Source organism: Gelidibacter sediminis (genome assembly GCF_004364975.1).
Lineage (GTDB): Bacteria > Bacteroidota > Bacteroidia > Flavobacteriales > Flavobacteriaceae > Gelidibacter > Gelidibacter sediminis.
In genome coordinates this window covers 865070-1567805 of record NZ_SOBW01000007.1, presented here as the reverse complement: position 1 = coordinate 1567805, position 702736 = coordinate 865070, and the positions used below count along the sequence as shown (strand labels likewise).

Genomic DNA, 702736 nt, shown 5'->3' with positions numbered 1-702736 from the left:
TGAACTCTTTTGCAGACGCCCCCGCGGCTGCAAAAAGTGAGGGGCGAGAGCGCGGTGGGCTGCCCCAAAGGGCAGACCGAACGCCCAAAAAAGAAGACGTGCCTTTAAAATAAAAGATAACGACACCTATATATATATATATAGTATAGTAAGGGATAATCCATTCTCAAATCTATTTTGAAGCTGTAGAACTTAGGAGCTGTATATTTAAAAATGATCTAGGCAGTGCCCTTTATATAAAAAGACCCCACATTGAATTAAAATTTCAATTGTTGTGTTGATCAGTTTGCCAAGGGTTCCATTCGGCTTCGTTCTTTATAATGAGTTAGAAAAATCAGAATGCCAAACCCATATCCATAATTATGGGATGACAATACTATATATACCTACATTGGATTGATTAACGTCTATCTTATTAGAATTATTAAAGCATCATATAGAATGGTCAGAATTTAAATGAATCCGCAATAAGCATTAAGCACAGCCGAATAGAACGGTTAGTAAGCAGGGATTCTATTAAACCCAACTAAATACCAGGGGGAAAAAAAAGTCAACTTATATGAATTCTTGTTTGATCTATATTATAGAAAGAAATTCCATACCAATCCGAAACGAATACTGAAGTCTCTATAAGGATGGTTAGGGGCTGAAAAATAATTGTAACCTGTAAATGCGGCATTAAAATGTTCCGCTTTCACATAGATTCGGGTCTGTCTTACTTTGGCATTGATAAAAAAGTCCAGCCTTGGGAAATTGCCAATTTCGGTTTGATTTTGAACATAGAATTCAGCCAACAACGGATCATAGCCGTTCATATGATAGGCCGTAAAATAGTTGAGGGTAATTCCCGTTTGCAAGAAAAGCGCCTTTTTAAATAAGTGGTCAGAAAAATAGAGAGTATTCCGCGTGATGATCTGGGGCACGTTCAATACTCCTTTACCGTCCAATACGTTTTGATACATAATAGTATTGTCTAAAGCGAATTTTCCCAACTGAATGTCTTTTGACAAATCAATCTTAAGATATTTGACAGACTGATCAGTTTGTATAGGTTTGACCGCATTTGCTGTGTTCTTCCCAAAATAGGTGTAATTGTTGATGGATGTCAATTCCACTCCTGCGGTAACAATACGATCAGATACGACTTTGAAAGCTAAATTCTGGGTTTGAACATTTTTAAATGCCTCTATATTGTCCCAGTTGTAATTGAGGTAGTCACTTTGATGTAGCAACAGGTTGTAATTGGCAAGTTTTGAGTTGGAATTTATGCGCGCCACAATATTCAGATCTGGCATTAATTGATAAGATGCATTGAGATCTACATAATTTCCACTAAAATCTCCCGAAACATTCAAACCGAACTGTCCATTTAAATGAAATCCACCAATAGTATTGCTATAACTCCCACCTACTCCAACAACGCTTCCCTTGATTCGGTTAGTTATGCGAACACCGTTTATTATGGTCAGCGCATCATATTCATAGTTAAGATTGCTATAATCGGCATTAAATTGAAGCTGCCCTAAAGTCTTGTTTTGATATTGAACAAAAAAACGGTTTGAAAAGGCTTCTAATGTTACTTTGTCATCAATGCTAGCACTCAAAAATGATGCACCAAAAAAATCATTTTGGGCGGCTTGGGTAAATTGATAATATTTATCTTCAAATGAAATGACTTGCCCAACGCTCAGACTGTTGGGAATACTATCTGATACTTTTAATAAATTGTACTGATGATCTAACAAGAAGCGCTTACCTTCAAGGTTATTTTCTGCATCTTCAAAATTGGGTTCAAAGACCGATCGGTCAATAAATTCAGCATCGCCAGATTTAAAATTCTCTACATCTTCATCGGTTAATCCACCATTCTCCTCATTAAGTATATCCTGCATCACAATATGTGCTCGGGCTTGGTATTTATGGCTTTTGGTTATATAGTTACTAGTAAATCTGAAATTACCAGTACTTGTCAAAGCATTCTGATACTTTCCTAAAGACCGCAATCCTTTATAAGCTATGGAGAAATTGAACTCTTTAGATACATTAACCGTAAAAAAGGCATCAAGTAGCTGGCCTTGTTCAAAAGCAGTCTTGTAAAACAACTCTGTTAAAGGTGTTGGCACATGATAGTAATTGATATCTTCAACCTCCATGTAGTTGAAGTGCTTGGCACGAGCACCAAAAACTGGCAGTGATCTATTTGATTTATAGTTATAGGTAAGACTATTATAAGTTTGGCCTAGATTGGCAAAAGGAAGCAGTCCAAAATCATCTCTCCTAAGATAATTGAACTTGTAATCTTTTTTTATGGATAGTGTAGTATCTACAAAAGTAGTGTCTCGATCAACCCCTATAATTAGATAGTCTTCAATATTTGCAACCTCAATTTCTTGTTTTGACTGTAATGAGTCTCTCCCCTGGCCTTGTCTTGGCAGACTAATTTGACTAATTGCTGAAGTCACATTAAAAAGTAAGAAAACCCCTAGAAAGAAAACTTTATTCATTATCAATAGTTGAGTGACAAAAATAATAATATAACTTCTATTTGGCCTCTATATTATAGACATATTGAAAGTAAACCGATACAGAAAAGAAACATTTACCCCAACAAGCTTTTTGGGGTTCACTATTCCTGTTTGCCAACCAACTGTAATGACACTATCAAATTGAAATACATGGATAGACAGCTACTTAACAATCAAATGTTATGTGAGCTAGCTTAAAATGCGAAAAGTGGAAAATAAAATGCATAAAAAAAGCGCTGACATAAATATCAGCGCTTTTACTCTTATTTGTTAAGAGGGTTTTAAAACTATGACTTAGTAGCCATTATTTTGAACCATATTTGAGTTTGCATCCATCTCACTTTTAGGAATTGGATACGCAAACAAGTTGTTAGGATATGTAAGCGTTGTAACCAACTGTTGTGAAGATCCAATAACTGGAACTGATTGACCAGTTCTCATTAAATCATCAAATCTAAACCCTTCAAACATCAGCTCTTTTCTTCTTTCAGACAAAATATTAGCTTTTGTTACAGAAGTATATAAAGACGCACCTCTATTAGAAGGTATTTTATTAAGTTGCTCAAGAGCCATAGGATTAAGATTGTCAATTTCAAATAACGCCTCAGCATAGTTAAGCACTACCTCTTCAATACGGATTAATGGAACGTTATCAGTTCCTGAAACCGTATCTGGGTATTTACCCATATTTCTCAATCTTGTGCCAGCTGCTTGGTAACCTAAAATATTCTTACGAACATCTCCGTCCTCAAAGATATCAATCACTGAAGATACTACTTCAATATCACCATATCCTGACTGACTGTCTCCTGGAAATCTGTAAATGTATGCTAGACCATTAATTCCGACATTATCTGAAGCACTAAATTCCAATTCAAAAATTGAGTTTGGTGCTTGATCAATCATCCAGTTAGAGACATAATTAGCTGCTGTAGCAATCGTGTATGCGTTAGCATCAATTACTATTTTAGCTGCATCTCTAGCTCTTACCCAATCACCGAAGTAAATTGCAACTCTAGATTCTAAAGCTTTAGCTGCCAACTTTGAAATAAGGATTTTGCTATCATAAGCATCGTCCATCATAGCGTATGCCGTTTCCAAATCGTTATAGATAGCATTCTTTACTTCGTCAATAGACATTCTTGAAGGAAATAAATCATCTCCTTTGAAAGTAGTAATATATGGCACTCCCAAGCTTCCGCTAGGTGTGTGCTGCTGACCATAAACTCTCAATAAGTCGTAATGTGCTAAAGCTCTAATTGCCGTAGCTTGACCTTGTAAGTGCTTACCGTAATCTTGATCACCTGCTAAAGAAGCAACGTCTACATTGATTACAATATTTGCATCTGCAATAACTGCATATGCATTGTCCCACACGAAGCCGGTGTTATCGTTATACTTATATTCCGCTTGGGTTGAATACCGCCCTGAACTACCGTTTGCAAAGGTATTATCAGACCTTACCTCGTTGGTAACAATCATTTCTTGTCCATAGTATCCGGAAGCAGTCAATTGACTGTGCATTCCCTTAACCAAACTGTACAGGTTTCCTACATTATTAATACTAGTTTCCACAGCTTTTGACTGCGCTAGTGTAGGCTCCAGGTCTTCTGTTCCACATGAATTAAACAGCATTGCGCTTAATCCAAATACAAATGTATACTTAATTATTTTTTTCATAGCTTAAAAGTTTATTGTTAATCCTAGAGAATATGACTTAGTAGCTGGAGTTTCTAAACCAGTCTCACCTCCTAAACTAACTTCAGGATCATATAACAAATTGTCATCTTTAACCCAAGTTGCCAAGTTATTTCCTCTTAAATAGATCTGCATATTTGTGATGCCGATAGATTCAAATTTATCCTTAAAGTTGTACCCTAAAGTCATACTTCTTAATCTGAAGAAATCTCCATCATACAAATACTTAGAATGTCTTTCCCAAGGACCGTAAGAACTTGTGAATTTTCCATTTCTTGCCACATCACCAGGTTGTTGCCATCTGTCTAATAAGGTTGTTAAACCTTGGAATGCAAAAATTGGATACCCATCTGATGTATTGGTATATCTGTGCCATCCTTCATAAATTTTATGACCACCAGCATAATAACCGTTAGCATCTAGAAAGAATCCTTTAAAATCAACATGAAGGTTTAAACCTGCTGTAATTTTTGGAAGAGCACTATCACCTTGCCAAACGTCAGCGGCTTCATTGAAGTTGGTAGTCGTTGCACCATCAACACCATTTACGTAATACTCCTCAAGACCTGTTTGAGGATTCACACCCGCCCAAGTTGGCATATACCAACCGCGTACAGGATGACCTGTTTCAATTCTTGTAGTTGTAGTTGTAATTGTTCTTTCGATTCCATTAGGATCTAAAGGCAATTTAGTAATTTCATTTTTAACCGTTCCAAGGTTACCACCTAGAGAAAAGTTAAAGTCTTCACTTCTTACAATGTCAAAGTTCAATTCAACTTCTAAACCTGAATTTTCCAAGGCACCAATGTTTTGCACTTGAGATGCGAAACCTGTTGTTTGTGATAATGGCACATTTAATAATAGATCTGTAGATTCTCTTCTGTAATAATTAATTGTTCCGCTAACTACATTGCTAAACAATCCAAAATCAAGACCTAAATCTAGAGTATTGGATTTTTCCCAAGATAGATCTTTATTACCGAAAGTATTTACAGATTGTGCTCCTTCACCATTATAATCTACGCCAAAGCTAAATAAAGACTGATAGTTATTTAATCCAATATTAGCATTACCTGTCACACCGTAAGATGCTCTAAGCTTCAAATTATTTAACCAATCCGTTGAGGCCATAAAATCTTCTTTATGAATATTCCATGCACCACCTACAGACCAGAAACTACCCCATCTTTGCTCTGGGCTAAATCTTGAATTTCCTTCATATCTATAGTTTAAGTCTACTACATATTTACCTTGAAAAGCGCTATAATGTAAAGATCCTAAATACGCCCCTAAGTATGAATCGTAAAAACTAGAATTAATAGACACTGGATTACCAAGAGAATCTAAATTATTTAGACCATCATCAGCAAAATTTTCACCATAAGCTCCTAAAAAGTAAGCTCTATTTGAAGAGTACTCTTGTAACAATGTGACATCAAATACATGATCTACATTGATATCAAAATTATAGTTTAATTGATTTTGGAAGGTATATGTTACTGTATTTCTGGAATATTGACTTGCATCACCATCAGTAGCAGCACCATAACCGTAATTTCTATTGGAGTAACTTCTTGTATTATAAACTTGATAGTCTATATTAAATCTTGAACTCGCTGAAAATCCGTGACCGATATCCCAAGACAATTGGTTATTGGTAACGATTCTTGCCAATGTATTATCATCTATATTATGTTTAGAGATGTAAAGTGGGTTTGGAAGTGAGCCCCCAAATTCATTAATAGATCCATCGTCATTATATGGTTGATAAAGTGGAGACAAAAAGAATGGCGCTGTTCTGGCACCTTCAAAATAAGCACTTCTTTCTAAAAATGCATCCTGATAGGTATAAGCACCTGTATTATTTGAACTAAATTTAAGTTTAGACGAAAGATCAGTAGAAAAATTAACTGCACCGTTGATACGTTCAAATTCTGAACCAACAACCGTTCCTTCTTGTTTGATATATCCTAAAGAAGCATAGAATGTATGATTTTCATTTCCACCTGATGCTGACAAATTGTACTTTTTGATGGCTGCATCCTTATTTTTGATTGCCTCTTTCCAATTGCCTTCAGGTCTTCCATCCTGATCCCAGCTTAAATAAGGCTCTCTAGCCAATAAATAGGCTTCAGCTTCACCTTTAGTAGCAAAAAAACCATCATTGAAATAAGCTTCTGATGCCAATTCCAAACGGTTGGCCGCTGTTAATGGATCTGGTCCATCTACAGCATCATTTTGTACACCGTATGATGTTGAAAACGAGTACTTTGTTTTTCCTTGCTTACCACCTTTTGTAGTAATCACAATTACACCGTTAGCACCTCTCGCACCATATTGCGCTGTAGCAGAAGCATCCTTTAAAACCGTAATTGTTTCAATGTTGTTGCTATCAAAAGAAGCTAAATTAGAGAAAAATGAAGTCGCATCAGAACTTGAAACGTTATCATTATTCATTGGTACACCATCTATTACATATAATGGTTCATTACCTGCAGTAATAGAACTAATCCCTCTAATTCTAATGTTGGAAGTAGACCCTGGTGTTCCAGAGTTACCACTGATTGTAAGACCTGCAACTTTACCTTGTAAAGCCTGATCAACCGTAGGCGTAATAATATCAGTCAGCTGACTATTACCAAGTTGCACAGTAGATCCGGTAACTTCAGATTTTCTATACGAAGCATAACCTGTTACTACAACTTCATCTAATGCAGCAATGTCCTCCTCAAGAGCGACATTAATTGTGTTGCTGGCGCCAACAACAACTTCTTTTTTTAACATACTCACAAAAGAAAACACTAAGGTTTCGCCCGTGCTAACGTTAATGGTGTAATTACCATCAAAATCAGTTTGGACGCCCCGGGTTGTTCCTTTTACAAGGACATTTACTCCAGGCAAAGGAAATCCATCTGAAACCGATGTCACCGTACCTGAAACAGCCTTCTCTTGCGCAAGAGAAAATTGCACCACAAACGCTAGTAAAAGCGTCAGTAAACTTGTTAATTTAAATTTCATAAAACAATTATTTGAGTTAGTTTGGCCCAAACATCATAATAAAAGATTAAAATTCCAAGTAATCGTGTTAAAAATTTGTTAACCCTCATTGCAATGACAATCCTGGCGCTAAATTTTAAAAGGCTGATTCCAAGAACGATACAGCGATATACCTATATAAAATCGCATTATTAAAAATTTTAAATATGTTAAGAAAAAAAGCAGAATTATAGAAATTCAGGGTTTTATTAGATTTTTTGTCTGGCTTTAATACTTATTTTACTAAAATTTTATTTTAGATAATGAAATATTTTGAATAATGCATGTGGATGCTCTACTCTTAAATCAATATTAAAATCAATTTATTATTTAATCAAATTTTGATGGAGTGGTAACTTTGGGTATGTTATGGTTCCATAAGAATTGCAACCATAAATTGTCCGTTATTTATGCCTAGTTCCTAAACCACTTGAACAAAGTAGTATTCTATCTACTTACTAACTCACTTAACAGAATCGGAAAAAACAGTTTAAAATTTTTTCGTCTATAGCCTAAATAGCAATCTTGCAATTTAATTTAAATCCTTAATGCAATTGGCCACAAAAAAAGGCAACCTTTTCAGGTTGCCTTTTAATACTATTATCAGAGGTTATTAATTCTGATCGTTTATCATGTTGTTATCTTGAATTTCCTGTAATGGAATTTCAAAGGTCAAACGTTCATCATCATAACGAATTGGCTCTCCAACAAACGAAAGGTGGTTTGCACCTCTTTTGATGGTAGCTTTGTTACGCTTCATAGCGAGGTAACTCTTACCTTCACCCCATAATTCTAATCGGGTTTGTTTATAGATTTCATCTAACAATGCTTGACCAGTTAATGTTAAAACATAAGCTGAATTAGTCGCTCTTTTAGAAACGAAATCTTCTAAAGCAACCTGAGCAAGACCAACTTGACCAGATTTTGCCAATGCTTCAATGTTTAATAATAAAAGCTCTGCATAACGCATGTAGATATAATCTGCTTTTACAATTTGAGAAGTTCCAAAAACTACTCTATCAGCATCATAAAATTTGTTAATTGGCTGTAAGTGTCTAGCACTTGCAGGATTGTTTAAGAACTGACCTCTACGTACATCATCTTGCGCCATACTGTTATAAAGATCAATGTCCATTCCTTTATTATCTCCAACAGCTGCATAGCTATAAGAGAAGGCATCAATTTGTCCCCACCATGATACTAAGCTTAGCCCGATATCATCATTAAGGTCTACACCCCAAATCCAACCTTTAGAGTTGACGTTGTTGAAACCTCCCAGGATACCATCAGTTGAATTGTCAGCAACCATTAATGAAGCCCCACTACCAGCCATTGCTTCAGTAGTTAAATTTGCAACATCAGTCCATCTATCACCTCTAGCAGCCAACACATAAGCTAAGATTGCTTGAGCAACAGGCTTGTTAACTTGAGTTTTTGAAGGTCTTGAAAATCCTTCTAAGTAACCAATCGCTCGAGTTAAATCATCTTCCATTAAAGTAAACACTTCATTAGTTGTTGATTTTGCTTTGCCAGTAAATCCTGGCACAGTGTAAATAGGTAATGTTGGTGCACTCCAAGACGCATTAACATCATTGATGAAAAATTGCGTTAAGTAAAAATAAGAGTGCGCTCTCATTGCCAAAGCTTGACCAAGGATAAATTTAGTCTCAGCATCCTCTGGCTCTACATCATTACCACCTAAACTTTCAATAACTAAGTTAGCTTGGTTAATAACTCTGTAGTAGTAACGCCAAGGTTGGTAGTTTTCTAATTGGGTATAATCTAATGGACCCTGAAATTCAGTAATACGCGCTCTGTACCATCCATAAGTACTTGTTGTAAGTGCCATATCGCTACATAACATATCCATATAGACATCATAACCTTTTTGTCCATAATCTTGTTGTGAAGTTGTTCCACCTGTTCCAGTGGTAAACATGGTTGCATAGATACCAGTAATGGATCCTGCTCCTACATCTGGATTTTTTACGATAGCGCCAGCCAACTGATCAGCATTGATAAACTGAGTTGGTTCTTCTACCAAAAAATCTTTGTCACAGCCTGACAACATCAGTGTCAAAAAGGCTATTCCGGTAAATTTTAAAATTTTTGTATTCATATCTTTTCTATTTCTTTTTTAAATTTTCACCCTAACTCCAAGTGTAAATGTAGTTAATGGCGCATATAATGCTCTTCCTGAGTTACCACTCTCACTTGTGGTAGGGTTATATCCTTTTCTCTCACCTTTAAAAAATAGATTATCACCAGAAGCATAAATATTTAATCCACTTACGCCAATGCTCTCTGAATATCTAGCTGGTAAAGTATATCCAACTAACAAGTTGTTTAATGCCAAATAATCAGTTTTTGTAATAAATCTTGAAGATGATGAGTTAACGTTAGGAATTACTCTATCTGCAATTAAAGGCACATCAGTAATGTCGCCTGGTTGACGCCATCTGCTACGCACATCTATGTGTCTGTTTTGAGCAGTGATTCCTCCGTTATTGTCATGCATTAACTCAGCATATTGAGCGTCATATCCATATCCACCTAATGAATATGCAAATTGTGCTGAAATATTGAAATCATGAATTTTAGCATTTAATCTAAAAGCACCAGCTACATCAGGAATTGCAGACTTATCAATATATTTCTGTGTTGCCTGAGAGTAGGTTTTTGTAGTTCTGCTTGCAACATTAGCATTGCTGTTTTCTTTTACATATTTAGAAAGACTTGCAATTGCAACATCACCAGTATTAAATACACCATCACCATTAACATCATCAAAATGTTGGATCCACATTGGGTATCCATCAGCAGGATCTACACCCGCATATTCTCTAATATAGAAATCATAAATAGAACGTCCTTTAGAATACCCATAAAGACCAACATTATTTAAGTTTGCAGGCGCTCCAGTTTCTGGGTCTAGAGGCATCGTTCTAATTTCGTTATCATAGATTGCACCGTTAAGTGTTAATGATAATGCCACATTTTCTTTCTTGATAATATGTCCTGTTAAATCAAATTCAAAACCACTGTTTCTTAAGACACCATCATTTACAGTTAGAAGTGCAACACCTGATGAAGGAGAAATTCTTCTGTCAAAAATTAGGTTATCTGTATCTTTGATATAGTAGTCTAATCCTACGTCTAAGAAATTACCGATAGTAAATTCTAAACCTGCTTGATATTGTTTTGCAGTTTCCCAAGTTAAGTCAGGGTTTGCAAATAAACTAGGGTTAATCGCAAACTCACCGTTAAGGTTAGTAACATCAAATGTATTGATACCAGTATAGTAATCTACCCCACTTTCATCTCCAGTAACCCCGTAAGATCCTTTCAATTTAAGGTAAGTCAACACATCATTATTGAAAAGAAAATCTTCATTACTAATTATCCAAGCGGCACCAACAGATCCGAAAGTATCCCATTTGTTTTTGTAAAATCGTGAAGAACCATCTCTACGTAAAGACGCTGTTAAGTAGTACTTGTTGTCATAGTCATAATTAATTTGACCAAAATAAGACTCTAAAGTTCTTGCGCGAGAGTATCCAGATGCTGGACTTGCATTAACGATGTAGTTATCAAGTTCTAAACCTCCAGGTATAATTGCTTTACCTTTATATTGCTCACCAAAAGATTGGCTAAACTCATTACTTTCATGTGCCGCCAATACTTCAAATGTATGGTTTCCAAAATCTCTCTTGTAGCGCAATAACTGTAAGAAGTTTATTGTACGAGATTCTGTTTGTCTCATAAATAAATCTCCTGAGTTAGCAGTAGCTACACCGTAAAATTGGTTACCCATAGATTTGAAGATGTTGTTAGAATACTGTGCACCAAAGGATGTTTCAAAACTTAAGTCTGAGGTGAATTTAATTTTACCTGTAAAACTTGTATTGATTTCATGTCTTTTAGTTCCATTGTAATCATACAGTGCTGATGCAATTGGGTTCAAGTTGTTTGCATTTGGTCTTGCTCTAAAACCAGAGTTTGAACCATAGTCATATTGAAACCCTCCGAAAATAGGATCTGGTACCAATTGATAATTATCATCTCTTAAGAATACAGGATAAATTGGATTCATTTTATCAGCAAATTCAAAAATGTTTTCAGCACCGTCTGTTTGACCGTTATTAAGACTTTCAGAATATGTATATCCAATATTTGCACCCACGTTAAACCACTCTTTAATGTCAGTGTTAATGTTTAAACGTGTATTATATCGCTTGTAGCCAGTGTTTATTGCATAACCGTCATCATCAAGGTAACCTGTAGAGAAGTAATAGGTTGATTTGTCAGTTCCTCCACCCATTCTTAAGTTAGCCTCAGTTCTATAAGCGTCATTGAAAGATAAATCAGCAAATCTTTCTGGAGTATAACGTCTTGTTACACCTGCTCTAACTTGACCAGTTGCAGGATCAATAAGTTCTGCACCATTGGCAACATTCCACATGTTATAACCTGGAGCAACAATTGCGTTTGTAAATAAAGCATTGTTTACTGTTCCAATTGGATCAGGATTACCTCTAAGGCGCTCTCTATTAACTTTTGCTTCCCATATTAACCCAATAGATTCTTCAGGAGAAGTGATCACTTGGTACCTAGGGATAATTTGTGTATTTACACCAGTCTTAACATCTACCTCCACATAGGTTTCTCTAGAAGATCCTGTTTTAGTAGTAATCAATATAACACCATTTGCTCCACGAGAACCATAAATTGCCGTTGCTGTAGCATCTTTTAAAATGGTAGTACTTTTAATATCTGCAGGGTTGATTGCATTCAAACTTCCTGAATAAGGCACACCATCAACAACATATAAAGGCGCTCTGTTACCATTAACAGATCCAAAACCTCTAATTCTAATTGTAGAAGTAGTACCAGGTTGACCTGAAGTATTAATAACACTTACCCCAGCAGCCTCTCCAGCAAGTGCTTGAGATACGTTTGAGAAGTTTTTCAGCTCAATATCTTTAGCTTCAATTGTCTTTGCAGTACCTGCATAAGCTTGTTTTGTTGTGGTACCATACCCAACAATAATAACTTCATCAAGTGCAGCAATATCTTCTTCAAGAGAAACGTCAATCGTGTTACTTGATCCGACCAGCACTTCTGCTTTTTTCATACTTACAAAAGAGAACGCTAAGGTTTCACCCACACTAACATTAATAGTATACTTACCATCAAAATCAGTTTGGACACCACGTGTAGTTCCTTTTACAATTACATTCACACCAGGTAGCGGCAAGCCATCCGAAGCAGATGTCACCGTACCTGAGACAGATTTCTCTTGTGCAAGAGAAATTTGCATCACAAACGCCATAAAAAGCGTCATTAACCATGTTAACTTTAATTTCATAAAACAATTATTTGAGTTAGTCGCGCAAACATCATAATAAAAACTATATAAAACAAGCGTAAATCTTAAGGAAGTGTTAAAACGCTCAGCCCCCAACATCACTGACGTGAGAGGCTATTGAGTTCAATATGAAATGGTTGATTATTTTAATGCAATTTAGAGTATTGTTAAGATTCTAATAAAAGGGAAAATTAGATTATATCTATTTTTATAAAACAAAATTTATTAACCATTTTAAGTAATTTTTAATTTCCTTTTAGTTAAAATTCTACTTTTTTTGTATGTCGTGTTAAAATTTCAAAATTTTATACAAATTTTAACAATCTGTCTATCATGGTAAGGCCTTTGTTTGTTTCAAACACCACTACACATAAAAATATTCTAACTTTGCTAAAATTCCTTGATCAATTTGAAACTTCAACTTTCTTATACTTCAAAACCTTTTGAATGCGGCACAGATGAGGCTGGCAGAGGATGTTTAGCAGGGCCAGTTACTGCAGCTGCAGTTATTTTGCCTCAAAATTTTAAAAACAGCCTCTTAAATGATTCCAAATTGCTTTCTGAGTTAAAACGTGACCAACTGAAACCGATTATTGAAGAACAAGCAATTGCCTATGCCGTTGCCCATATCTTCCCAGAAGAAATTGACCACATCAACATCTTGAATGCGTCCATCCTGGCCATGCATAAAGCTATTACTGATTTGCACAAAGAACCAGATTTTATAAGTGTAGATGGTAATAGGTTTAAACCGTTTGGTAGCATCCCACACCAAACTATTGTTAAAGGAGACCGCAAACACATGAATATTGCCGCAGCTTCTATTTTGGCAAAGACTAGCCGAGATTTATACATGTGCAAAATTCACGATGAATTTCCAATGTATAATTGGAAACAGAATAAAGGCTATCCTACCAAAGAGCATCGAGAAGCCATTAAAACCTATGGCGTTACCAAGTACCATCGGAAAAGCTTTAGATTATTGCCACAACAATTTCAATTAGACCTCTAACTTTTTATATTTGCAAGAAACCCTATATGAGAGCACTTTGGTTATTATTTACATTTATTCTCGTAATAAGCTGTACCTCTGACACGACAAAACATACCGATCTTATCAATTTGGCACCCACAAAAAGCGCTGTCATAATCAAGACATCGTCTGTTGAAGGTTTAATAAGTGCATTTAAAAACAATAGTTTGCTTAATCAATTTTCGGGTGCTTCAGCACTTGATAAATTACATTCTCAATTACAATTTCTTGAGCATCTGAAGCCCTCAGAAGACATTCTATTGACATTTGGCAGATTAAATACGGATAGTCTACAAGTGTCCGTCATTACGAAATATCATAAAGATCTGTTCAACTTAGACTCGGTGCCCAATCATTCCGTAGAGACCTTAACATCTAAAGGAGTATCTGTGATTAAGACCACCATAGACAACACCACTATTTATAGCGTTATAAAAGACAGCATATTTTTTGCTTCTAATGACCGATTACTCACAGAAACCGCTTTTGAAAAGAGAACCTCAGACCCCGAATTTAAACGGCTATACCAAACCACCGGCAATGGGAAATCGCTATCCATTATACTTAAGACCAAACCCAATTTTTTTGAGCCTAAATGGTTTTTCGACAAACAACTAAACACTCTTCAATTGTCCAATTACATGTTATTGGACGCTGAATTGAACCAAGATCAACTTAAATTTAACGGCATCACAACCACTACAGATTCATTGAAAAGTTTAATAAATGTATTTAAAAACACCATCCCGCAGGAAAATCATTTACCAAAAATTTCACCCCCTGACGTTGATGGCTTTTTAAGTTTCTCTTTCCACAATTATAAAATCTTTAATGATAATCTATCGGCGTATAGAAGAGGAACATCTACTAATGACACCGCCATATTTGAGAGTATCATGGAAGTTGGCATACTATACAAAAATGAGCAACAGGCGCTTTTTTTAAATAGCATTGACGCTCCAAACATGAGCAATTTTCTAGGCGTACAAAGCACTGTTGAAACCTATCGGGATGTAACCATCTATGATTCAGACCATCCATCACTTTTTTCAAATGTATTTAGTCCTTTTATATCTTATAAGGACGCCTCAAAATATATTAATATTGGCGACTATTTTGTATTCTCTGATAATTTGGATGTTTTAAGAGATATCATTAGCAGTTATCAAAACGGTAATACTTTATCAACATCAGCCGTGTTTATAGACCTTATGGCACAACTAAGTGATGAATCTTCTCTATTTGTATATGCGAATGGATCTCATCTAAAATCTATTCTCAATTCCAATTTCACTGCTGACAACCCTATAAATCCGGATGGGTTTAACGCCTCCGCACTACAATTTGTTTACGATACAGATTTTGCGCATGTGCACGGCATTACTCAGAAAAACAAAAAGAAAGCAACATCAAATGCTGTATATGAAGATATGAGCGTCACATTAGATGCTGATGTCCTTACAAATCCGCAGTTTGTAAATAATCACACCAACAGCCAAATGGAGGTAGTCGTGCAAGATGTAAACAACAATTTATACCTGATCTCTAAAGATGGGAAGGTACTGTGGAAGAAGCAATTGGACAGTAAGATTCTGGGACGTGTTGAGCAACTGGATATATTTAAAAATGGCCGACTGCAATTAGCCTTCGCCACACAAAACCAAGTCTATGTTTTAGATAGGAATGGGAAGAACGTTGGTGGATTTCCATTAAAATTTAAGGATCAGATTACACAACCACTTTCTGTCTTCGACTATGAAAATAATCGGGATTACCGTTTGATGGTGACGCAAGGAAAGTCAGTGCTAATGTATAATAAACAAGGTAAAATCGTTTCAGGGTTTACTTATAAAAAAGCAGATGATACCATTAATACCCAACCTCAACATTTACGAATTGGCAAAAAGGATTATATTGTTTTTGTACAAGGTAAAGAGCTCGAAATCCTGAATAGGACTGGCCAAACACGTGTTAAGGTGAAAAATAATATCGATTTTAGCGATAGTGGCATCTTTTTGTACAATAACCGTTTTACAACCACCACGGCCAAAGGCGATCTCATTCAAATTGATGGTAATGGTAAATTATCTAGCGCCAATTTAAATCTGGGAGAGAAACATGCCATCACGGCTACTAGTAAAACCTTAGTGACACTTTCAGAAAATATACTTCATATTAAAAGTCATAAAGTAGAGCTGGATTTTGGAGAGTATACACCGCCCAAAATATTTTATATTAATGATAAAATTTATGTTTCCGTAACGGATTTGCAAGCCAAGAAGGTGCATCTTTTTGACAGTTTAGGTAAACCTATCGACAATTTTCCGGTTTATGGCATCTCAGCCATTGACCTCGATAATATTGACAAGGAAAAACGTCCGGAATTTGTAACTGTAGGTGATCGAAATAGTATAATTATCTATCAGATGAATTAAAAAAAATGATAAATTCCTACTTAACTCTCAGACTAAAGACAATTTTTTTTCTCCAGGGTTTTAATTGATTTCAGTCAAAATTATGTAGTATTGCAGACCTCAAAAGAGATAAAATTATCCTCATGATCAAACGTACTAAAGCCTCGCTTTCAAAGGCTATCCTTCACAAGGTGGGAAATAAATTTAACAGCACTAAAAATGCATTTTCTGAACAAGAGCTTGACTTTGATGAAATCAGTTATGATTTGATGTTGCCGTATTTGCTCCGTCCTTTTGGAAGTTTGGTTGAGAGTTATCGGTTCAATCACCATTCCAACATCAGCCTTAACGAAATTAACAGCTACGCAGCACAATTATTTGCTGATGAAAGCAATTTCGTAGAAGTTTCAAAACACATCGTGACCCACTTGTTTGAACAAAGCAATTCCGCTCAAATTAAAACGGGAGATGTCTTGGTATGTTTATTCAATGATATTCAGTATGAAGATTTATTTGTAAATGCCGTGGGGATTTTCAAAATTGAAACACGTGCTGAATTTTTCCAAACGTATTTGGAAAACAACAGTTATGACATTATCACCCAAAAAGGGATTCCAACTAAAAAAGTGGATAAGGGCTGTCTAATTTTAAACACCTCGGACACTGAAGGGAATATCATTTTAAGTGTTGACAATAATTCATACGATACCCAATATTGGATCAAACATTTCTTGAATGTCAAATATCCAGACGATCATAATCAGCACACCAAAAACTATATAGAACTCTGTAGGGATTTTTCTGAAGAGGTCTTAAAGCCAACTTATGGGTTACAGGAAAAAAGTACATTTTTAGCCAAAACCATCGATTTCTTTAAGGAGAATGAAGTTATCAACGTTGAAAACTTCAAAGATGACGTGTTTGAAGATGACACTTATAAGGAGCTATTTGACGATTATAAAAAAGGCTTTGAAACTGATCATGCTTTAGTAATTCGCAACCAATTTGACGTCTCTGAAAGTGTCTTAAAAAAGCAAAAACAGAAGATTAAAACTGAAATCAAACTCGATACCAATATCCAAATTAAACTAGATGTGGATGCCCCTGACGCTTCCGCAGAATATTTAGAACGCGGCTATGACGATATAAAAAAAATGCACTACTACAAGGTGTATTTTAATGAGGAAGGATAGAAAGGGATTGGGGATTGAAGATTGAAGATTGAAGATTTTTGATTTTTGATTGATGACTGATGACTGAAGACTGATGACTGATGACTGAAGACTGATGACTGCCTACTGAAGACTGATGACTTGCATACTGAAAACTAATAACGGCCTACTGAAGACTAATGACCACAAATCAGCTACATAGCATCTCCCTTAATGTCATCAATTTCAGAATGACGATTTGCAAAATTGTGCACGTGTATTAATCTATTAAGATAGTACGCTTCCAATAAAGTCCATATGCCCATTATTAATAAAGGAATTACAAAAACGAGTACTACGGCGTATTCTTTCCACGTGTCTAATTGATTTAATAAATAGATTAAATACAAAGACATTACTATATAGACAACCCCATAAGAAATGTTGAGCACCCAAAATAGAGGTTCAACCTTAGGAAGTATTGCTTGTTGCTTGAGCAGTCTATAAAAGTTTCTTGTCTTAAAATGGAAAACCAAACTGCAAATGCCCAAAATGGTCATTCCCACAGGAATCCACATGGTCGTTTCAAATGCAAGATTCTCAAAAAGCAAGACATAAGAAATCACTCCTCCTGGAAATAAAGCTAAAGGCACAATAACAACCAATAATATGATTTTTTGAATGTGCCCCATATATTATAATATCAAACTTTTCTGTTTTGGGAGAGCTTCAAACAGGTTTAGAAAATGCTTCAGAAGTTTTGTTTTAATATCTGATTCGTCTACCTTATCAACGCCCAATTCGACATTTAAAGTCGTTACGGCCTTACCACGAATACCACACGGGATGATGTTGTCAAAATAACCCAAATCAGCATTGACGTTAAGCGCAAAACCATGCATCGTAACCCAGCGACTCGCTCTTACGCCCATAGCACAAATTTTGCGAGCAAATGGCGTACCCACATCTAACCAAACTCCAGTTTCGCCGGGACTTCGTTCTGATTTAACACCATATTCAGCTAAGGTTAAAATGACCATTTCCTCTAGAAGTCGCAAATACTTATGAATGTCTGTAAAAAAGTTCTCCAAATCGAGAATTGGATACCCTACAACTTGCCCTGGTCCGTGATACGTGATGTCGCCACCACGGTTTATCTTATAGAAGGTTGCGCCTTTTTGGGTGAGTTGCGCTTCACTTAATAAAAGATTGGAAAAATCGCCACTTTTCCCCAAGGTATACACATGGGGATGCTCTACAAACAAAAAATAATTAGACGTTTCTAACGCAGCCTCTTCTCTCCTATTTTTGATTTTAGTAGCCAAAATAGATTGGAACAATTCCTCTTGATATTCCCAAGTTTCTTTGTAATCCTTGTGGCCCAAATCTTGAATGTCAATTGTTTTATTCATAGGATACAAAATTAAACTATTTTGGATGGATGATGGTTTAAGTTAGGATGAAAAAAAATCCAGAATCTGAGTGAAAGAAGGGTATTAGTTATTTCACAAAGTCACACAAAGAAGCCCAAAGTACCACAGAGTGCCGCTTTACAAAATTTTATTCTACTAAAAGCGTCAATTGAAGACTGCTAACTGCCTACTGAATACTGAAAACTGCCAACTGAAAACTAAACACTACCGTTTCGGATTATTTAAAATTACCAATGCGGCAATTACGCCCGGAACCCATCCGCAGAGCCATAGTAAAAACACAATAATAATGGAACCGCAACCTCGGTCAATAACGGCCAAGGGTGGACAAAAAATAGAAAGCAACACTCTCCAAATACTCATAATTTTAATGATTTTGATGATTGATGTACCAATATGACGCAAAATTATCCAAATTGTTACTCTTAGAAGCCAATCTATCCCTTAAAGTAGGCTGTTAATTTTTGTAAATAGTGTAATTTTGCAATTCAAAAATTTTACAGCATGCAACTTTCAGAACAAGAACTTATCCGTAGAGAAAAATTAGACAAATTACGTGAGTTGGGTATCAATCCATATCCAGCCGATTTATATCCTGTAGACCATACTTCCAAACACGTAAAGGAAAAGTTTGAAGAAGGCAAGAAGGTTGTTATTGCTGGCCGATTGATGTCAATGAGAGTCCAAGGAAAAGCTAGTTTTGCTCAAATACAGGATTCTGAAGGCAAGATTCAAGCGTATTTCAACAGAGATGAAATCTGTACAGGAGACGATAAAACCAAATACAACGAAGTGTTCAAAAAACTGTTGGATTTTGGTGATTTTGTTGGCGTCGAAGGCGAACTATTCACCACTCAAGTGGGCGAAAAAACAGTAAAAGTTAAAGATTTTACGCTTTTGAGTAAATCTCTAAAACCATTACCATTACCAAAAGAAAAAGACGGCGTTATCTATGACGCGTTTACAGATCCTGAGCAACGTTACAGACAACGTTACGCTGATTTGGTGGTGAACCCAAAAGTTAAAGAGGTTTTCATTAAACGTACCAAATTATACAATGCCATGCGTCAGTTTTTCAATGATGCAGGTTATTTTGAAGTTGAAACCCCTGTGTTACAACCAATCCCAGGAGGTGCAGCAGCACGCCCCTTTATAACGCACCATAACAGTTTGGATATTCCGTTATACATGAGAATTGCAAACGAATTGTATCTAAAACGATTAATCGTTGGTGGATTTGACGGGGTTTATGAATTTTCAAAAAACTTCAGAAATGAAGGGATGGACCGTACGCACAATCCGGAGTTCACAGCAATGGAAATCTACGTGTCTTATAAAGATTACAATTGGATGATGGAATTCTGTGAGCAGTTATTGGAGCATTGCGCCGTAGCTGTTAATGGCACTACCGAAGCTACTTTTGGAGAGCACAACATTAATTTTAAAGCCCCTTATGCACGCGTTACCATGACCGATTCTATCAAACATTTTACTGGTTTTGATATTACAGGGAAAACGGAAGATGACATTAGACAGGCAGCCAAAGACATGGGTATTGCTGTAGACGATACCATGGGTAAAGGGAAATTAATTGACGAGATTTTTGGCGAAAAATGTGAAGGCAATTACATCCAACCAACTTTCATCACAGATTACCCTAAAGAAATGAGTCCGTTGTGTAAAGAACACCGCGACAACCCTGAGTTGACGGAACGTTTTGAATTAATGGTATGTGGTAAGGAAATTGCGAATGCCTATTCAGAACTAAACGATCCTATTGACCAACGTGAACGTTTTGAGCACCAAAAAGAATTGGCTCAAAAAGGTGATGATGAAGCAACAGGAGTGATCGATTACGATTTCCTACGTGCTTTAGAATACGGGATGCCGCCAACATCAGGAATGGGTATCGGGATGGACCGTCTTATTATGTATTTGACCAACAATCAGTCGATACAAGAAGTTTTGTTCTTCCCACAAATGAAGCCAGAGAAGAAAGCTGTGGCCATGACAGATGAGGAAAAAGCAGTATTTGCTATCTTAAAATCTAATGCACCTATCGATTTAAATACTTTAAAAGCACAATCTGGTTTGAGCAATAAAAAATGGGATGCCACCATAAAAGGATTGACCAAAAACAACTTGGCGAAAGTGACCAAAACAGACGATGGTTTGTTTGTTGACCTCGCATAAAACCATGAAAACATCTAAATTAATTATAAAAGCATGTGCAGTAATTGCATATGCTTTTTTGTTAATGATGCATTTTATAGTCAAGGATCATTTCCAATTTTTACAGATTTTCTTTTATGCATTTCCGCTACCTATTTTGATATTCTTGGGATGCGTGATCACCCTTCTATTCTATAAAACAAGGACCTATTTTATTGCAGGACTTGTTATCATATTAGGCTTAACCGCTTATTGGTTCAGCTCCTCCTATAATTTTGTAAGGCATACGGATATTCCTGAAGATGCCACAACAGTGTTGTTTTGGAATGCTGCAGATGGATATGAACTTCCTGTTAATGTGATTGTAGAACGCATCTCAATCATAAAACCCGATGTGATTGGTTTGGTGGAAACGCAATACGCTTCGGAAAATGACTTAGAACTTTTATCCACTACCTTCCCATCTTATGAATTTCGAATTTTAGGTGGGTTTATGATGGTGGGCGTCAAAGGAAGCATAACCAAAGTCAATTACCTAATGGAAAACGCCAGCTATCATGTTAATTTCATAGAAGCACAATTGCCTAGTGGTGCTATTTCATTTGCCGTTACGGATATTTTCCAAAGTCCAACAATGGATAAGAAAAAAGCAATCGGCACCGTTTTAAAGTTAGCTTCTCAAAGAAACACTGACATCATTGTTGGCGATTTTAATGCACCTCGAGAAAGTGTCCATTTTAAAGCTTTTGAAAAAAACTATACAAGTTTTTCTAACTACGGACAAGGTTTTACCGCCACTTGGCCCTTCGAAATCCCGTTGCTGGAGCTTGATCAAATTTTCGCGAGAAAACCGATGACTCCTATCCTACTTCAAAAATTTAATTATCCTGAATCTGACCATGCTATGCTTATTGGCTATTATAAAGAATAGTTCCTTAAGCAACTTAATTTTAGAATATTGATTTATAAAATAGTTAAAAAAATACTAAAATATTCCTCAATGGACTATCTACCATAGGTTATGTGTATTTTCCCTTCGTAAAAAATTAAAACTCCTAACATCGTGAAAAGAATTACCTTAAGCGTGATGGTTTTAGCTTCTTTTTTTTTAGTTTCCTCCTGTGCAACTACCAAAAAAGCGTCGAAATCATCACCAACAACTACAGCTGACTCAAGTGCAGCAAAAAAACCAGGAAAAAATGACATCCAACCTTACAACAAAGTCATTACTAAAGATGCCAAAAGCGATCCCGGATTATTTACCATCCACAAGGTAGATGAAGACTACTTTTACGAAATTCCAGATTCATTATTTGAGCGTGAAATGTTAATGGTAACGCGTATTGCCAAAACAGCTAGTGGATTAGGCTTTGGTGGTGGCAAACAAGATGAGCAAGTGCTGCGTTGGCAAAAAAAGGACAAACGAGTTCTACTTCGTATGGTGTCTCACAGCGTCGTTGCCAATGACACACTACCAGTACATGAAGCGGTTGTGAATTCTAACTTTGAGCCGGTTATTTTCAGCTTCCCTATTAAAGCTTTCGGCAAGGATTCTTTGTCTACAGTTATTAATGTGACGGACTTATTCAGTAAGGATGTAAAACCATTTGGTTTACCAGATCGTCCAAGAAAACAATATAAAGTAACCCGTTTGGATAGCGATTTATCATACATTGAAAGTGTAAGAAGCTATCCTTTAAATATTGAATCTCGCCATGTAAAAACCTACAACGCCAGTGAACCTCCATCAAATGCTGCCAGTGGTGCTATTTCTATAGAATTGAATAACTCAATGGTACTCCTTCCAGAAGTGCCAATGAAACGCAGAATGTTTGACCAACGTGTTGGTTGGTTTACAAGTGCACAAATTGATTATGGTTTAGATGCTCATGAAAGCAAAAGAGTGACGTATTTGGACAGATGGCGTCTGGAAGTGAAAGATGAAGACATTGAGAAATTTAAACGTGGCGAATTGGTAGAGCCTAAAAAACAAATTGTTTACTATATAGACAGAGCTACCCCGCAACAATGGCGTAAACACATTAAAGAGGGAATCGAAGATTGGCAAGTTGCTTTTGAAGCTGCAGGGTTTAAAAATGCCATCATAGCAAAAGATCCTCCAACGGTAGAGGAAGATCCAGACTGGAGCCCTGAAGATGCTCGTTATTCTGTAGTACGTTACCTGGCTTCGCCAATCCCTAATGCCAACGGGCCTCATGTAAGTGACCCTAGAAGTGGTGAGATTTTAGAAAGCGACATCAACTGGTACCATAACGTAATGACCTTGTTACGCAACTGGTTCTTTGTGCAAACAGCAGCAATCAATCCGGACGCACAAACTGTGAAATTTAAAGATGACATCATGGGACGTTTAATCCGTTTTGTGTCTTCTCACGAAGTTGGCCATACGTTAGGCTTACCTCATAACATGGCAAGTAGTTCAGCTTATAAAGTGGACGATTTACGGGATCCTGAATTCACTAAAAAATACGGAACTGCACCATCTATTATGGATTATGCACGTTTTAATTACATCGCTCAACCAGGTGATGAAGGTGTTGCATTAATGCCAAATATTGGTATTTATGACAAGTACGCCATCGAATGGGGCTACCGTCCTATTTTAGATGCTGAAACTCCAGAAGACGAAAAGAAAACTTTAGACAGCTGGATTCTGAAGCATGCTGGAGATCCTATGTACCGATTTGGAAGACAACAAAGTGGTGGTGTCATAGACCCAAGCGCACAGACTGAAGATTTAGGTGATGATGCTATGAAAGCAAGTTCTTACGGAATTGCTAACTTAAAACGCATTATTCCAAACCTTATCAAATGGACCGCCGAAGACGGTAAAGATTATAGCGATTTAGGCACTATGTACGAGCAAGTCTTAGGCCAATACAACCGTTATATGGGTCATGTAACTGCAAATATTGGTGGTGTTTATGAAGTTTATAAAACTTACGATCAAGAAGGTGCAGTGTACACGCCAGTTGTAAAAGAAAAACAAAAAGAGGCTTTACAATTCCTTCAAAAAGAATTGTTCGATACTCCTGAGTGGTTAATAGATACTGAAATTTTCAACAAAATTGAATTTGACGGTACTTTAGAGCGCATCAGAGGCATGCAAATCAACACGCTTGATAACATTCTCGATTTTGGAAGAATGCAACGTATGATTGAAAATGAAACTACTAACGGTAGAGATGCTTATGGTTTATTAACCATGATGCAAGATTTACGTAAAGGTATTTTTAGCGAATTAAGCAGCGGAAAAGCTATAGATGCATACAGAAGAAATCTTCAAAGAGGATATATTGACCGTATGAACTATTTGATGACTAAAGACCAAACGCCAGTTCCTTCTCAATTTAGACGTTTTGTTTCTAGAACTAATGTTGATGTAAATCAATCGGACATCAGAGCGATTGCAAGAGCAGAACTGAAAACGTTGGAAAGCGCTATCAGATCTGGTTTATCAAGAACCGGAGATACGATGAGTAAAATCCATTTAAGAGATGCTTTAGAGCGTATTGATGCGATTTTAAATCCATTGCGCAAATAGTATTTAAATCTTATGTATATAAAAATGCTTCAAGAAATTCTTGAAGCATTTTTTATTTTCATCTATTCTGAGCTGTTCTTTAATTTGAAGACTTACTCCTTTTCAACATATTCAGCAATGGGAATGTTATTGATAAACACATTCTCAAGCACACCCCTTCCATTTAAAACATACACTAAAGCATAGGTATTATTGGCCACTGAATCCCGCTGTGCTTTAACATGCGCTATTTCCGCATCATAAGCTTTGGTTTCATTCATGTAAAACTCATCAAAAGGCAATGAAAAAGTTACCGTTTTCTCATGGGCACTATACCAATTCACTTTTGCCTTAACGTAATTTTGATGATTGGGCGTGTCTTTTGAAATACGATGCAACTTCGCAAATCCTAAAGAATCAGTTGCCAAAGAAAGGTAAATTGGAGCGCCATAAACCCATGTAGAATCAGTGGAAGCTGCCGAATTAAGTTCATAATTCAAATATATATATTTTCCCTTAAAAGGATCGGACGGATCTACAGGTGCTGTTTTAAACTTATAAGCAGTTCCTTTGCTGATGACTTTTTCTTGATCGAAAATCATTTTGGCAGGGACAAATAGTTGGGCCAAAACCACCGCAACAAATATTAAAAATACAGGTATCGTTTTCATCGTTTTAAGCATTAGTTTTTACAGCAGATTTTTTCCGTTTCAGCATCACATAATTCGTTAGAAAAAATCCGATTCCGACACTTACAAAAAGAAGCCCTCTGATGACATAACTCATATCAGTATCAAAAAAGCGACACACAATCAAGGCCGTAATGATCAGCAATCCGTAATTAAGGATTCCAAAATGGAATTTGTCCGCACCTGTTTTTATAGTGATTAATCCGAGCATTAGCACTAAAATATTTACAAAAATGGTTGCTGCCAATCCAAAACTCATTCCGCTAAAAAATAAGAGTGTAAATAGGATAAATACATAGTGAAAAGGGTTTATCCATTGTAGCAATTGACGCGAATTAAGATACATCAGCACTGCCAACGACATGCCGAATAGAATCAGCGTCATGAAAAATGCACGCGACGAAAACAATTCTGAAGTCCATTCAAAATCCCAAACGCCATTAAAACTCATTATTAAGAGCATCACCACAGTACCGACAGAGCCTAACACCAAATACCCATTCCGTCTTAATTTTTGGGCGTCAAAAATGGGAAGTTTCCCAATATTATAAAAAAGGCCAAATAGAATGACATACATCAAGTATCCCAATTCGCCATGACGTTCTAAAAAAGCACCCAAAGTGATGACCACACTCAAGGGCAGCAACCAATTAAAAATGGAAACCATATGAGATTCCGGTCTATCATTTAACATCATTATATAATGTGGCATCACAAATGCCAACAGCACAATAAACCACCATGGCGCTTCAGTTGGCGGATTGAATCCATAACCCATACTACACGCATAAAACGTTGAAAAAACAATATGGAGCATAACCACCGCATTTGATTTTAGCAAATAAATTAATGGCATACAGAGCACGATCCATGTTAGGACATACACGCTTAAATCTCCAGGAATATTATAAATCTGACTCACCAGCGCTATACTTGAACCTACGGCAAAAAAGAGGAATGTACCCGTAGCTTCGTTCCAAGTGGTACCTTTCCTTTTCAAAATAGTATAGCCTGCCAATATCTGTCCAATAACTAAAGGCAAAAATGCGAGAACAGTTTTCAGAGTTTGTGAAAAATCATCCCAGTTATGAGCCAATATTAAGATAATCCCCAGGCCGACCAATAACGACCCCAAAACCCCAAAAACGGTAAATAACTTATTTGGCGAATCTGACTCTTGTGAATTGTAGTAGGCTCTAATTCTGGAAGCAGTTTCTTCTGAAATAACCTGATTCTTGACCAATACTGGCAATTCATCAATAAATTTTGATTTCATGTATTCTTGTTTACCTGTTAAATGTAACTATTAATTCTTTTAAAGCCCATTACAAGGCTTAATAAACAAAGACAAGGTCACAATGAATAAAACCTCATAACTGGCCTCCAAAACACGTTTAACCAAACTCTAACCCAGCATCTGGTTAAACCTTTCCGGGAAATATCAGTCCAAACAGTATAATCTTAATAGAAAACATTATGAAAAAATTAGTTATGATATTAGTGGCTTTTGCGACGTTACAAGTTTCCGCTCAAGAGCAAAAAAAAGAAATGAGAAAAGAACATGCCGAATCTAAAATGCAGTACTCTCCTGAAGAATCAGCTCAGCTTAAAGCCAAACAAATGACTTTAAAACTTGATTTGAATGATAAACAACAAAAAGAAGTTTCAGCTATTTTTTTAGAAGAAGCGAAATTCAGAGCGAATAAAAAAGCTGCCATGTCTAAGGATAAAGCAGAACAGTCTATGTCTAAAGAAGAGCTCTTGAAAATGAAAAATGAGCGTTTGGACCGTCAGATTGCGATGAAGAAGAAAATGAAAACGGTTTTATCTGCAGAGCAGTACGAAAAATGGGAGAAAATGAGTCAAAAGCGAACTCGCAATAGATCTCATATGAAAGGACACAACAAGAGAAAACAGTAATTTTAAGTTGGTTAGAATTATTAAAAAAGGGATTTAAAATTATTTTAAATCCCTTTTTGATATTATAAATCTTTACAAACGGTTTCGACTGCTTTAATAGTGGCATCGAGATCTTCGTAAGATAATGCATCACTAATAAACCAAGTTTCAAAAGCACTTGGCGCAATGTAAACACCTTCTTTAAGCATCCCGTGGAAAAAGCGCTTAAAGCGTTCATTATTTGCTTTTGCTGCCGTTGCAAAATCTACCACTTCGTGAGATTCAAAATGGATGGAAATCATAGAACCCGTTCTATTAATGGTGTGCTCTATATTGTTAGCCTCAAGTGCTTTCGCAATCCCTTTGTGCAAATATTCGGTTTTTTCAGCCAAACGTGTAAATACAGTACGGTCTTTATCTAAATGTTGCAACATGGCCAATCCTGCCGCCATAGCTAATGGATTCCCACTTAATGTTCCCGCTTGGTATACTGGACCATTTGGGGCTAAATAATCCATAATTTTATTACGAGCAGCAAATGCACCTACAGGCAATCCGCCGCCAATAACTTTTCCAAAGCATACAATATCAGCATCCACATTAAACAACTCTTGGGCACCACCTGGAGCTAATCTAAAACCGGTCATCACCTCGTCAAAAATCAACAGCACATTGTGTTCATCACACACGGCTCTCAATTTCTTTAAAAAGTCGTTTTTTGGAGGAATACATCCCATATTACCGGCAACTGGCTCAATTATGATACAGGCTATTTCACCTTTATTCGCTAGCAGCAATTGTTTGACGTTATCAATATCATTATAGGTTGCCAAGAGCGTATCTTTTGCAGTACCTTGAGTAACCCCTGGACTATTAGGCGTTCCAAAAGTTACGGCACCAGAACCTGCAGCAATTAAAAACGAATCACTATGCCCATGGTAGCACCCGGCAAACTTGATGATTTTATCTTTTTTAGTATAACCGCGCGCTAATCTGACCGCACTCATACAAGCCTCAGTTCCTGAATTGACAAAACGTATTTTGTCAATATTAGGAACCATAGACGTTGCCAATTGGGCGATTTCTGTTTCTATAGCAGTTGGCATTCCAAAAGAGGTGCCTTGTTTCGCTTTTTCGATAACTGCGTTGACTACAGGTTCAAAAGCGTGACCTAGGATCATTGGACCCCATGAGTTTATATAATCGATGTATCGATTACCATCTTCATCATGCACATAGGCACCTTTGGCTGATTTCGCGAAAATTGGCGTACCACCAACGGCTCCAAATGCTCTTACGGGCGAATTTACACCACCTGGAATGACTTTTTCTGCTTCCTTAAATAAACTACTACTGCGTTGATATAACATTGAATTAATTTTATTTTACAATTAGAATTTGCCCAACTTGAAGATTGTTGTGGGTCATTCCGTTGAGTTTCTGTAATTCCTTAACTGAAAGATTATACCGCTTTGAAAGCGAATATAGCGTATCTCCCGGCATTACCTTGTGCGTCACATTATTCGTAATTTCTGATGTTTTGGTTCTCGCTTTTCTCTTACCTAAAACTTCTTCATCAAATATGTACAACTGAAAACGTTCAATAAGACTGATCAATTTTTCAGGATATTTTCTATCAGTAGCATAACCTGCTGCTCTTAAACCTTTTGCCCAACCTTCATAATCATCTAAATCTAATTTGAACAAGTCTCCATATCGGCCACGAGAGGTCAAAAACTCAGAGTGGTCTTGAAAGGATTGTTCCGGGTGTCTATATTTTCTAAAGCATTCCTGGGAAGCATCATCATCATGGTAAATTTTATCCCCTGTCCAACCATGACATTTAATCCCAAAATGATTATTGCCTTCTACGGCTAAACGGCCTCTACCCGAACCTGATTCGAGTATGCCTTGGGCTAAGGTGATACTCGCAGGAATCTTGTGTTGGCGCATATTATGTTTAGCAATTTCACTAAAGGTCGCAATATAGATTTCGCTGACATTCATATTGCCTGATGGCCTAGGAGCAGTAACACTTGGTACATGATCTTCATTGTTCACAGTGCCATTCGACGTAGTTGACCGTTCATTACCTACAATAACACGCTCCGTTCTGGTCTTTGAATGTTTCTTTTTAGTCACAATCCGCTTTTTACCACCACAGCTTGTAAACACCAATGCCAACATCAATATTATTATCCTTATACTAAACTTCATATTCTCATTAACTAATTAAGGGCATTTGCCTTTTTTTCAACACCGTATTCATCCCCGAAATTCCTTGCAGGCCTCCAGTATGGATTACCAAAATCTTTGCATCCTTTTTAAAATATCCGTGGTGCAACATATCCATCACTCCAAACACCAATTTTCCAGTATACACCGGATCTAAAGGAATACCGAAATCGGCCTTGAATTGATTAATAAAACTAATTAATTCAGCATTTATTTTAGCATATCCTCCAAAATGGTAATCGGTGATGAGTTCCCAATTCAAATTTTGGGCAAATTTACTAATTTCTTCTCTTAAAAAATCACCTTTTAACGCTGGAAACCCTAGAACCTCCTGATGAGGTTTTGAGCTGTTGATAATACCAGAAATAGTACCTCCAGTTCCTACAGAACAGCAGATGTAGTCATAATTAAAATCATCTTCAGATAAAATTTCTTCACAGCCTTTTATTGCCAATTCATTGGTGCCTCCTTCAGGTATCAAATAAAACTCTCCAAATTCTCTCTTTAAATTTCGAATGAAACCCTCAGTCGTTTTAACGCGAAAGATTTGACGTGTTACAAATTTAAACCGCATCCCACAACTGCGAGAAAATTGAAGTGTCGGATTGGTAGCAATCTTATCTACAAGTTCCTCCCCACGGATAACGCCTATGGTATCAAACCCATACTCCTTTCCTACCGCTGCTACTGCCGAAATATGATTTGAAAATGCACCTCCAAAAGTCAATATAGTCCGTTTCCCTTCAGCTTTTGCCTGCTCCAGATTGTACTTTAACTTGCGGTATTTATTTCCAGAAATTTGAGGATGGATCCGGTCATCTCTTTTAATAGCTATTAACTGTTGGCTATTTTTATCTAAATTTAGGATTTGATTCTCGGAAAGTTCTAAGTTAAATCTCATGGTTTACAAAGATATTTCAAAAAGTTCCAAAAAGGACGTTTTTTAAGAAAATGCAAGTGCGCTTCATTTTGATATGCTTCGCGCTCAAATGAAATGTTACGATAGGCCAAATACCAATTTCTATAATGGGCATAACGGACTAAAAACTCCAATCCGTACCATATAAAGAAAGGTATAATCAAAAGTTCCACTTGCTGTCTGAGATGGATGCGTTCATGGTTCACAAATACGCTGTCAAGCTTAAGCTGGGCATATTTTACGAACACAAAAGGAAATAACGTCATGCCAGTAAATCCTTTAGGAACCATAAATTTTGAAACTAGAATCATACGTTTAGGCCTTCAAAAATCTTTCCAATTTACACTATATTTGTAATATGAAGAAAATTATCCCTGTTGAAGAAGGTGATTATTACCTAACCCCTGAAGGTTATCGCTGTTTTACAGAACAATACCATCTGAAACGGGGTTATTGTTGTGAAAGTGGCTGCAGACATTGCCCATACGGGTTTGATAAGAAAAAATTAAAGACAAACTAATGCAAGTAACTACCATTTCTTTTAAAGATCAAATTTTAGAAGGTATCCCAAATGTTTTACCACCGACAAAACCTTATGATGAGACCATAAATCATGCGCCAAAGCGTAAAGATATTTTATCTGATGAAGAGAAAAAGCTGGCCTTACAAAATGCCTTGCGTTATTTTGAACCAAAACACCATACAGAACTCCTACCTGAATTCAAGCATGAATTAGAGACCTACGGCCGAATTTACATGTACCGTTTGCGACCTGATTACAAAATGTACGCCAGACCGCTTGATGAATATCCGGCAAAATCAAAGCAGGCGGCTGCCATTATGTTGATGATTCAAAACAATCTCGACTATGCTGTGGCACAACATCCACATGAATTGATTACCTATGGTGGCAATGGTGCTGTCTTTTCAAATTGGGCACAATACCGATTGACCATGAAATATTTGGCTGAAATGACAGATGAGCAGACTTTAACCATGTATTCTGGACATCCTATGGGCTTATTTCCAAGTCATAAGGACGCGCCAAGAGTTGTGGTGACCAATGGGATGATGATTCCTAATTATTCCAAACCGGACGATTGGGAGAAATTCAATGCTTTGGGCGTTACGCAATACGGACAAATGACAGCGGGAAGCTATATGTACATTGGCCCACAAGGCATTGTTCACGGCACGACAATTACCGTTTTAAACGGATTTAGAAAAATAAAAAAATCTCCAAAGGGGAATTTATTTGTGACCTCGGGTTTAGGAGGTATGTCTGGCGCACAACCTAAAGCAGGGACCATTGCTGGTTGTATTACGGTTTGTGCTGAAGTGAATCCGAAAATCACCCAAGTTCGTTTAGATCAAGGTTGGATCGATGAAAAAATCACCGATTTAGATGCGTTGGTTGCACGTGTTAAAAAAGCGAAAGCCGATAAAGAAACGGTTTCCATCGCCTATTTAGGAAATGTTGTAGATGTTTGGGAAAAGTTTGACCAAGCTAATATCCACATTGATTTAGGAAGTGATCAAACCTCGCTGCATAATCCATGGGCTGGAGGCTATTATCCTGTAGACATCTCTTTTGAGGATGCAAATGAATTGATGGCCAACAACCCCTTTTTATTTAAAGAAAAAGTCCAGGAAACCTTGCGTCGTCATGCAGACGCAATTAATAAGCACACAGCTAAAGGCACATATTTTTTCGATTATGGAAATGCCTTTTTACTTGAAGCTTCCCGTGCAGGTGCAGATGTAATGTCAGATAACCCAACTTTAGGTAGAGAATTTAAATACCCAAGTTATGTACAGGATATAATGGGACCGATGTGTTTTGATTATGGTTTCGGACCTTTCAGATGGGTGTGTACTTCCGGGAAACCTGAAGATCTAGCAAAAACCGATCAAATTGCTTGTGATGTTTTAGAGGAAATAAAAAAGCATTCGCCTGAAGAAATTCAGCAACAAATGACGGATAATATTCAATGGATTAAAGGTGCACAGGAAAACAAGTTGGTGGTAGGTTCTCACGCCAGAATCTTATATGCCGATGCTGAAGGACGTACTAAAATTGCAAAAGCTTTTAATGATGCGATTGCTAATGGTGAGATTGGCGCTGTTGTTTTAGGACGCGATCATCATGATGTATCCGGTACCGATTCACCATACAGAGAAACCTCTAATATTTACGATGGCTCCCGTTTTACTGCAGATATGGCCATTCAAAACGTCATTGGCGATAGCTTTAGAGGGGCTACTTGGGTGAGTATACACAACGGAGGTGGCGTTGGATGGGGCGAAGTTGTTAATGGCGGATTTGGTATGATTCTTGATGGATCTAAAGATGCGGAAAGACGCTTAAAATCAATGCTCTTCTGGGATGTCAACAACGGGATTTCGAGACGAAGTTGGGCAAGAAATGAGGAAGCCATTTTCGCAATTAAGCGTGCCATGGAGGCTGAACCTAATTTAAAAGTGACCCTTCCAAATTTAGTAGACGCTGATTTATTGAACTCAATATGAACCTAAATAAAGAATGCCATGAATAAAATAATTAAACTAGTTCCCGTATTGATGCTGTTTGTTTTAATAGCATCGTGCAGCTCTGTAAGAGTAGCTTCAGACTATGATAAGAACGCCGACTTTAGTCAATTTAAAACTTTCGCTTTTTACAAGACCGGCATTGATAAAGCAGAAATTAGTGATCTTGATAAACGTCGTATTTTAAGAGCTATCGAAGCCGAATTATTGGCAAAAGGCTATACAAAATCTGAAAATCCAGACTTGTTAGTTAGTATTTTTACCAAATCTCGTGAAAAGGTAAATGTCTATAATAGTAACTATGGCTATGGACCTTACGGGTATGGTTGGGGCTGGAGTCCATATTATTGGAATTCAGGATATAATTCAGTGTCTACATCAACTGAAGGCACATTATATGTAGATTTGATAGATGCCAATAAAAAAGAATTGGTATGGCAAGGAATGGGAGTTGGTTATATCTCCCAACAAATGGAGAAAAAAGAAGAACGCATTAAAGAATTTGTAGCAAAAATCATGGAGAGATACCCTCCAGGAAAGGTCAAATAAAGAAACATTAGCGACACATAAATTTGAAGCATTGGTTTTTAGAACTAATGCTTTTTTTATTTTAAGGGGATTGTCAAAACTTCGCTTCGATTCAAAAACCTTATATTTGCACCTTTTCAATCGCAAAATTTATGATTTTCAGTAAAACCACTAAACAAAACTTCACTCAAAACCCAAAAAATGATATCCTTGCAGGAATTACAGTTTCCCTAGCAATGATTCCTGAGGTAGTTGCCTTTGCCTTTGTTGCGCAAATAGATCCTTTAGTGGCTTTATCCGGTGCTTTTATTGTAGGTTTAATCACCGCACTTTTTGGTGGTCGTCCAGGATTAATTTCTGGCGCAGCAGGTGCCGTAGCCGTTATTTTTGTAAACCTTATTTCAGAAGGCCATGCCAAAGGAATGCTATTTGACACGCCTATTGACAATATGGGCTACTTCTATTTGTTAGCAGCCGTCATATTAATGGGAATTATTCAGATAGGCGCTGGTGTTTTAAAGCTGGGGCGTTTTGTGCGTTTGATTCCGCATTCGGTAATGATGGGGTTTGTCAACGGGTTGGCAATTGTAATTTTCTTAGCGCAAGTGCGCATGTTCTCACATAAAGAACTTGAAATTGGTGCAGATGGTTTAAAGAAATATATCAACATCCCCATGCAAGGCACTGAATTATACGTAATGCTAGGGTTAGTTGGACTTACCATGGCCATTATTTGGTTACTGCCTAAACTTACCACAAAAATCCCTGCAGCGTTAGCGGCAATTTTAATAACAACTGGCGTAGTCGTGTTCGGCGGATTGGATGTAAGCACAGTTGGCTCCTATATTATTGAAGGCGGCGGCGATGGTTTAAAAGGTGAATTCCCGACACCAAATACAGAACTGTGGAGCAATTTACCTATTAATCTCGACACCCTGATGTTTATCCTTCCCTATGCCTTTTTAGCTGCATCTGTAGGACTTATAGAATCTTTAATGACTATGAATCTTGTGGATGAACTTACAGAAACCAGAGGTGATGGCAATAGGGAATGTGTGGCGCAGGGCGCTGGAAATATGGTGAGCGGATTATTTGGTGGCACCGGTGGCTGTGGTATGATTGGTCAAACGGTAATTAACATTAACGCTGGCGGAAGAGGACGATTATCAGGAATCGCGATGGCGTTAACTTTATTGACCTTTATATTATTTACAGCACAATACATTGAACAAGTTCCTATTGCTGCGTTAGTAGGTGTCATGTTCATGATGGTGATTGAAACATTTGCTTGGTCGAGTTTCAGAATTATGCGAAAAATTCCCGTAGCTGATGCTGTTGTATTGGTGGTGGTATCTGCAGTAACTGTGATTTTAGATCTTGCTATTGCCGTATTTATTGGTGTGATACTATCAGCCCTAGTATTTGCATGGAAAAGTGCCACCATGATTAGAGCGCGTAAACGGGTCAAAGAAGATGGGACAAAAATCTACGAAATATGGGGCCCCTTATTTTTTGGATCCGTTCAGAATTTCAATACCAAATTTGATGTAAAAACTGATCCTCAGAATGTAGAAATAGATTTTGTGGAATCGCGCGTCAGTGACCATTCTGCTATTGAAGCCATATTTAATTTGGTGAATAAATACGAAGCGGAAGGAAAAACCATCCGTTTAAAACATTTAAGTGAAGACAGCAAAGTGTTGCTCCATAAGGCAAGTCCGAAGTTCAAAGAGGTAATTATTGAAGATATTGATGATCCGAGATACCATTTAGCGGCAGACCCGGAGAAATTTACTAAACCACTATCAGAATATAAACTATAAAAAAAGCGACTTCTAGGAGTCGCTTTTTTGTTATTGAAAATCTCACAAATTAATTATCGTCATTATCAGTTTTGACTTTAACTTTTACATCGCCATCATCTTCTTTAATTTTGACTTTTCTGTCGTCAGTTTCCATTTTTATTTTAGTGTCGCCATCATCTTCCTTCACTTTTATCTCGGCGCCATCAGCCTTCATGTCATCAATGATACGCTCATTTTCTGTACGAACGTCTTTCTCTTCTGTGTCTCTACAAGAGGTTAATGACACTGATAAAAATAGTGCCATCACTGACATAAAAATTACTTTTTTCATAATATTGGTTTTAGTATAAGACGCAAAGTAATCTATTACAGATAATAAAGGTGCCTGTAATCAATAATTTAGTAGCTCATTTATTTTAACCTTGATTTTCTCGGTTGATGGAATCATTGTCTCTTCTAAAGTAGAATTCAACGGAATCGCCGGCATATTCTCACTTCCGATGGTCATAACTGGTGCATCCAGATACCTAAAACAGTCCTCTTGAATTTTCCCTGCCAACGCTCTTGCAAAACTATTATTTGAGGGTTCTTCAGTTACCACAAGACATTTTCCTGTTTTCTTGACCGATTTCATCACCGTGTCTTCATCCAAAGGAAATAATGTTCGCAAATCAATCACTTCAATTTGATCTTTCAAGCCTAAGGCTTCCGAAGCATTCATAGCCCAATGCACGCCCATTCCGTAAGTTACAATGGTTAAGGTTTCAAGGTCTTCCTGTTTCCAAATTTCCTGAAGCACCCAGGCTTTCCCAAATGGCAATACATAATTTTCAGCTGGCTCTACGGATGTTGCGCCTTTTGTTCCTGGAACTTTACTCCAATACAATCCTTTGTGCTCTAAAATAACCACCGGGTTCGGATCGTAATAGGCCGCTTTCATCAACCCTTTTAAATCCGCACCATTACTTGGAAAGGCAATCTTGATACCTCTAATATTCGTGACGATGCTTTCTACGGATGACGAATGATAAGGTCCTCCGCTACCATAAGCGCCAATGGGCACGCGAAGAATCATGCTGACTGGCCATTTCCCGTTAGATAAATAACAACTTCTGCTGACTTCCGTAAATAATTGATTCAATCCAGGCCAAATGTAATCGGCAAATTGCACCTCAACGATGGGTTTTAATCCCACAGCACTCATCCCGACGGTTGACCCTACAATAAATGCTTCTTGAATTGGCGTATTAAAAACACGATCGTCGCCAAATTTTTGTGCTAAAGTGGCCGCTTCTCGAAACACACCACCTAATCTACCTCCAACATCCTGTCCGTAAAGCAAACACTCTTTGTGCTTTCGCATTAATTCTTCTACGGCAAACAAACCACAATCGACCATCACCACTTTTTCCGAGCCTTTTGGAGAACGCTCCCCTACTTCTTCTGTGATTGGGGTCGGGGCAAAATCGTTGGTAAATAAATCTTCAGGTTTTGGATCTTCAGCGGTTAACGCTTTCTCAAAATCCTCCTGAACCTTGGTTTTCGCTTTATGTTCAATATCTAAAATGTCGTCTGCCGCAATTCCGGCATCTACTAACTGTTGTTTAATTACCGGGTAAGGATCACGCGATTTTGCCTCTTCCAAATCATCACGATACCATTCCATACGCACGCCAGACGTGTGATGGTTTAATAAAGGGACTTTGGCATGGACTAAAAATGGTCGGCGTTCTTCACGAATAGTTTTGATGACTTTTTCGAGTGCTTCATAACTTTCTTCAAAGTTGGCACCGTCAATTGTTATGGCTTCTAAACCATTAAAACCTTTGGCATATTCAAAGGCATTTTGGGCTCTCGTTTCCGCAGCATTGGCTGAAATATCCCAACCGTTATCTTGTACCAAATACAGGATTGGCAACTTTTTCAAAACGGCCATCTGGAATGCTTCGGCCACCTCGCCTTCAGTTACGGACGCATCCCCAAGACTACACATGGTAATCGGTTTGAGGTCTCTGGTCTCTGCAAATGGCGATTGTTTAGCCGCTTGGTCTTCTATCTTTTGCAGCTCTTTATATTGCATTCCCATTGCAACACCCGTTGCAGGAATGGCTTGCATCCCCGTTGCTGAAGATTGATGTGGAATTTTCGGTTTGTCGAAATCCTTTAAACTTGGATGCGCGTAATAGGTGCGTCCTCCAGAAAACGGATCGTCTTTTTTTGCAAGTAATTGCAACATTAAATCGTACGGTTGTAATCCGAAAGACAATAACATCGCATCATCTCGGTAGTACGGAAACGCATAATCTTGTGGTACTAACTGCATGCCCAGAGCAATCTGAATGGCTTCATGGCCTCTAGAGGTGGCATGCACGTATTTTGAAACCTGTTTAAAATTAGCCTCGTACAATTCGGCCATGGCCTTGGCGGTACAAAGGGTTGAAAATGCTTTTTTTAAAATATCTTTACTTACTGACATGTGTTATGTTTTGGGCGTTTAGCCGGCTTGCCTATGGAAAGACTATCCAGACCAATCGCAAATTGTAGTAAACCTCACAGGTTTTAAAAACCTGTGAGGTCTTATGACGTCCTATTATAGTTCTCTATTGATATCAAATTGCTCAAAATAATCGGCTACACGACGTACAAAACTTCCTCCCAAAAAGCCATCCACAACACGATGGTCAAAAGATAAGGAAAGGTACATCATGCTTCGGATTGCAATTTCATCACCTTTTTCTGTTTCCATCACTTCAGCGCGTTTTTTGATGATTCCCAAAGCTAAAATGGCGACTTCCGGCTGATTGATAATAGGTGTTCCCATCACACTTCCAAAAGTTCCAACGTTGGAAATCGTAAAAGTGCTTCCTTTAATATCATCGCCACCCAATTTATTTTCTCGGGCTTTATTAGCCATATCATTGACGTTTTGCGCTAATGTTTTTAAATCTTTTTGATCCGCGTTTTTAACTACGGGAACAATTAAATTTCCACTTGGCAATGCTGTGGCCATCCCGATATTAATATCTTCTTTAACAATGATGTTATTGCCGTCTACAGAGGCATTGATGTTTGGAAAATCCTTGACCGCTTTCGCTACGGCTTCCACAAATAATGGCGTAAATGTTAAGCGTTCGCCATATTTTTCTTCAAAAGCTTTTTTATTGGCATTTCTCCAATTGACCATGTTGGTCATATCGGCTTCTACATAGGCGGTAACGTGTGGTGAGGTATGTTTCGAATACACCATATGATCCGCAATCATCTGACGCATCCGGTCCATCTCAATGATTTTCCCTTTGCCTTTATCGAAATTTAATTGGGGAATGCGGTACGCTGTTGGATCTTGGGTTACGGGTTGGGCGAATTTGTAAGGTCGGCCGTCTTCTATGTAATTAAAGACATCGCTTTTGCGCAATCGGCCTTCATGTCCTGTGGCTGGAATTCGCGCCAATTCTTCAAAACTGATGTGTTGTTCTTTGGCTATTTTTTGGATTAACGGCGAAAAAAAGGTGTTGGAGTTTGAAGTTGAAAATGAATGTGAAACTGAACTTGAACTTGAAGTTGAAGTTGAAGGAGTTGCTCCTGATTTTGGCTGTGGTTTTTGTTGGGAGACCTTTTGCTTTTTCGGAAGCGTCTCGACTGCGCTCGACGTGACAACCTTTTTACTTTCAGATGTGGTCACTTCTAAAACGGCAATCACCTCTCCTACGGGCACGACGTCTTTCGCTTTAAAGAGGGTTTTCACCAAAGTACCCGATTTTGGGGCTGGGACTTCATTATCTACTTTATCCGTCGCAACTTCTAAAATGATGTCACCTTCTTCAAAGGAATCACCTTCATTGATGAGCCAATTGATGATGGTGCCTTCTGTAATGCTTTCGCCCATTTTGGGCATTGTTAAGTCAAATTTTGACATTTTATAATCTAATTTTCTTTTTTAGTTAACTCTTGCGTTAAGGATTGCAGCGACATCCTTTTTTGTTTTTCACAAAAAAGATATAGCGGAAAGCCTGACGCTTTTGGGTAACCTGCCTGTCGGCAGGCAGGCGCCCAACTATTGCTTCATAAAATCACGAAGCGTTTTATAAACATCTTCCTGCATTTGCATATGCTCCGGAACTTCTAGTAATGGTTCCACTGCTCTTAAACTTTCGTGACAATCCGTTGGTAATTGCTGATACAATTGTGTGCCTTTAGTTTTCCATGCGATCATCTCGTCACTCACTTCTTTGATCACTTTTGCGGGATTTCCCACCACCAGACTTCGCTTTGGAATAATGGTTTCAGCTTTTACAAACGACATGGCTCCAATGATACTTTCATCACCAATATCAGCGTCGTCCATAATGACGGCATTCATTCCGATGAGGCAATTTCTGCCCAAATTAGCGCCGTGAATGATGGCGCCGTGGCCCACATGAGCGCTTTCTTTAAGGGTGATGGATTTTCCTGGGAACATATGCACCGTACAATTTTCCTGAACGTTGACCCCGTCTTCCAAGATAATTTGGCCCCAATCACCACGAATTGCCGCTCCCGGTCCGATATAACAGTGCTTGCCGATGATGACATTGCCCGTTACGGCCGCGAGTGGGTGCACAAAACTACTTTCGTGAACGACTGGTGTGTAGCCTTTGAAACTGTAAATCATGGTGATTGCTGATTGCTGACCCGCCCGAACGTGCCTTTTCCTTACGGGCGGGTTGTCGATTTTTGAATTACACAAATGGAATTGTCCTCATCGTAATCCGCTATTTATTTAAATCCTTTCAATTTTTCTTTGGTGAACTCGCTTAAGACCAAACGACCGCTGATTGCTGCACGTTCCGCTAATAAATCATCCCAGTCATCAGTGCCACTCCAGAATACTTTTTTCATTTCTACCATCGCCTCCGGATTGTAAGTACACAAGTGCTCTGCCGTTGCTTTTACTGCAGCGTCAAGCTCAGCGGTGGACTCGTAAACTTGGGTAAACAGACCTTTTTCCTTTGCCCAATCGGCTGGATAAAAGGTGTTGGCGTCAATAGCAATTTGCGACATGGCGCTCAAGCCCATTTTACGCTCAATAGCAGGTCCAACCACAAACGGTCCGATGCCAATATTAAGCTCACTTAATTTTATAGCTGCATACTTACTAGCCATGCAATAATCGGTTGCTGATGCCAATCCGACGCCGCCGCCTACAGTTTTGCCTTGAATACGCCCGATAATGAATTTTGGGCATTTACGCATCGCGTTTATAACGTTAGCAAATCCTGAGAAGAATACTTTCCCGGTAGCTTCGTCATTGATGTTTATTAATTCCTTAAAACTTGCGCCTGCGCAAAAGGTGCGTTCGCCACCACTTTTAAGGACGAGTACTTTTATGTCATCATTTTTGCCTGCGGCAGTAATGGTGTCCGCTAATTCTGCCAACAAATCTCCTGGCAGGGAATTGTGGGCAGGGTGAAAAAATTCAATGTAGGCAACTTCGTTTTCTATGGTTTGTTTTACGTAGGGTTGTGTCATCACATTTATGTGTTCCCATGACAATGGGAATCTTTTAATTGTTAGTTATAAATTTTGATACAAATCCTTCCATTCCGGATTTGACTTTTCTATTAATTCAATTTTCCAAGCTCTGTTCCATTTTTTCAATTGCAATTCTCTCTTTTTCGCATCACCTTCACTTTTATGATGCTCAACATAAACAAGTTTGTCTAAGTTATACCTCGCAGAGAATGTACCAGGATGAGCCTTATTAATATGTTGATATATTCTCCGTTTTAATTGCTTGGTTTCTCCTATATACAATACACCATTCGGTTTATTTGTTATGATGTAGACGCTCCAAGACATAAATTACACTTAATTATATGAGACACCCGATTTCTCGGGTGCTTCGAGCAGTTCAATCTTCTATAGAAGATTGAACTGCTCAAAGTGATGATTCAAATGTTTTCGTTCCAACAAATAAGCCTCATACCTATTCAATTCCCCAAACACTAAATTCTTCAATTTAGCTTCTGGATGTTCTTTATAAAACTCTAAATATTTTGCTCTCTGTTCGAGAAATTTCTGTTTTGCCGTCTCTAAATCTGGGTGAATTAAAGCTTCCAACTTGCCTTTTTCGAGTGTTGGAAAATTGGTATTCTTTGGAAATTTCTCGTAGTTATATAAACTTGCGTGAACTTTCTCCAGAATTTTATCTGGCGTCGCCACTTCAAAATCTTGAATTTCTCCAGCGGCAATTTTATAGGTGTATTCCAGATGCTCCACCATGTGTTGTGGCGTCATGATGCCCCATTTCGGCTTCAGATCTGGCGTCAACTTTGATAGATAATTTTGGATAGTTTCATTCGTCATTTCAACAAAAACCTCTTGTTTTTTCTGAACCATGGTCAGAATTGTGGCAACGGCTACCAATTCGTCTGCACTGTCAAACACCTCAACAAACCATTTGACAATCCCACTTGGATGTTCTGTGGAAGCGACATCTCTGTCCACTTTCTGCTTACAGGTGAGACGCACATAAATGGTGTCGTTATGGTACAATGGACGAAGGAAACGACAATCTTCCAATCCGTAATTGGCAGCAACTGGACCTTTGTTAGGATAGACGAACAAACCTGCAGCGGCGGCAATGATAAAGTAGCCGTGAGCGGTTCGTTTTTCAAAAATACTGCCGTCAAGAGAGGTAATATCCGTATGGGCATAAAAATGGTCCCAGGTCAGATTGGCGAAATTGATAATATCCGTATCCGTGAGAGTACGTTTATGGGTTTTTAAAGACATTCCTGCTTCAATGTCTTCCCAATGGTATTTGAACGGGTGCTGTTCGGCTTCCTTATATTTTGCGTTGGCTTGATAGATGCCAGTAATTTCAGTTAACGTTGTTGGCGAACCTTGGATAGCGGTACGTTGCAAGTAATGCTTGATACCACGCACACCGCCCATTTCTTCGCCGCCTCCTGCTCTACCTGGTCCACCGTGCACCAAATTTGGTAATGGCGAGCCGTGGCCGGTACTTTCTTTGGCCATTTCACGATTAATGACCAAGATGCGTCCGTGGTGACTTGCCGCGTTGATGACATAATCTTTAGCGATTTTATCATCATAAGTTGCGATCGAAGACACCAAAGAGCCTTTCCCCATTTGGGCCAAAGTAATGGCTTCATCTAAATTTTTATAAGGCATAATGGTACTTACCGGACCAAATGCTTCCGTTTCATGAACTGCCAAATTTTGAAATGGATGATCTTCGCGAAGTAAAATCGGACTTAAGAAAGCGCCTTTTTTAGCATCAGCGCCTATGGTTTCTAGTTTATCTAAATCGCCGTAAACGATGCTTGCCGTTTTAGCCAATTCCTGAACGCGATCTCTTACTTCATTGGCTTGATCTTTACTGATTAAAGCGCCCATGCGTACTTCTTTCAATCTAGGATCTCCAATAGTGACTTTATCTAAAGCTTTTCCTAATGCAATTTGAACATCTTCCACAAGGTTTTCAGGAACGATAACACGACGAATAGCGGTACATTTCTGTCCACATTTAACGGTCATTTCGTTACGGACTTCTTTGATAAACAAATCAAATTCAGGTGTTCCTGGAAGTGCGTCTTCACCTAAAACGGAACAGTTTAAGGAATCGGCTTCCATATTGAAAGGCACCGATTCTTCGATGATGCGCTTATGGGATTTTAATAATCTTCCAGTGGCCGCTGAACCTGTAAAGGTCACCACATCTTGAGATTCGACTGTATCTAAAATTGCTCTTGCGGAGCCTGTAATTAACTGTAAAGCGCCTTCTGGTAAGATTCCAGAAGCGATGATTTCACGAACAACGGCTTCCGTTAAGAAGGAACCGTTTGTGGCAGGTTTTACTACTGCTGGCACACCTGCCATCCAATTGGTAGCACATTTCTCCAGCATTCCCCAAACCGGGAAGTTAAACGCATTGATATGAATCGCAACACCGCGTTTTGGCACCATAATGTGATGCGCCATAAAGCGTCCACCTCGAGATAAATCGATAGGTTCTCCTTCTACGTGATACGACTGATTTGGAAATAATTTTCTTAACGACGCATTGGCAAATAAGTTTCCGAATCCGCCTTCAATGTCAATCCAGCTGTCCACTCTGGTGGCTCCTGTTCTATAACTTAATTCATAAAATGCTTCTTTCCTTTTGGTGAGATAGAGCGCAAGGCTTTTCAACATATTGCCACGTTCCTGAAAAGTCATTTTACGCAATACTTCGCCGCCTTTGGTGCGTCCGTAATGCAAAATTTCAGCAAGATCTAATCCTTGCGTATCAGAAAGCGCCACGACTTCTCCTGTGATGGCGTCAAACATAGGAACGCCTTCTCCCTTTCCTTCAATCCATTGTCCTGTGACGTAATTTTGTAATTTTTTCATAGTAATGCCCACAAAAGTGGATATCTTATTATTAAATTATGTACTCTTATTTTAATGTAGCGACCTCGTTCTATCATGCCTGACCGCGTTAGGGATGTAGGCATTGTTGGAGCTCCTCTCCTGATTACATCGGAAGAGAGCGACTACCGAAAGCCCGACCCTTGCGGGGCGTCCAAATACTACAAATTCGCGTTTTCAATGATGGCTGCGTAGCCTTGACCAACACCAATACACATTGTAATTAACGCATATCTTTTTCCAGTTTCTTGTAACTCTATAGCTGCTGAATACGCTAATCGGGTCCCCGTCACACCAAGCGGGTGGCCAATGGCAATGGAACCACCATTAGGGTTCAACCGTGGATCATTATCTTTCAATTCCCAAGCTCGCGTACAGGCTAATGCTTGTGCCGCAAAAGCCTCATTGAGTTCAATAATATCCATATCCGCCATGGTCAATCCGGCTTTTGCCAAGGCTTTATTAGAAGCTTCAACAGGACCGATGCCCATGATTCGTGGTTCTACACCAACGACCGCAGAACTTACAATGCGTGCTAATGGATTTAGATTGTATTTTTTTACAGCAATTTCTGAAGCGATAATCGTTGCAGCCGCACCATCATTTAAACCTGAAGAATTTCCCGCAGTCACACTACCGCCTTCAGCTTTGAATGCGCCACGTAATTTTCCTAATACTTCCATCGACGTGTTTGGCTTCACAAATTCATCTTTTGAAAACTGAATAGGATCTTTTTTACGCTGTGGAATGTCGACCGTCACAATTTCCTTTGCTAATCGACCGTTTTCTTGTGCTTTCGCAGCTTTCATTTGACTCCAATAAGCAAATTTATCCTGATCTTCTCGCGAGATATTGTACTGCTCCACCAAATTTTCAGCAGTTTGGCCCATACCATCGGTGCCATATAGTTTTTGCATCTTCGGATTGACAAATCGCCATCCAAAACTAGAATCGTACATTTTAGCATCGGTACCAAACGCACTTGACGGTTTCGCCACCACGTATGGTCCGCGAGTCATGTGCTCAACACCTCCCGCAATAAACAGATCGCCGTCACCCGCTTTGATCGCGCGGTTGGCGTGGATAATCGCAGAAAGTCCTGAACTGCATAAACGGTTTACGGTTTCGCCCGGCACTGTAACAGGCAGACCCGCCAAAAGAGACGCCATTCTTGCTACGTTTCGGTTATCCTCTCCAGCTTGATTCGCACAACCTAAAATGACATCTTCATAAGCTTCTTTTGGGATACCTGGGTTACGTTTTACAAGTTCTTCTATCACTAATGCCGCTAAATCATCTGTTCTAATTGTCGATAATGCGCCTTGATAACTACCAATTGGTGTTCTAATACCGTCTATAATGTATGCTTCCATGTATGAAATTGGAGTCGAAATTGAAGTTGAAAATTGAAACTTCAATTTCGAATTATTGTTTTTTTATTTTAATTCATGATTTCAGAAAAGGTATCGCCTTGCTTGATATCGCCGGTTTTATAGCCTTTCATAAACCAATACTTGCGTTGTTCAGAAGTTCCGTGCGTAAAACTATCTGGCTGTACGCTACCTTGGGTTCTTCTTTGAATAGCATCATCACCAACAGCGTTTGCGGCACTCAATGCTTCATCAATATCACCTTCTTCCAAATAATCTCTGTTATGATGCGCCCAAACCCCAGCATAGAAATCTGCTTGAAGTTCTTGTGCTACAGACAACTTATTAGCGCCCGCTTGATTGGTTTGTTGTTGTAATTGTCTTACTTTTTGGGAAGTCCCCAGGATGGTTTGAATGTGATGACCAATTTCATGGGCGGTTACATACGCAATGGCAAAATCGCCACCCTTAGCCCCAAAACGTGTTCTCAACTGATCAAAAAAGGATAAGTCCATATACACTTTCTGATCGGCAGGACAGTAGAATGGCCCCGATGCTGCACTCGCAGTGCCACAGCCACTTCTCACAGCATCCGTAAACAACACTACAGTTGGCTCTTTATAAGCTCCTAAATTATTCTCTCTAAAAATCTCACTCCAAATATCTTCAGTGTCAACTATGACAGCATTCATAAAGGCTCCGAGTTCTTTCTCCTTTTCAGTCAACTCCCGTTGCTCCCCGCCTTCTGATACGGATTGCGACTGTGTGACTTGTTCTAAAATTGGGGCTAATGTCTGTCCTGTATCACCTCCAAAAAGTTGAAGCAATACCACCACCACAGCGATTAATCCACCGCCAGCAGCCAGTTTACCTTTACCGCTCATCCCACGACGGTCTTCCAAATTCCCGCTTTTTCTTCTACCTTGCCATTTCATATTGTTTTGTGTTTAGTGTGAATATAAATTTTTAATAAATTTAAACAATATTGGTTATTCTATCCATTCTTTATTTGTCCTATATACGACACCTTTAAACAACGCCACTACTTCATTACCTCGCTTAACTTCAATAATATTAAATCCTAATTTGTTTTTCACTTTCTCTATTACCGACTCCGCGGTTATATAATCGCCTTCATTTAAAGCCTCAATATGATTGATGCTAGTTTCAATAGACACCGCATATTTACCATGCGTATTGGCCGCAAAACCAAAGGCAGTGTCTGCTAAAGCATAACTGATGCCGCCATGTGCTTTTCCCATACTGTTGAGCATTTCCTTGCGAATAGTCAACCCAACCTTACATCGGCCGAGTTCAGACTCTAAAATTTCGATGCCTAGCCAGGTGCTGTAGGGGTCTTGGTTTAACATTTTAAAGGGTATGAGGTGTGAGGCAATAGGTTTCATTCGTTTTCAAAAATTAATGTTTGATTCTTTTATAAATTATGGTCCGCAACGTTGTGATCATTTTTGATAATTCCGTTATTAATCTTCTATTTTCTTCATCTTCCTCTATCGTAATATAATTTCTCAATAACGCTTTTGAACTGCAGGAAACACATTCATGTGCACTATGCCATGCGTTACCTAGATAATTATGAAATTGTTTGTCTGAACCTCCCGCACCTTCTGCAATATTCAGTGCGATTGAGTCGGCAGCGCGTTTAAATTGAGATGTTAATTCAAAACGTTCCTCTTTAGGGAATTTCTTTGATTGATTATTCACAACTTCGCCAAAATCCATTGCAGCTGAATAAATTGTCAAATCTTCAAACTTAAAATGATATCTCGATGTTCTCATACCTCAAACCTCATCCCTTTGGCTTTCATTTTTCGTAACAACGGGCTGCAACGGTAACGGTCTTCATGATACTCATTGTACAATTCGTCCATTTTAGAAACACACCAATCGATGCCTTTTTCATTAGCCCAAGCCAATAAACCTTTTGGATAATTCACCCCTTTGGTCATAGCATTGTCAATATCTTCTGCGGTAGCGACATTCATATGTAAGGCATCAGCGGCTTCATTGATCAGCATGACCAACACACGATCAAAAATTTGCTGTGCTACTTTTGACTCTTCGACTGCGCTCAGAGTGACAGTGGGAGTCGGTTCTACAATTGCTCCTTTTTCATCATACTTATAATAGCCTCTTCCTGATTTTCTCCCTAAATAACCAGCTTCTGCAAAACGTTTTTGGGTGAAGGCTGGTTTGTATCTTGGATCAAAATAGAAAGCGGTGAATACAGTTTCACTGACGGTATAATTCACGTCATTCCCGATAAAATCCATTAATTCAAAAGGGCCCATTCGGAAACCACCTAATGACTTTAGACTCTTATCTATAGTTGTAAAATCTGCAATACCTTCTTCATAGATTCTCAATGCCTCACCATAAAATGGACGTGCGACTCTATTCACAATAAAGCCAGGAGTGTCCTTTGCAACGGCCACTGTTTTTTTCCAATCGGAGATAATTTTAGTTGCTTTCTCTAATACTTCATTTGAAGTTTGAATAGCTGGAATCACCTCAACCAATTGCATCAATGGTGCGGGATTGAAGAAATGAATTCCAATACAACGTTCTGGTTTTTTTAAAGATGCCGCGATAGAAGCAATCGATAAACTTGAGGTATTGGAGGCGATAATACAGTCATCAGACACAAACGTTTCCAGTTCTGAAAAGACGTTTTTCTTGATGTCTAAATTTTCCACAATCGCTTCAATAGTTACATCAGAATCTGATAAATCTTTAAGAGTGTCGACGTAGGAAATATTGTTTTGAATTCGAGATTTCTCGGATTCCTCAATCCGCCCTTTTGTAACCAATCTTGACAAGATGTTTTCTAAAGCATTTTTTGCCTTATCCAATGCATCTTGATTGGTATCATATAATTTGACTAGACACCCCGACGTTGCCGCAACTTGAGCGATGCCGCTTCCCATAGTGCCACTACCTATAATTCCTACTTTCATGAATAACGACTATTGAATTTTGAATACTGAATATCGAAGTTAAAATTCTCTACTAGATTCATGTTTTTATAATTTATTCTTATTGGTTGAAGTTCTAATGCTTGAAACAAAAATGGCTATAAGCTCATTATTTTCTTTTAATAACACTTCAACTTTTTCTATATCTTGAATTAACGCAGCTCCTTTTTGTATTTTCAAATTCACCAATGATTCTCTTAATTCCTTTAAGCACAATTTCATTTTATGAAGAAAATCTCTAGAAGACTCTGCGCTTTGAGCTTCTCCATAATTTAAAGCTGATGCCGTTGCTGAACGAATGAGTTGTTTTGATAAATGTTGAGATGCGAAACCTCCGTCAATCTTACCTGAAATTAAGATAACATTTACTGCAAACTGAATTAAACGTTCTTCTAAATCATATTTATAAGTCGCCATGCTCAAACTTCAATATTCGTTATTCTTCAGTTCAGTATTCTATATTTATTTGCCTTTAAATTCCGGTTTCCTCTTTTCTACAAAAGCGGTAACGCCTTCCAAATAATCATCAGTTTGAGCGGCTTCTATTTGTAATTTAGATTCTAAAGCCAATTGCGCTTCGAGATCGTTGGTCATGGAATTGTTGAATAATTCTTTGATCATTCCCAAGGCTTTTGTTGGCATACTAGCGAGTTTTGAAGCAAGCTGATTAACCTCCTCTTCAAAACTCTCTAATGGCAGGACTTTGTAAATCATTCCCATTTTTTCTGCTTCTTCAGCGGAAATTTTATCACCTAACATGGCTAATGCCAATGCTTTTTGAAATCCGATAAGTCGCGGTAAAAAGAAGGTTCCGCCACTATCAGGAACGAGTCCTATAAGGCTGAATGCTTGAATAAAACTAACTTTCTCATGGGCAACCACTATATCACAAGCCAAGGCGATATTTGCGCCTGCGCCTGCCGCCACACCGTTGATGGCGCCGATAATTGGTTTTTTAATAGATCGAAGTCGAGTGATGATTGGATTGTAGTGCTCCTCAAGAATTTTTTTAAATCCAGGATTGAGCTCTGGTGAGGTCACTTCTTTTAAATCTTGACCCGCACAAAATGCTTTTCCATTTCCGGTCAAAACAATTGCCCTAACATCATCATTACTTTCACAAGCATCTAAAACATCGTGGAGCTTGAATGCCATTTCACGATTAAAACTATTGAACACTTCAGGCCTATTAAGCGTGATGAATGCTACTCCGTTTTTAATTTCTAATAGAATTGAATTCATATATTTTTGATATCAATATCGATTTTGAATTTCCAAATCTTGAAGTGAAACCGATTCCAACTTCTTAATTCGCTATTCATAAATCAGTATTCATTATTATTTTTTACTTCAAACATTTAAAATAATCAAAAGGTTCTAGGCAATCTTCACATTGAAATTGTGCTTTACAGGCCGTAGAACCAAATTGGCTCACCATTTTTGTATTGATTGAGCCGCATTGTGGACATTTTACCAAGCGTTTGCCGTGTAACAAGACATCTTTGTCTGCTTCAGGTCCCAAAGGCGCTGCAATACCATAATCCTCCAAGGCTTTTCTGCCTCGTGGCGTAATCCAATCGGTAGTCCAAGCAGGCGTTAAAATCAATTCTACCTCCGATTGGTAACCTTTGTCTTGTAATGCTTTTTTAATATCATCACCGATAACATCCATCGCCGGGCAACCGCTGTAAGTTGGGGTGATCTGTACTTTCACAACTTCGTCCTCAATAATTGCAGTGCGTACCACACCCATGTCCATAATTGAAAGCACAGGGATTTCCGGATCGGATACTGTTTCCAGAATCGCAATCAGTTTGGGGTCGATATGTTGTTGGGTGGTGATCATAAATTATTTAAGATTGTTGATTGCCGATTTTTGATTTTTGATTTTTAAAGTACTTCTAAAATCGTCAATCGTAATTCAACAATCAGCAATGTCCTACCATTCCATATTTGGATAAGTACGTTGCATGTATTGCAATTCGGTTAATAGATAACCCATATGTTCCGTATGGATGCCTTTTTTACCTCCTTTTTGGAAGTATTTTGATTCAGGAATTGATAAGGTAGCTTCTTCTAAAATTGCATTGACTTTATCATAGTAAACCGCTTTTAGTTTGGTCACGTCTACACCGATACCTTCTGCAACCATCGCTTTATCTGCTTCTGTTTGATGGAATAATTCGTCCGTATAGGCCCACAAATCGTTGATGGCGTTTTGCATTCTTTGGTGACTCTCTTCTGTGCCGTCACCTAAACGCTTAATCCAATCTGTTGAAAAACGTTGGTGGTAACTCACTTCTTTAAGTGATTTTGTAGCGATGGCCGCCAAGGTCAAATCCTTGCTTTTTTGTAACTCGGTCAAGAACAAAAAGTGATATACATCAAACAAAAAGTGACGCGCCATGGTGTAAGCAAAATCGGTGTTGGGTTGTTCTGCCAAAAGCACATTCACATACTCACGCTCCTTACGTAGCATGGCAATGTCGTCTTCCGTACGGCCATCATGGGCAATTTTCGCGGCATATTGATAATAGCTTCGCACCTGCCCTAATAAATCGAGTGAAATATTGGTACAGGCAATATCCGTTTCCAAACTTGGGCCGTGACCGCATAGTTCGCCCATGCGTTGTCCAAGGATTAGGGAGTTATCGGCGATGCCGAGGATATAGTGATACAGATTGGTATTATTCATTCTATCTATAATATTGTTGATTGATGATTTGTGATTGCTTATTTTTGAACTTCTGAAATCAAAAATCTTAACTCGTCAATCGTTAATCTATTTACATGTATTTCACCTCATCAGGCAACTCGTAAAATGTTGGGTGGCGGTAGACTTTATCTTGGGCCGGTTCAAACATTTCGCCGTTGTGTTCAGGATTAGAGGCCGTGATGTTTTTGGATTCTACAACCCAGATACTGATCCCCTCATTTCTTCTTGTGTACACATCGCGTGCATTCTCTAACGCCATTTCCGCGTCAGCGGCATGGAGACTTCCAAAATGGCGATGTTCCAATCCGTTTTTACTTCTGACGAAGACCTCCCAAAGTGGCCAATTTTTTGTTGACATAATTATATCTGTTATTTTGAAATTGAATTGTCATCGATTTCACTCGCTTTACGATACAAAATTGCGAAAGTGCAATTTCACACGGTTCTCGATACAAAATTGCGAAAAGCAATTTCACTCGGTTCTCGATACAAAATTGCGAAAAGCAATTTCACTCGGTTCTCGATACAAAATTGCGAAAAGCAATTTCACTCGAACTGACAAAATTCTTTTTATACTGCTTCTTTTTCTTTGCGTTCGGCGTTTTTGGATGCGTAGGCCATGGCTGCATCTCGCACCCATGCGCCACCTTCCCATGCGCCTACTCTGGCTTTCATACGCTCTTTATTCATCGGGCCGTGTCCTTTGACCACTTGCCAAAATTCATCCCAATCAATTTCACCAAAATCATAACTGCCGCGTTCTTCATTCCATTTTAAATCGGGGTCTGGAATGGTGAGTCCTATTAAATCGGCTTGCGGGACGGTTTGATCAACAAACTGCTGACGTAATTCATCGTTAGATTTACGCTTTAATTTCCATTTCATGGATTGTTCCGTATGTACAGATTCTGCATCTGTAGGACCGAGCATCATTAAACTTGGCCACCACCAACGGTTAAGGGCATCTTGCGCCATTTCTTTTTGCTCTGGTGTACCGTTAGCCAACTTAATCATGATTTCATAACCCTGACGCTGATGGAAACTTTCTTCCTTACAAACGCGCACCATTGCCCGTGCATACGGCCCAAAAGACGTATTACACAACGGCACCTGATTGATAATGGCTGCGCCATCTACCAACCAGCCAATAGCACCCATATCAGCCCAAGTGACTGTTGGATAATTGAAAATGGAAGAATATTTTGCTTTGCCCGAATGTAATTGTTCGTACAACTCATCACGAGAAATTCCCAAAGTTTCACAAGCGGAATACAAGTATAAACCATGGCCTGCCTCGTCTTGAACTTTCGCCAACAAGGCTACTTTTCGTCGTAACGAAGGCGCTCTGGTAATCCAATTGCCTTCTGGAAGCATCCCCACAATTTCAGAATGCGCGTGTTGCGACATCTGACGGATGTGGGTTTGGCGGTATTTCTCCGGCATCCAATCTTTAGGTTCAATTTTCTCGTCTCTTGCGATCCGTTCTTCGAACTGGGCTTCTAAATTTCGAATTTGTTCTTCACTCATCTTATTCTGTATTAGTGAAATGATTTTTTATGTTCTGATTTGCGTTAAGGATGTAGCCCCGATAACTTTAGGGAAGCGTAACCTGTCTGCTGCCAGGCAGGCGCCCAAATTATTTCTTTATAGTAGCAACCTATATCGTTTTAAAAACTTTTAGGACTATACATCAAAATCGACCACCACCTTTTTACTGGTTGGGACGGCCTGACAGCTCAATACATAATTTTGTGCCACTTCCTTATCTTCTAACGCGTAATTCTTTTTCATTTGTACTGACCCTTCCTTCACTTGACACTTGCAGGTGCTGCAAACGCCACCTTTACAGGCAAAAGGCAAATCGGCTCCTGCAGCCAAGGCTCCATCGAGGATGTTGTCAAAATCATCATCCATAATGAAATGGAATTCCTTCCCTCCATCGATAATCGTTACTTGTGTGCCATCAATTCTTTGTTCCAGAACTTCGGCAATATGTTTATTTTCTTCTTCAGAACTTCCTGTAAAAAACAGTTCATAATGGATATTCTCTTTTGGCATTCCCGCTGCTTGCAATTCGTCGCGGATTAAGAAAATCATGTCTTGAGGTCCACAGATGAAGGCATGATTGGTATCAGGCACATCGATGAACGACTTAGTCAACACGGCTAATTTTTCCTTGTCAAAACGACCGTTTAAAAATGGAATATCGCGCTGTTCTTTTGTCAAAAAATAGAAGACCTGAAACCTATCAAAGAACTCATTTTTAAGCTGTTCTATTTCTTCTTTAAAGATAATGGATTTTACAGTCCTGTTCAAATAAAACAATTTAAAGGTACTGTTTGGCTCTTCGTGCAAATGGGTTTTAATGATAGACAACAAAGGTGTAATGCCACTTCCCGCAGCAAAAGCGATATAATTGTTGCTCGCCTCTACATTAACGTCTACTGTAAACTCACCGTGTGGCGCCATTACCTCAAGGGTATCACCTATTTTCAAATCGTTAAATGCATAATTTGAAAATACACCATCACGAATGGTTTTAACGGCAACTTTCCACTCGCCATCCAACGGACTTGAGCAAAGCGAATAATTACGTCGAATATCTTCGCCATTAAGTTCTTTTCGTAAGGTTAAATGCTGCCCTTGACGGAACTTAAATTTATCTTTTAGCGCGTCAGGAACATCGAAAGCAATGACAACGCAATCTTTTGTTTCCTTATAAATATCTGCAACTTTAATGTTGTGGAATTCTGCCATAATCCTTTATAAAGATCTCTTAAAGCAAGAGTTTTAGTATTAAATTCATTTTATTATCTAACTCAAAGGTTTTCGTTACCTGAGAAGAGTTAACTAACAACCGTTAGTCTAATTGACAAAACTACAAATTATATTTGATATGTTTTGTTAAAAAATTCTCAGTTTTGATGGAAGTAGTTAGATTAAAAGTAGCCTAACCAAGCTATAGTCAGAAGAATTAATCTGTAGTGCGGTGATGGTTTATACCGTTTATAAGTACATCACCTAAATTTTTTGCCAGTTCCTGTCTATTGAGATCCTCCTTTTTTGGAAGCCATAGGTATAACGATCGCAAAGTGGTTAAGATGGAGAACATGATAATTTCAGGATTGGCATTGCGAATTTCTTGAGCGTCGATTCCAGATTGAATAATTTCAATAAAATCTTGTTCGTAGGTTTTTCTCAGAGCTAAATAATGCTCCAATTGATCTTCTAGATGCATCCAATCATTATTCAATGAAGCCATCCCGTAGGTGTTCTGTATGGTAATGTTGACATGCAAAGCCACAATCGCTCGCAATTTGTCAATGGTTACCGCTTCTGAACTTTTAATAGTTTCCATACCTCGGGTAAATTCTTCCGCCAACGAAATAATGATGGTTTTAAGAATGTCTTGCTTGGAATCAATGTGATTGTAAAGACTTGCCGCCCTGATGTTCACCGCTTTAGCCAAATCGCGCATAGTCACCGCACTATAGCCTTTCTCTTTAAAAAGTTTTGTGGCTGTTATTATGATTTCTTCTTTGCGGGTTTGGCCTGTAGTGTTCAATCGTTAAAATTTTACTCAAATTGCCTTGAGTGGTGGATATTTTGTAAATTTAAATAAAAATAAACTATGGGATTTTTTGACTTTTTATTTGGTACTGACAAGAAACAGCAAGTTCAGGAAATGATGAGCAAAGGCGCCATCATTTTGGATGTGAGAACCAAAAGAGAATGGGATAATGGCCATATTGCCAACGCCAAACATGTGCCGTTGGATGATTTACAAAACCAGGTAGAAAAATTAAAAAAACTGAACAAACCAATTATTACCTGTTGTGCTAGTGGGATGCGTTCCGCTAAAGCTGCTCAAATTTTAAAATCAAAAAATATTGAGTCCATCAATGGCGGAAGTTGGCTAAGCCTGAAAAAGAAGTTATAGCTTAATATTCTGCAACTCGTCTGACGACCTGATAGAATTGCCATTGTACTGAAGTGTCCACCCTAATGAACTGGTCAAAATATAGAATTTTGACAATTCACTGATCAGTCGATTTTGCGCATTGCTCTTTAGGTTGGACGCCTCAATCTTCTTCATCAGCTGTGCGTTCACTTTATTCTTGATTTTGTTGTAATCCTCTGCTTGAAATGGATTCAGAAAATCAGCAGTCACATCATAATATTCAAAATCTGGACTGATATTGATTTCCTCTTTTGGGATGCTCAAAATTTTTAGGGTCTTGGATTTTTCGTCGAGCTCGTATTCAATCAGGCTCAAATCATAAGAAACCGTAACATCAGCGTTAACCACTACCAAAGCCTTCTTTTCCACATTTACCAAATTGGCAAAAATGGCTTTGGAGTTTTTATAGGTGAACACCTGACTGAAATGCCCTTCAGTAACCACCAATTTACTGACATTCCTAATCTGTTCCTGAATGAGCGCGGAATTCTCCTGTAATATGGTTTCATCTTTATCATTAAAAAAATAGCGATAGCCAAACATCACTACCATTACTAATATCAAGACATACAGAAGTTTCCGCATCATAGGTTTACTTATTAAGTTCTAACTTTTCAGCAAAATAATCACAAAAATCCTTCATGGTTGCCGTCATTTTTTCATCTTGGGTAGCACGATGAAACGTATTGCTCATTTCCACTAACGTCTGATGGAAAAATAGTTTCATTTCATCTACAGGCATGTCTTTGGTCCAAAGATCAATTCTTAAGGTTTCCTGAGCTTTGCTATCCCAAACTGAAAGCATCATAGCTTTAGCTTCTTCATTATCTATGCCACCATCTTGTGCCGTCCAACTTAATTTTTCAGGAACTTTATTTTCATCTAATTCCACATGAAGTTCAATGGTAGAGGTTTTATTCTTTGACATTATTTACGAGGTTTAAATTTTGATTTGTTAAAAATATCGTCGGCATTTTTCTGGAGCATTTCCATTAACGGCACATCATTATTATTCATATAGGCTCTCACAATCTGCCAACCTATATACTGTCCTAAGCGTCCTGGAGATTCACTGTCCAATTCCAAATAAAATTTTGAAAAAGGCGCATCGGCGATAAAGCGGCTGGCCAAGGTATTATCTGTGCTAAACAGCAATTCGCGCTCAATAAAATAGCGCCATATTTCGCTTTCATTCGCTCGTGCCCATTCCAATTGTGACTCAGAGTATCCAATTTTATCAGCGTCAGAAACAAATGGAATCATTTTGTCCTTAAAATACAGTTGCTTCCCGAAATACACCATATCATCCAACAAAGTGGCAGGTTTGTCTTGAAGAATGTAATGTTCAGCATAGTTGGCTGCTAAATCACTCACAATTTGAGAGCGTTTCATGTTTTGGGTTAGAAATTTTTGAATGCCTTCGTAAAAATGATGGTCAGATCCTAAATAAGTATCTAATGAAATTAGTACAATCGTATCCGTTACAATGGTCTTGTTTCTATAATCGACATCAGAGGTTACCGTGATGACGCGAGGTTCTCTAAAAGACGGATCGTAATATTTCAGATGTTGAAAAAGCGACACGATAGCGTCTTCCTCCTTACTAAAATTAGAAAATGTCGATTTTACTTCACCCGACAATTCATGCTGCAGCGTGTCTCGCATGCGTTCTACCCAGACAGAATCAGGAATGCGCTCAGAAAATAAAAATGGATAGTCCTGTTTTAATTTTGGCAAATCGTTTGGCTCTGCATTGGCATAGGCCAAATCAAAACGCTCTATGGTAACATCAACATCAATTTTAGAAATCTCATTTTCTAATTGATTATCGTCGTTACAGGCACTAAAAAAAAGCAATAGGACTATTAGAAAAGCAACATTCTTCATGGGCAATTTTTAAAGGTCTTTAATTTTTATTACTTAGGTGATTACTCTATTTTTGTTGTACAAAGGTAGTATTCTTTGTGTTAAATCTTCCAAAAAATGCAAACAGAAAAAGTTATTGACCACATTGTAAATTGGTTAAAAGCATATGCAACAAATGCTCATGTAAACGGGTTTGTGGTAGGGATATCTGGCGGTATAGATTCTGCCGTCACATCAATTTTATGTGCTAAAACCGGATTGGATGTGCTCTGCATTGAAATGCCTATCCATCAGCCACCAAGCCATGTGTCAAGAGGTCAGGAGCATATAAAACAGTTAAAATCTAGGTTTGCTAATGTAAATGACACTTTAGTCGATTTGACACCCGTTTTTGAAGAATTTAAGACCGAAGTATCTTTAGAAGGAAAACAAGCCACTGTAGACATGGCACTTGCCAATACACGCGCTCGATTACGAATGACGACATTATATTATCACGCTGGGCTACATGGGTTATTGGTTGCGGGAACTGGAAATAAAGTAGAGGATTTCGGGGTTGGTTTCTACACTAAATATGGCGATGGCGGTGTAGATTTGAGTCCTATAGCCGACTTAATGAAATCTGAAGTCTACACCATAGCCAGAGCTTTAGGCGTTGTCGATTCTATCCTTCAAGCTGCTCCAAGTGATGGCTTGTTTGGTGATGCCAGAACTGATGAAGAACAAATTGGCGCCTCCTATCCAGAATTGGAATGGGCCATGACCATGAAAGAGCATGGGAAAACAGCAGATGATTTTACTGGTCGCCAAGGGGAAGTGTTCAAACTGTTTACGCGATTAAACACTGTTAACCAACATAAAATGGTGCCTATCCCTATATGTGAGATTCCAGCAAATTTAAAGTAATGTAAATTTTTGTAAGTTAATTCACTGAAAATTAGCAATTCTGAGTATAATCTATGTTTTTTTTTATACATTTACGTAAGACATCTCCACAAATTGCCCCCCAAATCTCAGTGTTAACGACCAACATTACTAACTAATAAATATGATATTATGATTAAGGTTCTGGTTGTGGATTACCATCCCATTGTTAGAGAAGGCTTTTCTTTGCTATTTAAGAATGATCCTGACATAGAAGTTGTAGGAACAGTGGCTACGGGTATTGAGATTTTTGAGTTTATTAGACGCTTTCAAGTGGATGTCATAATTTCTGAAATTGATCTCCCAGAACTTAATGGAATAACGGCTTTAAGGGCTATTAAAAAAGAAAATACTGATTTAAAAGTGATTATGTTCAGTCACCAACCTGAAGAAATTTACGCCATCAGCACTATAAAGGCAGGCGCATCAGGATACTTGTCCAAGACCGTAGCTACAGCAACCATTAAAGAAGCAATCCATAAGGTGCATAGCGGTGAAGTTTATTTGAGTGAGGTGATGGCCAAGCACTTAAACTATAATGACACGCGAAACAAGAAAAGCAAACTTTACAAACGACTTTCCACCCGCGAAGTGGAAGTCTTAAAATTACTTTCATCGGGCAAAAAAAATAAGGAAATTGCTTTAGAACTTGATATCAATGAAAAAACAGTCAGCACCTATAAAGCACGCCTCTTCAAAAAATTAAATGTGAGTAATTTGGTTGACTTAATTCACCAAGCCGAACATATGGGTTCAGTACAATAGTTACCCACTTACAACTTTTCCTAATTTTTTAGACAATAGTGTTTTGAGCCTTAAATAGTCTCTCACATCTTCCATAATGGTTGTCGTATTGACATTTGGTCTATTGATATCCGCTTGGTATTCAACTACCTTCTGATCAATTAGAAAACATCTCAGACTTAAAATGGTTTGCGTGACCAATTGGGCGATGGTTTCCCTCTTTTCTTTAGGTACGATGTGATTACGCTCCCAATCGTGAAGACTATAACGTTCATCATTCATCAAAATAGTGGTGACTTCATTTGCCATATTTTGATCGAGCTTATTTATAAAATCCTTTAATTGAAATTCCGCCGACTGGTGCAGTGCATCGATAATAACGTAGTATAAATTTTTAAACCCTTCATCAGAAAATTGCATTTCATCCTCTTGCAAGTCCAAATATATCTTTTCAAACACCTTAGCTTCATGGATGACGGGCTCCAATTTCAATTCTCCAGATTTCTCATCCTCCTTCAACACCAAATCTTCAAATTGTTCAGTTTCATTGCCGTAAAGCAACAAAATCTCAATAATTTTAAGTTCCAGTTCATATTGATGGTTAATCTTTTGGGTGGGCTTTTCCGTACGCACTACTTCAAAAGCACGTTGTTCAGGTGGTGGTTGACTTCCTAGGTCTTGAGAACCCTTTTTATTGATCTGTGCTAAAGTAGTAAACAACACTTGCTCACTAATATCCATAATATTAGAGCATTCTCTAATATAAATTTCACGCTTAATGGGATCAGGGATTTTTGCAATACTATTAACAATTTCTCGAATGGTATCTGCTTTTTTTATCGGGTCGTTCTTCGCATCTTCCACCAACAAGGATGCTTTAAATTGAATAAAATCTTTAGCATTCTCTTCTAGATACTCCGTAAGCTCTTCCACAGTATTCTGTCTGGCAAAACTGTCAGGGTCATCTCCTTTCGGGAAAGTACACACCTTAACGTTCATACCTTGTTCCAAAATTAAATCTATCCCCCTTAAAGAAGCCCGCAATCCTGCAGCATCCCCATCAAATAGGACGGTTATATTCTTGGTCAGGCGATTGATCAATCTGATTTGTTCCGGTGATAACGCTGTCCCTGATGACGCCACCACATTTTTGATTCCTGTCTGATAAAATTGGATAACATCCGTATAGCCTTCTACCAAATAACAGTTGTCTTCTTTGGCAATTGCTTGTTTGGCGTGAAACAGGCCGTAAAGAATTTTACTTTTATGATACACCTCACTTTCCGGTGAGTTCATGTATTTTGCTGCCTTTTTATCGGCTCCTAAAATTCGACCACCAAATCCTAAAATCCGACCGCTCATACTGTGGATTGGAAACATGACACGCCCTTTAAATCGGTCAAAACGTTTGTCCTCCTTAACGATCGTCAAGCCTGTTTTTTCAAGAAATTGAATTTGGTAACCTTTTTTTAGTGCTTCATCAGTAAAGCCTTGCCACTCATCAAGAGAATAACCAAGATTAAATGCTTTTATAGTGTCAACAGTAAATCCACGCTCCTTAAAATAACTGAGTCCTATCGATTTGCCTTGATCGGTTTTATGCAGAATTTTTTGAAAATACGTGTTGGCAAACTCATTGACCAAATACAGACTTTCGCGCTCATTGGCCTCTTCTTTCAGTTCGTTGGTTTGCTCTGTTTCTTCAATTTCAATATTGTACTTTCGGGCCAAATATTTGATGGCTTCGGGATAGGTAAAATGCTCGTGCTCCATTAAAAATGTGACAGCATTTCCACCTTTGCCGCTACTAAAATCTTTCCAGATTTGTTTTACCGGACTCACCACAAAACTTGGCGAACGTTCATCGCTAAAAGGACTCAAGCCTTTAAAATTACTTCCCGATTTTTTGAGGTTGACGAAATCGCCAATAACCTCCTCAACACGGGCGGTTTCAAACACTTGCTCTATGGAAAATCTTGAGATCAAAGCTTAGGTTAATTTTTTGTAAAAATAGTATAAAGTAAATAAACATTAGAACAATATGACCGTAGCATTTTGCTTTTTAAAAATAAAACAATTGTTGATTCACAAAAACACTTACAAGATAACTGGACTTCTAAAAATATGCAGATATTAAACAAGGGCCATGAAAATTTTTAAGGCCCTTGTTTTGACTAACAAAAAATAATTAATTGACTAATCTAAAGCCCAACGCAGTCCTAAAGACACATTACGCTGATCCACATCTTGATTTTTAAACACCGTATTTAAGTTGTATTTCGCATAGATACTAAAGTCGCCCACACCAACATAACCACTTATACCGTACACCAAACTATTGGTGTTAAAATCTGATCTTATTTTTTCCTTTTGACTATTTCCATCTACTTCATATTTTAATTTTTGCACCGTACTTAAATTCAAACCGGCAAACCCACCTAAGCCTATTTTAAACTGATTGTCATTAAAATATCTAATGCGGTCTCCATAATCCTTCAATTTTGACGGACCAAATTCAAAATGTACCGGAACAACCAAGCTCGTGGTTCTGAATTTTGATTTTTTGAGGTTGAGAGGATAAGTTTCTAAAGCAGTTTCTTTACCATTCTCAACAAAATATTGATTGTCCTTGATGGTTAGTTTATTCCATTGAAACGCTAGTCCATAATTAACCCGCATAAAATTTGAGTTTTTCAGCACTCTCGTACTCCATATCCAACCCAATTCTACAAACCCTGATCCTCCAATTTCGTAAGGCGAATCCTCTAAACTTTGGCTGTCCATAATTGTATTGTTAAATCCAATGGCAAATAGCAGCTTATTGCTAGTCCGGATATCATATTTTGGGGTAGAATCCTTAGCAAATGACATGATTTTCTTTTGACCAATCGAAATCACGAAATTTGTGTCTATAGCTTGTTTAGCCGCATAATACTCAGGATTTCGCTTTATAAGAGCTATCTGACTATCTACAATAGATAAACGATTTTCGATATTTAAGGCGCGCTTTTCTGCCATTTCCTGCTTTAACGTGTCTGCTTGTAGCTTGGTAATCTCTCCTTTTTCAAAACGCTTATGAATTGTCTCAACTTCAGATTTTAAAGATGCTTTTTCATGTTGAGTAATGCTATCCTTAAACTGAATTAATCTTTCAATTCGTAGTTCAGCCTGGTTCTTTTGAAGAGTGTCTTGAGCCTGCGTTTTCCCTATTATTAAGCACAAGCTTGCCAGCACAATACATTTGATAATTGTGTTCATAGTGTTCGATTTTTGATTAATGAAAATTTTTAAGTTTCCTGTTGACGAAAAGAACAGGGTTAATGTTGACGTTCTACAACCGCAGTTCTTATAGTTTCATAACTGTTTTTTAGCGCCTCGAATATTTTGTTTCGGAAAGATTCCTGCAAATCCATTTCGACCTCGCGTAACAGTGTGTTGGCATTAACAGTATAATTGGCTTCTCGCATTGCGGATTTATAATGTATTTCTCTTTGGGCATTTGTCAACAACGCCTCAATATCGGCATCTGTTATCGGTTGCCCTTTTCTTTTTATATCTTGAATTTGGGCCACAATTTCGGTGACCTTTTGATTTTCCGAAGTTTTCAATGCGCTCTTAGGGAGTACTGGATTGTTTTTTGCTATTTGAGTATTTTGTTGTGTTGGTGAGGGAATAAGCCCTTGCGATTTTATCGGGTGTTTTGTATTTTCCTCTTCCTCTATAGGTTCAGCGGGAGCCAGCACTTTCCTTTGCTCCACCAATTGTTGCTTCTGTTGCGGTTGATCCACTTCTAAAGTTTGCTCATCCAGGTGTTCTTGTGTGTCCACAAGAATTGGATTTTGAACTTCGGGAGTGTTCCCGCTAAAAAACATAGTGGTTATAAACAATACCGCCGTAACGCTGGCTGCGATCCCAATCCACCAATACATTGGTTTGGTTTGCTGTTTTTCAGACGCATCCAATCGCTCAGACAAGGTGTTCCATGAGGTTTCAGAGGGTTTTATCACTCTCTTCTCAAGCGCATCTTTTACATCATCTTCCCATTTCACTTGTTTCATTGTGTCGCTTATTTATTGTGTTAATCCTTTGCTGCAGCAATTGTTTTGCTTTAAACAACTGCGATTTTGAAGTTCCTTCAGTGATGTTCAATACCGTTGCAATTTCTTGATGTTTATAACCTTCAATAGCGTACATCACAAAAACCATTTTATAACCTTCCGGCAATTCATCAATGTGCCGCTGAATCTCATCCACTTCAATATCGGATTCAATAGTATTGTCGTGCTGATGTACAACTTCAACATCTTCAACTGAAAATTCAATAGCTTTTTGTTGCCTCAAAAACGAAATCGCTTCCCGTACCATAATTTTCCGAAGCCATCCTTCAAAACTGCCTGCATCCTTAAAATCCTTTAAATTGGTAAAGGCTTTCAAAAATCCGTTGAGCATCACGTTTTCTGCGTGTTGAAGATCCTTTATATAATAGCGACAAATACTCAACATTTTTGGAGCATGTGTTTCATAAAGCACATGTTGCGCCTCACGGTTATTTTTAGCCGCTTTTTTAATGAGTTGGATGTTGTTATTATGTAATTGGATAACTTTCAAGAATTGCGCTGATTAGGTCTTCTATTTATAAAGACGTTAATTTAATGCAAAAGGTTGCCTGAGGTTGTAGAAATAATGTTGAAATATTAGAGATAGTCTATAAAGAAGAGAAACAGAAGCGCTAAATTTCCTATTTTTTCCTGTCAATCACGTAATTGACCATCAGTAATAACGATGCCTTAAATTGAGAATCGGGATAGGTATTGAGAAGTTGTAGGGCTTCCTCTTGAAAAGCCATCATTTTCGTAACCGCATAATCGAGTCCGCCTTTACTTTTTACAAACGCAATCACTTCCTTGACACGTTTTTTATCTTTATTTTTATTTTTGACTGAATTAATCAACCAAGATTTCTCCTTTTTCATACAATTGTTGATGGCGTAAATCAGCGGCAAGGTCATTTTCTGTTCCTTGATATCGATCCCAGTTGGCTTTCCAATAGCTTCATTGCCATAATCGAACAAGTCGTCTTTAATTTGAAAGGCCATACCAATCAACTCGCCAAACTTGCGCATGGTTTCAACATCAGGAGAGTTTGGTTTAACGGATGCCGCACCCAGACTGCAACAAGCTGCAATGAGCGTTGCGGTTTTTTGGCGGATAATTTCGTAATAAATGTCTTCCGTAATGTCTAGCTGGCGCGCTTTCTCAATTTGGAGCAATTCGCCTTCACTCATTTCCCTTACGGCAACGGAGATGATTTTAAGAAGGTCAAAATCGTTATTATCGATGGAGAGCAACAAACCTTTGGACAAGAGATAGTCGCCAATAAGCACGGCAATTTTATTTTTCCACAGGGCGTTGACGGAGAAAAATCCGCGTCTTCTGTTACTATCATCAACCACATCATCATGCACCAAGGTGGCGGTATGGATCAACTCGATTACCGCGGCACCTCTATAGGTGCGTTCACTCACATTGCCATTGTTAACCATTTTAGCGACGAGAAATACGAACATAGGCCGCATTTGCTTCCCTTTTCTGTTAACGATGTAGGTGGTAATCCGGTTTAAAAGCGCCACTTTTGAAGACATAGAAAGTAGAAACTTTTGTTCAAAAAGTTCCATCTCATAGACAATAGGCTGCTTTATTTGCTCTACAATTTTCAATTGAATGTCGTCCTGTAAAATTTGTTAACAAACGTACTAAAAATGGCCATGAAATGCTATTAATAAGAAAAGAAAGCGGTCTTTGTCATTAGAAAAATACCAATAATTTAACGCACTCTCACTAAACATTTTAAATATTTTAAAGCGCTTCGATACATAAATCACATAAAAATTAAGATTTATTGGCCAATTGACCGCAGGCGGCGTCAATATCTTTACCTCTAGAACGTCTTACCGTGACCGTAATATTATTGGCTTCCAACATAGAGATATACATGTCTAAAGCAGCATTATCCGCTTGTTGGAATTGTCCGTCATCAATAGGATTATATTCAATTAAATTGACCTTGCTTGGCGCAAACTTGCAAAATTTAATCAAGGCTTCTACATCTTTTTTCTTATCGTTGATGCCATTCCAAACCACATACTCATAAGTAATAGTGTTTTTGGTTTTGGCATACCAATACTCCAATGCTTCCCTCAAATCGGCCAATGGGAACGTGGCGTTAAATGGCATTATAGAAGTTCGGACCTCATCAATAGCAGAATGCAGAGAGACGGCAAGGCCGAATTTAACTTCATCATCCGCCATCTTCTTGATCATTTTGGGCACCCCAGAGGTAGACACAATTATACGTTTTGGAGACATCCCCAAACCTTCTTTGGAAGTAATTTTCTCTATAGCTTTCAGCACATTGTTGTAGTTCATAAGCGGTTCTCCCATACCCATAAACACAATATTACTCAACGGTCTGTTAAAATATAAGCGACTTTCTTTATCAATGGCAACCACCTGATCAAAAATTTCATCAGGATTAAGATTTCGCATACGCTTCAAACGTGCAGTTGCACAGAATTTACAGTCTAGGCTACAACCTACTTGAGATGACACACAGGCCGTGGTACGTTTTGCCGTAGGAATCAATACAGATTCTACAATCAAACCATCATGCAGACGCACAGCATTCTTAACGGTACCATCAGAACTGCGCTGCATTTGATCAACTTCAATATGATTGATCACAAAATGATCTTCGAGCACCTGGCGCATCTCTTTCGAGATATTCGTCATATCCTCAAACTTATGCGCGCCTTTATTCCAGAGCCACTCATAAACTTGATTGCCTCTAAACTCCTTATCACCTTGCTCGACAAAGAATTCTCGGAGTTGTGCTTTTGATAGTGCGCGTATGTCTTTTTTTGTTGTCTCCATTGCAAATGCAAAAATAACGAAAGCAAACTACTTGAAGGTGAAAGTAACGTTGAAATTGAAGCTGAATTTGAAGTTGAATTTGAAGTTGAATTTGAAGTTGAAAATGAAACCGAATTAGAACTTGAGATAATTGCTGTAAAATTATTCACTAAAAACTTGACTGGAACTGAAAACTGAGGACTGCAAACTGAGGACTAAAAAAAAGCCCCATCCAAAAGAATGAGGCCCATAATTATATGTATATAATTTTAGATAATCAACATAGCGTCCCCATAGGTATAGAAGCGATATTTTTCTTTTACAGCCTCTTCATAGGCTTGTTTCATGAAGTCATGACCCGCAAATGCAGAAACCATCATCAATAGTGTTGATTTTGGCGTATGGAAATTAGTGATCATACAGTTAGCGATGCTAAACTCATAAGGAGGGAAAATAAACTTGTTTGTCCATCCTGAAAACTCATTAAGTGTACCGCTAGAAGATACTGAACTTTCTATTGCTCTCATAGCAGTAGTCCCTACAGCACAAACTCTCTTTTTCTTAGTTTTCGCATTATTGACAATGTCCGCAGCTTTTTGATCCACGAAAGCTTCTTCACTATCCATTTTATGTTTGGATAAATCTTCTACCTCAACTGGATTAAAAGTCCCTAATCCGACGTGAAGTGTTACCTCTGCAAAATCAATCCCTTTAATTTCCAAACGTTTTAGTAAGTGTTTAGAGAAATGTAAACCTGCCGTTGGTGCTGCAACAGCCCCTTCATTTTTGGCAAAAATAGTTTGGTAGCGCTCTTCATCTTCTGGCTCAACCTCTCTTTTGATGTATTTAGGAAGTGGTGTCTCTCCTAATTCAGTTAATTTCTTACGGAATTCTTTATAGGAACCATCGTATAAAAAACGCAAGGTACGTCCTCTAGAAGTTGTATTATCAATGACCTCAGCAACTAAAGTCTCATCATCACCAAAATATAATTTATTACCAATACGAATCTTACGGGCCGGATCAACCAAAACATCCCATAAGCGTTGCTCTTCATTAAGCTCTCTTAATAAAAACACTTCAATTCTCGCTCCTGTTTTTTCTTTGTTACCGTATAAACGTGCCGGAAAAACTTTGGTATTGTTGAGGATCATGACATCTCCTTCATCAAAATAATCAATAACATCCTTAAATAATTTATGTTCAATTGTCTTATTTTTTCTATCCAAGACCATCAAACGCGCTTCATCTCTATGTTCAGAAGGATGCTCAGCTAATAATTCTTCAGGAAGTTTAAAATTAAAATGGGATAATTTCATGTTTTAATATGTTTATTTTAATTGATCAGACCTATCTGCCAACAGATCTCGGGATTATGTTTTCTACCACACCGCGTGTTCTTTACTCAGTTATAGGGAATTTACAGCACGATTTGTATAGATTTTTTTTGCAAGCTGCAAATATACAATCTCAAAGTAGGGGTTGTCAAGTAAATGACTGATTATTATTCTGATATTTTAAATCCGATGCTTTTTAAATCATCCCAAAAGGCGGGATAGGATTTTGAAACGACCATAGCGTCTTCAATATGTAGATTTGTTTTTAGGGCTAAAGGCGCAAAAGCCATAGCCATCCTATGATCGTGATAAGTTGCGATACTTACACTGTCTTTAATTTGGGCAGAAGCATATAATTGTAAAGCTTCATTGGTAATGTCAACGCGAGCGCCTAATTTTTCCAATTCGGTCTTTAAGGCCACCAATCGGTCAGTTTCTTTAATTTTTAGGGTGTGCAATCCGGTTAAATGGCATGACAATCCCAATCCAAAACAGGTTACCGCAATTGTTTGGGCAATATCGGGCGCATTTTGGAGCTGACAATCGATGCTTCTCAGCTGTGATTCCGTTGCCTTTAAAAGTGTGATAGAATTCTCATTAAAAGTCGTGATGACCCCAAAATCGGTATAAATTGACGCCAAAACCGAATCGCCTTGTAGACTGTCTTTTTTATAGTACGATAAATTGATTTTAGTTCCCACAGGACTCAAAGCAACGATGCTGTAAAAATAGGACACTGATGACCAATCGCTTTCAACTGTCAATACCTGTTGTTGCTGATTTAGTTTTTCAAGTGGGTGGACAGTTATGATATTATTTTCAAAAGTGGTTTTGACACCAATTTGATTGAGTAAATTCAAGGTCATGTTGATATATGGAACCGATGTAATTTCGCCTTCTAAAGTTAATTCCAAACCATTTTTTAATTTTGGCGCAATCAACAGCAAGGCGGAAATATACTGGCTACTTACGTTTGCTTTAAGAGTTACTTTATCATTAGTCAGTGATTTTCCTTTAATCTGTAACGGAGGGCAGCCCTCGTTCTCTAAATAAGAAATATCGGCGCCTAAAGCATTCAAGGCCTCCACCAAAACCTGTATTGGGCGTTCTTTCATTCGGGTAGAACCAGTGATCACAATTTCTCTACCCTCTTGAGTCGCAAAAAATGCAGTCAAAAAACGCATGGCAGTACCGGCATGAGACACATCGATTAGATTTGAGGTTGATGCCAATGCTTTTTGCATCACTTCAGAATCGTCAGAATTGGAAACATTTTCAATCTTGAGTTCTGGGTATAACGCTTGAAGCAACAAAAGTCTATTTGATTCACTTTTTGAACCCGTAATGACAATATTTGGAAGCGTTTCTAATAAGGTAGATTTATGAAGTGTGAACAACATGGGAATAAAAATTTACAATTTTTGGATTTACGATTTACGAAAATAGAAAAGCTATTTCAAAAAGTGCCACAAAGACTCATTAAGTTTCACAAAGCAGGAGTGGGATTGGTGATTTTTGATTGATGATATTTGATTTATGAATTACGATTAAGGATTGATAAGGTTCTCAGTCTTCAGTTGGCAGTCTTCAGTTCTCAGTCCTAAGTTGTCAGTATTCAGTGTTCATTTTCGATTTCATCTTCAATTTCAATCTCAACACTCTATTTCAACTTCTCATTCTTATGATGCCTATCGTGATCGCGCTTGGTTTTCTTTTCCATTTTTTTATCGAAAGCCTCCTGGAGATCGATACCTGTTTGATTGGCTAAGCACAACACTACAAAAACGACGTCGGCCAATTCTTCACCAAGATCTTTATCCTTATCGCTTTCCTTTTCACTCTGTTCACCATAACGTCGGGCAATAATCCTCGCAACTTCACCTACCTCTTCCGTGAGTTGTGCCATATTGGTCAACTCATTAAAATAGCGAACGCCGTGGGTTTTAATCCACTCATCCACATTTAATTGCGCATTCTTGATGTCCATATTATATTTTTTTAAGTACAATCTTTTCCGTTTGCTTTTCTGCCATCATCTGATTAAAACCTTTAAAACCAACATAATCATCAGGCAAAATAAAATGCTGTTTCATATCTAGGCTGATAACAAATTGCAACATCTTACCATTTTCATTTGCAATATACTTAAACTCGCCATCACTGTCATTAAATTTGATTAAAGCACTTTCAGGCATAGACTCTACAATATACCCTTCAGGAAGCATAATGTTCACCAAGTATTTATCATTAAAAGGATATATATAATCTATCGGATACTCTCTTTCTGCCTGTTTAAAAGGGTTCTCATTTAATGCAAGAAACAACATTGGAGTAATAAACACCTTGTCTCCTATTTTCTCTATTCCACTCTTCAAATTATAGTCGTACGTGTATGAGATGGGTTGATAGACATCATCCATATCATTAATTTCATAATTTGAGACTTCAATTTCACCTTTATCTTTTTCAACGGCCATCAACCTTTCTTCTGCATTATAATTTTGATATTTGCTTCTGAAATTTTTAGCAGCAAAGGAAGTCATTTGGTGTTTTACATTGCCGTCAATACTAAGATCTTCATTTATCTTAACGTTTAATAGAACCACTTCTCTAACGGGTTCTTTAGGTGTCAAATCATACCAAGCTGAACTACCAGATTCCCTAACAATTCGTCCCTGCCAATTTACGGCATGTATAGGAAGGACATTTGCTGTTGCATATTTATCAGTGGCATCTAGTATTAAAACATCATTAGGCATCTCAACTGCAGCCACAACATAATTAAATCCGCCAGTACCCGGGTATAGAGCCACATCGTTAGAACGTGTGCTAATTAACATTGGGTTGGCATTAATATTTGCATATCGCAACATAGACGTGAGCATTAAATTGATGTCTGCAACATTACCTACACCTTCTTTGTAGGCTTGCCTGACACCATTTTCGGCTAAATAACCATAATAATTGTTCCATTTTACTTTAGATTTTACGAAATCGTAAATCAAATTAATTTTTTCAGATTCAGTTTTAACGTCCTTAATTAATGTAATAATGTCATCTTTGTAATAGTTATCCTGTTTTAATTGCGCTCCAAAATCAGTATTATCATAAATTGTTTTGGACACCTCATCCCAAGTTGTAGCATAATTGGTTATAGCACCATTTACATCTTTAAAATACGTGTATTCCCAAATTAATTTAGTACGATAGGTGTTTAACTCACTCACATACTCTTCATCTTTAAGTGCAGGAACATCGGATAATTTTATTTCGGTCTGATTCTCATTAAACTCCCATTTATTATTGGAGAAGTTCGTATTTGTAGAAGTATGTTTTTCTCTATTTTTAGTTACTATGGTCTCTGACCTATGGACCACAGAGTTATTAATCTTTGGAATATAGGTAGCTCGTGGATTGACATATTTATTAAAATTGAAAAACTCTGGAATTCTAACCGAAATCTCTAATTCCTTAACAGGAATCGTGAATTGCAAATTCATGTCGTCAATACTGATATAAGGCGATTTAATGCGATACTCAAATTCAATGACACAACCCTCAGAGACATTAGGCATGGTAAATTTTTCCATAGCCCAATACTTACTTACATTTTCTTTAAACTTACCTTCCTTCTTAAGTTTGGTTTCTTCAATTTTCCCATTGACTAGATTGTAGGTGATTGCTTTAATACTATTAACGTCCTCTCTTTTTGATCCGTCTTCACGAACGCGAATTTCTTCTGTTGCCCAGTCAAACCCATCTTTGTTATATATTTTAATGCGCTTATGGACTTCAGTTATCTTAACGAATCCATCATCGGCATTATAATCATAATAGGTTTTTTGATTGAGGTATAGAATGGTGGCATTTGCTTCAGGTTCTTTGGGATTATTTACTTCTTGAAGTTCTTCCTTAGACACTTTTCCAAATCTAAAATCTTGAGCAAAAGACCAATTATAGGCCAAAAAAATAAGTAGGTAGGTAATTTTTTTCATGGGGTTATGATTTAGATTTTAATATAATTCTCGATTTGTCATGTTTTACAATTTCCAACCAAAACTCTCTGAACGCTTCATAATCTTCTTTTTCATAAGCGCCTTTGTTTAAAGTAAATATGCGATTATAAACTAAACTGTTCTGAGAGGTTTGGGTTATTGTAGACTCATATTCGCCAAACTGTGTTTTGAGATGAATGGGCTCTTGCAGTGCTTCAACCTCAAAATCTTCAGGGATTGAAATGGTGTAGGAATCTCTATCATGGAATCCACGCTCTATTTCAAATGGGAGTTTCCTGTCACGGTAGCGTGGCGGGACAGCGGAGAGCACGTTAAATAAATTGGGACTTAACAATAATCTATTTCCTGTTTTGGAAGCATATTTTGCAGCCTCCAAATTAATAGTTTCGGTAAAAACAATGCTATCCTTATCGTTTTTGTAGGTCATTGCCTCAATTTCTAAATTATTGATATAATTCCAATAGTCTTTATAGTGTAAGGCTTGTTCCTTTAAAGGTTTATTTTGTATGCCTTCATGATGTCCATACTGGGTTCCGTAAGAGTTCATTATAATATGGGCATTAATATCTCCAGTAGCTGTCAAAACTATCTGAGCATTAGTATCCAATAGATTTTCGGCAGCAGTATATACCTTAGTATGCACTATTTTGCCACCTTCTGGAGTTAAAATGAGCGCTGCTCTATCGTCTGTAAAATTAGCATTAAAACCAAACGGCACTGTCTGACTTGTACATTCTAACCAAATATAATCATCGTCTGTAGGAAGCGCTAAAATAACGTGATTGCCCTGTATGGATGAAAATGAAGCGTCAATATCCTTAATATCAGAACCACCATGAATTACTGTATAATAACTTTCAACCCCTATTTCATTCAATAGAGCTTTAGTATAGTTGGTAAGTCCCTTACAGTCCCCATACCCCAGTCTGTGCACATCTGATGCCAACATTGGCTTCCAGCCACCAATGCCAACTTGAACACTGATGTATCGTGTTTTGTTTTGCATGTATTGATAGACAATTTTTGCTTTCTCAATATCAGATGTTGCGCTTGCGGTAAGACTTTTTATTTCAACTTTGACGTCTGCTGGGAGTTCCTGAGTGTCTAAAATAAGGGCTTCATTCATCCATTTACCAAAATCTTTCCAATCAACATTGGAACCATCAACACCTTCCATTTCAAATTTGGTAAGGGTTGCCTTGAGCAAGGGGGCAAAATTATAAAAATCAGGACTATAAGATTCTGATTGTATTGCAGATAAATTCGTTGCTTTAAAAGAGAATTCATCGATTTTCTCAATACCAAACGCTTCAAAATTGTTGGTTTTGGTTTTGATGTCAACACCCGATGGATTACTGATTTTATAGGTGGCATTTTCTGTACTGGTAAAATAGCCTTCAATTGGTCGCCAACCAGGAATAAATCCTGTTGAGCTGTATTCAACCTCAGTCTCAAATAGAACGGTATATGGATAATCAATTGGGGTATAACGTAAATACTTTACCCTGCTGTCAGAATAAAGGGTACCGCCGGGCACGGCACTCATATCTTCAAAATCATTTTTCTTGATTTTTTTAATTTCGTCACCTGCAGAATTGTAAATACGCGCTTCCATTTTTTTAATGGAAATATTGTCATCATAACCCATTGCAGTCCCCACCTTGGAGTTGCCGGAAGAATTTAATATGGTGACAATACGTTTATTAGTAAACACCATTTTATTATAAGATTTGACTTCAATATGATTATCATCTAACCTTACAACGGCATTGGCGTTTTCTCTTAAACTTGTAGGAATCGTGTAGGAGCTCAATAGTTTTTCATCCTGTGCAACACATAGAATAGGAAAAACCAGAACAAAAATTAAGCGGTAAATTTTGATCATGGGGGCTTGTTAAAAAGCTAAAATATAACTTTTTACCAAATATCAAAGTGGTTATTCTAAATTTTTAGAATCCATAATTATGGTTACAGGACCGTCATTGATAAGTTCCACCTGCATATCAGCACCAAATTGACCTGTATGAATTTTCTTTCCGAGTTGCGCTTCCAATTCCGTTATAAATTGCTCGTATAATGGAATGGCCACATCAGGTTTGGCAGCCTTTATATAACTAGGTCTATTGCCTTTCTTAGTGGACGCATGGAGGGTGAATTGACTGACTACGATGGCGTCTCCATCAACATCTATCAGTGAGCGGTTCATGATGCCATTTTCATCTTCAAAAATACGCAGATTAGCTACTTTCCGAGTGAGCCATTGGATATCCTCAAACGTATCTTCATCTACAATACCCAAAAGAATTAATAATCCGTTGGCTATTGAAGCTACTTTCTCATTAGCGATGCTGACACTTGCTTTGGAAACTCTTTGAACAACTACTTTCATGATTGGTGAGGTCTTGGGAAGAAAAATTTAAAATAAATTAACGAATTTTAAAATGACGCAAAAATGAACTGCCAACTGAAGACTGAGAACTGCCAACTGAAGACTGAAGACTGAAGACTGAACCCCTTACTTCATCCATTCTTCCGTACGATAATGCTCATCATCACCTTCCAAAATCTGCAGGTAACTTCTGTAGCGCGAAAAAGAAACTTCATCTTTATCTAGTGCGTCTTTTACAGCACAATGTGGCTCTTCAACATGGAGACAATTATTGAATTTACAATCCTGTTTTAAGGCAAAAAATTCAGGGAAATAATCGCCAATTTCTTCCTTATCCATGTCTACCACACCAAAACCTTTAATTCCAGGAGTATCGATGATTTTTGCTCCAAAACTTAAATCATACATTTCAGCAAACGTAGTGGTATGCTGACCTTGCATATGTTGCATGGAAATTTCCTTGGTTTTAAGATCTAAATCTGGTTCTATAGCATTGACCAACGTCGATTTCCCAACGCCCGAATGCCCCGCAAACATGCTTGTTTTATCTTTCATCAAGCCTTTTAAATGCTCAATATTCTGCCCCGTCATTGCAGATACTTCTATACACTCGTAACCGATTTTTCGATAAACAGATTCAAGATATTTAACTTCCATTACATTATCGTCATCGTAAGTATCCATTTTATTGAATACTAATACCGTTTTAATTCCGTACGCTTGCGTAGTGACCAAAAAACGATCTATAAAACTGGTAAGTGTAGGCGGGTTATTGATGGTAATGAGCAAAAACACCTGATCAATATTTGAAGCAATAATGTGCGTTTGCTTAGAAAGGTTCACAGATTTACGAACAATGTAGTTTTCTCTGTCGTGAATGGTGTGAATAATGCCCGTAGTAACATTATCTAAGGTTTCGATATCAAAATCCACCACATCTCCAACCGCAATGGGGTTGGTGCTTTTGATGCCTTTCAGTCTGAATTTCCCTTTTATTCGGCAATCATACACAGCACCCAAATCTGTTTTTACGGTGTACCAACTTCCGGTAGATTTATATACTATTCCTGTCATTTTCCTACTGTAATTTACAGGACAAAATAACGCTTTTTAAATTGAAGAAAAAATGTATATTCGCTTTTAAATCTAAAAAACAACCCAACCTTATGAAAAAATTATTACCCGCTATTTTTTTGATTGCATTTATTATTAATGCGAAATCGCAAACCAACCTTTATGAAAATCCTCAATTTGATGACATTGCCAAAACACATAAAAGCATAGCCATTACACCGTTTAAAACTCAAGTAAAACTGAGACCTAAACAAATGAAAGATATGACTAGTGAACAATTAGATCGTATTGAGAAATCAGAAGGTGAAGGTATTCAAACGGCAATGTACTCTTGGTTTTTAAAACGTAAAAAGCGAGGAGATATGCAAACTATTGAAATTCAGGACCCAAAGGCAACTACTGCCCTATTGAATAAAAAAGACATTAATTATACAAACATTTCTAATTATACGCCACAAGAGTTAGCTGAAATTCTTGGTGTAGATGCCGTAATTAGTGGAGATTTTGAAACTGACAAGCCCATGTCTGAAGGTGCTTCAATTGCCTTAGGATTACTTGTTGGGTTTTGGGGTTCTACAAATAGTGCCGTTATAAATATGAGTGTCCACAATGCTGAGGATGGTGTCTTATTATGGAATTATAATAAAAAGGTAAAAGGCGGCATGGGAAGCAGCTCTGAAGATTTAATCAATATTTTAATGAGAAAAGCTTCAAGACGATTAAGCTACACTAAAAGCTAAATTGAACATGCCAATAAAAAGAGCTTATACTTGATAAAGTTGTATAACGGATATTCTGAAATTAAAAGAGGCTATTACTGTTATGAAATAGCCTCTTTAAGTTTTAGCCGTTAATGATCTTTTCCTGATGATTGATTGACTCTTGATGAATGGCCTTAAACATTTTAAGGATAAATTCTTCACTCAAACCGTTTTGCTCACCTTCTAATACCATCTTACCCAAAATTTCATTCCAACGTTTGCTTTGTAATACGGCAACGTTTTTCTGTTTTTTCAAGGCGCCAATTCCGTCAGCAATTTTCATGCGCTTGCCCATCATCTCAATAAGCTGATTGTCTACAACATCAATTTGAGCTCTCAAATTATTCAAATTGGTATTGTATTCCGCTTCTGGATCTGATTCTTTTCTAATTTTCAAATCGGACATCATTTGAATCAATGCTTTTGGTGTGACTTGCTGAGCAGCATCACTCCATGCCGCATCAGGATCGGTATGCGTTTCAATCATCAGTCCGTCAAAATTTAGATCTAAGGCTGTTTGAGACACGTCAAAAATCATATCACGTTTTCCTGTAATGTGCGAAGGATCGTTGATTAATGGTAAATCAGGGAATTTGGTTTGCAATTCAATTGCCAATTGCCATTCCGGATTATTTCTATATTTTGTTTTATCATAGGTTGAAAACCCTCTGTGGATGGCTCCCAATCTTTTAATATCGGCTGAAGCTAAACGTTCAATGGCACCCAACCAAAGCGGTAAATCTGGATTGACCGGATTTTTAACCAATACAATTTTATCTGTTCCTTTTAAGGCATCAGCAATTTCTTGAACAATAAAAGGGCTTACGGTAGAACGAGCACCAATCCAAAGCAAATCAATATCATGCTCCAAAGCCAATTCAACATGCGCTCTATTGGCGACTTCTGTTGCGGTTTTCATACCCGTTTCAGCTTTTACCTTTTGCAGCCATTTTAGACCTAGCGCACCAACACCTTCAAACATTCCTGGGCGTGTACGTGGTTTCCATATTCCTGCCCTATAATAACTCACATCCGTATCTTTTAACTGATGGGCGATGCCTAAGACTTGCTCTTCTGTTTCTGCACTACATGGGCCTGCAATGACCAATGGGTGATCTAATTTTAAATCATCCAACCATGTTCTTAACTCTTTCTTGTTTTCCATGTTACTCTTAATTACTATTACTATTCTTATTTAGTCGAGAAAAAATCACAAAAAATTGAATCTCTGCTTTCTTTGCTCTATTCTATACTCTATTTTCTCTATTCTATCCCGTTTAGTATCTCCTTAATGTGATTGGTGTTTTTCATTTCTGAATAAATGGCCTCAAAATCATCATCATGCATGAGCGCCCTGAATTTTGTCAGATTGCTGATATATTCATCCAAGGTTTCGAGGACGTTGGCTTTATTCTGTTTAAAGATTGGTGTCCACATTTCTGGTGAACTTTTTGCCAAACGCACGGTTGATGCAAATCCACTCCCTGCCATGTCAAAAATATCCCGTTCGTTTTTTTCTTTATCAATGACCGTTTTTCCTAACATAAATGCACTGATGTGCGATAAATGTGAGACATACGCAATGTGTTTGTCGTGTGCTTCAGGATTCATATACCGAATGCGCATGCCCAAATCAACAAACAATTGCAACGCTTTTTCTTGAAGCTTAAACGCTGTTTTTTCAACCTCACAAATGATGTTTGTCTTGTTTTTATACAATCCCAATATAGCGGCCTTCGGTCCAGAAAATTCCGTTCCTGCAATAGGATGCGTGGCTAAAAAATTACGTCGTTTGGGGTGCTGCTCAATCGCCTTACAAATTTCAGCTTTTGTAGAACCAACGTCCATTACCAAAGCATTGTCAGATACCAATTTCAACACCTTTATAATTTCAGTTACTGCTGCATCTACCGGAATGGACATGATCACCAAATCGGCGTGATTTAAATCTTCATAAGTAGCCTTGGCATCAATCACTTTCAATTGAATGGCTTCTTCCAAATGGGCATCGTTATGATCTATACCGAATACTTTTATCTTGGGGTCGTTTTTCTTAATATCGAGCGCCAAACTGCCGCCAATCAATCCTACCCCTATAATGTATATGTTTTTCATTCTATTTTACTCTTGCAATCGCTTCATCTAATTCTTCTATGGCAGCACATAATGAAAACCTAATATACCCTTCTCCATTGCTTCCAAAAATGGTTCCTGGCGCCACAAATATGGAGTGTTCCTTTAAGATCATATCAATATAGGCTTCAGCAGTTTTATGAGGTGGCAGTTTTGCCCAAACAAAAAGCCCTGTAGCATTCTCGTCGTAAGTACAGTTTAAGGCATCAGCCAATTCCCATACTTTTTTACGGCGTTCTTCATAAACGCTGTTCAAACTAATGAACCACATTTTAGAGCATTTTAGGGCTTCAATAGCACCTTTTTGAATGCCGTAAAACATCCCAGAGTCCATGTTACTTTTCACTTTTAAGATAGCGTCAAGATATTCAGGTCTTCCTGCCACCATCCCTACACGCCAGCCGGCCATATTGAAGGTTTTACTTAAAGAATTCAACTCCAAGCAGACATCTTTTGCGCCTTTGTATTTTAATATGCTTCGCGGATAATCATTCAGCACAAAGCTGTACGGATTATCGTTAATCACCAGTATATTATGACGTTTTGCAAAAGCAATGATGTCCTCAAAAACCTTATTGCTGGCGGTTGCTCCTGTTGGCATATGTGGGTAGCTGATCCACATCAATTTTACTTTTGAGAGGTCACTTTTTTCTAAAGCGATCAAATCAGGACACCACTCGTTTTCTTCAGATAAATCATAAAAAACAGGTGTCGCACCAACAAGTCTTGTTACAGATTGATAGGTTGGGTATCCCGGATTTGGAATTAAAACCTCATCGCCTTCATTCAAAAAAGCCATTGAAATGTGCATAATCCCCTCCTTGCTTCCCATTAAAGGCAGTACTTCAGTCAACGGACTTAAAGATACGCCAAAATGCTCCTTATAGAAACCTGACATGGCTTCTCTTAGTTCTGGCAATCCTTGATAACTTTGATATTTATGTGCCACGGAGTCGTTCAAACTTTCTGTCATTGCAGCTATAACACGAGTTGGCGGCTCTAAATCTGGACTGCCAATACCTAAATTAATAATTGGTTTTCCTTGCGCTTTAAGCAAATTAACTTCTCTCAATTTCTTAGAGAAGTAGTATTCTTCAACGGTATTTAATCGGTTTGCGAAAGTGATCATTGTCGTGCATTTTTATATTCGCCCAAAACTTTAAAGTCTTGTGCCATAATTTCCATTATTGATTTGGCTTTTTGATAATCTTGATATGCTTCGAAAGTGACATCCACAAAAAATGAATATTTCCAAGGTGTCTCGATTTTCGGTAAGGATTGTATTTTGGTAAGGTTTAAATTGCAATCGCTCATCACATTTAAAATAGACGCTAAACTGCCGCGTTTATGATCTAATTCGAATTTTAAAGATGCTTTATTCACTCTTACTTCGTCTACTTCAGAACTAGATGTTTTGGCGATTACAAACCTCGTTTCATTGTGTTTAATAGTTTGGATACTTTCTGAAATAATTTCCAAATCAAACAATTCTGAAGCCAAGCGACTTGCAATAGCACCCACATTTTTTAATTGTTTTTGTTGAATGCGTTGGGCTACCTCAGCAGTATCTTTATCCTCTACCAATTTGATATGCGGATATTTTTTAAAAAACTCCTTACACTGTAATAATGCCATGGGATGGGAATACACCTCTTGTATCTCCTCGATAGATTGCCCGGCCAATCCCATTAAATGATGCTGAATGTCTAGATAATGTTCTCCAATAATTTGCAGATGGTTATTGTCAATTAAAGCATAATTAGGGATAATGGAACCGGCAATTGAATTCTCAATGGCCATAATAACAGCATCTGTTTTGTGGGTTAACACACTTTGTACAGCGCCGTCAAATGTTAGACATTCGTCCACCTTTACTGGAACATCAAAATATTGCATGGCAACGATGTGATGAAATGACCCTTTAATTCCTTGTATGGCAACAGATTTTATCATGTGTTTATTTTATTTCGTTCTTCGAACTCATAACCAATCTTGTAAAATGATCCATTACAAATAATTAACTTAACAGCTTTAAACTTTCAACAGCATCCCGCCTTTCGGCGGGATTAGTTCAACTAGTTCATTTTATTTCGTCCTTCGAACTCATAAAATGAACGTTTCACTAACAAAAAAAGTCCCGATTTTCATCGAGACTTTTACATAAAATTTATAAGTTATAAATTACACATACGAAGTCTCGTTCCTTTTGCTAAAAAAGAAATAATTCCAAGTTTGATATGTGTAAACTGCTGTTCTCATTATTTGATATCGCTAATGTAACTAATAAATCGAATAAACAAAATGTTTTTTTTGTTCTTTTTATATTACAACGATTTCGTTAATTCATTACATATCAAAAATGCTTATTTTTGACCAAATATCTTGAAGCATGTCCATTGAAGTCACTCATCTAACTAAATTATACGCTGATCAAAAAGCGCTTAACAATATTTCTTTTAAGATTAATAAAGGCGAAATTGTTGGGTTCTTAGGGCCAAACGGTGCTGGAAAATCTACGATGATGAAAATTTTGACCACTTATATAGAAGCTACTGAAGGTGGTGCCAGAGTGAACGACTTTGATGTTCAACAAAACGCTCGTGAGGTGCAAAAATGTGTTGGATATTTACCTGAACACAATCCGTTGTATTTGGATATGTATGTTAAAGAATATTTAGCGTTTAATGCCAATGTGTATAATGTTTCCAAAGAACGCATTAAAGAAGTGATTCAACTTACAGGACTAACTCCTGAAGCTCACAAAAAAATAGGTCAGCTTTCTAAAGGCTATCGTCAGCGTGTGGGATTGGCAAATGCTCTGTTACACAATCCTGAGGTGTTGATTTTAGATGAACCTACCACGGGTTTAGATCCAAATCAGTTGGTTGATATTCGTGAATTAATCAAATCTTTAGGGAAAGAAAAAACAGTATTTCTATCTACGCACATTATGCAAGAAGTAGAAGCTATTTGCGATCGCGTTATCATCATCAACAAAGGTGAAATTGTTGCCGATAAAAAACTCACCGATTTAAAAGCTGATCAAGCACAAATAATAGAAGTAGAGTTTGATTACCGTGTGGAAGACGTATTGCTAAATCGTTTAAAACACATTCAAAATGTAAAGAATACGCACGATTTCATTTATGAAATGACCTTTTCAACTAAAGAAGATATGCGTCCGAGCGTTTTTGATTTTGCGCATGACAACGGATTAAAAATCTTACAACTGAATCAGAAAAACAAGAATCTAGAAAGTTTGTTTAGAGAATTAACGGTTTAAAAAGCTTACTCTATTTTTAACTGTCCTTTATACACAGCTTTTACATCAACCACAGGAGGCTCGTTGACCAGAATAATGTTTCCTGTACTCCTGATTTCACCAGTTATGGACTTTTGTGGATTCAAGATCATGTCATTGCTACTGCGATGAAAAACCTCAATATCTTGAACAATAAGGAATCTACCTTCAAAACGAGAGTCGCCAGAACGCGATTCTAACAGCATATTTTCTGCGGTTCCGCTTAAATACATATTTGAAATATTATTGTTCCGAACCCATAAATTCTTACACTTAAGTTCCATTCTGAAATCTCCCGCCGTGTTGTATTTACCTTTTTCATCTGTATCATCAGAAAATATTTTAAACTCTGGGTAACTCAATACACCATCGCTCACTACAGGTAATCCGGTGCTAGACCTGATAAAGGTTATATTTGGCGAACTCACATAAACTTTAGTAAGACCATAATTCCTGGCAATATTACAACTGTTATTATTCTTTAGAATTAGCTGATTACCTACTACTTTTATTGCAATACCATCCAACAGATTTTCACCTGTTTCCAGTGTCACTTTTTGTTCAGGCGCCTCTTTAACAATGAGCTGCACCCGATCATACACAACAATTTCAGTAAATTCTGAAACAACAACCTCCTTTTGGATGATTGCTCCCGATGCCAAAAAACAATCAGGAATATTATTTCCGCTGCATGAAAGCAATAAGGTTGTAATACAGATGTATAGTAATTTCTTCATTTTTTAATTTTATAAGCGCACACCAATTCCAAATTCTACCGCTTCTGCTTTTGCCGCATGCGCCTTTAATGTAATCGCTCCAAAAAACTGATCTCCAAAATAGCGTTTCAAGCCAATTCGGTTATACACACGCCCTTCAAAATCGTAAGGATAATAAACGTAATAGCCCACTTGTGTTAGAAAAGACATTTTATTAATGAACAATTCATGGCCAACAAAAACACCAAATCTTTTATAATCTGTATTAGGATCAATGTTTCGTTCTTGATATGCCACCGAATAATAATAGATTAATTCCTTTAAAAACTGGGCAAAAAATGCTTCTGCTCCTACATGCAATGCACTTTTCCTGTTAATCCGTTTATCTGCATAAAAAGCTAAATTATAAAATGGAAATTGTCCGGTGCCGACAATATCACTTTCATTAACCCCAGTACTAAAAGCGAAATTATATTTAATGTTTTCAGTGAATTCCTTACTTACTGTAGACGGTTGAAACTCGGGTTCCTCCTTATAACCTATCATATAATTGGCTCCTACATTAAAAGCGAAGGTATTAGTAGAACTATTTGGCGCTTTAACATTGGCATTGGAATAATGGATGAGCGAAAGTCCTGCCTGAAAACCTAAGCCCTCAAACAGATTCTCCTTTTTATAATTAAACATGAGATAGGTGGAACTCATCAATTTTGAGCCATACGCAATGTTCGAATAATTAGTCTCCCTATCATAAGGATTTGTAGTGTAGGCAAGACCTTGTCCGATTCGAAGATTTAAGTTTCGTTTTAAAAAATAGAAATTATAATGTGCTGACACCCCGTAATTTTCACCCAAATAAGAATCTTTCATATCCTGATAAACAAATGAAAATCCCCAATCTGGATAATTGTAGCGACTCTCCCAAGGCTTGAATCCGTAGGTTTTTTTATTAAAACTTAAAATGACACCTGAGGGATGATCTGTAATTAGATGTGAAATTCCCGCATTATGTTGCAAGATGGTCCCGTAGAAATAGTTGGCATCAAGAGTGAACACATCCGGATCTTCCTGGGAAAATACGATCGCATTCGTTACACACAATACACCTACTATTAGACGCCTCATTAATTTAAATTAAGCGGCAAATTTAATGCAATAATTAAAATTGTGCTGCTTGTAGGAACCTATCTTTCATATTTACCATGTAAAAGACTCTTGTAGTGCTTAGAAAATTTGCGATGCTATGGTTTGAATATTATCGCTTTTCCCCATTGAATAATAATGCAACACCGGAATGCCTGCTTGTTGCAGTTCTTTAGATTGTTGGATACACCACTCAATGCCCACTTGTTTCACTGCCACATTGTCCTTGCATTTAACAATTTCTAAAATTAAATCTTCAGGTAAGTCCACATGAAAGCGATGTGGCAACAAGTTCAGTTGCTTTTTTGTAGCAATTGGTTTTAATCCAGGAATGATTGGTATCGTGATGCCTTCAGTTCTACATTTGTTTACAAAATCGAAGTATTTCTGATTGTCAAAAAACATTTGGGTCACGACATACTCGGCGCCATTTTTAATCTTCTTCTTTAAAAAATGAATGTCACTTTCCAAACTTGGCGATTCCATATGCTTTTCAGGATAAGCCGCTACGCCAATGCAAAAGTCGGTTTTTGAGGAATTTTGAAGTTCTTCATCCAAGTATACGCCTTCATTTAAAGCGCTAATTTGTTGCACCAAGCCATTAGCATATTCATGCCCATCTTTTTCTGGCCTGAAATAAGTTTCCGTTTTAACGGCATCCCCGCGTAACGCCATCACATTATCGATTCCTAAAAAGTCAAGATCTATCAGAAAATTCTCAGTGTCTTCTTTTGTGAATCCACCACATAAAATATGCGGAATGGCATCTACTTTATATTTATTTTGAATTGCCGCACAAATACCTACGGTTCCTGGTCGCTTCTTTACCACTTGTTTTTTGAGCAGGCCATTTTCCTGTTCTTTAAATACATACTCCTCCCGATGGTAGGTCACATCAATAAACGGCGGTTTAAATTCCATCAATGGGTCAATATTATCAAAAATTGATTGGATGTGCTGCCCTTTTAATGGTGGTAAGATTTCAAAAGAAAATTGTGTATTTCCGTTTGCTTGTTTAATGTGATCTGTTACTTTCATGTGTAATTTCCCCAATGTGGGATTTTTTTTGCCACGAATACACGAATGCTTTCTTGGCCGTATTATTATTTTTTAACTTCTCTGTGTAGCTCTGCGTACCTTCTGGGAGTCCCTGTGAAATTTTCTTCACAAACCCCAACTGACTTTAATCCGCCAAATTAGGATTCAACCATTTTTCCGCTTCCTCATTGCTAATACCGCGTCTTTTGGCGTAATCTTTTAATTGGTCTTGGGTGATTTTCCCGAGTCCGAAATACTTGGATTCTTTATTTCCAAAATAATAGCCTGAAACACTTGCCGCTGGCCACATCGCTAAACTATCTGTAATTTCCACACCAATATTTTCCTTGACCTGCAACAGCTTCCAAATTGTTTTTTTCTCCAGATGGTCAGGACATGCTGGATATCCGGGTGCCGGACGAATGCCTTTATAGCTTTCTTTAATCAATTCGTCATTAGATAAATTCTCATCAGAATCATAGCCCCAATGATTGGTTCTCACTTCCTTATGTAAATATTCTGCAAATGCTTCCGCAAGTCGATCGGCTAGTGCTTTAATCATAATCGAATTGTAATCATCAAGATCTTTCTCATATTGCGCTGCTAATTCTGCGGTTCCAAAACCCGTAGACACACAAAAGCAGCCCATATAATCCTGTTTTCCTGAATCTTTAGGCGCTATAAAATCGGCTAACGCAAAATTCGGCAGGCCTTCCCGTTTTTCTAATTGTTGCCGCAGGGTTAAAAAAGTGACTTGTGTTTTTCCTGAAGCATCGTAAATTTCAATATCATCATCATTAATGGTGTTTGCGGCGTACAATCCGAAAATCGCCTTTGCTTTCAACAGTTTTTCATCCAACACTTTTTTCAATAAAGCTTTTGCATCAGCAAACAACTCCGTCGCCTGTTCACCCACAACTTCATCGGTAAGAATCTCGGGATATTTGCCATGCAAATCCCAACTTCTAAAAAACGGACTCCAATCAATAAAGGCCTCTAATTTTTTAAGCTCAAAGTCTTCGATAATTTGAACGCCCAATTGGTTAGGTTTGACAATTTCAGTAGTGTTCCAATCGATTTTAAATTTGCGTTTTCTGGCTTCTTCAATAGTCACGAAATTTTTCTGTTTGCCACGCTTTAAAAACTGCTCTCGAAATTTTTCGTACTCTTCACGAATTTGCTCTTTATAAACGCGATTGTCCTTTTGAAGTAAATTACCCACCACGGTTACTGCTCTCGAAGCATCATTAACATGCACGACAGTATGGCCGTAATTTGGGGCAATTTTAACTGCAGAATGTGCTCTAGATGTTGTGGCGCCGCCAATCATTAGAGGAATATTGATGTTCTTTTTTTGCATTTCTTTGGACACATACACCATTTCATCTAAAGAAGGCGTAATCAATCCGCTCAAACCGATAATATCGACATTCTCTCTGACAGCAGTTTCAATGATTTTTTCCGGTGGCACCATTACTCCTAAATCGATGATTTCATAATTGTTACAACCTAAAACCACACTCACAATATTTTTACCAATGTCGTGAACATCACCTTTAACGGTCGCCATTAAAACCTTGCCTGCAAACTCCTGCTTGCCATCTTTTTCGGCTTCAATAAACGGTTGCAAATAGGCGACTGCCTTTTTCATGACTCGCGCGGATTTGACTACTTGGGGAAGAAACATTTTACCGCTTCCAAAGAGGTCTCCAACAACACTCATCCCAATCATTAAATGGCCTTCAATAACCTCAATAGGTTTTCCCGTTTGCTGACGCGCTTCCTCTACATCTTCAATGATAAAGGTTTCAATTCCGCGCACCAGCGCATGCGTAATCCGGTCCTGTAAGGCATCATTTCGCCATTCCAAAATTTTGGCAACATCTTCTTTCTTGTCGCCCTTAACCGTCTCGGCAAAATCCAATAAGCGCTCCGTAGCATCCTCACGTCTATCAAACAATACATCTTCAACATGCTCCAATAAATCCTTCGGAATTTCATCATAAATTTCCAACATGGTTGGGTTGACGATTCCCATATTCATCCCATATTGAATGGCGTGATATAAAAATGCCGAGTTGATGGCTTCCCGAACAACAGTATTTCCTCTAAAAGAGAAAGACACGTTACTGACACCACCCGAAACATTGGCGTATGGCAAGTTTTCTCGAATCCATTTGGTTGCCTTAAAAAAGTCTAAGGCATTTAATCGGTGCTCGTCCATGCCGGTTGCGACTGGAAAAATATTAGGATCGAAAATAATGTCCTGAGCAGGAAATTTGACCTTATTTACTAAAATATCATAGGAGCGTTTGCAAATTTCAATACGCCTGTCTAATGTATCGGCCTGGCCATCTTCATCAAACGCCATCACAATTACTGCGGCGCCGTAGCGCTTTACCAATTTGGCTTGTTTGATAAAAGTCTCTTCGCCTTCCTTTAAGCTGATGGAGTTGACCACTGATTTCCCCTGAACCACTTTCAAGCCAGCTTCAATGATTTCCCACTTGGAACTGTCAATCATAATCGGCAACTTGGCAATATCAGGTTCTGACGCAATTAAATTCAAAAATTTGGTCATTGCATATACGCCGTCCAACATGCCTTCATCCATATTGACGTCTATAATCTGGGCACCGCCTTCCACCTGATCACGTGCCACATCTAAGGCTTCACTATAGTTTTCGTCTTTAATAAGTCGCAGGAATTTTCGTGACCCTGTAACGTTGGTGCGTTCACCTACATTTATAAAATTACTCTCAGGAGTCACGATTAATGGTTCGAGTCCTGAAAGTGTTAGGTATTTCTTAGTCTTGCTCATGTTCTTTCTGTTTTTTATCCTTCCGACTTCATTTCTTTTATAGGAAATAAAACCACCTTCCCTTGAAAAAAGGGAAGGAACCTTTAAATGATCACTTCAATTTTTCGAGGTTGATAATTTTTTGCGGTGTCTGCAATTTTCTTAATGTGTTCTGGGGTGGTTCCGCAACATCCGCCTATAATATTGACCAAACCATCTTTCAAATAGTTTTCAATTAAAGCGTTCATCTGATCAGCAGTTTGCTCATATTCGCCAAACGCATTGGGCAGACCGGCATTGGGATGGGCTGACGTGTAAAAGTCAGTTTCGTTGGATAAACGTTGCAAGTAAGGCTGCAACTGATCAGCACCCAATGCACAATTAAATCCGACACTCAGTAACGGAATATGGGAAATGGATAATAAAAACGCTTCCACCGTTTGTCCTGAAAGTGTTCGTCCTGAAGCATCGGTAATGGTTCCGGATACCATTATAGGAATGTCTATATTACGTTCTTCCTTAACTTCTTCAATTGCAAATAAGGCTGCTTTGGCATTTAAAGTATCAAAAATGGTCTCGACCAAAAGGACATCAACGCCACCATCAATTAATGCCTCCACTTGTTGTTTATAGGCAATGCGCAATTCGTCAAACGTAATGGCTCGAAATTCAGGTTTGTTAACATCAGGAGATAAACTCGCCGTTTTATTGGTTGGCCCAATGCTTCCGGCAACAAATCGGGGTTTGTCAGGATTGGTATTGGTAAATTCGTCGGCAACCTGTTTCGCAATCTTAGCAGATTCATAATTCAGTTCGTATACCAGATCTTCCATGTCATAATCGGCCATTGCAATGGTAGTCCCTGAGAAGGTGTTCGTTTCCACAATATCAGCACCCGCCTCAAAATACTTACGGTGCACGTCAGCAATTGCTTGGGGTTGGGTGAGCGACAACAAATCATTATTGCCTTTAACGGAGCTTGGATACTCTTTAAAACGCTCGCCTCGGAAATCTTCTTCCGAAAAATTATAGCGTTGTAGCATGGTGCCCATGGCCCCATCTAAAACTAAAATACGGTGTTGTAATGCGGTTTTTATATCTGACATTCTTGTAAAAAAATAAAAATGTCATCAGGAAAGTGAGAGAAATACACTTTGGTTATCTGTCTAAATCCTGAATAAATTCAGAATAAAGTAGAATTTAGCACCTTCTTTATGAGTAAAGGGTTGCTAAGGCTTCATTGGGTCTAATCCCTCTGCCTTTCGTGATAACAATTATTAATAGTATGAACTAGGGGCGAATTTAAGCCATAAAAAATAGTTGACCAAGTTTTAATCAAATAAATTGGATGATAAATACCGATCTCCAATATCACAAATGATGGCCACGATAACGCCTTGGTCTAAATTTTCTGCCACTTTTAATGCCGCAGCTACGGAACCACCACTACTCATACCAGCAAAAACACCTTCTTCTTTTGCCAATCTATTAGTAGTAACTATGGCTTCTTCTTCACTCACCTCAACAACTTCATCAACTTTTGAGCGATTGAAGATCTTAGGTAGATACGCCTCTGGCCATTTACGAATTCCGGGGATTTTAGCACCGTCTTTAGGTTGCGCCCCAACAATAGTAATGTTTTTATTTTGCTCTTTAAGAAATGTTGAAACCCCCATGATGGTTCCGGTGGTACCCATAGCGGACACGAAATGTGTGACTTCGCCGTTGGTATCTCGCCAAATTTCAGGGCCGGTAGTTTTATAATGGGCTTTCCAATTGTCGTCATTTGCAAATTGGTTCAGCATAAAATACCCTTTGTCTTTTTCTAGTTTTTCTGCAAGATCTCGCGACCCTTCGATCCCTTCATCAGCTGGGGTTAAAATTAATTCGGCGCCGTAAGCACGCATCGTTTTAATCCGCTCTTCAGTCGAATTCTCTGGCATAATCAAGATCATTTTAACGCCTAACAATTGGGCTATAAAAGCCAATGCAATGCCTGTATTGCCGCTAGTGGCTTCCACTAAGGTGTCGCCTTTCTTAATATCACCCCGTTTTAAAGCTTCAGAAATCATATTAAAGGCCGCGCGATCTTTCACACTTCCTCCTGGATTCTTGCCTTCTAATTTTAAAAATAATCGCACCCCTTTTTTAGAAATGATATGTTTCACTTCTACAAGTGGTGTGTTCCCTATTTGATCTATTATCGATTGACTTTTAATCATTTGTTGCGCGTGCTAATCTTAATTTCTGTTTGATAAGTTACTAACGAATTCTCTGGAACGGATTGCGTAATCCATACGTTAGCACCGATGGTACTATTGGCACCAATAACAATATCACCTCCCAAAACCGTAGCGTTGGCATAGATGGTAACGTTATCTTCAATGGTTGGATGTCTTTTGGTGTCTGAAAACTCCTTTTTAATTTGAATACCACCCAAAGTGACGCCTTGATAAATTTTCACGTTATTTTTGATGATGGCCGTCTCACCGATAACAATGCCCGTACCATGATCTATATAGAATGAATCGCCGATGGTGGCGCCGGGATGAATATCAATACCGGTTAAACCGTGCACATGTTCACTCATCATTCGTGAAATGACGAAATATTTTAAATTGTATAAGGCATGACTAAGTCTATGGATGGCAATCGCGTGAAAACCAGGATAGGCCAAATAGACTTCCGTTAAACTTCGTGCTGCCGGGTCGCCTTTTTCAATAGCAATGGCGTCTAAATCGAGCTTTTCTCGAATAGTACTGAATTGTTTTTCAAATTGCAACCATGTGTCTTCACCATCCTCTAATTTCAGTTTCTTGGTAATCTTAAGAAAAGTGTCCTTTACAAACTGACAGTTATGATTCCGATATTCTTCATCAAACAGCATATAAAACAAAGCGTTCGTGAAGGTTTCTATAGGATCTTTCAAACAGATATTAAACGTTTGAAACTGGTTGAGATGATGCGATACTTTACTCATATATTGATATTACGTGTTATTCATAACTATAATATCAAAATTAAGCATTTATTTTCTGCCATTTATTGAATCGCTTGCACAACTGCTTTTGGAGCTTCTTTTCGAGATCCATCAAACCCATTAATACCACTGACCGTTGTGTACTTAAGCACATACTTTTTACCAGGATTAATGATTTGATATGCTGATTGGCACATGAGCGTTGCTTCATGAAAGCCACACAGAATCAACTTTAATTTTCCAGGATACGTATTGACATCGCCTATGGCAAAAATTCCCGGAATATTGGTTTGGTAGTCAAACGTATCCACTTTTATGGCGTTTTTTTCAATCTCCAATCCCCAATCTCCAATTGGTCCTAATTTTGGCGACAATCCAAAGAGTGGAATAAAATGGTCCGCTTCATATAAAATTTTCTCTCCGTCGTGTTCTATGGTGACACCTTCCAATCTTTTGTAACCGTGTAAAGCAGTAACTTCAGAGGGTGTGATAAGATTGATTTTTCCTAACAATTTTAATTCCTGCACCTTTTCTACGGAATCTAAAGCGCCCCTAAATTCATTACGTCGGTGTACGAGTGTCACTTCTGCAGCAATATCAGCTAAAATGATACTCCAATCTAAAGCTGAATCCCCACCTCCAGAAATCACCACCTTTTTATTTCTGTACACTTCAGGATCTTTAATAAAATAGTCGACCCCTAAATCTTCATAATATGCAATATTGTCAATCAAAGGTTTTCGAGGTTCAAATGACCCTAATCCGCCAGCAATAGCTACAATTGGCGCATGATGTTTGGTGCCTTTATTTGTCGTGACTATAAAACTACCATCCTCTTGTTTTTCTATGGTTTCTGCACGTTCGCCCAAGGTAAAGCCCGGTTCAAATTGTTTGCCTTGCTCCAATAAATTTTTTGTTAAATCGCCCGCCAAGATATCAGGAACACCTGGAATGTCATAAATGGGTTTTTTAGGATATAATTCTGAACATTGGCCACCTGGTTGGGGTAATGCGTCAATCAAGTGGCATTTGAGTTTTAACAATCCGGCTTCAAAAACGGTAAATAGTCCTGTAGGTCCTGCTCCTATTATTAAAATGTCTGTTGTAATCATGTTATTTACTAATTAAGGTTTCGGTTATTTTGTTGAGTGCATGCACTTTTTGCTCAAAATTTCCTTTTATTGTTTTTCTGTACTGATTTAAATTTTCTACCATTGCATTCACATCTTCTGGAATGACATCTTCAAAAAACTGACGTAGTCGTTTCGCTGTTGTTGGCGATTTTCCGTTGGTAGAAATGGCTATTTTGACGTTGCCCTTTGTAACGATGCCACCGAGGTAGAAATCGCAATACTCTGGCGTATCCGCAACATTTACCAATAAATTTCGTCGTTTTGCATCGCTATAAACTTGCTTGTTGACCTCCAAGTTATCCGTGGTGGCTATCACCAAGTCTTTATCGCATAAAAACGCATCATCATAGGCCATGACGATCAGATTGATGTTGAATTGTGCCGCAAGCGTTTTGACCTCATCTCTAAAAAAAGGAGCGACCATCTCTACATTGGCGTTGGGACTCGATTTTAATAAAAAGGTGAGTTTCTCTAAGGCTACATTGCCACCGCCCACGATAAGGGTTTGGATCTGATGCATTTTTAAAAAAATAGGATATAAATTATTGCGTTCCATGGTTTATGCCGTTAGGAGTTGATGGTTTAGGTCTGATAATGCCGAATCGAGTTGGACCCGTTGGTTAACCACTTCGCCAATAACAATAATTGCGGGGTTGGCAAGATTCTGGTTTTTGACAACATCACAAATAGTTGTGACCGTACCAACTCCAAATTTTTCATCTTTTGTGGTTCCATTTTGAATGATGGCAACGGGGGTCTGCTCTTTTCCTTCAGATGAAAATACAGCAACAATTTCAGACAGTTTACCCATGCCCATTAAGATGACGACCGTTGCTGTAGATTGGGCAGCAAGTTTGACGTCATTGGACAATTGATGTGATTTCGTAGTACCAGTTATGACCCAAAAACTTTCAGAAGCACCCCGTTTTGTCAATGGAATGCCTTGGTAGGCAGGAACAGCTAAAGCTGATGAAATGCCTGGCACCACATACGTTTCTATTCCATGTTGACGCGCAACATCAATTTCTTCTGCACCACGACCAAAAATAAAAGGATCTCCTCCTTTTAATCGGAGTACATGTCCGTGCGATTTAGCCCGTGCCACAATCAAATCGTTAATTTGATCTTGCTGATAGGCATAACATCCTTTGCGTTTACCTACAAAGATGAGTTCTGTCTGTGGCGATGCATAGTCTAATAAGGCCACATTGATTAAGGCATCATATAAAATGACATCAGCAGATGCAATCGCTTTGATAGCTTTTAAAGTGATGAGTTCCGGATCTCCTGGCCCTGCACCAACGACTGTTAATTTTGGAGTTTTCATTTTTTTGTTTTTTGAAACCTACAAAGCTTTGAAAACTTCACAGATTGGATTTTAAATTGCAACGAATTGTTTCTGCGCTCTATAAGCTCTTGCTGTGGCTAAAAACACGAAAGCGTTTTTAATATATGCCTTAGCGAAGGCTTCTGTTGGCGCATTTTCCTTAATTTGATAGATGATTTCTGAAAAAGACGTTGCCAAACTTATTTTCTTGGAGTCTATAAACACTTCATCAAACTGACTGATAATTCCGGCTTGAGTATTTGTAGTAATATCCTCAGAAATCAGGAGCGCTTTTGCCGTATTTACCATCGCACTGTAGGCAAAATAGATGGCGTTGGAATATACTTTATGACCTAAAGCTTCATTGGCCCTATCAATTTTTTCTTCACTTTCCAAAAACAAGGTGGCTATCAAATCAATCATTACACCCGCACATTCGCCTATTCCAATGGCCTTTACATAAGCTTCATTGGTACCCCAATCAATAAAATCGTCTTGGGATAAATTGGTCACGTCAGACAAGTCGGTTAAAAGATTATAAAAATACTTTTCGCCTTGGGCTATATAATAATCCAAGAAAGCTTGACCATTGGCATTAGCTTCAAAATCATTCAAAATTCGGCGTAAAGCCTCTGGTCCTCTTTTACTTGGGATTTTTACTACTTTGTCTGCATACACGCCTTTCCCGTTCCCTAAATTTCCACCGCCCAGCAACACTTGAAGTGCAGGCGCCACCAGTTTGTCTGGAGTTCTGACAGACATGCCCTGAAACCCGATATTGGCCATATTGTGCTGACCACAAGCGTTCATACAACCGCTAATTTTAATGACCAAATCATTATTATTGACATAGTGTGGATACTCGCTTTTAATGACACGCTCCAATTCTTCCGCAATGCCTGTACTACTGGCAATACCTAAATTACAGGTATCTGTACCGGGACATGCCGTAATATCAACCGCTTTATTATAGCCCACTTCCGTAAAACCAAGTTTATCTAATTCTTGATAGAAATATGGTAACAAGTCTTCCTTCACAAACGGAATTAGAATATTTTGACGTAAGGTCAATCGGATTTCTCCTGCGGCATACTTCTCAACCAAATCAGCCAACAAACGTGCTTTATCCGTATAGAAATCGCCAAGCAAGACTTTTATTCCTATAGCCACATAGCCATTTTGCTTTTGAGGAATAACGTTGGTTGATTTCCACAGATCAAAAGCCTCTTTATTTTTGAGGACTACTTTAGGCGTTTCAATGTCGGCTGGTACTGAAATTGGATAATCTTTAACATCAATAGGAATGGTCGTTTGCGCAATTGCTTCTTGTTCTTCATCAACCAAACGCTTGAACTCTTCTAATCCAATAGCATTAATGAGGAATTTCATACGGGCCTTTGCGCGACTTTTACGTTCGCCATGACGATCAAACACTCGTAACACGCCTTCCATTAGTGGAATAATTCTGTCCGTTGGTAAAAATTCATAAAGCACATCTGCAAGTCGAGGTTGTGAGCCCAAGCCGCCACCTAACATCACTTTAAAACCTCTGATACCATGTTCAGTTTTGGCAATAAACCCTAAATCGTGCATGTATGACAAGCCCGAATCTTCATCGGAAGCCGAGAAGGACACCTTGAATTTCCGTCCCATATCTTGACAGATAGGATTCCGCAAAAAGAATCGAAACACCGCATGGGCATAAGGCGAGACATCAAAAGGTTCGTTGATATCAATCCCAGCAGTTTCGCTTGCCGTAACATTTCTTACGGTATTCCCACAGGCTTCACGGATGGTCATCGCATCTTTTTCTAGCTCAGACCAAAGTTCTGGCGTCCTGTCAACATCCACGTAATGAATTTGAATATCCTGCCGTGTAGTGATATGCAGTCGTCCGCGAGAATATTCGTCAGAAACATCCGCAATACGTTTTAGTTGTTGACTCATCACCTTCCCGTAGGGCAACTTGATACGCACCATCTGCACCCCTGGTTGTCTTTGCCCATAAATACCACGTGCCAACCGCACACTTCTAAATTGATCGTCATCAATCTTGCCATATTTGAAGAGCTCAATCTTTTGGGCTAAATCGATAATGTCCTTTTCGACGACTGGATTTTCTAATTCTGTTCTAAAACTTTGCATAAAAAGTCCCTATTAACCGTCCATTTTGACTGCGGTTGATGCAGGCTCAGGAAGGAATTCTAACTCGGGTAAGCGAGAATATTGTTAGTAATCTGTTTTATGAAACCAGCAAATTCCGATTTTGTGGGAGTGAAATTTTTACTGAATAAAACCCACACCAACGGTATTATTGGATTGTGAATCGATTAAAATAAACGAGCCATTGGTCCTGTGATTTTTGAACGGGTCGAAAAATATGGACTTATTCAACTTAAATGTGACAGAGGCGATATCATTCATCCCTAAAGCACTTATATGTTCTTCAATGCCTGAATAGTCTGGATGAATCTTATGGTGGATGGCATCTACCTTTGCCAAGACTTTATTCACGCCATGTTGCAACACATATTTGTTTCCCGTAACTAAATTTTGCGAATCCATCCAAGAAATGGTCGCGGTAAACTGTTTATCAATAGTTGGCAAGTCGTCAACTTTCACTAACATATCCCCTCTACTCACATTGATATCATCTTCCAAAGTGATGGTCACTGAAGAGCGTCTTGAAGCCGTTTGGTAAGATTGGTCATACAGATAAATCTCTTTTATTTTTGACTTGGTTTGTGATGGCAAAGCAACCACTTCGTCACCAACACTTAATTCACCTCCATATACTTTGCCCGCATAGCCCCTGAAATCATGGAATTCCTCCGTTTTGGGCCTGATCACATATTGCACAGGAAATCTTGGAGTCCCTACATTATAAACATCTTCAGTATCTAACAGTTCAAAGTGCTCCAACAAGGTTTGGCCTTTGTACCATGGCGTGTTTCTAGATTTATGCACGACATTATCACCTTTTAACGCACTTACCGGAATGAAGGTGATGTTCTGATCTTGATAATCACGTTTCTGCATCAAGGTTTCAAAATCAGCTTTGATCTTATTATAGATGTCTTCAGAAAAATGGACCAAATCCATTTTATTAATCGCCACGATCACCTCTTTGACCCGCAATAAATTATTGATAAAGAAATGACGGTTGGTTTGTTCAATAACGCCTTTTCTAGCATCAATTAAAATGATGGCCGCTTGTGAAGTAGAGGCACCTGTAACCATATTTCTTGTGTATTCTACATGGCCAGGAGTATCTGCTATGATATAACTTTTGGTTTGTGTGGAGAAATAGATGTGCGCCACATCAATGGTGATGCCCTGCTCTCTTTCCGCTACCAACCCATCCGTAGCCAAAGAAAAATCGAGATAATCGTAACCTTTTTGTTTGCTAGTTTTCTCTATGGCTTCGAGTTTATCACTCGTTAAGGATTTTGTGTCGTAAAGAATTCTTCCAATTAAAGTGCTTTTTCCGTCATCTACACTTCCTGCCGTTGCTATTTTTAAAACTTCCATATTTTTTAGTATTAAGTATGAAGTAGGTAGAATTAAGATTTTACGCACTTTATACTTATATGTTTTACTTACAATTTATTTCGTACTCAATTCTTTGTACTAACTTCTTAATACTAGAAGTACCCTTGTTGTTTACGTTTCTCCATGGCGGCTTCTGAGCGTTTATCGTCAATACGCGCACCACGTTCTGAAATGGTGGACTCTCTGATTTCCTGTACTACAGAAGCAATATCAGCTGCGTCTGAGAGCACTGCAGCGGTACAACTCATATCGCCCACCGTTCTAAAGCGTACCAATCGTTCTTCAACCACTTCATTTTCATCTCTGTATACCACCTCATCATCTGAAGACCAAATCAATCCGTCTCTTAAAAACGTTGCTCTGGTGTGGGCAAAATAGATGGATGGAATTTCAATATTTTCCCTTTCAATGTAAGACCAGACATCCAACTCGGTCCAGTTAGAAATAGGAAACACCCGTACATTTTGTCCCAAATGAATTTGACCGTTTAACATATCAAATAATTCTGGACGCTGATTTTTCTCGTCCCATTGTCCAAAATCGTCCCTTACAGAAAAAATACGTTCTTTAGCTCTCGCCTTTTCTTCATCTCTTCTAGCGCCTCCAATACAGGCATCAAATTTAAATTCTTCAATAGCATCTAAAAGCGTTGTGGTTTGGAGACTGTTTCTGCTGGAATATCTGCCTGATTCCTCTTTAACTTTTCCTTCGTCAATAGAATCCTGTACATTTCTCACAATTAATTCCAGGCCCAACTCTTTAACAAGTCGATCTCTAAATGCGATGGTTTCCGGAAAGTTATGACCGGTATCAATATGCATTAAGGGGAACGGTATTTTTGCAGGATAGAAGGCTTTTTGTGCCAATCTCACCAAGGTGATGGAGTCCTTCCCCCCAGAAAATAATAGGACGGGTTTTTCAAATTGCGCAGCCACTTCCCTAATGATATAAATAGCTTCATTTTCTAACGGGTTAACTCTTGATGTATCTTTTGTCATAAGTCTATTTTTTTAGGCATGTAGGCCACATTCTCTGTTCTCTAATTGCTTTGTTGGATCAAAATACTTTAACTCATTAGGCAAATTATGTTCAATTAAATACGCATCAAGTTCTTCATCTGACCAATAGTAAAATGGACTGACCTTAATAATTCCATCAGCGCCTTGAGAGACAATATCAATACTATTTCTAAACGCCGTTTGGCCTTTGCGCAAATTTGTAAACCACAAATCAGGTTGGTGCTCCGCCATAGCCCTTCTAAAAGGCTCAAGTTTTACCTGCTCAGTAAAAAGTTTATGTTTTGGCTCATCAACATGAGGGATTCCTAATACGACATCACGATGGGCAGTGGTCTGCTTCGGGACGTACAAATGAATATTTAAATCCAGTTGTTTGATAATTATTTCAGCATGCTTGTACGTTTGTGGGGTATTGTAACCCGTATCACACCAGATCACTTTCAAGTCTGGTTTAACGGTGTTGGTAGCATGTAAAATTGCAACTTCATAAGGTCTGAAATTGGTTGTCACCACTGGATTCTTGGCAAATTCAATTGCCCATTGGATGATTTCCGACGGCGTTTTAGTCCGTAATTCCGAATTGATCTGTTCTATATTTATGTTCATTATTTCCCCCATTTTATTGTATTCCACGCACGTTCATGAAAAAAGTATAAGGCCATTTTAGAAACCAGCTCTATTGCTCCTATTGAAAATGCCAAGGCTAACGTCCCGGTTATGACATAGGAAATGACCACGGTAGCCAATGTTCCTACAACGCGCCAACTAATGGTTTTTAATAAGGTTCGTTTGATATTTTCTTTAGATTCCACACTCGTACTTGTGGTAGTCTCGCTTTGTTCTTGTCTTATATCAGATTCAAAAATCGTGTCCATTATGATAACTATTTTAATATTTTATTTTACTCCTATAGATTTAGTAGGGTAATATGCAAACCTAAATATTATTTTTAAACAGGGCAACCTGAAATCGATAAAAATAATAGGTTTTTTTTGCGGATTTAATAGTGCATTAAATCTGCTAAAGAGGTTTCCCCATAGACTTTCAAATTACTATCCCGCACTCGAATCATTAGATGATGTACGGCACATGCCGCTTCATCTGGGCAGTCTGAACATTTCTCGTAGTAATTTAAACTTACGCAGGGCACCATTGCAATTGGACCTTCCAAGACTCTTATGACCGTTGACATTTTAATTTCCTTAGCATCCTTAAGCAGATAGTAACCTCCTGATTTTCCTTTTTTAGACCCCAGCAGTCCGCTTTTGCGCAGCGTGAGTAGAATAGTTTCCAAAAATTTAAGCGAAATATTTTCCATTTCAGAAATGGTCGCAATTGATACTGGAACGCCTGTCTCCTGCTTGGCCAGATAGGTGAGTGCCTTTATTCCGTATTTCGTCTTTTTTGAAAGCATCCCGCAAAGATACTTTTTTTAAACATATTCTAATGCCTGTTTCAAGTCAGCAATAATATCATCCACATGTTCTAAGCCCACTGAAATTCGAACCAATCCGTCAGAAATCCCAACTTCCAATCGGTCTGCTTCGCTTAATTTACTATGGGTGGTACTTGCCGGATGCGTGGCTATAGAACGTGTATCGCCTAGATTAGCCGATAGTGATAGCATTTTTAATTGATTTAAAAATTGCCGTCCTGCCTCTATGCCTCCTTTTACTTCAAACGCGACAACATTTCCACCTTGCTTCATTTGCTTTTTGGCCAACTCGTACTGCGGATGGGATTTTAAAAATGGATATTTAACTAACGCCACTTTGTTGTGCGTTTCTAAAAATTCGGCCACCTTTAATGCATTTTCACAGTGTCTATCTACCCTCACGCCCAACGTCTCTAAACTTTTAGAAAGAATCCAGGCATTAAATGGCGATAATGCAGGGCCTGTATTTCTGGAAAAGAGATAGATTTCCCGAATCAAGTCTGCCCGTCCGACGGTCACACCTCCTAACACACGCCCTTGGCCATCAATTAACTTCGTGGCGGAATGAATCACTAAATCAGCGCCAAATTTGATCGGGTTTTGCAAATATGGGGTTGCAAAACAATTGTCGATTATAAAAATTAAACTATGCTTTTTAGCAATCTGTCCCAGCACTTCCAAATCTAAAATGTCTACTGCTGGGTTTGTGGGACTTTCCACATATAATATCTTAGTGTTGGGCTGAATCAAACTCTCAATATTGTCAACTTCATCCACTTTAAAATAACTGGTTTCTATATTCCATTTGGGTAGAAACTTTGTGAATAAGGTATGGGTAGATCCAAAAATACTGCGCGCCGAAACGATATGATCGCCTGCATTTAACAAAGCGGCAAAGGTTGAAAAGACTGCAGCCATTCCCGTAGCAAATGCATAGCCACTTTCTGCACCTTCCAACTTACACATTTTATCTACAAATTCAGAAGTGTTCGGATTGGTAAACCGGCTATAGATGTTTCGCTCTTTTTCTTCAGCGAAAGACGCCCGCATGTCTTCAGCATCTTCAAAAATAAAGCTTGATGTTAAATGTAACGGTGTGGAATGTTCCAGAAATTCTGAACGTTCCATTTGAGTTTTAATAGCGTCGGTTTCGAATTTATGTTCTCTACTCATCATATGATTTTTATTAGTCGGATCGAGCGCAGTCGAGTTCTCTAGCTTCACCTCTCGACTGCGCTCGAGGGGCCAGGATGTTAATTAATGTGTTTTGACAATCTCAAAATATCTCCAAAGACACCTCTAGCGGTCACTTCTGCTCCTGCTCCTGCGCCTTGAATAACGATAGGTTGCTCGCCGTAAGATTCTGTGAAAATTTCAAAAATAGCATCGGAGCCTTTAATATGTCCCAGCGTGCTATCCAATGGAATGGATACCAATTTGACTTCAAGATTCCCTTTATCTTGTGAAAGATCACCGGATAGGTCGCCTACATAACGCAACACGTGACCTTCCTTTTGCCCTTCTTTTATAGCTTGAAATTTAGCGTCTAACACGTCCAATTGCTCTAAAAACTGTTCTGTAGAAATGTCTCTGTAGGCTTCTGGAATCAGATTTTCTACAGATATATCCTCAAACTCATTTTGCAGGTCGAGTTCCCTTGCCAATATTAATAGTTTTCTGGCGACGTCATTACCTGAGAAATCTTCACGTGGATCTGGTTCTGTAAAGCCTTTATCAATGGTTTCTTGAACAATCGAACTGAACGGTTTGTCCTCTACTGAAAAATTATTGAACAAATAGCTTAATGTTCCTGAAAATACCCCTCTAATTCGTGTGATGTTCTCCCCAGATTCATGCAATAATTTGATAGTATCAATCAATGGCAACCCAGCACCAACCGTAGTTTCGTATAAATAATTCTTTTTGTTCTGCTCTAAATTTTCTCTGAGTTCTGAATAAAAGTCATGAGAAATTGTATTGGCGATTTTATTGGAAGACACCAAATCAAATCCGGCCTCTACCAACGGAATGTAATTATTATAAAACTCTGAACTTGCCGTATTATCTACAGCAATAAGATTCTCGAGATGGTGTGTTTTTGCAAAGTCAATGATATCTTGAACTGTATAGCTTTCTGAAATGTTCGCTAGTGTTTGTTTCCAATTTTCATCAGCTCCTTTTTTATTGAAAAGCACATGTTTGGAATTGGCGATTGCAAAAATATTCAAGTTGATGCCTTTTCGTTTTTCAATTTCATTTTTTGATTTTAGAATTTGATTGATCAGCGCACCACCAACACCACCATGTCCGAAAATGGCAATATTGATTTTCTTGGAAACTCCAAATATTTCACCATGAATGACATTGACTGCTTTATGCAAGTGCTTTTTACGGACGACCAAACTCACATTTCTACCCGTTACGGTGTTGTTAAATAATAACGGTGTGATTTGATTTTTTATCAAGGCATTAAACGGTTTATGAAACGACCCCAATTCAATTCCGATAATGGAAATCACCGATACATCATCTATAACCTCAATTTTATTGACATCTTGAGAATAAAAATCATTTTCGAATTCGCGTTCTAAGGCAATCACAGCATGAGTGGCTTTATCGGCATCAATCACCAAACCAATGCCACGCTCAGAAGAGCCTTGCGAAACAATGCTGACACTAATATTATGTTGGCTCAATGCCTTAAATATGCGAGCATCTACACCTACTTTTCCGAGCAAGCCGCGTCCTTCCAAATTCAATAAAGCCACGTTATCCAAAACCGATAAAGATGTCACTTCTTTTGAATTGGCTTTTGCAGAAATCAACGTGCCTTCATCATCTGAATTGAAGGTGTTTAAAATCCGCAGTTTGATATTCTTTTCTAACAACGGAATGATGGTTTTGGCGTGCAATACCGTGGTACCAAAATTGGCCAGCTCATTGGCTTCAGAAAACGACAATTCCCTTATTTTTTGAGCCTCAGTCACCAAATCAGGATTTGCCGTGTAAATTCCGTTAACATGTGTATAGTTTTGAAGCTCTTCGGCATCTAAATAATTAGCCAATAATGACGCCGAATAATTACTGCCATTTCTACCCAACAAAGTCGTTTCATTTTTGGCATTAGACCCTATAAAACCGGTGACAATATTTACTGTTGTGCCATTATAATTCTTGAAATGCGCCAAAACATTCTCTCGAGATTGCTTTTGATTAGGTTGTGCATTTAGGAAATCATCGTCTGTTTTAATTAATACTGCTGCATTGGTGGCATTCGCATTAATGTTATCGTTCTTTAATAAGCTTGTAATCAACTTTGCAGAAAGTAGCTCGCCATAAGCCAAAACCTCAGCTTTTATTTTATTGCTATAATCGCCTAAAAGTCTGACCCCGTGAAAAATATTTTCTAAAGCGGCAAATTCCTCTGTAAAATCTATTGCTGGTAAAGGTTCTGTTTGATACGTTTTGAAAGCGTCAAATTCTACTTGATAATCCTCGCGTTGCGATGCTTTCAATAATATATGTTCTAAATCGTCTGTAGCGCTCCCACGAGCAGAAACAACGACGGCAATTTTCTCTTGGTCTTCTACTTTATTCTTGATGATAGCGATGGTACGTTGTAGTCCTTCACCATTCGCTAAAGATTTTCCACCAAACTTTAATATTTTCATTTTCTTATGTGCTGTATTAGGCCTAAAAATTGGCTCTATAATTTTTTCCAATTGTTCAAATTCTATTAAAAAAGCATCATGCCCGTGGTCTGAATTGATTTCGCTGTAAGTTACATTTGGATGTGTTAATGCGAGTTGCTTTTGAGTTTCCCGATTTTCTTCAGCCGTAAAAAATAAATCTGAATCGACGCCAACAATTGTGATGTTCGAATGGATTGTGTTTAAAATATCGGCATTGTCACCATTGTTCTTGGTAACATCAATAGTCTTTAACAACTGATTCATCAATTTATATGCAGACAATTGAAATCGCTCCTGCAATTTATTCCCGTGATGTAGTAACCAGCTTTCCACATTAAAGATTTCCAAGTCGTCATTTTTACTGCGTTGAAAGCGCTCTTTAAACGATTTTGGCGTTCTGTAGCATAACATGGCATGCATGCGGGCATCATGAACAGGATTGTTGGAATTGACTAAAAATTGCTCTTGAATCTGACAATTGGCAATCAGCCAGTCGGTCGATTTCCAATCGGTTGCTACAGGAATAAGATATTCGGCCAATTTTGGAGATAGAAATGCCATTTCCCAAGCAATACCGCCTCCTAAAGAACCACCAATTAAAGCGAACACTTTAGTGATTTTCAATTGTTTTAAGCCCTCCAAGAATAATTTAGCAATATCCCGGGCAACAAAATCTTTGTAATTATCAATCAGGAATCCGTCATACCCATTTCCAGGAATATTGAACGATAAAATAGTGTACGCGTTGGTGTCAATTACTTTATCAGGACCAATCAAATCCAACCACCAGCCACCTTTTCCCGCAACATTGCTATTTCCTGTCAACGCATGATTAACCAATACGATAGGCGCCTCATGCAAAGGCTGACCAAAGAGCTCATAGGACAGTTGAATGTCCACCTCTGTGCCATTTTCAGTGGTGTACTTTTTAATTTCTAGAAAATTCAATGGAATCATAGAACACGTATTAGGATGAATAAAAAAGCAAGTCTGCATAACCTACGCTGACTTGCTTTTAAAAAATTCTTAAGCTTCGACCTTTTCTTTGATCAGTGCGAACACTTGTTTCAAATCGGCTTTTAAATCATCAATATGCTCCAATCCAACTGACAAACGGATCAAGTCCTTAGTCACTCCGGTGGTTTCTTGAGCTTCATCAGATAGTTGTTGATGTGTGGTACTTGCTGGGTGAATGATGAGCGATTTGGTATCACCAATATTAGCTAACAAAGAAAATAATTGTGTTTTATCGGCAATAGTTTTAGCCGATTCATAGCCACCAATCACGCCAAAGGTCACGAGTCCGCTTTGTCCTTCAGGCAAATATTCTTCAGCTAGGGCTTTATACGGACTGTTGTCAAGTCCAGGATAATTGACCCAAGTCACTTCCTTTTGTTCTTGTAACCACTTGGCCAATTCCAACGCATTTTTACTGTGTTGTTTGATACGGAGCTCTAATGTTTCCAAACCTTGAATAATTTGAAATGCATTAAACGGACTCAAAGCAGAGCCATAATCGCGCAAGCCTTCAATACGCACTTTAGCAATAAATGACGCTTCTTTTAAAACATCAGTATAAACCAATCCGTGGTAACCTGCTGAAGGCTCCGTAAATTCTGGGAATTTTCCATTGGCCCAATCAAATGTTCCGGCATCAATAATAGCACCTCCAAGAGCGGTTCCATTACCGTTAACATATTTTGTTAAGGAGTGAATAACGATATTGGCACCGTGTTCAATAGGTTTTACCAAATATGAAGTGGCAATGGTATTGTCTACAATTAACGGCACTTTATGAGCTTTTGCTTGTTTAGAAATCCCTTTGATATCCAAGACATCCAATTTTGGGTTTCCTAAAGATTCAATAAAGAAGACGCGCGTGTTTTCTTGGGCTGCTTTATCAAAATTTTCTGGGTCAGACGGATCTACAAATGTTGTAGTGATGCCGTGTCTTGGTAAGGTTACACTTAGTAAATTGTAAGTCCCTCCATACAAACTGCTTGATGCCACAATATGGTCTCCAGCTCTCAAGAGTGTTAAAAGCGTAGTTGCAATTGCTGCGGTTCCTGAAGCGGTTACAACTGCTGCAATTCCGCCATCAAGTGCTGCTAAACGCTGCTCTAAAATGTCGTTGGTAGGGTTGTTGATTCTCGTGTAAATGTTTCCTGGTTCTGCCAGTGCAAATAAGTTTGCGGCATGGTCTGAATCTTTAAAAACATACGCTGTAGATTGGTAAATTGGCACTGCTCTGGTGCCTCCGTTTGCTTGAACATCATGTCCTGCGTGCAACGCTTGGGTTGCGAATTTGTGTGTACTCATTTTTCTAATTTTTTTGAGTTAATAAATGAATTAAAACAAAAGCCAACTGCGTCATCACTGACGTACCAAATAGAAAAATGTTAAAAAGAAAAATTATAATTACAGATGAGTAATTATGTTTAGTTATCTATCCAATTAGCCGATAAATGAATCAGCAATTAAGTAGAATTTAGCACCTTCACTATTGCTAGAGGGTTGCTAAGGCTTCATCGGGTCTAATCCCTCCGCCTTTCTTGATAACACTTCAATAAGTTTTTGAACTTTGTGAGCACAAATATTGCAACACAAAAATTACAATTCCAAATTAATTGCGGTTTAATTTTTAAACACACCGTTTCAAGCCCCTCAAAAAACAGTCATAAAACTTTCGTTTACAGTGCTTTACATGAGTCTATTTTAAATTAAAAAAAATTTCAAACGTTAATTTTAAACGAAATAATTTTAAAAGGATTTGCCATCCGTTTAATTTTTTTACTTTTGCCACATATTAATTGAGAGGAAAGATTTGACTGATTGCAACCTCTTCCAATAGACTTAAATTTTAAATCGAACTTGGGACTAAAAATGCTAAAGGCAGTGGAAACTACCTTCGACGCGCAACGTCAAATCTTCCGTAAACCTATAATAAACAAAAGGTTATGGCGTATTTATTTACCTCAGAGAGCGTTTCTGAAGGACATCCTGATAAAGTAGCAGATCAAATTAGCGATGCATTAATCGACAATTTTTTAGCTTTTGATAAAGACTCAAAAGTTGCGTGTGAAACTATGGTCACTACTGGCCAAGTTGTACTTGCAGGCGAAGTAAGATCAAATACCTATTTAGACGTACAAAAAATTGCTAGAGATACCATCAACAAAATTGGTTACACTAAAGGTGCCTATATGTTTGACGGCAATTCTTGTGGTGTATTTTCTGCAATCCACGAGCAATCTGAAGACATCAATAGAGGTGTAGACAAAGCAAACAAAGAAGAGCAAGGCGCAGGAGATCAGGGGATGATGTTCGGGTATGCTACCAATGAGACTGAGAATTATATGCCATTGGCATTGGATCTTTCACATCGTTTGATGATTGAATTGGCTGCTTTACGTAGAGAAAATAATGAGATCACGTATTTACGTCCAGACTCTAAAAGTCAAGTGACTATTGAATATAGTGATGACAACGTACCACAACGTATTGATGCGATTGTAGTGTCTACACAACATGACGATTTTGTGAAACCAAAATCAAATTCAAAAGCAGATATTGATGCTGCTGAAATTGAAATGTTGGAGAAAATTAGAAAAGACATTATCGAAATTTTAATTGCGAGAGTTGTTGCAGGTCTTCCTGAGCACATTCAGGTTTTATTTAATGATGACATTACCTACCATATCAACCCTACCGGTAAATTTGTAATTGGCGGACCACATGGAGATACCGGACTTACAGGCCGTAAAATCATTGTAGATACTTATGGCGGAAAAGGTGCTCATGGTGGTGGTGCTTTCAGTGGCAAAGACCCTAGTAAAGTAGACCGTAGTGCTGCATATGCGGCGCGTCATATTGCTAAAAACCTTGTTGCTGCTGGTTTGTGTGATGAAATTTTGGTTCAAGTAAGTTATGCTATTGGTGTTGCAAAACCAACCTCAATTTACGTGAACACTTATGGAACGTGTCCTTTTAATTTGACCGATGGCGAAATTGCTGAGAAAATTTTCGGGATTTTCGATATGCGTCCAGCTGCAATTGAAGAACGCTTGAAACTACGTCAACCGATGTATAGTGAAACGGCTGCTTATGGCCATATGGGACGCGTTAATGAAACGGTTACAAAAACATTTGAGCAGTTTAACGGCGAATCGATAACGCTAGATGTAGAATTATTTACATGGGAAAAATTAGATCGTATTGACGAAGTGAGAGCTGCATTTGGGATTTCTGAGTAAGTACAAAGACCGCTGCGCTAATAGTATTAAGACTGCTGCGCTGTTAGAAATAAAACTCGAATTTTTATAAAACAAAAAACCTTCAACATTGCTGTTGAAGGTTTTTTTATAGGATAATTTAAGGAATTAATCCAAACCTCCTTTACGCTCTGGAGAACGTTGTGTTGGCCATTCCATTTGTTTTCCTGTACGCTCACTTACAGGTAAAATAATTTTTTCTCTTGAAACTTTCGTGTCATCTTCACTAGCCATATAAGCTAAGATTGCGGTTAAAATAGCGTTGCCCCTAACATCATCAAACACAATTTTATCATAAGTATCTCTGTTGGTATGCCAAGTGTAATTCCAGTAAGACCAGTTCAATGAACTTAGGTTAAACGCAGGTGCGCCAGCCGCTACAAACGATGCGTTATCAGAACCACCACCACTTGGAGAGCCAGGGAAATTAGTTTCAATGTGCTTTGTGATTTCTTTAGGAGCTGCACTTAACCAACGTGTTAAATACTCATAAGAATGTAAGAATCCTGCACCGTTCATGTTCACTACTCGACCTGTACCGTTATCTTGGTTAAATACCGCTTGGATATTTTTTACGATTTCTGGATGATCTTCAACAAAAGCTCGTGAACCGTTTAAACCTTGCTCTTCACTACCCCAATGACCTACTAAAATAGTACGTTTTGGGTTTGGATAAAACTTCTTCAACAAACGCATAGCTTCCATCATTACAAGTGTTCCCGTTCCGTTGTCAGTTGCTCCTGTAGCACCATCCCAAGAATCAAAATGTGCAGAAAGAATTACATACTCCTCTGGCTTTTCAGTTCCTTTAATCTCGGCAATTGTATTAAAAGTTGGCGCTACACCTAAATCTTTAGACTCTGCAACCACTTTAATTTTTGGTTTATCACCATATTGCGCCATACGGTATAACATGCCATAATCTTCCAATTCTAAATCGATGGTTGGGATTTTTTTGGTTCTTGAAGAGAAAATTTTATTCGCTCCAAATCCTTTAGACCAATACGAAGACACAATACCTACTGCACCTGCATTCTCTAAAGCTTCAATGATAGAACGAGAGTTGTAGCCTGTTCTTCTCATATTTTCTCTAAATTCATTAGATAATGAATCGCGATCTTTTTTCATTTTTTCAAATGATTCTGGCGTAGCAAATTCTTCCCAGTTATAGTCAGGGCGTCCAGTGATTTGGTATTCTGAAATCATGACGAATTTACCTTTGGCATTTTTCAACCAGTTTTTAAAATCCATAGAATCTTTTACCGTTGGTAGTGTGATCACCTCAGCAGTTACACCTTTAGGACCTGTACTTGGGCTCCACGCCAATTGCATCCCGTTCAAACTTTGAACACGTGGCGATACCATATCAATATGGCTGATGCCACGTTGCCACGCCTTCCATTCGCCATACTGTTGATTTTCTGCTGGAATTCCCCATTTTTTGTAGGTTTCCACAGCCCAATCATGTGCCTGTTTCATCTCTGGTGTTCCCACCAATCGTGGACCAATAACATCCAATAATTCATGCCCTAAATGTTCCAATTGGGAATTTTCAGTAGCCTCTTTAATCATGTTTTCAATAACTGCATTTTTTTCTTGTGCGGTAACAGTTAAGGTAGCACACAACAGAAATGCGCCTAAAAAAAGTCTTTTCATTTGTAGTAGTTTTATGTAGTAATTAAGCGTATGAAAATACAACTAAAAATTAATATATGGACTTTAAAACCGCCCAAAAAGCAGTATAAACAGTGCTATACTTTGAAAAAAGTAAAAAATCCTTAGCATTCCTCCTGGCTTTTTACGCCATTACATTTGGATCATGATAAAGCCAATCTGATGTATTAAACTTTAAAAAGGCAACCTCTTTCGAAATTGCCTTTTTGCAGTGTTAAATTCTAATCTGATTATAACGTGTAAATCAATCTAAAAGTCACAAATCGCGGTAGAACGAAGGTTTCTGAACTGTAAACTGAAATATTATTTGATCCGTTGTTGATATTGGAATCGATGTTAAGTAAGTTGGACGCTCTTAATTCATATTCCCATTTGGCATCTTTATCCTTTCTATAGGCCAAACTTGCGTTCCATGTTTGGTACGAATCTGAAGGGCCCACATCACTATTTTGCTTGGTATAGGAATAGTCTGTTTTAAGTGTAAAGGCATTCCAGATATACGCATCGAATTCTATAGATGGCGAGTTAGTGGTAAATTTGGACTTGTTATTCCCTTGGTTATTATCAGTTACACGGTACTGATATTTTAATGACACATTAGGTGCTTTCTTAAAATTAGTCCTTAATTCTGGACTGTAGCTTTGAGAAAAGCTTTCGTTAATCGATCTTCTTTCCTGGACAAATTGATTGCTCTTACTGTAGTTATAGTTCACGCCCATACTTGCTCTCAACTTTCCAAACGTACGTTGTATGCGCCCAAAAGCTGACACACTTTCATCTGCAAAATTCGAATTAAAGTACGTGCTGGTTCTAATGACATTATCAAATTGCGTGACGGATCTAATTTGATCTATATTTTTATTATAATTAAGTGAAGCGAAGATATTGGTATAATTAAATAGGTTAAAACTAAAGTAACGCAAATTTAGGTTGTGCGATAAGGCATTTTGCAAATCGGGCGTTCCATATTGAATGCTATTATAATTGTTCAAAATTAATCCTTCCGCTAGTTTTGTAACATCTGTAAATGAGTTTTGCATGCTATAACGGAAGGTCAAACTTTCGCTTTTCTTAAATTGAATCAACGTCTCAAAATCCGGTAAGATTTTGAAGAAATTATCTTCATATTTTTCTCCAAACTGAGTATTATTATTACCATAAGCATGTACTGAAAAGCCAGGCGTAAAGGTGAATTTTCCAGATTTTAATCTGTAGTGTACTCCTAAATAAATATCGCTAAAATTGTATTCAGTATCGTTTTCATTGCGCAAAATATTGCCTTCAGCATCCGTTAAGTTGGCTTCAGGATCTACATATGTTCCATCATCCAAGAATTGGAAAATATTGGAGTCGAATTGCTGATTACTTAAAATGGTTCCGAGGGTAAAATTAATATTACTCTTTGCATTAAGAATGTAATAATAGTCTAATTTGGCATCCAACTGATTAGATTTTATACGCCGTTCCTGATTTAAGTTATATGACAATTGGTCTGTATTAAAACCTAAACCCGCTGCAGTATTATCAAAAGCATCACGTTCATTTGGGGCGCCCTCATTATTTGTTGGATCGTTTACCAAAAGTGCATTGTAAAATGGATCTTCGTCCTTAAGCAAGTGCTGTGCTTCAAAAGCGAAAATATGTCTTTCGTTTAAAGTGTAATAGTAATTTATATTTTGATTAATGCTAAACGGTTGCGCCTCATCTAACTGATTGGTATTTCCTACTACCGATGAAAAGATGCCATTAGCTTCAGAATCGTCTGAAATTCGGCCTAAAACATCGTAATCCAACTGATTATTGGAATTAGGTTTATAACGCAAACTCAATTTCCCCAAACCTTGATTGGTTGCTTCCTGACCAACCTCCACTTTTTCTTCATCCGGAATGCCTAAATCAGAATCAGTGTACCGCACAAAACTTTCACGACGCGTTTTCAACCTGTTGCTATTATATATTGCGAATCCGCTGATGTCCAAAGCTTTGTTAGGTGCATAACTAAAATTGAAGGCGCTTAATTTTGATTCGATTGTTTGGGCATTTCCAAGATTCGTCAAGCTTCCCAAACCATTATCGCCTAAATTTATACTTGTACCACTGCCGCCGCTTGGTCGTCTAAATCCGCCACCAAAATTTCTAATATCACGACCTGTTAATGCAACTTCTCCCGTGTTATTCAAATCGCCAATAACGTTAATGCTGTACTTTGGGCTATAATAAAACAATTTGGGCTGCACTAAATACAACTCATCATTTGGGGTTGGTGCAAAACCGCCACCAACGGTGACGTTACCAAACCAAAAGTTCTCTTTACCTTCTTTCAGTTTGATATTGATGGCCACATTATCCTGGTTATTTTGGACACCACTTAACTGACCAACTTCGGCGTAATTACGCAACACTTGTATTTTATCGACGGCGTTTGATGGAATATTTTTAGTGGCTAATTTTGAATCGCCATCAAAAAAATCCTTCCCATTTACCATTAATTTATTAACGACTTTACCTTCAACTTCAATTTTTCCATCGGCATTAATTTCAACCCCTGGCAAATTCTTTAAAACGTCTTCAAGTTTACGTTCGGTACCTTTATTAAAGGAATCGGCATTATAGGTTAACGTATCTCCTTTAATAGTAACCGGCATCTCATAAGTTAATTGAATCTCATCGAGCGTGTTATCTTCCCTTAAAGTGAAATTCTTAGTCATCTCAGTTTCTTTAACATTCAACACTTCTTCAAAGGTTTTCATGCCAATATAACTGACCTGAATGGTGTAACTGCTATTCTTGGTCAAAGCGAGTTTGTATTGACCTTGGACATCAGTAATGCCGTAAGACTCCAATCCTTTAGTTTCTTGATTAATAGCGATGACATTGGCCAGCTCTAAAGGGTTGCCGATACTGTCTTTGACTACGCCTTCTACTTTTATCTGAGCAATAGTGGTGTTTACTACAAAAAGTAGCCCTATAGTAATGAAGTGTTTCATTATTTAATTTTGATGTGGTTAGTTAAATTGGAATGTTTATTTAGTTACGGCCACGGCCCCTACCGCCGTACATTTCTCGCATTTCTTCTGTTTTCTCCTTTACGATGGTCTCGTATTCCTTTTTGGTAACTTCTTTACCTTTTGAAGGCGCTTTAATGTCTATTTTATCAGAAGGATTGATTTCAATTTTAGTACACAATATGGTAGTACGCCCTGCATTGACCTCTAAAATCAAACCAGGAAGTCCCCAATATTCACCAGGGCCTTGGTTAACCGGAATTTGTGGTGTGTACCATGCCGTAATGACAATTTCTTTTGGCACTTCAAACTCATCCGTTGTAGAGTTTGATTTTGTAGAATCTTTAGATTTGTTGCTATCATTGCGCTGATCAGTATCTCGATTACGACGTCTCATATTTGCGAAATCCAAATCATCACCTTTTTTAATTGCCGTGGCCTTAAAACTAAGGTACTGACCAATTTGCTTAGATTCATTCTCCATTTTCCATTCCAATTGTGGGATAGAATCCTTTATAAGGAACTGCTTCCCAAAAAACTCCTGATCCTGAATCAACACTTGATCTTTTACATTTTTATATTGAGGACCGGCGGTAAAGCTTCCCATCATACCACCCATTCGGCCACCTCCACCTCCGCCTGGAGCCTCTAGTTTTTCTTCTTCTTTATAAATGGATTCAGTCCTATTAAAGCTTAATATGTAAGATTTTTCTAACATACTCTTCATACGTTCCGCAATCATTCGTCTTTGTTGTTCGCTCATTTGGTTGCCACCAAAATTGCTCATATCTACTGTGGTTTTGGACATATAATGTGCCCTACCTTGAAAATCCTGTGCCATCAGCGTTCCCGAGGCCAAAAGAATTAAAAACGAAAAGAATTTAATTGAAAGTGATTTCATAATTTATTTGATTAAGATGCCGTGCTGTAAGACAACACTTTGTGTGGATTGGACTATTAAAAACTGAAATAGTTAAAACCCCAAATGTTAAAACTCTCTTAAAAAAACAACTTAGGCTATTAAAATTCTGTCGCCTGTGTGAATAAATAATCTTAAGTGTTTCATTAAAAGTAAATCTGATAATTTTAATTGAATTTTGTAATTTTCAATCCATAATGAAAAGCCTCGCATACCTTTTAGTATTTTTTTCAGTACCTCTGTTTTCACAAGAAAAGATCGAGACGACGACTTTATCCAGCAAGCCTTTAACAGCAGATCAGATTATTCAAATCGATAATTTTGGAACTATTTTTAGCATTATAGGTAACGTCATTTACAAAACCGAACCAACAAAGGACTACATGTATAGCAATGTGCAGTTAGGCCCTATCACCTCGGCACACGCTTTCAATCCGTTAAAAATTCACGTTTTATATAAAAATTTTAATACGGTGGTTGTGTTGGATAATCGGCTTTCCGAAATCTATAAAATTGACTTCAACAACATCCAACCTTATAAAAATGTAACGCATACTTCTACCGGATCGGATAATACCATCTGGATCTTTAATCAGGATGCACAACAATTAGAGTTATTTGATTTTAAAACCAATCAGACCAGAGCCACAACAATGCCGGTACAATCGGATGTTTTAAATCTTAAAAGCAACTACAATTACAGTTGGTTATTGACTGAAGATTATTTGTATACCTACAACTATTTTGGTAGCACTATTTCAAAAATTAAAAACGAAGGCTTTATAAAATTGGAAGAATCAAATGGAAATTTAATTATTCAAACTAAAAACGGGCTCTATTGTTTAGCCAAAGAAACGGCTCAACTAACACCTATTCAACTGCCTGAATTGTTCATAAAACAGTTTTTAGTAACCAATGAAACCTTGTATATTTACGCCGATGAAACACTTCATCAATTCCAACTAAAAATGAAATAAATATGCATGTTGCAATAGCCGGAAATATTGGTGCAGGGAAAACCACGCTTACAAAATTATTAGCCAAACATTACAGATGGGAACCCCAATTAGAGGATGTTGTAGACAATCCATATTTGGATGATTTCTATAATCAGATGGAACGCTGGAGCTTTAATCTTCAAGTCTACTTTTTAAACAGTCGTTTTAGACAAATTTCTTCAATTAGGGAAAGCGGAAAAGATATTATTCAAGACCGAACCATTTATGAAGACGCCCATATTTTTGCGCCCAACCTTCATGCCATGGGTTTAATGACCAACCGCGATTTTGAAAATTACAGGTCTTTATTTGAGTTGATGGAATCTTTTGTTCAAGGTCCGGATCTTCTTATTTACTTGCGCAGCTCCATTCCTAATTTGGTAAAGCAAATCCATAGCCGTGGTCGTGACTATGAAAACTCCATCAGTATAGATTACTTAAGCCGTTTGAATGAACGTTATGAAGCTTGGATACATGGCTATAACAAAGGAAAACTTCTCATTATTGATGTTGACAATTTAGATTTTGTCTCCAATCCAGAAGATTTGGGCAGCATTATCAATACTATTGATGCTGAGATTAATGGTTTGTTTTAAGACCTTATCATTTTTCTAACATTTTTTTGCGCATAAAATTGTAATTTTCCAATCTTGAATTTGTTTTAAAAAATTTAACAGCTCCAGAAATGGAGAAAGACTCTAGACGCATTTTATGGCATTACCATTATATAATTCAAAGTATTACCATCGTGATCTGTCCTGGTTACGTTTTAACCACCGTGTTCTGCAAGAAGTAGCTGATAAGCGTAATCCGCTTTATGAGCGTATTAAGTTTATGGCCATTTTTTCTTCCAATTTGGACGAGTTTTTTAGGGTTAGGGTTTCAGATATCAGACAAATAAAAGATTTAGACAAATCCCTCAGAAAAAAACTAGTTACAAAACCTAATCGTGTGCTTGCAGAAATAAAAGTTCAGGTTGATGCGCTTCAACAAGAATTTGGACAGCTTTTTCAAAATGAAATCATTCCTGATTTACAAAAGGAAGGCATTCATTTGATAAAACATAGGGACTTTTCAGATGCCCAAAAGAAAGTAGCTATAGACTATTTTGAATCTACTTTAAAAGGGAAGATAGATTTAGACAATTCTAAATTTTCTACTAAAGATGCCGTATTTGTTGAAAATGAATGCTCATACATTACAGCCTCCATTTCTGAAGATACATTTCAAGTGGTACAAATCCCTAAGGATGAGCCGCGATTCTTTGTGTTTCCTGCTTCTGGAGATGAGAAATATTATATTACTTTTATTGATGACATCATTAAATACAACCTCTATAAATCGCAGCCAGAACTTGACATTTCGTATTATGCCATAAAAATTTCGAGAGATGCAGAACTATATATTGAAGATGAGTTTTCTGGAAATTTGATGGAAAAAATCAAGGAATCGCTCCCAATGCGCGAAACAGGGCAAGCAACAAGAGTTTTAATTGATGAGCGCATGCCTAAAAGCTTTCAAAATGTTTTAAAAAAGGCTTTGGATGTATCGCATGTAGATGTGGTTTTAGGAGGCACCTATCATAATTTTAAGGATTTTTTCGGTTTCCCTAATCCAACAGACAAAGATTTCAGCTTTAAACCCTTACCTCCTTTACCCCATCCGGTTACCTCAGCATACAACTCGATGTTTGAAGCAATAGATACAAAGGACCAACTGATGCATTATCCGTATCAATCTTTTGAACCTGTTATTAAACTTTTGGAAGAGGCGGCAGAAGATCCTAGCGTAACAACCATTAAAATGACCCTGTACCGCGTGGCAGAGGAATCACGATTAAACAATGCCATTGCCAAAGCCGCAAAAAACGGCAAAAAAGTTATCATTTTTATCGAGGTGAAGGCCCGGTTTGATGAACACAACAATTTAAAATGGGGCGAGATTTTTAAAGACAATGGCGCTCAAGTACTCTATAGTTATCCTGGCATCAAAGTACATTCCAAGATTTTATACATAGAACGTCAGATTGGTGAAGAGTTGACATCCTACTGCTATATAGGTACCGGCAATTTTAATGAAAACACTTCCACACTTTATACTGATTTTGGTCTGATGACCAAAAACAAAAAAATTACAGAAGACCTCAATAAACTATTTTTAGTTTTAGAAGGTATTTTCATCGTGCCTAAAGCGAAGAAACTATTGATTTCGCCTTTTACAATGCGCAATAAATTTGTGAGTTTGGTAGAAAAGGAAATTCATTTAGCACAAGCGGGAAAAGAAGCTTATATCATCTTAAAAATGAATAGCCTAGAAGACAAGAAAATGATCAAACTGCTTTATGAAGCGAGTAATAAAGGCGTGAAAATACATTGTTTGGTGAGAGGCATGTGCAGTTTGGTTCCGGGTATAAAAGGTCAAAGTAAGAATATAAAAGTGACTAGTATTTTAGATCGCTTTTTAGAACATGGCCGCGTTTATATATTTGGAAATGCTGGCGAGGAAAAGATGTATATTGGTTCAGCCGACTGGATGACGCGTAATTTAACGCATCGCATTGAGGTGGTAACTCCAATTATAGATCCTGACAACTTTAAAATTATAAGAGATGTTATTGACATTCAATTGGCTGACACCGTGAAGGCTCGCATTATTGACCCAGAACAGAAAAACGAATATGTAAAATTGGGCAAAAAACCAGAAATACGCTCACAATATGAGATATATGAGTATTTTAAAAATTTAAAATATTAGTTATTACTACACTACTTAAAGCCTTGCAAAATAATTTTTTTGTGAGGCTTTTTTATGCAATAAAGCCATTCTCTCTGGCATGTTCGATAGCTTCTTTACTGCTATCTACTAAGAGCACTGGCGTTGTTTTATAATCTTCATACAAACTTTTAACGCGTAACATTTTCTTTTTATGTTTCACGCTTCTGAGGTAAATGGCTAAAATACGGTCTGGATAGAGTTCTGCAATTTCAAGATAGATATCGGCATCATGTTCTCCACTATCTCCTATGAGTATCAATTTTAAAGTAGTATAAGTTTTAAGTATGTTCAATATCTCACGCTGTTTTTGAGGTTTTTCAGCGTTCTTCTTCCGATTTAAAAAGTTTCCAAAATCGCGAAGTAAAATTGGTCCTTTTGGGAAATTATTTTTGCTTAAAAAATACTCCAAATAGCGGTACATATTCCAAGGGCTGTGACTCACATAAAAAATAGGGTTTGCCTCTGCCCCAGTTTTTCCACGGTGTAACATATGATAGAATTCGGCAGCACCTTCTAAGGGCGATCGTTTGGAAGCACGTTTTAAGAACGTGTTATAAATAACACGCCATTTTAGCGTAGAAACCAGACCAGTATGTAAAATCGTGTCGTCAATATCACTAGCCACCCCAAAAGAAATATCTTTAGCAGGAATTAGCATTTCTCCCGGAAAACGATTATTTAATTGGATAATTCTTGTAGAAGTAAAATCTTTATAAGCTAGTTCAAAGGATAGCCATCCTTCATCATTGGTTAAAGTATCTAAACCTTCTTCCTTTATATCAACCAAAAAATAGCCTTCCTCATCCGTAACCGTTTCAAAAATGCGCCCATTAGGCAGTTTTAACAATAATGGTGTATGCTTTATTTCATCCGTCTCAAATCGCTTATACGCATTGATTAGAAGTTTGATTGGATGTTTTCCTGCCAGATCTATAGACTCATCTTCCAATGCCCGACCCCTGACATATAAATGGGATGCCGTGCCGTAACTTTGGAACACAATAATTTGTAAAGGATCTTCTTTAAATAAACTCATCTTAAAAATGCCAAGTATCAGGCCAAAGCCAAAGAATTAATAAACCCGAAATTAAGGCTATTCCAAAAACCGTGATGACCCATTTGGCCATTTCTTTGGCGCCTATCACAATTGCCATCACGCCCTTAAATACAAGATTGGATATTGTAGCCAATAATATTAAACGCCAACCTAAATCAGTTCCTAAACGATCAGATTTCATCATTTGCGAAAGTGACAAAGTAATAGCATCTACATCAGTCAACCCACTTATAATAGAAACGATATACAAGGCGTTATCTCCAAATTGCCTCTTGGTAAACGCCACCAAAAGCAAAATAAAGCCATACAGCAATCCAAAAATTATGGCACTTTTAAATTGTGCAGGATTTTCAGGTTCTGGCATTTCTTCATCCTCTTCATCTCTATTGACCAAATAAAATAAGCCTACAGATAAAATGGCAATTACTATTATTTCAGCGAGGATAGGCAAAATTAATAATCCTAATTTCTCTGGAACGATAACCGCAATTTCAATCAGCACCCTTATCATAGAGACCATTGAAGCCGTTGTAATAACAAAAACCGCCATTTTACTAATGGACTTGTGATCTTTGGTTTTTCTGGCATAACTAACGGTCGTGGCCGTACTACTGATTAATCCACCTAAAATACCGTTAAAAATGACGCCAACTTTTTTGCCCACCAGTTTGTAAATAAAATAACCAACCACACTGATGCCAACAATAAGTGTTACCATGAGCCAGATATTTTTGGGATTGATCACATCCAAAGGCCCATAGGTTTTATCTGGCAGGATAGGGAGTACGATTAAACTAATTCCTGCCAAGGTCATGATGGCAGATAAGTCTTTGTTACTTAAACTGTCGATAAAGTCGTGAAGTTTCTCCTTTATATAAAGTAAAAGGGCCATGGTAGCACCCACAAATACACCCACCAACTGACTGCCCATAACGAGATAGGCACCAATAGCAAACATTAAGAGCGCCGCAATTTCAGTGGTTTGCCCAACATCAGCCTGATCAAACTTTTTAACCTTTATAAAATTTGCCATCATTAACATGGCTGCCACACACAGGCCCAAAGCGGGCAAAATAAATGGATTGTCATATTCACGGGAAAGAAATCCGGCCATAACACCCAACATAGATATTAGGGTAAACGTCCGGACACCTGCCATTTCATTCTTACTGCGCTGACGCTGTAGGCCTACTAACAGGCCTAAACCAAAAGCGATACCCAATGTGGTTAAATCGTCGTAATTCATGAATACTAAGTTAATAAAAAAAAGAAAAGGCTACATCATGGAGACATAGCCTTTCTTAAGAATTTTATTACAAAAATAAATCTATTTTTTTGTTTTCATTTTTTCAATGGCTGCTTTTACTTCTTCTAAGGTCCCTTCAAACACCCGTTCTTCTTTCATAATTTTACCATTCTCAGTAAATGTTTTTGTAACCACAGCTTTCGCATTGTCTGAATCGACCGTTACAATCTCCACATCAAAGGCATCAGTAATACCATTCGTGACTTCTACAAACTCAGTTTTTACGACAGCACTTTCAATAGCGTGGCCCCCTAATATTGGGGCGATTACCAATCCAATCAAACACGTTAGCTTAATCAGAATGTTCATGGACGGACCAGACGTATCTTTAAATGGATCTCCAACCGTATCTCCTGTAACAGCTGCCTTATGGGCATCAGAGCCTTTATACGTCATTTCTCCGTTAATTAACACACCAGCTTCAAATGATTTTTTGGCATTGTCCCAAGCGCCACCAGCGTTGTTCTGGAAAATAGCCCATAACACACCACTTACGGTAACACCAGCCATATAGCCTCCTAACATTTCAGCAATTGCCAAATTGTTCATTCCAAAAATCATCGGTACAAAAGCGATTACCAAAGGAAAACCAATGGTCAGTAAACCTGGTAAAATCATCTCTCTTAAAGACGCTTCGGTTGATATAGCCACACATTTATCGTATTGTGGTTTTCCTGTACCTTCCATAATTCCCGGAATTTCCCTGAATTGACGACGCACTTCTTCAACCATTTGCATGGCTGCTTTCCCTACAGCGTTCATGGCAAGTGCTGAAAATACGACAGGCACCATACCTCCCACAAACAACATCGCTAAAACGGGCGCTTTAAAGATATTTATGCCGTCAATTCCTGTAAAAGTCACATATGCCGCAAATAATGCTAAAGAGGTCAATGCCGCCGAAGCAATTGCAAAACCTTTACCAGTTGCTGCAGTTGTATTTCCCACAGAATCCAAGATATCAGTACGTTCTCTTACAATAGGATCTTGCTCACTCATTTCTGCAATACCACCTGCGTTATCTGAAATAGGTCCGAAAGCATCAATAGCCAATTGCATAGCTGTAGTAGCCATCATTGCAGAAGCTGCCAACGCCACACCATAAAATCCTGCAAATGCATACGAAGCCCAAATAGCTCCTGCAAATAACAATACAGAAGGAAAGGTAGAGATCATTCCTGTAGCCAATCCTGCGATAATATTTGTTCCAGCTCCAGTGCTCGATTGTTGAACAATTTTCAAAATAGGTTTTTTACCCAATCCTGTATAATATTCGGTCACAGATGAAATTACTGCACCCACTACTAAACCTACTAGAGTAGCGTAAAAAACACGCATAGAAGAAATATCTTGAAGTCCTTCACCAAAGAAATTCATTTGCATGGTTTCTGGCAACATCCATTTTACCAGCGCGAAACAAGATACTGCCACCAAGGCGATAGACACCCAATTACCAAGATTAAGAGCACCCATTACTTTCGCTTCTTTAGCATCATTGCTTTTTATTTTTACCAACATTGTTCCTATTACGGAGATGATGATACCCGCACCTGCAATTGCCATAGGTAATAAAATTGGACCAATGCCTCCAAAGGCATCTGAAATAGCGCCACCCATATCTTTAATCACATAATTACCAAGCACCATGGCTGCTAAAACAGTAGCCACATAAGACCCGAACAAATCGGCTCCCATCCCAGCAACGTCACCCACATTATCTCCTACGTTGTCAGCAATGGTGGCAGGATTTCGAGGATCGTCTTCTGGAATACCAGCTTCAACTTTACCTACTAAATCAGCTCCTACATCGGCTGCCTTGGTATATATACCACCACCCACACGGGCAAATAATGCTATGGATTCCGCACCAAGCGAAAAGCCTGCTAGCGTTTCTAAAACAATGGTCATGTCCATGGTGTTTGTCCACGCACCACCCATAAAGAACCAAAAGAAAAATATAAAAAATGCGGTAAGACCCAATACTGCCAATCCTGCTACACCAAGTCCCATAACGGTGCCACCTCCAAAAGAGATTTTCAAAGCGTTTGGCAAACTTGTTCTTGCTGCCTGGGTAGTCCTAACGTTGGTTTTTGTAGCTATTTTCATTCCAATATTTCCAGCGAAAGCTGAAAAAACGGCTCCAAAAACAAAAGCAATTACAATAAGCCAATGCGTAGTTGGCACTACTAATGATACAATGGCCAGCAACACACTCACCACGACTACAAAAATGGCTAACAACCGGTACTCTGCATTTAAAAAAGCAAGGGCACCTTCATAGATGTGATCTGAAATTTCTTTCATTTTACCATCTCCGGCGTCTTGCTTCATAACCCAAGACTTTTTAATTAGCATATAAATTAATCCTAAAGCTGCCATTGCGATAGGCATATAAATCATCAGTGATCCCATATTAATATTTTAGATTGATTAGTGTTAAACGATTGCTAAAGTAATTAAAAAAAACACCGATATACAAAAAAACCCCTTATGGAATATAAGAGGTTTTTAAATTTTAATAAATAGGACTTAGTTTATATCGTAAAATTTCCATTGGTTTTGTGCTCGCTATTTTCATAACGGTCTATACATTTGTTAAGTATGTCGTAAGCTTCCTGTGCATCTCCCCATCCGCCTACGTCAACTTTTTTCTTTTCTAAATCTTTATACACTTGAAAGAAATGCTCGATTTCTTTTATTTGATGGCGATTTACATCAGACAAATCGTTAAGAGTGTTCCAAATAGGGTCAGAAACAGGTACACAAATAACTTTCTCGTCGTTTCCTTTTTCATCTGCCATATGGAAGACACCAATAGGTTTTACCTCCACCACACACATTGGGAACGTAGGTTCAGTACCCAACACCAAAACATCTAATGGATCGCCGTCCAATGCTAACGTTTCAGGAATAAAACCATAGTCTGCTGGGTACATCATAGATGAGAACAACAAACGATCAAAACGGATTTTTTTTAGTTCAAAATCATATTCAAATTTATTACGGCTTCCTTTTGGTATTTCGATTAATACATCAAACGTTTTTTTTCCTTTAGGACTCATAGTATCATTTATTTTAGTAGCCTTTTTATTAGTGGCTTATATTATTCTTGATTCAATTTTTCGGCGTGCAAAGATACGCAACTCTTTGTGATCTGCAATTTTAGGCCCGAGTTATTTTGAATCGCCGTGTTATATGGTGTTATAATATTTATTAATTTAACTTACGGAGTCCGTATTAGACTTTAATGCTGTAGCTATTCATTGCCTCTTTTGTTAAAACATTGTATTTTAGTCATGGATAATTTACCATTATTATTACCGCCTTAACTCTGAGCTTAAACAGCCTTATTTGGTAATATTAAAGCCTTAGTAATAAAACTTATGACACAAGACCTTGTAATTGTTATTATCGCTACATCACTGATATGGATTATTATCCTTTTAATGTTCATCAATCATCTGAAACAGAAAAGCATGACCGCATTAAGGTCTAAAGAGATAGATTTTGAAAGGCACAAAAACCAGATTCTTGATCAAATGCGTAAGGAAAAACAATCAGAATTTGAAAAGGGCTATGTGTCTGGCGCTGAAAAATCTGATTTTATCATTCATGTGGAACCTTATAAAAACATTGATGGTAAAAGGAGCTATTTCCAAAATAGTCAAGTCGTAGAAATTGGATACATATACCGATTGTTCGTAAAGGGAGTCCCGAGTTTAGATCCTCACGTTCAAATTGTAGAGCGCATAAAAATGAGTGAGCTGAATGAGAAAAATGTAGACTCTGCCATTGGAAAGTTAGAAATGATTCTCGATAAAATTCCTAGTCCACATCTAAGATTGGCTGGTAATTTAAAGGAATTTGGCAAAGGGTTGTTGAAAAACGTAAAGGCAAAACGTCTCAACCCTTAAGAATAACGTCTGTGAAAGTTAAAAATTAAACCCAAAACTACCGGTGACACCAAAAGTACGTGCCTCAGGATTATCTAAATAATTTCCTCTAAAATTAAAGTCAATGCGGAACACTTTAAAGATATTCCCCACGCCAACACTGTATTCATAGTACATTTTATCGGTTGGGGCCAAGTATACCAGTCCAGAAGCATTTAAATCGCGGTTGTCTTGTGACACGGCTCCCCATACACCTCTAACCCCTACTATTTCTCGAAGATTTAATTTTCTCAAAAATGGAATTCTGGAAAAGAAACGTCCATTAAAATTATGTTCTAAATGTAATGAAGCGTAGGTATCTGTCACGAATTCATAATAATCCAATTGCGAAAACGTGTTGTAAATTGAAAAATAAGATTGATTCCCTGGCACCACATTTAATAATCCCAAAGGGATTTCTCCAAAGGTTTTTCCGGCTTCAAGTGTCGTGGTCAATCTGCCATAACCTCCAACTTGCCAAGGTTGTATATAAGAAAATTGAACTTTGGTATAATCAAAATCGCTATTTAAAATTGATTTATCACCACGAGTTACTTGGGCAAATAGGCTCGGGAAACCATCATTGGCTAGTCGTCGTTCTACGCCAAAACCTGTCATCTTTCGTCCCGGAAAGTAAGACACCGAAAAGGCGCTTTCGTACTGTTCAATTTCTGACTCCGTAGTGGTTTGGGTGGCATCCGTATAATAATCTAAACTAAAAGTTTCTGAAGCCGAACTCAAGGTTCTATAGGTGCCGCTCAATCGAAACACAAGATTTCTTACTGGCTCCAAATCCATAGCTACCGTTGTCAGGTTGACATTGGTCAACTTGTCATTTGTACTTGTGCCAATAAGTGACGAGGAGGCCAAACTACGGCCTAAAATATCCGTTGAGGAGGTTAAATTGGCCCCAATTTGCTCAACGTCACGCCTATTTCCTGCAGAGATAATAAAACGGTTCTTTTTATCAAGTAACCATTTACCAGAAATGCCATATTTGAATTTATCATCTCTAAATCCATAAGCCAAAAAGCCTTCTACACGCCATAGATCGTTTGGTCCAAAGTAAGTTCTACCACCAGTTCTAATTCGGACGCCTTCCACTTCATTAAAACCAAATGTGGAAAAGATAGGACCATAATCAAAATTGATCTCGGTAAATTCAACATAGCCCGAAGCTAAGATACTTCCTAGATTATAAAGACGTTTAAACTTTTTAACCGTTTTAAGGGTGTCCAGCATTTTATAGACGCCTCTTTCATCCTGACTTAAGGATTCCATACGGTTTTGATCCCAAAACTCATCATCCCTATTGTAAATATCTTCATTATAGCTGTAGACTTCTTCGCTATAGAATTTGTCCGCCTTAGGAATGTCAAACGCATAATTATCATAAAGCGTGGTCCGCTTTCCATAGATACCTCGCGATTTCTCTTTTTTATTGAAAGCGAAGTCAGACATAAAATAATCACGCTTAATTAAGAAGATGGAGTCGTTTAGCACCTCAAACTCCTGTTCAATGTATATTTCCTTAACCCAATTAATATTGGCGCTTTTGCTAGCTTGTAAATTAATTTCCTTAATGGCGAATGTAGAATCATTCACCCAAAAATCGCCTTTAAAGGTCAATTCATTTTTCCGTCGTGGATAGTATATAATATTGTAACACCACTTATTATCTATAAAAGTACTATCAGAAAGCACATAATTATAGGTGTTAACGCCAGTCTTAGAAAGCGGACTCACAAAACTTTTATCGAAAAACTTGAGGTAATTATCGTAAATATCAAAATCAGAATAAAGATCATCCACAAAGTCAATAATCATCTGGTTATTGCTAAATCCGGAGTTCTTATTTCCCTTTAGCTCTTCTTTTTCTTTAGATTTAAGATTGTCACCAAAAACCTTACTGCGTGCCTCGTTAATAAAAATGGGCAGGTAAGTTTTTCCTGTAACTTTGCTAGTATCCACTTGATCAAACACAAACTCCATTCCTCTAAACAGTTTGCTTTTAATTAAAGCGCTGTCAATGGTATTGATATCAAACTCCACCTTCTCATATTTATCATACTCGTATTGCTTAAATTGGCGCAATCCGTTTTGCCGTTTACGTTCCCATATTTTCTTTAAAATGGCAATGGCAGGATTTTCACTCTCTTTTTTAGATTGTTTTCCTGTTATAATAAACACCTCATCCAATTGCCCCGCAGCCTCCTTTAAGGTAAATTTGAGATCGTAATTCACTCTTTTGGTCAGCGGAATTTCCAAGCTTTCATAACCTAAAAAAGAAACCACAAGAGTGTCATAGGTAATGTCAGATTCGAGATAAAATCGGCCTTCTTCATTCGTAATAGTACCTTCTGTAGAACCCTTAAAAAGCACATTAGCATAAGCCACTGAAACATTGCTCTCATCAAGCACAATACCACTAACTTTAGTTTGTGCAAAGACGGAACACATTCCGAAGAAAAAAAACAGGAGATGTAACGATTGTTTCATAAGACAAAAAAAACTTCATCAACACAATTGCCAATGAAGTTTAGATAATGCAATCCCGATAGTTATCGGGAGCAATTTATTTATACATTACTTTTTTGACAGCTTTTACCACCTCATCACTGTTTGGTAACCATTCTTCCAATAGGACAGGAGAATATGGTGCAGGTGTATCTGCCGTATTTATTTTAACAATCGGCGCATCCAGATAATCAAATGCTTCAGCTTGTACAATATAGGTTATTTCAGTTGCCACATTTCCAAATGGCCAAGCTTCTTCCAAAACAACAAGCCTGTTGGTTTTTTTAACCGATTTTAAGATGGCCTCCTTATCTAAAGGACGGACCGTTCTCAAATCAATAATTTCGCAAGAAATGCCTTCCTTCTCCAATTCATCAGCCGCTTTATATGCTTCTTTTATAATCTTACCAAATGAAACTATAGTCACGTCAGTGCCTTCACGCTTCACTTCAGCAACACCTAACGGAATAGTGTACTCGCCTTCTGGCACCTCACCTTTATCACCATACATTTGTTCACTCTCCATAAAAATAACCGGATCGTTATCTCGAATAGCCGATTTTAAAAGTCCTTTGGCGTCATAAGGATTAGATGGCACTACAACTTTGAGTCCTGGGGTGTTAGCAAACCAATTCTCAAAAGCTTGAGAATGCGTTGCACCCAACTGACCTGCAGATGCTGTTGGGCCTCTGAACACAATAGGGCAACTAAACTGGCCTCCAGACATTTGCCTGATTTTTGCAGCGTTATTTATAATTTGATCAATTCCAACTAATGAGAAGTTAAACGTCATATACTCCACAATTGGGCGACATCCGGTCATGGTAGACCCTATTGCTACACCAGCAAATCCTAGCTCTGCAATTGGGGTATCGATAACACGCTTGGCACCAAACTCGTCCAACATTCCTTTAGATGCTTTGTAGGCACCATTATATTCTGCAACTTCCTCACCCATCAAATAGACGGTTTCATCACGGCGCATTTCTTCGCTCATGGCTTCGCAGATTGCTTCTCTAAATTGAATTGTCTTCATTTGTCTCATTTAAATCAATTAGCAAAAGTAAGAATAAATCAAAAACTAAAACCAAAAGAATTATTTAAAATTTATTATGCATGCATAGTAAAAAAGTCATCTAAAATAATTAACTTCGTATCCTGTTCAAAAGAAGACAGTTTTCAGCGGTAGTTTGCAGTAAATTTTAAATAATAAGCTGAATTCGATCGAAAAACTAATAATATAATAAATTATAAAACATGAAAATACTTGTATGTATTAGTCACGTACCTGATACGACTTCAAAGATTAATTTCACGGATGGTGACACTAAGTTTGACACTAATGGTGTTCAATTTGTAATTAACCCAAATGATGAGTTTGGTTTGACCCGCGCTATGTGGTTTAAAGAAAAACAAAGTGCATCAGTAGATGTCATTAACGTTGGCGGTCCTGAAACAGAGCCTACCTTACGTAAAGCGTTAGCAATTGGCGCTGACACGGCTATCCGTGTAAACACCTCTGCTACTGATGGTTTTGCCGTCGCAAAGCAATTGGCCAATGTGGCTAAAGACGGTGGTTACGACTTAATTATTGCCGGCCGAGAATCTATAGATTACAATGGAGGTATGGTACCTGGGATGTTGGCCCAATTGTTGGGTGCTAATTTTGTAACCAACTGTATCAGCTTGGAAGTAGACGGTACAAATGCTAAAGCGGTAAGAGAAATTGATGGTGGAAAAGAAACCGTTTCTACCACTTTACCTTTAGTTATTGGTGGACAAAAAGGTTTGGTAGAAGAAAGTGATTTGCGCATCCCTAACATGAGAGGAATCATGCAAGCGCGCCAAAAACCGTTAAATGTTGTAGAACCTGTAGATGCTACTAAAGAAACGTCAACGGTTAAATTTGAAAAACCAGAACCAAAAGGTGCCGTAAAACTAGTGTCTCCTGATAATTTGGATGAGTTGGTCAACTTACTTCACAATGAAGCAAAAGTGATTTAGAGACAAAACCCTCCCAAACCCAATTTGGGATCTTTTAAAGTTTTTCAGAAATCAACAATAAGGTCCTGATCCAATTCAGGAAAAAATTTAAAAATAAAATTTTATGTCAGTTTTAGTATATACAGAATCCGAAGAAGGAAAATTCAAGAAAGTCGCTTTTGAAGTGGCCTCTTACGCAAAAGCCGTTGCTGACCAAATGGGAACGACGGTTACCGCACTTACCATTAATGCCGATGAAGTTTCAGAATTAGGAACTTATGGTGTTGATAAAGTATTAAAAGTTAACGATTCAAAATTGGATATGTTTAACGCCAAAACCTATGCCAACGTTATAAAACAGGCTGCTGAAAAAGAAGGCACTAAGGTGGTTGTAGTCAGCTCTAGTGCTGATAGTAAATATTTAGCGCCGTTATTGGCAGTGGGCTTAGATGCAGGTTATGCATCAAACGTGGTAGAAGCACCTACTAGTGCCTCTTCATTTACCGTAAAACGCACCGCTTTTACCAATAAAGCATTCAATTTTTCAACGATTGATACCGATGTGAAAATTGTAGGTGTTTCTAAGAATGCATTTGGGTTGAAGGAGAATTCAGCAAGTGCAGCGGTAGAAGATTTTTCTCCGTCCATTCCGGAAAATGGTGTACACGTAGAATCTGTTGATAAAGCCACCAATACTGTTACTATTGCAGATGCTGAGATTGTTGTTTCTGGTGGACGTGGTCTAAAAGGACCAGAAAATTGGGGTATGATTGAAGAATTGGCAGAGGTTTTAGGTGCCGCAACGGCATGTTCTAAACCGGTATCTGATTTAGGCTGGAGGCCGCATAGTGAGCACGTGGGCCAAACTGGAAAGCCTGTAGCCGCCAATTTATACATTGCCATTGGAATTTCAGGTGCCATACAACATTTAGCAGGTATTAATGCTTCTAAAGTAAAGGTGGTCATCAATTCCGATCCTGAAGCACCATTTTTTAAAGCAGCAGACTACGGTGTAGTTGGTGATGCTTTTGAAGTGGTCCCTAAACTCATAGAAAAATTGAAGGAATTTAAAGCTCAAAATGCATAAATTTCTTAACTTGTAGCAGCAATGCGACTGGTACAAAAAATAGTTGCCATAAATACATGACCAAAATCCTGAATAGGATTAATGTATTTGTGGCAAAAATTTTCAATATCTTTTTTTTTAAACGGACCTTCGTAAAAATTATCTGGATCACAGTTGGTAAAGTCCCAATTTAAACAGTTATTTGCCTTTTAAAATATATGAGTTTAGTTCGATTAAACATAAAGGGAATCTCTTACAGCCAAACCCAAAATGGCGCATATGCCTTGATTCTGAATGAGGTAGATGGCGATCGTAAACTCCCTATTGTTATTGGTGCATTTGAGGCACAATCTATTGCCATAGCACTCGAAAAGGAAATCCGCCCCCCACGTCCTTTAACCCATGATCTTTTTAAAAACTTTGCTGACCGCTTTGACATAATTGTCAAACAAGTCATTATTCATAAATTGGTTGATGGCGTGTTTTACTCCAGTTTGATTTGCGAGCGCGATAAAATTGAAGAAATTATAGACGCCAGAACCAGTGATGCCATTGCTTTGGCACTTCGTTTTCAGGCACCCATTTTTACTTATAAGAATATATTAGATAAGGCTGGAATCTACCTCAAAGTCAATCCACAAAAAGAAGATGAACAGCAGGATAGCATTCTTTTGGACGATTTAGTTGCAGAAGAAATAGAATCCACTATCCAAGACAGCTACAAGAACAAAACACTTGACGAACTTCACACCTTATTAGAGCAAGCCGTCTTAAACGAAGATTATGAAGTGGCCGCTAAAATAAGGGATGAAATCTCAAAACGCTAATCGTATTACTCAAATGAAACATTTCTTTTTAGCTGTTACGGCTATTTTTTTTGGAATAACAACACTAGTAGGGCAAAGCATAGAAAAGAAATGGCAGTTTGAAGCAGTTCAAAATGATCAGGGTATCCATCTTTATAATATTGATAAAGATACTGATGGGTTATCTCTAAAAGAGGGTGATTTTACCTTCTTCTTGGCCGATAAAGATAGTACTCAAATAGAAGGAAATTATATTACACAAAATAAGTTGCTTGTCCTCTATTACGATACACCCTCTGAAGTCATCAAACATTTTACCATTGAAACCCTCACTGATTCTACATTGGTGCTTCAAGACACTAAGGACATCAATTATATATTCTCAACGCAAAAGGAAATCTTAGCGGTAACTGAAGCAGCTATCAGTGGTATTATTCCAAGCCAAGGCTTTTCAATGAATAGTCTCTTTCGCGGTGCCCTCGGAATGTTTGTCTTATTATTACTCTCCTATATTTTAAGTCAAAATAGAAAAGCCATCAACTGGAAAACAATTGGCTTCGGACTCGCAGCACAACTGTTATTAGCAATTGGCGTATTGAAAATTCCGTTTATCCAAAAGGCTTTTGAGATTGTCGGAAAAATGTTTGTAAAAGTTTTAGAATTTACACAAGCTGGTAGTGAATTCCTTTTGGGAGGCATGATGGATATCAGCAGTTTCGGATTTATATTTCTTTTTCAGGTACTTCCCACCATCATATTCTTTTCGGCCTTAACTTCTTTATTATTTTATTTGGGTGTCATTCAGAAAATAGTAGCTGCAATGGCTTGGGTATTAACGAAACTTTTAAAGATATCAGGTGCCGAAAGTTTAAGTGTTGCCGGTAATATATTCTTAGGTCAAACTGAAGCGCCCTTAATGATTAAGGCTTATTTGGAAAAAATGACCAAATCAGAAATTTTACTGGTAATGATTGGCGGCATGGCAACCGTTGCCGGCGGTGTGTTGGCGGCGTATATTGGGTTCTTGGGTGGCGAAGATGAAGCTTTAAAATTATTTTATGCGAAGCACCTTTTAACAGCATCTGTCATGGCAGCTCCTGGTGCTATTGTAATCTCAAAGATGTTGTATCCACAACAAAAAGAGATCAATTCTGAAATTCACGTTACACAAGAAAATATAGGCTCTAATATTTTAGATGCTATCGCAAATGGGACTACTGAAGGTTTAAAACTTGCCGCCAATGTGGGCGCCATGCTATTGGTGTTTATCGCATTTATTGCCATGATCAATTATGGATTTGGAAAGCTGGGGAGTGTTACAGGGTTGAATGCCATTATTGCCAGCAACACTCCATATTTATCTTTATCCTTGGAATTTATTTTGGGATATATATTTTCGCCTTTGATGTGGCTTATTGGTGTTGCCAAAGAAGACATGGCACTTATGGGGCAGCTATTGGGTATTAAGTTGGCCGCAAGCGAATTTGTAGGTTACATTCAATTGGCTGAACTTAAAAACGTAGCCAGCGCTACCCATCTAAAATTTGAGAAATCAATTATTATGGCCACGTATATGTTATGTGGGTTTGCGAATTTTGCATCAATTGGCATTCAAATTGGAGGTATAGGCTCTTTAGCGCCCGGCCAACGCAAAACCTTATCTGAATTTGGCTTAAAAGCGCTCATTGGAGGTACTATCGCTTCGTTATTGTCAGCCACTATTGCTGGAATGATTATTGGCTAAGAATTTCTGCACAGACTAATACGACACTTATATCGACATTCACAATTAAAATGTTTTAATTCAAGACATTTCAGTTCTGCCCATTAGACTTTAAAGAGAATTTAACTTCGAGAAGTTCTTAACTTTCTTTAATTTTGCTTCCGTAGTAAATTGAAAGTTTAATTTAAAGAGATTCCCACATGCGTGGGAAATTGCCATGAAACAATATCACGACCTCGTCCAACACGTCTTAGAACACGGAACCCAAAAAGGAGACCGTACGGGAACTGGAACCAAAAGTGTTTTTGGATACCAAATGCGCTTTGATCTAAGCGAAGGTTTCCCTATGGTAACCACCAAAAAAGTCCATTTAAAATCCATAATTTACGAATTGCTTTGGTTTTTAAAGGGTGATACGAACATTAACTACCTCACCGAAAATGGCGTGAGAATATGGAATGAATGGGCAGATGAGAACGGCGATTTAGGTCCGGTTTACGGCCACCAATGGCGCAACTGGAACAATGATGAGATTGACCAGATTAAACATATTGTCCAAACACTTAAAACCAACCCCAATAGCAGACGCATGTTGGTATCAGCATGGAATCCTTCAGTCTTACCAGATACGTCCAAATCATTTTCAGATAATGTAGCCAATGGCAAAGCAGCGCTTCCACCCTGTCATGCTTTTTTTCAATTTTATGTGGCTGAAGGAAAATTATCTTGTCAACTATACCAACGTAGCGCCGATATTTTCTTAGGTGTTCCTTTCAATATTGCCTCTTATGCTTTGTTCACTATGATGATGGCTCAAGTTTGTGGATACCAACCTGGAGATTTTATTCACACCTTTGGCGATGCACATATTTACAACAATCATATGGAACAACTTAACCTGCAATTATCACGAGAATTGAGGCCACTTCCAACAATGAGAATAAATCCTGAAGTCACAGATATCTTTGATTTTAAATTTGAAGATTTTACATTAGAAAACTACAATCCGCATCCTCACATAAAAGGTGTCGTAGCGGTTTAAACATATATGTCACTGCATAAAAAAACGTTCTCTACTGGAGAACGTTTTTTATTTTGAAAAGCCTAACTTGAATAATTACAGGTTCAACACTGCATTTTCGCCACCAAATTCATTGGTAACATAAGCATCGGCGTGCTCATCATTGATAAACGTGTCATCTATCAAGTATCTAAATTCATAACTGTTATCTTTTTCTAAATTGACAGTACCTTTAAATGTTCCATTCTTTAACTTCTTAAGTTGCACCGCATGCTCTGCATTCCACTCATTAAAAGTCCCTAATACCGTCACTTTAGAAGCATTATCAGCAGGCACTGAAAAGGTGACTTTGCAAATAGGTTTACTTTTTAGATATTGTTTTGTAATTGCCATAATTGAAATTGATTAATTTTGCCACAAATGTATAAAACAAATCCATAGCGTCTTATATTTAAAAGCCATTAAATCAATTTATTATGACATTGTTAAAAATACAATCGTATTTTTTTTAACTCGAGATTGAAAGATCGGTTGTTTTGCGTTTTTACCAAATGCGTTAATTGTTCTATACTGATTTTTAATAGATTTAGATCGTGAAAACGAGCTAACATCAATATTTTAAAGTTCTAATGATCGCAATTAGGATGTCATCAAAAAAAACTAACTTTACATAAATTTTTAACCCTATGTTTGGAAAAAAGAAACCCGTCACTCCCATAGATAAGGAGCAATTACAACTTATAGAAAATGCCCAAAGACGAATAAAACAAAAAAAGCGTTTATATTTTCACTTTGTCGTTTTTCTTATTGGTGCCATTTTCTTAATTATTCTTAACACCGTTTTAGGGGTGGGGGAATTCACTAAAATTTTCGGGCTCGATTGGTTTGTTTTCGCCATTTTAGCATGGTTGTTTCTTTTTGTGTTCCATTTATTTAATGTATTTGTAACCCATAAATTTATGGGTAAAGACTGGGAAGAAGCTCAACTCAGTAAATTAGTTGCCAAACAAAAGGCACGGATTGAGACCTTAAAGACTGAGTTAGACCAAAAGCAATCAGTTGCCACTCCGCTTACCATTGAAAAAAAAAAGAAAATCCATAACAACTTAACACTTATTGCTGCTGCAGGAGAAAATGATTCAATTGGCAAGAACAATGAATTAATTTGGCATTTGAGTGATGATTTAAAGCGTTTTAAAACGCTCACGTCAGACCATTGCATCATTATGGGTAGAAAAACCTTTGAAAGTTTTTCCAAACCGTTACCTAACAGAACACATATTGTCATTACGCGTCAACATAATTATTCGGTTCCTTCTGGAGTCATTGTAGTGCACAATATTGAAGATGCATTGGATGCGGCCAAAAATGATTCACAACCTTTTATAATTGGAGGAGGTGAAATTTACAGACAAGCATTACCTTACGCTGATAAGATTGAATTGACGAGGGTTCATGAAACTTTTGATGGGGATACATTTTTTCCTAAAATCGATCCTTCGGAATGGGTAGAGACACAAAATAAACTGCATCAAAAGGACGTACACCATCCATATGCTTTTTCATTCATTACCTATCAAAGAAGATAAAACTTAGCACGTGAAGCTTAAGAGAAGACGAAAGTTAGTCACTTACCTTAACATCTTAGATCAACCCATACGTTTCAATCCCTTTGTTTTTAGCAGGAAATTTATTCTTTGGGCAGTATTAGGATTATTTGGTGGCATTATTGCTAGTGTCTATTGGATTGTTCTAGAATTCTTAACCCATCAACTGGCGTTTTTTGAAGGTTGGCTCGTCATCCCTACCATGGCTACCTGTGGGTTATTGGCCGGATTGATCATTCATTTTATTGGCGATCCTGGTGAAATCCATCTGATTGTCAATAACATTCGGTTTAATAAAGGCAAACTCGACCCTAAAAACAACCCATCCATGGTGATGTCCTCCCTATTATGTATCGCTTCAGGAGGAAGTCTTGGTCCTGAAGCACCTTTGGTGCAAGTCACAGGATCTACGGGTACATGGCTAGGCAAACTGTTCCGACTTAAAGGCGAGGCACTACGGTCTATGAGTATAGCCGGTATGGCCTCAGGATTTACAGCACTCTTTGGAGCGCCGCTGGGCGGAAGTTTATTTTCCTTAGAAATTTTACATCATAAACACGCTGTAGAATATTACAAAGCCATCATTCCTGCCTTTGTAGCCAGTTCGTTTAGTTATATCATCTTTGCGATCATTGTACATCTGGGCATTGGACCTATTTGGGATCTACCTTCCTACGAAATGCAAGACAAATTTGACTTTGGTTATGCGGTGTTCTTCGCCATTGCTGCAACTGGTGTGGGCTGGTTATTTATTTTTTGCACCAAGTTCTTTAAATCGGCTTTTGGAAAATTACAAGTCCCTATTTATATTAAAACTACCCTTGGTGGAATTATACTTGGGATTATCGTATTCTATCTTCCCATTACGCGCTATTTCGGACACCATGAAATCAGTCAATTGCTAGTAAGCGATTTTTCATTGCAGATTTTAGTTGCCATTTTAGTCTTTAAGATTATTGCCATCGCCATTACCGTAACGTCCGGATGGCGTGGTGGATTCATCATCCCATTATTTTTTTGTGGTGCTACTTTAGGGCTAATCCTTCATCACTTTCTACCTTCCATCAGTCTATCATTAACAATTGTCAGTTGTATGGCAGCTATAAATGCTTGTGTAACAAGAACACCTATGAGCACCACCATTTTATTGGCTACATTAACCGGGTTTACCTATTTTATCCCTATCCTATTCGCCAGTTTAACAGGCTATTTTTTAGCACCGAGAATTCCATTTATTGCTTCACAAATGGAGCATAGCGAAAACTAATTATTAATAGGAGTAGTTTATAAAAGTAAGTCAATATATCAAGTGATTGTGCGCCTAGATTTACGGAACTTAATATTTAGCAATAGATCTTCCTAATCCTATTTTAAGTAATTTTGCATCATGATAAAAGACATCCAGCTTCGTGTAACACTCCATGAGGAAAAGCAGACTGATATTTTAACCCGTAAATCTGCGGACTTTCTCGGTATACCAACGGATAATATCTCCGGAATTAAGGTCTTACGGAAATCCATTGATGCACGGAAAAAATTAATTGTTTTCAATTATAAAGTATCGGTGTATATCAATGAACCGATGCCGGAAACCTCTGCATATCACTTTGACTACAAAGATGTTTCAAACGCCAAACCTATTCACATTATCGGTTTTGGGCCTGCAGGAATGTATGCCGCATTGCGCTGCATTGAATTGGGTTTTAAACCGATTGTTTTGGAACGTGGAAAAAATGTTCAGGATAGACGCCGCGATTTGAAAGCCATTAATCAAGATCATTTTGTGAATGAAGATTCCAATTATTGCTTTGGAGAAGGTGGTGCGGGGACCTACAGTGATGGAAAATTATATACCAGAAGTTTAAAACGTGGTGATGTACGTCGTGTGTTTGAAAACCTCGTATATCACGGTGCCACAGATCAAATCTTAGTAGACGCCCATCCGCATATTGGGACCAATAAACTTCCAAAAGTTGTTCAAAATGTACGCGAAACAATTCTAAATAACGGCGGAGAAATACATTTTGACACCCGAGTTACAGACTTTATCATTAAAGATCAAGAAATCAAAATGCTAGCCCTTCAAAATGGTCAAACCCTAGATGTGGAACGGGTTATTCTAGCCACTGGGCATTCAGCACGTGATATTTACTATTTACTCCACGATAAAAAGATTGCCCTTGAAGCCAAATCTTTTGCCATGGGCGTGCGGGTTGAACATCCGCAGCATATTATAGATTCCATCCAATACAGTTGCAGTACTGAACGTGACCCATTATTGCCCGCTGCCGCCTATAGTTTAGTGGAACAAGTAAATGAACGCGGTGTGTATTCTTTCTGTATGTGTCCCGGTGGTTTTATAGTGCCTGCAGCAACGGCAAATGGAGAAGTGGTCGTCAACGGTATGTCACCCTCCAAACGTAATAATCAATTTGCCAATTCAGGGATCGTGGTGGAAATTAATGCCGACAAAGATTTATATAAATACGAACATTTTGGGGTATTGAAAGCCCTAAAATATCAAGAAGATTTAGAACGTTTAGCCTTTACCGCCGGCGGTAGGAGTCAAGTAGCGCCAGCACAACGTTTAACGGACTTTGTTGAAGGCAAACTTTCAGCAGACCTCAACCCGACTTCCTATCAACCCGGATTGAAATCGGCACCTTTACATTCCTTACTTCCGAAACTGATTGGCGGGCGCCTGCGCACCGGATTTAAAGCCTTTGGCGAAAAAATGAAAGGGTTTTATACCGAAGAGGCCAATATCATAGGCGTGGAATCACGAACCTCATCACCAGTGAATATTCCTAGAAATGAACGTCTAGTACATCCACAAATTTCAAACTTATTCCCTTGCGGTGAAGGCGGGGGCTATGCAGGCGGCATCGTATCAGCCGCAATGGATGGCGAACGCTGTGCTGAAGCTGCTATTATAGGTTTGTAGGGTCAGTTCGTAAGCGAAACATTCTTATTTCTAATGCTATGTCATAAAAATGTGACCGCGCAGACAGCTTAAAAAAATATTCCTATTTTTGCAACCTAAATTGAATCACAATGAATGCATATATATTTCCTGGTCAAGGCGCCCAATTTTCAGGCATGGGATTGGACCTTTACGAAAAGTCAACTATAGCCCAAAAACTATTTGAAGAAGCTAATGACATCTTAGGTTTTTCTATTACTGACATCATGTTTCAAGGATCTACTGAAGATCTTAAAGAAACCAAAGTAACGCAACCAGCCGTTTTTTTACATTCAGTCATTTTAGCTAAAACCTTAGGCGACAATTTTAAACCAGATATGGTAGCCGGTCATTCCTTAGGCGAATTTTCAGCATTGGTAGCCAATGGTGCGTTATCCTTTGAAGATGGCTTAAAACTCGTTTCCAAACGTGCTATAGCAATGCAAAAGGCATGCGAATTGCAACCAAGTACCATGGCTGCAGTTTTAGGGTTGGACGACGCTATTGTTGAGCAAGTTTGTAATACTACAGAAGGTGTGGTTGTGGCCGCAAATTACAACTGTCCTGGCCAATTAGTAATTTCTGGAGAAGTAGATGCTATTAATCGTGCCTGTGAAGCTATGAAGGCAGCCGGCGCCAAACGCGCTTTAGTATTACCTGTTGGTGGGGCCTTCCATTCACCCTTAATGGAACCTGCTCGTGAAGAATTAGCAGCGGCTATTGAAAACACACCATTTAACACTCCAAAATGTCCCATCTATCAAAATGTAACTGCCAATGCGGTTAAGAATGAAAATGACATCAAACAGAATTTAATCTTACAATTAACGGCACCAGTACGATGGACGCAATCTGTGCAACAAATGATTGCAGATGGCGCAACCCTATTTACTGAAGTAGGTCCTGGAAATGTGCTTCAAGGATTGGTTAAGAAAATCAACAGAGAGGCGCAAACAGCGGCCGCAACTTTTACCCCTAACCTTTAATACATGAAACTCTCAAGAACCCTTAGCATCATCCTATTGATTGTTGCAAATATTGCTGTAGATCAAATTTCCAAATTTATAGTTAGGGCCAAAATAGCCCAATATGAAGTTATAGAGCTCATCGGTGAATCCTTCATCTTAACAAAAGTTGAAAACGAAGGTGCATTTTTAGGCATGGGAAGCGATTTAAGTCCAACCCTAAAGTGGATTCTATTATTGATCTTACCTGTGATTGTTTTGGGAGGTGTATTGTATTATATCATGACCAATAAAACTTTGGATCGTTTAAGCCTGATTGCGTTCTGCTGTATTATAGGCGGTGGAATTGCCAATGTTTTTGATAGATTTATGTATGGCTCAGTTACTGATTTTTTCCATATTGATTTAGGTGGTATTTTTAGAACCGGTATTTTTAATCTGGCAGACATGTCTGTAAGCTTTGGAATGATTTTATTGATTGTGGCTAGCTTTCAACAGAAAAAACTCGAAAAAGCTAATGCATAAAAAAAGCCTCATTTCTGATGAGGCTTTTTTTATATGTCATTTTGTATTTAATGCGCAAGGTTGCACTCTTCGCAATCTTTAACTTCACCGTAATACGTTTCTCTATATTTATGTAATGTTTTGTAAGGGATGCTTAGAAATTGCTTCCTAATGTATGTTACGTTCGTGATTAAAGATCCCATTTTTGGTGTAAATCTTCCTTCAGGTTTCGTTTCTCTTTTAATACTAATCAGTTTCATAAGTCCTTTTCTGTTTTTTTGTTAATGTGTATTGAATTTGCCATTCAAATCCGGTTACATCCATAACTAGATTTTAATTATTTGGCGCTTATTAGACAGTGTCAATATGGCTTCATTACATACAAAGAAACGGATTTAACAGCGAAAAACCAAGTTTGTAACGCTAAAACCATGTTAATCAGTATCTTAATTATGAGACCCGTAATTATACAAGCGTTTAGTTAACAGATACGCAAGTGAATGGGAGTATTTTTAGAGGATGTGAAACGAGAAAATCTCTATTTTTTGTAAATTTTACCATTTTTCATTACAAATACCACTTCTGTCATCGTCTCGATATTTACTGTAGGATCATCATTTGTGGCGACAATATCAGCCAAATACCCAGCTCTTAATTGTCCTAATTGATCTTCCATTTTTAACAGCATGGCATTGGTTACTGTTGCACTCTGAATAGCTTTTATAGCAGGCATTCCAGCGTCCACCATATATCCAAACTCTTTTCCATTATCGCCATGGGCAAAAACAGCAGCATCTGTTCCAAAGGCAATACCAACCCCACTCTTATAGGCTCTACTAAACATATCTTGAATTTTCGGGCCAATATCTAAGGCTTTACCAACAATAACTTCTGGGTAATAATTTGGGATTTTAGCTTTATCAGACACTGATTTTCCTGCCGTTATTGTAGGCACCAAATAGACGTTATGCTTTTTCATAAGCGCCATGGTTTCTGCACTCATCATGGTACCGTGCTCAATAGTTTTGACTCCTCCAAGAATGGCTCGTTGCATGCCCTCATCGCCATGTGCATGTGCAGCCACTTCCATACCATAATCCTTTGCGGTTTCGCAAATGGCTTTAATTTCCTCTACAGTAAACTGCGGATTCAAGCCACTTTTTGCAACACTCAAAACCCCTCCTGTAGCGGTTATTTTTATCCAATCGGCGCCATTTTTATAGCGTTGACGTACCGCTTTCTTAGCATCCTCAACCCCGTTAACGACACCTTCTTCCGGACCAGGACTTTCAAGAAGACCTTTTTTGGCACCATTGGTAGGATCAGCATGTCCGCCTGTAGTTGCCAATGATTTTTCAGCAGTAAAAATGCGCGGTCCATCAACTTTACCAGCATTGACCGCATTTCTTAAAGCGACATTCACCCCTGAACCGCCTAAATCTCTAACGGTAGTAAATCCAGACATCAAGGTTACTTTCGCAAAATGTTGTGCGTTAAAGGCGATATCAGCGTCATTAAGTGTATACTTTTCTAAATATGCCCTCGGATTTGTTTCACCTTCAATATGAACATGAAAATCAATCAACCCTGGCATCACCGTTTTAGACTTCAAGTTGACCACAATATCTTCAGAAGATTTTGGGGCAGTATAGCCATCTTCAACGGCCAAAATTTGGTTATCAGAGACGATAATTGTCTTATTGGTTAAAATCTTCCCTTCTTTGGTGTCAATAAGTTTACCGCAATGTAAATAGGTGTTTTGCCCAAAGGCCACAGCTGTCAGTAACAGACAACAAAGAAGGATAGATGTTTTCATAATAGATGTGTGTTTTAGATATTTCTAAGGTGCTTCTCCCATTTCCAAGCAGATAAGAGTGCTTCATCCAAATTCCGTTCTGCTTTCCAGCCTAAGTCGGTGTTCGCCTTAGCAGTATCTGCAAAAGCCTGAATGACATCACCTTCGCGTCTTGGCGCAAATTTGTAATTTAATTTCTGACCTGAAACTTTTTCGAATGATTGTATCACTTCCAACACGGTGCTTCCGGTACCAGTACCAACATTAAAAGTTTCATAATTGTCAGCGTTATTACCACTCACTAAGCGTTCTAAAGCCACCACATGCGCTTTGGCCAGATCGACTACATGAATATAATCTCTGACGCAAGTGCCATCAGAAGTTGGATAATCATTACCAAATACTGACAATTCTTGACGTAAGCCAGCGGCGGTTTGCGTGATAAAGGGCACCAAATTTTGAGGCACTCCAATTGGCAACTCACCAATCTTTGTGCTGCTATGTGCACCTATTGGGTTAAAATATCGCAAAGCAATAGCATTAAGTGTGGTATTACTTCTACAGGTATCCTTAATAATTTCTTCGCCTATTTGCTTGGTATTTCCGTATGGAGATTCTGCTGCTTTAATTGGGGCAGATTCTGTTATTGGCATTTCATCCGCCTGCCCATATACGGTGCACGACGAACTGAAGATAAAATTTTGGGTTGGTAATTGTAATATGGATTTCAACACATATACCAAAGTATTGATATTGTTTTCATAGTATAATAATGGTTTTTCAACGCTTTCTCCAACGGCCTTACTTGCGGCAAAGTGAATGACACCATCAATATCCTGATGTTGTTCAAAAAATGATTCAACCTTTGCTTTTTCCTTTAAATCTAATTTCTCAAAAATTGGTGCTTTTCCTGTAATTGCTGTAATCCCCGCTAATACGTCAATAGAAGAATTGGAGAGGTCATCCAAAATTACCACTTCATACCCTTTTTCTTGCAGTTCTACCACAGTATGTGATCCAATAAAGCCTAAACCACCAGTAACTAAAACCTTTTTCATTATGAATTCTTATTTATAAAATTAATAACTGTGGACGTAATATATTCAATTTGTTCCATGTTCAACTCCGTATGCATGGGCAATGAAATCACTTCTTTGACCAATTGATTGGTTACGGTAAAATCCTCTTCCTTATATCTTGAATCTTTATAAGCCTTTTGAAGGTGTAGCGGAATTGGGTAATATACTCCACAAGGAATTCCGTTTTCATTTAAATGTTTTACCAAAGCATCTCTATTGACATCTTTCACTTTTAAGGTATATTGATGAAACACATGATTATCTACGCTACCTTCTCTAAAAGGCGTTACAATATGTTCATGACCTTTAAAAGCTTGGTCATATGCATTGGCTGCATTAATACGTGCCGCATTGTAGCTGTCTAAATGTTTTAATTTTGAATTAAGAACAGCGGCTTGGATTGAATCCAGACGAGAATTTACTCCCACAACATCATGATGGTATCGCTCATACATGCCATGGTTAACAATGCCTCTCAGTTTATGAGCTAACGCATCATCATTTGTAAAGATTGCGCCACCATCACCATAACATCCTAAATTTTTTGAAGGAAAAAATGATGTAGAGGCTACGTGGCCTATGGTGCCTACTTTCGCCTTCTTACCATCACTATAGGTATAGGTGGCACCAATAGCTTGGGCATTATCTTCTATTACATATAAATTATGTGCTTTTGCAATGTCCATGATCGCTTCCATATTAGCACATTGGCCAAATAAATGGACAGGGACAATTGCTTTTGTTTTAGGCGTGATTGCCTTTTTTATGGCCTCGACATCTATATTAAAAGTATTAGGGTCTACATCAACCAATACTGGGGTCAACTGTAATAAGGCAATCACCTCAACAGTTGCTGCGAATGTAAAATCAGCGGTAATGACCTCATCGCCTGGCTTTAAATCTAAGCCCATCATTGCAATTTGTAACGCGTCAGTTCCATTAGCACATGGAATGACATGCTTCACATTGAGATAAGTTTCTAAATTTTTCTGAAATTCATGTACTTGTGGACCATTAATATAGGCTGTTGTTTCAAGCACCTGCGAAATAGACGCATCAACAACGTCTTTGATTTTCTGATATTGACCCTTAAGATCAACCATTTGTATGTTTTTCATCTAAGTATTTGTAGGAATGAATAATTGAAACCCAAAGGCTTTATAAACGAACAAAATTACAAAATTGCACCGCTTATACCAATCATTCGTATAGGTTTAATTTTAATGCATGCTCTACATCCATCCGCATTACGAGCTAAAGATATCGAAATTGGGCAACAATTTTTAATCAAAATAATAGAAAGAAATGTATTTTAGCGCAAATCATTCTTCTTGAAATTACTCTACAACATAGCGCTCTATGGTGCTGAATTTTTATTGAAAATTCTCGCACTTTTTAACGATAAAATTAAATTAGGGGTTCAGGGGCGGCGAGAAACTTTTAAAATACTAGAAAACCAACTCACTCCCAACGATAAGACTCTGTGGTTTCATTGCGCCTCTTTAGGTGAATATGAGCAAGGTTTGCCAATTTTCAAACACTTGAGAGTGGACTACCCTCATCATAAAATTGTACTCACCTTTTTTTCGCCTTCAGGTTACGAAATCCGGAAAAACACTCCGGTAGCTGACATCGTAGTTTATCTTCCTATGGATACTAACAGCAATGCAAAGCGCTTTGTAGCAATGCTAAAACCAGAACTGACCATTTTCGTGAAATATGACGTGTGGCCCAATTATATGCACGCCCTAAAACAATACAACCTAAGAGCTATTTTAATTTCGGCTGTATTTAGACAAGAGCAACCCTATTTTAAGTTTTATGGAGGATTGATGCGTGACGCCCTGCGTACTTTTGAATATATATTTGTACAGAACAACAACTCGAAAGTTGTGTTGGAGACACTACAGCTTCATAATGTAAGTGTGGCCGGAGACACGCGCTATGATCGTGTAACTGACCAATTACGACAAGATAACCACCTCCCCTTTGTTCAATACTTTAAAAATGAAAGCTTATGTGTCGTGGTTGGAAGCTCTTGGCCGGAAGACGAAGCCCTTTTTATCGATTTTATAAATTCAGACAGATCACAAAATGTTAAATTTATTGTAGCTCCGCACAACATTAAAAATGCGCAGATTACTAGCTTTAAAAAGCAGCTTCAGAAAAAAACCGTTTTGTTTTCTGAAAAGGAAGGCAAGATTCTTTCTGAGTTTGATGTGCTTATTGTAGACTCTATAGGCATTTTAAGTAAAATATACAGTTATGCTGACATTGCTTATGTGGGTGGGGCAATGGGCCATACGGGTTTGCATAACATTTTGGAGCCTGCCGTTTTTGGAGCACCCATAATAATTGGTCAAAATTATCACAAGTTTCCCGAAGCTTTCGACATGATAGCCTATGGTGGCGTACTATCGATAGCTAACCGTTTTGAATTGGATCTCACACTCAGTGAATTGATTCAAAACAAAGAGAGACGTGAACATTTAGGTTCTTTAAACGCTAACTATATTAAAAAACACCAGGGTGCTGTCAACCAAATTATGAATTATATTCGTAAATAAGGCACGAAAGATTTGGTGGGTCTTAAAAAAATGTTAAATGATTAGTTGGAGACCTCACGAAGTTTTATAAATTTGTAAATCACATTAACACTAAAACATTCAATATGAAAAAATTATTATTAAGTACTGTCTTGGTTGTAGCCCTTGGATTATCTTTTACCTCTTGTAGAGAAACTGAAAACAAGGCTGACGACATGGGAGATGCTATTGAAAATACTGCTGACGACACTGCAGACGCGTTAGAAGACGCTGCTGATGATGTTGCTGATGCAACTGAAGGCACCTTAGAAAAAGCTGGCAAAGCTATTGATAATGCTTCCAATGAAGTTAAAGAAGCAGGCAAAGCTATTGATAGTGCAGCCAAAGAAGTTGTTGGAGACGACAATTAATTCAACACTTAATTATACATATAAAAAGACCCTACTTGAGTTGGGTCTTTTTTTTGCCCACAATTAAAAAACAAAAAACCCTGACAATCATATGATTATCAGGGTTTCGTACTCAAGGCGGGACTTGAACCCGCACGTCCTAATGGACACAGGATTTTAAGTCCGGCGTGTCTACCAATTCCACCACTTGAGCAGCTATATAAGTATTCATTGTTTAAACAATGTTCCGCAGCAGCGAAATCCATACTTTAGTTTTCTTTTGGAATTGAGCGAAAAACGGGATTCGAACCCGCGACCTCCACCTTGGCAAGGTGGCGCTCTACCAGCTGAGCTATTTTCGCGTTATTTTCAATAATCTAAGAACTTTGCAACCGACGTCTATCGGTTTGCGAGGGCAAATTTAATATATTTCTTAGAAATGCAAAGCCTTTTAACTAAAAAAAGAAAAAAAATTTATGCGCGTTTCTTTTTCAATAACATCCGTTTAATATCATTCAACTTCATGAGCGCCTCCACAGGAGTAAGCACATCAATATCAATATTGACAATCTCTTGTTTAATTTGCTCTAAAAGTGGATCATCCAAGTTAAAAAAGCTGAGTTGCATGTCATTTTCAAGGTTCCTAACCTTGTCTGTAAGTTCTTCACTACTATGCGATTTTTCCAATTGTTTTAATATCTTATTGGCGCGATGGATGACTTGTTGTGGCATACCCGCCATTTTTGCTACATGAATCCCAAAACTATGCTCACTACCGCCTTCAACCAATTTTCTTAAGAACAGCACATTATTTTTCAGCTCCTTTACAGACACATTAAAATTTTTGATGCGAGCAAAAGTTTCAGTCATCTCATTCAATTCGTGATAATGCGTAGCAAACAATGTTTTCGCTTTGCTTGGGTGTTCGTGTAAATACTCGCTAATGGCCCATGCTATGGAAATACCGTCATAGGTACTGGTGCCACGACCAATTTCATCTAACAAAACCAAACTTCGATCTGATATATTATTCAAAATGGATGCCGTTTCATTCATCTCAACCATAAAGGTTGATTCACCCATCGAAATATTATCACTCGCTCCTACCCTTGTAAAAATCTTATCCGTAAGTCCTATGGTTGCTGACTCCGCAGGAACAAAACTTCCCATTTGTGCCAACAATACAATTAGTGCGGTTTGACGCAAAATTGCCGACTTACCAGACATATTAGGACCGGTAATCATAATGATTTGCTGCTGTTCTCTATCCAAATACACATCATTGGCAATATAAGCCTCGCCATGTGGCAATTGCTTTTCAATAACCGGGTGTCTGCCGTTTTTAATATCTAACACATAGCTTTCATTAATTTCAGGACGTGTATATTGGTTTTCAAAAGCTAACTGTGCAAACCCGCATAAACAATCGAGCTGTGCAATTAAAGCTGAATTTTTTTGTACAGGCTTTATAAATTGTCCAATCCATAATACTAATTCTGAAAACAATTGTTGCTCTATGGCCAATATACGTTCTTCAGCCCCTAATATTTTTGTTTCGTATTCTTTTAATTCTTCAGTGATGTAACGCTCAGCACTTACCAAGGTTTGTTTTCTTATCCAATGATCAGGCACTTTATCTTTATGCGTGTGGCGCACTTCTATATAATAGCCAAACACGTTATTAGAGGCGATTTTGAGCGATGTAATGCCAGTGTTTTTACTCTCACGCTCCAACATGGCATCTAAATAATCTTTCCCGGATGTTGACAGAGCTCTTAGCTCTTTCAGTTCGGTAGAAAAATCTGAAGCAATCGTATTCCCTTTTAAAATATTTACTGGCGCATCTTCATTTAAGGTTGCTTTAATGCGCTGACGTAACTCTTCACAAAGCTCCAAGCTATCTCCAATATGTTGTAGGGCCTTATTATTGGTGTTTTGGGTAAGGGTTTTTATTGGTACAATAGCTTCTAAAGCATTTTTTAATTGCACCACTTCCCGTGGACAAATTTTGACCGTAGCTACTTTAGAAATAAGTCGTTCAATATCGCCAATGTGTTTGATATGACTTTGAATTTTTTTCAACACCATGGCATCATCATAAAGGTATTGAACAACTTCATGGCGCTGGAAAATTTTATCTATGCTAATTAGAGGCAATGCCAACCAACGTTTTAACAACCGTCCTCCCATTGGCGAAATGGTACGATCAATAACATCAATTAAGGTTACGGCATTCTGATTGTACGAATGGTACAGCTCCAAGTTTTTAATGGTGAAGCGATCCATCCAGACATGGTCATTTTGGGTCACACGCTGTATGGTGGTTATATGTTGCAATTTGTGATGTTGCGTTTCACTTAAATAATGCAAAACGGATCCTCCCGCTACGATGCCCTCAAACAGATCATCAATACCAAATCCTTTTAGAGATTTGGTTTGAAAATGTTTGAGCAAAGTTTCATTGGCATAATCATCTTGAAACACCCAATCTTCCATGTAGAATGTATGGAATTCGACCCCAAACACACTTTTAAATTCATTGCGCTTAGGTTTTGACATTAACACTTCGCTAGGTCTGAAATTTTGGAGCAGCTTATCGATATATTCAGAATTGCCTTGAGAGACTAAAAATTCGCCTGTAGAAACATCTAAAAACGCAACCCCAATCTGGTTTTTACCAAAACAAACGGCGGCCAAAAAATTGTTGGATTTAGAGTGCAGAATATCATCATTTAACGCCACACCAGGTGTGACCAATTCTGTCACACCACGTTTTACGATGGTTTTGGTTTGCTTCGGATCTTCCAACTGGTCGCAAATGGCAACACGGCAACCTGCCTTTACCAATTTAGGCAAGTAGTTATTTAAAGAATGGTGCGGAAATCCGGCGAGTTCAATTTCATTTTCACTTCCTGCGCCTCGCTTTGTTAGAATAATATCTAATATTTTAGAGGTTTTTACCGCATCTTCTCCAAAGGTTTCATAAAAATCGCCCACTCTAAAAAGCAATAAAGCGTCAGGATACTTTGCTTTAATTGCATTGTATTGTTTCATTAACGGGGTTTCCTTTTTTATGTTCTTAGCCAATGGATTTCTGTTTTAAATGGTATTTTTGCCCTAAATATCAGGACCGCTAAGGTACTTATAATTTGAGGCTTTGTAAAATGCAACCCCAAATAGTTATTTACATTTAATAAAAAAAAGACTTAGCAAAAGGAGCCTAATCCTTCTGTGGCAAACACAAGTAATATGCGAAAACTAAAAAATAGCGAATTAGACCGTTTAAGTGTGGACGAATTCAAATCTACTGAAAAGACGCCACTTATTATTGTGTTGGACAATATCCGAAGTTTAAACAATATTGGTTCGGTATTTAGAACAAGTGATGCTTTTTTGGTTGAAAAAATTTATTTGTGTGGCATTACTGCAACACCACCCCACAAGGATATACATAAAACGGCTTTGGGGAGTACTGATACGGTGGATTGGGAATATGCTGAACACACCCTTGATGTTCTTAAAAAACTAAAATCTGACGGTACTATAGTGGCGTCCATTGAGCAGGCAGAACATGCAATCATGCTCAACGAATTTATGCCTGAGGCCAATCAAAAATACGCTTTGGTCTTTGGAAATGAGGTTAAAGGTGCTTCTCAACAAGTTGTAAGCGCTAGTGACCTTATTATAGAAATACCGCAATTTGGAACTAAGCACTCTTTAAATATTTCTGTAAGTTGTGGTGTGGTGGTTTGGGATGTTTTTGCAAAAATGAGTGCAGAACAATAAGCAATAAGGTTCAAGAAAGCTATGTAGGCACTTGAGCTTGTGATTATTCCAGCATCTTACTTAATACTCTGTACTTAATACTTAATACTCTATACTACAAAACCTCAGCCGGCGTACAAATCTCGCCCAACACCCACAAATAATCCTCACGGTTTTCAACAAAGTCACGATCTGAAATATCTATAATTTTTACATTGAGTTCAGTTTGATTTTTTAGAAACTCCAAATACCCCGCATTGATTTTTTCCAGATAGTTGTTTTCGATATTCTGTTCATAATCGCGCCCGCGTTTTTTAATATTGGCTTGTAAGCGCTCTGTGTTCTGATATAAATATACATACAAATCTGGCTTTGCAATATCCTTATACATCAGATAGAATAATTTTCTGTACAATCGAAACTCATCTTCAGGCAAAGTGATCTTCGAAAAAATTAAGGATTTATAAATATCATAGTCACTCACCATAAAATCCTTAAACAAATCCAACTGCGATAGATCGTCACTAATTTGCTGATACCTATCCGCAAGAAATGACATTTCTAAGGTAAAGGCGTAACGTTGCGGCTCTTCATAAAACTTTGGTAAAAACGGGTTATCTGCAAAGCGTTCCAAGATCAATTTGGCATTAAACTCGTTAGAAATTTGATGTGCCAAGCTTGTTTTACCCGCCCCGATATTCCCTTCTATGGCGATATAATTATAAGCCCCAAAATCATATTGTTTCATGGGGTTTTTCAACCAAATGTTTACTGGTTCAATGGGGCTATCATCTGTTGTAGATTCTAAAAGTTCCGCTACTGTCATATTAAATGTAGGATGCACCATTTTTGAAGCAATATCATTGAGGGGTTGTAGCACAAATTTACGCTTGTGCATATGCGGATGTGGCGTGGTAATTAATTCGGAAGTGATGACCGCATCATCATAAAATATGACATCCAAATCTATGGTTCTGGATTCATAACCGGTGCTCGAATGTCTGGTACGCCCCAATGCTGTTTCTATAGCCAAAAGCCTCAGCATTACCTCTTCAGCAGCATATTGGGTTTCTATAAAAACACAAGTATTTAAAAAATCTTCCGCCATACTGTTGGGATCAAAACCTATAGCTGGCGTATTGTATACGCGTGCTATTATATTGATTTTCCCAATATTTTTGAAAATAAGGTCTACGGCATCTTGCAGATGCTTTAATCTGTCGCCTTTATTACTCCCAAGGGCTATGTAAACTGAGTGAGGTTGATCCATAATTACCGCCAAAAATAAAGAAAACAAATACACTATATCAGAAATTTTAGTCCAAAAAGATCATTTTAAAAGCGCAGCTTTACCGAATGTTATAAATTAAATTTATATTTTTTTTTACGACCATACACTTCAACTATATTTGTATATAGTAAAGTATTGATGGTATTGATTTTAGAGTCATCGCGATAGCATTTATTGTTTTCAAACCAATATTGACACCATAAAATCTCTAATTTTACCTCATCGAATTTTTTGGAAACGGAAGGAATTGTTATGGATATTAAACAGCTAAAGTTTTATTAAACTTAAAGCTCCATCAACGACTACATTCCACCATACGTATATATATTAAATTTTTTGACTATCACCCTATTAAAGTCATAACAATAACATTTTATGAAAAAATTTTTTAAAATTACCGGCATCACCTTATTAATATTGATTGTGTTGTTAATTGCCCTTCCTTTCGTATTTCAATCGCAGATAAAGGGAATGGTCAAAAACTTTATCAATCAAAACCTTAATGCTAACGTCGAATTTAGTGATGTAAGCTTAAGTTTATTTAGAAGTTTTCCACAAGCCCATGTAGAAGTAAGTGATTTAGTGATCACCAATTTTGAGCCTTTTAAAGATGAAACCTTTGCTACGGCCAAGAACCTCAACTTTACAATGTCTGTTAAAGAACTTTTTAAAACATCAGACGAACCTATCATTGTAAATTCGATAAATATCAACGAGGCCTTACTCACACTTAAGACAGATGCGTATGGCAATGTCAATTATGATATCGTCAAAGAACGTGGAAATGCACAAGATTCTACAGAAGGTTTTTCATTTGACATAAAAGATTACAGCATAAAAAGAAGCGCCGTAACGTATATTGATATTCCTGCAGATCTGCAATTTTACGTCACCGAATTAAACCATACAGGTAAAGGGACCTTCTCAGGCGCTATTTCAGAATTAGACACTAAATCTGAAGCAAATGTGAGTTTATCTATGGATAGCATCAATTATTTAAACAATAACCATGTAAAACTTGATGCTTTAATCGATATGGATTTAAATACTCAGAAATATACATTTAAAGAAAACAATGCACTGATCAATCAACTACCTGTTGAGTTTGACGGGTTTGTTCAGATAATTGAAGAGGGACAACTAATTGATCTGTCATTTAAAAATACAGGTTCCTCCTTTAAGGACTTTTTAGCAGTAATGCCTGCAGAATACGCCAAAAATTTAGACAATGTTGAGACCACAGGCAATTTTAATGTTAATGGTGTCATCAAAGGGAGGGTCACTGAAAATACTATTCCAACATTAGACATCAGTATCTCATCTGATAATGCATCATTCAAATATCCTGATTTACCGAAACGAGTAGAGAATATTGTAATAGATACAAAAATAAAAAATGAAACCGGAAATTCAGAGGACACTTATGTAGCGATAAACACTTTAAATTTTAAGATAGACAGCGATGTGTTTAAAGCATCTGCTTTGATAAAGAACTTAACCGGAAATATGTTGGTAAACGCCGATATTGATGGCACTTTAAATTTAGCCAACCTTACAAAGGCGTATCCGTTAGAGTTAGAAAATGAATTGAGCGGTATTTTGAAAGCAAAACTTAATACTGCATTCGACATGAATGCAATTGAAACTAGTGCCTATGACCGGATCAAAGCTTCAGGAAATGCCAATATAAGTAATCTAGTGTTTACTTCAGATGCCATGAACCAACCCTTGCATATTGTGAAGGCTGATATGACTTTTAATCCGTCTACAGTTACACTTAATAGTTTTAGTGCTAAAACTGGTCAAAGTGATTTTACTGCTACGGGCACTATCAATAATTTAATTGGTTTTATGTTGAGCAAAAAGGTGAATTTGAAAGGCAACTTTAATTTAAATTCAAACACCCTAGCGCTCAATGATTTTATGAGCACTGAGACAGAAAGTACTACCGCGGCCACGTCAAAAAAAGCATCCGTAGTTACAGAAGGCTTAAAAATTCCACAATTTTTGGAATGCACTATTACAGCTAATGCCAATACAGTGTTATATGACAATCTGAAACTTAACAATGTAAAAGGTGTTTTGCATATAAAAGACCAGCAGGCTACAATAAACAATTTAAGTTCAACAATATTTGACGGCGCTTTAGCCATTTCCGGAAATGTCAGTACAAAGACCGATACGCCAACGTTTGATTTAAACATAAATGCGAGTAACTTTGACATTTCTAAATCTTTTACTGATCTAGAACTACTTCAAAATTTGGCTCCAATTGCCAAAGCCTTACAAGGTAAATTAAATAGTAGCATTAATATTTCAGGAACTTTAGACAAAGAATTCTCTCCCAATTTAAACACCGTTTCTGGTAGTGCTTTAGCAGAATTATTAACAACAAACATCAATGAAAATGCAAGTCCGTTGTTATCTACATTGGCAGGCGCCTTAAAGTTTATTGATTTTGAAAAGTTAGACTTGAGTGATCTTAAAGCAAACTTAGAATTCTCTAACGGGAAAGTCAATGTCAAACCTTTTAACTTAGCCTATAAAGATATAGACATTGTAGTTTCTGGGGCTCATGGTTTTGATAACACCATGACCTATGATGCCGTATTTAATGTGCCGGCTAAATATTTAGGAAGCGAAGTCAATAGACTTATTGGTAAAATTAACGACAATGAGGTCAATAAAATAAGTATTCCTGTAAAAGCTAATATTTCAGGAACATTTGCAAGCCCAAAAGTGACTACAGATTTAACCAGTGGGGTGGCTAATTTGACAAAACAATTGATAGAAATAGAAAAACAGAAATTAATTGGAAAAGGCACTGATAAAATAAAAGATTTAATTGGTGGTACTCTAGGCGGTACCACCAATCAGACTTCAACGCCTACAACATCGCAAGATTCAACAAGTACGACTACAAAAACACCTAGCATCAAAAAAGACAGTACAAAATCCGGAAGTGAAGCAATTAAAAATACGATAAAGGATATTTTTAATTCTCGGAAAAAGAAAAAAGACACGGTAAATTAAGAACCTATCCGTAATAAAATTTACACTTTGATAGCTATTTTATATAAAAACTGAGGCAAATAACCTGCAATCTAAAGAGATTTAAGCAATTATGTTAAAGTAATGTGAGTTTATTTGCTTTTGTCAATTAAAAAGTTATACTGTAGAGTTACAGTTAACGTATATAAACAAAAGAGACTAGATGAGGCAATTAAAAATCACAAAGCAGGTTACAAACAGAGAATCAAAATCTCTTGATAAATATTTACAGGATATAAGTAAGCTGCCACTGATTACAGCAGATGAAGAAGTAGAATTGGCACAACGTATTAGAACAGGAGATCAAGAAGCTTTAGATAAGCTGACAACCTCCAATCTTCGTTTTGTCGTATCAGTCGCTAAACAATACCAAAACCAAGGTTTAACGTTACCTGATTTAATTAATGAAGGCAACGCTGGCTTGGTAAAAGCAGCCAAACGTTTTGATGAAACTAGAGGGTTCAAATTTATTTCATATGCAGTTTGGTGGATTCGACAAGCAATTCTTCAAGCTTTAGCAGAACAATCTCGAATAGTTAGATTACCTTTGAACAAAATTGGCTCGATCAATAAGATCAATAAGGCCTATTCCTTTTTGGAACAAGCGCATGAACGCCCGCCTAGTGCTGAAGAGATTGCGACTGAATTAGAATTGACAGTAAAGGATGTGAAGCAGTCTATGAAGAATTCTGGACGTCACATCTCAATGGATGCACCCTTAAAAGAAGGGGAAACCTCAAGTTTATATGATGTGGTTTCTTCTGGTGATTCTCCAAACCCTGATAGAGATTTAATGACCGAGTCCTTAAGTCTGGAAATTGATAGAGCGCTCAACACGCTCTCACAAAAAGAAAGTGATGTGATTAGGTTAAATTTTGGACTTAGCAATCAACCGCCAATGACCTTGGACGAGATTGGTAAGACTTTTGATTTAACTAGAGAACGTGTCCGCCAAATCAGAGAGAAAGGAATCAGAAGATTGAAGCACACTTCAAAAAGTAAAATTTTAAAAACGTATTTGGGATAGTCTTGAATACATTATATACTCTAATAATTATCTATGTTAAGAATTGAAATCAAAGAAGGCGAAAACATTGAACGCGCCATCAAACGTTACAAACGTAAACACCGAAATGTAAAGGTGATGCAGAATTTGAGAGAGAATCAATATTTCACTAAACCTTCAGTGAAAAAGAGAAGACAATTACAAAAAGCTGCTTATATACAAAATTTAAGAGATCAAGAAGAAATGTAGTCTTCTTTAATTTCTTATACCACAAAAAATCACATCCTTAAGATGTGATTTTTTGTTTTCTGATAGGATGGTCTTCGTAAAAATCATCAAAGGTTTTAGATGTTGTGTAATTATCTGTAAGCACATTATAAACCATTACCACTACAAAAACTTGTCCTATACAGGTCATATAAAACACCCAGTTAAATGGCATATCCATGGCTACCATTACGGTTAATAGCACCAAAAACAGTGTGGTTATAATTACATAAAGCACGGCAGGAACCTTCATGACTTGCGCGTTGAGTTAATTCCTTTTAGCGCTAACGCCAACTGCGTCGCACCAAATAGACTACATTAAGTTACAAAAAATACGGATCACAACTTTGGTCTATCGTGATAAAATAATGTTAATACAACTATTAGCTCACCGTTAATGCAACCACACATCCTTCATTACTGCGAATATTAAATACAGTATCATCTTCAAAAATGAGATATTGCCCTTTAATGCCCTTAAGTACTCCTTGATAATTAGGCGTTTTGATGAGATTAAGACTTTTAGGCTTTTCAGGAAACTTCAATACTGGGAATTGAATATGGGTTTCAGTGTTATCCGCAATATAGTACTCGGCCGCTTCTTCAGGGATGGAGGCCCGCAATCTATCGCGCCATTCTACAAGGTTTTCATCCACAATATCATTTTTGAGCATGGTACGCCAATTGGTTTTATCGGCTACAAATGCTTTTAAGGCAACTTCCGTAATACCTGCCAAATACCTGTTTGGCACTTCTACAATTTCAATAGCTTCATGTGCTCCTTGATCAATCCAACGGGTAGGTACTTGACTCTTTCTAGTCACTCCTACTTTAACATTACTTGAGTTTGCGAGGTAAACCACATGTGGTTGTAATTGCACCCTTTTTTCATAGTCTAAATCCCGATCCTCCTTATCTAAATGTGCTGTACTCAACTCTGGTCTCATAATCCAATCAGCAGCTTGAGGAATGTCAAAAAAACAACTCTTACAGAATCCTTGCCTAAAAATAGGTTTATCAAGTGCACAATTCAAACATTGATAACCAACAAATTGAATGCTGATGGTTTTATCCAATAACTGATTCATATTGATAAAGTCATTTTCGAAAATTAAATAGTATTGGATAGGATGTGAAAACTCCGTGGCCATTTTGGTCAAGACCCCTTGGTACGTCATTTATTTAAAATTTTATTTAGAAGAATTTGTTTAAAAAAAGTATTATTTTTAGTCATTAAAGATACTATAAATATGCCAATTCCATTAGTAAATTCGATTGCTTCATGGTTCTTAAAAAAGCGATTTCACCAAATCGAATTATTTTTAAAATATCCTAATGAGGTTCAGAACGAATTACTTCAAGATCTATTAACTAGAGCAAAAGACACGGAAATTGGCAGGACTTATGACTTTGCCAGTATTAACAATTACAAAACCTTTGCTGACCGGCTCCCTATCACAAACTACGAAGATAATCAAGCTAATATTGAACGGTCTAGATTGGGAGAAAACAACATATTTTGGCCCACACCTATCAAATGGTTTGCAAAATCGAGCGGCACCACTAATGCCAAAAGCAAATTTATCCCTGTAAGTTATGAGTCTTTAGAAGATTGCCATTATGCAGCGAGCAAAGATTTGCTCTGCATGTACCTCAACAACAATGAAAACTCTCAATTGTTTACCGGAAAAAGTTTAAGACTTGGGGGCAGTAAGGAATTGTACAGAGAAAACGGAACAGCCTTTGGAGATTTATCGGCCATTCTCATTGATAATATGCCATTTTGGGCAGAGTATAGCAGTACGCCCAGCAACAAAGTCTCTTTAATGAGCGATTGGGAACACAAAATGCAAGCAATTGTAAATGAAACCATCAACGAAAATGTAACGAGCCTTGCCGGTGTGCCCTCCTGGATGTTGGTATTGATGAATAACGTTCTCGAAACCACCAATAAGCAGAGCATCTTTGATATTTGGCCCAATTTGGAAGTTTATTTTCACGGTGGGGTGAGTTTTTTGCCCTATGTAGACCAATACAAGGCCATTTTACCCCGAAAGGATTTTAGATATTATGAAATCTATAATGCTTCAGAAGGATTTTTCGCCATCCAAGATCAGAATAGTTCTAGCGAACTCTTACTTATGTTGGATTATGGTATTTTTTATGAATTTATTCCTATGGAAGACTACGGTACCCCAGAGCAGCGCATCATTCCGTTGGCAGAAGTTGAGATGCATATCAATTACGCAATGGTAATTACCACCAATGCCGGACTATGGCGTTATAAAATTGGAGACACCATCCGGTTTACTTCATTACACCCCTACCGTATTAAGGTGAGTGGGCGCACCAAACACCATATTAATGTTTTTGGTGAAGAGTTAATTATTGAAAATGCTGAAGATGCCTTGAAAAAGGTATGTAGAAAAACAAACTCCCAAATTGTGGAGTATACTGCGGCACCAATTTTTATGAACGGAAAGGATAAGGGGGCTCATGAATGGTTGATAGAATTTAAAACGCCACCAGAAGATATGGTGCAATTTAACACCTTGCTAGACGATGCCTTAAAATCATTGAATTCAGACTATGAAGCCAAGCGCTTTAATAATTTAACGCTGAACAGTCCTAAAATCCATATTGCAAGACATCAATTATTCTATGATTGGCTTAAAGAACAGGATAAGTTGGGTGGTCAACACAAAGTACCACGACTATCTAATACCCGAAACTATCTGGATGCACTTCTCAAGATGAATGTGTAAGCAGTTTGCCGAGAAAAAAGGCATCCGTAATTCATACAACGAGAATTTATAAATGTTTAACTAAAATGTACTATTAGTGGCTAATTCCTAATATTTTGCTAGTATATTTACAATATTGTTACCTTATAAATACCGCTGATACAGCAGTGCTATCCCATTAATACAATCAATACTACAGGTGTGATTACACCTAAATAATCGTTGTTTTTGCACTATTAATTTTTAAATCCAAAAAATAAAAACCACCCAAAAAAGGGTGGTTTTATTGTTTCTATAGGACTCTAGAAGTTTAAGAAACCGCTTTTAATCGTTTTAAAGTGGTTTTGTCCAACTTATCTTCAGCGTATTCTTTAGTAACGTGAAGTTTTGTCTCCTTTCCACTAGGCAACTCAAACATTGCATCTGTCAGGATTTCTTCACAGAGCGATCTCAAGCCTCTGGCCCCCAATTTATATTCGATTGCTTTATCAACTATAAAATCTAAAGCGCCATCTGTAATTGTAAATTTGATGTCGTCCATTTCAAACAATTTTTGATACTGTTTGATTATGGCATTTTTAGGCTGTGTTAAAATAGCCCTTAGGGTTTTGGCATCTAACGGATCCATATACGTTAACACCGGCAAACGACCAATGATTTCAGGAATAAGACCAAAATCTTTCAAATCTTTGGGTGTGATGTATTGCAATAAATTATCAGCATCAATAACATCATCTTGAGCCGCGGCCTTATAACCAATAGCAGCCATATTCAGGCGTTTTGAAATCATACGCTCCACACCATCAAAGGCACCGCCTGCAATAAATAAGATATGCTCGGTGTTGACCTCAATAAACTTCTGGTCAGGATGCTTACGCCCTCCTTTTGGCGGTACATTAACTGTTGTACCCTCCAGTAACTTTAATAATGCTTGTTGAACACCTTCACCAGAAACGTCTCTAGTGATGGACGGATTGTCACTCTTGCGTGCAATTTTATCAATTTCATCTATAAATACAATACCCTTTTCTGCCTTCTCCAAATTGTAATCGGCCACCTGTAGTAGACGGGTCAATATACTTTCAACATCTTCACCTACATAACCGGCTTCAGTTAATACCGTTGCGTCTACAATAGCCAAAGGCACATTGAGCATTTTTGCAATGGTTTTTGCCATTAGGGTTTTACCGGTACCGGTTTGCCCTACCATAATTATGTTACTTTTTTGGATGTCAATATCATCATTGGTTGCAGGCTGTAACAATCGTTTATAATGATTGTAAACAGCAACTGACATTACTTTCTTAGAGTATTCTTGTCCAATAATGTACTCATCTAAAAAATTCTTGATTTGTACTGGTTTTTTAAGCATCAATTCAGAAGACAACTCTGCATTGCCACTTTGTTTTGATTCTTCTAGAACGATACCATGAGCTTGTTCAATACATCTATCACATATATGCGCATCTAATCCTGCTATCAATAAACTGGTTTCTGGCTTCTTTCTACCACAAAACGAACATTCTAATTCTTCCTTTGCCATAACTCTTCTTAATTCCTCATATTATACATTTCAATCCTTATCACATTAGATAGATATTGAAATTATTTATCTTTAGTACTTGATAAGACCTCATCAATCATGCCGTATTCCTTGGCCTTGTCAGCTTTCATCCAATAATCGCGATCACTATCATTGTACACTTTGTCATACTCTTGCCCCGTATGTTTTGCAATTATTTTATACAATTCTTCTTTGAGGGTTACGATTTCTCTTGCAGTAATTTCAATATCACTAGCCTGGCCTTGAGCACCTCCTAGAGGTTGGTGAATCATGACGCGCGAATGCGTCAATCCGCTGCGTTTCCCTTTTTCTCCTGCACATAATAAGACTGCGCCCATAGAGGCTGCCATCCCAGTACATATGGTGGCCACATCTGGTTTAATAAGCTGCATAGTGTCGTAGATACCTAAACCTGCATACACGCTACCACCTGGTGAGTTGATATAAATTTGAATATCTTTAGCTGCATCTGTACTTTCCAAAAACAACAATTGTGCTTGAATAATATTTGCCACCTGATCATTAATGGCAGTACCCATAAAAATGATACGATCCATCATTAACCTTGAAAATACGTCCATTGCAACGGCATTCATCTGTCGTTCTTCAATAATATTTGGCGTCAATCCAACAGGATACATACTGTTCATGATTTGATTATAATAGGTACTACTGATGCCTTGGTCTTTTATTGCGAATTTTTCAAATTCTTTTCCGTAATCCATAAATATTTTTTAGTTCTTAAATTCGTTTAATACCCCATAAATTCTGAGACATTCTAATGACGCTTACTATGTCAAAAAAAAGCGTAAAACCTAACAGTTTTACGCTCTAAATATAACGATTTAAATTATAATTATTAGCTGTAAAACTCTTTTACAAACTCATCATAGGTAATTTCTTTAACCTTAAGATTCGCTTCGTTTTTATATAATTCCAATAATTTTTGGCTCATCAATTGCTCAGATAAACGTTTCACTTCGTCTCTATTAGACAAAATACGTGCGGCAATATCTTCTAACTCTTTATCTTGAGGGTCCATTTGGCCAAATTGCGCCATTTGCACTTTAATCATATCTTTAGCAAACGATTTCAAATCTTCAAACGTTACTTGCAAATTGTATTTTTCAATCAATTTGCCTTCAATCAATTGGTAGCGCATACTTTTTTCAGAGTTTTCATACTCTTCTTTAGCTTGATCTGCATCCAATTGATCTTCGCCTGCCGTCTGCATCCATTTTTGCAAAAACGTGGCTGGAAGGTCAAATTTTGTATTTTCAACCAAATACTCAGTCACGTCATTCAAGAATTTTTGATCGCCTTGTTGTGCGAATTGCTTTTCTGAATCTTCCTTAATTTTTGCTTTCAATTCCGTTACAGATGTGACAACACCTTTACCAAACAACTTATCAAACAACTCCTGATCTAAATCAGCCAACTCTCTTGTGTTGATTTCTTCAACCGTAAAAGTGACTTCAACATCCAATCCGTGAGCATCATCATGGGCTACTTTTAAGAAGTTCATTAAATCATGATCATCATTAAACAAACCTTTGGTTTTCAAAGTCACAACATCTCCAACCTTAGCACCAATAAGCGCCTTTTCAGCGGTTTTACTTTTAATCTTATCTAAAGTGAGCGTCGCTTTATTGTTAATTTCTTTTTCTTCATTAACAAAAACTCCAGTAACTTCTGAGTCTTTAGAAACGGTATCTTGAGAAATCAATTTACCATATTGTTTGCGGATATGCTCCACCTGACCATCAATCATCTTATCGTCAGCAACAATTTTATATTGGGTAATGGCTTTTTTTCCTTTTAAGTCAACCTCAAATTCTGGAGCCAATCCTAACTCAAATTCAAATGTGAATGAATCAGCATTCCAATCTAAATCATCTTGAGCTTTAGGTAATGGATTTCCCAGAACATCCAATTTCTCTTCAGTCAAATATTTGTTAAGAGCATCTTGCAAAAGCTTATTAACCTCATCCACCAAAACAGCTTTTCCATATTGCTTTTTAACCATGGTCATTGGCACATGTCCTTTTCTGAATCCTGGAATATTAGCAGATTTACGGTAATCTGTAAGAATCTTTTCAACCTTATCACTATAGTCTTCTTTAGCGATATCTACTTTTACAACGGCATTTAATGCGTCAATGTTTTCTCTTGTAATATTCATATTATAATTAATAAAGCCTAAGGCGTTTTAATGTTTAACGATTTTTTAAACCTACAAGGGCTCCTATTTTTTGTGGAATTAGTTCAAGTATGCATTACAAGGACTCCTTAAAACACCGCTTGGACTACTAAAAAATCGGGATGCAAAATTAAGCATTTTTTAAATCCTAACAAAGTTTTTAAACACTTGATTTATAGACTAGTTTTTGTCTTTGTCTAACAATGAATAAAGTACCGATTGCAAAAAAGATAAAAGCAAGCTAAATAACAATGCTGTCCAAAATCCGCTGACCTCAAAACCGCCCATAAATTGATCTGCCAATAAAATAATACAGGCATTAATGACCAATAAAAACAATCCTAATGTTAGGATGGTTATTGGCAAGGTTAAGATGATCAAGATGGGTTTTAAAATTAAGTTTAGCAACCCGAGCACGATAGCCACAATAATAGCCGAAGTAAATCCGGCCACTTCAACCCCTGGAAGGAATTTTGCCAATACGATAACGGCCACAGCTGTTAGAAGTAATCTGATAATTAAGTTCATATTTTTAAGTTTAGGAGTTTAGAATTTATAATTCATCTTTTAAGAAACTGTTGACTTCATTATAAAAATCGGTTGGGTTTTCGGCATGCAACCAGTGTCCAGCATTTGCAATGGTGACAATTTTTGCTTTTGGAAAATGCGTATAAATCAGATTTTCATCTTGTAGAGAAATATATTCAGAGCGGTCGCCTCTCAAAAACAAGGTTTCCTTTTCAAACTTGGTGTGCATTGGCAACGGCTCTCCCACTTCATTGACTTGATCTTTTAAGACTTCAAGATTCATACGTAAGGCCAACATCCCCTTTTCTTTCCAATACAAATTCTTCAATAAAAATTGTCGCGTGCCAACATCGGGCACAAAACGTTTCATTACTGCATCTGCCTCTCCCCTAGTTTTAAGAACGTCAAAATTTAAAGCCGATAAACCTTTAAGAATATCGTCATGATGCGTTGGGTAATACCGCGGAGAGATATCTGCAATAATTAATTTGGAAACCAGTTGCGGATACTCTACAGCAAACAACATGGCCGTTTTACCGCCCATAGAGTGCCCTAAAAGGACAATATCATTAAGTTTATGTATGTCGCAATACCTTTTTAAATCTGCTACCATGACTTCATAGTTAAATTCATCGCTATGAAAACTTCTGCCATGGTTACGTTGGTCAATAAGATGCACCTCGTACCCCTCCTCACTGAAGGTCGTGCCAAGTGTTTTCCAATTATCACTCATCCCCAGAAATCCGTGAAGAAAAATAAAAGTTTGCCCCTTACCTAGAATGTTTGAATGAAGATTCATGATGGTTTTTTGATTTATATTTATTGACCCGCCCAAACCTGTCTTTCAGGTACGGTCGGGTTATTGATTTTTGACCGATGTCTGCCAACTGAGGACTGAAAACTGAGGACTGAAAACTGCCAACTACCTATTTCAGCTGTCTCAAATACATATTGATGACGTTTTCAATGCCGAGATACAAACTCTCAGAGATTAAAGCATGTCCAATGGAAACTTCCAGTAAATCAGGAATGTTCTGTTTGAAAAACTTGATGTTATCTAACGATAAATCATGACCTGCATTAATCCCAAGCCCCAAAGCATTCGCCAACACGGCACAATCCGTATACGGTTTAATTGACATTTCATTGCCTAGGCCGTAATGGTGAGCAAATGCTTCAGTATATAATTCTATCCTATCAGCGCCGGTAGCTTTTGCGCCTTCTATTTGTTTTAATTGCGGATCGACAAAAATGGAGGTACGGATGCCATTTTGCTTAAACTCCTTAATCACATCTACCAAAAAGTCTTTGTGCTTAATGGTATCCCAACCCGCATTTGACGTAATCGCATCTTCAGCATCTGGCACTAAAGTAACTTGCGTTGGTTTTACTTCTAAAACCATATCTATAAATGGTCTAATAGGGTTGCCTTCTATATTGTATTCTGTATACACTTCAGGCTTTAAGTCGTACACATCCTGATATCTAATATGCCGTTCATCTGGTCTCGGATGAATAGTGACCCCTTGTGCTCCAAACTTTTGGACATCTCTGGCAAATTGCACCACATTAGGCACATCACCACCCCGCGAATTTCTTAGGGTAGCAATCTTATTGATATTCACGCTCAACTTTGTCATGGCATTTGTTTTATTGAACAAAAATACAAAGTAGATGATGCTTTTTGTAGTTATTTTTAATTATTTTGCAAGAACAAACCTGAGATCATGCCGTTAAGAGAATACATTATCAATGACATTAAGCCACTAAATATAAATGATAAGGTAGGCGACCTTAAAATGCTGTTTAATGAATTGACCTATTCTCACATTCCTATTGAAAATAACTCGGTGTATTTAGGCTGTGTGTCAGAAACTGATGTACACTGTTTTGACGGGAAGGAGACCATTGTAGATTGCCAACATATTTTAGAGGGTTTTTTTGTGAGATCAGATACCAATTGGCTCGATGTTTTAGAAACTTTTGCCCAACATTCATGTAACATCATGCCTGTATTGGACCAACAGAACAATTATTTAGGCTATTATGAGCTCAATGATATAATAGGGAGGTTTAATGAAACACCATTTTTTGCAGAACCTGGTGGCACTTTAATTGTTGAAAAAGGGATTCAGGATTACTCCTTCAGTGAAATTAGCCAAATTGTTGAATCCAATGATGCGAAGATTTTAGGAGCTTTTATTTCTAAAATGGATAGCGATGTAGTACAAGTTACACTTAAAATTGGAGACTCCGGACTGAATAATGTCATACAGACATTTAGAAGATACAGTTATAACGTTGTTTCAGGACATGAAGAAGACACCTATATTGAAAACTTAAAGGAACGTTCAGACTATCTGAATAAATACCTTAATATGTAGCCCTATGAAAATTGCAATCTTTAGTCAATATTACAAAGGCAATGAAGCATCCGCAGGGGTGCTTTTAAATTATTTATCTCATAAAGACGCACAAGTTTTCATAGAAAACCACTTCTATCAATTAATAGATAAACATCTAGACCTCAAAACAAATTATCAGCAATTTGAAACTTTTCAATCCTTAGATGATACATTTGATCTATTGATAAGCATCGGCGGAGATGGCACCATTTTAAGAGCTATCACTTATGTTGGCGACAGGTCTATTCCCATCATAGGAATCAACACAGGCCGTTTGGGGTTCTTAGCGACTATACAAAACAACCAAATTGAAAGTGCTCTTGATAGCATTTTTAAAGGCGATTATAAAATTTCTGAACGCAGTTTGCTAAGCATAGAAACGGAGCCCAAAAACAAAGACTTAATACAGTTAAATTTTGCCCTTAATGAAATAGCCGTTAGCAGAAAGAATACAACCTCTATGATTACGGTTAACACCCATTTAGATGGTGAATATCTGACCACCTATTGGGCAGACGGATTGATCATGTCTACGCCAACCGGTTCTACAGGCTATTCATTAAGTTGTGGTGGCCCAGTGATTACTCCAGAAGCTAAAAATTTTGTCATCACGCCTATTGCCCCACACAATTTAAGCGCGCGTCCTTTAGTCATTCCTGATGATACGGAAATTCAGTTAAAGGTTGATGGACGTGAAGATTTCTATCTGATTTCTTTAGATTCCAGAATTGCAACCTTGCACAACTCGACCATTGTTACCATTAAAAAAGCGGCCTTTAAAATCAAGATGATTGAACTCCCTAGCGAAAGTTTTATTGACACCCTTCGCAAAAAACTGTTGTGGGGAGAAGATAAGCGCAACTAAACAATAAAACCTCATAAATACTGTTTATCTGTAATACTATTTGACTCAAATTGTTATAGGCTAATCTTATTTATTATATTTGCAAACTTTTAAAATTTTATGAGGTATATCATTTTATTCTTATTTAGTATTTGTTTCACCCCAAACATCCATGCTCAAATTTACGAAGTTGGTTTTTTTCTGGGCAACAGTAACTTTATTGGCGATGTTGGCTCAACTAAATATATTTCACCAATAAGACCGGCGGCAGGACTTATGGCGAGATGGAATAGAAGTCCACGCCATTCATTTCGTGCCTCCATTATATTTACTGAATTAGAGGGTGATGATTTACGTTCTGACGATCCGAGACGTGTTGCTCGTGGCTATAAATTTAAAAACAATCTAATGGAATTTTCCGGAGGAATGGAGTTTACATTCTGGGATTTTGATACACATCAACCAGGACAACAATTTACACCCTATTTATACTCTGGAATTTCGGCAGCAAAATATAAGAATTCCTTTTTTAGGAATGGGGTTCAAGTCCCTGAAAACACCTATAGCTGGGCTATTGGAATTCCTATGGTGTTAGGCATTAAAAGCAGCATCGTGGATGGTCTTATTTTAGGGGCTGAAGTTGGTGTGCGTTATACATTTTCTGATGAAATTGATGGCAGTGTTCCAGACACACCTTCTAGAAAGGAGCCTTATAGTTTTGGAAATTTAAATAGCAATGATTGGTATGTGTTTTCTGGGATTACCTTAACTTACACCTTTGGAGAAAAACCATGTTATTGCGTTTATTAAGTGGATTTAAAAGAACAAATACATACTGACCGCCTTCCTAATCATCTTGCCATAATAATGGATGGCAATGGCCGATGGGCAAAACAAAAAGGACTACTACGCGTCATCGGGCATGAAAATGGCACCAAATCTGTACGCGAAGTTGTTGAAGCAAGCGCAGAGATCGGTATTAAACACCTGACACTTTACGCTTTTTCTACTGAAAACTGGAACCGTCCTAAAGTAGAAGTACAAACCTTGATGAAACTCTTAGTAAAATCCTTAAAAAAGGAAATTAAGACCCTTCAAGAAAATGACATCAGACTCAATGCCATTGGTTGCTTAGAAGATTTGCCTAAAAAAGCCAAAGCAGAACTTCAGGAGGTCATTGAAAAAACCAAAACCAATAACAGAATGGTATTGACCTTAGCCCTAAGTTATGGTTCTCGTGAGGAACTGATGACTATGGTCAAAATTATATCTGATAAAGTTAAAAATAATATAATTTCAACCGATTCTATTGACGAATCCATTATAAATAAGCATCTTTACACGCAAAATTTGCCAGATGTAGACTTGCTCATCAGGACCAGTGGAGAACAACGAATCAGTAATTTCTTGTTGTGGCAAATTGCCTATGCCGAATTATATTTCACCCATATTTTATGGCCTGATTTTAAAAAGCACGACTTATACACTGCCTTGATAGACTATCAAAATAGAGAACGACGATTTGGAAAAACAAGTGAACAACTTAGCTAACAACACGCTTTTGAAAACAATATTAAATACCCTCTTTAGTGCCTTTTTTCTTTTATTTTCAGTAGCTGCCACAGCTCAAGAAAATCCATTCAATTCAGGTAAAAAATATACAATCGCAGAAATCATCGTTACTGGCGATACCAATTTTAGCGAAACGACAATTGTCACCTATTCTGGTTTAAGAAAAGGAGAGGTCATCGCCATCCCTGGAGAACGCATTAGCGAAGCCCTTAAAAAATTGTGGAGCTCCAATCTGTTCAGTAATATTGACATCTATTTAACCAAGACTATAGATGATCAGGCGTATTTAGAAATCAGTTTAGAAGATTTGCCCGAACTAAACACTGTTGTCATTAACGGCGTCAAAAAAGGCAAAAAAGAGTCTTTAATAAAAGACAATAAACTGACCAAAGGTGCAAAAGTTACTGAAAACCTCATTACAACTACCAAAAACTATCTGACTAACAAATATAGAAAAGAAGGTTTTTACAATACGAAAGTTACCGTAACGACAACGCCGGTAATTGATTCTATTGAAAAAAGTAGGGTGAACATGGTGGTTAACATTGAGAAAAACGACAAAGTAAAAATTAAAGATATTGACTTTATTGGCAATGAAAAGCTGAGTGATAAAAAGCTTAAGAAAGCCATGAAGAATACGAAAGAAAAAAACTTATTGCGATTCTTAAAGCGTTCAAAATATGTAAAAGCAAGCTACAAAGAAGACCTTGTTAGTGTTGTTGATCTTTATAAAGAAAATGGGTATAGAGATGCACGGGTTATTTCTGATTCCATTTATAACAATCAAGACGGCACCTTATCTATTCAGGTTAAAGTAGAAGAAGGCGACAAATATACGTTTGGTAAGATTGCTTTTGTTGGAAACACAGTGTTTACAGATCAACAATTGAGTTCAATATTGGGTCTTAGAGAAGGTGATACTTATAATGGTGTGGAACTTAAAAAACGAATTGCTGACAATTCAAGACCAGACGCTAGAGACATTACTAATTTATACCAAGACCAAGGGTATCTATTCTCAACCATCAATCCGGTTGAAGTAAGTGCCGACGGGAATGTTATTGATATGGAAATCCGTATCTCTGAAGGTAAGCCAGCTTATTTTAACAATGTTACGGTAGTTGGAAATGATAAGACCAATGATCGTGTTATTTATAGAGAATTAAGAACACGTCCAGGACAATTATATAGTAAAACGGCTGTGGTTAGAACCGTAAGGGAATTGGGTCAATTAGGCTTTTTTGATGCGCAACAACTAAGTCCTAACTTTAAAAACGCAAACCCTAATGACGGTACTTTAGATATGGAATATTCTGTAGTTGAAAAGGGATCTAGTCAAATTGAATTGCAAGGTGGTTACGGCGGTGGTGGCTTTATTGGAACACTCGGACTTTCTTTCAACAACTTTGCAATTAAGGATATTTTCAAAAAAGAAGCCTACAAACCTGTACCTACGGGTGACGGGCAAAGCTTAGCTTTGCGTCTGCAAGCTTCCCGTTTTTACCAAACTTATAGTTTTTCATTTACTGAGCCATGGTTAGGTGGCGAACGCCCAATCCAATTCTCAACATCATTATCTCATACCAAACAGTTTTTATACAATCCAAGAACAAGAGATGCTGATAAAAGCAAACGTTTTAACATTACTGGTGTTACTGTAGGGCTCGCCAAACGTTTGACCTCTCCTGACGACTACTTTACTTTATCTCAGGCCGTGAGTTTTCAACATTACGATTTACAAAATTATAACACTGGATTGTTCACCTTTGGTAATGGATATTCAAACAACCTATCCTATACAGTAGGTCTTAGTAGAAATAACACGTATACAGATCCAATTTATCCAACAGGTGGATCGAGCTTTGGAGTAACTGCAAAATTTTCTGTGCCTTACTCACTTCTTAATGATGTAGATTACGCCGCCTTAAAGGATGAAAGAGCAGGATTAAACCCAGCTGATCCTGATGATTTGGCGCGTATGGGAGTTATTGACCAAGAGCGTTACAAATGGTTGGAATTTTATAAGGTAAAGTTTAAAGGGGACTGGTATACTAATGTAGTTGCTAACAAACTAATCATCAAATCAGGTATCGAGTTTGGTTTCTTAGGTGCTTATAACAATGATAGGGGCATCATTCCTTTTGAACGTTTCTTTGTTGGAGGTGACGGATTAGGTAACTATTCATTAGACGGCAGAGAGTCTATAGCAATGAGAGGATATCCAAATCAATCTTTATCTTCTACTGATGGTGGTACCATCTACAACAAATTTTCCTTGGAATTACGTTACCCTATAACCCTAGGTGCACAAGCTAAAATTTATGCACTCGGATTTATGGAAGGCGGAAATTCATTTGATAATTTTAGAGACTATAATCCATTCAACCTTAAACGTTCAGCTGGCTTAGGTTTACGTATTTTTATGCCGGCCTTTGGATTGTTAGGTATTGACTTTGGACACGGTTTTGATCCTGTTCCTGGAGATAACGTTAAAAATGGTTGGGAAACCCACTTTATTATTGGGCAGCAATTTTAAGTTTGGCACGATATTTTCTAACTATACTTTAACGATTTAAGACGCGTGTTAAAATTTTTTAGAATATATTGCGTTAATTTGAAAAATAAACGCTGACCAGGCAGAATCGTTAACTTAATCTGTCGTTTTAGAATTTATAGCGTGACTCGTAAATGATAAAATATAACCAGATGAAACAAAAAGTTCTTTTTTTATTGGCACTTATCGGTCTTATGAGCTTTTCTTCAAATGCCCAACGCGGTGTAAGAATAGGTTATATTGACACGGAATACATTTTACAAAATGTTCCAGAATATCAGGAAGCTACGGCGCAGTTAGATGCTAAAGTTTTGCAATGGAAATCTGAAGTAGAACAGCGACTGGCTGAATTGGATCAGAAAAAATCCCAACTCAATAATGAGCGAGTACTGTTAACTAAAGAATTATACGAAGAACGTTTTGAAGACATTAGTTTTGAAGAGAAGGAAATATTGGACTATCAACAAAAACGGTTTGGTCCTAATGGCGATTTGATGATTCAGAAACAACAGTTGATTCAACCTATTCAAGATCAAATTTTTGCTGCAGTACAAGAAATTGCAGGCAGTAGAGACTATGATTTTATATTTGATAAATCAGCAGATGTCGTCATGTTGTATTCCGCTGAACGTTTTGACATTAGTGAATTGGTGTTAAGAAGCATTACCAGATCATCAAAACGAACACAGGCAACGAACAAGGCAGAACGCAGAGCAGCGAACGCAGAAGACATTGTTCCAGAATATAATGAAGCAATGGAAGCGCGAGAAAAAGCTTTAGAGGATAAAAAAGCTGAACGATTAACTGAAATAGAACAACGTAGAGCAGAACAACAGGCCACTAGAGATTCATTGAAAGCTGCTGTTGAAGCAAGACGTCAGAAGATTTTAGACGACCGTGCTAGGGAAAAAGCTGAAAGAGAGAAAAAGAATAATCCTCAGGATAGCACCTCAACAAAACAAGACGGTAACACCAAAAAATCAGCAGTACAAAGTGCTGAAGAAAAGAAACAACAACAACTGTCAGATCGTGAAGCAAGACAAAAAGCGCTTGATGAACGTCGAAAAAAAATATTAGAAGAACGTAAAAAAGCGAAAGCTGAACGCGAAGCCAAATCAAAAGAAAAAGATTCAATTCCTTAAAACAAAACAATTAAACAATTAATAATTATAACACGTAATACTATTTTAAAAATGAAACATTTCAAGACCCTTTTATTTGCAGGACTACTTTTTATTGGAGCAACATCGTTCTCTAATGCACAAAGTAAAATTGCTCATATTAACACGCAAGAGCTTATTAAGTCAATGCCAGCAATGAAAAGTGCTCAAGCAGAGCTAGAGAAACTGCAAAAAACATATGAGACTGAAATTCAAACAATGGCGACTGAGCTTCAAAATAAAATGAAGCAATATCAAGCGGAAGTTGAAAGTAAGACTGACGAAGAAAATGCGAAAAGATCACAAGAAGTTCAAGGGATGCAACAAAGTATCCGTGAGTACCAAGGTACTGCACAACAAGATCTTCAAAAGAAAGAATTTGACCTATTGAAACCTATTACTGATAAAGCAGAAGCTGCTATTAAGAAAGTTGCTAAAGCTCAAGGTTTTCAATATGTATTGGATTCAACACAAGGATCAGGTGTTCTTTTAGCTGACGGTAAAGACCTTATGGCTGACGTTAAAAAAGAATTAGGATTCTAAGACTTGTAAATTCAACAATATTTCACAAAGAAAGCCGCTTAATTAAGCGGCTTTTCTATTTTTGTACTATGAGCACCCACCCTATAGGCATTTTCGATTCTGGCATTGGAGGCACATCAATTTTTAAAGAAATTGAGGCATTGCTACCCAACGAGCACACCTTATATCTCGCAGATAGTTTTAATGCACCTTATGGTAACAAATCTAAGGATGAGATAATTGCTTTAAGTATCAAAAATACGGAGTTTCTTATTTCTAAAAAGTGTAAGATCATTGTCGTTGCCTGTAATACGGCAACCACTAATGCCATTAAAGAATTAAGAGACCGTTTTGATATCCCCTTTGTAGGTATTGAACCCGCCATTAAACCGGCAGCTTTAAGCACGCAAACGAAGGCTATTGGCATTTTGGCTACCAAGGGCACGCTCAGTAGCGAACTGTTCCATAAAAGCGCTGATTTATACAGTCACAGTATTCGAGTAATTGAGCAAGTAGGCGAAGGTATCGTGTCTCTCATTGAGGATGGAAAAACGAATTCTGAGGATATGAGAAGCTTGCTGCGCATTTATCTCAAACCGATGTTGGACGCAAACATTGATTATTTGGTTTTAGGATGCACCCATTACCCCTACCTCATGCCCTTGTTGCTTGAGATGTTACCAAAATATGTTAAGATTATTGATTCTGGTGAAGCCGTGGCGAGACAAACCCGAACAGTATTAGAGCGTCATCACCTTCTGAACCATCAGACTACAGAGGTGAAAAACCTATTTTATAGCAACGGAAATACTACGGTCTTGGAAGATATTCTTGGAGGGCATTATACCGTTGAACACCTCATGTTTTAAAGCATATATTTGATAGGCCACACGCCATCCTTACTAATTATACTTCCTTAAACCAACTGGAATAAGTAACGTAATTTTCTGAAATCCGATTGATTTCTCCCGAGATCAATTCTTCACTGATGTCTTTTACTTTTTTGGCTGGAACACCCGCATAAATGCTTCCTGATTCTATTCTGGTATTCTTTGTGACCACTGCCCCTGCAGCAATAATACTATTGCTTTCTACAATACAATCATCCATAACTATGCTTCCCATGCCTATTAATACATTATCCTGTATTGTACAGCCATGTACTATGGCATTATGACCAATTGACACGTTATTACCAATGGTTGTTGGCGATTTTTGATAGGTGGCATGAATAATGGCGCCATCTTGAATATTTACCTTGTTGCCAATTTTTATAAAATGTACGTCTCCTCTAATAACCGCGTTAAACCAAACGCTGCACTGGGAACCAATGCTCACTTCGCCTACAATAGTAGCATTTTCTGCAATGTAGCAATCGTCAGCTATTTGTGGATGATGTCCGTTTACTTCTTTGATAATGGGCATGGAATCGATTTTAAAAATGACCTAATTTTTGAAACTAAATTTCTGACCTAATTAATTGCTGGGCAATGACATTCATATTTTTGTTTGCGACAATTAAAATTGTAACCTAAAGTGAGCTGATGAAAGCCTCCATTATTAAACACCACTGAATTTGCTTGGTAAGAATACGTATAGGCAAATACAAAGTTTTTATAATCAACCCCAATAAATGGTGTAATGTATTGCAATTTCTGACTGCTAACCCCTGCGGCATTGGCAAATTCAGCACCATCCAAACTTCTTCTATAAGACATCCCTCCCCACAATTTTCCAAACTCCATAGTTTTATAAACCTTGGCATTTACATCTATTGAAGATTCTTTTGTACCATCCTTATACAAGAACATAATTGAAGGTTCATAGCTCCAATCACTACCCAATTTACTAAAGACATTACCAGCACTAAATAATAGAGTTCTTAAATTATCAAATTTAAAGACGCCATTGGCATTTGCATTAACCCCATCATTATTTAAGACATTCTTAACCGTTGCATGGGCATAAAAATTTAAAAAATGATAAGAAAATCCAAAATCAAGATTAAAATTGGTCGCGCTTTGTTCAACACCTGAGATTAGCGGATCAAATCCTTCATTTAGAAATGTAGACTCGTCTAACTTATACTGAATAATCCCAGCACTTAAACCAAAAGACAGCATGTTGAGATCAATTTCATTTCTAGAAAAGAGCAAGTGATGGGCGTAGGTAAAATAAGCACCCGTTTGAGAGTGATACCCGTTTTTGTCGTTGTAGACGATGGCACCTACTGCTGATTGGGTTTCGCCAATTCTCCCATTGATACTCATGGTTTGAAGTGCTGGCGCATTGTCTTGGTCAAACCATTGTTTACGCGCAGTGAGTCGCACCTTTGCACAATTGGCTACCCCCGCCATAGACGGGTGGATAAGATAATAATTGTCAGTTAAATAATCAGAATATATTGGTAATCCTTCTTGGGCATTACCAAACTGCGCGATCAATCCTATAACTACTACTAAACAACACCTTTTAAATATCATACGCTTTTCTCGTTTCAGGGCAAACGGAACGATTATTTCTTTTAATTAAACGCGTGTGCGTCCTTTACGTTCAATATCATCCTAATATTTGGAATGTATCTCCTTTTATAAATTTATACAGCAGTCAAATATATAAATTTTTTGTGGCTGATTGGTGATTCTTCTAACACAACTTATGTCTATATAGATCCATACTAGTATACTTTAACATCTACGCCCTAACCAATTTGGATAACAACTGGTCATCAATCGTATTTCAAGTATTAAAGCAGCTCCAAAAATTTGAATTTAGAACGAACAACCCTTGTTTTAAACATTAAGTTCATCATACAAAAATGGCATTATACTCTTTAGTTTTCATACTTTTGCATAAAGAAATGAACCTATGGAAATGACGACAATTTCAATACAAAAAACCAGCAATCCGAGCATCTTAAAATTTGAAGCAGACAAGTTTTTAACCAATCATGAAAGCTTTGAATTTGACACTATTGATGAGGCCAAAGCTTCTCCATTGGCGCAGGAATTATTTTATTTGCCTTTTATAAAGAAAGTATACATATCAGGAAACTTTGTAGCTTTGGAACGCTTTGATATAGTTGAGTGGGACGATGTGCAAGACGAAGTTGCTGAACAAATTGCAAACTATATCAACAGCGGAAAACAAGTTGTAGCGGAATCGAACTCACCTAAACACAGTCCTATTACCGTATACGCAGAAAGCACGCCAAACCCCACAGCTTTAAAATTTGTAATCAACAGAAGATTAACACCAACATCATATGAATTTGTGTCAGTTGAAAACGCCAAATATTCGCCATTAGCGACCGAGTTATTCCGCTTGCCTTTTGTCAAAAGTGTGTTTATTGATGAGAATTTTATCGCTATTACCAAGCATGATAGTGCTGATTGGAATGAGATTACAACTGAATTGAGAGACTTTCTTAAAAATTACATAGAAAGCGGAAAGGAAATCATAGCTGCCAATGCTCCTAAAGTTCAGAAACAATCAGAAGAAGACAGCTCAGTAACCTTTGACAACTATGATGATATTAGCAAAGAAATCATTACCATTCTTGAGGAGTATGTAAAACCGGCTGTTGCCAATGATGGCGGAAATATTGAGTTCCGATCCTATGATCCTGAAACAAAAGTTGTAAAAGTTATTTTACAAGGTGCCTGCAGTGGCTGTCCGTCATCCACATTCACTTTAAAGAATGGCATTGAAACTATGCTTAAAGAAATGCTTAAGGATAACGAACTGACTGTTGAAGCCTTAAATGGATAATTTAATTTATTATGCTTATCTTTAAGGGAATAAGTATAATATTAATTAAAATTCATAAGAAATGGCAGTATTAAAAGTTGTTGAAATTTTATCAAATTCAAATGATAGTTGGGAAGATGCTACTAAAAAAGCAGTAAAGCATGCCTCAAAAACAGTAAAAAACATAAAATCAGTATATGTCAAAGAACAAAGTGCCATCGTTAAAAACAACGAGGTCACCGAATTTAGAGTCAACCTTAAGATAACATTTGAAGTCGACTAATTTTAAAAAACATAACCTTTATAATAGCGCTTTTAATAGCGCTATTTTTTTTATCTAAAATTAAAAAGTGTACCTATTAATAAGTATATGACAAACGAGCGCATGTTGACGTCTGTGCTGCTTTTTACTTCCTTAATCTTTACTTAAAGCCCTCTACAAATTTTTTATTCCTTTTGATAAATGATAACTTTGTTTTTTAACACAAAAAATATATACATGGAATTACAAAGTTTGATAGACAGAGCATATGATCTTATTCTAATATATGGTCCTAAATTATTGGGAGCTATATTAATATGGATCGTAGGATCTTGGGTGATAAAAATGATTTTGAAAGGCACAAAAAAAACAATGGAGCGTGGTAATTATGACGTCAGCCTTAAGAAATTCTTGATGAATCTATTAAACTGGGTCTTAAAAATTATTCTAATTGTAGTAGTACTCGGAATTTTTGGTATAGGCACTACCTCTTTCGCTGCCATTATAGCTGCTGCAGGTTTGGCAATTGGTTTAGCATTACAAGGGTCTCTTGCAAATTTTGCCGGAGGGGTTTTAATAATGATATTTAAACCGTATAAGGTGGGCGATTTTATTGAGGCCCAAGGTGAAGCTGGCTCAGTAAAAGAAATTCAAATATTCACTACTAAATTGACCTCACCCGATAATAAAGAAATCATCATCCCAAATGGAAAATTGAGTAATGACAATATTGTAAACTATTCTGCAATGGAATTGCGTCGTGTAGATATGGTGTTTGGCGTAGGCTATGATTCAGATATCAAGAAAACCAAAGAAATCTTGATGAATGAATTGACTTCCCATCCCGCAGTGTTGAAAGAGCCAGCACCTTTAGTACGTTTAACTGAATTGGCTGACAGCTCTCTGAATTTTAATGTGAGACCTTGGGTTAAAAATGCCGATTATTGGGGTACTTATTATGATATCATGGAAAGCACCAAACAAGCATTAGATGCTGCCGGAATTGATATTCCTTACCCACATCAAGTGGAGATCCATAAAGAAGGTTAAACTTTCGGTTTGGTACCAATAAAATCCTTTAAATAAAAAGGCTCAAAATAGGCGACATTTTCAGTGTCGCTTTTTTTGTATTTGATAGTGGCCAGTTTTCCCATTTCATTGGCTGATGGCAATTTATTTTCAATAAAAACAGCATTAGGATGGCTAATGATATGTTTCGTTTTCTCTACCCCAGTACCAATAAAATAAACCTTCCCTTGCTGTAACAATTCCCTAAAACTATGTTGGTCTACTATTTCAGCCTCAATGGCCCTAATTTGTTGGTAGTTTTTATCGTAAACTGATGCATACACTTCCATTCGACGTGCATCGAGCATTGCAACAATACACCCTGAGTTTATAGTGACTTGGTGAGCCAATGCTTCCAAAGTATCTACAGAAATTAAAGGCTTATCTAAAGAAAAACAAAGTCCTTTGGCCGATGATACACCAATTCGCAAACCAGTGTAAGAGCCAGGACCCTTGCTTACTGCAATGGCATCCAAATCTTCGGGTTTTAGACGAGCTTGCTTAAGTACATCATCAATAAAAAGATGTAACGATTCAGCATGCGAATAATTAGAGTTGTAATCTTCCTTTAAAACCAAAGTCTCTCCTTCTTTAGAAAGAGAGACCGAACAATTGGTTGTTGCTGTTTCAATATTTAGTATATAAGACACCGTTGCATGTAATTATGGACTATCTTTTATTAGTCTCCGTTTTATCTTTTACTTCTATTTTATCACCGGGATTCAAGGTTTTAGATACCACATTATAGGGTCCGATGATTATAACGTCATTCTCTTTTAATCCCGATAGAATTTCGATATTTGAGTCATCTTGAATGCCCGTTTTCACGACTCTGAGCCTCGCTTCATCATTTACTTTAACAAAAACACATTCAAACTTTTCAGCATTATCAACCCTTTCAATTCCTGTGTCTTCATCTTCTTTTTTCGCAGTTATTTTCTTAACTGAAGATGTATCTGATTTGATGACAATCGCGCTAATTGGAACGCTCACCACATTTTGACGTCGTTTAGTAATAATATCTACGGTGGCGGTCATTCCAGGACGGAACGGGGAATAGTTCTCACCTTTTTCTTCAATCAAATCTTGGTACGATTCTTCTAGTATTCGCACTTTTACCTTAAAGTTGGTCACTTGGTCTGCTGTAAGTGTTCCTGCTGCCGAGTTGGCGATGGCCGTCACAACACCTTTAAATTGTTTTTTAAGGTAAGCATCAACCTCTACAATGGCTGAATCGCCGATCTGAACCTTGACGATGTCATTTTCGTTGACATCAATTTCAACTTCCATATTGTTCAAATTGGCCACTCTTAATATTTCAGTTCCCGCCATTTGTTGAGTTCCTACCACACGCTCACCAAGTTCTACGTCCAATTTGGAAATGGTTCCGCTCATGGGCGCATAAATAGTGGTTCTGTTCAGATTATCTCTGGCCTCATTTACAGAAGCCCCGGCACTTTGTACATTGTAATATGCAGATTGTCTGCTGGCTTTCGCTATTTCGTATCCCGAAACAGCCTTATCCCACTCAGCTTTTGAGATGATCCCTTTTTCAAAAAGTTGCTTGTTGCGGTCATAATTAGATTTCGCTTCTCTTAATGATGCTTCCGCTTGTTCTAATCCTGACTTGATATTTTGATAGGTAGCTTGACTTCTATTAACTGCTGATTGGATTAAATCAGGGTTGACGCGTACCAATAGTTCGCCTTTCTTAACTTGCTGACCTTCCTTAAAAGGAAGTTCGATAATTTCACCAGACACTTCACTGGATATTTTCACCTCAACCTCAGGTTGAATCTTACCCGTAGCTGAGACTTTTTCAACAATGTCCATTAAAGCCACTTGTTGAGTCTCAACTTCTTTAAAGTTTCCAGTTTTACCGAACCATCCTGCTTTTTTGCCTACAATCAATACTAAAATTAACAGTACGATTAAGGAAACTATCATTATTACTTTTTTCTTGCTCATAAGGGTTGGTTTATAATTAAGATTTACTGGTTATGGCTAATAATTAAAATTTCAACTCAAATGCTGGAATTCCGAAATAGAGTTCAAGAACTTTGAGCTTAAAAATATAATCATATTTGGCACGGTTGAGTTCTATTTTAGAATTGTCAAATCGAACTTTAGATTGACTAAAATCGAAGGCATTTGTTAAGCCTACATCATAGCGCTCTTTTGCATAATTATAAGCCAATTCTTGAGACTCTAAAGCTGATTGGGCAGCTTCATAAGATTTTAATGCTCCTTTTGCGTCAACATACGCTTGGTAAACTGTAGACTCCAAATCCAGTTGAGCTTGTTCCAACTGATTTTGTGTTCTTTCTAAATTGATCTTACTGCGTTGCACATTGCCTTTAGTTGCAAAACCATTCAAAATTGGAATGTTTAACGAAAGACCGTAAGAAATACCATCATTTTGATAGAGTTGATCTACAAACGGGTCAGCCCCTACGAGCATCGGAACTGTATTTGGAAACTCGCCAACAACAGACTGCCCTGTTTCTTGCACGACACCAATCTCTCTAGTAATAACCGGATTGTTAGGGTCAACACTTTGCATAAATGATGTGGCGTCAGTATAGCGTGTGTCATATCCAAAAAAAGCAGAAAGCGTCGGGTAATTCGCGCTTTTAGCTATTTGCACATCCTTTTCTGCCAACTCTACACTCTTCTCTGCTATTTTGATCTCAGCTCTATTTTCTTTTGCACTGTCTATAATTTCATAAACGTCTTTATCTGCAATTCCTGCATCCACAATATCATAACCTTCATCCTCAATATCAAAATTCTGATAATCTTTGATCAATAAAAGCTGAGCTAAACTGATTAATGACACTTGTACAGCATTCTCAGCATTTACAATAGCTTGCTTTTCACTAGCATCATTAGCTTTTATTTCTAAAAGATCACCTTGTGGCAAGACGCCTGCATCCACCAAATCTTGAGTCCGTTGCAACTGATCCTTAGTGATTGAGTTTTGAGAGGTCAACACCTCTAAATTAGCCTTGTTGAGAATAACTTGTAAGTAATTATTTGCTACAAATAAGGAAATATCGTCCTCCATCTTGGTCAATCTAAATTGGGCAGATAGTTTTGATAATTTAGCACGTTGTACTTCTCTAAAATTGCGAAGACCATTAAATAAAGTATAACCAACATTAATTCGCCCTGATGCTGATAAAAATGTAGTAGTTTGAGCATTATTGGTTACTGGGTTAAAACTTAGTCCTGTATTTTCTGAGACATTGGCCCCCATACTGATATCTGGAAGAAAATTTCCAACAGCTTGCATATTTTCAATATCAGTCAGTTCTAAATCCAACTGGCTTTGTTTTATAGATATGTTGTTCTCTAAGGCGTATTCAACACATTCCTTAAGTGTCCATTTTTTAACCTGTGCTTGAGATGTTAGTGCCACAAAAGCAAAAACTATAAGAAGTGATTTTTTCATAATTAAAGTATAGGTCGATGTATCAATTAAAGTGTTACACTTAAAAGTGAATTATTTCTTTTGGGCGTATTCTGGAATGCCTTGAACTTGGTTCCAGATTTTAATTTTATCAGATTTGCCAATGCCATTTTTTACCTGAACATAAATGCCGTCACTGATGCCGAGCTCCAAATCTCTACGTTCAAATTCCTGGTCGCCAACCATGACTTCTACAAACGGTTTTTGAGTTGTCGTATCATATTGGACTAAAGCTTCCCGAATGGCTAAAACATTTTCAGCCTTATCCAAAATTATTGATGCATTGGCACTTAAACCAGCTCTAATAAACGTTGAGTCAATAGATTTTAAGGTTCCTTTAATTTCAAATTGAATGGCGCCATTTTCAGCAACCCCTTTTGGAGCAATATAATCTAACACTGCATCAAACTTCATATTTTCAATGGCCCCAACCGTAATTTCAAGTGGTAGGCCTTCTTTAATTTTACCCACTTCACTTTCATCAACCTTTCCTTCAAAAATCATCTTCTTTACGTCGGCTAAAGAGGCAATAGACGTTCCTTCATTAAAGTTATTGGCTTCAATTACCTGATTCCCTTCTTTTACGGGCACATCTAACACCATTCCAGAAACTGTAGCTCTTACTTGGGTTTGGGCAATATTACCAAGCCCAGAAGTAGTACCGGTTTTAACGATATCATAGTTTTGACGCGAAGAGTTTAAATTGATTTCCGCTTGCTGTACACTTTGCTTAGTTTGAAGATAGGTGTTTTTTATACTCTCAAATTCATTTGAAGAAATTACGCCCTTCTCAAATAATGCTTTCTGACGGTCATAATTGGTTTGTTGCGTTTGGAGATTAATTTTTGCCGTTTGCAATGCCGTCTGATTGGAAGCAATACTATTCTTGGCACTGGTTAATGATGACACATTTGGAATGACTCTAATTTGTGCGATCAAATCGCCAGAATTTACATACTCTCCCGCTTCTATAAATACTTCCTCAATAACTCCAGAGATATTGGATTTAATAAGCACCTCATCCTTTGGGACAATATTACCTGTTGCCACTGTTTTAACGACAATGGTTTGCTCAACCGGCGATTCAGTAGTATAGGTTACAGGATCTTCTTGATTTTTTTGCCATAAGTAAATCAAAGCTATTGCAAACAAGGCAACGATTAGCACTAAAATAACGACAGTTTTTGTTCTTTTCATTTGTGATTTATTATTGTTTTAAAGAGGTCAAATGTTGCACCTATTACATGTCTATAGTTAAATAACACATTAGAATTACGGTGGTTCATTTGAGTTTTATTATTGTTTTACAGAGGTCAAATGTGCACCTAATACATGCTTATAGTAAAATTACACATTAGAATGGCGGTGGCTCATTTGAGATTTATTAATGATATTACTCTATTCTTAAAGCATCTACAGGCTTCATTTTGGTGGCACTGTTGGCAGGAATCAAACCAGCTAACAGCCCTGAAACTACAAGAATAATTAAAGCTGTAAAAACCACCGACATACTCACACTTGGGTTTGCAAAATTCTCAACTGGGCCATTACTATCCAAAACATAGTTAAAAACCCAAATTACACCTGCCGCAAAGGTGATTCCTACCATACCTGATAAAATAGTAAGAATTAAACTTTCTTGTAAAATTTGTGATTTTATAGTCCATGGTGAAGCTCCCAGTGCCCTCCTCACTCCAATTTCTTTAGTTCGCTCCTTAACCACAATCAGCATAATATTACTGATGCCAATAATGCCAGACATCAACACTAAAGCCCCAACAAAATACCCCACAACACCAAGGATGGAAAACAAACCGTTAACACGTCCAAACGCTTCTGCCAGGTCAAAGTTACCAATGGCGCGATCATCTTCAGGGTGTACTTTACGTCGGCTTTTTAATGTTTCCATGATTTGGGGTTTAAGCGATGTAATGGCTGTGTCATCGTGAGCTGTTAGCGCCAACCATCCTACATTATCAGCAAAATTAAAAGCTTGACTAAAGGCTGTAAAAGGCACAAAAATGGTATTGGCATCTTCCTCTTTATCACCTTGACTATTGCTTACCTTAAAGGTGCCAATAACCATAAAATTGACTCCATTAATTTTAATATAGGTTCCTAATGCAGGCTCGTCCTTATCATACAGCCCTTTTACCACACCAGTGCCTATAACACACACCTTCCTGTTGGCGTTAATATCTGAATAACTAAAAAACCGCCCCTGAAGAATGTCCATGGGTTGTTGTTTTATAAACTCAGGATAATCGCCATTTACTTGAAAAGCTCCAGTTTTGGTGCCTCTTACAACATTATTAGCGCCATTATAACCTCCTAATTGGTTACGGGGTGATACGTATTTGAGTTGCGGGAAATCATTTTTTAAAGCTGTAACATCGTCAAGTTTAAAATTAAATCGACGTCCTTTTGGCAAACCTTTATAAGGTTTGGATGTTTGTTGAGACCAAACAAACATAGAATTAGTGGCAAAATTACCAAACCCGGCTGTTACGCCATTCTTTAACCCGTTGGTTAATGCCAATAACAACACCAATATGGTAATGCCCCAAAAAACGCCAAAAGCAGTCAGAAAAGTTCTGAATTTATTGGCATTTAATGCTTCTAATATTTCGTCCCAACGGTCCCTACTAAACATATTATTCGTCTCTTAGTGCTACAATTGGTTTTATCTTGGCAGCCCTATAAGCAGGTATGAATCCCGCAATAGCACCTGCAAACACCAAAATGAATACGGTTGTCAATGCTGTGTTAAAATCAACCTGTGGATATTTTATAAAATCACTTTCTATCAATGGGCCTACAAATTCGAGCAAGGCTAGCCCTGCAACGAGTCCGAAGAGTCCCGAAAACATGGTCACAAATACAGATTCCTGTAAAATCATACCTACAATAGACATGGGTACTGCACCCAATGCTTTCCTGATACCAATTTCTTTAGTACGTTCTTTAACAATAATGAGCATAATGTTTCCTACACCTACCACGCCAGCAATGATAGTTCCGATGCCTACAAACCAGAATACAGCTTTAATGGTATCAACTAACGAATAGATTTTACGTGCTTCTTCTAAAGTATTATTAACCCTAATGGCACTCGTATCATCAGGAGCTATGATGTGTGTTTCCTTGATGTCATTTTCAATTCCTAACGTGACTTGTTCTGAGAGTTTCACAGCCTCATTAAAATTATCAGACATTTTTACGGTATACATCATACTCCTGATGTCATTACCTCCATTAAAAGCCTTTTGCGCGGTGGTAATAGGCATCATCACCTTACTTTCATCACGTTCTCCGCCTGGATCAAAAAACACGCCCACAACTTTAAAGTTAATTCCGTAAAGGGAGATATCCTTACCTATGGGATCATCTCCTTTAAATAAATCGAGACTGACTTTATTACCAATAACGGCCACTTTTTTGTTACCAATTACATCAGAATGATTGATGAACCGACCTTGATGAATGTCAGCATTTTCGATAAACTGATTATCTGGCATAACTCCCTGAATCCTGTAGTTTCCGGATTCATTTTTATAATTGACCAGACCTCCCCAAATGGTATAAAACGCTGATTTGTATTCTAAATTATCATCATATTTGGTTACAATATTGTCGAAGTCTTGGTTTTTTAATTGAATACGCCGTCCTGGGTTTAATCCCTTGTATCCTTTAGTAGTAACACCTGTCCAGACCGCAATGCTGTTAGTAGCATCCTTCTCAAATTGTGAGGTCACGCCATTTTGTATTCCAGAGCTAAAGCCGAGAAGAATGACCAAAATAAAGATTCCAGAAGCCACTGAAAGCCCCGTCAAAAACGTCCGAAGCTTGTTTTTACTTAAGGTCTCAAAAATTTCCTGCCACCGTTCTACATCAAACATACTGTGAAGCTCTTACTTGTTCTACCATGCTATCATCAATGATGAGACCGTCTTTTAAATTAACAATGCGCTTGGTCATTTGGGCAATATCATGCTCGTGGGTCACTACAAGAATAGTTTTTCCTTCATCATTAATTCCCTGAATGAGTTCCATAACTTCATAAGAGGTTTTGGTATCAAGAGCACCTGTTGGTTCATCGGCCAATAAAACCTTTGGATCACTAGCCAAAGCTCTGGCAATAGCAACACGTTGTTTTTGTCCTCCAGATAGTTCAGTTGGCAGATGGTGAGACCAAGGGGCCAACCCTACTTTATCGAGATAATGCATGGCGCGTTCTACACGTTCTTTGCGGGGCGAACCTTGATAGTATAAGGGTAGAGCAACATTATCTAAAGCGGACTTGTAGTTGATTAAATTGAAAGACTGGAAAATAAATCCGAGAAATTTGTTTCTGTAATTAGCAGCAATTTTCTCATTAAGATTTTTAATTGGGACGTTGTCTAGTGTGTAGGAACCTTCATCAGCTTCATCCAACATACCCAAAATATTAAGAAGCGTCGATTTTCCCGAGCCCGACGATCCCATAATGGATACTAATTCACCTTCTTTGACCTCAAAATTGATTCCTTTTAGCACATGAAGCGAATTGCTGCCCATGTGGTAGGACTTGTGTAAATCTTTTATTTGTATCATAAAAAAGCGATTAATTGTACAATGTTACACAAAACAAGGCGCTAACTCTATTAACAAATTGTTAAGACTTGTACTTAATACGCTATTTTTAGACTCTAAAAAAGATGAATTGTTACACGAATCTCAATATTTTTATATTTTTTTCTTCTTAAAATACTTCATATAAATGGCAAAGCCGATGCCACCAACCAATAAATAAGGAATGACCATAAGGTAAACAATACCATCATTAACCCCCTTGGCAGTAGATTGACCATCTTCACTTTCCAATACGGCACGACACATTGCACATTGTGCATTTGTATTAATGAATGTAAAAACAGTAAACAGCAAAAAAAGGACTTTGTTCTTCATGTTAGATATAATAAGGTGAAATCATAAGATACACAATCACTCCTGAGACTGCAACATATAACCACAACGGAAAGGTTATTTTAGCAATTTTCTTGTGGCGCTCAATGTTATTGGTAATAGCCCTTACAAACGTAATCAACACAAATGGAATGATGACAATTGATAAGATTATGTGAGAGATTAATACAAAAAAGTAGACCGTTCTCATAACGCCTTCGCCACCATAAGGTGTAGAGTTACTAGTCATATGGTACGCCACATACATTATCAAAAAAAGTGCTGAACAACCAATGGCGGTAGTCATCAATTTTTTATGAAGCTCTATTTTATTTTTTTTAATGGCCAAAAACCCAATAATTAGAAGTAGCGCCGTGAATGCATTGAGACTTGCATAAATTGGAGGTAAAAATGTAAGTGGGGCCACATCAAAGCCCATATCCCGTAGATTCACCCCAAATAGCGCAGCAACTACTAATGGAATAACTATTGACAGAATAACAATCCATTTATTATACTTCTTTTCAGCAACAAGATTAGGGTTCTCCATTATTATTCCTTCAATAGTTTAGCGATATCTTCTTTTAGCATGGTAATTTGTTGCTCTACGCCTTCCTGGTCAGTTTTTTCATCTTCTGAAATCATTCCATTGTAATAAATTATCGGCATTCCGGAGGCGTCTTTACGAGATCTTATATACCCATTTTTGTCTATTAAGGCAAAGTTACCAGAGTGCTCAAATCCGCCTTCAACGCTGTCATCCTTAGCGGTATAAAGGTAAAATCCTTCATTGGCAAGTTTATAAATATCATCTTGTTTACCCGTCATCAGATGCCAATTACGATTAGTCACACCATGTTTTTTAGCGTACGCTTTTAAAACTTCAGGGGTGTCAATGCTTGGTGCAATGGTAAAGGAGGCAATGCCAAAATTATCCTCATCTGGAAATGTATTTTGAAGGTCCAACATGTTGGCATTCATTTTAGGACAAATGGTTGGGCAGGTGGTAAAGAAAAATTCCAATACATACACCTTACCTTCATAATCTTTGTTGGTAATGGTTTCACCATGTTGATTAGTAAAACTGAATGCAGGCACTTTTTTACGCTTGCCATTGAGTTCAATAAATGCAAGGTCTGATTGGTTACCTGGTTTCTTCTTCGGATTTAGATTAATATCCGCTGTTCTGCTCTCATCTCTGACGATATCTTTATTGTTGATGCGGTCTATAATTTTGGGCACAAAATAAATCCCAAATAACAATACAATAAATGAAACCCCTACGTAAGAATAATTAGTTTTCTTGCTCATCTGTAATCCCTTTTAAATCGTTAGCACGACGTGTTGTTGAATCAAAGTTTCCTTTGCGCTTCTCTCGATATTCAGTAAACAGCACGCGCATATCTTCACTCATTTTGTTTTTAAGTATAGCCACTTCTATACAGTCGTACGAAGTTAAATCATAAGCTGCAACATTGGTTTCTACTTCACGTTCTGTACGGTCATCCAAACGTCCTCGTTGATTTAAATCCATATCGATAATAAACACCCTCGAGGTGGAGAGATTGCTATTTAGTAGACCGTCTGTTTTTAAACTATTATAAAGTGTCTTAATATCCGCTTCAGGTAAAAAGGCAAAATGCCAATATTTTAAATCTTCATGTGATTCTATTTCCTTTTTTAGACGATCAAGATTGGCTTTGGCTTCGGGAGTTACGATAGTTATAATTTGAAACTTTTTGAAGCCTTTAAATTTATCATACACCAATTCCTTTAAATTTGATGCAGCAACCCTGTTTTGAAGCGGGTCTTTCCCAAAGAACGCCAACACTGTAATATGATCCTCTAAAGCGTACTCACTGACAGATTTGATGTCGTGCACTTGCTCTTTGACAATGTCTAGAGGATTGTAATTATGTTTAGCTGGAAGCAGCATTAAAAGAAAAGCTACGGGAAGAAAAAACAGTATGCCGAGCACTGTGTAACGTATGACAAGTTTTTTATCCATTAGAGAAGGTTTGTATGGTGATTTGTTCTGGAACTATTCAATTTTTATAAGTAAAACCGTCCTAAATTACCGTTGTGCAAAAATAAAAAAGACGGTTCAAATAACCGCCTTTTTATATATGTTTAACACTAATATCGTACTGTTTTACAGCGTCGTGTTTTTAGAAATCTGTCTTTACAAATCCGTTTGCGAATACACTCTCTACATAACCCCCTTCTTGCAAGATGATAAAGATTAAATAAGAGATTAAGAACACACCTGTCCAAACTACCATACGTCTAAAACTTGCCATTTCGTCTCGCATGTGCATAAAGTCCCAAGTAATATAATAAGCTTTCACTATAGTAAGAATAATAAAAATCCAGTTCAGTGCTTTCATCCCTAATACTTGTGCATTAAAGATTTCAGGTTTATAGATTCCTAAAAGCACCTCAATTGCGGTAATTATAGATAAGAAGATCAGTACTCCCCAAATTTTTTGGGTATTGGATTTAAATTTTACCAATCCTCTGAATATTGCTAATTTATGTGCGTCTGCTGCCATGTTTAAAATAAGTTATTCAAGTTATACTAAGTAGAAGAATGTAAATACGAACACCCAAACCAAATCCACAAAATGCCAATACAAACCAACTTTCTCAACCATTTCGTATGAGCCCCTGCGTTCATAAGTACCAAGGAGAACATTAAAGAAAATAATAATGTTTAGGAGTATACCTATAGACACGTGGAATCCGTGAAATCCTGTGATAAAGAAGAAGTAGTTGGCGAATAATGGTGAACCGTATTCATTTTGTCTAAGGTTAGCACCCTCAACAACATTTTTGCCTTTTGTTTCTAACTCTCTTAAGGATTCACTGCGGGATAACATTGTTTTATGACCATCTCCAGCGGTATAGGTGGTTCTAACAACAAGGTCTGGATTGGCTTTAAAACCAGCCAACACTTCGTCAAATGTATAACTTGGCAATGCTTTTTCACTCGTAAACCACAGTCCTGTCCTGCTTTCGTGACGTTCACGATCAGAATCTTGCGCAATGGCGAAGTCCTTTAAAGCGACTTGGTGACCATCTGCATCCATAATATGTAAGATGTTACCACCTTTAGTGGCTACAGCACCGTAAGTTCCTTTAATAAAAGTGGTCCACTCATAAGCTTGAGACCCCACAAACACTAACCCACCAATAATGGTCAAAAACATATAGAGTGTTACTTTAGCCTTATTCTTATGGTGTCCTGCATCTACTGCTAGTACCATCGTTACAGATGACATGATCAGGATAAAGGTCATGAAGGCCACAAAAATCATCGGATAATTACCGTGAATAAAGGGAACGTGTGTAAAGACGTTATCCGCAATTGGCCATGAATCAGCAAATTTAAATCTTGAGAATCCGTAAGCAGCCAAGAACCCTGCAAAGGTTAATGCATCTGAAGTGATAAAAAACCACATCATCATTTTGCCATAACTAGTTTTTAGCGGTTCAGTACCTCCACCCCAACGCTTGTTTTCGGCACTAGTTTTCACGACAGTCGTATCCATATGTAGTGATTAGTTGTATTAATTTAAAAAGTTGCACAAAAATAATCAATTTATTCATCTAACGAAACATCCTCATTAAATTTTGAGGCGCTCTCACTAATGAATATAGCTGATTTAGGCCAATAGGCATAAAATTAAATCGGCAATTAACTTACAAAATATAAAAATAAAAAGAGATATACCCATAGTATATCAATAAAATGCCAAAATGTAGCGGCCAGTTCCATACCAAGCATTTTGTTAGCCGAATACTTTTGTTTAAAATGATTATAAATTACCACAAGAATGCAAACCAAGCCAACAATAACGTGTGCAATATGCATCATAGCGATTAAATAAATATAGGACATGGTAATATTACTGGTTGGCCCAGTAAAATTATACCCCAAATCTATGATTTCTTGAAAGCCCAAAAACTGGTTGGCAATAAAGCCAACACCCAAGGCTAAGGTTGCAAACAGCCAAATGGTTGTAAGCTGTCTGTTATTCTTTTCAAGTGCTTTTTTAGCCAAGATAAAGGTCACACTACTAATTAAGACCAAAACAGTGCTTATAATAAACGCATTTGGCAGTTGAAAATCATCCAACCAATCTTCTCTGTTGCTACTAACCACAAAAGCACTAGTCCAACCTGCAAAAGACATGATTAAAGACACGATGCCAAACCAGAGCATCATTTTCTTTGCCCTGCTATTTTTCTCTTCAAAGGTTCCTTGAGTTAAGTCCATTTTATCTTATAAATTTATCTGCAACGTAAACAATCTGTAACAAGGTAATGTAGGACACACTCGCCAACATTAATTGTTTTGCAGCTGTTGCTGTTCTCTTTTTAAATAATTCCAATGCGTAATAAATCATCACCAAACCTAAAGCAAAGACAATAATCGCTGCCACGATAGATAGTTTCAAATCTCCGGTAATTCCAAAAACAGGTATAATAGAAATTAGCACAGTCCAAATAGTATACATTATAGTTTGGGTGGCGGTACCTTTATCCCGTTTTCCTGTTGGCAGCATAAAGAAGCCTCCTTTTTTATAATCGTCGAACAAAAACCAACCAATAGCCCAAAAGTGTGGAAACTGCCAAAAAAATTGGATCGCAAATAAGGTTCCTGGTTCTATCCCAAAATCATTTCGTGCGGCAACCCATCCCAACATAAAGGGTATGGCTCCAGGAATGGCGCCTGCAAACACGGATAAAGGAGTTTTGGTTTTCAGTGGCGTATAGACACTCGTATATAAAAATATGGAAATGGCACCATACATAGCAGTGCGTGGATTAATAACATACAAAGTTCCAATCCCTAAAATGGTAAAGATCACAGCAAGTGTAAACGCTGCATTAACAGACATCCGACCGGATGGGATGGGCCTATTTTTGGTACGGTCCATGAGCGCATCTAAATCGCGCTCAATTATTTGATTGTAGGCATTAGAGGCACCTACCATAAAATACCCTCCAAAAGCCAGTAAGACAACAATACCAAAGTCAATAGACTCAGCTCCTAAAAGGTAACCAGCAATTGCCGAGAACACAACACTCAACGACAATCTCATCTTCGTTATTTCTTTAAAATCAGAAATAATAGAAACTCTTGAAACTGAAGTTTGTGTGGTTGCCAATTGCTCTTGAATTTGTCGCTTTTGAATGCGAGTGCAAAGATACTTTGAAAATTGGTTTTGAGCAATTCAATTATGGAATAAATCAATTTGTTTCAAAAAATTCATTCTGGATCAAATCATTCTAACAAAGTGCGTCATAAAAACATAACTAAATCAACCTATTCTTTCTTTTGAAGATCTATATACGCTATCAAAATTTGTGAAAGCCATTAATAATCAAAGTACCAATTGAACAAGTCAGTTTTGACTCCTATATTAAACCACACCGTACTGTTATTAAACGTGGTTTGGGTATTCGCTTCCGGATTAAAATTTCTAAAACTCACATTGGTAAAGATTTTTAAATGGCTCACCGGATTCACAACATAGCCCGCCTGCAACTCCGCATTAAAAGTTTTGGTCGTATTGCCCTGCCCTATTTTTACACCAGAATCAAATGGACGTTCGTTGTAATTTCTATAAATATCTCCCCCGTAGCTGAAATTATCGGTGCCGTCATTAAAATCAAATCCGCGGGTGCCAAAGATGAATTTTGCATCTGCAAACCAACGTTGATAATTGTAACGCCCAATGACAATAAATTCCCTGAAATTAGCGCCCCATAAATGTGCCATTGGTTGGTTGCTGTGGGCGTAATTATTAACGATGGTATTATGGGAATAGGTATAAGGGCGCACTTGGTTATATTCCAATTGCAGCATTAAATTGTCCACTTTAAAAGCGTCATAATATTTGACCCCCAATTGGTATCCAAATTTGTTCTTCCAGCTTTTATTTTGAGCTTTCACATCGCTCAAAGAGAATTCATCTAAGATAAACTGCCCGTACACATTGATTTTATTGTTCCATTTGTATTTTGCGGAGGCCCCAACAATGGCATTTCCTGAACCTTGACCTGCTTCAAACTCCACCGCCCTAAAAAAGATGATGGGATTGAGATAATTGACATCAAAGCCCCGGCCATTGGTATCGGTCCACATTACCGATTCAAAAAGTCCAATATTTAAACGTTTGGACACATTCCAGCTCAGGTAGTGATTTGCCATATATTTGGTTAAAAACGCCTTATCTTCAACCACGGCATCGCGGACATCACGGAGCCACATCCAGGTATTGGTGTATTTAATTTTCCAAAATTTGGTGTTTAATTTTAAAAACGTCTGAGGGTTTGCAACGTCACTTTGCAATAAGGAGCGGTAGCCATCGCCAATAAAGTTTTTACCATGTCCAAATTGCACATTAATAAATTTTGCCGGCGCATAAGATAAATAAGCCTCCGCAACCGGATAGTCATAAGCATCCTCTTTAAAACGTTTGGCAATGCCCCGTCCTGGAATAATTGCAGGATCAGGACCGAAAGCTTTTAAACTCTCGGCATATTGATTGTAATATTGTGCAAAGCGGCCCTGACTTTCAAAAACAGAAGCCGAGAAACTTAACTTTTTTCCTAGACCGCCTTGTATATAGATCCCTCTAGTGTTGTTAAAAGTGGTAGAAAAATCAGCGTCAGTATCCTTACCTACCTGTAAATCGAAGACAGGGTCAATTGTAAACCAATAATCTGCCCCTTGTAACTGCACCAAATGCTCATCATATAATTTCCTACTCCACCAAGCATCTGAGCCTTTAATTAAGGCTTCTTTTTCTGCCTTAAAATTGTAATAGGGTGCCACTTCTTCGTACACAAATGGTTTTGCTGCAGTATGACTATTGGTGCCCAAAACATTCATTTGGTCATCAAATCGCGAATAGTATTGATGTGTAAAGGGTATGTTTAATTGACTGCTATATTCGAGACCTTCATATTTTTTAATGGTTTTGGTAATGCTATCAAATTCATTGGAGATGATGGCATTGAGATCTTCAGCCTGTTTGATACTTTTTTCTTCTTGTATTGTGGCAGTACTAATTTCTGAAGGAGACACCAGTGGAATTTTAATAGCTAATGAATATTGATAAAAAGTAGGCTTGCCATTATAGCTGCCTGGCTCTATTTTTGGCAACTTTTCAAAAACCCTTCTGGTTTCGTCTTTCAAGACCTCATAGGTAGCATCTACATACAAAACAGTGATATGGCCCTCTTTATCCACTTCAAAAAGCACTTTTACATCGCCTATAAAACTATCATCAGTAACCTCTTGAGGGACTATAAAATTCTCATAAATATGCTGATTCAGTTTGGTGTTAAAACATGCTTTTAAAGCATCAATAGTTTGGCTTTCGCAACCTGTAAAAACGGGTGATTTTTCATAATTTTTGATGTTCTGGGCAACACTATTGAGATGAAAACACACACACATACTTAAGAAGAAGTACTTCATAGACACTTGTAACCTTTATTACTCAGGAAAGATACTATTTTTTTTAAAACACACATATGAAATGGTAAAAGTTAAAACAACATCCTACAACGTAAAGAGCTATCTAAAACACCTTATGGGAAAGATGTTTTAAATAGCTCAATGGAAGTAACAGGCATAGTTGGAATAGATATTTATTGCACGTCAAAAATGATTGGCAATGTATACAGTACTGATACTGGCCGGTGTCTCTGTTTTCCCGGGATTAATTGCGGGACCTCACTAAGTACCCGTTTGGCCTCATTTTGTAATGCTTGAGATGGGGCTCTAGATTGTATTTCAGTAACGTTGCCTTGATCATCAATTTTAAATTGTACGTATATTTTCTGTACGCCAGTTAAACCCATCTCACTTGCAATATGAGTATCAAATCGTTTCTTAATGAGTGTCCCAAGCTTGTCAGACATACAGGCTCTCCGTTCATCATTTGTGTTGGCATATTCACAACCCGGATAAATTGGCACTTGTTCTACACCTAAAATATTAAATGTTTCTGGCTCGTCCATTTCTGGCGCGGCCTCAACATTGAGATGATCAGGATCAATAGGTTCAAGATATACTTCAGGCTCGGTCAATAGACTTTCCACTGGAGCTTCAAAATCGTCAGGTTTAATGATTGGTTCTTTGTCTAAAAGCAGACTTTTAACAGGATTGTCCAGTTTTTGAGGAGCGTGTGCTTCCATCTGAAAAACCTCAGGAGTGACCTCAGCAAATGGTTGGTCAATTTCTACCTGACTTAATTGATAGCTTTTGTTTTCAAACTTCATTTCAAAAAGCGAATAGGTAACCAACAAACAGAGAATCAATCCGACTTGAAAATAAAGAGTGAAGTTTTTTTGTAAGTTTGCATCATGCTTGCGTGATTTTACATGACGTGGGTTGCTCTGGCCAGCAATGCCACACGAATTTTCAGAATTCTTCATAATATTTAAAGTTAAATGTTAATATTATGCTAAAATCACAACAAGCATACCAAAACGGAAATCCCGTCTAATAAATTAGACGGGATTTTTTATTCAGCCCATATAAAATAAAAACCCCGTTGCAAATGCGACGGGGTTTTTATTTTATAAGATTACATTTCTTAGTCTTGAACTTGGAACAAAATTGGTAAAGAATACGGTACTGTTACCGCTTTACCACGTTGTTTACCAGGTTTCATTTTAGGCAGCAAACCAATAACGCGTTGTGCTTCCTTCTCTAAACCAGGATGCGGTGCTCTAGCTCTAACGTTGGTAATATTTCCAGATTTGTCAATCTTGAAGATCACACTAATACGTTGTTTACCAGAAAGACCTAATTCTGAAGCTAAATCAACATCAAATTTCTTGTTTACAAATTGAGCAATTTTATCAGACATACATTGCTTTTTTGCATTGTTGCCGCTTTCATTCTCACAACCTGGAAATACTGGTACATTTTCAATGACTGCAAATGGCACCTCTATGTCTTCTTCAGGAGCTTCTTCTACAACTACATCCTCGACTTCAGCAATTTCGTCATCCTGATTGGTTTCTGACGACTCAATAACCGTTTCTTCAACTTCTTCCTCATCTTCTACAACTTCAATTTCTTCTGGTGCTGCAGGTGGTGGTGGCGGTGGTGGTGGTGGCGTTTGCAATTGCTCTGTAATTGGAATTTCTTCTTCCAATTCGTCATCCATATTGATCATACCAATATCAATAGCTTCTTTATCGTATGTTTTGTAATTGATAGCCAAATTGGTTAACAATAACATCAAAGCAAGTCCGACTGCGAAATAGATAGAGCTATTTCTACCGACGTCTGCTTTTAAATTCTTTTTTGGTTCCATGAGCTTAGAGTGTTTTAGGAATGCTAAAATAACCAATAATTTGTTAAAAAAGCAAGGGATTAATTTAATTTAACTTTAACTTTCTGTAGATGATTACCATAAGTACTGCAAAAATTGCACCAAAAATATTGGCAATCATATCAAAAACATCAAACATTCTGGAAACGGTTAAAAAATTCTGAAAAAGCTCCATCAGAATGCCATAAATTGCTGCGGCAATGAAGGCATACAATAAACTATTTTTAAATTTTAAGGTATTTAAATAATTAAACACCAGAAAGGTTAGTACAAAATAGGCTCCTGAATGGTAGATTTTATCATCAAATGAAGATCCTAATGTTTGTATGTTGCCAAGGGTAACCAGACTTAATGCCAACAATATTATAGCATAAGCTACAAGTAAAGCTAAAGCCAAATGTTTATGCACCTACCAATTCTTTATAGGCATCAGCTGAAAGTAGTCCGTCAATTTGTGAAGGGTCAGAAATTTTAAGTTTGATCATCCAGCCGTCTCCGTAAGGATCTGAATTTACTTTTTCTGGCTCATCTTCTAGTGCTGAATTGAATTCAATAATTTCTCCTGAAAGGGGCAAAAACAAATCAGAAACTGTTTTTACAGCTTCAACTGTTCCAAAGATCTCTTCAATCTCTAAAGTTTCACCTACAGTTTCAACCTCAACATAAACAATGTCTCCTAATTCACCTTGTGCAAAATCTGTAATGCCTACAGTTGCAACATCACCATCAATACGGATCCATTCATGGTCTTTGGTATACTTTAATTGTGCTGGTATATTCATTTTGTAATAAATTTAATAGTAAAGCAAATGTACTTTTTTATAATCCGTTAATCAAAATTAATTGCCGAAATTATAGCGGAGTGTTAAGCCTGATCTGATGGTCGTTTGAGGGAATGCCGTAGAGATGGCATATTCTGAAAATGTGTAATCAAAATAGAAAATTCCCGTTAAGTTTTTGCTGAAGGCGTAATCAGCAGAATACTTAACACCCCAGATGGTTTGTCCAGAGGTTACTTGATTATCTTCTAAATCTAAATATCTGATAATGGTCTTATTGTCTCGTAAGGATACATCGGCTTTCATGTTTAGATCTGACTTGATAATTTGCGTTGGTCCCGCCATTTTAGAACGGATTCTCACATCCTTAATACGGTAACCTAAACCTAAGGTGTATTGATTCCCTTTGATTTCAGTTAGTAAATTATTGTCAAAACTTAAAGAGAGAATTCGATCTTTCCTTACCTCGGCCAAAATCTTAACAGAATTTTTCATCTCAAAATCCAATTTCACCAAGGGGCTAAATTGCTCTTCCAAATTGATATTACTGAACAAGGTTTCGTTTTTAAAATTCCCACCCTGATCTAGGGCTTCCGGATTGCTTTCGTCATAATCCAAATTCGTGCGGAACTGATTGATTGTATACCCAGAACGGTAGCCATGAGACACTGAAAAACGCTTGAATTTATCCTTAAACCATTTCAGGCGCATCAAGCCGGTATATTTTAATGTCCAGTTAGGAATTGGAACATCTCTAAACGCACTTAATTTTACATTATCAGGATTTGCGCCTTGGTATGCCGATAAGAATGACGGCAGTAAGACTGCTTGATTATTCTTTCCAAATCCGACAGGGTAACCATCTGCATCTGTAGGATACGAATTGGTTCCATAAAAGTTTTGTGCCAATCGTCTTGCAATTACCAACCTATTGGCTCTAAAATCATCAAACGCCGCAGATTGTTGATCATCACTCGGGCTGAATGCCGTTTTAATTAGGGATGTTGAAATATTGAAATTACCAAAAGAATTTGTAATCAACGTATTGTAGGCATCACTATATCCATCATTATCAAAATCTAAAGCATTAAAGTTTTGATTGGTATTTTCAGAATACATCCTACTCCCTATCAAATCAATCTTTAAATCTTTAATCACCTCAAGATTGGCCGAAACATCTAAAATGCGATTGGTCACTTCTGAATATTGTTGATTAAAATCAGGATACACCGTTAACCAACCATTTCTGGCCACAACATCCCGAATGTCACTTTGACTTCCAAATGTATATCCAAAGGTGGGCTTCATTGTTCCAATAAATCCAGGAGTTCTTAAATACCCTGGCAAGAACGACCCATTATTTTCACTATAATTAATTTGTACTCGTTTTACCATTGTAACGAGGTCTACAAACGTGTTAAATGCTTTTGTCCCAGCATTTGAGTCCGTGTCAGTGGTCTGACCTGGGTTTTGATTTCCAGCTGTTCTTCGCTCCAAACCATCTGGCGTAGAACGCCTGTTTTGCGCCACTGCATTCTTGTTTTCCTTACGTACCAACCCTACATATTTGTATAAGGTTTCCATGTTAAGGGTAGAATTAATGTTATGTGTGTTGGCGTTTTGGATTGAATTTCCTAAATTATAGTTGGTAGTTGTGCCTGTGGTTTCATCGAATAATGGCAGATTCGTATTTAAATCTGACCCTTTTTGCCACTGGAAATCGCCGGTATAAGAATAGGTCGCTTTTAGAAAACTAAAGGTCGGAATTTTATAAAGTGGAAGCTCATAATTAAGTTGCAACTGTTGGTTTTGAATGTTCGGATCTCCAAAATCAAAAAACCCATCCCAAACATTTAAAGTCGGGTCTTGCCTACCGTTAATCACATCATCAACAAAATAGTTTCTAACGATATTACTGTTGTTGGCTGAGAAGTTCAGATTCAATGATTTTGTGAGCTGATAATTGATAGCATATTGGAAATCGAACCTGTAGTTTCGTCGGAACAATTCTTCCAGGCCTATATTATTTCCAGCTAATTCTACCTCCCTAAATTTCTGTTTATTAAACTGACGTAGAATATCTGTATTGATGGTAAAGCTGTTTGGCATTAAATTAAAGTTGAAGTCCTTTAATATTTTAGCGTATTTACCTTTAAAAATCGAATCATTTTTGGCGAAAGGCTCAATGGTGATGGGTTCAAAACTGTGTGCGTAGTTAACACCTGTTCTTAAATTTTGATCTAAAGCCCTTTCAATCTCAAAATCCCGGTGTTCGACTTTATTATATGAATAATTGAAGGTCAAATTCTCCACGTCATAAAATCGTGGTATTTTATCTCCGGTACGTTGTTTTCTTACCCCGATAAAATTGATGCTCTTACGTTTGGTATAATCTTGAGACTGCTCTAAAATCTCATCTTCTTCGTCAGATGAGCTTGCAGCACTAAGTCTCGAATCTAAAGTTAAGTCATTGTAATATTGGTCATATTTGGGGGTGATCATCTCTTCACTTTGCGCATAATTGAATGGCACTTGAATGCCCCATTTTTTTGGCAATAACTGACCAAGATTAAGGTTGGTAACCACGTCATACTGCTTAACATCCTCGCGACTGCGTTCATTTGGGCGCTGCTCAATACCTCCAAAACCTACGGTACTTTGTCTTCCGGTGGCGCTAATATCAGCAAAATCAGCAATATTGGAGTCCATACTTAAAACTGCAGCCCATCCGCCTTCATTATCTAAATCAGAAAGACGCAACTCATTAAACCATACTTTTCCACATAAATTGGTTGCAGTAGTGTTATTCTTAACGCCCACCATCAACACTCTTACGTCTCCAAAATTTGGATTTCCTTTTATAGCTACGCGGGTTTCGCCCACCTCAAAAGCATCACCTCCATTAACCAACTCAGGCCCTGATGGCGTGACATTATATAATGTCGGGTTTTGATTTGCTAAAGAGCCGTCACTTATACCAATAGATTTGATTTGTTGCAAGATGTCCAATGTAATATCAATCTCATTTTCAGAAGGCCAAACTTGATCGCGTCCAGCACCTGCCACAACGTTTAACGGTACTTGAATTTCATAGAAATTTTGGGTAAAATCATTTCCCATTCTGATAAATCCTACCATTTCTCCAGGGTTTAGAGTACGGCCTTCAACTGCTTCAGCATGCATGAACATTTTCAATTTCTTGTACTGACGCATGTCAATGCTGATATTTTTATAGACCCCACGAGAATCACCACCTTCCAATTCGCACACCTCCACCACTAGAGATTGCTCATTTTGCCTGATAATGTTGTTGTTATTATTTAACTGCTCCAACTCTACGCCAGGTGGTAGCACATAATTACCTTCATTTTCTTGAAGTCCAATAACGCCAACACTAAATGACGCATCAGAACTATTATTGGTAGGATTGTTATCCAAGTCTAAAGTATAGCGTCTCCAATCACTTCTTACCAAATCTAAAGTAGCAAAACGCATTACTGTTGGTTGAGTAAAACCTTTAAGGTACATTCTTGCAAACCTTATGGATCTGATATCTGAAATACCTCCAATGGCCCGCGTAGCTTCGTCAATTGGAATTCGGAACTGGTACCATCTCACATCTCTATTGTCGCCATTTGGCAATGTGACATTTCTGGTTTTGACATCGTTTATTAAAGTATTGTTAGGATTATCTAAACTCGCCCTTGTAATATCTACTTCATATTCATAATAACTATCAATGGTATTCATTGTGTTATCTCTGTTAATATCTTCTACATCAGGCTGTGTAGTAGAACCTCTATTGGTATCGGAAAATACATCTGGCGAATTGCCCTCAGTTCCGTTATATTTTTTGTATCGATCAAAAATATTGCCTTCAGCCTGAAGAAAATATTGGTAGTTATCATTGGAAGGGTCTGGACCAAATTGCGATCCAAATTCCATAATTTCCTTAGCATCATTATAACCATCATAGCCCACATCCTGATTTTCGCGTTCTGCTCCCAGACTTGAGAAGGCATAAATTAAAGATTGGTTACGTGGCACCACAGAACCGAATTCGGTTGTATTCAAGCCGCTGACATCACCGGTATCTGGCAATCCATTTTCGTATTGTTTTTTACCATCTTTAAGGATGTCTTCAGAAATATTTCCTAGATTTAAAAGTAGCTTACCTCCTGGGTTTGAAGGGTTATCCAAGAATGGATCTTGCACCCAAAATTCTATGTATTCTACGTTTGCCTGCTCAAAATCAGTACTGGTAATTTGACGTGTAATGCCCGCCCAGCTGTCTTGTGGGGAGGTCAAGGTGTTAGGAAAATTAATATTTTGGGTCTGGAAATTGTAAGGTCCCCTTTGCGTTGGATAGTATGCTAAATCTAAGGTTGGGATAATGGTACTTTGCCCCTGTACTAAATCGCGTTGCGGGAATATTTCATCAATAAAAACACGTCTTGTATAGAGATTGGACACATCATTATCTGTGATACCGCTTGGTCGTTGCGAACTATAAAAAATAGGGTCAACCGTGTACCAATTTAATAAAGCTCTATTAAAACCGTTTTGAATGCCATTATCATCTTCATTTGCACCAATACCCAGTTTTTTTGGCCTGCTAGACAAAAACCATGCTTGTGGCGATAGCAAATCGATACTCCCTTGCGAACCTTCAAAATCATCTACATACGCTGTAGACTCCCCTTGAAAATCGGTCCCTTTTGGTGCACCTGGCATGAGGTATGCAAATTCGCCTCTAACCGACAGATTAGAAGGCACATCCGTAACAATATTTGGGAGCTTATTGGCCAATCGGGTTAGGAAAGGCACTTCGGTAGAGTAATTGCCGTTTAGTCCAAATATGGTATTATTGATAGACTCTGTATTGTAATTTGCTTTTTGAGTGATGGGACGCTCGCTCAGATTTAAGAAGGTTCCACCCAATACAAAATTTTCATTGAACTGATGCTCTACATTGATGCCGGCAAAACGTTTTGTTTGCTGACCGAACACCGCATTATTTTCTACAGATACATTAATTGGCGTATTGGACGCTTTAAGCGCTTGGTCTAAAATTTCAACCCGACCCAATTGATAATTTACCGTATAATCAACACCTTCTACCAATACTCGGCCACCCGCAGTCACTTTTACGGAACCTCTAGGCACATTAAAAGCACCAATGGCTATGCCATCACTACCGGTTGATTTATAGCGCCCTTTCAATTGGAACTTATTCTTATCCGCTTCTTCTAATGCCGCAGTTTTTGTGCCTTTATATAATAAATCGTACACATACTTTTCCTGATTGGGGTTGGTATAGGTAGGGTCATTATAATCTGAAGGATAGGCTGGATCTGCTAACACATCAAAAAGATATTCCCCAAAAGGTTCTACTTTAGTAAAAATAATCTTGCCGTTTTGGGTCAAAACCGTAATACCCTGTACGAAATCAAAAAAACCGTCCCCATTAAGCTGCGGATCATTGTTATAATTCAACCGGTCTAAATGAAATAATCGGATTAATGGCGTTTCTGTTATAGGGGTATCATCAGACGGATCAGAGGTGTTATTATCAAAAGGCGGAAATGTCGTTCCCGAGACCGGCTTAATGTAGTTCACTGGCGATGCTTCCGTATAGAAGATATTCAATTTAAAATCTTCCTGGCTCAATTGGTAGGCGCCAGAATCATAAATATTTTTCATCATCAAATCCCAAATCGGCTGATTCACGTTCGTGATCGCACTTTTTAGCATTTTTAAGATCAGGTTATTGTTATTGATGACTGTATTCCCTGAATTTGGATCAGTTGAAGTGCCTGTTGCTTCTACGCCATCATTGGCAAACTCCCCTACTTGGTACACTTTATCTCCAACCGTATATTGGAAGGCCACGGCGAGCACCTCATCATTTAGCAAGCGTTGGTTTAAAGATATATACCCTAACTGGGTTTGAAGTGTATAATCATAACCCTCTACCAATTTTTTGGCATTTTCCAATTTCCCATAATCAAAACCTTCATTAGCAGGGATGTTGATACCTTGCTGCACTCTGGTAATATCTCTTACCGCGCTGTTCAAATTAGAGCCAGCGCCCCCAATATTGGTAGGATCGAAGCCGTTATTTTTATTGTCTGGCAGTGGTCCGGGTTTTAGAATCGTGACATTAGAACCTACACGCTGCGACTCCCCAAGATCTTGAAATGCCGCCACGTTACGGACGTTGTCGGTTTGATTGCTTCTATTGGTCACCCAGACTTCTATACGCGTAATTTGAACATTACTATTGATATAAGGGTAGCGTTGTAAGGCAGTATCGTAACGCTCTCTAAAATAGTGTGCTAGGAAAAAATGCCGATTCTCATCGTAGTCCCGTGCGTAAAAAGAGAATTCTTCTAGCGTGCCGCCGCCTTGGGCAACAACAGAGCGCGACTGCGATTTCTGTTCAGAGAAGACTGCTGTAACTCGGGTTTTCCCAAATTGTAATTCGGTTTTAACCCCAAACAAACTTTGTGCACCGGTAATGAGCGAACTGTTCAGCGGCATGCTGACGTTACCGACCTCAATTTTTCTGACAATATCGTCTTCAGTTGGGGTGTATTCTAACTTAATTAGGTTTTGAAAATCGAAAGTGGATTCTGTATCGTAGTTAGCGGTGACTTGTAGTCGGGTTCCAACTTTACCTAATAAACTCAAGCTGATACGTTGGTCAAAATCGAAAGTGAAATTACTGCGGTTACGTGGTGAAAACGATGGATTATCTTGTTTAGTGAACAAAACTCCCAAATCCATTTCAACCGAACCTTGCGGGATCACCTCAATGGTATTACCTCCAAAAATAGTTTCGAAAAATCCGGAATTGACGTAAAATTCTGGCAACAAATTCTTTTGCTGTCCTTCAGTACCATCTTTTTTACCTTCCGCAATGTCAACCTTTTGTTTGTAGTAATTTTTCAGATTCTCTTCCAATACCAATTTTTGGTATTCGGTGGGCGTTAAAATAAGCGGATAATTGATGTTAAACCGTCCTACTGTTTGGGTAAAGATGTACCGGTCTGTACTAGGATCATAGGTGTATTTTGAAACAATACTATTAGGATCAGGCATTTTAATACTGCCTAAGGCATATCCTGTTTTGGTACTATCCTGTTCTGCCGGAATTTCTTGAGAAAACCCAAGTTGACTAAAGCACACGACTATGACCAGAAGCCATAAACGTTTTAGAGACTGAAATAAGCTTGGGTTAGTGGTGCTCAAAATCGATTATAAATTTTTTAATGCCGCCTTTATAATGACTTCTACGTTGGCATCTGGTTGATTGGCAACAATTTTCTCGACAACACGTTCGGCTTGTTTTCGTGCAAAACCGAGAACTTCTAAAGCTGATAACGCTTCATCTTTATGAGTATTGTTTTCAACTACAGAAAGTTCATCTATATCATACACTTTTAGCACTTTATCCTTCAAATCCAGAATAACACGAGCAGCCGTTTTAGCACCAATCCCTTTAATGGATTGAATTAAGGCTACATCGTCATGTGCTATACCTTCGCGCACTTGTTTAGGTGTTAAGGATGATAACATGGTACGTGCCGTACTGGAACCCACTCCACTAACAGAAATCAATAATTTAAAAATCTCACGCTCTGCAATGGACATAAAACCGTAAAGCGTATGTGAATCTTCCTTTATCTGCAAATAGGTATACAGTTTTAGATTTTCGCCTTCCGGAATTTGAGAATAGGTGTGTAATGAAATATTAATATGATAGCCTATACCATTGCAATCTATGACAACATCAGTTAAATTTTTCTCTACAAGTTTTCCTTGGATATGTGTAATCATGAACTGGCTTTAGATTGATCTCAAATGTAAGAAAATTATTTTCATTGCACAGCTGATTCATTTGCTAAAGCCGCTTTGGCTTCTTGCTCCTTTTTCTCTTTATACTGGGCATCAATAACAGCAATTGCAGTCATATTCACAATTTCATCTACACTAGCATCTAATTGAAGAATGTGAACTGGTTTGCGCATGCCCATCATGATTGGTCCTATAGATTCAGCTTTGTTTAATTCCTTTAAAAGTTTATAGGTAATATTGGCTGAATCTAGACTTGGAAAAATAAGCGTATTCACTTTGCGACCCGACAATTTTGAAAACGGGAAAAACTCTTGAAGCATGTCTTGATTAAGTGCAAAATCTGTTTGCAATTCGCCATCAACAATTAATTCAGGATTAGTTTCGTGCAAGATTTTTACGGCGTCTCTTACTTTTGTCGCTCGCGGACTGTCTGAAGATCCAAAGTTTGCAAAAGAAATCATGGCCATAACTGGTTCCAAACCAAACATCCTAACGGTCCTTGCAGTCATTTGCGCAATTTTGGCCAAATGCTCAGCAGGCGGATCAATATTAATTGAAGTGTCACTCAAAAACATTGGGCCACGTTGGGTCATCATAAGATTGGTAGTAGCCACACGGGTGGCACCTTTTGCCAAACCAATAAGTTCTAACATTGGTTTTACTACGGAAGGGTAACTGCGTGAGAATCCGGAAATTAAAGCATCCGCATCACCTTCATTAACCATCATTGCAGCAAAATAGTTACGCTCTCTCATCAGCTTTTGTGCTGAATAAAGCGTTACTCCTTTACGTTTGCGTTGCGACCAATACACTTCTGCATATCTATTGCGGCGTTTTTCCTCATCATCCGTTTTAGGATCGATAATTTCAACATTGGCGTCAAATTCAATTTCGGCCATCAAACTCAAAATCGTTTCACGTCTCCCCAATAAAATTGGGATGGCAATACCTTCATCAAATGCTATTTGGGCGGCTTTTAAAACATCAAGATGGTCTGCCTCAGCATATACCACACGCTTCGGATCCATTTTTGCACGGTTAGTTAACAACCGGACTATTTTATTATCAGAACCTAAACGTTCCAACAAACTATCACGGTATTTATCCCAATCATTGATGGATTCCTTAGCCACGCCACTCTCCATAGCAGCTTTAGCCACCGCTGGTGGCACTTCGGAAATTAAACGAGGATCAAACGGTTTCGGAATGATATATTCCCTTCCAAAAGTTAAATGGGTTTCACCATAAGCAATATTTACTTGCTCTGGCACATTCTGTTTTGCTAAATTGGCAAGGGCAGTTACTGCCGCCATTTTCATAGCCTCATTAATTTTAGTAGCCCTGACATCTAAAGCGCCTCTAAAAATATAAGGAAAGCCGAGTACGTTATTCACTTGGTTAGGATGGTCAGAACGCCCAGTAGCCATAATAACATCTTTACGGGTATCAATGGCCAATTGGTAATCAATTTCAGGATCAGGATTGGCCAAAGCAAAAACGATAGGATTATCGGCCATGGACAATAACATCTCAGGAGAGAGAATATTGGAGGTAGACAAACCTATAAAAACGTCGGCGTTGTGCATGGCGTCTTCTAAGGTTTCTAAATCTCTATGGGTAGCAAATTCAGCCTTTTCTGAAGTCAAGTCTGTTCTGGTCTGTCTGATCACACCTTTACTATCTGTCATTACAATGTGTTCCCGTTTGGCACCAAACGCTTGGTATAATCGTGTACACGAAATAGCCGCAGCACCAGCGCCACTAATCACTATCTGAACTTCCTCAATTTTCTTATCTGCAATTTCCAAAGCATTTAATAAGGCCGCGGCCGAAATGATAGCAGTTCCATGTTGGTCGTCATGCATTACCGGGATGTCCAATTCTGCTTTTAAACGGCGCTCAATTTCAAATGCTTCTGGAGCTTTAATATCTTCTAAATTTATTCCACCAAATGTAGGCGCAATCATTTTAACCGTTTGGATGAATTCTTCAACATTTTCAGTATTGACTTCAATATCAAACACATCTATATCTGCAAAAATTTTAAACAGCAAGCCTTTACCTTCCATTACTGGTTTAGAGGCTTCAGGACCAATATTACCCAAGCCCAACACCGCAGTGCCATTAGAGATTACTGCCACCAAATTACCCTTAGCAGTATATTTGTAAACATTGTTGACATTTTTAGCAATCTCTAGACAAGGTTCTGCAACCCCTGGGGAGTACGCCAACGACAAATCACGTTGCGTTGCATATTTTTTAGTAGGAACTACCTGTATTTTACCAGGCGTAGGTTTTGCATGATAAACTAAGGCCTCTCTGCGTTTGCTCTGCTTGCTCATATAATTTAAAATTTTAGCTAGGAAACAAAGGTAAGTGTTTTATGAGAAAAGAAAAGTGACATTAAATACATTTGCATAAATTTATTAGGGCCTCGTTATGGCTTCCCAATCGTTTGGAAAAGCAGCATGACAATTCTCCTAACCACCTCTTTCAGAACAGATAATCAAATAGCATAAGCGCACGAAATTTTTAAAATTGAGCACTTCAATTGCCCTATATTTGCAGCGTAGCTTTTGATTTCCCACTTAATAGATGCCTTTAAGAACCTTAATTTTTATCACACTTTTTCTATTAGGTCAAGGTTTTGTTGTCGCTCAGGATGATTTAACCAAAGAAGACACTATAAACATGTACCAAAAAATTGAAAACTATTCCAAAAAAAGAAAATTTACAAAAGCACTGCACAAATTGGTGTTCAGATCTACGGCAAAAAAACCTGTAAACGCATCCAAAAATCGGCCAAAGCAAGATTTCTCAAAATTTGAGGGGAAAATTATTAGGAACATCAACATCATAAGTCATGACCCCTTTGGATTTTCATTTACTGATAGCACACAAACCTCTAATAGCTGGGTAGAAAAAACAGGAAACTTTATCCATATCAAAACCAAGGCCTTTGCGATTAGAAACACCTTGTTAATTAAAGAAAATACGCCCTTAGACACCTTACTTTTAAGCGAGAGTGAGCGTTTAATACGTTCTCAAAATTATATCAGACGCGTTCAGGTTACTGCGGCAAACGTTGGGACCTCTAAAGATTCTGTAGATCTTACTATTGAAGTCTTAGACTCGTGGAGCATGATACCGACGGCTTCGGCATCCACATCAAAGACGAAGCTGAAACTTAAAAACAGGAATTTCTTGGGATTCGGGCATGAATTTAATAACAGTGTCGTTAAAAGCCTGGAAGATGGCAATTATGGCTACGATATGCAATATACTGTACCTAATTTCAAAAACACCTTTATCAAAACGACTTTAGCCTATAAAACAGATTTAAATGGGTATTATAGCAAGCTTCTAAAAATTGACCGACCATTCTACTCTGCATTAACCCGATGGGCGGGCGGCTTATATCTGGATGAACAATACCGTAAAGAATATATTGGTACCGCTGACATAGAGACAAACCTTCAAGATTTCAAATACTTGACCCAGGATTTTTGGGGTGGCCATGCCTACCAATTGTTTAAGGGTAATTCAGAAAAACAGCGAACTACCAACCTAATAACTAGCCTACGTTATCTGCATGTGGGTTATAAGGAACGACCTTCTGAGGAATATGATCCGGTGGGTTATTTTGCGAATGAATCGTTTTATTTGGGAAGTGTCGGGATTGCCTCTCGGCAATATATAAAAGATGATTATATTTTTAGAGATGGCACCATTGAAGATGTCCCTATTGGTACTGTATATGCGCTAACAGGAGGCTATCAACGCAAAAATAAGCATAACCGATTGTACTTAGGGTTAAAAGCTACACATGGTAATTATTTCAATTGGGGATTTTTAAGTACTAATTTTGAAATTGGAAGTTTTGTGGACAACACCCATTTAGAACAAACCACCATCTCGTTACAGGCCAATTACTTTACAAATTTAATTTCATTGGGAAAAAACTGGAAGATGCGTCAATTTATTAAACCGCAAATTTTGATTGGTACCAATAGATTAGATTCAGAGGGCGACCGACTTACTATTGATTACAACAATAAATTTAGAGGGGTTTATGATCACAATTTCGATCTTAAAAACGGTGCTGGTATCAGAGGTTTTGATAGTGACCTAATGGGCACTAAAAAATATGTATTGTCTTTACAAACCCAGTTTTATTCGCCTTGGGAATTGTGGGGGTTCCGTTTGAACCCCTATCTTAATTTTAGTGCAGCAGCTTTAGGTAATGAAGGCACTTCTATTACGCAGAGCAAAGTATACACCTCCTTTGGTGCAGGTTTTATTGTCCGGAATGATTATTTGGTATTCAGTTCCTTTCAGGTGTCCTTTTCCTTCTATCCACAAATTCCTGGGCAAGGGGAAAATATCCTAAAAACCAATGCTTTTGAAACTGATGATTTCGGATTCCAAAGTTTTGATTTGGGCAAACCTAAACCGGTTTGGTATAATTAGTTCTTCTTTAAGAAATCAATATTACGCTTTAAACCTTCGAATTTTGTGCGTTTTACTGGTGATTTCTTAAAAAGGTCCCTGAATACATCTTCGGTAATTTCTTCCCAATCTTTTTTAGTCATGGACAGTAATTCTGGATGCGGATTAAACAAAGGTTCGCTATGCGCTTTTGAAAAGCGATTCCAAGGACACACGTCTTGGCAGATATCGCACCCAAACATCCAATCATCAAATTGACCTTTAAATTCTGTAGGGATTTTATCTTTTAACTCAATTGTGAAATAAGAAATGCATTTGCTCCCATCTACTACATAGGGCTCAGCAATGGCTTGTGTGGGGCAAGCGTCGATACATTTGGTGCATGTGCCACAATGGTCAGTTGTGGGCAAATCATATTCCAATTCGAGATCAAGTATCAATTCAGCCACAAAATGAAACGATCCTGCTTGTTGGGTTAATAACAGGGTGTGTTTTCCTACCCAGCCCAATCCTGATTTTGCAGCCCATGCTTTATCTAAAACGGGTGCGGAATCTGTAAAGGCACGTCCGTGTACCTCGCCTATTTCTTCTTGAATAAAATTTAGAAGTGATTTTAGCTTGTCTTTAATGACAAAATGATAATCTGTTCCGTATGCATATTTGCTCAGTTTATAGGTCTGATCTATTTGTTGCTCTTCAGGGTAATAATTTAATAATAGTGAAATGACAGATTTAGAATCGTCCACAAGTTTTGTTGGGTCCAGACGTTTGTCAAAATGGTTCTCCATATAGCGCATCTCACCATGCATGTTGTTTTTGAGGTAGCGTTCCAGCCGTGGTGCTTCCTCCTCCAAAAATTGTGCTTTGCTGATACCGCAAGACAAAAAACCAAGGCGTTTGGCTTCTTCCTTAATGAGTTGGCTGTATTTGGATTTATTATTCACTCTTTAGTTTGTTTATTTTCTATCAGCTTGATGGCAATCTAATTATTTGTCAGGCTAAGCGCATTTTAAACTCCTGTCAGGCTGAGCGCAGTCGAAGCCCTTGTAAGACTAAGCTCTGTCGAAGCCCTGTCAGGCTGAGCGCAATCGAAGCCTCTTTATTCTTCACTTTCCTTATTAGGATCATATTTATAATGAGTACTATTTCGACACTCCGCTAGGACTTGCAATCTATCAAAATCCCCCTCAATTAAAGCCTTCTTTTTTGCCCTTGTCCACCCTTTTAGTTTCTTTTCAAAATAAATGGCTTGTAACACATCATTAAATTCCTGATGAAACTCCATGATGACCGGCCGTTTTTTAAAGGTATAACATTCTTTATTTTTTCCGAGTTGATGCTCTTCAAACCTACGGGCAATATCGTTTGTGATTCCGGTGTAATAGGAACCGTCAGCGCATTTTAAAATATAAACGTAGTAGTTGTACATATAGTTTAATCAGGGCTTCGACTGCGCTCAGCCTGACAAATAACTTATAATTCACCCTTACAAACGCGTTTCAAATCTCATTAAGGCGTTCTTAGGCTTTAACGATATCAAAGGTGTAATCTCAATCGAATCGAATTCAGGATACACCTTATAGTTTCGAATCAACTCCGTAACCGCTAAAATCATTTCAAACATTGCAAAATTATTCCCTATACATTTTCTTGGCCCTGCGCCAAATGGAAAATATTGGGAGGAAAATTGACGTCCGCCTTCATCAAAACGCTCCGGCAGGAAATCGTTTGGATGTTCCCATAAACCGGGATGACGATGGATCTCATAAATGGAGAATAATAAGTTAGAATTTTGTTTAAACACCATATTATTGAATACATCTTCCTCTACATTCACCCGATCAATAAAATATACCGGTGGGTATAAGCGCATCGATTCTTCAATAACCTGCTGGCAAATTTTGGAGGCCATCACCATTTGCATCAAACCTTTAGAATCTTCTGAAATTTGCAGACTTTCCTCATAAATTTTGTCTTGCCACTCAGGATGCAGTGCTAAGAGTTGAAAGGTAAAGGTGAGCGCATTTGAAGTGGTTTCATGTCCTGCCGTAAAAAGGATCAAGATTTCATCAATCAATTGTTCTTCATCCATAGCATTGCCATTTTCATAACGGGCCTCTAAAAGCATGTCCAACAAATCGTCTTGCCGTTCTTGAGAATTACGTCTAGCTCTAACAATGTTCTTTAGAATTTGACGGGCTTCCCGGGTCAGCTCTAAATGTTTTTCAATGGTACCACTCGCTTTAAACCACCACCCTAGGTAAGGCTGACGTAGCTCCCGCACCAACATTTTCTGAGCCGCTTCTGTAATAAATTGCAACCTGTTAATGTCTTCAGCACTTGCCGCACTACTGAACAATGATTTTACAACCGTTTGAAATGCCAAATCATTAAACACCGGGAAAACATCAATACGCTTTCCTGGCTGAATATGTGTATACTCAGACCTGATAGCCTGTTGTACCTTTCCCATTAAATTTGCCAAATTTCTTTTATGAAAAGCGGGTTGAATTAATTGACGTTGTTTTTTCCATAAGTCACCTTCTGCGGTAAGTAGCCCTCTCCCCACATATTTGACCAAATCAACAGTTTGGATTTTAGACTTTTTGTAATTTTTTTGATTTTTTTGAAGTACATATTCTGCAAATGAAGCATCACGTGAAAACACGACTTCATCTGTAAATCCTATTTTTAATTTGAAGGTATCGCCTTTGGCAATAAAATTAGAATGATGAAAAGGCAAGGGGTTTTTGAGAATATCCACAGAATGTTTCAGAAAATGAATAAGGGAAACTGTTGGAATATTAGTCGTGCTAGCCATTATTAAAAACTTTGGTAATGCTCATATTGTACTCAGATTCATACTAGAACCAATACACAAAATAGGGTTTAAAATTAGCTAAAACAGACCACCTTGTATGCCCCCTCGTATCTTCCCAAGATGCTTGTAGGCCAAATCCGTTACTTCCCTCCCGCGAGGAGTACGCATAATAAACCCTTGTTGTATTAAAAATGGCTCGTAAACTTCTTCAATGGTTTCGGCACTTTCACTTACAGCAGTTGCTAAGGTGGTTATACCTACTGGTCCACCTTTAAACTTATCAATAATAGTCATTAAAATCTTATTATCCATTTCATCAAGTCCGTGGGCATCTACATTGAGTGCCTTAAGCGCAAATTTTGCTATGGCAATATCAATGCTTCCGTTGCCTTTTATCTGGGCAAAATCGCGTACACGACGCAGCAATGCGTTAGATATACGTGGCGTACCTCTACTCCTACCTGCAATTTCAACAGCCGCTTCCATAGAAATGGGAACATTTAAAATAGAGGCACTACGTTGTGTAATGGTGGTCAGTAATTCCGTGTTGTAATACTGCAACCTGCTTTGAATTCCAAACCTTGCACGCATTGGCGAGGTAAGAAGTCCTGATCGCGTTGTCGCTCCAATAAGCGTAAAAGGATTGAGGTTTATCTGAACAGTTCTGGCGTTTGGCCCAGACTCAATCATGATGTCAATTTTATAATCTTCCATAGCAGAATATAAATACTCTTCTACGATAGGGCTCAAGCGGTGAATTTCATCAATAAACAAGACATCACGTTCATCTAAATTGGTCAATAGTCCGGCAAGATCACCCGGCTTGTCTAGAACCGGCCCTGAAGTCACCTTTATACTTGCGCCCAGTTCACTCGCTAATATGTGCGCTAAGGTTGTTTTACCAAGTCCTGGAGGTCCATGAAACAAGGTATGGTCTAAAGCTTCATTACGTTGGTTTGCAGCTTCGACAAAAATTCTTAAATTCTCCAACACCTGATCCTGACCAGAGAAATCATCAAATGTTAACGGTCTTAATTTTTTCTCGACATCAAGTTCTTCAGGAGAAAAATTGTCATTGGATGGATTTAGGTTGTCGTTCATGTCATTTCCCACAAATGCGGGAATCTCAATTTAATTAATAATAGCGTCTATTGGTATCATTCCTATAGACAGAAAACAAAGATAAACAAAAAGCCTTTCTTATTAAGAAAGGCTTTTATGAGTTGATTGAATTTTGAGATTAAATACTGCTCTCCCAAGTTCAAATTTATTTTAGTGTTGTAACTCCTCTTCACCTTCCTTTAAAGGCACATTTTGAGGCACAAAATCATCGTCATGACCTGGCTTACTATAATCATAAGACCAACGATAAACGTGAGGTATTGCTCCTGGCCAGTTGCCGTGCATATGCTCTACTGGCGTTGTCCACTCCAACGTTGTTGATCTCCATGGATTTTGTACTGCCTTCTTACCGATAAACATACTAGCGAAGAAGTTATATAGGTAAACAATTTGTACAATACCACCGATGATAGCGAAAATAGTGATCACAATATTTACGTCAGCTAAATCATCAAATAATGGGAATGCTGAGTTGGTGTAATAACGTCTTGGTAAACCTGCCATTCCGATAAAATGCATTGGGAAGAACACCCCGTACGCACAGATTGCAGTGACCCAGAAGTGGATATATCCTAAATTTTTGTTTAACATTCTACCAAACATTTTAGGGTACCAATGGTAAACCCCTGCAAACATCCCGTAAATTGCTGAGATTCCCATTACTAAATGGAAGTGGGCAATAACGAAATAAGTATCGTGCACGTTAATATCTAAGGCACTGTCCCCTAGAATGATTCCTGTTAATCCACCAGTGATAAAGGTCGAAACAAATCCTATAGAGAACAACATGGCCGGGTTCATCTGTAGATTTCCTTTCCATAAGGTTGTAATCCAGTTGAATGCTTTTACAGCAGATGGAATTGCAATTAATAAGGTGGTAAAAGTAAATACAGACCCTAAGAATGGATTCATCCCTGACACAAACATATGGTGACCCCAAACAATGGTCGATAAGAATGCAATTGCTAAAATGGAAGCAACCATTGCACGGTATCCAAAGATTGGCTTACGTGAATTAGACGCCATAATTTCTGACACTAATCCCATTGCTGGTAAAATCACAATGTATACTTCAGGGTGTCCTAAGAACCAAAATAAATGCTCAAACAATACTGGAGATCCACCTTGGTAATGCAGAACTTCACCTTGAATAAAAATATCTGATAAGAAGAACGATGTACCAAAACTTCTATCCATGATCAATAATAAGGCTGCTGCAAACAATACTGGGAACGATACCACACCAATAATGGCAGTGACAAAGAATGCCCAAATTGTTAATGGCAAACGCGTCATGCTCATCCCTTTGGTACGCATATTAATTACCGTAACAATGTAGTTTAATGACCCTAATAAAGAGGATGCAATAAAGATAGCCATAGAGATTAACCATAAAGTCATCCCCATACCAGATCCTCCTTGAGCCATTGGCAATGCACTTAATGGTGGATAAATAGTCCAACCCGCTGCTGCAGGTCCTGCCTCCACAAATAATGAGATTAACATAATGACACTTGAAAGGAAAAATAACCAATAGGATACCATGTTCAAGAAACCAGAAGCCATATCTCGCGCACCAATTTGCAACGGAATTAATAAGTTACTAAAGGTACCACTTAAACCTGCAGTTAACACAAAGAATACCATGATGGTACCGTGTATGGTAACCAATGCCAGATAAATATCAGCATCCATAACACCCCCTGGTGCCCATTTGCCCAATAACGCTTCAAAAAGTACATTTGGCTCTTCTGGCCATGCAATTTGAATACGAAACATGATTGACATCAAAACCCCAATAATACCCATGAAGGTACCAGTAATAAGGTATTGTTTGGCGATCATTTTATGATCCTGACTAAAGATATACTTAGTTACAAAGGTTTCTTTGTGATGATGTCCGTGATCGTCGTCGTGTGCGTGAGTATCTACTGCGTGTGTTGACATAATCTATATATACTTTTTAAAAACTTTTTTGTTATTTATTCAATGATTCTTTGAAGGTTTGTTGCTCACTAATCCATGCATCATACTCCTCTTGGGTTTCTACTATAATATTCATTTGCATATTATAGTGAGATTTCCCGCAAATCTTGTTACAAAGTAAGAGGTAGTTAAACTCATAAGGATCTAACGCCTCTTCGCCCTTAGCCATTAACTCTTTACTTTTTTCGGCGCGGATATTATTGATGTTTTGAACCTTCTCAATCATCTCTGGGGTTTCACGCATCTCTTTTGTAGTTACCGTTGGTGTAAATCCAAACTTGGTGATCATACCAGGCACTGAATTCATCTGAGCTCTAAAGTGTGGCATATATACAGAGTGTAGGACATCTTGAGAACGTATCTCAAACAACACTGGCTTATTCACAACTAAATGTAATTCTTTAACTACAATATCATCTTGTGCATTAGGATCAGCTTCATCGATACCTAAAACGTTAGCCTTATCAATATCAATTAATCTAACATTAGCCATACCTAAAACGTTATCCTGACCAGCATAACGAGCTGTCCAGTTAAATTGCTGGCCATATATTTCTACAATCATTGGATCAGCATCTTCATCAATATTCATGATGGACGTCCATGTAAATAATCCGTAGATGATCAATCCTGCTAAAACGATTACAGGAATGATTGTCCAAATGGCCTCCAAAGTATTGTTATCAGCAAAAAACAAGGCTTTCTTTCCTTTTTCGCCTCTGTATTTAAAGGCAAACCAGTGTAATAGAAACTGGGTGATGATTTGAACAGTAAAAATAACCGCCATAGAGATCATCATAAGATTATCAATCTCTGAACCGTGCTCTGATGCAGCGTTAGACATTAAAGGCAAATCTCCCCATTTTACAAAAGAAACAATGGTTATAATGTATATAAAGGCCAAAAAGCCCATCATTAAATATCCGTTGATCTTATTGTCATAATCTGTTGCAATCCCACTATGTGACGTGTCAGTACTGACTTGAGCTAGATCAAAAATTTTGACCATTTGCCAAATAGCTACCGCTATGAAAAGTACTATGATAATTGTTAATAAAGCAGTCATTGTCGTCTCTCTTCTTTATATATTGTTATTAATAATGGAAATGTTCGCTCTCTTTAAGGAATGGATTATTCTTAACAGTTAACGGTGCTTTTGCTAATGATGAGAACACAACAAGCAAGAATAAGCCACCAAATAATAGAATAGATCCTATTTCAGGAATTCCAATGAACCATTGATCACCAGCTGTTGCAGGCATAATCATAACAAAGATATCAATATAGTGACCTACTAAAATAAGGACACCACACATAATTACAAACCATGGAATACGTTTGTAATCACTGTTCATTAAGATTAACAATGGGAACAAGAAATTTAAGATTAACATTCCAAAGAATGGTAATTTATAATCTTCAATACGTGTTACAAAGTATGTTACTTCCTCCGGAATATTTGCATACCAGATTAACATAAACTGTGAGAACCATAAGTATGTCCACAATACACTAAACCCAAACATATACTTTGCCAAATCATGAATATGACTGTCATTGACTAAAGGCAAATGGCCTAATGATTTTAAGAATATGGTTACCATTGCAATTACAGTCACCCCACTTACAAGCATCCCTGCTAAAACGTACCAACCAAATAAGGTACTAAACCAGTGTGGATCCACACTCATAATCCAATCCCAAGACATAATAGATTCTGTATAAATAAAGAATACTAAAAATGCCGCTGCAATACGAAATGCTTTTTTAAAGTTTCTATTATCACCTGGTTCCGCTGTATCTTGAGCGATGGAGAACTTACGGGCAAAATGTCTATATGCCACCCATCCTGCAATAAAAATCACTGCTCTGATAATAAACCATGGAATATTTAGATATCCAGATTTGTTTTGAATCAACTTATCATCAGCAACTACTTCTGGGTTCATCCAGATAAAAATTTCGTTGTGATGACCAATATAATGTGAGCCTACAGCAATAGCGACTACAATAATAGCCCCTGGCAATAGGTAGGCTGTAATACCTTCCATAACACGGTTTAGCAATGGCGACCAACCTGCTTGCGCAGCTACATTAACCGCATAAAATGCTAAAACACCCAAGGCAATCATCATAAAGAAAAAGGCTGCCACATAAAGTGCTGACCATGGTCTCTTTGCCAATCGTTCTTGTACGTGTGCTGCGTGCTCATCATCATGAGAACCATGCTCTACATCAGCGGTAGCGTCATGTGCGTTAGCATCATGCGTGTTATCTGCATGTTCATTGTCACCGGCCACAACATGTGCCTCAGTAGTAGCTTCATGACCGCCCCCATGACCATCTTGAGCCAACATTGTTTTTACCTCTTCTAAAGATTTATGAGATGTCATAAAACCATAAGCCACTCCTAAAACACCTAGGACGATAAGGATAATGGAAAATGTCTTTAATCTATTTGAAATTGTGTACATATCTATATTGAATCTTTAACAGTCTGACTTCCTCCTAATTCTGATTTAAGTTGCATCACATAATCTACAACTTGCCAACGCTCTTCTTCGTCCAATTGGTTTGCATAGGACCCCATCACGTTTTTACCATAATGTATGGTGTGGTAAACACTACCTTCAGTCAAAGCTCTACCTTGATCATCAAAAGAAGGGACGCCTAAAATTTTCTCTCGAGATACTAAGATGCCTTTTCCATCACCTTTTTTACCATGACATACGGCGCAGTAAATATCATATAATTGTCCGCCTCTTGGAGAATCAATTTGTGTAGAATCTAAAGGATTCTTTAAACTTGCTTTTGCTTCATTATAACCTTCAATTGAACCATCAATGTCAAATGGTTTATGGCCTCTAGCTACTGAACCTTCTGCTGGTAATTTAGCTTGCATCCCATTAGGCAAGAACTCAACTTCATCATAGGATTCATATCCTACCGACTCATACATATCTGGAAAATACTGATAATTTGGTCTCGTACTCTTCTGACATGATGCAAAAGAGATCAACACTACCATCAATACTACTAATTTAAATAAGCTTTTCATGTGTATTAGTGTGCTTTATCAATTAAGGTAACTTCTACTGCTCCTGTATTTCTTAACATATCAAACTGCTCATCAAGATTTTGACCCGCACTGATCTCCATTAAAAAATGATCATCTGTTGTACGTACATCTGGGTTTTCGGCTTCTTTAAACGGCCAAATTCTACTGCGTAGGTAAAATGTAATCACCATTAAATGCGCTGCAAAGAATACAGTCAACTCAAACATAATAGGAACGAATGCTGGCATACTTTCAATATAGCTGAAACTTGGTTTTCCACCTATATTCTGTGGCCAATCTTCTATCATGATATAATTCATCATCACTGTAGCAACCGCGAGACCAATACATCCGTAAATGAAGGCTGTAATTGCCAAACGTGTTGGTGCCAATCCCATTGCTTTGTCTAGTCCGTGAACCGGAAAAGGCGTATATATTTCTTCAATATGATATCGTTCTGCCCTTACTTTCTTTACGGCAGCCATTAAGACATCATCATCTGTATAAATAGCGTGAATAACTTTTGAAGATACTTCCATACTACTATTTGTTGTTAATTAATGTTATAGCTTGTCCTGCCCAATCATCACGCTCAGCCCTTCCTGGGAAAGATGCCGTAATCTCGTCTAACAAGTCATATTCTCTTTTCGTCATCTTACTTACTTGCAAGTAGGAGTAAATACCTATTCCGTTAAGAATTTCTTCCATTTTAGGACCTATTCCGTTAATTTGCTGTAAGTCGTCTTTTGTTTGTGTCAATGGATCAAAAGTGCCAACACCCTCCATAAGCTTATTAATCGCTTCAGGGTCATGTGCCGCTGCCGTTGATGGCGCTTCCACCACTGGAGCTCCTGCATGCGGAACAACTTTGTGTGTACGCTTATCAATACCCGTACCTACCAAGCTTCCACCTGAATCTCTTATGCTTTTGTAACTCTGACCAGATGATTTTAAAATTGTTTTGATTTCTGCTTGTGCAATTACTGGGAATGTACGTGCATATAACAAAAACAATACAAAGAAGAATCCAATGGTCCCGATAAAGATGCCGATATCAACAAAGGTTGGAGAGAACATGGTCCATGATGATGGCAAGTAATCCCTATGTAATGAGGTCACGATAATTACGAAACGCTCAAACCACATTCCAACGTTTACAACAATGGAGATAAAGAATGAGAACATAATACTCGTTCTCAATTTCTTGAACCACATAAATTGTGGAGAGAACACGTTACAGGTCATCATCAGTAAATACGCCCACCAGTAAGGTCCAGTAGCTCTATTTAAGAAAGCATATTGCTCATATTCTACTCCAGAATACCAAGCGATAAACAACTCAGTAATATAAGCAACACCAACAATAGACCCGGTAATCATGATGACGATGTTCATCAATTCAATATGCTGAATGGTAATATAATCTTCAAGACTTACCACTTTCCTCATGATGATCAATAAGGTGTTTACCATAGCGAAGCCTGAGAATACCGCTCCGGCAACAAAGTATGGAGGGAAAATGGTAGTATGCCATCCTGGAATTACTGAGGTTGCGAAGTCAAAAGATACAATCGTATGTACAGAAAGTACAAGTGGTGTTGCCAAACCTGCAAGAACCAATGACACTTCTTCAAAACGTTGCCAATCTTTAGCTCTACCTGACCATCCAAAACTTAATAAAGCATATATTTTCTTTTGAAACGGCTTTACAGCTCTATCTCTCAACATGGCAAAATCAGGCAACAAACCAGTCCACCAGAACACTAAAGATACCGATAGATATGTAGAAATTGCAAACACGTCCCAAAGTAATGGCGAATTAAAGTTAACCCATAAAGAACCAAATTGATTTGGAATAGGCAATACCCAGTAAGCTAACCAAGGTCGACCCATGTGTATGATTGGGAACAATCCTGCCTGAACAACAGCGAAAATGGTCATCGCTTCCGCAGAACGGTTAATAGCCATACGCCATTTTTGACGGAATAATAACAATACTGCTGAAATCAAGGTTCCTGCGTGACCGATACCTACCCACCAAACGAAATTGGTAATGTCCCAGGCCCATCCAACTGTTTTATTTAGACCCCAAACACCAATCCCTGTTGAGACGGTATATATAATACAACCAATTCCCCAAAGAAAGGCGAGAAGCGAGATAGAAAAAACTATCCACCACGACTTGTTGGCTTTTCCTTCTACAGGCTTAGCGATATCCACGGAAACGTCGTGGTATGATTTTTCACCTCTAACTAAAGGTCTTCTAATAGGTGCTTCGTAATGAGACGCCATAATGCTTTTAGAATTATTTCTTAATTAATTATTATGCTTCGGTTGTATTTCTCACGATTGTGTGGTACTGAACATTTGGCTTGGTGCCAACGTATTCCAGTGCGTGATACATACGTTTATCTTCCTTAAGTTTCGCAACTTTACTTTCTTTATCATTGATATCTCCAAATACCATTGCCCCTGTACCGCAAGCTGCAGAACATGCAGTTTGGAATTCACCATCTTTAATTTCACGTCCATCACGTTTCGCATCAAGAATCGTTTTCTGTGTTTTTTGAATACACATTGAACATTTTTCCATAACACCACGAGAACGCACTACAACATCAGGATTTAATACCATACGTCCAAGATCATTGTTCATGTGGTAATCAAACTCATCATTCTTAGCATACAAGAACCAGTTGAAACGACGCACTTTATATGGGCAGTTGTTTGCGCAGTAACGTGTACCAACACATCTATTATACGCCATATGGTTTTGACCTTGACGTCCATGAGATGTTGCCGCTACAGGACAAACAGTTTCACAAGGTGCGTGGTTACAGTGTTGACACATCATAGGTTGGAATGCTACCTGAGGATTGTCGGCTGCAATTTCCATTTCGTGTAGGGTGTTCTTAATACCGGTGTCACCAGTTAAGCCATTTGCAGCCTCTTTCTTATTGAGATCTTCGGTAAATGTATCTTCTGAAGAGTAATATCTATCAATACGCAACCAATGCATATCTCTACTCTTTCTCACTTCAGCTTTACCTACTACCGGTACGTTGTTTTCAGCGTGACAAGCAATAACGCACGCCCCACATCCTGTACACGCATTCAGGTCTATAGACAAGTTAAAATGATGACCAATAGATCTATCAAACTCGTCCCATAAATCGACATCTGGAGACGTTACAGGAGTTTCGATATGATTTAAGGAGACGTGAGGAACTTCATTATAGTAGCTCTTATCCTTAGTATTGAAAATTTCGAGTGTAGTTTCCTTTATGATATCGCCACGACCCATTAAAGTATTATGCAATTGGATACAAGCAAATTCATGCGTTCCAGCAACTACCTTTAAAGAACAATCTTGAACATTATTAAAATTATTATAGAAAGGGTAAGCGTTTATACCTACTTGCATTTCTTCCTTAAGACCTTTTTTACGACCGTAACCAAAAGACATCCCTACAGATCCTAAAGCTTGACCTGGCTGAATGATTGCTGGCACAGTCATGGCATGACCATTAACTGTAACTTCAACCAAACTTCCATTAAGACCTCCATCAGCAACATGCCAATTTTTAATGCCCAATTTTTTGGCGTCAGCGCTAGAAACCGTGACATAGTTATCCCAAGTTGTCCTAGTAATTGGATCAGGAAACTCTTGTAACCATGGATTGTTGGCCTGTTGCCCATCTCCCATACCAGTTTTGGTATAAAGTTGCAATTCCATTCCATTTCCTTTGGCAGCAGTAGCTAAAGCTCTTGCAGCTTCACCTCCTGAGGAAGCGGTCATGGTTTGTTCAGCAACATCACCTTCTGGTGCAGATTCTGGACCTGTAGCCAATACACTGGTTAGGCCTGTTGATACAAATATACCATCATGTAATGCTTGATTAAATGAAGCACCACCAAGCACACCAGTATCCCAGTTTTCTTTGATAAAATCGTAGTAAGAAAGATCACTTCCACTCCATTTTAACAACGCGTCCTGAAATTGACGTGTATCAAATAAAGGGCGGATTGTTGGTTGTGTTAAACCAAAATGACCTTTTTTAAGCTCAACATCACCCCATGACTCTAAATAGTGAGGTGCTGCAGCAATATATTGAGATTCAGAAGCGGTCTCATCGGCTTTCATAGAAAATGCGATAGACAATTCTGTTTGTTTTAAACCTTCTGCAAACTCCTTTGCATTTGGCAATGTATATAGCGGATTAACACCACTCATAATTAAGGCCCCAACCTTACCAGCTTTCATATCAGCCACCAAAGTCATAACTTCCTTATCGCTACCTTGTCTTATTTTGATAGGCGTAGCTGCATCAAAAGCTTTACTTCCTAAGGCAGTATTAATCTCTAGGGCAACTGTTTGTGCATTGACATCATTTATACCTGTCACAACAACACCGTTGCTACCCGCTCTTTTTAACTCTGAAGCTACTTTCTGAATACTCTCATCAATATGTGCAGGTAAATCTGTAGTTACAGATTGTCCGGTTACATAAGAATATAATTTAGCAAGTGCTTGTTTTTGTTGAGATGGTGTTGCCGGAATACGTTTGTCAGCATTTGCACCAGTAAGAGACATGTTGGATTCTACTTGAATATGTCGTGACATTTTCCCGTTTGTTGGAACACGTCCTTGGGCATACCCAGCTTCAAAACCACCGCCTTGCCAATCTCCCAGAAAATCTGCACCCACAGATACAATTACAGATGCTTTAGCAAAATCATAATTAGCAAAACCTCGTTCGCCATATTTTGCTTGATACGCATCTAATGCAGAAGATTCAGAAACGGCATCATAAACCACGTGACGCACCGAACCATACTTTTCCTTAAACTTAGAAATTAGCTTGCTTGTTGATGGACTTGCAAAAGTTTGTGTCAATAACACAATCTCTTTCCCGCCATTCATCACATCAGTCAATTTCTGATTTGTCTCAGAATCGAATGTAGACCATGAAATGTTTTTACCTTCTTTTTGAGGGCCTTTAACTCTTAGGTTGTCGTACAACCCTAAAACAGAAGCATGAACTCTAGCATTGACACCACCTTTAGCGGCTTCTAGATCATTACTTTCAATTTTAATAGGACGTCCTTCGCGAGTTTTCACTAAAACACTTGCAAAATCAAAACCATCAGCAATTGTAGTAGCATAATAATTAGCCACACCAGGTATGATTTCTTCTGGTTGCACAACGTAAGGAATCGATTTGATTACCGGGCCTTCACAAGCTGCTAAAGAAGCGGCTGCTGTACTGAAACCAACATATTTTAAGAAATCACGACGTGTTGTTGAAGACTTCTCCAAATTGGATTTGTTACCTAAAAATTCGTCCGTCGGAATTTCTTCAACAAATTCATTTTGCCTAAGCGCCTCAACAATAGAGCTATCTGTATTTAGCTCCTCAACACTTTTCCAGTATTTCTTGTTTGATGACATAATTTATATTTACGATTTTTGATTTCCGATCTACGATTCTAATTTACAGATTGTCTCTAGCATGGCAATCGTAAGTCGTCAATCGTAAGTCTAAGATGTTATACCTTTTTTGTTTGTTCTAAAGCTTCCTTTAGAGGAATAGCGCTCTATTTACTCGTTTAATAATGGCATTTACCACATTCTAAACCACCCATTTGTGCAACAGTTAGTTTCTCTACACCATATTTTTTAGACAACTGCTCATGAATTTTGGTGTAATATGCATTGTCCTCAACCTTCACATCAGTTTCTCTGTGGCAATTGATACACCAACCCATTGTTAATGGCGCATGCTGCGACATAATTTCCATAGTTTCAACAGGACCGTGACAAGTTTGACACTCAATACCACCAACCGTTACGTGTTGTGCGTGGTTGAAATATGCAAAGTCAGGCAAGTTGTGTATACGAATCCATTTTACGGGTTGTGGTTCGCCTGTATATTTTTGCTCAGCAGGACTCCATCCTGTAGCAGCGTAAAGTTTTTCAATTTCTTTATTGTAATCTACGCCGTACTCTTGCCCTTCTGCCAAAGTCTCCGGAGACACTTCAGAAATAGATTTATGACAATTCATACACACGTTTAATGATGGGATGCCAGATTGTTTACTTACTCTAGCAGAAGAGTGACAGTACTTACAATCAATACCATTGTCTCCGGCGTGAATTCGGTGAGAGTAATGAATTGGCTGCACTGGCTCATATCCTTGATCTACACCTACCTGCATAAAATAGCCATATACAAAATAACCACTAGCAAGCAATAATAACACAACACTAACCAATACTAAGAATTGATTTTGAACAAAGGCTTTCCAGATAGAAACGCCTTTTTGATCTTCAACCACAATTCCCTTAGCTTCAGCAAAACGGTTTAACGTACGTCTTACTAAAATTAAAGCCATGGCCAATAGTGCAAACAAAACTGCAAGAGCTCCAAGAATCAAAGTATTTGACGTACCAGAATCACCACCAGTAGCGCCGCCACCAGTATTCGCCTCAGGAACTGGAGGAGCTGCCTTCTCTTCAGCAGTATAGGCCAAGATATCACTGATATCCTGATCAGACAACTGAGGAAAAGCCGTCATTGGCAACTTGTTGTAATCGTTGTATATTTTATTTGCGTAAGCATCACCAGATTTGATAAGGCCGGCACTATTATGAATCCAAGCAGTTAACCACTCCCTATCCAGACCTTGCTCATCTGCCAAACGTTGCTCGATATTACGAAGCGCTGGTCCAGTCATGGGCCCGTCTAATTTATGACATGCGGCACAATTGGAGTTGTATAATGTTTTTCCCTTTGCAGGATCACCATCTTGAGCGTGAAGCGATGTTGAAAACGTAAGTAAAATAAGAAACCCTAATTGTAGAATATTAGAGGCCAATTTACGGTGTATCACCTGTTTCATATTATTAGTTGAATTATCTTCCAAACTTTGGTATGATTTTTTCATTAAAAAGAAAAAAATACAGTTATAAAATCTCTGGCAAAAGTAATACTTAAAGTCGATTATGGAAATGTTACAGTTCTGTTAATTGATAATTTATAAAGATTCTAAATAATAAACGAGCCCTTATTCTAGTTAATTAAAATGACATGAGCGGATTGCAAATTAAATTTGATATTTTTGCAAATTGTGAACGCTAAATTAAATTTGATCACAACAACAAATAAACACTATTTATTCTAAAAGAAGAAAATTCCATGATAAAACCTATCGCAAAATTAGCCCTAATTGCATTTACGTGTTTCTTAACCACTGATGCTATGGTTGCGCAACAAGGCACAGTGTCCATTGATCAGCCAAAGGATATTGATAAATTATTAGAGTTTAAGAAAGATCTGCGAATTTTGAACGCGTTTAGAATTCAAGTCTATAATGGATCGAGAGGTGGCGCGGAAGCAGCAAAAAGTCAGGCAGCCAGCTTGTTTCCTCAATGGAGTAATTCTATAGAGTATGAACAACCGAACTACAAAATATGGGTAGGCAATTTTAGAACACGTTTAGAAGCAGACCGTGCCCTGATTACGGTAAAGAAAAGCTATGCAAACGCTTTTATTTTACTTCCAAAAATAAAATAGAGTTACCGGTTTAGGTGGATGACTACGTTTGAGGCTATTTAAGGCTCCCATCAACAAACACCTGCTAATTATTATATGCGATGGACGTTATGAGCATTAAATGCGCTTTAAAATACTATTTTATGGCGATTCATATAAAATTACACAACAACATCAGAACCATTATACTACATAAAAAAAAGCGACTCCTACGAGTCGCTTTTTTTATGGTTATATAACTAATCTTATCTCAATTTCTTTTTCACTTCTACTTCATGGAAGGCTTCAATAACATCATTCTCTTTAATGTCATTATAGTTTTTAATTTGCATTCCACAATCGTAACCTTTAGAGACTTCTTTAACATCGTCTTTGAAACGTTTCAATGATGACAATTCACCTGTATAAACCACGACACCTTCTCTAATCAAGCGGATGCCTGAGTTTCTGAAGATTTTACCTGAAGTGACCATACACCCAGCAATTGTTCCAATTTTAGACACCTTAAAGATTTCTCTAATTTCGGCAGTTCCTGTAATTTCCTCTTTAAGCTCTGGAGACAACATGCCTTCCATGGCATCTTTAAGGTCATTAATAGCATCGTAGATAATAGAGTACATTCTGATATCAATTTCTTCCTTATCAGCAATTTGACGTGCATTACCCATTGGGCGTACGTTAAATCCGATAATAATAGCATCAGATGCGGTGGCTAACAATACATCACTTTCTGTAATGGCACCAACACCTTTATGGATGATATTTACTTGAATTTCTTCAGTAGACAGTTTTTGGAATGAATCCGTTAAGGCCTCAACTGATCCATCCACATCTCCCTTAAGGATAATATTCAACTCTTGGAAATCTCCAAGGGCGATACGACGACCAATTTCATCAAGCGTGATATGACGTTGCGTTCTTACAGATTGCTCACGTTGTAACTGTGTACGTTTTGCGGCAATTTGTTTTGCTTCACGTTCATCAGCAAATACATTAAATTTATCACCTGCTTGTGGTGCCCCATCCAATCCTAAGATCGATACTGGTGTAGAAGGTCCTGCACTCTTAACATCATTTCCACGTTCATCATGCATGGCTCTTACCTTACCACTGTTTTTTCCAGCCAATACGTAATCTCCTACTCTTAAGGTTCCTGCCTGCACTAAAATTGTGGAAACATACCCTCTACCTTTATCTAAAAAGGCTTCTACAACAGTACCAACTGCACTTTTGTTAGGGTTTGCTTTAAGCTCTAACAATTCAGCCTCAAGAAGTACTTTTTCCAATAGTTCTTTTACGCCATGACCTGTTTTGGCTGAGATATCATGGGATTGGATTTTTCCACCCCAATCTTCAACCAATAAGTTCATTTGCGCTAAACCTTCTTTTACCTTTTCAGGGTTAGCTCCCTGCTTATCTATTTTATTAATGGCAAAAACAATTGGCACTCCAGCCGCTTGCGCATGGGCAATTGCTTCTTTAGTCTGCGGCATGATACTATCATCTGCTGCAATAACAATAATTGCTAAATCTGTTACTTGAGCGCCACGGGCACGCATTGCCGTAAAGGCTTCGTGACCTGGTGTATCCAAGAAGGCCATTTTTTGACCACCTTCCAATTGCACCCCGTAGGCTCCAATATGCTGTGTAATCCCTCCAGACTCCCCGGCAATAACATTTTCTTTACGGATGTAATCCAAAAGTGATGTCTTACCGTGATCTACGTGCCCCATTACAGTCACAATAGGTGCTCGATCTATTAAGTCTTCTGGTTTGTCTTCAACAACCACAATGTTGTCTTCTAGATCTGAGGTTACAAATTCAACGTCATAACCAAACTCATCAGCAACAACTGATAAGGTTTCGGCGTCTAAACGCTGGTTCATCGTTACCATCATCCCTAAAGACATACAGGCTGAGATAATTTGCGTTACCGGAACATCCATCATAGTAGCCACCTCACTTGCCGTAACAAACTCAGTTACTTTCAACACTTTGCTTTCCGCTTCTTGCTGCTCAATATCCTTTTCCGTTTGCGAACGGTGCTGATCTCTTTTATCCCTTCTGTACTTGGCGCCTTTACCTTTATTGGTTTTTCCTTGAAGTTTTTCAAGGGTTTCGCGAATTTGCTTTTGCACATCCGCTTCACTTGGCTCTTCTTTTACTGTACTGGTTCTGTTTCCAGATTTCCCTTTATAATTAGGACTTGTACCTCTATTGGCACCAAAAGCCGGTTTGTCTCCGGGAGCCGAAGGTCCTTTGCTAATACGACGTCTCTTTTTCTTATTGGCGTCATTTGCTGCCGGCTTCTTCTCTTCTTTTTTCTTTTTCGGTTTGTTAAACTGAGAAAGGTCTATCTTTTCTCCCGCTATTTTAGGACCAGATAGTTTTTGATATTGGGTTTTGATTTGTTCTTCACCTGTCTCTGAAGTTTTAGGTGCTTCTACAGCATCGGCAACTTTAGGAGCTTCCGTCTTTTCAGCTGGCGTCTCTTTTTTTAGCGCTTCTTTGGGCGTATCAGCTTTTTTAGAATCTTCCTTAGGTGTCTCTTTGGCAACTGGTGCCACCTTTTCAGCTGGCTTAGCTTCTTCTGACGGTTTAGGCGCTTTTGGCTCTTCCACCGGCTTTTCAACCTTTGGTTCTTCCGTTTTAGGCTTGTCCTCTTTAGGTGCTTCCACTTTTGGTTGTTCGGTTGTTTCAGACTTCTTGCCGTCTAAATCAATCTTACCAACTTGCTTCGGCCCACTAAGAGACGCTTTCGCCTTTACAACTTGTTTGTTGGCCTCCTCTTTCTTCAGTTTTTCCTCAATCTCCCTTTCACGCTGCTCACGTAACTCCTCTTTTTCTTTCAACTTTGCCTCACTAACCTCCTGAGAGGCCATTTTTTTATTGGCATCAGTTTGAAATTCATTGGAAAGAATCGTATGAACATCCTCTGATATTTTCGTATTAGGACTCTTTTCCACAGCAATGCCTTTTGATTCTAAAAAATCAACTGCACGGTCAATGGAAATATTGAGCTCTCTTAATACTTTATTTAATCTAATTGTATCAGCCATAAATTGCTTCTAATATAACTTAATATGTGTTATTCTTCAAATTCTTCCTTAAGAATTCTGATAACATCTAAAATGGTTTCTTCTTCTAAATCGGTTCTCTTAACCAAATCCTGAACATCTTGTTCTAATATACTCTTAGCAGTGTCTAAACCTGCTTTACTGAATTCCTCAATAATCCAACCTTCAATTTCATCAGAAAATTCTGACAATTCAACATCCTCTTCTGCACCTTCCCTAAAGACATCGATTTCATATCCTGTTAACTGTCCAGCCAATCTAATATTGTGACCTCCTCTACCAATAGCTTTACTCACTTCTTCTGGTTTAAGAAGCACTTCAGCCCGCTTGGTTTCTTCATTAAGCTTTACAGAGGTTACCCTTGCTGGACTTAAGGCCCTGGTGATGAACAATTGGATATTACTGGTATAGTTGATAACGTCAATGTTTTCATTACCTAGCTCTCTCACAATACCGTGAATTCTAGATCCTTTCATCCCTACACAGGCGCCAACAGGGTCAATTCTATCATCATAAGAATCTACCGCCACTTTAGCCTTTTCACCTGGCATACGCACTACTTTCTTAACCGTAATCAAACCGTCAAAAACTTCTGGAATTTCTTGTTCAAACAATTTCTCCAAAAAGACTGGCGCTGTTCTAGACATGATAATAGTTGGCTTATTACCTTTAAGCTCAACACTTTCTATAATTCCCTTTACATTTTCTCCTTTACGGAAAAAATCAGATGGAATTTGCTTTTCTTTTGGAAGGATGATCTCGTTACCTTCATCATCCAATAAAATAATAGCTCTATGACGAATGTGATGTACTTCAGCAGTATAAATTTCACCTACTAAGTCTTTAAAGTGCTTGTAGATATTTGTATTATCATGCTCATGGATTTTAGAGATCAAATTCTGACGCAAAGCCAAAATAGAACGTCTTCCTAAATCGATAAGTTTTACTGCTTCTGCAACATCTTCGCCCACCTCAAAATCGGGTTCAATTTTGCGTGCTTCTGACAATTCAATTTCTTGGTTAGGTTCTTCAACCTCTCCATCAGCAACAACAACTCTATTTCTCCAAATTTCTAAATCTCCCTTGTCAGGATTTATAATGATATCAAAGTTATCGTCATCTCCATACTTCTTCTTCAATGCATTCCTCAAAACATCTTCTAAAATCGCCATTAAGGTTACACGATCAATTAATTTATCGTCCTTAAATTCTGAAAAAGAATCAATTAACGCAATATTCTCCATAACTTATCGAATTAAAATTTTATTATCACTTTAGCTTCTAAAATATCATCATACATAATCTTAGCCTGCTTATTTACGGTTATTTTCCCTTTACCAACTGGCTTAGGTTCTTTTGTTTTCCATTCCAAGGTCACGCCAGCCTCATCAACATCTGTTAATTCACCCTCAAATTTCAAATCGGGCTTTGCTTTTACCGCCAAGGTTCTTCCTATATTTTTTTTATACTGCCGCGTATTGATCAAAGGCGAAGTAGCTCCAGAGGATGCAACGTCCAAAGAAAAATCAACTTCTTCTCTGTCTAAATTGTTTTCAATACCACGACTCATAAACATACAGTCCTCTACAGTAACACCGTTATCTCCATCAATAACAACACTAATCTTGTTATCCGGATTCACTTTGAGATCAATTAAAAAAAGATCTGACCTTTCCTCTAATGCGTTATCAATTAAGTCCTTAACTGTCTTCTCACTCAGCATATAATTAGTATAAAAAGAGGGGACTTTCTTGTCCCCTCGTGTTTTCTTTTACCATTCAGCGGTGCAAATATACAATTTTTTTATTGATTTATCCAAAGGATGTAATGTCGAATTTTATTATTAAATTTAATACTCACTAAGCCACTTCGTCATCATGAAAAAAATACTCGTTCCCACCGACTTCTCTGAACAGGCAGAAAATGCTTTAAAAGTAGCTGCACAATTGGCTAGAAAACACGATTCCAAAATATACTTATTGCACATGCTTGAGCTTCCGTTGCAAGAAGTTGATATGATGAACGCTGCAAGCCCAATCCCTGAAGCCATGTTTTTCATGAAACTTGCACAGCAAAAATTTGAGGACCTGCTGGCTAGGGACTATTTAAATGGTTTAATGGTGCATGATATTGTTAAAAACTACCCTTCATTCAGCAGTATTATTGACACCTGCCACGAATACAATGTCGATCTCATCGTGATGGGCTCCCACGGGGCTACAGGTTTAAAAGAAATGTTTATTGGCTCCAATACTGAAAAGGTAGTTCGCACCTCTGACATTCCTGTTTTAGTCATTAAAAATGAGCACGCCAACTTTAAAGTTGATCGCTTTGTTTTTGCATCAGATTTTAATAAAGACAACAGAGAAACATACAAACAGGCTACAGAAGTTGCCAAAATTTTTAACGCCAAAATGTACTTGGTGATGGTCAATACCGCCAATAGTTTTATATCCACTTCTGAAGCCAGAAAAAGGATTAATGCATTCATTAAAGATTCTGAATTCGAAAATTACTCTACGCATATTTATAACGACGACAGTGTAGAACAGGGTATATTGAATTTTTCCAAAGATATTGATGCTGATTTAATCGGAATTAGCACGCATGGACGTCAAGGCATCGCGCATTTTTTCAATGGAAGCATTAGTGAAGACCTTGTCAACCATTCTAAGCGACCAGTAATGACGTTTAAGATTTTGACATAGTCCACTTCGCTGTTGTAAAAAAGACCGCTTCGCTGTTAGAATAGATAACAAAGACCGCTTCGCTGTTAGACTTGAGTGGGCTTTGTTTTTGAGATCTTAGACTGTTTGATGATTAGACGTAAATCTCTTAGTCTAATTTATAACTATATAAAGAAATCATAAATCGAAAACCAATATTTGAGCACTGCTCCCAACAAATCTCTGCTCTCTGCTCTCTGTTCTCTTTTCTATTTTCTCTTTTCTAATAACTACAAAAACAAAAAATCCCGACATATTGCTATATCGGGATTTTATTTCTTGTTGGCCTACTAGGGCTCGAACCTAGACTCTTCTGGACCAAAACCAGACGTGTTGCCAGTTACACCATAGGCCAATCTCTAATTGAGGATGCAAATTTACTACAAAGTTTTATTTGCGCAAATATTTTCATAGAAAAAACACAAATAAAAACAGTCTTTCGGTTATCGTTCATCTTTTTTAACTGTAAAGCTCTTATTTCAAACTAAAAACACCTTATAAATACTTAACGTTTACATAAAAACTTTCTACTCTTATATTATTATTCTTAAATTCGCCACTCAATTTCAACCAAAAATATCTATGAATCATTTCAACTTTAAAAAATGGAATACCATTTTAGGTTGGTTCTCCTTTGCTGTAGCTTTTATTGTGTATGCGCTGACCATTGAACCAACTGTTAGTTTTTGGGATGCTGGAGAATATATATTGACTTCCGCAAAGCTTCAAGTAGGACACCCACCAGGAGCACCGCTCTTCCAAATGATTGGGGCGTTCTTCTCTATGTTTGCCCTTGAGCCCTCCCAAATTGGAGCCATGTTGAATATGATGAGTGGCGCCGCCAGTGCCTTCACAATTTTGTTTATGTTTTGGACCATTACACTGCTCCTTAAAAAATTGATCACAACTGAAACAGAGGAGGAATTTACAACTTCAAAAAAGATTGCCATTCTTGGTAGTGGACTCGTTGGAAGTTTGGCCTTTACATTTACAGATTCATTTTGGTTCAATGCTGTAGAAACCGAAGTATATGCTATGGCAACCTTAATAATGGCCGTCATGTTCTGGCTTGCCCTGCGGTGGGAACAGGATATGGACAAACCAAGAGGGAACCGTTGGCTTATATTAATTGCCTTTGTAATTGGCCTCTCTTTTGGAGTTCACTTTATGGGTCTATTAACCATCCCGGCTATTGGCCTGATATACTACTTTAAAAATTATAAAACCATTACGGTAACTAACTTTATCGTGGCCAACGTGGTTTCTGCCGCTATCCTATTATTCATCTTTAAATTGTTGCTTCCAAATGCCTTAAAGATATTTAGTGCATCAGAAATCTTTTTTGTCAATAGCCTTGGCATGCCGTTTAATTCCGGCACCATCATTGCCTTTATTATTGTGGTTGCTGCGTTTTACTTCGGATTAAAATACACTAGAGAACATCAAAAAACAGTGGCCAATACTTTGGTGTTATGCTTATTATTTATATTTATCGGGTTTTCATGTTGGCTAATGCTTCCTATTAGAGCAAATGCTAAAGTAACCGTTAATGAAAATAATCCTTCGGATGCGCGTGAGCTTTTAGCGTATTACAATCTAGAACAATACCCTGAAACCCATTTGTTTTACGGCCCACTATTTACTGAACAGTACACAGGACTTGATGAGAATGAGCCATATGTTGATGACAAGCCGAATTATGAGAAAGATGAGGAAGCTGGCAAATATGTTATCGTAAACGATTATAAAAACGCCAAACAAAATTTCAATTCTGAACACGCTGCCATTCTTCCGAGAATGTGGAGTGCTGAGAACGCTGAAAACTATATGATGTTTACCGGTTTATTGGACTTTACCATCAAACCAGAATATCAAATGGAGAATCAGATCCGAAATATCGTGACGGATTTCAAACAAAATGTCCGTCAAGGCAATGTAGATTACAGTGATTATCACAAATTTTTAAAACAATTTGGACAGTATTTAACAATTGAAAAACCATCCTTAATCCAGAACATCGGGTATATGGTAGAATATCAATTTGGATACATGTACTGGCGCTATTTTATGTGGAATTTTGTAGGTCGGCAAAATGATATTCAAGGAAAGTATGACGATTTAAATGGGAATTGGATCAGTGGGATTAATCCAATTGATGCCTGGCACCTCAACATGTCTCAAGACAATTTACCTAGTGACGTTAAAAACAACAAAGCGCGCAATACATATTATTTTTTACCCCTTATTTTGGGGCTTATCGGGTTCTTGTTTTTGATAGCTAAGGATAAAAAACGTTTCTGGACCTTGTTGGTGTTTTTCCTAATGACGGGAATTGCGATACAATTTTATACCAATGTCCGGCCATTTGAACCACGAGAGCGTGATTATTCTGTGGTAGGCTCCTTTTACGTATTTGCCATTTGGATTGGCTTTGGAGTCTATGCCATTTTTGATGCGCTTAGAAAATATGTCAATTCAAAATTCTTACCACATGCCATTACCTTGGCGTGTTTAATTTTAGTTCCTGGTATTTTGGCCGCTAATAATTGGGATGATCATGACCGTTCAGGTAAACGAACAGCCCATGCTATGGCTGTCAAATATCTCGAATCTTGTGCGCCTAATGCCATCTTATTTACTATTGGAGATAATGATACTTTTCCTTTGTGGTATGCCCAAGAAATTGAGGGCATCCGTAGAGATGTGAGGGTAGTGAACACCAGTTTGTTCCAAACAGATTGGTATATTGACCAAATGAAACGCAAAGCCTATAGCAGTGACCCTATTCCATCACAACTGACGCACAAGCAATACCGTTATGGAACGCGCGACTATATTATTGAAAAAGAAATTACAAAGGATACTTTAGATATTAAGGATTTTATGGATTTTGTGAGCAGTGATAATCCGCGCACAAAATTAAAACATACCCTACAACAAGAAGGTAGAGATATTAGCGGATATCCAGCAAACATGCTGAACTCCAATTACTATCCAACAAAATTTGTCAGAATTCCGGTTGATAAAGCTTCTGTTTTAAAGCATGGGATAGTAAAAGAAAAAGACGCTGATAAAATTGTGGATGATATTGTTATCGAAATTAAAGGCGGTGCACTTTATAAAAACCGATTGTTGATGTTGGATATCATTGCCAATAACAATTGGGAACGCCCTATCTATTTTACAGGAGGTAGCTTTGGTGATGACGATTATATTTGGATGAAGGACTACCTCCAATTAGACGGCCTTTGTTATAAACTTGTCCCAATTAAAACGCCAGTTGATCGCGCTAATCCATTTGATATGGGCCGCGTAGATAGTGAAGCTATGTATGAGCAAGTAATGGCATGGGACTGGGGCAACAGTAATGATCCTAATATCTATCATGATGTAGAAACACGTAAAAATTCCATAACCTATAGAGGTAATTTAGCGCGTTTGATGGAGCAATTGATTAACGAAGACCAACCAGAAAAAGCTGAGAAAATTGCCGATCTCGCCATGACACAAATGCCAGTAGACTATTTTGGTTTCTACACGTTATTAGAGCCATATATAAGTGCTTATTATGAAATTGGAAAAGTTGACAAAGGCCGTAAACTCTATAAGGATGTTAGCAAGAAATACCAAGAAAGCTTAACTTATTACAGTGGTTTGACCATAGAGAACCAAACACGTTATTTGGATGAAATTGTTACAGATATTGAGCGCTATAGAAGCTTAGTAGATTTACTGGTTATTTACAATGATAAGGAGTTTGCCATGGAAGAAACTGAGAAATTCAATAATTACTTGAATCTGTTTAAGCATTTTATGGGTGAAGAACCGCAACAACAAGCACCACGTGAAGAGCGCGATTTGGCTACAGATACTATTGACACGTTATTACAAATGGACTAACTTTTGTGAACCTCATTCCTATTAAAACACCAACATTGATCAAAGGCATATTTCCAGACTATACTTGGAATATGCCTACAGATCAAAAAACTCTCTACCTTACCTTTGATGATGGACCTACTCCAGAAATAACCAATTGGACCCTAGACCTATTAAAATCTTATCAGGCAAAGGCTACCTTTTTTTGTATAGGCAATAATGTTAAAAAACACCCACACATTTTCCAAGACATTCTGAATAACGGACATGTGGTAGGCAATCATACCTTTAACCATCCTTATGGCTGGCGTACCAACACTGAAAATTATTTAGCCGAAGTGTTTAAAACAAACCAAATAATGCATTCAGTACTTGAAGACTGGAATTCATCAACACGCCTCTTCCGCCCACCCTATGGGCAAATTAAACCACACCAAGGCAAGCAACTAATAGCCCTCGGGTATCAGATTATCATGTGGGATATCTTGTCCTTTGATTGGAAACAAACCTTATCTAAAGAAACGTGCGCCCAAAATGTCATTACAAAAGCTGGTCCAGGAAGCATTGTGGTGTTCCATGACAGCGTCAAGGCAGCACCACGCATGAAGCACGCTTTACTAGCCACCCTAGAGCATTTTAGCAACCAAGGGTATCAATTTAAAAGTATAAAATTTTAGATATATTCTTGAAGGATATTGATGAGCGTATTAGCATCTTGTTCGCCGCTATGTCGCCATTTCATTTCGCCGCGCTTATAGATGATTAGTGTAGGTAAACCTTTTACGCGAAGCGCCTCTGCCAAATCTTTGTTCTTATCAACATCTATTTTGATTACTTTTGCCTTGTCTCCAAGCGCTGCAGCTACATCTCTTAACACCGGATGCATTGCTGTAGATTGTTCGTTCCATTCTGTAAAAAAATCCAACAAAACTGGAATGTCGACATCTATAAGTTCTCCAAATTTTGACATACATTTTAATGTTTAAATCAAATGTGTTACCACAAACCTACTTATTTTTTTTTTATTATCCTAAAACATACGTAAATAGCTTGCTTTGGCTAAATCTTCACTTTATGTGTTATTGATCTTTGGTCCTTTTTTTAATTCAATAACCGTAATTTCTGGCCAAATTCCCACACGTCCGGGAAATCCTAAATACCCAAATCCTCTATTAACATTTATAAATTGCCCCATTTCTTTGTAAACACCCGCCCAATGTCTGTAACGGTATTTTATAGGACTCCATTTAATCCACCCCGGAATTTCAATCCCAAACTGCATCCCGTGCGTATGCCCGCTCAAGGTTAAATGGTAATGGTAGTCATCACTGATCACGACCTCATCCCAATGGCTAGGATCATGGGTCATCAAAATTTTAAAATCGTCAGGATGTATGCCATCTGCTGCTTTCTTTAAATCGCCAGATTTTTTAAATCCGCCTTTACCCCAATTCTCGCAACCTACCACTGCAATACGTTGTCCGTTACGCTCAATAAATCGGTGTTCATTCAGTAAGAGGTCATAGCCCATTTCTTTTTGCAGAAGAATTAGCTCCTCAAGATTCTGCTTTTTTTCAGCAGTCGAATTCCAATCAATATAATCGCCATAATCATGATTTCCCAAAACCGAATACACGCCATCATTTGCCTTTAGCTCTGCAAACAACTCTTTCCACGGCAGCATTTCAGAACTCTTATTGTTAACCAAATCTCCAGTAAACATAATGGCATCACTACGTTGCTCCTTAATCATATTAACAGCATGCTCAATTTCAGATCGGTTATCAAAACTACCAGAATGGATGTCACTTATATGGGTAATACGATACCCGTCAAAAGCCTCTGGTAAATCTTCAAAATGCAAGCTGTGTTTAATCACTTTATAATTGTACTTTCCCTTATACATGCCATAGAGCATGGAGGCAAATGGTACAGCAGCTACGCCAAGTGCTATACCGCTGATAAATTTTCGCCTAGAAGGCATATGGAAATGTTCATTGGCACCAAATAGTTTGGAATACACGCCCATTACAAAGCGCACGATATCCTCGCCCAAGAGAAAGACAATCATCACCAAATTAAAAAGCATAAAAGCTAAGATAAAGCCGAATGCATAGCTTTTGGATGGCGAAAGCACACGGCCGCCAGCGCCCGTACTAAATTGAAGAATTAAGTTTCCGGCAATAATAACGGCAATCGCAATAAATATATAGTGAATCCAAACCGCTTTTGTAAGGGTCCTAATGGCCTGAAATCCATAGAGCGATATCAAGATATAGAAAATGGTAAAGAGTACCCATCGCATCATAGAAGCAGTTTTCTTCAAAGATAAATGAATTAAACTGTTATTAAAATGTTGCGATTAAATTTAACCGTCCCTTAAGATTTAGTATATTTCCGCTGCAATACCAATCTGTTTTCTAATGAAGTCTATTTTTATAGCTATTACTGCGTTTTTACTAATCGTAAGCTGCTCTGACCGGCCAAAAACAACGCCAGCTAAAAAAAATAAATCTTTAGTGTCCTTAGTCAATCCTTTTATCGGAACTGGCGGTCACGGGCACACCTTTCCTGGCGCGACTATGCCCTTTGGAATGATGCAGCTGAGCCCTGACACCCGACTAGAAGGTTGGGATGGCGCTTCTGGCTATCATTATAGTGACACCCACATTTACGGATTTACCCATACGCACCTTAGCGGTACTGGTGTTAGCGATTATGCTGATGTATTGCTGATGCCTACTACTGAAGTGGTGTTCAACAATGGCAGTGATGGCAAAAAAGGCTACCGATCAAAATTTTCACATGCCACTGAAAAAGCCGAACCGGGCTACTATAAAGTGCTTTTGGAAGACAGTAATATTGAAGTAGAACTCACCGTTTCTGAGCGCAGCGGCATACACAAATACCAATTCCCCACTTCTAAAAATCAAATCATCGTTTTAGACTTGGAACACCGCGATCAGTTATTGGCCTCTAAAATTAAGCAGACCTCCAGAACCGAACTAACAGGCTACCGCCATTCCAGATCCTGGGCCAGCAATCAGAAACTTTTTTATTACATCAAGTTTTCGCACCCCTTGTCCGTTGATTTGATTGCAAGAAAACAAAACCTGACCAATAGAAAGGCCGTATTTCAATTTGACAATCCTAAAAATGAACCTATTTACGTAAAAATTGGGATTAGCGCTGTAGATGAAGATGGCGCGAAGAAAAACATGGAAGCTGAAGTAGGTGATAAGACTTTTGATCAGGTAAAAGAAATAGCCCAAAGTACCTGGGAAAAACAATTGGAGAAAATTGTCATTGAAACGGATAACCAAGACCATAAAATCAACTTTTACACCGCCCTGTACCACACTATGATTGCCCCTAATTTGTATCAGGACGTAGATGGGCGTTATAGAGGTATGGATCAAAAGATACACACCAACAAAGATTTTCAATACTATACGGTATTTTCATTATGGGACACCTACCGCGCTGCCCACCCCTTATACAGTATTATTGAACGCAAGCGTACAAGCGATTTTGTAAATACCATGCTTGCAAAATATGATGAAGGTGGCATCCTGCCCATGTGGGATTTAAGTGCTAATTACACAGGCACCATGATTGGCTATCATGCGGTACCGGTAATTGCTGACGCTTATCTAAAAGGGATTAAAGGTTTTGATGCGGAGAGAGCTTTTAAAGCGATGAAACACTCGGCCAACAAAGACCATTTGGGACTAAAATCATATAAGTCGCTCGGATTTATTCCGGTGGAAGCAGAAAGCGAATCGGTGTCCAAAACCTTAGAGTATGCCTATGATGATTGGACCATTGCTAAAATGGCACAAGCCCTAGATAAACAAAACGATTACGAAACCTATATAAAGCGGGCGCAACACTATAAAAATGTGTTTGATCCTGAAACCAAATTTATGAGGGGCCGATTCAAAAACACCTGGACATCGCCGTTTGATCCGTATGAGGTCAATTACAATTACACTGAAGCCAATGCTTGGCAATACAGTTTTTATGTGCCTCAAGATGTTTCTGGCCTTATTGAATTAATGGGCGGAAAAGAAATTTTAGAGGCCCAATTGGATACGCTGTTTACTGCAGAGAGCAACACTGCTGGCCGCCACATGCAAGACATTACCGGGCTCATAGGTCAATATGCACATGGCAACGAACCGAGTCACCACATGGCTTATCTCTATAACTTTGTCAATAAACCTTATAAGACCCAAGAAAGAGTGCATCAAATACTCACCACGCTCTATAAAAATGATCCAGATGGCATTGCAGGCAATGAAGACTGCGGACAAATGAGCGCGTGGTATGTATTTTCAGCAATGGGCTTTTATCCGGTCACGCCAGGATCCAATGATTATATTATTGGCACCCCATTATTTGATAAAGCGACTATCAATCTTGAAAACGGAAAAAACTTTACCATAAAAGCATTTGATCTTTCAGATGACAATAAGTATATCGATTATGTCCGTTTGAACGGAAGCCGATTGCATAAAACCTTTATCACTTCAAAAGATATTTTATCTGGCGGCATATTAGAATTTTTTATGACCGATGAACCTTCTGATTGGGGTACGGATGATGACGAAGCACCAACATCAGCCATTAGCGATTTTAAAATTGTGCCGATGCCGTTTATCGCAAAGGCCGATATTTCATTTAAGGAAGAAACAGAAGTCACTTTAGGAATCGCGCAATTGGAAACTGATATTTTTTATACGTTGAATGATTCTGTATACACGAAATACGAACAACCATTTATCATTTCAGAAGCTTCAACTTTAAAGATGTATGCCGAGAAAGAAGATGAGAAAAGCAGAACGATAGCCACTGAGTTTTTTAAACTTGACTCCAATAGAACCATCACCTTGCAAACCAACTACGCTAAGGCTTACAGTGCTGGCGGGCCAAATGCCTTAATTGATGGCGTTAAAGGCACCAAAGACCATAGAACGGGCTTGTGGCAAGGTTATGAGGGTGAAGATGTTTTGGCAATTATCGATTTAGGCGAAGCCAAACACGTGCAAAAAGTATCCATTAATGTGTTGCAGGACCAACGCTCTTGGATATTTTACCCTTCGGAAGTTTTCTGTTACACCTCTACGGATGGCAACACCTATCAATTTATTGGCAAACAAAACTTAAATGCGAGCAAACGATCAGAAGACGTCGATATCCGTACCATTACGTTCAACTTAAAAGGTAGAACCGCAACCCACCTTAAGGTTATTGCCAAAAAAATGGAGCAACTTCCAAAATGGCACCCTGGCGCAAAGGACAATGGAAAAAGTTGGATTTTTGTTGACGAAATCAGCATTGAGTCGCAGCCTGTTATTGAACAGCCAGAGGCCAAAGAAATGTAAAATATAGCTATTTAGCCATTGGCTGCCAGTAAACAAATGCTTTTTTAAACATCGCAGCATCTCCCCTATAATACACCTCATTCAGCTGACCCGCTAAATACTGAACACTGAATACTGAACACTGAATACTGAACACTGAACACCGAATGCTGAATGCTGAATACTGAACACTGAACACCGAATGCTGAATGCTGAATACTGAACACTGAACACCGAATATTGAACACTGAATGCTGAATGCTGAATGCTGAACACTGAATACTGAATACTGAATACTGAATACTAGGTACTAAAACCTAGAACCACTTCAATGTCAAATCAATCAATTTCTGTTTAAAATTAGTATAAGGTGGTGTCAACAAATCGGTAGCTCCCATGGTGTGCTGTTTCATCATGGCGCGTTTATTGGAAAAAGCCTCAAAACCAAAGAAACCGTGCGATTTTCCTATGCCACTATTATTACTACCCCCAAATGGCAGATTATGATTTAAAAACTGTAACAGATTATGGTTGACACATCCACTTCCCGCGCGGGTATTGCTTATAATAAAATCAATGTTTTTACTAGATTTCGAGTATATGTACAAGGCTAAAGGTTTTTCTTTAGAATTGATATAATCCACCGGCTCCTGCAAACTCGTAAACGTTTTGACAGGAAGAATGGGACCAAAGATTTCGTCTTGCATTAGTTTTGAATCTTCGGGTGCATCAAACACCAAAGTGGGCTCAATAAAATGATCACTGCTGTTAGAAGCCCCACCGGAGACGATGGTACTTGTGTTGTGCTTGGCCTCCTCAATATACCCTGTTAAGCGTTCAAAATGCTTTGCATTGACAATGCGGCAATACGACTCTGAAGCTTCCGCATTATCCGTGTAAAACGTTTTAATTTTTTCCTTAAATAAACTTTTAAATTTTTCTTCAAGAGTGTCCTGTAATAACACGTAGTCTGGCGCAATACAGGTTTGACCTGCATTGGTAAATTTTCCGAAAATTAGTTTCTCAACAGCTTTCTCCAAATTGGCGGAATCGTCAATAATAGTGGGCGACTTACCACCCAATTCCAAGGTTACCGAGGTCAAATGTTTGGAAGCGGCTTTCATCACAATCTTTCCTACTTGAGGAGAGCCTGTAAAGAAAATGTGGTTAAAAGGTAATTTCAACAAGTTTTCAGAAACTTCAACTTCACCTTCAAAAAGAGCCACCTCGTCATCCTGAAACAAATCCTTAACAATGTCAGCCATGACTTTAGAAGCGTTGGGGGTCATTTCTGAAGGTTTAATTATAACAGTATTTCCTGCAGCTATAGCAGATACTAGCGGCCCAAAAGTTAAATTAATAGGGAAATTCCACGGCGATATAATTAAACACACCCCTTTTGGTTCATATACAATATATGAAGAAGCGCCTAGCAGTGCCAAAGGCGTATCCACTTTCTGGTCCTTCATCCACGATTTTAAATTGTTTTTAGCGAATTTAATCTCGGTCAGTACCGGATAGATTTCCGTCAAATCAGTTTCTAAGAATGGTTTCTTAAAATCGGCATACATGGCCTCCCGGATTTTTTGCTTATAATTGACTTCCAAAGCCGTTTTAAGAGCGTCCAATTTTTTGATGCGTTCTTTATAAGTACTATTCCCTATTTTAAATTGATTTGCCTTTTGTCGCGTAAAAACCTCGTGATACGGGTTACTATTTAAATCTTCCATGTAATATTTGTGTGTTTATTGAGCTGCAAGCCAGAATTATGCATTTCGTCGGAATTTTTAGACCCACTTGACAACTTATCCATTTATCGATGTTATTGGACTAATATATTCTATTTTAATGGTTTTGTTTTATTACTTAGGGCAATTAATTCATCCAAATCCCTTATATCCCTCATGAAAAATCTTGTGTTACTTATCGCTTTCGTAACTTTTCCTGTTCTTACTTTTGGTCAAGACGCCAAAAATGCTCCAGAAAATCAAGCTCATGAAGCAGCTTCTAAAGTGTTCCCTACAATTACAACTTTAGAAAATCAGGTTGCTATAGGGACTTTTACAAAAAATGATGTCAACTATTTAAGCTACAGAAAAAGTATTGAGTTGATCAGCATTAAGGCCTACCGAAAAAGTCTTCAAATAAAAGTAAAAGAAGTAAAAAACTGCTAATATTAATAGCAAGCTCCTAACTATAGACATCGAAATGGCTCTTAATTGAAGCGTTTCGATGTTTTTTTATCTTTTTTTTCGATTTATCAGTTTCACATTTTAAGAATGTTTGCGCAGCTCTTTACCACTTCAAATGGCTCAACATCTACAAGCAAATAGTACTATAACTTAATGTCTTTAAAATACAAATTGCATTTCAATTAATTTCTATTCGATGCATAAGTTTTGTAATTTGCGAGCTGTACTTTTAGGCGGTGACGAGAACTGTAGGCTAATCCATTAAACAGCTACAACATAACGCCCAACCCTGTAAAGAACTCACTTTTTCAATCCAATTTTATGAAGCCAGAACAAAAGCGCCTTTTTTTAGTTGATGCTTACGCCTTAATATTTAGAGGCTACTACGCCTTTATCAAAAACCCGAGAATCAATTCAAAAGGTGAGGACACCTCAGCCATAATGGGGTTTATGAACTCCCTATTAGATGTGATTAAGAGAGAACGCCCAGACCATTTGGCTGTTTGTTTTGACAAAGGTGGCAGTACTGACAGGGTAGAAATGTACGAAGCCTATAAAGCCAATCGCGATGAAACCCCAGAAGGCATCCGCACGGCCATCCCACATATTTGCCGAATATTGGAAGCCATGCACATCCCTATTATGGTGAAGGAAGGATTTGAGGCTGATGATGTTATAGGCACTCTATCCCGTCAGGCAGAAGCACAAGGGTACAAAACCTATATGGTAACACCCGATAAGGATTTTGCCCAATTGGTAACCGAAAACATACTGATGTACCGTCCAAAATCATTTGGTGGAGGCTATGAAACGTGGGGCATTGAAGAAGTAAAGAAAAAATTTGAGGTAGAACGCCCGGAACAAGTCATAGACTTTTTGGGCATGATGGGCGATTCTTCCGATAACATTCCCGGGTTACCAGGGGTAGGCGAAAAAACTGCAAAAAAGTTCATCAAGCAATACGGCAGCATGGAAAATCTTTTGGCCAATACACACGAGCTGAAAGGAAAGATGAAAGAAAATATTGAAGCCAATAAAGAATTGGGCCTACTCTCCAAAACTTTAGCCACCATCATGTTGGACGTACCAGTATCATTTTGTGAAACTGATTTTGAAATGTCCGAGCCCGATGTGGAAGCCGTGACTGCCATTTTTCAGGAATTGGAGTTTAGACGTTTAACCGATAATTTCCTAAAAACATTTGCGCCAGGCGCTAATAACGGGGGCACGGAAAACAACAAAACACCAGCTGCACCAACTGCAACAACATCAGCAGCGGCAGGCGTTGGTCAGTTCTCATTATTCGGGGGCGATGCTGATAGCCAAGCCCCTACCACAGACGCTTTTACACGGCATACGTCAGCCTCAGCGGCTCACTTTTACCAAAGTGTGGCGCCGGGGATGGGCACCAAGTTGTTTATTCAAAATTTGATGAAACAAACCAGCGTGTGTTTTGATACTGAAACCACAAGGCTCGACCCGATTACGGCCGAGTTGGTGGGCATTGCATTTTCGTGGGAAGTAGGGAAAGGTTTTTACCTGCCGTTCCCAGAAGATCAAGCTGAAGCCCAGGAATTAATTGAACAATTGCGACCATTTTTTGAGACGGAAAGCATCGAAAAAGTGGGTCAGAATTTGAAATACGACATTAAAGTCCTCCACAAATACAACATTCAAGTAAAAGGCAAATTGTTTGATACGATGTTAGCCCATTACCTGATCAATCCGGACATGCGTCATAATATGGATGTTTTGGCGGAAACCTATTTGAACTATACGCCGATTTCTATAGAGTCGCTGATTGGCAAAAAAGGCAAGAACCAAAAATCGATGCGCGATGTGCCTTTAGCGCAACAAACAGAATATGCCGTAGAAGATGCGGACATCACCCTGCAGCTCAAGGAGCATTTTGAAAAGGAACTGGGTGAAGCCAACACCCAAAAATTATTTGATGAGATTGAAATTCCCCTCTTGCGCGTGCTTGCCGATATGGAACTGGAAGGCATCAATTTGGATAAAGACTTTTTAAATTCTTTATCCGAAAAATTGGACCAAGACATCAACAGTTTACAGACCCAAATTTTTGCGGAAGCAGGCGAAGAGTTTAACATCGCCTCCCCGAAACAGTTGGGCGATATTCTATTTGACAAGCTTAAATTGGTAGACAAGCCTAAAAAAACCAAAACGGGGCAATACGCCACGGGCGAAGAAATTTTATCTTATTTGGCCAAAGACCATGATATTATTCAGCATATTTTAGACTACCGGGGCTTGGCAAAACTGAAAAGCACCTATGTAGATGCGCTACCCAATCAAGTAGAGCCCACAACCGGTCGTGTGCATACCGATTATATGCAAACCGTAGCCGCTACCGGACGTTTGAGCAGCAATAACCCGAACCTTCAAAACATTCCCATCCGCACGGAGCGGGGACGCCAGGTGCGGAAAGCCTTTATACCAAGAGATGAGAATTACATCCTTTTGGCGGCCGATTATTCTCAAATTGAATTGCGCATTATTGCAGCCTTAAGTGAGGAAGAAACGATGATCAACGCGTTTAAAAATGGCGAAGACATTCACGCGTCTACCGCATCAAAAGTATTTGGTGTGCCGCTGGAAGACGTTACCCGCGAGCAACGTAGCAACGCTAAAACGGTCAATTTCGGAATCATTTATGGAGTTTCGGCATTTGGATTGAGCAATCAAACCGATTTATCGCGAAGCGAAGCCAAAGACCTTATTGACACCTATTACGAAACCTACCCAAAACTACGCCGCTATATTGGTGAGCAAATTGATTTTGCCAGAGACCATGGCTATGTGCAAACGGTTTTAGGGCGTCGTCGTTATTTAAAAGACATCAACTCCCGAAATGCCGTGGTGAGAGGCGCTGCGGAACGTAATGCCGTAAACGCGCCAATTCAAGGAAGTGCTGCGGATATTATTAAAGTAGCGATGATCAATATTCACAAGAAACTACAAGAGGGACAGTTTAAAACGAAAATGCTCCTTCAGGTACATGATGAGTTGGTGTTTGATGTCTATAAACCAGAATTGGAAGCCATCAAAACCATGGTAAAAACAGAGATGGAAAGCGCACATACCTTAACCGTGCCATTAGATGTCGATTTAGGTGTTGGAGCAGATTGGTTGGAAGCGCATTAGGAGTTAGCATTAAGACCGCTGCGCATTTAGTCCCGATAGTTATCGGGAAAGCATAGAGACTTGATTCTTTAAGATTAGACATGGCGTAATTTTTAAATTAAACAGTGTATTGAAAACTATTCAGGTGACTTGTGCACTCATTCAATTTGGCGATAAAATCCTTGCGGTTCAAAGAAGTGAACACATGAAACTTCCTTTAAAATGGGAATTTGCTGGTGGCAAGATTGAACCAGGTGAAAGTGAAGTGGATTGTGTAACACGCGAAGTCCTTGAAGAATTAAACATACACATTGAGGCAAAAGAACGCCTAACGCCAGTTATTCATACCTATCCTGATTTTAAAATAGAATTGATTCCTTTTGTGGTTGATTATGTGTCTGGGGATTTAAAATTGAAGGAACATGCTGATTATGTTTTAGTAGAAAAAGAAGAGTTGTGTAATTTGGATTGGGCGGAGGCTGATTTACCTATTTTACAAGAATTTACTGAACTATGAATCAAGGCATCTATGAGGAGCTAGTAACGCAACTAGTATCTAATAAAATAAAAGAGCTTGATAAGGATAAATTCTTTTTTGAATAATGTCACAAATGAAAATTTCTTCAATGTACTGTGTCATATTTAGAAAATTAAACATGAGTCATTAATTAATCTATCACCAAGAAATTTTCCAGAATCATACCCATGTTCAATTGCTAGAAAAAAACATTTCGAATTTTAAATTAAATACTTTTCGAGGGTTTTATTTAATCAAAAGTATTTTGTCAAGTTTTTTTGAATGAAATATTTTTCAAATTCAGTTTATTAAAATAACGCTAAATACAATCTATCGATTGCAGCTATAATTAGATGGTAATTCCGAAATAATCTCCTGTCAAACTACATCTATATATTACCAAGGCTTCAATTCCCCATTACACCATTTTCAGGCAATTAATTATACCAAGCGTTATTTGGCGGAAATTCTTCTCTCAATTTCGTTAAGTTCATTCGTCAAAAGTCGTTTAGTTTCCGTTATAGCGTCCTTTTTCAAGGGTACGCCCAAAATCAAAATCGTATTTGTCACTTTGTTTATCCCGTTTTTATATTCAATACTTTTAATTTCTATTTGGTCTGATGGGTAACAAAGAAAGCCATATTTGAAATCCGATTTACTAAATGAGGAATACGCCATTATCTGGTGTAAGTCGTGCCTATGATATTCTTTAAGCACTTCACTTTGGTCAAATTTATTATAAAGATTTGATTTGTACTTTGCGTCAATAAAGACCATTAAATTTTCTTTCTGAAAAATAGCGTCAGGTTCAATATGTTTTAGTTCCCAAGAGTAATGCTTTGAAGTCTTACTGCGGAATTTAAAATTCGAATAAAGTTGCCCACCTGTTTCCTTTGCTGTTTCTTTAAATATATGTTGAATAAATTTTTCGAATACATCTGAAAAGTCAACACGCCAAGCCGTACTGTCAACAAGATTAAAGTTGAGAATTTTATTTGCTTGTTCTTTACAAGCTTTTACTGTTGGGCTGTCTGAAAACCGAATGACCATTTCATTGGTTGCTTTTGGCTTATGATTATACAACCGCTCTTCAAGAAAGTTCAACTTATTTCGTAATGTGTTTTTTATTCTTTGTGGTGTATTAGCTGAGAGGAGTTCATTTTTACAAATATCAAACACGTTTCTAATTTCAGAATATTCGCTATGAAACTCGCTCAATACATTGGTTCTAGCAGGAAACTTTAAACGGTTTTCAACTTTGTATTCCGAATTAATGTATTTAGTCCAGTTTATTTGTCCAGTAGGTTGATTAGAAGTTTTTTCAACGTTGTCAAACTTACGCCAATGTCTCATCGTCAGTTTTTCAAGAGAGGCAATGAATTTCACAGCTTCTAAATATAATGGCGGTCTAAAGTTTTTCCCTGACGCTAGTGGTAAACTATCTATAACCTCAGGGCTGATTTCTGTTCCGAGTAGGTTTAAAATTTCGATATAGTCCTCAAATCTATCACGCCCTGTAAATCTGGGCATTACTACAAAATCACCGATTTGCTTTCCGGTATCAGAGGCTCTAAGTGGAATTGAGCCAATAAAGCCTGATGAATGAAATGTTAATGCAGTACTTTGGTCTGAGCCAATTATATAAGGCCGAACTCCCAAGAATTTAAATTGCTCTGAATTGTAATCAATAAATTTTTGCAGATATTGCCCAATAACTCTCTTGTCTGCCGATTTGAACCATTTTTTTTGTAACACAATTCCGTCCAACTGTCTTGATCGTTCAGTTAAGCACGGTATTTCACAAAACACATCTAATGATTTTGTCATTCGAAAAGAGATAGATTTATTCTTGTCGAGAAATAGTTGTTAAACTCTTCTTTAGCATTCCGTAAAAGCCCTTCTTGTAAATATTCTTTAATCAAAGGGAATATTTCGTAACGGATTCTATTGAGCATTTCCAATTCATTTTTAGCAATGAAATATCCTTCACCTGGCTGAAGGTCTAATTCAGTACTCGACGCATACCAATTAAAAATCCCCTCGATTACAGCAAAGTCTTCTTTAAAGAAAAACTCTTCCTCAGTTACTACATTCACGTAGACATTCTCTAGCCTTTTGCTTAAGCCATTAATAATTTTTGGAGTCATACTATACCAAGCAAAACGTCTTCTTAGTGCAAAATCTACAACAGCCAAACTTCTATCGGCTGTGTTCATAGTTGCAATTACAAAGAAATTGTTAGGCAGTTTATTTACCTTGAAATTAGGAGAAATTTCAATTTCAACATTTGAGACTTCCATTTTGTGCTCGAATAAGTAAAAAATTGGACCTAAAACATTGGAGAGGTTGGCTCTATTTATTTCGTCAATTATTAAAATTACATCTTCTTTACTATTCTCAACAGCATACTTTAAGGCTTCCGCAAAGCTTCCCAAATATTCCTTATATCGAAGTTCTTCGTTTGCAGTGTCAGGTCTAATTCCGAAAATGAAATCGGAAAAACTAGTCTCTGCGTGAAACTGAGTAAAAAATATCTTTGCACCAATTTCGTCTGCAACACTTTTTGCTGATCTTGTCTTTCCAGTTCCGGGAGGCCCTTGAAGGACAATATATTTTCGCTCTTTTAACAGGCTCTTTACTTCTTCTATTTCATCATTAGCTTCTTTCTTAAGAAAAGGCTCTAAAGCTTCAGAAATTGCTTTTCGATGGTCTTTATTAGTTGCCCATTCTCGTAGCTTTGCATAACCTGCAACAAAGGCACCAATAATTTGTTTTCCTTTTTCACTTTCTGGGTCATCAACGATTTGGCAAGTAGGTAAAACTTTGGTGTAAGTTTTAATCGTGTTTTTAATGTGCTGCAAGTCTGTTGCTCCGGTAATTGCTTTTGGCAAACTAGTTTCTATATCAGAAAAATCAGACTTACAAAAGCCTTTTTCGTTTGTTAGGTTTGAAAACAATCGCCGTAGTCCTGGATATGTTGCTAGCGCATAGTCATTTTTAAATCCGCTGGAACCAATTCCAAGGCAAACTAGCCAAGGTTTATCCTGATCATTTGGAAATATTGTTAAGGAAAAGTCGTGAAATGGTCCAGATGCTTCTTCTTCTGGATGAATAAAGCCAAAATATGCACCATTATCTTTGAGAGCTTCTTGTCCTGTGTTATTTCTTTCAACATACGGTTTATTGAATTCGTTGTCAACCTTAGCACCGAATTGTTCCGCTTTTTCTTCTATAAATTTTCTAATATTTTCAATGCTCATATTTTCTTTTTGAGTGTCGTTTTATAATGCCCAATAACGAAAGATTTAATCTTCAGTTTTTAGTTTATACTTTTTGAGTAATTCTTTTGCGTTATCAAACCTCAAGAGTTCATCAACAGTTAATTTGAATACTTTCGCAAAAATCGCCATATTAGTAAGTGAAATATTTCGTTCACCTCTTTCTATCATTCCTATATAAGTTCTGTGAAATCCTGTTTTATATGATAGTTGTTCTTGACTCAAATTTTCTTGAGTTCTTAAGTATCGAATTCTATCACCAAATTCTTTTAAAAGAAAGTTATTTATCATAGATCGAAACTATACTAATTGTATGCTGCAGTCAACCTACAATGTGTATCATTTATCGAGTATTTCTTTTGCTTTAGAGATTGAAGTGAAAATCCTTTATAAGCGTCCTTCGATACAATACCCTTCACGACATCACTCAGAAACCGCACAAAAAAATTGCAACGGAAAGCCCTACACGAAGGGGAATGCGCAAGTAATCCTTAAAACATTGTATATTTTAAAAAGAAATCTGATACTTCATAATATTTCTCGGGAGTGGTAATGCTCAAAAGACAAATAAGACCTGGTAAAAGAAATACCGTTATTCTGCAATGTACACCTTAGCCAAAAACCAATCCAACGCCTCTTCCGTCCCAAACTCAAAATCACCTTCCGTCTTATCCTGAAAGAATAGTATCAAATCCAAATGATTTTTAAAAACTCTAAAAGAGTTCCCTTCATAATTATAAATAAAGTACACTTGACTTAAATTTTCTTTCGACACAAGAATTGTTTCTATGGTTCTTGACGGTCTTAGATATTCTCTCTGAAAAGTTGTAAATGTATTCATGAGATGTATAACTTTATAGAAAGATACTGTAAAAACCACTTCACTTATTTGTTTTGATGCCAAACCCCCATTAGCAATCACCAATCCTTTTGCACTTTTATAAATCTGGAATTGTTGATACCGCATCACTAAGCTGCACTGAAAGCGCTCACATTCTGACCTTTGCGATTCTCTTTTTATGTACTGTGTACTAGCCCTATCAAAATTAGGTATCATCTATGTTCTGAACTGTTTTCCGTAGATCATATGGATTAAGCTAAATCATCTATTCATACAGGCCTATTACAACTCCGTCTTTCGTAATTTTGCAAACTGTTATTACCAAAATGCAAAAGAAAAAACGAAATCTGATCATTCTCATTTTAGGACTGCTCTCTGCCCTTGGACCATTTTCGATTGACCTCTACTTACCAGGATTCCCCGAGATAGCGCGCGATTTAAACTCCACTACAGGACGCGTGGCACTTTCTTTATCCAGTTATTTTGTTGGGGTGAGCCTTGGACAGATGATCTATGGACCCTTGCTGGATCGATTTGGGAGACGAACACCGCTCTTGGTTGGGTTGTTTATTTATTTTCTTGCATCAGTTTATATTGTTTATGTGACTTCAGTAGATTCCCTGATTCTCGCCCGATTTATACAAGCCTTGGGGGGATGCGCCGGGATGGTGGCTGCCCGAGCTTTGGTCCGCGACCTCTTTCCGGTAACTGAAACCGCAAAAATATTCAGTCTGCTAATGTTGGTGATTGCTGTTTCGCCAATTATTGCCCCTACTTTGGGTGGTTTCGCTACAGCCCGTTGGGGCTGGCCTTCCATTTTTATAATTTTGGCGGTGCTCGTGGCACTTAATATTCTTCTCGTTTATTTCTGGCTTCCTTTAGGAGCTCCACCTGATACAACGATGTCTTTAAAACCAAAACCGATCATAACCAAGTTTTGGAACGTATTTAAAACACCTCAATTTTATACCTACACGCTCACGGGATCTTTTGCCGCCAGTGGTCTCTATGCCTATATCGCGGGTTCGCCTCACGTATTTATGGAACTTTACGGAGTTTCCGAAAAACAATACGGATGGATTTTCGGGATTATTGCCATGGGTTTGGTAACCGCCAGTCAGGTTAACACGTATATGCTAAAAAAATACACAAGTCAACAAATTGTAAAAGTCACCCTGTTATGCCAAGTCGTGGCGGGGGCACTGTTATTTTTCGGCACTATATTTCAGCTTATTGAAATGTATTCCATGATCGTTTTGGTGTTTCTCTTTTTGAGTACCCAAGGTTTTGCCTTCCCAAATACTTCAGCCCTGTCGCTGGCGCCCTTTGAAAAGAGTGCAGGCACGGCTTCTGCGCTAATGGGCGCGCTACAATTAGGAATAGGTGCGATAATTACGGCGCTGGTCTCTACGCTTAGTAACGAAACACCGTTACCCATGACAGGAATTATGTTTTTATGCGCTAGTGCTTCTGTAATCATACTCTATTGGGGCACCCGAAAGATTAAGACCCTAGAGCGGGTGAGCACTACCTAATCGAACTTTTGGCTTGATAAATTACAAAGGAGAGGCTTGAAGATTTTTTTTAGGAAGTGTTTTGTGTGAAGAAGTCAATTGTAGCTATTCTGATTTATCAAGTCTCTATTTTAATTTTAAAAAAAAGTGCGCGGAAAGGTTTCTGATTAATATGAATGGTTGTCATCCCTATAAGTTTTAGTCTGACAACATCACTTTTTTGACAGGATTGAGATGTTAATAAGTCAATTAAAAAAACAACTTTTATGTGGAGAGTACCCCATGCAACGCTTCCTGAAATTCTTCTCATTCACATCTAAAGTAATCCAATCATTTATAAATCATTAGGTGCATTTAAATCGCTTTCTTTATTTTAAAATAGCTTAAAAAACACCCCACGAATAAGGCAAAGCCAAACACGTCAAATTTTATCAACAAAATTCGGCGTATAGTATTTGGTAATCACATAGATTATCGTAAATTTGCAAACTCTTTTTAAGAGAGGAATGTTTAACCTGTTGCGCTTATGGCGTGACTTATAAAAATTAATTAGTGTGAATACATTAAGCTACAAAACGATTTCAGCTAACAAAGCTACTGCAGATAAGCAGTGGGTTTTGGTTGACGCTGAAGGGCAAACACTAGGTCGTTTAGCTTCTAAAGTTGCAAAACTTTTAAGAGGCAAACACAAACCTAACTTCACACCACACGTTGATTGCGGAGATAACGTTATTGTTATCAACTCTGAAAAAATCAACTTATCAGGAAACAAGTGGAACGATAAAACTTACATTCGTCACACAGGGTATCCAGGTGGTCAAAAAAGTTTAACTGCTATGGAGCTATTCGGAAAAGATCCGGCTAGAGTAGTAGAAAAATCAGTAAAAGGGATGCTCCCTAAAAACAAATTAGGTGCAGATTTATTCCGCAACCTAAACGTTGTTGTTGGTTCTGAGCACACACATGCTGCGCAAAAACCAAAAACAATTAATCTAAACGAATTCAAGTAATGGAAGTAATTCACAAAATTGGCCGTAGAAAGACGGCTGTTGCTCGTGCGTATGTTTCTCAAGGTTCTGGGAACATCACAATTAATAAAAAAGACATGGCGGTCTATTTTCCTACTGCAGCATTGCAGTATAAAATAAACCAACCTTTAGTCATGACTAACAATGATGGCAACTTTGATATTACAGTAAATGTATATGGAGGTGGTATTACTGGTCAGGCAGAAGCAATCCGTTTGGCATTATCTCGCGCAATGTGTGAGGTTGATGCAGAAAACAGAGGCATTTTGAAACCAGAAGGATTGTTGACTAGAGACCCAAGAATGGTTGAACGTAAGAAATTCGGTCAGAAGAAAGCTCGTAAGAAATTTCAATTCTCTAAGCGTTAATATCCTCAACTTGATTGGGGGTCTCATCAAGATCAGCCCAATCAATTTGTGTATTAAACCTTTAAAAATCCGTTGGTTCATACCCAACAAAAAATTTAACCCAGTTAATGTTGTCTATCACACTACGGTGTGAGGGTTTAGTTTAGCATCTAAATGGTAAAGGCGCGCAAAATGCAACCACTTTATCATTGCTAATTCAACAGAACGTAAACTATTACAAAATGGAAAAAGTAGAAGTAAAAGAATTACTTGAAGCAGGTGTACACTTTGGTCACTTGACAAGAAAATGGGATCCAAACATGGCTCCTTACATTTATATGGAACGTAACGGTATCCATATCATCAACCTTTACAAAACTGCAGCTAAAATTGAGGAAACTTCAGAAGCCCTTAAGAAAATTGCAGCCTCAGGAAAGAAAATTTTATTTGTAGCTACAAAAAAACAAGCTAAAGACATCGTTGCTGATAAAGCAGGTGCTGTAACTATGCCTTACATCACTGAAAGATGGCCAGGTGGAATGTTGACTAACTTTGTAACTATCAGAAAAGCGGTTAAGAAAATGGCCTCTATTGATAGAATGAAAAAAGATGGTACATTCTTAACACTGTCTAAGAAAGAACGTTTACAAGTTGACCGTTTAAGAGCTAAGTTGGAGAAAAACTTAGGTTCTATTTCTGACATGACACGTTTGCCAGGTGCTTTATTTGTAGTGGACATTAAACGTGAACACATTGCTATTAGAGAAGCCCAGAAGTTAAACATTCCAATCTTTGCAATGGTGGATACGAATTCTGATCCACGTCAAGTAGACTACGTGATTCCTGCAAATGATGATGCTTCAAAATCTATTGATAAAGTTTTATCTATCGTCACTTCAGCTATCGCTGATGGTTTGTCTGAGCGTAAATCTGACAAATCTGATAAAGAAGGCAAAGAAGATAAAGTAGAGAAAACAGAAAAGAAAGCCGCTGCTAAAAAGGTAGTCGCTGACGAAGAAGAATAATTAATAATTATACAATATCTTAAAGTCGTTTGTTTCTTTTCTTTGTTGAAAATAAATTGAACGACTTTTTTTAATAAATACACTTAGAAATTATGACAAAAATAACAGCTGCAGAAGTTAACAAACTAAGACAAAGTACAGGCGCAGGAATGATGGACTGTAAAAAAGCTTTGGTTGAGGCCGAAGGTGATTTTGATAAAGCAATTGATATATTGCGTAAAAAAGGCCAAAAAGTTGCTGAAAAAAGAGCGGACAGAGAATCTTCTGAAGGTGCTGCTGTTGCAAAATTGAATGATGACAATACTGTTGGTGTTGCTATTGTTGTAGGATGTGAGACTGACTTTGTTGGTAAAAACGATTCTTTTATTGCTTTGGCTAATGATATTGCTGACATTGCTATTAACGCTACCTCTAAAGAAGAGCTTTTGGCTGCTGATTTTGGTGGCATGACCGTTGCTGAAAAATTGGTTGAGCAAACGGGTGTTATTGGTGAGAAAATTGAAATAAACGCTTTTGAAAGATTGGAAGCTCCTTATGTTGGTGCTTACGTTCATATCAATAAAATTGCTGCTTTAGTAAGTTTCTCTTCTAAAGTTGACAATGTTGAAACTTTAGCGAAAGACGTAGCTATGCAAGTAGCTTCTATGGGTGCTACGACATTATCTTACAAAGATTTTGATCCTGAATTTGTGGCTTCTGAAACTGAAGCAAGAATTGCGGTTATCGAAAAAGATAATGAAGAATTGGAACGTTTGGGTAAAACACTTAAAAATGTACCACAATACATCTCTATGTCTCAATTGACTCCTGAAGTATTGGCTAAAGCTGAAGAGGATGCGAAAGCTGAATTGAAAGCTGAAGGCAAACCTGAACAAATCTGGGACAGAATCCTTCCTGGTAAAATGGAGCGTTTTATCTCTGACAACACAACTTTAGATCAAGAAAAATGTTTGTTGGACCAAACCTTTATCAAAGATGAGAAAATGAATGTTGATGGGTATGTAGCATCTTACGGCGACGTGAAGGTTACAGACTTTAAACGTGTTTCTTTAGGTTAGACATCAAATTTCTCCGGTTTTCTGCCCAGTAGAAAACATTGGAGTTTTTCATACATTTTAAAACCACTACGCTTTTATAGTTGTAGTGGTTTTTTTATGCTGTTTCCTTTATAAGGTACTGATCTTTAGGTGAGCTGAAAATAATGAACTTTCTATACGGCCATGTCGCGTATCGTCAACAGTTGGGACCTCTCCAAACTACCAACAGCTACCAAATTGTTTTTAAAGACTTTTTAGGTTAAATTGTATCAGCAATGCACAACAACTCTTGCAAAGGTTAATCTGACTTAAGACGTCCTAGAAGTGACCATATTTAGCCCAATTACAACATTCACACCTACACCCAATAAATGATATCCGAGCTTGTGAAGTGAGGTGCATTTTGAATATTCCCGTTTAAGTTTAAGCGATTAGTAGAAAACCGCATAGAAGGGGTCAAAAGCTATTAGTAAAAGATTTTACTTATAGTTGTTAGCTTTGAGTAAGAACGGCTCTAAAATAGTGTTTAAATCATTTAGTAGCCGGTATTTCGTTATATCTTAACTTTCTTTAATTTGTCAAACCTAACACGTATCCATAAAAAAAACGTCCATCATGATGATGGACGTTTTCGTACTAGTTAGCAATGGTAATTGCCAATTATTTTAAAACTGTTGCTTAGAAATTGTAACGTAAGCTAAAGTTCCAAGTTCTTAAGTATCCAAAATACCCTTGGTTTCTTACATTGATACCTTTGTAAGTATCATCACCAGCTTCTGCAGCATATGCAGTTCTTAACTCAGATAAGTAAACTTCTCCAAAAACGTTGTTCACGTTTAATCTTAGGTTTAAAGAATTTGTTTTCTCTTTACCTAATAACATTTTGTAAGAGATTCCAGCATCCATGATATCATAAGAAGGTAATTCAACATTATCCTTAACCGCACCAACATTAGAGTATAATTTGTCATACATTCTGTAGTCAGCATCAATAGAGAAACGCTCTAAGATTTCGTAGTCAAGACCTAAACCTACAGTAAATTGTGCAGCGTCTCCAACTTTACCACCATCAACATCTTCAGCCTCTATGTCCAATACCACACGGTTATCATCTCTTGTAGTTGTTACAGCATCTCCAACGTATTCCCAGTTACCAAAAGAAGCGAATCCTTTAATATCCAATTTGCTAGTTGGTTTTGCAACAAAATCCAATTCTAAACCTTGGTGTAATTGCTCAACACCTTCGTTAGTTGTAAATACTTGAGTTCCTGAAGGAATTGTAGTTCCACCAATTTCAGTATCTCTAGACAATACTCTAGATGAACTTGTAACTCTGTCTTTCCAAGAGGTTCTGTAAGCGTTTAAGTTGGCTGTAAAATAAGCACTTTTAAAGGCATAACCAGCTTCTAAACCTAAGATTTTCTCGTTTTGAGTTAATGGGTTTACTTGGTTTGTAAAGTTTAAGTAGATATTATCGTGGTATGGTTGACGTGAATAGTAACCTGCGTTTACATAGATTGAATTATCTTCATTCAATAAGAAGCTACCACCAGTTTTTAAGTTGTAACCAACATTGTTTACTTTTTCAGCATCTTTATATTGAGCTACGTAATCATAACGGTCATAACGCTCATGGTTTTGAGATGATACTGACCCTTGGAAGAATGCAGAAAAAGCATCTGTAGCATATTCTACTTGTGTAAAAGCTCCACCGTAGTTAATTCTTTCACTGTAGTCATAGTTGATTCTTTGATCTTCAGCAGCAGTGTTGAATGTTGCATTCCATGGGTTGATAGAGTTTGATTGATCAATAATTCTGATCACATTGTTAGCAGAATTTCTTTGGTGATCAGCACCTCTTAAATTCACATCTTCTTTCCAGCTATCAAGACCAATAAAGTTAACCACTTGTCTGTAGTGTGTTCCGTAGTAAGTTCTTAAATCTAAACCTGCGTTTAACGTTAAGTTTTCAGAAAGTTCTGTTTCAAAGTTAGAAACAAAACCGTACCAGTTATGGTTGTTTGCAGATGCACGTAATAAATACGCACTGTTGCCAAAACTACCTTCACCTTTTGTAGCATTGTTTGCAGCAATAGCATCAAAATCAATCAATCCTGTTTCTGCATCTCTTACTCTACCACTACTTCTACCGTAGTTACCAGTTCCACCTCCACGGCCCCAAGAAGCGTAAAGTACAGAAGATAATCTAGAATTGTCATTAATGTCCCAATCCCAGTTTAAGTTAGCTACCGGTTTGTGGTAGTAGTTCGTTCTTTCAGTTAAGTATTCACCGTTGTAAAAACCGTAGTTGTCATTAAATTTTCTTCCACGCTCCAAATACGTTTCAATACTTTTTGAAAAGTTCTGATCGTGTTGTTGTGGTGCACCTGTAATCAAGAAGTTGAAGTTGTGATTGTCATTTGCTTTGTACCCTACAGATACGAAGTAGTTTTGACCTTCACCAAAGGTTCCATTATTATAACCATCACCTTGCCAGTGTGTCAACATTGCGCTTACACCCCAACCAGTTTCAGTCATACCACTGCTGTAACCAACAGTCGTTTTTACATAATTATTATTCGCAACACCTGCTTGAATAAATCCACCTTCTCTTTTATCCGTTGCTTTAGTTACAAAGTTAACTGTTCCACCTACTGATGAAATTGCCAATTTAGAAGATCCTAAACCACGTTGAATTTGAATTGCACTAGCAATATCAGACATACCTGACCAGTTAGACCAGTACATTTTACCGTCTTCCATTCCGTTGATTGGTTGCCCATTTAATAAGAATGCCGTGTTATCTTGCTCAAAACCACGAACAGAGATTCTTGAATCTCCAAATCCACTAGCTTGTCCTGCAACATATACAGAAGGTGTGTTTACCAAAGTAGCAGTAACATCATTTGTTCCTACTTTAGCTTGAATTTCAGAAGCTCTAATCGTTGACACTGCGATAGGTGTTTTTCTATCATCAGCTAAATCGATAAGACCAGAACCAACAATTACAACCTCATCAAGAGAATTGTCTGTTAGCAAGTTGATGGTGCCAACATCTTGCGATCCTGAAAATGTAATGGTTTTAGAACCAAAACCTACATAAGAAATTACCAAACTACCAGAATTAGACTGTGTAGTTAAAACAAACTCCCCGTCAAAGTTGGTAGTAGTTCCGTTGGTTGTACCTTTTTCAACAACATTGGCGCCTGGAAGTGGTGCGTTCATATCCGCATCCATAATCTTTCCTCTTACCGTGCTTTGAGAAAAAGCTGCTGTAGCAAATAACATCGCAACAGACATCATTAAGAATTGAGTTAATTTTTTCATTTTTAATGTTTAAAAATTAGATTTTAAATTTCGCGCAAAATTACAGCATTATTATGATTTTATAATACTTAAACGTTAAGAAATTTTTAACAGCACGAATTTAACAGATTTTAACATTAAAAACTTCGCTCTCAGATGGAAGCTACACAAAAGTTTTTAACAATATTTACTTAAAATTCTTGTAATATGACAATAAATCCAAGGTAGAATTGTCATGATTGATAATTTTGTCATTACTATTCAATTCGTTCAATATTTTAGTGGCCAATTGCTTTCCAAGTTCCACTCCAAACTGATCATAGCTGTAAATGTTCCAAATGACGCCTTGTACGAAGATTTTGTGCTCGTACAGCGCAATCAATTTACCTAAACTTTTGGGGGTCAATTGATTGATTAAAATGGTGTTTGTAGGCTTGTTTCCTTCAAAGATTTTAAAAGGTGTAAGCTGCTCTTTTACGGCATTGTCAACGCCTTGATTTTCAAATTCGTTGTTGACAACTTCTGCCGATTTACCATTTAGGAGCGCTTCAGTTTGCGCAATAAAATTGGACATCAGCTTATCTTGATGATCAGCATTACCATGTAACGATTTGGCAAAACCTATAAAATCAGCAGGAATTAATTTTGTGCCTTGATGGATCAATTGGAAAAAGGCGTGTTGCGAATTGGTTCCGGGTTCTCCCCAAACAATATTCCCCGTTTGGTAGGTTACCATCTCCCCGTTTCTATCCACACTTTTGCCATTACTTTCCATATTGGCCTGTTGCAGATAAGTCGCAAACTGGTTTAAATATTGCGAATACCCAATGACGGCCTCACTTTCAGATTCGAAAAAGTTAGTGTACCAAACACCTATTAAAGCGAGTATGACAGGGATATTGGATTCAAAGTCTTCAGATTTAAAATGTTCGTCCATATCATGCGCGCCCGCCAACAGAGCGTCAAAATTGGAATAACCCACAGCTAGGCTTATAGATAAGCCCACGGCACTCCATAAGGAAAATCGTCCGCCTACCCAATTCCACATTGGGAAAATGTTGTTTTCGTCAATTCCAAAACTTTTGACATTTTCAATATTGGTAGACACGGCCACAAAATGCTTGGCAATATCAGATTCTTTGCCCGATTTTAAGAACCACTCTTTTATAGTATTGGCATTAGAAAGTGTCTCCTGGGTGGTAAACGTTTTTGAAACGATAACGAAAAGTGTGGTCTCAGGATTGAGTTTTTTGAGCACTTCATTAACATGGTCGCCATCTACATTACTCACAAAATGGGTGGTCAGTTGATTTTTATAGTATTGCAGCGCATCTACTACCATTGCCGGGCCTAAATCTGATCCGCCAATGCCAATATTTACAACATCTGTAAAGGCTTTATTGGTGTAGCCTTTTTTTGTGCCATTAACCACACTTGCCGTGAAGTCTTTGATTTTTGCTTTTACTTCATGGATTTCAGGCATAATATCCTGCCCTTCTACCATTACTTTTGCCGACTTAGGGTTTCTTAAAGCCGTGTGCAACACTTCCCTGCCTTCAGTTTCGTTGATGACATCACCCTGAAATTGCTTGTCTATAGCCAACTTGAGTTGCGTTTCTTCAGCCAACTCCAATAACAACGCCAGAGTTTTGGTATCCATTCTGTTTTTAGAATAGTCCACATAAAAATCTTCCCATTTAATGGTCATTTCTGACGCACGATGCTCATTTTCAGAAAACCATTGGGTCATATGCACATCCTTGATACTTTTGTAATGCTCCTGAAGTTTTACCCAAGCTTTGGTTTGGGTAGGGTTGATTTTAGGTAAGGCCATAAATTAATTTTTTGTGATGGAATATCCTTGTTCTATCGTCGTTTCGTTTTGATATTTATAAGGGATGTTGTCCAATTGGGTTCTAAGCGGCTTTATAAAATCTTGATATTTAACCACGAGATGGTTTGGTATAGACTCTGAAGTTGGTAGTTTTTCCTTAAATGGATCCACTTGCTTTCCGTTTTTCCAAAAACGGTAACACACATGTGGGCCACCGGTATTCCCGGTCATCCCTACATAGCCAATAACGTCTCCTTGTTTTACAAACTGACCTTTCTTAACCGCCTGGTTACGCATGTGCAAATACTGTGTACTGTACGTGTCACTGTGCTTTATTTTTACATATTTACCGTTACCACCCCGTTGTGTAGATTCTACAACCGTACCGTTGGCGGTTGCCAAAATAGGGGTCCCAATTGGTGCCGCAAAGTCGGTACCTTTATGAGGTCTTAAAGCATAACCATAATATGCAATACGTCTGTTTAGGTTGTAACGAGACGAAATCCGGCCAAAATTTACAGGTGCTTTTAAAAAGGCACGCTTTAAGCTTTTAGCCTTTTCATCAAAAAAATCTCCCTTTTTAGTAAGGGTATCAGTTACAAACTTAAAGGCATAAAAATCTTCCCCCTTATGTTGAAAATACGCCGCATCAATCCCATCCAATCCCGCATAGATGGAATCTTCAATATACCGTTGCTTATAGATGATTTTAAATTTATCGCCTTTTTGAAGTTTCCAGAAGTTAATGGTCCAGGCGTAAATATCGGCCATTTCCCCAATCAAACTTTGTGGCAAACCTTGGGCATCCATAGTAACTGACAAACTCCCGTTAATTTCTCCCGAAGCTTCTTTAGTCACCACGGTTACAGGCTTTTTCTCTTTATAGGTCACAATGGAATCTGCAAAATGTATCACCACATAATCTACATTATTTTCTTGGTAAATAAAACATTGTGGTGTTTGCAAACTATCCTTTGCTAAGAGTAAGGTATAAGGGTTTCCTGCTCTCAATTTTCTGATGTCATAAGATTTCTTGGCACTTTCTGCAATCTCATAAATTTTTGAATAGTCTACATTATGACGTTGTAGTATGGCACCAAAGCTATCTCCAGACCGGATGGTGTCCTTTTTTACCACATAATCATTAAGGTTAAACCCAAACTCCCTAAGTTCTACTGGCTCTATATAAGCTTGAAAAGGTGCTTTATTAATCTCTGTTTCCTCGTCTTTACACGACCACAATATCACGCCCAACAACAGTGCTACTACTATACTTTTTTGATACATTAATTACTCCGATTTTTTAAAGGTCCGTTCCCCAGTTTTCTAATTCATTTTCGCTCCAAAGTTGAGGAAAAAATATCCGTCTTTGGTATTTAGGATGCATATATTTTTTCCAATCGCTTCCTCCTGTGGCCTCTCCGTCTCCAGAACCACTTTCTATATAGTGCTTAGCAGCATTATAATGGGCCATGACCCATGTTACATTAACGGTATAATCATAATGACGCATCGCCTTTACCAATTCTTCATCCTTTTGATCAGCTTCAGGAAGTTCTTTGAACTTGGTCCATAAATTTTTTGTGTTATGGGCTTCCATAAATCTTAAAAACTCATCTTTATAACGCTTTTCAAAATTGATCAGTAAAATGGATTTGTTTCCTGTATGATAATCCTTTCCTGCTGCTTGCCAATACAAATGTTCAAACGCATGAGTGTAGGAAGTATTGCGATCAATGTCTTTACGGAAGCGATAGTCTATCAAATTAATCAATTCTGTAGACGCAAATTCTATCAATCTGTATTGAGCACTTTGGAAACCACTAGCCGGTGTTAAAGTGCTTCTGAACTTCATATATTGCTCCACATCCATCCCTTCTCTCATGATGTTGAAGGAGGTGGTAAGCATATCAAAATACCTACTGATACGCATTAATTTAGATTCAAAAAATTCAGTTGTTATGGCATCGTTTTCTGAGACTTGGGAAATTTCCCAAAGAATCATCTTGAACAGTAATTCATTTATTTGATGATACCCAATAAAAACCATCTCATCAGGAAGTGTTGTTCTTTGCACCTGTAAATTCAACAGCGCATCAGTTTGGATATAGTCCCAATACGTAATAGGCTTACTGTGGAGTAAGCCTTCTAAATACGTATGGGTATCTTGGTTTATGGCAGCGTATTTTTGCTGTAGTTCCTTTAAAATAGGATCAAAATCTTGTGGATTGGACATTAGTGGTTAGAATTGTACTTTAAATGAATGTTTTAAACCTTTAAACGCTTCTAAATCGGCTCTTAAAGAACCAACAGCCAAATCAGCTTGAATGCGCAATGGAATTTTATTGTCGTCAGCACTGACCCATAGTGTCAAGCTCTCTTTTTCTTTAAATACACGGCCCGCCATGACATATGGCCTAAATTTGAGTGTTTTTATGGTACCAAATGTTGTGTTCAGTTCTTCACGACCTAAAAATTTGAGTCGGAAGTTATAATTTTCCTCATCAAAAAACATGTTGAGACTCACTACTTCACCTTCTTTAATAGAATTTGTGTTATAATTGTTTCTGAGATAGTAGAATGCCGAAACCATATCCTGAACATTATGTTCTATGGTATATGATTCTCTGGTTTTCTCCTTTTTATTATGAACATGTGCCAATGAAGCCTTATGGTCAAACTCAACTTCAAGGTCTTTGGTATGTCCACCCTCATCAATATCCCGGATAAACTTATAAGGTAAACCTGTGTGTTTATCAAAATAAGACTCATAGCGGTCTTTTACTTTAAAAAACCATTTGATGGCTCCCGAAGTCCAGCCTTTGCCAACCACGTGATAGACGTCCTTTCCATTCAATCGGGCTTCTTTGACTTCCAAAGTAGCATTACCTGCTTTCAAAAAGCCGCTATAGCTCATTTTAAATTTGAACCACTCCCCTTCTTGAAAGGCATATTTTTCTTGTTTTACTTGAGCTGAGGCGCTGAGGACTACAAAGAATAACGCAATGATCAATTGAAATTTTTTCATAATTCTTAATAATTGTAAATATAACTTCTTCTGCGATGTTTTCGCATGTCTCCTCAATAATTACAATTAGCGTTCCAAAAGTATTAAAACAAAAAAACTCCGTCAAATTAATGCGGAGTTTTTAAACCTATCAATACGTTAAATATTTGTTAGCGTTTTAGTTACAGTGTACCACGCAATTCCTGCTCTCTTTCTATAGACTCAAAAAGTGCTTTAAAATTACCTGCACCAAAGCCTTTGGCACCCATACGCTGAATGATTTCAAAGAATAAAGTTGGCCGATCTTCAACAGGTTTGGTAAAGATTTGCAATAAGTAGCCTTCCTCATCAGCATCAATCATGATGCCCAAGCTTTTTAGGGTTTCAATATCTTCCCGCAATTCATGGCTGTGCTCTTCCAGACGTCCAGGAACGGCTCTATAATATTCTTCCGGAGGTGTGGACAAAAATTCAACCCCTCTCGATTTTAATTTGGCCACTGTGGTAATGATATCATCTGTTGCCACTGCTATGTGCTGTACCCCTGGGCCTTCGTAAAAGTCCAAATATTCTTCTATTTGGGAGCGTTTTTTGCCTTCAGCTGGTTCATTGATTGGGAATTTGATGCGGCCATTGCCGTTGCTCATTACCTTACTCATCAACGCCGAATATTCGGTATGGATTTGCTTATCATCAAAAGAGAGGAAGTTCACAAAGCCCATCACATCTTCATACCATTTGACCCAAGTATTCATTTCTCCCCAACCAACGTTACCGACCATATGGTCAATAAATTTCAAGCCTACAGGCTCCGGATTGTAATCAGATTTCCATGCTTTAAATCCTGGCATAAAGGTGCCATTATAATTTTTGCGTTCTACAAACATGTGGACGGTTTCGCCATAAGTGTAAATCCCGGCTCTTACCACTTCACCATGTTCATCCGTCTCCACGGTTGGTTCCATATACGATTTTGCACCACGCTTGGTGGTTTCTTCATACGCACTACGCGCATCTTCAACCCATAATGCCACCACTTTAACCCCATCACCATGTTTCACGATATGGTCGTTTATTGGTGACTTGCTATTTAGAGGCGTGGTCAGTACCAATCGGATTTTATCCTGTTTGAGCACATAACTCACCTCATCTCTCGATCCCGTTTCCAAACCTTTATAGGCATAACTCTGAAATCCGAAAGCAGTTTTGTAAAAGTGAGCCGCTTGCTTAGCATTACCCACGTAAAACTCTACGTAATCTGTACCTAATAGTGGTAAAAAGTCTGATGCCCCTTCAAAAATTTTCTCTAGCCCGTATTCAACGGATTTTATGTCTTTACTCATTATTTATGATTTTATGTTATGATTTAGATGATGTTTAATCACTCTATTTTCTTTTATCTTTTTTTTTTGAATAGAGAGAAGAGAATAGAGAGTAGAGACTTGTATTGTCTAAATCTTCACATCCTAGTCTTTCTTTTCAAATTTTTCTTTTGCTATGTTTTATTTTTAAAAAAGAGAGAAGAGAATAGAGATTAGAGACTTTGTATCGTCAAAATTTTCAAATCCTAGTCTTTCTTTTCAAATTTTTCATTTATTCTGTTTTCTTTTTTTGAAAAGAGAGAAGAGAATAGAGAGTAGAGACTTTGTATCGTCAAAATTTTCACATCCTAGTCTTTCTTTTCAATTTTTCATTTATTCTGTTTTATTTTTTAGAAAAGAGAGAAGAAAATAGAGAGTAGAGACTTTGTATCGTCAAAATTTTCACATCCTAGTCTTTCTTTTCAATTTTTCATTTATTCTGTTTTCTATAAAATTCAATTTGAAGCAGATCCACTCTCTTCTCTCTATTCTCTATTCTCTATTCTATTCTATTCTCATATCCATTGAAGAATTTCGTTTACAATGAAGAACACCCCTACTAAAGCTTATTCTGAAAGCTCATCGTCATTTTTTGAAATTCCGCTATTTTCTCTTGTATCTGATTTAATTTTTCTTTCGTTATATAATTCCTGTTACTGGCAATGATTAATTGCGTTTCTAATTCGAACGAAGAACCTAGAGCGATATCAATGAAATGCGAAAATGATTTATCAGTTCTTGAAGAGCCTTCTGCAATATTACTCGGTATTGATATTGAACATCTACTAAGCTGCGATTTTAATCCAAATTTTTCATCGCTTGGCAACTCTCCAATAACATCAAAAACATCATTAACAATATCTAAACCCAGGGACCATATCCTCAAATTTTTATAATTATGTCGAATTTTTATTGTCATTACCTGGCATCTCTGTTTATATAAAAAAAGAATAGAGACTTTGATTCTCGTATTTCTCGCATTCTAATTCTTGTGTTAAATTATTTCGAAAAGAGAGAAGAGAATAGAGACTTTTACACTCTCTAATTTCTCGCACTCTAGTCTTTCTTTATTTATGTTTTATTTTTTTAGAAAAGAGAGAAGAGAATAGGGAGTAGAGACTTGTATTGTCTAAATCTTCACATCCTAGTCTTTCTTTTCAATCTTTCATTTATTCTGTTTTCTTTTTTTGAAAAGAGAGAAGAGAATAGAGATTAGAGACTTTGTATCGTCAAAATTTTCACATCCTAGTCTTTCTTTTCAATCTTTCATTTATTCTGTTTTCTATCAAATTTAAATTGAAGCAAATCCTCTCTCTTCTCTCTTCTCTCTTCTCTCTATTCTCTATTCTCTATTCTCTCTTCTCTCTTTTCTATTTTCTATGTTCTATGTTCTATGTTCTTTGTTCTTTGTACTTAATTCTCAATACTAACTACTCAATACTATCAAACCCACGACCTAAAATAATCCTCATCCGCAATTTTCAAGGCTTCTTCCGTAATCTGCAACGGTTTAAACGTATCGACCATTACGGCCAATTCATCAGTTTTAGTTTTCCCGAGACTGCGTTCTACGGCTCCTGGATGCGGACCGTGCGGGATACCAGCGGGATGTAGTGAAATATGTCCAGCATCCACATCATTACGGCTCATGAAATCGCCGTCCACATAATACAACACCTCATCACTATCAATATTACTGTGGTTGTAAGGCGCTGGAATGCTCAACGGATGGTAATCATACAAACGCGGTACAAAACTACAGACCACAAAGGCATCGGTTTCGAAAGTTTGATGCACAGGTGGCGGCTGGTGGATACGACCGGTAATAGGTTCAAAATCGTGGATTGAAAAGGCATACGGATAATTATACCCATCATACCCGACCACATCAAATGGATGTGCCGCATAGATCATTTCAAAAATATCATTCTGCTTTTTGACTTTTATGAGAAAGTCGCCGGTTTCATTGTGGGTTTCTAATTCTTGAGGACGGCGTAGGTCGCGTTCACAATACGGCGCATGTTCCAACAATTGTCCAAACCAGTTACGGTAACGTTTTGGAGTGTAGATTGGGCGGCGAGACTCGACAATGAACAAGCGGTTATCTTCCGTATCAAAATCCATTTTATAGATGATGCCTCTCGGCACGAGTAGATAATCGCCGTATTTGAAATCGAGATTTCCCAGATGTGTGCGTAGTTTTCCACTGCCTTTATGAATAAAAATCAATTCATCAGCATCGGTATTTTTATAAAAATAAGCTGTGGTAGACTGTTTTGGTGCTGCTAAAATGATGCTGCAGTCTGAATTGGTAAGCACTGTTTTACGGCTTTCCAAATAATCGTTTTCAGGCTTCACTTCAAATCCGCGGAAGCGATACGATTGAATGTGATTGGCCTTGGCAATTTTGGGCGCTACACTGTATTGCTTTCTGATTTCCTTAACCTGGGTTGGACGTTGCTCATGATAGGAATTGGTGTACATGCCATCAAAACCGATGGTGCCAAACAATTGTTCAGAATACAAGCTGCCATCCGGTTTTCGGAATTGCGTATGTCTTTTGGGAGGTATGTTCCCGAGTTTATGATAAAATGGCATTTTTTTGAGTTTAATGATCAACAATCACCCTGTGACTCCGTTGATTACGGCAGGATATGAAACTCTATAAAGATACAATAATGCGCGCTTATTCTGGATTCCTTTTGATAAGGAATTGAAGATGCTCTAATAAACCGGTCCAGAAAAGTGTGGTCATGCTACAAATATAGAAAAAAGATGCAAAGCACAGTGGGTCCAATTTTTACCGACAGCGATTTTTAATTGGCAATTGAAAAATTCTTAAAAATAATTGCCGTTACAGTTTTCCCGTAGTTTTCAACAATGACAAATGTTGTAAGGCGTAAAATACATAACCCATACTTAGAGTAGGTTAGACTTTTAAATAAATGTAAGAAAAGTTTGAATTTATCATTTTTTTTTTTTTTTATGTTTACAGGGTTGATGATGGTTTTTGGAGTAATTACAAAGTCACTTCTTAGCCATTTGAGACAAATTGGATTGATCCAAAAACCAGCTGGTTTATTTTTTTAAGACTTTGTAATTTTTGACTTTGTAAAACATGACTTTGTAATTTTTAAGACTTTGTAGAAAAAACAAGTTAATAACCAACCTGCATTTAAAAAATGTGTGGGTTTAAAATTTAGAAATTATGAAAAATAAAATATTCGGCCTTATGGCTATTGTGTTATTTATGTCTAGTTCGTTAAATACTTATGCTCTGCAAGTTTCAGATTGTGAAGCTATGGCCACAGAAATTCATGGTATGCTACAAGATGCTGGTGTAGATCATGCCACTGCGTATGAAATATCAGGTCAAGCATTAGAAGCTTGTGAAAATGCCAATTAACCTATAGAAAGAGGCTGAATTTATTTCAGTCTCTTTTAAAAAAACTTGTTATGATAAAACTGCTCATACTTTCAATTATTTTCCTGTCAATTTCTTCTTCATCAGAGCCTATTGATAAAGAACCCATTAATAAGATTTTGTATAGCGCAATGAAAATTGACGACAACTTAAAACCTAGTGATAAAAACAAGAGCCTTAATCTAATCGAAAAATCAATTGATAAAAATGATATTCAATTTGAGTTATTATTCAATTCAAACAAATCAATTTACAAATTAAAAGAAGAACTTGATACTGAAGATATTTCTAAAAAAATAGCTCAACTTTATTTTGGTGGCATTTATGTTTATTATGCAGATACTTTAAAAGAAAAAAATATTTGTCAGGCGCAAGCATATGGAGAATTTTTTATCTTTCCAAATGAGACATTTAAATGGGAACTAACTAAAGAATCAGCAAAAATAAGTGGTTACCTTTGTTACAAAGCAAAAACGGTTAAAATTGTTACAAATGATAAAGGGGTCTTTAAAAAAGAAGTTATAGCGTGGTACACACCTGAAATAGCCACAAATTTTGGACCTAAAGGCTATCATGGCTTACCTGGATTGATATTGGAACTACAAGAAGGAAATCAAATTTTCTACGCCAGTAATATTGCATTAAACACCAATATAAAAATCAAAATTGAAAAACCCTCAAGAGGACATGAAGTATCTTATCATGAATTTTTGAACATTGGAAAAAAAATAGGTAATGAAAACAGACCATAAATAAGTTTACTATTGAAACATTTAAAACTGCTACTTCCACTCTTTTTTATATTTATAGTAATATTTCCAGTTTGCGCCCAAAAAATTATTGTTTCAGGCAAAGTCACAGATACCCTACAAAACCCTTTAGCCTACGCCAACATTTTAGCCATCCCAGAAAACGATAACGAGGCTGTCAAATTTGCGATTACAGAAGAAAATGGCAGTTACAAACTTGGGCTTTCCAAGAACCAAACCTATAACGTAACGGTTAGTTTTCTGGGCTTTACACCACATACCCAAGTTTTAACCACCACAGAGGAAGACCTCATCCAAAACTTTACACTCAAAGAAAATCCAAACCAATTAAACGAAGTTACCATTAACTACACCCCTCCAATTGTGATCAAAAAAGACACCATAACTTACGATGTTAGTAAATTTGTTACTGGTGAAGAACGCAAACTACGGGATGCCCTTAAAAAATTACCAGGAGTAGAAGTGGATAGAGCGGGCAATGTTACCGTGCAAGGCAAAAAGGTAACCAAGGTATTAGTGGAAAACAAAACTTTTTTTACGGGCGATAGCAAATTAGCGGTTAATAACATTCCTGCGGATGCGGTGGACAAAGTTGAAATTTTGGACAACTATAACGAGGTGGCCATGTTAAAAGGGTTACAGGATAGTGAGGATATGGCCATGAACATCAAGCTAAAGGAAGACAAGAAAAAGTTTACCTTTGGTGATGTTGAAGCCGGTGCGGGTATAAAAGACCGTTATTTGATCCACCCCAACCTATTTTATTACAGCCCTAAAACCAATGTCAATTTTATTGGCGACCTCAACAACCAAGGTATTAAGAGTTTTAGTTTTCGAGATTATTTAGAATTTGAAGGTGGTTTTGGCAAACTCTTAAATGATGCTGGTAGTTACTTTGATTTATTTAATAGTGACTTTGCAAACTACCTCAACAATCAGGATTATACCGCAAATACCAATCAATTTGCTGCTTTAAATATACGGCAGTCCGTTACTAATGTTACGGATATTAGTGGCTACGTCATCAGTTCAAACAGTAAAACAGATACCGAAAGCGCTACTGTAAATGAGTATTTAAATACTAGTGAACCGTATGTTGAAGACAGAAACACCGCAAACAAATTCAATAACTTTTTTACCATTGGTAAAATCACCCTTAAATATAACCCAAGTGCTGAAGAAGATCTTGCCTACAATAGTTTTATAAAGGTGACCAATAATGAAAGCCAAGGATTGATAAGCACCATCAATCCTATTCAAAACAACACTATAGCAACACATACAGATATCAAGGCTATCAACCTAAAACAGAACCTTACGTATAGCCGTAAACTTTCAAAAGACCATACATTAACGTTGGAAGCTACCTACAACTTTCAAAATGACAAACCCTTAACGGAATGGTTTACCAACCAAAAAATTCTACAAGACTTGATTCCGCTGGAAGATGATGATCTTTATACTATTTTACAAACCAAACGAAGTCGCGCACATACTGTAAACGCCATTACTAAAGACTATTGGGTGCTCAATAATTTCAACCACCTTTATACGAGCGTTGGCATCAATGCGGCTTTCAACAATTTTTATAATACAGATGAACAATTGTTAAGTGATGGCACCAACAACAATTTTAAGTCGGCTGGTTTTGGGAATGATTTTAGCTATCAATTTGTAAACACATTTGTAGGATTGGAGTACAAATTTCAAATTGGCATCGCCACCTTTAAACCAATGCTCTACGCCCATTTTTACAATTGGAACACCAAACAGTTTGACGAGCGCTTCAGTAACACCAAAGCATTACTGCTCCCCCAATTCACCACCAAAATAGAATTCAATAACAGTGAGAAAATTAATTTTAAATACAGTTTAAACGCCCGTTTTCCAGGGATAGATCAACTTGCCAATAATTTTATTTTGAACAATTTTAATAGTGTGTATAAAGGAAACACCAGGTTAGAGAATCAATTGTACCACAGCGTTAATTTGAGTTATTTTAAGTTTAGCCTTTTTAAGAATTTGAACCTCAACCTGAATACAAGCTTTAATAAAAAGGTGACCCATTTTAAAAGTGTGACCCAATTGCAAGGGATTGAACAATTCAATACGCTCATCATGTTTGATCAACCGGAACATAACTGGAACCTAAGTGGACAGATTTCAAAAAAAATTAACAAGATTCGCTACAAACTGCGAAGTAACTTCAGGTACAACGACTTTTATCAAATTTTAAATGACGACACACGTCTTAATAGTTCAAAATCTGTTTCTTCAACCATAAGTGCTGAGACCTTTTTTAAATCTTATCCAAATATAGAAGTTGGTTATAAAAAAGATTACACTACGTACCGATCATACAACATCATCAGCAATTTTGAAAACGACAATCTTTTTGTCAACCTTCAATACGACTTTAATAATTTTGTATTTAAAGCTGATTATGCTTTTGACAGTTACCATAATAAAAGTAACAACACCAAAAACACTTTTGACACGGCAAATGCTTCGTTATTTTATCAATTGGAAGATAGTCCTTGGGGCTTTGAAATTAATGCCACTAATTTGTTCGATACAAGGTTCAAACAACAGAACGCCTTTAACAGTTTTTTGATTAGTGATAGCAAAACGTTTATACTTCCAAGAATTGTAATGTTCAAAGTGGCTTATAAGCTTTAAAGAAACTTAAAGTTTGTCACACTGAGCGCAGTCGAAGTGCATTTAAGGACCAATCAACAACCTGTCACACTGAGCGCAGTCGAAGTGCTTCAAACTACCAACCTTACACTGTCACACTGAGCGCAGTCGAAGTGTGTTAAAACCAAAAACCACCTGTTGTCACACTGAGCGCAGTCGAAGTGCTTACTCAAATTCTAAAACCAGAACCCCAAATTAAACAACCATATACTATTGCCAAGCTCCGGAGAATACGTGTATTTTGCTTCTATAGGCCCCAAAAAGGTTTCTATTCCGTAACCTATAGCATACCCAGAATAATTAGGAGATGAGAACCACATTCCAGACTCAAAAAGACCATAGCCTATATTGGCATAGTTGGCAGCTAAAGTAATATGGTTTTTTTTGAAGATCTCATAATCCAGACTCAACTTCCCTTTTACAAAACTATCTCCGGTAAGTGCCACGTAGTCATATCCATAAAAAGAAATGAAATTGTTGATAAAGTTATTTCCGTACCCCCCCAACGCAAAATCGAGCGATTGGGTATTTGTATCGCCAATTTTAAATCCGCCCTGAGTAAAGATATTAGCCGATAATTTATCAGAAATCCCAAATGCATACCCTATATCTGCCTTGGCAATAGAGAACTTATCAAAATCCGTGTTAAAATGAGAGGCATGAAAATAAAGATGAAAATCACCACTAAAATACACTCCATTTTTAGGATAGTATTTGTGGTCATAACGATCTAATCGTAATGTGCCAAAAACAGATAAATAATCGGTGTTTTCAAAAAACCGTTCTTTATCCTGTCCATTAGAAACGACAGTTTCAGATTTTATTTTTAAGCGTTTATGCTCACCACCAAGGCTTAGCGCAAAATCCTTTCTAAATAATGTTTGAACATATAGCTGATTGGTTTGGTCTTCCAATTCAATATCAATCTTATTTAAGCCTACTAATGATTGCTCATAATCATTCAGAAATAGTTTGGCATTGACATTTCTATTAAATTGGTTAAATCGTGAACGGACACCCACACTCCAATAAAAGCCCTTATCAATATAATATTCAAAATTATAACGCACCTGATCTCCCAAAATGAGGTCTAAAGACACCACATCGTCATCCAACAGGGCTCTTTTTTTTGTTAAGTTCAGCAAGGCTCCACTTTTATAGAGGTCGTCATAATGGAGTCCAAATTTTATAAAATTAGTGGTTTTGCTTTCTTCAACAGTAGCCGATAAATTGTAAACATTAGGAGTATTTGTTTTTTCAAATTCATAATAAAACGTGGTAAAGTTATTGGTAGCCACCAAATTATTTACCCCTTCGTTAAAATCTTCATAACTTACTTTTGTATCTTCAATTAGTTTCAACTTACCTAAAATATAAGCCCGCGTATATCGATTATTACCATGAATTTTAACCTCTCTAATTGCAATGCTATCTATTGAAACAAGATCTACTTCAACCTCCCTCTTTGTTTTGTATTTCGGGAGTTTATTTAAAGCTTCCAATTTCAATTGGGCGGCATCCACGCCACTCTTAATGATCTTTTTACCTTCACTGAAGGATACCACGGTATAATTTGTTATATCAGGCTTGATGTAGATATCTGTTTCTTCAGACTTTTTTACCATATCGCTAATGGTGCGATAGTTATTGATTTGAAGCAAAATAGAAGGTGCCGACTTCAGGTCTTCTCGGCTTGCCAACCCATCTTGTACATCCACGCCAATGATGATGTCCATCCCTTTAGCTTTAAGCTCTTCAATAGGATAATTGTTAATGACACCTCCGTCTATAAGCACCTGATCATTAATTATTACAGGCTGAAATAATGACGGAAATGCGCCACTGGCCGTTACGGTTTGAGACAGATTTCCCTGATCTAATATGATGGCTTTACCGGTTTCCACATCTGTTGCGACACAAAAAAAAGGAATTGGTAATTTTTCAAAATCCGGAATGTCCGTAACATGCAAGGTTAATTTGGAAAGTAGATTAAAAACATTCTGTCCTCTAGACAATGCTGAAGGCAGATTCAATTTAAAATTTGTAAATGGCAAGGTTACCGCGTAGCGTTCTGAATTATCACGTTCATAAAATGTTTTAGCGGAGCGCGGCAAATAGTCGCTAATAACATCATCAAAATTGACCGATTTAAAAATGGAATCCAATTGCTTACCAGAATAGCCCGACGCATATAAAGACCCTATAATGGCCCCCATACTTGTGCCCGCAATGTAATCTACCTTAATATTTAAACTGTCAATCACTTTTAAAACACCAATGTGTGCAAAGCCTTTGGCCCCACCACCACTCAAAACCAATCCTATTTTAGGCTCCTTTTGTTGTTCAGGGATACTGTCTTGGGCTCCCATGATAAAGCAAGTGCCTAAAAAAAGTAAGGTGATGTAAAATTTAGTTTTCAAGATGTGTGTCTATAGTTTGCAAGCCTAAATGGTTTACAACAGGTGTGTGATTTACTTTTTATAATACTCAATAATTTTTCTTGCTCTTGAGGCGCCAATTACAGGTTCTAACGCTTCAAAGGTAGCGCTACTGATTCGTTTTACGGTTTTAAAATGGGTCATTAAATCTACAATAGATTGCTCTCCTATACCCGGAATCAATTCCAGCTCGGTAGTTAGGGCTCCTTTGCTTCGGCGGTTGCGGTGGTGTTCAATGCCAAAACGGTGCGCTTCGTTACGCAGCTGCTGAATGACTTTTAAAGTTTCGCTTTTTTTATCTAAATATAACGGAATTGGATCATCCGGATAAAATAATTCTTCCAAACGTTTCGCAATTCCGATAATGGCTATTTTCCCTCTCAGGTTTAGCATGTCCAAGCTTTTTAAAGCAGACGACAACTGCCCCTTTCCTCCATCAATAATAACGAGTTGTGGTAAAGGCTGCTCTTCTTCCAGCAAACGCTTATACCGTCTATAGACCACTTCTTCCATAGAGGCAAAATCATCAGCACCTACTACCGTTTTAATATTAAAATGTCGGTAATCCTTTTTACTGGGCTTACCGTTTTTAAACACCACACAAGCCGCCACCGGGTTTGTACCTTGAATGTTCGAGTTATCAAAACATTCAATATGTCGGGGCTCTTCACTGAGACGCAAATCGACCTTCATTTGCGCCATGATCCTATTGGCATGACGGTCTGGATCAATGATTTTTACTTGTTTAAAACGCTCCATTCGGTAGTATTTCGCGTTGCGTTCAGACAAGTCTAAGATCCGTTTTTTATCGCCTAACTTAGGGGTACTGACCTTAATATCTTCACCTAAATCAACTTCAAAAGGCACATATACCTCTCTACTGGTGCTATTAAAGCGTTGCCGAATTTCCGTAATGGCCAATTGTAACAATTCTTCATCAGATTCGTCTAACTTCTTTTTAATTTCCAAGGTATGGGATCTGATGATGGCTCCGTAAGATAGTTGCAAGAAGTTAACATAACCATAGCCTTCATCTGACACAATGGAAAATACATCAACATTGCTAATTTTAGGATTGACAACGGTAGACTTGGCCTGGTAATTTTCGAGAATATCAATTTTTTCTTTAATGCGTTGCGCCTGCTCAAACTCCATTGCATCCGCATGCGCGCGCATTTGTTTTTTAAATTGAGAAAGGGAATCTTTAAAATTTCCTTTTAAAATTTCTCGGATAGCGGCAATATTGTCATGGTAATCCTGTTCAGATTGGTAACCTTCACAAGGTCCTTTACAATTGCCCAAATGATATTCTAAACAAACTTTAAATTTGCCAGCATTTATTTTATCTTGAGCCAAATCATAATTACAAGTGCGCAGCAAATACAAACCTTTAATTAAATCTAATAAAGTTTTTACCGTTTTCATGCTGGTATAGGGTCCGAAATACTCCGAACCATCCTTAAACACACGCCGCGTAGAAAATACTCTTGGGAAACGTTCCTTTTTGATGCAAATCCATGGATAGGATTTGTCATCTTTGAGCAACACATTATACCGAGGCTGGTATTTTTTAATCAGATTATTTTCGAGAAGCAATGCGTCAGTCTCCGTTTCTACCACAATATGTTTGATGGTGACAATTTTTTTGACCAGTACTTTGGTCTTGCCATAATCGTGATTTTTGGTAAAGTAGGAACTCACCCGCTTCTTTAAATCTTTTGCTTTACCCACATACAAAATCTTATCATTGGCATCAAAATATTGATACACTCCCGGTTCATGCGGCAAGGTTTGTAACTGAATTTCTAAAGTAGGCTTACTCATACTTCAAAGATACTATAACTATAAAACATTTCCACCCCATCGATTTCAAGAATTGTAATATAAAAAAATCTAGACAGCTGCGCTCGAAGAACTAACCGCTCTGCCGACAACCAGAAAACAAAGACAACATTCGCGATAATTTATAGCTGTGGTTTTTTGTCGCTTTTCACAGTTGAATCACCTAACTATTTATGAAACATATAAAAATAAAAGCGCTGCATTCAGAAAATATTATAAAAGAATGATTTTTTAGTACCTTGCGGGCCAATACTGTACAAACATGCCCAAAAAAGTTATTGGCAGAATCGATAAAGCCGATTTTCCTACCCTAGATCTTTTTGATATTGATATCAAAATAGATACCGGTGCGTACACCTCATCCATGCATTGCCACAAGGTTTTAGTTGATGCTGACACTAATGAACTGATTTGTTTGTTTTATGATGAAGGCCATCCACACTACAATGGAAAAGAATTTAGATTTAAGGAGTATACTTTTGCTAAAGTTAAGAGCAGTAATGGCATTGTTCAAAAACGCTATAAAGTAAAGACTACCATGGTGATCTTTGACAAGAAATATCTCATCTCGCTAACTTTAAGCACTAGGGAAGACATGAAGTACCCCGTGTTAATTGGACGCAAATTTTTGACCAACAAATTTATTGTTGATGTCACGCAAAAAAATGTATCTTATAGCAACAAAAAGAAATAAAGCGTTTTTTTACCCTCTTTTATATATCATTTACACTTATACACTAAAAATTAAAGCCATCAAGCTCAATGAACATCATCGTATTATCCAGAAACCCTCATTTATACTCCACGCAACGTCTTGTGGAAGCCGCAAGACAACGCAAACACACCTGCGAAGTTATAGATCCTTTAAAATGTGACATTATTATTGAAAAGAAGAATCCCGCCATTTTATATAAAGGGCGTGTATTAGAAAATGTAGATGCCATTATTCCGCGTATTGGTTCTTCTGTCACGTTTTACGGTACGGCAGTGGTGCGTCAGTTTGAGATGATGAAGGTATTTTCAGTGGTGGAGTCGCAAGCTTTAGTAAGATCTCGTGACAAACTGAGAAGTTTACAAGTGCTTTCTCGTGCCGGCTTGGGCATGCCAAAAACCGTGTTTTCAAATTACACTAAAGATGCCTCAGAGGTGATTGCTTCAGTAGGTGGAGCCCCTTTGGTCATTAAGCTTTTAGAAGGGACGCAAGGTTTGGGCGTCGTATTGGCAGAAACCAATAATGCCGCAGAATCAGTTATTGAAGCCTTTCACGGGTTGCAAGCAAGGGTTATTATTCAAGAGTTTATTAAAGAAGCTAAAGGTGCAGATATCAGGGCTTTTATTGTTGACGGAAATATAGTGGGCGCAATGAAGCGTCAAGGTAAAGAAGGTGAATTCAGGTCTAATTTACACCGTGGTGGAAGTGCTGAAATTATTCAACTTACTGATGATGAAGAAAATGCTGCTTTAAAGGCTGCCAAAGCACTCGGATTGGGTGTTTGTGGTGTAGACATGTTACAATCGTCTCGTGGCCCATTAATTTTGGAAGTCAATTCCTCACCTGGATTAGAAGGTATTGAGGCGGCCACTAAAAAGGATATCGCCAAAAGCATCATCAGATATATAGAACGTAATGTTTAAATTCAATTATGCCGGAAGACCATAATCATACGATAACAATTTTAGGAGAAAACATAGCTCTGGGCGAATCTAGAGAAATCAATTTCAACATTGCAAAGCTGCATACTGCCACAAAAATTGAAATCCCAATTATTATTGAACGTTCCAAAACCCCTGGACCTACCATTTTATTTTCGGCCGGCATTCATGGCGATGAAATTAATGGGGTTGATATCGTGCGACAATTAATTGCAAGACGGATAAATAGACCCAAACGTGGCACCATTATTTGTATGCCCATTTTAAATATTTTTGGGTTTTTAAATAGCAGCCGCGCCTTTCCGGACGGTCGGGACCTGAATAGGGTATTTCCAGGAAGTTCCAATGGATCCTTGGCAAGCCGTGTAGCGCACAGGCTGATGCATGAGATAATACCTGATGTAGATTTGATTATCGATTTCCATACCGGTGGCGCTAGCCGATTTAATGCAGCCCAAATTAGGATTGCCAAAAACCATCCTGAGCTGGATGAATTGGCACGTATTTTTGGAGCCCCTTTTGTATTGTACTCTAAGCATATTACAAAATCCTTCAGAAATGCCTGTTTTCAAATGGGCAAACCCATTTTATTGTATGAAGGAGGCAAATCATTCTTTGTAGATAATAATATTTCTAAGGTTGGTGTAGAAGGTGTGAAACGTATTTTGGCGCATTATGACATGTTACACCATCGCATTAAAGCATCTCCACCAAAATCTCCTACCATCTTTATTGAAGAGAGCAAATGGATACGGGCAAAACAATCTGGCATGTTCAAAACGGCCGTTGCAGTTAATGCAAAAGTAGCAATTGATGATGTGTTGGGACAGATTACAGACCCTTACGGCAAGGTTTACCACGAAGTCAAATCGAGTATTGAAGGCTATGTTATAAATGTCAACGAAGCTTCGTTGGTTTATCAAGGCGATGCACTGTTTCATGTCACCAAAACGGTAAGCAAATAAGTACAGCTATGAACAAAGCAGCTTTAAGAACTCTCTACAAACTTAAACGACAAGCGCTTTCAATAGAAGCGATTGACAATGGGAGTTTAGAGATTGCAAATCAATTGTTAAAGTTGCCAATTTGGAATGCCTCCTACTATCATGTTTTTTTAAGCATTGCTGAACATAAAGAAATAAACACGGAATATATCTTAAATATTCTCTCAGGTAAGGATAAGAATATTATCATTTCAAAAAGTGATTTTAAAACTTTTAAAATGACCAACTATCTTCTATTAGATAATACGGTGATAAAAAAAAATGCATGGAACATTCCAGAACCTGTAGATGGTATTGTAATTGACTCGCAAAACATTGACGTGGTATTTGTGCCCTTATTGGCGTTTGACCAACAAGGTCACCGTGTTGGTTACGGAAAGGGGTTTTATGACACGTTTCTCTCTGAATGTAGGCCAGAAACCATTAAAATAGGACTTTCCCTTTTTGATCCTGAAGACAAAATAGATGACGTATTTGAAAATGATGTGGCTCTAGATTACTGCGTAACACCTCAAAAATCCTATATTTTTAAATAAAATATCGATTAAACGCAGTTTTATCCGATTAATTGCAAAAAATTCCTATATTTGAATTAACCAACCAACCAACTTAGTATGTATCAGGAACAACTCATTCGTGGACTCATCCAAAATTTTGACGTGGGATATTGGGAAATAAACGGCGACTCTTTAAGCTGGTCTTCCGGACTCATTATATTCCGGCATATTTAGATAGCATTTTACTGAATTTTATTACCAATGCCATAAAATACGGTCAGGAAGACAGGTCCCCTATCATTGCCATTCATACGTATATGAAAGATGACAGGCCTTTTCTTGAAGTAAGTGATAACGGAATGGGTATTGATCTCAAAAAACATGGCCACAAGTTATTTGAGATGTATAAAACATTCCATCAGAATGATGATTCAGAAGGTATTGGATTATTTATTACTAAAAATCAAATCGAAGCTTTAAACGGTGAGATTTTTGTAGAAAGTGAAATTCAACAAGGCACGACCTTCACAATAAAAGTATGATAACTACATCCCCCCCTTGCCTGCATTATTGATATTGATGGTATTTACGTAAAACTCATCAAAAAAGTAATTGAAACACGCAAGTTGTGCGACAATTTATTAATTTTTAAAAATGGCAAAGAGAGCATTGAGTATTTTGAAGAGAGTTTAAAAGATTTAAGTGCTGCTAAGGTGCCAGACATTATCTTCATTGACCTCAATATGCCGATAATGGATGGTTGGGAGTTTATAGAGAATTTTACTCAAATAGAACATAAATTTAATAAACTCATCACCCTTTACATCGTGAGTTCCTCGATAATTCCCGCCGATATAAACCGGGCTAAATCTCTATCTAACATTGAGGATTATTTGGTAAAACCAATCCGAGCTAGTCAATTGGAACAAATTTTTAGAAGATCTGCCTAAATTAAAGGCGACCAATTAAATGGTGTTTTCACTACCCTCATCCTTCTCTCCCGTTGCTATTTCCTCATGATGGAATGCGCTCTTATTAAAGACAATCAACATCCCAATTCCTGTACTAATAGCCATATCTGCCACATTAAATACGGGTTCAAAAAATGTAAAATAATCGCCTCCCACAAAGGGTATCCAAGTTGGTAAAACCCCCTGCCAGATTGGAAAATGCAGCATATCTACTACCTTGCCATGAAAAATGCTATCATATCCAACCTCAGGTAAAAACGTAGCCACCTGACTGTAACTATCGTCAAAAATCACCCCATAAAACACCGAATCTATAATATTGCCTAATGCACCAGCAAAAATCAAGGCTATAGCAATAATGAGAATATTAGGGCCCTTTTTTCGAACTGAATTGACCAACCAATAGCCTATACCTATAACGGCAACTATACGGAAAATAGTCAAGGCTAATTTCGCTGTTCGATCTGAAATGCCAGTGAAAATATCGCTGAGTTTGGTGCCCCAAGCCATACCATCATTTTCAACAAACAAAATTTGAAACCATTCAAATACCTCAATTCTATGGTGCAAAGCAAATTGAGTTTTAATATAAAATTTACTGACCTGATCAATCAATAAAATGACAATAATTAATAGCGTAGCTTTTTTAAGGGACATTCTTTAAGATTGAATTTGGGCAAAAATAGAACTTAATACACATAAACCTATAAAACTTAACAAAACAAAAACGTCCTGCGAGAAGCAAGACGTCTTTAATTTATGAGTCGCAGCATCCATCAAAAGATGAACTTCAATAAATTAATCCCAATAAATAGAAGATAGTTATTGCTGCATGTTTTTAGCTTCAATACTCAAAGTAGCATGAGGCACCAATTTTAACCGCTCTTTCCCAATCAATTTACCGGTAACTCTGCACACGCCATAGGTTTTATTTTCTATACGTATTAGGGCGTTTTTAAGGTCTCGAATAAATTTCTCTTGACGGATTGCCAATTGTGAATTTGCTTCCTTACTCATGGTTTCACTGCCTTCTTCAAAAGCCTTAAATGTAGGAGACGTATCATCAGTCCCATTATTTAAGTCGTTCATGTAAGCACTTTTAATAAGGTCTAAATCATGAATCGCTTTTTGAATTTTTTCTTGTATTAACTCTTTAAATTCTGCCAAGTCTTTGTCAGAATATCTAACGTTGGTATCATCAGCCATAGTTCTAAAATTTTTGAATAAACAATTTGGTATTTACATCATCAAAAGCAACTTCTATACCATTTTCCAAGTTGTCTACAATGTCCAACTTTTCAGTTAAGGTCTCAGTCTTTATGTATTCTAAATTCTTGTTTATTGCGTTAATAATATGTTCATCCTTTTGAAAGTGCACCACAATCCTATCAGTAAGCTCATAACCCGAATCCTTTCTTAAATTTTGAATGCGGTTAACCAATTCTCTTGCAATACCTTCTTTTTTCAATTCATCTGTAATTGTTACGTCCAAAGCAACTGTCAGAGCGCCTGAACTTGCTACTAGCCAGCCCTCTATATCTTGTGAGGTAATCTCTACATCTGAGAGCTCCAAAGTAACACTTTTTCCATTAACTTCTATATCTAAAGTGCCGTTTTGTTCAATAGTATTAATATCTTTTGCTATAAAGCTACCTATGGCTTGCGCAACGGCCTTCATATCCTTTCCAAACCGCGGTCCGAGCACTTTAAAGTTAGGTTTTATCTGTTTTACCAAAATATCTGACGCATCTTCCAATACCTCAATTGCCTTAACATTGACCTCAGATTTGATCAAATCTGCAACCGCCAAAATTTCATTTTTCTGAGTGTCGCTAGAAATTGGAATCATAATTTTTTGAAGGGGCTGACGTACTTTTATTTTCTCTTTTGCACGTAATGACAGCACCAAGGATGAAATGGTTTGTGCGGCCTCCATTTTACGTTCCAACTCTTTGTCTACAAAACGTTCTTCATACTCAGGAAAATTAGCTAAATGGACACTTTCAAACGCTTCTTTTTTGGTCACTGCATTCAAGTCTAAATACAACCTATCCATATAAAATGGTGCAATTGGTGCCCCTAACTTTGCAATGGTAACCATACAGGTATACAAGGTTTGGTAGGCGGACACCTTATCTTGTTGATAATCGCCTTTCCAAAAACGTCTTCTGCTTAAACGCACATACCAGTTACTCAAATAATCTTGCGTAAAGTCAGATATCACACGCGCCGCTTTTGTTGGCTCATAGTCAGCATAATATTCGTCTACTTTTTGGATTAAGGTGTGTAATTCAGATAGAATCCAACGGTCTATTTCTGGACGCTTCTCCAAAGGCATTTCAGGTTCAGAATAGTTGAAACCATCTAAATTGGTATAAAGCGTAAAAAATGAATATGTATTATATAACGTACCGAAGAATTTACGTTTAACTTCTTCAATCCCCTCAAGATCAAATTTTAGATTGTCCCAAGGATTGGCATTGGCAATCATATACCAACGGGTGGCATCAGCACCATAAGTTTCTAAGGTAATAAATGGATCTACTGCATTGCCTAAACGCTTGGACATTTTTTGTCCGTTTTTATCCAACACCAACCCATTGGACACCACGTTTTTATAGGCCACGGAATCAAAAACCATGGTTGAAATGGCATGCAAGGTATAGAACCATCCACGCGTCTGATCAACACCTTCTGCTATAAAATCAGCTGGATAAGCTTTACGATCGTCAATTAATTCCTTATTCTCAAATGGATAGTGCCACTGTGCGTAGGGCATAGACCCAGAATCAAACCAAACATCAATTAAATCTGCTTCGCGCTTCATTGGCTTGCCTGATGGCGATACCAACACGATTTTATCTACTATATTTTTATGTAAATCGATATTAGCGTAGTTCTCTTCTGAATTGTTACCAACCTCAAAATCTGCAAAAATATCGGCAGACATGTGCCCTTGCTCTACTGATTTTTGCATCTCAGCCTTCAATTCTTCAACTGATCCAATACAGATTTCCTCTTTACCATCTTCAGTTCTCCAAATTGGCAGTGGAATTCCCCAATAACGTGAACGCGACAAATTCCAATCGTTGGCATTAGCCAACCAGTTGCCGAAACGTCCGGTGCCTGTAGATTTTGGTTTCCAATTGATGGTGTCATTCAGTGCCACCATTTGGTCTTTTACATCGGTTACTTTAATGAACCAAGAATCTAATGGGTAATATAAAATTGGTTTATCAGTACGCCAACAATTTGGGTAACTGTGTTTGTATTTTTCAACCTTAAAGGCTTTATTTTCATTTTTTAATTTCAGCGCTAACCGTTCATCAACACTCAAATATTCCTTCAGATTTGAAATAACAGATTTTAAACTCTCTTTCTGCTTTTCGTATTCTGAAACCAATTCGGCGTCATTTAAATATTCAGATTTTACGTATTCTCCAGCAAATCCGTACAACTCATCCTTTATTTCTTTTCTAAATCTGCCTTGCAAATCTACAAGAGGCACCAAGTTTCCGTTTTCGTCCTTTACCAACATTGGCGGAACTTCAGGGCTTGCTTGTTTAGCGACTAAAGCATCATCCGCACCAAAAGTAGGCGCTGTATGCACAATTCCGGTACCGTCTTCAGTAGTTACGAAATCTCCAGAAATTACTCTAAAGGCATTTTCAGGATTGTCATTTGGCAATGCATATGGCAATAATTGCTCATAAGTGATGCCTACTAAATCTTTTCCTTTAAATTCTTTGACTACAAAATATGGGATTTTTCCCGCCTTGCCGGCAGGCAGGTTATCGCCAGAAGTGTATTCTAACAATTCAGCTTTGGTCTCAACTCTTTTAAACTTCCCGTCAAATTGATTGTTGACCAATGGCTTTGCCAAAACAACATTAATAGGTTCAAAGGTGTATTGATTGTAAGTTTCCACCAACACATAGTCGATTTTTGGTCCTACCGTTAAAGCCGTATTACTTGGCAAAGTCCAAGGTGTAGTCGTCCAAGCTAAAAAATAAATAGTGCCTTCATTCTGTAAAAAATGAGGAAGTGAAGCTTCATTTGCTTTAAACTGCGCCACAACAGTGGTGTCCGTCACATCTTGATAGGTCCCTGGCTGATTAAGCTCGTGAGAACTCAATCCGGTACCTGCCTTTGGAGAATACGGTTGGATGGTGTAGCCTTTATAAATGAGTTCCTTTTCATAAATTTGCTTCAATAACCACCATACACTCTCCATATATTTTGGCTCGTAGGTAATGTACGGATTGTCCATATCTACCCAATAGCCCATTTTTTCTGTAAGGTCATTCCACACATCGGTATAACGCATCACGGCCTTACGGCAGGCTGTATTATAATCTTCCACTGAAATGGTTTTTCCAATATCTTCTTTGGTAATGCCCAATTCTTTTTCAACACCTAATTCTATTGGCAATCCATGAGTATCCCAGCCTGCCTTACGCTTCACCTGAAAGCCTTTCATGGTTTTGTAACGCGGAAAAATATCTTTAATGGCACGTGCCAAAACATGGTGCACCCCTGGCAATCCATTTGCAGAAGGGGGTCCTTCAAAAAACACAAATGGTGTGCTTCCTTCTCTAGTAGTGATACTTTTATCAAAAATGCTTTTATCCTTCCAATAGTTACCGATGCCTTCAGCAACCTTTGGCAGGTCAAGTCCTTTATATTCAGTGAATCTCATGATTTCGTTAATTCTTATCGAAGTGCGAAATTAACGATTTTTGATAAAATAGAGGAATTAAATAGCCGAAAAAGACGGTCTAGAAATACGCTGATTAAATGCAATTAAAAAGCGCGTTGCTGTCCTAATTATAAACACCAATAATAGCAGCTATTTAATGCTCGCGTTGGAATGTCTTTTGAAAGCGATTGGCTTTTTCTAAGAGTAATTTCTGATTTGGTGTTCCTGAGTTGTTCTCAGAAATCACTTTATTTTTATGCACATAAAATTTTGTGGTCGTACCTCCTGAATTGACATCCATCAAAACCACATCTCCATCTTTAAAATAGTACACTTCTGTAATAACCTGAGCAGTTGTTTCCACATTTTTTATTTTATAGAGCGTATGGGATTGCGCATCAAAATAAACGGTGTATTTAAAATTTCCGATATCCTTAAACCCTTCCATATCTGTTAGTGCACCCTCAATAACGTCTTGTTTCAGATTCAAATTTGAGTTGACTTCAGACACATACGTGTTAATCTCTTGAGTGAGTTTAGCAGCAGATTGGCTCGGTTTTGTTCCGCAAGCGCTAAATAATAGGATTCCGAAAATAATTAAGAGGGTATTTGTTTTCATGTATTGATTTAAATTGTATTCAGTAATTTTCTTAAGGTTTTAGGATTCATGCGATTATAAAAAAACACAATTAAATAAACGGATTATCATCCGCTTCTCTTTTAAAATATAATGATACGTTCTTGTGAATGACGGCTTTTTTAATTCCAAATTCAGTATTCACGGTAGGGAATTCAATTTGATTCCGCTTAATGTTATTCAAAATGGCGTTGGTTAACCCGTGAAATTCTTGCACTTCATTGATGGTCCATCGTTCTTTAAGATTCTCTAAAACCTCGAAGTAAGTAATTTTTGCAAACTCTGTCCAAACAATTTCCATAACATCATAATCCGTAAGCTTTACTTACTTCTTCCATAACTTGATCATGAGAATATGTTTTGCCTTGCTTAAGATCTTTTAATCCAGCCTTTATAAATGTTTTTTCGGCTTCTGACACATCAATAGACCATGCTTCTTCATTCTCATCTTTTACTTGCTTTATCTTGGTAATAATTGCTTCATCCTTTAATCCGATGAGCCCTTCCACAAGTTTATACTTTTCCAATTGAATGTCCATAACGATTCATTTTGACATTAAAGATAGCTACTATTTGAATTTTAATTCCTGAGACTACACCAGAAAACTCACCAAATCTTCAATTTTCGAAATCAATTGAATTTTGATGACGGTATTCTTTAAAGCGATTTTATTGTATTTGGAAATGAAGATCGTTGAAAACCCCAGTTTTTCAGCTTCCAAAATCCGCTGTTCCACCCGCTGCACAGGTCTAATTTCTCCAGACAGCCCAACTTCTGCAGCAAAACAGTAATCTTTAGGAATGGCCACATCTTCATTGGACGACAATACCGAGGCCACTACCGCCAAATCTATAGCCGGATCGTCTACTGAAATTCCGCCTGTAATATTCAAGAACACATCCTTTGCTCCCAATCTAAATCCGGCGCGCTTTTCCAAAACTGCCAACAGCATATTGAGACGTTTGGCATTGAATCCTGTGGCTGAACGTTGTGGCGTTCCATAAACCGCAGTGCTCACCAAGGCCTGTACTTCAATCATAAGTGGACGCATTCCCTCCAGCGTTGACGCCACCGCATTCCCTGACAATTCTTCGTCTTTTTTGGAGATCAATATTTCTGACGGATTCGATACTTCACGTAGTCCTGAGCCTTGCATTTCGTAAATCCCCAATTCATTGGTCGATCCAAATCGGTTTTTATGGGCGCGCAATATGCGGAAGACATGATTCCGATCGCCTTCAAATTGCAACACCGTATCCACCATATGTTCCAAAATTTTTGGCCCTGCAATAGTGCCGTCTTTGGTAATATGGCCGATTAAAATAACCGGCGTGGCTGTTTCTTTGGCGAATTTAATAAGTTCAGTGGTGCATTCCTTTATTTGAGAAATGCTTCCTGACGACGATTCTATATAGTCACTATGTAAGGTTTGGATAGAATCAATAACCACGATATCTGGTTCAAGCGCTTCTATTTGTTTAAAGATATTTTGAGTTTTGGTTTCGGTTAGAATGTAACAATTGGCGCTATTAGGATTGATGCGCTCGGCCCGCATCCTAATTTGCTGTTGGCTTTCTTCACCAGAAACATAGAGTGTTTTATAAGGTAATTTAAGGGAGATTTGAAGTAATAAAGTGCTTTTTCCAATACCAGGTTCTCCTCCTAATAAGATCAATGATCCCGGAACGATACCACCGCCAAGCACCCGATTGAATTCTTCATCTTGAGTATTCATTCGCGCCTCCTGGGTAACGTCAATTTCATTTATCCGTAAGGGTTTTGAACTGCGTTTTACAGCTGATGTTGGGGTTTTCCAATCAGATTTCTCCTCCTTCTGGATGACCTCCTCCACTATGGTATTCCATTCTTTGCAAGCGGTACATTGACCTTGCCATTTAGAATATTGACTGCCACAGTTTTGACAGAAAAAGCTTGTTTTAATTTTGGCCATACTTGAAAGTTTAGGCTAAAATAAAACTATTTGTGGTATCTCAACGCATCTGAAATGCTATTTGACACCTTCCTAATCGTCTATCTCACTCTCGGTATCATCTGCTACAACAGTAAGACCTTCAACCTTAGAAAGAATCAGTTCTTTATTGATATGCCCTGTGGATTCGAGATTTAAAGCGGACTCATATAATTTTTTAGCGCGTTTCATCTTTCCAATGCGCTCCGCATGTAACGCCATATAATAGGTTCCGTATGATGTGGTAGGATCTTGCTTGTTGGCCAATTTTCCTATTTTTTCCAATGACTCAAGATCTTCCCGTTGCTCAGCTGCTTTCACAATTTTATCAAATTCTGCTTCCGAGATTTGCTTGTGCACTCCAAACAAATCTTCAATCTTTTTATAACGCTTACTGATATAATCATCCAAGGTGCCTTCATACGTTAGAATATCCTCGTTATACTCCCTATCGCTGATAGGCTTGTACAATTCAAAAATTTTGTCAAAAGCTTGAGAGAGAGCTCCTGTAACCAAAGTATAGTGGGAATCGCCTTTAAAATCATCAAAATAATATTTCAAGGCCTTATTATTCACCTCCTTCAACTCTAAATTAGCACCTGTAATATCCCTTCTTAATGGTGTAATGTCATTATCACTTGTTACCATGTAATAAAAAATATCTTCATTTAGCCATCTTAATCTGTTGCTGACATTTTCAACCATCTGACCTTTAAAATCTGGACTTAAATTGACATAAGCCTTAAATAACGGTTCATCCTTTAACAAGAATGAATTAATGAAGTTACCCATAAGATCATGACCAACGGCTACTTTAAATTTGCTGGTATTATAATTTTTATCGATATAAGGCATTAATTCAAGTGAAATAAATTCATAGAATTTTGCGCCAAATTCGATGGGCAAACCTGTTACTTCATCATGAAAACTGTCATAAAAACGCTGTTTGCCTTGTACCAATCCAACAACTATGGCTTCTGGCATTTTATCAAAATACGTCTGAAAGGACACTTGCCCAACAACGGGTTCAAACAAATAATCACCGTCAAATACCAGAATTACAGGATATTTTAAATCGGAGTCCGCATCATAATTCTTAGGAAGACTTATTTTTAAATCTCTGGTAGCATTGAGTTTTCGAGATTGAAACTCTTTATAAATAGTTTGTGCATTAATAGTAAGGGTGCACATTAAGATGAAGATAAAAAGTAAGGCTTTTTTCATCACTAAGCAGGTTTTTAGTTAGGGAGGATAAATATATACAAATAATAGTTAATCTGTACAATTTATTCGACGAAATGCAATAATGTCTTAATTTTCGCCTTTAATTGTGTAGATTTTATCCAACAGCACGTCTTTATCAATAAAATCTGATGGTTTTAATAACAGTCCTGATTGGTAATATTGCAATGCTTTTTTTGGATTGTTTTCAAGTTCATGATACATACCGGTATAATAGGCACTGATCATAGATTCCGGATATTCCTTACGTGCCAATCGAGACAATTCTTTCATGGCATCCACATCGTCCTTTTTAAACGCTGCAGCCGCAATAGCCTTCAAATCATTTTCTACAATACGTTTTTCAAAACCATAGAAGAACTTAATATCATCATACTTTTTTTCCAAATATTTAAAAGGTCCACCTTCATAAGTCAATACCTGATTGGTATATTCTTGTTTGCTGATGGGTTTATAGAGCGCAAAAATATCATTGAGTGCCTTAGGGATGCCCAAGCCCACCAATGAATAATGGTCGGCGTCCGTAAAATCATCAAACCGATAATGTACTTTCGGATTGCTTAGCGCACTTAACTGCGTATGATGTGTAAGTATTTTATCCTTAAGGGTGCTGATATCATTATCAGCTGTAGCCAAATAATAAAAGGTATCTGTGGTCATGGACGTTAAACGCTCTTTAACCCTAACAGACATCTCCGGTGCCAAGTCTGGACTAAATAAAATAAAAGCCCTGAAGATAGGGTTGTCTTTAAAGAGGTAATAGTTAATAAAATTAGCACTGACATCGTGACCTGCTACAATTCTGAATTTAGAAACATTATACTTACTCTCTATAAATGGAATGAGTTCCATGCCTATAAATTCAAAAAACGAAGCTCCTTCATGGGCAGGAAAGAAAATTTCCTTATCATAAAACAAGTCTTTATCTCTAGTTGCAACCTGATTGATGCCCACTACAACACATTTAGGCATTTCTCCCCAATACGCCTGATAATCTAAATTACCCGCAAATGGTTCAAATAAATAATCACCATCCAAAACAATGACTAAAGGATATTTGTTCTTCTCATCGGGATTATAATTTCTCGGCAATTGAATTTTTATCTCTCGTGTTTCACCTAATTTGGATGAATAAAAAGGCTCGTAAATGACCTGGGCATTTACAGATATACTGACTAAAAACAATAGAAGCAGTGCAAACTTTTTCATACAATTTGGGTTTTAAATATATGCAAGTTAAAGAAATATTTGATTCGATTTACGATACTAATTTACTATAAACACAATTGGAAATTACTTTGCAACTTTATATTTACCGTTAAAAATGGGCAAAAACAGGAATGACAAACTACCAAGGACAATGATCATAATAGTTTGTGATGCCCAAATAATCCAACCAAAAGCTATACTTGGGTTTTCTGGGATATCAAAAACAGCAAACGCCGCGCCAATAGCCAATGGATACACAAATATGCCACCATTTGTAGCTGCAATGGTAAAACTTCCTGCAATGAACGCTATTAAAAGCGCGCCTATAGATACTCCTTGCAAATCATCAACAGCCAAGGTGGTGACATAAAACATGAGGAGGTACATGATCCATATAAATAAGGTATGAAAGATAAAGGCCCACTTATATTGCATCTTAAAAATGCTTAAGATACCTTCTAATAGTCCCATTACAAATTGACGCACTTTTAGCGCAATTCTCGAATGGCTCTTCCTAAGATAAACCAGAAGACTAATAAGAATAGCAAAACCTATCAGCCCCATCAAGATTAATTTTTGAGGTTGAAAAGCATTTTGTAAAAGTTGAAAAATGTAATCGAATTGAATTAGAAATGCAATGCCCACAATACTTAGAAGAATGGTAAAGTCAGCCATTCTTTCAGCAATTATGGTACCGAAGCTTTTTTGAAAAGGCACATCCTCATAATTGGTCATCACTGCAGCCCTTAATACTTCGCCTGATCTTGGAATACCAAAATTTGCTAAATAAGCAATAAATACCGCCATGACCCTGTTGGGGAAATTCGCGCTGTACCCCATTGGTTCCAACAAGTATTTCCAACGGTAGGCTCTTGAAAGATTGCTGAACAGGCCTAACAACATTCCTATTGCTATCCAACTGTAATTAGCGGACTTAAAATACGGAACAATCTGATCTATTGGTAATTTTGACAAGGTGTACCACCCAAAAAAGACAGCCAACAAAAGCGGGAGCGCTAATTTTACTACTTTCTTGGTTTTAGGGCTCACCGTTATTTTAGTAAATTGGTAGCTTCATCTGGAAACACCAAGGAAGGTTTGAATGTTTTAGCCTCTTCTAAATCCATAAAAGCGTAAGTAATTAGAATAAGCGTGTCGCCAACGGCAACTTTTCGAGCAGCAGCACCATTTAAAGTAATTTCACCAGAATTTCTCGGCCCTGGAATAACATAAGTATCAAGGCGCTCACCGTTATCATTGTTGACAATTTGAACTTTTTCTCCTTGAATAATGTTGGCGGCGTCCATCAAATCTTCATCAATAGTAATGCTGCCTATATAATTTAATTCGGCTCCGGTACATTTGACACGGTGTATTTTAGATTTTACAACTTGTATTTGCATGTGGCAAAGATAATTAATTAAGCGCTATGTTGTCTATGAGCCGGATATCTCCTGCAAATACAGCTATAAACGCTCTATATGATTCAGTATTTTGTTTAATTTCAATGGGCTTCAGAGAAAGCTCATCCGCAATTGTAAAGTATTCTAAGCTCAATAAGTTTTGTGTATCAAACTGTTCTTCTACCCATTGTACCACTTCATTTGCATTTTCCGTGCCAAAACGAACTTTGGCAGCTTTTAATGTCTGATATATAAAAGGTGCAGCTTTACGGTGGGCTTTTGTGAGGCGTTGGTTTCTAGAACTCATAGCCAGACCGTCATCAGCCCTATAAATATCACAACCAATAACTTTGACATTTAGATCATGTTTTTCTACAAGCTTCTGAATAATACGAAGTTGTTGAAAATCTTTCTCGCCAAAATAAGCATGGTCAGGTTTGACAATTTCAAACAGACGTTTCACAATGGTACCTACACCATTAAAATGTCCTTTTCTAAATTTGCCTTCCATTTGATGTTCCAATCCGTCAAAATCAAACACTTCGGAAATAATGGCATCCCCGTAAATATCTTCTACGGTTGGCGCATAAACAATAATGGATTCCGAAAACGATTGCAATAATTCAATATCATTCTCTAAAGTTCTCGGATATTTTTTAAGGTCAGTAGTATTATCAAACTGGGTTGGGTTAACAAAAATACTCACTACAATTTTGGTGTTTTCTTGCAATCCTTTGTCAATTAATGAGAGGTGACCTTCATGTAAAGCACCCATTGTAGGCACAAAACCAAGGGTTTGCTTTTCAAGCCTCAGCCCATCAAGCACGTGTCTTAACTCTTCTTTTTTATGGCAAATTATCATTGTATAACAAAAAATTAACAGGCTGCAAACTTAAGATTTTACTCGCAATCTGCATAAAATTTTGTAATTTTGCGTGTTTTAAATTTTAACTTTTTTTTTAAACTACGTGATTTATGAAAGATAAGAGGATATTGTACGTGTCTTCCGAGGTTGTTCCATATTTACCTGAGACTGAAATTTCTTCAATGTCATTTGAGGCTCCAAGAATGGTAAATAAGCAAGGTGGACAAATACGAATATTCATGCCAAGGTATGGAAACATAAATGAACGTAGACATCAACTCCATGAGGTGATTAGACTTTCAGGAATCAACTTAGTCATTAACGACTTGGATATGCCTTTAATCATTAAGGTAGCATCAATCCCGAAAGAACGTATTCAAGTTTATTTTATTGATAACGAAGAGTACTTTAAAAGAAAAGCCACTTTAACAGACGAAGACGGCAAATTATTTGCAGATAATGACGAGCGTGCTATATTTTTTGCTAAAGGCGTGATTGAAACCGTTAAAAAACTCAATTGGGCTCCAGACATTATTCATGTTAATGGATGGCTTGCATCTTTACTCCCGGTTTACTTAAAAGAGTATTATAAAAACGAACCTCTATTTTCTGATAGCAAAATTGTAACCAGCATATACAATCAAAGCTTTGATGGTACGTTAGATAAAGGTATGATCAATAAAGTAAAGTTTGACAACATTGACGATGCTGCAGTTAAGGTGTTGGAAACCCCAAATTATAATAATCTAATGAAGGTGGCCATTGATTATTCAGATGCGCTCATTAAAGGCTCATATGAATTGCCCCAAGAGTTGGAAGATTATATAAAAGCGACAGATAAGCCAGTTTTAGACTATTTTCCTCAAGAGGATTTTGCTGAGCCTTATGCGGACTTTTACAATACCAAGGTCCTCAATTTATAACACGCAAACTTACACTTCGTTTTTCAATCCATTTAAATCTAGTAATGAAAAAAACAAATTTCACCTACACACCTCTTTTACTTCTATTAGCATTAACTACCCTGTTTATTGCATGCGATAAAGATTACGTGTCTCTTGACTCAGATATTTCAGGTCAAAATAATTTTGGGATGTCAAACACCAAATATGAGGTAACTGCCTATACCAAAAAACTGAACCCTGTTCAAACCAATGGGCTCCCTTCTAATCTATTGGGCTACTATAATGACCTTGTCTATGGTAGTACTACTGCAAATGTAGTTACCCAGGTAACGCCAACAGTTTTTGACCCTACATTTCCCGAAAACGTCAGATTGGATTCAGTGGTATTAACAGTGCCCTATTTTAGCACCTCTACAGGCATTTCAGATGGAGTGACAACCTACAAATTGGACTCTGTGTATGGCACAGCACCCATTAATATTAAGGTTTTTGAAAACAATTACTTTCTGAGAAGTTTTGATCCAAATGCCCAGTTCAATACGGCACAGAAATATTATTCAGACCGTTCATTATCTGCTTCAAATCAGATTCCTTTAAGCGCATTGAAAAACAAAGAATTGTTAACACTTGGGAAATTTGTACCTAGCAATTTAGAAATTGTTCAAAAAGTAGACAATGACCTTACAAGATCAGCTCCAGCATTACGTGTAAAAATGGACACTTTATATTGGAAAAATAAAATCATTTTAAAGGAAGGTAGCACCGAATTAAGCAACGCCAATAATTTTCAAAATTATTTTAGAGGTATTTATTTTGAAACTGAACCAGTAGAAGGAAAAGGAAGTATGATGATGCTTAATTTTGGATCTACCAATGCAGGCATTACCTTATACTATAGCTCACCTCCTACAGGTACGGGAACAGATCGAGTTTCAGGAAATTACAAATTGAACTTTACAGGAAATAGAGTCAATTTCTTTGACAATAATTTTTCTTTAAATATTCCTGAAGGCAATCCAACTACTGGAGACGAAAAGCTATATCTGAAAGGCGGGCAAGGCGCCATGGCTGTTATCAATCTATTTGGTGGTACTGATATAGACAGCGATATGGGAACCCAAACACCCTTTGAAGAGTTTAAAAATATGTATGTAGAAACTGATGCGGATGGGAAATTTGTTAGAGCAAAACGAATGATTAATGAAGCTAACTTGGTATTTTCTGTTGACCCAGCGCTTACACAAGGACAGGAGCCAGATAGAATTTATATCTATGACACAAAAAACAATATCTCTCTCTATGATTACAGTTTTGACGCAGGCGATAATGTAACGCCTAACAATTCTAGAACTAATCATCTGGGCAAATTGCAGCGTGTTGACGATGATGCTAACGGGCAAGGTATTAAATACAAAGTCAGAATTACAGAACACATCAAGAATCTTTTATTAAAAGACTCTACTAATGTAAGTCTTGGCTTAGCAGTGTCTACAAACATTAATATAGAGAGTGGAACTGCTCCGCTTTCTATTTTATCATCTGAAAACAGTACGGTTAAAACAACTCCTGTGAGTGCTATTCTTTCTCCAAAGGGAACAGTACTCTATGGTAACAACACCTCAGATGAGACTAAAAAATTGTATTTGGAAATTTTTTATACGGAACCTAATAATTAGAAATATATGTGCGGAATTGTTGGATACATTGGCCACAGGGAGGCTTACCCTATTGTTCTTAAAGGCCTTAAACGCCTTGAGTACAGAGGTTACGATAGTGCCGGAATTGCTTTATATGATGGTCAAGACCTCAATTTGTGCAAAACCAAAGGAAAGGTAGCCGATTTACAAGCACTTCTCGAAAGTGAAATTTCAACGGCTGGACAACTAGGGATGGGTCACACACGTTGGGCTACCCATGGGGTACCTAATGATGTCAACTCTCACCCCCATTATTCTAATTCTGGCAACCTTATTATCATTCATAACGGAATCATCGAAAATTACGAATCCCTTAAAAAAGAATTGATAAAACGAGGCTACACCTTTCAATCTGATACAGATACAGAAGTATTGGTCAATTTGATTGAAGATGTCATGACCAACGAAAAAGTCAAATTAGGCAAAGCAGTGCAGTTGGCATTAAACCAAGTTGTTGGTGCTTATGCTATTGCCGTTTTTGATAAGACTAGACCTAAAGAAATTGTAGTCGCCAAATTAGGTAGTCCATTAGCCATTGGTATAGGCGAGGAAGAGTTTTTTATAGCTAGTGATGCTTCTCCTTTTATAGAGTTTACAGATAATGCCATTTATCTAGAAGATGAAGAAATGGCCATACTAAGACTTGATAAGGACATAAAGATTAGAAAAATTGCGGATGATTCTTTGGTCAATCCTTACATTCAAAAATTACAACTCGATCTCGAACAGATTGAAAAAGGTGGTTTTGACCATTTTATGCTGAAAGAAATCTATGAGCAACCTCTAGCGATAAAAGACACGTATAGAGGTCGTTTGTTAGCAAATGATGGCATTATAAAAATGGCTGGTGTTGAAGATAATATGAAACGCTTTTTAAACGCAGACCGTATTATTATTGTTGCATGTGGCACCTCATGGCATGCCGGTTTGGTTGCTGAATATATCTTTGAAGATCTGGCCCGTATTCCTGTTGAAGTTGAGTATGCTTCTGAATTTAGGTATAGAAATCCTGTGATTACTGAAAAGGATGTTGTTATTGCAATCTCACAATCAGGCGAAACAGCTGATACTTTAGCAGCAATAAAATTAGCAAAGTCTAAAGGTGCTTTTGTATTTGGCGTATGTAATGTTGTAGGGTCTTCTATTGCTAGAGAGACTGATGCAGGCGCTTACACCCATGCTGGACCTGAAATTGGTGTAGCATCTACCAAGGCATTTACAACTCAAATTACAGTGTTAACCCTCATTGCCCTCCGACTTGCACGTGCTAACGGCACCATCTCTAGTTCTGATTATAGAAGACAGCTGCATGAAATGGAATTGATTCCAGAAAAAGTTACGGAAGCCTTAAAGGCCGATGAACATATTCAAGCCATTGCAGAAGCTTATAAAGACTCCCGAAATATGCTTTATTTAGGAAGAGGGTACAATTTTCCAGTAGCATTAGAAGGCGCTTTAAAACTTAAAGAAATTTCATATATCCATGCTGAAGGTTATCCTGCGGCGGAAATGAAGCATGGTCCAATTGCCTTAATTGATGAAAATATGCCTGTTATTGTTATTGCCACCAAAAAAGGGCATTACGAGAAGGTGGTAAGTAACATTCAAGAAATTAAGTCGAGAAAAGGTAAGATTATTGGGGTTGTAACACAAGGTGATGTGAGTGTTAGAGAACTTGCTGATTATGTGATAGAGGTTCCTGAAACATTAGAAAATCTATCGCCATTATTAACTACCATTCCACTGCAACTCCTATCGTATCATATCGCAGTAATGCTTGATAAAAATGTAGATCAGCCACGTAACTTAGCCAAATCTGTTACGGTAGAGTAAACTTAAACAGCGATTGCTGTTTTTACAATAAATAACCTTTAATAAGGCCAAAAACTAATAAATCTTAGTTGTTGGCCTTTTTTTTAGCGAATATTTTATAAAAATCATGGATCTGTTAACAAAAAATACTATGCATGCATAATTATTTAAAAAAAACAATTCAAAGTTTCATTTTATTATTTATATTGGTAACCAAATTAACTAATTCCCAAAAATGAAAACAATTCTTAAGATTATGATGCTGTTCTGCGTTGCCCTTACGTATTCGCAGACCACAGTAACTGGTAAAATAACTGATACCAACGGTCAACCGTTACCAGGAGCCAATATCATTGTTGTTGGCACAAGCACTGGAGCTATATCAGATTTTGATGGTAACTACACACTAAACGCACCTCAAACACCTCCTTTTTCAATTCAGGTCAGTAGTGTAGGGTTTGATACTGTAACTAAAGAGGTTACTGCCACTACACAAACTATAGATTTTCAATTGACAGAAGGGACTTCCTTAGACGAGGTGGTTATATCTGCTTCTAGAACGCCAGAACGAGTCTTTGAATCGCCAGTAACTGTTGAACGATTCGGTCTTAAAGAAATAAAAAACACAGCTTCTGCAGGCTTCTATGACGGCCTAGAAAACCTAAAGGGTGTAGATGTAAACACCAATAGTTTAACCTTTAAATCAGTTAACACAAGAGGGTTCGCCACCTTTGCCAACACGCGTTTTATGCAATTGGTAGACGGCATGGACAACTCTTCTCCTGCTCTTAACTTTCCTATCGGAAATTTAGTTGGGATGAATGAAACTGATGTCTTAAGTGTTGAGTTATTGCCAGGTGCTGCATCTGCCTTATATGGTGCGAATGCTTTTAATGGAATTCTTTTTATGAGAAGTAAAAATCCTTTCGATTTTCAGGGTATCAGCGGCTACCACAAACAAGGCATCACTTCTCAAGATGCAAGTGGCGATAACACATACAGAGATTCTGGGATAAGAATGGCCTATAAGTTTACTGACCATTTTGCGGCTAAAGTCAATTTTGGTTGGTTAAAAGGAACGGATTGGACTGCCAACAATTACGCTGGCAAACCAGGTTCAGGAGATACAAGAGCGAGTATTGGTTACGATGGTTACAACATTTATGGAGATGAGGTATCTACAAATATTAGAGCTGCTTCTGGCGGACTAGGTGTTATTCCTGACGTAGTTGTTAGTCGTACAGGTTACGAAGAACGTCATCTAACAGATTATAATGCGGAAAGTATTAAAGCAGACTGGGGATTATATTTCAGACCTTGGGCCAACGATTTTGAAATTCAATATGTTGGTAAAGTTGGTACAGGATCTACAATTTATCAGGGCACAAACCGATATGCTATTGATAATTTTACACAGCAACAACATAAGATTGAGGTAAGAAATGATAACTTTTTTGTTAGAGGGTATGTAGTATCAGATAACGCTGGAGATTCTTATGATATGGTGTTTACAGGTATTAACATTAACCGTGCCTGGAAACCAGACACACAATGGTTTGGAGAGTATATTCAAACCTATGCAGGGGCCACATTTAATGGCGCAACTGATGCACAAGCACATGCTGCAGCACGAGCAGTAGCAGAAACAGGACGTTACGAACCAGGTTCTCCTGAGTTTAAAGACGCTTTCGACAGAATTATCACAAATCCTGATTTCTCTCAAGGTTCTCAGTTTAAAGATCAATCAAAATACACTCACGCTGACGGTAATTACAACTTTAGCCACTTATGGGATGTTATAGATATTCAAGTTGGTGGGTCTTATAGAAAATATGAATTGAATTCTTCTGGCACAATTTATACAGATTATGACGGTTCTATCCCTTATTCAGAATTTGGAGTCTATACCCAATTGCAAAAAAACTTTGACTTAGGCGAGGAAATGAAATTAAAAATGACGGCATCTGCTCGTTATGACAAATCAGAATTTTTTGACGGATTTTTATCTCCAAGACTTTCCGCAGGTTTAACGGTTAATCCAAACCATAATATTAGAGCATCTGTTCAAACAGGGTTTAGAAATCCAACTACCCAAGATTTATTTATTGGTTTAGACGCAGGTCGTGCTGTTTTAGTAGGTTCAGCACCTTCTAACTTAGACAGATATTCTCGTACTTATAATATCAGTGCTGCGGGTCAATCAGGTTTCGGTCAGCCAGCTCAGGTTACTCAAACAGGTGGTGCCGCCTATACCAATTCATATTTGGCGTCTTCAGTAACAGCATTTGCACAATCTGAAAATCCTGCCGATTTACAAATTGGAAATTCAGCGTTGGTAACTCCTGAGAAAATTACTACTGCAGAAGTTGGTTATAGAGGTAAACTTGGAAAAGTTATCGTAGACATGAGTGTTTACTATAACAAATACCAAGATTTTATTTCAGGTGAAGTTGTTGTTGCTCCGTTTTACGGTACTGCAGGCGATAATGGGTTGTCCATTGCTGCTATTGCCAATGGCGATTATAAAGTGTACCAAACTTATACCAACTCTAAAGCTGATGTGAATTCTTATGGAGGATCAATCGGTATCAACACTAAAATCTTTGGCGATTTTGATTTGGGTGGAAGTTACACCTATACAAAACAAGATTTTGATCAAGCCGCATTCCCAGATTTTAAAACAAGTTTTAATACACCTGAACACAAAGCAAAAATTAATTTTGGAAACACCAATTTATTTAAAAACTTCGGATTTAATACCGCTTGGAGATGGAGTGATGATTACTTCTGGCAAGCCACATTTGGTGATGGTGCAATACCTGCCTATCACTCATTGGATGCACAAATAAACTATACTGTGCCATCTATAAAATCGACATTTAAAGCAGGTGCTACTAATGTTCTTGGTGAGGAATACTTTACGGCAATTGGTACCGGTTCTATAGGATCAATGTATTACATCTCCTGGACTATCAATAACTTATAAAAAATAATACAATGAAAAATATAAAATATTTACTGCTGTCTGCTATTTTAGTAGGATTTACAGCGTGTAGTGAAGATGATTATGATTACAACCCAGCCCCTGAACCCCTTCCAGCACTCACGGCAGGATCTGCAGATTTTTCAAACTATGTAGCTGTAGGCGCTTCATTTTCAGCAGGGTATACAGATAACGCACTCTTTATTAAAGCACAGGAAAACTCATTCCCTAACATCTTAAGCAAACAGTTTGCAAATGTTGGTGGTGGTTCTTTTACTCAGCCCTTAATGAAAGATAATATTGGTGGATTTGTAATGGGTACAACGGTTGTTGTTCCCCCAAGATTATACTTAGATTTATCAGGTGCAAGACCTGCTCCAAAATTGCTAAATGCTACGCCAACAACTCAAATTACAGAAGTTTTAGCGGGACCTTTTAACAATTACGGGATACCAGGTGCTAAAAGTTTTCATTTGGGAATACCAGGTTATGGTTCTTTAAATCCTTATTTCGGCCGTATGGCATCAAGTCCTACAGCGTCAGTTTTAGGTGATGCTGTTGCCAAAGCTCCAACCTTCTTTACACTTTCAGAAATTGGTGGAAATGATGTTTTAGCCTATGCCACTTCTGGCGGAACTGGGGTTTATCAATTAGGCAATTTAGATCCTAGAACCTATGGTTCTAATGACATTACTGATCCTAATGTATTTGCGGCTTCTTTTAAAGGTGCTGTAGATGCACTTACTAGCAATGGTGCCAAAGGAGCAGTGGCTAATGTACCTTACATTACCAACCTAGCACATTTTACAACGGTACCAGCTAAAGCACTAGACCCAACAAATCCCGCTTTTGGTCCTCAAATACCAATGTTGAACAATATTTTCGGGGCTTTAAACCTAATTTTCGCACAGGTGGATCCAAGTAGACAAATTGTTTTTTCTACAACAGCTGCTAGTGCTGTAGTTATTCACGATGAAAGCTTAACAAATATTGCGCCTGTAATTGAAGGCGCCCTAAATGCTAGCCCAACATTCCCAGCCTTTATTGCTCAATTTGGTTTACCGGCCGAAGCTGCACCATTAGTTGCTAAGTTGTTAGCAAACACTTATGGTCAATCAAGACAAGCTACTTCCAATGATTTATTAGTATTGCCAAGCATGAATGCTATTGGCACCGTTAATATGGCATCTGTACAAGCTTTAATGGGCCAAGGCTTACCTCAAGCATTAGCTGGGCAGTTTTCTGTGGAAGGTGTCACCTTACCACTAGAAGATAAGTGGGTACTAATACCGAGCGAACAAGAAAATATCAAAGCTGCTACAGACGCCTATAATCAAACTATTGCAGCTATCGCAGCCGACAAAAATTTAGCTCTGGTTGATTTTAAAACTATCTTACAAACCGCCTCAACAGTAGGATTGCACGATGGCGATTTCATCTTCAATACCAATTTGGTAACTGGTGGATTGATTAGTTTGGATGGTGTGCATTTAACCTCAAGAGGCTATGCACTTATGGCAAATGAATTTTTAAAAGCCATTGATGCTCAGTACGGCTCTAATTTTATTGCTGCTGGCGTGAAGGCCAACGCTGGGGATTACCCAACGAACTATAACAAAGACCTTAGATAAATTAATCTAAATTTACAATCTTAAAACACCTTTCTAAAGAAGGTGTTTTTTTATGCTTAAAAAAGCGAATAAAAGGAGTTTATAATTAGTTAAAAAACTATATCTTTGCAGCGCGAAAAACAAACTACCCAACTCGTTTGGGTAAAAACATTTTAGCAAAATATTTCAATTCAACATTAAACATATAAGTAATGTCAAAAGTTACAGGTAAAGTTGCACAAATCGTTGGTCCAGTTATCGACGTAGCCTTTAAAGCGGGTTCAAGCCTTCCAAAAATCTATGATTCTTTAGAAATTAAAAGACCTGACGGTTCTTTATTGGTACTAGAAGTTCAATCACATATTGGTGAGGATACTGTACGTACCATCGCTATGGATTCTTCTGATGGACTCAGCAGAGGAACTGAAGTTGTAGCAACAGGCGCTCCTATTCAAATGCCAATTGGCGAAGATGTTTACGGACGTTTGTTTAATGTTATTGGAGATGCTATTGATGGATTGGGCGATTTGCCTAAAGCTGGCGATGCTGGTTTACCAATCCACAGACAAGCACCTAAATTTGAAGATTTATCAACTTCAACTGAAGTTTTATTCACAGGTATCAAAGTAATTGATTTGATCGAGCCTTACGCAAAAGGTGGTAAAATTGGATTATTTGGTGGTGCAGGTGTTGGTAAGACTGTATTAATTCAGGAGTTGATTAACAATATTGCAAAAGGTCACGGTGGACTTTCCGTATTTGCTGGAGTTGGAGAAAGAACTCGTGAAGGAAATGACCTTTTGAGAGAGATGTTAGAGTCAGGAATTATCAAGTATGGTGATGACTTTATGCACTCAATGGAAGAAGGCGGATGGGATTTATCTAAAGTTGATAAATCTGTCATGAAAGATTCTAAAGCAACTTTCGTATTCGGACAAATGAACGAACCACCTGGAGCACGTGCTCGTGTGGCCTTATCAGGTTTGACTATTGCAGAATATTTCCGTGATGGTGCTGGTGACGCTCAAGGTAAAGACGTACTTTTCTTCGTTGACAACATTTTCCGTTTTACACAAGCTGGTTCTGAGGTATCTGCATTATTAGGTCGTATGCCTTCTGCGGTAGGTTACCAACCAACATTGGCAACTGAGATGGGTGCCATGCAAGAGCGTATTACTTCAACAAAAAGAGGTTCTATTACATCTGTACAAGCGGTTTACGTACCTGCGGATGATTTAACAGATCCTGCGCCGGCAACAACGTTTGCCCACTTAGATGCTACAACAGTATTGTCTCGTAAAATTGCTGAGTTAGGTATTTATCCTGCGGTAGATCCATTAGATTCTACGTCACGTATCTTAACTGCTGACATTTTAGGACATGAGCATTATGCTTGTGCACAGCGTGTAAAAGAGTTACTACAACGCTACAAAGAATTACAAGATATTATTGCCATTCTTGGTATGGAAGAACTTTCTGAGGAAGATAAAATGGCTGTAGGACGTGCAAGACGTGTACAACGTTTCTTATCTCAACCATTCCACGTTGCTGAGCAATTTACAGGTATCCCAGGAGTATTGGTAGATATTAAAGAAACGATCAAAGGTTTCAACATGATTATGGACGGTGAGCTAGATCACTTACCAGAAGCTGCATTCAACCTTAAAGGAACTATTGAAGAAGCAATCGAGTCTGGTGAGAAAATGCTTGCTGAAGCTTAATAATAAGTAGGCAGTCTACAGTTTTCAGTTTTCAAGGACTGCAGACAGTTGATTGCGCACTGCAAACCAAAAAACTATGTATTTAGAAATTGTATCCCCAGAGGCATCCTTAGTTAGCGGTAACGTTGATAGTGTTACTGTACCAGGCATAGAAGGTGAGTTTCAAATGTTGAATAATCACGCCGCCATAGTATCAATTCTTGGCAAAGGTAAAGTGAAGTTTAAAGGTAATGCAACCATTGCTGCCGGACAGGAAAAAAACTTTTCGCAAGAAGATGGTCAGTGGGTAATGCACATAAATAGTGGCACTGTAGAAATGAAAGATAATAATGTAATTGTGTTAGTGGACTAACCTTTACATTTTTTACTAGATAAAAAAAATCACGCTTTTCAGCGTGATTTTTTTGTTTTATACCTTAGATGCCAACCAACTCGCTTGCCTCTCTTTTAGCTTTTTAGTAAACGCTTTCAAATTTGCATCCATCAACTTCATGTTATAAGAGGTCCCGATACCAATAGTTAATTCTAATTCCTTTTGATTCCCGTACCGTTCAACAACCACAGACACCTTTTCACCAATTTTAAAGCCATTTAAAACTGAATTGACACCTGCATTCCCATCAAGTTCTATACCTCCTATTTTGAGTAGCTTATCCCCTTTCTGGAATCCTGCGCTATAAGAAGCTGATCCAATCTTTGGGTTGCTCACCAATACCTGGTTTCTAACCATCGTCCCAAACTCAATATCGTTTTTAGTTTCTAAGATCACGCCAACATTTTTAAGGAGTCGTTCAAAATCTGGCATACCACTTTTATAAATGTAATTCCCGAAGTAGTCGTCAGCAAATTGCTTTCCAGCAAATTTCACTAAACTTTCATGTAAATCATTCACCGTGTAACCAACCTCAGATTTCCCATATGTATTCCAAACCAAAGTCATAAACTGATCTAAGGTCAAATTTTGTTCTCTCAAGGATAAATCCAGCGCCAATCCTAACATGCTCCCATAAGAATAATAAGAAATAAACGTGTTTTCTCTATTGGTTTCATCCACTGATTTGGCAGCATCCACAAAAGGGGCTTGGTAGCTCATTTCAATCGGATTGAAAAATTGTCTTCCTGGAGAGGTCCATACATAGTTAAACGTTCTTACCAATCCGTCAATGTAATCTTCCCGACTCATGATTCCTGATCTCACCAACGATAAATCATCATAATAACTAGTAAATCCTTCGGCAAACCACAATTCGCCACTCATATTAGCTTGTGAAAAATCAAAAGGTTCTAACGATTTTGGACGAATACGCTCCACATTCCAACAGTGGAAAAATTCATGCGCTACCGTCCCAATATTACCTTCCATTCCGCCTTGCGACAAACTTCTTGAACTTGGGATAGCCGTCGAATTTCGATGCTCCATTCCATCACCAGTCGCATTTGGCATATAGCAGGCTAAAAATAGATACTCGCCGTAATCAAAACTTGGTAATTCTCCAAATACCATCATTTGTTCCAATACGACCTTACTGACCTTTTCAAAATAAGTGTCTACTTCATCCTCCGAAGCGGCGTCATCATGCATTACCAACATTATTTTTTGACCTTTCACATCAAAAGAACGCTCTCTAAAATTCGCAATTTCTACAGGACTATCCATAAAATACTGAAGGTTTGGCGCGTAATACGTGTTGTTTTGTTGGTGTTTTAACTGGGTGGCAATCTTCCAATTTAAATCTTCACGAACCTTGAAGGTCACTTCCATTTCTTGATCTTCTAGCTCAGGCACGTACATAAACGTCGCAGGTATATTCAAATGTGCATGAGTTTCATCAACTTGCGCATATGTCCCGTCGCCATGGTTTGCAAACAACGTGTAACTCACGTGTATAGTGCCATCATGATCATTTACTTCCCAAGAGTATGGATCTGGGCGTGTTGCTTTAAGCTCCTTTCCTTTACCATTGGTAACCTTAACATTGTATACGTTTTTCGCAAATTCATGCAAAGCGTAGCGTCCAGGTGATGAACGACTCATCCGAAACGTTGCCGTCTCAGATTTTAAATTGCTAAATGTTGCTTGAATGTTAGCTTCATGATGAACAGCTTTCTTAAATGAGATAGTGTATTTTGAAGAAATTTGGGCTTGTAAAACGAATGAAGCCATAAAAAATAACAGACAGATACTACTACGAATCATAATTTTTAAATTTTGATTCTCAAATATACACTGTTTTATATTCCTTAGTTAACTCATAGAGGAGTAAAAACCATTAAATGACTTCGTATCTTTACGCTATGATTCCTAAAAAACTTCAATACAAATTAGAGGCCCGAAAAGCGGACAATACCTTTCGGAAATTGCGCCAACCTCATCAATTAGTCGATTTTGCCTCAAATGACTATTTAGGATTTTCTATGTCTAAAGATATTTTTGATCATACCCATCATTATTTGGAGGAAGCTTTTATCTTCCAAAACGGCTCTCGCGGGTCGCGCTTATTAACAGGTAACCACGAATTATACAATGATGTTGAGGCCTTAATCTGCAAAACGCATAATTGCGAAAGTGCCTTGATTTTTAATTCTGGTTATGATGCCAACCTCGGATTTTTCTCAAGTGTTCCCCAACGTGGCGATGTGGTTTTTTATGATGAATATATTCATGCGTCCATCCGGGATGGAATTAAAATGGGCCATGCCCAAGCCTATAAATTTAAACATAATGACCTTGACGATTTAAAGCAGAAATGTCAGTTTCAGCGCGAAAGGATTTCTAAAGATTCAGAAGTTTATATTGCAACAGAATCGGTGTTTTCTATGGATGGCGATACGCCAGATTTGATAGCAATGGCTGAATTTTGTAAAATACATCATTTCAAGGTGATTGTTGATGAAGCGCACGCCGTAGGTGTATTTGGTGAAAACGGGATTGGCCTGACACATAGTTTAGGAATTGATGCTGCAATATTTGCAAGAATCATTACATTCGGAAAAGCCCTCGGTTGCCATGGGGCCGCAATTTTAGGATCACAGCAACTTACCAATTATCTCGTTAATTTTTCTAGACCCTTTATTTACACCACTGCCCTTCCGCCCCATTCTTTAATGACCATTAAGTCAGCCTATAAAGAGTTGCGACAAACCCACGCTATAGAAAAGCTGCACGATAACATCAACTATTTCAAGGAAAAAACAACGGAACACCAACTACAAGAACGCTTTATTTCGAGTGAATCTGCAATTCAATGTTGCATCATCCCCGGAAATGATAGCGTTAAGCAAGTTTCGCGACACTTTTATGCACATGGTTTTGATGTAAAACCAATCGTTTTTCCTACGGTGCCTAAAGGTCAGGAACGTCTGCGCTTTTGTATCCATTCCTATAATACCGAAGAGGAAATCTCAAAAGTGTTAGCGCTTTTGGCAACATTTATAAAATGAAAAATGAAACATTTACTACTGTTGCGGTATTTCAATATTCGTCAGAAGCCCAAATCGTTAAAGGCAGATTGGAATCGGATGGGATTGAAGTTTTTTTGGCCGATAACCTCACTATAGATACGGACCCACTGGTGAGCAATGCTATTGGCGGGGTTAAGTTAAAAGTCCTTTCTACGCAAGTAGCTGAAGCCAAAGAGATACTGAATTCAATTCAGCCATATGCCATTGACGATGAAGGCAATGCTTTGAATTGTCCTAATTGCAAGAGCACGCATATCGAATTATTCTCCACAATTAAAGACATAAAATCCTTTTTCTGGTTTATTTTTGGATTCCTATTTTCATCACTTCCATTTTATACTAAGCATAAGTACAAATGTGAAGTGTGTGCAACCGAATTTGACATGATATGAAAACATACTTCGTAACTGGAATTTCAACCGATGTTGGTAAAACCATCGCCTCAGCAATTTTGGTAGAAGCCCTTAACGCTGACTACTGGAAACCCATCCAAGCGGGAGATTTAAATAATACAGACATTCATAAAGTGCAGCGTTTAGTGACCAATAAAAAATCAAAATTTCACGACAGTAGTTATCTGTTGAACACGCCTATGAGTCCGCATGCAGCGGCCGAAATTGACGGCGTTACGATATCTTCTAAAACCATAAAAGCACCAAAAACCAAAAAAAATTTGGTCATAGAAGGCGCTGGTGGCTTATTGGTTCCGATTAATGATTCTGAAACTATTCTCGATTTGATTAAACCCGAATATAAGGTGATTGTTGTATCAAGACATTATCTGGGAAGTATTAACCACACGCTTTTAACGGTCAATCTTTTACAATCGAAAGGTTTTGATGTGGCACTAATTTATAGCGGTAAAGCACATGCATCAACAGAAGCTATCATCGAAAAAATGACTCAAGTCCCAATCATTGGACGCATCGATGAAGAGCCTTATTTTGATAAAAATGTAGTGCTGGAATACGCTGAAAAATTTAAAGAGACGTTATAATATTTCGCAGTATTACCTGTGAAGTTCATCAATTAATTGCATTGAGACTGTGCTCAATGCAACAAATACCGTATAAAAATGACCCTAAAAGAACGCGATAAAAAACACCTTTGGCACCCCTTAACGCAACACAAATTGCACCCAGACACCATTGCCCTTGTTAAAGGCAAAGATTGTACACTTACGGATGAGGATGGCAACACTTATATTGATGCCATTGCCTCTTGGTATACGTGTATGTATGGGCATTGCAACTCATTTGTTACTGATCGTGTTGCAGCTCAGATGCAGCAGTTGGATCAGGTGGTTTTTAGCGGATTTACACATGAACCGGCAATCAAGCTTTCTGAGGCCTTGATTTCAATTCTTCCAGAAAATCAAAACAAACTCTTTTTTAGTGATAACGGATCAACCAGTGTTGAAATCGGCATTAAAATGGCGCTGCAATACCATTTTAATAGGGGTGAAAAACGCAATATTCTTCTCGCTTTTGAAGATGGTTTTCACGGCGACACCTTTGGTGCCATGAGCGTTTCTAGCTTATCTGTGTATAACGGTCCATTTGAAGATTATTTTTTGGAGGTCAAGAGAATTCCTACTCCTAATGGCGAAAACCATAAAGCAATTTTAAATATTCTAGAAAAATTAGTACTCGAGCATGACATTGCAGGATTTGTTTATGAACCTTTAGTGCAAGGGGCGGCGGCAATGAAGATGCATAACGCGGAGGGTTTAGACCAGATTTTAAAATTTTGTAAAGCCCATCAGATTATTACAGTTGCAGATGAAGTTATGACAGGGTTTGGAAAAACCGGGAAAAATTTTGCATCGGACTATATGGACACGAAGCCTGACATCATCTGTATGAGTAAAGCGCTCACGGCAGGCTTATTGCCTATGGCCATCACCTCGTGTTCCCAAGCGGTGTACGATGCGTTTTATAGTGATGATATGAGCAAAGGCTTATTTCACGGTCACACCTATTCGGCAAATCCGTTGGCCTGTACTGCGGCTTTGGCGGGGATAGAATTATTAAAATCGGAAACCATAAGACAAAACATCCAGAGGATTAGTGCATCTCACCAAGGTTTTAATGAGCGTATTAAAGAGCATCCAAAGGTAAAATCAACACGTCAAATAGGTGTTATTTTTGCGCTTGACCTAAATATTGAAATGGAACGCTATGGCAATTTACGCGATAGAATTTTCAAGTTCTTTATGGACAATGGCGTATTTTTAAGACCTTTAGGGAGCACCATTTACATTCAAGCGCCTTATGTTATTACGGAAAGTGAATTGGAAAAAGTATATCAAACCATTGAAAACGCCCTGGAAATTCTCTAAAATTTTTAATCACATAAGGAAATAACATAGCGTTTCCTATTGCAGCGCTCGCGATAGTTTTATTTTTGCTTAAATTTTAAGTTTTGCTACAACCCGTTTCTATCACTGCCATTAGTTCTATTTCCCCACTAGGCGAGACTACAGCTGATATTTGGAAGAATTATCAAAATAACAACCATTGTCTTTCTGAAAAATTATTTGGAGACATTAAAGCGATGGTGGGTCAGTTACCTTCTGCGGTAAAATTGACTATTAAATCTTTACAAACCTCCGATTCGCACTTTAAGAATTTAGATCCATCGGTTTTGTATGCGATTTACACGTCGCGAAAAGCAGTCGCTGAAGCTGGTTGGACTTCCAAAGATAATTTCGGAATCAATATTGGTTCATCGCGCGGTGCAACGGCATTATTTGAGAAATACCACGAAGACTTTCTTAATCGTGGGCGCGCTCAAACATTGAGTTCACCCACGACCACATTAGGCAACATTTCCTCTTGGGTAGCGCACGATTTGCAAACGCAAGGACCAGAAATAAGTCATTCCATCACCTGTTCTACAGCGCTACATGCCTTATTAAATGGTGTGGCCTGGATCAATTCTGGAATGTGCGATAAGTTTTTGGTTGGTGGTAGTGAAGCGCCTTTAACCCCGTTCACGGTTGCCCAAATGCAAGCGTTGAAAATTTATGCACCCCTCACACCACATTCTCAACAGCAAAATTATCAGTGTCGTTCTCTAGATCTTAGCAAAAAAAAGAATTCAATGGTGCTTGGAGAAGCCGCAGCTATGGGATGTTTAGAACGCGGTATTTCCAAAAACGCATTGGCCATTATTATTGGCGTGGGTTATGCCACAGAAATTTTGGAACATAATGTATCCGTATCTTCCGACGCCCAATGTTTTCAACGTTCTATGACGATGGCTCTCGGGGCACTCAATCCTGACGAGGTGGACATCATCGTTACCCATACGCCCGGGACCATAAAAGGCGATTCCTCTGAAGTAAATGCTATTAAAGCTGTGTTCGCCAATAATACTCCCGCATTAACTAGCAACAAATGGAAAATTGGCCATAGTCTTGGTGCTTCGGGTATCTTAAGCTTAGAAATGGCAGTACTCATGTTGCAACACCAACACTTTATTAATGTGCCTTTTATAAAAGCGCAAACGCCCAAACGTATTAAAAACATTATGGTAAATGCAGTTGGATTTGGTGGAAATGCGGTCTCCATTTTAATCTCAAAACAGGCTGTGTAACCGTTATTTAGATGCTTGATAAAAATTTTATGGCTTGATTGAAGAATTCTTTAAATTTAAATAAGTTATTTTTACCTCATCATTGAAATTGATTAACATGACCAACATAAGACATAACTGGACAAAAGAAGAAATCCTCAATATTTATAATAAACCTTTTATGGAGTTGCTTTATGAAGCAGCAACAGTGCATAGGCAGCATCACGACCCGAACACGGTGCAGGTGTCTACCTTGCTTTCCATAAAAACGGGAGGTTGCCCTGAAGACTGCGGCTATTGTCCGCAAGCGGCACGATACCATACAAATGTTGAAGGCAATGATTTGATGAGCGTTCAGCAAGTAAAAGCGCAAGCCTTACGTGCCAAATCTACAGGAAGTTCTCGTGTATGTATGGGAGCAGCTTGGCGAAATGTAAAGGACGGTGAGGAATTTGATCAAGTTTTGGAGATGGTACGTACCATCAACAAATTGGAGATGGAAGTATGTTGTACCTTGGGAATGATTACTGAAAATCAGGCACAACGATTGGCTGAAGCCGGACTGTATGCGTATAATCACAACTTAGATTCGTCTGAAGAATATTATAAAGAAGTCATCTCAACCCGTGGGTATGAAGACCGTTTGCAAACCATAGACAACGTGCGTAAAACGAATGTGACGGTGTGTAGCGGCGGAATTATAGGGATGGGAGAAAAAATTGAAGATCGTGCAGGAATGCTGGTGGCCTTATCTACTTTAAATCCGCAACCAGAATCTGTACCTATCAATGCTTTGGTTGCCGTAGAAGGCACACCGTTAGCAGATGAAAAACCAGTTGAAATCTGGGATATGATCCGCATGGTAGCTACTGCGAGAATTGTGATGCCAGAAACACAAGTACGATTAAGTGCAGGCCGCACCCAAATGAGTAGAGAAGGACAAGCCATGTGTTTCTTTGCTGGAGCGAATTCAATTTTTGCAGGCGATAAACTGCTAACTACGCCTAATCCTGACGTCAATGAAGACATGAAAATGTTTGAAGCATTAGGCCTTAATCCGCAAAAGCCATTTACTAAAAAGGTGCAACCACAAACGGTTGAAGCAGCAGAATCAAAATTTCAAGCGTTAGGAGAAAAGCCTAAATGGTCGCGTCCAGATCACAAAATTGAACGTAATGAGATTGCCAAACAGCAATCGAAGGTTTTAAAATAGAACATATTTGTGATGCTATAGTTTTAATAGGTCTTTATAAGGCGGTAAAGCGTTTTTTTTTAACACTCCTTTTGAATCGTTTTGTAACGATTTCTTAACTTTGCAGCCTAAACCTTAGAATTTTGGAATTAGACCTTCAAGACATTCCTCGTGTAAAAAACATTACTAAGGAAGACTTCATAAAACATTATTTTAAACCTCAAAAACCTGTTGTTATTGAGCGCTTCATTGAAGATTGGCCGGCTTATAAAAAGTGGAATTTAGACTACATCAAATCTGTTGCTGGAGATAAAACGGTTCCTCTATATGATGACCGTCCAGTACACCACGAAGATGGTTTTAATGAGCCACACGCCAAAATGAAAATGGCTGATTACATCAATCTTTTAAAGCGTGAACCCACTAAGTTTAGAATTTTCCTATGGAATGTTTTAAAGGAAGTTCCGCAGCTACAAAAAGATTACTCATACCCTGATTTTGGTTTAAAACTCATGAAAGGACTGCCGATGTTGTTTTTTGGTGGAGAGAACTCGCACACCTTTATGCATTATGATATTGATTTGGCCAATATTTTCCATTTTCATTTTAACGGCAAAAAACTGTGCATTCTCTTTGATCAAAATCAAAATAAATACCTTTATAAAATTCCGCATTCCCTCATTACAAGAGAAGACATCGATTTTTCGAACCCAGATTTAGAACAATGGCCAGCCCTTAAAAAAGCAAAAGGATATAGAACAGAATTAAATCATGGCGAGGTGCTCTATATGCCTGAGGGGTATTGGCATTATATGAAATACCTTACTCCTGGATTTTCTATGAGTCTACGCGCTATTGCAAGACGTCCCAAAAATTTAGGAAAGGCTATTTACAATATCATTATTATGCGGCATTTTGACACTATGATGCGAAAGTTAAAAGGTCAAAAATGGATTGATTGGAAAAATAATAAAGCTTTTACCAATACTCAGAAGAGTTTGGGTTAATATGAATTGCATATTAAAAAACATAACTATATTTACGCCATCTTAATACAAAACATTTTATGATGAGAAAACTGATTATACTTATAAGCATTTTAAGCGTTTCGTTTGCAAATGCACAAGCTTTTAAAGGGAATACTGATAATAAATTACAAATTGGTGCAAATTTACAAGATGCAGCAACAGGAATTAATGTTAGTTTTGATTATGGCTTGGGCGAAAACATTTCAGTTGGTGTAGTTGGCGCATATTCTCTAGACGTTTTGGAAGCATTGGATGCCAGCTTCGGTGATCGTTTTGATCTTAAAGGCCGTTTTAATGCTCACTTAGGAAGCATTCTAGCTTTTGATGACAATTTTGATCTTTACCCAGGTTTAAACATTAGCATGAAGAATTTTGGCGGCCATGTGGGTGCGCGTTATTTTTTCTCTGAAGGCTTTGGTGTTTTTGCAGAAACAGTTTTTCCATTAGCAAAATATGATAGTAACATTACTAATCCAGCACACCTGATCCACAACCAATTTGTGGTGAATTTAGGTGCAACATTTAGCTTGTAGAACATATATTTTATTAATTAAAACTGCATTAGTCTTTCGAGTAATGCAGTTTTTTTATGCAACAATGCCAAATCCCCACTCCTCAAACCTCAAACCTCAAACCTCAAACCTCAAACCTCACTCCTCACTCCTCACTCCCCCATCAAAACAGCGCATTCACCTTATCATACACCAAGTGAATCTCCCAACCGCGATAAAACAGATAATCTGCAAGTTTTTTCTTTTTCTTTAGTGGATTGGTTTCTCTAATGGTTTCCGCTTTCTTTTCTGCTAGCGCATGAAAGGTCTCCAAATATTCTTGATCGCTAATAGTGTTAAGTGCCATTATTATTAAGGTTTTACCTATATCCTTTTGTTTAAGTTCGCGTTTTAAGCGTTGCTTTCCCCACTTTTTTATTCTGAATTTTCCGCTGACAAAAGCTTTGGCGTAACGTTCTTCATTTAAATAATTGTCCTGCAATAATTGAACGACAATATGGTCTACAGCTTCGGGAATCATACGCATTGTATAAAGCTTCTGTATGACCTCCTTATGGCAACGTTCCTGATAACTACAATAGCGTTCCATCTTTTTATATGCTTCTTCTACTGTATAAGTTTTTTGTGATTGCATATGCAAAAATATGCAAGATTTTGTTAATAACATTAAATACATAACCCTCTGACTGTTAGTGGTTTTGAATTATCTTTATTGGCTTTTATTTGTAACCAATTCATTATAACACCTATGGAAAAAAGATTGAACTTCGTTTTTTTAGCCTCATTGAGCTTTGTTTTTTCCACGGTAGCCCAAGCACCTGAAATAAAAGTAGAAGGCAATTTAGGCACGTACCCTGAAATTGTTAGTGGCGATACCAATCCTCAAGGTACAGATAATACCTTATTTGCTTCTCAACTTATTGGCTCATCACAATCTAAATCCTACCGAATCCGTAATCTTGGCACGCTAAACTTGTCCATTACTAGCGTTAAGATATTGGGCGCCAATCCTGACGATTTTTCCATCACTGTTACACCCACGTCAGTAATTGCTCCAAATTCTTTTAGTTTATTAGAAATACAATTCACGCCACTAGCTGCAGGCGTTAGAAATGCTATCGTATCAATTGCAAATAATGACAGTGATGAAAACCCATATACCTATGCAATTCGCGGTACAGGACGATGTGTATCAGCATCTACATCCATAATTCCAGTTTCTGGACCCATTAATACAACGGCAACTATAACAGGTTCTCATTTTGACACCACAACCACGGCCACTATTAATGGGTTATCTATGATCGTAACGCTGATCAATTCCGAAACCATTGAGGTACGCATCCCAAATGGAGCAACTACTGGAAATATAAACGTTGAAGATCGTATGGGCTGTACAAGCATAACTTCTTTTACTGTTATAGATGGAAGTATTGGAGGGTGTGAAGGATCTAAATTTCTATCTGATCTAATAATTAGCGAAGTGACTGACGCAACCGCAGGCGGTTTGAGTTATATTGAAATTTACAATGGTACAGGTGCCCCAGTTGCGCTAGGCAACTACGCCATTGGAATTTATAATAATGGTGCGGCTTCACCCACAAATACATTGACACTAAATGCCGTAACTTTAAATCACAATGCCATATATATAGTGGCTATTGGCATCACCAATTCACCAACTTCAGGCAACACCTGTCCCCAAACTGGAGGAAATGGTCAATTGGCAAACCAAACAAGTACTTTAGTTGGGATTAATAAAAAAGATCAGGAACACGATGTCCTACGATTGTTAAAATCAAAAAACACAGTTGTTGTGGACGAATTTGGTATTTATCAGGATAAGTCTTGGATGGACACCACCATCATCACCGGCGATCGTGGTTTTAACTTTCGACGTCTTTATTCAGCATCCCAACTTCCTAATCCCATTTTTAATCTCGCAGATTGGAATGTGATTGATTGGGCAGGATCTGGCGCAACTTCTTGTAGCACAAATGACTATTCTAATATTGGTATCTTCGATTTTTCAGGTGGCAATCCTCCTACCATAACTTTAAACCCTACTTTACCGCTTAATAGTTGTAGCTTATCCACCACTTTATCAGTATCAGCAACAGAAGGTGTTAATGGTGGCTTTCCCTTAGCTTACCAATGGTACTATAACGCTCCTAACTCCTTTAATTGGGTAGCCATCGCAGATACTGACCCGATGTACTCTGGTCAACACACTTCCAATCTCAACATCCTTAATTTAGAAAACTTTAATGGCTTTCAATTTTATGTGCAAGTTCGAGAAAACGGTATTAATTGTTACAAGGCCAGCATTGTTGTACCCATAAAAATTATAACAACCACTTGGAATGGACACAAATGGGAGCCTTTATCGCCAAGTAGTAATACGGTGACAATTCTAAATAGCGATTACACCACCAATTCCAAAACGGGCAGTTTTACTACATGTAGCCTTGTTGTCAAGCCAGGATATACGCTGAACATTACAGATGATCATTACGTTGAAGTTTTAAATGATGTGCTGGTTAGCGGACATTCAACTGAACAATTTGGTGAAATTGTCGTCGACACAAAAGGCGCTTTAGTTCAAAGGGGAGATGATCTTGAAGCAGGCACATTTATATTGGCTAATACTGGTACTTCACGCGTTCGAAAATCGACACCCGTAAAACAAAAATGGTATGCCTATACCTATTGGAGCTCTCCTGTTACTGATGCAAGTGTGGAAAGAGCATTAAGTATGGCCGCTCCAAGCCGTCGGTTTTATTTTGAAGCCTCCAATTATTTAGATACTGATGGCAATGATGTTGATGATAATGGTGATGATTGGCAATTGGCGACAGGGCGAATGATACCCGGTGTAGGATATGCGGCAACTTCAAGAACAACCAACATTCCATTCCCGAGGATTGACCAGACAGAATTCAGTGGTCCATTTAATACCGGTAATATTACCGCAGCTATCATCACCAACAGTTTTCCTACAGACAATGATTGGAATTTGATTGGAAACCCATATCCGTCTGCAATAGATTTCAAAATGGTCCACAAGGAGAATGCCAATATCATAGATGGGGCCGCTTATCTGTGGTCACATTTTTCGCCCCCTTTGGCAAGTAATCCTGGTAATCAAGTACTCAATTTTAATAGTGCTGATTACGCTATAATCACTACAGGAAGTGGCAATATTGCAGGTGCTAGTAAAATTATTCCCTCAGACTTTATTCCATCTGGACAAGGATTTTTTGTGAAGGGCCTCCACGGGGGTGGAACCTTAACGTTTAAAAACTCTATGAGAATGGCAGATCCTACCAGCAATTCACAATTCTTTAAACATGAAGCGACGCCAGTTGCCAATAAATTATGGATCAATTTAACCTCTGATTCTGGAGTGTTTAACCAAATACTCGTGGCTTATGTTGAGGGGGCTACTGATGGATTTGATGGCTTTGCCTATGATGCAGAACGTCATTTATCCTCCGGAACTGGTGCAAGTATTTACACTACAATTCCCTCACGGCATAAATCCTATGCTATACAAGGCAAAGCACCAACCAGTTTAACCCTGGAGGAAGAAGTTGGGTTAGCCTTTCAAACCAGTATTACCCAAGCCACTGTATATACGATATCATTGGACCAAACACAAGGCGCATTCTTAGCCGTAAACAACATCTACCTTAAAGACCAACTATTAGAACTCTCACACAACTTAAACACTGGGGATTATAATTTTTCCTCGGCAACGGGCGACTTCAAAAATCGTTTTGTAATTCATTTTAAAGATCAAACCTTATCGGTTGCGGAGGCCATATCGAACGCTGATAAATTATCAATCATCGAGCTTAAAACGGGACAACTCCAATTTTCGGTGGGCCAACAATTGGCTATCAAATCTGTCGAAATCATAGATGTGCTTGGCCGGACATTGCACCATTTTAAAGGTCAAAACAGCACTGAGATTTACCAATTAAAAGAAGTAAGCCAAGCTGTGTATATAGCCCGCGTAGTGCTTTCAAATGATCAAATCATTACAAAGCGCATCTTTAAACGGCGCTAAACACTAATTTAAAGTCCATAACTTGCTATGATTTGTGACTTATTTAAAGTGTATATTTTAAGGACAGGATTAGATTACGTCCTGGGGCTGCAATCCCTGAAGAATAGGTTTTGTAACGTTGGTCTGTGATATTTTCTAAACTGGCCGTCAGGGATACCGCTTGGTTGAATTGATACTGCGTTCTGAAATTAAGCGTATACCAAGACGGCGCGTAAGGATTGCCATGTTCATCTAAGGCATACATATAGCCTTTTTCTTTTTCTGAAGGTGCCAATTGATTGTTAGACAGCTCACTATTATAGTTGGCAAACGCATCCAACTGCCATTTGTTTTTTTGCCAGATAACATGTGTTGCTCCAAACTGAGGTGCTGCATGCCGTAATGATGTGCTATTGCCAAAATCATCTTCTTCTCTTCCGCCAATAATGTTATAATCTGATTTTAATTTCAATGCTTCAGTAAAATTCACCATTAGGCCCACCTCAAATCCAAAAATTCGAGATTCTGCCGCATTTTGAATAGCCTGAACGGTACTCATTTCATCATCATACATGATTTCAGAATTGCCGTTGAGTGTAAAATCGCGGCGCACCAAAGTATTATCTAAGTAGGTGTAATAGGTTGCCATATCAAGAATAACACAGTTTTCGAAATTTAATTTCAAACCTAATTCGAGTCCGTAGGCATATTCCGGCTTCAGGTCGTCATTAGGCACCACAACGGCTCCTGGTTCTGAATCGAACACTTTCCCTATATCATCAATATTAGGCGCTCTAAAGGCTGATGACGCATTAAATTTCAGGGTAATTGTTTGGTTAGGATTCCAGTTGACACCCGCAGTTCCCGTAAAGGCACCCGTATTAATGTTGGTGTTGCTATACGGCAAATTTAAATACTTGTTATTTTCAGTAAAATCCGCATTTAAGACCACATGGTTATAACGAATACCGGTTTGGAAGACAAATTTAGGATTGGGTTTGAATTTTAGACTAGAATACAATGCTACAGATTGCCAATCAGACCCGTTAGGATACCTTGATACTGTTCCGTTTGTGGTGCCCGTGTTAATATCTTCCTCAGTTCCGGAAGAGGTAACTTCATTGTAAATATATTCCAAACCGTAAAACAGTTCTGTTCTAGCGCCCAACTGTTTTTCTAGATCTAAATTAGCAGAAATAGCATCTACGGCTTCTTCCCTAATATTTCTTTTTGGTTTGTTAAAATCTCTGTCCATACGGCTTTCCTGAAAATTCTGATACGCCATAGTGGCCTGAATCTTATCATATAAATTAGAATTACTGCTCAATTTAGTAACTTGCACATTGCCCATAAACCATTGTTGTGGCCCATAATTCCATTCAGCAGATCGCAACTGATTGCCTTTATAGCGAATCAATCGGTCATATCTGGAATAATCAGAAGTAGTTGTATAATATAATCCCAAATCGAAGGTCCAATCTTCTTTTGGCTCATAACGTACTTTCTGCAATAGATTAATTTGGTCGTACGCTGTTGGCACCTGAAGTAATGGATTGTCATTTACAACCAATTGATCAATGCCATCTAAGGTTCTAATATATTCAGGTCTGATATAATCTAAAGGCCCATGGCTCCCCATACGCAAATCGTTAAAGTCAGTATAACTAATACTGGTAAAGAAGGCCCATTGTTCTAGTCCAAAGTTGAGGTCGAGATGTCCTGTTTTTTCTTTGTTAGCTGTCGCATATCTCGCCACGGCATTTCCTCTAAAATATAAAGAATCAGAATAGGACAGTTGCGGTGTCTGAGTGTAGAAACTCATTACCCCGCCAAGCGCATCACTGCCATACACCACAGAGCCTGCCCCTAGCGTAACTTCTGTATTGTGTATTGTAAACGGATCAATAGAAATTACATTCTGCAAATTACCACCTCTAAAAATGGCGTTGTTCATCCGCACCCCATCAACAGTAATCAATAGCCGATTGGTAGACAAGCCTCTAATCATAGGGCTCCCACCTCCCATCTGACTCTTTTGAATAAATACATTTCCGCTACTTTCCAACAAATCTGCGCTGGTTTGAGGATTGGAAAATGCGATAGATTTTGCAGTGATATTTATAATTTTTTGAGGAATATCGCGTTTACTCTGTTGGAATTTTGATGCCGACAATACGACCTCATCAAGCCCTTCTATTTTAGGTTTGAGATAAATAATAGCATCAACCATATCCGAAGTTTTAAAACTACCAATTTGATACAGCAAGTGCTCTACAAAGAGGATATCATCAGAAGAAAACTGACTTAAATTAGCCACGCCATCTATATCTGACATTGTCGATCTAACTTTTGAAGCATTATAAATTACAGCCCCAGCTATAGGAAGGCTGGTGGACTTTTCTAAAATTTTGACATTTTGGGATTGCACTGATACACCCAATATTAAAAGTGTACATAGAAACAACAAAAATTTCATAGGAAGAGAGGTCAGCATTAATTAAAAACTTGATTTAACACTTGTAAGGACTTTGGTTTTCTAAAATCCGACAGGTGCAATTCAAAATAAAACAGCAATGTGTTTAATAAAGTCTGCCGCTGTGAAGAGGCCATTTTTACTGTATGTAGCTCATCAAATTTTATGCCCAATAAGGCTTTTAAGAATTTTAAATTTTCTCCTGAAATAGTATAGTGATGTTGTGGCTTTAATTCAAAACTACCTGTGCTCAAATTAAAATATGGAAAGTTGGATTGGCTAGTGTCCGGATAAAACCCTAAATGCTTGCTCAACTCCAATAAAAACAGCAAATGAAAGTTAGCAAAATCCGTTTCATGGTCCAACCACTGTAAGGTGGTTTCTAAAAACTCGTAGAGTGATAAATTACCTTCTTCTTCCTTTAATGTAGCAGCTAATACTTCAGATAGAAACATCACAATTGCCCCTTTTAAAATATTGGTATGCATGCTTTGATAAGGCACACTTAATTTTACATCGGTTATAAAGTGAAGGGCGTGATTAGCCTTGTAATTTTCTTCAATCTCCAGCTGGGAAAGCGGTTGATAATAAGCTATTTTAGAATTACTGCGCTTACTTTTTAAAATTCCTTTCAATAAATAACTTACCACCCCTCTGTTTTTAGTGTAGCACTTAACAATCACGTCATGGTCTCCATACTTTAATTTTGAAAGGACGATGGCATCTGTTTTAACTAACATATTTTAAGAAGTAAAGCAATTATCTAATAATTAACAATTTAAGAACCTTAGTTTCAAAAGAATCCAGATCAGAAATCAGGATGAGATAAACACCTGAAGAGACGATATTATTAGCCAGGTTTTTACCATTCCAAATCGCAGTACCACCATCAATTGCAAAATTATAACTGGAACGGGAAGCCCTCAAATTGACTCTTGATTGCGCTTCTGCAACAAGGTTTCCTTCAATATCTGTAATCTTAATATTGACATTTTCAGTAATCCCTTTAATTTTAACGCCTTTGTTAATATCATTTAAACTAGTCTCACCAAGAAGATTATACTCTGGCCTGACGGGGTTAGGATACACATATGCATCTGACAACTCTTCCTTAGGACTGGACCCACCAGAAGTAAATGAGAGTAACCCTCTTGAGGTGGCTATGTAGACCTTTCCGTTTTGGGCATCTATGGATATATCTTTGATAAAATTACTCGGCAACGGCGAATTGTCTACCGTAAAGTGATAAATAGTTTGTTGCCCATTGAGTGAAAAGCAGAATATTCCAGCGTCAAGTGTCCCAATCCATTTATTATTGGACCCATCAACTTTTATATCTGTAATATACTGATTGGCCAACAACTCTTGAGGAATACCGTCGTCAAGCACCACAATTTCTTTTACACTGGCGTTGGTATCTTCAAAAAACCCGGTCGTATTATAAAGCACACGCAAACCATTTACGGTACCAATCCAAAGCTGATTGCTATTATCTATTGCCACAGCCTTAACTTCAGTACTAGGCATATTTTGGACTTCAGAGTTTAAGTTTTTGATCTTATTTCCTGTCTCATTGTATCCTATGATGCCTTTATGGAAAGCACCAATCCATTTGGTCCCATTTCTGTCTATTGCAATATCTCCAAATCCGAGCTCGTCATTAAATGCATCGGGAATAATCTCTTTAAAACTATAGCCACGCCACTCTCCTGTACTAGGATTATACGATTTTAAGGCCTTATCTACCCTACAAGTTAAGGTCCATAGCAGGCCATTTCTATCAAAAATTGACCCAGTTTGCCTTACGGCGATGGTAGACGGGGACGAAGGCACACGCATAGATTCCAATCCACTATTACGATGGTCCATAAGCATAACCGCTGTTTCGTCATTAAGTTCAAGAATACCTTGTTGACATGCACTTATAAATACCTGATCAGGGTTAAATGGATTAACAGCAATATAATTTAAGTTTTGAGCCGACAGGAGGCAGTCAAACGGAATATTGTTCCAAGTTTCATCAATGAAATGGCTAATACCGTAACTGCGTAATGGAAACGGATTATAAGATTCCGTATAATCACCATAAGTTACCCAAAGCGTGCTATTAGACGCTTCAATTTTAAATGCATCATTCATCAGTGGTCCCTCAGGTTTTAGGATTTCAAACACAGTTGAGTTAGCATCATTCGATCTTAAAACACCAAAGTTTTTTGTACCGGCAAAAATTTGTGTTCCCGAAACCGTGGCACTCGTAAACTGGGTATCATACTCGGCGGTAAGGGTAGCGGTTGTTAATAGATTAAAATTATTATTGTAAACGTAAATTTTATTCTGTGTGGTAATTATCAAAGTATTGTTTTCTGACTTTGTATCAAGAGGCATGCTTGAGTAATTAAATAAAGCAGTAAATGCTCCATTTCGGATCTCATAAACAACCTGATCGGTCTTTACCGCAAATAGCCTATTGTCAACATGTTCTACTGCCACAAAACTTCCGTTGCCCACGGTACGCCACTGCTGATAATCAATAAGGTTAGGATTGCTCAGGTCCGCCGTTCTAATCGCATTGCCATTACCACAAGCAGCGTAGAGTATACCATTTAAAATGGTGGTTTGATTCACATTAATATGCTGACCACCATTTCCGATAAAATAAGAGTCACCAAATTCCAAACGTTCTAAATTATACACAGATATACCATAGTCAGTGGCAATATAGACCTGACCCTCATTGATATTGAAATGGTTAATCCGCTTTAAATTTGGAGGAATAGTTTGTTTATCAAGAATATCAACTACAGATACAACTTTATGTTCAGTACCAGAAACAAGTTCAACCAATCCGTTAGCATACCCGATTAATAAAGTCCCATAAGTATCACTGTAAGCGATTGTGGTAATCGTTTCTCCTGACAATCCTTCAATAGTGGTAATGGTTTCCAACCCAGACGTAGACACATCATAACTAAATACTGCGTTTTCTGCGGCCGCATAAATTTTGTTCTCACCTTTAACAATATCCTTGATGTGATTATAGGAATAATAACCCTCCCACAAGGCAGAAAAATCTTGAGCATTAGAAACACTTACAAGACAAAAGAACAAGAACGCTGTAATCTGTTTTATCATACGTGATTAATAGAGGTCAAAGATATTTATTACTAGCGACATATTTGATTTATTACTTAGCATTATAAGATATAAAAAAAGACTCCCATAACGTATTACAGAAGTCTAATTTAGTATGATGATCGATCTACAGTTATACTACCCCTTGTGCCAACATGGCGTCTGCCACTTTTACAAAGCCAGCAATATTTGCACCTTTAACATAATCAATAAAACCATCTTCTTCCTTACCGTAAAGTACACAAGATTGATGAATATTTTCCATGATTTCATATAATTTGCCATCCACTTTTTCTCTGTCCCAATTTAAGCGTAATGAATTTTGACTCATTTCTAATCCTGAGGTTGCAACACCACCAGCGTTTGAGGCTTTCCCTGGCCCAAATAATACCCTGGCTTTTTGGAAGGCTTCAATTGCTTCTGGAGTGCAAGGCATATTAGCCCCTTCAGCAACCGCCATGACTTTATTTTTAATTAAAACAGTTGCTTCTGACTCATTAAGTTCGTTTTGAGTAGCGCATGGCAGGGCTACGTCGCAGGCTACACCCCACGGACGTCCTTGATGAAATGATGCAGACTCATAATGGTCAGCATACTCACTAATCCTACCACGTTTTAGATTCTTGAGATCCATAATAAACGCTAACCTTGCAGCATCAATGCCCTCTGGATCATGGATAAAACCTGACGAATCAGACATGGTTACCACTTTTGCTCCAAACTCAGTAGCTTTTTCGCAGGCATACTGAGCAACATTACCGGAGCCAGAAATGGATACAATTTTACCTTCCAAAGTCTTATTTTCAACGGCCAACATATTTTTCACAAAATATACACAGCCATAACCCGTAGATTCTGGTCTGATCACTGAACCGCCATAAGACAATCCCTTTCCCGTTAAAATTCCGGTAAATTCATTTCTTATCTTTTTATATTGACCAAACATATAGCCAATTTCACGCGATCCAACACCAATATCTCCTGCGGGAACATCTGTATTTCCACCAATATGACGGTATAGTTCATTCATAAATGCTTGACAAAAATGCATCACTTCATTATCACTCTTCCCTTTGGGATCAAAATCAGAGCCTCCTTTTCCACCACCTAATGGCAAGGTGGTCAACGAATTTTTAAAGGTCTGTTCAAAGCCTAAAAATTTAAGGATGCTCAAATTTACCGTTGGGTGAAATCGCAAGCCCCCTTTATATGGACCAATGGCGGAATTGAACTCTACCCTAAAGCCCCTATTCACTTGAACATTGCCCTTATCATCAACCCATGGCACTCTAAAAATTATAGTGCGTTCCGGTTCTACGATGCGTTCAAGCAACATTTTGCCTTGATATTTAGGGTTGTTCTCGATAAAAGGAATTATAGTTTCAGCAACCTCGTGTACTGCCTGTAAAAATTCCGGTTCATGTCCGTTATTTTTTTTTACAAGCTCTAAAAAAGAATCAATTTTAGCTTTCATGTATTAGCTTATTAAGAATAATTATAATATTTGGTGTCTCAAAGATACGTTATTTTGAAGTTTTTAAGTCTACATTCAGACCCTACAATGAGGTTGATATAAAAAAAAATAGGAATGAAAGATATCAATCTAGGCTATTTTTACGTTAATAGAAAAACAGAATTCAAATAAATTCCCGGATGAAGACCTTGTAATCAAAAGGATTACAAACCTTCTGCTGGAAATGTTTTGTTTGTAGGTTAAGTCTGTTTTCATATATTTGTTTTGACCAACCACCTTAATTACTTACCAACATATGGCGCTTAAAATAAAACAGTTATCCTTTATGGCGCTTTTTGCTATAGGCTTTTCAACTGGTTTTGCTCAATTAGGGTTCTCACATGAAATAGGGGTCATTGCAGGCCCAGTTGCATTTCAATCTGATTTTGGCGAACGTTATAATCTTGAAACCAATGCCGGAAATACAGGTATTGGCGTAGGAATCATTCATTATATCAACTTTTCCTATAGGGCAGATTGTTCTTGTTATACTACGGATACATATTTTAATGACCACTTTAAATTACGCAGTGAAATTTCTTGGAACACTACTAAATTGAACCACTTTGGACAATGGGTAGCAGCAGATAAAACCAGTGTTTATGCTGATAAGTTGAGAGCGCATTCAGGTGAGGCCACTAATTTTGATGTGGGTATGCAATTGGAGTATTTTCCCTTTAGTATTAGAGCATTCTCTGTACAAGTTCAGTCTTTCGCGCCTTTTGTTAGTCTCGGAGCACATTTAACAAAGTACTATCCAAAAGTCTGGACGACTTACGGCGATCAGGAAATTACCAATTTAGAAAACTATTACGACCCGTGGTACCATCCGTATGGCGGTACAGATAATGAATTCATCAATGTAAACAGAGGGAGCACGTGGTCTGTTGTGGGTAGTATTGGAACACGATATAAATTATCAATCCTATCAGATTTAATGCTCGATTTAAGATGGCAATATTATTTTAGAGATAATATTGATGGCTTAAATCACCAATTAGAGTCCAACAAAGCCAATGATTATTTAGTGTGGTTAAATTTTGGTTATATCTACTATCTCGATTAAGATAACAAGACAAGTAGAATGTCCATAATTTAATTCGGTTATTTACGTGTATAACGTTTTTAACCTATCGCCTGTTTCAAATCGGCAATTAAATCATCTACATCTTCGATACCCACACTTAATCGGATCAGAGAATCCACGACACCCGTTTTTTCACGTGCTTCTTTAGGAATGCTTGCATGTGTCATGCTGGCCGGATGGCCCGCCAGTGACTCTACACCACCCAAAGATTCCGCTAGGGTGAAAATTCTTAATTTTTCAACAATCTTAATGGCCTCTTCATAATTGTTTCCTTTTGTTGTAAATGAAACCATCCCTCCAAAGTCCTTCATTTGCGCTTTTGCAATAGCATGATTTGGATGGTCCTCCAAACCTGGCCAATACACATTTTCAATTTTTGGATGGCGCTTCAAATATTCAGCAACAACCTTCCCATTTTCGCAGTGTCTTTGCATTCTGATATGCAGTGTTTTAATCCCTCTTAACACTAAAAAACTGTCATGAGGCCCACAAATGGCACCGCTTGCATTCTGTATAAAATATAGTCTATCAGCCAATGATTTAGCTTTCACCACCAAAGCACCCATTACGACATCACTATGCCCTCCCAAATATTTAGTTGCAGAGTGCATTACAATATCTGCTCCTAAATCTAAAGGTTGCTGCAAATAAGGTGTCGCAAAAGTATTATCCACTGCCAGTAAGAGATTGTGTGTTTTTGCCACTGCTGCCATGGCTTTTATATCAATAATTTTCATCGTAGGATTGGTAGGTGTCTCTACCCATATCAACTTTGTATTCTCATTTATATAGGAACTGATGTTGGCTGTACTTTCCATACCCACATAGTGAAATTTAATCCCGAAGCCTTCAAAAATCTTGGAGAACAATCTGTATGTTCCACCATAAAGATCATTGGTAGAGATGACTTCATCGCCTGATTTCAATAACTTTAACACTGCGTCAATAGCTGCCAAACCAGATCCAAAAGCTATAGCATGGGTTCCGTTCTCTATACTTGCTAAAGCATCTTCTAAAGCAGTCCGGGTTGGATTGGCACTTCTTGAATATTGATAACCTTTATGTCCACCAGGGGAGGTTTGCGCGTAAGTTGTAGTTTGATAGATGGGTGGCATAACAGAACCGTAAGCCTTATCAGGTTTTTGATTCCCATGAATGGTTTTAGTGTTAAATTTCATATCCTCAAATTTTAATACGTACAAATTTAACCTTTAATTGGTTGGATTCGAAAGGATGTAATACCTTTATTGAATGTTTAACAAAACCCTTTTTCTCTTGAAAAAAATAATTTATTTACTGTTAGTCTCCTTAGTGGTAACGGCTTGTAACGAAGACATCAAATTAAGTTTTGAAACGCAACATATCGATAAATCAGCAGATGCGGTCATCTCAATTAAGTATCCTAAAGCAATCGGCACAAAATTGGTTGCAGAAAAAATAAATCAGAAGATTGAACATGTCATTGCCAATGAAATGAACATGGCAGAAACCACAGAAAATGATATGTCCATAAAGGATGCGGTGGCTCAGTTTGATGACGAATATAAAACGTTTAAAAAAGATTTTCAGGATACCAGCCAAAAATGGGAAGTAAAAGTAGATGGCAAAGTGCTCTATGAATCTTTAGAGGTCATTACTATAAGTTTACAATCTTACATTGATACTGGCGGCGCACATGGCAATAGCAGGTTGACCTACTTAAATTTCAATCCAGAAACTGGAGCGCTGTTGGAGGAAGACGACATCATTAGTAACCAAAGCAAATTTAAGTCAGTTGCTGAAAAAGCTTTTAAAGACCAAACAAAACCAGTAGATCCAGACGAAACTATTGAAGACTTTTTCTTTGGGGAAGATTTTCAATTGCCCTCCAACATGGGCTTTACCAAAGCGGGTTTAGTTTTGCTCTATAACAACTACGAAATTGCGTCCTACGCACAAGGTGCTACAAAAATCATTTTGCCTTATGAGGATGTTAAAGGCCTGTTGAAGATTAACCCTCAAACGTTCTAACACCTTAATTTAAATACACTTAATACATAAGCTTTTATTTTGAACAAGATTTACCACTTAAAAACTTGCAGTACCTGCGTAAGGATTATCAAAACTTTAAATTTACCTTCTGACGTAGAGTTGCAAGATATCAAGACTGAAGCCATTACACCTGAGCAACTGGAGGAACTTCACAAATTGGCAGGAAGTTATGAGGCTCTATTTAGTAAACGCGCACAATTGTATAAGTCTTTAGGGTTGAAGGATAAAAGTCTGACCGAGGATGATTATAAAAATTATATTCTTGAACATTACACCTTTTTGAGCAGACCAGTATTGGTTTACAATGATCAAATTTTTATTGGCAATAGTGCCAAAACTGTAGAGACCGCCCAAAAGGCAATTCACGGGGATTAGAAGGATAAAAAATCTAGCTTAATTTAACCGGTTTTTTTCCGAATTTTCGCGTGTCTTCCTTCGTCAAGGTCTTGAAATCAGCCGACTTTGGAAAGGTTCCCATTTCCGACAAAAATTCTGATGGCAAGGCGGTCAACTCACGTGTTTTTAAGTTGATCCAAGCCCCCATTAATTCACAATTTGCTAGGTTTTCGCCTTTATGATTGTAGAGATTATGCTCGATTTCAAAAAACATTCCATCTTCACTCAAGCCTTTTACTTCTAGACTAACCTTGATTGGTGTGCCTAAAAAGGCTTCTTTAAAATAATAAATATGTTCATAGAAAATAACCGGACTGATTTGAAACTTAGCCAAATTGGATAATGAAAAATTATGGTCTTCAAAAAATGCCACACGGGTATGGCTCATAAAATTTACATAAGCTGAGTTGGCCAAATGTCTGTTGGCATCCACATCACTCCAACGTATTTCAAAATCCTTTAGGTACTTTGTAGTCATAATTTTTGTTTTAGTGTCAAGGCAAGCAGGTTTATAGCATTACAATTCTTCCATCATTATTTCCATGTTGTTTTAGTGTGCCTTGTAAGTCTGTAAATTTAAAATATTTTAAACATCTGACTACAATTCGGCAGACTTATTACCCTTTCAAACCTGATGATTTTCATTACCTTTGTGCAACTTTTAAAATCAGTCCATGATACAATCGATGACAGGCTACGGAAAATCAGTTTTACAACTTCCATCCAAAAAAATTTCTATTGAAATCAAATCGTTGAACAGTAAGAACCTCGATCTCAACACCAGAATGCCCTCATTATATAGAGAAAAAGAACTCGGTATTCGCAAATTGATTGCATCCAAACTAGAACGTGGTAAAGTCGATTTTTCTTTGTACATGGAAATTACTGGAGAAGAAACCTCAACTCAAATCAACAAAACAGTCGTTAAGCAATACATTAAGCAATTAAAAGCTGTTGTTGATGGTGATGAAACTGAATTACTTAAAATGGCCATTCGTTTACCCGATGCCGTAACGACAGAGCGTGATGAGATGGATGAAGATGAATGGGAAGCGATTGCTGCGGAAATCAACACAGCATTGGACAAAATTCAGCAGTACCGTTTGGATGAAGGCAAAAGTTTAGAATCTGAATTTTTTGATCGCGTTAAAAATATAGCTGATTTATTAGACGAAGTCATTGTAATGGACCCGGAGCGTATTGAGGGGGTAAGAGAGCGATTGCATAAAGGCGTTGCCGAGTTGAAAGAAAAGGTCGATGAAAACCGTTTTGAGCAGGAATTGGTATTTTACATTGAAAAATTCGATATTACTGAAGAAAAAGTACGTCTAAAAAATCATTTGGATTATTTTATATCAGCACTTAAAAGTGATGATTCCAACGGAAAAAAACTAGGATTTATCAGCCAAGAAATGGGACGTGAAATCAATACTATTGGTTCTAAAAGCAACTATGCCCCAATGCAAAAACTAGTTGTACAAATGAAGGACGAATTGGAAAAAATTAAAGAACAATTATTAAATGTGCTTTAAAATTAAAGGCATATAGAATTACTACACAAAAATAGCATTCGTGACCAAAATTAAAGACATCACAGAAAAAGGCAAGCTAATCGTTTTTTCAGCCCCTTCTGGCTCGGGCAAAACTACTTTGGTAAGACATTTACTGAAACAGCAGGAATTAAATTTAGAATTCTCTATTTCAGCGACGTCTAGAGAAAAGAGAGACAACGAAACGGACGGTAAAGATTATTACTTCTTAGATGCGCAAGCGTTTAAAAACCGGATTAAGAATGATGAATTTTTAGAGTGGGAGGAAGTGTATCGCGATAATTTTTATGGCACTTTAAAGACTGAAGTAAAGCGTATTTGGGCACAAGGTAAAAATGTTATTTTTGATATAGATGTTTCCGGCGGATTGCGAATTAAACGTAAATTCCCTGACCAAACCCTTGCTATTTTTGTAAAACCACCTAGTATTGACGAATTAAAAATTCGTTTAAAAAAGCGTCAGACAGAAACTAACGATAAAATAAATATGCGTATTGCTAAAGCTTCTGCAGAATTGGCTACTGCACCGCTTTTCGACGTTATCGTCATCAATGATGATCTTGACAAGGCAATAGACGAATCCTACAAATTGGTTTCTGATTTCATCAATAAACCGGAAGCATAAAAACTTTATAGTCATGAAAATCGGACTCTACTTTGGCACGTTTAATCCCATCCATATTGGCCATTTAATTATTGCCAATCATATGGCTGAACATAGCGATCTTGACCAAATTTGGTTTGTAGTCACGCCTCAAAGTCCGTTTAAGGTAAAAGCGAGTATGCTCGACAATCATGATCGGTTGGAAATGGTGTACCGCGCTACAGAAGATTACGAAAAGTTGCGCCCGAGCGATATCGAATTTGGAATGCCACAGCCAAATTACACCATCAATACCCTCACTTATCTACAAGAAAAACATCCAAAACACACCTTTTCATTAATTATGGGCGAAGACAATCTTAAGAGTCTTCACAAATGGAAAAATTATGAATTGATTTTGGAACATCACGACATTTACGTGTATCCAAGAATTTCAGAAGGTGTGGTGGAAACTCAATTTGATAAACACCCTAAAATTCATCATGTTGCGGCGCCTATAATGGAAATCTCTTCCACATTTATCAGAAAATCCATTAAAAAGGGCAAAAATATACGCCCGATGTTGCCGGAAACCGTCTGGAAATATATTGATGAGATGAATTATTACGGTGCATAAATGCCTCCAATAGAAGCCCTATTATAAAGAAACTCTGTTTAAGGTATTGACAACATATTGCATTATATTCTTCTTTATGCAACCGCCATTTTCTTAAAATTTCGCAAAATCTAACTAAAACCCATTTCATTTAAGAACAAGGTTATTTAAATTTGAAAGAGCTATAGATTTAGAAGAGTTTTAAAGTTTATAGCGACGGAATTTTTATCATCTGGATCTCATTTCTATTGGTGATGAGTTCAGATTGAATGCTACTATATTCAGCATTGTCCATGGCGTCAAAAAGCTGTTGGTAGTATGAAACGCCTTCTAGTAAATTAGACTTAAATGCCGACCACTTTTTTATACTCTTGGTCGATAGTTCTTCAGTATACATTGCTATGTCGTTTTTTAAATAGGCGACGTACATCTGTAATTCTTTTACAAACATATTAGGTCTATAAGTCTCTGAAAGCACATTTGCTTTACCGTAAATATGTCTCACCATTTGAAATAACGATACTTCCTTATCAAAATAGGCCAAATTTGGTCCTGGGCAAATAACCACGCCCTGCTGTTGTCCCTTAATGGGAATGTCATTTTCAAGATAAGAAGCATTTGCCAGTCCAACACAAAGACAGGACTTTTCAGTAATCTTGGTTTTTGCCATATCATAATTGATTGAGGTCATCGATGCCTTTTGAGCATCAAGCGCGTCTAATTTTACATCCTGATACTTTTTTGAGGCCGTACAAATACCTTCTGGGCCAAATTCTTTGCTCAAAGCCAAAAACTTTTTGGGACAGGAGCTTCCCGCTTTATTATTTGTAATCCGTTGTTGTTTATAAAACTCATTAGATGATCCTTTAATGGTATTGAATGGTACCCCTAATGGAGAAATATCACTTAAATATAAATCTGATTCTTTGGCTCCAGCTAATAATTTCCGAGTGTCTACGTCTACAGATGTGGCTTCTGGCACCAACAAAAATGGACTGCCCCAACCAACAGAATCTACCTCATAATTGGCCATCAAAAAATCGTGTTCAGCAGCTGTTCCCACACCGCCTTGTACGGTAATTTTTACATCTAGCGGGACGTTTGGAACTTTGATCTGTTTATCTGCCAAGGCTTTTATAAAAACAGCATGTATATCTTGTCGTAATTCTTCCTTTTTAATTTTAAACTCCTCTAAAATTGGGCCTAGCAAGAATCCTTCTGTAGCAAAGGCATGCCCGCCACAGTTTAAACCAGATTCTATGCGATATTCTGAAACCCACAACCCTTTTTTAGCTAAAAATTTTCCTTGAATCATTGCTGATCGAAAATCGCTCACCTTTAAAATTATTTTCTTTTTTAATTGGTTTTGGGTGTCTGGATAGAAATCTTTGAAGTTTTCAAAATAGCTATAAAGTCTTGGATTCATTCCAGCCGAAAGCACCACCGAAGACTCTAAATTACTGTTAGCAAAACCGCGAAGAGATGCATGTGCATCATTAAACTCTATTGGCAATTGCTCACTGCCCTTAAAGTTATCTTTGTCAATTTTCGTCATTATGTTGACGTCAATTTCACCGGGCTGCATGTGCTCATCCAAATAACTTTTTAGGGTTTCTTTAAGGCAAACTCCATCTTCCATTAGTTTAGCAAGGCCTTCTCTAATGCTCGATTTATTAGGGAGCATGTCTAAAAAATTTTCCAAAACTGACTTACTTGCCAACACTTCTTCTTTAAACTTTACAAACTTATCCTTAACAATGGTATCTACTAAATTTAGATATGCCGTGATCCGCTTGGCGCGATAGTCTTCAACTTTTTGAGAAATCTCTTGGTAGGGCAAACTGAATTTTTGACTGTAAAAAGCATTCATTTTTTCCAAAAGATCATCGTCAATGATACTAATTACTGACGAAATGCCGTATTGGGCTACTCTAATTGGACTATCTATAGTGTAAGCTAAACCCATAACAGGAATATGAAAATCATGGATTTGTTTCGATGCAATCATAATAGCGCTATTTTAAAAATGATCAAGCGCCAAATATGAAGCAATTTAAATCCCCAAAATATGACGGTTATCATTGATGGTTATTTTTTTATTTTATAGCTAAAAAGGAAACTGTCAACGTGTCCAGTAAAGGTTTTACACTTCTATAATTTAGAAAAGTTTCAAAAATATCCAGAAGTTCGCTCACAATGGCCAGTCAACATATATAGAGACAAAGCTCATAACTGTTTAAAGGCGAAGATCTAAACGCAAATTGATAAGACAATGAGGCAATTGGTTTATGAGGGTGGGTAAACAAGAAGTTTAGAAGTGATAAAACGCATTCTCATAATGCGTTACTTCTTCTCTGCTTTTATTTTTCAAAACCGCAATGATATCAAATCGCGATTCCAATTGGAGGTCATTCTCAGTCACGTAAGCATCCATCGCTTTGACCAATAATTTGATTTTACCTGGGGTTACAAAATCTTGAGGATCGCCAAAAAAATCAGAATTTCGAGTTTTGACTTCCACACAAATCATCATGTGTTTATGTTTTGCAATGATATCGATCTCTGCTTTTTGATAGAAATAATTGGTGCAAACAATCTCGTAACCTTTGGAGATCAAATATTCTAAGGCTAGTTTCTCGCCTATTTTACCGAGTTCATTATGGTGCGCCATGTTTTAGGAGTTGGCAGTGTTCAGTTGGCAGTATTCAGTGTTCAGTTGGCAGTATTCAGTCTTCAGTATTCAGTTGGCAGTATTTCAGTTTTCAGTCTTCAGGTGCTCTTCTCTTTTCTCTTTTCTCTATTCTCTATTCTCTATTTTCGCTTCTCTTTTCACTCCCTAATTTAGGTTGTCTTATAAAAACTACTTTAGTTTCTGAATTTGATTGTTGAAGCTTCCTTGCCTACAGCAAGTTCAATTGTGCGTCCAAAAATGAGCGCTCTATTATCATCTTCATGCCCCGCTGGCATTTTAAAAGCGATTGGGAAATCATAATCTGATAGGGCGTCTAAAATCAATTGCTCCATAGATGTGCCCCAAGGGGTCGTATTTTTTCTAATTTTAGAAAAATCGCCCACAATAAGACCTTTACAATTATCAAAATATCCAGCACGTTTCAGACTCTGTAACATCCGGTCTACACTATAAGCATATTCTCCAATTTCTTCAATAAATAAAATATTTCCTGAAACATCAATACTTGTTTTAGAGCCTAACATGCTATATAACAAACTTAAGTTTCCACCTACGAGTTGTCCTGATACGGTTCCAGGTTTATTATAGCTTGAACCTTCTAATGTATAAGATAAAGGCTTGCCAAATAGGGCATCCTTAAACGTTTGTACGGTTTCCTTAATTTCACTCAAATCTTCAACCACACTCACGGCCATCATGGCGTGCAAAGATTCAAACCCTTCCACATGCAATTGGTTGTGCAAGGCTGTAATGTCAGAATACCCTATGACCCATTTCGGATTTTCCCTAAATTTGGTATAATCTAGTTTATCAATAATTCTGACGGTACCGTAACCTCCGCGAGCAGCCCAAATGGCACTAATTGCTGGATTGTCCATTGCCTCCTGAAAATCGGCACATCGCTCAGCATCAGTTCCCGCAAAATGATTTCCATCAGCAAACAAATGCTTCCCCAAAACCGTGTGCAATCCCCAACTGTTCAGCAAGTCTTGAGCGCGTTTAATTTCTGCCGTTCGGTTTTTTAAAATTCCCGAAGGCGCCACGATGGCTACAGTGTCTCCTACCTTTAAATAGGGTGGACGCACAAGCGTTTGTTCTTTCTTAGCCATTGATTTTTGTTGTGCTGAAAACTCTCGTGTTCCAAGGAGCACAAATAAGCAAGTTATTACGACGGTAAATGTGATTTTCGACATAATGTAAAAATACATTTTTTTTCTAATTCGAGGTCAAAATGCGTACTTTTGTAGCTGCCTTTAAGAAGGCAGATGTCAGGTTGAGCGCAGTCGAAACCATTAATGATTTAAAACTAATAAAAACATGCTCGAGCACGCTCGAGATTACAGATTTCATATACAATGAACCATCCAAAACGCTATACCATTACCGCCGCATTACCTTACACCAACGGACCAATCCATATTGGCCATTTGGCTGGAGTTTATGTGCCTGCAGATATCTATGCACGCTATTTAAGACTCCTTGGAAAGGACGTGGCATTTATCTGCGGAAGCGACGAACACGGTGTGCCTATTACTATCAAAGCAAAAAAAGAAGGTGTTACACCTCAAGACATTGTGGACAAATACCACGCGATTATCAAAACATCGTTTGAAGATTTTGGTATCAGTTTCGACAACTATTCGCGCACTTCAGCAAAAATTCATCATGAAACTGCCCAGGAGTTTTTCAAAACTTTATATGCTAAAGGTGAATTTATTGAGGAAACTACGGAGCAACTTTATGATGAAGAAGCCGATCAGTTTTTAGCGGATCGATTTGTAACCGGAACGTGTCCGAAATGTGGTAATGAGGAAGCTTATGGCGACCAATGTGAAAAATGCGGCAGCAGCTTAAATGCTACCGATTTGATCAATCCGAAATCGGCCATTACCGGTAACGTTCCAACATTAAAACAAACCAAACACTGGTTTTTACCTTTAGATAAGCACGAAGCATTTTTAAAAGAATGGATTTTAGAAGGTCATAAAAAAGACTGGAAACCTAATGTTTACGGCCAAGTAAAATCGTGGATTGACGACGGGTTACGCCCAAGAGCAGTAACGAGAGATTTAGATTGGGGCATTCCTGTGCCTGTTGAAGGGGCTGACGGAAAAGTGCTTTATGTGTGGTTTGATGCGCCAATTGGTTACATTTCTTCTACTAAAGAATGGGCTGATCGCGTTGGAAAAGATTGGGAGCCATATTGGAAAGATAAAGACACCAAATTGGTGCATTTTATCGGGAAAGACAATATTGTTTTTCACTGTATTATTTTCCCAGCCATGTTGAAAGCGGAAGGTTCCTATATTTTACCAGACAATGTCCCAGCTAACGAATTCTTGAATTTGGAAGGTAATAAACTCTCTACTTCAAAAAACTGGGCCGTTTGGTTACCAGAATACTTGGAGGATTTCCCAAATCAGCAGGATGTTTTACGTTATGCGTTGACGGCTAATGCGCCTGAAACTAAGGATAACGATTTCACATGGAAAGATTTCCAAGCACGAAACAATAATGAATTGGTGGCCATTTTCGGGAATTTCATCAATCGTGTTGTGGTGTTAACCGATAAATATTACGGCGGTGTGGTACCTGAAGCTTCAGAATTTAGTGCCGTTGATCAGGAAACTTTAGCAGCATTAAAAGCATATCCAGATGTAATTGCAAGCTCCATTGAGCGCTACAGATTTAGAGAAGCGAGTCAGGAATTATTGAATCTTGCGCGTTTAGGCAATAAATATCTCGCTGATGAAGAGCCATGGAAATTGGTGAAAACCGATGAAGTACGCACCAAAACAATCATGTTTGTGGCACTTCAAATTGCATCTGCTTTAGCAACTTTAAGCGAACCTTTTTTACCGTTTACGTCAGATAAATTAAAATCCATTCTTGGTATCAGCTCAAGTGACGCTGCTGACGGGAATCGTATTAGCAATACTTGGAATGATATTTCATCAAAAGATATTTTGATCCCTACAGGTCATCAAATTGGCAAAGCACAATTGTTATTTTCAAAAATCGAAGACGACACCATTCAACAGCAATTAGACAAATTAGTGGCAAGTAAAAAAGCAAACGAAGTGGCAAATAGAAAGGTAGAACCTCAAAAAGAAACCATCACCTTTGAAGATTTTTCTAAATTAGATATGCGTGTGGGCACTATTATTGAGGCTGAAAAAATGCCAAAAGCAAATAAATTATTGGTTTTAAAGGTAGATACAGGTATTGATGTGCGTACCATTGTTTCAGGAATTGCTGAAAGCTTTACGCCTGAAGAAGTGGTTGGAAAACGCGTTACCGTGTTGGTCAATTTAGCACCGAGAGCACTAAGAGGTGTAGAAAGTCAGGGCATGATTTTAATGACGGAGTCCGAAGACGGCAAATTAGTTTTTGTGAATCCTGACACCACAACGGGTGCCAAAGTACCTAACGGATTGCAAATAAGTTAAAAAGGAAATTTTCTTTTTTAACATAACTTGAAACAGTTCATTATCTTTGGATAACACTATCATATAATATTATACATTATGAAATACGTTTTAAGTTTAACCGTGCTATTCTGCCTCATTTTATTTAATTGTAAAACTCAAGAGGTACCAAAAAAACAAACTGAGACTGTTCATACTGTTGATAAAAAATCGGTAGCGCATCTTGTGGGTGCAAAATGGGTTTTAACGAAACTTAATGGTGATATTGTAAATCTTAGTAAAACGGAATTGGAGCAACCGTTCATCCGGCTTACAGCAAAGGACAATGGTGTTGGTGGTAACAGTGGTTGCAACCCTTTTGGTGGCACCTTTACCCTAAAAGGCAATCAGAACATCCAATTTTCAGAAATGTTGGCCACTATGCGCTATTGCGATGACAATGGTATTGAAGGTGTTTTCATGGCCAATTTACAAAAAGCTGCTACTTATATTATTACCAACAATGAGTTGACCTTAAAAGATGAAAACGGTTATGTACTCTCAACGTTTGAAGCTGTAGAAGATTAAGAATCTGTATCCTCCGACGTGTTAAGATTACTTAAAAAATATTTCAGTCTCCTCATAGTTTAATAAATTTCCCAAATCAAACATTTAAAAATATGAAAAAAACACTTATAAATAGTCTATTCGCAGCTGTCTTAGTCATGAGTACAGCTTGCAATTCTGGCTCTAAAAAAGATAATCAAGCGGCTGAAGCCTCTGAAACGGAAGCCATGGCCGATAACAGTAGAACTTCATTAGATTGGGAAGGCACTTATGAAGGCGTTGTACCATGTGCCGATTGCGAAGGCATCAAAACGGTGGTCACCATAAATGACGACAATACGTATATGGTAAAAGAAACGTATTTGGGAGCTGAGCCAAGAACATTTGAGTCTAAAGGCACCTTTAAATGGGACGATGAAGGCCAAAGATTAGTATTGTCAGACTCCAAAAGAAACCCATATTTTGTTGGAGAAAACACCTTGACCCTTTTAGATGCAGAAGGCAATAGACCTACGGGCGAACTAAAATCCAATTATGTTTTAAAGAAAGTAACCGATCAGTTAGTGGGTGAAAAATGGCATTTGGTATCTTTTAGAGGTGATAAAATTCAACTAAAAGAAGTTAAAGGCGGGCACCCATTTGTTCAATTTAGTGATGATTTTACCCTACATGGATATACCGGCTGTAACGATTTACAAGGCGGTTATGAAGTTGGAGACGCACTTAAACTGAAGTTTTCTAATTTGATAAATACGCTTAAGTCCTGTCCGGAAATGGAAACTGAAAATCAATTTATTAAGATTATGACTGCCACGAGATCTTATGCTTTTGAAGATCGCGCGTTGGTGATGTATGACGAAAACCATCTTAAATTGGCAACTTTTAAAGCGGCTAATTAATTTGATAATTCATAACAATGTTTTTATATAAAGAATCAAGACCGCTGCGCTTCTAGAATCAAGAATAAAGACTTGCTTGCAACTAACTTACAAACAACGGCCATTTAATATCATAATTATAGCATTCAAAACTGTTTGAAACCTCAAACAGTTTTTTTATCTTCTTATCTTTGTATTCCATATTTTAAAGCGACTCCATGCAGCTGATTTCTTATATTATTTCGCAAACAAAACTTCCAGAAAATTCCGTTAAAAACACGGTCGAATTGTTAAATGAAGATGCGACCATTCCTTTTATATCAAGGTATAGAAAAGAACGCACAGGCAATCTTGATGAAGTTCAAATTGGAGATATTGTAAAATTTAAGGAACAGTTTGAAGCGCTTGAAAAACGCAAAATCGCCATCCTGAAAGCAATTGAAGAACAAGATGCATTAACACCTGAACTTCGCCAAAAGATTGAAAATGTTCTCGATTTGACTGCTCTGGAAGATTTATACCTTCCCTTCAAGAAAAGCAGAAAGACAAAGGCTGAAACTGCAAGACAAAATGGATTAGAACCTTTGGCTAAAATTATTATGAGCCAAAACGCTTCAGATATTGAAGCGTTGGCTTATAAATATGCAAAAGGAGACGTCGCTTCTGCGGATGATGCTTTGGAAGGTGCGCGCCATATTATTGCAGAATGGATCAATGAACGCACAGATCTAAGAAACAACATTCGTCAGCAATTGGAACGTTTTGCCGTGATTTCTACTAAGGTGGTAAAGGCGAAGGGTGATGATGAAAATGCACAGAAATTCCGCGATTATTTTGATTGGGAAGAATCGTTAAGTCGCATTCCGTCGCACAGGTTATTGGCAATTCTACGTGCTGAAAACGAAGGTTTTATTAAATTTAAAATAAGCATTGATGATGAAAAAGCGCTCTCCAAAATTGAAGATCGCATTATTCGCTCCAATAACGAGTGTTCAGAGCAAATCAAAATCGCTATTCAAGATGCTTATAAGCGTTTATTATTGCCATCACTATCTAATGAAGCGCTACAAAACGCTAAGTTAAAAGCTGATGAAGCAGCTATTTCTGTCTTTGCTAAAAATTTAAAACAACTACTACTTGGTTCTCCATTAGGTGAAAAACGCGTTCTTGCCGTAGATCCTGGCTTTAGAACGGGCTGTAAAGTGGTGTGTTTGGATGCGCAAGGCGGACTCCTATACAATGAAACCATTTATCCACATCCACCAAAGAATGACACTATTGGTGCGATGAAAAAAATAAGCTCCTTGAGTGAGGCCTATCAAATTGAAGCAATCGCCATTGGCAACGGCACAGCTTCAAGAGAAACCGAAGCTTTTATCAGAAAAATTAGGTTTAAAAATGACATTCAGGTTTTTGTGGTGAGTGAAGCTGGAGCAAGTATTTATTCGGCTTCTAAAATTGCAAGAGATGAATTCCCAAATTATGATGTTACTGTTCGAGGATCTGTATCCATCGGCAGACGCCTTCAGGATCCGTTGGCAGAATTGGTTAAAATTGACGCCAAATCAATTGGTGTTGGGCAATACCAACATGATGTCGATCAAAACAAACTCAAAAAGGAATTGGACGTCGTTGTGGAAAGTTGCGTGAACGCTGTTGGGCTAAATCTTAATACTGCAAGTACAAGTTTATTAAGTTATGTTTCTGGAATTGGGCCTAAATTGGCTGAAAACATCGTCAATTACCGCGAAGAAAACGGCGCTTTTACATCGCGAAACGACATTAAAAAAGTACCACGCTTAGGTGGAAAGGCGTTTGAACAAGGCGCAGGATTTTTGAGAGTCAAATCGGCTAAAAATCCGTTGGACGATTCTGCGGTACATCCTGAAAGCTACCCTATAGTTGAAAAAATGGCTAAGGATTTAGGTAAAAAAGTATCAGAATTGATTGGCAACAAATCTGAACTTCACAAAATCGATTTAAAGAACTATTGTACTGACACTGTTGGCCTTCCAACACTTCAAGACATTATTAAGGAATTGGAAAAACCAGGCCTGGATATTCGTGAGCAGGCCAAAGTGTTTACGTTTAACCAAAACATCAAAACCATCAACGATTTGGAAGAAGGACAGTTGCTACCTGGAATTGTCAATAATGTGACCAATTTTGGAGCCTTTGTCGATATCGGAATCAAAGAAAGTGGGTTGATTCATGTGTCCAATCTTTCCGATTCGTTTGTAAGTGATGTGAATGAGCATGTGTCCCTACATCAACAGGTTATCGTTAAAGTATTAGATGTTGATGTTCCACGAAAACGCATTCAGCTTAAATTGCACAACTAATATTTAGTGCAGTTCCTGAAGCACGAGGTATGTAGTATAACCAATAAAGACGGTCAGTAACAGCCCAGATTCCCATCGGTCTAATGTTTTCCTTTTGCCGGTAAACATCGCTACAAATAGAAATACTGTTCCACCCAAAAGAAGATAAATATCGGTATTAAAAACGGTGCTGAATTCGATTGGTCGTACCAAAGAACTTACCGAAAGAATCAGGAAAATATTAAATATATTAGAGCCAATAATATTCCCTATGGCAATATCGCTGTTCTTTTTAAGCGCCGCAACCACACTTGTCATCAGCTCTGGCAATGAAGTCCCTGCCGCAATAATAGTAAGTCCGATAATTTTTTCACTCACTCCTAAATTACTAGCTATAGAAACGGCGTTATCAACAATCAATTTCCCTCCAATCACCAAACCGATCAATCCTAATATAATAAACCCCCAAATCTTATAATTAGAGGCTGTGATCTCCACTTCTTCAGTAGTCGAGACATCAGTTTTCATTTGTTTGTAAATGTAAAACAGAAAGGCCAAGAATAAACTGAGTAAAATGATTCCGTCAACTCTGGACAGACCCATATCTCCCATAACATATCCATTTGCCAACACCAAAAACACCAATGCTGCCAATAGCGAAATAGGGATTTCCTTCCATACGGTTGAGGATTGAACGGCAATAGGAAAAATAAGTCCAACAATACCTAAAATCATAAACAGGTTAAAGTTATTACTACCAATAACATTCCCTAATACAATATCAGAATGGTTTTCATAGGAGGCTACGGTATTCACCACCAATTCAGGTGCAGAAGTCCCAAATGCTACAATAGTCAAGCCTATGGCCAGATCTGGAATTTTATTCTTCTTAGCCAAAAGCGTAGAACCATTAACCATCCAATCGGCCCCTTTGATAAGAAGCACAAACCCTATGACGACCAAAAAACTAGAGAGTAACATAAAATGAATTTTAGTAAATGTATGCTATTAAGTGATGTAGAAAATAATGTGAAAAATTATTTTATAGAAAAAAGCCATCTCCATTGTCAAGATTTTTAAAGCAAATTCAACACCTTAAAAGAGATGGCTTTTTTAACTGAACTATAAATTAGGCCGCTACATTTCGGCGATTAGCACCTTTATGTTTATCTATTAAAGCCAACCATTTTTCAGCACGTGCAACGTCATGGTTCTGTGAAAAATTGTCTTCTGCATTATAAAAAGTTATTGCTACCGGATTGGTATTTGAGAGAAAGCTAAATTCCATATCCAAACGCGCTAATTCAGAATACTGCCGATCGCCATTTTTGTAATCTTTCATAACCTTGTTAATGACACACTTTTTAACCTCATTCAATTTAATTTTTTGGACAATTGGTTCTGGATTTTGCGTATTGATATACAATAGAACGTTTCCTTCTTCCTGAAAACCTAAGCAGGTATTATTCCAAACTTCTTGTGAGCTGAATTGGACATCATTCGCCTTTGCGATGGCATCAAAAGCTTTCTTCTTTTTTGAAAGGCCACCTTTGTCTGCTAAGACAAATAAAATGACAGGTACTATTACGAGTAATGATACAAGGATCATTACCATATTCATTGATATATGCATTGAATTAAATTTTAAATTATTGATAGACTGATAAGGGTGTAATGAAACACCTCAAAATTATTTCTTAAAAAAAATAAGTGTCTATGTGAACCAATGAAAGGGAAAAATGATGGCTTTTGTAGAGAGTTTGACCACAATTTGCTGGCCAATAGCGTAATATGAAAGCTGATAGTTTAAAGGAGTTATGGCGTTTTCACTAGGCTTATAAGGCTGTGGAAAAAGTTTTACTCCTGGAACTTCATAGGTAAATGAATGGTTAATATCAATAACCGCGTCAAAAGTAAACGGCACATGATCATGATCCTGTGACGCTGCAATAGTATCCACTGGCGTATAAGTTGCCACTGATGACGCTGACAGATCGGATGAGCCGAGCAACATCACCCATCCGAGTACGTATAGAATGGCTCCTTTTATAGTGAACATAATGTCATTTAAAAACACAAAGGTAAATGAATGTCATGTTAAAAAAATCCAAAACAATTTAATTTTATTTCCTTACAATTAAATAACCTTACCGTAACATTTGATGGTAGGAACAGAAATACATTTGCCTAATTAAAATACACATTCCTATGGAATTAATGTTTGGAGCTATCGGGTTTATCATATGTGCCTATGCTGTAATTGCAAACGACGTAATCCAAACACTAGGTACGTTCATGGCGTCCAATCACAACTTAAAATGGTGGTGGCTATGGCTGTTTGCCGTTACTATTTTATCTGCCACTTTAATTTATGGATGGGTTATGCACTCAGGCGACGTTTCCTATGGTCGATTGCTCAATATTCCTTTACCTGAAAATATGGAATGGTGGCTTTTGTTAGCACCTTTAACCTTATTAGTTATTACGAGAATAGGCATACCTGTCAGCACCACCTTTATGATTCTCAGTGTATTTTCCACCGGTCAGATTATCGAAAAGATGATTTTAAAATCCGTTTATGGATACGCATTGTCTTTTGTGTTTGCAATTGTGGTGTATGTTATCATTTCCAAAAAATTTGAATCGCCTTTATCTTTAGAAAAGTTAGACAAACATTCCCGCAAACATTATTGGTTGGTGGCCCAATGGATTTCTACCGGATTTTTATGGTCGCAATGGCTCATTCAGGATTTTGCCAATATTTTCGTGTTTCTTCCGCGACAACTCTCGTTGACTGAGTTATTGTTGGCATTGAGTGTTATTCTTGTGATTATGGCTTACATTTTAAAGAAGCGAGGTGGCAAGATTCAAGAAATTGTAAATCAGAAATCGAATACTAAAAATATCCGTTCTGCAACCATCATCGACCTTATTTATGGTGTTTTCCTGTTCATTTTTGGAAACCTCAACACCATCCCAATGAGCACCACTTGGGTTTTTATCGGGATTTTAGCGGGTAGAGAATTGGCAATGACCTATTTGCTCAACAAGAATAAAATTAAATACACCTATATCATTATTGCGAAAGACTTAGGGAAGGTGAACATCGGATTAATGGTCAGCGTGGTTATTGCGTTTATCATTCAATATCTAAAATAGATTTTATAATTTGCGCATCGATCAGTGTTACATTCTGCTCATTTAACTTTTGTGCACCTTAGAAATTTATGCTTAAAATAGCGTTCCACCCTATTTACAAACATCCTTTGCCAGAAGGCCATCGATTTCCGATGCTTAAATACGAGTTATTGCCTGAGCAATTAATCTATGAAGGCACCTGTACCGCTGCAAATTTCTTTGAGCCAACAGTACCTGATGATGCTCCAATTTTGAGAGTGCATACCTCCGAATACTTTAATCACCTCAAAAACTTAACGCTCGACGCGAAAGCTGTTCGGAAAATTGGATTTCCGTTAAGCGATATGTTGGTGAAACGGGAGGTGATGATTGCCGACGGGACTATGAAAGCGAGTGAATACGCTCTAAAATATGGCATTGCGATGAATATTGCTGGAGGTACGCACCACGCATATGCTGACAGCGGCGAAGGTTTTTGCATCTTGAACGATCAAGCCATTGGCGCCCGCTATTTGCAGGACAAAGGCTTGGCTAAAAAAATATTGATAGTCGATTTGGATGTGCACCAAGGTAATGGCACAGCTAAAATCTTTCAAAATGATCCGTCCGTATTCACTTTTTCCATGCACGGGAAAGCCAACTATCCCTTTAAAAAAGAACAGAGTGATTTAGACATTGCGCTCGAAAACGGTTGTGAAGACGACACGTATCTTTCGATTTTAACAGATACCTTACCAAAATTGATTGCTGCTGAACAACCCGACTTTATCTATTATTTGAGTGGTGTGGATGTGATTGCTTCAGATAAACTAGGAAAATTAAGTTTGTCCATAGAAGGTTGTAAAGCGCGAGATCGCTATGTCCTACAAACTTGTAAAGACTACAGCATTCCTGTAATGTGCAGTATGGGCGGTGGTTATTCGCCAGATATCAAAATCATTATTGAAGCACATGCCAACACGTTTCGATTGGCTCAAGAGCTCTATTTCTAAAAGATAATAACTAAAAAAAATTCCAAGCCCCAACTGTTACCAATTGGAATTTGGAATTTTATACTCTTGCGATTTGATTATTATTTCGCTCCCAACATCAGCAGTTCATTGCACTGAATTTCTGTCATATATTGCTTAATGCCATCTTTGTCGTCCCAAGAGCGGTTGGTCAATTTGCCCTCAATGGCGATCTCCTTGCCTTTGGCGACATATTTTTCAACCACGTCTACCAATCCACCTCTAACAACAACGTTATGCCAATACGTACGCTCCACTTTGGTGCCACTTTTGTCTTTGTAGCTGTCATCAGTAGCTATAGAGAATTTAGCAATTTTGTTTCCATCTGGAAAACTTACGATTTCTGGATCTTGTCCTAATCTTCCAATCAACTGTACTGTGTTTCTTAATGCGTTCATGAGTTCTAAAATTTAAAGGTTAAACAGTTAATACTATTGAATATCGTTCGGTCAATTCAACACTGCAAAGATGTGACAGGGTCTTTATGTTATTCGGTAGTTAACTATTTAAAATCGTTTGTAAATGTTTGTAGTCGTTTGTAAACGGGTAATTCAGACCATTAAAAACACTATATTTGAGTCATGGCAAAGCTTTTAAGTTATTTCTATCCCATCACAAAAAAAGTGCATTCAGACTTCAGTGGCACTTTAGAAATTACATGGTATAACGGCAAAAAGCATCTCGACACCAAAAACGCAAATTATTCCTATGGGTCACTACAACGGATTTTAAAATTTGGCCTCGAAAAAATCAATCTAAAGCAAGTCAATTCCGTTTTGCTTTTAGGTCTTGGCGGTGGCAGTGTTATTGAAACTTTACGCAACGATTTTTCGTATTCTAAACCCATTACTGCAGTTGATATTGATCCGGTAGTCATAGACATTGCAAGAAATGAGTTCAACCTTAAAGAAGATTCCAACTTAAAAATTATTTGTGAAGATGCATTACTGTTCATGCAGTCAAATAAAATAGCATATGATTTGATCATCATCGACTTGTTTATTGATACAGATGTACCAATTGCATTTTTAGCCATTCCGTTTTGGAAGCAAGTCATCGCAGCGTCTACTAGTAATGGCGCCATTTTATTTAACGCCTCATTGCAAAAAACAAAAAACAAGGCCTTAGTTGACGTGATTGAGTTGTTAAAATCCCATAAATATCATACTGGAGTGTTTGAAAAAGTGAATAATACCAATACGCTGATTCTTTCAAAAGGATTGTAATCTCGGATTCAGCAAGAAAGTATATCTTTAATAGCAAAAGAACACTCTCAAAACCCATAACATGAGCAAAGAATGTTTAGAATGTGGTGATAAAATTATCGGGAGAACCGATAAGAAATTCTGCAGTGATGCCTGTAGAAATTCCTATAACAATACCATCAATAAGGACAGCAAGAATCTGATTAGAAACACCAATAACAGGCTGCGTAAAAATTATCGGATTCTGGAAAGTTTAAATCCAGATCAAAAAACAAAAGTCTCCCGTGGGAAACTTATTGAAAAAGGATTTGACTTTAATTATTTTACAAGCATTTACACCACCAAGGTTGGAACGGTGTATTACTTTGTGTATGATCAAGGCTACTTGCCTATTGAAGGCGATTTTTATGCCTTGGTAAAACGCGAGAGTTAGTTAAGGATGGCTGGTTCTGATGGTTGAATTCCAATTATCACCCCTCATCTCTAAGGCGGCCATTAAGATATCCTTTTGACTGATTTGTCCCACTAATTTTCCATTCTCTAAAATGGGGAAGCGGCGGTGTTTGGACTCTAAAAACACGTTGGCAGCATCAAAAACATTCATATTCCCATCTAGGGTATCAACATTTTTAACCATGCGTTGTTCTACTGTATCATCTTCCATAGGCATGTTGTAATACCTGCTTTCGCTAATTTGCTTTAAGCAATCACCCTCAGAAATTATTCCAACCAATTCATTCTTTTCGTTGACCACTGGACCTCCCGAAATTTTATTCTTTATAAGGATTTCTACCACCTCAATGATCTTCTGATCGGTTCTGAATGTAATCAGGTCTTTTGTCATATAATCACACACTCTACAAGGCAACTGTGTGGTGCCTTTTTGCTGCTGCTTTCGTGCGCCTTGAAAACTCTTTATTGCCATAACTTATTAATTTAGTGAACTTTAAATTTAACGATAATTCCCCATTTAACCTAAACCGAATTACACCAAATTAATTTTGTAGATTTAACCGACCAACCAAACCAACACAATATGCTTAAAAAAGCCATCTCACTTGCCCTTATCATTATGGCTATGTATTGGAGCTTTTTCGCTTTAATGCCAACGAAAATTTCTGATCTAAATACTGAAAAAACGGCTTTCTCTTCTGAACGTGCTTTAATCCACCTTAAAAATATAACCCAGAAACCACATTATGTTGGCTCTGCAGAGCATGAAGTGGTTAAAAATTACCTCATAAAAGCCTTGAACGACCTCGGCTTAGAGACTCAAGTACAAGAAGCTTACAGTCAAAATAAAAAATGGGGAAGCATCGTCAAACCAAAGAATATTTTAGCACGGATTAAAGGCAGCGACAATACAAAAGCCCTACTCCTGCTCTCCCATTACGACAGTAAATCTCACGCCTCATTGGGTGCAAGTGATGCTGGGTCAGGAGTGGTTACTATTTTGGAAGGCATTCGGGCTTTTTTGAGCGAAGGCAAAACACCTAAAAACGATATTATTATTCTGTTTTCTGATGCAGAAGAATTAGGATTAAACGGCGCAGATATTTTTGTAAATCAGCATCCGTGGGCAAAAGACGTCGGACTCGTGTTAAACTTTGAAGCACGTGGCAGCGGCGGCCCAAGCTATATGCTAATAGAAACCAACGGGGGCAACCAAAATTTAATTAAAGGATTTAAGGAAGCAAACCCTGAGTATCCGGTAGCGAATTCCTTGGCCTACAGCATTTATAAAATGCTACCCAATGATACGGATTTAACCTATTTTAGGGAAGATGGCGATATTGACGGGCTTAATTTTGCTTTTATAGATGACCATTATGACTACCATACGGCTTTAGATAACTATGAGCGTCTCGACCGAAACACCTTAGAACACCAAGGCAGTTATTTTATGCCTTTACTACATTATTTCTCGGACGCTAACCTCAATAATGTAAAAAGCACTGAAGATTCTGTCTATTTTAACGTGCCACTTTTTAAGATGGTGAGTTATCCTAATTCATGGATTTTACCAATGCTCATTTTGGCAATTCTTATCTTTTGTGCCTTGGTATTTTATGGGATTAAAAAACGAAGCTTAAACGCCAAACATATGGCCATTGGTTTCCTTCCGGGGATTGGTGCACTGCTCATTAACGGCGTTGTAGGTTTTTTTGGATGGAAATTATTGTTGGTAATGTATCCGCAGTATGGCGAAATCCTTCATGGTTTTCCTTATAATGGACATTTATATATTTGGGTTTTTGCCTTATTTTCTACGGCCGTATGTATGTGGCTTTACAACAAGGTTTATAAACCAGAAAACACAGCAAGTTTAACCGTTCCGCCATTATTACTATGGTTAATTATCTGTGGTGCGGTGGCATTTAAGCTTAAAGGGGCCAGCTTTTTTATCATTCCGGTGTATTTCGGATTGATTAGCCTTTTTGTATTGGTCAGACAAAAGCGTCCGGACATCATTTTAATGACCTTGCTGCTCTTTCCGTTATTACTGATCATGTCGCCTTTTATACAAATGTTTCCTGTTGGGCTTGGACTCAAAACCATCATTGCAACTACACTTTTAGTATCGCTCATGTTTTCATTGTGTATTTCTGTTTTCGGATTTTCACGTTATAAAAACCGATGGGCTTTCCTATTATTTTTTGCATCCTTTGGTTGTTTTGTAGTTGCACATTTCCAATCTGACTTTACTGAAGAGCGTCCAAAACCAAACAGTTTGGTGTATTTCTATGATGCCGATAAAGATGAGGCACATTGGGCAACCTATGATAAACTATTGGACGATTGGACCCAAGCCTATCTTACTGACAGTCCTGATATGTTCGACGCGTCTTCTGTCAACTTTGAAAGTAAATACGGCACACAGTTAACGTACAGTAAAAACGCGGTCATCAAACCTCTTAAAACACCTTATATCGATAAGCAAAAGGATACTGTTATTGGAGATGTCAGACATCTTCAGGTGTTTATTTCACCGCAACGCGCTGTCAATACGTTGGAATTTTTTGCCGACAATTCCAATCAATTTCTATCGTTTAATATTAACGGATTAGAAATTGAAAAGGAAGAAAATGAGATGCTCGTTTTTGCAAATCGCATCAAAAACCGATTGTTCAGTTATATGGTGACGGAACATAAATCGATTGAATTGAATTTCACCGTTCCGGCAGAACAAAAAACCACATTTCAAATATTTGAAGTCTCTTTTGATTTGTTAGAAAATGACTTATTCCGAATACCAACGCGCCCAAACACGATGATTCCGAAACCATTTGTGCTCAATGACGCTATAATGATAAAAAAAACAATTTCTTTTGAATAAACACATCAGCATCATTGGTTGTGGTTGGTTAGGCTTGCCACTTGCAGCAGCATTAGTCAAAAATGGTCATATTGTAAAAGGCTCCACAACCTCAAAAGACAAATTTGAGCTTTTAAAATCGGCAGGAATTAGGCCCTTTGAGGTCACCATTTTTGAAGATAAAATAGAGGGTCAAATTCAAGACTGTTTAGCAGATTCTCAAATACTGATTATCAATATTCCGCCAGGACTGAGAAAAAATCCCAACTCCGATTTTACAAAAAAAATGGCGCTGCTTTGTCAACACATTGAAAAGTCGGGAATCGAGAACCTAATTTATGTGAGTTCCACTTCTGTTTATGAAGAAACTGTAGACATGCCAATTATTACGGAAGAAAGCCCCACAAACGCACAATCGTCATCCGCCAAACAACTTATTGCGGTAGAAGAGATTTTTAAGAGCAATTTAAATCTTATGACTACCATCGTCAGATTTGGTGGTTTGATTGGTGATGATCGTGATCCATCAAAATTCCTATCTGGAAAAACAAACGTTAAAAATCCAGATGGTCCTGTTAATTTGATTCATCAGGAAGATTGCATAGGCATTATTAAAACCATCATTGCAGCCCGAAAATGGCAAACAGAGTTTAATGCGGCGGCACCTCAGCATCCCACACGAAAAGCGTATTACAACGCAGTTTGTGACGCCAAAAGCATGCCTCGTCCCCAATTTGATCATACAGCACCAAGTAAAGGGAAACTCATTTCCAGCAAGAAAGTGGAAACCAATTTAAAATACAGGTTTCTTCACAGCCTTTAACAATTAGTACGCTTTTAAGAGTTTATTTTATTAATTTTTATAGATTTGGCGCAATTAATGTAATAACGTCCTGATTTAAAGACACTGAATACTTTATTAAAACATGAAAAAACTAATACTACTTGTAACCGTGATGAGCACCCTAAGCATCACTGCCCAAACAAAAACTGAACTTCAAAAACATTTTGAAGGCTATTACAAGCAAATGAAAAAACAGGGTGATATTCAAGGTGTTATCAATGCGATGACGCACCTGGATGTTATTAAACCTACACAAGCTAGAAAAGACACCCTAGCGTATATTTATATTTCTGAAGGCCGACATATAGAAGCCTTAAACACCATTGGCATTGAAAAGAGCGGAACAGATTCTGATTTAAATACTGAAATTAAAGCCATTGCTCTAAAAGAATTGGGCGACCGCAAGCGTGCCTTGGAGTTTTATAACGTACTGTACACACGTAAACCTGTGCCAAGCGTTGCCTATGAAATTGCTGATTTAATGCTACAGACTGGTAATTTGGAAGGTGCCAAAGAAAAGGTAGAATATGGGTTGGCCAATGTAACTGATGACATGAGACGTACATATTACGAAACCCAACAGCCTTATCAAACCTCCTTGAAGGCCGGATTCTTATACTTAAAAGCTATTGTGATGTATAGTGAAGACAAAGACGCAAATCAAGAAATTGCCTTAGCTACTTTAAATAGAGCTTTAGCAATTGATCCTAATTTTAATATGGCACAAATTACTAAAGAAGCGTTATTAAACCGTAAGAAAGGAACGGAATAAGGATAATAGTATTAAGAACAAAGACCGCTTTGCTTTTAGAATTAAGAAGTTAAAAGTCGGTCAAATAAAAAATTAACACCAAATAAAAAAGCAGCCTATTAAAAAATAGACTGCTTTTTTTATATCATAGTTTTTTGGCAATTACCAAATTCTAACACGCTTTTCAGGTGCTAAGTACATAGGATCGCCTTCCTTGATGTCAAAAGCCTCATAAAATGCATCCACATTTTTTAAAGGTTGTGTAGCTCTGTAAATACCTGGAGAATGCGGATCTGTTTTAATCTGCGTTCTTAAGGCATCTTCTCTAGTTAATGTTCTCCAAACAGTTGCCCAACTCATAAAGAAACGTTGCTCTGGCGTAAATCCGTCAATTTTGTCAGGACGCCCGTGTTTTTCAAAATGTAACTGTAACCCATCGTAAGCCCCGAGAATTCCTCCAAGATCACCAATGTTTTCACCTAAGGTAAATTTACCGTTGATAAATACACTGTCCATAACTTCAATACCACTGTATTGTTCAGCCAAAGCATCACCACGTTTAGTAAACTCTTCCAAATCTTTTTCTGTCCACCAGTTCCTTAAGTTTCCATCGCCGTCAAAACGTGCGCCAGAATCGTCAAAAGCATGGGAAATTTCATGCCCAATTACCGCCCCGATACCACCATAATTTACTGCTGCATCAGCAGTATAATTATAAAATGGAGGTTGTAAAATTGCCGCAGGAAAAACAATCTCATTGTTACGAGGATTAAAATAAGCGTTGACCGTTTGCGGTGCCATACCCCATTTTTTCTTGTCTACTGGTTCATTGATTTCAGAATAATTCTTTTCTCTTGCCCAAGTACTTACGGCCAACATGTTTTCAGCATAACTGTTACCTTCTTTAATTTGCAGTTTTGAATAGTCTTCCCACTCATCGGGATAAGCAATCTTTACTGTAAATTTATCTAATTTTTCAACGGCTTTCTTCTTTGTTTCTTCAGTCATCCAATCCAATTTCATAATTCTATTCTGGAAGGCTTTGATGACATCAGCAATCATTTCTTCTGCTTTCGCTTTTGCCTCTGGCGGAAATTTTGCTTCCACATACAATTTACCAATAGCTTCACCTACTGCGCCGTCTACAGTACCCAAAGCACGCTCTTCAGCTGGACGTTGCTTTTGTGCCCCGTTTAACGTTTTTGCATAAAAATCCCAGTTGGCTTTCTCAATTTCAGTAGAAAGAAAGTTAGCAGAATTATCAAGTGTATTCCAAACCATTAAGGTTTTAACATCTTCAATAGGTGTTTGTTTTAAAAAGTTTTGTAATGATGACATATACTTTGGTTGCATCACGTTTACAGTATCAATTTTCTTGTCAATACCTAAATCGTCCACCATTTTTTGCCAATTAATTGCAGGTGTCATTTTTTGCAATTCAGTAAACGCTACCGGATTATTATAATTACGTGCGTCTCTCATGGCTACTTTATCCAATCTTGGCTCTGCCAATTTGGTTTCCATTGCCAATATTTTTTTTGCGGCGGCGTTCGCTTTAGCTTCATCATAATTAATAAATTGAAGCATTCGTGAAATGTGCGCCACGTATTTTTGTCTTATTTCTTTAGATTTGGCATCTTGATCTAAATAGTAGTCTCTTTGTAGTCCTAATCCCCCAGGAAATACCCAGGTCATATTCATACTACTATTATTCAGGTTTGGTGACGCTGCAATGCCAGCAAAAGGAGCGCTTACACCATTTACCGTAGCAATGACCGTTTGCATGTCTGCAACGTTCTTTATGCCATTGATGGCGGTCAACAAGGGTTGAAGAGGTTCTATACCTGCCGCATTTCTAGCTACTGTATCCAGTTCACTTTCAAAAAGCAATAAGGCTTTCTTTTGGTCCGTACCATCAGCGTACGTTCCTAATTCTTTTGATGTTTTAACAATGTCTAAAACATCCTGACGGGTAGCTTTACGCAACACCCCAAATCCGCCCCAACGGGTTTCATCATCAGGAATTACAGTGTTTTTTTCCCAGTTTCCGTTAACGAATTTGTAAAAATCATCTTTCGGACTTACTAAAGTGTCCATGTTTTCAAGGACAATACCAGGAATTTTTTCTTCTGCCATTGCTGTGTCTTTTTTTGGTTCTTCCTTACATCCAACAAAGGTTGTAACGGCCAAACCTGTAATTGCAAGCGCATACTTAAGATTGGTGTTCATAGTGTTTAAAATATTTTAATTTGCCTAATTTAGTTATTAATGAGATGCTTAATTGATGTAATTGTTACATCTTAACAAAATATTAAGACAATAATTAGGAGTATCCACCCTTAAGAACGGCATCAATAGTTCCAATAATCTTATTGCTGCGTTTTAACAGGAAGCTGAATTTGTTGTGCCTCTTTTTCAAACTTTTTATTTATTTGAAGTTTTAAGTTTGCATCAGCTATAAGTAATTCCTTAATAGCCTCTAAAAGGTCTTCCTTTTTAATATTATCAAGATTGGATAGGTTTTGTAATCTCAAAAGATTCGTTTCCAAAACCGTCATTCGCGATCTAATTGCTGGTGTAGTGACAATTGGAGGTTGTTGCATTTTCAATTCTGCAATAAATTTCTTCATAATTTCTTGTTCTACTCTAAAGAATGACAAGTTTGCTGCTTTTAATAATTCCATATGGCTCTGTAAATCTTGGTAGGGTTGCCAATCTAAAATAGCTTCAGAGCTGTCTGGACTCAATACATACTCCGTATATTGAATTGCTTCAATATCCTCAACCTTTATGGTATAGTCCTTTTCCTGAAGTTCAGTCGTACCTGTTTCAATCTTTGGTTCAGATTTACAGCTGAATATAATTAAGGCACACAGTAACACAAGCTGTTTCATAAATAAGGATATTGTTGATATAGGTTAAGCATCAAAGGTAAATAAAATAATTATTGAATGCTGCCATAGGAGTAATGCAGCTGCACTACAAACGTATTGACATATAACCAACGCTTCTGCCTTCCAATTTAATATGAGATAAAATAGATTTGATATCGCACCAATCATACACATTTTTTATCTTGCTTTGCGTTACAACGGGTATCATGAAAGCATCTAGCAGAAAAATCACTTTTAAAGTCCTCTTTGGATATATCGCACTTGGCATTTTGGCAGCGATTTCGGGCTGGCTGGTGTTTTCTGAACTTAGAAATTTTACGGCTGCACAAACGGACGATTTAAAAGATCGGGATAAATTGATTAGGATAAGTGGCTTGGTAGCCGATATTTATGAAAACGAAAGTTTATCGAGAGCCGCGCTACAACTGAATACAGATTCACAATTCAACGCTTACCTTTTACAGAATGACAGCCTTTTGTCAACAATAGACACCCTCTCTGACTTGGTAAACAACGCGTATCAGAACGCTTTATTGGATAGCGTTAAGGTCATATTTGATAAGAAACAGCGCGATTTGACAGAATTACGACGGCTTAAGGAAAATAACAATGCGGAAAAATCAATTGAATTAACCATCAACAAATTAAAGAGTATAGATCCTATTTTAGGAAAATTAACCTTAGAAGATTACGTCGAAAATCCGAAGGCGATAGACCCAAAAACCAAGGAAGTTTTGGAAGGTTTCATTCAATTTTCCAATGATTTAAAGGCAAAAGATTCTGTGAGTAAGGTAGATCAGAGGCAAATAGACAGCATCGTGACCATTTCACGAAACATGTTAAATAAGATTCAGAAAGATGCGGCATCTCAAAAACAATCGCTGATGTTAAAGGAGCGTGAATTGGCAGAAAATGACCTTATCACGTCCCGGCAATTGCGAAATTTGTTGCGAAATTTAGAACGCGAGATGGTAGCTTCATCGCAAAGCATCATGACGCAGCGCCAAAAAGCTTTAGACCGCAGCACCACTATTATTTACCTAGCGGCACTAGTGAGTTTCGTTTTAGTGATCATATTCTCGATTGTGATTTTAAATGATTTTTGGAAAAGTCAACAATATCGAGAAAAACTGGAGCAATCCAACACCTATACCAATTCGCTATTAAAAAGTAGGGAGCAATTAATTAATATGGTGAGTCACGATTTAAGATCGCCATTAAGTACGATTTCTGGTTATAGTGAGTTACTTCAAAAAACAGCTCAATCCACTAAAGAAGGCAATTACCTGGACCATATAAAAAATGCATCGAGCTATATGAGTCAATTGGTAGATGACCTATTAGAGTTCTCAAAATTGGAAGACGGCCATATTACCATAGAAAGCATACCGTTTAATCTGCGTACAATTTTGGACGAGACCAGCACTAATATTCAGGCTATTTACGCTGATAAACCTATTGAACTTTATATAAAACATGCTCCAGAATTGGACCGCACCATAGTTTCTGATCCTTTCAGAATAAAGCAGGTGCTCTACAATTTAATTGGCAATGCCTATAAATTTACTGAACAAGGGAGCATTACAATCACCACTCAATTGCATTCCAAAAACAATGAACATACGGTAAGTATTACTGTTTCAGATACCGGAATAGGCATCAGCAAAGAAAAACAAGAGGATATTTTTAATGCCTTTACCCAAGTTAATCAAACTAAAGATGTAAAGCATTCTGGTTTTGGTTTAGGTCTCGCCATTTCTAAGAAACTTATGCACATTCTAAAAGGCACACTCTCTTTGCAAAGTACACCAGGGCGTGGGAGTAAATTCATTATCTCCTTCCCAGTAAAACTCTCAGACGCGATATTGGAAACGGCCCATACAATTTCTGAAACGCCCCACTTTAAATTAAAGGCTATTATTGTAGATGACGATGCCGCATTGCGTCAATTACTGACCGATGTTTTAGGCCAACACCAGATTACCACCGTAACTTTTGAAGATGCCAAAGCAGCACTTGCCGCTATGGAAACCCTTAAGTTTGATGTGCTTATTACAGACATCCAATTGCCAAAAATGAACGGTTTCCATTTTATGGAAACTCTTAAAACCATGCCTTTTTATAAGAATCAACCTATCATTGCCATGACGGGCAGAACGGATATTAAATCCGAAAATTACCTTGACAGTGGATTTTCAAAAGTTGTATTTAAACCATTCGCTTCGCATGTCTGGTTTGAGATACTAAGTGAACTATTTCCTGAACGCATTAGAAAACCTGAAAAACAACAAGCGCAAAAATCCTACAGTTGCGATTATTTTGACACCAGTTCTATTGCGGGATTTTTAAATTATGACGAAGAGGCATTAAAATCACTTTTAAAAATTTTTCTTGAGGATACAGAGAAACACTTGACCGAATTAAAGACTGCCCATGACGAAAACAACCTTAAAGTCATTACTGACTTAAGCCATAGAATGCTGACCATGTTTAAGCAACTGGGAGCGCACACCATAGTGCCTCATTTAGCAAAATTAGAACATACCAAGGTAGTAGATAATGAAATTCTGAAAGCCTTAGAAACTGAGCTCGAACCATTCTGTAAAGCAATGGAAGCGTATATCAATCCAGATTATATTCCTTAAGTTTATTATAGAGCGTTTTTCTCGAAAAATTTAGAAGCTGTGCAGCTTTCGTTTTGTTATTGTTAACCTTTTGAAGAGCTTTCACAATCAATTCCTTCTCATTGTCTTTTGTAGAAAATGAACGAGGATTTGTTTCTTTATTGGGTGACGACAACTCTTGAGGCAATACCTCTTTTTGAATCAAATTTCCCGTGGTCAATAAAGTAGCGCGCTTAATTACGTTAGAAAGTTCACGCAAATTGCCAGGCCAGGAATAGTTTTGAAAGATTTTTAAAACTTCGGGAGAAAATCCGATAATGGATTTATTTAATTGTTGATTGGCGTTCTCTAAAAAGAATTCCGCATAAAGAATTAAATCATCACGTCGATCTTGCAAACTGGGTACTTTTATTGAAAATTCATTTAAACGATGGTACAGGTCTTCCCTAAAATCGCCTTGTTCAACAGCTTGTAATAAATCTTCATTGGTAGCGGTCAACAATCGAATATCCACTTCAATTTCTTCGTTGCTCCCAATAGGTTTGATACGGCGTTCCTGAAGAGCGCGCAGTAATTGAATTTGGTTCTCATAAGTAAGATTCCCAACCTCATCCAAAAACAATGTGCCATGGTTAGCCACCTCAAAATGGCCTTTTTTATCATTAATGGCTCCAGTAAAAGAACCTTTCTTATGGCCAAAAAATTCACTTGCTGCAATTTCTTTGGGTATGGCACCACAGTCTACCGCAATAAACGGTTGTTGTTTTCTTGAGCTACTCAAATGGATGGCCTTGGCAACCACCTCTTTTCCCGTACCACTTTCACCAGAAATCAAGACAGACATGTCTGTTGGCGCCACTAAATTGATATGGTCATATAAGACTTTAGAGGCCCCACTAATCCCTTTTACCAAACTTGTAGCAACCTTAGTGGTGTCTGGAGAAATTATTGGTTTTGTAGTGGTGGTTTGGGCATCTACTGTTGATTTTTGAAGTGCATTTTTGACCACTTGCAAGACCTCTTCAGGATTAAAAGGTTTGGATATATAATCAAAAGCTCCCTCTTTCATGGCTTTAACTGCTGTAGTTACTTCAGCATAGCCCGTCATTAATACTACAGGAAGGGCAGCGTCACGGTTTTTTATAAAATTCAATAATGTTATCCCGTCACCATCTGGAAGTCTGAGATCTGTAAACACCAGATCAAAAACGGTTTCCTTTACTTTAAGTTTAGCATCTTCTAGGGTATAAGATAATGTTACGGCATGTTGGTGACGCTCTAAAAAACGTTTTAACATTTCAGAAAAGCTCACATCGTCTTCAACCAAAAGAATGGTACTCATGGATTCCTCATTTGTACAAAAATATCAAGTTAATTTCAGTAAACCCTTTAAAAAAAACATAAAAAAAGGGCGTTTAAAAAAAACGCCCTTTTTCTGCTTAAAAGTGGAACCTTATTCTTTATTTATCCAGTTTCCATCTTTATCAGCATATACTGTTGATGCCGCTCCATCAACGGTAATTTCTAACTTATATTCAAGCTTTGTATTTACATAAGCTTTATCTAGAGTGGCGGTCTGAAAATCGGCAGCTAAGGCATCCTTGACTGCTTGCGGCAACTCCTCTGCTTTGATCTCTTTATACTCTTTCTGTGGTGTCAATACCACCTCATCAATTTGAGGTGCAACTACTGCAGTATTTGCAAATGATGCCCATCCTCCTAATACTATTGCTGCTGATAAAATTACTTTTTTCATAATATTTCAATTTTAAAATTTAACTGTTTACATATCGTGTTGTCATAAGTGTAATAAGAAATAAACATGCCATGAGACGTTCACAAGTCAGTCAAATACCGTACAAGTCTAACTAACAAGTGTTTGCATAAATTCCATCTATAAACTCTTTAAGATAAAGTGTATAAGTTCCACTATTAGGAAACACTTTACGTGTAAATTTTACCCAGACATAATCTTGGGACAATTTGAATATCACCTTCTTAAATAATTGACAAACCTCATTCTATATAATTCCATTTTCTTCAGGAAAAAACTTTGTATTTTTGCATTAAATTCGAACAACAATGGCAGAAAAGATTTTAATTATTGGCGCATGTGGTCAAATAGGCTCAGAATTAACCTATAAATTACGCAGTATTCATGGTGATGATAATGTTATTGCCTCTGACATCAATTATAGTAATCTAAATGTTGTTAACTCTGGTATCTTTGAAATTGTAGATGCTCAAGATTATGGTTCTATTCTACTTTGTGTAGAAAAGCATAACATAAACACCATTTATTTAATGGCCGCCATGTTAAGTGCTACAGGTGAAAAATACCCTATGAAAGCGTGGGATTTAAACATGAATTCACTTTTTCATGTGTTAAACCTGGCAAAAGCTAAATTTATAAGTAAAGTTTTCTGGCCATCAAGCATTGCTGTGTTTGGTCCGACCACGCCAAAAGACAATACCCCCCAACATACTATCATGGAACCTAGCACCGTTTACGGAATTACCAAACAGGTGGGCGAACGCTGGTGCGAGTACTATCATGACAAATATGGGGTGGATGTACGCAGTTTACGCTACCCAGGTATTATCAGTTGGAAAACAATGCCAGGTGGTGGCACTACAGATTATGCTGTAGAAATTTACCATAAGGCCATTACAGATGGTAAATATGAAAGTTTTCTTTCTGAAAACACTGAACTCCCAATGATGTTCATGGATGATGCCATTGATGCTACAGTACAAATTATGGATGCACCTGCCAACCAAATAAAAATACGGTCATCTTACAATTTAGCGGCTATTAGTTTTACACCAAAAGATATTGCTGACGAAATCCAAAATCATATTAAGGATTTTATAATTACTTACAATCCTGATTTCAGACAACAAATTGCGGATAGTTGGCCACGCTCTATAGATGATAGTGTAGCTCAAAAAGAGTGGCATTGGAGTCCTAAATTTGATCTTAAAAAGATGAGTAAGGTGATGTTGACTGAACTGGACAAAAAGTACACTGCTGAAAAAAACAAATAAATCGAAACAAAACGTTTTTCAATTTAACTGAGCACTTTAAAGTTTTTAAGGTGCTTAATTTTTTTAAAATGAATTCTAAATCTTGAAACGTTGGTGCTGTACATTGAATGTCATTACAGGCCATGAATGCTACTTCAGCAACAACTTTTTTTAAATTTGGATTGGTTAGCTGTATGCGCTGCTTAAATTCGGCTCTCGTGTCAAAATTATTTAATTTGCATCTTAAATAACGATATGTCCTTCCCCTTCAAGTGTTTTTCCTAAAGGGCAATACCCATCAACTTCAAAATAAAATGCAGTGGCAGTTGGACCTCCTTTCTTAAGATCTTGCGCATAGAGATGCCATCCTTTCTCGATAGAGGCTTTTGCCATTAAAGTATATGCAGTGTCAGAAATTTTCTCTACAGAGGTTGTCCATTTAACGGGTTCTAAAATTTGAGCTTGTAACGCATCAATTGACATTATGAAGAACGCTATGAACAACACTCTGCTTTTTATATAAATCTTTAAATACCTTATCCTGCAAAATACAAAATTTTGGTTAAGTAAACCTTACTGTCACACGGGTTGCCAATGGGTCAATTTTAGGTGATTAAATGGTCTGACCCATTTTGTGTTGCGGGGTATCTACAACAAATGTCAAAACTCGTTAAACATCTGAATCGCAAATGATAAGACAACAAAATCAAAGGTTAATGTTATCCCAAATAAGAATATTTTAAGACAATAAAAGCCATTTTTTTCGTATTTTAAATATCCATTTAAAAAACCAGATATTATGAAAACGACATTAGAAGAGGCCAGAGAGCGCTCGCACAACGAAACGGTTAATGTGTTACAGAGTATTCTCGAAAAAAATTATGACGCTGAAAAAGGTTATAAAAAAGCGATGCATGACGCCAAAACTCCTGCCTTAAAGAACTTCTTAAAACAACAAGCTCTACAGCGCAGTCATTTTGCCACGGCCATAGACAAAGCATTACATGATTTGGATGAAAAGCCAAAAGAAAGTGGTAGTGTAACTGGGCGTTTGCATCGAGCATGGATTGACATTAAAAGTTCATTGTCGGGCAATGATGATGAAGCCGTTTTAGAAGAAGTAATTCGCGGAGAAAAAGCAAGCGTTAAGGAGTATGAAGATGTTATCAACAAACACACCTTAGCCCCCCGCATTAATAATCTTTTACAATCACAACGCGCTGATATTGAAAGTACATTAGCCCGCGTAAGGACATTAGAAGACCTTGCCAATTAACCGATGATTTTCTTGTTTGAGAAAATTCAGAAAAAACAGCCTGCACCTATAGTGTGGGTTTTTTAATACACCTAAAGGCTCATTTTTAATAGGTTGCCATACCTCAATTGCTTGGCAGAAGTATTGAATTAACTGCCCAAATCTATTTCATTAATAATTAGGCGATAGTGTTAAAAATAATCGTTTTACAATTCAGGGAAATAATGTATTTTTAACAACTTGTTGATTTTTGAAAACTTAGTATATCCCTTTGTAGCGCTTTATCAGCAAAAGAATTTCGAGCAAAACTTTTATTATGAAACACCCTAAACTACACCTGATACTTGCTGATGACGATATGGATGATTGCGAGTTTTTCATGGAAGCAACTGACGAAATTTCAGATGATTGTAAACTTACCGTCGTTAATGATGGTGTAGAATTAATGGAGTTTTTAAGTGCTGAAAATGCCGAGCTCCCAAATCTCATTTTTTTAGACCTTAACATGCCTCGAAAGTCGGGAATGGAATGTATTCCTGAAATTAAATCCACAGAAAAATTGGCACATATTCCTATTATTGTTTATTCTACTTCACTCGACCATACGGTAGTCAATGAATTGTACCAGTTAGGAGTACTTCATTATATTCAGAAGCCAGCTGAATTTGCCAATATAAAGCGCGTTATCGAAAAAGCACTAATTTTATTAAATGACGTAAATCTCTCTCAGCGATCAAGAGAACAATTCATTATACAACCATAATAATTGCATGGGAATCACCAAACAAACACATAATTTTTTAGATGGCGGCGGCGAAATGGGAGAACTCATAAGAGCCAAAGATTGGAGCAAAACTCCACTAGGACCCCCAGAAACTTGGCCTGCAAGTTTGCGCACAATGGTAAGCGTGATGTTGGACAATCCTTTTGGAATGTACATTGCCTGGGGCAAAGATTATACCCAGATTTATAATGATGGATACCGGCCAATTTTAGGAACACTTAAACATCCACAGGCTTTAGGAATTAGTACTAAAAAAACGTTTGCAGAAATTTGGCACATTATCGGTTCTATGTTTGATGGCGTCATGGAGGGTGAAGCTGTCAGGTTTACAGATTTTATGGTCACCCTAAACCGGAATGGGTATGATGAAGTGTGCTATTTTGATTTTGCTTACAGCCCTATTCGTTTGGATTCTGGTGAAGTGGGCGGTGTCTTGGTAACCGTCATTGAAACAACTAATAAAAAAAATGCCGAAGACGGGTTGAAAGAGAGCAAAAGTGAGATGGAATTTATCATAGAAAACACTCAATTAGGCACATTTGATTACAACCCCTTAACCAATAAGTTTTCCTGTAATAACCGACTTAAAGAATGGTTTGGCTTGCCCAAGGAAAATGACATAGAGCTTTACCAAGCCATAGAGGCCGTTTCAAAATCAGATAAACAAAAGGTGATTGATGCTGTTTCCAAAGTCTTGAAAAATGAATCGGATGGTAATTATGACATTGAATATACTATTGAAAACCCTATCACACACAGGCCTATTATTGTTCATGCTAAAGGCAGGGCATGGTACAATGATGCTATGGTGGCCTATAGATTAACAGGTACTTTGGAAGATGTGACGGAACGTGTATTGTCCAGAAAAAAAATAGAAGAGAGTGAGCGTAACCTCAGACTTATGATTCTGCAAGCTCCAGTAGCATTGGCCATTTTAAGAGGTGATGATTACAGAGTAGAAATTGTCAATAAATTAGCGTTAGATATCTGGGGTAGAACAGAAGAACAAGTCTTAGACACACCCTTATTTGAAGCTATGCCCGAATTGGAATCTCAAGGTATCAGGGCTCTTGTGGATGATGTCGCCACAACAGGTACGCGTTTTGAAACCTCTGAGATGCCGGTTACCTTTACGGTAGACAACGTAAATTCCATTGTTTATATCAACTTTTCCTTTGAGCCACTTTACGATATAGAAGGTAATATCAATGGGGTAATGGCCATAGGTATTGATGTGACGCCCCAAGTGGAGGCTAGAAAGAAAATTGAGAATAGTGAACAGCATATGCGCGCTTTGGTAGAAAGCGCACCCTTTCCAATAGGTGTATATACCGGAGAAGACATGCGCATCTCGTTGGCCAATCAATCCATCATGGACGCCTGGGGCAAGGGGAACGACGTTATAGGTAAATCATATCCTGAGATATTACCTGAATTGGAAAATCAGTATATTTATGAGCAAATAAAAAATGTATACAATACAGGCATTCCTTTTCATGCTAAAAATCAAAAAATAGACCTTGTAAAAAACAATACACTTAGTACCTATTATTTTAATTACAGTTTTACCCCGCTTTTAGATTCTGCAGGCAATGTTCATGCGGTCATGAATACTGCTGCCGATGTTACTGAGTTGCATCAAGCCAAACAAAAAGTAGAGGACAGCGAGAAGAAATTCCGAGACTCCGTAATGCAAGCTCCACTAGGAATTGTAATTTTTAGAGGACCTGACCATATTGTAGATATGGCCAATGATAATTATTTGCAGTTGATAAACTTAAAGGAAGAACAATTTGTAGACAAACCATTGTTTGAATCCTTACCAGATGTTAAGACCATTATGGCACCTATAATTTCTGATGTTTATAGCACTGGGAATACCTATTATAATTATGAAGTTCCTATCAGTTTAAACCGCAATGAAAAGACTGAAGTTGGATATTATAATTTTGTATACCATCCTCTCAACGAAAATAATGTCATAACTGGTATAATGGTGGTTATTACAGACATCACTGCCACTGTAAAGGCCAAAAACATTATTGAGGAGAATGAGGAAAAATTAGAACTTATTATTGAGGCCAGTGATTTAGGCATTTTTGATTTTAATATAAAATCAGGTGATATTACCGTATCTGACCGTTGTTATGAAATTTTAGGATTTCGCAATCAACGAAATTTGTCTCATCAAGATCTTATAGCACACCACCATCCTGAAGACCTTCCAAAAAGGAAAACGGAAATGGAAAGAGCTCTGATAAATGGCACTCTACATTATCAGGCTAGAGTGATCCATGATGATCAATCTGTACATTGGATTGATGCCAAGGGCAAGGTTTATTATGATGATCAAAACAATCCAGAGCGTATGTTAGGGACGGTAAGGGACATTACTGAAGAGCGCAGCTTTCAGCAACAACTGTTAGAAAGGGAAGAAAAATTTAGACTTCTGGCAGATTCTATGCCCCAACACGTCTGGACCTCAGACCCTAATGGCGAAATGACGTATTTTAATCAATCTGTATACGAATATTCAGGGCTCACTCCGGGACAGATTAAAAGTGAAGGATGGATACAAATTGTGCATCCAGATGAACGCCAAGAAAATATAAGACAATGGCTATTAGCCGTTAAAACAGGGGAAGATTTTTTAATGGAGCATCGTTTTCGTAAATATGATGGCGAATACCGTTGGCAGCTTAGCCGTGCCATTCCACAACGCGACTCAGAAGGTAATATTACTATGTGGGTAGGTAGTAGCACAGACATTCAGGAACAAAAAATGTTTACTACTGAGCTTGAGCACAAAGTTCAACTGCGCACAAGTGAGTTACAACAAAAAAATCGGGATCTTGAAAACATCAATAAAGAATTGCAGTCTTTTGTCTATATCTCAAGTCATGATTTGCAAGAACCACTTCGAAAGATTCAAACATTTTCATCGCGCATTTTAGAGACTGAATATGATCATTTGTCAGACAATGCTAAAAAGCATTTTTCAAGAATGCAAAAATCTGCACAAAGAATACAAAACCTTATTCAGGATTTGATTGCGTATTCTAGGACCAATGTTGAAGTGTCCAATTATGAACGCAAACATTTACTGGAGGTTATAGAGGAAGTTCAGGAAACGTTAAGTGAAGAGTTGGGCCAGGACAATGTTAGCTTAAAACTGCATAATATTTGCGACGTCCATATTATTCCTGTACAGTTTAATCAAGTTATGCAAAACCTAATCAGTAACTCTATTAAGTTTGCTAGAGCCGATCAACCTTTAGTCGTTGAAATCAACTGTGATGAGGTTACTGGAGATGAAGCTGGCATAATCTCTTTATCTAAAGATACGTTGTATTCTCATATTGAGGTCAAGGATAATGGTATTGGTTTTGAATCGCAGTACAGTAACAAAATTTTTGAGGTATTTCAACGTCTTCATAGTAAAGATGACTATTCAGGAACAGGTATTGGTCTTGCAATCGTAAAAAAAATTATAGAAAATCATGAAGGAATAATTTTGGCAAAAGGGCGTTTAAATGAGGGTGCCGTATTTGATATTTATATACCTGTCAGATGACTTCATAAAAAAGAGAAGAAAACTATGCTCATAAATTCCGGTTTAAAACACCTCCTGCGTCCCCTCAGCCGTGGTTTATAACAGGAAAGATATTTACCTTATTTAAATTATGGTTAAATTAGCCAACTAGTAATTAGCCTATGAAAGTCTTTATTAAATTTGATTTTACCCAATTCTGTTCGAGAATACTCGATGAGAAATTAAATGAGCTTAATATTAAATACCGTATGTTAAATTTTGGAGAAATTGAATTTTTGGAGTCCGTTCCTGCTGACAAGCTGAAAGCATTTGATGCTATATTAAAAGAGTATGGTATTGAAAAGATAGAAAATCAAAAAGTTATTCTAGTACAAAAGATTAAGGACACTCTAATTGATATGGTATTAAATGCCAATGAAGGTCAAAACGTTAAAAGTTCTGTATATTTATCAGACAAGCTGGGCCATAGTTATGGTTATCTGTCCAATCTTTTTTCTGAGGTGACCTATACCTCTATTGAGAATTTTATCATTTTACAACGTATAGAATATGCTAAATCACTAATTACCAATACTGATTTATCACTGACAGAAATAGCCTTTAAATTACAATACTCTAGTGTTGCCCATTTAAGCACACAGTTTAAGAATACCACAGGCATTACGCCAACCACTTTTCAGCGCATTATTGCAAAAAGGAGAACATTAAAATCAAATTAATAAAGTAGAACAAGCAAAAAAATGCAAGAAGATTACACTTATGTTGTATTAGCCGACGATGATGAAGATGATAGATTATTTTTTGTAGAAGCTTTTGAAGAGCTGAAAATAAAAACAAAGGTAGATGTCTACAAAGACGGCATTGAACTTATGGATGCTCTGAACCAAGAGGATTCAATGTTGCCCAATATTCTGTTCTTAGACTTAAATATGCCAAAAAAATCAGGGTTGGAATGTCTAATAGATATTAAGGCTAACAACAGATTTAAAGACATGGCAATCGCCATATACTCGACCTCTGCTTCTGAAGAGGATATAGAGAACACCTTTGTACAAGGAGCCAACATCTATATTAAAAAGCCCAGTGCCTTTAATGATCTTAAAAAGATTTTATCAGATGTGGTGACCGTTAACTGGCAATACCATACCAACGGATTGGATAAAGAGAACTTCTTATTACGTCTATAGTTATGCCTTTAAGATTCATCACCAATTCTGAACGCTTCCTAAAAATCATATTCGGGTTAACACTGTTTGTGGTATTGGTTATGGGCGGTCTTGCTTATAGATATGTTAAAGAACTTACTAAATCTATAGATGAGGTACAACATAATTATGAAGTACACATCTTATTAGAGAAAATGGTTTCGGCGCTTAAAGATGCCGAAAGTGGCAAACGAGGCTATATCATTACCAAAGATTCCACATTTTTAGAGCCTTTACTTACTAATAGTGATACGTTTCAATATAGCTTGGCACAATTGGAGGAACTCACTAAAAAGAATCCTGAACAACAAAAAAATATTGAAGAATTAAGAACAAAAGTAGAGAAAAATTTAGCGATTTTTCAAAAAACACTCCAGCTTGCCAATAACAATAATATTGATTCACCTGAGTTTATTGAAGCCTTTAAGGAAGGGAGACGTACTATGAACAGTGTGCGTTTCAAAATAAAGCAAATGGCGGCACATGAAACGAATATTTTAGGAACATCAAGGGCAAAAAGTTATAAAAATTTAAATAATGCCCCAATGGTGGTGTATTATGTCATAATCTTATCGTTACTTATCTTATTACTGACCTATTTACACATTAGTAGAAGTTTAAAAATTTTAAAAGAGAAAAATGAGCTTTTAGAGACCTTTAAAAAATCTACCACCCAATCAGAAATCATCAGTAAACACGGCAACTGGATTTGGCATGTAGAAGACAATATTTATGAATATTCTGACAACTTATATCGTTTACTAGGCGAAGAACCACAATCTTTTGAGCCCAATCTAGAAAATTATTTGTCATTTGTGCATCCTGATGATATTGAAAAACTGACCCAGCATGTTGAAGAAATGAAGGAGAATGAGGATTTACCTTTTATTCATTATAGAGTTATTCAAAAAAATGGGATAATAAAGCACTTTAAGGCGTATGCCAAATTGTTGGTAGATTCTGATGGGTATAAGAGACTTTTAGGGACAACGGCAGATATCACTGACGAAATTGAGAATTACCGAATTATCGAAAAGAGAAATTTAGAATTAGAGCGCAGTAATAAAGAGTTATCATCCTTTAATTATGTTGCCAGTCATGATTTGCAAGAACCTTTACGCAAGATACAAACCTTCTTATCACGACTTGAGGATAAGGAAAAGGATAATTTATCAAATAACGGACAACTTTATATTGAACGCATCAAATCATCCACTTCAAGAATGCGATCCTTAATTGATGATTTGCTACAATTTTCTAGAACCAACAAGTCTGAAGAAGCGTTGGCAGATTCCAATATCAACATCTTATTGGAAACCGCAAAACATGATCTTGCAGAAATTATTGCTGATAAAAGAGCCCGCATCTCATCAGATTCAATACCGAGCATGCGCGTTATTCCATTTCAAATAAAGCAGCTATTTCTTAATTTGCTTAGCAATTCATTAAAATATAGCCGAGAGAAAACGGCCCCAATAATCACTATAAGTTATTCTAGAACCAATGCCAGTGCTCTGCCAAATGTTAAATACTCCAAATATTATGCATATCACACCATTACTATTCAGGATAACGGTATTGGTTTTGATCAAGAATATGCTGAGAAAATTTTTGTCCTATTTAATAGACTTCACAATAAAACTGAATATAGTGGAACGGGTATTGGGTTATCTATATGTAAAAAAATTGTAGAGAATCATAACGGTTACATTACAGCCTATGGCAATCCAGATATTGGAGCAACCTTTACAGTATACCTGCCTATAACCTAAAATCATTATACTAGCCATTTAAAGCACCTTATATCATACATATAAGGTGTTTTTTTTTTGCTTTTATGGGAATTGTATAACCAATTCTGAAAATGCTGTAAGAGAAAAGGTGGGTTAATGGGTCATCTTTGTAATGTATTTAATAAACAGCTCATAATGTACGAGGATCCTAAAATGAAAATGTTCTTTTATACCGTTTCCGTTCTCATGATCATTGCATGGGCCCTTAGTTACTTTGTTTATTCATTACAACCAGCTGTTCACCTTTTATTGCTTTTAGCTGTAGTGGTTGGATTAATAGGTATGAAAAAAAACGACTAATTAAGAAACATCATTTATAAACACAGTAGCCACTATAAACTATATACTTATGAAAACCAATCAAGAATCCCAATTAAAGCAATACGCCAGAGTAGCAAGAATTTTTCCTAAAACGAATCCGAATGCTACAAATGCAAGAATAAGAGTCTTGGCTACCGCCAAGCCTCAGATTTAAAATTTAGTACGAGACCATAGTAATTAATTAACCATAAAAAACCATCACACCATGATAACAATAGCATCCAAAGTAAACGATTTATACTCTTTTTTCGAAGCGCTCAAAAATGAAATTGGTGGTACGTTAACGCAAAACGCCAGTGAGTGTACGCTTAGTTTAAATAACGATATTGCAAAAGGCAGCATACGCTCCATTGCTTTAGAAGATGGTTTAACCGTTCTAGAATTTAACCTGACGTCTTTTCAGGATATCAAACTAAATATTGATACACTGGTGGAGTCCAATGTCAATTTTATGTACTGTTCTAAAGGAAAATTGTCTCATACATTTAATGAAGACAGTGCAACAAATACCATAGATGCTTTTCAAACCAGCATTATCGCAAACATCATCTCCGGACAAAATGTTATCTTTTTAGAAAGAGATATTGAAACCGTAGCCACCATGATTTCCGTAAACACATCTCACGAAGGCAATAACAGTTCGCAATGGACTAGCAGCTTAAGAGAAGCATTCATTGCCAATAGAACAGAAGATTACTTATATATTGGTTCTTATAACCTTAAGATAGCTGAAAGCATTAAGCAATTACAATGCATTAAGCAAGAAGGGTTGGTACGTCAGTTGCTTACTAAAGGTATAGTCAATGTTATTTTAGCTTTAGAAATTGAACATCACAATAAAGACATCCAAAATTTAGATATGGAGCCAACGTCTTTAACCAAAATGGAAATTGGACTAATTGCAAAACTTACAGAGTATATTAATGAGTATCCAGATTTAGACCATAAAGTGGAGAACTTAAGCGAACGTGTTGGCCTATCTGCCGCCAAGTTGCAAGAAGGGTTCAAGTTTCAACATGGTTTAACCATTTGCGAATATATTAGATCTGTACGTTTGACCAAATCAGAAGAACTGATCATAAATACCGACTTAAATATATCAGAAATAGTATATAGTGTTGGGTTTACAAGCAGAAGTTATTTTTCAAAAATATTTAAAGAACGTTATGATTGCACACCTAGCGAATACAAAAAAAATAAGTTAGCTGTATCAGCATAATATATATCAAGTAGTACTTCAAGGGATTTAAGTACTGGTTAATTCGGAAAAGCTCTAATTTATATTAGAGCTTTTTTGTGTGTTGATGGGAATATTTTTTAAAAATATGTATGGCTAAGTTTAAATGATTTAATATCGAAATTGGGTATCATAAGGTTCTGACCATTTTGAAGCACGACCAATTGCGGGTGTGGCTGTAGCAAACACTTCCAACCTGCGCGTATAATATGTAGATCTACTATCAATTGAGCCCAGTTTTAGCGCCATTGGCGTATTAATGACAAGTTGCGTTCTATCAGCTTTAAAAATAACTGAGGCCTTCCCCAAATAGTCATCACGTCGGTCTAATGTCGTTTCTATAGACACAATGGAGCTCTCGTCCCAATTGGACACAATTATTAGGGGGTCAATTTTACCATGTACATCATAGACAAAGAGATGTAAACAATATTCAATATTGCCAAGGATATCCAATTCGTGGAATTCAATAGTTGTCACTACAGTGATATCAGTCTCGTTATCACCCACATTTATTTTTTCTGGAACTTCAAGAATTCTTACTGATAAAATTTTTGCCATTGGATTTGACTTAAATTAAAAATTTATATAGTGTTCAACCATCTAAATGTGATACACTTACAACTAATATAATCAAATCTTAGTCTTATTTTCTACACTATTTGAATAAATATTATAAGGACAGATAAAAGTAGTCATATATGTAAATTTGGCAGACCGAGTACATTCCTGCAATAATTTAAGCTAACCTTTACAATTTAGCACAATGTCAAAATGGCACTTTTTTAACAAATTTGATCCTATTATTTTTAAATTTTTCTTAATAGAGCGGATAATATTCTTAAAGAAATTTAAATCTGAATGGGCAAAATCATTTTGGTATTTTTTTTGTTTTAATGATATTACAATTAATAAAGACTATCAATTTGAATTAAAATAAAGTTTAATATAAATTTTTGTGATTATGAACACTTTAGTAAATGTTCCTAAAAGCGGAAGATTAGCGAACAGTAATTCAAATCAAAACTTCCCAACCTTGTCAAATTGGTTAGATGAAATTTTTAACAGAGATCTGCCAACAGTTTTTGCTTCAAACTTTAATAACGGCATGACCTTGCCGAAGGTAAATATCAAAGAAACAGCCGATGCATTTACGGTGGATATGGCGGTGCCCGGTTTAAAAAAATCAGATTTCAATATTGACATAGACAACAAAGTGTTATCCATTTCTACAGAATCGGAGGAAACACATGAAGAGAAATCTGAAAATTACACTCGCAAGGAGTTTGGTTATGCTTCTTTTAAAAGAACCTTTACGCTTCCTGAAAGTGTAAATGATGAAAGTATTAATGCAACCTACAAGGATGGCATTTTGAGCATTTTCTTACCAAAAAAAGATGAAGCCAAGCAAAAGCCCGCTAGAAGCATTAAGATTTCATAATTTCAGCAGATATTTAATTTTTTAAATATGATTGGAGGCGACCGAGAAATCGGTCTCCTCTATGTTACATAAATGTTTGATTTGTAAAAATTGAAGATATGCCACGAAAGTTTAAATCTGGAGATTGGGTAAAGGTAAGAGGAAAACTTACGGCTCCAAAAATGCAAGTTCTCAAATATGTTCCGAAAAAAGATGTAATTCTAGGGTTGGTTGATTATGATACGTATTTGGAATGTGTTTGGTATAAAAACGGTGAACGCAAATCAGAGGTGTTTCACCAAAATAAATTAATAAAAACCATAGAAACTGGAGGTTTGTTCAAAACGGTTTTAACAAACCCAAAATTGTGTGTAACCTAAAATTTAAACTGATGAAAACTTATGTTTTAGTATTTATAATTGGTTTATTGAGCATCAGTTGTAATGCACAGGATAAAAATGCAAAACATACTGATAGCGCCGACACTGAAGCAAAAATTATAGAGCCACATAAAGGTTCTTGGAAAGTTAATAAGGAATTTGACGATGCAGGAAACTTAATAAGATATGACAGCATCTATTCCTGGTCATCAACTAAAAAATTGGATAAATTATCACTTACTGAAAAAGACAGCTTGTTGCAAACTTTTAAATCGAGATTCTTCAGAAATTTTTCAGATTTTGACACTAAAAACTTTGAAGATGTGTTCTCTAAAGATTCATTATTTAGTAAAAACTACTTCAATGACGAATTTTTTGGAAGTGATTTTGGTAGGGATTTTATGGATATTGACAAAATCACCCAACAAATGATTGCAAGGCAAAAGAAATTTTTAGAGAAGTATCAGTCAGAATTCCTCAAACCTAAAGACGAAAATTAAAAGATTTTCGTCTTTTTGCATCAAAAAAACATATTATTTTAAGTTCCAGCAAAAGGAGTTCCAAAAATGCCAACAGCAAGTTCTGCCCAAATTAGTATTAACGCAGCAAATAAGCTAATAAGTAATAGGAAACGCTGCTTTGCGGATTTTACCTTTCTTAATATCCATTCAAACATTAGGCCTGTTCCCAACAATAGAACACCCGCGATTATAAAATCGAAAATTTTCCAATTTACCTCAGTGGTAAAAATCATAGCAATTAACGGAATAGACAATATCCCTAAAGCAATGGTTACAATAGTGAAGAGTCTCTTATTCTGATTAGTAATTTCCATAGCGTTTATGTGTGTTAAATGATAAATATTTCCGACGATAGAAGGACGAAACAAAAAAATAACCTCCTTTACAAAAAGCCTATTTGCTTTGTTATAACCGTATTCTCTAAGATACATTTGAAACCGTTCCATTAAATCTCCCTCTATTTCCTCTCTAAAATCAGGATGGCAATACCAATAAAAGAATGCCAATGCGAGTGGTGATGGTGTATTAGCTTTCTTTTGCATTTAACAAAAATTAAAGGACAACTTTGGTATTGCTTCCCAAAGCGAATTTCTCTGATGTCTGGTGTCGTCAATTATTTTTTCACCATCTGCAGTAAGTTCATATAAGCGCTTCCGCTTGCCTCCCCTTTCCTTTGTAGCGTCTCCAAATTGTGATTTCAGCAATCCTTTGTTTTCAAGTCTTTTCAGAACAGTTTGGATAGCTCCCAAGCTAACCTTTCTATCTAACCTGTCTTCAATTTCTGAAATGATCCCTACACTATATGCGCCACCATTAAGTATAGCAACAATTAGCAATACCACTTCTTCAAATTCTCCGAGTGTATTTTGACCCATCTGAGCTTTATTTACCACAAATGTAGTTAATATTGATTTAATAAACTACATTGTAGTTAAAATATTTGCAAAAAATAATTCAATAACCTATAACGCTGTAACCTTACCGTGGTTGATTGATATATTTTAAACCATTGTACAAAGCCAACAATAGCACAGAGTGATGATCTTCGCTTTCAAAGTACTCATGATTAACATTTTGAGCTTCTTCCGTTTGCTTTGATAATAATTCATAAAGAAGGTCATGTCTCTGTTTATTCTTTATATTCCCCGTCTCTCCATGATTGGCAGTCGCTATATATAGCTTTTTATTAGACGAAGATGGTGTAATTGTATCCACTCGCTCCTTCATCATCTCCTTATCCCACCAAACACTTGGATCTATAGATATGTACGCATCAAATAGACTGTTTTCATCCAAATATGAATTCAATGTTAGTAGGCCTCCCAAAGAATGGCCAATAAGTGTACGAGTTGGGGTTGTTCTGTAATGGTTATCAATATAGGGTACTAATTCGTTTTCAATAAATTTTAGAAAATTTTTACCGCCCCCCATTGTATTTGGTCGTTTAGTATTAATTTTTGTGACTGTAAAATCTCGTTCTCTATCAATATTTTCTATAGCAACTACAATGCTTTCTGGCATAAAATTATTTCGGCTTCTCTGTGACCCCATAAAGTGAACTATTCCAGAGGTTATTTTAAAATGTGCATATCCATCCAATAATATAATTATAGGAAATTCTTTAGACGTATTAGTATACGTATCAGGAAAACTTATTAAACAGGTCCTTTCTTCATTTAAAATATGAGATGTAATTACAATCTGTTCACCTAATGTAATAACGTCTTGGTTTTGGCCAAATACGGCTTGTACTCCTGTAATAAAACCAAATAAAATTATAACAACTGTTTTCATAATCTATATTAATGTAACGGCATGGCTTAGGCATTATTGAGGGTACATGCGATTCCCATTTTCGGCTCATCAGGAGCCTAATTGTTTATGATTGGCCTTAGTGTTTACAATTCATAATAAACGAAATTAAAAAATTTTGAAGACATTTAAATACATCCATAAAATCAATTGGTGTTATTAAAACATTCATTATAAGATAAGAAAAGACGCTAAAGAGAGATTGGTTGTCAACTACAAAACAAAAAAGAGCTACATTTTCATGTAACTCTTTGTTTGCTCCTCCTCTTGGGCTCGAACCAAGGACCCTCTGATTAACAGTCAGATGCTCTAACCAACTGAGCTAAGGAGGAAGGTATATTACCTATTTTGAGGTTGCAAATATATTGCTATTTTTGAATTGAACAAAACAATTTTCAAAAATTTTTAATCCGATATTGCTTTAAAAATATCATTGCCATTTGCGAATAACACTAACATAATGAGTATCACGAATCCAACCAATTGTGCGCGCTCTAAAAACTTTTCTGAAGGTGCGCGTCCTGAGATCATTTCATATAACAAAAACATCACATGACCACCGTCCAAAGCAGGGATTGGAAGCAAGTTCAAAACCCCTAACATGATGGATAGAAACGCTGTAATACTCCAAAAATATTCCCAACTCCAACTACTAGGAAAGACATCAAAAATGGCCTTAAATCCACCAACACCTTTGTAGGCTCCAGTACTTGGACTAAAGATTAATTTTAACTGTGTAAAATAACCTGTTATTTGACTGGTAAATTTATTGAAGCCAACACCAAAGCTTTCACCCAAGGTATATTCATTACGTACAATATCAAAATACCCCAATTCCGCCAAATCATTCATCGTGCCACCAACCTTAACACCCAATTTCCCGTTAGCATCAACTTTCAAATTGAGATTTTTGGTTTGGCCATCTCTCAAAATTTCAGTTTCTACAATTTGACCTTTAAACGACTTTAGGACGTCCTCAGCTTGATCAAAATACTCCACTGATTGACCATTGATAGATTTTACAAGATCGCCTTTCTTCAAATCAGCCGATTTGTTTAAAGATGTATCAGCAACTGCATAAATTAAAAATGGCTCTCTAAGGCCAAATAGACCCTCATGCTTATTGGTGGATAATTGTCCTAAAAAATCTTCCGGTAGGTTAATGGTCTGCACGGCACCATTTCGTTCAAAAGTTACTGATTCAGCCCCTATAATATTGGTATTGACATCGGAATACTTAACGACTTCAGTTTCACCTACTTTCACAATCTTATCCCCAGTTTTAAATCCTAAATCTGTCAATAATGGGTTATTTATCAAATAACCATCCTTGATGCTCGCTGCTGAAATATCAGTTTCACCATAGGCAAAGGCCATCACAATGTAAATAAGCAAGGCCAATACAAAGTTTACTGTTACCCCACCCAACATGATAATTAAACGTTGCCAGGCTGGCTTCGCACGGAACTCCCAAGGTTTCGGTGGCAAGGCCATTTGCTCCTTATCCATGCTTTCATCAATCATTCCGGCTATTTTTACATAACCTCCTAAGGGCAACCATCCGATTCCATAAACGGTATCGCCAATTTTTTTCTTAAATAAGCTGTATTTGATATCAAAAAACAAGTAGAACTTTTCTACGCGTGTTTTAAATAGTCTTGCTGGTATAAAATGCCCAAGCTCATGCAATACGATGAGAAGGGACAAACTCAATAAAAATTGAGAAATTTTAATAATAAACTCCATTGATCTCTGTTCAAAAAAAATTATAAGGCACAAAAGTAATCTTTTAAGTGCAGTTAGGAAACTAATACGATTCTAATCGCTAGTTTTTTAACAGGGTTTTGGTAAAGTTCCCTTGGTCCGTTTGAAACTCCATAAAAAATACACCAGATGCAAATGACGCTACATCTATGATATGCGTCCACCCTGAAGAATAAAGACGCTGCCCCAAAACATTGTAGATATGAATGTACTCAACGTCCATCTGATCGGGTTTTTTAATGGTGATGTTATACGTAGCTGGGCTTGGAAACACCGATAATTCCGCTTCTATGTCAAGCTTATCCACACCCAACACTGCCCTATTATTTCTTGATATGATATCATACTCCGGATTGACAACTACCTCAACCACCTTAAAATTAACCGCGTTACTAAATTTTTCGAGATTTTTGCTGTGCTCTAAAACCAGATCCAACGTTTGCCCTGACTCACCAAGAAGCCTTATTGGCAAAGCCGTTTCGAAGAAGGATACGGATGGATGGCTTTGGGTTTGACTTAGGATAAAGTTGATTTCTGTAGCATTAGGTTGGTACCATTGTAAATCGAAAGTTGGATAGCCCTCGCCATACACCCAGTCATCAAAAAATTCAGATAGATCTTGATTACTTGATGCATTCATTATGGACAAAAGGTCTTCTGTCTTGGCATAACCATAGGCATGGTCTGGATGATTGAGATATTCCTGTAATCCCTGATAAAATATGTTATCCCCTACTTTCTTGCGGAGCATATGCAATACCATGGCGCCTTTATTGTAAGACAAGCGGCCATCAAACACTCTGTTTACGCTTAAGGTATCTGCTTCTTTTACGTAGACAGAACCACCGGTTCTTGACGTTACGGAATTTACTGTTTGTTGTTTCCAAGTGTTAAATGGGGTTAGCCCATCCAGATGCTCAACTACAAGGCCTGTCATATAGGTAGCAAAGCCTTCATTAAGCCAAATATCCTGCCAACTGCCACAGGTCACCTTATTGCCAAACCATTGATGACCTAATTCGTGTGCAATCAGGCTTCGTCCAAAACTACCCATAAACGACACTGTGGTATGTTCCATCCCGCCATTCCAGCCAAATTGGGCATGACCGTATTTTTCATCAGCAAAAGGGTATTCGCCAAAAAGCTCCGTGAACAAATTCATAACTGTTACCGTTACCGGGGTTTGGGTTTTTATGGTTGCCAAATGCTCTGGGTATACATAATTTACGATTTCAAAGGGCTTGCCGTTATTGGGAACGGGGTCGGTATACACAGCATAATTAGTAACCGCAATAGCCACTAAGTAAGCAGGAATGGGATATCTATGTTTAAAATGCGTGGTTTTGGCAGAACCATTGATACTTTGCGATTGCTCCAAACCGTTGGACACCGCTATATAAGCATCGCCGCTAGGATTGGCTTTAGGCGATGTGATATACACGTCGATACTGTCAATTTTATCAATCAAATCCTGTTTACATGGCCACCATCCTTTAGCTCCATAAGGTTCAGAAAGTGTCCATAGTACAGGTTTAGAATTGTGAGTACTAACTTCAAATGATCCGAATCCAGAACTCACAGGATTGCCAGAATACCTAATGGCTAAGGAATCTAAAACGCCTGCCACCTGAGTTGTTGGTAAAGTAATGACCAACTCATCACTATTTTGATGCGCAAATGGCAAAGACACCCCACGTTGGATTACCTGAGACACCGTCATATTGGTTGCCAAATCAAAAGTGATTTGATTTAAATCTGTTTTAGCTTCAAAATGCGTCGTTACAACACCCTGTATTTGGGCCACTGACGGATTGACCTCCAGCTCCAGTCGGTGGTATTTCACATCGTAGTTTCCGGTGTTAGGACTGGCCCTAAATTCCATCCGTTGTAACGCTGATTTCATTTCTGCTTCTTTCAAGGCCTGAAGTTGTTCATCTTGGGCATTAAACACTGAACACACAAGCACAAATAAAAAGGTAAAAATGTTTTTCATGAAAGCAGATTTTAGCACTAAAAATACCGTTTTTGACGGTTATCTATCGTATTTTTGCACACAAATCTTACCAAACATTCTCAAAACCATTAAAAATGCTCTCATTTTTTAAGGACTATAAGTATTTTGGAATCGTCCTATTGATTCTTTCCGTTATTATCGTGACCATTATTTTTAATATTCTAACCCCTAAAAAAGTGCTGCCTATTTACCAACCCTCTATGGTCAATTTTGAAATGGTTGACAGCACAATCCAGTATCAAAGCAAATATCATAAGATAGCCAATTTTAGCTTGATCAATCAAAACGGCGATACCATAACTCAAGAGGATTATAAAAATAAAATCTACGTGGCTGATTTCTTTTTTACCACTTGCCAGACCATTTGCCCGATTATGACCGACCATATGGTGCAAATTCAGGAGAAAATCATGGACGATGATGAAGTTATGCTACTCTCCCACTCCGTTACACCTATAATTGACAGTGTGTCACAATTAAAGCGCTATGCAATCGAGAAAGGCGTGGTTGATTCTAAATGGAATTTGGTGACGGGCGATAAAAAACAAATTTATGAATTGGCCAGAAAAAGTTATTTGGCCGTTAAAACGGATGGCAACGGAGATGCCTACGACATGATTCACACTGAAAATTTTATGCTGATTGATAAAAAGCGTCAAATTAGAGGCTTTTATGACGGTACCAAACCCGAAGACATTGCACAATTGTTAGAAGACATTAAGGTTTTAAAAAAAGATTAGTGAAAAGCCGAAATTAAAATTGAAGTTGAAATTGAAGAAATTTTACAACAAATACTTCAAATAAAAGAAACTTCAAACAATAGAAATCTGAAACTTTCATATTTTAAGGTTGACCCTCTAAATTTTTATATTTACTTTTGCTTCTTTAAAATCAATCTAAATAAGCTTGCAAGTAACAGTCGCACATCTAAAGAGAGGGCAACGCGGTATCATTACAGACGTTTCATCTATTTACATTCCTCTAAAACTTTTAGAAATGGGGTGTTTACCAGGTAATTATGTAGAACTTGTACAAGTTGCACACTTTTCCGATCCCATGTATCTTAACATCAATGGTACTCATTTAGCCATCCGTAAAGAAACTGCACTTCACATATTAATAGATATCTTATAAATGAGTAAACAAATTAATGTTGCCTTAATAGGAAATCCCAATACAGGTAAAACTTCCGTATTTAATGCCCTTACGGGATTAAATCAAAAAGTGGGCAATTACCCTGGTATTACTGTTGAAAAAAAGGAAGGGATTTGCAAATTGCCTCGTGGCGTAAAAGCGCACATTATTGATTTGCCCGGCACCTATAGCCTAAACGCCTCGTCTTTAGACGAGAACGTGGTAATTGAGTTGTTACTGAATAAAAATGACAAAGATTTTCCGGATGTTGCCGTAGTGGTGAGTGATGTGGAGAATCTGAAACGAAATTTGCTGCTTTTTACCCAAATTAAAGATTTAGAAATCCCTACCATATTGGTCATTAATATGGCTGACCGTATGAGTTATAAGGGAATTTCATTGGATATTCCGTATTTGGAAGCACAGCTCAACACAAAAATTGCGCTTGTAAGTACTCGTAAAAAAAACGGGATTGCTGAATTGAAGGAATTGATTTCAAATTATAAAGATTTGTCGATTACGCCATGTATGAATGCATCTGAAATTGATAGGGAGTATTTTGACAATTTGCGCAAAGCTTTTCCTAATCAATTGTTGTATAAATTGTGGCTAGTTATTACCCAAGATGTTAATTTTGGCAAGACGGATAGAAATGAAATTGATGCGGTTGCTGATTTTAAAACAAAATCAAAAGCCGATTTAAAGCGACTGCAACAAAAGGAAACCATCAAACGCTATCAATTTATAAACAATACGCTTAAAAAAGGCCAAACTATCGATCTTAATACAGCCAAGGATCTTCGTATTAAATTGGACCGTATTTTAACCCATAAAATTTGGGGATATGTCATTTTTCTCCTTATTTTATTAACAATATTTCAAGCCATTTATGATTGGTCTAGCGTCCCTATGGATTTTATTGACACATCCTTTGCTTCCTTAAGTGAATGGACAAAAAATGCCTTGCCCGCTGGAGCCTTTACCAGTTTGTTGGCAGAAGGCATCATACCTGGCCTTGGAGGAATTGTAATATTTATTCCTCAAATTGCATTTTTATTTCTGTTTATTTCAGTACTTGAAGAAAGTGGCTACATGAGCCGAGTAGTGTTTTTAATGGACCGCGGTATGCGTCGTTTCGGCTTAAGTGGAAAAAGTGTGGTGCCTTTAATCTCAGGAACAGCTTGTGCTATTCCCGCTATTATGGCCACTCGAAATATCGAAAGTTGGAAAGAACGCCTCATTACTATATTAGTAACCCCGTTTACTACTTGTTCTGCGCGTTTACCAGTATATCTCATTATCATATCATTAGTCATTCCAGAGGGTCGATTTTTCGGATTAGGTTACCAAGCTTTAACCCTAATGTTGCTGTATTTAATAGGTTTTGGAGCCGCTTTAGTATCAGCAATGGTATTAAATAAAATTCTGAAGATTAAAAGTAAAACCTTTTTTGTGGTAGAAATGCCTAATTATAAGTTGCCATTATTAAAGAACGTGGTGTTGACAGTGATTGAAAAGACCAAATCATTTGTTTTTGGAGCGGGTAAAATTATCTTGGCAATTTCAATCATTCTATGGTTTTTAGCCTCTTACGGTCCTGGGGAGGGGTTCAATAACGCTGAAGAAATTGTCAAAACAGAATATGCTGGTCAAAATCTGACAGATGATGAATTGCATGAACATATAGCATCTCAAAAGTTAGAACATTCGTTCTTAGGAATTACAGGTCACGCTATTGAACCTGCTATCAGGCCATTGGGTTATGATTGGAAAATTGGGATTGCTTTGGTCAGCTCATTTGCTGCGCGCGAAGTGTTTGTAGGCACCTTGGCTACCATATATAGCGTTGGAAGTGATGATGAAGAAACAATTAAAAACAGGATGGCAGGAGAGGTGAACCCTATTTTAGGCGGGCCTTTATTTACGTTTGCTTCAGGAATTTCGCTGCTCCTATTTTATGCCTTTGCCATGCAATGTATGAGTACACTTGCCATTGTACAGCGCGAAACAAATTCGTGGAAATGGCCACTGCTACAACTTGTAATTATGAGTGGTTTTGCGTATATAATAGCATTGATAGCCTTCCAACTTTTAAAGTAGAATTCTAACTGCTAACTGCTAAAAGAATTCGCATTGTATTAAACAAGAAGACAGCACATGAACGACACAATTCAAACCATATTGGCCCTTATAGCACTTGCACTTGCATTAAGCTTCCTTATTAAGAAATTCTTTTGGAAAAAAGCAAGAACCAAGAAAGCGTTTAATGATGCGCATGATTGCGATAAATGCCATTAAATGGTTGGCACATTGTTATTCCTTGCCTATTATGGCAGTTATGTGTAATTGGTTGTTTATGGAGTGATAATTTAACAGCATTGCGGTTAGACCTTTAAAATATATAATGTGATTTCTCCTTGCGTCGGAATGACAACTCCGCTATAATGACAATTCCCGACTTAATTTTCTTTTAGAAACAAGTTCTTTCCTACAATTTGAGACACCATAAGTTCCCGACCCTCAATAGCAATCTTAATGGAATGGTCAAAAGGTTCTTTGTGTAACACTTTTATGACGGTACCAAGCGCAATGGCATTGTTATTCAAATATTTGAGAAAATCCACAGAACTATCATTGACACCCACACAAATATAGTTGACTCCCTCCTTCGCATTGGAGAGGCTTGTTTTTTCTACGTGCTCAAACTTCCCATGTTTATCCGGAATAGGGTCGCCATGAGGATCATGGGTGGGGAAATCTAAAAAAGCATCGAGCTCATCAATAAGTTTCTGAGATTTGATATGCTCTAATTGTTCCGCAACATCGTGAACTTGGTCCCAGGTAAAGTTGAGTTTATCCACTAAAAACACTTCCCATAGACGATGCTTCCTGATAATATTTACCGCCACTCTTTTCCCATCAGCAGTGAGACTAACACCTTGATACTTTTTATAATTGGCATAATTTTTTTCCGCCAATTTTTTAATCATATCAGTGGCAGATGAGGCTTTTGTATTCATCGCTTCTGCAAGAGCATTTGTACTTACAGTTACTGAGCCTTGGTTGCCCAGATGAAAAATCGCCTTTATATAATTTTCTTCAGTGAGTGTAATCATGGTTTTCTTATCTCAAACAAATATAAGAATATATAATGGTGAACTTATTTTTAGACTTATCTAAACAACAATAAAGTTATAAGCCAGGATTTGTTAAAATTAATGCGCTCCTGTAAAGCTTAAAATCTGACAAATACTCACTTTATTACTCCATCTCACCTAGATTTAATTTTTTTTAGTACATTCGTAACTTATATTTAGACTTATGAAAAAATTAATTTTCATTCTATCCATTGGAATGGGCAATGAGGCTACAGTTGCACAGGAGAACGTGTTTACAGAGCCTTTAATAACTGACCGTCCAGATGCCACCGAATCTCCAACAGCAATAACTAAAGGTATGCTCCAAATAGAAACGGGCAGCTTTTATGAGTCCTATGAAGAAAACAGCATTAAAAGGGAGACTTTTACATACAACACAACACTACTTCGCTACGGGATAATCCGTAATTTAGAATTGCGAGTCGGTTGCAATTTTGCAGAGGAGAGCATTGGCAGCAATGCAAACCAGTTTAAAGACATTTCTAGCGGCTTCCATCCTCTTCTTGTAGGTTTTAAAACAACCATTGTACAAGCAAACGGATGGATTCCTGAAATCGGCTTTTTGGGTCACTTACACCTTCCGTTTATGGCGAGTACAGATTACAAACCAGAAACAACTGGCGCAGATGTTACTTTTGCGTTTAATCATACCTTAAATGATAAATCAAGCATAGGCTACAATATTGGGGCAGCGTGGAAACATGATTCCCCTGAAATCGCCTATATTTATACGATTGCGTATGGATTTGAAATTACCAATCAATTTGGGGTTTATACTGAGCTATATGGTGATATCCAAGAACATCATATAGCAAACCATTTTTGGGATGCAGGATTAACGTATTTAATTTCTGACAATCTACAGCTCGATGCGTCAGTTGGAAGTAGCATAACCAAAGGACAAGATATATTGCTAAGTGCAGGCGCCAGTTATAGAATCCCAACAAAAAAGCATACCAAATGAAAAATATACTACTAATAACGATTTTTATAAGCTTGATTTTCAGTTGTAAAAATGATCAAAATAATAATGGCAACCTCAACGTTGTCACCACAACTACCTTAATTACAGATTTGGTCACACAAATAGGAGGCGACAAACTGAACATTCAGGGATTAATGGGTACTGGTGTGGACCCACATCTCTACAAAGCTAGTGAAGGTGATGTCTCTAAGTTAGTCAGTGCCGATTTGATTTTTTACGGAGGCTTACATTTGGAAGGGAAACTCGTAGAGGTTTTTGAGAAAATGCAAAGCCAAAACTTACAAACCATTGCTGTATCGGATGCATTGGATCCAAAAACATTAATTGGCTCAGAATATTTTGCATCAAATTATGACCCACATATTTGGTTTGATGTACATAATTGGGAGCTCATTACCGCGTTTGTTGTAGAAAAGTTATCAGAAGCAGATCCTGGTAATACCGCTGTTTTTGAAGAAAACGGCAAAAATTATTTGGAACAATTAGGAGCCCTAGATGCCGAAATCAGGGCAACTATCGAAACCTTGCCTAAGGAGAAACGCATTCTGGTCACTGCCCACGACGCGTTTAATTATTTTGGCAAGGCTTACGGCTTTGAAGTTGTTGGCCTCCAAGGTTTATCAACAGCAACTGAAGCTGGCGTTCAAGATGTCCAAAACTTAGCAAGCTTTATCATTAAAAAAAACATCAAAGCCATTTTTGTAGAAAGTTCAGTTCCGAGACGCACCATTGAAGCACTTCAGGCCGCTGTAAACTCCAAAAACCATCATGTGGAAATTGGAGGGACACTATTTTCGGATGCTTTAGGCACAAGAGGTACTCCGGAAGGCACTTACATTGGGATGTTTAAACATAACGTCAATACCATTGTAAAGGCATTGCAATAACCTACAATGTTGCGACCATCATAACCTAATATTTCACGTGTCGCATCCCTTGAGCACTAGAATAAATTAAAGTGATTAAAACCCAATACTAATGGATACCCATACAGATGAACATGCGCTCAATAAAGGCAATTTAGCCGTTAAGGTTGACGATTTAACAGTGGCCTATAACTACAAGCCTGTACTTTGGGATATTGACCTCGAGATTCCTGAAGGTGTTTTAATGGCAATCGTCGGGCCTAATGGCGCTGGCAAGTCCACTTTAATCAAAGCCATTTTAGGCATTCTCAAACCCATTGCAGGCAGTGTTAGTATTTACGGTAAACCCTATCACAAACAACGGTCGTTGGTGGCCTACGTGCCTCAAAAAGGGAGTGTGGATTGGGATTTTCCGACCACCGCATTAGACGTGGTCATGATGGGCACCTATGGAAGCTTGGGGTGGATTAAACGTCCGGGTGTGAACGAAAAGAAAGCAGCCTTGGAAGCACTAGAGAAAGTAGGCATGCTCGCGTTTAAGAGCAGGCAAATCAGTCAACTTTCCGGTGGGCAACAGCAACGTATCTTTTTGGCAAGAGCATTAGTACAGGAGGCTTCCATCTATTTTATGGATGAGCCTTTCCAAGGAGTGGATGCCACAACTGAAATAGCCATTATCAATATTTTAAAGGAGTTACGTAAAGCGGGAAAAACCGTGGTCGTGGTCCATCATGATCTACAGACAGTTCCAGAATATTTTGATTGGGTAACCTTTTTAAACGTAAAAAAAATTGCCACTGGTCCCGTTATGGATATTTATAATGACGATAATTTAACCAAAACTTATGGTATTAATTATAAAGTAAGTGTACAGAAATGAGTTGGCAGTTAGCAGTCCATCTCAGGAAAAAAACCTAAGATTCCCGCATAAGCAAGAACAGATTATGAACTTACAAGAGTACTTTTCTTTAGTCTTCAGTGATTACACATTACGCACCATCACGCTAGGCACAGCCATTTTGGGGGCCGTTACAGGTATGCTCGGTAGTTTTGCAGTACTCCGAAAACAGAGTTTACTGGGCGATGCCATCTCTCATGCAGCCCTGCCCGGAATTGCTTTGGCATTTTTGATAACTGGCGCTAAAGACAGTAATACATTATTGATTGGTGCCTTGGTCAGCGGACTCCTCGGTACATTTTGGATTAGAGGCATTATTAATAAAACGCATTTAAAGTCAGATACGGCCTTAGGTTTAATCCTTTCTCTATTCTTTGGATTTGGAATGCTCTTACTCACCTTCATCCAAAAGCAACCCAATGCCAATCAGGCAGGTTTGGATAAATATCTATTCGGACAAGCCGCTACACTTGTCGAAAGTGACGTATGGCTCATGGCTATTATTACCGGCATTTGTGTGGTGGTCATGTTCTTATTTTGGAAGGAATTTAAACTTTTACTTTTTGATGCCGATTATACCAAAACACTCGGTTTTAATACAAAATTTATCGACATTCTCATCACCACATTTATTGTCTTGGCTATTGTTTTAGGACTACAGACTGTTGGTGTTGTGCTCATGAGTGCTATGTTATTAGCACCTGCCGCAGCTGCTAGACAATGGACCAACAATTTGAGCACCATGGTAGTGCTGGCTGCTGTTTTTGGGGCGTTTTCTGGAGTCTTTGGAACCGCCATCAGCGCTAGTCAGGACAATTTGTCGACAGGTCCCGTCATTGTATTGGTAGCCTCCGTATTTGTAATCTTTTCCTTTATTTTCTCGCCTAGCCGTGGATTATTATTTCGTCAAATAAGATTTATCAGCAATAGACGAGACTTAGAACTTCAAAAAACCTTGTCGTTTATGTATCATATTGCAGAAACGCACGATGATATTTCTCATCCGCATACCATCAAAATTTTAAATAATTTTCAAGGTTTTACCCGGAAAACACTTCAAAAATTGGTCGATAAAAATTATGTGACCATAGATGGCACTATGTGGTACTTAACTGAAGAAGGGTTTGAAACTGCAGCTAACCTTTACAACCAAAATATCAAAAAGCATGAATAGCGCCCAGTTTGAAATACAACTCATTGCAAGTTTGGTAGCCATCGCTTGCGCTATACCTGGAACCTTTTTGGTGCTTCGTAAAATGGCCATGATCAGTGACGCCATAAGTCATTCTATTTTGCCAGGCATTGTGGTTGGTTTTTTTATCACGCAAGACCTCAACTCGCCGTGGCTGATATTATTGGCCGCATTTACCGGTGTTATTACGGTGGCTTTAGTGGAACGTATACAGAAAACAGGACTCGTTAAAGAGGACACTGCTATAGGACTGGTATTCCCTGCCTTATTCAGTATTGGCGTCATTATGATTGCTAAAAACGCCAATGATGTACATTTAGATGTTGACGCTGTTTTATTGGGAGAATTGGCCTTTGCGCCCTTTGATCGGCTAACCGTTGCCGGTACTGATATTGGTCCAAAATCGTTGTGGGTAATTGGAATTATTTTGATGATTACCATCAGCCTGTTGATCGCGTTCTTCAAAGAATTAAAAATCAGCACCTTTGACCCAGGTTTATCTGCTTCGTTGGGGTTTTCTCCCTTAATTATGCATTACGGACTGATGACCGTATCATCAGTTACTACCGTAGGTGCATTTGATGCCGTTGGTGCCATATTAGTCGTTGCTTTAATGATTGCCCCTGCCGCCTCTGCCTACTTGCTGACCACAGATTTGAAAAAAATGCTCGGACTTGCCGTGTTTTTTGGCGTATTTAGTGCCATTACTGGATATTGGGTGGCGCATTGGCTAGATGCCTCCATTGCAGGGTCCATTACGACCATGCTTGGAGTGCTGTTTTTATTTGTATATCTTTTGGCACCTAGCAAAGGACTTATTGCCGTAATGTATCGTGACAAGCAACAACGTATTGAAGTATCATTGCTCACCTTTTTACTTCACCTTAAAAACCATACTGAAGAACGGGAGCGTCATGTAAACCATTTGAATGAACACATCAATTGGCAAAAAGTTAAAAGTGAAACTGTTTTAGATTTAGCGCTCAAAAACAATATGATAATTATCAATAATAAAATCGTCTCGCTAACTGAAAAAGGTAACGCGTTTACCTCTCAAGCCATAGATTACATCATCACCAATGAAGATGCACAAATTGAAGATATGAAGGATGACTTCTTTTTGTTTAGAGGCTAGATTGAATGCGCTAAACTGTAAACAATAATTTCGTTAACTTTGGTTTATATCAATCGTTACCTAATGAAATATACGCTTCTTTACATCACGCTCCTGTTCCTATTCGCCTGTGGTACTACCAAGACCATAGTGGATAAGCCAATAATCTTTAATGAAGAGCGCATTCAACTCACCAATGCATATTTAGCGTCACGCTATGGACTGGAACAAGCTAATCCAAATATAGTGCCTAGAATGATTGTGCTACATTGGACCGCAATTCCAACCCTTGAAAAATCATTTAACGCTTTCTACCCTACAACTTTACCGAGCAGACCGGATTTGGTGAATGCCAGTAATTTAAATGTTTCGTCACATTTTCTGGTAGATTTGGATGGCACCATTTACCGTTTAATGCCTGAAACCACCATGGCGCGTCATGTTATTGGTTTAAACCATACGGCTATTGGCGTTGAGAATGTAGGCGGTACAGAAGGTGTCCCCTTAACTAAAGCCCAAATAAAAGCCAACATTTGGTTGGTGAAGTATTTAACTGAAAAATACCCCATAGAATATCTTATTGGTCATTACGAATATACTAATTTTGAAGATCATGAGTTATGGATGGAAGTTGATGAAGGCTATCGAACTGAAAAAACGGATCCTGGAGAAGACTTCATGAAAGCCGTCAAAAAAGGAACAAAAGCATTAAAATTAAAGTCAGCACCTATTAAAACGATTCAATAATTATGAAATACATTCTCTCCTTAATCATTGCTGTATTGTCTTTCTCAGCAACGGCACAAGTTAAAGATATGACTACAAGTCTTTATGACAGTTATTCTAAATACAAAGAACCGAGTTTGGACAAACGCCGCATTAAACATGATGAAATCCAGCCGCTTATCAATAATTTAAAGAGTAATCCTGCTTATACTGTTAAACAAGTGGGAGAAAGCATTAAAGGTAAAAGTATCAGTTTAATAAGTGTTGGCTCTGGTGATACCAGTGTGTTCTTATGGTCGCAGATGCATGGCGATGAACCTACCGCCACTCAGGCCATTTTCGATATTTTTAATTTTTTGAACAGTTCTGATTTTAAGGCTGAAAAAGAAGAATTGTTGAGCAAACTGACCCTTCATTTCATACCGATGCTGAATCCTGATGGAGCCGAGGTATTTACCAGGCGTAATGCTCTGGGCATAGACATTAACAGGGATGCCCTAATGTTACAATCGCCCGAAGGTCAAATTTTAAAACGGATTAGAGACAGTTTGGATGCTGATTTTGGGTTCAATCTTCACGATCAAAGCATTTATTACAATGCAGAGCGTACGCCAAAACCTGCGACAATCTCCTACTTGGCACCAGCCTACAATTATGAAAAAGACATCAATGAGGTGCGTGGCAATGCTATGAAAGTAATTGTATTTATGAACTCTATCATTCAAAAGTATGCACCAGGACAAGTGGGGCGCTATAATGATGATTTTGAACCTAGAGCCTTCGGAGACAACATCCAAAAATGGGGAACGAGCGCAATTCTAATCGAATCTGGTGGTTATAAAAATGATGTTGAAAAACAGGAAATTAGAAAACTAAATTTTGTATCCATTTTGTCTGCCTGTTATATAATTGCGAATGGCGATTATAAAAACATTCCTATTGAAGATTACGAAAAGATTCCACAGAACGATCGTAAATTATTCGATTTAAAAATAGAACGGTTCACTCATAAATTACTCGGTAAGAATTATATTTTAGATCTCGGGATCAATCATCTGGAAGTGCAAGATAAAAATAATGAGGGTTTCTATAATGTGGGCAGCATTGTAGAAAAAGGGGATCTTTCAACCTTTTATGGCTACGACACTGTAGATGCTACCGGATACCGATTGATTGAAGGCAAGGTCTATCCTGAGCTCATTACTTCATTTAAAGAATTGCAAAAAATGGACCTTTATAAGCTGCTTAAATCAGGGTACACTTATGTACGCGTCGCTGACTTTACGCAAAAAGACAAAGCGGTATCCTTACCCATTAATATTTTGGATAAGGATCAAAAAGTACCTGGATTTTATGTGAATATTGGCAACAATCCAAATTTTGTGCTCCAAAAAGATGGCACTGTGGATTATGCTGTGGTCAATGGTTTTTTAATCAATTTAAAGACTAAAGAAAGTAATTTTAAGAACGCAATCTTCTATGGCAAATAACCTTATTTTAGTAAGTATCACGTAAATATTCCAGAACTGTTTGCATCTGTTCCTTAACTTTTGTTGTGGAAGTTCTGTAATTATTATTCATAAAACTAAAGATCAAAACCTCGCCAGAGTTGGTGAGCAAATAGCCACTTAAACAATGAACATTGCCTACGGTGCCTGTTTTAGCATAAACATAGGGCACTGTATTGCCAGCATACCAACTTTTGATTGTACCGCTTTTACCACCCACTGGGAAAAAATTAAACAATCGCTCCCGTGGAATGTCAGCATAAAGTTTCTCCAAAACCTGCACAAATGATAGCGGGGTAAAGAGGTTGTATCGACTCAGGCCTGAACCATCCACCCAATATGGTTTTTGTTTTAAATCGTTCAACTGCTTGTCGAGAATAGACTTTCTAACCTTATCCGCATCCAAGGTGTCAGAAACTGTGGAAGATGCTAAAATCAATAGTTGTTCGGCCAAAAAGTTGTCGCTTACCTGCATCATGCGTTTATACACACTGTCCGAAGCAACACTATAGAGGGTTTGATCTGTTTTCGTTTTGGTATTCGGAATAATTTTAACCTTCCCCGGTAGCAGATCATCCCATAGCTGTCGTAGCAGGGTTGAATCGACCACAAAAGGCACCTCAATGGTATCTTTTCTCGTGATTTTATAAAAGAATGTATTCGTGTTAAAATCTCTTCGACTATTCAACTCCGAATAGGTGGTCTTTCCTTTTAAAAACTCAGGGTAGGTGGCTAATTGTCCCGTATTCCAAATGGTAGCAACATTGCCATACATAGGAAACGCACTCCGTTCAGGGCTATAATACATATCATAATCTTCCCAAGCCCAACCTGGTCCAAATTTTTCATTGTGATAATTAGCGGTAACAAGTTGAATAGCATTAAAGGATTTCATGAAATTAAGGGCTGTACTATCTTTAAAATACGGATGCAAAAAACTAGGGTCTCCTGTACCTTTCACAATTAAAGTGTCCTGATCAATTGCGTATTTCAATGCTGGGATTTGGTCAGGTAAGTATTGCAAGGCTGTATATAAAGTGAATATTTTTGTATTGCTGGCCGGTGTAAAATAGCGGTTTCCATTATGGCTAAATACTGTGTCTTTAGTTTTTGGATTATACACCATGAGTCCAGTAAATTGGTTGTCGTAAAAACTTGAATTTAAAGTGTGATGAAGATGTTTAGATATTTTTGCAGACTTGCAATTGACAAGGACTAATGAGAGTATCATAAAAACATAATAACGACCAAAAAGCTTTGTGACATTTGGAATAGAAGAAACTTGTTTCATACAATGAAGGGGTTTGGAAATCTGTCTATAAATTTAAAATTATTTATAATGAATTGCATATAACGATAAACTAAAGTGATAAATCACAACCCGTTAACGTGTATTACAATTGTCATAGAATCATATTGTTAAGGATTTTACCTTTTATTTTCTTACATTTACTAAGCTAGTCTAACACAAACAATTCAAATTATGCAAAAAAAAACTACCCTCACACTACTAGTTTTTTTTACTTCTGCGTGTTTTATGTTATTCGCTCAAACCATTACCGTTACTGGTGTTGTAACTGATGCGAATAATGTTCCAATGGCAGGTGTAAACATCCTAGTAAAAGGCACAACAAAAGGTGCCACCACAAATTTTGATGGTGATTATTCCATCAATGCTTCTTCCGGAGATGTTTTAGTGTTCTCTTATGTCGGCTATAAAAAAGTTGAGAGGACCGTTTCTGAATCTGTTATAAATTTAACAATGGAAGAAGATACGAGCTCTTTAAATGAGGTGGTTGTGACCGCCTTCGGAATTAAGAGAGAAACGCGCGAGTTGGGTTACTCAGTTACCCAAGTAAAAACTGAAGACATTGATCTTACTGGACAAACGGATGCTCTTTCTGGCTTACAGGGACGTGTGGCGGGCGTTCAAATCAGTCAAACCTCAGGCTCTTCAGGTGGAGGTATTGATATTTTGATTCGAGGAATAACTTCGGTTAACCCTAATAGAAGCAACCAACCACTTATTATTATTGACGGTTTAGCTTTAGATAATGACACCTTTTCAGGGTCTGTATTGCCAAGCGCAGGTTCTAATTCGCCTAGCAGTTCAGAACAATTCTCATTTACCAATAGAGGTTCTGATATCAATCCTGAAGATATTGAAAGTTACAACGTGCTAAAAGGTGCTGCTGCCACCGCCCTTTATGGAGTTAGGGCTGCTAATGGTGCCATTATCATTACCACTAAAAAAGGGAAACTCGGCAAGGCTAAGGTTGGTATAACGGCATCAACAACATTTAGAGAAATTAATACCACACCAGAACTGCAAACCAAATTCCGTGAAGGTTTCAGTGGTCTTCCAAGAACCCTATACACGCCAGAAACGGATACGGGATTTACGAGGCTTGGGGGAACTTCCTTTTACTCATGGGGTCCAGAATATAGCGCAGATAGCGCCGTGGTAGGTGGAGAAACAATAGATCTTACTGGCGATAGGTTTTATGATCCTTTTGACTTATTTCAGTCCGGTGTCAATACGCAAGTAGATTTCAATATCAGTGGCGCCTCTGAAAAAATGGATTATTATTTCTCTGTTGGTAACGACAGTGAAAAAGGAGTGCTTCCTAACACAGATTATAATAAGACAACCTTACGCTTTAAGGCGGGTTATAAAATAAATGACAAATTCAACATCAATTCGTCACTTAGTTATACCAATGCGGGCGGTAAACGCGGTAATGGAGGTGATAAGTCGGTTTTTAGTTCTCTGTCCTATTATTCAGCAACATTCCCAATAAACGATTATATCAACCCTAATGGCACGCAACGAAACTATTCATTTGGGATTATTGACAATCCAAGATATTTATTAGAAACGAGTCCATTAACGGATGATGTTAATAGATGGGTTGGAAACGTCACCTTAAATTGGGCTCCAAAAGATTGGATAAACGTAACATATGCGGCACAGGTAGATAATTATTCTGATCAGAGAAATAGGTTTGTAGCACCAGATCTTGATGCAGGTGCTGCAGTAGGTGGCTTTATTGTAAATCAAAACATTAATTTCTTAGGCTTGGAATCAAATCTATTGGTCTCTTTTGAAAAAGAATGGTCTGAAGATTTTGGAACAACCTTGACCTTAGGGAATCAAATCTCAGATTCGAAAAGAGATTATGCCATGATTAGAGGAGAAACATTAAATGTTCCTGGAATTAATGACATCGCAAATACCATTAATATTTTTGCAGACAAAACTGTTACACAATTGAGAAATGTAGGGGTTTTTGGAGAATTAAAGATAGATTACAAAAACCAATTGTTCTTAACTATCACAGGTAGAAATGACTGGGTCTCTACATTACCAAAAGAAAATCGATCCTTCTTTTACCCATCTGTCAGTTTAGCTTATGATTTCCACGAATTGTTAGACAAAGAAAGTGAATTCTTCACCTTTGGTAAACTTAGAGGCTCTTGGGCTGAAGTAGGAAAAGGACCATTGTTTGGACAAGTAGGTCAAAACTTTGTTTCAGATAGCAACTTTCCATTTAATGGCGCTGGCGGGTATCGTGCCGATATCACCATTGGAGACAATAATATTACACCAGAGAAAAACAGATCTTTTGAAATTGGTACAGATTTACGATTCTTTAAAAACAGACTCCGTGTTGATTACGCCTATTATAAAACCCGTGTCAAAAACCAAATTTTTACAGTAGGCACAGCGTATTCTACAGGTTTAGCTGGAATTACCAGAAATGCTGGCGATTTTGAAACCTCCGGACACGAATTGTTAGTTTCTTATAACATTTTAAATACTGACAATATTAAATGGGAAACCATCTTTAATTGGAGTACAAACGAAGGCAAAGTATTGTCATTACCAGATGATATTGACGCTCTTATTTTTGCCGACTCAGGTTTTGCTGGGGTGACTTCTGAAATTAGAGATGGAGATAATATGGGCGATTTGTATGGATACAAGTGGCGCTATGAAAATGGACAACGGTATATTGGAGCTGATGGTTTACCAAGAGTAGATTTAAGTGAACGTGTAAAGGTTGGAAATGCCTTCCCTGACTTTATAGCTTCTATAAATAACATCTTTAAATACAAAAACATCGGTTTTAATTTCTTGTTGGAATGGAAAAAAGGTGGTGATCTATATGACGCCGGACGACGAAATGCTTTAAGAAATGGCGTTCTTCAAGCTACTGTTGTTAGAGATGTAGACGTTGTTTTTGAAGGGGTTATGGATGATGGTAGTGGCGGATACATTACAAACACCATACCTGGTCTTGTAGATCAAAATTACTACCGTGATTCTGGCCGTTACAACAGAGCTTCAGAAATCTTGGTGCAAGATGCCTCTTGGGTTAAATTACGTAACGTTGGCTTAAGTTATCATTTTGAAGGAAAAGCATTAGAGACTTTAAAAGTGGACAATTTAAGTTTCTCAATTAGCGCCCATAACCTTTTGTTATGGACCCCTTATGATGGTTATGATCCTGAAGGTAACCAATATAGCGCCGGAAGTAATGTCTACGGATTTACGGGCTTAGGTACACCACTGAGTGAAAGTTATTCTTTTGGAATAAAATTAGGATTTTAAAAAAAAGCGAAGATGAAAAATATACTAAAAACAACATTTATAGCATTACTTATCTTGAGCGTCGGCTCCTGTAGTGATGAATATTTTGACGTAAATACACCCTCAGGCACAGCACAGGAAGAGTTAATTAGAGCAAGTGACCTGATGGCTCCCGTAATTTTAAGAACCATTCAAGGGCAGTATTCTGCTGAACTTACATTTGGAAATTATGCACAAAATTTTGTGGGACAAGGGGGTACCGCGGCTGGAGAAACCTCAGCGGCGTCTTTATGGAGTAATATCTATCTTTATGCCCTACCAAACTTAAAGGTAATAAAAGAAAAAGCGGCTGCAGCAAACGCCACTCATTACGGCGCTGTGGCTGATATATTAACGGCAATAAATTTAGGTATCGCTACAGATACTTGGGACAACATTCCCTACCGAGAGGCAACTCAAGGAGAGGTAAATTTATTCCCGGCCTTTGATAGTCAGGAATCCATTTATAATGACATATTTTCTTTATTAGATAACGCTATTGCTGCTCTGCAAGCGCCAGACACCTCTGACCTGAGCCTAGGTAGTGAAGATTTAATATATGGAGGTGATACTGACAAATGGTTGCGGGCAGCGTATACATTAAAAGCCCGGTATCAACTACATTTAGTCAACACTGGTAAAGTTTCTGCAAATGACGTATTGAACACAGTGGTTAACGGGTTTACCTCCAATGACGATGATTTCCAAATGTCGTATAATGAACGTACCATCAATCCGTGGTATGCTCAAGAAATTGTGGCTAGAAACACAGGTAATTTCCACAATGATTTGGCCAGCCAATTGGTGAGCTCTATGAATGGCGATTACTACCCTTTTCAAAGCGGTTTGTTAGACATTGATCCTAGGTTGCCTCGTTTCGGCACTACTGACGCTGGAAGTACTGAATGGAAAGGCTTTGTTAGTGGCGGTGGCGGCGTAAGTCCTGATGGCACTCCAGGTAATGCCCGATTTGTAGAAGGTGGTTACTATACTGATATTGATTCGCCAATTATGATTATTAGTTATGCAGAAGCACTATTTATTAAAGCTGAGGCTGCATTTTTAGCTAATGGAGGTACCACAACAAGCATGGGCTCTAACGCCACTGCTTATGATGCTTATTTGGCAGGCATAGCAGCAAGTATGGACAAATATGATGTAGATGGCACAAATTATTTGGCCGATAATGCTATAGCCGTTGGTGCTGCCAATTTGATGCTACATCATATTATGAAAGAGAAATACATCCATAACTTCCTCAATCCTGAGTCTTTTGTAGATCATAGACGCTATAATTTCTCTGACGATGTATTTACAGGATTAACAATTCGTGAGGAAGAGGATTCCAGTGGCGAATATGCCGGTCAATGGTTTAGACGTGCGAGTTACCCCTCTACTGAATTGAACAGGAATAGAGAAAATGTTGAAGCTAATCAACAAACGCCAGTAACCCCTGTATGGTGGGACGCACTTTATTAAACTTTTTAAATTTAATTTCACAACCCTTCATTAAATTTTAATGAAGGGTTTCTTTTTGAAACTGGTTTAACGCAGATTTTAAATGTTCCAAATCTTCGGTGGTATGATTGGCCGTAACTACAATTCGATTCATCAACGTGTCATAATTGGGATACTTAAAATTAGTAATGATAATACCCTTCGATTTCAAATAGGGGTAGATCCTATCACTATGCGAATAGATGACGGGGTAGTCTTGGTGATATATAAATTGTTTTGACAATAAACCATCTCCAAATAAAAACTGAAGATTCGTCTGTAATTTTTGAAGTTGATTTTGCAATAGTTGTTGAGCATCAACAAAGGTTTGCAAGAAAATAGGATTCATCCCCGATGCAGAAATAAATACAGGGTCGTCCTTAAGCATTTTCACTAGGTCAGTTGTACCGGCAATAACTCCACCACTACAGCCATAGGCTTTTGTTAACGAGCTGATCATAATTTTTTGAGATATCCGTGGATGATTGATGCTGTTGTAAGCTCCTTCTCCACGCACACCAACAATACCTAAGCTATGGGATTCATCAAGTAATAAGGTAATGCGTTTGGATGTTGAAATAGCATTCAAAAATTCAAAATCTGTAGGTTTTACGGCCATTGAAAGCAAGGTGTCGGCCGCAATGACCACAGCTTCTTCAACATTATCAGTCAATTTTGGATGCAATTTTCCATTTGTGAAAAGTGGCAAACTCGAGTGTTTTACAATTGCAGGATGGGTTTTAGGGTAATGGTAAAACGTATTGTGATTTTGGGACAAATGATCTATTGCGATTTTTCCGGCTAGGGTGCCAGATGACACGGTCAGTGCTGCATCAGCTCCAATAATCTTAGCCAATACCGTTTCCGCTATGTCATAAATGCTCAATTTTATATTGGCATTTCTAGAACTACCATAGGCGGTACCCCATAGTTTTATACTATTAGTTAAGTATTGTTGAAATTCAGAGTTTGTAGCCATTCCCAAATAAGAGGTGCCCCCAAAATAAAGATATTGCTTACCTTTAATTGTAACCATTCTATCTGGAAAATGTTCAATGGTCATTACGTTTTACGGTTAAAGTAACACCTGTCCCATTTAAATCGCTGTAATGGACTATCCCATTCTCAATAGTAACACCAGTAGCAATGTCTTCAGCTAACAAAAGCGCGCCATCCATATCTACATAATCTAGCAACGGCAACAAATGGGCAATAGCCGAAATTCCTACGGTAGATTCAGTCATACAACCCACCATGGTGTGCATTCCCAACTGTCTCGCTTTCATCAACATGCGTCGTGCCGGGGTCAGTCCGCCACACTTGGTCAGTTTCACATTTACGCCATGGAAATGTTGGAAACATTTGTCGATGTCTGCTTCAACCTGACAGCTTTCGTCAGCAATTATAGGTAAAACAGAGTTTTCAAATACTTTTTTATGGCCTTCCCAATCGTCTGCTGGCAAGGGTTGTTCTATAAATTCCACACCTAATTCTTTCAGTGCAATGGCATTGGAAATGGTTTCGTCTACGGTCCATCCACAATTGGCATCTACCCTAAAAACTGAATCGGTATGCTTTCGTAATTCCTTAACAATCTCAATGTCTCTATCAGAACCTAACTTGATTTTATAAATTGGCCATGGCATTTCTTCCATCTTAGAGACCATTTTCTCAATAGTATCAATTCCAATAGTATAATCAGTTAAAGGGTTGTTGGAAATATCATAGTTCCAAAGCTCATATAAGCGCTTTCCTTCTTTGCGGGCATAGAGGTCATTATAAGCCAAATCTAAGGCACATAGGGCAAACTTATTGTTAGGCAATTGCGAATCCATTTTCTCCCAAAATTCTTCAAGCTCCATGCCTGCCGAATTTGTAATAAGCGGTTCTATTTGCCTTAGATCCCGCATCATCTCATCTACCCCAATATTATAATACGGGTTTGAAGTAGCTTCGCCATATCCAGAAAAACCATCTTCTCTCAATTCAACGACTAATGAAGGTTGCTCATCATGAGATTCTCTTGAAATTGTAAAAGTGTGGCGTAATTTTAAAGTATGAGGTCTTAGAATAAGTTGCATGCAGTAGCTGTTATATCATCTTATCAATTCACCTGAATTGAGTTATGATGGGATTATATCTCTAAATTAATGAATAAATTGTATAAAGCCTAAAGAACTTTAAACAGCTGCGCACTCTTGAATAGAAATTTGATAATTAAAATTTTCGCTCCTTTTGTAGTTTTTCATAAGCCTCCTGCACTTGTCGGAACTTGTCTTCTGCTCCTTTTTGATGCTCTTCGCCTAAATGAATGACGCGATCGGGGTGATATTTTTTAGCCATTTTTCTATAGGCTGCTTTAATCTCATCATTTGTGGCTTCTTTTGTAATTTCAAGAATTTTATAGGCATTGTCACTACTACTATAAAACATGGCTTTAATACTTTCAAAATCGCGAGAACTGATACCCAAATATCCAGAGATAGTATAGATTTGGCGTACCTCACTATCTGTAACCATACCATCTGCCTTGGCTATTCCAAATAAGAAATGCAACAATTGCAAACGCGATGCATGATCCATCATTCTTTGAATTTGCAAACACACTTGGCGTACTGGAATTTGCTGTTGGTTGATACCCTTAAACAATTTAAATGCACGGTTAGCACGGTCTTGGCCATACATGCCTACAAATTGCTGACGTACATAGTCCAGCTCACGTTGATCTTGATGTCCATCAGCCTTAATTACTACTGACGCTAAAATTAAAAGACTGACCTCAAAATCTCCTGGTTGAGTTTGTGGCCGTGCCTGAGTTTGGCGTCCATAGGTTGGGCGCTGCTTCTGATCAGTCTGCCAATCGCCCAAAAGCGGCGTCCCATTACCTGAAATAGAATCCACAATACTGCCTAAAACCAGGCCAATAATAGCGCCAATCGGGCCTCCAAAAGACCATCCTAAACCAGCACCTATCCATTTTGAAAAATTCATCTGTATGATTTAATTTTTTGAATTTCAAATATACTATAGTTCGTGCTTTTTAAATGACATTTCCAATTGAAATTTGTATTGAAAACACAAATGACAGCATTCAATCTCACTACCAACTAACTCACTATAAAGCGATATTTTCATTACCTTTGCAGTCTCGAAGTATCGAGGTCTAATATTAATCATGAAAAATTTAAATATATGTATCCAGCAGAATTAGTAAAACCAATGCGAGAAGACTTGACCAAAGTTGGATTTGAAGAATTACAAACCGCTCAAGACGTTGATTCAGCTTTAGCAAAAGAAGGTACCACTTTAATCGTAGTTAATTCGGTATGTGGCTGTGCTGCAGCAAATGCACGCCCAGGAGCAAGAATGAGCTTGCAAAATGCGAAACGTCCAGATCATATTGTGACTGTATTTGCAGGCGTTGACAAAGAAGCTGTTGACAAAGCGAGAGAGCACATGGTACCGTTTCCTCCAAGTTCACCTTGTATGGCCTTGTTTAAAAATGGCGAATTGGTGCACATGTTAGAGCGTCACCATATTGAAGGCAGACCTGCTCAATTAATTGCAGAAAATCTTGTAGACGCCTATAATGAGCACTGTTAATTAGAAAGAACTTTAAGTTTATTTATTCAATTTTTAAAAATCCACAGTAACTTTTCTGTGGATTTTTGTTTTGGCACGCAACAATTTGAAATTTTAGCATCTCTCTTAAAAGATCTACACATGAAAACGCTATTGATATTTCTTATTAGTTCCCTTTTTCTAGTTCTAAGTGCTACTAGATGTGACCATCAGGACAATTTAAACTGTGATGAAAAGCGTCAGACACTAAACGAGATGAAACTAACCATTCAAAACCTGGCAGATACTTCTGTTTGTAGTGAAGAGTTTGAATGCCGAAGTCTCGCCCTAGGCAGTAAACCGTGCGGTGGCCCATGGAGCTATTTAGTGTACTCCACGTCTATTGATACACTCAAACTTACAAAATTAGTTGCAGCCTACAATCAGTTTGAAAAAACCATGAATACCGAATGTGGCCTCATGTCTGACTGTGCTATGGTTATGCCACCGCAACAACTGCAATGTAAAAACAATACGTGCATAGCCATTTATTAGTAGGTTTGTAGCCAGACTTTTTATTAATTTTGTAGGATGCGAAAAATATTAGCTTACCCCCTTACGGTTTTGTATCTTATGTGTTTTGGACTCACCCTTGTGGTGTTTCATCCCATCCAATGGATTTGCTTTAATGTGTTTGGCTACAAGGCACATAAGATAAGTGTAGATTGGTTGCAGTTCTTTTTAATGCGCTGTCTTAATGTATTGGGTACCCGATTTACCTTTACCAATCCTTATGATATTCCAACTGATGAGCCGCTCATTATTGTGGCCAATCACCAAAGTATGTACGACATTTCTCCCATTATGTGGTACATGCGCAAGCACCATCCTAAATTTATCGCTAAACAAGAGCTTGGCAAAGGCATTCCAAGTGTTTCTTACAACCTGCGTCATGGTGGTTCAGTTCTCATTGATCGCAAAAACCCCAGACAAGCTCTGCCGGCCATTATGAAATTTGGAGAATATATTGAAAACACCAAACGGGCAGCAGTAATTTTTCCTGAAGGCACAAGAAGCAAGACAGGAGTTCCAAAACCTTTTCAAACAAAAGGATTGGAAATTTTAATCAAAAAAGCACCTTCGGCTACCATTGTTCCAATAAGTATTAATAATTCTTGGAAAATGTTACGTTACGGCAAATTTCCTATGGGCATAGGAAATCATTTAAAATTCACGGTACACCAACCTCTTAAAATTGCTACCTTTGTAAATAAGGAAGAATTAATCAGGACTGTTGAACAGACGATTTCTTCGAATATTCATCCCTAAATTACACTATTATGTCTTTAAAGAATGTAAGATTAGAAGTGATGCAACATCTGGAAAAAGACGTCGAATCACTTATCCAAAAATATTTAATACCAGTTGAACAAATTTGGCAGCCAACTGATTTTTTACCGAATTCAGAAGGAGATAATTTTTTTGAAGAGGTAAAGGAAATCCGTGAATTATCTAAAGAATTACCTTACGATTTTTGGGTCGTTTTAGTTGGAGATATGATCACTGAAGAAGCCTTACCTACCTATGAATCATGGTTAATGGATGTGGAAGGTGTGAACCAGGTAGAACGTAATCCGTGGGGCAAATGGGTACGACACTGGACTTCTGAAGAAAACAGACATGGTGATGTGCTTAATAAATACTTATATTTATCAGGTCGCGTCAACATGAAAGAAATTGAAAAAACCACACAGCATCTCATCGCTGATGGTTTTGATATTGGTACCGATAGAGATCCTTACAAAAACTTTATATATACTAGTTTTCAAGAATTGGCGACATATGTCTCCCACAATCGTGTGGCGAAATTAGCCAAAGAAAAAGGGAATAAGTCACTCTTTAAGATGTGTAATATTATTGCTGGAGATGAAATGCGTCATCACCATGCTTATTCAGAATTTGTAGAACGCATCTTTGAGGTAGATCCAAATCAGATGATGATGGCTTTTCAAACCATGATGAAGCAAAAAATCACTATGCCTGCGCATTTCTTGAGAGAATCAGGAAACCAAATAGGCACTGCTTTTGAAGAGTTCTCTAATACGGCTCAGCGTATTGGTGTGTACACTTCGGCAGATTATATAGACATTTTGGAAAAATTAATCAAACGTTGGGAAATAGGCAACATCAAAAACTTATCTGATGATGCTGAAAAAGCAAGAGATTATCTCATGAAACTTCCAGACCGTATGAAGCGTTTGGCCGACCGTATGAAAATTCCAGAAAACTCGTATCAGTTTAAGTGGGTAGAACCGGCGACTCTTAAGTAGTATGGAACGCTGATAACACAGATTTAGCAGATTTTAACTGATTTTCCTAGTATGGCTTATTAATGGATAATTATAAACATTCAGAAACTACAGATCTCATTTTGAAAGGTTTCTACAATGTATATAATCAATTAGGCTATGGTTTTTTGGAGAAAGTGTATGAAAAAGCAATGTTCATTGAATTAAAAAGTTTGGGTCTTTTTGTAGAAAGACAAAAACAAATCAATGTCCATTACAAGCACCAAATAGTTGGCGAATATTATGCTGATCTAATTGTTTCGGAAGCCGTAATTATTGAAATTAAAGCTGCCGAATCTCTGTGTGAAGAGCATGAATTTCAACTTATAAACTATCTCAAAGCTACAGATATTGAAATCGGATTGCTGCTGAATTTTGGGAAAACGCCTCAAATAAAAAGGAAAATATTTTCGAATAAATTTTAGATATATTATAGAACACAGATGACGCGGATTGAGCTGATTTTAAGTGATTTTTTAATTCTCTGAAATGCTAATTGACAAACAGTTATAAGCATTCAAAAACTGCCGATTATAGAAATTAAATCAGATGGGTTACTTTGCGAAACATACGAGTTTCAACTCATCCATTATCTAATGCTTATCCAAAGTATCTCATATCAATAATTTAAAAGAATCTGCGTCAATCATAAAAAATCCGCATCATCAGCGTTCTCCTATCCCACATGAAAATCAAACAAAATCAAATTGAACAAACTATCGCATTCGTAAAATCACAACTCGAAAACGCAGAAGGCGGACACGATTGGTTTCATATTCAAAGAGTATTGAACAATGCATTGCTGATAGCCAAAACGGAAGAGGTTGATGTGTTTGTGGTACAACTTGGAGCGCTACTCCACGATATTGCTGATAGTAAATTCCATAATGGTGATGAAACGGTTGGGCCGAAAGTAGCCCGTGTGTTTTTAAAGGAGATAAATGTGGAAGCAGCGGTCATTGATCATGTGGTAAACATCATAGAAAACATCTCTTTTAAAGGAGGAAATGAACTTCAAAAATTCAGATCGCCCGAGCTTGATGTCATTCAGGACGCAGACCGGTTAGATGCCTTAGGCGCCATTGGCATTGCCAGAACCTTCAATTATGGCGGATTTAAAAATCGCGCGTTATATGATCCGAAGATCAAGCCTAACTTATCAATGTCTAAAGAGGAATATAAAGCATCAAACGCTCCTACTATTAATCATTTTTACGAAAAATTATTGCTTTTAAAGGATAAAATGAACACTGAAACCGGCCGACAAATTGCTACGGAAAGACACCGTTTTATGGAACATTTTCTGGAGCAGTTTTATGCAGAATGGGATGGATTAAAATAATTAAAACAATTTCAATTGCCCATCCTTAAACACCTCATGGAGGTCTGTATTAAGTGTAGGCATAGATTTCCCTTTAAAATATTTAAGCTTGGCAAGTTTCACCATGTCGTTGATTTGTTTGGCTATTTCACCTTCACCTCTCATGCGCGTTCCGTAACGTGAATCGTTCAAATTGCCACCGTGGCAACTTTCAATTTGATGCAACACTTTCTCGGCGCGATCAGGCATGGTTTTTTTAATCCAATCTGTAAAGATTTCTCCAATAACGCCGTTGAGTCGCACGATGGTATGCCCCATACTCAAAGCACCCATTTCTGAAACTTTTTTGGCCAATGCCAACACTTCATGACTATTGATAGAGGGAATAATGGGCGCCATCATCACATTAACTGGAATCCCATTATCCGATAAAATCTTTACAGTTTCCAATCGCTTTTTGATGCTCGCCGTTCTTGGTTCCAAGACACGTCGAGTCTCTTCTGAAAGTGAGGTAATGGACAGGTTCACCGCAATTAGATTGTCTTTAGCAAGTTGTTTGAGAAGATCAAGATCTCTCAGTATTAACGCGTTTTTTGTAATGATACCGACTGGATGTTTGTACTTTAAAAAGACTTCCAAACATTGACGCGTGAGCTTGAATTCCTGTTCGGCAGGTTGGTAACAATCCGTATTTCCAGACATCACAATAGGAAACGCTTGCCAACTTTTCCTTTTTATAAACTGTTCCAACAATTTTGGCGCATCTTTCTTAACCAAAATCCGACGTTCAAAGTCGAGCCCGGCACTATATCCCCAAAATTCATGGCTATTCCTTGCATAACAATAAATACAACCGTGTTCACATCCTTGGTACATATTCATGGAATAACCCATTCCCACATCAGGACTGTCCACTTTGTTGACAATGGTCTTTGGAAACACTTCCAAATAGAGCGTTCTATTTTTATCAGCGTCCTCCCCTTCCTTCGCGCAATATTCCAAAAAATCATCGCGCATTTCATGACTTAATTGGAAGAATTTATTGGGGACGTTAATTTGTGCTCCGCGACCTTTTATGGTAGGATTAGGGTCCATTTTTATGAGTTTTCGATGATTGTTAATGCCTAGATGAGACCTTAAAGATAGCAAGACACCTATGCTGGTGATGGCTACAATTTGTAGAAAGAACCATTAACAACTCAGGATGAATCGATTACAAAGAAAGCCTCCTGTTAAAAAATAACATCCTTTTAACATAGACAATCTTACATAAACCCCCAAAAATTCAATAATTTTAGCCCTCACAAAATATTTTAATAACATGAAAAAATTATTGCTCTCCCTCACCATTTTTATGATGACCTTTTCATTGGCAATTAAGGCTGATGAAGGCATGTGGTTTTTGATGCATATTGAGCGTCTTAACCATAGAGATATGCAGAAAATGGGACTTCAACTGACCGCTGAAGAAATTTACAGCGTTAATAACCGCAGCTTAAAGGATGCTATTGTTCAATTTAATGGTGGTTGTACTGCTAGTATTGTGTCTGATAGTGGTTTGGTATTAACCAATCACCATTGTGGTTATAATGCTATTGCTGAATTATCAACTGCAGACAGAAATCATCTTAAAAATGGTTACTGGGCAAAATCCTTAGATGCGGAGTTAAAGCCAGAAAGCTTATTTGTTAGATTTTTTGTAAGAATGGATGATGTTTCTAAGCGTATTTTATCACAAGTTGATGCTACCATGTCTGAAAAAGATCGCGAAGCTGCCATTAACAGAGAAATTGCTAAAATTGAGCAAGAAAATAATGAAGGCGGAAAATATACCGTTTCTGTACGTTCTTTCTACCAAGGCAATGAATTCTACTACTTTGTTTATGAAGATTACAAAGATGTCCGTTTAGTTGGAACACCTCCAGAAAGTATTGGAAAATATGGTGGTGACACGGATAACTGGGAGTGGCCAAGACATACGGGCGACTTTGCTCTATTCAGAGTTTACGCTGATAAAGATGGAAATCCTGCAGAATATTCTACGGAAAATGTACCTTTAAAATCAAAATACCACCTTCCTGTAAGTCTTGATGGCGTAAAGGAAAATGATTTTGCAATGATCTTGGGCTACCCAGGAAGAACCAACCGTTGGATGCCCGCACAAGGCGTTGAGCAAAACGTAAAGTTTGCATATCCTGCTTGGGTTGAAGGGTCTAAATTGAGCATGGACGTAATGAAAAAGTATATGGATAGTGATGAAGCTATCAACTTAATGTACGCTTCTTCTTACGCAAGCATCGCTAACTATTGGAAAAACCGAGGCGGAATGATTACTGCTTTAACAGATCATAAAACAGTGGCCACCAAGACCAAAGTTGAAGACGCTTTTAATAAATGGGCCAATAAAAAAGAAAACAAGGCTAAATATGGTAATGTAATTTCTGATATCAATGCTTACTATAAATTGACTAATGACAAGGCGCAACATGACAACTATTTAACAGGAATGTTACGTGGTAGCAAGTTTGCGGTGTTACCATCAAGAATTGGTAGTGCTTTAAAACAATACGCAGAATCTAATGAAGCTGCACGTGAAAACATGCTTTCTAGATTACAGCCTTTTATTGACGCATCGTATAAAGATTTCCATTTGCCTTTAGAGAAAGAAATCCTTGCAAAACAATTAAATTTATATGCGACAAAAACAAACTATCCACTTCCTGTGATGGTTAAAGAAATCGCTGATAAAAACACTAATGATTTTACAGCTTTTGTTGATTCTGCTTTTGATGCAAGCATCTTCTCTTCTAAAGAAAATGTACAGGCGTTCTTAGAAAATCCTGATCTTTCAAAATTAGAAAGTGATCAATTGTACAAATTATCTGGAGAATTATTAGCAAAATACAGAGAGCAACCAGAGCATTTGGTGAAACCTGAGAACAATTTTCAAGCGGCTTTCAGAAAATTGGTTGCTGGATTACGTGAGTCTAAATTGAGCAACATTCAATATCCTGACGCTAACTCTACGTTGCGTTTAAGCTACGGAAAGGTTAGAGCATTACCTGCTGATAAAAGAAATGATGCAGCAGTAAACAACTACACCACATTAAAAGGGATGGTTGCTAAATATGTTCCAAATGACGATGAGTTTGATTTGCCACAAGACATGTTAGACATTTATGAAAAGAAGGATTACGGACGTTACGCCAATGAAAAAGGTGAGCTTTCAGTAAACTTCCTTTCTGATAATGATATTACCGGTGGTAATTCAGGATCTCCAGTAATCAACGGTAAAGGCGAATTGATTGGTTTAGCTTTTGATGGCAACATTGAAGCGATGGCTGGTGATGTTATTTTTGACAGCAACCTACAACGTACCATCAATGTTGATATCCGTTACGTACTTTGGTTAATTGACAAATATTCTAACGCTAAACATATTGTTGACGAATTGACAATTGTTGGTGGAAAATTATAAATAGAATTAAAACCGCTTTGCTTTAGAAGTGAGTATTAAGACTTTCTTTAATGAAAAATGCGAACTATTATATAGTTCGCATTTTTTTATTTTTATACATCTCAATGATTAGAGAAAATCAGCCCCATCTACGTGACCTGGCTTTTAGTTTTCTTATTGAACACTGACCCGTCTTAGTCTGCGGGACAGGTGATGCCTATTTTTTATTTTAATAGATGATTCTATAGAACCTGAAATCCTAGTAAATGTTATTATTTTATCTAAAATAAATTCGCGTATATCAGTCATCTGCGGGCTCCGTGTTCTATTTCCCCGTAAACTCAGCCTTACGCTTTTCTAGAAATGCGGTAGTGCCTTCCGTAAAATCTTCGGTACCAAAACATTTTCCAAATTGTTTGATTTCTACTTTATAACCATCAACACCATCTTTATAATTAGCGTTAATCGCTTTTATAGCGCCTTTAATGGCCACTGTAGAATTACGCATGATCTTGCCTGCAATCTTCTCGCATAGTGGCATAAGCTCCTCCTGAGTGGTGACGTGATTTACCAATCCGTAAGCCTTAGCGGTCTCGGCATCAATCATACCTGCCGTCATCACCATTTCCATAGCGCGACCTTTACCCACCAATTGCGGCAAACGCTGAGTACCTCCATATCCTGGAATAACTCCTAATGAGGTTTCTGGTAAGCCCATTTTGGCATTATCGCTGGCCACTCTAAAATGACAGGCCATTGCCAATTCAAGTCCGCCGCCGAGCGCAAATCCATTAACCGCTGCAATAACTGGTGTGGATAAATTCTCGACATAATCAAATAGCAATTCTTGACCTTTAGCTGCTAGTTTTCCGCCGTTTTCGACATCAAAATCGGCAAATTCGCTAATATCAGCGCCTGCCACAAAAGCTTTTTCACCACTTCCTGTAATGATGATCACCTTCGTTTTTTTATCCTTATTTGCAACTTTAAAAGCTTGGTTAAGCTCATTTATGGTGGCCTTGTTTAAGGCATTTAACTTGTTTGGACGGTTAATTGTGATGGTTGTGATCCCGTCTTTAGTGTTGGATAGAATGTTTTCGTAAGACATAATGAGTGTTATTGTAATGTATTGTTATTTATGAAGTTAAAGAGACAGACTCAGCGCTTGAAAATTAAGAAATATTCATAAGAACCTCGCGTTTTTTCAGGTTTATTGTTTTGGAAACGTTACCGTAAAAGTAGTTCCCTTTCCTTGCTGAGACGTAAATGAAATTGTGCCTTTATAGGTTTCCACTATATTTTTAACCATAGCCAAACCAAGTCCCATGCCGCTAGATTTTGTCGTAAACTTAGGCTCAAATATTCTAGAAATATTACTTTCGGAGATCCCTTTACCATTATCAGCTACAGATATCTTTACCAAATTATCCTCAGATATTACACTCACAACTACTTTAGGATCTTTGTCTTCTACAATTGCTTGGGTCGCGTTTTTAACCAAGTTGGTGACCACCCGTATCAATTGGGTACGGTCCAATTGGGCTATAATTTCTTTTTCGTCAGCTATAAAAACGATATAATCTTCGCTAAAAATATCTAGGGCCAACTTGACAATATGCACCACGTTTAAGGTTTCATTTTGTTGCGCCGGCATTTTGGCAAAATTTGAAAACGCCGATGCTATTGAACTCATAGTATCAATTTGCTGAATGAGTGTTTGGCTATACTCCTCTACTTTATGGTGGATTTCAGGGTCTTGCGGATCAAATTTACGCTGGAAACTTTGTACACTTAAACGCATTGGTGTGAGTGGATTTTTGATTTCATGCGCCACTTGTTTTGCCATTTCTCGCCATGCCTGTTCACGTTCTGACGTTGCCAATTTTACAGCACTTTCTTGCAGTTGATCAATCATGCTGTTGTAAGAATTGACTAAAGTGGCAATCTCTTCACTTGACGATTCAATTTCAATCCGCTTATTTTGCTTATCCAAGCGCGTCGCATTTATTTTATCACTAATGGTTTTAAGAGATTTTGTAATGTATTTTGAAAGGAAATAAGCCAACAATATTGCCAGACCCAGCATGACCAAGTAGGCATAACTCAAACGCTCTAAAAACTCTCTCAATTCCTTATTCAGGAACTCATCATTTTCCAAATAAGGCAGATTTAAGATCGCTATGGGCTTGAATTTCTTATCGGTTATATAGGTATAGGATGATTGAAATGTTTGATTGTTGAGCGTTGTTTTTTCTACGTAACGGTGTTCTGCCGTATTGGAAAGTCCATTTAAAATGTCAGCGTGTAAACATTTTGATATGGTATCGCCTTCAATGCTCGACTTAGACGATTTAATAAGTCCACCCTCAAGATCAAACAAATTAATTTGCAATTGGTGAATATCTGCAATTTTGTAAATCTCATCTTTAAAAATCAAGGGAACTTTTTCAGTTATAACTTCCCAAGAGGTTTCTCTAATCACAAAATCTATATGGCGTTTAATATTTTCTTCCTTGCGTTCTAACCGATCGCGATGATAATCTCGGGCCTCCTCATTATATTGATAGATCGTAACCGCCGCAATAAGAACTGAAGCGATTAGCACCAACAAAATCATTGCAAAAAAGATACGTACGCGTAAGGAAAGTCGTCTGAGTTTCATTTAAAAAATTGTAGCAGGATAAATATAGCAATAATCACTCCAAAATCAGCGGTGCCAAAAATGCAAAACTTATAACCTTAAAATCAGTTATCGATTATAATTAAAGATTAAGCATTAGGATTCCGGTTCCTGATGTTTTTGTAAATCTTAAATCCCAACATCAATAAAACTGCCAATACAAAAATGCCAATCACTCCAAAAATCCAATTGATTGAATTTTTAAGAATCACCAAAAATACCACAGCAAAGAGAATAAACGTCGCTCCTTCATTCCAGAGTCGCATAAAATTAGAAGTCTTTGTCACTATGCCGCGCTGTAGTTGATTGAAATATTGATGGGTTTTTAAGTGATATATAATTAGTAAAACAACAAACACTAATTTCACGTGCATCCACCCTTGTTGCAACCATGCAGGCATTAAAATAATCAACCAAATTGCGAAAATTGTGGCAAGAATAGCAGAAGGCCATGTAATGATATTCCATAAGCGCTTTGCCATTAATCTTAACTGTTCGCCCAAAATTTCCTTGTCTGGCGATGGTTTATGGGAAGCTTCAATTTGATATACGAATAATCTCGGAATGTAAAAAAGACCAGCAAACCATGTGATCACAAAGATCAGATGTAAGGATTTTATATAGTTATAGTATTCCATAGGCTACTAATTATTTAAACATCTTTAGGAATTAAGTTCTTCTTAACCTCGCGATTTAGAAAATACGCCGTCACAATGGTGGCTAATACATCTGAAATGGGGAATGAGATCCAAACACCAAATTCGCCGTAAAACTGTGGCAAAATTAAAATGAGTGGAATAAAGAAAAAACCTTGCCTAGACAGAGTTAACAACAACGCCGGCCTGGCTTTTCCTATGGCCTGAAAGTATGCCGCGCCAATTAATTGCCAGGCAATAATGGGTGTTGCGGCAAATACCCACCGCATGTCATTCGGCGCCTGACGCAACACATCAGCATCTGAAGTAAACATTCGCGTAATTTGTTCAGGAAATAACATTAGGATGATAAAAACTATGGACGCCAAAATAGCGGCATATTTAATGGCAATATTGAGCGTTTCCCTTACGCGATGATAGTTTTGAGCGCCATAATTAAACCCTGCAATAGGCAAAAACCCTTGGGTAACGCCCAACACAGGGAACATCGCAAACATTAACATACGCCCCGCAATGGCATAAGAAGTAACTGAGGTTTCACCACCCAAATCAAAAAGGATATTATTCATAAACAAATAGGTGATGCTTACCACAGCTTGTCGTGCTAAGGTTACAAAACCGAGAGATGTAATTTCTCTTACAATAGGAACATTTAATCCCAGATGCGAAAAACTTAATTTTAATTCTGATCTATCAGACCCATAAAACCATAGAATAAATAGGAAACAAAACACATAAGATAGGGTTGTAGCCCAAGCAGCACCTGCCATTCCAAAATCTAATATGTAAATGAATATGTAATCCATGAGCAAGTTACTTACCGATGGAATCATCATGGCATACATGGCAAATTTCGGTTTTCCTTCTGCACGAATTACAGTATTTGCCATCATACAAAGGGCCAAAACAGGCACGCCGTAAAGCACAATTTCATAATAGATTTTTGCAGGTTCAAAGATGTCCCCCTTACCTCCAAAAGAACTAATAATGGCATCGGCAAACAATAGTCCGATAGTCACCATTGTTAAGGTCAACAGCAAAGTTAAAGTTATCTGATTGCCTAATGTTTTAAGTGCTTTCTGTCGCTGATCAGCACCAAGCGCCCTAGAAATAATGGAAGACCCTCCAATACCAATAGCCATCCCCAGAGCCGCAATAAAGAAAGATACTGGCAATACTACATTTATCGCTGCAATGGCAGTAGATCCTATCCAGTTCCCCACAAAAATGGTATCTACCAGAATATTTAATGACATCACTAAAATGCCAATAGACGCTGGTAACGCTTGCTTAATAATAAGCTTGCTAATGGGCTTGGTGCCCAAATCCTGTGAGGAGGTGGTTGCCATTATGCGGTAGCTGTTTCAGACCTGGCCCAGTCGTTGATCCAATTTGCCAAGAGCGCCACAAATTCGTCATCATCATTTAAACAGGGTACCGTAGTAAATTCCTTGCCGCCCGTTTCGTGGAAGATTTCTTCACCTTCCATGGCAATCTCTTCTAAGGTTTCAAGGCAATCACTCACAAATGCGGGAGTAACAACCGCCATTTTCTTGACACCTTGTTTTCCAAAACGCTCAATAGTTAAATCTGTAGGAGGTTGCAACCACGGATCAAATCCTAACCGTGATTGGAAAGAACTTGAATACGTACCTGGCGCCAAATTTAATTTTTCAGCCACCAAACGGGTGACTTCCAAACATTGATGACGATAGCAAAATTCGTGTGCTGGTGATGGTGTAATACAGCAACTCTTATCAATTTTACAATGCGATTTTGTAATGTCGCGTTTACGGATGTGCCGCTCTGGAACGCCATGATATGAAAACAGTAATTGCTCGTAAGGGTTATCCTTTAAGTGTCTGGCAATAGAATTTGAAAGCACATCAATATAATCTTCACGATTGTAGAATGCTTTTAAATCGGTAATTTTAAGGTTTGGAAAATGTTCTTTTCGAAGTTCTTCAGCCAATACCAAGATGGTTTCAGTGGTGGCCATGGCAAATTGTGGATACAGTGGCATTAAAAACACTTCCTCCACACCCTTATCGACCAATTCTTGAAGGCCTTTTTTAATGGTCATACTTCCGTAACGCATACCTAAAGCCACAGGCAAGTCAGTTAGCTTCTGAATTTTCTTTTGTAGACGTTCGGATATCACAATGAGTGGGGAGCCTTCGTCCCACCATATCTTTTTATATGCTTCCGCAGATGCTTTAGGCCTTGTATTTAAAATAATGCCTTTTACAATTAGCGTGCGTGCCCAAAGTGGTACATCAATGACGCGTTCGTCCATTAAAAACTCACTTAAATAAGGCTTTACATCTTCTGGTGTTGGACTATCTGGCGATCCCAGATTTACGAGTAGTACTCCTTTTTTCATTGAACTGTTTTTATCACACCTCCCATAGAAGGTTACATTTTTATACCTTTTTGGTCTTTGAGACCAGCAGGCCATTAATAATTTACGAAGATAAGGACATTAGGTATTTTTTTGGTGTGGTACCAAATTTCTTTTTGAATGCGGAAATAAAATGACTTGATGTACTATAGCCTACTTTTAAGCCCACCTCATTAACATTATGTGCTCCTGATTCTAAGAGCTTACGAGCTACTTCCATTTTATAGTCAAATAAGAAACTGTACACGGTATCGCCATAAATCTGCTTAAACCCTTCCTTTAATTTTTTTAAATTCAGTCCAATTTCGTCTGATAGTTCTTGTAAAGTAGGTGGTTCTGCCATTCTTGAAATGATAATATCTTTGGCTTTTCTAATTTTGATCACGTTGGTTTCATCCACCAAAAACGGACATTGTTCAATATTGGCATCTTCATTCCTATTAAAGTAAAGACTCAATAATTCATATGCCTTACCTTTAAAATAGAGATTCTTGATGGACGCATTTAAATTATAATGCATTAGTTGGGTGAGCACAATTGCAGACGAAGGTGATATTTTTCCATCCTTATAGTATTTCTTATCCTTGTTATCATCGCTCAAAAACGTGATATAATCTGCTTCTTGTGAAAACAAGCCATGAAATTTCTTAATGGAGATCAATATTGAAACCAACCAAGAGTTAGGTTGCATTTCCAAATGAATTGGCAAATCGCGCTGAGGATTGTAAAGCAAAAGCGAATTCTCTTCCAAAATGTCCAGAGCATAACGCCCTTCATTGAACATAAATTTGCTTGATCCTTTTAAACAAAAGTGAAACTGTATAAAATTACTATCTATTTCGCGTTGCACTACTTTAACTAACGCACCTTCATTCTGACAAATCAATACAAAAAAACCATCTTCAACTTGTGTCTCTTCAAAAGAACCTTTAGCGACATTTTTTAAATCCATAATGTTTGTAATTAGATATCAGTTATTTAGATTGATTCTAAACAAATGCTTGTTGAAGCACTGATATGACTGCAAAAATATGATATTTATCATAGTTTTATAAATTAAAGCCCTAAAATACCACAAGCGACACTAATAGTTCCTTGAGCGTTGTTTTTATTCAATTCACATTTCTATTTTTGCTTTGAAAATTTTCCAAATCAGGTATGGAGCATTACCACATGACAAGAGGCACATATTTTTATGCCATTGGTTTAAGCTATAAAAAAGCGGATGCCGATGTTAGAGGGCATTTTAGTTTAGATGAAACTTCTAAAGAATCTCTTCTTAATCAGGCAAAAACAGAAGGTATTGAGAGTTTAATTGTAACCTCAACCTGTAATCGCACAGAAATTTATGGCTTTGCAGAACACCCGTACCAACTCATCAAATTACTTTGTGACAATACGAAGGGTACTGTTGAAGAGTTTCAGGAAGTGGCCTACATTTATAAAAACAAAGAAGCTATTGCCCACATGTTTCGTGTTGGTTCTGGTCTTGACAGTCAAATTTTAGGCGATTTTGAAATCATCAGTCAACTCAAAAAGAGTGCTAGAGGGTCTAAAAAATTAGGGTTGCTTAACGCCTTTACGGAGCGTTTGATTAATGCCGTCATTCAAGCCAGTAAACGCATTAAGACAGAAACTGAAATTTCATCAGGCGCTACCTCGGTATCATTTGCTTCGGTTCATTATATTTTGAATACGGTAAAAGAGGTATCTACCAAAAATATTCTTCTTTTCGGAACGGGTAAAATTGGTAGAAATACCTGCGAAAACCTAGTAAAACACACCAAAAACGATCATATCACCCTTATCAACAGAACTAAGACCAAAGCTGAGGAAGTTGCTGGTAAATTTAATCTGTTAGTAAAGGATTACGCCAATCTTCAAGAAGAAATCAATGCATCTGACATTCTGATTGTAGCTACTGGCGCGCTTAATCCTACAGTAGACAAGCATTGCATCCAATCTAAAAAACCTTTGTTGATTTTAGATTTGTCCATTCCTAGAAACGTGAATCAAAACGTAACGGAATTAGAACATGTCACTTTAGTGCATTTAGACGATTTGTCACAAATGACGGACGACACTTTGGAGCGCAGAAAAGCCTTCATCCCGGTGGCTGAACAAATTATTGAAGAAGTTAAATTAGATTTTAACAGTTGGTTGGCCACACGAAAATTTGCGCCTACCATTAATGCATTAAAACATAAGTTGCTCGATTTCAAAAATGCCGAATTAGAGACGCAACGTAAAAAACATGCCGATTTTAATGAAGCCCAGGCCGAATTGATCAGTAATAATATCATCCAAAAAATAACGAACCACTTTGCATACCATCTGAAAAACGATGATATGTCTACTGACGATAGTATTGAACTTATCAAAAAAGTGTTCCAGTTAGAATCTCCAACACATGTCTAAACTCATAAGAATTGGTACCCGCGATAGCGAACTTGCGCTATGGCAAGCCAAAACTGTACAACAACAACTCGAACATTTGGGTCATCAAACCGTTTTGGTTCCCGTGAAATCTACCGGCGATATGCTGCTGGACAAACCCATTTACGAATTAGGCATTACCGGTGTTTTTACGCGAATTTTAGATGTTGCAATGCTCAACAATGAGATTGATATTGCCGTACATTCCCTTAAAGATGTGCCCACCGTGTTACCACAAGGGATTGTTCAAGCTGCCGTTTTAAAACGTGGCAATGTTAGGGATACTTTGGTATTTAAAGATAATGAAGAGTTTTTATCACAACGGGAAGCTGTTATAGCCACAGGAAGTTTAAGACGTAAAGCCCAATGGCTCAATCGTTATCCAACCCATACTGTTGTCGGTTTGCGAGGCAACGTAAATACTAGATTGCAAAAGCTGGAAGACCATGAGGATTGGAACGCAGCTATTTTTGCTGCCGCAGGTATTGGCAGAATTGGTGTGCGCCCTGAAGACGCCATTAATTTAGATTGGATGATTCCGGCACCTGGCCAAGGCGCTATAATGATTACTGCTCGTGAAAATGATGAAGAGTTGCTTGCAATTTGCACGGAAATCAATCATGAAGAAACTGAAATTTGTACCACAATTGAACGAACCTTCTTGAACCTTTTAGAAGGCGGCTGTTCTGCTCCAATTGGGGCTTTAGCCTTCATCAAAAATGAAGAAGTCTCTTTTCAAGGGGTTCTGTTAAGTTTGGATGGCAGTAAAAAAATTGAAGTGACTCGTAAAGAGCAGTTGGGCAACCATCATAATATAGCACAGTTTGCTGCAGATTATGTGTTGGAGCGCGGGGGCAGTAGAGTGATGAATGACTTGAAAGATGCCGATAAACACACACAGGTTTTCTCTACCAAAAACCTCTCTGAAATGCAACGTCAGCGTTTTCAGAATGTAAAAGTAGAAAGCACAGATTTCTTAAAAATAAGCTTGAATAGAATTCCAAAACCACTATTAAAGTCGCCTATTCAAAATGTGATCATTACAAGCCAAAATGCTGTAGAAGCAATTACTGCCATTGTACCGAAAGAAGAATTGCAGTTTAAGAATATTTATTGTGTAGGCCGTCGTACCAAAAAATTAATTGAGTCTAAAATCGGAAAGGTTAAACATTCTGAAAATTACGCCAAACTGTTGGCTGAATATTTAGTAGAATTTATTGATGGTACTGAAGTCACCCATTTTTGCAGTGATATCAGATTGGACGAATTGTCTCAAACTTTAGAGAAAAATCATATTAAAGTAAATGAGGTAGAAGCTTATAAAACTATACTGGATGCCACCGTTATCGACCCAAAGGTAGAAGGGATCATGTTCTATAGCCCGTCTACTGTTGCAGCTTATCTAGAAAACAACGAGCCAAATAATAAAGTAGCTTACTGTATAGGCGATACGACCGCAAATGAAGCTAAAAAGCATTTTGAGGACGTGCGTGTTGCGAGAATACCAACAGTTGAAAGCGTGATTGATTTGGTAAACGAAAATTACGCGAGCAATTAATAATGTGAACAGGATTAATAGAGTGTATTTACAGCATCCTATTAGTATTAAATAGATTACATATAACTTAAAACAAGGAGATTCTTGCCATCGCAGGGATGTGGGACATGATAAAAAACGATTTATACTTAAGAGCACTAAAAGGAGAAACAGTTGATCGTCCACCAGTTTGGATGATGCGTCAAGCGGGACGTTACTTACCGGAGTTTCAAGAAATAAAAGCTAAATACGACTTCTTTACACGTTGTCGCACCCCAGAATTGGCCAGTGAAATTACGGTGCAACCTATACGTCGTTACGGTATGGATGCTGCCATTTTATTCAGCGATATTTTGGTCATTCCTCAAGCGATGAATATTGAGGTGGAAATGAAACCTGATTTTGGCCCTTATTTGCCTAATCCTGTACGCACTCAAAAAGATGTGGACAATGTGATTGTGCCTGATGTACATGTCGAATTAGATTATGTGATGCAAGCCATTAAAGTCACCAAGCAAATGCTAAATGATGAAGTGCCATTAATTGGTTTTGCAGGATCTCCATGGACCATTTTGTGCTACTGTGTACAAGGTCAAGGCAGTAAAAACTTTGATAAGGCCAAACAGTTTTGTTTTACAAACCCCATTGCGGCACATCAATTATTGCAAAAAATCACCGATACTACCATAGCTTATCTAAAAGCAAAAGTAGCTGCCGGTTGTGATGCTGTTCAGATATTCGATTCGTGGGGCGGCATGTTATCACCTACGGATTATACAGAATTTTCGTGGCAATACATCAACCAAATTATTGAAGCTTTAAAAGATGACGCACCCGTAATTGCTTTTGGTAAAGGCTGTTGGTTTGCACTACACGATATGGCAAATTCTAACGCTTCTGCATTAGGTGTTGATTGGACATGCTCACCTCAGAACGCACGTTATTTGTCTGGCGGAAAAATTACCTTACAAGGTAACTTTGATCCAACCAGATTATTTTCACCACCTGCTGAAATCAAAAAGATGGTGAATCAAATGATTAATGAGTTCGGAAAAGACAGATATATCGTAAATTTAGGTCACGGAATTTTACCTAATATCCCGTTAGATAATGCTAAGGCATTTATTGACGCCGTTAAGGAATATAAAAGTCCAAACTAATACATAAAAAAAAACCTCATAATTTTGAGTCTGTAAGTTCCTGAACTATGAGGTTTTATCTCAATCTATGGTGCGCAACATTTTTAAAGGTATCAAAGCCTATGCTGGAACGTTCAAACTGATTTCCAAACTCAAACTTTGGAAGTATTTTGGCATACCCGTGCTCATCAGTATTATTGTTGCTACAACCATCATCCTTTCAGCATATGCCTTATCAGATAACTTTGGGTATTACATTTCTAAGCTATGGATATGGGATTGGGGTCGAGAAACGTTTTTTTTAATTAGTGAGATTTTAAGCGGCATTTTAATTCTTATTCTAGGGTTTATCCTTTACAAACATATTGTTATGGCCTTATCAGCGCCATTTATGAGTCCCGTATCTGAAAAGATTGAAGCACACCTGTTAGGTGTTGAACGACACTCCCATCGCGATACGTCATTTACAGAGCAATTATGGCGAGGCACACGGATTAACGTCAGGAATTTGCTATTGGAGTTGTTGTTTACAATTCCCGTTTTATTGATCGGGTTTATTCCTGTTGTGGGTGTTATTTCAACTGTTTTGGTATTTTTAATACAAGCCTATTACGCAGGATTTGGAAATATGGATTATACATTGGAACGCCACTTTAAATATGATGAAAGTATCAACTTTGTAAAAGAACATCGGGGATTGGCCATAGGAAACGGGATTGTATTTATGTTATTTTTATTGATCCCTGTTATAGGAATCATTTTGGTTTTGCCATTATCAGTAACGGCGGCCTCAACCGAAACAGTTAAAGCATTAAAAGCACAAAACAGACTCAAATCCCATGATCTATAGTTCAGATACGCTAAGCATTTCAGAATTAGTGCCCGATGATGCCTTGCAACTGAACAAACTACTAGTATCCAATACCGAGCGTTTTATTCGCTTTTTACCTTTGACTTTAGCCGATAATAGGACCTTAGAAAGCACCCGAAATTATATTGAAAGAAAGATTAAAGCAGCTGACCATAAGGAGGAGTTTGTATACGTAATGAAAGACCAATATCAGATTCAAATTATAGGGTTGATTATATTAAAGCAAATCCATTGGGATACAAAACAAGGTGAATTTGCTTATTGCATTGGAGAGCGATATAAGGGCAAAGGTCTTATGAGTGAAGCTATTAGAGCTGTGTCATTATATGTAAGTCAAGAACTTGGATTGAAAACCCTACACATCATTTCCCATAAAACTAATGAGTCTAGCGTAAATGTGGCTTTAAATGCTGGTTATAAATGGAAAAAAACCTTGGTGAAGGAATACAAGTCGTTAAATGAAACCCCAATGGATATGGAACTTTTTGAACTAAAGACATGAAAGATAAATTTTACAATTATATATTAGAATTACAAGACAACATCACCGCAAAACTTGAAGAGGTTGATGGTAAAGCTACATTTCAACAAGATGTTTGGGAACGTCCGGAAGGCGGTGGCGGAAGAACACGCGTTATTGAAAACGGAGCTGTTTTTGAAAAAGGAGGCGTTAATATTTCTGCAGTTCATGGCGAATTGCCTGAAAGTATGCAACAGTACTTTGGTGTTACTGATGCCAACTTTTTTGCCTGCGGTTTAAGCTTAGTATTGCATCCAAAAAATCCGATGGTCCCAACAGTTCATGCCAATTGGCGCTATTTTGAATTATATGATCAAAAAGGAAACATTGTAGATTCTTGGTTTGGTGGCGGACAGGATTTAACGCCTTATTATTTGTTTGAAGAGGATGCCGTTCATTTTCACCAAGTGTGCAAAACAGCTTGCGACAAGCATCATCCTGAATATTATGATTTCTATAAAAAGAAATGTGACAGTTATTTTTGGAATGCACACCGTAATGAAGCTCGTGGTGTAGGTGGATTGTTTTTCGATTATTGCAAATCAACCGATACGTTTTCTATGCAAGATTGGTATGCTTTTGTAACTGAAGTTGGCAATAGCTTCCTTGAATCTTATGTTCCTATTGTCGAAAAACGTAAGCAATTGACTTATACGGATGCCCAGAGAACCTGGCAGGAAATTCGTCGTGGACGCTATGTAGAATTCAATTTGGTACACGATAAAGGCACCTTATTCGGATTAAAAACTAACGGACGAATAGAAAGTATTTTGATGAGTTTACCGCCACATGTACAATGGGTTTATAACCATCATCCGGAAAAAGGGAGCGAAGAGGAAAAATTATTAAACGTATTAAAAGATCCAGTGGATTGGATCAATTTCTAATAAACAACAGCGTGTTAAAAGCGCTATTTATATAATAACTGCAGATTGAATTCTGCAAATTGAAGATTTCAAAATTATGTACCCTTTAAGAAGAAATAGAAGATTGAGAGCTAACGAAGCTATTCGTTCATTGGTAAGAGAAACTACGATTTCGCCCAACGATTTTTTAGTCCCACTTTTTGTAGTAGAAGGCAAAAATGTAAAAGAAGAAATTGCCTCCATGCCTAATTACTACCGCTATAGTTTAGACTTGCTTGAAAAGGAAGTCAAGGGTCTTTGGAACATGGGTCTCAAATCAGTATTGCTATTTGTTAAAGTACCAGACCATCTCAAAGACAATAAAGGTGCAGAGGCTTTAAATGCTAACGGTCTAATGCAACGCGCCATTAAAACGGTTAAAAATGCCTGTCCTGAGATGCTGGTGATGACTGACGTGGCCTTTGATCCGTATTCAGCATACGGCCATGATGGCATTATTGAAAATGGCATCATCTTAAATGATGAGAGTGTTGATATGCTCGCACAAATGAGCGTTTCCCATGCCAACGCTGGCGCTGACTTTGTAGCCCCAAGTGATATGATGGATGGCCGCATTTTAGCCATTAGAGAAGCTTTGGAAGATGAAGGCTTTACAGATACGGGCATTATGAGCTATTCAGCCAAGTATGCCTCAGCATTTTATGGGCCTTTTCGTGATGCGCTAGATTCGGCACCTGTTAACATGAAAAATATCCCTAAAGACAAGAAAACTTACCAAATGGATTTTGCCAATAGGTTTGAGGCCATCAGAGAAACGGAAATGGACATTGATGAAGGAGCAGATATTGTAATGGTAAAACCGGGCTTGTGTTATTTGGATATCGTACGAGAGATTAAAAATACCGTAGATGTGCCTGTTGCCGTTTATCAAGTTTCAGGCGAATATGCAATGGTAAAGGCTGCTGCCGAAAAAGGATGGCTAGATCATGATGCCGTGGTAATGGAGCAAATTACCGCCATAAAACGTGCCGGAGCAGATGTGATCGCTTCCTACTTCGCCAAAGATGTAATGAGGATTATGAATTCCTAAAACCGATTCTTTTTCATCCTTAAATTGAGCGCTATATACGTGTTTCATCCAAAATTGAAGCCATATATAGCGCGCAATCATTTAAATAATCAAAAAATATTTTATATATTTAGTTTCGATTAAAACTTTAAACCTTTAAAAAACATTTGATTCCAATGGATAGCATAGATACAAGAATTATTCAGATGCTCCGAAGAAATTCCCGCGAATCATTTGCGACCATAGGCAAATCAGTAGACCTTTCAGCCCCAGCAGTTGGAAAACGGGTCAAACAATTGGAAGAAAAAGGCATTATTTTAGGCTATTCCCTTAAACTTAATCATGGCAAATTAGGCGTATCGACCAAAGCCATCATTGAATTAAGAATTCATCAATCGAGCACTATTCGCACTGCCCATAATCAAATCTTCAATTATGAAGAGGTCCAACGGTGTGACCGACTTACAGGCGAAGACCGACTCTCCATTCTTGCCTATTTCAAAAACAATGCAAATTTGATAACGTTTATAGAACGAATCTCTCAATACGGTGTTCCTAAAACGAGTATCATATTAGAGGAGTAACCACTATTGTTTTAAGAAAAACATAAGAACATAATCTAATAATATCCTTAAATTAGCACATAAACCATACGTTAAATGACTTTATTAATTTTATATGCCTTTATATCCATTTTCTTCTCTTTTCTCTGTTCTATCTTAGAAGCTGTGCTGTTGAGTATAACCCCAACGTTTATTAACGTTAAAAAGAAAGAGAATAAAAGTTATGCCGAGTCTTTAGAGGAATTGAAAAGGGATGTTGACAAGCCACTAATTGCCATTCTAACTTTAAATACCATTGCACATACTGTAGGTGCCATTTTAGTGGGTGTTCAGGCTGAACAAGTATTTGGAAATGGAGATAACGCCATTATGATTGTGTCTGCAGTAATGACATTTTTAATATTGGTCCTCTCTGAAATCATTCCTAAAACCATTGGGGCTACCTATTGGAAAGAGCTAGTAGGGTTTACTACAGTGGCATTAAATGTTTTAATCTTTCCGTTAAAATATACTGGCATTTTATGGCTTTTACAATTGACTACAAAATTGATTGGTGGTAAAAATGCACATGTTAGTACGGTGAGTAGAGATAGTTTTTTAGCCATGGCTGATATTGCGCATGACGAAGGTGTTTTTAAGGAATCTGAAAGTAAGGTCATTAAAAATTTAATCAACTTCAGAAAGATTTTAGCCAAGGATATTATGACACCCCGCACCATTATGGTGTCTGAAGATGAGAATACCTCAGTAAAAACGTTCTTCGACAAAAATCAAGAACTTCGTGTATCAAGGATTCCTGTGTTTACTGACAATCCTGACAATATTACGGGTTTGGTATTAAAAGATGATATTTATAAGGAAATGGCCTTAGACAATGATTCCAAAACCTTGAAAGATATTAGACGGGAAATCATCATTATTGAGCGCAATCTGCCAATTCCCACATTATTTGAGAAATTAGTGGAAAGTAAAAACCATATGGCTTTAGTGGTTGATGAATACGGAACGGTGACAGGTTTGGTTACCATGGAAGATGTGATTGAAACCCTACTCGGTCTTGAAATTATGGATGAGAGCGATAATGTTGCTGATCTACAGGAGCAGGCAAGAAAAAGTTGGGAGTCTCGCGCCAAACGTCTGGGCATGCTCAATGAAGAAGTGGAGCATCCTGATGTGATCAAACCTCAGGACAACGATTCTCAACCCCAAAATTAGTGGAACATTGTATCATTTCCTCACCATTAGGATGCACCAAAATTGTAGGAGATAAACGAGGCATATCCTCTATTTCCATTTTAAGTTCAGAAGAGAAACTTACAGATAGTATTCCGCTCGTGCTAGAAGATTGTGTCTATCAACTTTATGAATATTTTGACGGAAACCGCACTCAATTTAATCTAAACCTTAATCTTGAAGGTACAGATTTTCAAAAACGGGTTTGGGTTAGTTTACTAAGCATTCCATATGGAAAAACACTTTCCTACCTCCAACTCTCTCAACAATTAGGTGACGTTAAAGCCATCAGAGCTGTAGCCAATGCCAATGGTAAGAATCCATTATGGATTGTAGTGCCGTGTCATCGCGTTATAGGTAGCGATGGCAGCTTGACAGGGTATGCTGGTGGATTGTCGCGCAAACAATGGCTATTAGAGCATGAAAGCCCCTATAGACAACAACGCTTGTTCTAGTTTCTCATTACTCCTTCGTCGGAATCGAGTTTAGCATTCTAACAACAGAGGAATCAAATTTGCCATTGTAACGTAAGAAGGAATCCCATACTTAAAGTGTCTCTCATCAATTAACCATTAAAATATATAAATTCACTTTTGGAATAAATAATTTAAAAACGCCCCTTATCCTCACAGATTAAATTGAGTTTCTCCTTCCCTCTCCAACCTTTTAATTCCTTTTCTCTAGATATGGCGAGTGGAATCCAACTAAACCCATTAAAACGCATTAAATATTTCAAATATATTTTGCAGCAAATGCCCTCTTCTTTAGCAAAACGCTTTCCTCATGTTGATGGAGTCTGGGATACAAGTTGTTAGCTACCCCTATACTGAAGCTGCTTCAATAGGAATTGATAATATATAAACATAATACGTCTGACTTCATTGAGTGAATTCAATCATTTCTCTAAGTGCTTATTATTTTCAGTTTGCGGGGCAATCTAAGTTAGCGAAATAGTCGATCCGCTGGTATGGGGTACAATGAAACATCAATATCCTTGCTGATATCTTTAGTTATGACCTGATATGATTCCTCCTTCGTCGGAATGACAAAACAAAATAGCGCAATGACACCCGTAATTTGTTGACAGAACTAAATATGGATGCTGCACAAATTTCCCTATATTTAGTATTCCTAATACCAACCTATGAAAATGCTCAAAACTGTCTTAAAATGGATCTTAGCTTTACTTATATTAACTGTAGCAATCCTATACATTACAGACACTGATTACTTATTAAAAGCGGTACGCACCATTTATTTGAAAGGCCATTCTACCGCTTATCTTGATGATTACAAACAATTTGATAACCAAACAGTAGCTAACGGAACCGCACAACCTTGGCCGAACCACACTGACTACAACTCGGTTTCAGAAACGCAAACTCTTCAAAAAACCAATTCAAAACTAGGTACAGTAGCCTATGTGATCATCAAAAATGACAGCATTTGGTTTGAAAATTACTACGATGGTTATAGTGAAAATTCGAAATCGAATTCCTTTTCCATGGCCAAAAGCTATGTTTCAGGCTTAATGCAGAAGGCCATTGAACAGGGACATATTAAAAGTTTAGACCAACCAGTGGGCGATTTCTTCCCTGAATTTAGTAAAGGAACAGCCGCTAAAATGACTGTGGGTGATTTATCGTCCATGAGTTCTGGGACCAACTGGGATGAAGCGTATTACTCACCCTTATCCATTACCACGCGGGCTTATTTTGATGATGACTTAAAAAAAGTGATTCTCGGTTTGAAAGTGGTAGATGAGCCTGGGCAAACTTATAAATATGCCAGCGGCGACACCCAACTTTTGGCCATGGTTATTGAAAAAGCCACTGGTAAAAAACTGTACAATTATCTGTCTGAATCGTTTTGGAAACCTTTAGGATCTGAACATGAGACACTTTGGCAAGTAGACAGCGAGGCCAATGATCTCGTTAAAGCATACTGTTGCATAGCCAGTAATGCGAAAGATTTTGCGCGTTATGGTAAATTGTTTAAAGACCACGGCAGATGGAATGGAAAACAGGTTTTAGACTCTGCATTTGTTGCGAAATCTATAACTCCACGATTTTCTGATAGTCCGCAATACGGTTACGGATGGTGGCTGATACAAGATTACAACGGAAAAGACTTTTTTATGATGCGTGGCCATTTAGGCCAATATGTTATTGTGCAGCCTGAAGATAATGTTATTATTGTGCGTTTGGGACATCAATCGCTTAAAGTAGATGAGTCGGTTAATGCATTTACCGAAGATATTTATACGTATATTGATGAGGCTTATGAAATGATGACACCCTAATAGCATATGATCAACAAACTCAATCTTGAAGACATCTTATTTCTGGACATCGAGACGGTTCCGGAAACGCATCATTTCTCAGAATTGGACCCAACAAAACAAGAATTGTGGGAGCTGAAATCGAAATACCAAAGGGCTGATATTTCAGCTGAAGAGTTCTACGAACGTGCTGGAATTTGGGCAGAGTTTGGTAAAATTGTATGTATATCAGTGGGCTATTTTAAATTTCAGGGCGATGTTAGGACGTTTCGTGTCACGTCATTTTATGGCGATGAATTTACCCTACTACAGGATTTTAAAAGTTTAATCTTATCCCATTTCAATCAACCGAAACACTTGTTATGTGCCCATAATGGAAAAGAATTTGATTTCCCTTATATTGCAAGACGTATGATAATCCATGCCATGGAATTGCCCAATAAATTGAATTTGTTTGGAAAGAAACCGTGGGAAGTTCCGCATTTGGACACCTTAGACTTATGGAAGTTTGGTGATTATAAAAATTACACCTCCTTAAAATTGCTGACCAACGTGTTAGGTATTCCGTCTCCAAAAGATGATATTGACGGTAGCGAAGTTGGACGCGTGTATTATAAAGATAAGGACATTAATCGTATCGTGGTGTACTGCGAAAAAGATACGATAGCTGTGGCGCAGATTTTTTTGAGACTTAGAGGGGATTCCATTCTGGAAGACAGTGAAATCAAACACATTTAAATCTCCTTATAATTTTTAAATATAAGATAGGATGATCATAACCGTAATTGACGCGCACTACCCTTATTCATTAGGTTTCAAGATGATGCTATACCATGCCGAATGTGGGTGAAGCAATAGAGATTAAGTTAACTAATAAGACGCTACACTGTATATAATCCACAAAAAAAAAAATCATGCTTAATCTGGGGCTTAGATTAGAGCATGAATATTTTTTTTGTGAGTATTATAATACCTTTCAAAAGTCTAACAGTGCCATGGAAGGCCTCAAATAGTTTACTTTGAGAGTAGGTAGGTTCAGGTAGATTTGGAGCGGTATTCATAAGTTAAAAATTATGGTAGATTTGGGGCTAAGCATAAATTAAGCTATGGTAAATTTGGGTTGTTAGGTTATTAGATTTGGGCTGTTAGGTTGATTAGATTTGGTTTTGTAAATATAAACGCTCTTTTTAATAAATCAGTTTAAATACTCAATATTTCGTTGAAATACATAATATTTTAACATTTACTATCGATTTTGTAGATATTTCTTACAAAAATTAAAATATGATTTACACTTACGGGATGCCCATTTACAAAAAAAAGCCATACCTAAATACAGGTATTTTAGATCTGTATTTAGGTATGGCTCAGAATATAAATTGTTCTTATGCTACAATTCCATTTCTGGTATATCCCCTTCCACAATCAATGTGCCTTCTGTAGCTTTTCTAATGTCTTCCACTGAAATTCCTGGAGCACGTTCCAACAATTTGAAACCATCTGAGGTTACTTCTATAACGGCCAGATTGGTCACAATCTTCTTTACACAGGCAACACCAGTGAGTGGTAAACTGCATTTTTTCAACAATTTCGATTCTCCTGCTTTATTGGTATGCATCATAGCAACGATAATATTCTCTGCGCTAGCAACCAAATCCATGGCGCCTCCCATGCCTTTTACCATTTTTCCAGGAATTTTCCAATTGGCAATATCGCCTTCTTCGGAGACTTCCATCGCGCCTAAAATGGTAAGGTCAACATGTTGCCCCCTAATCATAGAGAAACTCATGGAGGAGTCGAAAAAACTAGCTCCTGGCAAGGTAGTAATGGTTTGCTTACCCGCGTTAATCAAATCTGCATCCTCTTCGCCCTCAAAAGGAAAAGGGCCCATGCCCAATACGCCATTCTCACTTTGAAATTCCACCTCTATATCGTCGCGCACATAATTGGCAACGAGCGTTGGAATACCGATCCCCAGATTGACATAATAACCATCCTTGACTTCCTTTGCAATACGTTTTGCGATTCCTGTTTTATCTAACATATTAAATGATTTGAAAATTTTATGATTTGAAAATTTGATAGTTAACCTTTCTTACTAGATGAAATGATTTTAGATATGATTAAACTAATTGATCTTAATTCTGAATGAACCTCTTTACTCGGATTTGGATGTAAATCTGAGGCTTCGCACAATTTCAGCCAATAATGGAACTCATCTGATTCCTTTGCTGAGCGTTTGAATTTATAGATAAAATCGGCTTTACTTTCAGCGTTTTGAGCTTCCATAATATTTGCACCAATTGATGTTCCACTTCTGAAAATTTGTGAAGCCATTTCATACTTATGGATTGCTCTTAATTCTTCGGATAACGCAATAATTTTCAATGAAAATTCAAAAGTCATTCTTACAATTAAATTTTCTTGTCATCTCTCATTTTCAAATTTTCAAATTGAAAAATTATTTACTGATTACCGTCCGTTGTTCAATTCGTTTTTCATAATCCTTACCTTCAAAAATACGCTGTACAAATATTCCTGGAATATGTATCTGATTAGGATCTAAACTTCCTACGGGCACGAGCTCCTCAACCTCAGCCACCGTAATTTTAGCAGCACCACACATGGCTGGATTAAAATTTCTGGCAGTTCCTTTAAAGATCAAATTGCCAGCAGCATCGCCTTTCCAGGCTTTCACAAATGCAAAATCAGCTTTAAAAGCTTCTTCTAAAACATACATCTTACCATTAAATTCGCGTACTTCTTTGCCTTCAGCAACTTCAGTACCGTACCCGGCAGGTGTGAAAAAAGCTGGAAACCCTGACTGTGCCGCTTTACAACGTTCCACCAGCGTCCCTTGTGGCACAAGTTCTACATCCAATTCGCCACTGAGCATTTGTCGTTCAAACTCATCGTTCTCTCCAACATAGGAAGAAATCATTTTTTTTATCTGACGTTTGTGCAATAGTAGGCCTAAACCAAAATCATCCACCCCAGCATTATTGGAAATACAAGTCAACCCTTTTACGTTTAGCTTAACCAAATTGTTAATCGCGTTTTCAGGAATACCACACAGTCCGAACCCTCCTAACATTAGGGTCATGCCGTCCTCTACACCTTTCATGGCTTCGGTAACGTTGGCTACTTTTTTATTAATCATGAGTATTATTTTTTAGGAGTTTGAAAATTACGAAATAAAATAGCCATTCAAAAATGATTTGATGGGGTAACGGGTGTGACTATTCTAATTTTTAAATAGCATTCACAAAAAAATCCCATTTAAAACAACATGTCATTCTAAATGGGATTAATACCACGTGGGCCTGCTAAAAATTTAAAAATCTAAACTATCATCAAATCCATCAGAATCGGAGGAATCAGATCTATTATGCTGACTGCAATTCACATTAATTGAAAGATTGGCAGGACGTTCAAACTCCCCTGTAGAGACATCGAGATCCTTATCAGCATAACATTTTTTCATATATAAGCCCCAAATTGGTAAGGCCATCGAAGCTCCCTGACCATAATTAATACTTCTAAAATGGGTAGCGCGTTCTTCGCCCCCAACCCACACACCGGTTACTAAATTTGGGACCATGCCCATAAACCAACCATCACTTTGGTTTTGTGTAGTTCCAGTTTTCCCGGCAATTGGATTTGTAAATGCATAGGGATAACCCGTAATGATTTCTTTATAGACAGGATTCCACTTTTCGGCACCTACTGTTCTTAATCGTGTACCTGATCCTCCTTCAGTAACACCCTCCAACAGGTTAGTGGTAACATAGGCCACTTCTTCACTCAAAACATCTTTAGATTCTGGTGTAAATTGATATAGAACAGTTCCGTTTTTATCCTCAATGCGCATCACCATTACAGGTTTGTTATACACGCCTTTGTTGGCAAAAGTTGCATAAGCCGCCACCATTTCATAAACGCTCAAATCAGGTGTTCCCAAGGCAATTGCAGGTACAGCCGGCATCTCAGATTCAATTCCCAAATTTTTAGCCATATCAATAACAGGTTGTGGACCTACTTGGTCCATCAATCGGGCAGTAATAGTATTGATAGAATTAGCCAAAGCACTTTTTAGGGTTCTAAAACCACCATATTTACCGTCAGAATTGTTAGGGCTCCATGGCAATGGGTTTCCAAATTTTCCTGCCTCAATCGTTATTTTTGTGTTAGGAAATGTATCACATGGTGATAAATGCAGTTGGTCTATAGCCGTGGCGTACACAAACGGTTTAAACGTAGAGCCTACTTGGCGTTTGCCTTGCATGACGTGATCATACTGAAAATGTCTGTAATTAATACCGCCAACCCAAGCTTTGACATGCCCCGTTTGGGGATCCATAGACATCATGCCCGCATGTAAAAATGACTTGTAATACCGCATAGAATCTGCAGGTTTCATAATGGTATCAATTTCACCATTCCATGAAAACACGGTCATTTTTGCGGGTTTATCAAAGGAAGCAATAATTTCTTTATCACTCTTACCATTAGCTTTCATTTTTCTCCAGCGTTCTGACTGACGCATGCTTCTATTAAGCAAGGTGGATATTTCTTCAGGTTTTAGATCTAAAAATGGTGCGGTTTTATTACGTTCAGGTGTATTCTGTTTAAAAAACTCCTTCTGCAAACGAGCCATATGTTCAGAAGTAGCTTCTTCTGCGTATTGCTGCATGCGCGAATCAATTGTTGTATAAATCTTTAAACCATCATCGTACAGGTTATATAATCCGGTACCATCAGTTTTGGGATTATTTTTGATCCAGTCCTTTAGGAAATCTGTAAGATAAGCTCTAAAATAGGTTGCCAATCCTTCGCGGTGCGATTCTGGCGAATAACGCAAGCCTAAATCTAATTTGCTTAGCGAATCTTTTACGGTTTCAGAAATATAGCCATACTTCTCCATTTGATGCAACACCACATTCCTTCGGTTTTTGGTCCCTACAGGATTCCAAGCTGGTCTTGGATTATATAGTGATGAATTTTTAAACATTCCCACCAACATAGCTGATTCTTTCACGTCCAAATTCATTGGTTCCTTACCAAAATAAATTCGGGCCGCACTACGAATACCGTCGGCATTGTTTCCAAAATCATAAATATTGAAATACATGGCAATTATTTCCTCTTTGGTATACTGGCGCTCTAAACGGATAGCAATAATCCATTCTTTAGCTTTTTGGGTAATTCTACCCAAAATATCCTTTGCGCCTTCTCCGTGAAACAATTGTTTTGCCAATTGTTGTGAAATAGTACTGGCTCCACCACCTTTGCCTAAAGTAAATATAGCTCTTAATGTGCCTCGCGCATCTATTCCAGAATGGTCTTTATAACGTGCATCTTCAGTGGCAATCAATGCTTCTACCAAATGGTCTGGAAGCTCGGTAAAATCAACGGGCGTACGGTTGTCATTATGATAAATTTTTGCGAGTAATTCGCCATCCGAAGAAATAATTTCAGTGGCTAAATTGGTTGTTGGGTTTTCCAAACGCGTATGATCTGGCATCTCTCCAAACACACCCCATGACGCTAATAAAAACAATAGGACAACAATTAATAACCCTCCTAATATGGTTAACCAAAACCACTTGACGTATACGGAAAAGTTTTGGGTTTCTACTTTCTTTTTTGCCATAATTCAATTAATTGGTTGCAGGTTCTATTCTAAAACCTACATCTGTAATTCCTTCTAAGTTATCAACGCCTTCAACCTCTCCATTATTACGCATGACGTGTTGAATTGTTATCGTGTATGGTCCAACTTCATCAAACTTTACACCCTCTTTATACCACAATTTATTTTCCTTTACATCTGTAAAACCTTCACCCAACAAACGACCATCAGGTCTAGCCATTTGATACTCTAAAGTATCTTTAACTATTTTACCGTTAGGAAAATCAATTTCTGTAATCAGAAACAAATTGCTGAACTTGTACGCATTCGTATTCCGAATGTTAATGAATAAATTATACAGTTTTGTAGAATCTGGAGGGGTCACCGTAAAGGAAATCAAAGAATCCTTGTGCCACTGATTGGGCACAGATTTGTACTCGTCAAAAATTTGATTGGAATCACAACTAAACCCCAAAAGCACAAGTGATAATACTATCCAAGAAAATTTATTTGGCATCGTTTGGATTGGATTTTTTTGGGTTTGGCTTTCTGCGCTTTTTCTGTGATGATTTTTGTACTGATTTCTGCCCCGGTTTCTGTGACCCCTTCTCTCGAGTGCTCTCTTGAGGTTTGTTTTGATCAGTATTAGGTTTTGATTGTCTTGGTCTTTTAGATTTACTTTTATTTGGCTTGCGTTTTGTTTTACGTTTAGGACCATCAAAACGCGTTAAACTATCCTGGCCCACAACATTTTCAAAATCAGCCTTAACATCTTCAATAAGCTCTGAAGCATATTCTTCAAGACTTGTCACCTTTTGCTTTTTCTTATTTAAGGCTATAATTTCATTGGCTTGCTCAGTGGTCAGTTTATGCCAATTCATCCACTCTCCCTCATATGCGTACCACATAAAACCTCTAAAAATATCAGTTTTTTGGCATACAGCCGTTCCTTTTTCAGTGTAGAGTTTGATTTCTGTTTTGGGGAAACTTTTTAGCGCATCCAAATAGGAGTCCAACTCATAATTCAGACAACATTTAAGCTTACCACACTGACCTGCAAGTTTTAACGGATTTAATGATAGTTGTTGGTATCTTGCTGCTGAAGTACTCACTGATCTAAAGTCCGTCAACCACGTGGAGCAACACAATTCACGACCGCAAGACCCTATGCCCCCAAGTCGTGCCGCTTCCTGACGGAAGCCAACTTGTTTCATTTCAATGCGGGTTCGGAATTCTTTGGCAAATACTTTTATCAATTCCCTAAAGTCAACACGCTCTTCGGCGGTATAATAAAACGTCGCCTTACTGGCATCGCCTTGATATTCAATATCAGAGATTTTCATTTGCAAATTAAGATCAATTGCAAATTGACGCGCCTTCACCTTCATTGGCTCTTCTTTATCTCGAGCCTCAGACCAAATATCAATATCGCGCTGAGACGCTTTACGATATATTTTTAGAACGTTTTCTTCATCGTCTATCTTAACGTGTTTACGTTTCATTTGAATTCTTACCAATTCTCCAGTAAGAGTAACCATACCAATATCATGGCCGGATTGTGCCTGAGTAGCCACAATATCACCAATGCTTAAGGTTAAATTTTCTGTATTTCTATAATATTCTTTACGTCCATTTTTAAAACGTACTTCAACGCCTATAAAGGGCTCTTCACCTTGCGGAAGAGACATATTGGCCAACCAATCAAAAACAGTTAATTTATTGCAGCTATCTGTGCCACAAGTACCATTGTTTTTGCATCCTTTTGGTTGTCCATCCTTCCCGGTTGAGCAACTGTTACAACTCATGTTATGTTATATATATAATTCGTCTGGTAACGAATGAGGATTAATAAATTATGACCTTACACCCCATATGGTTCCAATGCATGGATAACGGTAATGCCATATAATTTTTAAAACGTAAAGATAAGATTATTTATTTCAGATATATAATTCAATTTCATGTAACTGGCTACATCATACAGAAACCATATAATTACTTGATTATGCGCGCTTTAAAATTTTATTTATCTCTTAACTCCCTTTATTACAGCTATTGGATATTTTTACAAGGTCCTAGTAAAAAGTCTATAAATTCGTCTTTCTTAATCAATTTGCAAAATCATTCAAATTGAAAAAGACTTCATCTTAGGAAAGCCTAATAGCTTACTTTTTGAGCGTCTCAAAAATATTACGGAGATCTTTTTTATAGGGAAGATGGTCCGCGCGTCCTTTTTTAAAAATATCATTACTATTGCCTTGGCCTTTTCTAAGCTCTTTTTGTGCTTCATAAGGCAGTCGGTTGATTTCCATGCAGGTGCTTGAACAGCAATTTTCCATTTTTTCTTTACAATCTTCACATTGGATAAAGAGTAAATGGCACGCTTCATTAGCACAATTGGTATGTAAATCGGCTGGATTGCCACATTGGTGGCAATGCGCTATGACATCGTCTGAAATACGCTCTGAACGACGTTGATCAAACACAAAATTCTTACCAATAAACTTATTCTCTAATCCTTTTTCATTTATTTGTCTCACATAATTGATGATACCACCATCTAATTGAAACACATTTATAAAGCCCTTATGTTTGTAGTAGGCACTTGCTTTTTCGCAACGAATTCCGCCCGTGCAATACATCACCAAGTTTTTATCTTCTTTGTGGTCTTTTAAATCTGCTTCAATAATATCTAAAGACTCTCTAAACGTATCCACATCTGGAGTAACTGCATTTTTAAAATGCCCTATTTCACTTTCGTAATGGTTTCTCATGTCCACCAATACCGTGTTTTCGTCTTCAATCAACGCATTGAATTTTTCTGCATCTACGTGAATACCGATGTTTCTCACATCAAATGTGTCGTCATTTAATCCATCTGCCACAATTTTATCCCGCACTTTAACCTTGAGTTTTAAAAACGCAAAATTATCGTGCTCAACAGCAATATTGAGTCGCACATTTTCTAGAAAACTAATGCTGTCCAAATGCATCTTAAAAGCTTTAAAATGATCGGCGGGGACTGATAATTGCGCGTTAATTCCTTCATGGGCTACGTAAATCCTGCCAAGGACATCGAGCTCATTCCAAGCTAAGAACATATGGTTTCTGAAAATTTCTGGATTGCCAATTTTGGCGTAGGCGTAGAAAGAGATTGTCAAACGGTCTTTGCCCGCTTGCGCAATAAGTTCTGCTCTTTCTTTAGCGCTTAAGTTATTGTACAGTTGCATGCTATACTAATTTTTTAAGGTTAAAGTGCGGCAAAGATATGGAAAAAAGTTGGCAGTATTAGGTAGTAGGTGTTCAGTATTCAGTATTCAGTATTCAGTGTTCAGTGTTCAGTGTTCAGTATTCAGTGTTCAGTGTTCAGTGTTCAGTGTTCAGTGTTCAGTATTCAGTATTCAGTATTCAGTATTCAGTGTTTGGTATTCAGTATTCAGTGTATAGAGTTCAGGGTTCGATATTCGGTATAGGAACCGTAATCCGCAATGTTCGATGTTTTATAAAATAAAAAAAGCACCGCAGTTTGAACTGAAGTGCCTATTTGAGGACTAACTCGTTATTAATAAATCCTTAAACATCAATTTACATAACAAATTAACCGTCATCACATTTACAATTTCCATTAACTGTCACACAAATTGAAAGACATGAAGTCTTGCCAACAATGATTCAGATAAAAAATGCTTCTGTAATCTTTAAAAATTTACTTCTAAAAGGTCAATTCATAGCATGATTTTCCCATCTTAATAAGGAGATGTAAAATCCATAAAAAGGTTGCGTAATAAAATACTAAAGAGGAAAAATTGTCGTAATTTAGCTTCGATAAAATTTAGAAAAAGAACAACAAATGAGTAGTGAAAAAGAAGCAAAATTAAAAGCCCTAAAACTAACTTTAGACAAGTTAGATAAAGCCTACGGCAAAGGGACTGTAATGAAAATGAGTGACAAATCTGTGGTAGATGTTGATGCCATTTCTTCAGGTTCTCTAGGGTTGGATATTGCCTTAGGCGTTGGTGGTTACCCACGTGGAAGGGTTATCGAAATATACGGACCAGAATCTTCAGGTAAAACAACCTTAACCTTGCACGCAATAGCAGAAGCTCAAAAAACAGGTGGTATTGCTGCTTTTATTGATGCTGAGCATGCTTTTGATCGAACCTATGCTGAAAAATTAGGTGTAGATTTAGAAAATTTAATTATTTCTCAACCTGACAATGGTGAGCAAGCCCTAGAAATTGCGGATAATTTAATTCGTTCTGGTGCTATAGATATTGTTGTGGTCGATTCTGTAGCAGCCTTAACGCCGAAAAGTGAGATTGAAGGCGAAATGGGCGATTCTAAAATGGGCTTACATGCACGATTAATGTCTCAAGCATTAAGAAAACTTACAGGCTCTATCAGCAAAACAAATTGTACCGTCATTTTTATTAACCAATTACGTGAAAAAATTGGGGTGATGTTTGGAAATCCAGAAACCACCACAGGGGGTAATGCCTTAAAATTTTACGCCTCAGTACGTTTGGATATTAGACGTTCTACCCAGATTAAGGAAACGGACGGGAATGTTTCAGGTAATAAAACCCGGGTTAAAGTGGTGAAGAATAAAGTTGCGCCACCATTTAAAATGGCTGAGTTTGACATTATGTACGGTGAAGGGATCTCTAAAGTTGGTGAAATATTAGATATTGCCGTTGAACATGAAATTGTTAAGAAAAGTGGTTCATGGTTCAGCTATGAGGATACAAAACTAGGTCAAGGTAGAGATGCCGTTAAAGCCTTAATCAAAGATAATCCAGAATTGATGGATGAACTGGAAGCTAAGGTTAGAGCCATAGCTAAAGCAGCTACTTCTGGTGATGAGTAACAGCTAAAAACATATATTAATATTAAAAAAAATCCCTTTCTCAAGGGATTTTTTTTATGACCAACGCAACCTTTTTAGATGTTGAACATCTTATAAATGAAAAAGAAATACTAATAATTTAAATTTTTATGAAAAAGCTACTTTTTATATGTTTTATGATGTTGTCTATAACTTCTTGCAGTGTAGACGATTCTGAAGATTTTCACTCCGAAATCTTACCAATTAAAAGCGTAGACATTCCAGACGAATTTGTTCTTGGTTCAGTGTACCCCATCACTGTAACCTATATCAGACCTGCTGGATGTTACGCTTTTTTTGATTTTTATTACACGCGCGATTTGAATCAGCGTACGGTTGCGGTGATCAATACAGTTTACCCTAATAAAAATTGTGGTGTTGATGTAGAATCAGATGTGGAAGCAACATTCAACTTTAAAGTTACCAATAATGGGACCTATGTTTTTAAGTTTTGGCAAGGCAAGGATGAGAGTGGAACAGATTTATATTATATTGTAGAAGTGCCGGTAGTAGAGCAAAGTGAAAAAGTAACGCCTTAATTCCACAACTGTGAGTTTAGAACAACTCATCATCAACTGTAAAAAAAATGATGCGCAAGCACAAAGCCAAATATACAAGCTCTTCTCGGGTAAATTGTTTTCGCTGTGCTTGAAGTATTCTAAAAATTATGCAGAGGCACAAGACAATCTGCAAGATACCTTTGTGACCATTTTTAAAAAGATAGATCAGTTTAGTCATAAAGGTTCATTGGAAGGTTGGATGAAGCGCATTGCCATAAATACAGCACTTCAACGCTATAGAAATGTGGGGGTTTTTGATATTGTCAATGAAGATCAGATAGAAGATGTAGCCGTTGAAATTAATGAGGATGAAGTGAGCCTAGATTTTTTACTGGGTATTATACAAGAGTTACCGGATCGATACCGGTTGGTATTCAATCTGTATGTATTAGATGATTATTCTCACAAAGAGATTGCAGAGATGCTGCACATCTCCACCGGAACTTCAAAATCAAATCTCGCTAGGGCACGGATGATTTTAAAAGATAAAATTGAGCACCACAAAACACAGTTTAATTTCCAGAGTTTATAAATGAGTGACAAAAAACATATAGATCGCCTTTTTCAAGAGAAATTCAAAAATTTTGAAGCGACTCCTGAAGATGTTGTTTGGGACAATATCCACAATGCGCTGCATAAAAAAGAACATAAGCGCCGCGTGATTCCGTTGTGGTGGAAACTTGGTGGTATTGCCGCTGTTATGGCGTTGTTCTTTACGGTGGGCATCGCTGTTTTTGACACGGGTAATAATTTTGGCGTACCAGAAAACATGGTGGTTGGTACTGAAAAAAAAGACGACACTTTAGATTCTACCAAACCTTATACTATTGAAGAGCAATCAAGCGAATCTGTAGGGACTAGCGTTATTGCAAAATCTGATGACACCCATGATTCGGATGCAGTTTCTGGAAATACTGCAGAAACCGACAATGTTCAAAAGAACACAACTAATCAAATTGCTGGTAAAAATTCAGTCAAAAAAATTAACCGGACAACTTCTAATTCAGCTCAAAAAAACATTACAAGTAGTATCCATTCAAAAAGTAATACCGTCGTAAAAAACACTTCAAATCTACCACAACTAAATCCTAATAAAGAAGTTGTAAACGACAAGAACATAAGCTCGAAAATCATTTTGGACGTACAGAAAGATCAAATTAAAGTAGCGCAATCAGATATTAATGACATTTTAAAAGACAACGAAACCCCTGTTGAAGTAGAACAAAAAGTTGTTATTGCTTCAAACAAACAAGATGAAAGCATTGAGGACGCTATTGCTAAAGCGAACCCTACCATAGAAGAAGAAAAAGAAGCACAACCCAACAGGTGGAACATCACCCCAAATGTGGCACCTGTTTATTTTAACACATTGGGCAAAGGCTCCTCTATTGACGGCCAATTTGTAAACAATAGCAAAAGTGGCGAGGTCAACATGAGTTATGGGATTAGTGGCAGCTACGCCATAAATGATAAAATAAAAATAAGAGCAGGAATTAACAAAGTGAATTTAGGTTATAGCACTGATGGTATTATTGCATTTAATGAATTGAACAGTTTTGGTGCGGCTTCAAAAACTAATCGATTGCAAAATATCACTTTTACAAACCGCAATGAATCCAATACTCTATTAAGTACTTCTAGCATCACAAGCCAATCTGCGCCTCAAGCATTAACATCAAAAGACAACGGCGCTTTGGAGCAACAATTTGGGTATATTGAAATACCGTTGGAAATGGAATACAGTATTGTAGATAAAAAATTTGGATTGAATGTTATTGGAGGTTTTAGCACACTTTTCCTTAGTAATAATGACATTTACACCGTATTGGAGAATCAAAAATTACTAATAGGCGAAGCGAATAATATTAACAGCACAAGTTATAGCGCCAATTTCGGTTTAGGGGTAAATTATAACGTTTCAAACACCTTAAAGCTTAATCTTGAACCTATGTTTAAGTATCAAATACATACATTCACCAATACTTCAGGCAATTTCAGGCCTTATTATATTGGTGTCTATACCGGTTTTAGTTTTAAATTTTAGATTTTTAGTTGGTTAGATAGTTATTGCACATGTGCAGTAATGACAAAGAGCTACTCTGTGCCAAGAGTAGCTCTTTTGTATTTATGAGACATCATCAATTGGTGCAGAATAATAGATCTGGTCTGTGTATTTAATAATTTAGCATCCTTTGAGGTGAGGCCTTTAGTGCACAAAAATTTGTGAACTGTAACTCGCATTTTCCCTGGACTGCCACTTAAAAACACGTAAGAAAAACGGTCTTTGTTATCGGCAAAGGTCATCGGAACAATGGGAATTTGATGGTTGATAGCCAATTTGAAAGCGCCGTCCTTAAAGTCGTCTAATACAACATCTTCATGAGGTACGCCTCCTTCAGGGAAGATACAAATACTGAGTCCTTGCTTTAATCTTTTTTGAGCTCTTAAAAACACAGCTTTTCTGCTTTTTTCAGAACTTCTATCTACCAAAATGCAAGTACGTTTATAGAAGAACCCGAATAGTGGAATTTTCGCCAACTCAGCTTTCCCAACAAAAACAAAAGGATTTTTCACACTTACCAACATCAGCATGATATCTGCCATAGAAGTATGATTGGCTACAAACATATAACTCTTATCAGGCTCAGGTGTTTGCGCTCTTTTGATGATCCAACGGAATCCCATTCCAACCAGAATAAACTTTGCCCAGAACCGAGCCAATTTAAAAAAATAGGGATACCATTCTTCTCTCGAAATGCTAATCAGTAGAAACGGCAACAAGACTAGAATTGGTAAGGCTACCAATATATAAAACCAAATGCGGTATAAAATCCAGAAAGGGTATTTCAAAATTTTCATCGGGTTCAAAACTAATTAAATTAATTGAGCTATTCCTTCAAAAAAATTACCTTTGCCGTATAAATAATTTGTTTAATTAAATGAGATTCCCGCCTTCGCGGGAAGTGAACATGGCAAGAATACTTACAGGCATACAAAGTACCGGCACTCCACATTTAGGGAATATTTTAGGTGCCATCCTCCCGGCAATAGACATGGCGAATGATACTAAAAACAATTCGTTCCTTTTTATCGCAGACATGCATTCTCTAACCCAAATTAAAGATGCGGAAACTTTAAGACACAATACCTATAGTGTTGCAGCTACTTGGTTGGCCTTTGGTTTGGATATTAATAAGGTGGTATTTTACCGTCAGAGTGATGTGATACAAACTACTGAATTAACTTGGTATTTGAGTTGCTTCTTTCCATACCAACGTTTGACTTTAGCTCATGGTTTTAAAGATAAATCAGACCGCTTGGAAGATGTGAATGCTGGTTTGTTTACCTACCCAATGTTGATGGCCGCAGATATCTTGTTATATGATGCTGAAATTATTCCCGTTGGGAAAGATCAATTGCAACATATTGAAATGACCCGTGATGTGGCGTCTCGTTTTCATGCTAAAATGGGTGAAACTTTTGTGATGCCAGAAGGTAAGATACAAGAAAACACGATGCTTGTTCCCGGAACAGATGGTGCTAAAATGAGTAAAAGCAAGAACAATTTTATCAATATATTTTTACCAGAAAAGCAATTGCGCAAACAAATCATGGCAATCGAAACGGACAGTACGCCTTTAGAGGACCCGAAAGATTGGAGCACTTGTAATTGTTTTGCACTGTATAGTTTATTGGCTTCAGATAAAGAAATACAAACGATGAAACAAAATTATGAGCAAGGTAATTATGGTTACGGCCACGCCAAACAAGCCCTGTACGAACTGATTTTATCAAAATTTGAAACACCACGTGAGCGCTACAATTACTATATGAATAATTTGGAGGAAATTGACAAGGCACTGGCTGTTGGCGCAGGAAAAGCCAAAGTTGTGGCTGATGCCGTGTTGGCTCGTGTGCGTAAAAAGCTTGGGTATTAAATAATCAGGTTTAATAAAAACCCTTCCGGCTTTGAGCTCTTTCTGGAGCTCAAGTTCACCTTCCTTTAAAAAAGGGAAGGAATTTATGACCCAACTAAATTTAAAATAATAGAAATATAAACAAAACCCGCTCCTCCTTTATAAGAATGAGGAGCGGGTTTTGCTTCAGAAAAGCAGCAAAAATCCCGCCTGATCGGCAGGCAAACGAGGTGGTTATTTCTATATTTACAGTAGTTAAGTCTATTAAATCGCCTCAAACAATTTGCCCGGAAGAGGCCTCACAACACCTTTGAGTTCCATATTCAACAGTACACCTGCCACTTTAAAAATAGGCATGTTGCATTCTAGAGCTATACTATCTAAAAGTTGTTGCTCCTTCGATTTTAGAAAATTATAAATTATTTTTTCGTCCGCTTCCAACTCTACAAACAGTTGTTTTTGAATGGCCGGTTTCTTTTCATTTTCGAGCTCCCAATTCAAAATATAAGGGACATCCATAGGATTGGACAATAAATGTGCTTTTTGATACTTGATTAAATCATTACAGCCCGAACTTTGTGCATCTGTGGTTCTTCCAGGCACGGCAAAAACATCTCGGTTATAAGAATTAGCAATATCAGCGGTTACCAAGCTTCCACCTCTATCAGCAGATTCAATAACAATAGTGGCTTCACTTATACCCGCAATAATCCGGTTTCGCTTTAAAAAATTCTCTCGCTCCGGATTTGAAGTACTCCAAAATTCAGTTAAGAAGCCGCCGTATTTTTCAATCTCAGCCACATAGCGTTTATGAACTTTCGGATACACTTGATTGAGACCATGTGCCAAACAGCCTACCGTTTGCAAATTATGCTTCATGGCCGCTTTTTGCGCGGTAATATCCGTGCCATAAGCGAACCCTGAGATGATAACCGGTTTAAAAACTGCCAATTGTTCAATTAAGCGTTCACAAAAGGCCACACCTGAAGAAGTAATCATGCGCGTGCCCACAATACTGATTAGACGTTTCCTTTTTAGATCTACCGTACCAGATTGGAATAACAATATAGGGCCATCAATACAATGCTTTAATTTTTCAGGATAATTGGAATCCATAAAATATAACGGCAAAACATTATGGTCTCTAATAAACCTCAACTCCTGTTCTGCCGCTATCAAATGCCTTTTATTATAGACTTCCTGCAACATACTAGTACCAATACCATCAATTCTTAATAGAAGTTGCTTCTTCTCCTTGAGCACTGCTTCGGCTGAGCCGCAGTGGGCGATCAGTTTTTTTGCGGTGATGTCGCCAATTTTAGGCATATTTTGAAGCGCAAGGAGAAAAATTAAGTCCTGATCTGACATTTATAGTATTGATTAAGAGGGAAAACGGTTTAAATTTAAGCAATGTTAATAAATAGTGATGCTTTAATTTCCACGAAAATCAAAATTTTCTAACTTTGTTTCAATGCATATAGAAACTTACATAAGCGATTTACTGTACCGTTACGATTGTGTAACGATTCCAGAATTTGGTGCCTTTTTAACCAAACGCATATCAGCAAAAATGGATGAAAGTAGCCACACATTTTATCCTCCAAAAAAAGTTATTTCCTTTAATGAGCAATTAAAGCATAATGATGGCTTGTTGGCAAGTTATATTGCTGATGCTGAAGATATTCCTTATGAAGTTGCCGTACAAAAAATTAGTAAGCAAGTTAAGTCCATCAATGCGTTTTTAATTGAAGGTGAAACCTTAAATTTTAGTAACATTGGGGATCTTATTTTGAATGCTGATGGAAAAATCATTTTTGAGCCTTCCAACAATAGTAATTATCTAACAGATGCTTTTGGACTGACTGAATTTAAGGTCTCTAATGTCAATCGTGAGGTTTACAAAGAACGGGTAGAAGCCCTACAAGATACGTTGCCTATTGACATTACCCCTGAGAGACGCGCAAAACGCAATTATCTTAAATACGCAGCAGTCGCACTTATTGCATTAACTATGGGCGGTTTTGCAGCTTCCACGTTTTATAATAATCAAGTAGAAACCCACAATCAATTAGCACAAGAAGCTGCTAATGAACAATTGGACGCCAAAGTACAGGAAGCGACGTTTGTGATTGAAAATCCGCTGCCTGCTGCAACCTTAAAGGTTGAAAAGCAACAAGGCAGGTATCATATTATTGCGGGTGCGTTTAGAGTAGCAGAAAACTCTGACAAGAAAGTGGAACAACTCCGAGCCCAAGGGTTTAAAGCCAGAACTATTGGAGTTAATAAATATGGGTTGCATGAAGTAGTGTATTCCAGCTATAAAGACAGCAATGAGGCTCTAATGGCGCTGCGCAATATCCGTCAGAACTTCAACAAAGAAGCTTGGTTGTTGGTAAGAGATCTTAATTAGTATATAATCTTCTGTAGATAGGATCTATTAAAAGCTACATTTTCCAAAATTTATAATTTTAAGCATTCCCCTTCTTTTAAAATGATAAGTCTAAGCTGTACCTTCCATTTATGGCGCTCAACACCTATCGAAATCCGTCACATTTATACATATATTCAATTTTACTGTAACTAAAGAGTTGAACGAAAATTCACAAATTCAACTTATCTTTGCACATCAATTCAAAAAAATAGCCCATGCAAGCCAAACATCCAAGTGAATCGATTTGTATTATGACAGATTTGGTACTTCCAAGTGAGACCAATCCTCTGAATAATTTATTTGGAGGAGAGCTCTTGGCGCGTATGGATCGCGCGGCTAGTATTGCAGCAAGACGTCATAGTCGTCGTATTGTGGTTACGGCCTCTGTAAATCACGTGGCGTTTAACAGGACAATTCCGTTAGGAAGTGTTGTAACTATTGAAGCAAAGGTTTCTAGAGCGTTCAAAACCTCTATGGAAGTGTTTATGGACGTATGGATTGAAGATCGTGAATCTGGGCTTAGAGCAAAAGCCAATGAAGCTATTTACACATTTGTTGCAGTTGATGAAACAGGGCGTCCAACTCAAATACCAGAAATCTCCCCACAAACAGAATTGGAAAAGACCAGATTTGAAGCCGCTTTACGTAGAAAACAATTAAGTTTGGTATTGGCAGGAAAGATGAAAGCTCAAGAGGCTACAGAATTAAAAGCCTTATTTCAGTAACCAAAGTATACTATAAAAGTCGTATTGCTCTTAAACAAAGTGTCAATATTGCTAGTATATACATTTTGTATTGAGTGTTTTTGTGAGCATATAATACTATTGCAGCAAAACCACTAAAAACAATATAACCGAATGTAAATGAACCTAAAATATTCCGATTATAGGGTTATAATTTCAAATTACCTTGCTATCCAAACCGAAGGATCCTGAAATTTTGAGTCTTTATAGATGGCAAAGCTCAACATACTCTCTCCATTTGAAGGGTCAGTAAACACTTCACCAATATCTTGGTTCGTAGTTACTTGGTTGCCTTTTGACACATATACTTTGGAAAGATTCTTATATACTGTAATGTAATTACCATGCTGGATCAAAATCCATGGATTCCCGTTTTTCGTACTTTGCACGGCTAGCACTTCTCCGTTAAAGACTGAACGTACCTTAGCGTTTTTGTCTGTTGCAATTCGGATACCATTACTGTTGATTTCAATAGTATTATCAATTAATGAACGCTGTTTACCGTATTTTACCTTCACAACTCCCGTGCGAACCGGCCAAGGCAAACGTCCTTTATTTGACTCGAATTTGGCCTCTAGGGCTTTTGCTTCGGGTGTTAATGAAAAACCTTTGGAAGTCGTTTCAGATTTGCCTGCTTTTTTATTAGATGCGGCAATAGCTTCTCTAATTAACTTTTCAATTTCGCGGTCAATTCGATCTGCTTCCTGTTGCTTCGTTTTAATTTGAGAAGCATAAGAACTCATGTTCTTTCTGACGGAGGCCATCAGTTTTTGATGCTCTTTTACATCCTCTTCCAATTTCTGCTTGGCCAATCGGTTTTCTTCAATCAGTTTATCCTTATCCTTTTTCTGTTGTAATAATTCTGTATTCAGCGCCTGTAATTTCTCAGTTTTACGTCTTATTTCTTCGCCTTGCTCCTTTTGATAGTCTGTATATTGTCTAATGTATTGAAGTCGCTTATACGCCTGCTTAAAGTTTTCTGAAGACAGCAAAAACATCACGCGGCTTTGTTCTGATTTGCTTTTATAAGATTTAACCACCATGGCAGCATAATCTTCCTTTAAATGTGTTAACTGATCTCTTAGCGTACTAATTTCCTTCTGATTGGTATTGATTTCCCTAGTTAACAAATTAGCTTGATCATTAGTAATTTTTATAAGGTTTTTGCGAACATTTACTTTGTAATTTAAATCTTCAACAGTAGAAAGTATGGATTTCTCCTCCTTCCTTTTGGTAAAGAGTAAATTGTTGATTTGTTGAATTTCCTTTAAAATAGCTTGACGCTTGGCTTCCAACTCCTGTTGTTTTTGGCTTTGTGCGGTCATGGTGAAACTACACAAGCTAAAAAATAAGATCAATCGGTAAATGTTAGGTTGGTAACGCATTATTCAAGTTCAATTTCTTTAAATCCTGACGGAATATTGAAGGGGAAACGCACTTCGCCATTCAAACTGATCGCTTTAAAATCGAGATCAATGATGATTTCATCATTATTTTCCAATGCAATAATACGAATGTTTTCAGGAAAAATTTGTTTGCTCACCTCTTGATATTTATTGTAATCTATCTGAAGCATGCGTTTCTCATTTGGCTGATATAATTGTTGGGAATCCAATTTAAAAAACCCAGGATTAACAAGAAAAAATAACTCAAACAATGCACGTTGGTCCTTAGGTTTTAAAACATAAGATTCCTCATTGGGAACTGTGACATATGTATCATCCTTAAGATTAAAAATAGGCTCTCCAAGGAAAATGTTTTGAATTTTTTTAAAATCGATATCCGTCCCCAGTAGCCGAGTGAGCAATGTAAAATCGCCATCAAAGTATTGGTTGTTAAGCTTATCATAGAACTTCACACTATCTTGGGTAATCATCACACGGGCTACAGCCAAAGGAGCACTCATCCAGATGACCTTATCTTTTTCCATTCTCAAATTTACGGTAGTGCCATTACTTTTATCACCTTCAGTATAGTCTATACGTAGCTTGGCTTGCAAGGTTTTAAATTGCACATCTTGCTTCGCATTTTCTCTAATAATCTGTTTTGCGGTCATACTATCATCAATCTCCGCAGTACTGGTTAAAGTTTTGGTAGATCTACAACTGGCGCTTAGCACCAGTAAAAGTATTAGTGCACTTAGTTTATAAACTCTCATTTATTAGGGTTTTTTAATGCGGCTGCCTTTTTTGCAAACGTTTCAGATTTGGTATTATTATTACTAAGCTTATAGGCTATACTTAATTGGGTGTAAAAATCAGCTTCCATTTTAGGGTCTTCAATAACGTAATCTAAGCCTGATTCTAGACTTGTAATGGCCTTTTTAGCCTGTTTTAAATGATTATGTGCTACACCATTTATGAGGTACAGAATCGGCTGTGCTGGGAAGAGTTCTATTGCCTCTTGACTTTTGCTAACGGCCTTCTCATTAAGATCTAAATCTATTTGGAGTAGTAGGGCATCCTTAATAACCGCAAAATTAGTAGGCTCTAATTTTAAAGCGTCTTCAAAATACATCAAAGCTTTTGGTTTGTCTTCCAGTTTTAAGTAGTACTGCGCCAGTTCTACTAAGGTTCTAAAGCTTTTACTGTCGTCAATCATGGCGGTAACATCAATTAAATCCTTTTCGTGCTGCGGATTTTTAGCCACAAAATTTATAAAATCATTAAGTACCTTGGTTTTGGCATCTGGATTAATTTCAGGCGCAGTCAACACAATTTTCATGGACGCAATAGCACTTTCCGTTTGATTTTTATCAAGATAAAATTTATATAATGCCAAATGCACTAGTTTAGATTCTGGGTGTACTTTTAACAATTGTTGCGCCGTATTAAAAGCTTTCTCAGTTTCGCCCGTTTCACTATAGCGATAAATGAGCGTCAGATAATTGGTTTCGTCTTCCGGGTTTTTATCTAAACGCTCTTGAAGGTTGTCAATTCTATCGGCGTCACGTCCGGTAATCGAATAAACTTGATTTCTCAAATAATCTCGGTCTGCACTAATTCCAAATTCCTTGTCCAGTTCATCCAATAGTTTTAAAGCCTCTTTGTAATCTTTACTCTTAATATACAATGACGCTAAATCCTGACGGTAATCTGGATGGTGTTTTACTAATTGCTTGACGGTTTTTATCGCTTTTTTGGTATCCCCTTGTTGGTTATAGACATCATAAAGTTCATCTAAATACCATTCGTTTTCGGGTTCTTTAGAAACTGCTTTTTTTAAAGCATCCTCAGCAGCACCAAAATTTTTAAGCTTATTATAATTTTTACCGAGTTGATAATATACTACAGATTTATCATCCAATTGTTTGCATTTCATCAGTGCATCTATAGCGCGTTGATAGTTTTCAATGCCTTGCTGTTTTAACGCTTCAAAAAAATATTCTTGAAATTGGTCTTCCACATTGCCAAGGTCGTCCGTTGGTTTTTGATTGAAGTCAATTTGGGCGTAACTCGTCTGAGCGCTACAACAAATCGCTAATATACATGCTATAATGTAGTGTTTATAATTCATTAGAATTTTACCTCTTGATTAAATAATCGCCTTCTTAAAACTACAGCGCGATTGAAATCGTCTATTCTAGGACGGAATAATCGCCAATACTCACCTTTTTATACTTACCGTCATACTGCACATGATTACCAATCATAGCTTCATCAAAATTAGCATTTTTAATGGTGGCATGGGTTTGTATCAAACTATTTTTAATGGTAGAATCCGTAATATTACAATGATTACCAATAGACACATTGGGACCGATGGTTGTGTTCTTCAGAACGACATTTTCACCAATATAACACGGCTCAATAATTGTTGCATTCTCTAATTTTACAGAGGAAGCAACCATGTCTTCATCGCCGTCAGCATTAAGAAATCCTAACATTCTCGTGTTCGTTTCTACCGTTACTGCTTTATTACCACAATCCATCCACTCCGCAACTTCTCCGGTTTTAAAAATCTTGCCTTTGGCCATCATGCCTTTAATACCATCGTTAATTTGATATTCGCCACCATTGATGATATTATTATCCAAAACATGTTGCAGTTCCTGTTTAAGAACGCCAACATCCTTAAAGTAGTATATGCCAATAACAGCCAAATCACTTACAAAATCTTGTGGTTTCTCCACGAGTTCTATAATTTCTTCTTGTGCATTTAATTTGACCACGCCGTAAGCTTCTGGTTGGTCCACTTGCTTTACCCAAATAACGGCATCGGCAGTAGGATCTAGGTTAAAATCAGCTCTAATCAAAGTGTCCGCATAAGCAATTACCGCAGGGCCCGTTAAAGACTCTTTAGCACACATAATGGCGTGGCCTGTGCCCAAAGGCTGATCTTGACGGTAAATGGAAGCTTTAGCCCCTAAGTTGGAGGCCAATTTCTTTAGACTATCAACAACATCATCACCAAAAAATGCAGGGTCACCCAAAATAAAGGCAATCTCCTCAATTGGTTGATCCAACACTTTGACAATATCTTTTACTAAGCGATGGACAATAGGTTGTCCGGCTACAGGAATTAAAGGTTTAGGTACGGTTAAAGTGTGAGGGCGCAAACGTGATCCACGTCCTGCCATTGGTACAATTATTTTCATAGTAATGCCTGCGTAGACAGGTATTTTTTATTAGTTAAACTTATTGATGCCTGCGGAGGCATGTTCTATTCTTATTTATCTATTAACAAGATGTTGTGAATATTCATATTGTCGGCCTAGGTTTCGACTGCGCTCAACCAGACATCATAATTTTAAAAAACTTTTCTTTGATATTTTAGCAGACGCCATCAGAACATATGTCATATATCAAAAAATTGCAATTTACTTAGTTCCAGTGGAACCAAACCCCCCTTCACCGCGTTTGGTTTCCGAGAGCGTTTCAACTGCCGTCCATTCGGCACGCTCATGTTTGGCAATGACCAACTGTGCAATACGTTCGCCGTTTGCAATCTCAAAATCATCATTGGATAAATTCACCAAAATGACGCCAATTTCGCCTCTGTAGTCGGCATCAATGGTTCCTGGAGCATTCAAGACCGTAATGCCGTTTTTAGCAGCGAGTCCGCTTCTAGGACGTACCTGTGCTTCATAACCTACAGGAAGTTCAATGAATAGGCCAGTGCCTACAATGCTTCTTTCCAACGGTTTTAAAATTCTCGATTCTGATAAATTGGCCCGCAAATCCATACCGGCAGAAGCAATGGTTTCATAATGAGGTAAGGCGTGATTGGATTTATTGATAATTTTAATAGTCATAAGTTTATGTTAACGCAAAGATCTCAAAAAAGACAAACGTCTAAAATGAGAATTTATGCTATTTAGTATGTATGATTTGTTTGATTTGATCTTTTTCGAGCAGCACTACCATGGTTAAAAATGTCAAAAGTAAGCTGATTCCCACCATATAATTCTCCCGAAACACATAAAACGAAATTACCGAAAAAGCGGATGAAACCAATAAATACAGTCCCATTTTTTTTAAGTTATACGGAATGGGGTAATATTTTTGTCCGTAATAATAAGAAGCAGCCATCATACTGGCATAAGCTACTAATGTGGCTATAGCGGAGCCTCGATATTCCATTATTGGTATCAACCAAAAATTTAGAACCAAAGTTATTATCGCACCAAAAACTGAAATATAGGCGCCAAACTTCGTTCTATCAGTCACTTTATACCACACTGAAAGATTATGATAAATACCTAAGCACAAATTAGCAATCAATATTAACGGCACAATCCACATGGCTTCCCAATATTCTTCGCTTCTCACAATATAAGGCTTTAAAACATCGGCAAAGACAACAATACCCAACAACATTATGGACCCAAAAGCTACAAAGAACTCAAGAATTAGTGCATAATTTTTCTGCGGATTTTCACTTTTAGCGTGGCTGAAGAAGTAAGGCTCAATTCCTAAGCGGTACGCAGTTGCGAACAAGGTCATAAAAACTGCTATTTTATAACAGGCTGAATACATCCCGATTTTAGTGTCTGCAATATCTTCAGGTAGTAAATAATCCAATAGGATACGATCAAAGGTTTCATTGACCGAAAACGCAATTCCAGCGATTAATACCGGCATGGCATAACGCATCATTTTCTTGAAAAGCGCATGATCAAATCGGTACTGGATCTTAAAATAAAAACTTAGCATCAACACCAAGGTCACCGCGCTTGCAACTAAATTGGAAATGAAAATATAGTTGATTTCAAAATTAGGAATGTATACGGATTCAAAGAATGCACTGTTTTCAGCCCATTTCTTTAAGTAGATTAAAAAGAAAACGTTCAACCCTAAGTTAACGACCACACTCGCGATTTTTAACACCGCAAAGCGCATTGATTTTCCTTTCGCCCTGAGCCATGCAAACGGAATTATGACCAAAGCATCCAATAAGAGAATCCAAATGACTAATGAAATGTATTCTTGTTTAATATCTGTCAGGGCTGAAATCTGCGACTTGAATAAAAACGCCAAAGCAAAAAAGCCGAGCGATGAAACAATCAAGGATATTGCTGAAGTGCCAACCACTTTCTCTTGATCGTCTTCTTTATTAAAAAACCTGAAGAAGGCAGTTTCCATTCCATAGGAAAGGATGACATTAAAAATTACAAACCAGGAAAAAATAATGGAAACTTTTCCATATTCACCAACAGATGAAAGCACGCCTTTTGTAGTGTACAAAGGCACCAATAGGAAACTCAACATGCGCGGCAGCACTGTGGCTAACCCATAAATGAAAGTCTGCTTAAATAGAGATTTGAATCCGCTCAAGGTGGTTTTTAATTATGGGTTAAAAATAGGGATTCTGGCAGGATTAAACAATTATGAATATTTTCCCAATACATAGCCTGAAAAGATGTCTTTTTAGGCGATTTAAAGGCTTTAAAATTTACTTTGAAGGTTTCTCCTGGATGTTCTCAATTTTAAAATTCAAGCTCTCACCATTAACGGTATAGCTCACCATGGCCTCGGTTGGTTTCAATTCATATGGAATCTTCTGTGTAACCACAGGTGTTTTATTAGCCATTTCATCCATAGGATCACTGCTCATAATAATATCGACGTTGGTAGGTTGAGGATTTTTAAATTCCCCTATATAAACACTACCTGCATCTGTAGTTTTCTTTGTCAATTTGACGATCTGATTTCTAAAATAAACAGAATCTAAAGTCAACATACTATCGTCCTTTTCACTAACAGGTATGAAAAGATTGTACCCTGAACCTTCAGATTTCACTTCTGAAGTCCACGATTCATAATATGCTTTACCAATAGCCATTGGAGGTGTTTTTTGAATTTTTTTAGCGTCAGAACAGTTTGCCGGACCGACAACCATCATAAAGATGACTGAAAAAAATGATATAAGTTTCATAAAATAGCTGTTTGTTTTTTTAAAGATAACAAATAGCATTCCATAAACTATTTTAGAATGGTACAAAGGGAAACACTTAAAAAGAAAAAGCCTCACTTTAAGGAGTAAGGCTTTTCTGTTTTTAAGACCCTTCGACTGCGCTCAGGGTGACATTGTAACTTTAGTATTTAGCTTCGCCTAATTAATTTGGCTAGCTCTGCTTCGCCTAATTATTTAGTGCTTCCGCTGCTAATTAATTTGGCTAGCTACGCTACGCCTAATTATTTAGTGCTTCCGCTGCTAATTAATTTGGCTAGCTACGCTACGCCTAATTATTTAGTGCTTCTGGTCCTAATTAATTTGGCTCGCTCTGCTTCGCCTAATTATTTAGTGCTTCTGCGCCACCAACAATTTCTAAAATTTCGTTGGTAATAGATGCTTGACGTGCTTTGTTGTAAGTCAATTTCAATTGATCTCTCAATTCTGTTGCGTTGTCTGTTGCTTTATGCATTGCAGTCATACGTGCACCATGTTCTGACGCGAAAGAGTCTCTAATTGCTTTAAAAAGCTGTGTTTTTAAAGATTTTGGGATCAATTGCTTTACAATTTCAGCTTTAGAAGGTTCAAAAATATAATCTACATCAACATCCGCGTCTTTTTCCATAGGAACAATTGGTAAAAATTGCTCAGTCATGATTTCTTGTGTAGCGGCGTTTTTAAACTTATTGTATACTAAGACAATTTTATCTGCTTCTTCATTATTGAATTTCTCCATCAATTCTTCAGCAATTTCAGCAACATTATCAAAATTTAAATCGTCATAGATATCACTTTTATTGGCAATAACGCGGTTACCTTTCTTAAAGGCATCATTGATTTTTTTACCAATTGCCATAATAGAAACCTCTTTACCGGCGTACTCTTGGGTAATTAAGCGGTTGGTTTCCTTAATGATATTTGAGTTAAATGCTCCCGCCAATCCTCTGTTAGAAGTGATAGACACCAGTAATACTTTGTGGACTTCACGTTGCTCGGCAAATTTACTTCCAGAATCAGCATCTAAAGTTGCGCTTAAGCCTTGTAACAATTCTGTTAATTTATCAGAATACGGACGCATTGCAGTAATAGCATCTTGAGCTTTCTTCAATTTAGCAGCCGACACCATTTTCATGGCACTGGTAATCTGCATCGTGGAAGATACCGATGATATTCTGTTACGTATTTCTTTTAAGTTTGCCATTTTTGTAATTAGAATTAAGTATTAAGATCTTAGTATTAAGACTGAACGATAACACTCATCAACATTTTGAAAGCTTCCTCTCAATCTTAGTACTTTATACTTACTACTCTATACTTGATACTATTTTCTATATTTTGCCGATAACTCTTTAGCAACTGCAGCTAATGTATCAGTAACTTCATCAGTAAGTTTTCCTGCTTTTAATGTCGCAAGGGTATCACTGTGTTTCGCTTTTAAGAATTCTAAATAATCACGTTCAAATTCTTTGACTTTCTCAACAGGTACATCTCTCAACAAGTTTTTAGATCCTGCATAAATAATTGCAATTTGATCTTCTACTCTAAACGGATCGTTTTGAGCTTGTTTTAAGATTTCCACGTTACGTTTACCTTTGTTGATAACGTTTAACGTAACGGCATCTAAATCAGAACCAAACTTAGCGAACGCTTCCAACTCACGGTATTGTGCTTGATCAAGTTTTAAAGTACCAGATACTTTCTTCATTGACTTAATCTGAGCGTTACCACCAACACGAGATACAGAAATACCTACGTTAATTGCTGGACGAACACCAGAGTTAAACAAATCACCATCCAAGAAAATCTGACCATCAGTAATAGAAATTACGTTGGTTGGGATATAAGCGGATACGTCTCCTGCTTGAGTTTCAATAATTGGCAAGGCTGTCAGTGATCCACCACCTTTTACAATTGGTTTCAACACGTCTGGTAAATCGTTCATTTCTTTAGCAATCGCATCGTTATCAATGATTTTTGCAGAACGCTCCAATAATCTTGAGTGAAGGTAGAAAACATCACCAGGATACGCCTCACGTCCTGGTGGACGACGTAATAATAATGAAATTTCACGGTATGCTACTGCTTGTTTTGACAGGTCATCAAAAACAATTAATGCAGGACGGCCAGTATCTCTAAAATACTCACCAATCGCAGCGCCTGCGAAAGGGGCATACACTTGCATTGCTGCAGGATCAGAGGCATTAGCCGCAACAATTGTTGTGTAGGCCATCGCTCCTTTTTCTTCTAATGTTTTTGCAATCAAAGCTACTGTAGACGCTTTCTGTCCTATAGCAACATAGATACAATATACAGGCTCTCCTGCATCATAAAATTCTTTCTGATTGATAATGGTATCAATACAAACTGCTGTTTTACCAGTTTGGCGGTCGCCAATGACCAACTCACGCTGACCACGACCTACAGGAATCATCGCATCAATTGCCTTAATACCTGTTTGTAACGGTTCAGTTACTGGCTGACGGTAAATAACACCAGGTGCTTTACGTTCTAATGGCATTTCATAAAGTGTTCCTTCAATTGGACCTTTACCGTCAATTGGAGTTCCTAGAGTATCCACAACACGTCCTGCAATACCTTCACCTACTTTAAGGGAAGCAATGCGCTCAGTACGTTTTACCGTTGAGCCTTCAACCACACCTACTGATGGTCCTAACAATACCACACCTACGTTATCTTCTTCAAGATTTAGTACGATGCCTTCAAGCCCATCTGCAAATTCAACTAACTCACCGTATTGAACGTTGGATAGGCCGTACACACGTGCAATACCATCTCCAACTGTCAAAACCGTTCCTACTTCGTCTAATGAAGCGCTAGCTTCAAATCCTGACAATTGTTGTTTTAAGATTGCTGAAATTTCAGCTGGTTTTACTTCTGCCATTTTTATTAGATATTATTTTTACCGATTTATTCCACACGTCAATTGCGCTCAGTGTGACCCATCAATAAAACTTTTAGTTTAATGTAAATTCTTTTTTTAATTGATTCAATTTATTTGCAATACTTGCATCGTATTGCATATCTCCTACGCGTAAGATAAACCCCCCTAAAATAGAGTGGTCCACCACGCTTAGTATCTCGGCCTCTTTCCCAGTCAATTCTTTGACTTTGGCCAATACTTTAGCCTTGAGCTCTTCAGTTAACGCAACAGCAGTGGTCACAGTTGCAACCTGTTTGCCTTCACCTTCATTAAATAACTCATTATATTGTTCTGCAACAGTGCCTAAAAGATCAAGACGTTTATTAGCAATTAGCGTATCTATAAGGTTGATGCTTAGCTTATCCAAACCAGTAAAAACTGCTAGTAAAGCCGATTTTTTTGTTGCAGAAGGCACTACAGCACTTAAAAGCATATCTTTAAGATCTGTACTTGCCGCCACAGCATTTGCAATTGACTTCATATCAGCGTGTACTACTTCTGCAGCGTTCTGATCTTTTGAAAGATCTAAAACTGCTTTTGCGTAACGTATTGCTGTTCTTGTTTGTGCCATAGTAATGCCCACATAGGTGGGTATCTCTTTTAATTATTCTAATCTACTCTTGTTATCACTGAGTACAGTGTAACAGTCTAATTTAATTTCGCGTCACTCAACATAGACTCAACCAACTCTAATTGCTTGTCTTTGTTTCCTAATTCTTGACGTACTACCTTTTCAGCGATTTCAATAGATAACGACGCGACATGGCTTTTTAATTCAGCCATTGCTGATCTCTTTTCATTCTCAATAGCTTCTTGGGCCTGCGCAATCATTTTAGTAGCTTGCTGCTGTGCTTCTTCTTTAGCATCACTCACCATTTTGTTTTTGATGTCACGTGCATCTTTCAACATTGCTTCACGCTCAGCACGTGCTTCATTAAGGATACGCTCGTTATCCGCCTTAAGGTTTTCCATTTCCTTACGCGCTTTATCTGCTGCTTCCAATGCATTTTTGATACCGGTTTCACGCTCATCAACAGCGCCTAAAATTGGTTTCCATGCAAATTTCTTCAATACCAAAAGAAGAATTAAAAAAGTAATAACAGACCAAAAAACAAGTCCTAACCCTGGTGTAATTAAATCCATTTATAATAGGTTTTAGTTTTAATAATTTAAATTTTAAAATACAGAGGCAACCAACCGTTACCTCTGCATTTTTTAATCCTAATTAAACGATTAATGACGCAACAACACCAAAAAGTGCTACTGCCTCTACGAAAGCTGCTAAAATTAGCGCTGAAGTCTGAAGTTTTCCTTGGATTTCCGGTTGACGAGCCATAGCGTTCATAGCTGACTCACCGATTTTTCCAATTCCCATTCCAGCTCCAATAACTGCGATACCAGCTCCGATTGCTGCAATTCCTGTAATAGTCATAATATAAAATTTAAATTAATTAATGATGCTCTTCTTCCGTAGCCGTACCAATATAAAGTGCGGACAATACGGTAAATATATATGCTTGAATTGCAGTAACTACAATTTCTATGATTAAAATGAACAATGAGAACCCAACAGATACTGGTGCGATTGCAACGCTCTCAAAGATAAAGATTAGGGACATCAATGATAAGATAATAATATGTCCTGCCGTAATATTTGCGAACAAACGAATTGTTAACGAGATTGGTTTTACAAACATCCCAACAATTTCAATAGGCATTAAGAATATTTTCATCGGTACAGGCACGCCTGGCATCCAGAAAATATGTTTCCAATAATTTTTATTACCACTAAAAATGGTGATGATAAATGTAAACAACGCCAAAGACACCGTAAAGGCAATGTTACCACTCACGTTAGCACCATTCAAAATAGGAATTAATCCAAAGATATTATTCACCCAGATAAAGAAAAATACACTTAATAAAAACGGCATGTATTTTCTATATTTCTTTTCGCCAATCATAGGGATAGCAACTTCATCTCTAATAAAAACCACTAATGGCTCTACAAATGAAGCAACACCTTTTGGCATAAAATTGTTCGATTTTTTATACTTGCGTGCCGCAGAGATAAAGATCAATAAAATGACTAAAACAGATACCCACATCATAAAGACGTTCTTGGTAATGGAAAAATCTAAAGGCAATTTAGCATTTGTAGGGTGAAGTTCTTCATCAAATGTTAAGGTGTCAACACCTGATTCTAGTTGATAGATTTTTTCGTGATATTTCACAAATCTTTCGCCATTTTTCTCAACAATAGTAGATCCTGAATCATCATGGTGAAATTCACTGGACATAAATGTTGTAAGGCCGTTATCAGTAAAAAGAATGACAGGTAACGGGATGCTAATTGGCTTATTATCCCAGTCTACAATGTGAAATTCGTGCGCATCTTTAACGTGATGCATAATCATCTCTTTGGCATTGAACCCTTTGTCTTGGTCTTCGTTATCTTGTGAAGCAAAACCGAAATTGGTTACTGCCACAGAAAAAACTAAAAATAATACGGCTCTTAAAGTGTTTAATGTCATTATGAATAGCTTAAAAATACCTTGCTCTAAATTCCGTGCAAATGTACACACATTAGTTTAATTGTCAAACACTTTTTTATCAATATTAAACACACGCCCATTATGGGGTTTTTTGAAGGAACCTAGTGATGGTATACACCTCAAATGCCAAGTATATAAAATAAGGGATGAAAAAGTTAAAAATATCGGGTTGTTTTTTTTCAAAATCCGATAAAATAATAGGTAATAAGAACAAAATGGCAAGAAACATTTTCACAAAAGTACTTCCCATAAATAATATGAAAATATCAGTTTTACCTGTTGAAAATTTATAATTTACAATCGTATACAATAAAGTGGTTACAGCAAAATGGAAGACATAAATTTGCCAAACTGGAAAAAATAATTTGAGTTCAGTACCAAAATAAGACAGCAGATAACTATGAATGCCATACAGCACCAAACTCAAAACGATGATAAGAAGTAAAAAATTAAGTTGTCTTTTCTGAAAATCTGCAGTCATTAAGTATTGAAATTTCTATCAAATAATATATTGAATCTATTTTATAAGCCATTGACACCTAAACTCCCTTTCGGTAATTTATGATCGTTCAATCATTTCCAAGAGAGGAAAGGTTGCAAAATTATCATTTCTGATGATCACTATTTGAATTTGCAATAATACGTCTTATTACAAAAACCACTGCAATAATTGTAGATGTTAAGGATAAAATAATGGTCCATAAATTACTGTCATCCCCATTATTTTCATCAATTTTCACACCTATATAACTACCAATTCCAATAATGGCAAACATTTGTATGCCTATTCCTGAATATTTGGCGTAGGTATTAAGCGAGTTGTCCTTTTTTGGTTTCTTTGCCATCTGCTGCTTTGGTATTGCTGGTGGTGCCAAGTTCTTTTATAGTGCCTTTCATAACACAAGTGGCATTAAAGGTAGCTCCAGGTTCTACTGCAAATTTTCCAACTTCTACTTCACCCTCCACAAATGCCGAAGATCTTAAAGTTAAAGTATCGGACAGCATCAGTTTTCCTGAAAATTTCCCTTCAATATCAGCATTAGCAGCTTTAAGCGTGCCGTTAATGATACCTGTTTTGCCCAAGACTATTTTACCTGGTGTCTTAATATTGCCCTGTACGCTACCTTCAATTCTGAAGTCGCTATCACTAATGATGTCTCCTGTAATAGTGGTGCCTTTGGCAATTGCATTTTGTTGGTTAAATGATTCTGTTGTGGTTCTGTTTTTTTTGTTTTCTGCAAACATGATTCTGGTGGTTTATTGTGATTTGAGGTATTCGTTTAGATTTTTATGCCGTTGCACAATTTCATAGTTAGGCGATGAAATGGCAATATATGGTCGGGTTATATTGGCTTTTCGTTCTTCCAATAAATCTGCAAATCCTCGAGCTCCATGAATACTATTTAAGCCATGGACAACTACAAATATGGTGTTTTTATCATAAATGTCTTTAGAAACACTCAGATCATAGTATCTGATTTGGGTAATTTCTTCATTCAATTTCTTTAAAAATTCATCTATCTCTTCTGTCTTTGCATTTTCAAATTGATAAATAACTTTAAACTTGTTGGTTATGGCATCATCCTGAAATTCATTTTGGGCCAGCACCGGAATCACATCATTCATGATTTCTTGTGCACGCTTGCCCTCTTCCGAATTACTATAATTTAAAGCAATAAAATTGATGCTTTCTTTGTATGCTTCAAATCCATTAAGTCGGCCTCTTGCAGATGCCTTTAAGATTTCAAATTTAGGCACAATAGGTTCACCTTCAAATTCTGAGATATACACGTCACTTTGTTCTATGACTTCCTGATAGTTTTGCGCCTCATAACTGGCATATATACGCTCATAAACACTCTCTGGACTATTTTCATCCCTAGACATTTCAGATTTTGGATTCAACAGAATAGAGGCATATCGCGAATCTGGTGAATTTTTGATGATATCGTTTTTCATACGTTCAGCTGTATTAAAATCATTCAAGAGCACGTATGTTTTGTGTAGGTTATACTTTGCTGGCAGAATCAAGCGCTCTTCGGGAGAATTACGCAACAAAGTTTCCAACTTGTCTTTGGCTAGTCCATATTCATTAAACTTTTCTTTATAAATGACACCTAGTTGATAATATGCATAATTGCGATCCTTAATAAGGCTATCAATAGCTTTCTCATCAGTTGGTATAGTGGCCACGTAAAATTCAGGGTCATAACGTTCCTCATCCGTAGCTTCAGCAATTAAATCATTACTTACAACTGAAAGCTGATTGCTACGTGTGGTAGACAAACGCCAATTATCTTTAAGAGATCGATCGCCCCATTTCTTCAAAAACTCGTTTTTTCCGTAAGCTACGGTGGTGGAGTTGTAAAAATAAAACTCTTGGCCCCCTCCACCTGGTGGATTTATACCTGAAGTTCGATTTGCTGTGGTAGTATTTCCAGCTGTTATTGGAGAAACAACAGTGGCATTGGCTTTTCTTTGCGCAGCTTCCTCTTGGGCTTTTAAAATTTCAGCCTCCGCCTTCAATTTATCGATATAGGTTGTAAAAAATGCTGTTCTATCCTCATCAGACAAGTTGACCAAATTTAAAATGCTATCATTTACCTGAGCTATATTCTCATAATAGATGACATCCTTTAAATTCTCACGTTTTCGTTTTATGCTCCTAAAAGGTTTGGAGTCTACCTGCATATTGGTTAAGGTACTGTCATAATAAGCGCCCGCCTTTTTATATTCTGACTTATCAAAACTCATATCGCCAAGTGTCGCATAATCCAAGGCTCTTAACTGCTGATCTGTGGATGCTGCTTGTAACGATTTGTTATAGTAGACTATGGCTAAGGAATCGCGATGGGCTTCTTTATGAAATTCTGCTATGCGGTAATAAATTTTATCTAGAAACGGTCGGTTTTCACGATCCTCTGAAAGTTCTGTCAAATAGTTCTCAAACATTATTACATCGCCAGTTGTCGCATCAAAATTGGTAGCTTTAGCCAAATGGGCATTTATAAAATAAGCTCTTGGAACTTTGCGGTGTAAATCTATCACTTTTTGAAACGCTAGATTAGCACTGTCCTTATATCCAAACTCATTGTAAAGCTGACCTCTTATATAATTGTAACGCGCTTTTTCATTGTTTTTTTTCGTCAACTTAGCCGCTATTTTTAATTGCATCAAGGCGCTATCCTTTTCCTTAACGTTTATATAAGCTTGCGCCAATGTAGCACTGGCATCCGCCAAATCCTGATCGTCTAGCTGCTCCAACCTCAGCAAGCGTTTTAAATTTTTAATGGCAAGCTCATTATTTTCTAAACGCATATTGGTTTTTTCCCTCCAAATTTTCGCCTCATTAATTTTATCGCTAGCAGGATATTTGTAAAGTATGTAATTAAACGCTTCTACTGCAGGAATAAAGCGCTGGTCAAAATAACGCGCTTTGCCAAGTAATAAATAAGCTTCATCAATTTGAGGGTTGTGCTCCTTCCCTTTAATATTCATGCCGTGTTTTTGAACTGCTTTGATCGCTTTTTCTTCAGCGCGTTCAAAATCGGAGTTTTTAGACTGGCCCGGTAGCATAAAATCATCTGTAGTTTCCATCCGTTCTACAGGGAGTAGTTCCCAATAGTTATCGGTAAAGGCGTCGTCTACACTTTCCCTCCCGTTTTCTAAAGCGATATTGCCATTGTACAGAATGTTATACTTCGTACCCATAGCATGGAAATTCCTATTGATGAACGTGTCATTCTTCCGCGAGCAACTGGTCACAATACACGCCGTCAGAAACAGCAAAAAGATGGATTTTATAAGTGTACTCACGTGGGTTTGGTTTGAATATCAGATAACTTAAAAACAGTTATAAATATTATGCAATGCCGTAAAAATAAGCATCTTTTTGAATTTTAGGGTTAAAAACGACGGACTTTTCGAAGAAGGCATTTGATACTTGGTCATGCGAACATACATAGGCATAAAATTGAAAAGACCTTTCAAGTATAATCACTTGAAAGGCCTTTGATGCTCATTTGTTGGCTGTATTTAACATTGCTTTTTGTTAAAATTTTCTAAGTTATAAATGTTCAGCTTGAAAAGCTTCGGTGCCTGCAAAATGCACTTCCAGTTCCTTTAACGTTGCGGCGCTTGTAACTATATCTTTAACAATTTGACCTTTTTCCAATACCACAATACGCTCGCAAACTTCGGTAACATGCATCAAGTCATGACTGGATACCAACACTGTCACACCTTGTTGTTCAGCTAAGTTTTTTATAATTTGTTTCAGGCGGATTTGGGTTGTAGGATCTAAATTAGCGAAAGGCTCATCGAGGATGATAATTTCAGGACTTCCAATAAGTGCCGCAACAATGCCTACTTTCTTTTGGTTTCCTTTACTTAAATCTCGTAAATACTTTTTCTGATTAAGGATCTCTCCATGGAAAAAATCAGAGAATCCCTGCAATAGCGCATCTACATCAGCTTTATTTTGCCCACGCAATTCACCTATAAAATAAAAGTATTCCTCTGGAGTTAAATACCCAATTAGAAACGATTCGTCAATATAAGCAGAGGTAAATGGTTTCCAATCTTCACTATTATCAACTTGTATGTCCTTACTTTTTATATGGCCCGTAGTAGGCTGAATTAAATCTAACAACAAACTGAAAAACGTTGTTTTCCCCGCGCCATTATTGCCCACTAATCCGAAGCTTTGACCTTTAGGAATGTCTAAGGTTTCTATTTGTAAAACCGGATCAGCGTTGTATTTTTTTGAAAGATTGGATACTGTTATCATAACTAATTGTTTTGTTTGTAAGCGGCTAATGTTTTATACTTCTCTGACTTATATATTTTTTCTATAAGTTTAAAAACTCTATTCTTAAATAGTAATCCGGCCAATCCGAAAACGGCGACCAAAGCAAAGCCAAAAACTTCGCCTAATGTAAAATGTCCAGCAGCATAAATTGCCATTGGCAATAGTAACTTTGGAATGGTCAATAACATGGTTTTTGCATTAAAAGCTTGCTTGTCTCCAAAAGCTTTTTTACTAGTTGTTAAATCAATAGGTGTTTTTATATAAGCGCCACCTAAAAGCACCAAATGGCTGTTAACTCCTATATTATAGGCTGCTCCCACAACTACGGCGGCATACGCTTGCCATCCCCAGTACAAGTAAAATGCCGAGACAACTGTAGAAATGATGGTTGCAAAAACCATTAAATACCATTTTGATTCCAGATATTCTTTATAGCGAATGTTTTGACTCATCATTAAGGGGTAATAGGCACTATCCCAACTCGGTACAAATTGTCCGAAGGTGAATAGGAATCCACCAGAGACAAAAATACCCGCAAAAATGCGCCAAAAGGGGCCATCATAAGCTTCTACGGCATTTGTAAAGAACAATAATCCGTAAAATATAAAGATAACGCTCATAAACAAGGTCATTTTAGAACGCTTGTTACGTCTTAATAGTTTAATATCATTTTTGAGAAAGGTCGATAAACTTCCAAACCGGTCTAACCAGGAATAATTTTCTGTTTTAGCAACATCATGTTTTGAAGACAATCCTGCGTCTAAATACAGATTCTTCTTAAAATATGTAAAGGCCATTTTATAGAAGACAAAAGCCAAAATGAGCGGAATTAGCGCAAGATATGGGATGGCATAAAATGCTTTAAACAAAGGCGCAGTGAAATTTGTGATATCAAACACCTCCAAATATTGAAGGCCCATCATGATAATAACCATGCCAACCACAGTATAAAAAACAATATCCTTGTTATTTATAAAAATATTGATAAAGTTGTTACAAAATACCAATCCTAAAATTGCCAAATACCAAGTTATGACTTGCATTGCTGGAAATCCTTCAATAATAAGAACTATAGAGAACGGAACAAAAAGAAAAGCATGAAGTAAGTTAAAAAACGAAATCATGGTTTTACCAACGGCAAAATTGACAATGGCATCTCTTTTAATTGGGAGATACATTAAAGGTTTAATGTTCATAACTGGCATTTTTTGAAGAAAATACCTGAAGGCAAGATCAAAAACCATATAGTAAATTAGCGCTTGGTTGACGACTTCAAAAGGTTCCATCTTTAATCCCTCTTCAATCATAAAATAAGCGCCAAAACCTAATAATAGAAAAGAACCAGTAATCCATAATGCTCCTATGACCATCATGATCTTAAAGAATAGATTGGTTTTAAATGATGCGGATCGAATAAAGGATTTCCATTCGAGACTGATAAAATATTTGAGCATACTATAAGATTGAAGTTGAAATATTGGTACTAAAAATACCGTATTTGTTACAAACAAAATTTATAGGCTGGAAATTAGGCTAACCAAATTATGCTTGTCATCTTATTATTTTGTTAGAGATGTGGCATTTATTATAAGCATTCGTTACTTTTGAAAAAAAAAATTAAACCATGTCAGAATTTCATACCCTAACTATAAAACACATCGAGAAAACGACTTCAAAAGCGGTTACCATCAGCTTTGAGGTACCTCAAGATTTGAAAGAAATCTATCAGTTTAAAGCAGGTCAATACGTTACTTTAAAAAGCACTTTGGATGGCCAAGAATTAAGACGGGATTATTCGTTATGTTCCTCTCCAAAAAGTGGTGAATTAAAGGTTGCAGTGAAGGAAGTTTCGGAGGGTACATTCTCTGTCTATGCCAACAATCAATTAAAAGTAGGAGATACTTTAGAAGTTGCACCACCACGAGGCCATTTCACCTTTAAACCCAATGACACCATGGTAAAACACATTGCGCTTTTTGCTGCAGGAAGTGGTATTACCCCAATATTGAGCATTATAAAATGTGCGTTGGAAGAGGAGGTATTAAGCAATGTTATTTTGGTGTATGGTAACAAGACCACAGAGGATACCATGTTTTTAAAAGAGTTATTGGAGCTTCAACACCAATATAATAAACGTTTGTCCATCCAATTTGTTTTCAGTCAAGCAAAAGAAGACGATTCTATTTTTGGTCGTATTGAAAAAAGCACAGTGAATCTCATTTTGAAAAATAAACACAAAGATTTGGACATAGATGCGTTCTACATATGTGGACCTGAAGAGATGATTCACACCGTTAAAGATGTACTTGCAGAACATCATACTCCTAGAGAACGTGTTTATTTTGAATTGTTTAAAGCCGCAAAACCAACGGAAAGAGATACGGCAACCATTCCTGATGGTCAGACCAAAATTACTGTGGTTTTGGATGATGAAACTACAACTTTTGAAATGTCACAGAAGCAAACCATACTCGAAGCTGCATTAGACAAAGACTTAGATGCACCGTATTCTTGTCAGGGAGGCATTTGTAGTAGTTGTTTAGCTCGTGTTACAGAAGGCGATGTGAAAATGCGACAAAATAATATTTTGACGGATGGCGAAGTTGCAGATGGTTTAATTCTGACCTGTCAAGCACATCCACTGACTCCAAATGTGAGTATTGATTACGATGACATTTAACAGTTTGCTATAAAAAATCCATTGAGGATGTATTTTATCCATTAAAATTTTTATTATGTCGAAAAATTAAAATAAATTTTAATTGAGCAGAGATAAATTCATGTAAACTGATATTTTTATAGAAGATTTACATGTTGCTATAAGGATATCTATTAATAAGGCATTAGATCATTAACCCTGCTATTTTTAGTGGGGTTTTTTTACAACTTGTTTCACCTTTTCGATAATTTCCTCAGGACGGATGGTATGCATACAATCTTCATAACCTTCTGGAAATTTATTGCCATAGATTGACGTTGGAATTTTAGGAAATTTAGAGCGATCGGCCAACAAGGCAAAGTTGGCATCTTGATAAAATGGGTAGAAACCAGCATAAGGATGCGTAACACCCCAAAGCGTGACCACCCTTATCCCCATCATTGCTGCCATGTGCGCATTGCCAGAGTCCATAGAAAGCATAAGGTCTAAATTTGAAATGACGTCCAATTCTTCATCCAAACTCAATTTTCCCGCAATGGTATGAACATGATCATTTTGTAAAGTGATTAAATATTCAGCATCCTCTTTTCCTCCAAATAATAGGATTGTATGTTCCTTTGAAAGCTTTTCAATGACTTGCTCCATTAGTGGCAACGGATACATTTTACTTTTATGGGCCGCAAAAGGTGCAATCCCAATCCAGTTTTTATTATCCCTCCCTACAATGTCAAGTACCTTCGGGCTCAATATAGCGCGTTCCGGAAACTTAGGCTGGATGTTTTTAATAGGCACGCCCAACTTTTCAAAAACATCTCTATAACGTTGGTGTGTGGTTTTTAGCTGTTCAAAGATGTCGCCTTTAATCAACGCTTTCTTTTCAGCACGACCTTTATCAATTTGTATGGGTTTTAAATCTAAGAGAAAAATCTTTAAGATTTTACTTCGAAGTACATTATGTAAGTCGGCAACGGCATCAATTCCTAAGGTCCGCAATTCTTTGGAAAGCTCCAAAAGTCCAAAAAAACCTTTGTGTTTGTCCTTTAAATCTGCAGCAAATACAGATACATTCTCCAAATCTCGAAAGAAAGGTTTAAAAAACCCTCTGGTCAACACGGTTATTTTAATATCAGGATACTGCTCAGTAAAAGCTCGCAAGACAGGAACCGTCATAGCAACGTCTCCCATAGCGGAAAGGCGTATAACCAGGATGTGTTTTGGTGGTTTTGACATAGTGTAAGTCTTCCGATGCGTACCGGAATTCACAATCTCTATAAGATTAGAAAAGGAATTTTAAGTGGGTGTTATTTTTGACTCCTCAATACAGGGTTAAGTTCGTCATCATTGTACATTTTCATTTGCTTGTACACCTTCATGTATTTAGTACCTTGTTTAATGTCTACCAATAAATCATCAATGGCCTGACTCAAATCTTTACGTTGTTCAAGAAGCACACTAAGTTTGGTTTGACAATTTAATTTGTGGGATGAAGCGGCGTCAGGGCGCTCAACTTCTTCATTCATATGGTAAATTTTTAACGCCAAAATAGACAACCTATCAATTGCCCATGCTGGACTCTCTGTATTAATGGTTGCATTTGGTTGTGGCTCTATATCATTGTAAACATCTAAGAAGTAGCTATCAATATACTCCACCATATCTGTCCGATCCTGATTGGAAGCATCTATTTGACGTTTCAACTGTAATGCAGCAACAGGATTGATGTTTGGATCTCTAATAATGTCCTCATAATGCCATTGCACCGTATCTATCCAACATTTTCTATATAACAGATGTTCAATGAGTTGTTTGTCTTCATCATAAATATTTATAAAAGGTTGATCTACCGTATTTTTTATATGATAGGTGTCAATAACCTCTTGGAAAATTTCATTGGCTTTTGCTGTAAACATAGTCTAAAAATTATAAGGAGTAAATATACTTCAATTTTAGTTAACTTTACCATTCAATATAGAGTTCAAGCCTTATGCACATTCATAATTTAGCAGAAAACAATTCAATTTTAAATACGTTTATTTCAGAAATGAGAGACGTTACCATCCAAAAAGACCGCATGCGTTTTAGAAGAAATATTGAACGCATTGGTGAGATTTTGGGATACGAAATCAGCAAAGTTTTAAACTATAAACCCTCACAGATTCAAACCCCTTTAGGCGTGTGTGAAATGAATGTTATGGACAATGACATTGTGCTCTGTTCCATTTTAAGGGCCGGAGTACCTTTACATAACGGATTGCTAACTTATTTTGATAATGCCCAGAACGCATTCATTTCAGCTTACAGACAACACCAAAAAAAACCAGATAGTTTCGAGATTATAGTAGAGTATTTAGCCTGCCCCGACTTGGAAAACAAAACCCTCATTTTAGCCGATCCTATGTTGGCTACCGGACAATCTTTAGTAGCAACGTTTGAAGCCTTAAAACCCTTTGGAAAACCAAAAGAAGTGCATTTGGCCTGTGTTATTGGTGCCGAAGAAGGCATTGCATACATCAGCAAACATTTTGGCAAAGACACCCATTTATGGATTGCGACCGTAGATCCTGATTTGAATGAGAAAGGCTATATCATGCCGGGACTTGGAGATGCTGGCGATCTTGCATTTGGAGACAAGTTACAGCATTAAATTGACTATTGACACGACGATTAGCCCCAAAATTAAACTTTCTTTAAACCAGCGCTCTGGAATAATTTCTAGGTAATTGGACATGATGATGGCAAGTGGCGCGAATAGAAAAATAAACTCACTTCCATCTTTATATGGCGATACTAAAATAATCAGTAACGCGATTAATGAGGAAATGATCACTATAATAAATGAAGGTCTATTACTCTTCAATTGGTGTTTCAAATTCCGTAAATAGTAAAATGATGCCCATGCTCCATATGACAAGAGCAAGGTTGCGGCTATGATGATTCGCTTGGAATTTAGGGGTGTAAAGTCTAAGCTGACATCAAAAAAACCATGTAAATACAGTTCAAATTCAATATCCATAATAATCATATAAGATGCGGCAATGATGGCCACACTAAGAACCCCCAAGATGGGAATGAACCAGTTTTTGATATGGATGATAGAATACAGTATTATTGCCATCACAATCAAAAGGTAAAACAGGGCTGCCCAAAAGAATAACAGCGTGGCTAAACTGATCCAAAAAGCGGCATCAAAAAGTTTTTTCTTTACCTCTTTGCGCGAACGCAAACTTATCAATCGTCTTAATGCCAATAAAATAAAGAGATTAGCAATCAACAATTTTGAATTGAGCAAAGTTTCCGGCAGAACGGCTACAAATAAACCGAACATTAAAATTTTATAGCTATTGCGTTTGGTGAGATTATTTTTACTTACAAAAAAATCAAGCACAAATAGTGACGCGAGACATACTCCGAAAAGCACTGTTTGTTTGAAAAGGAGTTCTAAGGAAAAAGGCGAGGAAATAGTTGAGACTTTTGCAATGGTAAACACAACAAGAAGCATTGCGCTAACTAGAAGTAAATGAATAGGCTTAGCCTTACCGAAAAAATTTGAAATCATTTAGAGCTATGTTCTGGGTTTAATGCTGCATCTTAAACTTCTATGAAAATAAAATTCGTCTCGATTTTATATAACTTTTCAAATAAAAAAAGTGTAATTTTGTGGGGTAAATATAATATTTATTATCATGAAAGATTTTTTTAATGGCATTGGAGAATTGTTTGTAAATGTTCTTTTCTTGCCTTTTGACGCTTTAAAAGAATTGGAGCTTAGCAATTGGTGGTTAGCCAATATCTTTTCTTGGCTATTTATAATTATAGCTATGGTGGCATTTGTTTATTGGATGCTACAATTAAAATCTTACAACGACAACGACGAAGAGGACAAGAGCATCTCATCCCATTCGTTTCTATAAATCAAAACCGATATCCTTACGGTAATACATCTTATCAAAATGTAGTTTTTCTATATTTTGATAAGATTTTTTTATGGCTTCTTGGTAAGTGTCACCAAAAGATGTAATTGCCATCACACGGCCGCCAGATGTCACTACTTTACCATCATTTATAATAGCGCCAGCATGAAAAGGAAGTACATCTGTCAAATTCAGTAATCCTGTTATTTCCTTCCCCTTTTCGTACGCTTCTGGATAGCCACCAGACACCAACATAACAGTTGTAGCTGCACGCTCATCTATCTCAATTTTGATTTTGTCCAGCTTCTGATTTGCAATAGCCTGAAAAATTTCAACAAGGTCATTTTTAAGTCGCGGCAAAACAACCTCCGTTTCCGGATCGCCCATACGCACATTGTATTCAATGACCTTTGGATTGTCTCCAACCTTAATTAGGCCGATAAAAATAAAGCCTTTATAATCCAATCCATCTTTTTGAAGTCCCGCAACCGTTGGTTTTACAACGCGTTCTTCAATCTTCTGTAAAAATGATTCAGTTGCAAAGGGTACAGGTGAAACAGCACCCATTCCTCCCGTATTTAATCCGGTATCACCTTCGCCAATACGTTTGTAATCTTTAGCAGTAGGTAAAATTTGATAGTGTTTCCCATCAGTCAACACAAAACAACTCAATTCAATTCCATCCAAAAACTCTTCAACAACCACCTTGGTGCTTGCGGCTCCAAATTTGGCATCCACCAACATGCTCTTAAGTTCTGCTTTAGCTTCGTCAAGCTCATTTAAAATAAGTACGCCCTTGCCTGCTGCTAATCCGTCGGCTTTTAAAACGTATGGCGGACTTAAAGTCTCCAGAAAGTTGTATCCAGCTTCCAATGAACTCGCATCAAAACTTTGGTATGCAGCGGTTGGAATGTTATGACGAAATAAAAATTCCTTAGCAAATTCCTTACTGCCTTCCAATTGTGCCGCAGCTTTTTGTGGTCCAATAACGGCCACGTGCTTAAGGTCTGAATCATTCAGGAAAAAATCATGGATACCCAGTACCAATGGGTCTTCCGGCCCGACCACAACCATATCAATTTGTTTTTCCAATACCAATGTTTTTATCGCATCAAAATCAGTGACGCTAAGGTCAATATTTTCTGCAATGTCTGCCGTACCGGAATTTCCAGGCGCGACGAATAGTTTCTGACATAATGGACTTTGGACAAGTTTCCAAGCAAATGTGTGTTCCCTTCCACCGGAACCGAGGATTAAAATGGTCATGATTGTGTTGTTTGTTGCAAAAATATAGTTTATGCTATGAAAACTATAATAATTCAAGTATAAAATGCGGTGCAGTATGAAAAGAATCAAGACCTAAGACTTGAAAGAAAACGAATTGATAACATCATCTTCAAGAAATTGTCCAACATAGCATAATCTCCAAGATGTTGTAGTTGAATAGTAATGTAGAGTTTAATAAATTTCTTTACTTTACAAATTAGTAAACAGTTGGCACGTGAACGTATTTGATCTTTCTTTAAAGTTAAATGGGTTTCCAATTAAGGAAGCGAGGAGGACATTGACTTCTATTCAAGATCTTCAAGAAATTGACTTCAACAATTACGTTGAGGCAAAGAAGCATGCCATTGTACAGTATCATCTTAAGCATAATGCTTTTTATCAATCGCTCTTTAAAGAAACGGACCACACCTCTTGGGATGCTGTTCCTATACTTACAAAACAAGATTTACAACAGCCTTTAAATAAGCGATTGTCAGAAGGCTTTTCAGAGAAGAATGTGTATGTGAATAAAACCTCAGGTTCTTCTGGAGATCCTTTTGTGTTTGCCAAGGACAAGTTTTGTCACGCCCTGACCTGGAGTGTTATTCAAGACCGATTTGGTTGGCATCAACTCGATTTTAATAATTCTGTTCAGGCGCGATTTTATGGCATTCCGCTAGATACAAAAGGCTATTATAAAGAGCGTTTTAAAGATGTGTTGAGCAAAAGGCATCGTTTTTCAGTGTTCGATTTAAGTGATGCAGCATTCGAAAAACATTTGGACACATTTAAATCTATTGCCTTCGATTATATCAACGGCTATACCAGTGCAATTGTTCAATTCGCAAAATTTCTGAGGCAGCGAGATCTCATATTAAAAACAATTTGCCCGACTCTGAAAGCTTGCTTGGTAACCTCAGAAATGCTGTTTGAAGATGACAAACGCCTAATGGAACGCTATTTTGGAGTCCCTGTTATAAATGAATATGGAGCTTCAGAACTGGATTTGATTGCATTTCAAAATCAAAATTCCCAATGGGTGGTAAATAGCGAAACCCTTTATGTTGAAATCGTCAATGAAGAGAATCAAGTATTACCCTACGGCGAAGAAGGCCGGGTGGTGATAACCTCACTATATAATAAAGCCCACCCCTTTATCAGATACGATATTGGGGATATTGGTGTTTTATCGGAAGAAAGCACCGTCCAAAAACCGTTGCTTCAAAAATTAATTGGCCGTACTAATGATATGGCGGTTTTACCTAGCGGAAAAAAAGCAGCAGGACTCACATTTTACTATATTACCAAAAGTATTATTGAAGATGACGGTAACGTCAAAGAATTTATAATTGAGCAATTGGACTTGCAAACTTTTAAGGTTTTCTATGTTAGCGCTTCAGCGTTAACTGTAAATCAGATAAACTTAATAAAAAAGGAAATGGAGCATTATCTTGAAAAAGATTTACAGATTCTTTTTGAACGTCAGGACCAATTAAAACGCTCAAAATCGGGCAAATTAAAACAATTTTCCTCCTTATTAAATCACACATGATCATAACCATCATAGCCGGTGCACGGCCTAACTTCATGAAAATAGCACCAATTATTGAGGCTATTCAAAAGAAACAATCGGAAGGTGTTAACATTCACTATCAGTTGGTTCATACTGGTCAGCATTATGATAAAAATTTAAGCGCTAGCTTTTTTGAAGACTTAAATATCCCGTTGCCAGACCTTAATTTGAATGTAAAAAGCGGCACTCAGGCAGAACAAACAGCAGCCATTATGATAGGCTTTGAAAAGGTTTTAGCTGACAATGCCACAGATTTGGTAATGGTAGTTGGCGATGTGACCTCAACAATGGCCTGCACCATCGTGGCAAAAAAAGCCGGTATTAGAGTGGCACACATAGAAGCTGGCATCCGTTCCGGAGATCTTTCGATGCCTGAAGAGATTAATCGCATTGTCACCGATAGTTTAACCGATTATTTTTTCACTACAACACCTCAAGCTTCAAAAACACTAGAACATCTTGGCGCCTCAACAGATCACATCTTTTTTGTTGGTAATGTGATGATTGATACGCTTCGAAAACATGAGGGCCGCTTTAAACAGCACGAACTTTGGCAAAGGCTGCAGTTAGAACCTCAGAAATACATTGTCATGACCTTGCACAGACCTAGCAATGTTGATGAAGAGAGCCAACTAACGGCATTGATTACACAGCTTACCGCATTGGCAAAAAACTATCCTATTATCTTTCCGGTGCACCCGCGAACCAAAAAATTACTAGAGGGCCTAAGTTTAAATTTTGAAAACCTTCATTATGTGGCCCCTTTAGGATATTTAGAGTTTAATTATTTGGTAAAACATGCCTTCGCAGTCCTTACGGACTCTGGAGGAATAACAGAAGAAACAACGGTTATGCATGTGCCTTGCATCACTTTAAGAAATAGCACCGAACGTCCAGAAACCTGTACCTTGGGTACAAACGTCTTAGTTGGAAATAATTCAGATAAAATTACGAATGCATTTGAAAAATTGGTGTCAGGAGATTGGCCAAAAGGTACGATTCCAGAGTTATGGGATGGACAGGCAGCAGAACGCATTATCAATCACCTTGTGGAAATTTATAAGTTGTAATGAAAGACATTTTGATCATTACAAGTTATTATCCACCTGAAACTGGTGCCGCTTCCAATCGGATTTTCCATTTGGCTGAAGGCTTACACAACCGACATTTTAAGGTAGCCGTCATCACACCGCTTCCCAATTATCCGACAGGTAAAATTTTTAAAGCGTATCGCGGAAAATTTAAAGAAACAACCCATGAAGCCGGAATTACAGTACATCGACTGTGGATTTACGCTTCTAACTCAAAAAATAAACTCGTTCGTTTAATGGCGATGCTTTCTTATAGCTTAAGCCTCATTTGGTACTTTATATTCCATGACCTTCCAAAAACGGTCATTGTACAATCGCCACCACTATTGGTAGCGTTCACTTGCTGTACTTTTTTAAGGTCAAAAAAGCGAAAATTAATTTTAAATGTCAGTGATTTGTGGCCCATTGCAGGTTTGGAACTAGGCGCCTTAAAAAAGAATCTTAGTTATGCCATATTAGAGCGCATTGAACGTTCCAATTACAAGAAAGCCGATTTAATTTTGGGACAAAGTGAAGAAATTCTGGCCCATGTTAAAACTATAGTTCCAAACAAACCAACCTATTTATATCGCAATTATCCCAATTTTAATGTGATGAGCCAGGAACCCAACACGACTCCTTCTCCTAAAATTAAAATGGTGTATGCTGGACTATTAGGCGTGGCACAAGGTATTTTAAGACTTTGCCAAGAATTGGACTATAGCTCCATTGAATTTCACATTTACGGTGCGGGTGCTGAACAAGCACAAATTCAAACCTACATACAAGCACATCCTGAACTCCCTATTGTCTACCACGGTGAACTGACACGAGAAGCACTCCATAAGGAGCTTACAAGCTTCGATTTAGGCATTATTCCGCTGCGTAATCGGATTTTTGGGTCAGTACCCTCTAAAATATTTGAATACGCAAAACTAGGACTTCCTATGCTCTATTTTGGCGGTGGAGAAGGCGAAACTTTAATAAAGGATTATCAACTGGGTTGGGTAGCACATGCGGAAGATTACAAGAATTTGAATGCCTTACTGTCCACTTTAGAACCTTCACACTTTAACACAGCTTTGAAAACAAAAATAATGGACACCGCAGCAACCCATTTTGATTTAAGCAAGCAATTAGACGCCTTAGTGCTGAAGTTTTAGTAGGCCTTATCTTCTCCCCTTAAGGCATTGTATAGGGTGCGTAGGATGATTTTGAAGTCCAGTAACAAGGACCAGTTCTCAATGTAGTAGATGTCATACTTAACACGTCCAATAATATCCTTATCCGTTTCAACCTCACCCCTAAATCCGCGGATTTGGGCCAACCCAGTAATCCCTGGTTTTACAAAATGTCGCACCATAAATTTATCAATACGCTTGGCATAATTATTAGCGTGACTTACCATGTGCGGACGTGGACCAACAACTGACATGTCTCCAAAAAGTACATTAATAAATTGTGGTAATTCATCGAGGCTTGTTTTTCTTAAAAATGCTCCAACTTTGGTCACCCGATGGTCGCCTCGAGTGGCTTGGTTGAGATGTGCCGTGGCATTTGGATACATCGATCTAAATTTATAACATTCGAACTCCTCATAATTAAATCCGTTTCGCGATTGTTTAAAAAACACAGGCCCTTTAGAATCCAATTTTATCAAAATGGCAAGAATTGGGGTAAGCCACGACAGTATAAAAATGATGATGAAACAGGACAGAAGAATATCAAAACTTCTTTTGATTACTGTGTTTATGGAATCATCCAAAGGAATTTCCCTAAGCGTTAAAATGGGAATATATTCATAATATTCATATTTCAGCTTTTTAGAGTAAATCTCTTTATTATCGGGCAAAAATTTGATGATTTTCAGATTATTGTCTGCAAATTGGGTGAGTTCCGCTATTTGAACATTCGAAAGTTCAGAAATAGAACAGTAAATTTCATCAATTCCATTGCTGAGAATATAATCAAAACTAGGCTTTAATGCGTCTACTGATCTATCCTGTAGATTAAATGTTTTCTTGTGTATATAGCCATATTCTGGTTTTTCATTGAAGAACGTTTCAAGTGCTATTGCTTTTTTACTGTCACCCAATATGACGGTTTTTCTATAATTACCTCCAAAGGCAACCCTATATTTCTGAAGCAGATAATAGATAGCGAACTTAAAAATCGTAATCAACAGAAACGCTAAAAGCACATATAAAATAGCGGCATTGGGAGCAATATGAAATTTTTGGTTGTATCCTGAAAACGCAAAAATAATCAAAGTAAACAGCATCATCTGTCGCAGTATCAAGGACAAGATGGTCACTTCTCTTGTATAACGATACACCTCATAAAATTTTGATGCGCTGGAAAGAATAATCCACGCACTTGAGATGACCAATACAAAAGTGAACGGATCAATATGCTTAAAAAAGTAAAGTAGGGCCAATCCGTTAATGACACATAAATCAATTATATAAGATATGGGTCTTAAGTAACCTGAATAACGACCTTGCCTAAACGTTCTCAAATTATTTTCTTATATGCTTCGTGAAATCTTTATGTTCGCTTTTATAAAGCTCTTCTTCGGATAGATTTTTAAAGTAGTCAAAAGTTATAGCCATTCCTTCTTTACGGTCAATTTTAGGTTCCCATCCCAATAGCTTTTTGGCTAAACTAATGTCAGGTTGGCGTTGCATTGGATCGTCTACCGGAAGGTCCTTATAAATCACTTTTTGATCGGTATTGGTTAGTTTTATAATTTCTTCAGCAAAATCACTAATTGAAATTTCATGAGGATTACCAATGTTAACAGGGTAGGCATAATCACTAAATAACAATCTATAAATCCCTTCTACCTGATCATCTACATAACAGAAGGATCGCGTTTGAGAACCATCACCGAACACCGTTAAATCTTCACCTCTTAAGGCCTGCCCCATAAATGCGGGAATCACACGTCCGTCATTCAGGCGCATTCTTGGCCCATAGGTATTAAAAATCCTCACAATACGCGTTTCAAGTCCATGGAAACGGTGGTATGCCATGGTTATGGACTCTTGAAAACGCTTCGCTTCATCATATACTCCTCTCGGTCCGATGGTATTCACATTGCCGTAATAATCTTCGGTTTGTGGATGTACCAACGGGTCTCCATAAACCTCAGATGTGGAAGCAATTAATAACCTCGCTTTTTTAGCTTTGGCCAAGCCTAATAAGTTATGGGTGCCTAAAGACCCAACTTTTAAGGTTTGGATTGGAATTTTCAGGTAATCTATCGGACTGGCAGGTGAGGCAAAATGTAGAATATAATGCAAGTCTCCCTCTATCGTGATATGTTCCGTAACATCATGCTCAATAAACTTAAATTGAGGATGATCTTGTAAATGTTCAATGTTTTTATGATCTCCAGTGATGAAATTATCCATCCCAATAACATTGAAACCTTCTTTTATAAAACGATCGCTGAGATGGGAGCCTAGAAACCCGGCAGCGCCCGTAATGAGTATGTTTTTGGCCATTGGTTGTGTTTTGTTTAGGTGAATATTTAAGACAGACCAATTAGGGTTGGTATGTTGTAAAGATATCTTATTTTAGATTTTTTCTAAAGAATCGCCATATCAATTTTTGCCAATCTTTTCGAGCATAAAGTTTTCATATTGCTGATTGATGCTATTCCAATGATACTTTGTGTCAATTTTTGACCTGTTATGAACTCCAAAATTTTGTTTGTTTTCAAACAATATGTCTGAATTAAGTATTGCTTCAACGTCTGACGAGGTTTCAAAATAAAACCCATCTTCATTTAAAATACTTTGGTTAAAACGATTTTTATGAGCGATTATAAGCGCACTTGAAGCCATTGCCTCCAATAAGGATGGATTTGTACCTCCTACTGAATGACCATGAAAATAATAGCGGGAAAAGTATCGGATATTGTTTAATTCTTCTTGATTGTAGTTTGCACCTACAAATCGGATTCTCTCATCTGCAGCATATTTCTTTTGAAGTTTCTTTCCGAACGCATTTAAGGTTCCAAAAACAATCAAATCGTAGATCGCCTTAGACTGATGAAAACCTTCCACAATGGTTCTAATATTATTTTCAGGTTCCAAACGGGCAATAATAACGCCATAATTATATGCTGTAACCCCATAATTTGACAATACGTCTTGCTTGGGATTCTCAAAAACCAAGGCACCATACGCAATATAAGTTGAGGTCTTGTTGTAGGTGTTCTCAATATAATCTTGAATTCCTACAGAGTCTGAAATTAAATAATCACTTGAAGTCACAGCAAGTTGTTCTGCAAATTTTAAGAATCTCCTGACCATAGGATTATATTTGGAACGCTTCCACTCCATCCCATCCATATTTGTAATCAGAATGGGCTTTTTGGGCAATACCCAATGCCAAACAGAACTGGACGTATATCCTAATTGAAGAATGACATCCACATGTCTTTTCCTTAAATCTAGAATGCAATTAAAATCATAGAAAAACTGACCCACCGTTCCAATGCTAGTTTCTGGATCATAACAATGTATCAGGTTAACCCCATTAAAGGTGTCCTTTTGATAGGGATGATGATGGGAATTATATACAATGACCTCATGACCATGTTGTACTAAGTAAACCGAAAGATGTTCTGCAAATTGTTCAAATCCCCCGTGGTTGTTGGGTATGCCTCTGGTTCCTAGGATGGCTATCTTCAAAGTAAATAGTTTTAATTAAAAAAAGTGTGTTGAAAAAATAAAACAAATTAATACCCAAGTTTCTTACCAACATCACTTCAAATATAAAAACAATAGACAATACCCCTATAAAAAAAAGATGCAAGCGGTCCTTACTTATTATAGCAGCTCTAAGGCTATAGATCATATACCCTATAAACAGTAAAAACATTAACAGACCATAAGTTACCCAAACATGTAAGTATTGGTTATGAATATTTCTACCTTCATTCCAATTAGGTGCAAGATTGTAGGAATAGTAATAATAATCGAGATAATCCTGCACGTCACCCTGCCCATACCCAGTTAGTAATTTCCCATCTTCAATAAGGTGGTACACACCAATATGCCATAAAATATAGCGCAATTCCAAATCACTTATCTTTTGTTTCTCAGTATAAGTAAACAGCTTCTTATCTCTGAAATTATTGGTAGGCTGAAACTCTAGAGTTGTTTTCTCCATCTTTAACCCATCAACAAACCGCTCTTTAACAAAGGGAATATGATATATAATTGTAACCACAGCTATAAATCCGAAGAGATAAATTATGTTCTGCCGATTGGCTTTTATTTCAACACCAAGGAGGTACAAATAGGCAATGGCGTTGACAACCAATACAATTTTAGAGGCGCAAAGAATCAATGCGATGATCAAAATTACGGCACCTACCCTCTTTAAATATTTATTAAGTTGGGAAGATTTAGAGGTGCTCGCATAAAATAAGGCTAGCGATAGTAGCACCGCGTAATACACCGGATGCTGATCATAGAATGCCGTAAACCCATGAAATATAATATCCTGAATGTCCGACTCTCCAATAATTTTATAGCTGGCATAGCTAATGAGGATTGTTGCACTCACTACAGACGCCAAGAAAAAACTTTGACAAACTTTTATAATTAGTAATCTATCGATCTTCGAATTAAGGATACTTATGCCTATCAACATTGGTAGCAGATACAATTGAATTGAATTGAAACCCTCATCCATATTTTTACTGAAAAAACTGCTGATCACAGCAACCAACAAGAATACACTAGGAAATATAAAAGCGTAGGATTTGAGTTTGTAAAAATTCTTTCGGTTAAAACATATAATATTGTAGACAGCAGCCATAACGATGACAACATTGCTGTAATTTTTAAAAAGCAACATGGCGGCGATACCACACAGCAGTACTGTTTGGATCTTCTCCCTGTTATGAAGTTTTAAAACGTTAAGCACTTTGGATAAGTTTTAGAAGTTCCGTTACTTTCGAATCCCATGTATGCTCCTCGAAGTTAAGGCTAAGTTTTTCATTATTTGCCTTGTTTAGTTCTTCGGAAAATTCATCCGCAGTGCTGACGATGTATACATAATCTTGCAAATCTTCTAAACCATTACCATGTGTACCAACCACTTTTTTATTGGCAGCCAAATACTCATATACCTTGATGGTATTTGCCCCCGAAGTTTTGTTTTTATCAATCACATAAGGCACAATTCCAACGTCAAAACTTTTCACGTAATTGGGGTAGTCATCATAATGTTTATCACCCACATAATAGAAATTCTCTACCTTATTGATGGACTTATATATTGCCTTGTCCAAAATTTGACCCACAAATACAAACGACACATTTGGAGTTTTTTCCATTGTCCGATTAAGCAAATCTACATCAATCAAATGGCTAATTTTACCTCCAAAACCAATAATTGGTCGTGGAATATCTTTGATATCGTCAGGGATTGTAAAAGTCTTCTCCTTTGTAAACCGGGATACCTCAACGCCATTTTTAATCAGGAATATATTCTTAGGCTTAAATTGAATGGAGAAAGATTCCGTATTATCCTTGGAATTGGTTATCCAAAAATCGCAGATACGCGCATATTCAGCGTAAGCTTCTAATATGTTTTTATGATACTTTTTATAAACTTCAAATTTTGTGAAATTATCCCATGCATCAAAAATAGAAGTTATAGGTTTCAAATTTTTAGAGAGCTTTGCAGCAAAAATGTTTTGATTTAGGAGGTGATACTCCTCCACTTTTAGTTTTAATAAGCACTCTTTAATAAATGCTGTATACCTGGGATTCTCATAGTGCTGAATAAACCAGGCATGACCCTTAAAGATTTGTCCAAATACATCTCCAGAGACATAGTCAATTACATAAACTTGGGGTTCAATTTGGTACAGTTTGAAATTATTTTGAGAATGAATGACTGCTCCCTGGATTGGTTGACCCATTCTTTTTAGAAATATTTCAAGAACTGTAGTGGGTCTATTGATTATAATTTGTGTTATAGAAGACTTCTTTTTAAATGCTTCAATAAAGTGTGCATCCCGAGTTCTAAAGCCTTCTTGGCTAATTTTTCTCCAATCGTGAAAGGGAACGACGAGTAGATTCATGCGTGACTGTTTCTTTTTTGAAGTAAGCTTGTTAAGGTAATCATAATCCCTAAATCAGAAAAAACAGTGGTCATGAACGAAAAGATTAGAATGATTGAAAATACAAACACACTAATGTACCCATTCAACGCAAGACTTTTAACTAGCGCATACAAAAGCATCACAAAAATGATTACACCGAAAAGCCCAAGATCAGCATAGGTCCATATAACTTGAGAAAAATGTTTGGTTTTGGTGAACTCCCCCTTTAAAATATTGTAATAGGAATAGGGTCCGTCTCCAATAATTTTTAGTGGAATCTTGTTGGCATACGTGATGATTACTTGCGCTCGCTTAGCAATCCCATTCTCGTAATTGCGATAGGATTTTTCAACATTATATTCGGCTTTCATAAATTGAATTTCCTTATCAACTGCCGGTATTTTAGTAATTTGGGCGTAGACCAATGGAGCCAAAAGGACTATGGCCAAAATACCAAATAATTTAACTTTTCTAGGAAATGCTTTATAAATGATATAGAGAATAAAAACACCCAATATCAACTTCGAGATATTAGATTCAGAAATAAAAATAGTTAGTCCTAGGTACCCATATAATGCATTAGAATATTGGGTAATTTGATTTTGTTTATTGTTTTCTATCAGATTAAAAATTGTAAACAACAAAAAGAACCCCATGGCATGATCAGCCTTCAAAAAGAACGTCCCAAACATAAAGTCAAAATTGGCCACCGATTGATTGCTTCTATTGAATTCTATTAAAAAATCATAACCGAAATATTGAATCAGGATCACTGGTAATTGTAAACAGGCAATCCACACGTAAACTCTACTTATGGTCACTTGAGAAATGTAACCTTCCTTCTGATTCACTTTAAAAAAAAGATAACATCCTAAAGGCAATAGCACAAAAATGAAATAGATTAAGGTTTTTAAGATTGGGGTTTGATTTGCTATGGTGCTGATCACAATCACCAGAAAGAAAAGGGAAAACAATAGGACAACACGGTCAAAAAACACTTTCTGTTTTACTAGAACGTAAAGCGCATAGAACGCCAATAATAAGGCCGTAATGCTATAAGAAAACACGGTGTTGGGAATACCAATAAAGAATTGGATAAAACCCCCAAACACGAAGCACGCGAGGATGATAAAAATAAAAGAAAGAGCATACAGCTTTTTTATTTTAATCATGATTTTTAAATTTCTTTGAATGGCCTATCGCCTTTAAAATGACTTTAAATTTCCAAAACTGATTTGGATGTAAAAGCATGACAGCAAACAGCATACTCAGGTACACAAACTTATTTAAGCTATAGCGCACCCTGTTATCTATGAATTGGCGTTCAAAATACACATTATTTCTAACCGAATAGTAAATTGCCTCTTTAGAATTGGTTGCAAAATACCGTGTGCTTAGAATATTTTTAGATGGTCGTAAATGAAATGATGTTTCAAGGTCTACCAACTCACTTTTTAAGACCAAAATAATTTCACCATGTTGCTGCGTAATTCTATAGGAGAACTCATGATCATCAGCATATAAAAAGAAGTCAGTATCTGGAAGGCCAATGGCTTCAATTACATTTCTATGAAAAAACAGCCCTCCGTAAGGTGCAACCGCAACTTGACCAAATGTGATGTCAGTATTATATTCTGCTCTAGACTTCACAATTAAGCTCTTAACCTTCTGATACAAATCAAACCCTAAAAATGAATTATTAGGGCCAAGAATGGCATATGGACTTTGGCTTTGAATGGCCTCTTTATAAATCTTTCTATCTGATCTGGAAGACAATAGCGCCAATAATTTTGAGTTATTGGGATTTGTCAGGTTCCAATATTTAACCAATGCCTTAAGAGCCCCCGGTTTAGGTTGGGTATCATCATCCAATAGCCAAATATAATCGGCTCCATGGTGTAACGCGCTGTCAATCCCTTTTCTAAAGGCATTTGCGGAGCCTGTATTGGTCTCTAAATCGATTAGTGAGATTATACCATGACTCTCGGTCAATCTCTTTATTTCGGCCAAGGAATTGTCTTCACTTCCATTTGAAACGATGACAATAGCCTCTAAATGCTCCTCAAGTAAAGCATTTATCACTTGCCTAAGATAGCTGATCCTATCTCCATAGGTGACTATGACCGCTGCGTACTTCATAGTTTTAAGAGATTTCTAGTTCCATTCCGTAGTGGCTTAAGAATATGATCCATAAAAAACGCATCTTTTAGAAAAAGAAGTACTAAGCCATATAGCATAATCGCACTGGTTAAGAAGGTAATTAGAAACATCACATCCTGTTTAAATACCATAGAAATCAAGAAACTCAACGGGACAAATAGCAGCGAAATGAGGAGATATTTTAAAATCAACTTTAAGTTTAATGAAAACCGAACCAATTTTCTACTGTAATAAAATGTGAGAATCAAACCTGTGAGTTCCGTAACAACTGTTGCTATCACCGCGCCTTTAGACTGTAATATCGGAATGAGCATGCTGTTTAGTACAATGTTAATGACCAGAGCCACCAAAACAGCTTTCATATAATCTTTTTCTTTATTGGATGGCACTAAAATCTGCAATGCAAAAATGTTGGTCAATCCAATAATAAGAATTAAGGGCGCTAATAACTTGACCAAAATAGCAGCTTCCATAAATGCGTTTCCAGCAAAAAGATCAATGAGGTTTTTTGAAGTTAACACAACCATAGCAATTGTCGGAAATGAGAGCAGCACGACAAAATTTATCGATTTTTCAATCAGCGATTTTACTTCCTCAGGCTTCTTCTCTTGAATATAGGTGGCAATTTTTGGAATTAAGACAACCCCCAACGAGGTAATCCCTACCAATAGAATTTTTACAATCTTTATTGCTGCGGCGTAATATCCAACCTGTGCTACCACAGAAAAATACTTCAGCATAATCACGTCCATATTCACATAAATACTAATGGCGAGTTGGGTACTGAATAAGATGAGAATCGGTTTTAAATGCTTTCTAAAATTTAAGCCAACAATCGTGAATTTAACGTGTTTTACACTATAAACCACACTAATTATGGCTGATAGGGCATTAGACAACACAATAATAAAATAATACAGCCAATAGTCTTCTGGTTGTTTAATGAGGACGAACAGTAATCCAATCGTTAAGATTTTAGAAATGAGATTTAGGATAGAAATAAATTTATACTTCTCAATCCCTTGATAAAACCAATTGATCAACCCTACACTACTCAAAATGTGCAAAAATGACAGATACTTGATTGCCGTCTCGTCAGTATACGTATTTGAAAAAAACAGCCATAAGGCAAATAGTAGAATTACTATTAAGGACCAAATAAAGTGGATTGATACCAGTTCAGAAAAGGTTTTGGACAGTTTTTGGTCATTTCCCTTAGCTTTAGCGATTTCTCTAATTCCATATATAGGGATGCCCAAAGAACCCAAAACAATAAATGTAACGGACAGGGAAATGGCAAAACTTGTAATTCCGATGCCATCAGGTCCAAGTACTCTGGCCACATACGGAAACGTGACTATGGGCACCAAAATATTAGTGAGTCCTAATAGTGCATTATAAATGAAATTCTTTTTTATACTCACAGAGTTATAATTTTATACACTTTAAAGTTCTAACTCCATTTTTTTGATGAGAATGGGTTTTGCCACTAAAAAAGGATCATATTTTCCATCTCTAATCTGCCTCAAATACCCATTGTAAGAAGGTTCCAAAAACGCATTGGGCTGAAAAAAACTGTCCATTATGGCACCGTCAATCTCAAATGTATTGGCGTTTAATTGAAAACGTATGGATTTAATTTCTACAGGTGTTTCTTGCTGAATGCTATTATCGCCAATATCCAATCTCAAATGATAAGGAAAAACCTGTTCAGGTAGTGAAAAGGTGACCACTTGATAAGTATCACTGCCCTTAATATTCCTTACTAATTTTTTAGATTCACTAAACGATGTGTCAGGATGATCGTCAACAAAAAAGAGTTCGAATGTATCATCCTCTGATGTTTTGAAATGTAAGGTGATGTTTAGAATATCATCTTTTACAACAGTTTTAATGGGACTATCAATGGACTTTATGTCGGTATTATTCCCGTTTTTACACGATAAAACCAAAAATATCGAAAAAATTAGAACAAGAGTTTTCATTACGTAAATGTAAGAGATATGGCTTTGGGAAAATACAAAAATGCGGATAAGATTTCTACGGCAAAGAAGATTTTTACTAAGGTACGAGCTTATTAAACGCGTTTAGGGCCTTCTCTAAACTATGTCGCCACTGCGGAATTTCAATATTAAATTCTAGACTTACCTTTGTTTTATCAAGCACACTATACTTTGGCCTGATGGCAGGCGTGGGGAAATCTGTGGAGGGTATTGGGATGACACTTATGGAAATCTGATTCAAATCAAATATGGCTTTTGCAAAATCATACCAACTTGCCACACCGGCATTGCTGTAATGATAGATGCCATAGTGATGAGAATCCAGTTCAATTAATTTAACTATAAATATTGCCAAATCTCCAGCATAGGTTGGCGTGCCAATTTGATCATTGACAATCTTAAGTTCTTCTTTTTCCTTGGATAATCTTAGCATGGTGCGCATAAAATTATTTCCAAATTCACTATAAAGCCATGACGTCCTTAATACAAAGTGTTGTTCTAAAATAGAAGCAATGGCAACTTCACCTTCCAATTTTGTCTGTCCATAAACATTTATTGGTTGGGTCTCATCCGTTTCCGTATAAGGCGTATGTCCTGTACCATCAAATACAAAATCAGTGGAGATATGGATGAGTTTCACCTTGTAATCATTGCAGGCCTGAGCTAAATATTTAACTCCAATCACGTTGACACTATGCGCTATGTCTTCCTCCTCTTCAGCTTTATCAACCGCAGTATATGCCGCACAGTTAATACACCAATGGATAAAGTTTCTCTCAAAAAACGCTAATACGCTTGTCCTATTGGTAATGTCCACAACTGTTCTATCAACAAAAATGAAATTAAGATTTGGGTATTGGTCCGCAATAGAGCGAATTGAAGAGCCCAATTGTCCATTACTACCGGTAACAAGAATATTTGTTTTCACTTGTAAAGGGTGTCAAAGGTTGGAAGTTCTTGATCTTTCTCAGAAATAATCAATTCTAATCCTGAATCTTGCCAATCAATATTTAGTGTTTTATCATTATAAATAATTCCACCTTCAGAGGCTTTGTTATAATAATTATCACATTTGTAAGAGAAAATGGTGTCGTCTTCCAAGACGAGGAATCCGTGAGCAAATCCTTGTGGAATAAACAATTGCGTATTGTTTTGCGCGCTCAAGATTATGGAATAATGTTGTCCAAAGGTTTCGGATTCAGGCCGAATATCGACCGCCACATCTAAAACACTTCCCTTAATAACTCTCACTAATTTAGCCTGCGCAAAATCGCCTGTTTGAAAATGTAAACCTCTGAGCACTCCTTTTTGGGAAACCGACTGATTATCTTGTACAAACAGCGTTTCGAGGCCCGTTTGTTCTTGAAATTGCTTTTTATTAAAACTCTCAAAAAAACTACCTCTTTCGTCTGTAAATATCCTTGGCTTTATGATGTAGCAGCCCTTAAAGCGTGTTTTCTCTATGTTCAAAATGTATGTATTAATTTTATAAGATAAAACCCCTGATGTATAACCTATTCCTTAACCTTCGTAAGATCTCACAAAACTCACAGTTCTGTTAATTATAAACACAATGATTAAAATAAAAAGTGCTGTCAAAGGCAGTAAATAAGCGAATTTGTCAAGAAGTTCAGAAGATTTACTGCCTACATTTTGAAAGCTTGAAACCACATCAAAAAGCGTATCCTCCTCTATCTTCAATTCTTCTAACTCAGCAAGTTTATTTCGCAATTCAATTTCTCTATTAAGCAGCTCCAGTTCTCTAGACTTTGAGCTGTTTTCCGCTTCTAACGCAAAGTCTTTTCCAAAACTGATAGTAGTGGTGCCTTTATCAGATTCCTGCTGTAAAACCGATATAAATACCTGTTTTAACGAATCTACGGTAGCTAATGAGGATTTGATGTTTGAGGTTTGTATAGCAAACATCGTGTCTTTTTTCTGCTTTAAGCGTTCAGAATGTGGATTCCACAATGCATTGTTTAAGCCATACTCTAAACTTTTAAAAATATCACTTTTTGTAGATTTTACAGTAATTTCAAAGAGTTTTCCCGAGTAGATATCTCTGTTTTTAATAAAATCGGTATAGCGATACGTTTCCGCACTTAAGGAATCTATAGATTTTAAAAATTCATAATACGCTAAAGTTCTATCATTATCATTTTCAGGTCCTAAATTAATATCAAAGCCTTTCAATTCTGCCGCTTCAGTACTTCCTATGTTAAATATATTGGACAGAGCTTTTATATCACCATTAGATACCAAGGAATTATAATAATGAATGTTGTTGATTAAGTGAAATTTACTATCAAAATAAGGTCTGACCAACATGTTGGAGGCATAAACCTCCGGTTTGATCTTATCTATTGCAAATCCCAAAACAAAAGCAACACTAACAACGGTAGCTATCAGTTTAATATTATCAAAAATCGATTTTAAAATGAAGATGAAAAACCCAAAGAGCAGTGTAAAAATAGCAGTAATAAACGCGAATAGGCGCTCAAACAACCTTCCGATAGCATTGAATAATTGTCCCAGATCAACCTCATCATTGGACGGTTGATTTTTTTTCAAATCTTCATTCATAAGTATCTGTTAACTAAATATTTGTTGCAATATCTTTCTTGTGATTAAATAGGTAGGTTTTACACCTGAAGTCCCTAAACCACCTGAAGCTAATGTGCTTCCTGTTTCTAAGGGATTATCACTGGCATAATACGCATAGCGCACTTTAACATCAGGATTGATACTTCCCCTGACCTTTGAAGCTGCCTGAATGGCTTTTTGGTAATGCGCGCCTTCCATTTCTAATCCAATTACATTCCACGTGGAGTTAAAAAAGAATTTTAGAATCTCCTTATTTTGAAGGGAAGTGCCTAATACAGTAATCATAGACCCCTCATAAACGTCAATATCGTGACCGTCAAAATCAGCTTTTGAAAGTTCATTCTGTAGGGGGTAATTATCAGCGGTTCCTTCAAATATGTGGGCTGACGGGATCATGATATCGCCTTTTCCACCTTCTAAAATTCCAGCTTTCCCCATGATAGAAATAGAGTCTACATTGAGCAGGATCTGTTTATCATTTACCTTAATGGGTTTTAACAACTCATCAATAGTTTCATAGGCTTGTTCTCCAAAGGCATAATCCATCACAAAAAGGACTGGTTTTTCAGAATCGTCAAGCATTCTTACACCTTCCAAATCTGTTTTTATAAAATCAATTTTCGCGGTGTCAAAAATTTGTACGTCAATGTTGGTACCTGAAGTATCCGGAATATAAATCATGCCGCGTTGCAAAGCTTCTTTGGTTACTTTATTGCGCAATTCCTGATTTTCTTTTTGGCTCAAGGCCTCGTAAACTTCAAAAATATTCTTTTTAGAAGCCAACGATTTGAGCGCTTGCGGCGCAAACAATGAATTCATGACACTATGCATGTTGGCACTAATAACATGAATAGGGCGCTCTATAAGTCCATTTTTCAACAACGCCTCCTTTATGGTGTTTGCCCAAATTTCGCCATGAATATGATGTCCTAAACGCTCTCTTAACACAGGACTGAATGTAACTGTGCGTTTGTTGTTGTTTACAACCTCTTCAATAGCCAATTTTCCAAGCCAATATACCAGATGTAGTAATCGTTCTGGTTGATTTGGGAGTGCAAAGGCACTGTACATTTCAGTCAACTCATTAAAGGTACGGCCTAAAATGTTAGCGGTATGGGTGATGGCAATTTCTCTTGCCTCTTGTGTCAACTCTTCATTAGAGAGCACAGCTTTTTCTAACTTAATCCAATCTCTAGTTGTTGTGCCCTGCTCATCTACAAGTACTCGTTTACTAATTTTGTGAGACTCGACAAACATAAATGTGAGGTGGGTTAAGATATCATAGATTTCAGAGCGGCCACGAGTAATTTCGATATTCATCTGCTCATCGTCAATTCTAAAGCAATTGCGTCTTCTTTTTGGAGGAATTATAGCCTTAAAATGAGAGTTTGTATATCCTTCATCACTTGTAAGATTAATAAAGGTACACTCTTCAATACCATAAGGAAGACGATCCACAACATACAATAAGCCTTCCAATTCAGCCTTTTCTTCGCCAATAGATCCATAAATTTCTGGTCTTAATAACAATAAGGATTCGCGAAGTGTCTCGCCAGAAATGCCCATGGGTTTGTAAAATCCACGATTAAACAAATGGCGCATCGTAATATACATTCTTTCAATTGCATTTGAACTCTCTTGAGCTCGCGTTCTGGCATGGTGTTTTTTATTACTCATAGTGACTATTTAGCTGGTAAAGATAGAATTAATTAGTTAAATTATTTTTGGTCAACGCATCTGCAATTTTACGGTCATTGGCCAATCTTGGAATCTTATTTTGACCTCCCAATTTCCCTAAAGATTTCATGTATTCCTGAAAACCATTTTTCTTAACCACGGTTATTTTTAGTGGTTGAAGTACTTTACCCACGATCAAATCTACATAATAGCTATTTTGGGCTTGTAATGCGGTTTCAATTTTGGCAGCCAAGATACCAAGGTCCTGAGGTTCATTCTCAAATTCAATAAACCATTCGTGATATGGCAAACCTTTTGTTGGATTGATTTGGGGTGCCACCGTAAATTCTGAAACTTGAACGGAAGAGCCCTCAACCGCTTCCTTTAAGGCCTGTTCCACTTCTTTACCAATCACATGTTCACCAAAAGCAGAAATAAAATGCTTAATGCGCCCAGAAACAATTACACGATAAGGCGCCAAGGATGTAAATTGAACAGTATCCCCAATATTATACGCCCAAAGTCCCGCTGTAGAAGAGATAATCATCACATAATTGGTATGCAATTTTACATCTTTGATGGTGATTCGTGTGGGTTGTTCATTAAAAAATTCATCGGCCTTTATAAACTCGTAGAACATACCTGAATTTAATTGCAGGAGCATTCCTTTTTCCTTCTGTTGATCTTGATAGGCAAAAAAACCTTCGCTAGCTGGATAAAGTTCTATACTATCAACTTTCCGTCCTATAAGACTTTCAAATTTTGCACGATAAGGTTCATAATTAACACCTCCAAAAATAAAGAGATTAAAATTCTGAAACACCTCCCCTACTTTTTTGCCAGTTTTTTGCTGAATCTTTTCAAAATACATTTGAACCCAAGAAGGAATTCCAGAAATAACCGTCATATTTTCAGGTAATGTCTCTTCAACGATGGCGTCTACTTTAGTCTCCCAATCTTCAATACAATTGGTTTCCCAAGACGGCATTCTGTTTTTTTGAAGGTATTTAGGAACAAAATGCGCCACGATCCCTGATAAGCGTCCTAATTGTATTCCGTTCTTTTCATGTAAAATAGGACTCCCTTGTAGAAATATCATCTTCCCATCTACAAAATTAGCATTACCTGTTTCTGCAATGTACATGAGAATTGCATTTCTGGCGGCCTCAATATGCGTTGGCATACTCTCTTTAGTGATGGGAATGTATTTGGCACCAGAGGTTGTACCTGAGGTTTTTGCAAAATAAATGGGTTTGCCTTTCCATAGCACATCGGGTTCTCCTGCAACCACACGCTCTACATAGGGTTTTAAATCTTCGTAATCGCGCACTGGAACACGACTAACAAAATCAGCATGTGTTTTAATGTTTGAAAAATCATGGTCTTTGCCAAACTGTGTGTGCTTAGCTTCAGCAATCAAATTTTCAAACACCTTATGCTGAGTTTCCACAGGGTTATTTGCCCATTTTAAAATTGACTTTTTAATAATATAGGCAAAGGGTTTGGCAAGTGCAGATTTTAGTGAAAACATCATTTAAAATCGATAAAATTTGTGGGGTTAATAGGGTAACCTTTACTCCATAATTCAAAATGCAAATGAGGCCCGGTGGTAAATTCGCCACTATTGCCTGCCATTGCGATAACCTCCCCTGCTTTCACAATATCACCTTGCTCTTTGGTTAAAGAGGCATTGTGTTTGTATACAGAAATCATTTCGTAACTGTGTTCTATAATAACCACATAACCCGTTTCTGAAGTCCATTCCGCAAAAATCACAGTGCCATCGGCCGTTGCCTTAACTGGCGTGTTCTTAGCCACTATAATATCTACCGCATAATGTTTTTCTTTCACATTATACCCCTCGGAAATATTCCCGTTAACAGGTGGAAACAACACAAAATTGGAGGCGTAAATTGCCGATTCAAATAGATTGTACTTATCTTCTTTGTCCACTTTATCGCGCAATAAGGAATCCTGTTTAGTAGGTTTTACAGTTATTTGCGCAATTTCTTCATTAGCGGCATTTAAAATGGAATCCTTATTAAATTCCACGGTTTTAACATCTCCAGTCAACACACGTTTAATTGACGTAAAATACTTGTCGTTCAAATCGATGATCTGTTGTAAAGAATCGGTCTTAAAACTAAGCTCAGTGGCTTGCTTTTTCAACTTTGCAGAAGAATATCCAGGAATAAATTCTCTTAAGGGCGTAAAGGCTATTAAAAAAATAGTGGCCGCTACTAGCAAAATAGTAGACAATGACACAATAACAAACACGTTAAGCCGTGTTAATTTTATTGCGAATCGCTCTTCAAATGTATCTTCATTAAGCACCACCAAACGGTACTTATGAAGCAATTTTTTGGCAAATTTCTTCTCTTTTTTTCTAGTTGTCATGCTCAACAAAATTAAATAAAATTAAAGCAAACTTTTAGGTCTTTCATCTAAAGTTTGTTTTTAACGTTTAAATTGAAGTTTAATTATTAAATTTGCAATTCAAATTAACTGTTATGATAGCATCAAGTATATTTTTAGCAATTGGAGTATGGCAAATAGTAGTTGTAGTTGTACTGGTATTATTGCTGTTTGGAGGAAAGAAAATTCCAGAACTCATGAGAGGCTTGGGAAGCGGTATCAAAGAATTTAAAGATGCCAGCAAGGAAGATGATGAACAAAATACTACAGCAGATAAAAATCGTTAATAGCGGTTTTAGCTTATAGAAAAAACAAAAGAGCCAACTTAATAAGTTGGCTCTTTTAGCTTATAGTATCTTGACGGATTTGATTATGGCCTCCATTTCAAAAATATTATTTCGTTTTTCAACAGATGGTGCAAAGACATACCCTTCAATTACCAGAAATCTATCATTCGCCTTATCCTCAATGGCATAATTGATAAAAGGACCTGACATAAACGCGTTTTTCACATCCCATATACCTTTGGTCTCATAAGTAAATTTCCCGTCCAATTCTGTTTCAGACAAATATGGTGTATAAGCATCCTCAGTGATCATATAAGAACCCTCTACAGGTCCAGGAATATGAACCTTTCCAATTGAGTCTCTCATTCTTACAATGTCTATAATTGCGCTGTCGCCTTTTTTAATGGTGTGCAATGGTACTTCATAAATCATGATATCCATTGTACCTGTCGGAATTTGTTTACGAATCCAGAAGAAGTCTTCGTCTTGTTTGGCTATTCGATAAGCCGTTTGAAAGTTTAATTTAACTCCTAAAGCTTCTTGTAGCGGTTTGTCGTCCATTAAGGATTTTTTAATGCGACGCTGGTTTTCCTTTAATTCTTCCTTTTTAAAGGCAGCGATAATTTTATCGCTGTTGGATTCTAACTCATCTTTGATCTCCTGATCTGTTTTTCCTGACACTACAACAACAGTTTGTGGTCGCGCATACACATCATTTTTAATAACCACACCAGCAGGACCTCCCTTTTCAATTTTGAGTATGGTTCTACTTCTTGTTGCAAAGCCATCAAATACTGCAGGTGGCATCTGGTTTAATGAGAATAACGGTTCTTCTTGATTTAGCGCTGGTACTGGAGCGGCTACAACATCTCTAATAGTTTCGCCTACACTATCATCCCACAGCAAATTGTCTACAACAACCAGAAGATTGTTGATATTTCCATTGGAAGCAGAAATAATTCGTTGGTCTTTACCATTGTTACAGGAGGTCAATAATAATAAAGAGAGAGCAAAAGTGTAAATGATTTTCATGGTTTAGTTTTTAAAATTGAAAACACTTAACGTGAAATTTTAAGTGTTGTACCTACTTTTAAATTTGTACCACTAATATCGTTCCAATCTTTGATATTTTGGATGGAAACGCCAGGAAATTTTCTAGATATGCTCCATAATGAATCTCCAGACCTCACTTTATATGTTTTTGCTCCGTTTGAAGTGACGCTTTTTGAAGTAGAGTTACTAACCGCAGATTTTATTACGGAAGCCGATGGTTTGGAGTTATAGACTGTTAAACGTTGCCCAATTTTGAGATTATTACTACGCAATCCGTTCCATGCTTTTAAATCAGAAACCCGGACACCATATTGTCTTGCAATCTTACCCAAATTATCTCCAGATCTTACTTTGTAGGTTGATTTTGAGTTGGCATCCAAAATTTGTGTAATTGGCTTTTCGCGCTTGTTCAACTCGTTAGTTACAAATTCATATATGCTTGCCTCATTATTTACAAACCTTCCTACAGCGTGTTTTGGTAATCTCAGGGTGTAATTTTCACCTTCAACATAAGGAATGACATCCAGTTTATACGAAGGGTTTAAAAATTGTAATTCTTCCATTGGCAGCTCTAACAACTCAGAAACCTGATCTAAACTAATAGTCTGTTTTACGTGAATAGTATCGGTTTCCATATATCTAAAATTAGGCTTATGCTTTTTAAAACCGTGCTCTTCAGCATACTCAAAAATGTACATTGTAGCTAGAAATGCTGGTAAATACCCTGCTGTTTCGCGGGGTAAATGGGGTCTAATATTCCAGTAATTTTCGTAACCACCAGAGCGGCGGATGGCCTTACTTACATTACCCGGACCTGAATTATAAGCAGCTAATGCCAAATCCCAATCGCCAAAAATCTCATAGAGCTTCGCTAAATATTTGCTTGCAGCTTCCGTAGATTTTATCGGATCACTACGTTCATCTACATAACTGCTCACATTCAATCCGTACATCTTACCGGTAGGATACATAAATTGCCACAAGCCAGTAGCTCCAACCCGCGATTTGGCACGGGGTTTTAAGGCTGATTCCACAATTGCCAAATACTTTATCTCCAATGGAATGTTGTAATTATCCAGCTCCTTTTCAAATAAAGGGAAATAATACTCACTTAAAGACATTAAGCGCTCCATAGAATGTCTTCTATGCTTTAAATAAGACTTGATAACACTTTCTAATGAAGTATTATATTCAATATTAAAAGGTGTTTTGGAACTTAATTTCTTTAAACGCGCCTTCAAGGTATCAGTAGGCAACTCAGGATAATCCACAGCATCATATTTTAAATCAGTGACCGATTCATAAATGCTGTCAAACAAGGCATTTCCGTAAAGTTCATCGAGCCATTTTTGATCAATCTCAGACGCAATTTCTAAATCTTCGATCTTCGTTGCGCTCAATGAGTCCGCAACAGGTTTTATCTCCTTCACTGCCAAATTTTTTCCATCGGTAATGGAATCAACCTGAACTGAAACAGTTTTAGTGGGTGCTAGGGTAGTATCTTTTTTCAGTTTCTTAACTTGAGAAAAACCAAGACTACATACACATAAAGCACCAAAAGTTAGTGAAACTAGTTTTTGGTTCATTAGTATGGTATTTTAATAATCAACGATTTGTAGATTAAAATCGTACAATAATATTTAAAATGATGGTATAAAACAACAATTTAACACAAATCAATGCGTTTCGTCGGATAAAACTAACGTGTTATCTATACCATCATTCCAATTTAGGGGATAGAATATGAGTGCTATTCTAGTATAGCAGCAATTCCTGGAAGTGTTTTACCCTCTAAGCTTTCTAACATGGCACCACCGCCGGTACTCACGTAACTAACTTTATCTTCAAAACCAAATTGTTTTACAGCAGCAACAGAATCGCCACCACCAACAAGAGAAAATGCGCCCTTCTTAGTGGCTTCAGCAATAGAATTACCGAGTTCTATTGTACCATTAGCAAAATTCTCCATTTCAAAAACGCCTAAAGGCCCATTCCATAAAATGGTTTTACTTTGCATGACCACCTCATGGAAGTTTTTAATTGTTTCGGGTCCTGCGTCTAAGCCTTGCCACCCATTTGGGATATTCGTTACACGTACAATTTGAGTATTGGCATCATTTTTAAAAGCATCTGCCGCAACAACATCCACCGGTAAATGAACTTTTACGTTTCTTTCTTTGGCTTTTTTCAAGATTTCCAAAGCCAATTCCATTTTATCATCTTCACAAATGGAATCGCCAACTGAACCACCTTGTGCTTTAATAAAAGTAAACGTCATTCCACCACCAATTATGAGATGGTCGACTTTGTCTAAGATATTTTCAATAATGGTAATTTTTGACGACACTTTTGCTCCACCGAGTACTGCCAATACCGGCTTTTCGCCAGATTCCATGACTTTATTGATACTTTCTATCTCTTGAGCCAACAAATAGCCAAAACATTTTTTCTCAGGAAAAAATTGTGCAATAATTGCTGTTGAGGCATGCGCCCTATGTGCCGTACCAAAGGCATCATTCACGTAAATATCTCCCAATTTGGACAGTTTTTCGGCAAACTCCTTATCGCCAGCTTCTTCTTCTTTGTGAAATCTCAAGTTTTCAAGTAAAAGAATTTTACCTGGTTCTAAATTGTTTGACGCCTTTTGCGCTTCATCACCAACACAATCTGGTACAAAAATGGTTTCCACGCCAATAATTTGTTCCACGTTTTTCTGAATATGTTTTAAGGACAATTCTTCCTGTACACCTTTTGGGCGTCCTAAGTGAGACATTAAGATGCAGCTGCCACCGTCTTCCAAAATTTTAATAATTGTTGGTTTGGCCGCAGCAATTCTGGTATCATCTGTAACATTAAACTGTGCATCCAGAGGCACATTAAAATCTACTCTAATCAGGGCTTTTTTATCTTTAAAATTGAAATCGTCTAAGGTTTTCATTGGTCTTACTTTTTATAAAATAGAAACAAATGTAACCATTTCTAAAACGATAAAAAACGCAAATTTTTAGGAATTGAAATATGGGCAGTGTTAATGGAAAAAAATACATAGTTTTGTGCCATGCAATTCAGTACTGTACTAGGTCAAGAACATCTTAAACGTCATTTAACCCAAAGTGTGGATAACGGCCGCATTCCACATGCGCAATTGTTTGTGGGCCCAGAAGGGTCAGGGACCTTGGCCATGGCTATAGCCTATGCGCAATACATCCTTTGCGGTAATAAGCAATCAGAAAACAGGGGTGGAAATGAAAGTTGCAATTTAAAATTTGAAAATTTTGCACATCCCGATCTACATTTTGCCTTTCCCGTTGCCAGCACAGATAAAATCAAGAAACATCCAGTATCAAGTCATTTTATGGAAGAATGGCGCCAATTATTGAAAGAGCAACCTTATGGTAATCTTTTTGATTGGTACCGTATACTCGGTATTGACAACAAGCAAGGCCAAATTGGCGTAGATGAGGCTTTAAACATTGTTAAAGCATTATCTCTAAAATCTTATGAAGGTGGTTATAAAATTATGTTGATTTGGATGGCCGAAAAGATGAACACATCAGCGGCCAATAAACTTTTGAAGTTAATAGAAGAACCTCCATCTAAAACAGTTTTTATACTTATTGCGGAAGACGAAGATCACATTATTAATACCATCAGATCGCGCTGCCAAGTGTTACATTTTCCACCGCTTGCCGAAGCCGTAATAATTGAAGCCTTGCAAAAAAATTATCAATTGGACGAAGCAACGGCTACAAAAATAGCACATCAATCCAATGGTAATTATAATAAAGCTTGCGATTTGGTGTATCAGGATTCTGAAGATTTACAATTTGAAGAATGGTTTGTTTTCTGGATTAGAAGTGCTTTTAAAGCGAAAGGCAATAAAACAGCCATTCATGATCTTATAAGCTGGAGCGAACAGATTGCAAAAACCGGGCGTGAAACACAAAAACAATTTTTACAATTCTGTCTTGATTTTTTCAGGCAGGCCTTACTGATGAATTATAACACCGAGACTTTAGTTTTTATGGAACCAAAAACCAAAAACTTTAAGTTGGAAAATTTCGCACCATTTGTCCATGAAGGCAATATTATGGATATCAGTACAGAGTTGGAGGATGCAATTTATCATATAGAACGGAATGGAAATTCTAAAATCATACTAACTGATTTATCCATTAAACTCACCCGTTTATTACATAAAAAAGCCAGTTAAAAACTGGCTTTTTTTGATTGGTATTAAAAGTAAATATTTAGTCTTTCTTAACTTCGGCATTTAATGCTTCAAGAATGTCTTTAGTCAGGTCCTTACTTTCTTCACCATACATAACACTACCCGCTTCATTACTTCCAAGAATATAAGAATAACCGTTCTTTTCGCCATAATTTTTAACAAAAGCTCTTACATCTTTAATCAATGTATCTATTTGAGCTTGACTCTTTGATTGAATTTGTTGCTCTTCCATTTGAAATTGTTGTTGGAAACGTTGGTATTGTTGTGCTAGAGCTTGATATTTTTCTTGAGAACTTTTTTGGACCATTTTAGGATCGGCAGCTTGCATCTCAGCAGCCTGAGCTTGGAATGATTGACCAATACTGTCTACTTTTTTATTGAATGCATCTATTTCAACTTGAAACTTCGCTTCGATATCCTTCTTTTTTTGATACTCATTAATCAATTTGCTATTATCGACAAATCCAATTTTTGTTTGCTCCTGACATGATGACAACATCACTAAAGTTAATAGAGCGATAAAACCTTTTTTCATTTTTATGTTTTTAGAATTTTGTGCAAATGTAGCAAAGTCAATGAGAAAATAATAAAAATATATTATATAGATATTATATATAATAAAGACATTAACTATTGGCAATATCAATCAAAATTGACTTTCCAAGGCGCGATTTAAGGATGATTGACCAAATTGGATAGTCAAGCCTTAGGCAAGCCCCCGAAAACCCTTAAAATCGCCTTAAATTAGCTTTAAACCTTCTTAAGGACATAAATTAAGGAAGAATACTCTCCGGTTTGCCGTGCTTTCAAATTAGAGAGCCAACCATTCCAAAATCCAGACAAAAAGTTCATATACCCGTTTTTATATTTTTCAGACAGCAAGCTGACATAGAATGCATCAAATTTCATAGGAACCGTTTTTACAACTTGAAAGTCAAAAGTTGTGGCTAAGGTTTTAATGGCATTACGGCTAAAGTGCCATAAGTGCCTAGGGACATCATAGGCGGCCCAAAACTCTTTATATAGGCTTGCATCATAACTGTTATAGTTGGGAACGGCAATTATCAATGTACCATTATTCTTCAACAGTTTGTTGAATACTGCCATGTGTTCTTCTAAATTGGGTAAATGTTCCAAGACATGCCATAAAGTGATCACATCAAAATATTCTGATTCAAATTTAAAGAGATGCTCTGAGTCATATACCGCCTCATCAGTTTTTTTATTGGCAATCAATCGTGCGTGTACATTTGGCTCTATACCGGAAACCTTCCAACCTGCTTTAGAGGCCACTTTTAAAAAATCTCCAGTGCCGCAACCTACATCAAGCAACGATTTTGATTCTGGCACAACACTTTCAATGAGTTTTAACTTTCTCTGTAATGCGATCCCTTTCACAACGTGATAGACTTTCTCAAATAAATTACGTTTTGCATCGGTATGGGAAATATAATCTTCGCTTTTATAATATTCAGGTAACCGATCTTCGGAGGGTTTTGGAAATGTTTCGAGCATTCCCATATCTTCGTTCAATAGCAATTGAAAATTCTCACCAGAAACTGAATGATCTTTTACTTTTATGTATACTTTTTTATGATTTAAATTGGACACGTTATAGTATTTATAAGCTGATGAAGAGACGAAAATAAAGAATAAAATACAATTACAATGAGAGGTAATGAATACCTATAATTTAAACATCAATGCTAAACTTCTCATCCATCCCGCTTAAATATTCAGATTAAATTATTAAATAAGATTGCTTATGAGCACAAATCAAAATACACTTCAAATTTCATAACGAAAAAAAATCAGTGATAAGGCCTTCTAAATTAATCCGTATCTTTTTTAATCCCGTCAATTTTAATGTGATATTCTACATTGCTAACAAAAAAAATAGGTGAACCCGTTTTTAATAAGAGTTTAAGAATTTACGAATTCTACTTTATTCCTCATTCAATTAAGTGAATTAAAAAGCAGACGTTCCACGTGGAACATTCTAATTATTTTCTAATTTATCTGCCCATGTACACTAAAAGTACAGAGACATCACTTGGAGAAACACCACTTACACGAGATGCCTGAGAAATGGTTCGAGGTTGAATTTTTTCCAATTTTTGACGTGCTTCAATACTCATACTCTTCAATTGAGAATAATCAAAATTGGCAGGTATTTTTAAATCTTCCAGACGATTCAATTTATCGGCATTATTCTTTTCCTTATCGATATAACCAGAATATTTAACTTGAATTTCTGTTTGTTCTATAATCTCTTTATCGAGATGATGCTCTTGTATATAAGCCTCCACGCTATCTATTTTCCGAATATCTGTCATTGAGATATTAGGCCTTGCAAAAATTTTAAACAACTTCCCAGATTGATTCACAGGGGCAGAATTATTGACTTCCAAAATAGGGTTGATCTCCTCTGCTGACACACTAGTATTTCTAAAGAAATCTACAAAATTTTCGGCTTTGGAATGTTTTTCCTCCATTCGCTTTAGACGCTTCTCTCCTACCAAACCAAGTTCATATCCTTTAGGAGTCAATCTTAAATCAGCGTTATCCTGACGTAACAATGTGCGATATTCCGCCCGGGAAGTGAACATTCTATAAGGCTCCTCCGTTCCTTTAGTAATTAAATCATCTACCAACACCCCAATATATGCTTCGTTGCGTTTCAAGATGAATTCTTCACGTTCCTGTACTTGAAGGGCGGCATTGATCCCTGCCATTAAACCTTGTGAAGCGGCTTCTTCATACCCAGTCGTTCCGTTAATTTGACCAGCAAAAAACAAACCTTTTACCAGTTTCGTTTCTAAAGTATGTTTCAATTGGGTAGGCGGGAAATAATCATACTCTATCGCATAGCCAGGTCTAAAAAACTTAACCTTTTCAAATCCCACCACAGAACGTAAGGCTTTAAACTGAACGTCTTCCGGAAGCGATGTGGAAAAACCATTTACGTACACTTCAACCGTATTCCAACCTTCAGGCTCCACAAATAATTGATGACGTTCTTTTGAAGCAAATCGATTAATTTTATCTTCAATAGATGGACAATATCTTGGCCCCGTACTTTGAATACGACCGTTAAACATTGGCGATCTATCAAAACCTTCACGCAATAAATCATGCACCAATGGACTGGTATAACTCATATGGCAATCACGCTGAACAGTCAACGGTTTGGTAACGTCAGAAAATGAAAATTTCTCCGGTATGGTATCTCCAGGCTGAACCTCCATTTTAGAATAATCCAAGGATCGACCATCCACCCTAGGCGGTGTACCAGTTTTCATTCTGCCAGATTCAAATCCCAAATCTACCAACTGCTCCGTAATCCCCGTGGCGGCCTTTTCACCTGAACGTCCACCACCAAAGTTCTTATCACCAATATGTATAAGTCCATTTAAGAAAGTTCCGTTTGTGAGCACTACCGTTTTTGCCTTAATTTCAAGTCCCAAAGAAGTCTTAACGCCAACAACCGCATCGTTCTCTACGATCAATCCTGAGACCATTTCCTGGTAAAAATCGAGATTAGGAGTCCCTTCTAACATCAGTCTCCAATCTTCAGCGAAACGCATTCGATCACTTTGCACACGCGGACTCCACATGGCCGGACCTTTAGATTTATTAAGCATTTTAAACTGTATTGCCGACGTATCACTCACAATTCCACTATATCCTCCTAAAGCATCAATTTCACGCACAATTTGGCCTTTAGCAATACCACCCATGGCCGGATTGCAAGACATTTGAGCAATGTTTTGAAGATTCATGGTAATTAATAACGTAGAACTACCCATATTGGCAGCAGCAGCAGCGGCCTCACTGCCTGCATGACCCCCGCCCACAACTATCACATCATATACATTCTCAAACATTGTGTATCACTTTTATAAAATTTAATGTTCCACGTGGAACACGTTTTTAAGGTATGTTATATACCTATACTCATACAGACCCAAAAACCTCTCCAATTATTGAAGGCCTAAAATAAAGTTTGCAAATATACGGTGAATTCCTGAGATTCAGGTCAATTGAGCTATGTAGTAGTTTTCTTTCGAACGCATCATGGATACGTCCGTTTCCGATTTGTCCTTGTACCCACAGTAATGTAATATACCATGAATCATTACACGGCTTAATTCATTATTAAAACTTACACCATATTCCGAAGCATTTTCCCTAACCCGTTCTACAGAAATATAAATATCTCCATTTATCTGTTTCCCCATGGTATAATCAAAACTAATAATATCTGTAAGTGTATCATGATCCAAATATGCTACATTCAGTTCTAATAGATACGCATCATCACAAAAAATATAATTAATGTCTCCTTCCTTAAAACCTTCATCCCTGATAGCCTTAGATACCCAATCTGTAAATACAGATTCGTTTTCTAGTAAAAATTCCGTTTCGTAGTTATAGCTAATCATTATCCTTCTTAAAATATTGCTGTACTTTGAGCTTGTAATGTTGCTGCAAAGGTAAAGCTTGCCTGTTTAATATTACAGTAGTATTAAAATATTCTTTAGCTTTAGGTATCAGATTATTCGTTGAATTTTCAAAACGTCTGTCATTTGTATTAGACTCACGCCGCTCTTCTTCACCTTGCAAAAAAGTAGCGTTATCAAGCTTAAGCAATTGATGTTGAAGGTTCATCATGCGTTGTAAAGTTTGATTTGTAAAACCTTTATTAATCAAATCAGATTCAATTAGTTCCATCTGCCTTAACAACTGTGATCCCTGGGCTGACCTTCCCAATTGGTTCAATTTGTCTTCTAACGCTAGACGCAGTTTCTGTTGCTCCTGATAAATTCGATACAACTCTCCATTCATCCGTTCAGACGCGCCATCGCCATTGCCGTCAGATTTACCATCATTGCCATTCTCACCACCACTACCTTGCCCTTGATTACCATTGTTTCCTTCACCATCCTGTCCCTCTTTTCCCTCTTTAGAAGCCCCTGTATTGGACTCTTTAAGACCTTGTTCCATCTGTTTGTTTAATTCTTGCTGACTAATTATAATATCAGGCAATTGCATTCCACCTTGACCTTGCCCTTTGCCGCTGCCCGATCCTTCACCCTGACCAGAATTCATTGAGGCTTCCATATTATCAAGAATATCGCTTAAAAAACTAGACAAATCGTTTGTTGCCGTTATGGTATATTGTTGTGTTGCTATCCCGGGATATAGGTAATTCTCTGACAACTGACCCATGGATTTATCTATATTAAAAAACACTTCTGTAATCTTACTATTAACCTGTTCCGATAATTTTGGCTGACGTAGTGATAATGCAAACAGACTGTCATCAATATGTTCAAAATGCTCTCTTAAACTACTTTGCTTACGTAAAAATTTACCATATTGATTATGGTTGATCTGGATACGCTTAAACTGATCCATCAAGGCTTCCTGCTCGAACGAAAACAACACCAAATTATCCAAAATTTGCCGCAACATTGCTGCGTCTTCCTGTAACTGCTCTCCACCTCCACCCATCATAGATTGGGAGAGTTTAGCACTCATTTGTCTCATTTTTTTAGAAGCATCCTGTTGCTTTTTTTGAGCATTTTTATTATTTCGTTGTGCCTCATTGGTGTTCTTTTTTTCCTCGGCCTCTGCTTTCTTCTCCAATTGATCGGATGCCTCCTGCTGATCTTTTTTAATGTCTTCTTCAGCAGCTGCATCTTGCGGCAAATTCATTGGTTTCCTTAACTCCTCGTTCTCCTTTTTAAGATCTTCCAATTCCTGTTGAAAGTCCTCAAACTCCTTATTTAATTCTTCCTGTTTTTCTTTAGTGTTTGATGCATCAGGTGCTTTAGAGAGCTGATCCTGATTATGTGCCAATTTCTCAAGTTGCTGTTGTAATTTTTCAGCCTTTTTAGCAACATAGTACCGCTTGGTTAATTCTAATAATTGTTGGAGACTCCTTTGTTTATTTTTATTTTGCTTTGCCAGTTGTTCCAGCTTCTCACTAAGCTCTTCCTTCTGAATTTTGTCTTGAAGCTGTTGAAGTTCTTCCAACAGTTTTTCATCCTGTTTAAGCTGTTCTTCATTATCATTCAAACGTTTTTTGAGATCATCCTTAAAAGGGTCATGGTCTTGGTTTTGATCCTGAAAATTATTTAAGTTTTCCTTTAAACGCTCATTGAAGTTTTGCATCATTTCTTCTTGCTGCTTCTGACGCTTAATAAAATTATCAAGTTTCTTCTTATCACTAAAATTAAGTTGTTGCTTTTCTTTTTGTGTTTTTGACAATTCCTCTAATTGCTTATCTTGAAGTTTCAATTTCTCAAAGGAATTGTCTAAATTTTTTATAGTTTCACGCTGTTCTTCTAATTGTTTGCGTTCTTCTTCATCCTTTGTAAGTTTTCTATACGTAAAAACATTGCTCTTTATACTTTTATAATTATGAATGGCATCATTATCAAACACTTGAAAGTACAATTCATAAGTTACGCCCTCATCTAAGGCCAAGTTATCTGGGAACGCACTAAAAAATTCAGTAAAATTTGAATCGCCAATTGGTATAGACTGCACTTGTTTAGTGGCCTCTGCTTCAGTACTATAATATACCAACTGCAGCTTACTCAATCCATAATCATCACTTGCCTGTCCATAAAAATAAAGCGATTTTTTATCAATGGAGTCCCGTTCAACCTTAACGTTAAGCTCAGGATAAGCATCCTTAACAACCTGGATACTGTAAGCAAGATTTTCATAATCCATTAGCTCCTGATTGCTGGTAGAAATCGTATAATCCAAGCGAGAAAATAACCGTTTGGAAGTTTGAAATAGGCCAGAATCATGTCGCTCTAAACGCACAGTATCAGCAGCATACAAGTTAACGTGTTCAGTAGAGGACGTTTTAATTTTCCAAGTTACATAGGTTCCTTCTGGTACAGTTGTATTGCCAGTACTTTTCAAAACTTCATCAACTCTATTGGTATAGGCAGGATAGTCCAACACCATTTCAAAATTGACCAAAGTGGGCACCTTAACCAAGTTCAATTGATAGGGTTTTGAGATGATTTCATTCGCTGACAGTGTAAAAGTCAAACCTTCCTTTAGTTGAGGAAAAACATATTCAAAAGTACCGGGATTGGTAGGTCTTAAAAAGTACGATTCACCTGCATAATGTATTTGGGCCGTTTCAGGAACGATGGATCCTGCAGTTTTTACAACCAATTTATAATCTTTATGTTCGACAGCCTTTAGCTCCTCATTTACCACAAAAAACTGGAAAGGTGCAGGTGGCTCATAGGCTGTTTTATAATTGACCACACGCTCGTAACTGTCACTAAATAAATTAAAATGGCCGGATAAAAACGTTATCAATACAATGATAACTGGGATGGCGGCATACTTTAAATAATCAATATTTCTTTTGAAATTTATGGCACGTTTAAAAGGGATAGGCTGTAATTCGGCCGATTTCTGTTCAATACTTGCCAGTAAAAGTTCAGACTGTTCAGAACTTCTTTGCAGTTGAAGCACGTTTAATAACTTATCATTGACTTCAGGAAAGTGTCTTCCTATGATTTTGGAAGCCTCATCATAATTGATCCCTTTTTGAAGTTTAAATAATTTAGATATTGGCCAAAGTATAAAACGTACAAACAACCCAACTTCAACCACTACAAACACCCAAAACAACAGTGTTCTTGCTGTGGGGTTCAACCACAGAATATATTCAATAAACAATGTAATAAGCAAGTAAAGCAATCCAATGGCAAAAAACAAAATGCTTCCCTTTATCAGCGCATTAGTATAATACCGTTTGATAAACTGCTCTAGCTTATGTTGTATGGTTTTGAAATTGGTCATAAAAAGTTGAAACGACAGGCTATCTAACCTACTAAATTACAATTTTATTTTATGCTAAAGTTATCTTAACGGATAAGCTTGTGTTAATTTAAGACATGTTTGATCCATTCTTTTGTCCAGATAAACTCTTTATGGATTATAAGATATCAAAGTCCTAATTTAACCTACATTCTTTAGTAGAGTCGTTTTAAGATTTAGATCAATAAGAACCTCTAAACCTTTCGCTATACTTCCGGATTGCATTTGAAACGTCTATCTTTGTAGTCTTAAATCAAACAAAATGACTGATCACGTTAGGGTGCGTTTTGCACCCAGTCCAACAGGACCACTTCATATTGGTGGTGTACGTACCGCCTTATTCAATTATTTATTCGCTAAAAAACACAACGGAACTTTTGTTTTAAGAATAGAAGATACAGACCAAAACCGTTATGTTGAAGGTGCTGAACAGTATATTGTTGACGCCTTAAATTGGTGTCAAATTCCTTTTGATGAAGGCCCAGGTAAAAACGAAAAGTTCGGACCTTACAGACAGAGTGAACGTAAACATTTGTATAAGGATTACGCTGAACAATTGATTGCTTCTGGTCATGCTTATTATGCATTTGACACTGCTGATAGTTTGGAGCACCACAGAAAAGATCATGAGTCTAAGGGAAAAACCTTTATTTACAACTGGCATAATAGAAGGTTGTTATTGAATTCTATTTCATTATCTGACGAAGAAACACAAAAGAAATTAGATAACGGTGAAGATTATGTCATCCGATTTAAATCGCCACAAGATCAAACCTTACAATTGACTGATATCGTGAGAGGTAATATCAGCATTGACACGAACATTTTGGATGATAAAGTTTTATTTAAAAGTGATGGCATGCCAACCTACCATTTGGCAAATATTGTAGATGACCATTTGATGAAAATTACCCATGTTATTCGTGGTGAAGAATGGTTACCTTCCCTAGCCTTACATTACCAATTATATAATGCATTTGGATGGGATAGACCTCAATTTGCGCATTTGCCTTTACTTTTAAAACCGACCGGTAAAGGAAAGTTAAGCAAACGTGATGGCGATAAATTAGGATTTCCTGTGTTTCCCTTAGAATGGCAGGACCCAAAAACTGTTGATGTTTCACGTGGATATAGGGAAGACGGGTACTTTAATGATGCTTTAGTTAACTTTTTGGCTTTCTTAGGTTGGAACCCTGGTACAGAACAAGAACTGTTTTCTATGGAGGCACTAATAGAAGCATTTGAATTGGAACGCGTACACAAAGCTGGAGCCCGTTTTGATCCGGATAAAATTAAATGGTTTAACCATCAATACATGCAAATGCAAAATGATGACGACCTTGCTGAAACCTTTAAAAAAAACACTCCTCAATTAGCTGCAATTGACGTGAATTATGTGGCCTTAGTAGTTGGGATGATCAAAGAAAGAGCGACATTTATCTCAGACTTTTGGGAGCTATCCTCCTTCTTTTTTGAAGCGCCACAAAGCTATGATGAGAAAGCATTTAAAAAAGTCATGAATGATGATACACGAGACCTGATGTCTGAATTGGCTCAGGTTATCAATCACAGTTCAGATTTTACGGTTGATAATATACAAGCTGATGTAAAAGCTTGGATTGGCGATAAAGGCGTTGGCTTTGGTAAAGTCATGCAACCGTTGCGTTTGGCATTGGTTGGCGCAATGCAAGGACCTGATGTTTTTGAAATTATTTTTATGATTGGAAAAGCTGAGACTTCACAACGTATTACGAAATTGATACAGACCGCTTAATCATTACATACTATGCTGAAAAGGCTTAGTTTGAAAGATTCAAACTAAGCCTTTTCTATATTTAACTTGGGCTTATTATTGGATTAAAAAGTGATTATGGCAGTTACAGCAAACATGCTCTGATTACCTTTAAATTTGCTCTTATTGGTTTCGCCTACATACGTTTCATCGTTTAACTGATTTAAAATATTGGTAAACCCGTAAATATATTGGCCTCGTAACTTAAATGATGGAAAACCCGCCGAAATACCGATGGCACCATTCACATTAAAAGGAGAAATTTTGTAAAGATCTTTAGCGGAGACCCGGTTGTAATTTTCAATAATATAATCCTTCTGACTGTCCTTTTTAACTTCTAAGTCGCCCGTATATTGTATCATCGGACCTAAATCAATTGTTATGTATTCCTGAATAACTTTTACATGCACCAAAAAAGCGACTTGTGCTGTTAACATCGTAAAATCAATTTCTTCTGACGGACTTGTCAATGTAGGTTTGGCCATAATTCCAACAGTATTCTCTGCCAATTGTATGTTATAACTCACGGTATACCATTTATGAGGCAGGTCTACCCCTGCCGTAAGTCCAACCATCCAGCCTTGTCCCGGTTTGGTTATAAAATTATCCGTTTTAATATCAAATTGTGTTAAACCACCATATACACCAAGGGTATTTCTTGTTCTTACGGTTTTTTGTGCCTGACTTTCTGTAACAGAAGCAATACTTAGTGCGACTAATAGAATAACGAGATTGAATTTCATAGAATAAGTGATTTTATCGTGTAAATTTCGATATTTTTTTTAATAAATTCCTTAATTCACTGAAAAACAATTAATATCATAGTACCCAATTTGAAGAAAATTCAGGTTTCAACTGTATTAAGTTTTAAATTAGTATTTTTCATTTTCTAACCTTTTAAAAACCACCTTATGATAACTATTGCCATTACTGCCGTCATTCTTTTTATCATCATTATTTCTTCATTTTTTACGGTAAAACAACAATCTGCCGCAATTATTGAGCGTTTTGGAAAATTTCAAAGTATTCGGCATTCAGGTTTACAAATGAAAATTCCAATAATTGATCGTGTAGCGGGAAGAATGAGTCTTAAAATTCAACAATTGGATGTTATTGTAGAAACCAAAACTTTAGATGATGTGTTTGTACGCTTAAAAATATCAGTTCAATTTATGGTAATTTCGCAAAAAGTATATGACGCCTTTTACAAATTGGATTATGCGCATGATCAAATAACAAGTTATGTGTTTGATGTGGTACGTGCTGAAGTTCCGAAGATGAAATTAGATGATGTATTTGTGAAGAAAGATGATATTGCCATAGCCGTTAAAACAGAGTTGAATGACGCTATGTCAGATTACGGTTACGATATTATTAAAACTTTAGTTACAGATATTGATCCTGATGCACAGGTAAAAGCAGCCATGAACAGAATTAATGCCTCTGAGCGCGAAAAGATTGCTGCCCAGTTTGAAGGTGATGCTGCACGTATTCTAATTGTTGAGCGAGCTAAAGCAGAAGCTGAAAGCAAGCGTTTACAAGGACAAGGTATTGCTGATCAGCGTCGTGAAATTGCACGCGGTTTGGAAGAATCAGTAGAAGTACTAAATAAAGTAGGAATCAATTCTCAAGAGGCCTCTGCATTAATTGTGGTCACACAACATTATGATACGTTACAATCTATTGGAGAACACGTAAATAGTAACTTGATATTATTACCAAATTCGCCTCAAGCAGGTAGTGATATGTTGAACAATATGGTAGCTAGTTTTACAGCCAGTAACCAAATTGGCGAGGCCATGAAAGAAGCTAAAAACAAGAAGAAAGAGAACGACTCAAAAAATCAATAATCAAAAAAAAGCCCTTCATAACTGAAGGGTTTTTTTATTTATATCTTGAGATAGCCATTTCATATGAAATGCTTTTATATAGCTTGTGCTTCAGCCACCAAAGCTTCATTCTTATCCTCCATTGCTGAAGCGATAAAGGCCTCAATATCTTCATTACGTTCTAGACCTTTCCCCAACAATACACTTAAAGTGATCATCGTGGCAATACGCGTTCCTACTTTTTTAGCAGCAGTATTAAACCAAGGTCGCAAATCTTCATAACTCACGTTTTTGGCAAGTTCTTGTATCTCAGCTTTGGTTTTTAACTGTTTTTCTTCAGGAAGATTGGTGTATTTTTTACCTAATTGCTGAATAATATCAATAGCTTTTCGTTGTGGTTGATTGTTTTTTGGCTTGGATTGTTCTTGGGCATTCTTATGATTGGTTTTGGATTGTTTAGTTTCTTTAGTCCACGAATCACGTAAGCCAACAGTCTTATTAAACACTAACTTTTCAGCTGTTGAATCTTTGTCTACATTAAAGTATCCCAGACGTTGAAATTGATAGCGGTCTCCAACTTTTGCGTTTTTTAGACTCGGTTCTACATAAGCGGTGATAATTTTTAGGGATTCAGGATTGAGAAATTCCATAAAATCCTTTTCAGGATGGGCATCTGGCGAAGCGTCCATAAACAAACGATCATATTCTCTAACCTCTGCTTTTAAAGCATGTTTAATAGACACCCAATGCAACGTACCCTTAACTTTTATAGACGTATCCTCTGTGTAGGTACAATGAATTTCAGTAATAGTTCCGTCAGCGTCTTTAACTACGCTCTCACCTTTAATGATATAAGCATTTTTTAAACGCACTTGTTTGCCAAGGGTTAATCTAAAATATTTACTACTTGCCTCTTCTTTAAAATCGTCTCTTTCAATGTAAAGTTCTCTAGAAAACGGCACTTTTCTAAAACCTTGGCTTTCATCTTCCTGATTGTTTTCAGCTTCTAACCACTCCTCTTTACCTTCAGGATAATTGGTGATTACCAATTTGACCGGATCCAAAACAGCCATCACTCGAGGTGCGGTTTTGTTCAAATCTTCACGGATGCAAAACTCCAATAAGGCCACATCAATAACATTATCGCGTTTGGCCACACCCACAGTTTCCACAAATTTGCGGATAGCGTTTGGTGTATAACCTCTACGACGCAACCCAGAAATAGTTGGCATACGCGGATCATCCCAACCCGATACAATCTTCTCTTCAACCAATTTTAGCAACTTACGTTTGCTCATAATGGTATAACTAAGGTTTAAACGGGCAAATTCGCGCTGTTTAGGCCGAATATTATCTGATTCTACCACTTGATCCAAGAACCAGTCATAAAGCTCTCTGTGAGGCTTAAATTCGAGCGAACACAAACTGTGAGATATCCCTTCTAAATAATCACTTTCGCCATGGGTCCAATCATACATTGGATAAATACACCAATCGTTGCCCGTTCTGTGATGGTGCTTTTTCAACACACGATACATAATCGGATCACGCATAAGCATATTGGTATGCTTCATATCAATTTTCGCACGAAGCACATGCGAACCTTCTTCACATTCGCCATTTTTCATTTTTTCGAACAAGGCAAGATTTTCCTCAACACTTCTATTTCTGAAGGGTCCGTCTACACCTGGTTGGGTTGGTGTTCCTTTTTGTTCAGCCATAGCTTCAGATGATTGCGAATCAACATAAGCCTTCCCTTCTTTAATCATTTGAACAGCCCAATCATACAACTGCTGAAAATAATCTGAAGAATACAACTCATCCGCCCAAGTATAGCCCAACCAGGCTATATCTTCCTTAATGGCATCAACATATTCCTGCTCCTCCTTTGCCGGATTGGTGTCATCAAAACGCAAATTAACAGGAGCATTGTACTTTTCACCCAAACCAAAACTAATACCAATGGCTTTTGTATGTCCTATGTGTAAATATCCATTAGGTTCTGGGGGAAACCTGAACCTGAGGTCATTTCTAGACATTCCATTAGCTAAATCTTCTTCTATAATGTGCTCCAAAAAATTGAGCGATTTTGATTCTTCTGACATAGGATTCTTGCGTGTTTGTTATTCTTGCAGGCAAGTATTGCTGCATTGAGAATATTAATGCAAAATTAGGGATTTTTTTAGTTCTATAAATGCCTTATTTTTGTGCATATAAATGGAATTATGGGTGTTATAAAAGTTGAGAACATAAGGGTGTTTGCGCACCATGGTTGTTTACAGGAAGAAACCAAGATTGGTAGTGACTATCGGGTGGATTTGAAAATTAAAGCCAACCTACAACCTTCAGCAAACTCTGATAAATTGAGTGATACCGTAGATTACGTATTGCTGAACAGAATTATAAAAGAAGAAATGCGTGTGCCTTCCTATTTGCTTGAAACCGTTGCAAAACGCATTTTAAACCGCATTTTCAAGGAAGATCAGTTAGTGACCAAAGCTACAGTATCAGTCAGTAAATTGAATCCTCCCATTGGCGGCGATGTGGAAAAAGTGACCATTAAATTGAGCGAAAAGCGAAAAAAATAGATCTATATAGCTTACCACGTTTATTTTTTTTACATTTGCACTTCCAAATTTGGCATCATGGCCGAGTGGCTAGGCAGAGGTCTGCAAAACCTTCTACAGCGGTTCGAATCCGCTTGATGCCTCAAGAAACCTTCAACTAATGTTGAGGGTTTTTTTTTAAAATTTTTATATAAAATTAATTAAAGCACCTAAAACCTTCTACAGCGGTTCTCCCGATAACTATCGGGACGCTGATGCCTCAAGAAACCTTCAACTAATGTTGAGGGTTTTTTTTTAAAATTTTTATATAAAATTAATTAAAGATCCTAAAACCTTCTACAGCGGTTCTCCCGATAACTAGCGGGACGCTGATGCCTCAAGAAACCTTCAACTGATGTTGAGGGTTTTTTTTAAAATTTTTATATAAAATTAATTAAAGCACCTAAAACCTTCTACAGCGGTTCTCCCGATAACTAGCGGGACGCTGATGCCTCAAGAAACCTTCAACTGATGTTGAGGGTTTTTTTTTAAAATTTTTATATAAAATTAATTAAAGATCCTAAAACCTTCTACAGCGGTTCTCCCGATAACTAGCGGGACGCTGATGCCTCAAGAAACCTTCAACTGATGTTGAGGGTTTTTTTTAAAATTTTTATATAAAATTAATTAAAGCACCTAAAACCTTCTACAGCGGTTCTCCCGATAACTAGCGGGACGCTGATGCCTCAAGAAACCTTCAACTGATGTTGAGGGTTTTTTTTTAAAAATTTTTATAAAAAATTAATTAAAGATCCTAAAACCTTCTACAGCGGTTCTCCCAATAGCTATCGGGACGCATGGAGAAGCATCAAGATCACTGAGCTTTAAGAATCAAGACCCTCGACATTAAACATAGATTAATTGTAATAATATATAAACTCCTCTTAAAAATGACATTCTTAGTTCATTTAAAGAAAATAAAATATTGTTTCACTTTAACGTAAATCTGTATCTTCTACAACATGAATGTTCAAAATGTATAAAGGCGAATCAAGACCCCCTCGTTTTTGAGAACAAAGAACTAATACCTATTGCGAATGGTATTCAACATACTGCCATTAATAGTTTGTTAAATGGAAATATATGGCCGTTATAATTTAGTGTAAAGCTCAGGTATATTTTTCAACAAAAACCAGGTCCTAATTTTTAATCTTAAACGCTGGTAACACGGATTGGGCTATTTTGCACTCTAGGGATTGTTGATCAGTCCAATCTTTTCATTTACTTCATCAATAAAATCATGAAGATATTCAGGAACATTTTCTTTTATTTGATCAATATTCCAGGTACATACCGTGCCATTTACAGAGCGTTGAATGTACAATCCGCCACCATCAGCACAATCAGGACAACCAAAAGTAGTTGTATCGTCTGTAAATAATTCCTCAGGTAATGCAGTAAGTAAATCTTTAACTTTTTCAAAAGTAGCTTGATCCATCTCACGGAATTTTAAGTTCTCCAAACTATAATTATCATTGGTATCTTCGTAGAGTTTGGTGTCAGTAAGCTTGAATATTTCTACACAATCTTCACCGGCACACATGCCATAATAATGACCGAAAATAAGATAATCGCCTGTTTCCAAGGCATCATCATCAGAGCTACAAGCAGAACATAAAAATGTAACCACTACTAAAAAGAGTACTTTTTTCATAAGGTAAGGTTTCTAAGAAGATGGTAATATTTCCGAATGGTTGCGTATACCTAGAACTTATTCGGTTTCAAAAGGGTTGATTTGTTCCAATCGATCCTTTAGCAATTCCTTTTCCTTTGGGAAGAATGCCTGAGAAAGCAGTAACACACCAAAGCCTAAAATGACCAAAGCAATTATCTTTTTGGTCTTAAAAATAAGTCGTGGTGTAAGTTTATTCTTTAGTTTTTTAGCAATCAAAATTTTAAAAATGTCGATGATAAAATACGTGATCAAAATGGTACTCAAAAAAACAATAACCCCGCCCTTGGTTTCTGTAAATGAATTGGCAATGATAATAAACCCTACCCATCCTACTAACACACCAATATTAATGAAGTTTAATAAAAATCCTTTCAGAAAGAGCTTTCCATAATTTTTTTGAAGCTCTACTTTATGGTATTCCCTGACTATAGACCGAAAGGATTTTGAAGTTTTTGTGAAGCTGATTATACCATAAACCACTAAAATAACCCCTCCAAACACAAGAAAGTTAGGATCATCCTTAATTTTATCGAGTAATTTATTAGTACTGAAGAAGGCCACGATAATAAATAATACATCGGCCAGCATCACACCCAAATCGAAGATTAAGGCACTTTTAAACCCTTTTGTTGCACCCGTTTCCAAAAGCACGAAAAATACTGGCCCAATGGTAAAAGCCAATATAAATCCAAACGGAATTGCCGATAAAATGTCGTCAAACATAAAACGTGGTTTCAACAAAGCTACATAAAAATTTCACTTTTAAGTAGCTTCAAGGTTTTCTAAAACCTGATCAATAACATGTGTTTACTCAGTATCAAGCAACTAAAAAAAAGAAAGTTCTTTAATCCATAAGTTTAATACGTCCACCCAATACTTTACTCTCATTTACTTTCTCAGGATTTCCGTAAATAAATACATCGCCACCTGCCCTAATTTTAACATCTGCCAATTTTGAAGCATTGATATGTGCCTCTCCAGCAGCTCTTATGGTTACATAACTCGTTTCACTCTTTAAGTCCTTACCAGAAAAAATTCCGCCAGTGTTAATAGAAATATCTTGTCTGTCAGCCTTCCCTGATACCTTAACCTCACCACCTGTGACAGCCTTAACTTCAATTTCCGCTACTTTTAAGTGGAGTTTTATAATACCACCTTCTTGAGCCCTTAATTCCATTTTATGTTGCTTAAAAGTGTCTTCAGAGTTCACATAGGCACCTTCATTAACATCAATAACGGAAATGTCCTTGCAATATAGGGTGACATTTGTCTTATTTCCATCAAACTTTTCGCCGAGACGCATCTTAATTTTTAAGATTCCATTTTTATTGATTAACTCTACATCACTTTTGTGGTCTCCTGTTATGATGGCTTTATTTTTATTAGATTTTACCAAAGTAACATTGATTAAATCATAAACTTTAAGCTCATCAAAATCACCAATATTTTTTTCTATACCGTCTTGGGCTATAGATTGTACCCCTAATAAAAGGGTCATCATCATCACTACTATTTTCATAATTAGTCTATTATATTTTATAAATTAAAATGTACATATCTACCTTCAATTTAAGAATTTGAAGGCAGTTTCAAACCATAGCATTTGATAAATAAAACATAAAATTTAGGCCACAGAAACGGCAGTACCGGTTACCGATACAGCGATGTAGTTATTGGCGGTGACCTCCATGTCTACTTTAATGCCCACAATAGCGTTTGCATTTAAATTTCTGGCATTGTCCTTTAATTCCTGAAATGCTTGCTCCTTAACCTGGCTCATCGTTTCAGAAATTCCTGCATAGTACTTTTCCATATTGAAGGAAATACTCATTTTTTGCATGTTGACTGAAATTCCAGAGACGATGCCTTTGTATTCCAAAATTCGAAAGCCTTCTATTTCGTTGGTAGTGGTAAGAATCATATGTTGTTATTTATAATATCTGTAGAAGCAGTTTTAAAATTGTTACAGTTCTATGATTTGAGGTTTTCCTACCAACGTAAAATCGAGATGTTTTTTAACCAAGTCAGTATTTTTGACCTTAACCACAACTTCTTCACCAAGTTGATAACTCACGCCAGATTTTTTACCAACCAAAGCGTATTCTGATTCATCAAATTGATAATGATCATCATTCATATCTCTTACAGAGACCATCCCTTCACATTTATTGGAAACAATTTCAACATAAATTCCCCAATCTGTAACCCCTGAAATGACGCCGACAAATTCTTCATTTTTATGGTTTTCCATAAACTTAATTTGCATGTATTTAATGGAATCACGTTCTGCTTTTGTAGACAGATTTTCCATGTTACTGGAATGGTTGCATCGCTCTTCGTAAATGGCTTCGTTGGCTGATTTATCGCCATCTAGGTAACGTTGCAACAAACGGTGCACCATCACATCCGGATATCGTCTAATTGGTGAAGTAAAATGTGTGTAATAATCAAATGCCAAACCATAATGACCAATGTTGTGCGTCGTATATTCCGCTTTACTCATGGTTCTAATAGTTAAAGTATCTACCAAATTTTGCTCAGCTTTTCCTTGCACGTCTTTTAACATGCCGTTTAAGGAAGCAGAAATACTATTCCGATCCTTAAAATTTAATTTGTAACCAAATTTAGAAACTACACCCTGTAAGGTTGCCAATTTTGTAGCATCGGGCTCATCATGAACACGGTATACAAACGTTTTTTTAGGCGATTGCTTTCCGATATATTCCGCCACTTTTTTATTGGCCAACAACATAAACTCTTCAATCAATTTATTGGCATCCTGACTGGTTTTGAAGAACACACCAATTGGATTTGCCTGGTCGTCCAGATTGAACTTAACTTCAACTTTGTCAAAAGAAATGGCGCCATCTTTCATACGTTCACGACGCATAATCTTGGCCAGATCGTCCATTTTTAACACAGCATCTGCTACCTCTTGAGGAGTATCATACGCCTTACCTGTAATTGATATGTCTTCAGGGATATGTGTACCTTTAGTTTCAATGATGGCTTGTGCTTCTTCATAGGCAAAACGAGCATCACTGTAGGTTACTGTCCTTCCAAACCATTGCGACTTAATCTCCGCTTTGTCATTCATTTGAAATACAGCCGAAAATGTATATTTTTCCTCATTAGGACGTAAGGAACAAGCATTGTTGGATAACACTTCCGGCAGCATAGGTACTACCCTATCTACCAAATATACTGACGTAGCCCGTTCATAAGCTTCATCATCTAAAATGGTGCCTTCCTGTACATAATGCGAAACATCAGCAATATGAATTCCGATTTCAAATAAGCCATTGTCCAAAATTTCAAACGATAAGGCATCATCAAAATCTTTAGCATCTTTTGGATCTATCGTAAAGGTGAGGGTTTTTCTCATATCACGACGTTTGGCAATTTCGGCTTCGTTGATAGACGTATCAAGGTTATTGGCATATTCTTCCACTTCTGGAGGAAATTCATACGGAAGCCCGTATTCTGCTAAAATTGCATGGATTTCAGTATTGTGCTCTCCAGGTTTTCCTAAAACCTTTAAAACCGTACCCTTTGGCGAGTCTTCATTTTTATCCCAACTTTCCAACGAAACCAATACAACATCACCGTCTTCAGCTTTGTTGATTTTATTGATGGGTACAAAAATATCTGTATACATTTTGTTACCGTTTACCACAACGAAGGCGTAGTTATCATGAATTTGTATAACCCCTACATAATCGTTTTTAGCACGTTTAATGATGTTTGTAATCTCTCCTTCAAACTTACCTCGGTTTCGACGTTTGTAGACGTAAAATTCAACCTCATCGCCATTAAGGGCTTTGTTTATATTATTTGAAGAGATAAAAACATCTTCTTCAAAATCAGGACTAATAATATAGCCTGAACCTTTAGAAGCCATGTCTAAGATTCCAGTATGGTATTCAGTGTTAATAACGGCTTTAAATTTGCCACGTTCGGTTTCTTCAATTTCCTTTTTTGCAAGTAATTCTTGAAGTTTCTTTATAATTTGATTTCTGCTGGAAGCGTCATTGACGTCAAGTTTAGCAGCTATTTGTTTATAATTAAAGGATTGGTTTCTATCTTTTTTTAAAATACTTAGAATTGTATTTGTTAGGTTAGGAATCTTATTTGATGATCCCTTTCTTCTTTTTTTTGTCATTTATAATGTAATCATATGGAATTTCTAAAGTTAAGCGAAATTCTGTTATTTGTAACTCAATTAAAGGAGAAGATTGGTAATTAAGTTTTTACAAAACTACAATTTATATATTAAACCTAAGTTTCCTTTATATCAAATTTAAGAAAAGTCTGTCATTCCAAATATTTTATATCGTCAATTCAAACTTTAAAAACAGTTATCCACATTAGTATATATTATAATTAGCTTTTATTTTAAATTTTAAAAAAAAATGATGTTTATGATGGGGTGTTAATAACCGTTATAACTTTTTTTGGTTTTGTTTTGAAAGTTGCTAATTGACATTTTGTTAGGATGAAATGAACAGGTTATATGCTTGGAAGATGTTGAGTGTAAGTACTATTTAAAACCTTATTAACAGCTGTTGATAACCAATGTTTATAGTAAATTCATGATAATATTATTATAAATGGATGTTCACAGAACTATGTTTTGATACTGATAAGTTGACAGAAAAAAGTGGGTTAAATTTTAGGAATTAATGGTTCTGGATTTGATTGTAAAAAAATCTGAATTATAAAAATATTAATGTTACATAATAGTTACAAGATATCAACAAGTAATGAATAGAACTTTAACGCTTGTTAACATCTATCAATGTCCTTTATATAGATGTATAATTATATCCTATTATTTACAAGCATTTAGTAACTTTATACGCTTAATAAAACACAACACATATGAAAATTTCAATTGGTAATGATCACGCAGGTACTGAGTATAAAGAGGCTATTATAAAGCATTTAGAAAAGAAAGATTTCTCGGTTAAAAATTACGGTACTAACAGTAATGAGAGTGTAGATTATCCAGATTTTGTGCATCCGGTGGCACAAGATGTTGAAGATAAGCTTGTAGATTTCGGAATTATTATTTGCGGCAGCGGTAATGGTGCAAATATGACGGCAAACAAACACCAAGGAGTGCGTTCTGCCCTATGCTGGAATAAGGAAATTGTAGCCTTGGCGAGACAACACAATAATGCTAATATTTTAAGTATTCCATCGCGTTTTACAGCGCTTCAACAAGCTATTGAGATGGTAGATACTTTTATTGAGACTGCATTTGAAGGTGGACGTCATGAAAACCGTGTAAAAAAGATCCCAGTGGCACATTAATTCATGGGCCTTAAACATTCACATCACTATAAGAAGGATAGAAATCTAGTCATTTCTATTTTGCTGAACATTCTCATTACCGGCGCACAAATAATTGGTGGCGTTGTGTCTGGGAGTTTGGCTTTGCTGAGTGATGCGCTGCATAATTTTAGTGATGTCATTTCATTAATTGTTACTTACGTAGCCTCTAAATTATCCCGTCAAAAGGCCTCGTTTCATAGAACATTTGGTTATAAACGGGCTGAAATTTTGGCGGCGTTTATCAATGCCTCTACATTGGTGATTATTGCAATTCTATTGATCATTGAAGCTTTTAAGCGTTTTCAACATCCTGAACCTATTGAAACCACTTTGGTAATTTGGTTGGCAGTAATTGCTATTGTAGCAAATGGTTTTAGCGTAATACTGCTAAAAAAGGACGCTCAACACAATCTTAATATGCGCTCGGCTTACTTGCACTTACTTACGGATATGTTGGCAAGTGTAGCAGTATTGATTGGAGGATTGCTCATGACGTTTTATGAATGGTATTGGGTAGATAGTGTACTGACATTTTTAATAGCCCTCTATTTAATTTGGGTTGGTTTTGATTTGCTCATCAAGTCGTCAAAAATGTTAATGTTGTTTACACCAGATCATATAGATATTAAAGATGTGGTAAGGGCAGTGCACCAACTTCCTAAAGTCAATAGACTACATCATGTACATATTTGGGGCTTGAATGATGATGAGTTGCATTTGGAAGCGCATTTAGAATTTAAGGAAGATATTTCTTTATCCGAGTTTGATCAAATTTTACACGATATTGAAAACTTGTTACACGAGCAATTTGAGATTAACCATGTCAATATTCAACCAGAATATAATAAGCAGGACCCCAAAGAAATCATCGTTCAAGACTAATTTAGATAAAAAAAGCAATGTTGGAAATAACTACTAAATCGTTTAGAGAACTTCACACTGATGAGTTGTATGCCATTTTACAATTGCGAAGTGAAATTTTTGTAGTGGAGCAAAATTGTGTTTATCAAGATTTAGATTATAAAGATCAAAATGCGTTGCATGTGCTTGGTTTTAAGAACAAGGAAATAGTAGCCTATACACGAATTTTTAAACCGGATGATTATTTTGAACATGCCAGTATAGGGCGTGTGCTGGTAAAAGCTGAAGAACGCCAATTTAAGTACGGCTATGCTATTATGGAGGCATCCATTACTGCGATTAAACAGTGGTTTGGAGAAACAAAAATTAAAATTTCTGCGCAATCACATTTGGAGCGCTTTTATAACAATTTGGGTTTTAAAGCTATTGGAGAAGGCTATTTAGAAGATGGAATACCGCATATTGCAATGTTAAAAAACTAATTAATTTCAGAGACATAGGTCACTAAGATCTCTACTCGTCGGTCATATTTGGCCTCACCCCCTAATGGAAATTTACGCCGCATCCCCACAAATTTCATACGTTTGGAATCAATGCCTTTCTTTACTAAATAGTCATATATGTGTTTTGCTCTTGCTAATGATAAATTACGCTTGTTCGTCTTTCTATCTATAGCATCTCTACTATTTTGGGTGCAGCATACATGACCTTGTATGGTAAAGTAAATATCATCTCGTTTTAAAAGTACTTTAGAAATTTCCTCTAAGGTTTTTATTGATTCTGGAAGTAGATAACTATAGCCGGTTTGAAATAGGATATTGTCCAACACAATGTTGTCTCCTATTTTAATATCACCTTCTAAGGTTTCTTTAGCTGTCTTTACCTTTGGTTCAACGATTGGTTTTGGAGGAAACACTGGAGAAACAATAATGACTACTTTTCTGTTTAAGCCCCTTATTTTACTGATATTTTCTTCCTGTATCAGTTTGAGTAGAATTTTTCCTTTTCCATCGACGTTGGTTATCAAGGATTCATCCACTTCATTGTTAGAAAAGATGGTTTTGATAGAATTGGCTCTTTTTTGAGATAGTGCGAGGTTGTAGGAGGCGCTACCTCTGTCATCTGTAAAGCCATAAATGGATATTTTCTCTATATCAATATTTTCAATGGCCGAAAGAAATACTAAAAGTCTACTTTGCTCAGTTTCAGTAATTTCAAATTGGTCAGTTTCAAAAAACACTTCATGTTTCAATTCTTCCTGTGCCCATAAAAAATGGGTGAAAAGAAGACTTATAAGGAATACGTTTTTCATAACTTAGTCACTTAATGGACTAAATATAACCAATTTATTAACAACTAAATTTTCTATTCGATAAATGGATTTTATTTTAGATAGTTGAGATAGGTGGATGGATTTTTTAGAATCTCAGTCCCGGTTTTTATCTCCGGATTGTTGGCAATGTAATAGGTGTACATACCTTCTCTATAAAAATAGCGCTTTACAATTTCTTCAGACAACAATCCCATAAGTTGGGTCTTATTATGATCAATGGCTTTGGTTTTGTAACTATTTAAGGATTTAAGGAGATTGGTATAATTGGAATCGATAACCTCGTCCAATGCCTCTTCCTTTGCAACCGCAATAGCATCATCAAATGCCTTTTCCGTTTTGGTTTCAAACGTAAAATTTTTGCTTTTTAAAAAGTCTTTAAAAGCATTAAAATCGTCGTCGGTGAGTTTAAAATCCTTTAAATCGCTAACCTGGTGTTTGTAGTAATAATCAGTAGCAAAATCAAAAATCAGTTGGTCATTCACAATGGCAGTGGTTATCGGACTCAATTTAGTGATGTCTAACTCTAGATCGGGCTGTATGCCACCACCATCATACACTGTTCGTCCACGTTTAGTTTTAAAGGCGGTGTAATTTTCCTTTTTAACGCGTGTGGCTTTACCAGTATCATCTCTATTCCAATAATCTAAAGACTGTATACAGCGACCTGAAGGTGTATAGTACCGTGAGATGGTAATTTTCATTTGCGTCCCGTACACCAAAGATTTAGGGCGTTGAACCAAACCTTTTCCAAAACTTCTGGCACCAACAATCACAGCTCTATCTAAATCTTGCAAAGCTCCGGCAACAATTTCACTTGCTGATGCACTTCTACCATCAATAAGCACTACTAATGGAATGTCTGTATCAATTGCTTCTTTCTGGGTATAATAGGTTTTATTGTATTTATCTACTTTAGATTTTGTGGTAACTACCAATTGATTTTTTGGTACGAAGATGTTGGTAACATTCACAGCTTCATTGAGTAATCCGCCTAAATTTCCACGTAAGTCCAAAACAATTTGTTTGGCCCCTTGACTTTTTAAAATACGCACTGCATTAATAGTTTCAGCCGATGCTTTTTCAGTGAATTTACGTAACACAATGTAACCAATTTTATCATCTATCATTGAATGGTGAGGAACGGCATGAATTTCTACAGCTTCCCGTTTTATGGTAGCAGTTTGTGTCTTGCCTTGACGCAGGTACGTCACGTCCACTGTAGTTCCGGCAGTACCTTGTAATAAATTACCTGCATCATCATTAAAAGTGGCCACAACGGTTCCATCCACTTTTATAATTTCGTCGCCAGCCTTTAAACCTGCTTTATCGGCCGGAAAACCTTTGTAAGGCTCCATGATTACTAACTTATCTTTTAAAGTCAATACACTGGCGCCTATACCAGTATAATCGCCGGTATTATTTATTCGCGAAGCTTCTACATCCTGTTCATTGTAAAAATTGGTATAGGGATCTAAATCCTGAAGCATGCTTTTAATGGCCGTATCCATTAAATCGGCAGGATTTGTTTCGTCCACATAATTCATGTTCACTTCCTTAAACAAGGTGGTGAATATTTCTATTTGTTTAGCAATCTCAAAAAAATCACTCTTAAATGCTGATCCGGTAAGGAACACAACACCGATAAGTATAGGAAGTACTATCTTTTTTGTCAGTAACTTTTTCATAATATAGGGGTCAAAAAATTTAAGATTTAGGGGGTATTTCTTTTGTTATAAACGCGTCTAATAAGGTATTCATTTTTTTTGAAATCGTGTTGAAATCACTCTCCGATTTTCCTATGTACAAAATCATAAACGCATATTGGGCTGGAATGTTGTTAAAATAAGTAGATTTATTAAGCCGATATGCCTCTCTTAGTAAGCGCTTGATACGGTTTCTATGAACAGCTTTTTTGAAATTTCGTTTACTAACAGAAACCCCTGCTTTTACAAAAACAGCGTCTTCAAAACTAGTTTTCAAATAGACCAATCGTAAGGGATATGCCACTACCGACTTCCCTTCAGAAAAAAGCTTTTCAATAAGCTTTTGACTTTTAAGTTTTTCTGTTTTTTTAAACGACTGCTCCATAGGACACCAAAGGTAATTAGGATTCATAAAAAAACCGCTTTATTAAAAGCGGTTTTTATGATTTGAAGTGGTAACTTAATTTACGGTTAGCACATTATTGTCTCTGTTAATATCTGCCATATATTCTCGCGGATCTATAGTTATCGTGGTAATCTCGCTTTTAGGTTTTGCAATTTCAAAGGTATAATTTGGATGTGCCCAAGCCCAATTTGTCAATACTGTAGTGTTAGTATCAACTGGCTTTGCACCACGCATCATACGCAATGGAATATTGTATTGGGCTTTTGATCCATCTGCATAGGTCACTTCTATATCTAAAGGCATTGGCATTAATCCAATACGTTCTAAAGTTACAGTGGTCTTCTCTCCTACTGAATCGACTGACTTAACGGCATAATCAATAGTATTTGTGGTTTGGGTCCAATCCATTAAATACCAATCGAGTTCCAGTCCCGATACCTTTTCAGCCACACGAATTACATCCATAGGTTTTGGGTGCTTAAACGCCCATTCTTTATAATATCGTTTGATGGTTTTATTTAAGTTGTCTTCACCAATAATATACCCCAATTGTGATAAAAATAAGGTGCCTTTGCTATAAGCCGATATTGAATAGGCACGGTTATAGTTATAGCGGTCAGAATGGGTGGTTTGTGGTTGTTCTCTATCTGACTTTGCCAAGGCAATATAGGATCGGTATGAACCCGCATACGGATTGTCGCTATTGGTACCACTAATGGCATCCAAGGCTCTATCTTGAATATAACTGGTAAACCCTTCATCCATCCAAGAATGTTTGCTTTCATTAGAAGCTAATACAAATTGAAACCAGCTATGCGCCAATTCATGCGCTGTAACACTGATTAAGCCATTTAAAGAGCCTTCTCCCACTATAAGCGTGCTCATGCCATATTCCATGCCACCATCACCACCTTGAATGACTGAATACTGATCATATGGATATTCTCCAATGTGCGTGTTAAAGTAATTCATCAATTGCGCCGTAATGGGTTGTAATGTTTTCCAATTTTCAAGTTTTTCAGCTGGCATAGTGCTTTTGTACAAAAAATGTAGCGTTGGTCCATTTTCCATTTGGAGGGTATCGTGGATATAATCCGGATCAGCAGCCCAAGTAAAATCGTGCACATTAGGTGCCTTAAAGTGCCATGTTAAAGTCTTGCCTTTCTGTTTTTTTACTTTTCCCGTTTCATAGCCATGGCCTATCTCGTTAGGGTTTTGAAGGTAGCCTGTACCACCTATAATGTAATTTTTATCAATGGTAATCTTAACATCAAAATCACCCCATACCCCGTAAAATTCTCTTGCAATATAAGGGTCAGCATGCCACCCTTCATCATCATATTCAGCTAATTTAGGATACCATTGCGCCATAGATAGTGCGACGCCTTCTTTACTGTTTCTACCTGCACGACGGATTTGAAGCGGCACTTGGGCATCAAAAACCATATCAAAAGTTGTTTTTTCGCCCGGTTGTATAGGTGTATTTAAAGTTACCATTAAAATAGTGCCTTGAGTTTCATGTGTTACAGGTTTTCCATCTTGAAGTAAGGATGTAACTTTGATATAGCCAATTTCGTCAGGGTCGAGCTTGCTGATTCTACTTTCGTAATTAGGCTCGGCTTTAGTGCCTAAATTATTAACCATACGGCCATCAGGATCTGCAATACTTTTTAAGCGTGCATCCATTTCGCTATCCGGTTGAAAAGCATTTGGATACAAATGGTAAAACACCTTGTTTAAAACATCAGGAGAGTTATTGGTATAGACCAGTTTTTGCGTGCCTGAATATTTGTAGGTATTCACATCCATATCAATAGCCATGGTATAATCTACATGTTGTTGCCAATAATATGGGTTAGGATGTGTGTCTTGTTGCGCATGACTATTAAATGACGACGTTACCAATAGGAAACCGAGACTTAGAGCACTAAATAATTTCATTTTTATATTTTTTTATTAAAGGTTTTTAGCTACTTCAGCAGCTAATAGTAAAGCATTGTAAGCATTGGCGATTTTTTGCGATTTTGATAATGCACCAAATGGTTTGACATTTGATGGATCTCCCCCAACAATCACTTTAGTAGTTAAGGCCAATCCTGAATCCATAATAATTTTCTTTACCTGTGGTGCGGACAATTTTGGATATTGAGAACGAATTAAGGCTGCAATGCCAGCAACTCCTGGAGATGCCATAGATGTACCACCAATGCTTTTATAGGTATTGTCAGGAAATGTGGAGTAGATATCGCCGCCAGGTGCAAAAATGTCGACATTGATTTTTCCGTAATTTGAAAATCCTGACACCAAACCTGATCCGTATTTAGGATCTAATGAGCCTACGCTGATAAAGTTATCAGCCACTTCAGGACCTGTACCTACCGCATCATTGGGATACACGTTTTTTATGTCTAAATCAGTCCCTTCATTACCGGCTGCATTTACAATTAATACATCTTTAGACGCTGCATACACGATAGCATCCCTTACCCAGTCACTATGAGGTGAGTAATACTTTCCAAAACTTGTATTGATTACTTTGGCCCCATTATCTGCTGCGTATCGTATGGCCAATGCCACATCTTTATCATACTCATCGCCATTGGGAACGGCTCTAATGCTCATAATTTTTACATTATTTGCAACGCCATTTCCACCTTTGCCATTATTTCTAACAGCAGCAATAATACCAGCAACGTGTGTCCCATGGCTTTCAGAAGCTTTTATAGGTTTAACGTTGTTGTTGCCATAATACTTCTGAGTCAGATCGTCAGGATTATCGCCCGTAGTGCGCCCTTTAAAATCAACGTTAAGATTGTAATTTAAACGCTCAGTAATGTCTACCAAACCATCACTAAGTTCTTTTATGGCATCTTTTAAACTGTCAAATTCTAAACTGTAAACATATTTTGCAACGGCAACATATTGTTGTAAGGTCTGGTTGTTAGTGGTAATGGCATTAACATCCTCTTGGGTGTAATTTTCCTTTTTTGTTTCTCTTTTTAAAGCATCATCAGCATTTTTAATTTGTTGCAAAAACTGCTCATAATTGCTTTTGATACCCACATATTTATCATATTCTGATTGCCGTTCTGCTTTTGCTTCAGCATATCTTGGATGGGCGGTATTGCCACTGGCCAGTAAACGTACATACTCCAACTGCTCATTGTAGGCATCGCCTAAAAAATTCCAGCCGTAAACATCATCTATATAACCATTATTATCATCATCTTTTCCATTGCCAGGAATTTCTTTAGGATTTTTCCAAATGGCGCCTTGCAAATCTTCATGGTCAATATCAATTCCCGAATCAATTACAGCAACTATGGTGGTAGCACCCTTTCTGTTTTTTATAATTTCATCGTAAGCTTTATCTACACTCATCCCTGGAATGGTATCCTTTTTAAGATCTAAATGGGCCCAATGTTGCTTTTCAGTCTCTGTTAACTCAGACGTTTTTAAGGGTAGAGTATCTATGTTTTCAACTGGCGTAGACACGACACCTGTAGATGAGCTACAATTATAAAGCGTGGTTGCGGCAATTGCAGCAATAGCAAATGATTTAAATAATTTCATAAAGTCTATGTATTAATTTGTAAAAATGTCTCGTGTAGTAAAGGTTTCGTGCAATCGTACCCCTTTTTCAGTATGTTTTACGGTAATAATTTGATTATGGGCATCATGTTCTAAAAATAAATAATAGTTCTCATCAGCCGCGGTGTTTAAAAACTGTTCCTTTTCATCTAAAGTCAATAGCGGCCGTGTGTCATATCCCATTACAAAAGGCAAAGGCAAATGTCCTACTGTAGGTAATAAATCGGCCATAAAAGCGATAGTTTTACCTTGATATTTGATCAGGGGAATCATTTGTTTGTCCGTATGGCCATCAGCAAAAAAGATATCGAAACCCAGATCAGAATTTTTGAGAAGTTTGTCTTTTGGCAGTTCCGTAAACCTAAGCTGCCCACTTTCTTGCATTGGTAAAATGTTTTCTTTTAAAAATGATGCTTTTTCCCGATTGTTGGGTTGCGTTGCCCACTCCCAGTGCTCCGTATTGCTCCAAAATTGTGCATTTTTAAAAGCCGGTTCATATCCAGTTCGGTCTTTATTCCATTGAATACTGCCACCGCAATGGTCAAAATGCAAATGGGTCATAAACACATCCGTGATGTCATCCCGATGAAATCCAAGTTGTTTCAACGAGTTATCAATAGAATCATTACCCCATAAATAATAATAGCCAAAAAACTTATCATTTTGCTTGTTCCCCATTCCGGTATCTACCAAAATCAAACGCTTGCCATCCTCAATCAACAAACAACGGGCAGCAATATCAATCATGTTATTGGCATCAGCAGGGTTGGTACGTTGCCAAATGGATTTAGGCACAACACCAAACATGGCACCTCCATCAAGTTTGAAATTTCCAGATTCAATAGGATATAGTTTCATAGTTTCGGTTTTAAGCCTTTTTTAATAACACGCAAATTACTAAAACACTTAAAATTTGCGAGTTTTGAACATTGATATTGGCTGTATTTTAACATTTTATTTCGATAAGTAATCAGGAGATAATTTGAAACCAACTAAAATTAATCTAATTTTATAAAAAAGTGTTATGAAAAAAATAGTTCCAGAGCCTTTACGCCTCAAAAAAATGAGATTGTTAAAGTTTGGTAGGGATTTTAAACCAGATCAAGAGATTATTCTTAGAGATTATTTGGCTATTGAACGTACGCGCTTGGCTAATGAACGTACCTTACTTTCTTATATCAGATCTTCCCTTTATCTTCTTTTAGGAGGGATTGCTTTTTTTCAATTAAAGAATTTTCCAGATTTTAAATATCTAGCCTTGTTAGCTTTAGTATTTAGTGCCATTTTTTTTATTATTGGAATTTATCGGTTTACCCTATTGAAAAAAAGTTTAAAAAAATTATACTACACTTTTGAGTCGAAAGGCAACGACGCCTAAAAATCAGGATACCGTAACCGTCTAATATTCAGTACTGATGTCATTTTTATGACAATTTTTATGGGGGTTAACTTCAAAAAAAATAACTTTACTCACTTTACATGAAGTTAATAAGGATAAATAAACCATATGATTGAATTAGCAGGAATCATTATACTTGGCATATTGGCACAATGGGTGGCGTGGAAATTTAAGATTCCAGCCATTTTACCATTAATTTTAATTGGACTTTTAGTGGGACCAGTCGCGGCAGAATATCTGTCTAGCGATGGCTCTAAATGGATAGAGCCAATTTATAACGGAGAAAAAGGATTATTTCCAGGCGAAAGCCTTTTTTACTTTGTATCACTTGCCATTAGTATCATTCTATTTGAAGGGGGTTTAACGCTACGTGTAAAGGAAATAAAAAATGTAGGTCCGGTTATTTCAAAATTGATTACTGTAGGATCTATTGTGACGTTTTTTGGTGCCGCTGTTGCCGCACATTTTATATTTTATTTGAGCTGGGAAATGTCTTTTTTATTTTCCGCATTGATTATTGTAACGGGGCCTACCGTAATTACCCCTATTTTACGTAATATTCCATTAAAGCAAGATGTATCTGCCGTATTAAGGTGGGAAGGTATTCTTATTGACCCTATTGGCGCCTTGGTAGCGGTATTGGTTTTTGAATTTATAAGTGTTGATGCAGGAGGTGCGTTTACAAAAACAGCCTTTATTGAGTTTGGCAAGATTGTACTGTTTGGAAGTACCTTCGGATTTGCCTTTGCCCACGGCCTTAATTTTATCATCAACAAGCGCTTAATTCCGCATTATCTACTCAATGTTTTTGCATTGGCCAGCGTATTAGGAGTTTTTGTATTGGCCGATACTTTTGCTCATGAATCAGGGTTACTGGCCGTAGTGGTAATGGGTATGGTATTGGGTAACTCCAATTCTTCTTATTTAAAGGAGTTACTATACTTTAAAGAATCCTTAAGTGTGTTGTTGGTGTCCATCCTGTTTATTTTACTGGCCGCCAATATCAACATGGAAGACTTACTGTTGATTTTTAATTGGAATACTGTGGTATTGTTTGCCGTAGTGGTATTTGTATTACGACCATTGGGAGTGTTTTTAAGCACCTTAAATTCGCCACTAAAATTGAATGAAAAGATATTTATAAGTTGGGTGGGTCCTCGCGGAATTGTCGCAGCAGGGATTGCGTCATTATTTGGTTTGAAATTGGCCAAAAATGGGGTTCCTGATGCTGAATATATCACACCATTGGTTTTTATGATTGTATTGGGCACCGTGTTATTAAATGCCACCACCGCACGTTTTGTGGCACAATGGGTGGGAGTATTTTTGAAAAAATCGAATGGTATTTTAATTATTGGCGCTTCCAAAGCCTCTCGATTAATCGGGAATTACTTAGAAGAAAACGGCCGCCATGTGGTTTTAATTGATAATAATCAAAATAACATCAACAAGGCTATTGAACTAGGCTTAGAGGCTATCAATACCAATATTTATTCTGATTCTTTAGATGATAATATTGAGTTGAATGATGTAGGTTATATAATTGCATTAACCGGAAACTCTGAAATCAATCAGTTTGCAATCAATAGATTTAAAGGTGAATTTGGCGAAAATGGTGCATTTAGATTGATCACATCTGACGAATTGAATGATCCAAATTACCAGCCAAAACAAAACATTTTTATACAGCGTGATGATTTTATATCACTTACGGAGACAACGCGAAGGTACCCGGCGGTTCATGAAATTGACATTATTGATAAGAAACATTATGAAAACCTGATAGACCTCAGCGGTAGAGATTATGATATTATACCGCTATTTTTAAAGGATGAATCTAATGAGCTACATATTCTGACCAACATTGACAATGATGAAGAAGAATTTACCGAAGGGTGGAAATTGGTATATTTAGGAAAGCCCTATGATGTAGAGAAAATTCAAAAAGAAAAAGCGAATACCGCAGAAAACGAAGACGTTCCGGATTAGACTCCAAAACGTCTTTAGTGTTATGTCGCTATCACCATCAATACTTCCAAAAATAGAGCGTTTTAAAGCCTATATACGGATGTAAATAGTATAAGTATGGTGTAAGGTTTCTACGTTTAAATAACGGTGCCATGTGGGATGATAGCTCCTTTTCTGATCACTACAATTCCATCTCTAATAACATAGGTATCGGTTTCAATATCCTTAGTGGCCACATCGCCATTAATTCTGACATCGTTACCAATACGGCAATTTTTATCAATGATGGCATTCTTTATAAAGCAACGCTCCCCTATTCCCATCGGAATTTTTGATGTAGAGGTCACTTCTTCCAAAGATTGATAGTTATCACTACCCATCATATAGGTATTTATAATGGTAGAGTCATGGCCAATGCGTGCACGAATGCCAATTACAGAACGTTCAATCTTGGCGGCATTAATGATGCAGCCGTCAGCAATAACGGCCCTATTTAAGGTGGTACCACTAATTTTTGTGGTGGGCAACATCCGGGCTCTTGTATAAATTCGTTTTTTGCTGTTGAAGAGGTCAAATTCAGGAATTTCGTCTGTTAGGCCTAAATTGGCCTCAAAAAACGAATCTATGTTCCCAATATCAGTCCAATAGCCTTCAAATTGATAACTCAATGTTTTGTGTTTATCAATAGACTGCGGAATGATTTCCTTACCAAAATCATTGGTATCAGGATTGCTCATGAGCTCAATCAGTAAATCACGGTTAAAAATATAAATTCCCATTGAAGCCAAATGGTTACGACCTTGAGACTTCATGTCATCACTTACCTGAGAGGTCCAATCAGGTAACAAACTGGCATCCGGTTTTTCAATAAACGAGGTAATAACGCTGTTTTCGTCGGTTTTTAAAATCCCGAAAGAGGTCGCTTCCTTCTCCTTTACAGGTAAGGTTGCAATTGTTATTTCAGCATTACTTTCTTTATGCGCATCCAGCATTTCATTAAAGTCCATTTGGTACAGTTGGTCTCCTGAAAGAATGAGCGCATACTCAAACTCATGATTCAAAAAATGATGCATGCTCTGGCGTACAGCGTCTGCCGTACCCTGAAACCACGTATTATTGGACATGGTTTGTTCAGCCGCCAAGACATCCACAAAGGCCTGGCTAAAAAAACTAAAATGGTAAGTATTCTTAATATGTTTGTTTAATGATGCCGAGTTAAATTGCGTGAGTACAAACATGCGTTTGATTTCAGAATTGATACAATTGGAAATCGGAATATCCACCAATCTATATTTTCCCGCTATTGGTACCGCGGGTTTTGATCGGGATTGGGTTAGGGGATATAGTCTGGAGCCTTGTCCACCACCTAAAATGATAGAAATTACACTGTCGTGGTACATAGTTATGGATTTAGAGAGTTATAGAGATCAATATACGCTTGTGCAGAACGATCCCAAGAATGATCAATCTTCATGATGAAGTTACGGTTTTTTTTGAATCTGTCAGTAGCATTGAAAAAATTAATGGCGCGGTAGATGGCAAAACTGCCTTCCTGTACAGTAGCACCGTCATGGAGTACGCCAAATCCGTTATTATCAAAATCTTCAACGGTATCTTTAAGGCCTCCAACTTTATTAACAATAGGCACGGTACCATAACGCAGGGCATACATCTGATTGAGGCCGCAAGGTTCTACGCGGGACGGCATAATTAAAAAATCTGCGGCAGCGTAAACGATGTGCGCCAAACGTTCATTATAGCCTATATAGGTATTATAATAACCTGGATGTTGGTTTTTGAGACGGTCCAATTGCTGTTCTACACGAGTATCTCCGGAGCCCAACATCATGATGCACAAATTTTTATGATAGAGCGAATTGTTGAAAATTTCAGGCAATAAATCAGCGCCTTTTTCATCAACCAGACGTCCAATAAATGCAAAAAGAGGCAAATTAGGGTTAAGGTTAAATTCCTTACAGAGCCATTCTTTATTTGCTTTTTTACCGGACTGAACGGTCTTTATACTGTAATTTTTTATGAGGTCAGCATCGGTTGCTGGATCCCAAACTTTATCATCAATACCGTTTAGGATGCCCACACATTTGCCACTTTCATAGCGTAGCAAATCCTCCAAGCCATTGGCAGCATACATAAGTTCTTGCATGTAATTGGGAGATACGGTGGTCACTTTCCAAGCACATTTTATAGCTGATGCCAACGGATTGATCAGGTGTTTCCAATCTAAAAGTCCTACTTTTGAAAAATCGAAGGGTGGAATAAGGTGAATTTTATCATGGCCAAACCAACCTTGATATTGTCCGTTATGAATAGTGACTACAGTAGGCGTACTGCGCAACTTATGATAGGCATAAGACTGAGACATCATAAACGGAATTAAACCCGTATGATGGTCATGGCAATGCACAATATTTGGTTTTTGTTCCAGTTGTACCAACCAATCGAGCGTTGCAATTTGAAACCCTAAAAAGCGTTCCGTATCATTGGAAGAATACACATAATCAGTATATAACAAACCAGGAATATGTACCAAATAGAGCTCATAACCAAGCGTGTTGTCTTCTAGTGTAAGAATATCAAAATCAAAGGGTCTCCCCAAGTTAAACCGGCCTTTAAACACCCTTTTAAAGGTATGGGATTTAGTAAATTTATTATCGTAAAAGGGCATGATAACACTGCTGGTCTGGCCTAACTTATTTTGATACTTTGGCAGCGCACCAACCACGTCTCCTAGACCGCCAACTTTAGCAATAGGATAGCATTCTGCACTGATATGAAATATGGTCATTGGTTGATTTTATGAGTTCTTTAAAACTACAAAATATTTGAGCATATCACATAGATATAAAATAAATAAATTATTAATACCTATTGGCGGTCAATTTAATGACCGTTTGGGATAATAAAAAACTCCATACAAAACATTTGTATGGAGCCTTTAAAAAAAAATATAATCTTTATGGTTTAGTCATTCAGTTTTAAAACGGCCATAAACGCTTGTTGCGGAATTTCAACATTCCCCACTTGGCGCATGCGTTTTTTACCTTTTTTCTGTTTCTCTAAAAGTTTACGTTTACGAGAAATATCACCACCATAACATTTGGCCGTCACATCCTTACGAAGTGCCTTTATCGTTTCTCTTGAAATAATTTTAGCTCCAATAGCGGCCTGTATTGGGATATCAAATTGTTGACGTGGAATCAATTCTTTCAATTTCTCACACATCTTTTTCCCTATATTTTGTGCATTATCAGCGTGAATTAAAGCTGAAAGTGCATCTACAGGCTGTGAATTCAATAAAATGTCCAATCTTACCAATTTGGAGGTCTTCATACCAATTGGATGGTAATCAAAAGAAGCATATCCTTTAGAAACGGTTTTAAGTCGGTCATAAAAATCAAATACAATTTCAGCCAATGGCATTTCAAAAGTAAGTTCAACACGCTCTGGTGTTAAATAGGTTTGATTAAGCACCATTCCCCTTTTTTCAATACATAAGGACATCACGTTACCAACAAAGTCCGATTTGGTAATGATGGTAGCCTTAATAAAGGGTTCTTCTACACGATTAACGGTAGATGGATCTGGTAAATCTGATGGGTTATTGACAATAAAAGCAACATCAGGATTTTTATTGGTATAGGCGTGGTAGGACACGTTGGGCACGGTCGTAATGACCGTCATATCAAATTCGCGTTCCAATCGCTCCTGTATAATTTCCATATGGAGCATTCCTAAAAACCCACAACGAAAACCAAACCCTAAAGCTGCAGAACTTTCTGGCATAAATACCAGAGAGGCATCATTTAACTGCAATTTCTCCATAGAGTTACGAAGCTCTTCATAATCTTCAGTATCTACTGGATAAATACCGGCAAAAACCATAGGTTTTACGTCTTCAAAACCTTCCACAATATTAGTGGTTGGGTTTGCAAAATCTGTAATGGTATCTCCAACCTTAACCTCTTTTGCGGTTTTAATACCAGTAATTAAGTAACCTACATCACCCGCCTTAACGCTCTTTTTAGGAATTTGTGTGAGTTTTAAAGTCCCTACTTCGTCTGCGTAATATTCTTTATCTGTAGCAACGAATTTAATTTTTTGTCCTTTTTTGATTTCGCCGTTAAATACTCTAAAGTAGGTTTCAATGCCTCTAAAAGTATTATAAACAGAATCAAAAATTAAGGCTTGCAATGGCGCTTCCGGATCACCCTTTGGTGCAGGAATACGTTCTATAACCGCTTCTAATATTTTATCAACCCCAAAGCCTGTTTTACCACTGGCGTGGATCACATCTTCTGCATTGCATCCTAATAAATCGACGATATCGTCTGTTACCTCCTCCGGATTTGCACTTGGCAAGTCTACTTTATTCAGTATTGGGATGATCTCTAAATCGTTCTCTAAGGCTAAATAGAGGTTTGAAATGGTTTGTGCCTGAATACTTTGAGCAGCATCTACAATCAACAAAGCCCCTTCACAAGCCGCAATAGAACGCGAAACTTCATAAGAAAAATCAACGTGGCCTGGCGTGTCTATAAGGTTTAAGACATACTGTTCTCCTTTGTAGGTATAATCCATTTGAATGGCGTGAGATTTTATGGTAATACCACGCTCACGCTCCAAATCCATACTATCCAAAAGTTGATTTTGCTTTTCCCGTTCGGTTACAGATCCTGTAAAATCCAACAAGCGGTCCGCTAGAGTACTTTTACCGTGATCAATATGTGCAATAATGCAAAAATTTCGAATGTTCTTCATATAAACTGCGCTATCTAAGTTGCAAATATAAGCGAATTATTAGCGTTTAAATATTTTTTATTGATTCTAAATAGCACTATATCTGAGGGAAAACCGTAAAATTATATCTAAAACTATTTATATATTGCGGAACTAAAACTATTTATTTGACACGCTCCATTAAATTTGCCTACATTTTTTGTGCCTTATTATCAGTTACATTTAGTTATGGGCAGGATCAAACTATATCAGGTACTGTAGAAGATGCTGATAAATTACCCATTGCATTTGCCAACGTTATTTTAATGACATCTCAAGATTCCACTATCATCAAAGGGGTGTCTACGAATGAGAAAGGTCGTTTTCTTTTTGATAAAATCAAGGCCGATGACTACGTATTAAAATTCAGCTTTATCGGTTTTTCAGACCTTCATAAACAGGTCAGTATCACACAATCTGTTGATCTAGGAACGATTGTATTACGCGAATCTTCACAAGAACTTGATGAAGTTAGCATTTTGATAAAACGACCAACCTTAAAGAAGGAAGCTGACCGATTGGTGTTTAATATCGAAAATACAGCCTTAATTGAAGGAAATATATTTGATGTATTAAAAAACACACCAGGTGTTTTGGTATTGGATAACTCAATTCAAGTTAAAAATTCCAAACCTACGGTCTACATAAACGACAAAAAAGTACAGTTAGATACGGCTGAGTTGATTCAGCTTTTAGAGGGGTCATCAGCCAATAATATCAAAGCCGTAGAGGTAATTACCAATCCGTCTGCAAAATATGATGCGTCAAGCGGTACGGTAATTAATATTGTCATGAGTAAAAATTTAGTTACGGGATACCGTGGTAATGTGTTTGCTGATTTTATACAAGGGGTATTCCCGCGCTATAATGCAGGGAGCAGTCATTTCTTTAAGAATGATCATATAGACTTTTTTGCAAACTACAGCTATGCCCATGATAAAATCAATAGAGATCAAGATGATATTGTTAATTATTTAGATGATACCAACGCTATTGATGAAATATTTAAAGGCACCACCAATAGAAATACATGGTCTAAAACGCACAATTTCAATTTCAATTTTGACTACACGATTGATGCTAATAACACCTTGAGCCTAAGTTCTAACATCCTTGTTTTACCCTATTTTAAATATAAAATCAACAATAAGACACAAGTGTTCAATGGCAATCAGGATTTAGACTATATGTTTAACGCCAACAATCTTTCTGATGATGAAAAGTACAATCTCGGGTTTGATTTAGACTATATCCACAGGTTTAAAAAAGCGGGCGAAAAATTGGCAGTAAACGCCCATTTTACAACGTTTAATTACAACCGAAATCAAAATGTAAAGAGTAATTATTTTGATGCTGACGGAAGTTTTTTAGATGCTACAGCATTTAGAACAGACAATCATCAGGATACCCATATTTACACTGCCAAGGCAGATTATACCTTACCCTTGGGTGAGAGCGCAACCTTAGAATTAGGGGCCAAAGGATCGCATATTAAAAATGTAAGTAAGATTACACAGTTTGATCAAATGGATGGCAATGAGGTGATAGACCCCAATAATACCGATGCGTTTGATTATGATGAAACTATTGCAGCAGGTTATGTTAGTTTTTCTAAAGATTGGGATAAACTAAGCTTAGTGTCAGGATTGCGAGCTGAACATACGGCTACAGAAAGTACTTCAGTGCTCGACGAAACTGTTAAGAGCAAAAATTATCTCGAATGGTTTCCTACAGCAAGCTTGAGTTATGCGCTTTCTGATAAAACTTCAGTATACACCAATTACAAGAGAAGTATCCAACGTCCTAATTACCAAAATCTCAATCCTTTTCAATTTTATCTCAACGATTTTGTGATTGTTACAGGGAGTCCGGAATTGCTTCCTGTTATCGTAGATCACGCCGTATTGGGCACCTCTTTAGCACAAGGAACGTTTACATTAGAAGCTTATTATAAAACATATACCAATCATATTTATGAGCTGCCGTATCAGGACAACGTTGAAAACATGTTGATTTATACGCCCATCAATCTCAATAAAATTGAGGAATTTGGATTTGACTTTATAACATATTTCTATGTACTAGATAATTGGTCTATTTATTTTGTTACGTCATTCTATAATACAAAAAATGAATCTGAGTTTGAAGGCATCAAAATTGAACGAGATCAATGGTCAAATTACAGTGTGCTCAGTAATGATTTTACATTCTTAAAAGACAGAAGCCTCAATTTAAATTTCAATCTGACTTACATGAGTAAAAGTATCAGTGGGTTTAGAGAAATTCAAGACCTTTTGATGTCAGAATTGACCGTTTCCAAAAGTATCTTAAAGAGTAAAGGCAGCATCTCTTTGGTGGTTGCGGATCTTTTTAACACTCAAAATTTTGACATTAGCTCACGTTATCTCAATCAAAATAGCGCTACCTTCTATGATCAGGATACCCGATATATTAAGTTAGGCTTCCGCTACAAATTTGGGAATACCAATTTAGAGACCAACCAACGTCAAAAATCACAGCAAGAGACTGAACGTTTAGAAAAGACTGGTAATTAATTCGCTATACAAGCTCCAATACTTACAAAGCCATCTGCACTTGAATGTTTTTAATAAAAACCTCTGAGGTTTAAATAATTGCATTTATATAAAAAGTATTAATTTTGTCGAAAATTTCAACAGTGGTTAAAATAGGCGACATACAACTTCCCGACTTTCCTTTGCTTTTAGCACCTATGGAAGATGTCAGTGATCCACCATTTAGAGCGTTGTGCAAAGAACACGGTGCTGATGTGGTGTACACCGAATTCATTTCTAGCGAAGGTTTGATCAGAGATGCAGCAAAAAGCATCATGAAGTTAGATATTTATGAAAAGGAGCGTCCTGTTGGGATCCAAATATTTGGAGCCAATTTGGAAAGCATGTTACAAACCATTGATATTGTCGAAAAATCGAATCCAGATATTATTGATATCAATTTTGGTTGTCCCGTAAAAAAGGTGGTGAGTAAAGGCGCCGGCGCAGGTATTTTAAAAGATGTGTGCCTTATGGAGCAGCTGACAGCCGAGATGGTAAAACGTACCAACTTACCAATAACCGTAAAAACCCGTTTGGGATGGGACCATGATTCTATCCGCATTGTTGAAGTGGCCGAACGTTTGCAGGACGTAGGCTGTAAGGCTATTTCCATTCACGGGCGTACGCGTGCTCAAATGTATAAGGGTAATGCTGACTGGGGACCAATTGCTGAGGTAAAAAACAATCCGCGTATGCACATTCCGGTGTTTGGTAATGGCGATGTGGATACGCCAGAAAAAGCAATGGAAATGCGTGATGTTTACGGATTGGACGGCTGTATGATTGGTCGGGCGAGTATCGGAAATCCGTGGTTTTTTAAGCAAGTAAAACACTTTTTTAATACTGGTGAACATCTCGCACCAATTTCTTTGGAAGAACGCGTAGATGCTGCCCGCAGACATCTGCAAATGGCCATTGATTGGAAAGGGGAGAAGCTCGGTGTTTTTGAAACCCGACGTCACTATACCAATTACTTTAAAGGCATTCCAAACTTTAAAGATTACCGTACAAAAATGGTAACGAGTGATGGATCTGAGGATGTATTTGCAGCCTTCGATGAGGTGCTCGAAGTCTTTTCTGGATACGAATTTGTATAAGCTTTAGATGCGCTTTATTAACTTCTAATCAGTTTTTCAGTAATACGTCCTGAAGCAATTTTTGAAGCAATCAATCCTAAAACGGTAATTGTAACAAGAACCAACACAATATTCATAACCTTAATATTAACAGGATAAGGAAGCGATGGTGTGATCATAACCAGCGCGAATTGCTGTTGCAGTACTACCAGAATAAATCCAATTAAAACCCCTACAAATCCACCAAGAATGGTCATTAAACTGCCTTGAAGGAAGAACACACGACGGATATCTTTTGTAGTTGCGCCAATATTATAAAGCGTGTGCAGAGACCCTTTTTTATCCAAAATCATCATGATTAGGGCTCCAATGACGTTGAATAAGGCAATGATGATTACTAAGGTAAAAATCAGATAGACCACTAAATTTTCCGTGTTCAACATCTTGTAGAGCGAATCATTAAGTTGGGCTCTGTTTTTAACAATCACATCGGTTTCAAACTGCTCTAAAATGGCGTTTCTAACCGATTTTTCATCCGCATTTGGATGCAATTTGATTTCGATGCTACTCAGTTGGTTGGGCGCGTAATCCATCAAATAACGTGCATTCGCAATGTCTGTATACACGTAAGAAGCATTTAAATCTTCATTCACATCAAAAACCCCAATATTGACCATGGTTAGTGAGTTGAACGCCCCTTTGATGGAGCTGATTTGTCCAACGCCAGGTTTCGGCACGTACACATTAAGTGTTTTACCATAATCCAAGACCCCAAAAGAGAGGTTGTGCGCAATGCCCCAGCCGGAAACCAATTGTCCGCTGCCTTTCTGAAACCATTGCCCTTGTATGATCATGGAATCAATATTGGTGACGTTCAGATACTGATCGTCTACACCTTTTAGAGATGCTAATACATTTTTATTGTCAAATTCAATAATGATACGCTCTTCAATAATGTTTGAATAGGAGGCAATACCATCAATGTTTCTTAGGGCTGTAGAATCTTTCTCAGTGAGTAAAAAAGATTTCCCTTGCGCAGGTGTAATTTTAAGGTCAGGATCTACAAAAGAAGAAAATTCGAGGCTAAAATCCTTTAGGCCCGCAAACCCTGAAAGCACTATAAACAACGCAGCGGCGGCAACAACTACACCTGAAGCGGCAATAATGGTCATAATATTGATGGCATTATTGCTGCTCTTGGTAAAGAGGTATCGCTTAGCGATGTAAAGCGCAAAGTTCAATTATGATTTTTTACGTTTGTCCAATAAATCGGCGTCCTTAATAGGGTTTTCTTCGCCTTTTAATGACTTATCGATGCGTTCAATATATTCTAGTGAATCATCAATAAAAAACTCCAAATTAGGCATTCTGCGCAATTGATGTCTGGTACGTTGTGCCAATTCATGACGAATGAGTGGCGTGTTTGAACGGATACCTTTCAATAATTCTTCAGCTTCCTTATTAGGGAAAATGCTTAAATATACTTTGGCTAATCCTAAATCGGCCGTTACGTTTACTTTACTTACGGAGATGATAATTCCGCGCATGCCGCCTTTAGTTGCTGCACCTTGAAGCACGTCAACCAAGTCTTCCTGCAATATCCCACCTATTTTTTTCTGTCTATGACTTTCTTCCATGATTCTTATTTATAAATCTAAAACTGCTAATTTTTGATTTAAATTAGTATTAAAAAGCCAAATAGCGGCTTATCAACTGCAAAAATAGAGCATATTTAAGGATTATTGTATTTTTGAGGATACAAAGTTGCGTTGGCGCCACCTTAGGTGGGTCGGATTTAGCTTTGGAATGATAAATGGATTGCTAATTATAAGATTCCCACTTTCGTGGGAATGCATGAGATTCCCGCCTGAGGTTGCTTAGAAGGGGATAAGTTATAATTTAAAGAGATTCCCGCTTTCGTGGGAATGGATGTAGATACCCGCCTTCGCGGGCACGATTATGAAAAAAATAGAACACATAGGCATTGCGGTTAAAGATTTAGAGGTTTCTAACGACTTGTTTGCGGCGCTTTTTGGGAAACCCCACTACAAGATAGAAGCGGTGGAGAGTGAAGGCGTACGCACCTCATTTTTTGAGAATGGCCCTAACAAGATTGAATTGCTGGAAGCTACGTCGGCAGATAGTCCGATTGCGAAATTCATTGAAAAGAAAGGGGAGGGGATTCACCATATCGCCTTTGCGGTTGATGATATAGAAACAGAGCTCAAACGCTTGGAAGGCGAAGGCTTTACCATCCTCAACAAAATTCCGAAAAAGGGCGCAGATAATAAGTTGGTCGCATTTTTGCACCCTAAAAGTACCAATGGTGTTTTGATTGAATTATGTCAGGACATAAAGCCATAAAATTGTTGTATGATTTTAAAATTAGTAGTAATATTGCATCCTCTTAACCGGTCCTATAGCTCAGTTGGTTAGAGCACCTGACTCATAATCAGGTGGTCCCTGGTTCGAGCCCAGGTGGGACCACAACGTACAGAATCCAACTTATTTATTTAGGTTGGATTTTTTGTTTTATAGCGCAATTGACTTCATTACAGCGTTATGAGCACTTTCATAAACATTACAGTATATAAATTTTAAAATTTTCCTCTTGAGGTATTTTACTATCTTGGTGGGATAATATATATATAGCTAACTGCTGATATATACGTGTTACCAAACATTAAAAGCGATAATATGAAAAAATGGAATTTTACAATAAAAAATAATCCTAAAGAGATTAGTAAAAAAATAGAATCCTCACTTAAATCTGTTAACGGATTAGTATTTAATATGAACCATGATAAAAATAAATCAATAACATTTAAAATGCGTAAACGGATTCTATATGCGTGGTACTTGTTCTATATAAACAGCATTGTTGTAAATGGAAAATTATCAAAAACAGATATTGAAAACGAGACTGATATTGAAATTTCTTTCAATCAACATTTTTTATGGAAATCAGTAATATTTACGGATATTATTATGGGACTGGGTGTTCTTATTGCTGTAATTTTAGGAGAAACCAGCAGTGTTTATCTGTATTTAATTGGAATTCTAATTTTAGCTGTTGGAATTATATTGTGGATTAGAATACAGAAAAAATATGAGAGAAATATTCAAGAATACAAGACATTGATTTCCGGAATATTAGAACTTTAAAAGAAAAACGTTTGCCAACACCGTAATTAAGCCATGTTTTGGTCTGTCCCCACTTGGAATCCCGATAGCTGTCGGGAGCGGATTTATTAAAGCCAGTTTTTATTTAGAGAGGTTCGTGCAGACATACGCCACAGCTCATATACCCACACGTTGTAATTCATTTCTAAAAAACAAAAAAATCAGAATTCCAAAGTTGATTTTAAATTATTAAAAATGAGAAACTATAAATACTTAATTATATCTGCATTTTTGATAATTATTATGGTTTTAATTTTTTTACCAAGACCATCAGAAAAAATATACATTGTATTTAATCAAAATGAAATTCAATGTAATTCTAATATTATAGAGGAAAACTGGCAAAAGGGTTCTTATTTAATTTGTGAAGAGTTAAAATTCATAAACTTCATAAAAAATCCAGACAAAAACTCTTTTTATATTGATTTGAATAAAATTGGCAAACTCAACATAACTTCAAAAAGAAAACTTCTTAATAGATTTAACAATGACAAAATTAACAGGGAAAAAAATAATTTTGATTTATTGAGCAGAGATAAAAAAATTGATTTTTATTTAATGATAAAAGACATTGTTATCAACAAGTTTGAGGCTATTCCAGTAGTGGAAATCAAAGTTTTATCCTTACTCAAATTGACGGATTAATTTTATTAAAAACATTTAAAGACAGTAATTAATAAAAAAACAAATTACGACAATGTGTATAAGCAATGGCTAGTGCTTATCTAGAAAATTCCTTCGGAATTTTCTCTGGCAAGTTTTTGTTTACTAAATTATGGGCTTTAACACGCAACTAATCATACACATCAACGTAACCTCCAAGCTGAAAAAACCAACTTATGAAAAACATTTTTACGATTCTAATCATCTGCATTCTTATAGGCTGTAAAGAAAACCCGAAAAAAGAAACAGCAGAAAAAGAATCTTTCAGTCTAAAAGGAACAATAAATGGTGATTATTCAGACTATATATATTTGAATTATGGAAATGTAAAAGACAGCACAAAAGTCTTAAATAACAGTTTTGAATTTAATGGGATGGTTAAAACACCAATTCCAGGAAGTTTAAATTTACAAGGATATTATACAAGTGCTGACATTTATATTGAAAATAGCGATATTTTAATTCAAGCCGATTTTAAAACACAAATTCAGAACGAAATAAAATATAATGTTCTGAAAATAAATGATATTAAAGGCTCTTACTCTGCTAGAATTCAGAACGAGTATAAAGAGTTTTATCAAGCCAATCAGAATAAAGAAAATTTTAAATCTTTACTTTATGAGAAACTTAAATCATTTATTGAGGAGAACAAAAACCATCCATTAAGTGGAACAATTTTGGCAGAAAATGCATTAATAGAGCCTGTTTTAACAAAGAGTGAACTCATTGAAATTTATGCTAAGATTGACACAACCCAACAAAATAAAGAGGATTTAGAAATGTTTAAAATGGGAATCGCAAACCTTGATGAATATGGAATAAATAAACCGTTTTTAAAATTTACTCTACCAAACAGTAAAGGCAAAAATGATGACACAACATCGTTTTTAGGCAAAACAACTTTGGTTGACTTTTGGGCTTCTTGGTGTAGACCTTGCAGAATAAAACATCCTGACTTGATAAGACTTAAAAAGAAGTTTGAGAAAGATAATTTTGATATTGTAAGCGTTTCAATTGATGATAATAAAAAGAATTGGATTCAAGCTATAGCTAAAGATAATCTGACTTGGACTAATTTAATTGACTTTGACAAGCAGGTATATAATGAACTTGGAATTCAAGGAATACCATTTAATTATCTGATTGACGAGAATGAAATTGTTTTAGGCATAAACTTATCCATTATAGAAATTGAAAAAATAGTAAGTGAAAAAGCCAGCAGGTAAAGTCGTGTATAGCCTATGGCTTGGTTAGTCCTTACTTGGAATCCCGATAGCTATCGGGAGCGGATTTTCCAAAGCCAGTTTTTATTTAGAGAGGTTCGTGCCGTCACTCGCCACAGCTCATATACCAACACGTTATACACAATGCAAAAAATATAAAATTATGATATTAAAATACAAACCAATTGAAATAATAGAGAATGAAATAAATAATGTAGATACGTTGACTGTCGTTATTTCAATAATTAATAATAACTCATTTAACCCTAACAAAACTTATGCTATAATTTTTAAAAAAGATTCGCATTTTGCGAAAAATTTAATAGAATATCCGACCGAAATTTTTTCTTTAGACTTAGAAGATTTTAAAATAAGAAAAATACAATTTGACTATCTTGACAAAAAATATGGCTATTTTCATAACAGTTTGATAAACCAATTAGTTAGCAATAAAAGTGCAACTGAAATAGAATTAGATTTAATTAAAGATTCTTTAAATGAATGTCTTTTCAGTTGTCACGCTGAAATGTACTTATATTTTATTTACAAAGTAATATTCAACAGAGAATTCAAAAGCATTAGTTACGACGAAAATTTCAAAAAAAATATATTCAATAGATTCAGAGAGGTTATAGCAGTTATTTTAAAAGATAATTATGAAATTACTATAGATCCTCTAAAAAAATTATCAGTTACAGAAATTCAAGAAATTCGAAGTAAATATGCCGATGCTCTTGATTATGGTCAGGGTTTTACTGATTCAATAGCTAATTTTGTTATGAAAAATGACAAAGCATTGAACGTTTCTTCTAATTTATTAAAAGACCGTAAATATTTTTATAATTTTTATATTCAAAAAACTCTAATTGAGGCATTTATAGTTTGTTTAAAAAGAATTATTTCAAATCAAAATTCAAATGAATATTTTGGACACGAGATGGTCGTATCTGATGAAAGAGTGGAACTTAAAATTTTTCCAACACCCTTTGGTTTTACCCAAGTAGAGAAAATTACTGAGTTTTCGAAAGAAGATAAACTAGAAAATTATTTGCTTAATTATCTTGCGAAAAATGATTTTATTAAAATTGAAAATGAAGAAACTAAGAACGCTCTAAAAACAAAATGGATATTTGAGAAAAAAGACATTATTAACCTATTTTATGTGGATAGAAAATATACTTTAAATAAAGCAAACTTTGGAAGACAAGACAGAAGTTATATGTTCGATAGTTTAATGGCTAAAGGTCAAATTAATTTGTCAATATCACAGCTGTTAAACACTGTCTATAACAATGTATAAAAAAATATAGGGCAAGTCAGTGCTAAACCCAATGTTTCAGGCTTATTTGCAACGTCGCCAAATTTTTTGATTTGGCTTATAGAAAAATAATTTAAAACAAAATACAAAAGATTTATCTTGAGTATAACCCGAGAGGTAGTTGTTTATTTACAGCTCTACTTCTTTAATACTAAACATTGTCCATCGTTTTTTTAAATCCTAAATGAAAGAATTAATTATATTAAATAAAAGATTTTTTTTAGAGTCAATATCAGCTTTTTATCCAATGTCTGAAGATTTCATAAATAAATATTCAAACTATTTAGATTGGTTCGGTGCGGATTATCCCGAGTTTGGAATATCTAATAATGAAAAAATTAATTGGAATTTGAAGTTTATATGGGAAAATAAAAATAAATTTAATTGGGCTGGTTTATCAGCAAATAATGCTATTTCGTGGAATGACGAGTCAATAAAAAAATTTGAAGAATATATAGATTTTGAATATTTATCTATGAATTCCAATGTCGAATGGAATGAAAAATTGCTCGAGAAATATAAAACGAAATTAGATTGGCAATTTCTATCTCAAGAATCTTTTCCCTTCGATGATAATTTATTAGAAAAATATAAAAAAGAAATATGGTGGAGTGTTCTTCCAAATAATCCTCACATAAATTGGACTATAGAATTAGCGGAAAAATATATTAATGAAGGATACTTGTCAACAATACCAAATATATCGGATCTCAAAATAACTTCTGATTTCGTCAATATTTTTGGAGAAAAGATTTCCTGGTCAAGTCTCTCTTGGAATACAAGCGTTATTTGGACACCAGATTTATTAGAAAAACACAAAGGCAGATTAGATTGGTCAGGAATTTCAATGAATTCATCTATACCTTGGAGCGATTCGTTAATAGAAAATCTAAAAGATTATTTAATTTGGAACGACCCTTCCAATGGCTCATTATCTCGGAATGAAAAACTTCCGTGGACTGAACAATTGATTGAAAAATATTATCATAAATGGAATTGGGAATCATTGTCAGAAAATGAAGGTCTTTGTTGGTCAGAACAGTTAATTGATAGGTATAAAAATATCTGGACTTGGGGTTTTCAACATGTATATTCTGGTCTTTCAAGTAACAAAGGGTTACCTTGGTCAAATCACCTAATTGAAAAATATGAGGACTTATGGGATTGGGATGAAATTAGTTTAAATGAGTCAATTCATTGGTCTACAAGTTTGGTTAAAAAATATAGGCATAAATGGCATTACATAAATTTAATAAGTAACCACAAAGTTTACGAAGATTTATTTTCAAATATTTCAGAAGAAAATCTATCTCATTATTTTAATCATTATATTGAAAATTATCGCGAATAAAAGGATGTACAATAGTATATAAGCAAGGCGGGATTTTTTCAAGTTTACTGTATTTGTAAAACCTCCGCATTTATACAATGCGACTTATTTCTGACAAAATTAATAGGCGAAATTTGTAAAAATTAGCTCGTAAACAATCAACACACGCCATAGCTCATATACCAACACGATATACGCCATTTCAGACAATCCGTTAATATTAAAAGATCCGATAAAAATTATTGAAATAAAATTGAAAGAATTAAACTTTTACTCTAAAAAATCATCTTCATTTTTACTCCTTGTAATTTCTTCCTTAATTGTTATCGCCGGAATATTTCTTGAAGACAAACTAATTAACTTTCAAGAAAAGCCATTTAAAACGGTGCTTTTAATTTTATCCTTTTTATTATTTGCTTTTGGAATTATTTTATCAATTTTATTATTGACAAGAACAAAACCACTTCTAACGATAACAAATAACCAAATAATTATTCATAGCGTTCTGACTTCATCTAAAACTGTAGAAATTAAGAATGTAAAGTCTTTTTTTATCGTTAACACTTACAACCGAGGAATTGCTACAAACAGGCAAATATTTATTGAATTATATAAACCTACAGAGAATTATACAAATATGTGGCTGCACAAATTTATTAGAAGAATAAGTAAACCATTAGCAAATTCCCAATACGCTATTCAAACAGATTTTATTAATATTAAACAGCAGGAACTTTTAGAAATACTAAACAAAAGGATAAAAAACGTCGTATAACAAGGTATTTCTATTAGTGGGGCGGAAGTTCCTATCATAAAGAATTTTACTAATTGTTCAATTTGTTATATTTACTAAGACTTGTTATAAAAAGTCCCCGCCAACAGAAATACCCAACCTTAGGCATTAATTATGAAAAAACTGCTTCTAATAATATTAATTTTAAACTTTGGCTTCACTTTTTCTCAAGAAATTGAGTTGATTGAAAACCGAAAGTTTGAAGGAGCAATATTTTCCAATTCTTATGAGATTCCATATTCTGAAAATCCTTCGATTGAAAAACGGTTTACACCTACAAAAAAGGAAATTTTGGAATTGGAAAAACAATTACAGAATGATATAAAGAAAATTAATAAGAATAAGCCCAATCAAGGAAAAGGTTACGGACCGATTATTCATAGAAAACTGAAAAAATACGACCGACAATACATCGGATTTATAGACCAATATGGACAAAAAGTAATACACATCAATTTTATTTGGAATGGCTACAGTCTTTGGGAATCTATTCGAGGCTGGACAAAACCAGATGGCACTTGGAAATCAGAATGGCAAGTGATTTTTGATGGAGGAAGTCGATATTGGAATATAAATTATATCATTGATAAAAAATGTTTTGTGGATTTTAGAGTAAATGGTGTTGCATAGAAAGTAAATAAATGTTGCCAACACCGTAATTAAGCCATGGCTTTGTCCTTCCTCGCTAGTAAAATCCTGCTCCTAACAGCTATCGGGAGTCCAAAGTCTATTTTTATTTGCTACAATCCACGAACATTCAAAAAACGACAAATAACTTGAAAGAATTTAAAGGTACTTGGTTAATGATTAAAACAGGAGACGATTATTCCGAACCTGAATTAATTGAATTTTATGACAATAAAGTTCTTCACTTTGGAGTTCGGAATGAATCGCATAATGGAGTTTTATCGAAAAACGAAATTTGGGTTGAAAATATAGCTGACACAAGATTTGAACTTGTAAACGCAAATCGGATTAGGTTTTTTCGCAATGGAAAGGAACATAAAGTAATAAGCGAAACGGAGTCAATTACTGTAGACAAAATTTTTGAGGTGGACTATGAACGCATTGAACCTACTAAAACTGATTTATCCAAGATGGACATTGAGAAATTGGAATTTAACGTACAATGGAATAATGAACATATAAACTTTGTTTTTAATAAGGATTTAGATAGTTCAGCTATTCAGGAAGTTAACAAACGAATGCGTAGAGAAGGTCGGAAATTAAGTCTTGAAAACCTTGACGGAACGTATTTCGGGGCAATTTATAATAATGGAGTAAGAGAAACTTTAATCCCTATTCGTGAAATTAGTAAGGAAAAATTAACGCTATATGGATTTCCGGAAAAACCTTACGAAATCACAGTGCCATGACAAAAATAGGCGAGCTATATTTCCGCATTGTATGTATTGGAAAAAATGACCAGCAGCGACCACCGAAAATTTGTAGAAGGTCATTTATATCGCGACCGTCTTCAAAATTGGAGAAACTAAAGTACAGTGGGAAACTCCACAATAACAAAAAAGCCTTTCACGAAAATGAATGGCTTTTTTGTTTAAGGTAATGACCTTCATTACAGTATTATTAGCACTTTCTAGAAAAGCCAACTTTCAAATTCTTTCTACAGAAGAGGTCTGTTAATTAATTCTCAGATTTTAAAATTTGGTTCTTTCAATTGAAAAACTCGTGATATACCAAGGCTTTAACTTAAGCGTAAGTAGGAGAGTACTTTAAATAAAATTTAAAATGTTTTAAGTGGGGGATTTTACTATCTTGGTGGGAAATATGTGTATCTCAAAAGGGTGTTATATATGTGTTGGCACAATTCCACCTATTTCGGAAAAAAAATTAATCACTTAAAGCTAACGTATTAAGTAAAGATCAAAATTATATGAAACTCATAGCAGACATAATAAATGAATTAATTGATACTGAGAAATCAATTAGTTCTCCTTTACTCAAAACCAAAGTGTTAGCATCTAGAACTCAAAATGCTCAACTGCTTGATTGGGTTAGTAATGAATTAGAAGGTTATAGTTTAAAAGATACTTTACCTAAGCATCGAATTTATCGGTGTCAATTAATCGGAACTTATACAGTTGGTTATACACAGTACAATAACCAACCAATACCAACTGACGGACTTCCAGAAAGTTTAGAGGATTCGGTTCGATCTGTTGAATTCTATCAAAGTATTTCTGGTTTAGAAAATTTATATAAAAATTGCACTTCTGGAGTCTTAGAAATGCCTCTACGTGCGGAATTAACTGGAGTAATTGGTTATAATTGGCAAAAATTAGGAAATCCTTATCTACATCTAATTAATACTAGAAAAAAAATTGCTGCCGGAACTATCACTGAAATCATATCTGTTGTAAGAAATCGCTTATTAGACTTTATGCTAAAAATCGATGAAGAATATGGGAATATAACTGATATTACTGAATTGAAAACAAAAAAAGACGAAATAAATACGATTATGAGTCAAACGATTATAAATACGAGTGGAGATGGAAACGTTGTAAATACAGGAAATAAAGCTAAAATTGAAGCTAAAATTAAAATTACGAAAGGAAATAAAGAAGAATTAATAAAGCATCTGCAAAACCTTGGTCTAAATTCTGAAGATACTGATGATTTAGCAGAAATAATAGATACAGAAGAACCTAATCAAAAAACAAAAATATTTGGTACAAAAGTTAATGCTTGGACAACTAAAATGCTCGGAAAAGCATTGGATGGTTCTTGGAAAGTTGGAATTGGAACAGCTGGAAGTTTATTAGCAGAAGCTATTGGAAAATACTATGGATTTTAAAATAATTGTGCCTAACAATATGTATAAGCTATGGCTAGTTCTCGCCTACTTTGGAAATTCCTGCGGATTTTAAAATGTGAAATGTCAATTTGCGGTTCTCTCCGTGACTAATCACGTCACAGCTTATAAACAAAACTGGTATAAATAATTGTGAAGAACCCTTTGAACAAAAATGAATATTACGTTTACGGATTAATCGATCCCAGAAATGATCAATATTTTTACATTGGTAAGGGTAAAGGTAAAAGGTATTTATCTCATTTAAAACCTACAAAAAATGACTTAAATTTCTCAAAACTAGAAAGAATTCAAAAAATTAAAGACTCTAATTTAGAGGTGAAAATTGAAATTTTATTTCCAAATCTTGATGAAGATACTGCATTTGAACTTGAGAGAATAATTATTTACAAATTAGGAAGACAAGTTTTAAATGAAGGAATTTTATCTAATTTAAATCCTGGAGGAAAATGGAGACTTAAAGATTCTATTTTTTATCCTAAAGCCTATCAACCAAAATTTGAGTTAAATAAATTAGATTTTATTGCTCAACAAAAATTTCAAGAAATTCCAACACTTTCGCAATTCAATTATTTAAATACACCTAATAAAGAACAAAAAATTTACACTTATAATAAAAATGGAAGTTTCAAATGTGAAGAAACACTTGATGAATTTTTTTCAGACGGGATTAATAAACGACAAATAGAATTATTTAAAGCAATACGCGAAAATAATTTCCCGGTTTATTCAAATTGGATTTATTCAAAGCAGTTCTTCGAAAAATTATATGTTTCCGATAAAATACCTTTTGCTCAATACGACATAATAGATGAACAATTCAATCTCAATTTTGATAAAGAATTTGAGAAATCCCTAAAGTTCAATTTAAAAAGCAATATAAATGGAGTATTACGAATGTCAGTTGAAAGAAATAATAATACTATAACGCTTACTTCATATTATCCTTCTGGAAATAAAAAATATTTTAAAAAAACTAAGAAAGGAAAACCTTTCAAAATAACTTGTGAATGGTATGAAAATGGGAATTTAAGTGTTAAGGAAGAACTCAAAGATTCTCACAATGAATATATTCGAACTACTTACTACGAAAATGGAAATAAAGAATCCAAAATAAGTACTTTGAAAGAAAATAGAAGTTACGAAAGATGGTTTCCAAATGGAGTAAAAGAAGTAGAGTTTATTGAAGGTATCGGATATGTACATTATGATGAGCAAGGTATTAAGACAAGAATTGAAGGGTTAAATAATGTTAGTTATTATAAAAAAAATCAACTGACTTTGGATGTTTTTGAAAACATTGAAATCTCAAAAGAAATCAAAACAGAAGAAGAACAATCAGATTTAGATTGGTATAATTATCAACAAGAAATTGATAAATTGAACGAATTCTAAAACAACAATTTAACACCGCATATAATCAATTGCTAGGTAAGCCTACTTAAGAATCCCAATGGATATCGTGACTCGCGGATTATCTATTCAGTTTGTATGTATTTACTAAATGAAGTGTTTAAAGAACGAAAACAGTCATTACAAATATATCGAACACTAATAAAAAGTACCTATGAAAGTAACAACGATTCTGACATTTATTTTAATTGGATTTATTGGGAACGCACAAGTTGTGGTCGATTCAATAAATGCAAAAATCTATGTTGATAGAGTTCAAGAAATCGAACTAGACAAAAATGAATTACAAGAAAAAACAAATCGTTGGGTTGCAAAGAATTATAATAACTCTAAGTATGTTACTAGAATAAACAACGAAGATAATATTTTGATAAAAGGAGCATTTGATGTTGGAGCCGACTTTAGTGCTTTTGGAGCAACCTTATATTCTGAGCGAAAAGTGGAATACACTCTGGATTTAAAATTTAAGGATGGAAAATATAAAATTGATATTTCGGATTTGTTGTTCGATGGAATTGACGCAACGCGCGCACTTTCTGTCTATTTTATGAGCTATGACGAATATAAAACTTTTAGCCTAAAAGCTATGGAAGAATATGACGGAATGGGTAAAAAGGCTGCGATTAAAAGAATAAACAACGATGATAAATTTCGAAAGGATTATGAATCCCAACAGAATTATGGTAAGAAAATCATTCCGCAAATAGTTGACAAATTAAGCCAAATTGACCTAAGTCTTTTGTCTTATTTAAAAAATCAAGACATGAAAGATGAATGGTAAATGAAACTTATAACCTGTTTACAGGCTATTACTTTGTCTATCCTCGCTTATTAGCTCACAAATCCAAATAATTCACAGTATCAGGACTATAACATTAACTCCCTAAAGTCTCATATTTTACATGCCTTCTGAGTCATTTATTTAAATCCTTTAGCTTGAAAACCACCCAATAAAACATTGGTTACGCAGGATTAAGTGTGGCTAAGTTTAATGATGTAAGGTTGAGGAATAGAAGATTCCAAGTCCAAAATAATTTAAATATCAGAATTCTAAAAAGCGTAATTTCATTATCTTAGGTGTAGAATTTTCATTTCGACACTTACTATGATTTAATCTTTGTGCGACCTGCGAACTCACCCAATTCTTCTAGGCCTTTAAATTTGAGAATACATGAAAAATCTAATCCTCCTACTGCTGAGCCTTTTTTTGGGCAATATAGGTAGCTCTGCACAGCAAACGGTTGTGCAAACCAATAGCGATCATCATTCTCATGCTGGCACACATCATCTTGCTGTATTTAATGGGGCTACAACCAATTTCACGCATAAATCTACCGCCTATACGGTGGGGTTAGATTATGAATATCGCATTTCGGAAGTAATTGGGTTAGGACTTCTCTCAGAATTGATTTTAGGTGATGCGAATGAGGTTTTGGTGGGGATTCCGGTATTCGTACATCCTTATAAAGGTCTGAAATTAATTGCGTCACCTTTGGTTGCCTTTACCGCAGCACACAATAGTAATGGACATGAGCATAAAAAGGCCACTGATCTTTATTTCCGGATAGGCACTGGTTATGATTTTCATGTGAATAAACTATCGTTTGGTCCCGTGGTTAATTTTGATGTTGGCAAAACTACAGCCCTTAACTATGGCTTGTCATTTGGTTATGGATTGTAAATACTCAGAATAATTTTTATGTGCTACGACGTTAAAATATCTTTAGAATCACAATTGAAAAGAGCCGCTAGGCGAGGCGATGCCTCTGCGGTGGATGAAATCATGGAAAAACTAATTCCGTTGACGGATTTGCCCTTATTTCACGCTTCTGGCTTTACACATCCTGAAGTTTTAATCTACACGGACCGCTCTCCAGACTATCCTGAGGTTGCTACCTGGGGATTGGTGCCGCATTGGGTGAATGACGCAGAGCAATTAAAAAAGACTTGGAATACCACCTTGAATGCCCGCGAGGAAACCATTTTTAAAAAACCGTCTTTTAGAGAATCCGCAAAAAACAGCCGCTGTTTAATCTATGCCGATGGGTTTTATGAACACCGTCATTTCAATAAAAAAACATATCCGTATTTCATCTTCCGAAAGGATAAAGAACCCATGATTTTTGCGGGATTATATAGTGAGTGGACTAATCCTGAACATGGCGGCAAGCTGAATACCTTTTCAATAGTGACGACTACAGCCAACACCATACTGTCAAAGATTCATAACAATCCTAAACTAAAGGAGCCGCGCATGCCTGTTATTTTACCGGATGCCTTAGCCGATAAATGGCTGATTGGTTATGATGATCCTTTGGATAAATCGACGCTAGAAGACCTCATTAAAGCCTATCCAAATGATGCGTTGGACGCTTATACCGTGGCTAAATTAAGAGGGAAAGACTATATGGGCAATACTGAAGCAATTTCTGAACCACTCCACTATGAGGAATTGCCAACGCTGGATATGGATTAAATTTATGTTGATTTAGAAGCGGATGTTCACATTAAAATTGTTGACTTCAAATCTTCAAATCTTCAAATCTTCAAAAAATAAACAGATATCCAAACACCTTATTTCGTCACAATACCATCAAAATTTCACCTACTCTTATTGTTTAGCACCTGCTTTTATGGCATTATAAAGCACTTGTTGAATTTCTGTACGTGTGTTCAAATTATACAACCTGACATTATCGCGGGTAGGCGACACCCGGTTGGACAGAAAAATATACAATAACTCCTCCTCCGGATCCATCCAAACCATCGTTCCGGTAAAACCTGTATGACCAAAACTGCTTTCGCTGGCATCTGTTGCTGTATTGTTCACGATGCCTTCTTTGTTTGGGCGACGTTTATCAAAGCCTAAAGCGCGTTTGTTATCGGAATCTGGGAATTGGGTTTTGGAAAAATTTCGCAGGGTTTCTTCTTCAATATAGCGTTTCCCACCATAGCTGCCCATGTTGAGGTACATCTGCATCAATTTTGCCAAATCATTGGCGTTGGCAAATAGTCCGGCATGCCCGGAAACCCCACCAAGCATAATGGCACCTTCATCGTGCACTGTCCCGTGAATGGGTATATGACGGAAATAGAAGTCATTTTCAGTAGGTACAATCTCTTTTAGGCTATATTTAGTTAATGGGTTATAAGTGATGCTTGTCGCGCCCAAAGGTTGGTAGAAATTGTGTTGCAAATACGTGGAGAAATCGTTGTCCACCATACTTTCCACTACTCGTGGTGCTAAGATGAAAAAGAAATCAGAATACACATAACGTTTTGTTTCAAGCAACGGCGATTTCCGAATGGCTTTTACGATTTTATCATCATAATTGCGATGCAAAAACATGTTTTTGGCAATTTTTACGGGGTATTGCGCGGAAGAATCTGTTTTAATGGTCCACCACTTATAACTGCCGTTTTTGCGGTACAGGTTTTTGTAAAACGGTATCCACGATTGAAAACGCGCCTGGTGGGTCAGAATATCACGATAGGAAATATCGGCCTTATTACTGTTCTTAAAACTCGGCAGCTGCTCCGCCAAAGTGCCATCCAGATCAAACTTTTGTTCATCGTATAACTTCATGACTGCCGCCATGGCCGACGAAATTTTGGTCACGGAAGCTAAATCATATAAATCCTCCTTTTTTACGGTAATGGTGTCGTTATAGGTGTGGAAACCGTAAGCTTTATGAAAGACTACTTTTTGATTTTTAGCCACCAAAATCTGTCCGCCAGGAATGGCTTTCAGAGCCATAGCCTGTTGCATTAACGAGTCAATGCCGCCGATTAATATCTCAGAATCCATTCCAACATCTTCAGGAAGCGTATAACTAAAGCGGAGGCCACCTTCAAGGTCTAATCCATCACCATATTTAAATTTAGTTCCAATGCTCACCGGTAATTTACCAGAAGCGCTAATGCCACCAAAAATAAGTTGTGCGGTGAGTTCTTGGGACGCTTTCGAATCTTGATACGCTACTATAAGTCCGTTAGCCTTTTCAATATGTTCTAATTTATCGAGCACATACGGATTCTTGAAAAACGCTACAACACTCTGATGTTTCTGGGAAAATTCGCTGATAAACGCTTGTACTTCAGTCGAAAACTTGAGCGTATTAGCGGGGCGTGTACTCTCGTCATGAATCCCGAGAATCACATGGTCATAGGCTTTAAGCTTCTCTTGCAACGCTGAAATGTCTGCCGATGTAGCTTCAATTGGCAACTGATAAGCGTCCACTTTTGTATAAAGTTTTAGACTCTTCTGAAAACCAGTTTCAGCCTCAGCGCCAATGGAAACGGACGCAAAGCTCACTTTATCCAAGTCTTGAAAAGGCAATAAATTAGCATCATTTTTAAGCACTGTAAGCGATGCAGCAACCAGTTTTCGATGTAATAATAAGGCTTCAGGTGTTTTTATTTCAGCTACGATATGTTCAGAAGCGGTAGGTTGATACTGGTGTAATCCTACCCATTGTTTTACAGCCAAAACTTTTCTGACTTTTCGGTCGATTTCTGCTTGGGAGATCAACCCTTTTTGAATGGCTTTTTTAATCTCTAAAATCGCATCCGGCACACTTTCAGCAAATTCCAAAACGTCATTTCCGGCCAAAATAGCATCTCTATCCACAATGCCTGGCGAATGGCCCTGAGTAACAGCTTTCATCGTCATGGCATCCGTCACGATGAGTCCTTCAAAACCCATTTTTTCTTTGAGCAAATCTGTAACAATGGCTTTGGATAATGTTGATGGCACCCCGGAAGCATCGAGCGCAGGAATGTTTAAATGTGCTACCATAACCCCACCAAGTCCTGCTTCCATTAGTTTCCTGAATGGAAATAATTCCAACGTATCCAAGCGTTTTAGAGAATGATTGATTTGCGGTAAAGCGTAATGCGAATCAATGTCCGTATCGCCATGTCCGGGAAAATGTTTGGCGGTGGTCAATACGAATTGATCTTGCATGCCGCGCATATAAGCCGTTGCTTTTTGGGCGACATTGTGCTTGTTTTCTCCAAAAGAACGGTAATTGATCACCGGATTGTTAGCGTTGTTGTTCACATCTACCACAGGGGCGAAATTGACATGAAGTCCTGTGCGTTTTAATTGCCGCGCTACTTGAGTGCCCATTTCGTAAATAAGGCCATCATCCTGAATGGCGCCCAAAGCCATCTGAAACGGATAACTGATGGTGTTGTCCAATCGCATTCCCAATCCCCATTCGGCATCCATAGCACCTAATAACGGTGTTTTTGAAGCGTTTTGGTAAGTATTTATAAGTTTTACCTGAGTTTCAGGATCGCCTTGAAAGAAGATGAGTCCGCCAATGTTCTGTTCTGCTATGAGCTTTAAAATGGCTTGTGTGTGTTCCTCGCCTTTATTGGAATAAGCGGGCACCATAATGAGTTGCGCAATGCGTTCTTCAACACTTAGGCTTTTCATAATGGAATCTACCCACTGGCTGTTTTCGTATTTTAAAAATTCGGGTTTTTCAAGAACTTTTGTTTGGGCAATAAGAACTTGTCCAGACAGAAGCAGGGTCAAAAAGAAGATTATAGATGTTGTTTTTTGTATCATTTTACATCATTTTAAAATCCTTGAACAATATAAAGCACAAGGATTTTATTTATTAAGAAGGCATTAGATTCTTAAATGTAAGTGATATGTAAAAGGCTACAAAATAAAAATGCCAATGAGAGGTGAAGCTGTCAAAAATTATCATCTAAGCTGGGCATGCAATCTTTGCTATCTTGAAGTGTTTGTGAAGAAAATTTCTACCACTCCACAAATGAAATCCCTAAACCGATTGTGGTTTGGTAATGGTTATAATCGATTAAGTTTTCTCCATAACCGCTAAACACCTGAAGATGGCCTCTCAGGTTGTTTCTGATAGGATACATATAGTTGAACTGAAAACTGCCATGATTGTCATTAAAGGAGAGCGAATTTCGTAACAACAGATTCAAACTATGGCCATTTTTTCGATAAATAACGTTGGCCTCCGCGCGTCCTACATAATCACTAATTTTTGGATTGTCATCAATTTCTGCGTCTGAATCAACGCGAATCCAAGGTTTTAAATAAATTTGAAAATTATCGTGCTCCATCGCAAAATGGAAGATAATTCTATTCCAACTACGCGAAATAGGATCGGCTCTCCCGTTAGATTGGTGGTTGAACGCAAATCCCGCCATCTTCGCTTGAAATCCTAAAAAATTAAAATTGAGAGGATAATTGATGATCAGCTCAGGCTCATAATTGAGCTCCCTAAATGGTCGTGATAACTGCTTATTATACACTTGCCAATACGCAACTTGAGTATAACCCACCCAAATATCGCCCTTCCCGAATAAAAAGGACTGAATCAACTTCGTTTTAAAACTTATCTGAAATTTCGTTTCTGTAGAATGAAGGTCCACGGGCTCATCAAAGGCTGGCGGTTCGCCTACACTTTGTGGCATTTCATTAATCCGATTGCTCCATTTTGCAGGCAATACGTAAAAGGGTTTGTAAGAATTGAGTCGGAATGTTCCAGTTCTATCCTTTTTATTAAGTTCCCATGATTCGGATAAGGATTTGGTAACAATGGAATCTTTTTTTCTAAATAGACCTTGGGCAGTGGCACTAATAGAAAAGCATAAAACAAGGAGAAATAAGGGTGTTTTGTGTATTGACATAGACATTTATTTGGAATGGCCTGATTAGGCAAACTCAGCCTTATATTTATCCCTGATAACTTGGCCCACGGGTTTGTTTTCAATCTTGCTTTCTAACCAAGAAATAATATCGAGATATAAAAAAGCACGACGCTCATAAGGATGATCCTCATATGTTTTTAAAGTTTTATGAAGCTCTATAAATGCATTTTTTAAATCGTGCGGATAAATATCCTGTAAACCTTTGATGAATTTTATCATTTCTTTTTGCACCTCGTACAAATCATTAATCTTTAATAGAAATTTATAGGTGCTTCGCAATAAACTTTCCATATGGTAATCCAATCCTGCTTCATAATGCGCTACAAGATTTAAGACGCGTGCAAAACACTGTAAATCTTCGCGCATAGACAATGTTTTGTTAGAGATGATTTTGTCTAAATAGAAGATACAGGCTTTATTATTGCCAGCGCCAAATTGTAGACTCGCAAATTTGTAGTAAAAAATCATCTTATGATGCCCGTCCAAACGATTATTGAATTTCTTGAATTTTGTTTCAATTCTAGGGATGAGGTTAAGGCCTTCTTCAAAGCTACCGTCTATAAAGTGCTGATTAATCCTATGAAAATTGAGATATAAAAACACTAGTGCCTCTACATTTTCATCTTTCGGAAAATCTGGTTGCTCCACTTGCTCTTCTAAAATGCGGAGCTTCTTTAAAAATTTTGGTTTTTTTCTAATAAAGAAGAGTGCTTCCAATAAATAATTGTTTCCTTTTAAAAACGAAACGGGATTTAGACTGATCATGTGTGGATTCTCGTAAAATAAATCTACCCACTTCGAGGCATATTTATAACAATTTAGAAAATCTTGAAGCAAAAAACTATACCACAAATACGAATTATAGAGCCATAATTTTTCTCTGAACCCTATTTTAGAAAATTCAAATTTTGGAAGTCGGTCATGAAAATATGCGGTGACTTTTTGCCCTTCTTCAGCATTTTTAACATAGCCTGATTTTAAAATGATGCTATATAACTGTAGGGATAAATTGGAAAGTTTGCTGGTAATGACATTCAGTTCACTTAATTGTTTGGCTTGTATAGTAAGCTCATCGGCACGCGTACTAATGCTTCGGGTGATGTATTGCGATTCGATAATTTTTTCGAGCTCCACAATTTCATAGGCCATGTTTTTTTCTTCGTGCTGAATGGCGAGTTCTTTAGCTTTATCTAAAATTCGTAAGCTTTGTTTGTAAAGTCCCTTATGGTATAAAATAGAAGCGAAATCCAATTGTTCTCGAATTTGGGAACGGATATTTTGATGTGATGGATTCAGTTTTAAACTGATTAAAATCTGCTTATACAAATGCGCTTTAACATTTGCTAACTGTTGCTTTTTAACGATTCCTGTTTTTATAATCGAAGGTTCGTCATAGGTTGAGGCTTTGTCTAAAAAGTTAAAAAGATTCAAAAACTTAGAATCAGCATTCACCCCTAAACGACCAACATACAGTTTAAACTGACGTTTTTCTGACTTGGTTAATGATTTCACCAACTGAAATAAATTATCTTTTTGTTCTTTAGTCATCACGTTAAAATCGCATTTAAAATGCTGTTAATCAAATTGTTATAATGATTAAAATCAACTGAACATCGTAAAAGTCCAATCCTTTAGAATTTGAATTTGAATCCAAAGTATAAATTAGCTAGTCAATAGAAAAATAAAACACAACAAATGTCTGATAATAATGTTCAAATTTTTGACACCACGCTGAGAGACGGAGAGCAAGTTCCTGGATGTAAATTGAATACCAAGCAAAAGTTAGTCATTGCAGAGCAGCTGGAAAATTTGGGTGTAGATGTTATAGAAGCAGGCTTTCCAGTGTCGAGTCCTGGCGATTTTAAATCAGTAGAAGAAATTTCAAAACTCATCAAACATACAACAGTTTGCGGATTGACACGAGCGGTTGAAAATGATATCAAAGTTGCTGCGGAAGCTTTAAAATATGCAAAATATCCGAGAATTCATACGGGTATTGGCACTTCGGCATCACACATCAAATATAAATTCAACAGTAATCAGGGTGCCATTTTAGAGCGGGCTTTTGAGGCTGTTAAATTTGCGAAATCCTTTGTAGAAGATGTCGAGTTTTATGCGGAAGATGCAGGACGTACAGATAATGAGTTTTTAGCACGTGTTTGCGAAATGGCCATTAAAGCCGGCGCTACCGTATTGAATATTCCAGACACCACGGGCTATTGCTTGCCAAGTGAGTATGGTGCGAAAATTAAATATTTAAAAGAAAACGTTAAAGGCATTGAAAAGGCCATTCTGTCTTGCCACTGTCATAATGATTTAGGACTGGCAACCGCCAATTCCATAGAGGGTGTGATAAACGGTGCCAGACAGATTGAATGTACCATTAACGGTATTGGAGAACGTGCAGGAAACACCGCGCTTGAAGAAGTGGTGATGGTATTGAAGCAACACCCGTATCTTAATTTGGATACGAATATTAAGACGCCACATTTGTATGGCATCAGCCAGTTGGTTTCAGAAAGCATGGGTATTTATACGCAGCCTAACAAAGCCATAGTGGGCGCCAATGCTTTTGCACACAGTTCCGGAATTCACCAAGACGGTGTGATTAAAAATAGAGCAACCTATGAAATAATTGACCCTAAAGATGTTGGGGTTACCGAGTCCGCAATTGTGTTGACAGCACGTAGTGGTCGTGCCGCTTTAGCTTACAGAGCCAAAAATGTAGGATACGAATTGACCAAGTTGCAATTGGATGACGTGTATGCTAATTTCTTGGATTTTGCCGATCAGAAAAAGGAAATCAATGACCAAGACATTCATCAGATTATCGAAACAAGTAAAGTATATCAACAAATAATTACGGCTTAAGATGGGAAAAACCTTATTTGATAAAGTTTGGGATGCGCATGTGGTTGATACCATTAAAGATGGGCCGCAAATTCTATATATAGATAAACACCTGATTCATGAAGTGACCAGTCCGCAAGCGTTTAAAGAACTTGAAGAACGCAATATTCCTGTGTTCAGGCCTGACCAGATTGTAGCAACGGCCGATCATAACACGCCGACTTTAAATCAGCATTTGCCAATTAAAGATGAATTGTCCAGAAAACAGTTGGAGCAACTTTCTGAAAATTGCAAGAAAAATAATATCACCCTGTATGAGTTAGGGCATAAATACAACGGCATCGTTCACGTTATGGCGCCAGAATTGGGCATTACCCAACCGGGCATGACCATTGTGTGTGGCGACAGTCATACCTCAACCCACGGTGCGTTTGGAACCATTGCCTTCGGGATTGGAACGAGTCAAGTAGCGCAAGTTTTTGCGAGCCAGTGTTTGTTGCTTACAAAACCAAAGAGTTTGCGTGTTACCGTCAATGGGAAGTTGAAGAATGGAGTGTTGCCAAAGGATGTCATTCTCTATATCATTTCCAAAATCGGCACCAATTCAGGTACGGGCTACTTTTGCGAATATGCAGGAGATGTGTTTGAAAACATGTCTATGGAAGGCCGAATGACGGTTTGTAATATGAGTATTGAAATGGGCGCTCGTGGCGGCATGATTGCTCCTGACGAAACCACTTTTGAGTATGTTAAAGGGCGTGAATTTGCGCCTAAAGGTGATGAATTTGATAAGAAAGTAGCCTATTGGAAAACATTGTCAACTGATGCTGATGCTACATTTGATAAAGAATACTTTTTTGATGCTGCAGATATTGAGCCGATGCTGACCTACGGTACCAATCCAGGAATGGGCATTAAAATTTCCGAATCCATTCCGGAAACTAATGATGCATCTTTTGAGAAGGCCTTGGACTACATGAATTTTAAGAAAGGCGAAACATTAATTGGCAAACCGATAAATTATGTGTTTATAGGCAGTTGTACCAACTCAAGAATTGAAGATTTTAGGATAGCGGCTGATTATATTAAAGGCAAGCAAAAAGCAGCGAATGTGACGGCCTGGTTAGTTCCTGGAAGTAAACAGGTGGAAGCACAAATTATTGAAGAAGGCTTGAAAACCATTTTTGATGAAGCAGGATTTGAATTGCGTCAGCCCGGATGTTCTGCGTGTTTGGCGATGAATGATGATAAAATTCCGCAAGGCGAATATTGTGTGTCAACTTCAAACAGAAATTTTGAAGGCAGACAAGGGCAGGGCGCTCGAACTATTTTAGCGAGTCCGTTAATGGCGGCAGCGACTGCAGTGGAAGGAAAGATTATAGATATCACAAAACAGTTGCAACACCAAGTGAACCACGAATACACGGCTGTTTAAAGTAGTGATATTGAATTTGATTAAGATTCGTGAATTAGTGGTATATAAAATAATAAAAATAAAAGAGATACCCGCCTCAATTAATCTTGAGCGAAGTTGAAAGACAGGATCTACTTTAAATTTCCACCTCTGTGGGAATGAAAAATAAATTTTCAATGGAAAAATTTAAAACATTAACCGCAACAGCAATTCCGTTAGACATTGAAAACGTCGACACGGACCAGATTATTCCTGCGCGATTTTTAAAAGCCACCAATCGTGAGGGGTTTGGTGAAAACGCCTTTAGAGATTGGCGTTTCCAAAAAGATGGTACTGTCAATACTGAGTTTGTGTTAAATCAACCGCAATACGCAGGACCTATTTTAGTGGCAGGCGATAATTTTGGATGCGGAAGTAGTAGAGAACACGCGGCTTGGGCATTAACCGATTATGGATTTAAAGTGATTGTATCCAGCTTTTTCGCAGATATTTTTAAAGGAAATGCATTGAATAACGGCTTGCTGCCAGTTCAGGTGACACCTGAATTTTTAAAGGAATTAATGACCGCGATTAAAGCGAATCCGCCAACAAAAATCACGGTCGATTTGGTAGCACAGACCATCGGAATAGAAGGTTCAGATCATGTGGAGCCTTTTGAGATTGATGCCTACAAAAAAACGTGTATGATCAATGGTTATGATGACATTGATTATTTGCTGAGTAAAAAAGATACCATAGAACACTTTGAAAAAACGCTTATTTAAGCACCATAATAACTAAAACACGAAGGCCATTATGTCGTCTTCACCACACTATATGAAATTAAAAATAGCAGTATTGCCAGGAGATGGCGTAGGACCAGAGGTAACCGCTCAGGCTGTTAAAGTTTTGAAAGCGATTGCACAAGAATTTGACCATTCATTTCAATTTAAATATGCACCTGTAGGTGCCGTAGCAATTGATGAAACGGGAGATTCATTGCCAAAAAAGACACTCGATTTATGTAAAAATTCAGATGCTATTTTATTTGGCGCTATTGGAGATCCTAAATATGATAATAATCCGGCAGCCAAAGTACGCCCAGAACAAGGCTTGTTAAAGCTGCGTAAAGAATTGGGCTTGTTTGCGAATATCAGACCCGTAAAAGCTTATGACACGCTTTTGGATAAATCGCCGCTAAAAAAACAATTTATAAAAGGCACTGATATTTGCATTTATAGAGAGTTGACCGGCGGTATTTATTTTGGTGAAAAAACGCTCAGTGAAGATGGCAACACGGCATCAGATTTATGTGTGTATTCACGTGCAGAAATTGAGCGTATTACCCATTTGGCCTTTAAAGCAGCACAATCTCGTAAACGCAAAGTGACTTTAGTTGATAAAGCCAATGTGTTAGAATCGTCGCGGTTATGGCGAAAAGTGGTAACCGAAGTGTCGCAAGACTATAAAGACGTGAAGTTGGACTACTTATTTGTGGATAATGCCGCCATGCAAATCATCTTAAACCCAAAACAATTTGACGTCATTCTTACAGAGAATATGTTTGGCGATATCATTAGCGACGAAGCAAGTGTTATTGGAGGTTCTATCGGACTTTTAGCCTCTGCGTCAGTTGGTGATTACTTTGCCATGTTTGAACCGATCCACGGTTCTTATCCGCAGGCAAAAGATTTAGGCATCGCTAACCCGATTGCTTCCATTTTATCAGCAGCGATGTTGTTAGATCATTTTGAACTTTTTGAAGAAGCAGAATTGATCAGGGAAGGGGTAGAGAAATCGTTGAAATTGAACATTACCACACCAGAATTGAACAGTAAGTTCAATCATATAACTACAACCAAAGTGGGTGACTTTATTGAGGATTTCATCAATAATCCGAAAGATACCAACATGAATTTTACAAACATTCACTTAGGACAATCTACTATTATTTAAGTTAATATTGTTAGTCAGATTTTTAATAGTAGCACAGTAGAAAAGCATCCGTGAAGGATGCTTTTCGTTGTTTATAGGTTGATTTAATTTTTTCTTTAAGTGTCTGAAAACGAAAACTAAATTACAACTTCGGAAACTTCGCTTTAATCTTATCTAAACACAAATTCCCCATACTCCCCACATGCGAATGTGCCTTTGACGTATCGGGCTTATACGTGCCTTCCTGTACTTGTTTTCCAATAATTTGATATGCTTCACGGAAACTCATTCCACCTTCTACCAAGGTATTGATATTATCTACTGTGAATAAATACTGGTATTTAGCATCATTTAAATCGATATCCTTGACCTCAATTTGCTGAATGGCATAGGTGAAAATATCCAAAATATCCTTGACATCATTAATGGCAAGAATCATATTTTCTTTCAACAATTGATAATCGCGGTGGTAACCACTTGGAAGGTTATTGGTAATTAACACCATCTCGGTCTGTAAAGCTTGAATTTTATTACACTTTCCACGAATCAACTCAAACACATCCGGATTCTTTTTATGAGGCATAATACTACTTCCTGTAGTCAATTCATCCGGGAAGGTAATAAACCCAAAATTTTGGCTCATATAAAGGCAAATATCCATAGCAAAACGCGCCATAGTATTACACAAACTACCTAAAGTCATCGCAATGGTACGTTCACTTTTTCCGCGCGCCATTTGGGCGGCCACAACATTATATTTTAAGGTAGCGAATTGTAGTTCTTTAGTGGTCAATTCTCTGTCAATACCAAAAGAACTGCCATAACCCGCTGCAGAACCTAACGGATTTTGATCCACCGTTTTTAAGGCCGCATTGAGTAAATAAACGTCGTCCACCAGCAATTCCGCATAGGCAGAAAACCATAAGCCAAAGGAGGAAGGCATGGCCACTTGTAAATGCGTATATCCAGGAAGTAGCGCTTTTTTGTGAGTTTCGGCAAGATTTAACAAGGTGTTGAAAAACACTTCAGTTTTCTCGTGAATACTCCCAAGATTTTCTTTGTAAAACAACTGTAAGGCCACTAAAACTTGATCGTTTCTAGAACGCGCCGTGTGGATTTTTTTACCAACCTCACCTAAAGTTTTGGTCAATTCAAACTCAATTTTAGAATGCACATCTTCAAACTGCGCGTCAATGGTAAACGTGCCGTCTTCAATTTGCTGCGCTAAAGTTTCTAAGCCACCTTGCAATTGCTCCAATTCATCTTCAGATAATATACCAATAGACTGCAACATTTTAGCGTGCGCCAAAGAAGCCTGCACATCATATTTAGCAATATGCAAATCAATTTCCCTATCGTTACCAACGGTGAATTGTTCTATTTTTTTGTCAATACTTATTCCTTTATCCCAGAGTTTCATAATAGTCCTGCGAAGGCAGGAATCGCTTCCCGCTTTCATTTTTATTAATTAATTTTCATTTTGAACCAATATTTGGATGGAAGCAAGATCAAGTCTTGGTTCTTGGTTCTTCGTTCTTTTTTCTACTTAAAGTATCCACTCCAACAACCTCACATACAACCCAATCCCATCCTCAATCTCACGAATATAAATAAATTCATCCGCAGAATGTGATCTCGTGCTATCACCCGGGCCTAATTTTAACGACGGACAAGTTAAGGTTGCCTGATCTGAAAGTGTTGGCGACCCATAGGTGGATCTTCCTAAAGCGATGCCAGCCGTTACCAATGCGTGATCTTCAGGAATGGACGACGAGTTTAAACGTAAACTTCTAGGGATGATGCTACTGCACGGCGATTCTTTTTGTAGAATTTCCACAATTTCAGCGTTAGTGTAGCAATCATTCACCCGCACATCAACCACTAAATCCACTTCTGCAGGCACGGCATTGTGTTGTTTTCCTGCATTAATTTGGGAAACTGTCATTTTAACTTCTCCTAAGGCAGCCGAAACCTTATCAAATTTATAGTTTTTAAACCATTGTAAAACTTCAATCGTATTATAAATGGCGTTGTCATCATTAGGATGCGCAGCATGACTTGGCGTGCCTTTAACTTTGGCGTCAAACACAACCAGCCCTTTTTCAGCAATGGCGAGCTGCATCAAGGTGGGTTCGCCCACAATAGCCACATCAATGTGCGGAATAACCGCCAACATGCTATTAAGTCCATTAGGGCCGCTGCTTTCTTCTTCTGCGGACGCTACAAGAACTAAGTTATAGTTGAGGTTGGGACGCTCATAAAAATAGGTAAACGTCGCTATTAACGATACCAAACAACCACCAGCATCATTGCTTCCCAATCCAAATAATTTCCCGTCTTCCACAATCGCTTTAAAAGGATCTTTAGTGTAAGCGGTATTTGGTTTAACCGTGTCGTGGTGCGAATTGAGCAATAAGGTCGGTTTGGAATCGTCAAAATACTTATTAGTGGCCCAAACGTTGTTTTTGGTTCGTGTGTAAGGTATAGCTCGTTTCTCAAACCATTGCTCAACAAGCGAAGCTGTTTCATCTTCTTCAGAGGAAAAAGATGGTGTTTCGATTAACTTTTTAAGCAATGCAATGGCATCTGTGGTCAGTTTTTCTATCATTTGGTAATGGTTGTAAAATTTGCAGTGGCGTCAAACAACATCTCTGGTTTGCCAATACACACTTTATAAACGTTCTTTTGGACAGCGTGAATGCAATTATTTAATTTTGGTAGCATGCCGTCAACGATAATCTTATCATCAATTAACCCTTGATAGGATTGTGTCGTTATTTTTTTTATGACTGACGATTCATCCGCAATATCCCGCATGACCCCGTTTTTCTCAAAGCAATAGTATAATTCGGTTTGATATTGGTCCGCAAAAGCAATAGCCAATTCTGAGGCAATGGTATCGGCATTTGTATTTAGGAGTTGTCCTTTTTTATCGTGGGTTAGTGCACAAAATACCGGCGTCACCTTATGATCTAACAACACTTGTAGAATTTTGGTGTCTACTTTTTCAACATCGCCCACAAAACCGAAATCCGTAGTTGTTACAGGACGTTTTTTAGAACGAATAGTATTCCCATCTGCACCCGAAAACCCGATAGCATTACAGTTTTTAGACTGCAATTGCGCGACAATGTTTTTGTTGATTTTCCCGGCATATACCATGGTGATGAGGTCTAATGTGGCTTGATCGGTAATGCGTCGGCCGTCAATTAGCTTCACTTCAAGACCCAGTTGATTGGCGAGTTGAGTTGCTAATTTTCCGCCGCCATGAATCAATAGTTTTGGCGATTCAATAGCTGCAAAAGCCTCTAAAAAGGACGCTAGTGCCGCGTCATTATCAATGATATTGCCGCCTATTTTTATGATTTTTAGTGTTTTCATGCCATGCCCGTGTCTTTCGACTTCGCTCAAGATGAACTCCAGCGAATTTTTTTTTCTTCCAAGACCTCACAGGTTTCATCCCGAAAATACGGGACTGTGAGGCCTCTAAAAATTTATAAATTTTCCAATATGTTTTTCAATACCACTTGCGCCGCAAAGGTTCTGTTATTGGCTTGATTGATGACCACAGATTGATCGCCATCCAAAACCGCGTCTTCTACCACTACATTTCGTCTTACCGGTAGGCAGTGCATAAACTTAGCCTTGCCCAATTTTTCCTGGGTCATCATCCACTTCGGATCTTCGTTTAAGACCTTACCATAATCTTTATAATTGCTCCAGTTTTTCACATAGACAAAATCAGCATCTTTTAGTGCGTCCTCCTGATTGTGATTAATTGGCGTGTTTTTGGTGATGTTGGCATCGAGTTCATAACCTTTTGGATGGGTGATGGTCAAATCTACGTCCATGGTTTGCATCATTTCCACAAACGAATTTGCAACAGCCTGAGGCAACGCTTTTGGGTGTGGCGCCCAAGACAACACCACTTTAGGTTTACGGGTCTCAGAAAGCTCTGTAATGGTAATCGCGTCTGCCAAGGCTTGCAACGGATGTGCGGTGGCACTTTCCATATTGACGATTGGCACTGTGGCGTATTTTATAAAACTTTTAAGGATAAATTCTGAAGCATCCTTTTCTTTATCCGTTAGGCTAGGGAAGGCGCGCACCGCGATAATATCCGCATACTGCGAAATAACTTGCGCCGCTTCCTTGATGTGTTCTGAACTACCGGCATTCATAATGCTGCCATCTTCAAATTCTATATTCCAAGCGTCGTTGACGTTCAGTATGCTCACATGCATTCCTAAGTTACGTGCTGCTTTTTCAGTGCTTAGTCGGGTTCTTAAACTCGAGTTGAAGAACAACATGACTAAGGTTTTGTGTTTTCCTAATTCCGAAAATTCTAAAGGTTGCATTTTGAGTAAAATCGCTTCCTTAATCATTTCAGATATGTTGGAAATATCTTTTATTTCGGTATATTTTTTCATCAGAAATTTATTTTTCAATTATGTTTTCTTAAACCTCACAGGTTTTGAAAACCTGTGAGGTTTGAAATTACTGTCCACCATTCATTAATAATAACTCCTGTTTTAAGGCTTCAAAAAACAAATCGATATGTTTTTTTTGAATGGTTAATGGTGGAAGAATCCTGATTAAGTTCGGGTTTTTGGCACTTCCGGTAAATATCTTATGCTTATGGATGAGGCTTTTACGCAGCTCTGCTACCGAAAAGTCAAATTCTAAACCTAACATTAACCCGCGGCCTTTTACCGTTTTTAAATGCGGTAAATTCTGCGATTTCTGAATAAAATAGCCTGACATTTCATCGGCATTTGCCATTAATTTTTCCGATTCTAAAACTTTCAAAACCGCTAAAGAGGCTGCACAGGCTAAATGGTTCCCTCCAAAAGTGGTCCCTAATAATCCAAAGGATGCTTTAATGTTTGGGTGGATTAAAATTCCGCCAATTGGGAAGCCGTTGCCCATTCCTTTTGCCATCGCAATAATATCTGGAGTCCAACCGTATTTTTGAAAGGCAAAGAAATCGCCAGTTCTTCCAAATCCGGACTGTACCTCATCGGCAATCAGCATGACCTTATACGATTTACAAAGTTTTTCAAGACCGATGTAAAATTCCGGAGTACTTTCATCTAAACCACCCACGCCTTGAATACATTCGATAATCACAGCACAGGTTTCTCCTTTTTTTAAAATAGTTTCAACCGCTGCCAAGTCGCCCAATGCTACAAAGTCCACATGTTGTTGCGCGTTTAACGGCGCCACAATTTTAGGGTCATCCGTAGCCGCAACAGCCGCTGAGGTACGTCCGTGGAACGAATTTTTAAACGCCACGACATTCTTTTTTCCGGTGTGAAAAGAAGCGAGTTTTAATGCATTTTCGTTGGCTTCAGCGCCCGAATTACATAAAAATAACTGATAGTCTTGACAACCGGAGATGCGTTCAAGTTCAGACGCTAGAGATTGTTGTAGCGGATTTTGAATCGCATTGCTATAAAACCCCAAGTTTTTTACTTGATCAGAAATGGCTGACACATAGGTGGGGTGGGAATGTCCAATAGAAATAACCGCATGACCGCCGTATAAATCTAAATACTCCACACCTTTATCGTCATAAACCGCGAGGTCTTTTGCACGCACTGGCGTGATATCAAAAAGCGGATAGACATTAAATAAACTCATAGTTGTTCTTTTTTAATGTTACTTATTTTATTGTAGGATGCAATCATGCCGTGGATTAGTGAAGAACTCAAGCCTTTATGTTCCATTTCATTCAACCCTTCTATGGTGCAACCTTGAGGTGTGGTGACTCGGTCAATTTCTTCTTCAGGATGATGTCCGTTGGCGATTAATAAATTTGCGGCACCTTCACTGGTATACATCGCCAATTCTTGAGCTTCTTTTGCATCGAATCCTAATTGAATGGCTGCTTGGGTGCTGGCGCGAATCAATCGCATCCAAAAAGCAATCCCGCTAGCACATATGACTGTTGCGGCTTGCATTTGAGACTCAGGAATCACCAAAGAATGTCCTAAGCGGTTAAATATTGCCTGTGCTATCTTAATGCGTTTTGCGCCCAATGTATTGCTACAAATACAGGTCATCGATTTCCCAACGGCGATTGCCGTATTTGGCATCGCTCTGATGATAAACTGATCTGGGCCAATAATTTCTTCAATTTTAGGAATTAGAAATCCGGTAACCGTTGAAATGACCACATGTTTTTCAGTGATGAGTCCAGCGATATCCTGCAATACATGTTCTAAATGTGCAGGCTGAACGGCTAAAATCAGAATATCAGAATTTTTAACAGCTTCCCCATTATCTGAAGTTATAAAAACATTTTTATAACCTTCAAATTCTGCGATGCTGTCTGTATTTCTTTTGGACAGGTATAAAGTGGTAATCGCATTAGTGGTGATTAACCCTTTGGCGATGGACTTGCCTAAATTTCCTGTACCGATGATTGCTATTTTCATTTTATGACCGTATTTCGACGCCGCTTCATATGAATTGGCGGGTATCTTATTAATTCAACTTTGAGTTATTTCTTGTTTTTTTGCCACGAATACACGAATGTTTTTATAGTATTTATTCTCAAACCTGAATGGCTTCTGAATTGATTAAAAATAATTAGCCTTTAATCGCAATCCCTCGGTTTCTTCAAAACCAAACATCAAATTCATGTTTTGAATGGCCTGACCTGAAGCGCCTTTCAGCAAATTGTCAATAATGCTCGTTATCAAAAGTTTATTGTTGTGTTTGTGCAAATGAAGTATGCATTTATTAGTGTTGACCACTTGTTTTAAATGGATGTCTTCATCAGAAATTACTGTAAATGCCGCATCTTGATAATAGGTTTTATACAAGGTTTTTGCATCGTCTAAACTGCCTTCAAAATCAGTGTATGCGGTGGCAAAAATACCTCTCGAAAAATTCCCTCGGTTAGGTACAAAAATGACCTCAGATGTAGACTTTTTCTGTAAGTCTTGGATGCGCTCATTGATTTCTCCCAAATGTTGATGGGTGAACGCTTTATAATGTGAAAAATTATTATCGCGATAAGTGAAATGGGTGGTTTCAGACAGCGACGTGCCAGCGCCTGTTGATCCCGTAACGGCGTTAACATGCACATCACTTTTTAATAATTGAAAAGCGGCTAAAGGCAAAAGCGCCAATTGAATGGCCGTTGCAAAACACCCCGGATTCGCGATAAAGTTGGCTTTTTTGATGGTTTCCTTATGCAATTCTGGCAATCCGTAAACAAAATGATTGCCTTGAAAATCACGATCCGCTTCCAGTCTAAAATCATTGCTTAAATCGATGATTTTAGTTTTAGACGAAAAGCTATGACTCTCTAAAAACGCTTTCGAATTACCGTGCCCCAAGCACAAAAATAAAACGTCAACCTCAGGATTAATGGTGCTAGAGAACTCTAAATCTGTACTGCCCACTAAATCTTGATGCACCTTGTGAATTTTATTTCCGGCGTTTGAGGTGCTGTAAATAAAATTAAGGTTTGTTTTTGGATGGTTGAGGAGCAAACGGATTAATTCGCCCGCCGTATAACCTGCACCTCCAATAATACCAACGTCTATCATGATTCTGAATTTACTTGGTGATAAATTTTATTTTGATTCCCAACGATTTTAATAAATCCTTTGGCTTCATCTGCGGTCCATCCTTTGTTGAGCTCGCCATAACTTCCAAATTTCGCATTCATCAAATCATGATCAGAGCTGATACCGTCTAACATAAAATGATACGGTTTTAAGGTCACTATAACATCTCCAGAAACATTTTTCTGGCTACTTTCCAAAAACGCCTCAATGTTGCGCATAACAGGGTCTAAATATTGACCTTCGTGTAAATGCATGCCGTAGAAGCTAGAGAGGTACTCCTTATGTTGCAACTGCCATTTGGTAAGCGTGTGCTTTTCCAATAAATGGTGCGCTTTAATGGTGATCAATGCTGCTGCAGCTTCAAAACCTACACGGCCTTTAATACCTACAATAGTATCTCCAACGTGAATGTCACGCCCAATAGCGTACGCAGATGCAATTTTATTTAAGGCTTCAATATTTTTTTCTGGCGCATCAGAATTGCCATTTAGCGCTGTAAATTGTCCATTTTTAAAAGTTAAGGTGACTTTTTCTTCGCCTTCTTTGGTCAATTGTGATGGGTACGCGTGTTCTGGTAATGATTTTTCTGAAGTTAAGGTTTCTTCACCACCAACGCTTGTTCCCCAAAGCCCTTTATTGACGGAGTATTTAGCTTTTTCCCAAGACATATCCACACCGTTCTTTTTGAGGTAATCGATTTCTTCCTGTCTAGATAATTTCAAATCTCTAATTGGGGTGATGATTTCAATATGAGGTGCCAAGGTTTGGAAAATCATATCAAATCTTACCTGGTCATTTCCTGCACCAGTACTACCGTGAGCAATATACTGCGCATCGATACTTTTAGCGTATTCAACAATTTCTATGGCTTGAATAATACGTTCCGCACTTACTGATAAAGGATAGGTATTGTTTTTCAATACATTGCCATAGATCAAATACTTGATCACTTTATTGTAATATGAGGCTACGGCATCTAAATTTTTATAGGTAGAAACGCCCATTTTGTAGGCATTTGATTCAATAGTACTGATTTCTTCAGATGTAAATCCGCCTGTATTCACACTTACAGCGTGAACTTCATAACCCAAATCCTTACTTAAATGTACCGCACAATACGAAGTATCCAATCCGCCGCTATAGGCTAAAACTAATTTTTTGCTCATGATTTATCTTTTTTTAAAAACAAAGCCTGTTTGATTTGCTTTAATCTTTGAAATGTTTTGGTTTTTATATGTTGAGGTTCGTTGCTGTCTTTTGCTTTCGGATCGTAGAGCATCCCTGTACACAAGCACATTTTCTGCTCTGTACGTTGCAATACATCATAATTTTTGCAAGTTTGACAGCCGTTCCAGAAACTTTGATCGTCTGTTAATTCTGAAAACGTGACGGGTTTATAGCCCAATTCACTATTCATTTTCATAACAGCCAATCCCGTAGTAATACTGAATACTTTTGAATCTGGAAACTTCTCTCGTGAATGCTGAAAAATACGCGCTTTGATTTTCTTGGCTAAGCCCTGCTCTCTATAGTCTGGATGTACAATCAATCCGGAATTAGCCACAAATTTACCGTGGCTCCACGCTTCAATATAACAAAAGCCCGCAAAGGTGTCGCCATCTAATGCGATAACGGCATTCCCGTTTTCCATTTTTGTAATGATGTACTCAGGGGTTCGTTTTGCAATACCCGTACCTCTTACTTTAGCAGATTCGGCAATGGTGTCGCAAATGATCTGTGCATAAATTGCATGAGATTTATTAGCAATAACAATGTCCATTGTTGTTGATATTTAGATTAAAAAAAATTAAAGATATGTTGTCGGAAAAACGGAACCGGACTCACCTAAGTTCCCAAAATAAAGCGCACCCTTAAGGGCGGCGGAACAGAAAATGACTTGTCCTGACACGATTGTTATTTGTAACAACTGTATTTGAGGAGGAAAATATGTGTGATGATTTGATCAAGGTGTAAAAAATAAATATACGTTAGCGACTCTTTTTTAGATTAGAATGCACAGCGTCTGCGCAACATGCGTGCGGGACTAGATGGACGTATTTTATTTTTCATTATAAACATGGGTCAAAAGTAACATTTTATTTTACAACTCAATTTAATTTTAACTTTTTTTAAAGTATGTAATCTGTGCTTACAAAATTTGAAGCTTTACTATCTAATAGGTTATTTAAAATGGCATTGTTGTAGGCATTGTCTTTGGAAGCCACGAAAGTTCTGATAGAAAAAGACCGCAAGGCATCATGGACACTTAAAGTGGCCACCGCAGAATCTTTTCGGCCTGTAAAAGGATACACGTCAGGTCCGCGTTGGCAAGAGCTATTTAAATTAACTCTACACACCAAGTTTACCAACGTGTCAATTAGCGGCGCCAGGGTTTTAATGTCACTTCCAAACAAACTCACTTGCTGTCCGTAATTGGACTCTGCCATGTCATCTAGTGGTTCGTCAATATCTTTAAATGACAGTACAGGAATCACAGGTCCAAATTGTTCTTCCTGAAACACACGCATGTCTTTGTTTACAGGATATAGCACTGCAGGGAAAATATAATTTTCCGTGGTTTCGCCGCCTTTTTCATTTAATATGGTAGCACCTTTAGCAAGCGCATCATCAATTAATTCTTGTATGTATTGCGGTTTATCAGGTTCTGGTAAAGGGGTTAATTTCACGCCAGATTCCCACGGATTTCCAAATTTTAAAGCATCGACTCTGGTAGCAAAACGCTTATTAAATTCGTCTACAATGTCTTCATGTACGTAGACTATTTTAAGCGCTGTACAACGTTGTCCGTTAAAAGAGGTCGTACCGGCAATACACTCGTCAATAGCCAAATCTAAATCGGCATCTTTTAGTACAATCGCAGGGTTTTTTGCTTCTAAACCTAATACCAAACGAAGACGGTTGCTTTTAGGATGTTCGTTTTGCAAGGCATTGGCCGATTTGCTATTGCCGATAAGCGCTAATACATCAACCTTTCCAGATTGCATGATTGGGGTAGCAACCGTTCGACCGCGACCGTAAATGATGTTGACCACACCTTTAGGGAAACTGCTTTGAAACGCTTCCAACAAAGGCGATATCAACAAAACTCCAAACTTGGCAGGTTTAAAAATGGCGGTGTTACCCATGATTAATGCTGGGATCAATAGGGCAAAGGTTTCGTTTAGAGGATAATTATAAGGCCCTAAACACAATACCACACCCAATGGACCTCTGCGGATATGGGCATACACACCCTCATTTTTTTCAAACTTGGCGTTGTCTCTATCCAATTGTTTGTATTCTTCAATGGTGTCGTAGATGTAATCCACGGTTCTATCAAATTCCTTTTCTGAATCTGGTAGGGATTTTCCAATTTCCCACATCAACAATTTCACGATGGCATCACGCTTGGTTTTCATTTGGGCCACAAACTTTTCCATGCAAGCAATGCGGTCTTTCACCTTCATAGTAGGCCATAAACCTTGACCTTTATTATAGGCGTTAACCGCGGCATCCATGGCTTCCAAAGCTTCTTTTTCTCCTAAAGTAGGAATGGTGCCCAGTAAGGTTGGAGCATAGTTAGGCGTTGAGGATATTGTAGAATACACCTCTGAGGTTTCTCCAGACCAGGGCCTTAATTCGCCATCAACCAAATAGCTGTTTTGGTGGATTAATGATTTTATTTGGTACTGCTCTGGAATGTTCATAAGGTTGTATTTAAACTAAAAATTGAAATAAATCGGGTTTGTCGTTGAGGTAATCCCCATAGAAATTACGGAGTTTCATTTTTGTAATTAACGGCTCTAAATCATCTGATGTTTTGAGTTCTACCCCTACAACAGCTGCGCCATTTTCACGATTTGTTTTTTTTGTATATTCAAAATAGGTAATATCATCAGTAGGGCCCAAGATGTCTACCACAAATTCACGTAATGCACCCGCACGTTGCGGAAACTTGACGATGAAATAATGCTTTAAGTTAGCATATAATAGTGCACGTTCTTTAATTTCAGCAGTTCTGGTAATGTCATTATTACTGCCGCTGATAATGCAAATAACGTTTTTACCTTTTATTTCGTCCGCATATTGGTCTAAGGCGGCGATACTCAAGGCACCGGCAGGTTCTACAACAATGGCATCTTTGTTATAAAGATCCAAAATCGTTTCACAAACTTTACCTTCATCAACCGTAATCATTTCGTGTAGATTTTGTTGACAAATAGCAAAATTCAAATCTCCCACACGTTTTACCGCAGCACCATCCACAAAATTTTCGATCTCTTTCAATTCTGTATTGCGCTTGTTGCTTAAAGAGGTGGACATGGATGGAGCACCCTTCGGTTCTACACCAATAATCTTTGTGTTTGGTGACAACTGCTTAAAGACTGAGGATAAACCAGCTGATAATCCACCACCACCTACAGGAACAAACACATAGTGTATGGGGTGCTGTGCCTGATCAATAAGTTCTAAACCTACCGTGGCCTGACCTTCAATGACTTTTTCATCATTAAATGGATGGATAAAAGTTTTATTCAAACGCTCACATTCCATTTTTGCGGCATTATTGGCATCATCAAACGTATCGCCCACCAACACGACCTCAATAAAGTCTTCACCAAACATTGTTACTTGCTCAATCTTTTGTTTTGGAGTTGGTGAGGGCATGAAAATAGTCCCTTTTATTTTCAATAATTTGCAAGAGAGGGCCACGCCTTGCGCGTGATTACCAGCGCTTGCACACACTATTCCGTTTTCTACCTGCGTAGGCGTTAGCGACGACATTTTATTATAAGCTCCTCTAATTTTATAGGAACGTACTTGTTGTAAATCTTCGCGTTTAAAAACAATGTTTGCCTCAAGTTCTTTTGAATAGCGGAAATTTTCAATTAAGGGAGTTACCGCCGCAACGTCTTGTAGTCTTTTAGCGGCAGCTTCAACGGCGGCTATACTTGGGGAATATATATTAGTATCAACGTTCATCGTTTGTTGTTAGAGGCAGGAATTACTTCCTGCCTTAATTATAGATTCTTTTTGATATTAGACCAATACTGAATCTTCTACTTCAGCATCTGTTTTTATAACTTTCATGGCCGTCATTGCAGCTCTCAATCGTTTACCAACCGTTTCAATAGGATGGTTTCTGATAGCGTCATTAACTGCGATTAACTCTTGGTTATCAACACTATTAGATTTTGCATATGATTTTCCGATGGTATTCGGATCGACATTTTTCATGAAATCCTCCAATAAAGGCTTACATGCGTGGTCAAATAAATAGCAACCATATTCTGCTGTATCAGATATAACCCGGTTCATCTCGTATAGTTTTTTTCTAGCGATAGTGTTGGCAATTAATGGCAATTCATGAAGTGATTCATAATAAGCGGAATCTTCAATAATACCAGCGCTAACCATAGTTTCAAACGCCAACTCAACACCTGACTTAACGAAGGCTACTAAAAGTACCCCATGATCAAAATAGGTTTGTTCTGAGATGTGATCTGTAGTCAATTCTGTTTTTTCAAAAGCGGTCTCGCCAGTAGCAGCACGCCATTTTAATAGATCTGCATCATCATTTGCCCAATCTTCCATCATCGTTTGTGAGAAATGACCTGAGATGATATCGTCCATATGTTTTTCAAACAAGGGTTTCAAAATGGTCTTTAATTCTTCAGACAATTCATGGGCCTTAATTTTTGCTGGGTTTGATAAACGGTCCATCATGTTGGTAATGCCACCATGTTTTAAGGCTTCTGTGATGGTTTCCCATCCCAATTGGATCAGTTTTGCAGCATAATTGGCGTTTACGCCCTCTGCAACCATCTTGTCAAAAGCCAAGATTGATCCAGTTTGAAGCACCCCACAAAGAATGGTTTGCTCACCCATTAAATCACTTTTTACTTCAGCAATAAATGATGATGCCAAAACACCAGCTCTGTCGCCACCTGTTGCAACCGCATACGCTTTAGCTTGATCCCAACCTTTTTGTTCTGGATCATTTTCTGGATGTACTGCAATTAATGTTGGTACACCAAAGCCACGTTTGTATTCTTCCCGTACTTCAGTACCTGGACATTTGGGCGCCACCATGATGACCGTAAGATCTTCACGGATTTTAGTGCCTTCTTCCACGATATTAAATCCGTGGGAATAGCTTAATGTTGCTCCTTTTTTCATCAAAGGCATCACCGTTTTTACAACATCCGTATGTTGCTTGTCTGGCGTTAAATTCAGTACCAAATCAGCTGAAGGAATTAGCTCCTCATAAGTACCCACATTGAAGCCGTTGGACGTTGCATTTTTATAAGAGGCACGTTTTTCTTTAATGGCTGCCTCACGTAAGGCGTAGGAAATATCCAAACCTGAATCGCGCATGTTCAAACCTTGGTTCAAACCTTGGGCACCACAGCCTACTATAACTATTTTCTTTCCTTTTAGAGCGTTTACGCCATCTTCAAATTCTGACGCGTCCATAAATCGGCATTGTCCTAATTGCTCTAATTGTTGTCTTAATGGTAATGTGTTGAAATAATTTGACATTTTCTTTGATTTTTAATGTTGAAATGCTTCAAGCATTTTTGATATTTTCATTTCGTCCTTGGTCACTGCAATCCGTCCGGAACGGGTAAATTGCATGATTCCGAAAACACTTAATTCTCTGTATAATACTTCTAATTCCTCTTTACGCCCTGATTTTTCGATGACGAAAAACTCTCTATTTACGGTTACAATTCGTGCGTTATTATCTTTAATGATCGATTCAATTTGACGGCGTTCATCAAACAATAAATTTGACTTGATTTTAAATAAGCACGATTCCTGATAAATGGTTTCATCTTCAGTATGGAAATAGGCCTTTATGACCTCTACCTGTTTTTCAATCTGTCCGATGATTTTCTTCATCTGCTCTTCATGAAGTTTCACTACGATGGTCCATTTTGAGACATTTTCAATTTCAGAAACTGAAGAATTGATGCTCTCAATATTAATGTGACGACGTTGAAAAATAGCCGAAATACGATTCAATAACCCAATGTTATTTTCAGTGTAAATGGATACGGTGTATGCTTTAGGTTCACTCATGTTAATATAATTGATAACGATTCTTTTCTCTCTTTTCTCTTCTCCCTATTCATTTTTCCACAAAACTATTCCAATCGAATATCCGAAACACTAGCACCTGTCGGAATCATTGGGAACACATTGTCTTCTTTTTCTACACAAACCTCTAAAAAGTAAGGTCCTTCACATGCCATCATTTCAGCAACTGCAGCTTTTAGATCTTCACGTTTCGTTACTTTTTGAGCGTCAATATAATAGCCTTTTGCAATGGCTACAAAATCAGGATTGGTCATTTCAGTTGAGGCATAGCGTTTTTCGAAAAACAACTGTTGCCATTGGCGTACCATACCTAAAAACTCATTGTTTAGGACGACGATTTTTACCGGTACTCTTTGTTGAAAAATAGTACCCAATTCCTGTATGGTCATTTGGTAACCGCCATCGCCAATAATAGCCACCACATCACGTTTTGGAGCCGACATTTTTGCACCAATGGCAGCAGGTAGTGCAAAGCCCATTGTGCCCAATCCACCAGAAGTAATATTACTTTTAGTCGTGGTAAATTCGGCGTAACGGCAAGCAATCATTTGGTGTTGGCCTACATCTGAAACAATAGCCGCGTTGCCTTTGGTTTGGATGTTGATTTCTTTGAGCACTTCGCCCATGGTTAAACCTTCTTTTGTTGGATACAAATCATCCTTTATCACTTTTTCATATTCTATAGCATATAAATCCTTGAATTTTTGATGCCATTCTTCATGGGAATTTGCTTTTAACAACGGTAATAACTGTGACAGACTTTCTTTAGCATCGCCTAAAACCGCTACATCTGTTTTTACATTTTTATCGATTTCTGCAGGATCAATTTCAAAGTGAATCACTTTAGCTTGCTTCGCATACGTAGCCAAATTTCCTGTTACACGATCGTCAAATCGCATGCCTATCGCAATTAAAAGATCACATTCATTGGTCAATACGTTTGGTGCATAATTGCCGTGCATTCCAACCATTCCCACATTTAAAGGATGGGCAGTAGGAACTGCTGACGCTCCAAGAATGGTCCATGCAGCAGGAATCCCGGTTTTTTCGATAACCGCTTTTAATTCCTCTTCTGCTTCACTCAATATCACGCCTTGACCCCAAACGATTAATGGTTTTTTAGCCGCATTAATTAAAAGCGCAGCCGCTTTAACATCGTCAATATCTGTTTTTGGAACAGGATTATAACTTCTGACACCTTTACACTTTTCATAAGAAAAATCAAACTGTTCAAACTGTGCATCTTTAGTAATGTCAATTAACACAGGTCCTGGGCGTCCGCTTTTTGCAATATAAAAGGCTTTTGCAATCACTTCAGGAATTTGGGACGCTTTGGTAATTTGATGATTCCACTTGGTCACTGGAGTAGAAATGCCGATGATATCGGTTTCCTGAAAGGCATCACTACCTAATAAATGTGAAGCGACTTGCCCTGTGATACACACCATTGGGGTGGAATCTATTTGTGCATCTGCAATTCCCGTTATTAGGTTTGTAGCGCCTGGACCGGAAGTTGCCATAGCGACACCCACTTTACCTGAAATACGTGCATACCCCTGAGCCGCGTGTGTAGCGCCTTGTTCATGACGTGTTAACACATGATGGATTTGATCTCTAAACTTATAAAGTTCATCATAAACCGGCATGATAGCACCGCCTGGATACCCGTAAAGAATGTCTACACCTTCAGCAATAAGACATCTGATGATGGCTTCACTACCAGAAATACGCACCGTTTTAGTGGCTGTAGATTGTTCTTTTTCTAATGTTTGTGTGTCTTTCATATTGAAAACTTTTTTTATTCCATTTCTTCCAATAGTTAAGGAAAGGAATCTCAATATTGTTTTTACTTAATTATATATTAGAATTCATCTGTGACGCAACCTTTGGATGCCGATGAAACCGATCTTGCATATTTGTATAGTACACCGCGTTCAAATTTAAGTGGTGGTGCCTGCCAATCGCGGTGGCGTTTTTGAAGTTCTTCTTCAGAAATTTCAAGGGTTATCGTATTTGTTTCAGCATCAATAGAAATCATATCGCCATTTTTTACCAAGGCAATAGGACCTCCTTCTTGAGCTTCTGGAGTAATATGGCCTACAACAAAACCGTGGGTACCCCCTGAAAAACGACCATCTGTAATTAACGCGACATCATTTCCTAAGCCTGCCCCAATAATAGCGGCGGTTGGTTTTAGCATTTCTGGCATTCCAGGACCTCCTTTTGGACCTTCGTAACGGATAACCACAACATCTCCTTTTTCAACTTTTCCATCTCTAATTCCATCATTTGCAGCGTATTCGCCTTCGAAAACTTTTGCTTTCCCAACAAAGTTTAAACCTTCTTTTCCGGTGATTTTTGCCACACTTCCTTCAGGCGCTAAATTGCCGTAAAGCATGCGTAAATGACCAGAGATTTTTATAGGTTCCTCAATGGTTTTGATAACGTCCTGTCCTTCTGTAAGGTCCTCAACATCCAATAGGTTTTCTGCCATTGTTTTTCCGGTTACGGTTAAACAATCGCCGTGAAGCATGCCTTTTTTCAAAAGATATTTTAAAACTGCAGGAATGCCGCCCACAGCATGAACGTCTTCCATTAAGTATTTCCCGCTTGGTTTTAAGTCTGCTAAAAATGGAGTGTTATCACTAATATTTTGGAAATCTTTTAGGGTAAAGTCAATTTGAGCAGCTCTTGCAATAGCTAAAAAGTGGAGTACGGCATTGGTAGAACCTCCTAAAATAGTCACCAATCGCACTGCATTTTCTAATGATTTTCTAGTGATGATGTCTGAAGGCTTGATGTCCTTTTCTAATAAGACACGCATGGCTTCTCCAGCACGGATAGATTCTTGTTGTTTTGCATCACTAAGTGCTGGGTTGGAAGAATTGAACGGTAAGGTCATCCCTAAAGCTTCTATAGCCGATGCCATGGTGTTTGCAGTATACATACCCCCACAAGCTCCAGCGCCTGGACACGCTTTTTCAACAATACTTTGGTATTCAGTTTCTGCCATCGTACCGGCAACTTTGCTGCCCCATGCTTCAAAAGCTGAAACGATATCTAATTTCTTTCCATTATGGCAACCAGAATCTATGGTGCCACCATAAACTAAAATGCTTGGTCTATTTAAACGAATCATCGCCATTAAAGCGCCAGGCATATTTTTATCACAGCCAACTACCGTCACCAATCCATCATAACTCATAGCTTGTACCACGGTTTCCATGGAGTCAGCAATAATATCACGAGACGGCAAGGAGTAACGCATGCCCGGTGTCCCCATAGAAATACCATCACTGACGCCAATGGTATTAAAAATTAATCCGATAATATCTTCGTTTTTGGTGCCTTCTTTAACCAATTTGGCCAAATCATTTAAGTGCATGTTGCACGGATTGCCTTCATAACCGGTACTTGCAATCCCAATCATGGGTTTTAAAAAGTCTTCAGTTGTTAATCCAATAGCGTGCAACATGGCTTGTGCAGCGGGTTGCGTTGGATCTTGGGTAACTGTTTTACTGTATTTATTTAAATTACTCATAGTGCGTTTGATAACTTTGATTTACGTTGACCCAAAACTTCTTGCTGGTACAACTGCATTAATTTATAACCTAAGGAGTCGGTCCATGGTAGAGGAAATTCGTAATCATCTAAAGATTTTAACCCGACAACCTCAGCTGCTGTTCCTGTAAAAAATGAACTGTCAGCTTGCTTTAATTCTTCTAATTTGAAATGTTTTTCTTCAACAGGAATGCCTTCTTCCTCACAGATTTCTAAGATGGTAGCACGTGTGATTCCTGCCATAATGCTGCCTTTTTTAGGAGTGAAAAGTTTGCCATCTTTCTCCATAAAGATGTTTGCTCCTGAACATTCTGCAACATTGCCATACATATCCAACAATAACGCTTCGTCATACCCTGCATCTTTAGCTTCGTTGGTTGATAAAATGGAGTTGACATAATGCCCGGTAACCTTAGCTTCTACGAAACACGATTTTGGATTAGGGCGTTCAAACGATGAGGTTTTGACACGTAACAAGCGGTCGCCCATGAGTTTTCCCCATTCCCAACATTGCATAGTGAGAAACGATTCTTTTGACGTATACAGTCCCATATTGACCCCAGTGCTGATTAATGGTCGGATATAGGCGTCCTGAAGTTGGTTTTGTTCCAAGAGCTCATAAGTGATTGCAATTAGTTCTTCAACAGAATAGTTGAATGGGATGCCCATTACCTTAGCGCCATATTTTAGACGCTCATAATGAGCTTCCGCTCTAAATATTTTGGTGCCCTCGTCTGTTTTATAAGATCTAATACCTTCAAACACGCCATTACCGTAGTGTAAGCTTTGGCTATATAAACTACTTGATGCGGCTTCAGGCTTTAAAAACTCACCGTTGTGGTAGATTATGGTTTGGTTGTTATAGTAAGCGTTCATAATTATTTAAAAGTTTAAAATTAATATAACAGTTTGTTTGAGTGTTTTGAGATTGCTGTGTCCGATTAAACTCAGTGTCATTGTTTTATATTTAAGTTATTGTTTTTCAGTCGTTTAAGTATGTTTATTTATGATGTTCAAAATGCTAAACTTTTGAATAAAAAAAGCCTGTATCTCAATTGATACAGGCTTTTTTTGGGAATAGCATACTGTATCAACTAACTGGAGCTAATAATAATGATGCTAATAATGATGCTGTTCTGTTGCATTACGCTAAATAATTTATTTCAAAATGTGTGATACTAAAAAAGCCTTCCAATTAGAGGAAGGCTTTAGTTATATTTTTAAACTTAGTGTACCATTCCTCCTCAGCGTGACATAATCACGATGCTAATAATAGAAATAATATGTAAGTTATGGTGTTTCATTTGTTCGTCAAAAGTCAAAAAACATTTTAATAAATCCTAATTTATGCTTAAAAATTTTAATTTCTTTTTAAATTCTTGGCAAATCGTTGTCGTCTTTAAGAGGTAAATTAGAGCTGCCCATGAGGTATTTATCTACGTGGTGAGCGGCTTGTCGGCCTTCCGAAATGGCCCAAACAATTAAGGATTGTCCGCGGCGCATATCTCCAGCGCTAAAAATTCCGGGAACGTTCGTGGCGTAATCCGTGGTTGCAGCTTTTATGTTGGTTCTAAAATCCATTTCGAGACCAAATTGCTCTGCCAGTGTTTTTTCTGAACCTATAAAGCCTAAGGCCAACAACACCATATCGCATTCCCACTGTTTTTCTGTATTAGGGAGTTCTCTAAGTTCAGGGCGTTGGCCTTCATTAAAAATCCACTCCACTTCCACAGTTTTTAATCCGCTGAGGTTTCCATTTTTATCTCCTAAAAATTCTTTGGTCGAGACACTGAAAAACCGTTCTACACCTTCTTGGTGGGATGAGGTTGTTTTTAATCGCATAGGCCAATAGGGCCAAGGCTGATGTGCAGGTCGTCCTACAGATGGCTTGCTTAAAATTTCAAAATTTGTCACGCTCTTGGCACCATGACGATTGCTGGTTCCGATGCAGTCTGAGCCGGTATCTCCACCGCCAATTACAATGACGTTCTTATCTTTTGCAGATAAAATTGCATCTTCACTGATTAAACCGTCTACAAATTGATTGTTTAATTTTAAGAAATCCATGGCTTGATGCACGCCTTTTAGGTGGTTGCCTTTTATTGGGATGCCTCTGCGCTCGGTTGCGCCGCCACATAAAACCACAGCGTCAAAATCGGCTTTAATGGTTTCTATACTGATATTTTGGCCTACATGGGCGTTGGTGTTAAACGTGATGCCTTCTTCCTCAAGAATCGCAATTCGCCGATCAATAATCGATTTTTCAAGTTTAAAATCTGGAATGCCGTAACGCAATAATCCGCCTACTTTGGCATCCCGTTCAAAAACAGTGACGGTATGTCCTGCTCGGTTTAGTTGTTGTGCGGCGGCTAAACCTGCAGGGCCAGAACCAATAATGGCCACCTTTTTATCTGTTCTTGATTTTGGTGGTCGTGCTGTAATCCATCCTTCTTCAAAGGCCTTTTCGACTATGTTTTTTTCAATGTTTTCTATAGACACCGGATCTTCATTAATGCCTAAGACACACGCTTCTTCGCAGGGAGCAGGACATAATCTGCCTGTAAATTCTGGAAAGTTGTTGGTGGAATGTAAAATTTGAGCAGCCTCTTTCCAACGGCCTTTGTATACTTTATCATTAAAATCTGGAATCAAATTCCCTAAGGGACAGCCACTATGGCAAAAGGGAATGCCACAATCCATACAGCGTGCGCCCTGTTCTTTTACTTTTTTCTCCTCTAGTGGAATGGTGAATTCCTTATAATTTTCCAATCGTTCTGCAACCGCTAAGTAAGGCTCGTCAACTCTCTCGTATTCTAAAAATCCTGTTATTTTTCCCATAGGTGTGTTCCGCGCAAACGGAAATCTTTTTCAATTAAACAACTACTTTATTTTCTTCTTCCAATCTTATTAATGCTTGCCTGTATTCTTCTGGCAATACTTTGATGAATTTCGGCAATTCCTTCTGCCAGTTTTCCAAAAGTCTCTGCGCTAGCGGACTCAGTGTGGCATTGTAATGACTTTCAACTAGGTTTTTCAATTCTGCACCATCTTCTGCGGAAGCGACAGGCTCTAAATTCAACCCTTCCTTATTGCATTTTTTATCGAAGGTGTTGTTGGGGTCATAAACATAAGCGATGCCACCACTCATACCGGCACCAAAATTCCGACCTACCTCGCCCAAAATAACGGCTCGCCCACCTGTCATGTATTCACAACCATGGTCGCCAATGCCTTCAACAACCGCATGTGCACCAGAATTTCTGACACAAAAACGTTCTCCTGCTTTTCCATTAATATACACTTCGCCGCTGGTAGCGCCATATAAGGCCACATTACCAATAATGATATTGTCTTCAGGAACAATGGTGGATTCCTCAGGTACCTTGACACTTATTTTAGCGCCGGAAAGTCCTTTTCCTAAGTAATCATTGGTATTACCGTTAACAACAAGCGTTAATCCTTTGGTGGCGAAAGCACCAAAACTTTGGCCTGCCGATCCTGTGAAATTGATTTTTAAAGTGTTTTCTGGTAGGCCTTGTGCACCATAAATTTTAGAAATTTCATTACTTAAAATTGCTCCAAAAGCACGATCTCTATTGTTGATTTTTGAGTCGATAACGGTTTTTTCCTTTCGGAATAAGGCAGGATGCGCTTGACTGATAATTTTAAAATCCAATGCTTTTTCCAGATGGTGATCTTGTTTTTCAGTATTGTAGAGTTTAGTGCCTTCAGGCGTAATGACTTGATGAAGGATAAGCGATAAATCCAATCCTAAAGATTTGTAATGGTTTATTGTTTTATTTCGATCTAGTTTTTGAACTTGGCCAACCATTTCATTAATGGTTCTAAATCCAAGTTCAGCCATGATTTCACGTAATTCCTGTGCTACGAAATACATGAAGTTGACCACATGCTCCGGTTTGCCTTGAAACTTTTTACGGAGTTCGGGATTTTGAGTCGCGATGCCCACCGGACACGTGTTTAAGTGACACACACGCATCATGACACAACCAGAGGCTACCAAAGGTGCCGTAGCAAAACCGAATTCCTCAGCGCCTAATAAACAGGCTATGGCCACGTCGCGCCCTGTTTTCATTTGACCGTCACACTCCAAAACAACACGATTTCTCAAATTATTCATCACCAAAGTTTGTTGTGCTTCGGCGAGTCCTAATTCCCACGGTAATCCGGCATGTTTTAATGAGGTTAATGGTGAAGCCCCTGTGCCACCATCATGACCAGAAATTAGAATTACATCGCCTTTGGCTTTGGCAACTCCAGCGGCAACTGTACCAATACCGACTTCAGAAACCAATTTCACATTAATCCGTGCCTCACGATTGGCCGATTTTAAATCGTAAATCAGTTGGGATAAATCTTCAATAGAATAAATATCATGATGCGGTGGGGGTGAAATTAGTCCAACATAAGGGGTGGAGTTTCGCGTTTTAGCAATATCAGGATTTACTTTAGGACCCGGTAATTGGCCGCCTTCGCCTGGTTTGGCACCTTGTGCCATTTTAATTTGAATCTCAGAAGCACTGGTCAAATAATTGGAAGTAACCCCAAAACGTCCAGAAGCCACTTGCTTTATGGCCGAGTTTTTCCAATCGCCGTTGGCATCCTTATAGAAACGTTCTTCATCTTCGCCACCTTCGCCTGAATTGCTTTTACCGCCAATCCGGTTCATCGCAATGGCCAAATTCTCATGCGCTTCCTTGCTTATGGAACCGTAAGACATGGCACCCGTTTTAAAACGCTTTACGATTTCTGTCCACGGTTCAACTTCTGATAAGGGAATGGGGTCATAATTGGTAAATTCAAACAAGCCTCTTATGGTCATCAATTGTTTGGTCTGCTCATTGATTAAGTCGGAATATTCCTTAAATGTTGCTGGCTTATTGTTTCGTACAGATTCCTGAAGTTTGGCGACGGTTAACGGATTAAAAGCATGTTTTTCGCCATTGCGACGCCATTTATAATTACCCCCAAATTCTAAACCTAAATCTCCATCCACTTCATTGTTATGGTAGGCCTGACGGTGGCGCTTTGAAATTTCTTTCTCTATTTCCCGTAAGCCGATACCTTGAATACGGGTAACCGTATTTGGGAAATAATTAGTGACCACTGTGGTGTTAAGGCCGACACATTCAAAAAGTTGCGAGCCACGATACGAGTTAAGCGTGGAAATTCCGATTTTGTTCATCACTTTAAGGATGCCCATGCCGATAGCTTTGTTGTAATTCTTAATAGCAGTCATGTAATCTAAGCCATCAATATCCTGTTTTTCAACTTGCTCTTGGACAATCTCATTAACGATATAAGGGTTAATAGCACTTGCGCCATAGCCAAATAACAATGCAAAGTGGTGCACTTCACGAGGTTCAGCTGACTCCATGATAATACTAACTTTGGCACGCTTACCTATTTTATACAATTCATGATTCACATAAGAACAAGCCATCAATGCAGGGATTGGCGCCATTTTTTCATTTACGCCTCTATCCGATAGAATAATGATGTTGCCGCCATCATCAATTGCTTGAGATGCTGTTTTAACCAGATTTAGGAGCGCGCGTTCCAACTCATTCAAACCTTTATCCACTTCATATAGAATAGGAATCGTCGTGACTACAAAATCAGGATTTTGAGTGTAGTTTTTAATTTTATCAAGATCATGCTTTGAAATTACTGGATTCTGGATCTTCAATTTTCGACATTGATCTTCGTTAATTTTAAAAATATTAGTGTCGCTTCCCAAAGTCAAACTGATATCCGTAATCAATTTTTCACGAATGCCGTCTAACGGCGGATTGGTAACCTGTGCGAACAATTGTTTGAAGTAATTATAAAGCAACTGTGGCTTTTCTGATAGAATGGCAATAGGTGCATCATTCCCCATAGAGCCGATAGGTTCTTTGCCCAATTGCGCCATTGGTTTGATAATGACGCTTAAATCTTCTTCAGTATATCCAAAAACGATTTGACGTTTTAATAATGGATCTTCATCATGATTTATGTCACCTTTTTTAGCTGGAATATCTGCCAGATGCACCAAATTTTTCTGCAACCACTCTTGGTAAGGATGCTTGGAAACAATCACTTCTTTAACCTCCTCATCTTTGGACGCCCTTGATTCATATCTACCAAAAACATTTTTCCTGGTTCCAATCGGCCGTGATGTTCCACATTTTTCGGGTCGATGTCTATCACGCCAGTTTCCGAAGACATCACCACAAATCCATCTTTGGTAACTGTGTAGCGCGAAGGACGTAAACCATTTCTGTCGAGCACCGCACCTATATAATTACCATCCGTAAATGGAATGGATGCAGGGCCGTCCCAAGGTTCCATAATACATGAGTTATATTCGTAAAATGCTTTTTTAGCGTCAGACATTTCAGGGTTTTTCTCCCATGCTTCGGGCACAAGCATCATCATCACTTCAGGTAATGATCGGCCGGTCATTAATAGTAATTCGACCACCATATCCATTTGTGCGGAATCTGATTTGCCGGGAAGGATGATTGGAAAGATGCTTTTGATCTCATCCCCAAACCAATCGCTTTCCATTAATTCCTGTCGAGATAAGGTGCGGCTAACATTGCCTCTCAACGTGTTAATTTCCCCATTATGACACATGTATCTAAAAGGTTGCGCCAAATCCCAAGTAGGGAAGGTGTTGGTTGAAAAGCGCTGATGCACCAAAGCCAAACGTGTTACTAATGATAGATCTTGGAGATCTTTGTAATACAACTTAATGTCTTCTGGTACCAGGAGGTCTTTAAAGATGATGATTTTGGTGGACAGACTAGGTAGGTAAAAACGTGCGCTTTCTGAGAGCTTGGAAGCGTTTATATGATGCTCTGCTTGTTTTCTTGCAGTGAATAATTTGAGATTAAAGTTAAATTCGTCTTGTTGTTTATGAGCTTTCCCAATAAATACCTGCTTTACAAAAGGTTCAGTCAGTGCCGCTACACTACCTAATACACTAGCGTCCACAGGCACATCTCGCCATCCTAAAATATGAAGGCCTTGTGCTTTTATATAATGTTCGAATTTTTCGATGCAATAGTTGCGTTGGTTTTCTTTTTTTGGAAGAAATACGTTGCTCACAGCATAATCACCAAATTTTGGTAAGCTGAAATCGCAGTTCTTTATAAAGAAGTCGTGAGGAATATCAATTAAAATACCAGCACCATCGCCAGTTTTACCGTCAGAACTTACAGCGCCTCTATGCTCCAATTTTTCCAAAATTTCGAGCGCTTTATGGATGATGGTATTGGAGGTATTTCCTTTTAAGCTACATATAAATCCGGCGCCACAATTGTCGTGTTCAAATTCAGGTAAATAAAGTCCTTGTTGCTTCAGCATAATTCAGAAAATTTAGTGGGTTTTAACCTTTAAAAGTTATCTAATGTATGAGTAAAAAATTCCGGATTAAAGCGAGGACTTCATTTTTCCGAGATTGACAATGAGAGCATTTTAAATTATGGGATGCTGAATTTGGTAGGGGACAAATTATTAAATTGTTAATGCATAAAATTTATCTAATTACTGTTTTTGTTAAATTTTATTTATAAGAAACTATTTTTTAGAGAATTTATTTGTTTATAAAATCACTTTTGAAGAGAATATTATAATTGTATTTTTAGTGCTGTTTTTGGAGATGCGACTGGGTAGGACATCTTTCTCAGAAAAGACAGATTTTAATCACCTAAAAACCCTCAACAGATATCTTGTTGAGGGTTTAAATTTATAAATTGAGTTGCTTGTATGTTTAAGCCGAATTTCTACTCGCGTTGATATTCCCAAATAAAGATCGCATCACGATTTTTTCATAAACGGCAATTTGCGCATCATCTTTAGGCGATTCTTTTTCTAACTCTTGAATTTTTTTCAAAGCAAATTGCTGAATGGTCAGAAGCGGCAGGACTATCGATTCTCTCATATTGATGGAGGCTTTACCGGCTGGTTCTTCCTGCATCAATTCTGTATATCCTGTTAACTTGAGAATTAAGCGCTTTGTGATGACGTATTCATCGTGAATAATGTTCCAAAATTCGCCATATTCCGCATCGTCAGCCATATACTTGGTCAAATCAAAAAACGATTTTGAAAGCGACATCATACTATTTTCTATCAGCGTTTTGAAGAAGCTCGAGGTTTTGAAAAGGTGTTGTACTTTTTCGAATTCTCCTGAATTTTCATAATGTTTCAACGCTGTGCCCACGCCAAAAAATCCTGGCACGTTTTGTTTGAGTTGACTCCATGATCCTACAAATGGGATGGCTCTTAAATCTTCAAATATCAAACCTTCTGATTTTCCTCGTTTAGTTGGCCTACTTCCAATATTGGTCTTAGCGTAGTATTTTAGGGTGCTCATGTTCTCCAAATATGGAATGAACTTTGGATGTGCTTTAAAATCGGCGTAAGCCTTATAGCTTAACGATGCCAAATTACCCATCACCTCTCTGTTGTCCTGTTTCATTCGTAAATCCGTATCACTCAAACTGTTGTGAATTCCAGAACTGATCAACTGTTCCAAATTGTATTGAGACGAATCTAAAGTTCCAAAATTAGAACTTATCGTTTGGCCCTGAATGGTCAATTGTACTTCTTTATCTTCAATAGTTGGTCCTAAAGAGGCATAAAAATTATGAGTCTTTCCTCCTCCACGCGCAGGTGGTCCCCCACGACCGTCAAAGAATATAACCGTCACATCATATTTACGAGAAATTTCAGTAAGTCGTTCCTTGGCTTTATAAATTGCCCAATTGGCCATTAAATAGCCACCGTCCTTGGTGCCGTCACTAAAGCCGAGCATAATGGTTTGCTTGTTGCCTCTCGACTTTAAATGGGCGCTGTATGCAGGATTTGTATACAACTCCTCCATCACTAGGTGCGCATTCTCCAAATCTGTAATTGTTTCGAAAAGTGGTCCAATATCTACGGTTAATTTATCTTTGAATGCCACCAATTTTAACATGGCAAACAATTGCATGACATGCAGTGTACTTTGGTTATTACTGATGATGTATCGGTTGGAAGCCTGTTCGCCATTAGTTTCTTGAATGGTTTTAATCGCTTCAATAGTCTCTAAAGTTTTCAGCGTTTCTTCATCGGTGATTAGCGATAAATCAATTTTTCCCTTCACTTTTGAAAGGACATCTACTTGCTCCTTATCTGTAAGTTCGAAATAATTCTCAGGAAAAATCGTATTGCCATTTGCCAATAAAGTTTCAACTAGATTTTTAAAAACTTTTTCGTGGGCACGACTGTCCTGACGGATATCCAACGTTGAAAAGTGGAAGCCGAAAAGATGGATTTTATTAAGAAGACTGTTTATTTCTGAGAGGTATAACGATTGATGCTCCTCTATAATAATGTCTTTGACCGAATTCAATTCTGCTTTGAAACTTTCTAAAGTCAAGTCAGAAGGATTACCAATCATTAACTCATAGAGCTCTTTTTCGAGGACTGACATCCGTTCTTCAATATTGGTAAAGGTTAGCTTTCGCTTAAGTCTTCTAATATCACGATAGTAATTTTTAATAATGGTTTCCTTCAAACGTGCCGCTACCTTAAGGGTGATTTCGGGTGTTACAAAAGGATTTCCATCTCTGTCTCCACCTGGCCAAAAACCGACATTGATGATGTTGTTGTCAATCTGCTTTCCGTCAAAAATATTTTGTTGGATATAGTCATAAATATCTCCAAACGATTTATAGAATACGTTTTCCAAGTACCAGATTAAACTGATGGCTTCATCGTAAGGCGTTGGTTTTTTATGTTTAAAAAATGGCGTTTTCCCGAGTTGTGCAAGCAAATCATTAATGCGAAGCAAGTCATTTTCCTTAATGGCTTCGGTTAAATCTGTAATAATTCCCAATACTGATCCTGGGTAGAATTGTGTTGGATGCGCCGTTAAAACAATGCGGACCTTGAATTCTTCCAAATACTTTTGAAGCAATTCCATTTTGTTTTCAGCCGTGACACTTTCCTTTAAACTTCTTAAAGTCCCAATCCCGTCCATATTATTGACTTTCGGGAAGGCGGCATCTTCAATAGCATCAAACAATACCACTTGGCGTTCAATATATTGAATGAAGCGAAACAAGAGGTTGATCTGACTTTCCGGTGAGCGTCGTGCTTGGTATTTCTTGAAAAAAGAATTGACAATTGTTGTAGGGTCCTCACCAGCTTTAAATCCTTTCTGGCAGGTTTCATGAAACAATGGCAATAAGACACCGGTTTTGGTAACAGCATCAAAAGGCAAGGTCATAAAAATACCGTTATAGATTTGATATTTTGATAAAACACTTTGATTAAAGCGCGTTAATTTTGGCTGTGTTGACATATTGTAATTTATTTAAGAACCTTTAAAATTACTAAAGCTAAACGTAACAGAATTAGCAATACTATATTTTTACTGAATAACGAAATTATGGCGTGCTAGGTTTAGAATATCGCAAAAAACACAGGTACGGACTATTGAAATGATAGTGTAATTTTAATTCGTAGGTTATAATTATGCTGTTTATAACATGGAGGACAATAATAATGTGCCAACCACCAACAAAACAATAGATAATAATCCGCCAATAATTAGGAAATGCCTGAATTTATAAGCGCCTGTTCCATAAATGAGCGTGTTGGTTTGATAGCCCATAGGTGTGAAAAAACTAAAATTGGCGGCGAACATGACGGCAAGAATAAACGGTTTCGCCGGTAAATCTAATCCAGCGGCTAGGGTTATAGCTATGGGCGTTATAATAACTGCAGTGGCGTTGTTAGAGATAAAGCCACTCATAATCATGGTAATTCCGAAAAGCACTCCTAAAATTATAATGTTGTTCTGACCCGTAAGAAAGTCTAGCAATAGCTCAGCAATCCACGTGTCAGTTCCTGAATTGTGCATTGCAATACCCAACGGTATCATACCTGCCAATAGAAAAATAATTTGCCAGTTCACCTTTTTATAAATTTTCGATAAATTGATGCAATCCGTAATTAGAAGTAAAGCTACGCCAGATAAGGTACTGGTAAGAATGGTCAAAATGCCACTTGCAGCCAATCCGATAACCATCATTAACGCAATAAAACTAATGGCACGTTTGTAAGGATTAATCTTATAGTCCTCTTCATGATGTCTTAAAACAAGGGCATTATCCAAAGAATATAAATGCTCGATTTCATCTTGCTTTGCTTTAAGGAGCAGTTTGTCGCCAGCTTGTAAATTGGTGTTTTTTATAATTTTTGGAAAGTTGAGGCGCATTCCTTTTTGAAACTGCCTTCTATTTTGAATGCCCAATGGACGCGCCACATTATACAACAGGTTTTTGATTTCGGAGAAGGATTTATCAATGAATTCAGATCCGGGTAAGATCAGCAACTCAATATAACTATAGGCGTTGTTCTTATCTTTTTCAGTCTCGGTCTCATCTGGAAGGTGCAATTCATTTTCATCAGTAAGGGTGAACTCGTTTTTTGGAAAGGACTCATACGCTTTAATATCACTTAAGACAAATAGTTTATCTTGAGCTCTTAAGGTGGTATTTGGACCTGGATTATCGTTCACAATATCATCGCGAATCAGTTTCAATACACGAATATCAGGGTTTTTGTAAAATTTAGCATCAGATAGTGCCGTACCAATAAGTTTGGATTCTGATTTGACTGTTAACGTAAACAGGAAGGTATTGTCAACATACGCTTCTGTAAGTTCATCACCATTTGTTTTTGGTAACCATCGGCTTGCAATAGTCATGAACACAATGCCCACACCCAACAGAATAAGTCCATAAATGCTAAATTCAAAGAATGAAAACTGCTCTGCACCCAACTTTTTTGAAACGGAATTGACCAAAATATTGGTTGAAGTCCCCATCAAGGTACAACTACCACCTAAAATTCCTGCAAAGGAAATGGGCATCAGTAATTTTGGCGAGGAAAAATCATATTTTTCAGAAAGTTGCGCTATTATCTTAATAAAAATTACAACTACAGCTGTTGTGCTTATAAATGCTGAAATGGAAGCGGCAATCATCATAAAAACCGGCACCATCAAAACGATTGGCAAGATTTTTAATCTCTTAATAGATTGGGTTAAAAGATCTATAACCCCATTGTCTTCTAACCCAATCGCCAAAATCATGAGCATTAAAATGGTGATTGTTGCCGGACTCGAAAACCCGCTAATAGCTTCTTCCGGCGATGTTAATCCTGATAAAACCAATGCCACAATAATAAGAAAGGCAATCTTATCAATAGGCAAAGTTTCGGTTGCAAAGAGTAGTATGGTAACTCCTAGAATGATAAACACAAGGATGATTTCAAAACTCATAGCAACGCATATTTGAGCGGATTAACTAAAAACCAAAGCCTAGGCCAATTTGTAAAATGGCGTCTTCTTCAGAGACAAAATATCCGGCATTGATAGAAAAGGCGTTCAAACTTCCAACCCAGAAACCGCCACCTACAGAGTTGTGCCATGTATCTGAATCTTGATTTGGCATCCAAACACGACCATAGTCGTAGCCACCAAAAATTCCGATGGTAATTGGAGTGACAGCCGTAATATATTCTTTTAAACGTACTTTTAAGTCGGTGCTGTGATAAAATGAAGTTTTACCTGTAAAGCGTTCGTTTCTGTACCCTCGCAACCCATTATCGCCACCAATAGATTGTCCGTGGTAAAAGAGAAAGTCATCACCAAAATTAGTACTGATTTCTGCTTTAGAACCTAAAACTAAATCTCCGGAAGAAATCAATTTTTTATCAAACCCTAGCTTTAATGTTGCATAACCAAATTGATTATCATCTAATTTTAGATTTTTCTTGTAACCAAGTACTGCTTTAAAGTACAATCCACGTGTAGGAAAATCTAAGGCATCAACATTCTCGTAGAGAATATCAGCTTCAGCACCTATATAATTTTGGTTGTCAAAAACGGCCTGCTCGTTAAAATTGGTCGTATTAAACAAACGATCCATATTGTTTTCCACTTTGTAGTTTTCAAATAAAGCATGCAGGTGGATGCTTCTGTAGGCAATACCTGATCTTAGCTGTAATTGTTCAAGACGGGCTCTATTGAAATCCTTGTCAACGGTGTCTTCATCATAAGTTGTGTCATTTCCGTAACCAAAAAAGTTTTCGGCAAATTTTGCGCTTGTATAGTAACCAAGTGCTTCAAAATTCCAATTGGGAAAAATATTGGCAAATGTGCCAGCATATTCTAATTCTACGGCACCATAATCAAAGAAGTAATTTGCTGATAAGAAATGTTTATATCTGAAATCTTCGCCATTAAATCCGTGGTTGGTGTAAGTGTTTTTGGCTCCTACAAATAAACCATCATCGGTTTTAAATCCAACATTTGGGAACAACACATTAGAATTTTCTTTAAATTCTCTGTAAATGAAAGTATTGGTTTGATATAACTGAGTAAAATGTTTGGCCGGAATTTTATCAGTAAACTCGGCTTTTTCATGTTTCCAATCATAGACTTTTAGATTTTTACGATTGCTTATATTAAAAACGTCATCACCGTAGCCGCCAACCAATCTGATCATAATTTCGCGGTCTCCATCTCCTGAGACTTCAAATTTATCATCATCATTTAAACCATAAATCCAAAGTTCTTTCGTGGCCTCTCTGTCAAACGTACGCTCATAAAATACGGGGTTGGGTGCATCTGACTTTAAGCGTTTTAATACAACTTTGGTTTTACCTTGCGGAAGCCTTGTAATTTCTATTTTATCATCTTTATGCGTGCCATGAATTACCACAACCTGTTGCATGCGGTCGCCATAGCGCTTTGCAATGTCATCAATATTTTTTAAACGGCCTTTTAACTTATTTTTGATGTCTTCTGAAGCGTCATCCTGCACTTCTACAGGTAACCTCGTAAACGCTTGGTCTATGGCTTCGTCAGTCATGTTGGCTTGAATGCTTTTGGCTTCTTCTACCCACACAGATGTGTCGTGTTTGTTCAAGAAGGCCATATCTAAATTATTACCTTCCGCATTAAACCATTTTACATTTTTTATATCGGTATCATACGATTGCCAAAAACGAACGTCTGGTAATAGCATTTTTATGATAGGAATGGCAATACCATCAAATTTGGAAAAGGCAGCATCACGATCTCTTGGGATAGGAATAAAACGAACATCGTCATCGCTGATTTCATATTCCATCCAACGCCATTGGTCGTGATGACGGTCCCAATCGCCAATTAGCATATCAAACAATCGTGCACGTATGTAGGCACGTTGGTCAATGGTATATTTTTCATCTTCATTTAATTTCTCGAGGACGTCTGTCGTACTTTCAAAGTTGACTATTTTGCCGGCTTCTTTTGGGTTTGCACGATTGTAGCCTTCGTAATCTTTTTGCTCATCATTTGGACGCTCTTCGATAAAATAAAGCTTATCGCCATAATTATCACCTAAAAACTTAAATCCAGGCTGCTTTGGTAAATAGTACAATTGCGCGTTGGCATGATTGACACCAACTGATTTTGCTAACGGATTTATAACCAATTGCATGTAAGGATGTGTTGTGGTAAAGAAGTCATATACTGCCGTTTCAGGGAATGACCCTCTGAAATCTTCCTCCACATAAGCCACGCCAGGAACTTTAAAGCGCAAAAACTTAAGTGCATCTTTTTCAAGTCCTCTCATGGCATATTCTCGATCTTCAGCATCTGCAAGTCGGGCAGAGAATGATTGATGGCCACCACCTTTTTGGGTGATTTTCAATCCATTATATAAAGTGTCCAAAATGGCAATGTTGGCAGTTACAGGTTTTCCAAAATAACTACGGTAACGATCTCCCCAAATAAATTTGTAAAACCCGGATTTATCAAGCTTTTGTCGATCACTTGTAACAGGAACGGTTTTCGTGGTTTCAGAAAATGACGGAATTGGGTATTCTGCTTCTTTTTCAGGGAACTTATCATTCATATCAAACGCAAACGTATCCTTTTCGGTAATGAACTCCACGTCAGAGGAGCCATCTTCATAGTATCTGATAATCGTAAATCCTTTTTCACCATAACTAAATTTTCCCTCGAAATCTAAGGAACCACCAATATTGGCAATAGTTCCAGGAGACAATTTGGTCCCAGTACGTGAGCCCAATGAACCACTTATGATTTGTCTAATATTATCACTTGCTAAATATTGTAAACTCTCTTCATGACCTGAAACAATAGTGACTCTGTCATTATCTTGTGCTAAGGAACTGATTACGGTACATAAGTAATTATAACGATGTGAATTGTCCTGCTGCATTGAAAATCCACCTAAATTCTGAATTTCATTCACGACAGGACCAAGAATTGGAATCTGCATGTTTTCCGCAAAAGTGCGATGACCAGCATATTTACCATTGCTGAATATTGGATGGTGCATCACAATAAGAAGGTTTTTGCCTCTCGAATCTTTGATATAGCCTTCAAACTCTTCATTGAAGCGTCTTTTGGTGTTGATGTCCGTACATTTTTCATTGATGCCCTCTACGTGGTCCCAGTTGATGGAAAACCAATTAGAATCTACATATAAAATATCTAGAGTTTCATTGACTTCAACATATTCTAACGGACAGACATTGTTAGGTTTGACCTCAAAGTTTTCAATATTATTATCCTTTAAATAATCTTCAACCCACTCAATTTTTTTAGTGTTTTTACTTGCCCATTCATGGTGACCGGGTGTAAATACCGTTTTTCCTTTAAAATCTTTGGCAAGATTGAGGTGTGTCTTTATATAGGTTTCCCGTGTGTCTTTATTGGCATTTTTCGGAATATAATCTCCTGCATATAATAACGTGCTATTTTTGTCAGCCTTATCTAAGTAGGATTTTAATAATTGTTGAAGTTGAGGGTTAGCATCTGACGCTCCCGTACCGAGACCTCCTGCCACATAGAACGTATGGATGGGCTTCTGGGTTGTAATGTCAGACTTTAAGGCGATTTTAGATTGCGGTTTATACGTTGCACAAGCTGTAATTGTGGCAATGCATAAAAGCAACAAAAATTTACTCGTAGAATATTTAAAAGCATTTCGGATCATAAAATGTGTAATTAATTTTCTATAGAACTATTTAAAAATACTAAAGATTTGAAAAAGTCTGCATATTATAAATTGTTTGATACATTGACGTATCCATTTAAGAATAATGTTGACTGCAATGTTTAAGGCGGTATTACTGCCTAATGAAGTCGATACTCTTTTGAACTACCTCATCTAATGGAGATGGTGGGTGGTCGGCTTTCCAGGGATGTGAAGCGCCAAATACATGATTACTGTTTTTAATAGGATAAAGGATGCTCTTCGGGTTCCAAGAATGCAAGGCTTCAGCTTCACTGAATGCAACAGATGGATCGTCTTTTGCATGAATAATGAGCTGTGGGATAACAATCTTTTTTACGGCACTTTCTATGTGCAAGCGATGTTCATTGGCTTTAAAATCTTCGTAAAACTGATAATTATGAGGCATTTTTTGCTTTGTTCTGCCATTGAGCACATATTTGACACCGTCTTTTTTCCATTGTTCCAGTTCTCCAGAAGTAGCGGTACGTTTTCCAAAATCACTTACACCTGCCCAACTGATGAATTTTGTGATGCGATGGTCTTCTGAAGCTTTAAGTGTGACAATTCCGCCACCACGGGAGTGCCCGATAAGTATAAGTTCATTAGGATCTATCTCGGCTTGAAATGGATTGGACGTTGAGCGAAAGAAAGTGATCAGATCCTCTAAATCGTCCAATTCTTTGGAATAATTGTTTTCCGCAAAGGCGTCTAAATCGGGGAAGTCAATGGGTTGTTCCATAGTGCCACCATTGTGCGAAAAATTAAATTTTACAAAAAATAAATCTGCTTCAGCGAATGCTTCTGCCACCAAATCCCAAGCACCCCAATCCTTAAAACCTTTGTACCCATGGCAAAAAATAACCAATGGTTTTTGAGTCCCGGTGGATTTATAAAAAGCGTCCCAAAGGATTGGCTTTTTAGATGCTCTAGTTAAGATGTTATTTTTATGGTCCATAATCCCTTTAAAATTACGGTATTATTTTCGTTTGTCGATAACTAGGATTGGTTTTCGGCTTAATTTAGGAAAACGTAAGGCGTCAATCTCTTTTCTATCGCACCATTCCAATTTTGGAGTTACCCGTAATTTGGCTCTGAAATGGTCCTTAATTTGACCTAAGAGTTGTTCAGATGGTGCATGTGAAGCGATTTTAATTAAAATTTCATCAGTGCCAATGGCATTGTGACTGATTTCAATAACAAAACTCTCCAACTCATTAAAATTATTCAGCACATTTTGCATGGCTGGCGGATATAATGTGGTGCCTTTATACTTAATCATTTGCTTTTTTCGACCTGCAATTGGTCCGAGGCGTAGCGTATTACGGCCACAACTACATGCATCATGGTGCGCTGTCATCATATCGCCAGTTTTGAAACGCAAAAGCGGCATCGCCTCAACGCCCAACGTGGTAATGGTCAATTCGCCTGTTTCACCTTCTTTTACAGGATTGTTATGCTCATCCAAAAGTTCTGCAATGATGAGTTCTGGGTGTAAATGGCCACCTTGTTGTGCGCTACATTCCGTAAAAGCTGTACTCATTTCAGTAGAGGCGTAGGTAGAAAATAACTCGATGTTCCAATGATCGGTGATCTTTTTGCCCAAGGTATTTAAAGTGAAATCTTCATTTCGGATGGCTTCCCCAATACAAATGGCGCCTTTAATTCCGGATGTATTTAATTCGATATCGTGCTGCTGTGCATATTCAATCATTTTTAATAAAAACGAAGGCACGACGATGAGGTAAGTGGGTTGAAACTTTATGATGGAATCCCATTGTAATTCAGGAATTCCAGCGCCTACTCTTATAATTCCCGCGCCCATTTTTCGAACCCCTAAAAAGTAAGCCAAACCCGCCATAAAACGACGGTCCATCGTCGTCATCAACTGCAACGTGTCGCCTGAACTTACACCCGCACAAGCGAATGAAATGGCTTCATTATAGGCCAAGCGTTCTAAATCGGCATCAGTCAAGACGTAGGTTACCGGATCACCTAATGTGCCTGAAGTGGTGACATAGTCAATGATTTTAGATTTTGGGACGCAGATAAAATCGTCATTAAATTGTTGTAAATCATCTTTTGTGGTGACGGGAATCTTTGTTAAATCCTCAAGGGTTTGAATCTCTGAAATGGAGAGTTGATGTGTTTTAAATTGCCGCTTGTAAAAGGGGGAGTTTTTGGACAGATACTCCAAGGTGAGCTGCAATTGAGTTTCCTGAAAGGCTTTTATTTCAGCGGCAGATTTGGTTTCTATTTCAGGAATCATTTGAGTTTTCGTTTTGATTTTTTAATATATTTTGACACCTGCTCTGCGTCTGGAATGGTTGTGATTTCCTTAGTGGATGCGGTTTCAAAATATTTGAGTGCGTTTGCGAAATTTTTATGCTGATAATGATAACGTCCTGCAAGATAATAGGCTTTCCAATAATTTGGATTTAATTCTGACAACTTTTGAAGTTCGGTGTCATCGATTGTTTCTTTTTCCTTCAAGCTATGTTCCACCTTTCGTTCTAAAATGCGATACGCTTCGTAATTTTTATAGGCTTCGGTATCCAAAAATGGATCTTTAGGAATATTTAATGCTGCATTGGACACCGTTACTGTGGAAGGATTACCGTCTCTATTTTCAAAAACAGTATTCAAATCATACGCTACAAACTCGCCCAATTGATACGGATTTGCAGATACCCACACTTTAAGTTCTTCGGGTTTAAACACGATACCGTGGTGAGCCAACAGTTGATTTAACGCTTTTTCATTGCCAAATCCGATAGCTTTATCATCCAAACCGTCTTTATTTCGGAGTACTGAAACGGCTTTTTCAGGCGTCATTTTATCTTTTTCCTCCAATAATTGTTGCATTCTGTCGTAGCGGTATTGGGAATGGCTATTTTGGATGGTTTTTTTATTGCGACGGTCTTTTTTATAGGCATCACTCTGAAAATGATTGGAACAAATCAATTCATCAGAATTTTCCACCTCGTACACCCCAAAGTTTTTAGGCGACACTTCAATCAACACTGCTTTTTGATCAATTGCGCTGCCTACCATAATGGCTTCAGAAACAAAAACCTCACGTTTTTTTGCAATGGCAATCGCTTCGTCAATGGTAGAAGCATATTGTAAAATTTCACGTGTCACAATGGAAATTGGTGTTTTTGCAACCAACGGAATTTTAGATTTCCCGGCATTTAAGGTTACGGTCAATCCTTTTTCATTCATCCCCGAAACGACGCCAATAAAGCCGCTCCAAGAAATGGACATGAATTTATAACCGTGGTCAGGATTGATAAACGACACTACTTTGTCTTCAGCAAACTTATCACCGGCATAAAAATCGAAGTTTCTACCTATTAACAATTGGCCGTCTTCCGTTTTTTCATCCCAAGCGGCAAATGATGTACAACCAACCAAGGCTAAATCTTGCAACGCATGGCCGATATCGTGCGCGCCGTGCAGGTATAAAGCTCTTAAATACGGGGTGGCAATGGCATCAAAATCGGCAGACATATATCTTGAAATGCCATAAATCTCCGCTTTAAATTCTTCCGGTACGTGCTGGTACATTTTGCGATTGTACCAAGACAGAAACTTTTTTAAGAATTTCTGCTGACCTTCAGAAGGCACCATGCTCTCGATTTTATCTAAAAAAACGCGTTCTTGCTTATAAATAATTTCTTCGGATAAACGCCCGGAAATGAGTCCGCGTTCCAGTGCGTCGCCTTCCACATAAAGTTCCCAAAGGCCTTGGGTATTCTTGGTCAGAAAACTGTTGCCAACAACATAAGTAGAATCATTGATTTTACTGCGCTCGGGAATAGAGGCGTTATAGCTGCTCACATCGGGAAGATGGTTGAGCGATTTGCGAATGCCACAGGACGTGAAAAACAGCGCCACTAAGCTGCAGAAAAGAAATTGTATGATAGGATGCTTAGGCATCTGAGTGCTTTTTCTTGTAATTTTTGTTCATGCGTTTTACCATCTGCTCTTCTTTATAATCTACCCAACCTTGGCCGACGGTGCGGCGCATCACATTTTCAAAAGTTCGCATAAAGACGATGTTTTTGAAGAGTTTGGCCAAACGGCCCACTTTTCTTGGAAAGGCGCGAAGGGTAATTGAAAATCCGCCATCTAAATAGGTGATATAATGCCAATAACCGCTTGGCATATACAGGGCATCCCCGTGTTTCATGTCTACCGAAATGCCTTCTGCCAATTGTAGCGCCGGGTATTTTTCAAAATCCGGATTGTCCATATCAATCGTTTCCAAATTGTGAACGGTAAAAGGCACTTTATAGAGATGCTTGGCTTGGTCTGGTGCAAAAAGGGTGACTTGCTTATGACCGTGGAAATGGAAATGCACCAAATCGGCCAAATCCATATCATAATGAGCCAATACTTTTGAGCCTTTGCCTCCAAAAAACATCACCGGTAATTTTTTGAAGAACTTTAAACCAATGTCAGGATAACTGAAATCGTTCAACAACACCGGCATTTTCTGAAGCACGTTAAAGAAAAACATGCGCAAATCCGTAGGCTGCGTTTTTAGGATTTCGATATAATCCACCAACTTCATTTTTTTAGCTGGAACCACTGAGTTTTGGCGCCCTTTGGTAGGCTCATTATTGTACAACGGTACAATCTGATCTCCCGCCAAACTTTGAATATAATCCAAGTTCCATTTTTCGTAAGCAGGCCATTCTTTAGTTAGATCTTCAATTAAGACCGGCTTTTGAGGCTTAAAATAGTGCTCAATAAAATCTTCTTTGGTGATGGATTTTACTCTGGTGATTGGTGTGGTTTTAATCGTTCCCATTTTTCGGTTTTAAAATAAGAAATTTATATAGCAAGGGCTGAATCGTAAACGTAATGAACATTGCTGACAGTATCCCAATGATGGAGATACTCGCCAACGAGTGCAAGGCAGGATGTTTCGCAAAAATTAAGACGCCAACGCCCAAAATTGTGGTCAAAACCGATAAAATAATGGAGGTTTTATGCGTGGTCATTGATGCGACTCCTGATCTCATGCCGTTGGTCATAAAAATACTGTAATCTACACCCAATCCAAAGATAAAGGTGGAAATGATGATGTTAAAAATATTGAATTCTAAATGGAACAGACCCATAATCCCGATAGTGACCACCCAAGTGATAATGATTGGAATGACGGTAACCAGTGTTAATCTCAGGTTTTTGTAGAACAGTACTAATAACAGCACCACTGCGATTAAACAATAGCCTAAGAGCTTATTAAAATCGTTTTTGAGATGTCCCAACAGGATTTCATTAATGGCTTGACGATCAATTACCAGGGTGTTTTTCGAATTTTTAAAGGCGTCTTTTACGTGTTGAATCTTGCTGTTTTCAACATTTAGGACTGAGGAAATGGTCATAAAATCCCCATCTCTCGCGATAAAATCGTCAATGGGAATTACGTTCATGTCTTTGTATGCTTCGATGCTGAGCGGCTGAAAGTCATGATCTAAAAGTTTATAAAATTCTTGAAAGGTTGTTGGTTTAAATCCGAATTTCGTACCGTTTGTAATCAACTCATCTTGGGTTTGTTGCTTGAGGTCAGGCGTCCAAAAGTGATTCCAATTTGCAATATGGTCTTGCTGGGTTTTATTTGATGCCACCAACGCACCCACTGAATTGTAACTGATTAACTTTTGCTGTTGCTCCAGTTCTTGAAGCGTTTTAAAAACACCATCATTAGTTTCCAATACGTGTTGTTCATCGGTGCCAAATGCGACGACATATAATGATTTTGAGGAGACGTTGATGAGTTTGTCCAATGCCGCTTCCGCAGATTTGATACGTTCCGGTTGAAAATTTAGGTTGGAAATATCTTTATTGAATGCCACGCGATGGTAGGTAAATGCGCTTAATAGCAGTAGTGCTGCAATCCCGCCGATGACCAGTTTGTTTTTATGAAAGTCATACGCCGCCATGCGGTCTAAAATTGTTGACTTTGAAGCGTTGTTTGAACAGCCTTTATAGGCTTGCGGAATAAAAATAAGTGCAAAAACGGAAGCGCCAATCACGCTGATCGCTGCAAAAATCCCTAAATCTTGAAGGGCTTGCGAATCGACAAACAACAGACATAAAAACGCCAAAGCGGTAGTTAAACTGCTCATTAAAATTGGTTTCGAAACGCCGTCAAACAATTCCTTTACGGTTTCGTTATTTCTAATATGGGTAAGAATGTGTAGCGAATAATCGAGCGTGACGCCCAAAAGCACCGCGCCAATTCCTAAGGAAATGGCAGAAATCTCCGTGCGAATGACGGATAATGTCGCAATTGCCAATAAACCACCAAAAATGGTAGGCACAAACAAAATAATTGGGATGGTCAGCTTTCGATAAAAAACGATAAAAACCGCCATGAGCAAAACCATCGCAATGGAAACCGTCAGTTGAATGTCGTTTTTGATTTGTTTTGCGTTGGCCACCGCAATGAGTGTCCCGCCAAAATAGGAGCTTTTAACCTTGCCGGAATAGGCATTATTTAATTCCTCTTGGAGTTGGTAGAGTTGCTCTGAAAAAACACTGTTTTCGTTCGTATTGCTGCTCGGATATTCTGGGGTGATAAATAGCAAAATGTGCTGTTCATCCTTACTGACCAGAAAGCCATCTTTAAGCGTAAACTCATCGGAAATTCCGAGTTGTTCCAAATGTTTGATGCCCATCAGAGAAATACCGAACGGATCTTTGACAATCGTTTTTTTGGCGACAATTCCAGAAGGTGAAATCAATGTTTTGTAATTACGCTCGGTGATTTTAGCAATAGAATCTGGATGTAATTTGTTTGAGAGTTGTTGATAATCGGCATCCTTTAAAAATAGCGGTGCGTTAGTGTAAACAAAATCTAAGGTTTCAAAAATGGTTTCATCTTCTATATTGCCTTGAACGTCTTTAATGTAGTCACTTGAACGCTTAGACAGTGAATCTAAAAATTCGGTCGCGTAATCGGTTAAATCTTCGGTAGAACCATGGTCTTCCCGTTCAATATTGACGATGATTTTATCCGCAAACTGAACTGTATTTAAAACGTTTTGGAGTTGCTCGTTTTCTGAAGTAGTCGGGATTAACTTTGAGATGTCTTCATCAAATTTCAGTGTCGAAGTCATCCAAACAAGCGCCCCAAAAACAAGACATAGCGTAATCACAAAGACAGCTTTATGACTTTGAATACTGTTGTATAGTTTATAAAACCACTTAGCCATGGGTCAGTACATTTTTGCGATCAATGATTAAGAAAAACAGATATCCTAACACGCCAAAGACGGCCGCAGAGGTTGTGGATAGGACAATGCTGCCCACAAGATAGGCTTCAAAATGTTGCATCAAATCAAAATTCTCTTGTATACCCTCCAATGTGTAGTGGGATTCAATGCCTAATACCCAATTCCCCACTTGTAAACTCAATAAAAGCACCAATGGGATGAATGGCGGAAAGCTAATATTTGAGAATGCAAACGCAATTACTTTATTAAGTCGGAGTAAAATTGCTAAGAAAATTACAATAACCGTATGAAAGCCCCACAGTGGCGATAATCCTAAAAAGACGCCTAATGCAATGGATAATGCTTTCTTTTTAGGTGAATCCTGATGGCCTAAAAAATCTTCTAAAAAGAATCGTTTAAGGCCTTTTTTTTTTAGTTTCCTAAACAGGTTTCGAGGAATAATGTAGAATACTCTTACGAGTAAAAACCAGGTGTACAGCACCACCATTCGGGCAATATCGTTAAAAGGCCTAAAATGGGAAACGCGCTCATTAAGGTCATATAAAATTTTGATAGGCACATGAACGATGTCAATGCCCGCCCAATAGGCTTTAACAATAGCTTCAATTTCAAATTCGAATTTTTTGGTAGACTCCATAAACTTTATGGAGGCCATTTCCTTTATGGGATACAACCGAAATCCGGATTGCGAATCCTGAAGTTTCAAGCCTGTAGCCGCTTTCATCCAAAAGGTTGACACGCGATTGCCTTTTGCGCTTGTTGCCAAAACATCCGCAGTATTCATGTTACGGTCGCCAATAATTAAGATCTTTTTATGGTCTGAAGTATCGAGTTCGGTAACAAAATTGGGAATATCTGAAGGAAAATGTTGGCCATCAGTATCCAAAGTGATGGCATATTCAAAACCCAATTGAACAGCATGATTGAACCCGGTTTTTAGGGCATTGCCTTTTCCTGCATTTTTAGGTAAATGCAATTGGATTGTTTGCGGAAACTTTTGTAAAATGTCAGCAGTTCCATCCGTGGAGCCATCGTTGACAATAATAACATCCTTGGTATATTCTAAAACGCCAGTAATCACCCGTTCTAAAGTTTTCTCATTGTTATAGGTGGGTAAGACCACGCAACAGCGATAAGAATTTAGTTTGGATGAAATGTCTGAAAGCGTCATTGAACAGGAGCGTAGTTAACGTTTCACAAAGGTAACATTACATTTCAAAACAGGCGTTCCGTCGTTAAAAGAAGTGTTATTTTTTATCTTCACATATTTTCCATCTTCCTGAATAACAATATTGAATTTCAAATTGGTATTGACATTGGGGTCAACCATGGTTAAAAACTTGACATTGGATGCGGATTCTAAAAATAAGGTCTGCTGCAGGTGATTTTCCGTGAGTTCTTTGATGATTTGAAGCATCGCAACGCCAGGAGTTACAGGGAAATTAGGAAAATGTCCTTCAAAAACCGGATGCTCTTTTTGAATTGTCACCGTTGTCTCAAAGGATTGTGCTTCAATTGATTCAGATGCAACGATAGTATAGAATTGATGTAAAAGCATAGTGGTTTAGATCGTCACGAAGGGTTTTTAATTTATAAAAGCATTTTCAGAGACTGCCGCATTTACTTTACGGTTAGCGAAAGTAATCAACGTGTAATCCTCATTTGGCTCAATCAATTTTACTTCTTGTACCTCTGCATTCGATTTAGAAAATTTAAGTTCAAAAGAGGCCATAAACTTTTTCATACGTTTGTCTTTCGGAATGAATTTTACCAAATACCCTTCGCTAATTTTAAAATAAGCCAGATAAAACTGGGTCTCGTCAAACATATCGCCTTTAATACTGTTGACAATAAGTGTGTTTAAACTTTTAAAAATTTTATTGGAGCTCAAATCGATCTTATCTTTTTTACCTTCATTGGTCACCAAGAGTTGATCATCTTTAAAGATAGCGCTATTTTGATAGGGTTTGATATATTCCCATTTAACCAGATTTGGCGCCTTATACACCAATTTGCCTTCAGATGAAATGGCATTGTCCATCACACTTAAGTGCTTGGTTTGCGTAAAATCGCTGACAATGGTTTGGGTGTTTTTCGCCGTATTTTGAACCTTTGTTTTGAAATCTTTTTGTTCAGATGCTGACAATTTAGTTTGCGACATCCCACTCAGAGCAAACAAAAAGGTTAGAGCTAAAGTGAATATATATTGTTTAGTTTTCATGGAGAAGTTCATTTATAGTGACCGCTTGATAATCTTGTTTTTGGAAAACTTGCAATAAATGTTCCAAAACAGGCAAGACGTTGGATTGTTTGTCATGCAGCAATATAACCGCGCCTGGTTGTAGCTGTTTTGTAATGCGCTTAATGATGCGCTCAGGATTTTTTATGACGGTATCGAAGGACCGAATGCTCCAACCAATCACTTGATGTTCAGTAATTGTTAATGCTTGTGCCAACTTGGGCGTGGTAACACCAAATGGCGGACGGAAGAGTGTCGTTTTCTTACTGGTTATTTTATGAATGGCATTCTCGGTTTGTTTGATTTCGTCGAGCCAATTTTCTGTCGAGTTAAAATCAATCATCAGTTCGTGGGAAAATGAATGATTGCCAACAGTGTGCCCTTGTGCAACGATGGCTTTGAAAATTTCTGGATACCTTTCAACATTTTCGCCGATACAGAAAAAGGTGGCTTTGGCGTTATACTGTTTCAGAATATCCAACACTTTAGGAGTGAATTCTGGATTTGGACCATCATCAAAAGTAATGGCGATTTTTTTTTGGATAATCGTCGGATTTGAAGTGAACGCCTTCAAATAAAATCCCCAGCTCATATTAAAACTCCCTAAGGCCATTATCGTAAACCAAAGGATTAATAGCACTATATACCACCACAATGGAATCCCGACCGTTGTATCGAGAATGACCAAAAGCAAAAACAGACTTATGGTGACGAAGCTGGTGATTTTGAAGTTTTTCATCGTTTTAATAAGATAAAACTATGGTCGCGGCCTTTAAATTGATTGTAAAGTAAAATGTATTTGATCTCCGATCTCTTTTCACCTTTAAAAATTAGAGATTTTGGGATGTTCTGACGATTTAGAATTTCATACGCGGTCCACAAGCCAAATGACGAAGCAGTATAAAATTCGCCAATCAAATGTTTGTAGTGAAGTTCAGTGGTGTTATCGAATACCTTTGAGACACTGTTGTAATAGGAATCAAAAGCATCGCCATTTCTACCGGCAATCAACACATCAATATCTGAGGCTTGAACTTCATTTTTACTCAGGAAATTATTTAATTTCTGTTGTACCGTGTTTTCCGAAGCGGTACTACATATGTCCATATCTACTAACTGAATAGTATTTGATTTCGCTTCAGAAGATACTACAAAAAACGACGCACCCTCCCCAAACGGCACCTGAATGCCATTAGAATTCGCATCTTCCATATGTCTCATATGCATAATGATTTCGATGCCCAATTCATCAACGCCACCCACTAAAATATGTTTGGCTTCTTCTTGTTGCAAAAGTAATTGTGCATCCATCAACGCCGATTCAAAAGATACTGCGGCATGGACATAGGTATTATTATAAGCTTTACATTTCAATCCCAAGGCAATTTGAGCACCAACCGTGTTGTGTGTAGATTGAATAAAGGAGGTTGGTGTTAAAAATTCTTCACCATTAGCAATTATAGTATTTAAAAATTTTTCAGTGTCTTCAATACAGCCCATACCAGTTCCGGTGATGATGGCATCGGGTTGTTCTAATTGTGCATTCTGGAGCGCCTTATTCGCCGCTGAAACACCCATTTTGACGCCGGTTGCCATACGTCGGGAGGCTGAAGGCGAGATATAGTCTTTATAATTTGGGTATTTTGCAGGAACTGTACTTCCAGAAATGGTTGTAATATCTTCCAAAAACCCATCGCTATCAAAGGTGTTTTGAGCTGAAATACTTGCGGCGCTATGGAGATATACGTTTTTCATGCCTTTGAAAAAATAAGTGTGGAACAGTTGCCACCAAATCCAAAGGAATTGGACAAGATATGCTGAACCTCTTTTTTGACTACTGAAGTTACGGGGTGTAATCCAGTTTCAGGCATTGGCGTCTTAAAATTCAGATTTGGAAAAATAGTTTGTTCCTGTAAGGCGATGATTGAAAATACGGCTTCCACTACGCCAGCGGCGGCCAAGGTATGTCCGGTAAAGGATTTGGTAGAACTGAAATCAGGAATATGGTTTCCAAATACCCGCTGCAAGGCGACGCTTTCAGAAAGATCATTATTTGGAGTTGCGGTGCCGTGGGCGTTGATATAATCGATGTGTTCAGGGTTTAGATCTGCTAATTTTAGGGCTTTTTGCATGGCTAAAAAAGCGCCTTCGCCATTTTCAGAAGAGGCGGTTTGATGAAATGCATCGTTGGCATTGCCATATCCAGAGAGATAGGCCAATACGGTTTTTTGTTCTTTGGCAATCACTTCATCAGACTCCAACACCAAATATGCTGCGGCTTCACCCAGGTTTAAGCCTTTTCGATTCGCATCGAATGGCGCACAAAGTTCATCAGATTGAATCATTAATGTTTTAAATCCGTTGATGGTGAATTTTGATAAGGCATCCGTGCCACCTACCACTACACGGTCCAATTTTCCTGCTTTAATCAATCGCGCAGCCAACATAATGGCATTGGCTGCAGATGAACATGCCGTACTGATTGTGGTTACAAATTCGGTGATGTTTAGCGCATCCGCTATTTTTTGAGTGGAATCTCCCGCGTGGTGACTTTGAATGTATTTTTGTGCCTCCGGATCTGTTGCAAATTGTTTCAAATAAAGTTCCGTCATATCCATTCCGCCTACAGTAGTGGCTGAGATGAACCCTGTACGGTATGTTGAAATAGCGCTTATATTGGCATCTTTAAGCGCCGCTTTTGCCGCAAATAGTCCTAATAAGCCGGTACGAGTGTAATTATGGTCTTCGGGAAGTTGTAATTGAGTGGTCAAATCCGCATTTGAAAGCGAAACTTCACCAACTATAATGTTGCCCGAATGTTTGGTTTGAATATGCTTGAGCGTGGCAATGCCACTTTTTGAAGCCAATAGAGACGACTTGCTCTCCACAACGGAATGACCAATTGCAGAAATTATGCCCATTCCGGTAATTGCAACGCCCATAGTTTTGGTCTTATTTAGCTCTTTTCTCCGTAATATAATCGGCCAATACAGCCACAGATTTAAAAATCTCTTTTCCTTCTTTTGGATCTGTCAATTGAATACCGTAATCCTTATCTAACATCACAATTAACTCTAAAGCATCGATGGAATCTAATCCTAAACCATCACCAAAAAGTGCATCATCATCAGCAATATCAGCAACTGTAAACTCTTCCAAATTCAATTGCTCTATGATCTTCTCTTTCAATTCTTGTCTTAACTCGTTCATGTTTTGTATAATCTCTTAATTTCGTTAGGGGTATGTGCAATAATACCATTTTCTTCTACCAAATATAAGAAAGCCTCATAATTTTTGTCATCAAAATCGACCCACCCACACAATACTTTTTCGGCTTTTTTTTGCTTTAGAAGACTCTGTGTGTTAATCCATAAATGATCGGCATTAAAGGAGTCAAAGATAAAAAAACAATTTTCAGAATGAAGTTGGTGTTTGATGCTAATTTCACCCATACAAATGTTGGGCAAGGTGTAGACGAAAACGGATGGACTTGGGAAAAAAATTTCAGGTTCAGCGATGGATGCTTGGTACGTCCTGTCCGTATCTAAACTGGACGCCCTGTTTGATAATATTATGGCGATGTTATGTTCAGTATCTGCAGAAAAATCAGCTTTTTTTAAGAGGACATCCGCAGCCAAAAATGCCAACTTACTCAAATGATCCATTTTGTAAAATTTGGGATAATTGGTCTTCACATGTCTTACAGCGCTTTTTATAAATGCTGAAAATTCTTGATTTGGACTTGAATACAGAGGTTCCCCATCTAATAAAACACTGTTGTTTTTAATGTGGCAATAGGATGATATGTGAAAAGTTGATTCCAAAAATTCTTAACTTTTTTTACAGACAAGCATCGTATGATATTCGCCTAATGCTAAATCTTCTTTAATCGTTAATCCAGCCTTTTCAATCAATGATTCAAATACCGTAGCAGGGTACATTTTACTGTTGCCGTTGGCCATAACAGTAAAATATAGCGAGGTGGCTTCTAAGATGAATTTTGACATCGGGAATTCCTGACGGTCTGTAAAAGTTTCAATGATGATCAATTCTGTGTGTGCATCCATAGAAGCGACACAAGTGGAAAGAATTGTCAAGATTTCATCTTCAGAAAAACAATCTAAAAATTGACTCATCCAAATGACATCCGCACCCGTTGGAATTTGAGGATTTGGTTTTAACCAGTCCATTTCCTGTCCGCTGATGCGGCTTCCAAAACCTGCATCATTACTATTTTTTAAAGCTTTATTCAATTGTCCAGGCAAATCAATAATTTTCACCTGGATATTTTCATCATAATTAAAACATTGCAAGGCAAACTTTCCGGTATTTCCACCAATATCGAACAGAAGTTTTGGTTGGTTTTTAAATACGCGTTTTAAAGCCTCTTCAAAAATACCATCTGAATAAAAATGGTCAAATTCAAACCACGATTGCTGTTCTTTTGGTGTTAATTGCGAAAGACCTTCATAAATCGTATCCCATTCTCCCAACTCTTTTAAGCCTGATGGTTCTCCAGTTTTGATAGCCTCATCGAGATGAAACAAGCCCTTGTAACAAATGTCGTGCGTAAAGTTGAGGTTGACGTTGACATCTTTACTGTAATTTAAAAAATAGCCTGTTTTGGTCAATTCGTAGATGCCATTTTCGGATTTACTGACTACGCCTGCACTTTCTGAAAATTCTAATAATACACCAAGACCGTAGCGACTGATGGAAAGTTGCTCAGAAATTGCGTCTATGGTGACGCCTCCATTATGGCGACTATCGAAAATCAGGTCAAAAACGCCCAGTTTTTTTAAGGTGACTGACGATTGGAATATAAAAGGGGCGAAGGCTATTTTTTGTGCTTCCAGCAAAGCATCGGCGGCTCTAAGTTCTTTTTTCGACATAAGGGGTTATGATAATGTTCTGAAGAGCGCCGCAGTGTTGCAGCCTCCAAATCCAGATGCGGTTTTTAAAAATGTTCGTAATTCTTTTGATGCGGTTTCTTTGATGATGTTCAGCGGTTTGGTGACTCCTAATGTTTCAAATCCGGCAGAAGCAATTAAAGTATTATGGTGTAAAGATTGCATACCAATAATCGTTTCCAATAATCCAGAAGCACCCAAAGTGTGACCGAAATAGCCTTTTAAACTATTTAATGGCGCATGCTCTAATCCTAATCTATTGAAGGCGATGGCTTCCATTTCATCATTAAATAACGTGGCTGTGCCGTGGGCTGAAATATAATCAATGGTGTAGGAGTCGATGTTTGCTTCCGCTAACGCCGATTTTACACTTCGGTATAAGCCTTCGCCAGTGCGCGACGGTCCAGAAATATGATTAGCATCGTTACAACTCGCTTCACCCAAAATTTCCACAGCGTCTTCTGAAAGATTGTTTTTATTTGAAGTTACCAACACACTGGCCGCCACTTCGCCTAAATTAATACCAACGCGGTTGGCATCATAAGGTTTGCTGGGCGCATCACTTAAGGCATGGAACGAGTTGAATCCAGAAATCACAAAATCAGAAACCAAGTCTCCGGCAACCACAAAAACTTGATCAAAAATGCCTTCTTGAATGTAGCGTTTCGCAATCGCAATTGATAAAATCCCAGAAACACAAGCGTTGGAAATGACAATCGCCTCATTTTTAAAGCCGAAATAGTTTTGGATTATTTTTCCTAAGTCGCTCAGATACGCACGTTCCTGTGGAAATTGGCTCTGAGAATTTAACACGTCGATATTTCCTTTAGTGGTAGAAATAATAAGTCCGACACGATCAGAGAGGTTTATGTCTGAAGCTTTTATAGTTTTAGAAAGCGATAACAGCAGCATCTTCTCTAAACGGGTAAAATCATTGTTAGGTTTTAAAATTTGAAATGCAGAATTCAAGGTTTCGGTTGGGATGACGGCTCCAAAAAATGGTTTGTAAAAACGTGACGCATCGTCAACCAATTGAATGGCGCGTTTGCCTTGTTTGAGATTTTCAAAAACGGTCGCACTGTCAAACCCTAATGACGAGGTAATATTATGGTATGACACATAGCACTTAGTCATGCAATAATCCGTGTTTTTCTTTCCAATTTCTATAGAATTCCGGCAGATTTAATGCCATGTCATTCGCTTCGAAATTGGTGAACACTTGAGTGGTTTTGCCGGTGCATACTATTTTGCCCTTCTCGTTGGTAATTGAGTAAGAGAACATCAATTTTGCCGCTCGAGAATTGACATAAGTCGTTTCAACGGTCGCCACTTCGCCATAACGTAAAGGCAAGTGGTGTTTTAAAACTGTTTTTACAATTGGCGTCGCATAACCATGGGTTTTTGCATCGAGATAGGTCAATTCAAATGCCCTACCAAAAGCTTCACGGCCTTCTTCAAAGTACTTGATATAGTGGCCATGCCATACAATGTTTAAAGAATCGACCTCACTAAATCGCACACGGATTTGATGTGAAATCTTCAATGAAGAATTTTCTTCTTTTTCTGACTTTTTCATGGTTATTCTTTAAGTACGAGATTCATATCGGCGTTGGCAATCTTAATATTGTCCTTAAATATAGAAAGATTTACTGTGGTGAGATGCATTAGTTCATTGACAATAGCAACTTCAGTTTTTAGAACACTATTCACTTCAGGTAAATGCTGAATTTTTAAGGTTTTTATTGAAGCGATAAAGCCTTCTTTTACAGGTTGAAGGTTTGATAAATTTTTAAATCCAGTATATAAGGCGGCCGCTTGCGCCATATGTTCAATTAAACCTGTTTCTGAGAACTCGTTGTTTGCTACAAATATATTCTCCTTTACTATGGTAAAACCGACGGTGGCTCTGCCTTCAGAAAAATCTAACAATGAATCCACCATCATCATAGGTTCTCGATGTGGCAGTAACTTTTTTAAGTCTGACAAGTCGGTAATTGGTGTTTTCATTTTTTATCGTCCCAAAAATCATAAAAATTAAACCACTGCAGCGGATATTTTGCAATCATTTGCTCTACATTTTCGGTGTATTTTTTTAAAAGATCGTTCATGTTGCCTTCTTTATAATCAATCCATCTGGCGTATAAATGATAGTGTTTTTTCGGTTCACGCATCACATACACAAATAAGACAGGAACATTAAGTCGGCTAGCCAAATAAAAAGGACCAATGGGGAATTTTGCTTTTTTTCCTAGTAGCGTTTCCTCTAAATACTTAGTGTTATCCATATACCGATCTCCGGCAATGCAAATGATTCTATTGTTGGCTAAAGCCGCATTAATCTCAAAAATATGCGATAAATCGTCTTTAACCACAATAAAATGGGTCTCTTTTTTAACATATTGCCCTAAATAGGCCTTAATTTCTTCGTGATCTTGGTCTGTAATGACAATACTTATAGAATCTTTGGATAGGCGTTCTTTAAAAAAATATTGCGCCAATTCAAAATTACCAATATGTGCACTGATAAGGATGCCGCCTTTGTTCATTGCAAGTACTTCAGCGATTTTAACTTCGCCGTCAAATTCATAGGTATAATCATTTCTGAGGCCTGCGGAGATCGCTATTTTGTCGATTAAAGTCTGCCCAAATGTATAATAGGTTTTATAAATGCTGATCATGGTTTTAAAACGCGAATAGTGCAATCGTTTTCTGAAATAGTAGCGTAAACCACGCACATTTTTACCTGAGAACAAGCAAAAATAAGGTACGGGAAGGTGCATTAATGCATAGGCGGCATTAATTCCGAAATTCTTAATAAAGAATATGAATACCTTAAAACCGAGAACAGTGCCTCTCGATTTTCCATCCCATTCCGCCATTATAATTGTGATGTTTAGGCTTGAAGTAAGCGTATTAATAAAGCGACAAATTTACGCGAATTTTTCGGTTCTAAAACTCAAGTATTGTTTAGTGAATACCACCAGTAATTCCGATGATTTCACCTGTGATGTAGGAGGCATTTTTTGAAACCAGAAAAGAGACCAAATGCGCCACTTCTTCAGGTTTTCCGAACCTGTTAGCAGGAATCATTTTTTTAAGAGATGCTTCATCTAAATCTTCCGTCATATCAGTTTCAATAAATCCGGGAGCTACCGCGTTTACGGTGACGTTACGTTTGGCAACTTCTTGGGATAATGATTTTGTTGCAGCAATTACAGCGCCTTTTGCAGCAGAATAATTAGTCTGACCAGAAACCCCTTTTAATCCGGAAATTGACACCATATTAATGATACGACCATAACGGTTTAGCAACATTTTTTCGATAAGTAGATTGGTGACGTTAAAAAAACCGTTTAAACTAGTGTTGATGACGTCATTCCATTCTTGAGGTTTCATCCACATAAATAGTCCATCTTTAGTAATGCCGGCGTTATTTACCAAGACTTCAATAATAGCGTCAGATTGTTGTTCTTGCCATGCGTTTAGAGCTTTTTGCACACTTTCAAAATTGGACACATCAAATTGTATAATTTGCCCAGAACCACCTACAGCTTCCACTTTTTTTAAGGTTTCAAGAGCGGCATTTTCATTAGTGTTATAATTGATGAGAATCTCATAGTCCGTATCCTTGGCCAATTGGATGCAAATGGCTTTCCCGATACCTCGTGAACCTCCAGTAATTAGAGCGAATTTATTTTGTTTGGACATAGATTAAGTGTGTTTATATTTCGGACTTACAATATAAATTTCAGTCCTTTTGGTTCATGAGATATGCCTTAACTGCATTCACATAAGGATACATAGCAATGTCTTCCTTAAAAACAGGAACTATCTTGCGAATGGCATCATAAATTGCTCTTGTTTTTGAAGAAACAGTGTCTTTTGCCTCTAAATATTCAATCGCTTGAACGATAGTGATGAATTCGATCGCCAAGACTTCAAACGTGTTTTCAATCACTTTTTTTGTGATTAAAGCAGCATTGGTGCCCATGCTTACAATATCTTGATTGTCATTATTGTTTGGAATGCTGTGCACGTACATAGGATTGGATAGCATTTGGTTTTCGGCTGTCGTTGAAGTTGCGGTAAATTGAACACCTTGCATCCCGAAGTTTAAACCAAGTTTCCCTAAGTTGACAAATGGCGGTAAAATGTTGTTCAGACTAGGATTGAGCAAGTAGTTTAATTGGCGCTCGGCTAGCATTGAAGTTTTAGTGACTATCAATTTTAACTTGTCCATTTCTAAAGACACATAATCGCCATGAAAATTGCCGCCATGATAAACATTTTGATTTTTGACATCCACAATAGGATTGTCGTTAGCAGAATTGGCTTCTTCAATTAGAATCGTCTCTACCTGATTGAGCGTGTCTAAAACAGGTCCTAAAATTTGCGGCACACAACGCAAGGAGTAATATTCTTGGACTTTGTCTTTAAAAACAGAGACATTTTGTGCCGCATTATATAAATGGTGTGCGCGTTTTTTTATGAGAGTGCTATCTTTTAGATGGGCGCGCATGAGTTCTGCAATCTCGCGTTGGCCTTTATGTTTTTTTGTTTGATTCAATTCAAAAGAAAGATGATCGTCATATGCTTTGACAATTTCGTTGATGGCCGATGAAGCGGTAATTGACCAGTTCAGAAGTTGATGAGTATATATAGTGTTGACAATGCCAACCCCAGTCATTACTGAAGTGCCGTTCATTAGGGCTAAACCTTCACGAAGATGGATAGAAATAGGTTGGAGGTTTTCTATTTTGAATACGTCCGTGGTGGTATGCTTTTCGCCGTTATACATAACTTCCCCTTCACCAATCAAAACAAGTGCTAAATGCGCTAATTGTACCAAGTCGCCACTCGCGCCAACGCCACCATGTTCATAAATAACAGGTGTAATATCTTTATTGATCAATTGTGCCATCAATTTAACTACCGAAACATGAACACCTGAATTTCCCAAGCATAATGTGTTCAGTCGCGCTAACATAGCAGCTTTTACGTATAATGGAGGAATGGGATTTCCTGTTCCAGACGCATGACTTCTGATTAAATTATACTGGAGTTGTTGGCGTTCTGAATCGTCAATTTTATATTGTGCCATCGGCCCAAAACCGGTGTTGACGCCATAAATAATTTTGTGTTCTGAAAAGGTTTTTAAAAATTCGAAACTTTTTTCAACCGTTTTAAGAACATTGTTGTCTATTTGTATGGATTGTTTTTCAAATAAAACGTGTTTGAAATCATCAATTCCTAGAGTTCCGTTAAGTGTGACCATTTAGAGCGTATTCACAAAGTTTTTTAAATCGTAGAATAACCAGAAGTAAAGTGGTTATTTTTGTGCTACAAATGTAAAATAATAAATCATTTAAATCCATTAGCATTATGAAGGATGTTCAGGTTGATGTTTTGATTATTGGTGCAGGGCCGTCAGGTTGCGTTGCTGCTGCATATTTGCATAAGCAGAATATCATGGTAAAGGTGGTTGAAAAAAGTGTCTTCCCAAGATTTGTAATTGGAGAAAGTTTATTGCCACGATGCATGGATCATTTTGAGGAAGTCGGATTACTGGATGCTTTGGTTGACCAAAATTTTGAGGTTAAAAGTGGCGCACGATTTATAAGAGGAGAGACTGTTTGTGAGTTTGATTTTTCGGAAAAATATACTGAAGGATACGATTGGACTTGGCAAGCGCCTAGAGCAGACTTCGATTTTACCTTGACAGAAGAATTGAAAAGACAAGGCGTTGACATTGCTTTTAGTCAGGAAGTGGTTGCTGTAGCATTTAATGAAGATGGTTCCTCTCAAACTACCGTGAAGACTGAAAATGGAGAACACTATAATGTGCAAGCCAAATTTATTATTGATTCAAGTGGGTATGGACGCGTCTTACCAAGATTGTTAAATCTTGATAAACCTTCCGCAATTCCTGAACATTCCTCAATTTTCACTCATGTTAAAGAATTAGATCGTCCTGAGGGCACGGAAGGGACTTTTATTACGTTTGATGTACTCGATACTGATACTTGGTTTTGGGTCATCCCCTTTAGCAATGGCAATACGAGTATTGGGTTTGTAGGAAAAACAGACTTTATCAATAGTTTTGAAGGTACGCCTGAAGAACGTCTGGCTGAAATGCTTAAGCACTCATCCTATTATTATGAACGCTTTAAAAATGTTGATTTTCTATTTGAACCTAAAATCATACAGAATTATTCTAAATCTGTCACTCAGCTTTATGGAAAAGGCTATGCATTAACCGGTAATAGTGCTGAATTTTTGGACCCTGTGTTTTCTTCGGGTGTAACATTTGCCACCGAATCAGGGTTAAAAGCAGCCAAATTAATCACCAAAGAATTGCAGAATGAGCGTGTAGATTGGGAACAAGATTATGCGGAGTATATGAAAAATGGGGTGTCAGTATTTGCCTCTTACGTTAAGGAATGGTACACGGGAAATTTACAAACCATTTTTTTTGAGGGTGTGGAAAACAAAGATATCAAACATCAAATTTGTGCCGTATTGGCTGGGTATGTATGGGATGAGACCAATCCTTTCGTTAAAAACCATCATCGATTGATTAGGACTGTGGCAGATGTAATTCGATTAGAAAAACGGATTGGTCAAATTTGAATAGACAGATTCGCAACTCATTTCATCAAAAACATGCTTTAACTACATGTTGTCGTTTGTTTTAAGTATTCTAACTAAAAACATAGTAGATAATTGTTTGCAACATTTATTGTAGCTATTTTTAAAAAATAAAAATTAAACTATCTTAGCGAATGCTAACTGCGCATATGTTTATAAATCAAAGGTATATCCCTTAAGTGCCTCTCAAATGTATGTATAATGGATGGTATTCCCGTGAGGATTTTTAGCTTCTGTTTTACCAACACGTGTTATATTGTATATTTACTCGATAATGATTGTACTAAATAAAAAAATATTAGTCTTTACTTTAGTGCTGTTTATGAATACCGTAAATGTTTTAAGTCAAAGTCATGAACCTCCAGTTCCTGAGGCAAGAAATGCACCTCCGGGTTTACCAATTGACAATGATATAATAATATTATTTACGATAGCCATGGCTTATGGTATTTATAAACTTGTACAACGCTCTAAAAAATCAGCTTAAATTAGTTCTTAAGCTCATATAGTCGCTTAATATATTTTCCCAAGACATCAAACTCCAAATTTACAACCGTATGTTCTTTTAACGATTTAAAAGTCGTGTGTTCATAGGTATATGGAATGATCGCGACGCTAAATTCGTTTTTCTTACTATTTACCACGGTCAGACTTACGCCATTTACGGTTATTGAACCTTTTTCAATAGTCATATTATTTAAACTGGGATCATACTCAAAAGTAAACAGCCAACTTCCATTCTGAAATTCAATCGATTTACAAACTGCGGTCTGGTCTACATGACCTTGAACGATATGTCCATCCAATCTATCACCCAACTTCATTGCACGTTCTAAGTTAACTTCATCATTAACGTTTAATGTGTCTAAATTGGTTTTTAAAAGGGTTTCCCTAATAGCCGTTACCGTATAATGACTGTTCTCTAAAGCGGTTACTGTTAAACATACCCCATTGTGGGCAACACTTTGATCAATTTTCAGTTCAGCCGTAATATTGCTTTTAACAGTAATGTGTAGGTTGTCATGATCTTGTTTCAAATTGGTGATGATTCCTAAATCTTCAATGATTCCAGTAAACATATTGTCGAATAAATAGTTAAATTTGCATTTGTGCAGTAACGTACAAAGATATGATTTTAATGAGTATTTAGTGGAGACCCACTATAATAGTAACAACACTTATTAGGTAAAAGGCTATTTACGAAGCATAAATACATAAGGATGAAAAAAGACGAGCAAATTAAAGTAGGAATTTCAATAGGCGATTTAAATGGTATCGGATCAGAAATTATCTTGAAGACCTTTGAGGATTCTAGAATGCTTGAGTTTTGCACGCCTATAATTTTTGCGTCTATCAAAACCATGTCCTTCTTTAAAAAACATTTTGAGAGTCCCATCAATTTTCATGGGATAAATGATTTGACCCAGGTAGTCGAGGGTAAGGTTAACGTGCTAAATGTGTGGAAGGAAAACGTAAGCATCACTTTTGGTGAAGAAGATTTGAAAGCAGGGGAATATGCGATAAAGTCTTTAGAGAAAGCAACCGAAGCTTTAAAGAATGATATTATCGATGTATTGGTAACCGCACCTATTAACAAACTGACCATACAATCTGATCAATTTAAATTTCCAGGCCACACAAATTATTTAGCGCAGGAACTTGGTGGTAAGAGTCTGATGTTTATGGTGACCGAGAGTCTGAAGGTGGGATTATTGACGGATCATGTTCCTGTTAAAGATGTGCCAAATTACATAACAGCCCAACTGATAGAAGAGAAAGTACAGACCGTTTATAATTCATTGATCAAAGATTTTAGAGTGAACAGACCAAAGATTGCGGTTATGGGCATCAATCCGCACGCTGGAGATAACGGTGTTATAGGAGATGAAGATGAGAAAATTTTAAAACCGACACTTTTAAAATTAAGGGAAAAAGGAAAATTAGTTTATGGCCCGTATTCTGCGGACAGTTTTTTCGGTACAAAAAATTATCAAAATTTTGATGCCATTATTGCATCCTATCATGATCAAGGCTTAATTCCGTTTAAGACGATCACTTTCGGTGAAGGCGTAAATTATACTGCCGGACTTTCTAAGGTTAGGACCTCGCCTGACCACGGCACAGCATTTGAAATTGCAGGAAAGGGAACCGCTGATGAAACTTCTTTTAAAGAAGCGGTGTTTACAGCTATCCAGATTTTTAAAAATCGGAAAGAATATAAAAGACTTTCAAAAAACCCGCTAAGAAAGGCACCAAAAAAGATATAAACATTTTTTGTTAATAGCTTCTTTCTAATACAAATTTATTTTCTATATTTGCAGGCTCAAAATGAATGCGATCATGAAGCCTTTGAAAGAGTATGATATACAGTTTGTAGGTCTAAAGTTAGGAAAGCACCATTTTGATTATCAAATCGGTAAAAAGTTCTTTGAGCATTTTGAGTATGATGATTTTAATGCTGTAGATGTAAAAGTAGATTTACTTTTTGAAAAGAAAACGACACTATTAGAGTTGCATTTTGAAATCTCTGGCACTGTAAATATCAATTGCGATACCAGTAATGAGCCCTATGATCAAGAAATTGAAGGTGAATTTGATTTAGTGGTCAAGTTTGGTGAAGAATATAATGATGAGAATGAAGACATTTTAATACTCCCTCACGGTGAGTATGAACTAAATGTAGCTCAGAACATCTATGAATTGATTATTTTATCTATGCCTATTAAGCGGATCCATCCGGGCATAGAAGATGGGACGTTGCAATCAGAAGTACTTAAAAAATTAGAGGAATTGAGCCCAAAAGGCTCAGAAGAAAAAGAACAGACAGAGGAAATTGATCCTCGCTGGAATACATTAAAAAAACTATTAACGGATAAATAACAATATAAAATGGCACATCCTAAAAGAAAGATTTCTAGAACTAGAAGAGATAAAAGAAGAACACATTACAAAGCAGTTGTTCCTACAATTGCAACGTGTCCTACTACAGGAGAAGCACACTTGTTCCATAGAGCTCATTGGCATGAAGGAAAACTTTATTACAGAGGTCAAGTGCTTATAGACAACTCTGAAAAAGAAGAAAATTTAGCATAATTATTATGCATGCATATAATAAAACGCTCAACTTTGAGCGTTTTTTTGTGTTTAATTTTCGAAAGTCTTAAAAACAACTTAATTTGCAACATATTTGACTAAGGTTTAGTAAATTCATTTACATTTTACTGCTTTTGACTACTTTCAGTCAAATTTTAGGTCATTCTAATATAAAATAATGAGTAAAATCACTGCTGCAATTACTGCCATAGGAGGGTACGTGCCCGAATATGTGTTGACAAACCAAATTTTGGAAACCTTAGTCGATACTAATGACGAATGGATTACCACTAGGACAGGAATTAAAGAAAGAAGAATTCTCAAAGATGATGGCAAAGGTACTTCTTATTTAGCCATTAAAGCCGCTCAAGATCTCATACAAAAGAAAGGGTTAGATCCCTTAGAAATAGAATTGGTAATTGTAGCTACAGCTACACCAGACATGAAAGCTGCAGCCACGGCTGCTTATACAGCCACACAAATTGGTGCCACAAATGCATTCTCATTTGATTTGGAAGCGGCATGTTCCAGTTTCCTATATGGTATGTCAGTCGCAGCGCGCTATATTGAATCAGGAAAATATAAGAAAGTCTTATTAATTGGTGCAGACAAAAATTCGTCTATGATCAATTATAAAGACCGGGCTACATGCATCATTTTTGGTGATGGCGCCGGAGCAGCATTATTCGAACCAAATATGGATGGCTTTGGACTTCAAGATGAACTTTTAAAAAGTGATGGTGCAGGACGCGAGTTTTTGCAAGCCACTTATGGAGGTTCTTCATATCCATCAACCCCTGAAGCCGTAGCGGAAGGAAAACATTTTATCTTTCAAGAAGGAAAAATGGTTTTCAAGAATGCTGTATTTAATATGGCCGACGTTACTGAGAGAATATTGGAGCAAAACAATCTTGTAAATGATGATATTGCATGGTTGGTAGCACACCAAGCCAATAAACGTATTATTGATGCCACAGCTAACAGGATAAACATTGATGAAAACAAGGTAATGATGAATATCCATAAATATGGAAATACCACTTCGGCTACCCTACCTTTGTTATTATTTGATTACGAAAAACAGCTAAAGAAGGGTGACAAATTAATTTTTGCAGCTTTTGGCGGAGGTTTTACTTGGGGCTCAGTTTACCTCACATGGGCATACAATTCATAAACCAACTAACTTTAAAACTATTAAAATTCAATAATTATGGATATAAAAGAAATTCAAAACTTAATCAAGTTCGTGGCTAAATCTGGTGCGAGTGAGGTTAAATTGGAGATGGACGATATCAAAATTACCATTAAAACTGGTGGCGATGATAAAGGAGAGTCCACAACTTATGTGCAACAAATCCCTATGGGAACAGCTCATGTTGCGCAAGCTCCTGCCCCTGCAGCTCCAACTGCTGCAGCGCCTACTCCGGCACCTGCAACGGATGAAAACTCAAAATATATTACCATAAAATCACCAATCATCGGAACGTTTTATCGTAAACCATCACCTGACAAGCCTATGTTTGTAGAAGTTGGGAAGACCATAAAGGAAGGGGATGTTTTGTGTGTTATTGAGGCAATGAAATTATTTAACGAAATTGAATCTGAAGTTTCAGGTAAGATCGTAAAAATTTTAGTTGATGATTCTTCTCCTGTCGAATTTGATCAACCATTGTTCTTAGTAGATCCATCATAACCAATTGGAAATTCCAATACACAATTCCCAAAATCCAATATTTGGACTTTGGAACTTGGTCTCGATAACAATCGGGAGTAATTTTTAATTTGAAATGTTATGTTTAAAAAAATATTAATAGCCAATAGAGGTGAGATAGCACTCCGTGTTATTAGGACTTGTAAAGAAATGGGCATTAAAACCGTAGCGGTTTATTCTACTGCTGATGCGGAAAGTCTGCATGTAAAGTTTGCTGATGAAGCCGTGTGTATCGGACCGCCTTCAAGCAGTGAATCTTACTTAAAGATGTCCAATATCATTGCTGCTGCAGAGATTACAAACGCTGACGCCATTCATCCAGGTTACGGATTTTTATCTGAAAATGCTAAGTTTTCAAAAATATGTGAAGAGCACAATATCAAATTTATTGGTGCTTCTCCAGAAATGATTGAAAGAATGGGCGACAAGGCTTCTGCCAAAGCAACCATGAAAGAAGCAGGTGTGCCTTGTGTTCCTGGTAGTGAGGGCATTTTAAAATCACTTGAACAAACTGAAACCCTAGCAGCAGAAATGGGCTATCCTGTAATGCTAAAAGCAACCGCTGGTGGTGGAGGTAAAGGAATGCGCGCCGTATGGAAAGCAGAAAACCTAAAGGCAGCATGGGAATCTGCACGACAGGAAGCTAAAGCCGCTTTCGGGAATGACGGCATGTATCTTGAGAAGCTGATTGAAGAACCACGTCATATTGAAATTCAAATTGTTGGTGATTCTCGCGGAAAAGCATGTCATTTATCAGAGCGCGATTGCTCTATACAACGTCGTCATCAAAAATTGACGGAAGAAACTCCTTCTCCATTTATGACGGACGAGCTTCGTAATGAAATGGGATTAGCCGCAGTAAGAGCTGCAGAATACATTAAATATGAGGGTGCTGGTACAATAGAATTTTTGGTAGATAAACACCGTAATTTCTATTTTATGGAAATGAATACACGTATTCAGGTTGAGCATCCAATTACTGAGCAGGTTATCGATTTTGATTTGATTAGAGAGCAAATCATGGTAGCCGCTGGCATTCCAATCTCTGGTAAAAATTATACACCAAAATTACATTCTATAGAATGTCGTATCAATGCAGAAGATCCGTATAACGATTTCAGACCTTCCCCAGGTAAGATAACAACGCTTCATGCGCCAGGTGGTCATGGTGTGCGTTTGGATACTCACGTATATTCTGGATATACAATTCCTCCAAACTACGATTCTATGATTGCAAAGTTGATTACCACTGCGCAAACACGTGAAGAAGCTATCAATAAAATGAAGCGTGCGTTGGATGAATTCGTCATTGAAGGCATTAAAACGACGATTCCGTTCCATAGACAATTGATGGACCATCCTGATTATTTGGCGGGTAATTATACTACCAAATTCATGGAAAGCTTTAAAATGGAAGCACCGGTTGAAGAATAACACTAAAAACTCCGAAAGTCATTTTCGGAGTTTTTTTATGCCTCAAACTTGTCTACTTTTATTCTCACGTTCTGTTGATTTACAGTCGTAATTTTTATAGAGCGATTTAATAATTCTTACTTTTATATCCTTAAATCCATTGAGCATGAATCTTTCTTACTGGGAACTAAAGAGCTATCTCTCCAATATCGATTATACAATTGTAGGAAGTGGCATTGTAGGACTTAATTGCGCTTTACATTTGAGGCAACGTTTCCCAAAAGCCAAAATTCTGATTTTAGAAAGGGGTTTTTTACCTCAGGGCGCCAGTACTAAAAATGCTGGATTTGCTTGTTTTGGAAGTCTAAGTGAGATTTTGGATGATCTTAAATCGCATTCAGAGGAAGAGGTTGTAAACCTTATTCAGAAACGACGTAGCGGTTTAGATCTCTTAAGACAAACCCTGTCCGATGCCTCCATTGGTTATAAACAATATGGCGGGTACGAATTGTTTGCTCAAAATGATGAAGGTCGTTATGAGTACTGCATGTCACAAATGGGAAAAGTAAATGCGCTCTTAAAACCTCATTTTAAGGCCGATGTTTTTGAAGTTAAAGAAAATTCGTTTCAATATAAAAACATCCAAAGTCAACTTAGTTTTACACCTTTTGAAGGCCAAATTGATACTGGTAAAATGATGCGTTCACTCACCAATTTGGTATTAAGTAAAGGCATTCAAATCTTGAATTCTGTAGTCGTAGAACATTTTGAAGAATTGAATAAAGAAATACATATCAAAACTAATTATTTTGATTTTAAAACGAAACGAATGTTAATTTGCACTAATGGATTCGCATCAAAACTTATTGATGTTGAAGTTAAACCTGCTAGAGCACAAGTGTTGATTACGAAGCCCATCAAAAATTTACATATTAAAGGAACTTTTCATCTTGAAGAAGGGTATTATTATTTCCGTAATGTTGATGATCGGATTTTACTGGGTGGCGGACGTAATCTCGATTTTAAAACTGAAGAAACTACAGAAATGGCGCAAACTGAACTCATTCAAAATAAATTAAATTCACTTTTACAATCGACCATTTTGCCTCATACGCCTTTTGAAATAGACCATAGTTGGAGTGGTATTATGGGTGTTGGCAGCACCAAAAAACCTATTGTAAAACAGTTAAGTACTAACGTGTTTTGCGGCGTCCGAATGGGCGGGATGGGTATTGCCATAGGTAGTCATGTTGGTAGAGAATTGGCCGATTTGGTAAATTAACATGTAGGCCGTACTTTTTTAACCTTGCTCATCTATTCTCATAAAAAAAACCAGATCAACTAACTGACTCCAAGTTTATACAATGATTAAAACAGTATTCAAATTCATCTTCAAACTAATCATATGGTTTTTGGCGATTCCTTTAATTGGAGTTGTCATTTACAAATGGGTGCCCGTACCAGCAACACCGCTTATGGTCATCAGATATATTGAACAAAAGCAGGCAGATGCTGAAACTGTTTGGAAACATGACTGGGTGCCTATAGAAGAAATTTCTAAAAATTTGCAATTGGCAGTTATATGTAGTGAAGATCAAAATTTTTTACAGCATAACGGTTTCGATATGAAGGCGATTGAAAAGGCTTTTGAGAATAACAACAAAGGCAAAAAAGTGCGAGGTGCCAGTACCATTAGTCAGCAAACCGCTAAAAACGTCTTTTTATGGCCACAACGCAGTTGGGTTAGAAAAGGAATGGAAGCTTATGTGACGTTTCTGATCGAGTTGATTTGGACTAAAGAACGCATCATGGAAGTGTATTTGAATAGTATAGAAATGGGCAACGGTATTTATGGTGCCGAAGCAGCATCGCAACATTGGTTTAAAAAATCAGCTTCAAAATTATCCAAAAGTGAAGCAGCGGCTATTGCGGCCATCTTACCGCGACCTTTAAAATACCGCGCTAATCCAGCCACGCCTTATATTGCTGGACGTAAAAACTGGATTATTAGGCAAATGGGATTCTTCGGAGTCTTGAATTATGAAAGAAAAGATGACAAGTAATTTGGACCTGAAACAAGCGCTCTATACCCAATGTGCTGCATTTGTAGAGGAACGCTTTACAAAAATTCACGCTCAAATTAATGAAATTCAGGAATCGCTGACTTCGGAAACCAAAAGTAGTGCGGGTGATAAACACGAAACAGGAAGGGCGATGCTACAATTAGAGCGTGAGAAAGTTGGACAACAACTGGCTGAAACAGAAAAAGTAAGGGAGAACTTATCTAAAATTGATGTCACTACAACTGTTGATCGCATTGGTTTAGGTAGTGTGGTTTTTACTTCTCAGGCCAACTATTTTATAGCCATTAGCGCTGGTCAATTAAAATGCAATGCTGATTCGTTTTATGCCATTTCACCTCATACGCCTATTGGCTTACTGCTCATGGGAAAAAAAGTAAATGATACCATCAATTTTAGGGAGCAACAATTTGTAATTAAGTCTGTATTTTAAAATTTACATGGTTTTTATTTGCTTTTAGGGACTTAGAATAAATCTAAACCACCATTCTTTGATTATCCCAGTATCTTTTTCAAACAAAACCTTTTATCTTTAGTAAAATTAATTGCAAAATAATTTTGTCTGAAGAATCTAAAAAACACATTTGATGTACTGATTATCGGGGGTGGATTGGCTGGACTTTCCTCTTCAATTCATCTGCATAAAAAGGGTATAAGTGTCGGACTCATTGAGAAAAATGACTATCCTAAACATAAGGTTTGTGGAGAGTATATTTCTAATGAGGTCCTTCCATATTTGAATTATTTAGGAGTTGACGTCTTTAGTTTGGGAGCGAAGAAAATTACAAAGTTTCAATTATCTAGCGTTAAAAGTAAACTCCTGACAGCAGATTTGCCGTTAGGCGGATTTGGAATCAGTCGTTACGCCTTGGATGAAGCGCTTTTTTTAGAGGCTAAAGCAGTAGGTGTGCAAGTGATTCAAGATACAGTAATGGAAGTACGGTTTTCAGATGATAAATTTACGATAGAGACTAAAGATAAAGGGAATTATGTCGCGAAAATTACTATTGGCGCTTATGGTAAACGCACAAATTTAGACGTCAAATTAAACCGTGATTTTATCAAAAATAAATCGCCTTATTTAGCTGTCAAAACCCATGTTAAAGGTGATTTTCCTGAAGATGTGGTGGCCTTACATAATTTTGAAGGCGGTTATTGTGGTGTTTCTAAAGTAGAAGATAATAGCCTTAATCTCTGTTATATTACGAATTTGGAAGCGTTTAAAAAGTTTAAGGATATTGACGAATTTCAACAACAAGTTGTGTTCAAGAACACTCATCTCAAAACGATATTTGAAAATTCCACACCTGTGTTTGATACGCCGTTAAGTATCAGCCAGATTTCTTTTGATAGGAAATCGCCTATAGAAGCGCATATGCTTATGTGTGGCGATTCCGCAGGAATGATCCATCCTCTGTGTGGTAATGGCATGAGTATGGCTATTAGAAGTGCTCAAATAGCTTCAGAACTTGTTCTTGACTATTTTGAAAATACCATATCTCGAAGTAATCTTGAGATAGCTTACGCTAAAGCTTGGAATCAACACTTTAAGAACCGCTTGAAAGTGGGTCATATCGTTGCTAAGGTATTCGACCATCAGCACTTATCGGAAACAGCGCTTAGTGCACTTAAAAAAATGCCGTTTCTGATGCCTTTTATTATCAAGCAAACCCACGGCAAACCAATGCAAATAAGATGAGTTTATTAGTCGACACTAAACATCGGACTGACGCGGAGGAACTTATGGATGATTTTTCCATTCAAGGTCCTATGCTTACCGATGCGCTTGATAAGTTAGCAACAATAAATAAGTTTTTGGGTGGGAATGCGGTGACTATAAACGGACTTAAAACACTCTTAAAGCACCATCCAAAAGGGACTCCTATCACAATTATCGACTTGGGTTGTGGGGGCGGTGATATCTTGAGAGCGATTGCAGATTTTGGTAAAAATGAAGGATATCAGTTTCAGTTGATTGGAATAGACGCCAATAAAAATGCCACAGCCTATGCTAAAACCTTATCTTCAGCCTATAAAAATATTGAGTTTCTAGATATCGATGTTTTTTCTCATCTATTTAAACAGATGCAGTATGATGTGGCGATCAGCACATTATTTCTACATCACTTTAAGGAGCAAGAACTGAATGAGCTCTTAAAACATCTCTTAGAAACTGCAACGTTGGGAGTCGTGGTCAACGATTTACACAGACACCGATTAGCGTATTATTTGTTCAAACTGATTACGATTCCTGTACAGAATAAAATGATTATTGAAGATGGCTTAATCTCCGTGTTGCGAGGGTTTAAAAGAAAAGAGCTGGTTGCCTTAGCATCACAATTACATTGCACCTATCAACTCAAATCGAAATGGGCGTTTAGGTACCAGTGGATTTTGAGTAGGAGGAATTAGGTTTGAGGTTTTGGGTTTGAGGTGAATGGAAAAGACATTAAAGTTAGATTAAGCATTTGAAATTTTTATAATCGAAGTATTACTTGTGAATAAAATCCATTAAAATCAGCAGTATCAGCGTCATCAGCGTTCCATAAAAGTATCATTATCATGAAAGTAAAAATTACGGCCGTCGCCAAGCAATTACCAAAATATTCTAGAAACACTAAGGATATCATTCCCTATTTAAGTGTGTGGTTGGAGGGTCAGGAAGAGCGTTTTCAGCGTAAAGTGATCAAGTTATTCGAAAATGCAGGTGTGGACAAGCGGTATTCCATTATGGATGCAGAAGAGGTGTTTTTGAATAGCTCTTTCGAAGAAAAAAATGATATTTACACCCGCGAGGTGATCAAATTAGGTGAACAAGCTCTGTTAAAATCACTGGCAAAAGCTAAGCTTCAGCCTACAGATATTGATTATATTATTACGGTCAGCTGCACCGGCATTATGATTCCCTCTTTGGACGCTTATCTCATCAATCGGTTAAAAATGCGTCAGGATATCATCCGCTTGCCGGTGACAGAAATGGGTTGTGCCGCCGGAGTTTCGGGCATTATATATGCAAAGAATTTTTTGAAGGCGAATCCCAATAAACGCGCTATAGTCATCGCGGTAGAATCGCCCACCGCGACTTTCCAACTCGACGATTATTCCATGGCAAATATTGTAAGTGCTGCTATTTTTGGTGATGGCGCTGCAAGCGTGATCTTGTCTTCTTATGAAGCGGATTCAGGTCCGGAAATTCTCGACGAAGCCATGTACCATTTTTACGATGCGGAACAAATGATGGGATTTAAACTTGTTAATACGGGATTGCAAATGATTTTGGATAAAGCAGTCCCCGAAACCATTTCAAACCATTTTCCGAATATTGTTTATCCATTCTTAGAGCGTAATCAGATGCGTATTGATGATGTTGACCATCTCATTTTTCACCCCGGAGGTAAAAAAATAGTACAAACGGTAGAGGAACTGTTCGGTAGTTTGGGAAAAAACATTGAGGATACCAAAGAAGTCCTTAAATTGTATGGCAACATGAGTAGCGCAACCGTGCTCTATGTTTTGGAACGTTTTATGGAACGGGACTTGCCTAAAGGCGATACCGGCCTGATGTTAAGTTTTGGACCAGGGTTTTCTGCACAACGGATTTTATTACAATGGTAAATTACAAGCGAAGCGTTAGCATGACTATTTAGTTTGGATATGAAAAAGGATTTTGAAGATAAAAATTATTGGGCGCTTATTTTGGGGGGCTCCAGTGGATTGGGATTGGCAACGGCCAAGACTTTAGCCAATCATGGTATGAATATTTGTATCATTCACCGTAATCCACGCGCCCAAGAAGACCGTATTCAAGCAGAATTTGAAACCATCCGCAGTACTGGAGTGGAGTTTAAAGCCTTTAATGCCGATGCTTTTAAAGTTGAAAAGCGCAATGAATTGGTGTCAGAAATAAGCAAGCTTTGTGGTTCACAAGGGCGCATTCGGACCTTGGTGCATAGCGTAGCTAGAGGCAATTTAAAACCGATGCTTTCAGAAGATCAACCTAGGTTACATACGGACGATTTCAATTTGACCATCAACGCTATGGCCATTAGTTTATACGACTGGACGCAAGCCGTTTTTGAAGCAAAATTATTTTCTGACGATGCTAGAATCATTAGTTTTACGAGTGAAGGTAATACCAAAGCTTTACAGAATTATGCCGCAGTTTCCGCAGCGAAAGTGACCTTAGAAGCGATTACCAGAAATATTGCATTGGAATTTGCACCCTTCGGAATTCGGGCCAATTGCATTCAAGCGGGTATAACAGACACGGCATCTTTGAGAATGATTCCCGGCAGTGAAGCACTGAAAGCACATGCCCTAAAGAGAAATCCGTTCAAACGCTTAACCACTCCAGAGGATGTGGCCAATGCGGTGTATCTGCTGAGTAAAGACGAGGCGCGTTGGATTAATGGCTGTGTGATTCCTGTGGATGGCGGCGAACATATTTCTTAAAAACCTTCAAATTAATCTCAGAGATTTTATGATAATGGATACAGAGCACATTCTTAAACTTTTGCCCTACGAACCGCCGTTTCTGTTTGTGGATGGACTTTCCCGAATTTCAGAAGAAGGTGTTACGGGGAATTATACATTTAAAGAAACTGAATATTTTTATAAAGGACATTTTAGAAATCAACCTGTAACTCCTGGCGTCATTTTAACCGAGTGCATGGCACAAATTGGAGTGGTGTGCTTAGGAATCTATCTGTTAAAGGATGAAATTACTGAGAATTTTAAACCAGAAATCGCCTTAACCTCAAGCGCTGTGGATTTTTATCTGCCTGTTTTTCCTGGCGAAACAGTAACCGTTATTTCAGAAAAAGTGGTTTTCCGATTTCATAAATTAAAATGCAACGTGAAACTTTTTAATCAAAAGGAGGAATTGGTCTGCAGAGGCACCATTTCAGGAATGTTAAAACCTAAAGGAAATGACTAGAGTTGTAATTACGGGTATGGGTGTTGTAGCACCAAACGGTGTGGGCTTGGAAGCGTTTACTAAAGCGATTAAGCTCGGGACATCCGGCATTGCCTATCACGACAATTTAAAAGCGGCTAATTTTTCCTGCTGTATTGGTGGGATTCCGCAGGTTTCAGAAGAAAAAAAATTAGAATATCTCACACCATTACAACTCCGCGGATTTAATAGCTCAGGGATCTTATATGGATGTATGGCAGGAATGGATGCTTGGAAGGATGCCGGTTTAGAAATTGATGCGGAGAGTGATTTGGATTATGACAGCGGCTGTGTATTTGGTACTGGAACTTCGGGGGTTGATAAATTCCGCGAAGCGATTTATAAAGTAGATGCTGGTGAGGTGAAACGAATGGGCAGTACGGTGGTTTTACAGACTATGGCCAGTGGCATCAGCGCATATCTTGGTGGGATTCTCGGACTGGGAAATCAGGTGACCACCAATTCGTCCGCATGCACCACTGGAACCGAAGCTATTTTGATGGGATTTGAACGCATCAAGAACGGACAGGCCAAACGGATGTTAGTCGGGAGTTGTAGTGATGATGGGCCTTATATTTGGGGCGGATTTGACGCCATGCGGGTCATGACTTATAAACATAATGATTCCCCGCAAGAAGGATCACGACCAATGAGTGCCTCGGCAAGCGGATTTGTACCCGGAAGTGGCGCCGGCGCCATGGTTCTAGAATCATTAGAAAGTGCTTTAGAACGTGGCGCTACCATTTATGCGGAGGTGTTGGGAGGTCAAGTCAACTCGGGAGGCCAGCGTAATGGTGGCACATTGACTGCTCCTAATGCGGAAGCCGTGCAACGCTGCATTACAAATGCTATTAAAGATTCGAAAATTGAAGCCAGCGCTATTGATACCATAAACGGGCATTTGACCGCCACTTCAAAAGACAGTCTCGAAATTGAAAATTGGACCAAAGCTTTGGGGAGGAAAGGTGCTAATTTTCCGTATATCAACTCTTTAAAATCGATGGTGGGCCATTGCCTTGCAGCAGCGGGAAGCATTGAAAGTGTGGCAGCGGTTTTGCAATTGAAGGAACAGTTTGTGTTCCCAAACATCAATTGTCACGATGTGCATCCTGAAATTCTAGAGCTCATCGCTGACGAAAAAATACCGAAACAAATGCTCAATAAAACGTTGAACATAGCCGCAAAAGCCAGTTTTGGTTTTGGTGATGTTAACGCTTGTATTATCTTTAAGACTTATAACTAAATCTTTATACAAATTCTAGAGCCTACAATTTATGAAAAACGAAGATTTAATAGCCAAATTGAAAACTATTGTCCAACCTTATGTGCAGGATGAAGACGCTTTCAATAATTTGTCAGAAGAAACAACTTTTGTGGGCGATTTAAAAATAAATTCTGCGAATTTAGTAGACATTATTTTAGATGTGGAGGACGAATTTGACATCCGCATCGAGAATGAGGAAATGGAACAAATGCTTTCCGTAAAAGCAGCTATGGCCATTGTCAATTCCAAAATCGCTTCCTAATGATTGGTAACGATATTGTCGATTTAGAATTTGCGAAACGCAATTCCCGTTGGCAAGAACAACGCTTTTTGGACAAGTTATTCACCACAGAAGAACAGGATTTCATTCGTTCTGACGACCAGCAATTTCAAAATATCTGGCGCTTATGGACGATGAAGGAAAGTGTTTATAAAATTACCTCAAGAGCTGAGGGAAAGATCCGTTTTAATCCAACCGATTTTAAATGTATTGTGTTAGATTCTAATCAAGGTCACGTCATTTATAAAAGTCAGTCTATTGCAACAGCTACAACAACCGATAAGAGTTTTATCCAGACTACGGCGTGTTCAAATCCGCAGTGGATTTCAAAACTGTTTCAATTTTCAAGTTTAGATTATCCTACCCAACATTCTGAAAGTGTCCAACAGGCTATAAAAGCCTATGCTGCTTATAAAAATGTAGTTGACAAGTTTGTCGCAGTTATCAAAAATAGTAGAGGAATTCCGCAATTTTATATGAACGGGCATTTACAACCCGAACAGCTTTCTCTTACACATCATGGCCTTTACGGCGCGTTTGCGATAGCGTGACAGAATCTTAAGGAAAACTTCTGAATCAACTTCTAAAGCCGTAGGATGCTCAAATCTGAGGATTATCTCCTGATGTACTGCTTCAATTAAATAATATGGACCTTTAAAATAATTTCGAATCACTCGAGCTTTAAGATTCGATTCGTCAACAGATTGGAGTTGATGTGCGTAAATAATTTCGGTATTCAGCATATTTACTTCACCAAAAAAAGAGGCAATTAATGGTGTTTCTGGGTTGCGATACAGCTCTTGAGGAGAATTATTTGCGATAATCTTAGAATCGTGTATGACTAACATCCGATCTGCGAAACCTAATACATCTTCTTTATCATGCGTGGCCACAAGGCAAGTGATTTGCTTTTCTTTCAGATATTTAAACACACTTCGGCGTAAGGATTGCTTCTGAAAATTATCAATATGACTAAAAGGTTCATCCAAGAGAATAATCTCCGGTTGTTTTGCCAAAGCTCTTGCCAAGGCGACACGTTGCTTTTGTCCACCACTTAAAGTTTTGACTTTCGTTTTTGCAAAATCTTCTAATTCGACAACTTCTAAAAGCTCTTTAATACGCTCCTTTTTCTCTTCCGGGAAAAAGTTGGATAAGTGTTTGCCCACATTTTCTTCAACGGTGATATAAGGCATCAAATCAAATTCCTGCGCTACGTATTTCATATACTCATAACCTACAACGAGATTGTATTTAGGGCCTAAAATTTCATTGTCCTTCCAAAAAATTTGACCTTCATTTAAATCATATTCGCCGTAAATCAGTTTTAAGAGTGTCGATTTCCCAGAACCACTTTCCCCAATAATGGAAAGGTGTTCACCTTGTTCCACCGCAAACTCTAAATCCTTCAACACAGGATTTTCCGTGTCTTTGGCGTTGTATGAAAAAGTAATGTTTTTAACGTTTAGCATGTTGTCTATAAAACAAAACCTTTCAATCCATAGAAAAGACTGAAAGGTTTTTATAGTTCAAAAATTGATTTTATTATCCTTTAATCTTTGCCTTTGTTTTATTTGGCAAAACTTTATAACCCATATTGTAAAGTGTGAAACCGAATATGTCAGCATATTGCTCAATGGTTTTGCTTACAGGAGTTCCTGCACCATGGCCTGCATCCGTTTCAATTCTGATTAAGGTTGGATTCGTACCCGTTTGTTTGCTCTGTAATTCTGCGGCAAATTTAAAACTATGGGCAGGCACTACACGGTCATCATGGTCTCCAGTGGTAATCATCGTTGCTGGATATTCCACACCTTCTCTAACATTATGAACTGGCGAGTAGCCTTTTAAATACTCAAACATTTCTTTGTTATCTTCAGATGTGCCGTAATCATAAGCCCAACCTGCACCTGAGGTAAATGTATGGTAACGTAACATGTCCAACACCCCAACTGCTGGGATGGCAACTTTGACTAAGTCTGGACGTTGCGTCATGGTGGCACCAACTAATAATCCACCGTTTGATCCCCCGCGAATTGCTAGATAATCTGATGAGGTATAGTTGTTGTCAATTAAATATTCTGCAGCTGCGATAAAATCGTCAAACACATTCTGCTTTTTTAGCTGTGTCCCTGCATCATGCCATTTTTTTCCATACTCGCCACCGCCGCGAATATTAGGTACGGCATATACGCCACCTTGCTCCATCCAAACCGCATTAGCAATGCTAAATGATGGCGTCAATGAAATGTTGAAACCACCGTAACTATATAAAATAGTTGGGTTTTTGCCATTAAGTTCTATGCCTTTTTTATACGAAATAATCATAGGGATTTTCGTACCATCTTTTGAATTGTAAAATACTTGTTTGCTCTCAAAATTGTCAGGATTATACTTGATTTCTGGTTTTTTGTACACTTCTGATACTCCCGTTTTAGGATTCAATGTATATATTGTACTTGGAGTGATGTAATTAGAGAACGAGTAATATATCGTTTTGTCTTCCTTTTTTCCTCCAAACCCGCCAGCACTTCCAACTCCGGGAAGTTCAATTTCTCTTACTAATTTACCATCGTAGTCGTACTGTTTTACTTGAGATACGGCATCCACCATATAACGTGCAAAAATATAACCGCTACTTGTAGAGACACTTAACACATTTTCTGTTTCTGGGATAAAATCCTTCCAATGTTCTGGACTCGGATTTGAAGCATCTACAGTGACCACCTTTTGGTTGGGTGCATTTTTATTGGTGATGATGTATAGTGTGCTGCCTACATTTTCTATAACCGAAGAATCGGAATTGAAATCATCTAAAATTGTTACAATTTTACTATTTGGTTTAGAAAGATCCTGCATCAATAACTTAGAACCAGACGTTGAGGTTCTAGGATAAATAAACAAGTATTTGCCGTCTTCCGTAACATTGCCACCAACATAGCGGTGCTTCTCTTCAGGTGTCCCACCATAAATCAATTGATCTTGCTTTTGAGGCGTGCCTAACTTATGATAAAAAAGTTTATGCTGATCAGTCTTAGCGGAAAGCTCACTGCCTTTAGGTTTATCATAACTAGAGTAATAAAATCCTTCATTGTTTTTCCAGGAAATACCACTGAATTTGACATCAACTAAAGTGTCTTCAATTTGTTCTTTAGTTTCCGTATCCATAATGATGACTTTACGCCAATCGCTACCACCTTCTGAAATGGAATAGGCCAGGGTTTTACCGTTTTTAGAAAAACTTATAGCGCCTAAAGAAACTGTACCATCGCTACTGAAAGTGTTAGGGTCTAGGAAAACTTCTTCTTTATCCTGGTTATTTTTCTTTCTGTAGATAACAGATTGGTTTTGAAGACCGTCATTTTTATAGAAATAGGTATAATCACCTTCAACAAACGGGGCGCCTACTTTTTCATAATTCCAGATTTCTTCCAAACGGTCTTTCAGTGCTTGACGGTATGGAATATTTGCGAGATAATCGCCAGTTACTTGATTTTGGGCTTTTACCCATTCACCAGTTTCTTCACTTCTGTCGTCTTCGAGCCAACGGTAAGGATCTTTAACTTGTTCTCCAAAATAAGTATCTACAGAATCTACAGTTTTTGTTTCAGGATACGTCACAGCAATTGCATTGGAATTTTTGAGTTCATTTTCAGTTTTGCAGGCGGTAATTGTAGTTAAGATTACCACGGCAAGCGCTAAGTTTTTCATAAGAGTAAACGGGTTTGGTGTTGTGTTTCAAAAATAAACAAAAAAGCCCCTACAAATTGTTGTAGGGGACTTTTTAATATTTAATTAAGATATAAATTATAGTTTAAGCAAATTTAAATTAAGTTGTGAGCAACTAAATATTCAGCAATCTGTATGGTATTTGTTGCAGCACCCTTTCTCAAATTATCGCTGACAATCCAAAGGTTTAAGGAATTTGGCTGTGACCCGTCTCTACGGATACGACCTACAAAAACATCGTCTTTTCCATTGGCATAAATCGGCATTGGATAGGTATTGACGTCCGTATTGTCCTGAACGACAACTCCAGGCGTCTGACTTAATAGTTTACGAATATCAGTGACGTCAAAATCATTCTCAAATTCAATGTTTACAGATTCACTATGACCACCTTCAGTAGGGATCCGTACGGCAGTTGCAGTAACTGCAATAGAACGGTCGTCGAGAATTTTTTGGGTTTCCCTAACCAATTTCATTTCTTCCTTGGTGTAGCCATTTTCTTCAAATACGTCGCAATGTGGAATGGCATTCTTATGGATTGGGTAAGGGTAGGCCATCTCGCCTTTGACTCCTGCCAATTCATTTTCCAACTGTTTTACGGCTTTTAAACCGGTACCAGTGATGGATTGGTAGGTAGACACAATAATTCTTTTAATACCGTATTTTTTATGCAGTGGCGCTAAGGTCATCACCAACTGAATGGTAGAACAATTAGGGTTCGCAATAATTTTATCTGCTTTGGTAAGTTGATCAGCATTAATTTCTGGAACTATTAACTTTTTTGTAGTATCCATTCTCCATGCTGAAGAATTATCAATAACGGTTGTTCCAGCCTCAGCAAATTTTGGAGCCCATTCTAAAGACGTATCGCCTCCTGCTGAAAATAGAGCAACATCTGGTTTGTTAGCAACAGCATCTGCTAACCCAATTACCTTATAGGTTTTGTTCTTAAATTTAATTTCTTTACCAACAGATCTTTCTGACGCTACCAGCATCAACTCTGTAAAAGGAAAATTTCGTTCTTCTAGAACTTTTAACATTACTTCGCCAACCATTCCAGTGGCACCAACAACAGCTACTTTCATAATAAAAAAATTTAAGGGGCTAATGTAACCAATAATTGAGAGCGTGTAAAGAAGAATTTTAAAAAAAGAACCCGATTCATTTAGAAATCGGGTTTATTTAAAATATGAGGTGTAGCGGAATTATTTTTTTAACGCGTCTCTGATTTCTTTCAACAAATCTATTTCAGTAGGTCCTGTTGGTGCAGCTGGAGCTTTTGGTTTTTTCGTTTTGTTGTAGGCTTTAACAATCATAAACAATACAAGACCAACAATTAATAAGTTGATAATAGAATTTACCCATTTACCGTACATGATCGCGTTTTCTGGTTTAGTAATCGTACCATCAGCGGCAACATCTGCTGGAGATAACACATATTTCATGTCGGCAAAATCGACTCCTCCCGCAAAATTACCAACTATAGGCATCATAATATCAGTCACAAATCCATTCACCACTAGGCCAACGGCTCCGGCAAGAATAACAGCTACTGCTAAATCTATAACATTACCGGTCATGATAAAATCTTTAAATTCTTTCCACATAATAATTGTTTTTAAGTTAGTTGTTAATTGCTAAAGTATGAAAAATAAAGAAATGTTAAAATTTTAAGATATTATTATTTTTTGATGACTCGTTTTATGCGTTGGGATATGGCACTAATAAGCTCATAAGAAATAGTATTTGCTGCATTTGCTAGGTTTTCAGCGGTATGAGCACTATCAAATATAATTACTTCATCACCTTCTTTACAATCAATATCTGTAATATTTACCATTATCATATCCATACAAACGTTGCCAACAATAGGAGCTTTTTTTTCATTAATAATGACAAAGCCTTTACCTTGTCCGTACTGTCTTCCAATACCGTCCGCATGACCAATCGGAATTGTTGCTGTGGTTATAGATGCTTCACTTTTAAAGGCACGATTATAGCCAACCGTTTCCCCTTTTGCGATATGATGTATTTGAGAAATGACCGATTTCAGTTTCGCTATTGGGACAAAGTTTTTATTCTCCTTCTCAGAATTCCCGAAACCATATAGGCCTATGCCGCTTCTAACCATATCAAGATGCGCCTCGGGGTAGTTTAGAATTCCTGAAGTGTTGCAAAGATGGAGTAATGGTTTGTATTTAAAAACCGTCGTAAACCTTTCGGTGATGTCTTTAAACCATTTTATTTGGTGCTCTGTAAACTCTTTCTCTTTTATATCTTCACTTGCCGCCAAATGCGAAAAGATGGATTTAATATGTATTGCTTCAGAAGTACTTATTTTTGAATATATCGTTTCAAGATCTTCAAGATCAAAACCTAATCGATTTAATCCCGTATTGAATTTAAGATGGATAGGGTACTTTATTTGGTTTTTATCCGATGCAACTTTTAAAAATTCATCTAAAACTTTCCGATTATAGATACTAGGTTCCAGACAACGTTCAATAATGGTCTCGAAACTTATCGGCAATGGATGTAATATCAAGATGGGTTTTGTGATGCCGGCATTTCTTAGTGAAACACCTTCACTGGTATAGGCTACGGCAAAATAATCGACACCTAAATCCTGTAGGTAAAGTGCAATGTCATCAGCATCACTACCGTATGCAAAAGCCTTTACAACGGCTAAAAATTTGGTATCTTTTTGGATTTTGGATTTTAAGTATTCAAAATTGTGTTTTAAAGCAGGTAAATCAATTTCGAGTACGGTTTCTTGCGCTTTAGGCATTGGGATCATTTAAGTTTTCAGTAGATTCTTTTTCAGTTTTTACCTTTGTGGAATTAACTTTATCTAATGCCATAGCTTTATAAAATGCACCGCGACTTAAAGGTTCGTATTCATCAACTTCGCCTAACATTACTAAAGCGTCATTTTTAGATTTCCGGTAACTGTATTGGGCCAAATTACCAGTGCGCGTACAAATGGCATGAACTTTAGTAACATACTCTGCTGTAGCCATTAAATTTGGCATTGGTCCAAACGGATTGCCCTTAAAATCCATGTCTAAACCAGCCACAATAACCCGCACGCCTTTGTTGGCCAGATCATTGCAAACACGAACAATTTCATCATCAAAAAACTGGGCTTCGTCAATTCCAACCACTTCACAGCCATCCGCTAGAATAGGAATATTTGCTGCGGCAGGGACGGGTGTGGAGCGTATTTGATTTGCATCATGAGACATGACCATGTCTTCATCATAACGCACGTCTATAGCAGGTTTAAAAATTTCCACTTTTTGTTTTGCAAACTGTGCACGTTTAAGACGCCTGATTAATTCTTCGGTCTTGCCAGAAAACATTGATCCACAAATAACCTCAATCCACCCAAATTGTTCTTTAGGATTTACTGTATTTTCAAGAAACATTTCGTAATTTTAACACTAAAACAAAGCTCATCCTCGTTTTAGATAAAGGTGGCGTAAATTTATTAAAAATCATAAGCATAAATTAGAATTAAAGTTAAAAGTTATGAAGAAGAAGTTGGAGTCGGAATTGATGAGCATTGCGCATAGAATTCTTAAATTAAAAGGTAAAGAGAATGTGGCAGAACTGCATCGCGAAACAGGTCTTTTATACGAAAAATTATGTGTTTTGAAATTTGCGAATGAAAATCTAGAACAAGGCCTACCAACCATTGGAGTAGATTCGTCTTTCTTTGACATGTTAGACGTTGCCTTTAATAATGAAGTAAGTGATAATATTGAGAGGGGTGATAAAATTTATGTCAATCTTGATGAAGTAGAAGATGATGGCATCATGGAGCCTGTCATGGAAAAAATTAAGGATTTGGTAGCACAGATGCCGCATGAAACCCATGAAGTGGATGCGATGTTTGACCATGTACCAGCTCCTGCGGATCAAACCAAAGATGATTTTGAAGAATTGACTGCCGACTTCAAAAATATGCCCGTTTTTGATCCTGTAACGACATCTACTTCTAAGGAAAATCTTAGAAAATCTTTAAATGATAAATTAAAAAACGGACTTAATATTGGGCTCAACGATAAAATAGCATTTATAAAACACCTTTTTGATGGTCAACGTGAAGATTATGAACGCGTACTCTCTCAAATTAATACCTCTAGCTCCTTCGAGGAGGCTCGAAATTTGATCCAAAATATTGTGAAACCAGATTATAATAATTGGCAAGGCAAGGAAGCCGTTGAAGAGCGTTTTATGGGGATCATTGAAGGTAAGTTTGATTAATACATGAGTAAATTATTTATTGTTCCAACCCCTATTGGCAATCTTAAAGATATGACCTTTAGAGCTGTTGAGGTTTTAAAGGAAGTCGATTTAATTCTGGCTGAAGACACACGTACCTCCGGAAAACTCCTGAAACATTTTGAAATTGCGACCCGTTCTCAATCGCACCATATGCACAATGAGCATAAAACAGTGCAAAATCTGATTGAAAAAATTAAATCAGGAACAACGATTGCTTTAATTAGTGATGCCGGGACCCCTGCTATTTCTGATCCTGGATTCTTATTGACCCGTGCCTGCATTGAACATGGTATTGAAGTGGATTGTCTCCCAGGCGCCACTGCCTTTGTACCCGCATTGGTTAACAGCGGTTTGCCTAACGACAAGTTTGTGTTTGAAGGCTTTCTACCCATAAAAAAAGGCAGACAGACACGATTTCTACAACTTGCCGAAGAAACGCGAACGATGATTTTCTACGAAAGTCCTCATAAACTCATTAAAACATTAACTCATTTTTGTGAGCACTTTGGTGAAGAGCGGCCAGTTTCTGTTTCTCGAGAATTGACAAAGCTTTATGAAGAAACCATTAGAGGTAGCGCCAAAGATGTGTTGACGCATTACACTCAAAAACCACCAAAAGGCGAAATTGTGGTTGTGGTTGGGGGTAAACCTAAGGATTAATTCTATTTTAGGATTTCCTAATATTTAGATTTTTCATAACATATTCTGGTTAAAACTTCAGTATCTTATTAGCCCTATAATAAGATTATGAAAAACAAACATTATGACGTTTTTGTCATTGGAAGTGGCGTTGCTGGTCAGACCGCAGCGGAGATTTGCGTCGAAAATAATTTGAGTGTTGCCATTGCTGACAACAGAGAGTTTGGGGGTACTTGTGCAAATAGAGGTTGTGATTCCAAAAGAATATTACTGCAATTTTCAAAATTAATATACCAGAGTCGCAATTTAAAAGGCTCTGGTGTTAAAAAGATTCCTAAACTCAACTGGAAAAAGGTTCAAAAATTTAAACGTTCGTTTTCGAATCCAATTCCGGCGAATACTGAAGAGAAAATGAAAGGTTTGGGGATTGCTATGTACCATCAATCGCCAAAGTTTATCAGTAAAAATGAAGTGGAAGTTGAAGGGAAGGTCGTTTCAGCTGATTATTTTGTCATCGCTACAGGAAACGTTCCCAGACCGCTTGAAATTGATGGAAAGGCGTTTTTAAACGTGAGTGAAGATGTTCTAAACCTAAAGAAAATCCCGAAATCCATCACCTTTATTGGGTCCGGATATATTACTATGGAGTTTGCCTGTATGTTGGCAACTCTGGGATCTAAGGTGACTATCTTGGAAAGGGCTGAAACGGCACTGGGCGACTTTGATCAGTTTCTGGTTAAAAAATTGATTGCGAAGTTGGAAAGCCTTGGCGTGAAGTTTGTTTTTAAAGCAGATGTAACTGCAGTTGAGAAGTTAAAGAAAAATAAGAAAGTTTCCTATAGTACTAATGGGAAAACGGAAATCCATAAATCGAGATTGGTTATTAATGCTACGGGCAGAATTCCTGCGATTGCCGCTTTAGAATTACATAAGGCTGGCATTGATGCCGATAACAATGGGATCATAGTCAATGATTATTTACAGAGCAAATCGCATCCTAAAGTTTATGCCTGTGGCGATGTTTCTAATAAATCGCCATCCTTAACCCCACTTTCTGGACTGCAGGGTTATATTGTTGGCAACAATGTAGTAAAGGAAAAATCAAAGACGTTGGATGTGCCTTGTGTGCCCTCTACGGTGTTTACAACCCCCAATTTATCTTCAGTAGGTTATGGCGAAGCCGAAGCCAAAGCACGTTATAAAAATGTCAAAGTGTACCAAGGCGATTCCAGTGGTTGGTATAATGCCAAAAAAGAGAACGAGGACACCTATGCGTATACCATAATAGCGAATGAACGCACGGATGAAATTGTGGGAGCTCATATTTTAAGTTCTGAAGCAAATGAAAGCATCAACGTGTTTGCCGCCGCGATTTATAACAAAATGACGACTAAAAATTTCAAACGCATGCTGATGACCTATCCCTCGTTTGGTATGGACATGAAAAAAATGATGGAAAATAAGTAATTACTGGGATGCAAGATTTACATGATCGCATAAAAAGCTGCACCATCTGTAAGGCCCATTTGCCATTAGGTCCAAGACCAGTGCTAACATTTAGTGTTGATTCTAAAATTGTTATCATTGGCCAGGCTCCTGGCACAAAAGTGCACGCTTCTGGCATTCCGTGGGATGATGCTAGCGGAAAACAACTACGAAATTGGTTAGGGGTCAGCAATGAAGAATTTTACGATGTACAGAATTTTGCCATTGTCCCGATGGGCTTTTGTTATCCAGGACGTGGAAAAGGTGGCGATTTACCGCCTCGACCAGAATGTGCGCCGCAATGGCATGAGCAATTATGGGACGTGATGCCAAATGTCCAATTGGTGCTGCTAATTGGGATGTATGCCCAAAAGTATTATTTAAAGAAAGCCGCTAAAAAGACTTTAACGGAAACGGTGGATCATTATCAGGACTACTTGCCCAGATTTTTTCCGCTGCCACATCCTTCACCACGCAATCGGTTTTGGTTGACGCGGAATCCTTTGTTTGAGGCGGAGGTTGTTCCGGAGTTGAAGCAAACAATAAAGTCCATATTATTGCAATGAATTCAATATTGAGATTACTTTATCTGTTTCAACCACTAAAAGATATAGTATCGTACCAAATACAAGTTTAATTGAAAATACAACTAATTTTAGACACTTATATGTGTGCATGCCTTTTAAAGTTATTTTTATAAGATTCATACTATGTTCGTTTAATGTGACAATAGACTAAGACTTCCTGATTTTAAATTATTCCATTTAGTAATTCTACAGTTAAAGATCGATTTCACTCGTGGCAAATAATGAAAATAAGGATATCGTCGCGAGCTAGGTTATCGATTAACCGGGCTACAAATGAACCTACTATGTATATGATTTATAACAAACTTTGTTAGGTTTTTCAAAACTCTGTATTCTATCGGGGTTGAAATATATTGCCATCTACCTAAGAGGTATTCTTGATATTAAATGGTATTTTTGAATACTAAAACTCAATACTAAAAATCATTAAAAAATCATAATATGGATCATAAAGTTATCACCCATTGGAAAGGAAATTCGCAATTTGAATCTGATAATCCAAGCGGAAAAACCCTATTAATAGACACTTCAGAAGAAGATGGCGGCCATAATTCTGGTTTGCGTCCTAAAGCAATGATGCTTTCGGCATTGGCAGGTTGCTCTGGTTTGGATGTGGTTTCTATTTTAAAAAAGATGAAAGTTAAGATTACAGATTTTAGAATGGATACTTATGGCGAATTAACCGAAGAACATCCAAAAACATACCACACCGTGTCTGTAGAATATCATTTTTACGGAACAGATTTAAGTGAAGATAAAATCAAAAAAGCCGTGGACTTATCCATTGAAAAATATTGTGGCGTCATGGAAATGTTTAAGAAGTTTGCCAAGGTGAACACCTCGATTCATTACCATAATAATTAATTTATACATAGACCTCACAGGTTTTAAAACACCTGAGAGGCCTAATTTTTGCCTTATCATCCAACCATAAACCATGTTCTCCTCATGCGCTGGACCCTAAAACCTAAACCTGAACTCTCTAAAATAAGGTATCTTGCTGAATCCCTCAAGGTAGAGGATACGATTGCTACTCTATTGCTGCAACGGGGGATTGATACCTATGAGGCCGCCAAACAGTTTTTTAGACCAAGTCTGACCGATTTGCACGATCCTTTTTTAATGAAAGATATGGACAAGGCCGTTGCGCGAATTGAACACGCCATTGCCAAGGGAGAAAATATTTTGGTTTTTGGCGATTATGATGTGGACGGTACCACCTCAGTGGCTTTGATGTCGTCTTATTTAAAGACTCGCATCGATACAGTGGCTACCTATATTCCAGATCGGTACGAAGAAGGTTACGGTGTGTCTATCAAAGGGATCGACTTTGCACACGATAACGACTTTTCTTTAATCATCGCGCTAGATTGTGGGATTAAAGCCATTGACAAAGTCGTCTATGCGAAAGAAAAAGGTATTGATTTTATTATCTGCGACCATCACAGGCCCGGGGCTCAACTTCCAGATGCGGTTGCTATTTTAGATCCTAAACGCGACGATTGCCAATACCCCTATGACGAGCTGTGTGGGTGTGGCGTTGGATTTAAATTGGTTCAGGCTTTAGCCTTAAACGATGGGAAATCTATTGAGGATTTAACACCATATCTCGATTTGGTGGCCACTGCCATTGGCGCTGATATTGTTCCAATAACTGGTGAGAACCGGACCTTGGCGTATTTCGGGCTACAAGTAATAAATGAGCAACCGCGTGCAGGCATTAAAGCCATCATCGATCAGACCAAGAAGACCGAAATGACCATAACGGACGTAGTTTTTATTGTAGCTCCCAGAATTAACGCTGCCGGACGCATGGAGCATGGTAACTATGCGGTCACTTTACTGACAGAGGAAGACGAAACGCTTGCCCAAACTTATGCCGCACAAATAGAGCAATTCAATTCTGACAGAAAAGAAGCGGATCAACAAATTACCCAAGAAGCCTTATTGCAAATTGAGGAGTTTAAGGAACAAGAACGGCTCACCTCCGTAGTCTATCATGAAACTTGGCACAAAGGAGTGATTGGCATTGTAGCTTCCCGATTGATAGAAACCTATTACCGACCCACGTTAGTTTTTACCAAAAGTGGCGATAGATTAGCGGCTTCGGCACGGTCTGTTAGCGGATTTGATGTGTACAACGCACTTCAAGCCTGTAGTCAGCATATAGAACAATTTGGGGGACATAAGTATGCCGCAGGGTTAACTTTAAAGTCTGAAAACTATGAGGCTTTCAAACAAGCCTTTGAGGATGAGGTGTCCAATACTATCGATAGGGCGCTTTTGACACCCGAGATCAAAGTAGATATGACTATCAATTTTGATGACATTAGTCCAAAATTTTACCGAATTCTCAAACAATTCGCTCCCTTTGGCCCAGGAAATATGGCGCCTATTTTTATGACCGAAAATTTACAGGATACCGGCTATGGTAAATGTGTAGGTGGTGATGATAAGCATTTAAGAATTACGGCCAAGCAAGGCCATTCTCAGCAAATTGTTGGAATTGGGTTTAATTTGGGGGATAAATGTGAATTGATTACTGATAAGAAACCTTTCAAAGCGGTGTATTCTATTGATGAAAACCATTGGCAGGGCAAAGTAAGTTTGCAATTGAAATTAAGGGATATCAAACCCTAAACTGAAAATTTTCAGTTTTGAGAAATTAATTTCACTACAGTTTATTTTATTTTTGGGTCCAACTTCAAAGCTTTTTAAGATGCTCGGTGCGGTATTGCTATAAGAAAGATATTTATGGAACAACAACCAATTAAAAAAGATCCTTACGCTGCACTCCGTATCAGTGAATTCAATATTTTTTTATTAGTTCGTTTTGCGCTCGTTTTTGCTTGGTCTATGCAATTTATTGTGATTGAATGGCAGGTCTATTCCATCACAAAAGATCCGTTATCATTAGGCCTAATTGGGTTGATGGAAATTATTCCGGCATTATCTATGGCATTGTTTGCAGGTCATATTGTAGATCAGAGTGAAAAACGTGGACTGCTCATCAAATGTATTATTGGGTTTTCAGTGATCAGTTTCGGACTGTTTTTATTGACTTGGCCCTTGGTGGTGGGCAATTGGTCTACCAATGCGGTGCTTTATAGTATTTATGCTTTGGTATTTTTAGGAGGTTTGGTCCGTGCGTTTATTGGTCCCACAGTGTTTTCTCTAATCGCATTGATCGTTCCCAAAAAGCTCTATCCTAATGCCGCTACATGGAGCAGTTCTACATGGCAAGTCGCCTCTGTTTTAGGTCCTGCTTTGGCGGGTTTTAGCATTAGTTGGATTGGTGTACATTGGTCTATGTGTTTAATTATGGGGTTTGCATTACTGGCACTAGTTAATTTGCTTCGCATCTCTAAAAAACCAATTTTGAATCCCAAAATCGGCGAGCCTATGATGCAGAGTTTAAAGGAAGGCGTCAAATTTGTGTTTAAAACCAAAGCTGTTTTAGGAGCTCTAACCTTAGATATGATTGCGGTACTCTTTGGTGGTGCCATAGCCTTATTGCCCATATTTGCGCAAGACATACTTAAAGTGGGATCAGAAGGATTTGGAGTGTTGCGTGCGGCGCCTGCTGTGGGTGCCTTTTTAACCATGTTGATTACTGCCTATATCCCGATCAGTAAAAATGCAGGAATGAAACTTTTGGCGGCTATTTTTGGGTTTGGTGTGTGTATTATCGTCTTCGGATTGTCATCCATTTTTTGGGTGTCTGTACTTGCCTTATTTTTTAGTGGCGTGACGGATGGCGTGTCTATGGTAATCAGACAAACAATCTTACAACTCAAAACGCCTGATCATATGCGTGGTCGCGTGGCTTCAGTAAATTCAATGTTTGTGGGCTCATCCAATGAGCTTGGAGCCTTTGAAAGTGGTGTAACGGCAAAGTTGATGGGCACCGTAACTGCAGTTGTTTTTGGAGGTACAATGACGATATTAACTGTAGTCACAACGGGTCTTGTTTCTCCATCTTTTAGAAAGTTAGATTTACGAAGAGATTTAGAAGACCACGAAAGGGAGGTCTAATAGGTATTTAACTGAAAGGTTTCTCCGTCAAAAACACCATAGGTATAGTATTGAATCCAATCGCCTAAGTTGAAATACGTAGATGTCTCATTCAATTTAATTTCCAAAGGCAAATGGCGGTGGCCAAATACAAAATAATCGCGGTGTTTGTCTTCCAGTTTTCGCCTGGAATACTGAATAAGCCACTCTTTATCTTCACCTAAAAACTTGGCATCATCATCGCCTGAAATTAATCTATTTTTAACCGAGAGGTGCTGGGCAAGTTTCACGCCTAAGTCTGGGTGGAGCCATCTAAAGCACCATTTAAAAAACGGATTGGTAAACACTTTTTTCATGCGTTTATAACCTTTGTCGTGTGGTCCCAAACCATCACCATGACCAATAAAAAACAGTTTATTGTTGAAAATGAATTCTTTAGGTTGATGAAAGACTTCAATGTTGAGTTCTTCCTCAAAATAACCGTGCATCCATAAATCGTGATTCCCCACGAAATAGTAAATGGGAATGCCAGAATCGCTTATTTCAGCAAGTTTCCCTAAAGTTCGGGTAAATCCTTTAGGAACGACAGTTTTGTATTCAAACCAAAAATCGAATAAATCGCCGAGAAGAAATATAGCTGCCGCATCGTCTTTGATGTCGTCTAACCAGGCTACAAATTTCTTTTCGCGCGGAAAAGACTGTTCTGATGTAGGTGCTCCCAAATGATTGTCAGAAGCAAAGTAAATTTTTTTTCCTTTGGGAATATTCATCAAACAAAGATATTAATTCCTGCCAAAGCAAGAACTTCAAAATTAAACACTAGAAACTGAATACCGTCAACTGAGTACTGCCAACTGAGTACTGCCAACTAAACCTTAGTTATCACTCGCATACCATTCTGCAAAACTGGTATCCGTCTCCTGAAGTCGCAAGGCATATAGTTGTATGTTTTCAGGCAAATGTTTTTTGATCTTTTGCGCAAAATCAATCACCATCATTTCGCTAGTAGGTTGGTAGTCAACCAATAGCACGTTATGATCTCTAGCTTCCAGTTCTTTTGCCAACTCCACGTGCGGTGTGTTTTTGTTAAATACCGTAGCGTGATCAAAAACATCGACAATTTCTGTTTTTACGATTTTTTTTAAATCAGAAAAGTCAATAACCATCCCATACTTTACGTTAGACGTATCGCTTATTGGTGTCCCAATAACTGTTACTGACAGTTTATAACTGTGTCCGTGTACATTTTTGCATTTGCCATCATAGCCATAAAGGGCGTGGCCAGTCTCGAAAGAAAATTGTTTGGTAATTCGGATTTTGCTCATAGCGCATCAATTTACTGCAAAGATATTCAATTTGTAAAAGGAAACCGTTTTTAGATTACATTTGGCCGATAAATATCCTTATAATACACTTTTTTAATGAACCAACTTTTTGAAGAAATTGCATTTGTTGAAAATCCTTTATACGAACGGATTATAGAGGATATCATTGCGCAAAAGTATGCCGTTGTTGAAGACTTTTTTACGGAAGAGGAGGTGCAGGTATTGCGACAATCTTTAATTGAAAAGCACGAAGAAGATGTGTTTAAAAAGGCGGCAATTGGCAATAGGGTAAATGAAGTGATTGTGAAATCGATTAGGGGCGATGTCATTTTATGGATTGATGAGACGCATACCAATACGGCAGAAAACCTGTTCTTTACTAAAATTAATAGTTTGATCAGTTATCTCAACAAAACCTGTTTTTTAGGGATTTTGCGCAAGGAATTCCATTATGCAGTCTATCCTCAGGGCACGTTTTATAAACGGCATTTAGATACTTTTCAAAATGACGATCGACGTAAACTTTCATTCGTATGTTATTTGAATGAAGCAGACTGGTTGGCGGATTATGGTGGCGAATTGGTATTGTATTTGGACGCTAATGGAAAGGAAGTGGAAAAAGTAATTTATCCTTATCCTGGGCGAGTAGTTATCTTTGAAAGTCAAATTCTGGAACACGAGGTAAGGCCAGTTACCAACTCTCAAAGATTGAGTATTACAGGGTGGTTAAAAACGCGTTAATATTATTTGTTCTTTCTGCGGTTATAGATATACACTACAATTAACACAATAGCTAAGATTAAAAACAGACCGTTGCCGCCTAAAAAATTTAAAAATTCCATAGTTTTTGTAATAATTTGTTGCCAAAGTTAATGGTTTTCATGACTTGGTAAAAAGAGTTTTCTAAATTTAATGATTAAGGGCAATCCTCTTGCCACCATCCACAAAGTCATTGCAATAAAAATCGCGTACAGCTGATATCCCAAATGGTCTAAATAGAGGAGCACTGGCAAAAATACAAGAAATGTGGCTCCCAATAATACATTTCGCAGGTATTTCATACGTCCCAGGCCTTTAAACATCCCATCAAATATAAAAGCCAAGGCACAAATGGGTTGCATTAACAGCACAATCCAAAACACTTCATTAAAGGCTGTTAAAACTGCTGGGTCATTAGAAAACAAATGGCCTAATGGATAGTACAAAAGTGCCCCAACACCAGCTAATCCAACACCCACCAAGATGCCATACTTTATAAGTTTATTGCTCAGCGCTATGAGCAAATCGGGTCTGTTGGCGCCATACAGTTTTCCGGAAAGTATATTCCCTGCACTGGCATAACCATCAATAATAAATGCGCCCAAAAACCATAGATTAATTGCAATGGTATAGGCCGCAATATATTCTTTTCCGTAGCTGGTAGCGTAAGCATTGGCAAAATATAGGGTGACATTTAAAGCCAAAGTTCTGACAAAAAGATTGGCAATCATCAATAAAAATTGCTTGATTTCTTTATTGAACGGGAAGCTGACTTTAAGTGGAATGATTGTTTTTGTCAATAGAAAATAAGCAGAGCATATAGCCATTAATAATTGTGCGATAACACTGGCATAGGCAGCACCTTTTATATTCATGGGAGCAATATGGCCATTGATACCATACACCAAAATAATATCCAAAATAATATTTGTAGAAGCACCTATTATAGCGATAATCATTGGATAAAATGTATTTTGAAGGCCTCGAAATGCGCCGAAGACTGCAATGGTAAATAAGGTAAACGGAAACCCGAATACTCGGATTCTGTAGTAGGCCACACAGTATTCCAATATCAATCCAGTGGCGTTATAAAGTTTAAAAATAAATTGGGCAAATGGATAGGTGCCTAAAATAATGAGAATACTTAATGACGTAATGATAAAAATGGCTTGTGCAGGCAAAGATTTGATATCCTCCAATCGGTCTGAGCCTAGATACTGAGAGACAATTGATGATATGGCGCTACGGGTTTGACCCAAAACCCATATGAGCATAGAAATAAAGGCGCCCACAATACCGACAGCGGCTAATGACTCTGTGGCATTGATGTCAATATTACCCACAATGGCGGTATCCGTTATTGACAAAATTGGTTCTGATACGCCAGCAATAAGTGCAGGGATCGCAATGCGATTAATATTTTTTAAACTGATGGCTGATTTCACAGGACGTACTCGTAACAATAGAATGGATGTTCGCTTTGTTTTGGAAAATAAATAGAGCCCAAACGTTTATAATTGCGAAGTTCGTAAAATTTTTGATTTCTATGGTTTTGCGAAAATGTATCCAAACGTATCGAAGCAAAACCATGATCTTTTCCGAATGTTTCTGCAAAATACATCAGTTGTTGTGCATATCCCTGTCCTTGATAATTGGGATGTACTGATAACCTATGAATGTACAAATTATTCCTATTTGGTGTTAACCAGGATATCGGTTCATATTCCGCATCCATCATGGTAGAAATGACAATAGAGCCAATAATGGCCTCCTTATGGGTTAAAACATACAGTTCATGTCTTTGGATATCCTTTTCAAAAGCTGCTGCATTGGGATAATGCTCGTTCCATTGGTAAATACCCTTGTCAACCATTGTTTTAGCGCATGCCTTAGTTACTATGAGGATAGCATTAATGTCTGATGAAGTTGCCTTCCGAATCATTTTTAAGTCAATTTAAGCCGAAAAGTAGTATTTTAATTAGACATGAAGGTTGTTTTTTATGAGTCTATACAAAATTTTGCAATCGTATGACCATCTCTCGATATCAATTCATTTTTTGGTAGAAGTTAGATGAGTTAACATTCTATAGGACGCTTCCTTAGTGTAGGATTCTGTTAAAATAATTAAGTAAACACCATTTCACATTTGAGGAGCAGTACAAAATAATTGTTTTACCTTTTATCAATATTTTAATCCCTTTATAATCAGTAGTCATAGATAAATCTGATGTTTCCTGCTTAATAATTTTTAAAAAAGATCAATTCAAATGAAAAATTAATTTACTTTTAGTTCAGGCTTTGCTTTAATCTAAAGGCGACTTTATTTTAGATAAGAGTTGGTAAATTTGTTAAGCCTCACGGCATAAAGTACAAATGCTCTTAAACAAGGGGTATTGGTTAATTATAAGGATAGTAAACCCATGATGCTTTGTGAGGTAAGACGAAATGTTTTTTTAGAAGGATTTGGGATAATAATGCTATTTTTGATGGAATTTATATAAGCTTTCCCTTGTCAATTTTGGTTGTGGGCGGCTTAGCATTGATTAAAATTACTTATGTTTGTCGTCAGATTTTGAAGAGAGACTGAAAACACATAATTTTGGACAAGTTAGGTCAACAAACGCATTTAAACCTTGGGAATTATTTCATTTGGAAAAATTCGAAACTAGGATAGACGCTAGAACGCGAGAAAAGTATTTAAAGTCTGCTGCCGGTAGAAGGTGGCGCAATCATAATTAGGGGATGTAGCTCAGTTGGCTAGAGCGCTTGGCTGGCAGCCAAGAGGTCGTCGGTTCGAGCCCGATCTTCTCCACATAGAAAAAGCAACGCTGGAGCGTTGCTTTTTTGATTTAATGCACCTTGTAAACTTATTGGTCTACACATTAATGACTGACGTCTTTTTCAATAAAATCAATTTCAGGATTCATAATCTCTAAAATCAATTTCTTCAATTCTAAATAAAATGCCTCTAAGGTTTCTGATGAAATCTGTTGCTCTTTATTTTGACTTCTTGCGGAAGGTTTTTTTCCAAACTTTAAAAAGTAATCGCCCTGAAGGTTTTTGAAGGAAATAATCCCTGCTTCAATAGGGTGCGTTAAGGTTTCGGTTTCATTCAGCATATAGGCATAGGCCAAAACCTGAAAGCTTTTGCTGTATTTGGTATAGTCCAGACTGATATCTTCCCATTCAACAATCTCTACCTGGCCCTGGCTAACTTTTCCTGATTTATAATCAATTATTCTCAAGGTACCATCAAATTCGTCAATTCGGTCTACAGAACCTCTTAAATGTACAGGAAAATCTAATTCAGGGATGTCCACTTTTACGTTCAGATCTTTTTCCAAATCTATTATCTTAATCTGATGACCGGCTTTCAGCGTTTCCATCTCTTTTGTAATGAAATTTGATACATATCGCTTAGCAACTTCAAGAATGATAAGATTCTTACCCTTAGTCATATCACCTTCCTTGTACAAGGCTTTAAAATGTAGCGTAACCGTATCTTTAATGAGCGTCTTCATATGCTTTAAGCTCGCTTCTGTCAGGAATTGCCCTTTATAAGGGACGTAAAAATCTTCTAGAGTTTGATGTATCACACTTCCTAAAGTATTTGCAGCAACCGTCTCTTCAACATCCTCAAAACTCTGAACCTTCAATACTTTTTGATAGTAAAAATCAATTGGGTTCCTGATGTAATTGGTTAGCGATGACGGTGAAAAGCCGTTAGTCGCAATTTGCTGTAAGCGTTCAGAAACAGATGCGGTTTTCTTAATGATTATTGGCGATTTTTGGGCAACTTCCACCTTTGGTACAACAATGCTATGTGTAATGTCATGTATGTTTTCAATTTGAAGTTGCGTTATAAATCTACTTTTCTCACCCCCGTTTAAAACGTCAGGTTCCGTGTTGTAAATGATATAGACGTTTTTTGCCCGTTGTAAAAGGCGGTAGAAGTGATACGTATAGACTGCGTCTTTCTCTTTATAGGTGGGCAATCCATTTTCAAGTTTAACATCAAAAGGGATAAAAGAATTTGTGGTTTTTCCTGCCGGAAGGATGCCTTCGTTGACGGAAGAGATAATCACCGTTTCAAAGTCGAGCACCCGAGATTCCAACATCCCCATAATTTGGAGTCCTTGTAAAGGCTCTCCTTGAAAATCTAAAGTTTCACTGCTCAATAATTCTTTGTATAGATAATAGAGCGTGGTGCTGTTGCTAATGAGTTTGTATTTTGTATTGTATCGTTGGAGTTCATTGAAGATTTGATTAAATCGGTATAGATACTCTAGGGCCAATAGATGTTTTGATTTTTCAATATCAAGTTGTGCTTTTAGGGTTAAAATGAGTTGTGCGCAGTTTTTTAGCGCTTCTTCCGGATCATTTTGCCACGATTTAAATAAGAGCCTTACCACATCTTCTTTGGCTGCTGCCAAGCTTATTAATTTTTCTACAGAGATGTTGACAATATTGTTACTCTGAATATAATTGGTAATCTGACTGCTGTAATTGATGTCATCTTGAGTTAAAACAGACTGGATAAAGGAGTGTGATAAAATTGCTGCCACATCTTTATAGTACAGTTCATTGGTATGATTTTTTTGAATCTTAAAAATTGCATCAAATAAAGACGCCAGCGGCACAGATTTTAGGGGGAGCCCCATTGTAATATTAATGGTGTCTACTCTATTTGGAATCGAATTGAGTAGGGGCATTAAAAGTGTTTCATCACCCAATACAACGGCAGTCTTTTTCAAATCAGCCATTGGCAATGTATTTAACAATTCACCTATATATTTAACTTGCCCAATATTTCTAGGAATTGCAATTGTCTGAATATTTTTTTGAGAACTGTAATTGTCGCCTATCCATTGCACTTTGTTGTGCTTAAAATATGGCCAATCTTTAAGGTGCTGCCTTATAAATAAACCTGCGTCGTGGTTAGGATTGTTTAGAAAAGTTTGGTCAATGTCCCAATAAATACGTGCTAAATTATGTTCCAATAAGTTTTGGATGATGCGTTCTTCAGCTTTATTTAACGCATTAAAGCCAATAAAGACATGCTGTTTATTGGGGTTGGAAGCTATATAGGTTTCAATACCGTTTACGGCCTCCCTATAAACCAAACCTTGATATCCTTTTTTTGAAACAATTAACGTCTCTTTAAATAGTGTATAGTAATGTTTTAGGCGGTTCCAAAATGCTAAATAATTTTTAATATAAGGGGTCTGCTGTTCAGATAATGACCAATGGTTTAGTTCTTTAATAGATTTAAGATACTCAAAAATGTGCTCTGGCGCTATTAGATAACGGTCAATTTCATTAAAGTCCTGGAGCAGGAGTTGTCCCCATTTAGAAAACTGATCAAAGGTTTCTTGTTGATCTTCTGGAGTTAGGGTTCTATATACTTTGTAGAACTCAAATAGAAGTTCTGTATTGGAAGCATACTTCAGTTCGGAAAGTTGCTCTACAAACTCTTCAATGGAAAGAATTTCAGGTGCAAAAATGGTGTTACCGATACTTTGGGATAGGATGTTTTTTAAAAATGTTCCGGCTCTTTTGCTGGGTAAAATGAAGGTTAGATTTTCGATGTCTAATTCTTCCTCTTGTATATAATGTACTACTTCTTTTAGAAAACTTGTCATGTTATAAATATAAAAAACGCCCCGAATATCGGAGCGCTTTTTCTATTTATTTATGTGGATTAAAACCTAGTTTGTAAGTTTTACTTCTACACGTCTGTTGTTGGTTCTACCCGCAGCAGTTTTGTTAGAATCAATTGGATTCGCTTCACCAAAACCTTTTGCAGTTAAACGCTCTTCTTTAATTCCGTTAGCAACTAACCAATCTCTTACTGCGTTAGCTCTTCTTTCAGACAATAATTGGTTAGATCTTTCTGAACCAACACTATCAGTATATCCTTCTAAAGCAAAAGTCGCTTCTGGATATTTGTGGAAGATTGCGTGCATAGACTCTAAAGTTTGGATAGATTCTTTTTTGAAGGTAGATTTACCTGTATCAAATAAGATTGTTCTAGCGTACTCATTAAGAGTTTTCATTTCTTCAACAGTTGGCTTAACTTCAGGACAACCATTGTTAGCAACAGTACCTGGCTCATTAGGACATTTGTCATCTTTGTCTAATACACCGTCACCGTCTGTATCTTTCCAAGGACATCCTTTGTTTGCAGCAGGACCAGCTTCATTAGGACATTCGTCATCTTTATCAGCTACACCGTCGCCATCAGCATCAGGACAACCGTTTAATGCTTTTAAACCAGCAACTGTAGGACATTCGTCTTTGTTATCTGGAACACCGTCACCGTCAGTATCAGGACAACCGTTAAACTCAGCTAAACCAGCTTCATTAGGACAATCATCTTTAGAATCTTCGATACCATCATTGTCAGAATCTGGACAACCGTTGAAAGCTGCTAAACCAGGAACATCTGGACAAGCATCATCTTTATCATATACACCGTCTCCATCAGTATCTTTTCCACCGAATTTAAGAGCTAAACCAACAGTATGTTGGAAATGTGTAGCTAAATAATCTTCAAATGCGTGTTTGTAAGAAGACTGTACAGTCATACCAACATTTTCAGAGAACCATAAGTTGAAACCTAAAGTTCCGTTTGCAGTACCTGCACCAATGTCATCAATCCAAGTGTAACCACCACCTACTCCTAGGTAAGGCTCAAACACTGTAGAGTTTAAAAGGTGACCAAAGCTGTATTTAACTGTACCATCTAAACCATAGTAAGATAAATCATCAGCTGAGCTATCTCCAATTTTGCTGATTTCGTTGATAGTACCTGCAGCGGTTAATGTAAACCCGTCAGATAAGTATCTAGATACAGAGATAGAAGATAAAGAAGGTAATACATTGTAATGATCTCCAAAGTTGAAGTATTCATCAAAGATGCCACCTTGTCCGTCTTCACCAGTTGGGAAAAAGTCAACTGCATTCACACCAACCCCAATTGCCCACGGGTTGTTGTCATCCTGCGCGTTGACGTTGCTAAAGCTAAATAAAAGCAACATAGCGAAAAATAATCTGCTAAGATTTTTCATATTCTAATAATTTAATTTTTAAGTGTTAATTAATGAACAAAAGTAAGTTGTAAAATATTATTAACAAAGACAAATATATAAAATTATAAGGTAATTGCCTTAAAATATCAGTGTTTGGACTGATTTTAAATTATTTCCAAACTTTTACCGACCTTGATAAAAGCGGCAATTGCCTTGTCTAAATGTGCCTTTGTATGCGCTGCAGAAAGCTGTACTCTAATTCTTGCTTTTTCCTTTGGTACCACCGGAAAAAAGAAACCAATTACATAAATGCCTTCTTTTAATAGCATGTTGGCCATGGTTTGAGACAATTTGGCGTCATAAAGCATAACTGGGACAATTGCAGAATCACCATCAATGATATCAAATCCGGCACGTTTCATACCTTCTTTAAAGTAAGATGTATTTTCAGCAAGTGTATCTCTTAACTTGGTGTCATTGGCTAACATGTCAAACACCTTAATGGAAGCGCCAACAATGGCAGGGGCAAGAGAATTTGAGAATAAATAAGGTCTTGAACGCTGGCGCAATAAGGCTATAATTTCTTTTTTACCAGTAGTATAACCGCCCATTGCACCGCCCATAGCTTTACCCAGGGTTCCTGTAATAATATCAATTCTATCCATGACACCTTTCTCTTCTAGTGTACCACGACCTGTATCGCCTATAAATCCGGTAGCATGACATTCGTCAATCATCACCATGGCGTCATATTTGTCTGCTAAATCGCAAATTTTATCTAATGGTGCCACGATGCCATCCATTGAAAACACCCCGTCTGTTACAATAATCTTAAATCGAGCACCGTTTTCATTGGCAGCAATAAGCTGTTGCTCCAAATCTTCCATATTGCTGTTTTCATATCGGTAGCGTGCAGCTTTACATAAACGTACGCCGTCAATAATGGAAGCGTGGTTTAATGAGTCAGAGATGATAGCATCATTCGCATCTAGTAATGGTTCAAATACGCCTCCGTTGGCGTCAAAAGCAGCCGCGTATAAGATGGTATCTTCAGTACCATAATAATCTGCTATTTTTTGTTCCAAAGTTTTATGTATGTCTTGTGTGCCGCAAATAAAGCGTACAGAAGACATTCCAAAGCCATGTGTGTCCAAAGTATCTTTGGCAGCCTGTACAACGTCTGGGTGTGAAGAGAGGCCTAAATAATTGTTCGCACAAAAGTTTAACACAGTCTCTCCAGTATTTAATGTTATTTCTGCACCTTGAGGGGAGGTGATAATACGCTCTTCCTTAAAAAGTCCAGCCTCTTTAATATCTTTTAGTTCGTTTTGTAAGTGTTGTTGTAATTTGTTACTGTACATGATTATTGATTTTTATACAAAGTTAAAATTCTTTTATTTGAATGTCTTCATTTATGTAAACAAGTATCTTTTTTACGACCTTAAAATCCATTTCCTCTAAAATAGTTTGGTATTCCATAAGTTGATTATGATGTTTATGATGTGCAGCTCCCGTTTTGTAGTCTATAATGACCGCTTCCCTCTGCTGATTGACTACTATGCGATCTGGCCTTAAAATCAAACCACCAACGGCTAAAATATCCTTTTCATTATAAATTTTAAGTTCTGGTTTAAAATACGCATTTAATATTTGATGGTGAACAAGGTTATCTACAATGGATCTTAGATCTAGACTTTGATCAGGGCTAATGTCACCATGGTCTATTAAGTCTTCAAAAACGGAATCAATATCATCTTGATATTCTATTTTCGACATTATTAAATGCACTAGATTCCCTTTTTCAATTGCTGCCTCCTGCTCAGAATCCCATAAATATCCAGAATTAGTAACAATTTTTAAATCGTGCGTTTCTTTGGCAATAGAAATAAAGTGTTCTTGAGTTGTAGACGTTTCTGTTTTTTTAGGGGCCAATAAGCGTTGTGGAGCGCCAAAACTATAGGTTTTTTTTGAGTTGTCCCATACGCCAGTATGTTTTAGATAATTAATAAACAAACCAGAATACCAACTTAATTTTTCCTGTTGGGCTTTGTCAAGGTCATATTCTGAAATGATGTAGAGTTGTTCCACCGCTCTTGTAAGCACCACATATAACAGGTTCATGCTATCTAATTCCAGTTGTGTTCTATATGCTGCGTACATGGCATCTCCTGTGGGTCCTAGGTCTTGTAAATCTTTATTTACATTAATAAACATATTGGAAAAACCATGAAAAGCTTCAGGTTCCACAGGAAACCAGATTTTTGGAGAGCGATCATGATAAATGTCTTGGTTGGCATAAGGAAATATGACTACAGGAAATTCTAAACCTTTAGATTTGTGAATGGTCATTATCTGTACCGCATTATTGCCTTGTGGTGAGGTTATGGACAGTTTTTCTTTTTTGATGTCCCAATGCGCCATAAAGCTTGAAAAACCTGCATTATATTTCTGGGAGAAGTCTAAAACTTCATCCAGAAAAAATTGAATGTAGGCATTGGAGGTAGCATTGAGTTTAAATTGGCGGACCAGACTCTCTACAGCTTCATAAAAAGGGAGTTGTAAAAATTGATTAAAATTGAAATACAGGTCGTATTTTTCCAGTTTTTTAAACATCACTGTGGTCTCTAAATGGACCAAATTGTAGAAAAACAAATGCTTATCTTCGAGAATAAAAAGATGATTTGCTAGGTAACTCAGGGCTTCAATTTTTAACATATCGTTATAGGGCTGGGAGGCCAAACCTATAATACTGGTTAAAAATTGGACTTCAGGCGAATTTTTTAAAAGAAGGGATTCTGATGAAATTATTGGAATGCCTTCAATACTTAAATATTCAGCCAGTGCTATCCCTTCTTTAGTTTTTCTGGTAATGATACAAATGTCTCGATAGTCAAATTTATTATTCTGTGCAGTTTTAATGGCTTGCATCACTTGTAGGCCGTAGGCTTCATCCTTGTCTTCAGGTTCAAATTGCAAGAATGATAACTCGACATACCCTGCTCCATTTAACGATTGTTCTTGATAACTTGCTTCATAGATTTCTCTGTGTGAGGGATCTGTAACAACAAATGAGGATAAATGCTTAAAAAAGGCATTGTTAAAGTTCACTACAGTTTCTAAACTCCTGTAATTTGCCGGTAAATTTTTTACCTCTTGGTCAGTTTGAAAAGGGTGTTGTTTTTTAGTATATAAATCAATAAACTGTTCAGCCTTTCCTCCTCGCCACCTGTAAATTGCCTGTTTGGCATCGCCCACCAGCATTGTTGAACCTGTTTCGCCCTTTAAATTTTGTCCCGATAGTGCGTTGTCAATTAATGGAATTAAGTTTTCCCATTGTTTGACTGAGGTGTCTTGAAATTCATCAATAAAATAATGTTTAAATTTTTCACCCATCCGTTCATAAATAAAAGGCGCCGGTTGTGATTTGATTTCATTACTGATTAAAGAGTTGAACTCAGAGATAAGCACCAAATCTTCATCTGTTTTGATATCTTGAAGGCTATTATAGATCGCATTCAAAACCGATAATGGCGTGATGTTTTTAAGTGCATTTTTCAAAAATTTTAGTTGGATGATGGCTTTACGAGTTTCTTCAAATGCTTTGATGATGCTTGACTGTAGCCCATCAATAATCGCCATCTTTGAAGCATCTAATCGTTTTTTAGGATAAAGTGATTTTCCATCTAATAAATCGAGTTGCCATTTTGAACCAAAATTGACGTCAAAATTAGTTTCCGATAATTTTAAAAAATGCTTGGGAAGATAACTGCCAGAAAAATCAGTGAATTGTATGCCATTAGTTTCAAAAAGCGATAAAACCTCTTGTGCTGATTGGCTTATTCCAATTTCTAATTGGCGAACTTGGGCCGTGAGTTGCGTTTTGAGAACCTTAAAATCATCTAAAGTTTTGCCTTTCAATAACTCGATATAAGGGATGTCATTTTCATTGACGAGCAATTGAGCAATCTGATTAAAATCAAAAGCCACATCCCAACTCTTGTCATCGTCAGCCTTTTCAATGGCAAAATCCACTAATATTTTTGTGAGTGCTTTATCTTTTCCGGCCTTATCAATGAGCTGATCTACCGCTTTTGCCAGTATTGTTTTGGTGTCTAATTCAACCTCAAAATTTAGAGGTAATTTCAAATCGTGAGCAAATGTTCGTATGAGTCGGTGGTTGAATTTATCAATAGTAGAAATATCAAATGCAGCGTAATTATGCGCTATTGTATGTAATATAATCTTGGCTTTTTCGTGCAATGCACCGGAATCTAATTGTAGTTCTTCGGTAAGCATACTGAACATTGGGGTTGGCTTCTCTAAAATGGTGGCATCTGAAAAATCGATAAGCATATGTACCACACGCGCTTTCATTTCTGCCACGGCTTTATTGGTAAAGGTGAGGGCCAATATATTTTTAAAGGCATTTTTTTGACTGGAAGTCAGTAAAATTTTTAAATATGCCTTAACTAATGTAAATGTTTTTCCACTTCCAGCAGAGGCATTATATATTGAAAAAGAGTTATGGTTGTCCATGATAGGGAATTTGAGACAAGATAAAAACTAAAGCTGATTTAATAGGAGAATTTTTAAGAATTCAATGCTAAATTCCTTTCTTCAGGCTGCTAGTGGCCAACGTTAAACTTTTCTTAACTCGTAGATACGGAGCGCTTAATATTTTTAAATGCACAGTATTATATGTAAATTTGGGTAGAATAATTATTAACACTTAAAAACATACACATTATGGCTTTCGAATTACCGAAATTAAAATATGCTTATGATGCTTTAGAGCCTCATATCGATGCGAAAACAATGGAAATACATCATAGTAAACACCATCAAGGATATACTAATAATTTAAACAATGCTATTGAGGGAACCGACATGGCTGGAAAAACGATTGAGAATATTCTGATCAATTTAGATATGGACAACAAGGCAGTTAGAAATAATGGTGGTGGGTTCTATAACCATTCACTATTTTGGGAAGTAATGAACCCTGAAGGTAAAGGGCAATTATCTGGAGATCTTAAGGCTGCTATTGAATCTGCTTACAAATCATTTGATGCTTTTAAAGATGAATTTAGTAAAGCTGCAGCAACTCAGTTCGGTTCAGGCTGGGCTTGGTTGTGCGTTCATAAAGGTGGAAAAGTAGAAATATGCTCAACACCTAATCAAGACAATCCATTAATGCCTGGTGTAGGTTGTGGAGGAACTCCAATTTTAGGCTTGGACGTGTGGGAACATGCATATTATTTAAAATATCAAAATAAGAGACCTGATTATATCAATGCATTTTTTAATATTATCAACTGGAATGAAGTTGAAAGACGTTATGCGGAAGCAAAATAAGATTTATTTATATATTAGTAACAAAGCAAACTCGAAAGGGTTTGCTTTTTTTTTTGCTTTGGATGGAGAATTTTGGGCAAAATAAAAGCTTGAATATTAAAGGGTGATTGATGTAAGATCTACCCTGAAATAAGTCTGACTTGCCATTCAACATGTAAAGTCTTGATAAATTATTAAATTCTTGTTTTATAAGGTCACGTGAGAAGGAAATTATAAAAAATTTATATTAATCAGGGAAGTCTTTTTAAATTAGAGATATCTGTCTTCGCAGATATTCATGAAAAAAGGTGGACGAGTGTCCACCTTTTTTGCCCCAAATCTACCATAAACTTAACCTACTTATGTTATGGTGGAACAAATATAGGTGCAGTCGTTGCAATACGTTAATTTATTAGATAAACTGCGTATAAATTAGGCTGAACGAAATTTAGTTAAAAAAGTGGTGGTATAATATCGATTTGGTTTATGCTTGATTTTGAACCGTTTGCCAGAAGTTAAAATGCGGAAACTTAAGTATAGGGCATAAAAAAAGGTAAACCTAAGTTTACCTTTTTTTGCCCCAAATCTACCATGAACTTAACCTACTTATGTTATGGTATCACTAAGGTATATGGAATTTAAATAACTCAATTAATTATTAGATTAAGTGTTAATTTATCCGATTAAATGTTTCTTTTTCGGATAATCCGCATAAATTACTCGTTTTCAATCTAATACGCTCTAGCGCTATTTCCTTCATAAAAATTGATAAAAGCCTTGTTAACTACACGGTTTCCTCCTGCGGTAGGATAATTGCCTGTAAAATACCAGTCCCCTAAATTTTTAGGACATGCTAAGTGTAAATTTTCAATGGTTTGGAAAATAGTCTTTACTTCCGCTTTCACTGACGAATCACTAATAAGTTCTGAAATTTTGTCTGAAATCTGTTCAGCTGTAAATTGGCTGTATAATTCCTTGACAAAATTCTGAACCTCTTTGTCTTCTAGATGCGCTTGGGCGACACATTTTTTATACACATCGTCTATGAGGTGATATTTGTTATTTTCCTTCAGTAATTCCAACATTGCTCTAAATGCAATAAGGTCTTCCAATCTGGCCATGTCAATGCCGTAACAATCTGGGTATCTAATTTGAGGTGCCGAGGAGACAACAATGATTTTCTTTGGGTGCAACCTGTCCATCATTTTAATGATACTCTTTTTTAGAGTGGTTCCTCGTACAATACTATCGTCAATGATGACCAAATTGTCCGTAGGTTTTATAACCCCATAAGTAACATCATAAACGTGCGCCACCAAATCATCTCTACTGCTGTCTTCTGTAATAAACGTTCGTAGTTTGACATCTTTAATAGCGATTTTCTCAATTCTAGGCCGTTCAGATAAAATTTGAGTAACTTTTTCGGCTGATAAGCCGCCGTTGCCTTCAAGGATGGCTTTCGTTTTTTTCTTGTTGAGATGGTCTTCAACCGTTTCAATCATACCAAAAAATGACGTTTCGGCTGTATTTGGTATATAGGAGAACACACTATTTTTGGTGTCAAAATCAATTGCCTCTAATACCTTTGGCATTAATAGTTTTCCTAATTTCTTACGTTCTTGATAAATTTCAGCATCACTTCCTCTCGAAAAGTAAATGCGTTCAAAAGAGCAGGCTTTACGTTCAAAAGGTTCTAGAATTTTTTTAATGGCCGTATCTCCCGATTTTTTGGTTATTATAGCATGACCTGGTGGAAGTTCATGCACATCATCAAACTCGACATTAAAAACAGTTTGAATAACTGGACGCTCAGAAGCTACCACTACAATTTCGTCGTCTTGATAGTAATAGGCAGGCCGGATCCCGGAAGGATCACGTAATACAAATGAGTCGCCATGGCCTAAGAGACCCGCCATGGTATAGCCCCCGTCCCAATCTTTGGAGGAGCGTTTTAAAATTTTTGCAACATTTAATCGCTCAGCAATTAATGGAGAACATTCATTTTTACTATAGCCTTCATTTTTAAGTTGTTTGTATTTTTTGGCCACAGCATCATCTAAAAAATGTCCTATTTTCTCCATAATGGTCACTGTATCAGCCTTTTCCTTTGGGTGCTGACCTATTTTTACGAGACCTTCAAACAGTTCGTTAACATTGGTCATGTTAAAGTTTCCTGCAAGAATAAGATTTCTGTGCATCCAATTGTTCTGTCTCAAAAACGGGTGTACGCTCTCAACACTATTTTTTCCGTACGTCCCGTAGCGCACATGACCCAGAAGTAACTCTCCTATATAGGGAATGTTTTTTTTCTGTAAGTCGACATCATCAGCATATTCAGGATGTTCTGTCAATTCTTTATTGATGCGCTCATTTATTTGGGCAAATATATCTTGTATAGGTTGTTGCGCAATAGAGCGTACACGACTGATGTAACGTTCTCCAGGGGCAGTGTCAAGTTTTATACTCGCAAAACCAGCGCCATCCTGTCCTCGATTGTGCTGCTTTTCCATCATCAAATACATTTTATTAACACCGTAAAAGGCGCTACCGTATTTTTTTTTATAGTAATCTAATGGTTTTAGAAGTCTTATGAGGGCTATGCCGCACTCATGTTTTAACGCATCACTCATTGGGTTATTTTAATTTTAGATTTTTTGAAAAAGTAATAGTTTGTCGGAATACCGTTGCGTATATTACAAACTGAGGGAGATAAAAAAACGCGCTTCATTTGGAGCGCGTCAGTATATAGCAATTCAATAGTATATCCTTTAGATATTTGTTGTTGTTGTTTAAAGGTGGTATCAAAAAGATGCAATGTCATGTGATTGTATACTTTCATTTAAAAAGCGCACTAGTGCCTGTTTGCTAAACGACTGATCTAATGTCTAGAATTAGTATTTAGGTTCAATTATTTTCTAAGACAATTTCAAATTGGGTCAATTGTTTAAACTGATTTAAGCGTTGATAAATATCTTTATCTTCGAGTGTCAACATACGTTCTGTACCAAATTTCTCCACACAGAATGATGCTAGTGTTGATCCATATATGACGGCATTTTTAAGGTTTTCAAAAGAGTAATCTTCCGTTTTTGCTAAAAATCCAGCAAATCCCCCAGCAAAGGTGTCTCCAGCGCCAGTTGGATCAAATACTTCCTCTAATGGAAGTGCTGGTGCAAAAAAGACATTATCTTGATGAAACAGAAGCGCTCCGTGTTCTCCTTTTTTAATGACCACATATGTTGGACCCATCTCGTGAATTTTACGAGCCGCTACGACTAATGAATATTCTCCGGTTAATTGGCGTGCTTCTTCGTCATTAATTGTTATGACATCCACTTTTTTAATCACAGCCTTCAACTCGTTGAGTGCGCAGTCCATCCAAAAATTCATCGTGTCTAAAATCACCATTTTCGGTTTTTTGCTCATTTGCTCCAGAACGCTCATTTGAACTAAAGGGTGCAAATTGCCCAACATCACCACGTTTGCGTCTTTATAGGTATCAGGAACTACCGGATTAAAGTCAGCAAGTACGTTCAATTCCGTTGCTAAGGTATCACGGGTGTTCATGTCGTTATGATATTTACCACTCCAGAAAAATGTTTTACCTTCTTTTACAATTTCAACACCTTCAATATCAATATTTCTTTCGGATAATAATTCTAAATAGTTTCGAGGAAAATCGCCGCCAACCACTGAAACAGCAGCAGCATTGATATTAAATTGAGAAGCTGCCAATCCTATGTAGGTTGCCGCGCCACCTAGAATTTTATCAGTTTTGCCAAAAGGAGTTTCGATAGCGTCAAAAGCAACGGTACCTACAATTACTAATTTGCTCATAGTGAGGTTTAAAATTTGCTGCAAATATAAGGCTTTTTGGATACGATTTGGGTACTATTTTTTGATAAAATAATCATATAAAGTCAATTATTTCCTCCCAAAATCCGCGGGTATCTCCCCCCATGCCTTAGTTTCCCATTTTACAATAGTAGTGGTATAAGTGTTTGTTTTAAGCCAATTTACGGCCCTGTCAACCAATTCAAAAAGCTTTTCGTTCTTAGCATTGCGTGGTAATTTGGTGTTGCAGGTTTTCTTTTTTACCCAACTCATGGCAGTTTTTGAGTCAGTATATATTATACGTTTACTACTATTTTTTTTAAGTAAGGCCAACCCATGAACAATAGCCAAAAACTCTCCTATATTGTTCGTGCCTTCCGGAAAAGGCCCTTGAATAAACAGTTGTTTTTTTGTTTTGGTATCCACGCCTCTATATTCCATAACTCCGGGATTGCCACTAGAGGCTGCATCCACTGATATGGAATTGTAATTTGGTTGTCCAATTTTTTGAAGTTGCAGTTCTGATAAACCGCTTTTAAAAGTCTTGGACTTACCAATATAATCTCGGTAATTTCCGTCCAATGCTTTTTTTGCCGCCTCAAAGGTTTCAAAAGACTTGTATTGGGCGCCTTGGTAGTCTTTGATTTGGGCTTTACAGTCATTCCATTTCTCAAAGATGCCCGTTTTATGGCCTTTCCAGACGGTATAGTATTTTTTTTTCTTAGACATTTTTATTATTCTCGAGAAAACGAGGATCTCTTAAAATTAGTTAGAGTCTTCCTTTAAAAGCAATTCCTCTACCACTTTTGGGAAATATTCCATTTCCAAATCGTGTATTTTGGCTGCTACCGTTTCTGCAGTATCAGTTGTGCTGACCTCGCATTTTTTTTGAAATATAATAGCACCTTCATCGTAATGCTCATTGACATAGTGAATGGTAATACCCGTTTCCGTTTCTTTATTCGCAACCACAGCCTCGTGCACAAATTTACCGTACATGCCTTTGCCACCAAACTTAGGGAGCAATGCAGGGTGGATATTGATTACCTTGTTAGGGAATTCATGAAGTATAAAGTCTGGGAACTTCCATAAGAACCCAGCCAAAACTATTAAGTCGGGTTCTGATGCTTTCAAAATATTTAGCACATCATTAGTTTGGGTAAATGCGATTCTGTTAAAAGAAAGTGCGCTTACTTTTAAAGATTTGCAACGGTCCAAAACTTTGGCATGGGGATTGTTAGTCAGAACCTGAATGACAGAACCAGTTTCTCTGTTGTGAAAATACTTGATTAAATTTTCAGCATTAGTACCACTTCCGGACGCAAAAATTACAATACGTTTCATCTGCTATTTTCTATATTTATATTATTGTCAGATGCTATTCGCTATCAAATTAAAAAATGTTCAGCAAAATTCCCTAATCTCATTTCATTTACAGATATTAGCCTCTAGAATTCGAAACAAAAAAAAGAATAAATAATAACAATTGGTAGGTAAAATAGAAATACTTCACTGTATATTTACTAAATTACAAACACATTCTAGAAATAAAAATGGGTTTTAAAATAAAGTTTTTTATTTTTGCCAATCAATAAAACTTAAAATTAAAGATTATGTCAGACATTGCATCAAGAGTAAAAGCGATTATAGTAGACAAATTAGGTGTAGACGAGAACGAAGTTGTCACTGAAGCGAGCTTCACAAATGATTTAGGAGCGGATTCTTTGGATACTGTAGAATTAATTATGGAATTCGAAAAAGAATTCGATATTCAAATTCCAGATGATCAAGCAGAAAATATTGCTACTGTAGGTCAAGCTATCTCTTATATAGAAGCAGCAAAATAAGCAACAAACTTTATGGAATTAAGGCGAGTTGTAGTTACGGGTTTAGGGGCGCTTACACCAATCGGGAATACCAAAGATGAATATTGGGAAGCCTTGGTTAGTGGGAAAAGCGGTGCTGGACCTATAACATATTTTGATGCTGAAAAGTTCAAAACTAAATTCGCTTGCGAATTAAAAAACTTTGAACCAACCAAATTTATTGATAGGAAGCTAGTCAACAGAATGGATAGGTTTACGCAATATGCTATGGTGGCTTCTGATGAAGCGATTTTAGATGCGAAACTTGATCTTAACGTGGTTGACAAACTTCGTGTTGGTGTAATTTGGGGTGCTGGTATTGGAGGGTTAGAAACTTTTCAGGACGAAGTTCTTAATTTTGCCGCTGGCGATGGAACTCCGCGATTCAACCCTTTCTTTATTCCGAAAATGATTGCCGATATAGCTCCAGGGAACATTTCCATTAAACATGGTTTTATGGGCCCTAATTATACTACGGTTTCGGCATGTGCATCTTCTGCCAATGCAATGATAGATGCTTTAAACTATATACGTTTAGGGTATTGTGATGTTATTGTAACGGGAGGAAGTGAAGCAGCGGTTACCAAAGCAGGTATGGGTGGTTTTAATGCCATGCATGCATTATCAACAAGAAATGAAAGTCCTGAAACAGCTTCACGTCCATTTGATGCTACCAGAGATGGTTTTGTCTTGGGTGAAGGCGCAGGGGCGATTATTTTGGAAGATTATGAGCATGCTAAGGCTAGAGGCGCTAAGATCTATGCGGAAGTGCTTGGAGGTGGTTTATCCTCTGACGCCTACCACATGACTGCCCCACATCCTGATGGAATTGGAGTTATTGCCGTAATGAAAAACTGTTTGGACAATGCTGGATTGAAACCTGAAGATGTTGATCATATTAACACACATGGTACATCCACACCTTTAGGTGATGTTGCTGAACTAAAAGCCATTACGGAAGTCTTTGGTGAACATGCCAAGAATATCAATATAAATTCAACAAAATCTATGACTGGTCATCTCTTGGGAGCCGCTGGTGCTGTAGAATCTATTGCTGCTATATTGGCAATGGAACACGGTATTGTGCCGCCAACCATAAACCATTCAGTTGTGGATGAAAATATTGATGCGCAATTAAACTTAACCCTTAACAAAGCTCAGAAGAGAGATGTTAGAGTGGCTATGAGTAATACGTTTGGATTTGGCGGTCATAACGCCTGCGTATTATTTAAAAAATTAGATTAAATCCCGAATGAACTACATTCGTAACATATTAAATTCCCGTTCTAAAAATGACGGGAATTTTTTTTTTCAAATCCAAAAAATCGTAGGGTATAAGCCGAAAAACAAATCGCTGTACGTTAAGGCATTTACGCATCGTTCAATGAATGTGAAAGATGAAAAAGGTATGGCACTTAATTACGAACGACTTGAATTTGTAGGCGATGCCATGCTCGGTGCTGTTATAGCGTCCTATCTGTACAGCGAAGTTCCAGATGGTGATGAAGGCTACTTGACTAAAATGCGTTCAAAAGTGGTAAGTAGAGAGCATCTTAATGAGTTGGGGAAAGAATTAAAGCTCATCGACTTTGTGGAATCTAAAATCCCAAAGAATAATTTTGGAAGCAATATACATGGTAACTTATTTGAAGCTCTAGTGGGTGCTATTTTCCTTGATAAGGGGTATAAGCAATGTGAAAAATTCATTTATAAAAATGTAATTGATAAGCATATTGATATCGAAACGCTTGAAGGAAAAGTGATCAGCTATAAGAGCTTATTGATAGAATGGTGTCAGAAGGAAAAGAAGATATTTGACTATAATGTTTATGAAGATACTGGCAATGATAATATGAAACATTTCTCAGTAAAACTTTCAATAGATGGGAAGGTTGTAGCTAAAGCTAGAGCTACTTCCAAAAAGAAGGCAGAAGAAAAAGCTTCTAAACGTGCTTTTTTTGCATTTCAAAACCGAATCAATCAGTCCTTTAAAGAATAGTTACAGGGTTTTGGACAAAAGTTACTAACTACAACGATTTCGCGCAGTAGCGCTATTAAGAATTCCCAAAACATCACTTTACACTAGAGATAATGTGCTATCTTTACGGCTCATGTTGTAATAATTATGGCGTTACATAAACTACTTGTAGACGATTTCTATGACGCTTCCTACTCGCTTTTAGCCGTACATTGCAGGTTGGAAGATTACAGATTGGCTTATCTTCTCAATAAACATTTGAATCTGAACTTAAAGCGTCAGGCTCAAGATTTAGATTATAAGTATTTTGCTGCAACCTATCCCATTTACGAATGGTTTGATGAAAAATTATTCACAACATGGCATATGGTGTCCAACATCTGCAAAAAAGAGGAAGACAGTTTACAAAGTTCAGGCTCTCTTTTTTCAACCAATGAAAAAGTCTTAAAAACCTACCACTTTTTACCCGAGTTAAAAAATGTAGATTTTTTGATTAAAGTAACTAATGAAGATAGGTACTTAGATGAGAAGGACATTCTAGAAAAAATACAGGCCATCCCACAGGTCATAACAACATATACCATAGACATAGACCAACTAAAGTCTAAAGACAACTTAATTTTTTGATTAATGCAAAAACGTAAAAAAACTAAAATAGTAGCCACTTTAGGGCCAGCAACAAGTACTAAAGCCGTCTTAAAAGCAATGCTTGATGAAGGAGTAGATGTGTTTAGAATCAACTTTTCCCATGCAGATTATGCCGATGTTGAAGAACGCATACAAATGATTAGAGAATTGAATGCTGAATTTGGTTACAATGCAGCTATCCTTGGCGATTTGCAAGGCCCTAAATTACGCGTTGGCGTCATGAAGGGTGAGGTTGTTGTCAATGAAGGTGATGAAATCATATTTGCCACAGGTAAGAAGTTTGAAGGCACCAAAGAGCGTGTTTATATGACCTATGATAAATTTCCTCAGGATGCGAAACCAGGAGAACGTATTCTACTTGATGACGGAAAATTAATTTTTGAAGTGGTATCTACTAATAAAAAATCGGAAGTTACAGCGCGTGTTATTCAAGGGGGACCATTGAAATCTAAAAAAGGGGTAAATCTACCTAATACAAACATATCGCAGCCTGCTTTAACTGAGAAGGATATTGAAGATGCGATTTTCGCTATTAAAATGCAAGTGGATTGGATGGCACTGTCCTTTGTACGTCATGCAGAAGACTTAATGCAATTAAAAGAATTAATTGAAAAACATAGCGATCATAAAATTCCAATTATTGCAAAAATTGAAAAGCCGGAAGCGGTAGAAAATATCGATAAAATTGTCGCCTATTGTGACGGATTGATGGTTGCACGTGGCGATTTGGGTGTGGAAATTCCTGCAGAAGAAGTACCATTAATTCAGAAACAACTAGTGTTGCGTGCCAAGCGAGCAAGGATACCGGTAATTATTGCAACCCAAATGATGGAGACCATGATCTCTAGCCTGACGCCAACTAGAGCGGAGGTAAATGATGTAGCCAATTCTGTGATGGATGGTGCAGACGCGGTGATGCTGTCTGGAGAAACTTCCGTTGGTCAATACCCCGTGCAGGTAATCAAACAGATGAGTAATATTATAAAAAGTGTTGAAGATTCACCTTTAATTAAGGTGCCACAGTCTCCTCCACACATTCGAACTAAACGTTATATTACAAAATCAATTTGTTATCATGCCGCAAACATGGCAAATGAGATAAATGCCCGTGCGATCTCTACCTTAACTAATAGTGGGTATACAGCATTCCAAATTTCAGCATGGAGACCAGGCGCACATATATTGGTGTTTACATCTAACAAGCGTATTTTAACCCAACTTAATTTGTTGTGGGGCGTAAAAGCGTTTTTCTATGATAAATTTGTCAGTACTGATGAAACTATTGAAGATGTTAATGCAATTGCCTGCAATAAAGGGTACCTTGAACCTGGAGACATGCTTGTAAGTTTAGCGGCCATGCCAATACAAGAAAAAGGAATGGTAAATACCTTAAGGATTACTGAAATAACCAGTTGTAGTTTTTAGTCATCACTTTTTGGTTGACTTTCAAATAGATAACACCTCAAAGACATTATGCCTTTGAGGTTTTTTGATTTTAAGTAGTAATTTTTAAACCGATTGTAGCGCAACCTTTATACTCTAAATACATCTATATTTTAAATTGGATTGTTATGATACGGAAGCTATTAATTTCTTTGGTAATATTGCTTTGTTTTAGCTGTGGTAGTAATGATTTGGTTACACCGAGTTCAATAGTATTAAAAGTAAATGGCTGCTTTATAAAATCTGAAAGTGATGTCCGTATCTGTCTGGATTCAGTATTTAATGATTCCAGATGTCCCAAAGGCTTGGATTGTGTTTGGGAAGGTAATGCAACTGCTGCGTTTACATTGAGAAAAAATCAAGTCAACAAAAGTTTCAACCTACATACCAATACTAAATTTCAAAATGATACTGTAGTAGAGGCCATATCTATTAAACTCATTAATATTATACCTTATCCAACCGCTAAAGATTCCATTACTTCTTCTGAATATAAAGCGGAAATTAGTGTAGTGGTCAATTAAATTAAACTGAAAGAAAGCTAAGTTCAGTTAAAAGCCAAATTTCAATTGTACACTGACACTCTTGTCTTTGAGGTCCACAGGTTTCGAAGTACTTGTTTCCGTATTTAAATTGGATAATGAGATCCCCAACAACCTAACGGAATTACTCATTTTTTCTTGATATAAAAGGTCTTTGGCGGTTTCAAGAATAATATCTTTTGCATTGATAAAATACGGCAAGGTTTTACTCCTCGTCTGCAGTGTAAAGTCGCTATATTTAATCTTTAGGGTAACGGTTTTTCCTGAGACTTTACTTTGATCCAATCGTTTTGCGACTTCAGTTGCAATTTTATCCAGACGTTCGAGCATAAAAATTTCGCTGGATAAATTTTCGTTGAAGGTGCGTTCGGCGGCTAATGATTTTCTTATCCGATTAGGTTTAACTTCACTATGATGAATACCTCTCACAAGCTTGTAATAGTAACTTCCCGATTTACCAAATTGATCCTCAAGATATGCTAATGGTTTTGCCTTTAGATCTTTTCCAGTAAATATGCCAAGCTGATACATCTTATCTGCCGTAACTTTACCTACCCCATGGAATTTCCGAATGTCCAAATTTTCTAAAAACTTTAAAACATCTTCAGGATTTACTGTTTTTTGTCCATTAGGCTTATTATAATCGCTGGCAATCTTTGCCACAAATTTATTCACGGATATACCTGCCGATGCGGTTAGGCCGACTTCTTCTAAAATTCGCGCTCTAATTTCTTGTGCAACTATAGACGCACTCGGATTGCCAATTTTATTTTCGGTGACATCCAAATACGCTTCATCTAAGGAAAGTGGTTCAACCAAATCTGTATACTCATAAAAAATAGCTCTAATTTGCTTTGAAATCTCTTTATAACGATCAAATCTGGGTTTTACAAAGATCAACTCCGGACAGTTGCGTTTGGCTTGCATACCACTCATGGCACTCCGTATACCAAATATTCGCGCTTCATAACTTGCCGCTGCCACAACACCACGTTTTTCGCTGCCACCAACTGCTAGTGCCTTCCCTTTAAGTTCAGGATGGTCCATTTGCTCTACAGATGCGTAAAACGCATCCATATCTACATGAATGATCTTTCTTATTGGTAAATCGTTTGGCATGCCGTAAATTTATAACATCTAAGCGGAACAGAAATTATAAAAGATGGCAAAAACTGCAATTGTTTTAGGGGCAACTGGACTGACCGGGAACATTTTATTGAAATTGCTCCTAGACGATGAGCGGTATGGTCATGTGACTGTTTTTGGAAGAAATAGTTGTGAAATTAAGCACCCTAAATTGGAAGAATACATCATAGATTTGTTTCAATTGGAGCATTACGCCAACAAGTTTAAGGCTGATGAGGTGTATTGCTGTATTGGCACCACCAAAGCTAAAACTTCAGATAAGGATACCTATATTAAAATAGACTATGGTATTCCTTTAGCCGCAGCAAAACTATGTAAATCCAATGGCATTGATACATTTTTGGTCATCTCCGCTTTAGGGGCCAAGAAGAATAGCAGAATATTTTACAATAGAACAAAAGGCCGTATGGAGGCTGCTGTTTTGGCACTACAAATTCCTAATACCTATTTGTTGCAACCCTCTTTAATTACGGGAGAACGTGAAGAATTTAGATTAGGTGAACATATTTTTAAATTGCTGATGGGTTTTTTAAAACCTATTTTTCGCTTTGGAGATTTAAAACGCTACCAGCCTATTGCACCAGAAACCATAGCGAGTTGTATGGTTTGGTTGGCTAACAATGACTATGATACTGCACGTATTAAGTCAAAAAAAATTCAGGAATTAGGTGAGCAAATTGATTGAAATAGAACGTAAATTTTTGGTCCTTTCTGATGCATATAAGTCGGAAGCCCTTAATCAAACCCGTATTATTCAGGCATTTTTGAACTCTGACAAAAAACGGACCGTACGCGTGAGACTTAAAGGCGATAGTGGTTTTTTGACCATTAAAGGCCCAACATCACAGGATGGTGTTTCCCGCTTTGAATGGGAAAAGCAAATTTCTAAACATGATGCGGAAGCGCTGCTGCCATTGTGCGAAGATGGAATGATTGAAAAAATAAGATATGAAATTCAATCTGGTGACCATATCTTTGAAGTGGATGAATTTTTTGGAGTTAATGCAGGGCTTGTCGTGGCTGAAGTAGAGCTCAAAGATCTTGCTGAAAATATTGTAAAACCAAATTGGCTAGGAGAGGAAGTGACGGGACAAATCCGATATTTCAACTCTCAATTAGTGAAGCATCCGTTTAAAAGTTGGTCTTAAAATAAATTAATTAATAGAATCTTATGAAACATATGGTATGTGTACTTAGCGTATTATTCGTTTTAACGTCTTGTAGCGAAAAGTACAGAAAAATAGATAAAGATGATGTTACAATTGGATCAGAGATGACAGATTCCATATCAACTGCGCCTAAAACCCAAGCAGAAATTCGAAAAGAATTACTCGCAGAAGGATACGAGATATTTGATTACGTAGACGAAAAAACTAAAGATACAGTAATTATGCAGCAGTATTTTATAGCCTTTTTAAAAACAGGGCCAAACCGAGACCAAAATAAATTAGAGTCGCAACGTTTACAGAAAGAGCACCTGGCGCATTTAACCAAAATGTATGATATGGGTTATGCAGATATTTCTGGGCCTTTTGGTGATGAAGGCGAAATTAGGGGCATTACCATTTATAATGTTCCCACGTTTAAAATGGCCGATAGTTTGGCAAATGCTGACCCGATGGTAAAAGCAGGACGACTTGCAATAGAAATACATCCGTGGTGGGCAGCAAAAGGTTATAAATTGCGCTAGAGACCGTAAGAAGGCTACAATTCAACTGAACGTGGTTTTAGATAAGTAACAGAAGATTTTCTTATACTTTCTCTTTTTTAACGCAACAGGCTTTTTTGCAATCTGCGTCACAAGATTTTTTGTTAGCGGTAGGGTCTCCCACCTTTTTGTGTGGGCAATCTGCCATAGTACACGCAGCATCACAAACATGTTCAGTTGAAAATGCCTCAACGTTTTTCATGTTATTAACACTATAAGTGTCTGAAACCGACACCACGGCTTCTTCAAGCGTTTTTGGTGATACTTTGGCGTTATCATATTCAACCATGGCTAATCGTTTGTCAAAATCTACCGTAGCAGATTTCACCCCTTCCATTTTAGCAATCTTTTTTTCAATAGTTTTTGCACAACCCATAACGCACGTCATGCCTTCAATTCCAAATTCGGCTTTTGCGTAAGTGGCATTAGGATCTAACTTTATTTCAGAAGCTGTTTCTGGTTGCGTCATCTCTACAGTTTTTATTTCCGGTTGCGCATTGTCTTTGCAACTTACAGATAGTAGTGCTAACGAAGCAAGTAATAGAAGTGTTTTGAATGTTTTCATCAAAATAATTTTTAGAACTCTAGAAGATATGGTTTTCAAAAATTTATGAACATCAAAATTAAGGAATTATAACGTTGTACCCTTCTTTAATTTGCAATTTAACATGTAAATGTTGCCTCTGACTTCTAGTTATTCATAAAATTATGGTTGCCCTTTAGGCATAAAAAAAGTCTGAAGTTTTAGACTTCAGACTTTCTTTATAACACTGTCCTGAAATTAATTGAAATCTGCTTCAGTAACACCTTCATTAACTCTGTGGTTTGTGACGTTCATTTTCACGACTTGAGGTCCTGTAGACACAGATATGCTGTACGGATACATCATGTCTTTTACAGGTGAGTAATTGCCGAAATCTTCTACTGTGGTAAATGTTTGACCTTGTACTTCAGTTGTTTTTTCAACTCTAACTAAATATCCTGATTTTGCATCATAGTAGCGGAAAGAATCCTTACCGTTTTCAGATACTTTAATCTTGTAAGCATCACTACCATTTATACTGATCATGCTCTCTAAAGATAAAGTGCTAGGCTCAAAATATAATTCAGGAAAGATGGTATGCGATGCTTTTTGATCATTAATTTGCTCTTCAGTTAAATCTCTCTTAACGCCTTGTTGCTCAGTGTAGCCAGTGGTGCCGTTAAATTTTTGTTTCATGATAACACCCATACCTTCAATAGACATCTCTAAAGAGGTCTTATTTGGAATCATTGTTTTCATTTCTCCTATAGGAGAAAATGGTGCATCTTCAATTGTAACATTAGCAGTTGTCCATATTGACTTTACAGCTTTTGCCTTTTCTTTTCCGCCTACAGCATTAAAGTAAGCGTCTATTACCGTTGAGGCTGTAACACCATCAGGAATTGGTTTTGAAAATTTTGGTTTTTCTACCGGATTTGCAAAAGCGTCGAAATAAAGAATTGGAATGCCTGTTTTTTCGAGGTTCTCCAATACTTCTGAGCCTTTTCCAACCACTACAATACGTGCATTTTCAGGTTTAAAGTAGGTGTTGGCAACTCGCGTTACATCTTCAGCAGTAACGGCATTTATCTTTTGTAAAAATGTTTCGTAAAAGTCAGATGGCAAATTGTTCAATTTTATGTTCAATGCATACCTAGCCACTGTTTGCGGACTTTCTAAAGCAAGAACAAAATCTCCTACATACTTTGCTTTGGCATTCCGAAGGTCTTCTGCACTTACAGGCTCAGACTTGATACGATTAACCTCTTTTAAAGTTTGAACTACAGCACTATCAGTTACCATATTTCTTACAGCTGTACTCGCAGTAAAGCGCCCCACATACTTGTCAGCATCTACACCAGAACGGGCTCCATACGTATAGGCGTGTTTTTCACGCAAATTCATGTTTAAGTAACTTGAAAATCCACCCCCTAATATTTTATTAGCGATTAACACAGCATGGTAGTCTGGATCATTCATTTTTAAATTGACATTGTTGGTCAATAAAATGTTTGATTGTACCGCATTTGGCATATCCACAAAATTAATTTGAGTGTATTGCACATTAGGGATAGCATTAGGAACAGTAGATTGAACATCAACAGCTTTTTTCCAATTTCCAAAACGTTTCTCAATTTGCGATTTTATTTTTTTAAAGTTCACATCTCCAACCACCACTAAATAAGCATTGTTTGGGTTGAAACTTTCTTCATAAAACGCTGAGATATCTTCAAATTTGATATTATTTACAGTTTCAATAGTTGTAAATTCACCATAAGGATGCTTTACACCGTAAGATAAGGCGTTGCCCACACGGCCAGCCACTGCTTCAACACTCTTTTCTTGAGATTTCAATCCTTCAATAAGTCTGTCTCTCTCTTTGTTGAATTCGTCTTCAACTAACAATGGGTGCATTGTGGCATCTGCCATTAATTCAAGAATGCGGTCAGCATATTGTGAAAGTGCGCTTGCATAAGCTCCTGAAGAACTAAAGTTTAATCGGGCACCTAAAAAATCGATTTCTTCATTAAATTTTTCTTTTGAAATAGAGGTAGTCCCATTACCCATCATGCCGCCAACTAGACTTGAAACTCCAGCCTTGGTGCCCTCTGTTTCCGGTTTGTTATCAATGGTAAGACTAAATGAAACTCTCGGGAGCTTATGGTTTTCTACAACCAATACCTTCATGCCATTTTTAAGAGTAAATTCTTGTGGTGATTTTAAATCAATTTTTGGTGCAGGTCCGGGTTGAGGTTGTTTAGAACGGTCAATTTGTGCGTGCACAGAAAAAGCCATCAAAAACAACATTAGGAACGCTGATATATAAGTTTTCATAGGATTCAATGTTTGTTTAAAGGTTTAGTTATTGGTCATCTTTTTTTGGAAGATATTCTAGCTCCAAACGTTGGTTAGGACTCAAGTATTTTTTAGCAACATCTCTAATTTCCTCCCTTGTGATAGAGCGGTAAATTTCAATTTCAGTATTGATAAGGTTGACATCGCCTTTTAATAAATAGTTTGTGGCTAAATTTTCGGCAATACCTGCTACGCTAGAATTGGAGTTGACATAACGGTTTTCAAATTGATTTTTTAATTTTTGGTAATCGCGTTCTGAAATCAATTCTGTTTGTAGTTTTGCAATTTCTTCATCCATTTCATTTAATAAACTATCCAAAGACACATCCCCTAAAGGCAATGCTAAGATAGCAAAGACGCTATAATCCATTTGACCGAGGTTGATGGCCTGAGCTTGTAGGGCCATTTTTTTCTCATCTACCAATTTTTTGTAAAGCACAGAACTTTTGCCACCACTTAAATAACTGGATATCATATCTAAAACATACGATTCGCGCTCTTTAAAACTTGGTGTGCGGTAGGCTGCAATAACGGCAGGAATTTGAATATTATTGTCGTAAGCTTTTGCCTTAATCGTTTCAGTTATAGGGGTTTCTTTTGGGAAATTCCTAACCACATCAGCGCCTCTTGGAATAGCTCCAAAATAATCTTTGACCATTTTTTTGGTTTTGGCCTTGTCAATATCACCGGCGACTACTAGAACAGCATTGTTTGGTACGTAGTATTTCTTAAAATACGCTTGAAACTCCTCTAAAGTAGCGGCGTCCAAATCTTCCATTTCTCCAATGTTTTTCTCTTTGTAAGGATGAACTTTAAACAAGTTTTCGCCAATTGCGCCTAAAAATCCACCGTAGGGTGCATTATCATAACGCAATCTTTTTTCTTCTTTAACCACCTCGTTTTGTGTGTCCACTCCAATTTGATTGATAATTGGATGCATTAAACGCTCAGATTCCATCCATAACCCCAATTCTAAATTATTTGAAGGAAATATTTCATAATAATAGGTTCTGTCTAAAGAGGTATTTGCATTGTTTGATCCACCGTTTGAAGAGACAACGTTAAACCATTCGCCTCGAGCAATATTCTCCGTTCCTTCAAATAGAAGATGCTCAAAGAAATGTGCAAAACCGGTACGGTTAGGCTCAAAATCCTTTCCACCTACATCATACATTACTGAAGTAATTACTACGGGAGCCGTGTTGTCTTGATGAAGTATAACATGTAGCCCGTTATCTAAATCAAACTCCTCAAATTCGACCTGTTGAGCGTTGGCGAACACGCCAAAAAGCAGCAGAGAGGCCAAAGAGAATAAGCATTTTTTCATTGTTTTCTTTTTAATGTTAATTAATTATAAAATGTAAGTAGCATCCCACTACCATTTGTTACAATAATAGCAAAAAAAATACGGGTTTTAGGCGGTTTAGCACATAATTAAGTCTTAAAAATTGTGATTATAGAAAATTTTTCACGAATTTTAGTAAGTAAAAAATAAAACTAATTATGCTATGAACAGATCGTTAACAGTTTCATTAAAGTATGGCTTGTTCATTACCGCAAGTTTAATTGCCTATTTTTTAATTTTAAAATTGTTTGATTTACATAATAATGCTTGGTTGCGTATGGGCAACGGTCTATTTATGGCGGCGGGAATTTATTTTTCAATAAAATATTATAAATTTAAATTCAATTCAGAATTCACTTATGTAGATGGTTTTAAGACTGGGTTGTTAACAGGGTTTATTGCAACAGGGTTTTTTGTGGTGTTTATGGCCATTTATATGTTTCATCTAGACCCGACATTTCCAGACACCATTTTAAGAACATGGTTTGATGATACCAATCAGGGTGCAGGCATACTTATTATCATAATTTTGATGGAGGGCTTGGCTTCTACGGCTGTCTTAACCTTAATGTTTATGCAGATCTTCAAAAAAAGTCAGCAAGTTGGCCAGCAGGAACATTTGATAGATCACAACTCAAAAAAATCGCTTTAAGCTATGTTTAAAGCTGACAGTTGAGTTATAAATGTTATTGTTACATGTCAATTCCGCTTCATTAATATAGCACATAACCCTCCAATTACGTAAATTTGTGTCCACATTATAAGCGACATTAGTGTTTTTAGCATCCAGCCAATGCAGTAATGAATTTTGTGAGGCAATTTATTTGCTGTTTGTAAAGAAAAAACGTTTGTAGTTTAATTAATTAGGTGTATATTTGCACCCATTTTATAATAAAAATTAACTAATTTAAACGTTACGCTATGTACGCAATTGTAGAGATAGCAGGGCAACAATTCAAAGTTGAAAAAGACCAGAAAGTGTTTGTTCACCGTTTAGCAACAGAAGAAGGAAAGACGGTGTCTTTCGATAATGTTCTTTTGATTGGTGATGGTGATAATATTACTTTAGGCGCCCCAGCTATAGACGGAGCTCTTGTAGGAGCAAAAGTCTTAAGTCACCTTAAAGGTGATAAAGTTATCGTTTTCAAAAAGAAAAGACGTAAAGGTTACCGTGTGAAAAACGGACACCGTCAAGCTCTTACTGAAATCGTTATTGAAAGCATTGTTGCTTCAGGAGCTAAAAAAGCTGAGAAAACTGAAAAAGCAAAGCCGGTAAAAGAAGCGAAAGCTGAAAAAGCTGCCCCAAAAGCAGCAGCAAAAAAATCAACAGGAAAAGCTGACGATTTGAAAAAAATCGAAGGAGCTGGACCTAAAGCCGCTGAAGCACTTATTGCAGCAGGTGTTGATACCTTTGCGAAATTAGCTGACATGAAGCCAGAAGCTATCAGTGAAATTTTGACTGAAGCGAGTTCAAGATTGGCTCATATCGTAACAGACACTTGGCCAAAGCAAGCAAAATTAGCTGCTGATGGTAAGTGGGATGAATTGCAAGTTTATCAGGAAAAATTAGATGGTGGCGTTGAAAAATAATTCAACTCATTAAGTATAACAAATTAAAACCTTAAGACAATGGCTCATAAAAAAGGAGTTGGTAGTTCGAAAAACGGTAGAGAATCAGAATCGAAACGCTTAGGTGTGAAGATATTTGGAGGTCAAGCTGCTGTTGCTGGAAATATCATCGTAAGACAAAGGGGCTATACACATCACCCAGGTGAAAATGTGTATGGTGGAAAAGATCATACTTTGCATGCACAAGTTGATGGTCTAGTCAAGTTTACAAAGAAAAAAGACAACAAGTCTTATGTGTCAATTGAACCGTTTGAGGTTTAATTTTCGCAGTTTCTTTTAGATATCAAAAAACCCTTTCTGTTTTCAGAAAGGGTTTTTTAGTTTCAGATTAGACCTCACAAAATTTAAAACTTATAAAGTTTTATGTAATTATACAATCTGCATCTTTTTCAACAGGAAACTCGCATTCATATTTTTGCACACGCCATTCTTAAAGGTATAGTCAAAGTGCAATTCATCATCAATAATTTCAGCGTCAAAATAATAATTTTTTACGTCTTCAAGTTCACTCTCGATGTCACACAGGCTTAAATCATGTGTTGCGATGATTCCTGTAGCATTGGAAGCCACAAGTTTCTCTACAAACTTTCGTGAGCCTATCGCTTTATCAGTGCTGTTGGTGCCTTTTAATATTTCATCTAAGATGATAAAATAGGATTCTTCTTGAATAGCGTCTACAATAAATTTTAAGCGCGTAAGTTCTGAAAAGAAATAGGAACTATCATCGGTTAATGAATCGCTTGTACGCATGCTTGTAATGAGTTTTACGGGATTGTAATTGCTGGACGTAGCACATACTGGTAGTCCAACATTTGCCATTACGATATGAAATGAAACCGTTCTCAAAAAGATGCTTTTTCCGGCCATATTAGCCCCTGTAACAATAAAGAACTGCTCGTTTTCAATAACAAGATCATTATCTACACGCTTTTCGGTTTTGAGTAACGGATGACCTAAACCAATTGCATTGATGACGTTCTTGCCATTTGTAATTGATGGAAACACATACTGTGGATGGTTAAATGCATAATTCCCTAAACTGTTGTAGGCATCAAAGAACGACACGACTTCAAACCAATCTTCTACCTTGTCTTTATAGTCTTTTAGCCACTGTTCTACTTTATAACTGTTTTTTAAATCCGATATGAAATAACCGTTTCCAAAAATAGCAGAGATGAAGTTATTTCTATTATCCAACGCATCTAAGGCCTTGGAGAATTTATTAAAAATTAATGATGCCTGCTGTGCTTCAGATTGAATTTGTTTTTGCTTTGCTTTTAGTAATTCTGAGGTGAAGGTTTCATTTTCGATTTGATTCAGAAGTAAGGTGTATTGCTTAAAAGTGTCCTTCACCTTTCCGGTGTGTACAGATAATTCATTAATCCTTTTAACGTAAATTGCTGTAATCCCTAATCCAAAGAAAAGCCAATATCCTAAAAAATTAGGACCGAGAATTGCAAAAAAGAACAATGCAAATAGCGTAATCGTACCCCCAAGAAACGCCATCGGAATCCATTTCATCGCTTTTGGCAGGAACATGTTGTGGTTCTTTAGCCAAGTGATAATCGTTTGCGCTGGAGTTTCAACTTTAATTAAACTTGCTGTTGCGGAATATAATTGACGCCATTCCGGTTTTGAGGCCAGTTCTTTAATGGCTTCCTGGCGTTGTTCAATACCATCCACCACGTTTGCTGTTAAAGCTTTCGCTAATTTTTCAGTACCCTCATCAATAACGGTTCTATTGATAAATTGAAAGAAGGAACCACGTCCAAATAAATCGATATCTAAACTATAATAGTGTAAAGGATCTTGATAGGTTAACCCTTGATTTCTATCGTGAAAGCTGCCTTTACTAATGTCAATTTCTGTTTGGTTAATAGCGATCAAGGCTTTATTAAGCTGTCTTTGGGCTTTTACATCAGTATATCGGGACAAAAGGAAAACAAAGATTAGTATGCCCACAAATGCGATTCCTGCTGCTATTTTCCAGTTGGAAAAGGTCATATAGATCCCAATTGCGGTCAGCAAAAATACCACTATACGTAACGTGCTTAACAAGGTTGTTTTTTTGTGCAATGCACTTGCTTCAGCCTGATAACGTTCTATATTTTGCTGGTAATAATGGTTTGGATTATCCATATAAAAATTTTTATCTATAATTGCATGGCATCTACTGTGCCGAAAATTGAAATTATAGCCTTAACGGCATTTTTGTAAAATTCCGGATGAATGTTTTCAAAAGTGTCCGAAGGTTTATGGTAGTCTTTGTGGTCTTCTACGCCAAAGTATAAAAATGGAATCTTCTTTTTATGAAACGGCGCATGGTCTGAAGCGTGGGTCCAATTCTGTTTCCCATCTTGACCATCATGCCCCATTAGCAGCGTTAAATCTGTTGCACTTTTATAATTGGAAATAACCGATTTTAAGGCAGTGTTATAAGCTGTTCCGACGGCATATAATTCGTTTTTATCATTCCGACTGATCATGTCCATATTGATATTGAGTTTAATTTTATTTAAAGGCACGATTGAATTGTTCACGTAATAATGCGAGCCTGAAATACCTAATTCTTCTGCATCAAAAGCGGCTAAAATTACAGAATGTGTTGGTAGATGATTCTCAAAATATTCGGCAAATGCAAAAAGTGCAGCAACACCTGATGCATCATCATCGGCACCATTATAAATTTGGTTGTTTTGGATGCCTTCATGATCGTAATGCGCACTGATAACGATGTATTCTTCCGGCTTCTTTGAACCTTTAATCAATCCTAAAACATTGATTGCTTTATAGGTCTTGCCTCTTGTTGTGAACGTAAATGGTTGTTGATAATCTTGAATTAAAGGGGTAACATTTAAGCTTCTGAATTTGTTGATGATGTATTGTTTCGCTTTTTCAGCACCGGCAGTTCCTGTACGTCTACCTTCAAAAGCATCGGAAGATAAGGTCTTAATGTGATGAATTAAACTGTCAGGGTTAAAACTGTAGTGCTGTTCAATGTTGATCTGTTGCTCGGTAACCTGAGCTTTAATAAGTGTTGTGTAACACAACAATACGAAAATTGTAAGGCACGTTTTGTGCATCATAATAGGGTGGTTTAAAATATAAGGTACTAAAAAATCCCAATAAAGCATTGGGATTTTATTTGATATCAATGACTTCCAATTTTGGAAGTGTACTATAACGTTATCCTTTTAACTCTGCAGCTAAATATTCGCGGTTTAAACGGGCTATATTTTCCAGCGAGATGCCTTTAGGGCATTCTACCTCACATGCTCCAGTATTGGTACAGTTACCAAAACCTTCTTCGTCCATTTGCTTTACCATGTTTAAAACACGTTCTGTAGCCTCAATTTTACCTTGTGGCAATAACGCAAACTGGGAGACTTTAGCGCCAACAAACAACATTGCAGATGAGTTTTTACAACTTGCAACACATGCACCACAACCAATACAGGTTGCAGATTCAAATGCCGTATCAGCATCATGTTTATTTACTGGAATAGCATTGGCGTCTATTGTGTTTCCGGAAGTATTTACTGATATAAATCCACCAGCGTGTTGAATACGGTCAAAAGAACTGCGGTCTACAACCAAATCTTTAATGACCGGAAAAGCGGTTGCTCTAAATGGTTCAATATGGATGGTGTCTCCATCATTGAACATTCGCATATGCAATTGACAAGTAGTTATTAAGCGATCTGGTCCATGGGCTTCTCCGTTAATATATAATGAGCAAGTACCGCAAATACCTTCACGACAATCATGATCAAATGCTACAGGTTCTTCGCCTTTATTAATGAGTTGTTCATTTAAAACGTCTAACATTTCAAGGAAAGACATATCGCCTTCAATACCGTCAATTTGGTAATCGACTAGTTTTCCTTTGGTGTCAGCGTTTTTTTGACGCCATATTTTTAAGGTTAATTTCATAACGTTACTTCTTATTTATAACTTCTCTCTTTCACTTCAATATTCTCGTACTTCAATTCTTCCTTATGAAGAATAGCCTCTTTTGGCTCACCTTTAAATTCCCATGCCGCAACATATTGAAATTCTGGGCGTCTTAATGCTTCACCTTCTTCTGTTTGGTACTCTTCTCTAAAATGTCCGCCAGCAGATTCTTCTCTATGTAAAGCGTCTTTCGCAAATAATTCACCTAATTCGAGGTAATCAGCAACACGCATTGCTTTTGCCAATTCCTCGTTATACTCGTTTTGCGTTCCAGGAACTCTAACATCTCTCCAGAATTCTTTACGAAGCTCTGCAATTTCCACAATAGCTTCTTGTAAGCCTTGTGCGTTACGAGCCATTCCACATTTGTTCCACATGATTTTTCCAAGTCGTTTATGAAAATGATCAACAGAATGTGTTCCTTTATTATTGATTAAGTGATCTAAACTGTCTTTAACGTTGTTCTCTGCCTGATCAAATTCAGGTGTATTTGTAGGTATTTTTCCTGTACGAATATCTTTGGATAGATAATCGCCAATTGTATATGGCAATACGAAATAACCATCGGCTAAACCTTGCATCAGTGCAGAAGCACCAAGACGGTTTGCGCCGTGGTCAGAGAAGTTGGCCTCTCCTATAGAATAAAGCCCAGGAACATTAGTCATCAAATTGTAATCTACCCAAAGTCCGCCCATGGTGTAATGTACCGCAGGGTAAATCATCATTGGCATTTCATACGGATTTTGATCTACAATTTTTTCGTACATCTGGAAAAGGTTACCATATTTTTCTCTGATAACTTCTTGACCCAATTTTTTAACAAGCGCTTTATCATCAACATCTAAATGTCTTACGGTAGCTTGCTCTTTTCCGTATCTTTCAATAGCTGAGGCGAAATCCAGATACACAGCTTCGCCTGTTTTGTTGACACCATATCCTGCATCGCAACGTTCTTTTGCGGCACGGGAGGCCACATCACGAGGTACCAAGTTACCAAATGCTGGGTAACGACGTTCTAAATAGTAATCTCTATTTTCTTCAGGAATTGCTGTTGGTTTTAATTTCCCTTCTCTGATGGCAAGAACATCTTCCATATTTTTTGGCACCCAAATACGTCCGTCATTACGAAGCGATTCAGACATCAAAGTTAATTTAGACTGGTGATCTCCAGAAACTGGAATACAGGTTGGGTGAATTTGTGTATAGCATGGATTTGCAAAGAAGGCACCACGTTTATGTGCTTTCCAAGCTGCGGTTACATTGCTTCCCATGGCGTTGGTAGATAAGAAGAATACGTTTCCGTAACCTCCAGTTCCCAATACAACCGCATGGGCTGAATGACGTTCAATTTCTCCAGTAACTAAATTTCTTGCGATAATGCCTCGCGCTTTTCCATCAACAACTACAACGTCTAACATTTCATGACGGTTGTACATTTTGATTTTACCACGACCAATTTGACGATTCATGGCAGAATAGGCACCCAATAATAATTGTTGTCCTGTTTGACCTGCAGCATAAAAGGTTCTTGATACCAAAACGCCACCAAACGAACGGTTGTCTAATAAACCACCGTATTCACGTGCAAAAGGAACTCCTTGGGCCACACATTGGTCAATAATATTTGCTGATACTTCTGCCAAACGGTATACGTTAGCTTCACGAGAACGGTAATCGCCTCCTTTTACAGTATCATAAAATAAGCGGTAAGTAGAATCGCCATCACCTTGATAGTTTTTTGCAGCATTGATACCACCTTGTGCAGCAATAGAGTGTGCACGACGCGGTGAATCCTGAAAACAAAATGCTTTTACGTTATAGCCTAATTCTGCTAAAGTTGCAGCGGCAGAACCTCCAGCCAATCCTGTACCAACAACAATTACATCTATGTTGCGTTTGTTGGCTGGGTTGACAAGGTTAATGTTGTTTTTATAGTTGGTCCACTTATCTGCCAGTGGGCCTTCAGGTATTTTTGAATCTAAAGCCATAATAGATATTTTTTAGTGATTAAAATGATGATAAAGTGCGATAAAAATAAATCCTAATGGGATAATGATTGCATAAGCTTTACCAAATCCTCTTAATCCTCTTGTATATTTATTGTTGGCTCCAACCGATTGAAATGCGGAACTGAACCCGTGTAATAAGTGTAGTGCTAAAAACACAAAGGCAAGACAGTAAAGCGCCACACGCCATACGTCTACAAACTTGTGCTGCAATTCTTCAAAATAACGATATTCGCCGTTTGCTAGCGTACCACTCATGTCGCCTTCAATAAATTTGGTGTTGATTTCTGGCAGCCAAAAGTCGTAAAAATGAAGTCCGAGGAACAATAAAATTACACCACCGGTCCAAATCATGTTTCTGCTCATCCAGGTAGAATTGGCATTACCATTGTTTTTAACATACGCTATTTTTCTTGCGTTTCTATTTCTTATTTCTAAAATCATTCCCATTACAAAATGAAAAATAACTCCTAAAATTAAGATGGGTTGAAATATATATTGCACTACCCAAAAGGTTCCCATAAAGTGAGACGCCTCGTTAAACGTATCCGCACTGAATACTGATAGGATATTAATTGCAAAATGTTGTACAAGAAAAATCATGAGGAAGAATGCTGAAAGCGCCATGGCAAACTTTCTTCCAATTGAAGAATTTAAAATTCCGCTCATCTTTTGAAGGTTAGTTTAATGTTAGGCAAAGATACACTTCAATCGATTGAAAGCCAAAAAATAGAATTATTTCTACTTATTTGGAATGATTTTAATTAAAAATTAAAGCGCGGATTTACAATCGTATTGTATATAGAACCAAAGGAGTAACTCAAGCCAACGTTAAAATAATAATTATATCCAGATTGCAATTGCTGTTGTTGTAGCAAGAGTTCTTCTAGAGACACGTCACCCGCTGGGAGATTAATTTGATTTCTAGTAATGCTGTAATTGCCGCTCAAATTAAAATTGAGCCCCTTAAACAATCGGATACTTGTGCCTAAATAAAAGGTCAGCGCATTTAAACTTGTGTCGTGCAAATACTGTTCAAATGAAGCTTCACCATAGATATTTCCCCATTTCTGATTGACACTACCGCCCAATTTCAATTCATGTTCCCACAGGTATTCATTTTCTTTGGCATAAACAGACCGCTGAATATAGTTGTTGTAAACAATGCCATTGGAATAGGTGAGGGCCAATTGTTTCTTGGCAGATACAGAATAGTTGAAAAAATTGTATTCTATGGCAGGTTTAAACTCCCAATAAAATTCTTTGTTGCTATACATTGAGGATCCTATGTTAGCGAACGCCCCTGTAGACCAATGGTCGCTGATGCTGATGATATCACTGATATACAGATATTTTGAATTACGCTTGGAGATAATGTCAGTGCCGTCAAAACTAAAAGTAGATTGATTCTCACTAAAACCGGCTCTAAAGGAAAATTTATTAGCTTCCGTTACCCGTTTTGAGGTTACATTGACACTAAAACTGCTAAATTTGCTGGATTCTTCTCCACTAAAATACCCAAATATGTCCGTTCCAAACACCCAATAATCCCACGGATCACTAATGCTGTCTTTGGTTGTCTCACCCTCTTCAGGTTTTGCAATCGTCACTGAAATGTCCTTGGTACTACCTTTTTTTACCCAATATCTGACCAACCCTAGTTTTACAAACTTCAAAATTTTTGAGCGCACATCATCACTGGTCATATCTGAATCTGTAGAAAACTTAATTTGATCTTGAAGGTCTTTAAAGTTTTTTTGACCTATAAAATCAATTACATATTCACTGCCTCCACTGCCATTAGTTTGACGCGTAAAAAATAAATGGACCTCAGCGTAATTCTGGTCTCTTACAAATTCTACCATGGTAAGATTTTGTTTAATGTAAGTGAGATCACAGGTGTTGCAGTCAAAGAAAATTTTCAAGTCATTGTTGTCTTGTGAAAAACTGTAAGATGTCCAAAGTAAAAGACAGAAGAGCAAAGCGGATTTGAGCATATAATTTAGCTATCGTTAGAGCGTAAGTGTTGCACGGACGAAATTCTACACTTATGATAGAATTTCAATTTGAGGGCATTTTAAATCTTTTAGAAAGATAGAGAAAAAAATGTATTCTTATTCAGACAATTTTGAAAATCTGATTACGTATATCGAAAACGAATTTTAGGTACATTACAAATATGTTTAGGTTTTGGTATTATTTACGGTTAAAAAATTCATAAAGCTGCCTTAGATTTTTTTAAGCAATACTAAAACTGTAATTTTGAAAAAACTTCACATTATGAAATACGATCAAATAGACCGCACCCTTTTTATAAAGAACCGAAAAAACTTTATGGCTCAAATGAAACCCAGTAGTTTAGCGGTTTTTAACTCTAATGATATTTATCCAATTAGTGCTGATAGCACCATGCCCTTTCAACAACACCGCGATATTTTTTACTTAAGCGGCGTAGATCAGGAAGAGAGTATTTTAGTGCTGTTTCCTGATGCTCCAAAAGAGAACCATCGCGAAATTTTATTCTTAAAAGAAACCAATGATCATATTGCAGTCTGGGAAGGTGAAAAACTAACCAAAGAAGCGGCCTTTGAAACCTCTGGGGTCAAAACCGTGTATTGGTTGAAAGACATGGAGAAAGTTATGTTTGAATTGATGACGCAATGCGACACCGTTTATATCAATACTAATGAGCATTACCGTGCCAATGTAGAAACTGAAACTCGTGAAGACCGATATACAAAATGGTTAAAGGAAAAATATCCTGCACATTCTGTTGCCAAGAGTAATCCAATCCTACAGCGTTTACGCTCTGTAAAAGATCCAATTGAGATTGATTTGATGCAAAAAGCCTGTAATATTACTGAAAAAGGCTTTAGAAGATTGTTGAGTTTTGTTAAACCTGGAGTTTGGGAATATGAGATTGAAGCTGAATTGATGCACGAGTTCTTACGTAACCGCTCTAAGGGCTTTGCCTATACACCAATTATTGCTGCTGGTAACAATGCGAATGTGTTGCATTATGTAGTCAATAACCAACAATGTAAAAACGGCGATTTGATTCTTTTGGATGTGGGTGCAGAATATGCAAATTATGCGAGTGATATGACACGAACAATCCCAGTAGGCGGAAGATTTTCAAAACGTCAGAAGGACGTATATAATGCAGTCAATCATGTTAAAAAAGAGGCCTCTAAATTATTGGTGCCAGGTACAGATTGGGCGGAATACCACAAAGAAGTTGGTGATATGATGACCTCAGAATTATTGGGTCTTAAATTACTTGACAAAGCTGATGTTCAAAATGAAAATAAAGATTGGCCAGCGTACAAAAAATACTTTATGCATGGTACGAGCCACAATATTGGTTTGGATACACATGATTATGGTATTTTAACTGAACCAATGCAAGAAAACATGGTCTTTACTGTAGAGCCAGGTATTTATATTCCTGAAGAAGGTTTCGGAGTGCGTTTGGAAGATGATTTGGTCATCCAAAAAACAGGCGAGCCGTTTAACTTGATGGGTAATATTCCTATTGAAGCAGATGAAATTGAAGATATCATGAATTCCTAACATAAAAAAAAGGCACTTGTAAAAGTGCTTTTTTTATTTTTAAACGGCAACTGCATTATGCAGGCACCAAGTCGAAGACATAGCGGTTAAGCTTTCTTAAGGTTTCAACCTTATCACTCGTATTGATCAGCAATGATATATTGTTATTGCTACCGCCATAAGAAATCATTCTTACATTGACGTCTTGCAGAATTTGGAATAATTTTGGTGTATCAGGATGGTAGACAATCTGATTTCCTACCAAACATACAATAGTTCTATATGCGTCTACTTCTACCGAGGCAAATTTTTCTAACTCTACAATAATTTCTGAAAGGTGTTTGGTATCGTCAATAGTAAGAGACACTGCAATTTCAGAAGTTGTAATCATGTCAATAGACGTCTCATACTTCTCAAATATTTCGAATATTTTTTTCAAGAATCCGTGAGCAAGAAGCATGCGGGCCGATTTAATTTTAATAGCTGTAATGCCATCTTTGGCTGCAACGGCTTTAATGCCTTCGCCATGAATAGCATTAGTGATTAATGTGCCGTGAGATGATGGTGACATCGTGTTTTTTAAGCGTACCGGAATATCCAATTCCCTTACTGGCATTACAGTTTGTGGATGTAAAATTTTAGCACCAAAATACGCCAACTCCGCTGCTTCATCAAATGATAAATTTGAAATGGCATGTGTGTCTGGTACAAAGCGCGGATCATTATTATGGAAACCGTCAATATCAGTCCAGATTTGTACTTCGGTAGCCTGTAAGGCAGCGCCAATAATGGTAGCCGTATAATCACTTCCGCCACGTTGTAAGTTGGCAATATTGCCATCAGCATCTAGGCAGATAAATCCTTGGGTGATATAAATGTCCGCATCAGGGCGCTCTTCGATGATGCGGTTAAAATTCTGACGGATATAAAAATTGTCAGGTTCATTAAATTTATCAATCCGCATAAATTCCAAAGCAGGCAATAAGCACGCATTTAGACCTTCTTGCTTTAAAAAACGACTAAAGATAAATGTGGATAACAATTCGCCTTGAGCAACAATTTTATTGGCTAATAATGGTGAGTAAATGGCGTTGGTGTCATCCTTAAGCGTATCAAATATCGATTGCACATAAGTCTCTACTTCAGTTTTCAGCGCTTCGTTGTGAATCAATTTTCCCACCGTATGCTTATACGTGGTATGCAAATCAGAGATGAGTTCTAAGGCATTTTCAATCTCCTTAAACTTTATGCATTCTGAAATTGTTACCAAGGTGTTGGTAGTTCCTGACATTGCAGATAAAACCACCACTTTACGTTGGCCATCATTAATGATGTTTTTAACATTGGTCATGTTTTCAATTGACCCGACAGATGTTCCTCCAAATTTTAAAACAAGCATAATTATAATGTATTAAGCGCACGAAGGTAGAGGTAATACGCCTCTAGGCAATAAGAATTAAAAATTTTGACTAATTTTACACAAAATGTTATATAATTAACAAATGAGAACTATTGCGGCGTGTGTGCAAGAAATTTTAATTGCCCAGCCTTTTTTGGAAGAGGCGTTGTCCAGAGGAATTATTAATTATTCGGCTTTAGCGGAAGAGTTGGTAGCGCCAATTGGAGAGATGCTCAGAAAACCTGTGAAATCTGGTGCCATTATGATGGCACTGAGACGTTATCAAGCTCCGGTTGATTTAGGAAGTTCATTAAAGCTTAAGCGGGTTATTCAGCATTTGGGAGATATTACCGTACGGTCAAATCTTACCGATTTTACGTTTCAAAATTCAAAAACCTTAATCCATAGCCATTCAAAAATAATGCGAGATATGGACGGGCTTTCCAATGTGTTTTATGCATTTACACGTGGTATTTACGAAAGCAACATCATTATATCATCCTCCCAAAAACATAATGTCCTTAAAAGTTTTCAATTTGAGCTTTTATTAGGAGAGAAGGCCGATCTATCAGCAATTACCATCAGTTTGCCTTCAGATAATAGTAAGGTTACCGGACTCTATTATCAAATATTCAAACGCTTGGCTTGGGAAGGCATTGCACTCTACGAAGTAGTATCCACCACCAATGAATTTACAATTTTAGTAGAAGATGACGTCGTGGACAGAGCCTTTTCTGTTATGAAGCGGTTGAAGGATTAAAACGAGTATACAGATTGAGCAGGACGAATGTGATTAGTGATGGGAAAATCCATCCTAAATTATAGTGACCTAAAGGAATGGTATCAATAATCGCATTTAAACCCTCTGAGGGCATCAGAATCTTCAAGAAATCAGGAATGCTAAAGATAAAGGCCGTAATTACCGTGCCTCTAAAAACCAACACTGAAGCCCAATTTTCAGGGATTACATTTAATAGTATTAATATAATGGTAATTGGATAGATAAACATCAAGGCCGGAATGGCCACATCTATGATGAATTTTACATCAAATTGACCAATAACAATGCCCAATACACTTCCAATAATTGCAGTAATGGTATATACGGTTTTGGAATTATGAAATAAACCCTTTAAATAATCGGCAGTACCAGTTACAATTCCCACGGCGGTGGTAAAACACGCCAAAGCAATTAAAATACTTAGCAAGCTAGTGCCAGCTGTTCCTAAGGTTTTCGTTCCTAAACCTAGTAGTAACGCTGATCTCGACACATCTTCTGGGAATTCTGAATTGTGTAACGATCCAATTAATACAAGTCCTGTATAAATAATGAATAGTCCGACACCTGCCACTAATCCCGCTTTAAAAATGAGTCTTTGTTTATCTGCAGTGGGACTGGAATTTTTTAAATTTATGGAGATGATCAACACCGCGCCAACAACCATTGCAGCAATAGCGTCAAAGGTTTGATAACCTTCTAAAATACCATCAACCAATGGTGTGTTAAAATGTGTGGGTTGGACTACGCCCGGCGCCGAAAACACAGCAATCCCGATAATGGCCAACAATATGATTATAATAATAGGTGTCAGGTATTTGCCCAATAAGTCTAATACTTGCGAGCGATTCATCACAAAAATAAACACCAAAATAAAATAGATGGTACTGGTTAAGAGGCTGCTCGTATTGAAAAAAGGTGCAATAGCCATTTCATGTGTTACAGAAGCTGTTCTCGGGCCAGGAAGTAATAAGCAGATGCCATACACGGTAAAACAATAGATGACACTGAAAACAGGTGAGACTTTTTTTCCAAAATCGTACATGGTGCCTTGCAATTTGGCGTGCGCTACGATTCCTAGAATTGGTATTATTACTGCTGTAATAACAAAACCGATGGTAACCATCAACCAAGTTTCTCCAGCTTTAAACCCTAAAAATGGGGGCAATATTAAGTTGCCGGCTCCAAAAAACATTGAAAACAATGCGAACCCTGTTATAAAAACATCTTTGGTCTTATTCATAATATATCATCTTATTTTGATAGCCAACACCTTAAGGTTAACTAAAGACTAAAACATATATTTGCCGAATATAGATTAAATATGATATTAGAATACAAAGACATCCCTGTTTTTTATCAGGATTATGGTCATGGTACACCGGTGGTGTTGCTTCATGGCTTTCTAGAAACCTCATTAATGTGGGAAAACCTCATTCCGAAATTGGCCGAAAACCATCAGGTCATCACCATAGATTTACTGGGTCACGGAGGCACGGGTTGTTTAGGGTACATTCATACAATGGAGATGATGGCAAACGTTGTGAAATTCGTTATGGAGCATTTACACATTGAAAAATCTGTGGTTATAGGACATTCTATGGGTGGCTATGTTGCCTTGGCGCTTGCCGATAAATATCCAGATAAGGTAAGGAAATTGTGTTTGATGAATTCCTCTCCATTTGCCGACTCCCCAGAGCGGCAAATAAATAGAGATCGTGCGATAGCTGCAGTTAAGTACAATCATAAAAATTTTATCAGCATGTCTATAGTAAATCTATTTAGTCCAACAACAAGAGAACGGTTTGGCGGAGAAATTGAGACTATAAAGCTGATTGCTAATGCATTGCCAATTCAAGGTATAATAGCAGCGCTAGAAGGTATGAAAGTAAGAAAGGACCGTAGCGAGGTGTTGAAACGATTGAATCCCCAAAACTTGGTAATATTAGGACAAAAAGACCCTGTGTTAGAATATCATATTGTACGTACGGAATTGGAGAAGTTAAAAATTAAGATTATTGATTTTCCCGACGGACATATGTCGCATATTGAAAATAATAACGAATTAACTTACAATTTATTACAGTTTGTCGAATAATAGTGTTATTTGACGTTAAATATGATTTTTTTATCTTAAGTTAGTCTTCTCTAACCAGACAACCATGAAAAAAACCAAACGTTCACCGGCCCCAATGAAACTTTATTGTAACCTATTTGGTCATAATTATGAAGTCTCTAAAAACGTTACTTCACATGTTAAAGAATATACATGTAAGTGTTGCAAAAAAGAATTAACAACTAATAGTGATGGCGATTTGACCGAACTAACTCCAAAATTTCGGGAAGTCAATTCCATTTTAGAAACGATGTACGTACGTAGATTAGAGCGTACTCGTGAGCATGTATTAACATCTTGACCAGGTTAAACATTCCGTTTCTTTTTATCATTTACTGAGCCGGTCAAAAAGTGTTTTTTGTAATAGTATTGCATAGTAATGTGCGCATTTAAAGTGTGTTGCGGATATTGAAGATAGAGAGTTGGTAAATAAACAATCTGCTGACCATTTTAGTACAATCTTAACATATAATCTTTTCGAATTTACTTCGTTTTGATTACTATGTGGGAAGTTATAAAAAATGGAGTTTTGAAAAATTTATATTGCCGATTATTCAATCACAATTTTATTATAAAAGACGAAATTACAAAGTTCGTTAAGGAGTACACCTGTTCGCATTGTGGTAAACAATACACTACCAGCGATCAAGGAGACTTGATCCCATTGACAGACAAAAGGCGTGAAATTAATGAAGCATTAAAATCGCTCTACAATAAACGCAGAAAACTAAAAAAAAATGTCTACTGATCCTTCAGGGCGTTCCATCCCTTAGCAATTATCGGCACTAGGGTTTCACCACGCGTTACTAAATGCATGCCTCTTTCCTTTTCCGTAATATACCCTATAACCGTAAGGTTTGGGTTGCCTTTAATTTTCGGAAAATCGTCTTGAGAAATGGTCATGAGCAATTCATAATCTTCTCCGCCATTTAGTGCAATGGTCGTACTATCCACATTAAATTCCTCACACGTGGAAATAACTTGGGGGTCTAACGGAATTTTATTTTCATATAACTCTGCACCCACATTGCTCTGTTTGCACAAATGAATAATTTCTGACGACAACCCATCACTAATATCAATCATAGATGTTGGTTTCACTTTTAAATCCTTGAGCAACTTCACGATATCCTTACGAGCTTCAGGTTTTAATTGTCTTTCAACTATATATGTATACGGGTCTAAATCAGGCTGGTTATTCGGATTCACCTTAAACACTTCCTTTTCTCTTTGCAATACTTGAAAGCCCATGTAGGCCGCTCCCAAGTCGCCACTTACAACAAGCAAATCATTTGGCTTTGCACCGTTTCTGTACACGACATCTTTTTGGTTCACTTCTCCTATGGCGGTCACTGAAATGATCAGTCCGGTAGTTGAAGACGTAGTGTCCCCGCCAACAATATCTACATTATACAATTTAGCTGCTGCTTCAAAACCTGTATAAAGCTCTTCAATAGCTTCTAATGGAAATCTGTTAGACACGGCAATGGATACCGTTACTTGCGTGGCAGAAGCATTCATGGCATAGATATCAGATAAGTTCACCATAATTGCTTTATAGCCCAAATGCTTAAGCGGCATATAGCTCAAATCAAAATGTACGTGCTCTACCAATAGGTCGGTGCTGACCACAACTTGTTTCGATTTGAAATCTAAAACAGCGGCATCATCACCAATTCCTTTCACGGTAGATTTTTGTGTAATTTCTATGTGTTTGGTCAAGTGGTCAATAAGGCCAAATTCACCCAAGTCAGCCAAAGACGTTCGTTGTTGGTTTTTATCTTCTATCATAATTGCAAATTTATTAATAAGCCCAGTAAAACACGAGTTTTTATAAGAAAATTATGATAATCGCTATGTGCAATTTCCTATGGTGCCATTTGCTAATATAATGCAAGGTTGTATGGTAAAACACTTCTTAAGTTGTATATTTGTGGTCTATTTAGAAATAATCTATATAACGCATGATAAAAGTATCTGAATCAGCTAAAAAGAAGGTCATTGAATTGATGACTGAAGATGGCTTTAACTCGTCAACTGACTTTATACGCGTTGGTGTAAAAAGTGGTGGTTGTTCGGGTTTATCTTATGATTTAAAGTTTGACAAATCACAAGAACATGAGGATAAAGTTTTTGAAGATAATGGCGTGAGAATTATTGTCGACAAAAAAAGTTTTTTATACCTCATTGGTACAACTCTAGAATATTCTGGAGGCTTGAACGGTGCGGGTTTTGTATTTAACAACCCCAATGCCAATCGTACCTGTGGATGTGGAGAATCATTCTCCCTTTAAAAACATCCCAATCTTTCAAAAATGAAAGAAGTTGAATAATTAATGAAAATGACATGACGAAATACACAGAAGACGACTTAAGAGAAGAATTAAAAACCAAGGAATACGAATATGGTTTTTACACGGATATGGAGTCAGATACGTTTCCAATTGGTTTAGATGAAGATGTGGTACGTGCCATCTCATTGAAAAAAGAAGAACCACAATGGATGACAGACTGGCGTTTGGAAGCATTCCGTGCCTGGAAAGATATGCTTGAGCCAGAATGGGCAAACGTTAACTACGTTAAACCAGATTTTCAAGCTATCTCTTACTATTCTGCCCCAAATACAAAACCCAAATACGATAGTTTGGATGAGGTAGATCCAGAATTGTTGGAAACTTTCAAAAAACTCGGAATTTCTCTTGATGAGCAAAAAGCGCTTGCAGGGGTTGCCATGGACGTGGTGATTGACTCTGTTTCAGTAGCCACCACTTTCAAGAAAACCTTGAATGAAAAAGGGATTATATTCTGCTCTATAAGTGAAGCCATAAAAGAGCACCCAGAATTGGTCAAGAAATATATTGGTACTGTAGTGCCACAGAAGGATAATTTCTATGCGGCCTTAAATTCAGCTGTGTTTAGTGATGGTAGTTTCTGCTACATTCCAAAAGGCGTGCGTTGCCCAATGGAATTATCAACTTATTTCAGAATTAACCAAGCCAATACGGGGCAATTTGAAAGAACCCTTGTGATTGCTGATGAAGGGAGCTATGTTAGTTATCTGGAAGGGTGTACGGCTCCAAGTAGGGACGAAAACCAATTGCATGCTGCCGTGGTAGAATTGATTGCTATGGATGATGCGGAGATTAAATATTCTACCGTTCAAAACTGGTTCCCAGGAAATGCAGAAGGAAAAGGTGGTGTGTATAATTTCGTAACCAAAAGAGGCTTGTGCGAGAAAAACGCAAAAATTTCATGGACTCAAGTGGAAACAGGTTCAGCAATTACATGGAAATATCCTAGCTGTATCTTAAAAGGTGATAATTCTGTAGGCGAATTTTATTCTATTGCAGTCACTAACAATCACCAACAGGCAGATACCGGAACGAAAATGATCCATTTAGGGAAGAACACCAAATCGACCATTATTTCCAAAGGTATTTCTGCAGGGAGATCTCAAAATTCTTATAGAGGATTGGTTCAAGTGAGTTCAAGAGCGGATAATGCCCGTAACTTCTCGCAGTGTGATAGTTTATTGATGGGCAATGATTGTGGAGCGCATACCTTCCCATACATTGAAGTTAAAAACAAATCGGCTATTATAGAACACGAGGCAACGACCAGTAAAATTGGCGAAGATCAAATTTTCTATTGTAATCAGCGTGGAATTGATACTGAGAAGGCCATTGCGTTAATTGTTAACGGTTTTAGTAAGGAAGTATTAAATAAACTTCCGATGGAATTTGCCGTGGAAGCTCAAAAATTATTGGAGATCAGTTTAGAAGGCTCAGTTGGATAATACGCCAAGGCTGTCATTATATAGTAGTACAAGTTTAGAAAATAAAATAATCAGATTCTGAAAGTAAACCCTCAGGATTTGGTCCCGATGCAAAGGGATAATAATTGAAAGTTAAATCTTATGTTGAAAATTAACAATTTACACGCTAGTGTGGAAGATAAAGCCATCTTAAGAGGCATTAATTTAGAAGTAAAACCAGGCGAAGTACATGCCATTATGGGGCCAAATGGTTCTGGTAAAAGTACTTTGGCATCTGTTATTGCGGGCAAGGAAGAATATGAAGTAACCGAAGGAGAAATCTTATTGGAAAACGTAAATATTGATGAGATGGCACCAGAAGAGCGTGCTCACAAAGGTATTTTCCTGTCTTTTCAATATCCAGTTGAAATCCCTGGAGTTTCTGTAACAAACTTCATGAAAACAGCTATCAATGAAACCCGTAAAGCAAACGGTCTTCCTGATATGCCAGCTAATGAAATGTTGAAATTGATCCGCGAAAAATCTGAAATGTTAGAGATTGACCGTAAGTTTTTATCCAGATCTTTAAACGAAGGTTTTTCAGGTGGAGAAAAGAAGCGTAATGAAATTTTCCAAATGGCCATGTTGGAGCCAAAATTAGCCATCCTTGATGAAACGGATTCCGGATTGGATATTGACGCTTTACGCATTGTGGCCAACGGGGTCAACAAATTGAAAAGTAAGGATAATGCAGTTATTGTCATTACCCACTACCAACGTTTATTAGACCATATTGTTCCTGATTTTGTGCACGTATTGTTTGAAGGACGTATCGTGAAGTCTGGTGGGAAGGAATTGGCACATGAGCTAGAAGAAAAAGGCTACGACTGGATTAAAGAAGAAGTGAACGCGTAATTTAAGTATGCAGTCCACAGTATGCAGTCTTCAGTGACTGCTGACTGAAAACTGCCAACTGAAGACTGAAAAAATGGAATTAAAAGAAAAACTTATAGCCTCATTTATGGCATTCGAAAATCTAGTAGATATCGATCTGCCTGTACATGATGTGCGCAGTGAAGCAATAAAGCAATTTGAATCCCAAGGGTTTCCATCCAAACGTGATGAAGCTTGGAAATACACATCTCTCAATAGTATTTTGAAGCATGATTACAGCGTGTTCCCAAAACGTGAAAATCACATTGACTATAATGAGATCAAAAAATATTTTATCCACGATATTGACACCTATAAGATTGTATTTATTGACGGTAAATATTCGTCGCACCTTTCTGAAACCACGCATGACGGAATTGATGTGTGCTTAATGTCTTCTGCGTTAACAAAACCTAAATACAGACTTATTATTGAAAATTATTTCAATAAAGTGGCTACAAAAGATAGCTTATCATCTTTAAACACGGCTTTTTCTCAAGAAGGGGCATACATACACATTCCCAAGAATAAATTGGTAGCCAAACCAATCCAGATTGTGCATTTTTCTACTGGAAATGAAGCAGCTTTATTGATGCAACCGCGCAATTTGATCGTAGTGGATGAAAATTCGCACGTTCAAATTATAGAGCGTCATCAAAGTTTGACTGACAATCCGGTGTTGACTAACAGTGTCACTGAAATTTTCGCCAATAAGCGTGCCATAGTAGATTATTACAAGATCCAAAATGACAATGAAAACGCGTCGTTAATAGATAGCACTTTCGTCAACCAAAAACAAGAGAGTTTCGCGTCAGTACATACCTTCTCTTTCGGAGGAAAATTAACACGTAATAATCTTAATTTTTATCAAAACGGCGAACGTATCGATTCTACAATGAAGGGAATTACCATTATTGGTAACAAACAACATGTAGATCACAATACTTTAGTGCATCATATTGAACCAAATTGCGAAAGCCATCAAGACTACAAAGGTATTTATGGAGACAGCAGTACTGGGGTGTTCAATGGAAAAGTACTTGTAGATAAAGAAGCTCAAAAAACCAATGCGTTTCAGGCCAACAACAACATTTTGTTGAGTGATAAAGCGAGTATCAATACCAAACCACAGTTGGAAATTTTTGCAGATGATGTGAAATGTTCTCATGGATGTACGATTGGCCAACTTGATGAAACGGCTATGTTTTACATGCGCTCTAGAGGTATTCCAGAAAAAGAAGCGAAAGCTTTATTGATGTTTGCCTTTAGTAATAATGTGATGAGTTCAGTGAAAATTCCAGAAATTAAGCAGCGTATCACAAAGATTATCGCAAATAAATTAGGAGTTCATATTGGATTTGACCTTTAAAAACCTCTTCATTTAAAATTCCATTAATTTTATTTGGAGCTATTTCCAGCTTTCGGCAGTCGCTCTCTACGAGGAGCTCCAACAATGCCTCAATCTGGGCTATGAAAAATTATAACCTATGTTCAACGTAGAAACTATAAGAAAAGACTTCCCAATACTTAAGAGACAAGTTAATGGGAAGTCTTTAGTGTATTTTGATAATGCTGCCACCTCACAAACCCCACAGCAGGTCATTGATGTTATTGTAGATTATTATACCAATTACAATGCAAACATCCATAGAGGTGTACATACCTTAAGTCAAGAAGCTACAGATTTATACGAGCAAGCGCGACTTAAAATTCAAAAGCATTTTAATGCTAAGGCGTCTCATGAAATTATAATGACCTCTGGGACAACCCACGGCATCAATTTAGTGGCCAGTGGTTTTACCGCGTTATTAAATGAAGGCGATGAAATTATCGTATCTGCTTTAGAGCACCATAGCAATATTGTGCCTTGGCAAATGTTGTGCGAGCGTACTGGCGCAATTTTAAAAATCATTCCTATGAATGACGAAGGTGAATTGCTCATGTCATCCTATACTGATATACTTTCAGAAAAAACGAAACTAGTTTTTGTCAATCATATATCAAATGCCTTAGGAACCATTAATCCTATTAAGGTCATTATCGAAAAAGCACATGCCGTTGGAGCAGCAGTATTGATTGACGGTGCACAAGCGTGTCCACATGTACGACCTGACGTACAAGCTTTGGATGTCGATTTCTATGTGGCCTCTGCCCATAAAATGTGTGGCCCAACAGGTGTTGGGATGTTGTATGGTAAAGAAGAATGGCTCAAAAAATTACCGCCTTATCAAGGCGGCGGTGAGATGATTGCTGAGGTCACTTTTCAGAACACCACCTATGCTGATTTGCCACATAAGTTTGAAGCAGGGACGCCAAATATCTGCGGAGGCATTGCTTTCGGAGCCGCTATAGATTATATGAATGCGATAGGATTTGATAAGATTGCTGCTTATGAGCATGAACTTTTAGACTATGCTACCACAGAGCTATTAAAAATAGAAGGCTTAAAAATTTACGGAACCGCAAAAGAAAAAACTTCAGTAATTTCTTTCAATTTAGACGGCATTCATCCTTATGATGTGGGTACCTTACTAGATAAAATGGGCATTGCGGTACGTACTGGTCATCATTGTGCACAGCCTATTATGGATTATTTTAAAATTCCAGGAACCATAAGGGCATCATTTGCTTTTTACAATACAAAGGAAGAAATAGATGCGTTGGTTTCAGCTACAAAAAAAGCTCAATTAATGCTTTCGTAAAGTTGGATAACCCTAAAAAATACAATTATATATCCTAAAAAAAGCACCCCAAGGGGTGCTTTTTTTAGGATAATAAATCAAAATATAAATTGTGTATTTCATCGAAAAAAATTAAAATAATTTAATAAATCCATGTTCAAATTGCTTTAAAGTCATAAATTGGGAAATCTTTAACTTAAATAATAAATAAAATGAAAAAAATTTTCTTAGGAATGGCGGCATTGGCCCTAGTATTCACATCTTGTGATAAAAATGAGGAGCCAATAAGTCAAGAGCAAGTAAATATTGATATGAGTGATTTTAGCTTATATACAGATATTACCGCTACTGGAGAGGCTAAACCTTCTGCAGATGGTACTTTAAAAAACTGTTTTTCTATGGCAAACTTGAACAGATTGTTGGATGAGACGCCAGGCTTATACAAAAAGATGTACGATGTAGAATATCAAACAAGAGTTAAACAAGTAGGCAAAGGCAAACCAGGCAGTGGTGGTGGAGAAGACCCAACGCCACCAGAAGATAATCTTGGCGTAATTACTATTCCTGTTTATGTACATGTGGTATATAGTAATTCTCAGGAGAATATATCTGATCAACAAATTGCTTCTCAAATGGCAGTGCTGAATCAGGATTTTAGAAAAACCAATGCAGATATTAACACTATTCCTTCAGAATTTGCAGGACTAGCAGCTGATACTGAAGTACAGTTTACACTGATAAACACCTTCAGACATGCAAATTCTAAAACATCATGGGGCACCAATGATCAAGTTAAAAGTGTATACCCACCTGTTACTCCAGAAACACATATGAACATCTGGGTTTGTAATATTGGCGGTGGCATTTTAGGTTATGCTCAATTTCCTGGTGGTCCAGCAGCAACTGATGGTATAGTTGTAGGTCCGCAGTATTTTGGAACTACTGGTTATGTAGCTTCCCCATTTGACAAAGGTAGAACAGCAACTCATGAAGTTGGACATTACCTAAACCTACGTCACATTTGGGGCGACGGGAGATGTAGACAAGATGATTATGTAGCTGATACACCATCTTCTGATGGACCAAACTACGGATGTCCTTCCTACCCTACAGTTAACTGTAGGTCTACTGATATGACAATGAACTATATGGATTATACAAATGACGCTTGTATGAGCATGTTTAGTCTGGGGCAAAAAGCAAGATTACGTACCATTTTTACTGCAGGAGGTCCAAGAGCTGCAATGGCTAATTGATAACAAAGTGATAAAAAAATTAAAATGCCTCTTTATGAGGCATTTTTTTGTACTCAAATTATATGCTAATTAACTTATTATCTTAAGCATAAATTAAGACCTTTGTGAGCTGAAAGGTTTTAATTATGAAAGTGCGAATAGCGTTATTAACACTATTATTAAGTGGTTTTTGGTTTATTTCTTGTCAGTTTAGATCTTCTGATCAAATTATTTTTATAAATAATTCATTAAAAGCCTGTGATGATTACCCTGCCCAGCAATGTTTACAGATTAAATTGAATGAAGCTGCAGAGTGGACCGACTACTCTGGTTCTATTGAAGCGTTTGAATTTGAAGAAGGATACTATTACAAATTAAAAGTATCAAAAGAGACCACTGAGCACACCTCTTTACCGTCCTACAAATTGGTGGCAATTTTAGAACAAAGTAAAACTCCGCTAACTTTGGATGAGGGTTTTTGGTTGGTGGTCAGTATTTTAGATTACACCGGCTTTGCCCGTAATCCTGTGTTTCGTATTAGTAACAATACTTTTATTGGGAATACGAGCTGCAACAAATTTTCAGGAACTATAAAATTTGATGCGGACAATTTTAAAGCTAGGGCATTGACAACTACAAAAATGACGTGTCCTACCTTGGCAGTTGAAGATTTGTTTTTAGATACTCTACAACGCGTAGATCACTATAAGATAAGTGGCGATAGCTTGTGGCTCATGGATAGACAGCATAAAAAGTTGATGAGCTGCATTTATTTTCACGAATAATCCCGAAATTAGGGTTGAAGTATAATCCGATTTAAAACAAAAATTATGAAATTTTTAATGAGCATATTTGCAGTGGTGGTGTTATCAAATCAATGCGGCCCGATCAATAAAGACGTCACTAATACAGGACATTCAGAACTATATCAGAAAGTAGTGAGTATAGCCTATGTTATTCAGTCTCGGGGGGTATACGAAAAAGTATGGGTAGACCAACATAACCTCTATGTTGTTGACAATCGCGATCAAAAGAATGTAAAATCTACCGCTATTTTAAAGCAAGATTGGGAAGAGCTCTTGGTGCTAGTTGGGAATCTAAACCTAAATATTTTGCCAGATTTAAAAGCGCCTTCTGAAAAACGCTTTTCGGATGGCGCACCTATAGGTAGCTTGACCATTAAAACTGATCAGGGCGAAGTGCAGAGCAGTGAATTTGATCATGGAAATCCTCCAGAGCAGCTTAAAACAATATTAAATAAGTTATTAAGCATCAAGGAAAAGCTCTGAAAAGCAATAGATAAATCGTAACTTTGTAGAAAATTTTAGAATGACTATAGAAGCCATACAAGAAGACCTAATTGATGAGTTTTCAATGTTTGAAGATTGGGAGGAGCGTTACCAATATATGATAGATCTTGGTAAAACTTTGCCGTTAATTGATGAGCAATACAAAACGCAGGACAACATTATAAAAGGATGCCAAAGTAAAGTTTGGGTCCATGCTGAAATGAAAGATGATAAAGTTGTGTTTACTGCGGATAGTGACGCTATTATCACAAAGGGAATCATCGCTATTTTAATTCGCGTTTTTTCTAATCAAGAACCTAAAGATATTATTGCAGCCGATACGGATTTTATTGATGCTATTGGCCTCAAAGAACATTTGTCGCCAACACGTGCCAACGGATTGGTGAGTATGATTAAACAGTTAAAAATGTATGCTATTGCATACCAAACCCAATTAAATTGAGTTAAGACGCATTAATTTTTAAATGTTTTTACATCCCTAAACTTTTAAACTCCTTAACTCCTAAACTTTAAAAAAATGAGTGATACAATAGATGTTACCGCCTTAGGCGAAAAAATAGTAAGAGTATTAAAAACAATTTACGACCCAGAAATTCCTGTTGATATTTATGAGCTCGGTTTAATTTACGATGTATATGTCAATGAAGATATGGATGTAAAAATCTTAATGACCTTAACCACTCCAAATTGTCCAGTTGCTGAAACGTTGCCACTGGAAGTCGAGGAAAAGGTAAAATCATTAAACGAGGTTAAGTCGGCAATTGTTGAAATTACTTTTGATCCACCATGGACGCAAGAGTTGATGAGCGAGGAAGCACGTTTGGAGTTGGGGATGCTTTAGTCTAGTTTAATCTGCAGACTGCAGTATTCAGTTTGCAGTTGATAGTATTTAGTCGATAGCTTTCAACTTTTTTGATATGATAATTGATGGTCACAATTGAGAGTTTCAAAAACGTTCTTAGTTGCCCAATAATCTAATTGAAAAATTTATCAGCCACCGTTTAAACCTTGAAACCTCAAAATGCCAAGACCCAGTCCTAAATCATTAAAAGATAAAGACAAAACAAGTTTAAGAAAGTCTTTTAGTGCCTTGGTCTTCATCCCGCGTTTCTTCAAGGAAATTTGGGCAACCAATAAAAGATTGTTTCTTTTATCTGCGCTATGTAGGCTTATCGGTGCACTTTTACCTGTCATTATTTTATGGGTGGGTAAACTTATTATTGATGAGATTATCCTTCAAACTAAAGTTGAGACCTCAGACTTAACCCAACTTTGGACTTTCGTAGCCTTAGAATTTGGACTAATTGTACTTTCTGATTTGATGAGTCGAGCCATTGCTTTAACAGATGGCCTATTAGGCGATGCCTACTCCATAGATTCATCAGTAACTATCATCAAAAAAACCAATCAAATAGACATCAGTCTCTTAGAGGACTCTGAATTCTATGATAAATTGGAGCGTGCCCGAATTCAGACTGCAGGTCGTGTAGGTTTATTGTCGAATGCACTGGGAGAAGTTCAGAGTTTGATTTCTATTGCAACACTTATTGCTGGTTTGATCTATTTTGAACCCTATTTAATTATCCTTTTGGTACTTAGTATCATTCCGTCATTTATCAACGAAATTTGGTTTAGTCAACAGCAATATTCCTTAGCTAGAGGATGGACGGCAGAACGCCGTGAACTCGATTATCTACGGTTTATTGGTGCCAATAACGTTACGGCCAAGGAAATCAAACTTTTTGGATTGACTGATTTTATCGTAGATCGGTTTAAAAATCTTTCTGAAGAGTATTTTGATTTGAATAAAAAATTGGCCATAAAACGCTCGGCCCTAGGTTTTGTGTTTAATGTTTTGGGTACCATAAGTTATTATGGTGCCTATATTTTTATCATTTACCGGGTAATATCTGGTGTGATTACCCTCGGGGAGTTGACTTTTCTGTCAGGATCTTTTAATAGATTGACCCGGAATCTTCAAGACTTCTTCTCAAAATTTACAAGAATCACTGAAAGTGCGCTATATTTGAAAGACTACTTCGAATTTATCGATATTTCTATCGAACCAAAACATACTGAAGATCAACCATTGCCTAAAAAGATACAGACAGGTTTCGAATTTAGAAACGTCAGGTTCTCCTATCCAGATTCTGAGCATGAAATTTTAAAGGGAGTCAGCTTTAAGATTGCAGTGGGAGAAAAAATGGCCTTTGTAGGTCAGAATGGCGCCGGAAAAACAACACTGACCAAATTGATGCTGCGCTTTTATGAACCAACTTCTGGAGAAATTTTGTTGGATGGGATTAATATAAATCGATATAAACGTGATGCGTATCAGGAGTTTTTTGGAGTGATTTTCCAAGATTTTTTCAAGTATGAATTTACGGTTAGAGAGAATATCGCCATTGGAGACATCTCCCAATTATATAATCAGGAGAAAATTGAAAATGCAGCCCAATTGAGTTTGGCTGACAAAGTCATTTCAGAATTGAGAAAGGGCTATGACCAACAACTTGGAAAACGATTTTACAAAGGCCAAGAGCTCTCGGGAGGACAATGGCAAAAAGTAGCATTGGCAAGAGCCTATATGAAGGATGCTGAAGTGATGATTTTAGATGAGCCCACCTCTGCGCTGGATGCTAAAGCTGAGAGCGATGTTTTTAAACGCTTTATAGGCCTGACAAAAGGGAAAACAAGTATTATTATCTCCCATAGATTTAGTACCGTAAGACAAGCTGATCGTATTTTGGTTTTGGAAGAAGGCAAGGTTTTGGAACTTGGAACGCATCTTCAACTGATGGAAAATGATGCACTTTATGCGCAATTATTTCAGTTGCAGGCGGAAGGCTATCAATAAATCAGTAGGCTTAGGAAAGCCACAAATCAATGTCATTGTCTATAAATTCATCACTTCAATTTGGTTAAACACATATTTATATTAATGTACGCATTTGGTAAGAAAGCGCTACTTGTAACCTCCAAAACATTTCTCTGTTTAATATGTCATTAATAAATAGTTTAAATTTGCAGTATGGAAAATGAAATTATCAATAGAGTAGCCAATAGTAAATTGGTGGTTGTAGACCTTGAAGATTATTATCCGAAAGGACAGCGCACTATTCTTGATATCAAAGATTGGCTGTTTCAAGAGTTGGTGTTGCGTGAGAAAGATTTTAGAGCATACGTTAAACAACATGATTGGACACAGTATCAAGACCATTACGTAGCTTTAACTTGTACTTCAGATGCTATCGTGCCAGCGTGGGCCTATATGTTATTAACCATGCATTTGCAACCCCATGCCAAAACAATCGTTATTGGTACTTTAGAACAATTGGAAACCTCAATTTATCAGGACATTATTAAGGACTTGGATACCTCAGCATTTGTAGATCAACCGTTAATTATAAAAGGGTGTGCCAATAAACCTGTACCGGCTAATGCCTATATAATGCTATCTAAAAAACTACAACCAATTGCACGGTCCATCATGTATGGAGAAGCTTGCTCATCTGTACCATTGTATAAAAGAAAATAGTAATTTCTGAGGTATTGTAACAATAGTGTATCTTTGCACGCTTTTAAAATGAATCAATTGAATCAAAAACACGTAATTATGAATCCAAAAGTAATTTTAAGTTTCGTCTTAATGTTGACCATGTCATTTGGTTTTGCGCAAACCAAAGAAGAGTTACTAGCACAAAAAACAGAAAAACAAGCCCTTGCTAATGCAGCACAGGCTGAAGCCAACGCAATCCAAGCTCAAATTGATGCACTTCCAGGATGGAAAAAAGGGGCGTTTGGAGTTATTGGTGGTAGTTTTTCTAGTTTCAACAATTGGTATTCTCAAGGAACACCTAATAATAGTACTGGTAATATTGGGGTCAATTTTAATGCTTTTGCGAATAAATTGGAAGACGCATATTTTTGGAGAAACTCTTTAACGGTTAATCTGGCTTGGGTTAAGTTTGATGATAAAGACAATCCAAATGATGATGATAGCTTCAGACCGTCTACTGATGTGTTTAATGTGTCTTCGTTGTACGGTAGAAAATTAAGCGATAAATGGGCTGCCTCTGCTTTGGGAGAATACAGAACTACATTATTGAATAATTTTAACGATCCAGGCTATTTGGACCTAGGTGTGGGTTTTACATGGACGCCTACTGATAATTTGGTTGTGGTTATTCACCCATTAAACTACAATTTTGTATTTGCTGACAATGATGCGGTTTTTAACTCGTCTTTAGGTGCTAAAGTAGTGGCAGATTATACAAGACAAATTGGTGCTGTTAATTTTAAATCTAACTTATCTGCTTTCTACAGCTACGAAGATTCAGATTTATCTAACTGGACCTGGACAAACGCATTTAGTTATACACTTTGGAAAAATTTAGGTGTTGGTTTTGATTTTGCCTTAAGAAGCAACAAACAAGAAGCTCTAAATTATGCATATGGACTATACAATCCAACCGCGGTGCCATTGCAAACAGAACCTACATTTGATAATGTAGATAATGATTTACAAACGTATTATACAGTTGGTTTGACTTATAAGTTCTAAGTTGAATTGTAAACTATAAACAAAAAATGCTACCTATGTGGGTAGCATTTTTTATTTCTATTAAGCTGACACTTCTTATTCTTCTTCCTGATAATCAGGATATAGAAAATTATTATATGGGAACCGCGCCACATGAATAGCTCTCACTTCATCATACACACGTCTTTTAAACGCTTCCATATTTTCCTTATTTAAGGCTGAAATAAATATAGCATCATTCCCAATTTTATTCATCCAAGTTTTTTTCCACTCGTCAAGTGAATAATTTTCTTTGGTTCTTACAGCAATTAAATCATCCTTATCAAATGGTACAGCCTCATAGGAGTCAATTTTATTGAAAACCATAATAGTAGGCTTATTTGCGCTATCAATTTCTCCAAGAATTTTATTTACAGAAGCAATCTGCTCTTCAAAGTTAGGGTGCGAAATATCTACTACATGCAACAGCAGGTCAGCTTCCCGCACCTCGTCTAATGTGCTCTTGAAGGATTCTACCAATTGTGTAGGTAATTTTCTAATAAATCCTACGGTATCCGTCATCAAAAAAGGCAGATTGCCAATTACAACTTTACGTACCGTGGTGTCTAAAGTTGCAAATAACTTATCTTCTGCAAATACTTCACTTTTACTGATCACATTCATAAGGGTAGATTTACCTACGTTCGTATACCCAACCAGCGCTACACGAACCAATTGACCTCTGTTGCCGCGTTGAACAGACTGCTGACGGTCAATATTCTTAATTTTCTCTCTTAAAAGTGAAATTCTGTCTCTGACAATACGTCTATCCGTTTCAATTTCAGTTTCTCCAGGACCACGCATTCCGATACCCCCTTTTTGACGTTCCAAATGCGTCCACATCCCTTTTAGGCGTGGTAATAGATACTCGCATTGTGCCAATTCAACCTGTGTACGGGCGTAACTCGTTTGTGCACGTTGTGCAAAAATGTCGAGAATAAGGTTGGTTCTATCCAAAACCTTACACGCTAATAATTTACTGATATTTCGTTCTTGTGCTGCTGAAAGTTCATCATCAAAAATTGCGGTCCCAATATCATTTTCTTTGATAAATTCCGCGACTTCTTGCATTTTTCCCGTTCCAATAAAGGTTTTAGGATTTGGCATTTCCATTTTTTGTGTGAAGCGTTTTATAACTTCGCCGCCTGCTGTATAGGTTAAGAATTCTAGCTCATCTAAATATTCTTTAGACTTTTCTTCATTCTGTTGTTTGGTGACAACACCAATTAAAACGGCCTTTTCTAAATTAATATCTTTCTTCTCTAACATATATCTGATTAAAACACAAAGTTACATAATTGATTGGCTTTCATTTAGTATTTTTAAAACTTAAATTATTGATGTGAGTTTACAAAGCCCAAATTCTGATACCCATACGATTGCTTTTTATAATACTGAGAATTTATTTGATCATATAAATGATCCTCTAATTATGGATACTGACTTTTTAGAAAAAACAGCTAAGAAATGGAACAAGGAGCGGTATGAAACAAAAATCTACAAAACAGGAAAAGCGATTTCTAAAATCGGGTTTAAGGAGTTACAGAAGCCACCGGCACTTATAGGGTTAGCTGAAGTTGAGAACGACAAGGTGCTGACAGATCTTATCCAAAGCAAGCATTTAAAAGACTATAATTACAGATTTGTACATTACAACTCGCCCGATGAACGCGGTATTGATGTAGCTTTGGTCTATGACAAAAACAGCTTTAGTTTAGAAGCTTCAGAATCAATGACACTCTTTGTTGAAAGTGAAGTGGGAGTCAGAGATTATACAAGGGATATTCTTAAGGTGAGCGGGTATTTACGGGATGAAAAAATACATATATTAGTCAATCATTGGCCATCAAGACATCAACAATCCGATAGAACAGGACATAAGCGCATGTTTGCTGCCCAAAGAGTGATAGAACTTATAAATGATATCAAAGGAGTTGATGCCGAAGCGAAGATTATCGTGA

Annotated in this window: 607 protein-coding genes, 7 tRNA genes, 1 pseudogene and 2 riboswitches (1 of these 617 only partly in view); of the genes and pseudogenes, 256 read left to right on the top strand and 359 right to left on the bottom strand. The window is 37.4% G+C overall.

The features are described 5' to 3' along the window. Nucleotides 1-581 precede the first annotated feature (581 nt). The 5 genes from BXY82_RS06695 to BXY82_RS06675 all read right to left on the bottom strand — a co-directional run bounded on the left by BXY82_RS06695 (nt 582) and on the right by BXY82_RS06675 (nt 12627). Nucleotides 582-2504, bottom strand: a complete 1923-nt coding sequence (locus BXY82_RS06695) for a putative porin (RefSeq protein WP_133757376.1) — start codon at nt 2502-2504, stop codon at nt 582-584. A gap of 315 nt (nt 2505-2819) precedes the next feature. Then, a complete protein-coding gene (locus BXY82_RS06690) occupies nt 2820-4205 on the bottom strand; it encodes a RagB/SusD family nutrient uptake outer membrane protein (protein WP_133757375.1) in 1386 nt (461 codons plus the stop codon). Between the two features lie 3 nt (nt 4206-4208). Then, nucleotides 4209-7241, bottom strand: a complete 3033-nt coding sequence (locus BXY82_RS06685) for a SusC/RagA family TonB-linked outer membrane protein (protein WP_166643256.1) — start codon at nt 7239-7241, stop codon at nt 4209-4211. A 631-nt stretch (nt 7242-7872) separates the two neighbouring features. Then, nucleotides 7873-9378, bottom strand: a complete 1506-nt coding sequence (locus tag BXY82_RS06680; protein ID WP_133757374.1) for a RagB/SusD family nutrient uptake outer membrane protein — start codon at nt 9376-9378, stop codon at nt 7873-7875. A gap of 18 nt (nt 9379-9396) precedes the next feature. Then, nucleotides 9397-12627, bottom strand: coding sequence for a SusC/RagA family TonB-linked outer membrane protein (locus BXY82_RS06675; RefSeq protein ID WP_133757373.1), 3231 nt, complete (start codon nt 12625-12627; stop codon nt 9397-9399). Between the two features lie 409 nt (nt 12628-13036). Here BXY82_RS06675 and BXY82_RS06670 point away from each other — a divergent pair, with 409 nt between their 5' ends. From BXY82_RS06670 to BXY82_RS06660, 3 genes are all read left to right on the top strand, one after another. After that, complete coding sequence (locus tag BXY82_RS06670; protein WP_133757372.1) at nt 13037-13639, top strand: ribonuclease HII; 603 nt, start codon at nt 13037-13039, stop codon at nt 13637-13639. A gap of 26 nt (nt 13640-13665) precedes the next feature. Further along, on the top strand, nt 13666-16095 hold the full coding sequence (locus tag BXY82_RS06665) for a DUF3352 domain-containing protein (RefSeq protein ID WP_133757371.1): 2430 nt from the start codon (nt 13666-13668) through the stop codon (nt 16093-16095). Nucleotides 16096-16217: 122 nt separating this feature from the next. Further along, nucleotides 16218-17267: a nucleoid-associated protein gene (locus BXY82_RS06660; protein ID WP_133757370.1), complete on the top strand. Its 1050-nt coding sequence runs from the start codon at nt 16218-16220 to the stop codon at nt 17265-17267. Between the two features lie 173 nt (nt 17268-17440). On the opposite strand, the gene BXY82_RS06655 is transcribed toward BXY82_RS06660, so the two are convergent. The 3 genes from BXY82_RS06655 to BXY82_RS06645 form a co-directional block, all read right to left on the bottom strand. Then, a complete protein-coding gene (locus BXY82_RS06655; RefSeq protein ID WP_133757369.1) occupies nt 17441-17917 on the bottom strand; it encodes a hypothetical protein in 477 nt (158 codons plus the stop codon). 3 nt (nt 17918-17920) lie between these two features. Continuing rightward, nucleotides 17921-18637 carry a lipoyl(octanoyl) transferase LipB gene (gene lipB / locus BXY82_RS06650; RefSeq protein ID WP_133757368.1) on the bottom strand — a complete coding sequence of 239 codons (717 nt, stop codon included), beginning with the start codon at nt 18635-18637 and terminating at the stop codon, nt 17921-17923. Between the two features lie 225 nt (nt 18638-18862). Continuing rightward, on the bottom strand, nt 18863-19021 hold the full coding sequence (locus BXY82_RS06645; RefSeq protein WP_133757367.1) for a YqaE/Pmp3 family membrane protein: 159 nt from the start codon (nt 19019-19021) through the stop codon (nt 18863-18865). A gap of 141 nt (nt 19022-19162) precedes the next feature. Between BXY82_RS06645 and lysS the strand changes: the two genes are divergently transcribed. The 3 genes from lysS to BXY82_RS06630 all read left to right on the top strand — a co-directional run bounded on the left by lysS (nt 19163) and on the right by BXY82_RS06630 (nt 24395). Beyond that, the gene (gene lysS, locus BXY82_RS06640) at nt 19163-20851 is read left to right on the top strand and encodes a lysine--tRNA ligase (RefSeq protein ID WP_133757366.1); all 1689 of its coding nucleotides are present in this window, start codon (nt 19163-19165) and stop codon (nt 20849-20851) included. A gap of 4 nt (nt 20852-20855) precedes the next feature. Then, nucleotides 20856-21761, top strand: coding sequence for an endonuclease/exonuclease/phosphatase family protein (locus tag BXY82_RS06635; protein WP_166643255.1), 906 nt, complete (start codon nt 20856-20858; stop codon nt 21759-21761). A gap of 156 nt (nt 21762-21917) precedes the next feature. After that, nucleotides 21918-24395, top strand: coding sequence for a zinc-dependent metalloprotease (locus tag BXY82_RS06630; RefSeq protein ID WP_133757441.1), 2478 nt, complete (start codon nt 21918-21920; stop codon nt 24393-24395). 92 nt (nt 24396-24487) lie between these two features. Here the strand turns inward: BXY82_RS06630 and BXY82_RS06625 are convergent, their stop codons facing one another. Beyond that, nucleotides 24488-25045, bottom strand: coding sequence for a GDYXXLXY domain-containing protein (locus tag BXY82_RS06625; RefSeq protein WP_166643254.1), 558 nt, complete (start codon nt 25043-25045; stop codon nt 24488-24490). 4 nt (nt 25046-25049) lie between these two features. Then, entirely contained in the window at nt 25050-26339 is a 1290-nt protein-coding gene (locus BXY82_RS06620; protein ID WP_133757363.1) for a DUF2157 domain-containing protein, read from the bottom strand. Between the two features lie 200 nt (nt 26340-26539). Here BXY82_RS06620 and BXY82_RS06615 point away from each other — a divergent pair, with 200 nt between their 5' ends. Next, the gene (locus tag BXY82_RS06615; RefSeq protein WP_133757362.1) at nt 26540-26983 is read left to right on the top strand and encodes a hypothetical protein; all 444 of its coding nucleotides are present in this window, start codon (nt 26540-26542) and stop codon (nt 26981-26983) included. A 62-nt stretch (nt 26984-27045) separates the two neighbouring features. Here BXY82_RS06615 and hemL read toward each other — a convergent pair whose 3' ends face one another. Genes hemL through BXY82_RS06595 form a run of 4 tightly spaced genes read right to left on the bottom strand, consistent with a single transcriptional unit; the run spans nt 27046 to nt 30427 of the window. Further along, nucleotides 27046-28332 carry a glutamate-1-semialdehyde 2,1-aminomutase gene (gene hemL, locus BXY82_RS06610; RefSeq protein ID WP_133757361.1) on the bottom strand — a complete coding sequence of 429 codons (1287 nt, stop codon included), beginning with the start codon at nt 28330-28332 and terminating at the stop codon, nt 27046-27048. 10 nt (nt 28333-28342) lie between these two features. Beyond that, a complete protein-coding gene (locus BXY82_RS06605; RefSeq protein ID WP_133757360.1) occupies nt 28343-29179 on the bottom strand; it encodes a glucosaminidase domain-containing protein in 837 nt (278 codons plus the stop codon). A 7-nt stretch (nt 29180-29186) separates the two neighbouring features. Beyond that, the gene (locus BXY82_RS06600) at nt 29187-30098 is read right to left on the bottom strand and encodes a 1-aminocyclopropane-1-carboxylate deaminase/D-cysteine desulfhydrase (protein WP_133757359.1); all 912 of its coding nucleotides are present in this window, start codon (nt 30096-30098) and stop codon (nt 29187-29189) included. Further along, complete coding sequence (locus BXY82_RS06595) at nt 30095-30427, bottom strand: hypothetical protein (RefSeq protein ID WP_133757358.1); 333 nt, start codon at nt 30425-30427, stop codon at nt 30095-30097. Before BXY82_RS06595 ends, BXY82_RS06600 begins: the two co-directional genes overlap by 4 nt. A 47-nt stretch (nt 30428-30474) precedes the next feature. On the opposite strand from BXY82_RS06595, the gene BXY82_RS15420 reads away from it, so the two are divergent. From BXY82_RS15420 to BXY82_RS06580, 4 genes are all read left to right on the top strand, one after another. Continuing rightward, a complete protein-coding gene (locus tag BXY82_RS15420; RefSeq protein WP_166643253.1) occupies nt 30475-30636 on the top strand; it encodes a DUF5522 domain-containing protein in 162 nt (53 codons plus the stop codon). Between the two features lie 14 nt (nt 30637-30650). Further along, the gene (locus BXY82_RS06590) at nt 30651-32645 is read left to right on the top strand and encodes a urocanate hydratase (protein ID WP_133757440.1); all 1995 of its coding nucleotides are present in this window, start codon (nt 30651-30653) and stop codon (nt 32643-32645) included. 18 nt (nt 32646-32663) lie between these two features. Next, nucleotides 32664-33212: a DUF4136 domain-containing protein gene (locus BXY82_RS06585; protein ID WP_133757357.1), complete on the top strand. Its 549-nt coding sequence runs from the start codon at nt 32664-32666 to the stop codon at nt 33210-33212. Nucleotides 33213-33343: 131 nt separating this feature from the next. Further along, on the top strand, nt 33344-35014 hold the full coding sequence (locus tag BXY82_RS06580) for a SulP family inorganic anion transporter (RefSeq protein ID WP_133757356.1): 1671 nt from the start codon (nt 33344-33346) through the stop codon (nt 35012-35014). Nucleotides 35015-35063: 49 nt separating this feature from the next. On the opposite strand, the gene BXY82_RS06575 is transcribed toward BXY82_RS06580, so the two are convergent. The 20 genes from BXY82_RS06575 to BXY82_RS06480 all read right to left on the bottom strand — a co-directional run bounded on the left by BXY82_RS06575 (nt 35064) and on the right by BXY82_RS06480 (nt 54058). After that, nucleotides 35064-35327 carry a hypothetical protein gene (locus tag BXY82_RS06575; RefSeq protein ID WP_133757355.1) on the bottom strand — a complete coding sequence of 88 codons (264 nt, stop codon included), beginning with the start codon at nt 35325-35327 and terminating at the stop codon, nt 35064-35066. A gap of 60 nt (nt 35328-35387) precedes the next feature. After that, nucleotides 35388-37472, bottom strand: coding sequence for an alpha-ketoacid dehydrogenase subunit alpha/beta (locus tag BXY82_RS06570; RefSeq protein WP_133757354.1), 2085 nt, complete (start codon nt 37470-37472; stop codon nt 35388-35390). Nucleotides 37473-37586: 114 nt separating this feature from the next. Continuing rightward, the gene (locus BXY82_RS06565; protein WP_133757353.1) at nt 37587-38912 is read right to left on the bottom strand and encodes a dihydrolipoamide acetyltransferase family protein; all 1326 of its coding nucleotides are present in this window, start codon (nt 38910-38912) and stop codon (nt 37587-37589) included. Between the two features lie 138 nt (nt 38913-39050). Further along, nucleotides 39051-39647 carry an acyltransferase gene (locus tag BXY82_RS06560; RefSeq protein WP_133757352.1) on the bottom strand — a complete coding sequence of 199 codons (597 nt, stop codon included), beginning with the start codon at nt 39645-39647 and terminating at the stop codon, nt 39051-39053. A 104-nt stretch (nt 39648-39751) separates the two neighbouring features. Further along, the gene (locus BXY82_RS06555) at nt 39752-40504 is read right to left on the bottom strand and encodes an enoyl-CoA hydratase/isomerase family protein (RefSeq protein ID WP_133757351.1); all 753 of its coding nucleotides are present in this window, start codon (nt 40502-40504) and stop codon (nt 39752-39754) included. Between the two features lie 45 nt (nt 40505-40549). Then, complete coding sequence (locus BXY82_RS06550) at nt 40550-40834, bottom strand: GIY-YIG nuclease family protein (protein WP_133757350.1); 285 nt, start codon at nt 40832-40834, stop codon at nt 40550-40552. A gap of 60 nt (nt 40835-40894) precedes the next feature. After that, nucleotides 40895-43393 carry a phenylacetic acid degradation bifunctional protein PaaZ gene (gene paaZ / locus BXY82_RS06545; RefSeq protein WP_133757349.1) on the bottom strand — a complete coding sequence of 833 codons (2499 nt, stop codon included), beginning with the start codon at nt 43391-43393 and terminating at the stop codon, nt 40895-40897. 179 nt (nt 43394-43572) lie between these two features. Continuing rightward, a complete protein-coding gene (locus BXY82_RS06540; RefSeq protein ID WP_133757348.1) occupies nt 43573-44784 on the bottom strand; it encodes an acetyl-CoA C-acyltransferase in 1212 nt (403 codons plus the stop codon). 68 nt (nt 44785-44852) lie between these two features. Next, nucleotides 44853-45716 carry a KPN_02809 family neutral zinc metallopeptidase gene (gene ypfJ, locus BXY82_RS06535; RefSeq protein WP_133757347.1) on the bottom strand — a complete coding sequence of 288 codons (864 nt, stop codon included), beginning with the start codon at nt 45714-45716 and terminating at the stop codon, nt 44853-44855. Between the two features lie 54 nt (nt 45717-45770). After that, entirely contained in the window at nt 45771-46187 is a 417-nt protein-coding gene (locus BXY82_RS06530; RefSeq protein ID WP_133757346.1) for a PaaI family thioesterase, read from the bottom strand. A 13-nt stretch (nt 46188-46200) separates the two neighbouring features. After that, nucleotides 46201-46581 (bottom strand): four helix bundle protein, encoded by a 381-nt coding sequence (locus BXY82_RS06525; RefSeq protein ID WP_133757345.1) that lies wholly within the window; start codon nt 46579-46581, stop codon nt 46201-46203. Continuing rightward, nucleotides 46578-47759 (bottom strand): 3-hydroxyacyl-CoA dehydrogenase NAD-binding domain-containing protein, encoded by a 1182-nt coding sequence (locus BXY82_RS06520; protein WP_133757344.1) that lies wholly within the window; start codon nt 47757-47759, stop codon nt 46578-46580. The genes BXY82_RS06525 and BXY82_RS06520 overlap by 4 nt, the downstream gene beginning before the upstream one ends. Nucleotides 47760-47825: 66 nt before the next feature. Further along, a complete protein-coding gene (locus tag BXY82_RS06515) occupies nt 47826-48194 on the bottom strand; it encodes a four helix bundle protein (protein ID WP_133757343.1) in 369 nt (122 codons plus the stop codon). A 45-nt stretch (nt 48195-48239) separates the two neighbouring features. Continuing rightward, the gene (locus BXY82_RS06510) at nt 48240-49019 is read right to left on the bottom strand and encodes an enoyl-CoA hydratase-related protein (protein WP_133757342.1); all 780 of its coding nucleotides are present in this window, start codon (nt 49017-49019) and stop codon (nt 48240-48242) included. Nucleotides 49020-49122: 103 nt separating this feature from the next. Further along, entirely contained in the window at nt 49123-49623 is a 501-nt protein-coding gene (gene paaD / locus BXY82_RS06505) for a 1,2-phenylacetyl-CoA epoxidase subunit PaaD (RefSeq protein ID WP_133757341.1), read from the bottom strand. Nucleotides 49624-49716: 93 nt separating this feature from the next. Continuing rightward, nucleotides 49717-50472, bottom strand: coding sequence for a 1,2-phenylacetyl-CoA epoxidase subunit PaaC (paaC, locus tag BXY82_RS06500; RefSeq protein ID WP_133757340.1), 756 nt, complete (start codon nt 50470-50472; stop codon nt 49717-49719). A 91-nt stretch (nt 50473-50563) separates the two neighbouring features. Next, entirely contained in the window at nt 50564-50851 is a 288-nt protein-coding gene (gene paaB, locus BXY82_RS06495) for a 1,2-phenylacetyl-CoA epoxidase subunit PaaB (protein WP_133757339.1), read from the bottom strand. 212 nt (nt 50852-51063) lie between these two features. Continuing rightward, nucleotides 51064-52020 carry a 1,2-phenylacetyl-CoA epoxidase subunit PaaA gene (paaA, locus tag BXY82_RS06490; protein WP_133757338.1) on the bottom strand — a complete coding sequence of 319 codons (957 nt, stop codon included), beginning with the start codon at nt 52018-52020 and terminating at the stop codon, nt 51064-51066. Between the two features lie 156 nt (nt 52021-52176). Next, on the bottom strand, nt 52177-53250 hold the full coding sequence (paaE, locus tag BXY82_RS06485; protein ID WP_133757337.1) for a 1,2-phenylacetyl-CoA epoxidase subunit PaaE: 1074 nt from the start codon (nt 53248-53250) through the stop codon (nt 52177-52179). A 217-nt stretch (nt 53251-53467) separates the two neighbouring features. Next, entirely contained in the window at nt 53468-54058 is a 591-nt protein-coding gene (locus tag BXY82_RS06480) for a TetR/AcrR family transcriptional regulator (protein ID WP_133757336.1), read from the bottom strand. Nucleotides 54059-54124: 66 nt separating this feature from the next. Here BXY82_RS06480 and BXY82_RS06475 point away from each other — a divergent pair, with 66 nt between their 5' ends. Beyond that, nucleotides 54125-54433, top strand: coding sequence for a rhodanese-like domain-containing protein (locus BXY82_RS06475; protein ID WP_133757335.1), 309 nt, complete (start codon nt 54125-54127; stop codon nt 54431-54433). Here the strand turns inward: BXY82_RS06475 and BXY82_RS06470 are convergent. Genes BXY82_RS06470 through gldB form a run of 3 tightly spaced genes read right to left on the bottom strand, consistent with a single transcriptional unit; the run spans nt 54428 to nt 56341 of the window. Beyond that, nucleotides 54428-55039: a DUF4230 domain-containing protein gene (locus tag BXY82_RS06470; RefSeq protein ID WP_133757439.1), complete on the bottom strand. Its 612-nt coding sequence runs from the start codon at nt 55037-55039 to the stop codon at nt 54428-54430. The genes BXY82_RS06475 and BXY82_RS06470 overlap by 6 nt on opposite strands. A gap of 7 nt (nt 55040-55046) precedes the next feature. Continuing rightward, entirely contained in the window at nt 55047-55382 is a 336-nt protein-coding gene (gldC, locus tag BXY82_RS06465; RefSeq protein ID WP_133757334.1) for a gliding motility protein GldC, read from the bottom strand. Continuing rightward, the gene (gene gldB / locus BXY82_RS06460; protein ID WP_133757333.1) at nt 55382-56341 is read right to left on the bottom strand and encodes a gliding motility lipoprotein GldB; all 960 of its coding nucleotides are present in this window, start codon (nt 56339-56341) and stop codon (nt 55382-55384) included. The genes gldC and gldB overlap by 1 nt, the downstream gene beginning before the upstream one ends. Nucleotides 56342-56437: 96 nt before the next feature. Between gldB and nadE the strand changes: the two genes are divergently transcribed. Together nadE and BXY82_RS06450 are read left to right on the top strand one after the other, a co-directional pair. Next, nucleotides 56438-57226: an NAD(+) synthase gene (gene nadE / locus BXY82_RS06455; RefSeq protein ID WP_133757332.1), complete on the top strand. Its 789-nt coding sequence runs from the start codon at nt 56438-56440 to the stop codon at nt 57224-57226. Nucleotides 57227-57376: 150 nt separating this feature from the next. Beyond that, complete coding sequence (locus BXY82_RS06450) at nt 57377-58009, top strand: response regulator (protein WP_133757331.1); 633 nt, start codon at nt 57377-57379, stop codon at nt 58007-58009. Here BXY82_RS06450 and dnaG read toward each other — a convergent pair whose 3' ends face one another. The 13 genes from dnaG to rsgA form a co-directional block, all read right to left on the bottom strand. Next, nucleotides 58010-59974, bottom strand: a complete 1965-nt coding sequence (dnaG, locus tag BXY82_RS06445) for a DNA primase (RefSeq protein ID WP_133757330.1) — start codon at nt 59972-59974, stop codon at nt 58010-58012. 210 nt (nt 59975-60184) lie between these two features. Continuing rightward, on the bottom strand, nt 60185-61246 hold the full coding sequence (locus BXY82_RS06440; protein ID WP_133757329.1) for a hypothetical protein: 1062 nt from the start codon (nt 61244-61246) through the stop codon (nt 60185-60187). Between the two features lie 59 nt (nt 61247-61305). Then, complete coding sequence (locus tag BXY82_RS06435; protein ID WP_133757328.1) at nt 61306-62046, bottom strand: hypothetical protein; 741 nt, start codon at nt 62044-62046, stop codon at nt 61306-61308. Beyond that, nucleotides 62021-62596: an RNA polymerase sigma factor gene (locus BXY82_RS06430; protein ID WP_133757327.1), complete on the bottom strand. Its 576-nt coding sequence runs from the start codon at nt 62594-62596 to the stop codon at nt 62021-62023. The genes BXY82_RS06435 and BXY82_RS06430 overlap by 26 nt, the downstream gene beginning before the upstream one ends. 130 nt (nt 62597-62726) lie before the next feature. Beyond that, nucleotides 62727-63704 (bottom strand): polyprenyl synthetase family protein, encoded by a 978-nt coding sequence (locus tag BXY82_RS06425; protein ID WP_133757326.1) that lies wholly within the window; start codon nt 63702-63704, stop codon nt 62727-62729. 172 nt (nt 63705-63876) lie between these two features. Further along, nucleotides 63877-64917, bottom strand: a complete 1041-nt coding sequence (rlmN, locus tag BXY82_RS06420) for a 23S rRNA (adenine(2503)-C(2))-methyltransferase RlmN (protein WP_133757325.1) — start codon at nt 64915-64917, stop codon at nt 63877-63879. 248 nt (nt 64918-65165) lie between these two features. After that, the gene (gene queA / locus BXY82_RS06415) at nt 65166-66215 is read right to left on the bottom strand and encodes a tRNA preQ1(34) S-adenosylmethionine ribosyltransferase-isomerase QueA (protein WP_133757324.1); all 1050 of its coding nucleotides are present in this window, start codon (nt 66213-66215) and stop codon (nt 65166-65168) included. A gap of 185 nt (nt 66216-66400) precedes the next feature. Continuing rightward, entirely contained in the window at nt 66401-67633 is a 1233-nt protein-coding gene (locus tag BXY82_RS06410; protein WP_133757323.1) for a 3-phosphoshikimate 1-carboxyvinyltransferase, read from the bottom strand. Nucleotides 67634-67893: 260 nt separating this feature from the next. Then, nucleotides 67894-68220 (bottom strand): nucleotide pyrophosphohydrolase, encoded by a 327-nt coding sequence (locus BXY82_RS06405; RefSeq protein WP_133757322.1) that lies wholly within the window; start codon nt 68218-68220, stop codon nt 67894-67896. Between the two features lies 1 nt (nt 68221). Next, nucleotides 68222-70228: a DUF3857 domain-containing protein gene (locus BXY82_RS06400; protein ID WP_133757321.1), complete on the bottom strand. Its 2007-nt coding sequence runs from the start codon at nt 70226-70228 to the stop codon at nt 68222-68224. Between the two features lie 4 nt (nt 70229-70232). Continuing rightward, nucleotides 70233-72134 (bottom strand): DUF3857 domain-containing protein, encoded by a 1902-nt coding sequence (locus BXY82_RS06395; RefSeq protein ID WP_243835707.1) that lies wholly within the window; start codon nt 72132-72134, stop codon nt 70233-70235. 51 nt (nt 72135-72185) lie between these two features. Next, nucleotides 72186-72638, bottom strand: a complete 453-nt coding sequence (gene dtd / locus BXY82_RS06390) for a D-aminoacyl-tRNA deacylase (protein WP_133757320.1) — start codon at nt 72636-72638, stop codon at nt 72186-72188. 126 nt (nt 72639-72764) lie between these two features. Further along, nucleotides 72765-73712 carry a ribosome small subunit-dependent GTPase A gene (gene rsgA, locus BXY82_RS06385; protein WP_133757319.1) on the bottom strand — a complete coding sequence of 316 codons (948 nt, stop codon included), beginning with the start codon at nt 73710-73712 and terminating at the stop codon, nt 72765-72767. A 92-nt stretch (nt 73713-73804) separates the two neighbouring features. Here rsgA and BXY82_RS06380 point away from each other — a divergent pair, with 92 nt between their 5' ends. Further along, complete coding sequence (locus BXY82_RS06380) at nt 73805-74452, top strand: hypothetical protein (protein WP_133757318.1); 648 nt, start codon at nt 73805-73807, stop codon at nt 74450-74452. Between the two features lie 103 nt (nt 74453-74555). Here the strand turns inward: BXY82_RS06380 and BXY82_RS06375 are convergent, their stop codons facing one another. The 4 genes from BXY82_RS06375 to BXY82_RS06360 form a co-directional block, all read right to left on the bottom strand. After that, complete coding sequence (locus tag BXY82_RS06375) at nt 74556-75638, bottom strand: bifunctional 3-deoxy-7-phosphoheptulonate synthase/chorismate mutase type II (RefSeq protein ID WP_133757317.1); 1083 nt, start codon at nt 75636-75638, stop codon at nt 74556-74558. Nucleotides 75639-75736: 98 nt separating this feature from the next. Beyond that, complete coding sequence (locus BXY82_RS06370; RefSeq protein ID WP_133757316.1) at nt 75737-76588, bottom strand: prephenate dehydrogenase; 852 nt, start codon at nt 76586-76588, stop codon at nt 75737-75739. A 1-nt stretch (nt 76589) separates the two neighbouring features. Further along, nucleotides 76590-77735, bottom strand: coding sequence for a pyridoxal phosphate-dependent aminotransferase (locus BXY82_RS06365; RefSeq protein WP_133757315.1), 1146 nt, complete (start codon nt 77733-77735; stop codon nt 76590-76592). After that, nucleotides 77732-78559 carry a prephenate dehydratase gene (locus tag BXY82_RS06360; protein ID WP_133757314.1) on the bottom strand — a complete coding sequence of 276 codons (828 nt, stop codon included), beginning with the start codon at nt 78557-78559 and terminating at the stop codon, nt 77732-77734. The genes BXY82_RS06365 and BXY82_RS06360 overlap by 4 nt, the downstream gene beginning before the upstream one ends. Before the next feature lie 436 nt (nt 78560-78995). On the opposite strand from BXY82_RS06360, the gene gldA reads away from it, so the two are divergent. After that, nucleotides 78996-79889, top strand: a complete 894-nt coding sequence (gldA, locus tag BXY82_RS06355) for a gliding motility-associated ABC transporter ATP-binding subunit GldA (RefSeq protein WP_133757313.1) — start codon at nt 78996-78998, stop codon at nt 79887-79889. A gap of 5 nt (nt 79890-79894) precedes the next feature. Here the strand turns inward: gldA and BXY82_RS06350 are convergent, their stop codons facing one another. The 19 genes from BXY82_RS06350 to BXY82_RS06260 form a co-directional block, all read right to left on the bottom strand. Continuing rightward, nucleotides 79895-80644 carry a head GIN domain-containing protein gene (locus tag BXY82_RS06350; RefSeq protein WP_133757312.1) on the bottom strand — a complete coding sequence of 250 codons (750 nt, stop codon included), beginning with the start codon at nt 80642-80644 and terminating at the stop codon, nt 79895-79897. A gap of 9 nt (nt 80645-80653) precedes the next feature. Beyond that, nucleotides 80654-81748 (bottom strand): acyloxyacyl hydrolase, encoded by a 1095-nt coding sequence (locus tag BXY82_RS06345; RefSeq protein WP_133757311.1) that lies wholly within the window; start codon nt 81746-81748, stop codon nt 80654-80656. A gap of 99 nt (nt 81749-81847) precedes the next feature. Further along, nucleotides 81848-82804, bottom strand: a complete 957-nt coding sequence (gene metF, locus BXY82_RS06340) for a methylenetetrahydrofolate reductase [NAD(P)H] (RefSeq protein ID WP_133757310.1) — start codon at nt 82802-82804, stop codon at nt 81848-81850. A gap of 145 nt (nt 82805-82949) precedes the next feature. Continuing rightward, nucleotides 82950-85625 (bottom strand): methionine synthase, encoded by a 2676-nt coding sequence (gene metH, locus BXY82_RS06335; protein WP_133757309.1) that lies wholly within the window; start codon nt 85623-85625, stop codon nt 82950-82952. 83 nt (nt 85626-85708) lie between these two features. Then, nucleotides 85709-86710 (bottom strand): homocysteine S-methyltransferase family protein, encoded by a 1002-nt coding sequence (locus BXY82_RS06330; RefSeq protein WP_133757308.1) that lies wholly within the window; start codon nt 86708-86710, stop codon nt 85709-85711. Nucleotides 86711-86759: 49 nt separating this feature from the next. After that, a riboswitch (SAM riboswitch) is annotated at nt 86760-86878 on the bottom strand. A gap of 57 nt (nt 86879-86935) precedes the next feature. Beyond that, complete coding sequence (gene cysM / locus BXY82_RS06325) at nt 86936-87826, bottom strand: cysteine synthase CysM (RefSeq protein ID WP_394345927.1); 891 nt, start codon at nt 87824-87826, stop codon at nt 86936-86938. Next, entirely contained in the window at nt 87823-88584 is a 762-nt protein-coding gene (gene epsC / locus BXY82_RS06320; protein WP_133757307.1) for a serine O-acetyltransferase EpsC, read from the bottom strand. The genes cysM and epsC overlap by 4 nt, the downstream gene beginning before the upstream one ends. Nucleotides 88585-88646: 62 nt before the next feature. Beyond that, a complete protein-coding gene (locus BXY82_RS06315) occupies nt 88647-89696 on the bottom strand; it encodes an NAD(P)/FAD-dependent oxidoreductase (RefSeq protein WP_133757306.1) in 1050 nt (349 codons plus the stop codon). A gap of 1 nt (nt 89697) precedes the next feature. After that, the gene (locus tag BXY82_RS06310) at nt 89698-90273 is read right to left on the bottom strand and encodes a precorrin-2 dehydrogenase/sirohydrochlorin ferrochelatase family protein (protein ID WP_133757305.1); all 576 of its coding nucleotides are present in this window, start codon (nt 90271-90273) and stop codon (nt 89698-89700) included. Nucleotides 90274-90276: 3 nt separating this feature from the next. After that, complete coding sequence (gene cobA, locus BXY82_RS06305) at nt 90277-91044, bottom strand: uroporphyrinogen-III C-methyltransferase (RefSeq protein WP_133757304.1); 768 nt, start codon at nt 91042-91044, stop codon at nt 90277-90279. A 51-nt stretch (nt 91045-91095) separates the two neighbouring features. Then, nucleotides 91096-93189, bottom strand: a complete 2094-nt coding sequence (locus tag BXY82_RS06300) for a HEPN domain-containing protein (protein ID WP_133757303.1) — start codon at nt 93187-93189, stop codon at nt 91096-91098. A gap of 138 nt (nt 93190-93327) precedes the next feature. Beyond that, complete coding sequence (locus tag BXY82_RS06295; protein ID WP_133757302.1) at nt 93328-94575, bottom strand: sulfate adenylyltransferase subunit 1; 1248 nt, start codon at nt 94573-94575, stop codon at nt 93328-93330. Nucleotides 94576-94688: 113 nt separating this feature from the next. Beyond that, nucleotides 94689-95594: a sulfate adenylyltransferase subunit CysD gene (cysD, locus tag BXY82_RS06290; RefSeq protein ID WP_133757301.1), complete on the bottom strand. Its 906-nt coding sequence runs from the start codon at nt 95592-95594 to the stop codon at nt 94689-94691. 12 nt (nt 95595-95606) lie between these two features. Next, nucleotides 95607-96221: a phosphoadenosine phosphosulfate reductase domain-containing protein gene (locus tag BXY82_RS06285; protein WP_208293682.1), complete on the bottom strand. Its 615-nt coding sequence runs from the start codon at nt 96219-96221 to the stop codon at nt 95607-95609. Then, a complete protein-coding gene (locus BXY82_RS06280; RefSeq protein WP_394345928.1) occupies nt 96221-96496 on the bottom strand; it encodes a DUF2061 domain-containing protein in 276 nt (91 codons plus the stop codon). Before BXY82_RS06280 ends, BXY82_RS06285 begins: the two co-directional genes overlap by 1 nt. A gap of 119 nt (nt 96497-96615) precedes the next feature. Next, entirely contained in the window at nt 96616-97029 is a 414-nt protein-coding gene (locus BXY82_RS06275; protein ID WP_133757299.1) for an RrF2 family transcriptional regulator, read from the bottom strand. An 18-nt stretch (nt 97030-97047) separates the two neighbouring features. Further along, nucleotides 97048-98223: a trans-sulfuration enzyme family protein gene (locus BXY82_RS06270; RefSeq protein ID WP_133757435.1), complete on the bottom strand. Its 1176-nt coding sequence runs from the start codon at nt 98221-98223 to the stop codon at nt 97048-97050. A gap of 80 nt (nt 98224-98303) precedes the next feature. Next, nucleotides 98304-101699 (bottom strand): bifunctional aspartate kinase/homoserine dehydrogenase I, encoded by a 3396-nt coding sequence (gene thrA / locus BXY82_RS06265; protein ID WP_133757298.1) that lies wholly within the window; start codon nt 101697-101699, stop codon nt 98304-98306. A 69-nt stretch (nt 101700-101768) separates the two neighbouring features. Next, a complete protein-coding gene (locus BXY82_RS06260; protein ID WP_133757297.1) occupies nt 101769-103061 on the bottom strand; it encodes an O-acetylhomoserine aminocarboxypropyltransferase/cysteine synthase family protein in 1293 nt (430 codons plus the stop codon). A 120-nt stretch (nt 103062-103181) separates the two neighbouring features. After that, a riboswitch (SAM riboswitch) is annotated at nt 103182-103304 on the bottom strand. 395 nt (nt 103305-103699) lie between these two features. Between BXY82_RS06260 and metK the strand changes: the two genes are divergently transcribed. After that, nucleotides 103700-104995: a methionine adenosyltransferase gene (metK, locus tag BXY82_RS06255; protein WP_133757296.1), complete on the top strand. Its 1296-nt coding sequence runs from the start codon at nt 103700-103702 to the stop codon at nt 104993-104995. A 126-nt stretch (nt 104996-105121) separates the two neighbouring features. Here the strand turns inward: metK and BXY82_RS06250 are convergent, their stop codons facing one another. The 3 genes from BXY82_RS06250 to BXY82_RS06240 all read right to left on the bottom strand — a co-directional run bounded on the left by BXY82_RS06250 (nt 105122) and on the right by BXY82_RS06240 (nt 110593). After that, entirely contained in the window at nt 105122-106669 is a 1548-nt protein-coding gene (locus BXY82_RS06250) for a M20/M25/M40 family metallo-hydrolase (protein WP_133757295.1), read from the bottom strand. A 248-nt stretch (nt 106670-106917) separates the two neighbouring features. Then, the gene (locus BXY82_RS06245) at nt 106918-109674 is read right to left on the bottom strand and encodes a TonB-dependent receptor (protein ID WP_133757294.1); all 2757 of its coding nucleotides are present in this window, start codon (nt 109672-109674) and stop codon (nt 106918-106920) included. 40 nt (nt 109675-109714) lie between these two features. Further along, nucleotides 109715-110593: a GLPGLI family protein gene (locus tag BXY82_RS06240; RefSeq protein WP_133757293.1), complete on the bottom strand. Its 879-nt coding sequence runs from the start codon at nt 110591-110593 to the stop codon at nt 109715-109717. Between the two features lie 215 nt (nt 110594-110808). Between BXY82_RS06240 and BXY82_RS06235 the strand changes: the two genes are divergently transcribed. The 3 genes from BXY82_RS06235 (at nt 110809) to ppk1 (ending at nt 114363) form a co-directional block, all read left to right on the top strand. After that, nucleotides 110809-111588 carry a hypothetical protein gene (locus BXY82_RS06235; RefSeq protein ID WP_133757292.1) on the top strand — a complete coding sequence of 260 codons (780 nt, stop codon included), beginning with the start codon at nt 110809-110811 and terminating at the stop codon, nt 111586-111588. Nucleotides 111589-111590: 2 nt separating this feature from the next. After that, complete coding sequence (locus BXY82_RS06230; RefSeq protein ID WP_133757291.1) at nt 111591-112205, top strand: deoxynucleoside kinase; 615 nt, start codon at nt 111591-111593, stop codon at nt 112203-112205. A gap of 115 nt (nt 112206-112320) precedes the next feature. Then, a complete protein-coding gene (gene ppk1 / locus BXY82_RS06225; protein WP_133757290.1) occupies nt 112321-114363 on the top strand; it encodes a polyphosphate kinase 1 in 2043 nt (680 codons plus the stop codon). Nucleotides 114364-114415: 52 nt separating this feature from the next. Here ppk1 and BXY82_RS06220 read toward each other — a convergent pair whose 3' ends face one another. The 4 genes from BXY82_RS06220 to BXY82_RS06205 all read right to left on the bottom strand — a co-directional run bounded on the left by BXY82_RS06220 (nt 114416) and on the right by BXY82_RS06205 (nt 119809). Beyond that, nucleotides 114416-115420, bottom strand: coding sequence for an App1 family protein (locus BXY82_RS06220; RefSeq protein ID WP_133757289.1), 1005 nt, complete (start codon nt 115418-115420; stop codon nt 114416-114418). 1 nt (nt 115421) lies between these two features. Then, on the bottom strand, nt 115422-116687 hold the full coding sequence (locus tag BXY82_RS06215) for an MgtC/SapB family protein (protein WP_133757288.1): 1266 nt from the start codon (nt 116685-116687) through the stop codon (nt 115422-115424). A gap of 81 nt (nt 116688-116768) precedes the next feature. After that, nucleotides 116769-119159, bottom strand: a complete 2391-nt coding sequence (locus BXY82_RS06210; protein ID WP_133757287.1) for a sodium-translocating pyrophosphatase — start codon at nt 119157-119159, stop codon at nt 116769-116771. Between the two features lie 122 nt (nt 119160-119281). After that, nucleotides 119282-119809, bottom strand: coding sequence for an inorganic diphosphatase (locus BXY82_RS06205; protein ID WP_133757286.1), 528 nt, complete (start codon nt 119807-119809; stop codon nt 119282-119284). Nucleotides 119810-120130: 321 nt separating this feature from the next. Between BXY82_RS06205 and BXY82_RS06200 the strand changes: the two genes are divergently transcribed. Further along, nucleotides 120131-120661 carry a hypothetical protein gene (locus tag BXY82_RS06200; protein WP_133757285.1) on the top strand — a complete coding sequence of 177 codons (531 nt, stop codon included), beginning with the start codon at nt 120131-120133 and terminating at the stop codon, nt 120659-120661. 18 nt (nt 120662-120679) lie between these two features. Here BXY82_RS06200 and BXY82_RS06195 read toward each other — a convergent pair whose 3' ends face one another. Both BXY82_RS06195 and BXY82_RS06190 read right to left on the bottom strand, forming a co-directional pair. Continuing rightward, nucleotides 120680-123178, bottom strand: a complete 2499-nt coding sequence (locus tag BXY82_RS06195) for a DUF5686 and carboxypeptidase-like regulatory domain-containing protein (RefSeq protein ID WP_133757284.1) — start codon at nt 123176-123178, stop codon at nt 120680-120682. Between the two features lie 76 nt (nt 123179-123254). Then, on the bottom strand, nt 123255-124232 hold the full coding sequence (locus BXY82_RS06190; RefSeq protein ID WP_133757283.1) for a pyruvate dehydrogenase complex E1 component subunit beta: 978 nt from the start codon (nt 124230-124232) through the stop codon (nt 123255-123257). A gap of 221 nt (nt 124233-124453) precedes the next feature. Here BXY82_RS06190 and BXY82_RS06185 point away from each other — a divergent pair, with 221 nt between their 5' ends. The 5 genes from BXY82_RS06185 (at nt 124454) to BXY82_RS06165 (ending at nt 129816) form a co-directional block, all read left to right on the top strand. Then, nucleotides 124454-125200, top strand: a complete 747-nt coding sequence (locus BXY82_RS06185) for an electron transfer flavoprotein subunit beta/FixA family protein (RefSeq protein ID WP_133757282.1) — start codon at nt 124454-124456, stop codon at nt 125198-125200. 103 nt (nt 125201-125303) lie between these two features. After that, a complete protein-coding gene (locus BXY82_RS06180) occupies nt 125304-126266 on the top strand; it encodes an electron transfer flavoprotein subunit alpha/FixB family protein (protein ID WP_133757281.1) in 963 nt (320 codons plus the stop codon). A gap of 197 nt (nt 126267-126463) precedes the next feature. Beyond that, complete coding sequence (locus tag BXY82_RS06175; protein WP_133757280.1) at nt 126464-127072, top strand: bifunctional nuclease family protein; 609 nt, start codon at nt 126464-126466, stop codon at nt 127070-127072. Between the two features lie 13 nt (nt 127073-127085). Then, complete coding sequence (locus BXY82_RS06170; protein WP_133757279.1) at nt 127086-128795, top strand: nucleoside transporter C-terminal domain-containing protein; 1710 nt, start codon at nt 127086-127088, stop codon at nt 128793-128795. Nucleotides 128796-128991: 196 nt separating this feature from the next. After that, a complete protein-coding gene (locus BXY82_RS06165) occupies nt 128992-129816 on the top strand; it encodes a thymidylate synthase (protein ID WP_133757278.1) in 825 nt (274 codons plus the stop codon). 75 nt (nt 129817-129891) lie between these two features. Here the strand turns inward: BXY82_RS06165 and BXY82_RS06160 are convergent, their stop codons facing one another. Beyond that, on the bottom strand, nt 129892-130188 hold the full coding sequence (locus BXY82_RS06160; RefSeq protein ID WP_133757277.1) for an isoamylase early set domain-containing protein: 297 nt from the start codon (nt 130186-130188) through the stop codon (nt 129892-129894). 293 nt (nt 130189-130481) lie between these two features. On the opposite strand from BXY82_RS06160, the gene BXY82_RS06155 reads away from it, so the two are divergent. The 5 genes from BXY82_RS06155 (at nt 130482) to lspA (ending at nt 135854) form a co-directional block, all read left to right on the top strand. After that, nucleotides 130482-131384 carry a dihydrofolate reductase gene (locus BXY82_RS06155; protein ID WP_133757276.1) on the top strand — a complete coding sequence of 301 codons (903 nt, stop codon included), beginning with the start codon at nt 130482-130484 and terminating at the stop codon, nt 131382-131384. A 10-nt stretch (nt 131385-131394) separates the two neighbouring features. Then, on the top strand, nt 131395-132669 hold the full coding sequence (locus BXY82_RS06150) for a chloride channel protein (RefSeq protein WP_133757275.1): 1275 nt from the start codon (nt 131395-131397) through the stop codon (nt 132667-132669). A gap of 120 nt (nt 132670-132789) precedes the next feature. After that, nucleotides 132790-134346, top strand: coding sequence for an NAD(P)/FAD-dependent oxidoreductase (locus BXY82_RS06145; RefSeq protein WP_133757274.1), 1557 nt, complete (start codon nt 132790-132792; stop codon nt 134344-134346). A 110-nt stretch (nt 134347-134456) separates the two neighbouring features. Continuing rightward, a complete protein-coding gene (gene fabD / locus BXY82_RS06140) occupies nt 134457-135350 on the top strand; it encodes an ACP S-malonyltransferase (RefSeq protein ID WP_133757273.1) in 894 nt (297 codons plus the stop codon). Between the two features lie 3 nt (nt 135351-135353). After that, entirely contained in the window at nt 135354-135854 is a 501-nt protein-coding gene (lspA, locus tag BXY82_RS06135) for a signal peptidase II (RefSeq protein ID WP_133757272.1), read from the top strand. Between the two features lie 47 nt (nt 135855-135901). On the opposite strand, the gene BXY82_RS15580 is transcribed toward lspA, so the two are convergent. From BXY82_RS15580 to BXY82_RS06115, 4 genes are all read right to left on the bottom strand, one after another. Then, a complete protein-coding gene (locus tag BXY82_RS15580; RefSeq protein WP_133757271.1) occupies nt 135902-136093 on the bottom strand; it encodes a hypothetical protein in 192 nt (63 codons plus the stop codon). A 278-nt stretch (nt 136094-136371) separates the two neighbouring features. Then, nucleotides 136372-137649: a metal-dependent hydrolase family protein gene (locus BXY82_RS06125; protein ID WP_133757270.1), complete on the bottom strand. Its 1278-nt coding sequence runs from the start codon at nt 137647-137649 to the stop codon at nt 136372-136374. A 14-nt stretch (nt 137650-137663) separates the two neighbouring features. Continuing rightward, a complete protein-coding gene (galE, locus tag BXY82_RS06120; RefSeq protein ID WP_133757269.1) occupies nt 137664-138686 on the bottom strand; it encodes a UDP-glucose 4-epimerase GalE in 1023 nt (340 codons plus the stop codon). Beyond that, nucleotides 138686-139825 (bottom strand): DegT/DnrJ/EryC1/StrS family aminotransferase, encoded by a 1140-nt coding sequence (locus tag BXY82_RS06115; RefSeq protein ID WP_133757268.1) that lies wholly within the window; start codon nt 139823-139825, stop codon nt 138686-138688. Before BXY82_RS06115 ends, galE begins: the two co-directional genes overlap by 1 nt. Before the next feature lie 213 nt (nt 139826-140038). Here BXY82_RS06115 and BXY82_RS06110 point away from each other — a divergent pair, with 213 nt between their 5' ends. Continuing rightward, complete coding sequence (locus BXY82_RS06110) at nt 140039-141274, top strand: 3-deoxy-D-manno-octulosonic acid transferase (protein WP_133757267.1); 1236 nt, start codon at nt 140039-140041, stop codon at nt 141272-141274. A gap of 104 nt (nt 141275-141378) precedes the next feature. Then, nucleotides 141379-141663: a hypothetical protein gene (locus BXY82_RS06105; protein WP_133757266.1), complete on the top strand. Its 285-nt coding sequence runs from the start codon at nt 141379-141381 to the stop codon at nt 141661-141663. Nucleotides 141664-141772: 109 nt separating this feature from the next. Here the strand turns inward: BXY82_RS06105 and BXY82_RS06100 are convergent. From BXY82_RS06100 to mutS, 3 genes are all read right to left on the bottom strand, one after another. After that, a tRNA-Leu gene (locus BXY82_RS06100) sits at nt 141773-141856 on the bottom strand. Nucleotides 141857-141931: 75 nt separating this feature from the next. Then, nucleotides 141932-142004 (bottom strand) — tRNA-Gly (locus BXY82_RS06095). Between the two features lie 112 nt (nt 142005-142116). Beyond that, entirely contained in the window at nt 142117-144729 is a 2613-nt protein-coding gene (gene mutS, locus BXY82_RS06090) for a DNA mismatch repair protein MutS (protein WP_133757265.1), read from the bottom strand. A gap of 162 nt (nt 144730-144891) precedes the next feature. Between mutS and BXY82_RS06085 the strand changes: the two genes are divergently transcribed. Next, nucleotides 144892-145428, top strand: a complete 537-nt coding sequence (locus BXY82_RS06085; RefSeq protein ID WP_133757264.1) for an RNA methyltransferase — start codon at nt 144892-144894, stop codon at nt 145426-145428. A gap of 94 nt (nt 145429-145522) precedes the next feature. Here the strand turns inward: BXY82_RS06085 and folK are convergent, their stop codons facing one another. Then, nucleotides 145523-146677, bottom strand: coding sequence for a 2-amino-4-hydroxy-6-hydroxymethyldihydropteridine diphosphokinase (gene folK / locus BXY82_RS06080; RefSeq protein ID WP_133757263.1), 1155 nt, complete (start codon nt 146675-146677; stop codon nt 145523-145525). 396 nt (nt 146678-147073) lie between these two features. On the opposite strand from folK, the gene BXY82_RS06075 reads away from it, so the two are divergent. The 3 genes from BXY82_RS06075 (at nt 147074) to rpsU (ending at nt 151004) form a co-directional block, all read left to right on the top strand. Further along, the gene (locus tag BXY82_RS06075) at nt 147074-149731 is read left to right on the top strand and encodes an AsmA-like C-terminal region-containing protein (protein WP_133757262.1); all 2658 of its coding nucleotides are present in this window, start codon (nt 147074-147076) and stop codon (nt 149729-149731) included. Nucleotides 149732-149912: 181 nt separating this feature from the next. Beyond that, nucleotides 149913-150776, top strand: coding sequence for a sigma-70 family RNA polymerase sigma factor (locus BXY82_RS06070; protein WP_133757261.1), 864 nt, complete (start codon nt 149913-149915; stop codon nt 150774-150776). A gap of 33 nt (nt 150777-150809) precedes the next feature. Continuing rightward, the gene (gene rpsU, locus BXY82_RS06065) at nt 150810-151004 is read left to right on the top strand and encodes a 30S ribosomal protein S21 (protein ID WP_133757260.1); all 195 of its coding nucleotides are present in this window, start codon (nt 150810-150812) and stop codon (nt 151002-151004) included. A gap of 37 nt (nt 151005-151041) precedes the next feature. On the opposite strand, the gene BXY82_RS06060 is transcribed toward rpsU, so the two are convergent. Both BXY82_RS06060 and BXY82_RS06055 read right to left on the bottom strand, forming a co-directional pair. Further along, the gene (locus tag BXY82_RS06060; protein ID WP_133757259.1) at nt 151042-151275 is read right to left on the bottom strand and encodes a hypothetical protein; all 234 of its coding nucleotides are present in this window, start codon (nt 151273-151275) and stop codon (nt 151042-151044) included. Between the two features lie 130 nt (nt 151276-151405). Further along, complete coding sequence (locus BXY82_RS06055) at nt 151406-152200, bottom strand: DUF2797 domain-containing protein (RefSeq protein ID WP_133757258.1); 795 nt, start codon at nt 152198-152200, stop codon at nt 151406-151408. 72 nt (nt 152201-152272) lie between these two features. Here BXY82_RS06055 and BXY82_RS06050 point away from each other — a divergent pair, with 72 nt between their 5' ends. Beyond that, nucleotides 152273-153787, top strand: a complete 1515-nt coding sequence (locus BXY82_RS06050; RefSeq protein WP_133757257.1) for a GH3 auxin-responsive promoter family protein — start codon at nt 152273-152275, stop codon at nt 153785-153787. A gap of 289 nt (nt 153788-154076) precedes the next feature. Here BXY82_RS06050 and clpX read toward each other — a convergent pair whose 3' ends face one another. The 6 genes from clpX to BXY82_RS06020 all read right to left on the bottom strand — a co-directional run bounded on the left by clpX (nt 154077) and on the right by BXY82_RS06020 (nt 159698). After that, a complete protein-coding gene (clpX, locus tag BXY82_RS06045; protein ID WP_133757256.1) occupies nt 154077-155309 on the bottom strand; it encodes an ATP-dependent Clp protease ATP-binding subunit ClpX in 1233 nt (410 codons plus the stop codon). Nucleotides 155310-155371: 62 nt separating this feature from the next. Further along, nucleotides 155372-156055 (bottom strand): ClpP family protease, encoded by a 684-nt coding sequence (locus BXY82_RS06040; RefSeq protein WP_133757255.1) that lies wholly within the window; start codon nt 156053-156055, stop codon nt 155372-155374. Nucleotides 156056-156189: 134 nt separating this feature from the next. Further along, the gene (gene tig, locus BXY82_RS06035; RefSeq protein WP_133757254.1) at nt 156190-157512 is read right to left on the bottom strand and encodes a trigger factor; all 1323 of its coding nucleotides are present in this window, start codon (nt 157510-157512) and stop codon (nt 156190-156192) included. Between the two features lie 198 nt (nt 157513-157710). Continuing rightward, nucleotides 157711-158058, bottom strand: a complete 348-nt coding sequence (locus BXY82_RS06030; RefSeq protein ID WP_133757253.1) for a phage holin family protein — start codon at nt 158056-158058, stop codon at nt 157711-157713. Between the two features lie 25 nt (nt 158059-158083). Beyond that, nucleotides 158084-158857, bottom strand: coding sequence for an alpha/beta fold hydrolase (locus BXY82_RS06025; protein WP_133757252.1), 774 nt, complete (start codon nt 158855-158857; stop codon nt 158084-158086). A 127-nt stretch (nt 158858-158984) separates the two neighbouring features. Next, nucleotides 158985-159698 carry a pyridoxine 5'-phosphate synthase gene (locus BXY82_RS06020; protein WP_133757251.1) on the bottom strand — a complete coding sequence of 238 codons (714 nt, stop codon included), beginning with the start codon at nt 159696-159698 and terminating at the stop codon, nt 158985-158987. A gap of 87 nt (nt 159699-159785) precedes the next feature. On the opposite strand from BXY82_RS06020, the gene BXY82_RS06015 reads away from it, so the two are divergent. From BXY82_RS06015 to murI, 8 genes are all read left to right on the top strand, one after another. After that, nucleotides 159786-160442 (top strand): CBS domain-containing protein, encoded by a 657-nt coding sequence (locus BXY82_RS06015; RefSeq protein ID WP_133757250.1) that lies wholly within the window; start codon nt 159786-159788, stop codon nt 160440-160442. A gap of 4 nt (nt 160443-160446) precedes the next feature. Then, the gene (locus BXY82_RS06010) at nt 160447-161328 is read left to right on the top strand and encodes an NAD kinase (protein WP_133757249.1); all 882 of its coding nucleotides are present in this window, start codon (nt 160447-160449) and stop codon (nt 161326-161328) included. 99 nt (nt 161329-161427) lie between these two features. After that, nucleotides 161428-162117 (top strand): type IX secretion system protein PorG, encoded by a 690-nt coding sequence (porG, locus tag BXY82_RS06005; protein ID WP_133757248.1) that lies wholly within the window; start codon nt 161428-161430, stop codon nt 162115-162117. Further along, a complete protein-coding gene (locus tag BXY82_RS06000; protein WP_133757247.1) occupies nt 162118-162858 on the top strand; it encodes an isoprenyl transferase in 741 nt (246 codons plus the stop codon). 10 nt (nt 162859-162868) lie between these two features. Next, nucleotides 162869-165415 (top strand): BamA/OMP85 family outer membrane protein, encoded by a 2547-nt coding sequence (locus BXY82_RS05995; protein ID WP_243835704.1) that lies wholly within the window; start codon nt 162869-162871, stop codon nt 165413-165415. 170 nt (nt 165416-165585) lie between these two features. Further along, nucleotides 165586-166575 (top strand): OmpH family outer membrane protein, encoded by a 990-nt coding sequence (locus BXY82_RS05990; protein WP_133757245.1) that lies wholly within the window; start codon nt 165586-165588, stop codon nt 166573-166575. Between the two features lie 51 nt (nt 166576-166626). Continuing rightward, nucleotides 166627-167136 carry an OmpH family outer membrane protein gene (locus tag BXY82_RS05985; RefSeq protein ID WP_133757244.1) on the top strand — a complete coding sequence of 170 codons (510 nt, stop codon included), beginning with the start codon at nt 166627-166629 and terminating at the stop codon, nt 167134-167136. Nucleotides 167137-167204: 68 nt separating this feature from the next. After that, on the top strand, nt 167205-167984 hold the full coding sequence (gene murI, locus BXY82_RS05980) for a glutamate racemase (RefSeq protein ID WP_133757243.1): 780 nt from the start codon (nt 167205-167207) through the stop codon (nt 167982-167984). Between the two features lie 37 nt (nt 167985-168021). Here murI and BXY82_RS05975 read toward each other — a convergent pair whose 3' ends face one another. Together BXY82_RS05975 and BXY82_RS05970 are read right to left on the bottom strand one after the other, a co-directional pair. Continuing rightward, complete coding sequence (locus BXY82_RS05975) at nt 168022-168540, bottom strand: gamma carbonic anhydrase family protein (protein ID WP_133757242.1); 519 nt, start codon at nt 168538-168540, stop codon at nt 168022-168024. 47 nt (nt 168541-168587) lie between these two features. Next, nucleotides 168588-169598: a PorP/SprF family type IX secretion system membrane protein gene (locus BXY82_RS05970; RefSeq protein ID WP_133757241.1), complete on the bottom strand. Its 1011-nt coding sequence runs from the start codon at nt 169596-169598 to the stop codon at nt 168588-168590. A 385-nt stretch (nt 169599-169983) separates the two neighbouring features. Here BXY82_RS05970 and BXY82_RS05965 point away from each other — a divergent pair, with 385 nt between their 5' ends. The 3 genes from BXY82_RS05965 (at nt 169984) to BXY82_RS05955 (ending at nt 172177) form a co-directional block, all read left to right on the top strand. Continuing rightward, nucleotides 169984-170886: a NifU family protein gene (locus tag BXY82_RS05965; RefSeq protein WP_133757240.1), complete on the top strand. Its 903-nt coding sequence runs from the start codon at nt 169984-169986 to the stop codon at nt 170884-170886. A 61-nt stretch (nt 170887-170947) separates the two neighbouring features. Next, the gene (locus tag BXY82_RS05960) at nt 170948-171148 is read left to right on the top strand and encodes a dodecin family protein (protein WP_133757239.1); all 201 of its coding nucleotides are present in this window, start codon (nt 170948-170950) and stop codon (nt 171146-171148) included. 216 nt (nt 171149-171364) lie between these two features. Beyond that, the gene (locus BXY82_RS05955) at nt 171365-172177 is read left to right on the top strand and encodes a mechanosensitive ion channel family protein (RefSeq protein ID WP_133757238.1); all 813 of its coding nucleotides are present in this window, start codon (nt 171365-171367) and stop codon (nt 172175-172177) included. On the opposite strand, the gene tsaB is transcribed toward BXY82_RS05955, so the two are convergent. The 23 genes from tsaB to BXY82_RS05840 form a co-directional block, all read right to left on the bottom strand. Beyond that, complete coding sequence (gene tsaB / locus BXY82_RS05950; RefSeq protein ID WP_133757237.1) at nt 172174-172845, bottom strand: tRNA (adenosine(37)-N6)-threonylcarbamoyltransferase complex dimerization subunit type 1 TsaB; 672 nt, start codon at nt 172843-172845, stop codon at nt 172174-172176. The two genes, BXY82_RS05955 and tsaB, sit on opposite strands and share 4 nt — an antisense overlap. Nucleotides 172846-172864: 19 nt before the next feature. Further along, nucleotides 172865-174163 (bottom strand): efflux RND transporter periplasmic adaptor subunit, encoded by a 1299-nt coding sequence (locus tag BXY82_RS05945; RefSeq protein ID WP_133757236.1) that lies wholly within the window; start codon nt 174161-174163, stop codon nt 172865-172867. A 43-nt stretch (nt 174164-174206) separates the two neighbouring features. Further along, nucleotides 174207-175649, bottom strand: a complete 1443-nt coding sequence (locus BXY82_RS05940) for a TolC family protein (RefSeq protein ID WP_133757235.1) — start codon at nt 175647-175649, stop codon at nt 174207-174209. 51 nt (nt 175650-175700) lie between these two features. After that, nucleotides 175701-176864, bottom strand: a complete 1164-nt coding sequence (locus BXY82_RS05935; protein WP_133757234.1) for an efflux RND transporter periplasmic adaptor subunit — start codon at nt 176862-176864, stop codon at nt 175701-175703. A 196-nt stretch (nt 176865-177060) separates the two neighbouring features. Next, the gene (locus BXY82_RS05930; RefSeq protein ID WP_133757233.1) at nt 177061-178320 is read right to left on the bottom strand and encodes an ABC transporter permease; all 1260 of its coding nucleotides are present in this window, start codon (nt 178318-178320) and stop codon (nt 177061-177063) included. Between the two features lies 1 nt (nt 178321). Continuing rightward, nucleotides 178322-179566, bottom strand: a complete 1245-nt coding sequence (locus BXY82_RS05925; protein WP_133757232.1) for an ABC transporter permease — start codon at nt 179564-179566, stop codon at nt 178322-178324. Continuing rightward, a complete protein-coding gene (locus BXY82_RS05920) occupies nt 179559-180260 on the bottom strand; it encodes an ABC transporter ATP-binding protein (RefSeq protein ID WP_133757231.1) in 702 nt (233 codons plus the stop codon). The genes BXY82_RS05925 and BXY82_RS05920 overlap by 8 nt, the downstream gene beginning before the upstream one ends. A gap of 132 nt (nt 180261-180392) precedes the next feature. Further along, nucleotides 180393-180614, bottom strand: a complete 222-nt coding sequence (locus tag BXY82_RS05915) for a hypothetical protein (RefSeq protein WP_133757230.1) — start codon at nt 180612-180614, stop codon at nt 180393-180395. Between the two features lies 1 nt (nt 180615). Next, the gene (locus tag BXY82_RS05910; RefSeq protein ID WP_133757229.1) at nt 180616-181161 is read right to left on the bottom strand and encodes a DUF420 domain-containing protein; all 546 of its coding nucleotides are present in this window, start codon (nt 181159-181161) and stop codon (nt 180616-180618) included. Between the two features lie 2 nt (nt 181162-181163). Further along, nucleotides 181164-181922, bottom strand: a complete 759-nt coding sequence (locus BXY82_RS05905) for an SCO family protein (protein WP_133757228.1) — start codon at nt 181920-181922, stop codon at nt 181164-181166. Continuing rightward, complete coding sequence (locus BXY82_RS05900; RefSeq protein ID WP_133757227.1) at nt 181906-182619, bottom strand: hypothetical protein; 714 nt, start codon at nt 182617-182619, stop codon at nt 181906-181908. Before BXY82_RS05900 ends, BXY82_RS05905 begins: the two co-directional genes overlap by 17 nt. Before the next feature lie 160 nt (nt 182620-182779). Then, nucleotides 182780-183163 carry a cytochrome C oxidase subunit IV family protein gene (locus BXY82_RS05895; protein WP_133757226.1) on the bottom strand — a complete coding sequence of 128 codons (384 nt, stop codon included), beginning with the start codon at nt 183161-183163 and terminating at the stop codon, nt 182780-182782. A 21-nt stretch (nt 183164-183184) separates the two neighbouring features. Then, the gene (locus BXY82_RS05890; protein WP_133757225.1) at nt 183185-184162 is read right to left on the bottom strand and encodes a cytochrome c oxidase subunit 3; all 978 of its coding nucleotides are present in this window, start codon (nt 184160-184162) and stop codon (nt 183185-183187) included. 146 nt (nt 184163-184308) lie between these two features. Continuing rightward, nucleotides 184309-184890 carry a cytochrome c oxidase subunit 3 gene (locus tag BXY82_RS05885; RefSeq protein ID WP_133757224.1) on the bottom strand — a complete coding sequence of 194 codons (582 nt, stop codon included), beginning with the start codon at nt 184888-184890 and terminating at the stop codon, nt 184309-184311. A gap of 1 nt (nt 184891) precedes the next feature. After that, nucleotides 184892-185785: a heme o synthase gene (cyoE, locus tag BXY82_RS05880; RefSeq protein ID WP_133757223.1), complete on the bottom strand. Its 894-nt coding sequence runs from the start codon at nt 185783-185785 to the stop codon at nt 184892-184894. Between the two features lie 209 nt (nt 185786-185994). Further along, entirely contained in the window at nt 185995-188106 is a 2112-nt protein-coding gene (locus tag BXY82_RS05875; protein ID WP_133757222.1) for a gliding motility protein RemB, read from the bottom strand. Between the two features lie 173 nt (nt 188107-188279). Further along, nucleotides 188280-189068, bottom strand: coding sequence for an energy transducer TonB (locus BXY82_RS05870; protein ID WP_133757221.1), 789 nt, complete (start codon nt 189066-189068; stop codon nt 188280-188282). Nucleotides 189069-189229: 161 nt separating this feature from the next. Next, on the bottom strand, nt 189230-189958 hold the full coding sequence (locus BXY82_RS05865; protein ID WP_133757220.1) for an energy transducer TonB: 729 nt from the start codon (nt 189956-189958) through the stop codon (nt 189230-189232). A gap of 64 nt (nt 189959-190022) precedes the next feature. Then, nucleotides 190023-190373 carry a VanZ family protein gene (locus BXY82_RS05860; RefSeq protein WP_166643252.1) on the bottom strand — a complete coding sequence of 117 codons (351 nt, stop codon included), beginning with the start codon at nt 190371-190373 and terminating at the stop codon, nt 190023-190025. Between the two features lie 4 nt (nt 190374-190377). Further along, nucleotides 190378-190758 (bottom strand): glycine cleavage system protein GcvH, encoded by a 381-nt coding sequence (gcvH, locus tag BXY82_RS05855; protein ID WP_133757218.1) that lies wholly within the window; start codon nt 190756-190758, stop codon nt 190378-190380. Nucleotides 190759-190815: 57 nt separating this feature from the next. Continuing rightward, nucleotides 190816-198009, bottom strand: a complete 7194-nt coding sequence (gene sov / locus BXY82_RS05850; protein ID WP_133757217.1) for a T9SS outer membrane translocon Sov/SprA — start codon at nt 198007-198009, stop codon at nt 190816-190818. A gap of 6 nt (nt 198010-198015) precedes the next feature. Next, a complete protein-coding gene (ruvA, locus tag BXY82_RS05845) occupies nt 198016-198597 on the bottom strand; it encodes a Holliday junction branch migration protein RuvA (RefSeq protein WP_133757216.1) in 582 nt (193 codons plus the stop codon). Nucleotides 198598-198638: 41 nt separating this feature from the next. Next, a complete protein-coding gene (locus tag BXY82_RS05840) occupies nt 198639-200957 on the bottom strand; it encodes an NADP-dependent malic enzyme (RefSeq protein ID WP_133757215.1) in 2319 nt (772 codons plus the stop codon). Between the two features lie 253 nt (nt 200958-201210). Here BXY82_RS05840 and BXY82_RS05835 point away from each other — a divergent pair, with 253 nt between their 5' ends. Next, the gene (locus tag BXY82_RS05835) at nt 201211-203085 is read left to right on the top strand and encodes a hypothetical protein (RefSeq protein ID WP_133757214.1); all 1875 of its coding nucleotides are present in this window, start codon (nt 201211-201213) and stop codon (nt 203083-203085) included. Here the strand turns inward: BXY82_RS05835 and queG are convergent. From queG to BXY82_RS05775, 12 genes are all read right to left on the bottom strand, one after another. Next, entirely contained in the window at nt 203082-204008 is a 927-nt protein-coding gene (gene queG / locus BXY82_RS05830) for a tRNA epoxyqueuosine(34) reductase QueG (protein WP_133757213.1), read from the bottom strand. The two genes, BXY82_RS05835 and queG, sit on opposite strands and share 4 nt — an antisense overlap. A 155-nt stretch (nt 204009-204163) precedes the next feature. Continuing rightward, entirely contained in the window at nt 204164-204493 is a 330-nt protein-coding gene (locus tag BXY82_RS05825; RefSeq protein WP_133757212.1) for a GIY-YIG nuclease family protein, read from the bottom strand. 57 nt (nt 204494-204550) lie between these two features. Continuing rightward, on the bottom strand, nt 204551-205885 hold the full coding sequence (locus BXY82_RS05820; protein ID WP_133757211.1) for a cytochrome P450: 1335 nt from the start codon (nt 205883-205885) through the stop codon (nt 204551-204553). Nucleotides 205886-205963: 78 nt separating this feature from the next. Further along, the gene (gene ruvB, locus BXY82_RS05815) at nt 205964-206986 is read right to left on the bottom strand and encodes a Holliday junction branch migration DNA helicase RuvB (RefSeq protein ID WP_133757210.1); all 1023 of its coding nucleotides are present in this window, start codon (nt 206984-206986) and stop codon (nt 205964-205966) included. 171 nt (nt 206987-207157) lie between these two features. Continuing rightward, nucleotides 207158-208954 (bottom strand): cytochrome c oxidase subunit I, encoded by a 1797-nt coding sequence (locus BXY82_RS05810; RefSeq protein ID WP_133757209.1) that lies wholly within the window; start codon nt 208952-208954, stop codon nt 207158-207160. 31 nt (nt 208955-208985) lie between these two features. Then, the gene (locus tag BXY82_RS05805) at nt 208986-210059 is read right to left on the bottom strand and encodes a cytochrome c oxidase subunit II (RefSeq protein WP_133757208.1); all 1074 of its coding nucleotides are present in this window, start codon (nt 210057-210059) and stop codon (nt 208986-208988) included. 28 nt (nt 210060-210087) lie between these two features. Then, nucleotides 210088-211467, bottom strand: a complete 1380-nt coding sequence (locus BXY82_RS05800; protein WP_133757207.1) for a quinol:cytochrome C oxidoreductase — start codon at nt 211465-211467, stop codon at nt 210088-210090. 2 nt (nt 211468-211469) lie between these two features. Further along, the gene (locus tag BXY82_RS05795) at nt 211470-212051 is read right to left on the bottom strand and encodes a c-type cytochrome (protein WP_133757206.1); all 582 of its coding nucleotides are present in this window, start codon (nt 212049-212051) and stop codon (nt 211470-211472) included. 5 nt (nt 212052-212056) lie between these two features. Beyond that, nucleotides 212057-212590, bottom strand: coding sequence for a DUF3341 domain-containing protein (locus BXY82_RS05790; protein WP_133757205.1), 534 nt, complete (start codon nt 212588-212590; stop codon nt 212057-212059). A 4-nt stretch (nt 212591-212594) separates the two neighbouring features. Continuing rightward, nucleotides 212595-214343: an NrfD/PsrC family molybdoenzyme membrane anchor subunit gene (gene nrfD, locus BXY82_RS05785; RefSeq protein WP_133757204.1), complete on the bottom strand. Its 1749-nt coding sequence runs from the start codon at nt 214341-214343 to the stop codon at nt 212595-212597. Nucleotides 214344-214374: 31 nt separating this feature from the next. Next, on the bottom strand, nt 214375-217503 hold the full coding sequence (locus BXY82_RS05780) for a TAT-variant-translocated molybdopterin oxidoreductase (RefSeq protein WP_133757203.1): 3129 nt from the start codon (nt 217501-217503) through the stop codon (nt 214375-214377). 158 nt (nt 217504-217661) lie between these two features. Continuing rightward, nucleotides 217662-218954, bottom strand: coding sequence for a c-type cytochrome (locus BXY82_RS05775; RefSeq protein ID WP_133757434.1), 1293 nt, complete (start codon nt 218952-218954; stop codon nt 217662-217664). 296 nt (nt 218955-219250) lie between these two features. Between BXY82_RS05775 and BXY82_RS05770 the strand changes: the two genes are divergently transcribed. Next, the gene (locus BXY82_RS05770) at nt 219251-219628 is read left to right on the top strand and encodes an SPOR domain-containing protein (protein ID WP_133757202.1); all 378 of its coding nucleotides are present in this window, start codon (nt 219251-219253) and stop codon (nt 219626-219628) included. A gap of 224 nt (nt 219629-219852) precedes the next feature. Here the strand turns inward: BXY82_RS05770 and infB are convergent, their stop codons facing one another. Genes infB through rimP form a run of 3 tightly spaced genes read right to left on the bottom strand, consistent with a single transcriptional unit; the run spans nt 219853 to nt 224407 of the window. Further along, the gene (infB, locus tag BXY82_RS05765) at nt 219853-222666 is read right to left on the bottom strand and encodes a translation initiation factor IF-2 (RefSeq protein ID WP_133757201.1); all 2814 of its coding nucleotides are present in this window, start codon (nt 222664-222666) and stop codon (nt 219853-219855) included. A gap of 29 nt (nt 222667-222695) precedes the next feature. Next, the gene (gene nusA, locus BXY82_RS05760; protein ID WP_133757200.1) at nt 222696-223928 is read right to left on the bottom strand and encodes a transcription termination factor NusA; all 1233 of its coding nucleotides are present in this window, start codon (nt 223926-223928) and stop codon (nt 222696-222698) included. Between the two features lie 11 nt (nt 223929-223939). Continuing rightward, complete coding sequence (gene rimP, locus BXY82_RS05755) at nt 223940-224407, bottom strand: ribosome assembly cofactor RimP (RefSeq protein ID WP_317128566.1); 468 nt, start codon at nt 224405-224407, stop codon at nt 223940-223942. Between the two features lie 154 nt (nt 224408-224561). On the opposite strand from rimP, the gene BXY82_RS05750 reads away from it, so the two are divergent. Beyond that, complete coding sequence (locus tag BXY82_RS05750) at nt 224562-225392, top strand: universal stress protein (protein WP_133757199.1); 831 nt, start codon at nt 224562-224564, stop codon at nt 225390-225392. A gap of 300 nt (nt 225393-225692) precedes the next feature. Here the strand turns inward: BXY82_RS05750 and BXY82_RS05745 are convergent. Further along, nucleotides 225693-225765, bottom strand: a tRNA-Gln gene (locus tag BXY82_RS05745). Between the two features lie 227 nt (nt 225766-225992). Between BXY82_RS05745 and BXY82_RS05740 the strand changes: the two genes are divergently transcribed. Together BXY82_RS05740 and BXY82_RS05735 are read left to right on the top strand one after the other, a co-directional pair. Continuing rightward, complete coding sequence (locus BXY82_RS05740) at nt 225993-229310, top strand: protein O-mannosyl-transferase family (protein WP_133757198.1); 3318 nt, start codon at nt 225993-225995, stop codon at nt 229308-229310. Between the two features lie 5 nt (nt 229311-229315). Beyond that, nucleotides 229316-229966: a polysaccharide deacetylase family protein gene (locus BXY82_RS05735; RefSeq protein ID WP_133757197.1), complete on the top strand. Its 651-nt coding sequence runs from the start codon at nt 229316-229318 to the stop codon at nt 229964-229966. On the opposite strand, the gene BXY82_RS05730 is transcribed toward BXY82_RS05735, so the two are convergent. Together BXY82_RS05730 and BXY82_RS05725 are read right to left on the bottom strand one after the other, a co-directional pair. Next, nucleotides 229963-230259: a thioredoxin family protein gene (locus tag BXY82_RS05730; RefSeq protein WP_133757196.1), complete on the bottom strand. Its 297-nt coding sequence runs from the start codon at nt 230257-230259 to the stop codon at nt 229963-229965. The two genes, BXY82_RS05735 and BXY82_RS05730, sit on opposite strands and share 4 nt — an antisense overlap. 102 nt (nt 230260-230361) lie before the next feature. Further along, nucleotides 230362-231597 (bottom strand): metallophosphoesterase, encoded by a 1236-nt coding sequence (locus tag BXY82_RS05725; RefSeq protein ID WP_133757432.1) that lies wholly within the window; start codon nt 231595-231597, stop codon nt 230362-230364. Between the two features lie 115 nt (nt 231598-231712). Here BXY82_RS05725 and BXY82_RS05720 point away from each other — a divergent pair, with 115 nt between their 5' ends. After that, nucleotides 231713-234676 (top strand): GH92 family glycosyl hydrolase, encoded by a 2964-nt coding sequence (locus BXY82_RS05720; protein WP_133757195.1) that lies wholly within the window; start codon nt 231713-231715, stop codon nt 234674-234676. A 296-nt stretch (nt 234677-234972) separates the two neighbouring features. On the opposite strand, the gene BXY82_RS05715 is transcribed toward BXY82_RS05720, so the two are convergent. Further along, nucleotides 234973-236385 carry an aldehyde dehydrogenase family protein gene (locus tag BXY82_RS05715; RefSeq protein WP_133757194.1) on the bottom strand — a complete coding sequence of 471 codons (1413 nt, stop codon included), beginning with the start codon at nt 236383-236385 and terminating at the stop codon, nt 234973-234975. Between the two features lie 174 nt (nt 236386-236559). Here BXY82_RS05715 and BXY82_RS05710 point away from each other — a divergent pair, with 174 nt between their 5' ends. From BXY82_RS05710 to BXY82_RS05700, 3 genes are all read left to right on the top strand, one after another. Next, nucleotides 236560-236829, top strand: coding sequence for a hypothetical protein (locus tag BXY82_RS05710; protein WP_133757193.1), 270 nt, complete (start codon nt 236560-236562; stop codon nt 236827-236829). A gap of 339 nt (nt 236830-237168) precedes the next feature. Continuing rightward, nucleotides 237169-240012 (top strand): DNA polymerase I, encoded by a 2844-nt coding sequence (gene polA / locus BXY82_RS05705; protein WP_133757192.1) that lies wholly within the window; start codon nt 237169-237171, stop codon nt 240010-240012. Nucleotides 240013-240121: 109 nt separating this feature from the next. Then, nucleotides 240122-240508, top strand: coding sequence for a (deoxy)nucleoside triphosphate pyrophosphohydrolase (locus tag BXY82_RS05700; RefSeq protein ID WP_243835702.1), 387 nt, complete (start codon nt 240122-240124; stop codon nt 240506-240508). A gap of 453 nt (nt 240509-240961) precedes the next feature. On the opposite strand, the gene BXY82_RS05695 is transcribed toward BXY82_RS05700, so the two are convergent. From BXY82_RS05695 to BXY82_RS05680, 4 genes are all read right to left on the bottom strand, one after another. Further along, nucleotides 240962-242335 (bottom strand): McrC family protein, encoded by a 1374-nt coding sequence (locus tag BXY82_RS05695; RefSeq protein WP_133757191.1) that lies wholly within the window; start codon nt 242333-242335, stop codon nt 240962-240964. Further along, a complete protein-coding gene (locus BXY82_RS05690; protein WP_133757190.1) occupies nt 242332-243768 on the bottom strand; it encodes an McrB family protein in 1437 nt (478 codons plus the stop codon). The genes BXY82_RS05695 and BXY82_RS05690 overlap by 4 nt, the downstream gene beginning before the upstream one ends. Nucleotides 243769-243813: 45 nt before the next feature. Beyond that, nucleotides 243814-244077 (bottom strand): helix-turn-helix domain-containing protein, encoded by a 264-nt coding sequence (locus BXY82_RS05685; RefSeq protein WP_133757189.1) that lies wholly within the window; start codon nt 244075-244077, stop codon nt 243814-243816. A 301-nt stretch (nt 244078-244378) separates the two neighbouring features. Beyond that, on the bottom strand, nt 244379-244843 hold the full coding sequence (locus tag BXY82_RS05680) for a hypothetical protein (protein WP_133757188.1): 465 nt from the start codon (nt 244841-244843) through the stop codon (nt 244379-244381). 110 nt (nt 244844-244953) lie between these two features. On the opposite strand from BXY82_RS05680, the gene BXY82_RS05675 reads away from it, so the two are divergent. The 5 genes from BXY82_RS05675 to tsf all read left to right on the top strand — a co-directional run bounded on the left by BXY82_RS05675 (nt 244954) and on the right by tsf (nt 249599). Then, a complete protein-coding gene (locus BXY82_RS05675) occupies nt 244954-246162 on the top strand; it encodes a Bcr/CflA family multidrug efflux MFS transporter (protein WP_133757187.1) in 1209 nt (402 codons plus the stop codon). A gap of 533 nt (nt 246163-246695) precedes the next feature. Further along, the gene (gene rplM / locus BXY82_RS05670; protein WP_133757186.1) at nt 246696-247151 is read left to right on the top strand and encodes a 50S ribosomal protein L13; all 456 of its coding nucleotides are present in this window, start codon (nt 246696-246698) and stop codon (nt 247149-247151) included. Beyond that, nucleotides 247151-247537 carry a 30S ribosomal protein S9 gene (rpsI, locus tag BXY82_RS05665; protein WP_133757185.1) on the top strand — a complete coding sequence of 129 codons (387 nt, stop codon included), beginning with the start codon at nt 247151-247153 and terminating at the stop codon, nt 247535-247537. Before rplM ends, rpsI begins: the two co-directional genes overlap by 1 nt. A gap of 221 nt (nt 247538-247758) precedes the next feature. Beyond that, nucleotides 247759-248541, top strand: coding sequence for a 30S ribosomal protein S2 (rpsB, locus tag BXY82_RS05660; RefSeq protein ID WP_133757184.1), 783 nt, complete (start codon nt 247759-247761; stop codon nt 248539-248541). A gap of 92 nt (nt 248542-248633) precedes the next feature. After that, nucleotides 248634-249599: a translation elongation factor Ts gene (gene tsf, locus BXY82_RS05655; protein WP_133757183.1), complete on the top strand. Its 966-nt coding sequence runs from the start codon at nt 248634-248636 to the stop codon at nt 249597-249599. A gap of 657 nt (nt 249600-250256) precedes the next feature. Here the strand turns inward: tsf and BXY82_RS05650 are convergent. From BXY82_RS05650 to BXY82_RS05610, 8 genes are all read right to left on the bottom strand, one after another. Next, entirely contained in the window at nt 250257-252905 is a 2649-nt protein-coding gene (locus BXY82_RS05650; protein WP_133757182.1) for a TonB-dependent receptor, read from the bottom strand. A gap of 166 nt (nt 252906-253071) precedes the next feature. Continuing rightward, on the bottom strand, nt 253072-254718 hold the full coding sequence (gene pgi, locus BXY82_RS05645) for a glucose-6-phosphate isomerase (RefSeq protein WP_133757181.1): 1647 nt from the start codon (nt 254716-254718) through the stop codon (nt 253072-253074). Nucleotides 254719-254721: 3 nt separating this feature from the next. Beyond that, a complete protein-coding gene (locus BXY82_RS05640; protein ID WP_133757180.1) occupies nt 254722-256005 on the bottom strand; it encodes a peptidoglycan DD-metalloendopeptidase family protein in 1284 nt (427 codons plus the stop codon). A 16-nt stretch (nt 256006-256021) separates the two neighbouring features. Beyond that, nucleotides 256022-256954, bottom strand: coding sequence for a tryptophan 2,3-dioxygenase family protein (locus BXY82_RS05635; RefSeq protein ID WP_133757179.1), 933 nt, complete (start codon nt 256952-256954; stop codon nt 256022-256024). Nucleotides 256955-256960: 6 nt separating this feature from the next. Further along, nucleotides 256961-257746 (bottom strand): DUF3108 domain-containing protein, encoded by a 786-nt coding sequence (locus BXY82_RS05630; RefSeq protein ID WP_133757178.1) that lies wholly within the window; start codon nt 257744-257746, stop codon nt 256961-256963. A gap of 161 nt (nt 257747-257907) precedes the next feature. After that, nucleotides 257908-259068: a 4-hydroxyphenylpyruvate dioxygenase gene (hppD, locus tag BXY82_RS05625; protein ID WP_133757177.1), complete on the bottom strand. Its 1161-nt coding sequence runs from the start codon at nt 259066-259068 to the stop codon at nt 257908-257910. Between the two features lie 577 nt (nt 259069-259645). Then, entirely contained in the window at nt 259646-260005 is a 360-nt protein-coding gene (locus tag BXY82_RS05620; protein ID WP_208293681.1) for a four helix bundle protein, read from the bottom strand. Between the two features lie 524 nt (nt 260006-260529). Further along, nucleotides 260530-261684 (bottom strand): homogentisate 1,2-dioxygenase, encoded by a 1155-nt coding sequence (locus BXY82_RS05610; RefSeq protein ID WP_133757176.1) that lies wholly within the window; start codon nt 261682-261684, stop codon nt 260530-260532. Between the two features lie 634 nt (nt 261685-262318). Here BXY82_RS05610 and BXY82_RS05605 point away from each other — a divergent pair. Genes BXY82_RS05605 through BXY82_RS05595 form a run of 3 tightly spaced genes read left to right on the top strand, consistent with a single transcriptional unit; the run spans nt 262319 to nt 265959 of the window. Next, nucleotides 262319-262492 (top strand): hypothetical protein, encoded by a 174-nt coding sequence (locus tag BXY82_RS05605; protein ID WP_166643251.1) that lies wholly within the window; start codon nt 262319-262321, stop codon nt 262490-262492. Between the two features lie 50 nt (nt 262493-262542). Then, entirely contained in the window at nt 262543-263262 is a 720-nt protein-coding gene (locus tag BXY82_RS05600; RefSeq protein ID WP_133757174.1) for a GLPGLI family protein, read from the top strand. 12 nt (nt 263263-263274) lie between these two features. Then, the gene (locus BXY82_RS05595; RefSeq protein ID WP_243835701.1) at nt 263275-265959 is read left to right on the top strand and encodes a carboxypeptidase-like regulatory domain-containing protein; all 2685 of its coding nucleotides are present in this window, start codon (nt 263275-263277) and stop codon (nt 265957-265959) included. A 194-nt stretch (nt 265960-266153) separates the two neighbouring features. Here BXY82_RS05595 and BXY82_RS05590 read toward each other — a convergent pair whose 3' ends face one another. Both BXY82_RS05590 and uvrC read right to left on the bottom strand, forming a co-directional pair. Further along, nucleotides 266154-268346, bottom strand: coding sequence for a patatin-like phospholipase family protein (locus BXY82_RS05590; RefSeq protein ID WP_133757428.1), 2193 nt, complete (start codon nt 268344-268346; stop codon nt 266154-266156). 102 nt (nt 268347-268448) lie between these two features. Next, nucleotides 268449-270239 carry an excinuclease ABC subunit UvrC gene (gene uvrC, locus BXY82_RS05585; protein ID WP_133757173.1) on the bottom strand — a complete coding sequence of 597 codons (1791 nt, stop codon included), beginning with the start codon at nt 270237-270239 and terminating at the stop codon, nt 268449-268451. Between the two features lie 280 nt (nt 270240-270519). Between uvrC and BXY82_RS05580 the strand changes: the two genes are divergently transcribed. The 6 genes from BXY82_RS05580 to BXY82_RS05555 all read left to right on the top strand — a co-directional run bounded on the left by BXY82_RS05580 (nt 270520) and on the right by BXY82_RS05555 (nt 274361). Further along, nucleotides 270520-270951, top strand: a complete 432-nt coding sequence (locus tag BXY82_RS05580; protein ID WP_133757172.1) for an ATP-dependent zinc protease family protein — start codon at nt 270520-270522, stop codon at nt 270949-270951. A 68-nt stretch (nt 270952-271019) separates the two neighbouring features. After that, entirely contained in the window at nt 271020-271892 is an 873-nt protein-coding gene (gene rimK, locus BXY82_RS05575) for a 30S ribosomal protein S6--L-glutamate ligase (protein ID WP_133757171.1), read from the top strand. An 8-nt stretch (nt 271893-271900) separates the two neighbouring features. Then, nucleotides 271901-272875, top strand: a complete 975-nt coding sequence (locus tag BXY82_RS05570) for a succinylglutamate desuccinylase/aspartoacylase family protein (protein ID WP_133757170.1) — start codon at nt 271901-271903, stop codon at nt 272873-272875. An 8-nt stretch (nt 272876-272883) separates the two neighbouring features. Next, complete coding sequence (locus tag BXY82_RS05565; RefSeq protein WP_133757169.1) at nt 272884-273450, top strand: 5-formyltetrahydrofolate cyclo-ligase; 567 nt, start codon at nt 272884-272886, stop codon at nt 273448-273450. A gap of 131 nt (nt 273451-273581) precedes the next feature. After that, nucleotides 273582-273953, top strand: a complete 372-nt coding sequence (locus BXY82_RS05560; RefSeq protein ID WP_243835699.1) for an ATP-binding protein — start codon at nt 273582-273584, stop codon at nt 273951-273953. A gap of 24 nt (nt 273954-273977) precedes the next feature. Then, nucleotides 273978-274361, top strand: coding sequence for a response regulator (locus tag BXY82_RS05555; protein ID WP_133757167.1), 384 nt, complete (start codon nt 273978-273980; stop codon nt 274359-274361). A 15-nt stretch (nt 274362-274376) separates the two neighbouring features. Here the strand turns inward: BXY82_RS05555 and BXY82_RS05550 are convergent, their stop codons facing one another. The 12 genes from BXY82_RS05550 to panC all read right to left on the bottom strand — a co-directional run bounded on the left by BXY82_RS05550 (nt 274377) and on the right by panC (nt 286404). Then, on the bottom strand, nt 274377-275039 hold the full coding sequence (locus BXY82_RS05550) for a lipoprotein signal peptidase (RefSeq protein WP_133757166.1): 663 nt from the start codon (nt 275037-275039) through the stop codon (nt 274377-274379). 165 nt (nt 275040-275204) lie between these two features. After that, nucleotides 275205-275588 carry a TraR/DksA family transcriptional regulator gene (locus BXY82_RS05545; RefSeq protein ID WP_133757165.1) on the bottom strand — a complete coding sequence of 128 codons (384 nt, stop codon included), beginning with the start codon at nt 275586-275588 and terminating at the stop codon, nt 275205-275207. Between the two features lie 4 nt (nt 275589-275592). Continuing rightward, nucleotides 275593-279081 carry an isoleucine--tRNA ligase gene (gene ileS / locus BXY82_RS05540; RefSeq protein WP_133757164.1) on the bottom strand — a complete coding sequence of 1163 codons (3489 nt, stop codon included), beginning with the start codon at nt 279079-279081 and terminating at the stop codon, nt 275593-275595. 154 nt (nt 279082-279235) lie between these two features. Continuing rightward, nucleotides 279236-279700 carry a hypothetical protein gene (locus BXY82_RS05535; protein WP_133757163.1) on the bottom strand — a complete coding sequence of 155 codons (465 nt, stop codon included), beginning with the start codon at nt 279698-279700 and terminating at the stop codon, nt 279236-279238. A 70-nt stretch (nt 279701-279770) separates the two neighbouring features. Further along, complete coding sequence (locus tag BXY82_RS05530) at nt 279771-280019, bottom strand: hypothetical protein (RefSeq protein WP_133757162.1); 249 nt, start codon at nt 280017-280019, stop codon at nt 279771-279773. A 4-nt stretch (nt 280020-280023) separates the two neighbouring features. Continuing rightward, a complete protein-coding gene (locus tag BXY82_RS05525; protein ID WP_133757161.1) occupies nt 280024-280257 on the bottom strand; it encodes a hypothetical protein in 234 nt (77 codons plus the stop codon). Between the two features lie 54 nt (nt 280258-280311). Further along, nucleotides 280312-281670: a DNA repair protein RadA gene (radA, locus tag BXY82_RS05520; protein ID WP_133757160.1), complete on the bottom strand. Its 1359-nt coding sequence runs from the start codon at nt 281668-281670 to the stop codon at nt 280312-280314. 72 nt (nt 281671-281742) lie between these two features. Beyond that, complete coding sequence (locus tag BXY82_RS05515; RefSeq protein WP_133757159.1) at nt 281743-282912, bottom strand: alpha/beta hydrolase; 1170 nt, start codon at nt 282910-282912, stop codon at nt 281743-281745. Between the two features lie 87 nt (nt 282913-282999). Next, nucleotides 283000-284139 (bottom strand): alpha/beta hydrolase, encoded by a 1140-nt coding sequence (locus BXY82_RS05510; RefSeq protein WP_133757158.1) that lies wholly within the window; start codon nt 284137-284139, stop codon nt 283000-283002. Nucleotides 284140-284223: 84 nt separating this feature from the next. Then, nucleotides 284224-285189, bottom strand: coding sequence for a lysylphosphatidylglycerol synthase transmembrane domain-containing protein (locus tag BXY82_RS05505; protein ID WP_133757157.1), 966 nt, complete (start codon nt 285187-285189; stop codon nt 284224-284226). A gap of 2 nt (nt 285190-285191) precedes the next feature. Beyond that, on the bottom strand, nt 285192-285542 hold the full coding sequence (gene panD / locus BXY82_RS05500; RefSeq protein WP_133757156.1) for an aspartate 1-decarboxylase: 351 nt from the start codon (nt 285540-285542) through the stop codon (nt 285192-285194). Nucleotides 285543-285555: 13 nt separating this feature from the next. Further along, nucleotides 285556-286404, bottom strand: coding sequence for a pantoate--beta-alanine ligase (gene panC / locus BXY82_RS05495; protein ID WP_133757155.1), 849 nt, complete (start codon nt 286402-286404; stop codon nt 285556-285558). Nucleotides 286405-286517: 113 nt separating this feature from the next. Here panC and BXY82_RS05490 point away from each other — a divergent pair, with 113 nt between their 5' ends. From BXY82_RS05490 to BXY82_RS05460, 7 genes are all read left to right on the top strand, one after another. Next, complete coding sequence (locus BXY82_RS05490; RefSeq protein WP_133757154.1) at nt 286518-287330, top strand: glycogen/starch synthase; 813 nt, start codon at nt 286518-286520, stop codon at nt 287328-287330. 44 nt (nt 287331-287374) lie between these two features. Continuing rightward, nucleotides 287375-288988 carry a DUF4270 domain-containing protein gene (locus BXY82_RS05485; RefSeq protein ID WP_133757153.1) on the top strand — a complete coding sequence of 538 codons (1614 nt, stop codon included), beginning with the start codon at nt 287375-287377 and terminating at the stop codon, nt 288986-288988. A 6-nt stretch (nt 288989-288994) separates the two neighbouring features. Next, complete coding sequence (glmS, locus tag BXY82_RS05480; RefSeq protein WP_133757152.1) at nt 288995-290842, top strand: glutamine--fructose-6-phosphate transaminase (isomerizing); 1848 nt, start codon at nt 288995-288997, stop codon at nt 290840-290842. A gap of 214 nt (nt 290843-291056) precedes the next feature. After that, on the top strand, nt 291057-293807 hold the full coding sequence (locus BXY82_RS05475; protein ID WP_133757151.1) for a TonB-dependent receptor: 2751 nt from the start codon (nt 291057-291059) through the stop codon (nt 293805-293807). Nucleotides 293808-293818: 11 nt separating this feature from the next. Continuing rightward, nucleotides 293819-295435: an SGNH/GDSL hydrolase family protein gene (locus BXY82_RS05470; protein ID WP_133757150.1), complete on the top strand. Its 1617-nt coding sequence runs from the start codon at nt 293819-293821 to the stop codon at nt 295433-295435. Between the two features lie 191 nt (nt 295436-295626). Continuing rightward, a complete protein-coding gene (atpD, locus tag BXY82_RS05465; protein WP_133757149.1) occupies nt 295627-297135 on the top strand; it encodes a F0F1 ATP synthase subunit beta in 1509 nt (502 codons plus the stop codon). Nucleotides 297136-297211: 76 nt separating this feature from the next. Continuing rightward, nucleotides 297212-297487, top strand: a complete 276-nt coding sequence (locus BXY82_RS05460; RefSeq protein ID WP_133757148.1) for a F0F1 ATP synthase subunit epsilon — start codon at nt 297212-297214, stop codon at nt 297485-297487. 57 nt (nt 297488-297544) lie between these two features. On the opposite strand, the gene BXY82_RS05455 is transcribed toward BXY82_RS05460, so the two are convergent. Then, the gene (locus BXY82_RS05455; protein ID WP_133757147.1) at nt 297545-299332 is read right to left on the bottom strand and encodes a M61 family metallopeptidase; all 1788 of its coding nucleotides are present in this window, start codon (nt 299330-299332) and stop codon (nt 297545-297547) included. 77 nt (nt 299333-299409) lie between these two features. Here BXY82_RS05455 and BXY82_RS05450 point away from each other — a divergent pair, with 77 nt between their 5' ends. From BXY82_RS05450 to BXY82_RS05415, 8 genes are all read left to right on the top strand, one after another. Continuing rightward, the gene (locus BXY82_RS05450) at nt 299410-300576 is read left to right on the top strand and encodes an aminotransferase class I/II-fold pyridoxal phosphate-dependent enzyme (protein WP_243835690.1); all 1167 of its coding nucleotides are present in this window, start codon (nt 299410-299412) and stop codon (nt 300574-300576) included. Then, on the top strand, nt 300573-300989 hold the full coding sequence (locus BXY82_RS05445; protein ID WP_133757146.1) for a putative signal transducing protein: 417 nt from the start codon (nt 300573-300575) through the stop codon (nt 300987-300989). The genes BXY82_RS05450 and BXY82_RS05445 overlap by 4 nt, the downstream gene beginning before the upstream one ends. Beyond that, a complete protein-coding gene (bioD, locus tag BXY82_RS05440; RefSeq protein WP_133757145.1) occupies nt 300986-301594 on the top strand; it encodes a dethiobiotin synthase in 609 nt (202 codons plus the stop codon). Before BXY82_RS05445 ends, bioD begins: the two co-directional genes overlap by 4 nt. A gap of 78 nt (nt 301595-301672) precedes the next feature. Beyond that, nucleotides 301673-302938: an adenosylmethionine--8-amino-7-oxononanoate transaminase gene (gene bioA / locus BXY82_RS05435; protein ID WP_133757144.1), complete on the top strand. Its 1266-nt coding sequence runs from the start codon at nt 301673-301675 to the stop codon at nt 302936-302938. 83 nt (nt 302939-303021) lie between these two features. Continuing rightward, nucleotides 303022-304197 carry a beta-ketoacyl synthase N-terminal-like domain-containing protein gene (locus BXY82_RS05430; RefSeq protein ID WP_133757143.1) on the top strand — a complete coding sequence of 392 codons (1176 nt, stop codon included), beginning with the start codon at nt 303022-303024 and terminating at the stop codon, nt 304195-304197. A gap of 97 nt (nt 304198-304294) precedes the next feature. Further along, nucleotides 304295-305389, top strand: coding sequence for a biotin synthase BioB (gene bioB / locus BXY82_RS05425; RefSeq protein WP_133757142.1), 1095 nt, complete (start codon nt 304295-304297; stop codon nt 305387-305389). A gap of 122 nt (nt 305390-305511) precedes the next feature. Beyond that, nucleotides 305512-306375, top strand: a complete 864-nt coding sequence (locus BXY82_RS05420; RefSeq protein ID WP_133757141.1) for a cupin-like domain-containing protein — start codon at nt 305512-305514, stop codon at nt 306373-306375. Between the two features lie 59 nt (nt 306376-306434). Continuing rightward, nucleotides 306435-306929 (top strand): DUF6646 family protein, encoded by a 495-nt coding sequence (locus BXY82_RS05415; RefSeq protein WP_317128563.1) that lies wholly within the window; start codon nt 306435-306437, stop codon nt 306927-306929. A 142-nt stretch (nt 306930-307071) separates the two neighbouring features. On the opposite strand, the gene BXY82_RS05410 is transcribed toward BXY82_RS05415, so the two are convergent. After that, the gene (locus BXY82_RS05410) at nt 307072-307542 is read right to left on the bottom strand and encodes a regulatory protein RecX (RefSeq protein WP_133757140.1); all 471 of its coding nucleotides are present in this window, start codon (nt 307540-307542) and stop codon (nt 307072-307074) included. A gap of 114 nt (nt 307543-307656) precedes the next feature. On the opposite strand from BXY82_RS05410, the gene BXY82_RS05405 reads away from it, so the two are divergent. Then, entirely contained in the window at nt 307657-310980 is a 3324-nt protein-coding gene (locus BXY82_RS05405) for a choice-of-anchor D domain-containing protein (RefSeq protein ID WP_133757139.1), read from the top strand. Between the two features lie 43 nt (nt 310981-311023). Here BXY82_RS05405 and BXY82_RS05400 read toward each other — a convergent pair whose 3' ends face one another. From BXY82_RS05400 to gdhA, 4 genes are all read right to left on the bottom strand, one after another. Continuing rightward, complete coding sequence (locus BXY82_RS05400; protein ID WP_317128562.1) at nt 311024-313294, bottom strand: TonB-dependent receptor plug domain-containing protein; 2271 nt, start codon at nt 313292-313294, stop codon at nt 311024-311026. Nucleotides 313295-313452: 158 nt separating this feature from the next. Further along, nucleotides 313453-314172 (bottom strand): DNA repair protein RecO, encoded by a 720-nt coding sequence (recO, locus tag BXY82_RS05395; RefSeq protein WP_133757137.1) that lies wholly within the window; start codon nt 314170-314172, stop codon nt 313453-313455. A gap of 19 nt (nt 314173-314191) precedes the next feature. Further along, a complete protein-coding gene (gene porZ / locus BXY82_RS05390) occupies nt 314192-316564 on the bottom strand; it encodes a type IX secretion system anionic LPS delivery protein PorZ (RefSeq protein ID WP_133757136.1) in 2373 nt (790 codons plus the stop codon). A 133-nt stretch (nt 316565-316697) separates the two neighbouring features. Beyond that, entirely contained in the window at nt 316698-318038 is a 1341-nt protein-coding gene (gdhA, locus tag BXY82_RS05385; RefSeq protein ID WP_133757135.1) for an NADP-specific glutamate dehydrogenase, read from the bottom strand. 295 nt (nt 318039-318333) lie between these two features. Between gdhA and BXY82_RS05380 the strand changes: the two genes are divergently transcribed. Next, complete coding sequence (locus tag BXY82_RS05380) at nt 318334-319143, top strand: THC0290_0291 family protein (protein ID WP_243835688.1); 810 nt, start codon at nt 318334-318336, stop codon at nt 319141-319143. Nucleotides 319144-319202: 59 nt separating this feature from the next. On the opposite strand, the gene BXY82_RS05375 is transcribed toward BXY82_RS05380, so the two are convergent. Then, the gene (locus BXY82_RS05375) at nt 319203-320342 is read right to left on the bottom strand and encodes a cystathionine gamma-synthase (RefSeq protein WP_133757134.1); all 1140 of its coding nucleotides are present in this window, start codon (nt 320340-320342) and stop codon (nt 319203-319205) included. A 97-nt stretch (nt 320343-320439) separates the two neighbouring features. Between BXY82_RS05375 and BXY82_RS05370 the strand changes: the two genes are divergently transcribed. Beyond that, nucleotides 320440-321174, top strand: coding sequence for a DUF3298 and DUF4163 domain-containing protein (locus tag BXY82_RS05370; RefSeq protein ID WP_166643250.1), 735 nt, complete (start codon nt 320440-320442; stop codon nt 321172-321174). 39 nt (nt 321175-321213) lie between these two features. Further along, complete coding sequence (locus BXY82_RS05365) at nt 321214-321570, top strand: arsenate reductase family protein (RefSeq protein ID WP_133757132.1); 357 nt, start codon at nt 321214-321216, stop codon at nt 321568-321570. Between the two features lie 13 nt (nt 321571-321583). Here the strand turns inward: BXY82_RS05365 and BXY82_RS05360 are convergent, their stop codons facing one another. Next, nucleotides 321584-322069 carry an acyl-CoA thioesterase gene (locus BXY82_RS05360; protein ID WP_133757131.1) on the bottom strand — a complete coding sequence of 162 codons (486 nt, stop codon included), beginning with the start codon at nt 322067-322069 and terminating at the stop codon, nt 321584-321586. A 196-nt stretch (nt 322070-322265) separates the two neighbouring features. On the opposite strand from BXY82_RS05360, the gene BXY82_RS05355 reads away from it, so the two are divergent. The 3 genes from BXY82_RS05355 to nadD are packed head-to-tail and all read left to right on the top strand — an operon-like array spanning nt 322266 to nt 324361. After that, entirely contained in the window at nt 322266-323123 is an 858-nt protein-coding gene (locus BXY82_RS05355; protein ID WP_133757130.1) for a YicC/YloC family endoribonuclease, read from the top strand. A 49-nt stretch (nt 323124-323172) separates the two neighbouring features. Further along, a complete protein-coding gene (gmk, locus tag BXY82_RS05350; protein WP_133757424.1) occupies nt 323173-323766 on the top strand; it encodes a guanylate kinase in 594 nt (197 codons plus the stop codon). Between the two features lie 13 nt (nt 323767-323779). Then, nucleotides 323780-324361: a nicotinate (nicotinamide) nucleotide adenylyltransferase gene (nadD, locus tag BXY82_RS05345; RefSeq protein ID WP_133757129.1), complete on the top strand. Its 582-nt coding sequence runs from the start codon at nt 323780-323782 to the stop codon at nt 324359-324361. Nucleotides 324362-324548: 187 nt separating this feature from the next. Here the strand turns inward: nadD and BXY82_RS05340 are convergent, their stop codons facing one another. The 3 genes from BXY82_RS05340 to BXY82_RS05330 form a co-directional block, all read right to left on the bottom strand. After that, a complete protein-coding gene (locus BXY82_RS05340) occupies nt 324549-326348 on the bottom strand; it encodes a hypothetical protein (RefSeq protein WP_133757128.1) in 1800 nt (599 codons plus the stop codon). Between the two features lie 303 nt (nt 326349-326651). Further along, a complete protein-coding gene (locus BXY82_RS05335; RefSeq protein ID WP_133757127.1) occupies nt 326652-327011 on the bottom strand; it encodes a YraN family protein in 360 nt (119 codons plus the stop codon). 194 nt (nt 327012-327205) lie between these two features. Further along, nucleotides 327206-328225 (bottom strand): S66 peptidase family protein, encoded by a 1020-nt coding sequence (locus tag BXY82_RS05330; RefSeq protein WP_133757126.1) that lies wholly within the window; start codon nt 328223-328225, stop codon nt 327206-327208. Between the two features lie 162 nt (nt 328226-328387). On the opposite strand from BXY82_RS05330, the gene metG reads away from it, so the two are divergent. The 4 genes from metG (at nt 328388) to BXY82_RS05310 (ending at nt 334226) form a co-directional block, all read left to right on the top strand. Further along, nucleotides 328388-330481, top strand: coding sequence for a methionine--tRNA ligase (metG, locus tag BXY82_RS05325; protein WP_133757125.1), 2094 nt, complete (start codon nt 328388-328390; stop codon nt 330479-330481). 78 nt (nt 330482-330559) lie between these two features. Then, on the top strand, nt 330560-331027 hold the full coding sequence (locus BXY82_RS05320; RefSeq protein WP_133757124.1) for an META domain-containing protein: 468 nt from the start codon (nt 330560-330562) through the stop codon (nt 331025-331027). A gap of 92 nt (nt 331028-331119) precedes the next feature. Further along, nucleotides 331120-331905 carry a copper resistance protein NlpE N-terminal domain-containing protein gene (locus BXY82_RS05315; RefSeq protein ID WP_133757123.1) on the top strand — a complete coding sequence of 262 codons (786 nt, stop codon included), beginning with the start codon at nt 331120-331122 and terminating at the stop codon, nt 331903-331905. 197 nt (nt 331906-332102) lie between these two features. After that, complete coding sequence (locus BXY82_RS05310) at nt 332103-334226, top strand: Tex family protein (RefSeq protein WP_133757122.1); 2124 nt, start codon at nt 332103-332105, stop codon at nt 334224-334226. Between the two features lie 3 nt (nt 334227-334229). Here BXY82_RS05310 and BXY82_RS05305 read toward each other — a convergent pair whose 3' ends face one another. The 3 genes from BXY82_RS05305 to BXY82_RS05295 all read right to left on the bottom strand — a co-directional run bounded on the left by BXY82_RS05305 (nt 334230) and on the right by BXY82_RS05295 (nt 336264). Continuing rightward, nucleotides 334230-335186 (bottom strand): calcium/sodium antiporter, encoded by a 957-nt coding sequence (locus tag BXY82_RS05305; RefSeq protein ID WP_133757121.1) that lies wholly within the window; start codon nt 335184-335186, stop codon nt 334230-334232. 148 nt (nt 335187-335334) lie between these two features. Next, complete coding sequence (locus BXY82_RS05300; RefSeq protein WP_133757120.1) at nt 335335-335838, bottom strand: hypothetical protein; 504 nt, start codon at nt 335836-335838, stop codon at nt 335335-335337. 81 nt (nt 335839-335919) lie between these two features. Beyond that, nucleotides 335920-336264 carry a hypothetical protein gene (locus BXY82_RS05295; RefSeq protein WP_133757119.1) on the bottom strand — a complete coding sequence of 115 codons (345 nt, stop codon included), beginning with the start codon at nt 336262-336264 and terminating at the stop codon, nt 335920-335922. A 149-nt stretch (nt 336265-336413) separates the two neighbouring features. Between BXY82_RS05295 and BXY82_RS05290 the strand changes: the two genes are divergently transcribed. Together BXY82_RS05290 and BXY82_RS05285 are read left to right on the top strand one after the other, a co-directional pair. Next, nucleotides 336414-337364 (top strand): hypothetical protein, encoded by a 951-nt coding sequence (locus BXY82_RS05290; RefSeq protein ID WP_133757118.1) that lies wholly within the window; start codon nt 336414-336416, stop codon nt 337362-337364. A 68-nt stretch (nt 337365-337432) separates the two neighbouring features. Further along, a complete protein-coding gene (locus BXY82_RS05285) occupies nt 337433-338335 on the top strand; it encodes a histone deacetylase family protein (protein ID WP_133757117.1) in 903 nt (300 codons plus the stop codon). 80 nt (nt 338336-338415) lie between these two features. On the opposite strand, the gene BXY82_RS05280 is transcribed toward BXY82_RS05285, so the two are convergent. After that, nucleotides 338416-338751: a single-stranded DNA-binding protein gene (locus tag BXY82_RS05280; protein WP_133757116.1), complete on the bottom strand. Its 336-nt coding sequence runs from the start codon at nt 338749-338751 to the stop codon at nt 338416-338418. Between the two features lie 183 nt (nt 338752-338934). On the opposite strand from BXY82_RS05280, the gene BXY82_RS05275 reads away from it, so the two are divergent. Both BXY82_RS05275 and BXY82_RS05270 read left to right on the top strand, forming a co-directional pair. Further along, the gene (locus BXY82_RS05275; protein WP_133757115.1) at nt 338935-339579 is read left to right on the top strand and encodes a spermidine synthase; all 645 of its coding nucleotides are present in this window, start codon (nt 338935-338937) and stop codon (nt 339577-339579) included. A gap of 61 nt (nt 339580-339640) precedes the next feature. Beyond that, nucleotides 339641-339991, top strand: a complete 351-nt coding sequence (locus BXY82_RS05270; protein WP_133757114.1) for a hypothetical protein — start codon at nt 339641-339643, stop codon at nt 339989-339991. On the opposite strand, the gene BXY82_RS05265 is transcribed toward BXY82_RS05270, so the two are convergent. Next, a complete protein-coding gene (locus BXY82_RS05265) occupies nt 339992-340483 on the bottom strand; it encodes a CBS domain-containing protein (protein ID WP_133757113.1) in 492 nt (163 codons plus the stop codon). It lies immediately after the preceding gene. A gap of 111 nt (nt 340484-340594) precedes the next feature. Between BXY82_RS05265 and BXY82_RS05260 the strand changes: the two genes are divergently transcribed. The 3 genes from BXY82_RS05260 (at nt 340595) to BXY82_RS05250 (ending at nt 344490) form a co-directional block, all read left to right on the top strand. Then, nucleotides 340595-342895 carry a M28 family peptidase gene (locus tag BXY82_RS05260; protein ID WP_133757112.1) on the top strand — a complete coding sequence of 767 codons (2301 nt, stop codon included), beginning with the start codon at nt 340595-340597 and terminating at the stop codon, nt 342893-342895. After that, nucleotides 342888-343697, top strand: a complete 810-nt coding sequence (locus tag BXY82_RS05255; protein WP_133757111.1) for an NAD(P)H-binding protein — start codon at nt 342888-342890, stop codon at nt 343695-343697. Before BXY82_RS05260 ends, BXY82_RS05255 begins: the two co-directional genes overlap by 8 nt. Before the next feature lie 103 nt (nt 343698-343800). After that, complete coding sequence (locus BXY82_RS05250) at nt 343801-344490, top strand: tetratricopeptide repeat protein (RefSeq protein ID WP_133757110.1); 690 nt, start codon at nt 343801-343803, stop codon at nt 344488-344490. A gap of 141 nt (nt 344491-344631) precedes the next feature. On the opposite strand, the gene BXY82_RS05245 is transcribed toward BXY82_RS05250, so the two are convergent. Both BXY82_RS05245 and BXY82_RS05240 read right to left on the bottom strand, forming a co-directional pair. Continuing rightward, complete coding sequence (locus tag BXY82_RS05245; protein WP_133757109.1) at nt 344632-346698, bottom strand: M13 family metallopeptidase; 2067 nt, start codon at nt 346696-346698, stop codon at nt 344632-344634. A 140-nt stretch (nt 346699-346838) separates the two neighbouring features. Continuing rightward, nucleotides 346839-347363, bottom strand: a complete 525-nt coding sequence (locus BXY82_RS05240) for a hypothetical protein (protein ID WP_133757108.1) — start codon at nt 347361-347363, stop codon at nt 346839-346841. Nucleotides 347364-347569: 206 nt separating this feature from the next. On the opposite strand from BXY82_RS05240, the gene BXY82_RS05235 reads away from it, so the two are divergent. Continuing rightward, complete coding sequence (locus BXY82_RS05235) at nt 347570-350008, top strand: hybrid sensor histidine kinase/response regulator (protein ID WP_133757107.1); 2439 nt, start codon at nt 347570-347572, stop codon at nt 350006-350008. On the opposite strand, the gene BXY82_RS05230 is transcribed toward BXY82_RS05235, so the two are convergent. Together BXY82_RS05230 and BXY82_RS05225 are read right to left on the bottom strand one after the other, a co-directional pair. After that, nucleotides 349986-351329, bottom strand: coding sequence for a sigma-54-dependent transcriptional regulator (locus BXY82_RS05230; RefSeq protein WP_133757106.1), 1344 nt, complete (start codon nt 351327-351329; stop codon nt 349986-349988). The two genes, BXY82_RS05235 and BXY82_RS05230, sit on opposite strands and share 23 nt — an antisense overlap. A gap of 111 nt (nt 351330-351440) precedes the next feature. Beyond that, complete coding sequence (locus BXY82_RS05225) at nt 351441-351743, bottom strand: hypothetical protein (RefSeq protein WP_133757105.1); 303 nt, start codon at nt 351741-351743, stop codon at nt 351441-351443. A 326-nt stretch (nt 351744-352069) separates the two neighbouring features. Here BXY82_RS05225 and BXY82_RS05220 point away from each other — a divergent pair, with 326 nt between their 5' ends. Next, nucleotides 352070-353035, top strand: coding sequence for an NAD-dependent epimerase/dehydratase family protein (locus BXY82_RS05220; RefSeq protein WP_133757104.1), 966 nt, complete (start codon nt 352070-352072; stop codon nt 353033-353035). A 222-nt stretch (nt 353036-353257) separates the two neighbouring features. Here the strand turns inward: BXY82_RS05220 and BXY82_RS05215 are convergent, their stop codons facing one another. Further along, nucleotides 353258-353497, bottom strand: coding sequence for a hypothetical protein (locus tag BXY82_RS05215; protein WP_133757103.1), 240 nt, complete (start codon nt 353495-353497; stop codon nt 353258-353260). Nucleotides 353498-353813: 316 nt separating this feature from the next. Here BXY82_RS05215 and BXY82_RS05210 point away from each other — a divergent pair, with 316 nt between their 5' ends. The 9 genes from BXY82_RS05210 (at nt 353814) to BXY82_RS05180 (ending at nt 363144) form a co-directional block, all read left to right on the top strand. Beyond that, nucleotides 353814-354290 (top strand): ferritin-like domain-containing protein, encoded by a 477-nt coding sequence (locus BXY82_RS05210; protein WP_133757102.1) that lies wholly within the window; start codon nt 353814-353816, stop codon nt 354288-354290. Between the two features lie 295 nt (nt 354291-354585). Beyond that, complete coding sequence (locus BXY82_RS05205) at nt 354586-355032, top strand: response regulator (RefSeq protein ID WP_133757101.1); 447 nt, start codon at nt 354586-354588, stop codon at nt 355030-355032. 7 nt (nt 355033-355039) lie between these two features. After that, nucleotides 355040-358627: a PAS domain-containing sensor histidine kinase gene (locus BXY82_RS05200; RefSeq protein ID WP_133757100.1), complete on the top strand. Its 3588-nt coding sequence runs from the start codon at nt 355040-355042 to the stop codon at nt 358625-358627. A gap of 140 nt (nt 358628-358767) precedes the next feature. Further along, nucleotides 358768-359325, top strand: a complete 558-nt coding sequence (locus tag BXY82_RS05195) for a helix-turn-helix domain-containing protein (protein WP_133757099.1) — start codon at nt 358768-358770, stop codon at nt 359323-359325. 21 nt (nt 359326-359346) lie between these two features. Next, nucleotides 359347-359793, top strand: a complete 447-nt coding sequence (locus BXY82_RS05190) for a response regulator (protein WP_133757098.1) — start codon at nt 359347-359349, stop codon at nt 359791-359793. Nucleotides 359794-359795: 2 nt separating this feature from the next. Continuing rightward, the gene (locus tag BXY82_RS05185; protein ID WP_133757097.1) at nt 359796-361583 is read left to right on the top strand and encodes a CHASE3 domain-containing protein; all 1788 of its coding nucleotides are present in this window, start codon (nt 359796-359798) and stop codon (nt 361581-361583) included. A 117-nt stretch (nt 361584-361700) separates the two neighbouring features. Beyond that, entirely contained in the window at nt 361701-361904 is a 204-nt protein-coding gene (locus BXY82_RS15685; RefSeq protein ID WP_394345926.1) for a lmo0937 family membrane protein, read from the top strand. Nucleotides 361905-361953: 49 nt separating this feature from the next. Next, nucleotides 361954-362079, top strand: a complete 126-nt coding sequence (locus tag BXY82_RS15640) for a hypothetical protein (protein ID WP_262711358.1) — start codon at nt 361954-361956, stop codon at nt 362077-362079. A gap of 51 nt (nt 362080-362130) precedes the next feature. Beyond that, the gene (locus BXY82_RS05180; RefSeq protein ID WP_133757096.1) at nt 362131-363144 is read left to right on the top strand and encodes a helix-turn-helix transcriptional regulator; all 1014 of its coding nucleotides are present in this window, start codon (nt 362131-362133) and stop codon (nt 363142-363144) included. 129 nt (nt 363145-363273) lie between these two features. Here the strand turns inward: BXY82_RS05180 and BXY82_RS05175 are convergent, their stop codons facing one another. Next, nucleotides 363274-363723 (bottom strand): hypothetical protein, encoded by a 450-nt coding sequence (locus BXY82_RS05175; RefSeq protein WP_133757095.1) that lies wholly within the window; start codon nt 363721-363723, stop codon nt 363274-363276. A gap of 403 nt (nt 363724-364126) precedes the next feature. On the opposite strand from BXY82_RS05175, the gene BXY82_RS05170 reads away from it, so the two are divergent. The 3 genes from BXY82_RS05170 to BXY82_RS05160 all read left to right on the top strand — a co-directional run bounded on the left by BXY82_RS05170 (nt 364127) and on the right by BXY82_RS05160 (nt 365462). Continuing rightward, nucleotides 364127-364603 (top strand): Hsp20/alpha crystallin family protein, encoded by a 477-nt coding sequence (locus BXY82_RS05170; protein WP_133757094.1) that lies wholly within the window; start codon nt 364127-364129, stop codon nt 364601-364603. A gap of 98 nt (nt 364604-364701) precedes the next feature. After that, nucleotides 364702-364962 (top strand): hypothetical protein, encoded by a 261-nt coding sequence (locus BXY82_RS05165; protein WP_133757093.1) that lies wholly within the window; start codon nt 364702-364704, stop codon nt 364960-364962. An 11-nt stretch (nt 364963-364973) separates the two neighbouring features. Continuing rightward, a complete protein-coding gene (locus BXY82_RS05160; protein ID WP_133757092.1) occupies nt 364974-365462 on the top strand; it encodes a hypothetical protein in 489 nt (162 codons plus the stop codon). Between the two features lie 38 nt (nt 365463-365500). On the opposite strand, the gene BXY82_RS15575 is transcribed toward BXY82_RS05160, so the two are convergent. The 6 genes from BXY82_RS15575 to BXY82_RS05130 all read right to left on the bottom strand — a co-directional run bounded on the left by BXY82_RS15575 (nt 365501) and on the right by BXY82_RS05130 (nt 371052). After that, nucleotides 365501-366025, bottom strand: a complete 525-nt coding sequence (locus tag BXY82_RS15575; RefSeq protein ID WP_243835686.1) for a permease prefix domain 2-containing transporter — start codon at nt 366023-366025, stop codon at nt 365501-365503. After that, nucleotides 366026-366358: a PadR family transcriptional regulator gene (locus BXY82_RS05150; RefSeq protein WP_133757091.1), complete on the bottom strand. Its 333-nt coding sequence runs from the start codon at nt 366356-366358 to the stop codon at nt 366026-366028. Between the two features lie 103 nt (nt 366359-366461). Continuing rightward, nucleotides 366462-367277: an alpha/beta hydrolase gene (locus BXY82_RS05145; RefSeq protein WP_133757090.1), complete on the bottom strand. Its 816-nt coding sequence runs from the start codon at nt 367275-367277 to the stop codon at nt 366462-366464. Between the two features lie 276 nt (nt 367278-367553). After that, nucleotides 367554-367627, bottom strand: a tRNA-Asn gene (locus BXY82_RS05140). A gap of 73 nt (nt 367628-367700) precedes the next feature. Beyond that, complete coding sequence (gene rseP, locus BXY82_RS05135; protein ID WP_133757089.1) at nt 367701-369041, bottom strand: RIP metalloprotease RseP; 1341 nt, start codon at nt 369039-369041, stop codon at nt 367701-367703. Nucleotides 369042-369120: 79 nt separating this feature from the next. After that, nucleotides 369121-371052 (bottom strand): M1 family aminopeptidase, encoded by a 1932-nt coding sequence (locus BXY82_RS05130; protein ID WP_133757088.1) that lies wholly within the window; start codon nt 371050-371052, stop codon nt 369121-369123. Nucleotides 371053-371147: 95 nt separating this feature from the next. Here BXY82_RS05130 and BXY82_RS05125 point away from each other — a divergent pair, with 95 nt between their 5' ends. The 4 genes from BXY82_RS05125 (at nt 371148) to BXY82_RS05110 (ending at nt 374505) form a co-directional block, all read left to right on the top strand. Further along, nucleotides 371148-371813 carry an SCO family protein gene (locus BXY82_RS05125; protein ID WP_133757087.1) on the top strand — a complete coding sequence of 222 codons (666 nt, stop codon included), beginning with the start codon at nt 371148-371150 and terminating at the stop codon, nt 371811-371813. Between the two features lie 166 nt (nt 371814-371979). Continuing rightward, nucleotides 371980-372207: a FeoA family protein gene (locus BXY82_RS05120; protein WP_133757086.1), complete on the top strand. Its 228-nt coding sequence runs from the start codon at nt 371980-371982 to the stop codon at nt 372205-372207. Beyond that, entirely contained in the window at nt 372208-374307 is a 2100-nt protein-coding gene (gene feoB / locus BXY82_RS05115; RefSeq protein ID WP_133757085.1) for a ferrous iron transport protein B, read from the top strand. It begins immediately after the preceding gene. Nucleotides 374308-374364: 57 nt separating this feature from the next. Next, a complete protein-coding gene (locus BXY82_RS05110; protein WP_133757084.1) occupies nt 374365-374505 on the top strand; it encodes a FeoB-associated Cys-rich membrane protein in 141 nt (46 codons plus the stop codon). A gap of 161 nt (nt 374506-374666) precedes the next feature. Here BXY82_RS05110 and BXY82_RS05105 read toward each other — a convergent pair whose 3' ends face one another. Further along, a complete protein-coding gene (locus BXY82_RS05105; RefSeq protein WP_133757083.1) occupies nt 374667-375323 on the bottom strand; it encodes a metal-dependent transcriptional regulator in 657 nt (218 codons plus the stop codon). A gap of 205 nt (nt 375324-375528) precedes the next feature. On the opposite strand from BXY82_RS05105, the gene BXY82_RS05100 reads away from it, so the two are divergent. The 7 genes from BXY82_RS05100 to BXY82_RS05070 all read left to right on the top strand — a co-directional run bounded on the left by BXY82_RS05100 (nt 375529) and on the right by BXY82_RS05070 (nt 382636). Continuing rightward, nucleotides 375529-376329 carry a transporter gene (locus BXY82_RS05100; RefSeq protein ID WP_133757082.1) on the top strand — a complete coding sequence of 267 codons (801 nt, stop codon included), beginning with the start codon at nt 375529-375531 and terminating at the stop codon, nt 376327-376329. Continuing rightward, complete coding sequence (locus BXY82_RS05095; RefSeq protein WP_133757081.1) at nt 376326-377237, top strand: metal ABC transporter solute-binding protein, Zn/Mn family; 912 nt, start codon at nt 376326-376328, stop codon at nt 377235-377237. Before BXY82_RS05100 ends, BXY82_RS05095 begins: the two co-directional genes overlap by 4 nt. Nucleotides 377238-377328: 91 nt before the next feature. Then, nucleotides 377329-378096 carry a metal ABC transporter ATP-binding protein gene (locus tag BXY82_RS05090; RefSeq protein ID WP_133757080.1) on the top strand — a complete coding sequence of 256 codons (768 nt, stop codon included), beginning with the start codon at nt 377329-377331 and terminating at the stop codon, nt 378094-378096. A 64-nt stretch (nt 378097-378160) separates the two neighbouring features. Next, nucleotides 378161-379288, top strand: coding sequence for a metal ABC transporter permease (locus BXY82_RS05085; RefSeq protein WP_133757079.1), 1128 nt, complete (start codon nt 378161-378163; stop codon nt 379286-379288). After that, a complete protein-coding gene (locus tag BXY82_RS05080; RefSeq protein ID WP_133757078.1) occupies nt 379281-380441 on the top strand; it encodes a metal ABC transporter permease in 1161 nt (386 codons plus the stop codon). Before BXY82_RS05085 ends, BXY82_RS05080 begins: the two co-directional genes overlap by 8 nt. A 63-nt stretch (nt 380442-380504) precedes the next feature. Beyond that, on the top strand, nt 380505-381167 hold the full coding sequence (locus tag BXY82_RS05075; protein ID WP_133757077.1) for a peptidoglycan recognition protein family protein: 663 nt from the start codon (nt 380505-380507) through the stop codon (nt 381165-381167). A 2-nt stretch (nt 381168-381169) separates the two neighbouring features. Beyond that, nucleotides 381170-382636 carry a M14 family metallopeptidase gene (locus BXY82_RS05070; RefSeq protein WP_133757076.1) on the top strand — a complete coding sequence of 489 codons (1467 nt, stop codon included), beginning with the start codon at nt 381170-381172 and terminating at the stop codon, nt 382634-382636. Nucleotides 382637-382643: 7 nt separating this feature from the next. Here the strand turns inward: BXY82_RS05070 and BXY82_RS05065 are convergent, their stop codons facing one another. Further along, nucleotides 382644-383945 carry a D-alanyl-D-alanine carboxypeptidase/D-alanyl-D-alanine-endopeptidase gene (locus BXY82_RS05065; RefSeq protein ID WP_133757075.1) on the bottom strand — a complete coding sequence of 434 codons (1302 nt, stop codon included), beginning with the start codon at nt 383943-383945 and terminating at the stop codon, nt 382644-382646. A gap of 192 nt (nt 383946-384137) precedes the next feature. Here BXY82_RS05065 and BXY82_RS05060 point away from each other — a divergent pair, with 192 nt between their 5' ends. Both BXY82_RS05060 and BXY82_RS05055 read left to right on the top strand, forming a co-directional pair. Next, on the top strand, nt 384138-387269 hold the full coding sequence (locus tag BXY82_RS05060) for a SusC/RagA family TonB-linked outer membrane protein (protein ID WP_243835685.1): 3132 nt from the start codon (nt 384138-384140) through the stop codon (nt 387267-387269). A gap of 12 nt (nt 387270-387281) precedes the next feature. Next, nucleotides 387282-388766, top strand: a complete 1485-nt coding sequence (locus BXY82_RS05055; RefSeq protein WP_133757074.1) for a SusD/RagB family nutrient-binding outer membrane lipoprotein — start codon at nt 387282-387284, stop codon at nt 388764-388766. Between the two features lie 37 nt (nt 388767-388803). Here the strand turns inward: BXY82_RS05055 and BXY82_RS05050 are convergent, their stop codons facing one another. From BXY82_RS05050 to BXY82_RS05040, 3 genes are all read right to left on the bottom strand, one after another. Continuing rightward, nucleotides 388804-389847, bottom strand: coding sequence for an aminotransferase class I/II-fold pyridoxal phosphate-dependent enzyme (locus BXY82_RS05050; protein WP_133757073.1), 1044 nt, complete (start codon nt 389845-389847; stop codon nt 388804-388806). After that, nucleotides 389837-390865 carry a dipeptide epimerase gene (locus BXY82_RS05045; protein ID WP_133757072.1) on the bottom strand — a complete coding sequence of 343 codons (1029 nt, stop codon included), beginning with the start codon at nt 390863-390865 and terminating at the stop codon, nt 389837-389839. The genes BXY82_RS05050 and BXY82_RS05045 overlap by 11 nt, the downstream gene beginning before the upstream one ends. 136 nt (nt 390866-391001) lie before the next feature. Next, nucleotides 391002-391775 (bottom strand): DnaJ domain-containing protein, encoded by a 774-nt coding sequence (locus BXY82_RS05040; RefSeq protein WP_133757071.1) that lies wholly within the window; start codon nt 391773-391775, stop codon nt 391002-391004. A gap of 201 nt (nt 391776-391976) precedes the next feature. Between BXY82_RS05040 and BXY82_RS05035 the strand changes: the two genes are divergently transcribed. The 6 genes from BXY82_RS05035 to BXY82_RS05010 all read left to right on the top strand — a co-directional run bounded on the left by BXY82_RS05035 (nt 391977) and on the right by BXY82_RS05010 (nt 396035). Beyond that, nucleotides 391977-392387 carry a BrxA/BrxB family bacilliredoxin gene (locus BXY82_RS05035; RefSeq protein WP_133757070.1) on the top strand — a complete coding sequence of 137 codons (411 nt, stop codon included), beginning with the start codon at nt 391977-391979 and terminating at the stop codon, nt 392385-392387. A 120-nt stretch (nt 392388-392507) separates the two neighbouring features. Continuing rightward, nucleotides 392508-392900 (top strand): hypothetical protein, encoded by a 393-nt coding sequence (locus tag BXY82_RS05030; RefSeq protein ID WP_166643249.1) that lies wholly within the window; start codon nt 392508-392510, stop codon nt 392898-392900. Nucleotides 392901-392936: 36 nt separating this feature from the next. Further along, nucleotides 392937-393674 carry a lysophospholipid acyltransferase family protein gene (locus tag BXY82_RS05025; RefSeq protein ID WP_133757068.1) on the top strand — a complete coding sequence of 246 codons (738 nt, stop codon included), beginning with the start codon at nt 392937-392939 and terminating at the stop codon, nt 393672-393674. Nucleotides 393675-393685: 11 nt separating this feature from the next. Next, on the top strand, nt 393686-394675 hold the full coding sequence (locus BXY82_RS05020) for an acyl-ACP desaturase (RefSeq protein WP_133757067.1): 990 nt from the start codon (nt 393686-393688) through the stop codon (nt 394673-394675). Between the two features lie 62 nt (nt 394676-394737). Further along, nucleotides 394738-395118, top strand: coding sequence for a GxxExxY protein (locus BXY82_RS05015; RefSeq protein ID WP_133757066.1), 381 nt, complete (start codon nt 394738-394740; stop codon nt 395116-395118). Nucleotides 395119-395378: 260 nt separating this feature from the next. Beyond that, on the top strand, nt 395379-396035 hold the full coding sequence (locus BXY82_RS05010) for an HD domain-containing protein (protein WP_133757065.1): 657 nt from the start codon (nt 395379-395381) through the stop codon (nt 396033-396035). On the opposite strand, the gene BXY82_RS05005 is transcribed toward BXY82_RS05010, so the two are convergent. After that, a complete protein-coding gene (locus tag BXY82_RS05005; protein ID WP_133757064.1) occupies nt 396036-397109 on the bottom strand; it encodes a PA0069 family radical SAM protein in 1074 nt (357 codons plus the stop codon). A gap of 226 nt (nt 397110-397335) precedes the next feature. On the opposite strand from BXY82_RS05005, the gene BXY82_RS05000 reads away from it, so the two are divergent. Continuing rightward, nucleotides 397336-399492: a S46 family peptidase gene (locus tag BXY82_RS05000; RefSeq protein WP_133757063.1), complete on the top strand. Its 2157-nt coding sequence runs from the start codon at nt 397336-397338 to the stop codon at nt 399490-399492. Nucleotides 399493-399796: 304 nt separating this feature from the next. Here the strand turns inward: BXY82_RS05000 and BXY82_RS04995 are convergent, their stop codons facing one another. The 6 genes from BXY82_RS04995 to BXY82_RS04970 all read right to left on the bottom strand — a co-directional run bounded on the left by BXY82_RS04995 (nt 399797) and on the right by BXY82_RS04970 (nt 406160). Beyond that, nucleotides 399797-400579, bottom strand: coding sequence for an enoyl-CoA hydratase/isomerase family protein (locus BXY82_RS04995; RefSeq protein WP_133757062.1), 783 nt, complete (start codon nt 400577-400579; stop codon nt 399797-399799). Between the two features lie 102 nt (nt 400580-400681). Next, entirely contained in the window at nt 400682-402133 is a 1452-nt protein-coding gene (locus BXY82_RS04990) for an ATP-binding protein (RefSeq protein WP_133757061.1), read from the bottom strand. Between the two features lie 107 nt (nt 402134-402240). Further along, nucleotides 402241-402789 carry a CopD family protein gene (locus BXY82_RS04985; protein WP_133757060.1) on the bottom strand — a complete coding sequence of 183 codons (549 nt, stop codon included), beginning with the start codon at nt 402787-402789 and terminating at the stop codon, nt 402241-402243. Nucleotides 402790-402803: 14 nt separating this feature from the next. Further along, entirely contained in the window at nt 402804-404156 is a 1353-nt protein-coding gene (locus BXY82_RS04980; protein WP_133757059.1) for an MATE family efflux transporter, read from the bottom strand. After that, entirely contained in the window at nt 404156-405190 is a 1035-nt protein-coding gene (hemH, locus tag BXY82_RS04975) for a ferrochelatase (RefSeq protein WP_133757058.1), read from the bottom strand. Before hemH ends, BXY82_RS04980 begins: the two co-directional genes overlap by 1 nt. Nucleotides 405191-405272: 82 nt before the next feature. Then, complete coding sequence (locus BXY82_RS04970; RefSeq protein WP_133757057.1) at nt 405273-406160, bottom strand: helix-turn-helix transcriptional regulator; 888 nt, start codon at nt 406158-406160, stop codon at nt 405273-405275. Between the two features lie 206 nt (nt 406161-406366). Between BXY82_RS04970 and hemA the strand changes: the two genes are divergently transcribed. From hemA to BXY82_RS04910, 12 genes are all read left to right on the top strand, one after another. Then, nucleotides 406367-407626 carry a glutamyl-tRNA reductase gene (gene hemA, locus BXY82_RS04965; protein WP_133757056.1) on the top strand — a complete coding sequence of 420 codons (1260 nt, stop codon included), beginning with the start codon at nt 406367-406369 and terminating at the stop codon, nt 407624-407626. Next, complete coding sequence (hemC, locus tag BXY82_RS04960; protein WP_133757055.1) at nt 407619-409202, top strand: hydroxymethylbilane synthase; 1584 nt, start codon at nt 407619-407621, stop codon at nt 409200-409202. Before hemA ends, hemC begins: the two co-directional genes overlap by 8 nt. 107 nt (nt 409203-409309) lie before the next feature. Next, a complete protein-coding gene (hemE, locus tag BXY82_RS04955) occupies nt 409310-410341 on the top strand; it encodes a uroporphyrinogen decarboxylase (RefSeq protein WP_133757054.1) in 1032 nt (343 codons plus the stop codon). A 67-nt stretch (nt 410342-410408) separates the two neighbouring features. Then, entirely contained in the window at nt 410409-411170 is a 762-nt protein-coding gene (locus BXY82_RS04950) for an EI24 domain-containing protein (protein ID WP_133757053.1), read from the top strand. Further along, nucleotides 411160-411693, top strand: a complete 534-nt coding sequence (locus BXY82_RS04945; RefSeq protein WP_133757052.1) for a GNAT family N-acetyltransferase — start codon at nt 411160-411162, stop codon at nt 411691-411693. Before BXY82_RS04950 ends, BXY82_RS04945 begins: the two co-directional genes overlap by 11 nt. Further along, nucleotides 411690-412598 (top strand): oxygen-dependent coproporphyrinogen oxidase, encoded by a 909-nt coding sequence (gene hemF / locus BXY82_RS04940; protein WP_133757051.1) that lies wholly within the window; start codon nt 411690-411692, stop codon nt 412596-412598. The genes BXY82_RS04945 and hemF overlap by 4 nt, the downstream gene beginning before the upstream one ends. A 76-nt stretch (nt 412599-412674) precedes the next feature. Beyond that, entirely contained in the window at nt 412675-413667 is a 993-nt protein-coding gene (gene hemB / locus BXY82_RS04935; RefSeq protein WP_133757050.1) for a porphobilinogen synthase, read from the top strand. A gap of 155 nt (nt 413668-413822) precedes the next feature. Continuing rightward, on the top strand, nt 413823-414230 hold the full coding sequence (locus BXY82_RS04930) for an Lrp/AsnC family transcriptional regulator (RefSeq protein ID WP_133757049.1): 408 nt from the start codon (nt 413823-413825) through the stop codon (nt 414228-414230). 75 nt (nt 414231-414305) lie between these two features. Next, nucleotides 414306-415424, top strand: coding sequence for a CNNM domain-containing protein (locus BXY82_RS04925; RefSeq protein WP_133757048.1), 1119 nt, complete (start codon nt 414306-414308; stop codon nt 415422-415424). After that, entirely contained in the window at nt 415424-415897 is a 474-nt protein-coding gene (locus BXY82_RS04920; protein WP_133757047.1) for a methylated-DNA--[protein]-cysteine S-methyltransferase, read from the top strand. Before BXY82_RS04925 ends, BXY82_RS04920 begins: the two co-directional genes overlap by 1 nt. Nucleotides 415898-416586: 689 nt before the next feature. Continuing rightward, complete coding sequence (locus BXY82_RS04915) at nt 416587-417744, top strand: serine hydrolase domain-containing protein (RefSeq protein ID WP_133757046.1); 1158 nt, start codon at nt 416587-416589, stop codon at nt 417742-417744. 6 nt (nt 417745-417750) lie between these two features. Then, complete coding sequence (locus tag BXY82_RS04910; RefSeq protein ID WP_133757045.1) at nt 417751-418461, top strand: 3'-5' exonuclease; 711 nt, start codon at nt 417751-417753, stop codon at nt 418459-418461. Nucleotides 418462-419113: 652 nt separating this feature from the next. On the opposite strand, the gene BXY82_RS04905 is transcribed toward BXY82_RS04910, so the two are convergent. The 7 genes from BXY82_RS04905 to trhO form a co-directional block, all read right to left on the bottom strand. Next, nucleotides 419114-419767: a 3-oxoacid CoA-transferase subunit B gene (locus tag BXY82_RS04905; protein ID WP_133757044.1), complete on the bottom strand. Its 654-nt coding sequence runs from the start codon at nt 419765-419767 to the stop codon at nt 419114-419116. Between the two features lie 41 nt (nt 419768-419808). Beyond that, entirely contained in the window at nt 419809-420129 is a 321-nt protein-coding gene (locus BXY82_RS04900) for a four helix bundle protein (RefSeq protein WP_133757043.1), read from the bottom strand. A 55-nt stretch (nt 420130-420184) separates the two neighbouring features. Further along, complete coding sequence (locus BXY82_RS04895) at nt 420185-420883, bottom strand: CoA transferase subunit A (RefSeq protein WP_133757042.1); 699 nt, start codon at nt 420881-420883, stop codon at nt 420185-420187. Nucleotides 420884-421057: 174 nt separating this feature from the next. Continuing rightward, on the bottom strand, nt 421058-423376 hold the full coding sequence (locus BXY82_RS04890) for a penicillin-binding protein 1A (protein ID WP_133757041.1): 2319 nt from the start codon (nt 423374-423376) through the stop codon (nt 421058-421060). Nucleotides 423377-423383: 7 nt separating this feature from the next. Further along, nucleotides 423384-423872 carry a gliding motility lipoprotein GldH gene (locus tag BXY82_RS04885; RefSeq protein ID WP_133757040.1) on the bottom strand — a complete coding sequence of 163 codons (489 nt, stop codon included), beginning with the start codon at nt 423870-423872 and terminating at the stop codon, nt 423384-423386. After that, nucleotides 423862-425160, bottom strand: coding sequence for a PSP1 domain-containing protein (locus BXY82_RS04880; RefSeq protein ID WP_133757039.1), 1299 nt, complete (start codon nt 425158-425160; stop codon nt 423862-423864). The genes BXY82_RS04885 and BXY82_RS04880 overlap by 11 nt, the downstream gene beginning before the upstream one ends. A 360-nt stretch (nt 425161-425520) precedes the next feature. Beyond that, a complete protein-coding gene (trhO, locus tag BXY82_RS04875; RefSeq protein ID WP_133757038.1) occupies nt 425521-426585 on the bottom strand; it encodes an oxygen-dependent tRNA uridine(34) hydroxylase TrhO in 1065 nt (354 codons plus the stop codon). Between the two features lie 620 nt (nt 426586-427205). Between trhO and recA the strand changes: the two genes are divergently transcribed. From recA to BXY82_RS04855, 4 genes are all read left to right on the top strand, one after another. Continuing rightward, nucleotides 427206-428222, top strand: coding sequence for a recombinase RecA (gene recA, locus BXY82_RS04870; protein WP_133757037.1), 1017 nt, complete (start codon nt 427206-427208; stop codon nt 428220-428222). A 128-nt stretch (nt 428223-428350) separates the two neighbouring features. Then, a complete protein-coding gene (locus tag BXY82_RS04865; RefSeq protein WP_133757036.1) occupies nt 428351-428779 on the top strand; it encodes a hypothetical protein in 429 nt (142 codons plus the stop codon). 10 nt (nt 428780-428789) lie between these two features. Then, entirely contained in the window at nt 428790-429332 is a 543-nt protein-coding gene (locus BXY82_RS04860; RefSeq protein ID WP_133757035.1) for an RNA polymerase sigma factor, read from the top strand. Beyond that, nucleotides 429333-430844: a hypothetical protein gene (locus BXY82_RS04855; RefSeq protein ID WP_133757034.1), complete on the top strand. Its 1512-nt coding sequence runs from the start codon at nt 429333-429335 to the stop codon at nt 430842-430844. A 50-nt stretch (nt 430845-430894) separates the two neighbouring features. On the opposite strand, the gene BXY82_RS04850 is transcribed toward BXY82_RS04855, so the two are convergent. Continuing rightward, a complete protein-coding gene (locus BXY82_RS04850; RefSeq protein ID WP_133757033.1) occupies nt 430895-431659 on the bottom strand; it encodes a lysophospholipid acyltransferase family protein in 765 nt (254 codons plus the stop codon). A 110-nt stretch (nt 431660-431769) separates the two neighbouring features. Between BXY82_RS04850 and trpS the strand changes: the two genes are divergently transcribed. Further along, on the top strand, nt 431770-432738 hold the full coding sequence (gene trpS, locus BXY82_RS04845; protein WP_133757032.1) for a tryptophan--tRNA ligase: 969 nt from the start codon (nt 431770-431772) through the stop codon (nt 432736-432738). A 243-nt stretch (nt 432739-432981) separates the two neighbouring features. Here the strand turns inward: trpS and dprA are convergent, their stop codons facing one another. After that, the gene (gene dprA / locus BXY82_RS04840; RefSeq protein WP_133757031.1) at nt 432982-434085 is read right to left on the bottom strand and encodes a DNA-processing protein DprA; all 1104 of its coding nucleotides are present in this window, start codon (nt 434083-434085) and stop codon (nt 432982-432984) included. A 103-nt stretch (nt 434086-434188) separates the two neighbouring features. Between dprA and BXY82_RS04835 the strand changes: the two genes are divergently transcribed. Both BXY82_RS04835 and BXY82_RS04830 read left to right on the top strand, forming a co-directional pair. Then, a complete protein-coding gene (locus tag BXY82_RS04835) occupies nt 434189-435127 on the top strand; it encodes an HU domain-containing protein (RefSeq protein ID WP_133757030.1) in 939 nt (312 codons plus the stop codon). Nucleotides 435128-435363: 236 nt separating this feature from the next. Beyond that, nucleotides 435364-435873 (top strand): acyl-CoA thioesterase, encoded by a 510-nt coding sequence (locus BXY82_RS04830; RefSeq protein WP_133757029.1) that lies wholly within the window; start codon nt 435364-435366, stop codon nt 435871-435873. 179 nt (nt 435874-436052) lie between these two features. On the opposite strand, the gene BXY82_RS04825 is transcribed toward BXY82_RS04830, so the two are convergent. From BXY82_RS04825 to BXY82_RS04735, 19 genes are all read right to left on the bottom strand, one after another. Beyond that, nucleotides 436053-437216 carry a murein hydrolase activator EnvC family protein gene (locus BXY82_RS04825; protein ID WP_243835682.1) on the bottom strand — a complete coding sequence of 388 codons (1164 nt, stop codon included), beginning with the start codon at nt 437214-437216 and terminating at the stop codon, nt 436053-436055. Between the two features lie 59 nt (nt 437217-437275). Beyond that, nucleotides 437276-438049: a DUF4292 domain-containing protein gene (locus BXY82_RS04820; RefSeq protein ID WP_133757027.1), complete on the bottom strand. Its 774-nt coding sequence runs from the start codon at nt 438047-438049 to the stop codon at nt 437276-437278. Continuing rightward, nucleotides 438046-439407 carry a tetratricopeptide repeat protein gene (locus BXY82_RS04815; protein WP_133757026.1) on the bottom strand — a complete coding sequence of 454 codons (1362 nt, stop codon included), beginning with the start codon at nt 439405-439407 and terminating at the stop codon, nt 438046-438048. The genes BXY82_RS04820 and BXY82_RS04815 overlap by 4 nt, the downstream gene beginning before the upstream one ends. Nucleotides 439408-439468: 61 nt before the next feature. Continuing rightward, nucleotides 439469-440488 carry a sugar phosphate nucleotidyltransferase gene (locus tag BXY82_RS04810; RefSeq protein ID WP_133757025.1) on the bottom strand — a complete coding sequence of 340 codons (1020 nt, stop codon included), beginning with the start codon at nt 440486-440488 and terminating at the stop codon, nt 439469-439471. A 222-nt stretch (nt 440489-440710) separates the two neighbouring features. Beyond that, a complete protein-coding gene (gene dut, locus BXY82_RS04805; protein WP_133757024.1) occupies nt 440711-441145 on the bottom strand; it encodes a dUTP diphosphatase in 435 nt (144 codons plus the stop codon). Nucleotides 441146-441203: 58 nt separating this feature from the next. After that, on the bottom strand, nt 441204-442667 hold the full coding sequence (locus tag BXY82_RS04800) for an oligosaccharide flippase family protein (RefSeq protein ID WP_133757023.1): 1464 nt from the start codon (nt 442665-442667) through the stop codon (nt 441204-441206). A gap of 118 nt (nt 442668-442785) precedes the next feature. Then, nucleotides 442786-443268: a hypothetical protein gene (locus BXY82_RS04795; RefSeq protein ID WP_133757022.1), complete on the bottom strand. Its 483-nt coding sequence runs from the start codon at nt 443266-443268 to the stop codon at nt 442786-442788. A gap of 358 nt (nt 443269-443626) precedes the next feature. Further along, nucleotides 443627-444487, bottom strand: coding sequence for an ATP synthase F1 subunit gamma (atpG, locus tag BXY82_RS04790; protein ID WP_133757021.1), 861 nt, complete (start codon nt 444485-444487; stop codon nt 443627-443629). 120 nt (nt 444488-444607) lie between these two features. Further along, a complete protein-coding gene (gene atpA, locus BXY82_RS04785; RefSeq protein WP_133757020.1) occupies nt 444608-446188 on the bottom strand; it encodes a F0F1 ATP synthase subunit alpha in 1581 nt (526 codons plus the stop codon). Nucleotides 446189-446261: 73 nt separating this feature from the next. Beyond that, nucleotides 446262-446798: an ATP synthase F1 subunit delta gene (gene atpH, locus BXY82_RS04780; RefSeq protein WP_133757019.1), complete on the bottom strand. Its 537-nt coding sequence runs from the start codon at nt 446796-446798 to the stop codon at nt 446262-446264. A 77-nt stretch (nt 446799-446875) separates the two neighbouring features. Beyond that, a complete protein-coding gene (locus BXY82_RS04775; RefSeq protein ID WP_133757018.1) occupies nt 446876-447370 on the bottom strand; it encodes a F0F1 ATP synthase subunit B in 495 nt (164 codons plus the stop codon). Nucleotides 447371-447452: 82 nt separating this feature from the next. Continuing rightward, nucleotides 447453-447659, bottom strand: a complete 207-nt coding sequence (gene atpE, locus BXY82_RS04770; RefSeq protein WP_027126213.1) for an ATP synthase F0 subunit C — start codon at nt 447657-447659, stop codon at nt 447453-447455. A 19-nt stretch (nt 447660-447678) separates the two neighbouring features. Continuing rightward, entirely contained in the window at nt 447679-448761 is a 1083-nt protein-coding gene (atpB, locus tag BXY82_RS04765) for a F0F1 ATP synthase subunit A (RefSeq protein ID WP_133757017.1), read from the bottom strand. A 100-nt stretch (nt 448762-448861) separates the two neighbouring features. Then, the gene (locus BXY82_RS04760; RefSeq protein ID WP_133757016.1) at nt 448862-449263 is read right to left on the bottom strand and encodes a hypothetical protein; all 402 of its coding nucleotides are present in this window, start codon (nt 449261-449263) and stop codon (nt 448862-448864) included. A gap of 124 nt (nt 449264-449387) precedes the next feature. Then, nucleotides 449388-449627, bottom strand: coding sequence for an AtpZ/AtpI family protein (locus BXY82_RS04755; protein ID WP_133757015.1), 240 nt, complete (start codon nt 449625-449627; stop codon nt 449388-449390). Beyond that, complete coding sequence (locus BXY82_RS04750) at nt 449593-450027, bottom strand: bactofilin family protein (protein ID WP_133757014.1); 435 nt, start codon at nt 450025-450027, stop codon at nt 449593-449595. The genes BXY82_RS04755 and BXY82_RS04750 overlap by 35 nt, the downstream gene beginning before the upstream one ends. Before the next feature lie 12 nt (nt 450028-450039). After that, on the bottom strand, nt 450040-452598 hold the full coding sequence (porW, locus tag BXY82_RS04745; protein ID WP_133757013.1) for a type IX secretion system periplasmic lipoprotein PorW/SprE: 2559 nt from the start codon (nt 452596-452598) through the stop codon (nt 450040-450042). 250 nt (nt 452599-452848) lie between these two features. Further along, entirely contained in the window at nt 452849-453571 is a 723-nt protein-coding gene (locus BXY82_RS04740) for an ABC transporter ATP-binding protein (protein ID WP_133757012.1), read from the bottom strand. Between the two features lie 2 nt (nt 453572-453573). Then, nucleotides 453574-455046 (bottom strand): DUF5687 family protein, encoded by a 1473-nt coding sequence (locus tag BXY82_RS04735; protein WP_133757011.1) that lies wholly within the window; start codon nt 455044-455046, stop codon nt 453574-453576. A gap of 170 nt (nt 455047-455216) precedes the next feature. Between BXY82_RS04735 and BXY82_RS04730 the strand changes: the two genes are divergently transcribed. Next, on the top strand, nt 455217-456272 hold the full coding sequence (locus tag BXY82_RS04730) for a ferredoxin--NADP reductase (protein WP_133757010.1): 1056 nt from the start codon (nt 455217-455219) through the stop codon (nt 456270-456272). A 186-nt stretch (nt 456273-456458) separates the two neighbouring features. On the opposite strand, the gene BXY82_RS04725 is transcribed toward BXY82_RS04730, so the two are convergent. After that, nucleotides 456459-457481, bottom strand: a complete 1023-nt coding sequence (locus tag BXY82_RS04725) for a glycosyltransferase family 9 protein (protein WP_133757009.1) — start codon at nt 457479-457481, stop codon at nt 456459-456461. Nucleotides 457482-457552: 71 nt separating this feature from the next. Continuing rightward, nucleotides 457553-458161, bottom strand: a complete 609-nt coding sequence (locus tag BXY82_RS04720; protein WP_133757008.1) for a DUF4254 domain-containing protein — start codon at nt 458159-458161, stop codon at nt 457553-457555. Nucleotides 458162-458235: 74 nt separating this feature from the next. Between BXY82_RS04720 and upp the strand changes: the two genes are divergently transcribed. After that, nucleotides 458236-458895, top strand: coding sequence for a uracil phosphoribosyltransferase (gene upp, locus BXY82_RS04715; RefSeq protein ID WP_133757007.1), 660 nt, complete (start codon nt 458236-458238; stop codon nt 458893-458895). On the opposite strand, the gene BXY82_RS04710 is transcribed toward upp, so the two are convergent. After that, the gene (locus BXY82_RS04710; protein WP_243835718.1) at nt 458884-459750 is read right to left on the bottom strand and encodes a DUF6427 family protein; all 867 of its coding nucleotides are present in this window, start codon (nt 459748-459750) and stop codon (nt 458884-458886) included. The genes upp and BXY82_RS04710 overlap by 12 nt on opposite strands. Before the next feature lie 184 nt (nt 459751-459934). On the opposite strand from BXY82_RS04710, the gene BXY82_RS04705 reads away from it, so the two are divergent. Further along, nucleotides 459935-460162 (top strand): DUF6341 family protein, encoded by a 228-nt coding sequence (locus BXY82_RS04705; protein ID WP_133757005.1) that lies wholly within the window; start codon nt 459935-459937, stop codon nt 460160-460162. On the opposite strand, the gene purD is transcribed toward BXY82_RS04705, so the two are convergent. Beyond that, nucleotides 460157-461428 carry a phosphoribosylamine--glycine ligase gene (gene purD / locus BXY82_RS04700; protein ID WP_133757004.1) on the bottom strand — a complete coding sequence of 424 codons (1272 nt, stop codon included), beginning with the start codon at nt 461426-461428 and terminating at the stop codon, nt 460157-460159. The genes BXY82_RS04705 and purD overlap by 6 nt on opposite strands. Nucleotides 461429-461663: 235 nt before the next feature. Between purD and BXY82_RS04695 the strand changes: the two genes are divergently transcribed. From BXY82_RS04695 to BXY82_RS04685, 3 genes are read left to right on the top strand one after another with little or no spacing between them, the layout of a single operon-like run. Beyond that, on the top strand, nt 461664-462980 hold the full coding sequence (locus BXY82_RS04695) for a phenylacetate--CoA ligase family protein (protein ID WP_133757003.1): 1317 nt from the start codon (nt 461664-461666) through the stop codon (nt 462978-462980). After that, complete coding sequence (wecB, locus tag BXY82_RS04690) at nt 462977-464071, top strand: non-hydrolyzing UDP-N-acetylglucosamine 2-epimerase (RefSeq protein WP_133757002.1); 1095 nt, start codon at nt 462977-462979, stop codon at nt 464069-464071. Before BXY82_RS04695 ends, wecB begins: the two co-directional genes overlap by 4 nt. Continuing rightward, nucleotides 464071-465234, top strand: coding sequence for a glycosyltransferase family 4 protein (locus BXY82_RS04685; protein ID WP_133757001.1), 1164 nt, complete (start codon nt 464071-464073; stop codon nt 465232-465234). Before wecB ends, BXY82_RS04685 begins: the two co-directional genes overlap by 1 nt. Here BXY82_RS04685 and BXY82_RS04680 read toward each other — a convergent pair. The 15 genes from BXY82_RS04680 to BXY82_RS04610 form a co-directional block, all read right to left on the bottom strand. After that, the gene (locus BXY82_RS04680; RefSeq protein ID WP_133757000.1) at nt 465231-466589 is read right to left on the bottom strand and encodes an undecaprenyl-phosphate glucose phosphotransferase; all 1359 of its coding nucleotides are present in this window, start codon (nt 466587-466589) and stop codon (nt 465231-465233) included. The two genes, BXY82_RS04685 and BXY82_RS04680, sit on opposite strands and share 4 nt — an antisense overlap. Nucleotide 466590: 1 nt before the next feature. Beyond that, a complete protein-coding gene (locus BXY82_RS04675) occupies nt 466591-467580 on the bottom strand; it encodes a UDP-glucuronic acid decarboxylase family protein (RefSeq protein WP_133756999.1) in 990 nt (329 codons plus the stop codon). 99 nt (nt 467581-467679) lie between these two features. Beyond that, the gene (locus BXY82_RS04670) at nt 467680-468774 is read right to left on the bottom strand and encodes a DUF1972 domain-containing protein (protein ID WP_133756998.1); all 1095 of its coding nucleotides are present in this window, start codon (nt 468772-468774) and stop codon (nt 467680-467682) included. Further along, complete coding sequence (locus BXY82_RS04665; RefSeq protein ID WP_133756997.1) at nt 468719-470017, bottom strand: O-antigen ligase family protein; 1299 nt, start codon at nt 470015-470017, stop codon at nt 468719-468721. The genes BXY82_RS04670 and BXY82_RS04665 overlap by 56 nt, the downstream gene beginning before the upstream one ends. After that, entirely contained in the window at nt 470010-471182 is a 1173-nt protein-coding gene (locus BXY82_RS04660; RefSeq protein WP_133756996.1) for a glycosyltransferase family protein, read from the bottom strand. The genes BXY82_RS04665 and BXY82_RS04660 overlap by 8 nt, the downstream gene beginning before the upstream one ends. Beyond that, on the bottom strand, nt 471179-472375 hold the full coding sequence (locus tag BXY82_RS04655; RefSeq protein WP_133756995.1) for a hypothetical protein: 1197 nt from the start codon (nt 472373-472375) through the stop codon (nt 471179-471181). Before BXY82_RS04655 ends, BXY82_RS04660 begins: the two co-directional genes overlap by 4 nt. Further along, nucleotides 472368-473342, bottom strand: a complete 975-nt coding sequence (locus BXY82_RS04650) for a glycosyltransferase (RefSeq protein ID WP_133756994.1) — start codon at nt 473340-473342, stop codon at nt 472368-472370. Before BXY82_RS04650 ends, BXY82_RS04655 begins: the two co-directional genes overlap by 8 nt. Next, nucleotides 473339-474787, bottom strand: a complete 1449-nt coding sequence (locus BXY82_RS04645) for a flippase (protein WP_133756993.1) — start codon at nt 474785-474787, stop codon at nt 473339-473341. The genes BXY82_RS04650 and BXY82_RS04645 overlap by 4 nt, the downstream gene beginning before the upstream one ends. 21 nt (nt 474788-474808) lie before the next feature. Further along, the gene (locus BXY82_RS04640) at nt 474809-475348 is read right to left on the bottom strand and encodes a hypothetical protein (RefSeq protein ID WP_133756992.1); all 540 of its coding nucleotides are present in this window, start codon (nt 475346-475348) and stop codon (nt 474809-474811) included. A 76-nt stretch (nt 475349-475424) separates the two neighbouring features. Continuing rightward, nucleotides 475425-476294: a dTDP-4-dehydrorhamnose reductase gene (rfbD, locus tag BXY82_RS04635; protein WP_133756991.1), complete on the bottom strand. Its 870-nt coding sequence runs from the start codon at nt 476292-476294 to the stop codon at nt 475425-475427. After that, nucleotides 476291-476836, bottom strand: a complete 546-nt coding sequence (gene rfbC, locus BXY82_RS04630; protein ID WP_133756990.1) for a dTDP-4-dehydrorhamnose 3,5-epimerase — start codon at nt 476834-476836, stop codon at nt 476291-476293. The genes rfbD and rfbC overlap by 4 nt, the downstream gene beginning before the upstream one ends. A 51-nt stretch (nt 476837-476887) precedes the next feature. Continuing rightward, nucleotides 476888-477949, bottom strand: a complete 1062-nt coding sequence (locus BXY82_RS04625) for a hypothetical protein (RefSeq protein ID WP_133756989.1) — start codon at nt 477947-477949, stop codon at nt 476888-476890. Between the two features lie 9 nt (nt 477950-477958). Beyond that, on the bottom strand, nt 477959-479647 hold the full coding sequence (locus tag BXY82_RS04620; RefSeq protein ID WP_133756988.1) for a DUF6909 family protein: 1689 nt from the start codon (nt 479645-479647) through the stop codon (nt 477959-477961). 28 nt (nt 479648-479675) lie between these two features. Beyond that, nucleotides 479676-481178, bottom strand: coding sequence for a GH3 auxin-responsive promoter family protein (locus BXY82_RS04615; protein WP_133757421.1), 1503 nt, complete (start codon nt 481176-481178; stop codon nt 479676-479678). Further along, nucleotides 481178-482044: a M23 family metallopeptidase gene (locus BXY82_RS04610; RefSeq protein ID WP_133756987.1), complete on the bottom strand. Its 867-nt coding sequence runs from the start codon at nt 482042-482044 to the stop codon at nt 481178-481180. Before BXY82_RS04610 ends, BXY82_RS04615 begins: the two co-directional genes overlap by 1 nt. 113 nt (nt 482045-482157) lie before the next feature. On the opposite strand from BXY82_RS04610, the gene tatA reads away from it, so the two are divergent. Beyond that, nucleotides 482158-482349: a twin-arginine translocase TatA/TatE family subunit gene (gene tatA, locus BXY82_RS04605; RefSeq protein ID WP_133756986.1), complete on the top strand. Its 192-nt coding sequence runs from the start codon at nt 482158-482160 to the stop codon at nt 482347-482349. A 60-nt stretch (nt 482350-482409) separates the two neighbouring features. Here tatA and BXY82_RS04600 read toward each other — a convergent pair whose 3' ends face one another. From BXY82_RS04600 to BXY82_RS04590, 3 genes are all read right to left on the bottom strand, one after another. Next, nucleotides 482410-483381: a DUF4837 family protein gene (locus BXY82_RS04600; RefSeq protein ID WP_133756985.1), complete on the bottom strand. Its 972-nt coding sequence runs from the start codon at nt 483379-483381 to the stop codon at nt 482410-482412. A 26-nt stretch (nt 483382-483407) separates the two neighbouring features. Next, nucleotides 483408-484988, bottom strand: coding sequence for a LysM peptidoglycan-binding domain-containing protein (locus BXY82_RS04595; RefSeq protein WP_133756984.1), 1581 nt, complete (start codon nt 484986-484988; stop codon nt 483408-483410). A 164-nt stretch (nt 484989-485152) separates the two neighbouring features. Further along, nucleotides 485153-486340: a phosphoglycerate kinase gene (locus BXY82_RS04590; protein WP_133756983.1), complete on the bottom strand. Its 1188-nt coding sequence runs from the start codon at nt 486338-486340 to the stop codon at nt 485153-485155. Nucleotides 486341-486460: 120 nt separating this feature from the next. Here BXY82_RS04590 and BXY82_RS04585 point away from each other — a divergent pair, with 120 nt between their 5' ends. Next, nucleotides 486461-487615 (top strand): DNA polymerase III subunit, encoded by a 1155-nt coding sequence (locus tag BXY82_RS04585; RefSeq protein WP_133756982.1) that lies wholly within the window; start codon nt 486461-486463, stop codon nt 487613-487615. Nucleotides 487616-487652: 37 nt separating this feature from the next. On the opposite strand, the gene BXY82_RS04580 is transcribed toward BXY82_RS04585, so the two are convergent. The 5 genes from BXY82_RS04580 to BXY82_RS04560 all read right to left on the bottom strand — a co-directional run bounded on the left by BXY82_RS04580 (nt 487653) and on the right by BXY82_RS04560 (nt 495478). After that, nucleotides 487653-488168 carry an OmpH family outer membrane protein gene (locus tag BXY82_RS04580; protein ID WP_133756981.1) on the bottom strand — a complete coding sequence of 172 codons (516 nt, stop codon included), beginning with the start codon at nt 488166-488168 and terminating at the stop codon, nt 487653-487655. A gap of 215 nt (nt 488169-488383) precedes the next feature. After that, entirely contained in the window at nt 488384-489244 is an 861-nt protein-coding gene (locus BXY82_RS04575) for a class I SAM-dependent methyltransferase (RefSeq protein ID WP_243835681.1), read from the bottom strand. Nucleotides 489245-489648: 404 nt separating this feature from the next. Further along, on the bottom strand, nt 489649-491520 hold the full coding sequence (gene mnmG, locus BXY82_RS04570; protein WP_133756980.1) for a tRNA uridine-5-carboxymethylaminomethyl(34) synthesis enzyme MnmG: 1872 nt from the start codon (nt 491518-491520) through the stop codon (nt 489649-489651). Nucleotides 491521-491667: 147 nt separating this feature from the next. Beyond that, nucleotides 491668-492078, bottom strand: a complete 411-nt coding sequence (gene ybeY / locus BXY82_RS04565; protein ID WP_133756979.1) for an rRNA maturation RNase YbeY — start codon at nt 492076-492078, stop codon at nt 491668-491670. Further along, nucleotides 492071-495478: a DUF4175 family protein gene (locus tag BXY82_RS04560; RefSeq protein WP_133756978.1), complete on the bottom strand. Its 3408-nt coding sequence runs from the start codon at nt 495476-495478 to the stop codon at nt 492071-492073. Before BXY82_RS04560 ends, ybeY begins: the two co-directional genes overlap by 8 nt. 280 nt (nt 495479-495758) lie before the next feature. Here BXY82_RS04560 and gltX point away from each other — a divergent pair, with 280 nt between their 5' ends. Next, entirely contained in the window at nt 495759-497270 is a 1512-nt protein-coding gene (gltX, locus tag BXY82_RS04555; RefSeq protein WP_133756977.1) for a glutamate--tRNA ligase, read from the top strand. 83 nt (nt 497271-497353) lie between these two features. On the opposite strand, the gene BXY82_RS04550 is transcribed toward gltX, so the two are convergent. After that, nucleotides 497354-498031, bottom strand: a complete 678-nt coding sequence (locus BXY82_RS04550) for a hypothetical protein (RefSeq protein ID WP_133756976.1) — start codon at nt 498029-498031, stop codon at nt 497354-497356. Nucleotides 498032-498199: 168 nt separating this feature from the next. On the opposite strand from BXY82_RS04550, the gene BXY82_RS04545 reads away from it, so the two are divergent. Next, nucleotides 498200-499138: an SPFH domain-containing protein gene (locus BXY82_RS04545; RefSeq protein WP_133756975.1), complete on the top strand. Its 939-nt coding sequence runs from the start codon at nt 498200-498202 to the stop codon at nt 499136-499138. 74 nt (nt 499139-499212) lie between these two features. Here the strand turns inward: BXY82_RS04545 and BXY82_RS04540 are convergent, their stop codons facing one another. Next, a complete protein-coding gene (locus BXY82_RS04540) occupies nt 499213-501222 on the bottom strand; it encodes a glutamine--tRNA ligase/YqeY domain fusion protein (RefSeq protein ID WP_133756974.1) in 2010 nt (669 codons plus the stop codon). 120 nt (nt 501223-501342) lie between these two features. On the opposite strand from BXY82_RS04540, the gene folB reads away from it, so the two are divergent. After that, nucleotides 501343-501705: a dihydroneopterin aldolase gene (gene folB / locus BXY82_RS04535; protein WP_133756973.1), complete on the top strand. Its 363-nt coding sequence runs from the start codon at nt 501343-501345 to the stop codon at nt 501703-501705. 51 nt (nt 501706-501756) lie between these two features. Then, nucleotides 501757-501827, top strand: a tRNA-Cys gene (locus BXY82_RS04530). Nucleotides 501828-502912: 1085 nt separating this feature from the next. On the opposite strand, the gene BXY82_RS04525 is transcribed toward BXY82_RS04530, so the two are convergent. From BXY82_RS04525 to rnr, 5 genes are all read right to left on the bottom strand, one after another. Continuing rightward, nucleotides 502913-503377 (bottom strand): hypothetical protein, encoded by a 465-nt coding sequence (locus tag BXY82_RS04525; protein ID WP_133756972.1) that lies wholly within the window; start codon nt 503375-503377, stop codon nt 502913-502915. 57 nt (nt 503378-503434) lie between these two features. Next, entirely contained in the window at nt 503435-504121 is a 687-nt protein-coding gene (locus BXY82_RS04520; RefSeq protein WP_133756971.1) for a LysE family translocator, read from the bottom strand. Nucleotides 504122-504242: 121 nt separating this feature from the next. Further along, a complete protein-coding gene (locus BXY82_RS04515) occupies nt 504243-504917 on the bottom strand; it encodes a head GIN domain-containing protein (protein ID WP_133756970.1) in 675 nt (224 codons plus the stop codon). Nucleotides 504918-505022: 105 nt separating this feature from the next. Further along, nucleotides 505023-505319 (bottom strand): YbjQ family protein, encoded by a 297-nt coding sequence (locus tag BXY82_RS04510; protein ID WP_133756969.1) that lies wholly within the window; start codon nt 505317-505319, stop codon nt 505023-505025. Between the two features lie 42 nt (nt 505320-505361). Further along, nucleotides 505362-507560 (bottom strand): ribonuclease R, encoded by a 2199-nt coding sequence (gene rnr, locus BXY82_RS04505; RefSeq protein ID WP_133756968.1) that lies wholly within the window; start codon nt 507558-507560, stop codon nt 505362-505364. Between the two features lie 719 nt (nt 507561-508279). Between rnr and rpiB the strand changes: the two genes are divergently transcribed. Genes rpiB through BXY82_RS04490 form a run of 3 tightly spaced genes read left to right on the top strand, consistent with a single transcriptional unit; the run spans nt 508280 to nt 510078 of the window. After that, nucleotides 508280-508714, top strand: a complete 435-nt coding sequence (gene rpiB / locus BXY82_RS04500; RefSeq protein ID WP_133756967.1) for a ribose 5-phosphate isomerase B — start codon at nt 508280-508282, stop codon at nt 508712-508714. A 3-nt stretch (nt 508715-508717) separates the two neighbouring features. Continuing rightward, complete coding sequence (locus BXY82_RS04495; protein WP_133756966.1) at nt 508718-509617, top strand: cation diffusion facilitator family transporter; 900 nt, start codon at nt 508718-508720, stop codon at nt 509615-509617. 17 nt (nt 509618-509634) lie between these two features. After that, nucleotides 509635-510078: a GNAT family N-acetyltransferase gene (locus tag BXY82_RS04490; protein ID WP_133756965.1), complete on the top strand. Its 444-nt coding sequence runs from the start codon at nt 509635-509637 to the stop codon at nt 510076-510078. On the opposite strand, the gene BXY82_RS04485 is transcribed toward BXY82_RS04490, so the two are convergent. The 6 genes from BXY82_RS04485 to BXY82_RS04460 form a co-directional block, all read right to left on the bottom strand. Then, nucleotides 510075-510908: an OmpA family protein gene (locus BXY82_RS04485; protein WP_133756964.1), complete on the bottom strand. Its 834-nt coding sequence runs from the start codon at nt 510906-510908 to the stop codon at nt 510075-510077. The genes BXY82_RS04490 and BXY82_RS04485 overlap by 4 nt on opposite strands. Nucleotides 510909-510979: 71 nt before the next feature. Then, nucleotides 510980-512614: a S41 family peptidase gene (locus tag BXY82_RS04480; RefSeq protein WP_133756963.1), complete on the bottom strand. Its 1635-nt coding sequence runs from the start codon at nt 512612-512614 to the stop codon at nt 510980-510982. A 19-nt stretch (nt 512615-512633) separates the two neighbouring features. Then, entirely contained in the window at nt 512634-513044 is a 411-nt protein-coding gene (gene rnpA, locus BXY82_RS04475) for a ribonuclease P protein component (protein WP_394345925.1), read from the bottom strand. 48 nt (nt 513045-513092) lie between these two features. Continuing rightward, nucleotides 513093-514979 (bottom strand): M1 family metallopeptidase, encoded by a 1887-nt coding sequence (locus BXY82_RS04470; RefSeq protein ID WP_133756962.1) that lies wholly within the window; start codon nt 514977-514979, stop codon nt 513093-513095. A 15-nt stretch (nt 514980-514994) separates the two neighbouring features. Beyond that, the gene (locus tag BXY82_RS04465) at nt 514995-516611 is read right to left on the bottom strand and encodes a S8 family peptidase (RefSeq protein ID WP_133756961.1); all 1617 of its coding nucleotides are present in this window, start codon (nt 516609-516611) and stop codon (nt 514995-514997) included. A gap of 12 nt (nt 516612-516623) precedes the next feature. Then, nucleotides 516624-517487, bottom strand: coding sequence for an MBL fold metallo-hydrolase (locus BXY82_RS04460; RefSeq protein ID WP_133756960.1), 864 nt, complete (start codon nt 517485-517487; stop codon nt 516624-516626). Nucleotides 517488-517653: 166 nt separating this feature from the next. On the opposite strand from BXY82_RS04460, the gene BXY82_RS04455 reads away from it, so the two are divergent. After that, nucleotides 517654-518007, top strand: coding sequence for a DUF202 domain-containing protein (locus tag BXY82_RS04455; RefSeq protein WP_394345924.1), 354 nt, complete (start codon nt 517654-517656; stop codon nt 518005-518007). A 129-nt stretch (nt 518008-518136) separates the two neighbouring features. Further along, nucleotides 518137-520017, top strand: coding sequence for a cation:proton antiporter (locus tag BXY82_RS04450; RefSeq protein ID WP_133756959.1), 1881 nt, complete (start codon nt 518137-518139; stop codon nt 520015-520017). Between the two features lie 116 nt (nt 520018-520133). Here the strand turns inward: BXY82_RS04450 and BXY82_RS04445 are convergent, their stop codons facing one another. The 3 genes from BXY82_RS04445 to lepA form a co-directional block, all read right to left on the bottom strand. Then, nucleotides 520134-521396, bottom strand: a complete 1263-nt coding sequence (locus BXY82_RS04445; protein WP_133756958.1) for a glucose-1-phosphate adenylyltransferase — start codon at nt 521394-521396, stop codon at nt 520134-520136. Nucleotides 521397-521398: 2 nt separating this feature from the next. After that, nucleotides 521399-522802: a glycogen synthase gene (locus tag BXY82_RS04440; protein WP_133756957.1), complete on the bottom strand. Its 1404-nt coding sequence runs from the start codon at nt 522800-522802 to the stop codon at nt 521399-521401. A 176-nt stretch (nt 522803-522978) separates the two neighbouring features. After that, nucleotides 522979-524775 carry a translation elongation factor 4 gene (gene lepA / locus BXY82_RS04435; protein ID WP_133756956.1) on the bottom strand — a complete coding sequence of 599 codons (1797 nt, stop codon included), beginning with the start codon at nt 524773-524775 and terminating at the stop codon, nt 522979-522981. A 146-nt stretch (nt 524776-524921) separates the two neighbouring features. Here lepA and BXY82_RS04430 point away from each other — a divergent pair, with 146 nt between their 5' ends. Both BXY82_RS04430 and dusB read left to right on the top strand, forming a co-directional pair. Then, nucleotides 524922-527348 carry a TonB-dependent receptor domain-containing protein gene (locus BXY82_RS04430; protein ID WP_243835678.1) on the top strand — a complete coding sequence of 809 codons (2427 nt, stop codon included), beginning with the start codon at nt 524922-524924 and terminating at the stop codon, nt 527346-527348. 122 nt (nt 527349-527470) lie between these two features. Then, nucleotides 527471-528463: a tRNA dihydrouridine synthase DusB gene (dusB, locus tag BXY82_RS04425; RefSeq protein ID WP_133757416.1), complete on the top strand. Its 993-nt coding sequence runs from the start codon at nt 527471-527473 to the stop codon at nt 528461-528463. Between the two features lie 17 nt (nt 528464-528480). Here dusB and BXY82_RS04420 read toward each other — a convergent pair whose 3' ends face one another. Further along, complete coding sequence (locus tag BXY82_RS04420; protein WP_133756955.1) at nt 528481-529683, bottom strand: ABC transporter permease; 1203 nt, start codon at nt 529681-529683, stop codon at nt 528481-528483. Further along, the gene (gene rbfA, locus BXY82_RS04415; RefSeq protein WP_133756954.1) at nt 529684-530079 is read right to left on the bottom strand and encodes a 30S ribosome-binding factor RbfA; all 396 of its coding nucleotides are present in this window, start codon (nt 530077-530079) and stop codon (nt 529684-529686) included. Nucleotides 530080-530401: 322 nt separating this feature from the next. Here rbfA and mce point away from each other — a divergent pair, with 322 nt between their 5' ends. The 15 genes from mce to BXY82_RS04335 all read left to right on the top strand — a co-directional run bounded on the left by mce (nt 530402) and on the right by BXY82_RS04335 (nt 543677). Then, the gene (gene mce / locus BXY82_RS04410; RefSeq protein ID WP_133756953.1) at nt 530402-530806 is read left to right on the top strand and encodes a methylmalonyl-CoA epimerase; all 405 of its coding nucleotides are present in this window, start codon (nt 530402-530404) and stop codon (nt 530804-530806) included. Between the two features lie 49 nt (nt 530807-530855). Beyond that, nucleotides 530856-530929: transfer RNA gene (locus BXY82_RS04405), tRNA-Ile, on the top strand. Nucleotides 530930-531139: 210 nt separating this feature from the next. Next, nucleotides 531140-531607: a DUF423 domain-containing protein gene (locus BXY82_RS04400; protein WP_133756952.1), complete on the top strand. Its 468-nt coding sequence runs from the start codon at nt 531140-531142 to the stop codon at nt 531605-531607. A 213-nt stretch (nt 531608-531820) separates the two neighbouring features. Further along, on the top strand, nt 531821-532270 hold the full coding sequence (locus tag BXY82_RS04395; protein ID WP_133756951.1) for a hypothetical protein: 450 nt from the start codon (nt 531821-531823) through the stop codon (nt 532268-532270). 194 nt (nt 532271-532464) lie between these two features. Further along, nucleotides 532465-533514, top strand: a complete 1050-nt coding sequence (locus BXY82_RS04390) for a TlpA disulfide reductase family protein (protein ID WP_133756950.1) — start codon at nt 532465-532467, stop codon at nt 533512-533514. A 160-nt stretch (nt 533515-533674) separates the two neighbouring features. Beyond that, nucleotides 533675-534811 carry a hypothetical protein gene (locus BXY82_RS04385; RefSeq protein WP_133756949.1) on the top strand — a complete coding sequence of 379 codons (1137 nt, stop codon included), beginning with the start codon at nt 533675-533677 and terminating at the stop codon, nt 534809-534811. Between the two features lie 202 nt (nt 534812-535013). Next, nucleotides 535014-536180 carry a hypothetical protein gene (locus BXY82_RS04380; RefSeq protein WP_133756948.1) on the top strand — a complete coding sequence of 389 codons (1167 nt, stop codon included), beginning with the start codon at nt 535014-535016 and terminating at the stop codon, nt 536178-536180. A gap of 232 nt (nt 536181-536412) precedes the next feature. After that, entirely contained in the window at nt 536413-536934 is a 522-nt protein-coding gene (locus BXY82_RS04375) for an STM3941 family protein (protein WP_133756947.1), read from the top strand. Nucleotides 536935-537066: 132 nt separating this feature from the next. Next, nucleotides 537067-537582 carry a hypothetical protein gene (locus tag BXY82_RS04370; protein ID WP_133756946.1) on the top strand — a complete coding sequence of 172 codons (516 nt, stop codon included), beginning with the start codon at nt 537067-537069 and terminating at the stop codon, nt 537580-537582. 146 nt (nt 537583-537728) lie between these two features. Further along, nucleotides 537729-538328, top strand: coding sequence for a hypothetical protein (locus tag BXY82_RS04365; protein ID WP_133756945.1), 600 nt, complete (start codon nt 537729-537731; stop codon nt 538326-538328). Between the two features lie 518 nt (nt 538329-538846). After that, nucleotides 538847-539770 (top strand): AbiTii domain-containing protein, encoded by a 924-nt coding sequence (locus BXY82_RS04355; protein WP_133756944.1) that lies wholly within the window; start codon nt 538847-538849, stop codon nt 539768-539770. 150 nt (nt 539771-539920) lie between these two features. Next, entirely contained in the window at nt 539921-541183 is a 1263-nt protein-coding gene (locus tag BXY82_RS04350; RefSeq protein WP_133756943.1) for an LEM-3-like GIY-YIG domain-containing protein, read from the top strand. 172 nt (nt 541184-541355) lie between these two features. Continuing rightward, the gene (locus tag BXY82_RS04345; protein ID WP_133756942.1) at nt 541356-541982 is read left to right on the top strand and encodes a DUF4468 domain-containing protein; all 627 of its coding nucleotides are present in this window, start codon (nt 541356-541358) and stop codon (nt 541980-541982) included. 390 nt (nt 541983-542372) lie between these two features. Continuing rightward, nucleotides 542373-542882, top strand: coding sequence for a hypothetical protein (locus BXY82_RS04340; RefSeq protein ID WP_133756941.1), 510 nt, complete (start codon nt 542373-542375; stop codon nt 542880-542882). Between the two features lie 18 nt (nt 542883-542900). Next, nucleotides 542901-543677, top strand: coding sequence for an SOS response-associated peptidase (locus BXY82_RS04335; RefSeq protein ID WP_133756940.1), 777 nt, complete (start codon nt 542901-542903; stop codon nt 543675-543677). 135 nt (nt 543678-543812) lie between these two features. Here the strand turns inward: BXY82_RS04335 and BXY82_RS04330 are convergent, their stop codons facing one another. The 3 genes from BXY82_RS04330 to BXY82_RS04320 form a co-directional block, all read right to left on the bottom strand. Continuing rightward, nucleotides 543813-546779, bottom strand: coding sequence for a glycoside hydrolase family 3 N-terminal domain-containing protein (locus BXY82_RS04330; RefSeq protein WP_133756939.1), 2967 nt, complete (start codon nt 546777-546779; stop codon nt 543813-543815). 197 nt (nt 546780-546976) lie between these two features. After that, complete coding sequence (locus BXY82_RS04325; protein WP_133756938.1) at nt 546977-547879, bottom strand: phospholipase A; 903 nt, start codon at nt 547877-547879, stop codon at nt 546977-546979. Between the two features lie 24 nt (nt 547880-547903). Then, the gene (locus tag BXY82_RS04320; protein ID WP_133756937.1) at nt 547904-549448 is read right to left on the bottom strand and encodes a hypothetical protein; all 1545 of its coding nucleotides are present in this window, start codon (nt 549446-549448) and stop codon (nt 547904-547906) included. A gap of 147 nt (nt 549449-549595) precedes the next feature. On the opposite strand from BXY82_RS04320, the gene BXY82_RS04315 reads away from it, so the two are divergent. The 4 genes from BXY82_RS04315 (at nt 549596) to leuB (ending at nt 554099) form a co-directional block, all read left to right on the top strand. Beyond that, nucleotides 549596-550771, top strand: coding sequence for a 2-isopropylmalate synthase (locus BXY82_RS04315; RefSeq protein WP_133756936.1), 1176 nt, complete (start codon nt 549596-549598; stop codon nt 550769-550771). Nucleotide 550772: 1 nt separating this feature from the next. Further along, nucleotides 550773-552185 (top strand): 3-isopropylmalate dehydratase large subunit, encoded by a 1413-nt coding sequence (gene leuC / locus BXY82_RS04310; protein ID WP_133756935.1) that lies wholly within the window; start codon nt 550773-550775, stop codon nt 552183-552185. A gap of 155 nt (nt 552186-552340) precedes the next feature. Beyond that, complete coding sequence (gene leuD, locus BXY82_RS04305) at nt 552341-552928, top strand: 3-isopropylmalate dehydratase small subunit (protein ID WP_133756934.1); 588 nt, start codon at nt 552341-552343, stop codon at nt 552926-552928. A gap of 52 nt (nt 552929-552980) precedes the next feature. Then, the gene (gene leuB / locus BXY82_RS04300) at nt 552981-554099 is read left to right on the top strand and encodes a 3-isopropylmalate dehydrogenase (protein WP_133756933.1); all 1119 of its coding nucleotides are present in this window, start codon (nt 552981-552983) and stop codon (nt 554097-554099) included. A 121-nt stretch (nt 554100-554220) separates the two neighbouring features. Here leuB and argH read toward each other — a convergent pair whose 3' ends face one another. The 41 genes and pseudogenes from argH to BXY82_RS04095 form a co-directional block, all read right to left on the bottom strand. After that, nucleotides 554221-555498: an argininosuccinate lyase gene (gene argH, locus BXY82_RS04295; RefSeq protein WP_133756932.1), complete on the bottom strand. Its 1278-nt coding sequence runs from the start codon at nt 555496-555498 to the stop codon at nt 554221-554223. A gap of 126 nt (nt 555499-555624) precedes the next feature. Next, on the bottom strand, nt 555625-556686 hold the full coding sequence (locus BXY82_RS04290) for a M20 family metallo-hydrolase (RefSeq protein ID WP_133756931.1): 1062 nt from the start codon (nt 556684-556686) through the stop codon (nt 555625-555627). Continuing rightward, nucleotides 556683-557459, bottom strand: a complete 777-nt coding sequence (argB, locus tag BXY82_RS04285) for an acetylglutamate kinase (RefSeq protein ID WP_133756930.1) — start codon at nt 557457-557459, stop codon at nt 556683-556685. Before argB ends, BXY82_RS04290 begins: the two co-directional genes overlap by 4 nt. 113 nt (nt 557460-557572) lie before the next feature. After that, nucleotides 557573-558508 (bottom strand): N-acetylornithine carbamoyltransferase, encoded by a 936-nt coding sequence (locus BXY82_RS04280; protein ID WP_133756929.1) that lies wholly within the window; start codon nt 558506-558508, stop codon nt 557573-557575. A gap of 67 nt (nt 558509-558575) precedes the next feature. Beyond that, nucleotides 558576-559721: an aspartate aminotransferase family protein gene (locus BXY82_RS04275; RefSeq protein WP_133756928.1), complete on the bottom strand. Its 1146-nt coding sequence runs from the start codon at nt 559719-559721 to the stop codon at nt 558576-558578. Continuing rightward, a complete protein-coding gene (proC, locus tag BXY82_RS04270; RefSeq protein WP_133756927.1) occupies nt 559718-560518 on the bottom strand; it encodes a pyrroline-5-carboxylate reductase in 801 nt (266 codons plus the stop codon). The genes BXY82_RS04275 and proC overlap by 4 nt, the downstream gene beginning before the upstream one ends. A gap of 144 nt (nt 560519-560662) precedes the next feature. Continuing rightward, entirely contained in the window at nt 560663-561640 is a 978-nt protein-coding gene (gene argC, locus BXY82_RS04265) for an N-acetyl-gamma-glutamyl-phosphate reductase (protein WP_133756926.1), read from the bottom strand. Next, entirely contained in the window at nt 561637-562827 is a 1191-nt protein-coding gene (locus BXY82_RS04260; RefSeq protein ID WP_133756925.1) for an argininosuccinate synthase, read from the bottom strand. Before BXY82_RS04260 ends, argC begins: the two co-directional genes overlap by 4 nt. Further along, nucleotides 562824-563441, bottom strand: a complete 618-nt coding sequence (locus BXY82_RS04255; protein WP_133756924.1) for a GNAT family N-acetyltransferase — start codon at nt 563439-563441, stop codon at nt 562824-562826. Before BXY82_RS04255 ends, BXY82_RS04260 begins: the two co-directional genes overlap by 4 nt. Before the next feature lie 349 nt (nt 563442-563790). Further along, on the bottom strand, nt 563791-565368 hold the full coding sequence (locus BXY82_RS04250) for an NADP-dependent glyceraldehyde-3-phosphate dehydrogenase (RefSeq protein ID WP_133756923.1): 1578 nt from the start codon (nt 565366-565368) through the stop codon (nt 563791-563793). A gap of 10 nt (nt 565369-565378) precedes the next feature. Beyond that, nucleotides 565379-566644, bottom strand: a complete 1266-nt coding sequence (gene ilvA, locus BXY82_RS04245; protein ID WP_133756922.1) for a threonine ammonia-lyase IlvA — start codon at nt 566642-566644, stop codon at nt 565379-565381. A 57-nt stretch (nt 566645-566701) separates the two neighbouring features. Next, nucleotides 566702-568204, bottom strand: a complete 1503-nt coding sequence (ilvC, locus tag BXY82_RS04240; RefSeq protein WP_133756921.1) for a ketol-acid reductoisomerase — start codon at nt 568202-568204, stop codon at nt 566702-566704. Between the two features lie 12 nt (nt 568205-568216). Next, nucleotides 568217-568747: an acetolactate synthase small subunit gene (gene ilvN / locus BXY82_RS04235; RefSeq protein WP_133756920.1), complete on the bottom strand. Its 531-nt coding sequence runs from the start codon at nt 568745-568747 to the stop codon at nt 568217-568219. Between the two features lie 65 nt (nt 568748-568812). Then, nucleotides 568813-570549, bottom strand: coding sequence for a biosynthetic-type acetolactate synthase large subunit (gene ilvB, locus BXY82_RS04230; RefSeq protein WP_133756919.1), 1737 nt, complete (start codon nt 570547-570549; stop codon nt 568813-568815). Nucleotides 570550-570626: 77 nt separating this feature from the next. Next, entirely contained in the window at nt 570627-572306 is a 1680-nt protein-coding gene (gene ilvD, locus BXY82_RS04225) for a dihydroxy-acid dehydratase (RefSeq protein WP_133756918.1), read from the bottom strand. Beyond that, nucleotides 572303-573202 (bottom strand): branched-chain amino acid transaminase, encoded by a 900-nt coding sequence (locus BXY82_RS04220; RefSeq protein WP_133756917.1) that lies wholly within the window; start codon nt 573200-573202, stop codon nt 572303-572305. Before BXY82_RS04220 ends, ilvD begins: the two co-directional genes overlap by 4 nt. Nucleotides 573203-573697: 495 nt before the next feature. Beyond that, on the bottom strand, nt 573698-575164 hold the full coding sequence (locus BXY82_RS04215) for a glutamate synthase subunit beta (RefSeq protein WP_133756916.1): 1467 nt from the start codon (nt 575162-575164) through the stop codon (nt 573698-573700). Nucleotides 575165-575198: 34 nt separating this feature from the next. Beyond that, a pseudogene (gltB, locus tag BXY82_RS04210) lies at nt 575199-579700 on the bottom strand (glutamate synthase large subunit). A 406-nt stretch (nt 579701-580106) separates the two neighbouring features. After that, nucleotides 580107-582686, bottom strand: coding sequence for a phosphoenolpyruvate carboxylase (locus BXY82_RS04205; protein WP_133756915.1), 2580 nt, complete (start codon nt 582684-582686; stop codon nt 580107-580109). A gap of 180 nt (nt 582687-582866) precedes the next feature. Next, complete coding sequence (locus BXY82_RS04200; RefSeq protein WP_133756914.1) at nt 582867-584672, bottom strand: SLC13 family permease; 1806 nt, start codon at nt 584670-584672, stop codon at nt 582867-582869. A gap of 25 nt (nt 584673-584697) precedes the next feature. Further along, entirely contained in the window at nt 584698-588405 is a 3708-nt protein-coding gene (locus tag BXY82_RS04195) for a ShlB/FhaC/HecB family hemolysin secretion/activation protein (RefSeq protein ID WP_133756913.1), read from the bottom strand. A 133-nt stretch (nt 588406-588538) separates the two neighbouring features. Continuing rightward, nucleotides 588539-589381: an alpha/beta hydrolase family protein gene (locus BXY82_RS04190; protein WP_133756912.1), complete on the bottom strand. Its 843-nt coding sequence runs from the start codon at nt 589379-589381 to the stop codon at nt 588539-588541. A 21-nt stretch (nt 589382-589402) separates the two neighbouring features. Then, complete coding sequence (locus BXY82_RS04185; RefSeq protein ID WP_133756911.1) at nt 589403-590692, bottom strand: phenylacetate--CoA ligase family protein; 1290 nt, start codon at nt 590690-590692, stop codon at nt 589403-589405. Beyond that, on the bottom strand, nt 590689-592365 hold the full coding sequence (locus BXY82_RS04180) for a C45 family autoproteolytic acyltransferase/hydolase (protein WP_133756910.1): 1677 nt from the start codon (nt 592363-592365) through the stop codon (nt 590689-590691). Before BXY82_RS04180 ends, BXY82_RS04185 begins: the two co-directional genes overlap by 4 nt. After that, nucleotides 592358-593242 (bottom strand): cupin-like domain-containing protein, encoded by an 885-nt coding sequence (locus BXY82_RS04175; protein WP_133756909.1) that lies wholly within the window; start codon nt 593240-593242, stop codon nt 592358-592360. Before BXY82_RS04175 ends, BXY82_RS04180 begins: the two co-directional genes overlap by 8 nt. Beyond that, the gene (locus BXY82_RS04170; protein WP_133756908.1) at nt 593229-595655 is read right to left on the bottom strand and encodes an MMPL family transporter; all 2427 of its coding nucleotides are present in this window, start codon (nt 595653-595655) and stop codon (nt 593229-593231) included. The genes BXY82_RS04175 and BXY82_RS04170 overlap by 14 nt, the downstream gene beginning before the upstream one ends. Continuing rightward, a complete protein-coding gene (locus BXY82_RS04165) occupies nt 595648-596847 on the bottom strand; it encodes a DUF2062 domain-containing protein (protein ID WP_133756907.1) in 1200 nt (399 codons plus the stop codon). The genes BXY82_RS04170 and BXY82_RS04165 overlap by 8 nt, the downstream gene beginning before the upstream one ends. Before the next feature lie 15 nt (nt 596848-596862). Continuing rightward, nucleotides 596863-597234 carry a 3-hydroxyacyl-ACP dehydratase gene (locus BXY82_RS04160; protein WP_133756906.1) on the bottom strand — a complete coding sequence of 124 codons (372 nt, stop codon included), beginning with the start codon at nt 597232-597234 and terminating at the stop codon, nt 596863-596865. A gap of 27 nt (nt 597235-597261) precedes the next feature. Further along, nucleotides 597262-597897, bottom strand: coding sequence for a LolA family protein (locus BXY82_RS04155; RefSeq protein WP_133756905.1), 636 nt, complete (start codon nt 597895-597897; stop codon nt 597262-597264). Next, complete coding sequence (locus BXY82_RS04150; RefSeq protein ID WP_133756904.1) at nt 597887-598654, bottom strand: polysaccharide deacetylase family protein; 768 nt, start codon at nt 598652-598654, stop codon at nt 597887-597889. Before BXY82_RS04150 ends, BXY82_RS04155 begins: the two co-directional genes overlap by 11 nt. Then, entirely contained in the window at nt 598651-599670 is a 1020-nt protein-coding gene (locus tag BXY82_RS04145) for a beta-ketoacyl synthase chain length factor (protein ID WP_133756903.1), read from the bottom strand. Before BXY82_RS04145 ends, BXY82_RS04150 begins: the two co-directional genes overlap by 4 nt. Beyond that, nucleotides 599667-600857, bottom strand: coding sequence for a beta-ketoacyl-[acyl-carrier-protein] synthase family protein (locus BXY82_RS04140; protein WP_133756902.1), 1191 nt, complete (start codon nt 600855-600857; stop codon nt 599667-599669). Before BXY82_RS04140 ends, BXY82_RS04145 begins: the two co-directional genes overlap by 4 nt. Before the next feature lie 10 nt (nt 600858-600867). Continuing rightward, on the bottom strand, nt 600868-601125 hold the full coding sequence (locus BXY82_RS04135) for a phosphopantetheine-binding protein (protein WP_133756901.1): 258 nt from the start codon (nt 601123-601125) through the stop codon (nt 600868-600870). Next, nucleotides 601122-601580, bottom strand: coding sequence for a 3-oxoacyl-ACP synthase (locus BXY82_RS04130; protein ID WP_317128557.1), 459 nt, complete (start codon nt 601578-601580; stop codon nt 601122-601124). The genes BXY82_RS04135 and BXY82_RS04130 overlap by 4 nt, the downstream gene beginning before the upstream one ends. 165 nt (nt 601581-601745) lie before the next feature. After that, entirely contained in the window at nt 601746-602807 is a 1062-nt protein-coding gene (locus BXY82_RS04125; RefSeq protein WP_133756899.1) for a methyltransferase, read from the bottom strand. A gap of 6 nt (nt 602808-602813) precedes the next feature. Further along, nucleotides 602814-603959, bottom strand: a complete 1146-nt coding sequence (locus tag BXY82_RS04120) for a beta-ketoacyl synthase N-terminal-like domain-containing protein (protein WP_133756898.1) — start codon at nt 603957-603959, stop codon at nt 602814-602816. After that, nucleotides 603952-604401, bottom strand: coding sequence for an acyl-CoA thioesterase (locus BXY82_RS04115; protein WP_133756897.1), 450 nt, complete (start codon nt 604399-604401; stop codon nt 603952-603954). Before BXY82_RS04115 ends, BXY82_RS04120 begins: the two co-directional genes overlap by 8 nt. A 2-nt stretch (nt 604402-604403) precedes the next feature. Continuing rightward, nucleotides 604404-604832, bottom strand: a complete 429-nt coding sequence (locus BXY82_RS04110) for a hypothetical protein (protein WP_133756896.1) — start codon at nt 604830-604832, stop codon at nt 604404-604406. Next, entirely contained in the window at nt 604829-605704 is an 876-nt protein-coding gene (locus BXY82_RS04105; RefSeq protein ID WP_133756895.1) for an LpxL/LpxP family acyltransferase, read from the bottom strand. The genes BXY82_RS04110 and BXY82_RS04105 overlap by 4 nt, the downstream gene beginning before the upstream one ends. Before the next feature lie 88 nt (nt 605705-605792). Continuing rightward, on the bottom strand, nt 605793-606533 hold the full coding sequence (gene fabG, locus BXY82_RS04100) for a 3-oxoacyl-ACP reductase FabG (protein WP_133756894.1): 741 nt from the start codon (nt 606531-606533) through the stop codon (nt 605793-605795). A gap of 40 nt (nt 606534-606573) precedes the next feature. Then, nucleotides 606574-608100: an HAL/PAL/TAL family ammonia-lyase gene (locus BXY82_RS04095; RefSeq protein WP_133756893.1), complete on the bottom strand. Its 1527-nt coding sequence runs from the start codon at nt 608098-608100 to the stop codon at nt 606574-606576. A gap of 107 nt (nt 608101-608207) precedes the next feature. On the opposite strand from BXY82_RS04095, the gene BXY82_RS04090 reads away from it, so the two are divergent. Together BXY82_RS04090 and BXY82_RS04085 are read left to right on the top strand one after the other, a co-directional pair. Then, a complete protein-coding gene (locus BXY82_RS04090; RefSeq protein ID WP_133756892.1) occupies nt 608208-609455 on the top strand; it encodes an NAD(P)/FAD-dependent oxidoreductase in 1248 nt (415 codons plus the stop codon). A 292-nt stretch (nt 609456-609747) separates the two neighbouring features. Beyond that, nucleotides 609748-609960 (top strand): hypothetical protein, encoded by a 213-nt coding sequence (locus BXY82_RS04085; protein ID WP_133756891.1) that lies wholly within the window; start codon nt 609748-609750, stop codon nt 609958-609960. 1 nt (nt 609961) lies between these two features. Here BXY82_RS04085 and BXY82_RS04080 read toward each other — a convergent pair whose 3' ends face one another. Further along, nucleotides 609962-610552: a riboflavin synthase gene (locus tag BXY82_RS04080; RefSeq protein WP_133756890.1), complete on the bottom strand. Its 591-nt coding sequence runs from the start codon at nt 610550-610552 to the stop codon at nt 609962-609964. A 141-nt stretch (nt 610553-610693) separates the two neighbouring features. Here BXY82_RS04080 and pdxA point away from each other — a divergent pair, with 141 nt between their 5' ends. The 17 genes from pdxA (at nt 610694) to BXY82_RS03995 (ending at nt 624820) form a co-directional block, all read left to right on the top strand. Then, on the top strand, nt 610694-611740 hold the full coding sequence (pdxA, locus tag BXY82_RS04075; protein WP_133756889.1) for a 4-hydroxythreonine-4-phosphate dehydrogenase PdxA: 1047 nt from the start codon (nt 610694-610696) through the stop codon (nt 611738-611740). 73 nt (nt 611741-611813) lie between these two features. Further along, on the top strand, nt 611814-612353 hold the full coding sequence (locus BXY82_RS04070) for a YceD family protein (protein WP_133756888.1): 540 nt from the start codon (nt 611814-611816) through the stop codon (nt 612351-612353). 9 nt (nt 612354-612362) lie between these two features. Continuing rightward, nucleotides 612363-612566, top strand: a complete 204-nt coding sequence (rpmF, locus tag BXY82_RS04065) for a 50S ribosomal protein L32 (protein WP_027127661.1) — start codon at nt 612363-612365, stop codon at nt 612564-612566. A gap of 178 nt (nt 612567-612744) precedes the next feature. Then, complete coding sequence (locus BXY82_RS04060; RefSeq protein ID WP_133756887.1) at nt 612745-613740, top strand: beta-ketoacyl-ACP synthase III; 996 nt, start codon at nt 612745-612747, stop codon at nt 613738-613740. 36 nt (nt 613741-613776) lie between these two features. Continuing rightward, nucleotides 613777-614259 (top strand): acetyl-CoA carboxylase biotin carboxyl carrier protein, encoded by a 483-nt coding sequence (gene accB / locus BXY82_RS04055; RefSeq protein ID WP_133756886.1) that lies wholly within the window; start codon nt 613777-613779, stop codon nt 614257-614259. Between the two features lie 99 nt (nt 614260-614358). Further along, complete coding sequence (accC, locus tag BXY82_RS04050; RefSeq protein ID WP_133756885.1) at nt 614359-615711, top strand: acetyl-CoA carboxylase biotin carboxylase subunit; 1353 nt, start codon at nt 614359-614361, stop codon at nt 615709-615711. Between the two features lie 145 nt (nt 615712-615856). Beyond that, the gene (locus BXY82_RS04045) at nt 615857-616972 is read left to right on the top strand and encodes an NAD(P)/FAD-dependent oxidoreductase (RefSeq protein ID WP_133756884.1); all 1116 of its coding nucleotides are present in this window, start codon (nt 615857-615859) and stop codon (nt 616970-616972) included. 82 nt (nt 616973-617054) lie between these two features. After that, the gene (gene mtgA / locus BXY82_RS04040; RefSeq protein WP_133756883.1) at nt 617055-617753 is read left to right on the top strand and encodes a monofunctional biosynthetic peptidoglycan transglycosylase; all 699 of its coding nucleotides are present in this window, start codon (nt 617055-617057) and stop codon (nt 617751-617753) included. Next, nucleotides 617731-618204, top strand: a complete 474-nt coding sequence (locus BXY82_RS04035; protein WP_243835676.1) for a GreA/GreB family elongation factor — start codon at nt 617731-617733, stop codon at nt 618202-618204. The genes mtgA and BXY82_RS04035 overlap by 23 nt, the downstream gene beginning before the upstream one ends. A gap of 129 nt (nt 618205-618333) precedes the next feature. Next, nucleotides 618334-619470 (top strand): NAD(P)/FAD-dependent oxidoreductase, encoded by a 1137-nt coding sequence (locus tag BXY82_RS04030; protein ID WP_133756882.1) that lies wholly within the window; start codon nt 618334-618336, stop codon nt 619468-619470. Then, nucleotides 619467-620183, top strand: coding sequence for a methyltransferase domain-containing protein (locus BXY82_RS04025; protein WP_133756881.1), 717 nt, complete (start codon nt 619467-619469; stop codon nt 620181-620183). Before BXY82_RS04030 ends, BXY82_RS04025 begins: the two co-directional genes overlap by 4 nt. Before the next feature lie 150 nt (nt 620184-620333). Next, nucleotides 620334-621386: a type III polyketide synthase gene (locus tag BXY82_RS04020; RefSeq protein ID WP_133756880.1), complete on the top strand. Its 1053-nt coding sequence runs from the start codon at nt 620334-620336 to the stop codon at nt 621384-621386. 39 nt (nt 621387-621425) lie between these two features. Then, nucleotides 621426-622223 (top strand): enoyl-ACP reductase FabI, encoded by a 798-nt coding sequence (locus BXY82_RS04015; protein WP_133756879.1) that lies wholly within the window; start codon nt 621426-621428, stop codon nt 622221-622223. Between the two features lie 34 nt (nt 622224-622257). Continuing rightward, entirely contained in the window at nt 622258-622707 is a 450-nt protein-coding gene (locus BXY82_RS04010; RefSeq protein WP_133757414.1) for a 3-hydroxyacyl-ACP dehydratase FabZ family protein, read from the top strand. Continuing rightward, entirely contained in the window at nt 622700-623968 is a 1269-nt protein-coding gene (locus BXY82_RS04005) for a beta-ketoacyl-[acyl-carrier-protein] synthase family protein (RefSeq protein WP_133756878.1), read from the top strand. The genes BXY82_RS04010 and BXY82_RS04005 overlap by 8 nt, the downstream gene beginning before the upstream one ends. Nucleotides 623969-623999: 31 nt before the next feature. Then, nucleotides 624000-624251 (top strand): acyl carrier protein, encoded by a 252-nt coding sequence (locus BXY82_RS04000; protein WP_133756877.1) that lies wholly within the window; start codon nt 624000-624002, stop codon nt 624249-624251. Further along, the gene (locus BXY82_RS03995; protein ID WP_133756876.1) at nt 624251-624820 is read left to right on the top strand and encodes a 4'-phosphopantetheinyl transferase family protein; all 570 of its coding nucleotides are present in this window, start codon (nt 624251-624253) and stop codon (nt 624818-624820) included. The genes BXY82_RS04000 and BXY82_RS03995 overlap by 1 nt, the downstream gene beginning before the upstream one ends. Here BXY82_RS03995 and BXY82_RS03990 read toward each other — a convergent pair. From BXY82_RS03990 to BXY82_RS03965, 6 genes are all read right to left on the bottom strand, one after another. Next, nucleotides 624758-625738, bottom strand: coding sequence for an ABC transporter ATP-binding protein (locus BXY82_RS03990; protein ID WP_133756875.1), 981 nt, complete (start codon nt 625736-625738; stop codon nt 624758-624760). The genes BXY82_RS03995 and BXY82_RS03990 overlap by 63 nt on opposite strands. A gap of 73 nt (nt 625739-625811) precedes the next feature. Continuing rightward, a complete protein-coding gene (locus BXY82_RS03985) occupies nt 625812-627977 on the bottom strand; it encodes a prolyl oligopeptidase family serine peptidase (protein ID WP_133756874.1) in 2166 nt (721 codons plus the stop codon). A 113-nt stretch (nt 627978-628090) separates the two neighbouring features. Then, the gene (locus BXY82_RS03980; RefSeq protein WP_133756873.1) at nt 628091-629080 is read right to left on the bottom strand and encodes an aspartate-semialdehyde dehydrogenase; all 990 of its coding nucleotides are present in this window, start codon (nt 629078-629080) and stop codon (nt 628091-628093) included. 120 nt (nt 629081-629200) lie between these two features. Next, entirely contained in the window at nt 629201-629602 is a 402-nt protein-coding gene (gene mscL / locus BXY82_RS03975) for a large conductance mechanosensitive channel protein MscL (protein WP_133756872.1), read from the bottom strand. 74 nt (nt 629603-629676) lie between these two features. After that, complete coding sequence (gene alr / locus BXY82_RS03970) at nt 629677-630783, bottom strand: alanine racemase (protein WP_133756871.1); 1107 nt, start codon at nt 630781-630783, stop codon at nt 629677-629679. Next, on the bottom strand, nt 630776-631423 hold the full coding sequence (locus BXY82_RS03965) for a thymidine kinase (RefSeq protein ID WP_133756870.1): 648 nt from the start codon (nt 631421-631423) through the stop codon (nt 630776-630778). Before BXY82_RS03965 ends, alr begins: the two co-directional genes overlap by 8 nt. Nucleotides 631424-631526: 103 nt before the next feature. On the opposite strand from BXY82_RS03965, the gene BXY82_RS03960 reads away from it, so the two are divergent. The 7 genes from BXY82_RS03960 to BXY82_RS03930 all read left to right on the top strand — a co-directional run bounded on the left by BXY82_RS03960 (nt 631527) and on the right by BXY82_RS03930 (nt 639031). After that, nucleotides 631527-632264: a hypothetical protein gene (locus BXY82_RS03960; RefSeq protein ID WP_133756869.1), complete on the top strand. Its 738-nt coding sequence runs from the start codon at nt 631527-631529 to the stop codon at nt 632262-632264. A 3-nt stretch (nt 632265-632267) separates the two neighbouring features. Next, nucleotides 632268-632945 carry a 16S rRNA (cytidine(1402)-2'-O)-methyltransferase gene (rsmI, locus tag BXY82_RS03955; RefSeq protein ID WP_133756868.1) on the top strand — a complete coding sequence of 226 codons (678 nt, stop codon included), beginning with the start codon at nt 632268-632270 and terminating at the stop codon, nt 632943-632945. Nucleotides 632946-633032: 87 nt separating this feature from the next. After that, nucleotides 633033-634391, top strand: coding sequence for a dihydrolipoyl dehydrogenase family protein (locus tag BXY82_RS03950; protein ID WP_133756867.1), 1359 nt, complete (start codon nt 633033-633035; stop codon nt 634389-634391). Between the two features lie 8 nt (nt 634392-634399). Beyond that, the gene (locus tag BXY82_RS03945) at nt 634400-634975 is read left to right on the top strand and encodes a uracil-DNA glycosylase family protein (protein ID WP_133756866.1); all 576 of its coding nucleotides are present in this window, start codon (nt 634400-634402) and stop codon (nt 634973-634975) included. A 462-nt stretch (nt 634976-635437) separates the two neighbouring features. Beyond that, complete coding sequence (locus BXY82_RS03940) at nt 635438-635860, top strand: OsmC family protein (RefSeq protein ID WP_133756865.1); 423 nt, start codon at nt 635438-635440, stop codon at nt 635858-635860. An 84-nt stretch (nt 635861-635944) separates the two neighbouring features. Further along, nucleotides 635945-637636, top strand: coding sequence for a single-stranded-DNA-specific exonuclease RecJ (gene recJ / locus BXY82_RS03935; protein WP_133756864.1), 1692 nt, complete (start codon nt 635945-635947; stop codon nt 637634-637636). A 114-nt stretch (nt 637637-637750) separates the two neighbouring features. Further along, nucleotides 637751-639031, top strand: coding sequence for an MFS transporter (locus BXY82_RS03930; protein WP_133756863.1), 1281 nt, complete (start codon nt 637751-637753; stop codon nt 639029-639031). On the opposite strand, the gene BXY82_RS03925 is transcribed toward BXY82_RS03930, so the two are convergent. Continuing rightward, the gene (locus tag BXY82_RS03925; RefSeq protein ID WP_133756862.1) at nt 639028-639780 is read right to left on the bottom strand and encodes a UDP-2,3-diacylglucosamine diphosphatase; all 753 of its coding nucleotides are present in this window, start codon (nt 639778-639780) and stop codon (nt 639028-639030) included. The genes BXY82_RS03930 and BXY82_RS03925 overlap by 4 nt on opposite strands. Before the next feature lie 105 nt (nt 639781-639885). Continuing rightward, nucleotides 639886-640335 carry a 6-pyruvoyl trahydropterin synthase family protein gene (locus BXY82_RS03920; protein ID WP_133756861.1) on the bottom strand — a complete coding sequence of 150 codons (450 nt, stop codon included), beginning with the start codon at nt 640333-640335 and terminating at the stop codon, nt 639886-639888. Nucleotides 640336-640431: 96 nt separating this feature from the next. Here BXY82_RS03920 and BXY82_RS03915 point away from each other — a divergent pair, with 96 nt between their 5' ends. After that, nucleotides 640432-641076: a 2OG-Fe(II) oxygenase gene (locus BXY82_RS03915; RefSeq protein ID WP_133756860.1), complete on the top strand. Its 645-nt coding sequence runs from the start codon at nt 640432-640434 to the stop codon at nt 641074-641076. 128 nt (nt 641077-641204) lie between these two features. On the opposite strand, the gene BXY82_RS03910 is transcribed toward BXY82_RS03915, so the two are convergent. After that, nucleotides 641205-642539 (bottom strand): MATE family efflux transporter, encoded by a 1335-nt coding sequence (locus BXY82_RS03910; RefSeq protein ID WP_133756859.1) that lies wholly within the window; start codon nt 642537-642539, stop codon nt 641205-641207. Then, the gene (locus BXY82_RS03905; RefSeq protein WP_133756858.1) at nt 642536-643036 is read right to left on the bottom strand and encodes a GNAT family N-acetyltransferase; all 501 of its coding nucleotides are present in this window, start codon (nt 643034-643036) and stop codon (nt 642536-642538) included. Before BXY82_RS03905 ends, BXY82_RS03910 begins: the two co-directional genes overlap by 4 nt. Nucleotides 643037-643653: 617 nt before the next feature. On the opposite strand from BXY82_RS03905, the gene BXY82_RS03900 reads away from it, so the two are divergent. Then, nucleotides 643654-643833: a GIY-YIG nuclease family protein gene (locus tag BXY82_RS03900; protein ID WP_133756857.1), complete on the top strand. Its 180-nt coding sequence runs from the start codon at nt 643654-643656 to the stop codon at nt 643831-643833. Beyond that, nucleotides 643833-643906: transfer RNA gene (locus tag BXY82_RS03895), tRNA-Ala, on the top strand. Before BXY82_RS03900 ends, BXY82_RS03895 begins: the two co-directional genes overlap by 1 nt. Before the next feature lie 70 nt (nt 643907-643976). Here BXY82_RS03895 and BXY82_RS03890 read toward each other — a convergent pair. The 4 genes from BXY82_RS03890 to BXY82_RS03875 form a co-directional block, all read right to left on the bottom strand. Continuing rightward, a complete protein-coding gene (locus BXY82_RS03890; protein WP_133756856.1) occupies nt 643977-646736 on the bottom strand; it encodes a PD-(D/E)XK nuclease family protein in 2760 nt (919 codons plus the stop codon). 66 nt (nt 646737-646802) lie between these two features. After that, on the bottom strand, nt 646803-648164 hold the full coding sequence (locus BXY82_RS03885; protein ID WP_133756855.1) for an OmpA family protein: 1362 nt from the start codon (nt 648162-648164) through the stop codon (nt 646803-646805). A gap of 125 nt (nt 648165-648289) precedes the next feature. Continuing rightward, nucleotides 648290-649486, bottom strand: coding sequence for a glycine C-acetyltransferase (gene kbl / locus BXY82_RS03880; protein WP_133756854.1), 1197 nt, complete (start codon nt 649484-649486; stop codon nt 648290-648292). Nucleotides 649487-649508: 22 nt separating this feature from the next. Continuing rightward, entirely contained in the window at nt 649509-652661 is a 3153-nt protein-coding gene (locus BXY82_RS03875) for a UvrD-helicase domain-containing protein (protein ID WP_133756853.1), read from the bottom strand. A 210-nt stretch (nt 652662-652871) separates the two neighbouring features. On the opposite strand from BXY82_RS03875, the gene BXY82_RS03870 reads away from it, so the two are divergent. Next, a complete protein-coding gene (locus BXY82_RS03870; RefSeq protein WP_133756852.1) occupies nt 652872-653480 on the top strand; it encodes a superoxide dismutase in 609 nt (202 codons plus the stop codon). 710 nt (nt 653481-654190) lie between these two features. Here the strand turns inward: BXY82_RS03870 and BXY82_RS03865 are convergent. The 4 genes from BXY82_RS03865 to purN form a co-directional block, all read right to left on the bottom strand. Further along, a complete protein-coding gene (locus BXY82_RS03865) occupies nt 654191-656089 on the bottom strand; it encodes an amidophosphoribosyltransferase (RefSeq protein ID WP_133756851.1) in 1899 nt (632 codons plus the stop codon). 274 nt (nt 656090-656363) lie between these two features. After that, nucleotides 656364-657296 (bottom strand): PfkB family carbohydrate kinase, encoded by a 933-nt coding sequence (locus tag BXY82_RS03860; protein WP_133756850.1) that lies wholly within the window; start codon nt 657294-657296, stop codon nt 656364-656366. A gap of 87 nt (nt 657297-657383) precedes the next feature. Further along, complete coding sequence (locus BXY82_RS03855) at nt 657384-658022, bottom strand: ribonuclease H1 domain-containing protein (protein ID WP_133756849.1); 639 nt, start codon at nt 658020-658022, stop codon at nt 657384-657386. Between the two features lie 36 nt (nt 658023-658058). Then, nucleotides 658059-658637 carry a phosphoribosylglycinamide formyltransferase gene (purN, locus tag BXY82_RS03850; RefSeq protein ID WP_133756848.1) on the bottom strand — a complete coding sequence of 193 codons (579 nt, stop codon included), beginning with the start codon at nt 658635-658637 and terminating at the stop codon, nt 658059-658061. A gap of 269 nt (nt 658638-658906) precedes the next feature. Between purN and BXY82_RS03845 the strand changes: the two genes are divergently transcribed. The 6 genes from BXY82_RS03845 to BXY82_RS03820 all read left to right on the top strand — a co-directional run bounded on the left by BXY82_RS03845 (nt 658907) and on the right by BXY82_RS03820 (nt 663751). Then, on the top strand, nt 658907-659140 hold the full coding sequence (locus BXY82_RS03845; RefSeq protein WP_007647141.1) for an acyl carrier protein: 234 nt from the start codon (nt 658907-658909) through the stop codon (nt 659138-659140). Between the two features lie 12 nt (nt 659141-659152). Further along, nucleotides 659153-660403 (top strand): beta-ketoacyl-ACP synthase II, encoded by a 1251-nt coding sequence (gene fabF / locus BXY82_RS03840; RefSeq protein ID WP_133756847.1) that lies wholly within the window; start codon nt 659153-659155, stop codon nt 660401-660403. Nucleotides 660404-660410: 7 nt separating this feature from the next. Beyond that, nucleotides 660411-661157, top strand: coding sequence for a ribonuclease III (gene rnc / locus BXY82_RS03835; RefSeq protein ID WP_133756846.1), 747 nt, complete (start codon nt 660411-660413; stop codon nt 661155-661157). 126 nt (nt 661158-661283) lie between these two features. Then, the gene (locus tag BXY82_RS03830) at nt 661284-661763 is read left to right on the top strand and encodes an IPExxxVDY family protein (protein ID WP_133756845.1); all 480 of its coding nucleotides are present in this window, start codon (nt 661284-661286) and stop codon (nt 661761-661763) included. Nucleotides 661764-661766: 3 nt separating this feature from the next. After that, a complete protein-coding gene (gene pyk, locus BXY82_RS03825; RefSeq protein WP_133756844.1) occupies nt 661767-663209 on the top strand; it encodes a pyruvate kinase in 1443 nt (480 codons plus the stop codon). 146 nt (nt 663210-663355) lie between these two features. Beyond that, entirely contained in the window at nt 663356-663751 is a 396-nt protein-coding gene (locus tag BXY82_RS03820; RefSeq protein WP_133756843.1) for a hypothetical protein, read from the top strand. A 27-nt stretch (nt 663752-663778) separates the two neighbouring features. Here the strand turns inward: BXY82_RS03820 and dinB are convergent, their stop codons facing one another. Continuing rightward, nucleotides 663779-664888, bottom strand: coding sequence for a DNA polymerase IV (dinB, locus tag BXY82_RS03815; protein ID WP_133756842.1), 1110 nt, complete (start codon nt 664886-664888; stop codon nt 663779-663781). 43 nt (nt 664889-664931) lie between these two features. On the opposite strand from dinB, the gene BXY82_RS03810 reads away from it, so the two are divergent. Genes BXY82_RS03810 through BXY82_RS03800 form a run of 3 tightly spaced genes read left to right on the top strand, consistent with a single transcriptional unit; the run spans nt 664932 to nt 666605 of the window. Beyond that, nucleotides 664932-665600 (top strand): NAD(P)H-binding protein, encoded by a 669-nt coding sequence (locus BXY82_RS03810; protein ID WP_133756841.1) that lies wholly within the window; start codon nt 664932-664934, stop codon nt 665598-665600. Beyond that, on the top strand, nt 665593-666063 hold the full coding sequence (locus tag BXY82_RS03805; protein ID WP_133757413.1) for a CYTH domain-containing protein: 471 nt from the start codon (nt 665593-665595) through the stop codon (nt 666061-666063). The genes BXY82_RS03810 and BXY82_RS03805 overlap by 8 nt, the downstream gene beginning before the upstream one ends. A gap of 23 nt (nt 666064-666086) precedes the next feature. Beyond that, a complete protein-coding gene (locus BXY82_RS03800) occupies nt 666087-666605 on the top strand; it encodes a YciI family protein (RefSeq protein ID WP_133756840.1) in 519 nt (172 codons plus the stop codon). A gap of 61 nt (nt 666606-666666) precedes the next feature. Here the strand turns inward: BXY82_RS03800 and BXY82_RS03795 are convergent, their stop codons facing one another. The 3 genes from BXY82_RS03795 to BXY82_RS03785 all read right to left on the bottom strand — a co-directional run bounded on the left by BXY82_RS03795 (nt 666667) and on the right by BXY82_RS03785 (nt 670828). Then, nucleotides 666667-667188: a heavy-metal-associated domain-containing protein gene (locus BXY82_RS03795; RefSeq protein ID WP_133756839.1), complete on the bottom strand. Its 522-nt coding sequence runs from the start codon at nt 667186-667188 to the stop codon at nt 666667-666669. A gap of 216 nt (nt 667189-667404) precedes the next feature. Next, nucleotides 667405-669480 carry a M16 family metallopeptidase gene (locus tag BXY82_RS03790; protein ID WP_166643248.1) on the bottom strand — a complete coding sequence of 692 codons (2076 nt, stop codon included), beginning with the start codon at nt 669478-669480 and terminating at the stop codon, nt 667405-667407. Nucleotides 669481-669508: 28 nt separating this feature from the next. Then, nucleotides 669509-670828: a M16 family metallopeptidase gene (locus BXY82_RS03785; protein WP_133756838.1), complete on the bottom strand. Its 1320-nt coding sequence runs from the start codon at nt 670826-670828 to the stop codon at nt 669509-669511. A 181-nt stretch (nt 670829-671009) separates the two neighbouring features. Between BXY82_RS03785 and BXY82_RS03780 the strand changes: the two genes are divergently transcribed. The 3 genes from BXY82_RS03780 to rpmA all read left to right on the top strand — a co-directional run bounded on the left by BXY82_RS03780 (nt 671010) and on the right by rpmA (nt 672736). After that, nucleotides 671010-671498 (top strand): DUF4199 domain-containing protein, encoded by a 489-nt coding sequence (locus BXY82_RS03780; protein WP_133756837.1) that lies wholly within the window; start codon nt 671010-671012, stop codon nt 671496-671498. A gap of 269 nt (nt 671499-671767) precedes the next feature. After that, nucleotides 671768-672436, top strand: a complete 669-nt coding sequence (gene rplU, locus BXY82_RS03775) for a 50S ribosomal protein L21 (RefSeq protein ID WP_133756836.1) — start codon at nt 671768-671770, stop codon at nt 672434-672436. A gap of 39 nt (nt 672437-672475) precedes the next feature. After that, nucleotides 672476-672736, top strand: coding sequence for a 50S ribosomal protein L27 (rpmA, locus tag BXY82_RS03770; RefSeq protein ID WP_133756835.1), 261 nt, complete (start codon nt 672476-672478; stop codon nt 672734-672736). 108 nt (nt 672737-672844) lie between these two features. On the opposite strand, the gene BXY82_RS03765 is transcribed toward rpmA, so the two are convergent. The 6 genes from BXY82_RS03765 to BXY82_RS03740 all read right to left on the bottom strand — a co-directional run bounded on the left by BXY82_RS03765 (nt 672845) and on the right by BXY82_RS03740 (nt 680300). Further along, nucleotides 672845-674614, bottom strand: coding sequence for a MutS-related protein (locus tag BXY82_RS03765; RefSeq protein ID WP_133756834.1), 1770 nt, complete (start codon nt 674612-674614; stop codon nt 672845-672847). 14 nt (nt 674615-674628) lie between these two features. After that, nucleotides 674629-675561: a M28 family peptidase gene (locus BXY82_RS03760; RefSeq protein WP_243835673.1), complete on the bottom strand. Its 933-nt coding sequence runs from the start codon at nt 675559-675561 to the stop codon at nt 674629-674631. A 100-nt stretch (nt 675562-675661) separates the two neighbouring features. Then, nucleotides 675662-676408: a succinate dehydrogenase/fumarate reductase iron-sulfur subunit gene (locus BXY82_RS03755; RefSeq protein ID WP_133756833.1), complete on the bottom strand. Its 747-nt coding sequence runs from the start codon at nt 676406-676408 to the stop codon at nt 675662-675664. An 11-nt stretch (nt 676409-676419) separates the two neighbouring features. Then, nucleotides 676420-678417, bottom strand: coding sequence for a fumarate reductase/succinate dehydrogenase flavoprotein subunit (locus BXY82_RS03750; RefSeq protein WP_133756832.1), 1998 nt, complete (start codon nt 678415-678417; stop codon nt 676420-676422). Nucleotides 678418-678429: 12 nt separating this feature from the next. Beyond that, complete coding sequence (locus BXY82_RS03745) at nt 678430-679104, bottom strand: succinate dehydrogenase cytochrome b subunit (protein WP_133756831.1); 675 nt, start codon at nt 679102-679104, stop codon at nt 678430-678432. 95 nt (nt 679105-679199) lie between these two features. After that, nucleotides 679200-680300: a hypothetical protein gene (locus BXY82_RS03740; protein WP_133756830.1), complete on the bottom strand. Its 1101-nt coding sequence runs from the start codon at nt 680298-680300 to the stop codon at nt 679200-679202. A gap of 415 nt (nt 680301-680715) precedes the next feature. Here BXY82_RS03740 and BXY82_RS03735 point away from each other — a divergent pair, with 415 nt between their 5' ends. After that, on the top strand, nt 680716-682008 hold the full coding sequence (locus BXY82_RS03735) for an aminopeptidase P family protein (protein WP_133756829.1): 1293 nt from the start codon (nt 680716-680718) through the stop codon (nt 682006-682008). Nucleotides 682009-682063: 55 nt separating this feature from the next. On the opposite strand, the gene BXY82_RS03730 is transcribed toward BXY82_RS03735, so the two are convergent. Then, entirely contained in the window at nt 682064-683386 is a 1323-nt protein-coding gene (locus BXY82_RS03730; RefSeq protein WP_133756828.1) for an aspartate kinase, read from the bottom strand. A gap of 103 nt (nt 683387-683489) precedes the next feature. On the opposite strand from BXY82_RS03730, the gene BXY82_RS03725 reads away from it, so the two are divergent. Next, nucleotides 683490-684146, top strand: a complete 657-nt coding sequence (locus BXY82_RS03725) for a hypothetical protein (protein ID WP_133756827.1) — start codon at nt 683490-683492, stop codon at nt 684144-684146. Here BXY82_RS03725 and brnQ read toward each other — a convergent pair. Beyond that, nucleotides 684124-685407 carry a branched-chain amino acid transport system II carrier protein gene (brnQ, locus tag BXY82_RS03720; RefSeq protein WP_133756826.1) on the bottom strand — a complete coding sequence of 428 codons (1284 nt, stop codon included), beginning with the start codon at nt 685405-685407 and terminating at the stop codon, nt 684124-684126. The two genes, BXY82_RS03725 and brnQ, sit on opposite strands and share 23 nt — an antisense overlap. Nucleotides 685408-685488: 81 nt before the next feature. Between brnQ and BXY82_RS03715 the strand changes: the two genes are divergently transcribed. Next, nucleotides 685489-686262: an alpha/beta fold hydrolase gene (locus BXY82_RS03715; protein ID WP_133756825.1), complete on the top strand. Its 774-nt coding sequence runs from the start codon at nt 685489-685491 to the stop codon at nt 686260-686262. Between the two features lie 94 nt (nt 686263-686356). Further along, complete coding sequence (locus BXY82_RS03710; RefSeq protein ID WP_133756824.1) at nt 686357-686581, top strand: DUF1660 family phage protein; 225 nt, start codon at nt 686357-686359, stop codon at nt 686579-686581. A gap of 440 nt (nt 686582-687021) precedes the next feature. Here the strand turns inward: BXY82_RS03710 and thiL are convergent, their stop codons facing one another. After that, complete coding sequence (gene thiL, locus BXY82_RS03705; protein ID WP_133756823.1) at nt 687022-688071, bottom strand: thiamine-phosphate kinase; 1050 nt, start codon at nt 688069-688071, stop codon at nt 687022-687024. A 173-nt stretch (nt 688072-688244) separates the two neighbouring features. On the opposite strand from thiL, the gene BXY82_RS03700 reads away from it, so the two are divergent. The 13 genes from BXY82_RS03700 to BXY82_RS03640 all read left to right on the top strand — a co-directional run bounded on the left by BXY82_RS03700 (nt 688245) and on the right by BXY82_RS03640 (nt 700757). After that, entirely contained in the window at nt 688245-688574 is a 330-nt protein-coding gene (locus BXY82_RS03700; protein ID WP_133756822.1) for a HesB/IscA family protein, read from the top strand. Between the two features lie 53 nt (nt 688575-688627). After that, nucleotides 688628-690076, top strand: a complete 1449-nt coding sequence (gene sufB, locus BXY82_RS03695) for a Fe-S cluster assembly protein SufB (protein ID WP_133756821.1) — start codon at nt 688628-688630, stop codon at nt 690074-690076. 120 nt (nt 690077-690196) lie between these two features. Then, complete coding sequence (gene sufC / locus BXY82_RS03690) at nt 690197-690949, top strand: Fe-S cluster assembly ATPase SufC (protein WP_133756820.1); 753 nt, start codon at nt 690197-690199, stop codon at nt 690947-690949. 73 nt (nt 690950-691022) lie between these two features. After that, nucleotides 691023-692336 carry a Fe-S cluster assembly protein SufD gene (gene sufD, locus BXY82_RS03685; RefSeq protein ID WP_133756819.1) on the top strand — a complete coding sequence of 438 codons (1314 nt, stop codon included), beginning with the start codon at nt 691023-691025 and terminating at the stop codon, nt 692334-692336. 118 nt (nt 692337-692454) lie between these two features. Continuing rightward, a complete protein-coding gene (locus tag BXY82_RS03680) occupies nt 692455-693669 on the top strand; it encodes an aminotransferase class V-fold PLP-dependent enzyme (RefSeq protein WP_133756818.1) in 1215 nt (404 codons plus the stop codon). A gap of 191 nt (nt 693670-693860) precedes the next feature. Then, the gene (locus BXY82_RS03675; protein WP_133756817.1) at nt 693861-694904 is read left to right on the top strand and encodes a zinc metalloprotease; all 1044 of its coding nucleotides are present in this window, start codon (nt 693861-693863) and stop codon (nt 694902-694904) included. A 125-nt stretch (nt 694905-695029) separates the two neighbouring features. Continuing rightward, nucleotides 695030-695668 carry an META domain-containing protein gene (locus BXY82_RS03670; RefSeq protein ID WP_133756816.1) on the top strand — a complete coding sequence of 213 codons (639 nt, stop codon included), beginning with the start codon at nt 695030-695032 and terminating at the stop codon, nt 695666-695668. 45 nt (nt 695669-695713) lie between these two features. Further along, a complete protein-coding gene (locus BXY82_RS03665) occupies nt 695714-696172 on the top strand; it encodes a hypothetical protein (protein WP_133756815.1) in 459 nt (152 codons plus the stop codon). A gap of 40 nt (nt 696173-696212) precedes the next feature. After that, nucleotides 696213-696635, top strand: coding sequence for a SufE family protein (locus BXY82_RS03660; RefSeq protein WP_133756814.1), 423 nt, complete (start codon nt 696213-696215; stop codon nt 696633-696635). Between the two features lie 75 nt (nt 696636-696710). Next, on the top strand, nt 696711-697034 hold the full coding sequence (locus tag BXY82_RS03655; RefSeq protein WP_133756813.1) for an iron-sulfur cluster assembly protein: 324 nt from the start codon (nt 696711-696713) through the stop codon (nt 697032-697034). 180 nt (nt 697035-697214) lie between these two features. Next, a complete protein-coding gene (locus BXY82_RS03650; RefSeq protein WP_133756812.1) occupies nt 697215-699050 on the top strand; it encodes an ABC transporter ATP-binding protein in 1836 nt (611 codons plus the stop codon). A gap of 174 nt (nt 699051-699224) precedes the next feature. After that, a complete protein-coding gene (locus BXY82_RS03645; protein WP_133756811.1) occupies nt 699225-699731 on the top strand; it encodes a DUF2480 family protein in 507 nt (168 codons plus the stop codon). Between the two features lie 78 nt (nt 699732-699809). After that, nucleotides 699810-700757: a DUF3078 domain-containing protein gene (locus tag BXY82_RS03640; RefSeq protein ID WP_133756810.1), complete on the top strand. Its 948-nt coding sequence runs from the start codon at nt 699810-699812 to the stop codon at nt 700755-700757. A gap of 75 nt (nt 700758-700832) precedes the next feature. Here BXY82_RS03640 and hflX read toward each other — a convergent pair whose 3' ends face one another. Beyond that, nucleotides 700833-702044, bottom strand: a complete 1212-nt coding sequence (gene hflX / locus BXY82_RS03635; RefSeq protein ID WP_133756809.1) for a GTPase HflX — start codon at nt 702042-702044, stop codon at nt 700833-700835. A gap of 73 nt (nt 702045-702117) precedes the next feature. Here hflX and BXY82_RS03630 point away from each other — a divergent pair, with 73 nt between their 5' ends. Then, nucleotides 702118-702736, top strand: the 5' portion of a protein-coding gene (locus tag BXY82_RS03630; RefSeq protein WP_243835671.1) for an endonuclease/exonuclease/phosphatase family protein. 362 nt of this gene lie beyond the right edge of the window; the window shows 619 of its 981 coding nt (coding positions 1-619); the start codon lies at nt 702118-702120; its stop codon lies off the right edge, out of view.

Coding starts and splice junctions, on each gene's coding strand:
- BXY82_RS06695 (WP_133757376.1), bottom strand. CDS start 2,504: ATGAATAAAGTTTTCTTTCTAGGGGTTTTCTTACTTTTTAATGTGACT.
- BXY82_RS06690 (WP_133757375.1), bottom strand. CDS start 4,205: ATGAAAAAAATAATTAAGTATACATTTGTATTTGGATTAAGCGCAATG.
- BXY82_RS06685 (WP_166643256.1), bottom strand. CDS start 7,241: ATGAAATTTAAATTAACAAGTTTACTGACGCTTTTACTAGCGTTTGTG.
- BXY82_RS06680 (WP_133757374.1), bottom strand. CDS start 9,378: ATGAATACAAAAATTTTAAAATTTACCGGAATAGCCTTTTTGACACTG.
- BXY82_RS06675 (WP_133757373.1), bottom strand. CDS start 12,627: ATGAAATTAAAGTTAACATGGTTAATGACGCTTTTTATGGCGTTTGTG.
- BXY82_RS06665 (WP_133757371.1), top strand. CDS start 13,666: ATGAGAGCACTTTGGTTATTATTTACATTTATTCTCGTAATAAGCTGT.
- BXY82_RS06660 (WP_133757370.1), top strand. CDS start 16,218: ATGATCAAACGTACTAAAGCCTCGCTTTCAAAGGCTATCCTTCACAAG.
- BXY82_RS06655 (WP_133757369.1), bottom strand. CDS start 17,917: ATGGGGCACATTCAAAAAATCATATTATTGGTTGTTATTGTGCCTTTA.
- lipB (WP_133757368.1), bottom strand. CDS start 18,637: ATGAATAAAACAATTGACATTCAAGATTTGGGCCACAAGGATTACAAA.
- BXY82_RS06645 (WP_133757367.1), bottom strand. CDS start 19,021: ATGAGTATTTGGAGAGTGTTGCTTTCTATTTTTTGTCCACCCTTGGCC.
- lysS (WP_133757366.1), top strand. CDS start 19,163: ATGCAACTTTCAGAACAAGAACTTATCCGTAGAGAAAAATTAGACAAA.
- BXY82_RS06635 (WP_166643255.1), top strand. CDS start 20,856: ATGAAAACATCTAAATTAATTATAAAAGCATGTGCAGTAATTGCATAT.
- BXY82_RS06630 (WP_133757441.1), top strand. CDS start 21,918: ATGGTTTTAGCTTCTTTTTTTTTAGTTTCCTCCTGTGCAACTACCAAA.
- BXY82_RS06625 (WP_166643254.1), bottom strand. CDS start 25,045: ATGAAAACGATACCTGTATTTTTAATATTTGTTGCGGTGGTTTTGGCC.
- BXY82_RS06620 (WP_133757363.1), bottom strand. CDS start 26,339: ATGAAATCAAAATTTATTGATGAATTGCCAGTATTGGTCAAGAATCAG.
- BXY82_RS06615 (WP_133757362.1), top strand. CDS start 26,540: ATGAAAAAATTAGTTATGATATTAGTGGCTTTTGCGACGTTACAAGTT.
- hemL (WP_133757361.1), bottom strand. CDS start 28,332: ATGTTATATCAACGCAGTAGTAGTTTATTTAAGGAAGCAGAAAAAGTC.
- BXY82_RS06605 (WP_133757360.1), bottom strand. CDS start 29,179: ATGAAGTTTAGTATAAGGATAATAATATTGATGTTGGCATTGGTGTTT.
- BXY82_RS06600 (WP_133757359.1), bottom strand. CDS start 30,098: ATGAGATTTAACTTAGAACTTTCCGAGAATCAAATCCTAAATTTAGAT.
- BXY82_RS06595 (WP_133757358.1), bottom strand. CDS start 30,427: ATGATTCTAGTTTCAAAATTTATGGTTCCTAAAGGATTTACTGGCATG.
- BXY82_RS15420 (WP_166643253.1), top strand. CDS start 30,475: ATGAAGAAAATTATCCCTGTTGAAGAAGGTGATTATTACCTAACCCCT.
- BXY82_RS06585 (WP_133757357.1), top strand. CDS start 32,664: ATGAATAAAATAATTAAACTAGTTCCCGTATTGATGCTGTTTGTTTTA.
- BXY82_RS06580 (WP_133757356.1), top strand. CDS start 33,344: ATGATTTTCAGTAAAACCACTAAACAAAACTTCACTCAAAACCCAAAA.
- BXY82_RS06575 (WP_133757355.1), bottom strand. CDS start 35,327: ATGAAAAAAGTAATTTTTATGTCAGTGATGGCACTATTTTTATCAGTG.
- BXY82_RS06570 (WP_133757354.1), bottom strand. CDS start 37,472: ATGTCAGTAAGTAAAGATATTTTAAAAAAAGCATTTTCAACCCTTTGT.
- BXY82_RS06565 (WP_133757353.1), bottom strand. CDS start 38,912: ATGTCAAAATTTGACTTAACAATGCCCAAAATGGGCGAAAGCATTACA.
- BXY82_RS06560 (WP_133757352.1), bottom strand. CDS start 39,647: ATGATTTACAGTTTCAAAGGCTACACACCAGTCGTTCACGAAAGTAGT.
- BXY82_RS06555 (WP_133757351.1), bottom strand. CDS start 40,504: ATGACACAACCCTACGTAAAACAAACCATAGAAAACGAAGTTGCCTAC.
- BXY82_RS06550 (WP_133757350.1), bottom strand. CDS start 40,834: ATGTCTTGGAGCGTCTACATCATAACAAATAAACCGAATGGTGTATTG.
- paaZ (WP_133757349.1), bottom strand. CDS start 43,393: ATGAAAAAATTACAAAATTACGTCACAGGACAATGGATTGAAGGAAAG.
- BXY82_RS06540 (WP_133757348.1), bottom strand. CDS start 44,784: ATGGAAGCATACATTATAGACGGTATTAGAACACCAATTGGTAGTTAT.
- ypfJ (WP_133757347.1), bottom strand. CDS start 45,716: ATGAAATGGCAAGGTAGAAGAAAAAGCGGGAATTTGGAAGACCGTCGT.
- BXY82_RS06530 (WP_133757346.1), bottom strand. CDS start 46,187: ATGAAACCTATTGCCTCACACCTCATACCCTTTAAAATGTTAAACCAA.
- BXY82_RS06525 (WP_133757345.1), bottom strand. CDS start 46,581: ATGAGAACATCGAGATATCATTTTAAGTTTGAAGATTTGACAATTTAT.
- BXY82_RS06520 (WP_133757344.1), bottom strand. CDS start 47,759: ATGAAAGTAGGAATTATAGGTAGTGGCACTATGGGAAGCGGCATCGCT.
- BXY82_RS06515 (WP_133757343.1), bottom strand. CDS start 48,194: ATGGCGACTTATAAATATGATTTAGAAGAACGTTTAATTCAGTTTGCA.
- BXY82_RS06510 (WP_133757342.1), bottom strand. CDS start 49,019: ATGAATTCAATTCTATTAGAAATTAAAAACGGAGTAGCATTCATCACG.
- paaD (WP_133757341.1), bottom strand. CDS start 49,623: ATGATCACCACCCAACAACATATCGACCCCAAACTGATTGCGATTCTG.
- paaC (WP_133757340.1), bottom strand. CDS start 50,472: ATGAATAATACCAATCTGTATCACTATATCCTCGGCATCGCCGATAAC.
- paaB (WP_133757339.1), bottom strand. CDS start 50,851: ATGTCAACAAAAAATTGGCCACTTTGGGAGGTCTTCGTCAGAAGTAAA.
- paaA (WP_133757338.1), bottom strand. CDS start 52,020: ATGAGTGAAGAACAAATTCGAAATTTAGAAGCCCAGTTCGAAGAACGG.
- paaE (WP_133757337.1), bottom strand. CDS start 53,250: ATGGCAGAATTCCACAACATTAAAGTTGCAGATATTTATAAGGAAACA.
- BXY82_RS06475 (WP_133757335.1), top strand. CDS start 54,125: ATGGGATTTTTTGACTTTTTATTTGGTACTGACAAGAAACAGCAAGTT.
- BXY82_RS06470 (WP_133757439.1), bottom strand. CDS start 55,039: ATGCGGAAACTTCTGTATGTCTTGATATTAGTAATGGTAGTGATGTTT.
- gldC (WP_133757334.1), bottom strand. CDS start 55,382: ATGTCAAAGAATAAAACCTCTACCATTGAACTTCATGTGGAATTAGAT.
- gldB (WP_133757333.1), bottom strand. CDS start 56,341: ATGAAGAATGTTGCTTTTCTAATAGTCCTATTGCTTTTTTTTAGTGCC.
- nadE (WP_133757332.1), top strand. CDS start 56,438: ATGCAAACAGAAAAAGTTATTGACCACATTGTAAATTGGTTAAAAGCA.
- BXY82_RS06450 (WP_133757331.1), top strand. CDS start 57,377: ATGATTAAGGTTCTGGTTGTGGATTACCATCCCATTGTTAGAGAAGGC.
- BXY82_RS06440 (WP_133757329.1), bottom strand. CDS start 61,246: ATGAACACAATTATCAAATGTATTGTGCTGGCAAGCTTGTGCTTAATA.
- BXY82_RS06435 (WP_133757328.1), bottom strand. CDS start 62,046: ATGAAACAAGTGAAATGGGAAGATGATGTAAAAGATGCGCTTGAGAAG.
- rlmN (WP_133757325.1), bottom strand. CDS start 64,917: ATGGAGACAACAAAAAAAGACATACGCGCACTATCAAAAGCACAACTC.
- queA (WP_133757324.1), bottom strand. CDS start 66,215: ATGAAATTATCCCATTTTAATTTTAAACTTCCTGAAGAATTATTAGCT.
- BXY82_RS06410 (WP_133757323.1), bottom strand. CDS start 67,633: ATGTTGTTCACACTTCATAAATCTACCTTATTAGAAACGCTTCCAAAT.
- BXY82_RS06405 (WP_133757322.1), bottom strand. CDS start 68,220: ATGGACATCAAGAATGCGCAATTAAATGTGGATGAGTGGATTAAAACC.
- BXY82_RS06400 (WP_133757321.1), bottom strand. CDS start 70,228: ATGAAAAAAATTACCTACCTACTTATTTTTTTGGCCTATAATTGGTCT.
- BXY82_RS06395 (WP_243835707.1), bottom strand. CDS start 72,134: ATGATCAAAATTTACCGCTTAATTTTTGTTCTGGTTTTTCCTATTCTA.
- dtd (WP_133757320.1), bottom strand. CDS start 72,638: ATGAAAGTAGTTGTTCAAAGAGTTTCCAAAGCAAGTGTCAGCATCGCT.
- rsgA (WP_133757319.1), bottom strand. CDS start 73,712: ATGACAGGAATAGTATATAAATCTACCGGAAGTTGGTACACCGTAAAA.
- BXY82_RS06380 (WP_133757318.1), top strand. CDS start 73,805: ATGAAAAAATTATTACCCGCTATTTTTTTGATTGCATTTATTATTAAT.
- BXY82_RS06375 (WP_133757317.1), bottom strand. CDS start 75,638: ATGGAAAACAAGAAAGAGTTAAGAACATGGTTGGATGATTTAAAATTA.
- BXY82_RS06370 (WP_133757316.1), bottom strand. CDS start 76,588: ATGAAAAACATATACATTATAGGGGTAGGATTGATTGGCGGCAGTTTG.
- BXY82_RS06365 (WP_133757315.1), bottom strand. CDS start 77,735: ATGATCACTTTCGCAAACCGATTAAATACCGTTGAAGAATACTACTTC.
- BXY82_RS06360 (WP_133757314.1), bottom strand. CDS start 78,559: ATGATAAAATCTGTTGCCATACAAGGAATTAAAGGGTCATTTCATCAC.
- gldA (WP_133757313.1), top strand. CDS start 78,996: ATGTCCATTGAAGTCACTCATCTAACTAAATTATACGCTGATCAAAAA.
- BXY82_RS06350 (WP_133757312.1), bottom strand. CDS start 80,644: ATGAAGAAATTACTATACATCTGTATTACAACCTTATTGCTTTCATGC.
- BXY82_RS06345 (WP_133757311.1), bottom strand. CDS start 81,748: ATGAGGCGTCTAATAGTAGGTGTATTGTGTGTAACGAATGCGATCGTA.
- metF (WP_133757310.1), bottom strand. CDS start 82,804: ATGAAAGTAACAGATCACATTAAACAAGCAAACGGAAATACACAATTT.
- metH (WP_133757309.1), bottom strand. CDS start 85,625: ATGAGCAAGACTAAGAAATACCTAACACTTTCAGGACTCGAACCATTA.
- BXY82_RS06330 (WP_133757308.1), bottom strand. CDS start 86,710: ATGTCAGATATAAAAACCGCATTACAACACCGTATTTTAGTTTTAGAT.
- cysM (WP_394345927.1), bottom strand. CDS start 87,826: ATGATTAAAAGTCAATCGATAATAGATCAAATAGGGAACACACCACTT.
- epsC (WP_133757307.1), bottom strand. CDS start 88,584: ATGAGTAAAGTATCGCATCATCTCAACCAGTTTCAAACGTTTAATATC.
- BXY82_RS06315 (WP_133757306.1), bottom strand. CDS start 89,696: ATGATTACAACAGACATTTTAATAATAGGAGCAGGACCTACAGGACTA.
- BXY82_RS06310 (WP_133757305.1), bottom strand. CDS start 90,273: ATGGAACGCAATAATTTATATCCTATTTTTTTAAAAATGCATCAGATC.
- cobA (WP_133757304.1), bottom strand. CDS start 91,044: ATGAAAACTCCAAAATTAACAGTCGTTGGTGCAGGGCCAGGAGATCCG.
- BXY82_RS06300 (WP_133757303.1), bottom strand. CDS start 93,189: ATGCAAAGTTTTAGAACAGAATTAGAAAATCCAGTCGTCGAAAAGGAC.
- BXY82_RS06295 (WP_133757302.1), bottom strand. CDS start 94,575: ATGGAAGTTTTAAAAATAGCAACGGCAGGAAGTGTAGATGACGGAAAA.
- cysD (WP_133757301.1), bottom strand. CDS start 95,594: ATGACAAAAGATACATCAAGAGTTAACCCGTTAGAAAATGAAGCTATT.
- BXY82_RS06285 (WP_208293682.1), bottom strand. CDS start 96,221: ATGAACATAAATATAGAACAGATCAATTCGGAATTACGGACTAAAACG.
- BXY82_RS06275 (WP_133757299.1), bottom strand. CDS start 97,029: ATGCTTTCAAAAAAGACGAAATACGGAATAAAGGCACTCACCTATCTG.
- BXY82_RS06270 (WP_133757435.1), bottom strand. CDS start 98,223: ATGAGTAGAGAACATAAATTCGAAACCGACGCTATTAAAACTCAAATG.
- thrA (WP_133757298.1), bottom strand. CDS start 101,699: ATGATTCCATTGAATTTTCTAGAAATTAAAAAGTACACCACTGAAAAT.
- BXY82_RS06260 (WP_133757297.1), bottom strand. CDS start 103,061: ATGAGTACACACAAATTCGCAACCCAAGCGTTGCACGCAGGACATGAT.
- metK (WP_133757296.1), top strand. CDS start 103,700: ATGGCGTATTTATTTACCTCAGAGAGCGTTTCTGAAGGACATCCTGAT.
- BXY82_RS06250 (WP_133757295.1), bottom strand. CDS start 106,669: ATGAAAAGACTTTTTTTAGGCGCATTTCTGTTGTGTGCTACCTTAACT.
- BXY82_RS06245 (WP_133757294.1), bottom strand. CDS start 109,674: ATGAAACACTTCATTACTATAGGGCTACTTTTTGTAGTAAACACCACT.
- BXY82_RS06240 (WP_133757293.1), bottom strand. CDS start 110,593: ATGAAATCACTTTCAATTAAATTCTTTTCGTTTTTAATTCTTTTGGCC.
- BXY82_RS06235 (WP_133757292.1), top strand. CDS start 110,809: ATGAAAAGCCTCGCATACCTTTTAGTATTTTTTTCAGTACCTCTGTTT.
- BXY82_RS06230 (WP_133757291.1), top strand. CDS start 111,591: ATGCATGTTGCAATAGCCGGAAATATTGGTGCAGGGAAAACCACGCTT.
- ppk1 (WP_133757290.1), top strand. CDS start 112,321: ATGGCATTACCATTATATAATTCAAAGTATTACCATCGTGATCTGTCC.
- BXY82_RS06220 (WP_133757289.1), bottom strand. CDS start 115,420: ATGAGTTTATTTAAAGAAGATCCTTTACAAATTATTGTGTTCCAAAGT.
- BXY82_RS06215 (WP_133757288.1), bottom strand. CDS start 116,687: ATGAATTACGACGATTTAACCACATTGGGTATCGCTTTTGGTTTAGGC.
- BXY82_RS06210 (WP_133757287.1), bottom strand. CDS start 119,159: ATGGGATCACTGATGATTTATATGCCTATCGCAATGGCAGCTTTAGGA.
- BXY82_RS06205 (WP_133757286.1), bottom strand. CDS start 119,809: ATGAGTCCTAAAGGAAAAAAAACGTTTGATGTATTAATCGAAATACCA.
- BXY82_RS06200 (WP_133757285.1), top strand. CDS start 120,131: ATGACACAAGACCTTGTAATTGTTATTATCGCTACATCACTGATATGG.
- BXY82_RS06195 (WP_133757284.1), bottom strand. CDS start 123,178: ATGAAACAATCGTTACATCTCCTGTTTTTTTTCTTCGGAATGTGTTCC.
- BXY82_RS06190 (WP_133757283.1), bottom strand. CDS start 124,232: ATGAAGACAATTCAATTTAGAGAAGCAATCTGCGAAGCCATGAGCGAA.
- BXY82_RS06185 (WP_133757282.1), top strand. CDS start 124,454: ATGAAAATACTTGTATGTATTAGTCACGTACCTGATACGACTTCAAAG.
- BXY82_RS06180 (WP_133757281.1), top strand. CDS start 125,304: ATGTCAGTTTTAGTATATACAGAATCCGAAGAAGGAAAATTCAAGAAA.
- BXY82_RS06175 (WP_133757280.1), top strand. CDS start 126,464: ATGAGTTTAGTTCGATTAAACATAAAGGGAATCTCTTACAGCCAAACC.
- BXY82_RS06170 (WP_133757279.1), top strand. CDS start 127,086: ATGAAACATTTCTTTTTAGCTGTTACGGCTATTTTTTTTGGAATAACA.
- BXY82_RS06165 (WP_133757278.1), top strand. CDS start 128,992: ATGAAACAATATCACGACCTCGTCCAACACGTCTTAGAACACGGAACC.
- BXY82_RS06160 (WP_133757277.1), bottom strand. CDS start 130,188: ATGGCAATTACAAAACAATATCTAAAAAGTAAACCTATTTGCAAAGTC.
- BXY82_RS06155 (WP_133757276.1), top strand. CDS start 130,482: ATGTTTGGAAAAAAGAAACCCGTCACTCCCATAGATAAGGAGCAATTA.
- BXY82_RS06145 (WP_133757274.1), top strand. CDS start 132,790: ATGATAAAAGACATCCAGCTTCGTGTAACACTCCATGAGGAAAAGCAG.
- fabD (WP_133757273.1), top strand. CDS start 134,457: ATGAATGCATATATATTTCCTGGTCAAGGCGCCCAATTTTCAGGCATG.
- lspA (WP_133757272.1), top strand. CDS start 135,354: ATGAAACTCTCAAGAACCCTTAGCATCATCCTATTGATTGTTGCAAAT.
- BXY82_RS15580 (WP_133757271.1), bottom strand. CDS start 136,093: ATGAAACTGATTAGTATTAAAAGAGAAACGAAACCTGAAGGAAGATTT.
- BXY82_RS06125 (WP_133757270.1), bottom strand. CDS start 137,649: ATGAAAACATCTATCCTTCTTTGTTGTCTGTTACTGACAGCTGTGGCC.
- galE (WP_133757269.1), bottom strand. CDS start 138,686: ATGAAAAAGGTTTTAGTTACTGGTGGTTTAGGCTTTATTGGATCACAT.
- BXY82_RS06115 (WP_133757268.1), bottom strand. CDS start 139,825: ATGAAAAACATACAAATGGTTGATCTTAAGGGTCAATATCAGAAAATC.
- BXY82_RS06105 (WP_133757266.1), top strand. CDS start 141,379: ATGAAAAAATTATTATTAAGTACTGTCTTGGTTGTAGCCCTTGGATTA.
- BXY82_RS06085 (WP_133757264.1), top strand. CDS start 144,892: ATGCGAAAACTAAAAAATAGCGAATTAGACCGTTTAAGTGTGGACGAA.
- folK (WP_133757263.1), bottom strand. CDS start 146,677: ATGGATCAACCTCACTCAGTTTACATAGCCCTTGGGAGTAATAAAGGC.
- BXY82_RS06075 (WP_133757262.1), top strand. CDS start 147,074: ATGAAAAAATTTTTTAAAATTACCGGCATCACCTTATTAATATTGATT.
- BXY82_RS06070 (WP_133757261.1), top strand. CDS start 149,913: ATGAGGCAATTAAAAATCACAAAGCAGGTTACAAACAGAGAATCAAAA.
- rpsU (WP_133757260.1), top strand. CDS start 150,810: ATGTTAAGAATTGAAATCAAAGAAGGCGAAAACATTGAACGCGCCATC.
- BXY82_RS06060 (WP_133757259.1), bottom strand. CDS start 151,275: ATGAAGGTTCCTGCCGTGCTTTATGTAATTATAACCACACTGTTTTTG.
- BXY82_RS06055 (WP_133757258.1), bottom strand. CDS start 152,200: ATGACGTACCAAGGGGTCTTGACCAAAATGGCCACGGAGTTTTCACAT.
- BXY82_RS06050 (WP_133757257.1), top strand. CDS start 152,273: ATGCCAATTCCATTAGTAAATTCGATTGCTTCATGGTTCTTAAAAAAG.
- clpX (WP_133757256.1), bottom strand. CDS start 155,309: ATGGCAAAGGAAGAATTAGAATGTTCGTTTTGTGGTAGAAAGAAGCCA.
- BXY82_RS06040 (WP_133757255.1), bottom strand. CDS start 156,055: ATGGATTACGGAAAAGAATTTGAAAAATTCGCAATAAAAGACCAAGGC.
- tig (WP_133757254.1), bottom strand. CDS start 157,512: ATGAATATTACAAGAGAAAACATTGACGCATTAAATGCCGTTGTAAAA.
- BXY82_RS06030 (WP_133757253.1), bottom strand. CDS start 158,058: ATGAACTTAATTATCAGATTACTTCTAACAGCTGTGGCCGTTATCGTA.
- BXY82_RS06025 (WP_133757252.1), bottom strand. CDS start 158,857: ATGAATCTTCATTCAAACATTCTAGGTAAGGGGCAAACTTTTATTTTT.
- BXY82_RS06020 (WP_133757251.1), bottom strand. CDS start 159,698: ATGACAAAGTTGAGCGTGAATATCAATAAGATTGCTACCCTAAGAAAT.
- BXY82_RS06015 (WP_133757250.1), top strand. CDS start 159,786: ATGCCGTTAAGAGAATACATTATCAATGACATTAAGCCACTAAATATA.
- BXY82_RS06010 (WP_133757249.1), top strand. CDS start 160,447: ATGAAAATTGCAATCTTTAGTCAATATTACAAAGGCAATGAAGCATCC.
- porG (WP_133757248.1), top strand. CDS start 161,428: ATGAGGTATATCATTTTATTCTTATTTAGTATTTGTTTCACCCCAAAC.
- BXY82_RS05990 (WP_133757245.1), top strand. CDS start 165,586: ATGAAACAAAAAGTTCTTTTTTTATTGGCACTTATCGGTCTTATGAGC.
- BXY82_RS05985 (WP_133757244.1), top strand. CDS start 166,627: ATGAAACATTTCAAGACCCTTTTATTTGCAGGACTACTTTTTATTGGA.
- murI (WP_133757243.1), top strand. CDS start 167,205: ATGAGCACCCACCCTATAGGCATTTTCGATTCTGGCATTGGAGGCACA.
- BXY82_RS05975 (WP_133757242.1), bottom strand. CDS start 168,540: ATGCCCATTATCAAAGAAGTAAACGGACATCATCCACAAATAGCTGAC.
- BXY82_RS05970 (WP_133757241.1), bottom strand. CDS start 169,598: ATGATATTTAAAAGGTGTTGTTTAGTAGTAGTTATAGGATTGATCGCG.
- BXY82_RS05965 (WP_133757240.1), top strand. CDS start 169,984: ATGGAAATGACGACAATTTCAATACAAAAAACCAGCAATCCGAGCATC.
- BXY82_RS05960 (WP_133757239.1), top strand. CDS start 170,948: ATGGCAGTATTAAAAGTTGTTGAAATTTTATCAAATTCAAATGATAGT.
- BXY82_RS05955 (WP_133757238.1), top strand. CDS start 171,365: ATGGAATTACAAAGTTTGATAGACAGAGCATATGATCTTATTCTAATA.
- BXY82_RS05945 (WP_133757236.1), bottom strand. CDS start 174,163: ATGAGCAAGAAAAAAGTAATAATGATAGTTTCCTTAATCGTACTGTTA.
- BXY82_RS05940 (WP_133757235.1), bottom strand. CDS start 175,649: ATGAAAAAATCACTTCTTATAGTTTTTGCTTTTGTGGCACTAACATCT.
- BXY82_RS05935 (WP_133757234.1), bottom strand. CDS start 176,864: ATGAAAAGAACAAAAACTGTCGTTATTTTAGTGCTAATCGTTGCCTTG.
- BXY82_RS05930 (WP_133757233.1), bottom strand. CDS start 178,320: ATGTTTAGTAGGGACCGTTGGGACGAAATATTAGAAGCATTAAATGCC.
- BXY82_RS05925 (WP_133757232.1), bottom strand. CDS start 179,566: ATGTTTGATGTAGAACGGTGGCAGGAAATTTTTGAGACCTTAAGTAAA.
- BXY82_RS05920 (WP_133757231.1), bottom strand. CDS start 180,260: ATGATACAAATAAAAGATTTACACAAGTCCTACCACATGGGCAGCAAT.
- BXY82_RS05915 (WP_133757230.1), bottom strand. CDS start 180,614: ATGAAGAACAAAGTCCTTTTTTTGCTGTTTACTGTTTTTACATTCATT.
- BXY82_RS05910 (WP_133757229.1), bottom strand. CDS start 181,161: ATGGAGAACCCTAATCTTGTTGCTGAAAAGAAGTATAATAAATGGATT.
- BXY82_RS05905 (WP_133757228.1), bottom strand. CDS start 181,922: ATGAGCAAGAAAACTAATTATTCTTACGTAGGGGTTTCATTTATTGTA.
- BXY82_RS05900 (WP_133757227.1), bottom strand. CDS start 182,619: ATGGATAAAAAACTTGTCATACGTTACACAGTGCTCGGCATACTGTTT.
- BXY82_RS05895 (WP_133757226.1), bottom strand. CDS start 183,163: ATGGCAGCAGACGCACATAAATTAGCAATATTCAGAGGATTGGTAAAA.
- BXY82_RS05890 (WP_133757225.1), bottom strand. CDS start 184,162: ATGGATACGACTGTCGTGAAAACTAGTGCCGAAAACAAGCGTTGGGGT.
- BXY82_RS05885 (WP_133757224.1), bottom strand. CDS start 184,890: ATGGACTTAACTCAAGGAACCTTTGAAGAGAAAAATAGCAGGGCAAAG.
- BXY82_RS05875 (WP_133757222.1), bottom strand. CDS start 188,106: ATGAAGTACTTCTTCTTAAGTATGTGTGTGTGTTTTCATCTCAATAGT.
- BXY82_RS05870 (WP_133757221.1), bottom strand. CDS start 189,068: ATGAAGAATTCTGAAAATTCGTGTGGCATTGCTGGCCAGAGCAACCCA.
- BXY82_RS05865 (WP_133757220.1), bottom strand. CDS start 189,958: ATGGAACCAAAAAAGAATTTAAAAGCAGACGTCGGTAGAAATAGCTCT.
- gcvH (WP_133757218.1), bottom strand. CDS start 190,758: ATGAATATACCAGCACAATTAAAGTATACCAAAGACCATGAATGGATC.
- ruvA (WP_133757216.1), bottom strand. CDS start 198,597: ATGATTACACATATCCAAGGAAAACTTGTAGAGAAAAATTTAACTGAT.
- BXY82_RS05840 (WP_133757215.1), bottom strand. CDS start 200,957: ATGAGCAAGCAGAGCAAACGCAGAGAGGCCTTAGTTTATCATGCAAAA.
- BXY82_RS05835 (WP_133757214.1), top strand. CDS start 201,211: ATGCCTTTAAGAACCTTAATTTTTATCACACTTTTTCTATTAGGTCAA.
- BXY82_RS05825 (WP_133757212.1), bottom strand. CDS start 204,493: ATGTACAACTACTACGTTTATATTTTAAAATGCGCTGACGGTTCCTAT.
- BXY82_RS05820 (WP_133757211.1), bottom strand. CDS start 205,885: ATGGCTAGCACGACTAATATTCCAACAGTTTCCCTTATTCATTTTCTG.
- ruvB (WP_133757210.1), bottom strand. CDS start 206,986: ATGAACGACAACCTAAATCCATCCAATGACAATTTTTCTCCTGAAGAA.
- BXY82_RS05810 (WP_133757209.1), bottom strand. CDS start 208,954: ATGTCAACACACGCAGTAGATACTCACGCACACGACGACGATCACGGA.
- BXY82_RS05805 (WP_133757208.1), bottom strand. CDS start 210,059: ATGACTGCTTTATTAACAATTATCATAGTACTTTTCATAGCGGTAGCT.
- BXY82_RS05800 (WP_133757207.1), bottom strand. CDS start 211,467: ATGTACACAATTTCAAATAGATTAAAGACATTTTCCATTATCCTTATC.
- BXY82_RS05795 (WP_133757206.1), bottom strand. CDS start 212,051: ATGAAAAGCTTATTTAAATTAGTAGTATTGATGGTAGTGTTGATCTCT.
- BXY82_RS05790 (WP_133757205.1), bottom strand. CDS start 212,590: ATGGAAGTATCTTCAAAAGTTATTCACGCTATTTATACAGATGATGAT.
- nrfD (WP_133757204.1), bottom strand. CDS start 214,343: ATGGCGTCTCATTACGAAGCACCTATTAGAAGACCTTTAGTTAGAGGT.
- BXY82_RS05780 (WP_133757203.1), bottom strand. CDS start 217,503: ATGTCATCAAACAAGAAATACTGGAAAAGTGTTGAGGAGCTAAATACA.
- BXY82_RS05775 (WP_133757434.1), bottom strand. CDS start 218,954: ATGAAACAGGTGATACACCGTAAATTGGCCTCTAATATTCTACAATTA.
- BXY82_RS05770 (WP_133757202.1), top strand. CDS start 219,251: ATGATAAAACCTATCGCAAAATTAGCCCTAATTGCATTTACGTGTTTC.
- infB (WP_133757201.1), bottom strand. CDS start 222,666: ATGGCTGATACAATTAGATTAAATAAAGTATTAAGAGAGCTCAATATT.
- nusA (WP_133757200.1), bottom strand. CDS start 223,928: ATGGAGAATATTGCGTTAATTGATTCTTTTTCAGAATTTAAGGACGAT.
- rimP (WP_317128566.1), bottom strand. CDS start 224,407: ATGCTGAGTGAGAAGACAGTTAAGGACTTAATTGATAACGCATTAGAG.
- BXY82_RS05750 (WP_133757199.1), top strand. CDS start 224,562: ATGAAAAAAATACTCGTTCCCACCGACTTCTCTGAACAGGCAGAAAAT.
- BXY82_RS05740 (WP_133757198.1), top strand. CDS start 225,993: ATGAATCATTTCAACTTTAAAAAATGGAATACCATTTTAGGTTGGTTC.
- BXY82_RS05730 (WP_133757196.1), bottom strand. CDS start 230,259: ATGTCAAAATTTGGAGAACTTATAGATGTCGACATTCCAGTTTTGTTG.
- BXY82_RS05725 (WP_133757432.1), bottom strand. CDS start 231,597: ATGATGCGATGGGTACTCTTTACCATTTTCTATATCTTGATATCGCTC.
- BXY82_RS05720 (WP_133757195.1), top strand. CDS start 231,713: ATGAAGTCTATTTTTATAGCTATTACTGCGTTTTTACTAATCGTAAGC.
- BXY82_RS05715 (WP_133757194.1), bottom strand. CDS start 236,385: ATGGAAGATTTAAATAGTAACCCGTATCACGAGGTTTTTACGCGACAA.
- BXY82_RS05710 (WP_133757193.1), top strand. CDS start 236,560: ATGAAAAATCTTGTGTTACTTATCGCTTTCGTAACTTTTCCTGTTCTT.
- polA (WP_133757192.1), top strand. CDS start 237,169: ATGAAGCCAGAACAAAAGCGCCTTTTTTTAGTTGATGCTTACGCCTTA.
- BXY82_RS05695 (WP_133757191.1), bottom strand. CDS start 242,335: ATGACAAAATCATTAGATGTGTTTTGTGAAATACCGTGCTTAACTGAA.
- BXY82_RS05690 (WP_133757190.1), bottom strand. CDS start 243,768: ATGAGCATTGAAAATATTAGAAAATTTATAGAAGAAAAAGCGGAACAA.
- BXY82_RS05685 (WP_133757189.1), bottom strand. CDS start 244,077: ATGATAAATAACTTTCTTTTAAAAGAATTTGGTGATAGAATTCGATAC.
- BXY82_RS05680 (WP_133757188.1), bottom strand. CDS start 244,843: ATGATACCTAATTTTGATAGGGCTAGTACACAGTACATAAAAAGAGAA.
- BXY82_RS05675 (WP_133757187.1), top strand. CDS start 244,954: ATGCAAAAGAAAAAACGAAATCTGATCATTCTCATTTTAGGACTGCTC.
- rpsI (WP_133757185.1), top strand. CDS start 247,151: ATGGAAGTAATTCACAAAATTGGCCGTAGAAAGACGGCTGTTGCTCGT.
- rpsB (WP_133757184.1), top strand. CDS start 247,759: ATGGAAAAAGTAGAAGTAAAAGAATTACTTGAAGCAGGTGTACACTTT.
- tsf (WP_133757183.1), top strand. CDS start 248,634: ATGACAAAAATAACAGCTGCAGAAGTTAACAAACTAAGACAAAGTACA.
- BXY82_RS05650 (WP_133757182.1), bottom strand. CDS start 252,905: ATGAAAAAATTAACTCAATTCTTAATGATGTCTGTTGCGATGTTATTT.
- pgi (WP_133757181.1), bottom strand. CDS start 254,718: ATGGCCTTACCTAAAATCAACCCTACCCAAACCAAAGCTTGGGTAAAA.
- BXY82_RS05640 (WP_133757180.1), bottom strand. CDS start 256,005: ATGTATCAAAAAAGTATAGTAGTAGCACTGTTGTTGGGCGTGATATTG.
- BXY82_RS05635 (WP_133757179.1), bottom strand. CDS start 256,954: ATGTCCAATCCACAAGATTTTGATCCTATTTTAAAGGAACTACAGCAA.
- BXY82_RS05630 (WP_133757178.1), bottom strand. CDS start 257,746: ATGAAAAAATTTCAATTGATCATTGCGTTATTCTTTGTAGTCCTCAGC.
- hppD (WP_133757177.1), bottom strand. CDS start 259,068: ATGAGTAAAGACATAAAATCCGTTGAATACGGGCTAGAGAAAATTTTT.
- BXY82_RS05620 (WP_208293681.1), bottom strand. CDS start 260,005: ATGACAATAAAAATTCGACATAATTATAAAAATTTGAGGATATGGTCC.
- BXY82_RS05610 (WP_133757176.1), bottom strand. CDS start 261,684: ATGCCATTTTATCATAAACTCGGGAACATACCTCCCAAAAGACATACG.
- BXY82_RS05605 (WP_166643251.1), top strand. CDS start 262,319: ATGGCTATTGTGTTATTTATGTCTAGTTCGTTAAATACTTATGCTCTG.
- BXY82_RS05600 (WP_133757174.1), top strand. CDS start 262,543: ATGATAAAACTGCTCATACTTTCAATTATTTTCCTGTCAATTTCTTCT.
- BXY82_RS05590 (WP_133757428.1), bottom strand. CDS start 268,346: ATGGGAGCCCAAGACAGTATCCCTGAACAACAAAAGGAGCCTAAAATA.
- uvrC (WP_133757173.1), bottom strand. CDS start 270,239: ATGAGTAAGCCTACTTTAGAAATTCAGTTACAAACCTTGCCGCATGAA.
- BXY82_RS05580 (WP_133757172.1), top strand. CDS start 270,520: ATGCCCAAAAAAGTTATTGGCAGAATCGATAAAGCCGATTTTCCTACC.
- rimK (WP_133757171.1), top strand. CDS start 271,020: ATGAACATCATCGTATTATCCAGAAACCCTCATTTATACTCCACGCAA.
- BXY82_RS05570 (WP_133757170.1), top strand. CDS start 271,901: ATGCCGGAAGACCATAATCATACGATAACAATTTTAGGAGAAAACATA.
- BXY82_RS05565 (WP_133757169.1), top strand. CDS start 272,884: ATGAACAAAGCAGCTTTAAGAACTCTCTACAAACTTAAACGACAAGCG.
- BXY82_RS05550 (WP_133757166.1), bottom strand. CDS start 275,039: ATGTCCCTTAAAAAAGCTACGCTATTAATTATTGTCATTTTATTGATT.
- BXY82_RS05545 (WP_133757165.1), bottom strand. CDS start 275,588: ATGGCTGATGATACCAACGTTAGATATTCTGACAAAGACTTGGCAGAA.
- ileS (WP_133757164.1), bottom strand. CDS start 279,081: ATGAGATTCACTGAATATAAAGGACTTGACCTGCCAAAGGTTGCTGAA.
- BXY82_RS05535 (WP_133757163.1), bottom strand. CDS start 279,700: ATGAAAACAAATACCCTCTTAATTATTTTCGGAATCCTATTATTTAGC.
- BXY82_RS05530 (WP_133757162.1), bottom strand. CDS start 280,019: ATGGAAATTGTTTGGACAGAGTTTGCAAAAATTACTTACTTCGAGGTT.
- BXY82_RS05525 (WP_133757161.1), bottom strand. CDS start 280,257: ATGGACATTCAATTGGAAAAGTATAAACTTGTGGAAGGGCTCATCGGA.
- radA (WP_133757160.1), bottom strand. CDS start 281,670: ATGGCCAAAATTAAAACAAGCTTTTTCTGTCAAAACTGTGGCAGTCAA.
- BXY82_RS05515 (WP_133757159.1), bottom strand. CDS start 282,912: ATGAAAAAAGCCTTACTTTTTATCTTCATCTTAATGTGCACCCTTACT.
- BXY82_RS05510 (WP_133757158.1), bottom strand. CDS start 284,139: ATGAAAAAGTTTGCACTGCTTCTATTGTTTTTAGTCAGTATATCTGTA.
- panD (WP_133757156.1), bottom strand. CDS start 285,542: ATGCAAATACAAGTTGTAAAATCTAAAATACACCGTGTCAAATGTACC.
- panC (WP_133757155.1), bottom strand. CDS start 286,404: ATGATAATTTGCCATAAAAAAGAAGAGTTAAGACACGTGCTTGATGGG.
- BXY82_RS05490 (WP_133757154.1), top strand. CDS start 286,518: ATGAAAGATAAGAGGATATTGTACGTGTCTTCCGAGGTTGTTCCATAT.
- BXY82_RS05485 (WP_133757153.1), top strand. CDS start 287,375: ATGAAAAAAACAAATTTCACCTACACACCTCTTTTACTTCTATTAGCA.
- glmS (WP_133757152.1), top strand. CDS start 288,995: ATGTGCGGAATTGTTGGATACATTGGCCACAGGGAGGCTTACCCTATT.
- BXY82_RS05475 (WP_133757151.1), top strand. CDS start 291,057: ATGAAAACAATTCTTAAGATTATGATGCTGTTCTGCGTTGCCCTTACG.
- BXY82_RS05470 (WP_133757150.1), top strand. CDS start 293,819: ATGAAAAATATAAAATATTTACTGCTGTCTGCTATTTTAGTAGGATTT.
- atpD (WP_133757149.1), top strand. CDS start 295,627: ATGTCAAAAGTTACAGGTAAAGTTGCACAAATCGTTGGTCCAGTTATC.
- BXY82_RS05460 (WP_133757148.1), top strand. CDS start 297,212: ATGTATTTAGAAATTGTATCCCCAGAGGCATCCTTAGTTAGCGGTAAC.
- BXY82_RS05455 (WP_133757147.1), bottom strand. CDS start 299,332: ATGATTCGTAGTAGTATCTGTCTGTTATTTTTTATGGCTTCATTCGTT.
- BXY82_RS05450 (WP_243835690.1), top strand. CDS start 299,410: ATGACTTCGTATCTTTACGCTATGATTCCTAAAAAACTTCAATACAAA.
- BXY82_RS05445 (WP_133757146.1), top strand. CDS start 300,573: ATGAAAAATGAAACATTTACTACTGTTGCGGTATTTCAATATTCGTCA.
- bioD (WP_133757145.1), top strand. CDS start 300,986: ATGAAAACATACTTCGTAACTGGAATTTCAACCGATGTTGGTAAAACC.
- bioA (WP_133757144.1), top strand. CDS start 301,673: ATGACCCTAAAAGAACGCGATAAAAAACACCTTTGGCACCCCTTAACG.
- bioB (WP_133757142.1), top strand. CDS start 304,295: ATGACCAACATAAGACATAACTGGACAAAAGAAGAAATCCTCAATATT.
- BXY82_RS05415 (WP_317128563.1), top strand. CDS start 306,435: ATGATGAGAAAACTGATTATACTTATAAGCATTTTAAGCGTTTCGTTT.
- BXY82_RS05410 (WP_133757140.1), bottom strand. CDS start 307,542: ATGCAATCACAAAAAACTTATACAGTAGAAGAAGCATATAAAAAGATG.
- BXY82_RS05405 (WP_133757139.1), top strand. CDS start 307,657: ATGGAAAAAAGATTGAACTTCGTTTTTTTAGCCTCATTGAGCTTTGTT.
- BXY82_RS05400 (WP_317128562.1), bottom strand. CDS start 313,294: ATGTCAGATATAGATGGCGTGGCTAATTTAAGTCAGTTTTCTTCTGAT.
- recO (WP_133757137.1), bottom strand. CDS start 314,172: ATGTTAGTTAAAACAGATGCCATCGTCCTTTCAAAATTAAAGTATGGA.
- porZ (WP_133757136.1), bottom strand. CDS start 316,564: ATGATAAAACAGATTACAGCGTTCTTGTTCTTTTGTCTTGTAAGTGTT.
- gdhA (WP_133757135.1), bottom strand. CDS start 318,038: ATGAAAGCTAAAATTGATTCTTTTTTAGAGCTTGTAAAAAAAAATAAC.
- BXY82_RS05380 (WP_243835688.1), top strand. CDS start 318,334: ATGGCGCTTAAAATAAAACAGTTATCCTTTATGGCGCTTTTTGCTATA.
- BXY82_RS05375 (WP_133757134.1), bottom strand. CDS start 320,342: ATGAAATTTAACACTAAAACCATTCATGGGAATCAAAAACCTGATAAG.
- BXY82_RS05360 (WP_133757131.1), bottom strand. CDS start 322,069: ATGACTACAAAGTACCTAAAGGATTTTGAAATACGTTGGAGTGATGTG.
- BXY82_RS05355 (WP_133757130.1), top strand. CDS start 322,266: ATGATACAATCGATGACAGGCTACGGAAAATCAGTTTTACAACTTCCA.
- nadD (WP_133757129.1), top strand. CDS start 323,780: ATGAAAATCGGACTCTACTTTGGCACGTTTAATCCCATCCATATTGGC.
- BXY82_RS05340 (WP_133757128.1), bottom strand. CDS start 326,348: ATGATTGCATCGAAACAAATCCATGATTTTCATATTCCTGTTATGGGT.
- BXY82_RS05335 (WP_133757127.1), bottom strand. CDS start 327,011: ATGGCGCACCATAATGAACTCGGTAAAATAGGCGAGAAACTAGCCTTA.
- BXY82_RS05330 (WP_133757126.1), bottom strand. CDS start 328,225: ATGTCGAAAATCACATTTACCGTCGTAATAACTTGCTTATTTGTGCTC.
- metG (WP_133757125.1), top strand. CDS start 328,388: ATGAACCATCCAAAACGCTATACCATTACCGCCGCATTACCTTACACC.
- BXY82_RS05320 (WP_133757124.1), top strand. CDS start 330,560: ATGAAATACGTTTTAAGTTTAACCGTGCTATTCTGCCTCATTTTATTT.
- BXY82_RS05315 (WP_133757123.1), top strand. CDS start 331,120: ATGAAAAAAACACTTATAAATAGTCTATTCGCAGCTGTCTTAGTCATG.
- BXY82_RS05310 (WP_133757122.1), top strand. CDS start 332,103: ATGCAGCTGATTTCTTATATTATTTCGCAAACAAAACTTCCAGAAAAT.
- BXY82_RS05305 (WP_133757121.1), bottom strand. CDS start 335,186: ATGTTACTCTCTAGTTTTTTGGTCGTCATAGGGTTTGTGCTTCTTATC.
- BXY82_RS05300 (WP_133757120.1), bottom strand. CDS start 335,838: ATGCATATATCAATGAATATGGTAATGATCCTTGTATCATTACTCGTA.
- BXY82_RS05295 (WP_133757119.1), bottom strand. CDS start 336,264: ATGTTCACTATAAAAGGAGCCATTCTATACGTACTCGGATGGGTGATG.
- BXY82_RS05290 (WP_133757118.1), top strand. CDS start 336,414: ATGGAATTAATGTTTGGAGCTATCGGGTTTATCATATGTGCCTATGCT.
- BXY82_RS05285 (WP_133757117.1), top strand. CDS start 337,433: ATGCTTAAAATAGCGTTCCACCCTATTTACAAACATCCTTTGCCAGAA.
- BXY82_RS05280 (WP_133757116.1), bottom strand. CDS start 338,751: ATGAACGCATTAAGAAACACAGTACAGTTGATTGGAAGATTAGGACAA.
- BXY82_RS05275 (WP_133757115.1), top strand. CDS start 338,935: ATGGCAAAGCTTTTAAGTTATTTCTATCCCATCACAAAAAAAGTGCAT.
- BXY82_RS05270 (WP_133757114.1), top strand. CDS start 339,641: ATGAGCAAAGAATGTTTAGAATGTGGTGATAAAATTATCGGGAGAACC.
- BXY82_RS05265 (WP_133757113.1), bottom strand. CDS start 340,483: ATGGCAATAAAGAGTTTTCAAGGCGCACGAAAGCAGCAGCAAAAAGGC.
- BXY82_RS05260 (WP_133757112.1), top strand. CDS start 340,595: ATGCTTAAAAAAGCCATCTCACTTGCCCTTATCATTATGGCTATGTAT.
- BXY82_RS05250 (WP_133757110.1), top strand. CDS start 343,801: ATGAAAAAACTAATACTACTTGTAACCGTGATGAGCACCCTAAGCATC.
- BXY82_RS05245 (WP_133757109.1), bottom strand. CDS start 346,698: ATGAACACCAATCTTAAGTATGCGCTTGCAATTACAGGTTTGGCCGTT.
- BXY82_RS05240 (WP_133757108.1), bottom strand. CDS start 347,363: ATGAAACAGCTTGTGTTACTGTGTGCCTTAATTATATTCAGCTGTAAA.
- BXY82_RS05235 (WP_133757107.1), top strand. CDS start 347,570: ATGAAAGCATCTAGCAGAAAAATCACTTTTAAAGTCCTCTTTGGATAT.
- BXY82_RS05230 (WP_133757106.1), bottom strand. CDS start 351,329: ATGAGTACCATTCTTTTGGTTGAAGACGATGTGAGCTTTTCTGAAATG.
- BXY82_RS05225 (WP_133757105.1), bottom strand. CDS start 351,743: ATGAAAAAAGTAATTTTATCAGCAGCAATAGTATTAGGAGGATGGGCA.
- BXY82_RS05220 (WP_133757104.1), top strand. CDS start 352,070: ATGGCAGAAAAGATTTTAATTATTGGCGCATGTGGTCAAATAGGCTCA.
- BXY82_RS05215 (WP_133757103.1), bottom strand. CDS start 353,497: ATGTCAATTGATGCGTTACAAGCTCAAATTTTAGAACCCGTTAAATGG.
- BXY82_RS05210 (WP_133757102.1), top strand. CDS start 353,814: ATGAAAACGACATTAGAAGAGGCCAGAGAGCGCTCGCACAACGAAACG.
- BXY82_RS05205 (WP_133757101.1), top strand. CDS start 354,586: ATGAAACACCCTAAACTACACCTGATACTTGCTGATGACGATATGGAT.
- BXY82_RS05200 (WP_133757100.1), top strand. CDS start 355,040: ATGGGAATCACCAAACAAACACATAATTTTTTAGATGGCGGCGGCGAA.
- BXY82_RS05195 (WP_133757099.1), top strand. CDS start 358,768: ATGAAAGTCTTTATTAAATTTGATTTTACCCAATTCTGTTCGAGAATA.
- BXY82_RS05190 (WP_133757098.1), top strand. CDS start 359,347: ATGCAAGAAGATTACACTTATGTTGTATTAGCCGACGATGATGAAGAT.
- BXY82_RS05185 (WP_133757097.1), top strand. CDS start 359,796: ATGCCTTTAAGATTCATCACCAATTCTGAACGCTTCCTAAAAATCATA.
- BXY82_RS15685 (WP_394345926.1), top strand. CDS start 361,701: ATGGGTCATCTTTGTAATGTATTTAATAAACAGCTCATAATGTACGAG.
- BXY82_RS15640 (WP_262711358.1), top strand. CDS start 361,954: ATGAAAACCAATCAAGAATCCCAATTAAAGCAATACGCCAGAGTAGCA.
- BXY82_RS05180 (WP_133757096.1), top strand. CDS start 362,131: ATGATAACAATAGCATCCAAAGTAAACGATTTATACTCTTTTTTCGAA.
- BXY82_RS05175 (WP_133757095.1), bottom strand. CDS start 363,723: ATGGCAAAAATTTTATCAGTAAGAATTCTTGAAGTTCCAGAAAAAATA.
- BXY82_RS05170 (WP_133757094.1), top strand. CDS start 364,127: ATGAACACTTTAGTAAATGTTCCTAAAAGCGGAAGATTAGCGAACAGT.
- BXY82_RS05165 (WP_133757093.1), top strand. CDS start 364,702: ATGCCACGAAAGTTTAAATCTGGAGATTGGGTAAAGGTAAGAGGAAAA.
- BXY82_RS05160 (WP_133757092.1), top strand. CDS start 364,974: ATGAAAACTTATGTTTTAGTATTTATAATTGGTTTATTGAGCATCAGT.
- BXY82_RS15575 (WP_243835686.1), bottom strand. CDS start 366,025: ATGCAAAAGAAAGCTAATACACCATCACCACTCGCATTGGCATTCTTT.
- BXY82_RS05150 (WP_133757091.1), bottom strand. CDS start 366,358: ATGGGTCAAAATACACTCGGAGAATTTGAAGAAGTGGTATTGCTAATT.
- BXY82_RS05145 (WP_133757090.1), bottom strand. CDS start 367,277: ATGAAAACAGTTGTTATAATTTTATTTGGTTTTATTACAGGAGTACAA.
- rseP (WP_133757089.1), bottom strand. CDS start 369,041: ATGGAGTTTATTATTAAAATTTCTCAATTTTTATTGAGTTTGTCCCTT.
- BXY82_RS05130 (WP_133757088.1), bottom strand. CDS start 371,052: ATGAAAAACATTTTTACCTTTTTATTTGTGCTTGTGTGTTCAGTGTTT.
- BXY82_RS05125 (WP_133757087.1), top strand. CDS start 371,148: ATGCTCTCATTTTTTAAGGACTATAAGTATTTTGGAATCGTCCTATTG.
- feoB (WP_133757085.1), top strand. CDS start 372,208: ATGAGTAAACAAATTAATGTTGCCTTAATAGGAAATCCCAATACAGGT.
- BXY82_RS05110 (WP_133757084.1), top strand. CDS start 374,365: ATGAACGACACAATTCAAACCATATTGGCCCTTATAGCACTTGCACTT.
- BXY82_RS05105 (WP_133757083.1), bottom strand. CDS start 375,323: ATGATTACACTCACTGAAGAAAATTATATAAAGGCGATTTTTCATCTG.
- BXY82_RS05100 (WP_133757082.1), top strand. CDS start 375,529: ATGAAAAAATTAATTTTCATTCTATCCATTGGAATGGGCAATGAGGCT.
- BXY82_RS05095 (WP_133757081.1), top strand. CDS start 376,326: ATGAAAAATATACTACTAATAACGATTTTTATAAGCTTGATTTTCAGT.
- BXY82_RS05090 (WP_133757080.1), top strand. CDS start 377,329: ATGGATACCCATACAGATGAACATGCGCTCAATAAAGGCAATTTAGCC.
- BXY82_RS05085 (WP_133757079.1), top strand. CDS start 378,161: ATGAACTTACAAGAGTACTTTTCTTTAGTCTTCAGTGATTACACATTA.
- BXY82_RS05080 (WP_133757078.1), top strand. CDS start 379,281: ATGAATAGCGCCCAGTTTGAAATACAACTCATTGCAAGTTTGGTAGCC.
- BXY82_RS05075 (WP_133757077.1), top strand. CDS start 380,505: ATGAAATATACGCTTCTTTACATCACGCTCCTGTTCCTATTCGCCTGT.
- BXY82_RS05070 (WP_133757076.1), top strand. CDS start 381,170: ATGAAATACATTCTCTCCTTAATCATTGCTGTATTGTCTTTCTCAGCA.
- BXY82_RS05065 (WP_133757075.1), bottom strand. CDS start 383,945: ATGAAACAAGTTTCTTCTATTCCAAATGTCACAAAGCTTTTTGGTCGT.
- BXY82_RS05060 (WP_243835685.1), top strand. CDS start 384,138: ATGCAAAAAAAAACTACCCTCACACTACTAGTTTTTTTTACTTCTGCG.
- BXY82_RS05055 (WP_133757074.1), top strand. CDS start 387,282: ATGAAAAATATACTAAAAACAACATTTATAGCATTACTTATCTTGAGC.
- BXY82_RS05050 (WP_133757073.1), bottom strand. CDS start 389,847: ATGACCATTGAACATTTTCCAGATAGAATGGTTACAATTAAAGGTAAG.
- BXY82_RS05045 (WP_133757072.1), bottom strand. CDS start 390,865: ATGCAACTTATTCTAAGACCTCATACTTTAAAATTACGCCACACTTTT.
- BXY82_RS05040 (WP_133757071.1), bottom strand. CDS start 391,775: ATGAATTTTTCAAAATGGATAGGTGCTGGTTTAGGATGGTCTTTTGGA.
- BXY82_RS05035 (WP_133757070.1), top strand. CDS start 391,977: ATGTATCCAGCAGAATTAGTAAAACCAATGCGAGAAGACTTGACCAAA.
- BXY82_RS05030 (WP_166643249.1), top strand. CDS start 392,508: ATGAAAACGCTATTGATATTTCTTATTAGTTCCCTTTTTCTAGTTCTA.
- BXY82_RS05025 (WP_133757068.1), top strand. CDS start 392,937: ATGCGAAAAATATTAGCTTACCCCCTTACGGTTTTGTATCTTATGTGT.
- BXY82_RS05020 (WP_133757067.1), top strand. CDS start 393,686: ATGTCTTTAAAGAATGTAAGATTAGAAGTGATGCAACATCTGGAAAAA.
- BXY82_RS05015 (WP_133757066.1), top strand. CDS start 394,738: ATGGATAATTATAAACATTCAGAAACTACAGATCTCATTTTGAAAGGT.
- BXY82_RS05010 (WP_133757065.1), top strand. CDS start 395,379: ATGAAAATCAAACAAAATCAAATTGAACAAACTATCGCATTCGTAAAA.
- BXY82_RS05005 (WP_133757064.1), bottom strand. CDS start 397,109: ATGGACCCTAATCCTACCATAAAAGGTCGCGGAGCACAAATTAACGTC.
- BXY82_RS05000 (WP_133757063.1), top strand. CDS start 397,336: ATGAAAAAATTATTGCTCTCCCTCACCATTTTTATGATGACCTTTTCA.
- BXY82_RS04995 (WP_133757062.1), bottom strand. CDS start 400,579: ATGTCTTACGAAAACATTCTATCCAACACTAAAGACGGGATCACAACC.
- BXY82_RS04990 (WP_133757061.1), bottom strand. CDS start 402,133: ATGAAACTCAGACGACTTTCCTTACGCGTACGTATCTTTTTTGCAATG.
- BXY82_RS04985 (WP_133757060.1), bottom strand. CDS start 402,789: ATGGAATACTATAACTATATAAAATCCTTACATCTGATCTTTGTGATC.
- BXY82_RS04980 (WP_133757059.1), bottom strand. CDS start 404,156: ATGGCAACCACCTCCTCACAGGATTTGGGCACCAAGCCCATTAGCAAG.
- hemH (WP_133757058.1), bottom strand. CDS start 405,190: ATGAAAAAAGGAGTACTACTCGTAAATCTGGGATCGCCAGATAGTCCA.
- BXY82_RS04970 (WP_133757057.1), bottom strand. CDS start 406,160: ATGGATTTAAAAAATGTCGCTAAAGGTTCTTTTGAAGAGACACAAGTT.
- hemA (WP_133757056.1), top strand. CDS start 406,367: ATGGAGCATTACCACATGACAAGAGGCACATATTTTTATGCCATTGGT.
- hemC (WP_133757055.1), top strand. CDS start 407,619: ATGTCTAAACTCATAAGAATTGGTACCCGCGATAGCGAACTTGCGCTA.
- hemE (WP_133757054.1), top strand. CDS start 409,310: ATGATAAAAAACGATTTATACTTAAGAGCACTAAAAGGAGAAACAGTT.
- BXY82_RS04950 (WP_133757053.1), top strand. CDS start 410,409: ATGGTGCGCAACATTTTTAAAGGTATCAAAGCCTATGCTGGAACGTTC.
- BXY82_RS04945 (WP_133757052.1), top strand. CDS start 411,160: ATGATCTATAGTTCAGATACGCTAAGCATTTCAGAATTAGTGCCCGAT.
- hemF (WP_133757051.1), top strand. CDS start 411,690: ATGAAAGATAAATTTTACAATTATATATTAGAATTACAAGACAACATC.
- hemB (WP_133757050.1), top strand. CDS start 412,675: ATGTACCCTTTAAGAAGAAATAGAAGATTGAGAGCTAACGAAGCTATT.
- BXY82_RS04930 (WP_133757049.1), top strand. CDS start 413,823: ATGGATAGCATAGATACAAGAATTATTCAGATGCTCCGAAGAAATTCC.
- BXY82_RS04925 (WP_133757048.1), top strand. CDS start 414,306: ATGACTTTATTAATTTTATATGCCTTTATATCCATTTTCTTCTCTTTT.
- BXY82_RS04915 (WP_133757046.1), top strand. CDS start 416,587: ATGAAAATGCTCAAAACTGTCTTAAAATGGATCTTAGCTTTACTTATA.
- BXY82_RS04910 (WP_133757045.1), top strand. CDS start 417,751: ATGATCAACAAACTCAATCTTGAAGACATCTTATTTCTGGACATCGAG.
- BXY82_RS04905 (WP_133757044.1), bottom strand. CDS start 419,767: ATGTTAGATAAAACAGGAATCGCAAAACGTATTGCAAAGGAAGTCAAG.
- BXY82_RS04900 (WP_133757043.1), bottom strand. CDS start 420,129: ATGACTTTTGAATTTTCATTGAAAATTATTGCGTTATCCGAAGAATTA.
- BXY82_RS04895 (WP_133757042.1), bottom strand. CDS start 420,883: ATGATTAATAAAAAAGTAGCCAACGTTACCGAAGCCATGAAAGGTGTA.
- BXY82_RS04890 (WP_133757041.1), bottom strand. CDS start 423,376: ATGGCAAAAAAGAAAGTAGAAACCCAAAACTTTTCCGTATACGTCAAG.
- BXY82_RS04885 (WP_133757040.1), bottom strand. CDS start 423,872: ATGCCAAATAAATTTTCTTGGATAGTATTATCACTTGTGCTTTTGGGG.
- BXY82_RS04880 (WP_133757039.1), bottom strand. CDS start 425,160: ATGAGTTGTAACAGTTGCTCAACCGGGAAGGATGGACAACCAAAAGGA.
- trhO (WP_133757038.1), bottom strand. CDS start 426,585: ATGCAACTGTACAATAACTTAAGCGCTAAAGAAAGAGCAGAACTTATT.
- recA (WP_133757037.1), top strand. CDS start 427,206: ATGAGTAGTGAAAAAGAAGCAAAATTAAAAGCCCTAAAACTAACTTTA.
- BXY82_RS04865 (WP_133757036.1), top strand. CDS start 428,351: ATGAAAAAGCTACTTTTTATATGTTTTATGATGTTGTCTATAACTTCT.
- BXY82_RS04855 (WP_133757034.1), top strand. CDS start 429,333: ATGAGTGACAAAAAACATATAGATCGCCTTTTTCAAGAGAAATTCAAA.
- BXY82_RS04850 (WP_133757033.1), bottom strand. CDS start 431,659: ATGAAAATTTTGAAATACCCTTTCTGGATTTTATACCGCATTTGGTTT.
- trpS (WP_133757032.1), top strand. CDS start 431,770: ATGGCAAGAATACTTACAGGCATACAAAGTACCGGCACTCCACATTTA.
- dprA (WP_133757031.1), bottom strand. CDS start 434,085: ATGTCAGATCAGGACTTAATTTTTCTCCTTGCGCTTCAAAATATGCCT.
- BXY82_RS04835 (WP_133757030.1), top strand. CDS start 434,189: ATGCATATAGAAACTTACATAAGCGATTTACTGTACCGTTACGATTGT.
- BXY82_RS04830 (WP_133757029.1), top strand. CDS start 435,364: ATGCAAGCCAAACATCCAAGTGAATCGATTTGTATTATGACAGATTTG.
- BXY82_RS04825 (WP_243835682.1), bottom strand. CDS start 437,216: ATGACCGCACAAAGCCAAAAACAACAGGAGTTGGAAGCCAAGCGTCAA.
- BXY82_RS04820 (WP_133757027.1), bottom strand. CDS start 438,049: ATGAGAGTTTATAAACTAAGTGCACTAATACTTTTACTGGTGCTAAGC.
- BXY82_RS04815 (WP_133757026.1), bottom strand. CDS start 439,407: ATGAATTATAAACACTACATTATAGCATGTATATTAGCGATTTGTTGT.
- BXY82_RS04810 (WP_133757025.1), bottom strand. CDS start 440,488: ATGAAAATAATTGTACCAATGGCAGGACGTGGATCACGTTTGCGCCCT.
- dut (WP_133757024.1), bottom strand. CDS start 441,145: ATGACTATTAAAATTATCAATAAATCCAATCACGCCTTACCTCATTAT.
- BXY82_RS04795 (WP_133757022.1), bottom strand. CDS start 443,268: ATGAAACTTATATCATTTTTTTCAGTCATCTTTATGATGGTTGTCGGT.
- atpG (WP_133757021.1), bottom strand. CDS start 444,487: ATGGCAAACTTAAAAGAAATACGTAACAGAATATCATCGGTATCTTCC.
- atpA (WP_133757020.1), bottom strand. CDS start 446,188: ATGGCAGAAGTAAAACCAGCTGAAATTTCAGCAATCTTAAAACAACAA.
- atpH (WP_133757019.1), bottom strand. CDS start 446,798: ATGGCACAAACAAGAACAGCAATACGTTACGCAAAAGCAGTTTTAGAT.
- BXY82_RS04775 (WP_133757018.1), bottom strand. CDS start 447,370: ATGGATTTAATTACACCAGGGTTAGGACTTGTTTTTTGGTCTGTTATT.
- atpE (WP_027126213.1), bottom strand. CDS start 447,659: ATGACTATTACAGGAATTGCAGCAATCGGAGCTGGTATCGCAGTTATT.
- atpB (WP_133757017.1), bottom strand. CDS start 448,761: ATGACATTAAACACTTTAAGAGCCGTATTATTTTTAGTTTTTTCTGTG.
- BXY82_RS04760 (WP_133757016.1), bottom strand. CDS start 449,263: ATGACTGCAGATTTTCAGAAAAGACAACTTAATTTTTTACTTCTTATC.
- BXY82_RS04755 (WP_133757015.1), bottom strand. CDS start 449,627: ATGGCAAAGAAACCAAAAAAGGACAACTCGCTTAATACCTACGCCAAA.
- BXY82_RS04750 (WP_133757014.1), bottom strand. CDS start 450,027: ATGTTTGCAGAAAACAAAAAAAACAGAACCACAACAGAATCATTTAAC.
- BXY82_RS04740 (WP_133757012.1), bottom strand. CDS start 453,571: ATGATAACAGTATCCAATCTTTCAAAAAAATACAACGCTGATCCGGTT.
- BXY82_RS04735 (WP_133757011.1), bottom strand. CDS start 455,046: ATGCTCAAATATTTTATCAGTCTCGAATGGAAATCCTTTATTCGATCC.
- BXY82_RS04730 (WP_133757010.1), top strand. CDS start 455,217: ATGTCAGAATTTCATACCCTAACTATAAAACACATCGAGAAAACGACT.
- BXY82_RS04725 (WP_133757009.1), bottom strand. CDS start 457,481: ATGTCAAAACCACCAAAACACATCCTGGTTATACGCCTTTCCGCTATG.
- BXY82_RS04720 (WP_133757008.1), bottom strand. CDS start 458,161: ATGTTTACAGCAAAAGCCAATGAAATTTTCCAAGAGGTTATTGACACC.
- upp (WP_133757007.1), top strand. CDS start 458,236: ATGCACATTCATAATTTAGCAGAAAACAATTCAATTTTAAATACGTTT.
- BXY82_RS04710 (WP_243835718.1), bottom strand. CDS start 459,750: ATGCTTCTTGTTGTGTTTACCATTGCAAAAGTCTCAACTATTTCCTCG.
- BXY82_RS04705 (WP_133757005.1), top strand. CDS start 459,935: ATGAAAGATTTTTTTAATGGCATTGGAGAATTGTTTGTAAATGTTCTT.
- purD (WP_133757004.1), bottom strand. CDS start 461,428: ATGACCATTTTAATCCTCGGTTCCGGTGGAAGGGAACACACATTTGCT.
- wecB (WP_133757002.1), top strand. CDS start 462,977: ATGATCATAACCATCATAGCCGGTGCACGGCCTAACTTCATGAAAATA.
- BXY82_RS04685 (WP_133757001.1), top strand. CDS start 464,071: ATGAAAGACATTTTGATCATTACAAGTTATTATCCACCTGAAACTGGT.
- BXY82_RS04675 (WP_133756999.1), bottom strand. CDS start 467,580: ATGGCCAAAAACATACTCATTACGGGCGCTGCCGGGTTTCTAGGCTCC.
- BXY82_RS04660 (WP_133756996.1), bottom strand. CDS start 471,182: ATGAATCTACTCGTCGTTCCCTTTCACGATTGGAGAAAAATTAGCCAA.
- BXY82_RS04655 (WP_133756995.1), bottom strand. CDS start 472,375: ATGATTAAAATAAAAAAGCTGTATGCTCTTTCTTTTATTTTTATCATC.
- BXY82_RS04650 (WP_133756994.1), bottom strand. CDS start 473,342: ATGAAGTACGCAGCGGTCATAGTCACCTATGGAGATAGGATCAGCTAT.
- BXY82_RS04640 (WP_133756992.1), bottom strand. CDS start 475,348: ATGAAAACTCTTGTTCTAATTTTTTCGATATTTTTGGTTTTATCGTGT.
- BXY82_RS04625 (WP_133756989.1), bottom strand. CDS start 477,949: ATGAATGAAGATTTGAAAAAAAATCAACCGTCCAATGATGAGGTTGAT.
- BXY82_RS04620 (WP_133756988.1), bottom strand. CDS start 479,647: ATGAGTAATAAAAAACACCATGCCAGAACGCGAGCTCAAGAGAGTTCA.
- BXY82_RS04615 (WP_133757421.1), bottom strand. CDS start 481,178: ATGTTTTCACTAAAATCTGCACTTGCCAAACCCTTTGCCTATATTATT.
- BXY82_RS04610 (WP_133756987.1), bottom strand. CDS start 482,044: ATGACAACTAGAAAAAAAGAGAAGAAATTTGCCAAAAAATTGCTTCAT.
- tatA (WP_133756986.1), top strand. CDS start 482,158: ATGATAGCATCAAGTATATTTTTAGCAATTGGAGTATGGCAAATAGTA.
- BXY82_RS04600 (WP_133756985.1), bottom strand. CDS start 483,381: ATGAAAATCATTTACACTTTTGCTCTCTCTTTATTATTATTGACCTCC.
- BXY82_RS04595 (WP_133756984.1), bottom strand. CDS start 484,988: ATGAACCAAAAACTAGTTTCACTAACTTTTGGTGCTTTATGTGTATGT.
- BXY82_RS04590 (WP_133756983.1), bottom strand. CDS start 486,340: ATGAAAACCTTAGACGATTTCAATTTTAAAGATAAAAAAGCCCTGATT.
- BXY82_RS04585 (WP_133756982.1), top strand. CDS start 486,461: ATGCAATTCAGTACTGTACTAGGTCAAGAACATCTTAAACGTCATTTA.
- BXY82_RS04580 (WP_133756981.1), bottom strand. CDS start 488,168: ATGAAAAAAGGTTTTATCGCTCTATTAACTTTAGTGATGTTGTCATCA.
- mnmG (WP_133756980.1), bottom strand. CDS start 491,520: ATGTTTGAGAATGTATATGATGTGATAGTTGTGGGCGGGGGTCATGCA.
- ybeY (WP_133756979.1), bottom strand. CDS start 492,078: ATGATTAGCTATAACTACGAAACGGAATTTTTACTAGAAAACGAATCT.
- BXY82_RS04560 (WP_133756978.1), bottom strand. CDS start 495,478: ATGACCAATTTCAAAACCATACAACATAAGCTAGAGCAGTTTATCAAA.
- gltX (WP_133756977.1), top strand. CDS start 495,759: ATGACTGATCACGTTAGGGTGCGTTTTGCACCCAGTCCAACAGGACCA.
- BXY82_RS04550 (WP_133756976.1), bottom strand. CDS start 498,031: ATGAAATTCAATCTCGTTATTCTATTAGTCGCACTAAGTATTGCTTCT.
- BXY82_RS04545 (WP_133756975.1), top strand. CDS start 498,200: ATGATAACTATTGCCATTACTGCCGTCATTCTTTTTATCATCATTATT.
- BXY82_RS04540 (WP_133756974.1), bottom strand. CDS start 501,222: ATGTCAGAAGAATCAAAATCGCTCAATTTTTTGGAGCACATTATAGAA.
- folB (WP_133756973.1), top strand. CDS start 501,343: ATGGGTGTTATAAAAGTTGAGAACATAAGGGTGTTTGCGCACCATGGT.
- BXY82_RS04525 (WP_133756972.1), bottom strand. CDS start 503,377: ATGAAAAAAGTACTCTTTTTAGTAGTGGTTACATTTTTATGTTCTGCT.
- BXY82_RS04520 (WP_133756971.1), bottom strand. CDS start 504,121: ATGTTTGACGACATTTTATCGGCAATTCCGTTTGGATTTATATTGGCT.
- BXY82_RS04515 (WP_133756970.1), bottom strand. CDS start 504,917: ATGAAAATAGTAGTGATGATGATGACCCTTTTATTAGGGGTACAATCT.
- BXY82_RS04510 (WP_133756969.1), bottom strand. CDS start 505,319: ATGATTCTTACCACTACCAACGAAATAGAAGGCTTTCGAATTTTGGAA.
- rnr (WP_133756968.1), bottom strand. CDS start 507,560: ATGACAAAAAAAAGAAGAAAGGGATCATCAAATAAGATTCCTAACCTA.
- rpiB (WP_133756967.1), top strand. CDS start 508,280: ATGAAAATTTCAATTGGTAATGATCACGCAGGTACTGAGTATAAAGAG.
- BXY82_RS04495 (WP_133756966.1), top strand. CDS start 508,718: ATGGGCCTTAAACATTCACATCACTATAAGAAGGATAGAAATCTAGTC.
- BXY82_RS04490 (WP_133756965.1), top strand. CDS start 509,635: ATGTTGGAAATAACTACTAAATCGTTTAGAGAACTTCACACTGATGAG.
- BXY82_RS04485 (WP_133756964.1), bottom strand. CDS start 510,908: ATGAAAAACGTATTCCTTATAAGTCTTCTTTTCACCCATTTTTTATGG.
- BXY82_RS04480 (WP_133756963.1), bottom strand. CDS start 512,614: ATGAAAAAGTTACTGACAAAAAAGATAGTACTTCCTATACTTATCGGT.
- rnpA (WP_394345925.1), bottom strand. CDS start 513,044: ATGAATCCTAATTACCTTTGGTGTCCTATGGAGCAGTCGTTTAAAAAA.
- BXY82_RS04470 (WP_133756962.1), bottom strand. CDS start 514,979: ATGAAATTATTTAGTGCTCTAAGTCTCGGTTTCCTATTGGTAACGTCG.
- BXY82_RS04465 (WP_133756961.1), bottom strand. CDS start 516,611: ATGAAATTATTTAAATCATTTGCTATTGCTGCAATTGCCGCAACCACG.
- BXY82_RS04460 (WP_133756960.1), bottom strand. CDS start 517,487: ATGAAACTATATCCTATTGAATCTGGAAATTTCAAACTTGATGGAGGT.
- BXY82_RS04455 (WP_394345924.1), top strand. CDS start 517,654: ATGAAAAAAATAGTTCCAGAGCCTTTACGCCTCAAAAAAATGAGATTG.
- BXY82_RS04450 (WP_133756959.1), top strand. CDS start 518,137: ATGATTGAATTAGCAGGAATCATTATACTTGGCATATTGGCACAATGG.
- BXY82_RS04445 (WP_133756958.1), bottom strand. CDS start 521,396: ATGTACCACGACAGTGTAATTTCTATCATTTTAGGTGGTGGACAAGGC.
- BXY82_RS04440 (WP_133756957.1), bottom strand. CDS start 522,802: ATGACCATATTTCATATCAGTGCAGAATGCTATCCTATTGCTAAAGTT.
- lepA (WP_133756956.1), bottom strand. CDS start 524,775: ATGAAGAACATTCGAAATTTTTGCATTATTGCACATATTGATCACGGT.
- rbfA (WP_133756954.1), bottom strand. CDS start 530,079: ATGGAAGAAAGTCATAGACAGAAAAAAATAGGTGGGATATTGCAGGAA.
- mce (WP_133756953.1), top strand. CDS start 530,402: ATGAAAAAAATAGAACACATAGGCATTGCGGTTAAAGATTTAGAGGTT.
- BXY82_RS04400 (WP_133756952.1), top strand. CDS start 531,140: ATGAAAAAATGGAATTTTACAATAAAAAATAATCCTAAAGAGATTAGT.
- BXY82_RS04395 (WP_133756951.1), top strand. CDS start 531,821: ATGAGAAACTATAAATACTTAATTATATCTGCATTTTTGATAATTATT.
- BXY82_RS04390 (WP_133756950.1), top strand. CDS start 532,465: ATGAAAAACATTTTTACGATTCTAATCATCTGCATTCTTATAGGCTGT.
- BXY82_RS04385 (WP_133756949.1), top strand. CDS start 533,675: ATGATATTAAAATACAAACCAATTGAAATAATAGAGAATGAAATAAAT.
- BXY82_RS04380 (WP_133756948.1), top strand. CDS start 535,014: ATGAAAGAATTAATTATATTAAATAAAAGATTTTTTTTAGAGTCAATA.
- BXY82_RS04370 (WP_133756946.1), top strand. CDS start 537,067: ATGAAAAAACTGCTTCTAATAATATTAATTTTAAACTTTGGCTTCACT.
- BXY82_RS04355 (WP_133756944.1), top strand. CDS start 538,847: ATGAAACTCATAGCAGACATAATAAATGAATTAATTGATACTGAGAAA.
- BXY82_RS04345 (WP_133756942.1), top strand. CDS start 541,356: ATGAAAGTAACAACGATTCTGACATTTATTTTAATTGGATTTATTGGG.
- BXY82_RS04340 (WP_133756941.1), top strand. CDS start 542,373: ATGAAAAATCTAATCCTCCTACTGCTGAGCCTTTTTTTGGGCAATATA.
- BXY82_RS04335 (WP_133756940.1), top strand. CDS start 542,901: ATGTGCTACGACGTTAAAATATCTTTAGAATCACAATTGAAAAGAGCC.
- BXY82_RS04330 (WP_133756939.1), bottom strand. CDS start 546,779: ATGATACAAAAAACAACATCTATAATCTTCTTTTTGACCCTGCTTCTG.
- BXY82_RS04325 (WP_133756938.1), bottom strand. CDS start 547,879: ATGTCAATACACAAAACACCCTTATTTCTCCTTGTTTTATGCTTTTCT.
- BXY82_RS04320 (WP_133756937.1), bottom strand. CDS start 549,448: ATGACTAAAGAACAAAAAGATAATTTATTTCAGTTGGTGAAATCATTA.
- BXY82_RS04315 (WP_133756936.1), top strand. CDS start 549,596: ATGTCTGATAATAATGTTCAAATTTTTGACACCACGCTGAGAGACGGA.
- leuC (WP_133756935.1), top strand. CDS start 550,773: ATGGGAAAAACCTTATTTGATAAAGTTTGGGATGCGCATGTGGTTGAT.
- leuD (WP_133756934.1), top strand. CDS start 552,341: ATGGAAAAATTTAAAACATTAACCGCAACAGCAATTCCGTTAGACATT.
- leuB (WP_133756933.1), top strand. CDS start 552,981: ATGAAATTAAAAATAGCAGTATTGCCAGGAGATGGCGTAGGACCAGAG.
- argH (WP_133756932.1), bottom strand. CDS start 555,498: ATGAAACTCTGGGATAAAGGAATAAGTATTGACAAAAAAATAGAACAA.
- BXY82_RS04290 (WP_133756931.1), bottom strand. CDS start 556,686: ATGATAGAAAAACTGACCACAGATGCCATTGCATTGCTTAAAAAGTTA.
- argB (WP_133756930.1), bottom strand. CDS start 557,459: ATGAAAACACTAAAAATCATAAAAATAGGCGGCAATATCATTGATAAT.
- BXY82_RS04280 (WP_133756929.1), bottom strand. CDS start 558,508: ATGAAAAAATATACCGAAATAAAAGATATTTCCAACATATCTGAAATG.
- BXY82_RS04275 (WP_133756928.1), bottom strand. CDS start 559,721: ATGAGTTTATTTAATGTCTATCCGCTTTTTGATATCACGCCAGTGCGT.
- proC (WP_133756927.1), bottom strand. CDS start 560,518: ATGAAAATAGCAATCATCGGTACAGGAAATTTAGGCAAGTCCATCGCC.
- argC (WP_133756926.1), bottom strand. CDS start 561,640: ATGATAGACGTTGGTATTATTGGAGGTGCAGGTTATACGGCGGGCGAA.
- BXY82_RS04260 (WP_133756925.1), bottom strand. CDS start 562,827: ATGAGCAAAAAATTAGTTTTAGCCTATAGCGGCGGATTGGATACTTCG.
- BXY82_RS04255 (WP_133756924.1), bottom strand. CDS start 563,441: ATGGACATTGTTATTGCTAATAAATCTCATGCAATTTATGCACAGATC.
- BXY82_RS04250 (WP_133756923.1), bottom strand. CDS start 565,368: ATGAACATTCCAGAGCAGTACCAAATAAAATCATTAATCCACCAAAAC.
- ilvA (WP_133756922.1), bottom strand. CDS start 566,644: ATGAACGTTGATACTAATATATATTCCCCAAGTATAGCCGCCGTTGAA.
- ilvC (WP_133756921.1), bottom strand. CDS start 568,204: ATGTCAAATTATTTCAACACATTACCATTAAGACAACAATTAGAGCAA.
- ilvN (WP_133756920.1), bottom strand. CDS start 568,747: ATGAGTGAACCTAAAGCATACACCGTATCCATTTACACTGAAAATAAC.
- ilvB (WP_133756919.1), bottom strand. CDS start 570,549: ATGAAAGACACACAAACATTAGAAAAAGAACAATCTACAGCCACTAAA.
- ilvD (WP_133756918.1), bottom strand. CDS start 572,306: ATGAGTAATTTAAATAAATACAGTAAAACAGTTACCCAAGATCCAACG.
- BXY82_RS04220 (WP_133756917.1), bottom strand. CDS start 573,202: ATGAACGCTTACTATAACAACCAAACCATAATCTACCACAACGGTGAG.
- BXY82_RS04215 (WP_133756916.1), bottom strand. CDS start 575,164: ATGGGAAAAATAACAGGATTTTTAGAATACGAGAGAGTTGACGAGCCT.
- BXY82_RS04205 (WP_133756915.1), bottom strand. CDS start 582,686: ATGTCAACACAGCCAAAATTAACGCGCTTTAATCAAAGTGTTTTATCA.
- BXY82_RS04200 (WP_133756914.1), bottom strand. CDS start 584,672: ATGAGTTTTGAAATCATCCTTGTGTTTATCATTCTAGGAGTTACCATA.
- BXY82_RS04195 (WP_133756913.1), bottom strand. CDS start 588,405: ATGATCCGAAATGCTTTTAAATATTCTACGAGTAAATTTTTGTTGCTT.
- BXY82_RS04190 (WP_133756912.1), bottom strand. CDS start 589,381: ATGGACCATAAAAATAACATCTTAACTAGAGCATCTAAAAAGCCAATC.
- BXY82_RS04185 (WP_133756911.1), bottom strand. CDS start 590,692: ATGATTCCTGAAATAGAAACCAAATCTGCCGCTGAAATAAAAGCCTTT.
- BXY82_RS04180 (WP_133756910.1), bottom strand. CDS start 592,365: ATGCCTAAGCATCCTATCATACAATTTCTTTTCTGCAGCTTAGTGGCG.
- BXY82_RS04175 (WP_133756909.1), bottom strand. CDS start 593,242: ATGGGAACGATTAAAACCACACCAATCACCAGAGTAAAATCCATCACC.
- BXY82_RS04170 (WP_133756908.1), bottom strand. CDS start 595,655: ATGGCTAAGTGGTTTTATAAACTATACAACAGTATTCAAAGTCATAAA.
- BXY82_RS04165 (WP_133756907.1), bottom strand. CDS start 596,847: ATGACGCTTTCAGACATTTCATCCAAACTAAATTCTTATCGCTGTTGC.
- BXY82_RS04160 (WP_133756906.1), bottom strand. CDS start 597,234: ATGCTTTTACATCAATTCTATACTATCGTTGCATCTGAATCAATTGAA.
- BXY82_RS04155 (WP_133756905.1), bottom strand. CDS start 597,897: ATGAAAACTAAACAATATATATTCACTTTAGCTCTAACCTTTTTGTTT.
- BXY82_RS04150 (WP_133756904.1), bottom strand. CDS start 598,654: ATGAAAAACTTCAAAATCACCAGCTTCGTCACCATAAGTCTGTTTTTG.
- BXY82_RS04145 (WP_133756903.1), bottom strand. CDS start 599,670: ATGAAAAACGTATATCTCCATAGCGCCGCAAGTATTTCAGCTCAAAAC.
- BXY82_RS04140 (WP_133756902.1), bottom strand. CDS start 600,857: ATGGGCGTTGCAATTACCGGAATGGGCATAATTTCTGCAATTGGTCAT.
- BXY82_RS04135 (WP_133756901.1), bottom strand. CDS start 601,125: ATGAACGAGTTAAGACAAGAATTGAAAGAGAAGATCATAGAGCAATTG.
- BXY82_RS04130 (WP_317128557.1), bottom strand. CDS start 601,580: ATGGATCATTTGAGTAAGTTGGCATTTTTGGCTGCGGATGTCCTCTTA.
- BXY82_RS04125 (WP_133756899.1), bottom strand. CDS start 602,807: ATGTCGAAAAAAGAACTTAGAGCCGCCGATGCTTTGCTGGAAGCACAA.
- BXY82_RS04120 (WP_133756898.1), bottom strand. CDS start 603,959: ATGACTAAGTGCTATGTGTCATACCATAATATTACCTCGTCATTAGGG.
- BXY82_RS04115 (WP_133756897.1), bottom strand. CDS start 604,401: ATGAAAAAGTCAGAAAAAGAAGAAAATTCTTCATTGAAGATTTCACAT.
- BXY82_RS04110 (WP_133756896.1), bottom strand. CDS start 604,832: ATGAAAACACCAATTACCGACTTGTCAGACTTAAAAAAGTTACTGCCA.
- BXY82_RS04105 (WP_133756895.1), bottom strand. CDS start 605,704: ATGGCGGAATGGGATGGAAAATCGAGAGGCACTGTTCTCGGTTTTAAG.
- fabG (WP_133756894.1), bottom strand. CDS start 606,533: ATGTCCAAACAAAATAAATTCGCTCTAATTACTGGAGGTTCACGAGGT.
- BXY82_RS04095 (WP_133756893.1), bottom strand. CDS start 608,100: ATGGTCACACTTAACGGAACTCTAGGAATTGATGATTTCAAACACGTT.
- BXY82_RS04090 (WP_133756892.1), top strand. CDS start 608,208: ATGAAGGATGTTCAGGTTGATGTTTTGATTATTGGTGCAGGGCCGTCA.
- BXY82_RS04085 (WP_133756891.1), top strand. CDS start 609,748: ATGATTGTACTAAATAAAAAAATATTAGTCTTTACTTTAGTGCTGTTT.
- BXY82_RS04080 (WP_133756890.1), bottom strand. CDS start 610,552: ATGTTTACTGGAATCATTGAAGATTTAGGAATCATCACCAATTTGAAA.
- pdxA (WP_133756889.1), top strand. CDS start 610,694: ATGAAAAAAGACGAGCAAATTAAAGTAGGAATTTCAATAGGCGATTTA.
- BXY82_RS04070 (WP_133756888.1), top strand. CDS start 611,814: ATGAAGCCTTTGAAAGAGTATGATATACAGTTTGTAGGTCTAAAGTTA.
- rpmF (WP_027127661.1), top strand. CDS start 612,363: ATGGCACATCCTAAAAGAAAGATTTCTAGAACTAGAAGAGATAAAAGA.
- BXY82_RS04060 (WP_133756887.1), top strand. CDS start 612,745: ATGAGTAAAATCACTGCTGCAATTACTGCCATAGGAGGGTACGTGCCC.
- accB (WP_133756886.1), top strand. CDS start 613,777: ATGGATATAAAAGAAATTCAAAACTTAATCAAGTTCGTGGCTAAATCT.
- accC (WP_133756885.1), top strand. CDS start 614,359: ATGTTTAAAAAAATATTAATAGCCAATAGAGGTGAGATAGCACTCCGT.
- BXY82_RS04045 (WP_133756884.1), top strand. CDS start 615,857: ATGAATCTTTCTTACTGGGAACTAAAGAGCTATCTCTCCAATATCGAT.
- mtgA (WP_133756883.1), top strand. CDS start 617,055: ATGATTAAAACAGTATTCAAATTCATCTTCAAACTAATCATATGGTTT.
- BXY82_RS04035 (WP_243835676.1), top strand. CDS start 617,731: ATGAAAGAAAAGATGACAAGTAATTTGGACCTGAAACAAGCGCTCTAT.
- BXY82_RS04025 (WP_133756881.1), top strand. CDS start 619,467: ATGAGTTTATTAGTCGACACTAAACATCGGACTGACGCGGAGGAACTT.
- BXY82_RS04020 (WP_133756880.1), top strand. CDS start 620,334: ATGAAAGTAAAAATTACGGCCGTCGCCAAGCAATTACCAAAATATTCT.
- BXY82_RS04015 (WP_133756879.1), top strand. CDS start 621,426: ATGAAAAAGGATTTTGAAGATAAAAATTATTGGGCGCTTATTTTGGGG.
- BXY82_RS04010 (WP_133757414.1), top strand. CDS start 622,258: ATGGATACAGAGCACATTCTTAAACTTTTGCCCTACGAACCGCCGTTT.
- BXY82_RS04005 (WP_133756878.1), top strand. CDS start 622,700: ATGACTAGAGTTGTAATTACGGGTATGGGTGTTGTAGCACCAAACGGT.
- BXY82_RS04000 (WP_133756877.1), top strand. CDS start 624,000: ATGAAAAACGAAGATTTAATAGCCAAATTGAAAACTATTGTCCAACCT.
- BXY82_RS03995 (WP_133756876.1), top strand. CDS start 624,251: ATGATTGGTAACGATATTGTCGATTTAGAATTTGCGAAACGCAATTCC.
- BXY82_RS03990 (WP_133756875.1), bottom strand. CDS start 625,738: ATGCTAAACGTTAAAAACATTACTTTTTCATACAACGCCAAAGACACG.
- BXY82_RS03985 (WP_133756874.1), bottom strand. CDS start 627,977: ATGAAAAACTTAGCGCTTGCCGTGGTAATCTTAACTACAATTACCGCC.
- BXY82_RS03980 (WP_133756873.1), bottom strand. CDS start 629,080: ATGAAAGTAGCTGTTGTTGGTGCCACTGGAATGGTTGGCGAAGTAATG.
- mscL (WP_133756872.1), bottom strand. CDS start 629,602: ATGTGGAAAGAATTTAAAGATTTTATCATGACCGGTAATGTTATAGAT.
- alr (WP_133756871.1), bottom strand. CDS start 630,783: ATGCCTAAAGCGCAAGAAACCGTACTCGAAATTGATTTACCTGCTTTA.
- BXY82_RS03965 (WP_133756870.1), bottom strand. CDS start 631,423: ATGTTTCTTGAAAATACAGTAAATCCTAAAGAACAATTTGGGTGGATT.
- BXY82_RS03960 (WP_133756869.1), top strand. CDS start 631,527: ATGAAGAAGAAGTTGGAGTCGGAATTGATGAGCATTGCGCATAGAATT.
- rsmI (WP_133756868.1), top strand. CDS start 632,268: ATGAGTAAATTATTTATTGTTCCAACCCCTATTGGCAATCTTAAAGAT.
- BXY82_RS03950 (WP_133756867.1), top strand. CDS start 633,033: ATGAAAAACAAACATTATGACGTTTTTGTCATTGGAAGTGGCGTTGCT.
- BXY82_RS03945 (WP_133756866.1), top strand. CDS start 634,400: ATGCAAGATTTACATGATCGCATAAAAAGCTGCACCATCTGTAAGGCC.
- BXY82_RS03940 (WP_133756865.1), top strand. CDS start 635,438: ATGGATCATAAAGTTATCACCCATTGGAAAGGAAATTCGCAATTTGAA.
- recJ (WP_133756864.1), top strand. CDS start 635,945: ATGCGCTGGACCCTAAAACCTAAACCTGAACTCTCTAAAATAAGGTAT.
- BXY82_RS03930 (WP_133756863.1), top strand. CDS start 637,751: ATGGAACAACAACCAATTAAAAAAGATCCTTACGCTGCACTCCGTATC.
- BXY82_RS03925 (WP_133756862.1), bottom strand. CDS start 639,780: ATGAATATTCCCAAAGGAAAAAAAATTTACTTTGCTTCTGACAATCAT.
- BXY82_RS03920 (WP_133756861.1), bottom strand. CDS start 640,335: ATGAGCAAAATCCGAATTACCAAACAATTTTCTTTCGAGACTGGCCAC.
- BXY82_RS03915 (WP_133756860.1), top strand. CDS start 640,432: ATGAACCAACTTTTTGAAGAAATTGCATTTGTTGAAAATCCTTTATAC.
- BXY82_RS03905 (WP_133756858.1), bottom strand. CDS start 643,036: ATGATTCGGAAGGCAACTTCATCAGACATTAATGCTATCCTCATAGTA.
- BXY82_RS03890 (WP_133756856.1), bottom strand. CDS start 646,736: ATGACAAGTTTTCTAAAAGAAGTAGTACATTATATACAAGAGGAAGAA.
- BXY82_RS03885 (WP_133756855.1), bottom strand. CDS start 648,164: ATGAAAAATCTTAGCAGATTATTTTTCGCTATGTTGCTTTTATTTAGC.
- kbl (WP_133756854.1), bottom strand. CDS start 649,486: ATGTACAGTAACAAATTACAACAACACTTACAAAACGAACTAAAAGAT.
- BXY82_RS03875 (WP_133756853.1), bottom strand. CDS start 652,661: ATGGACAACCATAACTCTTTTTCAATATATAATGCCTCTGCTGGAAGT.
- BXY82_RS03870 (WP_133756852.1), top strand. CDS start 652,872: ATGGCTTTCGAATTACCGAAATTAAAATATGCTTATGATGCTTTAGAG.
- BXY82_RS03865 (WP_133756851.1), bottom strand. CDS start 656,089: ATGAGTGATGCGTTAAAACATGAGTGCGGCATAGCCCTCATAAGACTT.
- BXY82_RS03860 (WP_133756850.1), bottom strand. CDS start 657,296: ATGAGCAAATTAGTAATTGTAGGTACCGTTGCTTTTGACGCTATCGAA.
- BXY82_RS03855 (WP_133756849.1), bottom strand. CDS start 658,022: ATGTCTAAGAAAAAAAAATACTATACCGTCTGGAAAGGCCATAAAACG.
- purN (WP_133756848.1), bottom strand. CDS start 658,637: ATGAAACGTATTGTAATTTTTGCGTCCGGAAGTGGTACTAATGCTGAA.
- BXY82_RS03845 (WP_007647141.1), top strand. CDS start 658,907: ATGTCAGACATTGCATCAAGAGTAAAAGCGATTATAGTAGACAAATTA.
- fabF (WP_133756847.1), top strand. CDS start 659,153: ATGGAATTAAGGCGAGTTGTAGTTACGGGTTTAGGGGCGCTTACACCA.
- rnc (WP_133756846.1), top strand. CDS start 660,411: ATGAACTACATTCGTAACATATTAAATTCCCGTTCTAAAAATGACGGG.
- BXY82_RS03830 (WP_133756845.1), top strand. CDS start 661,284: ATGGCGTTACATAAACTACTTGTAGACGATTTCTATGACGCTTCCTAC.
- pyk (WP_133756844.1), top strand. CDS start 661,767: ATGCAAAAACGTAAAAAAACTAAAATAGTAGCCACTTTAGGGCCAGCA.
- BXY82_RS03820 (WP_133756843.1), top strand. CDS start 663,356: ATGATACGGAAGCTATTAATTTCTTTGGTAATATTGCTTTGTTTTAGC.
- dinB (WP_133756842.1), bottom strand. CDS start 664,888: ATGCCAAACGATTTACCAATAAGAAAGATCATTCATGTAGATATGGAT.
- BXY82_RS03810 (WP_133756841.1), top strand. CDS start 664,932: ATGGCAAAAACTGCAATTGTTTTAGGGGCAACTGGACTGACCGGGAAC.
- BXY82_RS03800 (WP_133756840.1), top strand. CDS start 666,087: ATGAAACATATGGTATGTGTACTTAGCGTATTATTCGTTTTAACGTCT.
- BXY82_RS03795 (WP_133756839.1), bottom strand. CDS start 667,188: ATGAAAACATTCAAAACACTTCTATTACTTGCTTCGTTAGCACTACTA.
- BXY82_RS03790 (WP_166643248.1), bottom strand. CDS start 669,480: ATGAAAACTTATATATCAGCGTTCCTAATGTTGTTTTTGATGGCTTTT.
- BXY82_RS03785 (WP_133756838.1), bottom strand. CDS start 670,828: ATGAAAAAATGCTTATTCTCTTTGGCCTCTCTGCTGCTTTTTGGCGTG.
- BXY82_RS03780 (WP_133756837.1), top strand. CDS start 671,010: ATGAACAGATCGTTAACAGTTTCATTAAAGTATGGCTTGTTCATTACC.
- rplU (WP_133756836.1), top strand. CDS start 671,768: ATGTACGCAATTGTAGAGATAGCAGGGCAACAATTCAAAGTTGAAAAA.
- rpmA (WP_133756835.1), top strand. CDS start 672,476: ATGGCTCATAAAAAAGGAGTTGGTAGTTCGAAAAACGGTAGAGAATCA.
- BXY82_RS03765 (WP_133756834.1), bottom strand. CDS start 674,614: ATGGATAATCCAAACCATTATTACCAGCAAAATATAGAACGTTATCAG.
- BXY82_RS03760 (WP_243835673.1), bottom strand. CDS start 675,561: ATGATGCACAAAACGTGCCTTACAATTTTCGTATTGTTGTGTTACACA.
- BXY82_RS03755 (WP_133756833.1), bottom strand. CDS start 676,408: ATGAAATTAACCTTAAAAATATGGCGTCAAAAAAACGCTGACACCAAA.
- BXY82_RS03750 (WP_133756832.1), bottom strand. CDS start 678,417: ATGGCTTTAGATTCAAAAATACCTGAAGGCCCACTGGCAGATAAGTGG.
- BXY82_RS03745 (WP_133756831.1), bottom strand. CDS start 679,104: ATGAGCGGAATTTTAAATTCTTCAATTGGAAGAAAGTTTGCCATGGCG.
- BXY82_RS03740 (WP_133756830.1), bottom strand. CDS start 680,300: ATGGTAGAATTTGTAAGAGACCAGAATTACGCTGAGGTCCATTTATTT.
- BXY82_RS03735 (WP_133756829.1), top strand. CDS start 680,716: ATGAAATACGATCAAATAGACCGCACCCTTTTTATAAAGAACCGAAAA.
- BXY82_RS03730 (WP_133756828.1), bottom strand. CDS start 683,386: ATGCTTGTTTTAAAATTTGGAGGAACATCTGTCGGGTCAATTGAAAAC.
- BXY82_RS03725 (WP_133756827.1), top strand. CDS start 683,490: ATGAGAACTATTGCGGCGTGTGTGCAAGAAATTTTAATTGCCCAGCCT.
- brnQ (WP_133756826.1), bottom strand. CDS start 685,407: ATGAATAAGACCAAAGATGTTTTTATAACAGGGTTCGCATTGTTTTCA.
- BXY82_RS03715 (WP_133756825.1), top strand. CDS start 685,489: ATGATATTAGAATACAAAGACATCCCTGTTTTTTATCAGGATTATGGT.
- BXY82_RS03710 (WP_133756824.1), top strand. CDS start 686,357: ATGAAACTTTATTGTAACCTATTTGGTCATAATTATGAAGTCTCTAAA.
- thiL (WP_133756823.1), bottom strand. CDS start 688,071: ATGATAGAAGATAAAAACCAACAACGAACGTCTTTGGCTGACTTGGGT.
- BXY82_RS03700 (WP_133756822.1), top strand. CDS start 688,245: ATGATAAAAGTATCTGAATCAGCTAAAAAGAAGGTCATTGAATTGATG.
- sufB (WP_133756821.1), top strand. CDS start 688,628: ATGACGAAATACACAGAAGACGACTTAAGAGAAGAATTAAAAACCAAG.
- sufC (WP_133756820.1), top strand. CDS start 690,197: ATGTTGAAAATTAACAATTTACACGCTAGTGTGGAAGATAAAGCCATC.
- sufD (WP_133756819.1), top strand. CDS start 691,023: ATGGAATTAAAAGAAAAACTTATAGCCTCATTTATGGCATTCGAAAAT.
- BXY82_RS03680 (WP_133756818.1), top strand. CDS start 692,455: ATGTTCAACGTAGAAACTATAAGAAAAGACTTCCCAATACTTAAGAGA.
- BXY82_RS03675 (WP_133756817.1), top strand. CDS start 693,861: ATGAAAAAAATTTTCTTAGGAATGGCGGCATTGGCCCTAGTATTCACA.
- BXY82_RS03670 (WP_133756816.1), top strand. CDS start 695,030: ATGAAAGTGCGAATAGCGTTATTAACACTATTATTAAGTGGTTTTTGG.
- BXY82_RS03665 (WP_133756815.1), top strand. CDS start 695,714: ATGAAATTTTTAATGAGCATATTTGCAGTGGTGGTGTTATCAAATCAA.
- BXY82_RS03660 (WP_133756814.1), top strand. CDS start 696,213: ATGACTATAGAAGCCATACAAGAAGACCTAATTGATGAGTTTTCAATG.
- BXY82_RS03655 (WP_133756813.1), top strand. CDS start 696,711: ATGAGTGATACAATAGATGTTACCGCCTTAGGCGAAAAAATAGTAAGA.
- BXY82_RS03650 (WP_133756812.1), top strand. CDS start 697,215: ATGCCAAGACCCAGTCCTAAATCATTAAAAGATAAAGACAAAACAAGT.
- BXY82_RS03645 (WP_133756811.1), top strand. CDS start 699,225: ATGGAAAATGAAATTATCAATAGAGTAGCCAATAGTAAATTGGTGGTT.
- BXY82_RS03640 (WP_133756810.1), top strand. CDS start 699,810: ATGAATCCAAAAGTAATTTTAAGTTTCGTCTTAATGTTGACCATGTCA.
- hflX (WP_133756809.1), bottom strand. CDS start 702,044: ATGTTAGAGAAGAAAGATATTAATTTAGAAAAGGCCGTTTTAATTGGT.